Raw genomic sequence first — 676924 nt, 5'->3', positions numbered from 1 at the left:
AATCAAGCGTGAAGCCTTTGTGCAGTGGGTTATTGAAGATGTGTTACCGGCCGACCGGCCAGCCTGGCAGCAAGCCGGCGTGATTTATGCGCAGGATGTTACAGCGTTTGAAAAAGCCAAACTGCGCCTGCTGAATGCGCCACATTCCACGCTGGCCTATGTCGGCAGCCTGCTTGGCTATGAAACAGTGTTTAATGCAATGCAGGATAAAGCGTTAACCCGCTTTGTGCAGCAGATGATCAACAACGAGATCATGCCATCATTCACGCCGCCGGCTGAGCTTGATGTAACGCAGTACAGTAACGACATTCTGGCGCGTTTCCGTAACCCGGCCATCCGTCATCTGCTGGCGCAAATTGCCTGGGACGGTTCACAAAAACTGCCAATGCGTATTCTGCCGGCGATCAGCGACAACTTAGCCGCAGGTAAACCGATCGATAAGCTGGCATTTGCCATTGCAGCCTGGTGCCGCTTTATTGTTAAGCGCTTTAGCGATAACGAAAAACTGGTCGACCCGCTGGCTGAGCCATTACTGGCTGTAGCCGCAAAGTGTAATGGCCAGGCAGAGCATGATGTAGCGTTGTTTTTAGCCGTCAGTGCAGTATTCCCGGCAGTATTAGCTGCAGACACCCGCTTCGTTGCTGCAGTTCAGGCCGCTTACCATCAATTAGTTAATGATCCGGCCGGCGCCTTGCTGGCCTTTGCAGGAGAAGCCTGATGTTGTCTTTACCCCCGTTATTGTCGTCTGTGGTAAAAGGTCCGGCGTTATTACCCATTATTCAGGCCGACACCTCTGAAGAAGCGGTTGCGATAGCCAAAGCATTAGCTGATGGCGGCATTGGCTCGGTAGAAGTGGTGCTGCGCACCCGTCAGGCATTAGCGGCTATCAGTGCTATCCGTGCCGAGTTGCCTGAGTTGTTAGTTGGTGCAGGCACAGTATTATCAGCCGATGATGCCAATGCCTGCAAAGACGCCGGCGCGCAGTTTCTGGTCAGCCCGGCCAGCACGCCAAAGCTTTTGGAAGCAATGATAGCCACCGGCCTGCCACTGGCACCCGGCGTGGCGACACCGTCTGAAATCGCGCTGGCCTATGAATATGGCCTGCGCGAGGTGAAGTTTTTTCCGGCGCATTTATCCGGCGGCATTGAGATGTTAAAAGCACTTAGTGGCGTGTTTCAGCAGGTACGGTTTTGCCCTACCGGCGGTATTGGTCAGCATAATCTGGCGGATTTTTTAGCATTGCCAAACGTATTTGTTGCTGGCGGTTCCTGGCTTACTCCGGCTACGCTAGTGAAAAATAAACAATGGCAGCAAATCAGCGAACTGGCTGCTGCAGCAACGGCCATTGCCAGGCAGTTAAAAAGCGCCGCTTAAGGAGTAAGCATGAGCAAACGTATAGTCATAATGGGCGAGTGCATGGTCGAGCTGTATCAGCTGGTCGACAATGTCTATCACCAGAATTTTGCCGGTGACGTATTTAATACTGCGGTGTACTTAAAGCGCACCTGCGAAAACCCGGTTGATGTGCAGTTTTTTACTGCTGTTGGCACCGACCTTATCAGCGACAAACTGGTACGGGCGGTAGAGCGGGAGAAAATCGACACCAGCCTGATGCTGCGCACTAAAACTGCCCGTCCTGGCCTGTATATGATTAATACCGATGCTTTTGGCGAACGCAGTTTTGTCTACTGGCGCGACAGCTCAGCTGCTAAACAGGTAATGCAATGCTTTAACGCCCAGCTGAGTTATAACGCGGTGAAAGGCTGCGATATGTTTTATTTCTCCGGTATTACGCTGGCGATTTTATCTGACGCTGACCGCACGCAATTATTTGAACTGGTTAAGCAGTTAAAAGCTGATGGCAGCCAGATTATTTTCGACCCGAATTACCGCCCGGCGCTGTGGCCGAATGCAGACGCAGCCAAGGCTGCTTTTATTCAGGCTTACAGCTTAGCTGATGTGGCCCTGCCGGGCCTGGACGATCACAAGGTATTGTTCGGCGCGCAAACCACCAACGATGTGGTAGAGCAGCTGGCACAGCTGGGTGTGAATGAAATTATCGTTAAAGATGGCAAAAATGGCATAAACGGTCGCTTTGAGCAGAATAGCTTTACTGCGCAAGCGCACCCGGTGAAAAAAGTGGTGGATACCACAGCAGCCGGTGATTCCTTTAACGGCGGCTATCTGGCAGCGCGTTTGGGCGGTATAGCACCGCAGTATGCCGTGAAGTTTGCTGCGCGTCTGGCGGGTTTCGTGGTAGAGCACACTGGTGCCATTGTCAGCAAAGAGCACTTTAATGGTTTCTGGGCGAAGAACCGGCCTTCAGTGTTTACCAAGTGAGTGTTTGCTAGGTATTGGTGGTTGGTGACGCCGCAATAAAACACGCAGACACGCCGTAAACCCATCCGTGGGGGCTCCTCTCCCGCATCCATGCGGGAGACGGTCTGCTTAGTTTTTTCCGGCATCACAAACAGAGCAGGTTGGAACCCCGAAGCGCACAGCCACAGAGTGTCTGAGTGAGCGAAAGCGAGCGAGTTGCTGTGGCGAGCACATCGGGTGTTGTAACCGGAAACAGTTAACAGCACTAAAAGCGAAAAGCATAAGATCCGGCCAAAGCCGGACAAGCGTCACATCTGACCCTGACTAACAACCAAGGCAATTATTGTTAGACAAGGAGCAAGGCATGAGTGTAGTACAGGTTTTTCCCCGGGCAGCAGATATACCTGCCGAATTTGCCCACAGCAAAGAGATCACCCAGCGTGAATATCTGCTAAATGGTGAGCTGACAGAGTGGCAAGGCGAACTAAGCCCGGTTGTCAGCCCGGTATATTTGCGCAGTGAACACAACAATGAGCTACAACAAGTGGTGCTGGGGCATACGCCCTTGCTCGATGCTGATACGGCACTAAAAGCGTTAGACAGCGCAGTAAAAGCCTATGACTTAGGTCGTGGTGCCTGGCCAACAATGCCGGTGCTGGAGCGTATTCAGCACGTTGAAACCTTCCTCGGTTTAATGCAGCAGCAACGCAGTGAAGTGATCCGCCTGCTGATGTGGGAAATTGGCAAAACCTACCCCGATGCAGCGAAAGAATTTGACCGCACTTGCGACTATATCCGCGACACCATAGCGGCGCTTAAACAACAGGACAGAGACGCCAGCCACTTTGTTATTGAGCAGGGCAGCCTGGGTAAAATCCGCCGTGTACCGGTGGGTGTTGCATTGTGTATGGGGCCCTTTAACTATCCGCTGAACGAAACCTTTACCACCCTTATACCGGCACTGATTATGGGTAACACCGTCATTTTTAAACCGGCGAAATACGGTGTGCTGCTCATTCAGCCGCTGCTGCAGGCCTTCAAGCAAAGTTTTCCGCCTGGTGTGATCAACATCATCTATGGCCGTGGCCGCGAAACGGTTGGCGTGTTGATGGAAAGTGGCAAGATAGACTTGTTTGCCTTTATCGGCACCAACAAAGGTGCCAGCGATTTAAAACGTATGCACCCCAAGCCACACCGGCTACGGGCTGTATTGGGGCTGGATGCGAAAAACCCGGCAATCATTCTGCCGGATGCCGATATGGCGCGCACAGTAAAAGAATGTGTCGCCGGCAGTTTGTCGTTTAATGGTCAGCGCTGCACCGCATTAAAAATATTGTTTGTGCACCAAAGCTGTGCTGCTGAACTGGTTGAAAAGCTCGGTGCAGCGATTGCTGAACTAAAAGCCGGTATGCCATGGCAAACTGGTGTGGCAATAACGCCACTGCCAGAGCCGGGTAAAACCGCTTTTTTAACTGAGCTGCTACAGGATGCGCTTAGTAAAGGCGCCAAGCTGCAAAACTCTGGCGGCGGTGAAACGGTAGCGTCGCTGTTTATGCCAGCACTGCTTTACCCGGTAAACAGCAGCATGCGGCTTTACAGTGAAGAGCAATTTGGCCCGCTGGTGCCGGTAGTGCCGTACGATGATATTAACGATGTGATTGATTATGTGGTGAATTCCAATTTTGGTCAGCAGCTGAGTATTTTCGGCCAGAATGCACAACAGGTGGGTGAGCTGGTTGATATTTTTGCCAATCAGGTTGGCCGCATTAATATCAATACCCAATGTCAGCGTGGGCCAGACAGCTTTCCGTTTAATGGCCGTAAAGACTCTGCAGAGGGCACGCTGTCAGTGGTTGATGCGCTGCGTCAGTTCTCGACACCAACACTGGTGGCAGCCAAGTATCAGGATGGCGATGTTGATTTTATTCGTCAGATGGTCAGCTCGCGCAGTTCGCGCTTTTTGGCGACGGACTTTTTGTTCTGATTTGCAGTAAAAACTTTGGCAGATACAGCTAGTAGAAAAACTACTAGCTCCTACTTTACATATTTCCTAACAACACGTTAGCTTGGCAGCGCCCGAAGGATGGCCATCCCGTGCAGTTAAGGCTTTGCAAGATGCAGCAATCCTGAATTTTCTCACTTTCGCATGAGTTCACTAAATGAGACAGTGTTTGCTCTAGCTGACTCAGCTCCTGTTGCATTTGCCGCACCCTGGCTAGCTGCTCAATAATGATATTGTCTACAGTAGTGCAGGATGCTTGCGGGTTTTGCTTAACGTCAACCAACTGCTTTATGTCATCAATGGGAATATTCAATTCACGACAGCGCCTGATAAAGACGAGCGTTTCCACGTCACTGCCTTTGTAATAGCGATAACCGTTTGCTTCGCGCGTCGGCGGAGTAAGTAACCCCACGCTTTCGTAATAGCGGATCGTTTTTGCTGGAACCTGCGTAATACAGGCGAGCGCACTGATTTTCATCTTGACCTTCCAGTTACTAGAATCTTTAAGCTGCAGCTTAACATAATTGCGCTGCCGTTTTTACGGCGGCTAATACGTTAAAGTTGAACAAAACCGAGTAAATCAACGGGTACAAACATGGCAAAAGCGTTAAATACAACAACGTTATTAATATCACTTGGTGCAGTGATGGCATGTCAGGCTGCTACTGTGCAGGCGGCAACAGTGCAGCAGGACAGTTCGTTAGTTGACAGCCCTGATATAACAGTTAGCGAACAGCAACACGACGAGCATGAGCATGAGCATGAGCATCATGACGATGAACATCATCATGACGAGCATAAACATGAAAACATTGAAAAGATTGTGGTACAGGCCAGCCGTTCAGGGCGCATTGCTGATGAGCAACCAATACGGGTTGAACTGATTAACCGCGAAGAAATAGAAGAAAAAGCCGCGATGCGCCCAGGCAATATTTCGATGCTGGTGGCAGAGACCGGCGGTGTCAGAGTGCAAACCACGTCACCTGCGTTGGGCAGTGCCAATATTCGCTTGCAAGGTTTGTATGGCCGTTACACCCAATTATTAGCAGATGGCTTGCCACTGTATGGTAATCAGGCTGCATCGATTGGTTTGCTGCAAATTCCGCCGACGGATTTGGGGCGGGTGGAAATTATCAAAGGCTCGGCATCGTCGCTATACGGTGGCTCAGCGTTAGGCGGCGTGATTAATCTGGTATCCCGGCGACCGGGCGATACGCTGAATGGCGAGGCGCTACTTAATATCACCAGTCGCGATGGCCAGGATTTCACTACCTACATTGAAACTCCGCTGATTGATAATATGCAGGGCTCACTTACCGGTGGTGTTCATCATCAGGCATCTACCGATATTGATAAGGATGGTTGGATAGATTTGGCCGGATATGAGCGTTATACCCTGCGACCACGCTTATACTGGCGGGGTGATAACGGTCAGACGTTATACAGCACTATTGGCGTGATGTCAGAGCGTCGCAGTGGTGGCACTGCGCCCGGTGCTACTGTGTCAAACGGTGAAGCTTTTTCGCAAACTCAAGACTCTGAGCGGCTGGATGCCGGTTTGGTATTTAACATGCCGGTGTTTGACACCTTAACACTGAACACCCGAGCTTCGGCCATGAAACAACAGCACTTGCATGGTTACGGGCTTGTGACAGAGGACGACCAGCACGAGAGTTACCTGCTGGAAAGCAGTATCGCCGGTTATAGTGACCACACCGACTGGGTAATAGGTGCAGCCTATCAGGCAGATAAGTTTATGTCAGACACCTTTTCTGCGTTTAACTATTCTTATCAGGTGCCGGGGCTGTTTTCGCAGTTAGATTATGTGTTTAACCCCAAGGTAACAGCTTCGGTAAGTGCCAGGCTAGAGCAGCATAACGAATTTGGCAGCCAGTTTAGCCCCAGAGTGTCCTTACTGTATCGCCCCGGTGATCTAACCATTCGGGCTTCTTATGGCCGGGGCTATTTTGCCCCCACGCCTTTTGTTGAAGAAATTGAAGCGGCGGGGTTATCGCGTTTAGAAGCGCTGGGTGAGCTGGCCGAAGAATCGGCGCAAACGGCGTCGATAGATTTTACTTATACCTATGACGATATTGAAAGCAGCTTAACGTTGTTTGGCTCAGATATTAAAAACGTCACTACGCTGGAAAGCTTTGCATCCAACGGTACTGGCTTGCCCAATAGGGTGCGGCTGGTTAATGCGCAGGGTGAGAGTCAGATCCGTGGTTCTGAACTGCTGCTTAGGTACTACTGGCAAGACATAAAGTTGACCGCCAGTTACTTATATCTGGATGCGACAGAGCAAGTAGCAGGTGCGTTATCACGGCGCGACATTGCGCTGACACCAAAACACTCAGCGGGTTTTGTTGCGATGTGGGAACAACACGGCAATTTCCGAGCTGGTTTTGAAGCCTATTACACCGGCGTACAGCGGCTAAACGACAACCCTTTTACCGACTACTCAAAACCCTATTGGCATCTGGGGTTAATGGGGGAGATTACTGTTGGCCGTTTTAGCTGGTTTATTAATCTGGAAAACCTGCTGGATGTAAAACAAACCGATGAGCATCCGATGCTACTACCCAATCGCGCCGCCAGCGGTCAGTGGACCACTGATATCTGGTCACGCAACGATGGCTTTATTGTCAATGCCGGGGTGAGAGTAAAGTTTGGCTCTTAAGCCAACCGCCACGGTATTGCGTTTTATGAACCAGGCATAGCGTACACGAACGGACAGCTGCTGCAAGAAACAGTCTGACGAGCTGGTAACGCTAAAAAACGTACCGTCAAAAGTGCTTTATATCGTGCGGGCATAGAAAGGGCTGCAACGTCAGCCCTGTGCCATAAGCCGTTATTCACTGAGCTAATTTTATGCTTACACCTGATCTACTAACTCTGATGGCATTCTGAACTTGACTACTGTCTAACCTATCACTATATTCGTTAATCGTCGAATAACGATATTGGTGCTTATGAACAATCTCAATTCAGTTACAAATGAACAGCTGGCCGCTATCGCTAAAGCGATTGCGCATCCTGCCCGTATACAAATTATCCGTCTGCTGCTGAGTAAATCATCCTGCATTGGTGGTGAAATCACCAGTGAAGTTGGGCTTGCTCAATCAACCGTGTCGGAGCACTTGCGAATATTAAAAGCAGCTGAAATTGTTACAGGTGAAATAGAGCACCCGCGAGTGTGTTACAGCCTTAATCGTGAAAAGTTATTGCCGCTACTGGATTTGTTACAGCAAATTGCCAGCAGCCAGGTCACTAATGATGATGTGTGCTGCGTCTCAGCAAGCGACACCTTGATGTGTAAATAACGGTGCAACCATGAAGAACATTCTCTTTCTGTGCGTGGCAAACTCCGCCCGTAGTCAGATGGCCGAGGGGTTAGCCAGACATTTTTTACCAGCAAATATCGTGGTGCAAAGTGCCGGCTCCCAGCCTTCTACACTTAACCCCTATGCGGTTAAGGCGATGGCAGAATTAGGCATAGATATCAGCACGCATTATTCAAAAGCGGTTGAGGATATCAACAGCAGTGCCGTGGATACAGTAATTACCTTGTGTGCTGAAGAAGTGTGTCCGGTATTTTTGGGCAAAGTGCAGCGTATGCACTGGCCGATTAATGAACCCTCCGCAGGCCGGGAAACCCCAGAGCAGCTATTGCAGGGCTTTCGTATCGCCAGAGATGGAATAAAGCAGTATGTTCTAACGTTAACAGCATCGTTGTAGCTTTTTGTTTTTTAATAAGATTATGTACTTAAGGTATTGCGTTATATATGGGTATATTTGAGCGTTATTTATCAGTTTGGGTTGCGCTAAGTATTGCTGCCGGTGTTGTGCTGGGCAACCTGATGCCGGGGCTGTTTCATGCGATAGCGGCGATTGAATACGGCCAGATTAACTTAGTGGTGGCATTGCTTATTTGGTTAATGATTTATCCAATGATGGTGCAGATAGACTTCGGCGCAATTAAAGACGTAGGCAAAAAGCCCAAGGGCATCGTGCTTACCCTGGTGATGAACTGGTTAGTGAAGCCTTTTACCATGGCCGCACTGGGTTGGCTGTTTTTTAAGGTGTTCTTCGCCGGCTGGGTTGATCCACAAAGTGCCAATGAATACATCGCCGGTATGATTTTACTCGGCGTTGCGCCCTGTACAGCAATGGTGTTTGTCTGGAGCCAACTGACAAAAGGTGATGCCAATTACACACTGGTTCAGGTGTCTGTGAATGACATCATTATGATTTTTGCTTTTGCCCCCATCGCCGCATTGCTGTTGGGCGTAAGCGATATTGTTATTCCGTGGCAAACACTTTTATTGTCAGTACTGTTATATGTGCTGTTGCCACTCATTGCTGGTGTAGCTACGCGCAAACAACTTAATAAAGGCGGCACAGAGCAGCGTGTTACAACTTTTTTAGTTAAGGTTAAACCGTGGTCGGTCATTGGTTTATTGGCGACGGTTGTGCTGCTGTTTGGTTTTCAGGCGCAAACCATAGTCGCCAAGCCGCTGGTTATTCTGCTTATCGCTATACCGCTACTTATTCAAACTTATGGCATTTTTGCTGTTACCTATGCTGTAGCGAAGAAGATGCGCTTACCGCACAACGTTGCAGCACCGGCTTGCATGATTAGCACCTCTAACTTTTTTGAACTGGCCGTGGCAGTTGCCATAGCGCTGTTTGGTTTAAACAGCGGCGCTGCACTGGCAACGGTGGTCGGTGTGCTGGTTGAAGTGCCGGTGATGTTGTCGCTGGTGTGGTTTGCTAATCGAACCCGGCACTGGTTTAACTGACGCTTTTTAACTGACTAGGGAAATATTATGCATCACCCATTTGATTATCTGGAGCTAAGCACTGGCACGCTGATGTTCACACCTTGTCCGGGCACCAAAGGCGTAAGTCTGTTTGACAGCATTGGTCAGCTTAAAGCTGCTGGCGCGGCAGCCGTCATTACACTGATGCCAACACATGAACTAGAGCAAAATGACGCAGCGCGCATTGACGCTATCTGTAAAGAGCTAGGCTTAGCATGGTATCAGTTACCGATAGAGGATGATTGTGCGCCAGAGCAGGCATTTGAAGCGGCATTTGCCGACTATAAAGCGTCGATACTGGCTTTGCTGCAAGCAGGTAAGAAAGTGGCTATTCACTGCAAGGGCGGCTCTGGCCGTACCGGGCTAATGGCGGCAATATTAATGACGCAGCTTGGTTACAGCAAAACCGAAGCGCAAGCTTTAGTGCAACAGCTTCGACCTAAGGCGTTGCTCCATCCGGTGCATCAAAGCTATTTCGCAAAATTTACCGGTTGATTATTCAGCCCGTTCATTGATGGCAGAAGCCATTGCCTGTCAAAAGTACAACGACCGCTTTAATGTATTCAGTGTAGGGACAGCGCCAACTGAACCTGATGAGCGTGCTATAAATGCGCTGCAACAGCATGGTTTTAAAACAGAAGGTCTCAGCTCAAAGTCATTTGCCGCTTTAGGAAATACTGAAATCGATTACGCTATAATTCTTTGTGACAAAGCTAAACAGGAGTGTGCTCAGGGCTTAACTGCCACGCATATTTTAAGTTGGGATTTCCCTGATCCTAAAGCTGGCAAGACAATCAAAGCTTTTGATACGACCATTCACGAATTGGCTGACAGGCTGAAAATGTTTGTTCTTCTCTATGACAAAGAATTTAATTAAACAGCCCTCAAATTTCGCCTAATTCCATCTGCATTTAGTAGCAGACTTGGGGTATTAACGACAAGTCAGCTACTTCTGCACCCGAATTTAACAATGTTCACCATGCACTACTAAAAATACCACCTTATATGGGTTGAGTAAGCTTTCAAGTGGTTGCCAAGCTTCAGTTGATATCTTACCAATATTTTATTTTAGTTATTACCACAAGGTTTATTCTGGCCGGATTGCTTGGTTTCTATTGCTACCTTTCCCTCTATCTCACGACTTGAAGCAACATATCTAAACTTCCTTTTATAACAACTGGTTGATGGGCGATGTATACGCTTTTTGGGGTTTAGTCGGACAGTTATTGGGGAGCAGCATTTCAATCCTACTTACTTTTGGTAAGCTATCTTTAAGCTCTTTCACTAAAATGCCGTCAAAATATTGGTTGACAAATTGGCAATAAGTTAATAGTTTTGCTGTCATGCTGAGTGGTCAGTTTATGGCTTTGGTCAAGCAATTTGCGGCCGGTACCTATTCGGTTCTACAACAGCATTTACTCGTTGCAACAATGCAACAACACATGGCGGTGTGGTGTACAAACGTTTCTTCGCACCATTGTCAGTGCAGCACAAAATTAGGGGTGAATAATGTCAAAACCAGCGATCGGTTTCATCGGCCTCGGCCTTATGGGCGGCAACATGGTCGAAAATCTACAGAAGAAAGGCTATAAGCTGACTGTAATGGATCTTAACAAAGATGCAGTTGCGACCTGTGTTGCCAGGGGGGCATCTACTGCAAGCTCGGCAAAGGAACTGGCAGCATCTGTTGATATCGTCATGCTCTGTCTAACCACCTCTGCTATTGTTGAAAAAGTGGTTTACGGTGAAGACGGAATTCTTGCTGGTATCAAAGCAGGCGCGGTGCTGGTGGACTTTGGTACCTCTATTCCGACATCAACGCACAAAATTGGTGCTGACCTGGCGAAGAAAGGTGCTGGAATGATCGACGCCCCGCTGGGTCGTACACCGGCACATGCAAAAGATGGATTACTGAATATTATGGCTGCCGGTGATACGGAGACATTCAACAAAGTGAAGCCCGTGCTGCAAGATCAAGGTGAAAACGTGTTTTACCTTGGCGGGTTGGGTGCGGGGCACACCACAAAGCTTATCAACAACTTCGTTGGTATGACGACCGTTTGTGCTATGTCTCAGGCATTTGCCATCGCTGATCGTGCCGGTGTTGATCGGCAACAACTGTTCGACATTATGTCGACCGGACCTTCCAGTTCGCCTTTTATGAAGTTCTGTAAGCACTATGCAGTGGACAATGTCAGTGACCTCGGGTTCTCACTGGCAAATGCTAACAAAGACCTGGGCTATTTCCTGAAAATGGTTGAAGACCTTGGCTCTGAGTCAAAGATTGCCAGGGGATCATCTGCTGATTTGCAAGCCGCATTCGATGCCGGCATGGGCAACGGCAACGTGCCGGAGATCTTCGATTATTACCGCACGCTTGGCAAATAGAGTGGTTGGCGAAAAGTCGACTGTGGATCAGGTGCTAATGAGATGGAGCTTGTTAGCGCAGGAACTAACCCTCTCACTTCGTGCCCGACAGCAATGAAGCGAATCTCAGTATTGAGGTAAAAAACCATAATGCGTTTATTCAAAGATTATCTGCTAAACCTTTGCCTGGCTCTGATATTGCTTCCGGTGTCAGTTACTGCACTCGCTACTGAATATTTTGTAGCGAGCAAAGACGACTACAAAGCGATTGCATCGAAACTGGTCGCAGGTGACAAGATCATCTTGAAAAATGCCGTTTGGACAGACTTTGAGATAGTGCTGGAAGGGCAGGGCCGGGCTGATGCACCCATAACGTTGACGGCAGAAACCAAGGGGCAGGTGATACTTTCAGGCCTGTCTAATCTCAGGTTGGCCGGTCAGTATCTTCACGTTTCAGGCTTGGTGTTTAAAAACGGCTATACCCCCAGTAGTGCAGTTATTGAATTTCGCAAAAATAGTAAAGAGCTAGCCTTCCACTCAAGGGTGACGGAAGTAGTCATCGATAACTATAACAATCCGGATAAAGAAGAATCGGATTATTGGGTAGCGTTGTATGGACAACATAACCGTTTAGACCACAGTCATTTCGTCGGTAAGCGTAATAGAGGCGTCACCATTGCTGTCAGGTTGAATAGCGAAAGCAGTCAGCAAAACCATCACCAGCTTGATCATAACTACTTTGGTTATCGCCCAACCTTTGGCTCTAATGGTGGCGAAACACTGCGCATCGGCACCAGCCATTATTCGCTTACTGATTCTTATACCTTGGTTGAAAACAACTACTTCGAACACACTAACGGTGAAGTAGAAATTATCTCGATAAAGTCCGGCAAAAATACCCTGCGTGGTAACGTGTTCTTTGAAGCCCGCGGCACGCTGACCCTGCGCCATGGCAACGGTAATATCGTCGAGCAGAACATATTTTTCGGTAATGGCGTGGATCACACCGGTGGCATACGTGTTATCAACAAAGATCAGGTGGTTCGCAATAATTATTTACAAGGCTTGAAAGGGTATCGCTTTGGTAGTGGCTTTACGGTGTTAAATGGCGTCCCTAACTCGTCAATCAACCGCTATCATCAGGTAGAAAACGCCCTTATCGTCAACAACAGTTTTATTGACGTCGACCATATCCACCTGGCGGCCGGTAGCGATGCAGAGCGCACAGCAGTGCCCATTAACTCAGTGATGAAAGATAACCTGATAATCAATACCAATAAACAGCAACCCTTCAGCCTGTTTGATGATGTTAGCGGTATAAAGCTCTCCGGCAACCTTGCCAATACTGTGGTGCCTGAAGCACTGGCTTACGGTGTTAAGCATCAGGAGCTTGTCCTTGAAAAAGCTGAAAACGGCCTGCTGTATCCCGCGATTGATAAGCTAAGTGCTGGTGCCAAGCGCGACTTGAAAGTACTGGCCAAACAAGACACGGGTGTCAATTGGTATCCGAAATTGCCTGCAGTAACCGCATTCGATTCAGGTCAAACACATCGGGTTGAAAAGGGCGCAGAGGCGTTGTTAGCGGCAATAAAAAATGCAGGTGAAGGCGACGTTATTGTGCTGGCTAATGGCCTGTATGAAATCTCGACACTGGTAAAGATTGATAAAACCCTAACGTTAAAAGCGGCACAGCAAGGCCAGGCCAAGTTGACCTTTGAGCGTTCGACCTTATTTGAAATCCATGATGGCGGCAGTTTGAAACTCGAGGGCTTAACTATCTCAGGGGCACAAAGTCCTGATTCGGCGGGCAATACTGTGGTTCGCACGCAAAAATGGGGCATGGTGGAGAACTACCGCTTTGTAATGCTGAATTCACACGTTCTGCAGCTGGATATCAACCATACGTTCGATTTCTTCGCCACGGGCAAGGGCGCTTTTGCCGATGAGTTAACCCTTATGGGTAACACGTTCGAAAATGTCACTGGCGACATTCTGCGTCTGAATACTGAAATTGAAGATTTGGGCATTTATAACGCCGAGTATGTCACGCTTAAAGACAATACCTTTAACAATGTGCAGGGTGCTGTGGTGAAACTTTATCGTGGTGGCACCGATGAAAGTACCTTCGGACCGCTTTTGTTGATGACAAACAACACGTTAAACAAAGTTGGTTATGGCTCGCGCAACAAGAATAAATCCAGTCTCCATTTGCACGGCGTGCAGATTGCCGACATTTTGCAAAACACTCTGGTCAATTCTGCGCCAATAACAGTTGAGCATACGGTAGGTGAGCCGGTAACGGTGATTAAGGGCAATCTTTTTGACGCGACCCCGGCACCCAGCGTGACGGAGCTCAGAGTTGACGGGCCGCATACCGCAGTCGTTGATGATAACAAAACAGTAAATACTGAGAAGAGGTAACCGCAGTTGAACATTGCAATATTCCGGTCAAAAGTAAAATCGCTGATACTGGTTACCTTTGTCATCTTACTGCCATTTGGTGCGCAGGCGGCTCATCCTAATTTGGTTATTACAGCAGCCGATGTGCTCGAAATGCGCAAGGCCATCACTAAGCCGGGGCAATTCTCCAAAGCATATAGCGATCTGAAAGCTCAGGTCGACTTGCAAGTGGCCCAACCCATCATTGTTCCTGTACCCAAGGACGGTGGCGGGGGCTATACCCATGAGCAGCATAAGAATAATTATCAGCTGATGTACAACGCCGGCATTATTTATCAGCTTAGCCAAGATAAAGCTTATGCAGAGTATGTACGGGACATGTTGTTGGCTTATGCACAGTTGTACCCGACACTGGGTCTGCACCCGGCACGCAAAGTGGAGTCACAAAATCCTGGCAAGTTTTTTTGGCAAAGCTTAAATGAGGCCGTGTGGTTGGTCTATACCATCCAAGCTTACGATTTAATTTACGCTGCGCTAAGCGTCCAAGACATTGCTAGCATCGAAACAAAGCTGCTAAAGCCTGTGGCGCTGTTTTTGTCAGAAGGCCAACCCTCTACGTTTAACAAAGTGCATAACCATGGTACCTGGGCCACAGCCGGGGTCGGTATGGCCGGTTATGTGATGAACGAGCCGGAGTGGGTTGAAAAAGCGCTTTACGACCTGGAGAAATCAGGCAAAGGCGGTTTTTTAAAGCAACTGGATGAATTGTTCTCGCCGCAGGGTTATTACAATGAAGGGCCTTATTATCAGCGGTATGCGCTATTACCTTTTGTTACCTTTGCCAAAGCGATTGAGAATAACGAGCCGCAAAGAAAGATTTTTCAGTACCGGGACGGAATTGTATTAAAAGCCATAGATACCACTATTCAGTTGAGTTATGACGGGCTGTTCTTCCCCATCAACGATGCGATAAAAAGTAAGGGTATCGACACTATCGAGTTGGTGCATGGCGTGGCTCTGGCATACAGCCTCACGCAGGCGCCTGGTTATCTGGATATCGCTAAACAACAAGACCAGATCATACTTTCCGGCGATGGCTTAAAGGTAGCGCAGGCTTTGGACAAAGGGCTGGCCGCATCTTATCAATTTAACTCTGTTGCCTTTGGCGATGGCAGTGATGGTAAGCAAGGGGCGCTGGTAATTATGCGCAGCCAGCTGGCGGGCGATCAGGCCGTGCTGTTTAAACCTGCAGCCCAGGGCTTGGGCCATGGGCACTTTGACAAGCTCACCTGGCAGTTTTATGACCAGGGCGAGGAAATTGTGTCTGATTATGGTGCGGCGCGTTTCCTTAATGTTGAGGCCAAATTTGGTGGCCGCTATCTGCCTGAAAACGAGAGTTACGCTAAACAAACGGTTGCCCACAATACGGTGGTCGTGGATGAAACCAGCCACTTTAACGGTGACGTTGAGGTAGGTAACGCAAATGCCCCTGTACTTCATTTCTTTGAGACCAGTGAGCTCGGCACTGTGTCCAGTGCGAAAATTGATACGGCTTACCAGGGTGTTGAGCTAAAACGCACCATGGCTCTGGTTAATCTGGCGGAGCTTGAAAAAACCATAGTGCTGGATCTGTTCGATGTTGTCTCATCCAAAGCGCATCAACTGGATCTGCCGTTACATTATTTGGGCCAGCTTATCGACACCAACTTTAGCTTGGCGGTTAATACTGGTCAGCTGTCGGCTCTGGGCGCTAAAAATGGCTATCAACATCTCTGGCTTAAAGGCCGTGGTTTACCCAAGCAGGGCCTGGCGAAGGTTTCCTGGTTGAATGAAAACGGTCGCTTCTACACCCATACCAGTTTGGTCAATGGCCAGGAGGAGTTTCTGTTCACCCAGTTAGGTGCCAGCGATCCAAACTTTAATTTACGCAATGAACAGGCTTTCGTCCGTAGAGTAAAGAACAACAAGCAACACCGGTTTATTTCTATCCTTGAACCCCACGGCGAATACAATCCTGGCAAAGAATACACGCTGGAAGCAGAGAGTCAGGTAACTGAGCTTGGCTATAGCCAACAAGGTGAAGTGCTGTTGGTAGATATCACTATTGCGGGTTTGCCATATTTGATTGCTATAAACCAAGCCGCAGAGGGTTCAATCAAGCAAGATTTTCAATATCAAGACCGATCGTTTTCCATTAACCGCCGACTGGCTGTTTTTGCACTAAACGATGATGAGGAGTAAGTCATATGAGTAAGCAAAGTAACCATTTTATCTCTGGAGCTGAAGCTGAGATTGAAGATGTGGGTGGTGGCTTAAAACGTCAGATGCTGGGTTATAACCAAGAACTAATGATGGTCAAAGTCTGGTTTGCCAAGGGGGCTGAAGGCTATGTACACAAACATCGTCATTCACAGGTGACCTATGTGGAAGAAGGCGAATTTCACTTCAATATCGGTGGGGAAATCACAGTGATGAAACCCGGCGACAGTTGCCTGATCCCTCCCTTTGTGGAGCACGGTGCAGTGTGTCCGACCGGCGGTATCCTGATTGACACCTTCAGCCCTCCCAGAGAAGACTTTCTTGAGGACTTATCATGAAAATTAAAGGTTTACGCTGGTGGGTAGTGATGTTGATCGCGCTGGCGACCATCATCAACTACATTGACCGCCAATCACTCAGTGTACTCTGGCCTGCTATTGTAGAAGATCTATTTCCTGACAAATCGGCGCTGGAACGCAAACAAATTTATGCAAACATCTCTGTGGTGTTCGTTTTCGCCTATGCCTTTGGTCAGGCGATCTTCGGCAAGATTTTTGACTGGGTGGGAACACGGATCGGTTTCGTCCTCTCCATCGGTGTATGGTCATTGGCCACCATTGCTCATGCATTTGCGCAAGGCTTGCTTAGCTTCAGTATTTTCAGGGCGATTCTTGGGGTTGCGGAGGCGGGTAACTGGCCAGGTGCAACCAAGGGTAATGCCGAGTGGTTTCCGATCAAGGAGCGCGCATTAGCTCAGGGGATTTTTAACTCAGGTGCTGCCATTGGTGGCATTGTCTCTATCCCATTGATTGCGTTTCTTACCGTTTATTTCAGTTGGCAAATGGTCTTTATCATTATCGGTCTGGTGGGTTTTCTCTGGCTGATTCCATGGCTGATTTTGGTTAAGGCGCCACCTGCCATGCACTCATGGATTACTGAAGAAGAACGCGAATATATCCTCACCGGTCAAAAACGCAAACTAACGCCGGAGCAGGCGTCTTTGCCAGAAGAGGCGGAATATAATCCTACTACCAGAGAGCTGCTTTCCCGCAAGCAAAGCTGGGGGGTGATTATTGCCTCTGCCGCCATCGATCCGATTTGGTGGTTATTTGTTTTCTGGATCCCTATTTACCTGAATGAAGTTTACGGTATGGATGTTCAGGCTATAGGTATCTATGGCTGGGTGCCTTATGTGGGCGCTATGCTTGGTGCCTGGTTTGGTGGCCTGCTAGCCCAGAACAGGCTGAACGCGGGGTGGAGCGCAGATAAAACCCGTAAACTTACCATCACCTTAGGCTGCTTTATTATGTTGCCATCATTACTTGCAATGGCTAACCCCGGAGCGCCAGTAGTTGCCGTGTTAATTATGGCCGTTATTTTATTTGGTTTTCAAACGGCTATTGGCAACGTGCAAACGCTTCCCAGCGATCTCTTTAGCAAGAGTGCAGTGGGTACCCTGGCAGGATTCTCTGGCATGGCTGCTAAATTAGGCGCAGTGGGGCTGACTTCTTTGGTTCCTTACCTCACCGCTGACGGAAATTATACACCGGCGTTCGTGATAGGTGCTGTGCTGGCGATTACTGCAGTTGCCGCTGTGTGGATATTGATCCCCACCATCGAACCTTTAAAGAAACCCTTAAAGAAAGCTGAGTAAAAACATGACGAAGATATATTTTTTCGGTGAGTGCATGGTTGAACTCAGAGAACTGGATGACGCGACGATGGGGCAGTCGTTCGCCGGTGATGTATACAACTCAGCGGTATATATGAAGCGCTGCTTTGCAAACATAACCGTAGCAATGGTCACCGCTATTGGTCGCGACCGGCTTAGTGAGAAAATGCTTACCCGCTTCAAGCGTGAGGAATTAGATACACAGTTTGTGTTTCAGCATCCAAGCAAAGTACCGGGTATGTATTTCATTGAAACCGATAGCGCCGGCGAGCGGCGCTTTACCTACTGGCGTAACGATTCTGCAGCCAAGAAAGTCGTCCAATTTCTTAACGATGATGTGGTTGAACAATTAACCGCAGCGGACATGTTTTTTTTCTCAGGCATTCCACTGGCGATTATTGACGAAGACAGTCGGGACGCGTTTTGGCAAAAACTGGAATGCTTGAAATTGGCCGGTGTAAAGCTGGTGTTTGATCCCAATTACCGGGCGCAGCTTTGGGTTAGCAAAGACGATGCAATTGCACAGTTTAACAAAGCCTTTCACTTAAGTGATATCGCCTTACCTGGTGTCGAAGACTTGAGCGTACTTTACGGCATTAAGTCTGCGCAGGAAGCGATTGACTTTTGCCAGCAATATAATCTGGAAGAAGTCGTGGTAAAAGACGGGCCGAAATCGGTTATCACACTCACCGGCACTGAGCGGCACAGCCACCAGATCACCCCTGTCACCAATGTTGTAGATACCACGTCTGCTGGTGATGCATTCAACGGCGTTTATCTTGGGGCGCGGTTGTCAGGAAAAAACGTCTTTGACGCGGTACAACTAGGCGCCAAAGCTGCCGGCACGGTAATACAACACCCGGGCGCGATAGCACCTTTAGTCGCATTTAAACAAGCCATGTCTGAAGCAGGCATATAGCTATTATTGCAAAACAACATTTACTATTAATTGAAGAGAAATTCAGACATGACCCGCTTTTCTGAACTGATGTCAGGACAGACATTGTTACCAATTATTCAAGCTCAATCGCCCAAACAAGGTGTTCAAATCGCCCGGGCTATGGCCGATGCCGGTATTACGCTGGTCGAAGTGGTATTGAGGACCAGCGCCTCTCTTGCTGCTTTAACCGCGATTAAGCAGGAAGTACCCCAACTTATAGTCGGCGCAGGCACAGTGATCGATGCCCGCATCCTGAATCAGGCACTTGAAGCAGGTTCGGATTTCATTGTGACCCCGGCTGTCTCGGCGGCGCTATTGGCTGAATTGGCCAGCTGTAAAGTACCGGTGCTACCTGGGGTTTCCAATACCGGTGAGATTTTGCTGGCGTATGAGCATGGCTACGCAGAATTGAAACTTTTTCCGGCTTCTTTATCGGGTGGTGCGGCCTTCCTGCGGGCTATGTCGTCGGTTTTCCAGTCGATTCGTTTTTGTCCGACGGGTGGCGTCAATCAGCAAAATATGCAGGACTTTTTGTCATTGAGTAATGTCTTTGCGGTAGGTGGGACCTGGGTTGCAGCTGCTGAGTGGGTTGAACAGGGTAATTGGCAAGCCATCACAGCAGCCTGCCAGCAAGCACTGACCAGACCATAATCAGAGATTAGCCAGTCAGTTACTCAGATTAAAGCAGGTGCGGTCTTGGCAGAGCAAAAGGAGCAACAATGAAAACAATAAACGTTATGCTGGCGCTGTGCTTAATGTTGTTGCCATTATTCGTCAGTTACGCCAGTGAAAGCGATGGAAATGAAACAAGCATTGTGATGCCACTATCCCATCAACAATTAGAGCAAGGGGTGCTGCTGGGGAATTTTATCCAGTTGGATCCCACGAAAAAGCCCAGTGAAAATTTTGACTTGCTGGATTGGAGTCTTACCCTGCCGACGGATCTGAACAAAGATAAAAAAGCAGACATTGTATACGAGCGGGCACTGGCCGATGGATTTGAGCTGAAACCGTTTTTTTACACCGCAGAGGATGGCGGCATGGTGTTCGCCTGTCCCAATGAAGGCGCCAAAACCTCGAGCAATACCAAGTATGCCCGAACGGAATTGCGCGAAATGCTCAGGCGCGGCAAAACGCAGATAAAGACGCAAGGCGTAACCAAGAATAACTGGGTATTCAGCCAAGTACACGGTTCGGTCAAACGAAATGCTGGCGCGATTGAAGGCAGCCTGGAAGCAACACTTGCCGTTAACAGGGTGTCGATAACAGGTGACGAGAGACAGGTGGGTAGGGTGATTATTGGTCAGATCCATGCAACAGACGATGAGCCCCTGCGTCTTTACTACCGTAAACTCCCTAATAATGAAAAGGGTTCCATTTACTTTGCCCATGAGATAAATGGCGGCGATGATATCTGGGTCAATATTATCGGCTCACGTTCTCATACACTTTCAGACCCCGAAGACGGTATTCGATTGAACGAGAAATTCAGTTATAAAATTACAGTGGAAAACAGCGTTTTGTTTGTCACTATTATTCGCCCCAACAAAGCCAATATTACTAAATCGCTGGATCTTAGCCAGAGTGGCTACCACAGCAATAATCAATACATGTACTTTAAAGCGGGCGTGTATAACCAAAACAACAGCGGTGATCCCAGGGATTATGTGCAAGCGACTTTCTATCATCTTGATAATCAGCACAATAATTAGCAATTTTAGTTGAATTCTCTCTCCTAATACTTAGCAATCAACGCACAAATTGGTAAACCAATTTGTGCGTTTTTTTTGGCTGTTCATTCGTGCTGCTTTTAGCTTTGCGCTTTACCTTGTAAGTTTGTGATTTTTCATTGGTAATTAATATTGGTAACATCTTAATTTAATAATTGGTTGATATGTGGATTCTGTTTGGTTATATTTCAAACAGATAATGTATTACTTGGATATAACAGGTAATCCAAATAACAAGATCGCGAATAAGGACAACGGGGAAATAGATATGTCGCTGATATTTGATAATGATGCAGACTCAAGCAAACAAGAGAGGCAATTCAGGCTGTCGCCAGTTGCAAGATTGGTGAAAATGGCAGTAGTCGTCTCTCTGACCAGTTCTCTTGCGTTTTCTGTTAATGCGCAAGAGACCAACAATCAGTCTAAAAAAGAAGCCGATAATATAGACGTTGAAGTGATTGAGATTGTTGGTACCCGGAAAACAATCCAGGATCAAATTGCCATAAAACGGGAGGCGACGTCGGTCGTTGACGGCTTATCTGCTACCGACATCGGTGATTTACCCGCACTTTCAATTGGTGAAGCCTTAGAGTCAATAACGGGGGCAGCGTCTCACCGCGAGAATGGTGGTGCTACCGAAATTACTATCCGAGGCTTAGGTCCGTTTTTGAGTGCCACACACATTAACGGTCGTGAAGCGACTAATGGCAGTGGTGACCGCTCGGTTAACTTCTCTCAATTTCCGTCGGAGTTAATGCAAAAGGTCGCTATTTATAAAACTCAGGACGCATCCTTGATCGAAGGTGGTGTTGCTGGCGTCATAACCTTAGAAACGCTTAAGCCGCTGGACTACGGTAAACAGCAAATTCAGGGCGAAGTAAAACTGAACTATAACCCTGATGAAGCCAATATTGACAACTCATTACACGGAAACGTGGGCGGTCGGGCTACATTCAGCTTTGTTGATCAATTTGAGTTTGACAGTGGTCAGTCCTTAGGCGTTTCTTTCGGTGTGCAACGTCAGGATATCAGCCAACCTGAAGCTGAATACCGCAGTTCAAGCCCTACCGGCGCGTCTTTGTGGGCATGTTTGAACGATCCTACCAACAGCAATGAAGGTTTTTTCCGTAGCAGTGCAGGCGATTGCGAAGATCAGGTCAGTGGTAGTAGTAACCAGGGTTATCAGACTGCTATTGATCCTGCGACGGGTAAAGCACAAAGTGCTGGCACGCCTTACGCCTGGGCGGGAAGTAGCCGTAGCTACCGACAAAACGAAACGTCTGATGAGCGTGATGCCGTGTTTCTTGCATTACAATATCGTCCTTCCGAAGCGTGGGATATTAACGTCGACGCTCAACTCTCGGATCGTAATCAGGCGGAAGCACGTCATGACTTACTGTTTTTACAAAAGCGCGTCACGCCGGGTGTAACCGGTCAAAATCTTATTACCAATGACGTAGGGGGGATTCTGCACTGGGAAGGCGAAGAACGTTTTGAATCAGCCGGCGAGCAGTTTTCTCGAGAAGAGAATTATGTTGGTTACGGCCTCAATGTTGAACATTTTTTCAACGATCGCTTAACCATCACTGCCGATTTTGGTTACTCGCAAACAAAACGTGAAGAGTTGCAAATTACTAACCGGGGCAGAACGCCTGGCCGCCCATTCTTAACATGGGATATGGGGAAGTATATCCCGCATATTACCGTCACTGATTTTGACGTGACCGATATATCGAACTTCACAGACAGCTTACGAACCCTGCTTGACCGGGAAAATGTGCGTGAAAACGAGATTGTTTCTGCTCGCCTGGACTTCAAATATGCGCTGGACGGCGGTGTGTTCACCAGTGTGCAAGCTGGGGTCAGAGCTTCTGAATTAACCTTTGTGCAGTTTGGTGGCAACCAGGGCAATGGTTCGCGAACTGAAGTATTGCTGAATGAAGGGGCAATATCAGCATTAGACGTATTGGCGCAATGTCAGATAGATTTCCCTGAAACCGACTTTTTATCCTCAGTGTCTGATGGCGATCTTATTACCCGTGTAGACACTAACGGTAACGTCGTGGCCAGTGGTACTGGCTCGTCATGGGCGACTTACGATAATGTCTGTTTCTCACAAGCGCTGGTGGCTTCAGTTGGTGGAGATTTTGCCTACCCGCAAGTTGAGTATGAAAATTCGGGAACTCAGGATGTCACTGAAAAAACCCTGTCGGCTTATGTTATGGCCAACTACGATACGGAAGTACTAGGTAAGTTTGTTCGCGGTAATTTTGGCGTGCGGCTGGTTGATACCGACGTAACGTCAATTGGTTTCAGAAACAGTTTTGATGTTGTCACCAATGAATTAGGGGTGCTGAGCCTGGTAACCGGGGATTCTTTGGAGTCCATTACCGGCGGCGGCGGTTATACCGAAATACTTCCCAGCTTTAACCTGGTAGTGGATTACAGTGAGGACATTCTGCTGCGGGCTGGCATTTACCGGGGAATGTCCCGTGCGAACCCCAGTGACATGAGTTACAGCCGCACATTTCAAACTGATGAGAGTGTGACGCCAACCACGTTGGCTGACTTATTTGTCGGCGTAAATGGCTCAGGCAATCCGAATACCAAACCACTGATGTCCTGGAATTACGATGTCGCATTGGAATGGTATCCGAACGAAGATTCAATCTTCGCCCTTAGCCTCTACTACAAACAGTTCCAGGGTGGGTTCCAACAACGCACAGTATTGGAAAACTTTATTGTTGACGGTCAGACAGTGACGTTGCCGATTACCAATTCGGTCACCACGGAAAACTCAAGTGACCTGTACGGGTTGGAGGCTTCTGTCGCCTATCGATGGGACAATGGTATTGGCATTAAGCTGGGTTACAACTACGCCGACACTGACTTCGAGTATGAAGACAGTTTATATGGCGATACCTATATCACGGATTTAGACGGCAGCACTCGTCAATTGACTGTCGGCATTGTGCCACCTGCCTCGGTTCCAGGCTTTTCTGAACATGTATTCAGTGGTCAGATTTACTATCAGATCGGCGATTTTGATACTGCACTTATCTACAAGTATCGCAGTGAATATTTTCAGCCCTATACCAACGATGCAACCAGACTGCGTTATGTCGATGAAGTCGGTGTATGGGAAGCTCGCGCATCTTACAAAATTAATAAAAATATCCGGGTAAAAGTGGAAGCGATTAACTTGTTCAGTGCACCCAAGTCACAGGATTTCTTTGTGCAGGGTAACCTGGGAGAGGTTAACGACTATGGTCCACGATTTTTTGCCGGCATTAGCTTGAAGTACTAATCGATTCACGTGAGAGCTGAATCAAGATGCGGGAGAACGTCCAGGCCCGCGAGTATTTACATAGATTACTTTTGTTCAGTGACGAAGCAACGTTTTAGAGCTGAACTTATTAGGAGCACAAAGCATGGTTAAGCAGTCTCTGATACCCATCATCCTGGCAACCGTTTTGGTCGGTTGTAGTGGTGGTGATAACGATGAACTGAATGGTAATAGCAGAGGAAATATCAGCATCACCGGTGGTGCATTAATCGCAGGTACCACCCTCTCAGCAACGGTGAGTGATTCCGACGGCATCCGAAACGATACCCTGGTTTACGCCTGGTCAACCGGTGTTACTGGTTCGTCATACACAATTACAGAAGCTGATGAAGGTTCTGTAATCTCAGTGTCTGCCAGATATACAGATGAAGCGGGTATCACAGAAGGTGTAGGCGCATCGACGTCAGTAATACTGCCAACCCTGGATGTGACAGCAAATGTGGTAAAAGGGCCGGTGAGCGGAGCAAATTGTGAAATATTTGCCGTTACTGGCGCGGGTGCCGCGGTAACACCGGCGCAGGCTTCGGCAATTTCCAGTAGTACGGGCAGTATCACTTTTACTGACGTTCATTTTGAAGGTGCGGGCTTAATCTCGTGTTCAGGCGGTACCTACAAAGATGAGTCAACGGGCGTAATGCTTGATGCGCCAGTATTGAGGGCTGTGGTTAATGTAGTTGAAGGCAACGCAGAAACGCCAGCACCCTCTTATGTCGTGTCTCCTTTAACTGAAATGGCAGTACAGGCAGCGGGATCCGATCTGGGCGCTTTTGCTGAGCAGGCTGAAGTAATAAATGCGCGCTTTGGTATACGTTTTGACATTACAACCGTTTTACCGACTGAGGTAGGCGTTGTGCCGCTGGGTGCTGCAGGCGCAGTAGATGCCGATCGCTATGGCTCTGTATTAGCGCTTTTGTCGCAACTCGATGCTGACAACGCTGACAAAAATATAGCGATGTTGATCGCCGAAATCGCTGCTGATTTAGCTGACGGTGCGTTTTCACAGCAACTATTAGATGGCTTTGAAACGGCCCAGTTGAATTTGCAAACCGTGTCAGTCATCGCCAATGATGTTGATGTCTCTTTGCTTGATATTATCGGATCCGCGATTGGATACAACAACACCCCTGTCGCTGCAATCATCGAAGGGATGTTAAGCGGAACCGTGCAACATACTGCCACTGAACCGTTAACGGGTTCGGTCACAGTGATTGATCCCAACTTTGGCGAAGATGGAGTTCTGGCACAAAGTGACGTGCTTCTCGACTATGGTACCTTCAGTATCAGTGCTCAAGGCAATTGGTCATACACGGTAGATGTGAACAACGAAACGGTCGCCAGCCTTGAAATTGGCAATTCTGTTAGTGATACGGTAACCATCACATCGATTGACGGCACCACTGCTGAAATCGTCATTCGCATTGCAGCGCTTACACAATTAGTAAAGATTTCAGATACCGGTAATGACACAGGTGAACTGAGATTCAGTGTAGATAATTTACGTCAAGGTAAACTCAGTGCTATGTTTTCTAAAGGCGTAACCTTGGGCAGTGATGGCAATATTAAAGATGCCTACATTACACTGTATGGCTCTTCCGGTAGTTCAAGTGAGGCGTTGATTGATTTGCGTATTCAAGGTACGCAAACGGACGCTAATGGTATTACCATTGGTCCTCGTTTCCTGGTTAGAAACACTGAAAGTGCAGCTTATCCAGGTGTGATCGTTACCGCACCCTTTGTTGAGGCGCAATTCTATACCGTTGAAATTGCCTGGGATTTAGATGCCGCTGAGCAATTAACCCTTACGATAAACGATGAAGTGATTGGTGGCGGGTCGTTCTCTACTGCCGCGGTGGTTGATCCCGACTTCACTGATCTTAATCAGTGGTTCGCTGATGGCATTAAGGCCATTCAATTTAGATTGGGTGACAATGACAGAACGATACCCTTTGGTTCTTTTTATGTCGACGACATTGCGGTCTATTCCGACGTTGCGGGCACCGCCAGCGTATTCGAAGATGATTTCGAAAGCTACGCAGAAGGCGAAACCCTTGATAGTGTCGGCAGTCGTTATAACTTAGCGATCTATTCTGAGGTTGTGGTATTTGATGTTGGCAATGGCACTGACGAGCCAACACCAGCAGCTTTCTTTGACTTAACCGCGGCCCTTTCAAGTGATGCTACTGAAGCATTGACCGGAACCGTCACTGTTGTTGACCCGGATGAAGGTGAAGCCTTTATTGTTCCTGCCTCGTTCTCCAGCACATTTGGCGAGTTCGCCATTATGGACAACGGCGCCTGGACCTACTTGCTGGATACAACCAACAGTATCATTGCGGCTCTGGTAAGCGGTGAGCGCGAAACGGATACGATCACGATTGAATCTGTCGACGGCACGACCGCTGAACTGGTGATTACCATTACCGGTGTTGGCGGAGATACCGGTGGCGCCAATAAGGTCGCCGTCATTATCGATACTGATCCAACTGATACCGGCGAGCTGCGTTATGCACTTGGCAGTGATGGCCCACTGGCGCAAGGTCGTATTACCGTATCTGTTAAGCGTTTAGATGATGAATTAGGCGATGGTGATGCCTTTATCACGCTATTCAATGCTGCAACCAATAACGATGGTGCGATTTTAGATCTGCGTATCAAAGATGACAGCTTTGAGGTGCGCAGCCCAAGTGGTGTCGATACGTCGGCGGCCAGCGTAGTGTTAGATACCTTCATGGATGTTGTCATCACCTGGGAATATCCCAATGGTAACTTAGAGGTCACGCCATTGGTTACGGTTGAAGTTGATGGTGTCAGTTTTGTCGCCGAAGGCTTTACTCCAAATAACAATGCTATAGGTGGCGTGACTCACGTGTCGTTCCGCTTTGGTGACAACAGTGGTGTACGGGCAGAGACCGGTAAATTTACTATTGATGACTTAGTCATATACGCCGACACGGCGGGAACCAGCGTGGTATTTGCTGACGATTTTGAGTCATATCTTGATGGTGATTCTCTGGACACGGATAACCCTGCATCACCTTATAACTCAGCAACGTCTGAAGCAAAGGTTGAGTCTATTGGCGACGCTGGTGGCCCTGGTACACCGGGCAATAAGATTGCTGAAATACGCGATACCGATGCGTCTGATACCGGAGAGTTAAGATATGCGCTTGGTGAGAATGGCCCACTAGCGCAAGGTCGTATTACCGTATCTGTTAAGCGTTTAGATGATGAATTAGGCGATGGTGATGCCTTTATCACGCTATTCAATGCTGCAACCAATAACGATGGTGCGATTTTAGATCTGCGTATCAAAGATGACAGCTTTGAGGTGCGCAGCCCAAGTGGTGTCGATACGTCGGCAGCCAGCGTAGTGTTAGATACCTTTATGGATGTTGTCATCACCTGGGAATATCCCAATGGTAACTTAGAGGTCACGCCATTGGTTACGGTTGAAGTTGATGGTGTCAGTTTTGTCGCCGAAGGCTTTACTCCAAATAACAATGCTACCGGTGGTGTAACTCACGTGTCGTTCCGCTTTGGTGACAATGGTGGTGTACGAGCAGAGACAGGTATATTTACTGTTGATGACTTGGTGATATACGCCGATACGGCGGGAAGTAGTGTGGTATTTTCTGACGACTTCGAAGCCTATGCCGAAGGTGACTCGTTGGATACTGACAACGCTGTGTCACCTTATAACTCAGCAACGTCTGAGGCTATCGTAGCGGTTGAATAACGCCTTTCATGCTCTGCTGGGTGATAGCTCAGCTACAAAAGGAGTATAAAGAGTAAAGGTGAGAGGAAGGCGGGAGAGATCCCGCCTTCTATTTTTTTGACTATTCGCTGCCTGCATAGCCGATGTGGCTGTTTTTAATCTCATAGAACGTAGCCTGGGCAAACTCTTCTGCATTGCTTGAATTATTAACGTTATACACGCCAACTTTGAAATAGTGGTACTGACCATCCTCAGCATACCGACTTTCAGACATATCATAATTAGCCACCACATCGGCCTTGCCTTCACGGCTAAGGGTGACGGTAAGCAAGCTAACATTGACGTTGATACGGTAACTAAAGGTCTCGTTCAAAGCGATGCCATCCAAAGGATTTGCGGCACTGTTGCTGCGTGAGCCAATCATGTCGACATAGGTTTCAATGTTGTCACCGTCACTGTTTTTAACCCTGCTCTCATGCGCGAAATATATGGCACCGCGCTCATTGCCGGGTAGTTTCCGATAGTATAAGCGCACAGGCTCATCGTCATTGGCGTGGACTTGACCAATGATTACCCGGCCAATCTGAAAGTTTTCGCCAGTGGTGGTAACCTGATTAACCGCCATCGTTACGCTCAGATCGCCGTCAAAGCCACCTGCGATTGTTCGCCCTTGTGCTGATGCACTGCCAAACACCCAGTTGTTTTTATTCACGCCCTGCGTGCGGATACTGCTATCGCCACGGCGTAACATTTCGCGGAGTTCAACCCGCACATAGGCTGTATTGGCAGAGGTCTTAAAGCCATAACTGGGTGAGCGCATAACAATGCCGCCATCAGCTGAGGCATAAAAATATTCTGAATTGGTATAACCGTCTGCAAGGTCTGTTTCTGAAATGGAATCGGCGGTGCCACTATTATCTTCATCAGTCGGGATACTCAGGTACCAATCTATCAACTCAATACCCAATTCATTGGGAAAGCGTTCGCTGAAGTTGCCACCGGCGTCCGGGCAACGATGCGCCTGAACTTCCACAATGGCATTATTTTGATTTTGGTTATTACCAAGCCCGATTATCTTGATATAGCGGGCTGATGTTGGCTCGATTTTTACCAATTCAAAGCCACTGTGTCTGCCGCTGGAGTCTGCTTGTGTTAATACGGTGGCCCAAGTGGTGTTATCGGTAGAGGTTTGTACGGAAAATCTCGCGATACGTTTATCACCATCAAACCACTTAATGGTGAGTGCGCCCAGTGTTTTCGTGCTGCCCAAATCCAATGTCAGTGCGGCGTTGTCATCATCACTTGACCATCTTGATTTGGACGAGGTGTTGCCATCAATGGCATTGGCTGGCGGGTATGCCAAATTATCCACGCCAGCAGAGGCAGAGAGTGTCGGGTAAACCTGATTACTGCATTGCTCAGGTAAGGGGATCACCGGGGGAGGCGGAGAAATTTGGATTGGGCCATTACCGTCACTACTCCCTCCGCAAGCTGTCACAGCTAACGCTAAGCTGGTGACAAGAACGAGGGTATCCAGTTGCCGGATTCTTTTTGACTGACAATACATCAGCACATCTCCTACTCGCATGATTAATAGATCTTGGTATAGATCTGGCTTTGTGGTCAGCCTGGCTCCACTTTTTGTACCAAGCATAATTACCAATATCGCATAACTGGTCAACCTAAATGTTTTCATTAAAGATGCTAGTATCAGATTTCAACCCGCTTACCATCGGTAGCTTGTATGAGCTATCCAGTCATTATGTCTCCTTAAGATACTTCGAGTAGTGATTTAACTTTTTATAAAACAATATTGTAGGTTGTTTTTTCTGTTTTTTTATTATTTCTGTTGGTTTTGTCCCCTATTGGTAATAGCAAATTGTTAGCCAAAAAGTTGACCTGTGGGTTGACCAATAGCCTGATCAGGTGTAAACATAAGGCAATATAATAAAACTGCCGGTAGTTATTCTTTTTAGAATGTTGGCAATCAGGCTTGGGGGAGGGAAATTTGTGGTCGCAGTTTTGGCCGCAAATTTAATTTGTGTTTAATTTCAAACGGGGAATAAAAATGAGGCACACACTATCGAAAATAACCTTGGCGCTACTGTCTACAACGGCGCTGGGTATCGCGTTCACTGCTAACGCCCAACAGCCAGAGGCAGAAGCTGACGATATTGAAGTCATTCAGGTTTCGGGGATCAGAGGCTCATTAACAAGTGCTTTGGCAGAAAAGCGCTATGCGGCCAGCTTAGTTGAAGTTATTCAGGCAGAAGATATCGGTAAGCTACCCGATCAAAACCTGGCGGAAGTACTTGAAAATATTACTGGTATCCAGATTACGCGCTCAGCTGGTGTCGGTACTGGAGTACAAATTCGCGGTACCGATGCAAACCGCACTGAAATTAATGGTGTATCTACGGTGGGTTCGGGTGCAGGTCGAAGTGGTATTGACTTTGAAGATGTTTCTGCATCAATTATCGCAGGTGTAGAAGTAACCAAGGCGCCACAGGCAAAAACGATTGAAGGCTCTGTAGGTGGAACAATTAACTTAAGAACCATTCGCCCACTGGAGTTAACTGAAACGCTAGCTGCATTCAGAGTTCAGGGTGAAGACAGCAGTTTATCCACCGATGGCGTAAAACCGCGCTTGTCAGGAACCTTTGGTGATAATTGGGAAAATGACCATGGTAAGTTTGGTGTTGTCGTTAGCGGCAGTTACGCTGAACAAGATGTCACCGCATTTCGCCCCCGGGCTGACCGTGACAACCTGGTGCGTTCTGACAGTGGTTTAGCCAGCGCACAAAGTTTCCATTATCTACCCATTCAGTTTCTAATCCAGGATTACGATAATTTTGAATATGAGACGAAGAATTTTGCCGGTTCTTTTGAGTGGGCGCCAAACAGCAACAACAAATTTTGGTTTGATGCGATTATAAATGATCAGGATCGCCGGGAGGAGAGTTCCAGAGTTCAGGCGTCAGGGGTGAGTGATCTTATTGGTGTATCAGTTCCCACTGAATTTGAAACAATTAATTTTGGCTCATTAGATGGTGTCGACCTTGGTAGCATCCAAGCCGCCCTTAAAGGCATTATTCCGGTTCAGTCTGACGGTTCAGACGGCAATTTACGCTTATCCAGTGACACCAGTTCCCGGACCACCAAGAGCAAAATATTCCGCCTAGGCGGGGAGCACCAGGGGGACAATTTTAAAGTAAGCGCCGAGATATCCTCATCTACATCTGATTCTGCGACCCCCAGAATTGATACCACACTTAACTTTGTCAATCCGAATGCGCCAATTGGTTCTGCTAACGATAACGGTATCCCGTTTGAGTATGACTTAAGTGGTGGTGCCTTGGCCTTCGGGATTGCATTTGGCGCAGCGAATGCACCTGCCCCCGCTGATTTGCTTGACCCGGCCAACTACCGTTTGCAAGCGGTGGCAGTGGCAAATAATACCAACGAAAATACTGAAGATGCTGCGCGTATTGATCTTAGTTACGATTTGAATATGTCAATTTTTACCACGCTTGACGCAGGCTACCGCTATAACAAGACGTCTAGTGTATCTAACGTCGTGGGTTCAAACGTCAGTTTATCCAGTATGGCGGATTCACCCAGTGGCGATATGTTTGCTGATATCCTGACAGCCGGGCCTGACAACTTTAATGCTGCAGATGGCAGAACGCTCTATATTAAAGATTTTCTGCTGGTGAACCCAGAGCTGGTAGGCTCTGATCCTGATCGGGTATTTGCTGCGTTGGCTGACGCCATTACTGCCCATGGCGGCTCTAAGCCACTGAATACACCAACGTCATCGGTTGCGGGTTTTTATGATATCAGTGAGTCAACCAACGCACTGTATGCTCAGGCAAATTTTGAAACGGGCATTTTTCGCGGTAATTTGGGTGTGCGTTATGTAAAAACCGACCTTGATTCAACCGGCAACCGCAGCGTTAACGGAGACGTCGTCGCAGAAACCACCTCCAGTGATTACAGTTTTGTGCTGCCGCGGATTAACCTGGCCGCCGATGTCACCGACGATGTGGTGCTGCGCGCCGCTTATGGTAAGGATATACGTCGTCCGAATTTTAGCGACCTTTCAAGTTCTTACACATTCAGCACCAGCCCTAATCCGCCGGTAGCCGGTGGTAACCCTAACTTAAAACCCGAAGTGGTCACCTCTTTTGATCTTTCTGCCGATTGGTATTTTGCTGAGGCCGCAGTTGTCAGTATCGGCTATTTCCACAAGACACGTAAGGATGTACATGTGGGGCAACAGGACGATCCTTATTCAGCGCCTGTCACAGGATATCGTGACATTGTTGGTCCGGTGTGTGAGCAAGGCGGTATCTGGAACCCCATTGCGCTAATCAACGTGTTTGGTCCGGTGAGCTCTGACGTCGGTGTTTGTGTACCATTCTCCAGTATCATTAATGACACTAAAGACACCACGCAAAAAGGCATCGAAATGGCATTCCAGTATGACCTTTCTGCTTTTGAAGACGACCTGGGCTGGGCATCTGGTTTTGGTGTGGTGGCAAACTATACTATTCAGGAATTCTCTGGTGGTGAAGCGGTCAATACCTCGGCCAGTCGTCCTAGTCAGGTCTTTGCTGCGTCGACAGGTGGTACAGGTTCACTGAACGTTACTGCCGTACAGGGCTTACTCAATTTATCTGAAAATGCCTACAACTTTACCTTGTATTACGAAAAATATGGCTTGTCTGCCCGCATGCGTTACACGTGGCGTGAAGGGTTTCGCTCAAACGATTTTGGCAGTACATCAAGTTATCCTTGGGGGTTTCCGGTAATTCAGGAAGACAGAGGTCAGCTTAATGCCAGTATCAGTTATGAGGTGAACGATCAACTCAATATTGGCATTGAAGCTGTTAACCTGACGGAATCTGAGGTTAGCCAATCTTGTGTTAATGAAGGGGCACTGCTTTGCTTCCAGGGCTTAACAGACCGTCGGATAACCTTTGGTGCCAGCTATAGGTTCTGATTCCACTAACCAGGGGCGGGTTATCTGAGATAACCGCTCCTGGTAATCTCGACGCAAAAGCCATTGTTGAAGCAAGCCTTAGCGGCTTGCTTTTTTTTGCATTTGGGGTGATAAAAAAAGGCTCTGTGTCAGAGCCTGTTGTCAGGAAAAAAACCGTTCCAGATGTGCAATGGCTTGCGCAAACCGTTTTTACTTAGTCAGGTGAGAAATAGAATACAAACCCCGGGTCTCATCCGTTTTACGTTTGATCTCCTCTAACGCTTTTGCTTCGCTTGCCTCGAACAAGGCGTTGATCAGACGGTTAAAATGATTGTGCATGGATTTTCTTGCCGCTGATGAGTCACGTTTGGCAATGGCATCATAAATAGCGGTATGTTCTTTGATGCGTTGCTCTATACCTTGCGAGCATACATCCTTATATGCGGCAATCACTTGTGGCTCATTCCGTCTAACTTTCCAAAGGTTGTTAATAGACATGACAATGGCATTGTTACGTGTTGCTCTGGAAATGATCTCGTGGAATCTTTGATCAGCCTCATCTGCCTTTTCTGCAGACGACATATCATCCAGCGCCTGTTTAAGAGCTGAAAGCTCGGTATCCCGGATGGTGGCTGCGGCTAAAGCTGCCGCTTCTGCCTCTACCAGTGCCCGGGCCTGAGTGAGTTCAAATGCGCTAATGGACTTAAGCGAAGAGTCTGATCCAGCAAAGTCAGTAACATATACGCCTGATCCCGTTTTTACTTCCACTCGCTCTCTGACTTCCAGAGCGATGATTGCTTCGCGTATGGTCGGACGGCTTACATCATAAGCCTCGGCAAGCTCTCGTTCGGCCGGAAGGCGGCTCCCTGCAGGGTAAACGCCTTTGTCTATCAAAGCTTCTAACTTTTCAACAACTGTCCAGAAACGTCTGCGTTTCTTCATGATTTTTATCCCTTTAAGTCTTGCCATTAGTAAAACATGTACTTGTGCCGATTGTAGCCTGAACCCTTAGAACTTCGCAAAAGCCCAGCATCCGATACAGCTATAATAACTCTCCATAGTGGAAAGTGCTAATTGGTAATTAATTTTAATATTAATTGGTAAGATACAATTGATTCTGTTGGTTTTCAAATTGGTTTTTGTGGCGGAGTGTGTATTGCTTTTGCAACTCCCTCATACTGGCACACACGGTTTATTGCTTTGGAGTATTGCTCAATGGCGCGAGCAAGCTCTGATGAATATAGCCGATAGTGCCGTCAGGTAGTTCAACTTCAAACCAGGGCGTAAAGGGTTCTTTTGCCAATAGTATAACGACGCTGCCATGAGCTATTTGTGTTAACGCCGAGGCTTTGGTGCTTGCAGCTGACCTGACAAAAACATTAGATCCCGACTCTGTTACCACAACATATTGCAGCCGGGCGGCTCTCACCATGTCAGGGGTTATTCTGACCACATCATTTAAAGTGATAAGCCAATTCCAGCCATCGGCTATTGGAAAGTCGGATAACCATTCGCCAAGCTTGCTGCCCCAGCCCTGAGCATGAACATTAGAACTTAAGGTCAACAGTAGTAGCAGCAGTGCTTTGTAAGCCATTAATCGTCTCCTCCCAACATGCCCAGGCCGAAGCCAGCCAATTCGGCTGCCGCCTGGAGAACTAGCGCGTAGTTTTCTTCTATGCCAGATTGCACCACAGCATCAAACTGGGTGATTAGGCTATTTTCCTTATCGTCAAGTAGTTCGGCAAGTAGCTCAAGCGCTATGTCTTCTGTGTGCGATCTCACCAGTTCTTTTGCTGCGTCGTCTAGCTCTTTTAACAGCGGCTCCAGTCGAGATGGAGTCGCCGCTATCGCTTTTTGCTGGGACGGCTTTAGCTTAGTAAGTGGCGGCATAATAGCTGCGCCAACTAGGCCCGTGGCATCTAATCGGGCGATAGCGTCCTGGCTTATTTTTGCTGCATTATCGTTAGCCGCTGGCGTCGCCTCTTTAGACCACAATGTTTCGTCGTAAAAATTTACATAAACGACCCCTTTAACACTGGGCGTGCCATTAAAACGTCGGCTTGTGGGAAACAAGTCAATATTCAGCACACAAGCGGCATCGCTATCACGCTGCGGTTTGCTAAATAAAGGTTTGCCGGTGCTGTGTAGTGTTTCGTCGGGAAAAAATAGTGAAAAAATTTGTGCCAGCATGTCCGGTAGGTGTTCTTCGAACACGCGTTGGTAGCTGGCGGCCTTGCTGTCTGCATTTAATGCGGCAAATAATTGGAAAATGAAGTACTGCGTCACCAGGCTATTGCCCACATCTGCAGTTGTTTTAGCGCTAATGTTATTAGACACCAGGTAATGCTGTACATAAGTCGTAAAATCTCGTGCCGAATCATTAACCCGCTCTGAGCTGGCGGCTTTAATCAGCTCTTTGACTAACGTAGAGAAAGATCGACCATTTACAACATAGTTGTCACGCAGTGCGTCAAGACTAATCTGATCAGTCACATTCGCGTGCCAGGTTGCTTGCAGGCTATTTAATGTCAGACGTTCAGTATCTGAAATTTTGGGTGTCGCTGTCAGGGTATTGTTAGTCCAAACAAACCAATCTTTGTTCAGTCTTACATCTATTGGCAGATGGCTATTTGATTGCAACTGCCGTTGGATCAACGCATATCTCAGCACATCGAAAAAGCCGTTGTAGCGGGCAATGTCTTTGGCGTTTTGTTGGTTGTGTTGCTTTGCATGATTGGCTGCTAAACTATTTACTTTTTGCAGCAGGCCTATACGGTTTTTGTAGCGCTCGAAAACAAGATCTCTTGCCAGCTGTGCTTGTCTGATAATGCGCCGCGGCTTCCACCATCTTTTCTGTTGGCATTGTTGCAGTATCCGCTCATAAGCCGCCACAGTGTCAATTTGCTGTGCATTGATAAAAGCTTGTTTCATACTGGGCGTGTTATTGTTCAATCTGATGCGGCTAGGGAAAAGCTTTCGGCTTGCCCAATAAGTGAGAAAAACCGCAGGAAAAATCCACCACCACATATGCAGTAGCAGGGTATTACCGGGCACGACAAAAGGTAACGATACTTGCGCGCTATGTTCAGCAGATAAGCGCAAAAACTTTTTTGTTTCTGGATGGTAGAGGCCAAGTTTAGTATGTTTCGGCGAATTTGGGCTAAGCGGGTTCAATCGCCAGGAAAAATGATATAACAGTGAATTTTTATCATTTGCAGGGTAGCGCGCGGTATAGTCGTCCATCACAACATATGTTGGAGGGCCAAATAGCACACCTATTATTGTGGCGATTAAGCTTAGGTAACAGAAACGACGAAAGCCTTTAAACTTGTAAAATAAAACCAACAATAGCAATAGTGCGGTTATGATTATAATTTTTCCGATCACAATGCGTTACCTTTTTGTACTTTTAAATATTGGCGTATCAATTGAATAAAGGTGTAAAAATTCAAGCAGTGGTGTATTTAAAACAACGGTAATTGCATGACTACGAATGGTTTAATTTCATTGTAAAACATGTTGTACCAAATATTGATATTTTAATACTGCCATGAAATGAAAAGGATTGCTTGCAAAATTTTGCAGCTATTGTTGTTAACGTGCATCTCATGCATCGCTATGCGATGGTGATGAGCAGGGAATATTTAATTACCGTACAACCCGCGTTGGTGCAGGCACTAGCATCGTTGCTGGGTTAAGATTCAACAAATAAAAAGCCCCGCAGTGCGGGGCTTGCTTGGTGTTTCGTAGCTAGGCTGCAGCTTATTTCACATCAAAGCGATCGGCGTTCATCACTTTTACCCAGGCATTAACAAAGTCGTGCACAAACTTTTCTTTGTTATCGTGCTGGGCATACACCTCGGCGTACGATCGCAGTATTGAGTTAGAACCAAACACTAAATCGACCCGGGTTGCTGTCCATTTGCTGGCGCCGGTTTTGCGCTCGACAATGTGGTACAGGTTTTTACCGGCGGGCTGCCAGCTGTAGGCCATGTCGGTTAAGTTAACGAAAAAATCATTCGTTAGCACACCGGGTTTATCGGTAAATACGCCATGTTTGCTGCCACCGTAGTTGGTGTCCAGCACGCGCATACCGCCAATCAGTACTGTCATTTCCGGCGCGGTTAAACCCAGCAGCTGGGCTTTATCCAGCATCAGTTCTTCCGGTTGTACCGCGTAGTCTTGTTTGACAAAGTTACGGTAAGCATCATGCAGCGGCTCTAACACGGCAAAGGCGTCAACATCGGTTTGTTCGGCGCTGGCATCGCCGCGTCCGGCAGTAAATGGCACGCTAATCGCGACACCAGCGGCTTTGGCGGCTTGTTCTATTGCCGCACTGCCACCCAGTACGATTAAGTCGGCCATACTTACCGTTTTATTAAAGCTCGCTTTAATGCCCTCTAGCACGTTAATTACCTTGGCCAGGCGCTCGGGTTCATTGGCTTGCCACTGGTTTTGTGGTGCCAGGCGGATACGGCCTCCGTTGGCGCCGCCACGGTAATCCGAGCCACGGAAGGTACGGGCACTGTCCCAGGCGGTGGCAATAAGCTCGCTCTGGCTTAAGCCGCTTTGCAGCAACTGGTTTTTTAGCGCAGCGATATCGGCAGCGGTTAAATCGGCGTTGCCAGCGGGTATTGGATCTTGCCAAATTAAGTCTTCATTGGGTACATCGCTGCCCAAATAGCGGCTTTTGGGGCCTAAATCACGGTGCGTTAATTTAAACCAAGCGCGGGCGAACACGTCAGAAAAATAGGCCGGGTCTTTATAGAACCGCTCGGAAATCTTGCGGTAATCGGGGTCCATTTTCATTGCCATATCGGCATCGGTCATCATCGGCATGCAGCGCACCGACGGATCTTCGACATCGACTGGTTTATCTTCCTCTTTAATATTTACCGGCTGCCACTGCCAGGCACCGGCCGGGCTTTTGGTTAATTCCCAATCGTGTTCCAACAGCATTTTAAAGTAGCCGTTATCCCACTGTGTTGGCTGGCTGGTCCAGGCGCCTTCAATACCGCTAGTGACGGTATCGCGGCCAATACCGCGGCTTTTGTGGTTGTTCCAGCCGAAGCCTTGCTCATGCACGTCTGCCGCTTCTGGCTCCGGGCCTAAGTTTGCGGCTTTGCCATTACCATGGGCTTTGCCCACAGTATGGCCACCGGCGGTTAGGGCGACGGTTTCTTCATCGTTCATCGCCATGCGCTCAAAAGTAACGCGCACATCATGCGCGGTTTTCAGCGGATCCGGCTTGCCGTCTACACCCTCAGGGTTAACGTAAATTAAACCCATCATTACTGCCGCCAGCGGGTTTTCCAGCTCGCGCTCGCTATTGGCAGTAGACGAGTAACGCGTACCTTCGCTACCGGTGGGGGCCAACCAGTCTTTTTCTGCGCCCCAGTAAATGTCTTTCTCGGGGTGCCAGATATCGGCACGGCCGCCGGCAAAACCAAAGGTTTTTAAGCCCATAGACTCATAGGCCATATTGCCGGCCAAAATCATTAAATCGGCCCAGGACAATTTATTGCCGTATTTTTGTTTAATTGGCCACAGCAAGCGGCGGGCTTTGTCGAGGTTGCCATTATCTGGCCAACTGTTAAGTGGCGCAAAGCGCTGGTTCCCGGTGCCGGCGCCACCACGGCCGTCGGCAATACGATAGGTGCCGGCACTGTGCCAGGCCATACGAATAAACAAACCGCCATAGTGGCCCCAATCTGCCGGCCACCAGCTTTGGCTGTCGGTCATCAGGCTGTGTAAATCACGTTTTACGGCGGCTAAATCCAGCTGTTTAAAGGCTTCGGCGTAATTAAAGTCCTGGCCCAGCGGGTTGGTCTTACTGTCATGCTGGTGCAAAATGTCCAGGTTTAGGGCTTTAGGCCACCATTGCTTGGCAGTTGTACCTGCCGACGTATTGCCACCGTGCATTACCGGGCATTTACCGCCGTTATTGTTGTCCATAGCTTGCTCCTTTGATTGTGTTACATAGCAGGCCTAATCAGGCTGCCTGTATCAAGATGCTTCAAACTATAGACGCTGTACGCGTATCGCGACAGTGAGTTTTTCCGGCTGGGCTAATCGGTTTTATCGATACAAAACAACAAAATAGTGAGAACGTTTATTACTGCTTGCTAAAACTAAATGGCGGATATACCGGCAGTTGTAGCTGGCCATCGGCTGGCAGAGTCGCCGCCTGCTGCTGTAGTTGCTGTACTGCAGGGATAATAGCGCTGCGAAACGCTGCTACTTCATTCCAGCTGCGCCTAAAGGCATTGTCGGGCATAGTGTCCGAGCTTTCAAAGCCAGCCAGTAAAGGCCCCAGGTGCTGATAGGCTAGTGCCAGTTTGTCGGCTTGCTGGCGCTCAAATTGGTTAATTTGCTGCATTAGTGCCGGGGCTATGTCTGGCTGTTGTGCTGCAGTGGCCAAAAAATCCTGCTGCATAAAATACTGCTGGTAGTCGGTGGCAGAATGCGACGCCGCGTTGGTCCAGTGCATTAAATCGGCTTTATTTAGCAGCTGGCCAGTGGCGGGGTTAATAACCATCACCGTGGGCGTGCCGTAGTACAGCGGCAATTGGTAGCGCTGCGTCACCGCCTGGCCATATTGCAAATAGCCTACATCCACCAGTGCAATGTTAAAACGCTGCTGCAACTGGGCGGCGAATGCCGGCTGGTTAAACTGCTTTAGCAGCGCCTCACTGTCGTGGCACCAACCACTGCCTAATACCAGTAACAACAGTTTTTGCTCGGCCACGGCGTTTTGCTGCAGCGCACTTAGGGTTGGCAATACTTGCTGCTCGTCGGTAAAGGCCAATGCCGCAGCGGGCAACGTGTCAGCCCGGCTAGTAAACAGCAGCAGGCTAAGTAGCGTTAACAGTATTAAACAGGGTTTCAGCATGGGTGGCTCCGGCAGCAACGCTTAGGGTTAGCGGCAGAGTGTGACAAATTTAGCTGCCATTTAACAGTGCTGATACTTGCGATAAAAAGCTAAAATATTAGCCAAAGCCTTACCTTAGCGCATTGTTCCAGATAGGATAATCAGCCTTTAACCGCCAGGTATCGCAGGAGTATGTTATGAGTGCCAGCCCGTTTAGCTATGTCGACCAGCAGCGTTTAACTTTGCAATGCGGTAGCCGTTTGCCGGCAGCGCAGTCGTTATTAGTGCTGGCGGCTAACAGCAATTTGGCGCAGCAGCTGGCGCCTGCGCCGACAGCGTCGCAGCTACTTGCCGCAGCAGAGCAAGCCTATCAGGCGGGTTACGAGCAACATGCAACAACTGAGTTTGAGCTGCGAGGCCTGGCCATTGCCGGTATGGGCGACCCCCTGTTGCACCTTGATATGCTAGCGGTGTTGTTGCCGGCGTTTAAAGCCAAGCGCCATGGTGTGCCGGTAACGCTGGTCACTTATGGCTTGGTGGCAGCCAACGCGGCGCCGGCATTGTGCCAACAGCTTCTGGCGCTTGAAGTAGAAAAACTGGAGATTTACCTGCCAGTCACTAATCCGCCGGCGTATCAGCAAACGGTTAAGCCAACGCAATTGGGTTTTAGCGAGTTGTGCCAGTTTATTCATACTGCGGCTGAGGCCGGTTTACAGGTCAGCTGTTTTGCCTATGCGCCGGTAGCACAACAAAGCGAACTGCGCGCGCTGGCGCTGGATTTAGGCGCCCGCGGCTTTGTGGTTAAACAACCTTAAGCAGTAAACCGTTGCTGCGGTTAATGCCTGGTAGCTGCCGGCTTTACCCTGGTGTCGTACAACTGCTGCAGTGCTTCGGCTATGGTCATTTCGGTGTTTTCACTCAGGTAACGCTCTACCTGTTTATGCACAAAAATCACTGCTTGTTTATGCTGTTTGGCAAAGGCGGCACATTGCTGTTTTAGCTGCTGGTTAAATTCTTTCTCAGCCACTTGCTTATGTATGGCATTAATCGCCCGCTCAAAGTTGTTGTCGTTATCGGCAAAGGCTTCTTTTAAGGCGTTTTTCGGTATGCGGTAGGCTTTACTGGCAAAATCTAATGCTTCACGAAAGCTATCAAAACTCTCGCCAAACACCTCAAACACCAGCGGGGCGGTATCGTGCACCTGCTGGCTAATACCGCCGGCTTCATAGTCAAAGCCAGCAAAGCTAAGCCGTTGTGTGGTTTCCGCACCCAGTTTTAAGCCGGCTTCAATACTGTGGCGCAGGCTAAAATCTAACCCGGCTAACTCTTCAGTTGTCCACATGTCATATATGGTCAGCGCTTTGGCATACTTCTTCGCTAAGGCAGCCCTGGCAAACAGCCGCCGCTCATCCAAGGTGCCGGCCTTGCAGGCTTTTAGCAGTTCAACACACTCATTACAGCTGGGTATTTTTAAAAACTCACTTGGCTCACGCGTGGCCAGGTAAAACTCCACATATTGCAACGGCGGCGCATAATCATGCCTGGCGGCAATACAGCCGCAGTAAAAGCAGGTATTAAAATAGTTGCTACGGCTGGGTACCAGCAGGTTGTAATCGGTATCAATTGCCATAGTAGCGTCCAAAAGTGGCGATTATAACTAAATTGGCGCAGGGTGTAACAAATGGCTGAGCCAGTTATTCGCCGGTGTGCGTTTTGCAATGTATTAGATGCCGGCTTGCAACCATTTTAGTGCACCAGGGAACCGGCGCGACCAGTCCACTTCGCAGTGTCGTCCCAAATCATCCTTCACCAACTTAAGATTTTCCGCTTGAAAACCCTGTTTGAGTAGCAGGCTATTTAATTGCTCGATTTGCTCGTAATTACCATATTCCATCTGCCCCATATCAAAATATATTTTGCTATTGCCAATAGTTTGCTGCTGTTTGATAGCTTCGAATAACACATTTTTTCCGTGCATATTTTCAACCGCTAAAGCCGGTGAAAATGCGGCGGTAAAGCCAAAGGTGTCGCTATGCGCCAGCGCGGCATAAATGGCCATTAAGCCGCCCAGCGAGCTGCCCGCTAAACCGGTGTTGGCTGACTGTGGCTTGGTGCGGTAGCTGCTGTCGATAAAGGGCTTTAGTGTGTCCTTAATCGAGCGAATCGTTAATTCACCCTGGCCTTGTGCGGCCTTGCCATCGCGGTCTTTAAAATCCCAGGGGTTGTATTCAACCCAGCGGTGGACACTGTTGGGCACCGCCACCACAATCATTTCATCCAAAGTGCCAGCGGCGGTCAGCTGTTCCAGCAGCTCATCAATGCGCCATTCATCGCTGTGTGCTGATTGAGCGTTAAAAATATTTTGGCCATCTAACATATATAAAACCGGGTAGGTTTTGTCGGGGTTGTGTTGGTAGGACTTGGGCAGATAAACGTCTATATCACTGCTGCGGGCAAATTGCGGCAGAGTAAAATCTTTATGCTGTACTATGTTGCCGCTTAAACTTGGCTCAGCAGTTTTTAATGGTTTATCGCCGGTCCAGAGCGGAATATGCACGGCCATTTCGGCATCGTCACCGGTTGCCTGATGTAGATAGATACATTGGCTTTTTGCCATTTCGTTGGCGGGCATCAATTGCCAATTTTTATTTTTTACCAAGGTGAAAAATACATTTTTTTCGGTGACGGGAATAGTAGTACTCAGCTCCCCTTTGTCGGTGCTAAGTGGGTAAGCCTGGTCACCCTCCAGCGCCCAATCATTAAAACTGCCGACCAGATGAATAGTTTCACTGGCAGAGTAATCAGCGGGTGGTGTCACCTTAATGGTTAAGCTGGCAACTGCCGGATTTTTGTCGGCACATGCAGTTAGGGTTAAAACAGCGGCAATTGTCAGGATGATTTTGCTGTGAGTCATTGTTGCTGCTTTCCTTTATGTTGGTGATGCTAGTGGTTGATCTGCGTTTTCACCGCTTAATTGAAGATTAAGTTTAATGTTGTTCTAGCCCGAATAATCTAGTCTACGCATCACACTGCTGCTCAACAAAGCCCTTTCTTTAATTGGCGTTACACACTAAAACGTGGTCAGTTCTACTCATGTCACTTGAACCATAAAGCAGAAATTTGCATTTCCATTTTTTAAATCGATATAAAACAAATGCTTAAGTGTTGGCATGGTTTTCGCTACATGATTTTCGCAAATTAGTGTCTGATTTCAAAAATTCATAAGGTTATTTCAATGAAAAAATTATCCGCTTTAGTCTTACTGGCAACTTCCCTGTTAATAGGAGCGCAAACTGTTCGTGCTGAAGAGCCGGCACAAATTATGTTGCTGGGTACTTTTCACTTTACTAACCCCGGTTTGGACACGGTAAAAACGTCAGTGTTGGATGTTACCTCTGCTGACAGTCAGCAGTATTTACAAGCCTTTAGCCAAAAACTGGCGCAGGATTTTGCCCCGACAGATGTTTTGCTGGAGTGTGCGGTAGGCTTTCAGGGCAAGCTAAATGAGCAGTATCAACAGTATTTAAAAGGCGAGTTTACACTGCCAGTGAATGAGATTTATCAACTCGGATTCAGGGTGGCTAAGGCCGCAGGTGGTAGCGCCGTGCGCTGCTTCGACGAGCGGGAAATACAGTGGAATGCCGGGCCACTGTTTGAACAAATGCCAACAAAGGCACCAGCCATTCAAGCAGCTTTTGATACCTTAATTGCAGACGTTACTGCCCAAAGCAACGACATGCATAGAACATTGAGCCTGGCTGATTTATTGCGCGCGATGAATTCAGAACAACAATACCGGCTGAATAAATCTATTTACTTACTCAGCAATGAGGTAGGTGCCGGGGATGGCTTTGCCGGCGCAGATGCTGCGGCAAGTTGGTGGCACAGAAACTTTCGCATGTACGCCAACATTCAACTAGCGGCCAGCCCGGGCAAGCGGGTTTTGGTAATTGCCGGGCAAGGCCATATAGCGGTTATCAAAGATTTTCTGGCCAGTGACACACAGCGCAAAGCGGTGTCTGTTGACAGTTTTTTCTGATATTCAGGTGTTCTTCTCAACCAGGTTGCAGCGCTTTTAACCTGGTTGGGTAATGCTGCGGTTTTTTGTTTGGGTAAGTGCCCTGGCAAGCGAGGTAATATCATAATAATCACGAAAAGCAGGTATTAAAGTGGTTGCTACGGCTGGGTGCCAGCAGGTTGTAATCGGTATTGTTAGCCATAGTAGCGCCAAAGTTGGAGTGGGGGGGTGTTGCTATTCTGCCCATTGCCACGCGTCTGGAATATTGCTACAACACTGGCAACCGTTTGAAAGGCTTTTAGCAACTGAATGAGCAAAACCATTGATATTTACCACCAGGGCGCGGCGCTATTTGCTGCCCAATATGATGCGCTAAGCTTTGAGCAGGTGCATGCTTGCTGGCAGCCGTATTGGCCAAAAGAGCAACTGGTGCTGGATATTGGCGCCGGTAGTGGCCGTGATGCGTTGTGGCTGGCTGGGCAGGGTTGCCAGGTTATTGCCATTGAACCTGCTGCAGACTTACTGCGCTTAGGTCAGTTAAAAACAGACGGGCTACTGGCGCAGCAAGTTACCAGAGTGCAGTGGCTGCAAGACAGCCTGCCGGAACTTAAAGCCTGTTATCAGCTTAACCTGCAATTTAATACCATCTTACTCAGCGCGGTGTGGATGCACATTGCGCTGTCTGAACGTGAGCGGGCATTTCGTAAGATTGCCAACCTGTTAGCCCCAGGCGGTCGTTTTGTGTTAAGCCTGCGATTTGGCGATTTTAGCGATCAGCGTACTGCTTATCCGGTAACTGTGGATGAAATAGCTGCGCTGGCGCGGCAGTTTGGCTTGGTGCTGCGCTTTGTCAGCGAGATAACCGCTGATGCCGGTGGCCGCAGTGGTGTGACATGGCAAACGCTGGTGCTGGAACTGCCGGATGACGGTAGTGGCAGCCTGAGCAAAGTGCGGCATATCGTAGTGAACGACAATAAATCTTCGACCTATAAACTGGCGCTGCTGCGCACTTTGGTGCGTATAGCTGATGCTCATCCCGGTGCAGTAGTCGATAAACAAGACGGCACTGTCGCTATTTCGCTTGGCTTGGTGGCGCTGTATTGGATCCGCCTGTTTAAACGTCTGGTGGATAACAATATTCAGCAAAGCTCAGACCCGGCTAAAGGGTTGGGTTTCGTTAAAGCCAGCGGCTGGGATTTACTCAAACACCTTACTGCAGACGATTTTGCTATAGGTAACTTTTACACCGGCCAGGACGCTGGCGCTTTGCAGCAGTTGTTCAGCGATACCTTAGCGACCATTAAAGCTGGGCCCGTGACGTATATCTGGCAGGGCCATAAAGATAACCGCCTGTTTGATATGCAGCGCAGTAAAACCAAACGCCAAAGCGCAGTGTTGCTGGATAAAACCTTTTTAGACAGCTTCGGTAGCTTTGTGCTGCTCGAAGATATGTGGAACTGTTTTCGCCAATACGGCTGCTGGATAGAACCCTTGCTGGTGCAGCAATGGGTGGCAGAAATGCAAAAGTATGAGCTGAACCAACAGCGGCAGATCACACTTGATACCTACCATAACCAGCTACGCTGGTTGGATCGGCAGCACGATACCGCGTTGGTGAGGAAAAAGGTTGAAACACTGCGCGGGCAGGGCGCGGCGGTGTGCAGCGTCTGGAGCGGTGACTTACTCTATAGCTACGATATTGACCACTGTGTGCCATTTAGTTACTGGCCGAATAACGATTTATGGAACCTGCTGCCGGCCAGCTCGCGGGAAAACAAGCTGAAACGTGACCGGCTACCCAGCCAGGCGCGGTTAAAATCAGCCGGTTATCATATTAAAGACTGGTGGCAGCAAGCCTGGCAGAGTGAGGCGGAGCAACAACGGTTTTTTATTGAAGCCGGTTTATCGTTGCCAAACATCGCAACCGGCTGCCGCGATTTTGATGAGGTATTTAACGCTCTGCAGTTGCAGATAATTGGCGTAAAGCAGCGGCTACAAGTGGCTGAGTGGTAGCTTGCCACACTGCACAAGCCGGTTAGCTAAAACTGGTCTTCACCTCTGTGGTCGCCGCTGTCATCAGCTTATGTATCGGGCATTTATCGGCGATGGCGGCGAGTTGGCTTTTTTGCTCGTCGGTTAATTGCCCCAGCAGCTTTAGCTGCACATTTAACACATACACACCCTGGGCTTCGCGGCTGTTGTCGCGCTCTATTTCTATGTCGATATAGTCCAGCGGCAGTTGCTTGCGTTTGGCATACATCATTACCGTGATGGCTTTGCAGGCGGCCAGCGCGGCGTCGTAATAGTCGTGCGGGTCGGGGGCGCTGTCGTCACCACCTAAGTCTTTGGCGACGTCGGCAAATACGCTGTGCTGGTGTATACGAATGGTTTGGCGGTATACGCCGCTGTCGCTTTTACGTAATGTGATGCTCATATACCACCTGTGCTCGGGTTGTTGTTAGGGTGTGCTTAGCAGCGATGTTAGCCGGCAAATAAGCGAATGCCTAGGGCTGCGGCTGTAGTGATAGTAACTGCCACACGTTAACATATTGATTTATTTAAATGCGCATTTTGGCTGAAGAATATTTCAGCAATTTGAACAAATTTTGTTCCCGCTTATATGCCCAACTGGTACAATGAGGCCATTATTTCAGCCTACTGTTTGAGGGAACAAAATGTCATTTACACCTGTGCGTCGTTTTATGTGCGCGACTGCGCTAATGGTTGCCAGTTTTAGCAGCCATGCCGGGCTTATTATTAATGGCGATTTTGAATCGCATACGCTTAAAGCGGGCAGTTGGAGCTGGATGAGCAGCAATCTGTTTGAGGGTTGGAGTGGCAGCAATATTGAAATATGGAATGGCCTGAACGGTGTTCATGCAGTAAGCGGTAACCATTTTATTGAGTTAAACGCCCACGGCAGCAACCAGGGTAACTGGTCTATTTTTCAGACGTTTGCTACCGACATTGGCCAGCAGTATCAGCTGAGCTTTTTTTACCGGGCCCGCAATAACAGCAATGAACAGTTTGATGTGTCACTGGCCGGTGTAAATTGGTTAATTGACGACCACACTACGCAAGGCTGGAGCTTTGCCAGCCGCAGTTTTGTCGCGACCGACAGCAATACTACGTTGCGTTTTACTGCATTAAACTCCGGTACTATGGGTAACTTTCTTGATGCCGTACAGGTTAGCAGTTTACCAAGCGTACAAGCTGTACCAGAGCCGGCCAGCATTGCTGCTTTTGGTTTGGGTTTACTGGCCTTGGCCGGTGTAAGCCGTAAACGCCGTAATAGCCGCAGCGTTTAACAATAGCCGTAGCTAAGCGCTGAAAAAGCCGCCATCATTGGCGGCTTTTTTATTTACCGTCTGTTTGAACTTCGACAATAGCTTAGCAGCTACGGGTACGGAATAAACTCGTCTTCATCACCCACCACCTTAGCAAAGCGTCCGGCTTGCCAGTCTTGTTTGGCTTGCTCGATGCGCTCTTTACGGCTGGAGATGAAATTCCACTCGATATAACGCTGGTTCATACTTTCACCGCCGATAAGTGCAATCCGGCTGTCGGCGCTGGCGGTTATCACTACTCCCTCGACGCTGTTCAGTATCACCATGGCGTGCTCTGGCACAGTGGTATCCTTTAGCTGTAATGCACCTTTGGCAACATAAATGGCGCGCTCGGCACAGGTGGGCAGGTTAAGACTTTGCCCGGCGGTTAATTCGGCTTCGACATACAAGGTTTGCGCATAGGTTTTGACCGGTGAGGTTGCACCATAAGCGCTACCCATCAGCACCCGCACGGCAACACCGTTTATGTTTAGTGCCGGTATGCTGGTAGCGGGGTAATGATAAAACGCCGGGGCGATTTCTTCGTCGGCTTCGGGCAAGGCCAGCCACAGTTGCAGGCCGTGCAGCCTGTGCGCGGTGGCAGTGACTTCTGGCCGTTCGCGCTCAGAATGGGTAATGCCGCTGCCTGCTACCATAAGGTTAATATCGCCTGGGGTAATAGTTTGGTAGCTGCCTAAAGAGTCGCGGTGCAGTATTTCGCCTTCAAACAAATAGGTTACCGTGGCCAGGTTAATGTGTGGGTGTGGCCGCACGCTAATGCCTTTGCCTGCTGCAAATTCAGCCGGGCCCATATGATCAAAAAAGATCCACGGCCCAACCATTTTACGCTGCTGTGTCGGCAAAGTGCGGCGCACAGAAAAGCCGCCTAAGTCTTTGTCGCGCGGCTGGATCAGTAAATCGATGGCGCCGCAACCACTGTCGGTGTCGCAGTTTGCATTGTTGTTGCTGGTTTCTGTACTCATGTTTCGCCTACCTGCATTAACAAAAAGCCAAGTATAGAACAGCTGCCACAGATTAAAGAGGCGATAAAACCGCACATTCGCTTCGGTTTTATCAAACGGTGCTGTTTGCCGGTTAGCGCCAGGTTGACGGTCTATACTGCACTGAATGCCATTGGTCAGCATTTTTTTACCGTTGGTCTCGGGGCCGGCGCTTTAGTCTTGATTACATACAGCCTTGTATGTATATTGCGCGGTCTAACCTGCCCAAGCTGCTACATGCGCTTAAGGGCAGTGGATAACAGGAGTGGGTATGGGTTTGAAACGTAAACTGAGCGTGGCATTGGCTGCGGTATTCGTATTGGTAGCCTGCAGCGAGCCACAGCAAGGCGCTGCGCAAAGCGCACCGGCACCGGAGGTGGCGGTGGTAACTTTGGCGACCACAGTATTGGCACTGACCACCGAATTACCCGGCCGCACTACCGATTATCGCCAGGCGGAGATCCGGCCACAGGTAAGCGGCATTTTGCAGCAACGCTTATTTACCGAAGGCCAGCAAGTTGAGGCCGGCCAGTTGCTATACAAAATTGATGCAGCGCCTTATCAGGCAGCATTGGCCAATGCCAAGGCCAACCTGGCTAGCAGCAAAGCGCTGGCGCATAACGCTAAATTAAAAGCTGATCGTTTTAAAGGCTTACTAGGCAGCAAGGCCGTAAGCCAGCAAGATTATGACGATGCTGTCGCCATGTTAATGCAAGCCGATGCGGCGGTAGCCAGCAGCGCTGCTGCAGTACAAACTGCGCAAATAAATTTGGATTACACTGAAATTACAGCGCCGATAAGTGGCCAGATTGGTCGCTCTTTAGTGACTGAAGGCGCGCTGTTAACCGCTAACCAAAGCCAGATAATGGCGACGATCCGCCAGTTAGATCCCATCTATGTCGATTTAAACCAATCCAGCACTGAGCTGTTAAAGCTGAAAAAACAACTGCGCGACACTGGCAGTGATACGGTAAGCGTAGATTTGCTGCTGGATGACGGCAGCGACTATGCGCAGCAGGGCAGCCTGCAGTTTTCTGAAGTTAACGTAGACCCTGGCACCGGCATGGTGACGCTAAGAGCGGTATTTCCGAATAGAACCGGTGATCTTCTGCCCGGTATGTTTGTACGCGCCCGCTTGCACCATGGCAGCGATGACAATGCCTTATTAGTGCCGCAGGCCGCAGTAAGCCGCACGCCAAAAGGTCAGGCGTCGGTTATGCTGGTAAACCTCGACAACAAGGCAGAAGCCCGGTTGATTGAAATTGGCCGTACGGTGGGGCAAAGCTGGCAGGTACTGTCTGGCCTTAAAGCCGGTGACAAAGTAATAGTAGCGGGCTTACAAAAAATACGTCCGGGTGCAGCGGTGCGGGTAGTAGAGGCACCGGCAGCCGGCAGCCGGCAGCCAGACTGCGACAGAATAACGGGAGCAGTAAATGGCTAACTTTTTTATTAACCGGCCTATATTTGCCTGGGTAATCGCCATTGTGATTATGCTGGCCGGTTTGTTATCAATTAAACAATTACCGATAGAGCAATACCCGCGTATTGCGCCACCGGCTATCAGTATCAGTGCCTCATACCGTGGTGCTTCGGCGCAAACAGCCGAGGATGCGGTAACTCAGGTGATAGAGCAGGCAATGAACGGCCTGGATAACCTGATGTATATGTCGGCTAACTCGGATTCTTCCGGTAATGTCAGCTTAACCCTGACCTTTGAAACCGGCACCGATGCCGATATTGCTCAGGTGCAGGTGCAAAACAAACTGCAGCAAGCCTTACCATTGTTGCCACAAGAAGTGCAGCAAAACGGTGTTCGCGTTGCCAAAAGCAGCGGCGGCTTTTTGATGGTAGTGGGCTTTATCTCGGAAGATGGCAGCCTGGCGCGCGACGACATTGCTGATTTTGTCGTGGCCAACGTTAAAGACCCGTTAAGCCGCACCACCGGTGTAGGTAATGTGCAGGTGTTTGGCAGCCAGTACGCCATGCGGGTGTGGTTAGATGCCGACAAACTAAACCAGTATCAGCTGACGCCGGCCGATGTTACCGCAGCCATTCAGGTACAAAATAATCAGGTAACCGCCGGCCAACTGGGCGGTGCCCCGGCGCTACCCGGCCAGCAGTTTAATGCGGCGATACTGGCGCAAACCCGGCTGACGACGGCAGAAGAATTTGGCCAGATTTTACTAAAGGTGAATGCCGACGGCGCCAGGGTAAAGCTAAGCGATGTGGCACGGATAGAGCTGGGTGGTGAAGACTACTCGTTAATAGCGCGCTACAACGGCATGAATGCAACCGGTTTAGCCATAGAGCTGGCCACCGGCGCTAATGCGCTGGATACCGCCGCCGCGGTAAAAGCCAAGCTGGAAGAGCTGAAGCCGTATTTTCCCGAAGGCTTAAGTACGGTTATTCCGTATGACACCACGCCCTTTGTTGAGGTGTCGATAAATTCGGTAGTACAAACCCTGATTGAAGCCATTATTCTGGTATTTCTGGTGATGTATCTGTTTTTACAGAACTTTCGCGCCACGCTTATTCCTACGCTGGCGGTACCGGTGGTGTTGCTGGGTACCTTTGGCATTATGTCGGCATTTGGCTTTACCATTAATACGCTGACCATGTTTGGCATGGTACTGGCGATTGGCTTGCTGGTAGATGACGCCATAGTAGTAGTGGAAAACGTTGAGCGGGTAATGTCTGAGGAAGACTTAAGCCCGGTAGAAGCCACGCGTAAATCAATGGGACAAATTACCGGTGCTTTGGTCGGCATTGGTTTGGTGTTATCTGCGGTGTTTGTGCCGATGGCGTTTTTCGGTGGTGCTACCGGTGCTATTTATCAGCAGTTCTCTATTACTATTGTTACCGCCATGGCCTTGTCGGTGTTGGTAGCGCTTATTTTTACCCCGGCATTGTGCGCGACCATGCTTAAGCCAATAACAGGCGATCATCATGCCAAAGGCGGCTTTTTCGGCTGGTTTAACCGTGGTTTTGACAGCACTAACCGCAATTATCAACGTGGCGTAGCAGGTATGCTGGCACGGCCGAAGCGCTCGATGCTGGTGTATGGCGCTATCGTTGCGGTAATGGCCGTGATGTTTATGCGCTTGCCTACGTCGTTTTTACCGGAAGAAGATCAGGGCGTATTTTTATCTATGGTGCAGCTGCCTACCGGCGCCAGTCAGGAGCGTACCGAAGCAGTTTTAGATAAAGTGTCGGCCCACTATCTGAGCGAAGATGCAGTGCAGTCGGTGTTTACCGTATCCGGTTTCAGCTTTGCCGGCCGTGGCCAGAATATGGGCCTGGCCTTTGTGCGGCTGGCCAACTGGGATGAGCGCGGTGATGCCGACAGCGTGCAGGCAGTGATTGGCCGTGCCTGGGGCTTTTTTGCTACGGTAAAAGAAGCGCAGATATTTGCCTTTAACCTGCCGCCGATTGCCGAGCTTGGCCGCGCTACAGGTTTTTCGTTGTTCTTACAAGACCGTGGCGGTTTGGGCCACGACGCCTTGCTTAATGCCCGTAATCAGTTGCTCGGCATGGCCGCGCAGCAAGCCAACCTGGTGGGTGTGCGCCCCAATGGTATGGAAGATGCGCCGCAACTGAAAATTTCAGTCGACCAGCTTAAAGCGCAGGCGCTGGGCGTATCGCTTAGCAATATTAACCAAACCCTGTCTATTGGCTGGGGCTCTACCTATGTGAATGACTTTGTTGACCGTGGCCGGGTGAAAAAGGTGTATGTGCAGGCCGAACCACAGTTTCGTATGACGCCTGAAGACATTAATCGTTGGTATGTGCGTAACAACAACGGTGAGATGGTCAGCTTTGCCTCCTTTGCCAGCAGCGATTGGGTATACGGCCCGCAGCGGTTAGAGCGCTACAACGGTGTATCGGCGATGGAAATTCAGGGTGAGCCGGCACCGGGCACCAGCTCGGGTGATGCTATGGCCACCATGGAGCAGTTGATTAGCCAGTTACCAACGGGCATAGGTTTTGAATGGACAGCAACCTCGTATCAGGAGAAGTTGTCTGGTTCGCAGGCCCCGGCGCTGTATGCGTTATCAATACTGGTGGTGTTTTTATGTCTGGCGGCCTTGTACGAAAGCTGGAGCGTGCCGTTTGCGGTAATTTTAGTGGTACCGCTGGGTATTATCGGTGCCTTAATTGCCGCCTATATGCGCGGCCTGGGTAATGACGTGTACTTTCAGGTAGGGCTATTAACCACCATGGGTTTAGCGTCGAAAAACGCCATTTTAATTGTTGAATTTGCCCGCGAGCTGCAACAGCAAGGCAAAGAGCTTACCGCGGCGATACTGGAAGCGGTGCGCCTGCGCCTGCGGCCAATTATTATGACTTCGATGGCGTTTTCACTAGGCGTATTGCCGCTGGTGATAAGCTCGGGTGCCGGTTCGGCCAGCCGTAACGCTATAGGCACCGGCGTGCTGGGCGGCATGATTTCAGCCACGGTGCTAGCGGTGTTTTTAGTGCCGGTGTTTTATCTGGTGATTATGCGCTTGTTTGCGAAAAAGTAACCTAGGCCAAGCCATCGTTTTTACCTTTGCCGGTACTGCTGCCCCACGCACAGTGCCGGTTTTTTTAATCCGCAATAGCAAAGCTAAGATAAAATGTGGCACCTTCTCCGGGTGGCGAGCTAAACCAGATATCGCCGTGCATGGCTTGCATCAATTGTTTTGATAACGCCAACCCTAGGCCAGTACCACCTTGCTCACGGGTATTGCCGCTATTTTGCTGGGCAAAGCGCTGAAATATTTTTGCCTGAAATGCCGGTGCTATACCCGGTCCTTGATCACTAATACTAATACACAGACGCTGGTCTTGTTGCTGCAGGGTGATGCTAACCACACCCTGCTCTGGTGAAAACTTAACCGCATTAGAGAGTAAATTAGCCAGTACTTGCAGCAGCCGGTGTTCGTCTACCAAAGCGCTAGTATTCATGCAGGCATCGGCCGGCTGATACTGCAAGCTGACCTGGCGCTGTTGGCCATAGGTGGAGTTTTCTGCTACGGCGCGCTGCACGATCTTGTCGAGGTTATGCGGTTGTAGGTTAAATACCATCTGCTGCGCACCAAGTTTTTCCAGGTCGAGCAAATCGTTAATTAATAGCGTTAAGCGCTCGCTGTTACTGCCGGCGATTTGCAGTAATTGCTGCTGATGCTCGGGCGATAACGTGCCAGAGCGGATTAAATTTAGTGCGCCGCTGATTGAGGTTAACGGTGTACGCAGTTCGTGGCTGACTGTGGAAATAAACTGATCTTTGAGTAAGTCGAGCTGCTGCAGTTCATCATAAGCGGCTTGTTGCTGCGCCAGACTGCGCTGCAGCTCGGCGGTGCGCTGGGTAACCGCCTGTTCAAGTTGGACATTGATTTGCTGCACCAAATTTATCCGGCGTTTTACCAGGTAACTTACCAGCAAAATAGCCAGTAAGGCTGCGCCAAACTGCACACTGCGCCGTTGCCACCAGTGCGGCAGTACTTCAACATCCAATGTGGTTATGTTGCTGTTGAATTGACGCTGATTATTACTGGCTTGCATTTGTAAACGGTAACGGCCCGGCGCCAGGTTGGTGTAGTTAGCACTATTGCCATTTGGTAGCTGTTGCCAGTCGGTATCATAGCCGTCCAGTTTATAGCGGTAGCTATTGCGGCTGGGGTTGTTAAAGTCAAAGCTGGCAAAATGAAAAACCACACGCGAAACACCTGCAGGTACCTTAAGTTGCGTCAATGGTGTCAAGCTGGCTTTGGCGGCGTTTGGCTGCTGATCAAAGCTTACTCTGGTAATGGCCTGTGGGATTGCCGGAAGTGGCGCGAGCAGCATGTCCGGATTGACCAACTCAAGCCCAGCGGCCGAGCCAAAATACAGCTGGCGCTGATCTTCGGCGGCAGCGCCAAACATCAGCTCATTACTTATCAGGCCATCCATCTGATCAAAATGGGTTAGGCTGCCATCTGGTTTTAACACATACAAGCCTCTGGTACTTTGCAGCCAGATATTGTCTTGCTTATCGGTATGAATGCCTATCAGTGAGGCGCTATCCAGCTCGGCGTCGCTACGCAGTGTAACCTCAGCCGTTGCCAGGTTAATCAATAGTAGGCCGCGTTCAGTGCATACCGCCAGCGTATTGCCCGGCACAGTGCCAAGGCAAGTTAGTTGGCCAGTGTTGTCGGGCGTCAGCAAGTCAGACGCATACTGTTGGTGCAGTACGGTGATCTGCAGCGTTTGCCGGTTCAGGCGGTAAATGCCGCTCAGGCGACTGGCCAGCCAGATGTCGTCTGCCGTAACGCTAACGGCCTGAATCGCATCGCCGATGATGTTACGGTTAATATCGGCGAGAAAATGCTGTACCTCACCGCTGGCATTATCCAGCAGTATAACGCCGTTATACCAGAGGTTGATCAGGGTCTTGTTGTCATCGGTAAAGTGGATATTACGCACATTTTGCTGCGGTAATTGCAGTACGTTGAACGGCTGCGTATAGCGCTGAAAGTCTGTTTGGCCGGCAGCGAGATGGAAAATACCGTTGTCGGATCCGACCCATAGCGTTGCATCCGGCGCCCGGCGGATGACGTTAATTCTGCCAGGCAAACTAAAGTGCTGACGCTGTTGGCTGGCGTGGCTGTAGCGGATCAGGCTGCCGGGCTGGCCAAGCCACAACTGCTCCGGCTCAGCTAACAGGCTCTGTACCGGCGTGGTCAGGTCGTGCTGCAGCTCTGACAAACCGGCATTGCTGCTATTTTGAAAGGCCCGGCGCTGACGGGTACTAAAAAACAGCCCGCTTTCACGGGTGCCCGCCCAGGTAACCTGGCTCTGATCAATGAAAAAGCTGCGTACGTTAATATGCTCCAGCTCAACCAGTTTATGTTGAAAACGGCGGATAAAGCGGCGCTGTTGAGGGTTAACCGCATAAATTCCGCTAAAGGTACCAATCAGTAAATTGCCTTCAACACTGCTGGCCAAGGTGTTGATAGTGGGTAGCGGTTGTTGCTGTGGCAAGCTGATGTGGCTGAACTGCTGTGTGGCGGGTTGATACAGATACAAACCGTCGTCAGTGCCTAGCCATAGCTCATCACCAATAACATGCAGCGCACGAATAACGTTGGCCGGCCGAGACTGCTCTGCTGTTAGTGGAACGCGAACTAAACCGCTATGTTGTTGCCAGCGGTACAGGCCAGCTGAGGTGGCAATCCAGATGCTGTTATCCGGCGTTTGCGCAAACGCCCAAACACGCCGGCTGGGCATAATATCGTCCGCCGAGTCGATGCGGATTAAGCCGCTGGCGTCAGCATATCGATTAATGCCCGCAGTGGTACCAACCCACAGTCGTTGCTGCCGATCCAGAAAGAGTGTTTGGACAAAGGGGCTGGCCAGGGTATCGGCGGGGGCGCCATTAAACAACGAAATAGCGCCGTCTGCGGCATCAACCCGCGCCAGACCATGGCCCCAGCTGCCGGTCCAGAGGTTGTTATATTGATCAAATGCCAGCGCATCAATATCCGGCACCCACTTTAGCTTGGTCAGGCTTTGATTTAACAGTGGATGATGCTGAAACTGATAGCCGTCATACTGCATTAAACCAATATTGGTCGATGCCAGCCACACATAGCCATGCTGATCCTGGGTGATGCTGTAAATGCCAACATTGGGCAGGTTATTGTCGATAAGTCGTTTGTGCCAATTGCTGGCATGGGCGGTGGCGGTGCTTATAAGTACTATGCTGGCGAACAGGATTAACTGAAACGGTACCATCAATAGGTATTTCAAATCGGCACTCCGCAAGGTTGGCAAGCTAAACACCACATATATTAGCAGTATTTCAGTGTGTTAGACGCCGTGGATGAAAGCAAGGCCGACAATACAAAAGTCGCAGTAGAATGTAAGTATATTTAAATGTCTGCCACTGCATAGCCACTTAAGGCTGCTTTAAGCCCTGCAACATAGTGTCAATTAAGCTGCCGGCATACTGTTGTAAGTCACATTGCTGCGGCTTTAACAAATAATGGCTGATAATACCGCCAACATACATATGCAGTGACATCGCCGCCATTCTTGGCGACACACCACTGCGCAAACTACCGGATTTTTCTGCACGTTCAAAGGCACGTTGCATTACGGCCACGGCTTGTTCATCCAGCTCATCTTGTTTGGTTACGGCCGGGTTTAATTCGTCAATATATTCGCAGCGATGAAACACAATAGTGAGTACGCGATGATGCTGCTGACTGCTGGCAATTAAGGTTAAACCATTGACCATTAAATCGCGGATTTGCAAAAAAGGATCGGCCATGGTGTTGCTATCGACAGCATCCAGCAAATGCTGAAATGGCAAACGCACCCGTTCTAGCATGGCATTAAACAGCGCGGCTTTGTTGTCAAAATGCCAGTAAATGGCGCCACGGGTAACCTGGGCGGCAGTGGCAATTTTCTCCAGCGTTGTACGAGACACGCCATGCTGATAAAACAACACTTCAGCTGCATCTAAAATAGCGGCACGGGTGCTTTCTGCTTCGGCTTTGGTGCGTCTTGCCATAATGCTGCCTCTAACTGCGGGTATCTACTTAATCTGGCTGAAATATTATCACAAGTTGTTAGATTCGGCTGCTGCTAATAAACGCGCCGGGCCAGATGAGCACAACGTTCACTGTGCTGGCCACAGTAGTCAAAAGCGAATTTTGCGCTTAGCTTATCGTGGTTTTTAAGCCTGTATCAGTGGGTGCTGTGTACGTGTTTATCTGGTCCCGGCCGTTGTCTTTTGCTTGGTATAACGCCTGATCGGCTTGTTGTAGCAATACTTCGCTGCTGGCTGCAGGGTTTTCTAGCCCGGCAACGGCGATACCAATACTGCTGGTAAGCTGTAGGGTATTGTCATTTAGCTGCAGCGGGTGTTGGTGTAAAACTGCTAGTAATTTAGCCGCCACCTGCTCTGCCATTGGGCGCTCTGTCATGGGTAGTAACAGCAAAAACTCCTCACCACCAAAACGGCCAAGGACATCTTCGCTGCGAATATTGCTGCTGAGTAAATTAGCGGCGTGCTTAAGGGCTTTGTCGCCGGCTAAATGACCGAAACGGTCATTGATGCGCTTAAAGTGGTCTAAATCGAACAACAAAATGGCATATGGCTGCTGATGGCGCATATGCAGATGCTGCAGTTGCATCAGTTTACGGTTAAGAGCAAAACGATTGTATAGGCCAGTAAGCTGATCGCGGTCTGCCAGATGGCGTATTTTGGCTACCAGGCGCACTAAGGTGCTGCTGAAAATGGTGATATTGACCAGCAATACAAACACTAAATAGGCCCAGTACAGCTCAGATTTACCCTGGTGTACTACTGGCGTATCTTGCTGCTCAATAAATAGCGAGGTTAAAAAACGCAGTAAAAACAGCAGGCTGATACCCGCTAAAGGGGCGGCTACTGCCGCGGCATAGCGTTTTTTAAAACTGTTAGCGGAAGCCTGATACAAAATAGTGGTGCTCGATGCCAGGCTGATAAAAGCAAACGCAGAAAACAACAGGCCGAGCCAATGCTCTTTGGCATTATCTGGCACCTGTAGCGCTAGTATGGACCACAGCAACAGTAAGCCGAGGTCTGTTTTAATGGCAGAGGGGTGTTTAAACAGCGCCAAAAAGCCGGCTTTTAATGCGACAAAAGCCAATAATGCCAGTAAGTCGGCACCCAGCCAAAACAGCAGGCTGCTATCTACCTGGCGTAAAAATAACATAGCCACGCCAACAAACAGCAGCATATTGGCGGCAGAAAAACGTAGGCTGGCAACAGGGGCAATGCGCATTAGCCGCGACAAAATAAGCCAGGCTATGGTTGATACCCCAGTTAACAACATAATAAACACTAATAACTGCTGCTCAGTGGAGCTTACGGACATTCGATCACTACTTATGTTATCACCACTGGCAAAAGCTAAGCAGGCTTTTGCCGACAACACAAGTCGGTTTGCCGGCGTTGTTGCGTTAGATCAGTTTTATCTTATGACGAAGTCAAAATATGTGTCGGTGTATACCGGTGGTTGGTGAGTAAAATGCCACCACTCCATGTTATACACTTTAAAGCCAGCACTGAGCATTAAGCTTTCAAGCAGTTGGCGGTTTGCCTGTTGTTGCCGGCTAAGCCCGCTGGCACCGACGTTAGAGATCGGGTCGAACATATCAAAGGCTGATCCCATATCAATCGGTCGCCAGTTGCCGGTATCGTCTTGCTGCGCCAGGCTTAAATCGACAGTGCTGCCGCGGCTGTGGCCAGACTGCTCTGCTATGTATTCACCCACCAGTTTGTCTTTGTCCAGATTAGGGTAGTACTGCATTTTGGTGCTGGTGTCGGCCAAATCTGCTGCCCAGCGCATAAAATGATTTACTGCCCGTTGCGGCCGATAGCAATCGAATATCCACAGGCTATAGCCTTGTGCCATTGCCGCTTGCTGCACCTGTGCCAAGGCGGTGGCAGCATTTTGCTGTAGATAGCATTTATTGGCCTCGTAGCCATCTACCTGGGCGCCTACAAAGTTAGCGCTGCCAAGGTAGGCCATGTTTATTTGTACTGTGGGCAACAGGCTGCCCACATCACTGAAGTCTGCCGGTATGTCATTGGCACTAACGCCAAGGCCGGTTAATAATGCCAGGCTACCTAGTATACTTTGCATCGTGAGCTCCGGGTTAAATCATGATCAGGCCGGCGGCCAGAAAAGCCAGCAGCGCCAGTGCGCCGCAAAACAGCGCATAAGGTAACTGGGTTTTTACGTGTTCGAGTAGATCACAGCCTGAGGCCACCGAACTTACGGCCGTGCTGTCTGATATGGGTGAACAATGATCGCCGAATACCCCACCGCTTAAAATGGCGGCCAATACCAGCGAGGGCGGTAAACCTAGTAATTCTACCATGGGCATACCGATGGGAATCAAAATAGCGAAAGTGCCCCAACTGGTACCGGTAGTAAATGAAATAAGTGCGCCGGCCAAAAATAACAATGCGGGGATCAGCGTTAATGGCAGGCTGTCATTAACTATAGAAGCTATAAAGCTGCCGGTGCCGAGTAATTTTAAACTGCTGCCCAGTGCCAACGACAACAACACTATAGTAACCAGTGGCAATAACTCGCTCATGCCTTTAAAGCCAATATCTACCAATTGTTGATGCTTAAAGCGTTTACTCATTAGCATCATGCAATAGGCCACTAAACAGGCCAATGTGGTGGCATATAGTACCGACTGCGAGCCCGAACCCGATACCAGCCGGCCATTGCCGGTGAGTAGCATAAAGCCCAGCATAGATGCGACCAATGTTAGCAGCGGTACCAGCATAAATGTCGGGTGGCTGGGCGGGATGTCTATTTCGCTATGTGCGGCCAGTGTATGCAGTTGTTGCTCTGACTTGCGCATTGGGCCATACACTTTGCCGGTTATAATGGTGTACAGCACTACTGTTAGGGTAAATAGGGCATAAAAGTTCAGCGGTATGGTGCCAATTAATACGCTTACCGGGTTATCGCCCAGTGAGTAGGTGCTAAGCAGGCCTAGAATATAAGCGCCCCAGCCGTTTAGCAGAATAATAATACAGATAGGTGCACTGGTACTGTCGATAATATAGGCCAGCCGGGCGCGGCTCATTTTAAATTTGTCGAATAAGCCACGTGAGCTGATACCGGCCGTTAATGAACTGAGGTTAGACTCAATAAAAGTCACTGAACTGATAAAGAAGGTGAGTAAACCGGCCTGGCGCGGCGTTTTGGCGATGCCTTTTTCTACCAACATTTTAACCGTAGCCGACACACCACCAGAGTCGCGCATATAAGCCAGCAAACCACCTACTAACAATGAGAACATTAAAATGCGGGCGTTATCACCGTCTTGGGTTACCGCAACGATGCGCTCCAAAGTTTGAATGCTGCCATCGAGCAGTAACATTGGGCCTGCGCCCTGGCCCGCTTGCCAGAAAATGAGTAGTTCAGCGGTACACAGTGATAACAACAGCGCTAAAATCACTTCTTTACGCCACAGCACCACAATAATTGCCACCAGAGCCGGTAACAGCGTTAGCCAATCAGCCAAAATGGCCTCCTATAATTATTATTCTATTTTGCGTTAATGCTGAATAATTTATACCGGTTGTCCGGTTAGCCCGCAAGCCTTGGTGTGGCTTTTGCGAAAAAACAGTGCTTGCGGTGGATGTGGCTTGCAATCGGTTTGGCCGTTAGTAGATAACTTGCTTTTGTTAACAAAACTGCGCCATGCTTAGCCACACAAGACGTTACGTTACAGGTGTAGTATGCCGCGCACATTAATCTGGCTTTTGGCCGCGTTATTCAGTTTTACTACGGTGGTACCAGCAATGACATTCAGCAGTTTATCAGTACAGCAATACAATGAGTTCAAACAACCTGGGCTGGATAAACCACAATTGGTGCATAGCGATATTGCACCCGTGCTGGCACAGCACAAGCAAAACCCGTTGTTTCGTTTTAGTCAATTGGGACAGTCGGCTTTGGCGACACCAATTTGGCAAATTGATATTGGTACCGGGCCGGTGAAAGTGTTGGCCTGGTCGCAAATGCACGGTGATGAGTCTACTGCAACCGCGGCGTTAATGGATTTACTGAACATTATCGCGGCAGAGTCACAAGCGCCGTGGCGCAACAGCTGGCTGGATCGGCTTAGCCTAAGGTTAATACCTATGCTGAACCCGGATGGTGCCGCAAGTGGTGCGCGCTTTAACAGCATGGGCATTGACATAAACCGCGATGCTAAGGCGCTACAAACGCCAGAAGGGCGGCTGTTAATGCAGGCAGCCAGCGAATTTAAGCCCGACTTTGGCTTGAATTTACACGACCAAAACCGCTTTTATGCCGTTGGTGACAGTAACAAACAAGCGACAATATCTTTATTGGCACCGGCTTTTAACGACGCTAAAGATATTGACGACGCGCGTAAAAAAGCCATGCAATTGATTGGTGATATGCGCGATCTCATGGCAAACGAATTGCCCGGTTATCTGGCGAAATATAATGACACCTTCTCCTGGCGTTCGTTTGGCGACACCTTCGCCGGTATGGGGATTAGTACAGTGTTAATAGAAGCTGGCGGCCATCCGTCAGACGACAACCGCCAGGTGGCGCGCCGGCTAACCACGCAGTTGTTAGCAATGAGCTTAAGTAGCATTGCCAGTGGCGCCTATGCCAAACAGCCGCTAAGTGCGTATCAGGCAATACCGTTTAACCGGGATGGCGGTATTAAAGATTTACTGATTAATAACTTGGCGATTAGTGTCAATGGCAATGCCGCGCAGGTGGATCTGGCGCTAGATTTAGACATTGAGGGCGCCAAACAAGCGCGGATCCGTGATATTGGCGATTTATCTATTTATGGTAGTTACCATGCGTTTAACGCCAGTGGCTTGCGCTATCAGCCAGCCAAAGCTTACCGGCTAGACAAGCCGCTGACACTGGATGACTCCGGCTATCTGGCGCTGCTGCGCCAGGGGTACAGCCACTTTACCGGCGATGGCAGCTTGCTAACCATTAGCACCGCACTGCCAGTGTTGCTTAACCCGCAAGGGCTAAGCGCCGACGCACCGCAACGCAACCGCAGTGCCACCTTTTTGTTGGCGAATGACCAAGGAGTGCAACTGGCATTACTTAATGGCCAGTTGCTCGATCTTAACCGCGGCAAACTGTTAAATCCGCTTGGCACTTGAGGTTGAGGTAAATTAACGCTGGGTACCAAGTAAAAACGTCAGTGGTAGGTGTAAGCGCTCTGCCCAGGCGTTTTCACTGTGCCCGGCACCGTCAAAGCGCAAAGTTTGCCAGTTGCTGCTGTCGTAGCCTTTACTGGCCATGATGGCATCGGCCTGTGCTTGCAAGGGTGGATACCAGGCGTCGAGTGTCTCGGTGCCAAAGTCGAAATACAATTTGTGTCGGTCGGGATCGGGTAACTTTTGTCGCAGGTAGTTAAAAAATGCAGCAGGTATCGGATTGTCTTCTGGCGCAAAGCTGCCGGGCCAGTGGGTTGACAGACAAGCGGCACCACCAAATACCAGGGGGTATTCACTTAGTGCGTACCAGGAAATCAGGCCGCCCATACTCGATCCCATAATAAAGGTATTGTCGGCGTCGGTATGCACCGCATAGTGCTTATCGATATAGGGTTTAAGTTCCTGCACCAGAAAGCGCAGATAATTGTCGGAATACACGGGCTGGCTGAATAAGGCCTGCTCAATCGAGCGGCGGACTTGATACAACTGCTGCTGCGTTGCAGCGTTTAGTGCGTTAAAGGGTTGTTGTGGAAAATATTCACTGTGGCGCGCGCTACCAGCATTAAACACGGCTACCACAATAAAAGGCCTTACGTTGCCGCTATTTATAAGCTGTTGCGCCACCTCATCCAGCCGCCACTCCTGCTGATTCCAGCTGTTACTGCCATCGAATAGCATCTGGCCGTCATGCATGTAAAGTACGGCGTAACGTTGTGTTGGATCGTAACCATTTGGCAGCCAGATATCAACGTGGCGTGCGGGCACAAAGTTAGACGGAAATAGTTCGAGCCGTTCTATGCTGCCGGCCGCGACGCGCGGCAACTGTGCCCATGCAGAGCAGCTGAGTATCAGGAGTAATAAGAAAAGCAGTTTCATAGGCTAGTACACTCTCATAATCTGCGGCCGATGTTTCCTGGTTTATTTACTTAGCTGTTGCTGCCATTTATGCAGCGCAGCCAATTGTTTTACCACCAGAGCCTGAATACGTTCGTCGGTTAAGTTGCCGTCGGTGTCAAAGGCACCGCTAAAAGCGTTGGCAAACACCTCTGGCTGATTAAGCGGGTGTAAGTTTAAATACACACACACCTGACGCAGGTGATACTGGGCTCGGCTGGTACCCATGCCGCCGCCGGCGCCCATAATCGCCACTGCTTTACCGCTTAGCAGGTGATTGTCGGGTTCACGTGAGGCCCAATCAAGCGCATTTTTTAGCGCTGGTGCCAGTGAATAATTATATTCCGGACAGGCCAGCAGCAGCGCATCCGCACTAGCAAGTTGCTTTAGCAATTGCTGCACTGACGGCGGCTTTTCTGCCAGATCGGCATTGTAAAAGGGCACATCAAGCAGTTCGGCCAGATGAATTTTCATCCCCTGCGGCGCATGGGACTGCGCATAGTGCACCAGACCACGATTAGTTGATTTAGCGCGCAAACTGCCACAAATAGCCAATACATTTATTGTCATGAGGTTCTCCTGAAATGGTGAGGGTGTTTGCTGCATAGTGTAGTTCAGCATGATGCATTATGCGTTAATTCAAAAAATTTGAACCTTTGGGCCAATTTATTCCGCTTTTAGCCATTATCACGCCACGCTAAGCTTTGTACACTAACTACTAGCAGGAGTATTACCATGTTTGAACTTCGTCAGGCAGAGCAACGCGGCAAAGCCGATTTTGGCTGGTTACAAAGCCGGCATAGCTTCTCGTTTGCCGGCTATTACGACCCGGCGCAGATGGGGTTTTCGGCGCTGCGGGTGATAAATGATGACTGGGTTGCACCAGGCGCCGGTTTTGATACCCATGGCCATAAAAATATGGAAATTTTAAGCCTGGTGCTGGAAGGCAACATTGCCCATAAAGACTCCGCCGGTAATACCGAAGTGCTGCCAGCCGGTGAGTTTCAACTGATGAGTGCCGGTAAGGGCATTTACCACAGTGAGTTTAACGCCAGTAAAACGGCAGCGTTAAAATTCTTGCAGATTTGGCTGCAGCCAAACCAGCTGGACGGTGCACCTGGCTACCAGCAAAAAGATTTTGGCCAGCGAGACGGCTTAACACTCATTTTGTCACCCGATGGGCGTGAAGGCAGTTTAACTGTGCGCCAGGATGCGTTGTTGTATCAGCTGTTGCTGCAAGACTCAGCGTGGCAAACATTAGCCGTGGCGCCAGAGCGAAAAATATATATTCACCTTATCGACGGTGAGCTTAACGTAGCCGGGCATATTGTGCGGGCTGGGGATGGCATTAAAATTAGCCAGCAAAGCGAGGTAAGTTTAACGGCAAATCGTGCAGTAAAGGCGCTGATTTTCGATTTGCCTTGAGGCTTACTGCAGCAGGCTGCAATAGTATTATCGGCATTTTGTGCACTGGTTTAGCGGGTGTTTAACTATGCTAAGCTAGTTTTTGCCATTATCCGTAGCAATACTGGTAAACTGGCAGCAATTGACTAGGGTTAAAGCCTGTCGTCAATGTGTGCAGGCCTTTGTCAGGAGAAATAATATTGCAGCCGGGTTTAATGTTACTGCAGGACCAACAATGAGCTTTGGCGTTAGCGGCTGTGCTATGTTGCTGTTTTCTGCAGTGCTGCATTTTGCTGCGCTGGGGGCAGAGGGCGACAAGAAACTCAATATTCATTACCCACAGTTGCCGCCGTTTATTTATTTAAACGGCCAGTCTGAGCAGGTAACCGGCATTTTGCCTGAAGTGTTTGCCCCGTTTTTTAGTCAGCAAGGTCTGGACAGTCGTTATGTGTTTAATCATCCGCAGCGCGCCGAGCAGGCGTTATATCACGGTGAAATTGACGCTATGTTTGTCAGCCCAGCGTGGGTAGAAAACCCTGATGCGTTGTTGTTTTCGGTTACCGTGCTCAGTTACGACGATTACTTATTTAGCCTGAAAGCTGAAGACACCACACTGGATTTAACTGATGTGCGTGAGTTGAAGATTTGCACCCGTGAGCATTATGTTTACCCGGAACTGCAGCCCTATTTTAGCCAGCAAGGCTTTATTCGTATTGATGCATCTAGCCAGGAAGCACAGCTGAAGATGCTGCTGAACCAACGCTGCGATTTAGCCTATATGAATGACATTATTGTGCGCTGGTTAATGCAACAGCAGGTACAACCGCTAACCATTTATGCTTTGCCACAGGCGGCGGCCCGCGCCAGCTTGCGTTTAAGCCTGCATCCGCGCTGGCGTGAACTGCTACCGGCACTGAATGAGTTTATTCTGCAGCAACAACAAAGTGGCGCCATTAGCCAAGCAATACAGCGTTACGCACACTAATCAACGGTCATAAAGTAAATAAGGCTGGCGCTGCAGCATAAACTGTTGCAAATCAAGCTGCCAGCTGCTGCGAATTTCTGCTTCGGTCAGGCCTTGCTCTATCTGCAGCCGTAATTGGTTAGTGCCGGCCAGCTTATCCATAAATTCGGGTGAAGTGAAAAACACTTGTTGTTGCTGCTTAAACAACGCATGCCAGCTTAGTAAGTAGCTTAAATTAAGGCCATGCGCGTTAACCTGGCGTAAATCGGTGCCGAGCAACGGTTTATTCATTAGCGGTGGTGTTAAGGCAGCGCCGGGTGTCGAAACGGGCGTAAACTGAAAACTGCCCAGGCTAAATTTATCGTAACCAATAGCCTGAAAAGGAAACTCCGTGCCGCGACCAATACTAACTGGCGTGGCCTCAAAGAAGCCGAGTGACGGGTACAATGCCACCGCTTGTGCATTGGGTAAATTGGGGCTTGGTTTTACCGGCAGCACATAGGGCATATCGCGGCGATAATGGCTTACCGGCACTACGCTTAAGGTTAACTGCTCGGCGTCACTTATCCAATGCTCGCCTTTGATCATTTGCGCCAGCTCGGCCACGGTCATACCGTGCAGCAGTGGGATGGGGTGCATACCCACAAAAGACTGAAATTCCAACTCAAGCAGCGGGCCATCGACATAGGCGCCGTTGGGGTTTGGCCGGTCCAGCACCAGCACTGCGACATTTTGCTCGGCAGCGGCTTGCAGCAGATAATGCATCGAGCTGATGTAAGTGTAGTAGCGCACACCGACATCCTGAATATCGAATATCACCACATCCAGTTGCTGCATTTGCGCGGCGTTAGGCTTTTTGTTGGCGCCATATAACGACCACAACGGCAAGCCAGTTTTGCTGTCTGTGCCACTGTCTACCTGGGCTCCGGCATCATGATCGCCACGGAAGCCATGTTCGGGGGCAAAAATACTAACCACATTAACGTTGTGGGCTAACAACACATCGACCAGATGCTGCTCACCGACCAGTGACGTCTGGTTAACCAACAAACCCACCCGTTTGCCTTGCAGCTGCGGTAAATATTCTGCTAACTGTGCTGCGCCGGTTTGCATCGTGGCTACCGATTGCCCGGCCGGGGCTGACGCCGGATCGGCTGTGTCAGGGCGGGTTTCTGTTTGGCAGCCAACTAAGCACAGGCCAAGCAATATTGGCAGTAAGAGCTGCATGGTTATTTCTCCTGTTGCAGAGCATTGCGGATAAAGCCCTGCTGTAGGCTTAGCTGGTTGCGGCAGTGGGCAATACTCTGGCCACTTAGAAGATGCAAAATGGCCAGCTTGGCACTCATGTCGGCAGCGGTTAGCGCCTCACGGGCGGTTTCTGCCGCACAATCTGTTGCCTGCATTACAATGCGCACCGCACGGGCAACCAGCTTTTCATTACTGGCATGTAGGTCTACCATCAGGTTTTGATACACCTTACCGCTGCGGATCATCGCCGTAGTAGTGAGCATATTTAAAATCAGCTTTTGTGCAGTACCGGCTTTCATCCGGGTGGAGCCGGTGACGATCTCTGGCCCGACTACGGCACAAATACCAGTATCGGCAGCGCTTAGTACCGGTGCGTTGGCATTGCAGCTAATGGCCGCCGTGTAGCAGCCCAAGCTGCGGGCATACGCCAGGCCACCCAGTACATAAGGGGTGCGGCCACTGGCGGCGATGCCAATTAGCATATCATTGGCACTGAGCTGAATGTGCTGCAAGTCGGCAACAGCTAACTGTGGGTTGTCTTCGGCGCCTTCTACCGCTTTATAAACGGCACCTTCGCCGCCAGCGATCAATGCCACAACCTGGCTGGCTGGCACGCTAAAGGTGGGTGGGCATTCTACGGCATCTAATATACCCAGCCGGCCGCTGGTGCCTGCGCCCAGATATATTAGCCTGCCACCGGCGGCAAAGGTTGCAACAATGCGATCGGCAACCTGCGCGACCTGCGGCAGGCAGCTGGCAACACTGCGTGCTACGGTTTGATCTTCAGCATTAATGCGCTGAACGATTTCCAGGCTGGACAGCATATCAATGTCCCAGCTATCGGGGTTACGCGCTTCTGAACTCATGGCGTCGAGTTGTTGCAGTAAGGCGTCCTGTTGCACATTCGTCATGGCGTTATCCTACGGAAGAAATAATCAGTTGCTGTGCCAATATATAGCCGCCGTCCAGCGCGCTACCCCCGGCGGGCTGCAGCAGTGCACGGCTTTGTGGGCTTAGCAGTGCTGCGGTGGTATCGGCCAGGCCGCCTAATAGCACCACCGGTAAGGCAAATTGTTCGCGCGCGTGCAGCAACAACTGCTGCACGGCAGCTATGTGACGTTGCTGCAGACTTTGTGCTACGCTGCACTGCTGGGCATAGTCAAACACCAAGGGCGCTAGGGCGGCAAAGTCGTTTGGGCTGGCTGTTTTCAACCATGGCAATAACGTGGCGGCGTTATGACCAATCTGGTTTGCCACCTGTTGCAGTAACGGGCTTTGCACGCCAGCCAGGCTGTCTACTTGCCACAGTAGCTCACGCACCGTTTGTTTGCCCAGCCATGCACCGCCGCCTTCGTCGCCAATATTAAAGCCCCAGCCCCCCACTTGCTGTTCTCGGCCGTCGGGCAGTAAGCGCATAGCGACTGAGCCAGTGCCTAACGCTATCACCAGCACCGGCTGGCCTAAATTAGCGCCATACAATGACGTGCGCGCATCGGTGGTTAGCAGCAAGTGTTGATAATGATGTTGCAGTTGCTGCACAGCTTGCTGCTGTTGTTGCGGGTTACCGGCACCGGCTAAGCCCATTACGGCAACCAGTTGCTGGCTGTTGACACCCGCTTGCTGACATAAGTTGTGACTAAGCAGATTAATGTTTGCCAGCGCCTGCGAAAAATCATTAGTTAATGACGCCGGACCAGCTTGTTGCTGCCATTGCTGGCCGGTGCGGCTATTGGTCAGCCGGGCCAGCGTTTTACTGCCGCCGCCGTCGACTGTCAGGATCCACATGTTGTTACTCCTTGCTGAGCTTTAGCTGTGGTTGTTTTGCCTGCCATACATACCAGGGTGGCGATAACCGTACCAATGCACAACTGCCAGGTAAAACCTAAGTCTAGTGCCGCCAACGGCGGGCTAAGTTGGTGCAGAATATAAGGTTGCATTAGCAGGGTCACGCAAAATCCGCTGAGTAGCGCTGCCGTGACCGAATAACGGTTACCTCGCTGGCTAAACAGCGCGGTAAAAAATACCCCCAGCAATCCACTGTAGGAAAACACCATGACACTAAGGGCAAAAGCCAGCAGTGGCATAGCCGAGTATTGTTGCCAGTAAAAACACAGTATGGCCATTAAAGACAATGCCAACGCTGTGGCCAACATGCCCAGCTGCCCGGCGCGGACAAAATGTCGGGCGTCAGTATCAGGTTTGCGCTGTAACCGCCATGGCTTATACATATCGGCCACCAGTACCGACGACATAGAATTTAAGCCCGAGGTAATGGTGGATAACGCAGCGGCAATAACGCCCACTACCACTAAACCACGCAGGCCGGATGGCAATTCGTTAAGCACATAGTACATAAATACGGTAACTTTTTCGCCGGCGAAACTGTCAGCAAAGCCCTGCGCTGGCTGGTATAGGTCTGGGCGTTGATAAAAGATATATAACAAAAAGCCAATCAGAATAAACACCAACATAGTGGGGATAACCATCAGCATCGAGCTGAGCAACGCGCGCGCGCCGGCTTTATTGTCTTTGCAGGTTAGCACCCGCTGCGTCATATCTTGATCCAGACCAAAAGCCGCGATATTCAGCAAAATAAAGCCGCTTAATGCCGACCACATATTAAACACACCGTTTGAGCTGACATCAAAGCGCCAGTCGAACAACAGTAGTTTAGATGGTCCGCCTTCTGCCGGCTGCTGCAGTGCCTGAACTAACGTGGCCAGGTCCAGTCCTAGGCTGTGATACAAATAACCCAGCACCAGTAACGCAGCCAGTACATAAACAGCGCATTGCAGTGCATCGGTATAGATCACAGAGCGAATACCACCGGCAACGGTGCAGGCCAGGCCGATCAATGTTAGAAGTGCAATAGCTGCCAGCACACTGCTGGCTTGAATATTGTTAAACAGCAACATTGCGACGGCAATCGCTGCCATATATAAGCGGGCGCCACTGGCAAAAATACGGCCAAATAAATACATTTTCCCGGCATGGTCTTTGGCACTGGCGCCAAAACGCTGCTCCAGCAACTCGTATACGGTAGTGACTTTAAGCTGATAATAGCGCGGTAGTAAAAACTTGATCACGATAACAGTGGCGATTAGGGCGCCAATATTACTTGCCAGATAACTTAAGTTACCGCGAAAACCCATGTCTGGACCGCCAAGAAAAGTGGCAGCCGACTGTGAGGTCGCCAGTACAGATATCGCCACTACCCAAACCGGCATGCTGTTAGCTGCCAGAAAGTAATCGTTGCTGTTGCCGGCTTTGCGTTGATTAACCCACCAACCGGCCAATGCCAAAATGGCGAAATACGCAAAAAATACCGTCCAGTCCAGTAGCGTCAGTTGCATCGGTGCTCCGCCCGCAGGAAAAAGTAACTAACCTTACCATAAGCTATACTGTATGAGTAAAATATTCATTAAAATTTTACTTGAATGAATAATTTATTTTTGTTGTACTGCCAGCAGCTTTCGCCAAAATAACAGGATACCGCCGTGGTCATCAGCTGTTTCAGGAACCCTATGTTATGTTTACGCCGTGTTGCTTTCTTTGTATGCAGTGTGTGCAGTGTCTTCAGTGTTGTGACATCGGCTGCTGTTATGCCGGTTAACATACCCGCTGCGACGGTGCAGCAGATGCTGGGGCAAAAGTTGATGTTGGATTTGCGTTATTACTGCGCCGAGACGCCAGTAGACGGCCAGTGTCGTACGCCAATGACATCGCTACCGCCTCAGTTGGCGGCATTGATCAGCGAGCATGCTATCGGTGGCGTGATCCTGTTTGCCGAGAACCTGGCGGGGATCGAACAAATTATTCAGCTTAATCGCGAGCTACAAGCAGCTTCACTGGCATCCCCGTTGCGATTGCCGCTGTTTATTGCCATTGATCAGGAAGGCGGGCGGGTAACGCGCTTGCCCCGCAGTTTAGCTACGTCTTTTGCCGGCAATATGGCCATTGGCGCGACTTACGCCGCCTATAACACCGGCTTTGCGACAACAGTAGGACAAGTGCTTGCTGATGAACTGCTGAGCCTCGGCATTAACGTTAATTTTGCACCGACGGTAGATGTGAATGTCAATCCGCACAATCCGGTAATCAATGTCCGCGCTTTTGGTGAGGATGCCCAGCAAGTGGCCCGGCTTGGCGCTGCCATGACGGGCGCGATGCAACAACGCGGCATGATAGCCGCGTTGAAGCACTTTCCTGGGCATGGTGACACCGAAGTCGATAGCCATCTTGGCTTGCCGCGGGTGGAGCATAGTAGCGAGCAAATCCGCGCTGTCGATTTAAAGCCTTTTGCCGACATTATTCAGCAGCAGGCGCCGGGTATGATCATGACTGCGCATATTCAGTATCCGGCGCTGGACAGCAGCACCTTTGTTTCCAAAGACGGCGAGCACATGCTGAAGCCCGCGACCTTATCACGTAAAATTTTACACGGCGTGCTGCGCGAAGAACTGGCTTATAACGGGGTAATAGTTACCGATGCGCTGGACATGGCGGGTATCAGTAAATTTTTTACCCACACCGAAGCGGTAGTGCAAACCTTTGCCGCCGGTGCCGACATTGCCTTAATGCCGGTGAAACTACAGCACCCGGGCGAACTTAATGCCTTACAGCAACTGCTTGACGCATTAACGACTGCCGTAAGCGCTGGCCAATTATCCGCAACAGAACTGGCCGAGTCTTATCAGCGCATAGTGACACTAAAACAGCAGTATCCATTATTGTCGCAGGCGACAACCCAGGCGTTACAAGTGGCGCAGGCCAAGTCGAGCCTGGGTAAGCCAGAGCATCGTCAACACGAACTGGCACTGGCCAAAGCGGCGATAACACAAGTAAAGCCTGGCACGGCTGACTGGCCGCTAAAGCTCAGCGAGGCTAAAAAGCTGTTGCTGATATTGCCGGATCAGATGAAGGCACAAGCACTGGCTGCTGCGCTACAACATTATGCCCAGCAGCCGTTTGATATTGCCGTTATCAGTTTGCAACAAACCGATTTAAGCCAGGCTGCGGCGCAGATTGCGGCGGCAGATTTGCTGATCAGTGGTTTTATCTCGCCGATGCAAAGCCTGGCCGATATTGGCGGAATGGACGATTTAACCGGTATTGGCAATATTGCTGCAGCCTATAAGCGCCAGACCCAACAATACGAAGCCTTATTGCCGCTGATTAGCGCACAGAAAAAGCCGCATATTTTTCTTAGCTTGCGTGCGCCATACGATATTAGCCGCTATGGCCAGTATGCCGATGTAGTGCTGGCCAGTTATGCCTATAACACCGCAGAAGATGCCAGTGCTATGGCTGCCGGCAATGCGACCTATGAGGCGCTGGCGCAGGCACTGCTGCGACTATACCCGTTAACCGGCGTATTGCCGGTTACCGTTGCTGGCTATAACGACTGATGTTAAGCCTGTACCGGCGTTATGCCGATGCTATTTTGACGGTGCTGCCGGCTAACCGGTTGCTGGCATTAGATGCGCTGCGCGGTTTAACCATTACCGCTATGATATTGGTGAATAATCCCGGTAGCTGGAGCTATGTGTATGGCCCGTTGCGGCATGCAGAATGGCATGGCTGGACGCTAACCGACCTCATCTTTCCATTTTTTATTGTTATTGTCGGCATGTCGCTGCAACTTAGCTTAAAACAGCAGGGTTTAACCGGTAAATTTGCCATCATCCGCCATGCCGCTATCCGCGGCTTAAAATTATTTGCGCTGGGGCTGCTACTGGCGTTGTTTTATTACAATTTTCGCGATCCGGCATACAGTTATATTGAACAAAAGTTGCTAACACTACGCTGGTTGGGCGTGTTACAACGCATTGGTGTAGTGTACTTTTTTAGCGTGATTATTGTGTTGTACTGCGGTACCCGCGGTCGCATTGGTTGGTTACTGGGCTTGTGTGCGCTATACCTGGTGGGCATGTGGTATCTGCCATATACCGATTCGCAAGGTGCCCAGTTCAGCGGCTTATTAATGTTTGGCAATAGCTTTGCCGCCTGGCTGGACCACACTGTGCTGGGCGCCGGGCATGTGTATTATCGCAGTGCTACGCCATTTGCCTTTGACCCGGAAGGGCTTTGGTCTACCTTGCCCGCGATTGCCAGTTGTTTAACAGGGGTGCTGATAGCGCAGTGGTTACAAACAGAGCGCAGCCTGGTAGCTAAAATACGTGGCTTACTTTTGTGTGGCATAGTAGCAGTATGGCTGGCTGAGCTGTGGCACTTCAGTTTGCCGATAAACAAAAGTTTATGGACGCCCAGCTTTGTGCTGCTTAGCAGTGGCTATTGCGCTATTGCGCTGGCCGCTTGTCTCTGGCTTTGTGATGTAAAGCGCTGGCGGCGTTGGAGTGCGCCCTTTGTAGTGTTTGGTGCCAATGCCATTTTATTTTTTATGTTGGCGGGTTTTGCCGCCCGTGCTTTGATGATGCTATCAGTTGGAGAGGCCTCATTGCAGCAATGGCTGTACCGGGCGCTGTATCAGCCACTATTTGGCGATTACAACGGCTCGCTGCTGTTTGCGCTGAGTTTTTTACTGCTGTCATATTTGCTAATGCACTGGTGCTACAAGCGCGGTTATATTTTTAAGGTGTAGTGAGCAGAAGTGGGCTGGTAAAATTCTTGCTTTAACGTAAGCTGATGACAAAGGCCAACTAAATAGCAGGTTACAGATAGAATGAGAATAGCTGTTGCAGCATTGTTGTTGCTGTGTGTTTGTAGTCGGCTAGTGGCAGCTGAGCGTGAAGTGGTGGTGGGCGTATACCAAAATGCGCCCAAAATTACTGCTGATGCCGACGGTCAACCTTCAGGTATTCTCGGTGATCTGCTGGGTGAAATTGCCCGCAGCCAGCAGTGGCAGTTAAAACCAGTACAATGTGACTGGGCCTATTGTTTACAGCTATTGCAGGCCGGTGAAATAGATTTATTACCCGATGTGGCATATACCGAGCAACGCGCCCTGCAACTGGACTTTCATGAAACACCGGCGCTGTATAGCTGGTCGCAGCTGTATACCGCTCCTGGTGTGTCGTTAAACTCGATAGAGCAACTGGCCGGTAAAACGGTGTTGGTACTGCAGGACTCCGTGCAGCAGCACTATTTGCAACGATGGAGCACGGAGTCTGGTATTGCCGTGCAGCTCAGCACCGTGCGCTCTATGCCCGAGGCTTTTGCATTACTATCGGCAGGCCAGGCTGAGGTGGTGGCGGCAAACCACTATTTTGGTCAAGCCCAACGCAATAAGTACAATTTGACGCAGAGTAATGTCATTTTTCAACCGTCCCGGCTGTTTTACGCAACAAAAAAAGGTTACAACCAAGACCTGCTAACGGTAATTGAAACCCGGCTGGCACAATGGCAAAGCAACGCCAGCTCGCCGTACTATCAAGTTCTGCAACGTTGGGGTACCAACACACCACAGCGCCAGGTGCCACAGTATGTTTGGTTGATACTGGCGATGTTAAGTAGTTTGTTACTACTGGCACTAGCCGGCGCCTGGTGGTTAAAGCGCCAGGTGTCAGATAAAACCCGCCACTTGCAAGTCAGTGAAGATCGTTTAAACACCATTCTAAACAGTGTTGATGCGCATATTTATATCAAGGATATCAAAGGCCGTTATCAGTATGTTAATCGTAAAGTGGCGCAGTTATTTGGCTGCGAGCCTGCTGAAGCGGTTGGGCGACGTGATGATGCCTTTTTTGATGCTGCGTCCAGCGCCAACATACAACAAAATGACCAGAAAGTATTACAGCTTGGCGAGCGGTTGGTAGAAGAAGAATACAATACCTCATTAGATGGTGAGCAATCCCATACCTTTTTGTCGGTGAAACTACCTTTGCGTGACAATCGCGGCCACATATATGCTCTCTGCGGTATTTCTACCGATATTACCGAACTTAAACAACATCAGCAGGAAATTCATCAGCTGGCATTTTATGATGTGTTGACCGGCTTACCGAACCGACGCATGGTACTGGAACGTTTAAAACATGCGGTCGAGTTTAAACAGCGGCAAACTGACAGTGCCCAGGGCGCCTTGCTGTTTATCGACCTGGATCATTTTAAGGATTTAAACGACAGCCTGGGCCATGCTATGGGCGACCAGCTGTTGCAGCAAGTCGCACAGCGGCTGCAAACCCATTTACGTAAAGTTGATACCCTGGCGCGGCTGGGCGGTGATGAATTTGTGGTGTTACTAACCGACCTGCATCCGGACATCGAGTTATCCAGCCAAAAAGCCAGCCTGATCGGCGAAAAGATTGTCCAGCTATTGGCAGAACCGTTCGAATTGCAGGAGCGGCCTTATACTATTTCAGCCAGTGTTGGAGTGGCGATGTTTTCTGATGGCTGTAATAGTGATGAACTGTTACAACGTGCTGATTTAGCTATGTATGATGCCAAAGACCGCGGCCGTAATGGTGTGCGGTTTTTTAATCAACAAATGCAGGCAGATGTTAGTAGCCGTGCCGATATTGTCAACGGTTTGCGCTTGGCATTAGCGCAGCAGCAGTTTGTGCTACATTTTCAGCCGCAGCTGCAGCGTGATGCCGGGGTTGTCGGCGCTGAAGTACTGATCCGCTGGCAGCATCCGACTGAGGGCATGATAGCCCCGGCGCATTTTATTCCGGTGGCAGAAAGCAGCGGCCAAATTCAAGCGATCGGCCGTTGGGTATTGCAGCAAAGTTGCCACCAGTTGGCTGAATGGGCACGCTGGCCAGAAACTGCCAATTGGTATTTAGCAGTGAATATTAGTGCTCGTCAGTTGCATTCCAGCGGCTTTGTTGCAGAAGTGAGTAAGGTGCTGCAAGACAGTGGTGCCAGGCCACAATGTTTGGTATTGGAAATTACCGAAAGTCAGCTGTTGCAGGATATCGACAGCGTTATTGCTAAAATGCAGCAACTCACCGCGCTGGGTGTGCGGTTTTCACTAGACGATTTTGGCACCGGCTATTCTTCATTAAGCTATTTGAAACGCCTGCCATTACGCCAGCTGAAAATAGACCGCTCATTTGTACGCGACATCCTGACCGATCCCAACGACAAGGCTATTATCAAAACCATCCTGGCGTTAGGGCAAAGCCTGGAGCTGGCCGTTATTGCCGAAGGGGTGGAAACCGACGACCAATACCAGAAACTGCTGCAATTGGGCTGTCAGCAGTTCCAAGGCTACTATTTTGGCAAACCTGAGTCCCTAGATGTATTTATGAAAAATTGTAAATAGTAAAAAAATTGCATTAAATATATTGATTTTAAGTTTCCTTGTATTTAGCCTATTTGGGGATAATTAACAGGGAGAGTGTGTAGAAATGAAAGGAATATTATTTTTAATCGGGATAATCTGCTTTTCAATATGTTTAAGTGCCGGCGCGAACGTTGTGCCAGATGGCTATTCAACGTATATCGAGTCATCTGACGCGCAGATCGCGACAAAGCATAACGGCCAAGCAGTTTACATAGAGAACAGCAGTCCAGACAATAAAATCTTTATAGATGTCACTGCAGATGATGCCGTTTTTTGGTTTAGTGATGGTAGCTATATTCAAATTGATCCGGCCAACGAAAGAATCACTCAAGCTGGGCGGTTAAGACCACGATAGGTGATGTAACATTCTGTTCACGTTGGACAATTCAATAGAGGCGACTATGAAGCAGCAATCAAAAAGCCATAAAGAGCCATTCTTATCAGGTATGAATATATTTTTTATAGTTGTAGCGATATTCATACCAGTTTTCTCAGAAATTCATCGTTACTACATTCGCTCGGTTAATCCAAGGGTGGAGTATTCATTCAGTGATTTCATCACCGTCTTAACTCTATGCTTCATATATTTATTTGGTGTGCTGTTTGATGTGTTGTTCCGGCAACACAAGCGTATTAAAGCGCTGGAGCTGCAAGCTAAGGCCACAGAGGAAGATTAGATGACAGCGCAAAGCCAAATCACTAACGAACCTTTTATGTCATGGGGTATAAAAATTTTAATAGCGCTGGTGCTAACCTATTTTGTTTATCAGCTTGGCTACGCGTTTTATCTAAGCTACGCCGACGCCAGAATAGCTGACAGTTATCAGGTATCCTGGACAGGGGTGCTGATTATACTGACAGGTGCTGCGTTGGATACTTTGTACCGGCAACATAAACGCATCAAAGCGTTAGAGTTAACTGTGCAACAACTGCAAAAAATACACAGCGCTAAGCAAGATTAAGCGTGTAGCGCCCGGCGACACAGGTGACATAGCTGCAGCAGTGCGGCATTAAACTCTTCATCGTTATGATTAGCAATACCCAGCACCAGACCTGAGCGCACCTTGCCGTCGAAGCAATAGCGGCTCAGTGGCTGGGCTTTAATATGCTGCTGACTAAGCGCTGCTAATAACGCGGCTTCATCTATAGGTTCTGGAAACTCCAGTACCAAATGTAAACCGGCATCCTGAGCGTATAAACGACAGTTAGGCAATAACTCAATTACAAGCTGAATGGCTTGCTGTTTTCGCTGTTGATAAAAGCGGCGCATCTTACGTAAGTGACGGCCAAAATGGCCTTCACTGATAAAATCGGCCAGTGTAGCTTGTGGTAATAATGGTACGTCGCCGTGCAGCGCTTGCACTATCGCCGCCGCTTGGCCAATTACGCTTTTGGGTGCCACCAGATAACCTAGCCGCAAGCCAGGGAACAGGGTTTTACTGAACGAGCCGACAAACAACACGCCTTCGCCGCCGGCTAGCCCCTGCAAGCTGGCAATGGGTCGGTGCTGATACTGAAATTCACTGTCGTAGTCATCTTCTACCAGCCAGACAGCATGCTGGCGGGCCCAGTCCAGCAGTGCCAGCCGGTTTGCCAGCGGCATAATACCGCCCAGCGGATACTGATGCCCCGGCGTTAAAAACAGCGCTTTAGCCTTAGTAATGGCAGGCAGGCCATTGGTATCCAGCCCGTTCGCGCTGCTGGCATCCAGATGCTGAATCGCTAACTGACATAGTTGCAGTGCCTGCTTTAGGCGGGGATACCCCGGCGTTTCCATCAAAACCGTGTCATTAGCACGCGCTACCAGCTTAGCGGCAACAAACAGCGCCTGCTGGGCACCCGCCGTAATTAGGATGTTGTGTTCATCACAGCTCACTTGCCGCGCCTGACGCAATAGGGCACTAAAGCCTGGCGTAAGGGTAAATAGCCCAATGGGTCGGCAAAGCCGCTTAATGCCACACGGTTGCTATGGCGCTGCTGCAAACGTTGCCACAGTGCATAGGGGAAATGCTGCAAAGCAGATACGCCCGGCTGCAGCAAGCCATTAACCGGGCCCTGCTTTTGTGGCAGGCTGTAATGTTGCAGCGGTAAAGGTTTCACAGTGACAGCACTAGCAGGCTGCGGCTGAAAATATTGCTCAGGCAGGCTGCAAACCTGATAACCACGACCGGGTTGGCCCTCAATATAGCCTTCGGCGACCAGTTGTTGCAGTACCTGATTCACCGTGTTGCGGCTCAGTGATAGATCAGCCGCCAGCTGGCGGCTGGAGGGCAACAATGCGCCGCCGGGCCAATTGCCGCCTAACAGTTGCTGCTGCAACAGCTGGTATAACTGCTGTTGCAGGCTACCCTGACCACTTAATTGCAGGTTGTTAGTCAGTAGACGCAACTGGATCCCTTACTTTGTTAAAAGCGGTACTTTTTATGGTGCCAGTTTAGCCGGTAAGCTGCAGCAATAACAACAGGAGAGCAGATGATGACGATTGTTTACCAACAGCAAAGTAGCTTTGATTTAGAAGAAATGCTGGCGCTGTACCGCGCGTCCGGCATTAACCGGCCAACAGATGACAGTGCGCGCATGGCAATAATGTTGGCCAGCAGTAATCTGCTGATCAGCGCCCGCAGCAACGGCAAGTTAGTTGGTTTAGCGCGCTGCCTAACCGACAAAGCCTATGTGGTGTATATCTGTGATTTGTTAGTTGATAAAGCCTGCCAACAGCAAGGCATTGGCAAGGCGCTGTTGGCTGCTGTGCAACAAGCAACCGGGCCGCAGGTGCAGCAGTTATTGCGCAGTGCGCCCTCTGCTATGCAGTATTATCCGGCTGTGGGTTTTACCGCAGTCGATAATGCTTTTCACATTCAGCGTCTGCGCTGATAGGAGCCGTAGTGTATCCAGCGAAACATTATCAAAGCACTGAACGTAGTCAGATACGGGCGTTTTTACAGCAACATTATTTTGGTTTGTTGTTAAGCAATAACGGCAGTATCAATTACACCCCACTGCCATTTTTATTCGACTGGCAAGGTGATTTGGGCAAGGCTTACTGCCATTTAGCGCGCAATAACCCGCAGCTTGATAGGTTGGACCAAACGGCGGTGAGTATTGTTATTCAGGGCCCGCATGCTTTTGTTGCTGCCAGTTGTTACAGCAAACAACCGGCAGTATCCACCTGGAACTACGCCATGGCTGAACTTAAAGGTATAGCCCGTGTGCTGGATAACGAGCAAACATTGGCATTGGTAAGACAGCAGGAAGCACACAGTGCACCAGCAATGGCGCAATCTGAGGCTTATCAACAACAACTCGTTAAGGCGATTGCGGGTGTGGAAATTAGCCTAACCGAAGTAAGCGGCCGCTTTAAGCTGTCACAAAACAAAGCGCCGGCAGAGCAGCAAGCGGTAATCGACTATTTGCAGCAAACCGAACAGCCGGCGACGGTGTGGCAGATGATGCAGCGCTCTGGCTCGACCTAACTGAGTTGACGGTGTTACCCCGCTTAATGGGTGCGGGGTAGCTTATCTAACCCAAGTAGCTGTTCAACAAAAAACAGGCTGAGTAGGGTGCCAACAGCAACGCCCGTTAAGATACCGGTTGCAGTGACGGAAATTGGCATCGGTAGCGGCTGGTTCGTCAGCCACTGGCTATTTAATACGGCAAAACAAATTGCTATTAAACCAGCTGTAGTCAGATTGAATAAAAGGCTGAAGGGTACGTCGAACACATACAGACTGGTCGCCGCTTTAAAGCGAAAATAGACATTTATCGTTGGTAGTAATGCGCTGATAAAAAAACTTGCCAGCAGTAATCCCAAATAAAGCCCAATTCCATCTACTGCAATGATTTTATAGCTTCTATTAGCGCCATACACAGCGGCGGCTGCGTAAAATAAAAACGCCGGTAAAAGAATGATGCCCATTTAAAATCCCTCTTTTATGGTTGGTTTCGTGGAGTGTTGCAGTCTTGTTTAGTCAGGCCAGCGGCAAATGCTAAATGTGCTATGTGGGAAGTCAGGTTTTTCGATATTCGGAAATACATGCTCCAGCTCTTCATCACTAATCTCGCAGTTGAGTGCAGCTAAGCGCTGCACTACAGCTTGCTGTGGCTCGATACTGGATGTATTCAGATACCAAAGCACGAAAGTTTTACCCTGATGATCCAGCGATATAACTTGCCGAATAGTAGACTGATCTAATTTATTGCCAGGCTGGCGTGACTTGATATTCTTCTCAGCAAAATAAAATTGTCCCTGCTCATCAGTGACCAATTCATCGTTGTAAGATGTGTCGTAGTCTAGTTCGCGAAACACTTTGATACCCGCCAGCGGCTTACCATCCAAAGTAATTTTTCCCTGTACAACAGGAGATAAATGCACATCGTATTTTTTAAACCAACCGAACATACTTGCCATTACTTGTGGTGAAAAAGCTAAAATTACTACGCTGCCTAAAACAATGTTTCTGGTAACAAGACGAATTGAAGTCATTTTTTGTCTGTAAATAAGTGTACGAGGTTTACCGGAAGGCCAGCGTAGGCCTATCCGGTCATAGAGCAGCATGTTTATTGACTAGTTAACCAAATCTAATGCTTGTCTGGCAATACGATGTAAGGCACCGATAGTAACTTCGAAAACCCAACGAATGAATCGATAAGATAAGTCAGCTACCTTAGTTGCCCCTTTACCTGCGAATACCAGCATATGCCCAAGCAGCCCCTTGGTTTGTTCAGCAAATTCCCCAGAGAGCTTAGCAATCTTCTCAACTGAGGATGCAAGCATGTCATAAAATGTCAGGTAGGTGCCGATACGAGCCTGAGCATATATCAGGGTTAATAAGCCTGCTTTTCTCAAAAGTGTGATTAAAGCATTATTGATGCGATGGGCCCAATATGTAGTAAAAGTAACTTGGTGTCGCTCCGGGTATTTCAACTCAATTTCTTTGAAAAGTTCGGTTGATTGGTTTTGCAAAGCGCCCCAACTATTACTATTTGCGGTATTTAAGTAGCCCGGTGTGCCATTTTCTCCCATGCTATGGCCAGAAGCACGTAATCCCTGAGCCGAGCTGAGAAGTATTTCGTGTGACTTATATGGCGCATGCATAAAAGGCCATAATGGGATCAATGGGATAGGATCGCTGGCATGTGTGCAGCGGAAAATTTTATCAATGTTGCCGGTAGTTTTAATAGAAAAACCGTCTAAACCGACCCGTGGTGAGCCAAAAGTATATAAACATACACGGCTTTTATAGCGTCGTTTTACCCAGTCTGCAGTTATGTGCGCTAGTGCGCCACCAAGGCTATGGCCGACGCAGTGTACGGTGCCGTGACCTTTGGCAGCCAAGATAGGTGTAAGGCTCTGTTCTAAAGCAGGTTTCATACTCTGAAATACTTTATTAAAACCAGCATGCACCAATGAGCTATTATCGCCGCCAGCCAAGCCGATGTTTAAATCGGTAATTATATCTCGCAGCCCGTCTGTGCCGCGAATGGCAACCACGTGATCACCGGCATAGGATGCTTTGCCTTTCCCGATAGCGGCAAAACCGGTTTTACGATTAAACAACCTGGAAACAATACTACCGGATATGCCAGTCAGGCGATGGTTGCTCAAATCAAAGTCGAAATTTCTAGTAACTTGAGTATTCAGGTCTAATGAAAATTCTTTCTCCCTACCATTTTCTTTCAGTAGATAGACTGAGTTAGCTAAAGATGCAGCCATTAATGGTGTCAGTTCATTCATTTCCATAATTCCTTTTCTAGTATGACTTCGTCGTGCTCAAAACTGCATATGCTGGCAACGCCAAGGGGGGGTGATTGAGGATTTCCCCTGGGGATTTCCAGCCTCATCTCAGGGGAAGTTAATTCACACTTCATGCTTGATAACAGTTTACGAATACTGTCGTAGTTCAATGTATTGGTTGTGCCTGCAGTCCAAATCTCAGTTTGCTTATTTGCGTGATCAACAACTAAGTTTTGTGTCACTGCTGTATCAAACATGGAAGAGACTTTTACTTTTACTGCTTTAACCGGTAACTGAAAGTGACCTTGCTCGTCAGTAGTGGCGCTGTCATTAAACTTTTTGTCGCTGTAAGTTAAATATCGCAGTACTTTTGCACCGGAAATCGGTTTGCCGTTTAAAGTTACAGTGCCATTAACTTCGGGGGACAACTCCACCTCTGTCTTTTTAAACCAACTAAACATATCTGCCATAACCTGTTGTGAGAAAACAATAAATACCAAAAAACTCAGCGCTGCTGTCAGCAGCAACAACGGCTTTCGCCTGAACATAGAAATATGCATGCGGGGCTCTGCTGAAATGACGTTGCTAAAAGATATATAAATAATACATTTTTGTAAATTAATTATTTATGAATATGAGGTGTGAAGCAGATGGTAAATGGCGCTGCCGCTGGTGACAGCGCCGGGAGTGAGTAATGTTAATAGTCGAACTTATGCGCGCTAAACAGCTGTTGTACTGCCAGCCAGACATCGCCGACTTCACCGTTGCCAACAGGTTTGTCATTAACATACAACACCGGAGCAATTTCTTTGCTGGAGCTGGTTAGCCAAATTTCATCCGCGGCCAGTACTTCGGCTTCGCTGATATCACGCTCCTCAACTTTGATGCTGCTGTGCTTGGTTAGTATCGCCAGCAACAGTTGGCGGGTAATGCCGGGCAGCAATTTATGGCTTAGCGGCGGCGTGGCGATAACACCGTCTTTTACCACAAACACATTCACCGCCGCGCCTTCGGTTAAGTTGTTGTCTTTATCAAACAGTAGTATTTCCTGCGCACCCTGGCTGTAGCTTTGCTGGTAATGCAGCACGTTGCCAAGCAATGAGGTAGATTTAATATGGCAACGCTGCCAGCGTAAGTCCTGGCCGGTGACTACGGCGTAAGTGGTGGCTTTGCTTTTGTCGGCTACCGGCTCTGGCGGGATAGCAAAAGCAAAACCGAATACGGTTGGGCTGATATTAGCCGGAAAAGCATGGCCGCGCTTGGTGTCGGTGCCACGGCTTACCTGAAAATACACGCCGATATTCTCGCCCAGCTCTGCGTGGTTATCCAGCAGTAGCTTGGCCGCGATGCTTAGCCAGTTGGCCTGGCTTAGCTTGGGGTCTATCGACAACTGGGCTAAACCGCTGTGCATCCGCTCAATATGCGGGCCAAAGCCGACAAAGCGGCCGCCGTAGCTGGGGATCACTTCGTAAATGCCGTCGCCGAATAAAAAGCCGCGGTCCATTGGCGATATTTTGGCTTCATTGGCCGGTACAAAGGCGCCGTTTAAATATACTGTTGTCATTGCGGTTCTCATTTAATCAGTAATTCAAGATCATCAATCAGTTGCTGGCCCTCGGTATGCGCCAGGCCATCTTCGGTTAAAGTATTTAACCGGGTTACGCCATCAACGCTGCCTTTGGCCGATAAATACTGCAAAATAGTCAGTGGTTCCGCCCCCGGCAACAGGTTTTCGCCGCGCAATACCGACACCATGGCTGCTATTCCCCACGCCGCCCAGTTTGAAACATCGGCAACAATGAGCTCGTCGCACTGGGTAACACAAGGTGTAATATTTAGCGCGCTCACTTGCTGGTACACATTACCCATACCAATTTCATTACCGCCATCGCCAATGCCAATAGTAGGGCAGTGCGCTTGAGTTAAAAAGTAATCGAAGCTGGCACAGCGTGCGGAAATATCCTCACCGCGCATATTGGCGTAACGCTGCTGCGCATTAAAACCCGGCCGTTCAATTGAGATAACCAATTGTGGTTTAAGCTGAGCCAGTGCCGCCTCGGCAATGGCCGGCAGGGCGTCGAACTGGTTTACGCTGATTTGATAGCACTGATAATCGGCTTTTAACGCGCTGTACAGCGGATCGCCACAAACAAGAACCGGCGCAGCGCCAAGGCGCTTAAGTAACTGATACAAGCCAATAGCACCAACCGGGCCGTCGGTTTCAAAGGTGTTTAGCACCGGAAAGCCGGTACCGATTAACACCGTACCGCGGCATTGATTAATCAGCCGGGCGGCGCGCAAGATATAACCCGGCCGTAAATGCGGCTTAAGGCTTGCCATGCCGCGCAGGTTTTGTCGCACTAATAACTGTTCTATCTGCTGGCTTACCGCCAGATAATCTTGTTGCTGTGCGCTCATTTACAGGCTTACCAGTTGGCTGCTAATTGCAGCAGTGCGTACTTTGGCCAAACAGAGCGCATTGTGCGCCTGCTCGGGGCTGATGGGCGTAAAATATACTGTCGTACCTGCGCCTGCCTGTGCCAGCAAGGCACAGTCGAGCGACAATACACTGCCTATTTTCGGGTAGCCGCCCAGGGTTTGCCGGTCATTTAACAGCACTATCGGCTGGCCATCGGGCGGAATTTGCACCGAGCCATAGCAAATGCCTTCAGAAAGCAGCTGTGTTTGCTGACAGCTAATGGCGCTGCCGCTGAGTTTATAGCCCATGCGATCGGCTTGTGGCGTCACTTTATAGCTGTTGAGGTACAAGCGCTGGCGCTCGGTAGCGGTAAAACTTTGCGCCTGATAGCCTTCAATCAAGCGCAGTGTCAGTACCTGGTTAAACTGTGGCCGGTAGCGTGCTGGTAAGCGCTGGCGTTGCAGTTTATCTATGCTGTTGGCGCTAAGCTTATCGCCTGCCCGCAGTTTATTACCGTTTAAGCCGCCAATAGCTTCGCGTAGCACTGTGGCGCTGCTGCCAAACTGCGGCGTGATAGTAAAGCCGCCGGCCACGGCAATGTAAGCGCGCAAGCCTTTTGTTACCATACCCAGCTCAATCAGATCATCCGGCTGCACTTTATGTGCTGTCCATTGCTCTGCTGCTTTGCCGTTAATGGTCAGCGGCAGCGTAGCGCCGGTGACGGCAATATAACTGTGCGTATCAGCGCGCAGTTGCAGGCCGCCAACACTGCACTCTATTAAAGTGGCATTGCTGTGGTTGCCCAGCAAGCGGTTGGCCCAGGCTGCTGATGGCGCATCCATAGGCCCACCGTTGGTTAAGCCCAGTGCGCCCTGGCCGAAGCGGCCGCTATCTTGAATTAAACTCAGTACGCCAGGCGCTATTATAGTAAAACCGCTCATGGCTTAGTCCCCGAACACTCAAGCTTTGGCAGTTCAAGCTCTGGCAGCTCACCACCTAAACGCAGAAACTCGGCTTTATCGATGGCAACAAAGCGTACTTCATCACCTACCGCCACCGGCATTGCGTGCTCTGCCGCGGGGTTAAACATGCGTGTTGGACACAAGCCAATTAAATTCCAGCCGCCAGGTGATGCTGCCGGATACACTGCAGTTTGTCGGTCGGCAATAGCGACCGCACCGCGTGGTACTTTGGCGCGCGGCGTGGCTAAACGCGGCATTTGCAGCAGCGGGTCTACCTCGCCTAAATAGGCAAAACCGGGCGCAAAACCAATGGCATAGACCCGATAACTTACGGCCTGATGGCGTTGTATCACCTCAGCAACGCTGATGTTTTTTGTGCTGGCAATAAGCGCCAGATCGGGCCCACTTTCAGTGCTGTAATACACCGGCAGCTCCACCAGCTTACCACTGTGCTGATTGCTGTTTTGCAGGTGCGCCAGGCAATGTTGCAACTGCGCCTGCACGCGGTAATGATCGGTGCTTAGTGGGTTAAACAGAATAAGTACCGAGGCATAAGAGGGTAGTAAGTCGATAATGTCTTCGGCCAGTTCAGCGCGGATAAGTGTGCAGGCTTGTTGCACTAAGGCGGAAATAACCGGGTCTATGCGTTGGTCAAAATACAGCATTAGCGCGTTCTCACCAGCAACAGTTAACTGGTACTGGTTGAGCTGATGTTGCAGGCGGGTCATTTAAGCAGCGCCCTGATCTGTTGTATCTGCGCAATAGCGGCCTTGTTATCGCCATGCACACATAGTGTATCAGCTCGAAGTGCCAGTTGTTGGCCGGATGCAGTAGTGACTGCCCCCTGTTTTACCAACTGGGCAACTTGGGTCAGCAGCTTGGCGCCATGCAGCACCGCGCCGTTTTCGCTACGTGGCGTTAGTGTGCCTTCATCGGTGTAACGCCGGTCGGCAAAGGCTTCAAATAACAACTCAACGCCCTGCGCTTTGGCCTGCACAGCAAACGCCTGTTGCTGTGCTGTGGCCAAAATCATCAGCTTTAGCGGTTTGTAAAAACCGGCCACGGCATCAAGCACGGCAGTAAATACCGCCGGTTTGGCCATCATATCGTTGTACAAGGCACCATGCGGTTTAACATAGCTCAGCGTTAAGCCGGCACTTAGTGCCATGCCATCCAGCGCGGCGATTTGATAACGCATACAGTTAACAATTTCACTGTGCGACAGCGCCATGCTGCGCCGGCCAAAGCCTTGTAAATCCGGGTAAGACGGGTGGGCGCCAATAGCTACGCCATGCTGTTTTGCCAGCGCTAAGGTGCGCGCAATCACATCGGCATCACCACCGTGAAAGCCACAGGCGATATTGGCCATATCAATATGCGGCATCACATCCGCATCCAGCCCCATTTGCCAACTACCGAAGCTTTCGCCTAAGTCGCAATTTAGTTTCATCTCAGTACCGCCACTACAGAAATAATTTATTCATGTTGCTTGCTAGTTTTGTAATAGTCTAGTTGGATGCGACCAACTTCGGCAACACAGCGATTGCGACTTCCCGCCGCTGTGCCACTGTGGGTGTCTAGACCAGCGGCGGAAAAGTGCGGGTATAAAAGTCGCTGGCGACAGTATCAGCTAATAGCTGCGCCACGGCAAATACATCACCTTCCTGATACGGTTGGCCGACAATTTGTACTGAGCTTGGCACGCCGTTGTCACAAAAGCCGTTTGGCATCGCCAGCACAGGGCACTGGCTTAAGCTGTTAAACGGGTAGGTCATAAACCAGCCTTTATTGGCGTCTACCGCCTGGCCATCAACATTAACCTGATGTTGGCTGTAATCAAAATCCGGCCGGATATCAGTTGTTGCCACAGTGGGGCACAGCAACAAATCATAGTGTTTAAACACCTTTGCCAGCGCATCCCACATTTGGCATAAGTGCAGGTTGGCATCCAGCATTTGCTCGGGTGTTAAGCTATCTACCTGCGCCAGATACTGCTGCATATAAGGTGTCATCAGTGCCCGCTGTTCCGGCCTGCCAAACTGACGTTTTAATAGCAGGCCCATCAGCGCCCGCTGCTGTATTTTTGCGGTGTCGATCACCCGCGCATCCCAGTCCAGTTCAACCTCGTCAACCTGCAAACCTTGTGCACGCAGCTCATCGGCAGTGCGTAGCAGCTCGCGTTTAATGTCGGCTGCCAGCGGGTAAAAGCCTAAATGGGCACAGATAGCAATTTTTAGCTGCTTAACCGGCTTGCGCGGCAGTAATTCAGGGTTGGTATCCGGTACAAAAGAGTGTGAGTCGCGCCAGTCGGCACCGCGTAGCAGCGGATACACATAACGTAAGTCGGCCAGGCTACGGGTTAAAATGCTGTGATGACAGTATAAATCGATATTGTAGGGGCTGATTTCTGCTACCCGGCCATGCGGCGGTTTATAACCGTACAGGCCGCAAAAGGCGGCCGGAATACGCACTGAGCCGCCAATGTCGGTAGCATTGGCAAAGCTGGCCATGCCACTGGCTACGGCAATGGCCGAGCCGCCGGATGAGCCGCCGCAGGTAATATTGCTGTTCCACGGGTTGTGGCTTACGCCCCATAAATCAGACCAGGTAACCGCTGAGGTAGAAAACTCCGGTGTGGTGGTGCGGCCCAATATAATCGCGCCGGCATCCAGCAGCCGCTGTGCCGCCGGATCGGTGTCTTTAGCGACAAAATCTGCCAGGCAGCGTGAGCCGTTAGTGGTGATCTGGCCCTGGATATAGGTTTCATCTTTTATCGCCAATGGCAGGCCGCACAAGGCTGCTGCTGTGCCTTGCTGATAACGCAGTTCGGCTTGCTGCGCCTGCACCAGAGCAGCGTCGGCAAAGACGAAGTTAAAGGCATTCAGCGCCGGGTTGTGCTGCGCTATGCGCGCTAAGCTTTGCTGCATTAGCGTAACGGGCGATAGCTCGCCGCTGGCAAACTGGCGCAACTGTTCGGTTAGTGGCAGATAAAGTGGGCTCAACGGCTGGCTCCGATATAAGGCTGATATCGCATTGTGCGCAGATGTAGTCTGGCACAAAAATGAATAACCATCGGTTTACGCTATGGATGCGCCAGGCAGATCTACACAGCCAAGCGGTTTTTAATGGGCAGCGACATATCGCGTAAACCGATGGTTACTAACATGCCGAGCCCGGTTGCGACTGCTAGCATCGGTTGTAATAACACCAAAAAGGAAGCTATATGCGAGCCTGTTGTTTAGTTCTTTGCGCGCTGTTAACCGCCTGCAGCCACAGCCCGGCGCCACAACCTGCTATGCAGTTTGTGCAACTGCAGCAAGATAAAACCTATCAGTTTGACCGTGGTGAGGGCATGCATCGGGTGCGCTTTAACTACAGCGGTGAAAACTGGACCGTCGCCGATGTCGCTGCCATTCGCGTTGAAACCAAGTCGCCCATTGCGATAATTCCGCAGCAATATACGGCAGAAGGCAAAATGATGCCGGGCGCCGCGGTAAACGGCCGCAATGTTGGCAAGCTGTGGAACAGCATTACCCAGCAGGAGCTGGCACTGCGGCTTAAACTAAAAGGCTTTGTAGTGCTGACGCCTGATATTGAATATTACGGTGAAAATCTCGATGGCTATCAGGCATTTGAGCACTATATCGCCGCTATTCATAAAGGTAACCCGCAGGTGCAAACCGTGTTGCTTACCGCCGATGCGCATAACCCCAACGTGCAAAACCCGCTGCCGGGGGCACAAATGCTGGTTACCGGCACCAATGCGCGCAATTTGCAGTGGGAGGCACTGATGCAGCGCCATATCGCGCCGTTTTATCAGCAAGTGGGACTGGGTAATCAGGGCGCCCGGGTACGTGGTGGCCATTCCGATATTGAAGGCTCATCGGCTGCCTGGCATCCGCTGATTGAGCGCGCCGCCGGCTATGGTGCCACTGTCAGCATTATGGAAGTTAGCCGTGCGATAGATATTGTTGAACAGGCCGGCAGCATTGAAAACGGCCGGCAATGGGCCGCGCCGCTGTTTGATGCGATAGCCGATGCCATGACTGAATGGGCCTGCCTGCAAGGCTATGGCCTGCCAAGCTGCAAGGAGCTTAATTATGTTGCAACGCATTAATGCGCATTATGTTAACGGCCAGTGGCGCACGATAGCCGCACCCGACTGGCATACGCTGGTTAACCCGGCCACTGGCGAGGCTTATGCCTGCGTTGCCCGTGCTGACGCCGGCCTGGTCAATGATGCGGTATCGGCTGCCAGCCACGCGTTTCCCGCTTGGTCGGCGTTAAGTTTCAGCCAGCGTGCTGAGTATCTGGCTGTGTTTATTCAGCAGCTGCAGCAGCGGCGTGACGAGCTGGTAGAAGCCGTGGTGTCTGAGTTGGGGGCGCCGTTGTGGTTTGCCCGTGAAGTGCACGTCGACGACCCGCTGGATGCCTTTGCTAAACATTTGGCTTACGCCGAAGTGCTGCAAAACGAGCAGCTACAGCTGGATGCCCGGTTAAAACTGCGCAAAGAGGCGGTGGGCGTATGTGCGCTTATTACACCGTGGAATTATCCGCTGCATCAGATCATTGCCAAATTGGCGCCGGCACTGTTAGCCGGCTGCACTGTGGTATTAAAACCGGCCGAACTTACGCCGAAAACTGCACTTTGTGTGGCGATGGCAGCCGATGCCGCCGGCTTACCGCCCGGAGTGTTTAATCTGGTGCTGGGGAGCGGTAGCCAGATTGGCGATATTTTATCGACTCATGCCGACATTGATTGTGTGTCCTTTACCGGCTCGACCGAAATTGGCCGCCATATTCAGCAACAGGCTGCTGCCACGGTAAAGCGGGTGTGTCTGGAGCTGGGCGGTAAATCGGCTTTTATTATCAGCCCGACTAAGCAACTTAGCACGGCGGTAAAATTGGGGGTGGAAGATGTAATGGCCAACTCCGGCCAAACCTGCACCGCGCTTAGCCGCATGCTGGTGCACCATAGCCAGTATGCTGAAGCGGTTGCCATAGCGGCGGCGCATGCTAATAGCCTGACCTTGGGCGAGCCGCATCAGGATGGCGTATTTTTAGGCCCACTGATAAGCGCAGCGCAGTACCAGAGTGTGCAGCGTTATATTGACATTGGCCTGACAGAAGGTGCCGAACTGGTAGCCGGCGGTGCTGAGCCAGTGCCTGAGCTGGGCGCGGGTTATTACTTGCGGCCCACCGTTTTTGCCAATGTGCATAACCAGATGCAAATCGCCCGCGAAGAAATTTTCGGCCCGGTGCTGTGTATTTTACCGTATCAGGATGAAGCGGACGCGCTGCGTATTGCCAATGATTCACCCTATGGCTTAAGTGGCCGCGTATGGGCCGATGACAGTGCAACGGCACAGCGGTTGGCTGAAGGTATTCGCGCCGGGCTTATTTTTGTTAATGCAGCGCCCTGGCACAATGCCGCGCCTTTTGGTGGTTACAAGCAAAGTGGCAATGGCCGCGAGCTGGGCTTAAAAGGCGTGGAGGAATACCTCGAGCTTAAGGCTATCGTGGATGAGGGCGCTGTATGAGTGCCAGCAAGGTGTTAAACCAGCCGCTAAGCGGTAACGAGATGCCACGCTTTGGTGGGCCGGCCACCTTTATGCGCTTGCCCACCGCGACAAACCTTACCGATATCGGCGTTGGCATTGTTGGTGTGCCCTTTGATATCGGCACATCCAACCGGCCGGGCGCACGGCTGGCGCCGCGGCAAATTCGTGACGAGTCACGTATGCTGCGGCCTTACAATATGGCCACCCGTGCCGCACCGTTTGACTCGCTGCAAATTGCTGATATCGGCGATGTGGCGATTAACACTTTTAACTTGCTGAAAAGTATCGACATTATCGAGCGGTATTACCGTGAGGTCGCGGCGGCCAATGTTATACCACTCACACTGGGCGGCGATCACACTATAGTGCTGCCAATCTTGCGCGCTTTAGCGGCGAAACATGGCCCGCTGGCGCTGGTGCATATCGACGCTCATGCCGATGTAAACGAGCATATGTTTGGCGAACCCATCGCCCATGGCACGCCGTTTCGCCGTGCGGTAGAAGAGGGATTGCTTCAGGGCGATAAGGTGTTCCAAATCGGCTTGCGCGGCACCGGCTATGCTGCCGATGATTTTGACTGGCCGCGTCAGCAAGGTTTTACCGTGGTAACGGCAGAAGAGTGTTGGGGCAAGTCATTAGAGCCGTTAATGGCGCAGGTAAGGCAGAAAATTGGCGACACGCCTTGTTATATCTCCTTTGATATTGACGGTATCGACCCGGCCTATGCGCCCGGCACCGGTACAGTAGAAATTGCCGGTTTAACCGTGCCCCAGGCGCTGCAAATTATCCGCGGCTTACAAGGGCTTAAGTTGGTTGGTGGCGACTTGGTTGAAGTATCACCACCTTATGACACCAGCGGTAACACCGCGTTGCTGGCCGCCAATTTAGTGTATGAAATGCTCTGTGTGCTGCCCGGCGTGCATTATCGTAAAGACAGCGCAGTTAAGGGCTAGCCGATGCAACTGGCCAATTGGAGCGAGCAGCTGCTTCGGGTGCAGCAGAGCCAGGGTACCGAGCGGTTTTATCCGGCGCTGTGTCAGTTGCTGGCGCAGCTGCAAAGTTTAGATGAGTGCGTGGTGCTGTTGTTTCGTCCGGCCGAGCCACCGCAGTTGTTGTATCAGCGCGCGCCACTGCCGGGTGATAACTTTGCCTGCTACCTGAAATCGGCCTATGTGTTGGACCCATTCTACCGCCTTGGCCTGGTGGGCACTCACAAAGGCGTGTGGCGGCTAAGTGATATTGCGCCAGAGGATTACGCCGAATTTGAGCAGTACTACAACAGCTATTTTCGCCATTTGAAAATTCAGGATGAGGTAGGTTTTATTATTCCGCTGGGTCTGCATCAGGGTTTTGTGCATATCGAGCTGGCGCAAATCGCCGGCAGCGAGCTGTTCCGGCTGGATGTTATTGCCCAGTGGCAGGCGCTGTTTTGTCTGGTTGAGCAACTGGTGCTGCAGCATCAGCAGTTGTATAGCGCGCAACCGTCGCGTAGCAGCGGTAGCGGCTATTTTGTTGATGATTTTCAGCGCAGCTTTGGCAGTGAAGTCTGCACCACGCGTGAGCGTGATGTGCTGAATATGATGCTGGAGGGCCACTGCGTAAAAGCCATTGCCCGGCAGTTAAAGTTGGGGCTGGAAACGGTGAAGATGCATCGCAAAAATCTGTACGCTAAGCTGGGGATCAGTTCGCACCCGGAATTACTGGCGCTGTTTATTGAGCTGCTGGCCAGCTCAGAGCCGCCGGTACTGCGTGACCCGCTGTTGCCGGTGGCTGCTGCCGCAGAGCTTAAGCGTACAGGCTGAACGAACCGGCAAGTCACTGCTATGGTAGCCGGAGCCGGTTTACTCACATCAACACGCCGTGAACCCATCCCTGGGGGCTCGATTCGGCCGTCCTGGCCTGCAACGGTTGATTTAGAGTAATCCGACTCCTGCTACTGGTGGTTATGTATTTAATCGGAGTCAAATATGAAAAACCGGCTATTAGTCAGCGTGATCCTCTGTTTTAGTTTTACCTATGTGGTCCACGCCGACCTATTTGCTCCCTTACCGCTGCCTTTGCCGGCGGGCAGTAGCAGCACCGGCGTGCCATCACAGCAGTATTGGCAACAGCAGGTAGATTACCGGATTAGTGCCGAACTTAATCCCGACAGCGCCATGCTAAATGCCAGTGCCGACATTACGTATAAGAATAACTCGCCTCAGCCGCTTGGCCAGCTATGGTTTGAACTGCCGCTCAACCGCTTTTTGCCCGACAGTATCAGCACAGCGCTGCATGGTGAGGGTAGCGGTAGTGCCGGTATAACACAGATTAGCTTTAGCGCAGCAGCGCAACCCCTGCCGCTGCTGCGGCAAGATACCTTTTACCGCGTCAGTCTGCCGCAGCCGTTAGCACCTGGCCAGAGCATAAGTTTAGCGCTGCAGTGGCAGTTACAATTGCCCGAGCGCACCGATCCGCGCCGGCCGCGCGCCGGTGTAGAACGTTTTGGCGATGGCAGTAAGCTGTTCGGCGTGGCCTTATGGTTTCCGCGTGCGGTGGCCTTTACCGCCAACGGCTGGGCGCTGAGCCCCTTTATTAAAGATGCCGAATTTGCCACTGAGTTGGGCGATTATCAGCTTAACCTCAGCCTGCCGGCTGACTATCTGGTACTGGCCAGTGGCGAGCTGCAAAACGCCAAACAGGTATTAACCAAAGCGCAGTATCAAGCCTGGCAACGGCAGGGCAGTGCGCAGTTGCTGCAGGTAAAACCCGATGCCGCTGCTGGCAGCAAAACCTGGCAATTTAGCGCTGTCGGCGTGCGTGATGTGGCCTTTGCCGCCGGCAATAGCCTTATCTGGCACACAGAGCAACTGCAGTTAAATGGCAGCTGGCACAGGCTGAATGTAGCCTACCCGGATAACGGCCGCTGGCTGTGGCACAAGTATGCGCTGGCCAGCACCCGGCACTCGGTGCAGCAGCTGGCGCAGTATTTCGGTGAGTTTCCGTTTAATGCAATGAACGTGGTGAACATTGCCGGTATTGGTATGGAATATCCGGGCATCACCTTTGTCGGTTTTCGCGGCCCCGATGCGCCGGTTAATGGCCCGGCGCCGGCTTATAGCCGCACCGAAAAACATGATGTGTTAGGCGGCATTATGCATGAGGTAGCGCACAGCTATTTTCCGATGCTGGTGAATACCGACGAGCGGCAAGAAGGCTTTTTTGACGAAGGCATGGTGAGCTTTTTATCTTATTTACTTGAGCAAAGCTGGAGTACCGATTTTCAAAGCTTTTACGGCGACCCGGCCGGGGTTGGCGCGGTAATGGCGAACAGCGATTATGCTGCACCGGTGCGCCGGGCTGATCACTTTAGTGCCAAGCTCGACTCGCATTACCATGTACCGGCGGTGGCCTGGGTTATTTTGCGCCAGCATATCGTCGGGCCTGAACTGTTTGATGCCACCTTGCGCGATTTTGTCAGCCAGTGGCGCGGCAAAAGGGCGCAGTTTGCCGATCTGATACGCTTTTTTCATGCCCAAACCGGGCAAGATCTTCACTGGTTCTGGCGCGGCTGGTTTTACTCGGCCAATCATGTTGACATGGCACTGAGCAGCATCACTCGGGATGATAAAATGCTAACCGTAATGGTCGACAATCTAGGTGGCATTGTTATGCCGTTTAACCTTAAATTAACGTTCTCCGATGGCAGCATTGCAGAGCGGGCCATACCGGTTGATATCTGGCGTTTGGACAACAAGCAAGCCAAGGTGCGCGTTACTCTGCCGGTGACGATGCTGGTAAAAACTGAGCCACTAAAAGCAGAATTAGCGGTGTTGGCTGATGCTGAACTGCGTAATAACCAACTCCCGGTAAACTGAAGTTGTAGTTAAAACATCGACGTAACTGAACCTGTCGCTCAGGCTAAAGTGCTAGTACACTTAAGACAACGCGCAAGCATATGAGATTGCCAAGCTTTCGGCTTTTACATAAAGTGAAGTCAGCAGGCTAAGCTTATTAAGCTAAAGTTATCATGTAAAAAGGCTTGTTCTATTGCGTTTGGAATATCCAAACCAAAGCATTGTTTTAAGACAAAGGAGTAGCAAGGGGGATGACTTTTACAATGTCGGACTATGAGCTGCTGCAAGCTGCCCTTGAAACGGTTCGTGAGGCGGTGTTGATTACTGATAACCAGCTTGACCGGCCCGGCCCCTTTATTGTGTATGCAAATCCTGCTTTTAGTGAACTTACCGGCTACACCGCCCAGGAGTTAGTGGGGAAAACACCGCGGCTGCTACAGGGTGTGGATACTGATGCTGTGCTGATGCAGACTTTGCGCAAACAGCTACTGGCAGGTGAGGTTTTTTCCGGCGAAACAGTAAATTACCGCAAAGATGGTAGTGCGTTTCGGATGCAATGGACTATTCGGCCTTTCCCCGCCACCGGTCAGCCACGTTATTTTATCGCCGCCCAGCGCGATGTTTCGGTGATGCGCACTCTTGAACAGCAACGTCAGCAGTTACAGGCCTTGGTGGAAATACAAACGCGGGTTGGTACCGCGGGCCTTGATTTACAAGCGATGCGCGACCAGGTAGCAGAGGTCGCCCTGGTTGTCACCGGTGCCGAAGGCGCTGCAGTTGAGGAAGCGGAGCACGGCGAGATGGTTTATACCGCCTGCAGCGGCAAAGCGGCAGGCTCATTGGGGTTACGGTTGCCCGTTGTGGGTAGCCTTTCCGGTACATGTTACCTGCAACGTGAGTCTATTCACTGTCGTGACACTCACAAGGATCCCCGGGTAGCCAGAGTTGCAGCCGATAAGGTTGGGTTTCGCTCCGGCTTGTTGGTACCCTTGACCCATAAGCAACACTGCTTTGGAGTGCTTAAGGTCTACTCCGCTCAACCTGACGCCTTTAGTGACGGCGATATGAAACTGCTTAACATGGCCAGCCAGTTGCTGGCTTCATCTCTTGCTGACGCGCGCATTTTTAAAGGTGAACGTGACCGGCGTTCCCTGTTGGTCGACTCGTTACCCATGCTGATTTCATTTGTCGACCTGCAGTTATGCTACCGCGAAATTAATGTTGCCTATACCCGCTGGTACAACCGGCCGATTGAGCAAATTGTCGGCAAAGGGGTGGCAGATGTTATGGGGCAGGCTCAATTTAACGCTATCGAGCACTATATGTTGTCGGCGCTTTCAGGCGAGCGGGTTACCTTTGAGTTCCATTTGCTCCAAGCTGACGGCACTGTTAAACCGGTAGAGGTTGATTACACGCCGGTGCTTAGCGGACAAGGCGACGTGCAGGGTTTTTATGAAATGATTCGCGATATTAGCGATCGCAAGCATGCGGAGCAGGACTATCTGACCGGCGCTTTTAATCGCAAGGGCTTTGATGATCGGCTGGAAATGGTCTGTACGACAGCCCGGCGTTACCGACGCCCTTTTGCATTGATCTTTCTGGATGTTGATCATTTTAAGAAGGTTAATGACCGTTTTGGCCATGCCGCTGGTGACGATGTGCTGCGCACACTGGTTAAGGTGCTGCTAAGCAAAGTTCGCGACAGTGATATTGTTTGCCGTTGGGGCGGCGAAGAATTCGCCATTCTGGCACCCGAAACCTCTATGGCTGAGGCGTTAGACCTAGCCGAGCGTTTGCGTTTGGCGCTAAGCCAGCACCAATTTGCAACCGTGGGGCAGATAACCGCCAGCTTTGCGGTGGGCGAGTTTGACCATGAAGAAAGCGGACAAGCGTTCGTTAATCGTGTAGATGATGCGCTTTATGATGCCAAAGTCGCCGGTCGTAACCGGGTAGCGCCAGCAAACTAGCTGCGGTAGCTACCCAAATATCACGTTGCTATTAGCGATAAGACGCGGCTACTGTGCCTTTTAATGTCATTAACAGCGGTTGGCCGCGACGGTCCAGTGCTTTAGCTGCGGCTACTTTTACCCAGCCTTCGCTAATGCAGTATTCTTCCACATCAAAGCGGTCTTTACCATTTAAGGTAATACCGACATCGTGCTGGAAAATCTCTTTCACATAATGCGGGCTGCGCGGGTTAACCGACAGGCGATCTGGTAATGCCGGGCGTGCTGTGGCGTCGTTAGATACTGCATTGTTTGTTATGGTGTCGTTCATGGCTTGGGCCTTAGTAAGTAAAACGTGCGTCATTGTAGGCAAAGCCGGCAGATGGCTCAAGTGGCTTAGCAATAAAGCACCAAGCTAGCATGCAACGGCCACCACTGGAGCTGTAAGGTGTAGTCTTCAGCTGTTGTCACAGCGAAACATTCTGGCTATGGTTAGTCAGCACTACCGTGTTAAACACAAACAATTAATACACGTTTCAGGGGGTAAAATTATGCACGAGTTAACAGTGGTTCTGTCATGGGGCTCGCCGGTCGGTATCGCATTATTCTTCTTTTTTTCAGGTATCGGCGCTGGGGTATTCTTTTGGGGTGTTTCTCAGGTGAATCGCTACAAACAAGAGCAAAAATAAGTAGATCTCAGAACTAATATTAACAAGCAGATAGTGCAAAATAGCTCTATCTACTTGTTAATAGATGGCTTTTAAAATGACTGTTCGGCTTGGAGTAGAAAATCTTCTGCACTTAACGGGCATGTAGCTTTAATGACAAAATCCTGTTCGCTTTGAAGCAGATCCAGCATCACATCGTCAACTTTCCAGCCGCCTTTCTCCAGAACAAACCCGGTATTAATAGCGACTGCGGCTGCGTTGTCGGTAATTAAATTAACGCTCAAGCAGGCTGTTTCACCTGTAATGGCATAAAAGTGCGAATGTTCCTTGCCAGTTAGGCTGCTGACATGTTTAAAAATGGGAGAAAATTCATCAAGACTCGCTTCTTTGCTTTCGTGCCACAGTGCACTTACCCGGCTACTCAACAAATTGTCTTGCAGGATTTCAATATCATCACTGCGCGATGCTTGTAAAAACTTCTGGTACAGAGGGTACAAAGGATCAGTAGCTTGAACAGTCCAAGCGCAAGCAGTAAGCAAAGCATAAAACGAAAAAAACGCAGCAATTTTAATGGCCAAACGCATTAAGAGCCTCCTCGTTTAGTTTGTTGTTCGTGATTGAGACTAAACTAGCCGCTTTACCATCTCATCTATTGCCAGGCTGCAAATTTGCCTTAGCATTCTAAGCTCACCTGCGGTGCCATTATGTGCCGGCTGGTTTTGCACGTGCTGCAGTAATTTTTCTGCTTGTACTGGTACGGCGGTTAACAGCTGTTGCAACTCGCGTTTGGCCAGAGCAGGGGCAATATTTAGCTCGCTGGCAAAGGCCATTACATCGGCCTGGGTTAGCTCAGCGTAAGTAGTCGCGTTTCCCAATGGTTGCGACAGGTTTTCCTGCAGGTGCTTGCCGATATCGGCGTAGATAATAGTGGAGAGCAAATCATAGTGTGGCATTAAGGTGATGCCATCCAGATTGATATGAAAAGACAGGTTTTTCAGATGGGCATCGCCGTTACCGACTAAAGCGTTAAATAGCACCCAACGGAATATCGCCAGCCGGGTGGAGCCCTGGCGTAGGCAATGTTGTGAAAGTTTTACCAGATGTTGAACGTCGCTGGCGCGATATTTTTCGGCAGCAGGAATGCCGAGTAACTGGCAACCATCCATCATATGCAGCCGGCTATGCTGTGGGTAGTCGCCGCTGCGGTCAAAGCGTTTTACGATATAAGCGGCTTGCGGTACATAGATAATATCAACCGGTGGCACGGGTAAACCGCAACGGCTCGCCAGTGTCATCACAAACCATTCATTGCGGCAGGTGAACGGGTATAGCTCGGGCTGCGAGTGCTCGGGTTTTAAGATATGCGTTGATGGCATCTGGCCGGCGGGCTCCAGTAACTGGCCCTGATGATAAATCACCAGCATTTTATGCTGCGCGCCTGCTAATGACATGCGTTTGCGCTGCCGCTTATTCAGCGGTGCCTGTGGCAGGTTGTCAATCCGGCTGCTTAGCTCGGCTGCTGTCAGTGGGATCGCCTCTGCTGCTGTCAGCGAGTGTTCGGGTAGCAATAAGGTAATGGCGCCGGCCGATTCGGCACCCACGGCCATCAGCAGTGCAAAACTGTCTCCGGCAGCCACTTTCACATCTTTCGCCAGTATGGCTCTGGCATTCTCTTCCGGTAACAGATTATCGAAAAACCATTGTATAGGCCGTTCGGTGGCAGCATCCCATTGGGTTTTGTCGGTCAACATCAGGCCGTGAATCACTTGCAGACCATTGCAAATGCGTAGCCAGACTGGCGAGTATTGAAAGCCCCAAATACCGGACTGTTCTAACAGCTGGCCAATCAGTTGCTGCTCCAGATAAACATCTAGCCGGCGCATTAGCGTGTCGCCCGTTTAGCGTGTAATGCCTCAAGCTGGCTAAACAACGTGTCGGCATCCTGTACGGGCAAGGCATAGGGATCTGCGCCCAGCGCAGCGGGTAGTTGGTATCTGGCTGCGGGCTCAGCGACTATGGTTTTCACCTTTTTATCAGGCTTAATGTCTGCCGGAAGATGTTGCTGAATATAGTCTGCCACTTCTGGTGGCAGCGTTAATTCCAGCCGAATACCCAGTGTGGTTAATACCTGCAACACTTTGCCAATTTGGGCGGTGTCTTTGCCGTTTTCCAGATGGCTTAAAAATGACTGGCCGGTACCGGATAAGCCCGCCGTAGCGAATTGATCCAGGCCCTGGCCTAAGCGGGTTAACTTAATGGCTTTGCCGATTTGGGCAGTATTGTTAATGGCGATTTTCATAGCACCTCTGGCCGCAGTTTAACTTGTTCGAACGAATAAATTATAGGCTGATCTTTAATAAAGATAGCCTAATATATTAGATCGCACAAATTAATTGTTATTTCCGCTGTCAAAAGGGTAATTTGTCTGAGCGAACAAATTAAATTGCTTAGCCAAGGCTACTAAACCGGCTTATTGACAAAGCCCGGCTCCCTTTTTGGCGATTACTAAATAAATGCGATCGCGGTTAATTGGTGTGAGCTGGCAGTATTTTGCTAAAAATATAGGCGTACGCGGTTATTTGGGTGGCAGTAGTTAAACTACTGCCACCCAGTTACGGCGTCGTTTTAATCGGCTGCTTGCGGGGCAAACAGGTGTAACCACAGGTCATCGCCACTGCCATTGTCGTTAATGGCATGCTCAAATTCGGCTTTCGGGTAGCGTATATTTTTGCCTGACACGCTGGTGTCGTAACCACCGGATTTGGTTAAGTCCCATTTACCGTAAGGGTCATGCACGGTGTAGTATTCGCCGTCATAGCCGGTAACCACCAGAATATGGCCAGGCGGGGTAAACCAGCCATGCACAATGGCTGGCAGGCCTTTGCTTACGTGCTGTTGCAACTGAGCAAAGGTGCCGTTTGTTAAGCCGGTAGCGCGGGCACTAATACCGGTTTCTGCGGCAAGCTGATTAAAGGCGCCGGACAATTCCGGAACGTTTTGCAGCAAACCAAAACGCTGATATAGCTGGTCTGGAACGCGCACACTGTCGGAGTGTTGTGTAATGCCAAAGAAGTCAGTCACCATGGCTAATGATGTAACACTGCAAGTGGCAGTGGGTTGATTAACGTTGTCTAGCTGACTGTAGTAAGGCACCAGCAGCAGCTCAGAAGTTAGGTTGAGATCCAAATTGTTATCGCTACAGTCATTAGGCTCATAGTTTAGCTGTTGCCAGTTCATTGCCTCGGGTGCGGTGGCAAGGCTGGCATTGGCAATGCGCCATAAAGAGGCATTCGGTCCGGCATGTTGGACAAATGTATCCAGGCTGGTGGCTGTCATTATGTTGTCTTCATGCGAGACAATGTGCCAGATGGGTTTGGTGGCGCCTAACTGGCGGTATTCGCAATCGCCTTGTTGTATCGTACTGGCAATATCGGCCAGATAGCTGCCACCCCATTTTTCGACATAAGTTTGTGGCATATGCGCATCGACATACTGATCGATAATAGCAATGTTCATACCCTGATCTTTTGGATTACCCCAACTGGTTGCGGTTAATAAAAAGCGATTGTCGATAAGCCCCTCGGCCCGCGCCTGACGTAACCTGCTATGATAAGCCTGCAGTAAATCATGTAGTGGTTGCTCTGTGCCGTTAAATTCAGCTTCAATATCCAGCACAAAGCCCTGATAGCCTATTTTTGCAGCGGCATAAAGCATATCAGCTTGCTCAGAGAAAGAATGGGTATCGTTGTAAGTCCAGGCCCAGGGCTCTATACCAGCTGCCTTATAATATTGCAGATTTGCCGGCTCACAGGCATCTTGCCAAACTCCGCACTGCACGCCGTTTTCATTAAAGGTAATTTTATTGCTAGCCCACTGGTAGTTAATATCACTGATTTTTATAAAAACCCGTTTTACTCCCAGGCTTTGCAGGTAGGTTGCCATGTCGGCGTGATTAGTGCGTATCAGGCCGGGTTCATCAATATAAAATAGCCAGGCTCCCAGTTTGTTTTCAGCAACGGTAACAGCGTTGCTAACCGGTGGAGGCGGTGTTGTTGACGTCGGAGGCGGTGTTGGCACCGAGGTGTCGCTACCTGAGCTACCACAGCCGGTTAGCATTAATAGCGTGATTACGCTTAAGGTTGATTTTAACATAGGGCATCCTGTTGATTAATATTGTTGCAGGGTAAAGTCGTGCTGGCAGGCCAGCGCTGAATGGCAAACGGGAGCGCTGGCAGAGATTCTGGCAGTTGCTCCAGTGTGACTTCGGTATTGGTGTGCAGATCCCAGCTTTGAATTGATGCAGATGGCAGCAAACTTAATACGCTAAACACCGATTGGCGTTTGTCTGTGCCAAGCAGTGGCCTGGCCGGAATGCCGCCAGCCATCAGTAAACTAAGTTGTTGTATTTTACTGACATAGTAAGCATGTTGATGACCGCTGATATACCAACTTACCCGATACTGATTAAACAGCTTAAGTAAGGTTTGGCTTTGCGCGAGGCGCTCTGCTGGCGCTTCTCTGCCTTTAGCGATTGCAAACATCGGTAAATGGCCAGCAACAATCCGATTTGCAGCCTGTGTAAAGGCAGGAGAGCGCAGTTGCTGCTCAAGCCATTGCAGCTCGGTAGATGTTAACTCACTGCCTGATGCATCAATTACCAGCAGGGCAGTGTCGGCAAATAGTAGGCTGTAATAAAACGGATAATGTTGTTTGTCCAGCCAGCGCAATTCCGCATGTGATACTTGCTTGCTACGCCAGTATGTTGCCGCCTGCTGCCGGTCTGTGGCAAATAGATAGCTGCCGACCAGACTGAATGCTTTCGAGCCGTCATGGTTACCGATAACCGGCAACCAAATTATGCCTGCATCTGATGCAGGTTGATAAAATTGCCGGTCAAAACTGTGCCACATGTTTTGCAGGTTTTGCTGGCTAAGCCCCCGCTTTTGCCCCGCCACCACATCACCTGTCGATAGCACCAGATTAGGCTTTAAAGCCAGGACTTTATCCCGTAAAGCCAGGCTAAGCGGCGGATATTCATCACTGCCGTAGTTGCCATTAATATCACCGACAATAGCAATACGCAGAGGCTCTGCCAGCGTGGGGGCAGCTAATACCGCACAAACCAGAGCACCGCCAAGTATTAAGCGCTGCCAACGCAGCTTATAAATGCAGTATGGCATCTTAATGCTGCTGTATTGTCAGTGCTACAGGTATAGCGCGTTGCTGACTATAAATACTGCTATCGAGTAGCCGCATAGCGCTGGAGCCTCCGCCATCGAGGTTAATTGCTCCCTCAACCCCTAGTGCCAAGAGTTGATCCGGCAATTCAGATAACTTCATGGCATTGGTAACAAACAGCAGAATATGACCACTGGCGGTATAGCCTATTGCAGTGCGCGGGCGTACATCATTTAGCTCAACACCGGAACCCCAGAAAATCTCTTCGTTGTAACTAAGTACCTTGCTACCTTGTCGCAGCAAAACCGGGCCGCCGCCAATGGCCATTTTTAATGCTGGCAGTGGCTTACCTGCACTAATGGCTGGCGCAGGTTGCGGTATGGCATCATTGTTTAAATAGGACAAAGGAGCTGAGTAAGTTCTAATATCGGAGATACTATCACCGAAGTGATAGGCCCAGCTCACCTCACTATTGCCTGCTGTGTCTAAGGTAAAGAGTGCCCGCATTACCGGGTAGCTTTTACCCGAGCGGTTAAGGCTGGCGATATTTTTGCTTAACAACTGTTCGCCGGCGATGGCGGCTGAATAGGATTGATCACCGCCAAAGTAACCGCCGTTTACTGCCGCAAGCAAATTTTCTGCTGGTAGCTGTGCAAGGGTGAGAAAAGGTTGTGATTTAACCGGAGTTAGCGATAAATCGCTGTTGTGGCTATCTAATTGCAAATACCAAGCCGCAAAACCAACATTGTTGTCTTTACTGCCTTGATAAAATTGCAGGCCCTGCGGCAGTGCCGGACTGCTTTGCAACTGCCAGTGGATATCCTGGGTGCTTGCGGCTGGCGGCGTTGCCGCCGAATCGTTATTGCCACTGCCACAACCTGACAGTGTCATTAACATCACAATGTGTCCGATTGTAACGCGGTGGATAATCTGCATACTAAGGCTCCTGATGGTGTTTCAGTTACCCTAGTTGCAGAATTTAGCTAATTGAAATTACTAACTATAGGCTTTAGCGATAGAACGGCTGGTCAGCTACTGCTGACACAACTCTGCCTTTAACCTTAGCCCGGCCTGAAAATCGGCTTGGGGTATAGGTTCTATCCGCACATAGCCTTGGTTTGATGTCATGCGATGGATATAGTTACCGTCGCCGGTGGCGATGCCGACATGGGTGATCACGCCTTTATTCCAATTACCGTAGGTGTTTTGCAAAAACACCAAATCACCGGCTTGCAGGGCATCGACAGTGTTAACCTTGGTACCAAATTCATCAGCGGCTAACGAGTCGGCGTGTTCGGCTTTTAGCTCGTCACCCGGCCCCAGCTGGGCTAAGTCCCACGGCTGTTGGCTTTGCAGGCTGGCAAATTGTGCACCGCAGGCTTGCTTTAGCACTTCGCGGGTCCAGTTCATGCACTGCTCGGCTTTGCCCTGCTCATAGGTTTGGTTTTGCCACGGCAGGGCAGCCTGCATAATCTTGCCGGCCGGTTCGGCCAAAAGCGCTGCCGGCTCTAGCAAACAGCCGAGTAACAGGGCGGAAAATAAATGGCTTTGGCGCATAGTGTTCTCCTTAGGCGCAGATGCTGTTCGCCTTTACGTGATCTTGCGGCATAGGCAGATGGCCTTCAGCATAAAGATCGTTAATGGTCAGTTCAATGGCTTTGCGCAACGTGGCGACAATATCGTCAATTTGCGAGCGGCTGATGGTCAGCGGTGGCGACATCACGTTTAAATGCACTATTGGCCGAACTATCAACCCCAGTGATTCGGCATGATCAGCGATGCGCTTGCCAATATCCAACTCTTCGTCAAACAGCTGCTTGGTTTTTTTGCAGCGTACGTTTTCTACGCACACCATCAGTTGCATACCACGCACCTGGCCGACAATCGGCAAGTCTTCCAATGTTTTCATTTGCTGTTGAAAATACGGCCCCAGCTGCTGTACCCGCTGCAATAGCTGCTCCCGCTGAATAATTTCAATGTTTTTCAGTGCGGCGGCGCAGGCCACCGGATGGCCGGAGTAGGTAAAGCCATGGGCAAAACAGCGGCCATGGCCGGGCTGGCTAATTACCTGGTGGATACGGTCTGAATAAATACAAGCACCCAGCGGTTGATAGCCCGAGGTTAAGCCTTTAGCGCCAATAATAATATCCGGCTCAAAACCAAAAACGTCTTTGCTGGCAAACCACTGCCCCAAGCGGCCAAAGGCGGTGACCACTTCGTCCGAGACATACAGCACATCGTATTTTTGGCAGATGGCAAATGTGCCCTGATGGTAACCCTGCGGCGGCACAATTACGCCGCCTGCACCCAGCACCGGTTCGGCATAAAATGCCGCCACCTTATCCGGGCCAAGGCGCAATATGGTGTGCTCCAGTTCATCCAGCAAAAACTGCAGGTACTGTGCTTCGTTTAAGCCCTGCGGGGCGCGGTAATAATTCGGGCAGCTGATATGGTGAATGGTATCGCGGATAAAATCGAACTCTGGCGGATGGTCGCCGGCTTTACCGCCGATAGACATCGATAAGTAGGTTGAGCCGTGGTAAGAGTTTTTGCGCGAGATAATATGCTTTTTCTCTGGCTTGCCGCGGCAGTTTTGATAGTACTGAATAAGCCGGTACGACGAGTCGACTGCGGTAGAGCCGCCGCAGGTAAAGATCACGTGATCCAGATCGCCGGGCGCCAGTTCGGCCAGTTTAGCCGCCAGCAGCGTGGCCGGCACATTGGTCATATCGACAAAAGGGTTAGCAAAGGCCAGTTCGCGGCACTGCTGCGCAATAGCATCGGCCATTTCGGTACGGCCAAGGCCAATATTGGTACACCATAAGCCGCCTACTGCGTCGAGGTAACGCCGGCCATTGCTGTCTTCAATATAACAGCCGTCGCCGCGGCTAATGGGTAGGGCACCTTGCTGGTGAAATACGTCAAATACGGTCCAGGGGTGGGTAAAATGTTGCTGATCCAGTTTGGTTAGCTCAGCCGTGGTGTAAGCAGTGGTCATAAAATACTCCTGTTGCTGCAGGTTAAGTTGTAACCTGAAGCAGCCAGGTAGCACTATTCCCCGTTCGGGCAGAGGCGGTTTTTACTACCCCTGTTTACGGGTTAAAGCTGTCTGTGGTGATAACGGTTTGCGGGAATAGCGCGGCTTAGCCACTTTGCTTACTAAACGCAATGCCTTGCTCGGTCAGGGCGTTTAGCAACCACTGCATGCCTTGTCCAACCGGCGTTTCGCTTTGCCACACCATATCGACACAGTGCGGAAAAGATACGGCCTGATGGCTGGTGGGCAGTTTTAACAAAGCGCCACTGGCCAGTTGCTCCCTGATCAGGTGTAGTGGTAATTCAGCCCAACCAAAACCAGCTGTCACGGCGTCAATTAACAAGGTCGAGCTGTTGGTAAACCAGATATTGCTGGATAAGTCGGAGTCGAAGCGGCGAAAGCCGCTGTCGGCATCGGTGATACGCAGATGGCGGTGCTGCGATAAATCATAAGGCGTTACCTGACTAAGCTGTGCCAGCGGGTGCTCGCGGCTAACCACGGTGCCGTAGTGCACATGCGAAATACCGCGAAAGGCGACATTTTCCGGGTAATCATCCTGGCTGATGGCGATGGCAATATCCACTTTGCCTTGTTTTAACAGCTGATAGCCCTGCTGATGGCTGGCTTTGAGTAGCATAAGCGAGGTATTGGCAAAGTGTTGCTGAAATTCGCTGGCCACCTTTAGCATTATCGGCACCGGCAGGGCTAAATCATCAAACGCCAGACTGATTTCGGTTTCCACGTCTTTATTCAGGTTTTGAATACGGCTAAGCAGGTTGTTGTAGCTTTTCAGCACCGATTTAATGTCGTTTAGCAGTGCCAGGCCTTCAGCAGTTAACGGCGGTGTGCGTTTACTGCGGTCGAATACTTCAAAGCCCGCATCAATTTCCAGGTTACTGATAAGACCACTGATTGACGATTGCGCCTTACCCAGTTTACGCGCCGCGGCTGAGAAGCTGCCGGTCTCTACTGTGGTTAAAAATGCCTGCAGCTGTTCAAAAGATAATTGCATCTTGTATCGCCTCAACCGATGGTTAGTAACTGTACATCCCATGCGAAAGCTTTTATTCATGGTAGCGTACAAGTTCTGAGCAAATAATTTAGCAGGATTACCAGACTTGTAAATTAAAAATAATAACGGGAACAGGAAGGAAACTTAGCATGGTACCTTTTACTAAACGCAGGTTAAGTCTGGTAATTTCAGCAGTATTACTCAGCGGCACAGCCTATGCCCAGCAGGCAGAGCCAAGCGCTGCTGAGAAAGCTAAACAAGAAAAGCAAATTGAAGTGATCACGGTTACCGCTTCTGGCCGGCCACAATTAGCATCGGAAATTCCGATGAATATCAGTGCGATGACAGAAGCCGAATTACGCGAAAAGCGCATTGCCAGTTTAAAAGATTTAATCGCCGATAGCGTGGAAATTAGTGCGCCTGGCAACAGTGCCCGCTTTGCCGACTCGGTGTCGGTGCGCGGCTTAAACGTCTCGGGCGTTAACGCGAATAATATTCAGCAGTTTATCCGCACCACTATGGCGTACTACCTGGATGCTACGCCATTGCCGAATATTAACTACCGCATTAAAGATATCAATCGCGTAGAAACCCTGCTGGGCCCGCAAGGTACACTATATGGCGCCGGCAGTTTAGGCGGTACTATCCGTTATATTACCAACCAACCGGTGTTGGATGATTTTCAGTTCGATTTTAATACCAGCCTGTATCAGACCAAAAACGGCGGTGTCAGCAATGATACCGATATCGTGGTGAATGTACCGCTGGGCGAGCGTGTGGCGGTAAGAGCATCAATAGCGCGCCTGGATGAAAAAGGCTACACCGACCGTCAGGTTAACCCAAGCTGGCTGGCTGCAGGTGAGGGCTTTGCCGGCGACCCTAAGCCTAACCAGACGTTGTATAAAGATGATGATTATCAGGATGTGACTGGCGGTAAAGTGGCGCTGTTGTGGCAAGTGAGTGATGATATAAAACTGACTTTTAGCCATATTCAGCAAGATCAGTTGGCGCACGGCACCAACGGCGCAGCACGTTTACCGGTTGACCGCGCTTGTGAAGGCATTGCCGACTGCGACCTAACTTCTTTTGACACGCCGTTTCAGTATAACGATCACACTATAGTGGCGCGCTTTGAAGAATATTCTGATCGTGAGTTGAATATGGATACGCTGGATTTAGACTGGCAGCTAGATGGCATGAAGCTGCACAGCACCACATCGTATTACAAAGACAGCAGTATTGGCCAGGCTGATTATGCCTCACAGGGCGACGCCTATTATGGTTGGATCCCGGGTTTAGCGTTAGATGATGGCAATGACTCGGCCTACATGACCTTTGATAACACCTATAAGGGCTTGACGCATGAAACGCGCCTCACGTCAGATACTGACAGCCGTTTAAGCTGGATAGCAGGCGTGTATTACACCGACCAAAAGCGCAACTTTCGCTTCTCAGAGTGGTTTGACAAATTAGATGATATCGCCTCAGAGGTGGGCTGGTTGGGTTTTGACCGCGCCGCAGTGGGTGGTGTGCCTGGCCAGGGCTACGAGGAAGACCTCGGTAGTAAGTACAAAGAGTCCGCGCTGTTTGGTGAAGTTGGCTATGACATCACCGACAAGCTAAATGTTACCGTGGGCGCGCGGATCTTCAATTATGAAGATACCGGCCTGGCGCTTATTCGCGACTATTTGGGCAGCACTGACTCGAACCGCGAATTTAGCAATAAAGAAAATGGCGAGAGCTTTTATAAGTTTAATGCCTCGTACAAGTTCAGCGATGAAGTATTTGCTTATTTCACTTATTCGCAGGGCTTCCGCCGCGGTGGTACTAACGGCTTTCGTGATGAAGCCGGTCAGGTGGTGGCAGATAACGTGCAAAGCTACGAGCCGGATTCTACCGACAACCTGGAGCTGGGGTTAAAAGGTTATCTGGCGGACGGTTGGTATGTGCAAACCAACCTGTACCAGATTAACTGGAACAATGTGCAGACCTATTTCTCGCAAACTATTGATGGCATTTTCCCGGTAAACGGCACAACTAATGGCCCGGACGCGGTAACCCGTGGTTGGGAATTAAACAGCCGTTACTATTTAACCGACAACATTACGTTAAGTTACGCCACAGCTACCACTGAAGGTAAGTGGGACGAAACCTTAACTAAGTGTGTGTATCAGGATGTGGCAGAGGCTGACAACGAATGCCGCACCTGGAATAAAGGCGGCTTACTGGGCGGCTCGCCAAAATGGCGGCACAACTTTGGTGTGCGTTACGACACTGACTTTGATAGTGGTATGACAGCCTATGCCGCACTGAACGGCCGTTATGTTAGCCAGGTGCAGAACGACCGCCAGGACGACCCAAACTCGCCGGTGTTTGAATACCCGTCGTACACCACCTTCAGCGCTAATGTCGGCTTTGGTAAAGATAATTGGGATGTCTCCATCTGGGCGCAAAACCTGACAGACGAAGACGCCATAGTGTCTAACCTGAATGGTGGCGTGTTAGGGCGGCGCACCATAGCATTGACGCCGCGCACTATCGGCATTAATTTCTCCTACAAATACTACTAACAGTAATGTAGGCTAAACAAAAGTGAGCCGGCAGCTGCCCGTGCTCACTTTTTCTGTTTCTGGAGCCGTATATGCAGGACCTTTCTTATAGCGCTGTGCGCTTTTCACTGCCGCAGTGGGCGCGATACAGCGGCCTGATGCTGATCACCATGATGGGCGCGGCGGTAACAAATCTGATGCCGTTAATTGTCGGCGCTTTTACTGACAGTGGATTATTCAGTACGCAGCAAGTGGGTTATTTAGCGGCCGCTGATGTGGCCGGCATTTTATTATCTACCACCTCGGCATTCTGGTGGGTTCGCCGTGTGCCCTGGCGCCCTGCAGTGCAGCTGAGTTTACTGCTGTTTATTGTCGCCAATTTACTTACCGCGCTGGCCGATAGTTACACAGTGCTGTTATTGCTGCGCGTTGCTGCCGGTTTAGCCTGTGGTGTCAGTTACGCCATTGCACTGGCGGCGCTGGGCGATGAACAGCGGGTAGATAAAGCCTTTGGTGTGATGGTGACTATTCAGGTGGCTTTTGGCACCGTGGGTTTTATGTTGCTGCCGGATTTAATCAGCCGCTTTGGTTATGGTGCTATTTATCAGAGTTTTAACCTGTTTTTACTGGTTGCTTTGTTACTGAGCTTTATCAGCTTTGCGCAAAACCAGAAACCGCAGCACAGTGTGCGCTTTGATTTAAGCGGCCGCTTAGCCCCGGCTATATGGGTATTTGCCGGTGTGGTGCTGTACTACTTTGCCCAGGGCGGTGTATGGGGTTACCTCGAACGTTTAGGCGTTTCGGCCGGACTCAGTATGGCCGAAGTAGGCTACGTGCTGGGGCTGGGTTTTGCTATCAGCGCTGTTGGCTCCTTGCTATCCGGTGCCTTTGTGGCGAAATTTGGCCGCACAGCAGCGCTATGGTTAACGGTGGCGATTCAGTTGCCGTGTTTGTTGGCGTTAAGCCAGTTAACCGCAGGCCCGGCCTGGTTGATTTATGCCGTGGCGACTATCGTGTATCAAATTTTCTGGAGCTTTGTGGTGCCGGTAATGATGGGTATTTTTAACGATGTTGACCCGTCCGGTCGGTTAATTGTGTTTTGCTTAAGTGCCTTTAAAGTAGGTTTAATGCTGGGGCCGCCGATAGCCGCGCTGGCCATCAGTACCTTTAGCCTGACGGCGGTGCTACCACTGGGCGCCGTAGCGATAGTATTAAGTGCGCTATGCCTGCAGCTGGCACAGCGCAGAGCTTAACAACTGAATCTGCCAGCAGGAACCGGATTGCTCTAAATCAACCGTTGCAGGCCAGGATGGCCGAATCGAGCCCCCAGGGATGGGTTCACGGCGTGTTGATGTGAGCAAACCGGTTTCTGCCAATGCACCTAAGCCTGCTTACTCAAACCGGTGCAGCCATAAGTCGTTACCGTTGCCATTGTCGTTAATGGCGTACTCAAACGCGGCTTTCGGGTAGCGCACGCCCTTGCCGGACTTACTGGTGTCATAGCTGCCCCATTTTTGCAGGTTCCACACACCATAGGGGTCATTTACTGTGTAGTGCGTACCGTCATAACCGGTCACTACCATAATATGGCCGGGTACGGTAAACCAGCCGTGCACTATGGTTGGCTTGCCGGCACTGGCTAGCGCGCGCAGTTGGGCAAAGGTACCGTTAGTCACGCCAATATCGCGTAGCGGGCTGCCTTTTTCCTGCGCTAGGGTATTAAAGCCCCAGGCCAGTGAGGGCACATCCTGTAATACACCAAAACGATTATTTAAATAATCCGGCGTGCGTTGGCCCAGTACTGCCGGGTCGGTTAAGCCAAAGTGGTCGGTTATCATCGCTAGCGAGGTAATGCTGCAGGTGCCGCTTGGGTTTACGGCATTTTGCTTTTGGTCCCAGTACGGCACAACGCTTGGCGCAGGTGGCGGCGGTGGTGTAGAGCCGCTGAGGTAGTTTTTAATGCTGTTGTTACCGGTTGAGCAATCCACGTCATTATCAAAGCTGCTGCGTTGCCAGTTAACGTTGTTCCAATCCTGCCACACGGCTTGTGGTACCGGGCCGCCCGGTACCCGCCAGATACTGGCATTAGGGCCGGCTGCATTAAGAAAGCTATTGAGCTGGGCCGGGCTGATAATATCGTACTCGGTAGACACAATATGCCAAATGGGTTTGTTGGCACCCAAAGTACGGTATTCGCAGTTGCCGGTTTCGATCCAGCGTTTCGGATCGGCCATATAGCTGCTGCCCCATACTTCCAGATAGGTTTGCGGCATATGGAAATCGACATACTGGTCAATTATATCGACCCGCATGCCCTGATCGGCCGGGTTGCTCCAGGTGGTAGCACCGAGCGGGAAATCACTGCGGGCATAGCCATCGTTTATTGCCCTGGTGCGGGCGGCGCGAAACGCCTGAAACAGGTTGTGCAGCTCGGTGGTTTTGTTATTAAATTCTACTTCGACGTCAGAAACAAAACCAACATAGCCGTAACGGGCAGCCTGATATAACGCATCAGCCTGCGCCGCGTTGTTACCCGGATAATTATACGACCAGGCCCAGGGCTCTATACCTTTGTTTTTATAGATATTGGTTGTAGTGGATGAGCAGGCGTCAACAAACAACGAGCAGGCGGCGGCGTCGTCAGCAATTTTAATAAAGATGCGCTTTACCCCCATGGCGGCCAGCTCATTGGCCAACTGGCTGTGGGTTTTATTGACACCGGTTTCGTCGATATACCACAACCAGGCGCCAAATTTATTTACCCAGCTACCGGGTAGGGTGGTGTTTTTCACGCTGGTATAAAATTGCGCTGACCAACGGGTGGTTAAACAGGCAGTGCCGCCGTTTAAGTATTGGCACTTGGCCACTTCGTCTGCAGTGAAATTGCCATAGACATTATTCGGCGTGCCGTCGTTACGCTGCTCGAAGCAATGGTTACCGTATTGTGCTGAGCGCACCGAACTATCCGGGCAGCTACCACTGCCGCGCAGGTTGGCGGTAAAACCGCGCGACCAGCGCAGCACACTAATGTTAGTGCCATTAACGCTTACCGTGCGTGCGGTAGTGCAAGCACTGCCGCCGCCGGCGCTGACGCAGCGGTCGGTCATGGTTTTGGTAAAGGGGCCGTAAACATCAGTGCTGTTAGCACAAAAGCTTAAGTTGTTATCAAAGCTGCTACCGTTAGGGCACACCGCCAGCGCCTGAAAAGAGCCAAGTGCTGACAGCAGCAACAGGCCGGATAAATATTTCATCGTTCTCTCCAACTGTTATTTTCATTGTTATCCGTTGTGTTATCTCACTACTCCATGTAGTGGCGATGGCACGGTACAGCGGAGCCATATGCAGACTATAAAAACTCGCGTTGGCATTGGGAAAATGGTTAGCATAGGTTAATACGATGAGTTGTTTCATTTGTGTGAACGGTGTTGCAAAAAAGACAGGGCGCCAAGCGCCCTGCGGTAAACATAATACCAGGAGGTAAGTTAAAATCTGGCCGCAGAACGGGAGTGTTCAAGCCAGTGAGCACAGGCTGATATTACTCAGCCTGTAGCAACTTACTACCGTTCAGTGGCAGCGAAAAATGAGAAACTATCGGTTCAGGCTATGGGATAGGGCGAAGTGCTGTGGTGTCTGCTCTGAAATAGACGTGCTCCCCCAGCCACTGGGCGCAGTCAGAGCAGTTGGATGGCAAGTATTTTTTATCGCTTACGCCAAAACGGCTTGCATGTTATGCCGGTCGGTTTGCTTTATAGCGCAGCCAATTTGGTGTTAGAGTATTGTTTCTTTTCCTTTTCTTATCAATAAGTTAATTATTATTTGCCCGATTTTGCCCGCAACTTTAGCTGTGTTTGGACTTGCTTGCAGATAAAGTGGCTATTGAAACAACAACTGAAATGCGAGGGTAAGTTTATGCACGCTAAAGCAAAATTAATGTTGGCCGCTGTGGGGATTATTACCGGCTGCTCTGCGTTAGCACATGAGGAGGCGCTGGAGTCGGGCTGGTGCCGTGGCGGTACTATCACTGTGTTGGGAGAGTTTTCGCTGAAACAGCCGTTATTGCTCCAATTTAAGGGCGACTCTGGCCTGGTATGTGGGCAGTTGAAAAGCTGCGGCCATTTTGACGATGACGATTATACTATTGCCCTACGCGCGGCTGAAGGTTTGTGCCGGGCGTTCAGTGAGCAGGAACTGGCTTATGCAGAGCAGGGCTATGATGGCACCGTGCGGCCGATATTCCATGGCCCAGGCGTGTTTAAAAATAGTGAAAGTGAGCACCATAGCCTGTACCAGTTGACGCAGGGCATCCAATTTTCTTGTGGCTATTGCCGGATGCCCGATGCTAAGCAGGCCTTGCGATAACAAAGTGCACAAAAATAGAGTGAATAATAAGCCGGGCTACAGCAAAGACTGCGCTCTGATATAAGCGGTGACCCCGTCCAGCTTACTAACCAACTGTTGCTGGGTTGCGGTGGGCAGGGGGCACTGCGCCAAGACAAAGTGAGCTGTGCGCAGCACTTCACGCCAGCGCGGATGTTTCGGTAGGGTTTTAACAGATAAATAGCGGTCCAGCGAGCGGGTTCTTATCCTGCCATCATCTATAGAAACCCGCCAGATACCGCTTTGTTCTGCCAGTTCAATACGGCTGCTGTTGGTACTCTCTTCCCAGGCTGTCAGGCTGCTTAGCAGTAAATCAACCAGCATTTGTGAAAAGCTGGCCTGTGGCATTAACGCTGCATAAGATAAACCGGTTGCCTGTGATGCGGCTGATAATACCAGAAGGGTGAGTGGCTCTTCGCGTGCCAGCATGCTCACGCTAAAATCCAATTGGTACTGCTGTTGCCCCAATTGCAAACATTGTTGTCTTAGAAATTCATGTTCTACCGGTTCATCGTTATTCCACAGCTGCCAGAATCGGTCATTTTGTGGTGAAATAAAGTGGCTCAGTAGCAAGCTGGAAAACGCCGAAGTGGGCAGAGCAAACAGATGGCAGCAAGCGTCGTTGATGAAGATTAGCTGCTGTTTATTGTTGAAAATCATTATAGCCAGCTTAAGTTGACCAAAAGCAGCTTTAAGCGAGCTGTGGCTGGCACCAAGGTCGGCAAATTGGCGAGCATGCCAGGCAAGTTCAGCTTCGAGTCGTTGTCGCGCCCGCTGCCGCTTACGTTGTTGCCAATACCACAGCAACGTCAATAGCAATAGCAGCAGACTGCCCGCGCTAAGCAGCATGAACAATTGGTTGCGTTGCACGCTTATTTGTAGCGCTTTAATTTCATTATCTTTACTTAGCAGGCCAATAGCTTTTTGCTGTTGTTCATATTCCAGTTGGCTGCGCTGCTGTGCCAGTGCTTCGGCAAAGTTATCCTGATGCTGTGTCAGTTGAGCCCGGGTCAGTTGTTGTTGGTATTGTAGTGCGCTATGCCATTGTTTGAATGTGACAGCATTGTCAACCAAGGCTCGAAGTAACTGCAGATGGGTTTCGGTGGCCTGTTGTGAAGTCGCCAGTTGTTGGCCTTGGTTTAATATCGCTTCGGCCTGCTGATAGTGTCCTTGCTGTTGTAACAATCTACCCAGTTGTAGTTTTAACATAACGGATTGGTCGGATGGCCCAAGTTGCAGTTCCAGTTGCTCTGCCTGTTTTAGCCAACGGGCAGCGGCTGCAATATCAGGGTGGTTCAATGCCGCATCTGCCAGCAACAACGTTACCCGCAGCTCGGCATGTTGGTTTGCGGTAGTTTGAAAATAGGCCAGTGCTTGTTGCAACATGGCAATAGCTTTAGCATTGTCGCCTTGTTGCAGGAATACCAGGCTAAGCTCTTCTTGCGAATGGCTGGCCTGATTGTTGTTATTGTCTTGCTGATAAAACTGAATGGCCCGGCTAAGATAATGCTCGGCTTGTGTCCAGTCAGCCAGTTTGCGAAACACAGTGCCTATATTGTTAAGCGTAACGGCCTGGCTGGATGCCGACGCCTGATGCTGCTCTTTTAGCGCGAGGCTTTCACGATAATGATCTATTGCCTCGGCGTATTGTGTCATGGCCAGATAAGCAGTGCCTGTATCCGATAATGTCATCGCCAGCAGCAAAGGATTATCGTTAATACGAGCCGCCAGCACCGCTTGGCTAAACAAACGCAGTGCTTGTGGTCGTTGCCCCTGACGATACGATAAAATGCCCTGACGGCGCAGCAGTTGAATTTTCTGCTCTGCTGACAACACATTATCGCGGTATTGTAGAGCAGTTAGTACCTGGCTCGCTTGTTCGAAGTGACCGCTGCTAGTGTAGAGTTCGGCCAGCTTCAGTGCCGTGTCGGCCTGTTGCTCGCTGGTTATTTCCGCTGTATTGCCAGCTGGCCATCGCAACAGCGCGCGGCATTGTTCAATTTGCTGCTGTGTATCCTGCAGCCGGGTGTAGCATTGAGCTTGGCTGCTTTGAGCGTAAGCCGGAATGTAAAACAGTAACGATATCAGGTAGAGGAAACAATAAGGCAAAGTTGCCTGCATAACGTTAAGCATCAATAGCAACTGCAAAGGACAATGGCGTCACACTACACTTAACATTTTATTAATTCAAGTTGCTGGCGGGTAGTGCTAAATCGCCATGTTTGCGCTGTGGCAAACATGGCGCAGCATATCTTACTTACTTGACGTTGTCCGGGTCAGTGATCTGCCAATATTCTTTAATCGCTTCCACACCCCGTAACGGCTTAAAGCCAATACCAGATTCTGGCGATTCAACCATTTCCAGCTCACGCACCTCTACCATAGGGGGAATGGTGTAACATTTGTGTAGCTTAAATTTCACGCCCTGACTGGTGAAGTAATACCCGGGCCCCACCATATTGGTCAGCGTATAAGGCGCATAGTGCGTTACCCGCACAGTGCCCGAGCCTGGTACTGAGTAGCCGCCAAAACCACCGCCACCGCCAGCAAAAGTTGACGCATAATTGTTGGTCGCATGCGAAGTTTTATACACTTCAGCATCCAGCACGCTACCTGGCACCGCGCCAAAGAAGTTTGCCAGGATCTGCGCTTCGCTCCAGTTGACATCAGCTATCTGCACAATAGTGCCGCGATGGCACCAGGGCACCGCTTGCACCGATAAAGATAATAACGCACTAGCAGCCAGCGTGGATAAAATAAGCTTTTTCATATCAATGTCCTTCGGTTAGGTCGATAAGTTCACGCCCGTTTAGCCGCATCGCTAGCGACGATGGGTGAGGGCTGAATTCAACTTAACCACGGCGGGACTTGAAGCCAATCAAACAACAGGGCAAAACCGGGCCGGGATGATTTTGCCCGGTTTTGCCCATAGCAATACTGCTGCGTCAGCGCAGTGCAGTGCCGCTATTTTTAGCCAGCGCAATAAAACTTTGAATATGATTGTTCAGCTTTTCCTGCTTACGGTAACCGACATAAATATGTTTATGAATACCGCTATCGCCAAGGCGAATAATGTCTATTGGCAGGCTGTTCGCATATTCCAACGCCAGCCATTTAGGCATTGCCGTCACGCCGCGGTTGGCCGCCACCATTTGCAGTATAATGTCGGTGGCTTCCAGTGTTTTATGTAGTTTGGGCATGCACTGCGCCGGTAATAAAAACTGCTGAAAAATATCCAGCCGGGCGGTTTCTACCGGGTAAGTTAACAGTACCTGGTCGGTAAGCTGCGCCGGTGTCACCTCTGTTAAGCCATTGAGTTTGCAGTGTTGGCTCACCACCAGCACCAGTTCATACGGAAACACCGGCTCAAACACCATACGCTCTTTTTGGATCGGGTCTGGCGTTATTAGTAAATCAATATCGTAATTAAACAGCGCCGCCATGCCGCCAAACTGAAAGCGTTGTTTTACGTCGATATCTACCCCGGGCGATTGCGCTAAAAACGGTTGCACTACCTTTAGCAGCCACTGATAACAAGGGTGGCATTCCATTCCTACCCGCAGGCTGCCTATTTCGTTATTGGCAAACTGGCGTAGGGTGTCATCGATGCGGTCAAACTGCGGCAGCAGTCGGTTGGCTTGCTCTAGCAGGTAACTGCCGGCTTCGGTCAGTCGGATTTGCCGGCCGTCTTTTAACCACAGACTGGTGCCGGTTTGTAGCTCCAATTTTTTAATGCTGTGGCTAAGTGCAGACTGCGTCAGGTTTAAGCGGCTTGCGGCTGCAGTGAGCGAGCCCTGGCGGTCTATCTCGCGCAAAATACTCAGGTGAATTTTTTCAATCATGCTGTTTATAGCACCGACAACTTGCTGTTAGCTAAATCAGTTACCAGCATATGGCCCGGGCTGTGGGTTATGCAAAAATCTACTTTCGCATTGGCTATTGCAACCTGAGGTGTCACACCGCAGGCCCAGAACACCGGTACTTCGCCCGGTTTTATACTTACCGCATCACCGAAATCCGGTTTGTTGATATCATTAATGCCAATCGCGGCCGGATCGCCAAAATGCACCGGCGCGCCGTGCACCTGCACAAAACGCGAGCAAATCTGAATAGCGCGGATGGCGTCTGCGGGTTTCATCGGCCGCATACTCACCACCATAGCGCCATGAAATACCCCCGCTGGCGTGCAGGCGATATTAGTGCGGTACATCGGCACATTAACCTTTTCGCTGATATTACGGATTTCCAGGCCGTCGGCCAACAAAGACTCTTCAAAGGAGAACGAGCAGCCGATTAAAAAGGTGACCAAATCACCACGCCAAATATCACGCACATCAGTAGGCTCAGCCATCAGTTGGCCGTCTTGAAATACACGGTATTTGGGTAAATCGCTGCGTATATCCAGATCTTTGGCTAACGACGGCATAGTAAAGGCGCCAGGTGTTGCAGCCATACCCAGCAACGGGCAGGGCTTGGGGTTAAAGTGGCAAAACTGCAGAAAATCGGCGGCGTATTGTTTGGGTAATATCACCATATTGGCCTGCACAAAGCCCGGTGCAAACCCCGAGGTATTGCCACTAAAAGCGCCACTGCGACACTGCTGACGTAACTGATAAGGGCTAAGCACTGACATAAATTACTCCGGACAAATCAACTAAAACCAGTGTACTGCAGGCGTTGTAGATTAGACAGTCGCCATTAATAGCTTAAAGCGATAAAACATTTGCATTTTTTTGGGTACGAATTATTGTGTAGCACTTTAAGTAATATAATAGACAGGGTGTTATGAAGAAGTTCGTAAAAATAAATAAAATGCTGCTATTGGCAGCGGGCATGCTTGTAACCTTTACTGCTACTGCTGAAAGTAGCTGGTCTGTAGGCCATGGTTATACCTCGGGTGGCGTAGTAGGCGCGCAATACCAATGGCGACAAGACGACATTAAATTTACCGCTGCAGCAGGTGCCTTAGGTTTGGCTGTGGGGGTGCAGCGCAGCATCGATGACGCCCGTAAGCACAGTATAGGTTTGGCAACCGGGGTAGAGGCGATAACAGCAAACAAGGGCTTTTTACTCGGCACCTACCAGTATTATCCTGCAGGTTTTGCCAATTCAGGAATGCGTTGGGGGCTATCGGCCGGCGTGCGGCGCGACGACGGCACTGGTTGGGGTGAAGAAAAGACTAAAGCTGCTGTCAGCTTAGAAATTGGCTATCAGTTCTGACTCAGCGCGTTAAGCGTTACCGTAAATTTCTTTATTCGCCAGCCAGCGTTTAATTAACTGCTCGCTGGCGCTTTTGTTTTGCTGCCACAGCGCGGTGGCAATTTGCTGGGCTTGTGGCAGCAGGTCAGCGTCGCGGCTTAAATCAGCAATTTTAAACTGCAGCACACCGGTTTGCCGGGTGCCGAGCAATTCGCCTGGGCCGCGTATTTCCAAATCGCGCTGGGCAATAACAAAGCCGTCGTTTGAATCGCGCAACACGCCAAGCCGTGCCTGGGCGGTTTTCGACAGCGGGGCATGGTAAAGTAGTACACAGTGCGAGGCAGCACTACCGCGTCCGACGCGACCGCGCAGCTGGTGCAGCTGTGCTAAGCCAAGCCGCTCAGGGTTTTCAATAATCATTAAACTGGAATTGGGCACATCCACGCCGACTTCAATTACCGTGGTAGCGACCAGTAGGTCCAACTCGGCAGCGCTAAACTGCGCCATTACTGCTTGTTTTTCTGCCGTTTTTAACCGGCCATGCACTAGCCCAATACGTAAGTCGGGCAGGGCTTGTTGCAAGTTTAGCATGGTATCTTCTGCGGCCTGGCATTGCAGGGTTTCGGATTCTTCTATTAAGGTACAGACCCAATAAGCCTGGCGCTGCTCGGCTGTTACCGCACTGCGCACCCGCTCGATAATATCGTCACGTCGCGTATCGGGTATCGCCACGGTAGTGACTGGCGTGCGGCCGGGCGGCAGCTCGTCGATGATTGACGTATCTAAATCAGCGTAGGCGGTCATGGCCAGGGTGCGCGGTATCGGCGTGGCAGTCATCACCAACTGGTGCGGATACTTACCTGCGATGCCACCTTTTTCGCGTAGCGCTAAACGTTGATGTACGCCAAAGCGATGTTGTTCGTCGATAATAATTAACGTTAAGGCTTTAAATTCAACTTGTTGCTGAAATAAGGCATGGGTGCCGATAATCATTTGTGCATTGCCATCAGCGATCGCTACCAGCGCATTTTGCCGGGCTTTACCTTTGGTTTTACCGCCAAGCCAGGCCACGCTGATATCCAATGGCGTAAACCAGCGGGCAAAGTTAGCGGCGTGTTGCTCGGCCAATAATTCTGTCGGCGCCATTAATGCCACCTGATAGCCGCAGCTTATAGCAGTAAGCGCAGCAAGCGCAGCGACCAGGGTTTTACCCGAGCCGACATCGCCTTGTACTAAACGCAGCATTGGCAGGGTTTGGCGTAAATCATGGCGAATTTCAGCGGTTACCCGTTGCTGGGCTTGTGTAGGTGAAAACGGTAGCGCGGCCAGAAAACGTTGCTCAAGCGCCGCATTAGTCTGCAGTGCGACAGCCTGTTGCTGCTGGCTTTGGCTGCGCAATTTGTACATGCTAAGTTGCTGCGCTACCAGCTCTTCTATAATCAGCCGTTGCTGTGCCGGGTGCTTGCCTAGTTCCAGCAGTTGCAAGCTGGCATCCGGGGGCGGCCTGTGAATATAGGTTAATGCTTCTGTTAGTGACCAGGCTTGGTGCAGTATTTCAGCCGTTAAATATTCATCTGGCTGACTACGTTGCAAATACAGCAAGGCGGCATCGGTTAGATTGCGCCAGGTGGCCTGACGCAGGCCTTCAGTGGTGGGGTAAATTGGCGTTAAGGTTTCGCTAACCTCAGTTAGCAGTTCGTCGTTGTGTATGCGGTATTCCGGGTGCAGCATTTCCAGGCCGCGTGGGCCGCGCTTAGCTTCACCAAAGCAACGTAATAATACTCCTGGCGTGACAGCGTTTTTCTGCGCGGCGCTAAAATGGAAAAACCGCAGGGTTAAATAGCCGCTACCGTCTTTTATTTTTACCAGCCAGCTGCGCCGTTTGCCCATTTGGATTTCACTGCTAAGCACTTCGCCCAGTACAGTGCCATGCATCAACGGCATCAGATCTGCAATAGCATAAATTCGGGTGCGATCTTCGTAGCGCAGCGGTAGATGAAATAAGATGTCCTGCATACTGAAAATGCCGAGTTTATCGAGCCTTTCAGCTACTTTCGCCCCAACACCTTTAATGGCAGAAACCGGAATATGTTGTAAAGAACTAGTCACCGCCATCCTTTAACGTATTTCCTGCTGATGCTGACTGGTCATTAGCTTTACTGTCAGCTGAGTTAACGGCAGCGTCCTGTTGATAATAGTGCTGTATCAAGCCGTCTTGCTCCATGCTGTTAATCGCGTCTTGTATTTGTGGCAACAACGCGGCGTGGCGGCTTTTACGCGACAAGCCGATATGCACATACATATTGTGCTGGAACGGAAATATCAGGCTGGCAATTTTAATCGAGTCTTTAAATTTTGGGTTGCTGTTTATCACATGTTCTGTGGTTTGCATTGGCGCGATTACCGCATCAACCCGCTGGTACAGCAGCATGGTCATGGCTGAGTCTTCAGTGTCTATTTCTACCACGTTTTTACTGTTTTGGATCAGTAGATTAGGTAGTTCTGCATTGTAAATATAACCGCGTATCACGCCGATAGTTAAACCCCTGAGCTGTGCCATATTGCGGATATCTTTGTGCTGTTCAAGCAGGTACAAATACTCTGCCCGCGCCGCCTGGACGTAAGGAATAAGGTGCATATAGCTATTGCGCTCGTCACTGTAATTTAACCGTATCATCAGATCAGTGCTGCCATCATGCATTAACTTCAAGCAGCGGGCAAATGGTGTATTTGGACTGAATGTTAATACAAAACCGCTACGACGTGCCAATTCGCGCATCAAGTCAACTGTCGGGCCGTATGGTTCGCCTTGTGGCGGATAATTATGTCTGTTCGGATAGTTATCCAGACACCATTGCAAAACGGGTTGCTCTTCTGCCTGCAGTGGTGCTGATAACAGCAACAAGCAACTGAGCACCAACCAGACCTTCATTGCGACAGGCCTTTGAGCAGGTTTACTTTGGGGCTTATTACTACGTCTGTGTATAAACGCTTAATGGTGCCGTCTTGTTGCATGGCCTGCAAATGGCGCTCAATAGCGGGCAATAGTGCGATATGCGGGGTAAAACGTGACACGCCGATATTGATATACTCAGTGTTGTCTCCGCCCATCTCCAAGTCAGCAATGCGAAAACTATCCTGGTAGCTACTGGCAGCAAAAATTGCCTCTGAGGTACTGACAGTTGGCGATATCAATGCATCAACCCGGCCACGAAACAGCATTTCTAATCCAGCTTCGATAGAGTCCATTTCTGCTACGTGTAAACGGTTTTGCTGTAAAAATTGCATAGTGGTTTGGCTATACAAGTAGCCGCGAATACTGGCTATGGTTAAATTTTTTAGCTGATGGTAGTGGGTTAGCGGGCGGCTGTCTTTACGAAGTAAAAACACACTCTCGGCAACAGTTGTTTCATATGGCAGCAAGAACATAAAGGTTTCCCGCTCAGCACTTACCTTTAAATTAGACATCAGGTCGACTTTGCCTTCTGCCATCAGCTTGAAACAGCGGCTAACCGGTGTTCTTGGCGTGAAGCGCAATACAAAACCCGCGCGTTTTGCCAGTTCGCGCATGATGTCTACCGACGGGCCATAGGGCTCTGCGACATCTTCGTAATGATGAAAACGTGAGAAGTGATCAAGACACCAGGTTAGTTCAACTTGTTTTGCTTCAGACTGTGCCACCGGCTCTTCGGCTTTCGCAGCCACACTAACGAGCATGCTGCCCGCAAGTAAGCTTGGTATCAGCCGGTGAATGCCCATGGCTACCTCAGTGAGTTGATGGCACTTCCATTACGCCGTCGATTTCTATCTGGCTAGCGCGAGGCAGTGCCGATACTTGTACTGCTGCACGCGCTGGATAAGGTTCAGCAAAGTATTGGCTCATTATTTCATTAACTGTAGCAAACTGGCCCAAATCGGTGAGATAAATATTCACTTTCACCATATTATTTAAGCTACCACCGGCTGCATCACATACTGCGGCCAGGTTTTTAAACACCTGATGGGTTTGTTCAGCGAAGTTGTCTGATACCAGTTGCATAGTGGCAGGCAGCAGTGGAATTTGGCCTGATAAGTACACCGTAGTGCCAATTTTTACAGCCTGGCTGTAAGTACCAATAGCCGCAGGCGCATCATTAGTACGAATAATAACTTTAGACATGTTGTTTATTTCCTTCTGTATACTTTTTGTACATCTGGCATGACGCGTATTTTGCGCATTACATTGGCCAAATGCACTCTGTCGTGTACCGACAGGGTAATTTTAATTACATATTCACCGGTATCTCTGTCGTCAGTGGCTAAGTCCTGAATGTTTGAGTCCTGTGCGGCGATAAGCGTGGTGAGTTTTGCCAGCACACCTTGACGGTTAACAATAAACACGCGGATATCACAGAGGAACTGTTTGTCACCGGTTTTATCCCAGCGCACCGGAAAAAACTTACCCGGTTCTTTATCCCAGCCTTTAATGTTGCGGCAATCGGCACGGTGTACATTCAGGCCTTTGCCTGGTGTAGCGTTGGCGACGATATCATCGCCCGGTATTGGCCGGCAGCATTTGGCAAACGTCAGTAGCATACCCTCTGAGCCAATAATAAAGGCTTTGCTTTTTACCATAGGGTCAGTATTTTCTTTGCTGCTGGACTCATCAGATTCAAATTCGCCCAGCAGGCGCCGTGCCACCGCAATAGCCAGCTGATTACCTAAGCCTATTTCACTGCACAACTCGTCTAATGATTTTTGCTTGGTGTTTTGCAACACCTGCTCAATACGTTCTGGCGCGATGTCTTCTAGTTTTACCTCGCCTAAGGCCGAGCTTAACAAGCGGCGGCCTAAACTGATAGATTCATTTTGTTGTTGTTTTTTCAGATAGTTACGTATACCTAGAATAGCGCGACTAGTGACGACGTAGTTTAACCAGTTGGCGTTTGGTTTGCCGCCCGGGCTAGTAACAATTTCTACTGTCTGGCCGGTTTCCAGTGGCTTATTAAGCGGATAGGGGCGTCTATCGACCTTGGCACCAACACAACGATTGCCAATGTCAGTATGTACGGCATAGGCAAAATCAACTGCAGTGGCACCGATGGGCAGTTCAACTATTTTACCTTTTGGTGAGAACACATATAGCTCATCCGGGTACAGCTCAGATTTCACATTTTCAACAAACTCGGCACTGTTGCCGGCATTTTGTTGTAATTCCAACAAGCTTTGCATCCAACGGCGGGCGCGAATTTGAGCCGTGGTATCCTGGTGTTGGCCATTGGCTTTGTATAACCAGTGCGCAGCAATACCTTTGTCGGCCATTTCGTCCATTTCGCGGGTACGCATTTGTATTTCTACCGGAATACCATGCGGGCCAATCAGCGAGGTGTGCAATGATTGATAACCGTTTTGCTTTGGGATGGCGATATAGTCTTTAAAACGAATTTCAATAGGCTTATACAAGTTATGTACTGCGCCCAGCGTTCGGTAACAATGATCTACGCTGTCTACCACGACGCGAAAGGCGTAAATATCCATCACATCGTTGAACATCAGCTCTTTGTTTTTCATCTTACGATAGATGCTGTACAGGTGTTTCTCGCGGCCGCTGACATCGGCATTAATGCCGGCTTGATCCAAGCGGGCCAGAATTTCATACTGGATTTTCTCCAGTAACTCACGACGGTTACCGCGCGCTTGCTTTACTGCTGTAGACAGTGCCCGATAGCGCATCGGATACAGTGCCTGAAACCCCCAATCTTCCAGTTCATTTTTAATATTGTGAATGCCGAGACGGTTGGCGATGGGGGCATACAGCTCTAGCGTTTCTTTAGCAATACGGCGGCGTTTTTCGGGGCGCAGCGCGCCTAGGGTGCGCATATTGTGGGTGCGGTCGGCCAGCTTAATTAAGATAACGCGGATATCCTGCGTCATTGCCATAAACATTTTTTGCAGGTTGGTAACTTCAAACTCGTGATAGTCTTTGAACTTTACCTTATCGAGTTTGCTGACACCCTGTACCAACTCGGCTACGGTTTGGCCAAATTTGTTGGCAAGCTCTTCTTTGCTTACAGGCGTATCTTCGATTACATCATGCAGCAACGCGGCCATTAGCGTTTCATGGTCCATGTGCATATCTGCCAGAATACTGCTAACGGCTACCGGGTGGGTAATGTAAGGCTCGCCACTGGAGCGGGTTTGTGGCGCGTGCGCGTCTCTTGCCACTACATAAGCCTGTTGCACAAGGGCAACCTGCTCTGGCGGCAAATACGCACTAATCTGGTTTTTCAGACCTTCAAATAAATACACCTGTGCTCCCAAACTGCGACAGCAAACAAAACACGCCGTTAAGCGCGGGATTTATTATGAATATACGTTTATTTATTAGCGTTGCCAACGGCTAAAACGCCGCTGGCCTACACAGAAGGGGGGTTTTTAGTGATCTGAACCGATAATGGCAGCTACTGCAGCCATTTCTGATGCTTCTTGTTGTATTTGATCACGACGTTCCTGCTCATCCAGAACGGAATTAGTGATAAAACCTTTTTCAATTTCACGCAGCGCTACCACGGTTGGTTTATCGTTTTCGACATCAACCATCGGCTCTTTGCCTTCTACTGCTAACTGACGGGCACGGCGTGCAGCCACCAGAATTAAATCAAAACGGTTACCAATTTTATCTACTGCATCTTGAACAGTTACGCGTGCCATCTATTGCTCCGAATGTGCGGGTATTCACAAGACCGCATAGTTTACGCTAATTTGCCGTATTCGCCAACAGTTGCGTCAGCAGGCTGTTATGTTTGCTGGCCTGGCTGCCAAAGCTGTTGCGCTGTGCCAACACAATCCGCTCGAATTCCTCCAGTGCTGTAGCAAAGTTATCGTTAATTATCAGATACTCGTATTCATTTGCATGGCTCATTTCGCTGTGCGCCTGCGCCATACGTTTTGCTATAACCTCGCTACTGTCCTGGCCGCGTTTGTTTAGCCTTTGCTCCAGTTCAGTTAAGCTCGGTGGCAGAATAAATATGCCGTTAGCCGAGCTTTCCTGCAGTTTAATCTGGCGGGCACCCTGCCAGTCTATATCTAGAAATACGTCGATGCCGCGGCTTAAGCTATCGCGAATTGTGCTTTTTGAGGTGCCATAATAGTTGCCAAAAACTTCAGCCCATTCGAAAAATTCGTCTTGGGTAATTAAGGCTTTAAATTCATCAACGCTTATAAAGTGGTAGTGCACGCCATTTTGCTCTCCCGGTCTTGGTGCGCGGGTAGTGTGCGATACACTCACCTGCATATCGGTGTGGCGTTGCAACAGCGCCTGGATAAGGCTTGACTTACCGGCGCCGCTTGGCGCAGACACGATGAATAGATTACCGGCTAAGTGTTGCATAAGGTTAACGCCTGAAAATGAAAGAAATCGGATTTTAGACGCTGTTGGCTGTCGCTGCAAACCTGTTTATTTCTTTGCTTTTGCTTTAACCGACAACGTTAGCGTAAAAGTGGCCATGGGTTCATCGCCATTGATCGTCGGGCAGGTAACCACTACTGACACCGGCTTGTTAATGCGCTCACCGGTGGCCAATGATTCATCAATCATGGCATCAATAATAGCGCCGTCGTGGCTGGTGAAATGTACTGTTGCTTCTGGCCGTTTTAGAAACTGACCCTGCACATCTTTAAAAGCAAAATTAGCATTAACACCACGGGCCTTGGCTTTACTAAACACTAAAAAAGCGCCGGCTAAATCAGCGCCAATCGCCAGTGCGCCAAAATAAATACTGCCTAAATGGTTTTTTGTACGCCAGCTATGCGGCATGGTTACTTCAAGTGTATCGCTATCCATGCGAATAATCTTAGGCGAACAAAAACCAATCAAGGGTATGTAGCGCCAGGCAAAATATGATAAGCCCCAGTTGGCTTTTCGCAGTGAGTTGGCCATCGTCAGGTTCCGATAATAAGGATGTCATCGAGCTTACACTGGTAAGACCATAGCCGCAAGCTGACCGCTCAGGTAGCTAAAAATGCCTTTCGTCTGGTTTCAACGCTAACGCTAAAACAAGCTATAGTAGAGTAAACATTATGTTTACTTATACTCTGCGAAAGGTATCGGCATTTTGCGTTGGTTTTGTGCGTTTTTTGTCAAACTAGTGCTTGGCTGCGTTATTGCACTTAACGTGCAATCTATGGTGCTAACACAAGACGATTACCTGTACCGGGTATGGTCGGTTGATGCTGGCTTGCCGCAAATTTCAGTTACCGCCATAGAGCAGGATGCTGACGGCTTTCTTTGGTTAGGCACGCAAAGTGGCCTGGCTCGATTTGATGGCGTGCAGTTTGACGTGTTTAATACCTCTAATACCCCCCAGATGTCGTCGAACTTAATTACCGCGTTGCATTTCGATGTGCAGGGCGGGTTGTGGATTGGCAGTGTAAACGGTCTGATGCGCTATCAGCACGGCACGTTCAGTCGGCTGGACCTGGCGCAGCCGCTGCAGGGCGCCGTAAGTGGATTTGCCGAGTTATCGGATGGCAGTATCTATATTGGCGGCAATCATTTGTGGCAGTGGCAGCAGGATAAAATGCAGGCCGTAACGGTGCATCAAGGCCCGGTATTTCAGCTGTATCAACATAACGACAACTTATATGTTGGTGGTCAGGATGGTTTTGCCAGCCTGATAAATGGTCAGTATCAGTGGCACGCCGCTCCACAGACGATAGCTGGGGTGCAAATTAGCGAGATTGCGATACAAGATGGTCAGTTGTATCTGGGCACAACTTTTGGTCTGTACCGCTGGCAAGCTGGAGTGTGGCAAGCGGTTACCTTGCCTGGTGCAAATGACGATAGGCGCATTGAGTTGCTTTATCTCGACCAGCAACAAAGGCTTTGGGTCACTACGTACAGTCATGTTTATAAAATGCGCCAAGGTGTGGTGGAACGAGCTGATGTTGTTAAGGGTAAGCATCAGGATTTTGTCTGGGTCGAAAGTATGCTGCAGGACAAGCATCAGAATTTGTGGTTTGGCAGCCGGTCACATGGGCTTAAACGGTTGCGTAAGCCGCCCACTCAACGTTTTAGCGTAGCCGAGGGCATACCAGATCCTTACGTTTGGGCTGTCATGCCATGGCAGCAACATTTGTTGGTGGGCACCAGTGCTGGTATGTCGTTGCTACAGCATGGCCAGTTTCAGCCATTGATGGCGAATCAGTATTTACCCAATCCTTTTGTCTATAGTTTTTTACTTGATGACGATCAGCTCTGGGTTGGTACCCGTGCAGGCTTAAGTTTACTTGATGCCAATACCCTGGGGTGGCGGCGCAATTTTGACCAGATTGCTCATTTGCTGGTAACTACCCTGGCTCGGGAAGACGACACGCTCTGGGTTGGCACCAATGGCGGCTTGTACTACCTGCAGCACGATGAACTGTTACAACACAAGCTGCCTGAAGCATTGACCAAGGTAAAAGTGCGCATAGTGCTACCAGATAGCCAAAATCGGCTTTGGGTTGGTACCGAAAATGGCCTCTTTGTGCGTGATGACAACGGTTTTCATCCGGTAACAGATATCCCGCTGGCCGGTAGTTTTATTAGTATGATCAAACAGTTTGATGATGGTAATTTACTAATTGGTAGCTTCGACCAGGGGTTTTTATTCGGCAGCCCGGGAAATTGGCAATGGTTTAATCAACAGCGTGGTTTGCCAGGCAATGGTGTGATCCATGTTGAAAAAATAGAAAATCAGCTGGTTATCAGTAATTTCGAGGGCTTTTACCGTATGGACTACTCAGCCTTGCTGCAAGGCAAAGTAGATAAACTATACATGTTGGTTGATGACCGCCGGCCAGAGGCTGAAACAGACTCGCATCGTTGCTGTAATGGTGCCGGCAGTAGCAAGGGCACTGTGCATCAGGGGCGGCTGTGGTTTCCCACTTTAAACGGAGTGGTGTCACTGCCGCTACAACAACTTATCCAGTATAACCATGTACCGCAGCCAGTCATTAACGCATTGTCTGCTGGCAATGAAAAATATTATGGCGAAAAGCTGAGCTTGCCGCCTGAGCAACGCGACTGGCAGGTTAGTTTTACTGCGCCGTATTATGTGCAGGCTTCTTCGCTGCAGCTACGTTACCAGTTGCGCGGCTATGACAGTAATTGGATAGATGCGGGAAGCAGGCGAGACGCGTTTTACACCAATTTACCACCGGGGCACTACCGCTTTTTATTACAAGTGCGGGTGGCTGGTGATTATCGTTGGAGTGAAACAGTTGAAACGGCGATAGAGCTACAACCTCACTGGCACGAAACGTCTTTTGCCCGCGTAGCGTTGTTACTGCTGTTGGCTGTGTTGCTATGGGGCCTATACCACTGGCGCTTACTAGCGCTGGCGCGTTCACGGCGGCAACTGGCATCCTTGGTAGCTGAACGAACTTACGAATTGCACCAGGCCAATGAAAAGTTGCAACAAATGAGTATGCAAGATGCGCTAACGGGCTTGTATAACCGGCATTATCTGGATACGAACATCCACGCCATTCAGTCACGGGCTCAGCGCCACAGTACACCATTAATTTGGGCTGTTTTAGACTTAGACCATTTTAAGCAAATCAATGACAGTCAAGGCCATCATGTCGGTGATGAGGTGTTAATCGCTATTGCCGATATATTGCGACAAAATAGTCGAGGTTCGGATCATCTTATTCGCTGGGGCGGTGAAGAATTCTTACTTATTTTGGAAGCGGCCGATGATGCTGTGCTGGCACTAGAGCGGATACAGCAAGCGATTCGGCAGTACCCTTGGACTGAAACTCTGGGAATTGCTAAACCGCTTACCTGTTCGATAGGCGCTGTGGCAAAGCCGGTAAACTGGGATTGGCAGCAAAGCCTTAAACTGGCTGATCAGGCGTTGTATCGGGTAAAACAGAGTGGCCGCAATGGCTATTTGTTACTGCAGGCCACCGTGCCGGTAGCTACCTTGTCTGCAGAAAACCGAATTGATGATTTGTTAGCTAACGGCAGCTTAACCGCTACTAGTGATCTCGCTACTCTGACAACTTATGCTGACAATATCCCCGGTTAGGCCGCAGTGATAACGCGCTGACGCTATGATAAACTAGCAACTCCATTTGGGGTCGTTTATCATCGTTACAGGAGCTTGTCGTGCCAGCAGTTACCGAGACAGCATTAGCCAGTTTATATCCGCAGCCGTTATGGCAATGGTTCGCGCAAATTTGTGCCATTCCGCACCCATCCAAACACGAACAAGCATTAAGCCAACATATTCAAGCCTGGGCACGTGACCAGGGGTTAAGCGTGCGGGAAGACAAGGTCGGCAATCTAATCATCAAAAAGCCGGCCACCAACGGCTTTGAAAACCGCAAAACCGTGGTTATTCAGGCGCACCTGGATATGGTGCCACAGAAAAACTCTGACAAAGTGCATGATTTCACTAAAGATGCAATTGAAGCCTATGTCGACGGCGACTGGGTGACGGCCAACGGTACTACCTTGGGCGCTGATAACGGTATTGGTATGGCGTCGGCGCTAGCTATTTTAGGCAGCAGTGATATTAAACACGGCCCACTGGAAGTGTTGCTCACCATTGATGAAGAAGCGGGTATGACCGGCGCTTTTGGCGTTGAGCCTGGTATGCTGCAGGCCGAAATTCTGATCAACACCGACTCAGAGCAGGAAGGCGAAATTTACATGGGTTGCGCCGGTGGCGTCGATGCCGAGTTTACTGTGGCAGCAAAGTGGCAGGCCGTATCGACAAGTGTTAAAGCTTTCAACCTAAGCTTAACTGGGTTAAAAGGCGGCCATTCCGGTGTGAATATTCATTTAGGCCGCGGCAACGCCAATAAAATACTGGCACGGTTTTTAGCCAACAACGCTGCACAGCTCGGTTTAGCCATAAGTGCGTTTAATGGCGGCTCTTTACGCAATGCCATTCCGCGTGAAGCCAGCGTTAGCTTAACGGTAGCGGCAGAAAAACACAGCCAGTTACAGCAACAGGTTGCGGATTTTGAAGCGCTGTTAAAGCAAGAATTAGCCGCCGTAGAACCCGCGTTAAAACTTAGCCTTACCGCTACCACAACGCCTGAACAGGTGCTTACTGGCGATGTACAAAGCACGCTAATCAACCTGCTAAACGTATGCCCCAATGGCGTAATGCGTATGAGCGATGAAGTTGAAGGTGTCACCGAAACATCATTAAATATGGGCGTTATTACCACTAAGGACAATAGTATTCAGGTGTTGTGCTTAATCCGCTCGTTAATCGACAGCGGCCGTGAGCAAGTAGAAAGCATGCTTAGCTCACTGGCGCAATTAGCCGGCGCAGAGGTAAAGTTCAGCGGCGCTTACCCTGGCTGGAAGCCAAACCCTGACTCGCCGGTAATGGCGATAGTAAACCAAACCTATCAGGACATTTATCATAAAGAACCGGTAATTATGGTTATTCACGCTGGCTTAGAGTGCGGCCTGTTTAAAAAGCCGTATCCGGAGATGGACATGGTGTCGATTGGTCCCACCATCCGCTTCCCGCATGGGCCGGATGAGATGGTTAACATTAAAACCGTAGGGCAATACTGGGAACTGTTGTTGGCAGTGTTGGAGCGAATTCCAGCGCGTGAGGCCTGTTAGAGCAAGCCAAAGGTCGTAACCCTGATTTGCTCACCGCAGCAACTCCTTCGCCGATGGCGCGCTCAGTCAGACACTCTGCGGTTGCGCTAACAGGGTTGCGACCTTTAGTGGTCTTGTTTTGTGTAGCTTGACGTAACCAGTCTTAGCAAGATGCGACCAGAGCCCTTTTGCGCACAGCCACAGAGTGTCTGAGGCGGTGCGACAGTGGAGGCGAGTTGCTGCGGAGAGCACAAAAGGTTTTGTGGTAAAAGCATTTTGCGGTGTCGTTAAATCCGTCTTAAATCATTTATTAGCCAATAAATAATCCAGCGCACCCACTACAGCAGCCACTTGTGCCTGAATACACTGCTCTGGCGTGGCACTGGGGCTGTCCGGGTATACTTCGGTGGTGCTCACCAGTGGCGCATCGGTCACGCTCCCGCATAAACCGAGTTTGGCTTTGGCGTAGTTAATTACGCCACTTTGCTGCATCGGCTCGCCAATTAACTTACCGTTTTCGTCCGGCTCGGCAATATGAGTGATGTTGGCCACGCTGTCGATAATGGCTTTTTGCAGCGCTGGGCAGGGGTGTTCGGCATCATCAACGGTGTAGTAGCCATCTGGGATATTCCAGTTTTTGTTCACCGTGCCATCTTGTGCTGCTTTGGCCGGGCGAAACTCGCTGTTGTCGGAGTCGGTGGTTTCATGCAGGTCAATGTGCAGGGCGAAGTTTAACTGCAAAGCTTGCAGATACTGTCGTACTTGTTGGGCTTCGGTTGCGGTGCCGTTGGGGCCAAAGCTGCGGTTGGGGTCTATCGCTAATGGGTTCCAGCGGTTGATGGTTTCATAACCCCAGGGGCTAATGCACGGCAGCACCAACACATTCACTTTATCGCTGTAGGCTTTTGCTTTAGTTTGTAAAAACCGCAGCGCGCCATGCACACCACTGGTTTCGTAGCCGTGCACGCCGCCGGTCACTAAAATAGTGGGCTTTTCAGTTTGCCAGTCGCGGCTTTTTACCGCCAGCAGCGGGTAGGTTTTACCGCATACCTCGCCATAATTCAGCTCGCCGTATTGCTCAACATCAAACTCAGTTTTCAGCGCCTCTATTGCCGGTAATACGTCAGCAAAAAAGCTGCGCTTAAGCTGTTGTTCGCTAAGCCACTGTGCTTTTTCAGCCTCGCCCCACGGCTGACCGACAGTACCAATATGGTAAATTTTGTCCATGCTATTATCCCCGCTATTACTGCTGCCAGTGGCAGTCATTCTCAGTGGCGCGACTTTAGCATTTATTGGTAACGGCTGGCTATTGGTGCTAAGCCCCCTTTACCCGGTATTGCTAGCCACCAACTAGCTTCGTTAACTCTTCGTTCCAGCTTCTTGCTGTCCCGATTTATATAGATACCAAACAGCTATAAAGGAGCCAATAATGAAACTTAATGCATGCCCGGGTTTAGGATATCCAGCGGTTTTAATATCTAAATACAGTGCAGGCAAAACAGCAAAAAGGATAGCAGCTAACAGTAGGTATTCCCGCCTAAACTTAACCGCATAAAAAACCAGCGCAAAACCCGCAAAACCTAATGCGGCTTGCGATGCACCTGTACCTGTATTCCACGGCGGCGATCCAAATTGTGTGGTAATTAGCGTTCCCATAGCTCCCGCAAATAGCCAAATGGATAGCGTATATCTGAATCCAATTTTACGTTCCAGCAGAATGCCTAAGAACAGTATAGATAAAACGTTATAAATCATATGCTTCTGATGAACATGAACAAATTGCGCAGTTATAAATCGCCATACCTCAAATGCTTTGATGCTCTCTACTGTCAAACCGCCATAGTCAGCAAGGTAAATAATTCGGGATTTACCGAGTATGGAGCCTGATATTTGGTAAGCCACAAAAAAAGAAACGCACACCGTTAAAATGGCTATAGCAATAGTAAAAAAAGGTTTGTAGTTAGAATTCATAATGCTTCCTGACGCGAATGCCTGCCGCACACGTGAGCAACCAACAGTCGCGTTTTTTCATCCAATACTTTTCAGTACCTTGAAAGAGTGTGGCGATTGTTAACTCCGCCCTTTTGTCACGTTATGTGTACTCTTTTTAATGCTACTCATTTGGTAGCGTGTAAGAATAAAAGGGAGCGCCATCAAGTGTGTAAATCCCTTTCTGAATCTCGAATCTAACTGAATTTGTGCATTGAGCCTGCGCCTCTGCTTGAGATCCTGGCTCTCCAAAATTAATGGTTCCTGGCACTATGAAGCAACTTTTTGTATTTGGATCTTTTTGTAGAATCAAATTTAGCTGAGCCTCGTAGCTTGCCATGCGTTCCTCAAAATTCATTGCAGCGACCCGATCATAGTCGAGTAACTTTCTACCGAAAATGAAACTGTGCACTGGCGAATTCGGATTGGCAGTTTGCAACATAGCTACTCTGCTAGTACAGCCAGAAATAAGCACCACCAAAACCACTATTAGAATATTTCTCATGTGTTCGGATTCACATAATGCTTTGTTTCAGAGACGCTTATTGCAGGGGAATTAGGCAACGTGTTAGAGATTTTCTGAATGCTGCTGTTTAATTTTTGCATAACAAAACTCGCAAACAAGACTGAAATTATTAAATGCTCTGAACGCCTCAGTCATTTCACTTTCGTTAAGGAAAAACGCCTCACAGGCACCACACCAAGCTTGTAAGTCATCAGGTTCGGAGCTGTTTTCAACAAAACCCAAAACACCCTCTGTTTTGTGCAATAAATGACAGCAAACTACAGCAGAGTTTACTGTGCCATGTGTACCGCATTTGATGGTTGGATTATTGGTCTGAGCCATCATCATCCTTAACGCATTTTCCGCTTTTGTAAATTTAATGTAGGCAACACTACATCGCATCTTTAAAACTTACAACAACTTATAGGTACGGATGGCATATGCATTTGCTACAAATACGGATTTTTCTGTCTAACAAGTGCTTACTGCATCCAAACACGTTGTGAACTGCCGATAACAGCTGCAAGACGAATCGGCAGTCAGTGATATATCCTATTTACCGCTAAGCCGCGGTTGCTCGGGCCAACGTAATACGGTAGTTGGCCCGACTGTTGTTACCTGTTTTCCAGCCGGTTGTAGTCTAACCAGCCGCTGTCAACCGGGTGCTGGCGCATAAATTGTTGGTTTAGCTTATCGCTAAAAGCCCAAAAATCGGCTGCAGTGCGCCTTATTCCAATATTATCTAGCAGTTTGCGGTAGTCCTGTTCGGTTTGCAGCTGTTGTACCTGTGCCACCCATTTGGCTAAATCGGTTTCTTTTAGCCGCCAAAAAGCGTTTGGGTAACTGCCTAACAAGCCATACACCAGCGTCATATTATCCTCTGCCGGGTTACGGTTATCCGCCTCGCCAAACAGGCTGTTCACGTTGTAATGTGCACTGTTGCGGATCAAGGTAAACGGCTGGGGTTCTCCACCGTTGCCGGGCTCTATTACCAGCATGGTCAGCTCAGGCAGGATGGAAGCGGCTTTGCCGCTGATGTTTGCCAATTGTTGCAACAGCGCCATGCTGTTACGCGCTAATTTGGCATTATTTAGCTGATAGCGCTTTGGCTGACGTGCGGCCAGATGCTGGCCGAGCATTTGATACAATTCGGCTTTAGGGTTATCGCTGCTAAAGCTAAGTCCGCTGGGCTGGGCAAACGAGTTAATGTCATCGCGAATAAAGGCGGTTAGCTCAACGCCGGCTTTTTGGTACCAGCTGTTAAATTCTTGCCGGCGCATATCGGGGGGTAAAAATGCCAGAAAATTAGACTCGCCTTCCATGCGCAGAAAATCCATATACAGCCGTGTCATCAGTTGGTGGCCATAATTGCCGTAGACATCAAAACCGGCTACCAACAAGTAGTGAATACGCTCCAGCAGCGCATAATCTATTACCCAGGCGGTTTTTGGGTTTTGGCCCTGCAGGCCTTTTACCACCGTAGCATTGTCAAAATGGCGGAACACGGTAAGGCTGGCGTTATCGTTGTTGCCATCACCATCCCAAATGCCATTTAGCGTAAGGTGACGGCCGTCTTTAAAGGCGCTGTTAAGAAAAGCACTGCGCGCCCGGACATAACTGCCCTGACGCTTGGCAAAACCGGCCCAGCTGAGTGCCAGCGTGGTACTTTCTTTTTCTGCTGGCAGGCGCAGGTTATCGCGCTGCGATAAATAAAAGGCCTCAACATCGGCAGCGCTGGCCAGTTCGGGCGCGACAAAATACACCCAAAAATGATCGTTTATCACATTAAGCGCCACCTGGCCGCGGCATACCGGCCCTTTTATGTAGCCCATAATGGTGTTTTCGGCCCGCTCCAGCATAAAGCGATAGCGGCTATTTACCGGCAGCTGCAAAAAAGCAGTAAGCGGGTTGGCGGCCACTTCTGGCGCATAGCCCGGCAGGGTTTTTACCTGATAATCAGCATCAACAAACCACTGCTGCCATTTGGCCAATAAATCAGCGTTAATGTCATAGGGTTGATGGGTTTTATTCACAATGGTAGAACGCACCGGTTGCAAGCGGTAATACACACGTTTTACGCCCGGATCATCAAACGGCCGGCGGCTGGCAATAACCTCAACTGGCTTACCCGGCGGCGTGGCTGAGCGCAGCAGCTGATAAAACTGTGGCGTTGCATCTGCTTTATGCAGGGCGCTGAAATATAACTGTGAGGTAAATAAGTGCTCATAAATATAGCGGGCACTGAGTTGCATTTTCAGGTTGTCGGCATTAAGCCATTGTTCCAGTTTCGCCACAGCGGCCTGCTCGGCTGTGGGCAGTGGCGCCGCTTCAGGCATGCTGGCACCTTGTTTTAACCAGTTCAGTAGCAGGTTGTGCTCGTTGTCGGTTAAGCCGGGTAAACCATAAGGCATGCCGGCCAACGGCTGGTTTTGGGCATAGTTTTCAAACTCTTCAACTGTTGGGCAGCTTTGCTCGCGGTTCAAACTAAAATCGAAAGCGTCGGATAACAGGCTGCTGTCTGGCAGCGGCTGCTGTTGTTTTAGGGTTAGCATTCTGGCCAGTACCGAGGCCTGCGTATTAGCCTTTGCACTCTGGCTGCGCTCATTTAACACCGGAAAAAAGCCGCGCTCACGCCATTGCTGTGTGTCGCTGGCATCGAGAAATATACGGTTTGGCGTGGCCGCCAGTAAACGGGCGCCGTCATAGACCTTTTCTTTATGTGCACCGCGCGTTATGCCGTCAGTCGACGCCATATTCAGCTGGCAGGGCGAGTCATAGCAGGCGTGGCATACCACACAGCGGGCCTCAATAACCGGTTTAACATGCTGGCTGTAATGATCGTTCAGCAAGCTGTCAACGGCTGTGCCGGCACGATTGGTTACTGCTGCCTTACCATATTGCTGGTCTAAATCCATACTGGCCAGAGCGGCGCAACCGGCACAAACCAATACTAAAATAAACATCAGTGTTTTGCGTGACTTGGCTGTAAAGTCCATATTTTCTCCGCAGTGGCTGTGCTGTCTGGCCAGCCTGATTGGCCAATACTAGTGTTATCTGACGACGGATGCAAAACAGCAGTGTCACAGCGGCCGGTTGCAGATTCTCAAAACCGGGTCGCTGTGCTAACCTGCCAGCATCTTGTTTTTGATGAGAAATCTGATGCCAGAGCCCGGTTTTGTTGTGATCCACGCCAATCAGCTGGAAACGCTGCGCGAGTTGTTAGTGCAGTGGTTAAGTAAGCAACCGGTGCCGGTGTTGGGTACTGAGCAAATTCTGGTGCAAAGTAACGGTATTGCGCAGTGGCTGAAAATGGCACTGGCCGAAACCGCCAATGGTCACCCCGGTATTGCCGCCGGTTTAAATGTTGAGCTGCCTAATCAGTTTGTCTGGCAGCTGTACCGTGCGGTGCTTGGCGATAGCATCCCGAAAAGCCTGCCGTACGACAAAATAAACCTTAGCTGGCGCTTGCTGGGCTTGTTGCCGCACTTAACCGATGCTGTGTATGCGCCGTTACAACGCTACCTTAAGGATGACAGCGATGGCCGTAAAAGCTATCAGCTGGCGCTGCGTTTAGCCGATTTGTTCGACCAATATCAGGTGTACCGTGCCGACTGGCTGCAAAGCTGGCGCGCAGGCAGTAATGCCTTACCCAACAGCAAAAAACAGCAGGTACCAGATGATCAACTGTGGCAGCCGGCGCTGTGGCGTTTGCTGCAAAGCCAGTTGGCCGATGTAGTGGGTGAGCTGGCGTTTTCCAGCCGTGCCGATGTGCATACCACGGCACTGGCGGCGTTGCAGCAGGGCAAACTGGCGCGGCCAGATTTACTGCCCGATCGCATCGTGGTGTTTGGCGTATCATCCTTGCCGCAGCAAACAGTAGAATTACTGGCCGCGCTGGGGGCGCAGCGTCAGGTGCTGCTCACGGTGCTTAACCCGTGCCGGCATTTTTGGGGCGATATTACCGCCGCCAAGGATGAGGTGCGTGCGGCGCAAAAGCGCCATGGCCGTAAACCCGGTTTACCGGCGGTACTGGATACTGATGCATTGTATTTACATGCGCCGGTGCTGCTGGCCAGTTTGGGGAAGCAGGGCCGCGATTACATTAGCCTGCTGGATGCGTTTGACCAAAGCGGGCAATATCAGCACTGGTTTAATGGCCGGATAGATTTATTTTCGGAGCCGGTCGATGATGTTGCTGCCTTGCCGTTACTGGCGCAGCTGCAACAAGATATTCTTGAGCTAAACCCGACGCCGCAACCATTGCGGCAATTGGCTGCCAGCGACAACAGCATTAGCTTTCATCTGGCGCACAGCCGCCAGCGCGAAGTCGAAATTTTACAGGACAACCTGATCGCCGCCTTTGCCGCCGACCCAAGCTTAAAGCCGCGTGACGTAATTATCATGACGCCGGATATCAGCCTGTATCAAAGCCATGTGCATGCCGTGTTTGGCCGCCTGGCAGCGGACGATGCGCGCTATTTGCCCTATAGCCTGGCTGATCAGAGCCTGCGCGGCAGCCAGCCGTTAATGCTGGCGCTGGAATACCTGCTGGATTTACCCGCGCAGCGTTTTAGCTTAACCGAAGTGTGCGACTTACTGGATGTGCCGGCCATACAGCGCCGCTTTGGCATCAACCCTACCGCGCTACCGCAATTGCGGTTGTGGCTCACCGAAGCCGGCGCCCGCTGGGGCCTGGACGCGCAGCAACGTGCTAGCCTGGATTTAGCCGCACCCGGTAGCAGCTACAGCTGGATGTTTGCTATAGAGCGCATGTTACTCGGTTTTGCCATTGGCGATGAAGCCGTGTGGCAAGGCTGTGCGCCCTATGCTGAAGTCGCCGGCCTGGCGGCAGCTGAACTCGGCCCGGTGTTGCAGTTTATTCAGCAGCTTAAGCGCTGGCATTTGCAATTTAGCGCCCAGGGCGGCGACAGCTGTGCGCTTAGCTTAACCGACTGGCAGCAACTGCTGCTTAGCGATACCGGCCTGCTGCAGAGCCTGTTCGATTTTACCGACGAGCAAGATCAGCTAATTTACGCCCGGCTAACCGCCGGTTTAGCCCAGTTGGTTAGCGCAGCCCAAAGTGGTGATTTTAATGGTGAGGTGCCGCTGGCGGTATTACGTGACGCCTGGCTGGAGCAAGCCGGCAGCAGCGGCTTAAGCCAGCGCTTTTTAGCCGGTAGTCTGACGTTTTCTACCTTAATGCCAATGCGGGCCATCCCTTTCAAGCGTATTTATCTGTTGGGGTTAAACGATGGCGATTACCCGCGCTCGCGCATGCGCGATGATTTTGACTTAATGGCTAATGATTATCGCCCCGGCGACCGCTCGCGCCGTGATGATGACCGCTATCTGTTTTTAGAAGCGCTGTTAAGTGCGCGTGATGCCTTGTATTTAAGCTGGGTAGGCCGTGATATCCGTAACAACAGCGAGTTGCCGCCTAGCGTGCTGTTAAGCCAATTGATGGACTTAGTCGACACCGGCTGGCAGCATCCGTCCGGCCAAAAACCGTCCGTTGCGCTCTGCCGCCATTACCCGCTGCAGCCGTTTTCGCGGCAGTACTTTAACGGTAACTATGCTACTTATGCCCATGAATGGCAGGGCGCGCATCAGGCCGTGCCGGCGATAACCAATAACAATACCGCGCCGGCCGAACTGCCGCTTTTAACCGTGCGCCTGCTGGATGATTTTTTGGCTAATCCGTGCCGGCACTATTTACAGCAACGCTTTAAAACCCGCTTTTATCAGGCAGAGTTAGCGGTAGAAGATGCCGAGCCTTTTGTGTTAAACGCGCTTGAGCTATACCAGCTAAAACAGCAGTTGCTAGAGCAATTGCTGGCCGAACCGAAATTGAATGTTGCTGATGCCATCGCCCAGCTGGCGCGCGAAGCCAAACTGCCACTGGCGCTGTTTGGCAGCTTAAGCGGCGCGCAAATTGGCCGCGAGGCCAGTGTCGTATTTGCCCGCTACCGCGCCAGCGGCATTGACTGGCAGCGGCGCGTCACACCCCTTACGCTGCAGTTGCAACCGGCCGGCATTAGCCTGAACGACAGCCTGAGCAATGTGTACCAAAGCCCGGCCGGGCAGCAGGCATTATTGCAGCTTAGGCCCACTGCCATTCGTAATAAAGGCGAGCTGCGCTGGCATACGCTACGTAGCAGCTGGTTGCAGCAACTGGCGGCTAATGCCCAGGGCGAAGCCGTCAGCACCTGGCAGTTTGGCCTGGATGATGCGGTGCAGCTGTTACCGCAAGCGCAGAATACCGCGGCAAATCAGTTATCTGCGCTGGTAGAATATTGGCAACAAGGTTTGCAGCAACCGCTACCGCTGCTGCCAAAAACCGCGCTCTGTTATGTGCAAACCGCTGATGAAGCCAAATGCCGCGAGTTATTCGAAGGTGGCTATAACTTCGCCGGCGAGCTGCAAAGCGCACCTGAATTGCAGCGTTACTACCCGGACTATGCCAGCCTGCTGCAGGCCGGCTTTGCCGATTGGGCGCAAAAGGTTTATGGCCCGTTGGTACAGGCACCAATAGCGCAGCAGAATAAGGATGCCAACCCATGAGCCAGGTTCAGGCGTTAGATGCGCTGAGTTTCCCGCTGCAAGGCAGCCGTTTAATTGAGGCCAGCGCCGGTACCGGCAAAACCTATACCCTGGCCGCGCTGTATTTGCGTCTGGTGCTGGGGCATGGCACTGCGCCGGGTGACAGCACTGCCAATGCTAATGCAAATGCCGGCACCGGCTTTAGCCGGCCGCTGCTGCCGCCGGAAATCTTAGTGGTTACCTTTACCCGCGCTGCCACCGCCGAGCTTAGAGATCGGATCCGCGCCAGGTTGGTAGAAGCGGCAGCAGCTTTTCGTTTGGGTAACAGTAGCGATCACTTTTTACAGCGCTTACTGGACGATACGCCGCCAGCGCAGTTTGCTGCCTGCGCTTCGCGTTTAAGCATCGCGGCGGAATGGATGGACGAAGCGGCCATTTTCACTATTCATGGCTGGTGTCAGCGTATGCTGGCCGAGCATGCGTTTGACTCCGGCATGCGCTTTGGTGAAGCGTTAAGTGATGATAACCAGCAACTGCTGCACACGCTGGCGTGCGACTACTGGCGGCGGTTTTTGTATCCGCTGGAGGATGCCGGCGTATTGCAGGCGTTGGGTGCTGTCGCCAGCTCGCCCGAGGCATTATTAGCTGATGTGCGGCCCTGGCTAAATGCCGATGCAGCAAATTTGCGCTTTAATGCCGGCGGTGTTGCGCTGCCAACGCCGTTAAGCCCGGCAGCGGCGGCACTGCCGCTAGTTGAGTGGCAAGCCGCTTTAGATACGCATTGCCAGGCGCTGCAGCAAGCACTTAGTGCAGACGTCTTACACCTGCTGGACGATGCTTATGCTAATGCTTGGTTAAACGGCAATAAATATCGCGCTGCCAGTTGGAGTACCGAGCGCCAGTGGTGGCAAAGCATGCTGGCGGAACCTACACAGCTAAATAGCCGTAACACCGATTTTGCTGCCATGGTAGAAAAATTCAGTGCGGATAAGCTGGCCGCAGGCCAGAAAAAAGGCCAGCCGCTGGTCAGCCACCCGTTGTTTGATTTATTTAACCAGACGGTGGCGCTGCTTGCGGCCAAACCCGAGCTGGCGCTGGCGGTGCGCCAGCATGCCGCCTTGTGGCTGGTAGACGAATTTGCCCGGCATAAACGTGCAAGGGCGCAGCTGGATTTTAACGATCTGTTGTTGCAACTGCACCATGCGCTGCAAGGCGAAGCCGGTAAGGTATTAGCCGCGCGCATTCGGGCGCAATATCCGCTGGCGATGGTGGATGAGTTTCAGGATACCGACCCACTGCAATTTGCCATTTTTCAGGCCATTTATCCTGATGTGGCCAGCACTGACAACAGCCTGATCATGGTAGGCGACCCCAAGCAAGCCATTTACAGCTTTCGCGGTGCCGACTTACACACCTACTTAAATGCGCGCAGTTTAACCGCCGGCCGCCACTACAGCCTGGGCACCAACTTTCGCTCGACAACGGCGCTGGTTGATGGCGTAAACCAGCTGTTTTTGCTGGCCGAGCAACGCCAGGGTGCTTTTGGCTTTGGTAATAGTGACAACACTCCGTTGCCGTTTTTGCCGGTACAAGCCAAAGGTAAAGCCGAGCAGCTGGTCGTGGCCGGCAGTGCGGTGGCGGCAGTAAATTATTATCTGGCGCCGCAAGAGCCCTCCGAGCTGAAAAAAGGCGCTTATCAAAGCCTGATGGCGCAGGCCTGTGCCGATGAAATTGCCCGGCTGCTGCAGCAGGCGCAGCAAGGTCAGGCCGGTTTTGCCGCCAACGGTGAGATTAAGCGCCTGCAACCGGCCGATATTGCTATTTTGGTGCGTGACAGAAACGAAGCCGCGCTGGTGCGGCGCGAGCTTAGTGCGCGCAATGTGCGCTCGGTGTATTTATCGGACAACGACTCGATTTTTCAAAGCACAGAAGCCAGCGCGGTATTAACCTGGCTGCGCGCCTGCCAGCAGGTAGAGGACGAAAGCCTGCTGCGCGCGGCACTGGCGCTGCCGATGTCGGCCAACAGCGATGCGCAGTTGCACTATTGGCTTAGCGATGAACAGGCGTGGGAGCAGCTGACCGAACAGGTGCGGCTGTTTCGTCAGATCTGGCGGCAAAAAGGCGTGCTGGCCATGCTAAACAGCTGGCTGCATTACTTTAGCTTACCGGCAAAATGGCTGGCACAAGAGCAGGGCGAGCGCCGCTTAACTAATGTGCTGCATTTAGCCGAATTGCTGCAAAGCGAAAGCCAGCAACGTGACGGTGAAAGCGGCTTATTACGCTGGCTGGCTGAACAACTACAAAGCCCGAAAAGCAGCGACGAGCAACAGCTGCGGCTGGAGAGCGATCAGCAACTGGTGCAGGTGGTTACCATCCATAAAAGTAAGGGCCTGCAATATAACCTGGTGTTTTTGCCCTTTATCTGCGGCGTTAAAAATGTGAAAAAAGGCCAGCCGCAGCGCTATTTTAACGGCAGCGAGATGGTACTGGATCTCACCCCGGATGACGCCGCGCTGCAAAGCGCCGAACGCGAGCGCCTGCTGGAAGATATTCGCCTGCTGTATGTCGCACTAACCCGGCCGGTGTATGCCTGCTATCTGGGCCTGGCGTTATTTAGCGAAGGTAATGCCAAACACAGTAAGCTGTCCCAAAGTGCGCTCGGCTACTTACTCGGCATTGGCGAGCAACCGACACTAACTGAACTGCAACAAGCGCTGGCGTGCTTGCCATGGCAGGCGCAGCCACTGCCGGTTTATAGCAAGTTAACTGTGCCGGCCGATACGGCACAGCTCACCAGCGCGTTAACGCTTAAGGCGGCGCTGAAGCGCGAACATTGGTGGATAGCCAGCTATTCTGCGCTGCGCACCGGTAGTAAGGCAGATGCCAGCACCAGTGCGCTACTGGCCGCTGATACCGCGCTGGATGCCTTGCTGCAGGAAGAAGCCAACGAGCTGCCAGCCTACAGCGAGCAGACGCAGTCTATGCACGATTTTCCGCGTGGTGCTGTGCCCGGTACTTTTCTGCACCAGCTGCTGGAAGATGCGCAGCAACAAGGCTTTGCCGACACTGACACGGCATTTATTGCCGACCTGCTGCCACAACGTTTGGCCCAGCACAACTGGTTGGAGTGGCAAAACGTGTTGCAGCCCTGGTTAGCGCAGATGCTGCAAACACCGCTGGCCGGCGCCGATCTGGCGCTGAACGCGCTAAGACAAGTACGCGCTGAGCTGGAGTTCTGGCTGCAAAGCGCTAACGTCAACGTGTTCAAACTTGATGCGCTGATAACCAAGGCGATATTACCCGGCCAACTGCGCCCGCCACTGCTGAGTGATACCTTAAACGGCATGCTCAAAGGCTTTATCGATTTAACCCTACAAGGCGCAGATGGCCGTTACTGGGTGCTGGATTATAAGTCAAACTGGTTGGGGCCGGATGATAACGCCTACAGCGAGCCGGCGATGCAACAAGCGCTGCTGGATAAGCGCTACGACGTGCAGGCCGCACTGTATTTACTGGCATTGCACCGGCTGTTAAAGCTGCGCCAACCCGGGTACGTAGACGCGCCACAGCAGTATATTGGCGGCGCGCTGTACTGGTTTATCCGCGCGCCACAGCAAGGCCAGTTGCAGCTGGATGCCGATATTCAACTGTTGTGGCAGTTAGATGCGCTGTTCGCCGGCGAGGAGGTGGTTGATGTCACAGTATGAGCAAGGCGATTTATTCGCTGCAGCTGCTAAGCCGGCACAGGCCATGCTGCTGCAGGATTTGACGCAGCTGCAGGCGTTGCTGCAGCGCTGGGCGCAGCGGCGCTGGCTGCGGGCGTTAGATGCGCAGTTGCCGCAAACGCTGCATCAGTTAGCCACCGAGCCCAATGCGCTGGTGTGGTTATTAACGGCGTTGTTATGTCATCAATATGGCCGTGGCCACAGCTGTATTTTGCTGCAGGATTTGCTGGACGATCCGGACGGCCTGCTAAGCTTGCCGCCACAAAACCAGTTTTTACAACGCTTTAGTGACCGGCCATCGCAGCTGCTAAGCGGCATGGGCATGGCAGATTATCGTCAGGCGCTGCAGGGCAGCCGCTGGCTAAGCACTGATGCGGACGCTGCGCCTTTGGTACTTAACGACAACCGGCTGTATTTGCGCCGGCTGTATCAGGCCGAGCAATTGGTAAAGCAGCAAATAAGCCAGCGGGTGGCCGCAGTCTTGCCACTTGCCCCCGATGTGGCCGGCCAGCTGAACCGCTTATTTCCCGCTACAGCGCACAGTGAGCCTGACTGGCAAAAACTGGCCTGCGCCATGGCGCTGCAGCGGCGCTTTGCCATTATTACCGGCGGCCCGGGCACCGGTAAAACCACTACGGTAGTAAAACTGCTGGCGCTGCTGCAACAGGGGGCAGCCGGTAAACTACAGATTAAACTGGCGGCACCGACCGGTAAGGCGGCGGTACGCTTAACCGAGTCGATCAGCGGTGCGCTTAGCCGTTTGCCGGCAGAGCTGACAGCCGCCATACCGACTGAGGTTGCCACCTTGCACCGTTTACTAGGAGCGCTGCCTAACCGGCGCAGCTTTAAACACCATAGCGACAACCCGCTGCAACTGGACGTGCTGGTGGTAGATGAAGCCTCGATGGTCGATTTAGAAATGATGGCGGCTCTGTTGAGTGCAATGCCGGCAAAGGCGCAACTGGTTTTGCTCGGCGATAAAGATCAGCTGTCGTCTGTCGAAGCCGGCTCGGTGCTCGGCGATTTATGCCGCGGTGCGGACTTAGGCGGCTACAGTGCTGATACGCTGGCGTTGCTAACGCCCTATAGCGAATTACCACTGGCAACATGGCAGGGTAGTGGTACGGTGTTAAACCAGGCTACGGTGATGTTACGCCACAGCCACCGCTTTGACGCCGGCTCCGGCATTGGCCAATTGGCGGCCGCGGTTAATTGCGGCGATACCAAAGCGCCATCGTTGTTTAGCCAGTTTGAAGATATAACGCTGTTAGCCGGCAATACGCCTTTGGCCCTAAAAGCAACCGTGCTGGCTGGCTACCGGCAGTATCTGCAGCTGATGCAACAGAGTGCAGACAATACACAGAGCGGGCGCGAACAATGGGCCGGCGCGGTGCTTGGCAGTTACAGTCAGTTTCAGCTGCTGTGCGCGCTGCGCAGTGGTGACTGGGGCGTCGAGGGCTTAAACCTGCAAATTGGCCAATGGCTTAGCAGCGCCGGTTTAATTGATGCACGCCAGCACTGGTACGCCGGGCGGCCAGTGATGATGCAGCGCAATAACTACGGCTTAGGTTTAATGAACGGCGATATTGGTATTACGCTGCCAGACCCGCAAAGCGGCCAGTTACGGGTAGTGTTTCAGCTGTCCGACGGTACGCTAAAGTGGGTACTGCCGAGTCGCTTAACTGAGGTGGAAACCGCCTTTGCCATCACGGTGCATAAATCGCAGGGCTCTGAATTTAACCACTGCTGCCTGATATTACCGCCGGATAACAGCCCGATTTTAAGCCGTGAGCTGCTGTATACCGGCATTACCCGCGCCAAACAGAATTTCACCTTATTGTGTGCCAACCCCGCGCTGTTACAACAGGCGATAGCACGGCGGGTTAGCCGCAGCAGTGGTTTGTAGTGTGTGAAGCAGAATCAGTGGGCTGATTTTATCGCCTGGTTTTACGCTGAGGTAGTTGAATAACAGAGGCATCTGCTTACATGTCGAAAAAATAGAAATTATCGACATATAATATTGTTATGTCGATAGTATCGACATAGACTGCAGGATACACAGTATATGTCGAAGTTTTTTAGGTATTTGAACATGAGCTGGAAAGCCACTCAGCCGCATAATCATTTGCCCTTGTTGCCTCCTGCGGTTGAGCATTTAGAGACCACAAGGGTATTAAAGGCATGTATCACTGCCCGTGCTGCGCTTGCTGAATTAAAGCAGGCTGGGGTGCTGTTACCAAACCAAGGCATGTTAATTAACTTACTTCCCCTTTTGGAAGCGAAAGACAGTTCTGAAATTGAAAATATCGTTACCACAACGGATCGGCTGTTTCAGTATGCGCAGGAAGATGCCGGGGCAGATCTGGCAACCAAGGAGGCTTTGCGCTACAGAACGGCGCTTTATCAGGGCTATATACAGCTTAAAAACAAACCGTTATGCAGCGCCACCGCCATTGAAGTATGCAGTATCCTGAAGCATAGTCAGATGGATATTCGTAAAATGCCGGGTACCGTAATTGCTAATCAAGCCACGGCTGAGGTTATTTATACCCCGCCTGCCGGAGAAAATACCATTCGTGACTTACTGGCTAATTGGGAACAGTTTTTACATACAGAGGACGATATTGATCCTTTAATCAAGATGGCTGTTAGTCATTATCAGTTTGAGGCCATTCACCCATTTTATGACGGCAATGGTCGAACTGGCCGCATTTTGAATGTTTTATATTTACTGCAACAAAACCTGCTGACATTGCCGATTTTATATTTAAGCCGTTATATTGTGCAGAATAAGCAGGATTACTACCGGCTGCTGAACCAGGTAACAAGTGAACAAAACTGGGAAGAATGGCTGCTCTTTATGTTGCTGGGGGTCGAGCAAACAGCGCTTTGGACTTGCGCTAAAATTACGGCGGTCAAAGCTCTGCTTGAATTGACGACAAGCTATATTCAGCAGCAGTTGCCTAAAATTTATAGCTACGAGCTTGTGCAACTGATTTTTGAGCAACCTTATTGCCGTATCAGTACTTTAGTCGACAATGGCATTGCTAAGCGACAAACGGCGTCAGTCTATTTAAAGCAGCTAGTCGAGGTAGGTGTGCTAAACGAGCTTTCCGTTGGCAAAGAGAAGTTGTTTGTACACCCGAAACTAATGCAGCTAATGACGCAAGACAATAACAACATCAGTCCGTACTAGCCGGGGTTATAACGTTAACTTTTTCAACAGAACGTATCAGCATCGCCCGCAATAGCCCCGGGTTGTTACTTAGTCGCGTGCAGTTGCAATAAAGCGGCGTCCAGTTCGCTGCTATGTGGCGGGTTACAGCCGGCTTGGGCGATATTTAAACTGGCGGCTAACATGGCGCGCTGCAGGCACTGTGTCAGTTGTGCGGTGCTGATATCTGCCGCTGTGGGCAGGCCGAGTTTTAACAGTGCTGCCAGTAAATTGGCCCAAAAGGTATCGCCGGCGCCGACAGTGTCAACAAAGGGCGTGGCGGCAATAACCGGCAGGCTGATTTGGTGCTGCTGCCAGTACAGGGTTGCGCCTTTTTCGCCCTCGGTCAGCGCCAGTAGGGCGTGTGGGGCACAAGCACGCAGTGCGCCAAGCGCCTGAGTAAGGTTAAGCTCTGGAAACAACAGTTGTAAGTCTTCGTCGCTGGCTTTAATAAAATGGCTTTGTGCAATCACCTGTAACAGCAGGGCACGATAGGCCACGACATCGGTTACTGCGTTAATGCGTACGTTAATATCTACTGCCAGTTGGACCTGCCTGGCCTGACACGCCGCTATCACCGCCGTTATGCGTTCGCCATCTTGTGGCTCTAACGCCAGTGAACCTAAATGCAGTAGTTTGCAGGCAGAGGGTAAGGCGGCAATTTGTTGCGCCGCGCTGATATCTCTGTCGGCAATACCCTGGCGATACAAGCTGTACTGCGGTTGGCGCTGCGCATTAATGCTAACCATGGCAACAGAAGTAGGCGCGCTGCTGAAAAACGCCGGGCCATAGGCGCCACCGTTGTCGGCCAGATAGCGGGCAAACTGTTGGCCGAAATGATCTTGTGATAATGGCGATATATAGCACACTGCGATAGCTTGCCGCGCCGCCGCAATAGCAACATTAAACGGTGAGCCGCCAAGGCAGGCGCGATACAAGCCATCTGCGCCGGGTAGCATATCAACCACATTCTCTCCAATAACTGCAAGCATGCTGGCTTCCTTTAATGTTACATTGTTAAATACGGCGAAAAGCGGTCGCCATTGATGGCAAAATCATATAACTTAATTGATTAAGAAGATAGTGAAAAACCACTGGCATGATGAGTAAACTAACCCTTAAAAGCGTGGCAAAAACCCTGGGTGTCTCCACGGCAACCATCTCAAACGCCTTTAACCGGCCGGATCAGTTGTCGGTGGCGCTGCGGCAGAAAATACTGCAGGCCTGCCATGAGCTCGGCTATTTTGGCCCGAACAAAGCGGCACAGTCGCTGCGTAAAGGCAGCTCTGGCATCGTGGCGGTAATTTTGTCTGACTCGCTGGAATATATGGTCAGCGATCCGGTGGCCAGCCAGTTTTTGCAGGGCGTAAGCCGCGAGCTGGAACGGCATCAGTTGCATTTGCTGCTGTTTTCCGGTCAGGCCACTAACCTGGAGGCGATCAGCGATTTTGTCGACGGTTTTATTTGCTACGGCGCACCGCGCAATACCGGCTTAGTTGAGCAGCTGCGTCTGTCAAAAAAGCGCGTGTTAACGGTCGATTTTGACTTAGCCGGCCGCCCTTCGGTGAACATCGACAACGAGCAGGCCGCGTTTGACAGCGCCATGGCGGTACTGCGGCCAAAAGATACCGTGGCTGTGTTGGGCTTACGGTTAATTGATGGGGCCAGCAGCCAGCCAGTGGGCGATAAACCGATGTGGGACAACCAAAGCTCGATAGCGCACCGCCGCTTAGACGGTTACCAAAGGGCGATGCAGCAACGCGGCTTAACCTTAGCCGCCGATTATTTATGGCATATTCCCGAGAGTAACCAAACCTACGCCCGTGAAGCGGCCAAAGCGGTACTGGCTATGACACCCAGGCCCACAGTATTGCTGTGTATGAGCGACCTGATTGGCTTAAGTGCAATGCGCGAAGCCTTGCAACTGGGCTTACGTATTCCGCAGGATATCCGTGTGGTCGGCTTTGACGGCATTGAAGAAACGCTGCGCTATCATCCGACATTAACTTCGGTGTGGCAGTTTAGCGATCAAAAGGGCGAGGCCGCCGTCAGGGCGTTTTTAAACCCTGACGACACCACCCTGCAGCTGCCATATGAGCTGCGCCTCGGTGAGAGCAGTTAGTTTACGCTGCGGTACAGCTTACTAAGCGCAAGGCTTTCAGTGGCCTGTCCGGCATGCTGCCAGTGAAGGCTGGCTTCCAGGCTGGCTAAGTCGATAACCAAAGCGGCAGTATGACCCTGATGCTGCCACTGCAATTGATAGCTGGCGTTATGCAGTGTTTGGCTGAAATCGCCGTTAAACGCCTGCAGGCTGCGCCTTAGTGTAATCAACTGGCATAACGCTTTTACCACCGGCTTTTGCAAGGCGTCAGCGACTTTTTCGGCAGTTAAATAAGGCCGGCCGATATCACGGCCGACGCGGCTTTGTTGTAGCAACTCAACATCGTTGGGCATGGCCAGTAAGCCGGCATAATAAATCTGGCTGATGCCCGGGCAAAACAGCTGAATGGCACGCGCCAGCAAATACTGTTGGTCGTTCTGGCCCAGCGCATCATAAAAACTACAATTAACCTGATACAAATCGACATTGTTAGCGGCATTACCGGTGGCCAGTTTTGAACTGCCTTTGCTGTTGGCATGAATGGTTTCTACCAGGCTGTCCAGCTGTGGATCAGTAAGCAAGCCGGGCTGGCCCTGATAATCGGCGGCATCGACAATACCAATGCCATCATGGGTATCCAGTACCGTGATGCAGTTGCGTGGCGCTATATCCAGCCAGTGTTTCAGTGCATCGGCATTGCGGCTGAACAAGGTATGCAGCACCAGTGGCGGCAGGGCAAAGTCGTATACCATGTCACAGCGTTTAGCGATGTCAATTTGGGTTTGATGATAGCCATGAATTTCAACCAGGCACACCATGCCGCGCGCTTTGGCTTGCTCAGATAACGCGGCAATAAATTCAAAGGTTTCCGGCAGCATAAAGCAGCGGGTACCGGCTTTTTTAATGGCATAGCCGGCGGCATCCAGACGGATATATTTTACGCCGTTTTCAGTAAAACGATCCAAAATGGCCTGCAGGTAGGCTTTACCGGCGGCAGAATTAACATCAATATCAATCTGGTTGGCGGTAAAGGTGGTCCAAAACGGGATTTTGCGGCCATCTTTCAGGACGATATCGGTAAAAAACGGTGTCGGCCGTGGCCGGTATACGGCGGCAAGTTGCTCTGCCGCGGCATCTTTGGCAAAGACTTTATCGCGGGTTAAGAACAGCGGCCAGTAGGGTGAGGATTCGCCTTTTTCCATCACATCAACAAACTGCGGCGACTGTGCTGACATATGGTTCACGATCATATCGGCCATAACCGGGTAGTCTGCCGCCAGCGCACGGATATCGGCCCAATTGCCCAACCGGCTGTCTACTGCGGTGTGGTCTGTTGGGTCAAAGCCGGCGTCTTCGCCATCTATCGGCGTATAAAACGGCAGCAAGTGTATGCCATCAAACAAGCCGGCCAGCGGGCCCTGCAGCATAGTGTGTAAGTCTTTGATAGTACCGCCGCTCAGCCGGTCAATGTAGGTTATTAGCTGGATCTGGTTGGCATTGTGTTGACGCGTCATGAAAATAATCCTGAAAAAATATTTGCTTCTTAAACGATTAAGATATAGCTTTAAGCCAACGGACGACTTTGTCAACCCCCGGCCAATAATAAAACCGGTCTGAATGATAAAGCGTAGCGTTCAGATAAGTTTGTTAAGCAAGGTGCGCTTACACCGGCATTAACAAACAACATAAACGGGGAAACACTATGCTTACTACTGATGCGCAGCGTCAGGCTGTCGGGGCAGCCGAAACGTTAGATCGTGCTCAGGCTTTACAGCGCCAGGTGCGCTGGATGACCTACCTGATGTTTTTTGTCTTTGCCATGACCACCGATGCAGTGGGCGTGATCATCCCTGAAGCGATGGCGGAATATCAGTTAACCATGTTTCAGGCCAGCGCCTTTCATTATGTGCCTATGCTGGCGATTGGTTTGGCCGGGTTATTCTTAGGCCGGCTGGCCGATAAATTGGGCCGCAAAAAGCTGATTATCGTCGGTTTAAGCCTGTACGCGGCATCCTGCTATGCCTTTATGGCCGGCAACAGTGCGCTGTTTTTTATCTTATTAATGGGCCTGTGTGGCCTGGCCATTGGTATTTTTAAAACCGCCGCGCTGGCATTAATTGGTGATATCAGCCCTGACAGTCAAAGCCATACCCGCACCATGAACACGGTAGAGGGCTTCTTTGCCATTGGCGCCATTGTTGGCCCGGCGTTAGTGGCGCTGATGATTGCCGCTTCTATCCACTGGACTTCGCTTTACTTACTGGCCGGTTTACTTTGCACCTTGTTAGTGGTGATGTCGGCACGTTTGCCTTATCCGCCGTATCAGGCCGCAGCTGAGCAGGTATCGCTGCGCCGCTCGCTGGCGCTGCTAAAAGACCGCTATGCATTGGGGTTTTCGCTGGCTATAGCGCTGTATGTCAGCTGTGAAGTGGCAATCTTTGTCTGGTTACCTACCATGTTGGCTGACTACGACGGTCGCTGGAGCTTGCTGGCTGCCCAGGCTATTACGGTGTTTTTTATTCTACGCGCGCTGGGGCGCTTTTTGGCGACGGCTATTTTAAGCCGTTTTTGCTGGAGTAGCGTGATGGCGGTCTTTACGCTGTGTATCTTTGCCTGCTTTGCCGCCAGTATGCTCGGTGGTAAAGAGGTGGCGGTATGGCTGATGCCGTTGTCTGGCCTGTTTATGTCGATGATTTACCCCACGCTGAATTCCAAAGGCATCAGCTGCTTTGCCAGGCAGCAGCATGGCGCTGTAGCCGGCTTGTTGCTGGCGTTTACTGCGCTGGCCGCTGCCGTGGCACCGGCGCTAATGGCCGTGCTGGGTGATTGGGCGAACGACGTAACTGCCGGTTTTTATCTGGCAACCCTGTTTTCCGCCTTGCTGGCAATGGCAATGGTATACAACTGGCTGAAACAGCCAGCCAAAGCTAAGCTGGAGCAAATGTCTTCCGGCTAGCTTTTTTATCGCAATAACACTTAAACGATTAAGTCATAAGCAGACTATCCAAAGAATAGATCGCGACTTCAACACGGGAGAAAGACAATGAAACAGTACAATTTGACACCAGGCGCAGTTGCTTTGGCTGTCACGCTGGCGCTAAGCAACGGCGTAGCGCTGGCGCAGCAGGTAGAAACTGATACAAAGGAGCCAGCCGCAGCACAGGCAGACAACGACGGTTTAGGCTTTGAGCGCATCGTGGTTACCGGCGCGGTATCACGTAAGCAAACTGTTATGCAATCCAGTGTGTCGGTTAGCAGCCTGACACTGGATGATATTGCCGTGGCCACGCCACGCAGTACCGCTGAGATTTTCCGTATGCTGCCGGGTGTGCGCAGTGAGGCGACCGGCGGTGAAGGCAATGCCAATATCGCCGTACGCGGCTTGCCGGTAGCGTCCGGCGGCGCTAAGTTTCTTACCCTGCAGGAAGATGGCTTGCCGGTGCTGCAGTTTGGCGATATCGCCTTTGGTAACGCCGATATTTTTCTTCGTGCCGATGCTACTTTGTCGCGGCTGGACGTGATCCGCGGCGGCTCGGCCAGCACCACCGCCAGTAATTCGCCGGGCGGTATTATTAATTTTGTCAGTAAAACCGGCGAAGAAAACGGCGGCAGTATCGCCTTTACCACCGGGCTGGATTACGACAGCTTTCGCACCGATTTTGATTACGGCGGCGATATTAACAGCGATATGCGCTTTCATTTGGGCGGTTTTGTGCGCCAGGGGGAAGGTGTACGTGACCCGGGTTATCAGGGCGAACAAGGTTTTCAGTTAAAGGGTAACCTGACCAAAGAATTTAATACCGGCTATGTGCGGTTGTACTTTAAGCATCTAAATGACAAAGCTACCAGCTATATGCCGATGCCAATGTACGCCGATGGCAGCTCAGTGCCGGGCTATGACGCCGGCTCGGATACGCTGCAATCGGTGTATTTAACCCAAACCGTGCGCTTAAACGGCGATAACCAAATCTCCCGTGGTGATGTGCGCGATGGCATGAACCCGAAAGTAAACAGCGTTGGCGTTGAAGCGGTGTTTGATTTAGCTGAAGGCTGGACGCTGGAAAACCGCTTTCGGGTTAGCGATGTCAGTGGTAATTTTAATACCCCCTTTCCGGCAGAGGTGGGCAATGCGCAAGGTATCGCCGACAGTATCGCCGGTGCCGGCGCTAATTTAACTTATGCGGTAGGGCCCAATTCCGGTGCAGCCTACACCGCAGAAAACGCCATGCGTATTCACACCTTTGACGTTGAAATCGACGATTTCGGCTCTATCGTTAACGACTTAAAGCTGTCACGCCGCTTCGGCGAGGTTGATGTAAATGTAGGTTATTACATGGCCGATCAAAGTATTAGCATGTCCTGGTTATGGAATTCGTATTTAATGGCGTTAAAGGGTAACAATGCAGAGCTGTTAAATGTCACTGCCGCTGATGGTACGGCGTTTTCCGAACAGGGCCTGACGGCTTACGGCGTGCCGTTTTGGGGAAACTGTTGCCAGCGTAACTATGACACCGACTATAGCACCAAAGCACCTTATGCCGGCGTAAGCTGGGCCTATGGTGCTTTATCGCTGGATGCCAGTGTCCGCCGCGATATCGGCAGCGCCTCAGGCAGCTATGCTGGTGCAGTGCAAAGCAGCCGCGATATGAACAGCGACGGCGTTATCAGTCAGGTAGAGCAAAGCGTATCCGGTATCGATCTCGCCAATGCCAGCATTGTGAATTACAGCTGGGGTTACAATTCCTACTCGGCCGGTGCTAACTATCAATTTAATAAAGACTGGGCCATGTTTGGCCGCATCAGCAAAGGTGGCCGCGCCAACGCCGACCGCTTGTTGTTTGGCAAAGTGAATGCCGATGGCAGCGTAGCTAAAGAAGATGCAGTAGATGAAGTGACTCAGTATGAGCTGGGCAGCAAGAGCCGGCATGGCAACTTAAACCTGTTTGCTACCTTGTTTTTTGCCGAAACCGAAGAGCAAAACTTTGAAGCCACCAGTCAGCGTTTCTTTGACCGCACCTACAAGGCGCACGGTATCGAGTTGGAAAGCAGCTACCGCATCGGCGATTTTGATATGCGCGGCTCGGTTACCTGGACCGATGCTGAGATCAGCAAAGATGCGCTAAGCCCGGACGTGGTAGGCAATACACCACGGCGTCAGGCAGATTTTGTCTACAACCTGCTGGCACGCTACTTCTTTGAGCAAGCTCAGGTTGGGGTTAGTTTGATAGGCACTACAGCTGCCTACGCGCAAGATAACAATGACTTAAAATTCAGCGGTTATACTCAGGTCAATGCGTTTGCCAGCTACACCCTGGCAGAAAACCTGACGTTATCGTTAAGCATAAACAACCTGTTTGACGAAATTGGCCTGACAGAAGCCGAAGAAGGCTCAGTGCCGGATAACGGTATTATCCGCGCTCGCACTATTAACGGTCGCAATGCGTCTTTGGGCCTGGCGTATCGTTTCTGATAACAGCTGTGTTTGCTGAAACGGCGGGCCTTGGCCCGCCGTTTTTCTATGCCGCGACGCCAGTCAGACTAACAAGGATTGCAGGATATGCAGTGCCAGCTTTACCTTGGCGCTGTCGCGCGGTATCTGTTTTGTCACTATAGATTGATTAAACGGGTACTGGTATTGCGCCGGTTTGATATAGCGCAGCTGCCGGCTGGCGATATAGGGTTTGGCAATTTCTTCCGGTAAAAAGCCGATATAACCGCCGGATAACAGCAGCGCCAGCCGGGTATCAAACTGATAAGCGCGGGCGCCGGCCTGCAGTTTTTGCAATTGTTTGCGCCCTTCCGGGTTAATGTCTACGCCCGGGTGAATGGCCGGGTATTGTGCCAGTATCTCGTCGTTGATAGCGCTGTCTGCCAGCTTAAATAACGGATGCGTAGCGGCACAGCATAAAAAAATCGGTGTGCTAAATACATGCTGATACTGCAGGCCATCAATCTGGCGGTAGCCGGGCATTAATGCCAAATGCGCCTGATCTTTTAGCAGCGCCAGCTCAATTTGTTGCAGCGGTAATACATCCAATGCCAACTGCAGTTGCGGCGCCTGCTGCTGCAGCGCGGCACAGAGTTTACTTAGCAAGCCCAGCCGTGACTGATCCAGCTGATCGGCGGTTAAAATAACCAGCTCACCGCTTAACGAGTCGGTTAACCCGGCCACCAGCTGGCTAAATTGCTGATGCGCCTGCTCCAGTTGCTGAATAGCGTTATACACCGCCTGGCCTTCCTGCGTTAGTGAAAACCCCTGCCGGCCGCGCTGGCACAAACTGAGCTTCAAACGTTGCTCCAGGTTACTGATATAAATACTGATGGTTGAACGGCCAATATTCAGCTCGGTTTCGGCAGCGGTAAAGCCACCACAGTCGACCACAGTTTGGAAAACACGCAGTAGTTTAATGTCGTGCTGGCTTAAGTTTCTCGGCAATTTGGCCATAGGTTGATAATTTTCAAACTAAGTGTTGAATGTTTGGTATTTAACCTTGTCTGCTAACATGATGCAATAGTGCCACTTAAACGGAGTATGTTATGCAACAGATTTCTGCGAGCGAATTAATTAAAACCGGCTCTTATATCAACGGTAGCTGGTATCAGGCAACTGAGCAGTTTGCCGTGCAAAACCCTGCCAACCAGCACGAGTTGGCAAAAGTGAGTGATGCCAGCGCCGCCGATGCTGAGCAAGCGGTACTGGCGGCAGCTAATGCCTTTGCCGGTTGGGCGGCTAAACCGGCAGCAGAGCGGGCGCAGTTACTGCAAGCCTGGTATCAGCTGATTATGCAGCATCAGCACGATTTAGCCCGTTTGTTAACCCTGGAGCAAGGTAAGCCACTTAGCGAAGCCAAAGGCGAAATTGCTTACGGCGCAGCCTACATACAGTGGTTTGCCGAAGAGGCCAAGCGGCTGTATGGCGATACCATACCGGCGCCCTCCAACGATAAACGCATTATTGTGCAGCGCCAGCCGGTTGGTGTAGTGGCCGCGATAACACCGTGGAATTTCCCCAATGCGATGATAGCGCGTAAAGCAGCGGCAGCGCTGGCAGCCGGCTGTACCTTTGTGGTCAAACCGGCGCAGCAAACGCCATTGTCGGCGCTGGCACTGGCTGAATTAGCCCACCAGGCCGGCATTCCGGGCGGGGTGTTTAATGTGGTGGCCGGCACTGACGCTAAAGGTATTGGCGAGGTATTAACCCGGCATGCCAAGGTAGCCAAATTCAGCTTTACCGGCTCTACTGCCGTGGGTAAGCAACTGTTAAAGCAATGTGCTGACGGCGTAAAACGGGTGTCGATGGAGCTGGGCGGCAACGCACCCTTTATCGTGTTTGACGATGCCGACTTAGATGCGGCGGTACAGGGCCTGATGGCGGCTAAGTTTCGCAACGCCGGCCAAACCTGTGTTTGTGCCAACCGCATTTTAGTGCAGCACAGCGTGTATCAGGCCTTTGCCGATAAACTGGCGATAGCGATGACACAATTAAAGGTAGCGGATGGCTTAACCGATGGCAGCCAAATTGGGCCTTTAATCGACGACAAAGCCGTGGCAAAGGTAACGCAGCTGCAACAGAGCGCGCTGGACGGCGGCGCAAAATTGTTGCTGGGTGGCAGCATGCATGGCGCCGGCAGACAGTTTTTTCAGCCAACCTTAATTAGCGACGTAAACGCCGGTATGGCGATTAGTAAAGAAGAAATCTTCGGCCCGGTGGCAGCGCTAATGGCGTTTGATACTGAGCAAGAAGCGATTGAGCTTGCCAATAGTACCGAATATGGCCTGGCGGCATACTTTTACAGCCGCGATATCGGCCGGGTGTTTCGCGTGGCCCAGGCGCTGCAGTTTGGCATGGTCGGTATTAACGAAGGCATTATTTCCAATGCAGCGGCGCCCTTTGGCGGCGTGAAGCAATCCGGTTATGGCCGCGAAGGCTCTAAATACGGCCTGGATGACTACACCGATATTAAATACCTGTGTTTAGGTGGGCTTTAACAAGGCAATTTTATAAAAAGGCAGTTTTATGACCAATCAGCAGCTACAACAGCGTAAGCAGGCCGTTATTGCGCGCGGCCAGGGTAACTTGTATCCGGTATATGTGCAGCAGGCGAAAAATGCCGAGCTGTGGGACGTCGAGGGCAACCGTTATATCGATTTTGGTACCGGTATAGCGGTGTGCAATACCGGCCATGCCCACCCGAAAGTGGTCGCGGCGGCACAAGCCCAACTGGCACGTTTTAGCCACAGCTGCCTGATGATTAACCCTTATGCTGAAGCGGTAGAGCTGGCAGAAAAACTCACCCGGCTGGCGCCTGGCAGCAGTGCCAAAAAAGCCATTTTTGTCAGCACCGGCGCCGAAGCGGTAGAAAACTGCATTAAAATTGCCCGTGCCCACACCCGCCGGCGTGGCATTATTGCCTTTAATGGTGGTTTTCATGGCCGTACCAATATGACCATGGCACTCACCGGCAAAGTGACACCGTACAAAAACCTGTTTGGGCCTTTTCCGGCCGATGTTTACCATTTGCCGTTTCCGATGGCGCTGCATGGCGTAAGCACCGAGCAATCATTGGCGGCACTGCAAAACCTGTTTAAGGTGGATATAGCGCCGGATGATGTCGCGGCCATTATTATTGAGCCGGTGCAGGGCGAGGGTGGTTTTTATCCGGCGCCCACGGCGCTGCTAAAGGCGCTGCGCCAGCTGTGTGACAAGCATGGCATAGTACTGATTGCCGATGAAATTCAAACTGGCTTTGGCCGCACCGGCAAAATGTTTGCTATGGCACACAGCGGCGTCGAGCCTGACCTTATGACGATGGCCAAAGGCATTGCCGGTGGCTTACCGCTGGCGGCGGTAGTGGGTAAAAGTGAGATAATGGATGCACCCTTGCCGGGCGGGCTGGGCGGCACTTACGGTGGCTCGCCGGTAGCCTGCGCCGCGGCTTTAGCGGTGCTGGAAGTGATTGAACAAGACAAGCTGTGCGTTCAGGCCAATATCATTGGCGAGGCCTTTGCCGCGCGGTTAAATGCGTTGCAGCAGGCATTCCCGGCGCGTATTGCCGAGGTGCGCCAGCTCGGCGCAATGATCGCAGTAGAGTTTATGCAGCAGGGCGAGCCGGATGTGGCCTTAACTCAGCAAATTATTGCTAACGCCAGCAAACACGGCCTAATTTTATTGTCCTGCGGTTTTTACGGCAATGTGCTGCGGTTTTTACCACCACTAACCATTGAAGCCGACGTGCTGCAACAAGGGCTGGATAAGCTGGATGTATTATTATGCTCGGTGTTATCTAAATAAACGCTAACGCCAGCTCAGCGCTTGTCAAACCGCGTCAGGGAAGGCGCGGGTAAGCGGTGCTAGTTCGGTTTGATAATAGCGCCAGCGTGCCACCGAGCTGTTGTACAGCGGCTGGCGGATCTGGCTGGCGCTGCCGGTGGTACTGGCCTGGCGGTTGTGCTGATGAAACTGCAGGCAACGCTCGGTCCAGCTCAGCCCACAATGCTCAAACAGCGCTTTGCTTTGCAGCTCGGGCTGGCTGATTAAGTCTTCATACTGCACGCTATGAATAACCCCCGGCAGCACCTGTTGCCAATGTGCCATCAGCGCCTGATAAGCCTGATAATATTGCGCCAGCTCGTCTAACTGATACGAAAACGGATAGGCATCGGCAAATAAATGTTTGTAAATGGCGTAGCAGTGATCAATAGGGTTACGCTGTACATGAATGATTTTCGCCTGCGGTAAAGCTAGGTGAATTAAGCCAACATAGAGAAAGTTCAGCGGCAGCTTATCGACAAAGTGTGAATAAGCGCCGGTAAGCGGCCGGGTGCTGTCGATATAAGCGCGGCCTAAAGCGGCAAAATCAAGCTGGCTGGTCTGTTGCACCAGCGCGGCTTTATCCAGCTTACGCCCGGCGCTTTGCTGCGCCAAACGGCTTAGCTGGCTGGCAAAATTATTTAGCTCACCGGCCAGTTGCACCTTAGCATCACAGCCCAGCATGCGCTCGGCCAGTGTAGAGCCGGCGCGTGGCATGCTAACAATAAACACCGCTTCGTTATTGCTATAGCCCTGTGACCTGGCTTGGCGGAAAAAATCTGCGTTAAACTGCTGCTGAATAAGCTGCATAACGGCCAGATCATCTGGCAAATTGTAATTAATATGCTGGCGGCGCAGGCTGGCACCGGCTTTTAACTGCGCAAACGACTTTGGATACTGCTGTAAATCTTCCAGTTCTTTGGCCAGCGCATAGTGCAGCTGCACCTGTTGCTTCGGGCTGAGATCGTCGCGTTGCAACATCGCTATTAAACCTTCGCAGTGATGATTGTCTGGTCGTTGTTTACGCAAATTACTGCGTAAATGCCAGGCATCGGTATCACGCGGCTGCAAGGCAATGGCCTGATCCAGCATCTGCTCGGCCTGGTCTAGTTGGCCGCAAAAACGCAGCATGGTAGCGTAGTTGTAATACAGGCTGGCGTTATCTGGCTGCAGCGCCAGTGCCTGTTGATAAAGCGTGGCGGCCTGCTCAAACTGCTGCAACTGGCTGCATTGCAACGCCAGTTCACTGAGAAAATCAGCATCTGAGAGCGGCGCCTGACACAGGCTTTGTGCCAGGGTTAGCGCGGCAGCAGTTTGGCCGCAGCGCTGCAAAAAATGTAACCTGCGCAGTTGCAGTGCGGCTGATGCCGGGCTTATGGTTAATGCCCGCTCAATAGCCTGCAGGGCTTTAGCGGGCTGGGCGCTGTTTTCGGCCAGTACACTTGCCGCCAGCCAGCTGTCAGCCAGTTGTGGAAAGCCGGTTAGCAGCTGTTGCACGCTGCTGCTGGCTGCCGCCGGATTTTTTTGCGCAACGGCATGATAAAAACTATTCAGTAGCTGGGCCGCGTCAGTCATCACTGCTTAACTGTTATTAAGGATAAAAATATACCTTAGCCGGAGCGTGTCGCTGACACAACCCCGGCCAGGTGTTGTAGCTGCCTCAGAACTGATAACTAACACTCAGGCCAACCGTACGAGGCTGGCTGATATAGTCTTTTGATGCATTACCATAAAAGTTTTGCTCCGGTGCGGTGCCCATATAGCCTTCCGACAAGGTGCCGGTAACGCCATCTTCGTTAAACAGATTGCGCACAAACAGCGATAGCGTCCAGTTTTCGGCATACAGGCTAGTGCCGATATTCGCCAGCCAAAAGCTGTCTAAATCGATGGCAAAGTTGGGGTTGCTGCCCAGCGCATTGCGGGACTCAGATTGATAGTATGCACTGGCAGAGCTCACCAGATAATAGCCGCTGCCCAAGTCATAGCTATGGCTTAAACCGGCACTGAGTGTATGTTCGGCCATGCTGGGCAGTTGCTCGCCATCTTTAGCATACACATAGGTACGTGGGTTGGCGGCACTGCCGGCCGGCGCAATTAAATCGGCGGTCAGCTTGGCGTCGACAAAGGTGTAGCCAAAGTTATATTGCAATGCCTCGCTCAGGTAGCCACGCAGCTCAAGCTCCAGCCCCTGTGAGCGTGCCGAGTCGCCGTTAACAGCGGCATAAAAGCCCCAGTTAGGCGTAGGAATATTTAACTGCGGGTCATCCCATTTGGCACTAAACAAGGACACCGAGTAAAAGTGCCGGCCAGTATTGCCCTTAATGCCCAGCTCCATATTCAGCACGCTATCAGAGGCATAATTCAGATAAGCCGGGTTTTCAGCAAAGCCACCGCTTATCGGGACCGCACTGGTACCGCCACGACGATAGCCCTCGGAAAGGGTGGCATACAACATGGTATTGGCTGACCAGTCATAGGCGACGTTTAACTTAAATAAATTGCCGTTGTCTTTTACCTTAGAGCTAACATCTGACGCGCCGGGATACAGTGGCAGCTCGATCACGGTATCGTTATTAATGTCATTGCGAAAATGACGCAGGCCCAGCGTAGTGCGCAGCGTGTCGCTAAGGTGATAAGTCAATTCGCCAAACAACGAGGTGTCTTTGATGCTGCGCTGGTCGCGGTAGTAAAAGTCTTGCTCGCCTAATACGCCGCCCCAACTGGCTAAGGTATCGGCAAAGCCACTGGCCTGTGCCCAGTCAGTAAAGCCTGGCATCAGGCTGTCCTGGCCGGAGCCGGTGTCCTGATCCAGATAAAACAGCCCGACTATCCAGTCCAGCTTTTGTGTGCCGTTGGACACCAGCCGTAGCTCCTGGCTCAGGCCTTTATCCTGATAAAACCGGCTGGCGGTTGCCATTGGCCGTGGTGAGCCACCGTAATAGGATGAAAACCAGCCGTTTTGCGCATAAAAGCCGCTGTTATCACTTACTGAGTTACCCGAGTGATCGTAGCCTGAGGTGCTGGAGGTGGCGGTAGCAAAACCCAGATCCCACTCCATTTCCAGTGCCCAAGCATCAACATCGCGCTCGCTGGGTTCTAACTGCACCGCGCCGTTTTCGTAGTCGTTGTAGCGCTGCTCTGTGCCTGTTACCCAGTTGGTACCGCGGGTAACCTGGCGCCTGGCGCCAATGTTGTCTTGCTGAAACTGATAAGACAGTAAGGCATTAAAGTTGTCAGATGGCTGCCATAGCAGCGCCAGCCGGCCATAGTCAATTTCAACAGTGTCGGCATCTTCTACCGCGGTAAATACCGGGCCGCCGTTGGCAACATCGTTGCCCTGGGCTACCGGTGTACCGGCGGCGTTAAGCTGATACACATTGGCGTAATCTACGATGCCGTCGTTATCTATCCGGCCCAAATAGCCGCGTACAGCCACTGTCTCGCTCAGTGGCATATTCAGCAGCAGGTCGAGGTTTGTATTAACGCCTTCAGAGCCTTCGCTTTGGCTTAATACGCCGGACACTTTGCCGCTAAAGCCGCGTAAATCCGGCCGGTTCATTTTGTAACGTACCGTGCCGGCCAGTGAGCTTGAGCCATACAGTGTGCCTTGCGGGCCGCGCAGTACCTCTACCGCATCGATGTCTTTTAAGACAAAGTTGGCAAACAGCGGGGTGTCGTTCAGGTAGGTTGATACCGTTGGTGCGGCATTTAAAGCAAAGTCGCCGTTGCCGGCCGAGTCGATGTTCATGCCGCGGATAATAATATTGTTGATCACACCAGAATTGCGATAACCGCGATCGACTACGGTGATACCCGACATTTCGCGCATCATATCAACGGCGTCAATAATATGCTTTTCTTCCAGCTGACTGCCGGATATGACGGAAATATTGTACGGCGTTTCTTCCACAGTCTGAGGCCGGCGGCTGGCGGTGACGGTTATGCGCTCAACGCTGGCTTCCGTTTTAGCCGATTCGGCGTCTGCTTGCTGCGCCTGACCGGCATAACTGAACAACAGGGCTGAGCTGACTGCCAGAGCCAGCGGGGCTTTGCTAAAAACATTAGATGTTGATCTGACTGTCATTTTTCTGTTCCCTTGCTGATTTATTATACTTTTGTTCAGAATAGGTAAGACTTGATAAGCTGGTAAGCACCAGTTTAAAAGCTTTCATTGGTCCAGTTTTTACCCGCCGGTTTTTGCAGTGGGCCCAATTGGTCCAGATAGCTTGAGCGCTGCTGCTGATATTGTGGAAACACCACCTTGGTGTCGCGAAAGCTTTTCAGTGGTTGGCCCAGCAGCTGCCAGCCTTGCTCGCGCACCCGGCGTAAATAGGCCAGATCCAGCTGCAGTACTATAATTTCCTGCTCAGCGCCGGCCTGATGCACCACCTCGCCGCCCGGGCCAGCAACAATAGACTGGCCCACGCCCAGTGTGGCGGCAGAATTAATGTCGACCAGATAACACTGGTTCATACAGGCATTGGCGCGCGCCATTGACAGTTCGATATTGCGATCGACAGTGTTTGTTAAGGTAGGGTGTAAGATCACTTCGGCACCTTGCCACACCAGGGCGCGAATGCTCTCGGGAAACCACATATCGTAGCAAATTGACAAGCCAAAACGGCCAACGCCCGGTATGTCGAATACGCTGAATTCTGTGCCGGCACTAACACCTTCTTCATAGGGCAAAAACGGATACACTTTTCGGTAGCGGCAATGTACTTTGCCATCTGGTGCAATAACCGAGCTGGTGTTGTAAATGTGGTCGCCGTCGCGTTCAAACAACGAGCCATTGCATAGCCAGATGCCGGCCTCTACGGCCAGGTCGCAGTATTTTTGCTCGGTGGCGCCGGGTAAGGTTTCGGCAAAGCGCGGCGCCGGACCAAAGGTGCACAGTTCGGGCAGCAGTACCATGTCCAGCGCGCTAAAGCGACGCTTGGCAGCCAGTACCTGCTGGCGGATGACGGCAAAATTGTCCTGATTGGCGCTAAGGGCCAGTTGCAAGCCGGCAATATTAAAGGTGGTCATAGGGTTAACTCCGGTGCAGGCAGCACGCTAAATGCCAGCGCGCTGCTTGTGGCTATTCTGTTAACAGCTTAAGCATGCTGGCAGCTTCTGGGTAGAACCAGTTTGCGGTGAATACAGGAGCCAGTTACTGATGTAACACAAAAAAGGCTGAGTCGACTAACTGGCCGTTACGTAGCCAGTTAATCCGGTTTTGTGCGATATACAGCTCAAAACCCAGCACCTCGGCGTAGGACCAATGTTGCCACTGGCGGTACCAGGTGTCGCCGTCCAGCCACCATTTGCCGGTATCCTGCTTTTCATCGTGGTAGCCTTCGAAGCCTTGCATACTGCCGTCTGCGGCCAGTTTAATGCGATACGGGTCGCCAAATACGGTGCGGCCGATAAACTCGCACTGGCTGGCAAACTGGCGTAGCGCATCGCCGCGCAGGCGTTGGCCGTAGTCAGTTTGCTGCTGCGGCTCGTCGCTATGCTGCTGCCATTGGTGCATCAGTTGCGCCAGTTGGCCAATACCTTCGCGGATTTTCGGCGTCGGAATGCTGCTTACGCCCAGACGAAAATAATGCTGCGGCTTGGTTTTGCCACCGTAAAAGCGGCTGACCGGCTCAATAAGAATACCTATTTTGGCTGCTTCTGCGGCAAAGCGCTGGCTATTCAGGCTGTCGGGGCCCTGGATCCAGCAGGTGCTGCCGCCAACGGTGCGGCTGGTAACAATAGCGGTAGACAAGTAGTGATTTAGCGCTTCCCGCATTTGCTGCCAGCGCTGCGCCAGTTCCTGATTTAGCCGGCGCATGGTTTGATCATAATAACCCAGCGATAAAAACAGCCCCATAATGCGCTGATTATTCGCCGGTGGGTGGCGCGAGATTAAGCTGCGCAGCTGGCGCGCTTTGCGGATCAGTGGCGCCGGTGCCACCATAAAACCGAGCCGTAGCCCGGGCGCTAACACCTTGGAAAAACTAGAGACATACAGCACGCGGCCGCTGCGATCCAGGCTTTTTACCGCCGGGTGCGGCTGGCTGATAAAATTGCTTTCGCACTCATAGTCATCTTCAATAATCAGAAAATTATCGCGTTCGGCGCGCTCAATCAGCTCGGCACGTTTTTGCAGCGACATGGTGACGGCGGTGGGCATTTGGTGGCTGGGCGTTACATACACCACATCTGCCTGCGGCGGAATGTTGTCTACCGCGATGCCGTCCTCGTCTACTTCAACATAGTGTAGTGGCGAATAAGCCAGCTGGGCTAACTGGCGCATGCCCTGGTAACCTGGCTCTTCCATTGCCAGTAAGGTTTGGTTATTCAGCAGCAATTTGCTGAGCAAATACAGGCCCTGCTGTGAGCCCAGGGTAATTAAAATTTCGTCGGCGTTGGCAAAAATACCGCGCCGGGGCAGCACCTTAGTGCGTATTTCTTCTGTAAGTAGCTGGTCGTCATGCTGGCCACTGTCGCTGGCCCAGCTTTTAATTTCGCCGACATTCAAGCTGAGCTTAGAACACTCGCGCCACTGGTTTACCGGAAACAGTGAAGGGTCGAACTGGCCATCAATAAACGGATACGGATATTGCTGCCAGTTATGCGGGTAGGGTGGTGGGCTGCTTTCCAGCCGTTGCTCGGTCAGCAGCTTGTCCCACGGATACTGATTGGTGTCGGCCGCGGTGCTCTGGGTGCTGACTGCTGGTTGCTCAAATAGCTGCTCGCTAACATAAATGCCGCTACGCTCACGGCTGAGTAAATACCCTTCATCGATAAGCTGTTGGTAAGCATGCACCACGGTGTTGCGGGCAATGCCCAGTTGTTCCGCAAGTTTGCGTGACGACGGCATTTTACTGCCGGCGGCAAAATAACCGCTGACAATGGCGCTGATCAGCTTTTGCATCAATTGCTGCTGTAAATTAGTACTGCCGCTGGCATCAAGCACAAACAGATGCTGCATATTAATGTCTTATTATTTTACTGCAGGTAAAACCAGCATAAAGCTGCAGCTGTCGTTGTGCAACAACTGCAGGCAAGGGGCTAACCTGTGGCATTGTCCAGTGTCCGGCATGGGTACAGTGCTACCACCGCGGCCAGTACTAACAGCACCACTGCGACATTAATCAGCCCGCTGTAGCTGCCGCCGTTAATCACCAGCGCGGCAAATAACGGCCCGCTGGCCAGGCCCATTTTTGAGGCAAAGCCGCCCAGCGCCGCCATTTGGCCAGCCTGGTCAAACTCAGCACAAACACCCAACAGATAGGCAATGCTAAACGCCCAGGTAACCCCCACTGCCAGATTAGCCAGCCAGAAAATAGCGGCATTGGCACTAAAATGCAGCGCATAGGTCGCCACAGCGGTAATAATAATGCTGATAAATACCGGCAGTGCGCGGCCAAGGCGGGTAGACAGCCAGATCACCAGTACCGAGCCCAGCAGCCCCAGCCAGGCCGATACTCCCAGCGCCGGTGAAATAATGCTTAAGGTTAAACCGGCCTGTTCGCCCAGTTCAATAATGTAGGCATACAGCGCCATATTGGCGGCCTGGAATAAAAAAATGGCTAAAATGGCTGCCAATAGTGGCCGGTAGCGCACGGTAGCAGCGCTGTTAGTTGTTGCGATAGGTAACAGCGGATAGGCCGGTAAAAAAGCCAGCATCAACAAGGCGGTCAGGCTAAAGGCAATAAGCGCCATAAACAGCAGCCAGGAGCCATACACCGGCACCAGCGGTGGTAACAGCATAACGCCCAAACCGCCCAGGCCAAACTGCACCAGCAGCAACATACCAAAGGCTTTGTGCACCTGGCCGCAACGTGCCATTACGGCAAAAGCTATACCGACCAGCAGGCCGCCGGTTAAGCCGTGCACTGCGCGCAGCAGCATCATCGGTAGTGGGTTTGTCAGTAACATTGAGATGAAATCGAGGCTGATCAACAGTAACAATAAACCGGTGCAGGCGGCTTTCCATGGCAGTTTTTTTACCAGGAAGATGGCAATAAAAGCGCCGACGGCGGCACCGTACACATTGCAGGAACCAATAAGCCCGGCGTCGCGGGCGCTAAAACCGCGGCCATCAATTAAGCCCGATACCAGGGCAGGCATGATGTTGACGTAAAATAAGCCAGCAGTGGCCAAAAAGGCTAGCATCAGCCGTGCTAAATGGCTGTCGGCGGCCACCGGCAGCAGGCGCAAGCGCTTACTGGCTGTGGCGTTAAGTGTGTGTTGCTGCGTCATGGCGGCGGCACCTTTTATTCTAATTGTTAACTTAGCCTATCAGCTTTTATCGCTGACAACAGAGCCAGTTTTAGCCGGCGGACAGAGCCAGTTGCCGCACCGGCCATTTTGTTAACTGCAAACCGGGCTGATTTTTGCCAGCTCTTTTACCGTTTTGCTAAAGCCGTATTCGCTGCTATCGCTGACATAGTAATACACCATCTGGTTGGGCAACATTACTACACCAATACCACCGAAACCGGACATATAAGGCACCCAGCTGGGGCTAGCACAGCCCACTTCAGTGGAATCACTTAAGTCATAGCCCCAGAAGCCATAGCGGTAACGGCTGCTTGGTATATTGGTACTCAGGCCGCCATTGCTGCCCAGTTGCATTGCATCCTGCAGCATGTCAGCGTCCAGCAGTTGCTGGCCATTAATCTTGCCCTGTTGCTGGTACGCAAAACGGCCCAGTTTAATTAAATCATCGCTGATAAAGGTCAGGCCATAACCGGCCCAGGGTTGTGCTGCTACATCGTAGGTGCGTTTGCTGTAATAGCTTAGCGGGCTTAGTTGCAGCGGTTGCCACAGCTCATTTACCAGTAAATCAGTGTAATAGTCGGCATTGCTACCCGCCAGGCTGCGGTAATACTGCTGCATAGCGCGGCTTAAGATATAGCTGTCAGAGCTGTGATAGACGAAGTGACTGCCTGGCGGCGCTTTACGCGGATAGCCACAGGCGTGCTGTATTTTTAATTGATGGCTGCCAACCAGAAAAAAGTTATCGATAGTAGCCTGGGCACCTTCGTCGACCGAAGCGCCGGCTGAATTGTAATTGCCGGTGGCCATATCCAGTGTCTGGCCAAAGCTGACATCAGCCCAGCGGCTGGCTGCACATTCACTGACATAATTACTGATCTTGAGATTGCGCTGATTACCGCCGTACTTTTGCTCCAGCCGCATCAGGGCAAAGCCCGCCACCACCGACTTGGCCGTAGAGTACGACGGCAGTGCCATCTGCTGACAAAACGGATAATCGCCCTGGCGGGTGCTGCAGTTGCCGGCATAGTGTACGCCGTTGTAGTAGACGCCATAGGCCGATAAGTGGCTGCTGCTTTGGTCGGAGCCAATATTGGCAATAACAACACCCGCTTGCGGGTAGTCGCTGGCCAGCGCACTTAGCGGTTTTACCGGTAGCCGGGCGGCAAGTTCCTGCTCGAAGGCGGTTTTAATGGCGGCGGCATTGCTGATAACGGCGCTCTGGTAACTGGCATTCACTTTGCCATGCAGGTTAAATTTAAAATACTGACAAGTTTCCTGGGCTATCTGGTAGGCCAGTTTCGACACACTGCCGTCGTCTTTAAATAAGAACGTCATTACGCCATTGTGGGTGCAGTTGGCGTTGACTTCCTGCAAGGCAAACGGCAGCGCTACGCGGCTATAACCATTGTCGCCGTTTTCCTGCCATACCCGGCCGGGCAGTAGCAGATACTCCCAGGATGGGTGGCTGGTAGCAATAAGTTGGCGTTGCAGTGGAATGAGGTGCGTGCCGTGCTGGATAAACTTAAAGCTAAAGTCCGGTAAGCGGTTCGGCTTAGTGTAACTGCTGGCCAGTGCTGTGCCTTGCTCAGTTAACGTACCGCTAACGATACTCAGGGTTAAGGTGCCGCTAAACTGGTTCAGCGGGTTAGCGGCATTGGCGGGTATGGCGTACTGGCTGTAATTTTGCAGGCTGATACTGCCGCTGCCGGTAAGCTGACTATAACTTAGGCCACTGCGCACTACTGCGCCATTGCCGGGCAGTGAAGGTGGAGCAGTTTGCAGCGACAACGGGTCGGCACCTGCAGCAGGACATAACAGTGCCAGCAACACGGCAATAAAACGCTTGAGCATGGCGCGAACTCTGGCTAAAAATGGTTTAGCTTTACCTTCACACAGTACTACCGTAGCCAAAAGAGCCAGTTTGGCAGAAAAAGCAGGGCCAGATTTAGCCAGCAGGTTTAGCCACTTTGCAGGGCTGCGGTATTAGCCAGATGTCGCATTGCTTTGTAGCAGGACAGGCGTTATAACAGAGGTGGCTAAGTATAAGGATAGACGCCGTGACAACGAGTTTGATTGAAAAAGATGAAATTCAGTTGGTGTATATCAGCGAGCGCTGTATTAGCACTGACGATGCAGCGATTAATAAGATAAAACTGCGCGCCGAGCCGAATAATTACCGGCGAAATATTACCGGCGCGTTGTTATTTACCGAGCGTTATTTTTTACAATATCTGGAAGGCGAAGCGGCTGTGGTTGATGCGCTGTACGCCAGTATTTGCCGCGATAAACGCCACACTAATGCGCGGGTGTTACTCAGGGCGCCAATCAAACAGCGCGATTTCTCACGCTGGAGCCTGGGGGTGAAAAAGCTACTGGATAACCAAGAAAACCAGGACCTGATAGCCGTGCTAAATATGATAGGCCAAGCCAGCAAGGTAACCGAAAGTCAACTCGACTGGTTTAAGCTGGCATTGAAGTAGCGGCGTGCTTGCTACTTCATGCTGGATAGATGGTTATTCAATATTTGATCTACTTGTAAATTGTAAAATTATTTTTGTTTTAAGTCATGTTGCTGTGCGTTTTTATGTTGGTGTTTTCGTTGTTTTACCCGCCACTTTACCCACCATTTTTTGTTCGCTTTTTAAATACTCATTAACTCCTTAGATTCGAAAGCGGGTTATCAAATTGTTGCTCTGCATAATCCAATACGTCATTTGACAGCCTTGTAAAAACCGCTAACGCGTCGCGCCATTGGACAGGGCTTTCAGCATACACCATAGGGCTAACATAGCTGTTATAGCGCTGCTCGAACTTTGGGTTTGCAGCTAAGAGCTGCAATCCGAAGCGCAATTCCTCGATAGGAGATTCAACCATCTGCGGGTGTTGATTACCATAGCGTTCAACATCGGTTTTAATGGCTCTGACTACCAGAGATCCAAGTTGTTCTATCTCGGAAGGTTGGGCAAGCTGGATATGGTAGGTATCGTAAATATGTCTAACTAAGGTCTCATCATCATCTCGTTCGCTGTTACGCGCCACACTGGCAGTTCTGCGCATCATTGACAGCAATTTTTCTGCCTGCGTCTCAATAATAACAGCGCAAGACAACTCCTTAATCTCGATATCAGATCCCAACATTTGCGCATAAATTGACTGGATACTGCGAGACTCAGCAATACTAAGTAAATCAGATTCGATAAACTCCAACTTGATAAATGGGCGAAGGCAAGGTGCTTGCTGGTACTCCTGGGGGTAACGGATATCGAAGCTAAAGTACCTGTATTCATCCAGTACCAGCGCAGCTTTCTCAATAGAAAAAGTTTTACTCACTGTAATTATTGACTCAACCAACTGCTTAGCCGCTTTACGGGCATTTCTTTTCGCATTGCGGGAAGTAAGCTCAGAAAACGTCGGCTTAGGAACCAGTTTCAGATCAACATCTTCTGACATTCGATAGGTTTTTATCGATGATTTTGCCAGCGCTGTGCCGCCAGAAAATACGATTTGGTGAGAGGGAAGTTCAATAGAACATAAATGCACCAGCAGCTGTACGACATAATAGTCTTTTTCAACAATAGCCGGGTTACCAAGCCCCAGGGCGTTGGCAACGTCGACAAAAAGTGAGCTATCGAACTTCGTTGACACGCTGTTTCCCTACCGCAATTTTGCGGGTAAAGCGTGAGCTCTTTGGAATAATTTTGACGTTTGCCGGAATTTGAGTGCTTTCGCCCGACAAATTTTTAAGAGACAAGTCATCAAGCTTATAATCAACGCCTAACCTTTCCATGGCTTCAATAAGCACCCCATCGTTACCGGCTGGGTTATCTGGCATTAACTGGCCAGTGATGCGATTGACTCTGGCACGCACATACAGGCCATAACCAATTTTAAGCAGCAAGCCCTCTTGCACCAGGCTTCTGAGACCTCGGCCAACCTGGTCATAATCAGCGATATCAGTAAAATCAGAGCGCAGGAAAACAGAACGCTTAGAGCGCTTTACTCTGGTTTGTAGTCTGTCTTGTATCGTCATCTGATACCTCCTGCAAAGAATGGTCATAGCATATGCAAAAATACGACATTTATCAAATGCAAAAATACGACATTTATACTCGGAGTTATACAGTGATTTTGAAGGGGAAATTAAGGTGTTTGGCTGAGCTATTGATATTAATCTGCGGTTTCCTCTACCGCAGTTTTACGAGGAAGAAGTGAGTAGATATACTGGCTGTTTAGTAACTATTGACATAGTTCAGGGCAATTTAGAATGAAAGCAGGTCGCAACGAGCCATGCCCTTGTGGCAGCGGTAAAAAATACAAACAGTGCTGCATCAATGCTACATCTAAACAGCATAGCGATGTATTCGATGATATTGCGCAAACTGTGGCGATGAATCCTAATTTGACGCTTGAGGAGTTAAACCTTGTAGCGCAGCAGCGAATGGCAGAACGTAATAACCGACATAGCGCCGATTTTTGCGGTTTGACACCAACGCAAATGGCGAACTGGCTTTATGCCCCGTTGGATGAACTAGAGTGGCTGACCATAAGCACACCTGAAGATATCTCATCTAGTCCTGTGATGCGTTATTTAACATTGATATTTGATGAAGCGATGCAAAATAACGGTTCCTTTAAAGCAACCAGCAAAGGCAACTTACCGGCAAAGTTGGTTAAAGAGGCCGGTGACTTATTGCCGGAGTTTGCAGTTAACCAACACCGCACCAATATTAGTATCAGTGAATTTTCCGGTATTAATGAAGATAAATTTAATGCTTTGCACTATGCCCGCGTTCTGGCTGAAATTGCCGGCATTATTTACTTAAGATCTGGTCGTTTTCATCTTAAAAAAGCAGCACAGAAGCAGTATCAAGCACAAGGCATCAAGGCCTTTTTTCTACCTATGTTAGAAGCAGCCACTACCAAGTACAACTGGGGCTACCTGGATAGCTTTGAGCATGATGTTAATCTAAGGAGCTTTTGGTTATTTATGCTTTGGCGTTTGCAAAGCCACGGCTCTATTGAACAGTTGATAGACGACGTTGCGAAAGCGTTTCCAGACTTGCTACGCCAGCTGACACCTAACGAGCATTTTTCACCTATCAGGCTACTGAGCTTGCTGATTGAGTCACGCTTTATTAAACGCTTTTTACAGTTTTGGGGCTTTGTTACTGCTGATCCTAAAACGTACTTAGATGGTGTGAAAGTACCTGGAAAGGTATGTATTCAACCGCTGCTAACACAAAGTTTCTCATTTGCGGTTTGATTCTTGCGGCATTGCGTAACTCAAATCAGGCGCTAACTAACAATTAGCGCCTGATGACGAAATGTAACATTCACATTTTTGCACTCCCAACCCCAATATCGTTTTTGAGGCGATTAACCTTGTTATTCACCTCTCTGGGTGAGCAGATTAGCTAACGTATTCACCTCAACAACGTAAGCCCGGCAAAGGTAAGCCGTCATCTGGCCCAGTTGGTTGAGATGGAGTCTTTGGTGAAAACCGATTCTGGGGAGAAGTACCAGGTATGTGATCTTGTAATAGCAGGCTCCACTATGAACCTGCTATTTAGTTGGGCGAAAGTACAATATTATTCAATATTCTGAATTTGCTCGCGCATCTGCTCGATTAGCACCTTAAGCTCTACCGCCGAATTGGTTATTTCAGTGCTGATGGCTTTGGAGGATAGGGTATTCGCTTCGCGGTTAAATTCTTGCATCATAAAGTCTAAGCGTCTGCCACAGGCGCCGCCTTTTTTCAGCGTGTGGCGGGTTTCTTTGATATGCGCATCTAAGCGGTCGAGCTCTTCGGCGACGTCAGATTTTGACGCCAAAAATGCCATTTCCTGCTCTAAACGGCCTTGATCTAAATCGGCTTTAATTTCATTTAAGCGATTGGTAATGCGATCGCGCTGCCATTGCATGGCTTGTGGCAGGTGCGTTCGCACGAAGGCTACCTGTTCGCCGATGGCGCTTAAGCGTTGCTGGATCATACCTTCAATGGCTTCACCTTCGCGGCCGCGGCCGGCTAAGAAGTCTTGTAAGGCGGTGTCAAAACCAGCCAGCAGTTCTCCTTGCAGGGCGTCTAAGTCTTCGGTTGGTGTTTCCATTACGCCGGGCCAGCGCAGTATGTCGGCGATGTTTAATTGGGCTTGTGGCGCTTTTTGCAGTAACTGCTGGGCTTTTTGCAGTAATTGCTCGGCAAATACGTCGTTTAAGGTTAGCTCGCCGGCGGCCTGGTTGGCGTGGTAGCGCAGGTTAACTTCTATTTTGCCGCGCTGCAGGCTGTTACGGAGTTTGTCGCGCAGCAAGCTTTCTAAACCGCGAAACTGCTCCGGCAGGCGAAAGTAGGATTCCAGGTAACGTTGGTTTACCGAGCGGATCTCCCACTGGGCTGTGCCCCAGCTGGCTTTGGTTTCGTGGCGGGCAAAGGCGGTCATGCTGTGGATCATAATTAATTCTCTGGCGACAAATAAAAGCAGAGTATACCCGAGGCTAAGGCTTTTTGGCGAATTGCTCGCCCTAATACGCGTCGCCTTTCAAACTGCACGGGTGTTGGCTGCAACTACTCGCCGATTCACTTAGTATTGCTAAGCTCATCGGGCTCGCAGCCTGGCCGCCTACGTGCATTTAGAAATTCATAGCGTATAATGTCGGCCATTGTTAATTTCAGGAGTGCAGCTATGCGTCCAAGTGGCAGAACCGCCAGTCAGATCCGTCCCCTTACTTTTACCCGTCAATTTACCGCTCATGCTGAAGGCTCAGTATTGGTTGAGTTTGGTAATACCAAGGTAATTTGTACCGCCAGCGTAGTAGAAGGTGTACCGCGCTTTATGAAAGGCCAGGGCAAGGGCTGGGTAACGGCAGAGTACGGTATGTTGCCACGCGCAACCCACACCCGTAACGACCGTGAAGCCGCACGCGGTAAGCAAGGTGGCCGCACCATGGAAATTCAGCGTTTAATTGGCCGCGCGCTGCGCACCGCGGTGGATTTAAAACTGCTGGGTGAAAATACCATTACTATCGACTGTGACGTAATTCAGGCCGATGGCGGCACCCGCACTGCGTCTATTACCGGTGCTTGTGTGGCGTTGGTGGATGCCCTTAACCATATGCGTGCCAAAGGCACCATTAAAACTAACCCGTTGAATTTTATGGTAGCAGCGGTATCGGTGGGTATTTATAAAGGCACAGCCGTAGCTGATTTAGACTATGCCGAAGATTCAAATGCCGAAACCGATATGAATATCGTGATGACTGAAACCGGCAAAGTGATTGAAATTCAGGGCACGGCCGAAGAAGCGCCGTTTAGCTTTGAAGAAATGCAGCAGATGATGGATTTAGGCAAACACGCCATCCGTGAAATTATCGACGAGCAAAAGCGCGTACTGGCTTAAGACTGTTTTAAGGTGCTGAGGTAATAATCTTTGAAGGTAAAGAGCAGGCTATGAAACAATTTCAAATTGATTTTATTGAATTCGCGCTGTCGCGTCAGGTACTTAAGTTTGGCAGTTTTACACTAAAATCCGGCCGCACCAGCCCGTACTTTTTTAATGCCGGTTTGTTTAACAGCGGTGGCGATTTAGCCAAGCTGGGCCGTTTTTATGCGGCGGCGCTGCAAGACAGTGGCCTTGAGTTTGATGTGCTGTTTGGCCCGGCGTATAAGGGTATCCCTATTGCCACTACTACGGCGGTAGCCTTGGCGGACCATTATAACCGTGACGTGCCGTACTGCTTTAACCGCAAAGAAGCGAAAACCCATGGTGAGGGCGGCAATTTAGTCGGCTCGCCGTTACAGGGTCGCATTATGCTGGTGGATGATGTTATCACTGCCGGTACCGCGATCCGTGAATCGATGCAGTTAATTCAGGCGCAGGGAGCTGAGCTTACCGGGGTATTAATTGCACTGGATAGGCAAGAGCGCGGCCAGGGTGAGTTGTCGGCAATTCAGGAAGTAGAGCGTGACTTTAATACCAAAGTCATCTCGATTATCAGCCTGCCGGATTTGATCAGCTATTTAGCCGATAAGCCGGAAATGGCGCTGCATCTGGAAGCCGTGAAAGCTTACCGGGCGCAGTACGGTGTTAATGCTTAAAGCACAACGGTAGCCAGAGAGCGAAGTGTCAGGCAGCAAAGAGCTGGAGCAGGGTACAGTGTCAGGAAATGCTTTCTGCACCGGCTTCAAGGATCACATCCTTGTGCCCTCTCAGCCTGCGCGGCATCCATGCCGCTGTTCCGAAAGCACACCTGACCCTGTACCTGATATTTTAGTGGCAGGCCGAAGATACACAGTGGAGCAAGGACAAACAGATGTTAAAGCCAAACGGTGTCGGTTTAGGCCGCATTATTAAAGCAGCAAAATGTTCAATGCAAGGCTTTGCTGCCAGTTGGAAGCATGAGTCGGCCTTTCGCCAGGAAACTACTCTCGCCGTTATCTCTGTACCGCTAGCGGCCTGGTTGGCGAATTCTGTCAGCCAGTTTGCGCTGTTGGTTAGCGTATGGTGTTTGGTGTTGGTTGTGGAGTTACTGAACTCCGCCATTGAATCGCTAACTGATCGCGTAAGTTTAGAGCGGCACGAGTTGTCTGGCCGGGCTAAAGATATGGGCTCGGCGGCGGTGTTTGTTAGTTTAGTGATTGTGGCGCTGGTATGGGGCGCTGCGCTGTACGAGCGCTTTGTCTGAACTTGGCTTAATTAATGAAAGCATTGCCTAATCCCTGACGCTATAGCATGCCATGCTAACTACTTCGCTAAGACGGATGTTGTATGGCCGGCTCAGTGACCAGCGGCAGCAACATGGCAAAATGTACGCCTGTCTGCACATCATCGATAAGATCAATGCGACCGTTTAAACCCTGCGTGATCAGGTTATACAAAATATAAGTGCCAAGGCCACTGCCGCCGCCTCCGCGGTTGCTGGTAACGAACGGGTCCCATATCCTCGGCTTGATTTCTTTCGCAATGCCCCTGCCATTATCATAGTAATTCAAGTGCAGGTAGCCATCTTGTATTGCGGCCTGAATGCAGATTTCGCCGTCAATTTTCTCAACAAAACCATGGATCAATGAATTCATAATCAAGTTAGTAAAGATCTGCGAGAATATGCCGGGAAAACTAAACAATTCAATATCGGCTGCAATTTCAAGTTTGATTTTATGCTGGGTTTTTTTCAGTTTAGGTGACAACGACAAAACAACATTTTGCATGTAATCCAGTAGGTTGAAATGTCTTGCCTCTTCACTGGACTGATCAATTGCAATAAGTTTAAAGCTACGGATTTGCTCGGCGGCGCGCTCCAGATTTTTATGTATCACCGCTGCGGCTTCAATCAGCTCGTGGGTAATACGCACAAATACCGCTTTACTCAGGTGCCCCTCTTCTAATGAGCTACAGAGCTGGTCGGTTAGATAAGATAAATGTGTTACCGCGGTAACTGCGACGCCAATCGGGGTGTTAATTTCGTGCGCGACACCGGCGACCAGGCTGCCTAAAGAGGCCATTTTTTCCTGTTCAACCAGTTTACTTTGAGTGGTTTTCAGGTGTGAAATCGCCTGGTCCAGCTCAGTAATACTGTGTTGTAACTCGCTGGTGCGTTGGTTGACTTTTTCTTCCAGGGTTTTATTCAGCTCCAGCACCTCTTGCTCTTTTAATTGCTGAATGCGGTTTTTCTGCTCTATGACATCCAACATGCTATTAAACGACTGAATAACATCATGTAAGTCTTTATCTTGTAACAGCTGGGCTCTGCGGCTGTAGTCTTTGGTGTTGGCGATAGAGCTGGTAACAAGTTTAAGTTCCTGCAATGGCTTTAACGCAGAGCGACTGGCAATTAACGCCAGCCAGCCGGCCAGCAATATAGCAATTAACAAAGCGCCAGCGAATGTCCATTGCAGCTGGCGTACCCGTGTGGTAAGGCCTTGCATACTCAACTGCAGTTGCAGGTAACCAATGATATTGTCGTCTAATTGCACCTCGGTGCTGTATTGCAACTGCTGAGCAGTAAATTGCGCCCCGCTTATGGGGGGTTGCAACAGCGTGGCGGGTGGCGTGTGCCCGTAAAAGGCAAACAGTGACAATGAGCTGCTGTCGTCATTCAGGCGGTATAACTGGGCACCAATAACATCAGGTTGCTCTTTTAATGCTGCCAGCATAGCGGTAGCCACTTCGGGTTGCTCGAACATTACACTGGCCGTGCTCATAGAAGCTAGCATTCTGCCTTGCGCTACGGTTTGCACTTGCAGATGCTGCCGATATTGGCTGCCACTGCTCCAGATAATAGGTAGCATCACCAAAATCAACAGCAGTACAGAGGTGAGTAATATCGCCAAAAACACTTTTTGATGAAACGACAGTTTGGCCATGACTACCTCTGCTTAGCGACGGACAAAAATGATGGGCTGGCTTTTAGTTCTGAACGGGACAACGCTGCGGCGTTCAGATAGAGCACCAAACGGTTTTGCTCTAGTGCCAGTTCGATTAAGGCTAAATCATCGCTGCTGACATTGGGTGCGGTTATTTTCAATACGCGGTCACCATACTGTTGTAGCTGTTGTAATTGTTGTTCGTTGGGGGCTTGTACCAGGTACAAAATATGGCAATCGACCGGTGCAGCAGTCAGGCTTTGGCCACTTAAATGAATCACTTGTACGGGCAATTGGTGCAAGACGCGGCTTTGTGTGCCTTGCTGCAGCTTTTGCATTAATGGCAGTTTGGCGTCGCCAAACAGGCATAGGGTAAAGTGCTGGCTGAGGGTATCAGCCGGCCATTGAAAAAACTTGGCAATATTAAACACGTAAGCGGCCTGTAACGTGGCAAAGCGCTCGGCGTCGGGTTGTTGCGCCGATAAGGCGTGGCTTGGTGATGCCAGCATGATGGCGGCTAGGCACAACATTAAGCTGCGTTGACATAGCGTTAACAGTTTGTATGGCCAGATTAAAATCGTGGTCGGTTTACTTGCCATCTGCTGGATCGATTCCTACACTCGAACAGATCTCTAGTTTAGACAGACACTTTAATTATGTCGCATTCCCGCCTGATTTTTATTGGTTTTTTTATCATGTTGCCCCAGTGGGCGCATGCTCAAGCAGCTGATGAGCTGTTTGATATGAGCCTGGAGCAATTGTTAAATCAGCCGGTGGTCACGGCCAGTCGCTACCAACAAACGGTACAGGAAGCGCCGGCCATTATTACTGTATTAAGCGCCGAGCAGATCCGCAATAGCGGTGCCAGCAGCCTGTATCAGTTGCTAGAACAAGTAACCAGTTTCTATATGAGCGGTTCGCATTTCTTCCCGAATAATGTCAGTGCGGTAAGGGGTGACTTGTTAACACATGCCGACAACCATGTTTTGATCCTGCTTAATGGCAAGCCGCTACGTGAAAGTTATTCCGGTGGTATTAACTTTGCTATTTACAATGCTTTTCCAATACTGGCGTTGGATAGAGTTGAGGTTATTCGTGGCCCCGGCTCGGTGCTGTATGGCTCTAACGCTTTTAGCGGCGTGATTAATCTGGTAACTGGCAGCAAAAATGGATCTCGGGCTCAGCTTGGGTTGGGGCAGGCGGGTTACGGCAGTGCCGCTTTGGCATTAACAACCGAGCAGTCTGCCTGGCGGGCACAGCTGGCGGTACAGCTAAACCAGCAGGATGGCTGGCGGTTTGGCTCTTTTGATAACAACGGCCAGTATGACGAGATGGATTATGGCCAGAAAAACAGCGGCATCTATGCCAGTGTGACGTACAACAGCTGGCAGTTGGATGCACTTAGCCTGCAAAGTGAGCAAGATTTTTTTGGGGCCAGCACCAGTTGGGCTGGCACGGTAGCCCCAGGACAGCGGCAGGAAAAAGGTCAGCGGCATGCGTTAACGTTAAGCAACCAATGGCAGCAATCTGAACGGTTTTGGCTGGACTCTGCCATTAGCATTGCGCGGATGGAGTTTAGTCACTATAACTACGACGCTTACGCCACGGAGCGTTATATCGAATTGAATCAGCACTGGAAGGCGTCTGAAGTGTTGGCGCTGCAAGCAGGTGGTGCTTTATGGTGGCAGCGCTTTGGTACAGAAGCCGGCCTGGCAGCAGCCCCGGTGCCGCAAACCCGCAACCGGCGCGATACGGCCTTTCTGCAAGCTGATTGGGCAGTATTACCGACAGTAAAGTTATCGCTGGGCACACAATTTAATCACAGCCAACGTGGCAACAGCGAGTGGGTGCCGCGAGCAGGTATAGTGTGGCAGCTTAATCCGCAGTGGCATGTCAAACTGTTACAGGCGCAAGCGTATCGTGACCCTTACGGTGTTGAAACCGACTTTTCGCTGATCTTACGTAACGCTGATGGCGATATCACTGGCGGGCTTAGAGGTAATCCTGCGTTAACGGCAGAAACAGTAGATACTACTGATCTGCAGTTGTTATATCAAAGCAGCCGACAAAAATGGAGCCTGACATTGTTCGACAGCCAGGCGAAGCAGCTGATTAGCCGGCAACGGGCGGCTGACAATGTGATTGATTTTGTTAATCGCGGCACTATGCAGCTAACAGGCGCAGAGCTGGAGTGGACCCGGCAATGGCCGGCGCGTTGGTCGTTTGATTCGGCGCTAACCTACCAAAAAAATAAAGTTAATGCGCAGGATGACTTCACCACGGTGCCAAATTGGTTATTTAAATCTACCTTACAATATAACGCGGCCGAACCTTATGGTGTGGTTAATCTGCAGGCACAATATGTCGGTAAAGCCGCTGATATCGCCGTGCGCAACCCTGCAAGGCAGGCACTTAACCCAGCCGCTGATGCTTACTGGCTGGTGAATTTGAGTTGGCGCTTGCCGTTACAGGCAATATGGCCACAGGCACCGGCGGGGACTTCGGTGCAAACGGTATTATACAACCTGCTAGATGAAGCGATTTATCAGCCAGAATTTGTTGGCCAGCGTATCAACACTATTCCGGCCCGCTCGCAGCGCTGGTTTAAGCTGGAGTTGAATTGGGACTGGTAGTTCAGGGTGCCGTTACAGTGATACCGGCTAACCAAATAATGCACTGTGTAGGCTAGCCCACTGATTGGCCCAGTGCTGAGTTGGCAGCCGGGTAAAACCAGAGCGGACAAACTGGCTGAGTTTACCCTCTACCGTGGCCAGCAGCAGGTTGGCCAGCTCGCCTTCGTCGATACTAAAGCCTTTCCCCTCACGTAGCTTACGCTCACGCAGGCATTGCTTTAACTGGGTTTCCAGCTTTTCAAATAACAGAGCAACGCGTTCTTGCAAGCGTTCCTGCTCGCCCTGCAGTGCATCACCGGTTAATATGCGGCAAATGCCCGGGTTGCGCTCGGCAAACACTAATATCAGCTGCAAAATAAGTTCGGTGCGGCTGGCGGTGTCTTTATGCTCATCCAGAATCACGTTAATGCGCGATAGTAGCGTGTCTTCAATAAACTCGATTAAGCCTTCAAACATGCGCGCTTTGCTGGGGAAATGCCGGTAAAGCGCGGCCTCAGAAACACCGACTTTTTCTGCCAGTGCTGCCGTGGTAATACGTTGGCCGTTATTGCTTTGCAGCATAGCAGCCAGGGCTTGCAGGATATCTTCTTTACGGTTTGTACTGCGTGGTGCCGGCATTGGGTGTCCTGTATTCAATTTAACTTGTACGTTTACTGCTAAAGTTGTTGGCAGCTGTATATCGGGCGCTGGCAGACAGCGTGCTCTCGTAACAGCGGCATGGATGCCGCGCAGGCTGAGAGGGCACAGGGATGTGAACCTTGAAGCCGGTGCAGAGAGTATTGCTGTCTGCAGGCGCATTAGCCTGACAGGTAAAATATGTTTTACCTGCGAGTACACCGGCCTTCGGCACTGTTAAACTTCAGTATATGTTGTTAGCAATCAGGCTTTGCCGGAATGGCCAAAGCCGCCTTCGCCGCGCGCTGTCTGCTCAAAGCTATCCACGATAGTAAATTCTGCCTGCACTACCGGCATAAACACCAGTTGGGCGATGCGATCACCCGGCTCAATAGTAAAGCTGTCGTTGCCGCGGTTCCACATTGATACCATTAACGGCCCCTGATAATCCGAGTCGATTAAGCCAACCAGGTTACCCAGCACGATACCGTGCTTGTGGCCCAGGCCAGAGCGCGGCAGGATGGTTGCACACAGGTTCGCATCGCCAATAAAAATGGATAAGCCGGTTGGAATTAATACCGTTTCACCTGGCGCTAAACTTAGCGTGGTATCTAAGCAGGCACGCAAGTCTAAACCGGCAGAGCCTGGTGTGGCATAGGCCGGCAGTGGAAATTCTGTACCGATACGTGGGTCGAGGATTTTTAAATCAATGGCTTTTTTCATTTACGGCTTAACTCTTATGTTAACGGTAATTAGTATTCTAACGATAATTAGTTGGCGCTAAGTTGGCTGTGGATATGCTGCAATATCGCTTTGGCTAAGCTGGCCTTAGCTTGGGCTGGCAACGCCAGCTCACCAGAGTGCCACAGCAAGGTGACAGCATTGTTGTCGCTGTTAAAGCCGTGCTCAGCCTTGGATACGTCATTAGCACAAATTAAGTCGAGCTTTTTACGCACCAGCTTGTCTTTGGCGTATTGCAGCAGGTTTTGTGTTTCCGCGGCAAAGCCAACGGTAAAAGGCCGGTTTTGTAAAAGTGCCGCCACGCTGGCAATAATATCCGGGTTTTGCACCAGCTTTAGTTCAAGTGCGCTATCGCCTTGTTTCTTCATTTTTTCGCCGGCAACTTCTGCCACACGGTAATCCGCTACCGCTGCACAACCGATAAAAACATCGCTCTGTGTCGCTTGTGCCAGGGCTGCGTCAAACATGTGCTGCGCGCTGGTAACGTCTATGCGTTTAACGCCGGCTGGTGTAGTCAAGTGCACCGGGCCGCTTATTAAGGTAACGTCGGCGCCCATAGCAGCTGCCGCGGCGGCTAAAGCAAAGCCCATTTTGCCGGAGCTGTGGTTGGAGATATAACGTACCGGATCGATTGCTTCACGGGTGGGGCCAGCAGTAATTGTGATTTTAATGTTATTAAGTTGCTGTTCAGCTAAAAAATGTTCTTCTACTGAGCCAACTAGCTGTAACGGTTCCAGCATGCGGCCTGCACCGGTATCGCCACAGGCTTGATCACCGACCCCAGGGCCATAAATGTAAAAATTATATGAACTAAGCTTGGCTAAATTCTGTTGAGTGGCTATGTTTTTATACATCTGCTGGTTCATTGCCGGTGCTACTGCAACCGGGGCGCTGCTAGCCAAAATGCAGGTAGTCAGTAAATCGTTAGCTAAACCGTGCGCGATGCGGGCAATAACATCGGCACTGGCTGGGGCAACAAGTATGATATCGGCCCACTTTGCCAGTTCGATATGGCCCATGGCCGCTTCGGCAGCCGGGTCGAGCAAGCTAGTACTAACCGGGTTGCCGGACAAGGCTTGTAGCGTAAGCGGCGTAATAAAGTGCTGGGCGGCGTCGGTTAAAATAACCCGCACATCGGCGCCACGCTCTTTTAAGCGGCGCACTAAGTCAGCACTTTTATAGGCGGCAATACCGCCGCTGATACCGAGTAAAATGCGTTTATTGGCAAGCGTTTGCTGCATAACTAAGCCACCGGAAGTGGAAAAAACTGGCGCTAAGATAGCATGGAAACACAAATTCAGCATCAATTCAGGGAGTGATTGTATGAGTATTCGACACTGGCCCGCCACTGAGCGGCCGCGGGAAAAATTGCTCGACAGAGGCGCTATGGCGCTGTCGGATGCAGAGCTGCTGGCGATTTTTTTACGCACCGGCATTGCTGGCACTGATGCGGTAACGTTAGCGCGGCAATTATTAAACCAGTTTGGCTCATTGCGACGCTTGCTGGGTGCTAGCCAAAACGATTTTTGCGCAGCCAAAGGTTTGGGCGAGGCTAAATTTGTGCAGTTGCAGGCGGTATTGGAGCTAAGTAAGCGCTATTTGCAGCAGCAAATGCAGCGCGATACCGTGTTTAGCGAGCCCGACACCGTAAAACGCTATTTACAACATGCTATTAGCGCGGAGCAACGCGAAGTGTTTTTACTGCTGTATTTAGATAGCCAGCACCGGTTGATCAAAGCAGAGCCTTTATTTTCCGGCACAATAGATGCTTCGCCGGTGTATCCGCGTATTGTAGTTCAACAGGCTTTAGCGCATAATGCCGCCGCTGTTATTCTGGCGCACAATCACCCATCTGGCGTGGCCGAGCCTAGCCGGGCGGACAAAGCGATTACTGAACGCTTAGTTCAGGCGCTAATGTTGGTAGATATCAAGGTATTGGATCACTTTATTGTGGGCGATGCTGATGTGATCTCCTTTGCAGAGCGTGGCTGGCTGTGAAGATCTGCAGAGATCCTAGCCGGATCTTTGCGCGCGGGTGAAAGATTTCGCTTGAATAAGGCGGTTTATTCGTGTATAAATTGCGCCCTCTTGTTTTGGGGCAACCTTCTTGGCCGGAAGGGTGATGACAGCTCGAGCTGATGAAATTTTGGAGAACTATTGACATGTCTAGAGTGTGCCAAGTAACTGGTAAAGGTCCGATGGTGGGTAACCGTCGTTCACACGCCAACAATGCTACTAAGCGCCGTTTCCTGCCTAACCTGCAAACTCACCGTTTCTGGGTTGAAAGTGAAAACCGTTTTGTTACATTACGTACTTCTACCCGTGGTATGCGCATCATCGATAAGAAAGGTATCGATGCGGTATTAGCCGAAGTGCGTGCTAACGGTCACAAGGTGTAAGGAATAGAAAATGCGCGATAAAATTCGTTTAGTCTCTTCTGCAGGCACTGGTTTCTTCTATACAACTACGAAGAACAAGCGCACCATGCCAGAAAAGATGGAAATTAAAAAGTTCGATCCTAAAGTGCGCAAGCATGTAATTTTCAAAGAAGCGAAAATCAAGTAATCGAACACAGAAACCCGGCCAACGCCGGGTTTTTGCTTTTTATACCCTGCCTCAGCTACTATGCCCCTGTTGTTTAATCACGTTTGGCCTCAAGCATGCTAAAACTGTCCCGCCGCAATTGGAACAATGTGCTAATTTTTGCCGTGCTGATTTTGATGTTTGCCTTATACGGTATACCGCAGCGCTTGCAGCAATTGAATGCACCAGAGCATCGACTGATCCCGCTTGATACTGAACTATTAATGGTCGCCTTTGCTGACCAGCGTTTAATAAAAGCCGGGCCACAATGGCAATTGCAACCGGCACTACAAAAGCAGGTCGACGCAACTCAGCTGGCACTTGCCTGGCAGTACAGCTTGCTGACACCAGTGTCGGTAGCCGCGGATAAAAGCCGGGTGCCGATAGCGCAGGCCAGCGTACAGTTGGTGGGGCAAAATGCACCGCTGATTTGGTTATTGTATCCGGCTATGGATACCAGTAACGGCCAGTTTTTATTGCAACAAGCCGGCCAGAGCCAGTTTTATCAGCTAAGTGCGGCCCAGGCAGCACAATTGTTTTTAGTCAATACAGCGGAGTAACCGTGCCTGAATTACCAGAAGTAGAAGTATCGCGCCAGGGCATTAGCCCATACCTGGAAAATCAGCAGTTAGTAAAGGTTATTGCTCGCCAGCGCCAGTTGCGCTGGTGGGTGCCGGACGAAGTAATGGCGCAAACCAACCAGCCGGTGTTATCCGTTACCCGCCGGGCGAAGTATTTGCTTATTCAGCTGCCACAGGGTGACATTATTTTGCATTTGGGCATGTCGGGGCATTTAAAGGTAATACCCGCTGATACGCCGGCCACCAAACATGACCATATTGATTTTGTGTTAAACAGTGGTTTGGCACTTAGGTTAAACGATACCCGTCGCTTTGGTGCTGTGCTATGGCAGCAAAAGGGCGAAGTGCATCCGTTGCTGGCCAGTTTGGGACCGGAGCCTCTTAGCGATAACTTTAACCTGGCACACTTAACTGCAGCTTTTGCTAAACGCGGCAGTGCAGCCAAGCTGGTGCTGATGGATAACCATGTGGTGGTGGGCGTGGGCAATATTTACGCTAACGAAGCGTTGTTTAAAGCCGGCATTCTGCCAGCTAAACCGGCCAAAGCGGTTACAACACAGCAACTGGAAAAACTGCTGCCGGTAATTAAAAACACCCTGGCTGCTGCTATTGAACAAGGTGGCACCACGTTAAAAGATTTCAGCCAGGCCGATGGTAAGCCGGGCTATTTTGCCCAGCAGTTGTTGGTGTATGGCCGTGGCGGCCAACCCTGTATTAGCTGTGGTGAGGTGCTAACTGAAATTCGGCTTGGGCAGCGCAGTTCAGTATATTGTACGCAATGTCAGCATTAGGTTAAAAGCTTCTGGTTGCTGTTACACGTAACTCAACGCCACTAACATTTTCATTGTCGGTAATGGCCTTAGTCAGATCAATATGGATCATCGTACCGCGGCTGGAGTGATTTGACAGTAGTCTAACGCCAGCGCCCACTCCCACTAAGGTACTGCCGGCGTCAGTATTAGCATTTTGTTCGGCATTTTGCCAAACCTTACCGGCATCGATATAACCGGCAAAGGCGACATCAAGTAGTTGCCACAGCGACCAGTCGGTATAGCGGCGGTACTCTGCAGTGACTAATGCCCTGGCTTCGCCGCTACGAAAGTAACTGGGATAAGCACGCAACTGATCGTCACCACCAATGTATATGGGGTCGTCGCGGAACAGTTTGTGACCTTTATCCAAGGTAAGCTTGCCTATAACACTCTGGTATTCATCTAACTGTTTTATCAGTTGCCAGTGCGAGCTGAACAGGTATTGTGGTTGGTTAAACTGGCGTTGCAGCCAGCTTAGGTCTGATAAAAGGTAAAGATCTGCCGCCAGCTGCCAGTTTTTTGCAGCACTTATATGCCAGAACAATGCATCTTCGTCAGCACCCAACCCTTTGCTGTATCTGCCGAGCCGGGCATTGAGTTGCCAGCCAAAATTAAAGTCTTCAGTGCGGTTAAACGAATTGATGTTAAACAGCTTTTTATATGCTGCCTGAATGGCTTCGTATTCCAGCCAGACTCTGGATAGATTGCGATCTGGCGGAATGCCGAAGAAGGTACTTTCAGTGGTATAAAACTTAACGTTTTCAAGTTCAGCCGCAAACTTAACCCGGTGTATGTTATGGCTTTCAGGATGTAAGCGGTAGCCAAACTCAGCTTTAGCATGATTGCGCTGGCGCTGAAAGCTGTTGTATTCATCACCGGCGTCGTATTCATAGATATCTTCTGCCGTACGGTCTAGTTCGAACCCTAATGCCCAAGGCGACGACAAGCGGTAAAACGGCCGGTTAACGCTAAGCTGATAATTGTTACCATCACTGTTTTTACTATAGGCAACAGTGCTGTTCCAAAAACTGCCAAACATATTCGGTGAATAAAATATAAAACCAATGCCGGTGCGTTCACTGTCGTGTTTGTATTCCAGGTTCAGTCTGTTACCACTGCCCAGTAGGTTGTCCTCTTCAAAGCCGATAGCGCTTTTACTGCGGCCACCTTCGCTGGAGAAATCAAGCGTTGGCAGCAGCGACCAGTTATCCCAGGTGCTGACATTAACAATAACACTGTTGTCGTCGGCGCAATAATGGCTAATGTTAACTTCTGCTTCGCGGATATATCTTCTGCTGCGCAGTAAACGCTCTGTTTCGGCCAGTACGTCAATACGCAGTGGATCACCAGCTTTAAATAACAAATCATCTTGTAATACCGAGGTTTTTGTCACGGTATGCGTATAGTTGGCGAACTCGTGCAACCAGAATGATTTCTCGTCTGCTAAATCAAAGATGTTGTTTGGCGTATAAGTAATACTGCGGATAGTTATACCAGTATCCTTAGTTAGGAACTGGTTTTCAGCCACAGGTTGACAGTCTGCATAAACCTGTACGGTAAACAGCAAAAACAGGTTTATACTAAACTTCATCTTCATTAACGGCTCCATCTGCAGTTCTAATTCGAGTGTAGATCAGCTTGCTTAAAGTTGCCTTAACCTCTGCTGAGTATCTTGACCGGTTGCGATATTCAGTTGAGATTAACCGCTATGCTTTATAAAATAGCAATCATTTTTTACTTATTCAGCAATATGTTAATTACTGCTAAGGGAACTACGCTATGGAACTACCCACGCTGATTGCTACCCTGCGCAGTGCTCTGGAATCGAATACCGTACCTCAATTGCGCGAGCAGCTAGACGACGTGCACCCTGCAGACCTTGCCAGTGCCTTGATCGAGTTTGCACCGAATGACTTATGGACCTTGCTAACGGTTTTCCCCAGGGCTGAACAAGCCGAAGTGTTTGGTTATTTGCCTGCAGAAGAGCAGGTAGCCTTGTCGATTAGTATTAGCCGGCGCAAACTGGCGCCGATTATTCGGCAGATGTCGTCTGATGAACGTGCAGACTTATTTAACCGCTTAAGTGAAGAGCAGCGCGAAACGTTGTTGCCGGCCCTGGCGCAGGCTGAACGTGAAGACTTGCTGCGGCTAACCTCGCATGAAGAGGGTACCGCTGGTGCCATTATGACCTCTGATTATGCCATTTTGGGGCAAGAGCTTAACGTTGCCCAAGCGTTGGATTCTTTACGCCGCGAAGCGCCGGACAAAGAAACGATCTACTCGGCATACGTGGTAGATGGGGCGCGTCAACTGATTGGGGTGGTAACGCTGCGCGATCTTATTCTGGCGCCTTTGCAAATGCCAATAGAAGAACTGATTAACCACGATCCTATTTACGCTGCTGTGGCTATGCCGCAGGAAGAAGTAGCAGCACTGATTGCCAAATACGACTTATTGGCGCTGCCAATTGTTAACAATGAGCACCAAATGGTCGGTATAGTGACTTATGACGATGCGATGGACGTGGTCGCTGCAGAGGCTACCGAAGACTTTCACAAAACTGCGACCATCGGCAAACTGGAAACCAGCGTAAAAGACGCCAGTATTGGCTTGTTGTACCGAAAACGCGTGCTATGGCTGGTTATACTGGTGTTTGGCAATATTTTTTCCGGTGCCGGTATTGCCCACTTTGAAGGCACTATTTCCAGCCATATAGCCTTACTGTTTTTTCTGCCATTGTTAATTGGCAGCAGCGGCAATGCCGGCGCGCAGTCAGGCACGTTAATGGTGCGGGCGCTGGCGACCGGTGAGATAAAACTGCGTGACTGGGGCAATTTGTTGGGCAAGGAATGCCTGGTAGCGGGTTTGCTGGGGTTAACCATGGCAGCGGCGGTAGTGGGCCTGGGTTGGTGGCGCGGAGGTTATGATATTGCCGTGGTGGTGGCAGCGACGATGATGCTGGTGGTATTGGCAGGTAGCTTAATTGGCTTATCACTGCCGTTTTTACTCAGCCGTTTTAAACTTGACCCCGCCACCGCCAGCGGCCCACTTATTACTTCAATCGCCGACGTCGCTGGCGTGGTGTTGTATTTTTCTATTGCTACCTGGTATTTGGGGCTTTAATTCTGTAAGCGTTGCAGCTTAGCCAGTAACGCAGGTAATTGTGCTAATGGCACGGCCGGTGACCAGTAATACCCCTGGCCTTCATTGCAGCCAAGTTCAGCAAGACGCTGTGCCATTTCTGCATTTTCAATCCCCTCGGCAATGGTTGTTAAACCTAAGCTAGCGGCCATCTGAATAATAGCTTGTACCAGTGATGCATTGGCTTGCCATTGTGCTTGATTGGAAATAAACGAGCGATCAATTTTCAGCGTACTGGCATTGAAACTACGCAGGTAACTCAGGTTGGAATATCCAGTACCAAAATCGTCAATGGCTAGTGTTACGCCAATTTGGCTCAAGCCATTTAGTTGTCGTTGAATGTGGTCGGTGTTATCAATCAGCAGTGATTCTGTTAACTCTAATTCAAGCGCCTGGGCAGGCAATTCGGCGGCGTTCAGGGCGTCTTGTACTATCGATTGCAGACGACCATCTTTGAACTGTACAACGGACAGGTTGACGGCGACACGTAATGCATTGAAGCCTTGCTGACGTAGTTGAGCACAGTGCGAGCAGGCTTGATGAAGCACCCAGCTACCTAGTTGGTTAATTAAACCGCTACTTTCTGCCAACGGAATAAACTGGTCGGGGCTAATCATGCTGCCGTCAGGTTGCGGCCAACGTAATAGCGCTTCCACAGCGGTTACGCTACCAGTACTTAAACAAATTTTAGGTTGGTAATACAACAAGAGCTGCTGCTCAGCTACTGCCTGGCGTAGTAATTGTAATAGTTTAAATTTGTCGTTATTGGCTTGGTCTAAGGTGTCATTGTAGTAATGGTAAGTGTTGCGACCATCTTCTTTGGCTTTATACATAGCAATGTCGGCTTTGCGGCATAATTGTTTGAAGTCGGTGCCATCATCCGGTGCGCAAGCAATACCCAGTGATGCGGACACAGCGACTTGGGTCTGAAGCAGGGTAAACACCGAGGCACTTTGCTGTATCAATGTTGCCGCTAGTACGTCTAGTTGCTGTTGGTCAGATACTGTTGTGGGCGCCAGTACCAAAAACTCATCACCACCAAAGCGAATAAGATAGTGCTCTGGCGGTAATATTGCGCTCAACCTTAGAGCAAGCTGTTTCAGTAATTCATCTCCAGCCGCATGACCTAGAGCATCGTTTACAGGCTTGAAGTTATCCAAATCAATAAAAAAAAGCGCCAGCTTTTGCTGCTTCTGTTGGCAGGCGAGCAGTGACTGTTGAAACAGCTGCTCGCCAAACAATCTATTGGGTAAATTTGTCAGGGTATCGTGATGCGCCAGATGTTGAATATGCGCCTTACTTTGTTGCACTTTAATGTTCTCACCTTGCAGGGATAACATCAGTCGTTTCATATCACGTACCAACAAATACACACTAAAGCCGGTAATAGTGAAGATAACCACTATAAAGACAAGATGTGGCCAGCTCAGGCTTGGTGTATAAGGCGTAATAATATGATTTAGAGTGAGCCAGGTAAGGAGGATGCACTGAGTGATAATAATTAACAGTACCGTGATAAATACGCCAACACTACCAAGCAGAGCGGCAATAATAAGCAAGCCAGGATAGCCCAGTATTGCTAAATCAAATAGTCCGGCGCCGGTATAAGCAAAGGCAAACAGCATGCACGCCATACCGCTAAGTAAGATGTAAGCTGAGGTTAGAATAGAACGTTTAAAAGCAAAGCCAAGTGCAACCATGCAGCTGGTAAAGCCACTAACAAAAATAATTAAGGTGATGCCTCTGGCAACACTGGTTGAAATTAATAGCCCAATAGCAGCAACTAAACAGATTTGCATAAGCCGATCCCGACGTATTTCATTGAAATAATCTGTTGGGTTGGTTAACTGCGGCAGGGAAGTGGGTTTCATTTATCGTTGTAATGTCATAAAAAATGAGAACACCGTTTTACTGTAACCGTTTAATATGGAAATACCAAACGGCGAATGGTTAATTTTGTATTAGACTATGGTCAATGTGGTATAACGCGCTCCGCGTTAAAAACGAAAATACTTCGCTAAGCTCAGTATAATTAAGCTGATATAGCTAATAGCCACTGAAGGTTTAATTAATTGTATTGCATAATCGCTAAGTAATTTTGCCACGCCACCGCGCTGACTCTGCCACAAAGTGTGCCACTGCATGGCAATCTCGCTTTGCTGCGCATTGGCTTGCTCTAGCTGCAACAAGCGCTCGGCGGTTCGCTGCTGTACGACACGGAGCATAATTTCATGCAGCCAAAACAAACCAATGGCAACCAGTTGCAGCTGCAGCCCCGCGGTACTTTGCAGTAAGCATAGCCAGGTTGCAACCGCCACAATTTTTAACCAAATAGCCTGTTTGTCGTAACTGGCAAAGCTACGTTGCAATAACAGCCACTCTTGTTGGTTTGCCTGGTTCATAATAACTCCGGTTTAGGTTTCTGCACGCAAAGACGCTGCGCCATGGGCATGCTGAGGTTCAATATGGATACTGAGTTGCACACCGAGGTTGTTTAGTTTTTGCTCGGCTTCGTTCGCTATTTGGTGGGCGTGCTCAACACTCCAATCGCCAGGTACCTGCATATCCACCTGAGCAAACTGCAATGTCGCTGCGGCACGAGTTCGTAAATTGATAAAGTGTACTTTGCGACTGCTAAAACTCTCCAGTGTTTGTTCAATCTGCATAATACGCGGCGCCGGTAACGCTTTGTCCATCAAACCATTGACCGCCTTTAATAAAATATTGCCACCTTCATGTATAATATGCAGCGCGACGGCGACAGCGACGATGGGATCCAACCAACTATAACCGCTGTAAGCCGCCAGTGCGACACCAACTATCACGCCGGCTGTAGTCCAGACGTCGGTCATTAAATGCTTACCATCACCTTCCAGTGCCGGCGAACTGTGTTGTTTGCCACCGCGCAGCAGTAATATGGCAATGCCGAAATTAATTGCGCTGGCCAACACCGTTAATGCAGTACCCAAACCCAGCGTGGCGATCGGCTGCGGGTTGATTAAACGCTCTATGGCAGTGTACAAAATGACCAGTGCGGCAAGAAATATTAACCCGCCTTCAAAGGCTGCAGATAAATACTCCGCTTTGCTGTGACCATAGGGGTGGCCGTCATCGGCCGGACGGCGCGCCAGGCTGACCATCAACAACGCAAAACCAGCGCCGGCAACATTGACCAGCGATTCTATGGCATCGGATAAAAAGCCGACAGAACCGGTAAGGTGCCAGGCCAGAGTTTTTAGCGCCATGGTGATAAACGCCGCCAGCAAGGACAGTAACAACAGCTGGCGCGGGCGCAGGTTTAACATTGCGTATTCCAAAAGGTATAAGAGGCTTAGTGCAGTGTAGAGCAGGCGTTTGATAAAGTCATGTCGGGTGTTTGGGCAGTAAAGTGGAAACCAGTACCGTCGCCACCAACATGGCAGCAGAGATCCATAAGCATGCTGCTAAACCCGCTTGCTGATACACCCAGCCTGACAATACCGTGCCAATTAGCCGGCCGATGGCATTAGCCATATAGTAAAAGCCGACATCCAGAGACACGCCGTCGTTTCTGGCATAACTGACTATCATATAGCTGTGCAGCGCGGAGTTAACTGCAAACACGGCACCAAACAATAGCAACCCAGCTAACAGCATGGTCTCGCTATGCCAGTTAAGTTGCAGCGCCATAGCTATTACCGCCGGTATGCTGCACAGCAGCAAGGCCCAGAGAGTAAGGGTTTTACCATCTGGCAGGCGGGCTTTGCGGGTAAGTATGGGGGCTACACTTTGCACTGCGCCATAGCCGATAACCCAGAGTGCGAGAAAACTGCCCACCGCCCAGTGGCTCCAACCGAATTGACTGGCCAGAGTAAGCGGCAGCGCAATAACAAACCAGACATCGCGGGCAGCAAATAACAGCAGACGTGCTGCCGACAGCACGTTTATCGGCCTGCTTTTGGAAAACAATTCGTTAAATTTAGCTTTATGGCGGGCCTTGCCTAAATCGGCTTTTAGCCGCCACAAGCTAAGTAGCCAAACGCAAAGCAGCATCAGCAGCATGACCAATATAGCCAGCTGAAAGCCATACAGAGTTAGCAGCAGGCCGCCGAAAAAAAAGCCGATACCTTTCAGGGCGTTTTTTGAGCCGGTAAGCATAGACACCCACTTAAACAAAGTGCTTTGGGCATTGTCGGCCACCAGCAGTTTGATGCTGCTTTTGGCGCTCATTTTGTTGAGGTCTTTGGCTATGCCAGACAACGCCTGCGCCGCCATAACCCAGGGCACAATTAAGTAGGCCGCAGGCAGCAGTAACATAGCTAGCGCCAGTATTTGCAGCAGCAAGCCAATATTCATGGTGTTGTTCAGACCAATACGGGCGCCCAGCCAGCCGCCGACTAAATTGGTAATAACACCAAATATTTCATAAAACAAAAACAGCATGGCAATGGCCAGGCCGCTGTAACCTAAGCTATAAAAATGCAGCACTACCAGCATGCGCAGTGCGCCGTCGGTTAAGGTAAAGGCCCAGTAGTTAGCGGTTACCAATATATATTGCCGCAGTTGTGGGCTAAGTGCGTTTAGCATAAGTTAGGCTTTGTCCTGCTGGCCAACTAGCTTGGCTAATTCAACCGTGCGGTTGGCGTAGCCCCATTCATTATCGTACCAGGCATAAATTTTTACCTGGGTGCCGTTAATTACCATGGTTGAGAGTGCATCGATAATGCTGGAGCGTGGATCGGTTTTGTAATCAACTGACACCAAGGGCCGTGTTTCATAGCCGAGAATATCTTTTAACTCGCCTTCAGCGGCGGCTTTTAGCAGCGCGTTAACTTCATCAGCTGTGGTGGCACGTTCTACTTCAAACACGCAATCGGTTAACGAGGCATTGGCCAATGGCACCCGCACGGCATGGCCATTTAAGCGACCTTTAAGCTCTGGAAATATCTCGGTAATAGCGGTGGCCGAGCCGGTAGTGGTTGGAATTAAGCTGCTACCACAGGCGCGGGCGCGGCGTAAGTCTTTGTGCGGTGTGTCCAGGATGCTTTGCGTATTGGTTAAATCGTGAATGGTGGTAATACTGCCATGCTTAATGCCAAGTTGCTCGTGGATAACTTTAACTACCGGCGCCAGACAGTTAGTGGTGCAGCTGGCAGCAGTAACAATGCGGTGCAAATCTTTGTTATACAGTTGCTGGTTAACACCCATTACCACGTTTAATACGCCGGGCTCTTTAACTGGCGCACTAACCACGACCCGTTTTACCCCTTGCGCTAAATACGCTTCTAACACCGCTTTGCTTTTCATTTTGCCGGACGCTTCAATTACCACATCACAGCCAGACCAGTCGGTATCGGCTATGGCTTTATTCTGGCTAACTGCAATACGTTTGCCGTTAATCACCATGCTTTGGCCGTCAGCGGTGGCACTATGGCGCCAGATACCGTGTATTGAATCGAAGTTGATTAAATGCGCGAAAGTAGCAGTATCGGCTGCTGGGTCATTAATCTGGACAAAGTCCAATTCCGGCCAGTCAAACGCCGCGCGCAGTGCCAAGCGGCCAATACGGCCAAAGCCATTAATACCGATTTTAATTGTCATATGTTCGCTCCTTAGCAGCAGGTATTCGCCGGGTTTTGTGCCAACCTGGCCAAATTACATTTAATAAATGCAGTATTATGCACAGCTGTTTGTTGCAAAACGTCGTGCACCCAGCCGGGTAAGTTAGTATTAAGACGATAGAATACCCACAATCCCTGTTTACGATGCTGTAGCACACCGGCCTGTTTGAGTAGCGCCAAATGTCGGGATACCTTTGGCTGACTTTCGTCCAACGCCAGCATTAAATCACAAACACACAACTCCGATGTTTGCTGCAACAACAATATAGCCTTCAGACGGGTGGTATCAGCCATTGCCTTATAAAGCGTGACAGGGTTCATGGTACTACACCTATATCTGTTTTTTCGCATGTAATGATGATGCATAAATATGACGCTTTAATGACAGTGCTGCAAGTTGTCACATAATTGTCATTTTAGCTGCATACACTGTGAATATTGCTTCCTGACAATGCAGGTCTGTTATGTTGTCGAAATTATCAATTTCTAACGTAAAAGGTAGCTAGTGCAGAAGACACCATACAACTGGCGTCAGTGAACAATTAAGCACATTGATACGGCAATTAAATTTCAATTGGCAGGTATTTAATACCAGATAGCCACTGCTGCTTCATGAGCTTACCCGACAAACCCCGGCCAACGCCGGTGTTTGTGCATTGCATGTATAAATAAAACGCTTTACACTTGCCGCGCAACCAAGGGGTGCAATTGCTGAGATGCCGAAAGGCAAACCCTTAGAACCTGATCCGGATTATACCGGCGGAGGGATGGTGCTAACTCCTCAAGCTGGTGTGATCTCTGAAATTTGGAGATTCATACAACAATGCGTTTTATTCCTTCGTTATTTACTCTGGCTGTCTGTAGCAGTTTTTCTATTCAAGCCGACAATGCTGAAACGGCAATTGAGCGTATTACCGTACAGGGTGATTTGCGACAACAGTCATTACAGCAGCTAGCCGGCAGTATTGCTGTGGTAAGTGAGCAGGATGCCAAACGTACCTCGGCGCAACATCTGGATGATTTGCTCAACCAGTTTGCCAATGTAAACTTTAGTGCCGGAGCCTCGCGTGGCCGCTATATACAGATGCGTGGCATTGGCGAGCGCAGTGAGTTTGTCGATACGATTAACCCGTCGGTGGGTATTTTAATTGATGGTATAGATTATTCTGGCCTTGGTATTACCGGCATCAGTGACATGGCGCAGCTTGAAGTGTTTCGTGGCCCCGAAGCCAGCCGCTTTGGTGCTAATGCGCTGGCAGGTATGCTTAACCTGACCACCAAAGGCCCTACTGCTACGCCGGAAGGGAAACTAAGCGCCACTCTGGCCAATTATGACAGTCGCCAGCTTGCTGCCCAGTTTAGCAACAGTGTTAATTCACAACTGGGTTACAGCCTGGCGTTAGAGCAGCAATCCTCTGATGGTTTTATCGATAATACCTACTTAAACCGTGACGATACAAATAATATCGACGAATTTAGCGGCCGTTTCAAAGTGAATTATCACCCGACAGAACGTTTGGCGTTGCAGTTTATTGCTCACCTGAGTGATCAGGATAATGGCTATGATGCGTTTTCACTGGATCGTAACCGCAACACCTTATCGGACGAGCCGGGGCAGGATAAAATTCGCAGCAAAGCATTGGCGCTTAACGCCGATTACAGTGGCTTGGGGTTTGCCGATTTTAACGGCCAAATTAGCTGGTTAACTGCCGACAGTGATTACGGCTTTGATGAAGACTGGAGTTATGTTGGCATTCATCCTGATGAATATGCTACCACCGACCGTTATTTGCGCGCGCGCGAGCAAATAACACTGGACTACCGGCTGGTTTCGACACCAGCAGGACAACTGGGCGGCAGTGATTGGGTGCTGGGGTTGTATGTCGCTGGTAAAGACTATGATTTAAACCGTCAATTCTGGAACTGGGATCTATGGCAAGCAGACAGCTTTAGCAGTAGTCTGGAACGCAGCAATGCCGCGGTTTATGGCGAGCTTACCACGCCGCTGAATGCGAGCTGGAGCCTGGTGTCGGGCATGCGTCTGGAGCGCTATGCCGATATCTACAGCGACAGTAGCGGCAACGCTATTAAAAACCACGATATGATGTGGGGGGCCAATGTTAGCCTGAATTATCAGGTCAATAATCAGGCGCTAATATATTTATTGGCCGCGCGTGGCTATAAAGCCGGCGGTGTTAACGGTGATGCGTTGGCCAAAGCGGCGGATGGTAATTTAACCGAGCTAAATAGTAAGGCGAGTTTTAAGCCAGAAACCCTGTACAACGCCGAGTTTGGTGTTAAAGGTAGTGCATTGGACCAAAGCATTACTGCGCGGGTCGCCGCTTTTTATATGTGGCGTGACGATATGCAGGTTAAAGGTTGGTTGAACCCCGACAGCGGGCCACAGTTTGCTGGTTTTATTGATAACGCCGGCAGTGGCCGTAATTACGGTATTGAAATGGAAAACCGTTTGCAGCTGCATCCGCAATTGGCGTTATTCTTGTCGGCTAGCTGGCTGAAAACCAGACTAGGCAACTATATTACGCTGGATGGTGACAATCTTAGCGGCCGCGAGCAGGCACAGGCGCCGCGTTTTCAATACAGTGTGGCGAGCGATTGGTATATCACCGACGCTTTAACGTTTAACCTCAGCCTGCAAGGCAAGGACGCGTTTTTTTATTCTGATGGCCACAACGCCCGTTCTAAGCGCTATGAGTTGTTAAATGCCAGAATCAGTTATCAACTGGCTAATTGGGAACTGGCTGCCTGGACCCGCAACGCGCTGGATAAAGACATAGGCGTGCGCGGTTTTTATTTTGGCAACGATCCGCGTGATGGCTACGAGCCACATGTGTATGAGCAGCTTTCTGAGCCGCGCCGAGTGGGCGTTACAGCCAGTTATCAATTTTAAAGCTCGTTATCACTGTTAAGGAGTCTGCTATGCAATTGTCTGTCGAGATTAGTAAGTACCCGTTAGCCAACGATTATATCGGCCCGATCGAAGGCTTTATCGAGCAACTGAACCAATACCCAGATATTACCGTGCTAACCAATACCATGAGCACTCAGGTTTTTGGTGATTATGACAACGTAATGCAGGCGTTGCAGGCTTGCATTAAATGGTCGTTTGAGCAATTCGGTAAGGTCGTATTTGTGGTGAAGTTTATCCACGGTGACTTACGGCCATGAATCAGCTGCTAAGCCAGGCAATAGCGCAGTGGCAGCTTATGCATAGTATCGAGCTTGCTGCCACCTTGCTGGCGCTGGCGTATGTGATTCTGGCGTTAAAGCAAAGTTTGTGGTGTTGGCCCGCTGCGTTGCTAAGTACCGTACTGTTTACGCATGTGATGTGGCAGTCTGCTTTGCTATCTGATGCACTTCTGCAACTGTATTATGCTGGCATGGCACTGTATGGTTGGTGGCGATGGCAGCAGCTGCGCCAGAGCGCGCCTGATGCGCGCGGTCCGGTATATGAGTGGCCCTGGCAGCGTCATGCGCTACTGATATCGGCGACAGCAATAGCTGGCTGGATACTGGGGGCAGTAATGGCCAGCTATACCCATGCCGATTTCGCCTATCTTGATGCCCAAACGACAGTATTTAGTGTGATGGCGACCTGGCTGGTGGTGCGCAAACTGGTGTCTAACTGGTTGTACTGGGTAGTGATAGATGCGGTATCCATTTACGTTTATGCACAAAAACACCTGTATTTCTTAACGGGCTTGTTTATGCTGTATACGGTAATCGCAATTGCAGGATATTTTATTTGGCGCAGTCACTATCAACAGCAACCAGCAGTGAGATTGAGCATGTAACACGTTTGTGCCAGCGGCTGGAATTTTTTGTTGTCCAGCCGCCGTTGCAGGTACGTCCTTTATCGCATGGCGAAAGCAATCAAAGTTATTATGTCAAAACTGCGCAGGGCGAATATGTACTGCGCTGCTATCCTGCTGATTCTGCGATCTGTCGCCAGCAAGAGTTGCGCTGCCAACATGCAGCGGCGGCTAAAGGCTTGGCGCCAGCCCCCTTGTGTTTGAACAATCATTACCAGGTGATGTTAAGTGATTACATCGCATCAGGTGAGCCGTTTAATTATCAACGTCATGGTTATCACTGTTTAGTGGCAACTCTGGCGCAGTATCATCAACTGCCGGTACAAACTGCCGAGTTGGATTGTTGTCGCTACCTGGCTCAGCTAGCCGCTGCAGTTGCTCCAGCTGACACTGTAATGGCCGAGATGCTGCTGCCTTTGCAGCAGGCGGCCAAACAGCTACAACAAGCAGAGGCCGACACTGTACTGTGCCATTTGGATTTGCACGCAGGTAATTTACTTTATGCCGCAGCGAAGTTGTGGTTACTGGATTTTGAATACAGCCAACGAGCGGATAGTAGCCTGGATTTGGCCGCGATAAGTTTACATTTTAATTTAACGGCTGAAGCGATAGAGCAGATGTTGCAGCAATATAGCAACAATCGGCACAGGCCAGATTTATTGGCGACATTGCAGTCAAAACTACCTGCAGCCAGGCTGTTGTACAGTGGCTTTTGTTGGTTGTGGTATCTGACTATGCCAGGCTGTCAACAACAGGCTCAGCACTGGCAGCAGCAAGTAAAACAACTGGCTGAGGTATTATAAACCGCCTAAGCGCTCTGCCAGTACCTTGTAACGTTTTACATCATCGTCATTAAACAGAGGTTTGCCTTCGCTGTCCTTGTCGGCGGCAACCAAAAGGTTTTCCCGCGCTAACCGCTCTACTCGAATTACCTGTACGCCAAGAAAATCTGCTACCTGCTCGACAGTCATTAGTGCCATAAACTGATCCTGATAGTTAAAAACCTAACAGTAATAGCCTAAAATCAGACATTTGTGAATAGCATCTGGCTGGTAGCTGGCTAACTAATTGGCTTTTTCATACTCCGTTACACTTTTTTAACGATGCAGGATAGTGTTGCTCATTTCGCCGTGGTAATTTCAGCATTCTTAAGTATTACTGAGCGTATCTAATGAAATTAAGCCCTTTTTACCTGCTGGCTGTCAGCGCGCTGTTTAGCCATGCAGTTGCCGCGGAGCAATTGGTTGCACCGATGGCGGTACAGCAACCCTACACAGTAACGTCGCCGCATGGTGACCGACAAGACCCTTACTACTGGCTGCGCGATGACAGCCGCACCTCGCCAACGGTGCTGGATTACCTGCATCGTGAAAATGATTACGCTAACCACTATGCCAGTGCGTATCAGTCTTTAACCGACAAGCTTACAGCGGAAATTATCGGCCGCATTAAACAAGACGACAGTTCGGTGCCGTACACTAAGGGAGATTACAGTTATTACAGCCGCTATGAAACCGGCAAAGAATACCCAATTTATTTGCGTAAAGCATTAAAAGACGGCACCGAACAGGTGATGCTGGATGTTAACCTGCTGGCGAAGGGTAAGAGTTATTATGCCGTGTCGAACTGGCAGGTAAGCCCGGACCAAAACTTTGTCGCCTATATGGAAGATGATAGTGGCCGGCGGCAGTACACGCTGAAGGTACGTGATTTGCGCACTGGCCAGGATCTGCCTGATGTATTAACCGGCTTGTCAGCCAGCATGGCCTGGGCTGCAGACAGCCAGACGTTATATCTGGTGAAAAATGATCCGGTAACCCTACTAAGCACCCAGGTATTGCAACATAAACTAGGCCGGGAGCCGGCTAGCGCCAAATTGGTTTATGAAGAAAAAGACAACAGCTTTTATATGGGGGTCGGCAATACTACCGATGGCAATTATGTAGTTATTTACACCAGCAGCACGGTATCAAGCGAAATGCAGGTGCAAGATGCCAGTAAGCCAGACAGTGCGTTTATTAGCCTGGCACCGCGCGAACGCGACGTACAATACAGTGCGGATCACCTTGACGGTCGCTGGATCATTCAAACTGATTGGCAGGCACCGAATTACCGCATTATGACGGTTGCCAATGATAAAATTGGCGCTCGCTCTAATTGGCAGCCACTGATTGCACACAGTGACAGCGTGTTTATTCAGGATTTTAAGACGTTCAAAGATTATCTGGCGATTAATGAGCGTAGCGATGGCCTGCGCCGCATCAAAGTGATGCCGTGGAAAGATCCCAGCAAGGCGTTTTTCGTTGCTTCCGATGAAGCCGCCTATGTTAACGGTTTTGAAGTGAACCCAGAGCAGAACACCAGCCTGTTGCGTTATACCTACACCTCGCTGACTACGCCGGCCAGTGTCTATCAGTTGGATATGCAAAGCGGTGTCAAAACACTGTTAAAGCAAACTGAAGTGCCAGGTGGTTTTGATAAAAACAACTATGCTACGGATCGGGTATGGGCAACTGCCCGCGACGGTGTCAAAGTACCGGTGTCATTGCTGTATAAAAAAGACTTCAAGCGTGACGGTTCAGCACCCTTGTATCAGTATGCCTATGGCTCTTATGGCAGTTCAATGGACCCAGGGTTTCGTTCCAGTGTATTGTCGCTGGTCGATCGCGGCTTTGTGTTTGCCATTGCGCATATTCGCGGCGGCCAGGAAATGGGCCGGTACTGGTATGAAGACGGTAAACTACTTAATAAAATCAATACCTTTACTGACTATATCGACGTAACAGACTATCTGGTTACTAACAACTATGCAGCCAAAGATAAAGTATTTGGTATGGGTGGCAGCGCCGGTGGCCTGTTAATGGGAGCAGTGGCCAACATGGCGCCAGAGAAGTACCGAGGTTTGGTTGCGCATGTGCCGTTTGTTGATGTAGTTACCACTATGCTGGATGAAAGCATCCCGCTGACCACTAACGAATTTGACGAGTGGGGTAACCCGAAGCAAAAAGCTTACTATGACTATATGCTGTCTTATTCACCTTATGATCAAATCAGTAAGCAGAACTATCCGGCAATGCTAGTTACCACCGGCTTGCATGACTCGCAGGTGCAATATTTTGAACCGGCAAAATGGGTGGCCAAACTGCGCACGCAGAAAACTGACGCTAACCCTTTGCTGTTTAAAACCACCATGGAAGCTGGTCATGGCGGTAAATCTGGTCGTTTTGCCCGTCAGGCACAAATTGCTGAAGAATATGCTTTTATTCTGAACCTACTAGGGATAAATCAGTAAAGCTGCTGCAACACACCAACCGGGCTTAGGCCCGGTTTTTTTTGGTTGCGACTTAAGTCACAATGTTTAAACGCACTTTTAATGTTAGCCTGCCCGCATCTTGTAATGTCTTTTGAGACTGCTAAATGTCTGATAGCCGTGTTGTCCTTCTAACTCTGCTGGCGCTGCTTGCTTTTGCCGGTAACTCACTGCTATGCCGTATCGCTTTAGCGCATACCAATATTGATGCTGCCAGTTTTACTGCCATCCGGCTGGTATCCGGTGCTGTGGTGTTGTGGGCTTTAGTGATGCTGCGCAACAGAAATCGCCGTGACGGTGCGAAAGCGAAAGAGCATGGCAATTGGTTATCTGCGCTGGCATTGTTTGTTTATGCTGCCGGCTTTTCCTTTGCTTATATACAACTAAATACCGGTATTGGCGCATTGATCCTGTTTGGCGCCGTGCAAACCAGCATGATAGCTTTTGGTTTGTGGCGCGGTGAGCGTTTTACGCCAGCGCAGTCTCTGGGGTTGCTACTGGCCTGCTCAGGGCTTATCGGGTTGTTATTGCCAGGGCTGTCGGCACCGCCATTAACTGGCACATTGATAATGTTGGCTGCCGGTGTTGCCTGGGGCGTGTACTCATTGCGCGGCAAGGGCGCCGGCGATCCGCTGCAGGTGACGGCCGGTAATTTTGGCCGCACTGTGCCTATGGCGCTGTTGCTTAGCGTGTTGCTGCTAAACCAGGTATCGCTGGACAGCGCCGGTATGTTTTATGCGCTACTGTCCGGCGCTGTAACCTCTGGTATGGGTTACGCTATCTGGTACAGCGCTTTGCCGCTACTCAAAGCGACCACTGCGGCAACGGTGCAATTGAGCGTGCCGTTGCTGGCAGCGTTGGCCGGAGTGCTGCTGTTGCAAGAGCCGCTAACACTGCGGTTAGTGCTGGCATCGCTCGCCATTTTGGGTGGTATAGCGCTAGTGTTGTTACAGCCGAAATCCTCAGACTTTCACTAGTTATTACTACAAAAACCCCCGCCGAAGCAGGGATGTTGTTATGTAATAACCTTTAGCTGTGAGCTCAGTACTTAGCGGCCACGCCCTGTGCCGGAATGGCATCTAAAATAAACTGGCGTAAATCGTCGTTAGATTTTTGCAAATCCTCAGCGCGTAAGTACATCATATGGCCGCTGCGGTAGCCTTTAAAACTAAGGCGGTGCTTCATTTTTCCGCTTGGGTCCAGCTGCCACATATTGTATTTGCCATCAAAGTAGTTTGTGGCGCCATCATAATAACCTGACTGAGTTAGCACTTTTAAGTAGGGGTTTTGTGCCATGGCCTGGCGCAGGTTTTCGCCAGTGTTGTCATCACTTCTGTCCCACGGGTGTACCGGGCCGAACATATTGTATTTGATGTCGGTTTTGTAATTCAGCTCGTTACGCAGGTAATAGTTAATGGCCGGGGTAAACGAGTGTAGCCATGACGTGAGCTCAGCGTTGTAATCCGGGCGGTCGCCGGCGTCGCGTTTATCAATACCTAGATAACGCGAGTCTAAGCGGCCTACTGTCTGGCCACGGTCACGCAGCAGTTCTTTCCAATAGTAATTGGTAGGAATATCCAGATTGTTTTGTAATACCGCTTCAAGCGACAAGCCGGAATAACGGGCAACTTGCTGGGCTACACGCTGCTTTTCCTCGTCGCTAATGGCATTGCCTTTGGCCAGTGCCGGTAGGTACTGGTTTAAGGTGAATTGTTCTACTTCTGGCAGAATGTCGTATAAATCTTTTTGTTGCAGCTCGCTTGCCAGTTTGTTGTGGTACCAGGCGGTGGCGGCAAAATATGGTAGGCGGTTAGCGGCTTTTACCGGGCCGGCGCGCTCTATGCCTAAGTCTGTTGGCGATACCAGCACTACGCCGTTTAAGTACATCCATTGCTGGTTTTGCAGAGCCAGTGCCAAGCCGGACACACGAGTGGTGCCATAGCTTTCACCAATTAAAAACTTTGGCGACTGCCAGCGCTCATTGCGCGTAACAAAGGTATTCACCCACTCGGCCAGATATTTCACATCGGCATTGACGCCAAAAAACATTTTTTGCTGCTGATCTTTGGACGGCATTTTACCATCTTTACCCGGCAATACCCGTGAGTAACCGGTATTTACCGGATTAACAAATACAATATCAGCGACATCCAGCACAGAGTGCGGGTTGGTTTTTACGCCATACGGTTGAAGCGGGTAGCCTTCTTCGTCGACATTCAACACTTTGGGGCCGGTGTAGGCCACATGCATCCAAACCGAGGCCGAGCCCGGGCCGCCGTTAAAGGAAATAAGCAACGGCCGCTTGCTACGATCTTTAATATCGCTGCGCTGGTAGTAGGTATAAAACAGGGTAGCAGTGGGGTTACCTTCGTCGTCCCATACCGGTTGGGTGCCGGTAGTGGCACTGTAGCTAAAGCGTTTACCCTTTACTTCGGTTTTATGCTCTGTGCTGACATTGCTGTCAATTTCAATCTGTCGCTCTGTCGCTTGCAAGACAGTACTGCATAGCAACAGCAGCAGCGCTATAGGTGTGGTCAGTTTCATTTGTCCCCCGGGTTGTCAGCTATTTTTATCGTTAATGCCTTCTTGTTTACCGTAAAACCTGAGCAAATACAAAAGGCATGCGGCCAATAGCCATAAATACGCCGTCATATACATTGGCGAAAGCGGGAAGCGAAACAAGTTAATAATACGAATTGTTATTAGTAGTATGGCATTGAATTTAAACATATTTTTGTTTTATTGTGCTTTTTGCTCTATGCTTGTCATCATATTTTTCGTCGCATAAAAGGCTCAGACAATGAAAGGTAACTCACAGGTGCTGTCAAAACTAAACGAGGTGCTGACAGCCGAATTAACCTCGATTAATCAATACTTTTTGCATGCCCGCATCTACAAAAACTGGGGCTTAAAAGCGCTGAATGATGTGTGCTACAAAAAATCGATTAAAGATATGAAGCAGGCCGATGAACTTATAGAGCGCATTTTAATGTTGGAAGGCCTGCCGAATTTACAGGCGTTGGGCAAGTTGCGTATTGGTGAAGATACGCCGGAAATGCTGCAATGTGATCTGGACTTCCAGATTGAACAAATGCCGCTACTGCGCGCCACTATTGCACTGTGCGAAGCTGAGCAGGATTACGTTAGCCGCGATATGCTGACTGAAATTTTGGAATATGAAGAAGAGCATCTGGACTGGCTGGAAACGCAGCAGCATCAAATAAGTGTAATGGGCTTGGGCAATTACCTTCAGGCACAGCTGGGGAGCGAGTAAATGAAAGGCAATAAAACCATTATTGATGCATTAAATGTGCTGTTGGCCAATGAGTTGGCGGCGATGGATCAGTATTTTATTCACTCACGTATGTACCACGACTGGGGCCTGCACAAGCTATATGAGCGCATTGACCATGAATTTGACGACGAAAAAGGCCATGCCTCTAAGCTGATAGAGCGCATTATCTTTTTAGAAGGTGTGCCGGACATGAGCAAACGTGATGCTATTCACGTTGGCCATAACGTACCTGCCATGCTGCAAAATGACTTAAACGTAGAATACACCGTGCAAAAGCTGCTAAAGCAAACCATGGCATTGTGTGAGCAACAGCAAGATTATGTTAGCCGCGCAATGTTGCAGCAATTGTTAGATGATACCGAGGTAGATCATGCCCATTGGCTGGAACAACAACTTAACCTTATCAAACTGCTGGGCCTGCCAAACTATTTACAATCACAGATGTAGTTTGCAATCACAGATATAGCAACCAAATACTGCAGGGCGCTCTGCCCTGCACTGCCAACTCCTTCGACACACTTTATTACAATCCAATTGCGGCCGGCGCTGGTAGCTGGCTGCTGTTTTTATTACATTGGCAAATACATAAAGTAACAAATCGTCTAATTGTGGTGGAATAATGAAAAAACTTTTCGTAATAGGTGCGGTGACGTTGGCCGTGCTAACGGGCTGTGCTGGTGAACGCAGTCTATCTGCAGATGCACAAGCTGCACAGCAACAGGTGTTGGGGCAGGTGTTAGCCAGCCCGAATGATAGCCGCGCTTATAAAACGCTGGTATTGCCTAACAAGTTGGAAGTGATGCTGGTGTCGGATCCTGCTGCAGAAAAATCGGCGGCTGCGCTAAGTGTTGGCGTGGGCTTGTTGCAAGATCCAATGAGCCAGCAAGGTATGGCGCATTATCTAGAGCATATGCTGTTTCTAGGCACCGAGCGCTACCCTGACACCAATGAATACAGCGCTTTTATGACGGCTAACGGTGGTGCGCAAAATGCTTACACCTGGCTGGATATTACTAACTATATGTTTAAGGTCAATAACAACGCGTATGACGAAGCGCTAGACCGCTTCTCAGACTTTTTCAAAGCGCCGAAGCTTTACCCGGAATACACCGATAAAGAAAAAAACGCAGTTAACGCTGAATGGTCAATGCGCCGGGAAATGGATTTTTTTGGTCAGTACAAGCTGGCGCGCAATATGATGGGCAGCCATCCTGCTAACCGGTTTTTAATTGGCAACCTGGAAACCTTAGGCGACAAAACAGAGAGTAAATTGCACCCTGAGACAGTGGCGTTTTATAACCAGTATTACTCAGCCAATATTATGAAAGCGGTGTTGCTAAGTAACCTACCTCTAGCCGAGATGGAACAACTGGCGGTGAAACATTTTGCCAGCATTGAAAATAAAAACATTGCTAAACCTGCAGTTAGTGATACGCCAGACTTTAGTCAGCTAGGTGGCAAACGCATTCATTATGTACCGAATCAGGATGTAAAGCAGCTGAAACTGGATTTTACTATTGCTAACAACAGTGAGCAATTCGCTGTTAAACCTAATGAATTTATTACCTATTTGCTTGGTTCCGAAATGCCGGGTACACCAGCTCAGCAGTTAAAAGCGATGGGCTTAATTTCTAAGCTAAATGCCAGCGCAACGCCAGACCTATACGGTAATTACGGCTCGCTCAGTATTGATATCGACCTGACTGACGCCGGTATGCAAAACCGCGAAGGTGTAGTCGCGACTATAATGCAGTACATCGAGTTGGTAAAACAGCAGGGCGTTGACAGCAAATACTTCAGTGAAATACAAACCAGCCTGAACAATCAATTCCGCTTCCTGGAAAAAGGCGATGAGTTTGGCTATGTGTCTAACCTGGCAGATGCCATGCAAAAAGTGCCGGCGCGTAATGCTATTAATGCGCCGTTTTACTATCAGCGCTTTGATGCTTCAGCAATAAAAGACGTACTGGCGCAGCTAACGCCGCAACGTTTGCGCGTGTGGTATATCAGCAAGCAAGAGCCACATGACAGCAGCCTGCATTTTTACGATGGCAAATACAAAGTTGCCGATATAAGCCAAGAGGAGCAGCAAAGCTGGCAACAAAGCCCGCAACTTGCGCTGAATTTGCCAGCAGTAAACCGCATGTTGCCGGAAAACTTCGCCCTGAAAGCACCGCAGGCGCAGGATAAACCAGAACTGGTGATACAGCAGGATGGCATTAGCGCATGGCTTTACCCAAGCCAGGAATTTGCCAGCCAGCCACGTGGCGTGCTGGAAATTTTTATCAACAGTGGTGTTGTGCAACAACAGGTAAAAGCTAAAGTAGCATTGGCGCTGTGGCGTGATTTATATAACCTGCAGCAAAGTGCATTGGCAACAGAAGCCGACATTGCCGGTATGCAGCTGCGCCTGACCGATGCAAATGGCATGGCGTTAAGTGTGGCGGGCTTTACCGATAAGCAACCACAATTATTGCAGCAGGCGCTGGCGAGTTTAGCAATCAGCGTTGATGAGCAAGGCTTTGCTCAGGCAAAAGACCGTTTTATCCGTGGCGTGCAAAACCAGAGTAAACAGTTTCCGTTTCAGCAGGCTTTTTTAGCTTATAACAGCCTGATACGTTCCGGGAATTATGAAGCCGATGCTATGGTTAATGCAGCACAAAGCCTGACACTGGCTGATCTGCAAGATACCGTAGCACAGGTATTGGCAAACAATCAGTTGCGCATATTTGCCTTTGGTAACTATGACAAAGCGGCCTTGCAGCAGGTGGTTAACACGGTTGCTGCTGCGCTACCGGCTAAACGCAGTGAACAGCCTTACAGCCGAACGGCGTTCTGGCTGCCGAAGCCGGGTCAGGCTTTGGTGGTACAAAAAGATATTGATGTTGCTGATGTTGCCCTGGTAGACGTGCACATTCACGCTGAACCGACGTACACGCAATTGGCGCGGGCAACTGTGTTGCGTAGCCACTTTAGCAATATTGCCTTTGATAAGCTGCGTACTGAAGAGCAACTAGCTTATGCCGTGGGCGGTACCTCATTGCAATTGGAAGATTACGTTGGATTTGCCATGTATATTCAAACGCCGGTAAAAGGTGTTGCAGATATGCAGGTGCGCTTTGATAGCTTTAAGCAGCAATACGCCGCTGAGCTGGATAAAGTGAGTGAAGACGATTTTGCCAAACTAAAGGCCAGCACACTGATTACCTTAAAAGAGCCAGCGAAAAACCTGCGCGAGGAAGTAGGCCCGTTGATCACCGACTGGTATCGTGAACGTTTTAGCTTTGACAGTAAGCAGCAGCTTATTGCTGCGGTAGAGCAGGTGACACTGGCTGATGTGAAAGCGTTTTACCGCGAAACTATGTTAAACGCTAATGCCGCGCGAATTTCGGTGCAAATGCGTGGCACTAAGTTTACTGACCAGCCGTTTGCCGATTTACCCGGCCAAACTAAGGTTGACGATGTTGCCGCCTTTCATCGTCAAATGAAACGCCAGTAAACACAATTGTTAGGAAAAAAGCGCAGCTTCGGCTGCGTTTTTTGTTATCGGGGAGATTTTTTAAAAATAATTTGAGTAATCACTTTAAACATCGGCGGTTAGCATTATTACAGTCTAAAACCGCAGCAAGCGGCCACTGCCCGCTTTTTGCCGAATTCACATATTTAACGTTAATAGGGAATTAAAACGCGTTGGCGATTATTTCGCCACTTAAGGCCGTGCCAGCGGTAAATCCTTGTATTGCAATCAAATTGAACTGGGCTATTTTGTTGGTGGAGTTGTTTACCCGTCCTACTTAACACTGCAGTAGTGGTTGGTTTAAGAGTAGTCTGCATAGCAAGTAGTTTGGGTATAGTCGCATGGAAGAGACGGCAAAATAATAATTAAAATAATCTCAGCAAGAACATTGATTCAGCAGAGAAAAGACGAGGACAACCCAATGAAAAAATCTACCCTGCTGCTACTGGCAGGCTTGTTGAGCTTTGGCTCGCAAGCCGCCGTGGGCGGCTACCCAGTGGTATTAGTACATGGCTTTCAGCCAGACAACTTAGCCAGCCGGCCTACCGGAAGTCAGGTCACGGCGAACGGCTCAGCTTACTGGGCCGACTATTGGCGCGATCGCGCTGATGTGCGCATTGACTGGCCGTCACAAGAGCGCGTAGCTGGTAAAATTGCCAGCGATTATGTCTGGCCGAAGTTGCAGCAAATGTCGCGTAATGGCACCTGTGCCAGCGGCTGTATTTTTGTCTCGCATTCAACCGGCGATTTAGTTACCCGTTATATTATTGATAATCAGGCATTATGGCTGCAAAACGCCGGCTTGCAACCGCTTAATATTGTTGCCAGCTTTGATTTTGCCGGTGCTGGCGGCGGTGTTGAACTAGCCGACTTAGCGGTTAACGTGGCCGGTGGTTCAGGTTTGATTGACGCCACCTTACGTTTAGCCTTGTCATTATGGTTAGGCCAAATACCTTCTCCATCTAACATTGGTGTGCTAAATGATTTAAGGGTTAATACCGCAAGGCAGTTGGCTGCATTTCCGGATGAGCGGGTACCGCGTTTACGCTTTGTTGGTGCCGGTTCTGACTTTCTGGGAGCTACCGGTTTGTTTTTGCCTGGTGAAGATGACGGTGTAGTAGCCAGCCATTCAAGTTGTGGAGCCTCCAGTGCTGCCAGCTTTAATAGCTGCTCACGCAGTGTTGCTTTTGATGGCAAGCTTGCCTCGGTTAGTGGTCCGTCAAGCTTTATGCCGTATCATTACCCGTTGTTAATGAGCGAGGGTTACAGCCATAGTGAGGTTATTGCAAACCGCGCTGAGGATGAAATTACCGCCGCTAGCAGTGGCGCGAATTATCTTAACGGTGAGCGCTTGCAGTTTAATACCTACGACGAAACGCGCGGCTGGTGGATTTTCAGCTCACGTTATCGGGTGGTGCGTAATTCTAGCAACACCAGTATGTCAGCGCTGGTGTATCAGGCAGCGAACTGATTTAAATGAAAAAAATGTTGTTAATACTAAGCCTGTCAGCACTGCTGGCAGGCTTATGGTTTTTCTGGCCGACGCCGGCAGTGGTATCATTGCCACAACCTGAACCGTCTGTTGTCGCTGGCTTGCCAAAGACAACACCGGTAAAGCATCATCCCGATACTGAGCAACAACAGATCAGTGTCACGGAAAAAATCCCCGAGCCAGTTACCGAGAGCTTTAAGCTGTTGGCTAGTGCTTATGCGGCAGAGTTAGAGCTACCCGCTTATTCGCGGCCGTTAAGCGCAGCTGACGAGCACTTACTTAACCCCAATCGTTATATTCCACAAAGTGTGCCACTTGAAGGCGGCGCCAGTGCGACTATAGTGCTACCAAAGTACCGTTTTAGTTATCCCGAAACCGTACCGGTAACGCTGGAAATAACCGGTTTACAGGTATTTGATGTCAGCGTGCAGCTTACATCTGAGCGCGGCGGTGATAGTGCAGCAAGCGCAGAAATGCGTGGCACACCAGAGCGCTACAGCGCCGTTTTGGACGCTGAGGAGGATTGGAATGGCGCCTTTGAAGTACAGGTTAGTTTTACCGGCAATGGCACCACGCAGGTACTAAAAACCGGCATTGAATATCATAATCCGGTGGCGACTATAGTAGGTATCGACGATAGTCTCGGCGTTAGCACAGATATGCAAATTCCGGTAACACTAGAGGTAAAACAAGCCGGATTTTACCGCCTGCGCGCTAATTTATACACTGCACAACGCCAACCACTGGCACTGTTAAGCGCAACTGAAAAGCTTGCTACAGGCCAGCAAGAAATCACCTTACGCGCCTACAAAGCCGTGCTGCGTAATAACAGCGGGCCTTATATTCTTGGCAGTTTTGTGTTGGAAAAACGCCCGGCAGTACCGGGCGAGTTAACACAGTACGGTGACAGCGAACAAGCTGAATATAAACTTGAGCCGTTTGCGTTAAGCCAGTTAAGTGACGAGCCTTGGCAACCAGATGAGCAAGAACAGCAAAGGTTGCAGTTTTTACAGCAAATGGCCGGGCAGCAGTAAACCGGGTTATGGCCGGCGCTTGGCCAATTTACGTTGCAGGGTGCGCCGGTGCATGCCCAAAAGCTCTGCGGTACGGCTGATATTGCCAGCCTGTTCGCTCAAGACACGGTTAATATATTCCCATTCTAGTTGATCAGGTGATAGCACTGCGGCCGTGTCTTGCATAGTGGGGGCAATGGTTTGAGATTCACCAAGTAATGCCTGTTCCAATTGCAATAAATCGACCGGTTTGGTCAGGTAATCATCGGCGCCCAGCTTTACCGCCTGTACCGCATTGGCAATACTGGCGTAGCCGGTTAGCAGTACAATACGGCAAGCAGGCAGCGCCTGACGCAGCGGTGCAATAAAGTTTAAGCCGGACTGGCTGGCAAAACGTAAATCTAACAGGTAAGTATCTGCCTGCAGTGCAATAAGCTGTGCTGCACTGACCGCATCAGAAATGGCGACAGCATCAAAACCGCGCTGGTTAAAACGGCGCGATAGCGCATTCAGCAGGGCGATGTCATCATCCACTATCACCAGCTTCATGTTGTGTGCCCGGTGCGCTGGCGTGGCATGCTAACAATGGTGACTGTGCCGTTGCCGGCATTTTGCCGGCTAACACTGCCGCCTAAGCGCTCAATCGACATATTGGCCAGAAACTGGCCTATACCTAAGCCTTGCTCGCTGTGTTGCGGCAGTTTACCCAGTTCGGCCAGCCGGCTGTCAGATAAACCCTCGCCAAAATCCCGTACCTGCAAGCTTAAGCCTTCAGCGTGCAGATTTAGCTGCAAATCAAGCAGGCTGCTGTTATTGGCCAGGCTGGCATCGGCCGCGTTATCAAGAATATTCAGCAGTGCCGCGCCAAAACCCTGGCTATCAGCCAGGTTAAAATCGGCTGCGTCTAAAGCCCGGTTGATGTTCAGGCTGATATCCGGCCGGCTGTTTAACCAGCGCACAATTGCCTGTTCTGTTTGCTGGCACAGCGGCGTTGTGGCGCTATTATCACGCAGGCTGCCGGCATCGCTGCGCAGTTGCTGTACGATCTGCTGGCAACGTTGCAGCTGCTGTTTTAAATCCTGCACAACTGCAGTTTGGTTATCTATTACCAGTTCGTCGGCTAACAACTGCAGGGTTTGCATTGGGCTGGCTAAGTCATGCGCGGCATTAGCGGCAAAGGTGGCCAGTGCCAGCATTTGCTCGTTACGCACTTGCTGCTGTTGTAATTCGCTGATTTTTTTCGATTTAACCCGGTTTAAGTTGGCCTGGGCACTGATAAACCAGCTGATCAGCAAGGCAGAGATGGTAAAGGCCCACCACATTTGCTGCATATGCTGGCTAAAGCCGTTTTCGCTGCTGTGCTGCGCATGCATAACATGGCCGGCATGGGCAGCCTGCTGTTCGGTTTGTGTCAGTAAGGTATCTATATCAGGGATGTGTAAATCGCCCACTTGCAGTAGCAAGCTATAGCCAACAATGGCCAGCAGGGCAATAAAATAACAGCTGCGCCCCGGCAGCATAACAGCGGCCACCGCCACCGGCAGTAACAGCATGGCCACTAAACCATTGCTAACACCGCCGCTTAACGCTAGCAAACAAGTCAGCAGCAGCACATCCAGTGTGCAACATAGCAGGTAAATGGCGTTAAGTGGTACGCGGCTGGCCGCCAGCCAGGGTGGCAGCAAATTGGTACAAATATGGGTTAATAGCAACAGGCCAAGCAGCGGCCAGGAGCTAACCTGGTAATGCAGCAACCAACCGGCAAGCAGCGCTAGCGCCCCAAAGCAGATCAGCCCCCAGCGAAATTGCACAAAGTGTTTAAGCTGATGTTGCGCAGAAAGTTCAGTGGCAATAATAAGTTGTCTGGCCATAGCGAAGCACTACCTGCTATAGAAAAAAGACGGCTGCCAGGCAGCCGTTTGCAAAATGTCAGAAGAGACTAAACCATTGCAGCGGCAATGTCATTCTGAGTGTGTTAAGTGTAACGCTAACAACGGCTTGCGTCGCTGTGGCAAATTGTCGCACTACTTTGGAGTGGGGTGTTTTCTACGCCGCAGGCGCATGGCGAAGCCTACGCCTGCCATTAGCAGCACTAACAACATAATGCCGACCACCACCATGTCTCGGCCCTCACGGCCTAGCAGCGGTTGCAAAATCCCCCATTTGTGCACAAACGAAAAGCTGTAGCGCTCAAACCGGCTGGCCTGGCTTTGCTGCTCAATTAACTGGCCGCTGACTGCATCGACAAACAGCCGGCCGCCGGCATAATCAAGCTGCCATACCGGCAGGCGCTTATTGCGAAAATCGTAGTCTGGGCCAAAACGGCTAATTAGCGTCTGATTAGTCAGTTTATCTGCAGCTAAGCCGGTAAACTTTGCTGCCAATAAGCGGGCGTAGGTGGCATCGTCCAGCGCTGGTGCGCCAGCTGTTAAGGCTAAAAATTGCGCCCCTTGTTCGCTTTGCTGGCCGTTAAAGCGGCTGCTGCGATCGGCCTGTTGCTGCGGGTTAAATTCAGACAAACGCCAATACCAGCTGCCATCTGCCTGCACTAAGCTGGCGCTGTTATACATCGCTGTGCTATCAAGGCTTTGAAATACGGATCCTGCTAAAGCGGGCTGTGCCGGTAGGGGCTGGGCCGCCGGCAAGGTTAAACCGGCGGTATCTGCAGCCAGTTGTTTGTAGCTAAAATGATAGATACCGGTGAGCAGATACAGCACCACCGGCACCACCAATAACCAGGATAGCGCATAGTGCCAGCGGCGCAGGCCACGGCGGCGGGCAGCAAAAGGCAGCTTAAATAACAGCCAGGCGCCGCTAAGCGCTAGCAGCAAGGCACTGCCGAGTAAGATGGTCATAACAACGACTTTAAGTACCGGTGTGGCATCCAGCCATTGCCAGCTATGCAATTGACGAAATACCGCCTGTACCGCGGTTTTATACGGGGTAGTGATGCCAGCCATGCTCAGGCTTTCGGTGTGAATATATAAACTCAGGCCATTTTGATAATCCACCTGATATACCGGCAGCAGGCGGTTAACCGACGGATAGGCATTGGTAAAGGTGTTAAGCAGAGCAACGGTGGTGACATTGGCTTCAGCTTCGCCGCTGTAATGGCTGGCCAGCCAGATTGCGACGTCTTGATCGTCTGGTGCTGTGCTGTCATCCAGAGTGAGGTATTGCCGCGCCGTGCTAAGATTGGCGGTTAACTGCACCAGAGCCGTATCACGATAGGGCACCAGCTTTACCAGTGCCTGGGCCGGCAGTTGCGCTGTATTGATACGCTGCATCGCCTGCTGTAAGGTGACGCCATCAAGCTGCAACGCTGGCGGGCGCATGGTGACTGCTTGTGGCCCGGTCCAGCTCATAATTGGGTGAGTGATACCGCTAAGTGCAAAGATAATCAAGGTAGCGCCACCGAGCCATAACAGCAAGCGGTGCCATTTTACTAAGGTGAAAGTTTTCATTGTTGGCCCCTAAAAGTTAACTGTGGCGCTGACAAACACGCTGCGCGGCATACCCGGGCGGTATTCTATGGCACTGGAGCCCACCTGATTGCTGGTGTAGGTCGAGTAGGTTTTGTCGGTGATATTCATCAGGCGGGCGGCAAAGCTTACCCGGTCACTCAACTGATAGCGCGCCCGCAGATGCCATAAATCATGGCCTGGGTAGGTGTTTGTATTGGTTTCGTCAGTAAAATAGCGGCCAACCTTTTGCCATTCCAGCTCCAGCCACAGGCCATCAAGCTGCTGTGGTTGGTAACTCAGGCTGCTTTGCCATAGTTGTTTGGGGGCTTTGCCAACTTCAAAGCCGGCAAAGTTGCGGGTTTCTGACACTGGCGGTACACAGGCCGGTGGAAAGCAGCTGTACAGGTACTGAAAGTTCTCATACTTTTGCCGGGTATAACTGCCGCTGGTTTGCCATTGCCATTGCGCATTCAGTGCCAGCTGCAGCATCAGTTCGATGCCGCGGTGGCTGGTTTCACCGGCATTGGTTACTTTGCGGCTATTGCCATCGATATAGGTCACGACATCGTCTTTAATCGCCAAATCATACACACTGGCATCCAGCCGCACTTTGCTAAACAGGCTGCTGTCAAACTGACCGCGCCAGCCCAGCTCGTGGTTTAGCGCCGTTACCGGCTCCAGTTCAGTGGTGTCGTTGCTGCTACCCGGGCGGAACACCTGACCGACCGACGGCACCCTAAAGGCATGACGCCGGTTGGCATACAGCTGCTGGTTATCGGCGAATTTCCACACTATACCGGCTTTGGGGCTAAGCTGGCGGTAGCTGATTTTTTGCGATTCTGGCCTTAGCCAACTGCTGCGGCCGACTTGCTGCGGTACATCCTCTGGCAATAAGTCGGTGTAGTCGACGCTGAAATAATCATAACGTGCGCCCAGGCTGATAATCAGCTGTTCGGTAGCAAACCACTGCAGCTGGGCATAAGGCGACAACACCGTTTGATTGGCGTCATAGTGGTAGTTTGTGCGCCCGGTCAGGGCGTAATCGGTGTAAATATCGCCGTTGCGGCTGACGCTAATTTGCTGCTCGGCAAAGTTGGCAGGCGTATAGTCAATATCCAGCCCGGTCGTCCAGTTAAACCGGTTACTTGACTGCTGGCTGTATTGTGCTAACAGGCCGTAGGACTTAAAGCGGGTTTGCTGCAGCACCGGGTCGTAGCTTAGCATCCAGCTGGGCATCATCTCTGAGCGGTTATCGCGAAAAAACGGTGTTAACATCAACTCACTGTTGTCCGACAACTGATGGCGCAACTCGGCCGACAATCGCAGCGCCTGCACATCACGTGCGCCCATCTCGCCATAATAGTAATTGCGCTCAGGGTTTTGGCTGAAGTCGGTAAACGACAGGCCCGAGGTGCCGCTTTGGTCTACCTTGCCAAAACTCACTAAGGTTTTTAGCCGGGTGTTGTCGCTCACTTCACTATCGAGGCGCAGGTTAGTGGAAAAACGCTGATAGTCAGCCTGCTGACGAAAGCCGTCACTTTGCGTGCTATTAAGCTGCCAGAAAGCACTGTGCTTTTCTGCCAACGGCCCGTTGACACTAAGAAGGCCGCGCTGCCAGCCGTCGCTGCCCAATTCCGCCTGCAAGCGGCCGCCAAACTGCGCGGCTGGATCTGGCGTTAAAATATTAAAAATGCCGCCAATGGCATCGCTGCCATACAGCGCCGAGCCCGGCCCTTTGGTTACTTCCACCCGGCCGGCATTAGGAATATCAATTTCATACAGGCCGTTATGGTTAAAAAAGCCGGTCGGCCGGGTGGGCAGGCCGTCTTCTAAAAACAGGTAAACACCACCGGTGCTAATAGGCTGGCGAATCGCCGTCATATGGCCTTCGCCGCCTAAATCATTCACATGTACGCCGGATACGCGGTTAAGCAGCTCTGCCGGGTGGCCGGGGCTGACGTTTATAATAGTGTCTTCATCCAGCACGGCTACCGCTTCGGCCAGATTAACCAATGATTGCGCCTGGCGGCTGCTGGTGACCACCAGTACTTCAATATCACTTACAGCGCCTGCTTCGGCGTGCACAGGGGCTGGCGTAACCAGTAAAGGCAGGCCAAGCATGGCCAGTGTCAGGGTATTTAATTTCATGCGCGCAACTTTGTTAGTTAGTTGATTTTATTCAACTTTGGTTTTGTGTGGTGAGGATAACAAAAGCAGGCGCAGCCGTGGATGCGACATATTGTCGCAGGGCTAGTGTTGTTCCTGCATAAAGGGGTTGGGCAGCTGCTGCCAATGCTGCTCACCTTGTGCTAATTCTGCGTCGGTTAGCAGGCAGGCGTTTAACTGTATGTTGGGGCCCTTGCCGTTTGTGCAGTAGTTTGCGGTTATATAAATGGGCGCTGATTAGCAGCATGCCGCCGCTTAGTGATAGCGCGGCTTCGGCCTCGTTTGGGGCAAACAGCGCGGCAATCAGCAGCAAAAAGCCGGCTAAATAAATTTATTAACAGCAGCGCGGGATTATCTGTGCGCAGGCATTGCAGTGTAGTCGAAAGATGTTATAACATAACAATATGCAAAAATATGTTATAACGTAACACTTAGGCCGTCAAATATGTCTGCACAGGTGTTTCAGTTTAATTGCAACATGGAGTGATAATGTTTAAACCAACTCTGTTAACCGCAGGCGTGTTTGCTGCTTTAACGTCAACGGCTTATGCCGACAGTATTAAAGGCATGGTAACCGACGCTGCCGGTAAGCCGATAGTGGGTGCCCGCGTGCAGCTAATAGGTACTAACGGCGAAACCCGCACTGATGACAGCGGCCGTTTTGTGTTGGCCACGATAAATGCCGGTGAAGCCGAGCTGCATATAGAGGCCGCGCGCTTTGCCCATCGTAACGTGCATTTAGACGTACCTGCACAAGGGCTGGATAACCTGAGCGTTGTATTACTGCGTACCACGATTGAAACCATAGATGTTAAAGCCAGCCCGTTTCATGCTTCAGCTACGGAATCATCGTTACCGGTAAGCGTACTGGCCGGTGACGCGCTGAAAATGCGCCAGGCCGCCACACTTGGCGATACCCTGAAAAACGAAGTGGGTGTGCACTCCAATTTTTACGGTGGGGTAAGCAGTAGCCCGATTATCCGTGGCTTAGACGGCCCGCGGGTATTAGTTACCCAAAATGGCCTGGATGCCGGTGATGCCTCACGCGTTGGCCCGGATCACAACGTGTCGGCGGAAGCCAGCACTGCCACCCAGATTGAAGTACTACGCGGCCCGGCCACCTTGTTTTACGGTAGCGGCGCCATTGGCGGTGTGGTTAACGTAGTGGATGAGCGTATTCCTACCGATAATACGACCCGCGCCGAGTGGATGTTACAACGTGAGTCAGTTAACAATGAAAAACTGGCGGCGGGTTCTTTAGTCACCGGCGCAGGAAATGTGGGCGTTTATATAGACGGCTTCTGGCGTGACAATGACAGCTATAGCATACCGGGCTTCGCGGAAGCAGAGCCGGATGCAGGTGCAGTAAAAGGCAAGGTTGCTAATACTGCAGCTACGGCTAAAGGCTTTACCTTAGGTAGCAGCTATTTACTGGAAAATGGCTATGTTGGCTTATCTTATGGTCGCTTAGACCGTGAATATGGCATTCCGGGCCACTCGCATGGCGGCCATGAAGCACATGATGATCATGCTGATGAAGCAGAGGAACACGCTGAAGAAGCCGTATTTGCTGATCTTACCCAGCATCGTGTGCAACTGCTGAGTGAGCTGAACTTTTCATCTGGTTTGATCCGGGCGGTAAATACTCGCTTAGCTTTTACCGACTATGAACATGCTGAAGTTGAGGCCGGTATTGTCGGTACCACTTTCAGTAACCAAAGCACAGAAGCACGTATTGAACTACTACACCGGCCTTTTCAGGAATGGCGCGGCGGTTTAAGCCTGCATTATAAATACAGCGATTTTGACGCTGTCGGTGCTGAAGCCTTTACGCCGCCGTCAGAAACAGAAATGCTGGCGCTGGGTTGGATGGAAGAACACCATTTTGGCCCCTGGCTGGTGCAGCTGGGCGCCCGTATTGAACGGGTAACTATTGATGCCACTGATGCGCTGCTACCTGATATCGGCGCCCATGGCGACGAAGGGCATGAAGACCATGGCCACGAGCATGATCACGGCCATGATGCAGAGGTTATCCGCGTATTTGATGTACGTCAGAAGTTTACGCCTTACAGCTTGTCGGCCGGTGCCGTGTGGGATTTTGCCGAAGGCTATAACCTGGGGCTATCGTTATCACGTTCGCAGCGGGCGCCTTCAGCATCAGAGTTGTTGTCATTTGGCCCGCATATCGGCACTGCGTCTTATGAAGTAGGTGCAATGTTTATGCTGGACGACAACGAATTTGTGTTAAATAGCCAACCGATTGAACTGGAAACGGCAAATAACCTGGATATTACCCTGCGTAAATTCAGCGGCAATACCGGTTTTGTACTTAACGCCTTCTATAACCAGGTTGATAACTACTACTACCAGCAAAATACCGGCTTGTTTGCTGAAGATGGCCATGACCACGGCGAAGAGCATAGTGATGAAGCAGAGCATGATCACAGCGGCGAGCTGCCGGTATATCTGTTCACCGCGGCCGATGTTACTTTGCATGGCTTTGAAGCGCAGTACATCTGGCAAGTGAATGATCCGTTCAAACTTACGCTGCAAGGCGATTATATTCGCGCCCGTTTAAACGGCGGCGGCGATTTACCACGTACGCCACCGCTGCGCTTCTCGGCTGAACTGGCTTACGAGCAAGGTACCATTAGCGCTGATGTGCGTGCTACCCGCTATATGAAGCAAGATAATACCGCTGCGCTGGAAACCGCCACCGACGGTTATACCCTGCTTGATGCCAGTGTCAGCTACCGTTTTGATATCGGCAGTTCGCAGCTAACCGCTTACCTGAAAGGCCAGAACCTGACCGACGAGCTGGTGCGGGTACATACCTCATTTTTAAAAGATATTGCTCCGCTTCCTGGCCGCTCTGTGGCACTGGGCGTGCGTGGCAGCTTCTGATTTTTTTGCCGCAGGTAGCTTGCGTTCCTGGCCTGCGGCAACTTTTTATTTTATACGGAGATTTTATGTTACAACCGCAAGTAAAAACCAAATTGAGTCTGGTGGCGTTACTCATAGCGTCATCAATGTTAACGGCCTGTGGCGACAGCACGACTAATATCGTGGAAAAAGACCCGATCGCGGTAGATGATGAGCATGATCACGGTGATGATCATGACCATGATCATGGTGAGATAAGCACAGCCGGCCGCCTGGTGATTTCAGCGAAAGACTCTAACCTGGTATCGGTTTACGAACTGAAAGATGGCAGCCTGCTGGATACCTTTGCTGTGGCCGATACACCGTCGGCGTTAGCGGCATCACCGGCTAAGCGCTATGCGTTAGTGGTACAGCGCACAACTGACCGGGTAGAGTTTGTTGATGGTGGTTTGTTTCAGGAAGATCATGTCGACCACTTGCACGTTTACCAGCAAGCGCCAGAGCTGACCAATTTTGTGCTAAGCGACAGCCGGCCAACCCATATCACTGCTACCGACAGCCAACTGGCGGTGTTTTTTGACGGTGATGCTGCAAGCTCTGCACCAGCCGCCGTAGCGGTAATTACTGAAGCTGATATTACTACCGATAGCAATGGCTACCCGGTGCTTAACTACAGCATTAATATGCATGGCGCCGCTCAGGCGCGTGGTGATTACTTAATTTCCACAATCCGCGATACTGAAAGTGCGACAACGTTACCTGACAAGGTGGCAGTGTATGAACAGCATGGCGACCATTACCACCAAGAGCAGGCATTTGACGAGCTATGTCCTGGCTTACACGGCAGCGCGCAGAACGAACACTTTATCGCCTTTGGTTGTACCGATGGCGTACTGCTGGTTGAGCAGGATGGCGTGACGTTTACTGCCAGCAAACTGGTTAACACTGCCGATTTTAGCGGCACTATGCGTATCGGTACCTTAGTAGGTACAGAGCACGCCGAACATTTTGTTGGTTTTGCCGGTGCCAGTATGTTTGCTATTCACGCTGAAGATGGTGAAATGGAGCTGGTAGACTGGCAGAGTAGTGAGGGGGCCGGTGTTATCGGCTACGGCTTTGCTGATCATGGCGAAAAGTTTGTGCTGTTGGATAACCAGGGTTATTTAACCATTCTTAGCTATCACGGCCATGAGCACGAAGCTGCTAATGTAGGTGAAGTGGAACAACCGGCTTTTGAGTTTGCCGCCAAGGTACAGCTGACCACCGCCGATATTAGTACTATGCCTGCCGGCAGCCGCTTTGAACTGGCGATATCGGCCAGTGATGACAAGGTGTATGTATTAAACCCTATTGATAGCAGCCTGCTGACTGTGGATATTGGCGATGGCGAAGTAGTGGCGACTAAGCAGCTGAACTTTACGCCACATAAACTGGTTTGGTTAGGTATTGCTGAAGCAGCCGAAGCGCACGATCACTAAATCCCACCACGCTACTCGTTTACCTAAAAGCCGTTAATTGCAGTTAACGGCTTTTTTATTAGATTAAGCGCAATCTCGTTGAGAATTATTCGTATTTATGCTTAGATAGCGTATCTTTTACGTTTCCTCTTTTCCCTTCAGGAGTTTGGCGATGAAATCAGTTAAGGCATTCAGTTTAGTTAGCGCAGCAGCGGTTACCGCGCTGTGTAATATGGCTGCAGCGCAGGCCAGCGAAGTTAATATTTATTCTGCCCGGCAAGAAGAGCTGATTAAGCCATTGCTGGATAAATTTAGCAATGAAACCGGTATTAAAGTTAACCTCATCACCGGTAAGCCGGATGAGCTGATTAGCCGTATGGCCAGTGAGGGCCGTAATAGCCCGGCCGACGTCTTAATTAGTACCGACGTTGGCCGTTTATACCGTGCTAAGCAACAGGGTGTACTGCAGGCGATTGAGTCAGATGTATTAACTGCGACTATTCCTACTGAAATGCGTGACCCGTCTGGCCAATGGTTTGGCCTGACCATGCGGGCGCGGCCAATATTGTATGTACCGGGTAAAGTAGACCCTGCCCAGTTATCTAGCTATGAAGATTTAGCCAGCCCACGCTGGAAAGGCCGTATTTGCATCCGTTCATCCGACAATATCTATAACCAGTCGATGACTGCCAGCATTATTGCCCACGATGGCGCTGAAAAAGCCGAAAGTTGGGCTAAAGGCTTGGTGGCCAACTTTGCCATGCCACCCAAAGGTGGCGACCGCGACCAAATTAAAGCCGCTGCAGCTGGAGTTTGTGATATTGCCATCGCTAATACCTATTATTTAGGCGGTATGCTGGCTGACCCTAAAGAGAAAGCCGCAGCTGAAAAAGTAAAAGTATTTTGGCCAAATCAGGCAGGTCGTGGTGCCCACATTAATATCTCTGGTGCCGCTGTCGCCAAATATGCGCCGAACAAGGAGCAAGCGGTTAAGTTACTGGAATATATGACCACCACTGCAGCTCAACAGTGGTACGCCGAAACTAACCACGAATATCCGGTGCGTGCAGGCGTAAAAGTCAGTACCATTTTACAAGGCTTTGGTGAGTTTAAAGCAGACCAGTTGCAATTGGACAAATTAGGCGAATTAAACGCGGAAGCCATTCGGGTAATGGACCGCGCTGGTTGGAAATGATACTTGAACTCAATAGGTTATAAAGTGGTGGGCGTCAGATGATCTCAGGCTGGCGCGACATCTGGCGCTGGGCAGTTTTACTGCCCGCTTTGCTATTAGCGTTACCGGTAATAGTCATTTTTGCCAGTGTATTGACGCCGCAAACGGAAATCTGGCTACATTTACGCCAGACTGTGCTGGCTGACTATGTGATAAATTCACTGCTGTTGGCCAGTGGCACCGGCGTGGGTGCGTTATTGCTGGGTACAGGCAGTGCCTGGTTAGTTAGCCAGTACCAGTTCGTTGGCCGCCGTGTGTTGCAATGGTTACTACTGCTGCCGTTGGCCATGCCGGCCTACATTATTGCTTACACCTACACTGGTATGCTCGACTTTGCCGGCCCCCTGCAGGCTGGACTGCGCGAACTTACCGGCTGGCGCTTTGGTGATTATTGGTTTCCTGAAATTCGCTCCCTAGGCGGCGCAATTATCATGTTGTCGCTGGTGTTATACCCTTATGTATATATGCTGGCACGCACCGCCTTTTATGAACAATCGGCTTCGCTGTTTGAAGCCAGTCGTACTTTGGGCTTAACGCCAAGGCAGTATTTTTGGCAGGTGGCTTTGCCACTTGCCCGGCCGGCAATATTAACCGGCACTGCACTGGCGATGATGGAAGCTTTTGCCGATTACGGCACGGTACAGTATTTTGGTGTAACCACTTTTACTACCGGTATTTTCCGTACCTGGTTTGGCATGGGAAGCCAACTGGCTGCGGCCCAGCTTGCTGCTATGCTAACTGGCTTTGTGCTGGTACTGCTCCTTCTGGAGCGTTGGTCCAGACGTAAGATCCGTTATTATCATCAGGGCCAGCGCAGTCAGCCGGCGATATTACGGCGGTTAAAACCCACACAGCAATTTGGCATATTGTTATTGTGCAGTTTGCCGGTGTTATTTGGTTTTATTGTGCCGGCAGTCCAGCTGTGTAGCTGGGCGCTGAGTAATTACCAGGTTACGCTTAATCAGCAATTTGCTACCTTGGTGTGGAACAGCTTTTCTTTAGCGGCGATAGCGGCACTGATCGCAGTGCTGCTGGCACTGCTTTTTGCTTATGGTAAACGGCTGAGCCGGGATATTGTGGTGCAGGTGCCGGTAAGGCTGGCATCTCTGGGCTACGCCGTGCCTGGCACGGTTATCGCTATCGGTGTGATGCTACCGTTGGCCTATCTGGATGGCCGTATTGATGCTTTAGCTGAGCAGTGGTTTGGTATACGCACCGGGTTAATTTTCTCTGGTACCTTGTTTGCGCTAGTGCTGGCTTACAGTGTGCGCTTCCTGGCGGTATCATTGCATAGCGTGGAAGCAGGGCTGGAGCGAATTAAGCCCAGCATGGATAATGCCGCCCGCTCATTGGGCTTTACGCCGCTACAGGTACTAAAAAGAGTACATGTGCCGCTGCTGCGTTCCAGCGTATTAACAGCGTTGCTGCTGGTATTTGTTGACGTATTGAAAGAGCTGCCCGCGACATTGATTTTACGACCATTTAATTTTAATACTCTGGCAGTGCGCACTTATGAATTGGCCTCAGACGAGCGTTTAGCTGATGCCGCCTTGCCGGCGCTGGCAATAGTAGTGGTAAGTTTATTGCCGGTTATCTTGCTGGCCCGCTCGGTACGGGCCGCTAATGAAGGGGCGCATTAATGCTGGATTTACAACAAGTTGCCGTGGCATACGGTGGTCATACTGTGGTAAAGGACGTTAGCTTATCATTAGCGCAGGGCCAGATCGGTTGTCTGGTGGGGCCGTCGGGCTGCGGTAAAACGACCTTACTCAGGGCGATTGCCGGGTTTGAACCGGTTGTCTGTGGCAGTATCAGACTGCAGCGACAACTGGTGAGTAGTGCTAGCGAGCAACTGGCGCCTGAGTTGCGTCAGGTCGGCATGGTGTTTCAGGACTTCGCCTTATTTCCGCATTTAAATGTGGCTGACAATATTAGTTTTGGTTTGCTTAACTTATCTAAGGCCGACAAGGCCAGCAAAGTAAAACAGTTGTTGCAGTTGGTGGGCTTACCTGAGTTAGGCCAGCGTTATATTCATCAGTTGTCCGGCGGCCAGCAGCAACGGGTAGCGCTGGCGCGGGCCTTAGCGCCACAGCCTAAAGTGTTGTTGCTGGATGAGCCGTTTTCCAGTCTGGATACCGAGCTGCGCGAGGGCTTAGCGCGAGAAATTCGCCAGATTTTGCAGCAGTTGCGCATTACCGCGATAATGGTTACACACGACCAGAACGAAGCCTTTGCCATGGCCGATATGATAGGCGTAATGCAGCTGGGCCAGCTGCAGCAATGGGCTACGCCTTACGAGTTGTACCACAAACCGCTGAATCGCTTTGTCGCCGACTTTATTGGCCGCGGGGTATTGTTGCCCGGCACTATGTTGGATGCGCAACGGGTGCAAACCAACCTGGGGGTATTTACCCAGCGCTATGTTAGTAACGTGCAAACGGGCGATAAGGTAGATGTATTAATTCGACCGGACGACATTGTGCATGACGATGCCAGCGGCATTACCGCGCAAGTGGTAGAAAAAGCCTTTCGTGGTTCACACATACTGTATCAACTAAAACTACACAGTGGTGAGCAGGTGCATTGTCTGGCACTTAGCCACCACAACCACGCCGTTGGCGAGCAAATAGGTATCCGCCTCGATTTAGATCACTTAGTGTTGTTTCCGCGCTTAAGCTAACCACAGGCCAACAAACTGCCAAAGCAGCGTCCGCCGCCGTTTTTTATAAATTTTAAAGCACTATATCAGCGCTGTAGTGGTTCAGCCGTTTTAGAACGCCTAGTGCGCCACAGCGGCAGTAACAAGCCTAAGGTGAACAGGGCAAAAGACGAGGGGCTAGTTACGCTTGCAGCCGTCTGATTGCCGGGCAAGTTGCCGCTGAAGGGCTCATAACCTATTTCCAGCATGCTGCCATTTGCGCTGGCGCTTAATGACTGGCCAATTAGGGTGCCTTCAATATGGCCCGTTCCGGTTACCGCAGCATTAGGCGCAAGAATACTGCCGTTAACAAAAGTATTTAGCTGCAACTGTGTGGCCTGGCTGAAATTGAACAGTATTCGGTCGCGGTATTGGCCCTGAATATCATCTGAGATAGCCGTGTTGTTACCATGATAACCTGCCAGTGTAATATCGGAGGCATGACTGTTGATCACTATAGTGGCGCCTTGCTTGATATTGCTAAACACAAGATTGCTAATGTTGTTTATATCGCCAAGATCGAAAACCAGCAAATCAGAGACACCGTCGCCGGTTAAGAACCACTGGCTCCACTTATACTCTGCCTGACCATTTGTTTGTTCATTAATTAAAGTATCTGATAAGGCGCTGAGGTAATGATAGGCAGCATTGAAATCGATGTAGTCTGGCTGATACAGATAATTCCCGTTGCTCCAACTGTGTGCTGTGACATTGCCGCCGTAATAGACAGTACCGTAATTTACCTGGTTTTGCTCCAGCCAATATGCTGATGCCGGCCCTATGCCTGCATTAGTGTCAAGCTGTTGCTGCGGGCCGTTATATATAGTGCCATGCTGGATGTTGATATCGCCACCGACCACCAACGATGGCAGTTGGCTGTTTACCGGGTTACGGTAGCCAATATCAAAGCCGTTTGTCAGGTTGCCACCTATAGCCAGACGTCCTTCAATATCTGACGCAGCAGAGACATCGGCAAAAAAGAAGCCGCTGTAGTTTTGCGCGACGCCCAGATTAATCGGAGCAGCCTGCGAATTGCAGCTTAATAGCAATAATGCTGGCGTAATCAGGTACGATAACCCACGTAAAATGAGCGACATAGCACATATTCCTTAGCGTTTGGTAGAAATCTTGATGTTATGACAGCGTTGTCAACAGCGCGCATTATAAAGAAGTTACAAAAATTAGTCTATTTGCACTAAAAAATATTGGCGTTGCCATTAACTGTGCAGGGTCAATCAAGTAACCAGACCGGCAAAAGTACAGCTACACTGCTGCGCTTATACTGTTGGGCCGGCTTAGTCTTTCGCTTGCTCGGGTGCCTGGTTACTTAGCGGGTAGGGAAGAAAGATAAAGTAGGCTAGTGAGCGCTGGTAAAATGAAAAAAGGCGCTCAAACCCTGCAGCGCCCACCAGGAAAAGCAAAAGTAGTTTAATCGAGTAATGCTGTAATCTTGTCGGCGACAGCACTAATGCCGACAACGCCGTCTAAATGACCAAAGTTGCCAGGTATTTCAGCGTATTGTGGCGTATTGCCCGCGGCTGTCATCGCCTGCTCGCTGTGTTTACTTAGCGCAGGTGGTAACAGCAAGTCACCACTTGCTGGCAAAAACAATGTTTTAGCGCTAATACGGCTCACCGCCTGCTGCCAGTTATCGGCCATGCCGGCGCGCCAAAGCTGCGAGGCGCGCACCAGATATAAAATATGGTTTGCGTCCTGCTTTTCTGCGCGTAGCCGCGCCTGAGCTAACAGTTGTTGCCAGGCCAGGGGCTGGGCATCAATATGTTGATGCAGCTCTGTATCGGCACTTATGGCCGGGTATCGCGGGTTAAAGCCATCTGGGTGCAACGCATCTTGCGTTATATACGCCAGAGCGGTACTCAAGCCCTGCCAGGGCTGGCCTTTGTCGTAGTAGTTACCGTTATTCCACTCAGGGTCCTGCAATATTGGGTAAGCCCAGCGTTGTAGTTTAATCACGCTGTAAGTATCCATGTAGGCGCTGCCAATTACCGGAATTAATCGTTGCACCTTGTCGGGGTAACGTACCGCCCATTCTATCGCCTGAAACGAGCCCATCGAAGGGCCTATTACAGCGTGCAGTTTTTCAATACCGAGGCTATCGAGCAGGGCTTTTTGTACCTCAACAAAGTCGCCAATGGTAACTACGGGAAAGGATAAACCGTAGGGCTTATTAGTCGCGGGGTTAATGCTGGCTGGGCCAGTGGTAATCACATTGCTGTCAAACACATTGGCATTCACAAGGGTGTCGCTGCTGATAACATAAAACTTATTGGTATCGATTGCTTTACCGGGGCCGATAATGGCATCCCAGTAGCCGGGAGCTGCATCATCTGCCTGGTATTTACCGGCGGCATGGCTGCTGCCAGAGAAAAAGTGGGTAATTAATATCACGTTCGATTTATCGGCATTTAACTTGCCATAGGCTTCCCAGCCTATATTTACTGGCGCGATAACCTGGCCATTTGCCGTAGTGAAGGTGTCGAGGGTGAAACGCTGTTTTTCCACTACTAATGGCTGTGCCGCAACGGCAAAACTGAGTAATAACAACCACGTCGCATGTAGCCGCATGTGTGCTCCTTAAAACCACTGAAATAACATAATCGCTAAGGCGCTACCGAGCACCGGCACCAGCACACTAACCACTGCCACCGGCCAGTAAGCGTTTTGGTGAGTTTCGCCACAGATAGCACGGATAGTGGTAACCACATAGCCGTTATGCGGCAGAGAGTCTAAAGCACCGGAGGAAATGGCCACAACCCTGTGTAACTGTTCAGCGTCAACGCCACGGTCGAGATAATGTGGTGCAATTTCTGGCAGTGCTATTACCTGGCCGCCAGACGCCGAGCCGGTTAAACCGGCAATGGCGCTAACGGCCACAGCGGCACCTAGTAGCTCGGGGCCGGGTAAATGTGTCATATACTCCACCACGCTGGCAAAAGCCGGCGTTAATTTTGCCACTGAGCCAAAACCGACTACTGCAGCGGTATTGCCAATAGCCAACAAGGCACCCAGCACCCCTTCATTAGTGGCTGCAGCCGGGTTGTGTAGAAAACGAAAATTCAGCAGATACAAGCTAACTACGCCACCTGACAGGGCGACAATCAGTGCGGCTTGCTGCAGGCTGTCATGTAGTAAAAACGATAACAGCAGCACCACCGCCAGTGGGATAATACCCATTAACGGGTTGGGTAAAGCGCGATCGGTAATTTCTGGATCGCTGCTACGCTGTTCAAAGTGCTCGCCACTGGCCACGGCGCGTTTTAACATCCACATCAGGGCGGCATAGCCCGCTAGTGCCATAAAAATGGCCACTACAATACTTACCTGCCAGCCGGCGTAAGGCGTGGTGCCTAAATACGGGATTGGGATCCAGTTTTGAATTTCCGGCGAACCGGCTGACGTCATGGTAAAAGTAACTGAACCCAGCGCCAGCGCTGCCGGAATAAAGCGCCGCGGTAAATTAGCGCCTTTAAATAAACTTACCGCCATTGGATAGGCTGAAAACGCCACTACAAACACGCTGACGCCGCCATAGGTTAATACGGCACAAGCCAGCACTACTGCCAATACCGCTTTGCCCTGACCGAGCTTTTTTACGATAGCAAGTGCTACTGCATCTGCAGCGCCAGTGTGCTCCATGAGCTTGCCGAACAATGAACCGAGCAAAAACATTAAAAACCAGGCGGCAACAAAGCCAGAAAAGCCCGACATATAACCATGTACAAAATCCAGTTTGTCGCTGAGCTGCCAAAACGGAATGCCGTTAGTGACCGCCACCAGCAAGGCACACAGTGGCGCGCTAATAAACAGGTTGAAACCACGCATGGTGAGTACGATCAGTAATCCCAATCCGGCCAGTAACCCCAGAAGACTCAACATCTTGTTATCCTTATGCTCATTTTCGTTTAGTCTGATACAGGACGGCAGTCATCACCATAGTACTAAGGTACAGGTTAAATATTCTGCGTTTGCGCCTACAGTAAGGCTACACAAATAACAACAAGATCATGTGAACTCAAACAGCAGGAGAGCCAAGATGGCCCATAACTATAATACTGATGTACCGCACAAGTTTAGCCGCCCGTTACTTAAGCCCAGTTTAGTTGCCCTGGCGATCAGCAGCTGTTTTGCCCTGCCAACCATGGCACAGGAAACGGCAAAAGATGTAGATGAAGAGGTAAAGCTGGAGCGCATTGAAGTTACAGCTCGTCGTACTATTGAAAATTTACAGGAAGTGCCGGTGGCGGTAACCTCCATCGGCGCTGCCGACATTGCCGAACGCGGTATCTCAACGGTAGTAGAGATTCAGCAGTTTTCGCCCAATACCACTTTGCAACAAAGCCGTGGTACCAATTCAACGCTAACCGCCTTTATTCGTGGTGTAGGTCAGGAAGACCCGTTATGGGGTTATGAGCCGGGCGTGGGCATTTATGTTGATGATGTTTATGTCGCAAGGCCACAAGGTGCAGTACTGGATATTCTTAATGTTGAACGTATAGAAGTACTGCGCGGCCCACAAGGTACGCTGTATGGTAAAAATACCATTGGTGGTGCGGTTAAGTACGTAACTAAAGAAATGAGCGGTGATACCGAATTTGCCGTCAACCTTACTGCCGGTTCTTATAAACAGGGCGATGTAAAGCTAACCGGTCAAATACCGCTAATCGACAATCAGCTGTATTTAGGCTTTGGTTATGCCAACTTACAACGCGATGGTTATGGTAACTTTTTAACGTCAGCTTTGTCGGGGCAGAACAGCGAAAACTACAACAAAGACTTGCAGGCCTACCGCTTTACCTTGGAATACCGGCCGAATGATGCTGTATTTATGCGGTTGAATTACGATAAAACCGAAGATGACTCTAACGCCAAAGGCGGATACCGCTTATTACCGAGTTTGCTAACCGACGCGCCGGTGCCAGATAGCGTCTATGACTCGTACACCAGTATGCCAACCTGGAATACGGTAGAAACCGAAGGTGTTGGCCTGACCATTAACTGGGACATCAACGACAACTGGACGTTTAAGTCGATCACTTCGCAACGTGAAAGTTATTCTAAAACCAACATCGATTTTGACAATACTTCACTGGATATCTTTGACGTACCCGCCATTTATGATGACGAGCAGTTTACCCAGGAGTTCCAGCTTAACTACCAGACAGACGGTTTTAAAATGGTGTCTGGCGCCTACTACTACACTGCTGACTCTTGCGGTGTATTTGACGCCATACTGGGCGTGTTGGGACGAGGTGCTTTTGGCACGCCTGGCCTGACGCGTGAAGTGGGCGGCTGTAGCAATGGCGACAGCACGGCACTGTATGCACAAGGTAGCTATGATATAGACGAAAAATGGTCAGTAACGGCCGGTTTACGCTACACCAAAGATGACAAAGAAGCCGTAGTACGCAATGGGCTTATTTTTGCAAACGTGTATCCAGAATCAGGTTGGGTACCAGGCTATGTGCGCCCTGAAGGGTTAACCACACCGGTAGTGCTGGACGACAGCGAAAGCTGGTCGAAAGTGACACCTAAAATTGGCGTTGAGTACCAACATAGCAGCGACATGATGCTGTTTGCCAGTTATAGCCAGGGCTTTAAGTCAGGCACGTTCAACCCACGCGCTACGACGGCGGAACCTGCTGCTGATCCGGAAGATGTTGATTCATTTGAGGTGGGTATCAAAAGTGACTGGAATGACACCCTGCGCATCAATGCCACTTTGTTTATGTTAGATCATAAAGATCGCCAGTATATTTCGGTGATCCCGGACGAAGATGATGCTTCTGCATTAAATCAGCGTTTAGGCAACGTGGGCCGCTCAGAAGCTACCGGTGTTGAAGTAGAAGTTACCTGGCGCGCCAGCCGTGAGCTGGAAATTTACGGTAACCTGGGTTTAATCGATGCGAGCTTTGAGGAGGCAGTGTCTTTTGTCCCGGGCACCGGTGCTGTGGATATTTCCGATCGTTTCTCGGTGACCAATACGCCGGAAACCACCATGAATGTTGGCTTTAGCTACAACATGATGACCGATTTTGGTGATGTGATATTTAACGGGAATTACAATTACCGTAGCGACTATGCCGTGGTTGAGTTAGACAACCTGTTAACACAAGACGGCTATTGCTTACTGAACCTGGGCGTAACCTGGTTAAGCAACGATGGCCACTGGAGTATAGCCTTGCATGGCAAAAACCTGACTGACGAGGAATATCTGGTAGGTAACTATGCCTTTATCGCGCCGGATCCGGCTAACCCAGGCCAGTACATCCCGGGCTTAGGCGGTGATAACACATTGATTGGCTATTACGGTGCGCCACGTACGGTAAGTTTAAGTGTGGGCTACCGTTTCTGACAACAAAACACTTGCCGGGGCGAAAGCCCCGGTACATTATGGGCGAAAAGGCTCAGAATCGGATTTATGATTGCTCTAATCGCTGACGACCACCCGCTGTTTCGGGTGGCTTTATCTCAAGCCTGCGCCAATATTCTTGGTAGCGATGCCTTATTACTGCAAGCTGAAAATATGCAGCAGCTGTGGCCATTGTTACGCGCCCATCCTGATACACACTTTATTTTCCTCGATTTAAAAATGCCTGGCTCCGACGGCTTTACTGGCTTAACGGCGCTACGTACCGAATACCCCGATGTACCGGTGATCATGGTGTCAGCCGAGGAAGATCCGGTGATTATTAAGCAAGCACTCACCTTAGGTGCCGCCGCTTACATTCCAAAATCTGCACCACTGGAACTGTTATCTGAGGCCATCGCTGCGGTGTTAAACGGCGATAGCTGGTTGCCCGCCGGTTTGGAGCAAGACGTGCAAAATGCCAAAGCGCTGATAGACGATGATTTTGCCCGCCAACTGGAGCAATTAACACCGCAACAGTTTCGTGTGCTGAAGATGATTGCCGATGGCTTACTGAATAAGCAAATTGCTTACGAGATGAACGTGCAGGAAACCACCATTAAGCAGCATGTGTCGGCAATCTTGCGCAAGCTGAATGTGAATAACCGCACCCTTGCTGGCATTCTGTTCGAAAAATTGCGCCTGCCAGACTCGCACTAAGTACGCAGCAGGCGGCTAAATAGCTTTTTCAGTGCCACCGCTTTTAATGGCTTAAGTAAAAAATAATAACCCGCATTGAGGGCAGCTTCGCGTATTTGTTCGCTATGATCGGCAGAGTGAATGATCACCGGTGCCTGCACTGCAAAGTGCTCGGCCAGTTGGACTGCAACCTCTACGCCGGTGGCGCCGTTATCCAGATGATAGTCAAACAGTAGTAAATCGGGTTTCAGGCCATGCTGCAGTGCTTGTAATGCCTCACTGGGTTGTCCAACCGCTGTTACCTCTATCCGCCAGCTGCGCAACAACTCAGTAACTGCCGCACGCAGCTGGGGCTCGTTATCCAGCAGTAATACTTTTTTGCCACTAAAGTTGCTGCTTAATTCCTGCGGCCTGACGGGCGGATGCAACAAAGCCGGCTGGGTAGTTAACGGTACATAAACACTGAAGCAGCTACCTTTTCCCGGCGTCGAGTGCAGTGCCAGTTGGTGGCCGAGGATGCTGCTAATACGCTTGGCAATCGCCAGCCCCAGGCCTAAACCGTTCTGGTTTTGTTGCTCACCTTGCTGGAACTCGTCAAAAATACGTTGTTGATCGTGCTCGGCGATACCGATACCGCTATCCAGTACACAAATTTGTAGCTGCTGACCACGGCGCTTTACCCCGAGCAATATTTTGCCGCTGTCGGTATAGCGCACCGCATTGGCCAGCAAATTCTGAATAACGCGTTTGAGCAGCTTACGATCGGTTAGCACCACTTGCTCCGAAGGCCGGTAGCACAGCCGTAAGCCTTTATCCTGCGCCAGGATTGCCGCATCACGGGCAATGTCATCGAGCAAATTGTGCAGGCTCACCGGCTGCAGGTTGGCGCTGATTACGCCAGAATCTAACTTAGTTAGCTCTAAAATGGCTGCCAGCAGTTCTTCTGCTGAATTAAGCGAGCTGATTAAATTTTGGCTGAGTTGTTTTAAGTCTGGTTCGGTTTGTCTGTCACGTAACAAGCTGGCAAACAGTGCCGATGCATTAAACGGCTGCATTAAGTCGTGGCTGGCTGCGGCAAAAAAGCGCGTTTTTGCCTGCGTGCTCTGTTCCAGTTTTTGCTGCGCCTGCTGCAACTGGGCGTTTAACTGTTGTAAGGCGGCTGTGCGCTCGGCTACCCGTTGCTCCAGTTGTTGCTGGGTATCGACGAAGGCACTGACATCACTGTAAGTGGTAACAAAGCCACCACCGGGCAGCGGATTACCCTGCATTTCCAACACCCGACCATCTTGTTGGCGGCGTTGAAATTTATAGGCACTACCTTGTTTTAAATAACTTAGCCGTTTTTGAATTTCGGCATCAATATCATCGCTGTCAATCAGGCCGCGTTGCAGGTTAAAGCGGATAACGTCTGCCACCGGCCTACCAACCTCAACCAAACCAGACGGATAGTGAAACATGTCGATGTAACGTTGATTCCAGGCAATAAGCCGCAGGTCGGCATCAACCACGCTGATGCCCTGGCTGATATTGTCGATAGTTGAGCGCAGCAGTGCTTGGTTAAACTGAAACACCTGGCTGGCTTCGTCAACAAAACGGGCAACCGAGTCCAGTGGCAGCGCAGCATGGCGGCCACTGGCTTGCATGATCAATCGCATAGAAGCGCCACCGACGACGGCTGCCAGGCTGCGCTCGGCAGCTTGCAGTAAGTTTGCCGGTGCCAGCTGTTGTAATGCTTGCGGCTGCTTTAAACTGCGCTGCAGCAGGCGTTGGGCTTCTTTTTCGCCGGCAAAACGCTTTACCAGCAAGTAGCAATCTTGCACTGATAAATTCAGCGGCCGGCTAGGCGCGGTGTTAAGCTGGGTGCGCAAAAAACGGCCGCTCTCCAGCCACTCACCAACCCGGGTAACGCTAAAGTGGCTAACCAGCAGCACCAAAGCGCAGTTCAGGCTGAGACTGACTAACACACCGATACTGATTATGTCGGCATTTAAACCAAACAATTGCTGTGGTGCCAGCAACTGCCAGCCAAATGGACCTTGTGTCAGCCAGGCGCTGCCAATTAAACCGGCGCGGCTAAGCTCGGGTAGCAAAATAATGTAGGCCCAGGCTAGCGCACCACCGCATAAGCCGGCAACGGCACCCTGGCGGTTAATATTACGGCTAAGCAAGCCTAATATCAGCACCGGTGCCAGTTGGGCCACCAAGGCAAAAGCCATTAATCCCAGTTGAGCTAAACCGGTTTCAGTACCAATCCAGCGGTAATACACATAGCCCAGTGCCATCACGGTAAGCATGGCAATTCGGCGCAATGTCGCCACTTTAATATGCTTACTGCCATCGGCCTGTGCTGCTGGCGTTCGGTATACCAGCGGCGCCAACAACTCGTTGGTGATCATAATACCCAGTACCACAGTGGCAACCACTACCATGCTGGTCGCTGCAGAAAAGCCGCCAAGATAAGCCAGCAAGGCGATATCTGTGCGCTGCGCCGCTAACGGTAGCTGCAGCACAACCAGGTCGATATTGGCATCCACCCCCAGCAACATCACGCCGGCTAAAGCCAGTGGTAGGGTAAACATGCCCATTAGCAGTAAATACAGCGGAAAAATCCAGCGTGCACTGCGCAAATGCCCCAGATGTTGGTTTTCCACAAAGGTGACATGGAACTGGCGTGGTAAGCACAAGGTGGCCGCAAACCCCAGCAACACATGCAGCCAGTAGGTATGCGCCGGCAGCGCCCTTTGCTGCAGTTGTGCTACTGCCGGGCTAGCGGCTGCCAGTTCAAATATTTGGCCAATACCGTCGTACATACCCCAAAATACAAAGGCGCTTATCGCCAGCAGTGCCAGCAACTTTACCAGCGATTCAAACGCGATGGCGGTCATTAAGCCGGGGTTTGGTTGATGCGCTTTGGCACTTTTGCTGACAAATAGCAGGGCAAATATCGCCATCCACAAGCTAACGTACAAGCCGGTATCACTATACCAGGCAGTGCCTGGTGCACTGTCGACCAGCGTATTTATGCTGGTAGAGACCGCATGCAATTGCAACGCGATATAGGGAATAACCGACATGAGCAAAATGAGAGTAGTAATAACCGCCAGGCTGCGTGAGTGGCCAAAACGGGTAGCGATAAAGTCGGCTACAGAGGTAATACGGTAGCGGCGACAGGCAATAGCAATACGGGCAATGAGCTTAAAGCCAAACCAAAATAGTATAAAAGAGCCGATGTAGGTGGGTGGCATCCACCAGCCATTAACGGCAGCTTGCGCCGTTACGCCATAAAAGGCCCAGGATGTGCAGTAAATTGACAGGGCGAAACTGAATACCCAGGGCGCCAGTGGGTGCTTGCTGTTAATACGTTTGCCGAAGTGACCCACGCTAAATAAGATCAACAAGTACACTAGTGAAAGTGCAGCTATGGTGCCAAGGCCAATACTGCTGCCGTTTAAGATCATTTGCTCAGGCGCTGTCATTTAGTTACCACAACGCCTGATTGTGCCTGAGTTTTCGCCACTGAGCTAGCGCGCCGTCCAGCCACCGTCTAGTACCATAGTTTGGGCGGTAATATGCCGTGCTGCCGGGCTGCACAAAAACGCCGCAGTAGCTGCAATTTCATCGACGCCGATAAAAGCTTTTTGCGGCATAGGTGCCAGCATAATTTGCTCAATGACCTGTTGCTCGGTCAGATTATGTTCTTTCGCCTGGGCGGCTATCTGTTGCTCTACCAGTGGGGTTTTTACGTAGGCCGGACAAATAGTGTTAATGGTGATGTCTTTATCCGCGTTTTCCAGCGCAATCACTTTACTAAACCCGAGCAAACCGTGTTTGGCGGCAACATAGGCTGATTTAAACGGTGATGCCACCAGTGCATGGATAGAACCAATATTAATGATACGACCGAAATTGCGGCTGCGCATGCCCGGCAGTACAGCACGGCTTAGCATTGCCGGGCCGGTTAGCATTACATTGATTAGCTGCTGCCACTTCTCTGGCGGAAAATCTTCCAGCCGTGCCACGTGTTGAATGCCAGCGTTATTGACCAGGATATCGGGTTGGTATTGTGCAGTGCAGGCCGCAATTGAAGCCGCATCAGTAACATCCAGTACGATACCGGCGGCGTTGTAACCCTGGGCCCGCAGGTCTGCCACTTTGCTGTCAATCATCGCGGCTTGTAAATCCGCTAACACGACTTGGTGGCCTGCGCTGGCAAAGTGGTTGGCAATGGCAAAACCAATACCGCCGGTGGCGCCGGTAATAACAATCTGCATGCTGTTTACTCCAAAATTAGCTACTAGCGCCATGCTAGAAGCAGAAACGCCCGGCGGCAACGGTACTTTAGTGCTACATCAGGGCTAGGCTGCTTAAAAGCAGTTAGCCGGACAATGTTGCTAACAAGCTTGGTTAAAGCCATCTAAACGGCTAGCAAACAAAAGTAGATGCTGATGGTTTGTCATGCTTGCCAATTGTGCTAAATTTGCCGGCTGAGAATGAAATTACTTTGGCTTAGGTGTGCAGTTTTAAGCGATTAAACTGCTTTTTTTCAGCGTTTTGCTGTTCATTCCCACCCAGAGCTATATAAATGCAACACAGTGCTACAAATGCGCCCTATGGCATAGCACCCATAAGACTGAGGAAAAATTATGTCAGCTACTGACAACAGCGCGAACGCCGAACCGGGCAAGCGCGGCTGGTTTACCCGTTTTCTTGATACGGTGGAATGGCTGGGTAACCTGCTACCACATCCCGTTACCTTGTTTGCCATGTTTGCTCTGGCTGTTGTGCTGGGCAGCGGTATTGCGGCTTATTTTGATGTCAGCGCGCTTGACCCGCGGCCTGAGGGTACCGCCGGGCGCGCAGCTGATGGCGTGATCCGGGTGGTAAACCTGGTTAGTGTTGATGGCCTGCAACGCATTGTGTCGAATTTGGTTACCAATTTCACCAGTTTCCCGCCACTGGGCGTGGTATTGGTGGCATTGTTAGGTGTAAGTATTGCCGAACACTCCGGGCTTATTTCTGCCGCTATGCGTGGTTTAGTGATGGGCGCGTCAAAACGCATGGTTACGGTAACCATCGTATTTGCCGGCATTATTTCAAACACCGCCTCTGAGTTGGGTTATGTGGTGCTAATTCCGATGGCGGCGGTTATTTTTCATTCCCTGGGGCGTCACCCACTAGCCGGTTTAGCTGCTGCTTTTGCAGGTGTATCGGGTGGTTACAGCGCTAACTTGTTTATTGGTACTGTCGATCCGTTGCTGGCTGGTTTTACCCAATCAGCAGCCAATTTAATTGATCCAAACTACACGGTAGGGCCGGAAGCCAATTGGTTCTTTATGATAGCCAGCACATTTTTTATTGCCGCTTTAGGGGCCTTTGTTACTGAAAAAATCGTTGAGCCCAAATTAGGCCGTTACGATGTTAGCGAAGCCGCGGTAGATTTAGGTGCGCCACAACTGGACAAGCTTAGTGTGGTTGAAAAGCGTGGCCTTAAAGCTGCCGGCTTAGCTTTTTTAGCGCTGGGAATATTACTGGCCATTAGCGTTGTGCCAGAATGGGGCCCTCTGCGACACCCTGAAACCGGTTTGGTCGCCGGTTCGCCTTTTTTAAAGGGCATAGTGGTGTTTATTTTTATCACCTTTGCTATTCCTGGTTATATCTACGGCCGTGTTGTCGGCACGATGAAAACCGATCGTGACGTGATAAATGCCATGGCAAAAAGTATTAGCTCAATGGGGTTATACATTGTACTGGTGTTCTTCGCGGCTCAGTTTGTGGCGTTTTTTGGTTGGTCTAATTTAGGCTCTATTTTGGCGGTGAACGGCGCCACCTTATTGCAGGATATTGGCTTAACCGGGCCCGGATTATTTGTCGTATTTATTGCTATGTGTGCCTTAGTGAATTTATCGCTGGGTTCAGCGTCGGCGCAGTGGGCCATTTTTGCGCCTATTTTTGTACCCATGCTAATGATTGTGGGTTACTCGCCTGAAGTGATCCAGGCGGCTTATCGTATTGGTGACTCAGTTACAAACTTGATTACACCAATGATGAGCTACTTTGGCCTTATTTTGGCGGTGGCTGCGCGCTATAAAAAGGATTTAGGTATCGGCACGCTGATCGCCACCATGCTTCCTTATACCATGGTATTCTTTGTCGGCTGGGTGGCATTGTTTTACCTGTGGGTGTTTGTCTTCAACCTGCCGGTGGGGCCGGGTTCGCCAACCTACTATCAATTTGGTGGCTAAGCGCGTTTAACAAGCGATAAAAAACCGCAGTCAACGGCGGTTTTTTTTATTATTAATTGATAGCGGTAGACTCGCGCACCAACAGTTCCGGAATAAACACCGGTTGTTTGTCCGATAAAGTTTTGCTGGCATTGGGCTTAGTATGACGGAATAACAGTTCTGCTGCTTGCTGCGCGATGGTGACGTTGGGCTGATGCGCTGTGGTTAGTGGTGGCCAGGTTTGGCGCGAAAACGGACTGTTTTCAAAGCCGGCGATCGCCAGTTGTTGCGGAATGGCAATATGCATTAGCCTGGCACTAAACAGCGCGCCGGCGGCAATTTCGTCGTTACAGGCAAAAATTGCTGTTGGCTTTTTGCTTAACTCCATCAGTTTTTTCGCGCCTTGCACCCCTGATTCAAACGAATAACTGCCTGGTACGATGAACTTAGCATTGGCAGCAATGCCACGCTTGGCCAAAGCAGCCTGATAGCCGGCAAGTCGTTCGCCACTGGAGCTATGCTCTTCATCACCACACAAAAAAGCGATGTCGGTGTGGCCGAGCTCCAGCAGGTGGTTGGTAATTTTAAAGGCGGCGGTAAAATCGTCTATCAACACACAGTTACTTAATTTAGGCGAGGGCGTAGAGCCGGAGATAATCCGCACAAAGGGCACGCCAATGGTTTCCAGTGCGCTGGCTATATGTGGCATTTCTGAAAACGGCGGGGTCAGCACTAAGCCGGCCAGTCTGGATTGCCGCACTAGCTCTAACACTTCCTGCACTATATCCGGCGATTTAGCGTTAGTCGGATGAATAATAAGTTCGTAACCGTGTTTACGGCATGCGTCTAATAACCCGCGCTGCATATCAATAACGTAATAAGCATTGGGGTTATCGTAAATATAGCCAATGCTGAACGAGCGGCTGCTGGCTAAGTTGCGTGCCGCCGCGTTAGGCTGATATTGCAGCTCGGCAATGGCGGCCTGCACTTTGTCTACCGTGTCTTTACGTACAGAGGGTTCATTGTTCATTACCCTTGAGACGGTTTTAATAGACACCCCAGCATGGTGGGCAACATCATTTATAGTTACTTTCATGGCGTCACTCCGCCCCTTAAAATCGATGGTAGCGACAACTAACAGGCTGCCGATACTGATTATGTAGATAATTGATGACAGCGCTGGTCATTAATTAGCTTATTTTAAACTAATGGATACCTGTTTTTTGCCTTAACGGCAAACACTAATTGCAAAAATTAAACGCTATTTAGACAACTTTGTCAGGTATTTAACGAGCGTGATTTATTAAGTGATTGATATAGTGAAAATTATTGTTTTTTGGTGGTGGCTGACGTTTTAATGCTGCTGCACACTTCATCAGCGGGCATATTACAGCCTGGCAAACAGCTGTTACAAATTTCGTTTAAAATTTCGTCGAATTCGGTTTGCAAAGCTAAAATTTTTTGTGTATGTTCAATACCAATGACAGCGTTGTCATTAAGTATCCAGGAATTAAGACAACAAAATTAAAGAGCAGGAACGGGAGAAGCATATGCAGCACAATAAAATTAATAAATGTGCCTTAGCAGTAAAACTGGGGTTGTTAGTGGGCAGTGCCGTATTGGCTATGCCAGCGTTTGCCGCCAATGAAACAGAAAAAGCTGAACAGGTTGAGGTGATCGAGATCCGTGGTATCCGCGCCTCGCAGGAAGCCAATTTAAATGCTAAGCGTTTTTCAAATTCCATTGTCGATGTTGTGACAGCGGAAGACATTGGCAAGTTTCCTGACAAAAACGTGGCAGAATCTTTGTCACGTATAACTGGTGTAGGTGTAAGCCGTGAGTTTGGTGAAGGCGAAAAAATAACGGTTCGTGGTGCTAGTTCATCTACTAACCGTACCTTGCTAAATGGTCAGACGGTTGCAACAGCAGATTGGTTTATTCTGGACAACCCAGGTCGTAGTTTTAACTACACTATGTTGCCCTCCTCACTGGTGTCTGATTTAGAAGTGTATAAATCACCACAGGCCAGCATTGATGAAGGCTCTATAGGTGGCACGGTGATCCTGCGTACCCGCAAACCGCTGGCAATGGAGGCTAACTCGATTAACCTGTCTCTGGAAGGTCAGTATTCTGATTCATCAGAAAAGTGGGACCCGCAGGTTTCTGGTATGTACTCCTGGAAAAATGAGGCAGAAAGCTTTGGTGTGCTGGTGTCAGCAATCAAGCAAGACCGTAAGGTAGTGCGGCAAGGTTTTGAAGTTCTTGGCTGGCCAACTAATGCTGATCTAGATGCCAAGGTACCTAGCCATATCGGCGTGCCTCGCTTTGAACAGGACAGAGAACGTGAAACCTTGTTCCTGTCGTTACAGTCCCGGCCAAACGACCAGTTAGATATGGTGTTAAATGTTCTGGATTCTAAAGTCGATGCTAACAACCATAACCAGAATTGGTTGATTTTTGTCAACAACAATGCCGGTTCACTGAGCAATACCGTAGTTGAAAATGGCAGCATTGTGGCGGGTGAAGTGGCCTCAGGTGGTACTGCCGCCTATAACTTTATTAACCGGGTATCATCAACCGAAACCCGTGCGATTGACTTCGATCTGACGTACAGCGGTGAGACATATGATCTACACACGCAAGTAGGCCATACTGAAGCGAAAGGTGGTACTTACCGTGAGACCTCTTGGGAGTACGGCCCGGCTGGTGGCACCGGATACAACTTTGATTTACGCGGCGGCACGCCAACCGCCAATACAGACGTGGACGCTGCAGATCCTACGCAATTTCGTCCCGGCTGGATATGGGGTGGTGAAAAACCCACTACTGATGAAGAAACTTATGCACAGTTCGATTTGACCATTCCCGTTCAAAAAGGTGCATTCACCGCTATCAATACTGGCGCCAAGTACCGTATGGCTGAGCGCACGCAAGACCGTGTTGCTTACAGCTGGCATGGTCCGCAAACTATGGTAGGAAATGAAGGTGTTGCCGGCGACTATTTAAGCCATATTTTTGCGACCTGCTATGACTGGGCACAATGTGGTTTGTTCAATGGCACGGTAAATATCGATGCCGTGGTTAACGGCAATATGACTCAGCAAATGGCGCATAACCGCGCAGCGATGGAAGAAATTGCATTTGTCGGTCTAAATGGCGTACCAGCCGATTTTGCTAAGTCAAAAAACTTGGCGGAAATCTGGGCAGTAGAAGAAGATATTTTAGCGCTGTATGTACAGGGTGATTTTGAAGGTGAAGGTTTCCGCGGCAATATCGGTGTGCGTTATGTTGATACGCAGCAGACGTCGGGCGGTTATGAGTTCTCTGGTGATTCCTGGGGGCTGTGGACTATCGACCGTGAATGGTTAACACCTGAAGTATTAGAGTGGGTTGAAACGGATAACGATTACAGCGAAGTGTTACCAAGTTTAAACATCGCTTTTGATCTGTCAGACGAGCAAATCCTGCGCTTTGGTGCTGCCCGGGTAATGGCGCGGCAGGACTGGAACAATATCTCGTCGTCCATCACTTATGGCTCATTAAATGTGGCACAGCCTACCGGCAGCGCCAGCAACCCGCATTTAATGCCGCAAATTGCAGATCAGTTTGATTTATCGTGGGAATGGTATTTTGATGCTTCAGCATTGTTTGCAGTTACCTATTTCCACAAAGATGTGAAGAGCTATCGCAGCTTCTCAACCTTTGTTGATCAACGTTACTGGGAAGAAGGCGATGAATGGGTTGATGTAACCTTTACCCGTCCGGAGAATGGCCCAGGTGGTACAACAGATGGTTTTGAAGTGAGCTACCAGCAAGCCTTTGGTGATTTCGGTGCCAGCGCAAACTACACCTATACTAATGCCGAGCGGGATGAAGCGCGCGATCTGACTAAGCCTGGTTCAGGTTTGGTGGAAGGTACGTCACGCCACATGATGAATGCCAGTGTTTATTATGAGAACGATAGCGTGAGTGCCCGATTAATGTATAACTACCGTACCGAGTGGTATAAAGGTTTACATTTCAACGGAGATGAGCTGTGGAACGATAGCTATGGCCAGTTGGATGCCAGTTTTGGTTATAACTTGACAGACAACATTACGCTATCGTTGGAAGCGGTGAATTTAACAGATGAAAAAGTGGTGGAGTACAACACTGATGCTGCCCGATTATTCTCGATTTATCAGAATGGCCGCCGCTTCGTTGCTGGTGTACGAATGAACTTTTAATTTAGTAACACGTTCAATATAGTTGTAAAGGTTGATGCTGTGCTGCAGCATCAACCTTTATTTTTTCCGCTATTAAAAGAGGTTAGAAACATGGTTGCGGTGACCGAATGGCATAATGTTGATGAAGCGTGTTTTCAGCAGGACATTCTGCCATTACATCAACCAGCTATATTGCGCCAAGCGGTGCGGCATTGGCCTGCGGTGCAAGCGGCTTTGCAATCTGACTTAGCGCTGCAGCACTATTTTGCAACGCTGGATAATAAAACCGAAGTTAACACCGTATTGGCACATCCCGATACTAAAGGCCGTCTTAGCTACAACGATGATCTTACAGGTTTTAATTTTGAACGGCACAAAGCGCCAATATCTGCGGTGATAAACGAGCTGCGGAAGCTTAATGGTAAATCTGATGCGCTACATATTGCCGTGCAAAGTGCCCGAACGGACCTTTGTCTACCGGCTTTCAGCCAGCAAAATACTATGGTTCTATTGCCATCTAATACCTGCCCACGGATCTGGTTGGGTAATCGAATTGTCGTACCTGCGCACTTTGATCATGCCGACAATCTGGCATGTGTCGTAGCTGGACGTCGCCGATTTACGCTATTTCCACCAGACCAAGTGAGTAACCTGTATATCGGTCCGTTGGATTACACACCGGCGGGTGCACCTGTTAGTATGGTCGATCTGGCTGCGCCAGATTTCGTTAAGCATCCAAGGTTTAAGCAAGCACTTAATGTCGCTTTAGTCGCTGAGCTGGAGCCCGGTGATGTGCTCTATATTCCTACTCTGTGGTGGCATCATGTGGAGTCATTGTCAGCGGTAAATATTCTGATTAATTATTGGTGGGGCGGGTCATTGGGTGATGATGCTCAACCAAACTCACCATTTGACAGTCTGTTGCATACATTGCTTACTTTGCAGCAAATACCGCAGCACCAACGTAAGCACTGGCAGGCGCTGTTCAATCATTTTGCTTTTCATGCGGAGGTTGATCCTGTCAGCCATCTGCCTGAAAAACACAGCGGTATCTTGGGAACGCTTTCCGCTAGCAGGGAAAAAAATATTAGAGAATGGCTTATTAAGCAGCTTAAATAGCGTCAGTAGAGCTACCAATGCTTTGTGGTGGTTTTCTTTGTGGGATGGGATAAATCTTTGCGGCTTTTGGCAAAGCGTTCCGTCTCTTGCCCCAGCAGCGTAGTTGCTCAAAGCCGATTAAACACAGAATTACGGCTAGAGCTGACAACAACATGCCGGTTAATCCCAGGTGGTCGTGTTCACTATACATAGTCCATAAATACTGCATTACACATAAAAATGCCACCACCAACAACGTGGGTTTACGGCCAATTAACGCTACGATATACACTCCTAATGGCGCGCCCAGCGCCACAACCGGCGCTGCGGCAAGCCAGTTTTCAAACACTCCCGATTGCATGCCGGTGGTTAGATTTTTCACCAGTACCCCCAACACTGAAGTAAATGCCATAATAATTACGGAGGTAGGAATGGCTATTTTCAAATCGGTGCGGCACAGCAACACCAGAGCGGTGTAAAGTACCATATCGATACCGACGCCGGTTACGGCTGCAACGGCTGCGCCTGACAGCAACCCAATCCAGCAGCCAATGTTAAAGTCCCATTTTTCATTAATCTCTGTCATACCACTGTGGTGGGCTATTTCATTGACACGATACAGATGCAAAATGCCAAAACTGGCCCATACCACAGCAAAGACCAGTTTTATCCATAATTCGGGAATATAAGGTGCGATAAACCAGATGCCCAGTGGGGTGCCGATCAGGCTGCCCAGCATGGCGCCCTTTAACATGGCCCAGGCAATGGGTTGGCGTCGCGCTAAAATGAAAATGCTGGCGCTGGTCATGCCTATGGCTTGCACCGCAAAACTAAAGTCACGCCCCAGCGTGGCGGGTAATTCAAACAACAACACCAGCACAGGGAAGCCTACGGTGCCACCGCCCATTGGCGTTGCACCGGCGGCATAACTACCAATTGCCATGGCAACTGCAATTGGCCAGTGTGCTTTAGCCTCTGGCCAGTAACCCAAAACCAGCACCAGGTACAGCCACACGGTATAGAAGCCCGCCAACCAGAGTAACCACACCCAAGGATAAGTTTTTAATTTTTGCTGCACGTTTTGCGCCTGTAAATGCACTGCCGCACAGTTATATCGGCTTAGTGCGGATTTTTCTAGTGCAAACTGACCGGCATAGACGTTATTTTTTGATAAAAAAATGAGGCCAAATAACAGATTAAATTACCTGAATCAGTTTACTACAGATGTGCTGTTGATCCCGTTGCCAACTTAGCGCATGATAAGCCCGCACTGCTGATGGTGTCAGGAGTATCTGGGTTAGAAAAACAACATAACCATCAGCACTTCTCAAATCTATGAACAGAATAAAGAGCAGTTTATGACTTCCACACCAAAAATCGTGCCATTGAATAAAGACCAGCACGCCGCAACAAAAATTAATAATAGCAATGCCTTTTCTCATATCAGCGGCGAGCACATGCTGCCGGTGGTAGTGCATGAATTTGTCGTTGCCGGTGCCGAATTTCCAATCGTATTTGTAAAAGCGAATGAAACCTATCAGCCTGTTGCCATGTTGGGTTTATCGGCGCAGCAAAACCTTTTTATGCAGGGTAATGATTGGCAAGCACTTTATGTGCCTCGCGCTATCCGTAACTACCCGTTAGTTTTGGTAAAAGATAAGCCGGATGGCGATCGCTTGCTGGTTGCGCTGGATGAAGCGTCTGAGCGCGTAGGTCAGGCGGAAGGCACGGCATTATTTAATGACGATGGCAGCGAAAGTGAGTTTTTGGCTAACCGTAAGCAGCAAATGGCTGAGTACGTTGATATGGGCATTGTCACGCGTAATTTTGTGGAAAAACTACAAAGCCTGGAGCTGATTAAAGAACAGGTGCTGACGCTGAATATCAACGGCGAAGAGCGTCGTATTAATGGTATTTATTTGATTGATGAGCCGAAGCTGAACGAACTGAGTGACGAAACCTTCCTTGAATTGCGCAAGAATGGTTATTTAACTGCGATGTATGCCCAGCTGATGTCTTTGCAACACACACAAAAACTGGTTAAGAAAATCGCTGACGCCAGTTAAGCCACTTTCAGGCAGACAACAGCCAGCGGCTGTTGTCTGCTTGTAGATGTTAAATCTAACTAGTTATCTGTTACTGCCTTCTCGCTTACGACCACTCTGCTAACTTGCTGCTGCTTGCGGCTACGGAACCATACTGAGTTGGTGTCGGTTAATACCGCAACTTGGTACTGCTGCCAGCTGGCACCGTGATCAAGGCTGTATTCTATTGCTATTCCCGGCAACGCCACGTTGGCCAGCATACCTTTGGCAGTATTAATTACGCCCGGTGGCGGCAGGTAAAAGCTACTTTCAGCAACTGCCAGCCGCGTTAGCTCAATCTGGCCCAAACGGTTGGCGAATTGCTGCCAGTCTGCTTTACGCAACGCGCTATTGTTGTGCTGCTCCCAGTTTGCTTTATGCCAGGCGCGTTCGGCCAATGCCAGTAAACGCGGGTAGATCATATGTTCCAGCTGCTCAGCGGTACGGATAGTCTCGCTCCAGACCTGGCCCTGAATGCCCAGGATGTTATCAGGCTGCTGTAAGGCCGGCAGTTGGCGGCCGACCAGTTTCTCTAAATCGCCAATAGCCGCGCCGCTGCGGGTGGTATCAGCATTGGCGTACAGGTTATCCGGCATAAAACCAAACACCTTGTCGATGCTGGTAAATCGTGTGGCCCAGTAATAGCCGCGCTCCTGCGGATGTGCTTCGTGCGGATGGTCAAAATACAGATGGGTACCGGGCGATAGCACCACCTGATAACCGTTGTTGGCCAACCGGTAGGCGCGATCGGCTACGCCCCATTCCCAGATGTTGTCCCAGGCATTGGCGATAACCTGCTTGTTAGCAAATTGGCTGCGGTTAAACGTATTTTGCCGGTCATACATTAAGCCATCTTCCCAGCCAGCCAACGCAAGGCCGCGTTGAGCGGTCAATGTTGCGACCCGGCTGACAAAATACGGTTTTAAATCGGCCACGCCAGCGACGCCATTGTCGGGCTGCTGAAATAACTGCTGGCAGGCCGCTGAACCCTGCCAGGCACCAGCGGCTACCTCGTCGCCGCCCATATGGAAAACTTGCAGCGTTTGCCCGGCCTGGCGGTATAGTTGCTGCAGTTCATACAGCACTTTGTCAACAAAGGCATAAGTGGACGCCAGACACACGTTGGCGGCATTGTCGTTGTAGTTTTGCACACTCAGGTACTGCGAGCTGTCGTGCGGATCTGACAGCAAGTACTGGCGGGCGGCCTCGGGCTGACCGGCGGCCATCAATCTGTTATAGCGGGCACGCATGGCAACAATGGCGGCACGGGCATGGCCGGGCAAGTCAATTTCTGGGATCACTTCAATATGGCGCGCGGCAGCGTAGCGCAATATTTCAATAAAATCTGCGGTGCTGTAGTAGCCATTGCCAGAACCTGAGGCATGCGGCCCGGTGCCAAGCTGGGTAAGTAGGCAGTGCTGCTCAGATAAATCAAAGCAACGTTTGGCACCTATTTCTGTCAGCTCCGGCAAGCCAGGGATCTGCAAGCGCCAGCCTTCATCTTCAGTCAGGTGCAAATGCAATTTATTTAGTTTGTAGCGGGCCATGTTATCTATCAGCCGCAACGTGACGGCTTTGCTGTGAAAGTTGCGTGCCATATCGTAATGCATACCACGCCAGGAGGCGCGGGGTTGATCAGTTATGTCGGCTTGCGGTAACAGCACCGCGTTTTGCTCTGGCTGGGCCAGCGCTAACAGCGACTGAATGGCATAAAACACCCCCGCATTATCTGTACCACGAATACTGATACTATGGTCACTGATGCTGAGTTGGTAGCTTTCTGGGCCAAGTGCTAGTGTCGTGTCTACGCTGAGACTGAGTATGGCGGTTTTGTTTGCGCTGGTAGCGGCACTGTCACCCAGCTGCAGGCCCAGTGGCTGCAATTGTTGTTGTAAAAATTGCGCTTCGTTGGTCAGACGGCCGCTAAACTGCAACTGCCAGTCAGCAGTCAGTGTGGTGTGCCGCTTGCCAAACTTTGCCTGCAGCGGTTTGGGAATAATACGCTGGTGGCTGTCGGCGTTGGCGATGCCGTTTAACATTGCGGCATTGTGTTTATAGCGCCTGGCAGCATCAACAATGGCGACCTGGTCGGCTTCGCCAAAGTTACGTTGCAGTTGCGCTGGCGTTTGTAATGGCAGCACAAAGTGGCTGAAATCTTCACTGTCGGTATTGGCGAACACTTCAGGTTGCAAGTTGGCGGCAACAATAAAGGCGCGCGGCATAAAATCACTGTAGCTAACCATCCACGGAGCCGAGCTAAATGACAGTGTTAGTTGTTGTGCCGGTGCCAGGCCGTTAAAGCGCGCAGTGGGGCGGATCCGGTGCAAATCACCCTGCACATGCTCTATGCTTAAGCCGTGTTGCTCTGTTGTGTCGATACGACGGATTAGATGAAAGTAAAGCTGCCAGTCATGCTCTCCTTTGGGCAGCGCGATGTTTGAGCCGTTTTGCAGCACAATGTCGGCATTAAAGCGCATCGGCTCGGCCAGCTGGTTCGATTGCACAGCAAATTTTATGGTGCTTTGACGGGCGAATTCGGCCAGTTGCGGTTGGGTAAATGCCGCGGCAGCAGGCAAAGAACACCACAGTAGCACTAATACTAATTGTCTCATCGCGCTTACCTTTAAGTTTAATTTTTAAACAAGACACTTGTTATTTGTCAGAATTATTATATGCTAATTTTGAAAAATGACAACGCTGTCAATTTTGCGATGGTACTAGTTACCAACAAAACGATACAGCACCAGAGCAAACGGCAGTAGTTGTTTGCACACTACATTGCCATGAGGTTAAAAGGATGAAAGCGATGCTGAAGGCCGATACGCCTTTGTACTTGGGGATAGACGGCGGTGGCAGTAAATGCCGCGCCGTTATTGTATCGTCAGATCAGCAAATTCTCGGCGAGGGGTTGTCCGGCCCGGCTAACCCACTACGCGGGATGAAGGTGGCAACCGATTCTATTCTATCAGCGACACAACAGGCGCTAACCTGCGCCGGCCTGGCGTTTAATGATATGTCGCGGTTAACCGCAGGCGCTGGCCTGGCGGGGGTTAATGTGCCGCAGTACTACCAGCTATTTACCGACTGGCAGCATCCATTTAAAACGCTACATCTCACCAGTGATTTGCATATTGCCTGTGTTGGTGCGCACCAGGGGCAGGATGGTGCTGTGATTATTGTCGGTACCGGTTCTTGCGGCCTGGCGGCAGTAAATGGCCAGTTATTGGAGGTGGGTGGCCATGGCTTCCCTTATGGCGACAATGGCAGTGGTGCCTGGTTTGGTATGCAATTGCTGCATAAAGTGTTACTCAGTATGGACCAGCTGGCGCCAGCGACACAAATGACAGCGCTGTTGCTGCAGGAGCTGGCCGTAACCGATAGCATTGGTCTGGTATCGCACTTTATGCATGCCACCCCGACAACGTATGCGAAGTTCGCGCCGCTGGTATTTATTGCCGCCGAGGCGGGTGACGCCGTGGCATTGCAACTGGTAGAGCAGGGGGCGGCGTTTATTGCCGCCATAGCGCAACGCTTGCTTAGCGTGCAACCACCGCGGCTATCGTTTATTGGCGGGCTGGCACACAAACTGCTGCCCTATTTACCCGCTGCAGTGCAGCAACAGGTTACTCCGGCACTACAAACGCCGGAGCTCGGTGCGGTTTGGTTTGCGCGTCAACGCAGCCAAGCGCAATCTCTCGTGATATCGTCATAGGTAACAACAGCAATGAGCAACAGTATTATGGCTCTGGAAGCCACCGAAGCCCCAACTCGGATTGCCGAACAACTTGCAGCCAATGCAGCAACGGTAGAGCAGGTAGTGGCGCAAATTCGCCAGCGTGGCCCCAAGTTTGTTTACATGGTAGGGCGCGGCTCATCCGATCATGCAGGGGTTTTTGCCAAATATTTAATTGAAATAGAACTAGGCCTGCCGGTAGCCGCTGCCGCGCCGTCTATTGCCAGTGTGTACAACAAAACCTTGCAGCTGGCCGATGCACTGGTGTTAGTGATTTCTCAGTCTGGCCGTAGCCCGGATATTCTGGCGCAGGTAGAAATGGCAAAGCGCAGCGGTGCTATGGTAGTGGCGCTGGTCAATGACACCTCATCACCACTGGCGGAGCAGGCGCACTTTGTGCTGCCGTTGCATGTCGGTGCTGAAAAAGCCGTAGCAGCGACAAAAAGTTATCTGGCGACCTTGAGTGCAATTTTGCAGCTGGTAGCGGTGTGGTCAGGCAATAAAGCGTTGCAACAGGCTGTGCTGCAGTTGCCGCAAAGCTTAGCGGCAGCAATTGCGTTGCCGGCGCAGCTAACTGCCGAGGCGTTAAATAACGTCGCGCATTTGGTGGTGTTAGGTCGGGGTTTGGGGTATGCCATTGCGCGTGAAATTGCGCTGAAATTAAAAGAAGTCTGTGGCATTCATGCTGAAGCCTTTTCCAGTGCAGAGTTTTTACATGGCCCGGTGACACTGGTGAAAAATCAGTTTGCTATCGTTGATGTGACTGTAGAAGATGAGACGTTAAACGCTCATCGCGCACAAATAGCCGATGTGCAAAGTCGCGGCGCAGCGGTGGTGCAGTTGCATCACCGTGCTGTGGTTGCTGATGCCAGAGTGCTGCCGTTGTTGATACTGCAGCGGTTTTATCTGGATGTAGAAGTGGTCGCTCGTCGCCGGGGGATTAACCCGGACGCGCCGCCAGGCTTAAATAAAGTCACTAAAACGGTATAACTCAGCTGCAAAGATGCAGCGAATGACACGGTAATAAGTAATGATGCAGCAGTTAAGTGTTAGCCGGTTATTTGACGGCGAGAAGTGGTTCAATAATGTAACCCTAAACATGCAAGATGGCCTGATCACTAGTATTGCGCCCGCTGCTGGTGCGGTAATGCCAGGGATGTTGGTGCCGGGCTTTATCGATGTGCAGGTGAATGGCGGTGGTGGCGTGTTGTTTAACAATGCGCCGAGTCAAGCTACATTGCGCACCATGTTTAACGCGCATGCACGCTTTGGTACTACTGCAATGCTGCCAACGGTAATCACCGACAGTATTGCCGTAATGCAGCAAGCCGCCGATGCGATTGCGGCAGCCATCGCGGCACATGAACCGGGCATTATCGGCGTGCATTTTGAAGGTCCGCATTTATCGCTGCCGAAAAAAGGCGTACACCCGCAGCAACATATCCGCCAGCTGAGTGCCGAGGAGTTGGCATTATACGGCCGCACGGATTTGGGGGTAAAACTGGTTACCGTTGCGCCGGAAAATGTCAGCCCGCAGCAAATCCGGCAATTGGTCGCGCTGAACGTGGTGGTTTGTCTGGGGCATTCCAATGCCGATGCTGAAACCGTGCAGGCGGCACTGGCTGCTGGCGCCAGCGGCTTTACCCATTTATACAATGCCATGTCGGCGCTGACATCGCGCGAGCCAGGTATGGTTGGGGTGGCCCTGGCCGACCCTAACAGCTGGTGTGGTGTTATTTTCGACGGCCAGCACATGCACCCCATCGCTGCCAAAGTGGCGCTGGCCGCGAAGCCAAAAGGTAAGGTGATACTGGTAACCGATGCTATGTCACCGGTCGGCACGGATGCCGACGAATTTGATTTTTTTGCCGGGAAAGTGCGGCGTGAAGGCAATAAACTAACCGATGCCGCGGGCCGTTTGGCCGGTTCGGTATTGGATATGGCGGGCGCTGTGCGTTACGCCATCGATTCCCTGGGTATTGTGCCGGAAGAAGCGCTACGTATGGCTTCGTTGTATCCGGCACAATTTTTAGCCCGTCATACTGCGGGCAAATTGGTGGCAGGGGCAGCGGCAGATTTGGTTTTACTAAATAACGAATGGCAAGTACAGGCCAGCTGGGTTAACGGCCAGCCGGTGTTTAGCGTTGACTAATAAATAACGAAAAAACGGGGAAGGAATATGGAAATGGCGGCACAGCAGGCTAAAGCACGCAGTAGCGTGATACCAATGGCCATAGTGGCAATACTGTTTTTTGTGCTTGGTTTTGCTACCTGGTTAAACGGCTCATTAATGCCGTATCTGAAGCAAATGTTGCAGCTCACACCGCTGCAGGCATCTTTGGTACTGTTTTCTTTTTATATAGCAGTAACCTTTACTGCGCTGCCATCAGCCTGGCTGATCCGCAAGGTAGGCTATAAAAACGGTATGGCACTGGGTATGGCCATTATGATGTTAGCTGGTTTGTTGTACATTCCAGCCGCACAAACGCAAACCTTTGCGTTGTTTCTGTTGGCACAGTTGGTAATAGGCACCGGCCAGACGTTGCTGCAAACCGCGGTAAATCCCTATGTGGTAAAAATTGGCCCGGAAGAAACCGCTGCCGTGCGTATCAGCATTATGGGTATTTTAAATAAAACCGCCGGCGTGGTGGCACCTATGGTGTTTACAGCGTTGATGGCCAACAGTTTTATTGCCGGGCCCGATACGGCACTGACCAGCGTACAAATTGATGAAATGGCCGCCGGTCTGGTATTGCCTTATTTGGGTTTAGCGGCATTTTTGGGCTTGTTGGCGTTGGCAGTAAAATTTTCACCGCTGCCTGAGTTGGCAAAAGAAAGCAACGACAGTAGCGGCAGCCGCGGGCAGCTAAAAGCGGCCTTGGCCCGACCAGGGTTAGTATTGGGTGTGTTGGCGTTGTTTGTTTATGTCGCTGTCGAAGTTATCGCTGGTGACACGATTGGCTTGTTTGCGTTGTCCTTAGGGGTAGAGCGTTACACCGTCATGACATCCTATACCATGGCCTGTATGGTGCTGGGCTATGTGTTGGGTATTTTGCTTATTCCGCGGCTATTGTCGCAGCAAGCAGCACTGGCAGTATCTGCCGTACTGGGGTTGACGTTGACGCTGGCAATCGTATTGGGTGACACCTCATCTTATGCTATTGCCAACACAATATTGGTGCCCTTTGGTGGCACCGCATTACCAGATACGTTGTTGTTTATTGCCGTGTTGGGCTTAGCCAATGCTATAGTCTGGCCAGCAGTATGGCCACTAGCATTGTCAGGGCTGGGCGCATTGACCAGCATTGGTTCAGCATTGCTGATTATGGGTATCGCCGGTGGTGCTTTTGGCCCGCTATTCTGGGGCTTGGCAAGTGGCACCGGGTTAGGCCAGCAAGGTGCTTATGTTGTGATGTTACCCTGCTATTTGTTTATTCTGTTTTACGCCGTTAAAGGCCATAAGCTGACCAGCTGGAAATAATGACTGGCGGTCGCTTCTATGCGCTGGATGCGCTACGCGGCTTAGCGATAGCGCTGATGATCCTGGTGAATACACCGGGGTCGTGGCAGCATGTTTATTCGCCGCTACTACACGCGCCGTGGCATGGTTTCACCTTTGCCGATATTGTGTTTCCGGCATTTTTATTTGTGGTAGGTGCCGCGATGTTTTATTCACTGCGCCATACCAGCTTAACCGGCGCCACCTTAAGCCGTATCGCTAAGCGTGCGGCGCTGTTGTTTGTTATCGGCCTGTTGCTGAATTGGTTTCCGTTTACTACCAGCTGGGCAGAGTTACGTATTTTTGGCGTGTTGCAGCGCATTGCGTTGTGCTACGCGGTAGCTGCAATCCTGGTGCTGCTAGTAAAAGCGCGTTATCTGCCCTGGCTCGGAGTAGCTATTTTGCTAGTGTATTGGGCTCTGTTGCTGGGCTTTGGCGCTGCCGAGCCATATAGCCTGGACAGCAACGCTGTCGTCAAGCTGGATCGCTATCTGCTGGGTTCTGCACATTTGTATCAGGGCTTTGGCCAGGCTTTTGACCCTGAAGGCTTGTTAAGCAGTTTACCGGCTGTAGTGTCGGTGTTGGCGGGCTATTATGTGGCCGGCCAACTTGCACTACGTAGTGCACCGGCAGGTGCTTTATGGCTGGTTAACGCGGCGGCATTGTTGTTAACACTGGCCTGGACCGCCAGTGTGTACTGGCCGGTAAACAAAGCGCTATGGAGTGGCAGCTATGTATTGCTGTCTGTCGGCATACTGCTGTTAATATTGGCCATGTTGGTCTGGCTGTGTGATGTAAAACAGCAACGCCCGCTGTTACAGCCGTTAATTGTGTATGGTAGTAATCCGTTGTTTATTTATATGCTGGCCTGGTTATGTGCCGTGTCGGCAGCATTAATTCCGTTAGGCGGGACAAATCTGTATCAATACAGTTTTGCCCTGTTGGCGCAGTTGCTCGCTCCCAAGGCGGCTTCTTTGTTATTCGCTGTGTTACATGTGGTGTTATTTTGGTGGGTGTCGCTGCTGTTGTACCGGCGCAATATCATTATTAAGCTATAACATTAATCACTGCGTGGCCCCGCGCTACCTAGAATCGGTATTCCCAGGTTGTCGCAAGGCTGCCACGTTTGATGTTTAACTCTGGCTGTGGCGATTTATCAAAAACCCGGCCTTCAATACTCAGTAAACCATTAAACAAGGGTTGGCGGTATTCCAGCCGCAATTGCCAGTTGTGCACTGTGTTGCTGGCAGAAATAAACCTGCCACGTAGTACGCTTGCAGCCCAACTATAGCCGTCAAAGGTTTGGTAACGGTAACCTGCGGATAATACCTGCGCGTCGGCACCGTAACCACTGCCTATTACCCGGCCATAGCGCCGATAGCCTTGTGGGTAGATATCACCCTCGTAAGCACAATTACCCGATAGCTGTTGTGCCTGACAGCGAATAAAGGTGTCTGACCATTCCAGATTTAGCGTGTGAATGGCACTTTCATTGCCGAAAAAGGTACGCGCGCCGTATAACTGTAAGGGTTTACTTAAACCATTACCGCCATTGTCATCGGCCAGTTCAGCATAAAAGCTGTAGGGCCGACTAAACAGCGTAGTATGCCAAGTGAGATCTACTGCAGCCAGATTATCTGAATTAGCCGCGGCGTTATCAGCGTCGTTTAGCAGCAACATATCGGTAAAAGCACCTAAACCATTGTCAAGGGTGTCGCCGCCCCATTGGCTAACGCGCGATAAGCCCAATTCCAGTTGTGGCAGCGGTCGGGCGCTGAAACGGGCGCCAAAATGGTTAATTTGCCCCGGTACGGTATGGTGTTCACCCTGGCCAACAAAAGCAGTAAAGCTCCAGGGGCCAAGCCAGCTAAGCAGGCTATTTTCACTGGCTTGCCAGCTATGGCGGCTTAAACGTAATGATGGCACTGGCCGGGCATTGTTACTCACCAATAAAGCGGTTTGCTGACCGGGACCCCACCATATGGGCTGCTGATCTAATGCCAGTACCCAGTTGCCAGCGATAACAGCCAGATAGCTGCCATCCAGTGTTACGTCTTGCTCAGTACTGCCATCGTCAAGATTGCGGTAATTAACCTGGGTTTTGCCTGCCCAGTTCTCAGCGATGTATTCTTTAAACACACTAGCACTGGCCTGGTCGAAATAGCTTTCACCAAAGCTTTGAAACAGCGACGGATCTGAACTGGCTTTAAGTTTTACCCCGGCAATATAGTTGCGCTGGTTGGCATGTAGTGCTGAACGCACGTGTGCCAGGGCAAAACGCAATTCTTCGGTCGGTTGCGGCTGCGCCTTGGCCAGGTCGGCGACAATATTGCGCCACATTAACGGGTAGGTATTTACCGGACCGGTAATGACACCGGCGTGCGCCAACGTTTGTAACGACTGACGCAGATAATTGTCGGTGGTGTCAACCCAAGGCGCGGCAACTAACGGCAAGCTGCTCAGTGCCAGGCTGAGCAAAGACAGTGTTAACTTCATAGTTTTAATTTAGATTTTAGTGCCAGTTCAACGTGAGCAGGCACGAAGCTGGACACATCACCGCCGTGGCGGCAGACTTCTTTAACCAGCGTTGATGAAATAAAAGTATTTTTCTCTGATGGTGTCATAAAGATGCTGTCCAGCGCCGGATTAAGCTGCCGATTCATGCTGGCTAACTGAAACTCGTATTCAAAGTCTGCTACTGCGCGCACACCACGGAGCAAGACTGCGGCGTGCTGAGCCTCGGCAAATTTAGCCAATAAGCCAGAAAATCCAATCACCTCAACGTTGGTAATAGCTGAAAATGCCTGTTGTGCCAGTGCTACCCGATCTTCCAGACTAAACAGGGGTTGTTTACTGGGATTCGCCGCAACGCCGACAATTACCTGATCAAACATCAGCGCTGCCCGTTGCACTAAATCGGCATGGCCATTGGTTAGCGGGTCAAAGGTTCCAGGGTAAATAGCTTTTATTTTCATTGTGTTGTTGGCGTTCCTGGCTAAGTGCTGTGCGCTAAAAAAGCTGCGACTAGAGTTTTTAGTCAATTTGGCGTTACTATAGCAAATTAATTTAGCCAACCATAAGCCTGTTTCGCAGATGGAAAAGAAGTTAAGAACCAAAGATAAAATTCTGCAAGCCAGCATAGAGCTGTTTAATCAGGTGGGTGAGCGACAGGTCACCACCAATCATATCGCGGCGCACTTGGGGATCAGTCCGGGTAACTTGTACTATCACTTTCGCAACAAGGAAGACATCGTAAGGCAGATTTTTAAAGAATACGCCAAATTGCTGGAAACCCGTATCAAACCACCATCGGATAAAGCCGAAGCGTTAGATGCGCTGGCGTGTTATTTGGATGCGGTGTTCGAGTTAATGTGGCGCTTTCATTTTTTCTACGCCAATTTGCCCGACATCTTATCGCGTGATCCGGCGCTGCAGCAGGACTACCTGCAAGTACAACAAGGCGTATTGTTGCGTGTTACTGCAGTACTGAAGGCGCTTAAGCAGTCTGACGTTATTCAGATTGACGATGAAGACATAACCGATTTGGCACACAGTATTAAGTTGCTGGTGACCTTTTGGATCAGCTATCTGAAAACCCAGGCGCCACAAAAAGACATTGATCAAGCCAGTGTTTATCAGGGCGTGCTTAAGGTGTTGCTGTTATTTAAGCCTTACGCCACAGAGCATGCCAGGCCGCGAATTACCCGCTTGCAGCAACATTATGAAGCGTTGGCAGGTTAACCTTGGTTATTTTGTAGGCTAAACTTTACAGCAGCAGGTCTGAACAGCGCTTTAGTTAACGTAAAAGCGCTGCAGCCTTAGGCTATAAGCTTTACAATGACGCCGTTTTTTCTGTTCCCTTACCCCGCAACAGGAGGCTTTATGCGCAATGGCGCTTTTCTGCAACATCTACAACAACAACTAGACGATGTGAAAGCAGAAGGTTTATTCAAAGCAGAACGTATTATCACGTCACAACAAAGTGCTGATGTTACGGTTAACGGCCATCAGGTACTGAATTTTTGTGCCAACAACTACTTAGGCCTGGCCAACCACGCCGATTTAATTGCAGCGGCGCAGCAGGGGTTAGCCAGCCATGGTTTTGGCGTGGCGTCGGTACGCTTTATTTGCGGCACCCAGGATATTCATAAAACGCTGGAGCAAAAAATCAGCGCGTTTTTAGGCACTGATGACACCATTTTGTACTCGTCGTGCTTTGATGCCAACGGTGGCTTGTTCGAAACTATTTTAAGCAGCGATGATGCGGTAATTTCTGATGCATTAAACCATGCTTCTATTATTGACGGTGTGCGCTTGTGTAAAGCCAAGCGGTATCGTTACGCCAACAATGATATGGCTGAGCTCGAAGCGCAGTTAAAGCAGGCGGATGCCGATGGTGCGCGCTTTAAGCTAATAGCCACCGATGGCGTATTCTCCATGGATGGCGTGATTGCCGATCTGAAATCAGTCTGTGATTTGGCCGATAAATACGGCGCTATGGTGATGGTTGATGACAGCCACGCCGTGGGCTTTGTTGGTAAAAACGGCCGTGGCACGCACGAATATTGCGATGTAATGAGCCGCGTTGACATTATTACCGGCACCTTGGGTAAAGCTCTGGGTGGGGCTTCCGGCGGTTATACCTCGGGTAAAAAAGAAGTGATTGAATGGCTGCGTCAGCGCTCACGGCCGTATTTGTTCTCTAACTCGCTGGCGCCGTCTATTGTTACCGCGTCGATTAAAGTGCTGGACATGCTGGCGCAGGGCGACGCACTGCGGGCTAAGCTGTGGGATAACGCCAATTACTTCCGCAACAAAATGTCGGCCGCTGGCTTTACCCTGGCCGGTAAAGATCATGCCATTATTCCGGTAATGCTGGGCGATGCCAAAGTCGCGTCAGAAATGGCCAAACGTATGCTGGCCGAGGGTATCTACGTGGTGGGCTTTTCATTCCCGGTGGTGCCAAAAGGCCAGGCGCGTATTCGTACGCAAATTTCAGCAGCACATACAACAGAGCAACTGGATAAAGCGATTGATGCCTTTATCCGTATTGGCAAAGACATGGGCGTGATCGCATAAGGGCGGGGCGTGAAAATGAAAGCATTAGCAAAGTTAAAAGCAGAACCGGGTATTTGGCAAACTGAGGTAGAAAAGCCAGAAGTGGGCCCGAATGATGTACTAATACGCATCAAAAAAACCGCCATCTGTGGTACCGACGTGCACATTTATAAGTGGGACGAGTGGGCACAGAACACTATTCCGCATGGCATGGTAGTAGGCCATGAATATGTCGGCGTTATTGAAGGCATGGGCTCAGAAGTGCGTGGTTTCAGTATTGGCGACCGCGTATCGGGCGAGGGCCACATTACCTGCGGCCATTGCCGTAACTGCCGCGCTGGCCGGGTGCATTTATGTCGTAACACCACCGGTGTCGGCGTAAATCGCGCCGGTTCTTTTGCCGAGTATCTGGTTATTCCGGCCTATAACGCCTTTAAACTGGCGGATAACATTCCGGATAACATCGCTGCAATTTTCGACCCGTTCGGCAATGCGGTGCATACCGCGTTATCTTTTGATCTAGTTGGTGAAGACGTACTGATCACCGGTGCCGGCCCTATTGGCATTATGGCGGCGGCGGTAGCGCGTCATGTTGGTGCCCGCCATGTGGTGATTACCGACGTTAACCCTTACCGGCTTGAGCTGGCGCTGAAAATGGGTGCCACCCGGGCGGTAGATGTCAGCAAGCAAAACTTAAAAGATGTGATGAAAGAGCTGGGCATGACAGAAGGCTTTGACGTAGGCCTGGAAATGTCTGGTGTACCCACTGCGTTTCGCGGCATGCTCGATACCATGAACCATGGTGGCAAAATTGCTATGCTGGGCATTCCGCCGTCTGACATGGCGGTGGACTGGAACAAGGTGATCTTTAAAGGCCTGGTAATTAAAGGCATTTATGGCCGTGAAATGTTTGAAACCTGGTACAAAATGGCTAGCTTAATTCAATCCGGGCTGGATTTAACACCCATGGTTACGCACGAGTTACCAATGGAGCGGTTTCAGGAAGGTTTCGACATTATGTGCTCAGGCCAGTCGGGTAAAGTGGTACTAAACTGGTCTTAATGTTGCTAGTAGCGGTGGGTTGAAAAAATAAAGAGGCGAGATTAATCTCGCCTCTTTCCATTTAGTGATGTCGTAAAATTGATAGCCAGTAAGTTACCGGCGGCGCAGCATCAATCCAAATGCTGATGCGATTAAAAACAACAACGTTCCGGGCTCAGATACCAGTTGTGCATTACTCAGGGTAAAGCCGGTGGCAGATATAAGCTCACCGCTATTGAAATCACGCACTTCAAACCAACCTGAATCAATTTCAAAGAAACCTTGCAGCAAGAACTGTAAACTCAGGTCATTGATATCGAAAAACAGTAAGCTTAGGCCACTTGTCAGGTTAGTAGGGTCTATTTCAGCAAAAAAGCTGTCGATAGATATAGGTGAAAAGTCTGTTAAGTTGAAGACTAACCAGTCGGTGATCACGCCTGAACCATCAACATTGCGCAGATCAATGGCAAAATTTCCCAGCACATTCCCATCAAGATCAATGATTTCCTGCGACAGAATAGGCGCGGCGTAAACCTGTTGTGGCAGCACCAGGCTGCTAAGCAAAATGCTGACAGAGAATAAAAATGTCCTTAACATTTGGTAAACCTCAATTTTTTAGTTATTTGTTTATTTCGATGCAAATCGCCCGACAAAGAGACGCAGCATAATTGTGTTTCAGGGTGAAAGCGTTGAACAATAATCTATGAATATTACAAATTAACTACACAGCGCGAGGCTGTTAATAAATATGAGCACATATCTTCGGCGTCTGGATAGCATTGGCTTGATTAGCATTTGTTTAGGCTCCCAATGCTTTAGAGTTTGACGACTGCGGAGAAATTTTCTCGCTGTCATATTACTGCAATAAAAATGCAGCAAACTAGCCGCGTACATGTTTAGCCTATGCCTAAATCGGATAACCGAGGAAATGATATGAAACTGAATAAATTGTCTAACTTGTTGCTGGCAGCCAGCATGACACTGGCCGTAGCCGGTACTGCTCAAGCGCAAAGCCGCGATACTATCCAGATTGCAGGCTCTTCTACAGTACTGCCGTTTTCATCGGTAGTAGCAGAAGAATTTGGCAATAATTTTGCCCAGTTCCGTACGCCTGTTGTTGGTTCTGGCGGTTCATCAGGTGGTTTGCGTCAGTTCTGTCAGGGCGTGGGTGCCAATACTATTGATGTGGCGAATTCTTCACGCAAAATGCGTCCGAACGAAGTAGAAGCCTGTAAAGCCAATGGTGTAAAAGACATCATTGAAGTGAAAATTGGTTATGACGGCATCGTTTTTGCCTCACGTGTAGATGCGGCTATTTTTAAACTGGAGCCGGTACATGTGTTCATGGCACAGGCTGCTCAGGTGCCGCAAAATGGCAAAATGGTTAGCAATCCTTATACACGCTGGAATCAAATTGATAAAACCTTGCCAGATCAAGAAATTTTACTGGCGATCCCTGGTTCAAACCATGGTACGCGCGAAGTATATGAAGAGAAGGTCGTTGTGCCAGGTTGCAACACACTGGCTGAAGTAAAAGCGCTGGACAAGGATGCCGCATCTAAGTTTTGTACCGCCATGCGAACCGATGGTCGGGTAGTAGAAATTGCCGGTGATTACACTGAAACCTTAGCCCGCTTAACGGCGCAAAAAGATGCATTGGGTGTATTTGGTTTAAGTTTCTATGAAGCCAACCGTGACCGTATTAAAGTGGCGACAGTGTCAGGCGTAGAGCCAAACCTGGATACTATTATTTCTGGCGAATATCCGGTATCACGTCCTTTGTATATTTATGTAAAAGGCGCCCATATCGGTGTGATCCCAGGCTTGCAGGAATATGCCATGTTTCATGTTAGCGAAGGCATGTCAGGCTTTGGTAGTGCATTAGAAAGTGCTGGTTTAATTCCGTTGTCGGATGACGAGCGTGCAGAGACAAGTCAGAACATTAGACAGAAAAAGTCGCTATAATCTGCTAGCTGTTTACAAGAGAACCTGTAACGGGTTCTCTTTTTTTGTATTCACGCTGTCATAAAACTGAAATAAAAGCCGCTTACACTGCCCAGCATAGTAGGCAAAGGCCTGTAAGCTGTTTACGGAGCAACCATGAGTAACCTTTCGTTAATTGTAGTGCTGCTGGTGTTGTTGGCACTGGGCTACCAACTCGGTATGGCCCGCAGCCGCAAAGTAGCTACAGTTAACTCTGACTTGCGTATGCACTCCCGCCCGCATCACTACGGCATGATGGTAGGTCTGTGGGCTGTGTTACCCGCATTTTTTATCCTGATCTTATGGCTATGGTTATCGCCGGCGATAATCAACTCAATGATGCTGTCACAATTGCCGGCAACGGTGTTGGCGCTTAGTGCCGATGAGCTACGGGTGGTATCTCAGCGTATTAGCAATCTGGCAAATAATTTTGGTGTCGTCGCCGATGCGGCACAGTGGGAGCTAGACGCTGCCGAGCATTTACGCATTCTCAAAGCGAATAGCGCTATGGTGCTGACCTCCTTGATGGCGGTAATTGCGGCGGTGGGTATGCTGCTTAGCCTGCTGAAAATTACCCCGCGGTTAAAAGCGCGGCATCAGGTAGAGCGAGTGGTTAAAGCTTTGCTGATACTGTGCTCCACAGTGGCCATTCTTACTACTATTGGTATCGTATTATCGATGGTAGGCGAGACGCTGAAGTTTTTTAGTTATATTCCGCCGAGCGAGTTTTTCTTTGGTACTACCTGGAATCCACGGTTCTCTACCGTTGGTATCGGCGAGCAAGGCAGTTTTGGTTTGGTACCGCTGTTGGCAGGTACAGCATTAATTGCCGGTATTGCCATGTTAGTGGCGATCCCTTTAGGCTTGATGGTGGCGATTTATCTGGCGGAATATGCCCCGGTTAAATTGCGCAATACTGCTAAGCCGTTAATTGAGGTGCTAGCGGGCATTCCTACCATAGTTTACGGCTTCTTTGCGCTGGTTACTGTGGGGCCATTTTTACGTGATTTAGGTGCCGCAATTGGCTTAGACATTAACGCGACTTCAGCGCTGACCGCCGGGGTGGTGATGGGTATTATGATAATCCCGTTTATCTCATCGTTATCTGATGACATTATCACCCAGGTACCAAAATCGATGCGCGATGGCTCGTTAGGTTTGGGTGCTACTAAATCAGAGACCATTCTCAAAGTAGTGTTGCCAGCCGCGTTGCCCGGCATAGTCGGTGCCGTGTTGCTGGCAGCCAGCCGCGCCATTGGCGAAACCATGATAGTGGTGTTGGCAGCTGGTAACAGCCCTGCGTTAACCGCGAACCCGTTTGAAGCGGTATCTACTGTAACAGTAACCATAGTTAATCAGTTAACCGGCGACAACGATTTTTCCAGTCCGCAATCACTGGTGGCCTTCGCATTGGGCTTAACCCTGTTCGTTATTACCTTGCTGCTGAACGTAATAGCGCTGGTGATAGTGCGTAAATACCGTGAGCAATACGAGTAACTTATGACCATTATTGCAGAAAATCCGATTAAAGCTGTTGCAGCGCCCAGCCAGGTGCAACAAAAGGTGATAGATTCGCTTAACCGCCGGCACCGTAAAGAAAACTTATTCCGCCGTTTAGGTCTGACAGCGGTACTAATCAGCCTTGGGCTGGTTGCAGTGTTGTTTATCAATATATTCTCCAAAGGATTGCCAGCGTTCTGGCAATCGGCTGTGACGTTGGATATCTATTTCGATCCGCAGATCATTAAGATCCCACCAATGCCGCAACAGCGTGATGACGAGTCTGATAACGATTTCCGTCAGCGGCATATTGAATGGCAGACCGAAATTGGCTTTGTTAACTTTAACCGGCTGATCACCGACAGTTTGCAAAAAGTGCTACCCGATGCAAACAAGCACCGGCGCGATTTGGCGCGGGTGGTTACCTCAGGCGAACGATTTGCACTGCGTGATATGGTGGTAGCCGATCCGTCAATTATCGGCCAAACCCGCACGCTGCACCTGTTAACAGATGCCAATATTGATGTCTGGTTAAAAGGTAATATTGATCGCAGCCTGCCAGACGAGCAGCAGCAACTGAGCGCGAAAATGCGCGAATGGGTAGATAAATTGTCGGCTGATGGTGTTATTCAAAACCGCTTTAGCCTGGCACTGTTTATGAACCCGGACTCGCGCAGTTCACTAGCCTCTGCCGGTTTAGCAGGCGCTTTTATGGGCTCGTTCTACATGATGTTGGTGGTTATTCTGCTGGCGGTGCCGATGGGCGTAGCCGCGGCCATTTATTTGGAAGAGTTTGCGCCACGCAATAAAATTACCGACCTGGTTGAGGTTAATATCAACAATCTGGCGGCGGTGCCATCAATTGTATTTGGTTTGCTTGGCGCTTCGGTATTAATTGGTTGGTTTAACCTGCCAATGTCAGCGCCCATTGTCGGGGGCTTAGTGTTATCTCTGATGACATTACCCACGGTGATCATCGCAACGCGCTCTACATTAAAGGCTATACCGCCGTCTATTCGTCAGGCAGCATTAGGACTGGGCGCATCAAAAATGCAGGCGATATTTCATCACGTATTACCGCTGGCCATTCCGGGTATTTTAACTGGCGCCATTCTCGGTGTGGCACAGGCACTGGGTGAAACCGCCCCGTTATTGCTAATTGGTATGAAATCGTTTGTCGCTTCTATTCCGGCGTCACCGTTTGAACAGGCCAGTGCTTTGCCGGTACAAATTTATCTATGGCAAGGCAACGAGCTGCGTAACTTTTTTGAAGCGCGCACCTCGGCCGCGATTATCGTGTTACTGCTGATGATGATTAGCTTAAACGGCCTGGCCATCTGGCTGCGGAAAAAATATGAGAAGCGTTGGTAGCCACAAGGTGCGCAACTAAACGCTATTCAACAGAGTTAATTTAAAGATAACGGATAAACAGATGAGTAATTCAGCTCCGGTAAAAATCAGTGCTAGCGATGTTAAGGTGTTCTACGGCGATAATCAGGCGCTGCATGGCATCAGCATGGATGTGTATCAGCATGAGGTGATTTCATTTATTGGCCCGTCTGGTTGCGGTAAATCAACCTTTTTACGCTGCATGAACCGGATGAACGATACCATTGATCAGTGCCGTGTAACGGGCAGTATTTTGCTCGACGGCCGGGATATTCATGAACCGGCACTAGACGTAGTGCAATTGCGGGCTCAGGTTGGCATGGTGTTTCAAAAGCCCAACCCCTTTCCTAAGTCAATTTATGAAAACATTGCTTACGGGCCGAAATTACATGGCCTGGCAGAGCGCAAGGCCGATTTGGACGATATTGTTGAATCAAGCTTGCGCCGTGCCGGTTTATGGAATGAAGTTAAAGACCGGTTGGATCAGCCCGGCACCGGTTTATCGGGCGGCCAACAGCAGCGTTTGTGTATTGCGCGCAGTATAGCGGTAAGCCCGGAAGTTATTTTGATGGATGAGCCATGTTCAGCGCTGGACCCGATAGCAACGTCGATTATTGAAGAGCTGATTGATGAGCTGAAGCAAAATTTCACCATTGTTATTGTTACGCACAATATGCAGCAGGCAGCCCGGGTATCTGATCGTACAGCGTTTTTCCATCTTGGTAACTTAATTGAGATTGGCAATACCAACGATGTATTTACCAACCCGCAGCAAAAACGCACTGAAGACTATATTACCGGTCGTTATGGCTAAACGTATTGGGCTAAATGGTTAATACCCGGCAGTTTGCCCGGCACACTTTACTCAGGAGACTGGCGTTATGCCAAATGATAAAATCGGCGGCCATTACTCACAGGCTTATGATGACGAGTTACAACTGGCAGTAGCAAGGTTACTGCAAATGGCTGCATTGGCACAGCAGCAGCTGCGCGACGCAATGACAGCGTTTACTGCTGCAGATTTAGCGTTGGCGCAGCAAGTCAAACAGTCTGACCGGCAGGTAAATAGTTTTGAGGTTGATATCGACGAGCATTGTTTGGATATCCTGGCCCGGCGGCAACCGGCTGCCACAGACTTGCGTCTGGTATTGGCCATACTGAAAAGTGTTAACGACGTTGAGCGGATTGGCGATATGGCCAAGCGCATTGCTAAAGCTTTATTAAGAGAACTGCCGGACAGCCGACCGTCGCCTGCCCAGCTCAATACGTTGAATCAGATGGGGCAGGATGTGCTGCAAATGTTTGAGCGTGCCATAGCGGCGTTTGAGCAAATGGATGCCAAAGCGGCTTTGAGTGTATTGCGCGATGAAAAAGCGATAGACAGTAGTTACGACAGTATTTTGCAAAGTAGTTTGGCATCTATGATGCAAGATGTGCAGCAAATCGCTGTTAGTTTGCAAGTGTCGCAAGTTGCAAAATCGTTGGAGCGCGTGGGTGATCACAGCCGCAATATTTGTGAGCAGGCTATCTTTTTAAGCAAAGGCAGCCACGTTGCCCATCTGAGTGATGCTGAACTACAGCAGATTGTTGATAGAAAACGCGATTAAACAAACTGCATAACAAAACACAAAAAAGGAGCTAAGGCTCCTTTTTTGTGTTTTGTTGTGCAAATGTACTGGCTATCTTATTAATATGATTAATACTTCTGCCATCAAAGTGGCAAATTTACTGCGCTAAGTCATAAAAACATCATTTAAACGCCATGAAAATGCCATCTTGTCATTTAAGTGTCATAAAATGGTCATATCATGACCGCCGTCAGTGACAACGATGCCAGTTATGGCCAACGTGCAATTTAGTATTAACTCAGGTGCAGAACATGAAAAAAACATTAGTCTTATTAGCGATGGCCGGGGCAGCCAGTGTGCATGCTGAACCGGTAACGGTATATGGTCAGGTAAATGTGTCAGCGCAGTCCAGCGATGAAGGCGAAGGCCGCTTCTCTGAGTTAAAAAGTAACAGTTCACGCTTTGGATTAAAAGGTGATTACGAGCTGGAGCATGGTCTTAAATTGGTGTACCAGTTAGAATGGGCAGTCGATTTGGCAGATGTCAGTGGCGGCGAAAACATCACTTCGCGCAATCAGTATGTTGGCCTGGCAGGTAGCTTCGGTGAAGTGCGGTTAGGCCGTCACGATACGGCACTGAAAGATGCTCAGGGCAAAATCGACCTATTCAGCGATTACGAAGCAGACGTTAAAGCGTTATGGAAAGGCGAAGTGCGCGCCAGTGACTCTATTACTTACTACACCCCAACTCACAAAGGCTTTGGTTTGCACCTAACCTACATTATGGAAGATGCCGCTGATGCTGAAGATGCGTTTTCTGCGTCGCTGTATTACGGTGATGAAAACCTGAAAAACAGTAACTTTTATGCGGCGGTATCGGTAGATGCTGAAGTTAATGGCTATGATACAGTGCGTTTGCAGGCGCAAGGTAAGGTATCAGGCGTTAAACTAGGCGCTATTTTGCACAGCCAGGAAAACATTGTTACCGGTGCGGAGCAAGATGGCTGGTTGGTTAGTGCGGCTTACCCGCTGGGTAAAACTGAATTAAAAGCGCAATATCAGACGCTGGAAGATGACAAGGCAATAAGTTTGGGTGCGGATTATAAAGCGGGCAAAAATACCACTCTGTTCGCCTGGTACAGCAGCTTTAACTTAGATACACCAACACCGGATCGCGATTACCTGGCAGTAGGCATTAAACATAAGTTTTGATTATCAAATTGATAACAATAAAAAAGCCGGTCACTGACCGGCTTTTTGTTGCTGCAGTATTCAGCTTAGTACTTGTACGAGAAGCTTAAGCTATAGCTTTGGCCTTCAACCCGCTTTTGCAGAATTTGGCCTTGTTGCAGAATTTCTACATCTTCATCCAGCAGGTTCTTCAGCCCTAGTTTTACGGCAATACTCTCGGTTGGCGTATAGCTGTAAGTAAAGTCTAACGAGTTAAACGGTTGTTCAAAGGCGTCGTCTTTATCGTTAACACCAGCAAAAGCGATACGTTTACCAAACACGTTGTAGGTAAGGGTCGCGTTGTGTTGGTTGTTGTCTGCATCAAAGCCCAGTTGCAGGTTAGCCACGTACTTAGAATGACCGCTTAAGCCACGGGTTAAGTTGGTTAAATCGGCACCCGGGAATGGCTGAATGCTAATTTCTGATTCACTTAACGTCAGGTTGCCTGCCAGGAAGAAATTGTCGGCTATTTTTCCAACGTCACCGCCAAACATATCCAGCTGCTGCAAAAATTCGGCTTCAACCCCATACAGTGTGCCGCTTTGGGCATTGCGGAACGACATTAACAAGTTCCCGTCGGAGCCGGATAGCTCTATGGCTTCAATCGGATTGTCTAAGTCTTTGTAAAATAAACCAACACTGTAATTGCTGTTGTCGTAGTACCACTCTAAGCGAACATCGGTGCTATTAATGTCGGTGCTTTTTAATCCGGAGAAACCGGTAACTTTAAAGTCGGTTAACGGGTCAACATACAGTACCGGTGTTACTTCACGTAAGTCGGGGCGTACCACGGTTTGGCTATAACCAAAGCGTGCTTGTAAATCATCATTGATAAACCAGGTCAGTGACAGCGCCGGGTAAAAACCGTCTTCTAACAGGACCGAGTCAGTTAGGTTACCACTGACATTACCATCGGCAGTAAGGGGTAAGGATATTTGTTTAAAATCTTCGTAACGTACACCAAGGTTAATACGGAACTGGTAATCGTAGTTGAGCTCCAGCGCACCGTAGCCCGCATCAATCATTTGTGCGGCCAGATAATCATCAGCTTGGGTTGTAACGTTGGAAATTTTAAAGCCGTTGCTGGCATTAAGAATATTTTCGTCGGAGAAAATTTCTGCAAAACTGCCGGATAGCTGTGCCAGACTGTAGCCAACGGTATCGAAATTAAACCGATCTGTTTGGGCATTGCGGCTACGTTCAAAATAGCTATAACCGGCGCTGAATGTCATTTCAGCCTTACCCAGTGTTAACGGCAGTTTGGCGTTCCAACTGAGGTTTTCGGTATTGTCTTGCATGTCACTAAAGCTGTAATTCACCGCGTTCTGGTTACGGCGTAGGAAAGAAAATACGCTGCCATCATCCTGGGTTTCATTCAAATAGCGGAACTCCACTTCGCCCGGAGCATAGCGACGGGCTTTGGCATCGGTATACTGCCAGTCTAGTGCTAAGTCCATCAGGTAAGGGAAGTTGTGCCGGCCGCGCAACTGGTTGCTTAGCATGCTGCGTTCTTCGTACAAAATACTGGTATCGGTGTTAAAACGGTTAGTTTCGTTAATGGTTTCGATACTGTCGCCGTTTTTAATCTTAATTTCGTCTTTGGTGTCGCGCAGGTAGATGCTGGCGGTTTCCAGCCGGTGATCTACGCCCAACTCTAAGCCGAAATTAAGCATGCCAGATAACTTAACCTGATGCTCAGTGCCTTTAATATCATCATACAAGTTAAGCGGAACCAGGTTTTCGCCCGACACGGAATAATACCGTTCTTGCTCGTCTATATTTTGCGTTGAGCGGTCATAGCTTAGGCCCGACATGACACCGAACACAACATTTTTCGCCATATCAAAGCGGCTACCAAAAGACACGCTGCCATCAAAATCAGGCTTAACGGTTTTACGGCTGATATCAAGTTCGCGGTTAAAGGCAGTGCCCAGCTCACGCACTATGGTTTCAGCCTGCGCCAGGTTTGTGGCATTGATGCCGCCTAACGCTTCAGCGATATTTACTGGCGTTAAAATGCCATATTGTGTTTGTGCTGCGGCCAACTCAGCAGAAATGCCGCGCAGGCCATCATCTTTACCGCGCCAGTCATCGCCGCCACCGGCGTAATCAAAACCATCGTCGCTGTTCAGGCTGTTATAACCGGTACCTACTGCTACATTGAAGCTCGTTTGCAGTGGAATAGCGGTGGTGCGGATATTAACGTTGCCGCCACCAAAAGCGGCCGGCAGTTCCGGGGAATAAGCTTTTTGTACCACTAAGCTTTCAATAATGCCGGCCGGAAACATATCCAGCGGTATCACGTTACGGGTTGGGTCCGGGCTGGGTACCATGGCGCCGTTTAACAGCGTGCTGGAATAACGCTCACCTAAGCCACGGACATAAATAAACTTATCTTTTACCAGCGTTAAACCGGTAACGCGGCGCAGCGCGGTAGCTGCATTGCTGTCGCCGGCGCGGGAAATTTGTTCCATGCCAAGTAATTCGGCAACATAAGGTTGCTCGCGGCGCTCTGCAGCGGCAGAGGCAGCAGAGCTCATCAGACGGCCGGATACAGAAATACGTTCAACATCGGCTTCATTTTGTGGTGTTGCCTCGGTGGTGTCTTGGCCAATGGCTGCCATCGACACCAGGGCGGTTGCTGTGCTCAGGGCCAGCAACACACTGCGGCCTACACGACTGAAATTAAACTTTTGCATGCTGCTCATCTGAACTTTGTCCTATCAGCTTTTACGGTTACATCTGCGTTGCATTACCCTGCTAGCGGCCAGGTGTAATGCAGTGGAATAAAAAAACACTGCCAGGCAAAACCCGGCAGTGTTCGTTGCTGTTAGTCGTCTAAGCCAACCGCCCAGCCAGCAGTCCAATCGTTACCGGCTTCTACTGCACCAATAAAGTCAACTGCATCAAAGAAGCTGTCTACTGCCGTCATGTCTTTTGGTGTGGTGGCATCGATAGTAAAGATACCGTCCAGTACGGCAGCCTGGTTGGCTGCAACACTATTGCCCGCCTGGCCAAGGAACCACTGCTCGGTAGTCGTGCCGTTACCCAGGTCACCTTTAAATGGTTCGGCGCAGGCGACAACAGAGTGGGTCATGGTTAATGAACCTGTCGCAGCCAAGGCTTTGGTTTCAGCTGAGTCAAATTCCAGACATTCGCCCATAGTTTCAGGCCCGGTGATAATGAAGTTGGCCAGCTGAGCATTAGTGCCCGCACGCAACAACACGCCCTCTGAATCGTCATCACCATCAAAGCCGTTACCAATAATGGTCATGTTGGCAATAGTTGGGTTAGATACTGGTGCTGCGGTGAAGTTACCCGATTGGTTGTCTGCTTCGATACCGCGGTTGGCCTTGGCACCATCGGCAGCGTGTTTTACTAACACAAACTGCAACTTACCTTTCCAGCCGTCGGCCCAGTCAACTGAGTCATCGCCGTTGGCGGTTAATACCACGTTTTTGCAGCTAACCGCACCACCGAACATCTCGATACCGTCATCGACGTTCTGGTGCACCTGAATATTGCTACACTGCGTGGCAGAACCTACACCGGCAAAGGTAATACCGTTTAATTCGTTATCCGGGATAACCTCAAAGCCGGCGTGCTTAACTACGACGTAGTTTAAGCGGCCGCTATTGTCTTCCCAGTTAGCGCCACCGTATGGGCCGGCTTCGCCTTCTGCCTGAATTTCACAGCTGGCTAAATCAGCCTGGTTACACTTGTTGCTTGGCGCGTTGCCCAGTAACACTAAGCCGCCCCACTGACCGGCAGCCGTAGGCGAGCCAATGATGTCTTGCACTGACGTCATCACGATAGGGTTAGCTGCTGTGCCGTTAGCGTCAATTTTTGAACCGCGGGTAATAACCAGGAAATCTGCACCTGATTTGCCATAAATGCGCACGCCAGGCTGCACAGTTAATGTCGCTGCGGTACTGTTGTCAACGCCAATGCGAACCCGGCCACTTAACACATAATCCGCACCCGCGGCTAACGTTACGTTAGTGGTGATGTCGCCCGTTAGCTGGCAGTTTAACCGGCCAGACAGGCTATTTACTTCGCTGGTGCCGGCAGGGCAGGCAGCTAAGTCATCTTCTGGGTGCAAGCCTATAGTCCAACCCACTGTCCAGTCAGTCATGCCGTCAAAGGCACCGATGTAGTCTACGTTGTCAAACCACGGGTCAACGTTGTTGGCAACGTTATAGCCATTGCCTAGCGCAGGTGAGTTAGGAGCCGGCACATAACCACCCAATAGTGCATCGCCAATGCTGTTGCCAGGCTGAGCCAGGAACCAGGCTTGCGCGTCCAACGTTACGTTGCTTGCTGCATCCACCGAATTTTTTGTTGGCTCAGCACAGTCCAGGATTGAGTTACGGAAGATAATTTCGCCGTTGCCGGTATTCGCTACCGATTCGTCGCTGTTCACTTCAAAGCATTCACCCATACCTTGTGGTCCGGTAACTATGAAGTTATACAGCTCAGCCGCGGTACCGGCACGCAGTAACACGCCCTCGGAATCATCTTCGCCGTCAAAGTTATTACCGATAATGGTCATGTTAGCAATTTGCGGCTTAGATACTGGCTCGGCAGTAAAGTTGCCTGATTGGTTGTCGGCTTCTATGCCGCGGTTCGCTTTGCTATCATTTGGGTTGTGGCGCACTAATACGTGCTGCATGCGGCCGGTCCAGCCATCGGCCCAGTCTAATGAGTCGTCGCGGTTGCCAGTCAGTACCACATACTTGGCATCAACAGTACCACCAAAAAACTCTACGCCATCATCCAGGTTATTGTGTACCTGAATGTATTCCACCGTGGTGCCACGACCGACACCGGCAAAAGTGATACCGTTTAGCTCGTTGTCCGGGATAACCTCGAAACCGGCATAGCGCACCTGCACATACTTTAATGCACCGCTGTTATCTTCTGGATCCGCACCGCCGTAGGGGCCGGCTTCACCTTCAGCCTGAATTTCACAGCTGGTCAGCGCTGCCTGGTCGCATTTGTTACTCGGTGCATTACCCAGCAGTACCAGGCCGCCCCACTCAGCACTTGACTCATTGTCAGACAGGCCCAGCATATCGTTGACCGATGTCATTATGATGGGCGCTGCAGCAGTACCTACTGCCTGAATTTTTGAACCGCGTGCCACCACTAAATAATCGGCGCCGCTTTTACCAAACACGCTGGTGCCAGGCTCAATGGTTAGTGTTGCGCTGTTGGCATTATCATTACCTACAGTAACTTTACCGTTTAATGACCAAGCGATATCGGCTGTAAGGCGGGTGTCAGCAGTAATAGTGCCGCTGATTTCACACACTGCTTTACTAACACCAGCCAAGCTGCTGCCCTGAGTCGCAAAAGTTGGACAGGCACTTGTTGGTGGCGTTGGATTGCCACCGCCGTTGTTGCCGCCATTCTCATTACCACCAGCGTTAACGACCAAGTCGCCACCGCAGCCTGCCAGCATCAACGCTGTTGCTACTGCGCTTAGTTTAATAAGTTTGCCTAAAGCCATTACCATCTCTCCGTTGAATTGTGTTGGGTATTGCCAATCAAGTTGCAGGCACCCTACAGCAGGAGAATGACGAATTTATTACACTAATGCGGCGGTCTGGTTACAGTGCGCATTGACCGCTAGTGCTGCGGTTTTGCGCTGTGGCTGTCAAAAAAAGTTCATCTTAGTGTCATACCCAGGTTGTACAACTCGGGCTTTATTTTTGTGAAACTTGTTGCTTTTATGTGTTGGTTGGCTGCGTACTGATGCTGGCGAAAGATTAACCTCGAGTTTTCATAAAAATGTCATAAACTGCAGCAATACTATGCGGCATACAGAGTTACAACCGTCCGGCAGTTAGCCGGTTAACAAAATGTGGTGGACCTTATGGCAAGAAAAATCCTGGTGGTGGAAGACGAAGCTCCCATCCGCGATATGTTATGTTTTGTGCTGGAACAAAACGGTTACCAGGCCGTTACAGCCGAAGATTTTGATTCTGCCATTAATGCGTTAATGGAACCTTACCCAGATTTGGTGTTGCTAGACTGGATGTTGCCAGGCGGCAGTGGTATCCAAATTGCGAAGAAGATGAAACAACATGAACTGACGCGCAATATCCCGATTATTATGATCACTGCCCGCGGTGAAGAAGAAGACAAAGTACGTGGTTTAGAAGTCGGCGCCGACGATTATGTCACTAAGCCGTTTTCACCCAAAGAGTTGATGGCGCGTATCAAAGCGGTTATTCGCCGTGTTGCGCCAACCAGCTTAGATGAAATTATTGAAGTGCAGGGTTTGAAACTAGACCCGGTATCGCACCGGGTGATGGCATCTGACCATGCGCTGGATATGGGGCCGACCGAGTTTCGTTTGCTGCACTTTTTTATGACGCACCCAGAGCGGGTATACAGTCGAGAACAGCTGCTGGACCATGTCTGGGGAACCAATGTGTATGTGGAGGACCGCACCGTTGACGTGCATATCCGCCGCTTGCGTAAGGCGATTTCTGTTGCCGGCCATGATAGATTAGTGCAAACCGTGCGGGGCTCCGGCTACCGTTTCTCTGCCAAGTAAAAGGTTAACGCTGACGCTATGCGCCAATTGCTGTCAAAAAGTAAGGTCTACACCAGGCTGTTTCTGTTTTATTGTTTTATTGCTCTGGTTGGTTTGATCTCGAACAGTCTGTTGTTGGCATTGCTTATTTTCACAGTGGCGCTGCTGTTGTGGCATTACCACCATCTATTTTTAATGGACAAATGGCTGTGGCGTGATCGTAAATTATCACCGCCCATTAGCGAAGGCATTTGGGGCCATTTGTTTGAAGGCATTTATTATTTACAACGGCGTGACCGGCGAAAACGCCGCGAGCTGCGCAATATTGTACGCCGTTTTCGCGATGGTGCTGAAGCCCTGCCCGAAGCCGTTGTGGTAATGCAGCAGGACTGGAGTATTATCTGGAGCAACAAATTGGCACAAATTCTGGTAGGGCTGCACTGGCCTGCTGATGAAGGCCAACGGTTAGATAACCTGATCCGCCATCCAGACTTTTTGCAATACCTCAAAGCCGGCAAGTTTGAGCTGCCGATAGAGCTGCCCTCGCCAGTAAACGATCAATTAACGCTTGAGTTCAACATAATGGCTTATGGTGCTCAGCAATACTTATTAATTGTGCGTGACATTACGCAATTGAAGCAGTTGGAGCAGATCCGCAAAGACTTTGTAGCCAATGTCTCGCATGAACTGCGCACCCCGCTGACGGTATTGCAAGGTTATTTGGAAGTGATGGATGATGAAAACTTGCCGGATAAAGCGATGTGGAAAAAAGCCCACAACGTGATGCTGGACCAAACCAAGCGTATGGATGCGTTGGTGCAACAGTTGTTAACGTTATCGCGGATTGAAGCATCAGCCAGAGTGCAGTTTGATGACATGGTCGACGTCCCAGCCATGCTGGTCCAACTGGAGCAAGAAGCGCAAACGCTGAATCGCGACAAGCAGCACCAGCTGGTATTCGATATAGACGCTACATTAACTGTCACCGGTGTGACTGAAGAGCTGCGCAGCGCGTTTTCTAATCTGGTGGTTAATGCCATTAAATATACCCAGAATGGTGGTGATATTCATATCAGCTGGCAGCGACAGCATTTAAAAGCTGTGTTCTCGGTAAACGACAATGGTCCGGGTATTGCGCCGCAACATGTTAAGCGCCTGACCGAACGCTTTTACCGGGTAGATGAAGCCCGTGCACGTAATACCGGCGGCACCGGGCTAGGTCTGGCTATTGTAAAACACGTGTTGTCGCGGCATAACAGCCGGTTGATGATATTCAGTGAACCGGGTAAAGGCAGCAGTTTTTCTTTTACCTTGCCGCCGGAGCTGGTGCAGGGCAACGTTAAAAAGCGCAGCCGCAATAGCTAAGCACTAGCGGGCAGTACTCAGGCTCAGGCACATATTCAGATAGTCACAAATAAAGCAGAACTGGCGATAGTCTTCATCACTAATGGGCCTGGCGGTTTTCAGGTGCTGTGCGCTAATAATTCCAATCACTTTGTTATGAATTTTAACGCTTGTCAGCGCCATAGTGCCGCGTTGTAATAGTTTGTCCATTTGTTCATCGATATAGTTATGCCACTGTGGTGCCCGTCGGTCGTTAATCAATAGTGGCTGAGCCTGCTGTATACTCAGGCTGAATAAATTGTGAGTTGCTGAAATAGCTACAGAGCGCCTGGCGGTATTTTGCGTACCCTGGCCATCGTAAGCCGAGCGTGATTCCAGCCGGGTTTTGTCGGCCGACAAGATCCAGAATGCACAGCTGTCAAACGCAAAAATGGCCGCAGCTTGCTGCAATAGCAAGCTGAGCAGCTCGTTGATATTGCAATGGCGTAAGGTAAGTTGCTGTAACTGTTGTGCCACTTGTAACAACGCGCTGTCGCGACTTACCGGTGCTATTACCGGGGTAATGTCAATAAAGTCGGCGTCGCTGGGTAGGTTTTTAATGTGGCTTTGCAGTACATCCGCACCATAGGATTGCAGCAGCTCTAGTGCCAGTTGACGCGTTTGTTTAATGCGTTCTTTTAGCTGTTTAGGCTCAATTTTCATCACGCGAGCAACGTCCTGCAGCAGGCGGCTGAAGTCGGCTTTGTTACGCGGTGGCGTATGTATTGCTGCGCTTAGTTGATTCGCCAGACTTATCGCTTGCATTTCAACAGTACGGCTCTCTGGTGCATCCAACGCCTTGAGCAGTAACTCGCCCAGGTTCCAGGTGCGCACCAAGCCGATGCTCAGTTCATCAAAACTAACGCCAATCTCTCCGCGGCAGTATTGGCCAAACTCGGCGGGCGACAGGGCGCTCGCCTGGCGTATCAGCTGTTCACTTAGTGCAGAGCCGCTGCTCCAAAACGCAGTTTCGCCTATGTGATACAGCATGGCTGCCAGATAGACTTCTTCTTTTGTGTCTTCGTGGTGCTCTGGCAGCATCATCCGCGCTAGCAAACCCGCATAAAAGGCGTTAGCCATCAGCATCAGCAGACGCTCATATACGGCAGGCTGCAAGTTTTCAGATTGCAGTAGCGCTTCGAGGATTTTTGAGGTCAGGCAAATGTTTTTTACTGCCTGGATGCCCAGTATAATGGCGGCTCGCGACACGGTATTAACCCGCCTAACAGATGCATGACTCGTGGTGTTAACGACTTTGAGTAAGCAGGATGACAGTGCCTGATCGTGCAGAATTGCTTGGCTTAACTGTGGAATGGATGACACATCATCGTTGGCAAACTTGTCCAATGTCGTTGCCATTGAGGTAATTGCCGGCAACTCACGCTTGGCCAGCTGCTCTGTCCATTGTGCTGCACTTGGTCGGCGCACGTCTGTCATCAATTACTGCCTGAAACAATGTTAATCTTTGCTACAGCATAGTGCAGCACGGCATAAATGCGAATGTAAAAACAGTGTAACTTATTGTATCGGTTGAAAAACCTAATACAGAAACTTCAGGCCGGCTGCGATATTATTTGAACGGGGGCTACAGGTTAAGTTTCAGGCGCTGTCGTGGCGAGAAACGCACTGTTGTAATGACCAAATGAAACCTGGATGTTTATTATGTTTGGTCAATGGGTTTTAAGTGTGAATAGATTGATTGCAATGTTTGCATTAACGTGATTTATATCTACTGCGTTGCTTTTATTGGCTTTTACGCCTGAGTTGACCATACTTGTTCAGATTTTATGCGGATAAAAACGGCGCATAAACAAACTCAATCAACTCAGGTTATTGTGGAAACTCAGGGTTTAATTAATACAACGTCTGCTGCAGATCACACGGTGCCGACCATGGCGACGCTGCACGGTGGCTTTTGCCTGGCTGAGGTTAGTGTATTGCCGCAGCAGGGCTTTATAGTGGTGCGTGGCGAACATCGTCATGTGTCATCCAAAGCGTTGGAATTATTACTGCAATTGGCGTTACACGCTGAAACTATTGTTAGCCAACAGCAGTTGCTCAGCGCGGTTTGGGGTGATGTTGGCGCAGCAAAAGTGAATTTAACCCATGCTATCAGCGAACTACGCCATGTTTTGGGCGATAACAAAGCTTGCCCGATATTTATTCAAACGTTGCCGCGGCGGGGTTATCGGCTATTGTTACCGGTGCGGCCACTGGCGTCTGCCACGACTTTTATACCCCAAGTAGAGCGGCGCGGGCGTGGCAATGCTGCTACCGCTAAACATCGTTCCTGGTTAATGTCTTTGTTTCGCGGCAGCCGTTTATTCAGTGTCAGCGTGGCATTCTTAGTCAGTGTTTGGTTGTTTATTCAAGTAATGGCAATCACGTTTCCACTGATGAATATCTCCGCTACCGGCATGAAGCTTACCTTACTAGTGTTGCTTGTGGTATTTCCATTGGTGTTACTTGTCACCTGGGTGGGCGATCTGCGCGAGCGTAAAAAACGGCTATCGCAGTCTGATAACCCAGATAAGCAGCGTTATTGGCGTCGTCAGTTAACTATAGAACTGGTGTTTTTATTATTATCTTTTACTGCTGTAGGCTTGCTGGCGCACTCGCTAAAGCTGGCAATTGACGCTGACAGCGGTGCCGACGGCCCGGTGAGTATAGCTGCAGTAGATACTACGCCCATTCCCAATTCAGTGGCCGTTTTGCCATTTTTGTTAAGCAATGGCAGTAGTATTGAGGACTACCTGATAGATGGTATCAGGCAGGAACTACTGTATTCACTGACGCAGTTAAATCAGTTTCCGGTGTTGGCCGATCGTGCCATGCAAGCTAATTTTGCCACGGCCAGCTACGCCGAACTTGCCGCTCATTTGCGGGTTGAGTTTATATTAGAGGCGAGCTTGAGTGCCGACCAGGACACAATGCAGCTTGAAGTGTCGATAGTAGAAGCAAGCACCGGTGTGCGGCGTTGGTCTAACCGCTTAAGCCAGAGCCGTCAGGCATTACCGCTATTGCAGCAAGATCTGCACCGGCAGGTGCAAAATGCATTCGCATTAATTATGCCGGTGAGTGGTGAGGCGCTACCAACCGCTGAGTATCGTATTACAGAAAATTTTGTCGCCTTTGATGCCTATATGCAAGCCCGGCAGCGGTTGAAAAAATATGATGATATGCAAAGTTTACAAAGTGCTGAAAACCTGCTGCTAAAAGCACTGCAGGCGGATCCACACTTTGCTCTGGCGTCAGCCAGTTTATGTAAGGTTCATCTGGATATGTATGTGCTAAGTCGCAGCGTGTCTGAGTTTGAGCTGGCGCAACAGGCCTGTCAGCATGCTGCCAGCTTAAACGTTGATCAAGCTGGCGTGGCCACGATACTGGGTGATTTATACCGCATAAGCGGCCAGCACACTGCAGCTATGGCGCGCTATGATCAGGCGCTGGCGTTAAATGCACGTTGGGTAGACGCCTTAAGCGGTAAAGCCATGGTGCTAAATGCACAGGGTAATAAAGCGGATGCCGAACAACAGTTTCGCCTGGCCATTGAGTTAGAGCCTGGCTACTGGCAAAACTATATGCTGTATGGCAGCTTTCTGTACGAAACCGGTAGCTTTGACGCTGCAGCACGGCATTTTGAACGCGCTGCACAGTTAAAACCTGCCAGTACTGATGTGTTAAATAGTTTAGCTGCAGCTTGGTTTTTTAGTGGCCAATTTCAGCAGGCCATCACGGCGTGGCAACAGGTAGTTGAGTTGGCACCGATGGCGTTGTCCTATTCTAATTTAGGTACGGCGTATTATTTTAATGCGGACTATGTACAAGCAGAGCAGAAATATCGTCAGGCGTTAGATAACAGCGCAGATGATTACACTATTTGGACCAATCTAGCTGATGTGCTGGATGTGCAGGCGGAGCGCCAACATGAGGCACTCCCTTTGTATGAAAAAGCGTTGCAGCTGGCACAAAATAATCTGGTGGTAGATGCACAGGCTCAGGCGTTGTTGTCGCAAATCAGCAGATTACAATCTGAAGTGCAGCATTGTGACGCGGCATTACACACTGAGCAGCAAGTACAAGCCGCTAGTCAGACCGATTTCTATCTGTTTTATGATTTGGCTATCGCCAGCTTTAACTGCCAGCGCCATGACGCCGGCAGTGCTTATGTTAATCAGGCAATTAGCTACGGTTATCCGGCTCAGCTGATTGCTGCCGATCCTAAAATTCCTCATACCTGGCAATAGCCAGGTGTCTTTGCGGAAATGCAGTACTTTTATAACGTTGAAAAAGGGCATTTCACTATGAAAATATGGTTATTACTACTAAGCACCTGTTTTGCAGGACTGGCATTGGCAAATGATAAAGATCAAACGCTGATATTTACCGAGGTGACCAGCGGCAGCCAAAGCTGTATTAGCGCTATCACCGTGTCTGGTGTGGATAATTGCAAGACAGCAGAGGGTAAGCGCGGCGACTGTGAAGGTATTGTTGATTGCGTTTGCAGTAAACCTGCTAAGCATATTGAATGGCAGGGCGGCAATATTAAAAATTTCACGGTATATTTTTATGGCGACACTTCGCCTTTTAAAGACAACTGCAAGCTGGAATCGAATAATCAAGGCAAGTTAAAGTGCCGGATTAAAGGCGATGCCAGCGGTAACTATGATTACGGCGTAAAAGTGCCTGGTTGCGATGATTTTGACCCGCGGATCATTATTAAGCAGAACTAACAGTTAACGAACCTAAATATGCGGTTTAGTGAGGTGGCTTGATATACAAGTCAAAGTGTCTCGCTTCCAGCTGTTGTCGGGCAGCGATAAGGTTAGACCAAAACTGTTCGACCAGCTGGGTGTTCTGCGTGTAGAAACTCTGGTTGAACACGATATGCCAGTTTTCAACCAGTAAGTTATCGTCACTAATCGCCACCTTATCGTCCAGGCCAAGCTGTTGCAGATGATTGCTGCCGATTAAACGCTCGGCGCTATAGCCGTCTAGTTTGCCATCGGAGACCATTTTCAGGCCGTCGTCCAGTGTGAATTTGTAAGGGCTAAGCCAACCTTTTTGCGCTAGCCAGTCTTCGACAATGTAACCCAGCGGCGCACTAATGCCAAATCTGGGCTGATATTGCGCTAATACAAAGGGTGTAGTGATGGCATGAAATACCGGGTATTCGGCTTGCCATAAATAACGTTTTGACTGTTGAGTACCGCTTTGCTGGTCGGGAAAGCGGTACTGCAAATCCCGCTCAGCTGACCAAATCATCGCCAAGGTGGCATTTAACTCATTTTGCTGCACCATTTTCTGGCATCTGAGCCAGGGTGCTTGTTGGTAGTGTAAGGTAATGCCCAGTGGCGCCGCCGCTGCGTTTAACATTTGCACCAGGAAACCCACCGGCTGGCTTTCATCGCTGCCAGCACTGATAAACGGCGCCATGCCCGAACCTTCATAGCATACCGAAAACACAGTATTGGCCTGGCTCAAGCAAGGCCAAAACAGCAGTAGTAATACCGTACAGAATTTCATAACAGCCGACCTGATATAGCAACGGGCTATGTATCGCCGGTTGCGGTAACACAAAGTTACAGTTTGACTGAGTATTGCAGCCAGACAGTAATAGTGCAACGAAGCGGTGTATAAACGGCATGCTGCATTATTTCGGCCGCCTGATTATTTATGCTGGGGCAGCGATAGTGTTGCGGTGTGTCCGCCTAATGGTGATGTCGTAAAGTTAAAGTGGCCACTATGTTGCTGGCAAACGCGGCGCACAATGCTTAAGCCTAATGAATGATGCAGTGTTTCTGTGGCTCGGGGCGCTGTAGCCTTGGTTGCAGCGGCCTGGCCGTCATCGTGCACACTAATATGGCAATAGCCGTCTGCCATCGTTACCACTATGGCTATTTTTGCAACGGCATAGCGCATTGCGTTGCTGATAAGGTTAGCCAACGCGCGGTGCAGTAAGCGCCGATTGGCTAACACAATAACGTGCTTTGCTATGGTTATGTCTATAGTTATTTGATTATCAAGGGAAAACAGTTGTTTAAGCTGAAGCAGAAATTCTTCCAGTTTAATAGCGTCATAGCTTAGCGCTTCTGCTAAGTATTGGTTTTGCGCCAGTAATAAATATTCATTTACGTTTTCTTCTATTTCTTTCAAGTTGGAGGTTAGCTGCTTTGCGGTAGCCGAATCGCCTTTATTTTCTATTTGGTGGGCAATAAAGCGCATACGCGCCACTGGCGTTTTAATATCGTGGCATATTGTTTCAGCTATTTCAGTTTGAAACGTGGTGAGCTCGCTAATGCGCGCTGTCATATTTTGCAATGACTTTGCCAACGGGGCTAAGTACGATTTTGGGCTTAGTCTGAACGCCGGCAGCTTACCATGTCTTATTTCATCTAATGCCGAGGCACGCAGCACCGCTGCATCTTTAAACAATGTCGCAGCGTAGATAAAGAAAACAATAAAAAGCGCGGCATAAAACAACAGGCTAAAACGTTGTTTGGTATTTACAGATGTTGCATCGGCTAGTTGCAATCGCAGGCAGTAAAGACTGGCATCAGGCTGGCGCTGACATAGCAAACGCTGGCTGGCTGATTCAGCGAACTCAAAATAATGCTGTTGCGGGTTAGCATTGCTGTGCTGCCAGTGGTCAGCGGAGAGCTGAATAAAAATTGCATCGGTACATTCATCTTGTGCCGACATTATGCAACGCATATTATGCGCTGGCGTGGTTGTAAATGCCTGTGCGAGTATGTGATCCAGCTGTACTGCCGGTGCGCTGTCTGACGTATACCAGTTGTGCAGCAAGCTGATAGTGAACGCTAGTGCCGGCACCGTTAGCGCCAGCACTAAATAGAAGCGCAGTAGCGACAATGAAAGCCTGTCAGGTCGGCTTATAGGCAAGGTAGTACCCCTCTCCCCATGAAATGACGATATTCCACGCCGGATCAACTGCTTGTAGCTTTTTACGTAACCGTGATACCCGCCCGTCCATGGTGCGGTCAGTGCCATCGTAATCCCGACCTAAATGATTTTGAAATAACCAGTCCCGGCTAACCACGGCGCCATAACGTTGCATCAGGGCTTCCAGTAGACGAAACTCTGCCGTGGTAAGGTCTAGCGGCACATCATCCAGCCACGCTGCTTTTGTAGTACAGTCGAGTTTCAGGTTAAGCTGCTCATATTGCGTATTTAACGGCAAAGCCGCGTGGTCTGGTGTCAGAAACACCTTTATCTTGGCTAATAACAGGCGCGGATCTATGGGTTTAAGCAAGTAATCCTGAGCGCCTAATTCAAAGCCGTAAAGTTGTTGTTTAAGTGAGTTTTGTGCCGTCATAAACAGGATAGGGCCAGCAAACGAATCACGGATGTCTTCAACAAAACTAAAGCCACTTTTACCCGGTAACATGACGTCACATATCACTAAATCAAATAGTTGTTGATGTACTAACTGGGTGGCGCGGGCAGCAGTATAGGCATGTGAGACGCTGTAGCCTTCAGCTGACATGCAGTCTTGCATTAACCTGGCCAGTTCTAAATCATCTTCTAGCAGCAATATATGTTTGCTCATTAAAATATGCTCCAGGATAGCCGGCGTTGCTGCAGCGCCTGCGGCTGATTATGCAGTATTTTAAATTCCGTGGTGAGCAGAATTTCATTGCTGGCCTGGTCTACTAAATTAAACGCGACTGTCTGTTTGCTATGTACGGTGACGACAAAGTTATCCTGCTGTTTGGCACAATGCAGCACACGTTGGCTAGTTGCGTTTACCAGACAAGCTGGGGCGTCAGCTTGCCAGCGTACGGTGATATTGGTGCGGCACATCGCGTCGTTGACGATGAGGCAGTATTTCGGCAGGATCTCAAGCTCAGCGGTATGCGCTGACAGGGGCAGCCAAAGTAAGCTGCAGCATAATGCCCGCCTTAACCTCACCATCGGTACTGCAACCCCGTAAACCAGACATCGTGCTGTGCTTTGCCGATAAAGACACTAGCGGTAATCGCTGACGGGTACCACTCTCTTTTCCAGTGCGCCACCAGCCTGATGTCGTCTGTTAGCGTGAAACTGGCCTCAAGCTTCAGCGACGGCAGCCACATACTGCCAGGCTGGTTTGCTGCCGCATCCTCAGTTTCGCTATAACGTAAACCAAAGTAATAATTGCCATAGCGCCGGTCTAGCCAGCGTAGCCCCATGCTGGTTGCCAGTTCAAAGGCACCGTACTGATAGTGATAGCGCAGCTGGTTATGCCACTCTTTACCGTTATGTACGCCCGAAATGTCGGCATGTAGTGCGCTGCGAAGCTCGGTATTGCCACCCCTGAAGTATAGTGTGGCACCGGCGAGATAACTGCTGTGGCGTTTAGTCAGATCCAAGGTGTCGCGGATATCAGAATCCCAGGGTATCGGCCATTTTATATCGTGGACAGCAATCGATTTTATCAGCGCATCTTCGGCGTTGCCTTTTCGTACCAGTAGGGCGTCAAAACTTTGCTTGGTACTAAGATCAAGTGAAAAATGCCGGCTTTCAAGCAGATTAAAACCCAGATCGAGGTTTTCAACATACAGCCTGTTGTAATATAGCGACCAGCGTGGCAGCACAAATAATTGGCTCGGCTTTTCATCAAATAACAGGCTGTCATACTGGCCATAACCCACGGTTAGCGCCATGTGCCACTGCAGTCGCTGAGCTATATCATCATGCTCGTCGGCAGCTTGCACAAAATTTGCTGCGAACAAGAATATGGGACATAAAAAACGAGTGATACTGCGTAGTAACATTATTTAACCTGTAGTGGGGTATTTGAAAATTATAGTAACAGCTGAATTTCTGGCCAGTTTATCAACAAACTCAAGCTGACATAACATAGCAGTGCTGCAAAGTGCGAAGTGTACAAAAGTGTGCGGCAGAAAATAACACTGCACACTTTGATACAGTTGCAGGTGATTGCACGCGATATAACTGCCGGCTGAATGCAAAAGTATAAATATTAACCAGTTAATGCATTCAACGGAGGAAGTGTGAAACTAAAATCAATAAGTCTGGCTATGCTGTCAGCGCTGTACAGCGTAGGTGTGGCGGTCTCTGCGCAAGCGGCTCCGGCTGTTGCTCAGGGCCATGGCGCGACACTACAGCAAATTAAACTGGCAGCGACAAAAATGCAGCAGCCTGTTGCTGCAACACTACAACAAGGCAATATTGCACGCACTAAGCCGGGTGGCAAAAACCAGCAAATTCAGCCGGCGTCGGCCAAAGAAAAATTTTTTGCTGAGCCCGGGCGTACCGGTGCAGATATTTATATTGTGCGGCTGCGCGACCTGCCCATTGCTACTTATGATGGCCGGGTAGCTGGCTTAGCCGCTACGGCAAAAAGTACCATTGCACAAGAGCTGGCGGCTAAAGCAGGCAACTTGTCACAAGTAGCGGCCGCTAAGCAAAAAGCGCTACCCGTTGATTTGGCCGCCGTTAGTGCAGTGGCAAGCTCGCGGCAGCAAAGCTACAAAAGTTACCTGTTGTCTAAACAGGACGCCGTGATAAGTGCCGCGCGTAGTTTTGGTATTAGCGACAATGTACGTGCGCATTACACTCATGCCGTTAACGGCTTTTCATTACAGATGACACAGCAGCAAGCAAAAGCGCTAGCTTCGTTGCCGCAAGTTGAATTTGTTGAACGCTCCAGCATGCAGCAACTGTTAACTGACCGTGGCCCGGCGTTTATTGGTGCCGATCAGGTATGGTCTGGCAATACGGTGCATGGCATCGCGCAGCAAGGTGAAGGTATTATTATCGGTATACTTGATACCGGTATTAACACCGATCATATTGCGTTTAGTGCAGTAGCCGGAGATGGTTATACCCACACGAATCCATTGGGCGAGGGTGTCTATCTTGGTGATTGCGCCAGCGGCAAGTTAAGCTGCAATAGCAAGTTGATTGGCGTGTACAGCTGGCCGGTTATCACCGACTCTTACCCTGCTGGCGTGCCAGCAACTGGTGAAGATTATCAGGGGCACGGTAGCCATGTTGCCGGCACCGCAGCTGGCAATACTGTCGACAACGTGCCGTTACTGTCACCCTCGTTAGGTGATGGTGATGGTATACCTATGGGTCATACTTTTGCCTCAACATCTGGTGTTGCCCCGCGTGCCAATATCATTTCTTATCAGGTTTGTATGTTGGAAGGTTGCCCAACTGAGGCGGTACTAAAAGCCTACGAACAAGCCATCCAAGATGGTGTAGATGTTATTAATTTTTCTGTCGGTGGCGCAGAGCGTTTCCCTTGGGAAGATGCGACAGAACTCGCCATGCTGGCTGCACGCGAAGCGGGTATTTTGGTGGCTACGTCAGCAGGTAACTCTGGCGGTGATGCCAATAATACTATTTTTGGCAGCCTGGGCCATAGCGCGCCCTGGTCTATGGTTGTTGCAGCCAGCACACATGACCGGGTACTGGACGTTACCACCAACCTGATTGAATTTAGTGGCGGCCAAAATCTGCCTTATGTCTATATTGACCCTGAAAATAGCTGGCCCGATGATATTGCCGGTTATTCTACCAGCAGTATTGTCAATGGTGTGCCTGTACTGGCCGCCAGTGTTGGTGATGAGCAGTGTCTGAACGAGTTTGCTGCCGGAACCTTCAGTAACAACCAAATTGTGGTGTGTAAGCGTGGCGGCAATGCACGTGTTGCTAAGGCGCAGAACGTGTTAGCCGGCGGCGCCGGTGGTTTTATTTTATATAATGAGCCCTATACCGATGGCATGACTGACGCTGAACAGCAGATATTTGATGATGTGTTTCCATTACCAGGTATCCACGTTAGTTATTGGACCGGGCAAAGTATCTTAGACTGGCTGAATGATGGTGGCGCGAATCATGCTGTTAGTATCACTGGTGGTTCGGTGGCGCACAGTATAGACCCTGCGGCCGGTGATATATTGGCTGACTTTTCATCTTTAGGCCCGTCACAAACCTATAAACACCATTTAGCCCCGCACATAGCAGCGCCGGGTGTCAATATCTATGCGCCTTACGCTGATGAGCATCCATTGCAGCCCGACTCTGCGCTGTCGCAGGATTGGGCAACGCTTAGCGGTACCTCTATGGCGTCACCACATGTCGCCGGTGCTATGGCTTTAGTGCGTCAGGCTCATCCAAACTGGACTGCTGCGCAAGTACAGTCGGCGTTAGAAATGACGGCATCGCAAACGGTGAAGCGTGACGTAGAACCCACCTACCGGCCAGACGGGCATCCTGCCCGCCAACACCGTGCGGGCTCTGGCCGGGTAAATGTGCGCGCTGCAATTGATGCGGGCCTTATTATGGATGAAACGGCGGCCAACTTTACGCTGGCAAACCCACGTCGGGGTGGCGATGTACGCCAACTAAATTTACCGCAACTTGTCGACAGCAATTGTCGTGCTGGCGTTTGCTCCTGGGTAAGAACGGTGACGGCGAGCCGTGATGGCAGTTGGGCGTTGAGCGCAGATGGCTGGGTATATGATCGCTGGACTAACACCTCTGAAGGCGAGATCAACATGCATAACGCCAAAATGGAGTTCTTTCCAGCGAGTTTTAGTCTTCAGGCCGGTGAAAGCCAGAGTATTGTTATTAAAGCCAATATTGCCGATATACAGTCGCAGTACAACTCGTTATTAGCGGGTAGCGGCAATAGCATTGAAGGTTTGGAGCTGTGGAGCAACGTTAATCTTATCGCCACCGATGCCAGTATTCCTGACTCGCACTGGCCGGTATCAATTAATTTTGATCGCCAGGGTTTGCCTGAAGCGGTGAATATTGCAGTACACCGCGATAATGGCGGATATCGCGTGAGTAACTTGCCGTTAGCGGCTAGCAACGATGTGGTTTATCGCGGTCATGGCCCGGTAAAAGCTGATACGTTTGAGCTAACGCTGCCACAAGATAACAACCATAGACCGATATATGCTGATGGCGATTATGAGCAAGGTAACAATCAGATTAATTTGCTGGATGTACCTGAGGGAACGTCGCGATTGGTCGTTGAGGTGCTTAAGCATCTGAAAGGCCCCGGTTTTTATCAGCAATTAGGTAATTTAAACGGCTCGCTGGCTATTCATATAGGCCGTGATGCTAATGGCAATGGCGCAGCAGACTTTGATGAAGAATGGTTATGCTCTTCTACCACGCAAATTGAGCTTAACTATTGTAGCCTGACTAACCCCGATGCCGGCATGTACTGGGTGTTACTGTCCAATACCAGCATCAATATGTATGACTGGACGCGGGAAGAGGGGCCGGATCCGTACGGTAATTTTAATATCACAGCAGAAGATCTGGTCGATAGCTATCAGATAGCAATGGCGATTGTTCCTACCGGTGAAAGCGGTTTGACGGTTGCCGGCCCGGCTGTTACTGACGGCAGTGCAGTAGACGTTGACTTAAGCTGGCAGTTAGATCAATTGGCTGAGGGCGATGTTGCCTATGCCGGGTTTGATATTGGTAGCAGCGTGGCGCCGGGCAATATTGGCTTTGTGCCATTGCGCTTAGCCCGTGGTAAGGATGATGTGTCGGTAACTATGCCTGATAGCGTGCGTGGCGGCGATATTGTTGATGTCACGGTGCAAGTGGTACAAAACAATAGCGGTGCCGATCGTCAGTTTGATTTAACCGCCACCATCCCATCTGGCCTGCTGCTGTTAGCTGATTCGGTTCAGGTTAGCTCCACAGAGCAACAGGCAAATCTGACCGTTGATGGCAACGTGCTGCGCATTGTGGGTGTACAACAAGATTCAACAAACTGGCTGCGCAGTTACATTGTCAGCACCAGCGATGATGACGCCAGCTGTATGGTGCCAAACTATGGCAGCAATGGCAGCGGTTTTGTTGGCTTAGCTAAAAACTATGGCTTTGTACCAGATATCGGTGGCACCGCCGGAGACTGGGCCGGTAGTGGTTATTATGACGATGACTGGAACTGGATTTACTCTAATCCATTTGAAATCCACTTAGCCAATTACTGGGGTGAAGACGGGAAGATGAACCTGTTCCACAACGAAGATTATATGACTTATGATCGTTTCGTGGTGTCACCGCAGGGCTTTGTCAGCTTTGGCCCGGCTTGGGATGCAGGGCAGCATATAGTACAGCAACAGTTCCCGTACATTATGTCACCCTATGGCCCTTTTATTGCACCATTCTGGCGGGGACAGCCCGATTTAGACAATATCGGCTGGACTATTCCGGTAGATGCACTGGGCACTCCATTGGCGCAAGATGTATTTGAGCCGTGGAAAGGCTCAGGTATTGCATTAGCGTATACCGCGAACGAAGTGATTGTTGAATGGATTAATGCCCGCACTCAGGGTATGACCGTAAGTTGGTCTGGCGCTGAGGCTACCGGCGTAGAATATAATGACCGTTATACGTTCAACTTAATCATGAATAAAGCCTACCGTTACGGTGCTGGTGAATTTGAAATTGTCATGGCCTATGGTGATATGGACTTTGCCGGGACTGCCGATTTTGGCTCCATTGGTCTGCACGGTAACTATGGCCCGCTGGATATTTTTGGCTATCCCTATGGTCAGGAAACCGGTATCAGTGCTGCGTACAACGACCTGACAGACGTCGTGCGGCCTAACAAGGTCATCTGTTATGACTATACCGGGCCAGAAGCAACTCAGTTTGAATTAACGTTCAAGGTGCGGGTAGCCGAAACGGCGTCGGGTCAGACGTTAAATATGGATATTGTAAGTGACGTCAGCGGCATGGGGCTGCACGTTATTTCGAACCCCATCCAGGTGGCAGGCAATATTACCTTAGCTGCGCTGCAGGATATGACAACAGCAGAAAATACCGCCGTGACATTTAACGTGGCTTATGCTGATGCCGATGCAAACCCTAATACTATCAGTGTTACCGGTGAGCATATTACGGCTTCAGTCAGCGGGCACAGCGCAGGCTCGTTAGTAACGGTTACCCCTGATGCGAACTGGTTCGGTGAAACAGTAGTGACGGTTAACGTAACTGACCGTGTTAACCCAGGTGACAAATCAGCACAAAGCTTTGTGTTATCGGTATTGTCAGATGGCATAACCTTGGGCTGCACTGACAGCGGCGCGACTAACTATGCTCCTGGCGCAAACGCAAATGATGGTAGCTGTCGTTATGCGGTTAAGGTAACGCCAAAAGCCAGCGGTGGTGCCGGTGGTTGGTTTATGTTGTTGTTACTTCCATTGCTGGGTATGCGTAGATCGTTGGCAAAAGCAGCTCTGCGCTGATACTGAGTAATTATTAGCAACAGGCACGGCTGCTGTTGGCTTTAACATAAAACCCCGACGTTTACGTCGGGGTTTTTTTATCGAGCCTTATGCCGGCATCTTAGCGCACGGCTTTTTTAAAGCAGTCATTATGATGATCATTCACCATGCCGCAGGCCTGCATATGGGCGTAAATAATGGTCGAGCCAACAAACTTAAAGCCGCGCTTTTTTAAATCTTTACTAAAAGCATCAGACTCGGGGCTGGTGGCGCGGTAATCCTCCGGGCCGGCAATGCTGTTGTACTGCGGTTTGCCGCTAACAAACTGCCATTGATAATTGCTGAAACTGCCAAACTCGGCCTGTACCTCTAAAAACCGTGCGGCGTTGTTAATTGCTGCCGCCACTTTTAAGCGGTTACGGATAATGCCGGGGTTTTGCAGTAACTCAGCCGCTTTGGCCTCATCAAAAGCTGCGACTTTTACCGGGTCAAAATTGGCAAAAGCAGCACGGTAGTTATCGCGTTTTTTTAGCACGGTATACCAGCTTAGCCCCGCCTGGGCGGCTTCTAAGGTTAAAAACTCAAACAGCTTGTTGTCGTCATACACCGGCACGCCCCATTCGGTGTCATGGTAGGCGACATAGTCGGGTTTAGTTAAATCAACCCAGTGACAGCGGCACGGTGCAGTCATTATCGGTCCTTAATTTATTGCAGCCTGCGGCGGCTTGGCCAGGTAATCCAGAGCTAAACCGGTAAGTGCCCGCACGCCATTAACTAAGGCATCTTCGTTAACATCAAACATTGGCGAATGATTCGGCGGTACTTCGCTTAGCGCTTTGCCCTCGGGCGATATACCCAAAAAGAAAAACACCCCGGGAATTTGCTGCTGGTAAAACGAGAAGTCTTCGGCGCCGGTAATCGGCTTTATCGGCGCTACACCTTTATCGCCTGCGGCCCATGCCAAGCTCGGCATCGCCCAGTCGGTTAGTGCCGGGTCGTTCCAGGTAACGGCAGCAAAGTTATGCACATGAAATTCTGCTGTCGCGCCGCTGGCTTTGGCAATATGTTCGCTGGTGTGCGCCATGCGGGCAATTAAGTCTTCGCGCATCTCGCTGTCAAAGGTGCGAATGGTGCCTTCCAGTTTTACGTCATCGGGAATAATGTTCCAGCGAATGCCACCATGCACCTGGCCGAACGACACCACGGCAGGCGCTTTGGTCACATCTATCTGCCGCGCTGGAATAAGGTTAATGGCGTTAATCAGCTGGCCGGTAACATTAATCGGGTCTATGCCGCGCCACGGGCTGGAGCCATGTACCTGCTTGCCTTTTACCGTTATTTGAAAGCTGTCGGCTGCGGCCATAATGCCTTCGGTTTTTACCTGCAGCTGGCCAGGCTCTCCGGGCCAGACATGCAGGCCAAAAATAGCCGACGGGCTGGGGTTGGCAAATAAACCTTCGGCTAGCATCATCTTAGCGCCGCCATCTTCACCGGCCGGTGGGCCTTCTTCCGCCGGTTGAAACACAAACATAATAGTACCGGCGATATCAGCTTGTTGTTTTGCCAGCACTTCCGCCGCGCCCATCAGTATCGCCACATGGGCATCATGGCCGCAGGCGTGCATTACACCGGTTTGCTGGCCGTTAAATTCGCTCACCACTTTTGAAGCAAAGGCTAAACCGGTTTGCTCGGTTACCGGCAGTGCATCCATATCGGCGCGCAGCGCCACCACCGGGCCGGGCTTGCCGCCCTTTAAAATACCGACCACGCCGGTATGGGCAATGCCGGTGCGTACCTCCAGGCCAAGTTTTTCCAGATGTGCGGCTACCTTGGCGGCGGTGCGTACTTCGCGGTTAGATAATTCCGGGTGCTGGTGAATATCGCGGCGCCAGCTAATCACTTTTGGCATCACCTGTTCAATTTGCTTTGTTAGCTCAGCCCTAGGTTCGGCCAGTGTGTCCGGCGTGTGTAACAGCGGTAACAAAGCCAGGCTTAATAGTGACCAGCGCATAGTAACTCCATCATTTTTCTATAGTGTTACTACCTTAAGCGCTGCGCCGGCAAAAGCCAAGAGCCGATGTTAAATCGGTAGCTTATGCGTAAATTGCTGCTGGATAATTGCTGCAAGCTTAGGTAATGTCGGACCAGTTGCTAAAGCTGAGGCTAAACACACCCTAATGCAGTTACATATTCTCAAGGGCTATATACAGAACATTTATCTGGTACAGCAAGGCGAAAGCTTGCTGTTACTTGATGGATGCAGCCGGGCTGATATTGCAACGGTGTCTGATTTTATTCAGCATACACTCGGCTTGTCTCTTAGTGCGCTTAAGCTGATTGTGGTTACCCATATGCACCCCGACCATGCCGGCGGCGCGCATAAACTGCGGCGCTTAACCGGTGCCCGTATTGCCTGCCACCCCAAAGCGCCGCGTTGGTATGGCGGCGTGCTTGGCCGCACCGCGCATCTTATCGATGTTAGCCTAACCTGGTGGGTTGCCAACCGGCTGGGTAAGCCGAAGCGGCATATTTGGTACAACCCGATATTAAAGCCTGATTTGCTGCTTGAAGATGAACAGTACTTGCCCGACTTTCCCGACTGGCAGGTGCTATACACCCCGGGCCACACTGATCATGACTTGTCATTGTGGCATATACCGACAAAGCAGCTGTATATCGCCGATTTAATCGTATCGGTAAAAAAGCGTTTAGTGCCGCCGTATCCGGTGTGCCATCCGAATCAATATAAACAATCACTGCAGCGGGTAAACGCATTGCAGCCCAGCCAGCTGTACTTTGCCCATTTGCTGCCAAAAGCGGGGAGCAGTATAAATTTCGCTGATATTCTCGCTCAGGCGCCCACCTTGCCAAAAAACCATTGGCATTCGATGAAAAACCGCATTATTCATGCGCTGGGTTGGCAGTCGGGTTCGCATTAACCTGCGCACTGACACCAAGCTGCCGGATTTTCTGTGGCGAAACCCCGTGTTGCTGACGAAAAGCGCGGCCAAAGTTAGCCGGGTCGGCATAGCCTAGCAGGTAAGCAATTTGTTGTACCGGCAGTGCCGTGTTGTGCAGGTAATGCCCGGCCATCTGCATGCGCCAGCGGCTGACCAGCTGCTGATAGCTTATCTGCTCGTCCCCCAGTCGCCGGCGTAAGGTGCGCTCTGACATGGCAAACTCGGCGGCAACTTGTTTGATATCCGGTATGCGACCTTTAGTGCGGCCAAGTAGCAGTTGAATAGCGCCGCTCAGGGTTTGCCACTGCTGCAATTGTTGCAACTGCTGTTCACATTGCGCGCTAAGTTGCTGCTGCACGCTACTGTCTGACATTGGCGGTGTGATGGCCAGAAAACGTCTGCCAAAGTAAATAGCGGTTTGTGCCTGTGAGAACAACACCTTGCAGGGAAAAAACACCTGATAAAGCGCATGATAAGCAGGCGGGGGAAACGCAAAGTGTATTTGGCTGGGCTGATACTGCTGTTGGGTTAGCACCTGCAATACCTGATGCAGCGCAACAAGCACGGTTTCAGCCATAAAGGGGCCGATAGCGCCCAACGGATAAAGCTCGTTAAGCAGCAGTGCCACCTGCTGGCGCCGTTGTTGCACCTGCAAACTTATAAGCGGGGTTCGGGTTGCGATAAAGCGGCCAATAAGCTGCAGTGCTTGCTGTACATCAGTGCTGCTTAACGCCACCAACCCCAGTAAACCGTGGGTACTAATGCTGAGCTGACTGCCAAGATACAGGCCCAGTGCAGGCTCGTTCGACAACGCTACACTGTGTTGCAACAACTGATAAAACTGCGGCCAGTTTACCCTGATCTCATGTTGTGCCATGAGCTGCTGATTAAGACCGGCCTGCTGCAACAAGGCTGGTGTATTGACACCACGGCTTTTTACCAGGGCTAAAAGTTGTTGTAAATAATGGTTGGGTAACACGATTTGTGGGTAGCCGGACGGCACAGGCATGGCGGTGTTAGCTGGCATAGTAATGTCAGTAGCAAGGGCAATGTTGACCAGTGTAGCTAAACAGCAGATAAAAGTCGGTATTGTGGCCGCAAATGACTATAAATTGGCTGCTGCGGCGCTGTTCTGCCGTCTCCGGTTTGCTTAGGCTTACGCTTATGCAAATAGGAGCATGCCTATGTTGAAATATCTAAAGTTCAGTCTGTTTCACTGCTTAAGCGTACCGTTTTTGCTCGGCATTATTTTGGGTGGGCACTGGATGGTGTCAGGCTTACTGGCGCTAACGCTGGTTATTGTGTTTGGTGACCTGTTATTCGGTGATGACAACAGCGAACCTGACTATCAGCATCCAAGGGTGTTAAATGTGTTGTTATACAGTGCATTACCTGCGCTGTGTCTGGTGTTTTTCGCCATGATGTGGAGCCTGTCGCAGCATGATTTGTTCGGCTTTGGTCACTTTATACAATACGTTAGCGGCTATGACGCGCTGGCTGCCCGGCAAACGAATCTGTTTTGGCATTATGGCGCAATGTGTTTGGCGGCGGCGCTGCTTATTGCGTTGCTGGGTACTGTGCCGGCCCACGAGTTAACTCATCGCACTGGTGATCCGGTAGCAATGCTGACAGGGCGTTGGCTGCTGGCATTTAGCTGGGATACGGCCTTCGCTATTGAGCATGTCTACGGCCATCACCGCTATGTGGCTACCGCCAAAGATCCTGCCAGTGCGCCGCGTGGTCGCAATGTTTACCAGCATATCTGCTGCTCAACCCTGGGCGGCAATATCAGTGCCTGGCGCATTGAAGCGCAGCGCCTGAGTAAAAAACAACAGCCGGCATTAAGTACGCATAACCGCATAATACGCGGCATTGCGATGTCGTTAATGTTGTCTGCCGTGGCGCTGTGGTTGGCCGGATGGCAAGGTTTATTAGCGTTTAGTGTTAGCGCGTTGCTGGCCAAAGCCCTGCTGGAAATTGTTAACTATGTCGAGCATTACGGCCTGTACCGGCTGCCAAACCAGCCGGTGCGGCCTTATCACAGCTGGAACAGTAATAAGCGCATCAGTAGCTGGGCCAGTTTTAACCTGACCCGGCATTCGCATCACCATGCCAGGGCTACAGTGCCGTTTTATCAGTTAAAAGCGGTGCCGGACGCACCACAATTGCCAACCGGCTATCTGGGCTGTATTTTGCTGGCGCTGCTGCCACCGCTATGGTTTCGCCTGATGGAGCCTAAGCTGGCGCGGTGGGAGCAACATTACGGCGCCATGCGTAGCCAATAAGCGTCCCCGGTTTTGGCCGGGGGCACTGTCCTAAGCAAGATTCAGCTTATAAACCAAATACCACTTTTTCACTTTTTAACAGCCGGCTGCTGGCGTAACTGCAAGCGGCAAAGATGGCCAGGGTTAGCAGGCTGGACACCAACAATTGCGGCATGGCGATGGCGCTGCCTTTCAAAAAGCCGATCATCGCTTGTTGCTGTGCGGCGATGGGTAGCCACTGCAGGTGGTCCGGCGCTATGTTGTAAGTAGTGACCATGCTCAATGCCACTGGCACCAACAGCACCATAGTGACGTAGGTTTGTGCTTCTTTAAACGATTTGGCCACAAAGGATACCATCACCTGTAAACTGGCTGACAACAGCGCCAACGGTAAGCCAACCAGCAGCGTAAACAGCATAAAGTCGGCATCTAGGCTGATGTTAAAGCCCAGTTGCTGCCAGGGCACCATGCCATAGGTAAACTTAGACACCAACAGAATGACAACCAGACCCAGCATGGAAAAACAGGCGATAGCGGCAATTTTTGCCAGCACCAATTGCAGGCTGCTCAGTGGCTGGCTCAGTAGTAAGGTCAGTGAATTGCGCTCACGCTCGCCGGCACTGGTGTCTATCGCCAGGTTCATTGCGGCGTAGAACAGCGTTAAAATAATGCTCAGGCTGGCAATTCCCAGAAAAGTACCGCCGCGAGAGTCCGGCGTGGCCTGATCCTGCATTTGTACATCTATCGGCTGCATTAATTGCGGATCTATACCGCGCGCCATCAGGCGTAAAGTGGCAATTTCACTGTTGTAGCGGCCAAGCTCGCGCTCTAAGCGGCGGATAGCAGTTTGCAGCTGATCGTCGGCGCGGTCGGCATCAATAATAACGGTAGCTGGCCGGCCTTGCTGCAGTTGCTGCTGAAAATCAGTGCTAACCACCAGGCGAATTGCTTTGACTTCAGCACCTTCGCCCTGGCGGATATCTTTGTTGGCCAAATAGTGCACCAGTGCCGGGGCGGCGTTGGCATTGTCGATACTGATAAGCAGCTCATCGCTGGAGCTAAGCTGCTTTAACAGCACTGAAAACAGCAAGCACATCAGTAGCGGCGTGCCAACAGCATAATACAGCCCGGCCATCACCGAGCGCTTGTCGCGGCTGGCATCGAGCAGTTCTTTACGAAACAAAGTACGAAATATGGTCATCATGCTGCAATTCCTTCATCAGTGCCAATCAGGCTAATAAATGCATCTTCCAGGCTGGTTTTGCCGGTACGTAGACAGAGTTCGGCCGGTGAGCCCTGGGCCACCACCCGGCCTGCAGCCATAACCACCACCTGATCACACAGCGCGGCGACTTCTTGCATTACATGGCTGGAAAACAGCACGCAATGGCCTTGCTGTTTTAACATCAGCAGTAAATCGCGCAGCAGCCGGGTGCTCATTACATCCAAACCGCGGGTGGGTTCATCCAGTACAATATTGGTAGGTTTATGCACTATGGCTTGGGCTAACGCAGTTTTCATGCGCTGGCCCTGCGAAAAGCCCTGACAGCGCCGGTCGGCAATGTCTTGCATTTTCAGTAAAGAAAGTACTTCGTCTGTGGCCTGTTTAGCTTCTTTGCCGGCCATGCCGTTTAACTCAGCAAAAAACTGTACATACTCGCGCGGAGTTAACCGCTCATATAAACCAAAGGGGTCGGGAAACAGTCCCAGCTGTTGCTTTGCTTGTGAGCTTTGGGTCACCACATTCAAACTGTCAATTTCAGCACTGCCGCTGTCGGCTTTGAGTAAACCAAACAGCGTGCGTAAACAGGTGGTTTTACCGGCGCCATTGGGGCCTAACAAACCGGTGATAGTGCCGTTGTGTGCTTCAAAGCTCAGGCCATTTAGTGCCTGTACCTGGCCTATCTTTTTATGTAAATCGGTTACTTTAATCATGATTTATTCCTCAGCGCCGATAGTAGTGGAGGTTGGGCTTGCTGCCAGAGCAGTTGGTGGCATCGCGGTGCCATTGGCATTGGTTAAAAAGGCTTGACGCAGCTCTTGTTGTAAACAGCGTTCATCCAGTTCAGCGGTGGACTGTTGGTTAATAAACTGGCTAATCAGTTTGGGCGCGCAGGTTTGTGAGGCGACAATATGGGTCGCATGCGGCGCAACAAGATGACGGGCATTGCGCATCTTTGCCATCGCCAGTTCAGCCCAGCCTGGCGGTGTTACCGGGTCTAAGCCGCCGGATAACAACAACACCGGCGTATCCGTTTGCAGCGGCGCCGTGTAATCGGCAGCGACCGGTGTGACTTGCCAGACATTACAGCTGGTTTCGGCGCCCTGCAGCCAGCTTTGGCCTAAATAGCTTTGTGCAAATTCAGCCTGGCTCTGCGCGGTCCAAAATGGCCGGTCTTCGCCACACACCACGGCAAAGTTAACGCCGACGGATAAATCTGCAGCAATATCCTGTGCCAGCATTAAACCGGTTAAGGCGCTGTAATCGCCGGTACTGGCCTGGTCTACCACCAACGGCAGCATGGCACGGGTGCTATTGCGGTATAAGGCAAAACGCAGCGCTTGTTGTAGCTTGGCCCGGGTCAGGTTCAATTCAATCAGCTCAAAAGTGCGCGGGTGGCGCACCTTGGTGTTGATGGTTTGTGCTGTCAGCGTTTGTTGTAACTGCTGCAATTGCGCACGCGCAGCAGGAAACTGCTGCTGGCACTCTGGTGAGGCATCACAATACGCATAAACTGCTTCCAATGATGCATCAGAGGCAGCGCCCATAGCGCCGAAGCTTTGGTTAAACGGCACCACACCATCCAGGGTGGCAGTAAGCACCGCAGAGGGATACTGGCGCATATACTCTTGTGCCATACGGGTGCCGTACGAGCCACCATACAAATGCAGTTTTTGATAACCCAGCGCCAGACGTACCGCTTCAAAATCGCCCGCGGCAGCCACTGTAGTGTAATGGTTAAGGTCGACTTGTAATTTGTCACGACACAGCTCGGTTTCTTTGCGCGTCATCTTGGTGATATCAACGCTGTTTTCATCCAGCGCAAACTGGCTGGTTAAGTCCAGGCCATCGCATTGCAGTAAACCGGACTTGCCGGTACCGCGTTGATCGACCAGCAGAATATCGCGGCTTTCCCTGGCGTAGCGCAGGATATGGGCGAAGGTTGCCGCCGCATCAAACGCTGACTGGCCCGGACCACCGGCAAAGGCTACTACCGCTTCTTGTTGGTGCAAGGGATTGATAGCAGGCAATACCGCAAAATGAATATCGATGCCGGCATCCTGAGATGGCGCTGCGGCGTCCAGTGGCCGGCGAATACTACCGCACAGCATACGGTCAGTTAAATTCTGGGCATAACAAGGCGACAGGGTAGGCTTAGCCTGTTGTGGCGTTACTAATTTTGGCTGTTGCGCACTTGCTGCTAGCGGCATCAGTAACGCTGTAGCCGCAATCAGCGGCCAGGCAGCGGATAAGTGTTTTAATTTTAGTGTGTTCAAACGAGTGCTCCTCAACATATTGATAATCAACAGAACAAGCTTGTTAAGCTGTTTGATGATTAAGTCGGGGAGGGGTGGAGCACTGTTACATTATTTAATTTTTTTATTTTTGTAACACTTGGAACACAAAAGCAGACTCAGGGCGCGCGTAGCGGCAATAGCCGTTGCTTAACTGCGCGGTTTTCTGAACTTCAACACCATCTGATTCACTTCGCCTATGGCTAGGTGCTTAGCTTTTTCGGCTTCATTGCCGGCTAAGGTGGGTGGCATTGACCAAACGCCATCAGGGTGTTGTGCGCTATCTTTGGGGTTAAGCAGCATATCGTTGCGCGCCTCAAAGCTAAAGCCGGCTTCTGCGGCCAGGTCTAACCATAACTGCTCGGGTACATAGCCTGATTGCTTCCAATCGGTTGCTAACAAATGGTCGGGCAGGCGTGGTGCCACTACGCCCAGCACACCACCCGGTTTTAGTGCCCGATAAAAGTTGGCCAGGGCGTGTTTTAACGAAGTCTCGCCGTCAAAAATATAAAACTGATTGCGAATAGATAACACCACATCTGCGCTGGCAACAGGCGCAATATCGATACCTGCCAGCGGGGCAAACTCAGTTACGGTGACATTTTTGTACACCGGGTGTGATGCCAGTTTGGTGTTATAATCTGCGCGGCCTTTTTGCATATAGTCGGCGGGCAATAAACTGAATTTGTCTGAGAAATGGGCGGCATACAGCTTGCCTTGTTCCGCCAAAAGCGGCGCCAGCACTTCGGTATACCAGCCCGCGCCAGGCCATATTTCAACAACAGTACTTTGCGGTGTAACCTCAAAAAACGTCAGCGTTTGCTCGGGCTTGCGAGCAGAATCGCGCAGTTTATTTGCGTCGGTGCGGGCTTCATGTTGCAATGCCTGGCTTATAGTGGCGCTGGCGGTAAAGCTGGCCTGGCTTGCCAGCAGTAACATACTTACAGTTAAGAGTTTAGTGAGCATCAGCAAGTCCTGTAGTGGTGTGTATTTCTTTGGGAAGTGACTAAAAGGTAACCTTAAAATTCTGTTTTTAAAAGTGATTTAATGGGTTAATCCGCTGACGTTTGTATTGACTAGCCATATTGGTACAACGGTTCTGCCACGACATTAAGTGTGTCAGCTTTGTACAGATGGTACTTTTGCTGAAGGCTAAACAAAAAGCCCGGCGAGTGCCGGGCCGGGTAAACTTAATGTCCTATTAACTTTTCGACATCCGGGCGGTTATGAATAGCAAATTTGTCTACCAGAGTTGCGCTGGCTTCGTTTAAGCCAAGCAGTTCTACTTCAGTACCTTCGCGGCGGAATTTCAGCACCACTTTATCCAGTGAGCTGATAGCGGTGATATCCCAAAAATGCGCTTTGCTTAAATCAATCGTGACTTTTTCGACTGCGTCTTTAAAGTCAAAGGCGCCGACAAATTGCTCGCTGGAGCTAAAAAACACCTGGCCAACCACGTCATACGTGCGCTGCTGGCCGTCTTTAGTCAAGCTGGAGCCAATATACAGAATTTGGCCGACTTTATTGGCAAAAAACAGTGCGCTAAGCAGCACGCCGACTAACACGCCATACGCCAGGTTGTGAGTAAAAACTACCACCAGCACTGTAGCGATCATTACTACCGATGAGCTTTTCGGGTTTTTGCCTAAATCTCTCACTGACGACCAGCTAAAGGTACCAATTGACACCATAACCATAACGGCTACCAGCGCTGCCATCGGGATCATGCCAACCCAGTTGTCGAGAAATACCACCATTACCAGCAGTAAACTACCGGCTAACAGCGCCGATAAGCGAGTGCGGCCACCAGATTTTACGTTTATTACCGACTGACCAATCATGGCGCAGCCGGCCATGCCGCCAATTAAACCCGAACCGATATTGGCAATGCCCTGGCCCACGCATTCACGGTTCTTATCGCTGCTGGTGTCGGTAAAGTCATCCACGATAGTGGCGGTCATTAACGATTCTAAAATACCCACTACCGCCAGTGCTAACGCATAGGGAAAGATAATTTGCAGTGTTTCCAGGTTTAACGGTACGTCTGGCCAGAGGAATATCGGCAGGCTGTCTGGCAGTTCGCCCATATCGGCTACAGTGCGGATATCCAGTTTGAAATAGACGGCAATAGCGGTTAGCACCACAATACAGACCAGCGGCGAGGGGATTTTCTTGGTGACATACGGAAACAGGTAAATAATCGCCAGGCCCAATGCTGTCATACCGTATACCATAGTAGTGCCGTAGGTGCCGCTAAGCTCGGGTAGCTGCGCCATAAAAATCAAAATGGCTAACGCATTTACAAAGCCGGTAACCACAGAGCGCGAGACAAAGCGCATTAAATCGCCCAGTTTAAACAGGCCAAAGATAATCTGAATGACGCCGGTCAGCAGGGTGGCGGCCAACAAGTATTCCAGGCCATGCTGTTTTACCAGCGTAATCATCAGCAGTGCCATAGCGCCGGTGGCGGCTGAGATCATGCCTGGGCGGGCGCCGGCAAAGGCAATAATAACGCAGATAGCAAAAGAGGCGTACAGGCCCACTTTGGGGTCCACGCCGGCGATAATCGAAAAGGCAATAGCTTCGGGAATAAGCGCTAGCGCAACGACGATAGCAGATAAGATGTCGCCACGCAGGTTAGACAGCCAGTGTTGTTTAAGGTAACTCAGAAACATAGATTAAAATATCGCCAATTAAAAAGACCGAGCAGTATACAGAGGTCAACACGCTAATGCCAGTTGATGCTTTAAGCTACACCGGCACTACTTCTGTTAAGCCTGGACAATCCAGCACAAAGGCGATTTTTTTCAGCGCTTTTTGCTCTAGCAGTAAATCGGCTGCCAGCAGGCTTTGTTGTGCCAGCCAGTCGGTAGGTAGCAGCAGTTGTAATTGTTGATTGGTGGCACTGGCGTGTAATTCCGGCAATAAATCATCGCGCCGCTTTTGGTTTAATAGCACCGCCAAACGCAGTAATACCAGTAAGCAAATAACCTGTGGTATTTGATATAAACTAAAAGCCGGTATTTCGTCGGCGCGGATCTTACGGCGGTGAAACCGCACCAGCGTAGCAATAAGCTGTTGTTGCTCTTGGTTAAAGCCGGGCAGATTGGCATTTTGCAGTATGTAGGCGGAATGTTTTTGTACGCCGGAAGAATTTATGTGCAGGCCCACTTCAAACAGCGTGGCCGCCCAGCCCAATAGCATGGCGTCTTCGTCAGTTAACTGCCAGGTATTACGCACCTGGCTAAATAACGTCAGTGCAGTGTGGCTTACGCGGTCGGCTTGCGGCATATCAACATCATAGCGGCGTTGGATACTGGCTACACTATGCTCGCGAATGTCTAAATGCTGCAACCGGTCGCTCATCTCATACAGCACACCTTCGCGTAGCGCGGCGTCGATATAAATCATCTGTTCTATCTGCAGTAAATTAAAGGCTGCAATTAAAATAGCCAGACCAGAGCAAATCAGCAATTTTCTGTCATCGGTTAAGCCGGGCAATTCCAGTTGAAAGCTGTTTTCCTGCGCTACCAGATGAGCTTTTAACGCCAGCAACTGCGACAGTTCCAGTGCGGTGCTCGTTAGTCCCATACCAACAATAATATCGCGGATGGTTTTTACCGTGCCAGAGGTGCCAACGGCTTGCTGCCAGCCAGCAGTTTTAAAACTGCTGACAATCGGCTCCAGCTCTTGTTCTGCTTGTAAAATAGCGCGGTTAAAGCGCTTTTCACTGATGCGCCCTTGTGGGAAATGTTGCAGGGCATAGCTAACACAGCCCATATTGCGACTACTTAACCTAAGTGGTTGTGCGCCCTCACCAATAGCAAACTCGGTACTGCCACCGCCAATATCCATTACCAGCCGCCGGCCGGCAAAGTGTTCAAAATGGGCTACGCCCTGATAAATAAAGCGCGCTTCCTCTTGGCCGGAAATCACTTCTATTGGAAATGGAAATACCGCCTTGGCGCGGCGTAAAAACGTAGCGGCATTGCGGGCTCGGCGAAGAGTGTAAGTGGCAATAACCCGCACGGACTGCGGTGCAAAGGGTTTGAGTGTATCGGCAAATTGCGCCAGTACCGCCAAACCCCGCTCAATAGCCTCTTCGCTTAATACCAGCTGTTCATTCAAGCCTTCAGCCAACTGAACTTTTTGTTTTTCCCGGTGCAGTAGCTGGATATCTCCATCGACCACCCGGGCTATTACCATATGAAACGAGTTGGAACCCAGATCGACGGCTGCCATATAAGCGTGGTCGTCTGGGCGTTGCGGCATTAAAGGGCTATCGTTCATTCATGCTCGGTATGCTTATGTTGCCCATGCTGTCGCACAAAATAGTCGTAGATCTGCTGTTGTGAGCGGATGCTGCGTTTATTGCCGCGTTTAACATAGGCATTGCTTTGTTTAGCGTCAATAATACGAGCCTTTACGTTATCGCGCCACTGAATATCCAGCGTGTCCAGCACCTGTTGCTTTAAGCGCACATCATAAATAGGTACGCCGACCTCAACCCGCTGGTCAATATTACGCGTCATCCAGTCGGCTGAAGACAGGTAGACATCGGTTTCTCCGCCATTGTGAAACACATAAACCCGCGCGTGTTCTAAAAAGCGGTCCAGTACGGAAATAATTTTGATGTTTTGGTTTTTGCCTGCAGCGCCCGGCATTAGCGAGCACATACCACGTACAATAATGCGAATTTTTACCCCCGCCTGCGCAGCACGATAAAGCAGGTCGACTATCTGTTGGTCCACCAGGTTATTCACTTTGAGGAAAATTTCCGCTTTGCGCCCGCTGATAGCGAAATCAATTTCACGTTGAATAAGCGCGATTAACCTTGGCCGGCTCCAGGTAGGTGACACGATAAGGTGGTTAAACTGGTATGGGCGATAGCTATACTCAATAAATTCAAATACCTGGTCTATTTCGGCGGTTATTTCCTGGTGGCAGGTAAACAGGCTCATATCGGTATAAATACGGGCAGTTTTTTCGTTGAAATTACCGGTGCCAATATGGCCGTAGTGCATAAGTTTGCCGCGTTCCATCCGGCTTATCAGACACAGTTTAGAGTGAATTTTTAGCGTAGTTAAACCAAACACCACCTGAATGCCGGCTTCTGTCATCTTTCGCGCCCAGTTGATGTTGTTCTCTTCATCAAAACGGGCTTTTAATTCAACCACTACGGTGACTTTTTTGCCATTGCGCACGGCATCCAGTAGCGAATGGATCACGCGTGAATGTTTAGCCACGCGGTACATGGTCATTTTAATATGGGTTACTTTAGGGTCGAACGATGCCTGACGTACCCATTCGGTGAAATAGCCAAAGTTGTGGTAAGGGTAATACAGCAAAATATCACCAGAGCGAATGGCGTCAAAACTGGTTGCCGCTTGCTCAAACTCTGGGCTTTTTAATGGCGGTAAAGCCGGGAACTCCAGGCTTTGATGGCCAATATTGGGAAAACCAATAAAATCTTTAAAGTTACGATAGCGACTACCAGGGATTAATGAGTCAACTGAGCTGGTACCCAATTGTTTACTCAATACCTTTAGCATTTGCTCTGGCATGGCGTTGTCATAAACCAGCCGCACCGGCTCAGACTTTAACCGTTGACGAATACCCTTGGACATTTTATCAATCAGGCTTTGGTCCAGAGTATCGCTGATATTGTATTCGGCGTCGCGGGTTAGTTTCAGTGAATAAGCCTGAATATGCTCAAACTCAAAAAAGCCAGCGAATAAGTCGGCAATACAATGCACTATGACATCGTCTAGTAGCAGAATTTGCCGGCGGTAATGGCCGTTTTTCTTGCGGGTATTTAAATGCAGCGGCAGTTCAATAAAGCGTGACAACTCGTTAGTAGGCACTTGCACTATGGCGTACTGCGGCTTAGCGCTGCCGGTCATTTCCACCATTAGGTAGGTGGTGTTATCTTCCAGCGCTTTGGGCAGGCTAACCTCGTCGCCAGATAAAATCATCGGCGAAATGTGCTTAATCACTTCGTCGCGAAAATAACTTTTTACCCAGCCGGATTGCAGTTCGCCCAGCTTAAAATTATCAATGAGTTCAATGTTGTGTTTACGTAGCTCTAGCTGAATATCCAGGTAAATAGCATTAAAACGCTGGCCTAGTTGCAACACCTGTTGCTGAATTTCCTGTAGCAGGTCTTCTGCGTCTTCCTGTTCGCCGGATTGATATTTTTTTAGCAGAATGCGCCGTTTTACATCGGCTACTCGTACGCGGAAAAATTCATCCATATTGTTGGAGTAAATACCCAAAAACCTTAGGCGTTCAATCGGCGGGTTGCGCTCGTCGGCGGCTTCCTGCAGCACCCTGCCGTTAAAAGCTAACCAGCTTAATTCGCGCGGAAAAACCGGAAACTCGGGGGTATCACTCATGCTTTGTTCCATGATCCAGCTCCTGACTACAACTGGTCAGTATTCTATGGCATTTTTATGACAGTAAGATGAATGCAGCCGCAGTGCGGCTGCCAAATGATGTTACACGCCGGTCTCTATATCAACGACAATGTCGGTGGCAATAGCTTCCAGCGCGGTTACTACTTCATCCCGGCTTAAGCCAGCAGGCAGTTCAACCGTCGCTATGGCGTTAAACAGTGGCACACCCCAATTGGGCGCACTTTGTTTGCTACTCTCAAAATGAATGATGTTTGTGCCTTTATGTTTAATAACCGATGACAGTTCACGTACTATGCCCGGGCGGTCATTACCGGTAATTACAAAGCGCAATTGTTGTTGCTCGTTAAGCTGGCTGGGCTCACCGTGCTGGATTTTGATATCCAAATCAGTAATTTTCTCTAATGCAGCTGTCAGCTCGGTTAAATCCTGCTCTGCTACTTCAACTTGCAGTATGCCAGCGAAATAGCCGGCAAGATGACTGAGATTGCTGGCCATCCAGTTGCCATTGTGCTGGCTGACAACTGTTGCCAGTTGCTCTACCAAGCCGGCTTTGTCTTTACCGATTAACGTAAGTACTAACTGCTTCATGTCATCTATTCCTATCAGACGGGCAAAAGTAAACCGGTTATTACCGATACCATACCAACTATATAATGATGTGCGCGGAGTTGAGTGTAGCCTCTGTATGACATTTTTAAAATGCAGGCTGAACAATATTCATTAATTTAGTGGCTTAGATACGCTATTTATAGCTGGCACTGGCACAGCAACAGCCTTTCGGCCTATACTGAGCTTATTCTGCCGAGGTTAAAAAGCCTCAAAATTGCCAGTTGCTAACATGACATTCACGGAGTTAAAAGTGGATAAACTTAATTTATCGAAACATATTTCCAGCTCCTTCAATGACGAAATTGATGAGGTGCGTAATCATGTAATGGCTATGGGTGGCTTGATCGAGCAGCAGCTTAATAATGCATTAATGGCAATAGCCAATGCCGATGCCGAGCTGGCGCAAAAAGTGATTGATACCGATTTAAAAGTGAATGACTGGGAACTGCAAATTGATAAAGAGTGCACCAGTATTATTGTTAAGCGTCAACCTGCTGCCAGTGATTTACGCTTGATCATGGCAATTATGAAAACCATCGCCGATTTAGAGCGCATTGGCGATGAAACCCGGCGTATTGCGCGCGTGGCGTTAGAGTCGTTTAATAGTGAGCAGCAAGATTTACTGGTTAATCTGGATAATTTAGGTCGCCATGTTGGGCAGATGTTGCACGACGTGCTGGATGCTTTTGCCCGTATGGATGTTGAAACCGCAATTTTGGTGCATAAGGAAGACAAAAAAGTCGACCGCGAATATGAAGCCATAACCCGCCAATTGATGACATACATGATTGAAGACCCGCGCTCCATTCCGAAAGTAATGAACGTATTGTGGTCGGCGCGCTCACTGGAGCGTATCGGTGATAGATGTAAAAACCTGGCGGAGTACATTATTTTCTTCGTAAAAGGCAAGGTAGTACGCCATAGCAGTGCAGAAAAGTTGGAACAGGAAGCCCGTAGCTGATTTTCATCTTTTTTTTCTGTACATCATTAACGCCCTGACTAGACTTCTACTCAGGGCGTTTTCATATTCAGTTCATTTTTCGTTTTTCTTGCGCGCTGAATGCCGTTACAATGCGCGCCGACACTAGTCAAACCAACATACGAGGCCAGGCTATGCCAGCTAGTACATTTTTATCCGTGTTTGCCAAATCACCTATTAAGCCGATAGAGGAACATATCCGCAAGGTGCATGCCGCAAGCGAACTGTTGCTGCCGTTTTTTGATGCCGTGTATTCGCAAGACTGGCAGACCGCAGCGGATGTGCGTAAAAACATCGTGGCGTTGGAAAAGGAAGCCGACAAACTAAAGCGTGAGATCCGCGTTAACTTACCCCGCGGATTATTTTTGCCTGTCGACCGTACCGATATATTGGAACTGGTATCGCAACAGGACAAAATTGCTAATAAAACTAAAGATATTACTGGTCGGGTGTTAGGTCGTGAGTTACTTATCCCGGTGAGTTTGCAAGCCGGTTTTAAGGCTTATGTACAACGTTGCATTGATGCAACATCGCTTGCCAGCGAAGTGATTAACGAACTGGATGAACTGCTGGAGACCGGATTCCGCGGTCGGGAAGTAGATCTGGTGATTAAAATGGTCGAACAGCTGGATATTATCGAAAACGATACAGATGATATGCAGATCAAGCTACGTAAAGCCCTGCGTATGGCTGAGCAAGAGCTTAATCCTATCGATGTCATGTTCTTGTACCGCACACTGGAGTGGGTTGGCGATCTTGCCGATGTTGCACTGAAAGTGGGTTCACGTCTTGAAATTATGTTAGCGCGCTAACGAAAAGGTATTCCTGATGGATATTATTCAATCATACGGTTTGATACTGATTATTATTGCAGCCGTATTCGGTTTTATGATGGCTTATGGTGTCGGTGCTAATGATGTGGCCAATGCGATGGGTACGTCTGTTGGCTCTAAAGCCCTGACTATTAAGCAAGCCATATTTATTGCTGCCATTTTTGAGTTTGCCGGTGCCTATTTGGCGGGTGGCTCGGTTACCTCAACTATTCGTGGCGGCATTACCGATGCCAGCTTCTTTGTTGATGCACCAGAACTCATGGCCTACGGCATGATTGCGGCGCTGCTGGCTGCCGCTACCTGGCTAATTGTGGCGTCATATTTTGGCTGGCCGGTGTCTACTACCCACTCTATTGTTGGCGCCATTATTGGTTTCGCCGCGGTAGGTGTTGGTATGGACGCGGTGCACTGGGATAAAGTGGGTGGCATAGTCGGTAGCTGGATTGTCACACCTATGCTGGCCGGTGTGCTGGCCTATATGTTTTTTATGAGCGCACAGCGATTAATTTTTGATACTGACAACCCGTTGGCGAATGCGAAAAAATATGTGCCGTTTTACATGGCGTTTGCCGCCTTCGTTATGACACTGGTTACTGTACAAAAAGGCCTGAAACACGTTGGTCTGCATATAAGCACCGCAGAGGGCTACTACCTGTCTATTGCCATCGCTGTCGTGATTGGTGTAATTGGTAAGGTAGTGATCAGCAAGCTTAAGTTCGACCCGGCAGCTGACAAAAAAATGCAGTTCAATAACGTTGAACGTATTTTCGGTGTGTTAATGATCACCACTGCCTGTTGTATGGCGTTTGCGCATGGCTCCAATGATGTGGCGAATGCGATAGGGCCATTGGCTGCGGTTGTAAGTGTAGTAAGCAGTGGCGGTGAAATAGCTAGCAAGACGTCATTGGCCTGGTGGATACTGCCGCTGGGTGCTATTGGTATTGTAGTTGGCTTAGCCACATTGGGCGCTCGAGTGATTAAAACAGTAGGTACTGCCATTACCCATTTAACCCCAAGTCGCGGTTTTGCTGCTGAGCTTTCGGCAGCTTCAACTGTGGTTATTGCCTCTGGTGCCGGTTTGCCTATTTCAACCACCCAAACTCTGGTTGGTGCGGTTCTGGGCGTTGGTTTGGCGCGCGGTATCGCCGCGCTGAATTTAGGTGTGGTGCGTAATATTTTCATTTCATGGATTATTACGCTGCCGGTAGGTGCGGGTTTAGCAATAATATTCTTCTTTATTTTAAAGGCGATATTCAGTATCTAATAGCTTTGTCCCTGCAAAAAAGGCCTCCAACACGGAGGCCTTTTTATTGGTTTGCAGCTTGCAAACCAAGACGGCGGCGCTTACATTGTTATCATCTAAATTGTATTATTTTGCATAAACTAATCGGAAATAATAATGAAGCGTTTGCCCAGCATTAAGCAGTTGCAGTATCTGTTGGCATTGCACGAGCATCAACATTTCGGCCGTGCGGCTGAGGCGTGTTATATCGGCCAATCGACATTAAGTGCTGCTATCGCTAATTTGGAAGAAACTATGAACGCGCAGCTGCTAGAGCGTGATCATAAAACCTTTATTTTTACTCCACTGGGTGAAGATGTAGTACGCCAGTCAAGATATATTATCGAGCAGTGTGAAGAGCTAACCGAGTTTGCCAAATGTCAGGGCAAACCCATGGCTGGACCATTTCGCTTAGGTTGTATTCCCACTATTGCGCCTTTTGTGCTTAGCGAAGTGATGACGCTATGCCGTGAACGTTTTCCCGAGCTACAGCTATTACTACGTGAAGACACCTCGGATAACTCCTTACATGCGCTGGCCGAAGGCCGGCTTGACATGGTACTGCTGGCACTACCTTATGAGACTGGCGCTTTTCATACCGAAGTATTGGCCCAGGACGCGTTTAAACTGGTACTGCATAAAGACTGGCTGGACCGGGGTTTTAACCAGGATATTAGTCAGTGGCCGGACGAGAGTATTTTTCTACTTGAGCGAGAACACTGCTTAACCAACCATGCAGTAAAAGCCTGTGAGCTGGAAGACAGCCGTAAAGTGAATCCTTTTTTTGCCACCAGCCTGCACACGCTAACGCAAATGGTTAACAACAAGCTGGGTGTGACCTTTATGCCGCAAATGGCGATTAACAGTGGTTTATTGGACGGCACTGAGCTGTTGGCACAATCACCGGGTAATGCGGCAGCGTACCGTGATATCGGCGTGGCATGGCGTCCCACATCCACTAAAGCACGGAGTTATCGTTTTATGGCCGATTTGATTGCTGAGGTACTGGCAAACAAGTGCCAATAATGTTTTGTGTCTGCTAAAATGCGCGCTGTTTTTTTAGCCGTGCCCTCTGGTCGGTAAAGCCAAGGAAATATCTATGTCAATAAACAGCATGCAAGTTAAAGACTTTTCATTCGAGCTGCCGGAACAGCTTATCGCCCGTTTCCCCAAAACTGAGCGTTCATCCAGCCGCCTATTGGCGATGGACAAGCACAGTGGTGAGTTACAACATCATATTTTTAAAGACTTAGCTGACTTTTTTCAGCCCGGCGATTTACTGGTGTTTAATAACACCAAAGTAATCCCCGCGCGGTTATTCGGTCAGAAAATTTCTGGTGGTAAGGTCGAGGTACTGGTAGAGCGCATGTTGGATGACAAGCGTTTTCTCGCCCATGTGCGTGCTAGTAAATCGCCCAAGCCCGGTAGTATTTTGCTGCTTGAAAACGCCGCCGAAGTGCGAATGAATCAGCGTCATGATGAGCTGTTCGAGCTTGAAGTATTAGGTGATGAAACGGTACTGCATATGCTGGAACGCTTGGGCCATATGCCACTGCCACCTTATATTGACCGACCGGATACCGAAGAAGATAAAGCACGTTATCAGACCGTTTATAGTGAAAAACCGGGCGCCGTGGCAGCACCCACTGCGGGTTTACATTTTGATCAGCCGCTGTTAGATAAGCTGAAACATAAGGGTGTTGAATTTGCCTACGTAACGTTGCACGTTGGCGCAGGTACTTTTCAACCCGTGCGGGTAGATAACGTGCTGGAGCACAAGATGCACGCCGAGTATATCGAGGTGCCGCAACAAGTAGTTGATGCGGTTGCTGCCTGCAAAGCGCGCGGTAACCGTGTGGTGGCTGTAGGTACAACCTCAGTGCGCTCGCTGGAGTCGGCGGCGCAGCAGGGCGGTGGTAACCTGGTGGCCTATAACGGCGATACGCAGATTTTTATCTATCCGGGCTATAAATTTAACGTTATTGATGCACTTATCACTAACTTCCATTTACCAGAATCTACGTTAATTATGCTGGTATCAGCGTTCAGTAGCCGCGAACATGTAATGCATGCCTACAAAACGGCGATAGCAGAGCAGTACCGCTTTTACTCCTATGGTGATGCGATGTTTATTCGTTAACTTTATGTTTGGATAACGGCGCTGCGGCAGGGAAACTCTAACACGGCGTCGACTAAGCTGGGGCCGGGTGTTCTTATGCAGCAGCGGCAGGGATGCCGCGCAGGCTGAGACAGCACAGGGACGTGCTGTTGAAGACGGCGAAATAAGAATTTCCCGGCACCTGCTTTTGCACCTGGTAAGACGAATTCATAGTCGTTTAGCTTATAGCGCTTAAGCTGCTATAATCGGCGGCGCAAAAAAGCCGGACTGTTTTTCCGGCATATGAGGATAGAAATGAAATTTGAATTAGATACCACAGATGGCAAGGCCCGCCGCGGCCGGCTGATCTTTGACCGTGGCGTGGTAGAAACACCGGCCTTTATGCCGGTAGGCACCTACGGCACCGTAAAAGGCATGACACCAGAAGAGTTGGATGCCACCGGCGCACAAATTTGTTTGGGCAATACGTTTCACCTGATGCTACGCCCGGGTACCGAAATCATCAAAAAACACGGTGATTTGCACGACTTTATGCACTGGCACAAGCCTATTCTGACTGACTCAGGCGGCTTTCAGGTGTTCAGTTTGGGCGAGCTGCGTAAAATTACCGAAGAAGGTGTTAAATTTCGTTCTCCATTAAACGGCGAGCGCATTATGCTAACGCCAGAGCGCTCGATGGAAGTACAGCGTGATTTAGGCTCGGATATCGTAATGATCTTCGACGAGTGCACGCCGTATCCGGCCACTGAGCAAGAAGCGAAAAAGTCGATGGAAATGTCGCTGCGTTGGGCCAAACGCAGTAAAGACGCGCATGGCGACAACCCGTCGGCATTGTTTGGTATTATTCAGGGCGGCATGTACCCCAATCTACGTGATGTGTCACTTACAGGGCTGGAAGATATTGGCTTTGACGGCTACGCCATTGGCGGTTTATCAGTTGGTGAGCCAAAAGCAGACATGATCCGCATTTTAAACCACACCACTGATAAAATGCCCATCAATAAACCGCGCTATTTAATGGGCGTCGGTAAGCCGGAAGACATCGTTGAAGCGGTGCGCCGTGGCATTGATATGTTTGACTGTGTGATGCCCACCCGCAATGCCCGCAACGGTCATTTGTTTGTCAGTAACGGGGTGGTAAAAATTCGCAACGCCAAATACAAAGACGATATTGGCCCGTTAGACGCAGAATGCGACTGTTACACTTGTAAAAATTATTCCCGTGCATATCTACATCATTTGGACCGTTGCAATGAAATCCAGGGCGCACGGCTTAATACCATGCATAACCTGCATCATTACCAGAAACTGATGCAAGGATTGCGCGGGGCGATAGCCGCTGGTAACTTGACACAGTTTGTTGAACAGTTTTACGCAAAACGCGATATGACAGTACCGCCATTAGATGCGGCCGCTGCGACCACAGAACAACATTAATATAATTAAGGGGACACAAATGAGTTTATTTATTAGCAACGCCTATGCCGATGTTGCCAGCCAGCCAGCTCAGGGCGGCGGTTGGGATTTAATCATTATGCTGGTCGCGTTTGGCCTGATTTTCTATTTCCTGATCTACCGGCCACAAGCTAAGCGGGTAAAAGATCACCGCAACCTGATGTCAGCGCTGGCAAAAGGCGACGAAGTATTAACTCAGGGTGGTTTAGTCGGCCGCATCAGCAAAATTGCTGAAGACAAAGATTTCGTGGTAATTGCCCTAAATGACAGCACAGAAGTTACTGTGCAAAAAGCTGCAATTAGCGCAGTACTGCCAAAAGGCACGCTGAAGTCACTGTAAGCTGGAAGAAAGGATAAACTGGTGTTAAATCAAAACCCTTTGTGGCGCTACATCGTTGTTATCGGCATGTTGCTGGTTGCGTTGTTGTATGCGTTGCCTAATTTGTATCCGGAAGATCCGGCACTGAACATCAGCGCAACCCGCGGTGGTAAAGTAGAAGAAGTAACCCGTGCCCAGCTGGAGCGTAGTTTTAGCGATGCTAATATCGCCGCAAAATCAGTTGTGCTGGAAAACGGCCAGATCCTGGCGCGCTTTAACAGCACCGAAGATCAGCTGCAGGCGCGTGAAATTGCAAATCAGCAACTGGGTGGCAATTATATTACCGCCTTAAACCTTGCTCCGGCGACGCCGGACTGGCTGGCTGCTATTGGTGCATCGCCAATGAAGCTGGGTTTGGATTTACGTGGTGGTGTGCATTTTCTGATGGCGGTAGATATGAAAGCCGCGCTGGATAAAAACCTCAATGACATGGTGCAAACCTTCCGTACCGACTTACGTGAAGAAAAAATCCGTTATCGCAGCGTTCAGGTCGATCTAGCCCGCAGCCAGGTGCAATTGAGCCTGCGCAATGTTGAAGATGTTGCCGCTGCCGAAGCTGCATTAAAGCAGCGTGATCGTGAGCTGATATTTACTGCCGGTGCTGATGAATTAACACTACTGGTTAGCATCAGTGATATTCGCCTGAAGGAAATCCGTGAATATGCACTGGAACAGAACATTACCATTATCCGTAACCGGGTAAATGAAATAGGCGTAGCAGAGCCGCTGGTGCAACGCCAGGGTGCAGACCGTATCGTGGTGCAATTACCAGGTGTACAAGATACGGCGCAGGCCAAGGAAATTTTAGGTGCCACCGCTTCACTGGAGTTTCGTCTGGTTGATGACGAGGGTGATATCAGCGCTGCACTGGATGGCCGCGTGCCACCCAACGCCGAGTTGTATTATAGCCGAGACGGTCGCCCGGTACTGCTGGAAAAACGCGTTATGTTAACCGGTGAGCACATTACCGGTGCCAGTTCAGGTTTTGATGAGTACAGCCGGCCGCAGGTTAATATTAAGCTGGATGCTAAGGGCGGCAATATGCTCTCTGCCGCAACGCGCGACAGCATTGGCCGTCGCATGGCGTCGGTATTTATTGAGTACAAGCCGGGCACTGAAATAGGTGCCGATGGTAATCCAGTGCTGATTAAGCAGCAGGAAGTGATCAACGACGCGACTATCCAGGCTCGCTTAGGCCGCGATTTTCGTATCACAGGTATCAGCTCACCAGGAGAAGCGCAAAACCTGGCGACATTGTTGCGTGCCGGTGCTTTGATAGCGCCTATTCAGATTATTGAAGAGCGCACTATAGGCCCAAGCCTGGGTAAAGAAAACATCGACTTAGGTGTAACCGCGATACAGTGGGGCATGGTTGCCGTGCTGGTATTTATGGTGATTTACTACAAAGCTTTTGGCTTGGTGGCGAATCTGGCGCTGGTGGTGAATCTGGTGTTGATTGTTGGCGTTATGTCGATGATACCAGGCGCTACCTTAACGTTACCCGGTATGGCCGGTATCGTGCTCACTGTGGGTATGGCGGTGGATGCCAACGTGCTCATATTCGAACGGATCCGCGAAGAATTGGCTGATGGTCGCTCGGTGCAGCAAGCCATTCATCATGGTTACGATCGCGCTTTTGCTACTATTGCCGACTCCAATTTTACGACGTTGTTAGTCGCACTCATCCTGTTTGGTATCGGTACTGGCCCGGTTAAAGGTTTCGCAGTAACGCTGGCTATAGGGATTTTAACCTCGATTTTTACCGCAGTTGTGGGTACTCGCTTAATCGTAAATTTAGTTTGGGGTGGCCGCCGCGTGCAGTCACTGCCGATATAAGGAGTACGGCATGAGAATATTTTACTTTAGTCAGCCGCTTAATTTTATGCGGTTAAAATGGCCAGCCATAGTGTTGTCTTGTTTACTCATTCTTGGCTCTTTTGTCTCGTTTGCGACCAAGGGCATTAACTGGGGCCTGGATTTTACCGGTGGTACCGTTATTGAAGTGGGTTTTGCTCAACCGGCAGATTTGCCGGCGGTAAGACAAACACTGACCACAGCTGGTTACGGTGACGCTGTAGTGCAATTGTTTGGTACCAGCCGTGATGTGCTAATTCGCATTCCACTGCGCACTGATATCGATCAGTCTGTCTTGGGTGACAATGTGATCAAAACACTTAACAGTGCTCAAACTGAGCCTGTCACCATGCGTCGTATCGAATTTGTTGGCCCCAGCGTGGGCGAAGAGCTTAAAGAAGACGGCGGCCTGGCGATGCTGGTGGCGCTGATTGGTATTTTGCTCTACGTCACCATGCGCTTTGAATGGCGCTTATCGGTGGGGGCAGTTATGGCATTATTTCATGACGTTACCTTAACCATGGGCTTGTTCTCTGTGCTGGGGCTGGAGTTTGATTTAACCGTGCTGGCGGCGATACTGGCGCTGATTGGTTACTCCATCAACGATACCATAGTGGTGTTTGACCGTATTCGTGAGAGCTTTCGTAAGCTGCGCGATACCAGCGTTGACGACACCATTAACGATGCGATTACGTCAACCTTAAACCGTACAGTCATTACCTCATTAACCACGGTGTTGGTATTGGTCGTGCTGTTTTATATGGGTGGCGCGTTAATTCATGGTTTTGCCACTGCCTTATTATTTGGTATTGCCATCGGTACTTACTCGTCTGTCTATGTTGCCAGTGCGATTGCAGAGATTCTTGGCATTAGCCGTGAAGACATGCTGCCACCGCCGCCAATAGAGAAAGAAGGCGAAAATACCGACGCATTGCTGTAATTGCACGGTTAAAGATGCTAAAAATGCCAGTCACTGACTGGCATTTTTTTATGAGTAGGTAGGAGCGCAACAATGAGCAAACAACATGCGCCGGCTTTTGTGGCTCTGGTAGAGCAAGCCAAAGCCCAGATCAACGAGATTGGCATTACCGAGCTGCTTGAACACAATCAGCCTTATGTGTTGCTGGATATTCGCGAAGACCACGAGTGGGTGCAAGGCCATTTGCCGGAGGCAATGCATCTGGGTAAAGGCATTATTGAACGTGATATTGAGCAGACTGTAGCAGATAAGAAACAGAAAATTGTGCTGTATTGTGGTGGTGGTTACCGCTCGGCGCTATCAGCGCAAACGTTGCAGCTAATGGGTTATCAAAATGTGTTTAGTTTAATTGGCGGCTACCGGGAGTGGTGCGAACGCAAACTACCGGTGGATGTGCCGAAGTAATAAAAGGCCCTGAACTTTGTTCAGGGCCTTTAGTATTTATCGTGATAAGGTTTCAGTTAAATGTGGCCGAATACCTTTTAGCATCGCGGCTAATACTTTCGGGCTTGCTGCCACTATGTTACCACTGCGCATCTGGTTATTGCCGCCAACAAAGTCACATACCAGGCCACCGGCTTCGCGTACGATAAGCTCGCCTGCAGCAATGTCCCAGGGTTTTAAGCCAATTTCGAAAAAGCCGTCAAAGCGGCCCGCTGCCACATAGGCCAAGTCCAGCGCGGCTGAACCGGTGCGGCGAATATCGGCGGCATCGGCCAACAAGCTGCTTAACATGGCGCTGTGCGCTGGTAAATGGGTTTTGTTTTTAAACGGAAAACCAGTGGCTAAAATAGTGCCTTGCATATCCGCCAGGTTAGTAACGCGAATGCGGGTGCCGTTTAATTGAGCGCCACGGCCGCGTGATGCGGTAAATAGCTCGCCGCGCAGTGGATCAAAGATCACTGCCTGGTCTAATTTACCCTGGTGTTTTAACGCGATAGACACCGCAAAGTGCGGAATGCCTTTAATAAAGTTAGTGGTGCCGTCCAGCGGGTCAATGATCCATTGAAACTCGCTGTCACTGTTGCCGTAATCACCATGCTCTTCGCCGACAATACCGTGAGTCGGGAACGATTTTTTCAACACCTGAACAATGGCATGTTCAGCTTCTTTGTCTACGTTGGTAACAAAGTCGTTAGTGCCTTTTTGTTCTTTCTGAACCATATCTAACTGGCCACAGGCACGAGCGATCACGTTACCCGCGCTACGGGCAGCGCGAACCGCGATGTTTAACATCGGATGCATAGCAATTACCTTATTTTGAAAAGAGCTGTGTAAATTTCGGTCAAAAGAGCGTCGCGTATTGTAACGGTTACGCAGGAAAAGTAAAGGTAAAACCACATGTCGCGGTAACTTGACTAAGGATGTTCATCTTTACTTACAATATCAAGCGCGGTTAGGGGCAGTTTTACTCTAAACTGGGCGGTATCATTCATTTAAAATTCAGTTCTATGAGTTTACTTTATTGAAACAGAAATGTGTCAATTTAACCATCTAAAGGACGCCTGATGAAAAGCTTATTACTCTGTACGCTGGTGATATCCACCTTAGGTTTAACCGGTTGTGGTGCGCTGCATACTGCAGTGGCCAAGCGCAATTTAGACGTGCAAACTAAGATGAGTAGCTCTATTTTTCTTGACCCGGTAGAGCCAGAGCAACGTACGGTATTTGTGGATATTCGCAACACGTCAGATAAACCAGAGTTTGATCTTAAGCCTCAGGTCATTCAAAGTTTGCAGGCTCGTGGCTACCAGGTTATTGATAGCCCCAAACGGGCGAACTACTGGTTGCAAGCGAACGTATTGCAGGTAGGGCGTAGCAATGCGCGCGGCACCAGTGGCGCGCTTGCTGCCGGTCCGGGTATGGCAGGTGGCGCTGTATCGGGTTATGCCTTGCACCGTGCAACGGGCGGTAGCTCTGGTGGTGCAGCAATTGGCGCCGCAGTGGGTGGTGCAGTTGTGGGTACAGTGGTCGATGCTATGGTAGAAGACGTGTACTACAGTGTCATTACCGATATTCAGATTATGGAACGCTTCGATGGCACCGTGAGCGAGAGCTCGCAACATCAATTAGTCCAGGGCGATAGTGGCAGCACGACGTCAAATTATCAGCGCCAGAGTGACATGCGCAAGTATCAAACGCGGGTCGTCAGCTTTGCTAATCAGGCTAATTTAAAGTGGCCTGAAGCTGAGCCTGAGTTAACGCAAGGTATGGTGCGGGCCCTGGCGGGACTGTTTTAAATGCGATGGTGGTTGTTGGTTGCGCTGTTTCTGCTAAGTGGCTGTACTGCGATGCACACGTCAGTGGCAAAACGCAATTTAGATGTGCAAACCAGGATGAGTCAAACGGTGTATCTGGATCCGGTTGAACCAGAGCAGCGCACCATTTTTGTTGATATTCGCAATACCACGGCAGAGTATCAGTTACCATTAAATGACGACGTTCGGCAGTTTATGCTGCAACGTGGCTATCAATTGGTAAACTCACCATTGCAGGCGCAGTATTGGTTGCAGGTAAATGTTCGTACCGTGTTAAAAGAGCGGCCAGATGTAGTGCTGGCTGGTGAATACGGTATGACAGAGCAGGAAGTGCATGCACTATTGCACCCCGGCATGGCCCCGCCGCCAGAGCCGGAAACACCAGAGCAGCGCAATGATCGTTACCAGCGCAACACCGCAGTATTTGTCGATACATCAATAGGTACTCATCTGGATGGTAAAGACATCGCCCGCGCCCTGGTGGTGCTGGCCGCCTTTGCCGGCGCCGAATATATTGGTAATCAGCTAGTGCAAGATAAGTACTACACTATGCTGACTGATATTCAAATCGCCGAGCGCATTGCGCCTGATAGCGAAGAAAAAGTGCAAGAATACAGCGAGCATCAGTTGTTGCAAGGTGACAGCGGTGCTTTTCAACAGTTGTGGCAACGCGATACGGATATGCGCAAATATCAGGTACGGGTAGTGAGTTTTGCCAACAAAGCCAACCTTAGCTGGCAAGACGCCGAGTTACCCTTACATCAGGGGTTGCTGCGCTCACTGGCAGGCATTTTTTAACTCAAAATCGTCGCAGAGTGCTACCAATACTGCTCTACGGTGATATTGCCCGGTGTTCGGCGTAGGTTCTTTGTCAGCCCCAAGCTCTCCAGCGCCACTTTGGTATCTTTAATCATCTCGGGGTTGCCGCATAGCATTACCTGTGAGCGGTTGCTGATGTTTTGCTGGCAGGCGCTTTGCAACTCGCCGCTGTATATCAACTCTGGCAAACGTTTATCAAGGGCTCCGCTATGCGCTTCGCGGGTAACTATTGGTTGATAATGCAATTGGCCGGGGTACTGATGCTGACAATTGGCGATAAATTCGCGGTAGGCTAAATCGGCTACGGTGCGCACGCTGTGTATCAGGATAATATGTGCAAAGCGCTGCCAAAGTTGATGCGTACCCAGCATCGACAGATAGGGTCCAATACCGGTGCCGCTAGAGATTAACCACAAATTATCCCCAGCTGGCACTTCGTCCAGGACAAAAAAACCCGATGCCGGTTGGCTTATCTCTACAGCATCGCCCATTTTTAGTTGCTGCAATAACGGCGATAGTTTGCCTTCTGCCACCGTGCTAACTAAAAACTCCTGCTCGGCGCTGCCCGGGCTATTGACTAGCGAATAAGCACGTTGCAAGCGGCCGTCGGTAGTATTTAATGCCAACCGGACAAACTGGCCGGCGGTAAAATTAAATGCCGGCGTTTTCACTTTTAAGCTGAACAAGTTAGCATGCCAGTGCTGGTTTTCGGTAACGATACCGCTAAGCCATTGTGCCATAGTCAGTTTCCTCCAGTTTTGTCGCTTTAAGCCTAGCAAAGTTAGCCGGTTGTTGCATTAGCCGCGTAATGTCAGACTAAACTAAAGCGTTTCGGCATGTTATGTTGTGCAACAAATGAATAAATACAAGCCACTATGAGCGATTCTTTCTTTTTCGGCGACTGGCAAGTTGCCCCTGCGGCTAACACGTTGCGCCAGGGTAAGCAGGTGCAGCAGCTTGAGCCCAAAGCCATGGATGTGCTGCTGTTGCTATGCCGCCACGCCGGTGAGGTGCTAAGCAGTGACGATATTGTTAGTCAGTGCTGGCCTGGTATCGCTACCGGTGATAATCCGCTGCATAAAACCATTACCCAGCTGCGTAAAGCACTGGGTGACAGCGCGACTAACCCAACCTACATTGAAACTATCCGTAAGCGCGGTTACCGCACGCTAGCCGAAGTACGTTTTCCACTGGGGCAACAGCAAAGTGTGGCGGAGCATAGTTGGCAGCAGGGCTCACCTTTTCCCGGCCTGCAAGCTTACGATGCCCGTTATGCCAGCGTATTTTTTGGTCGTGGTGCGCAAATTGATACTCTGCTTGGCCGCATCGCGCAACAAATTAAATTTGGCCGCGATTTTTGCTTACTGCTCGGCCCCAGCGGCAGCGGTAAGTCGTCGCTGATCAACGCCGGTGTAATGCCCAACCTGATGCAAGCAGGCGGTTTTAATGGCGTTGAGGTGCTGTCTTTTACCAGCATGGATTTAGCCGATGTTAGCCAGGGCCAGCTGTTTAACAGCCTGGCGAGCACCTTGCTGGATTGGGAGCTAAATGATGAGCCGGTGTTTGCTGGTGACAGTGCTGCTAGTCTGGCTGATAAACTGCAGCAACCGGCGCAACTGCTACAACACTGTAAAAAGCTGCTTAGCACTAGCCGCCAGCATACTCGGCGTTTTGCACTGTTTGTCGACCGCTTGGAAGTGCTGTTGTCATCGCCGTTATTTAGCGAGCAACAACGCACAGATTTTGTGGCGCTGCTAGAGCAATTCGCTACCAGCGGTGCGGTGCTGGTGCTAAGCGCCTGTCGCAACGAGTTTTACCCCGATCTGGTTGACCACCCAAGCTTAATGGCGGGGAAGGCCAAGGGCGCGCATTTTGACTTAGCCGCTCCCGGCCGCACTGATTTACTGCAAATGATCCGCTTACCCGCGCTGGCAGCAGGGCTTAGCTTTGATAGCGACCCGGCCACGGCGCAGGCGCTGGATGAAATTCTGGTGCAGGAAGCAGCCAGCAACCCCGATGCCTTGCCCATGTTGCAATACACCTTGCAGCAGCTGTACCTGCAGCGTAGCAGCGATAATAAGTTGCTGTTGTCGGTGTATAACGCCCTTGGTGGCATTGAGGGGGCTATTGGTAAAAACGCCGAACAAGCGATCAAAGGTTTAAGTAAAGCCGAGCAAGACAGCTTGCCAAAGGTATTGTCGTTGCTGGTAACACTGCGTGAAGATGAGCAAAGTATTACTAGCCGAAGTGCGCGCTTAGCCCAGCTTGGCACTGATGCAGAGCGTGCTCTGGTGCATACCATGGTCGAGCAACGGCTGTTTGTATCGCACCTGCAACACGGCGAGCCGTGTTTTAGTATCGCGCATGAAGCACTGCTGCGGCGCTGGCCACGGGCTACCGCCTGGATCGCAGAGCATTTTGACAGCTTAAGCGTAAAAAGCCGGCTTAGGCATTTAAGTCAGCGCTGGCGCAGCGAGCAGCATAACAGTGCCTATTTACTGGCCGAAGGCAAACCGCTGCAAGAAGCCTTGCTGCTGAAGCAAAACCGGCTATTTCAGCTTGATAACGAGGAAACCGAGTTTATTCAGGCATCCTATGCCAAAGCCCGGCTAAAACGCTGGACCCGCCGCGGCACCATTACGTTGTTATGTCTGCTCACTGTTACTGCTATGGCGCTGGGCGGGCGCAGTTTTCAAGCCGAGCAACAAGCGCTGCAAAAGCGGTTGGCGGCAGAAAACCTGCTGGGGTTTATGGTGGGTGAGTTTGCTGACAAGTTACGCAGCATCGGCCGCATGGACTTGCTCGACGGTATCAGCAATAAAGCGCTGGAATACTTTACTGATTACTCCGCCGATAATTCGGCATTAAGTACCGAAGCCCGCTTGCAGCATGGTCAAACGCTGGAGGCCATGGGCGAGGTAGCCTTTTCGCGCGGCAAAACCGACGAAGCGGTAGCGGCATTACAAGCCGCCAGAGTGCAACTAGAGACTGTACTGGCGCAGCAGCCGGATAATTTAGAGCTACTTAAAACCCTTGGCGCTAATGCCTTTTGGCTGGGGCAAATACACTACGACGCCAGCGACTGGCAGGGCACTCAGCCCGAGTTTGAGCGTTATTACCAATACAGCCAGCGCATGTATGAACTAGCACCGGACAACCTTGATGCCATTATGGAGCTGTCCTACGCCACAAATTCATTGGGCTCGCTGGCAATGCAGCGCCAGCAGTTTGATAAAGCGAGAGAGAATTTTGAAGAATCTTTGCGGTTAAGAATATTGGTGCAAGAACAGCAGCCAAATAACAAGCAGCTGCTGGCAGATAATGCCAATACCCGCTCATGGCTGGCCAGTGCCGCGCTGGCACAAGGCGATATCACAGCTGCGATATCTGTGCATAAGGATATTCAACGTGCAATGTTGGCAGTAGGCGATAACGCAGAGCTCTATTTATTAGAGATATTAGTGAGTAGCTACCATCTTTCTGCTAATTTATTGGGTTTTCTTGGTCAATATTCAGATGCGTTAAGCAATGTTAATGCCTCTATTGTGATTATCAACAAGGCGCTCGAGCAAGACCCCAACAGCAGCCGCTGGCGCAACAGTAAATACTACACTTTTTATCAGTCGCTGAAGTTTTCACCTGACAACACTGTGCAACACATTAAAAAAAGCCCTGCCCAGTTGGTTGAGTTGCTAAAACAGGACAGCTCAGATTTATCTGCTATGGCAGAGCGACAAATGCTTGCCAGACAATGGCTGACTGCCGCGGAGCTATTATTAGCCAAAGGCGAGGCTCAAGCAACGATAACCTATGCCCAACACGCCATCGCATTGTATGAGGATCTCATCAGCCAAAGCAGCGAAAATCTTCGTTTCCGTGCCGCGAGGTCAAACGGCTATCTGTTGTTAGCAAAAGCCCTGAATAAAACCAATCTGGAAGACGCACTCGTACTTTGCCAAAATGTGCTCAATGAACTTTCTGATATCGTCGAAAAGAACAAAGAACCAGAATTTACAGTTCCATATATTCAAGCACTCGATTGTTTGGGGAGACTCGAAAGCCAATCGGGAATTGTCACTATGCTGCAGCAACAAGGCGTAGTAAATTTAGAATTTTAACTACAACTATAAGGAAGAAATATGTCGAACACCCAAACTACAGAATTGGTTCAAGTGGTTGTTGACCTGCTCAATGGCGAGCCGGCTTTTAGCTATTTAAATAGTGCGGGGCAGCCATGTGATGGCGATGTTACCGTAGTGGAAGCTGAGACTATTACTTATCAGCTGATTGATAATACCGGTAGGGGGTTGAAATTTGCTGGTGCCGGTTTTGTTACGCCATTTGATGGCATTATCGATAGTATTGCGATTTCAGCGGATGGTATGCAATTGCAGATGATTGATAGCGATCAGACGGCTGGTAACAGTAAATTTCAGTTTGTTCTGACCAATGCGACTAATACACTTTTGGTAATAAGTCCTGATCCAGAAGTTAAAAATTTTCCACCAAATTAATAGAACTACCACTCAAAGCTGTATTGAAAAGCCTCTTTAGAGGCTTTTTATTATTTAAAATCAATTGGTTAAATCAGAAGGTTGTCGAAAGGTTCGCACGCGTATAAATCGCTAAAGTTGGCAGCAGTTAAGTCAGCACAGCGAGACAGCCCAATGAACACTGCACAGCGCAACAGCCAATTACCACCGCATGCGTTAAACGATGACAGCCCATGGCTGGATGAAACCGCCAATACCAATAGCCTGGACCTGGGGGGCTTTATTCAGTACCTGGCCGAGGCGGTACTGGTGGTTAGCCCGGATGGCGTGATTGAATGCGCAAATGCCAAAGCAGCGCTGCTGTTAAATTGTGTGGGTGCGCCGCTGATTGGCCGCAAGTGGCCGCAGTTTTTAGTTAGCCGCTGCCAGCAGCAGTACGAGGGCCTGGTGAATATGGTGGCGAAGCGTATTTTGTCGTTGCAGGCCGGGCCGACGGAGATGGCCGTGCGCTGCGCCGATGGCGAGATAAAAGATATTGAGCTGTCAGTGTCGTTTTTACCTGAGCCGCAGGCACATCTGGTGTTGGTAATGCGTGATTTAACGCGCTACAAGGCCGAGTGTGAGCAACTGCGCCTGCAAGCCTCCACCGATGCACTAACCGGGCTGGCGAACCGCCGTGGTTTTGATGAACAGCTGCAGCAGCAATGGCAGCAGTGCACCGATGCGCGCCGGCCGCTGAGCGTGATCATTATCGATATCGACTTTTTTAAACAGTTTAACGACCGCTATGGCCATATTCAGGGCGATGCTTGCTTGCGTAAAGTGGCCGGAGCCATCGTGCAGGCTATGCCGGTAGATGGCAAGCTGGCGGCGCGCTACGGCGGTGAAGAATTTGCGCTTATTCTGCCAAACCATAATGAAATAAGCGCCTTAAAAGTTGCACGTGAGGTGCAGCAGGCCATGCGCCGGTTAAGCTTTGTCGATGCGGGTTTGCCCTCAACCTTGGCTGTTACCGTAAGCCAGGGCGTGGCGACGGAGATTAGCGGCCAGTATCGCACCGCACTGGCACTGTTGTGCGCCGCCGATACCGCGTTATACCGCGCCAAAGCCGATGGCCGTGATTGCGTTAATGCCAGTAGTTAAGCTAAGTAACGCAGAGTAACAATTTTTTTGCGTAAAGATGTAAGGTAAATTGTCATAAATTTGCCTTACATCACTGCTATAACTACTGGCTATGAATAAATACCTGTATTTTTTACGTCATGCCACCGCTGAGATTATCCGGCCCAATCAGCTGGATATCGACCGCTGCCTAATAGAAAAAGGCCGGCTGCAGGCACGCCGCGTTGCTGATTTTATGCAGCGGCATAATCTTAATGTGCAGCAGGTGTTCACCAGCCCTTATCCGCGGGCGGCGCAAACCGCAGCGATAGTGTGTAAAACTACCGGTTTCCCCGGTGCCACTGAACAGCCGTGGCTGGCGCTGGAAACCCCGGTTGAACAGGCCATAGCGCAATTGCAGCTATTATGGCCGACACTGGCAGAGCACACCTTGCTGGTCGGCCATGAACCGGATTTTTCGCTGCTGATTAGCCGTTTACTTAGCACTGAAATGGCTGTGGTGAATATTCGTAAAGCGTCGCTTAGCTGTATCAGCGTTAGCGAAGACTTGGCGCAGGCTGAACTGCAATGGTCGGTACCGGCGCGTTTTATGTAGCTTGTTTGGTGTTAGCTGTGGCTTGCTTTCATTTACTGTCACTGGCAGAGTGAGCAAAATATCTGAAACATACCGCTATGCCAGATTATCTTTTCGTGTACGGCACCTTACGGCAAAACGCCAACCATCCCATGCACCAACAGCTGGTACTGCATGCGCGCTTTGTTGCCATGGCGCGCTTTCAGGCGTGCTTATATCTGGTCAGTTATTATCCCGGCGCAGTACCCTCAGCGAATATTGCAGATCAGGTGAGCGGCGAGTTGTACCTGCTGATGCAACCAGACGTGCTACTGCCGTTGTTGGATAATTACGAAGAGTGCGGTTCCGGCTTTGCGCCGCCGCAAGAGTTTCGCCGCGAGCTGCAAAGTGTAGTAATTGATAATGGTGATAGTGTTGTTGCCTGGGTGTATGTGTATAACCGAGATACTTCTGCTTTAACGCAAATCAATAGCGGGGATTTTCTTGCTGATAAAGTTACGCGGTAAGTTCCACGTTTGGTTTGATAAGTGTAAAGCAATGCTTTACACTTTCGTCATTGATGAGGGAGCAGCATGGCGATAAAGAACTTTAAGCACAAAGGTCTTAAAAAGCTTTTTCTACATGGCGATCATAGCGGTGTGCAGCAAAAACACGCTGTGAAGCTTACGATAATTCTCGATGCCATTGCTGCATCACATCAACCAAGAGATTTACGCGCGCTTTTTCAGGCGAAATTCGCGGAAAAAGTAGGTTCAGGTACCGGTGTGTACTCAATTGAAGTTAATGGCAATTGGCGTGTGCCGTTTGAACTGGAAGACGATGGAGCGGTGTTATTAGATTATCGCGACTATCACGGTAAGCAAATCCGCGCTCAGAAATAGCGCATGTAATGCCGGTAACAATCTGGAGGATACTATGGAAAAAATGACGCGTTGTCCCACGCATCCGGGGTTGATTTTTCGTCTGCAGATCCTGGAAGAGCATGGTATTTCAGTGACCAAAGCAGCTAAAGCATTGGGCGTTTCCCGCACTACTATGAGCAATTTTTGCCATGGCCATATACCGTGCTCAGCTGATTTAGCGCAGCGTATTGCGCTAGCAACAGACAGTAATGCGGGGTTATGGATTACTCTGCAGGCGAATTACGATGCCTGGCAGGCAGAGCATGGCGAGCAGCCGGTAGTTGAAAAACTGATACTGAACAGCGCTGCCTGAAAGTTGTGATTAGGCGGATGTCTTGAGCATACTAAAGCAGCTGTTTCGCTGGCAAAAAGGCCGCCAGCAAAGCGGTTACGATAAAATGCTGCTGGCCGGCGCATACTGGCCAATAAAATTCGACTGTTACTTACTGCGCTTTCCGCAAGGCTGCGAAGTGCCACCACATAAAGATGCTGTAAGCAGTGGCAAGCATTACCGGCTTAATATCGTATTAAAACAAGCCAAAAAAGGCGGCGATTTTATCTGCGCCGCACCGATTTATCAGAACTCCCGTATTAAATTCTTCCGGCCCGATCTGTGTGAGCATGCAGTAAGCAAAGTAGAGCAGGGCAGCCGCTATTTGCTTAGTGTTGGTTGGGTGAGAGAGTAAAAAGGCCGCAAAGCGGCCTTTTTATCAACTAAAGCAAATGCTTAATGGCGGAAGTGACGTACGCCGGTAAACACCATGGCCATGCCGTGCTCGTCGGCGGCGGCGATGACTTCAGCGTCGCGCATTGAACCGCCCGGCTGAATTACGGCAGTAATACCGGCAGCGGCGGCAGCGTCGATACCGTCGCGAAACGGGAAGAACGCATCTGAGGCCATTACTGAGCCTGTTACTTCCAGCTTCTCATCGGCAGCCTTGATACCGGCGATTTTCGCGCTGTATACGCGGCTCATCTGGCCGGCGCCAACACCAATGGTCATGCTGTCTTTTACGTACACAATGGCGTTAGATTTTACAAACTTAGCTACCTTCCAGCAGAACAGTAAGTCTTTTAATTCCTGCTCAGTGGGCTGGCGCTTGGTCACGACTTTTAAATCAGCAGCAGTAACTTTCGCCTGATCGCGGTCTTGCAGCAGCATGCCGCCGTTAACCTGTTTGATATCCAGCGCTGGCGCGGCTTGGCTGAACTCGCCACACACCAGCAAACGTACATTTGGCTTAGTGCCTACTACGGCAACCGCAGCAGCAGTAGCCGACGGTGCAATAATTACTTCAACAAACTGGCGACTGACAATCTCTTGCGCCGTGGTTTCATCCAGCTCGCGGTTAAAGGCGATAATGCCGCCAAAGGCCGAAGTTGGGTCGGTCTGATAGGCGCGGTTATAAGCGGCCAGAATTGAGTCGCCAATCGCCACACCGCACGGGTTAGCGTGTTTAACGATAACGCAGGCTGGTTCAGCAAATTCTTTCACGCATTCCAGCGCAGCATCAGTATCAGCGATATTGTTGTACGATAACGCCTTACCTTGTAACTGAGTGGCGGTAGAAACACTAGCTTCAGTAGCGCCATCCTGCACATAGAACGCGGCGCTTTGATGGCTGTTTTCGCCGTAGCGTAAGTCTTGTTTCTTGACGAACTGGCTGTTGAAGGTACGCGGGAACTTGGTAGCAGGTTCTGCTGGGGTAGCGTAAGCCGGTAACATGGCGCCAAAGTAGTTGGCAATCATGCCATCGTACTGCGCGGTGTGTTCAAAAGCGCTGATGGCCAGGCTAAAGCGGGTGGCATGCGTGGTGGCACCGCCGTTGGCCTGCATTTCTGCTAGTACCGTGTTGTAGTCTTGGGCATTAACCACAATGGTAACGTCTTTATGGTTTTTCGCTGCCGCGCGCACCATAGTCGGGCCGCCGATGTCGATATTCTCTACCGCATCTTCCAGTGTGCAGCCTGGTTTGGCGACGGTACTGGCAAACGGGTACAGGTTAACCACTACTAAGTCGATAGGGCCGATGTTGTTATCAGCCATGACCGCTTCATCTACGCCGCGACGGGCTAAAATACCGCCGTGAATTTTCGGGTGCAGGGTTTTTACCCGGCCGTCCATAATTTCCGGGTGGCCGGTGTAATCAGATACTTCAGTAACCTTAATGCCTTGTTCGGCTAACAGTTTAGCGGTACCGCCGGTAGAGAGGATATCAACTTGCTGCGCTGCCAGCGCGCGGGCAAATTCAACAATACCGGTTTTGTCTGACACACTTAGCAGTGCGCGGCGGATAGGTCTTAGTGTGGTCATGCTTAGAGTCTCATGTAACTTTTAAGAATTCGGAGTGTAGCGTAACAAATAAAAAAGCACCCGAAGGTGCTTAGTGGCGGGGCGAACCCCGCAAGAGCCTTAGCTCATGCCGTACTGCTTCAGCTTCTTACGCAGCGTACCGCGGTTGATGCCCATCAGGTTAGCGGCGCGGGTTTGGTTACCGCGGGTATACTTCATCACTTCTTCCAGTAACGGACGCTCTAATTCAGATAATACCAGTTCATACAAGTCGTCAACGTCCTGACCGTTTAATTGCTGCAGGTAATTAGCGACGGCCTTTTGTGCGGCAGTGCTTAAAGCTTGTGGCTTTTCCTGCGTTTGTACGTGGGCGTTAGTAATAAATGGCGAAGTAACGTTCGAATTAAACATTGCTTTTCTCTTTTACGTTAGGTTGCTGCTAGTTGATGAAAATAGTCATTTAAGGCGTCAAGCTGCTGCTTAGCACACTCAATACCATTGAATTCACTACGAAACTGTCCGAGCGTGTCATGCTCGGCTAAATACCAGCCCACATGCTTGCGGGCGATGCGGGAGCCGGCGAGCTCACCATAAAGCTGGTGTAAACCCTGCACATGCTCCAACATGATCTGACGCACTTCGGCAATGCCTGGGGGCGCCAGTTTGTCGCCAGTGGCCAGGTAATGCACCACTTCGCGGAAAATCCATGGCCGGCCCTGGGCCGCACGACCAATCATAATGGCGTCGGCTCCGGTGTAATCCAGCACATAGCGCGCTTTTTCCGCTCCGGTAATATCACCATTGGCAATTACCGGGATCGACACACTTTGCTTAATCGCGCGGATGGTGTCATATTCCGCTTCACCTTTGTACATGCAGGCTTTTGTTCTGCCGTGTACTGCCAGTGCCTGTATGCCATTGTCTTGGGCAATACGGGCTATCTGAATACCGTTTCTGTGCTCAGGATCCCAGCCGGTGCGTATTTTCAAGGTAACCGGTACCTTAACCGCATCGACCACCGCCCGCACAATTTGCTGCACTAACTCCGGGTACTGCAACAAAGCAGAGCCAGCCAGCTTTTTATTCACTTTTTTTGCCGGGCAACCCATGTTGATGTCGATAATATCGGCACCTATAGCAACATTGTATTGCGCAGCTTCAGCCATTTGCTGTGGATCTGCACCGGCAATTTGTACCGAGCGGATACCTGATTCCTGCCGGTGGCCCATGCGATTCTGTGATTTTTCGCTTTGCCATACCAAAGGGTTGCTCGACAGCATTTCCGACACAGCTAAGGCTGCACCGAAACGGCGGCAAAGCTCACGAAAAGTGTGATCAGTCACTCCGGCCATCGGAGCACAAATTACCTTGTTCGCTAACTGATATGGACCTATGCGCACCACGTAATCCAAGGCTCTACCCGTAAGGGGCGCCAAGTTTACGGATTTTTTCTGCCAAAGCAAAGGTTATTATTTAAACAAAAGTGTAAATTTACTGGCCTTTGCGGTCTTGACATTCGCTAAACGGCTGAAAATTGGTGTTTTGTAAAGCTTAGGCAACGGCAGCATGCGGGGTAGCGAAAATGAAAATTGTAGCGCTGTCGGTTTTGTAACCAGGCTGGGTTAGGTTCCCAGCCAGTCAACCTGACCACGTGCCTGGCGCCGTTTTATCATTAGCTCTTCCACCAGCGGGGTTAGAATCAGCTCCATGGCTAAGCCCATCTTGCCACCTGGCACGACCAGGGTATTTACCCGAGACATAAAAGAGCCATTAATCATTTGCAGGTAATAAGGGAAATCGACATGCTTGATGCCGCGAAAGCGGATCACGACAAAGCTTTCATCCAATGATGGAATATCTTTGGCGCTAAACGGGTTGGAGGTGTCTACCGTTGGTACGCGTTGAAAATTGATATGGGTGCGTGAGAACTGCGGCGTAATATGGTTAATGTAGTCATCCATGCTGCGCACTATGCTGGCCTGTACGGCTTCACGCGAATGGCCGCGTTCAGACGTATCGCGAATAATTTTTTGGATCCACTCTAAGTTAACAATGGGTACCATGCCGATAAGCAGATCAACATGCTGGGCAACATTGTGTTCGTCGGTTACTGCGCCGCCATGCAGGCCCTCGTAAAACAATAAATCGGTATTGGCGCGCAAATCTTGCCACGGTGTAAAGGTGCCCGGTAACTGATTGTAAGGCACGGCTTCATCAAAGGTGTGCAGATAATGACGTATTTTACCGCCGCCGCTCTCAGCATAGCTGGCAAAGAAATTTTCCAGCGCACCAAAATCATTCGCCTCAGCGCCAAAATAACTAATATATTTACCTGCTTCCTTTGCTTTACGAATCGCCACCTCCATTTCAGGCCGGCTGAAGCGGTGAAAGCAATCGCCTTCAACAAACGCCGCGTCTATACCCAAAGTGCGAAAAATATGCTGGAACGCCGTTGTGGTTGTCGTGGTGCCAGCTCCCGACGAACCGGTTATGGCAATGATAGGATTTTTATGTGACATAAGCTCGCTTCACTGACTTATCTGAACCTCACCTTAAAGCAACAGTTAAAGTTGGCGCAACTGTTTATTTACCCTGGCGAGTCATGAACAGCAACCAACAGTGTTAACTGTCGGTTGCTGTTCAGTGGTCGGCCTAGAATTGAAAGGTTGCCAGCACCGGGTCGTGATCCGACGAGCGATAGGGCGAGGGGGCATAAAACAGCTGCTGTTGGGCATCGCTTTTGAATTCTGTGTTGTAATCCAGCAAAGTCGGTTCATCGGCGTTTATTGCCCAGTGCTGTATGCCCGCTAGTTGTTTTGCCAGCGCGGGGCTTGCCAACACATGATCCAGTGAGCCGCTGCGGCCACGATAGACGTACGAATAGGTTGTACCTGAGGCCGCACTGAGATAGTGCCATTGCTGTTGCTCCAGTGCGCGCAGCGGATCTTCCATCCGATAGGCATTCAAGTCGCCAAGAATAAGCTGCTTATCGGTTTCCACGCCGGTGGGTTGGCTATGTAGCCAATCACTAAGCGCTTTTGCCGATTGTGTACGCAATGCATTCCAGCAGGCCTGACCATCGTGTTGGTCGGCATTTACATCGCTAGTGTCCTCTGGACAACTGCCTTTCGATTTAAAGTGATTAATGCTTACCGTTACGAGCTGATTAGACGCCAGATGGCGAAAGCTTTGCGCCAGCGGCGGCCGGCTGCCCCAATCAAATGGCGGGCCAAGTAGCATGGCGGCATGGCCTTCAACATTCACGGTAGATGGCCGGTATAGCAGTGCGACTTTAATTTGATCTGTACCGGGTTGCTCATCGGTAATCACATAACGATAGGGTTTACTGACGACTTTATTTAGCGCGCGGGTCAGGTCGGCCAGGGCACCATTGACGCTGTAGCCGTTGTTCTCTACTTCTAGCAAACCAATAATATCGGCATCCAGCGCGGCTAGTGCTGCTACGGTTTTTGCTTGCTGACGCTGAAACTCTGCCGGGCTATTTGCGCCGCGTCGGGTAGGAAAGGCCGGGATTTGCCCCTCGCCGTTAAAATAATTCAGCACGTTAAAGCTTGCTACACGTAAAGCGCGGGTGGGTTTGCTGGCAGGTTTTTCCGGCCGCGGATTCGCGCGTGTAAACTGCGGCTGTACTGTGGGTACCAAGCGATAGCCGCGGTCATCTTGCAGCAATACGCCTTTTATTTGGCTTACCGCATCTCCCACTCGTACCGTGTTGGTGGCACTTACACTAATGTTTCCAACCTGCAGCGGCTGCGGGTTTTGTTGGTATTTTCCATCGTCCAGCACCAGCATATGCCGCTGCTGTTGCGTATCGTTAAGCTTCGCGGCGGCTTCGCCTGGTGCCATAATCTCTGTTGGCACCATTAAGCGCTGATCCGCCAGCGTTATTTCACCGAAGCGGCTCAAACTGTAGGTATCGTTAACGATCAGTGTTTGGTCAATGCTAAGTAAGGCACCTTCCAATTGCTCCCAATCTAGTCCGGCCGCTAACGGCAAGCTCAGCGGTATTGCTGCAGTATTAGCGTCATCACCACATAAATTTATTGCCGTTATTTGCGCCAGGCTGGTAAGCTGCTGCAGCTCCGTCACTGTGCCGCTAACTTGCAGTAACTGCCCTGGGCTGTATATGCCCGCTGCTTCTCGATCAGCAATAAACAAACTGTTAGCTTCGTTTAGGCTAGTGGTGTTTGGTGCCCGCAGCACAATGCCAGCAGCCTTACTATCAGGGTAAATTATTGCTGTTACTACACCCTGAGTGTTCACCTGCTGGCCAAGTAGCGGGCTAATGTCACTGCTGCCTTGAATGGTATTAATACTGCTAAATTCGGTGCTGCAGCTGGCCGCTGCTGGCGAGCTAATTATTAATACTGCCAGCAGTGCTAAGGATATACCGTTATAGCACATATTATTTTTGCTCACGGGCAATGGCGCGATAACCGATATCGGTACGACAAAACATGCCGTCCCAACTAATTTTATTTACCAGTTGATAGGCCGCTTGCTGTGCTGAAGTGACATTGCTGCCCAACGCTGTGGCGCACAGAACACGGCCACCATTGGTAACAACCTGGCCATCTTTTAGCTCGGTGCCAGCATGAAACACTTTTGCAGAGCTGCTGTCGGCGCCATCTAATCCATTGATTATCATACCTTTGGCATAGCTGTCTGGGTAGCCGCCGGCCGCCAACACTACTCCCACTGCCGCGTCGCGGGTGAAGTGGATTGGCTTATCGGCTAGTGCACCTTTGGTTGCAGCCAGGCACAGGTCAACTAAATCGGATTGCAGTCTGAGCATAATTGGCTGGGTTTCCGGATCACCAAAACGGCAGTTGAATTCCAGTACCTTTGCACTGCCATCCGGCGCTATCATTAAGCCCGCGTATAAAAAGCCGGTAAATACCGTGCCTTCGCTTGCCATGCCATTAACCGTGGGGTAAATCACATGCTGCATTACCCAATCGTGCACTGCAGGCGTTACCACCGGAGCCGGTGAATAAGCACCCATGCCGCCGGTATTCGGGCCTTTATCGGCGTTGTCGCGTGCTTTATGATCTTGCGACGAGGCAAATGGTAGCGCTGTTTCGCCATCTACCATCACAATAAAGGAGGCTTCTTCACCGGTTAAAAACTCTTCAACTACCACACGACTACCCGCATCACCAAACTTGTTGCCCGACAACATATCGTCGATGGCTGCGTCAGCTTCGTCCTGTGTTTGCGCAATAATAACGCCTTTGCCTGCAGCTAAACCGTCGGCTTTAATTACCACCGGTGTACCTAGCGTTTTGGCGAACGCTTTGGCAGGAGCAATGTCTGTAAACGTCTGATAAGCGGCGGTAGGTATGTTGTGCCGCGCTAAAAAGTCTTTGGCAAAGGCTTTGGAGCTTTCCAGCTGTGCTGCCGCCTGTGTGGGGCCAAAAATAGCCAGGCCTTGAGCACGAAATGCATCGACGACTCCTTTGGCCAGCGGTGCTTCCGGGCCAACGATAGTCAAAGTAATGTTTTCCGCTTTGGCGAAGGCCAGCAATGCTGCAACATCATCTGCGGCTACAGCGACATTGGTGAGATTGCTTTCACGCGCAGTGCCGGCATTGCCTGGTGCGACAAAAACCTGAGTTGCCAGAGGAGACTGTGCCGCTTTCCAGGCAAGTGCATGCTCGCGGCCACCGCCGCCGATTACCAGTACGTTCATTTAGCTTTCCGTCAATTATCTAAAAATTTATTTAGTCAAAGGCTTACGAAACTTCAGCGTCATGCGGTCGCTTTCGCCTATTGCCATATATTTGTCTTTATCTTGCTCTTTTAAGCGCAGTACTGGCGGCAAAGTCCAGACACCGCCTGGATGATCTGCAGTATCGTTAGGGTTTGCATTTACATCGCTTGCGGCTTCGAATACAAAACCCGCTTGCTCGGCCAGGCTAATGGTAAGCGCTTGTGGGAAGTAACCGGTCTTTTTCCAGTCAGCGCTCATTTTATCTGCTGGCAGGCGGTGTTCTACTACACCCAAAATGCCACCAGGCTTAAGCGCTTTGTAAAAATCAGTAAAAATGGCCAGCATGCCGGCGTCACCGCCGTTGCCGTACCAGTTATGCAGATTGCGGAAGGTTAACACCACATCGGCACTGCCTGTAGGGGCAATAGCACCGCTATTGTCTGGTGCAAATTCAGTTAGTTGCACACGGTTATACACGGGGTTAGCCGCCAGCTTTTCAACAAAACCCGCGCGGCTGCGTTGGTAATAGTCTGACTCGCTGTTAGCTGGGAAGTGCGCGGCATAATAAGTACCGTGCGCCGCCAGCAACGGTGCCAGAATTTCAGTATACCAGCCACCGCCAGGTGATATTTCTACCACAGTGCTGGCTGGGGTTACTTCAAAAAACTGCAAGGTGGCAACCGGGTTTCGGTATTGATCCCGGGCAACATTAGCTGGACTGCGGCTGGGATGATCAACCGCCATTTGCAATGCTTCAGCGTTATCATCGGCATAGCTCAGTGGGCTTAACAGAAGAGCAGACAGCGCAGCTGCCAGTGTTATAGTTTTCATCTTCGTGGTTCCCTGTAGTAAAAGTGGCGCTAGTGTAGCAAAACAATGTTTAAAAAGCAGGTTGCCTTGGCGCATTAATCTGTTTTATTCAGATGGCCAGACTGCTATTTTCTCATCAACAATTGCATTTGCCTGTGGTAGAATACCGGCCCTTTTACGCGGGAAGCCTTATGTTAGACCAAATCCGTATTATTCTCGTTGGCACAACCCATACCGGCAATATTGGTTCGGTAGCCCGTGCTATGAAAACCATGGGCCTGTCTCAGTTGTATTTAGTGGCACCTAAAGAGCTACCTGATGGCCAGGCTTATGCGCTGTCGGCAGGCGCCAGCGATATTTTGGCTAATGCTAAAGTATTCAACACCCTGCAACAGGCTATTACGGATTGCCCGCTGGTGATCGGTAGCAGCGCGCGCTCACGTACCTTGAGCTGGCCTATGCTGGAGCCCCGTGAGTGCGGCATACAAGCTGTACTCGAGGCGGCAACACACCCGGTTGCACTGGTATTTGGTCGTGAAAGCAGCGGGCTAAGCAATGACGAACTGCAGCTGTGTAATTATCACGTGTGCATTGCGGCGAACCCGGAATACAGCTCACTGAATCTGGCGATGGCGGTGCAAATTGTTTGCTATGAGGTGCGCATGGCATTTTTACAGCAGCAGGTGCAGCCAGCCATTGCTGAAGACGAAATCGCCTATCCTAGCAACGAACAAATGCTAAATTTCTATCAGCACCTGGAACAGACCCTGAACGACACCGGTTTTATTATCAAGCAACATCCTGGTGTGGTAATGACTAAGTTAAAACGTCTATTTACCCGGGCACGGCCGGAAGAAGCGGAATACAATATTTTGCGTGGCATCTTAACCTCAGTGCAGCGTTTTGGCCGTAAAGCACAGGGCGAAAAGGAGTAGGGCATGTTTGCGGGCATCAAAGAAGACATTAAAAGTGTGTTTGAGCGCGATCCAGCGGCGCGCAGCAGCTTTGAAGTATTAACCAATTATCCCGGTTTGCATGCCATTTGGTGGCATAGGGTTAGCCACAAATTGTGGCGTGCCAACTGGAAGTGGCTGGCGCGATTTTTAAGTACCATCGCGCGCTGGCTAACTGGAGTGGAAATTCATCCGGGCGCTAAAATCGGCCGGCGGTTTTTTATCGACCACGGCATGGGCGTGGTGATAGGTGAAACCGCCGAGATTGGCGACGACGTAACCTTGTATCATGGCGTGACACTGGGCGGCACCAGCTGGAACCCGGGTAAACGTCACCCCACATTGGCCAATGGCGTGGTAATTGGCGCCGGTGCCAAGGTGCTGGGCCCGTTAACAGTGGGGGCAAATGCTCGTATCGGTTCTAATGCCGTGGTGGTAAAAGATGTACCAGCAGGTGCGACCGTGATTGGTATCCCGGGCCGTATCGTGGCTAAAGCAGATGTTGAAGTAAGTGCTGAACGCAAACAACTGGCGCAAAAATTTGGCTTTGATGCCTATGCCGTAGCGGCCGATAACCCTGATCCGGTTGCCAATGCTATTGGTCGCATGTTGGATCATATTCAGTTTCTGGATAATAAAGTAGGCGAGCTGTGCCACAGTGTAAACCAACTAGGTGGTAATGTTTGTGGCGAAATGCCTACAGTAGATATTGAAGGAGAAGACTTTAAACTAGCCGAACAGCGTGCAGCCCAAGAGCGTAAACGCGATGTTGAGGCCTTTGACCCGAATATTTAACCATGCACCCGCATGGAACCTTATAGCTTAATACCTGACTAAAGCACTAGGTTATTAATACTTGACTAAAACAGTCAGGAAAGTAAAATAGCGCCAGTGTTTTCGGGGAGCAAACCATGAGATTAACGTCGAAAGGCCGCTATGCGGTAACGGCTATGCTGGATGTGGCCTTACATACGGCCAATGGGCCTGTGCCACTGGCCGATATCTCTACGCGTCAGGGTATTTCGTTATCTTATCTTGAGCAATTGTTTGCCCGCTTGCGTAAACAAGGCTTGGTAAGCAGCGTGCGCGGCCCGGGTGGTGGTTATCAACTGGGGCGGGAAGCAAGCGCGATTTCGGTATCTGATGTAATAAGTGCCGTAGACGAGTCGGTAGATGCAACCCGGTGTCAGGGTAAATCTGACTGTCATAGCGGTACGCGCTGTTTAACCCATACCTTGTGGAGCGACTTAAGCCACCGCATTGAAGATTTTCTTACCGGCATTACGCTGGGCGAGCTGGTAAACCAGCAAGACGTAAAAAACCTGGCAAAACGGCAAAACAGCCGCATTGTAAAGAATCCGGCAACTGATATTGAAGTCAGCTGCCAGCTGTAGGCAACACGGAGCAAATAATGAAGCTACCTATTTATCTGGATTACGCTGCAACTACCCCGGTCGACCCGCGCGTAGCGGAAAAAATGATGCAATTTTTAACCATGGACGGCGAGTTTGGTAATCCGGCGTCGCGTTCGCATCGTTTCGGCTGGCAGGCAGAAGAAGCTGTAGAAATTGCCCGCAGCCAGATTGCTGAGCTGGTTAATGCCGACCCGCGTGAAATTGTATTCACCTCAGGTGCCACCGAATCAAATAATCTGGCGATTAAAGGCGCTGCCGATTTTTACCACAAAAAAGGTAAGCACCTCATCACGGTAAAAACCGAGCATAAAGCTACCTTAGATACCATGCGCCAATTGGAACGTGAAGGTTATGAGGTTACCTATCTGCAGCCGCAAACTGATGGTTTAGTTACGGTTGAAATGCTTGAGGCGGTTACTCGCCCTGATACCTCGGTTATCAGCGTGATGTTTGTTAACAACGAGATCGGCGTTGTGCAAGACATTGCCGCCATTGGTGAGTTTTGTCGCAGTAAAGGTATTATTTTTCACGTTGATGCAGCACAGGCTGCTGGTAAGGTTGAAATCGACCTACAAACGCTGAAAGTCGATTTAATGTCGTTTTCAGCCCACAAAGCTTACGGCCCAAAAGGCATAGGGGCACTGTTTGTGCGCCGTAAGCCACGTATTCGTTTAGAAGCACAGATGCACGGTGGCGGCCACGAGCGTGGTATGCGTTCAGGCACCTTACCTACGCACCAAATTGTCGCTATGGGCGAGGCATTTCGTATCGCCAAGCTAGAAATGCACGGTGAGATTCAACGTATTACTATATTGCGTGATCGTTTATTAAACGGCGTAAAAGATATTGAACAGGTGTTTTTAAACGGTAATCGTGAGCAGCGCGTACCGCACATTACTAATATCAGCTTTAACTACGTTGAAGGTGAATCGTTGATTATGGCGTTAAAAGATATCGCCGTATCATCAGGCTCTGCCTGCACTTCTGCCAGCCTGGAGCCATCATACGTGCTGCGTGCATTGGGTATGAGTGATGAACTTGCGCACAGCTCAATCCGCTTCAGTATTGGCCGTTTCACCACGGAAGAACAAGTTGATCACACAATTAAAATAGTGCATCAGGCGATTGAAAAACTGCGTGCTATGTCACCGCTTTGGGATATGTTCAAAGACGGCATCGATTTAAACACTGTAGCTTGGGTCGCGCACTAAGCGCGCCAGCTGCATATTGAGGTAACTATCATGGCTTACAGTAATAAAGTAATCGATCATTACGAAAACCCACGCAATGTTGGCTCGTTTGATAAAGACGACGCCAGCGTTGCCACGGGTATGGTGGGTGCACCCGCTTGTGGTGATGTAATGAAATTGCAGATCAAAGTGAATGCTGCGGGCATTATTGAAGACGCCAAGTTTAAAACCTATGGTTGTGGCAGTGCTATAGCGTCAAGCTCGCTGGTAACCGAGTGGGTTAAAGGCAAAAGCCTGGATGAAGCACAACAAATCACTAACACGGACATCGCACAAGAATTAGCGTTGCCACCGGTTAAAATCCATTGCTCTATTCTGGCAGAAGATGCCATTAAAGCCGCTATTGCTGACTACAAGCAAAAGCACGGGGGCTAAGTAAATGGCTATTTCGATGACCACAGCAGCCGCTGAGCGGGTACGCAGCTTCTTGCATAACCGTGGTAAAGGCATAGGTTTACGAGTGGGTGTAAAAACCACTGGTTGTTCTGGCCTGGCTTATGTACTGGAGTTTGTCGACACGCTAAACGATGACGATCAGGTTTTTGATCACGATGATTTAAAACTGATTGTCGACGGCAAAAGCCTAGTTTATATCGATGGTACCCAGTTGGACTTCGTCAAAGAAGGCCTTAACGAAGGTTTTCAGTTTAATAACCCTAACGTCAATGGCGAATGTGGTTGTGGCGAAAGCTTCACGGTTTAAGTGCAAACGGTAAGTATCTAGGGGCCGGATGAATTACTTTCAGCTGTTTAATCTGCCGGCGACGTTCGAGCTGGATTTAACCGAGCTTGGCTCTCGCTATCTGAAGCTGCAAAAGCAGTTCCATCCGGACCAGCACAGCAGTGGATCTGAGCGCGATAAACTGCTGGCAGTGCAGCAAACGGCCAACATTAATGATGCTTATCACAGCTTAAAGCAGCCGCTATTACGCGCAGAGCACTTACTGGCGCTGCGTGGTTTGAAAATAAGCCACGAGCAGCGCAGCTTTACTGATCCGCAGTTTTTAATGCAGCAGATGGAACTGCGGGAACAACTGGCCGACATTGACAACAGCGCAGATCCTGACGCGGTGATCGACAGTATAGACAGACAGTTGCAGCAGCAAAAAAATGCGCTGTTAAAGCAACTTGGCGCAGCATTAGTAACTGAAACCTCCGAACAAGACCAGCTGGCGGCTGACCTTATTCGTAAACTAAAATTCTTCTTTAAGCTACAGCAAGAGCTGGAGCTGATTGAACAGCAACTACAAGACTAAACAACACTATGGCGTTATTACAAATCGCAGAGCCGGGACAAAGCGCTGCGCCGCACCAGCACAAGCTGGCGGCCGGCATTGATCTGGGTACCACTAACTCGCTGGTGGCTGCCGTGCGCAGTGGCGAAGCCAAAACGCTGGCAAATAGCCAAGGCCGGGATATGCTGCCATCGGTGGTGCGTTACACGGCAGACCGTGTAGTGGTAGGTGATGCGGCGATGGCGGCGGCGGTAGAGGATGCCGACAACACTATAGTGTCAGTAAAACGCTTGATGGGTAAAGGTTACCAGGAAACGGCTGCGCTAAAGCAGCAGGTGCCGTACCGCTTGGTTGATCAGCACGGTTTAGTGGCGATAGACACAGTGCAAGGCGTGAAAAATCCGGTAGAAGTGTCAGCGGAAATTCTGGCTACACTGGCCAATACTGCCAGCGAAACCCTGGGTGGTGAATTAAACGGCGTGGTGATTACTGTGCCAGCCTATTTTGATGATGCTCAGCGTCAGGCCACCAAAGATGCTGCTAAATTAGCCGGCTTAACGGTAATGCGTTTATTGAACGAGCCGACGGCTGCTGCACTGGCCTACGGTTTGGACTCAGGCCAGGAAGGGATAATTGCCGTATATGATTTGGGCGGTGGCACCTTTGATATCTCTATTTTACGGCTGCGTCGTGGTGTGTTTGAGGTGTTAGCCACCGGTGGTGACTCCGCGCTGGGTGGTGATGATTTTGACCATGCCATCGTAAACTATTTACAGCAGCAAACTGGCGAAGCCGAGTTGTCGCATCAGCAAATGCGGCAATACTTAACCCTGGCCCGTCAGGTTAAAGAGCAACTCACTGAGCGTGATGACGTCAGCTTTAGTGTGCCAACTGCCCGGGGCGATGTGGATGGCAAGCTGAATAAGACTAATTTTGAACAGCTGATATCGGCATTAGTGAAAAAAACTATCCGAGCCTGTCGCCAGGTACTGCGAGATGCCGGCTTAAGTAACGAAGATATTGTTAAAGTGGTAATGGTGGGCGGCTCTACCCGGGTGCCTTTGGTGCGCAATCAGGTTGCCGCGTTTTTTGCTACCGAACCGCTAACCTCTATTGATCCGGATAAAGTGGTGGCGATTGGTGCTGCCATTCAAGCCAATGTGTTGGTGGGCAATAAAGCCGATGGCGATACCTTGTTGCTGGATGTTATTCCGCTGTCATTAGGCCTTGAAACCATGGGTGGGCTAACCGAAAAAATTATTCCACGTAATACGGTGATCCCGGTAGCGCGGGCGCAGGAATTTACCACCTTTAAAGATGGCCAGACTGCAATGGCGCTGCATGTGGTGCAAGGTGAGCGTGAACTGGTAGACGATTGCCGTTCGCTGGCACGATTTGAACTACGCGGCATCCCTGCCATGCCTGCTGGTGGTGCACATGTTCGTGTTACTTTTCAGGTTGACGCCGATGGCTTATTAAGTGTTACTGCGCAGGAAAAATCCAGCGGCGTGCAAGCCAATATTCAGGTAAAGCCGTCGTATGGCCTGTCTGATGAACAAGTGGCGACGATGTTGAAAGGCTCTATGCAATATGCGCGGCAAGATATGCAAATTCGACTGCTGCGCGAGCAACAAGTAGAAGCTGAACGTGTACTTGAAGCGGTATCACAAGCGTTACGCGCAGACTCAGCCCTGCTTGGCATTGATGAGCTTGAAGCGATTGAGCAGGCGTTGACTGAGCTTAGCCGGGTAAAACAAGCGGATGACATTGCAGCAATCAAAGCTGCAATTGAACACACTAACCATTTGACTGACGACTTTGCCGCTCGACGCATGGATCAATCCGTGCGCAGTGCGTTAACAGGCCATAACGTGGACGAGGTATAACAGATGCCACAAATTGTATTTTTACCCCATGCTGAACTGTGCCCGGAAGGGGCTGCTATTGCAGCCAAAACCGGTGAGACAGTATTAGATGTTGCACTACGCAGCGGTATAGCTATTGAGCATGCTTGCGAGAAATCCTGCGCTTGTACAACCTGTCATGTCATTGTTCGTGAGGGTTTTTACTCGCTGAATGAAAGCGATGAGCTGGAAGACGATATGCTGGATAAAGCCTGGGGTTTGGAACCAGAATCCCGCCTCGGCTGTCAGGCACGTATTGCTGATGAAGATCTGGTGGTAGAGATCCCAAAATACACGGTAAATATGGTCAGTGAAGGCCATTAATTAGCCAGCAAATATATAAAAAACGGCCCATATGGCCGTTTTTTTATGCAAATAACTGATCTCACTTAATAAAAGACTAATGTGTGCTGGAGTATTGCGCTATTTGAGCTAGGATCATCAGGACATCGATAAACGTATGGAGTAATTATGATAAAAAAATCTCTAATAGCGCTCGCGATAGCCGGGCTTGTCACTCCGGCATTCGCTGATACAACCATTAACGGCTTTGCCTCAATTAAAGCTGGTATGACGATGGGCAGCGATGAGCAGCTATATGGCTATACTGACGAATTGGATTTTAAAAATGAGAGTTTGATGGCACTGCAGGTGCGCTCTGATCTGGGTGAAAAACTCTCGGTCACAGCACAAATGATGGGCCGGGGTAATGAAGACTTTGATATCAGCTTCGAGTGGGCCTTTTTGTCGTATCAGTTAAACGACAATACCACCATCAATGCAGGTCGCTTACGCGCGCCATTTTATAAGTACTCAGAGTATATGGACGTGGGCTATGCCTACGACTGGTCTCGTGTGCCACGCAGTGTCTATGGTCTGGGTTTTAACAATATTGAAGGCGTATCACTATATCGGACCGATGTGATAGGTGGCTTTGACTCCACTTTTATGGCAATGATAGGTGGCTATAGCGGTACCACAGGCTTGGGTGACGGCAAGCTCGAAGGCTTTTATGGTGCGAGCTGGGAACTGAGCCGTGACTGGTACAACTTTCGGGTCGCTTATTACACAGCTGATGCCACATTAGTATTTGCTAATGAGAGTGTTAATAATCTGTTGGCGGCATTAACTAGCAATGGTCAGGGTGAATTAGCCAGAGGCATAGGTTTTGACAAAGACAAGGGTACTTTCTTCGGTGTAGGTGCTGGTATTGATAGAGAAAATTTAGTCATAGTGGCTGAATTTAACCGCACAGAAGTTGACAACACCTTCTTTGCTAAACGCGACAATTATTTTATCTCTGTCGGTTATCGCTTTGGTAGCGTTACGCCTTATGTGTCCCATGAGTGGGAGCGGCATGATGCTAAGCCCGAGATATATCAACCGTTCCAAAATCTGGCCACTACACCTCTGGCACCGTTATATTTTGGCGCTGTGGCGACAGTGCAAAGCCAGGCGCGGGAAGCCGATACGCTGAACATAGGTTTAAGATATGACTTTCATCCTTCGGCCGCATTTAAGCTGCAATACACCTCGCAGAAAAACAGGCTGACAGATGATCGACTAGGGTTGGTGGTTGCTGGTGTTGACCTGGTATTTTAAGGAGAAACTAGATGATACGTATATTTGCACTGTTGGTGATGGCGCTAAGTATAAGCGTGCACGCCGAGATTTCGGTCATTGTTAATCCGGGAAATGCTAATGCGGTTTCTACCGATGATCTGAACCGGTTGTTTTTAGGCCGGACTTCCAGTTTCGCAGATGGCAGTAAAGCGACACCGCTTAACTTGGCTGAAGGACAGGCCAGCAGGGACGAATTTGACAGTAAAGTGTTAAGTCGTTCGTCGGCACAGTTAAAGGCATATTGGTCGAAATTGGTGTTTACCGGTAAAGGTACGCCGCCCAAAGAACTGGCCGATGATGCGGCGGTAAAAGCTGCGGTAGCGGCTGATACCACGGCTATTGGTTATATTAGTAGCGGCAGTGTCGATGGCAGTGTAAAGGTGGTAGCGACGTTTTAACGCTGATGAATACATTAGCCGTTTTGTCATAAAAAGCCGTAACACTAAGTTGCGGCTTTTTTATCTGCAAAAATAGGTTTTTTTTTACAACTAGCGTATAATTTGCCGCCTTAAATTTTAATCATTTAATTTAAACCAACTTAACCAGGAGCCTGTCATGGCGTTAGAACGTACTTTTTCAATTATCAAGCCGGATGCCGTAGCTAAAAACGTTATTGGTGCTATTTACAACCGTTTCGAGTCTGCCGGTTTACGTATCGTTGCTGCCAAAATGCTACACTTAAGCCAAGAACAGGCTGAAGGATTCTATGCTGAGCATAGCGCGCGTCCATTCTTTGCTGCTTTAGTGTCATTTATGACATCTGGCCCGGTAATGGTGCAAGTGCTGGAAGGTGAAGATGCCGTGCGTAAACACCGCGAAATCATGGGTGCTACTAACCCGAAAGATGCCGCTGCAGGTACTTTGCGCGCCGACTATGCTGCCAGCATCGATGAGAACGCTGTACACGGTTCTGACGCTTCTGCCTCTGCTGCACGTGAAATTGCTTACTTCTTCACTGAAGCCGAGCTTTGTGCCCGTACCCGTTAAGCTTTAATCGCCTACGGTAACGGACTAAGGGGGCAGCGAGCCCCCTTAGTGCATGTTGGTACAGTGTTTTATGGTTATTGTTTATTGTGGTAAGGAGCGCTCTGCAAATGACTGAGCAGCATGACAAAATTAATTTACTTGATTTAACGCGCGCAGAAATGCAGCAGTTTTTCGTTGATATGGGCGAGAAGCCGTTCCGTGCCGATCAGGTAATGAAATGGATTTACCACTTCTGTATCGATGATTTCGATAAGATGAGCAATATCAATAAAGTATTGCGGGAAAAACTGAAAGCTCGCTGCGTGATAGAAGCGCCGGTGGTGGTTACCCGCCAGGATAGCAGCGACGGTACTATCAAGTTTGTTATGGGTTTACGTGGCGGTCAGGAAGTTGAAACCGTGTGGATCCCGGAGAAAGACCGCCGTACCTTGTGCGTGTCGTCGCAGGTTGGCTGTGCACTGGATTGTACCTTTTGCTCCACCGCTCAGCAGGGCTTTAACCGCAACCTTAGCGTGTCTGAAATTATTGGCCAGGTCTGGCGTGTGGCGCAGATTATTGGTAGCTATGGCGATACCGGTGACAAACCGGTAACTAACGTGGTCATGATGGGCATGGGTGAGCCGCTGTTAAATCTTAACAACGTGGTGCCAGCGATGGAGTTAATGCTAGAAGATTTTGGCTTTGGCTTATCTAAGCGCCGCGTGACGTTAAGCACCTCAGGCGTTGTACCGGCGTTGGATTTACTACGCGATAAAATCGACGTCGCACTGGCGATATCACTGCATGCACCGAATAACGAACTGCGTAACGAATTGGTGCCGGTAAACCGCAAATACCCGATGGAAGAATTTTTAGCCGCCTCAAGACGATATGTTGCGAACTCTAAGGCGAATGACAAGGTCACAGTAGAGTATGTGATGTTGGATGGCGTGAACGACAGTATGGAACAGGCGCATGAACTGGCGCAGGCGTTAAAAGACACACCGTCGAAGATAAACCTGATCCCGTTTAACCCTTATCCGGGGTCACCGTACAAGCGTTCCAGCAATTCACGGATTGACAGATTTAACAAAGTCTTACAAGAATACGGCTTTACTGTTATTGTACGTAAAACCCGCGGCGACGATATAGATGCCGCTTGCGGCCAGCTGGTTGGTGATGTAATAGACAGAACTAAAAGACTGATTAAAAAGCAGCAAAAAGGCCAGCCTATTGCGGTAAAAATGCTGCCATAAAGCAAGGAAGGGCGCGTGTTAAAGCAGAAATTTTTCATTAGTATTGCTCTGTGTAGTTTAGTGGCGCTTACCGGTTGCGTGTCTGAGCAATCCTATGTCGGCAGTGACAAGCCGGTTTCAGATCGTACTTTTGACAATATCGAAGCGGCTCGTACCCGTATCTCGCTGGGGTTGAATTACCTGCGCCGCGGCGACACCTCACAAGCAAAATATAATCTGGAGCGGGCGCGTAGCTTTGCACCAAACTCTGCCGAAGTGTATAGCGCTATGGCGTATTACTATCAGAGTGTTGGCGAAAACAAACAGGCAGAAGAATATTTTCGTACCGCGATTAGCAAAGACAGCAATTATGCCGATGCGTATAACAATTATGGCGCCTTTTTATGCCAGTTAAATCGTTATGAAGAGGCTGAACAGCTACTGCTAAAGGCGATTAGCCGGCCGGGTTATATTCGCGTAGCCGAAAGTTATGAAAATTTGGCGCAGTGTAAGCTGCAGCAAGATAATTTTAATCAGGCGAAAAGCTATCTTGATAGCTCTATCAGCCACAATGCAACCCGAATCACTTCGTTAATTCTGCATGCAGGTTTAGCGTATGCCATGGGGGACAACCCGGCGGCAAAGCGGCATTTGGATCGGATCCAGCGTTTAGGCCGGGTATCTTCCCGTACTGTGTTGCTTAGTTATCTTATTGCAGAGAAAAGTGGTGACCGTGAAGTGCTGCGCAATGCCGAGCAATTGTTACTAACGCTGTACATGGATACGCCAGAAGCGCGGCTATTAATGCAAGGCAAACTTGAGAGCAGCGAATTTGAGCTGCTACGTGAGCGCTATAAAGACAGCTTGATGGCGAATATAGTGTTGCCAGATGAAACTGCCCAGTTGAACATTCCGACAACACCCGTTACTAATCCGCAATTGAAAATTGTGAAGCGCAAAGCCACCAGCTCAGAGCAACAACCGGCGCAACCACCAGAACAAAAACCAGAGCAAGCTGCTGTAGCGAAAATATTTAATAACACAGCCGGAATTGCCGATAGCTTTGTAAAATCGGATGCTGCCGTTGCAAGTGCTGCAACCCAGGCGGCGGCGTTGGATAAGCCATTGCCGGTTGAAATTCCCGGTCCAACAGTTGACACCGATACCTCGTCAACTGCTGTCGAAGAACAACAGCGTGCTGCGTCTGGCACAGAATCCACCAGCTTAGCGAATGCTGCAGTATTTAATGCTGAGCCAGCTAAAGCCGTATTTACTCCAGAGACAGACGTACCAGTTCGACAGCAACACGATGCAGAGGTTGCTATGTCCGACAGTGGCCAGCCAGCCACTACAGACTTAGTTGCGGTAGAGTTAACAGGTACTGAGATAGCCGCTACCGAGTCAACTGACGCAGGATTAACTGCGGCAGAGTTAACGGGTGCTGATTTAGCCGCTACTGAGTCAACTGATGCGGGCTTGGCTGACGCCAATTTAACGATAGAGTTAAATGAAACTGATGCCGTAGATACTGCTGTTGCTGAAGTAAACACCCCAGCGTTAATTGAGCCGCTAGCGGCCGATGAGCTGGTGACATATATTGCCCCGTCCACCGTTAACGACGCCGTCGTTTCAGATTCCGCTGATGCTACCGCTTATCATCTGGTGCAGGAAGCTGAATCACTCTATGCCATTTCAGTTAAACATAATATCCGTTTGCAGCGCCTGATGCAGTGGAATCAATTGACGCCAGAAGCGGTGATTAAAACGGGTCAGAAGATTTGGCTGGGACCGGTAAGTGAGACCGAGCTTCAAATGCAACAAAATGATGCCCGCCCAGCGCGAGCCGCGAGTGAGATTGCTCTGGCCACAACCGACTCGCCATATCATGTGGTATCTGATGGAGAGACGATGTTTGGTATTTCCTATCGCTACAATGTGCGGCTGGATAAGTTTCTCAGTTGGAATAACCTCTCAGAGCAAAGTACGCTGCGTGTTGGGCAGCAGGTTGTTGTTGTTGACCCGGCTAGTATCGAACCATGAGTGACGAAGCAGCAAAGCCAGTAAGCGCTGGGCAGTTGCTGCGCCAGGCGCGTGAGCAACGCCAGATGAGTATTCAGCAGGTGGCGTTGCAGCTAAATTTAAAAGCGGAACTGGTAGAAAAACTCGAGCTTGATCAACTTGATGGTACAACGCTGGAAACCTTTTCCCGTGGCTATGTTCGTGCCTATGGCCGCTTGCTTAAATTACCAGAAACGGAACTGATGGCGGCATTGAGTCGACAGTCTGAGGGCAAAACACCGGCATCTAAGCCAATGCGTACCTTTTCAAACCGCGCTGCGCATCAGGCTATAGAAAATAGATTTATGTGGTTAACTTACGCAATTATCGCACTGCTACTGGTGTTATTGTTTGTCTGGTGGTGGCAAAGTGCCCGCGAATCAACCGACGTCGTGTTTGAACAAGCGGTTACTGACAACGCCGTAGTTGACAACGTGATGAATATACCGCAAGTACAACCCGTGTTAGCCGAGCCCGTGTCTGGGGCTGTAACAACAGATACCGCCTTGCAGGAAGACAACACCGCCAGCATATTAACTGATCTGACACCAACTACCTTAACCACTGAGGTTGCTGTTGAACAAACAAGTAATACCGCAGTAGCAGAGAGCATAGTGCAGGATGTATTGGAAATGCGCTTCGAGCAGCGTTGCTGGGTAAACGTTGTGGATGCTACCGGCAACCGTGTTGCTTATGGTACAAAACAAGCCGGTTATATAATGCAACTTAGCGGCGAAGCACCATTTGAGGTTACCCTGGGCAACCCTAGTGTGGTTGAGATAAGTTTAAACCAGCAAGTATTTGATATGTCAGCCTTTCCAGGTGGCAGAGTAGCTAAATTTACCATTCCCGAGTCTGAATAAGCATGTTTGCAGATAATCCAATTAAACGTCGTCAGTGCACGCAAATCCGCGTTGGTAATGTACTGATAGGTGGCGATGCGCCTATTGCCGTGCAATCTATGACAAATACGCTTACCACCGATGTAGCCGCTACCGTGGCGCAAATTCAAGCGATTGCCAAAGCCGGTGCCGATTTGGTGCGTGTGTCAGTGCCAACAATGGAAGCGGCAGAAGCGTTTAAGCTGATAAAACAGCAATCACCAGTGCCGTTAGTGGCCGATATTCATTTTGACTATCGTATTGCATTAAAAGTGGCTGAATATGGCGTAGATTGCCTGCGCATTAACCCTGGTAATATAGGCCGGGAAGACCGTATTCGTGCCGTAGTTGATTGCGCGCGGGATCACAATATCCCTATTAGGATTGGTGTAAACGGTGGTTCGCTGGAAGCCGATATTCAGCAAAAATACCGTGAGCCAACGCCCGAAGCGCTAGTTGAGTCCGCCATGCGGCATGTTGATATTCTGGACCGGCTTAATTTCGATCAGTTTAAAGTCAGTGTTAAAGCCTCAGATGTGTTTCTGGCGGTGGGTGCCTATAGATTGTTAGCAACGCAGATTAAACAGCCGCTACATTTGGGCATTACCGAAGCCGGCGGAGCCAGAGCCGGCGCGGTAAAATCTGCCATTGGATTAGGCATGTTGTTGGCTGAAGGTATCGGCGATACCCTGCGCATATCCTTGGCGGCCGATCCGGTTGAAGAAGTTAAAGTCGCCTTCGATATTTTAAAATCGCTGCGCATTCGCTCACGTGGTATCAATTTTATTGCTTGCCCAAGTTGTTCGCGGCAGGAGTTTGATGTGATTAAAACCATGAACCAATTGGAACAGCGGTTGGAAGATATCATTGAACCGCTTACCGTATCGGTGATTGGCTGTGTAGTAAATGGTCCCGGCGAGGCGTTGGTTTCCGATTTAGGTGTGGCCGGCGCCAGCAAAAAGAGTGGTTTTTATATTAACGGCCAACGGCAAAAGCTACGGCTGGACAACGCTTTGGTTGCTGACCAGCTGGAACAACAGGTAAGAGAATACCTGCAACAGAAAATTGCAGTAAAACAACTGTAGCCCGCGGATACTATCGGGCTTGGTGTTTGCCCGCATTACGCCTATAATCGCGGCTGCTTTTTTAACTTCAATCAATGGAAGTCTAATTTTGTCGAAACAAATTCAGGCCATTCGTGGCATGAACGATTGTCTGCCACAGGACACGCCGGTCTGGCAGCATGTTGAGCAGATATTGCGCCATACAGTTGCCAGCTATGGTTACAGCGAGATCCGTTTTCCGATCGTGGAAATGACAGAGCTGTTTAAACGTTCTATCGGCGAAGTAACCGACATTGTCGAAAAAGAAATGTACACTTTTGCCGATCGCAACGGTGACAACTTAACGCTGCGACCAGAGGGCACAGCCTGTTGTGTGCGCGCGGGAAACGAGCATGGCTTACTTTACAACCAGGAACAACGGCTGTGGTACACCGGGCCGATGTTTCGCCATGAGAGGCCACAAAAGGGCCGTTACCGTCAGTTTCATCAATTTGGCCTTGAAGCTTTTGGCATTGCCACGGCAGATATTGACGCTGAAGTGATTATATTGAGCGCACGTTTATGGCAGCAGTTGGGCTTAACACCCTACGTTAAACTGGAACTCAACTCGTTAGGTTCCAGCGATGCGCGTGCGGCCTATCGCGATGCGTTGGTGGCCTATTTAGAGCAACACAAAGCCATGCTGGACGAAGACAGCTTGCGCCGCATGTACACTAATCCACTGCGCGTGCTGGACAGCAAAAACCCGGCACTGGCCGATATGTTAGCCGCTGCGCCTCAGCTGGCAGATTATCTGGATGAAGACTCTGCTGCACATTTTGCGCGTTTACAGCAGCTGTTAACACTAGCTGGTATTGAATTTAGCGTTAACCCACGCTTAGTGCGCGGTTTAGATTATTACAACAAAACCGTATTCGAATGGGTAACCAGCGAACTGGGTGCTCAAGGTACGGTGTGTGCCGGCGGTCGCTACGACGGCTTAGTCGAGCAGTTAGGCGGCAAGGCAACACCCGCTGTAGGGTTTGCACTGGGGCTTGAGCGTTTGGTGTTGTTGTTGCAAAGTTTAAATTTATTACCTGCACTGCCGCCTCAGGCTGATATCTATCTGATGACGCTGGGTGAAGCAGCGGAACTTGCGGCGCTTTCTGTTGCCGAAAGGCTGCGCACGGTGATGCCGGATAAGCGAATTATGCTGCATTGCGGCGGTGGTAATTTAAAAAAACAAGTTAAACGGGCTGATAAGTCGGGTGCTACCATTGGCCTTATTTTAGGTGAAGATGAGTTGGCAAGTGGCTCGGTAACAGTTAAATGGTTACGCGAAGATAAACCGCAACAAATAATTTTATTAACTGAGCTGGCCGCACAGCTAGCCTGAGCAGTATTTACGGAGTAACACAGTGGAAATTTACAGCAGCGAAGAGCAACAAGTTGAAGCGATAAAGCGGTTTTGGCAAGACTACGGCAAAGCTATCGTATCGGGTGTCGTTATCGGTTTAGCCGCTTTATATGGTTTTCGTTTTTATCAGGCCGATCAGCGCACTACTGCAGAGCAAGCGTCAACGCGTTACAACGAGCTAATGCAACAACGTGAAGCCGGTACAGGTGAAGATTGGCTGGCACAGGCACAGGGCTTTATTGCAGCGTCTGAAGACACTAATTACGCAGTATTAGCCGCATTAATTGCAGCTAAAGAAGCCGTTTCAGCGAAAAATTATCCGCTGGCGGCCGAGCAACTAAATTGGGTGCTGACTAACAGCAAAACGCCCGCTTTATTGGCCGTGACGCGCATTCGCTTGGCAAAACTGCAACAAGATCAGGGCGAGTATGAAGCTGCATTGGCGACACTAAATAGCACTATGCCAGACAGTTTTGCTTCCATGCAGGCAGAGCTCAAAGGCGATATTCTGCAGCTGGCAGATAAACTGCCAGAGGCGAAGGCGGCTTATGAACAAGCGTTGACGACGGCAGGACAGAACCAACAATTATTACAAATTAAACTGGATGAGCTGGCGCACGTCACTGCAGTGTAAAGAGGTAAGCGTGAAATTACAGTTAAAACAAGCCTTGTTGCTGGTAGCGGTTGTGCTGGCAGGCTGTTCCAGTAAAGACGACCTGGTGTTGCCGCCGGTACAAAATAGCATCACGCCAAAAGTAGTGTGGGATAGCAGTATTGGCTCTGGTGTCGAACATTACGAGTCAAAGCTGACACCGGTTATTGCTGGCGATACCGTATATGCGGCAAGCCGTGAGGGATTAGTCGCAGCGTTTGACTTAAGCTCTGGTAAACGTAAATGGCAGTTCGATTTACGCAAGCCTACTGGCGGATCATTTTGGCAGGACATCAGTGATGTTTGGTCTGGCGATAATGCGCGTATTTCTGGCGGCCTGAGTTTTGGTTTTGGCCGACTGTACTTTGGCACTGAAAACGGTGACGTCGTTTCACTTTCAGCTGATGGTGAGCTGGTATGGCGCAAAGAAGTTACTGGCGAAGTGTTAGCAAAACCCGCGGTAGGTGAAGGCCTGGTTGTGGTGGCAACAGGAGCTGGAACGCTGATAGCTCTGCACCCAGATACCGGTGAACAGCGTTGGGAGTTCGAAAATGAGCAGCCCGCACTAACCTTACGTGGCACAGCGCAGCCTGTTATTCAGGCCGGCGGAGTGTTGTATGGTTCGGGAAGCGGCCATATCGGTATTTTGATTGCTGAACGCGGTTATCAAGCCTGGGAAGAAGCTGTCACCAGCCCCAAAGGCAGTACAGACTTATCGCGGCTGGTGGATGTGGATGCAACACCTATCGTAATTGGCTCAGCAGTGTTTAGCATCGCCTATAATGGTGAACTGGTGGCGCAGGAATTGCGCACCGGGCGGCAACTATGGAAACGTGAATATTCCAGTTTCAATAACATGTCTTCGGCCGGTGATACTTTGTATCTGGTTGATTCTGTAGGTCGTATTTATGCAATAGATAGCCGCAGCGGTACCGAAAAATGGTCACAGTTTGGGTTGAATAAACACAGTCTGACTGGCGCCACAGTGTATAAAGAGTACCTGGTGGTAGGTGATAATCAGGGTAATCTGCATTGGCTTAATCGTGAAAGCGGTGACTTTGTCGCCCGTCAGAGTATGGATGGCTCCGGTTTTTATACCGAAGCGGTTACAGATGGTAGCCATCTACTGGTACAAAGCCGTAATGGTGAGCTAGTCTTATTACAAACGCCTTAAACCGGGTTTAGCGGTTGAAGTTTTTAAACAGGCCTGTACCGGGCCTGTTTTGTTATTTTTGAGGTTCACATAATGTTGCCTGTCGTTGCCCTAGTAGGGCGAGCCAATGTCGGTAAGTCGACACTTTTTAACCGCTTAACCCGCACCCGTGATGCGTTGGTAGCGGACTTCCCCGGGCTGACTCGCGACCGTAAATACGGCTCGGTTAATTTTGAAGGGCTGGAATTTATTGTGGTGGATACCGGTGGTATCGACGGCAACGAACAAGGCATTGAAGTGGAAATGGCTGAGCAATCGCTAAAAGCCATTGACGAAGCCGATGTGGTGCTGTTTATGGTTGACGCCCGTGTTGGCGCAACCGTAGGCGATGAAGCCATAGCCGCACATATCCGCAAAGTGGAGAAAAAGGTGTTTGTGGTGGCTAATAAAACCGATGGCCTGGATGCAGACACTGCTATAGCGGATTTTTACAGTTTAGGCCTGGGTGACGTTTACGCCATTGCTGCCGCGCATGGTCGCGGCGTCTCGTCGCTGCTAAACCATGCCCTTATTCCGTTATTAAGCGAAGAGCAGCAAAAACGTCTGGCCGGTGAAGTTGATAAAGCTGAAGGCCCGGCGCTGGAGACGCTGACCGAAGAAGAAGCCGACGCCGAGGCCGCAAGGCTGCGCAGCGAACACATTAAACTGGCCATTGTCGGCCGGCCTAACGTCGGTAAATCGACACTAACTAACCGCATTCTTGGCGAGGAGCGGGTTGTGGTGTTTGATATGCCGGGCACTACGCGCGATTCTGTTTATATTCCGATGCAGCGCAACGAGCGCGACTACACCTTAATCGATACCGCCGGTGTGCGTCGCCGCGGCAGAATCGACGATATGGTAGAAAAGTTCTCAGTAGTAAAAACCCTGCAGGCGATTGAAGATGCCAACGTGGTGATTTTAGTGCTGGACGCGCGTTTGGGCATTTCCGATCAGGACTTAAGCATCCTTGGTTTTGTGCTTAACTCTGGCCGCTCGCTGGTTATCGCGGTCAATAAATGGGATGGCTTAAACGACAGTATTAAAGACGAAGTAAAACGCGAGCTTGACCGCCGCTTAGGCTTTATCGACTTTGCCCGGCTGCATTTTATTTCCGCATTGCACGGCTCTGGCGTAGGTAATTTATTTGAATCGGTAGAAGAAGCCTTTGATTCTGCTACCAAACGCCACAGTACCGCTTTGTTAACCCGTATTATGAAAATGGCGCAGGAAGATCACCAGCCGCCGTTGGTGCATGGCCGTCGGGTAAAACTGAAATACGCCCATGCCGGTGGGTACAACCCCCCGCTGGTAGTGATACACGGCAACCAGGTGGATGATTTACCGGATTCCTATAAACGTTATCTGATGAATTACTTCCGTAAAACCCTGCAAATGATGGGTACGCCTATTCGCATCGAATTCCGTGAAGGTGAAAACCCGTTTGCGCCGAATAAAAAGAACACTGAAACGCCGCTGCAAAAGTACAAGCGTGAGCGCTTGATGAAAGCACGCAAAAAGATGGACCAATAAGGACCAATCGCATGAATTTTCGTTTCCCAGTTATTGTTATCGATGAAGACTTTCGCTCGGAGAATATCTCCGGCTCCGGTATTCGTGACTTAGCCCAGGCCATCAGCAGCCACGGTTTTGAAGTAGTAGGTTATACCAGCTATGTCGATTTAAGCGCCTTTGCCCAACAGGCCAGCCGCGCCTCCTGCTTTATTTTGTCGATTGACGATGAAGAGTTTGGTAACGGCAGCCCGGAAGAAGTGGCCAAAGCGCTGGCTGAGCTGCGTACTTTTATTAAAGAAGTACGTAAACGCAACGCCGATATTCCGATCTTCCTGTATGGTGAAACCCGTACCACCCGCCATGTACCAAACGACGTACTGCGCGAGCTGCACGGCTTTATCCATATGTTTGAAGATACGCCGGAATTTGTTGCCAAGCACATTATCCGCGAAGCGAAAAAATACCTCGATGCGTTAGCACCACCGTTTTTTAATGCCTTAATGGATTACGCCTCTGACGGTTCTTACTCCTGGCACTGCCCCGGCCATTCCGGCGGCGTGGCGTTTTTAAAAAGCCCGGTCGGGCAGATGTTTCACCAGTTTTTTGGTGAAAACATGTTGCGTGCCGATGTCTGTAACGCGGTAGATGAATTAGGTCAGCTGCTGGACCACACCGGGCCGGTAGCCGAAAGCGAAGCCAACGCGGCGCGTATTTTTAGCTGCGATCACTTATTCTTTGTCACCAACGGTACGTCCACGTCCAACAAAATGGTTTGGCACTCCGTAGTGGCACCGGGCGACATCGTGGTGGTAGACCGCAACTGCCATAAGTCGATACTGCACTCGATTATTATGACCGGCGCTATACCGGTGTTTTTAATGCCAACCCGTAACCACTACGGCATTATCGGCCCGATCCCGAAAAGCGAGTTCTCGCCGGAAGCTATCGCCAGGAAGATTGAAGCCAACCCTTTTGCCCGTAACGCCAAAAATAAAAAGCCGCGCATTTTAACTATTACGCAAAGTACCTACGACGGCATTTTGTATAACGTGGAAGAAATAAAACAAGAGCTGGGTTCGACCATCGACACGCTGCATTTTGATGAAGCCTGGCTGCCGCACGCCAGCTTCCATGATTTCTACAAAAATATGCATGCTATTGGTAAAGACCGGCCGCGCTCAGAAGACACACTGGTATTTGCTACCCAATCAACGCATAAGTTGTTAGCCGGTTTATCGCAGGCGTCGCAAATTCTGGTGCAAAACGCGCAAAACCGTAACCTGGATACGCACCGCTTTAACGAGTCGTACCTGATGCACAGCTCTACCAGCCCGCAATACGCCATTATTGCCAGCTGCGATGTAGCGGCGGCGATGATGGAGGCACCGGGCGGCACCGCGCTGGTAGAAGAAAGCTTAATGGAAGCGATAGATTTTCGCCGTGCTATGCGTAAAGTGGATGCTGAGTTTGGTGATGACGACTGGTGGTTCCGTGTCTGGGGCCCGGATGAATTAGCGGAGGAAGGCTTAGGTACCCGCGACAACTGGACGCTGCACGCCAAAGACAGCTGGCATGGTTTTGGTGCTATCGAGTCGGGCTTTAATATCCTCGACCCAATCAAAGCCACCATTATTACGCCGGGTTTAAACCTGCACGGTCAGTTTGATGAGCAGGGTATACCAGCGGCTATCGTTAGTAAGTATCTTGCCGAGCACGGTATTATCATCGAGAAAACCGGCCTGTACTCGTTCTTTATCATGTTTACCATCGGTATTACCAAAGGCCGCTGGAATTCTATGGTTACCGAACTGCAGCAGTTTAAAGACGACTACGATCAAAACCAGCCAATGTGGCGCATTATGCCAGAGTTTGCCAAAAAGCATCCGCGTTACGAAAAAGTCGGCCTGCGTGATTTATGTCAGCAAATTCACAATATCTACCGCAAGTATGACGTAGCCAAAGTTACTACCGAAATGTACTTGTCGACCATTGAAACCGCGATGACGCCGGCCGATGCCTGGGCCAAGATGGCGCACCGTGAAATTGAGCGGGTATCGATAGATGAAATTGAAGGCCGTGTTACCGCCATGCTGGTTACGCCGTATCCACCGGGCATACCGCTGATGGTACCGGGTGAGCGCTTTAATAAAATTATTATCAGCTATCTGCAGTTTACCCGCGCCTTTAACGGTGCCTTTCCAGGCTTTGAAACCGACGTACACGGTTTAGTGCGCGAAATGGTAAACGGCGAGCTGAAGTACTTTATTGATGTGGTAAAAGAGTAAGTACTTAGTTTTTAGCGTTGAGTGTGTAATAGAACCGGGTTGGTGTGCTTCACCGCCCGGTTTTTTATTTGCTGCCAGTTTCAGCACATACTAACTGTTCGGCCCAATCAGGCCGCGGCTTTTGGCAATGTGCGGCGCAATTTCAACATCACTGGCCGGGCTTAAAACCAATCAAGCTGTACCTATAAGCCGTTGTAAATAATCTAAAACCGCTGTAATGTCATAAACACAAAGTTTACAAAGGCCGAACAGTCCGTGTTTAAATTCGGATTTTTCCGCTGAATAAATGTTAGGTGATCATGCGAGTTTTGTTTTTGTCACTAGTATCCATTTTGCTTTCGGCTTGCGCTGATCCGTGCAGCGATGACGTGATTAGTCAGGCGGTTGACTTGAAGAAAAAAACTGCGGCTATACATGTCGTTAAAAACTGTGGCGCTACAACAGGATTTGCGCACCAAATCTATATTGTAGTTCCGGGTACGAAATACGCTGATGCAAATCCAATTTTTGTGGCTGATAAGGTCGACAATTTAGCTGTCGCTTGGTTGGGTGAGAGAGCTCTGGAAATTAGCTATGATTCAGCGAGAATTTTTAACTTTACTAATTTCTGGCAATCTTCTGAGGTTGATAACTTCGAATATGTTATTAAAGTTACCTTACGTGAAGGTACCTAACAATTGGCATTAAAAAGCGAGCACTTTTGGCGCTTGACTCACAACAGGTTGCTCGCGTTCGTGCGGGCTGCTTGATAACCACCAACACAGCAACCAGACTCAGCTGCTGTGTTGATGGTTAGCTTAAGCGATTTGCTGATCGTCGTTCATGCCACTGTACCAGGCTTTAAACAGTACCCTTTCCAGTGCCTGTTGTAAGGCATCGTTAATGGGCAGGTGCTGCTTGCCAAGTTCATAATCCAGTTCGTTTACCTGCTCTTTGGCCATGATCATCATTGGCGGTGGATCTGATTCCAACGCGATTAAGCTATCCTGATAAGCGGCTGGCAGGTCTGTCTTAATCACCTTACATACTGACAATGAGGTTTTGCCTGTTTTGTCACGATAACCTGCAGCGCCAAACAAGCGGCAGATACTGGGCCGTTGCTGATATACACTGCACTGGCCTTGTTTGCCGTCAAATGACAGCTTCTGATAAAAAAAACAGCCCTGGGGCTCTGTTAACTCTTCGAGTTGTGTCAGTGTTTGTTCTGCTTTACCTTGATCAAACAAGTGTAATGCCAGCGGGAGCATTTCCAGTACCGTCGCTTCTATCGTTGGCTGCAAACAGCATTCACCACAACCAGTGCGGCAGGTTAAACCACGCTGTTGTTGATAGACTGAAAATGTTTCCGCTATTTCGCCATACACAGCCTCAACACGACGCGATAATTCACGCAGCCGTTGCATAAAGACTCCGAACGAAATAAATATAAATTTAGGTTTGCCTGTTAAGGAGCGACGATATGTCGCGCCGGCATTGTACTGAGTTGTCTGTTATAACAGCAATAGGGCGATTGAAATATAGTTAGGGCTTTAGTTCCACCTGCTGCCAGCCAAAGCTAACCAGCGCCAGGCTAAACAACATTAACAGCTGTAGCATGTATAACCAGTCGAAGCCGGTATTTAAATAGCCGGCCTGGCTTAGGGTTAATAGCAATGCTGTGCAGAGCGTAAAGGTGCAGGCCCATACAAAGGCGCGGGCTTGTTGTTGCCCAGCCAGGCTAAACCGTACCGCCAGAACGATATTGCTGGTTAACACCCAGCCCAACGCCAGGAAAAGCAGGTGCAGTCTTTGTTCGCCAGAGGCATATAGCGGGCTGAACAGTAACAACATGGCAGCAAAACTACTGGTATGGCTAAACCAACGCCACTGGCTGGTGTACAGATGCTTGAGTGTCTGATGAATAAATATGTTTAGGAACAATAAGCCAGTACCTACGGCAATATATAAAATGGCCTGGTTTATTTCCGGGTAGCCAGGCCATAGCATAGCAAAGGCCATTCCGTTTAAGGTGGCTATGATTAGCGCAAAGCTAATGAAAAAGCCACTATAATATAAGTGATTACGTGCTTTTAGCCGAAAAAACTGAACCAAATTATGAAATGCCAATAGCAGTAAAATGCCTTGTAGTATGCCATCCAACAGCGCACTGTCCTGACTGTGTGAAATAAACGCATTGTAATGCCACAATATTAGTTCACTGGGAATGACGGCCGCGTCCTGTACCCGGATGAAAATATCACGCTGCTCGTTTGCGGCCAGTTGTAGGCTCACCACATAGCTACGATAGGGTAGTGCTCTTTCTGTGTAGGGGAAGTCGTTGCCTGAGCGACTTAATAGCCGGATGTCTCCGCTGGTTTCAGTGCGCTGATAAATCTCCACTTTATCTGCCATTGGAAAGTCGTACTCCAGCATAAGCTGTTGTTTAAACTTGCTGGTATTGTGTAGGCGGGCAAAAAACCATACTGCTTGTTGCTCACGAAATAGCACCCGCTGTGCTGGGTTTAGCAAGCTAAAAGCGTGATATTTTTCAGGATCTGCCAGAATGTCGTCCAGGCTATAGCCCAGTGGAGTAACTTGAAAGTACACTTGCTGCAGGCGTTGTTGTGCTGACGCAGAGCTGTCCAGCTCATTGCTGGTGACATGAAAGGCAAGTACCGGCGGTATACATAGCCAATACAACAACACTAAGCAGAACATGCTTGTTCTCACGAACGGCTTTCTCCGTGCCAGCTTAGGGGGATGTTTATTGGTTGCTTTGCCGCCTGGCGGGCAAAATTTAACCAGTAAACGTCAACACGCCCCATTGTTAAAAAATTAGGTATAAACAGTAGCATAGTGTCCGCTAGAGTGTCAGCAAAAAATACCTCATGTCATTGTTTTGAACGAAATAAAATTATTAGACGTTTATATGGCTTGAGCATTTAGCTGCTTAGGTTATAACTAGTTATTACCAAAATAATTATGGAGCGAATATGAGATCAGTGTTTATCGGATTGCTGTTGTTGGCAGGTACAACTCAGGCTGCTGATATTGCAGCAGGCAAAGCCAAAGCCGCGGTGTGTGCCGCTTGCCACGGTGGCAATGGCATTTCTATTATTCCGGATTACCCCAATCTAGCCGGGCAAAAAGTGAAATACCTTGAAAGTTCAATTAAAGCTTATCGCGATGGCGAGCGTAAAAACCCAATAATGTCACCAATGGCAGCTGGGCTATCGGATGCCGACGTAGCAAACATTGCGGCTTATTTTGCCAGCTTGCCAGCCGGAGGTTGATTGTCTGCAGCCAGATAGTCACTGATTTCATTAATAAAGTCTGCGCCATAACGGGCTAGCTTGGTTTGGCCAACACCCGAAATGGCCAACAGGCTGCGGTTGTCGGTGGGAAGTTGCTGACACATTTCAATCAGGCTGGCGTCGCTGAACACCACAAAAGGCGGCACGTCGTCGCGCTGGGCAATATGTTTGCGCAGGGTTTTCAGGCGGGCAAACAGCGGTCGATCATATTGTTGCTTGCTTAAGCGTTCTGGTTCACGTTTACTGCTTTGTAACCGCGGCACGGCAAGTGACAGCAGAGTCTCACCGCGTAACACGGGCTTGGCTGCCGGTTGCAATTTAAGCACCGAGTGCGCAGTAATATCTTGCTGCAACAAGCCAAAATGGATCAGCTGGCGCAAAATACTCAGCCAATAATCGTGGCTGAGATCTTTACCCAAGCCCCAGGTGGATAGCTTGTCGTGGCCCAGCTCACTGATGCGCTGGTTCTGGCCGCCGCGCAATACGTCAATAACATGATGCATGCCAAAACTCTGCCCCACCCGATAAACACAAGACAGCGCTTTTTGCGCCAGCTCAGTACCATCAAATTGCTGTGGCGGCTGCAGACACGTGTCGCAGTTGCCGCAGCGAGTTTGCCGTGCTTCACCAAAGTAGTTAAGTAGCACCAAGCGGCGGCAGGTTTGTGCTTCGGCAAAAGCGGCCATAGCTAAAAAGCGTTGCCAGGTTACTTCGGCACGCTGTTGGTTTTCTTCTGCATCCAACCAGCGTTTCATTTTGGCAATATCGGCCGGGTCGAACAGCAACATGGCTTCAGCGGCTACGCCATCCCGGCCTGCCCGTCCGGTTTCCTGATAATACGCCTCAATGGTGCGCGGTAACTCAAAGTGAACCACATAACGAATATTAGATTTGTTAACGCCCATGCCAAATGCTACGGTAGCGACGATAAGCTGATAATCGTCACGTTTAAACGCATCTTGAATGCTGTTGCGCTCTTCGTTACTCAAGCCAGCATGATAACCAGCTACGCTAAAGCCGCGCTGTGCCAGTTGGCTACTAAGCTCGTCTACTTTTCGCCGCGAGCCACAGTACACAATGCCGCTGGCACCCTCTTGTTGTTGCAGGTAGCTAACCAATTGTTCAACCGGGCGGAATTTTTCCTGCACGGTATAGCGGATATTGGGCCGGTCGAAACTACCCAAATGAATATAGGCCTGTTGCAACGCCAGTTGCTGCAAAATATCCTGCCGGGTAGCGCCATCTGCAGTTGCCGTAAGGGCCATCACCGGCACCGCAGGAAACCGCTGCCGGATCAGCGCCAGCGCCATATAATCCGGCCTGAAATCGTGGCCCCATTGCGAAATACAGTGCGCTTCATCAATAGCAAACAGGCTAACACCGACATCGAGCAGGCGCTCAATAAACTGTGGTTGCAACAAGCGCTCTGGCGCGACATAAAGTAGTTTTAACTCTCCTCGGCGCAGTTGCGTAAATACCTGTAATACCTGCTCCCGGCTTAAGCTGCTATTGACGAATTCTGCCGCAATACCATTGGCTTTAAGTGCATCTACCTGGTCTTTCATTAAAGACATCAGTGGTGACACCACTATAGTAACGTGTGGCAACAGTAGCGCCGGCAGCTGATAACACAGCGACTTACCGCCGCCGGTTGGCATAAGCACAAAGCTGTCGCGCCCTTGCAGCGCCGCTTCAATAACCGGCAACTGGCCGTCACGGAATTCACTGTAACCAAAGGCTTGTTTTAGCAGGGGGAGTAGATCAGGGTTCACTTAACGCCAATAAATAGAAAAAATTAGCGGCCATTCTACTGGTAAAAGCCTGCTGCCGGAACAATAAATTCACGCAAGCCAAGCGTGTGGCGTCGTAACTGCGTATAATGCCGGCTTCGTTAGTGGAGCTTATTATGTCGTTTAATCGTGAACAAAAGTTGGGAGGTATCTTTGCTGCCACAGCCTATTCGTTGTGGGGGTTAGCGCCACTGTATTTCAAGCAAATTAATTTTATCCCTGCGGCTGAAATTCTGGTGCACCGTATTGTCTGGTCATTTCTGTTGTTGCTGCTGGTGCTGCTGGCGTTAAAACAGGGCGCTAAGGTGCTGGCGATACTGCGCCAACCGAAAACCCTGGGCTGGTTATTGCTATCCGCGTTATTACTGGGCGGTAATTGGGGCTTGTTTATCTGGGCGGTAAATAATAACCATATGCTGGATGCCAGTTTGGGCTACTACATTAATCCATTATTAAACGTGTTGCTGGGTATGCTTTTTCTGGGCGAGCGTTTGCGTAAGCTGCAATGGGCTGCGGTAGCGCTGGCCAGCAGCGGCGTGCTGGTGCAGCTGATCACTTTTGGCTCTTTGCCGTGGATCGCCTTAACGCTGGCTGGCTCTTTTGCCGTGTATGGTTTAATGCGTAAAAAACTGGCGGTCGATGCCATTAGCGGCTTGTTTTTTGAGTCGCTGTTATTGTTGCCGCTGGCGCTGTGGTACTGGTGGCAATATGCTGACAGCAGCGCGGTAAACTTGTTGCACAACAGCTGGCAGTTAAACAGTTATCTTATTGCAGCCAGCCTGGTTACCACAGTGCCATTATTATGTTTTATTGCCGGCGCCCGGCGGTTGCAGTTATCAACGATGGGCTTTTTTCAATATATTGGCCCCAGCTGTATGTTTGTGTTCGGTGTCTGGTTATATCACGAGCCTTTTGCCGCAGAGCGCATTGTTACCTTTGGTTTAATCTGGCTGGCATTATTGCTTTATACCACAGACGCCTAGCAGGTTAACCGCAGGCAGCGGCTGCAACGGTTAAAAATATAGCGTAAGCTGACACAGTGACTGGCAACGGAGAGTAGTGATGGCAAGCAGCCTTGATTTAATAGCTGTTATTTGGTTTTTCAGCCTGTGGATTGGCTACACCCTGTTTGCCAAACGCCGCGCTAAAGTGGTCAGCTGTTTGTCGTATGAGCTTCGGCGCAAGCGCAACGACTGGATGCAGAAAATGCTGCTGCGCGATAACAAAATGGCTGATGTCGGGCTTATTTCCACCCTGGAGCGCAACGTGACCTTTTTCGCTTCCAGCACTTTGCTAATCCTGGCCGGTTTACTCACTGCGATGACATCGGCAGAAAAGCTTAGTCTGATGCTGTCGAATCTGGTGCCCTGGGCCAGCTATACCGAGGGGACAGTACAACTAAAACTGTTGCTGCTGACCTTTGTTTTTGTGTTTGCCTTTTTTCAGTTTACCTGGTCACTTCGGCAATACGGCTTTTGCGGCGTACTGATTGGCGCCGCGCCGGATGGCCGCGAGTTAACCAGCGACGAGCAGCAGCTCTATGCTAACCGTGCTGCTAAGGTGATTGATCAGGCGGGCCATTCTTTTAACTACGGTTTGCGCGCTATTTATTTTTCGCTATCAGCCCTGGCCTGGTTTATCGACCCGATCATGTTTATGGCCGCCGCCGTGGTGGTGATGATGGTGATGAAACAGCGCGAGTTTCATTCTAAAGTGCTAAAAGCGCTACAGGAGTGCTAGGCAGCGTTACAGTGTTGTGCTGAACGCTGCAGCAAAAGGCATAGCTAGTTGTTGCGGATTTCAAACGCCTTAATCACGCGTGATACGCCATCAACGTGGCGGGCGATGTCTACCGCTTTGGCCGCTTCTTGCTCGTTAACTAAACCCAACAGAAACACTTCGGCGTTTTCGGTGACGACTTTAATGTTAAGCCCGCTTACCTGTTTGTCTGCCAATAGCTGGGTTTTTACCTTGGTTGAAATCCAGCCGTCTCGGGTGCGGGTTGTCATTGCGGTATTGTTGCCCAAGCGAATTTGATTTTGTACATTGCGCACGCCATCTATGCTGCGTGTTAGCTCTTCAGCGCGTTGCCGTATCGCTTCGCTGGCCGTTTGCCCGGTAAGCAACAATACGCCGTTGTAGCTGGTTACATTGATATTACTGCCCTCGGCAGTGGCGGCGTCATCAGACAATGCCCGCACTGCTTTTAGCACGACATTTTTATCATCTATTTGGGCGCCAAGCGTACGGCGGTCATTGGCTGAAGTAACCGCAGTGGCGCCACCGGCCACGACGGCTGCAGCACAGCCTTGCAACACAGCCAGCAGGGTACAGGCGCAAAGCAACTTTAGTGTATTCATAAATCTCCTTGTTGTGGAAACAACGTTAAATCAATTAGTTCGCACAGGCTGTGCAACAAAAAAGTGTAGCATTCATAAATTCGTGCTGGCCGGTGCACCGGTACTTTAAGCTCGACATCCTGCTGATTCAGCAAACCGGACAATTCGCCGCTGCTGTCCACGGTTAGTGCGATAACCTTCATATCATTGGTCACTGCTGCTTCGACGGCTTTAATCAGACTTGGTTCGGCACCTGTCAACGAAACAACCAGTAATACGTCGTTATGCTGACCCAAGGCTTTAATTTGCCGGGCCAGATAATCCTGATTATGACAATGTTGTAAGCTATGGTTATGTGGCGCTAAGGCCAGTGCTGGTAGCGTGGGACGCTCGGTTTCAAATTGGTCCAGTAACAGCTGGGCAAAGTGGTTCGCCAGCACGGTAGTTGCGCCGTCTCCACAACATAACACTTTACCGCCGCTGATTAGATTGTTAACAATGACGCAGGCGGCATTTTCCAGTGGACCAGCCAGGCTCTCGCCGGTCGCTATCATTGTTTGGATGTTTTCGCTAAACAGCTGGCGAATATGCTCTTGCATCAGGTTGTCCTGCTCAATGTGCTACTGCGAAATTGCATTTTTTATCCAGTTATATTGGTATGGCACCTGGCCTTCAATCGCCAGTACGTCCAGCCGGCAGGGTGAGTCTGTTGCCCGGTGTTGCTGCAGGTACCAGCGACTCGCACGCAGCAGTTTTTGCTGTTTGGCCGGCGTTACCGCGGCAACTGCACCACCAAAGGCGCTGCTGGCGCGGTACTTTACTTCTACAAATACCAGGCTGTCACGTTCACGCATCACCAAGTCAATTTCGCCGGCCTTGCACTGGTAGTTCTGCTGCACCAGTTGTAAGCCTTGTTGTTGCAGATACTGCAGTGCTAGCTGTTCATATAACTGGCCCAGTGTGTTCATGGTATTGCTTAGGGTTCCTGTATAGCGGATAAGCGGTTATTGCGGTAGCTCGCCCAGCTCAGGCGCCGCACAATACTGCCGTTCTGGTTTAAACTCAGTTGGCCGGTGAGGCCAGGAAATACCGCAGATGGCAACTGTTGTTGCTGGCGCAAACTGCCGACCAGTTTAACGGCGTCGTAACCCATGGCAAACAGCCGCTGCAAGGTTTCGTCCTGGTCAGAAAATAACTGCTGGTATTGCTGGCGCAACGCCATGTTGCTTTGTTCATCCAGCATCCACGGCATTTCTGTAAAAGTTAAGCCGTTTAAGTCGCGTAAATCGGTACTACTTAAGCTGGTGCTGTGGCTGCGTGAGCTGGCGTAGATAGGCAGTCTAGGCGCTGTTGGGCTAACCGATACATCGATAAAAGGCTTAAAAAGTCGGGTTTGTACCGGATCTGCTAACAGATAAATAGCGTCAATATCTAACCTACTATGCGGCTCTGCTTCCAGCTTTTGCGGCAGCAGGTTACTGATCAGCTTCACTCGCTCTTCGCTAGTGTCGGTTTCTAACAAATTGCCAATCAGTGCTTCAAGTTGCTCTTTATTGTCAAACTGCAAACTGAGCGGTGCCTGATGGCCCAATTGCTGCCAGCGGCTGACAAAATGTTGTTGCATGCGCAGGGCTGTAGTATTGGTTGCACTAATAACCACCGGGTGCAGATAATTTTTCTGTTGGAACAGCTGTGCCATCTGGCTGGCTTCGTCTTCCATACTCAGGGCAAAATAAAATTGCTCTGGTGCAGGCGTATGGCCACTGTCGATGGTGTTAAGAAATAATGTTGGCCATGTCCAGTTTTCAGAGCGGCTGACGCTGTCAACTTGTTCTTTAAGCAGCGGGCCTATGACAAATTCTGCTTGCGCCGCACTAACTTGGGTATGCAATTCAGTGGTGCTTTGTTCGCTGTCAATAAAGACTAATTCCGAACTTCCGCTGCCCGCTGCCGCCAAAATACCATACTGTATTGCTTGGGCATGTTGGCGGAATCGGCCTTGCATTGGCAGCAGTATGGCAATTTTTTGCGGTTGATAAGGTATTAAGCTAAACAGTTGCCGAACAGAGTCGGGCAAGTTTTGTAAGGTTGCTACCGCATTGTAGCGCTGTTGCCAGCCGCTAAATGCCTGTTGCAGTTGTTCTGGCTGGCCAATATAACGGCGTGATAGTTGCGCCAGGTTAAGCCAGGCAGAGCGATGTAGCTCGGCCTCTACTTTCAGGCTGTCTAACTGACTGTCACTAAGCTGCGCCAGATTACGCCACAGTAATTGTTGATAGGTTTGCTGATTACCAGCGGGGTGATTATCGTTGTCATGTAGCGTCGAGTTATGTGGTTGTGTGCTGTCAATATAGTGCTGTAACGACAGCAGGGTTTCACTGGCCGCCAGATAACGGCCCTGCTCGGCATGATATTGTGCGCTGAGCCAAAGAAACATGGCGCGGTCTGCTGCAGCCACAGCACTTAGTTCGGTTTTTTCCAGCAATGTTAGCAGACTGGTTTGCTGCTTGGTGGCCAGATAAGCCTGCAGCAATGGCAGCTTATTTTGTTGGCGGATTGCCGGGTACGGGCTGAGTTTTAAATTTTCACTAATTGCCAGCGCCAGTAAAAAATCTTTTTCGGCAATTGCCTGGCGTGCCACTTTGAGCAGCTGATAATGCTGTTGCTCCGCTTGATAATTCGCAGCCAGCGGGTAAAGCTGTCTGGCAGTTTCGGTTTGCTTTTCAACCTGCGTGGGGCTGGGTGCTGGTGCAACAGTTTTGCTGCTTTGCGGGCTTTGAGCGCAGCTGGAGAGCAGACCGCCGACACAGAGAAATAACACAGGCTTTAATTTGCTGGAAGTCACAATGCACAGTACCATAGCGAAACATGGGTCTTATCTTACTGAGACTGCCGGTTAAGCTCAATTAAATAGCGTACATTAATCATCAAATGGCAAAAGAAAACGGTTTTTTATATGTCGTCGCCACCCCAATTGGCAATTTGGACGATATCAGTCAGCGCGCAATAGCAACGTTAACACAAGTTGACTGGATAGCCGCAGAAGATACCCGCCACACCGGGCGTTTATTATCGCATCTGGGTATTAATGCTAAAACCATAGCGCTGCATGACCACAACGAAAAGCAACGTGCTGCCAGCATTATTCAAAAATGTTTGCTGGGAGAGCACGTCGCATTGGTATCGGATGCCGGTACGCCACTAATTAGCGATCCGGGTTATAGCCTGGTGCGACAATGTCGCGAAGCTGGCGTGCGGGTAATTCCAATCCCCGGTCCTTGTGCGTTGATAGCGGCGTTGTGTGCCGCGGGATTGCCGACGGATAGATTTCATTTTATCGGCTTCTTACTGCCGAAAAGCCAGCAGCGGCAAAACCAGTTGGCAGACATTCCTGCTGGGGTCGGCACCATTATCTGTTATGACACCGCCCGGCGTATTAAAGATACGCTGCAGGATGTTACTGCTGTATTTGGCCCTGATCGCGAATTAGTGCTGGCCAAAGAGCTAACCAAAACTTTTGAGCATCTGGAATACGGTACAGCAGCGCAAATTACCACCTGGTTAGAGGCTGATCCGCAGCGCTGCCAGGGGGAAATGGTACTGATGATAGCGCCTACACCTAAAGCCGAAAGCGCGCTGAGCGATGCTGAACTTAACACGCTGAAATTGCTGTTAACCGAGCTGCCAGTGAAAAAAGCCGCAGCGTTAACGGCACAAATTCATGGCGGTAAGAAAAACGCCTTATATAAAGTTGCACTGCAATTGTCTGGTGAAACAGAATAAAACCAGTATAATTGCGCCCGTGAGTTGGCCAAGACAATCGCTGCCTGCGCAAGCAGGGGGAGGAAAGTCCGGGCTCCACAGGGCAGGGTGCCAGGTAACGCCTGGGGGGCGTGAGCCTACGACTAGTGCAACAGAGAGCAAACCGCCGATGGCCCGTTCGCAAGTTCGGGATCAGGTAAGGGTGAAAGGGTGCGGTAAGAGCGCACCGCGCGGCTGGTAACAGTTCGTGGCACGGTAAACTCCACCCGGAGCAAGATCAAATAGGCCCCCTTTGGCGCGGCCCGCGTTGGGGGCGGGTAGATTGCTTGAGGCTTAAGGTGACTTAAGTCCTAGAGGAATGATTGTCACTCTGGCAACAGAGCACAAAACCCGGCTTAACGGCTAACTCACACCTTCTTATTAACACCGTGCTGCATACCAATAACAACAACGGTTAATAGTGCTGTTGCAGCGCGGTGCCAGCCGGCTCTGGTAATGACTGGCGCTGTACTTCCAGGTTTAAGCTTAACTGTTGATTGTCGGCGCTCACAATCAGTTGCTGCGGCAGCACGGGTTGTGTCAGCCACGGTTGCCAGTAATGCAGCTGATACGTTAGCGCAGGTAAGTCAGTAAACTTCACGACACCCTGTTGATCCGTAATACCAACAAAGCGGCTTTGTGCTACATAAAGGTATGCCAACATATTGTCATGAATGTTACAGCCCAGCGTCACCAGCCCGGGTTGGTCAAATTCTATTGCTGCCTCTGGTTTGCCCAAATACAAGCGCAGTTCAAATTGCTTAGCCGGAGAAAAAGAATACACATGATGGCGGGTTTTGTCCTGGTTTGGAAATTCGACCAAGGCGCCGCGCTGAACCACTGATACAAACGGAGAAAACATCAGATCACGCTGCACAATCTGGGCTGAGTCAGCTTGAATGGCTGGGTAGTCCGGGTGGATAAGTTCGACCACGGTAAACGCCAATGCTTGTTGCTGTTGGTCTCTAACCTGAATAGTTAGTTCGGCACTGTACGCTGCGCCAGACCATGCGACAGACAGTAACATAATGAAAAAAAATGCTATTCTCATGCAATAAGCTACCTGTTGAGCGGTATTGTCCGACGATGATACACCGAAGCAACCGTATTTCCAGCCACAACTTAATAAAGAGGAATGCCATGCGCAGTTGTGTTACAAGTGGCGGTGTTATTTATAGTTGTCTGCTACTGAGCTTGCCTGCAGCGGCAGCAGAGCTGCTGGTTAGTGGTACCGGCGAGATGTTGCTCAATAGCAGCTCGGCGATACCTGACTGGCAGCGCCCCTGGTATGACGGTGGCACCGGGCAGCTGGCACACCATCAGGATGGTGTGCAGCTGGGGCCACAGTATCTAAGTACACAATTACTCACAGAAACGGCCTGGTCGGCCCAACTTAATGCCCAGTGGCACAGTGCACCAGAGGCAGGGCTTAGTATTACCGAAGCCTGGCTTAACTGGGCGCCGCTGCCGCAATCTGGTTATCGTTGGCGTGCTCGGCTGGGGCTGTTCTATCCGGCGTTTTCGGCCGAAAACAGTGATATCGCCTGGACCTCGCCTTATAGCAGCAGTTTTTCGGCGATTAACAGCTGGTTTGCCGAAGAGGTGCGGGTACGAGCAGTTGAGCTTAGCCTCAGCCGGCCAGGACGTTTTTTTCGCCAGCCATACAGTTGGACCTTGGTTGGCGGCGTGTTTCAGGGCAATGATCCTGCCGGTACCGTGTTAGCATGGCGAGGGTTTGCCATACATAATCTGCAAACCGGGCAAGGCGAGCGAGTAAACTTTGCCTCTTATCCCAGCTTAAATAGCGGTGTATTGCAATTGCAGCCAGCCTGGGTTGAGCCGACTCGTGAGCTTGATCATAACAACGGTTTTTATACTGGCTTGCACTGGCAATATCAGCAGCATAGCCGGTTCAAACTGTACTATTACGATAATCAGGGCGATCCGCTGGTGTTTAGCCATGGACAGTATGCCTGGCGTACCCGGTTTGTCAGTGCTGCCTGGCAACAAGCGGTTACACCGTCTATCAGTGTGTTGGCACAATGGTTAGCTGGCGATACTCTGATGGGACCAGCGGTGGTGGATGTCTCGTTTGATGCCTGGTTTTTACTGGCGCACTGGCGCCAGGACACGCTAAGCGCTAGCTTACGCTATGACCGATTTCGTACCTTAGACCGGGATAGCACGCCGGCTGATAACAATAACGGCAACGGCGATGCCTGGACGTTGGCGCTGAGTTACCAATTAAACCCGGTATGGCAGCTAAGCCTGGAGCATATTCGTTTTAATTCAGTGCAATACAACCGTATGCAGTGGCAGTGGCCTGTTAATGAACGACAAGCTAATACACAGTTAATCTTGCGCTGGCACTGGCAATAAAAAGGCCCGCACAAGGCGGGCGAAAAATCACCAGGAACAGGTGAGAGACTATGTAACGAGGTACGGGCGTGACATAGCTGTCATCCATGACATTGACTCAGCACCGTGCTCTGCAGCACGGCGCTGCAGTGGGTTACATAAACTTATATTCCAGCAACAAGGTATAGGCCCGGCCACGCGGGTCTGCTATACGCGGCTCCCAGGCTGCACCGGCAGCAAAATCGTTTTGGTGCGCCGTAAATGGCGGATCTTCGTCAAACAGGTTTTTGATACCAAAAGTCACTTTAAGATCGTCAATACCGCCGTAAGTGACACTGTAGTTGTAAGTCATATACGCATCAACGTTCGGGTCCCACTGCGCCGGTACAAAGCTGCCGTTACGCACACTTACTGGTAGCTCATCTTTGTAACCGTCACGATATAGCTGGGTCAGACTGTGGCTCCAGTCGCCTTGCACATAGCTGAAGTTGAGCGTGTGCTTCCATTTAATGGGCAGGTTGTAGTAACGCACATACTCGCCCACCAGATTTTCGCTGTAGGGCAGGCTGTCGATACCTTTGCTTTTAAAGGTGTCGATATAACTGCCATTTAAGTTAATTTTCCAGGCACCGCCTGCCAATTCGCCGGTTAAGTTAGCATCAATTTCAATGCCCTGAGTTAACGTACCGCCAGAATTAATATAGCGCCGGTCTATAGCGACGATATCGCCTTGGCCATTGCGTATCCAGTTGGCGATAAACAAGTCGTAATTTTCAATCAGTACATCGCGCGGTGCAGAGCGAATGGTATCGGTGCGCTCAATTTCCCACCAGTCGACACTGATATTGAAATAATCGACCGGCACCACAACAAAGCCAAAACTCTTTTGTTCTGATTCTTCCGGCGCCAGGTCCGCTTTACCACCAAACAGTTCAACTGGCTGAATACGTTCACAACCGGGCACGGTTTCATCCGCTACACCACCGGGGCAGGACGCGGGGTCCGCTAGGTCTAAGCCGGTGTATTGCGACGCTGTTTCGCCATTGAACAGCTGGTTAAACGAGGGCACTTTAAAGCCGGTACTAAAAGCACCGCGGAACATTAACTCGTCGAACGGGCGATAGTTAAAGGCTATTTTCGGATTTGTGGTGCTGCCAAAACCATCATATTTGTCGTAGCGACCGGCCAATGTAATATCTAAATTGTCCAGCACGGGGACGTAAAGCTCAGCAAATACCGCTTTAATATCACGGCTTACTTTGTCCAGCACATTGGCATTGTCAAAGGGGGCATTAAATACCGGCCGCAAGTCTGCGCGCTCATCGCCGTTAAATTTAAATTCTTCCCGGCGTAAATCTACCCCGGCGGCCATCATGATGTTGCCACCAGCCAGCTCAAGTGGTAGTTCACCAGAAAATGTGGCATCAATCTGCGTCATGATAGACTCGCCATCATAAAGCTTCACACCATAAGCAGAGGCACTGTCTAACGCCGCCATCCCTTCTGCTGTTTGGCTTTGACCAGGCAACAGGAATGGGTTTATCAAGCCGCTGCCCAATACTTGCTGTAACTCAGCCGTAAAGTGGTACCCGGTACCTAACGTGGATTCCGATTCACTGGAAGCGCGCGATACGCCAACGTTGTAATCCCAGCCCGCTACAACACCTTCAAACGCCGCCAGAAAACGATAGGCATTAGTAGTGGTGTCTATTTCACGTGGCCCGCAGGCAATACAGCGCCAACGGTAGGCAATACGTTCGCCATAATTTAACTGATCGGCGCCAAAATAGTCAGCTAGCCCATTATAGATAGCATCGTACGATGCTCCGGTGCTGGGGTACCATGTGTCCGGGCCAAAGGTTGAACCCGGCGATATCTGGTTTGGTTCAAATGCTTTGCTGACATCAACTTGCGAGGCAACAAACTCTACTGTAGCCATGTGCTCTTCAGCCAGTTTAAAGGTCGCGCGACCGATAAAATCGAGGCTTTCCTGCGGTTGTTGTATACGGGCAGCCGCGGGGTAATCATAAGCACAGGCATAGCGTGATGACTCTGAACTCCATAGTTTTTGGTCGTAGGGACCCATTAAATCGCCACCTGAAGCGCAACCTGCTGCGCCAGGTAAATCCAATAGATTGATGGCGATAACGGATTGGCCATCGAGTGGATCAATCAGGCCGGTGCCAATTAAATTTGGCTGAGTAGAGCCCCGGTTAAATACGGTAGCAAACGGCGTACCCCGAGTATCGGGTGATAAGCCGCGCTCAGGTTGAAAGGTGTTGGAAAAGTCTCGATCGTTGCCAGCCAGTACTTCATTTTTCTTGTATGACAAGGTTCCAAATACATTCCAGCCATCTTTATTAATATCGCCGGTGCCAAACAATACGTTAGTACGGTAAATATTGCCGCCGCCGGCTTCGGTATGATCAACAAAGGCTGACGCTTCTGCACCGGTGTAATCCTTTTTGGTAATAAAATTAATTACACCGCCGATGGCATCGGTGCCATACACGGCAGAAGCACCATCACGCAATACTTCAACCCGCTCTAAGGCGGCAAACGGAATAGAATTTAAGTCAACTGCCCGGCCTTTTAAACCGTGCGTGGCTACGCGGCGACCATTGAGTAGTACCAGCGTGGCATCGGCACCCTGACCACGCAAGTTAGCACCGGATACGCCATTATTACCGCGTTGTTCTTCCGACACGATACCGCCGTTGCTGGCGAGGTTGTCTGAAGAGTTACCGGCGATATTCATCTGCAATAATAACTGCTCTGCTGAGGTAATGCCTGCAGCGTCAATGTCTGCACGGCTAAATACGGTGATAGGTAAAGCACCTTCCAATGCGGTACGTTTAATACTGGAGCCGGTAACCCGGATGCGCTCTACTTTGGCGTCGGTGTCAGCCGTATCGGCCGGTGCCAGGTTATCCTGCGCTACAACTTGGGTGCTTAGGCCTGCTAGGGCAAGGGCCTGAATAAGCTTAGTCAACTTCATCACTCTCTCCTGGATTTGCAGTAGTGTCTTATTATCGCTATCCGTTAGTTGGGTTCTGGACGCCCATTTTTATCTCTGGTGACAGATGTTTATTTTCTGCACAAAATTAACATAGCAACATTTCTTTCCTTTGGAAAATAATTTATGCTGAATTTCGTAAAATATTGGAATATTTCATTCCTAGGCGCTATGTTGGACATCATTAACGCGGTGCTGGTGCTTGACAAACAGCACGCAAATGAGGAAGTTGCATGAGATTAGTTGCCGGGCTGTGGTGCGTTTGCTGTCTGTTGTTACAGGCAGCGCTGCCTGCAGCAGAGTTTAGTTCTGATGTACCGTTGCTGCAAAAAGAACAGTTGAATGCCCGGTTTTGGCAGACGAAATTGGTAGATGGTGATCGGCTTCTGCTTAGCGCAGCACAAATTACCCAGCGCAACCTGCAAACGTTCGCGTTGCAGGCTGAAATGCAGCCGCTGCAGAGTTTAGCAGCACACTATAGCCGTGCCGAGTTAGAAAAAATTGTGTTGGCAGTAAGCGGTATTCCCGGTAGCAGCCGGTTCTATGCCGACGGAACTGAATTAACGGCGGCGGATTGGCAGAGGTATCAAGGTTTAATGGCGCTGGAGCAGTTAGCCGCCGAAACCCCGTTGCAGTATGGCTTGGTTGTTAAGCGCACGGCATTACGGGCTTTCCCGACCGACGATAGGGTGTTTAATGCGCAGGGGAATAAGGATTTAGACCGTTTTGCGGAAACAGCGCTGTTTGCAGCCGATGCGGTGGCAGTGCTGCACCACAGCGCAGATAAAAACTGGCTGCTGGTGCACAGCGTTAACTATACCGGCTGGGTGAAAGCGGCAGATATCGCTATTGGAAAAAAACAGCAGGTTCTGGCTTATATAACCGCACAGCCTTTCATCGTGGTTAGCGGTGCTAAGGTATATACCGCTTTTACGCCAGAGCAACCGGCGCTGTCAGAATTGCAACTGGAAATGGGTAGCCGTTTACCTTTGCTTAATCCGGCGGAAGTAGGCTTTAGCGTGCATGGCCAAAATACCGCAGCCAGCCATGTCGTGCGACTGCCGGTGCGCAGCGCAGATGGCACTCTGGCATTTATGCCGGCCCTGATCCCCTATAGTGCAGATGTACATCAAGGTTATTTAGCCTTTACCAGTAGCAATATTGTACAACAAGCGTTTAAGTTTCTTGGCGAGCGCTATGGCTGGGGCCACGATTATAATGGGCGCGATTGCACCGGCTTTATCTCGGAGATATTCCGCAGCTTTGGCTTTTTGATGCCGCGTAACTCAGGGCAACAAGGCAATGGGGCTTATGGCACTAACATCCGTTTTGATGTCCAAAGCAGTGCACAAGATAAGTTGGCCGCAATACAGCAGGCCCAAGTCGGTGATTTATTCTATTTCCCCGGCCATGTGGCGCTGTACTTAGGCAGCGTAGAAAACCAACCTTTTATGATCCACGATGTCAATACGCTGGTTTACCCGACCGCGGATGGCAAAGTCTACCAGGGCAAATTAAATGGCGTGGTAGTAACACCATTGCTGCCATTAAACGCCAATGCCGGGCAATCGTATCTCGATGTGCTCTATGCTATAAAATCACTGCGTTAACAGAGGCGACTATGAAAATAACTGACATCAGGCTGGGTATGTTGCGAGTGCCGCTGAAAACGCCTTTTAAAACGGCCTTGCGCACCGTTAATACCATTGAAGATATTGTGGTGATGGTTGAAACAGACAGCGGCCACACCGGTTATGGTGCGGCGCCAGCAACGGCAGTGATCACTGGTGATATTCATGGTTCTATTATCGAGGCGATACGTACGGTTATAAAACCGAAAGTATTGGGGCAGGACATAGCCGATTTAAACCACATTATTCGCCTGATCCAAGGCTGTATTATGAAAAATTACAGCGCAAAAGCGGCGGTAGAAATGGCCGTCTATGACTTATTCGCCCAGTTGTATCAGGCGCCGCTGTATAAAATTCTTGGTGGCGGTGTGCCAAAAATAACCACCGATATTACCATTAGTGTCGACTATATCGACAAGATGGTGGCTGACTCGCTACATGCGGTTGAGCGAGGCTTTGAAACGTTGAAAGTTAAAGTCGGCAAAGATATTGGCGTAGATATTGAGCGGGTTAAAGCGATTTATGCGGCGGTGGAGGGCAAGGCATTGATCCGGCTGGATGCCAACCAGGGCTGGACGGCAAAAGAAGCGGTATATGCGCTACATAAACTGGAAGATGCCGGCGTCAGACTAGAGTTGGTTGAACAACCGGTAAAGGCCTATGACCTGGAGGGGCTAAAATACATTACCGAGCGCGTGCATACTCCGGTAATGGCAGATGAAAGCAGTTTTGGCCCACGCGAGGTAATTGATCTGATTAAGATGCGTGCCGCCGACATTATTAATATTAAGTTGATGAAAACCGGTGGTATTGCTAATGCGATAAAAATTGCCGATATCTGCTCATTTTACGACATGCAGTGCATGATAGGTTGCATGCTGGAGGGCAGTATCAGTGTGGCAGCGGCGGTGCATGTCGCGGTAGCCAAGTCGGACGTTATCACTAAAATTGACCTGGATGGTCCCTCGTTATGTCTTTATGACCCGGTTAAAAGTAGTGTACGGTTTAATGATGCCGATATCACTATTGAGGATGCCCCGGGTTTAGGTATAACTGAAATTGATGGCCTGGAGTTGCTGCCATAGCACGGTAACGTTGCAGCCCTTGTCGCTTGGCTTCTGCTGCAAGGCTTACGCTTAGGGCTGTTCCAACACATTTAGCAGTTTGCTGATGGCTTCCAACTGGTGGTCGTTATTTTGCTGCTGACACAATAACAAATACAAAATATGACACAGGTGTTGTTGTGCAAGCTGCACCAGGATTGGGTTTATGCGCACGTTTTCATCGCCGCTCAAGGCAAACAATGCGATATCGGCGGCCATGCTCAGTGCATTGGTTTTGTAGCTGGTTAGGCTAATAAGGCGGATCTGGCGTTGTTTAGCATAGCGCGCCAGTTTCAACAGGTCAGTATTTTGGCCAGACTCCGATACCAGCAACATTATGCTGCCGCTATTTAATGTACTGGCCAGCTGCAGCGCCATAGCAGGATCGCTGTGCATTATGGCCAATTTGCCTAGCTGTAGTAAGCGAAATTGCATGTCGTGCGCCACAATGCCCGATTTACCAAAGCCAGCGATAAGCACTTTATCGGCTTGGGCCAAGCCGTCTACCACATCTAATAGCGTTTTCTCCGGGTTAATCTCCAAAATACCGCGTAAATGGCTATGTAAACTAAACTGAAATTGTTCAACCAGCCCGACTAAATCATTCTGTGCCTGACTTTGCTCACTGTTTTCCCTGTTTAAGGTAGAGGCGGTAATTACGGCTTCATTTACGGCAAGCTTTAGGTCTGGGTAGCCTTTATACCCTAGTTTCTGGCAAAATTTCACTACGCTCGACTGACTGGTACCAACGGCATCGGCCAATTGTTGTGAGGAGTAATCCCTTAACAAATGCGCATTATCCAGAATAAAATCAGCCAATTTGCGTTCAATCACCGACATCTGTTGCAGCATGCCGCGGATTTTAAGTAAACACACCATAAGTCGTTGTCCTGCATCAGCTGCTGAAGTCAGCAAGAATTTGTTATTAATACTTGTACTCAGTATTGAATAATTTATTCCTTGTTGGCAAGCCAGTGCTGAAAAAAGCGCCATTATGTTAAGTGCTGTACATAAAAGCAGTAGTGTTTCGCAGCGTTTTTGATCTGTCTCCACTTTTTCCCACCAAAATCATAACCTTTGCTGCAGAGCTTATTTTTACTGAGATCACAATCGATCAATCGCCCCGTTTTTACCTTGACAATGGTTAAAGCTGCACCCTAAACTGTATCGTTGTGGGGATTTGTGGGTGAAAGTGGATCATTTTGGTTTACCTACTAAATAAAGCTTAAAAATAAGTTGCACAGGAAGCTTATGTTTCGTGGCTCATTTACGTTGACGTTGGACGAGAAAGGACGGTTAGCGCTACCCGCGCGCTACCGCGAATTTCTGCTGTCTGATTGTCAGGGCCATTTGATTTGTACAATTGATTTGCATGACCCCTGTCTGTTGCTCTATCCGCTGGCGGAATGGGAAGAAATAGAAGAAAAACTAAAACGTCTGTCTAGCTTAAATCCGCAAGAGCGCCGCTTGCAGCGCGTGTTGCTGGGTAACGCCACCGATTGTGATATGGATAAAAGCGGCCGTATTTTACTGCCGGCATCGCTGCGTCAGCACGCAGGCCTGAGTAAGGGTATCCGTCTGGTAGGCCAATTAAATAAATTTGAAATCTGGGATGAAACCGCCTGGCATGAGCGTTTAGCGGCAGATATTGCGCTGGAACAGGCTCAGGCTGGCGATGTTGAATTGTCAGACCGATTACAGGACTTTGCACTGTAAATGAACGCACCGGCCCATATATCTGTCTTGCTGCAAGAAGCATTAGACGGACTAGCTTTAACACCTGACGGTTGTTACCTGGATGGTACTTTTGGCCGTGGCGGCCACAGCCGGGCGATTTTAGCGCTGCTGGGTGCCAAAGGCCGTTTATTTGCTATCGATCGTGACCCTAGCGCGATAGCCGCCGCTGCTGCCTTGCAGGCCGACCCGCGCTTTCATATCACGCACAGCCCATTCGCGGCGCTGGCAAGCATAGCAGAGCAGCTGCATATTGCCGGTGCGCTGGACGGCATTTTACTCGACCTCGGCGTATCTTCACCACAGTTAGACGATGCCGACCGCGGCTTCAGTTTTATGCGTGACGGTCCGTTAGATATGCGTATGGACCCCAGCAGTGGCATCAGTGCGGCAGACTGGCTAGCGCATGCCGACGTGGAAGATATCAGCTTTGTCTTGCGGGAGTACGGTGAGGAAAAGTTTGCCTGGCGTATTGCCCAGGCTATCGTTGCTGCCCGTGCAGAGCAGGCTATTACGCGTACTTCTGCATTGGCCAAGCTTATTAGCGACAGTGTGCCTAAAAGCAACAAAGAGAAAAAACATCCGGCGACACGCAGTTTTCAAGCCATCCGTATTTACATTAACAGCGAGCTGGAACAGGTTAATCAGGCGCTGCATGCTGCCATGCAGGTGTTAAAACCTGGTGGCCGTTTAGTGGTGATCAGTTTTCACTCTTTAGAAGACCGACTGGTAAAACAGTTTATGCGTCGCTATTCAAAAGGTGAGCCGGTACCACGCGGTATTCCGCTGACCGCAGCGCAAATGAACCAGCGCACCGAGCTTAAGTTGGTGGGCAAAGCCATTATGCCGTCAGAGCAAGAGTTGGCTGCCAACCCGCGAGCCAGAAGCGCTGTACTGCGCATCGCACAGAAGCAGTGCCATGAGTAGTATCAGCTTGCATCGCCTTATCAGCCAGGATTGGCGCGCGCAAAAGTGGCAGGTGCTACTGCTGTTGGCGTGTATCTCTTCAGCGCTAGTGGTGGTGCACTTTGCTCATTTAAATCGTCAGCTGACCATAGCGCAAGATCTGTTGTATCAGCAGCGTGATCACCTGGATATTGAATGGCGTAACCTGTTGCTGGAGCAGCGGGCGTTAGCTGAGCACAGCAGGGTAGAAGACATTGCCCGTAACCGGCTCAATATGGTCCGCCCTGCTGCTGAGCAGGATGTTGCGGTGGCACTGCCATGAGCCGCCAGAACAAAGCACCGCAAGCGCGAGCCAGAAGTTTGCCGTCAGTGTTAAGCTGGCGTTTTGCGTTTGTGTTACTTAGCCTGACAGCAGTATTTACTGCCTTGGTAGTACGTGCGGCCTGGTTGCAAGTGATTGAGCCCGACATGCTGGTAAGCCAGGGCGATATGCGCAGCCTGCGTGTTGAAGCCGACACGGTGTTGCGCGGTATGATTGTCGATCGTAATGGCGAAGAGTTGGCCGTTAGTGTGCCGGTAGAGGCTATCTGGGCCGATCCTAAAGTCGTTATAGAACGCCATGCCGCCTCTGACGAACGGCGCTGGCATGCCCTGGCCGACATTTTACAGATGACACCGGCGCAATTGCTGGGAAAAGTCGGTGACAACACGCAACGGCGTTTTGTTTACCTGCAGCGCCAGGTAAACCCGGCGGTAGTGGAGTACGTAAAAAAACTGAAGGTGCCAGGAATATACTTCCGTCAGGAATCACGCCGCTATTATCCGGCGGCAGAGGTGACTGCTCAGTTGCTGGGTTTCACCAATGTCGACGATGTTGGGGTGGAAGGCATTGAAAAACGTTTTAACGACCTGCTAACCGGAACTGCGGGGCATAAGGTCTTTCGTAAAGACGCCAAGGGCCGCGAAATTGAAGTGCTAGAGCGCGCCCAGGCACAGGCTCCGGGCAATTTGCAGTTAAGTATTGATCAGCGCATTCAATCGGTAACTTATCGTGAACTGAAAAAAGCGGTGTTATCGCACGGTGCGACGTCCGGTTCCGCTATTGTGGTCGATGTACTAACGGGCGAAGTTTTGGCGATGGTTAACAGCCCATCATTTAACCCGAACAACCGGTCGAACGCGCCGGCATATTTGTTTCGCAACCGGGCTATTACCGATACCTTCGAGCCAGGTTCTACTATGAAGCCGTTAGCGGTGCTTAGTGCGTTGGAGTTTGGTTCGGCCACTTTATCTGCAACCGTTAATACCTCGCCCGGTTATATGCGCATTGGCGGTAGTTGGGTGCGTGATGCCAATAATTATAACGACCTTAGTCTGACCGGTATTATTCAAAAATCCAGCAATATTGGCGTGAGTAAGCTGGTGCTGGATATTCCGGTAGAACATGTCATAAGCCTGTACGGCAATATGGGCTTGGGCATTGATACGGGTATGGGGCTAAATGGTGAAAGCAGCGGCATGTTAAGCCATCGTCGGCGCTGGTCAGATTTTGAGCGTGCAACGTTATCTTTTGGCTATGGCTTGTCTGTTACGGCTGCGCAGTTAGCCAAGGTATACGCCACTATCGCTAATGGTGGTGTTAACCGGCCGCTGAGTATTTTAAAAACTACCGAGGCTTATCCAGGTGAGCAAGTGCTGGCTCCTGAGCATGCGGCTGCAATGTTGGAAATGATGGAAGCCAATATTCTGCCTGGTGGTACCGCAACCCGGGCCCGGGTTAAAGGTTATCGGGTTGGTGGCAAAACGGGCACTGCGCGCAAGGCGATTGCCGGGGGTTATGGTGACGACTATGTGGCATCTTTCGCTGGCGTAGGCCCGGTGTCAAATCCACGGCTGGCCTGTGTTGTGGTGATTAACGAGCCAGCAGGTGATTTTTATCACGGCGGTGAAATTGCCGCACCGGTGTTTGCCAATATTATGGGCGCCAGCCTACAGCTACTAAACTTGCCGCCTGATGATAGCACTCAGCCAAGAATTACTGCATTGGTAGGGGGTAGTAATGCCGGTTAATGTCAAACATTGGTTAGGCCGTCATGGCATTAACGCAGCGGATCTCGTTGTCGAGCAATTGCAACTGGACAGCCGTAAGGTGGGTACCGGTGATGTATTTTTGGCGATTGCCGGTGTACAGCAACACGGCGGCCAGTTTATTGCGCAAGCGATAGAGCAAGGCGCGGCGTTAGTACTAACCGATCAGGGCAATTACCATGACAGCCGGGTGTTGGTGTTGCCGCAGCTAACACAACAGTTGCCAAAATTGGTGGCTGATTTTTATGGCCAACCAGCAACGAAGTTAAAGTCTATCGGCATTACCGGCACTAATGGTAAGTCGAGCATTGCGTTTTTTATCAATCAATTAGCCGAGCTGCTTAGCATTGATGCAGCCGTAATTGGCACCTTGGGTTATGGCTACTACCAGAAACTTACCGAGTTACCCAATACGACGCCGCATTTCGTCGAGCTACAACGTATTTTAGCTGGCTTTGTTAAGCAGCAGGTGCAGCTGGTGGCGATGGAAGTATCGTCACATGCGTTGGTACAACAGCGTGTTGATGGGCTGCAGTTTGATGTGGCAGTGTTCACCAATTTGACCCGCGACCATCTGGATTATCATGGCAGCATGGCAGCCTACGGCGCGGCAAAGGCGTTGTTATTTGAAAAAAACAAAAGCAACAGTGCGGTTGTTAATGTGTCAGATGAGTTTGGTCGCAGCCTGGCACAAGGTTGCATCAGCCCATTACGCGTGTATGGCACGGCAGCCGCTTGTGTTGGATTCGAACGCTTTTTAGCTTACTCAGATGTTATCGCCTTGCCAGATGGTTGTCGTTTTCGTTTAAGTAGCGAGCAGGGGGATTTTAGTCTGCGGCTGCCGTTGTTCGGTGAGTTTAATATTCAAAATGTGCTGGCAGCCATCGCGGCTTTACATCAGTTGGGTTATCCATTGCCTGAGCTAATCAAAGCTGCCACTGGGTTAACTGCTGTACCGGGTCGTATGGAGCAGTTTGTGTTTCCACACCACGTGGTTGCGGTGGTTGATTATGCGCATACCCCTGATGCGTTGCAGCAAGCACTGCAAGCACTGCGCGCGCACTGCGATGGTCATCTGTGGTGTGTATTTGGCTGCGGTGGCGACCGCGATAAAGGTAAACGGCCGTTAATGGGCCAGTTGGCCGAGCTGTACGCCGACCATATTATTATCACAGCCGATAACCCCCGTTCTGAAGATGTCATCGCCATTTGTGATGATATTGCGGCAGGGATGAGTCCGGATGGCAATTATAGTATTGAGCCAGACCGCAAGACGGCAATCAAGCTGGCGCTGGTGAGTGCGCAAGATGGCGATATTGTGTTGGTGGCGGGTAAAGGCCATGAAACGATACAAATTGTTGGTGCAGAGCAGCGGCAATACGACGAGCGCGGCTATATGCGACAACTGGTGGCGGAGATGTCGATATGATTAATTTAAGCTGTCAGCAAATTAATAGTTTCCTGTCGGGCACCCTACACGGGCCTGACCAAACGATCACGTCGGTGAGTACTGACAGTCGTGTTATTAGCAACGGTGCCTTGTTTATCGCGTTAAAAGGCCCGAACTTTGACGGGGCAGCCTTTGTGACTGACGTTAAAGCCAAGGGAGCGGTTGCTGTAGTACTGGAGCAACCGGTTGCTGATGATATTACACAGATTATTGTGCCCGACACCCGTTTGGCACTGGGGCAGCTGGCGGCAGCGCTAAAAGCCAGGTTAGCGCCAAAAACCATAGCGGTTACCGGCAGTGCCGGTAAAACCACCGTAAAAGAAATGATGGCAGCAATTTTAAGTCAGCGCGGCCAGGTATTAGCCACTCAGGGTAACTTTAATAACGATATTGGCGTGCCTTTAACGATGCTGCGGTTAACTGAGCAGGATAACTACGCCGTACTTGAACTTGGTGCCAACCATCAGGGCGAAATAGCTTACACTACATCACTGGCCAAGCCGGATGTCGCCATTATTACCAACGTGGCACCGTCACATTTAGAGGGTTTTGGCGATGTATACGGCGTAGCCCGCGCCAAAGGTGAAATATTTAACGGTTTAAGTAGCGCTGGTGTGGCAATTATCCCTGCCGACAGTGAATATCGTAACTACTGGTTACGCCGGCTCGAGGGGCTGCACGTAATTCAGTTTTCGCCAAGTATTACGACCGATTACTACGCAGAAAATATAGTGCTCGACTCCCAGGGTTGCGCCGGTTTTGAGCTTGTTTGCCCAACAGGTAAACAGGCCGTGCAATTAACCATTCCGGGAAAACACAATGTAGCCAATGCCTTAGCCGCAGCCGCTGCCTGTATTGCCGTGGGTGCGACACTGCATGATGTTGCCAATGGGCTGCTTAACATGCTTGCGGTAAAAGGCCGTACTAACGTTAAGCTGGTTACGCCACAATTGCGGCTGATCGATGACACCTATAACGCCAATGTTGAGTCGGTTAAAGCTGCCATTGACTTGTTAGCATCATTTAGTGGCTTTCGGGTGTTGATTTTAGGCGACATGGCAGAACTGGGTGCGGATTCGCGTTTGTACCACGAAGAAATTGGTTTATATGCAAAAAAGTCGGGGATTAATCTGTTGTTCACCCTTGGCGTGTTATCACAGAGCGCGAGTGACTTGTTCAATGGACAAGGCGCACATTTCAGCTCGCGTCAGGCGCTTTTACAGCGTTTAACGCCAATAATTGCAGAACAACCCGCAGTCACCCTGCTAGTGAAAGGCTCGCGTAGTGCGAAAATGGAGTTAGTCGTGCAAGACTTGCTAGAAAGATGTCAGCAGGAGAGCAGCCCATGCTAGTTTGGTTAGCCGAGTATTTAACGCAATACTTTAGTTTTTTTAATGTATTCAGTTATCTGACGTTTCGCGCCATTTTGGGTATTTTAACGTCATTACTGTTAAGCCTGTATCTGGGGCCAAAATTGATTGCGGCTTTGCAACGCATGCAAATTGGTCAGGTAGTACGTGGCGATGGGCCGGAAAGCCATTTCTCTAAAAAAGGCACGCCGACGATGGGCGGCTTGTTAATTTTAGGTGCTGTGCTTATAAGTACCTTGCTTTGGGCCAACTTAGACAATAAATATGTTTGGGTGGTACTGTTTGTGCTGGTCAGTTTTGGCTGGATTGGCTTTGTTGATGATTATCGCAAAGTGATCCGCAAAGACCCTAAAGGCTTAATCGCGCGTTGGAAATATTTCTGGCAATCTCTTTTTGCTATCGCTACCGCGGCGTTTTTATATTTCACCGCAGAGCGTCCAGCCGAAACTGCGCTGTTGCTGCCGTTTATCAAAGATGTGATGCCGCAGCTTGGTTTGTTATTTTTGGCACTGAGTTATTTTGTCATTGTTGGCACCAGCAACGCGGTTAACCTAACCGATGGCTTGGATGGGCTGGCAATAGTACCCACTATTATGGTCGCGGCCGCGTTTGCCATTATCGCTTATGTTAGCGGCAACGTTAACTTTGCCGGTTACTTAAATATCCCCTATTTGCCTTACGCCAGTGAGCTGGTGGTGGTGTGTGCGGCATTGGTTGGCGCCGGTTTAGGCTTTCTTTGGTTTAATACCTACCCGGCACAAGTGTTTATGGGTGATGTGGGTTCATTAGCACTGGGCGCGGTATTGGGCGTTATTGCCATTTTAGTACGTCAGGAAATCGTGTTGTTTATTATGGGCGGCGTATTTGTAATGGAGACGTTGTCGGTAATCCTGCAGGTGGGTTCATATAAGTTGCGTGGTCAGCGTATTTTCCGCATGGCACCCATTCACCATCATTACGAATTAAAAGGTTGGCCAGAGCCGCGGGTAATAGTGCGGTTTTGGATATTGTCGATCATCTTTGTGTTGGTGGGTTTAGCCACCCTTAAGTTGCGCTAAGCATGGAGCAGACTGACATGACACAGCGTGCAACAATGCACAGTTTGGCGAAAAAACGCATTGCCGTAGTTGGCTTGGGCCTATCGGGCCTGGCGACGGTGCGCTTTTTGCTGAGCCTGGGCGTTAAGCCGGTGTTGATGGACAGTCGCAGTAAGCCCAGCGGTATTGAGCATATCGCAACTGAAAAAGTTGACGGCATTTATCTTGGCGAGCTCGATGCCAATCGCTTAGCGAAGATGGATATGATTATCGTCAGCCCAGGGTTGTCGCCTTCGCATCCGGCCTTGCGCTTTGCCGTGGCACAGGGTGTTGAGTTGTTGGGTGATGTGGAGTTGTTTGCCCGCTTTAACAGCAAACCTGTTATTGCTATTACCGGCTCAAATGGCAAATCTACCGTAACCATGTTAGTGGAAGCCATGCTAAAAAGCAGCGGCATTAAAGCGCTGGCAGCCGGTAATATTGGCTTACCGGTGCTGGATGCTATAGCGCAAACTGACACCGAGGTCTTGGTATTAGAGCTATCCAGTTTTCAGCTTGATACCACCTCTAGTTTGCACAGTGTCGCCAGTACTATTTTGAACATCAGTGCCGATCATCTTGACCGCTATCGTGACATGAACGCTTATGCTGCATCAAAACAACGGGTGTACCAGCATACGCAACTGGCGGTGTTTAACTTAGATGACAGCGCAACAGAACCGCAACAAGCCGAACAAACGCTAGGTATTAAACTGGCGGATTCGGCTTACGGCATTACGCTGATTGATGCGAACCGCTGGCTACAGGTGGCTGGTGAGCCATTACTGCCAGTAGCGGATATGACCTTGTTTGGTGCTCATAACGAGTTCAATGCCCTGGTAGCCTGTGCGTTGGCATTGGCCGCCGGCGCCAGCCGTGAAGGCCTTATTACTGCACTTAAACACTTTGTGGCGCTGGCCCATCGCTGCAGTTTGGTAACAAATAGCAAAGGTATCCGCTGGATTAATGATTCCAAGGCTACCAACATTGGCGCCACGCAAGCGGCAATCGCCGGCCTGCGGCCTGCCGTTAGCGGTAAGCTCATTCTTATTGCTGGTGGCGACGCTAAAGGTGCCGATGTCAGTGAGCTAGGCCCGGTGCTGCAGCAAGATGTACAGCAACTGATTACATTAGGGCAAGATGGCCCGGCAATAGCAGCCCTAAAACAAGGCAGTATTCAGGTTAAAACATTGGCCGAAGCGGTTAAAGTGGCGGCTAAGCTGGCTATGCCAGGTGATATGGTGTTGCTGTCACCGGCCTGCGCCAGCCTGGATATGTTTAAAAGTTATGCTGAGCGTGGTGAGCAATTTGCCGCTGCGGTAAAGGCGGAGGTGCTATGAAGCAGCTGGCACTTCGCATGTTCGCAAGCCCGATGCAAAGCCCGGTACAGGCCATGCGTAATTGGTGGAATGCCGATGATGGCGCCGCTTACGACAAGTTATTTTTAACGTTATTGTTATTGATCCTGGCTATTGGTGTAGTGATGGTAACGAGCGCCTCAGTGCCAGTGGCATCGCGCTTGTATGACAATGAACTGCACTTTACCATTCGCCATCTGGTGTATCTGGCATTGGGTTTTTCAGCCGCTATTGTGGTGCTGAACTTACCCGTGCAGTGGTGGCACAATAGCAATATGTTACTACTGTTTGCAGCATTAGCATTGTTAGTGGCCGTGTTGTTATTTGGCCGTAATGTCAACGGTAGTACCCGCTGGTTGGCTATTGGCCCCATTGGTTTGCAAGCGGCAGAACCGGCTAAATTGTTTTTCTTTGTTTACCTGTCCAGCTATTTAGTGCGGCGCCATGAAGAAGTGCGGGAAAACTTAAAAGGTTTCGTTAAGCCACTGTTGGTGCTATTTGCTTTTGCGGTGCTGCTGCTAATGCAACCGGATCTCGGCACTGTCATAGTCATGTTTGCCACAGCTGTGGCGTTGTTGTTTTTAGCTGGCGCTAAATTATGGCAATTTTTCTGTCTTATTTTTACCGGCCTGGCCGCGATAGCCGTGTTAATTGTGTACAGCGAATATCGCTGGAAACGGGTCACTGCATTTTTAGACCCATGGGCTGATCCCTTTGGTAGCGGTTACCAGCTAACCCAATCGCTTATGGCATTTGGCCGTGGCGGCTGGTTTGGCCAAGGTCTGGGCAACAGTATTCAGAAGTTGGAATATCTGCCCGAAGCGCATACCGATTTTATCCTGGCAGTCATTGCCGAAGAAACCGGTTTTATCGGTGTTACGGTATTGCTTAGCTTGCTGTTTATGCTGGTCTACCGTGCCCTACGGATCGGGCAAAAGGCCTTGGCAAAAAACTTAAGTTTCCACGGCTTTTTAGCTTATGCATTGGCAATTTGGATTGGTTTTCAGTCCGCGGTGAATATTGGCGTGGCTACCGGTGCCTTGCCCACTAAGGGGCTGACGTTGCCGTTTGTTAGCTCCGGCGGCAGTAGTTTAATTATTATGCTGGCCGCTGCGGCACTGTTGCTGCGGATAGATTTTGAAGTGCGGTTAAAAGGCAAGCATGCCATCAGTGGTGGCCGGCATGAATAAACCGCGCATGCTGATCATGGCTGGTGGTACCGGCGGCCATATTTTCCCGGCGCAGGCGGTGGCGACAGCATTGCACCAAGCCGGCTGGCAAATTCATTGGCTAGGCAGTGCTACCCGCATGGAAGCGACGCTAGTGCCGCAATTTGGTTGGCCATTTCACAGCATAGATGTCGCTGGCTTGCGTGGTAAAGGCTTAAGGTCATTGCTCAGTGCGCCCTGGATGTTGCTGAAGTCATTGTTACAGGCACGTCGCGTGCTGCGCACCGTGCAACCGGATTTGATACTCGGCTTTGGTGGTTTTGCCAGTGGCCCGGGTGGCATTGCGGCCTGGTTACAGGGTGTGCCGTTGGTCATTCATGAGCAAAATGCTGTCGCGGGTAGCACTAACCGCCTGCTGGCACGTTTTGCCCGCAAAGTATTGGTCGCATTTCCGGCGGCATTTTCCGGCCATACCAAGCAGGTATTGCTGGGTAATCCGGTGCGGTCAGCCGTCATCGATGCTGCACAGCAGCATGATTTTGGGGGTAATTTAAAAATATTGGTAGTAGGTGGCAGCCTGGGTGCCAAAGCGCTGAATGATACCTTACCAGCGATCTTTGCCAGCGCAGCCCGGTTTGGCATGCTGCAAATAAAACATCAGACCGGCAAAGTGCTGCAACAGCAAACTGAACACACTTATGCCAACTTGCAGCAAGCGAACTTGCAAGTTGAAGTAGATGCTTTTATCGACGATATGGCGCAAGCCTATGCCTGGGCCGATGTGGTAATTTGCCGCGCTGGCGCCTCGACAGTAAGTGAAGTGGCATGTGCTGGCGTGGCCGCGGTATTTGTGCCACTGCCCAGCGCTATTGATGACCATCAAACGGCCAATGCACGCTGGTTAACCGCACAAAACGCGGCACTGATGCTGGCGCAGCAGGATCTAAACGAAACACAGATGTTACCGCTGCTGCAGCAGTGGTTAGTTAATAAAGCACCGTTACAACAAATGGCCGCAAAAGCGCGTGCCTGTGCGCTGGATAATGCCACAGCACAGGTAGTGGCGCAGTGTCAGCAAGTCGTCGGTCACCACGTAACAGGACAAGCAGTATGATTAGCACACCACAACAGAAAAAACTCGCCATGCGCCGGGTAGAACGCATTCACTTTGTTGGCATCGGTGGTGCTGGCATGGGCGGAATTGCTGAAGTATTAGTCAACGAAGGGTATAACGTATCGGGCTCAGATATTGCTCCTAATGCCGTTACCGAGCGTTTAATTACGCTGGGCGCGAAGGTGTTTTTTGGCCATGATGCCCGCAATATTGATGGTGCTAGTGTAGTGGTGGTGTCCAGCGCCATTAACAGCGCTAACGCCGAAGTCGCCGCGGCTCGTGAGTTACGTATTCCGGTAGTGCGCCGCGCTGAAATGCTGGGCGAATTGATGCGTTTTCGACATGGTATAGCGGTAGCGGGTACGCATGGTAAAACCACTACGACCAGTTTGCTGGCGTCCATTTTTGCCGAAGCAGGCACAGACCCTACTTTTGTCATCGGTGGCTTGCTTAACTCAGCCGGTTCCAATGCCCGTCTGGGTGCCGGCCGCTACTTAATTGCCGAGGCTGATGAAAGTGATGCATCGTTTTTACACTTACAACCGCTGGCCACGGTCATCACCAATATTGAAGCCGACCACATGGACACTTATCAGGGCGACTTTGAAAAGCTAAAAGCCACTTATTTAGAGTTTTGCCATAACCTGCCGTTTTACGGCGTGGTCGTGGTCTGCATGGACGACCCGGTATTACGTGCTCTAATCCCACAAATTGGCCGCACTGTGCTGACTTACGGTTTTAGTGATGATGCCGATTTTGTCATTAGCGAATTCAGCCAAAGCGGCACACAAAGCCAGTTTGTAATTACCGACCCCAGCGGCAATCAGCGCGAAGTGGTATTAAATTTACCCGGCAAGCACAATGCGTTAAATGCGACCGCCGCTTTTGCGCTGGCAGTGGATGAGGGTATCAGTGAGCAAGCGGTATTAGCTGCGCTGAGTAAATTTGAAGGTATTGGCCGGCGTTTTCAGCAGTATGGTGAATTTGATACCGGTAACGGTAAGGTGTTGCTACTGGATGACTACGGCCATCACCCTACTGAAGTTGCAGCTACCGTTGCTGCGGTGCGCGCTGCTTGGCCTCAGCGTCGTTTGGTAATGGCATATCAGCCACACCGTTTTACCCGTACCCGCGATCTGTATGAAGATTTTGCCAAGGTCTTGTCAAGCGTGGACAAGCTATTACTGCTGGAAGTGTATTCTGCCGGTGAAGCCCCCATTGCCGGTGCCGACAGCCGCAGTTTATGCCGCTCTATTCGCACCCGCGGTACGCTGGACCCTATTTACGTAGCCGAGCCGGCCGAATTAGCAGCTAGCCTGGCTGGCGTGCTGCAAGATGGCGATGTGGTATTAACCCAGGGCGCCGGTAATATTGGCACCTTAGTAAAACAGCTGGCGGCAATGCAACTGAATATTGCCCGGCTAAAAGCCAGTGCAGGAGAGCAAGCATGACAAGTAGTGTATCTGCCCTGGGCAAAGTTGCAGTGATGTTTGGTGGGTTATCTGCCGAGCGTGATGTGTCACTGCGCTCTGGTGCTGCGGTGCTAAAAGCGCTGCAGGATGCCGGTGTAAATGCTTTTGCCTTTGACCCGAAAACCGCCTCGCTAGCCGATCTTGCTGCCAGCGGTGCTACCCGGGTGTTTATTGTGTTGCACGGCCGTGGCGGAGAAGACGGCAGCATGCAAGGCGCGCTGCAGCAATTAGGCTTGCCTTTCACGGGTAGTGGCGTAATGGGGTCGGCGCTGGCAATGGATAAAATTCGTTGTAAATGGCTATTTCAAGCGCAGCAATTACCGACGGCGCCTTTTGCCGTGGTGCATAGCAACGACACCGATTTTGCCGGTTTGCTGGCAAGTTTAGGTGGCAAAGTCATGGTAAAGCCGGCAAACGAAGGCTCCAGTATCGGCATGAGTGCGGCCAGCACCGCACAGGAACTGGAACAGGCCATTGCTGCGGCGCTGAAATACGATAGCGAAATTTTAGTGGAGCGCTGGATAAACGGCCGCGAATTTACTGTGGCTATTCTAAATGGCCAGGTTTTGCCCATTGTTGAAATGCGTACACCGCGGGCTTTTTATGATTATGAAGCTAAATACCAGGCCAACAGCACCGAATATCTTTGTCCAGCGCCTTTAAGCACAGAGCAAACTGCCGCTATGCAACTTACTGCGCTTAAAGCCTTTAACGCAGTAGGAGCCTCAGGTTGGGGCCGGGTGGATATTATGCTGGACGACAGCGGCCAGCACTATTTATTAGAAGTAAACACCGTGCCTGGCATGACAGAAAAGTCATTGGTGCCGATGGCGGCAAAAGCATCAGGTTTAACTTTTCAGCAGTTAGTGCTGGCAATACTTACGCCAACGCAGGGAGCGGCATAACGATGAACGGGCGTTGGCCAGCCACGCAATTTAAACAACGCCCGGCGTTTTATGCTGGCGTAGTGTTTTTTATTGCTGCGCTGCTAATGCTGATTTGGGCTGGCGTAAAAGTTAGTGATTGGGTGCACAGCCAGCAAAGTGCGCCGGTGCGCCAAGTAAGGTTATACGGTGATTTTCAACATATTAACGCCAGCGCGTTGCAGCAAACGTTGCAACAGCAGTACGTAGGCAACTTTTTTAGTGTGAACGTGGATCAGGTACAGCAGTTCCTGTTACAGCAACCCTGGGTTTATCAGGTGGCCGTGCGCAAACAATGGCCTGACGCCCTGGTTGTGGTTGTAACAGAACAACAGCCGGTAGCTATTTGGAATCAGCAGCAATTATTAAATACTCAGGGCGAGATTTTTCACGCTCCGTTACAGCAGCTGAAAACGGAACTACCTATGCTAACCGGCCCCGAAGGCAGCCAACAGGACGCGCTGACCATGTTCCGCCATATGCAGGGCTTATTGGCCCTGCATAAATTTAATGCAGTAACGCTGGGGTTAACCGAGCGTTTTTCCTGGCAGCTCAGCCTTAGCAACGGTATAGCACTTAAGCTTGGGCGTGAAAATACATTAAAACGGTTACAGCGTTTTATTGAGCTGTACCCGGTGATTAGTAAACATAAAGCCGAAGCGGTAGCCGAAGTAGATTTGCGCTACGACACCGGCATAGCAGTGCGTTACAGCGCGGAGCAAAAGAGAAAAGCATGACAAAGTCGTTGGATAGAGATCTGATTGTTGGCCTGGATATCGGCACTGCACAAATCAAGGCGGTGGTGGGCGAAATTACCGCCGACGACAAGTTAAGCATCGTTGGCGTGGGTACACATGTGTCGCGAGGCATGGACAAAGGCGGTGTCAACGATTTAAACCTGGTAGTGCAGGCCGTGCAACGCGCTATAGATGAAGCCGAGTTGATGGCTGACTGCCGCGTGTCATCAGTGTATTTGGGCATTACCGGTAAACATATCCGCTGTCAGAATGAAAGCGGCATGGTGCCAATTAACGACACCGAAGTAACGGCAGAAGACGTGGCTAACGTGATCCACGCGGCCAAGTCGGTGCCTATTTCGGCTGAGCGGCGCATGTTGCATGTATTGCCGCAGGAATTCTCGGTGGATATGCAAGAGGGCATTAAAAGCCCGGTAGGCATGTCAGGCGTGCGGATGGAAGCGCGGGCACACATTATTACCTGTGCCAATGACATGGCAAAAAATATTGAAAAATGCGTCGAGCGCTGCGGCTTGCAGGTAGATCAGCTTATTTTCACCTCACTGGCTTCAAGCTATGCGGTGCTGACCGACGATGAGAAAGAGCTCGGCGTCTGTGTCGTCGATATGGGCGGTGGCACTATTGATATCTCCATTTATACCAACGGTGCACTGCGGCATACCGCGGTTATCCCGGTAGCCGGTAATCAGGTTACCAGCGATATTGCCAAGATATTCCGCACGCCAATAAGCCATGCCGAAGACATTAAAGTGCAGTATGCCTGTGCGCTGCGCAGCATGGTAGGCAAAGAAGAAAGCATAGAAGTGCCCAGCGTAGGCGGCCGGCCGGCTCGGTCTATGTCGCGCCATACGCTGGCGGAAGTGGTAGAGCCACGTTATCAGGAATTATTTGAGCTGGTGCTGGAAGAAATTCGCAGCTCTGGCCTTGAAGAGCAAATCGCTGCCGGCGTGGTGCTCACCGGTGGTACAGCCAAGATGGAAGGTGCGGTGGAATTTGCCGAAGATATTTTTCAGATGCCGGTGCGCGTAGGGCAACCTATGCACGTTACCGGTTTAAAGGAATACGTACAGGACCCGGCCTACGCCAGTGTAGTGGGCTTGTTACTGTACGGAAAGGATGCTCGCACCCAGCAGAAAAAAGCCGCTGATGTGCGTGATTCAGTAAGCAGCTTCGTCAAACGGATCAGCAGCTGGTTCAAAGGCGAATTTTAAGTTAGTAAGCGTAGAAACGGAGAGAGAGCTATGTTTGAGTTAATGGAAAACCACAGCGAAGAAGCTGTCATTAAAGTAATAGGTGTTGGCGGCGGTGGCGGTAATGCTGTCGAATATATGGTAGCCAGTAACATTGAGGGCGTAGAGTTTGTGGCGGCGAATACCGACGCTCAGGCACTGCGTAATTCTTCTGCTAATATTACGTTGCAGTTAGGCGCTAATGTAACAAAAGGCTTAGGTGCCGGTGCTAATCCAGAAATCGGCCGTCGTTCGGCAGAAGAAGACCGTGAAACCATCAAGAAAACCTTGCAAGGCGCGGATATGATTTTTATCGCCGCCGGTATGGGTGGTGGTACAGGTACCGGTGCAGCGCCAATCGTGGCCGAAGTGGCGCGTGAACTGGGTATCTTAACTGTAGCAGTGGTAACTAAACCCTTCCCGTTCGAAGGTAAAAAACGTAATGCTTATGCGGATGAAGGCATTTTAGAGTTGAGTAAGCATGTTGACTCGCTGATCACCATTCCAAATGACAAGCTGTTAAAAGTACTGGGTAAAGGCACAAGCCTGCTGGATGCATTTAAGGCGGCTAACAATGTGTTGCTGGGTGCAGTGCAGGGTATTGCAGAACTAATTACTCGCCCTGGTTTGATCAATGTCGACTTTGCTGACGTACGTACAGTAATGTCTGAAATGGGCACTGCAATGATGGGCAGTGGCCGTGCATCTGGTCCGGATCGGGCAGAAGAAGCGGCTGAACAAGCTATTTCCAGCCCATTGCTGGAAGATATCGATTTATCTGGTGCTAAAGGCATACTGGTTAACATTACTGCCGGCCTTGATATCAGTATCGAAGAGTTTGAAATTGTCGGTAATGCCGTTAAAGCATTTGCATCGGAAAATGCCACTGTGGTGGTAGGTGCTGTTATTGACCCTAACATGCATGACGAGTTGCGGGTTACTGTTGTCGCTACAGGCATAGGTGCTGACCGCCGGCCAGATATCAGCCTGGTAGCAAACAGCAGGCCAGATCCAATGCCGGTGTATGTGCAGCAAGGTAACACTATGCAAAAGTCTGCACCGCAGGCTATGCGTGATGAGCAGCCAACTGCGGCGCTTAAAACTCAGCCAGAGAGCAAAGCCAATATTGATATATTTGATATACCAGCGTTTTTACGCAAACAAGCTGACTAAACGTTAGTTTAGTCGCAGGCAGGGCCGACAGCAGGGTTAAGCTGCTGTTCAGTGGTGTTTGGCATAATCGCCACATTATGCTATGCTTCGCCGCCATTTTGTGATTGCTTAATATTTGAGCAGGAAGAAATTATGATTAAACAACGTACCATCGACAAAACAGTCAGCTCCATTGGGGTAGGATTGCACAAAGGCGAAAAGGTTACGCTTACTCTCCGACCTGCGCCGGACAACACGGGTATCGTGTTCCGTCGTGTGGACCTGGATCCAGTGGTCGACTTCAAAGTAGCGCCAGAATTAGTGGGCGATACGGTGATGTGTACCTGTTTAATCAATGAAAATGGCGTGCGATTGTCTACCACTGAACACCTGATGGCGGCCATTGCCGGTCTGGGTATCGACAACCTGGTGGTTGAAGTTGACTCAGCAGAAATTCCTATTATGGATGGCAGTGCCAATCCTTTCGTTTATTTGTTGCTGGAAGCCGGTGTGGCCGAGCAGCGGTTGGCGAAAAAGTTTATCCGCATTAAAAATACTGTTCGGGTGGAAGACGGCGATAAATGGGCCGAATTTAAACCGCATCATGGCTTTAAGATTGATTTCGCCATTGAATTTAACCATCCGGTCATTTCAGAGACTACCCAGCATATGCTGATGGATTTCTCCGCTGCGGGTTTTATTAAAGATATCAGCCGCGCCCGCACCTTTGGTTTTTTGCATGAAGTAGAGTACCTGCGCGCGAACAACCTGGCATTGGGTGGCAGTTTTGATAACGCAGTCGTGCTGGACGAATACCGGGTGTTGAACCAGGATGGTTTACGCTACGAAGATGAATTTATTAAGCATAAGATTTTAGATGCCATCGGCGATCTTTATATGGCCGGTTACAGCATTTTAGGTGAATTTAAGGCCTTTAAAACCGGCCATGCACTGAACAATCAATTATTATGCGCGGTGCTGGCGAACCAGGAAAACTGGGAATTTGTTACTTTCGAAGACAAAGCTCAGCTACCAATATCCTATTTGGCACCGCAGTTAGCTTAAGCCAAACTGACATTAAAAAGCCCGGTTGTTACCGGGTTTTGTTTTTTGCTATATCAGCGTTTTCAGCCAGCTTAAGTAAGGCCTGTTTTAAGGCGCCATCGCTGTTGTCTGCCACCGCACGTAGCGCGGCTGCAGCATTATCGGATAAATGATGACTGTTTTTTTGCGCCACGATCACCGTCGGCCGGTTAATCTGGCCATTAGGCGAGGCTTCAATCTCAATTCCAGCTAAATCAGGCAAGATTTTTTGGCGAAAATTGTCTAGAATGGCGTCGCGCTGCATTTTCAAACGGGTTAGCCAGGGCGCAGAGGCCGATAAAATAACTGCCCTGCCGTCACGAATACAGCTGACCTGACAAAAACTGAGTTGCTCCAGTTTTAACACTTCGGCCAACACCTTATTAAGTTGTTGTACCAGTGCAACCTGTTGCTGCTGTGATGCCAGAGTGCTGTGCGATAGCACTTTACTGATATCCAGCGGTTTTTGCGTATAGCGGGCCATTGCCTTAATGTACCTACAGCGTTGAGAACATTTGTGCAGTGTAGCAGCTTATGTTGCGGTAAAGAATCTTGCACCTTGAAAGCGTTAGTATAGGGCACCATATCTGGCGTAATATGCTGAGGTTTTAATACTTTTATACTGGCCGGGCCAAGCGCCGCCGGGGCTGCACTGCAGTTTTAACTTAATATGGTATTGGATAATGTTTGGAAAACTTTTTACCAAAATTTTTGGTAGCCGCAACGACCGCTTCTTAAAAAAACTAGAAAAACAAGTGCAGCAGATCAATGCGTTAGAGGCAGAGTTCGTAGCCTTGTCCGACGACCAGCTGAAGCAAAAAACCCAAGAATTCAAGCAGCTACTGTCTGAAGGCAGTACACTGGACGACATTCTGCCGCAGGCCTTTGCAACTGTGCGTGAAGCCAGTAAGCGGGTGTTTGGCATGCGCCACTTCGACGTACAGCTAATGGGCGGTATCGTGCTGCATCAGGGCAAAATCTCAGAAATGCGCACCGGTGAGGGTAAAACCTTAACCGCAACTTTGCCGGCTTACCTGAACGCGTTAAGTGGTGGTGGTGTACATGTTATTACCGTTAACGATTATTTGGCGCGCCGTGATGCACAAACTAACGCGCCGTTATTTACTTTTCTCGGTCTAACGGTTGGTGTCAATGTGCCGGGCATGGCTCATCCAGACAAGCAGCAAGCCTATGCGGCCAACATTACCTACGGTACCAATAACGAATTTGGTTTTGACTACCTGCGCGACAATATGGCTTTTTCACCACAAGACCGTGTACAGCGTGATCAGGCCTTTGCCATTATCGATGAAGTAGACTCGATATTAATTGACGAAGCCCGTACACCGCTTATTATTTCTGGCCCGGCGGAAGACAGCTCAGAGTTGTACAAGCAAATTAACGTGCTGGTGCCTCAACTGGTTAAGCAAGAAAAAGAAGATGAAGAAGGCGCTCATGGCGATGGTCACTTTACCGTAGACGAGAAAGCCCGTCAGGTGTATTTAACCGAACAAGGCCAGATCAAAGTGGAAGACATGCTACGTGAGCATGGTTTAATTCAAGAGCACGACACGCTTTTCTCTGCCGCCAATATTACCTTGCTACACCATGTATACGCAGCACTGCGCGCACATCAGTTGTTTAAGCGTGACGTCGACTACGTAGTAAAAGATGGCGAAATTATCATTGTTGACGAGCACACCGGCCGCACTATGGAAGGCCGCCGCTGGTCAGAAGGCTTACACCAGGCAGTAGAAGCCAAAGAAGGTGTGAAAATTCAGAACGAGAACCAGACACTGGCATCTATTACCTTCCAAAATTACTTCCGTTTGTATAACAAACTGTCTGGTATGACAGGGACTGCAGACACGGAAGCATTTGAATTCCAGCAAATTTATGGCCTGGAAACTATCGTAGTGCCAACCAATAGACCAATGGTGCGTAACGATATGGCCGATTTGGTGTATTTAAACGCCGAAGATAAGTATCAAGCCATAATTGCCGACGTTATTGCCAGCCGCGATGCTGCGCGCCCGGTGTTGGTAGGTACTGCATCGATTGAAAGCTCAGAGTATTTATCGGGTCTGTTGAACAAAGCTAAAATTAAGCATCAGGTGCTTAATGCTAAGTTTCACGCCAACGAAGCACAAATTATTGCTAACGCCGGCCAGCCAGGTACGGTAACTATTGCAACAAACATGGCAGGCCGTGGTACTGACATCGTTCTGGGTGGTAGCTTGCAGGCAGAATTGGCCGCTTTACCAGCCGATGCCACTGCCGAGCAAAAAGACCAGCTAAAAGCCGAGTGGCAGGTGCGCCATGATGCGGTTATCGCTGCTGGTGGTTTACACATTGTCGGTACTGAGCGTCATGAATCACGCCGTATTGACAACCAGTTGCGCGGCCGTTCTGGCCGTCAGGGCGACCCAGGTTCAAGCCGGTTTTACCTGTCGCTGGATGATTCCTTAATGCGTATTTTTGCCTCTGACCGCATGGCGGGCATGATGCGTCGCTTGGGTATGGAAAAAGGCGAAGCTATTGAGCATCCATGGGTAAGCCGGGCAATTGAAAATGCACAGCGCAAAGTTGAAGCGCGTAACTTTGATGTGCGCAAGCAATTGCTGGAATTCGATGACGTGGCAAACGATCAGCGTAAAGTAGTATACGAGCAACGCAACGAGCTGCTCGATGCAACAGACATCAGTGAAACTATCAGCGCTATCCGGTTTGATGTTATAGACGGTGTGATCAGCCAGTATATTCCACCACAATCTTTAGATGAGATGTGGGATGTACCAGGGCTTGAGCAACGGTTAAAAGCCGATTTCAACCTGGAAATGCCAATAGGCCAATGGTTGGCTGACGATAAAAAACTATTTGAAGAAAAGCTGCGTGAGCGCATCCAACAGGAAGTAGAGCAAGCCTACGCTAATAAAGAACAAATGGTTGGGCCGCAGGTACTGCGCCAGTTTGAAAAAGCCATTATGTTGCAAAGCCTCGATACCCATTGGAAAGAGCATCTGGCGGCAATGGACCACCTGCGCCAGGGCATTAACTTGCGCGGCTATGCACAGAAGAATCCGAAGCAGGAATATAAGCGTGAAGCGTTTGAGTTGTTCTCCGGTATGCTGGAAACCCTGAAAGTGGATGTGGTGGGTGTGTTAAGCCGGGTGCAGGTAAGAGCCGCCGAAGATGTTGAGGCAGTAGAACAGCAGCGTCGTAAGGCCGATGCGGTACCGCACGATTATCAACACGCTGAAGCAGAGCATGTCGGTGGCGACGTACCGGCAATGGCCAATGCAAGCGCGGGTGCGCCGGTGTTTCGTGAACACGATAAAGTGGGTCGCAATGACGCCTGTCCTTGCGGCTCAGGTAAAAAATATAAGCAGTGCCACGGTAAACTGGTGTAACAACACTGCCAATCTCAAGACAAAGTCAGCCTAGGCTGGCTTTGTTGTTTCAGGAGAAAAATACGTGAATTCAATTAAGGTTATTCATGTCGCTGTCGGTGTAATAGTGCGTCAGCAGCAAATTTTGTTGGCCTTACGCGGCAGCAAACAGCATCAGGGCGGTAAATGGGAGTTTCCCGGCGGAAAGGTTGAGGCTGATGAAACGGCGCAGCAGGCGCTTATACGAGAGTTATACGAGGAAGTGGCAATAACAGTAACGCAAAGCGACAGCTTAATGCAGCTGGAATATGCTTATCCAGAGAAAACCGTGTTGCTGGATATCTATCTGGTAACGGCGTTTGACGGTGAACCGCATGGCCGTGAAGGCCAGCCGCTGCGCTGGGTGGATATAGCAGAGTTAGACAGCATCGAATTGCCAGATGCTAACCAGCCCATAGTGCAGCGACTGCAGCAGTATTACTTAGCGCAGTAAGGCTGCTAAAATGTGCGTTGTAATTTGATTATCAATGCTTAAAAAAAGCGTTATCTTGAGCCATAAATTCCTGCTCCAGCTCGGCTAAATACTCTTCAGACAGCGCGGTATCAATAGGGGCTTTGTCCGGTATGCGGTGGTTTTCTGCCGCCCAGTCACCCAGATCAATTAACTTACACCGTTCAGAGCAAAACGGCCGGAAGGGCGCGTCGCTTGACCAAACCACATCTTTATCACAGCTGGGGCATTTTACTTTCACAACTAATCTCCAAATACAGATGCACTAATTCTAGCATTTTCAGCCGTGCAACAAAGCAGAAGTTTATTCAAGTGCGTTAGCAACAAGCCAATTCGAAACTAATATTTTTTTCGCTGTTGCTACGTCCGGTGTCATCGCACAGCTGCATAAAGCGGATGGCATAACGGTATTTGTTGCCACTTACAGTAGGGTAGACACAGGCTTCCAACGGGTAGCGGATGCGCAGTAGTTCAGTTTGTTCGGTATTGCTCTGATAAAAGCCATTGTCAGCTGTCTGGCCGCTAAACTGACCTTTCTCGCGACAAAACCGCAAAACAAAATTGATAGCCTGTTGCAGCAGGCTGAATTCACCACACCAATTCTCAGCCATCTGCTGGCGCTCTGGTTGAGGCAGATTAAACCAATAATGCAGTTGTGGTACGTCAAAATAGCAGGTGCCGCCGGGAATAGAAAAACGCTGGCGCAGTGGGGCTAGAAACTTATCCTCTTTTAAATTGCCAACAAATTTGCCACTACGCAGCAGTTCGCTTTGCAGCCTTACTGCCTGTTGCAGCACCGGCTTAAGTTTGTCATCAGACACCGATGGGTGGTTCGCCCAGGCCACCAACGCGCTTTCGCTGCGCTCACAGTCTTTAATCAGATCCGGGCGGATATCGTTGCGATCCAGCACTTCTATTAACGCAAATAATGTGCTGAAAAAAGCCTGTTGTTGCCATTCGCTGTGCAACGTATTCAAGCTGTGTAATTGGGTTAACAGCTGTTCCAGCCGTAAATAAGTGCGCAGTTTTTCGTTAAGCGGATGTTCGTAGATTAGTTCGGTCATTAGTTTGCTGTATTCCGCCTGTTGCGACAGCCCACTGAAACCCTTGTACAGCTATATGGCTGCCAACTGCAAATACTGTTGGTGCAGGGCTGCTACCTGAGGGGCTAAATCAGCAATATTGCTGTCGTTAGTAATAATATCATCGGCCTGTTTTAGCCGCTCTGTACGCGAAATCTGCGCTGCCATTATGGCTTTTATGTGTTGCTCGCTGCTGTTATCCCGCGCCATAGCGCGTTGTAACTGCAGGCTTTCGGGTAAATCAATGACGAGTACCCGCTGAACATGGTCTTGAAGCCTGTTCTCCAGCAACAGTGGCGCAACCAACAAGGCATATGCCGAGGTTAACGCGGCCAGTTGTGCCAGTAGTTGCTGACGTATAGCTGGGTGTAACAGCTGCTCCAGCCAGGCTTTGTCTGCGGCGTTTGTAAAAACACGTTGTCGCATTACTGCGCGATCCAGCTCGCCGCTTGCAGTGAGTATGCTATTGCCAAAACGCTGGCTTATAGCGTGTAAACAAGCCGTTCCAGGCATAACAACTTCGCGGGCAACAACGTCAGCATCAACATACTGCACCCCCAGCTTAGCGAATAATGCACTAATGGTGCTTTTACCACAGCCAATGCCGCCGGTAACGCCTACAACAAAGCGCGACATTCGGCGTTACAAACCAAGGTAACGCAGATAGGCGTTGGTCATTTGCTCACCCCATAGTATGGCTATCCAACCTGCTGCTGCAATGTAGGGGCCAAACGGAATGGGTGTGGCTTTGTCTTTACCTTGTATGCTAAGCAGCACTATACCTACCACAGCACCTACGCAAGACGATAACAAAATAATTAGTGGCAGTTGTTCAGCCCCTAATAAAGCGCCAAACACGGCCATTAGTTTAAAGTCACCGTAGCCCATACCTTCTTTGCCGGTAAGCAACTTAAATAGCCAGTACACGCTCCATAAACTAAGGTAACCGGCAGCGGCTCCGACAATAGCCTGCGATGGATTAACAAAAGCTGAATCACTAAGGCTAAACACTAGCGCCAGCCATAACAGCGGCAGGGTTAGCTGATCCGGCAGCAGCATTTTATCAATATCGATAAACGTTAGGGCGATAAGGATCCAGGTAATAACAATAGCTACACCAGCAGCCAGACCAAAACCCAGTTGCCAGGCTACCACTGCAGACAGTAGCGCGGTTAAGGCCTCTACCAGTGGGTAACGGGCGCTAATAGCTACGCTGCAGCTGCGGCATTTGCCTTTCAAAAGCAACCAGCTTAATAGCGGTATATTGTCACGCGCCAACACCGGCGCGTTGCAACTGGGGCAACTAGAGCGTGGCGTGGCCAGGTTAAATGTCGCTTGGGTGGCAGTGCTCTGGTCAGGGCTAAAATACTCCTGATACTCTTGCTGCCACTCGTTTTCCATCATTTTGGGCAGGCGGTAAACCACCACATTTAAAAAGCTGCCAATAACCAGGCTGAATAACGCAGTGCACGCGATAAACAGCGTTGGGTATTGGCTAAAAACCAGTATTAAATCTTGCACTGCATTATCCAATTACGTTGCCCAGTTGGAAGATAGGTAAGTACATGGCAATAATTAAACCACCTATTACCACGCCCAGTACTGCCATGATCATCGGCTCTAGCAGGGCGGTTAAGCCATCTACAGCGTCGTCCACTTCTTGCTCATAAATACTGGCTACTTTACCTAGCATGCTGTCCAGTGCACCGGATTCTTCGCCGATGGACACCATTTGCACAACCATTTCAGGGAATTGATCGGTTTGGTTCATTGCCAGGTACATCTGATTACCCGATGACACCTCTTCGCGGATAAATAAGATGGCATTTTTATACACTTCGTTGCCGGCGGCGCCAGCGGCAGACTCCAATGCTTCTATCAGCGGCACACCGGCGGCAAAGGTGGTAGATAGCGTGCGGGCATAACGCGCCACGGCTGCTTTGTTTAATATATCGCCGATAACCGGCAATTTAATAATGCGGCCATCGGCCCAGGTGCGGAATTTCAGGCTACCGGCATAAGCCTTTTTAACCACAAAAGATAAAGCAAATAACGAAAGTAGCACCGCCCACCAATAGGCCTGCATAAAATCAGAAATACCCAAGACAAATAAGGTAAACGCCGGTAATTCAGCACCGAAACCGGAGAAAATTTCGGCAAATTGCGGTACAACAAATATAAGCAATATTGACGATACAATGGCGGCAATAACCAGCACCGCGATAGGGTAAAACATAGCCTTTTTAATTTTCGATTTTAACGCTTCAGCTTTTTCTTTATAAATTGCCAGACGGTCGAATATCGAATCCAATGAGCCGGACGATTCGCCGGACTTGACTAAATCGCAGTATAAATCATCAAAATATTTTGGGTGCTCGCGCAATACTTCCGATAACGGCAAACCAGACTGCACTTTTACCGATATTTTCTGCATAAGCGTACGCATACTTTTATTGTCGGCACCATTGGCAATTAAATCTATCGATTGCACCAGTGGTACGCCAGCGCCCAGCATAGTCGCAATTTGGCGGGTAAAAATAGAGATGTCAGCGGGAGTAATTTTGCGCTCACCACCAAATAATGATTTGGGCTTTTTCTTTACGCCAGAAGGGGTAATGCCTTGTTGGCGTAACAGTGCTTTTACCTCGGAAATCGAGGTGCCTTTTAATTCACCGTCTATTTTTTTACCGCGCCGGTTTACCCCTTTATACAGATAGGTTTCCAGCTCTTTTATTTTAAATTTTTGTGCTTGAGCCATGTTTAATATCCTGTTGCTGCGCCGCAGCGCCGAAAGTCAAATGCGGTTGATAACTGTTAAGTGCTACTAGCCTTTGGTTACCCGGTTTATTTCCGCCAGGCTAGTCATGCCAGCTGCGGCTTTAATCAAGCCCGACTGGCGTAAGTTATTTACACCTTCTTTTTGTGCCTGCATGGCAATATCCAGCGAGTTGCCACCTTCCATTATAATGCTGGCCATTTTGCCGCTTACCGGCATTACTTCGTATATACCCACCCGGCCTTTGTAGCCATTGGTACAATGCTCACAACCGATAGGTTTAAATACTTTTACCGTAGGCAGTTGTGCTTCACTAAAGCCTTGTTTTAATAGTTCCTGCTCGGGCAGTATCTCTTGTTTTTTACAGTGATTACACAACCTACGCGCCAGGCGCTGGGCAATAATTAATGATACTGAACTGGCCACGTTATACGACGGCACACCCATATTCAACAAACGCGTTAGCGTTTCTGGTGCCGAGTTGGTGTGTAAGGTAGACAACACTAAGTGGCCGGTTTGCGCCGCTTTTATGGCTATTTCGGCGGTTTCTAAATCACGTATTTCACCCACCATGACCACATCTGGATCCTGGCGTAAAAACGACTTAAGTGCCGATGCAAAGGTTAAGCCTGCGCGCGGGTTAACTTGTACCTGGTTTATCCCGGCTAAGTTAATCTCTACCGGGTCTTCGGCGGTGGAGATATTGGTTTCGCTGGTATTTAATATAGCTAAACCGGTATAGAGTGAGACGGTTTTACCCGAGCCGGTAGGGCCGGTAACCAAAATCATGCCTTGTGGCTGGGCTAAGGCATCTAAATAGAGCTTTTTCTGCGCTTCTTCATAGCCTAGTACATCGATACCCAACATAGCGCTGTCAGAGTCGAGAATACGCATTACTACTTTTTCGCCCCACAGCGTAGGCAGCGTACTTACCCGGAAATCGATAGACTTTTTCGCCGATAATTTCAGTTTTATCCTGCCATCCTGCGGTATGCGTTTTTCAGCTATATCCAGACGCGACATAACCTTTAAGCGAGCTGACAAACGAGTTGATAATGCAACTGGTGGATTGGCGACCTCATGCAAAATACCGTCGATACGAAAGCGAATGCGGTAGGTTTTTTCATAAGGCTCAAAGTGCAAATCGGATGCACCTTTGCGAATAGCATCCAGTAGCATTTTGTTAATAAAAGTAATAATGGGCTGGTCTTCTTTATCAGGCTGAGCGCCAACGTTTTCTTCTTCGTCAACCTCTACTATGCCAAGTGAGCCTAAATCCCAGTCGCCATCAGCAAAATCGCCACCCAGGCTGTTATCAAACAGTCGGTCTATTAATTTATGTAGCTTGTCATACTCCACTACCACCAACTCAGCATTTAGGCCGGTGTTAAATTCAAAGTCTTCGATAGTTTGAATATTGGTGGGGTCGACCACAGCTAGGTACATGTTGCGGCCACGTTTGCCCAGCGGCAGCATATCAGTCTTACGGATCAGTTTTTCGTTACGAAGTTCTTCCGGCACACTGACAAGGTCAAAGTGTTCCAAATCCAGCCTTATCGCTTGCCCAATACTAGCTGCAGCTTGAGCTAGCACATCAGCGGTAATCAGCTTTTCGTTGATCAGTAATTCAGGCAAGTTTTTAAACTGACCACCTTTGTCAGTAATAATTTTAGTGGTCTGTTCGCCGTTAAGCAGCCCCAGCTGCACTAAGCGTTTAAATAAAGTAGAGGTGGTAGTTACGGCCATTAAGCGAAAACATCCTGATTTTGCTAATAAGACTTTGCATAATCAGTTGATTATGCCACTAAACGCGGGTTATTCAAGTTTAATACCTGTTGTGTACGGGCTTTCTCACTTGACTGTGCAATCGGTTAACAAGTTTCAACCAGTAAGATTTGCGTCCCTCTGTTAAAGGAGCAATTATGACAATATTAGCTAAAGTTAAAATAATAACAGCTGCACTACTGTTGAAAATACTACCGAAGAGCTGCAACAAAGGATAATGGAATAAATAGAGTGTAAATGTCATACCTGCAAAGTAACGAATATAAAAGCTCAGTTTTTCATTAATACTAAAATTGGCCGAGCAAAGCACAACGCCGAAAATGTTCATCGAAACTAATAGCGCAACGATGTAGTCATTTAAAAACCATCGACTAAATTCTAAATTGCTCCTTACGAATATTGCCCCAAAAGCATCTTGGGTAAAGTCATACAGATGATCTGGCAAACCTGATAGTCGATAAAATGTATATAGGCATGTCGAACTTAGTATTAGCAATACGCCTATGCTTAAATGGTGCCTAATCTTTTTGCATATATGAAACAGCACAACACCCAGCAGCCAAGTTGGCAATAACAGCAATATCTTCGGACCAGCAATAATGGCAGTCATGCTGACATAAACTATGCGTTTAACTCCCCTTAGATAAAAGGCAGTGGCAAATATAACATAGTAAAAAATTCGTAAGATAATGACCAGAATGGACCGTTAGAAAAAGCCCGCCATGACGTAAACCATAATTCATTTATAAAAAATAAGTTGTGAACAAAGCGAGCTAGTGGGTAGCTATCTTGATAGTAAGGTGCCAGGTAAATGTCTGGCGTCAAGTATATACCGACATTATCAGCTACAACGGTAAAAAGTAGTGCTGGAATGGCAACAGAATATAATCTGGCTAAACGGCTTTTTATAAAGCTACTGATATCACTAGACCGTTGATTAGTAATGTAAGCTATGACAAAGCCAGACAACACAAAGAAGACGATGACCGCATCATGTCCAAAGCTACCGATGCCACTCAGCCACTGTCCGTTCAATCGTTCAGCGCTGGCGTGATAAAAAAACACCATTAGCGCTGCAAACAGTCGCAATAAATCCAGATATACCGACGTTACCTGGTTCAGAGCATCACCTCGAAGTTTGTTCAGCGAGCTGATTGTTTCGCTGAGATATTACTTGGCACAGCATCTTCAGCTGCGGGTATATTATCAGAACTCTCATTATGGTCGTTTTGTACCAGGGCATTATTGTTACCATGCTCTACGCTGAATTTTATCCATGGTACTTTTTGGTCAACAAAGTAGGCGGCTTTTTCTTCTGGGCTGGTAATAATAGGTGTATGGTCACCGACTATAACTACTTCAACGCCAGCAAAGTTACCAGCTTCGATGGACTTGGCCAAACTGTAAAAAAACTGTGCGTGCAACTTTAGGTTGCGGCAGCTCTGAGTGGTTGGATCAACGTTAAAGTTCTCGCAATCAAAAAGATCAATATGGATATCTCGGGTATCGTAAACCGAGTGGCTGTTTAAGGTTAGCCAATACAAAAAAGTAGGGTCTGAACTTGAAAGAGCTTTGCTTGCAGTTTCAATCATGTCGATATCACAGGCGCCCGGAAACGAAAAACAACGCCTTGGCCAGACTTGAGTTTCAAAAAAAGTGCTGCTCTCAAAACCTGCCCGCGGGTACCAATAGATACGGTCGTACATCACGCCAGTCGCGCCATGCATGGCGTATGTTTTGTATCCGGATTGTTTCAGTTTATTTGGCAAGCAGTTCTCGAAACCGTTAGTAACGTCTTTCAGATTGTAATGAAAAGCATCTAACTGACAAAGCTCCCTTAATTCAGCCGCAAGCGTCGGGCCGCTGAAATTAAATTGACCACTATCAATGTGCTTGATTTTTCTATTCAGGTTGGTTAACGGGGCAAGTAAAGCTTGTTGAATATTGTGATTAAGTGGCACGCCCCAAGACTCACTAGCAATTAGCATTAAGTTTTTTTTGCTATCGGCTTTTTCTGTGTTGAACCAATCAGCGGATGCTCCGCTTACCTTGATGTTTGATAGCGCCGGGCCATCACTGATAAAACTTTGCAAAAAACCATCACTTCTGTTGTCCAATAAAAATAACAGTTGGCTATCGACTAAAGGACTACTTTGAACACGCCAGATCCGCTCTTGCGGGTCGCCGGAACCATAAACATTCATTGCATAGAGAATCAAAGCGATATTAAAAATCACTAAAGTATGGAGTGGTTTTGCAACTTTAGGAATCGATAGCTGAACATAAGTAAGTAAGACTAATAAAATAACTAATCCAATTATCCCAAACTGATAAGCACTTGATGTTTCAGGTAAAAATTTTATTAGATACAGCAGGTTGTCGGGTCGGATGAATAAAAATATCTGCCCAGCTAAAACAAATAAGTCGATAGCAAAAAGTAATATAAAAAAAGCAATGCCTAACCAGCGCAGGCGGGTAAGCGTTAACAAGCTGACAAAAAGGTAATCTAAATTTACATAAGGTCGGTTTAAATCAAACCATATCGCCAAGATAATCAAGGCTATGTTTGGCAAGATGGCAACAAATAGTATTGCTTTAAGAGGATGATAAAACTGCATTTTGACGTTTACCGACTTCTGTAATAAAAACACTCTGCAATTGCAGAGTGTTTTTCAGTGTATAAATATATATTTAGCTATTAGCTAGAGTATCTGCAAGAGCCAACACCAGAAAGACAAATTATGTCTCTTTTAACAGCTGCATTACCGCGTACTTTAGATACGAATGTTTGTGGATCGTTATCGTTGTAGTTGTCACGAGTCAACGTCAGAGTTGCTGGAGATTCACATGCACTGGCGGTATATGCGTCCGGAACTGGCATGCTGTCATCTGCTAAAGCACCAACTGCGGCACTCATGTACGCTTTAGCTTCGTTCAAACAAGCGCCGTTTGCACCGCGCTGGGTGTAGTCACGGTAAGCTGGTAATGCTACTGCGGCTAAGATACCGATGATCGCTACAACGATCATTAATTCAATTAAGGTAAAACCTTGTTGATTGCGTTTCATAATTTACTTCTCCTGAGTTTTGATTAGCCGCTGGGGCTACCTGTTATTTTGGTCATTTTCAGCCGAGGTGCAAGCTAAATGTTACTAAATCTTACAGCTTTAGCTAAAATTTTGATTTAGATAAGGATTTAGATTGTATTTTGTAGCTTTAGGCCATTTTTGTCTAGTAGTAAAGTACTAGTTAAACTGTTCTAATTTTATGCTGCTATACCTAACTACCGCATTTTGTCGCGCTTAGCTGTACAACCACCGACAGTATAACCGGTTTATGTGGCTTAAATTAGCTCCCGTTCGATAAGTGCTTTGCTTAGTAGATCTGCAAATTCTGTTAGTAGCGGGATAAAGCTGTGGGCGCTGTTAACCGCTTCGGCCAAAATGGCAGGGTCTTCAATATATTCGTGTACCATTTTATTCCGCAGCTGACGGGCTAACAGCCAGCTTTCTGCCGATTGTAACCAGCCATATTTTTCAGCTTTATTCAGGTTGTCCAGTACCGGGCCGGTTTTTTCACCCAGCGCGGTCAAAACGGCAGGTAATAATTTATCACCAATGTTGTCTTGCAGGCGGCCAAATCGGCTAGCGAAAGCGTCCAATTGTTCTGATAAGGTAATATTGCTATCAAGATTGGCGAAAAACTGTGCATTAATCGGTTGACTGAATAAGCGCTGGCTGGTTTGTTGCAAATAACGGCTTTCTTTGCCGATAACGCGAACTAAAAATTGTAGCCTTAATGTGATTTCGTTTGTCATAACCTGACACCTTGGCTGGCGATGTCGTGGATCGGCATTTTGGCTATATTGGGCGCACTAACAATGACATCAATTTTTTGTAGCCCTAATGCCTGCATCAGCTTGGCTTCCAACCGGGCGCTTGCCATTACAGGCTGCTCAATCGGCTGTTGCAGCTCAATAAACAAGTCAATATCGCCGCCTCGCTTGCTATCGTCCGCTCTTGAGCCAAACAGCTTAATGCTGGCATCCTGACCGAATACCTCTTTGGCCAGCGCTTTAATAATATTGGCCTGCTGTTGGCTTAAACGCATAAAGGCTTACCTTTTTAGGGTCACTAAACGTATGAAAGTGTAGCAAATAAGCTGGCATAAACACAGGCGAAACACCGGCAGCTAACGTTACAACTGTTTAACCTGCCAGCAAGGCCATTCGAGCTAAAAAAGCCTGGCCCCAGGGAGACAGCAACCAGCTTACCAGCAGGGCGTTACCCAAAATAACAAAGCCAAATTCACGCCTAAACGATAGTTTGCTGCGTTTATGTGCCAGTTGGCGCTGCGCCAGGTAGGCACCGGGCCAACCACCAATTAAGGCAAATAGCTGCAGGCTCTGTTCGGCCAGGCGGTTGCCATGGCCAGCAATGGCGGCGTCTTTATCGGCTTTGTATAACCAGTAGGTAAATATACTTGCTTCAACATACAACAGTGGTAACACCCAGGGTAAACGGCCAAACAATAGCGCTGCTAACACGGTGATAAGGAATGCTATGCGGAAAAACAACGAGATTTGCTGAGCGTACTGGATGTCGATGCTGCTGTTTTGCTGTTTTGCTTTGCTGCTGTTTCTGGCTTTGGCGTTGCTAAAGCGCCAGGGGGCGGCGATGTCACGGCCTTGTTTGTCTTTGGTTATGGCAAATTGCAGCTCGTCACCGTTATCGGGCCGGCCTGTGCTGCCGGCAAAATCACGGATATGAAAAAACAATTTTTGTTGGTTTTGCTGGCAAAACACAAAGCCGAAGCCTTTGTCGTCACGCCAGTGCACCACTTTGCCATTGTACTGCATAAGGGGTGGTTACCTCAGTGCCTGCGTACCGCTCTGACTGCCGCAGAGGGAAAAAGTTTAACCGCACACATTGTTATTGCAGCATGCTGCAGTGTGCATTGCGTACCCGGTTAACGTTGTATGTTTAAACGCATAGATAAATCTATCGCCTGTACATGCTTGGTCAATGCGCCGCTGGAGATATAATCTACCCCGGTAGCTGCCAGCTCAGTTAAGCGTTCGCTGGTAATGTTGCCGGACACTTCGAGTTTGGCTTTACCCTGGTTAATGGCTACTGAACGCTGAATATCAAGCAGCGAGAAGTTATCCAACATTATTATGTCGGCTCCGGCATCGAGCGCCTGCTGCAGCTCTGCCAGGTTTTCGGTTTCGACTTCTACCGGTTTGCCGGGGAAATTTTGCCGTGCGCTGGCTACCGCATTGGCAATAGAGCCAGCGGCGGCGATATGGTTTTCTTTAATTAAGAAAGCATCGAACAAGCCTATACGGTGGTTTTTACCACCGCCAACAGTTACCGCATACTTTTGCGCAAAGCGCAGGCCTGGAATAGTCTTGCGGGTATCTAATAATTTGGTGTTGCTGCCGTGCAAAAACTGCACATAATGTGCGGTTGTGCTCGCCGTGGCGCTTAACAGCTGTAAAAAATTTAGTGCGCTGCGCTCGCCGGTAAGTAAAATGCGCGCCGGACCATTTAGGGTACATAGCACAGTGTTGGCGATAACATTGTCGCCATCTTTTACCTGCCAGCTAACACTTACCTCGCCGCCGAGTTGGCGAAACACTTCATCGGCAAAGGCGGTGCCGCATACTACACAAGCTTCGCGGGTAATAATGGTAGCGCTGGCTTGCTGGGCATGCGGGATCAGCGAGGCGGTAATATCGCCCTCATGCAGCGGTAAAAAGCCTAAATCTTCGGCCAGCGCAGTAGATACGGCACGGCGGATCTCTTGTTCTAGTAAGCGGATATGGTTAGTTTGCATAGTGGTAAATTCGTAGTCGTTAGTCAAAGTCAGTTGTGCTGGATCAGCGTAAGCTGATTGCCTTGTTGGTGAAATTCTAACTGTTTCAGCGCACTCATGCCCAGCAATATCTCGGTACCCGTTAAATTGGGCACTATGCTGGCGGGTATATTGCTTAGCACGATGTCGCCCAGCTGTAAGCGGTCAATACGGCTACGCCAGGCGGTAGCAATACCATTTGCGGTGCTTACTTGTATTGGTGCGCCAAATGGCAGGCCAAGCTGTTCGGCACTGGACTGCGCTATTGCGACCGTAGTTGCGCCAGTATCGAGCATAAAATCTATTGGTTTGTTGTTAACCAGTGCAGTGCCAACATAGTGGCCGCTTTTATTGCGGATAAGCACGGTGCGGGTTTCACCGCCGCTGCCGGTAATGCTGCTAAGCTGCTGGTTGGGGTTAAGCTGCTTATTAATGCTGTCTTGGAAAAACAGATACAGCATTACCATAACAATTAGCCAGGCAATAATGGCAAAGGTCTTACCATATTTGTTCGTTGGTTCAGGCGCTTGCATTAACGCTCTCCGGCGGTGACAATAGCGCCATAGCTTACTGACCATAACGGTTAAAGGCAAAACTTCTGATGACAGCCAGCTTACCGGTGACAATGCCAGCAATAACACAGCGCGACAGCCCACATTGTGATACGCGTCCTACGGGCGAAAGCGTCAGCCTGCTGGTGATCCACAATATTAGTTTGCCGGTTGGCCAGTTTGCTGACACACCAGAGCATAGTTATATTGATGCGTTATTTATGGGTGAACTTGACTGCAACGCGCATCCCAGTTTTGTTACTCTGCGCGGCATTAGAGTGTCTGCGCACTGCGTTATCTGGCGCAATGGCACGGTGTTTCAATATGTCCCCTTTGCCAAGCGTGCCTGGCATGCCGGCGTAAGCCAGTTTGCCGGACGCGAGCGCTGCAACGATTTTTCTATTGGTATTGAATTAGAAGGCACTGACAATTTGCCTTATACTGAACAGCAATATCAAAGCCTTATTCAGCTGACACATTTTTTACGTCGGCAGTATCCGGACATTACACCGGACCGTATAACCGGACATTGTGATATTGCGCCAGGGCGAAAAACTGACCCCGGCATCGCGTTTGACTGGCAGCGCTACCTTAACGCGATATAACGTGCGAAAAAGAGTTCGAACAAGGAGTTTTTTTAAATGACATTAATCAGTATGTTACTGGCATTAATTATCGAACGCCTGGCGGTGCGCAGTGACGCCTGGCAGGCTGGCCGTTATTGCCGTGGCTACGTTCGTTTTACTGCTGGCTCGGCATTAAGCCGGCTATCATCGCATAACTTAGGCCAATTTTTATGGTTAGCTATACCTGGTGGTGTAGTGATGCTGCTGTTATGTATGGCTGACAGCCATCTGCTTAACCTGCTGGTAAACACGGTAGTGTTGCTGCTGGCAATAGGCTGCTGGCACTACCGGCAGCTATATAAGCAATATTTAAATGCGATGGAGCGCGGTGATGAAGAAGCAGCTTTTATTACTATGCAGCAAATACGCACTGATATGGGCAGTAATAAAGAGCAGCATAGTTACGGGCAGTTACTGGTGTGGTTAAACTTTCGTTATTATGCTGCAGTAGTATTCTGGTTTTTGCTGCTGGGAGCTTTTGGCGTTATCACCTATGCGCTGGTGCGTCATTTACAGGAAGCTGTAGACGAGCAAGACAGTGCTGATTACGCCAGCTGCCTGGGCAGTGATAGCAAGGTAAATTGCGTAGCGCACTGGGCTGAATGGTTTCCGGCGCGTTTATTTGGTTTGGGCTTTGCGTTGGTGGGGCATTTCTCCCGCGCGTCTACCGCGTTGCTTGGCTACTTCCTTGACTTTACTGCCGACAACGAGCAAGTGGTAGTGGATGTGGCGACTGCTGCTGAAACCCTACCAGCAGACAGCTTAAACACGCTGGAAGACAGTAGCTATATGGTGCAGCTGGCCAAACGTAATATGCTGTTCTTCCTGGCGTTAACCGCCATTTTAACTCTGACCGGTTGGTTGGGGTAGCAAACCTCTGAATCTCCTCCCAGCCATCTAATCTCCCCCAACCCCCTCTTTGCTAAAGAGGGGGCTTAACCGTCTTAGGCGTTAACTCCGATAGCGCAGCCACAAACTCATTTCGCGTAGCGAAGGCGGATAAGCAATTTGTCGGGAACAAATTGCATCGGCGCAGCCGGTCCGCCTGCTTGAAGGCAGGACTGCCGAAAGCCCGTTGTGGCGAGCACAGCGGAAGTTGGCGCCGGTGGCCGGGGTGGTATCGTCATCGCTCAGACACTCTGGTCAGACCAATTATTTCTGTACCTGTCATACCTTAGCAATATTGAGTTATTACTCTAACTATTTTCCGCTTTTGCCTTTGCATAGATTCTCTGCTTTATTTACTTGTTATGCAGAAACTGCTACCTTAACGCCACTAAAAATAAATTGGTAATACCAATTTACAATAGGCTTCGGCCAACGGAATATATCAACACGGCATGGCAGATTTTAAAATAAAACCGGCGAAACTCTCAGACCGCATTGTCGAGCAACTGGAAAACATGTTGTTGGAGGGCAGTTTTGCGCCGGGGCAAAAGCTGCCGCCGGAGCGTGATCTGGCCGAAATGTTTGCCGTGTCACGGCCCTCATTACGTGAGGCCATTCAAAAACTGGAAGCCAAAGGCTTAGTGAGCCGGCGCCAGGGCGGCGGTACTTATGTTTGCGATAATTTGGCTGTTGGCCTTACCGACCCGTTATTTGAGCTGATTGCGCGCCACCCCGAGTCACAATTTGATTTACTGGAATTTCGCCACGCTTTAGAGGGTATTTGTGCTTATTACGCGGCACTGCGTGGCACCAGCGCCGATTTTGACCAAATTAAACATCATTATCAGGCCATTTGTGCGGCGCAGCAGTTGAATGACTTGGACGCTGAGGCTAACGCTGTTGGCAGTTTTTACTTAGCTGTGGCCGAGGCGTCGCACAATGTTGTGTTATTGCATTTGGTACGCGGTTTAACACCGTTGGTGGAGCAGAATATCCGGGTAAACCTGGAAACACTGCAGCAGAAGGAAGGCATAGTAGGCCAGTTAAATTCGCATCGGCAACGGCTGATGCAGGCGGTCATTAACGGCGAGCCGGAGCACGCGCGCCAGGCCAGTAATGATCACCTGGCTTTTATCGAAGAAGCCATGCTGGAAGTAGGTAAAGAACGTTCGCGCATTGAGCGCTCTTTGCGCCGTACCCAGCAGGGCTAATATTTATTATTTATACCGCACCTGAGCTTATGTAGCACAGGCGTGCATAACCAAAGGAAACCTCGATATGTCTGAAGTCAGTAAAGTTGACATCGACGCTCTGGAAACCAAAGAGTGGCTTGAAGCGCTGGAATCGGTAGTTCGCACTGAAGGGGTAGAGCGGGCGCAGTTCTTACTTGAGCAAGTACTGGAGCAAGCCCGGTTAGATGGTGTTGCTATGCCAACTGGCGTAACCACCAACTACATCAATACTATTCCAACGCAGCAAGAACCGGCATACCCGGGTGATGTTAACCTGGAGCGACGTATCCGTTCGGTTATCCGTTGGAATGCCATTATGATAGTGCTGCGCGGCTCGAAAAAAGAGCTGGATTTAGGCGGCCATATGGCGTCTTTTCAATCTTCAGCCGCGTTTTATGAAACCTGTTTTAACCACTTCTTCCGCGCACCGAATGAAAAAGACGGCGGCGATTTGGTGTATTACCAAGGCCATATTTCTCCGGGTATTTATGCCCGCGCTTTTGTTGAAGGCCGTTTAACTGCCGAACAACTGGATAGCTTCCGTCAGGAAGTAGACGGTAAAGGTTTATCCAGCTACCCGCACCCGAAATTAATGCCGGAGTTTTGGCAGTTCCCTACCGTGTCTATGGGTTTAGGCCCGATTGCCTCTATTTACCAGGCGCGCTTCTTAAAGTATTTGCATGGCCGTGGTTTAAAAGACACCAGCGCACAGCGCGTGTATGCCTTTTTAGGTGATGGCGAGATGGACGAGCCGGAATCACGTGGTGCTATTAGCTTTGCCGCCCGCGAAAAACTGGGCAACCTGTGTTACTTAATTAACTGTAACCTGCAGCGGCTTGATGGCCCGGTAATGGGTAATGGCAAGATTATCCAGGAGCTGGAAGGTTTGTTCCGCGGCGCCGGCTGGAATGTAATTAAGGTAGTGTGGGGCCGTGGTTGGGACAAACTTCTTGCCAAAGACACCACCGGTAAATTGCTAGAACTGATGAATGAAACGGTAGACGGCGATTACCAAACTTACAAAGCCAACGACGGCGCCTATGTGCGCAAGCATTTCTTCGGTCGTTACCCGGAAACGGCGGCATTGGTTGCCGATATGACCGACGAAGAAATTTTCGCCTTAAAACGCGGCGGCCATGAACCATCGAAACTGTATGCGGCCTTTAAAGCAGCGCAGGAATGCACCGACAAACCTACCGTTATCCTGGCGAAAACCGTAAAAGGTTACGGCATGGGTGATGCGGCAGAGGGTAAAAACATTGCCCACCAGGTGAAGAAAATGGACATGACGCACGTGCTGCAACTGCGCAAGCGTTTAGGGCTGGAAGATTATATCAGCGAAGATGCGGTAGCCGACTTACCCTACATTAAGCTGCCGGAAGGCTCGCCGGAATTGAAATACCTGCACGACCGTCGTGCCGCGTTAAACGGTTACACCCCGGTGCGCTTACCTAACTTTACTGCAAAACTTGAACTGCCGGAGCTAAGCGCGTTCGATGGCCTGCTGGAAGAGCAAAAGCGTGATATCTCTACCACCATGGCCTATGTGCGGGCGCTGAACATTCTGTTAAAAGATCAGCATATCGGTAAGCAAATAGTGCCGATTATTGCCGATGAAGCCCGTACCTTTGGTATGGAAGGCTTGTTCCGTCAAATTGGTATTTATAACCCGGGCGGCCAAACCTATACGCCGGAAGACCGTTCAGTAGTCAGTTACTACAAAGAGGATATCGGCGGCCAGGTACTGCAGGAAGGTATTAACGAGCTAGGCGCGATGTCGTCCTGGGTGGCAGCGGCTACGTCTTACAGCACCAACGATTTGCCGATGATCCCGTTCTACATTTACTACTCTATGTTTGGCTTCCAGCGGGTTGGCGATATGGCATGGATGGCCGGCGATCAGCAAGCGCGCGGCTTCCTGTTAGGTGCTACTGCAGGGCGTACCACGCTAAACGGCGAAGGCTTACAACATGAAGACGGCCACAGCCATATTCTGGCCGGCACTGTGCCTAACTGTATTTCGTACGACCCAACCTATGCCTTCGAGCTGGCGGTTATTCTGCACGACGGTATTCACCGCATGTACGGCGAAGCGCAGGAAAACATCTATTACTACATTACTGTAATGAACGAGAACTACCATCATCCGGCCATGCCAAAAGGCGCTGAAGAAGGTATTCGTCGCGGTATTTATAAGCTGGAAAGCTTAAACGGCGACCGCGGTAAGGTACAGCTGATGGGCTCGGGCACTATCTTAAATGAAGTGCGCAAAGCAGCAGAAATACTCAGCAAAGATTACGGCGTAGCGTCTGACGTGTATTCGGTGACGTCTTTCAATGAGCTGGCGCGTGATGGCCAGGATTGCGAGCGCTTTAATATGCTTAACCCGGATGCGACAGAGAAAACGCCTTACATTGCTACGGTGATGAATAGCGCGCCGGCAATAGCGGCCACCGACTACATGAAAAACTACGCCGACCAGGTGCGGGCCTTTATTCCGGCCACATCTTACAAGGTGCTGGGTACCGACGGTTATGGCCGCTCGGACAGCCGCGAAAACCTGCGCCGTCACTTTGAAGTGAATGCCGGTTATATCGTAGTTGCAGCGCTGAGCGAGCTGGTAAAACAAGGCGAACTGAAAAAAGCGGTAGTGGTAGATGCAATTAAGAAATTTGGCATCGACGCTGGCAAAACCAACCCACTGTACGCATAAGAGGATTGCACATGACTATTGAAATTCATGTTCCGGATATTGGTGCTGATGAAGTTGAAGTCACCGAAGTTCTGGTAAAGGTTGGCGACAAAGTAGCCGCTGATCAGTCACTGCTTAGCGTGGAAGGCGATAAGGCTTCTATGGAAGTACCGGCCAGCGAGCCGGGTGTGGTAAAAAGCATTAACGTAAAAGTGGGCGACAAGGTAAAAACCGGCAGCCTGATTATGACCTTTGAAGGTGAAGGCGGCGGTAAAGCAGACGATGTGCCGGCGAAGCAAGAAGCTAAAGCAGAGCCAAAAGCTGAAACTAAGACCGAAGCTAAAGCCGAAAGCAAAGCTGCCAGCAGCGTGCAGGAAGTAAAAGTACCGGACATTGGCGGCGACGCGGTTGAAGTTACCGAAATTATGGTCAAAGTAGGTGACACGGTAAGCGAGGAGCAGTCGCTGCTTAGCGTTGAAGGTGACAAAGCCAGTATGGAAGTACCGGCCCCTTTTGCCGGCAAGGTAAAAGAGATCAAAATCAGCGTGGGCGATAAGGTATCTACCGGCAGCCTGATTATGCTGTTTGAAACTGCAGGCAGCGCTGATGAAGCCCCGTCAGCAGAAGCAACAGCTGAACCAGCCAAAGCAGAAGCCAAAACTGAAGCTCCGGCAGCTAAAGTAGAAGCTGCGCCTGCCGCCGCTTCTGCTGGCAGTGACGGCTTTATCGAAAACAGCGCCTATGCGCATGCGTCACCGGTTATCCGCCGTTTAGCACGCGAGTTTGGCATTAACCTGGCCAAGGTTAACGGCACTGGCCGTAAAGGTCGCGTGGTTAAAGAAGACGTACAAAACTACGTGAAGCAGCTGGTGAAACAGGTTGAATCTGGTGCAGTAAGCTCAGGTTCTGGCGCAGGCAGCAGCATGGGTTTTGACTTAATCGCCTGGCCAAAAGTGGACTTTGCCAAGTTTGGTGAGGTTGAAAGTAAGCCGCTGTCGCGTATTCAAAAGTTGTCGGGTAATAATTTACACCGTAACTGGGTGCGTATTCCGCATGTTACCCAGTTCGACGAAGCCGATATCAGCGGGTTGGAAGACTTCCGCAAAGAACAAAACGCGCTGGCCGAGAAGAAAAAGCTGGGCGTTAAGTACACACCGCTAGTGTTTATTATGAAAGCGGTGGCAAAGGCGCTGGAAGAGTTCCCGACCTTTTGCAGCTCGTTATCAGAAGATGGCCAAAGCCTGATCCTGAAAAAGTACGTGCACTTAGGTATCGCGGTAGACACACCAAATGGCTTAGTGGTACCGGTAGTAAAAGACGTAAACAAAAAAGGCATTATCGAGCTGTCGCGCGAGCTGCAGGAAATCTCGGTAAAAGCGCGCGAAGGTAAGTTAACCTCTGCCGATATGCAGGGCGGCTGTTTTACCATATCAAGCTTAGGTGGTATTGGCGGTACGGCGTTTACGCCTATTGTAAATGCGCCGGAAGTCGCCATATTAGGTGTGTCTAAATCTGACATTAAGCCGAAATGGAACGGTAAAGAGTTTGAGCCCAAGCTGATGTTGCCGCTAAGTATGTCTTACGATCACCGCGTTATCGACGGCGCCCTGGCGGCCCGCTTTACCGCGACGCTGGCCAGTTATCTGGCCGATATTCGTCAGATCATTATGTAACTGTTTAACTAACAGCGAATTTTGTGTCCCGGGCTGAAAAGTTACGGGACATCGCTGGGGCAGGATGTTAAAATTCTGCCACTTTTTTCGCCTGACAGCCGTGCCCTACATGCTGTTGTCAGTACACTGAACTGATAAAGAAAGGTAATACGATGAGCAACGATATCAAAACTCAGGTAGTAGTCGTGGGCGCAGGCCCTGGTGGTTATTCTGCAGCCTTTCGTGCCGCAGACTTAGGCTTAGAAGTTACTCTGGTTGAAGCGCGCAGCACTTTAGGCGGCGTGTGTTTAAACGTAGGTTGTATTCCGTCTAAAGCCTTATTACACGTTGCTAAGGTAATTGACGATGCCCGCGATATGGCATCACACGGCGTTACCTTTGGTGAGCCGCAAATTGATTTAGACAAAATCCGTAGCTGGAAAGACAAAGTAGTCGGCCAGCTGACTAACGGCCTGGCCGGTATGTCAAAAATGCGCAAAGTGAAGGTAGTTACCGGCTACGGTAAATTTACCGGCGCTAACACCTTACAGGTTGGCGACACCACTATTACCTTTGAACACGCTATTATTGCTGCAGGCTCAGAGCCGGTATCACTGCCGTTTATTCCAAAAGATGACGACCGTATTATCGATTCAACCGGCGCGCTGGAATTAAAAGACATTCCGGGCGAAATGCTGGTATTAGGTGGCGGTATTATCGGCCTGGAAATGGGCACCGTATACCGTGCGCTGGGTTCTAAAGTATCAGTAGTAGAATTTGCTGATCAGTTAGTGCCAGCAGCCGACGCTGACATCGTTAAAGCCTACACCAAGTACAACAAAGACAACTACAACATTATGTTGTCTACCAAAGTTGTTGGCGTAGAAGCGAAGAAAGACGGTTTATACGTTACTTTTGAAGGCAAAAACGCACCTGAGAAAGCCGTACGTTACGACAAAATTCTGGTAGCTGTTGGCCGTAAGCCAAACGGCAACCTGTTAGACGCAGCCAAAGCCGGTGTTAACGTCGACGAGCGCGGCTTTATCAATGTTGATAAGCAACTGCGCACCAACGTTGGCCATATCTATGCAATCGGCGACGTAATCGGCCAGCCGATGTTAGCGCACAAAGCCGTGCACGAAGGCCACGTAGCGGCTGAAGTGATCTCTGGCATGAAGCACTACTTCGACCCGCGCTGCATTCCGTCAGTAGCTTACACCGACCCGGAAATGGCCTGGACCGGCATTACCGAGAAAGAAGCGAAAGAGCAGGGTTTAAAAGTCGAAACTGCTACCTTCCCATGGGCAGCATCAGGCCGTGCTATCGCTTCAGCGCGTACTGAAGGCTTCACTAAGCTGATTTTCGACAAAGAAACGCACCGCATTTTAGGTGGCGCTATTGTGGGGATCAACGCCGGTGAAATGCTGGGTGAAATCTGCTTAGCAGTAGAAATGGGTGCCGACGCAGAAGATATCGCGTTAACCATCCACGCTCACCCAACGCTGAACGAGTCTATCGGCCTAGCCGCCGAGATCTACGAAGGCTCAATCACCGACCTGCCAAACCCGAAAGCTAAGAAGAAGTAATTTTTCTACGTGAGTAACGAAACAAAGGCCGCAAATGCGGCCTTTGTTGTTTTTGATAGCAGAAGAATTTGTTTTGATTTAAATGTTGTTAAATGGTTTTTTAAATGTAAAATTAAGGTCTTCTTTGCATTAAGGGAATAATCATGGCGACTATCCAACTCCTTATTGGTGGGACTTCGTTGTTACCCAGTGTTAGCAACAGAGCGCGTAAACAGCATGAGATAGCGAAAGCTTCCGTTCAAGATAAAAGCGTGACCATTGATCGTGTTCTGGCGGCGCGCATACGCAACGCATTGATCGAAGAGGCTCAGTGGCTTGAAACAATGGATGTGGCGGACTTTCGACAAATACTTGAGTTTCAAGGCTTCAACACCAACCGATTTGCTGACAACTCAATGGCGCTTTACGTAAAATCGGAAGCATCACTGTTGAGAGGGATAGCACTTAAACTGTTACGCGACGATTTAATTAAAGCTGAAACTCCTATAATTATTTCAGGAGATGTCTCCGGGGCTATAGGCATGGTAGCCAAGATTTTAGGGCCAACTTTTGTGGCAAACTTTAGTTCTGTCGGTGTAACACTGTGGTGGGATTGTAAATCAGACTGTCGCATTGAAAGTATTCATGTCACTGATAAAAAGATGCATAGGGTTATTAAGCCATGAAGAGAATACTTAGCGTTTTGTTATTCGTCTCGGCCTGCAGCACTTCAGCGACCAGTTATACATATATTGGATGTACGTGGTTTGTACCCACTGAATACTCAAAAATTGCCGATAACGAGTACAGAAAGCTTCCCAGCTCGAATGATCTGAGTAAATCGTTTAGTTCAGTAATGTTTTCAACAATGGCGCCTGACAATCTGACTACTTACATTGAAATGGATCGTCAGCCTGACACTGAGGTGCTGGCTTTTTCCCATCCAGATGGCGGCGGCTTAAGCTATCAATCTTTGTTCGTTAACCGTCAAACCAGACTTGGCGATATACTCAGCAGCGATATTTTATTAGTATCAAAAGATGATTTGGTCGTCTCAATGCTGGATGTGTCTCAGGCAGATAGTTTTCACTTAACCAGCGCCTGTGTACCGGCTCAAGTAATAGAGCAGCATTACGCTGTACAAAAAAAATTGGAGCTGGGGATTAAACCGTTTCTCAGCACCGCGCATGGGTTAAACATATTAGTGCCAGAGCAAAACTGATTTTGGTTAGCCTGAGTATGTTGTTGTCGATTTTGAATAAAGAAGTATGTTTCCGGGGAATTTCAGTATAAACCGGTTCACCTTTCTGTTTGCCATTTTGGGCGTAGCATCGTGTGCTCAGGCTTACGTAAGTATTAGCACCGTCAATTATAGCTGCACTGTGACGAGCGATGGCCAAAGTTTAGTACTGCAGCTTACGCCGCCATGTGAGCTGGTTAAAATTGACTACAAAGATCACGACTATTATCAGTATGATAAAACCAAGGTATACATAGTCGCAGGGCGAGCTGCGCCGGTATCGCAGTTAACAAAATGGTCTGTTACAGCAGAGGACAATTGCTCACTGCAGTCTCAGGCGGTAGTAGTCAACGAAGGCAAAATGCAGCTATCTGCTGTTAAAGAAGGCTCTTTAACCTGTCATGCTATTGGGCTTGATGAAAAGGTGTACCAGGATTTTTTTGATAACGCCAGGCCTGATACTGCCCATGCTGAAATGGCGTTTAAACAGCAAAGCGGCGTAAAGCTGTTTCAGCACTATGCACAGGCCAGTTGTTTAGCTACCGCCTTTACTGAAGGTGAGATTCACGACCAGGCAGTAAGTGCGCTAAATGGCTACCGCGAGTTTGGCGCTATGCCGCTTGAGGCCTATGAAGCGTTGATTATGCCGATACAGCAGTGGCTGCAAAAAGACTATGCCACCCAAGCGGGAAAACAAAATAACCTGATGAAATGCATCGATTTTGCTGAGTCTGAGCTGGTAACAAAAATCTACCACGGCTACGCTGCTGAATTGCCGGATATGAGTAAAAAGAACTAACTATTGCGCAAGCAGAACTCATAAACAAAGGTCGCATAGCGGCCTTTGTTTTTTTGTCAGCTTGTAATCTGCCTGCCTAAGTACCATACTACGTCTGTGCTTAATTGTGTACATGATGATGTACTTGAGGTGTAATGTGGCGTCACATGCTATTTTGGCGGAAAAGGCGGTTTCAGTATCTGAAGCCCGTAAAAACTTAAGCCAGTACTTTACGGATGAACCCGTGGCGGTGCTGTCGAACAACAAGCCTGCTGGTTATATGCTAAGCGCTGAGCTGTATGAAAAAATGCTGCGCATTATTGAAGCATCCGGCGCCGTAGAACAGGGACTGTTTCGTCCGGCAGCCGCCAGGCTAAAAGAAATAAGCCGTGTTAGTGAAGAGCTGTTGTTAAATGCTGATAGCGCAAAGTTGAGTGAATTTAGCGAGTGATACGGGTATTTACCAGTAAGGTATTGGATGAAGCGCTGACAGCTGATGAACGTGCAGCGCTAATCGCTGACTTTAAACAGTACAAGGTGGGCAGACTGCCTGCCTTGTTTGGCAAGGATGTACAGTATGATCACCCGTTTAACCTCGACATTATCAAGCAAGAGCAGGTAAGGCATATCCATCTGGCGGAAAATGGCAGCGGTTTTGCGGTATTGCTTACTCAAATAAAGCGCACCAGCGATACGCATTTGGTTTACTGCCGAGGCTTTGGCAATGAAAGTTGCTATTTATTAATGGCCATCCTGCGGCCCAATGCGCATGACTTAGCTAAATCAAACCAATTGATGTATCAGCTCGGCTTAATGGCACAGTCGTTCCGGCAGCAGTTTTGAGGCAACTTTCAAGGCCTGACCCTTGGGGCTTTCAGTGGCTTTTATAAAGGACATACTCAATGTGGGGCGCCTTACGTGCCTGATAAAAGCTTTTTTAGATAAGACTAAGATCATCATTAAGAATTTAGTTAATGCTAAGCCGATTAAAAATGGGGGCTAGTAAGCCCCCTCCGTAACTAAATAGAACTAGCGCTTTCGGTTTAAATCAGATAGCCACTTAACGAGCAGAGCTACCAGCGTTTTTCCAGCGATCGATAAGACAAATGCAAGCATTTAAACCTCGGATCTATTGGTTGAACACACCGCCCGATCCGCTCTTGTTGACAAACTCCGGATCTTATCCGAAACTGTCAGTGCGATTTGACAAGAGCAATCTTGCGAACCATCAAAGGGCTAGCCTGGCAGGGCTGGCCCTTTTGCTTTCTGGGGTTTTCTTCCAATTGGCTTTCACAAGATAGTGTGGTTATAAACTTTTTGCAAGGAGTTGAAAAGGTGGTAATTATAGCGGTTAGTAGCTGCTAACCGTGACACTTTTGGCGTGGGGAAAGCCTGCCTGAAGCAAGCTTTTTTTCGGTTAAATTTATATGTTCTATCAGTATTTTTTTATAGCTGACAGCTATTCCAGAGGCTAGAAATCGATGTGGTCAGTGACATTGATATTCTGAGAACCTCGGAATCTCGCTGAGTTCAGGCTTTCAAAGTTAAGCAAGTAAGTACTCAGGCAAATGGTTCTTGCCGCTTACTCTTTTGCTTGCTAGCATCTTCATTCCATAAATCAGGGACGCCTTATGCGCTGGATGCGTTTTACTTTACCGCTGTTACTGCTTTTCTCCCCGCTGGCCTTTGGCCAAAAGCAATATACCGAGGGCGCGTGTTTGTTGCTGCAGCACCAGATGGTGCAGTTTGCTGCTCAGCCGAATAGCCATAACTACCAAAGCGCTAAGCGTGAAGTGGATAACCACTGCCAAAACCCGATACCTGCACCGGTAAAGGATCTGGTGCTGACCAATATTCCCGCCAAACCCATTACGGTTGGCGGCGTTAAAAAAACGGTAACCACTAAGCCGGTTAACAACACTGCTGCCGCTAAAGCCGCAACACCGTCACCGGTTAAACCGGCGCCTGCTGCGCCGCCAAAACCAGCTGATGTGCTAAAAACACTATTCGCCCCTGTGCTGGCACTGCTAGGCGGAGTGTTGGCTATGCTGCTATTGTTTGCCATTGTTTTACTCTTGATAGCGTTTGTTGCCGCCCGCTACGGTGCCCGTATTAAAGGCGCGCTGGGCGAGTGGGCGCTACACCGGGTTTTGGAGAGTGAGCTACCAACCAGCTATCAGCACTATCGCAATTTGGTAATACCGGCAGAAAAAGGCGATTTTACCGAGGTAGATCATCTGGTACTCAGCCCCTTTGGTATCTTTGTGATTGAGGTTAAAAACTATCGTGGCTGGATTTTTGGTAGCGAAAGGCAACCACAATGGACAGTGCAACGCTTTCGCAGTAAGCACCGTTTTATGAACCCGTTGCACCAAAACTACAAACACACTGAAGCGGTTAAACAGCTGCTGGGGCTAAACGGCGAAGACGGCGATAGCGTGCATTCAATTGTTGCTTTTAGCCTGCGCGCGCAGTTTAAATTTCAAATACCGCAAAACGTGATGTATACCGATTTGGTAGGCGATTACGTTAACCGCTTCACTCAACCATGTTTTAGTGACGACCAGCTGCGCCAGTTTAGCGCCAGGCTAAATATGGCCAAGGCCGGTAAAAAAGTGCTGCGCAAACTGCATATGCAGCAGTTTACAATGAGAACATAAAATGCTTTTAAAATAACGTATTAGCCAAGGACGCTGTCAGCATTATTTCTGCTGTTCACCTTAATAAAAAACCGCTATTGTTTGCAATAGATTAGTCGATAAAGCTTGAAAAGGATTTTTGATGAAAAAGTTTTTGTTGGTATTGCTGGTACTGGCTGGCATTTATCACTTTCAGGGAAGTAATTTAAGCGACAGCCTTAATGGCGGTTATCAACAGACTGCAACGCAGCAAAGTGACAGCCCGCAACCACAACTGTCTGCTCAGCAGCGTGAGCTGGAAAAAACGCTACTGCGCATCCGCAATAATGGCCCTTTCCCTTATGATCGCGATGGCATTACTTTTCACAACAGAGAACGCCTGTTGCCAATTAAGCCCCGCGGTTACTATCGCGAATATACGGTAGATACCCCAGGTCTTTCACATCGGGGGCCGAGGCGGGTAGTTACCGGTGGTAATCCCCCCGAAGTGTATTACTACACAGAAGATCATTACAGCTCATTTCGCACAATTTCCGGTGCGCCATGACAGGCCCGGCTAATAAAAGTGTTGCTATGCTGCAGCACGCTAAGGCCCCGTCTGACGCCATTTGCCTTAGCAAAGGCGGCATACTAAACAAACAGACAATCTTAGCCAGCTTGCAGCGACATTTTTTATTTCCCGAATACTTCGGCGCAAATTTAGACGCCGCTTATGATTTGTTGCTGGACGTTGTTGATACCCTTACTGAGCCAACTGTATGGCGTTTTAGCACCGGCATCCAGATAACAACTGATAGCGATGCACTTGCCAGCTGGCAGCAATTAATGCAGGACGTGATGCAATATGCTGGTAGCAAAGGGATAAAGCTGCAAGTTGAGTTGTTTATTGAACCTTAGAAGATAGTTTTAGCTGTAGCGGGTCACGTTAGAGGCACGCAATTTCAATGTAATGATGTAAATCACAATTAAGCCGCATAGAGCAGCAACTTGTTATTGTGCTAACTTAATCACAATTCAGCTTATTCTGCCGAATAAAGCTCTCAATATCAAAGTGGTTCACCTCGTCCAGGATCTGGCTTTTAGTGCCGATATGAAAGCCACGAAAGTGGATGTCGCACTTAAGCTCTGAGCTGCTGTAAACGCCAGGGCCGCCGCCGAAGATGTAAGTGGTAATGTCCTGATACGCTTGTTCTGCATCTATGCTGGTCAACCAGCGAGCTGTTATTTCAGTTAGCTGCTCTGGCGCATCTTGGCGAAAAAAGCGCAGTTTATCGGCGGCAATAACGCCCTCACTAATCCTGGCCTGTGTTAACAATACGCCATTGGTCGGGATCCGGTACTGGCGGGCATCGGCCTTATATTGCAACGGCTCGCCGCTGGCTTGATCAAATATCACGTAAAAGGCGCCAACATAATTAGCCGGCAGAATATAGTGCTCCGCCTCGCGCTGTTGCACTGTGTCGCTGCAGGCGGTAAGAGAGTAACTTAGTAGCACAGTGACAAAGCTGCAAAGCACAATGCTTTTGAAAGCAGGTAAAGTGAATGTTGTTGTCATCGGTTGAAGCATCCATCCAGCGAAAAGTTTTCAACCACCATGCAGCGGCGATCGTTCGGATTCATGGCAAGAAATTTATGGTTCCAACTGTTTATGTTTTGGAATCGCAATGTTTGACTGTGGCTGGCTCGTCGGGCCAGTTCATCACCGACAGTTTCCATAAAGTTGCCGTGGACATCGATGGGAATACGTAATGCACAAACAATCATCGGATAATCTAAATTCAACGCGAGTGTGACTGGAGCTGCACCTTTTCTTACGTGCACACCAATAAAAATTTTCCGTCCGCCAGGATCAGTAATGAAGGCTTCGCAGTTTGGAAAGCCATCACCAGTGATGTACACCACTAGATCTATGTGGCGATTTAGCCGATCGATATCCATTTTAATTTGATATTTCACATCTAACCGTGGCACGTAACGAATAATCGGGGTCAGATAAAAATTAAACCGGCTGCATGCTTTACTGCAGCCGCTGGATTATTCAGTTAGAATCAACAGACTTAAGGTGTTTACGCCGTTCTTGTTTCTGCGCTTGCTCCATAGCTTCTTCTTCCTCGGCTAATTCTTCGTCAGACATCAGCAAACGCTCATAGCCACCAGCTAACAAACCGCGTTCATCATCACCCAAGCTGTTATCATCAGCTAAATAGCGGGCGGCACGCTCTTTCGCACGTTTAAGTAGCCAGGCATCAAACTCCGGTGTGCCGGGCTGAGGGCGTGGTTCCGGCTGTGTGTTATGCACCAGCTCTGGTTTGTCTGTTTTATTGCTACTCATAACCATTTCCACAAATGTTCAGGGTTGCTGCCCCAGCTTTTTTGATAAATAAACCCTTTTTGCTGATACAGCGAAATTAACTTTTGGTTTACCGGGCGCATAATCTTAATTTGGTTAGCGCCGATAGCATCAGCATATGCCTCGAAGGCGGTCTCGCAATGTTAAATACCTGCCCTGAAAGCAGGGTTTTGTCGGGATTGGCTTCTATCACATCCAGCCGCATCGATTTTCCGGTTTTTGTCGGAATACCAATAGCTAATCCGCAAAGTGTCGTTTTGTTCCAGGTGGCAACATCCAGCCTGTCAGGGCGGCGAGCGCTCCAGTCTTGGTAGTCATTAGCGAAAGACCACGGAACTGCGTTCCCCAAACCTTGTCTGCGAGCTTCCCAGATCTTGGCTTGCTGCAACGCTTCGGCGTCAATATGTCTAAGCGATACAATATCTTTATAACTAGATGGCAGTGAGGCTTGGGCAGTTGCTATTGCTTGGATTCTTAACGATTGGTATTTATTTTCGGCATATTGATGCGCTTGGTTCATAACAGTTCCTTTGCTAGGATGAATGATTAAAGTGAAATGTACGTTAAATAAAATTATCTTTCTACTTTGATTTGCTTTAACCAAGTGATTAGTTTGCTGCTGTTAATAACTCTCCCTGTTAGCATCAGCAATCCATAAATCAGGGGCGCCTTATGCGCTGGATGCGTTTTACTTTACCGCTGTTACTACTTATCTCCCCGCTGGCAAGAGCACAGAGTCTTTAGAGAAACACCTTGAGTTTATTAAGACTTCCTGGCTATCGGCATTACCTGTGTGCAGACTTTTTCTGGAAAGCTGGAAACTTTTCGTTAACGTGACTATTTTTACTTGTCACTATGAGAGGATCTGAGTATGGCTATTGCACATAGTCGGGAAAGTTTCTATATGCTTGTTCAGCGTTTCCCGCATAGAAAACAGATTTTAGTTGAAGGGGACTCATGGGTGGGGCACCCATTACCCAGAGCGACCAACCTTTGTGTTCAAATAAATAACTATTTTCGTGGGCGATGTAACATCTTTTCATTAGGCGAAATTGGGCATCTGGCAACAGACATGATGTCTGGTTACTCACTGCGTTTTTTTCAGGATGTACTTAAAGCTTCACAGTACAATTTTGACCTAATTTTTTTCAGTGCTGGTGGAAACGATATTTTAGCCAACGATCAGCCGGGCCTAGCTCTAACTGAGCTGTTGGTATCCTCATCAGATAATAATCCGAGCTCATGTATAAACAGAGGTGTGTGGCAGCTTTTATTAGCTGGAGTACTAGATGCATACAAAACCCTCGTATCTACGGTTGAGAGCCTAAAGCCTGGTTGTCCGATTGTTACTCACACTTATGATTACATATACCCAAGAAATAAGGGAGCAGACATACTATTCAATAATGTATTGGGTCCCTGGGTTTATCCGGCTATGCGTAGCAAAGGTATTGCGGACCCTTTGTTGCAGCGTAATATTATTCGTCTATTGCTAGATGAGTTTGCTGATGCTCTAGCGGAATTGTCACGCCTGCAGACGACTTTAAAGGTTGTAAACACGCTTGGAACTTTACCTCAATTGCAAAACTGGAACACTAGTATTGCAAATTGGGATGATGAGATTCACCCCAATAAAGATGGGTTTTCATCTTTGGTAAATAAAAGAATTGGGCCAGTAATAAAGCAGCTTTTGAATTGATGGGTGCAATACGCCGTATTTATCGCGCATACTTGCGGCGTAACTGCTCGACAGTTTTAGCAGCGTTTTCCTTTTTCAGCACCATACCTTCATACTGCAGGCTGGTCTCGTAGTTCTGCTGTTTAGGCATAAACTTAACCGGTTTTTCTTTAACGGCGTGGGAATAAGGCTTAGTCATATTTCCTCCTGACAGTGGCTAAAGTTTATTCTGTTACTGTCGTAACTGCCAGCTTGGGGCTGTATCGCTGAGGTAGTAAAACGACCAAATGAAAATTGGTAGCGGCATTTTTACTGATACTGCTGGCATTCAAATACCAACTGGCCAGTGGGATAGGGTTCAGCTTTATCGCCATAATGCAGCAGTTCCAGCCTGCTGTGATGTTTGCCTGTGCCCGGGCTGAAATAAGATGCACTAAAGGCTCTTACCGGCGCCGCCGCAGCTGGTGGCTGCACTTCCAGATAAAAATCCAAAATATGCGGTATATCGGTAATGTCGGTGCGGTTAACGCTAACGATAAAAGTATGCCCCTTTAAAGTAAAAAGTGGCTTGGCTGCAGGATTTGCAGCATCTAGCATTACTGTGCGCTCTTGTATGTCGTCGAGACTAAAACCGGGATAATCCAGTGGGATCAGGTTACAGCTAAGTTCCAATTGCGTGAGGCTGGCGTTTGCAGTTGTGCTTAATAAGCCGAAAAACGCAGTGATTAGGATTTTGGACATAAAGCGGAGTCCTTACTGTAGGTGGTAAAGGTGGTGCGAGCCCCCGGGGCAGGCCTTGAAAGTTGGGTTTGATCTTTCAGAAGGAAATTCCAAACGCTTACTTAATTGGTGGTTCAAACAAGTGCCGGGTGGTTTCCATTTGCTGGTGTAATATTCGTAAATGCTGGCGAAGTCTGCTGCGGCAAGCTTCGACAGCTTATACATGGTGCTTCTGCTTCACCTGGTCGGCAATCTGGCTTAGGGTTAAGTCACTTTCTCCGCTTTGTTCACCGGCGGCAACAGCCTGCCTTAGTGCTGCCATTTGGTTTTCCTGGCGCTCGAGTAAGCGCAGGGCTGAACGCATTACTTCGCTGGTTGAGCCATAGCGGCCTGATTCAAGTAATTTGCTAACAAAATCATCAAGTTGTGGGCCTATGGTAACGCTGGTGGTTCTGGCCATAACTTAGCCTCTGTGTGAATAGTTAACACAAAGTGTAGCATCTGCCCTGAACCGAGCCAAACTTAGTTAAACCGCACTTGCTGCACATGCGGGTTAGATACCGTGACTTCCAGCAGCGCTATATCCTCCAGTACAACTTGCTGCTCGGTATCCTGCTGCTTTATCACTAAACACTCCTGGCGCTGGTCGTTATAGCGCGTGGTCAGGGCTGTGCCGCTAAGCACAGCACCGCTGCTTAGTGTCAGCTTAAGCGGATAATGATACAGACAGACAATTTCAATATAATCATGCAAGTCGCAGTTAAGCATAGGGCTCTCCTAAGCAAATACCGTTACCGTTTGGCGGCTGATGGCGGCCAGTTTGCCATCGGGTTGCCATAGTTTGGCGGCGATATGGTGATAGCCATCGGCGCCGTATTCTATCTCAGCCAGGTAGCGCCACCAGTCGGTATTGCTAAAGGGCAAGTCGTGCGCGATAAATTCGATAGTCCAGGTGAGTGAACTGGCCGGCGCCGGCTGATTAAGCAGAGTTAGGCTAACCGGAGGCCAGGCGTCGACTAAGGCCAGCAGCTCCAGTACACCGGCCTGGCTGCTCTCGTTGCCGGCCATGCGGATATCACCCCCCAGTTGGCGCAGCGGGCTGGCACTAAACGGCAGTTGGCCGTGGCTAATGCGGTAATCAAAGTGGGTGGTAAATTCCGGTACAGGGCCTTGCTTGGGCAGTGTCAGAGGGCTGCCGGCCGGCCATTGTGGTGCGGTGTCGGCATTAAGCTGATGGGCTGAGGGGCGCGCGGCTCCAAAACTGGCTAACAGCACCAGCGCCACCTGGCCGTCTTGTTCAATACTTACCTGTGCCTGTATCACCGACTTGCCCTGGCGCAAGATGCGCCGCTGCACTGTGGCCGCACCGGCGTTTAACGGTGCAACAAAGGATACCGACACCGAGCGCAGCGGCATATCTTGCGGGATACCCGGCAGCAAGTGCGCCATGGCTAAGGCTGCCGCCATACCGCCAAATACGGCGCGGCCCTGGCCCCACGCCGGAGGCACTTCAATAAGCAGGCTGTCGGGTTTATCTGCGCCGAACTGCTGCATTACCTCGGAAAAGTGCATGTTAAGTACTCCGAATTCTTTGTTAAGCGGCATTATATCAGTGTCGTTGCCGAAGCGATGCCTTAATAACCGCGATGTCCTAAACGGATACTTTTTTATTCAGCGGGTAGTGGCGCCCAATGAGCAAACCGCATGGTCATGGTTAAGCACTAGCGAGGCAAATGCATTTAATACTGCCGGCTGCGGCGGTTATCGCGAACCAACCACCAGATAAGGTAAGCGAAGATAAGCAGCGGCAATACTGTCACCGCAAGCGAAATGCCAATGCCAAGCAGGGCACCAACCACACCCATGAGGATACCAAAAACGGTGCCAATAATGGCCAGCAGGCTTGGTAAGCAGTAAATACCTACAATCACTAACAAGATAACGGCAATGGTTCTGTTCATATTTTTATCCTGGATTAATTACGTTACTGGGTTAGCTTGGTTAATCAAATGTCGTGCCAGCATTTATTTTATTTAAAATCATATATTTGAAGTTTTCATGCTGTAGCGGTTAACTAGGTTAAGCAACGAATTTGGTGTTTTTGACTATTAGTTAGTAAATATAGCGATCGAAGTTGCACTGAGCATTTGGCGTTATTTCAGGGTTATTTTAACCAGAGTTGTTGTTCTCTATAATATTAATGGATGTTAATTGTGCTGCTAACTGCTAGCATAAGAATTCAATAGTTTAGAGATCAGCTATGCGCGGTTTGTTACTCAGTTTACTACTGTTTATTCTTGGTTCGCCTATGGTGTATGGCCAACAACAATACACTGAAGGTGCCTGTATTCTGTTGCAGCAGCAAATTGCCCGTTTCAGCCACCAGAAACAAAACAGTAATTATCGCAGCGCGACGCGGGAATATGACCGTTTTTGCCGCAAGCCTGCGAAACCACCACAACGCCAGATTGCAGCCAAAGATCAGGCTGTTGGTGCCAAGCCCGTTGAAACTACCACGGCTTTAGACGCGGTGTTACCAATACCCGAGGTGCAAACCACTGCCGATGTGGCTGGTGTTGACACTACAGTCGACGCTGAAGCGTCAGTAAAGCTTGTCGCTGATGAAGTAGCAAGCGCAGCCAGCACTGTATCAACAGCGCCTGAGCCTGTGTCCGCACAAATTGCGTCAACACAGACAGGGTCTGTAGCTAACAATACAGATAGCCTATCGCAGGTGTCAGATACTGGTTTACGGTTAAGTGTAAGCACAGCGGATAATGCTATGTCGTCAGGCGGATTTACGGGCGTTGAATATGTACTGACAACAATGTTAAACAATATGCCTTTGATTATCGCTAACATATTTGCGCTTTTATTGGCTGTGTTTTTACTGACATCCTGGTTTGGGCTTAATTTGCCCGGTTTTAAAGGCGTATTTGCCGAGTACAAATTAAACCGGTTGTTGCACTGGCGTTTACCCGCGCAATATCAGCATTTTCGCAAACTGAAGTTACTGACAAAAAAGGATGAGCTGATAGTGGTTGACCATCTGGTGCTTAGCCCATATGGCATTTTCGTTATTGCTGTTAAAAGTAACCGTGGCCGTATTTCTGGCAATGAGACTCAGGCCAACTGGACGCGGCATTATTTTGGTAGTAGTAAACAGTTGATGAACCCGCTACACCAAAACTTTAAGAACGTTGAGGCAGTAAAACATTGGCTGGAGCTCAAAGATAGTGATGCAGCACAATGGTTGCATTCTGTCGCAGCTTTTAGTCGGGTCGCCCAGTTTGAAGCTGGTATGCCGGCAAATGTCACTTATGTTGATGCGGTGTCTGGTTATATTAAACAGTTCAGCGAGCCTTGCCTGACCAATGAGCAATTGAACCGTTTCTCAGCACTGCTAAGCATGGCCAGTTCTGAGCACTAACAAGACTAAGCCTGAACCATACTGTTGTTATAGCATACTGCCGCCCAGCAATAACACTGCCCGCGAGACCCGTGCCAATGAAACAATACCAAGATTTAAATACTTTACTGCAACAGTTGTTAAGCCAATGCCAGCCATTGTATAGCCAGGGAAAGGTAGCGGATTATATTCCGGCACTGGCCCAGGTAGCGCCGCAGCAGGCGGCTATTGCTATCGCCACGCTGGACGGTAATATCTACAGCGCCGGTGCGGCTGAACAACACTTTTCATTGCAAAGTATTTCGAAGATTTTTGGTTTGGTAATGGCTATGAATCGGCTAGGCGATGAGTTGTGGCAGCGGGTGAATATGGAACCTTCCGGCCAGCCGTTTAACTCTATTGTGCAGCTGGAATGGGAGCAGGGTATACCACGTAATCCAGTGATTAACGCCGGAGCTATATTGGTGGCGGATGTGCTGGTTAGCCACTACTCAGCCAGCAAAACGGCCTTTTTAACGTTTCTGCGCCGCTTAATCGGCATTGAAACAATTTATGCTGATCAGCAAGTGTATTTGTCAGAGTTAGAACATGGTAACCGTAATGCGGCTCTGGCATACCTAATGAAGAGCTTTGGCAATATTGAAGCGGAAGTACCGCAAGTGTTAGAACACTATTTTCACCAGTGCGCTACCGCGGTTAATTGCCAACAGTTGTCACGCGCGTTGTTATTTTTAGCTAACCGTGGTGTGCAACCGCATAGCAATGAGCAAATATGCAGCCGGCGTGATGCGCACCGCGTAAACGCCATTTTATCAACCAGCGGTATGTACGACCAATCGGGTGAGTTTGCTTTTAAAGTGGGTTTGCCGGCCAAAAGCGGTGTTGGCGGCGCTATTGTTGCCATAGTGCCGCAGTTTGGTGTGATCACCGCCTGGAGCCCGCCGCTAAATCGCTTTGGTAACTCTGTTGTGGCAATGCAGCTAATCAGCCAGCTGGCTGAAGAGCTGGGCTTGTCGTTATTTTAATTCAGGGCTAATGCGCTTGCTTGCGAACCAGCCAATAAAGGCTGGCAAAGTTGTGTAACAGCCATAGGTGCTGTGTTCTAACCTGATAGAGGGAGTGTTGTTCCAGCAGTTCAGTTCAGCAAATAAAGCATAAACGTCAGGGTTTCAGGCGCTCAACAACTTGTACTAACTGGTTAACGCCGGTACCCACATCTGCGATGCCATCGGCTACGCTTTGCATATTTTGCTGCCCTTGCTCGGCAATAGTATTAATATCACTTAATTGATGGTCAATCTGATTAATCATTGTGGCATTGTTCTGTACTACTTTGGTTATCTCTGCAGTAGCCTCGCTGGTGCGTGCAGCCAGCTTGCGCACTTCATCGGCTACCACTGCAAAACCACGCCCAGACTCACCAGCGCGAGCGGCTTCAATGGCAGCGTTCAACGCCAATAAGTTAGTCTGGTCGGCAATGGCTTTAATGGTAGTGACAATCTCATCTATACTTTTCGCCTGTTGGCGTAAATCTGCGCCCACAGCAGATGCCTGCTGTACCTGAGTGGCAATATGGCCGGACGTAGCTACCGCTTCATTAAGCACATTGACGGCATTAGAGGTAATTTGCGACGTTTGCTCTGATGTTGCCGCGGCTAACTCTACCGCCTGAATTGCGGTATTAATGCGTGCAGTAATATCGGATGCAAACTTAACCACTTTTTGTACGGCTCCGGTCTCGTCAAATATGGGATTGTAGGTAGCTTCAAGCCAGATGATGTCGCCATTCGCATCTTTACGCTGAAACCTGCCGCTTGAGTGGTGCCCTTCTGCTAAGCGTTGCCAAAAGCGTGGGTTATCCTGATAAAAGTCATCGGTACAGAACATACGATGATGTTTGCCAACGATATCTGCCAGCTTATAGCGCATAGTGTCGAGAAAATTCTGATTGGCATCAACAATGTTACCCTCGGGGGTAAATTCAATCATGGCTTGTGAGCGATCTAAAGCCTGCAGTACCGCATCTTTATTCACCAAGTTTTGTTGTTGGGTAGTAACGTCACAGGCAATTTTTATGACTTTCACTACTTTACCGTTAAGGTCTTGCACTGGAAAATAACTGGCCTGCAAATACAGTGGCGTATGGTCTTTTTTAAGGCGTAAAAAGGTGCCGCTAAAACCATTACCCAGCGCCAGTTGTTGCCAAAAGTTACGGTATTCATCTGAGCTGCTGTAGCTACTAAGACAAAAAATGCGGTGATGTTTGCCAATAACTTCGTCCCGGCTATAGCCGCTAGCCACCAGAAACAAGGCGTTGGCGTCCAGAATATGACCATCAGGGCTAAAGCTGATAAAGGCGGTATGTTCTTGGATGGCGGCTAGTTCTTGCTGTAGCGCGATTTCATTGGCACTGACTTTGGTTTCACTGTTTTCTGCTACGCGGCTACTAAAAAAGCCCATAGTGGCTCCTTTTGATTTTAAAAACGGCTTGTTGTATAAAAAATTATCACTTTAGTGTAGCTAGTTTTCAATAAAAGAAATTCTTACCGATGAACAAAGAGCAAAAATGGTCAACTTTCATCAATTTAATCGGGCGTTAAAGCGTTTCTTAATGTATATAAGTGATGATGCAGCCGTTGTTTGAGCGCTATAATTTTAGGGTGTCCTATCGGGAGTATAGTGCCATGGACAGCCGAAATATCAGCCGGAACCGGATGCGCCGCTGGATTGTCTGGCACAGTTATTTTTTGTTGTTAGCGTTGGTATTGATGTTGTTGCAAGTGCACGCCCAGATATTACGAGTAGCCGTTCCAACTGAAAATTATCCCCCGTTTTACTATCAGCAAAATGGCACCGTAAGCGGTTTTTCGATAGAGGTGTTGCAGGCAGTGGCAGCAGAAATGGCCCTGACATTAGAATGGCACCATCTGCCCTGGAATCGTATGATGCAAGAGGTTGCTAATGGCAAAGCAGATACGATTACCATTTTTTATAAGAATCCCGCCAGAGAGTCACAGTTCCATTTCAGCAGCGAAAGTTATTACAGCGAGCCTTTGGTGTTGTTATGCCGCGCTCCTTGCCAGCTGCAGTATGAGGGCCAATTAAACAACTTGCAGCAGCATATCATCGCCGTTGTGCGTGGTTATTCTTACGGCACTAAATTGGACCAACTCGACTTTCAGCGTGCCGCGGTAGTTGATTCGGACAACATGCTGATAAAGCAAATACTGAACGGTCGGCTTGAAGCCGGCATTATGTCGTCAATTGTTGCCCGCCATGCCCTTGCTGCTGAACTGCAAGCAGACAAAATTCAGCTGTTATCACCGGTGCTGGATTATGCCGATATATACTTCGCCTTTAGCAAGCAAAGTGTTGTGGTAACGCCTGAACTGATCAAACAGTTTGATGCCGCCTTGCGGCGCTACAAGCAGTCGGCGGCATACACTGCTTTGCTCAGGCACTACAAGCTGGATAATCCTTAACCGGTTTTTACCCGGCAGTGCTGTTACGGGCGCCGCTTAAGATGAATGCCGGCAATCATGCAGCGCAGTGAGCCGCCGGCACTTTCAATACTGCTAACGTCAATCGGTAGCAGCTGGGTGCTTTGTGCCATCAGCTTGATTTGCTCCGCGGTTAAGGCGTTATAAGCGGTGGTTGATAACGCCAGTACGTTGCCATTTTTTGCTTTTAATTCAATAGCATTACCGCAAAAGTGGCTAATTTGCGCCGTACTGAGTTCAATGACGGTTTTTTCTGTTGCTGCAAAGCTGTCGAGCAACAGGCTATGTTGTGCCTTTGGAACCATGTCCAGGCCAATTAAGACAAAGTGTTCCGCCAGGCACATTAGCACATTAGTGTGATATACCGGCTGGCCGGTGTCGTCGCTGGCATCAAACAGTATTGGCTGATAACCCAGTTCATGACACAGCTGCTGAAACAGCGCGGCATCAGTGCGTTTCGACGCCACCGCATAGGCAATGCCGGCCTGCTGGTCAATCACCATAGAACCGGTGCCTTCGAGAAATTGACCGTGCTGTGCCAAATTTGTCAGGTTGCGGTGCTGGCTAACCTGATACCGGCGTTGAATAAAATCAATAATATCCTGGCGCACTTCGAGCCGGCGGTTAGGCACATACATGGGGTAGGTGATAAGCTCACCACTGCAGTGAGTGCTAAACCAATTGTTGGGAAACACCGAGTCAGGCGTGGTGGTGCCGCTATCTTCAAATAAATGTACGATAATGCCCGCGGCGGCTAAGGTGGCGGCCGCGTCCGTTACCTGCTGATAAGCCAGTTGGCCAACTTGCTGGCTGTTGGCTGCTACCTGAAAAGCATTATCGGTCATAGTTTCTGGGTTAGAAATAAAATGGTGCGGCCGGATCATAATGATCTCGCCGGGTGCGATCAGCTTTGTCTTCATTTGCTTGTCGTATAGTAGGACTATTTATTATTAGGGTGTCAACAGCTAAAACCTGCTGCGGTGCACACTATAGCGCTGTGGTTATGCGCTGTATAGCCAGTTATTGCCGGGTCAGCTAGCGTTTGTATTGTGTCGGACAGTAAGCGCGGCCAATGTCCGGGTGGCGTAGTTTAAGGTGCTTTGTAGCGCGCCCGCTAACTCTGGCCCGCCATAAGCGAAATGATGCCGCTTTTAACTCACGGCGCATTAGCTTAATTACTGCGGCTTCATCCAGGCCATACAGCTGCTGTATGGCTTCAAACGGTGTGCGGTCTTCCCAGGCCATTTCAATAATACGCGACAGGTCGCCATCACTAAACTGCATTGTCATACCGACTCCGGCTGAATAAAACGGTCACCTAACAGACCGGCTCCCATATGACCTACCTTAACGTAAATCAATGCGCCCTCGGGGCCGGTGAATGGCGTATGCTCACTGTAACGTGGGTTGCGCAGCCAGCTACCGGCAGGGTACTCGCCATGCTCGTCGCGAAACAGGCCTTCGATCACCAGTATCTCTTCCCCGCCAACATGAATATGACGATTAAAGTGGGTGTTAGCCGCCCAGCGCACCAATGCAGTGCTAACGCCATTATGCTCGTGCAGTGGCATCACCGACAACCCGGGCATTAAACCCTGACGCCACGGCTGGGCTTGGGTATTGATAACCTGCTGCTCGTTGTCGTCAGCTGCAAATTGCCACAGTTTCACTAACAAGCTGCAGCCATCACGAGAAAAGGGTTGATGTGAGGTACCCGGAGGGTTGCGCAGGTAAGTACCGGGCGGGTAATCGCCATGCTCGTCACTGAACACGCCGTCCAGCACCAGTATTTCTTCACCGCCGTCATGAGTATGGCTGCTGTAGCCACTACCCGCTGCGTAGCGCACTATACTGGTGGCGCGGGCAACCTCGTTACCTGCACGGTCCAGCATCATACGGCTAACGCCTGCCAGCGGTGAGTCAACAAAGTGGTACTGCGCGGGCAATACCACGACACGGCGGGAAAAGTCGCTATTAAGCTGCATCAGAAATTAACGAATTAACCGAAATGACAAAAACACAGCTTATTGCCATCGGCATCTTTCACATAAGCACCGTAGAAGGTATTTTCGATACGTTGGCCCGGCGCGCCGTCACAGCTGGCGCCCAGCGCTATGGCTTTATGGTAAAGCGCATCGACTTTTTCTTTGCTGCCTGGCTGAAACGACACCATATTGCCATTGCCCGGATTAGCCGGCTGTTTGTTAAAAGGCTCGCATACCGCCAGCATAGGCTGCGCCATGCTTTTACCGAAAAAAGCAATACGGCCCATATCCAGCAGGTTTTTGCCGCCTAACTCGCCAAGTAGTGCGCCATAAAAGGCTTTGGCAGCGGTTAAATTGTTTACACCCAGGGTAACGTAACTGATCATGCTCAGGCTCCAATAGATAAAAATAAATAATATGCCGTCAGTATACGGCTGTTAAAGGCGTTTGGAGCAGTGGGTTAACGTAAAAATGCTAAAAATGGTTTGTCTGATCGCTGGCCTAATACCCCTCAGCGCCTTGCTCGAAACAAATACGAATGCCGTTTTCATAAATACAACGTTTTGCCGCAGGTTCAGGTTTGTTTTGCACTACGGCAATTACCTTTTTAACGATAGCGATATCAGCTTCCAGGCCAAGCTGACCAAATAATACCTGGTCTGTGTTGGGGTGGCCTTGCTCCATAATTGGCCGGTGACGCTCTTCTTCTTCAAAGATAGCGTTGTCGGCTACCATGCCCAGCACAGTACAGCCGCTGAGGTAGGGGAGTGTTGTACAACATAAAACCAGAGCTAAATGGCGTGGCAGTGTCATCGGGCATTCCTGTTGCGATAAGCAGTCAATGTGGTGCTGATTTTTACACGAAATCTATACTGGATTAAAGTGTTTTAAACTGGGTTTTACTTAATCATCGCCAAAAGTGGAGTTTTTATCAGTGTGCTGAATGCGGTCGATCACTATCACTGCGGCCAACAGTTGTGCGGTCCACTGTGGCGCGTAAATGTCAACACCATAGCTGTCTGACCAGCTAAACCACTTTTTCGATATACTGGCCAGCAATTGGTCCTGCTGGCGTATTTCATACTCGTGCTGCCAGAAATTGCCGGTCATCTCCAGCTGGCCTTGAGGTGTGGTAATACTGAATCGGCTGGTCCAGAACGGCCAGAATTTCTTGCGAATTAACCATTCGCTGCCGTCGTGGTTTAATAAGCGGCAGGCCGGCAGCAACGTTAAATATTTGCGTTTTATTTTTAGTAGCTCGGTGCCTTTTGCATCAAACAGCGTTTGGCTGCTAGACAAACTAAACAACTTACCTTTAGCACTAAAAGCGCTATTGCCGTGTTCGTCTTCAATATCAAAACTATCTGTCAGGCTAAAAATTTTTTGTTTAATGCGATATTTCATGGTCGTTATTTACTCAGGATCTGAGGTAGCATCTTATTAACATTTAGGGCGCTTGTGCAACTTAAATACCTAAAGAGGTGTTACGGCTGTTGATACACCACAACCTTGTTGCGGCCAGTTTGCTTGGCATTGTACAGGGCGATATCAGCTTGCTCTATTAGCTCATCAGGCTCGGTAAAGGTTGACGTACTGCTAATACCAATACTGATGGTCATTTTAAGATTTGGTTCCACGCCCAGCGCAGTATTTGCAACTGCTTTGCGAAGCCGCTCAGCGATCATTATCGCTGTGGCTTCAGCGGTGTCCGGTAAGCAGAGCAAGAACTCTTCACCGCCGTAGCGAAATAGTAAGTCATAGTCACGCAGCTGTTCGCTGGCAATATCGACGACATGCATGATGGCGCGGTCGCCGGCTTTATGGCCGTGCCGGTCGTTTACTTGTTTAAAGTGGTCAATGTCAAACAGCAGCAGGCTAAGTGTTACGCCGCTGCGCTGTCCACGGTTAAGTTCGGCAATTAGCCTTGTTTGCAGCGAACGGCGGTTTAACAGTCCGGTCAGCGCGTCACGCTCAGAGATATGCAGAAGTGCGAGCCGTTGTTGTGAATGGCTTAACATGATGACACAGCCAATCATTAAAATGGCAAAGGCGGTAAGACTAAAAAAGCCAATGCTATGAATTAGTGCACTTTGCTGTGTATGCACAATTTGAAAATGCTCCAGCAGCATGTAAGTGGAGCGCGAGGTGAACTGAATAATATTAAAGGCAAATGTGGCAATAAAAGCCAAATATACCCGCCCCAGCTCACTGTGCCGCTGACGCCAAAGCATATTTATACTCCACAGGTTAAATGCCAATACTAAGGGAATGGCAAAAAGCATGCGGTTCGCGGTGGCGCTGCTGGCAAAGTCGGTTAGCTGAATAAGATAAATTGGAATAAGCAACAGCAATAGCCATTGTCTTTTCGCGGATAACTGCAGGTGGCGGTGAATGCCGCAGGCTAATGCCAAGTGCGCACCAACACTACAGGTATTAGATAACGCCGGCACCAGCCAATAAGGTAAGCTGGTTATACTGCCATTCACCGTACTCAAAAGGGCATTAATTAACATTAGCACGGCGGCCAGTATAAAATAACGCTGATAACGGAATTGACGTTCTGATTTATATTGCAACACCAACAATGCCGCAAAGGTGGCAGCGATAAAGGCGTTTACAATACTTAGTGTAAGCACATCCATTATTATTATGTTTGCTTGTACCTTAATTCACAGCGCGGCAAGGTAGCACAAAAAAGCAGCAGCGACAATTGGCAAAAATGACAGATAACTACAGTTATCTGTCATAAATTCGAACTAGGCCAATTGGTATGGCAGGCCATCTTTGCAGGTAAATTGCTTATTGCCCTTGTGGACGCAGCTTACCTGGCGGCCGCTAATCATGCTAAACCACACGCAATCTGGCTCTGAGGTTTGCAATTGAATATCATCAATGCTGGCTTTATCCTGGCAACCGTTAATACCACTGCGGTTTAAAATCAATTCTACGTGGCGGCCATTGTTGTTCAACACTATTGAATTCGGCGCTTCGCGGTGGCCACTTAAAGCGACAAATTGGGCCGGACTTTGTAAACCGCTGGTCGTGCCGTCAGCAAAAAATGCCAGCAGCTGTTGGTAGTACACCACATAGCTGCATACGTCTTTGTGCGAGCCGCTCTGCAGTGGAAAGGTTTTGTCTAAAAAGCCTTTGGAGTAATCCATCACCTGCTTAACATGGCGCTGATTCAGCTCGGTAATCACGCTAAGCTCGGTCGCCATCCAGGCAGTGTGGCTCTGTGATGGTGTGCTGTGTTGTTGGGCCAGTGTTGTCATGATGTCATCCTCGTTTTAACGACGTTTATCGTCCAGTCCAGAGTTTAATTACCGGGTATCTGCTTAGTTGGTCTAAACGTCAGACCAGTTGCTATCGGTTAAAAACTAGTCTAGGCTAAAAATCAGCATAATTTCACAATAAAAATTTTACAGTGTGAATTTTACAAAATGAAAATAAACAAAAGCCTGCTCAGAAAGTCACATTTCCTTGGTACCAAGATAAGAAACCTGCGTAAACGCAATAACTTAACTATGGAAGACTTGTCTACCCGTTGCATTCGGGTTAACCCGGAATACGCGCCTTCGGTGTCCTATTTGTCAATGATAGAGCGTGGCAAGCGCACGCCAGGCATTGAAATGCTGGAGGTGATCGCCGAGGTGTTTCAAAAAGATCTCGACTGGTTTTTAGACGGTGAAGATGCAGGTGAAGACTTAACACCGGAAAAAGGCAGCCGGGGTGGCATCAGTGGCATGGCGCTGGAACCGGGCTTTTTATTCTCGAATGACATTTTACAAATTGCGATACCGGAGATGCTGTCGCAAACCGGCACTAGCGGTAAGCAGTTTGCCCAGTTGTTGATCCGTGCGCATCAGGAGCATCATCAAAACCACTTTCCTGAACTGGAGCGTGCAGCTGAAGATGTCGGGCAAAAACGCATGCCGCTCAGCGTAGACGACTTGCTGGCAATAATTAAGCAGTTAGGCTTAAGCATTAAGTGGTTTGCTGAAACACCAAAAGAGTTGCTGGATGAGCTGGGCGTGTTGTCAAAAAACGTCTCTACTTCGTTTTTCACTCCGCCTGCGACCTTGCATTTAAATAGCCTGCTGAAGCAGTTTCCTACCCGGTTAAAGTACGAGTTGGCCGTACATATTGGCCATGCTGTATTGCACAATAAAGATGGTGTAAAAAGCAGCATGATGGTGGGTGGTGCGCGCGACGATGACTTGTCTGATTCTACCGCTGTGCAACCGCAGGATATTTTGCATGCCTGGCGTGATTTTGAGTCGAGCTTTTTCGCCGGTGCGCTGCTATGCCCCAAGTTACCATTTCGGCAGTTACTGGACAGAAATGGCTATGAGATCAGCACGCATCATCAGGCCGGGGTGTCAGCGTCGGTAGCCATGCGCCGCATGACAGCGGTATCGCCTTATACCCACTGGCATTATTTTGATGCTTACACGCCGGGCAAATTAAAGGCAGTGTATCGCGGCAATGGCATACCGCTGCCTTGGGGTAATATGCGCCAGGTAGAAGACCCATGCCAGCACTGGGCGGTATTTCGCATGTTTGATGTTGAAGGCCTGGCCAGCAGCGCGCAATTGTCTTTGCTGGATGTAAACGGTACGCCGCGTATTTACTGTTGCGAGTCGACTAAAGTGGCCGATTTAGCCGGCAATGCGCATGTGCTCTGTGCTGGTATCGATCTAAATCCGGCGCTGCTGGCGCAGGGCGTTGATGCAGACAGTATGGCGGCAGAGCTAAAGCAACTGTGTATTGGCAGTAGCGGCGGCGCCAGGGTGCCAAAGACCATACAAACGGCGCTGACCAGTGTCGCGAATATCCTTAACATTAATTGGGTGGCACGCAGCTTACAAAAACCGGCACAATTGATTTGTGCCCGCGGTAATAGTTGCCCACGTAAACCCAGCTGTTATCAGTGTGAGGGATTTAGCAGCGCAATATAGCGAGAGTCGGTTTGCCCTAAGCTAACCGTTGAACGCATGGATGCGTGAGACGAGCCCCCAGGGACGGGTTCACGGCGTGTTGGCGTGGGCAAACCGACTTGAAGCCGGAGAGCCTGACCGCTAGCGCGCATTCTCGCCCAGTAACTGTAGGTTTTCATCCAGCAAGCCGGTCAGCAGTGCTTTGCCGCTGCCATCTACTTTAAACTGGCCATAGCGCGCTTGCTCGTAAACTGCAGCGCTGCCCTCGGTAAAGAAAAACGCATTGGGGCCAACACTGTAAATGCCATCACGCTGGCGCAACAACAAGCCAACTGTACCGTCTTGCTGTGGTAACTGATTGCTCAGGCTATGCAGGCTGGCGGCCTCATTTACCGCCACATTTAACCAGGCATAACTAAATTGCGCGGCATCGTCCGGTAGTTCCAGGTCAATGGCATAGGCCAGCGCCATATAATCACCCTGCATAATCGAGCGCGGATCGACTGGCGCTAGCTGCAGTATCAGGGTTTGCCCCGTGGCCAGGGTATGTTCAAAGCGCCAGACGGTTAGTGCACTGACGACCAGTATTAACAGCATGGCAGCGGCTATTGCCAGCTGAGTCAGGCGTGAGCTCATACTAACCTCCGCTGATAACGTTGCAGTAATAGCCAGCCAGCCAACACTAACAGGCCAGATAATGCCAGCAAGCCGGATTTATATAATAAAGTAAGCTCAAGGCTGTAATAAAACTGGCTTAGCGCAAATAGCATGCTGAGCAGGCATAGCCCGGCCCAGCGCTTACTGCAGCCATAAAAGCAGGCCAGCATTAAGGCAAGACTGACCAATAAACCTGATGCCGGGTACAACACTATGCAAAGCAAGGTGGCTGTGGTTAGCAGTGCCAGCCGGCTGGGTACAGTTGCCAGACGGCTTAGCCAGAATACTGTGCTGATAAGCAGTATACTGCCCAGCGCGCTATAGAGTGCGCGGCCTAATTCCAGTTTGTTATCCAGCCAGTTGCTGCTGTCAAAAACAAACAGACACTGGCCCAACAGTGTTAAGCCCAGTGCAGCCAGCGTAGTGACTTCGAGCAGGCTTTTTATCCGGCTGGCATATGCAAGGCTTACCCAGCGCGGCCGGCTACACCATAACATTACTGCCAGAGTCGCCAGCAGGTTGCTAAGCACAGCTAGCAGTGCCGCAGATTGTATAAGTGATAACAGGCACAGCATTGCAAGGGTTAAACTAACCCGCCTGTGTAGCGCATTAAGCCGGCTAAACAGCAAAATGGAGCTTATCAGCGCGCAAGCATAGCGGGCCAACTCGTGGTTGTTGTCGCTAAGCTCGTATAAGGCGTACACCATCAAACCGTTACCAGCCAGCGCTATCGCTACTGACATTTGCTGCACAAAGTCGTGTTGTTGCGTCGCCAGCCACAAGGCTGTGCCAAGCAATACCACGGCAGCAAACAAGCGCACTACGTCGTTGTCCGCCAGTGCCAGCAAAGGGCCGACAAAGGAGCTAATAATCAGCAGTGAGGCTATCCAGGCGGCAAAACCCAGTAGCAGCTGCAACCACCAGGGGCTGCCATGCTGTGCCAGGCGCTGTGATTGTTCCGGGCTAACGATACCTGCCTGTTGCAGATGAGTAAGCACACCGCGGTTATTCTGCATGTTGCGACTCCCGCAGTAATTGCTTTAACCAAATGGTTGCGCCAGCACTGCTGCCAATTATGTACAGTGCCAGTAAGTTAAACAGAAAAAAGCCATCGGCGCCGTCCAGCAAACGGCCCAACAGTACGCTACTGACGGCGATGGCGCTAAACAGCAATAATGCGAAGATCAGTAAATCGCGCTGCCAGCGGAAATACCACACTGCCATTAAGCCGGCTAACATGATGTAACTGATTAAATTAAAATGATATTCTGCCTGCCATGTGCCAATAATGGCACCAATCGACAGTGGTAGTAACAATGCCAGGGCTGCCAGCCAGCACAGTGGTTTGTGCTGGCGTACACCCAAGCGGTTCAGGGCGAATTCGGCGAACAACAATAGCAGCAAGTTAACTAAGGAAAACAACGCCAGCTTCTCGGCACTGTCCAGCAACCAGAAACGGGAACGGGTGTCGAGATAGCGCCACAATGCCAGTTCGATCAGCAAAAACCACAACAGATAGCTGGCCCGGCTTCTGCTTAGCAATACCAAAGGGCTGATTAATGCTGCCCAGGATGCAAACAACTGCCAGATATCGGCACCGGTTTGGTAAGTTTGGCCAATCAGTGCCAGTAAGGCGCCGGTAAATATGACGCAGGCTAACAGTGCCGCGCGCCGGGGCAGACTATCGGTGGGGCAGAGCAGTGCGGTAACGCCGCTCAGCAGCACCGCCGACCCGGCCAGTGTTAATTTCGCCAGATGGTGCATCAAAGGCCAGTTATAGGCAAAAAAGAATACCACGGCGCAGCCTAACAGCAGCACGGCAGCAAATAGCATCAGCCTGTTTGCCAGTATTAGCCAATCTGATGCTGCCGGCTGCAGCGGATACTGCACAGCCGCCTGCTGCAATTGCGCCGCGCTAAGCTGCTGTTGCTCTGTCCATTGCAGCAACTGATCAGCATGTCGAAGGGAGTCCATATAGGTTCATCTATCGCGATTAAGTTATTAGCATCATAGCTTTTTTATAACTTGTTACAACTTGCTGTTGTCTGTGGTTTGGCATCCCGGACGCAACAGCGTAGTATTGAGCGGCGTAACCTCTGTAACCCAATCAGGATAACAACAATGAAGAAGCTTACCTTAGCTGCCGCCTCAGTGGCGCTGGCACTTGGCCTAACGGCGTGTAACAAACAGGACACCACTCAAACCCAAACTGCAGCGGCACAAAGCGAAGCTCCGGCCGCAGTGGTAAAAGCCCCATTGGTATCAGGCGTTGATAGCCAATATTTTGACCCGGCTGTAAAATTCTCTGAAGATTTCTTTTTAGCCATAAACGGTAAATGGTTGGCTGAAACTGAAATTCCAGCCGACAAAGCCTCGTATGGTTCTTTCCATGTACTGGCCGACAACTCGCAAAAAGCGGTAAAAGCCATTATTGATGAAGTGGCCGCCCGTACTGATTTAACAGCCGGTTCGGACGAGCAAAAACTGGGCAGCTTTTACAATAGCTATATGGACGAGGCCACCATTGAAAAACTGGGCTTAACGCCGCTGGCGCCGCAATTAGACGCGATTAAAGCCATAACTGACAAATCGCAATTACCGGCATTATTTGCCAGCTTACAACGCGATGGTGTTGGCATTCCGTTTGGCTGGTTTGTTAATAACGACGCGAAAAACTCGACCGAGTATGCGGTGTATTTTGGCCAAAGTGGTTTAGGCCTGCCTGACCGTGATTACTACTTTAAAGACGATGAAGCATCACAAAAAATCTTAACCGCTTATCAGCAATACCTGAAAGATATGTTCAGCCTGGCTGGCCATGCTGACGCTGAAGCGGCCGCACAACGCGTATTTGCGCTGGAAAAAGCCCTGGCAGAACATCACTGGACCCGCTTAGAAAGCCGCAATGCAGACAAAACCTACAACAAAATGTCGGCTGCAGAGTTAAACAGCAGTTTAGGTGGCTTTGATTGGACGGCATTTGCCGCCGGGGTAAAGCTGGATAAGGTTAGCGACATTATTGTGCGTCAACCAAGTTACTTCGAAGGCTTTGCTAAGGTGCTTGAAGCAACCGATCTGCAAAGCTGGCAAGATTATTTAAGCATGAAAACCATTCATGGTTATGCCGATAAACTAAGCAGCAACTTTGCTGATCGTCGCTTTGCTTTTTACGGCACAACCTTAAGTGGTATTCAAGAGCAGCAGCCGCGCTGGAAACGGGCCGTTGATGCTTCAGACGAAGTACTGGGTGAGCTAACCGGTAAACTGTATGTAGAGCGCCACTTTAAGCCAGAAGCTAAAGCACGCATGGAAACGCTGGTGGCTAACCTGATTAAAGCTTACGAGCTGTCGATAAACGAGCTGGAGTGGATGACAGCTGAAACTAAAATCGCGGCACAGGAAAAACTGAGTAAATTCACGCCAAAAATTGGTTATCCGGACAAGTGGAAAGATTACTCAACGCTGGAAATTAAAGCCGACGATTTAGTGGGTAACTTTGTCCGTGCCAGCCACAGAGGCTACGACGAAATGGTAGCCAAACTGGGTAAACCTATCGACAAGAGCGAATGGTTTATGACACCGCAAACAGTGAACGCTTACTACAACCCGGTAAACAATGAAATTGTATTTCCGGCCGCTATTTTGCAACCGCCATTCTTTAATATGGACGCGGATGACGCGGTAAACTACGGCGGTATCGGTGGTGTTATCGGCCACGAAATTGGCCATGGTTTTGACGACCAGGGCGCCAAATACGACGGTAATGGTAATCTGCGTAACTGGTGGACTGAGCAAGACAAAGGCCAGTTCCAGGCCCGCGGTGCTAAGTTAATTGGCCAGTACAACAAGTTTGAGCCACTACCAGGTGTTAACGTTAACGGTGCAGTGGCACTGGGTGAGAACATTGGCGATTTAGGCGGTATGACAGTAGCGCTTAAAGCTTACCAGTTATCACTGGATGGCAAAGAAGCGCCGGTAATGGATGGCTTTACCGGTGAACAACGTTTCTTTATTAGCTGGGCGCAAGTATGGCGCACTAAGTTCCGGGAAGAAGCACTACGTCGTCAGTTAAGCACTGGCCCGCATTCACCGGCGCATTATCGCGTTATTGGTGTACTGCCGAATATTCCGCAGTTTTACACCGCCTTTGATATCAAAGAGGGTGATGCGATGTATTTACCGCCAGAGCAGCGCGTTAAGATCTGGTAATCACCGGGTAATATTTTTCTGCTACACTGCACAGGCTGAGTAGGTCACTACTCAGCCTTTTTTATAGCTCAGCTCAGCCCGCCGGTTGCAATTCCCGCCCTGGCTCGCCACAGCAACTCGCCCTACTACCTACTGCAGGGCTCAGACACTCTGTGGCGCCCAGTTCGGGATTCCAACCTCTGTTATGAGTGATGAGGTCAGACCACTATAATAAAGAATATATAACTTACGGTTTTATATTCACAGAATTTATACCCACTATAACTAGGGTGGTTAACGGCCTGATGTCAATCTGGCCCGAATTTTCATATAATTACGCCCATTCATTCTAAGAATGACGCCGCAGTAGCAAGACTGCCGGCAACGACCAAGAGGATCATACTGTGCTACAACAATATCGCGAACATGTGGCCGAGCGCGCTGCGCAAGGTATCCCGCCAAAACCGCTCAATGCTGAGCAGGTAGCCGCTTTAGTTGAACTGTTAAAAAATCCGCCAAAAGGCGAAGAAGACACCTTAGTCGATTTATTGGTAAACCGCGTGCCACCGGGTGTGGATGAAGCGGCTTATGTTAAGGCCGGCTTTTTAGCCGCACTGACCAAAGGCGAAGTAAGCTGCAGTTTGATCAGTGCCGAGCGCGCAACTGAACTGTTAGGCACCATGATGGGTGGCTACAATATTCAGCCACTAATCAGCCTGTTAGACGATGCTAAGCTGGCGCCAATCGCAGCCAAAGCGCTGTCACACACCTTACTTATTTTCGATGCGTTTCATGATGTTACCGAAAAAGCCGATGCCGGTAATGTGCATGCCAAGCAAGTAGTGCAAAGCTGGGCTGACGCCGAATGGTTTGAAGCCAAGCCAGCTTTAGCAGAAAAAATTACTGTTACGGTATTTAAAGTGTCAGGCGAAACCAACACGGATGATTTATCACCGGCGCCGGACGCCTGGTCACGGCCGGATATCCCTTTGCATGCCTTAGCCATGCTGAAAAATGCCCGTGAAGGCATTAATCCGGATCAGCCAGGTACTGTAGGCCCGATTAAGCAGTTAGACGAGTTGAATAAAAAAGGCTTCCCACTGGCTTATGTCGGTGACGTAGTCGGTACCGGTTCATCACGTAAATCCGCTACTAACTCAGTGCTGTGGTTTATGGGTGATGACATCCCGTACGTGCCAAACAAGCGCGGTGGTGGCTTTGTGCTGGGCGGTAAAATTGCGCCTATCTTCTTTAACACCATGGAAGATTCTGGTGCGTTACCAATTGAAGTAGACGTAAGCAAGCTGGAAATGGGCGATGTGATAGACATCCTGCCGTTTGAAGGCAAAGTTGTACGTCATGGCACAAGCGAAGTACTGGCCGAATTCAGCCTGGCAACTGATGTATTAATTGACGAAGTACGCGCCGGTGGCCGTATTCCATTAATTATCGGCCGTGGTTTAACTGACCGGGCGCGTGAGTTTTTAGGCCAGGGCCATTCAGACAAATTCCGTCGTCCGTTACCAAAAACTGACTCAGGCAAAGGCTTTACGCTGGCGCAGAAAATGGTCGGTAAAGCCTGTGGCGTTAAAGGCGTTCGCCCTGGTACTTACTGTGAGCCAAAAATGACTACCGTGGGTTCTCAGGATACCACCGGCCCGATGACGCGCGACGAGTTAAAAGACTTAGCCTGTTTGGGCTTCTCTGCCGATTTAACCATGCAGTCTTTCTGTCACACCGCCGCGTATCCGAAGCCGGTTGACGTTGACACCCACCACACGCTGCCAGATTTTATTATGAACCGTGGCGGTGTAGCGCTGCGTCCAGGTGATGGTATTATCCACAGCTGGTTAAACCGTATGCTACTGCCAGATACCGTAGGTACTGGTGGCGACTCGCACACCCGTTTCCCAATTGGTATTTCGTTCCCGGCCGGTTCTGGTTTGGTGGCCTTTGCTGCGGCTACCGGTGTTATGCCACTGGATATGCCGGAATCAGTATTAGTGCGCTTTAAAGGCGAGATGCAGCCTGGTATTACCCTGCGCGACTTAGTGCATGCTATTCCGTACGTTGCTATCCAGAAAGGTTTGTTAACCGTTGATAAGAAAGGTAAGAAGAACATCTTTTCTGGCCGTATTCTGGAAATTGAAGGTTTACCAAACTTAACGGTAGAACAAGCGTTTGAGTTATCAGATGCCTCTGCTGAACGTTCTGCGGCTGGCTGTACTATCAAGCTGTCAGATGCCTCTATTGCTGAATACTTAGAATCAAACATTGTTATGCTGAAATGGATGATTTCTGAAGGTTACGGCGATGTGCGCACTATCGAGCGTCGTATTCAGGCCATGCAGGCCTGGTTAAAAGATCCACAGCTAATGTCGGCTGATGCCGATGCTGAGTACAGCGAAATTATCGAAATTGACCTGGCTGACATTAAAGAGCCGGTACTGTGTGCTCCGAACGATCCGGATGATGCGCGCTTACTGTCTGACGTAGCGGGCGACAAGATTGACGAAGTGTTTATCGGTTCTTGTATGACCAACATTGGCCACTTCCGCGCCGCCGGTAAGCTGCTGGATAAATACAAAGGCCAGCTGCCAACCCGTTTATGGATTGCCCCGCCAACCAAGATGGACCAAGCGCAGTTAACCGAAGAAGGTTACTACAGCATTTTCGGTAAAGTCGGTGCCCGCACTGAAATGCCGGGTTGTTCACTGTGTATGGGTAACCAGGCACGGGTAGCAGAGAACTCAACAGTAGTGTCTACTTCTACGCGTAACTTCCCCAACCGGTTAGGTCAGGGCGCAAATGTGTACTTAGCCTCAGCCGAGCTGGCGGCAGTGGCTTCCATTATTGGTAAGCTGCCAACGGTTGCCGAGTATCTGGAATACGCTAAGCAAATCGACGCTACCGCGGCCGATACTTACCGTTACCTGAATTTCCATAAGATGCCGCAGTACACCAAAAAAGCGGATAACGTGATTATTCAGCAAGCGGTGTAATTAACGCTGCAATGTTAAAGGCCTGCATCTGCAGGCCTTTTCGCTTAAATGCTAAGGCAAATAAGGTAATTTAGGGGTTGAAAACGTGGATTTGGCCACTAAACGTTATTCTTCGCTGTGTGTTACCGGTTGAAACGGATTGTCATCAGTTGGCAGTTTGTCTGCGCCGTTAAGGGCATATTTTACGATCTTCGCATTTGCACCATGCTCGCCCAGCGTTGCCAATAGTAACTTATATCGGCCGTTACCACTTGCTGCAAGAACCTTACTCAGCCAAGCGACCGCATCGGCCTGATGCCTGTCTTGAGTGGCGCGCTCGTTCCAGATATGTTGACCAATTTGATCCAAAGCCTCGGTGTCGGACAATCTGAGAGATATGGCTTCCTTTGCGGCAGCAACCACCTGCACACGATCATTACTTAGCAACCGTGACAATAAATCTTGGTACTGCTGGTCTACAACAGAAATATCGGTGGCCGCTTGCACAGATTTTGTCCGCAGCCGCCAACTGTCATGTTCGTAGTTAAACTCCATTGACCCAAGGTTCACATAGCTTAACCTCAGGTTCTGGAAAGATTGTCTGCCGACAAAAGGCCGGTTGAACTGTCTGATATATTGACCAACGCCATCTGGTTGCCCCAACACGTCCAGAACGGCGGCTAATTCTGTGCCCGGTTGAATGCTGTCAAAACTAGTTTGTGTAGCTTCAGCTTTATCGGGGCCAGTCAATAACGCTGCTTGCACCGCATTAATATCAAATGTAGTGACATCGAATGATGGCTGTGTGGTCTTTTCTAATTTGTTGATTGCCTGTGTCAGATAACGAGTTAGCTTTCTATTTTGCTCTGCGTTGTCGAGTTGTTCCAGTATAATCCGGTACTTCGCTTGTTGGGATTGGCCAATCGCTTTTATCAACCAAGCCGCGGTATCTTCAGCTTCAGCATTGCCAGCCTTGTTAGCAATTACTGACAATTGGTATGCGGCAAGATCCCATAACATAGTGTTGGTGAGTAGGTCGTTATGCAGAGCTTTAGCGCCCAATTTGATTTCATCAGTATTTTCACTGAGAAGTAAGCGGGCGTAGATTTTTTCTTTACCCTGCATAGTCGCAGTGCTGCCAAAAGATACCAATAACATAAATAGAGTTAAATATTTTTTCATTTTGTATAGCGTGCCTTTAACGAGCATGTGCAGAGCGGCACTACGAATATCCTTTTGTAATGCCCTGATAAAATTGCAGCTACACTAATAGCATTGCAGCCGTTAAACAAGTTCGGCAGGAGTATAAATTGGAATACGACTTTATTTACGATCGCAATACCTTGCAGTTCAGCATCCGGCTGGCGGCAGAGCATGAAGTATTGGGCCGCTTTTTACTGGACGAATTTGGCCAACAGGCTGAAGCCTATGTACCACTGCTGCAGCAACTGAGCGCACTTAAGCCGGGCCAGAGTATGCAGTATCAGGGCAAGGAATTTTTGCTTGATGTAGAAAATGGTGAAGTGACGTTAAGCCATAACACGCTGTTTTATACCGGCACAGAGCAGTTGCCGCAGCGACAGCAAGATAAACTGGCGGATGATGATTTACAGCTGGACGAGCAGGGCATGCAAACCCAATGCGGGCTGGAAGATTTACTAAAACTGCTGCGCGAATGGCAGCAGTTTTTAGCCGACTAGCCGTTATAACCAGCGGTCCTGACGTTTGGCTCCTGGCTTAAACACCGACGAAAACGCCTGCATGCGGGCTTTTAGCAAACTGTCCCTGCCGCTATCACTGCGGCAGTAAATTAAATCACCCGGCCCGACATATTTGCTCCAGCAACGGTAAAAAATATTGGCTTGCTCTTTGGTTACCGCCAACCTTAGTGGTACGGCATGGTAATCGTCACGCGCCATACCCCAAAAACTGCCCGCCCGGATCACCAGGTATTTGGGGTTATCGATCGGTGCAAGAATTTCGTGCAGGCAATCAGCAAATAGGGAAGATTCGTAAAAGGTACTGCCTTGCAGGGCTAGAAAGACGTTGCCGCATTCCAACTCGACGGTGCTTACCGTTAGCCGTCTAAAGGGGGTGCTGACATGGCCGCTTTGACATAACGCCTCGGTTAGCGCCATACCAATCTGTTTTAAGCTACCGTCTATCGGTAAATGCCGCAGCATTATTTTAACGGTGCGTACCGTAGTTGGCAGTAAATACAGCATACCGCCGACAACGCAGAGTAGAAAAGCGGCCAGCATAGTTGATAGCCCGGCCCTTGCCATATGCATTGATAACGCCGCCCCCATAACAACCAATAGTATCAGTTGGGCCAGCAGATACTTAAAGGTTTTTGCGGTATGGTACCAGCGGATGGCGGGTATGGATCCGCTGCTTACGCCGGGGGCAACCTGAGCCTGATGATCCAGTGTTAGCGCTTGCTGCCAGCGCTGCTGCAGCTGAGAAAACTGCTGTAGCCTGCTGCACATAGTGTGATTGCTGGCACGGATCAATTCTAGCTGCCGTTTGCTGTCTGGCAGTTTTTCCAGATCGGTGGCGTTAAGTCGGGCAAAGCCGCTTTCTATACTGTTTTTATGTTCGGACAAGCCAACAAAGGTGTCAAAGCGGCGCGCCAGATCCTGCAAGTCCTGTAAGCCATAAAACGAGCGGGTATCAACCGCCAGTAAATGCCAGATACTGCTGGCTTTATTCGGTGCGTTGTTATCCAGCCGGATCGCCCGGCCACGCATTTGGTTTGTCAGCATGAAGGAGCCAACCGCGGTCGCCAGGATCAATGAGTTGACGACCGGTGCGTCCCAGCCCTCTCCCAGTAATGCCCGGGTGCCGACCAACAGCTGAATCTGGCCACGGTTTAACAACTGCGTGAATAAACTGGTTTGCTGGTTTAAGGGCCCGCTTAGCTTGCTATATTGCGCAGCGGCAGGAAAGACGCTGGTACTTAGTTTAAGCTGACTAAGCTCATCGGCGAGCTCTGTAGCTAAAGCCGTGGATAGCAGGCTCAGCCTGCCTGTCAGTAGCGCCATCGCCGGCACTGTTTCGGAGGCTTGAGATAATGCCTGAAATACCGGCCAGGCACCAAGCGAAGGCTCGCCACTGTTGGTGCCGGTAGCTAGCTGCTCGTCGCGAATGTAATCGGTTAAAATCACCTGACGCAAGCTTGACTGGCGCAGGCGATACTCCAGTTGGTGTATTTTTACGCAAGCGGTTATTTTGACCGGGTTAAGTGCTAATGCCCGCTGCAATTGCGGGTTAGTCTGCAGCAACAGCTCGCGTTTATATAGCAGTTGGCTGGCGCTAAGTTGACGTCTTAACCCGGCTATATAATCTTGCTGCTGTTTGTCGGCAGCAAAATCAGCAGAAAACAGTACCGCCTGCAGCAGGATTTGCCAGTTTCTTCTGTCTAGTTTCGGGATGTCACGCGGTTGAAAATCCAGTATTTGCAGCAGACCCAGCGGTAAATGCTGCTGACGGGCGGCTAAAAATGCCAGCAGGGCCGCGGCAAGCTCTGGCGCGGGTAAAATATCACGGGCGCTAATGGTGTGGTTCAGCCACTTGTGCTGCAGTAACAATCGGTTAAATTCAGCTTGCACAAACAAACTGTCACACAGGGCGACAACTTTATCGTCATGTGCAGCAAACTGTTGTTGCTGGCTCTCGCTGATGGCTTCGGTCCAGATGTAATCCTGGTGCGGGCACAGGGTACCGGCTTTTACTAACTCAGGAATTGAAATTTCTTCATCCACCGGGCCACAGAGCTGCTCATAGCGTTGCCAGTTGTGACTTTGCGCATCATAAGGAGGTGTTGCCGTAAGCGACACCAACACTACTTCCGGCATGGCAGCACACAAAGCATGCAATACCCGCCACCACTCATTGGTTAAATGATGGGCTTCATCCAGAATGACTACGCCAATCTGATGTTGTTGTAATACCGAGATTAAACATTGCACTTCATTGCTATCCAGCACTTCAGTGTCAGCCACGTCATCTTCGGTAACATCTGCTGTAACATCTGCTGTAATATCGTCCGTCAGCTTGCCAGCCAATTGCCAGTGCAGTGCCTGATAGGTCACCGATGTTAGTACTCCGGGAGCCCGTATATCAGTACTGACCCAACTGGGCGGAAACGGGCTAGCTTGAGTGGAAAAGTCTGCCAGGCGCAGTAGCCATTGATCACGAATAACCCGGGTCGGCGACATTACCAGCGTTTTTTGCTGTAACAGGCGAAAAACCTCCAGCCCAAGGCTGGTTTTACCGGCACCGGGCGCGGCAACAATATGTAAGCGTTTATCGCCTAAGTGGCTGTGCACAGCGTCCAATACACGTTGTTGGTATGGTCGCCAGCTATAGCGAAATGACAATTGGCTAAAAGGCAAAGTGCTGCATCCTGCAAAATATCCGGCTGCAGATAGTACATAGTATGGTTACGAAATTGCAACCTCAGTGTGGCTGTGCAACGGTACCGCTAAGGGGCTAGTGCTTGGTTACCTGGCGTGGCAACAACAGGGTAAATTGGGTACCGGTGCCCAGTTTACTGGCGACCTTGATAGTGCCGCCCAGTTTTTGTGTGATTAGGTTAAAGACAATATGCAAACCTAACCCGGTGCCGCCCTGATGCCGGTTAGTGGTAAAGAAGGGATCAAAAATACGCTCCAGATTGTCACTGCTGATGCCTGCGCCATTGTCGGCAAAAATAATTTCTACCTGATCCTGCTGTAAGCTGCAGCTTAGGCTGATGTTGCCACTGTTACGGTCTTTAAAGCCATGTACTATGGCGTTTTGCGTCAAATTAGTAATAATTTGGCCAATAGTGCCGGGATAGCTATCCATTACCAGCTCATTCGGGCAACTTACCCGTAAGATAATTTGCCGGCTACGCCACATTAAACTCAAGCTTTCCAACAGCTCATCTAAATACACGGCCAGATAAAACTGGCGCTGGTTGTCTGCTGTGCGATCGACCGATACTTGTTTAAAATTGGCGACCAGCTGTGCCGCACGTTGCAGGTTGTGGTCAAGCAAACGGCCGGCTTGGATAAGCTTGTTTAAATAGTCTTCCAGTTCTTGTCGACGAATGTTACCGCTGGCCAATTTTTGTTGCAGTAGTGCGCTCTCCTCGGTAACAACACTGTTGGCCGTTAGTGCTACACCCAAAGGCGTATTAACCTCATGCGCAACACCTGCGACCAGTTGACCTAGCGCGGCCATCTTTTCCGTGCGCACTAACTCTTTCATTGTCGATTCAAGCTGCTGCAGCGTTTTCTCTGCTTTATCTTTGGACTCCTCCAGTGCTTCAGTGCGCTCTTTAACTAACCAGGCTAATTGTTCCTGTTGTTTATGCAGGTTGTTCAGCCGGTAAAAATGTAATCCCAGTGCGGCCGCGATCAATATGCTAACCAGCAATAGCCGCGCCCACCAGGTTTCCCACCAAAGTGGCAGCACTTCAATATCAAGCCAGGCTTCATCGCTCCAGGAAGCTTGCGCCAGACCAGCCCGTAATCGAAAGATGTATTTGCCAGGTGGTAAACGCTCAAAACTTGCACTGCGCCGGTTTGCATCCTGCGTGGTCCAATCGCTGTCGATAGGGTCAAGCCGGTACTGAAATAGAACTTGCCCGGTTTCAATGTACTCACGGGTGGAAAAGTCAATGTTGACACTACGCGCGCCCATGGCTGGTATGCTTAAAACGCGCTCGTGATACAAGATATGGGCTAAGGCAACATCCGCATCTGCGGGGTCCTTTGCCAGTGGGGCATTGTTAACCCGAATAGCCTGAATTTGCGGCGAAGCAATAGGCTTGGCCTGATAAGTAATTACCTGTTCAGGCTTGAAAATCGTGAAGCCTTCCATGGCACCAAACGCGATGCTGCCGTCGGTCAGTGATGTGCCAGAGGCATTAATATAGTCGCGGTGCAAAGTACCATGACGCTGGCCGAAATTACGAACTTGTTCTGTCTGGGGTGTAAAGACCGAAATGCCAAACGCGGTGCTAAGCCAGATATTGTCAGCATTATCCTGCACCATGGTTTTTAATTGCCCGGTAGTTAACTTGTCAGAGGCCTTGTGCCTGGTAAACTTAACCGATGCTGGTGAAGCTGCTGCATAATGCATTTGATATAAGCCACCGCCATTGGTTGCCAGCCAATGGCGGCCATCTGCTGATCGCACATAATCCATTGGAGCCGAGGGCAAGGTTGGCGTATCAGTGCTGGCGGTGTTGGCAAGTTCATGATGGTACAGCTGTTCAGCTGTGTTGCGGTTAAACCAGCTTAAGCCGTTGTAGCTGCCGACAATGATGTAGTTATCCAACGGGCGGATAAAGGTGACAGCACGGTTAAAGGGTTTAAACGTGATGATACGTTGCAGTGAGCGGTCCAGCACAAATAAACCGTATTGATCTACGGCCAGCCAGATCTTATCCTGATCTTGCCATAGACGACGAACCGGGCCGCGGTTAACTTCAGCGGGCAAGCTCAGTTCACTATATTGCTGACGTTGCTTATCAAAAGCGGTAATCCCTTGGGCGTGGCCAAACCATATGTGTTGACCCATATCGATAGCACTATAATAGGTAAAGCTGCCGCGCTGGTCTGCAACCTGCGTAAAGGTACCCAGCTGTAAATCCAGCTCGAATAAGCCGTCAGCAGTGCCAACCCAGAGCGTTTGTTCGCTGGCAAGCAGACTGATAGAGGCGACATTACGGGCTTTGGCAATATGCGACAGATCAGCGGTATAGCTGGTAAATAAGTTATTGGCGGCATTTAAACGCGAAACACCACCATTCCAGGTGCCTACCCAGATACTGCCGTCACTATCCGATAGAATTGATACTACCTTGCCGCTACCCAGGCTGTTAGGATTATGCCTTTGATGAAAAAAAGAGGCGGTTTGTTGCCAACTGTCATTTACTTCTGCCAGCTGATTCAAACCATGCTGGGTGCCAACCCAGATGTGACCGTCAGGCCCCATGGTTATGCTACGTATTTCCTTGCTGACCATACCATTAGCATAAGTGCTTAATGTGATAGTTTGCCAGCTTTGGTTGCTGCCAGAGCGGAGCACTAAACCATCGTGCTCTAGTCCTATCCACAGCTGTCCTGTAGGGTCATGATACAACGCCATGACAGCGGCGTGTTGCAACGCGTAGTTTAGCAGTGGGATTTCAATTTCGGCGTTAATATCGTAGCGCTTTAAACCCTGTGGCGAACCAACCCACAGCGAAGAATCATCACTTGTTAAAGCGGTAATATTTTGATTTGTGCTGTCTGCCGCGGCTGGTGGCCAAATACGCAGTTGCTGACTTTCTTTATGCCACAGTGCTACGCCACGATCTGTGCCGACCCAAAGCCGGTTATGTTTATCTATATGCAACGACAGTATCACATCATAGCCACTGGTGCGCTTTGGTAAGGTCTGTATTGAGGTAAAACGGCCTTGCGAGGGATCAAATTGATTAAGACCATTTAAGGTGCCAACCCAAATAATACCAGACGGGTCAACAGCCAATGACGTAATGAAGTTGTCGCTTAAGGTGTTAGCTTGCTGCGTATCAGGTCGGTATACTTTGACTGAAAAGCCGTCAAACCGATTTAAGCCATTTTGCGTGCCAATCCACACATTACCGTGACTATCCTGCGCCAGAGCAGTAACCGTATTCTGCGATAAGCCTTGTTGAATATCGACTCGGGTAAAGCGAGATGCTGCCGGCACAGATATGTCCGGCACGGCCAATACCGGCAATGTCAGCCACAGCACTGCCAAAAGCAAAATACGTTGCATTACTTCCCGGTACATAACTTAAACCCTGGGTTGAGTATAAAGGCTGTCGGCAGCGAATGTCTTAAGCATAGCTTTTATTGTCACTGAAGCCAGAACTGACATTGCCTGCCGTGGGTTCAAAAGCTGCCAACTTAACGGCGACAAATTGATGGTATGACTTGCGTGAAAAACGGTCAAGGCAAACCGCTGACGAGTTAAGGCTTGTGTTATCCGGCACTGCACAGTCAAAGGGATAAAATGCACCACAATAGTGCGCTTAAGTTTGTAAAAATAGACTGAATGTTTTTATGTTGTTGTATTTAAAGGATAAAATAAAATTGGCACAAGGCTTTCTTGTATGTTGTGCAATCGCATTATAAAAGTAAAAGGAAAACGCTATGAAGCTTGTATGTGCCATCATCAAGCCGTTTAAACTGGACGATGTACGCGAAGCTATTGCTGACATTGGGGTGGAAGGTTTAACGGTAACAGAAGTAAAGGGTTTCGGCCGTCAGAAAGGACATACCGAATTGTATCGTGGAGCGGAGTATCAGGTTGATTTTCTGCCGAAGGTTAAGCTGGAAATTGCCACATTGGACGACCAGGTAGATCGCCTAATAGAAGCCATTCAGAAAGCGGCTTATACCGGTCGGATTGGCGACGGCAAAATTTTCGTTTATGACCTGGAGCAGGCGGTGCGCATACGTACCGGCGAGTCGGACGCAGAAGCTATTTAAGGAGCTGTTATCATGCAAGAGCAAATTTATCACTTACAGTATGCGATGGACACCTTTTACTTCCTGATCTGTGGGGTATTGGTGATGTGGATGGCTGCAGGCTTTTCTATGCTGGAAGCGGGCCTGGTACGAGCAAAAAATACCACTGAAATTTTAACCAAAAACGTAGCGTTGTATTCTATTGCCTGCATTATGTATCTGGTATGCGGCTATGCCTTTATGTACGGCGGCGAGTTTTTCTTAAGCGGTATCGGTGGTGTTGATGTTGATGCGACCCTAACCAGTTTCGCTGAGCGCGAAGATGGCTTTACCGGCGGCTCTGTTTATTCTACGGCGTCAGATTTTTTCTTTCAGGTGGTGTTTGTCGCTACCGCAATGTCAATTGTCTCCGGCGCAGTGGCTGAGCGCATGAAGCTGTGGGCGTTTTTAGCCTTTGCGGTAGTAATGACCGGTTTTATCTATCCTGTGCACGGCTCCTGGACCTGGGGTGCTGAAGGTATGTTCGGTATTAACCTGGATGACCAGTTTGGTTTCTCTGACTTTGCCGGCTCTGGCATTGTACATATGGCCGGTGCAGCTGCCGCATTAGCGGGTGTGTTGCTACTGGGAGCACGTAAAGGCAAGTACAGCAAAGACGGTAAAGTTAACGCTATTCCTGGTGCAAATATGCCTATGGCAACCCTGGGCACATTAATTTTGTGGATGGGCTGGTTCGGTTTTAACGGTGGTTCAGTATTGAAGTTAGGCGATATCAGCAACGCAAATGCGGTGGCTATGGTGTTTTTAAATACTAATGCCGCTGCAGCCGCTGGCGCCGTGGCAGCACTGGCACTGTCAGTCATTTTGTTTCGCAAAGCAGATTTAACCATGGCGTTAAACGGCGCCTTGGCAGGTTTAGTCGCGATTACTGCTGAGCCATCAACGCCTACTGCGCTGCAGGCGACCTTATTCGGTGCTGTCGGAGGTGTGTTGGTGGTGGCCTCTATTATTGGCTTGGACAAGCTAAAAATTGATGACCCGGTTGGTGCGATTTCAGTGCATGGTGTAGTGGGCTTATTTGGCTTACTGCTGGTACCACTTACTAAAGAGGGTACAACCTTTGTTGGCCAGTTAATTGGTGCCGGTGCCATTTTCGTCTGGGTGTTCCTTGCCAGCCTGCTGGTGTGGTATGTACTGAAACTGGTTATTGGTATTCGTGTTAGCGAAGAAGCAGAGTATGAAGGCGTAGACGCCTCAGAGTGTGGTATTGAAGCCTATCCTGAGTTTGTCGCGTCGGTAAAGTAAGCAGCCTGGGAAGAGTTGGTGGAACTTCCCGGGAGCCCGCAAGCGTTGCGGTACCTAGCGGTGCCGTAACTGTAAGCGGAACCTAACCCCACCAATCTACGTCTATCCTTGTCCTTTGTCTTTGTACGACGCCCCGTGCCTTTGGTACGGGGTTTTTTTATTCGGCAGGCAATCTCAGTTCTATGGTGTGTTCTAGCGGAAACTGCTGGTGGCTGACAATAATTAATAGGCCAGATTGCTGGCGCTGTTGTAGCGCTTTGGCCACCCGCTGTGTAGTAATGCTGTCTAGCCCTGCAAAGGGTTCGTCAAGCAATAAAATCGGTCTTTTCGTCAGTAATAACCGCGCTAGCGCAATACGCCGGCCCTGGCCGCCGGAAACGGCAGTACCGAATTCACCCATCAAGGTATCTAGTTGCTGTGGCTGGCTTAGGGCCCAGGTTTTCAGCGCGACATCTTCCAGCACTTGCCATAGCTCTTGCTCGCTGGCCTCCGGTGCGCCCAAACGCAGGTTTTGCGCCAGGGTTAAATCAAATATGTCAGGTTGTTGCGGCAAATAACCCAGACAGTGGCTTAATTGCCAGTGCTGCAATGGTTTATTGTTCAATGTCACCTGGCCCTGGTAGGGGAGGTCGCCAGCCAGTGCTTGCAGCAAGCTGGATTTACCCGCGCCTGAAGTACCGTTAATCACTAGTGTCTGGCCTGACTGCAGCGCAAAGCTAATATTGTCCGGCCCGCTTAATGCCGCCGGATGTCGTGCTGACAGCTGCTCCACGGTCAGCCGATAGGGCCCGGTTGGTTGTGGCTTGTCGTTGTCGGCGACTGTAATGTCGCCAAGTTGGTTTAACCTGTCGCGCGCGGCCATGCTTAACCCCAACGCGACGAAGCTGTGACACAGTGGCGTTAATACCTCATACAGCGCCCACAATGCCAGCAGCGCCGCCAGCAATAAGGCAACACTAAGCTGGCCACTCGCCAGCAGACTGCTGCCTTGCCATAACAACGCCAGCAGCGCCAGCGCCAGCAGACAGTGTTGCGCCAATACTGAACGGCTAATTAATTGTTGCTGACGCTGTTGCAGCGCCAGTAACTGCTGGTCTGCGCGATGAAATGGTTGCACGGCACTTTGCCAGCGCTGCCATAAGCGTAAATTTGTCAGCATACTTAACGGCTCCAGTGCAGCCTGGCGCCTTAGCGCTGCCGTATCAGCTTGCTGTTTCGCCAGTGCTAAGGCCTGGTGCAAGGTTGTGGGCGGAACAACTAATGCCGCCAACAGCAGCGGCAGCGTCGCCAGTAACAACGGCTGGGCTAACCATGCCCAGAACATCATAACCAGCGTTGTTAGCAGCAGAGCCCACAGCCAGGGGGCGACCACCTTTAGCGGAAATTGGTCCAGCAGATCGATATCACTGACCAGTCGCTGCAGGCTGTCGGCTGAGTGGCGTGTCGGGCTTTTGCTTTGAGCCATAACATTAAAACGTGTTACTCGTAGGTCTTTTAATAGCCCCAGCGCGGCATAATGCGAACTGAGCCGCTCGGCGTAGCGGCCGGCGGTGCGTGTAATAGCGCAGAGTCGAATAATCGCTGCCGGACGAAAATAATCAAAGCCGATACCGACACTGACCAAACCCGCCAGCGCAGCAGCGCTGATAAACCAGCCTGACAGTGCCAGCAAGCTGACTACCGCCAACAAGGTAATGAACCCCAGTAACAGCGACAGCGACCAAGCCCCGCGGCGGCTAGCTAGTAAACTGCGCAGGCGGATCGGTTCAGGCGCGTTCATGCATGTCTTCCCGGGTTAAGCTGCTAACGCCGTCAGGCAAACGGATAACCTGATCCAGCCAGTCCAGGCCATGTAACTGATGGCTAACCAGTAGCACGGTTTTACCCACGCTTAGCTGGCCGATAAGTTGGTGTAAACGGTAGGCGGTAGCGCCATCGAGGTGGGCCGACGGTTCGTCTAACAGCCAGATATTAGCATCACGCAGCAAGAGCTGTGCTAACGCCAGCCGCTGTAACTGGCCACCAGACAGGCCGAGGCCGCGCTCGCCCAGCATAGTATTAATACCATTGGGCAAACGGCTAATAAGTGGCCACAATTCTACCTGTTGCAGCACCCGGCTAAGCTGTTCAGCGGTGGCAGCAGGGGCGGCTAAACGCAAATTGTCAGCAATACTGGCAGCAATAAAACTGCTTTGTTGTGCCATGTAACCCAGCTGTTGTTGCCACTGCTGCAATGTGATATCGCTAAGCGACTGTTGTCCAATAAAAATGTCGCCGCTGTAGTGCGTAAAACCGAGAAGTGCATGCAATAAGCTGGACTTACCACAACCGCTGGGGCCTTGCAGCGCAATACGTTCACCGGCGCCAATGTGCAGGCTGATTGGTGCCAGTCGTTGCCGGCCAAATTCGCCGCTGATTTGCAGCTGGTTAATGCGAATTTCCGGTGCAGCATTTATTGCCAAACTCTGGCTGCCGGTATGTTGCCAGGCCTGGTGCTGTAGTATCGGTTGTAACCCGGCAATCGCCGCTTCTGCCTCGGCTTTGGCATGGTAGTCGCTGCCGAGTTGGCGCAGCGGGGCATAAAACTCCGGCGCCAGCAGCAGAATAAATAACGCGCCCTGATACGGCACCACAATATCACCTTTGGCCCAGGGCAGAATGCCCAGCAAACCTAAGCCCAGGTATAACGCCAGTAAGGCGATGGCCAGCGCCGAGAAAAACTCCAGCACGGCGCCGGACAAAAACGCCATTTTCAGCACTTTCATGCTGCTGTCACGATAGCGCTCTGCAGCGTTGGCCACCGAATTGGCAGCGCGCTCAACCGCGTTAAGCTGGCGCAAAGTGGGCAAGCCGCGGACTAAATCAAGAAAACGGCCACCCATACGGGCCTGCTCGGTAAACTGTTGCTGGCTGGCGCTGGCGGCAGCATTGCCGAGCAAAATCATGAACATCGGTACCAGCGGCGCCGTCAAAAGTAAAATGGCCGCGGCCAACAGGCTGTAAAAGGCCGTGGCAATGGCCAGCAACAGTGGTATCACCAGCACCAGATAACGCTGCACATAGTAGCGACTGATAAAGCCATCCAGAGCATCGACTTGTTCCAGCAGTTTGGTGCTGATACTGCCATCACTACCGTACTGGTTTTTACCCGGGCCGGCGTCAGCAATATGTTGTAATACTTGCTGGCGCAGTTTCAGCCGTACTTGCTGGCTGGCACTGACGCTAAGTTGCTCACGGCCATATTGCAGCACAGGCCGCCCCAGCAGACAAAGGGCCAACAGCGGAAGCAGGCTAACTAACAGTTGCCGGTCAGTGGTGCTGTCAGTCGCTATTGTGCTAAGCCAGTCGGCAAATAACAGCGACAGCAAATACGCTTGTAGGATAAACAACGCCGCTGCCAGTATCGCCAGCAGCAGCGCATTATTAAGCTTGGTTTTAACCGGCTGCAGCAGCTGATTTAACTGCTGCAGCGCGCTCGATGGCTTACTCAGCGTGGGTTTCCTCGCCTTCGTAGCCTTTTAACTCCAGCCACATCGCATTGATAATGCCAAATGAGCAGGCCAGTAACACGCCTAAAATCCAGGCAAAATACCACATATCAGGCTCCTTACTAGTACAGTGAATGGCTGTTATCGCGGATATGCTGCTCGTTTAAGCGTCCGCGCATCACATAATAACCCCAGCCGGTGTACGCCAGTATTATAGGTACAAAAATACAGGCCACGACAAACATAATCATCAGGGTGGTTTCGCTGGCCGTGGCGTCCCACATTGTCAGGCTATGTGCCGGATGGCTGCTGGACGGCATCACAAACGGAAACATGCTGATGCCGGTGGCCAGAATAACCATTGCCATCGCCAGCGATGAGCTGACAAAAGCCGTGATATGACGCCTTGCTTTGCTGGCCAGGGCGCAGGCAATAAAACTCAGTACTCCCAGCACTGGCACCAACCATAACACTGGCTGTTTGCCATAGTTAACAAACCAGCCGGCAGCGGCCACCTCAACCAGTTTTTCAGTGGTACGGTTAGCGCCGTTGGTATCAATCACGCTGCTGACGATATAGCCGTCAACACCGACATACAGCCAGACACCAGCCAGTACAAATAATACGGCACAAAGCAGTGCTACTATGGCAGATAGCTTTTCACTGCGGGCTTTTAACTCACCTTCGGTTTTCAGCTGCAGGTAGGTTGCACCATGGTTAACGATCATCAGTAAACTTAGTACCCCGGCCAGAAGCGCAAACGGGTTAAGCAGTGCCCAGAAGCTGCCGGTGTAATGCAGGCGCAGTATATCGTCAAAGTAAAACGGTACACCTTGCAACAGGTTGCCAAAAGCCACACCGAAGATAAGCGCCGGTATCGCAGAGCCTGCCGTTAATGCCCAGTCCCAGCGGCTGCGCCATTGCTCAGTGTCTATTTTAGCGCGGTATTCAAAGCCGATAGGGCGTAAAAACAGCGCAAACAGGGTAAGCATTAACGCCAGGTAAAAACCACTGAAGGAGGCGGCATATACCGTAGGCCAGGCGGCGAACAAAGCGCCGCCGGCAGTAATTAACCATACCTGATTACCGTCCCAGTGTGGTGCTATGGCATTAATCATCACTCGGCGCTCGTCGTTGCTGTTACCCAGCACTTTTAACAGCGCGGCTACGCCCATATCAAAACCATCGTTAATCACAAAGCCAATCAGCAACACGCCAATTAACAACCACCAGATAAAACGTAGTGCTTCGTAATCCATGTTAGACCTCCTTCACCCCAGATGGGCTTTCTAAATCGTACTTACCGGTGTGCAAAGATGACGGGCCAAGTTTGGCGTATTTGGTCATCAGCCACATTTCGATAATGACAAAGATGGTATACAACACCATGATGCTGATTAAGCTTATCCAGATATCGGTGACGGTTAACTGTGATACCGCCAAATGCGTTGGCAAAATTTCACCTATCGCCCAGGGTTGGCGGCCATATTCAGCGACAAACCAGCCCGCTTCACAGGCGATCCAGGGCAGTGGCAGGCTAAACACGGCAAATTTCAGCAGCCATTTTGGTTTATCGACGGTGCGTTTGGCGCTATGCCAGAACGCCAGCGCAAACAGCAGCAACATTGCAAAGCCACAGGCCACCATAATGCGGAAGCTCCAGAACAACGGCCATACTTGTGGTACTGAATCTTCTACTGCCTGGGCAATATGCTCAGCAGTGGCGTTGGCGACATCATCGGTATAAGCCGTTAGCAGCATGCCATAACCTAAATCTTCTTTAACTTCGTTAAAGCGCTTAACGGTGGCCGGCGATTTATCACCGGCACGATATTGCAGCATTAACACATAAGCTTCCTGACCACGGATAATACGCTCTAAGTGCTTCGCTTTTAACTCCGCTAAGCCCGGTACCGGTTCATCCAGCGAACGGGTGGCAATTAGCCCTAATACCGCCGGAATTTTCAGCGCATAGTCTGTAGTTTGGGTCTCTTCATTCGGAATGCCAAATACGGTAAATGCCGCAGGTGCCGGATGGGTTTGCCATTCCGCTTCTACTGCCGCCAGTTTGACTTTCTGCACGTCACCGAGCTCATAGCCCGATTCATCGCCCAGCACGATAACCGATAAAGCACTCGCCAGGCCAAAGGCTGATGCAATAGCGAAGCTGCGACGAGCAAAGGCTAAATCACGGCCTTTGAGTAGATACCAGCTGGAAATGGCCAGTACAAAGATAGCGCCGGTAACATAGCCGGCCGATACCGTATGTACAAACTTGACCTGAGCTACCGGGTTAAACACCACCTCGCTAAAGCTGGCCAGCTCCATACGCATGGTGTCGATATTAAATTCTGAGCCTATCGGATGCTGCATCCAGCCATTGGCGATTAAGATCCACAGAGCTGACAAATTAGTACCCAGCGCCATTAGCCAGGTTACCGCCAGGTGTTTTTCTTTACTTAACCTATCCCAGCCAAAAAAGAACAGACCGACCAGGGTAGACTCGAGAAAGAAGGCCATTAAAGCTTCTATTGCCAGCGGCGCACCGAAAATATCGCCGACATAATGAGAGTAGTAAGCCCAGTTGGTGCCAAACTGAAACTCCATCGCAATACCGGTGGTAACGCCAAGCGCAAAGTTAATGCCAAATAATTTACCCCAAAATTTGGTCATATCGCGGTAAATGGTTTTGCCGGTCATCACATACACCGACTCCATTATCGCTAATATAAACGCCATGCCTAAGGTAAGAGGGACAAACAAAAAGTGGATCATTGCCGTAAAGGCAAACTGAAACCGGGACAGGTCAACTATATCCATCACTAAGCTCCGCTGCGCAGGTTAGGGTTAAGCAGTACCTAAAAAGTAGTACTGCCAGCGCACTATACAAGCAGCTGTTCCAGAGGCTTATGCGCTGGATCAAGCTTTTGGTTTTTATATTAGCAGATGTTAATTTTCGGTTGTGCACTCAGTTATAGCTGGCAAGCAGTGCCAGGCAAATTGGTAGAGGTTTTGCAGTAAAAAAGCGCCATTAAGGCGCTTTCGTATTGTTGTCTGTTTATTTCAGCCGTCTGCGGCTGGCAAAAGCAACTAAGCCCAACGCGAACAGTGATAGGGTGGCAGGTGCTGATACTTGTGTCGTACTGGTCGTTTTGGTGGTAATACCGCCAAATTTCATGTTGTCATTGCCAGCTGTTAAGCCACTGCCAAAATAGTGGTTGTAGGCACCTACTAACCAATAACTAGCTTTAACACCAGTGGTAGCCTGGCCTGCACTAACACCGCTGTTAAGTGAATAGTATTGATTAAGTGGTGAAGTTCCGACATTTGAGAAGCTGGACGATGCCAGTGCATAGTCAGACACTTGTTGCCAGCGGCTCATTGCAGAACCACCTTGAAACGGGTTGCTGTTAAAGGCGGCAATAGACACGTCAGAGCCTGTCATGGCGTTAGTGATGTTTAGTCCGGCCAGCTCAACGTCTTGATCAAATGCTAGTAATACAAAGTCGTAGCGGCCAACGTTATCAGTCCAATGTGCTTCGCCGTTGGCGTTAAACACCAAGGTGCCCCACATACTTAACCACAGCTCGCTTTGGTAAATATTTTCATCATTGTACGCAGACCAGGATGTCATGGTAACGGACATGCTATTGTCGTTGTCGCTAAGGTTAATGCTATTAGGTACTATATTACGGTTCATATTGTGAGCTGATGAACCGTTAGTGAAATCCCAGGTTTGTGTTGCAGCTTGGCTGGCGCCGCTCAGTGCAAGTAAACTGCAGGCGATAAGTAACTTTTCCATAGTATTAACCTTAATTCCAATGAGCTGATTGCGCCCCGCCGACAATTTTACCTGTTTGGCTGGCTATTTGTACACAATTGTTATTTAAAATAAGTGCAAGCAATAAAAATGCCAGTATTAAAAGTTAAGCCAGATCAAGTCATTGCTTCGGTCAGGGGGTAGCGTTTCTCGGCATGCTGTAAAATTTTATGACAACTTGTACTGCTGTTTTAGCGTTTTCGGGCTAAAAAGGTATCGACAGCTTGGTTGGAGGCAGCCAGTTTTTTCCGCCCTTGTGGGCAGGTTTGCGTCAGTAGAATAAACAACGTATCGATCACCAGCTCCTGGGCATTACGCGCCAGTATTGATGATAGCCGTGCTGAGCTCTCATCGGCCACGGTGTATAAATTTAACAGCGCCAACCGAGCGACGCTATTGGCACCGTAAGAGGTGATGCTAATAATTTGCACACCATTAGCGGCGGCTTGCTCGGTAATTTTCACGCTGTCGGGAGTCTCGCCGGACTCACTTAACACCACCAGCACATCTTCAGCAGTGTAGTTGGCAATATTAGCCAATTGCACATGGGTGTCGGTTTCAGCCAGCGCCGCAGTGCCGAGTTTTTGCAGCTTATAGGAAAAGTCTTTTGCTACCAGAGCGGAGCCACCTTTGCCGCAAAGCAATACGCGTTTAGCATTGCGCAGCAACATTGCCGCCTGCTCAAAGCTGGTTTGACTATTAATAGCATGGGTTTTTTGCAGTACGTTAATTTTACTCGCCAGTAGTTTCTGACTCATGGTGCTAAAGGTATCATCCAGAGAAATTTCGCCATGCAGTTTGTCACCACTGACCGCTGGTGCCTGGTGATGCAGGCTGTCACTGATAGCAAATTTAAAATCCGGGTAGCCTTTATAACCCAATTTTTGGGTAAAGCGCACCACACTGGCCTGGCTGATGCCCACCGCTTTAGCCAGCATTTGCGATGGCATATCGCGGATATGGTCTGGATTAGCCAGAATGTAATCTGCCAGTTGCTGTTCAGCTCGGGGGAATTTCTCCCGCAACGCTTCAATTTTGTCCAGTACAGACATTAGCAAGTCCTGTTAGCAAGCTGCTTGTGTCACCGATTCTGCCAGATAATGCAGCAAAGCGGCGTATTAATTGATAATCTAGCCGGCATTATACACATAAATTATTCATTCTGGCCGCCTGGCCAAGAGGATACCCTTATGCACAGCCATATTAAGCGTTTATATACCCTAGCTGGTAAGCCCAGTCGCTGCATTATTGGCCTGATGAGCGGCACTTCGCTGGATGGCCTGGACGTAGCGCTGTGTCAGCTGAGCGGTGATGGCCTGGACACCAAAGTGGAGTTGTTACATTTTGCGACTGTCGATTACGACGATAGCTACAAGCAGCGGGTGAAGGCGGTATTTGCCAAACGCGAGGTCGACCTGCAAGCGCTAACCTTGCTCAATCCCTGGATCGCACTGCAGCATGGCCGCATGATTAACCAGTGTTTAGCAGCCTGGCAGTTAACTGCCGCCGATATCGATCTTATCGCCAGTCATGGCCAAACGGTATACCACTGCCCTAAGCGACAACATCAACTGCAAGATGAGGGCAATGCCACTTTGCAGTTGGGTGACGGCGACCATTTAGCCGTCGTTACCGGTATTACCACTATCAGCGATTTTCGTCAGAAACATATTGCCGCCGGCGGCGAGGGCGCGCCATTAGCAGTGTATGGCGATTATTTACTGTTTAGCAGTAAGACGGAAAACCGCATTATGCTCAATATCGGCGGTATCGCTAACTTTACCTGGCTGGAGCAAACGCTGGACGCCGAAGCAGTATTCAGCAGCGATATTGGCCCGGGCAATACCATGATGGATGCCTATATACAGCGCCATGTTATCGGCCAGCATTATGATACCGATGCCAAATTAGCGAAAGCCGGTGTTGTAAGTGAGCACTTACTGCTGGCGTTAAAGCAAGATGGGTTTTTTGCGCTTAATTTCCCAAAAACCACCGGACCGGAAGTGTTTAACCTAGTTTACTTGCAGCGCGCGCAGCAAATCTCCGGCACGACACACTTAAGCCACGCTGATGTAATGGCCACACTCAACCGATTCTCGGCGGATATGATTATCGCGGCGATACAACACATTACTGCAGCACGGGATCAATTTACTATTTACGCCAGTGGCGGCGGTATTCATAACCCACTATTAATGGCTCACATTCAGGCTGCATTGCCGGACGTGGTAATCAAAAGCACCGCCGATTTAGCAATAAACCCTGATGCCAAAGAAGCGGTATTATTTGCCATACTGGCCAATGAATGTGTCGCTGGCGGTAAACAAAATTTCAGCAATGCCCGCGAAGGGATCCCCGGTGTTACCATGGGCAAAATTAGTTTTGCTGATTAGCTGGCGACAGCTTGCCCAGGGGGTTAGTATTCCCACCAACAATCCTGCCACCAGTCTAAAAATTCGGCAAAGTCTATGTAGCCATTGTTATTGCTGTCGATAAGTTTAAAACCTTCTTCAACATGGCTAACTTTGGTTTTCGGCGCCATTACGGTTAATAGCTCAATAAATTCGGGCAAATCTATACGGCCATTGCCGTCGCGATCAAAAAATTCAAATTCGGTTTTTATTTGTGCAATTTGTTGTTCAGACAAGGGTTCTTTATTCACAGTGCTACCTTTTACTTTGTATCCGCTTTGCTCTCAGTGTACTGGGCGTAGAAATATCTGTCTATGGCGATGGCTGCAATAGCTATTGCAGTGACAGCTTGTCTGCCACCGGAGACTCTACCTGCGGTATAAGCCGCTGTTGCAGTTGCTGCAAGGTGTTTGCATCGGCTGAAGGCGCCTGATCATTCAGGTTAATTAGCAATAGCACAGCATAAAGCACACCGAGGCTTGCCAGCAGCGCCGCCAGCGTTTTTAACGTAAATTTGGTAAACCTGATAAACATCAGCACTGATATCCGCTGTATTTTGCTTAATTTGCCGCAATTTTAATCTTGTTACCGTTAATTAACAACTTGGCGTAGTATAGCTACCAGCTTCACCAATAGTTACACCTGAACTGGTTGCTGCAAGGCAGCCTGCAGCGTCGCTTGCGGCATGGATAAAACCAGGTTAGGCTTTTCAACGTGACAATAACGTTGCAACAACCCACCGTCGGCCGCACACACAAGCTTTATAAGATCCTGCTGGTTAATGGCATTATCTTAAGCGCCACCTTTTTTGGCTATAAGTACCTGCCAGCGTTAATGGCGCTGGAACCGCGCCACAGCGGCCGTTTAATGGCGCTGCTGGCAATTGCACCGGTGTTAGCACTGTTTTGTTCTATTGCTATAGGCGCAAGGCAGCCGAAAACCTTTAGTGCTAGCCTTGATGGCATAACGCTAAGCGATGGCATCGCCGGCAGCGAGTTTTACCCCTGGCACAATATCAGCGGCTTCAAGCTAAACCCCAACCGCAAAGTACTAACATTTCGGATAGAAAGCCTGCAACTTAAGCAAACCCTGCGATTAAAGCAGTTTGGTATTACCGAACTGCAGCTTGAGCAATTGCAGCAGCTGGCAGCAGTGGGGTTAAAAAGCAAGTAGGGGATGGCAGGTTTGTGCCAAGAGCAGACAAAAATAGAAACCCTGGGTATTTTATTTGGTAGTATCCGTCTACATACATGTTAACCTGATAATCTTAAATTGGTGCTTTGATTTATGCCCGACGCATTATCTATTCGTTCTTATAGCACTAAGCCCACCAATCACTCACATGACTATTACCAATTGGTTTTGCCACTCCGTGGTGTGATAGTTATTAAAGTCGGAAGTTTTAGCGGCAGAGTCGCAGCGGGTGAATGTGTAGTAGTAAGGCAGCATGAAGCACATCTTTTTAATGCAAACCCTGAAGCGCTATTTGTCGTCGCAGATATGAGCGAGCTTCCTGAAAATATTAATTTTTTTGATGGTACTGTTTTCACGATTTCAAAATCGCTTTCCTGCTATCTGTCATTTATAGAAGCGCAATTACAGCTTCAGCTAAATGCTGAACTAGAGCGATCTATGTACAAAACATTTTATCTCTTGCTAGCAGAACAGGAACTGCTTCCGAAGCTGGATAGTCGCATAGTAAGCGCTATACGCTACATTCAAGAGAACCTTCAAGAGACATTAACGATAAACCTGCTAGCAAAAGTAGCATGCCTCAGCGGCACACAGCTTAAATTTCTATTTAAAAAGCAGACTGATTTGACTGTGAATAGCTATATCACCAAGTTACGTATGGAAAAAGCTCAGGCATTGCTTAGACATACGGATTTTACTGTTCAATTGGTCGGTGAGATGGTCGGCTATCCTGAGCTATCCGCATTTAGCCGTAAATTCACTCAATACTTTGGAGTTCCTCCGACGCATTTTAAGAAATAACTTCCGTCTGAATCGACAACAAATACGTCCTTATAGCCAAATGTTTAATCGATAACACTTGTACCATCTCACCACTTTGGTTAATTGGTAGTTAAGGATAGCGGCTATGTCAATAAATTCTCGTTTTAACGGCGCTCTGGCAATTGTCTTTTCGAGCTTGCTTTGGGGAACAACGGGGACGGTAGCTCATTTCGCATTGAACGTAAGCCCTTTAGCAATAGGCGCTTTCGCTATGGGGATAGGCGGCATTTTTTTATGTGCTAATGCCGCAAAGAGCTTAGTGCAGGACTTATCAAAAATGCGAAAAATGCCGGTTATCCTTGTTGCCGGGAGCATATGTGTAGCGGTGTACCCGTTAGCATTTTATACATCTATGCGCTGGTCTGGCGTTACTATAGGCACTGTAGTATCTATCGCTAGTGCACCGCTTTTTTCAGTGATTCTGGAGCGTCTTTTTTGCCAAAAACTTTTCTCTTGGAAATGGGGAGTTAGCTTCGTGTTAGGTGCTGGAGGTGTTTTGTTGTTGAGTTCAGGAAAAACATCAAGGGAAGTCAATGAGATGGATACTCACCTACAGCAAATTGGTGTTTGTCTTGGCTTGGTAGCTGGACTGACTTATGCAGGTTATTCATTGGCAGTGAAATCCATGATAAATTCGGGAGTCAATTCAAGATCTGCGATGGCTGGGTTATTTGGTCTTGCAGCACTCATTCTATTACCTTCGTTATTTGTTACCGGCGAAAACCTGTTCGCTTCAGCCGGAAATGTAATTGTTGCTCTTTATATGGCTATTATCCCCATGTTTTTTGGCTACTTATTATATGGTTATGGGCTTCGGTCTATCGATGCAAGTAAGGCGACGTTGATCACTTTAATAGAGCCATTAATTGCTGCACTTTTAGCAGTCTGGATTCTTGACGAAACATTTAGACCAATAGGTTGGCTGGGTATGATACTTGTGTGTGCATGCCTATTAATCCAGTCAGTCAAAATAGAAAGCAGAGCTTCAAGTTGATCTCTTAAGCGACTAACCGACAAAATGCTGCATGAAGTGATGACGCTCATAAGGAATAGGTATTCGGCGTAATGTCCGCTTTTCGCTCTTAGCGGCCTTTCAGTTCGAAAGTCGGTGGGTTAGCCGTTACGCCATAACCCATTCTTGTATTATAAGGAAATACAATGAAACACCTGTTATTGGCTTTGCTTATCACCCTGGTTGCCGGTTGCGCCAGCACAAAACGCGATTATGTATTTGATGGTTCCAGCGCTGAATCAACTCAGCTTGGCGTTTCTGCTGTTAGAAAGCGCTTAAAACCGGCAGAGCAGCTTGAGTTTTTAATGGCATTAATGGCAATACAGTTTTCAGATGTCACCAGTATCAAAGATATAGCTGGAGACCCTACCATGACCGACGAAATTAACTACTTCATTATCGGCAAAAAAATTAACGGCTTAAACTACTACCAGGTGTTAGAACTGGCAAAATCCTCGCCGACTAAAGTGAGTGTGCTGGCACAATAATAGCGCCTTGTTCTGGCCTATACCTTGTGCCGAACAGGCGCCATAACGGCTGGCACAGCTTTGCCAGCCGTGTTCACGGCAGTGAGAGCGGCCTAGTGGCCGCCACCGAGTGACTTAATGGCCTGGATCATCGACACCATCACTTTTTGCGCATCGCCGTATACCATCTGGGTGTTGTCGGCATAAAACAACGCATTTTCCACGCCAGAGTAGCCTTTACCCTGGCCGCGTTTTACCACATACACCTGTTTTGCCATATCAACATTTAGCACCGGCATACCGTAAATTGGCGAGCTTTTGTTGGTGCGCGCTGCCGGGTTTACCGTGTCATTGGCGCCAATAACAATGACGACATCGGCGTCTTTAAACTCGTCGTTAATATCTTCCATATCATAGATAATGTCGTACGGCACACCGGCCTCGGCCAATAGCACGTTCATATGGCCTGGCATGCGGCCCGCCACCGGGTGAATGGCAAACTTCACTTCAACATCGGCTTCCTGTAGCAGCTTTACCAGCTCAAACAGTTTGTGCTGCGCCTGCGCTACGGCCAAACCATAGCCTGGGGCGATAATGACCTTACTGGCGTAACGCATGTTAATACCGGCATCACCGGCATCTATCGGTTTTTGGCTGCCGGCGATTTCACCTTCCGCTTCGTCGCTGGTGGCGCCAAAGTTGGAAAACAGTACATTGGCGACCGAGCGGTTCATGGCCTTGGCCATTAATAAGGTTAACAAGGATCCGGCCGAACCGACAACCATACCGGCAATCATCAGAGCCGGGTTATTCAGCACATAGCCTTCAAAGCCTACGGCCAAACCGGTAAAGGCGTTATACAGCGAAATAACTACCGGCATATCGGCACCGCCAATTGGCATGGTCATCATTACGCCGTAAATAAGCGCCAGTGCAAAAAACACTGCAAACACCGGCCAGGCAACGCTGCCACCGTGCCAGATAATGTAAGCGCCAATGCTCAGCAGCACTAACAACAAGCTACCGTTTACCAGCTGCAGCGCACTAAAGCGCAGTGTGCCGTTAATACGGCCATCCAACTTGGCCCAGGCAATAAGCGAGCCTGACAGTGCTATGGCGCCAATTAGCCCGCCCAATACCGCCAGGCTCAGTGACACTGTGCCATGGGTTTTGTAGCCAATCAGTTCAATGGCGGCAATGGCGGCAGCTGCCCCGCCACCCATACCGTTATACAGTGCCACCATTTGTGGCATTTCGGTCATTGCTACTTTTTTGCCGCTGCGCCAGGCCCAGCCTAAACCGAACGCCAGCGCAATCAGTGCCAGCGCGATATTGGTATTCAGGTGCGGTTTGGCAGCCTCGTTGACATCCAGCGTATAGAGAAAACTGGCCAGGACCGCCAGCACCATGCCCCAACCGGCCACAACGATGCCAGAGCGAGCGGTAAGCGGCGATGACATACGCTTTAAACCGTAAATAAACAAAAACGCGGCAAGAAAATAGCTGCTATCAATGAGTAACGCTGCGTTCATGCCTTACTCCTTAGGGGTTTTGGTTGAGGGTTTAAACATCTGCAGCATACGCTCGGTCACCACATAGCCGCCGGCGGCATTGCCGGCACCTAACAGTACACCCAGAAAGCCTATAATCTGCTCGGGCAGCGAACTGGCATTAAGCAGCGCCCACAGCGCACCAACTACGACGATACCGTGAATAAAGTTAGAGCCGGACATTAACGGCGTATGCAAAATGGCCGGTACCCGGCCGATAATTTCAAAGCCGGTAAAGGCGGCCAGCATAAAAATATACAGCGCGACAAAGCCGGTTAAGATGGTGGTGGTGTAGTCCATAACTCTCCCCAATAAATAGTCTAGTAACGTGGTATTAGTGTTTTGCCAGTGCGGTTTTTACCGCCTCGGGTTTTATTTCGCCGTTATGTGTTAGTACGGTTTTCGCCAGCACTTCATCAGCCCAGTTCAGGTTGATGGCGCCATCAACAACAAATAGCTGCAGTAAATTCAGCAGGTTTTTTGCATATAACTCTGAGGCGTGTTCGGCCAGCATTGACGGCACATTTAATGGTGCAGCAATCGTCACCTGACCCTGGGTAACGGTTTCACCTGGTATGCTGTATTCGCAATTACCCCCGCCCTCGGCGGCTAAATCTATAATCACTGCACCCAGCTTCATGCCATCGACCTGGGGTTTGCTAATTAGTTTGGGTGAGGGCCGGCCGGGGATGGCGGCGGTGGTGATAACAATATCAGCCTGTTGGATATGCCGTGTTACCACACTGGCAATTTTATCTTTTTCTTGCGCTGTCAGCTCGCGGGCATAACCGCCTTCGCCTCGGGCATCGACGCCGGTATCGACAAATTTTGCGCCTAACGACTCGGCCTGCTCTTTGGTTTCTGGCCTTACGTCATAGCCTTCGGTAATAGCCCCTAAACGTCGTGCGGTAGCAAGCGCTTGCAAGCCTGCTACGCCCAAACCCATTACCAGGCAGCGGGCGGGGCGGATAGAGCCGACTGCGGTGGTCATCATTGGCAAAATACGTGACAGCGTCGTGGCGCCCATAAGCGCGGCGTAATAACCGGCCAGCGCAGCTTGAGATGATAGCGCATCCATCGCCTGGGCGCGGCTGATGCGCGGTACTTGTTCCATGGCAAAGCAGGTGATGTTTTTCTCACACAGCAGACGGGTTAATTCAGGCTCTTTATGCGGGTAGATAAAGCTAAGCAGAATGCTCGCGGGTTTTAATAGCGCAATCTCGCTGGCTTTGGGCGCTTGTACTGCCAGCACGATATCGGCGTCTGCTAACAAATGCTGCTCAGTGCCTGCAATCTCAACGCCGTTGTAGGCATTGTCGGGCAGTTTGCTAGCCAAACCTGCACCGCTAAGCATACTGACGCTGCAACCGAGTTTACTCAATTTTTCGGCGACGGCCGGCACCAGTGCCACCCGCTTTTCGCCAGGCCGGCTTTCCATTAGCACGGCTATTTTTATCGGCATAACGTGTTCTCCTTAAACTAACTGTTTGAGGAGTATAGTCTTTATTTAGCGGCTTTTTGGATTGCTGCGAATGATGGCTAACATTTCGCCAATTTATACTGGTCTAACCTGTTGTATCGTCTGCAGCAAGGTGCAGCGCCTGCTGCAGGGCAGCCAGGATCTCGCTGCTTTTTCTCAGCACTCTAAGTTGGCTAAATAATGCAGCAGCCTGTGGGTATTGCAGTTTTAAATAACTAAACCACTGTTTAATGCGGTTGCAGTAGTACTGGCTTTTATCGCCGCACATTTCAAATTCAGAGTAGTGCATTAACAACTGCAGCACTTGTGCCCAAGGCATTGCCGGTTCATCACGGCGAATGCTTTGCGCCAGGTTAGGCAGCGCCAATGCACCGCGGCCAAGCATAATATCGTTGCAGTCAGACTGCTGCTGGCACAACCTGGCGTCAGTGGCGTTCCAAATCTCACCATTGGCGACCAGGGGTATTGCCACCTGCTGCTTGATTTTCGCGATCCAGGGCCAATAGGCTGGCGGGCGGTAACCATCGCTTTTGGTGCGGGCATGTACGGTAAGCATGCTGGCGCCGGCAGCGGCTATGGCAGCGGCATTGTCCAGTGTCAGTGAGGTGTCGTCATAGCCGAGGCGGATTTTAGCACTTACCGGATACTGCGGCGGTACTGCATCACGCACGGCTTTGACAATCTGGTATAACTGGTTGGTTTCTTTAAGCAGCACAGCACCGCCGCGGCTTTTATTGACCGTTTTTGCCGGGCAGCCAAAGTTTAAATCCACACCCGGTGAGCCCAATTCAACCGCGCGCACGGCGTTTTCTGCCAGCCAGTGTGGGTCTTGCCCCAACAGCTGTATCCGCACCGGGGTGCCGGCATAGGTTTTGCCACCGGTTAATAATTCAGGACAAAAGCGGGTAAACACACGCTCTGGCAGCTTTTGGTCGACCACGCGGATAAATTCGGTAATGCATAAATCGTAACCGCCAATACGGGTTAACATATCGCGCATCAGCGCATCGACCACACCTTCCATCGGTGCCAGAATAATCTTCATGATGTTTGGTCTACTCAGCGCTTTTGCTGCGGCGGCAGCGTTCAGAGCAGTAAATAACGCTGTGCCAGTTTAATTGCCATTTTTTGCGCCAGGTAAACATTAGCCCACATACCGGGCAGCGTTTCTCTGGCAATTGCAGTTTTTTGTGTGGCATTTTCAGACAGAGTAAATGGTGGTGATCTGTGCCCGATGCAGCAGTTCTGCTAGCTCTGGTAATTGCAGTGCTTCTATTTCCAATACATCTAATATGGCGCCACTGTGCTGCTCCCACTCTGGGTCCAGGCTAATGTTGAACAGCTGGCGACATTCGCCACTAAAATGCTCTGCCAGTTTTAACAGCGCAAACAGCTGTTTTTCTGTTTCACTGTCCGATCCCAGCATCAGCGCCGGGCTGTGGTGATAAGCAATCACATTACACAGCACGGGTGTTAAGCCCCAAGACTCTGCGATTAAATAGCCCAATACTTCATGGCAGGTGGCAAAGTGTTGCTCCTCTATTTCACTGTAAGGGCGCTGTGCCAATAGGCCTTGCTGCATAACGTGCTCGTACTGCGCCGTCTGCTGATGAATAAGCGCGATGCCGGCGTTATGAAACAGGCCCAGACTGTAGCAGTCGTCTTGCATGTCTTGCGCTAAATTAAAGTGTTTCGCCAGTGTCATGGCGATATTGGCGCTTTGTAGCGCACTGGCCCACAGTTTTAAACTGAATTTGTCATTCTGGCCTTCTGCCAGGGTAAAGCGCAGTAGCACACTGCGCACCAGTTTCAGCACCCGATTGACGCCCAAAAATTTACAGGCATGTTCCACCGAGGTAATTTTCTGCCGTAGGCCAAAAAAGGCTGAGTTCACCACCTTTAAGGTAAAGCCAGCAATACCTATGTCCAGATTGATCAAGGCGGCTATGCGTTTGACATTAGGCTCAGGTAAGTCAAGTTGCTGCTGAATATGCTGCAAAATTTCCGGCTGTGGCGGTATGGTAAAGCCATTTAGTGCCTGTTCAATTGCTAACATATCAATGGCCTGCGCCATATGGCTTTCTCCGGGGTAAACTGCTGGTTAACGCCTAATAGTAAAAGCGGCGCAGATGAAAAGCAAAACTGTTTTATGTAGCTATAACGGTTACGAATCGAGGTAGGGGCGGCCAGACATCAGCTGCTGCGCCAGTTCGTGTTCGCTTTGCTGCTCGTTCAACTGTAAATCGTTAAACTGAACATCAAATTGTAGTAATTCTTCATCATCCAAATGCTGTGCCACCAGCCGGTCTGGCACTTGTCCAACCTGGCGGTAGGCGTTAATCGCTACCTGGGCGGCTTGTTCCATCAATAATAAAAAGTGCCCCAGCGGAAACTGCTGGAAAATCTCTGCATCCAGATGAGCCCAGCCCAGTAAATCGCCGCTGATTGCACCATCTGCGTGGTCGGTAAATAACATAGATACAGCCGGTCGGCTGGGGTTCTCACCCGCTTCATATTGCTCAGCATCTTCGCTGGTAAACAGCAATACATAACCAAACCCTGGGCTACCCTCAGCATCCATCTCGTCAAATGACGTATCGTAGATCAGATACAAGTGATTATCAGTCATGACGTTTTCCTGCTGAAAAAATGGGCGCTAATTCTAGCTGAATTTACGCCGATACTAAAGAGTGAACTGCAGTTAAAGCCGGTATTGTGGTTTTAGCTATTGGCGGCGTTGCTTTGATAGGGTATTTCCAGCAGCAGGGCTAATGCCAGTAGCAAGGCCTGCTCATTATTTTGCAGCAGCTTATCGGCTTGCACGCAGCGTTCAATCGCTTGCCAAAGTTGCTGCTTTTGCAGTGGAGCCAGTGCCAGCAACAGTGGTAGTTGCTGCGTAAGCAGCTGCAATGCCACCTCAGGCCGGGTGCTATTCAGGTTGAAAGCCAGAGTGCTAATGGCTGCCTGCCAGGCTTGTTGCTGTTGCTGCTCGTCGCCCGCCGCACTGCTGACTAATGCCAAGAGCTGGCTAACCGCCGGGCCGAGTTGCGACAGCGTTTTAGCGGAATACTTTTTACTAATTTGGGTCGGGTCGAACTGCGCGGCTAAGCTATGTTCAACAAACTGACTCACCAGCCAGGGGCTTATCCCGGGTGACGCTATGCTATTGAATAAGGCATGTAGCAGTTGCTCAAATTGTTTAAAGCGGCCCTCAGTCAAGGCTTTAAGCGCGGGCATTACACGTTGCAATAGTTGCACCTGCTGCAGGGCGTTTAACGTGGCAACGCTGTCACACAGTTGGTCTACCTGTTGCAGCAATGCTACTGAGCCTAACTCTTTAATCAGCCGCAGTTGTTGCGCCCGGCAGCTATCATCCTGTTGTAACAATAGGCAGCAAACCAAGGCTTGTGCGGGTTCTGTCTGGCGGCTACTGTGCAGTAAAATTAGTGGTAGTGCCTGTTGCAAACGCTCAGCCTGAGTCGGTTTTGCCTGGCTTGTAGTTGAAGTATGTTCTTCACCGCTGGTTGTTTGTGTACTGCGTGGGGTGGGGAATTTACCGTTCCACTGCGGTTCTAAGCGTTTAATCCGGTTGGAAAGCGGCGGGTGAGTGGCAAAAATTGATGCCCAGCGGCTTATCGCTTCACCAAAGAACAGGTGGCTGTTTTCATCGGCGTTGGGGTTGGCAATTTTGCTACGGCTGTTGTGGCTGCCAATGACTTTCAGAGCGCCGGCTATACCGCGTGGATTACGGGTAAACTGCACTGCGCTGGCATCGGCTAAAAATTCGCGTTGGCGGCTAACGGCGGCTTTGATCAGATTACCAAAAAACGAGCCGACGTAACCAATTACCACCAGGCCAAGCGCCAGCAGCAGAATACCACCACCGTCTTTTTTGCTGCTTGACGAGCGGCTGGTGCCTAGACGAACAGTGCTGCTGCGGCTGCTGCCGCGTAACATGTAGTAACCGATATGACCAAGAAACAAAATGCCATTTAAGATAGCGATTAAACGAATATTCATTCGCATATCGCCGTTTAAAATGTGACTGAATTCATGCGCGACGACGCCTTGCAACTCATCACGATTTAATTGTTCCAGGCAGCCCTGTGTTACGCCAATTACGGCATCGGCCGGGCTGTAACCGGCGGCAAAAGCGTTGATGCTGGGCTCGGGCAATAAATATACCGGTGGGACTGGAGTATTGGCGGCCAATGCCATCTCTTCTACTACATTTAACAGTCGGCGTTGCAGTGGGTCATCGCTATCTGCCGTTAAGCGTTGCCCTCCAAGCGATTCGGCCACTACCTTTCCGCCGGCCTTTAACTGCTGCCATTTAAACAGCACCGCCAAACCGACAGCGGCAATAACAATTACACTTACCAGGGCTACCAGGTTCCAAGGCAGGCTTTGCCATTGCCAGGATCCGTTAAGTACTGCCGGGTCAACAAAACCAAGGCTGATAACGGCAACAATATTGGTAAGTAGCAGCAACAACAGTACCGCAAGGGTAAACAGTGTCACCAAAATGCGGGTATTGCGCCGGGCTAAATCCTGCTGGGCAAAAAAGTTACTGCTCATAGCGCAGTGTAAGTCAGAGGGTTAAAAGCTAACTTTAGGTGCCGCCTGAATGGCAGCGCTGTCGGCAAATTCAAGTAATTTGGCGTCAGTAGCATGGCCAAAGCTGGCGGCAAAAATAACCGGTGGGAAGCTCTGTTTATAGCTATTGTAATCGGTAACGGCATCATTAAAAGCTTGTCGGGCAAAGGCAACACGATTCTCGGTGCTGGTCAGCTCTTCTGACAATTGCATCATGTTTTGATTGGCTTTTAAATCCGGGTAAGCCTCCATTACTACATTAAGCCTGCTCATGGCACCCTGTAATGCACCTTCTGCGCTAGCCAACTGGTTAATGGCACCGGCATCTCCAGGATTGTTAGCCGCAACTTTTAAACCAGCGAGAGCGGCATTGCGGGCGTTAATCACGGCTTCTAAGGTGTCGCGCTCATGCGCCATGTAAGCTTTAGCGGTTTCGACCAGATTAGGGATTAAGTCATAGCGGCGTTTTAACTGTACTTCAATTTGCGCAAACGCGTTTTGGAAACGGTTTTTCAGCTTTACCAACTGATTAAAAATGCTGATAACCCAGAACACAATTACAACGAGGATGGCAAGAATAATCAGGCTAGTCATAGCAACTCCGGAAGAGCGATACATTTAGTTGCTATTGTTAACAATAGTTTAATCGCTGTCCAGCCTTATCTTGTTAATCTAGTACTAAAGTTAGCATGTAAGCACAAAAACCTCAGGAGCTGCTAAATAAGCGCGGCTGGGTTATCATACCGAGCTAACTTTATGAGGTAAGCATGAGCGATTTTAAACATATTTCTTGCGCACAGACCGCGCAATTGTACGCTGACGGAAAAGTAGTTATTGCTGATATTCGTGATGAACAGAGCTTCGCTGCTGGTCATATCGATGGCGCTTATCATTTGACCAATGGCAGCTTAGTCGGATTTATGCAGCAATTTGAATTTGATCAGCCAGTCGTGGTGGTGTGTTATCACGGTAACTCCAGCCAGGGAGCCGCGCAATATCTGGCGCAGCAAGGTTTTGAACAGGTGTATAGCATGGACGGCGGCTTTGAAAGCTGGCGTCAGCAACTGCCTTTTGTGAGTGATGCCAGTGCATAAATTTGCTGAGCTTAATTCAGCCAGCGCCGCGCAATTGTTTGCCAGCTACTGCGCTACGCAGGGCTTGGATGTGCAGGCGGTGTTGAGCGATGCTAACCATGCAGAATTATTTGCTGCTAGCGCCCAGTTGCCGCAGATTGAACAAGAGTTCAGCCGTTTTCTGCGCCAACCCTCTCACGCTCGTTATCAGGCTGCCGCCTGGCAACACAGTAAGCCCGATATGCAGCAATCACAGGCTGATGCTTTACCGGCTATTGACTGGCGTGCGGCATGGCTACAAGCACCGTTAACGCTGGCCGTATTACTGTTGTGTTTGCTGGTCTATTGTTGGCAACAAATAGATTGGCATAGCAGTAGCCGCTGGTTGCAACTGACTGAGCCGGGGCAGCTATGGCGTTGGTTTACACCGATGTTGTTGCACTTTTCACTCACACACCTGGTATTTAATTTGGCATGGTGGTTTTATCTCGGCCGCCAGTTTGAGCAACGCTTGGGTGCTGGATTGTTGTTAAATGTCTCGCTATCAATAGCACTGCTGTCAAATGCGGCACAGTATTTTATGGTCAGCCCGCATTTCGGTGGTTTATCTGGTGTGGTGTACGGTTTGTTTGGTTATTTCTGGATTGCTGGTCGTATTAACCCGGCGCAAGGATTGTTCATTAGCCCTGGCCTTATTGGGTTTATGTTGTTGTGGTTGCTGCTAGGTTTTTTCGACGTACTTTGGGTTAGCATGGCTAACTGGGCGCATTTGGGTGGCTTGGTAACCGGAATGGTTTGGGCCTGGTTGTTGCGTCACCAGGCGGGACGTAATAAAGCTGAAGAAGAGGTTATTGATACAGATATTTAGTGAATAAAATGTCTTTAATCATACTTTCGCCAGCTTCTTTTTTCATCGCTTTCTGCAATGATTCTAAAATAGTTAGCCGGATATCTTCGCGTCCGGTTAACGACTTTATTTTGTCTTCCGGCTGTTTGGTAAAAATGCTGATAATGATGTCCAAAATTAACGGCTCATGGTGCTCAATGGCCGGCAGGTAGGCTTTATCTTCAACCATCAGTTCTACCGTTACCCGGATATAGCCCAGGCTTCGACCGTTGCCGGAAATATAGTTTGTAACAATGTCTGGATCGAAGCCGTAATACACCACTTCTTTTGGCTCTTGCTTTGCAGTAGTAGGCAGAGCGATTAACAACGACAGGCAAATCAGCAAGCGTATTAGCATAAGTATCACTTTTAGTTGGTAAGAGGGCCAGCAATAACACTAACCTTAGCGTTAAGGCTGGTATTTTACCAGCTAACGCCAATTGCCGTAAGCCGTTTTTCTGTGTTGAATGCGGCTGATAAATCAGCGTGAAGTTGCTATGATGCCAGCAAATTTTCAGCAACAGATTTGAACCCTGTGACTATTTCTCTTATTTCCCTGGATGCGCTTTGGCAAGATGCACGCCAGTTAAACTTACCGCCATTGCTGGCGCCCTGGTTACTGGAGCCAGCGTCGCTGACAGCGCGGTTTAAGCGCCATTGCCAGCAGTTTCGTGTTCAGGTGCTCAACGAACAGCGCAGTGAACTACCGGCTTTTTTACGACAATTGTTGCCTGACACCGCTGCGGCGCAGCTGCGCGAAGTCATTTTATGGTGCAACGACATGCCTTGCGTTTATGCGCAAAGCTGGTTGCCACAGCAAACTGTAACCGCGCTGCGGCCACTGGCTGATTTAGGCGAGCGCCCGCTGGGCGATTATATTTTTCAGCAGCCGGGCTTACAGCGCGGCATTATTGAAGCTACTCAACTGGATATCGCTTTACCACTGTTATCAATAGCTGAGCGTTGCTATGCCCGGCGCTCGGTATTTACGCTGAACGGCTTGCCTTTACTGGTTGCGGAGGCGTTTTTGCCTGCTGTGGCGTTGCTGGGTAAAACCCGATGATAAGAGCGGTTTTGAGTTGGCAAAACCGGCGGCATTACTTACAGCTGATGCGCTTGGAAAAGCCCATTGGTACTTATTTGCTGCTTTGGCCAACCTGGTGGGCACTGTGGTTGGCGGCAGAGGGCCTACCGTCATTTTTGTTACTATTGGTCTTTAGCCTTGGCGTAGTACTAATGCGCGCCGCCGGCTGCGTGATTAATGATTATGCTGACCGGCATTGGGATGGTGCGGTAGAGCGCACCAAACAACGGCCACTAGCCAGCGGCGCGGTAACACCCAATGAAGCGCTGCAGTTATTTCTGTTATTGCTATTGTTGTCAGCCAGCCTGTTAGTGTTTTTAAACTGGCAAACGGTGTTGTTATCGTTGGTGGCGGTACTGCTGGCCGCGGTATATCCGTTTATGAAGCGCTACACTCATTTACCGCAAGTGGTGTTGGGTGCGGCATTTAGCTGGGGTATGCCAATGGCGTTTATGGCCACTCAGTTGCAGTTGCCGCCGCTGTTGTGGTTGTTGTATCTGGCCAACCTGTTGTGGACAGTGGCGTACGACACTTATTATGCGCTGGTCGACCGGCCGGATGATATTAACGTCGGCATTAAATCCACGGCTATTTTATTTGGCCGTTATGCCTTACCAATTATTGCACTGTTGCAGCTGTGCACCTTATTGCTGCTGGGTGCGGTGGGGTATCTGGCGCAGCTGCACGTTATCTACTACGCCTGCCTGATAGGCGCGGCGGGCTGTTTTATTTATCAGTACCGGCTTGCCCGCGCCAGCCGGCAGGGTTGTTTTAATGCGTTTTTGCACAATCACTATGTTGGTATGCTGGTGTTTGCCGGTATCGCCCTAAGCTATCTAATCAACGAATTTTGATACAAGGATAAGGCCGCATGACACGATTTTTGGCAGCGCTTACAATGATATTGCCGCTATTGGCTTGTGCTGTGCCGGATGAACCACGAGAGGTATTTAGCCTGGTGCCGCTGCAGGTGGCTGAGGTACGTATTCAGGTGCAGTTGGCAGATACAGCGGAAAAACGGGCGCAGGGGTTGATGTTTCAGCAAAGTGCAGACCCGGGTATGTTGCTGTTGTACCGCGAGCCCAGAGCCATAGCGCTGTGGATGGCCAATACTGCTATGGCGCTGGATGTAGCCTATATTGGCCCGGATTGGCGCATAGCCGAATTAATCACCCTGGAGCCTTTCGATACCACAGCGGTGCCGTCAGCCAAGCCGGTGATTGCCGCGCTGGAAATGCCGCGTGGCTGGTTTGCTAAAAACGGCGTTCAGCTGGGGCAGAAAGTTACGTTACTACCAAACCTTAATCCCTGAACGTAACTAAAAGAACAGGAAGCATTGTCCCGATCGCGCAGCCACAGAGTGTCTGAGCGGCGGTGCAGCCAGAGCGAGTTGCTGTGGCGAGGACAGCGGGCGTTATGTCCCTTCAGTATCACCTAACCCTCAGGATTATCTGTACCAGCTTCGTAGCACGAGATAGTTGCCGCTCTGCTCGCCACAGTGGGGTTACGGGCATCCTGCCCTCCACCAGGCGGACCAGCTGCGCTGACCAAATTCGTTCCGGACGAATTTGTTATCCGCCTTCGCTAACGCGAAAAAAGTCTGTGGCTGCGCTATCGGCAACTATCTCTGCTTTGTTTCAGCATCAGTTTACCGGTAATGTCCGGCGCAGTAGCAGAAAATACAGTACCGGCATCAGCAACATCGACACCAGTGGTGCGGCTATCATGCCGCCAAGCATTGGCGCGGCGATGCGCTGCATCACCTCGTTACCGGCACCGCTACCAAGCATAATCGGCAGCAAGCTGACAATAATCGTTAGTACTGTCATGGCCTTTGGCCGCACCCGCTGCACAGCCCCTTGCATAATGGCCTGCCACAGTTGCTGTTGGTTTTGCGGCTGAATGTCTTGTACCGCCCGTTTTAAATACAACAGCATAACCACGGCAAACTCGGCGGCGACACCGCTTAGCGCAATTAAGCCCACAGCCACGGCGACCGACAACTGATAATCGAGTAAATACAGCAGCCACAGGCTACCGCTAAGGGCAAACGGCAGCGTAACCAGCACCAGCACGACATCACTGAAGCGGCGGAAGGTTAAATACAGTAACAGCACGATGAGCAATAGCGTAAAGGGCACCAGTTGCTCCAGCCGCTGCGATACCCGCTGCATATACTCGTATTGGCCGCCGATACTGACACTAACCTGCGCTGGCCAACGTTGGCTCGCCAACAGATTTTGCAGCTGTGCTATATAACTGCCCAGCTGCGTTTCTGCCGGTAAGTCGATATAGACCCAACTGGTTAAACGGGCGTTTTCGGCGCGGATCATCACCGGGCCATTTACCACCTCTACTTTTGCCACTTGTTCAAGCAGCACATAAGCGCCGTCGCGGCTTTGCAGCGGTAGCTGGCGAATATCATCCGGGTGGCTGCGATAATCGCGCGGAAAGCGCAGGCTGATATCGTAGCGCTCGCGGCCCTGAATACTTTGCGCTACCGGCGCGCCGCCAATGGCAAAGGCGACGTATTGCTGCAACTCGGTTAAGGTGATGCCGTAGCGGCCCAGTTGGCTTAAGTCCGGCGTAATTTTTAGGTAAAGGCCATCTTCGGCGCGCTCGGCAAACACGGAGCGGCTGCCAGGCAGCTGCTTAATCTTGGCTTCCAGCTGCTGTGCTACCGCTGAAATAGTGCTGAGATCCGGCCCGCTAACGCGCACACCCACCGGGGTACGAATACCGGTAGACAACATATCAATGCGGGTTTTTATCGGCGGCAGCCAGGCGTTGGTTAAACCGGGTACCTGCACTGCGGCGTCAAGCTCGGCAATAATATCGTCCAGCGTAAAACCAGCGCGCCAATGGCTTTGCGGCTTAAGTTTAATGCTGGTTTCCAGCATAGTCAGCGGCGCCGGGTCGGTTGCGGTGTTGGCGCGGCCGCTTTTACCCAGCACGGTTGCTACCTCGGGCACGGTTTTAATTAAGCGGTCGGTTTGCTGCAGTAATTTGGCTGCTGTGGCCGGGCTTAAACCAGGCAGGGTGGTGGGCATATACAACAAGTCGCCCTCGGCAAAGGCCGGCATAAACTCGCTGGATAAACGCTGCCACGGCAACAGGCTTGAAGCCAGTGCCAGCACACTAAGCAGCACTAAGGTGGTTGGAAAACGCAGGCACAGTTTAAGCAGTGGCGTATATAGCGCGATTAAGCCGCGGCTGAGCGGATTTTTCTGCTCTGACGGAATTTTGCCGCGTAAAAAATACAGCATTAATACCGGAATTAACGTAATTGCCAAAATAGCGGCAGAAGCCATAGCAAAAGTTTTCGTGTATGCCAGCGGGGCAAATAAACGGCCTTCCTGAGCTTCGAGCATAAATACCGGTAAAAAGCTGACGGTGATCACCAGCAAGGAGAAAAACAGTGCCGGGCCGACATCCAGGCAGGCATCGATAATGGTTTGGCGAAATTCAGCTTTGCTCAGCTGCCTGCCATCGGCTCTGGCCTGTTCGAGCTTTTTATGGCCGTGCTCTACCATTACAATAGCGGCATCAACCAGGGCGCCGATAGCAATGGCGATACCGCCTAAGCTCATTACGTTGGCGTTAATACCCAGTTGCTGCATCAGTAAAATACTGGCCAGCAGCGCCAGCGGTAAACTGATCACGGCGATTAACGCCGAGCGCGCATGAAGTAAAAACACCAGACACACCAGCGCTACGACAGCCATTTCTTCCAGCAGCTTTTGGCTTAAATTGCTGACGGTGTTTTCAATTAATTCTGAGCGGTCGTACACGGTTACCAGCTCAACGCCGTCGGGCAGGCCGTTTTTTAACTCCGCCAGTTTGCGTTTCACCGCCGCAATGGTGCTAAGCGCGTTTTCGCCATGGCGCATAACAATAATGCCGCCGACTACTTCACCTTCGCCGTTAAGCTCGGCAATGCCGCGCCGTGCGCCCGGCACAGTTTGTACACTGCCGATATCGGCCAGGGTTAACGGGTAGTCGGCGCTGTTACGCACACCGAGCGGCACCGCTGCTAAATCAGCCAGTGACTGAATATAATCACCGGCCTGCACCAGCAGTTCAGTTTCAGCCACTTCAATAATACTGCCGCCTTGTTGCTGGTTGTGGCTGTTTATTGCGGCAATAACCTGGGCCAGGCTAACGTTGAAAGCGCGCATTAAGCGCGGTTCCAGCTGCAACTGGTAGGTTTTTGCCATGCCGCCAATGCTGGCCACTTCTGCCACGCCGGCGACGCTTTGCAGCTCTGGTGTCAGGTAAAATTGCTGCAGGCTGGTAAGTTGCTCCAGTGATAGTTGCGCATTTTTTGCGCTCAGCGCATATTGAAAAATCCAACCGACGCCGCTGGCATCGGGGCCTAAGGTAGCCTTAGCGCCATCAGGTAAGCTTACCGTTTGCAGATATTCTAATACCCGTGAGCGCGCCCAGTAAGGGTCAGTGCCGTCATCAAAAATCACATACAGGTAGCTGTCGTTTGGCATGGAAAAGCTGCGCACAGCCTTGGCCTTGGGTACAGCCAGCAAGGCGGTCGATAGCGGATAACTGACTTGCTGCTCGATAGTTTCGGGGGTTTGGCCCGGATAGCTGGTTTTAATAATTACCTGCACGTCGGATAAATCCGGCAGTGCATCCAGCTTAAGTTGCTGGCTGGCCTGATAACCAAATAATGCCAACGCCAGTGTGGTTAATAATACCAGCAGCGGGTTTTGCACCGACCAGCGAATAATAGCTTTAATCATCGCGTTAGCTCCTAATGCTGGTGGGCATTGCTGTTGCCTGGCGGCAACTGGCTTAAGCTGGCCTCTGCGTCAAGCAAAAACTGGCCGGATACCACTACCAGCTCGCCTTGATGCAAGCCGGACAGCACTTCAACATAGCCCTGAGCACTGCTGCCGGTGGCGATAGTGCGCACGCTAAAGCTCTCGCCATTTTGCACTACCACCCGGCTGCTGTTGCCGTTTAGCAGCACGGCATCACGCGGCACCGCCAATACATCTTTAAGTGGGCCACCGTATAGTCGCACCGGTAGCAGCATATTGGGTTTAAGCAGTTGCTTGCCGTTATCCAGTATCAGCCGCACCTTGCTGCTGCGGCTTTGTGCATCCAGTGCCGGGTAGATGTAATCCACTTTGGCATCTATGGCACTCAGCTGCTGAGACGGAATATCCACTTCGGCGCTCATGCCTTTATACAACCAGCTTTGTTGGGCTTCGGCCACATCAGCCAGCAACCAGACACTGTTTAAACTGGTAATTTCTATTAAGGTATCGCCCGGGTTGATATACATGCCATCGCGCACGTTTAACATGGTGACTACGCCATCCTGATGGGCGTACACCGTGATCTGATACTGGCTTTGCCGGCTTTGTTGCAGTTGGCCAATGTCTTTGTCAGTCAGGCCAAGCAGGCGCAGGCGGGTTTCGGCACGTTTAACTAAACTGGCGCTGCGCTCGCCGTTTTGTTTGCTGACAGACAATGCCTGCAAATAATCGTCCTGGGCTACCAGTAAATCGGGGGCATAATAGCTAAACAGCTTGTCGCCGGCTTTAACGCGTTGGCCCATGCTGCGTACATACAGCTGTTCTATCCAGCCCTCAGCACGGATATGGCTGTGGTGAATCGCATCTTCGGCGTACTGCACCTTGGCAAAGGTGTCGATAAAACGCCATAAGGTGCGCGGGGCAGCCGCTTCGGTGCGGATAGCCAGTGCCTGTTGCATGGCACCGTTTACCTGCACCTTCGCCGTGTTTTGCTGACGCTGGCGCACCAAAACCATGTTACAGATAGGGCAGTTACCGGGTTCGCCCTGCTGAATATGCGGGTGCATCGGGCAGACATATAAAGGGCTGGCTTCGGCTAATATGCCAGCTGCTGCGACCGGGCTGGCATGGGCATGGCCGCTGTGATCCTGCGCTTGAGCCGATAGTGTTAGTATGCCCTGCAGTAATAGCAGTGCCAGAACGTAAAACTTATACATAGTATTTTCCTGAAACGGTAATTAAGCCGCGTGCTTAAGCACGACATTAAAAACAAACGTTATCAGGCGTTTATAGGTGGCGGCGGGTCTTCAGCAAAAAACCATTGCGGTAGCGTCGCTATATGTTGGGCTACGGTAGTGTTGGGGCGGATATAACGGAATAATTCAGTAGCTAATAGTGCCCCTGTAGTGGCGCAGTGCTTGGCGCAGCAATCACTTTTACATTGATGCTGCGGTTGTTCGCAACAGTCATGTTCAGTTTCTACCGGCGCTACCTTTGCTGCACTGTGGCAGGGCATTTCAGTAGCGGAGTTGGCAGCTTGTTGTTGCGTGCTGTGCTTGCTTAGCGCATCGGCCAAGGTATAGGCATGCGCAGTTTGCACCGATCCGCTAAAGCCGGATAGTGCCAGGGTAATTAACAGTAAGTAACTGACTAACATGCGCATGGTGCTAATGATAGGGGTTTTAGCTGGCTGGGTCCAGCACGCCATTAATACTGGCATTTTTGCGAAACCAGCCGGCGATGCTGTAGCGGCTGTCAATGGCCGGTAATACTTCATGCGGAAAACGCTCGCTTTCAAACAAAACCAGGCTGCCAGCTGTGGGCAACAATTTATCGATCAGTTGCTGCTGTTCGTTATACAACGCCAGCTCACCGCCGGCGCTGACGCTGTTCAGGTAACTTACCGTGGTAAGAACCCGATTAGAGCGGCCGCTAAAAGCATCAACATGCTTTTGGTAGTAATCACCCCGGTTGTAACGGGCAAAGTGGCATTCAAAGTCGAACAAGCCTAAAAAGCAGCGCCGGTTAAATGCCTGCTGCAACTGCGCCATTAACGCCAAATATTGCTGCTGGGCGGCGCTTTGGCCATCAAACCACTGCGTAGCATCACGACGGATTTGCTGATTTAACTGATGTGCGTTTTGCCGGCCGATGCCGGCTGGTGTCAGTTGCGCTTCGTGTTGTGCTTCATGCAACAAGGCGGCATTTAGCTCGCGGCTAAGAAAGTTTGGCAGCCAAACCCAGCCATGCTGATAAAAAGCGGCAATAATGGCATCAAAATTCAGCGCGTCGCTGGCTAGCACAGCATTGGACATTGCAAGGCTCGTTAAAAAAGTTAGGGCTATTGTCGCGCAAAAGCTTACGCAGCCAAAGCAGATTTTGTTAGGCTGCGCACATGTCGTTTAACCTTGCAGAGCTTTATGTCTGATAATCGCTATTTTTATGAACCGGCCAAAGGCCATGGCCTGGCGCATGACCCGTTTAATGCCCTGGTAGCACCGCGGCCAATTGGCTGGATTTCTTCCCAAGACAGCGCGGGACAGCTAAACCTGGCGCCCTACAGTTTTTTTAATGCTTTTAATTACACGCCGCCGATTATTGGCTTTGCCAGCACCAGTTACAAAGATACGGTGCGCAATATTGAGCAAACCGGCGAGTTCTGCTGGAATCTGGTAACTAAGCCATTGGCACAAGCTATGAATCAAACCAGTGCCGCTGTGGCGCCGGACGTGGATGAATTTGCTCTGGCCGGATTAACCGCGAAAGCCTCCAGCATTATAAAGGTGCCGCATGTGGCCCAAAGCCCGGTAACCTTTGAGTGCAAGCTAAGCCAGGTGCTGCAGCTCACTGCGGCTGATGGCAGCAAGATCACCACCTGGATGGTGTTTGGCGAAGTGGTGGGAGTGCATATTGCACAGCATTTGCTGGTAAACGGCATTTATGACACTGCAGCGGCGCAGCCGGTGTTACGCGGTGGTGGCCCGGCGGACTATTTTGTTGCAGATGCAACAACGCGGTTTCAGATGCACCGGCCGAAGCTTTAGTACATCAGACAGCTGTAATGCTGAGCTGCTGAGTGAGAATCGGCTTGCCCTAAGCCAACCGTTGAAGGCATGGATGCCTGAGTCGAGCCCCCAGGGATGGGTTTACGGCGCGTTGGCGTGGGCAAACCGGTTCGTTAGCTTTCACCGGCAGTATTGGTACCGATTTTATGCTAGAACTGATAGCTGGTGGTTTTGGCCAGTAAATCTTTGGCTTTAATTTTCCCTGTCATGCACTGGTTAATATCGGTCTTTTTAACCACCCAGTAATAGCGCCCTTCGCTGCCGCGGTTGTTCACCTGCAAGGTAACATATTCGTTATCCGGCATATCGCGCAGGCTGGCGCCGTAATCACACAACACCTGGCTGAACTTCTCGCCAACTGTTTTCAGCATGGCAGCTGTTTGTTGCTGCTGTTCAGCTAATTGCTTTGCCCGCTGCTCTTCCAGTTGTTTGCGGGTTAACGACGCTTCTCTCTCCGCTTCAGTCAGTTTTTCCTGCAGCAGTTTGGTTTTTTGTTGCAACATCTGCAGCTCCTGCTGCTGCTCTTTGTCCAGTGTGGTCAGGCTTTTATTAAATTCGATATCACGTTTTTCGCGTTCGGCATCCCGCAGCTCCCGCTCTATTACCCGCTGTTTTTCTGCAATGCGGTAGGCTTGGCGATGCTGTTCGTGCATCTGCTCGGCCATGCTCTCTGCGGCCTCTGCCATTTCCTCTGCATCACTGCTGTCGAATTCAAATTCAAACTCACTGCCCGGCAGGGGCGGCAAGGGAGCAACCGGTGCTGCAGGGGCTGATTGCATAGTGATATTTCTGAACTGAAACCTGTGCCGGCTGCCGCTGCTGGCTTGAAACAATATGCCTTGGCCGCTTAGGTAACTGTATTGTAGTGACGACAGCCTGGCCTGTTCACTGTCTTTAAACGCAGTGTGCAAAATGGTCTGCAGGATATCGGCATTTTTCTTCAGTGCCGGGCTGACGTCTGCCGCCAGCAGTGGGTTGTAACCGATAACTGCAGCGCAAGCTGCAACACATAATGAGATACGACCTAATGTAATCATGGTTTTACCACTCCGCTGTCTGTTGGGGTTAAATAGTAGCTGTCAGCAGGGCGATAGCCGGCCTGCATCGGTTGATAGTTTTCTTGCCAGTATTGCCAGTCAGACTGACGTTGCTGGTTCAGGTATTCCACCAATTGCAGCATATCGCTGCGCTGGTCGCGCTTTAGTTCGTCCTGTAAATAGTCTTTTAACAGCACCAACTGCGAGCTGGTATTTTGTTGCTGAAAATCCAGTTGCTGTGCCAGCCATTGTTGCTGTTGTTGTCGGTACGCGGTAAGTGCACTGGTTACTGCTGCCTCTACCTCGGCTTTAGGGTTATGCCAGCTGAGCGTCAGGCTGCCATCCTGCAAACGAAACTGTGCCGGCGATAAGCTGATCAGCATTGCCGCACAGGACAGCGCCAGGCTGACTTGCGGCCACCAGCTGCGTTTGGCTGCCGGTCGTTGCCACTGGCCGGCAAAAGCACTGCTGGCGTCAAACACCGGTAGAACCGCAAACTCAGGTGTTTTGGCATCAGCATGTACTGCCAGAGCATTTTGCAGCCGACCATACCATAGCGTGTCGTGTTGCAGTTGCTGCGCACAGTGCTCAGCGCTGATTTTACCTTCGAGCCATTGCTCAAAAATTTGCTGATTGTTCGACATGGTCGTCCTCCAACTGCAGGCGCAATTTATCCAACGCGGCATAAAACCGCGATTTAACCGTATTAGCAGAAATGGCCAACTGGCCGGCAATTTCATCAAAGGTGAATTGCTGATAAAACTTCAGCTCCAGTACCAGCCGTTGTTCTGGCGGCAAACTGCGCAACTGTTGGCGCACCTGCTGCTGTTGTTGTGTGCCGGCCAGCTGTTGGCTTAAATCCGGGGCATCGTCGGGCAACTCTGCCAGGGCATCATCATTATCGCTGTACTTGCGTTTACGTAGCATGTCCATGGCGCGGTAATTGGCGATGCCAAATAACCAGCTCTTAAAGCTGCTGTCGCCGCGGTACTGGCCTAAATTACGACACAGCACCATCAGTACATCCTGTAACAGGTCGCTGGCGTCTTCTTTCGAGCCCAGCAGGCGCAAGCCAAAGTAAAACAGCGCTGCCTGGTGGCGGTTTACCAGTTGTTGCCAGGCGTGCTGGTCGCCATTCAACGCTTTGGCAATTAAGCTCTCGTCACTGCGTTTAAACACGATATTATTATTCTCTGCTGGTTTTGCTTAATAAGTCGGGCCGACAATATATTTAGTTTGCCGCTGTTGAGGTTTTTTTGCATTTTTTTGGGCTACATTGTGATGTCAGCCGTAAATTTCGCCATATTAAGGAGGGGTTATGCAAAAATTTTCGTTATTAGCCATTGCGGCATTGGTGTCTGGTTGCAGTCAGTCGGTGTCGGAGTATAGCAATGAGACGCCGCAGTTAAAGCTGGATCAGTTTTTTCAGGGTGAAAGCCGTGCCTGGGGGGTGCTGCATGACTGGCAAGGTAAACAAAGTGTGCGTTTTACGGCGGAATTGTGTGGCAGCTGGCAAGGGAGAAACGGCAACTTATACGAGCTGTTTTACTTCAGCGATGGCCGCATTGAGCAGCGCCACTGGCAACTGCAGCAAAATGCAGATGGCAGTGTAACTGGCAGTGCGGGCGATGTGATAGGCCAGGCAAAAGGCCAGCTGGCCGGTAACAGCTTATATTGGGAATATACCCTGCGTATTCCTTATGACGGCGACACCCTGGACGTAAAAGTAAAAGACTGGCTGTACTTAATTGATAACGAAAACCTGGTTAATCGCACGACTTTGCATAAATTCGGTGTAACGGTAGGTGAGCTAACGTTGTCTATTCAGCAGCAAAATAAAAACGCCGACTGTGCGGCGCTACAGGAAAAAATTCTACAGATGGTGCCGGGAACTGCGTTTTAGCTGTGAGTTCCGGTTGCGCTGCCGCAGTACTATGACTGCGGTACACTCTTACGGCTGGGGTATTGCTGAAAAATTAATCCGACAACCTCAGCAATAGCTTGCTTTGGATTTTCTAAATCAGATTTTTTCAGTGTGCCTTCTGAAACGCCTTCCCACACTAACTGTTTTTGCGCTGCGTCAACAACATCTATATTTACCGTGCCATATTTGTAGCGAATGGTATCTATATCATTATTATGCAGCGGGAAACCTGCATATATGCCCCGACGGTAATTGTAGTAGCCGTAGTGCACGTTAGCTGTTGGCATCGAGCGTATGTCGGTACGGTTCTCTACATTGGAGTTGAAGTTGACCAGTAAATCGGCGTTGGTTTCACTATATTGATAACCTAGGGCAGTCATCTCTGCACTTATGGCGTCTTTAAAATGTTGCGTAACCAGAGTGGCGTAACCGGCTTTATCGGTAGCGGGTTCCGGCATAAAAGCAAAGGTTTTGTAGCTGGAGAAATTAATATTTTCAGCAGCATCGGATCGCACCTTAGGCCCACTGGCACAGCCTGTTATCACTAAGGTTGCCACTGCCGCGCAGGTAATAACTAACTGTTTCATGTTCTTGAGTAGCATATTGTTGTCCTGTAATTAATCTGGATAAGCATCGCGTATGGCGAGAAATGCATCTAGATGTTTAAGTAATATATCTGCCAGGGCCGGGTCAAAATGTTGACCACTTTCGGCGGCTATTAGTTCGATAATATCGTTAAGTGGCCAAGCCTTTTTATAACAGCGATCACTGCCCAGAGCGTCAAATACATCTGCCAGCGCGGTAATGCGGCCGGCGATATGAATGTTGTGTCCGCTCAAGCCTTGCGGGTAACCTTTACCATTCCATTTTTCATGATGCTGCTGCGCTATAATGGCACCCATCTGCAGGATCTCGTTATTGGAATTTTGTAAAATCTGGTAACCCAATTCAGCATGTTGCAGCATGATCGCCCACTCTTCTTCGGTATGTTTACCTGGCTTATTCAGGATGTGGTCCGGAATAGCGATTTTACCCAAATCATGCAGTGGAGAAGCTAACTTAATCTTCTCAGCTTCGAATTCGCTTAACCCACATTTTACCGCCAGCAAATAGCTATAGTTTGCTACTCGTTTTACGTGACTACCCGTCTCTTTGGATCGCTTTTCTACCGCTTCACCAAGAATGTATGACAACTCACGCTGACTTTCGCGCATTAATTCACGTAAGCGAATATTTTCATAGGCAATGGCGATATTGTGCGAAAAGTAGCTTAACAGTTGATGATCAGTTTGTTCTAACTTACTGCCTTTGCTCACATAAAGAAAGTTTTCGCTGCCTTTATGAGTAGTGAAGTAGCCGATAAAGCAGTCCTCACCATAATACGACTGTTTAGCCTGCTGAACGTGTAAAATTTTGCTGACAACATCGGCGGGTAGCGTGCTGGGTTTGGCAGAGTTACTACTGGCAATTACCTCCAATGCAACATCGTTATGGTCTACGTTATTGATGGCTGCACAACAGTATAACTGCTCGCGTTCAAGCCCAAGCAAGAAAGCAACTTGCCCCAAAATTAACGAGGCAAACTGGCGCAGCGAGCTGCATTGTAAAAAACTGGTGGTGCAGCCAATAATTTTTTCTAAGCCGGCTTTATGGTTTTCAATAATACAGATATCACGATAAGAGCGAAGAGCAGCATAAAATAGCGTTTTTAATTTAATTGCGGTGACTTCGGTTTTGTTCTTGTAATCATTAATATCATAATCACGGATTACGTGCTCTTCAGGCGCTTCGCCGGGCTGCCCCGTGCGCAATATCAGGCGCATCCGTTGGTTTTTAATGTGCTGCCGAATGATTTTGACCAGCTCAAGACCGGCATGTTGAGTTTCCATAACAACATCAATTATTGCCAAAGCAATATCCGGATTACTGACAATAATTTTCTCTGCCTCGGCGGCACTGTAAGCATGCAGTAGCCGCAGTGGGCGTTGTTCAAATTCGAAATTGTTTAGTACCAAAGCGGTAATTTGATGAATGCTTTCATCATCATCCACAACTAAAGCCATCCATGGCGCAGCCATATTGGGCTCTGGCGGACTGTCGTCGCTAACTAAGTCTTCATCAAACAGAAAATTTTCATTGCTCATAGTGGTATCCGCTGCCGTTACGCTAATCAGCCATTCTGCAGTGATTCAAGTTCTATATTTATTGCATCACAGGAGATTTGGATCTCATATAAAGAATAGAGCAGACTAATTAATAAGCTAATCAGACTAATCACGAACAACAATTGGCCGGCAATTTGCCATGACATAAACAAGCAAAACATGGCGCTTGTGCATAGAACAAAACTAAGCACAGCAAAGGCTTGCATGGTTTTAATCAAAAAAATCCGTTTGCGCAGATTAGATATTTGCCGTTTGGCCAAATCGCGCACATTATCGCCCTCACGTTGATTTAATTCGCGGATCAATTGTGCTAATACTAAAAAGCGGTTGGTATAAGCCAGCAGTAACAACGAGATAGCTGGAAATAGCAATGCCGGTGTTGTCAAGCTCATCATATTTAAGTTCCTGTTATGAGAAATTAAAATGTTAAAAAATCAAAAGTATCAATAGCGTTAGCTATCAGTGACAACTCATATTACACTAAACAACGGCGTAGTATGCCACAGCACAAATACCTGCTAAGGTAAAGGTATTGGTGTATTTATCTGTTGACGATGCAGCCTTTGCAATTGTGTAATTGCAAGTGCTGCCGAGTAAAGCGAGAGCTGATAATGAATGCAGTGAAAAAAAATAATAATAAAAATGAGCAGCAAGTTATTGCCGAATTGACGCAGGCGGCGCAACAGCAGTTGGAAGCCAGCCTGGTAGATTTTTCCAGCCAGTTGCTCAATACCCAGCAGCAGCAATTAACGCAGTTCGCTAGTAGCGTGTTGGCCGACAGCCAAAAACAATGGCAGCAGCGGCTGATTGAACAGGAACAAGCGTATCAAAAATTATTTAAGGACTGGCAGCAAACTAAGCAGCAACTTGATTTGGCGGTGCCGGTAGCGAATGCAGATAATCAGGAACTGTCCAAATTACGTCAGCAGCACAAAGCGCTTAGCGTTCAATTGGAGCAAACCGCTGTGCAATTGTCGACATTGCAGCAGCAACACCAGGCTAAAGCTCAACAAGCAGAGCAGTTAACGCAGCAATTACAACAGTTGCAGCAAAGTGACTCTGCTAGTGCTGAGACTGCTCAACAGTTACAACAGACCGAGTCACAGTTAGCGCAATTACAACAGCAGCTCGCTGCCGCTCTAGCAGATGCAGAGCAGGCGAAGGCCGCTGCGCATGAGTTAAAACTGACGCAACAACAAGCGAAAGTAGAATTAAAGCTAGCCACTGAGCAGCAGCAAAAGCAGTTACAGCAAATAGAAACCCTGAAAACCAGTAATGACTCGCAGTTAGCTGAGTTGCAACAGCAACTTAATGGCTTAATGCAACAACTTGAATTGCAGCAGCAGACGCATCAAGCAGAGTTGGCGCGTTTTGGCGATATTGAAACCGCAAATCAGGACAAACTGCAAACAATTGCCAAACTGCAACAGGAAGTACAAGACCGTAAGAAAACCCAGGAGCTGCAACAGCAAAAAATTCAGCAACTGCAGCAGCAATTGGATACGGCTAACGCGGCTCAAGAAACTGCGCAGCAACAGTGGCAGCAGCAACTTGATACTGCAACAATAGAACTGGCTGACGCGCAACAGCAGTTATCTCATGTGATGAATGAATCTAGTGATTTGGGTTCGGAGTTAACTAAACTGCAAGCTGATTATGTTAATTTAACCGAGCAATATCAGCAGCTGCAAAGTAAGCACCAGAAAATTGATGCCCAGCTTGAGCATGCACAAAATCGCCAGTATGCAGCTGAGCAAAAACAACAGCAGGAAGCTGATAGCAGCCGCGAACTGATCCGCACCTTACGCGGTGAACTGGCGCAGCAGCAAGAGGCACATCAGTTACAAGTTCAAAGCTTGGAAGAGCGTATGATGGAATTTAAATTAAAGTTCGAATATGCCCAGAAGCAGTTGAAGGTAACCGGTTAACGTGGAGCTTTTACACCCGGCTGACGTTGAACAATGGCAGCGGGTGTATCAGGCTGCCAATAGTATTGAGGCAGGCCTGGTGCAGGGCCTGTTACAGCAGTCAGTTATCCTTGTGCAGCTCAGCGGAGAGTTTCTTGCTGGCGCTGCCGGTGAACTGCCATTGACAGATGTCGGAGTGCAATTGTGGGTACCGCAGCAGCAGTTTTCAGTAGCACAGCGTATAATCAGCCACTATTTAACACAATTACAGAATGAACCAGCACAATGGCATTGCGGCTGCGGTGAGCTTAATTACCAAAGTTTCGAGGTCTGCTGGTCGTGTTCTCAGGAAAAAGATGAAAGCAAAAGCGAATAATTTTCAAACGATGCGAGAATTGGGTTTTTATCAGCAAGCCGCTGTCGCCGCGACCTTGCTCGAACGTATGTTGCCTAACTATCAATTATTTGCTGAAGTAACCAATAGCGGTGATGCCGAGCTGCCCAGACATATTCTTACCTTGGTATGGGAGTGGTTAACAGTTAAAAAAGCGAAAATAAATTTTTCAAAGCTGTCTGAAGAATTAGAGCTAGTTACGCCAGATGTAAATGACTTTGACATTTTTGGCGTTTACCCTGCAGTGGATTGCGCTACTGCACTGGATATGATGTTAAGCGGCATTGAGCAGCAGGATGCGGGTGAGTTTCTTAACGTTGCGAAAATTTCTCAAGCAACGGTGGCCAGGTTGATAGAGCACGATAGTATTGATGCTGACATAACGACAGAAGCTGAGCTGAAAAAAATTGTACGTGATCATCCGTTAATGCAGTATGAAATGGATTGTTTAGCCGAATTAATAGCCCTTGTCAGCACAATTGCGCAGTTTGGCCGGGAAGAGCGGCAGTTACTGCAAAATTGGGTAGCCGAGCAGGGCTTAACCAACCTAGGCATGGAACTTATCAGCACGGATTAGCCGCGCTGATATAACCTATACGCCAACTGTCCGGCTATTTTTTCTTTTATCAACCGCCAGTTTGCTGGCACAGCGGTAAGTAACAACTCTTTTTCGGTTTCAAGATAAACGAGGGCGTCTTGGGTTAGCCACTGTTGTTGCTCTAATGCCTGGCAGCAGTCAAGCGCAAGACCTTGGCGAAATGGCGGATCAATAAATACCACACTGAATTGCTGTGTTGCATGGCCCGACAGCCAGCTTAAACAGTCTTGATTGACGACTTGTGCATTATCGCATTGCAACTTTTGCAGATTTTGCTGCAAATGACGTGCTACAACAGTATCACGCTCTACTAAAGTGGCTTTTGCTGCGAAGCGTGACAGTGCCTCAATGGCCAAACTGCCACTGCCGGCAAAGCAGTCAAGCACGATGGCGCCACTGATATCATGCATCAACCAGTTAAATAGCGTTTCCTTTACCCTGTCTGTGGTGGGGCGCAAGCCAGCTGCATCCAATACAGCCAGTTTGCGGCCGCGCCATTTACCACTAATTACCCGCACTTCACCGGGAGCGCCAGCTACTGCAGGCAAACGTTTGTTTGCTGCTGCCGGGCGTTTTATTTGACTTCTTGCTTGTTTCATCTAATCCGTTTTGCCTTTAACACAAAGGTGTTAGTATAACGGCCAAGTTTACCTTAGTTTTTATCTGTATACACTTGAGCTTATGAGCAAAAAAAATAAACTGTTTTCCTGGCTTGGTTTCGGTAAAGATGACGACCAGGCACAATCCGCAGCACCCGATAGCCCGGTACCTGGCAACGACGCTGCCGCTGGTCCGACCCAATCCACTGATGATGTATTGCGTAATGCAGCCGATATTGTAGCTGATGTCGCTGAGGCACAAGCAGATGCAGTACTCGGTACTGCCACGCAACATACTAATGTCCCATCTGTGGCAGAACCGATAAAAAAGGCCGGCTTTTTTTCCCGTCTAAAGCAAGGGTTGGCAAAAACCAGCCTGAATTTAGGCTCAGGTCTGGCTGGATTGTTTAGCGGGCGTAAAATTGATGAAGAGCTATACGAAGAGTTGGAAACGCAGCTGTTGCTGGCAGACGTAGGGGTTGATACTACGCAAAAGCTGATTCGTCAGCTGGAGCAGCATGCGGATCGTAAAGCGTTGAAAGACTCTTCATTGCTGTTTGACAAGTTGCAGCAAGACATGGCAGCGTTGTTGGCTGATGTTGAACAACCTTTGCAGCCTGTCAACTCAGAGGGGCCTTTTGTCATTCTGATGGTGGGCGTTAATGGGGTTGGTAAAACGACCACTATTGGCAAAATGGCGCAGCAATTTAAACAGCAAGGTAAAAGTGTAATGCTGGCAGCCGGCGATACCTTTCGTGCTGCTGCGGTAGAGCAGTTACAGGTATGGGGCGAGCGCAACCAGATCCCTGTAGTGGCACAGCATACCGGGGCGGACAGCGCTTCGGTTATTTTTGATGCTTATCAGGCGGCAAAGTCGCGCAAAGTTGACGTTTTGATTGCAGATACCGCAGGACGATTGCAGAACAAAGCCCACTTGATGGAAGAGTTGAAAAAAATTGTTCGGGTGTTGCAAAAAATTGACCCGTTGGCACCACATGAAGTCATGCTTACACTTGATGCTGGTACCGGTCAGAATGCATTAAGCCAGGCTAAAGTCTTTAACGAGGCGGTAAATCTCACCGGCATTAGTTTGACTAAGCTAGATGGTACAGCTAAAGGCGGTGTTATTTTTGCGATTGCGGATCAGTTTAAATTGCCACTGCGCTATATCGGTGTCGGAGAAGGTATTGACGATCTGCGGGTGTTTAATAGTCAAGATTTTATTCGTGCGCTATTTAACCGGGACAGTTAACTATGTTGGAGTTTGATCAGGTTAGCAAAAGCTATCCGGGTGGTTTTGTCGCGCTGGATCGCGTTAGCTTCAAACTAGAGAAAGGGGAAATGGCGTTTTTAACCGGGCATTCCGGCGCTGGTAAAAGTACGCTGTTAAAACTTATTAGCCTGATCGAGCGACCTTCCGTTGGGCGAGTGCTAATAAATGATGTAGATCTCAGCCGGATCCGCCGCAACCATATTCCCTATGTACGGCGCGACGTGGGTATTATTTTCCAAAACCATCGGCTGCTGATGAATCACACCGTATTTGATAACGTCGCGCTGCCTTTGGTTATTGAGGGCTTTAGCGGCAAAGATATGGTGAAGCGGGTGCATGCCGCGTTAGATAAAGTAGGCTTGCTGGATAAGGCGCGTTGCTTGCCGCAAACCTTGTCAGGTGGTGAACAACAACGTGTGGGTATTGCCCGGGCAGTGGTAAATAAGCCTCCACTGCTATTAGCAGATGAACCCACGGGTAACCTGGATCCAGATTTATCCAAAGATATTATGCGGGTGTTTGAAGCGTTTAATCAGGTGGGTGTATCTGTGTTAGTCGCTACGCATGATTTAGGCTTGGTCGCGCGGATGAAATACCGCACTTTAACGCTACGACAAGGCAAAATGATTAATGATGGGCTGCTGCAATACCAGGAGGACCCATTATGAGTATATTGTTTTCTGGTCGGGTTGGCAGTGGTGCGGCTGAGCGGAAAATCGGCTTAAGTCGCCGCTTTGTGATGTTTTGGGTAAACCATGTCCGCCAGGCGCTATTCAGTCTGGGGGAGCTTTGGCGTACACCATCGGCTTCTATTTTGACCATTGGCGTGCTTGGGGTTAGCCTTACATTACCAGCAACCCTGCATTTAATGGTAAAAAATGTGCAGCAGGTTAGTGACAGTTTTACTCAGGCTGCTGAAATAAGTTTGTTTATAAAAGACGGTAGCTCCGAAGCACAAATCAGTAGTCTGCAGAAGATCCTGCAAGCCGACAATGATATTGCCCGCGTGACGTACATCAGCAAGCAACAAGCGCTCGACGAATTTGCACAGGTGAGTGGCTTCGGCCCGGCATTAACCTATTTGAATGAAAACCCATTGCCCGATGTGTTGTTGGTACTACCAAAAAATACCGGCGCTGACAGTGCCCGGCAGTTACTTAACCGGCTGTCAAAAGAGCGCATAGTAGAATTTGGTAAGTTGGATATCGACTGGTTAGCACGGCTCGACGCTATTATCAGTTTGTTGCGTCAATCGGTGTTGGTGATTGCTGTATTGTTGCTGGGCGCGGTATTGCTGATTATTGGCAACACTATCCGCTTATCTATTATGAACAAAAAAGATGAAATTGAAGTAATGAAGCTGGTTGGTGCCACCGATGCTTTTATACAGCGGCCGTTTTTGTACAGTGGGATTTGGTATGGCGTATTCGGTGGTTTACTGGCGTTCTTGATTGTTGAGGCTATGCTGTGGTGGCTGCAGGGAGCTATCGTCAGTGTGACGTCTCTGTACGACGGTGAGTTTAGCCTGATGGCATTAAGTTTGATGGAGTTTATCAGTTTAATGGTGTTAGCGATGCTACTTGGTCTCAGCGGTTCTTACTTATCGGTGCGCCGACATATCACTGCAATTGAACCAACCGGCCCTTAATAGCGTTTAATTATTACTTTTCAGTTTTTAGAATAAGCAGATCTAAAAACTGCAGCAACTAAAATTAGCACTCTATGCAAAAGAGTGCTAATATCGACACACTTAGTTTGGCACAGGACACAAAAATGAGCGATAACGCAGCAGAAATGATGTCATTACCGGTAGCGGCCAGTAGTAGTCTGGAAGCCTATACTCATGCTGTCAGTTCCATTGGCATGCTCAGCGCAGAGCAAGAGCGCAGCCTTGCAGAGCGTCTGCATCAGAATGGTGATTTAGAAGCGGCCCGTCAGTTGATTATGTCGCACCTGCGCTTTGTTGTGCACATCGCCCGCAGTTATTCCGGCTATGGTTTACCGGTAAGTGATTTAATTCAGGAAGGCAATATTGGCCTGATGAAAGCCGTGAAGCGCTTTGATCCTAATGTTGGTGTACGTTTGGTATCATTTGCCGTACATTGGATTAAAGCTGAAATTCATGAGTACGTGCTGAAAAATTGGCGCATTGTTAAAATTGCCACCACTAAAGCTCAGCGCAAGTTATTTTTCAACCTACGTAAAGCAAAGAAGCATTTAGGCTGGTTTAATCAAGAAGAAGTAAAGAATGTCGCGGAGTCGTTGGGTGTAGCAGAGCATGAAGTGCGTGAAATGGAAGCACGTATGAGCAATTACGACATGCCATTTGATGCACCGGATGAAGATGACGATAGCGCTTTTACAGCACCAGTGTATTACCTGGAAGATAAAGCGTCTGACTTGGCAAATAGGGTAGAGGAAGACCAGTGGGATAATGCTGCTGTCGATCGTTTACAAGCGGCTATGCGTACTTTGGATGACAGAAGTCAGGATATTGTTCGTGCTCGTTGGTTGGATCACAACAAACTGACGTTGCAGGAACTTGCTGATCGCTACAATGTATCTGCCGAGCGTGTTCGTCAGCTTGAAAAAAATGCCATGAAAAAGCTGCAGTCGGCGATGAGTTAAATCAGTGCTCTGCAGCTATAACAAAAAGCCGCCATCAGGCGGTTTTTTTTATAGCTGCTTTGTTTACGATTTGGTTATTGTGGTGCAGAAATAGCCGGTGCACTGAAGCCTGCAGCAACCACATCATGGCTTTGCGGCAACAGCGAAGAAATACTCACTAGTTCGATACCCTGCTGACGCAGTTTCGGCAGATTTTTGCGTAAAAACTGATAAGTTTGCGGATACGGATGGCCGATGGCGATAGCATACTGACGTTTCCGAGCAATGCTGAGCAGTTGTTCAAATTGCTTTGCAATAGCCGCTTCAGTTTGCACATTGTCCAAAAAGACATGCCGACTTAAGTTGGTGACACCAAAATGTCGGGCATACTTTGCGGCCTGGCTATTAGGTGTGGTCAAGCTGTCGACAAAGAACAACTGGCGCTGGCTTAAGTATTCCATGGTCCAGGCCATTGGCTGAGCTTGGGCGGTGTATAAGCTACCCATATGATTATTGATGCCGATGGCGTAAGGAATATCAGCCAAAGCTTGTTGTAAACTATGGCGTATTTGTTGTTTTGACATTGCAACCGTGAGCGCACCAGGATCGGTGAGCTTGCCGGTATTGGCTTCCATCGGCATATGCAGCATAACGTCTTTTTGCTGCTGAAACGCTCGCTTCGCGGCGCGCTGCCCGTAGGGTGTGTGAGGTAATACGGCAAAAGTTAAAGCAAAAGGCAGGTCAATTAGCTGTTGATCTGTTTTTTGATAACCAATATCGTCGATAATAATGGCTATCCTAGCTTCTGTTGCGGCATTGGTATGTATACTGAACAAACCAATTATAAGGTATTTAAGTAGTCGCACTTTATTATTGTTCTCTTAGACGGACAGCTCTTCGCCATACTGTTAACAAAAGTATATGCATATTGTCGCGTTATTACATCCATTTTATCGCGGCTTTTGTCTGAGCCATTGTAGCGGGTTTACCGCTTCGCCTTTATTACGTATTTCAAAATACAATCCTGCTACTGACTGTCCGCCACTCATACCCGCTAGCGCTATGGCTTCACCGGCATTAATACGAGCGCCGGGCTTTTTCAGTAAATTTTGATTATGGCCATATAAACTCATAAAGCCGACACCGTGGTCTAGTACAATAACCCAACCGTAGCCTTTGAGCCAATCTGCATAAATAACCTGGCCATCCGCGATAGATTTCACGGCTTCGCCTTCGTTGCTCTGGATTATAATACCCCGAGATGGCATGCCGCCCTGACGGTTATCACCAAAACGTTGTAGTAGGCTGCCACTTAATGGCCAAATTAGCTTGCCTTTGTCTTGGCCAAGCCCAAGTAACTCACGGGCTTGCTGTGCTAGCCGGTTCAGTTCATCAAGTTTAGCCAATAGACTGTTTTCATTCTGGCGTAAGTAGTCGAGCTGACGACCTTGCGTTTTTAGCATGATTTGCAGTTTGGCTACCGCCTGCTGCTGCTGAGACTTAGCAACGACCAATTGTTTTTGCTGTGTTTGCAAGGTTTCCAGAGTTGCGGCCACTTGCTGCTGCTGTTGTGTTAGCTGCTCTAATACCTGCTGCAACTGAGTGATAGTATGATTTAGTTCAGCTAGCTGTTTTATCCTGGCGCGGTTAAAGTATTGATAATAGGTCAAGACCCGCTCTAACTTGCCGGCGTCTTGCTGGTTTAACAGCATTCTGCTGTAATCATGCTGCCCTATGCTATATGCACTTTTCAATTGTGCAGCCAAAGCTGTTTGCTGCTGCTGCAAACGGTGTTCAAGTGCGGTTTGCTCTGCCAGCAATTTTTGCTGCTCGTCGACTAACTTCTTGTGTTGTAATTTCGAGTCATTTACCTCGGCAGAAGCCTGGGCCAACGCCCGGTCAGAGCGTTGTAGCATCGTTTCTGCTTGTTCCAATTGCGCCCGCTGCTGCTTCACTTCTTGTTCGGTTAGCTGGATTTGCTGCTTAACATCAGCCAGTTGCTCTTGCTGCGCTTGCTGTGCAAACGCGCCGGGTAGCAGCAATAACAGCAGCCAGCAGCACTGCTGAAATTTCTTAGTTGTAGAAAGTGTCGACATTTATTTGATTTGCATCAGTACCTTGCCGGACATTTCCGCAGGTACAGGCAAGGACATTAATGCAAGCATCGTTGGGGCGATGTCACTTAATATGCCTCCTTCAATAGCGTTGGCCGGGCGACCTACATAAATGAGGGGCACCGGTCCGCTGGTATGAGCGGTATGGGCCTGGCCAGACTCGGTATCCAGCATCATTTCAGCATTGCCGTGGTCGGCCGTAATAAGACATTCACCGCCAGTTTCATCTAGTGCTTTGACAACGCGACCAATGCAATGGTCGACGGCTTCAATGGCTTTGATCGCTGCGGCCATAACCCCCGTATGCCCTACCATATCGCCGTTCGGATAGTTGCATATAATGACGTCGAACTCACCACTGTGTATGGCGTCAACAAGCTTGTCGGTGAGTTCAGTTGAACTCATTTCTGGCTGTAGGTCATAGGTGGCGACTTTAGGTGAGTCAACTAAAATACGTTGTTCACCGCTGAACATGTCCTCTCGGCCACCGCTGAAGAAAAACGTCACATGAGCATATTTTTCGGTTTCAGAGATCCGTAGCTGAGTTTTGTTGTGTTTCGCCAGCCATTCGCCCAAGACATTATTCAGGCTCTCAGGTGGATAAGCACAAGGTGCATCAATATCGGCAGCATACTGTGTCAGCGTTGTGAAACTGCTTAACGCCGGCCGGTATGCTCGTTTAAAACCATCAAAGTCCGGATTAATAAAAGCCCGGCTAAACTGCCTTGCCCGATCCGCCCTGAAATTCATAAAGACTAACGCATCACCATCTTGCATTTTTATTGACTGGCCTGCTGCGCTCAATATTGCGGTTGCTTTAACAAACTCGTCATTTTCACCGCGATTGTAGGCTTGCTGTAAGGCGCTGATTGCATCGGTTGCCTGATGCTCTGCTTTTCCTTGAGTAAGTAAATCATAAGCTTGTTGCACCCGGTCCCAGCGCTTATCTCTGTCCATGGCATAATAGCGGCCAATAACGGAAGCAATTTGTCCACTGGCAGTTGTAGCAAAATGCTGCTGAATTTTTTCCAGTGACGCGGCTGCGCTGCGAGGTGGTGTGTCACGACCATCAAGAAAAGCATGTACATATATCGGATTGGCACCTTGCTGCTCAGCCAGTTTAATCATGGCAAGAATATGTTCTTCGTGGCTATGCACACCACCAGGAGACAGCAGCCCCATGATGTGTACCGCTTTTTCTTGCTGTTTTGCCTGCTTAACCGCATTCACTAATGCCGGGTTGCTAAAAAAGTCACCGTCACTTATCGCTTTGGTTATGCGGGTAAAATCCTGATATACCACACGACCTGAGCCAAGATTGACATGGCCTACTTCAGAGTTGCCCATCTGACCATCTGGCAAACCAACATCAAGCCCAGAACCCGATATCAATGTGTGTGGGTAGTCGCGCCACAGTAGGTCCATTACCGGAGTGTTTGCCTGTGCAATGGCATTATTATGGCTCTCTTCGCGATAACCCCAGCCATCCAGAATTAATAACACCAAAGGTTTTTTGCGACTGCTCATAAGTGCTCCGTGGTTTAGCGATGACAAGCGGATAAAATGAGCCGTTATATTACCGAATTTTGTATAATTCTCCAGCCCTGTGTCGACAGCTGCTGCCGGTAGGGCTGCTTTCTTCTGCCAAACTGAGTATACTCTGCGCTGAATTATTTTCCGATAAGCGGATTAGGTATGCAGCAGTATATAGACTTTATTAGCAATCACCCTATTTTAACCGCCGTATGGTTGGTGTTATTTATTATGTTAATCAGTAGCGTGATAAAATCGCGCTTTTCTGTAGTAAAGCAAGTATCTCCAACTGAGCTGACAATGCAGGTCAATCGCAGCAACGCTGTGGTACTGGACATTCGCAATGAGGCAGATTTTGCCAAGGGACATATTACCTCAGCACGTCACTTGCCATTAGCTGACATTGAAAAACAACAGTTGTCGGGGCTTGAAAAACATAAAGCGGAGCCCATTATTGTGGTATGCCAAGCTGGCATGAGTGCGCAAAAAGCGGCGACCAGTTTGCTGAAGCAGGGCTTTACTACCGTATCGGTATTACAAGGTGGTATGGGCAGTTGGACCGGCGCTAGCTTGCCAGTAGTTAAATCAAAGAGGTAACGATGTCAGAAGTCACCATCTACACCAAAGCATATTGTCCTTATTGTGTCCGCGCTAAATCAGTGTTGGACAACAAGGGTGTGGTGTATCAGGAAATTCGCATCGACGAACAACCCGCGTTACGTCCGCAAATGATTGAACGTGCGGCCGGACGCACTACTGTACCGCAAATTTTTGTTGGTACTCAGCATATTGGTGGATGCGATGACATGCTAGCGCTTGACGCTGCCGGCAAACTCGATCCGTTATTACAATCATAATATAAATAGGAATTATCATGGCTGAACAACAAGCAAATGGCGTTGCAACTGAGCAGCAAGGGCTGCAATTCGTTATCCAGCGTATTTTTGTCAAAGATATTTCATTTGAAGCGCCTAACGCGCCGGCGATATTTCGTAAAGAGTGGAAACCAGAGGTTCAGCTGGACCTTGATACCCGTAGTGAAAAACTAGAAGACAATGTGTATCAGGTAGTGTTGTCTCTAACCGTTACCGCCAAGGTTGAAGGCGAAGTAGCTTTTTTATGTGAAGTGCAGCAAGCGGGTATTTTCTCTATTAGTCCACTGGAAGATTCGCAAATGGCGCATATGTTAGCGTCATTCTGCCCGAATACTTTATTCCCTTATGCGCGTGAAGCCGTATCGAATTTAGTTAACCGTGGCACTTTCCCGCAACTGAACCTGGCTCCGGTTAATTTCGATGCTTTGTTTGCTCAGTATGTGCAAAAACGTCAGGCTGAAGTGCAGGGCGCTCAGGCAGACGCATAAATTATGCAAGCTTCAGCTATTGCTGTAATAGGGGCGGGGTCTTACGGTACCGCCCTAGCTATTTGCCTTGCCCGCAATGGCAATATGATCAGTTTATGGGGCCGCAATGTGCAGGAAATGGCGCACATGGCACAGCTGCGAGTTAATGAAAAATACTTGCCCGGTATTCCCCTGCCAACGACATTGCAGTTGACCTCTGATATCGCCCAAGCTGCCGCCAGCAGCAGAGATATTCTTATCGTGGTACCCAGCCATGCTTTTTTCGATACGTTAACCCTGATTAAACCTTATCTGCAACCTAACGCTCGTGTAGCCTGGGCTACCAAAGGCTTGGAGCCAGAAACCGGCCGTTTATTGCAAGATGTCGCCCGCGACATTCTTGGTGACGCAGTATCATTAGCGGTGTTTTCCGGTCCTACCTTTGCTAAAGAGATGGCAATGGGCATGCCAACGGCTATTTCGTTGTCATCGACAGATGCGGAGTTTATTCGTGAGCTGTCTGATTTATTGCATTGTGCTAAAAGCTTTCGTGTCTATACCAACCCAGATTTTATTGGTGTGCAACTAGGTGGTGCGGTAAAAAATGTTATTGCTATAGGCGCAGGTATGGCAGATGGTATTGGTTTTGGTGCAAACGCCCGCACTGCACTTATTACCCGAGGTCTGACTGAGATGTGTCGCTTAGGCTGCGCTTTGGGAGCCAAGAAAGACACTTTCATGGGCATGGCTGGTTTGGGTGATTTAGTGTTAACATGTACCGATAACCAGTCTAGAAATCGACGTTTTGGCCTGTTACTGGGTGAAGGCAAAGGCGTTGAAGAAGCCATTCAAACAGTGGGGCAGGTGGTTGAAGGATACCGGAACACTAAGGAAGTATTCAACTTGGCGCAGCGGGTTGGGGTGGAAATGCCCATTACCGAGCAAATTTATCAGGTGCTGTACCAAGGCAAAGACGCCAAGCTGGCTGCACTGGATTTATTGGGGCGAGAAAAACGCGACGAGGTTACTTGAGCATATAGTCAGAATTAGCTTAGCTGCTTACGCAGCAGCTTGCTTTCTCTTGCCAGGAATGCAGGTATCTCAGTTGCTGGAATCGCCTTGCTAAATAAGTGCCCTTGCAAAATATCACAACCCATTACGTGCAACAGATACGCCTGCATTTCGTTTTCTATACCAGTGGCAATCACATTTAACTGCAGATAGGATGCCAGGCGCACTATGCTGGCAGTAATGTTACGCTGTTGTTCATTGTGTTCCATATCATTGATAAAACATTGGGCTATTTTCAGGTTATGCAACGGATAGTGTTGCAACACGGTAAGAGATGACATGCCTTCGCCAAAGTTGTCGAGTGTTAAGTGAAAGCCGAGGTTGCTAAGTTGGCGCAGTTTATTGTGTGTCGCCTGATCGGGCTGCAAAAATATGTCTTCATGTAGCTCCAGTTCAAACATAACCGCGGTCAGTTTTGCTTGTTCAAGCTGCTGTTGTAAAGTGAAGACAAAATCGGTTTGTCTGAAGCTCTGTATAGAGATGTTTATAGCTATACGGCCACGGTCAAGGCCGGTGCGTTGCCAGTAGTTGAGCTGCTCACAGCTCTTTTGCAACACTAGCTTGTCCAGTTCAACGATCACGCCGCTATCGTTTGCCAGCTCAATAAAATGTTGCGGTGCCAATATACCTCGTTTCGGGTTGTGCCAGCGGAGCAGCGCTTCATAACCTATAACGCGGTTGCTACCTATACTTACTCGGGGTTGGTAATATATTTCAAATTCATCCTGCTGCAGCGCTTTAAATAGTTCAGTCTCCAAAGTAAGCTGGTTTGAAGCTTTGGCTTGCAAAGCACTGTTGGAGAAGTGCAGGTTATTATTACCGAGCTTTGCTGCTGCGGAGCAGGCATTTGCGGCACTGTTTATCAGGCTGATAGTGGTTTCGCCATCGAGTGGATAAGTACTCACCCCGGCATAAATTTGTACAGATTGCTGACTAGTTTGTTGCACTTGCTGTTCTGCGCTAAGCAATATTTTGTGTGCAATGCGATTAAGATTAATGTTTGCCTGAGCGGAACACAAATGCGATGGTATTAGCATAACAATAGCGTCAGCGCAGTAGCGACCTACAACCACGCCGCTATTGACATATTGTTGCATGCCGTCAGCCAGCTTTTGTATTATTTTGGCCAGGCTATTTTGTTGCTGTACTATGTTGGACTGCAATGTTTGGCTAACCTTTAACATCACTATGCCAAACGGCGATTGGGCTGTTGCGGCACTATAAATAGCGCGCTGAGTAAATTCATTGAATAACGCTATGCTGGCTAAACCTGAGTCAACGTCTCGCATTGCGTTTTGCGTTTGCGTGATCTGTGTTTGTCTGGCTGCAGTGATATCCTGGGCAAAAATTAGATACTGCTCCGCGTTATTGATACTTTGTTTTGTTATCACCAAGCTTAAAAAGCGCCGCGGTTCGCTGGCTTTACACTGCAACCATGCTTCACCTTGCCAATGTGTCTGATCAGCTATGACTGGCAACAACAGATTTAAACTGTGCTGATCTTGAAAAATTAATACCGGTTCGGCGCCAGAGGCTAAAATCTCAGAACCGGCGCGGTTGACATAAACGGCATTAAAATTGGTGTCGAGTGCCATGATATAACTGGCGGCGTTATCATAGAGTTGTTTAAAATCGTGGAATTTGGCGGCTAACAGTTTGTTACTCTGGCGCAGTTTTAAATTAAAAAGGCTGATGACTAAAACCAAAGATAATAATAGCAGCGCCGCTAGTAATGAAACCCAGCTATCAATTACGCCTTGTGCCGCATTCGCCCCGAAAGAAAGCAATACACACAACAGCAGCCAGCAATATAGCGGCATAACATCGACGTCCTTGTTATCGATTAAACGTTATTAAATATAGCTGGAGAGTTTGAATATTTGCAAATGGAATTGGCAAGTACTAGCGTTTTGCTCCGGCATAATCCAGTTGACGCCATGATTCATATACAAAAACAGCTACTGCATTAGATAAGTTCATTGAGCGGCTATTTGCTGTCATGGGAATTCGTAACCAGTTTGGTGTTGGAATTTGATGCAAAACGTTGGTGGGTAAGCCACGGCTCTCCGGGCCGAAGATCAGCGCATCACCGACGGCAAAATGGGCATCGCTGTGTGCTGTGTGGCCTTTTGTTGTGCAGGCAAACATCCGAGTTGGTTTAACCTGTTCAACAAAGCTGTCGAAATTGGCATGCCGCTTTACGTCAGCAAATTCATGATAGTCCAGCCCTGCCCGTTTTATCCGTTTGTCATCCCAAGCAAAGCCAAGTGGTTCTATCAAATGCAATTGAAAGCCGCTATTGGCACAAAGACGAATAATATTACCGGTATTAGGCGGGATTTCAGGTTCAAAAAGCACAATGTGTAACATGGCAGACTCCAGATTTTACTACCTGCCAGTGTAACAAATCACGTGGTCGCTGACAGCTGCGCCAGAAAAACATTTATCGCCTGCAGGGCTTGTTGCCGGATCTGGTCGTTCTCCATAAAGATTTCGTGTCTTGCATCTTGCAATGTGACCTTCTGACGCAACAACTCAGCCGGTAGTTGTTGAAACCATAAGTTTTGCGCGTGGTTGCTGACGACTTTATCGGCGCCGGCTTGCAGCAGCAGTACAGGTAGCTGCCATGTTGTTACATCAATTTGCAGACGGCGCATAGCCACAATAGCAGCCTGGACCCAATGTGTGGTGACGCCGCCAAGTCTGGCTTGTGGCTCATCTCGAAACAGCTGGTGCAGCCAAGTATAACGTTCTTCACAACTCGTTAGTGGGTTGTTAGCAAAGGCTTTTTCCTGGTAATTACTCTGGCCGGGAAAATACCAGGGAGTCTGGCAGATGCGACGATTTAAAACACCGAATGCCAGAGCAATAGCTTCTGCGATGCTGGCAGGCACCAGGCCGGTATAAATGCCAAACATGGGTGAGGCAAAAATTGCTCCGCTGAACGGGTGAGTATAGTGCTGTAAATAGCCCGCCAGAATGGCGCAGCCCATGGAATGACCCAGCGCAATATGATACTTATGGCCTGTTGGCTGCACAATATGGTCAATAAACTGAGCAAAGTCTTGCTGGTACAAACTAAAGTCGCTAACGTAGCCTTTCTCCGGGTTTGCTAGCTCGCGGCCTGACAGGCCTTGGCCACGATGATCAAGTAAGAATACGCTGTAACCGGCCTGCACCAGTTCGTAACATAGCTCCGCATACTTTATAGCCATTTCCACCCGGCCACTACTGAGCACTATCGCCTGATGCGCGCCCGGTACTCGAAACTGGTAGTAATGCAGCGGCAGCGCATCGGCACTGGTCAACACACCACATTGCATAGTGTGCCAAAACGGCTTTAACCTTGTTTGCCAATCGGTTGGCAGTGACGCAGAGCGGCCCAGCGGCGTTATTGGTGGAAATGCAGTTAAGGTGTTACTCAAAGCTGTAGCCCGAACAGAACTCATGTCGGCCTAGTTTAGCGGCAAGCGTAGTTTGACACAAAGGCCAACACTATCATTATTACTGGCGTTGACCTCGCCACCATGCTGACGCACTATTTGCGCCACTATAGCTAGCCCAAGCCCTGTACCACCAGTGTTGCTATTGCGGCTGCTCGACGTGCGATAAAACGGTTCAAAGATGGCACTAAGCTGCTCGGGGTCAATACCTGGTCCCTGGTCGCAAATTTTTAGCTGCCACTGTTTGTCCTGCAGCTGTAAATGGCAACTGATGTTACTCTGCGGTGGGCCATATTTAATTGCATTTCTCAGCACATTCTCAATGGCACGCCCCAGCAAGCGGCTGTCAGCCGTTATTAACAAATGCTCTGGTGCAACTAAGCTTATGCGCTGCTGTCTTGCATCTGCCTCAAGCTGATTTACGGCAATAATTTCAGCCAATAAGTCGGCTAAATCAAACTGCTGGCTATCAAGTTGATACTGCCCTGCATCCAGTTTGCTGTAGGTTAGCAGTTCATCGAGCATGGCATCGAGCCGATCTAGCTCTTGTTTTAACTTTGGCATTTGCGCCAGAGTTTGTTGGCGTTCGGTGAGGCCCAGTGCCAGTTGTGCCCGTGCCAGTGGCGAGCGCAGTTCGTGTGAAATATCGCGCAGCAAGCGTTGCTGATTAGTCAGCAAAGCACTGATACGTTCGGCCATGGTATTAAAACTGTGGCCCAGTTTGCCCAGTTCGTCTTGGCGTTTGATCAGGTGTGTCACCCGGCTCTGTAACTTGCCATCGGCAAATTGCAGATTTCGTTGCAGTAGTTCACGCAGCGGACTGGAGATAGACACCGCCAGTACAAAACTGGCGACCGCTGAGATTAGTAAGGTAAACAGCAGTAACACCAGTTGCGGCACCTCACTTAAGCGCCACCAGCGCTGCGGTGGCCGCTGACGTTGCTGATACAAAGCTAGCGTATCGTCGCCAATTTGTAGCAAAAAAGGGCCTGCTAAAGCGGTGTTATGATGTTTCAGCCAGCGCGGCCTAGATAATTGTGATAGCTCAGTCAGCCAATGTAGGTCAAAATCACGAGGCAGTAGTTCTGGGGTTAGTACGCTATTGCTGCTGGCATTAACTACAAGCCAGCGCTGTGGTTGCTGTTGTTTTAGACTGGCCACCAGTTCATCAACTGTGCTGCTGTTGGCAAAGCGATGCAGTTGTTGCTGTAGCTGCTGGCTAATGCTTTGTGGCAAGCGGCGGATCTCGGTAGGCTCGGTCAATGCGCGTGACAACCCCAGTGTGGCAAAGACGGCACTCAGTAGCACTAGCCAGAACCAGAGAAAAATGCGCCCAGCCAGGTAGTTGAAGGGATTTAGCCTTGCTAGTTTGCTCATCTTTCACCCGCTACAAATAAATAACCGCTGCCGCGTAGTGTTTGAATTTTTTCATCGTCGGCAAAAGTTGCCATTTTCCTGCGAATATTGCTGATGTGCATATCCAGGCTGCGGTCATATATTTGCAGTCGCTTGCCCAGCACTTCGCGGCTTAACTCGTCTTTGCTTACTACTTCACCGGCGCGGCGCATTAGTAGCTCCAATAACTGAAATTCGGTTGCAGTAAGGCTAACTGGCGTGCCGTTGCAGCTTAGCTGACGATTACTCGGGTTGAGCAACAAACCGTTTAGCTGAAGCACGGTGTTATGTTCGGTTTGCGGCGCCCGTGTTAGCTCAACCCGGCGCAGTATGGCTTTAATACGGGCGACTAATTCGCGTGGATTAAACGGTTTGGCCAGATAATCATCGGCTCCCAGCTCCAGTCCAACTATGCGGTCTATATCGTCACCGCGTGCGGTTAGCATCAACACTGGACAATAGCGACCAGTGCGCAACGATTTTAGCACAGACAAACCGTCCAGTACTGGTAGCATAATATCAAGCAGAATAAGATCAAACTCTGTACTTTGTGCTCGTTCTAGCCCTTGCTGGCCATCATGTGCAGCCGTAAACTGGTAACCATCCAGTGCCAGGTACTCAGCTACAAGCTCACACAGACCGGTATCATCATCTATCATCAGAATTGCAGGCATAGCGGCTCCTTCTTGTAGTGTAGAGTTTACCCAATGTTGTCTGACGGCCCTAAATCTTTACGGAATCTTTACCTGACCTTTGCGCTGCTTTGCATTGGTTGATTTATGCTTAAGCTGTCTTTAAAACAGAGGTATATCCGATGAAAGCAACCACATTGATTTTTGCACTAAGTATGATTACAACCACAGGTCTGTCAGGCATGGCTGTGGCCCACCAACAAAATGATGATGGTAAACACCATCAGCGAAGCATGCAGCATGCGAAACCGCTGCAGCGCGCCCTGTCGTCACTGGATTTAACTGACAGCCAGCAAACACAGATTAAACAGTTAATGCAGCAGCACCGGGCACAGCAAAAAGCTAAACCAGGTGACAACATTACCAGACAACAGCTGCAGGGGCTTGTCACGGCTGACAGTTTTGATGAAGTAGCTGCCCGGCAGCTCCTGGAGCTACAACAGCAGCAAAAAGTTGAGCGCCAACTGGCTGGTTTGAAGCTAAAGCATGACATTTTGCAGTTACTGACGGCTGAACAACGCCAGCAACTCACAGAAAAGCAAAAAAAGTGGCAACAAAAAAGACAGCAACGTCAAACTAGCTAGCGCTGGAAACGAAGCCTCTGGCGGGTGTATGCCCGCTATTCGAGATCCAACTCTTTTAATTTACGGGTTAGAGTATTTCGTCCCCAACCTAGCCGCTTTGCCGCTTCTTGCTTGTGACCGTGGGTAAAGTGCAGCGCTTGCTGTAATACGGTGCGTTCGAACTCTGGCCCGGCTTCGGCAAGGATATTTTCCTCGCCAGCATTCAGTTTGTGACTTATCCAACTGGCCAGCAATTGTTGCCAGCTCAGGTTTGTGTCTGCGCCTGCAAGCTGATTTATTTTCATAGGCGCCGTCAATTCAGGAGGTAAGTCTGCGACGACAATATTCTTGCCACTGGCCATTACAGTTAACCAGCGGCAGGTATTTTCTAGTTGGCGCACATTTCCTGGCCATTCGAGCTGGCTTAAAAACTGCTCAGCTTCTTTGGTCAGGCTCTTGGCTTCAACGTTAAGCTCTTTGGCTGCCTGCATTAAGAAATGCTGGGCCAACTTGGCAATATCTTGTTTGCGCTCTTTCAGTTGTGGTAAATGTACCCGAATCACATTTAAGCGATGAAATAAATCTTCGCGGAACTTGCCAGCACTCACCAGATGTTCCAGGTTCTGATGGGTGGCGGCTATAATACGAACGTCGACTCCGATAGCTTGGTGCCCGCCAACGCGGTAAAACTGGCCATCTGCCAGCACTCGCAATAGCCGCGTTTGCACATCTAACGGCATGTCGCCTATTTCATCCAGAAATAACGTGCCCCCGTCAGCTTGCTCAAAGCGACCTTTGCGCAAGTTATTTGCTCCAGTAAACGCGCCTTTTTCATGGCCAAACAGCTCAGATTCAATTAAATCTTTTGGAATTGCCGCCATATTTAGTGCGATAAACGGCTGCTCAGCTCGAGGGCTATGCTTGTGCAATGCGCCAGCAACCAGCTCTTTACCGGTGCCTGATTGGCCATTTATCAGCACACTGATACTTGAGCGAGCCAGGCGGCCGATAGCACGAAATACCTCTTGCATCGCGGGTGCTTCACCAATAATTTCCGGTGACAGGGTAGGGGCAACGGCTTTATGTTTTGGCTGTCGCGCTTTGGCGTGCTCAAGTGCCCGACTGATCAGCGCAACTGCATCGTTTACATCAAAAGGTTTAGGTAAGTACTCAAAAGCGCCGCGTTTAAATGCATTCACCGCGCTGTCCAGGTCGGAGTGCGCTGTCATAATGATCACTGGCAGCTCCGGTGCAAGTTCCTGCAGCCGGGTCAACAGAGCCATACCGTCGGTGCCTGGCATGCGGATATCAGACACTACAACGGCGGGCTGATCGTACTCAAGCCGTTGCAACATTAAATCGGCTGACGCGTAGCTTTCACATAAAATATCCGCCCGGGCCAGGGCTTTTTCCAGAACCCAGCGGATAGAATTATCGTCATCAATAATCCACACAGTATGACTCATCAGTTCAATCCTCAGTGTCTGCAATAGGCAGGTATAGGGTAAATTCGGTATGGCCAGGCCAGCTGTCGCAGTCAATCCAGCCACCATGCTGATGGATCAGTGTTTGCGCAATAGATAGTCCAAGCCCAGTGCCGCCAGCTTTTCCGCTGACCATAGGGTAAAAAAGGGTATCTTTTATTTCCGTGGGAATGCCCGGGCCATTATCAATGACCCTAATCAGCGCAACCAGTTTGTAACGCTTGCCGTGCAGTGTATGTTGATGCAGTACGCGGCTTTGCAAGCAAATTGTTGGCTTGTTTGTCTGTTCCAGAGCCTGTTGTGCATTGCGGACAATATTTAACAATGCCTGCTCGATTAGTTCCGGGTCAAAGGTGAAATCAGGAATGCTGGGATCATAATCACGGCTAAATTGCACGTTGCACGGATTGTCCATCAGTGCTAATTGTCGCACCTGCTCAATGATCTGATGCAGATTAGCACTAATGCGTTGTGCCGGCCGGTAGGGCCCCAATAAACGGTCAACCAGGTTACGTAGACGATCAGCCTGAGCTATTATCAGCTGGGTATATTCGGTTAGCTCATCAGGCAGAGATTCTTCTAATAGTTGCGCAGCTCCGCGTAGGCCGCCAAGAGGGTTTTTGATCTCGTGAGCAAGGCCTCGTATTAGCTCACGAGCCGCCAGGTGTTGATGTTGCTGTAGGCTTTCCAGGCTTATTTTACGCTGCTGATCGACATGTCGGATTTCCAGCAGCAAATGGCCAGCAGGGTTTTCGCAAATGGTAACTGAAATATCCAACAGTAAATGACGACCATCTGCCAGCACCGCTTGCACATCACTGACACCAAAGCCCTGCTTACTGCTTAAGGCACCGCTAAAATGTTGCGCACTGATATCGCAATGCAAAAACAATGCTGGAAAATGCTGCTCACTCAGGCGTTTTTCACCCAACCCCAGTACTGCACAACATGCAGTATTAAAATATCTGACAGTCAGTGCAGCATCCAGCAATATAACGGCTGTGGTTAATTGTTCACTAATGTGGCTATGCAAATGCGCTGTGGCTATATCGGTATTGATCACTGTCTCATCCTTTGCACCAAATTGGTGCGATGATGCCGCAGTGTAATTCAGTTCAATCCGAATTGCATAGCGTACGCACTAATTTGGTGAGATTGCCGAGGTTCTATGTAAGTAGAAGGTCGTTACAGGACTTGTTGCAATAAGCTTGCCGTTTTGATCAAACAGTTCCAGCTGCAGTTTATGTTCACCGCGATCAATATCACGAAGGATAAATACGGCGTTGTTTTGCGGTTGTCCCTGCGCTTTACCATCAAGTAGCAGGCGTACCCGTAAGCCTCGCTCAAACATAGGAGTGATTCGCCCGGATACATAAACGGAGCCAGTATTGTCGCGCACAGTGCCTTGCTCTTCAGGCTGCATAATCTCTACGCCAAACGGCTCTTTTGCAGGCTTTTTGGTAGCAGGAAGTGTGGGATCTGTCGCAGCCATGATATTCGCCCGGCTTGACAGATTTAGTTCTTCTGCTCCGGCTTGTGGGCTGTCAGAGAAAACCAGTACGCCATTGGCATCCCGAGTAACAAATACTTTTTTGTTATCCTGCTGCGCCTGCAATGGCTGGGCAGCAAATATCAATGTAAGAAGAAACAATATCTTATGCATGCTGTGCCCCGCTTCCTTTAATCTTTTATTATTGTTTTCCAACACTTACTCTAGCGTGGTTTGCCACTTAATTCTACAAAAAAAAAGCTCACCGTAGTGAGCTCTATACAAAATTTGATATTACACGCTGTAATACAATTCAAATTCCAGCGGGTGTACGGCGACCGCCACTCGACGCGCTTCTGCGCGCTTAATGTCAATATAAGCATCGATCATTGCATCGGACATTACGCCGCCTTTGGTAAAAATGGCGCGGTTTTTATCCAGTTCATTCAGTGCTTCATCCAGTGAGGTTGAAACCTGAGGAATATTGGCGGCTTCTTCTGCTGGTAGGTCGTACAGATCCTTATCCATAGCATCGCCTGGGTGGATTTTGTTCTGAATACCGTCTAAACCGGCCATTAACTGTGCCGTAAAGGCCAGATAAGGGTTTGCTGCAGGATCCGGGAAACGACATTCAATGCGACGTGCTTTTGCACTTGGAACCAGTGGTATACGAATTGACGCTGAACGGTTACGCGCTGAGTAAGCCAGCATAACGGGTGCTTCAAAGTGTGGTACTAAACGCTTATATGAGTTAGTTGACGGGTTAGTGAAAGCGTTGATCGCTTTAGCATGCTTAATAATACCGCCAATGTAATACAATGCCAGCTCTGATAAGCCCGCGTACTTGTCACCCGCGAACAGATTGACGCCATCTTTTGCCAATGACTGATGGCAGTGCATACCTGAGCCATTGTCACCTACCAGTGGTTTAGGCATAAAGGTAACCGTTTTACCATATAAGTGTGCCACGTTATGAATAACGTACTTAAGTTGCTGCACTTCATCAGCTTTTTTAGTCAAGCTGTTGAATTTGGTTGCAATTTCGTTTTGACCGGCTGTTGCAACTTCATGGTGGTGTGCTTCAACAGTTTGGCCCATTTCTTCCAGCACCATACACATAGCACTACGAATATCGTGACCTGAATCTACCGGTGGTAACGGAAAATAACCACCTTTAACGCCTGGGCGGTGGCCTTTATTGCCATCTTCGTAGCTAGTGCCAGAGTTCCAGGCGGCTTCGGTTGAATTAATTTTAAAGAATGAGCCTGACATCGTCGTTTCAAAACGGATATCGTCAAACATAAAGAACTCTGGTTCAGGGCCAAACAGCACAGTGTCAGCAATACCGGTCGATTTAAGGTATTCTTCTGCACGTTTAGCGATTGAGCGCGGATCGCGGTCGTAACCTTGCATTGTACTTGGCTCGATAACATCACATGTAATGTTGAGCGTGCTTTCTTCAAAGAATGGATCCATTACTGCCGTAGATGAATCTGGCATCAGTATCATGTCTGAATCATTGATGCCTTTCCAACCTGTAATAGAAGAGCCGTCAAACATTTTGCCGTCTTCAAAGAAGTCTGCAGTAATCTGGTTAGCCGGTACAGTTACGTGCTGCTCTTTACCTTTTGTGTCGGTAAAACGTAAATCGACAAACTTAACGTCATTTTCTTTCATTAAACTCAGTACAGATGATGCAGACATGCATTCCTCCAATTAATCTGTTTTGAACTGATTTAGCGGTGTTGCGCCATTAAATGCCAGATATGTGCCAAAGGTTTAAGCTTATGAAATTAATCAATATAAAATTTATTTCCAAGATTTCACATGATGACATTGCACTATAATGGTGCTTGTGTGCCATTTTGTGGTGCACCATGGCCAAGCTTTAGCTTAGATGCTGTTTAGCGCGGTGTGAAAAAAAATTGCCAAAACTGCAGTTGCTGTTTTTCTTTCCATGCAAAAACAGAGTAGAATATGCGCCCTTAAGTTTCAGTTAGTTTTGCCTGGTGGTCATTATGGTCATCTAGTGCCACAGAGGATAGTTTACATGAGCGTTACTGCGACAAATTTAGATAAGCTGCGCAACGTTGCCATTATTGCGCACGTTGACCATGGTAAAACCACTTTGGTTGACAAACTGCTGCAGCAGTCTGGCACCTTCGACGCTCGCGCAAAATTACAAGAGCGTGTAATGGACTCGAATGCGCAGGAATCTGAGCGTGGTATTACTATCCTGGCAAAAAACACCTCGGTGCGCTGGAACGGTTACCACATCAATATTCTGGATACACCCGGCCACGCTGACTTTGGCGGTGAGGTAGAGCGCGTATTGTCTATGGCTGATTCAGTGTTATTGCTGGTCGACGCTGTTGACGGCCCAATGCCGCAAACTCGGTTTGTAACGCAAAAGGCTTTCTCACACGGTTTAAAGCCCATCGTTGTAGTCAATAAAATTGACCGTCCTGGTGCTCGTCCAGATTGGGTTATTGATCAGGTGTTTGATTTGTTCGATAACTTGGGTGCCACCGATGAGCAATTAGATTTCCCCATCGTTTATGCATCAGCATTAAATGGCTGGGCGACACTGGATTATAACGAGCCAAAACCAGACATTACTGACTTGTTTGAAGCTATTGTAAAACATGTAGCGCCGCCAGCAGTAGAGCTGGATGGTGAAACGCAGTTACAGGTATCGCAGCTGGATTATTCAAGCTACCTGGGTATTATCGGTATTGGTCGTATTAAACGTGGTAGCTTGAAGGCAAACCAGCAGGTTACCATAGTGGGAGCCGATGGCACTAAACGTAACGGTAAAGTAGGCCAGGTATTTGGTTATTTAGGTCTTGAGCGGGTAGAAACAACAGAAGCTTCTGCGGGTGATATTGTTGCCTTTACTGGCCTGGGCGAGTTAAAAATTTCTGACACCATTTGTGCGACGACTAAAGTCGAGCCTTTGCCAGCTCTGCAGGTTGATGAGCCAACCGTAACGATGACGTTTCAAGTAAACACTTCTCCATTTGCCGGTAAAGAAGGTAAGTTTGTTACATCACGTCAGATTTTAGAGCGTTTAAATAACGAATTGAAACATAACGTGGCGCTGCGTGTTGAAGAAACAGCGGACGGTGATAAGTTCAAAGTATCAGGCCGTGGTGAGTTGCACCTGGGCGTATTAATTGAAAATATGCGCCGCGAAGGCTTTGAGCTGGCGGTGTCTCGTCCGGAAGTTATCATGAAAACCGTTGACGGTGTGCGCATGGAGCCGATGGAAAACGTCACTATCGACTGTGAAGAACAGAACCAGGGTTCTATCATGGAGCGTATGGGTGAGCGTAAGGCTGAAATGACCAACATGCAGCCAGACGGTAAAGGCCGTATCCGCATGGATTTCTTAATGCCAAGTCGTGGTTTAATCGGTTTTCGCACGGAGTTCATGACTATTACTTCAGGTACAGGCCTGATGTACCATAGCTTTGACCATTATGGTGCGCATAAAGGCGGAAATATCGGCCAGCGCATGAATGGCGTTATGATTTCTAATGCTATGGGTAAAGCGGCAGGTTACGCCATTTTCTCATTGCAGGAACGTGGTCGCATGTTTATCGGCCACGCAGAAGAAGTGTATGAAGGCCAGGTGATTGGTATCCATAGCCGTAGCAACGACTTAACGGTTAACTGTTTAAAAGGCAAACAATTAACCAACGTACGTGCATCTGGTACTGATGAAGCGATAAATCTGGTTCCGCCAATTCGTTATACACTGGAGCAAGCGTTAGAGTTTATCGACGACGATGAGCTGGTAGAGGTTACACCTAAGTCGATCCGGATCCGTAAGCGTCATTTAACGGAAAACGATCGTAAACGCGCGAATCGCAGCGCAGATTAATTACTTGCTGTAGTATCGTGGCCGGCAATTTGCCGGCCTTTTTTTTGTGCTGTCAGCACGGTGTTGCAATGCCGGTGCTGGTTGCTATGGTGCTTTTCTTGTATTCTTAACGTTTCTACCGGTATTTGGGAGCTATTATGCGAGAGAACTGGCAGCATTACGCTGACACCAGCCTGCGGTTTATCAAATTGTACGCACAGCGTTGTCAGCAAGACCAGATCACCATGATCGGCGGTTACCTGGCATACATTTCTTTATTGTCTTTAGTTCCAATGATTGCGGTAATGTTTTCCATGTTGGGAGCTTTCCCGATGTTTACCGAGTTTCGCCAGGGTATCGAAAATTTTGTCTATGCCAATGTTATTCCATCACGCGGTGATGAAATCCAGGCTTATGTCAGCCAATTTATTGGTAACACTGGCGGTATGACGGCAATTGGGATTATGGCGTTGGTGCTTGTCGCCTTGCTATTGATCCACAATATTGATAAGACGCTGAATAAAATCTGGCGTGTTAGTAAAAGGCCCAGACCGATTATTTCATTTTCCATTTACTGGATGATTTTAACACTGGGCCCAATATTGTTTGGTTCATCTATTGCTATCAGTTCATATCTGGTTGGCCTTAGCCGATTTGCCGATGATTACACTCCGGGGCTTTCTTCATTGTTGTTGGGCATAGTGCCTTATCTGATGTCGCTAGCCGCTTTTTTTATTCTCTATTTGGTGGTTCCCAACATAAAAGTGCAAGTGCGCCACGCCTTGTGGGGCGCGTTGCTGGCGACAATATTGTTTGAGCTGTCCAAACGAGGATTTGCGCTTTATGTGACACATTTTCCAGCATACGACACAATATATGGGGCCATGGCGTTGGTTCCTATTTTATTTGTCTGGGTTTATATGTGTTGGCTGGTGGTGTTGTTGGGGGCAGAGCTGACAGCACTACTACAGCAGTTGGCAGCAAACACTGAGCAGGCTGATGGCGATGATCCGGATCAAAACAGTCCTGATCCGGTCAATTCCGGAAACAGTGTATAACCATGAAAGCCTTAATCCAAAGGGTACGCAAAGCATCTGTGCTGGTTGCCGAACGTGTTATCGGAGAAATTGAGCATGGTTTACTGGTGTTTTTGGCTGTTGAAGCTACAGATACTGAGGCTGATATCGCAAAGCTGGTACATAAAGTGTGTCATTACCGGGTATTTTCTGACAGTAATGACAAAATGAACTTAAATGTACAGCAAGTGATGGGCAGTGTGCTGGTGGTATCACAGTTTACCTTGGCAGCAGATACTCAATCAGGTCTTCGGCCCAGCTTTACACCAGCGGCCAGCCCTGATATGGCACTGCAGTATTACCAACAATTTGTTTTACAATGTCAGGCGCTGGGCCTGAATACTGCCACCGGACAGTTCGGTGCCAATATGCAAGTGAGCCTGATAAATGATGGTCCAGTCACCTTTATGCTGCAAAGTTAAGCCGGAAAATATCGGAGAAGTATTATGCGCCATTGGCAGCTGCGCTCACCCGCAACGTTAGAAGAATGGCAACGCTATTATCAGCTACGCTTGCAGATATTACGTGCACCGTGGCAGCAACCACCAGGGTCAGAGCGAGATGAGTTGGAGTCAACAGCCTACCATCTGATATTAATTGATCAGCAGGGCGAAATTGCCGCTGCGGGTCGGGTGCATCAGGTAGATAGCGTCACAGCTCAGGTGCGCTATATGGCCGTTGCTGCAGAGCATCAAGGCAAGGGAGCTGGCGGCCGAATTCTAGCCGGTTTAGAAACGCAGGCTGCCGCTTGGGGCTGCACAACGGTACGATTAAATGCCCGCGATACGGCAGAGGTGTTTTATCAGCGGCATGGTTACCAATTCGTTGCCGACGCCGCGACACAGTTTGGTATTACCCATCTGCTGATGCAGAAATCTGTCAGGTTGGCTGCTCAGCCGGAACAATTCCAAAGCTGGTGTAATCAGCTCAGTACCACCTGGCAACAAACAATACCACTTAGTCAGTACATGCAAATAGATATAACTAGCTTTGATGGCAATACGTTATATTGCTCAGCCCCACTTGCGCCGAATATTAACCTGCATCAAACCATGTTTGCCGGCAGTATTTATGCATTGGCTACGCTGACCGGTTGGGGCATGTTATATCTGCAATTACAAGCTCTTGGCTTAAACGGCGATCAGGTGCTGGCAGATGGCAGCATTAAATATCTGCGACCTGTTTCACAGCAACCACAGGCACGTTGTGCACTGCAAAATTGTAATGGCGAGCTTACTATGCTGTCACAGGGCGTGAAGGTTCGGCAACGAATAAAAGTCGATATTCTCTCAGGGGCTGAACTGGCTGCAGAGTTTCACGGTAGCTACGTAGTGTTGCCTCGCCAGCGGCCTGAAATATGAAAGTGATAGTTGTGGGGTGTGGTTGGCTTGGCAGTCAGCTTGCACAGCAGTTGGCGAGCGAAGGGCATCAGGTTTGGGCTACGCGCCGTACAGTTGAAGCGCTTGCTACTTTGCCAGCTCAGGTCCATGGGTTGGTTGTAGATCTAACAAACATTGCTGATATAACACCGCTACAACCGGTGTTTGATGATGCCATTGTAATATGCGCTGTCGCTCCGGGTAGACACACGGAGCAAAGCCACTACATAGCGGCGTTACAGCAACTTGCCAGACTGGCTACAACTGCTGGGAGTCGTCAACTTATTCATTTTAGTTCGACAGGCATTTACCAGGGACTTAGCGGTGCAGTTGATGAAGCGGCAATGTTGGTGCAAGCTGATACCAGAGTTAGCTTGTTACTGCAGGGTGAGCAAGCACTGCAACAGTTTGCACCAACATTGACGCTTCGTCTGGCAGGATTAATGGGCCCCGGTCGTCATCCAGGACGTTTTATCACAGGCAGAGTATTACCTGATGCTAATGGTGCCATAAACATGGTTCATGTCTGGGACGTTATCGCAGCAGTAATGCAGGTATTAGCGGCGCTACCCTGTGAGGGAATTTACAACCTAAGTAGTCCGCTAATGGAAACGCGCCAAGCGTTTTATCACGCTGCGGCCGAACTTGCGTTGCAAACCCCCGCGAGTTTTTCTGGCGGTGATGCCGGGCGTAAAATCGTGGCTGGCAAATTTATTCAACAATTTGGCTTTCGATATCAATTTTCACAGGCCAGTGCTGCACTTATATACTGCGATTGAGTGAAATCTATGCAGGCAATGTTTTTATAATTCATTTATCAGCTTCTTGTTAAGAAAAATATCTGCTGTAGTTCGATACTGTGCTCATTGCATTTTACATATGGACTTGAGGTAGATATGAAAAACAAATGGTTGTTGATTTCGTCAGTGAGCACGGGCCTTGGTATCGTTTCTGGCGCAGTCTATCTATTTTTTGCAGAGCATTCTCTATTGTTAAATGACAACAGCTGGGTTCTGTCCGCGTTTTGGTCAGCGTTTATGTTGTGGACATTTGTCTTAATGTTTAGTGTAGCGCTATTATTTAATGTCATGGCGTTCTTCGAGTTGGAAGAGCAACACAAGCTAGCCGGCTTGGCGTGGCCGCTAAAGGTATTATGGTCATCAACAGACAAGCAGCAACAATTTTTGCAGCAAGCCGAGAGTTTCTTAGCGCGCAAGGGTAGGCTGTCGCATTCGACGCGTATCAGCCCTGAGTACCAGTGTTTGTATGCTGAAAGTGATACCTTGGTTTACACTCAGCTGAGGAACCAGCCTGTAGACATTTCACAGATCCGCGCCATGTTTCAACAAATGTTATCTGCTGATTTTAGTTGTGGCCTGGTGGTTAGCTATGCTGGATTTAGCAGCCAGGCATGGATTTTTGCTAACGAAGCTAATATAGAACTTATTGATGCTAAGAGCTTAAAAAAGCAACAAAAGCGACAGCGCGAGCAACAATTCGCGCTGGTTTAGTGTTGATATCATGTTTTCATCGGGTTTTTTGAAGTTGTTTTGGCGATATTAGCAGCGAACGGAATCAAATAAAAACAAATGGATACAAAGATACTTCCTGCCTGGCTGGACATTGTCCAGCCTTTTTCATTAGCAAAGTAAAACCAGACTTAGGATATTTTAAATGCACTTACTGCCTGTTTAAGTTTAATAGCTAAAGCAGACACACCATCGCTATGTTGTAATGTGCGCTCCGCTTTTTCGCCACTGACTTGAGCTACCTCTATCATTTGTTGCATATTGTCATCAATAGTTTTACCCAGACTGAGCTGCACCTCTGTTGCCGCTGTAACACGACTGCTGATATCTTGTGTTTGTTCCAGGGCGTGGTTTATTAGCCCCAACGACGACACCAGCTCCAAGGTTTGAGCCACACAGCTGTCGGCATCTGATTTACCGTTAGTGATGGCACTGACAGCTTGTTTACTTTGTTGTTGTAACGTTTCGATCATCTGGCGTATCTCATCTGTAGCTTGCTGCGTGCGCCCAGCCAGCGACCTTACTTCATCAGCAACCACGGCGAAGCCTCTGCCTTGCTCTCCGGCACGAGCTGCTTCAATTGCTGCATTCAATGCCAGTAAATTGGTTTGTTCGGCGATGCCGCGTATTGTTGCCAGGATACTGCCGATATTATTGGCTTCGTCGTTTACGCGGCTCATCACGCTGCTTGTGGCGGTTAACTGCTCCGCCAGCCGGTTGATCAACTGATTATTCTGATTGGCTATCAAATCAATTTGCTTGCCTTGCGCCAAAGCCTGCTGCATTGCACCTGTGGTATCCGCGGACTGACTGGCGATATCCCTTGTGCTGTCTGCCAATTGCCGTGTCACGTCATTTACATGGCTTATTTGCTGCTGTTGGTGTTGCAGTGAGTCATTAATTTCGCCGACTTCATACGCAGATTGTCTGGCATTGCCGTTGAGTTCTTCGGCATTGCTCTGTATGTCGATAATCAGTCTGCTTAAGGCATTTGTTAAACTGTTTACCTTACCAGCTAAAGCGCCAAACTCGTCTTGATTGCTAATGGTTAGCTTGCGGCTTAGATCGCCCTTGGCAATGTCGCCCAATACTTTATTTATGCCAGCTAGCGGACGTAACATAGCGTTAATGGTAAAATATGCTGCAACGATCGCTAATAACACCAGCACTAACATCAGACTCAGGGTGCGGGTGCTGCCAGAGCTTACGGAGTCAGATACATTTTGCTGTAACTGGTTGAACTGCAGGTCAGCTGCAGACAATAGCATATCTAACGCCACTATAACTTGTTCGACACGCTGTTCAGATTGTGCCAGTTGATCTCTGGCCTCCAGTTGTGCTTTTACCTGCTGCAGTTTTATATCAGCCAGACTTTGGCCAGCATTGAGTTTGGCCGTTAGTTCAGCCAGCTGCTCTGTTACGCTTTGCCACAAACCATCGGTATTCTGTCCAGCAATTTGCTTTGCCATGTAGTCAATGTTTACTTGCATATCGCTAAGTGCAAAACCAATGTTTTCCTGTGCAGCTTCCGTAGCGCCGAGCTCGGTATACGCCGTTACTTCTTTTAGCGTATTTAGCAAGCCCAGTAGCTGGCCATCTATACGGTTGGCACTGCCGGCAATTAATTCCATTTGCTTCTCGCCACCGGGAAATTCGAGATAGGAGATGTCGAGTAAATTGGCGCCGATATTGTCTATCAGTTGCTGCAGCAGATTGAATTCACTATTGGCTGACTGTTGAAGCTCAATCCCTTGTAATCGGGCGCTAAACATCGCGTCAACGGCTGCTGCATATTGCTGGTAGCGGTTGTCAATATCACTCAGGGTTTGGGTAAAAGCGGTCTCGGCTACCGTAAGTTTACTTAGACTTGCAAGTTGATTGCGCAATACCTTGCTGCCGCTATCAAACTGGTTTCGGTATTCGCTTATGCCGTTGCTGGTTTCCGTGGTGTAACCTAACGCTGAAAGTTTTGCTAGTTTTAGTAGCTGAATTTGAGCAGCATTGCTTTGCTGCTGAACCGGCACCGCCAGTTGATTGACTCGCTCGCTGGAGCTGGATACGGCAGAAAAACTCAGTAAAGCAGAGCCGCTGGAAAGCATCAGCAGCAGTGCGATAAAGCCAAAGCCTATAATGACCTTGTGGGCAACTTTTAATGTGAACACTTTGGCAAACTCCACACTGTAGCTCTGCCTAAACCATAGACAGTAGCTGTTTGATAAACAAGCTGAAGTTAACAAAGATTCGACGACTGGTCTAGCCAGAATGGTCGAATGACGTATTAAAACAGTGCGGCAGCACCAAAACAGTGCCATTGCTTAACTTTAAAGCGACAAATCAAATTAGATGGGAAGCGTTTACTTAGTTGGCACTCACCCGTTAGTAAGGCTGTGCTGGCTGTTATCATTAACAGTTGTCTTCTGTACTATTCGGTAGAGCAAAGTTTAGATGGCCACCTAAACGGTAGCGGGCGCCTGGTGATGTCAAGTATGCCAGACTGACCGCCCCTTCACGGCTGAAAGTGCGTCGGGTTAGACGCAGGCAAGGTTCGGCTTTTTTTAACATCAAATGTTTGCAGGTGAAATCATCCGGCCAGACGGCCTCAACTGTATGCTCTGCTTCAGTTAAGGGAGCAATAAAGCTAAGATATTGATGCGGTGTTTGCTGGTTAAAGTCTTGCTTAACATAGTCTGGCACCAACTTGGGGCTAACATAACGTGCTTCTAGCTGTAGCGGCTGGTTATTTTCTAAGTGCACTATTAAGGAAAAATACACCGGTTCATTGCGCTTTAAACCCAAAGCTCCTGCGATGATTGTCGGGCAGGGTAGCTCGGTAAGTTGCAGCAAGCGTGCATTGTAAACATGACCGCGGCTATTTATTTCATCGGCAATATTGCGGATCTCCAGCAAAGACGATTGTGATTTAAGTGCTGCCACAAAGCTGCCAACGCCCTGAGTGCGGTACAAAATGCCTTGTTCGGTTAGCTCCTGAAGTGCCCGGCGCGCCGTCATGCGGCTAACACTGAATTGCTCAGCTAGTTGGTTTTCCGAGGCAACCCTGCTATGTTCCGGCCAAGCACCTATCTCAATCTGACTGAGCATAAACTCTTTTATCTCGGCAAACTTGGCTAGCGCCATAATATCTCTCCATTTTGGTGGTTAACCCCACCGCGGATAAATAAAAAATACTTTAGCTTTGTTGTATATACAAGGTGTTGGTGTAAAATTATTTACATACACACAGGAGAGCCCTATGCAGCAATTTGATGCCATCTGGATTAATGCGAACATCGCAACTATGACCGACAATGGTCTGCCCTATGGCAGCATTAAAAACGCCGTGCTGGCAATAAAAGACGGTGTTATTGCATTTGTTGGTCCGCGCAGCGATTTGCCTGAATTTGATGCTTTGGCTACACCTATGTATGACACTGCAGGGCAATGGATACTGCCGGGGCTCATTGATTGCCACACTCATCTGATATACGGCGGTAGCCGCGCGAATGAGTTTGAAATGCGCTTAAATGGTGCCAGCTATCAGGATATTGCCGCAGCCGGTGGTGGCATTAAAGCTACCGTGGCGGCAACCCGCGTTGCCAGCCATGAAGACTTATTTGTGCTTGCGAAAGACCGGCTGAATGCTTTGTTAGCTCAGGGTGTGACCACGGTAGAAATTAAATCCGGCTACGGTCTGGATTTAGCTACTGAACAAAAAATACTTGAAGTAGCAGCAGAGCTTGATAAGCATCATCCGGCTACAATTCAAAAGACCTTTTTAGGCGCCCATGCCTTACCGGCTGAATATGTGAATGACTCTGATGGTTATATTGAGGCTGTGTGTCAGATGCTGCCGCAGTTACAACAGCAGGGCTTGGTAGATGCAGTGGACGTATTTTGTGAAGGTATTGGCTTTAGTGTATTACAAACACGCAAGGTATTCGCTGTCGCTACAACACTGGGGTTGCCGGTAAAAGCCCATGCTGAGCAATTATCTAACCTGGGTGGCAGTGCTTTAGTAGCAGAGTTTGCTGGTTTATCTGCCGATCATGTTGAATTTCTTGATGAAGCTGGTGTTGCAGCTATGGCGAAGGCAGGTACCGTAGCGGTGCTGTTACCTGGTGCATTTTATTTTTTACGCGAAACTCAACTGCCGCCAATTAGCTTGTTGCGTCAATACAAGGTACCGATGGCAGTAGCGACAGACCTAAATCCAGGCACCTCGCCGTTGTGCTCATTACCACTCATGCTGAATATGGCTTGCACATTGTTTCGCCTTACGCCTGAGGAGGCTTTGCTGGGGGTTACGCGGTGCGCTGCACAGGCGCTGGGCCTGGAAGATCGTGGTAGCCTAGCGGTGGGGCAGCGTGCTGATTTTGCTTGTTATAGCATTAGCCAGCCAGCGGAGCTATGTTACCAGTTAGGTGTGAGTCAACTTAAGCAGCTGATAATAAATGGTAAAGTAGTAAACCATCGCCTCTGAGCGGCTTTACATCAGACGGTTTTAGATTATGCTAGAAACATTGCCAATGCTGGAGAATTATTTTGTCTTACCGGCTGTTGTACCTCGTACTATTGAGTTGGCCGCTGGCAGCTCAGTCACCACAAGCTGAATTACCGCTGCTTAGTGTGTTGAGTGGGTTGCTGCTATTGTGTTTTATCTATCTAGTCAAATTAAAAGTCGATATCAACAAGCTGCAAAAAAGCCGACAAAAAAAGCAAGGCAGCCAACTAGGCTTTTATTCGCTGCATGATGATATTAGCGGTTTTCCCAACAAGTTTTTTTTGCAACAGCAGACTGAACAGCTACTAAAACGAGCTCCGGAGCAGCGTTATTCACTGCTATTATTGAAAATTAGCCAGTTTGAACAAGTTAATCAGTTGCTTGGCCACAGCAATAGTAATTTAGTATTAGCGCAAATTGCCCAGCGTATTAATGATCACCTGGCAGATGAAGAGCTGGCCCTGACCTTTGAGTTTCGCCAGCAGAAGCCGACCCGTCTGTGTCATCTCGGTGCTGTGGACTTTGTGATATGGCTTAATTGTTCCGACAAAGAGCATGCAGCCGAGTATCTGGCAGATGCACTTGAGCGTTGCATTCCAGAACCCATGCTGATGCATGGTTGTGCCGTAGAATATCAGCTGCATTCTGGTATCGCCAATTACCCTGAGCATGGCACCCAACTGAATGAGCTTTTGGAGCGAGCCTATCTGGCGTTGCAGCACCATAACTGGGTCCAGGGTGCCAGTCAGGTGTTTCACAGTGATATGCTGCATTACACCAATGAAAAATTAACGTTAATGGCCGAACTACGCTTGGCTATTACTGAGAGGCAGCTGTCACTTTATGTGCAACCGCAGGTTGATATGCGCAATCATCAGGTAGTAGCGGCCGAAGTTTATATCCGTTGGCGTCATCCGACGCGTGGTCTATTGTCACCGGCTAGCTTTGTCGCTCTGGCAGAGGAGATGGGTGTTATTTATCCATTGACCCAGTGGGTGTTAAATGAGGCGGTTGCCATGATAGCTAAGCTGCAACAGGCTGACCTGGTTAGTAAAATAGCGGTAAATATTTCCAGCAAAGATTTATTACACGATGAGTTGATTGATTCGTTAGAGCAACTTTTTCAGCGTTATCAGGTAAAACCGCAGCAGTTGATGCTTGAGTTGAAAGAAAGTGCTTTGTTGGCCGAGCCAGATAAGGCCAGGGCCATGCTGCATCGGTTGCATAGACTGGGAGTAGAGCTGGCATTGGATGATTTTGGTACCGGATTTTCCTCGCTGGCGTATTTAAGGCAGTTGCCGATACGACATGTCAAAGTCGACTGTTCTTTTATTAATGAATTGCACAAGTCTGATGTAAGTGCCGCTGTTACTGGCGCTATTATTGATATGGCCCGAAATTTGGATTTAGGTGTTATTGCCGAAGGCGTAGAAGAAGTTGAAGTAGAGCAAAAACTCGTGCGTATGGGCTGCCATCGTGGCCAGGGTTTTTTGTATTCCCGACCGTTCGAGCTCAGTGGTTTTGCGATCTGGTTAAAGCAATGGCAAGCTGACAGAGCTAAATTGCAGTAGCCTGGTGCTGTTTCCCTTGAACAAAGGCATAAACCAGCGCAGCCAGTATTTGGCCTGCTTCATTCATGCCAGCAGCCAAACCGGCAGGGTGCTGCATTGGTGCCGCCTCCGCCAAATGCAAATAACGGCTGCGTGGTAATTTGGCCAGTTGATAAACGAACTGCTCTGCCGCTTGAAGGCTAATACCACAGTTGGTAAACGCGCTGACGGGCATCATGCTGATGCTATCGGTATCTAATTCGATACCAATGTCGCCCTGGCCTTGAGCGACATAGTCGATACATTGTTCAAGTGCTTGCTGAAAACTGACTTCTTGCCGAACGAAAATACGTTGGTAACTACAATAGTCTGCTGCTGCGTGTTGCAGCTGCGCCAAGGTTTCCGCTGAATTTTTCAATTCGTGCAGCCCCAATACAAAATAATGTTGTAAGTGGCCATCATATTTAGCGTAATTAAAGCCATTGCCACTGTGACGCCCCTCCCGCGGCCGAAAATCCGAGTGCGGATCAAGATTGGCGCTGTTGGCGGGCAAACCACTACTGCTTGCTAACGCTTTTAATAATGGATAACTGTTATTATGGCCGCCGCCTATTATAAGTGGCATTAGACCTGCAGTGAAAATGGCCTCTACTACCTGATAAACTCGATGATCAAGTATGGATACCAGCTCACGTAAATGGCGCAACTGCTCTGGTGCGGCAGTATCAAGGCTGCTAGCTTGCTGTTGCAAATCGCTACAGTCTATTTCGCCTAAGAGTAACAATTGACGCGCGGCTATAAACGGGTTGGATTGCAGGTTTAAAAATTTGGCTAAAAAGGCGTTCCAGCCTTGATCTGCGCCCGCTGTACCCAAGTTGGCCCTTGGACCAATATCTTCTGGTACTCCTAGCAACACAAACTGACAGCCGGCAGCTTTACTGCCTGCCAACTGTTGCGACAATGGCAACGCAATATCAGGTAAAGTTATTGCCTGTCCAAGACGTTGTTCACCCTCGCGCACCGAGACAAACTGGTTAAGTTGCTGCCGACTAAATAGTTTTAGCATAGTAGTAAAGTATTATTCGATATCAAGTGCATCCGGCGACATAATGATACCGGTGCTATCAGCATATAAATGATCGCCAGGTAAAAACGTTACTCCGGCAAAATTTACCGGCACTTCGGTTTCGCCAAAGCCTTTGTCGTCTGCGCCCACCGGAATTGCGTTCACTGCCTGTATACCTAAATCAAAGTCTTCCAGTAGGTCAAGGTCGCGTACGCTGCCGTAGCATACAATGCCTTCCCAGCCATTGGTTGCTGCCAGTGATGCCAGTTCGGCATCAATAATGGCACGTCTTGCAGAGCCGCCAGCATCAATCAACAACACCTTGCCAACACCTGGATCGCTCAGCATTTGCCGCACCAGGCCATTATCCTCAAAGCACTTGACGGTATGTATTTGGCCACCAAAAGAGCGTCGACCGCCATAGCTGGCAAAAAGTGGTTCTACCACATCTACCAAATCGGCATAAAGATCACATAATTCAGAGGTGTTGTATTCCATTGGGCGCTCCGGTAAACAGGGGGATGTGACTCTCAGTATAGCGCTGACTCGGTTAAGCTCAAACACTTATTATTACTGGCTTTTCCTGCTTGTTTGCCTTGCCTTGTTGTCGGCAGTACAGATTGTTTGCTAAGGTGTGAGCAGATGTCCTAACGGATTATGACCGTGCCTCCTGAAATATTTGCCAGACTTGCAGTTTACCTTACCCAGGTAGGGGTCGCTGTGCTATTGAGTTTATTATTGTGGAACTTAAGCAGGATTTATCAACAAGGTTATATCAGGTCGTGGTTCTTAGCGTTACTGGGGTTTGGTCTTTATCAGTTGGCGATTTTGTTGCAGTGGTTCACGGATACAGCGTCTGTACTTACTGACGTACTGCAGTTGGTTACTATTACTTGTAGTTATATTTTTGCGGTTTTTCTACTACGTGGGATGATGCAAACTCGGCATAATGCCGCTCCGGTGTGGACCAGATATTCAAGCGTAGCAACTTTGTTGGTGTTGGCGGGAGTTGGCACTGCCAGTGTGTTGCCGTTTTCGCTACTCGACATTACCCAAAACTGGCAGCAGTATTTTCAGATTTATATGCGCTTATTATTGATGAGTGTCATTTTACTTAGCGCTGCAGTGAGTTTGATGCAACGCATGGAATCATCACAGGGTCAGCGTCTGGCCGCGGCAACAATCTTTCTCTGGGGCTGTATGTATCTGGCGTTTACGGTCTGGCGTATCGTAAGTGGGCAGGAGTCATCTGATCTGCAATGGACCCTGGCTTATAAATGTTTTGAATTGTTTTTGCTCTGCAGTCTTGGCCTGGCGTTGTTGATTTGGCTACATGAGCATGAACGTAGTGCCAATTTACAGCTAACGGAAAAAACACAGTACCTGAATCGTTATGATCAGCTCACCGGTGCGTTGAATCGCGATGCTTTACTGACACAGCTTCAGGAGCATTTGCAACGGCCTCACTCCCCGCCAGTTTATTTGCTGATGCTGATGCTGGGGCTGGATAAATTTAAAACCATTAATGAATCGGTTGGCTTAAAGCAGGGCGATTCCCTGCTGCGTCAACTTAACCAGCGTTTTACCAGCAGTATTTTGAAACCAACGCTGGTTGCTCGTACCGGTGGGGATATCTTTGCGCTGGCGCTTAGCGACATAAATAGTGATGCTCAGCTACAGTCTGCGTTACGCCACCTACAGCAGTTAGTAGAAAAAACGTTTGATTCCTCTGCAGGCCGGTTGCAACTCAGTTGTACGATAGGTATTGCCTGTGCGCCAGTTGATGCAAATAGCGCGGAGAGTTTATTGCAAAAGGCCAATATCGCCTATCATCAGGCGAAGCGTTTGCAAACACATCAGTTGGCCTATCAAACCGGCATGGAAGATGAGTCAACTAAGTTAATTTGTTGGGAAGCAGAGCTGTTAGCCGCGATGCAAAACGATGAGCTAGTGTTGTATTTCCAGCCACAACTAAATCTACGGGAAAACAAAATTGATTCCTTTGAGGTGCTGGTACGTTGGCAGCATCCAGAAAAAGGATTTTTAATGCCTAGGCAATTTTTACCGTTGGTTGAACAATTGGGGCTAAGTCGTCAGCTTGATTTTTGGGTTCTTGCCAAAGCAATACAAACCATCAGTGAATGGAAAAAACAGCAGCTGGTTATCCCTCTGGCCGTTAATATGTCGCCGGTACATTTTCAGCAAGATGGCCTAAAACGTAAGATCAAGCAGTTACTGCAGCAGTACAATGTATCACCTGAGTTACTGGAACTGGAAATAACCGAAAATACCGCCATGCATGATATGGAAAAGGGCTCAAATCATGTTATTGAGTTACAGCAAATGGGTATACGGGTGTCAATTGACGACTTTGGTACCGGTTATTCGTCACTAGCTTACTTGCGCCGTATGCCGATAGATAAGATTAAAATTGACCGTAGTTTTGTTACTGATATGGCAGGCAATGACTCCGATATGATGATCGTAAAAACCATGATTAAGTTAGGACATGGCCTTGGTAAACGTATGCTGGCAGAGGGGGTGGAAACGGAGGTGCAATTACAGTTACTGCATAATATGGCTTGTGATACGGTGCAAGGTTACTATATTGCTAAACCTTTAGCTGAGGTTGATGCCATCGCATTTTACCGCGCCAAAATGTCATTATAACGTCATATAAGGTGTATAACCTGCCAGTATTACATCTGAATACAAGGCGTTAATTATGCTGCTCAGACGCTTGGAACAATGGGACCATAATTCATTTTGCCGCGTATTCGGCTGTAGTTCTTCTAGGCTGGCTTACAATGTTAGTTACTGGTTGTCTAAGACGGCAGATGGCCCACTTTATGTTTTGTTAGTTGCCAGTTTATTTGTGTTGGGTTATGCCGCTGCCTGGCCATTGTTTCAGTTGCTGTTGGCCAGTTTTGCGCTTGAACTGCCACTGTATTTGCTGTTAAAAAACAGCATTAAACGTGCGCGTCCCGCTGATAGATTAACGGCTTATATAAATGCACATATAGTGCCTTCAGATCAATTTAGTTTGCCTTCTGGCCATACCGCAGGTGCTTTTGTTTTTGCTGCCTGCCTCGCAATGCATTTTCCTGTTGCTGCTTTACCAGCATATTTCTGGGCTGCGGCTATAGGGCTTTCGCGTATTATGCTTGGTGTGCATTTCCCACTAGACGTTATTGCGGGAGTAATCTTGGGGTCAGCCTGTTGCGCTGTGGCTTATTTTATAATTATTTAAGTGTAAACCAATAAAAAATCACTATTTTTTGCTTTGCTGGTCTATCATCAAAGATGATGATTTATTCTTGGAATATTAATATGAGCAGCTTGCGGCGTTTATCAATTAAACAACGGTTATTTATCAATGGCGGAGCCTTAGTGGTTGCTATGGCGGTGATGTTGCTAATTTTGTTTTATCAAGGCAGCCAGCTCACTAGCCTGGCTAGAACACAGCAGCTGGTAGAACAAATTAGCGCGGATGTTTTAATGTTTCGCCGGCATGAAAAAGATTTTATGGCGCGAACAGAGCTCAAGTATCAGCAGCGATTAAATGATCATTACAATACTATGCAGCAACACACTGCTGAGCTTGATGTGTTATTGCAACATCACAATATTGATCAAAAGCCTTTAGCTACCTTTCTTGCACTAACAGACGGCTATCAGCAAAAATTCAACCAATTGGTGGTGTCTCAGCAACGCTTAGGGCTGGACGCCCAATCAGGCTTAATCGGCGAATTGCGTCAAACGGTGCAACAATTAGAAAGCCGGCTGGAGCAATTGCGGCAAGACGAGTTAACCATATTAGTTTTACAGTTACGCCGGGCAGAAAAGGATTTTCTGCTGCGCAAAGAGATGAGCTACGCCGACCGATTTTCGTCAACCATGTCACAGCTATTGCAACAGACCAGCAGTGACAGTGCTAGCCGCAGTCTTGCTGAAGGTTATAACCAGCGATTTAGTGCGCTGGTGCAGGCGATGCAACAAATGGGACTGAGCGAGTCTGAAGGCGTTACCGGTGAAATGCGCAAGGCCATACAAGAAACTGAGACCAGCCTGAAAGAACTGGAGAAAAAAAGCTCAGAAGCAATAGTCGCATCTGTTGCGGCCACACAACGGTTGGCCATTGGTGTTTTTGTTGTGGTGCTAGCCAGTGTGCTGTTTTTGGTTGCGTTAACCAGCCGCAGTATTCTTGGGCCGGTAATGGAGGTCTGTGAAGCTATTGGTTTAATTCGCGCGAATAATGATTTTCGTATGCGGGTAGCTGTGGCGGGGAATGATGAAATGACCAGCCTGGCTACAGACTTCAACGGTATGCTGGGAGATTTTCAGGATTTAATCAGAACCGTTAATCAGGCACTGGAAATGCTTGACCAGGCAACTAACGAATTGGCGAAGTCTACCGCCGATACCAGTCGTGGTATGCAGCAGCAACAAAACGAAACGGATATGGTAGCGACTGCGGTAACGGAAATGGGGGCTACCATTAACGAAATTGCCAGTAATACCGAAACGACAGCGGCGAAAGCTGAAGCGACTAATCACAACGCGCAAACTGGCCGGACTGAAGTACAACAGACGGTGCAGCGGATTAACACCTTGTCTGAACGCTTGCAAACTGCGACCAACGTGGTTGCTGAATTAGAAAAAGACAGTAAGACCATTGGTTCGGTGCTGGATGTCATCCGCGGTATTGCAGAGCAAACTAATTTATTGGCATTGAATGCTGCCATTGAAGCGGCGCGGGCTGGTGAGCAAGGCAGAGGCTTTGCCGTGGTTGCAGACGAAGTGCGCAACCTGGCAATGCGTACGCAGGATTCAACCAGGCAAATTGAAAGCATCGTCGGAGGGCTGCAAGGCCGTACTTCAGAGATTGTCCAGGTTATACAAGGCTGCAGGCAGCAAGGTCATGACAGTGCAGAGCAAGCCAATGTCGCCATGCACTTGCTAACAGCGATTACCGAGGATGTAACTAACATTATGGACATGACCACTCAAATTGCTGCTGCAATTGAAGAACAAAGCCATGTTGCAGCTGAAGTAAATAAAAACGTGGTGAAGATCCGAGATTTATCAGACGAGACATACAGCTACGCCAAACACAATGCATCAATCAGCGAAGAGGTTGCGCAGCAAGCCGCTCGCCTACATCAATCGGTGGACCGCTTTCAAGCCTGATAGTTTAAGTTTTAAAGGTTACTGCTATTAAGGCATCCCGCTGCGCGTTAACGGCGCGCAGCTGCTGCAGGTAGTCTTGCCATAATGCAGAGTGTTGCTCTGCGAGTTGTTGCAGGTACGTCCAACTGTAGATCCCACTGTCGTGGCCGTCATCAAACAGCAATTTTATAGCATAGTGGCCAACGGGGATCAGCTTGCGGATAGCAACCTGCTTTTTATTGCTAACCAGCTTGGGTTTACCATGCCCCCGAACTTCTGCCGAAGGCGAAAAGACCCGCAGAAATTCTGCACTAAACTGGGCGTACTGACCGCCGCTGAAACTGACGTCCAGCATGCGGCTTTGTTGATGATAATGCAGCTGGGTTACCTGCACTGCTGTAGGTTTTGATTGTTGCATTGCTATAGAATAAACCGGCTTAAATCGTCATCTTTTACCAATGCACCCAGGTGTTTATCCACATAGGCGGCATCAACCAGAATGTGCTCGCCGGCATGGTCTGCAGCATCATAGGATATTTCCTCCAATAGGCGCTCCATCACCGTATATAACCGGCGCGCGCCAATGTTTTCTGTGGTTTCATTCACCTGCCAGGCTGCTGCAGCCAAACTTTTAATGCCGTCGGCGCTAAAGCTTAACTGCACACCTTCAGTCGCCAGCATAGCGATAGATTGTTCGGTCAATGATGCTTTTGGCTCGGTTAAGATGCGTTCAAAGTCGGCTGCAGTTAGTGCTTCCAGTTCTACGCGGATCGGTAAACGGCCTTGTAACTCTGGCACTAAGTCGGATGGTTTGCTCATCTGAAATGCCCCAGAGGCAATAAATAAAATATGGTCCGTTTTAACCATGCCGTGCTTGGTATTTACCGTACAGCCCTCAATTAAGGGCAGTAAATCACGTTGCACACCTTCACGGGATACATCCGGGCCACTGGTTTCGCCACGCTTACAAATTTTGTCAATTTCGTCGAGGAACACTATGCCGTTTTGTTCAACGGCATCCAATGCAGCTGCTTTGAGCTCTTCCGGGTTCACTAGCTTTGTGGCTTCTTCATCGATTAGCTGCTTTAAGGCATCTTTGATTTTAAGCTTACGCTTTTTCTTTTTCTCACTGCCCAGGTTTTGAAACATGCTTTGTAGCTGAGAGGTCATTTCCTCCATACCTGGAGGCGCCATAATTTCAACGCCAATATTAGCTTGCGCCAGATCAAGTTCTATTTCTTTGTCGTCCAGTTGGCCTTCACGTAGTTTTTTGCGAAAAATCTGCCGGGTATTGCTTTCAGTAGTAGGTTTGCTATCTGTTTCACCCCAGGTGTTGTCTTTGGCCGGTGGCAATAATACATCCAGAATACGCTCTTCTGCCGCCTCTTCAGCCCGAAAACGGTTTTTCTCTATAGCTTGCTCACGAAACATTTTTACTGCGCTATCGGTAAGATCGCGAATGATGCTCTCGACCTCTTTGCCGACATAACCCACTTCGGTAAATTTGGTAGCTTCAACTTTAATAAACGGCGCATTGGCTAGCTTAGCCAGACGGCGGGCAATTTCGGTTTTACCCACCCCGGTTGGCCCTATCATCAGAATGTTTTTCGGCGTAATTTCCTGGCGCAAGGTTGCGTCCAGCTGCATGCGGCGCCAGCGATTACGCAGTGCGATAGCTACCGCGCGCTTTGCATTGTTCTGGCCGATTATGTGGCGGTCCAGCTCGTGTACGATCTCTCTAGGTGTCATGTCAGACATAAGGGTACCTGCTTATAATTCTTCAATGGTCTGATGCTGATTGGTGTACACGCAGATGTCACCGGCGATGGTAAGGCTTTTCTCCACAATGTCGCGCGCACTAAGGGTGGTATTTTGTAGCAAGGCGGTGGCTGCGGCTTGTGCATAAGGGCCACCACTACCAATAGCGATGAGGTCGTGTTCGGGCTGCACCACATCACCATTTCCGGTAATAATAAGCGATGTATTTGCATCGGCTACAGCCAATAAAGCTTCAAGTTTTCGTAGCATGCGGTCGGTACGCCAGTCTTTGGCTAGTTCAACAGCGGCACGCATCAGATGGCCCTGATGTTGCTCAAGTTTGGCTTCAAAGCGTTCAAATAATGTAAAGGCATCGGCAGTGCCGCCAGCAAAACCGGCGATGACTTTATTGTTATACAAGCGGCGTACTTTGCGGGCATTGCCTTTCATTACGGTGTTACCCAGTGAAACCTGGCCATCACCGCCGATAGCAACATGGCCGTCGCGGCGAACTGAAACGATAGTAGTCATGAATAAGCCTTATGGCGTGATTAACTTACCGCTTAAGTGTGGCTGTTGCTGGCGCTTTTCAAGTCCAATTCCAAATCCGGCAGGTATTGATATTTTGCTGACGCAGGCGGTTCATATCTGCAGTGGCTTTGCGCTTGGACTCGTATGGACCCAATACCACCCGGAACCAGACACCATTGTTGCCTTCAGTGCGCCTGACTTGTGAAGCGAAGCCGGCAAAGGCAATTTGCGCTTTCATGGTTTCAGCCTGCTGTTCGACGCGAAATGAGCCACATTGCATTTGGTAGGGACCTGCAGATTGTTGTTGCTCGGCTACTTCAACGGTAACTTCTTTATTTTCCAACTCGGTGATGTATTGGTACGGTTCAGTTGTGGGTTTTACCGGCAACTCATCTGTTTTAGTCGGTTGGCTGGCAGCTTTTGCTGGCACAGGGTTTACCGTTGGTTGCTGATTGAGAAACCAGAGAAAATAAATAAAGCCACTCGCCAGCAATGTGGTTATTACAATCAGCAGCCAGGGTTTTGCCGGCGAAGATGCCGCCGCTTTATTGTTTGCTCTGCTGGGGCGCCTGCTGGCGGGCTTGGCCTTTGGCCGGCCGGCTTTAACGTAATCTTTTTGGGGCATAAGGGGATAAAAACTCTTACTTCTTGTTGAGCGCTATTCTACAAGGTTGGGCAAAAAAAGAAACATAACCGGCTGGCTCAGGTCAGATCTGTCGGATCAACATCCAATTGCCACTTGATGCGTCGGCTAAGTGGCCAGCTGCTAATGTGCTGCAGCAGTGCATCCAATGCCAGATGCATGTTGCTGCGTGCGGGGCTGTATAGCTGCAACTGCCAGCGATACTTGCCTGCCCGACGCTCCATAGGTGCAGGAATAGGCCCCAGCAGTTGCAGTGCCGGGTGCTGGCTGGCGCAGTCAGCGAGTTGCTGTAACCACTGTTGGCACTGCTCAGATTGATGTGCCTCTGCACTAAACAGGGCGAGATGCTGATAAGGCGGCAAGCGTGTTTGCTTTCGCTCTGACAGTGCGCTGCGAGCAAAAGACGCATAGCCATTTTGGATAATATCCTGCAGTAACGTGTGGTCAGGGTACTGGGTTTGCAGCAACACGTTACCTCCAATGCTGCCGCGCCCGGCACGGCCGGCAACTTGAGTGAGTAGCTGTGCCAATTGCTCTGGTGCGCGAAAATCACTGCTGTACAGGGCTGCATCAACATCAACAATCACCACCAGGCTTACATTGGGAAAATGATGTCCTTTTGCCAGCATCTGAGTGCCAACTATAAGCCTGGCACCGGGCTGATGAATATCTTCCAGCGCTTCGTTTAATGCACCTTTGCGCCGGGTGCTGTCGCGGTCAAGCCGGGTAATAGCGATGTTGGTAAACAGTCGCTGTAAGTTTTCTTCCAGTTGTTCGGTACCCTGGCCCAGCGGTTTTAACTGTGTGCTACCACAGCCACCGCATTGACGTGGTATCGCTTTGCTGGCGCCGCAGTGATGGCATACCAGTTGCCTGCTTTGCTTGTGATATGTAGTAAAAGCGCTGCAGCGGTGACATTCTGTTAACCAGCCACATTCCTGGCAACTAAGTGCCGGGGCGAAGCCACGCCGGTTCAAAAACAACATGACTTGATGTCCCAGTGTCAGTTGGTGCTTCACTTTAGCCAGGGTCTGGCTCGCCAGACCGAATTGCAGCACCTGTTGCTTTAAATTGACCAGTTCAAATGTGGGTAACGCTTGCCCTGCTGCACGGTCTGGTAGCGGCAAGTGAATGAAACGCTTGGTGAGGGCGTTGTGCAAGCTTTCCAGACTAGGGGTGGCGGAGCCCAGCAGTATGGGACAATGCTGCAATGCTGCACGTTTAATCGCTAAATCACGGGCATGATAACGAAATCCGTCTTGCTGCTTTAAAGATTGATCGTGTTCTTCATCAATAATGATCAGGCCGAGGCGCCAAAATGGTAAAAATAAGGCGGAGCGGGTACCTACAATAATAGCGGCGGCACCGCTACTTGCCTGTAACCAACAATGTAAGCGTTCGCTATCGCTTAGTGCTGAATGCCAGCACAATACCGGTACATCAAAGCGCGCCTGAAATCGTGCTAAGGTTTGTGGCGTTAAACCGATTTCCGGTACGATAACCAAAACCTGCTGTCGCTGGCATAACAGGCTGGCAATGCTTTGCAGATAGACTTCTGTTTTGCCTGAGCCGGTAACACCCTCTAGTAATAAACGCTCAAAGCGACCAAAAGCCTGAACAACAGCAGCAACGGCAAGTGCCTGATTGTTAGTTAGCCGTAAACCACTTGCTGGGGCGGCAGGCGGTGTGAAGGGGGAAGCCGGAACCAGTTGCTCTTCTACCAGGTCTTTATCCAGTAGCTGTTTTAAGGTGGTCCGGCTATGTTGCTGGCGCAACACCGACTCGCTCAGGCCATTTGCTTGCAGTGCCTGCCAGAGCGCATGTTGCTTCTGTGAGCGCTTTAAAGCAGATGGATTAAGTTGTTTACCTGCATCGGTTAAACAGTATGCTTTGGGTTGATAATCGTTGAGATTACGACCTTCCCGCAGTAAAGCAGGAAGTGCGCTAATTAACACCTCACCCAGCGGATGATGGTAGTAGTCAGCAGCAAAACTTAACAGCTGACACAGTAAAACGGGTAGCACAGGCGCATTGTCAAGTAAGCTGATAACCGGCTTTAACTTGCTGGTATCGTAGCTGTCTGGTGGGGACAACTGCCAAATTAATCCTACCAGTTTTCGGTTGCCAAACGGCACCAATACCCGGCACCCAGGCTGAGGGGTATACCCGGGACTAATAAGGTAATCAAAATGTTGTCTTAGCGGCACCGGCAGGGCCACTCGCACTACAATCACAGCAGGTTTCCGTTATAAAGCAGCGTTTAAGTGTAAGGACAGGCTGGTTAAATGCCAAGTAAAACAAAATATATCCGTCAAGCAATGAAGCTATTGCAACTTTAAGCACTATCTATTAAGCTACGCGCCCTTAATTAACTGTAATTACGTATGGTGTCTGGCAATAATTTGACCAGATAGCGATACGGCCTAACGAGGTAAACCATGAAACCAGGTATTCACCCAGAATATAAAGAAATTACTGCAACCTGTACTTGCGGTAATGCATTCAAAACTAAGTCTGCACTGTGTAAAGACATTCACTTAGACGTTTGCTCTGCTTGCCACCCATTTTATACCGGTAAGCAAAAAGTGTTAGACGTAGGCGGCCGTGTAGATCGCTTCAAAAAACGTTTCTCTGTTCTGGGCAACCGTTAATCGGTCCAGCTACAGCAAAACAGAAAAAAGCACCCACGGGTGCTTTTTTTTCGCCTAAAATTAGTTGGTTTTTTACACTAATAATCACTATCAATTTAAAAAATATTTTTATGCCTTTGTTGTGCTCCGGTAATTGCGGCAATAACAAGCTGGTTAGCGACAAATAGTTGATTTATTTCATCCTGTTACCCTTGCCTGGTTCACCGTATTATCCCCACTGTTAACACGAGCTTCTCCGTTAGTGCGGCATGATTATGCGGTCGTAGTAACATCTGTATTCAACTCTGTGCCATATCTGCAATTCAGATGGCCAGACGTCTCTTGGCGTTAGCCTGTTTTGTTGTTATAACAACAGGCGTTGCGACTAAAGTGGTATGGCATTGGTCAAAGTTTTGCGCTGGTACGATCAGACTGATTCTGGTTCTCTTCGTCTTAGCTGGTCTTTAGAATAAGCCTCCCGCAAGCGTGACCCAAGAATTATAACGTTGCGCCACACCCTACAATAAACGGCAGGATAAAACAGATGTCAGATTTCAAAGAGCAAGCACTGCGCTACCACGCAGAACCCAAACCAGGCAAAATCAGTATTGAGATCAGTAAGCCGGCAGAAACGGTCACCGACTTAGCACTGGCATATAGCCCGGGGGTAGCAGAGCCGGTGCGGGAAATCGCAGCTGATATTGATAACGTATACAAATACACCGCTAAAGGTAATTTGGTTGCCGTGATCACCAATGGTACGGCTATTTTGGGGCTGGGTAATTTAGGCCCTATGGCCTCGAAGCCGGTAATGGAAGGTAAGGCGCTGCTGTTTAAACGTTTTGCCAACTTGGACTCTATTGATATAGAGGTAACACACCGTACCACTGAAGAGTTTATTAATACTGTCGCCAATATTGCCGACACTTTTGGCGGTATAAACCTTGAAGATATCAAAGCGCCTGAGTGCTTTGAAATTGAAAAAGAATTGATCAAACGCTGCAAAATTCCGGTGTTTCATGATGATCAGCACGGTACTGCTATTGTAACAGCTGCTGGTATGCTGAACGCGTTGGAAATTCAGGGTAAAGATATTAAGAGTGCGATTATCGTTTGTATGGGAGCAGGTGCGGCTGCTATTGCTTGTATGGAACTGTTGATTAAATGTGGCGCCCAGCGTGAGCATATTTATATGTTAGACACCAAAGGTGTTATCCATACCCGACGTAATGACTTAAACCAGTATAAGCTGTTGTTTGCTAACAATACTGATAAGCGCACTCTGGAAGATGCTTTAGCTGGTGCCGATGTGTTTGTCGGCGTCTCTGGCCCTGATGTGCTTCCGCCGGAAGCGCTGCAATTAATGGCAGCAAAGCCGGTTATTTTTGCTTGTTCTAACCCGGATCCGGAAATTAAGCCTGAGCTGGCGCATGCGGTGCGTACTGATATTATTATGGCAACCGGCCGCTCAGACTATCCAAACCAGGTAAACAATGTGCTGTGTTTTCCTTTTATTTTCCGTGGCGCACTAGATGTCCGCGCTAGCGTGATTAATGATGAAATGAAACTGGCTGCAGTTAATGCCATTCGCGCTATCGCCAAAGAGGCTGTGCCGGCAGAAGTTCTTACAGCCGCTAAAGTGAATGAACTGAATTTTGGTAAAACTTATATCATCCCTAAGCCGATGGATCCACGGTTACTACCAAGAGTCGCTAAAGCGGTGGCTGAGGCAGCTGTGGCATCAGGCGTAGCACGTATCCCGCTGCCTGATAACTATTACGGTGCTTAACCGGTATTAAACAAAAAAACCCGCCTGCTGGCGGGTTTTTTAACGCAAAAGTTTATTCTTCGTCGCTATCGGCTTCAATGATCACCGGAATAGGTTTGCCCATGCTGGTAAGGATCTGACGTACTTCTGCCGGAATTTGGTGCGGGTTGTCTTTACGCAAATCTTCATCTGCTGGCAGTGGCTGGCCGGTAAAGGCATGCAAAAACGCTTCGCACAACAATTCGCTGTTTGTCGCATGTCGCAGGTTGTTCACCTGGCGTCGGGTGCGCTCGTCAGTTAGCACCTTTAATACGTTCAGCGGAATAGATACGGTGATTTTTTTTACCAGTTCTGATTTTTTACCGTGTTCCGCGTACGGGTGAATATATTCCCCATTCCACTTAGCCATATGGTTACCTTGTATTAGTCATTATGTTGTATTGCTTGCGCAAGTGGCGAAATTCTATCGTGTTATGCCGCTCAGTCAAATAGTGTGCAACAAATAATCATTATAGACGGCTAAATGGTTTGACATCTGTTTTTCTATCATTATACTTTTAGACGTCTAAACATCTAAATGAGGTCTCACCATGTCAAAGCGTCATGTCGCAACTATCGCTGCCAGAGCAGGTATTGCCCAGGACACCGCTTTTTCAGCGGTTACACCACCGCTATATCTGACCTCAACCTACGAATTAGCCGCTTTTAAGCAACCGGGCCAATATGATTACTCGCGCTCAAACAACCCGACACGTGACTTGCTGGGCGAAACATTGGCCGAGCTGGAAGGTGGCGTAAAGGCTATTGTTACCAGTACCGGTATGTCAGCCTGCCTGTTGGCACTGCAACTGCTTACACCGAACGACACCTTAGTGATCCCGCACGATTGTTATGGTGGCAGCTACCGCTTATTTACCAACTTAGCCCAGCGTAAAAACGCCTTTAAGTTGTTAGTGGTGAATTTTCAGCAAGCCGGTTGGGCAGACCAAATAAGTAAAGCCGCACCGAAAATGATCTGGCTGGAAACACCGTCGAACCCGTTATTACAAATTACCGATGTGCGTGCAGTATGTCAGTTGGCGAAACAGCTACAGGCGCTGGTAGTGGTCGATAACACCTTCTTGTCGCCGGTACTACAACAGCCGCTGGCGCTGGGCGCCGACATCGTGGTGCACTCCACCACTAAATATATTAACGGCCACAGCGATATTGTCGGCGGTGTATTGGTGTGCAACAGCCTGCAACTGGGTGACGAGCTAAAGTGGTGGGCCAATTGCTTAGGCATTACCGGTGCGCCGTTTGACAGCTATATGACGCTACGCGGCTTGCGCACACTGGAGCCGCGTATTCGTCTGCAGCAAGATAATGCCGCCCGGGTGGTCGATTTTCTGGCGAAACAACCACTGGTGGCCAAAGTATATTACCCCGGCTTGCCAGAGCACCCCGGGCATGCCATTGCCAAAGCGCAGCAAAGTGGTTTTGGCGCTATGTGTAGTTTTGATTTAGCCGCTGATGCGGCTTTGTTACCGGTATTTTTCTCTGCGCTGCGTTTATTTACCCTTGCACAGTCGCTTGGTGGTATTGAAAGCCTGATTTGCCACCCTGGCACTATGACGCATGCCTCGATGGATGCCAAAGCGCAACAGACAGCGGGCATAGGCCCGACCTTAATTCGTTTGTCGGTGGGCATTGAGAATAGTGATGACTTGCTGGCAGATTTGCAGCAGGCATTTAACGCCGTGGCAGAGGCAAGTCAGCAGACTGATAGAACCGGTAGTGTCGGTAAAGTCGTTAAGCCATCCAATGAACAACAGCAGTTTCGGATAAATCCGGCACTTCGCGCTTTTTGGTAATTGATTATGCAAGCTCAGCTAAAAACACAACAGCACGCGCCAGCGCAGGTGCATAAATTTGGCGGCAGCAGCTTAGCCGATGCGCAGCGTTTTGCAGCGGTGGCGGATATTTTACAACAACAAAACCATCATCAAGCGCTGTGGGTAGTGGTGTCGGCGCCGGGTGATACCACAGATGCCTTACTGAATATTACTGCTGCCACAGAGACACAAGCCCGCGATATTGCCCTGGCTGCACTGCAAGCCGAACTAACGGCGTTAGTGCAACAGGCGCTGACGGCTGATGCTGCAGTACTGGTGATAAAGCAATTGCAGCAATGGCTGGCGGCAGTGCCTGATGCGCTGGCAAAGCAACAGCATAATGATGTGCTGGCTATTGGTGAGCGTTTATCAGCGTTGTTATTAAGTGAAGTACTGAAACAGCGCGGCTTTAATGCTGCTGCGCTGGATGCGCGCGATTTTCTGCGGTTAAAGCAGCATCAGCCGGACTGGACAGCGTCGGCTGCATTGTTAACCGGCCTGACACAAGCTGAACGGATACATGTCGTTACCGGTTATATTGCCCGCGATGACAAAGGCCGCAGTATTACGTTGGGCCGCAATGGCAGTGATTATTCCGCTACCTTGCTTGGTGCTTTGGTCAATGCCACTGAAGTGACTATCTGGACCGACGTAAAAGCCATTTACAGCGCCGATCCGCGCAAGGTAAAAGCAGCGCTGCCGTATAGTCAGGTTAGCTGGCAGCAAGCTTGTCAGCTGGCGCAGCTGGGTAATCCGGTATTGCATGCCCGTACCTTGTCACCGTTAACCGGTACCGCCACGGCGCTGCTGGTGCGCAGTAGTTATCAGCCGCAACACGCCGGTTGTCGGGTGGTGCAGCAGGACACTGCGGCACAGGAGTGTGCTGCGCAAGAAAAAGCGCAGCAGCAGGGCTTTATCACTGAACTGGATAACGTCACCTTATTAACCTTACATCAGGATATCAGCGTAAGCGCAGCACAACTGACGCTGGAGTTGCAGCAACCGGTGATTGAGCTGCCGCAGCAGGGCGATAATCTATGCTGGTTATTGCCGGCGGTATGCGCTGAACAGGCACTGGACTATCTGGCTGGGTTAAATATTCATGCGGTGTGGGATACGCAGCGTTATTACGCGCTGGCGTGGTTAAAATCTGATGCTGTCGCGCATACTGATACGGCAGAGCAATTATTGCAGCAGCAGGGCGTACTGCACCGTTATGAAAGCACGCAGCAGCTGATCTGGTTGTTGGCCGCGCCGCTGCCTGACGACGCGCTGGAGCAATTGCACCGCTGTTTAATTCAACCGCAGCCGGTGCTGCAAATTGTTGTGGCCGGCACCGGCAATGTTGGCGCGGAGTTTCTCGCCATGCTGGGGGCGCAGCAGCAACGTTTTGACGCTAAGCTTAAACTTAACCTGGCGGCGGTAGTTAATTCACGCCGTGCGGCACTGAGTGACAGCATTGCGGTGAGTAATTGGCAAGCGGCGTTGGCTGCAGGTGTTGCCTGGAATGCACAACAGCTGGCGGCTTATCTGCAGGCGCTGCCAGCACCGAAAGTGCTGGTGGATATTACGCCCAGCCGCGAGTTTGCAACTCTATACCCGGCGGTTATAGCTGCTGGCTGCGATATTATCAGTGCCAATAAACAAGGCGTAACACTGCCGGGCACGGAATATCAGCAGATTAAGCGCGCCCTGGCACAATACCAGCGGCAATGGCTGAGTAACACCACCTGCGGTGCTGGTATTCCGGTGCAGCGTACTTTGCAGGAATTGCTTAGCGCCGGTGACAGCATTGATGAAGTCAGTGGTATTTTCTCCGGCACGCTGTCGTGGTTATTGTGCCAATACGATGGTAGTAAGCCGTTTTCTGAGTTTGTGCTGCAAGCGCAGCAAGCCGGCTTAACTGAACCAGACCCGCGTGATGATTTGTCCGGTAAAGACGTACAGCGCAAATTGCTGGTGTTGGCGCGGGAGTTGGGGCTAACACTGGAGCTGGATGATATTGCATTAGAACCCTTGCTACCGGCTGGGTTAGAGCAAGACAGTTGGCAGCAGTTTTGGCCACAGCGGGCAACATTAGATGATGTTTTGGCGCAGCTGTTTGCCACGGCAAAGGCAGCAGGCAAGGTGCTGCGTTATGTTGCCAGCCTTAAGCTTGAGCAGGGCAAAGTGTGCGCGACCGTGGCCTTGAAACAGGTGAGCGCTGACCATGCGTTGGCGGCGATAGCGCCGTGTGACAACGTTTTTGTGATCCGTTCGCTCTGGTATTGCGATAATCCACTGGTGCTTAAAGGCCCGGGAGCAGGTCGGGTAGTAACGGCAGGTGGCTTGCATGCCGACCTGGCGCAATTAATTCATCAACTTATTGGCCCGGCAACCTTGCCGGCCCCACTGACGTAGTAAAAGAGAGTCGTTATGGCATTTGCAAATGCACAATATTTAGAAGCAATAAACCGTAACCTGCAGGATGTGGAAGGCAAGGTTAACGTCAGTTTTGAGTTTTTTCCGCCAAAAACGCCGCAGATGGAGCAAACGCTGTGGCAATCGATAGAACGGCTAGCGCCGCTGGCACCGTCTTTTGTCTCGGTAACCTACGGTGCTAATTCCGGCGAGCGAGACCGTACACATGACATTATAAAATCGATTAAGCAGCGCACCGGTTTAATTGCGGCACCGCATTTAACCTGCGTTGATGCGAGCAAAGACGATTTAATTGCAATTGCCAAAGACTATTGGCAAAACGGTATTCGCCATATCGTCGCACTGCGTGGCGATTTGCCGCCCGGCAGCACGTCTAAACCTGACCTGTATGCAGCAGATTTGGTGGAAATACTGCGCTCTGTGGCCGATTTTGATATCTCGGTAGCGGCCTATCCGGAAGTGCACCCGGAAGCGCCGAATGCGCAATTTGATTTGCTGAATTTAAAACGTAAGGCCGATGCCGGTGCATCTCGCGCTATTACGCAGTTTTTCTTTGATACGGAAAAGTTTCTGCGCTACCGCGATCGTTGTGCAGCCATTGGTATTGATGTGGACATTATTCCGGGTATTTTGCCGGTAACCAATTTCCAGCAACTGAGGAAATTTGCCGGCCTTACCAATGTGGCCGTACCTCAGTGGATGCACAAAGCCTATGAAGGCCTGGACAATGACGCTACCACGCGCAACCTGGTGGCCGCAAATATTGCTATGGAGATGGTAAAAGTGCTTAGCCGTGAGGGCGTAGATCATTTCCATTTTTACACCCTTAACCGCAGCGAGCTTAGCTATGCGATCTGTCATTTACTGGGTGTGCGACCTCAACTAGCGCTGTAACGCAGTATGGCAACGCCTGCCCAAGGCAGGCACTACTATATGGTTATCGACTTTAGTTACGCTTGGCGGCGACTGAAAATTAAGCTACTCTGGTCCGTGGTGGTGCTTTAGCATTTGCTTATTGAGCTAGGACAGAGTGATATGCATTGGATTATAAACTGGCGCTGTACTGTCAGTTGCAGTAGTTACCTTATGCTATACCCAGCGTTGTTCACATTAATGCTGATAACCAGCATTGATGCCACTGCCGAACCTGCGATAAAATTATCCAACTACTTTCAGGAAAGCTGGACCACCCGCGACGGTTTGCCACACAACACCATAAACAGTATCAATCAAAGTGATGACGGCTATCTTTGGGTGGCTACCTGGGAAGGTTTGGCACGCTTTAACGGCCGCAATTTCGCTCTTAAAGGACGCGGAACTGACACCGGATTACCAGACTCGGGTGTTCGTGCTATTCACCAGGACAATGACGGTGCTTTATTGGTGGTTGGCTCACGTGGCGGTTTTGTGCGACGTTCAACTACAGGTTGGCGGCATTGGCCACAATTGAATGTGCTGCTAAATGATGTAAAGCAGGACCAGCACGGTGGTTACTGGCTGGCCAGTGAAGGGCAAGGGCTGTTTTATCAGCAGGCTGATGGTAGCCGGTTGCATTTTACCAGTGAGCAGGGCTTACCCAGTGACATAGTGCATTCATTATTAGTCGATCCAGCCGGTCGCGTATGGATCGGCTCTGGCCGTGGATTGGCAGTTATTTATCCCGATACCCCGACAACTATCCACACTATCCCCGATATTCCGCCAGTTCCGGTTTTTGCCTTGTTGCAACGCGACGATACAGTATTAGTCGGCACGGAGCGTGGGTTATATCAGTGGCAAAACGGTCAAAGCCATTTGGTTCAACCAGAGTTGTCTGAGCAGCCAGTGTCAGCATTGCTGCTGCGCAACAATGAACTTTGGCTGGGTACCACGGACCGGGGGCTGCTACGTTTGACTGACGGTGTGCTGGAGCAACTTACGATTGACGGAGGCTTACCCAACAACCGCATTTTATCCTTGTATCAAGACCGGGAAAACAGTATTTGGGTTGGTACTAATGGCGGTTTATTTCGCTTACGCGAAGCTCCTTTTGTGACTTACACCGCAGAGCGTGGATTAGCTGGTGATTATACACGGGCAGTCCTGGCGCACAGTGATGGAAGTATTTGGGTTGGCAGTAGTCAGGGGTTAAGTCGGATAGTAGGCCAAACAATAGAGCGCTTAGATATATCAGCATATAGCCGCGGTCAATCTGTGTTGAGTTTAAGTGAAACGGCTGATGGCAGTGTCTGGATTGGCACCTATACCGATGGCGCTTTATTGTGGCGCGATGGAAAAATAGTGCAAAAGTTACAGCGTGACAATGGCCTGTTAGCAAATGAAGTTCGTGCCGTGTTGCCATTAACTGACGGAGTTTGGGTTGGTACGGCGCAGGGACTGAATTTTGTTACCAAAGACGCAACTAAGGCATACGGTACAGAGCATGGTTTACCCGCCCTCTTTATTATGGCGCTGTATCAACACAGTGATGGGCGATTATTCATTGGTACCGGTGGCGGCGTAGCCATTATGCAAACAGATGGTAGCATTACAGCATTGGATTTTAGTGCGCTTGATGGGGCTGAGTATGCGTTTGGTTTTACACCAGATCCGCAGCAAAACTTGTTGTGGATGACCACCGACCGAGGTTTGGTTGCTTATCATTTTGCTGACGGACGGCTGAGTATGCTCGGTCGCAAAGTAGGTTTGCCGTTCGACAAGTTATTCCAAGCGGTGCTGGATGTTAACCATAATTTGTGGATTAGCAGCAACCGCGGCATATTGCGGCTAGAGCGCGATAATCTTGCGGGTGTGCTAAGTGGTTTGCAGCAGGAGTTGCACTACGAGCTATTTGGCGAAAGTGACGGCATGCAAAGTGCGCAAGCAAACGGCGGCTCTATGGCGGCAGCAACGTTAGCACAAGACGGTACGGTGTGGTTTGCTACCTCTAAGGGGGTTAGTTGGGTACAGCCCGGAATCCTGCGACGCTTCGCCACTCATATTCCACCTGTTGTGATCGAAGGTCTTCGCGTTAACGGTGCAGAGGCTGTGCTCAGGCAAGGTATTGTTATTGCCCCTGGTGCCAATAGATTGGAGTTTGCTTTCGCTGGTTTAGGTTTCGTTATGCCACAACGTATTCAATACCGTAGCCAGCTTGTTGGTTTTGATGAAGATTGGATAGACCGTGGCAGCCACAACACTGCTGAATACACTAATTTACCGCCTGGCGATTATCAATTACGCGTTGCTGCGGCTTATCCTCAGGGCGGCTGGAGTCGGCAAGAGGCGCATGTGAACTTCACTATTTTACCCTATTACTGGCAAAGAGTGGATTTCTGGCTGGCCATTATGGCGACGATAATTTTATTAGCTTTAGCAATGTTGCGCTGGCGTTTTAATGCGTTGCAGCGTAGTGAACAGCTTCTTCGGTTGCAAGTGGCTGAAAAAACTCTGAAATTACAACAGCAAGCCGATCATTTGCAAGCTATCGATCAGGAACGGTCAGCACTGTTGACACAAATTAAGCAACAAGCACAAGAGTTTGAGCAACAAGCTAGATTGGACGCTCTGACCGGCTTACCAAATCGACGTGCTTTTGATGAAGCTTTAGCTCGGGAATGTGCACGTTCAAAGCGGAGTAACTTGCCATTGTGCCTGGTGTTGATGGATATCGATCATTTTAAACAGGTAAACGACCGCTATAGTCACAGTATCGGTGATGAGGTACTAAAGCTAGTCGCGGCAGAAATTAGTACGCAGTGCCGCCAGGACGACACCGTGTCGCGATGGGGCGGTGAAGAGTTTGCCTTACTGCTACCCAATACAGACATTGTAGTGGCACAGGATATTTGTGAACGCATCCGTAAAGCTGTTATGCAAATTGACTGCTCTGCTTTTGCTGCAGGTTTGCATATTAGTATCAGTCTGGGAGTTGCACAGTTTGCTGGTGAAGTACCACACGATAAATTGCTGTCACGTTCCGACAGTGCACTGTATCAAGCTAAGCAAAGTGGTCGCAACAGGGTAGATGTAGCGCTGTGATAAAACGGTCAGAAACCTAGGCCAAATAAAAATTCACAAAATCAGCATAATAATTCTTGAAACTGCATGGCGGCCGTTCTACACTAGCGGCTGTTTCGTGCTATACCTATACGTTATTTATTGTTCGAGAGCCGTAATCGATGTTATCAACAAACCAATCTTCTTCTTTAGTGCGCAGCATTGTATTAGGCGCCGCCGGTTACAGCGGTGCCGAGCTGGCAGTAATTTTAGCGCGTAACCCTTATTTTGAGCTGGTGGGCGCTTATGCGTCGGCCGGTCGGGCGGCAGAGCCGTTCTCGTCACTTTACCCACGTTATAAACAGCAACTGGACGTCATGGTGCAGCCGTGGACCGACGAGCTGGCTGCAGGCTTAAACGGCAAAATTGATGTGGCTTTTTTAGCCTTGCCACACGAAGCCAGTGAAGCGGTAACTCCGTTATTATTAGCGCAGGGCATAGATGTGGTGGATTTATCCGGTGCATTTCGCTTAAAGCAGCCGCAGTTATACCCACAATATTACGGCTATGAACATCAGCATCCTGAACTGTTAGAAGAGGCTGTGTATTCCTTAATGGAATGGCAGAGTACGCCATTGCCACGGTTAATTTCGGTGCCGGGCTGTTATCCCACTGCTTGTACTTTAGCGCTGTTACCACTGCTTAAAGCCGGTTTAGTGGCAGATAACTGCATTCCAGTAATTAACGCCACCAGCGGCGTATCCGGTGCCGGCCGTAAGGCTGCACTTAGCACCTCATTTTGTGAAGTTGGCTTAAATGCTTACGGCTTTTTTAAACACCGTCACCGGCCGGAGATAGAGCAAAATTTAGGCCGCAAAGTGGTATTTACGCCGCATCTGGGCAATTTTAAACGCGGCATCCTGGCCACCAGCGTCGTGACGCTGAAAGCTGGCGTATCGGCAGAGCAAGTTACTGCTGCCTTTAATAACGATTATAACGGTAAACCGTTGGTGCGCTTAGTGTCGCATTCGCCCAATGTAGCAGACGTGGCCGGTACGCCCTACTGCGATATTCACTGGCAGCAGGATGGCGAGCAACTGGTGGTAGTATCCGCTATTGATAACTTATTAAAAGGTGCAGCAGCGCAGGCCATGCAGGCGGCTAACGTGCGCTTTGGCAAACCGGAAACGGCAGGACTGTTTGCGGGGGTGAGCCATGAATAATACGCCTCTGGTACTGAAAATGGGTGGCCGCCTGTTGCAGGACGACAGCGCGCTGGATGCCTTGCTGGCAGTGTGTGCCGAATTAAAGCAACAGTACCCACTGGTGCTGGTACACGGCGGCGGCGACCAGGTTGACCAATGGCTGGCAAAGTTTGGCTTTCACACCGAAAAACTCGACGGCCAGCGTATTTCCCCGGCGGAGCAAATGCCGGTGATCGCCGGGGCCTTAGCCGGTGCGGTTAATTCGCATATGGTAGCGCGCGCCGCTTTACAGGGTTTAAAACCGGTCGGTTTAACCTTATCGGCTGGCAACAGTTGCCGCTTTGAACTTAACAGTAAATTAGGTGCAGTGGGCGTGGCTAAACCACAAGACGGCACTTTACTGCAAAATTTGCTGGCTGGCCACTTTACGCCGGTGTTCAGCTCTGTTGGCCATGGTGAGCTGGGCCAGTTATTAAATGTCAACGCCGATTTAGCTGCCGCCGCGATTTGTCAGCTGGTACAGGGGCAACTGGTGTTGCTGACCGATGTGCCGGGTATTTTAGATGGCGAAGGAAAATTGATAAGCGAGCTTAACAGTGCTGAAGCTGCAAAATTAGTGACACAAGGCGTAATTAAAGGCGGCATGAAAGTAAAACTGGATGCTGCACTGGATACCGCTCAGGCACTGCGACGAAGTATTACTGTCGCGGGCTGGCAACACCCGCAAGATCTGTTAAATCTGATGCGACAGCAAGCAGTAGGCACGCGCATCGTCTGTTAGTCCCTTAAACAAGGATGCCGCATTGGCGGCAAGTCAGCTGAAAATGAGTAAACTAAACCAATTATTGAGTCTGGCTGAATTAAGCCCGGCAACGCTGAACGATTTGCTGAATTTAGCGTTGGATGTAAAACAGCAACCGCAGAAATACACCCAGGCGCTGGCAGGTAAAAGCATCGCGCTGATTTTTGAGAAGCCCTCCTTGCGTACCCGTGTCAGTTTTGATGTCGGTATTTATAAGCTCGGTGGCCATAGTGTGTATCTGGATCAGCAAAATGGCGCTATGGGCAAACGCGAAACTGTGGCCGATTTTGGCCGCAATCTGGCCTGCTGGACTGATGCTATCGTCGCAAGGGTGTTCTCGCAGCAAACGCTGGAGCAACTGGCGCAGGCCAGTCACAAGCCAGTGATCAATGCGCTGAGCGATCTATATCATCCATGCCAGGCATTGGCGGATTTACTAGCGTTAAAAGAGCACTTTGGCGATTTAAGCCAAGTGCATCTGGCTTATGTTGGTGATGGCAATAATGTCTGTCATTCATTAATGATTGGTGCTGCGCTTAGTGGTATGAAGATGACAGTGGTTACGCCACAGGGCTTTTCACCCGATGCCCAGGTGCTGCTTAATGTACAAAAAATTGCTGCTGACACCGGTGCCGTGCTGGAGCTAAGTCCGCATTTATCCGCCGCGGCCGGCGCCGATGCTATCTATACTGATACCTGGTTGTCGATGGGCGATAAGGCTGACCCGCAGCAGATTGAGCGGGTGTTTAAACCCTATCAGATCAATACCGCCGTAATGCAGCGGCTGGCAGTAAAGTATTTTATGCACTGTTTACCGGCGCACCGTGAGCACGAAGTTACCAGCGAGGTACTCGACAGCGATGCGTCACTTGTTTTACTGCAGGCGGAAAACCGCATGCATGCCCAGAATGCCGTATTAATCAGTTTATTTGCGTGAGGACACTATGAGTATCAAAAAAGTCGTTTTAGCCTATTCCGGCGGTCTGGACACTTCGGCGATAGTGCCGTGGTTAAAAGATAACTATAACTGCGAAGTTATCGCCTTTGTTGCTAACGTTGGCCAGGGCGACGAGGAGTTGGCCGGTGTCGAGCAAAAAGCCATTAACTCCGGTGCCAGTAGTTGCTATATCGTCGATTTGCGCGAAGAGTTAGTCAAAGAAGTGATTTACCCGACGCTGAAAACCGGCGCCGTGTATGAAGGCCAGTATTTATTGGGTACCTCTATGGCGCGGCCGGTAATTGCCCGCGCTCAGGTTAAATTAGCGCTGGAGCTGGGTGCCGATGCCTTGTGTCACGGTTGTACCGGTAAAGGTAATGATCAGGTACGTTTTGAAGGCGCCTTTGCGGCGCTGGCGCCGCAGTTAACCATTATTGCCCCCTGGCGCGAGTGGCAGTTTAATTCACGCCAGTCGCTGCTGGATTACCTGGCCGAGAAAAAGGTGCCTACTACGGCATCGGCCACCAAAATTTACAGCCGCGATGCTAACCTGTGGCATATCTCGCACGAAGGCGGCGAGTTAGAAAACCCCTGGTGTGAACCGTCAGAGCAAGTATGGATGTGGACCAAATCACCGGAGCAGGCGCCTGATCATGCTGCCTATGTTGAGCTGAGCTTTGATAAAGGCGAGCTGAGCAAAATTAACGGCCACGCTGTGGCGCCGATAGCGGCTATTGAACTGTTAAACGAAATTGGCTCTGAGCATGGCGTTGGCCGCATTGATATTGTCGAGAACCGGCTGGTGGGTATGAAATCGCGCGGCTGCTATGAAACGCCAGGCGGTACTATCTTAATGGCCGCGTTAAAAGGCCTGGAAGCGCTGGTGTATGACCGCGCCTCACTGAAATACCGCGAAGAAGTCGGCCAGGAGTTTGCCCAACTGGTGTACGACGGCCGCTGGTTCACGCCGTTAAAAGATGCACTGTTGGCGGCGGCTACCGCGCTGGCTGAGCAATTAACCGGTGATGTGGTAATTAAGCTGTACAAGGGTAATGTTACCGTGGCCAAGCGTCGTTCACCTAACTCGCTGTACTCAGAAGCTTTTGCTACTTTTGAGGGCGATGAAGTGTACAACCAGAAAGATGCTGCCGGCTTTATCCGTTTGTATAGTCTGGCGAGTCGTATTCGCGCGCTGCATCAGCAACAAAAGGGTTAATTATTATGGCAATGTGGGGCGGACGTTTTCAGGAAGCAACCCTTGCTGAGTTTCGCGAGTTTAACGACTCGCTAAGCTTTGATTATTTGCTGGCACAACAGGACATTCAGGCCTCGCGTGCCTGGGCGCAGCAGTTGGCGCAGGCCGGTATTATCAGCAGCGATGAAGCGGCGCAGCTCGATGCCGGTTTAGCCGATTTAGCCGTGGCGATAGAGGCGGATGCAAAGCTGCCACTGCAAACCAGCGAGGAAGATATTCACAGTTGGGTAGAAGCGCAGTTAACGGCCAAATTGGGTGCGGTAGCGAAAAAACTGCACACCGGCCGTAGCCGTAATGATTTAGTCGCGACCGATTTACGCTTATGGAGCAAATTGAATGCACAACATGTGCGTCAGTCGTTACTGGGTGCCATTGCCGCTTTGTTAACCTTTGCTGAGCGCGCCGGAACCGCGGTAATGCCGGGTTTTACCCATTTGCAGCGGGCACAGCCGGTATTAGTGGCGCATTGGGCGCTGGCTTATGTTGAGATGTTTAAACGTGACGTTAGCCGTTTAGATGATGCTTTAGCGCGCTTAGATGTCTGTCCGCTCGGTTGTGGCGCTTTAGCTGGCACCGGAGTGGCGGTTGACCGTGAGCAACTGGCACAGCGGTTGGGGTTTGCCAGCGCAGCGCTGAATAGCCTGGATGCGGTGTCAGACCGTGACTACGTAGTAGAGTTATCTGCTGCGGCCAGTATCTGTATGACGCACTTATCGCGCTTATCTGAAGATGTCATTTTCTTTTGCTCCGGTGAAGCCGGCTTTTTTAAACTGGGCGATGCAATAAGCTCCGGCTCATCGTTAATGCCGCAAAAGAAAAACCCTGATGTGTTCGAGTTGTTGCGCGGTAAAGCCGGCCGCGTGGTGGGGCATTTGGTCGCTATTTTACACGTACTCAAAGGCTTGCCGCTGGCTTACAACAAAGATATGCAGGAAGACAAGCAGGGCTTTTTTGATCTGATGGCTACCTGGCAGCAGTCTTTGTTGGTGCTGGCAACGGTATTGCCGCATTTAAGCGTTAATGAAGCGCAGTGTCGTCTGGCGGCTGAACTCGGTTACAGCAATGCTACCGATTTGGCGGATTACCTGGTCAGTAAAGGCATGCCGTTTCGTGATGCCCATGAGGTCGTAGGTGAGCTGGTGGTGCATGCAGCGAAGCAACAACTGGCGCTGGAAGCCTTGCCACTGGCAGAGCTTACGCAGTTTAGTAAGCTGATTGGCGAGGATGTGTATCCGGCATTGCAACTTGAAGCCGGTTTGCAAAAGCGCGCCGCGCTTGGTGGCACTGCACCACAACAAGTGCTGGCAGCATTAACGGGTGCTAAACAGTGGTTTGAGCAGGCGTAGCAGCACAACGTAATACAAAATAGCCCGCAGAACATTGCGGGCTTTTTTAGAACAGTTCTACTTCATCCGTCTGCGTTTCGTCTGCTTTTTTGTTTTGAATGTCATCAAAACTTATTTGTTGAATACTATTAGTAACATACTGCGTGGGCTCGGTACCCTGTTTAAAGTACTCAAAGATACTGCTGTGATCAGTACGTCGACTTAACAAGCCAGATTGTACGTCTATACGCACAGAGGATAAGCCTGTAGGCGTGCTTTTAGCTTGCTCTGGATACAACGCAAGAGCTTTGCGCATGTATGCTTGCCAGGCTGGCAACGCTGTTCTGGCACCTGACTCAGTGCCGGCACTTTGTTGTTGGCCCATATTCGCGTGCCACAATGCCCGGCCGAGGCTGCGGTTTGCATCGTCAAAGCCAACCCATACTGTAACAGCTAAATCGGGAGTGAAGCCGGAAAACCAGGTGTCTTTGGAATCGTTGGTGGTGCCGGTCTTTGCCGAAATGTCTCGACGCTTTAAGCTCTGTAAACGCCACGCTGTGCCATTCCAGCCGGTGCCATGTTCCCAGCTACCGCCACCCCAGACACTGCTTTTCAATGCATCAGTGATTAAGAAGCTGTTTTGCTCTGAAATAACCTGCTCAGCATAATTTGACGGTATACCTAAGTCTGCCAATTCGCTCGTTGCTGAAGCATGGTCGATGCTAGTGTTATTAAGTAATTGGTCTAACTGTTGCTCTGTATCGAGCTCGGTGGTGTCAGGTATCATCTCGTCATTACTGCGCTGGTCACAGTTGCCACACGCTGCTAAAAGCGGTGTATGTTGAAAAAGCAATTCACCATCTTCAGCGACAATTTTATCGATTACGTAGGGTTGCACTAAATAGCCGCCATTGGCAAATACGGCATAACCTGTTACTAATTCTAACGGTGTTAAAGAAGCGGATCCCAGCGACAAGGTTTCATTGCGGGGTAGATCACTGGCGGTGAATCCAAAACGTTGCAGATGTGCAATCATATTGTCGATACCAACGGCACGTAACAACCTGACCGACACTACGTTCTTTGATTTCGCCAGCGCCTCGCGGACCCGGATAGGACCATCATAAACTGCAGGCGAGTTTTTCGGGCGCCATGCAATACCAGCATTGTTATCCCATTGGTGAATGGGAGCATCGTTCATTATGGTTGCCAATGTATGGCCGTGTTCTAAAGCGGCGGAATAAATGAACGGCTTAATATTTGAGCCCACTTGACGTTTAGCTTGAGTAACCCGATTGAACTGGCTCTGGCTAAAACTATAACCGCCTACCAGCGAGCGGATAGCACCGTTATGCGGATCGATAGCAACAATGGCGCTACTAGCAGAGGGAACCTGGCTTAGGCGCCATTGTTGCTGGTGTTGTCTGAGTAAAACATGCTGTCCAGGTTTTACTATGGCAAAAGCTGTTTTAGGCGCTATAGCCTGACGCTCATCTGTTATAAAGCTGCGCGCCCATTTAAGGCCATCCCAGTTAATGAGTACTTCCTGACCGCCTGCAATGATGGCTGTGGCGTTCTGACTATCAACTCTAGTGACTACAGCTGGTACTAGTTCTTCAATGCTACTTTGTTGATCCAAATAAGACAGAATTTGTTGTTTATCCAGCATTTTTTGCTGTTCAAATTGTGGTTCAGCAGAATCGTTTTCAACTAGTACTGACTGCCAAAGCTCTGCAACTGGACCCCGATAGCCGTGACGTTCGTCATAATCGTATAAGTTTTGCTGTAGTGCATTTTTTGCTTCCGCCTGCTGAGTGCTATTTATGGTCGTAAAAACGCGTAAACCGGCAGAATAAGCACTTTCCTCACCAAAACGGGCAACCATTTCTTGGCGCACCATTTCCGCTACATAAGGCGCCGATGCAGTAATCTGAGCGCCGTGTAAACGGCTGGTAACAGGCGCTGCGATGGCTTGGGCGTAAGTAGCCTTGTCGATGACGCCAGTTTCTAACATTCGGCCTAGTACAACATTACGCCTTGCCCTTGCTCTGGTTGCTGAACGCACTGGGTTTAAAGCCGATGGTGCTTTTGGTAATCCGGCAATAATTGCTATTTCATCGATAGTTAATTCATGTACTGTTTTACCAAAGTAAACCTGAGCTGCAGCGCCAACCCCGAAAGAACGCTGGCCTAATTCAATTTTATTCAGATAGAGCTCTAGGATCTGATCTTTGCTGAGTAACTGTTCGATATGAATGGCTAAAAAGATTTCTTTGATCTTTCGTATCACTTTCTTCTCACGACTAAGAAAAAAGTTGCGGGCTAACTGTTGCGTTATTGTGCTTGCGCCCTGACTAAAGTCGCCTGACGAAGCCACTACGGTGGCAGCACGGAAAATGCCAATAATGTCTATACCAGGATGTTCATAAAATCTGGTATCTTCCACCGCCAAGAATGCTGCGACTAACAAAGGCGGCATTTCGTCGAGTTTAAGTGGAATACGGCGTTTTTCACCGAATTGGGAAATGAGCTCGCCGTTAGCAGTAAACACCTGCATCGGTGTTTGTAGCCTAACGTCTTGTAAAGTAGTTACGTCAGGCAGCTCATCTTTCAGGTAAAAATAGATCGCTGCGATCACAATCAAGCCCGAAACGATCGACACCAGACTAAGAATTAAAAGTTTTTTAACCCAAGACACTGAATAACCCCAATTTTTACTCCCAATTCCTTTACAACGCTGCTAGTATATATTTATTAGCTTTAGTTTAAACGCTTTTTCTTGCCAAAAATTAGCGACTAAGCTATCAATGAGACAATTATAATCATAACTATAAGTTGGCCGCAGGAAGCTATGATAAATCGCCTGTTCAGTAAACAAACACCCATGATGGTCGGTATCGATGTCGGTGCCCACTCCGTTAAAGCGGTGCTGCTTAGTCAGCATAATGGCGTGTATAAAGTAGAAGCCGTCGCCATAGAACCAATGGCAAAAGGCGCCATGTCAGATCGCGAGATCCAGGATATAGAGGCCGTTGGTAACGTGCTCAGTAAAATCCGTAAAAAGATCCCAAGGTCTGTGAAATTTGCTGCCTCTGCCGTTTCAGGGTCAACAGTTATTAGTAAGGTCATCTTTATGGATGTCTCCTTAACTGATGCTGAACTGGAAAGTCAGATCGAGGTCGAGGCAGACACACTAATTCCATATCCGCTCAACGAAGTCAGTTTGGATTTTGAAAAGCTTGATGTAAATGAATCTGATCCTTCGAAAGTCAATGTCCTATTAAGCGCAGCAAGAACGGAAAGTATAGAAGCCCGGGTTGCTGCACTTGATGATGGTGGCTTCGCTGCTAAAGTTATTGACATTGAAAGCTATGCTTTGAGTCGTGCTGCTGAGCTTTGTCTTAAGCAGTTACCAGATGATGCGAGCAGTAAAGTCGTGGCGATGGTAGACATCGGTGCAACTATGACATTGTTGAGCATTATTGAGAACGGTAAGACTCTTTATACCCGAGATCAGGTGTTTGGCGGAGATCAATACACTCGTAGTATCCTGTCATACTACAATAAGAGTTACGAAGAAGCTGAGCTTGCCAAAGTGTCAGGTGATTTACCCCCTAATTATACGTTCGAAGTGTTAGCACCGTTTCAAACCATGTTGTTGCAACAGGTGAGGCGCGGTATTCAGATGTACCTCACCAGCAGTGGTAAAGATGCAGTAGATTATCTGGTCATTTCTGGTGGCACTGCGCTAATTGAAGGTATTGATAGATTATTAATTGACGAGTTAGGTATACATACCGTGGTCGCTAATCCTTTCAAATCGATGGAAGTAGCGACGTCAGTTGACCGTGATCAGTTGAATCGCCATTCGTCGCAATTAATGGTTGCTAGCGGTTTGGCCTTAAGGAGTTTCTCGTCATGGCATATATAAACCTATTGCCGTGGCGCGATGCAGCGCGTAAAGAGCGGCAAAAGCAATATCTCACCGTACTAACTGCAACGGCAATGTTCAGTTTTCTATTAATTTTTGTAGTCAATATGATTTACAGTGCCAGAATTGATGGCCAGATGCAGCGTAATAACTACTTGGCGAATGAAATCAAGGTATTAGATCAGCGAATAAAAGAAATTAGTATGCTGAATGACACTAAGAAAAGTTTGCAGCAACGCATGTCGCTGATCGAGCAGTTACAAGGCAGCCGTAATCTTGGCACACAGATAATGGATGAAATTGCGCAAGCTGTTCCTGCTGGTGTGTATCTTACACAGCTAGAAAAGAAAGGGACGTCATTGTTACTAGTGGGTAGAAGCGAGTCGAATAATCGCTTATCTAATTTACTTAGGGAGGCTGATGACTCTGAGCTACTTGCCAGTCCTCTGCTCGAATTTATTGAAGCGGGTAAAGACAGTGCCAGCCTGTTAAGTAATTTTAAAATGCACCTGAAAGTTGAAGGTTTTGAGGCTGTACAGGGCGAAGCCCCTGTTGCTCCTGCCGCTAAAGGAGGTGCCAAATGAGTCTAAACCTGAATTTGTCAGAAATCGATATTAACGATTTAGATTTTGAAAACATGGGCTCTTGGCCTTTGGTGGTCAAACTCATATTTGCAGCTATATTAGCCATTATGGTGTCAGCGCTTACTTATTTTTTATTAGTAGATAGTAAAATTGACGAACTAGCTGTTGCGCAGAACAAGGAAATAGAGCTGCGTCAGGTATATCGGACTAAATATGCTTCTGCCGTTAATTTGGATTTATATAAACAGCAAATGCTTGAAATGGAACAAACGTTCTCATTTTTATTAAAGCAATTACCTACAACTCACGAAACACCGGGTTTGTTGGATGATATAACCTATGTTGGTACTACTAGCGGTTTGACGTTTATCCGCATCAATTGGGAACCAGAAATAGAAAAAGAATTCTATACTGAGTTACCTATCAAGATAGAAGTAGTTGGGGATTACCACCAATTTGGCAATTTTGTTAGTGAAGTGGCAAAGTTGCCACGAATAGTAAGTTTGCATGATTTTGCTATTGCGGCGGAAGGAAATGATCGCTTACGTTTTAATGTTGTGGCAAAAACGTATCGGTATAAGGAGGTTCAGCAATGATTAGGCCTCTTACTGCTTTAGCTTTAACTCTAATGCTTTGCGGATGTTTCGACGATTTAAGTGGCGTGCAGCAACATATTGCAGATGTCAAAGCTACTACTAAAGCGAGGGTTGAACCTTTACCGGAAGTTAAAGAGTTTGTCCATGTACCTTACCGTTCGCAGGACGTCCGCAGTCCTTTTTCTGCGCCAACTCCCGAGGCACTACAAGATAAATTTTTACAAGTACAGGATTGTTTGCATCCTGATCCGAGGCGCAGAAAGGAGCCATTAGAGAAATATGCGCTGGATAACCTAAAGATGCGTGGTACTTTGGGCGATACAGGAAATATATGGGCGCTGATTGAAGCTTCAGACCAAACCTTGCATAGGGTAACCTTGAATAATCATGCAGGGTTATTTCACGGTAGGGTGATAAATGTAGAACCAACTCATATAGAGTTGCTTGAACTCATTCCCGACGGCGCAGGTTGCTGGAAAGAACGGACAACCATGTTACAGATGACTGACGCGTCATCAGTAGCTAGTAATTGATAGGTATGCGAGTAAATCATGGATAAAATAATCAAAATAATGTCTGGCAGACTCCAGCGCACAGCTTTCAGCTTTGCAGCCTTAATTCTCCTGTCACTTCCGGCTGCTGCCGTGCCGTTACTATATGATGTGCGGTACAATCCACTGCTTACTGGTGAGACAGAAATTGAATTCATCTTTGATGAGGAGTTGTACGCTGACCCGAGCATCCAGGTGTTCAATGAGCCAGCACGCATTGAGCTGTTTTTTGATAACTCAGATTACGAAGAAAAGTTAGATGAGGTGTTGATTGACAAAGCTGGCGTTAAGCGAGTTACATCTGAGTTTGTCGGTGAGGGTTTTAGGACGGTTATCTATTTAGATTACCTAAAAATCTACCGTACCCGGGTTCGTGGCAATGTGTTTTATATTCACATTTCTGACAATCCTACCGCTGATGCTGTTGGTTCAGCCGCTGACGTTACTCCTACCTATATTAACCGCGTGAATGCTTTAGATTTTAGACGCGGTGACAAAGGTGAAGGGCGGGTGTTAGTGTTTTTGCGTGAGAATACTGCTGCTGTTGATGTCGCTGAGCGTTTGGGAAAATTAGAGGTTGAATTTCACAATACGGATATTCTGGAAGAGTTGCTGTATCAGCTGGATGTAGTGGATTTTGGCACGATCGTAAAAGGTATCGAAACGTTTAAAGAGGGCTCATCGACGCGGTTGGTAATTGATACAACTGCAGAGTTCACTTTTACATACCAGCAGATAGACAATATTTTTACGTTGAATGTAGAGCGAGATACGTCTAACCGCAGCATATTAGGTGGTGGCAAAGAATATAAGGGACGCGCTATATCTTTGAATTTCCAAGATATTTCAGTCAGAACGGTTTTGCAGATCATTGCGGACTATAACGGCTTTAATTTAGTTACCAGTGATTCTGTTACCGGTAATATTACATTGCGTCTTGATGGTACTCCGTGGGACCAGGCGCTTGACATTGTGCTGCGGGTGAAAGGCCTTGATAAACGTATGGAAGGCAACATTTTGATGGTTGCGCCAACCGATGAGCTAGCTGCGCGTGAAGCCCGTGAGCTAGAGGCAAAGCAAACAGTCGCTGATTTAGAGCCACTGTACTCAGATTTCCTGGCGATTAATTATGCTAAAGCGGCTGACATTGCTTCGTTGTTATCAAATAAAGACGCGACTCTACTATCGTCACGCGGTTCAGTTAACGTAGATGAACGTACCAATACTATTCTAATCAAAGACACTGCGGTAAATATTGAGAGTGTACGCAAGTTAATTGAGCGTCTTGATATTCCTGTTAGGCAGGTGTTGATTGAATCTCGCATGGTTACAGTGCGTGACAGCGTCACTGATGAGCTTGGCATTCGCTGGGGCTTTAGTGACCAGCAAAGTAGCAGTAGTTCAAATCAAGGCACTTCTGGTTCCTCTGGCGGCGCTAATACTATAGCAAATGGTAGCATTCCTTCGTTAGATGATCGCTGGAATGTCAACTTGCCAGCAAGTAACCCGGCTGGGAGCATAGCATTTCATATCGCGCGATTGGCCGATGGTACTTTACTAGATTTAGAATTGTCCGCTCTGGAGCAGGAAAATAAAGGTGAAATTATTGCCAGCCCGCGTATCACCACGGCGAACCAGAAAGAAGCTCGTATCGAACAAGGTGTAGAAATACCCTATGTTCAGGCTGCGTCTAGTGGTGCGACAACTGTTGAATTCAAAAAAGCAGTATTAAGCCTGACTGTGACGCCGCAAATCACGCCGGATAATAAAATAATTCTGGATCTGGTGATTACACAAAATACCCGTGGTGAAACGGTTCAGACACCTACTGGCCCAGCGACGGCAATCGACACACAACAAATACAGACACAAGTTTTAGTTGATAACGGAGAAACCATAGTTCTGGGTGGTATTTATCAACAGCAGATCCTTTCAACAGTGAATAAAGTACCGCTGTTTGGTGATATACCTTACGTTGGTGCTCTGTTCCGTTCCACTCGCGAAGTCAATGAGAAGAATGAGCTGTTAATTTTCGTTACACCGAAAATTATTACCGAAGGCCTTTAAGTTAAGAATTCCAGGGTTGCAGTATTATTGTATGCTGCAACCTTGGTCTGTTGAGAATTAGCTTGCCAACAAAAGGCTATTCCTGACATAATTCAGCGCTTCAAATTTTCGTGGGAGCCTTTTGGTCCTTGAATTCAACTTTTCACTGAGTTAGCTGATTAGTAATATTACCTATGGCAGAAAAACGTAATATCTTCCTTGTTGGTCCAATGGGTGCAGGTAAAAGCACAATTGGACGTCACTTAGCAGACATGCTTCATCTTGAGTTTTATGATTCGGACCAGGAAATTGAGCGCCGCACTGGTGCTGATATCGCTTGGGTTTTCGATTTAGAAGGCGAAGAAGGCTTTCGCGTACGTGAAGAAAATGTCATTCAGGATTTGACAGAGTTACAAGGCATTGTGCTAGCAACCGGAGGCGGTTCGGTACTTAGCAAAGAGACCCGCAACCGATTATCCGCCAGAGGCATTGTGGTATACCTTGAAACCCCTATTGAAAAGCAGGTAGCGCGCACTCAACGAGACAAGCGCCGTCCTCTTTTGCAGACTGAAGAGGCACCAAAAGAAGTGTTAGAGCGCTTAGCAGAAGAGCGTAACCCTCTTTATGCTGAAATCGCAGATTTTACTGTACGTACTGATGAACAAAGCGCGCGCGCTGTAGCAAGTCAGATAATCGATCAATTGGGTTTCTAGACAATATAATACAGGGGGCTGCTGATGCAGAGAGTTGAAGTCCAACTTGGCGAACGCAGCTACACCATAGATATTTCTGCTCAGTTCCAAGCATTAGATCCGCAACTCGGTAGTTTTAAACAGGTCGTGATTATATCCAATCCGACCGTTGCAGAGCTTTATCTGCCTGCTGTACAAGCCTTATTCTCAAATGTTAAACCGTTAAGTTTTTTATTGCCTGATGGCGAGTGTTACAAGACACTTACGTCGTTTGAGCAGGTTATGAGTTTCTTGCTGCAACGCGGTATATCGCGCGACGTATTATTAGTCGCATTGGGTGGGGGCGTAATCGGTGATTTGACCGGCTTTGTTGCAGCTTGCTATCAACGGGGGGTTCAATTCTTACAAATCCCTACGACGTTGCTAGCCCAAGTTGACTCTTCTGTTGGTGGAAAAACAGCGGTAAATCATCCTCTGGGTAAAAACATGATTGGTGCTTTTAAGCAGCCATTGCAAGTGCTTATCAATACATCCGTTTTATCGACTTTACCACAACGTGAATTTGCCGCCGGAATGGCAGAGGTGATTAAGTATGCGTTGATTGCTGATGCTAATTTTTTCCAGTGGTTAGAACAAAAGCAGCACCTAATTTTACAACAGGATAGCGAGACACTGGCAAAAATGGTGGCTTATTGTTGTCAAATGAAAGCTGATATTGTCGCCCGTGATGAAACTGAGCAAGGAGAGCGAGCACTGCTTAATTTAGGCCATACTTTTGGTCATGCGATAGAAGCATATCTTGGATATGGCGAATGGCTTCATGGCGAGGCGGTTGCTGCAGGCATGATGATGGCAGCTAAAGTTGCTAAACACCGCGCTGCATTGAGTGACCATGATATGTGTCGTATCGAAGCTTTGTTATTGGCTTTTGGCTTGCCGGTAAAGGCGCCGCAAGGCATGTATATTGAGCATTTTATGCCCTTTATGAAAACGGACAAAAAAGTACAGAACGGCCGTATGCGTTTTGTCTTGCCAACAGCATTTTGTGCCACAGCGGTTGTTGACGACGTAACAGAAGCTGAACTTTTACAGGTTTTTGCCAATGGACATCACTGAGCTTCAGGCAAGGCTTAAAGATTTCAAGCATTTACTGCCGTCTCAGCGCGAATGGGTTGAGCGGTTACTCTTCCAACTAGCATTCAATGAAGTAAGCTATGTTGAAGCTATTGGGGCAGATGGAAGTGGTAAATCGACGCTGGCGTTAACATTGGCTGAGCTTTTTTCTGAGCAATATAACGTAGCGTTGGTCAGCAATGAAGTTGCGATGTCGGAGCTTGCAAGTCAACTTATGCAGCAATGGTTTTCTCTGCCGATAGAGCCTGATGTTAGCTTACGCCAGCAGATTGAGCAGCAAGAACAAACTAAGCCTCTACTTGTTATACTTGATCAAGCGATAAGTGAACCTGCTGTGTTAAGCAAATACATCAGGTCGCTGCCTTGTCTGGTGTTTAATTTTAGTACCTCGTCAATGCAACGGGATGGTTTAACTTTACTGCTTGGAGTACCGGGTAGTGCGGATGCAGAATATTTGCTGGCTGGACAAAAGTTGAATCCACTTGAAGTAACCAAACGACTAGCTGTTGCAAATGGAAATTTACATCGGTTGTTGCAACCGCAGACGGACAATGCCGAGCAGAGAGTGTTGCCGACTAAACGTATAGCTGAGACCATTTCATTAAGAGTGGTGTCCATTGCATTAGCAATTTTCAGCCTGTTGACTATAAGCTATGTTTTTTGGCCAGAGCGTACCGTGATACTGCAGCCAGAAGCTGTTGAAGGATCAACCGAACCTAAGGTTATAAATGCTAATCTGGATGCTGCATTGGATGCTGCATTGGATGCTACTGTCGTATTAGCGCCTCACAACGATAACGTGGTGTTAGATTCTGTCAATTCCAGCAGTGATGATGGTGCAGCGAATATTGCTGCTGACAACAATAATTCAGAAGACCAAGCCACCATAAGAACGAGCGATAGCAGCACTGAGCCGACGGCGTTAGGCACAGATAAAGTTGATACTGGCGGTATTGAAACTGGTAGTAAAGCGCAATCAACTTCATCTGATCTAATCCAAAGTGACGTCATATCTGACATTTCCACCTACGATGCTTTAAAGCAGCCAACTAGTAATACAACTTATCAGTATGATGAAGCAAAGTTACTGCTGATAGACAAACAACAAAATGCATTGCAGTTGGCCGTATTGTCAAATGAGGCTGCACTGCAGCGCTTTAGAGAGGCTTATGCTGAGGTATTACCTTTAGTATACCAGCGCAACTGGCAGGGCAAAACACAGCTGGTGCTTTTGCTGGCACCGTTTAACAACAGTAGTGAAGCAAAGCAGAAGCTTGCTGAATTACCCGAAGCGCTTAGAAAAACTGGCCCTTTTGTCAAACGTATGCAATCTGTACAGGCTGAAATTGGTGCGAAAACCCTCAGCCAGCAAAGCAGTTTGGAATAATTGTTGATGTCAGAAGGTAGGCTTAAAAGCAGAGCATTTTTGAAGTGGGCCGGTGGCAAATACCATTTGGTCGATTCAATACAGCGTCATCTGCCCGACAGCGGGCTATTAATTGAGCCTTTTGTTGGCGCAGGCTCGGTCTTTCTCAACACTGATTACCCTTCATACCATTTAAATGACATTAACGCAGATCTTATCAATTTGTATAAATTGGTTAAAAAAAACTCTCAGCGCTTTGTTGATGATGCAAAGTCATTGTTTGTTGCCTCTACTAACCAACGTGAGGCTTATATCGCGTTAAGGCAGCAATTCAATCAAAGTACAGACGCTTATGAGCGGGCTTTGCTTTTTTTGTATCTTAACCGGCACGGATACAACGGTCTTTGTCGCTATAATCTATCAGGCAAATTCAATGTGCCGTTTGGCAGTTATAAGAAGCCTTATTTTCCGCAAGCTGAACTGTATTTTTTTGCAGAAAAGGCGCAAAGAGCAGAATTCAGCTGCACTGGATATCAGCATCTGATGCAGAAAGCTGCTGCAGGCTCAGTAATTTACTGCGATCCGCCTTATGTCCCTTTGAGTAAAACGGCCAGTTTTACCAGTTACGCACAGCAGGGCTTTGATTTGGATGATCAGGCGCAATTGGCCAATCTTGCAGAGCAAGCACAACAGCGAGGTGCAACTGTGGTGATTAGTAATCACGATACCACCTGGACCAGAAAAATTTATCAACTAGCAACACTGTATAGTTTGCAGGTCAACCGCTCCATAAGTCAAAAAGGTGCTACCAGAGGCAAAGTCGCAGAATTGTTCGCTGTATTTGAGCCTATGCAAGCACCCAGTTCACAACCAGTATCAGTGTTACCACAAAAAGCAGGGTAGCAACTACGCCAACTATAATATAAGGCAGTGGACTACTCGCTTGGAAATCTTGCTGACGCTGCCGTTCTGATTGCACGCCTACCATAGCACCAAGTACTGCTTTTATTACCTGGATTAACTTAGGTTTAGTTGCCAATATCATTACTTCGTAGGCGAAAGTCGGCTTAGTAGCTCAAGCAAGTCAACAAAATGAAATTGAGTAGAGCGACTTTTGCCTTTAAACCACTTAAACCAGTTTTGCTGCTCAGCTTCGAGACACTGCTCAGCTGTTAGTTTTGTGTCTGTTTGACATAGCGAAGAGGAAATAGATCCTGCAGGGATGACATACAAGGAGCCGGCGAAAATGCCCGCTGAAATCGCAGCCACTTTTAACGCAGTGGTAAATTTCATGTTAAATCCATTTGCTCCAGTAAAGATGGTATATAGTAAAACATCTGCTGTTTTGAAACAAGCTGATTATTTATTCATCAATACAGTCTGAAACAGACACACGAGTGATCCTGTCAACAGCAAGCTGTTGGCAGGATCTGGCAATAGTTAGAAACTCTTCGAAATCGAAAAAATTACTCTGCTGTCAGCAAGATATAACCCATCAATATCGGTATCAACATAGGCCAGGCTTAGCCCTGCTCCCATTATTTCCGTACTGACGCCGACACTCCAATCCAGGTAGCTGGCACTGCTGTCATCATACTCATTCTGACCGACATGCAAATCCAGCGTGATGTTTTCTGCAATAGCATAACTGTAGTTGGCGTACAGATAGATATAATTACCTGCATTGGCATAGTAATCATCACTGTAAGCCAGGCCGAAAGTGAGGTCTTTGTATGACAAAGAACCGTATATTTCCCAAAAATTAGACCCATCAATTGCTGCATTTGGATAGCCATAGCGCATAATGCCGACGTCTGTTGACCAGTCATCGCTAAGGTCGCCGCTCCAGCCCAGCATCACATCAAGTTCTAAAGTGCCTTCAGCTAAAAAGTCGACGTTTGAGCCCCAAACTGAAACATAGAAGCCAGACTCATCGGATAGCGACAGTCCGCCTTGTAATGCTGGAGCTTCTTCAGTTTGTGAGATACCGCGAAAAGCATAATCTGAAGCAAAAGTAACATCACCGCTTAATTCTACCGCTTGGCTTTGAATGCTCGCAGTTGTCAGGCCTAGTACAACTAAACTGGATGCCAGTGTTTTCATTTTTGTTGCTGTTTTCATGCTATGTGCCCTTATGTTTGTTCCCTAGCCATAAGGTTCCAAGATATATGCCATTTAAGTTATTTGTTAACTATCATGAACTTATGAAAAAAACCTTGTTGCAAAATATCTGACATGGCTCTTATTGGTGCGTTGGTGCCTTGTTTTTGTGCGCTGTCGATTAAGTCAAAGGATGCATTTTCTTGTTAAACTCAGTAAAGTTGCAGCTTTAATTTCCGAGTGGGAACTAGAGGATGCAACCTTACCTTATAGCACCATCAATTTTATCCGCCGATTTTGCTCGGTTAGGTGAAGACGTTACATCTGTACTGCATGCCGGCGCTGACGTTGTGCATTTTGATGTAATGGATAATCATTATGTTCCCAACCTGACCATGGGGCCTATGGTGTGCAAAGCCTTGCGAAGCTACGGTATTACTGCACCGATAGACGTACATCTGATGGTTGAGCCGGTCGACAGTTTGGTACCGCAGTTCGCCGACGCCGGAGCCAGTATTATTACTTTTCATCCAGAAGCATCCCGCCATGTTGATCGTAGTTTGCAATTGATTAAAAGCCATGGTTGTCAGGCTGGCTTGGTTTTTAATCCAGCTACTCCTCTTAGCATTTTAGACTACGTGCTTGATAAGGTTGATGTAGTTTTACTGATGTCTGTAAATCCTGGTTTTGGCGGGCAGAAGTTTATTCCGGCTACGTTAAATAAACTGGCAGAGGCCCGGCGTATTATCGAGCAAAGCGGCTTGCCAATTCGGTTAGAAATAGACGGTGGTGTCAATGCTGAGAATATCACTGAGATTGCATCTGCGGGTGCGGATATGTTTGTGGCCGGCTCTGCCATTTTTAACGCGCCAGACTACGCACAGGTTATTCAACAAATGCGGCAAAATCTAGCAAAAGTAAAACGCTGATAGGTTTTTTACTGTTGCTATACACTGGTTTGGTTATAATGCTGCACCTCAAGCCGTTGTGTAGCGGCATATCGTTATTATTACGTATTTAAGTGGATACAACTATGAGCAATAAGCCTATTGTGCTAAGCGGTGCACAGCCATCCGGACAACTTACTATTGGTAATTATCTGGGCGCTCTGCGGCAGTGGGATAACATGCAGGATGATTATGACTGCTTATATTGTATCGTTGACTTACATGCTATTACGGTACGGCAAGAACCTGCAGCCTTGCGCAGTGCATCACTGGACAGTTTGGCTTTGTATTTGGCCTGTGGCATTGATCCAAAACGCTCAGCAGTGTTTATGCAATCACATGTGCCGGAGCATAGCCAACTGGCGTGGGTGCTTAATTGCTACACCCAGTTTGGTGAATTAAGCCGCATGACGCAGTTTAAAGATAAATCAGAGCGCCATAACAACAATGTCAATGCCGGTTTATTTACTTATCCAGTATTAATGGCGGCAGATATCTTATTGTACCAAGCGAATCAAATACCGGTAGGTCATGATCAAAAGCAACATTTGGAGCTAGCCAGGGATGTTGCCACGCGCTTTAATGCTACACATGGCGACACATTTGTCGTGCCTGAGCCATTTATTCCGACGGTAGCAGCGCGGGTGATGAGCCTGCAAGACCCAACAAAAAAAATGTCTAAGTCCGATGAAAACCCGTGGAACTTTGTCGGGTTGCTGGAAGATCCGAAAATGATCAGCAAAAAATTTAAAAAGGCGATGACCGATTCAGAGGACCCGCCAAGGGTGCACTTTGATCTTGAGAATAAACCCGGCGTCGCCAACCTACTAAGCATCCTAAGTGGCGTAACGGGTAAGCCTATTGCTGCGCTGGAAGCCGAATATGAAGGCAAAATGTATGGTCACTTAAAAGGTGATGTTGCTGACGCAGTGATTGCCCTGCTTGAACCTGTGCAGAGAACCTTTAGCGAATTGCGCGCAGATTTACCTAGCCTGCAAAGCGTTATGCGGGAAGGCGCGCAGAAAGCCCGCCAACGTGCGGCAGCAACGCTGGCCAAAGTGAATGACGCTGTAGGATTTGTGCTGCCGTAGGCGGCACCTTGGCAAATATGTTATTGCTGATCGACAATTACGATTCTTTTACCTACAACCTAATGCAGTATTTCGCTGCATTAGGTCAACAGGTCATGGTGCGGCGTAATGATGATATCAACCTGGTCCAAATTAGTGCATTGGCACCGGACTATTTGGTGATATCACCTGGGCCCGGTTCGCCGTATGACGCTGGTATATCGCTAAAGGCGATAGAGCATTTCGCCGGGAAGCTGCCTATTCTTGGCGTGTGCTTGGGGCATCAGGCCATTGCACAGGTATTTGGCGCCAAAGTGGTGCGGGCGGGGCAAGTAATGCACGGTAAGAATTCGCTAGTACACCATGCTGACAAATCAGTATTTGCCGGGCTGTCGAGCCCGCTTGATGTTACGCGCTATCACTCTTTGGTGGTTGAACGCGCAACGCTCAGTAATGAATTACAAGAAACAGCTTGGACAGTTGACAATGACAAGCAGCCAGATGAAGTGATGGGGCTAATGCACATAGCGCTTGGCTTACATGGCGTGCAGTTTCATCCTGAGGCGATTCTTAGCCAATATGGCAGGCAATTACTGGCAAACTTTCTGCAACTTCGCGCTGTTGGTGGGCAATAACAGTCAAGTTACCTGCTTGACTACAATGTGTTGCTGGTAGCAGTATCGGCTTCAGAAAAGTAGTTTTGTCAGCAGCGGTGTTGATAAATAATAGTAACTTAACTTCTTGGAGTATTGAGTGTCACATGCAGATACGCTGACACAGCGCTTTTTTGATCAACTTGTCGGGGTAGATCCTGACCACAAGCGTCTTGGTTACAAAATTCGCGCCGGCCAACCGGAGTCAACTAGCAGTTTATTAGCCATTGATGCGAAGGCTCGACAGTCCAGAGAGGCTGGGGCTCAGGCAAAGGCACAATTTACTGAGTTTGCTCAAGCGCATTTGCATGACGAAGTGGCTGACGATTTATTACGTAAATTACACAATATTGACCACGTTATAGCGTCGTTGTTTGATGCAGGTGCTGATTTTTTTCCTATTTTGGATGTGTTGGGTGAAAAAGTGGTAACTGTGAATAAACTAGACCCGATGGTGGCTAATGTTGCATGGTTAAATGAAGAGCTGCTGCGCTTGGTAAATCAGCCACAATATCGAAATCGTACCAAGTCTGGGGCTATGGTTAAAGATATTAAAACAGCGATACGCTTTCTTGGTGTTGAAAGCTTACAACTCATTATTCCGGTTTACACAATGCGCAGAATGATACCGCATTCGACGGAGCCTTTTACCGGCCTGAAATCCAAATTGTGGGAATACAGCCTTGCGGTAGCTATAGCTGCACATAAATTGGCAGAAAACAGCGCAGAGCTGCCATATAATGCATTTTGTGTAGGTTTGTTCCATACCTTGGGCCATGCGGTGGTCGTTCGCAATTATCTGCGTACTTATCAGCAAGTGCGCCAAGAGCAGTTGCTGCAAGCGAGGGAGAATCGTGATACGCAGTTAACTGATACTCTCGACGCATTAGAACCTGATGCCAGCTTCTTGTGTGAGAGTCTTACTGAGTTTGCTGCTGTACTTAGCGCAGATATTACGTCGCGTTGGCAGCTTAGAACACTGCCACTATGCCAGACACTAGATCAACTGGCTGAAGGGGCGGGTTTCAGCGGTTGTAGCCCTTTAACAAGAATAGTACTGCAGGCGCAAACTTTCGTTCAGTGGCAAATGTTGCACCAGCATCATGTGATATCCGCGACAGAATCGGAAAGTTGGTTTCAGCAGGTTCAACTCAATAAAGACAGTATTGATACCTTGTTACAGACCAATCTAAAGCGTCTTGGGGTCGAGCTGTAAAAAAAAATCCTGCCATAAACATGCAGTATTGTCTTTGTGCCTGTTGATCAATCCATATCACAGGCTTTCCCCTAAGCTGGTGCCTGGCAGCAAATTATTGATGCAGTATGTGGTCAAAATGGTGTTGCTTACTTATTCACATCATATGCAAATCTATCTGCAGCCCTTGTTTTTTCTGGCTTTTAGCCAGATTTGCACGCGAGACAAGGTGGTTTAAATCTGCAATAATGCAGTAAAGCTACGCAGCAAGCAGCTGACATTTTAACTGTACAACGTGGCAATCTGAACCCTAACAATAAGAGGAAGCTAATATGACTGGCCAAATGCAAGTGAATCGTGCCTTGTTTGATGATGTGATGGTACCTAATTATGCGCCTGCCAATATTATTCCGGTTAAGGGTGAAGGGTCACGTGTGTGGGACCAACAAGGACGCGAATATATTGACTTTGCTGGTGGTATTGCTGTTAGTAGCCTGGGGCATTGCCACCCTGCCTTAGTGGCAGCGGTTAAGCAACAGGCCGAAAAGTTATGGCATTTGAGCAATGTAATGACAAATGAGCCTGCATTACGGTTGGCAAAAAAGCTGGTTGATAGCACCTTTGCTGATAAAGTCTATTTCGCTAATTCGGGTGCTGAAGCTAATGAAGCTGCATTTAAGCTGGCACGCCGCTGGGCGCTGGATAAGTTTGGCGCACACAAAGATCACATTATCTCTTTTGGAAAAAGCTTTCATGGTCGCACCTTCTTCACGGTAACTGTGGGTGGTCAGGCGGCTTACTCAGATGGTTTTGGACCAAAACCGGGCGCCGTACTGCACGCTGAATTTAATAATTTGGACAGTGTCAAAGCTCTTATATCGGAGAATACCTGTGCAGTAGTGCTCGAGCCTATTCAGGGTGAGGGCGGAATTATTCCGGCTACACCAGAGTTTCTTCAAGGTGTACGTGAGCTGTGTAATCAGCATAACGCTCTGCTGGTGATGGATGAAGTACAAACTGGCGTTGGCCGCACCGGTAAATTGTACGCCTACATGAACTACGGTGTGACGCCGGATATACTTACTACGGCTAAGTCTCTGGGGGGCGGCTTTCCTATAGGCGCCATGTTGACAACCAACGAGATTGCCAGCCATTTAAAGGTGGGCACTCATGGCAGTACTTATGGCGGTAATCCGTTAGCCTGTGCCGTAGCGCAAGCGGTTTTGGATACCATAGATCAACCTGAAGTATTGGCTCAGGTGCTAAGTAATGAGCAACTGTTTCGTCAGCAGTTAGCCGCAATTAATGAAAAATATCAGGTATTTAGTGAAGTTAGAGGCAAAGGTATGTTGTTAGGTGCCGTGCTTAACGAAAAATACAAAGGCCGTTCGCGCGACTTTTTTCTGGCTGCGGCAGAGCACGGGGTGATGGCGCTGGTTGCCGGTCCGGACGTAATACGTTTTGCACCCTCGTTGGTTATAAAATCAGAAGATATTATGGTGGGCATGCAGCGGTTCGAACAAGCCGTACAGCAGGTTACCAGCGTTTAGAAACACATTTAAGCAGCAATAAGACTGCAAACATGAAGCAAAGGGGCCGCTAAGGCCCTGGAAAACTATAAAGCAAAAGTGGAGTAAGCGACGATGATGGTGATTCGCCCAATCCGTGCGGATGATTACCCTGCCTTATACGATATTGCAGTGGAATCCGGACATGGCTTTACCTCATTGCCCGTCAATGATGAATTGTTGATGCGCAAGATCAGTCGTTCAGAGCAGTCCTTTAGTAAAGTAGTGACGTCGCCTGGTGATGAAGGTTATTTATTTGTGCTGGAGGATACCGAAACCGGCGAGGTTTGCGGCACCAGTGCACTTGAAGCCGCCGTGGGCTTAGATGATGCGTTTTATCACTACCACCTCGGTAAAGTGGTGCATAGCTCGCGTTCGCTCGGGGTGTATAAAACAGTCGATATACTAACGCTTTGCAATGACTATACCGGTGTCAGCGAATTGTGCACCTTGTTTTTGCGCGAAAGCCGCCGTGAAAAAAATAATGGTCGCCTGCTATCAAAGATGCGATTTTTATTTATGGCTGAATTCCCGCAACGTTTCGCAGAAAGGGTCATCGCCGAGATGCGTGGTGTCTCAAATCAAGATGGCAGCTCACCGTTTTGGCAGTGGTTACAAGAGCACTTTTTTTCACTGGACTTTCCAACCGCAGATTACCTCACCGGTATTGGCCAAAAAGTGTTTATTGCTGAGCTGATGCCAAAATATCCAATTTACGTTAGTCTGCTGAGTAAACAGGCTCAGGTTGTTATTGGCAAGGTACATGAGAAAACTAAACCTGCGCTGGCATTATTGCAATCAGAGGGGTTTTCTAACCGTGGCTATGTCGATATTTTCGATGCAGGCCCTACCGTTGAAGCCAGAGTTGAGCATATTCGGTCTGTACGCAACAGCCGGCGCTTACAGGTTCAGGTAGGTGACGTCAATGGCGGACTGCCATATTTAATTTGCAATACTACAGTGATGAATTTTCGAGCCACCTGGCTAACACTTGAAGTTGACGAATTCAACGATCAGGTCACTCTGCCAGCTAAAGTTGCCGAAGCATTACAAGTAGTTGCCGGCGACTGGGTAAGAGTATGTCGCATTTAATTGGGGAAAGATTATGCAGCAAGCAGTACAGTTTATTAATAATCAATGGCTAGAAGGTGAAGGCAAAGCATTCACCTCAACAGATCCGGTAAAAAGTGTACCGGTTTGGCAAGGCAATGCAGCCACTGCCGCGCAGGTAGATAACGCTGTCAACATCGCGCGCAAAGCGCAGTATGACTGGGCTGGTCTGAGCTTTGATGAAAGGGTTATAGTAGTAAAACAATTTGCACAGCAGTTAACGCTGCACAAAGAAGCGATGGCATTAACTATTGCCCAAGAAACAGGAAAGGCGTTGTGGGAAGCCAAAACTGAAGTTGGCGCCATGATAGGCAAAATTGATATTTCAGTGCGAGCTTGTCTTGAGCGCACTGGTAATAAAGAAAACCCGATGCCACAAGGCCGGGCTTTTATTCGCCACAAACCGCATGGCGTTGTGGCGGTATTTGGCCCATATAATTTCCCCGGACATTTACCGAATGGCCATATAGTGCCAGCGCTTCTTGCGGGAAATGCTGTGATATTTAAGCCGTCGGAGCTGACACCAAAAGTAGCAGAAGAGACGGTAAAATTATGGCAGTTAGCCGGCTTGCCTGCCGGGGTGTTGGCGTTATTGCAAGGTGAGGTCGATACCGGTAAAGCTATTGCTAGTCATGATGGTATTGACGGCATTTTCTTCACCGGCAGCTCGCGTACCGGGCATTATCTGCATCAGCAATTTGCCGGTCGGCCGGACAAAATTTTAGCACTGGAGATGGGGGGTAATAATCCGCTTATAGTTCAGGATGTTAGCAATATTGATGCTGCTGTGCATGATATTATCCAGTCTGCATTTATATCGGCAGGCCAGCGTTGCACCTGTGCCCGTAAATTATTTTTGCCGGCCACTGCACAAGGTGATGCTATTCTACAGCGCCTGTTGGAAGTGAGTCGCAATATTAAAGTGGGCGTTTATGACGCTGACGAGCAGCCTTTTATGGGGTCGATGATTTCAGTCGCTGCTGCGAAAGCTATGTTGGCAGTGCAACAGCAACTGGTTGCTTTAGGTGGCAAAATGTTGCTAGAGATGCTGCACCTTGACGAAAACACCGCGCTGGTGTCACCGGGCATTATAGAGTGCTCAGAGATAACAGCATTTCCTGACGACGAACACTTTGGTCCGTTGTTAAAAGTGTTCCGCTTCACCGATTTTGATCAAGCCATTGATGCCGCAAACAATACCCAATTTGGTTTGTCAGCGGGCTTGCTCAGTGACAGTGCAGAATTGTATCAGCATTTCTTCCGCCGCATTCGGGCGGGCATAGTAAACTGGAACCGGCCTATTACCGGGGCAAGTTCAGCCGCGCCTTTTGGCGGTATAGGCTCTAGTGGTAATCACCGCGCTAGCGCTTATTATGCTGCGGATTACTGTGCGTATCCGGTTGCATCTGTAGAGTTGGAACAGGTTGTACTTCCGGAACAGCTTTCTCCTGGTTTGAGCTTCTAAGCCGCTATAGCAGCAAATTTTATCGGGGCGAAAGCCCCGATTTGTTTTTCGCTGCAGTATTTGCTTAAATAACGCATACTTAATGCATCTCTCGTCAACACTCAGGTGTCACAGCCCATGGTCACAGATAAACCCGGATACGAGCACTTGATCCAGTTCCTGACGGAACATTTGTCGCTGTTTGAACAATCTGGCAGTGGTGAGACAGATAAAACCATCGGCGAGTTGCTGGAAGAATCGATTGCAGAGCAAATAATCACGCTCTGTACTCAACATACTGAGTTAGAAATGAACCATCGCAGCATGATTATCCGTGAAGTGGACGGCATTATGTATGATTTTCAAGAGGTGCTAACCAGTGTGCTGGATAAAAAAGCCACAGTGCAACAAGCTGAACTTATTAACGAAATCTCTCTGCTAATTAAGAATCTGTTTGATACTGCCATAGCAGACCTACTCGATTAGCCTAAACAACGCTGCGAATTTGCTAGATACCTGAGCTGCTTTTACGTAGAATATTGGCCTTATTTTTCCGGCTGAGAATTGTGATGCAAGCTAAAGTAAAATGGCACGATGACAACACCTTCATTGGTTATTCCGGCAGTGGTCATGCGGTAGTATTCGATGGCAACAAAGATGACAGTAGCGCGCCAAGCCCAATGGAAATGGTATTGATGGCTGCGGGTGCTTGTTCATCAGTAGACGTCGTGAGTATCTTAAAGAAAGCACGTCAACAAGTATTAAATTGTGAAGTACAGCTTAGCGCCGAACGCGCAGACAGCGTACCAAAAGTCTTTACCAAATTACATCTGCATTTTGAAGTTACCGGGACCAACCTGAGTGAAAAACAGGTTGAGCGCGCCGTGCAACTTTCAGCCGACAAGTATTGCTCAGTATCGATCATGTTGTCTGGTAGTGTAACAATATCCCATTCGTTTAGTGTTAAAGCGGCGGCATTGACAGCAGCAGCAGAATAACAGTAGTAAATTAGTTTATAACCGCTGAGCGGTTTTTTGCGGAGACAATGTTAAGTGGTTAAACCTTTTGAAAAATTGAAGCTGCACGGGTTCAATAACCTGACGAAAAGCCTGAGTTTCAGCCTTTACGACATTTGTTATGCCAAAACTGAACAGCACCGGCAGGAATACATTGAGTATATCGACGAGCAGTACAACGCCGATCGCTTAACCGACATTCTAACCGAGGTTACCGATATTATTGGTGCCAATATTTTGAATGTCGCGCGACAAGATTACGATCCGCAAGGTGCCAGCGTGACGATATTGGTGAGTGAAGAGCCCGTACTGGTCGACCCCGACAACTCGGAGAACCCCGGCCCTCGGCCAGATGCTGTAGTTGCGCACCTGGATAAAAGCCATATTTGTGTGCATACGTACCCTGAAGTACACCCACATGATGGGATCTGTACTTTCCGTGCCGATATAGAGGTGTCCACCTGCGGTATTATATCGCCACTGAAAGCACTGAACTTTCTGATCCACAGCTTTGAATCAGACATTGTTACTATAGATTATCGTGTCCGTGGTTTTACCCGCGATATTAGCGGTACCAAACATTATATCGATCACCCCATCAGCTCTATTCAAAACTTTATGGATGAAGACACTAAGCGCGCCTTCCAGATGATTGACGTCAATGTTTACCAAGAGAACCTGTTTCACACCAAAATGATGTTAAAAGAAGCCGATTTAAACAACTATCTGTTTGGTATGGGTACCGATTCAATGACGCCAGACGAGCAAAAAACTATCAGTAAGCGGGTATTTCGTGAAATGCGTGAAGTTTTTTATGGTCGAAACCTTCCGGACATGAAATAGCACATGACAACTGCAGTGCTTATCGATAACAAGTTTTCTATTGCACCTATGTTGGATTGGACTGACAAGCATTGTCGCTATTTTCACCGCTTGTTAAGCCAGCATGCGGTGCTATACACCGAAATGGTGACTACTGGAGCGATTATTCATGGCAGTGGTGATTATCTTGCATTTAACGATGAAGAGCACCCACTAGTGTTGCAACTTGGCGGCTCTAATCCTGCCGATATGGCCCATTGTGCCAAACTAGCACAGCAGCGTGGTTACGATGCCGTAAATATCAATGTCGGTTGTCCATCTGATAGGGTGCAAAATGGCATGTTTGGCGCCTGTCTGATGGCGCAGCCACAGTTGGTAGCAGATTGTGTTAAAGCAATGCAGGATGCGGTTAGTATACCGGTAACGGTTAAAACCCGTATTGGTATTGATGACTCAGATGAATATCAGTTTTTGCAGGATTTTGTCGCTGTAGTGGCCGATGCCGGTTGCCAACAACTAATTGTGCATGCCCGTAAAGCCTGGCTTAAAGGCTTAAGCCCAAAAGAAAATCGTGACATCCCGCCACTAAATTATCAACGTGTGTATCAGTTGAAACAGGATTTTCCGCAGCTGAATATCAGTATCAATGGTGGTATTAAAACACTGCAACAAGCACGTGAACAACTGCAGTATCTCGATGGGGTAATGGTAGGGCGTGAAGCTTATACTAACCCCATGCTGTTAAGTGATGTTGATGCTCTGATTTATGGCAGAACAGGGAATGGTTACACACCCGAGCAAGTGGTGCTAGCTATGCTGCCTTATATCGAGCGGCAGATGCAACAGGGCGCCCGTTTTTGGCACATCGCCCGGCACATGTTGGGTTTGTTTCAGGGCATGCCTGGCGCGCGGCAATGGCGACGTTTATTGAGTGAGCAGGGCCATTTTACCGACGCTAAGCCAGAGCTTTTGTTACAAGCACTGGCTAAAATAAATCCGGTTAATAATTTGACTAACTGATAGGTTAAAAACACTATTTTTTAGCTTTATATAGAAGGCGACACTATGATGAAGGGTTCGCCTTTTTTATTTGTCTTTATTTATCATGTGCTTAATCTGATATTTTAACTTGGCATAACACTTGAAATACTACTTGAAACGGTGACTCGACAACACGAGTCAATCACTTTCAAGGATATTGTTATGAACACACTGACCGCTATTGTCTTAACCACTTCTTTCGCCGCCAATTTATTTGGTGCAACTGCTATAGCTGACGACTTAGCCACACAGCTGCACACTGACGCCGAACAGCATATTGTCGAGCTGCGTCACACCAACCAACAACAAGCGAAATTGGCACTGAGTAAAGCTATTTTTGACTTACTGGCGCAACAAGCTGCTCAGCAGGATGCTGCGGTGCTGCTGGTAAGACAAGACGCTGCTGCAACAGATACTGCAGGAGAATAAGTGATGCTTGTCTCTCCAGGCTGGCTGTTCCTGATCTATTTAAGTCCGGTGTTAAGTATGATCCCAGTGATGTTGTTCTGGCAAAGTATCGCACCGCTGGCCGCAATGTGGCAAAGACTACGTTAGTTGCTATATGCAGGGAGTGATTAAATGAGCTGGATAAATATCGAGTTGCTAACATTTACGCTGTTTGGTTTATTCATTTTACTGCTTAAACCAAAACAAAATACTACACAAAATGCTGCAGGAGTAAAAAAACATGGCAACAGCTAACACCAATAGTAACCACCACAATGAACGCTGGTATTGCGCGCGCGCGCAGCGCAAAGTTGCTGGTGTTTGCGCAGGTTTAGCCCAGTACTACAAGCAACCACGCTGGATAATACGCTTGCTGGCTGCCGTGATGTTACTGATGTTTCCGTTGGCAATTATTGCAGCGTATTTTGTAGCTGCGGTAGTGTTGCCTGACCGATAGCCTGGCTACGTACACGTTTCGCCTTCAGTTACGGGCTGTTAACCGGGTTAAACTGGTGTAAGATAAAGCCGTGAGTTTTAAGGAGAAACAAAAGTGCGCCCGTTAATTTACGCTTTATTACTGTTAAGTCTGCCGCTATTAGCTGATTCAACTGCAGCATTAAGTACAAACAATGCTTACGTCCGCCAACCCATGCCTGGGCGTACAGTTACCGCCGGTTACTTCGTGTTACACAACCATAGTGCGCAAGATGTGCGTCTCATCGGAGCCAGCAGCAGCGCTTTTTCTCGTGCTGAATTACATAGCCATAGCCACAAAGATGGCATGATGCGTATGGAGCAGGTGGATGAGATTATTATCGTCAGCGGAGGTAATGTAGAGCTCGCACCCGGCGGGTTGCACCTGATGCTATTTGAACCTGTAGCAACGTTAGAAATTGGCCAGACAGTACCAATGCAATTACACTTTGCTGACGGACAGCAGCTTACATTGGCCATGCCTGTTGTAGCTATGCCAAAACGTTAGAGGATCATTATGTTTAATGCAAAAATTATCAGCGGCCTACTTGTTGCTACATTGGCGTTTATGTACCTCGCTGGTTGGTGGGTCAGTCGTGAACCCGCTATGTTGGACGAGATCCAGCAAAGCCGGCAACAGTCTGCTGACAGCAATATTGTTGGTTACAGTACAACCACCGCGCTTATTCGAGTCGGCGAAACGTTGCTCGACAAAAGCGGAGGTTATCTCGCTAACGACATTATGCCGCCATTTGTATTGCTAGATAATATGCCAGCTTGGGAACTTGGTGTGCTGGAAATGTCACGCGATCTGGCTCTGGCACTGCGTAAAGATCTAAGTCGTTCACAATCACAATCATCAGAAAACGCTTTTTTAAAGATTGCTCAGCCCAAGTTCAATATTGACCATCGTAGTTGGGCTATTCCTAGTGCTGAATCTGAATACCGTCAAGCTATTGAGCAGCTCTATCTGTATCGTGCTGAGCTAATGGATCCGCAAAGACCAAACAGCCAATTTTACGCCCGGGCTGATAATTTACGTGACTGGTTAAAGGCCGTCGAGAAGCGCTTGGGTAGCTATTCGCAGCGGTTAAGTGCCAGTGTGGGGCAGGATAGGTTAAATACTGATTTGGCTGGTGACTCTGGCGCACGGCAATCTACAGACTCGCCAGGGCACAAGATGGTAAAAACCAGTTGGTGGAAACTTGATGACGAATTTTATGAAGCCCGCGGCGCTAGTTGGGCTTTGTTACATTTTTTGAAGGCCGTAGAGGTCGACTTTGCTGACATTTTGCAGCGTAAAAATGCAATGGTCAGCCTGCGTCAGATTATCCGGGAGCTCGAGGCTACCCAGCAATCCATCTGGAGTCCTATGGTACTAAATGGCAGTGGCTTTGGCTTAATGGCCAATCACAGTTTAGTGATGGCGAACTATATTTCTCGCGCTAATGCTGCATTGATCGATTTATCTGAATTATTAACCCAAGGATAGTAAAAGTATGAAATACACTGCAGTAGTCTTCGGTTTGAGCTGTTTATTGTTCACCGTAAATACACAGGCTGATACTTTGCTTGGCGTTTACGCTGGAGTAGACGGTTGGCAAGCATCAACCGATGGCAGTTTCTCTGACACTAGCCAGTTACAACAGTTTAGTTTTAAGGATAAAACCCAGGCAGCTTATTTTGTCGCATTGGAACATCCGATCCCGCTGTTACCTAATATCAAGATACAGCACAACAAATTGCAATCTGCAGGGGCAACAGTCCTCGAAACAAGTTTTAGTTTTGCCGGAGAAGATTTTAATGCCGGGACAACATTGGGTAATCAACTTGATTTAAGCAATACAGATTATGTACTTTATTATGAAATGTTTGACAATGATTTAGTCAGTTTTGACTTGGGTGTCAATGCTAAGTATATAAAAGGCAACATATCCGTCAGTGATGCTGCTAACAATCTGTTGCAGGCGAGTCAGGACGCATCTACGCTTATTCCCATGTTATATAGCGCTGCCGCAGTTGGTTTACCGTTAACAGGGCTAGATGTATTTGCCCAAGGCAGTTATGTCTCTTATCAGGGGAGTCAGATTTATGATGTTCAGGCTGGTGTAGCCTATGCATTGCTCGATAATTTGGCAATTAATATGCGTTTAAAGCTCGGGTATCGTGTAGTCAATTTACGCCTGGATGATATCGATAATTTATATACCAATGTTGATTTTAAAGGTTTATTTGCCGGTGTAGAACTGCATTTCTGATGCTGCAACATGGGTAATGCTGCTTGTGATTGGCTACCGGCTTATTTGGTGTCAATCTTGAGAATCTATCTATTAATTATATAGTTAGTTTAACTATTAGCCAGTGCAGGTTTAGTTTTGATAAATTTTTTCAGACAGTTAACATTGCCCTGGCTAATTTCAGTTTGCCTAATGCTGTTATGCACCGGCTTGTGGTATCAGTATGAAAGCCGGGTGATGCAGCGCGCTCAGGTGCAGCAGTATGCCTTAGGGTTGCAATACAGTATCCGGCCAATTTTGGCCAATAGAAATCAACAAATACTTAATGCTCAGCTGAACCACTTGCGCTTTGCCAGTGTGTTACCGGTAACGGCTATTGCCTTGTATAATGCAGACGGCCGTGTGCTGGGTGAAACTGATAACGCTGACCTGTTGCATCAGTTCAGCACAAGCTTGCCGCTGCAAGGTTTTCAATTGCATCAACTAGGGCAATCGATATTAGCAGTGCAGCCTTTAGCAGAGTCAGTGCTCGATAGCAGCATTGAAAATAATCTGGCGTCAAGCGATGTAAATGAATATTACATGCTAATACTCATTGAACCAGAATCCAGCTACAGTGTCTGGCTATTACCTTTACTTATTACTGCTCTCATCGGATGTGGCGCCTTACTGGTTATACAGGGCACTATTCAACGCAGTAACCAACAACTGCAAACAGATGTCAGTCTTATTGCACATAAACTTAGCCAGCTTAAACAAGGACAACTTAATAGCCGCTTAGACGACGAGCTGGTTTCTGAACTGATGCCGATAAAGCAGGTATTGAATGAGTTGTCTACGCAGTTAACAGTAGTAGACCAGCAAAATGCAGAGTCTAGTGCGCAGTGGCGCAATCAAATACAACTTGCTGAGCAAAAACAGCAACAAGCAGTGGTTCGGGCAGGCAAGCTGCAAGATCTTATTGCACAGCAAGTTTTGCAGCTGCAGCATCTGGAGCAATTTCTGTCGCAGCCCCTCGATCTGACTATGCCAATGGTCACTCGAGCGATGCATAATTTTGTCGCGATAAACAAGTTACAGCTTTGCCAAACCTCGGATGAACAAGAGTTTATATTGTTAACTGATGTGCTGGCGCAGCATTTACCAGAGTTTTACAGTCTGCTTGGTGAAAATCGCATCAGATTGGATGTAATTGAAGGCGCCGATATCGCCCGCCAGCAACTTATGTTAGCCAAGCCCATACTGGCGATAATACTTAATAGTTTGCTACAAATCGGCGCTCAATTTAATGGTGTTACAGAGCTGACGATAGCATTGGCACTACAAAAAAAAGCAGGTGGAAATCATCTGGTAATCAAGTTAAGTGGCACCGGTGACGGTATGTCAGATCTGACGTTGCAGTACCTAACATCTGATGCTGATGTCAGGTATTGGCAACAAATGCCAGTAAAACTATTGAAGCTGGCTGTAGCGAAAATGAACGCAGAGTTGGAAGTTCAGTCATTGCAAGGTTTGGGCAGTAGTATAGCCATTTCCATTCCAGTAAATGATACTGAGACGGCTACAACCGTATTTCCAAAGAGTTTGCTGGTGTTCGACCAGCAAACGGCAACCTTATCAGAGCGCAAAAGTGTGTTATCGGGGTTAGTCAAAAATGTAGTATTGAGCAGTGATTTGCAAGACTTAAAATTGAAAGCGCAACACACTCACTTTGATAGCGTGCTGATATTTTTACCCGAGCCTGAGCAATTATCTGATTGGCTGGATGTCACGACTTCATTCGGTCGATCGCGGCTAATTTGCCATGCTAGTCCAGCCACTGCTGCTGTTTGGCGCGAAGCATTAAGAGTAGAGGTTTGTGACCGTTGCTTTTATCTGGCTAGGTTATATGAGGGTCAGCTAAAGCGGCAAAATATAAAGTTACTCGTGGTTGACGATAATCAAACCAACCTGGCATTTACGCAGATCCTGCTCAGAGACCAGCCCGTCGATCTTGTCACTGCAAGTTGTGGCGCCGAGGCGTTGTCGCTGTGCAAGGAGCAACAATTTGAGTTGGTTTTACTTGATATTCAATTACCTGATTTACATGGCACTGTCGTTGCAAAACAAATGCGCCAGCTCGACGGCTATCAACAAATACCGATCCTTGCCTTCACTGCACATGCTTTGGTAGATGAAGTTGATAGCTTTATCGCTGCGGGTATGAACGACGTAATCTTCAAACCACTTGATGCTGCAAAACTACAACAGATTGTGCACTGGTGCTCATTGGCCAAACAGCACAATTCCGGCTAAAAGCTGCTTTAGCGCCAACACATATGCCAGATTGGGTTGAGTAGTTAACAACGGCAATAGTTCAGCGCCACAGGCTGTATACTTATAGTACTGTAAAACGACATCTTTGCTGTTTATGGTGCCATTAATGCTGGTTTGTTGATATTGCCAGTTGAGTATCTGGCCCGAAGGCAGGGAACCACTTTCAATTTCAGAGTTGTGTAACAAGCCAATGTCCATCAGACTCAATATTTGTGGATACGATAAACCGTATTGGTTCAGGTTTAACACAGCGCGGTTTTTTCCGGTTAGCACTCGCCAAAGCGAGGGTTTACGAATATAGCCAAAGTAAATTCTGGGTGTAGGGTCTTGTCGGGTTTTAAAGCTCAGGTTTGCAGCTTGTTGCAGCGCCAGCGCTTCTTTGTAGCTCATCCGTTTTAAGCTATGTAGCGTTTTTAGCGAAAACTTCCCCGGGGCTGCGATTTCTCCCGCCAGGATTTTAGCCCAAAGTTGTTGCATGTTTTTATTGGAAATTTCCAGCACTAACTCACAAAATTGTTGAAACCAGTCGGGATCAACATCTTGGTTGGCTACTTGTTCGGTGCAATACTCCATGGCCAGCGCCATAATACTTTCCAAATTGTATTGCTGTCGCTCACGCTGCATTTGTATGCGGCGCTCTGCACGCTGTGTCAGCGTCAGAGATGTAGAGACTGTGGCGCCAGAACGTGCGCTCAGGCTTTGATGTTTTGCGGCAAAATCGCCTTGTGTCACCCCAACAGTTTTGCTGTCACTAGCGTTGTTTAATTCTGCTGTACCAAATTGAGACCTTGCCAGCTGTGCCAGACGTTGCTGCCCGCTTAACGAAGTTACTTTGACCATGGTGAATACTACAAAGTGGCTGCATTTTGGCTATATTGACATCTGATCAAATATGCGGCAAGTAACGCTATGTTGTTTGTATAAAATAAAATTTGTTGTAACTTACTCATTAGCGAATTAAACATGTATATTTAAGTTGTATCATTTAATAAGGTTGAACAATGGTGTCAAAAGAAACAGATGAAGATTTTCTGTTTTTAGCAGAAGACGAACCAACGACATTGCCGTTGGAGCAGACACTGGGTGAATGGCACCTATTGATCGTTGATGATGATGAAGAAATTCATACTGTCACCAAACTGGCATTAAGTGACCTTACTGTATTGGGTAAGCAGTTGACTTTTCATCACGCCTATTCCGGTAAAGAAGCAATAGCTTTTTTAAAGCAGCATCCAGAAATAGCGTTGGTGTTGCTGGACGTGGTGATGGAGTCTGACGACGCTGGTTTAAAAGTGGTTAAACAGATCCGTGATGAGTTGGGTATGGACGAGATACGTATTGTATTGCGTACTGGTCAACCGGGCTATGCGCCGGAAGAAAGCGTCATCAAAGAGTACGACATCAATGATTACAAGACTAAAACAGAGCTAACGCGCAGCAAACTGGTTACCTCTATTATTGCGTCGCTGCGGTCTTATCAGCAGATCCGCACTATTAATCAGAATCGCCTGGGCTTGCAAAAAATTATCAATGCTGGCGCCAATTTACTCGAGCAACATTCATTACATGAGTTCTCAGAGGGTGTCGTTACACAAATATCTTCGCTGATAGGGTTGCATGCAGAGGGTGTGCTGTGTGCACAGATAGAGGATGATGGTAGCACCAGCGACACAATTTATGTGCTGGGTGCGGCAGGTAATTATGCGCCCTATATCAAATGCCAATTAGATCGTTTGGGCAACCAGCGTATTGTGCAGCAAATTACTAAATGTTTGCGTACACACGAGCATATATTTACGGACCTTGATACGGTGCTGTATTTGGGCAACGAGATCCACAGTGCAGCGGTGTATATTGAAACCAATAGGCCGATAGAGCATTTTGACCGACAGCTTATTGAAGTATTCCTTAGTAACATTTCGATTGGATATGAAAATGTTACTCTTTTTCAACAGCTTAAGCATGCTGCCTACATTGACCCGCTGACGAAAACACCAAATAGAAATGAGTTTATACAGATCCTGCAAGATACCCGGCGGTATGAAGCTGAAAACAACGTAGCGGTGTTAATTGATATTGATCATTTTTCTGACGTAAACGATGGTTTAGGTCAGGACGTTGGTAATGAGTTACTAATTGCCGTTACCTTCAGACTGATAGAACATTTTGGTGTAACAGCGCAGCTTGGTCGAATAGGTGCCGATGTGTTTGGTTTAGTCGGGCCGGCAGCAGAGCTAAGTCCTGAAAGACTGCAAGCGGTATTTGATGAGCCATTTAAAGCTTCTGAGCATGCGTTACAAATTAGTGCAACCTTCGGATTTTGCCACTTAACAGATAGTGCAGAGCAGGGACTGACCATTCTTAAGCATGTGTATATTGCACTTAATAAAGCCAAGAAGCAGCTCGGTCAGAATTTTCAGTATTATCAAGCTGAAATGGAAGACGAAATGGCCGAGCGTTTGGCGCTGTTGCGTATGCTTCGACAGGATTTTGCACAGGATAAGCTGCAGTTGTGGTACCAGCCTCAAGTGTCGCTGAGCACTAAGCAGGTGGTTGGTATGGAGGCTTTGCTGCGCTGGCCGCAAGCAAATGGTCAGTTTGTGTCGCCAGCTGTGTTTATTCCGTTGGCAGAATACTCCGGACTGATTGTTGAAATTGGTAGCTGGGTGTTAGAGCAGGCTTGTATGCAAATCAAGCAATTGCATAAGCATGGATATACCGGTCTGCGCATTGCGGTAAATGTTTCAATGCCGCAATTTCGAAGCCATGGGTTTGTGCAATCGGTAGTAGATTGTGTGACCCAGCAACAAATAGACCCGCAGTTATTAGAATTAGAAATTACTGAGTCAGTGGTAATGGATGAGCCCAAAATTGTCATTGACGCTTTGCAGAAGCTAAAAAGTTTTGGGATTAAAGTTGCGATCGACGATTTTGGTATTGGTTTTTCGTCACTTAGCTATCTGCAGCAGTTGCCACTTGACCGGATAAAAGTTGACCGTGCTTTTATTCGCGATATTGATCAACCCGCTGGTGAGGTGATTGCTGAGACGATAATTAATCTTGGTAAACGACTTAACCTGGCTACGATAGCTGAAGGTGTAGAAACTCAGGCTCAGGAGCAAGCGATTATTAAAATGGGGTGTGATGAAGTGCAAGGCTTTATGTATGCTAAGCCAATGCCTCACTCTGAGTTGTTGTTGTATTTGCAGCAACAAAAGCAATGACATAAAAAAACCGGCTGTTGCCGGTTTTTTTATGTCACTCTAATATATCAAACCCTGAACAAGCGGGTGATATTTTCCAGATTTTGTGCCAATGCAGCGAGTTCGCTACTGGCCTTAGCAATATTGCCGGCACTTTCTGAGCTGTGTTCGGTGTTGGTAAATATCTCATCAACATGATGCACGATATTGCTGGCCATTTTCTGTTGGTCGTCAGTGGCATCGGCAATTTGCTGGTTCATCAGGCGTATCTGCGCAATGCTCTTGGTAATGAGCTGCAATGCATCGCCGGCCTGATTTGCTGATTGCACACTGTTATCAGCCTGGGCGGTACTCTGTTGCATTTTTTGCACGGCTAAACGCGCTGCGCCTTGTAGTTGTTCGATGGTGCGCTGAATTTCCTCGGTTGATTTTTGTGTGCGTGATGCAAGAGTACGCACTTCATCGGCAACCACGGCAAAGCCACGCCCCTGTTCACCGGCGCGTGCGGCTTCAATAGCGGCATTCAATGCCAATAAGTTAGTTTGCTCAGCAATGCCTTTAATCACGCTAAGTACCGTGCCGACCTGATTGGCGTCTTTTTCCAGTTGTAAAATCACATCTGACGCGTCTTGAACATTGCCCGCCAACTGCTGAATATTTTGTACTGTGGAGATCACCGTTTGCTGGCCTTGGCCGGCGGCATCACTTGATTGCGTGGCAGCTGCAGCGGCTTCATTCGCGCTGTTCACTTCGGCCACAACGCTGGCGCTCATATCATCCACGGCATGTTTGGCTTGGTTAGCTGCTTTACGTTGTTGAGCAATAGTTTTATTGGTGTCGTCCGTAAGCTCGCGTAAGTCTTTAGCCAGCGCTGACAGCGGTACTGCAGTATTAATAATGTCAGTTACCACATGCTGCAACTTTTGCATAAAGATATTAAACCAATGAGCCAAATCACCCAGCTCATCCAGGCTTTTCGTGTGAATACGTGCAGTTAAGTCGCCATCTTCTTTTGCCAGGCTTTGTAAAGAGCTAATCATATTACCAAGGCTGCTTTGAATACCCCGCGCTACTGGAAAGGCAGTGCCAAACAGCGCAACAAAGGTGATGCCACCCATTATTATTCCCACCCAGATTAACGTACCAGCTTGTTCGCTAGCCTCATCAATACTGGTGGTAAACTGCTGCAGGCGCTGGTCACGAAATTGTGTTAGCAGCTTGGCTGTCATGTCGTAGTCGGCGTTCATTTTTTCCGAGCGCTGTGCCAGGCTGCTGAAGTCTGCTGTATTATTAATCATTTCTTGCGACACTTTATAAGCAACCTGATAGTAAGCGTCGTAGCTTTGTCTTACCGCGCTAACCGAACTGGCATAATCCCGATTCAGCTCACCGATACGGTTTAAATCTTGCCCAAACTGTTTGCTAAAATTGGCAGCTCCTCCCAGGGCTTCTTCATCACCGGTGGTTACTGCACTGGCCAGCGAGTCTTTTACCCGCTCTAGCAGCACCAATGAGCTTTGCGCTGACTGCAGTACCGGAAATTGTACATCGCGGGTTTGCTCCAGCGTATGCACGTTGTTCAGTGCAGTATTACTGGCTAGCGCAAGGTAAATCATAAAACTGATAGTGCCGATAAGCGGAATTAAGTAGATTTTTTTGGCAATGGAAAGACGTCTTAGTACATCCATATCGCAGGCCCCTGTGCATTGAATTGTTTAGTAATATTAGAATAGGTTTATGCGCAGTATAGTGCTTTATTTATGCAAATGCTTGTTGTTGTTTGATTTGGCGTGTAAGCAGACAATAAAAAGCCCGAACAGTGTCGGGCTCAATTAATTAGGCGGTAGTTATTTTTTTGCCCGTTCAAATGAGGTCATAATTTCCGCTTTGGCCGCGGCGGCATCGCCCCAACCATTTACTTTGACCCATTTTCCTGCTTCTAATTCTTTGTAGCGCTCGAAGAAGTGCTGAATTTGCTTTTTCAGCAGTTCATCAACGTCGTTGATATCCTGAATATGGTCATATAACTTAGTCAGTTTGCTTACCGGTACGGCAATCACTTTGGCATCTTCACCAGATTCATCCGACATAAACAGTACGCCTACCGGACGGCATTTAATTACTGCACCTGGCACCAGTGGGTAAGGCGTTGGTACCAATACATCTACCGGGTCGCCATCCAGTGATAAAGTGTGGTTTACAAATCCGTAGTTGCACGGGTAAAACATCGGTGTTGCCATAAAGCGGTCTACCCAAACGGTGCCGGTATCTTTATCTACTTCGTATTTAATTGGGTCGGCATTGGCCGGAATTTCAATAATTACGTTAATTTCTTCCGGCAGGTTCTTACCTGCTGCAACATCGCTTAAGCTCATGGCCTGATCCTTTAGTTCATTAAAACGGTTCAAAAAAATTTGGCGCTTATTATAACGCCACTATTAAAAATGGCTATCGCTGATGATAGGCAACGCAGCTTTCTACTTCGTGTTTCGAACCAAGTATTACCGCCACACGTTGATGAATGTCGGTGGGTACTATATCCATAATGCGTTCGTAGCCGGTAGAACTGCTGCCACCGGCCTGTTCTACCAGAAAACTCATCGGGTTGGCTTCATACATTAGTCGCAGTTTATCCGGTTTGTTGGCATCTTTAGTATCACGCGGGTAAGCAAAAATACCGCCGCGGCACAGTACGCGGTGCACATCGCCTACCATCGCCGCTATCCAGCGCATATTGTAGTTTTTACCGCGCGGGCCTTCTTTGCCTTTAAGTAAATCATCGATATAAGCTTGCATTGGCGGTTGCCAGTAACGTTGGTTCGACATATTTATGGCAAATTCGGCGGTGTATTTTGGAATAGCCGCTTGTTCTTCTGTCAGCAAGAAGCCGCCATAGGTTTTATCCAGGGTGTAAATTCGTGTGCCTTTACCGGTGGTTAACGCCAGCATGGTCGAGGGGCCATACAACACGTAACCCGCTGCTAATTGCGCGCTGCCGGGTTGTAAAAACTGCGCGGCATCTTCTGCGGCTAAGTCTGCCTTGGCCGGTAAAATAGAGAAAATGGTGCCGATTAAGCTGTTAATATCTGTATTAGAGGAGCCATCCAGCGGGTCGAAGGTAACTAAATATTTGCCATTTGGGTTGCCGGCAACGGTGTCGTCTTCTTCTTCTGAACTGATGGCTTTTACCACGCCGGTTTCTAAAATGACTTCTTTAAGTAACTCATTGGCAATAATATCGAGTTTTTTCTGCGTTTCCCCTTGAATATTCTCGCCCAGGGTAGAACCTAATACTCCGGCTAATTCGCCTTGACTTACGCGAAAAGAAATTTCCCGGCAGGCCGCCAATATGGTTTTAAGCAATGAAATAAGGTCGCTGTCGACTCCGTCCTGTTGCAGTACTGGCGAGATGCGGCGCATGCTGGTGGTTCCTTCTCAGTAATTATTTTTGCTAATGCGTTAGGGGCTGGCGTATTTTAAAGAATTTCTGCGCAAATTGCAGGTGTTACTGCACGCAATTCTGTTTCCGGTGGCGTATTTGCTACAATGGCGGCGATTAATTTTCAGGATAACTTATGCATATTCATATTCTCGGTATCTGCGGCACCTTTATGGGCGGCATAGCTGCCATCGCAAAATCGTTAGGCCACAAGGTTACCGGTGCCGATGCCAACGTGTATCCGCCGATGAGCACGCAACTAGAACAGCTGGGTATTGAGCTTACGCAAGGCTGGGATCCGGCTCAACTGGAACCGGCACCGGATTTAGTGATTATCGGCAATGCCTTATCACGCGGTAATCCTGCGGTGGAATATGTATTAAATACCAATTTACGTTATAGCTCCGGCCCGCAGTGGCTGGCCGAGCAGGTACTGTATGATCGTTGGGTGCTGGCGGTGTCGGGCACGCATGGCAAAACCACCACCAGCACCATGTTGGCCTGGATTTTAGATTACGCCGGCTTAAAGCCCGGTTTTTTAATCGGTGGTATTCCGCAGAACTTTGACTGCTCGGCACGGCTTGGCGAGTCGCCGTTTTTCGTTATTGAAGCTGACGAATACGACACCGCTTTTTTTGATAAGCGTTCAAAATTTGTGCATTACCGGCCGCGCACACTGGTGTTGAATAACCTGGAGTACGATCATGCGGATATTTTCCCCGATTTAGCTGCTATTCAACGGCAGTTTCATCATTTGCTGCGCATGGTGCCGGCCAATGGTTTGGTATTGTCACCGGAAGATACGCCGGCGGTTAAGCAAACGTTGGATATGGGCTGCTGGAGTGAGCGCCAGAGCTATGGCGCTGATTGGCGTGCCGAGCTTATCAACAGTGATGGCAGCCACTTTGCCTTGTGCTATCAGGATAAATTTCTCGGCGAGCTAAGCTGGCAGCTTAGCGGCCAGCATAATGTCGATAATGCCGTGATGGCGATTGCTGCTGCCCGCCATGCCGGCGTGCCGGTAGAGATCGCATTGGAGGCGCTGACGCAGTTTATTGCGCCCAAGCGGCGGATGGAGCTAAAAGCCGATGTTGCCGGTATTAAGGTGTACGACGATTTTGCTCATCACCCAACCGCCATCAGCACTACCTTGCAGGGCATTCGTAATAAAGTAGGCCATAACCGGGTTTTGGCCGTACTGGAGCCACGCTCTAACACTATGCGGATGGGGGTGCACCAGGCGGCCTTGCCGTTATCGCTGGCGCTGGCCGATAAGGTGTTTTTGTACGAGCCGGCTAGCGCCAACTGGTCACTGGAGGCTCTGACCCGCGCTTTGGCACCCAAGGCAAGCTTGTCGCAAGATGTTGATGCATTGGTCAGTTTACTCACCGAGCAGGCTGAACAGGGCGACAGTATTGTCATTATGAGTAACGGCGGCTTTGGTGGCATTCACGACAAGCTGATTAGCGCATTGAAGCGCAAATGGGAGCATTAATGCACACTGACAAAGAAATTACTCTGGCCTTTAGCGGTGCTTCGGGGGCGCCTTACGGCTGGCGCCTACTTGAGTTGTTGCTGGCGCAAGGGGTTAAAGTGCATTTGCTGGTATCCAGCGCTGCGCGGGTGGTGTTTGCTACCGAGCATGACATTAAGCTGCCGGCCTCGCCGGATAAATGCACCGAAATGCTGCTTATGCATTTTGGCTGTGATGCCGCTTTACTTAAAGTATATGGCAAGGACGACTGGTTCTCACCGGTGGCGTCCGGCTCGGCGGCACCACGACAAATGGTAGTTTGCCCGTGTTCTACTGGCACGGTGTCGGCCATTGCGACCGGAGCCAGTGACAATTTAATTGAGCGCGCCGCTGATGTGGTGATTAAAGAAGGCGGCCAGCTGATTTTAGTTCCGCGTGAAAGTCCGCTTAGTGCCATTCATCTGGAAAATTTACTTAAGCTGGCCAGGCTTGGTGTCACCATTATGCCGGCAGCGCCCGGTTTTTATCATCAGCCGAAACAGATAAGCGATTTAGTCGATTTTATGGTGGCGCGTATTTTAGATCATCTTAAGCTGCCGCATCAGTTACTTAATCGTTGGGGCTACAGCGGTGACGTAGTAAAAGCAGGAGAATAACATTGAGTTTAGCGTTAGATATTAAAGGCCTACATAAGGTGTATAAAAGCGGTACCGAGGCATTAAGCGGTATCGACCTGCAGGTCAAGCAAGGCGATTTTTTTGCCTTGCTGGGCCCCAATGGCGCCGGCAAAAGTACCACCATTGGCATTATCAGTTCGCTGGTAAATAAATCCAGCGGTAGCGTTAAGGTATTTGATTACGATATTGATACCGACCTTGAAGCCGCCAAAAGCCAGCTGGGTTTAGTGCCGCAGGAGTTTAATTTTAACCAGTTTGAAACCGTGTTGCAGATAGTGGTCAATCAGGCCGGTTATTATGGTGTGCCAAAAAAGCTGGCGCTGCAGCGGGCAGAGAAATACCTCAGTCAGCTTGGCTTATGGGATAAGCGCACTGCACGGGCGCGCGAGTTATCCGGCGGTATGAAACGACGCTTAATGATAGCCCGCGCCTTAATGCATGAACCCAAACTGCTGATATTGGATGAACCGACAGCTGGGGTGGATATAGAGCTGCGTCGCTCGATGTGGGAGTTTTTGCGCAAAATTAATCAACAGGGCGTGACCATAATTCTGACTACGCATTATCTGGAAGAAGCAGAGAGCTTATGTCGCAATATCGCCATTATCGACAAAGGCCTGATTATTGAAAACACCAGCATGAAGGCGTTGTTATCAAAGCTAACCCGCGAAACCTTTGTACTGGATTTAGCCTCGGATGCAAGCGCCGTAAGTTTAGAGGGCATAAACTGGCGGACGCTGGATGGCCATAGTATTGAAGTCGACGTAGAAAAAGCGCAGGGCTTAAATGCTATTTTTGCGCAGCTTAGCGCACAGGATATTAAGGTGTTATCAATGCGTAACAAAGCTAACCGGCTGGAGGAGCTGTTTGTCTCCTTAGTAGAACATGGCCGTGGGGGTGCAAAATGAGTAAAGCCAATTATCTGGTGGCGTTAAAAAGTATTTGGGATAAAGAAACCAACCGCTTTTTACGCATTTGGGTGCAAACCTTAGTACCGCCCGCCATTACCATGACGCTGTACTTTGTGATTTTTGGTAGTTTAATCGGCTCACGTATCGGCGATATGGGCGGCTTCAGCTATATGGAGTTTATTGTGCCTGGGCTGATTATGATGTCGGTGATCACTAACTCTTACGCTAATGTGGCCTCGTCGTTTTTCAGCGCTAAGTTTCAGCGTAACGTCGAAGAGCTGCTAGTGGCGCCGGTGCCGAACTATATTATTGTGCTGGGGTTTGTCAGTGGAGGTATGGCGCGCGGTATGCTGGTTGGCCTGATTGTGACTATCTTGTCGCTGTTTTTCGTCACTATTCAAATTCATAACCTGGCGGTAATTATCCTTACCGTAACGTTAACATCGATGTTGTTTTCGTTAGGCGGTTTAATTAACGCTGTGTATGCGAAAACCTTTGACGATATCAGTATTATTCCTACCTTTGTGCTAACGCCACTTACCTATTTGGGTGGGGTGTTTTATTCGTTAACCTTACTGCCGGGCTTTTGGCAGCATGTAGCAGCGCTTAATCCGGTGGTGTATATGGTTAATGCGTTTCGTTATGGCTTTTTGGGCGTAACCGACGTTAGCCTGTGGCTGGCGTTAGCCGTGGTGCTCGGCTTTATTGTGGTACTGTTTAGTTATGCAATGTACCTGATTAACCGTGGCATTGGCCTGCGTAGCTGACATTGATATTTAGCGGATAATAATCGGATCGATTTGCCCACGCAGCGCGCCGTAAACCCAGTCCCTGGGGGCTCGACTCAGGTATCCATGCCTTCAACGGTTGGCTTAGGGCAAACCGATCCTCCGCCTGAGTATCGGACGATTTTTTTGCAGACATTTTTCGGCGCTTGCAGTAAAGTGAGCTCCATTTTCCGGCCGTTTTAGTAACCGCTGAAACCGTATGCAGAGTAGCAAGCGCATGACAGAATCCAGTAAACGCCAGGCAACCGCTTCTGAAGAAGCACTATGGCGCATTTTCACGGTGCCGGAAGCGCCCGACTCAACACTGAGTATTATTGAGCAGAATCTGTCGCAGAATCTGGCCGGCTTTTTGCGTGAAAGCATCGTGGCGGTAGAAAAACCGCTGTGGCAAATCGAGCGCGATTTTCAGGCGCATCATATTCCGCAAATGCCGAATTTTGTCTCAGATTACGCCGAAAGCCTGATGCAAAAGCTGGTGGCGCATTCGGTGCATACTGCAGCACCAAGTTTTATCGGCCATATGACATCTGCCTTGCCGTATTTTGTGTTGTCACTGTCAAAAATGATGGTGGGGCTAAACCAAAACCTGGTGAAAATTGAAACCTCCAAAGCCTTTACGCCGATGGAGCGCCAGGTGCTGGGCATGATGCACCATCTGGTGTACGGCGAGGGCGATGGCTTTTATAAAAAGTGGATGCACAGCGCCAACCATTCGCTGGGCGCGTTTTGCTCCGGCGGCACCATTGCCAATATCACCGCGCTGTGGATAGCACGAAACCGCCTGTTAAAAGCCGATGGCGACTTTAAAGGTATCGCCCGCGAAGGCCTGTTTAAGGCGATGAAACACTACGGCTACGACGGTTTAGCCATTTTGATTTCTGAACGCGGCCATTACTCCTTGGGTAAAGCCGCTGATGTGCTGGGTATTGGCCGTGAGTCGCTGATTGCGATTAAAACCGACGCCGACAATAAAATTGACACCGGGGCATTGGCAGAAAAAATGGCAGAGCTTAAAGCTGCCAATATCCGCGTATTAGCTATTGTTGGCGTGGCCGGCACTACTGAAACCGGCAATGTTGACCCGTTAAATCAGTTAGCCGATTTAGCTGAGCAGTATCAGTGCCATTTTCATGTCGATGCTGCCTGGGGCGGTGCCACCTTGCTATCGAATAAATACCGCCATCTGCTGGCCGGTATTGAGCGCGCCGACTCTGTAACCATAGATGCGCACAAGCAAATGTATGTGCCGATGGGCGCCGGCATGGTGGTGTTTAAACACCCCTCCGCGGCGCACGCTATTGAGCACCACGCCGAGTATATTCTGCGTAAAGGTTCAAAAGACTTAGGTAGCCAGACGCTGGAAGGTTCGCGCCCCGGCATGGCAATGCTGGTGCATGCCTGTTTGCAGGTAATTGGCCGTGACGGTTATGAAATTCTGATTAACCGCAGCCTGGAAAAAGCGCGTTATTTTGCCACTTTAATTGCGCACAATATCGATTTTGAGCTGATAACCGAACCGGAACTGTGTCTGCTAACCTACCGCTATGTACCGGCGCAGGTGCAAAAAGCTATGGCGGGTGCCAGCCCGGAGCAACTGCAGCGTTTTAACGAGTTGCTAAACGGCCTGACTAAGTTTATTCAGAAGCGCCAACGGGAAGAGGGCAAGTCTTTTGTGTCGCGTACGCGGTTAACTCCGGCTAAATATCAGCGCCAGGAAACTATCGTGTTTCGTGTGGTATTGGCTAACCCTCTCACTACAGAGCAAATTCTGCACGATGTACTGGTAGAGCAGGATCAGTTAGCGCAGTTAGATAAAGAGTTTTACCCCAAGCTACTGCAACTGGCAAAAGAGCAAACAGCTTAAGTTGTCTGCGAAATTATACTAACAGTTTGTTCTGTAACGGCTTAGCCGCTATTATCAACTTAAACTGTCATAGCAATGGATTGATTTTATGCGTTATCTGATTATGTTAGTGCCGTTATTATTAAGTTTAACCGCCTGCCAGAGTGCCTATTATTCTGCTATGGAAAAAGTCGGCGTGCATAAGCGCGATATTCTGGTCGATAGAGTAGAGGAAGCGCAGCAGTCGCAGCAGCAGGCGCAGCAGCAGTTTAAATCTGCACTTGAGCAATTTAGCAGCCTGATTAAATTTGACGGCGGCGATTTGCAGCGCGTGTACGAAGCTACTGATAGCGAATACCAAGCCTGTAGCAAAGCGGCAGAAGATGTCAGCAGCCGCATTAACAGCATAGAAGCGGTGGCGGATGCGTTGTTTGATGAATGGCAGGACGAGCTGGAACAATATACTAATGCCAATCTTAAACGCGACAGTGCAATTAAGCTTAGTAACACCAAACGGCAATATGCCAGCCTGCTAAAAACCATGCGCCGCGCTGAGCAAAGTATGCAGCCGGTATTGGCATCACTTAAAGACAATACATTGTATTTAAAGCATAACTTAAATGCGAAGGCTATCGGTGCTTTGCAGGGCGAGTTTAACTCAGTACAAAAAGATATTAACCGGCTTATTGCCGACATGAATAGCGCCATTGCTCAGTCTGAGCAATTTGTCGCCACGTTAAAACAATAACCGAAATCAGTCACAGAGGGCCAATTTATGTCAGGTCAGGGTTCCGGCGGCAATGTTATCGCTGCACTATGTAATGTATTTATTCCCGGTTTAGGGCAGTTGGTGCAGGGGCGGATTTTAGCTGCACTAATATTTTTCTTAGTGTGTGTGGCCGGTTATGCCACCTGGTGGTTGGTTGTGCCGGGTATTATTGCCGTTATTGCTCATTTATGGGCCATTATCGACGCTGCTAAATTTCGTTCCGGTGTTTAGTATACGGCTGGCTTGCCAGCCGCAATTTTATTGAATACAGCACAGTAAAATCAACTGCTAACCCTTCTTCACGCGTTTTATTTTGTAAACCTGTTATCGCTTCCACGAATAAACTCATTTGCTACAGAGTATAACCATCAGTGTTGCTATAACTTGATCTGTGACATTTTTTCTGCCTTGATGTTTAAATTAGTAAGCAACTATTGTGGCCGGTACAGCACTGCCATAATGTGTTTAGTCAACCAACGGAATGCATAATGACGACGGCGCAAAGCATTATTATTGTGATTTTACTGGTCACTATCGGCATGTTTTTATGGGGCCGTTGGCGCCACGATATGGTGGCCTTGGGTGCAATGCTAGCCTGTGTTTTTGCCGGCTTGATTGAAGCACAAAGCGCTTTTAATGGCTTTGGTCATCCGGCGGTGATAACCGTAGCTTGTGTGTTGGTGTTAAGCCGGGCGTTGCAAAGTTCGGGTGCCGTTGATGTACTAACGCGGTTGGTGCTACCGGCCAAAGCCGGGCCTACTTTGAGCATCGCCGCCTTAACTGTGCTGGCAGCCTTGCTGTCGGGCTTTATGAACAATGTTGGGGCGCTGGCGTTGCTGATGCCGGTAGCTATTCAGCTGGCCCACCGATTGCAGCTGGCCCCCGGCCAGGTGTTAATGCCACTGGCGTTCGCATCAATTCTTGGTGGTACCATGACACTAATCGGCACCCCGCCCAACTTGATTATTTCCGGTATTCGCGCCTCTGAGGGCATGGGTAGCTTTAATATGTTTGATTTTACCGCTGTTGGCGTGGCTGTGACGGCCGTGGGTCTGGCCTTTATTATTCTGCTGGGTTGGCGTCTGGTTCCCAAACGTAAACAAGCCGGCACCGAAGGCCTCGAAACCGGCGCTTATATTACTGAAGTGCGGATCCCCGACGGCAGTATAGCCGATGGCATGAAACTGCGTGAAGTAGAAGCCGTGTTGGATCAAGCCGATGCACAGGTTGTGGGCTTGATCCGTAACGACGTGCGGGTAACTGCGCCCAGTTCCGGCCGTTATTTGCGTGGTCTTGATATTCTGATCATTGAAGCCGAAGCCGATGCTCTGACTCAAGTACTGTCAGATTTAGGTCTGGAACTGGCACATGCGAAAGAAAAACGCGAACCAACCGCCGAAGAAGATGCGGAGCAGGACGATACCGCGCAACGTTCCGCTGTAGCAGAAGCGCCCGGACAACCAGCAGAAGAAAGTACAGAAGAAGTGCCAGAAAAAGAGCGCAAGCCTGATGAGATTGTACTGCTGGAACTCGCTGTTTTACCCTCATCAAGCTTGCTGAATCGTTCTGCCGCCGATATGTTGTTACGCACCCGATACAGTATCAACTTACTGGCTGTGTCGCGCCACGGCCAGCGCTCGATGGCACGGTTACGCTCTTTACCACTGCGTGCCGGTGACTTGTTGCTAATGCAGGGCGCACCTGATGTCTTGCAGGATTTTGCCAATAATACCGGCTGTGTGCCGCTGGCAGAGCGTGAGCTGCGCATTCCGAACAAGCGCAATGCTTTAATGTCGGCAGTGATTATGGTGTTGGCGGTTGCGCTGGCTGCAGCAGGAATATTGCCGGCCGCAGTATCTTTTGCTGCCGGAGTGTTAGCTACAATGGCGCTGCGTACCTTACCCTGGCGTTTGGTATATGACGCTATTGATTGGCCGGTAATAGTGTTATTGGCCTGCTTGTTACCCGTAGCAGGGGCGATGCAAAGTACCGGTGCGGCCGGGCTAATTGCCGGGATGTTGCTTGATACTTTGGCGCAAGGCAATGCGATAGTAGGGCTGGCGGTTATTTTGATTACCACGCTTATTCTTACCGATCTAATGAATAACGCGGCAACGGCAGCCGTTATGGCGCCTATTGCGCTGGGCGCCGCTAATCAGCTTGGTGTTAATCCAGATACCTTTTTAATGGCAGTTGCGGTGGGGGCATCCTGCGCATTTTTAACGCCGATTGGTCACCAGAATAATACCTTGATCCTCGGGCCTGGCGGTTTTCGTTTTACTGATTACTGGCGCATGGGCCTGCCGTTAGATGTATTGGTGGTGGCGGTAAGTTTGCCAGTGCTGCTGCTGGTGTGGCCGTTATGACAGTTGAAATTGCCCTGGTATTGCTAATACTGGCCGCAGCATTGCTGCTGTTTGTTACTGGCTGGCTGCGGATGGATGTTGTCGCTTTATTGGTGTTATGTGTGCTGGCCTTGTTGGGGTTGGTGTCGCCGGCAGAAGCGGTGAGTGGCTTTAGCAACCCGGCGGTGATCACGGTTTGGGCAATGTTTATCTTGAGTGAGGGCTTAACCCGTGCCGGCATTGCCGATGGTATTGGCCGCAGGGTGATTCGATTGTCCGGAAACAGTGAAACACAGATGATCGTGGTTATTATGCTGGTTGCCGGTATGTTATCTGCGTTTATGAGTAATATCGGCGTGGTGGCATTGTTACTGCCGGTAACGGTAGAAGCCACCAGACGCTGCGGTATACCACCGGCCAAAGTATTAATGCCAATGGCATTTGGCGCCATGCTGGGCGGCTTAGTTACCTTAATTGGCACACCACCTAATTTATTGGTTAGCATTGCACTGGAAAAAACCGGCCAGCAAGGCTTTAGCTTGTTTGATTTTGCCTTGATTGGCTTGCCGGTATTATTGGCCGGTACCTTGTTCGTGGCCTTTATCGGCCGGCATTTACTACCTGATACCGACCCCGGCCGTGCGGGCTTGGCCGGCAGCAAAAGCCTCAGTGAGCAATATGGCCTGCAAGAGCGCATCTTCGCCCTGCGTTTGCCAACGCCATCGTTACTGGCCGGCCATACGCTGGAAGAGTCGGGGCTGATTAACACTGCCGGCTTGATGGTTATTGCCATAACCAGAGGTAATGAAACCTTTACCCTGCCATCACGCCATACGGTACTTAAAGCCGGCGATATTGTGTTAGCGCAGGGTAAATTCAGCCGCTTTGAACGGCTGCGCAGCTGGAACTCGTTAACCATTGAGCGCGAAGCACCGATATTACACGAAAAGTTATTGGCAGCCAGTGCTGTGGCTGAACTGAATATTGCTGCCGACAGCAGCCTGGTAGGTGAAGTACTGCAGCACTACCGCTTTCGCGAGCTGTATCAGCTGAATGTGTTGGCGATAAAGCGCGCTGGTCAGACATTGCGTACCCGGCTGACTGATTTATCGCTGGAAGGCGGTGATAAAATTCTGGTGCAGGGCAGCCAAAGTGCCGTAGAGCAGATAAACAAGCACAGCGAATTCAGTAATGTACAGCTGCTGGGCGCAGATGAGGTAAAGCAGCAATATAAGCTGGAAGAGCGCTTGTTTGTGCTGGGGCTGCCCGCCGACAGCCCGCTGGTAGATAGTACCTTTGCCGACAACCGGCTGGGGGACGCTTTTGACTTTCGGCTGCTGGGTTTATTCCGCCAGGGTGAGATTATGCAGCAGTTTCACTCTGACGATAAATTGCTGGCCGGCGATTTATTGTTGATCCAGGGCCGCGAAGAAGACCTCGACATTCTGCGCGGTTTTAAAGAATTACAGCGGCAGGACGATATGTTGCCATATCTGGATTTACTCGCCAAAGGTAAGCTGGAACTGGTAGAAGCCACGCTGCACCCGCGCAGCAAATACATTGGCCAAAGCGTTAATGCACTGCAACTGGACACGCGGTACAAAGTTGAGGTATCCGCTATTTGGCGTCAGGGGCGCGCTTATCGCTCTGCACTGGGCAGCATGATACTGCAAGCCGGTGATGCCTTGTTAATTGTTGGCCCGCGCCCGCGGCTGGGCATGCTGACCGACAGCGAACATCTTATCGTGATGAACCCGGTGCAGGTAAAACCGGTTAATGTCAGTAAGGCACCACTGGCAGCTGGGTTGATGGGGTTAATGGTATTGCTCACCGTAACCGGCGTGTTGCCGGTTTATTTAGCGGCGGTGCTGGCGGCAACGTTAATGGTAGCCAGCCGTTGCTTAACGATGGAGCAGGCTTATGCTGCTATCGACTGGCGCTCAATTTTCCTTATTTCCGGTATGTTGCCACTGGGGTTGGCGATGCAGCACTCCGGTACCGCTGCCTGGCTGGCAGATGGTGTACAGGCAGGCTTAGGCCAATTTGGTCCGTTGGCGGTAATGGCGGGCTTGTATCTGGTTACCGCGCTTGGCACCCTGGTGGTACCCACGGTGGCGCTGGTGCTGATTATGGCGCCAATAGGTTTACTGTTAAGTACAGCGCTTGGTGTCAGTGGTCACAGTGCCATGATGGTGGTGGCGGTAGCGGCGACAAGTTTAGCCAGCCCAGTATCACACGCCGCCAATACACTGGTAATGGGGCCGGGTGGCTATCGTTTTGTTGATTATTTAAAAGTCGGCGGGCCGTTAAGCCTGCTGTTGTTTATTATTACTATGGCGTTATTGCCTATATTTTGGCCGCTAACGGCGTCTTAGCGGCCACAGCGGTTACAGCATACTTTTTAGTACGTTGTCTTTGCGAATAAAATGGTGGTGCAGCGCTGCGCTAACATGCAGTGCTATTACACCTGTTAGTGCGATGGCCAGCCAGCCGTGCAATTCACGAAACACGGCATAATTATAAATATCAACCTGCAATGCGGCCGGTAAACGAAACCAGCCAAACACCTCTATTGGCCGGGCGGCAAAATATTGCATTAAGTAGCCAGAAATTGGCATAGCAAACAACAAGCCGTACAACAGCCAATGTGACGCCGTGGCTGCTTTTTTTTGTAATGCGGATAAATCATTCGGTACTGCCGGTAGCTTATGCCGCATACGATTAAGCAGCCTAACCGTCACCAGCACTACAGCAATTATGCCAAATGCCTTGTGTAGCGTCATGATGGTCAGTTGCCAGGGATCGAGTGAGCGGATCATCAACAGACCTGCTGCCAACATCGACATAACCAGCGCAGCCATACCCCAGTGCAATACCCGCATCGACAATGAAAACTGTGTTGGTTTATTCATTGCTACTCTCCTGTAATGCACCTTGTCGCTGCTCTTTTGCCCGGCGCCGGTAGGATTCTGCATAGGCCGCAGAACGTGCCCGTAAAATGGGATCGGCGGTTGCTGTAATACCGGTAGGCAATACCAGCGGGTCAAAGTTAATAGCATGGCAGTCGCCATCAAGCTGAGCTGTGCTGCCGGTAAGTACTATTTGTCCGGCAGTGATTTGTTGGCGGCTTGCCGGCCATGCCTTAGTTGAATTGGTTTCATCATCTGTGGCATCAGCCAGAGTAAATACCCAATCGAACACAACCTGATCAGCCGCAATCCGGGTAGCTATTTCTTGTTGCAGAGCATTGTCGCCCTGCAGGTTGCCCGGAGCCACTGATACGGTTGGTTGCATTGCCCAGCGTACAGCCTGGGGCTCGCCCTTGGCATTTACCAAATAAAAAGCGTTAATGCTGTTATAGGTTTCAGCGGCAAAGCTACCGGTTGGTTGATACTGGCCAGCCCAGGTTAAAAACTCGCTGCTCTCTGGGTGCTGCGCAAAAAATTGTTTAATGGCGTCCGGGCCGGCCTGAATAGCCTGTATTTGCTGATAAAAGCTATGCGGATCGGCAACAGCCATTACCGGTGGCGTATTCATCGCCAGCCGCCATTGTTCAGTGCGGCTGAGACTGAAACTTAATGCCAGGCTGCGCACCGGCGCTTTTAAATCGGGGGCGGCAGGGTTATTGCCAGCGATGGATAAACGGCCAACCAGGGGCGTCGTGCCCGGCTGAAATAAGCTGGCTTTACTGTAACTTTGCAGATTGCCGTTTGACCTGAACTCGCCACTGACACAGAGGCCTTTAGCATGGGCGCGGCGAAAACCGGCAAAGGCAGTTTTACCTTGTTGCAAATCGACAAATTGCTGCGCCGAGACTTTGTCAGATGCTTCGGCATGTAAGCCGCCAATGGCAGGTAATAGTAATAGCGCTAAATACAGCTGTTTCATCAGAAAATACTCGTTATAGGTTTTATCTTCAGCTGAAGACAGGCCATAAAAACATGACTAGCCCACAAGGACCGGTGCTGTGAGTATTATCTTTCAACCACTAAAACTTATAGCTCCAGATTGTCAATTAACCGGGTGGTGCCCAGTTTGGCTGCGGCCAGGATCACTTTTCGCTCGTTTGCGTCAACGGCCAGCGTCAGGCTGTGTTGATTGCTGATATTAACATAATCAGGTACAAACCCCGCTGCTGTAAGCAGCTGTTTAGCTTGTTGCTCCAGCGCTCGGTAGTTGTGGTTGCCTGCGTCAATACTGGCTTTAAGCTGCTGCAGTATCTTGTGCAGCGCCGGCGCTTGGACCCGCTCAGTTTCAGTTAAAAAACCATTCCGTGAGCTGAGCGCCAGACCATCGGTGGCGCGCTCGGTTGGTACACCGATAATCTCAATTGGCAGGGATAAATCAGTTACCATCTGGCGAATAATCGCCAGTTGCTGATAATCTTTCTGGCCAAAACAGGCTATATCAGGCTGTACCAGATTAAACAGCTTACAGACAATGGTGGATACACCACGAAAATGACCGGCGCGGCTGGCACCGCAGTGCAAATCGCCCAGCAACGGTACTTCAACAAAGCTTTGTACGTCCAGGCCACGCGGGTACATCAGCTCTGGCGTTGGCGTAAATACCGCATCTGCACCGTGAGCAGTTAAACCGGCGCAATCGGCCTCCAGCGTACGCGGATAGCTGTCGAGATCTTCGTTTTTGCCAAATTGCATCGGGTTAACAAAGATGCTGACAATAACACGATCTGCGCGGCTTTTGGCCACATCAACCAGCTTTAAGTGGCCGTTATGTAGGTTGCCCATCGTCGGCACAAAGGCAATACGTTCGCCGTTTTGGCGCCAGGCATTTATTTGTGCCCGCAGGGCCGGAACAGAATTAATGATCTTCATCGGGCTTAAAAACTGTGCTCGTTGGCAGGAAACGTCTGGCTTTTCACTTCGCTGACATATGCAGCTATAGCGCTTCTGATCTCACCGGTTTGCGCCAGATAGTTTTTAGAAAATTTCGGAATATAGCCACTGCTAATGCCGAGTAAATCGTGCATAACCAACACCTGGCCATCGGTGACATTGCCGGCACCGATACCAATTACCGGAATGGTTAGTGCGTCAGTGATGCGTTTGGCTAAAGCGGTAGGAATGCACTCCAGTACCAGTAACTGAGCACCGGCGTCTTGCAGGGCTTTAGCTTGTGCTAGCATTGCATCAGCGGCGGCATCGGTTTTGCCCTGCACTTTATAGCCACCCAAAATATGCACAGATTGTGGCGTTAAACCTAAGTGGCCGCAAACCGGTACGCCGCGCTCGGTTAGCGCTTTTACGGTAGGCAATAAAAAGGTACCGCCTTCCAGCTTCACCATGTTTGCACCGGCCTGCATCAGCGGCACCACGCTTTGTAGCGTTTGTTCCAGGGTACCATAGCTCATAAACGGCATGTCAGCGATAACAAACGCATTCGGCGCGCCGGCGCGCACAGCGCGGGTATGGTAGGCAATATCGCCAATAGTAACCGGTAGCGTATCGTCGTGGCCTTGCAGTACCATACCTAAGGAGTCGCCAATCAGTAGCACGTCGACGCCTTGTTCGGCAAATAATTTAGCGAAGCTGGCATCATAGGCTGTTAGCATGGTGATTTTGTCAGCTTGCTGTTTCATTTTCTGTAATACGGCAGTAGTGATCTTAGCCATAGTGTTCTCATCCGACCATTAACGCAGGAGGCGCAAGATCGCACAAAGTGCGATTAGCTGCAACTACTGTGAAGTTTTTGCAGTCCGTTAAGTGGAATCTGCTTAATTAAAGAGGATAGTGTTGTGCTGTCCGGCAAGCTAAGTGTAGGTGCAATTTCTGCCAGTGGATATAACACAAATTCACGTAGTTTAATGCCGTGATGTGGCACGGTAAGGCGCTCAGAGGTGATAGTCCTATCGCCGTACAACAGAATATCGACATCCAGGGTGCGAGGGCCCCAGCGTTCAGCCTTACGCACGCGGCCTTGTTGTTGCTCAATCTGTTGTAAAGCATCCAGTAATTGTTCTGGCAACAGCTGGGTATCAAGCGCCGCTACGGCATTAACATAATCCGGCTGATCTTGCGGCCCCATCGGTTTAGAGGCATAAAATGACGATACGGCAGCTAACTGGCAGTGTGGTAGTTGCTGTAAAGCCAATACTGCCTGTCGCAGTTGCGCCACCGGCTCTGCCAGATTGGCACCTAAACCAAGATAACAGCGCACGTAGGCCATATTTATTCAGCCGTACGCTTACGTTTATAGCTGCGGCGGCGGCGCGGGCCTTTGTCGATACCTTCTTTACCCAGTTGGTTTATCAACTGCACACGTCCGGTTTCGTCAGTAAATTGAAAGCGTTCCCACCATAGTGCCAGCTCTGTCAGGTCGCCGCCTTCGGCTTCAGCACGCAGCTGCAGAAAGTCAAAGGCACCGCGAAATTTGGGTTGTTCCAGCAATTTAAAGGCGCGGCGGCCAGCACGTTTTGTCAGGCGGCTTTGCAGTGCCCAGATATCCCGCATTGCCAGGGTAAATCGCTTAGGAATAGCAATAGTGCGTTGGATATCGTCCAGTACTTCGGTCATAGCGATATTCATGGCATCGATTTCACCTAAACCGTCAATCACCAGTGTTTGGCTGCGTAACTCGACTGGGTACCACAGCAATGCTGCAAAAATAAACGCTGGCGTGACCGGTTTATCTATCTCGACCCGGGCATCGGTGTCTTGTAGTGCTTTTGTGGCCAGTAAAAAGGCTTTACCTTCTGGCTCTTGCTTTAGCAGTTTATCCAGTTGTGGCAGCAGTTGTTTTAGCACCTTGGTGTCGCGCATCAGCATAAAATTGTCGAACGCTTTGCCGGCCAGCAACAGTTTTACCAGCTCGTCAAATAACCGCGGAGGCGGAATGTTTTTTAGCATCACAGCCAGCTGCGGTATAGGTGCTGCAGTGGCCGGAGCAATATGCATATTCAACTTGGTGGCAAAACGAATGGCACGTAAAATCCGCACCGGGTCTTCACGGTAACGGGTTTCAGGGTCACCAATCAGCTCGATTTTACGTGCAGCGATGGCCTGCATGCCGTTGGCGAAATCATATACGCAAAAGTCGCTAACCGAGTAATACAGAGCATTAAGAGTAAAGTCGCGCCGTTCAGCATCTTCTTCAATACTGCCATAAACGTTGTCACGTAAAATCTGGCCATGATCGCTTAAGCTGGCGGTTTTTAACTTCGGTGCGGTATCTTCTTCATCGTCTGTACCACTGTGGTGGCCGCGAAAGGTCGCCACTTCAATGATTTCTCGGCCAAACACGACGTGTGCCAGGCGAAAACGACGGCCAATTAAGCGGCAGTTGCGAAATACCTGCTTTACCTGCTCCGGTTTAGCATTGGTTACCACGTCAAAATCTTTCGGCTTTAAGCCAAGCAGTAAGTCGCGGATACAGCCGCCAACCAAATACGCATCAAAACCGGCATCTTTTAACCGATACAATACTTTAACTGCATTCGGGCTAATGTCTTTGCGCGAAATAGCGTGCTGATCTCGGCTTAATCGTTGCACAGCCGGCAGCAGACTAGCCGCGGGCGCCTGTCGCTCGCTCTGGCGCGCTGCAGGTTTGGCCGCAGTATTGCGATTCACGGTTTTACTGGCTTTGGCTTTAGTGCCAAAGGTGCGACGGCAAAAATCTAACACTCGCGAAATAATGATACTTCTCCTGAACATAGCAGCTTGATACTGCAGTTTGACAAACCGACTAATAATACCGCAGCTGCGATAAAAAAAGAATGAAACAAGCCATAGTTAACGAAATTCAGCAGTGTTTATTTCCAGTTGTAATGGCACCCGACTTAATTGCCAGTGTTTGATGGCCCAGTCTAATTGTTCCGATACCTGCGCTTGATGCAGCTCTTTTGGAGGTGTATGGCCAAGAAAACTTAGAGCCTGATACATTACCTGTGCGGTTGGCCAGTGGCTTATCGCGGCAGCATGATTTTGTTTACTTAACTTAAAGCCAGGTTGCACCACTGCCAGCGGTAAATGCCCATAGCGCGGTGGTGGGCTATTTAGCAGATGACATAACGCTTGCTGACGCGGTGTCATGGCCAGTAAATCGGCGCCGCGGATCACTTCGGTAATCCCTTGATCGATATCATCCACCACCACCACCAGCTGGTATGCAAACAAGCCATCACGGCGTTTGACAATATAGTCCTCCTGCGCCAGTGACGGGCTGATCTGTTGTCGGCCAAAGATAAGATCGGTAAATTCCGTAGCAATGCCGCGACACGACAGACGCCATGCCAGCGGCTCTGCTGACAACTGCAAATTAGCGCAGTGGTTATTGTAAACACCACCTATAGCCGTTATTTGTTTACGACTACACTGGCAGCCGTAAACCTGCTGTTGTTGCTGTAATTGTTGCAGTACTTGCTGGTAGCGCTCAAGCCGTTGGCTTTGATACAGCACAGTACCGTCCCAGTGCAGGCCAAATTGCTCCAAGGTATGCAGAATGTCACTGTCGGCGCCATGTAACATGCGTGACGAGTCAATGTCTTCCATCCGCACCAACCATTGGCCATGCTGACTTTTTGCCTGCAGATAGCTGCCCACTGCAGCAATAAGGGAACCAAAATGAAGCGGGCCGGAAGGCGAGGGTGCAAACCGGCCAATATAAGCGGGGTAAAGCACGGCCATTTTAGCCGCCCAGTTGCTTTTCCTTGATTTCTGCCAGGGTTTTGCAATCGATACACATGTCAGCCGTTGGGCGGGCTTCGAGGCGTTTGATACCGATTTCAATACCACAGGTGTCACAATAACCGAAGTCTTCATCTTCGATTTTTTGTAACGTTTTTTCAATTTTCTTTAGTAATTTACGCTCGCGATCACGCGCACGTAGCTCCAGGCTGAACTCTTCTTCCTGTGCCGCACGGTCTACCGGGTCGGGGAAGTTTGCTGCTTCATCGGCCATATGGTTTTTGGTGCGGTCAACTTCTTCGCGTAATTGCTGACGCCAGGCGTCAAGAATGCGGCGGAAATGTTCCAGTTGCTTCGGGTTCATATACTCTTCCCCGACAGCTTCCTGATATGGCGCTACGCCTGCAAGGGCCAGTAAGCCCAGCGTTTTGGTAGTCTTACCCTCTGGCATAATCATCTCCTGTATAATGCCAAGCAAAAAAATATGGCGGCTATAGATAGCAGAATATCGCCGGCATCGCAATCAGATTTAAAAAGACGCGGAAGTATACAGACTGCATCGCAAATCGTCACCTTATTTCAATGAAGAGCTTTGATGTACGAAAAACAGCATTATAAGCTGAGGCGCTTTAGTCAGAAAAAGCTTGTGATACACTGTGGCAGATAAACCGCTACCTAGCACAATTTAAGGAATTCAGATGGCAGACCTGATTCAAATTCAGCTTCAGTTACAAAGCGCGGCAGAAAAATGGGGTAAAGTAGCCTTTACGCCGGTGGCAGATGGCTTTCAGATACATGTGAATACTCAAGACCCCACGCGCAGCGTGCAAAAAGCGGCGCGTAATTTAAATGGCTTAGGTTTGTATAAGGTTCAGCTGGTAGGCGATCATTGGACATTAGCGTTGCAATGGGCATTTTATCAAGGCTTTTGTAATGCCAAAAATCATGATGGCGTGCTGTTTTGCGGGGACCAGGCAACACAACAACATCTGCAGCAGTTGGCGTTATGCTTTAGCTGGGCTAAGCAGCTGACCAATCAAACGCCGGATGAGCTATATCCAGAGCAACTGGCAAAACAGGCAGCCGCTTTTATTCAGAGTGTGGCGCCAGAGGGTTCAGTAACAAGCCAGGTACTGCTTGATCAACAATTGCTGCAAGCGGGCTGGCACGGACTGCATGCGGTAGGCCGCGGTAGCGCGCGCAAGCCGGCCATGCTGGTGCTGGACTATAACCCCACCGGTAATGCAGCGGCTCCGGTGACTGCTGCGCTGGTGGGAAAGGGTATTACCTTTGACAGCGGCGGCTATTCTATAAAAGCCACCGAAAGCATGCTAGCGATGAAATGTGATATGGGCGGGGCCGCTACAGTAACAGCGGCGCTGGCGCTAGCAATTTTGCAGGGGCTAGATAAACGTGTACAGCTTATTTTATGTTGCGCAGAAAACCTGATCAGCAGTAATGCCTATAAGCTGGGTGATATTATTACCTACAAAAACGGCACCACTGTTGAAATTGTGAACACCGATGCTGAAGGCCGGTTGGTATTGGCCGATGGCCTGATGTGCGCGGCAGAGAGTGGCGCCGGATTGATTATCGATGCGGCCACCTTAACCGGTGCAGCTATGACGGCGGTAGGCGGCGAATACAATGCGTTGTTTGCATTGGACAAAGTGTTGGCACAAAAGGCGCTGGCTTACGCAGAGCAAGCACAGGAACCGACCTGGCAGTTGCCACTGGAGCTGTGGCATCAGCAGCAATGCCCGTCAGCATACGCCGATACCGCCAATAGCAGGCCGGTAAAAGGCGGTGGTGCCGGCGGTGCCAGTAATGCCGCCGGCTTTTTAAGCCGCTTTGTGCCAAACGCAGGTAAAGGTTGGTTGCATTTTGATTTGGCAGCAGCATTTAACAACAGCAACAATGCTTATTGGGCCGCCGGTGCTACCGGCCAGGGCATTCGTACTATCAGCGCCGCCCTGCTAGGCGAAGCCTAAGCAGCAAACAAGGTTGGGGCGGCAGCCGGAAACAAGGTAAACTGGCGCTCATTAACCGTTATTATTGGTTTACCTAGTGTTACCTGTCGCAGATATTTTTCCGCAGTTGCTGGCATTGTTACAGCAACACAATAAAGTGATTTTGTCGGCGCCACCCGGTGCCGGCAAATCGACTTATCTACCGCTGTACTTATTACAACATGCCGATTTTGCCGGTAAAAAACTGCTAATGCTGGAACCGCGCCGTTTGGCGGCGAAAAGTATAGCAGCATATCTGGCTGCACAATTAGGTGAGGCCGTAGGCGACACCGTCGGTTACCAAATTCGTCAGGAACAAAAGCACAGCAGCAAGACGCGTTTGCTTATTGTTACTGAAGGCGTACTCACCCGCAAACTGCAACAAGACCCCGAACTTAACAGTGTTGACTTGCTGTTGTTTGATGAATTTCATGAGCGCTCACTGCATGCTGATTTAGCATTGGCACTATGTCTGGAAGTGCAGCAGTTACGGCCTCAGCTGCAACTGTTAATTATGTCCGCCACTCTGGATATGGCCCATCTGGCCGATAAACTTGCGGCGCCGGTGGTCAGCAGCGAGGGGCGTAGTTACCCGGTAACGGTAGAGTACGCTTTGCCCGGCAGCCAGCCATTGGCAGTACAAATGGCCGCCCTGGTACAGCAGGCCCTGAGCAAGCATCAGGGAAATATTCTGGTGTTTTTACCCGGCCAGGCCGAAATTAACCAAACTGCACAGCTACTGCAGCAACAAGGTGTAGCGCCTGATGTGCAACTGCATCGCTTGCTCGGCAGCCTGACACTGGTGCAGCAACAAGCGGCTATTGCGCCACCCCCTGCAGGTATGCGTAAAGTGGTATTGTCGACCAATCTGGCTGAAACCAGCTTAACAATAGACGGCATCAGTGTGGTGATAGACAGCGGCCTGTGCCGACAGAGCCGGTTTAATCCGCGCCAGGGCTTAAGCGTGCTCGAGACCGCCGCCATAAGCCAGGCATCGGCTATTCAACGCGCCGGTCGTGCCGGGCGTTTGTCGCCGGGCCACTGCTACCGGCTGGATACCGCAGAAAAATGGCAGCGCCGGGCCCGGTTTGAAGCGCCGGAGATTGAAATCAGCGATTTAACCGCGCTACGGCTTGAAGTTGCTGCCTGGGGCTGTCAGGTGGACGACTTAAGCTGGCTTACAGCGCCACCGGCTGGGTCTTTAGCGGTAGCAGAGCAGTTGCTGCAACAACTAGGTTTTATTGATAGTAAAGGTGTTATTACCAAAGCCGGTCGCCAGGCGCATAAGCTGGGTACTGAGCCGCGATTGGCGGCTATGTTGCTGCATGCGCAAACATTGGAGCAGCAAGGCAACCGGCATGCGCAGGCACTGGCGTGTGTGTTGGCAGCACTGCTGGAGGATACAAGGGCACTACAGGGCGATATTTACTCTCTGTTGGGGCGTGTAAAGCAGACGCTGCCACCGCAGTGGCTGCAGGCGCAAAGCTTTGCCCGTTTGCTGGGTTGTCAACTAACAGAGCAGTTACCGTTGGAGCTGACGGCAATACTGGCATTGCGGGCGTTTCCCGACCGGTTGGCTAAACGCCGTGGTCAGGGCTATCAATTAGCTAACGGTATTGGCGCTGCGCTGCAAGATAATCACAGTTTAACCGGGCAAGACTGGCTGGTGGTGTTGCATATGCAGCAATTTGGTCGTGAAAACCGTATTTACCATGCGCTGAGCATTGCGACTGATGCCATTACTGCCGACTGGCAAGCTGAACTAGGCTGGCAAACGTATACTATTTGGGATGAGAAAAGCGGCCGTTTTTATACCGAACAGCAGCTTAACTTCGGCCAATGTCTGTTGCAGGCTAAACCTGCGGCATTGCAGCTGACGGCTGAGCAGAAGCAGCAGGCTTGGCAAAGCTATATCCGTAGCAAAGGTTTAAGTTGTCTTAACTGGAGTGACGCAGCCTTGCAGTTACGCGCCAGAGTGACGCTGCTACAGCAGTATCAGCCTGAGGTGGGCTGGCCAGATTTCTCTGACGATGCCTTGTTAAACAACCTGCCGCAGTGGCTGGGTGCTTACCTGGCACCGCTGAGCAAAAGTGCGGCTTTGTCACAAATACCGCTGTATGATGCATTGCTGGCATGTTTAAGTTACCCGCAGCAACAGCTATTAAACCAGCTGTTGCCGACGCACTGGCAAGTGCCAACCGGATCACGTATTAGCATTGATTACTGTGCCGAGGGTGGGCCGAGGCTTTCAGTGCGGGTTCAGGAAATGTATGGCCAGATGAGTTCCCCTGCGGTTTTGCAAGGCCAACTCAATATTACCGTGGAGCTGTTGTCACCATCACGCCAGCCACTGCAAGTTACCCAGAATTTGGCCAGTTTTTGGCAAAATGCCTGGCAAGAGGCACGAAAAGAAATGCGCGGGCGTTACCCTAAGCACTACTGGCCGGAAGATCCGGCACAAGCGATGCCAACAACAAAAACAAAAAGGGCGATGCTTAAATGAGCCAAAAATCATCTCAAAGTAAAGGGCGAAATACCGCAAAGGCCGCACCGTACGTGTTACGTCACTGGTTAAAACGTATCAGCATATTACTGTTAAAACTGACACTAGTGTTGGTGTTGGTGCTGGTGTTTTATCTGGTGTATCTGGATAGTAAAATCAGTAAAAAATTTGCTGGCCAGAAATGGCAGGTACCCGCGCAAATATACGCCAGAAGCATGGAATTACTACCTGGTAAAGCGTTGACACAGCAACAGCTTATTGTGCAATTAGATAACTTGCAGTATCAGCGCAATGCTAAACTGGATGCGCCGGGGCAGTACAGTGTTTCTCGCAATCATGTCAGCATTTATCGCCGCCCTTTTACCTACATTGATGGCTATGAGGCAGCCATGTTGTTTAGCGTTGAGTTTAACCGCGGCGGTATAAACCGAATAATGCAACGCCAGCAAAAAGAAGCGGTAAATTTTGCCAGGCTAGAGCCGCAACTAATAGAACATTTGGTGGCAGCGCAGCAGGAAGATCGCGAACTGGTGCAATTGCAGCAAGTACCTGAACTGTTTAAAGATACTCTGCTATTGGTGGAAGACCGCGATTTCTATCACCATCATGGCGTATCACCGCTATCAGTAATACGGGCGTTTTGGGTGAACCTGGTCGCCGGCAGAACTGTGCAGGGCGGCTCGACTTTAACACAGCAGCTGGCAAAGAATATGTTTCTCAGCAGCGACCGCACGTTATGGCGCAAAGCAAACGAAGCACTGATTGCACTGGTGCTGGATTATCGTTTCAACAAAGATCAAATTCTCGAAGCATATCTTAATGAAGTTTTTGTCGGGCAAAATTATGCCAATGCTGTGCATGGTGTGGGCTTGGGTAGCCGATTCTACTTCGGCAAGCCACTAACTGAACTACAACCTGCCGACTACGCTCTGCTAATTGGGATTTTAAAAGGTCCTTCGTATTTTGACCCGCGCCGTTACCCGGAGCGGGCGCAGCAACGCCGGGATTTAGTCTTGCGGCTGATGTTTGAGCAACACCTGCTCGATCGGCAGCAATATGAACAGGCAGTAACGCAACCATTAGCCGTGATCCCGCGTGGCAAATATCTGAATGCCGGTTATGCGGCTTACATTGATGCGGTGAAAAAAGAACTACGTCTGCTCAGCATCGATGCCAAACATCAAGATCAGGGCATCAAAGTTTTTACCCATCTTGATACACAGGCTCAGCGTGCCGTTGAGCTGGCTGTAGCACAGCAATTGGCGGCGCTTGATCCGGACTTGCAAGCCGCTGTAGTGTTAGCCAATTATAAACAGGCTGAAATAATTGCCATGCTTGGCAGTAAAGATGCGGTCCAGGGTGGGTTTAATCGCGCAATTGATGCCCGGCGGCAAATTGGTAGCATTATAAAGCCGGTTATTTACCTCGAAGCCCTGGCGCAGCGTGGGCGATATACTCTGGCCACTTTGCTACAAGACGAACCCATTCGGCTGCGCAGCAATGATCAGGACTGGCAACCGCAAAATTTCGATAAGCAGCACCGTGGTCAAGTGACGTTATTAGATGCCTTGGCAAATTCTTTGAATGTGCCAACAGTCCGCTTAGGTTTACAGCTGGGTTTACCGGCTATTAATGAAGGTTTGCGCAAACTGGGGCTAGTGCGCAATGTAAAATTGCACCCAGCCGCGTTATTGGGTGCGGTTGAGCTTAGCCCACTTGAGGTATCACAGCTTTATCAGACAATCGCAAATAATGGCTTACATCAGCAGCTTAGTACATTGCAGGCCGTAACCGACAACAATGGTCACCCACTATATTTACGTCAACATCAATTGACCCGCCGCTACCATGAACAAGAAGTGTATTTGTTGCAGCATGCTCTAATACAAGCTGCAAAAACGGGCACCGCAAAACAATTACAAACGGCATTTCCGGGCGTAATTATTGCGGGTAAAACGGGTACGTCAAGCGACTATCGTGATAGCTGGTTTAGTGGATTCGACCAAGATACTGTCAGCACAATTTGGCTGGGACGAGATGACAACAAAGCTATTGGCCTGACCGGGTCAACCGGCGCGCTTAATGTTTTTAGTCGTTATCATCGCCTGCAAGGGGTTGATTCCATCGTTAAACCGATGCCTGAACAGGTATCTTTACAAGCGTTCTCAATTAACACGGGTTATCCGCAAGCAGAAAATTGCCTTAACGTATTGTTATTACCAGCGATTTCAGTTGAAATGCCAGTAATGTCCGAATGTACAGAAGAATAACAGCGATTGTCTGATCCTATGGCTATGAAACCCGACAGCCCATTACAGGTTGGTGACTGGCATTATTTACCTGAGCAAGACAAACTGGTGCAGTTTGATGCTGCAGGGAAAATAGTGTTGACGGCTGATCTGGACAACCTTTCGCAAAAGGTTGTGAACTATTTTATTGTCCATGCTGGCAAGCTGGTTACCAAAGACGAATTGTTGTTGGATGTTTGGGGTATTCGTGATGTATCAGACGGCAGGGTAACGCGCGTTATTCGGGTACTACGGGTGGCCCTGGGTGATGACACCCGCGAACCAAGCTATATTGAGACCATTCCTAAACGGGGCTATCGCTTTATTGCACCGATTAAAGTGTTGGCACCTGCAGATGACAATGAGCAAGATGATTTTACAGACGATGAACCAACGGCCATTCGGCGTAAAAATAACTACTTATTGTGGCTAACAATAGGCTTGCTCTTAATCGCTTCAGCCTCGCTAAGTTGGGTGTTTTGGCCGGAAAACACAAGTAACGAAACTGCACAAACGATCCCACTGCTACGTTATCAGCCTGTTACCTCGTTAGACGGGTTGGAGTTTTACCACAATGTGTCTGAGGATGAACGATACCTGTTATACAGCTACGCTAGTCCGGACAACGAGAATGTCACTGTGTTAATGCTCGAAGATTTACAAGAGCACAGACGACATCAGTTGACAGAAAGTTCGTACAGCAGTTTCGGGGCGGCATTTAGCCCGGATGGTAAACAAATCGCTTATCACCGTTACTACCCCGATGGGCGCTGCAGCATTCGGTTAGTGCAGTTTGATAATGTTAACTTTTCCACTGAAAATGATACCGAGTTAACTCCTTGTACAGACAAATCTCCATCATCAAGATTAGCTTGGTCACCCGATTCAAAGTATGTAATTTATTCTACAATCGGCGCCAATAAGCAAATAGTACTATTAATGAAACCAGTGCAAGGTGGTGCGGCAGACCAATTAACTACGCCGCCACCAAGCAGCTTTGGTGATTACGCTGCCAGATTTTCATTTAGGGGCGATAAGATTGTTTTTATTAGAGGAACTGGGAACCATGCACAGCTTTGGCTGTTAAACTTAGCCAACAGGGAGTTAACATTGCTGGTGAATGCTATTGGCACTTTACCGGGTAATGTGGGGTGGTCTGCAGATGATATGTACGTAATTTATCCATCTTCGCCAACGGTTATCAGTCGCGTTGAAATTGCTACAGGCGTTTCCTCGGTTGTGGCATACACCGACTTTGGCACAGGTGAGGTCCAGACACTACAAAACGGTCGTCTTTACGCGACGGTTGGAAATTTTGCTCACACTAACATTAAAGAAATATCAAATGCATTAATATCATCCGAGAATTTGAATCAGGTAGTTTTTAGTTCAAATAGAAATGAGAGTTATGCTGCTGCAAATCCTATTGAAGGTGGACCGACTGCAGTTGTTTCTCGAAGATCCGGCCTGCCTCAAGTTTGGCTGTTCTCAGAAAATGGTGTGCAACGTCAACTTACGTTCTTTGAAAAAAACGAGCGAATACGTAGTTTGGATTTTGCACCTAATGGTAAGGATATAATACTACAACTGCAAAATGAACTTTGGTTATTGTCTGACACTGGCGAGCTAACCCGGGTGCCGCACAGCGATAATCAGACGGTTACAGCCCCTGCATGGGGTAGCACTGGAGAGTATGTTTATTACGCTGAATCGATAAATGGTCGTTGGCAAATTGCACGTTATAATGTCGCGACAAAAAAAATTGACGCAGAGCCTTATGCTTTTGATCGAGAGCTTTATTTAGAGAGTTACGATGGTAAGTACAGCTTTTGGCGTGATGCAGTCAGTAAAAAGTTTTATGTAAAGTTCCAGGACTCAGATATTTTACAAGAAGTACCCATTTCGTTTCCAGATAATCAACTGTGGCTAAAGTTTCAGATTAAGTCATCAGGCCTTTATTTTACTTATTTGCTTGACGACATTTATTATCGACTGAAATTTTATGACGTTCAATCTAACAAAATAGTCGATGTGGTGGAAAATCAAACATTAACTCACAGCCAATTTTCTGTTTCAGCAGATGAAAAACGTATTTTTGTTTTAGAGTCTGTGCGTGGAGACTTTGACATAGCAGCTTTAACGCTGCCATAGACTTTTTATAATAATTTTATACTTTTATTATCGAGCGCGACTGTAAAACCAAAGTTACTCTTCTGGCACTTCCTCTAAACAAATAAAGGTGAGCCATGAAAGCAATAACTTCTTTAAAAGCAGGTCTTCTGATGGCAAGTTTGGGTTTTGTGTTAAGTTATACCCATGCTCCAACAGAAAATTATGATGCAGCGGAAGGTACATTAATATCGTGTATTTGGATTACCTATTGCGGTGAACCAGACATATACAGCCCGGTAAAAAAGCCAAATGACACAAAAAATGAAACTCAGGACGCTAAAGACGAGAAGCTAGCCTGATATATTGTCTTACAAATAGAAACGCTAAACATTTCCAATACTTAAGGTATAATCCGCCCAGATAATGTGAAGTCGGGCGGACCTTAATGTCAAATCTGGACCCTGTGGTACAAATTGGCGACTGGTATTATCAGGTGATCTACGGTCAGCTGTGGCCTGTTAGTGCGCCAACAGACAACGAACAGATGGTGCGACTGGAACCCCGCTTACACAGTTTGCTAAATTTTTTTCTGTTACATCCCAATAAATTACTCGCTAAAGATACCCTGATTGAAAAAGTCTGGCCGGTAGAAGAGGGCACCGACGCCGCTGTAATGCGTGCAGTTGGCGCCTTGCGAAAAGTATTAGGTGATGATGTAAGAGCACCAACTTATATTGCCACCGTATCAAAAAAAGGCTACTGCTGGCTGGCTGATATTAAAGCTAGCAAGTTGATGGTTGCCGAGGCTAACGAGCCGATTGATAGTAAGGACACTGTCGCGGTAGACAGTGATTATATCGCAACAACACCGCATTGGTCTTGGCGTGCTATTGCATTAACTGCACTGGTTGTGATTATTTGCTGTGCTAGCTTAGCCTATGTGCTGGCTAAATATACTGCTGTGCCACTGGTTAAATTGCCCGATACGATAGCACCTATCAGTGCGCTGAGCGGTCAGGAGTATTGGCCGGTGTTAAATGTTGAACAAAGTCATGCGGTTTATCAGCACAAGGCGCCTGATGAAAGCGCACTGCACTGGAGTGTACAAAGGCTGGCTGATCTTCGGGTTGAGCATATGCCACAACAATACGTGGAGCTGTCGCAAGCTTTGTGGCTGGACTCACAGCATATTATTTTCCGTGGGCGTGACATAGAAGAGGAATGCCATTTTTACCGCCAACGTATCCTGCCAGTGCCAGAAAAACCTGCTCTACTCTGGCCGTGTCATAGCGTTTTACCTCAAGGTATCGCAGCCTGGCAGCAGAAATGGTTGTGGTTGGACACCAATGCGACTAACAAAGATTTGCAATTGTGGTCGGCAGAAATCAACGAACCGAAAGTGCAGCTGGCGACAATTCCGTTTTATTACCGCAAGCTTGAATACATGTTGCAGCGCGACGATAGTATTTATTTATTGGCTCAAGAAACGCATAACAACAGTGTTTTGTTGCAACTCTCACTTCCAGATGGCCAGCCAGAACCGTTAGCACAATTTCCCTTTTTACTTGAACACATGTCATGGTGGGATAAATCGCAGCTATTACTGTCACCGGTAGAGCAAGGTCTGCAAATATACGATTTGCGTAATAGTAATATTCAAAGCCTGGGGCCACTAACCCGAGAGCTGACGCAAGCGGCAAGATATTCTGACCAGGTTTTGGCGACGCAGTTCCTTGATTTTACTACTGACATTTTACAATGGCTGCCTGGAAACGAAACGGAAAAACTGCGGCCTTGGCATGTAAGCAATCGCAGTGAGCGCTTAGTTGCTGTATCCCCTCAGCATACCGCTTTTGTATCTGAACGAGCGGGACATAGTCAAATCTGGCTGGCAGATGGCGCAAACAGCACCCAACTTACCCGCCTAACTAACCAGCAACAAGTGCAGCAATTATTGTGGCACAACAATGATTTGCTGATATTACTCAATGGTCAATTACACCGGCTGCAAGTAGACACAACTGAGCTTAGCTTACATCCACTACAGGCAAATAAACCCGGGCGATACGCCAGTTGTAATACACGGCTATATTGGACGGAGTTGACTGAGCGAGGTTGGGTATTGTTTAGCGCGCAGAATTATACCTCGCAGCAAGTGCTGGCGGGTGTAGTAGATGTGCGCTGTGCACCTGACAACAGTCTGTTGCTGCAGTTCGCCGAAGACACTGCGTTAAGCCTGCTAAGTGCCACCGGGCAGTTACAGCAACTGCCGGTTAGCATAGACTGGCGTAAACAGGACGCAGAGCAGTGGTTTGTTGATGACAGCGGCATATATTGGTTAGCGAGCGACAACAACAGTGTGCATAGCTATGTTTGGCAAACGGCGCAGCATAATACAGTGGCATTACCCACTGGACAGCAAGCAATCGCAATTTACAGCAGCGGTAACGGGCTGGGTTATATCGTGCGGCCAAGGCCGCATGATACCGATATTGTCTGGTTGCAAAACCGCCGTTAAAGCTGTTTAAAGCCGTGCTCTGCCGCGGCGATAGTTTGTGCCAGGTCATCGTTAGTGTGAGCCAGTGACAAAAAGCCAGCCTCATAAGCTGAAGGCGCCAGATAAATACCTTGCTGTAACATCAGATGGAAAAAGCGCTTAAAGGCGTCGATATTACACTGTGTTGCCTGAGCAAAATTTGTCACTGTGGCTTCGCCGGTAAAGAAGAAACCAAACATACCGCCCACCTGGTTAGTCGCCAGTGGTACACCGTGCTTATCGGCGACTGCTTTTAAGTTGCTGATTAAAAACGTTGTTTTTTCAGTGAGTGCCTGGTAAACACCTGGTTTACTGATTTCTGTCAATGCGGCTAAACCGGCCGCCATTGCGATGGGGTTACCAGATAAGGTTCCGGCTTGATATACCGGGCCAAGCGGGGCGATATGCTGCATAATCTCGCGCTTACCACCAAAGGCGCCTACCGGCATACCGCCACCGATGATTTTACCTAAGGTGGTTAAATCTGGCTTCACGTTATAAACCGCCTGCGCACCGCCCAGTGCCACCCGAAAACCGGTCATGACTTCGTCGAAGATCAGCACGGCGCCGTACTGATCACACAGCTGGCGTAAGCCTTGTAAAAAACCCTCTGCCGGAGGGATGCAGTTCATATTGCCGGCCACTGGCTCGACAATAATGCAGGCAATGTCATTGCCGTGTTCAGCGAACAGCTGCTCTAACTGCGGCAGGTTATTAAATTCACTGGTAAGAGTGTATTTGGCAAAGTCGGCAGGTACACCGGGCGAGTTTGGCACACCCAGTGTTAACGCACCAGAGCCGGCTTTTACCAGCAAAGAGTCGGCATGGCCATGGTAACAGCCTTCAAACTTAACAATGGTATTACGGCCGGTATAGCCGCGCGCCAGTCGAATCGCACTCATGGTGGCTTCGGTGCCGGAGCTGACCATCCGCACCATCTCCATGCTCGGCACCAGTTTGCTAACCAACTCGGCCATAGTAACTTCAGCCGGGCAAGGTGCGCCGAAGCTTAAGCCTTTAGCTGCCGCTTCTATTACGGCATTGCGAATAGCTGGGTGGTTATGGCCAAGCAACATTGGGCCCCAGGAGCCGATATAGTCAATATAACGTTTGCCATCAACATCAAACAAATAAGCGCCGTCGGCACGGTCAATAAACACCGGGGTGCCACCGACGCTTTTAAATGCGCGCACCGGTGAGTTTACGCCGCCGGGAATGGTGTGTTGGGCACGTTGAAATAATTCTGCAGATAAAGACATAAATCAGCTTCCGATAAGTAAGAAGAAACGGCTGCCAGCCGCATTAACCACTGTGCTTGTTGCTATACCATGGCACAGCGCACTCGTAGTTGGTAATAATGTTTTCGACCCCGAGCGTCAGCGCAAACAGTGCCATACGCACCAGAATGCCGTTATCAGCCTGGCGGAAAATGGCTAAATTGGGGTTCAGGTTTAAATCGTTATCCAACTCGTTTGCTTCGACCCGCGAATCACGCGGTAGCGGGTGCATAATCACGGTGTTGGATTTACAGTAACGGGTGTAAATTTCCTGATTTAAGCGAAACTTGCCACGGTATAAGTTGGCTTCGGCTTTCGACGGAAAGCGCTCTTCCTGAATTCTGGTTTGGTAGACAATATCGGCGTTAAGATTACCTTCCAGCACATCGGTAACGGTGACCTGATGGCCAGCATCTTCTATGGCACTGACAATCTCGTCCGGCATCGCCAGCTCTTTGGGCGCAATAAGGGTAAAGCGCAGGTTTTTGTAAAGTTTTAACAGCTTGGATAACGAATGCACAGTGCGGCCAAACTTTAAATCACCGACCATGGCGATATGCATAGCATCTATGCTCTGGCCCGAGGCGGCCAGTTCGCGCTGTATAGTAAAAAGGTCCAGCAAGGCTTGTGTCGGGTGCTCATTGGCGCCGTCGCCACCGTTTAATACCGGCACGCGACTACCTTCGGCAAATTCCGCTACTGAGCCGGCCTGCGGATGGCGCATGGCAATAACATCGCTGTAGCTGCTGATCACTCTGGCTGTATCAAACAGCGATTCGCCTTTAGATAGTGCCGAGGATTCCATGCCGGTTGTTTCGCGTACTTCACCGCCTAATAAATTAAACGCACAACCAAAGCTGACACGGGTGCGGGTACTTGGCTCAAAAAACAGGTTGCCTAAAATGGCGCCTTCGAGCACTTTAGTCCGCTTTTGCCGGCTGGCGTACGGCTGCATATTACGGGCAATATCGAAAACATGTTGAATGGTATCGCGATCAAACTGGCTTACCGAGAGGATGTGTTCGCCTTTAAAGCTCATAGTCAGTGCTCTTTTCGCTGAGGATTAACCCGGACCGGAACTGGCCCGGCGCCGGCAATTAGACGGCGCCATTATACGGTAAGATAACGGTTAAAAGCGAATGCCGCACTACATTGGTTTAAGATATGCCAGCAACACTATGGTCAGTAATACCAGTACTGGCAGTTCATTAAAAATACGATAAAAACGCGGGCTGCGCCGGTTACGGTTGTGTTTAAAATCTGCCAGAAGCTTAAAGCAGTATCCATGATAACCATACAGCAGCAGTACTAACAGTAACTTGTAATGCAGCCAATTGCTGGCTTTGAACCAGGCCGTGCCATAGCTGTAAATCAGCAAACCACCGAATACCAATGTTAACACTGCAAAGGGCGTAACAAAGTACAGTAGGCGACGTTCCATCACTTTAAATTCGGCATCGCAATCTGCGCTGCGCGTTGCGGCATGGTAGACAAATAGCCGTGGTAGATAAAAAATGCCGGCAAACCAGGCGACCATAAAAAACACGTGTAAGGCTTTGTATACAAGGATGCTTGTCATAATAAGTTGTTCTGCTTTACCAGTAAGCTGCGCACCTGATCCCAACGGATAATACCAATCAGCTGCTCAGGCTCTTGTTCGCGGTAAATATAGACTGCACCCTCGCGTTTATCTTCCAAAATAGCAAATACTTCAGCCATGGTAGCTTGATGGTTCAGACCTTGTATTGACAAATAATGCACCGCGCTGGCACCGGTCATTGACAGCTGAACATCGTAACTGGCCAACATGATCTCTGTGTTGTCACCTTGTGTGCGCTTCACCAGCAACTGATGGGGCGGCTCAAGCATATCCAGCGCCTGTGTTACCTGCTGCTCTTGTGGGTTATGCAGTAACTGATACTGATTATCCAGCAGGGCCAGCACACCAACTTTTTGCAATACGTCATCTGCCGGCGATAGCTTGTATGGCATTTGTAGAAAATCTAACTGCAGTAAAAAAATCGACTTGTTGTTAAAAAACTGCACGCCGGTAATGTAAGCGGTAGTGATTACTAGCATGGCAGGTACAATAATGCCAGGGTTGTGCGCCAACTCCATTACTGCGACCAACGCAGCCAGTGGTGCGTGCATCGTAGCGGCCATTAAGCCAGCCATGCCAAGCACCGCATAGGTGCCGGCGATGCTGTTATCGCCAATAATAGCAGATGGAACTATCGCCAGTATGGTACCCAGCACAATACCGATACCAAACACCGGGCCTATTACGCCCCCCGGCACACCCAAACCCAGCGCAAAAAGCGTTAGTAGCATTTTGCCGATAAAAATCGTTAGCAGCAGAGCAACGTCATTAGGGGCATTAACGGCATAAAAAATGGCGCCGGTTTCAGCTCCCATAGCATGTGGGATAACATAGCCAACGGCCGCCGTTAGCGCACCGGCTAGCGCCAGGCGCAGTAGTAGTGGCCAGTTTTTAAATAGTTTAATTAACCGCATCATATTGTTATTAAAAACAAAAGCAATGGCACCAAACGCGATGCCGCACAATACGAGATAAGGTAGATGCCAGCCGCTGATTGACACGATATTTAGTAATGCCAGCTCTTTGTCACTACCAAATACGCTTTGTGTTGCCAGAGCGCCAACGACAGACGATAGCATTATGGGAATAAATACATGCACACGATATTCACGTAGCACTACTTCCATTACAAAAATCACTGCTGCTAGCGGCGTATTAAATGATGCCGAGATGCCAGCGGCAATACCGCAACCGGCTAATATGCGAATGCTGTTGTAGGGCAATTGCAGATATTTGCCTAATGTGCTTGCTGCATATGCACCTAAATGTACGGACGGCCCTTCGCGACCAACCGAGAAGCCGCTCGCTAATGCCAAAATACCACCAAAAAACTGATTTAGGGTGTTACGTGTTGGCATCATGCCGTATTTGAGTTTAATACGATGAATCACAAATGGGATACCGAGTCGGTAATGCTTGTAACCGGTTGCCCAGGCGATTACGCCAATTAATATTGCGCCTGACAGCGGAAATAACCAGCGAATGTCTGCGCCAACGCTGGCGAAATCGTCTGGTTTATCGAGAAAGAAACTTTGTAAGCCGATAATAGCCAGCCGAAAAAGGATAATTAACATGGCAGCCGCAAGACCACCCAACATACCCAGAATGCAAAGTTGCAACGACGTTTGCGGTAGAGCTAAACGACGTTGTAATGACGGAAGCCAGATTTGCCAGCGCTGCATAAGCCATAACACCCGTGATGATTGGATAAGAGTTTAACATAAGTTGCTGAGCAATCAGCTTAATTGTACTAACTCGCCGCTAAATTGCCGCAGCTTGTGCTAATACTTGAATAAAATAGTCAGGTATTAGATAATTCACACCTTAGTAAAACCCTTGGAGTTGTTATGTCAGAACCTGCAGTACCTATTGAATTTACTGATGCAGCAGCACGTAAAGTTGCTTTGCTAGTGAGTGAGGAAGAGAATCCGGGGCTGAAACTTCGGGTTTATATTACCGGTGGTGGTTGCTCAGGCTTTCAGTATGGTTTTACCTTTGATGAGAAAGTAAACGAAGGTGATTTTTTAGTAGAGAAACAGGGCGTTTCCATGGTGATTGATCCCATGAGCCTACAGTATCTAATGGGTGGGGTAGTCGACTACACTGAAGGTTTGCAAGGTAGCCGCTTTGTTGTACAAAACCCTAATGCCACTACGACATGTGGGTGTGGTTCATCTTTTTCAGTTTAAATTTAATTTATTTGTAAAAAATAAATTACAAAAATGCGCAAGCTTTAAGCTAGGCGCAAGCACTACTGTTGATGTTGCGTCACCTTGCTGTCAGCAACATCAGCAGCCATAGCGTCAGGGCAATTATCGCATTAAAAGCAATAATATAAGCAAAACCTTTTTTGCCCTGCGTAATGCTCCAGCCGTGCTGTCTAAGGTAACCATACCACAGCAAACTCATAATTAACGGCATCAAAAACAGTAGTTTTATCATCTTTTCCCTGCTTCTTATTTGGTTTAACCCAGGCCTTCACGGGCATAGGTTAACACTTCATTTTGGCATTTGACGGCACTGTAAAGTGGCTGTACATATTTTAACAGTTGTGGCTGTACGCTCGTCGCATCCTGTGGTTTAATTAACCGTTTTTTATTGCTTATTGCATTTGCAATAAGGTTTGTAATTTTGCAGGAAGTATTTTTGACATAATAAAAGCGTAACACGCTGGGAGAAGAAAAAAACATGAAAGGTACAAAAAGTGTAATTTCTGATGAGAATAAACGGCTGTGTGTTTGGTTAAAACGCCAACGCCAGGAAAAAGGACATACTATGCGTAGTCTGTCAGAAATTTTAGGTACGCCCCACTCTTTTATCGGCAAAGTAGAAAATCAAGAACGTCGTCTGGATGTAATCGAATATGTTCGGTACTGTCAGGCATTAGACGTTGATCCCACGGAAGGGTTAAAACAGGTATTGTCTGCCTGATTTTGCCAGAAACGCCGCTAGTTAGCGGCGTTCTGCTTTAAACGCTGGCGCTCAATCAGCACAATTAAAACCAGCGCCGGTATACCCAATACCGCCGTAAAGATAAAAAACTGACTATAACCCATCTGATCTACCCATTGGCCGGAAAAGCCACCGGCAAATTTAGGCAACAGCAACATAAGCGAACTGAATATGGCATACTGGGTGGCAGTAAACGCCAGATTAACTAAAGAGGCTAAATAAGCAAGAAAGGCACTGGTAGCGATGCCTGCGCTTAAGTTATCTGCCGAAATGACAAAGGTTAACCACATCAGATCATAGCCAATTTGGCTTAATACCGAGAACAGCAAATTAGTTATCGCACTTAGCACTGCACCAATAAACAGGATTTTAATAACACCAAACTGGTTAATCAACACTCCACCAAGGGCTGCGCCTATTAATGTCATAATAACGCCATAGACCTTGGATACACTGGCAACCTCTTCTTTGCTAAAGCCCATATCAACATAAAAAGCGTTTGCCATAACGCCCATAACAACGTCGCTCAGGCGGTAACAGGCTATCAGCAACAATATTAGTATTGCATGCCATTTATAGCGGCTGAAAAAGTCGACAAATGGTGCCACCACTGCCTGTCGTAACCAGGCGGCGAAGCGTTGCTGCGTTGAACCTTGTGCGGCTCTGTGTTGTTGTAAATTACTTAGAGGCTCTTTACTAAGCAGAGTGGTTAGTATACCCGGAAGCATAAGCAAAGCCATGACCAGATATGCTTGCTGCCAACCCGCCAGGTAATAGCCGTCATCCGGCGAAAATAATGCTGCCAGCCAAAGCGTGCCGGCTGATGCCATGATCATTGCCAAACGGTAGCCGCACAGATAGGCAGCAGCAAGCGCAGCCTGCAAATGCTCAGGCGCACTTTCGATGCGAAATGCATCAACATTGATATCTTGTGTCGCAGAAGCAAATGCCAGCAGCACCGCAAACGTCGCCATCAGCCCCAGGTTTTGCTGCGGATCTTTACCCGCGATGCAGATAATTGCTATCACCACTGCTAGTTGTGACGTAATTAGCCAACTTCGACGTCGACCCAGTTTTTGATGTAGATAGGGAATGTGCAGATGATCTGCCAGAGGCGACCACAGCCATTTCACCGCGTAAGCCAGGGCAACCCAACTAAAGTAGCCAATATCAGCACGAGAAACCCCGGCTTCACGTAACCAAAATGACAGCACGCCAAATACCAGCATTAGCGGTAACCCGCTGGAAAAGCCAAGAATGAAGATGCTAAGTACCCTACGCTGACAATAAATGCTCAGACTACTAAGCGAAAGGCGAATAAAGGACAAGGCGGTAATCCATCAAACCATCAGGCTTGTTAGCTTACCTTGCAAATAGAGCGGGTCAAGCAATTAAGGTCTGACACCCACACAATTAGCGGGCGCCACGCCATAACCTTTGAGGTAACACAAACAGTCCTGAATATTGCGACGTAACTGCTTATCATGTTTTAACGCTGTGGCCGGCCAAAACTCTAACTGATGGATAAGATGCCAGAAAACCCGCTCTCGATGTGAATAAGGTTGGTGAGACTGCAAAGTCAACTGGCCCCATTCTTCCAGCGTATCCCAGACAAATAAATGCAACTCGCTGTGTGGCAGACGCCCACGCAAGTAGCGGGAGATAAAAAATATCAACTGTTGTGATTTTAAATCTATGAATTGCTCTGCCATAACAAGCCTTAACAGTGGCCCCTAATGGAAAAACTGTTAAGGCAAGTATAGCCGGTTTTATTGCTCTGGCAGCACGACAGCGGTTTTTAGTACTACCTTTTCGACCGGGACATTAGGCCAGCCTAACTCTATCGACGTATCGGTCGGAATTGCGCGGATTTTTTCGATGACCTCAGTACCTTCACTGATATAACCAAACACGGCATAGCCCCAGGTTCTGCCAGGGTCCAGGTGAGTATTATCCTGCAGATTAAAAAAGAACTGGCTGGTGGCGCTGTGCGGATCATTTAGTCTGGCCATTGCAATGGTGTATAGCTGGTTTTTCAAGCCATTCCCTGACTCATTAAAAATCGCTTTGAGCTCTTCTACCGGCCGGTAGTTTGCGTCAAAACCGCCGCCCTGCAGCACAAACTCTGGTTCTAAGCGATGGAATACTGTGTTGTCATAACTCTTCTTTTTAACGTAGCTAAGAAAATTATTTACACTGATAGGGGCCCTGCTGCGGTCCAGTTCAACAACGATGTCGCCATGCGATGTCATCAGTTTTACTTTAGGAAATAAATTGTTTGGCTGAATAAATTGCCCGGCGATACAGCCAAAAGACATAAACCATAGCGCAACAATAATAGTCAAGGATTGCATACTATCCCCTTAGCTCATTTTTCCAGCTAGTGTCTTGTAGCAATTGAGCTAACACTTGCTCGATTAAAACCCGTAGTTCACGTTCGACGGCGGCTACGTCCATCTTAAACGGGGCAGTAAAGCTGCTATCACCGGAGTAGGTTTTGCTAAACGTGCCTTGATCATGTTGAATTGAAACGGTAAATGCCACCTGATTAGTGACTGCATGCTCCAGTGTATGCTGTTCAACTAAGGCCTGTAGCTGGACAATTTTTACGGTCATCCGTTTTGCACTGTTGCTATTAAGGCTGGCACCTTGCTGGCTTAATACTTGTGAAAGTGTTTGCTCCAGCTGGGCTCGCAGGTCATTTTGCGTTTTAATGTGTTGTACCTTGTCGCCATTTCTTAGCCGTAGCGAGTAGGGTACGCCGCGCTCGTCACTGACATTAAAGGCAAAACTGCTTTGCTGCAGCTGGTTTGACTGTGGCCAGAAAACCTGCGGTGATAAAATAAAGCTGGGTGTCGGGCTGCTGCAACCGGCTAACAGGACTACGACGAGCAGTAATAAACGCATACTTAACTCCTTTTTATGACTTCTAAGATAACAAATTTTGCATCAGCACTTAGGTGACGGCAATTACCGAACAAGCGTTTAAGTAAATCCTGATAGCCCAAATGGCGGTTTGCCACGATGCGTAGTCGTCCCCCTTGCCTTAATACGCGCTTAGCGTCGGCAAACATTTGGCTGGCAATATGGCTGGTAACGGCATGCTGCTGATGAAAAGGTGGGTTACACAGCACGACATCAGCTGATTTATCCGCTTGCTGGCTTAAGCAGTCGTCGGCAATAAACCGGCATTGTAGTAGATGCTGTGGTAGATTTTCCGCAATGGTTTGCCTGGCTGAGTCAACCGCCATATAGGACTCATCGCAAAACAACATCTGAATTGCTTTTGCCTGGCTTAGCAGAGGCAGCCCAAGTACACCGTTGCCACAACCCAAATCAATTATAGTTTGGCCATCTTCAATATCAGGAAGATGCTGCAAGAAAAAGCGTGCGCCCTGATCCAGTTTTTCGCGCGAAAATACATTGGCGTGATTCACTAAGGTGTAAGCACTGTTTTCTAATGGCCAGCGCAGGGGGAATTGTACCTGTGATACCGCTAACGATGGCAATTGCACCTGGCATCGCACCAACCGACATTTTTTTACGGTCAAAGAGGCTGAGGTCGGTCCCAAAGTTGAACTAAACATTGCCAGTACATTTCGATTGATATCTTTCGCTTTGGCACTGGCTAAAACTGCGCTGTCTGGGCTAATGGTGCTCGCCAATTGTTGCAGAATGTATTGCAAATAACTGTGATTATTAGGTAGTTTCAGCAATACAATATCCGGCTTGTCCGGGTATTCCTCCAGGCTGGATTTTTGCTGTAGGTTATTCAGCGCAAGATTATTCTGACTGCGATTGTGTAGGGTGCCTAATTCTGCCAGTACTGAGTCATTAATCTGTGTCTGTTGAAATTGCGCCAGCGCGCACGACAGAGCACCATAGCTGTCATTGATAATTAATAAATGTGGTTCGCGCTGGTACTGCGTTTTAAACTGCTCGGCAGCTTCAAACGTATGTTGTATCAATAGCTCATCGGCGGCATCCCAGGCTTGTAAACTGCTATTCGGCTGATTAAGGGGCCAACGTTGCAATTGCAAGCTGCCCTGAGCATAGGTAAATGTAGTATTCATAGATACACGAATGAAGAAGTAAGGTAGGCATTTTGACACGGCAACTGCATAGCGACAACCAGCAATACCCTTTACAGCATTTTAGTTTGCCGGATGCCCATCTAACGCTATGGTCGAATTGGTTGGCGTCAGATGAAGCACTGCGATTGATGCAACAGCTACAACAACAGCTGATGTGGACACAAGACAGTATTGTCATGTTTGGTAAAGCTGTGAAGATTCCGCGTTATCAAGTCTGGATGGGCGATGCACATTGTAGCTACCGTTATTCAGGTACCACGTTTAGCCCCCAAGCCTGGCACCCGGCAGTGCAAGCCATGGCGCAGCAGCTAAGTAGGTTTTTAAATCAGCCATTCAATTGTGTGTTATTGAATTTATATGCTGATGGTCAGCAATATATGGGCTGGCATGCTGACAACGAGCCAGAGCTGGGGCATGATCCTGCAATCGCATCGGTTAGTTTGGGGGCGTCGCGACGCTTTGAACTAAAACACCGTTCGGCTGCGTGGCAACTTGCACTGGATTTAACGCCTGGCAGTCTGCTGTTAATGTCCAACGGTTGTCAGCAGCATTGGCTGCATCGTTTACCTAAGCAAAGCAAAGTCGATGCTGCGCGGCTGAATCTGACCTTTCGTTATATCGCCGCAAAAGCTTAGACAAATTTATTTTTAGTAATATCACCAGCCCGTTAGTTAGCATTATTTAACTTGACAGCAGAACCGGCTGGCAAGTTTGTTGCGGCCATCTAAAGTTAGTCATAGGAAGAAAAAAAAGGATTAGAGCTATGTTGATTCACACCGCTATTGAACAGAAGTTACTTAGTGCATTTGATCCTGTGTTCCTGGATGTGGTGAATGAGAGCCATCTACACAATGTGCCATCAGGTTCTGAATCACACTTTAAAGTTGTGATAGTAACGCCCGCTTTTGACGGTCAACGTTTGTTACAGCGTCATCGCGCCGTCAATGCCGTAGTGGCAGAAGAGCTGGCAGAAAAAATCCATGCTCTTGCCTTGCACACCTATACCCCGTCCGAGTGGTATGAATACTATGCAGAAAAGCCGCCGGTATCACCACGCTGCTACGGTGGTAGTCAGCTAGAGAAAACTGAAAAAGCGTCCATGTGACGCTTTTTTTATATTGCACGACACTAAACCGGGTAAGGATTATTTTCTAAATACGGCTGATCAGACCTGTTTTCTGCGGTAAAGTTTTACACTAACGCCAATTTTGTCGAGACAACAGCAGGAGCTGTCATGGTTATTCAACCGAAAATTCGTGGTTTTATCTGTACTAATGCTCATCCTGTCGGCTGTGCCGAACACATAAAAGAACAAATGGAATACGTAAAAAAATGCGGCCCAGTGGCCAACGGGCCAAAAAACGTGCTGGTAATTGGCGCGTCTACTGGCTACGGTCTGGCTTCACGTATTACCGCCGCGTTTGGTTCAGGTGCAAACACCTTGGGTATTTTCTTTGAAAAAGAACCCAGTGACAGCAAAACAGGCTCTGCTGGTTGGTACAACACCGCCGCCTTCGAACAAGCTGCTAATGCCGCTGGTTTGTGGAACAAGCATATAAACGGCGACGCTTTTACCGACGAGTTAAAATCGCAAGCTATTGATATTATCCGCAGTGAAATGGGCAAAATTGATTTGGTCGTGTACAGCCTGGCAGCGCCACGTCGCAAAGATCCGGTTACAGGGGAAGTGTTCAGTTCGGTGTTAAAGCCCATTGGCCAGTCGTACACCGCTCGTACATTGAATACCAGTAAGCGTGAGATTGAAGATGTGTCGGTAGAGCCGGCCAACGACGATGAGATTTACCAAACCGTGAAAGTAATGGGAGGGGAAGACTGGGAGCGCTGGTTAAGTCAGTTAGATGCTGCTGGCGTATTGGCTGATAATTGTCAGACAGTTGCCTACACCTATATTGGCAAAGAGTTGACCTGGCCAATATACGGCAAAGCCACTATCGGAAAAGCCAAAGAAGATTTGGACCGTGCTGCCGCCGCTATTACAGCTAAGTTAGCCGACAAAAAAGGCAAAGCTTATGTTGCGTCATTAAAAGCGTTAGTCACGCAGGCCAGCTCGGCCATTCCTATCATGCCACTTTATATATCCTTGTTATATCGTGTGATGAAAGAAGAAGGCAGCCACGAAGGGTGTATAGAACAGATTAACGGCTTGTTCCGGCAAGGACTTTATAGCAATACACCTATTATGGACGATGCCGGTCGTCTGCGCATGGATGGCAAAGAGTTAAGTGCTCACATTCAACAGGCTGTAAAAGAGTTATGGGGCCAGGTAACAACTGATAGCATTGATACGCTAACAGATTACAAAGGTTATCATAATGAATTCTTACGTTTATTTGGCTTTGGCTACGCCCATGTTGATTATGATGCTGATGTGTCACCCATGGTACCGTTGCAGAATATTGTTGGGTAATTTCATCAAGCCGCCATCAGGCGGCTTTTGTTTATCCGCAAATAGACTAAAGTTGACGAGCGCTTGCAACAATAGCGCGCTAACTTAGTGCTGCATTAGGGTTCGGTCAATGACCAATTTGACCAGACGATTAGGCGGAAAATTTAGTTAACAGCATAGATAGACCGCGGTATTAATGCTAGAATTCGCCACTTTAATACGTGTATCTGGTTTAAAAATAAACAGCTAACAAGTTGAATAAAATAAAGCCAGATGCGCTGCGCATAGAGCAGCTGAAAAACTAGGCCCTGTTTCTTCCCAAAATAGTAGTGCAAGTACGTATGATAAAACTCAAAAAAGGCTTGGACATTCCCCTCGCGGGCAGTCCTAAACAAGAGATCAGTGCGGGCAACACCATCAAAACAGTCGCTGTATTAGGCGAAGAGTTTGTTGGTATGCGACCGACTATGTCAGTTGAAGTTGGCGATACGGTAAAAAAAGGCCAGGTACTTTTCGAAGATAAGAAAAATCCTGGTGTTAAATTTACTGCACCGGTGGCAGGGACTGTCAAACAAATTAACCGTGGTGCCAAACGAGTATTGCAATCTGTTGTGATTGAAGCAGCAGGCAGTGACGCGGTGCAGTTTGCCAAATATTCTGTCGACCAGCTTGCCGGTTTAAGCCGTGAGCAAGTCGTGCAAAATATTGTGGATTCAGGACTGTGGGTAGCTTTGCGCACCCGGCCGTTTAGCCAAACCCCTGCTATTGACAGCACGCCACGGGCTATTTTTGTTAACGCCATGGATACCAATCCTTTGGCTGCAGACCCAACTGTGGTTATTGCGGCTGACAGTGAGGCGTTCATTCAGGGCTTAACAGTATTAGCAACGCTAACTGACGGTAAACTGTATCTGAGTAAAAAAGCCGGTGTTACCGTACCTGCCATAACCAAAGCTGACGTGGTTGAGTTTGATGGCCCGCATCCAGCAGGTTTAGTGGGTACGCATATTCACCTTTTAGATCCGGTTAGTGCCAAAAAGGTTGTGTGGCATGTTGGCTATCAGGACGTAATCGCTATTGGCAAGTTGTTCACTACCGGTGAGTTGCACAGCGAGCGTGTTATTGCGCTGGCGGGCCCTGCAGTAACAAATCCACGCCTGATAAAAACCGTCTTGGGTGCATCAGTCAGCGAGCTCACTGCCGGTGAACTAGCGGAAGGAACAAACCGTATTATTTCTGGCTCTGTGTTATCAGGCTCAACAGCCCATGGCGTACATGGTTATGTCGGCCGTTACCATACTCAGGTGTCAGTGTTGGCAGAAGGCACAGAGAAAGAGTTTTTAGGCTGGATTGCACCAGGCGCTAAAAAGTTCTCTGTCACCCGAGCTTACTTATCGCACCTGAGCCCGACGCGATTATTTAATATGACGACAACCACCAACGGCTCTGCCCGGGCCATGGTACCGATTGGCAACTACGAACGTGTTATGCCGCTGGATATTTTGCCGACATTGTTGTTGCGTGACATGGTATCGGGTGACACAGACGGTGCCGTGTCATTGGGTATCTTGGAACTGGATGAAGAAGATTTGGCGTTATGTACCTTTGTCTGTCCTGGCAAATACGATTACGGTACGATCCTGCGTAACTGCCTGACGACCATTCAGAAGGAAGGCTAATCATGAGTTTAAAGCATTTTTTAGAGCGCATTGAGCCGTCATTCGAGAAAGGCGGTAAATATGAAAAGTGGTATGCGCTGTACGAAGCTATTGCTACTGTGCTGTATACCCCAGGTCTGGTTACGAAAAACGGTACTCACGTGCGTGACAGTATCGACTTAAAACGTATCATGATCTTTGTCTGGCTGGCCTTGTTCCCGGCATTGTTCTTCGGTATGTACAACATTGGTCATCAGGCCGTTATTGCCCTGCAAGCGGGTTTTGGCACGCCGGATACCTGGCAGGTTGCTATTTACCAGCTACTTGGCGGTGAACTTACCGTCGATTCCGGCTGGGGCAGCAAAATGTGGTACGGCGCGGTTTGGTTCCTGCCTATTTATGCGGTAACGTTTGTTGTTGGCGGTTTTTGGGAAGTATTGTTTGCTTCAGTGCGTAAGCATGAAGTAAACGAAGGCTTTTTCGTCAGCTCTATCCTGTTTGCCTTAATTCTGCCTGCGACCATTCCACTGTGGCAGGTTGCGCTGGGTATTACCTTCGGTATTGTGGTTGCCAAAGAAGTGTTTGGTGGTACTGGTCGTAATTTTTTAAACCCTGCTCTAGCTGGCCGTGCTTTCCTGTTCTTTGCTTACCCGGCACAAATTTCCGGTGATGCAGTGTGGACAGTAGCAGATGGTTACTCAGGTGCAACCTGGTTGAGTAAAGCCGCATCGGGTGATTTGGATTACAGCTGGGCAGCCAGTTCGCAACAGTGGCTGGATGCATTTTACGGTTTTGTTCCAGGCTCAGTGGGTGAAACCTCAGTACTGGCGTTGTTAATTGGTGGTTTAGCACTAATTTACTTCCGTATTGCCTCGTGGCGCATCGTATCTGGTGTGTTGGTCGGTATGGTGTTAACTGCTTATCTGTTCAATGCTATCGGTTCTGAATCGAATGCAATGTTTGCTATGCCGTGGCACTGGCACTTGGTGTTGGGTGGTTTTGCTATTGGTATGTTCTTTATGGCAACAGACCCGGTATCGGCATCTTTCACCGACGGCGGTAAATGGGCTTACGGAATTCTGATTGGCTTTATGGTAGTGATGATCCGTGTCGCTAACCCGGCTTATCCGGAAGGTATGATGTTAGCCATATTATTTGCAAACTTGTTTGCACCATTGTTCGATTTCTTCGTGGCTCAGGCCAACATCAAACGGAGGCTGGCACGTAATGTCTAGTAATAACGATAGCATCAGCAAAACGCTGATCGTAGTCATCTCGCTATGTTTAGTCTGTGCGATTATCGTATCGACTGCGGCAGTGCAATTACGGCCGCAGCAAAACGCGAATAAGCTATTAGATTCGCAGAAAAACGTACTGGCGGTTACCGGTTTATTGACTGGTGGCAACATTTCTGAATTGTACAGCAAGCACATTGAAGAGCGTTTTGTTGATATGGACAGCGGTGAGTTTGTCGAAAAGCCGGCAAACTATGATTATCGCAAGTTCATGAAAAGCCCTGATGAAAGTGTACGGTTAAGCGGTGAAGAGGACTTAGCATCAATTAAAACCCGAGCTAAAGTAGCCCCGGTCTATCTGGCTTACGAGAATGGTGTAGCGTCAGGCGAATTATCTGCAATCGTGTTGCCGGTTCACGGCTATGGTCTTTGGTCAACCATGCATGCCTTTTTGGCTTTAGGTGCTGATGGCACTACCATTAAAGGCCTTAACTACTATGAGCAAGGTGAAACTGCTGGTTTAGGTGGCGAAGTGCAGAACCCGAAATGGGTGGCCCAGTTTGAAGGTAAGAAGCTACTGGATGCCTCTGGTGAACCAGCAATTAAAGTAGTTAAGCCGGGTAATGCCAGCCCTGACTCTGCGTTTGAAGTTGACGGGTTGTCTGGTGCAACGTTAACCAGCAATGGCGTGCAATACACTTTTGATTTTTGGGCAGGTGCTAAGGGTTTTGCCCCATTCCTGGCTAAAGTGCGTGATGGAGCATTAAACAATGGCTAATGCAAAAGAAATCAAAACCGTCCTGTTTGGGCCGGTGTTTGCTAACAACCCGATAGCGCTGCAGGTACTGGGTATCTGTTCAGCCCTGGCGGTAACTACGAAGATGGATAAAGCCCTGGTAATGTGTATAGCACTTACCTTGGTAACGGCTTTCTCTAACTTTTTTATCTCCTTAATCCGCAACCATATTCCTTCAAGTGTGCGCATTATTGTGCAGATGACCATTATCGCGTCATTGGTAATAGTGGTAGACCAACTATTGAAAGCCTTCGCTTATGATGTGGCAAAAGAGCTGTCAGTATTTGTTGGTTTGATCATTACCAACTGTATCGTAATGGGTCGTGCTGAAGCATACGCAATGAAAAGCGCACCGGGTATCAGCTTTTTAGACGGTATCGGTAACGGCTTAGGCTACAGCGTAGTGCTGATGACAGTGGCTTTTATCCGTGAGCTGGGTGGTTCAGGTACGGTGTTTGGCATTGAAATTCTGCCTTTGGTTAAAGACGGTGGCTGGTATCAGCCAATGGGCTTGCTGCTAATGCCGCCTAGTGCCTTTATTATCATTGCCGGCTTTATCTGGATACTGCGTACCTTCCGTACTGAACAAGTCGAGAAGGCATAAGGAACTAATAGATGGAACATTATATAAGTTTGTTTATCCGCGCGGTGTTTATTGAAAACCTGGCGCTGTCTTTCTTCCTCGGTATGTGTACCTTTATTGCCGTATCGAAAAAAATTACCACTGCCTTTGGCTTGGGTGTTGCTGTTGTTGTGGTTCTGGGTATTTCAGTACCAGTAAACAATTTAGTATTTCAGAATTTGCTGGCGCCGGGTGCATTGGCGTGGGCAGGTTTTCCTGAGGCAGATTTAAGCTTTCTGGGCTTTTTAACCTATATCGGCGTTATTGCCGCGTTGGTACAAATCCTGGAAATGACCTTAGATAAATTTTTCCCGGCGCTGTATAACGCTCTGGGTATCTTCCTGCCGTTGATTACCGTTAACTGTGCCATCTTTGGTGCGGTAGCCTTTATGGTTGAGCGTGACTACAACTTCGGCGAGAGCGTGGTATTTGGTCTGGGTAGTGGTATCGGCTGGATGTTAGCTATTACGCTGTTGGCGGGTATTCGTGAGAAGTTAAAATATGCAGACATTCCACACGGTTTACGTGGTCTGGGTATTACTTTCTTGATGGTGGGTTTGATGGGCTTTGGCTTTATGTCATTCTCTGGCGTATCACTGTAAGAGGTAAGGGAACACAAGATGGAAAACGTAGATATATTTCTTGGCGTTGCGATGTTTACCCTGGTGGTGCTGGCCTTGGTTATCATTATTTTGGTAGCTAAATCTAAGTTGGTTGCGGCCGGTGACATCATTATCAGTATCAATGGCGATCCAGCTAAAGCCATTAAAACTAAAGCCGGTGGCAAGTTATTGGGTGCGCTGGCGGATAACGGTATTTTCTTGTCGTCAGCTTGTGGCGGCGGTGGTTCTTGTGGTCAGTGCCGTGTACACGTGCATGCTGGCGGTGGTGAAATTTTGCCAACAGAACTTGGCCACATTACTAAAGGTGAAGCGCGCGAAGGTTGTCGTTTATCCTGTCAGGTAAATGTAAAATCCGACATGAGCATTGAAGTTGAAGAAGAAATCTTCGGCATCAAAAAGTGGGATTGTGCGGTTATCTCAAATGATAACAAAGCTACCTTTATTAAAGAGCTGAAGCTGCAAATCCCTGATGGCGAGTCAGTGCCGTTTCGCGCCGGTGGTTACATTCAGATTGAAGCACCAGCTCACCACGTTAAATACAAGGAATTTGAAATCCCTGAACAATACCGTGGCGATTGGGAGCGCTTCAAGTTCTTTAGCCTGGAGTCGAAAGTAGACGAGGAAACAATCCGCGCTTACTCAATGGCGAACTACCCGGAAGAAGAAGGCATTATCATGTTGAACGTGCGTATTGCTACGCCGCCACCAAATAACCTGACATTGCCTTGCGGTAAAATGTCATCGTACATCTGGAGCCTGAAAGAGGGCGATAAAGTCACAATTTCAGGTCCGTTTGGTGAGTTCTTTGCCAAGGAAACCGAAGCTGAGATGGTGTTTATCGGTGGTGGTGCAGGTATGGCGCCAATGCGTTCACACATTTTCGACCAACTGCGCCGGTTAAAATCGAAGCGTAAAATTACCTTTTGGTATGGTGCACGCTCTAAACGCGAAATGTTCTATGTAGAAGATTTCGACATGCTTGCGGCAGAAAATGATAATTTTACCTGGCATGTAGCGCTGTCTGATCCGCAGCCAGAGGACAACTGGTCTGGTTATACCGGGTTTATTCATAACGTTATTTATGAAAACTACCTGAAAAACCACAAAGCACCGGAAGACTGTGAGTTTTACATGTGCGGTCCGCCGATGATGAACAAAGCCGTCATCAATATGCTGAAAGATCTTGGCGTAGAAGATGACAACATTTTGTTAGACGACTTCGGCGGCTAACAAAAACAGTAAACCGGAGGGGCAACATAACAGGTTGCCCCTTTTGCTATCAGGATTTCTTATGTTTCGCGTTTCTCTGCTAAAAAATTGGCTGGCTTTTTTTACGCTGGCCATTTTAGTTTCTTGCAGCCCTGCTAAACCGGTAACGGAACAATACCAGTTAAATGGCAATACCATGGGCACTTACTATGTTGTTAAATTTTATAGCGCTAACATGGTTGATAGTGACGCGTTACAAAAAAAAATTGAGACTGAGTTAGAGCTCGTCAACGACCTAATGTCGACTTACCGGCCTGATTCAGAGCTTATGCGTTTCAATCGTCACAGCGCGGCTACAGTTTTTCCTGTTTCAACACAAACCCGTACCGTTGTTCTTGAAGCTCTGCGTATAGCAGAGCAAACTCAAGGTGCGTTGGATGTTACTGTAGGGCCTCTGGTTGAGCTGTGGGGATTTGGCGCTCGTGGCCGTATAACGCAGGCGCCAGAGCCTGCAATCATCGCGCAAACACGCGCGGCAGTGGGTTATGACAAGCTGCAACTCAGTTCGGAAGGCTTGTACAAAGCTGAGCCGACATTAGCAGTTGACTTATCACCCATTGCGAAAGGATTTGGTGTTGATCAAGTAGCCGCTATACTTGAGCAGCACAGCATTGTTAATTACCTGGTGGAAATTGGTGGTGAGATGCGTTTAAAGGGAGCGAAACCCGATGGTAAGCCTTGGAAAATCGCGATTGAAAAGCCATTAACCACCGAGCGTGCCACCCAGCGGATTTTAGTGCCGGGTGATATCGGCGTAGCGACGTCAGGCGATTATCGCAATTATTTTGAAGAAGACGGTGTGCGCTATTCCCATTTACTTGACCCGCGTAGCGGCAAGCCAATTAGTAATCGGACGGTGTCGGTTACTGTGCTGCATCCATCCTGTATGACTGCTGATGGCTATGCAACAGCACTGAATGTTATGGCCGCCGACGATGCAATAGCATTTGCCGAGCAGCATCAGTTAGCCGTATTGCTGGTACAAAAAACTGATGTCGGTTTTACCGAGCTAACATCATCGGCCTTTAAACCTTATTTAACCGAATAGCGGAGTAAGCATGACTATTTTTTTATTTACCTTCGGTTTGTTCTTGCTGGTGATCCTGGCTATGGCGATTGGCTATCTGGTACAGCGTAAAACTATAGCCGGCAGTTGTGGTGGTTTGGGTGAAATTGGTATCGAGAAAGCCTGTGATTGTGACAAGCCTTGTGAAAAAAGGCAGAAGCGTTTGGATAAAGAAAAATTTTGGCAGCAAAATAAAATTATTTAACACGCATACTGATCAAGTGCTCAATTAAGCCGGCTGTTGCCGGCTTTTTCATGTTATGAGCTATTTCGTTACCCCAACCGTAATGTTAGTGTAAGTGTTAGTCAATTGACGCGACCATGTTAGCCAACATTATCCGGAGAAAAGACGTAATGAAACTGACAATAACCATCATGCTGGCATTGTTGCTGCTGGCTACCCCGTCACAGGCCGACCGTTTTAAGGACGTGCAAGTTCAGGAAACTCTGCTGGCCCCGAACCTCTATATGCTGTCGGGCGCCGGTGGCAATATGGCCACCCTTGTTAACGCTGATAAGGTACTGCTGGTTGATTCGCAGTTTGCGGAACTGGCCGATAAAATTAGTGCCAAATTGGCGCAACTTGGCGCCTCTGCAGGTGTAACCATGTTGGTAAACACCCACTTGCATGGCGACCACGTTGGTGGCAACAGTACACTTGGTGCTGGTATCGATATTATTGCCCATCAAAATGTGCTTAGTCGCTTATCGCAGGACAGTAATTTTCCACGTAGTGGTTTGCCTAATACTACTTTTACCGACCAGCTAACCCTGCATCTAAATGGCCAGACAGTGCGCTTAGTTTATATGCCACCCAGCCATACCGATGGTGATGTCGTGGTTTGGTTTGAGCAGGCCAATACGGTGCATTTTGGCGACTTACTATTTGAAAGCCGCTTTCCCTATATAGATACTAACAATGGGGGCTCAGTACAAGGCTACATCAACAACACGCGCACACTAATAGGCATGCTAAATGAGCAAACGAAAGTAATCCCAGGTCATGGTCAACTTACCGATAAAGCCGGTGTGCAACGCTCATTGGATATGATGCTGGCGACATTAGCCATTGTTCAGGGCTACAAAGCAGCTGGCTTCAGCGAACAGCAGGCAGTCGACAAGGGGCTGGGCGAGCAGTGGAAGAGCTGGCATTGGAGCTTTATCACTGAAGAGCGTTGGATAAAAACGCTATATCAGGCTGATGTAAACTAGTACTTGTCGCTTTGTACTGCGCTCGGTATGCTGTAACGCACGTTTACATGCAGGTTAAGCCTGCCCCCGTAGTACAGGACAAGGATGAGGCTACGCGAGACTTTAGTTGCTTATATGTTGCCATTGCTGGTTTTGCCAGTGATGGCGTTTGGTTATCTGGCGTATCAGTTCAGCAAACAGCACCTGCAGCAGGAGGCCTATTTTACTGCTGAGCAGGCACTGCATAAGCACCAAACTCAACTAACAAGCTTTCTGCAGCTGCAACAAACGCAATTGAAAATGCTGGCCAATAGTCCTCTGTTGCAACAGCATATTCGACAACCCAATGAAAATTCTCTCAGTAGTTTGCAGCAACAGCTTAGCCAGTTTATGCAGAGTGAAGCCCAACTTACCGCACTTAAGCTGGTTAAGTTAAACGGCGACTATGAAACCCAAATACCGATAAAAGAAGAGTTTTCCTCAATCCCCAATCGCTTTCGAAATGAGTATTTTTCATCATTGCAGGCCATGGTTGATGAAGCCGGCTACTTTTTAGCGCCGGACAGCGATACCAATTCCTTGCAGTTATTTTTTGCTTATAAGTTGTACGCCGGCTCTGTAACTGAGTCGCGTCGCATGTGGGGCTATTTAGTGGCGGTCGTTAAGCCTAACTTACTGGCAGAAGTGGTTAATTATCACCATACGCCAAACAGCGTTACGTTGTTGATTAGTAAAGCGGCTACGGTAACTTTTTCAGATAATCCTGCACTGATCGGTAGTGCTTTTGCGCCGACAAATTTCAGGTCGATACAGCAAAGTATTGATGCAACAGAGCTTAGCCCGGTAATGTTGTTGGGGCAAACGCGACTATTACTGGGTAAAAGTTTACCCGGCACCTTTCAATTACTGTATGGGCTGGATGAAAGCGAGTTGTACCGTCAGCAAAGACTGCTGTCTACTGTTTTGCTGCTTATGACAATATTGGTTTGTCTGATATTGCCGCTACTGGTTTACTGGTTGTTAATACGTAACGTGTTTGAACCAATAAAACAGCTTACTGCGGCGAAAACTGCAGTAGGGCGGGGCGATCTATCAACGCTGTTAGAGGTAGTAAAGCAAGATGAACTCGGCGATATGTTCGCCGCATTTAACGTCATGGTACGCCAGCTTAGAGTTTATCGCGAACGTGAACGTGCCTATAAACAGCAGCTGGAAGACAAAGTATTACGACGTACCCAGGATTTGGCGCGTGCTAATGACGATTTAGCAGCAGCGAACCAAGAGCTGATTCTGGCCCGCGAAACTGCAGAGCAGGCAAACCGGCTAAAAAGTGTGTTTCTGGCCAATATGAGTCACGAAATCAGAACCCCACTAACGGCTATTATTGGCTTTTCTGAGCAAGCCCAAACAGAAGTTGACGCTGTAAAACGGCAGAATTATTTACAACGGGTATTAAAAAGCAGTGATCATTTATTAGGGCTGATTAACGATATTTTGGATTTATCTAAGATTGAAGCCGAAAAGTTAGAATTACAGCCAGAAAATTTTAACTGTCTGGCGTTAATTGACGATGTATTTCAATTAACCCGCAGCCAGGCTGAAGCCAAAGGTTTATCTTGCCACTTAGAGTGGCAGTTTCCACTGCCGTTACTACTATATAACGATGTGCTGCGTTTTCGCCAAGTGTTACTAAATCTGACCAGTAACTCGGTTAAATTTACCCAAAAAGGTAAAATTGTCATAACGGTTTCATATGACCAGATTGCAAAACGTTTGAGTATTAAAGTTAAAGATACCGGTATTGGCATGTCAGCCACTGAATTAAGCCGCATATTTCAGCCATTTGTGCAGGCTGATGCGACCGTGACCAGGCATTTTGGTGGTACCGGCTTGGGCTTGTGTATCTCGAAAAAGCTGATGCAGCAAATGCAGGGAGATATTCAAGTAGAGAGCGTAAAAGGTATCGGCAGTTGTTTTGAATTATTATTTGATTGCAGTGCACATAAAATTGAACTGGTTGAGTCTTATCACAAAGAGTTGCAACAACCTGCTATGGTTACTGAGATTGCAGAGCAAGAAAAGCTGCATATACTGGTAGCAGAAGATAATCCTGATAATCAGTTGTTACTGCAGCTTATGCTGGATAAAGCCAATGCCAGCTGTGTATTGGTAGATAATGGTCATAGCGCTGTTGAGCGTGCCCTGGCAGAAGATTTCGATCTGATTTTTATGGATATGCAAATGCCACTAATGGGCGGGGAAGAGGCAACAAAGTTAATTCGTCATGCTGGTATCACTACGCCGATTATTGCCGTTACGGCGAATGTGATGGCAGAAGACTCTGAGCGTTACAAGCATTCAGGTTGTCAGGGGCTGCTGGCTAAGCCGGTTAATCATGCCGAATTAGCAAAACTACTGACTAAATACGGTGCAGAAATCGCAACAGCTGCCAGCTCATTTGAACAACAACTAGAGCAGGATCCACAGATGCAGGCACTAAAGAAGCTATTCGCACAGCAGTTACCTGCACTGTATACCGAACTGGAGCAGTTTTTTCTTGCTGAGTTATGGCAACAGTTAGCCTTTGCTGCACACAGCTTAAAGGGCAGCGCTGGCAGTATGGGCTATCCTGAATTAACTCAATTAACCGGACAGCTGGAAATTGCAGCAAATAAACATGATAAATCGCGCTGCAGCGCGCTGTTAGAGTTAATTTTACCTGTTGTTGCAACAAATGAGCCGGTAGAAGGCAATCGTTAAGTTTACATTTTAAAAGGTACTGTATGTCTGCTCAACAGCAATTGCTTGATATTCTTCAGTATAAAATCCAACACGATAAGCTGGTGCTACCAACTTTGCCTGACATTGCCCTTAAAGTTAGACAGCGCTCTGGCGATTCAGACGTTAGTTTGCTTGATATGGCTGATGTGATTGCACAAGACCCGGCTTTGGCAGCGCGTATGATAAAGGTTTCTAACAGCGCTTTTATGGGGCGCTCTATTAAAGTATCAACGTTAAATCAAGCCGTAACACGTATTGGCTTGAGCCAAATACGCAACATTGCTATTGCTATGGCATTGGAGCAGGTGTTCTTATCAAAACATAAGCAGGTACAACAGCAGTTAGACACGTTGTGGCACAATAGCATTCAAGTTGCCAGTACTGCTGTGGCATGCCTTAGCCACTATAACCGCCACGAAGCACGTAGTGGTTTAAATAAAGACGTGTTAACACTAATTGCATTGGTACATAATATTGGTGCACTGCCTATAGTTGCCGAGGCAGAGCGTGAGCAAGAGCTGTTGGGTGATCCGCGTTTTTTACAGCATTTGGCGCAAAGTTTGTCCGCTGATGTGAGTGTGCGCATATTACAAGCTTGGGGTTTTGGTGAAGAGTTTCATCAGACGGCATTGACATGGCGTAAGATACAGCCGCAACGCCCGGGGCCGGGCTATACTGACTTCATTCGCCTGGCGGTTATTGCCAGAGACGGTTATGCCGATAAAGCGTTACAGAAAAAACTGTTGCAGCACTATGTAACACTGCAGTTGGTGCCTCAGGAAGATTTTATGCAACACCCTGATATCCAAGCGGTATATCAGGATGTTCGTGCCATTTTCAGCTAAAGGGCGTGAGTGTTAATGTTGCTACTCAGGGAGTAGTTGCTGGCCAATAGCACTAAGTGCAGAGGTTAGAGATGCGGTCATTAACAGCAGATCTGCATCCAGCCTGGCTTGCAGGTCGTCCCAGCCCAACTCATCATTTTGGCTGGTTATCACGTCACTAAATTTCAGCCGCTTAACTGCACCATCATCGGTAATCTGCAGCGCCAGCCCTTCATGTTGTTGCAAACTGATGCTAGTGACCAATTTATCCTGCAAGTGGCTCTGTACATCGTCAGTGGTCAGTAGGTGATTACTGAATTTAACCTTAGCACCTTCTTCATCCGGGGCTTTTAATTCAGCGTCGTGGCCTTGAGCAAAGCCTTCTGGTAACGCTTTATTTTGTAGCCATAATTGTAATTGTGCACTTAATTTATGGTTATCTAGCCAGGGGAGCGCCGGCAATGACCCCAGTGCTTTACGCAGTAGTGCCAATATATCTTCTGCTTTGCTAGCACTACTGGTGTTAATTACCAGCCATTGCTTGGCAGAGTCATAGTAACCTTGTGTTAGTGACGAGCGGCTAAAAGCACGTGGTAGTAAACTTTGCTGCAATTCTTCTTTCAGGCTTTGTTTTTCTTTGCGGCTTAATGGTCGGCCTTTTTCTTGTTCTAATGCTTCAATCTTAGGCTGCATTTCTTCATTGATTACAGCAGCGGGCAATATCTTCTCTTGGCGCTTCACGGCAAAAAACAGTAAATTGTCACAAGCGTGACAGTACTGCTTAATACTTTGGTGTAACGGAAAGCTAAAGCCAGTTTTTACGGCTTCATGCGCCGTTAGCGGCGCAAATCTAAATTCGGCCAGCGCTTGCTCCCAATGCGCTACATCAAGGCTTAGCGCTGCGCTCAGCCGGTAAACTCGTACATTTTTAAACCACATAACTCACTCTAAACCAATCTTCCGGGCAGGAAGTATAACGTTATTCAACCAGAGATTTTCAGATTTTTTGGAAAGCAGATATGGTAATGCAGACCATTGCCCGGCTCACTGCTAACCTGAATACTGCCGCCCAGTGTTTGTCGTACCAAATTGTAGGTGATATGCGTACCTAAGCCACTGCCGCCTTGATCGCGTTTGGTAGTAAAAAACGGATGAAATAGCTTTTCTAACTGTTCAGGTGGCAGACCTTTACCATTATCACTGTATTTAATATCGACGTTTTCGTCTTCGTCCAGCACGGTAATGCGGATTAAACCTTCCTGTAGGTCTTCAAAACCATGGATCAAAGAGTTCATTAACAAATTAGTGAAAATCTGTGAAATAGCGCCAGCCGGACAACTTAATATTATGCTGTCTGGGCAATTAACCTCAATCTGATGTTTGGTTTTTTTAAAGTTAGGCTGCAATGAGCGTATTACTTCATGCAGATACTCCGCCAGATTAATAGTTCGAATGGCTTCGCTGGTTTGGTCAACGGCTATTTGTTTGAAGCTAGCAATCAGTTCTGATGCCCGAACCAGGTTAGACTGCAGCAGCTCAGAACCTTGTTTTGCTTCCTCAATAAAATGCTCCAGTACCTTGGGCGACAATGTTTTATCGTTGTAAGCCAGCTCCAGGGCATTAATTTTTTCTGCCAGAAAACTGGTTGCAGTAACTCCAATCCCTACCGGTGTGTTTACCTCATGCGTGATGCCGGCTACCAGCCCGCCTAATGCGGCCATTTTTTCTGATTGTACTAAGCGGTCTTGCGCTTGTTTTAAATCATCAACAATTTTTTCCAGTTCGGTTTGCTTACTGCGCAGGGCGTCTTCAGTATGGCGGCGCCGTTCTATTTCTTCGCGCAGGCTTTGTTGTTTTACTTCCAACTCTTGTTTCTGTTGTTGTAAATCCATCATGGCCTGGCTCAGGCCTGACGTTTTGCGTGCAACCTCCTGTTCCAGCATCAAGTTTTGCTGATCAAGCTTTTCGTTAGACAGCATCAATTGCTTTTGAGTTGTTTCCAGCTGGTGTTTGTAATCTTGCACGCGGCCAATTAAGCGGTTAAAGGCATCGGCCATTACGCTGAGTTCTGAGGTGTCGCCGTGTTGTATTTCAACTCTGGCGCCGTCAAGCTGATCCAGCTCCAAATCTTCAATTTGTTGCGTTAGCTCTGTTAGGGGGATGGTAAGTTGCTTACGAAATGCCATTAAAAATAGCAGGATCAGAAAGGTCGTTTTCAACATGGCATTACCCACCAGGAAATAAATGCCAATCTTGATCCTATCGATAACCACTGCCCTGCTGGAGAACAGTGTGACATCACCTACCTGTGTTGCCCGGCCGGAAAACTCGAATATAAGTGGGAAGGTGTAACCAAAAATACCGGATTGTTGTTCAGTCAGGCGCACACCTTCTCTTACCAGTTGTGTGCTGAAACGTTGCTGAATATCGATGTAGCGGCCCAACTGGGTGATTACCGCACCGCTGTCATCGCGGACAATAATACCTTCAATAGCCGGTATAGCGAGCAATCCGTCTGCGATTATTAACGCTTGTTGGGTATTGAGCTCCCATATGGCTCTGGTCAGGCTGCCTGAAAAAGTTTGTTGCAGTGTTTCCAGTTCACCATTTATATGGTTTTTAGTATTAAAGTATTCAGCAACAATCTGGCCCAATGTCACCACAAAAGTCAGAATAAAATAAACTGACAATACTTTGGTGAGGAGCTTACGGGATAAGCTTTTATGCTGCATGAATTAACCTTGAATGCCGATACATGTAATAGCGTTATATCACTACCATAACGAATAACCGCTGCTTTGAAAATAGGCCAGTGAAATGTTAACGCTACCAGCAACGTACTATGTCAGCTATTTATAGCTCAGATATTGCTTTATAGTGACACCCTGTATATATTTTTTAACCTATTTTTGCTCATAAACAATAATTAGACAGGCTGCAGTTCATGGCTTTGACCGCGTTAATATGTGATGACTCTTTACTCGCCCGCAATCAGCTGAAGAAATCTTTACCAGCAGAATTTGATGCAGATATTGTTACTGCCAGCAATGGTATGGAGGCGTTGGCAATCCTCAGGTCGCAAGAAGTGGGGTTAGTGTTTCTTGACCTGACGATGCCCGAGCTCGACGGTGTAGGTGTGCTAGAAGCGATTAAAGCTGATGCGATGGATTGTTTGGTTATCGTGGTATCGGCAGATATTCAGCCGGAAATGCAAAAAAGAGTGATGGAACTAGGTGCGCTTGCTTTTGTTAGAAAGCCGGCGAGTGCCGAGAAACTCAGCGAAGTGATGCACAAGTACGGGTTAATATGACAGATTTAGCTTTTAGCGAGCTGCAGCGTGATTGCCTGCAAGAACTGATCAATGTCGCTATGGGCCAGGCAAGTGACAAGCTGGCGCGTTATCTTGACACCTTTGTTCATCTGCAAGTGCCGGCTATAGCACTGGTCGATGCTGCAGAGTTGCCACAGCATTTTGCCAGCCGCTATCAACAGCAGTGTGCAACCTTGGTCAGCCTGGGCTTCTTCGGTGACTCAGGTTTACGTGGTGAGACTATCATGTTGTACCAGCTGGATAACGTTGGTGTTATTGCCCAGTTGCTTGGTTACAGCGATGATTCAGCCTCTGAGGCTGAGATGCTTACTGATATTAGTTCGGTGTTGACCACCACGTTTCTGAATGGCTTGGCAGAACAGCTGGAAAACAGTTTCTCTTATGCAGCGCCGCGTATTATTTCAAGTCGTGATGATAATTTTGGCCAAAAATTAGCTTATAGTGCCGAGCAATGGCAGCTAGCGCTACAGGTGGATATTCGTTATCAGCTTACCGATTTTAGTTTCGACTGTGACATGATCCTGCTGATTCCCGGAGAAGCCGTACTGCGCTTAAGGCAAATATTGGATAGCATTCTGGCAGACTTTTGATGCAACTAGATTGGCTACTTCATCCACTGCTAAGCCAAATAAACACCGGGGTAGTGGTGTTGGATGCGCAATATCATGTGGTGTTTTTTAACCAATTTATCGCCAGGCGTGCCGATATAGAGTTGGCAAAAGTTCAAGGCCAACCTATCGACAAGGTGTTTACCGATTTGCCCCTGGCCTGGTTGAGACGCAAATTCGACAGCGTGTTAAATTTGCAAGTACCGGCTTTCAGTAGTTGGGAGCAGCGGCAGTATATTATCAAACTTCCTCATTTAAGGCCGTTAAGTAGTGACAGTCGTTATATGGCGCAAAACTGCAGCATGCTGCCGTTAACCGCGCCTGATGGTATGTCACGCTATATTGTGTTGTTGATTGAAGATGCAACCGACGCTTACGTCTACCAACAGCAACTGCAGCAAAGCGTGGTGCAGCTAGAACAAGCAAATCGCACAGATGGTCTTACCGGCGTATTTAACCGGCACTATTGGCAGCAGCAGCTGGGTTATGAAATTCAGCGTGCGCAGCGTTACCAACATCCACTATCGTTATTACTGTTCGACCTGGACAAATTTAAAGATTTGAATGATCACTATGGTCATCTGGGAGGTGACTTTGTGCTGATTGAACTATCCAAGGTTATTGCGTCATTACTACGTGATACTGACCTGTTGGGGCGTTACGGTGGTGAAGAGTTTGGTATCATTTTGCCAGAAACCGGTCTAACCGGGGCTATGCAAGTTGCCAACCGGATTTGCGATAAGGTAGCGCAGCATAAAATGGTATTTAATCAGCAGGGTATTAAGGCCACAGTGAGTATCGGTGTGGTGAGTTATACTGAGCAAACGGTTGACGAGTTAATACAATATGCCGACACTGCGCTGTACAGTGCCAAACGTCAGGGACGGAACCGTGCGGTTGCTTATCAGCCAGGGCTTGAGGCGGCGATTAAAAAGATAAAGTGATGTGACGGCCATAATTAGCCGTTGACAGACGTCTACAAGTCTGTGCATAGTAAGCCCGATGAAAATAAAAACGACTGTACTCACCACGATTATTATTACCACCAACCCTTCGGGGTAGGAGGTCGGCGGTGTGTTGTCTGAAAAAGACCCGTGACCTCAAATGGCACGGGTCTTTTTTTTGCTCTGTTGTTCAGGGCTGAAACAAACTAAACCAAGTGTCGCGATAACTGACCATTACCGTAATCATTGCGCAAGGAGTTTTAACATGAGGGTGCTCAAATTTGGCGGTTCGTCGCTGGCGTCAGTTGACCGTTTTGCCGGGGTAGCAACGATAGTGCAGCAACTTAGCGCTGCCGAGCGTGTATGTCTGGTGTTGTCGGCACCACAGGGCGTGACTAATACCCTGGTTGAGCTAACCGATTTAGCTTATCTGGGCTCAGACTTTAGTACTTTGCTGCAGCAGCTATCTGTTCGTTATCAGACGCTGTTAGCCGAAGCCAAACAGCTGTTTGATGAGGTTAAGCTCGACGCTGTGCAGCAGGTAATGCAGGCACAGCTAACACAATTACAGGCGCAGCTGACCGGCATTCAATTACTCCGGCATTGCCCTGATCACATTAAAGCGCAGATCTTGGGGCTGGGAGAGCAATTTAGCGTAGCGTTGATGACGGCGTTGTTAAATGCCAAACAGGTACAGGCTATTGCACTGGACGCCGTCAAGCTGGTGAAAAGTAGCGGCGATTACTTAAATGCCACTGCCGATATTGCTGCTTCTGAGCAAACCTTGCAGCATGCTATCGCCAGTGATAGTGCAAAGGTGTATGTGATTGCCGGTTTTGTTTCCAGCAATGCTCAGGGCGAAACCTGTTTGTTGGGCCGCAACGGTTCAGATTATTCCGGTGCTATTGTTGCAGCCTGCATTCGCGCAGCGGCCTGTGAGATATGGACAGACGTTGACGGCGTATACAGTGCTGACCCGCGACAAGTAAAAAATGCCAAGCTAATTGACAAGCTTTCTTATGATGAAGCGATGGAGTTGTCTTATTTTGGTGCCAAGGTATTGCACCCTAAAACCATAGGTCCGTTGGCACGTTACAATATCCCTTGTTACATAAAAAACACGCTGAATCCAGCGGCACCAGGCACCTGCATTGACAACAATGGCGAAGGAGACGCACTGGTAAAAGGTATTTCCAGCCTGGAGCATTTGGCACTGATCACGGTGTCCGGGCCGGGTTTAAAAGGGGTGGTAGGTATGGCCAGCCGGGTGTTTGCCTCTATGGCCAGAGCGCACATTTCAGTCAGCTTAATTACTCAGTCATCATCTGAATTTAGTATCAGTTTCTGTGTGCCACAGTTGCACCTGGCTGCGGCAAAAAAAGCGCTGCAACAAGAATTTGAGCTTGAACTGCAAACCGGTTTGCTGCGTGAACTCAGCATTTTATCGGACATGGCCATTGTTAGCCTGGTCGGTGATGGCATGCGTCAGCACCGCGGGGTGGCAGCAAAGTTTTTCGCCTCGCTGGCTCAAGCGCGGGTTAATGTGGTGGCCATTGCGCAAGACAGTAGCGAGCGCTCTATTTCTGCCGTTATTGAACAGGCCGCCTGTAAGAATGCCGTTAAAGTCTGTCATGAAAATTTCTTCAGCCATATTCCCAGTATCGACGTGTTTCTGATTGGTTGCGGTGTCGTCGGTAGTGAGTTGTTGGCACAAATTCAGCGCCAACAAGCCTTTTTGCACAGCCGGCAAGTAAAACTCACCGTATACGGTATTGCTAACAGCAAAGTGGCACTGTTGCACAGCGAAGGCATTGATTTATCCAACTGGCAGTTACAGTTAGCCGCTGCCAAGGCGCCGTTCTCGGTAGCGTCGCTTAGCCAGTTTGCTCAGCAACAACATCTCACCAATCCGGTACTGGTTGACTGCACTAGCTCTGAACAGGTCGCAGCGCAATATGCTGATGTTCTGGCGGCTGGCTTTCACGTGGTAACGCCAAACAAAAAAGCCAATACCGCTTCTTTTGCTTATTATCAGCAGCTACGACAGTTGGCGCAGCAAAATCGTCGGCGCTTTTTGTACGAAACCACTGTTGGTGCTGGCTTACCGGTAATTGACACGCTACAAGGCCTACTGAACGCTGGCGATGAGTTGCTGGCATTCGAAGGTATTTTATCCGGCTCTTTATCCTATATGTTTGGTGAGCTGGAGCAAGGCGTAGCCTTGTCCGAGGTGACAAAAAAAGCCAAGGCTCTGGGCTTTACCGAACCGGATCCGCGCGATGATTTGTCTGGTATGGATGTAGCGCGAAAATTGTTGATTTTGGCACGTGAAGCCGGCATGACGCTGGAGCTGAGTGATGTAGAAGTAGAGTCAGTATTACCTGTCGGCTTTGCTGCGAATGCGAGTATTGATGAGTTTATCGCCAGTCTGCCACAGCTGGATGACGCCTTTGCCAAGCGCGTTGCTGCCGCTAAAGCGGAAGGTAAGGTATTGCGCTATATCGGTGAAATTGAACATGGCAAATGTAAGGTGGCGATTAAAGCGTTGGATACTGAACATCCGTTGGCGAAGGTGAAAGACGGTGAGAACGCCCTGGCCATTCATACCCGGTACTATCAGCCTATTCCTTTTGTGCTGCGTGGTTATGGCGCTGGCGCGGCGGTAACATCCGCTGGCGTGTTCAGTGACATTATGCGCACGCTTGGCTGGCAGCAACAGGTGTAATAACTATGCAGCATTATTCTGAAGTTACAACGCTTGATTACCTGAAACGCTACTATGCGCCAGCCTCTACTGGCAATTTTTCTGTTGGTTTTGACCTGTTAGGTGCAGCCTTTGAGCCGTTAAATGCCGAGTTGTTTGGTGATGTACTCGATATTCTTGGCGAACAAGCCGAGCTTAGCCTGGATATTGTCGGTCGTTATGTGCATCAGTTGCCACGAAACAGCGCTGACAATCTGGTGCTAAGCTGCTACTACGCTTTTGAGCAAAAGCTAGGCCGCACTTTGCCGCGTCTGGCGCTGCGTTTGCATAAAAATTTACCTGTCGGCAGCGGCTTGGGCTCGAGTGCTTGCTCTATCGTAGTAGCCTTGTATGCCTTTAATGATTATTTTGGTCAGCCGTTATCGCAAACTGAACTGCTGCAGCTAATGGCGCAAGCTGAAGGTGGTGTTAGCGGCAGTGTACACTACGACAATGTCGCACCGTCTTACTTGGGTGGTCTGCAGTTGATGTTGCCGCAAAGCTCGACGATATGCCGCAGCCTGCCTTGGTTTGAGCATTGGCGCGTGGTGCTAAGTTACCCTGGCACGGTATTGTCAACCAAGGCTGCACGCGCCGTATTGCCCAAGCAACTAGGCTTAGCGCACGGCATCGCTTTTGCGGGCATGTTGAGCCGCTTTGTCAGCGCGATGTATGCCAAAGATGAGGCAGATGCTGCCGCGGCACTACAAGACTTGATAGCTGAACCGGCCCGTACCGTGTTGCTGCCGGAATTACCCACCCTGCGAGCTGCTCTGGCTGAGCAGGGTATTTTGCATCTGGGTATTTCTGGCGCGGGTCCAACGCTATTTGCCTTGTGCCGGAGCGATGCAGAGGCTCAGCTTGCTGCGGATTATTTATCACGGCACTATGAAAAAAATCAGGACGCGATCACACAAATTTGTCGCTTGTCATTAGCCGGCGCCCGGGCGCTGTAGGAACGAAAACATGTTGTTAACTAATATTAAAGTACCTGGTGAACAGGTGAGTTTTTTACAAGCGGTCCGTCAGGGCCTGGGGCGTGAGCAAGGGCTGTTTTTTCCTACCAGTTGGCCAAAACTGGACATCAATGCACTGTTAGATATGCCATTGGTTGAGCGCAGTAGCACTATTTTTCAGGCATTAATTGGTGATGAGCTAAGTCCGGCCGAGATTAGCACGATGCTCAGCAATGCTTTTACCTTTCCTGCGCCGCTTGTGCCAGTAACGAATGATGCTATGTGTCTGGAGCTGTTCCATGGCCCGACACTGGCGTTTAAAGACTTTGGCGGCCGCTTTATGGCGCAGGCGTTGGCCAAAGCGCAAGCTGGCAAGAAAACAACCATTGTTACTGCAACATCTGGTGATACCGGCGCAGCCGTTGCGCATGCGTTTTACCGCCAACCTGGTGTGCAGGTGGTGATTTTATTTCCTAGAGGCAAGATAAGCCCGCTGCAGGAAAAACTGTTTACCACCTTGGGTGAAAATATTACCACTCTGGCAGTAGATGGCGATTTTGATCAATGTCAGGCACTGGTAAAGCAAGTGTTTGATCATCAGGAGTTGGTGGAAAAACTTAGCATAAACTCAGCAAACTCAATAAATATCAGCCGCTTGTTTGCCCAAATTTGTTATTACTTTGAAGCATTAGCGCAAGTACCTGTCGATAAACGAGACCAGGTAGTTATCGCTGTGCCCAGTGGTAATTTTGGCAATTTAACCGCAGGTTTAATCGCAAAAACGCTGGGCTTGCCAATTAAACGCATGGTAGCGGCGACAAATGCCAATGATACCGTGCCGCGCTATTGGCGCAGTGGCGATTGGCAGCCAAAAGCCACTGTGGCCACGTTATCCAATGCAATGGATGTCGCCGCACCAAATAATTGGCCACGGGTTGAAGCGCTACTAGCGCAAGGTGTAATTGGCCGCGATGCTATTGAAGCGGTGATGGTAGATGAAGATGATACCGTGCTGGGTGTACGGCAGTTGTCTCAGCTGGGTTATTTAAGCGAGCCACATGCAGCAGTTGCATACAAAGCATTGAAACGCAGTTTGCAGCCAGGTGAGTTTGGTATTTTTCTTGGTACTGCTCATCCGGCCAAATTTAAAGAACAGGTGGAAAATATCCTCGGTACTCCCATCGCCTTGCCTGAAGCATTAGCGCGATGTGCTGCTGAGCAAGGACTAAGTAAAGATATTCCGGCCGACTTTGCCGTGTTACAGCAAGAACTGTTAAAGCTGGAGCAGATTTAATGTCATGGCAGCAACTGTTAGGGCAGGAGAGGGCTCAGCCGTATTTTGTCCAGACACAGGAACAGATTAAGCAAGCACGGCTGGCCGGGCAGGTGATCTATCCGCCTGAGGCCGATGTGTTTAATGCGTTTAAGCTTACCGAACTGGACAATCTGAAAGTGGTGATCCTGGGGCAGGATCCGTATCACGGGCCAAACCAGGCGCACGGACTAGCATTTTCAGTGCGCCATGGTGTGCGGGTGCCGCCGTCACTGCAAAATATGTATAAAGAATTGGCATTGGAGTACGCAGACTTCCAAATCCCATCTCATGGTTGTTTGGAGGCTTGGGCGAAACAAGGAGTATTACTGCTAAATACCGTACTTACCGTTGTGGCAACACAGGCTAATTCGCATCGGCATTTAGGTTGGGAACAGTTCACCGACCAGGTGATAGCGCAAATAAATACCCAGTGCCAGGGTATTGTATTTTTACTTTGGGGCTCGCATGCCCAGAAAAAAGGCCGGCTAATCGACAGACAGCGGCACTATGTGCTGGAAGCACCGCATCCGTCACCGCTGTCTGCACACCGCGGCTTTCTTGGCTGTGGCCATTTTAAACAGGCAAATGAGCTACTGGTTAAGCAGGGAAAAATTCCACTTAACTGGCAGCTTTAGCTGATATTAAAAACAAAAAACGCCCGCTGTTGTCAGCGGGCGTTTTTTATAATTCGATCTCGGCTAATTCAGGTTCAATAGTCCAATCAATGTCGCTTAACTCCTTTTTTAAGCGATGACGTTCTTTCAAGTGTTCTATTTCGCGCCATTTACGCTTAACCGCACGAGGTTTGGCGGCTGGGCGTTCCAACATATTCAGTAAGTCTTCGAAGCTTTCCATAGTTTGGCCTCTCTGAGTGTTGTTGTTATTTTCAACAAAGGATTTACCACACTTTTCCTGAAAATAAAACATCTAAGTGACAACACTATGACAAGTTAACGCCAACGCACTATTTTTTTTGCTGCAAAAACGCCTGAATTAATGCTTGTGTAGAACTGTCCAGTTTACTGGCATCTTGGCCTGCCAATGCCTGATAAATTGGGCCTGATAGCTGTTTACCCAGCTCAACGCCCCATTGATCAAACGAATTTAACCGCCACAACACGCCCTGACAAAACACCTTATGCTCGTACAATGCGATAAGTGCACCAACGTAATACGGAGATAATTCAGGCAGCAGCAAGGTATTACTCGGCTTGTTGCCTGGCGATACCTTATGCGGTGCCAGTGCCTTGGCTTGTGCAGGTGTCATACCGCCAGCCAGGCATTCCTCAGTGGCTTCTTGTAGCGTTTTACCCTGCATTAACGCTTGCGTTTGCGCGAAGCAGTGGGCGGCTAAGCGCTGGTGATGGTCTGCTAAGCCATGAGCAGGATTTAACGGCAGAATAAAATCAGCCGGCACAGCCAGCGCACTTTGGTGTAACAACTGATGGTACGCATGCTGACCATTGGTGCCGGCATCGCCCCAAATTACCGGAGCAGTAGCATCCGTGAGTGGCAGGCCATCTATATCAACGCTTTTACCGTTCGACTCCATATCAAGCTGCTGCACATAAGAGGGCAGTAAGCGTAGATAATGGCTGTAAGGCAGCAATGCCTGAGCCTGGCAGCCAAAGCCGTTAATGTACCAGATACCCAACAATGCCAGCGTCAGAGGCATATTGTCGCTAAAAGGGGCATTAATAAAATGCTGATCCATGGCTTCAGCGCCTTGTAGCAACTGAGCAAAATGCTGAGTGCCAATCATCAGGGCTACCGGCAAGCCGATGGCTGACCACAGTGAATAACGGCCACCAACCCAGTCCCACATCGGCAGAATATGTTCGGCAATAATGCCAAATTCCGCGGCAGCTTGAATGTTGGAAGAGGTGGCCCAAAAATGCTGCGCAATAGCCTTGGCATCTGCGCCGTGGTCCGTAAACCATTGCCGCACGGCCAGTGCGTTCTGTTTCGTCTCTTCAGTGCCAAAAGATTTAGATGCGACAAACACCAGGGTGGTGGCAGGGTCGAGATTCTTAATCACATCTGTTACCACAGCACCATCAATATTGCCGGCAAAATGCAATTTAACCGGGCTGCAATGATACGGCGTTAATGCTTCTACTGCCATTTGTGGCCCAAGCAGTGAGCCACCAATACCAATCCAGATCAGATCAGTAATGGCTTTTCCGTTGTAGCCTATATATTGCGCCTGATGCAACTGGTTGACTAGCGCTGTCATTTTGCTGCGGCAATCAGCAATTGCTGCACCGATATCTTCGCCATCCAGCGTAAGGCCGCTAACGTCGTTTTTGCGCAGCATCATATGCCAGACGCTACGTTGCTCAGTGTGGTTGATTTTTGCACCATCCAACATGGCTTGCAGGCTGGCTTTGAGTGGGCTGTTTTCTGCCAGATGCTGCAATGCTTGCCAGCTCTGGTCATCAATCAGGTTTTTCGAGTAGTCAAGTGAGATACCGCAAGCACTGGTGCTAAACCGCGTAGCTCGCTCTGGATCGGCAGCAAAAGCCTGACGTAACGATATGTGCTGTGTGGCCAGTGTGGCCAAGCCTGCAACGGCGGAACCCGACATACTCTACTCCTTGATAAATCGTTAATTAAAATGCCTGTTGGATCAATTGTTCCAGTTTGCGTTGGTCAATTGCGAATTTACGTATGCCTTCGGCCAGTTTCTCAGTTGCCATAGCATCTTCGTTTAATGCAAAACGGTATTCACTTTCTGTAAGTTGTGCCGGTGGGGGAGCAGAGGCACCGTTGTTGGTTAAATGCACCGTGAGTTGGCCCTGCATCTGGCTGAGCTCGGCCAGCAGACCAGGGCTTATCGTTAAGCGGTCACAGCCAGCCAAAGCTAATACTTCACCGGTGTTACGGAAGCTGGCACCCATTACTACGGTGGTAAAGCCATGCTGCTTATAAAAGCGATATATTTCGCGTACCGAGACTACGCCAGGGTCCGTCTCGCTGTTGTAATCCTGACCGGTGCTGGCTTTGTACCAATCCAAAATTCGGCCAACAAAAGGCGAGATTAAATACACACCTGCTTCGGCACAAGCGCGGGCTTGCGCCATATGAAATAACAACGTTAGGTTACATTGTATGCCTTGCAGCTCTAATTGGCGTGCGGCTTGGATCCCTTCCCAGGTAGAGGCGATTTTAATCAAAATACGCTCTGTGCTAACACCGTTTTCTTGATACAACGCGACCAGTTGCTGCGCTTTAGCTACGGTGGCTGCAGTGTCAAAAGATAATCGGGCATCGACTTCAGTAGATACCCGGCCCGGCACAAGCTTGCTTATGGCAGTGCCGACGTCGACTGCAAATTTATCAGAAGCAAGATTAAGTTGCTGCGCTGCGCTACTGGCATGCTGTTTAGCATAAGCGACAGCACCATCCAGCATAGGTTTGGCAAAGGCCAGTTGGCTGGCGTTTAGCAATAAACTCGGGTTAGTGGTGGCGTCTACCGGGCGGAACTGTTCAATGGCAGTTAAATCGCCGCTATCTACTACTACTGTGGTAACCGCTTTAAGTTGGCTTAGTAAGTCGTTCATATAGTTTTATTACCGTATTTTTGATCACATTCTAGTGATGTAGCGTTTAATAAGCAATTAATGTAGGAATATTACAACAAAATCTGTTTGTCACGGAAATCTGGCCACAATGGCGTTGCATGACGTAAAGTAAGTTACTATATTGCGTGTTTTTGTCAGGTTGTAACACCTGTAGTTTCGCTTCAGTGTAAATTAGCACAGGATATTGATGATCTTCCAAGCCAGCTTTTATAAAACCAAGAAAATCTTGCTGCTCGAAGATTGCGAGCCTGTGCGCGCGTCTATTAAGGGCATGCTACAGCAAATTGGTTTCGAAGATATTACTGCTGTGCCAGATGCGGCTCAGGCCATGTCGTTTGCGGCGAAGCAGAGTTTTGACTTTGTTTTGGCGGATTTTGAGCTAGGTGTTGGTAAGGATGCTCTGCAGTTTTTTACCGATCTTACCCAGCAGGCCTTACTAAAAGCCAGTTGTTGTTTTGTGTTGCTCAGCGCAGAGCCTCGTCGGCTGCCGGTATTCGGATTACTGCACGGCACCCCAGACAGTTTTTTACTCAAGCCCTTTTCGTACGTTGAGTTAGAAAAACGCCTGGCAAAAGTCTGGAGCCAGCGCAGTAAAATGCGCAAGGTATACCAGGCATTGCATCAGCAAGATCTGAAAACGGCGCAATATGAACTCGATCAGATTGTCAACGCGGTGAATTCAACGTCTTTGCTGGCGTTGCGTTTGATGGCGGAAGTCTTATTTGCCCAAGGAAGCTACGCCGCGGCCTCGAAGTTATATGATCAGGTAATGCAGCAGCGTGACTTTAGTTGGGCCAGGTTAGGGCAGGCGGTGGCCATGTTGCAACTTGCTGACTATCAAGAAGCTGAAACGCGTTTAGTGGCGTTGACTGAGCTAGATGAAGTGCGACCAGAAGCGCTGGAATGGCTGGCGTGTGTTTACTTACGCCAGGGCCAGTATGAATTAGCGCAAAAACAGCTGACGGATTTATTGCGTGGGCAAAGCAGCCATGTCGTTGCGCATTTAGCCAGCGTTGCGGTGCTACAGTTAATTCCGCAGACCGGGGAATGTGTCAAATATCTGCAAAAGCTGATTCAGCAGTACCGTTTTTCCGGTTTTGATCGGCCTGAGTACTACTTTACATTATGCCGCATCCAGCTGGAACAAGCGCAGCAGGCGAGTTTGAAAGAGTTTCCGGCGGCGGTTAAAAAAGCGCAAGAGTCGCTGTCTGCCATGCCGCAAAAGCTGATGAACGCCAGTACAGAGACCCCACTGCAAGCGCTGCGTGCGCGTATTAGCCTGTTGCAAGGCAATATTGCCGATGCTAAGCAGGCGTTGTCAGTAATCGAAAGCGGCAATACAACCACAGATACCGGTGCCATGCTAGACCTGGCTAAATTGGCCTTTGCTTTAGGCGAGCAAAAGCAGGCTGATAGTTATTTAAAGCAGCTTAAGGATGCCGCCGTTGCTGGCATAGATTTACTAAGCTGTTGTCAGCGTTTGGTTACCTTAGCGTTGTTGCAGCAAGAGCAAAAGCTGCGAGGCCAGATCCGTGATTGGAATCAGGCCGGCATGAGCGAAGCTGAGGCATCCAACACAAAAAAGGCGCTGGCGTTGTTGCGACAGGCCTTTGTGTATATGCCATGTAACCCAGGTTTAATCTTGAACCTGTTACAGGTTCTTGCGCAGTTGCCCGCAGATAAAGCGTTAAAAGCGCTAGCGAAAACAGCATTGACTGCATTAGAGTTTTGCAGTTTAACCGCTGCCAATAAGCAGAGGCTACAGCAGATTGTTGCTGCTCTGCCTGAAGTGTATCTTGAATAAAATCATGTTGTAACGAACGGAATTAATTATGTTGTTGCTTGTTTCTCCAGCCAAAGATCTTGACTACCAGCCGCTGGCAAAAGACCTTACTGTTACACAGCCTGAAATGCTTGAGCAAAGCCAGCAGCTGGCCAATATTTGTAAAACGCTGACACCGGCTGACCTTTCTAGCCTTATGCATATCAGTGACAAACTGGCGGGCTTAAATGCCGCCCGTTTTGCTCAGTGGCAGCAACCATTTACCGAGCAAAATGCCAAGGCCGCCTTGTTTGCTTTTAACGGCGATGTGTACCAGGGCATTGACGCACTAAGTTTATCCGATGACGATATAACCTTTGCCCAGCAGCACCTGCGTATACTAAGTGGATTGTATGGCGTACTCCGGCCGCTGGATTTAATGCAACCTTATCGGTTGGAGATGGGCACAAAGCTAGCAAACCCAAATGGTAAAGATTTATATGCTTTCTGGCAGGAGCGTATTACCACAAAGTTAAACCAGCAATTGCAGGCATTAGACAGCGATTTGGTGGTCCATTTGGCGTCGCAGGAATACTTTAAGGCAGTAAAAGCCAAACAGCTTAATGCGCGGCTGGTGACACCGGTATTTAAAGATTTTAAAAATGGCCAGTATAAAATTATCAGCTTCTTTGCCAAAAAGGCGCGTGGCTTAATGGCGCGTTATATTATTCAACAGCGCATAACTGAGGCAAGCCAGCTGAAACACTTTGATTTAGCAGGGTATCAGTTCAGCGCTGAGCAATCGTCCGCTAACGAGTTGGTGTTTTTACGCCTCAGCGCAGAATAAGCGCTGCAGCGATGCGGGCTTTTTTGTTACAATGCCACTCTTTGCCGGTAGCGGCTTGAACCTGGTATAACAGATGAAATTTCCCGGCCTGCGTAAAATTAAACATTATTTCCCGGTATCTCAGCCTAAGCCTCAGTTGCCCAGCTTCGAGGTGCGGCCTGAGCTTGATACCTACATTGTTGGCCTTGACCAAACTATTGTTGATGTCGTGGCCAGTGTTAGTGATGATTTTCTGCAAAAGTACAATATACACAAAGGTTTATCTAACCTGGTTGAGCATGGTAAGGCTAACCAGATTTATCAGGAATTAGTGGCGCATAATGCTATTTCTGATCATTTTGCCGGCGGCACCATTGGCAATACTATCCACAATTACTCCGTGCTGGCTGATGATAAATCGGTGCTGCTGGGGGTGATGTCCGCCAATATTGCCCTGGGTTCACCGGCATATCATTATGTTTGCCACACCAGCTCTAAAGTGGATATGAACCATTTGCAGGGCGTGGCCGGTGATATTGGCCGTGGTATTACCATGATAACAGCGGATGGTGAACGTACTTTTGTCATTGACCCCAGCGATATGGACCAGCTAAGCCCAGACTATATTCCTACCGACATTATTGCCGGCGCAGCAGCCTTTGTGGTTAGCGCATATCCGCTGCGCGCCACGGGCCAGCCTATTCAGCAGGCAATGCTTAAGGCGCTACAAGATGCAAAAGCACATAATGTGCCAGTGGTTATGAGCCTGGGTACCCGGCATCTGGTAGAAGAAAATCGCGAGCAAATACTGCTTACCATTAACGACTACGTTAACGTATTGGCGATGAACGAGCTGGAAGCGGAAGCCTTAACCGGCTTTGCCGACCCACTTAAAGCGGCCGAGGCCATATTGGATCACACCGATATGGTATTGATCACTGCCGGGCCAGAAGGTTTATACCTGTGCGGTCATACCGATGAGAATGTAAAGCGCGAGAGCAGCAACCCAATAAAGTCAGCGACGCTGGCCGATTTTAACCAGTATGAATTTAGCCGGCCAATGTTGCATGCCCACTGCGATAAGCCTTTAAAGGTGTATTCGCATATCGACCCTTATATGGGCGGGCCAGAGCGAATTAAAAACACTAACGGTGCCGGTGATGGTGCGCTTTCAGCAATTTTGCATGATATGGCGGCGAATCATTTTCATAAGCAGGTGCAGCCGTTGTCGGGCAAGCATGAGCAGCAGTATTTAGCCTATTCGTCATTTGCGCAAATTTGTAAGTACGCCAACCGGGTAAGTTATGAAATTCTGGTGCAGAACGCACCACGGTTATCCAAAGGCTTGCCAGAGCGCGAAGATAGCCTGGAAGAGGCTTACTGGGAGAGATAATCACTCAGGCATGATGTAGTGGTGACGCTGCGCAATGCGCTAAGCTGGTGTCCCGATAGCGCAGCCACAGAGTGTCTGAGCAAGCCAAGGATGGCTTGCGAGTTGCTGTGGCGAGCATAGTGGGATTTCCAGCTTAGACGTTCAGTAGCAAGAGGATCCGCATTAAGGCTGAAACACGCTTTCCAGCAAGCGGAATGTGCCGGCATCGGCATCAAGCTCAACGCGGCCGCCTACCGGTACAATAAACTGCTGTTTAATATGGCCAATCATTGCACCCCGGTAAGCCGGAATATTCAGCGGCTTGATATGGTCGTCAAAAATTTGATCCATGGTTAGCCAACCATAGCCACCGCTTGGGCGACAGTCGGTGCATTCACCAAAAATAAAGCCGGCTATTTTATCCAGCGCCCCCATTAACTTTAATGTGCTTAGCATGCGATCAATGCGATACGGCGCTTCTTCTACGTCCTCTAAAAACAATATTTTACCGGTAAAATCAGGTAGGTAAGGTGAGCCGGCCAATGCGGTTAATACGGTTAAGTTGCCGCCAATTAGTTCGCCTTGAACTTTTCCGCCGTTGATGGTGATGGTGCGGTTTTGCCTTGCCACCAGCTCATCTTTGGCTTCCACTACGTTTTGGTACTGCATCAGTTCACGGTCAAAGAATACCCGTTGAAATTGATCAGCATTGAAGCTATTCCAACTGCCAGTGCCGTTAGGGCCATGAAAGCTGACCAAACCGGTTTGGGCATGAATGGCGTTGTGCAGAGCGGTAATGTCGGAATAACCCAGCAGTACTTTAGGGTTGTTGCGAATAAGCTTGTAATCCAATAGTGGCAGCAGACGAGCAGCGCCGGAACCACCGCGCAGACAAATAATAGCCTTAACCTCTTTGTCGGCGAACATGGCGTTGATGTCGCTGGCGCGCTCAAGGTCGTTGCCGGCTAAATGGCCACGCCGTGCCGCCAGGTGTTTACCGGTTTTTACTTTAAAACCCAGCGCCTGCATTACTTCGGTCGCAATTTGTAAGTCGAGCATGTTGTCAGTGGCTTTAGACGGGCTAACCAGTGCAACCGTGTCGCCTTTGTTTAACGCCAACGGCAGCACGCGCTTGGCGCCGGCTGATGGCGCCGCCATAACACTGCTGCAACTGGCCAGCGGTAGCATAGCGGCAGTTAAAGCGCAGTTTTTTATAAATTGTCGTTTATCCATCTGCGGGCTCCATCAATTTCACTGAAAAATAATTTATTCAGCCTATCAATAGCAGCTTTACTAAAAAATTCCAAGATGGCAGGGGGGAAATGCGATAACCGCCAACTTTTTATCGCCGGCGGTCAGGGAACTGAGGCGTATTACTTAACTTTCTTAGCGGCTTTTTTCGCTGCAGCTTTGGTTGGTTTTTTCTTTTTAACCGGTACTTTAGCTTCTTTATTTTTCGGCCGCAATGCCTCTATTACACGGCGTTTCAGCTTTTGTTCTACGTAGCGCTCTACTTTGGCTAAAATACCGACATCGTGCGCTTCAATTAATGATATGGCGGTGCCTTTTTTACCAGCCCGGCCAGTGCGGCCAATACGGTGCAAGTAGACATCGGCGGTGCGCGGCATATCAAAGTTAATCACATGGCTAACATCGTCAATATCCAGGCCGCGGGCAGCTATGTCGGTGGCCAGTAAAATGTTTACCCGGCCGCTACTAAAGCGCTCGACAGCTTGCATGCGTTTATCCTGTGGCATCTCGCCTTGCAACCAGCCACAGCGCAGACCGGCGGTTTCCAGCTGGCCGGTCAGGCTGGCCAAACGCTCACGGGTTTTAATAAATACGATGGTTTTGGTGACATCGGCTTGCTTGAGTAAATGAATAAGCAGCGCCAGTTTATGCTGCGCGTCGTCGGCTAAATGCACCCACTGCAAAATTTTGGCATTTTCTTTGCGCGACGGTATCGCCTCTACCCGCTCGGGCTCTTTTAACGCGCGCTCGGCAAAGCGCTCTAAATTTGCGCCTTCCAGGGTGGCCGAGAATAAAAAGGTTTGCCGGCGGCGGCGCGCCTCCAGCACAATGCGGTTCATCTCACCAATAAAGCCCATGTCCAGCATGCGGTCGGCTTCGTCCAGTATTAGTAGCTCGACTTCATCGGCCTGAAAGCTTTCTTCATCCAGGTACTCGGTTAAGCGGCCGGGGGTAGCGATAAGAATATCGTTATTTTTTTCCAGCGTGTCTTTGTGGCTACCATAGTTAATGCCGCCGGTGATCACGCCGACGTTTAGCTCGGTAAATTGGGTAAAGTGCTTAAACTCGTCATAGACCTGATACGCCAGCTCTCGGGTCGGTGTCATAACCAGAACACGGGCAAAACCAGGGTCTTTGCGGCCAAAGTCGAGCAAATATTGAATAGCCGGCAGCACAAACGCCAGCGTTTTACCGGTACCGGTGGGGGCGCTGGCGAGTAAATCTTTGCCTTCCAGCGCCAGTGGGATCGCCATTTCCTGGATCAGTGTCGGCAGCTCGAAACCCCGCATGCTAATCGCGCGGTTAATGTCGTCGTCCAGTTGAAAATCTGCGAATGTTGTCATGTTTTCCTCAGCCTGATTGCCTGTACGGTGACAGCGCGCCTGCTTCGCCGTAAACTGGCGGCGGAGGTGCTGATGTCAGCCGGTTTTCAATGTAAAAAATTCTATGTTGCTCATGATCAATGCGCGATGAAAGTCGGCACTGATGGCTTGTTGCTGGGCGCCTTTGCACCGCTGCCACCGGCAGGTAGCGCCATACTCGATATTGGCGCGGGCAGTGGCCTGATAAGCCTGATGTTAGCCCAACGTAGCAATGGTGCCAATGTTATCGACGCGGTAGAGCTGGACAGTGCCGCAGCCAGCCAGGCTGCTGCCAATGTTGCTGCTAGTCCTTGGCCCAATGCGGTGCAACTGATAAAAGGCGACATTCTAACCTATCACAGTGACAAACGTTACCGCTTAATTGTGTCGAACCCGCCGTTTTTTCAGCAAGCACTGCCAGCGCAAGATGCCAGGCGCCATCAGGCACGGCATACTGACAGCCTGCCTTTTGCCGCTTTACTGCAAAAAGCAGCGACTTTAATAAGCGCAGAGGGTGTCTTGGCGCTGATATTGCCGCCAACCGCAGCTGCTGAGGTGATGCTACTGGCAACGGGCACTGGCTGGGTACTGCAACAACAATGTGCTGTGTACAGTAAGCCCGGCAAACAGCAGCGAGTACTGCTGTGTCTGAACCGCCAGCAAGACACGCTGCCAAGGTTCAGCGAGCTGCTGATCCATGATGCAACGGGCGCATATTCCGCTGCGTACCAGCAATTACTGGCAGCATTTTATTTGAAGTTTCCCGAGCCAGAGGAAGACATAAGTCATGCACAACAGCCCCTTTAACGCCAAGGAGTGGATCAATATTCTGCTGCAGCAACAACATTTGTTGCAACCAGCCGCGAATGTGCCTGTTTTAGTGCAGCAATTAGGCTATGTGCAATTTGACTCTATTAATGTGGTGGAAAGGGCGCATCATCATGTATTGCACAGTCGAATGCCTGAATACCGGCCCGCTTTGCTGGAAGAGGCGGTAGCAAAAGGTCAGGTATTTGAATACTGGGCACATGCGGCTGCCTATCTGCCGATGGCAGATTATCGCTTTAGTTTGTATCGCAAACAGCAGTTAAAACAGGGCGAGCGGCACTGGCATGAGCCTGATCAACAGATGATGGCTCAGGTGCTTAAGCGCCTGCAGCAGGAAGGCCCGTTAAAAGCCAGTGACTTTGCCGATTCGCAGCCGCGCCAGAGCGGCTGGTGGAATTGGAAACCAGCGAAAAAGGCGCTGGAGCAGCTGTTTATGCAGGGCGATATTATGGCGCTGCGCCGTGATAGGCTGCAAAAGGTTTTCGACCTGACAGAACGGGTGTTGCCACCCGGGATAGACACCAGCTTACCGGACGAAGAGGAATATTGCCGCTACCTGATCCGCGTGTATCTGCAGGCACAGGGTTTTGGCACGCTGGCGCAGATGGCTTACCTGCGCAAAAATATCAAAGCACAGCTTAAGAGCACACTGCAGCACATGACTGAGCGGGGGGAGCTGGAACAATTTCGCTTTCAGAGCCAAGACTATTACTATCAGGCTGAGCTGACGCCGCCGCCGGTAGCGGCACCTCAGGTTTGGCTGCTAAATCCGTTTGATAATCTTTTGATCCAGCGTGATCGGGTAAAACAGTGGTTTAACTTTGATTATCAGATTGAAGTCTATGTGCCGGCCGCAAAGCGTCAGTATGGCTATTACAGTCTGGCGATTTTGTGGCAGCAAAGCCTGGTCGGGCGTGTCGATGTAAAAGCCGACCGGCACAGTAAAACCTTGCTGCTGCAGCGCTTAAGCCTAGAGCAGGTATCATTGACGGACGAATTTTTTGCTGCTTTTGAGCACGCGGTGGTGGCCTACTGCAGTTTTAATGGCTGTACCCGCTGGAAGCTGGTGGCAGCTGATGACAAAACGGTCAGGCAGCGCTACCGTAGGCTGCAATATCTGCGCTGCTAGCGTTTACAGCTGGCTGGCAATTTCCTGCAAAATCTGGCTAACCCAATCATTTAACCGCGCATCGGTTAGGTCGTATTGGTTTTCATCGTCCAGTGCCAAGCCGTAGAAGAAGTCACCGTCGTGGGTAAGGGCTTTAGAGGCGATAAAGTCATAGCCGGCGGCCGGCCAAAAGCCGATGCGTGTCGGGTTTTGCGGTGCTATGGCATCATGCAGCATACCCACGGCATCGATAAACCATTCGGCATAGCCAATTTGATCGCCCATGCCGTAAATGGCAACAATCTTACCGCTCAAACTGACAGCGCTGATATCATCCCAATGCGCTTCCCAGTCTTCCTGAATTTCGCCAAAATCCCAGGTAGACAAACCCAGAATAAGAATGTCGTACTCAGCCATTTTGCTCAGCGGCACTTGCTTAATGTTATTTAACTCTACGGTATCAGCACCAATTAAAGCCTGAATTTTCTCCGCCACAATTTCGGTGTAACAGGTAGTAGAGCCATAAAATAGGCCGATTTTCATCGTAGTCTCACAACAAAGTGGGCGCTAAGCAGCGCAGCGCTAACAAAGGTGGCACAGTGTAGCAGAATCGGGCGTCAGGCAAAATGTTGGCTTTTAAGCTAAGCCAGCTTGCGCTACCATAAAGCGCACTAACACATTCGCTAGCTATGGCAGTAATAACGGTGACAGTAAAGGTAATTCCAGTAACAGAGCAGGTGCTAATAAGCGCTTTTCTGGACCAGCTGTGGCTGGATAAAGGTGTCAGTACTCATACCCTTAGCGCCTATGGCACCGATTTAAGGCAGTTTGCCCTGTTTTTGGCAAGCCAGCAGCATAGTTTGCTGCAGTGTAACAGCCAGCTGATAAACCGCTATTTGGCCACCCGGGTAGACCAGCAGTTTAGCCCGCGTAGTACCTCGCGCGCGCTTAGTAGCTTGCGCCGCTTTTATGCTTATGCGCATCAAAGTGGCAGCATAACGGAAAACCCGCTGTCGCAACTATTAAACCCCAAAATTGGCCGCAGCCTGCCAAAAACACTATCTGAACAGGATGTTGATGCGCTGCTCAATGCGCCGGATATGCATGACCCTATCCAGTTTCGCGACAAAGCCATGCTGGAGTTGTTGTATGCCAGCGGGCTTCGGGTGTCAGAATTAGTTGGCCTTAGCATGCAACAAATTAACCTGCAACACGGTCTGGTAAGGGTAGTGGGTAAAGGCCAGAAAGAACGCTTAGTCCCCATGGGCGAGGAGGCCGCACACTGGCTGCTGCGTTATTTACGCGAGGCGCGGGTGACACTACTCGGTGGCAAAATGCTGGATGTGGTGTTTCCAAGTAGCCGGGCACAACAAATGACGCGGCAAACCTTCTGGCACCGCATTAAGTTTTATGCCAAAGTAGCGCATATTCAGGCAGAATTGTCGCCACATACATTGCGCCATGCGTTTGCAACGCATTTACTGAACCATGGTGCCGATTTACGTGTAGTACAGATGTTACTGGGCCACAGTGATTTATCCACTACGCAAATTTATACCCATGTTGCCAAATCGCGGCTGCAAAGCCTGCATCAGCAACATCACCCGCGCCCCTAAGCGCCGTAACAGGAACGAACATGAATAAGTTAGCTTTAACCCTAGCGGGTCTTGGATTAATCGCAACCAGTAGTATGTCGGCTAATGCGGCAGAGCAGGACTACGAGCAAATACGCCAGCAGTTTCGTCAGGTCAATTTAACTGTCAATGCGGTTGCAGAAGCGCCAATGGACGGCCTGCTGCAGGTGTTTACCAATAGAGGGCTATTTTTTAGTTCCAAAGATGGCCGCTATTTTATTGAAGGTAATATTTACGATTTGAATAATAAAGTGTTGCTAAACGACGCGCAGATGCGGCCGTATATTCAGCAAAATGTTGCTGCCAGTAAAGACGGTACTATTGAATATAAAGCGAAAGACGAAAAGTATGTTATCAACGTATTTACCGACCCTAGCTGTGGCTACTGCCGTAAGTTACACAGCGAGATAAAGGACTACAACAACGCTGGTATTACCGTGCGTTATATGGCTTTTCCTCGTGGCGGCCTTGGCTCTGAAACCTATCTGCAAATGCAACATATCTGGTGTAGTAAAGACAGTCGTGCTGCCATGGATGAAGCGAAAGATGGTGATGATATAGCACCTGCCATGTGTACTAATCCGGTTAAAGCGCAGTTTGAAATGGGCCAGTCTTTTGGCATCAACGGTACACCTGCCATTATTATGCCCAGCGGCCGTCTTATTCCTGGCTACCAGCCTGCTAAGGCATTGTTGGCCCAGTTACAGGCGGAATAACCTCCAAACATGTCTGCTATAAATCGTTTTATCCAGCGCCGGGTTTTGCCCGGCGTTTTACCGTCCTTACCGGGCGTGTCGCACCCACTTTTGCAACGTTTGTACGCCAGCCGTGGCGTAACCCATGCCGCTGAGTTGGAGCGGGGGGCCGCCAACCTAATTCCATTTAGCCTATTAAAAGGTATGCCTGCGGCCGTTGAGTTGCTTATTCAAGCACTGCATCAGCAACAGCAGTTGGTGATTGTCGGTGATTTTGATGCAGACGGCGCCACTAGTACCGCGGTGTTACTGAGTGGGCTTAGTGCTTTTGGTTTTAAACGGGTGGAATACCTGGTGCCTAATCGCTTTGAATACGGCTATGGCTTGACGCCAGAAATGGCCGAGCTGGCAGTGGCGCAAGGCGCCGAGCTCATTATCACTGTGGATAATGGTATTTCCGCCATCGATGGTGTGGCACTGGCAAAAAAAGCCGGGGTAAAAGTGCTGGTAACAGATCACCATTTAGCCGGTAGTGAATTGCCCAAAGCTGATGCGATAGTAAACCCGAATCAGCCCGGGTGCGGCTTTCCCAGCAAGGCACTGGCCGGAGTAGGCGTGGCGTTTTATTTGCTGCTGGCGCTACGTGCTGCATTGCGCGAGCAAGATTACTTTAACACTGCTGGCATTGCGGTACCGAATTTAGCCGATTTACTTGACCTGGTTGCGCTTGGCACGGTGGCCGATGTTGTGCCGCTAGATAGTAATAACCGCATTTTAGTCCATCAGGGTTTAATGCGTATTCGCAGTGGTAAATGCCGCCCGGGTATACAAGCATTAATTGACGTGGCCAATCGCAATGCGGCCAAACTTAGCGCCAGTGATTTTGGCTTTTCCTTAGCGCCGCGTCTAAATGCGGCCGGTCGGTTAGATGACATGTCGCTGGGTATAAGTTGCCTGCTGGCGAAAGATCTCGGCCTGGCACGACAGTATGCCGCTGAGTTGGACAGTTTAAACGTCGAGCGTCGTGCCATTGAGCAAAGCATGCAGACCGAGGCGCAGGCCTTTCTTAGCCAGTTATCGTTCGATGGTAACACACTACCTGAGTGCTTATGTTTATACCGGCACGATTGGCACCAAGGTGTTATTGGTATCTTGGCCGGGCGCATTAAAGAGCAATGTCACCGGCCGACCATAGTGTTTGCCCAGGGCGACGAAGGCGAGCTTAAAGGCTCGGCTCGCTCAATCAACGGCCTGCATATTCGTGATTTACTGGAAGAAATTTCTACCCAGTATCCGGGGCTAATTAAAAAGTTTGGTGGCCATGCCATGGCGGCCGGTTTAACTATTAGTGCCGATAGGCTGGACACTTTTAAACTGGCGCTGAGTTTAACGGCAAAAAAGCACCTGACACCAGAGCAGTTAACGGCGGTTATTTACACTGATGGAGAGCTGCCCTCAGAGTGTTTTGATCTTGGCTTTGCTCAGCTGTTACAAAACGCCGGCCCTTGGGGCCAGGCGTTTCCTGAGCCGGTATTTGACGGTGAATTTAGTCTGATTAATCAGAAAATGCTCTCAGATAAGCATTTAAAAATGATGCTGCAAACGTCGGACGGTAAGTTAGTTGATGCTATTTGGTTTAACGCTGACAACAAAGCCTGGCCGAATGTTAATGTGCAAAAGGTACAGCTTGCTTACCAGTTAGATATTAATGAATATCGTGACAAACAAAGCTTGCAGTTAATCGTACGGCATATGATGGCTCTGTAAAATAGGTGTCAGACTGCACTGGTCAATATTGCCCGCTATTTTTCTGTAATAGATGGCTGCACGTCCTGCGATAAATTTGCTACAATCGCCGCCTGTTTTTTCTCCCGTTATTCAAGGTTACCGAGCACAGCATGTTTGAAGTCAATCCGGTGTACAACAGCATTAAAGATCTTACTGAACGCACCAATGTGCTTCGGGGGTATCTTTGACTACGATGGCAAAAAAGAGCGCTTAGAAGAAGTTTCGCGCGAATTAGAAGATTCTGCCATTTGGAATACACCCGATAAAGCCCAGGCACTGGGTAAAGAGCGTTCAGCACTGGAGCAGGTGGTTGGCACTATCGACAAGCTGGATCGCGGCCTGGAAGACGTAGACGGCCTGCTGGAACTGGCAATAGAAGCTGAAGATGAAGACACCTTCGAAGAAGCCAAAGCGGAGCTGGCTGACTTAGATAAACAATTAAGTCTGCTGGAATTTCGCCGTATGTTTTCCGGTAAAAATGACCAGAACGACTGCTACCTGGATATTCAATCCGGCTCGGGCGGCACTGAAGCCCAAGATTGGGCCAGCATTTTAATGCGTATGTACCTGCGCTGGGGCGAAGATAAAGGCTTTAAACCAGAACTTTACGAAGTGACCGATGGCGACGTGGCTGGTATTAAAGGCTGTACCATTAAATTTTCCGGCGAATATGCTTACGGCTGGTTGCGCACCGAAACCGGTGTACACCGTTTAGTGCGTAAAAGCCCGTTCGACAGTGGCAACCGCCGCCATACCTCGTTTGCCTCGGTGTTTGTCTCGCCGGAAATTGACGATGATATCGAAATAGATATCAACCCGGCCGATTTACGTATCGACACTTACCGCGCCTCGGGTGCCGGTGGTCAGCACGTTAACCGTACCGACTCTGCCGTGCGTATTACCCACTTACCCACTAACATCGTGGTGCAGTGTCAGAATGACCGCTCGCAGCATAAAAACCGTGACAACGCATACAAGCAATTGCGCGCCAAGTTATACGAGTTTGAGCTGCAAAAGCAAAATGCCGAGAAGCAAGCGCTGGAAGATACCAAGTCGGATATCGGCTGGGGCAGCCAAATTCGCTCTTACGTGCTGGATGACTCGCGCATTAAAGATTTACGTACCGGTATCGAAACCCGTAACACCCAAGCGGTGTTAGACGGCGATCTGGACAAATTTATTGAAGCCAGCTTAAAAGCCGGGCTGTAATTTTTACTTAACTAAAACTTCGACCTCAATCAGGAAACGCACTATGTCTGACCAACAGCAACCACAAGAAGAAATTCAGGACGTAAATAAACTGATTGCTGAGCGAAAACACAAGCTGGCCGGCCTGCGTGCAGACGGCTTTATGTTCCCGAACGATTTTCGCCGTGACAGCATCTCCAGCGACGTGATTGCCAAGTACGATCACTTAAGCAAAGAAGAGCTGGAAGAACAGAAAATCACCGTAAGCTTAGGCGGCCGCATTATGACGCGCCGTATTATGGGTAAAGCCAGCTTTGTTACTATTTCGGATATGGGCGGCAAAATTCAGCTGTATGTTGCGCGCGACAGCCTGGCCGAAGGCATCTACAACGACCAGTTTAAAAAATGGGACTTAGGCGACATAATTGGCGCTACCGGCCATTTGTTTAAAACCCAAACCGGCGAGTTAACGGTATGGTTAAGCGACATTCGCCTGCTAACCAAAGCGCTGCGCCCGCTGCCGGATAAATTCCATGGCTTAACTGATAACGAAGCGCGTTACCGCCAGCGTTACTTGGACCTTATTTCTAACGAGCAGTCACGCCACACCTTTTTAGTGCGTAGCAAAACTGTAGCTTACATTCGCCGCTTTTTTAACGACGAAGGCTTCTTAGAAGTTGAAACGCCGATGCTACAGGCAATACCGGGCGGCGCTTCCGCGCGGCCGTTTGAAACTCACCATAACGCGCTGGATATGCAGATGTTTTTGCGTATCGCGCCCGAACTGTATTTAAAGCGCTTAGTGGTCGGCGGCTTTGAAAAAGTGTTCGAGCTTAACCGTAACTTCCGTAACGAAGGCGTATCAACCCGCCACAACCCGGAATTTACCATGCTGGAGTTCTACTGGGCTTACGCTGATTACAATGACCTGATGGACTTAACCGAAAAGTTATTCCGTGGGTTAGCCGAGCACGTTCTGGGCAGCACTGAAGTGCCGTACCAGGGCGAAGTGTTCGACTTTGGCAAACCGTTTGCGCGCATGTCGGTTACCGAGTCTATATTGCACTACAACCCAACCGTCACCCAAGAGCAATTGGCTACGCGTGAAGCGGTAGCAGAACTTGCCAAATCACTGGGTATTCAGGTTAAAGACAACTACGGTCACGGCCGTATTCTAATGGAAGTGTTTGACGAGCTGGTAGAAACCAAGCTGCGCCACCCAACCTTTATTACCGAATACCCGGCAGAAGTGTCACCACTGGCACGACGTAACGACCATAACCCGGAAATTACCGACCGCTTCGAGTTCTTTATCGGTGGCCGCGAGCTGGGCAACGGCTTTAGCGAGTTAAACGACGCTGAAGATCAGGCCGAGCGTTTTCGCGAGCAGGTAGCACAAAAAGAAGCCGGTGATGACGAAGCTATGTTCTACGATGAAGACTTCGTTACCGCACTAGAGCACGGCTTACCGCCAACAGCAGGTCAGGGTATCGGTATCGACCGTCTGGTTATGTTATTGGCCGACGCCGCGTCAATTCGTGACGTTATCCTGTTCCCGCATATGCGCTTACACCACGAGAAGTAATTACTACAAAGCTGAGAAAAGCCAGGCCTAGTGCCTGGCTTTTTTGTTTTTAGCGGTTAGCTTTTGTTGAACAGATAGAAAACCCTTTTATGATGTAAATTTAGGCTGAGTAAATATACAGTTATCGAGTCTGAGTTTTTTATCTACAACTCGCGGGTTTAAAACCCATGGTTTGCAGCAACATAAATTGCTACAAGATTAAAACTCTTGATTTACATTTAACTAGCGGAATAAACTCAGACCTATTTTGTAACTTGCGGGATCTTTAACACGCAACTCGCGGTTTTTGTCCTTTGAATAAGCTGTTAGGCAGGGGCAAGAAATGAAGCATCGAGATATTCAACCTGCACATGAAATTGCTGTACTGGAGAGTTTTAAAATCTTTCTATCAAAGGAAGGTAAAACACTTCAGATTTTGAGTAGACCAGATCCACCGGATGCAATCGTTGATATTGATGGAAATACGACTTGGATCGAAATTTCAGACGCTTTTCAAAATAGTGAATGGGCGAGAAGTATTACCACTTATGCTGCTGACGATAAAGAACATATGCCAGGTGGGACTGGGTTAACTTTAGACCCTGACGAGGCGTCAATAAGCATTGTCACAAAAGTAATACTCAACAAGTATGACAAAAAGACAATGAGCAGCATTATGGCTCAACGTGGTCCTGGTATTTTGCTTGTTGGCTTGTATACGCCGATGACTTTTCCTGAAGAGGTAATTGAGCAAGCCGGTGATAAGATACTTAAAGAAATATCATCAAGAGCACAGATTTTTGATGTTATTTATTTGTACAGGAACTCGTTTGATAGCCATTTGTTTTATAAACTTTTATAGTTCTAAGCTTGTGCAATTGCATAACAAGCGCCTTAAACATCGCGGCCTGCGGCCGCTGGACTCGCAACACGTTACTCGCGTTTGTGGC

General features: G+C 49.3%; 596 protein-coding genes, 1 other RNA gene, 1 pseudogene and 1 riboswitch. Of the genes and pseudogenes, 330 read left to right on the top strand and 268 right to left on the bottom strand.

Annotated features, from left to right (window positions below; translation table 11 throughout):
• The 4 genes from I4W93_RS08685 to I4W93_RS08670 all read left to right on the top strand — a co-directional run.
• On the top strand, window positions 1-718 hold a 718-nt coding region (locus I4W93_RS08685), incomplete at its 5' end, for a mannitol dehydrogenase family protein (RefSeq protein WP_500808179.1).
• Window positions 718-1374 (top strand): bifunctional 4-hydroxy-2-oxoglutarate aldolase/2-dehydro-3-deoxy-phosphogluconate aldolase, encoded by a 657-nt coding sequence (gene eda / locus I4W93_RS08680; protein WP_205309835.1) that lies wholly within the window; start codon window positions 718-720, stop codon window positions 1372-1374. The genes I4W93_RS08685 and eda (I4W93_RS08680), both read left to right, overlap by 1 nt.
• Window positions 1375-1383: 9 nt before the next feature.
• On the top strand, window positions 1384-2340 hold the full coding sequence (locus I4W93_RS08675; protein ID WP_205309834.1) for a sugar kinase: 957 nt from the start codon (window positions 1384-1386) through the stop codon (window positions 2338-2340).
• Between the two features lie 343 nt (window positions 2341-2683).
• The gene (locus I4W93_RS08670) at window positions 2684-4303 is read left to right on the top strand and encodes an NADP-dependent glyceraldehyde-3-phosphate dehydrogenase (protein WP_205309833.1); all 1620 of its coding nucleotides are present in this window, start codon (window positions 2684-2686) and stop codon (window positions 4301-4303) included.
• A gap of 55 nt (window positions 4304-4358) precedes the next feature.
• On the opposite strand, the gene I4W93_RS08665 is transcribed toward I4W93_RS08670, so the two are convergent.
• Window positions 4359-4799, bottom strand: a complete 441-nt coding sequence (locus I4W93_RS08665; protein WP_205309832.1) for a Cd(II)/Pb(II)-responsive transcriptional regulator — start codon at window positions 4797-4799, stop codon at window positions 4359-4361.
• Window positions 4800-4916: 117 nt separating this feature from the next.
• On the opposite strand from I4W93_RS08665, the gene I4W93_RS08660 reads away from it, so the two are divergent.
• The 16 genes from I4W93_RS08660 to I4W93_RS08585 all read left to right on the top strand — a co-directional run bounded on the left by I4W93_RS08660 (window position 4917) and on the right by I4W93_RS08585 (window position 27594).
• Window positions 4917-7001, top strand: coding sequence for a TonB-dependent receptor plug domain-containing protein (locus I4W93_RS08660; protein ID WP_205309831.1), 2085 nt, complete (start codon window positions 4917-4919; stop codon window positions 6999-7001).
• A 292-nt stretch (window positions 7002-7293) separates the two neighbouring features.
• The gene (locus I4W93_RS08655) at window positions 7294-7644 is read left to right on the top strand and encodes an ArsR/SmtB family transcription factor (protein ID WP_205309830.1); all 351 of its coding nucleotides are present in this window, start codon (window positions 7294-7296) and stop codon (window positions 7642-7644) included.
• Window positions 7645-7654: 10 nt separating this feature from the next.
• A complete protein-coding gene (locus tag I4W93_RS08650) occupies window positions 7655-8059 on the top strand; it encodes an arsenate reductase ArsC (RefSeq protein ID WP_205309829.1) in 405 nt (134 codons plus the stop codon).
• A gap of 47 nt (window positions 8060-8106) precedes the next feature.
• Window positions 8107-9123: an ACR3 family arsenite efflux transporter gene (arsB, locus tag I4W93_RS08645; RefSeq protein WP_205309828.1), complete on the top strand. Its 1017-nt coding sequence runs from the start codon at window positions 8107-8109 to the stop codon at window positions 9121-9123.
• A 27-nt stretch (window positions 9124-9150) separates the two neighbouring features.
• Window positions 9151-9639: a phosphatase domain-containing protein gene (locus tag I4W93_RS08640; RefSeq protein ID WP_205309827.1), complete on the top strand. Its 489-nt coding sequence runs from the start codon at window positions 9151-9153 to the stop codon at window positions 9637-9639.
• 16 nt (window positions 9640-9655) lie between these two features.
• The gene (locus I4W93_RS08635) at window positions 9656-10021 is read left to right on the top strand and encodes an arsenate reductase/protein-tyrosine-phosphatase family protein (RefSeq protein WP_255604612.1); all 366 of its coding nucleotides are present in this window, start codon (window positions 9656-9658) and stop codon (window positions 10019-10021) included.
• A gap of 632 nt (window positions 10022-10653) precedes the next feature.
• On the top strand, window positions 10654-11532 hold the full coding sequence (locus I4W93_RS08630; protein ID WP_205309825.1) for an NAD(P)-dependent oxidoreductase: 879 nt from the start codon (window positions 10654-10656) through the stop codon (window positions 11530-11532).
• A 129-nt stretch (window positions 11533-11661) separates the two neighbouring features.
• Window positions 11662-13932: a polysaccharide lyase 6 family protein gene (locus I4W93_RS08625; RefSeq protein ID WP_205309824.1), complete on the top strand. Its 2271-nt coding sequence runs from the start codon at window positions 11662-11664 to the stop codon at window positions 13930-13932.
• Window positions 13933-13938: 6 nt separating this feature from the next.
• Complete coding sequence (locus I4W93_RS08620) at window positions 13939-16152, top strand: heparinase II/III domain-containing protein (RefSeq protein WP_205309823.1); 2214 nt, start codon at window positions 13939-13941, stop codon at window positions 16150-16152.
• Window positions 16153-16157: 5 nt separating this feature from the next.
• Complete coding sequence (locus tag I4W93_RS08615) at window positions 16158-16508, top strand: cupin domain-containing protein (RefSeq protein ID WP_205309822.1); 351 nt, start codon at window positions 16158-16160, stop codon at window positions 16506-16508.
• Window positions 16505-17824 carry an MFS transporter gene (locus tag I4W93_RS08610; protein WP_205309821.1) on the top strand — a complete coding sequence of 440 codons (1320 nt, stop codon included), beginning with the start codon at window positions 16505-16507 and terminating at the stop codon, window positions 17822-17824. Before I4W93_RS08615 ends, I4W93_RS08610 begins: the two co-directional genes overlap by 4 nt.
• Window positions 17825-17828: 4 nt before the next feature.
• Window positions 17829-18761 carry a sugar kinase gene (locus I4W93_RS08605; protein ID WP_205309820.1) on the top strand — a complete coding sequence of 311 codons (933 nt, stop codon included), beginning with the start codon at window positions 17829-17831 and terminating at the stop codon, window positions 18759-18761.
• 48 nt (window positions 18762-18809) lie between these two features.
• The gene (gene eda, locus I4W93_RS08600; RefSeq protein ID WP_205309819.1) at window positions 18810-19433 is read left to right on the top strand and encodes a bifunctional 4-hydroxy-2-oxoglutarate aldolase/2-dehydro-3-deoxy-phosphogluconate aldolase; all 624 of its coding nucleotides are present in this window, start codon (window positions 18810-18812) and stop codon (window positions 19431-19433) included.
• Between the two features lie 68 nt (window positions 19434-19501).
• The gene (locus I4W93_RS08595) at window positions 19502-20494 is read left to right on the top strand and encodes a polysaccharide lyase family 7 protein (protein WP_205309818.1); all 993 of its coding nucleotides are present in this window, start codon (window positions 19502-19504) and stop codon (window positions 20492-20494) included.
• 286 nt (window positions 20495-20780) lie between these two features.
• On the top strand, window positions 20781-23819 hold the full coding sequence (locus I4W93_RS08590; protein WP_205309817.1) for a TonB-dependent receptor: 3039 nt from the start codon (window positions 20781-20783) through the stop codon (window positions 23817-23819).
• A 124-nt stretch (window positions 23820-23943) separates the two neighbouring features.
• Window positions 23944-27594, top strand: coding sequence for a VCBS domain-containing protein (locus I4W93_RS08585; RefSeq protein WP_205309816.1), 3651 nt, complete (start codon window positions 23944-23946; stop codon window positions 27592-27594).
• A 100-nt stretch (window positions 27595-27694) separates the two neighbouring features.
• Here the strand turns inward: I4W93_RS08585 and I4W93_RS08580 are convergent, their stop codons facing one another.
• A complete protein-coding gene (locus I4W93_RS08580; RefSeq protein WP_205309815.1) occupies window positions 27695-29008 on the bottom strand; it encodes a polysaccharide lyase family 7 protein in 1314 nt (437 codons plus the stop codon).
• A 633-nt stretch (window positions 29009-29641) separates the two neighbouring features.
• Here I4W93_RS08580 and I4W93_RS08575 point away from each other — a divergent pair.
• Complete coding sequence (locus tag I4W93_RS08575) at window positions 29642-32578, top strand: TonB-dependent receptor (RefSeq protein WP_205309814.1); 2937 nt, start codon at window positions 29642-29644, stop codon at window positions 32576-32578.
• A 189-nt stretch (window positions 32579-32767) separates the two neighbouring features.
• Here the strand turns inward: I4W93_RS08575 and I4W93_RS08570 are convergent, their stop codons facing one another.
• The 5 genes from I4W93_RS08570 to I4W93_RS08550 all read right to left on the bottom strand — a co-directional run bounded on the left by I4W93_RS08570 (window position 32768) and on the right by I4W93_RS08550 (window position 39449).
• Window positions 32768-33499, bottom strand: coding sequence for a FadR/GntR family transcriptional regulator (locus tag I4W93_RS08570; RefSeq protein WP_224673343.1), 732 nt, complete (start codon window positions 33497-33499; stop codon window positions 32768-32770).
• Between the two features lie 250 nt (window positions 33500-33749).
• A complete protein-coding gene (locus I4W93_RS08565; RefSeq protein ID WP_205309812.1) occupies window positions 33750-34151 on the bottom strand; it encodes an SH3 domain-containing protein in 402 nt (133 codons plus the stop codon).
• Window positions 34151-35488, bottom strand: a complete 1338-nt coding sequence (locus tag I4W93_RS08560) for a hypothetical protein (RefSeq protein ID WP_205309811.1) — start codon at window positions 35486-35488, stop codon at window positions 34151-34153. The genes I4W93_RS08565 and I4W93_RS08560 overlap by 1 nt, the downstream gene beginning before the upstream one ends.
• An 831-nt stretch (window positions 35489-36319) precedes the next feature.
• Window positions 36320-38512, bottom strand: coding sequence for a catalase/peroxidase HPI (gene katG / locus I4W93_RS08555; protein ID WP_205309810.1), 2193 nt, complete (start codon window positions 38510-38512; stop codon window positions 36320-36322).
• A gap of 160 nt (window positions 38513-38672) precedes the next feature.
• Window positions 38673-39449 carry a hypothetical protein gene (locus I4W93_RS08550; RefSeq protein ID WP_205309809.1) on the bottom strand — a complete coding sequence of 259 codons (777 nt, stop codon included), beginning with the start codon at window positions 39447-39449 and terminating at the stop codon, window positions 38673-38675.
• Window positions 39450-39625: 176 nt separating this feature from the next.
• Between I4W93_RS08550 and I4W93_RS08545 the strand changes: the two genes are divergently transcribed.
• Window positions 39626-40243, top strand: a complete 618-nt coding sequence (locus tag I4W93_RS08545; protein ID WP_205309808.1) for a hydrolase TatD — start codon at window positions 39626-39628, stop codon at window positions 40241-40243.
• 20 nt (window positions 40244-40263) lie between these two features.
• Here the strand turns inward: I4W93_RS08545 and I4W93_RS08540 are convergent, their stop codons facing one another.
• Complete coding sequence (locus I4W93_RS08540; RefSeq protein ID WP_205309807.1) at window positions 40264-41058, bottom strand: hypothetical protein; 795 nt, start codon at window positions 41056-41058, stop codon at window positions 40264-40266.
• A 93-nt stretch (window positions 41059-41151) separates the two neighbouring features.
• Window positions 41152-42342 (bottom strand): alpha/beta hydrolase, encoded by a 1191-nt coding sequence (locus I4W93_RS08535; RefSeq protein WP_205309806.1) that lies wholly within the window; start codon window positions 42340-42342, stop codon window positions 41152-41154.
• Window positions 42343-42663: 321 nt separating this feature from the next.
• Between I4W93_RS08535 and I4W93_RS08530 the strand changes: the two genes are divergently transcribed.
• Both I4W93_RS08530 and I4W93_RS08525 read left to right on the top strand, forming a co-directional pair.
• Entirely contained in the window at window positions 42664-43467 is an 804-nt protein-coding gene (locus tag I4W93_RS08530; RefSeq protein ID WP_205309805.1) for a DUF5694 domain-containing protein, read from the top strand.
• Window positions 43468-43755: 288 nt separating this feature from the next.
• Entirely contained in the window at window positions 43756-45459 is a 1704-nt protein-coding gene (locus tag I4W93_RS08525; protein ID WP_205309804.1) for a class I SAM-dependent methyltransferase, read from the top strand.
• 22 nt (window positions 45460-45481) lie between these two features.
• On the opposite strand, the gene I4W93_RS08520 is transcribed toward I4W93_RS08525, so the two are convergent.
• Complete coding sequence (locus tag I4W93_RS08520) at window positions 45482-45880, bottom strand: OsmC family protein (RefSeq protein ID WP_205309803.1); 399 nt, start codon at window positions 45878-45880, stop codon at window positions 45482-45484.
• Window positions 45881-46121: 241 nt separating this feature from the next.
• Here I4W93_RS08520 and I4W93_RS08515 point away from each other — a divergent pair, with 241 nt between their 5' ends.
• On the top strand, window positions 46122-46754 hold the full coding sequence (locus tag I4W93_RS08515) for a DUF642 domain-containing protein (RefSeq protein WP_205309802.1): 633 nt from the start codon (window positions 46122-46124) through the stop codon (window positions 46752-46754).
• An 89-nt stretch (window positions 46755-46843) separates the two neighbouring features.
• Here the strand turns inward: I4W93_RS08515 and I4W93_RS08510 are convergent, their stop codons facing one another.
• A complete protein-coding gene (locus I4W93_RS08510; RefSeq protein ID WP_205309801.1) occupies window positions 46844-47755 on the bottom strand; it encodes a pirin family protein in 912 nt (303 codons plus the stop codon).
• A gap of 289 nt (window positions 47756-48044) precedes the next feature.
• Here I4W93_RS08510 and I4W93_RS08505 point away from each other — a divergent pair, with 289 nt between their 5' ends.
• Together I4W93_RS08505 and I4W93_RS08500 are read left to right on the top strand one after the other, a co-directional pair.
• Window positions 48045-49214 carry an efflux RND transporter periplasmic adaptor subunit gene (locus tag I4W93_RS08505; RefSeq protein WP_205309800.1) on the top strand — a complete coding sequence of 390 codons (1170 nt, stop codon included), beginning with the start codon at window positions 48045-48047 and terminating at the stop codon, window positions 49212-49214.
• Window positions 49207-52296, top strand: a complete 3090-nt coding sequence (locus I4W93_RS08500; RefSeq protein WP_205309799.1) for an efflux RND transporter permease subunit — start codon at window positions 49207-49209, stop codon at window positions 52294-52296. The genes I4W93_RS08505 and I4W93_RS08500 overlap by 8 nt, the downstream gene beginning before the upstream one ends.
• A gap of 64 nt (window positions 52297-52360) precedes the next feature.
• Here I4W93_RS08500 and I4W93_RS08495 read toward each other — a convergent pair whose 3' ends face one another.
• From I4W93_RS08495 to I4W93_RS08475, 5 genes are all read right to left on the bottom strand, one after another.
• Window positions 52361-55543 carry a sensor histidine kinase gene (locus I4W93_RS08495; protein WP_205309798.1) on the bottom strand — a complete coding sequence of 1061 codons (3183 nt, stop codon included), beginning with the start codon at window positions 55541-55543 and terminating at the stop codon, window positions 52361-52363.
• A 148-nt stretch (window positions 55544-55691) separates the two neighbouring features.
• Window positions 55692-56309 carry a TetR family transcriptional regulator gene (locus I4W93_RS08490; protein ID WP_205309797.1) on the bottom strand — a complete coding sequence of 206 codons (618 nt, stop codon included), beginning with the start codon at window positions 56307-56309 and terminating at the stop codon, window positions 55692-55694.
• A 148-nt stretch (window positions 56310-56457) separates the two neighbouring features.
• The gene (locus tag I4W93_RS08485) at window positions 56458-57660 is read right to left on the bottom strand and encodes a GGDEF domain-containing protein (protein WP_205309796.1); all 1203 of its coding nucleotides are present in this window, start codon (window positions 57658-57660) and stop codon (window positions 56458-56460) included.
• Between the two features lie 96 nt (window positions 57661-57756).
• Window positions 57757-58431: a M15 family metallopeptidase gene (locus tag I4W93_RS08480; protein WP_205309795.1), complete on the bottom strand. Its 675-nt coding sequence runs from the start codon at window positions 58429-58431 to the stop codon at window positions 57757-57759.
• Between the two features lie 13 nt (window positions 58432-58444).
• Window positions 58445-59836: a Na+/H+ antiporter NhaC family protein gene (locus I4W93_RS08475; RefSeq protein ID WP_205309794.1), complete on the bottom strand. Its 1392-nt coding sequence runs from the start codon at window positions 59834-59836 to the stop codon at window positions 58445-58447.
• Between the two features lie 217 nt (window positions 59837-60053).
• On the opposite strand from I4W93_RS08475, the gene I4W93_RS08470 reads away from it, so the two are divergent.
• The gene (locus I4W93_RS08470; RefSeq protein ID WP_205309793.1) at window positions 60054-61478 is read left to right on the top strand and encodes a M14 family zinc carboxypeptidase; all 1425 of its coding nucleotides are present in this window, start codon (window positions 60054-60056) and stop codon (window positions 61476-61478) included.
• Between the two features lie 12 nt (window positions 61479-61490).
• Here I4W93_RS08470 and I4W93_RS08465 read toward each other — a convergent pair whose 3' ends face one another.
• Together I4W93_RS08465 and I4W93_RS08460 are read right to left on the bottom strand one after the other, a co-directional pair.
• Window positions 61491-62357: an alpha/beta hydrolase gene (locus I4W93_RS08465; RefSeq protein ID WP_224673342.1), complete on the bottom strand. Its 867-nt coding sequence runs from the start codon at window positions 62355-62357 to the stop codon at window positions 61491-61493.
• 96 nt (window positions 62358-62453) lie between these two features.
• Entirely contained in the window at window positions 62454-62999 is a 546-nt protein-coding gene (locus I4W93_RS08460; protein WP_205309791.1) for an NADPH-dependent FMN reductase, read from the bottom strand.
• Between the two features lie 165 nt (window positions 63000-63164).
• On the opposite strand from I4W93_RS08460, the gene I4W93_RS08455 reads away from it, so the two are divergent.
• Together I4W93_RS08455 and I4W93_RS08450 are read left to right on the top strand one after the other, a co-directional pair.
• Window positions 63165-63854 carry a pirin family protein gene (locus I4W93_RS08455; RefSeq protein WP_205309790.1) on the top strand — a complete coding sequence of 230 codons (690 nt, stop codon included), beginning with the start codon at window positions 63165-63167 and terminating at the stop codon, window positions 63852-63854.
• Between the two features lie 214 nt (window positions 63855-64068).
• Window positions 64069-64818 (top strand): substrate-binding periplasmic protein, encoded by a 750-nt coding sequence (locus tag I4W93_RS08450; RefSeq protein ID WP_205309789.1) that lies wholly within the window; start codon window positions 64069-64071, stop codon window positions 64816-64818.
• Here the strand turns inward: I4W93_RS08450 and I4W93_RS08445 are convergent, their stop codons facing one another.
• From I4W93_RS08445 to I4W93_RS08430, 4 genes are read right to left on the bottom strand one after another with little or no spacing between them, the layout of a single operon-like run.
• Window positions 64819-66024: an exo-beta-N-acetylmuramidase NamZ family protein gene (locus I4W93_RS08445; RefSeq protein ID WP_205309788.1), complete on the bottom strand. Its 1206-nt coding sequence runs from the start codon at window positions 66022-66024 to the stop codon at window positions 64819-64821.
• Between the two features lie 2 nt (window positions 66025-66026).
• Entirely contained in the window at window positions 66027-66956 is a 930-nt protein-coding gene (gene murQ / locus I4W93_RS08440; RefSeq protein WP_205309787.1) for an N-acetylmuramic acid 6-phosphate etherase, read from the bottom strand.
• 4 nt (window positions 66957-66960) lie between these two features.
• Entirely contained in the window at window positions 66961-67830 is an 870-nt protein-coding gene (locus tag I4W93_RS08435; RefSeq protein ID WP_205309786.1) for a glucosamine kinase nucleotide-binding domain-containing protein, read from the bottom strand.
• Window positions 67818-69398, bottom strand: coding sequence for a sodium:solute symporter (locus tag I4W93_RS08430; protein WP_205309785.1), 1581 nt, complete (start codon window positions 69396-69398; stop codon window positions 67818-67820). Before I4W93_RS08430 ends, I4W93_RS08435 begins: the two co-directional genes overlap by 13 nt.
• Before the next feature lie 249 nt (window positions 69399-69647).
• Between I4W93_RS08430 and I4W93_RS08425 the strand changes: the two genes are divergently transcribed.
• The 6 genes from I4W93_RS08425 to I4W93_RS08400 all read left to right on the top strand — a co-directional run bounded on the left by I4W93_RS08425 (window position 69648) and on the right by I4W93_RS08400 (window position 76254).
• A complete protein-coding gene (locus I4W93_RS08425; protein ID WP_224673341.1) occupies window positions 69648-71453 on the top strand; it encodes a glycoside hydrolase family 3 protein in 1806 nt (601 codons plus the stop codon).
• The gene (locus I4W93_RS08420; RefSeq protein ID WP_205309783.1) at window positions 71453-72646 is read left to right on the top strand and encodes an acyltransferase family protein; all 1194 of its coding nucleotides are present in this window, start codon (window positions 71453-71455) and stop codon (window positions 72644-72646) included. The genes I4W93_RS08425 and I4W93_RS08420 overlap by 1 nt, the downstream gene beginning before the upstream one ends.
• Window positions 72647-72727: 81 nt before the next feature.
• The gene (locus tag I4W93_RS08415) at window positions 72728-75271 is read left to right on the top strand and encodes an EAL domain-containing protein (protein WP_205309782.1); all 2544 of its coding nucleotides are present in this window, start codon (window positions 72728-72730) and stop codon (window positions 75269-75271) included.
• 85 nt (window positions 75272-75356) lie between these two features.
• Window positions 75357-75647, top strand: a complete 291-nt coding sequence (locus I4W93_RS08410) for a hypothetical protein (RefSeq protein WP_205309781.1) — start codon at window positions 75357-75359, stop codon at window positions 75645-75647.
• Window positions 75648-75693: 46 nt separating this feature from the next.
• Complete coding sequence (locus tag I4W93_RS08405; RefSeq protein ID WP_205309780.1) at window positions 75694-75969, top strand: hypothetical protein; 276 nt, start codon at window positions 75694-75696, stop codon at window positions 75967-75969.
• A complete protein-coding gene (locus I4W93_RS08400) occupies window positions 75970-76254 on the top strand; it encodes a hypothetical protein (protein WP_205309779.1) in 285 nt (94 codons plus the stop codon). It abuts the gene before it with no gap.
• Here I4W93_RS08400 and I4W93_RS08395 read toward each other — a convergent pair.
• Window positions 76251-77168: an aminotransferase-like domain-containing protein gene (locus I4W93_RS08395; RefSeq protein ID WP_224673340.1), complete on the bottom strand. Its 918-nt coding sequence runs from the start codon at window positions 77166-77168 to the stop codon at window positions 76251-76253. The two genes, I4W93_RS08400 and I4W93_RS08395, sit on opposite strands and share 4 nt — an antisense overlap.
• Window positions 77165-77680 carry a GntR family transcriptional regulator gene (locus I4W93_RS08390; RefSeq protein ID WP_224673338.1) on the bottom strand — a complete coding sequence of 172 codons (516 nt, stop codon included), beginning with the start codon at window positions 77678-77680 and terminating at the stop codon, window positions 77165-77167. Before I4W93_RS08390 ends, I4W93_RS08395 begins: the two co-directional genes overlap by 4 nt.
• A gap of 84 nt (window positions 77681-77764) precedes the next feature.
• On the opposite strand from I4W93_RS08390, the gene I4W93_RS08385 reads away from it, so the two are divergent.
• Window positions 77765-78166: a GNAT family N-acetyltransferase gene (locus tag I4W93_RS08385; protein ID WP_224673336.1), complete on the top strand. Its 402-nt coding sequence runs from the start codon at window positions 77765-77767 to the stop codon at window positions 78164-78166.
• 11 nt (window positions 78167-78177) lie between these two features.
• Window positions 78178-78765 (top strand): FMN-binding negative transcriptional regulator, encoded by a 588-nt coding sequence (locus I4W93_RS08380; RefSeq protein ID WP_205309778.1) that lies wholly within the window; start codon window positions 78178-78180, stop codon window positions 78763-78765.
• Between the two features lie 23 nt (window positions 78766-78788).
• On the opposite strand, the gene I4W93_RS08375 is transcribed toward I4W93_RS08380, so the two are convergent.
• The 10 genes from I4W93_RS08375 to I4W93_RS08330 form a co-directional block, all read right to left on the bottom strand.
• Entirely contained in the window at window positions 78789-79208 is a 420-nt protein-coding gene (locus I4W93_RS08375; protein ID WP_205309777.1) for a hypothetical protein, read from the bottom strand.
• 48 nt (window positions 79209-79256) lie between these two features.
• On the bottom strand, window positions 79257-79847 hold the full coding sequence (locus I4W93_RS08370; protein ID WP_224673335.1) for a DUF6795 domain-containing protein: 591 nt from the start codon (window positions 79845-79847) through the stop codon (window positions 79257-79259).
• A 9-nt stretch (window positions 79848-79856) separates the two neighbouring features.
• Entirely contained in the window at window positions 79857-81026 is a 1170-nt protein-coding gene (locus I4W93_RS08365) for a lipase family protein (protein ID WP_205309776.1), read from the bottom strand.
• Window positions 81023-81586, bottom strand: a complete 564-nt coding sequence (locus tag I4W93_RS08360) for a DUF6795 domain-containing protein (RefSeq protein ID WP_205309775.1) — start codon at window positions 81584-81586, stop codon at window positions 81023-81025. Before I4W93_RS08360 ends, I4W93_RS08365 begins: the two co-directional genes overlap by 4 nt.
• Window positions 81587-81723: 137 nt before the next feature.
• Window positions 81724-82590, bottom strand: coding sequence for an aminotransferase class IV (locus I4W93_RS08355; protein WP_205309774.1), 867 nt, complete (start codon window positions 82588-82590; stop codon window positions 81724-81726).
• Window positions 82591-82598: 8 nt separating this feature from the next.
• On the bottom strand, window positions 82599-83444 hold the full coding sequence (locus tag I4W93_RS08350) for a DUF4392 domain-containing protein (RefSeq protein ID WP_205309773.1): 846 nt from the start codon (window positions 83442-83444) through the stop codon (window positions 82599-82601).
• On the bottom strand, window positions 83445-84386 hold the full coding sequence (locus I4W93_RS08345) for a 5-oxoprolinase subunit C family protein (protein ID WP_205309772.1): 942 nt from the start codon (window positions 84384-84386) through the stop codon (window positions 83445-83447). It lies immediately after the preceding gene.
• Window positions 84383-85135 carry a 5-oxoprolinase subunit PxpB gene (gene pxpB, locus I4W93_RS08340; RefSeq protein WP_205309771.1) on the bottom strand — a complete coding sequence of 251 codons (753 nt, stop codon included), beginning with the start codon at window positions 85133-85135 and terminating at the stop codon, window positions 84383-84385. Before pxpB ends, I4W93_RS08345 begins: the two co-directional genes overlap by 4 nt.
• On the bottom strand, window positions 85132-85857 hold the full coding sequence (locus I4W93_RS08335) for a 5-oxoprolinase subunit PxpA (RefSeq protein ID WP_205309770.1): 726 nt from the start codon (window positions 85855-85857) through the stop codon (window positions 85132-85134). Before I4W93_RS08335 ends, pxpB begins: the two co-directional genes overlap by 4 nt.
• Window positions 85858-85984: 127 nt before the next feature.
• The gene (locus I4W93_RS08330) at window positions 85985-87409 is read right to left on the bottom strand and encodes an amidase (RefSeq protein ID WP_205309769.1); all 1425 of its coding nucleotides are present in this window, start codon (window positions 87407-87409) and stop codon (window positions 85985-85987) included.
• 221 nt (window positions 87410-87630) lie between these two features.
• Between I4W93_RS08330 and I4W93_RS08325 the strand changes: the two genes are divergently transcribed.
• From I4W93_RS08325 to I4W93_RS08300, 6 genes are all read left to right on the top strand, one after another.
• A complete protein-coding gene (locus tag I4W93_RS08325; RefSeq protein WP_205309768.1) occupies window positions 87631-88524 on the top strand; it encodes a hypothetical protein in 894 nt (297 codons plus the stop codon).
• Window positions 88508-89947: an aldehyde dehydrogenase family protein gene (locus I4W93_RS08320; protein ID WP_205309767.1), complete on the top strand. Its 1440-nt coding sequence runs from the start codon at window positions 88508-88510 to the stop codon at window positions 89945-89947. The genes I4W93_RS08325 and I4W93_RS08320 overlap by 17 nt, the downstream gene beginning before the upstream one ends.
• The gene (gene speB, locus I4W93_RS08315) at window positions 89944-90921 is read left to right on the top strand and encodes an agmatinase (protein WP_205309766.1); all 978 of its coding nucleotides are present in this window, start codon (window positions 89944-89946) and stop codon (window positions 90919-90921) included. The genes I4W93_RS08320 and speB overlap by 4 nt, the downstream gene beginning before the upstream one ends.
• Window positions 90922-90924: 3 nt before the next feature.
• The gene (locus I4W93_RS08310; protein ID WP_205309765.1) at window positions 90925-91770 is read left to right on the top strand and encodes a response regulator transcription factor; all 846 of its coding nucleotides are present in this window, start codon (window positions 90925-90927) and stop codon (window positions 91768-91770) included.
• 165 nt (window positions 91771-91935) lie between these two features.
• Window positions 91936-93825, top strand: a complete 1890-nt coding sequence (locus tag I4W93_RS08305) for a M1 family metallopeptidase (RefSeq protein WP_205309764.1) — start codon at window positions 91936-91938, stop codon at window positions 93823-93825.
• Window positions 93826-94055: 230 nt separating this feature from the next.
• Entirely contained in the window at window positions 94056-95771 is a 1716-nt protein-coding gene (locus I4W93_RS08300) for a diguanylate cyclase (RefSeq protein WP_205309763.1), read from the top strand.
• A gap of 31 nt (window positions 95772-95802) precedes the next feature.
• Here I4W93_RS08300 and I4W93_RS08295 read toward each other — a convergent pair whose 3' ends face one another.
• Window positions 95803-96081 carry a DUF3297 family protein gene (locus tag I4W93_RS08295; RefSeq protein ID WP_205309762.1) on the bottom strand — a complete coding sequence of 93 codons (279 nt, stop codon included), beginning with the start codon at window positions 96079-96081 and terminating at the stop codon, window positions 95803-95805.
• Window positions 96082-96301: 220 nt separating this feature from the next.
• On the opposite strand from I4W93_RS08295, the gene I4W93_RS08290 reads away from it, so the two are divergent.
• Window positions 96302-96439: a hypothetical protein gene (locus I4W93_RS08290; RefSeq protein ID WP_205309761.1), complete on the top strand. Its 138-nt coding sequence runs from the start codon at window positions 96302-96304 to the stop codon at window positions 96437-96439.
• Between the two features lie 71 nt (window positions 96440-96510).
• On the opposite strand, the gene I4W93_RS08285 is transcribed toward I4W93_RS08290, so the two are convergent.
• The 9 genes from I4W93_RS08285 to I4W93_RS08245 all read right to left on the bottom strand — a co-directional run bounded on the left by I4W93_RS08285 (window position 96511) and on the right by I4W93_RS08245 (window position 105645).
• The gene (locus I4W93_RS08285; RefSeq protein ID WP_205309760.1) at window positions 96511-97002 is read right to left on the bottom strand and encodes a hypothetical protein; all 492 of its coding nucleotides are present in this window, start codon (window positions 97000-97002) and stop codon (window positions 96511-96513) included.
• Between the two features lie 39 nt (window positions 97003-97041).
• Entirely contained in the window at window positions 97042-98301 is a 1260-nt protein-coding gene (locus I4W93_RS08280) for a HipA domain-containing protein (RefSeq protein ID WP_205309759.1), read from the bottom strand.
• Window positions 98301-98717 (bottom strand): helix-turn-helix domain-containing protein, encoded by a 417-nt coding sequence (locus I4W93_RS08275; RefSeq protein ID WP_205309758.1) that lies wholly within the window; start codon window positions 98715-98717, stop codon window positions 98301-98303. The genes I4W93_RS08280 and I4W93_RS08275 overlap by 1 nt, the downstream gene beginning before the upstream one ends.
• A 326-nt stretch (window positions 98718-99043) precedes the next feature.
• Entirely contained in the window at window positions 99044-100570 is a 1527-nt protein-coding gene (locus I4W93_RS08270; RefSeq protein ID WP_205309757.1) for a C39 family peptidase, read from the bottom strand.
• Window positions 100564-101598: a metallophosphoesterase family protein gene (locus tag I4W93_RS08265; protein WP_205309756.1), complete on the bottom strand. Its 1035-nt coding sequence runs from the start codon at window positions 101596-101598 to the stop codon at window positions 100564-100566. The genes I4W93_RS08270 and I4W93_RS08265 overlap by 7 nt, the downstream gene beginning before the upstream one ends.
• A 1-nt stretch (window position 101599) precedes the next feature.
• Window positions 101600-102532: a phosphodiester glycosidase family protein gene (locus I4W93_RS08260; protein ID WP_205309755.1), complete on the bottom strand. Its 933-nt coding sequence runs from the start codon at window positions 102530-102532 to the stop codon at window positions 101600-101602.
• 96 nt (window positions 102533-102628) lie between these two features.
• The gene (locus tag I4W93_RS08255; protein WP_205309754.1) at window positions 102629-103153 is read right to left on the bottom strand and encodes an NlpC/P60 family protein; all 525 of its coding nucleotides are present in this window, start codon (window positions 103151-103153) and stop codon (window positions 102629-102631) included.
• A 10-nt stretch (window positions 103154-103163) separates the two neighbouring features.
• The gene (locus I4W93_RS08250) at window positions 103164-104594 is read right to left on the bottom strand and encodes an aminotransferase (RefSeq protein WP_205309753.1); all 1431 of its coding nucleotides are present in this window, start codon (window positions 104592-104594) and stop codon (window positions 103164-103166) included.
• Window positions 104595-104739: 145 nt separating this feature from the next.
• Window positions 104740-105645, bottom strand: a complete 906-nt coding sequence (locus tag I4W93_RS08245) for a LysR family transcriptional regulator (protein WP_205309752.1) — start codon at window positions 105643-105645, stop codon at window positions 104740-104742.
• A gap of 149 nt (window positions 105646-105794) precedes the next feature.
• On the opposite strand from I4W93_RS08245, the gene I4W93_RS08240 reads away from it, so the two are divergent.
• Window positions 105795-108215, top strand: a complete 2421-nt coding sequence (locus I4W93_RS08240; RefSeq protein WP_205309751.1) for a TonB-dependent receptor — start codon at window positions 105795-105797, stop codon at window positions 108213-108215.
• A gap of 71 nt (window positions 108216-108286) precedes the next feature.
• A complete protein-coding gene (locus I4W93_RS08235; RefSeq protein ID WP_205309750.1) occupies window positions 108287-109447 on the top strand; it encodes an MFS transporter in 1161 nt (386 codons plus the stop codon).
• A gap of 138 nt (window positions 109448-109585) precedes the next feature.
• Here the strand turns inward: I4W93_RS08235 and I4W93_RS08230 are convergent, their stop codons facing one another.
• A complete protein-coding gene (locus I4W93_RS08230; protein WP_205309749.1) occupies window positions 109586-111445 on the bottom strand; it encodes a C39 family peptidase in 1860 nt (619 codons plus the stop codon).
• 658 nt (window positions 111446-112103) lie between these two features.
• Here I4W93_RS08230 and I4W93_RS08225 point away from each other — a divergent pair.
• The gene (locus I4W93_RS08225; protein ID WP_205309748.1) at window positions 112104-112553 is read left to right on the top strand and encodes a hypothetical protein; all 450 of its coding nucleotides are present in this window, start codon (window positions 112104-112106) and stop codon (window positions 112551-112553) included.
• A gap of 36 nt (window positions 112554-112589) precedes the next feature.
• Here the strand turns inward: I4W93_RS08225 and I4W93_RS08220 are convergent, their stop codons facing one another.
• From I4W93_RS08220 to I4W93_RS08205, 4 genes are all read right to left on the bottom strand, one after another.
• Window positions 112590-114704 carry a tetratricopeptide repeat protein gene (locus I4W93_RS08220; RefSeq protein ID WP_205309747.1) on the bottom strand — a complete coding sequence of 705 codons (2115 nt, stop codon included), beginning with the start codon at window positions 114702-114704 and terminating at the stop codon, window positions 112590-112592.
• Window positions 114705-114828: 124 nt separating this feature from the next.
• The gene (locus I4W93_RS08215) at window positions 114829-115341 is read right to left on the bottom strand and encodes a hypothetical protein (RefSeq protein ID WP_205309746.1); all 513 of its coding nucleotides are present in this window, start codon (window positions 115339-115341) and stop codon (window positions 114829-114831) included.
• 175 nt (window positions 115342-115516) lie between these two features.
• Window positions 115517-116413, bottom strand: a complete 897-nt coding sequence (locus I4W93_RS08210) for a LysR family transcriptional regulator (protein WP_205309745.1) — start codon at window positions 116411-116413, stop codon at window positions 115517-115519.
• 5 nt (window positions 116414-116418) lie between these two features.
• Window positions 116419-117204: a putative hydro-lyase gene (locus I4W93_RS08205; protein ID WP_205309744.1), complete on the bottom strand. Its 786-nt coding sequence runs from the start codon at window positions 117202-117204 to the stop codon at window positions 116419-116421.
• Between the two features lie 152 nt (window positions 117205-117356).
• Here I4W93_RS08205 and I4W93_RS08200 point away from each other — a divergent pair, with 152 nt between their 5' ends.
• Entirely contained in the window at window positions 117357-117791 is a 435-nt protein-coding gene (locus I4W93_RS08200; RefSeq protein WP_205309743.1) for a hypothetical protein, read from the top strand.
• 9 nt (window positions 117792-117800) lie between these two features.
• Here I4W93_RS08200 and recG read toward each other — a convergent pair whose 3' ends face one another.
• The 8 genes from recG to I4W93_RS08160 all read right to left on the bottom strand — a co-directional run bounded on the left by recG (window position 117801) and on the right by I4W93_RS08160 (window position 125688).
• Window positions 117801-119885, bottom strand: coding sequence for an ATP-dependent DNA helicase RecG (recG, locus tag I4W93_RS08195; protein ID WP_205309742.1), 2085 nt, complete (start codon window positions 119883-119885; stop codon window positions 117801-117803).
• The gene (locus I4W93_RS08190) at window positions 119872-120702 is read right to left on the bottom strand and encodes a substrate-binding periplasmic protein (protein WP_205309741.1); all 831 of its coding nucleotides are present in this window, start codon (window positions 120700-120702) and stop codon (window positions 119872-119874) included. The genes recG and I4W93_RS08190 overlap by 14 nt, the downstream gene beginning before the upstream one ends.
• Complete coding sequence (locus I4W93_RS08185) at window positions 120699-121475, bottom strand: substrate-binding periplasmic protein (RefSeq protein ID WP_224673334.1); 777 nt, start codon at window positions 121473-121475, stop codon at window positions 120699-120701. The genes I4W93_RS08190 and I4W93_RS08185 overlap by 4 nt, the downstream gene beginning before the upstream one ends.
• A 61-nt stretch (window positions 121476-121536) precedes the next feature.
• The gene (locus I4W93_RS08180) at window positions 121537-121929 is read right to left on the bottom strand and encodes a RidA family protein (RefSeq protein ID WP_205309739.1); all 393 of its coding nucleotides are present in this window, start codon (window positions 121927-121929) and stop codon (window positions 121537-121539) included.
• A gap of 5 nt (window positions 121930-121934) precedes the next feature.
• Entirely contained in the window at window positions 121935-124058 is a 2124-nt protein-coding gene (gene spoT, locus I4W93_RS08175) for a bifunctional GTP diphosphokinase/guanosine-3',5'-bis pyrophosphate 3'-pyrophosphohydrolase (RefSeq protein ID WP_205309738.1), read from the bottom strand.
• 126 nt (window positions 124059-124184) lie between these two features.
• Window positions 124185-124460, bottom strand: coding sequence for a DNA-directed RNA polymerase subunit omega (rpoZ, locus tag I4W93_RS08170; RefSeq protein WP_027670380.1), 276 nt, complete (start codon window positions 124458-124460; stop codon window positions 124185-124187).
• Between the two features lie 46 nt (window positions 124461-124506).
• A complete protein-coding gene (gmk, locus tag I4W93_RS08165; protein WP_205309737.1) occupies window positions 124507-125139 on the bottom strand; it encodes a guanylate kinase in 633 nt (210 codons plus the stop codon).
• Between the two features lie 66 nt (window positions 125140-125205).
• Window positions 125206-125688: a PaaI family thioesterase gene (locus tag I4W93_RS08160; RefSeq protein WP_205309736.1), complete on the bottom strand. Its 483-nt coding sequence runs from the start codon at window positions 125686-125688 to the stop codon at window positions 125206-125208.
• A 175-nt stretch (window positions 125689-125863) separates the two neighbouring features.
• Here I4W93_RS08160 and I4W93_RS08155 point away from each other — a divergent pair, with 175 nt between their 5' ends.
• Together I4W93_RS08155 and I4W93_RS08150 are read left to right on the top strand one after the other, a co-directional pair.
• Window positions 125864-128824, top strand: a complete 2961-nt coding sequence (locus I4W93_RS08155) for a ligand-binding sensor domain-containing diguanylate cyclase (RefSeq protein WP_224673333.1) — start codon at window positions 125864-125866, stop codon at window positions 128822-128824.
• Window positions 128825-128904: 80 nt separating this feature from the next.
• Window positions 128905-130386, top strand: a complete 1482-nt coding sequence (locus I4W93_RS08150) for an aminoacyl-histidine dipeptidase (protein WP_205309735.1) — start codon at window positions 128905-128907, stop codon at window positions 130384-130386.
• Window positions 130387-130668: 282 nt separating this feature from the next.
• Here the strand turns inward: I4W93_RS08150 and I4W93_RS08145 are convergent, their stop codons facing one another.
• The 4 genes from I4W93_RS08145 to I4W93_RS08130 form a co-directional block, all read right to left on the bottom strand.
• On the bottom strand, window positions 130669-131592 hold the full coding sequence (locus I4W93_RS08145) for a M14 family metallopeptidase (protein WP_205309734.1): 924 nt from the start codon (window positions 131590-131592) through the stop codon (window positions 130669-130671).
• 132 nt (window positions 131593-131724) lie between these two features.
• Entirely contained in the window at window positions 131725-132336 is a 612-nt protein-coding gene (locus I4W93_RS08140) for a rhomboid family intramembrane serine protease (RefSeq protein WP_205309733.1), read from the bottom strand.
• A gap of 586 nt (window positions 132337-132922) precedes the next feature.
• Complete coding sequence (locus I4W93_RS08135; RefSeq protein ID WP_205309731.1) at window positions 132923-133201, bottom strand: hypothetical protein; 279 nt, start codon at window positions 133199-133201, stop codon at window positions 132923-132925.
• 272 nt (window positions 133202-133473) lie between these two features.
• Window positions 133474-135855, bottom strand: a complete 2382-nt coding sequence (locus tag I4W93_RS08130; protein ID WP_224673332.1) for a fatty acid cis/trans isomerase — start codon at window positions 135853-135855, stop codon at window positions 133474-133476.
• Window positions 135856-136006: 151 nt separating this feature from the next.
• Between I4W93_RS08130 and recC the strand changes: the two genes are divergently transcribed.
• The 4 genes from recC to fic all read left to right on the top strand — a co-directional run bounded on the left by recC (window position 136007) and on the right by fic (window position 146320).
• Window positions 136007-139420 carry an exodeoxyribonuclease V subunit gamma gene (gene recC, locus I4W93_RS08125; protein WP_224673331.1) on the top strand — a complete coding sequence of 1138 codons (3414 nt, stop codon included), beginning with the start codon at window positions 136007-136009 and terminating at the stop codon, window positions 139418-139420.
• Entirely contained in the window at window positions 139417-143106 is a 3690-nt protein-coding gene (gene recB, locus I4W93_RS08120) for an exodeoxyribonuclease V subunit beta (RefSeq protein ID WP_205309729.1), read from the top strand. The genes recC and recB overlap by 4 nt, the downstream gene beginning before the upstream one ends.
• On the top strand, window positions 143093-145030 hold the full coding sequence (gene recD / locus I4W93_RS08115) for an exodeoxyribonuclease V subunit alpha (protein ID WP_205309728.1): 1938 nt from the start codon (window positions 143093-143095) through the stop codon (window positions 145028-145030). Before recB ends, recD begins: the two co-directional genes overlap by 14 nt.
• 186 nt (window positions 145031-145216) lie before the next feature.
• Window positions 145217-146320, top strand: coding sequence for a protein adenylyltransferase Fic (fic, locus tag I4W93_RS08110; RefSeq protein ID WP_205309727.1), 1104 nt, complete (start codon window positions 145217-145219; stop codon window positions 146318-146320).
• Between the two features lie 65 nt (window positions 146321-146385).
• Here fic and I4W93_RS08105 read toward each other — a convergent pair whose 3' ends face one another.
• Window positions 146386-147330, bottom strand: a complete 945-nt coding sequence (locus tag I4W93_RS08105) for a PfkB family carbohydrate kinase (protein WP_205309726.1) — start codon at window positions 147328-147330, stop codon at window positions 146386-146388.
• A 107-nt stretch (window positions 147331-147437) separates the two neighbouring features.
• On the opposite strand from I4W93_RS08105, the gene I4W93_RS08100 reads away from it, so the two are divergent.
• Window positions 147438-148460: a LacI family DNA-binding transcriptional regulator gene (locus I4W93_RS08100; protein WP_224673330.1), complete on the top strand. Its 1023-nt coding sequence runs from the start codon at window positions 147438-147440 to the stop codon at window positions 148458-148460.
• On the opposite strand, the gene gtfA is transcribed toward I4W93_RS08100, so the two are convergent.
• Window positions 148457-149953 carry a sucrose phosphorylase gene (gene gtfA / locus I4W93_RS08095; RefSeq protein WP_205309725.1) on the bottom strand — a complete coding sequence of 499 codons (1497 nt, stop codon included), beginning with the start codon at window positions 149951-149953 and terminating at the stop codon, window positions 148457-148459. The two genes, I4W93_RS08100 and gtfA, sit on opposite strands and share 4 nt — an antisense overlap.
• A 188-nt stretch (window positions 149954-150141) precedes the next feature.
• Here gtfA and I4W93_RS08090 point away from each other — a divergent pair, with 188 nt between their 5' ends.
• The gene (locus I4W93_RS08090; RefSeq protein ID WP_205309724.1) at window positions 150142-151395 is read left to right on the top strand and encodes an MFS transporter; all 1254 of its coding nucleotides are present in this window, start codon (window positions 150142-150144) and stop codon (window positions 151393-151395) included.
• Between the two features lie 87 nt (window positions 151396-151482).
• The gene (locus I4W93_RS08085) at window positions 151483-153909 is read left to right on the top strand and encodes a TonB-dependent receptor domain-containing protein (RefSeq protein ID WP_205309723.1); all 2427 of its coding nucleotides are present in this window, start codon (window positions 151483-151485) and stop codon (window positions 153907-153909) included.
• Between the two features lie 63 nt (window positions 153910-153972).
• On the opposite strand, the gene I4W93_RS08080 is transcribed toward I4W93_RS08085, so the two are convergent.
• On the bottom strand, window positions 153973-154884 hold the full coding sequence (locus tag I4W93_RS08080; RefSeq protein ID WP_205309722.1) for a LysR family transcriptional regulator: 912 nt from the start codon (window positions 154882-154884) through the stop codon (window positions 153973-153975).
• A gap of 92 nt (window positions 154885-154976) precedes the next feature.
• Here I4W93_RS08080 and I4W93_RS08075 point away from each other — a divergent pair, with 92 nt between their 5' ends.
• On the top strand, window positions 154977-156428 hold the full coding sequence (locus I4W93_RS08075; RefSeq protein WP_205309721.1) for an NAD-dependent succinate-semialdehyde dehydrogenase: 1452 nt from the start codon (window positions 154977-154979) through the stop codon (window positions 156426-156428).
• A gap of 28 nt (window positions 156429-156456) precedes the next feature.
• Entirely contained in the window at window positions 156457-157731 is a 1275-nt protein-coding gene (gene gabT / locus I4W93_RS08070; protein ID WP_205309720.1) for a 4-aminobutyrate--2-oxoglutarate transaminase, read from the top strand.
• Between the two features lie 24 nt (window positions 157732-157755).
• Here gabT and I4W93_RS08065 read toward each other — a convergent pair whose 3' ends face one another.
• The 6 genes from I4W93_RS08065 to I4W93_RS08040 all read right to left on the bottom strand — a co-directional run bounded on the left by I4W93_RS08065 (window position 157756) and on the right by I4W93_RS08040 (window position 167916).
• Window positions 157756-159324: a tetratricopeptide repeat-containing sulfotransferase family protein gene (locus I4W93_RS08065; RefSeq protein WP_205309719.1), complete on the bottom strand. Its 1569-nt coding sequence runs from the start codon at window positions 159322-159324 to the stop codon at window positions 157756-157758.
• A gap of 85 nt (window positions 159325-159409) precedes the next feature.
• Window positions 159410-161833: a TonB-dependent receptor gene (locus tag I4W93_RS08060; RefSeq protein ID WP_205309718.1), complete on the bottom strand. Its 2424-nt coding sequence runs from the start codon at window positions 161831-161833 to the stop codon at window positions 159410-159412.
• Window positions 161834-161907: 74 nt separating this feature from the next.
• Window positions 161908-162777, bottom strand: a complete 870-nt coding sequence (locus I4W93_RS08055; protein ID WP_205309717.1) for a carbon-nitrogen hydrolase family protein — start codon at window positions 162775-162777, stop codon at window positions 161908-161910.
• 124 nt (window positions 162778-162901) lie between these two features.
• Window positions 162902-164710 (bottom strand): MocR-like pyridoxine biosynthesis transcription factor PdxR, encoded by a 1809-nt coding sequence (gene pdxR, locus I4W93_RS08050; protein WP_205309716.1) that lies wholly within the window; start codon window positions 164708-164710, stop codon window positions 162902-162904.
• 80 nt (window positions 164711-164790) lie between these two features.
• The gene (locus I4W93_RS08045; RefSeq protein WP_205309715.1) at window positions 164791-165984 is read right to left on the bottom strand and encodes an MFS transporter; all 1194 of its coding nucleotides are present in this window, start codon (window positions 165982-165984) and stop codon (window positions 164791-164793) included.
• Window positions 165985-166095: 111 nt separating this feature from the next.
• On the bottom strand, window positions 166096-167916 hold the full coding sequence (locus I4W93_RS08040; protein ID WP_205309714.1) for a serine hydrolase domain-containing protein: 1821 nt from the start codon (window positions 167914-167916) through the stop codon (window positions 166096-166098).
• Between the two features lie 146 nt (window positions 167917-168062).
• On the opposite strand from I4W93_RS08040, the gene I4W93_RS08035 reads away from it, so the two are divergent.
• Window positions 168063-168485: a BLUF domain-containing protein gene (locus I4W93_RS08035; protein ID WP_205309713.1), complete on the top strand. Its 423-nt coding sequence runs from the start codon at window positions 168063-168065 to the stop codon at window positions 168483-168485.
• 172 nt (window positions 168486-168657) lie between these two features.
• Here the strand turns inward: I4W93_RS08035 and I4W93_RS08030 are convergent, their stop codons facing one another.
• Together I4W93_RS08030 and I4W93_RS08025 are read right to left on the bottom strand one after the other, a co-directional pair.
• Window positions 168658-169650 carry a nucleotidyl transferase AbiEii/AbiGii toxin family protein gene (locus I4W93_RS08030; protein WP_205309712.1) on the bottom strand — a complete coding sequence of 331 codons (993 nt, stop codon included), beginning with the start codon at window positions 169648-169650 and terminating at the stop codon, window positions 168658-168660.
• A complete protein-coding gene (locus I4W93_RS08025) occupies window positions 169631-170035 on the bottom strand; it encodes a DUF6088 family protein (protein ID WP_205309711.1) in 405 nt (134 codons plus the stop codon). Before I4W93_RS08025 ends, I4W93_RS08030 begins: the two co-directional genes overlap by 20 nt.
• A 234-nt stretch (window positions 170036-170269) precedes the next feature.
• Between I4W93_RS08025 and I4W93_RS08020 the strand changes: the two genes are divergently transcribed.
• Entirely contained in the window at window positions 170270-171268 is a 999-nt protein-coding gene (locus tag I4W93_RS08020; RefSeq protein WP_205309710.1) for a YecA family protein, read from the top strand.
• 325 nt (window positions 171269-171593) lie between these two features.
• Here the strand turns inward: I4W93_RS08020 and I4W93_RS08015 are convergent, their stop codons facing one another.
• Window positions 171594-172454 (bottom strand): YicC/YloC family endoribonuclease, encoded by an 861-nt coding sequence (locus I4W93_RS08015; protein WP_205309709.1) that lies wholly within the window; start codon window positions 172452-172454, stop codon window positions 171594-171596.
• Between the two features lie 231 nt (window positions 172455-172685).
• Between I4W93_RS08015 and rph the strand changes: the two genes are divergently transcribed.
• The 3 genes from rph (at window position 172686) to I4W93_RS08000 (ending at window position 174684) form a co-directional block, all read left to right on the top strand.
• The gene (gene rph, locus I4W93_RS08010) at window positions 172686-173399 is read left to right on the top strand and encodes a ribonuclease PH (protein WP_205309708.1); all 714 of its coding nucleotides are present in this window, start codon (window positions 172686-172688) and stop codon (window positions 173397-173399) included.
• Window positions 173400-173449: 50 nt separating this feature from the next.
• Window positions 173450-174097, top strand: coding sequence for an orotate phosphoribosyltransferase (gene pyrE, locus I4W93_RS08005; protein WP_205309707.1), 648 nt, complete (start codon window positions 173450-173452; stop codon window positions 174095-174097).
• A gap of 215 nt (window positions 174098-174312) precedes the next feature.
• Entirely contained in the window at window positions 174313-174684 is a 372-nt protein-coding gene (locus I4W93_RS08000; RefSeq protein ID WP_205309706.1) for a diacylglycerol kinase, read from the top strand.
• Window positions 174685-174751: 67 nt separating this feature from the next.
• On the opposite strand, the gene I4W93_RS07995 is transcribed toward I4W93_RS08000, so the two are convergent.
• Window positions 174752-176362 (bottom strand): ATP-binding protein, encoded by a 1611-nt coding sequence (locus I4W93_RS07995; protein ID WP_205309705.1) that lies wholly within the window; start codon window positions 176360-176362, stop codon window positions 174752-174754.
• Between the two features lie 2 nt (window positions 176363-176364).
• Complete coding sequence (locus I4W93_RS07990) at window positions 176365-176961, bottom strand: YfiR family protein (RefSeq protein ID WP_205309704.1); 597 nt, start codon at window positions 176959-176961, stop codon at window positions 176365-176367.
• Window positions 176962-177018: 57 nt separating this feature from the next.
• Here I4W93_RS07990 and I4W93_RS07985 point away from each other — a divergent pair, with 57 nt between their 5' ends.
• Window positions 177019-178995, top strand: coding sequence for a TonB-dependent receptor plug domain-containing protein (locus I4W93_RS07985; RefSeq protein WP_205309703.1), 1977 nt, complete (start codon window positions 177019-177021; stop codon window positions 178993-178995).
• A 27-nt stretch (window positions 178996-179022) separates the two neighbouring features.
• Here I4W93_RS07985 and slmA read toward each other — a convergent pair whose 3' ends face one another.
• From slmA to coaBC, 3 genes are all read right to left on the bottom strand, one after another.
• The gene (gene slmA, locus I4W93_RS07980; RefSeq protein WP_205309702.1) at window positions 179023-179613 is read right to left on the bottom strand and encodes a nucleoid occlusion factor SlmA; all 591 of its coding nucleotides are present in this window, start codon (window positions 179611-179613) and stop codon (window positions 179023-179025) included.
• Window positions 179614-179874: 261 nt separating this feature from the next.
• The gene (dut, locus tag I4W93_RS07975) at window positions 179875-180333 is read right to left on the bottom strand and encodes a dUTP diphosphatase (RefSeq protein ID WP_205309701.1); all 459 of its coding nucleotides are present in this window, start codon (window positions 180331-180333) and stop codon (window positions 179875-179877) included.
• A gap of 47 nt (window positions 180334-180380) precedes the next feature.
• Window positions 180381-181592 carry a bifunctional phosphopantothenoylcysteine decarboxylase/phosphopantothenate--cysteine ligase CoaBC gene (gene coaBC, locus I4W93_RS07970; RefSeq protein WP_205309700.1) on the bottom strand — a complete coding sequence of 404 codons (1212 nt, stop codon included), beginning with the start codon at window positions 181590-181592 and terminating at the stop codon, window positions 180381-180383.
• A gap of 82 nt (window positions 181593-181674) precedes the next feature.
• Here coaBC and radC point away from each other — a divergent pair, with 82 nt between their 5' ends.
• The 5 genes from radC to mutM all read left to right on the top strand — a co-directional run bounded on the left by radC (window position 181675) and on the right by mutM (window position 184306).
• A complete protein-coding gene (radC, locus tag I4W93_RS07965; protein WP_205309699.1) occupies window positions 181675-182349 on the top strand; it encodes a RadC family protein in 675 nt (224 codons plus the stop codon).
• Between the two features lie 164 nt (window positions 182350-182513).
• Window positions 182514-182750: a 50S ribosomal protein L28 gene (rpmB, locus tag I4W93_RS07960; protein ID WP_040551802.1), complete on the top strand. Its 237-nt coding sequence runs from the start codon at window positions 182514-182516 to the stop codon at window positions 182748-182750.
• 10 nt (window positions 182751-182760) lie between these two features.
• The gene (gene rpmG, locus I4W93_RS07955; protein WP_008219722.1) at window positions 182761-182916 is read left to right on the top strand and encodes a 50S ribosomal protein L33; all 156 of its coding nucleotides are present in this window, start codon (window positions 182761-182763) and stop codon (window positions 182914-182916) included.
• A 95-nt stretch (window positions 182917-183011) separates the two neighbouring features.
• A complete protein-coding gene (locus tag I4W93_RS07950) occupies window positions 183012-183494 on the top strand; it encodes a hypothetical protein (RefSeq protein ID WP_205309698.1) in 483 nt (160 codons plus the stop codon).
• Window positions 183495-183496: 2 nt separating this feature from the next.
• Window positions 183497-184306 carry a bifunctional DNA-formamidopyrimidine glycosylase/DNA-(apurinic or apyrimidinic site) lyase gene (gene mutM / locus I4W93_RS07945; RefSeq protein WP_205309697.1) on the top strand — a complete coding sequence of 270 codons (810 nt, stop codon included), beginning with the start codon at window positions 183497-183499 and terminating at the stop codon, window positions 184304-184306.
• Window position 184307: 1 nt separating this feature from the next.
• Here mutM and I4W93_RS07940 read toward each other — a convergent pair whose 3' ends face one another.
• Window positions 184308-185924 (bottom strand): BamA/TamA family outer membrane protein, encoded by a 1617-nt coding sequence (locus I4W93_RS07940; protein WP_205309696.1) that lies wholly within the window; start codon window positions 185922-185924, stop codon window positions 184308-184310.
• A 182-nt stretch (window positions 185925-186106) separates the two neighbouring features.
• On the opposite strand from I4W93_RS07940, the gene mgtE reads away from it, so the two are divergent.
• Window positions 186107-187450 (top strand): magnesium transporter, encoded by a 1344-nt coding sequence (mgtE, locus tag I4W93_RS07935; protein WP_205309695.1) that lies wholly within the window; start codon window positions 186107-186109, stop codon window positions 187448-187450.
• On the opposite strand, the gene I4W93_RS07930 is transcribed toward mgtE, so the two are convergent.
• The 6 genes from I4W93_RS07930 to I4W93_RS07905 form a co-directional block, all read right to left on the bottom strand.
• A complete protein-coding gene (locus I4W93_RS07930; protein ID WP_205309694.1) occupies window positions 187447-189267 on the bottom strand; it encodes a putative bifunctional diguanylate cyclase/phosphodiesterase in 1821 nt (606 codons plus the stop codon). The genes mgtE and I4W93_RS07930 overlap by 4 nt on opposite strands.
• Window positions 189268-189465: 198 nt before the next feature.
• The gene (locus I4W93_RS07925; protein WP_205309693.1) at window positions 189466-189870 is read right to left on the bottom strand and encodes a hypothetical protein; all 405 of its coding nucleotides are present in this window, start codon (window positions 189868-189870) and stop codon (window positions 189466-189468) included.
• A 12-nt stretch (window positions 189871-189882) separates the two neighbouring features.
• Window positions 189883-190773 (bottom strand): cation diffusion facilitator family transporter, encoded by an 891-nt coding sequence (locus I4W93_RS07920; protein WP_205309692.1) that lies wholly within the window; start codon window positions 190771-190773, stop codon window positions 189883-189885.
• Window positions 190774-190831: 58 nt separating this feature from the next.
• Window positions 190832-192034: an organoarsenical effux MFS transporter ArsJ gene (arsJ, locus tag I4W93_RS07915; RefSeq protein WP_205309691.1), complete on the bottom strand. Its 1203-nt coding sequence runs from the start codon at window positions 192032-192034 to the stop codon at window positions 190832-190834.
• 3 nt (window positions 192035-192037) lie between these two features.
• On the bottom strand, window positions 192038-193048 hold the full coding sequence (locus tag I4W93_RS07910) for an ArsJ-associated glyceraldehyde-3-phosphate dehydrogenase (RefSeq protein WP_205309690.1): 1011 nt from the start codon (window positions 193046-193048) through the stop codon (window positions 192038-192040).
• A gap of 11 nt (window positions 193049-193059) precedes the next feature.
• Window positions 193060-193389, bottom strand: coding sequence for a metalloregulator ArsR/SmtB family transcription factor (locus I4W93_RS07905; RefSeq protein ID WP_205309689.1), 330 nt, complete (start codon window positions 193387-193389; stop codon window positions 193060-193062).
• A gap of 367 nt (window positions 193390-193756) precedes the next feature.
• Window positions 193757-193853, top strand: a riboswitch (TPP riboswitch).
• A 38-nt stretch (window positions 193854-193891) separates the two neighbouring features.
• On the opposite strand from I4W93_RS07905, the gene I4W93_RS07900 reads away from it, so the two are divergent.
• From I4W93_RS07900 to I4W93_RS07885, 4 genes are read left to right on the top strand one after another with little or no spacing between them, the layout of a single operon-like run.
• Window positions 193892-195979 carry a TonB-dependent receptor gene (locus I4W93_RS07900; protein ID WP_205309688.1) on the top strand — a complete coding sequence of 696 codons (2088 nt, stop codon included), beginning with the start codon at window positions 193892-193894 and terminating at the stop codon, window positions 195977-195979.
• 29 nt (window positions 195980-196008) lie between these two features.
• Complete coding sequence (locus I4W93_RS07895; RefSeq protein WP_205309687.1) at window positions 196009-196257, top strand: YkoF family thiamine/hydroxymethylpyrimidine-binding protein; 249 nt, start codon at window positions 196009-196011, stop codon at window positions 196255-196257.
• Complete coding sequence (gene pnuC, locus I4W93_RS07890; RefSeq protein WP_205309686.1) at window positions 196254-196883, top strand: nicotinamide riboside transporter PnuC; 630 nt, start codon at window positions 196254-196256, stop codon at window positions 196881-196883. The genes I4W93_RS07895 and pnuC overlap by 4 nt, the downstream gene beginning before the upstream one ends.
• A complete protein-coding gene (locus I4W93_RS07885) occupies window positions 196835-197704 on the top strand; it encodes a phosphotransferase (protein WP_205309685.1) in 870 nt (289 codons plus the stop codon). The genes pnuC and I4W93_RS07885 overlap by 49 nt, the downstream gene beginning before the upstream one ends.
• Here I4W93_RS07885 and I4W93_RS07880 read toward each other — a convergent pair.
• The gene (locus tag I4W93_RS07880) at window positions 197699-197881 is read right to left on the bottom strand and encodes a helix-turn-helix domain-containing protein (protein ID WP_205309684.1); all 183 of its coding nucleotides are present in this window, start codon (window positions 197879-197881) and stop codon (window positions 197699-197701) included. The two genes, I4W93_RS07885 and I4W93_RS07880, sit on opposite strands and share 6 nt — an antisense overlap.
• A 191-nt stretch (window positions 197882-198072) precedes the next feature.
• On the opposite strand from I4W93_RS07880, the gene I4W93_RS07875 reads away from it, so the two are divergent.
• A complete protein-coding gene (locus I4W93_RS07875) occupies window positions 198073-200193 on the top strand; it encodes a S9 family peptidase (protein ID WP_205309683.1) in 2121 nt (706 codons plus the stop codon).
• 125 nt (window positions 200194-200318) lie between these two features.
• Entirely contained in the window at window positions 200319-201188 is an 870-nt protein-coding gene (locus I4W93_RS07870; protein WP_205309682.1) for a DMT family transporter, read from the top strand.
• Window positions 201189-201252: 64 nt separating this feature from the next.
• On the opposite strand, the gene I4W93_RS07865 is transcribed toward I4W93_RS07870, so the two are convergent.
• Window positions 201253-202755: a S10 family peptidase gene (locus I4W93_RS07865; RefSeq protein ID WP_205309681.1), complete on the bottom strand. Its 1503-nt coding sequence runs from the start codon at window positions 202753-202755 to the stop codon at window positions 201253-201255.
• 256 nt (window positions 202756-203011) lie between these two features.
• Between I4W93_RS07865 and bfr (I4W93_RS07860) the strand changes: the two genes are divergently transcribed.
• The 5 genes from bfr (I4W93_RS07860) (at window position 203012) to I4W93_RS07840 (ending at window position 209549) form a co-directional block, all read left to right on the top strand.
• Window positions 203012-203485 carry a bacterioferritin gene (bfr, locus tag I4W93_RS07860; protein ID WP_205309680.1) on the top strand — a complete coding sequence of 158 codons (474 nt, stop codon included), beginning with the start codon at window positions 203012-203014 and terminating at the stop codon, window positions 203483-203485.
• Window positions 203486-203953, top strand: a complete 468-nt coding sequence (bfr, locus tag I4W93_RS07855) for a bacterioferritin (RefSeq protein WP_205309679.1) — start codon at window positions 203486-203488, stop codon at window positions 203951-203953.
• Between the two features lie 172 nt (window positions 203954-204125).
• The gene (locus I4W93_RS07850; RefSeq protein ID WP_205309678.1) at window positions 204126-207005 is read left to right on the top strand and encodes an insulinase family protein; all 2880 of its coding nucleotides are present in this window, start codon (window positions 204126-204128) and stop codon (window positions 207003-207005) included.
• A 439-nt stretch (window positions 207006-207444) separates the two neighbouring features.
• Window positions 207445-208494, top strand: coding sequence for a hypothetical protein (locus I4W93_RS07845; RefSeq protein ID WP_205309677.1), 1050 nt, complete (start codon window positions 207445-207447; stop codon window positions 208492-208494).
• A 14-nt stretch (window positions 208495-208508) separates the two neighbouring features.
• On the top strand, window positions 208509-209549 hold the full coding sequence (locus tag I4W93_RS07840) for a DUF4785 family immunoglobulin-like domain-containing protein (protein ID WP_224673329.1): 1041 nt from the start codon (window positions 208509-208511) through the stop codon (window positions 209547-209549).
• A gap of 6 nt (window positions 209550-209555) precedes the next feature.
• Here the strand turns inward: I4W93_RS07840 and I4W93_RS07835 are convergent, their stop codons facing one another.
• The 4 genes from I4W93_RS07835 to I4W93_RS07820 form a co-directional block, all read right to left on the bottom strand.
• Entirely contained in the window at window positions 209556-210077 is a 522-nt protein-coding gene (locus I4W93_RS07835) for a response regulator transcription factor (RefSeq protein WP_205309675.1), read from the bottom strand.
• Entirely contained in the window at window positions 210074-211399 is a 1326-nt protein-coding gene (locus tag I4W93_RS07830) for a sensor histidine kinase (RefSeq protein ID WP_205309674.1), read from the bottom strand. The genes I4W93_RS07835 and I4W93_RS07830 overlap by 4 nt, the downstream gene beginning before the upstream one ends.
• A 153-nt stretch (window positions 211400-211552) precedes the next feature.
• Window positions 211553-212992 (bottom strand): PepSY domain-containing protein, encoded by a 1440-nt coding sequence (locus I4W93_RS07825; RefSeq protein ID WP_205309673.1) that lies wholly within the window; start codon window positions 212990-212992, stop codon window positions 211553-211555.
• 9 nt (window positions 212993-213001) lie between these two features.
• The gene (locus I4W93_RS07820; protein ID WP_205309672.1) at window positions 213002-215140 is read right to left on the bottom strand and encodes a TonB-dependent receptor; all 2139 of its coding nucleotides are present in this window, start codon (window positions 215138-215140) and stop codon (window positions 213002-213004) included.
• 507 nt (window positions 215141-215647) lie between these two features.
• Between I4W93_RS07820 and I4W93_RS07815 the strand changes: the two genes are divergently transcribed.
• From I4W93_RS07815 to I4W93_RS07795, 5 genes are all read left to right on the top strand, one after another.
• A complete protein-coding gene (locus I4W93_RS07815) occupies window positions 215648-218065 on the top strand; it encodes a TonB-dependent receptor (RefSeq protein WP_205309671.1) in 2418 nt (805 codons plus the stop codon).
• Between the two features lie 65 nt (window positions 218066-218130).
• On the top strand, window positions 218131-219522 hold the full coding sequence (locus tag I4W93_RS07810; protein WP_205309670.1) for a 5-methyltetrahydrofolate--homocysteine methyltransferase: 1392 nt from the start codon (window positions 218131-218133) through the stop codon (window positions 219520-219522).
• A gap of 151 nt (window positions 219523-219673) precedes the next feature.
• Window positions 219674-220696 (top strand): Fe(3+) ABC transporter substrate-binding protein, encoded by a 1023-nt coding sequence (locus I4W93_RS07805; protein ID WP_205309669.1) that lies wholly within the window; start codon window positions 219674-219676, stop codon window positions 220694-220696.
• 38 nt (window positions 220697-220734) lie between these two features.
• Window positions 220735-222375, top strand: coding sequence for an ABC transporter permease (locus I4W93_RS07800; protein WP_205309668.1), 1641 nt, complete (start codon window positions 220735-220737; stop codon window positions 222373-222375).
• Entirely contained in the window at window positions 222375-223415 is a 1041-nt protein-coding gene (locus tag I4W93_RS07795) for an ABC transporter ATP-binding protein (RefSeq protein ID WP_205309667.1), read from the top strand. The genes I4W93_RS07800 and I4W93_RS07795 overlap by 1 nt, the downstream gene beginning before the upstream one ends.
• A gap of 65 nt (window positions 223416-223480) precedes the next feature.
• Here the strand turns inward: I4W93_RS07795 and I4W93_RS07790 are convergent, their stop codons facing one another.
• The 3 genes from I4W93_RS07790 to I4W93_RS07780 form a co-directional block, all read right to left on the bottom strand.
• Window positions 223481-224530 (bottom strand): choice-of-anchor A family protein, encoded by a 1050-nt coding sequence (locus I4W93_RS07790; protein ID WP_205309666.1) that lies wholly within the window; start codon window positions 224528-224530, stop codon window positions 223481-223483.
• Between the two features lie 331 nt (window positions 224531-224861).
• Entirely contained in the window at window positions 224862-226019 is a 1158-nt protein-coding gene (locus I4W93_RS07785; RefSeq protein WP_205309665.1) for an E22 family MetX-like putative esterase, read from the bottom strand.
• 9 nt (window positions 226020-226028) lie between these two features.
• Window positions 226029-227330 carry a GntP family permease gene (locus tag I4W93_RS07780; RefSeq protein ID WP_205309664.1) on the bottom strand — a complete coding sequence of 434 codons (1302 nt, stop codon included), beginning with the start codon at window positions 227328-227330 and terminating at the stop codon, window positions 226029-226031.
• 157 nt (window positions 227331-227487) lie between these two features.
• On the opposite strand from I4W93_RS07780, the gene I4W93_RS07775 reads away from it, so the two are divergent.
• Window positions 227488-229806, top strand: coding sequence for a TonB-dependent receptor (locus tag I4W93_RS07775; RefSeq protein ID WP_205309663.1), 2319 nt, complete (start codon window positions 227488-227490; stop codon window positions 229804-229806).
• A 66-nt stretch (window positions 229807-229872) separates the two neighbouring features.
• Window positions 229873-230520, top strand: a complete 648-nt coding sequence (locus I4W93_RS07770) for a response regulator (protein ID WP_205309662.1) — start codon at window positions 229873-229875, stop codon at window positions 230518-230520.
• On the opposite strand, the gene I4W93_RS07765 is transcribed toward I4W93_RS07770, so the two are convergent.
• Window positions 230517-233975, bottom strand: a complete 3459-nt coding sequence (locus I4W93_RS07765) for a hybrid sensor histidine kinase/response regulator (RefSeq protein WP_224673327.1) — start codon at window positions 233973-233975, stop codon at window positions 230517-230519. The genes I4W93_RS07770 and I4W93_RS07765 overlap by 4 nt on opposite strands.
• 45 nt (window positions 233976-234020) lie before the next feature.
• Window positions 234021-234770, bottom strand: coding sequence for a 3-hydroxybutyrate dehydrogenase (locus I4W93_RS07760; protein ID WP_205309661.1), 750 nt, complete (start codon window positions 234768-234770; stop codon window positions 234021-234023).
• 372 nt (window positions 234771-235142) lie between these two features.
• Here I4W93_RS07760 and I4W93_RS07755 point away from each other — a divergent pair, with 372 nt between their 5' ends.
• Window positions 235143-236741 carry an AbgT family transporter gene (locus tag I4W93_RS07755; RefSeq protein WP_205309660.1) on the top strand — a complete coding sequence of 533 codons (1599 nt, stop codon included), beginning with the start codon at window positions 235143-235145 and terminating at the stop codon, window positions 236739-236741.
• 52 nt (window positions 236742-236793) lie between these two features.
• Here the strand turns inward: I4W93_RS07755 and I4W93_RS07750 are convergent, their stop codons facing one another.
• Window positions 236794-237816, bottom strand: a complete 1023-nt coding sequence (locus I4W93_RS07750) for a LacI family DNA-binding transcriptional regulator (RefSeq protein ID WP_205309659.1) — start codon at window positions 237814-237816, stop codon at window positions 236794-236796.
• Window positions 237817-238270: 454 nt separating this feature from the next.
• Between I4W93_RS07750 and I4W93_RS07745 the strand changes: the two genes are divergently transcribed.
• Window positions 238271-240946 (top strand): TonB-dependent receptor, encoded by a 2676-nt coding sequence (locus I4W93_RS07745; protein WP_205309658.1) that lies wholly within the window; start codon window positions 238271-238273, stop codon window positions 240944-240946.
• Window positions 240947-241036: 90 nt separating this feature from the next.
• Window positions 241037-242044 carry a cupin-like domain-containing protein gene (locus I4W93_RS07740; RefSeq protein ID WP_205309657.1) on the top strand — a complete coding sequence of 336 codons (1008 nt, stop codon included), beginning with the start codon at window positions 241037-241039 and terminating at the stop codon, window positions 242042-242044.
• On the opposite strand, the gene I4W93_RS07735 is transcribed toward I4W93_RS07740, so the two are convergent.
• Entirely contained in the window at window positions 242037-243101 is a 1065-nt protein-coding gene (locus I4W93_RS07735) for a sulfite exporter TauE/SafE family protein (RefSeq protein WP_205309656.1), read from the bottom strand. The genes I4W93_RS07740 and I4W93_RS07735 overlap by 8 nt on opposite strands.
• A gap of 280 nt (window positions 243102-243381) precedes the next feature.
• Between I4W93_RS07735 and I4W93_RS07730 the strand changes: the two genes are divergently transcribed.
• Window positions 243382-244089 (top strand): SapC family protein, encoded by a 708-nt coding sequence (locus tag I4W93_RS07730; protein ID WP_205309655.1) that lies wholly within the window; start codon window positions 243382-243384, stop codon window positions 244087-244089.
• Window positions 244090-244148: 59 nt separating this feature from the next.
• On the opposite strand, the gene I4W93_RS07725 is transcribed toward I4W93_RS07730, so the two are convergent.
• Window positions 244149-246719, bottom strand: a complete 2571-nt coding sequence (locus I4W93_RS07725) for a family 20 glycosylhydrolase (protein ID WP_205309654.1) — start codon at window positions 246717-246719, stop codon at window positions 244149-244151.
• A 185-nt stretch (window positions 246720-246904) separates the two neighbouring features.
• On the opposite strand from I4W93_RS07725, the gene nagK reads away from it, so the two are divergent.
• The 5 genes from nagK to I4W93_RS07700 are packed head-to-tail and all read left to right on the top strand — an operon-like array spanning window position 246905 to window position 252397.
• Entirely contained in the window at window positions 246905-247819 is a 915-nt protein-coding gene (nagK, locus tag I4W93_RS07720) for an N-acetylglucosamine kinase (protein WP_205309653.1), read from the top strand.
• A 12-nt stretch (window positions 247820-247831) separates the two neighbouring features.
• On the top strand, window positions 247832-248830 hold the full coding sequence (gene nagB-II, locus I4W93_RS07715) for a glucosamine-6-phosphate deaminase NagB-II (RefSeq protein ID WP_205309652.1): 999 nt from the start codon (window positions 247832-247834) through the stop codon (window positions 248828-248830).
• Window positions 248831-248870: 40 nt separating this feature from the next.
• Window positions 248871-249992 carry an N-acetylglucosamine-6-phosphate deacetylase gene (gene nagA / locus I4W93_RS07710; RefSeq protein ID WP_224673325.1) on the top strand — a complete coding sequence of 374 codons (1122 nt, stop codon included), beginning with the start codon at window positions 248871-248873 and terminating at the stop codon, window positions 249990-249992.
• 33 nt (window positions 249993-250025) lie between these two features.
• On the top strand, window positions 250026-251321 hold the full coding sequence (gene nagP, locus I4W93_RS07705) for an N-acetylglucosamine MFS transporter NagP (protein ID WP_224673323.1): 1296 nt from the start codon (window positions 250026-250028) through the stop codon (window positions 251319-251321).
• Window positions 251321-252397 (top strand): acyltransferase family protein, encoded by a 1077-nt coding sequence (locus I4W93_RS07700; RefSeq protein ID WP_205309650.1) that lies wholly within the window; start codon window positions 251321-251323, stop codon window positions 252395-252397. Before nagP ends, I4W93_RS07700 begins: the two co-directional genes overlap by 1 nt.
• A 28-nt stretch (window positions 252398-252425) precedes the next feature.
• On the opposite strand, the gene I4W93_RS07695 is transcribed toward I4W93_RS07700, so the two are convergent.
• On the bottom strand, window positions 252426-253835 hold the full coding sequence (locus tag I4W93_RS07695; RefSeq protein ID WP_205309649.1) for a capsule assembly Wzi family protein: 1410 nt from the start codon (window positions 253833-253835) through the stop codon (window positions 252426-252428).
• Entirely contained in the window at window positions 253832-254314 is a 483-nt protein-coding gene (gene coaD, locus I4W93_RS07690; protein ID WP_205309648.1) for a pantetheine-phosphate adenylyltransferase, read from the bottom strand. The genes I4W93_RS07695 and coaD overlap by 4 nt, the downstream gene beginning before the upstream one ends.
• 118 nt (window positions 254315-254432) lie before the next feature.
• On the opposite strand from coaD, the gene I4W93_RS07685 reads away from it, so the two are divergent.
• The 3 genes from I4W93_RS07685 to tdh all read left to right on the top strand — a co-directional run bounded on the left by I4W93_RS07685 (window position 254433) and on the right by tdh (window position 257459).
• Window positions 254433-255080 carry a TetR/AcrR family transcriptional regulator gene (locus I4W93_RS07685; RefSeq protein WP_205309647.1) on the top strand — a complete coding sequence of 216 codons (648 nt, stop codon included), beginning with the start codon at window positions 254433-254435 and terminating at the stop codon, window positions 255078-255080.
• 141 nt (window positions 255081-255221) lie between these two features.
• Entirely contained in the window at window positions 255222-256418 is a 1197-nt protein-coding gene (locus tag I4W93_RS07680; RefSeq protein WP_205309646.1) for a glycine C-acetyltransferase, read from the top strand.
• A gap of 15 nt (window positions 256419-256433) precedes the next feature.
• Window positions 256434-257459 carry an L-threonine 3-dehydrogenase gene (tdh, locus tag I4W93_RS07675; protein ID WP_205309645.1) on the top strand — a complete coding sequence of 342 codons (1026 nt, stop codon included), beginning with the start codon at window positions 256434-256436 and terminating at the stop codon, window positions 257457-257459.
• 93 nt (window positions 257460-257552) lie between these two features.
• Here the strand turns inward: tdh and I4W93_RS07670 are convergent, their stop codons facing one another.
• Entirely contained in the window at window positions 257553-258035 is a 483-nt protein-coding gene (locus tag I4W93_RS07670; protein ID WP_205309644.1) for a hypothetical protein, read from the bottom strand.
• 336 nt (window positions 258036-258371) lie between these two features.
• On the opposite strand from I4W93_RS07670, the gene I4W93_RS07665 reads away from it, so the two are divergent.
• From I4W93_RS07665 to I4W93_RS07640, 6 genes are all read left to right on the top strand, one after another.
• The gene (locus I4W93_RS07665; protein WP_205309643.1) at window positions 258372-259403 is read left to right on the top strand and encodes a substrate-binding domain-containing protein; all 1032 of its coding nucleotides are present in this window, start codon (window positions 258372-258374) and stop codon (window positions 259401-259403) included.
• 135 nt (window positions 259404-259538) lie between these two features.
• The gene (gene pstC / locus I4W93_RS07660; RefSeq protein ID WP_205309642.1) at window positions 259539-260918 is read left to right on the top strand and encodes a phosphate ABC transporter permease subunit PstC; all 1380 of its coding nucleotides are present in this window, start codon (window positions 259539-259541) and stop codon (window positions 260916-260918) included.
• A gap of 3 nt (window positions 260919-260921) precedes the next feature.
• A complete protein-coding gene (pstA, locus tag I4W93_RS07655) occupies window positions 260922-262292 on the top strand; it encodes a phosphate ABC transporter permease PstA (RefSeq protein WP_205309641.1) in 1371 nt (456 codons plus the stop codon).
• Window positions 262293-262353: 61 nt separating this feature from the next.
• Entirely contained in the window at window positions 262354-263124 is a 771-nt protein-coding gene (gene pstB, locus I4W93_RS07650) for a phosphate ABC transporter ATP-binding protein PstB (protein WP_205309640.1), read from the top strand.
• Between the two features lie 67 nt (window positions 263125-263191).
• On the top strand, window positions 263192-263917 hold the full coding sequence (gene phoU, locus I4W93_RS07645) for a phosphate signaling complex protein PhoU (RefSeq protein ID WP_205309639.1): 726 nt from the start codon (window positions 263192-263194) through the stop codon (window positions 263915-263917).
• 272 nt (window positions 263918-264189) lie between these two features.
• Window positions 264190-265089 carry a porin gene (locus I4W93_RS07640; RefSeq protein ID WP_205309638.1) on the top strand — a complete coding sequence of 300 codons (900 nt, stop codon included), beginning with the start codon at window positions 264190-264192 and terminating at the stop codon, window positions 265087-265089.
• Between the two features lie 65 nt (window positions 265090-265154).
• On the opposite strand, the gene I4W93_RS07635 is transcribed toward I4W93_RS07640, so the two are convergent.
• Together I4W93_RS07635 and I4W93_RS07630 are read right to left on the bottom strand one after the other, a co-directional pair.
• Entirely contained in the window at window positions 265155-267815 is a 2661-nt protein-coding gene (locus I4W93_RS07635; protein ID WP_205309637.1) for a TonB-dependent receptor domain-containing protein, read from the bottom strand.
• Window positions 267816-267937: 122 nt separating this feature from the next.
• Entirely contained in the window at window positions 267938-270619 is a 2682-nt protein-coding gene (locus I4W93_RS07630) for a beta-helix domain-containing protein (RefSeq protein ID WP_205309636.1), read from the bottom strand.
• A gap of 366 nt (window positions 270620-270985) precedes the next feature.
• Here I4W93_RS07630 and phoB point away from each other — a divergent pair, with 366 nt between their 5' ends.
• The gene (gene phoB / locus I4W93_RS07625) at window positions 270986-271672 is read left to right on the top strand and encodes a phosphate regulon transcriptional regulator PhoB (RefSeq protein ID WP_205309635.1); all 687 of its coding nucleotides are present in this window, start codon (window positions 270986-270988) and stop codon (window positions 271670-271672) included.
• 18 nt (window positions 271673-271690) lie between these two features.
• Window positions 271691-273016, top strand: coding sequence for a phosphate regulon sensor histidine kinase PhoR (gene phoR / locus I4W93_RS07620; protein ID WP_205309634.1), 1326 nt, complete (start codon window positions 271691-271693; stop codon window positions 273014-273016).
• A 3-nt stretch (window positions 273017-273019) separates the two neighbouring features.
• Here the strand turns inward: phoR and I4W93_RS07615 are convergent, their stop codons facing one another.
• Complete coding sequence (locus tag I4W93_RS07615) at window positions 273020-274471, bottom strand: HDOD domain-containing protein (protein WP_205309633.1); 1452 nt, start codon at window positions 274469-274471, stop codon at window positions 273020-273022.
• 455 nt (window positions 274472-274926) lie between these two features.
• Between I4W93_RS07615 and I4W93_RS07610 the strand changes: the two genes are divergently transcribed.
• Both I4W93_RS07610 and I4W93_RS07605 read left to right on the top strand, forming a co-directional pair.
• Window positions 274927-277281 (top strand): winged helix-turn-helix domain-containing protein, encoded by a 2355-nt coding sequence (locus I4W93_RS07610; protein WP_205309632.1) that lies wholly within the window; start codon window positions 274927-274929, stop codon window positions 277279-277281.
• A 57-nt stretch (window positions 277282-277338) separates the two neighbouring features.
• Window positions 277339-277767 (top strand): hypothetical protein, encoded by a 429-nt coding sequence (locus I4W93_RS07605; protein WP_205309631.1) that lies wholly within the window; start codon window positions 277339-277341, stop codon window positions 277765-277767.
• Between the two features lie 25 nt (window positions 277768-277792).
• Here I4W93_RS07605 and I4W93_RS07600 read toward each other — a convergent pair whose 3' ends face one another.
• From I4W93_RS07600 to I4W93_RS07580, 5 genes are all read right to left on the bottom strand, one after another.
• Window positions 277793-278560 (bottom strand): substrate-binding periplasmic protein, encoded by a 768-nt coding sequence (locus tag I4W93_RS07600; RefSeq protein ID WP_205309630.1) that lies wholly within the window; start codon window positions 278558-278560, stop codon window positions 277793-277795.
• Between the two features lie 144 nt (window positions 278561-278704).
• Window positions 278705-279907, bottom strand: a complete 1203-nt coding sequence (locus tag I4W93_RS07595; RefSeq protein WP_224673321.1) for a sensor histidine kinase — start codon at window positions 279905-279907, stop codon at window positions 278705-278707.
• A 10-nt stretch (window positions 279908-279917) separates the two neighbouring features.
• Window positions 279918-280604 (bottom strand): response regulator transcription factor, encoded by a 687-nt coding sequence (locus I4W93_RS07590; protein ID WP_205309628.1) that lies wholly within the window; start codon window positions 280602-280604, stop codon window positions 279918-279920.
• On the bottom strand, window positions 280604-280969 hold the full coding sequence (locus tag I4W93_RS07585) for a DUF3019 domain-containing protein (RefSeq protein WP_205309627.1): 366 nt from the start codon (window positions 280967-280969) through the stop codon (window positions 280604-280606). The genes I4W93_RS07590 and I4W93_RS07585 overlap by 1 nt, the downstream gene beginning before the upstream one ends.
• On the bottom strand, window positions 280963-281751 hold the full coding sequence (locus I4W93_RS07580) for a MipA/OmpV family protein (protein ID WP_205309626.1): 789 nt from the start codon (window positions 281749-281751) through the stop codon (window positions 280963-280965). Before I4W93_RS07580 ends, I4W93_RS07585 begins: the two co-directional genes overlap by 7 nt.
• A 300-nt stretch (window positions 281752-282051) precedes the next feature.
• On the opposite strand from I4W93_RS07580, the gene I4W93_RS20345 reads away from it, so the two are divergent.
• On the top strand, window positions 282052-287292 hold the full coding sequence (locus I4W93_RS20345; RefSeq protein ID WP_205309625.1) for a S8 family serine peptidase: 5241 nt from the start codon (window positions 282052-282054) through the stop codon (window positions 287290-287292).
• Between the two features lie 100 nt (window positions 287293-287392).
• Here I4W93_RS20345 and I4W93_RS07565 read toward each other — a convergent pair whose 3' ends face one another.
• Window positions 287393-287962, bottom strand: coding sequence for a DNA-3-methyladenine glycosylase I (locus I4W93_RS07565; protein WP_205309624.1), 570 nt, complete (start codon window positions 287960-287962; stop codon window positions 287393-287395).
• Between the two features lie 9 nt (window positions 287963-287971).
• On the bottom strand, window positions 287972-289282 hold the full coding sequence (locus I4W93_RS07560) for an amidohydrolase (RefSeq protein WP_205309623.1): 1311 nt from the start codon (window positions 289280-289282) through the stop codon (window positions 287972-287974).
• A 166-nt stretch (window positions 289283-289448) separates the two neighbouring features.
• Between I4W93_RS07560 and I4W93_RS07555 the strand changes: the two genes are divergently transcribed.
• Window positions 289449-290210 (top strand): MBL fold metallo-hydrolase, encoded by a 762-nt coding sequence (locus I4W93_RS07555; protein WP_205309622.1) that lies wholly within the window; start codon window positions 289449-289451, stop codon window positions 290208-290210.
• Here the strand turns inward: I4W93_RS07555 and I4W93_RS07550 are convergent.
• Window positions 290173-291258, bottom strand: a complete 1086-nt coding sequence (locus I4W93_RS07550; RefSeq protein ID WP_205309621.1) for an AraC family transcriptional regulator — start codon at window positions 291256-291258, stop codon at window positions 290173-290175. The two genes, I4W93_RS07555 and I4W93_RS07550, sit on opposite strands and share 38 nt — an antisense overlap.
• 157 nt (window positions 291259-291415) lie before the next feature.
• Between I4W93_RS07550 and I4W93_RS07545 the strand changes: the two genes are divergently transcribed.
• Entirely contained in the window at window positions 291416-292516 is a 1101-nt protein-coding gene (locus tag I4W93_RS07545) for an alkane 1-monooxygenase (protein WP_205309620.1), read from the top strand.
• 46 nt (window positions 292517-292562) lie between these two features.
• On the opposite strand, the gene I4W93_RS07540 is transcribed toward I4W93_RS07545, so the two are convergent.
• The 8 genes from I4W93_RS07540 to I4W93_RS07505 form a co-directional block, all read right to left on the bottom strand.
• Window positions 292563-293699 (bottom strand): ABC transporter permease, encoded by a 1137-nt coding sequence (locus tag I4W93_RS07540; RefSeq protein WP_205309619.1) that lies wholly within the window; start codon window positions 293697-293699, stop codon window positions 292563-292565.
• Window positions 293696-294430 carry an ABC transporter ATP-binding protein gene (locus I4W93_RS07535; RefSeq protein ID WP_205309618.1) on the bottom strand — a complete coding sequence of 245 codons (735 nt, stop codon included), beginning with the start codon at window positions 294428-294430 and terminating at the stop codon, window positions 293696-293698. Before I4W93_RS07535 ends, I4W93_RS07540 begins: the two co-directional genes overlap by 4 nt.
• Before the next feature lie 3 nt (window positions 294431-294433).
• Entirely contained in the window at window positions 294434-295993 is a 1560-nt protein-coding gene (locus I4W93_RS07530; protein WP_205309617.1) for an alpha/beta fold hydrolase, read from the bottom strand.
• Between the two features lie 168 nt (window positions 295994-296161).
• Window positions 296162-296977, bottom strand: a complete 816-nt coding sequence (locus tag I4W93_RS07525) for a class I SAM-dependent methyltransferase (RefSeq protein WP_205309616.1) — start codon at window positions 296975-296977, stop codon at window positions 296162-296164.
• Window positions 296978-297201: 224 nt separating this feature from the next.
• Window positions 297202-298686 (bottom strand): SulP family inorganic anion transporter, encoded by a 1485-nt coding sequence (locus I4W93_RS07520; protein WP_205309615.1) that lies wholly within the window; start codon window positions 298684-298686, stop codon window positions 297202-297204.
• Between the two features lie 76 nt (window positions 298687-298762).
• Window positions 298763-300301 (bottom strand): Ppx/GppA phosphatase family protein, encoded by a 1539-nt coding sequence (locus tag I4W93_RS07515; protein WP_224673319.1) that lies wholly within the window; start codon window positions 300299-300301, stop codon window positions 298763-298765.
• Complete coding sequence (ppk1, locus tag I4W93_RS07510) at window positions 300298-302418, bottom strand: polyphosphate kinase 1 (protein ID WP_224673317.1); 2121 nt, start codon at window positions 302416-302418, stop codon at window positions 300298-300300. Before ppk1 ends, I4W93_RS07515 begins: the two co-directional genes overlap by 4 nt.
• A gap of 90 nt (window positions 302419-302508) precedes the next feature.
• A complete protein-coding gene (locus I4W93_RS07505; protein WP_205309614.1) occupies window positions 302509-303015 on the bottom strand; it encodes a glycine cleavage system transcriptional repressor in 507 nt (168 codons plus the stop codon).
• A 271-nt stretch (window positions 303016-303286) separates the two neighbouring features.
• Between I4W93_RS07505 and phoU (I4W93_RS07500) the strand changes: the two genes are divergently transcribed.
• The 10 genes from phoU (I4W93_RS07500) (at window position 303287) to I4W93_RS07455 (ending at window position 313321) form a co-directional block, all read left to right on the top strand.
• A complete protein-coding gene (gene phoU / locus I4W93_RS07500; protein ID WP_205309613.1) occupies window positions 303287-303997 on the top strand; it encodes a phosphate signaling complex protein PhoU in 711 nt (236 codons plus the stop codon).
• A 152-nt stretch (window positions 303998-304149) separates the two neighbouring features.
• Window positions 304150-304827: a TIGR00153 family protein gene (locus I4W93_RS07495; RefSeq protein WP_205309612.1), complete on the top strand. Its 678-nt coding sequence runs from the start codon at window positions 304150-304152 to the stop codon at window positions 304825-304827.
• A gap of 16 nt (window positions 304828-304843) precedes the next feature.
• A complete protein-coding gene (locus I4W93_RS07490; RefSeq protein ID WP_205309611.1) occupies window positions 304844-306112 on the top strand; it encodes an inorganic phosphate transporter in 1269 nt (422 codons plus the stop codon).
• A gap of 135 nt (window positions 306113-306247) precedes the next feature.
• Entirely contained in the window at window positions 306248-307156 is a 909-nt protein-coding gene (locus tag I4W93_RS07485) for a hydrogen peroxide-inducible genes activator (protein ID WP_205309610.1), read from the top strand.
• 88 nt (window positions 307157-307244) lie between these two features.
• Window positions 307245-308270: a tRNA preQ1(34) S-adenosylmethionine ribosyltransferase-isomerase QueA gene (queA, locus tag I4W93_RS07480; RefSeq protein ID WP_205309848.1), complete on the top strand. Its 1026-nt coding sequence runs from the start codon at window positions 307245-307247 to the stop codon at window positions 308268-308270.
• A 273-nt stretch (window positions 308271-308543) separates the two neighbouring features.
• Window positions 308544-309686, top strand: a complete 1143-nt coding sequence (gene tgt / locus I4W93_RS07475; protein ID WP_205309609.1) for a tRNA guanosine(34) transglycosylase Tgt — start codon at window positions 308544-308546, stop codon at window positions 309684-309686.
• A gap of 19 nt (window positions 309687-309705) precedes the next feature.
• On the top strand, window positions 309706-310044 hold the full coding sequence (gene yajC / locus I4W93_RS07470; RefSeq protein WP_205309608.1) for a preprotein translocase subunit YajC: 339 nt from the start codon (window positions 309706-309708) through the stop codon (window positions 310042-310044).
• Window positions 310045-310065: 21 nt separating this feature from the next.
• On the top strand, window positions 310066-311919 hold the full coding sequence (gene secD, locus I4W93_RS07465; protein WP_205309607.1) for a protein translocase subunit SecD: 1854 nt from the start codon (window positions 310066-310068) through the stop codon (window positions 311917-311919).
• Window positions 311920-311929: 10 nt separating this feature from the next.
• Window positions 311930-312877 carry a protein translocase subunit SecF gene (gene secF / locus I4W93_RS07460; RefSeq protein ID WP_205309606.1) on the top strand — a complete coding sequence of 316 codons (948 nt, stop codon included), beginning with the start codon at window positions 311930-311932 and terminating at the stop codon, window positions 312875-312877.
• Between the two features lie 72 nt (window positions 312878-312949).
• A complete protein-coding gene (locus I4W93_RS07455; protein ID WP_205309605.1) occupies window positions 312950-313321 on the top strand; it encodes a rhodanese-like domain-containing protein in 372 nt (123 codons plus the stop codon).
• A 36-nt stretch (window positions 313322-313357) separates the two neighbouring features.
• Here the strand turns inward: I4W93_RS07455 and suhB are convergent, their stop codons facing one another.
• Window positions 313358-314161: an inositol-1-monophosphatase gene (gene suhB / locus I4W93_RS07450; RefSeq protein WP_205309604.1), complete on the bottom strand. Its 804-nt coding sequence runs from the start codon at window positions 314159-314161 to the stop codon at window positions 313358-313360.
• Window positions 314162-314424: 263 nt separating this feature from the next.
• Between suhB and I4W93_RS07445 the strand changes: the two genes are divergently transcribed.
• Together I4W93_RS07445 and I4W93_RS07440 are read left to right on the top strand one after the other, a co-directional pair.
• Window positions 314425-315156 carry a complement resistance protein TraT gene (locus I4W93_RS07445; protein ID WP_205309603.1) on the top strand — a complete coding sequence of 244 codons (732 nt, stop codon included), beginning with the start codon at window positions 314425-314427 and terminating at the stop codon, window positions 315154-315156.
• A complete protein-coding gene (locus tag I4W93_RS07440; RefSeq protein ID WP_205309602.1) occupies window positions 315157-315972 on the top strand; it encodes a complement resistance protein TraT in 816 nt (271 codons plus the stop codon).
• 20 nt (window positions 315973-315992) lie between these two features.
• Here I4W93_RS07440 and I4W93_RS07435 read toward each other — a convergent pair whose 3' ends face one another.
• Window positions 315993-316733, bottom strand: coding sequence for a ferredoxin--NADP reductase (locus I4W93_RS07435; RefSeq protein WP_205309601.1), 741 nt, complete (start codon window positions 316731-316733; stop codon window positions 315993-315995).
• 135 nt (window positions 316734-316868) lie between these two features.
• Between I4W93_RS07435 and I4W93_RS07430 the strand changes: the two genes are divergently transcribed.
• The 8 genes from I4W93_RS07430 (at window position 316869) to I4W93_RS07395 (ending at window position 323770) form a co-directional block, all read left to right on the top strand.
• Window positions 316869-320111 carry an nSTAND1 domain-containing NTPase gene (locus I4W93_RS07430; protein WP_205309600.1) on the top strand — a complete coding sequence of 1081 codons (3243 nt, stop codon included), beginning with the start codon at window positions 316869-316871 and terminating at the stop codon, window positions 320109-320111.
• Window positions 320112-320132: 21 nt separating this feature from the next.
• Window positions 320133-320507 carry a DP-EP family protein gene (locus I4W93_RS07425; protein ID WP_205309599.1) on the top strand — a complete coding sequence of 125 codons (375 nt, stop codon included), beginning with the start codon at window positions 320133-320135 and terminating at the stop codon, window positions 320505-320507.
• Window positions 320508-320660: 153 nt separating this feature from the next.
• Window positions 320661-321629 carry a sensor domain-containing diguanylate cyclase gene (locus tag I4W93_RS07420; protein ID WP_205309598.1) on the top strand — a complete coding sequence of 323 codons (969 nt, stop codon included), beginning with the start codon at window positions 320661-320663 and terminating at the stop codon, window positions 321627-321629.
• 91 nt (window positions 321630-321720) lie between these two features.
• Window positions 321721-322203, top strand: coding sequence for a SixA phosphatase family protein (locus I4W93_RS07415; protein ID WP_205309597.1), 483 nt, complete (start codon window positions 321721-321723; stop codon window positions 322201-322203).
• A 77-nt stretch (window positions 322204-322280) separates the two neighbouring features.
• On the top strand, window positions 322281-322688 hold the full coding sequence (locus I4W93_RS07410) for a gamma-glutamylcyclotransferase family protein (protein WP_205309596.1): 408 nt from the start codon (window positions 322281-322283) through the stop codon (window positions 322686-322688).
• A gap of 66 nt (window positions 322689-322754) precedes the next feature.
• A complete protein-coding gene (locus tag I4W93_RS07405) occupies window positions 322755-323063 on the top strand; it encodes a type II toxin-antitoxin system RelE/ParE family toxin (RefSeq protein ID WP_205309595.1) in 309 nt (102 codons plus the stop codon).
• 34 nt (window positions 323064-323097) lie between these two features.
• On the top strand, window positions 323098-323397 hold the full coding sequence (locus I4W93_RS07400) for a HigA family addiction module antitoxin (RefSeq protein ID WP_205309594.1): 300 nt from the start codon (window positions 323098-323100) through the stop codon (window positions 323395-323397).
• 22 nt (window positions 323398-323419) lie between these two features.
• A complete protein-coding gene (locus I4W93_RS07395) occupies window positions 323420-323770 on the top strand; it encodes a 2OG-Fe(II) oxygenase family protein (RefSeq protein ID WP_205309593.1) in 351 nt (116 codons plus the stop codon).
• Window positions 323771-323811: 41 nt separating this feature from the next.
• Here I4W93_RS07395 and purH read toward each other — a convergent pair whose 3' ends face one another.
• The 7 genes from purH to I4W93_RS07360 form a co-directional block, all read right to left on the bottom strand.
• Entirely contained in the window at window positions 323812-325398 is a 1587-nt protein-coding gene (purH, locus tag I4W93_RS07390) for a bifunctional phosphoribosylaminoimidazolecarboxamide formyltransferase/IMP cyclohydrolase (RefSeq protein WP_205309592.1), read from the bottom strand.
• 99 nt (window positions 325399-325497) lie between these two features.
• The gene (gene fis / locus I4W93_RS07385; RefSeq protein ID WP_027671086.1) at window positions 325498-325788 is read right to left on the bottom strand and encodes a DNA-binding transcriptional regulator Fis; all 291 of its coding nucleotides are present in this window, start codon (window positions 325786-325788) and stop codon (window positions 325498-325500) included.
• A gap of 17 nt (window positions 325789-325805) precedes the next feature.
• Window positions 325806-326777 carry a tRNA dihydrouridine synthase DusB gene (gene dusB, locus I4W93_RS07380; protein ID WP_205309591.1) on the bottom strand — a complete coding sequence of 324 codons (972 nt, stop codon included), beginning with the start codon at window positions 326775-326777 and terminating at the stop codon, window positions 325806-325808.
• 222 nt (window positions 326778-326999) lie between these two features.
• The gene (locus tag I4W93_RS07375; protein WP_205309590.1) at window positions 327000-327896 is read right to left on the bottom strand and encodes a phosphoribulokinase; all 897 of its coding nucleotides are present in this window, start codon (window positions 327894-327896) and stop codon (window positions 327000-327002) included.
• Between the two features lie 133 nt (window positions 327897-328029).
• Window positions 328030-329802, bottom strand: coding sequence for an ExeM/NucH family extracellular endonuclease (locus tag I4W93_RS07370; protein WP_205309589.1), 1773 nt, complete (start codon window positions 329800-329802; stop codon window positions 328030-328032).
• Window position 329803: 1 nt separating this feature from the next.
• Window positions 329804-331090, bottom strand: a complete 1287-nt coding sequence (gene purD, locus I4W93_RS07365) for a phosphoribosylamine--glycine ligase (RefSeq protein ID WP_205309588.1) — start codon at window positions 331088-331090, stop codon at window positions 329804-329806.
• Between the two features lie 27 nt (window positions 331091-331117).
• Window positions 331118-331942 carry a class I SAM-dependent methyltransferase gene (locus tag I4W93_RS07360; RefSeq protein ID WP_205309587.1) on the bottom strand — a complete coding sequence of 275 codons (825 nt, stop codon included), beginning with the start codon at window positions 331940-331942 and terminating at the stop codon, window positions 331118-331120.
• Window positions 331943-332112: 170 nt separating this feature from the next.
• Here I4W93_RS07360 and trmJ point away from each other — a divergent pair, with 170 nt between their 5' ends.
• From trmJ to I4W93_RS07250, 22 genes are all read left to right on the top strand, one after another.
• Window positions 332113-332856 (top strand): tRNA (cytosine(32)/uridine(32)-2'-O)-methyltransferase TrmJ, encoded by a 744-nt coding sequence (gene trmJ / locus I4W93_RS07355; protein ID WP_205309586.1) that lies wholly within the window; start codon window positions 332113-332115, stop codon window positions 332854-332856.
• 3 nt (window positions 332857-332859) lie between these two features.
• Complete coding sequence (cysE, locus tag I4W93_RS07350; protein WP_205309585.1) at window positions 332860-333669, top strand: serine O-acetyltransferase; 810 nt, start codon at window positions 332860-332862, stop codon at window positions 333667-333669.
• Window positions 333670-333785: 116 nt separating this feature from the next.
• Window positions 333786-334268 (top strand): Fe-S cluster assembly transcriptional regulator IscR, encoded by a 483-nt coding sequence (iscR, locus tag I4W93_RS07345; protein ID WP_205309584.1) that lies wholly within the window; start codon window positions 333786-333788, stop codon window positions 334266-334268.
• A gap of 17 nt (window positions 334269-334285) precedes the next feature.
• On the top strand, window positions 334286-335500 hold the full coding sequence (locus I4W93_RS07340; RefSeq protein WP_205309583.1) for an IscS subfamily cysteine desulfurase: 1215 nt from the start codon (window positions 334286-334288) through the stop codon (window positions 335498-335500).
• 30 nt (window positions 335501-335530) lie between these two features.
• Window positions 335531-335914, top strand: coding sequence for a Fe-S cluster assembly scaffold IscU (gene iscU, locus I4W93_RS07335; RefSeq protein WP_205309582.1), 384 nt, complete (start codon window positions 335531-335533; stop codon window positions 335912-335914).
• A gap of 4 nt (window positions 335915-335918) precedes the next feature.
• Window positions 335919-336242 carry an iron-sulfur cluster assembly protein IscA gene (iscA, locus tag I4W93_RS07330; RefSeq protein ID WP_205309581.1) on the top strand — a complete coding sequence of 108 codons (324 nt, stop codon included), beginning with the start codon at window positions 335919-335921 and terminating at the stop codon, window positions 336240-336242.
• 28 nt (window positions 336243-336270) lie between these two features.
• Window positions 336271-336795 (top strand): co-chaperone HscB, encoded by a 525-nt coding sequence (gene hscB / locus I4W93_RS07325; protein WP_205309580.1) that lies wholly within the window; start codon window positions 336271-336273, stop codon window positions 336793-336795.
• Between the two features lie 8 nt (window positions 336796-336803).
• Window positions 336804-338660, top strand: a complete 1857-nt coding sequence (gene hscA, locus I4W93_RS07320) for a Fe-S protein assembly chaperone HscA (protein ID WP_205309579.1) — start codon at window positions 336804-336806, stop codon at window positions 338658-338660.
• A 3-nt stretch (window positions 338661-338663) separates the two neighbouring features.
• Window positions 338664-339002: an ISC system 2Fe-2S type ferredoxin gene (gene fdx / locus I4W93_RS07315; protein ID WP_205309578.1), complete on the top strand. Its 339-nt coding sequence runs from the start codon at window positions 338664-338666 to the stop codon at window positions 339000-339002.
• Between the two features lie 147 nt (window positions 339003-339149).
• On the top strand, window positions 339150-340280 hold the full coding sequence (locus I4W93_RS07310) for a porin (RefSeq protein ID WP_205309577.1): 1131 nt from the start codon (window positions 339150-339152) through the stop codon (window positions 340278-340280).
• Window positions 340281-340291: 11 nt separating this feature from the next.
• Complete coding sequence (locus I4W93_RS07305; RefSeq protein ID WP_205309576.1) at window positions 340292-340699, top strand: phosphate ABC transporter substrate-binding protein; 408 nt, start codon at window positions 340292-340294, stop codon at window positions 340697-340699.
• 157 nt (window positions 340700-340856) lie between these two features.
• Complete coding sequence (gene ndk / locus I4W93_RS07300; RefSeq protein ID WP_205309575.1) at window positions 340857-341288, top strand: nucleoside-diphosphate kinase; 432 nt, start codon at window positions 340857-340859, stop codon at window positions 341286-341288.
• Between the two features lie 107 nt (window positions 341289-341395).
• Window positions 341396-342523, top strand: a complete 1128-nt coding sequence (rlmN, locus tag I4W93_RS07295) for a dual-specificity RNA methyltransferase RlmN (protein ID WP_205309574.1) — start codon at window positions 341396-341398, stop codon at window positions 342521-342523.
• A 15-nt stretch (window positions 342524-342538) separates the two neighbouring features.
• Complete coding sequence (gene pilW / locus I4W93_RS07290) at window positions 342539-344542, top strand: type IV pilus biogenesis/stability protein PilW (protein WP_205309573.1); 2004 nt, start codon at window positions 342539-342541, stop codon at window positions 344540-344542.
• Window positions 344539-345423 carry a RodZ domain-containing protein gene (locus I4W93_RS07285; RefSeq protein ID WP_205309572.1) on the top strand — a complete coding sequence of 295 codons (885 nt, stop codon included), beginning with the start codon at window positions 344539-344541 and terminating at the stop codon, window positions 345421-345423. Before pilW ends, I4W93_RS07285 begins: the two co-directional genes overlap by 4 nt.
• A gap of 2 nt (window positions 345424-345425) precedes the next feature.
• The gene (ispG, locus tag I4W93_RS07280; protein ID WP_205309571.1) at window positions 345426-346526 is read left to right on the top strand and encodes a flavodoxin-dependent (E)-4-hydroxy-3-methylbut-2-enyl-diphosphate synthase; all 1101 of its coding nucleotides are present in this window, start codon (window positions 345426-345428) and stop codon (window positions 346524-346526) included.
• An 88-nt stretch (window positions 346527-346614) separates the two neighbouring features.
• Complete coding sequence (gene hisS, locus I4W93_RS07275) at window positions 346615-347880, top strand: histidine--tRNA ligase (protein ID WP_205309570.1); 1266 nt, start codon at window positions 346615-346617, stop codon at window positions 347878-347880.
• 22 nt (window positions 347881-347902) lie between these two features.
• Window positions 347903-348535: a YfgM family protein gene (locus I4W93_RS07270; RefSeq protein ID WP_205309569.1), complete on the top strand. Its 633-nt coding sequence runs from the start codon at window positions 347903-347905 to the stop codon at window positions 348533-348535.
• Between the two features lie 10 nt (window positions 348536-348545).
• Complete coding sequence (gene bamB / locus I4W93_RS07265; protein ID WP_205309568.1) at window positions 348546-349727, top strand: outer membrane protein assembly factor BamB; 1182 nt, start codon at window positions 348546-348548, stop codon at window positions 349725-349727.
• Between the two features lie 72 nt (window positions 349728-349799).
• Window positions 349800-351278 carry a ribosome biogenesis GTPase Der gene (gene der / locus I4W93_RS07260; RefSeq protein WP_205309567.1) on the top strand — a complete coding sequence of 493 codons (1479 nt, stop codon included), beginning with the start codon at window positions 349800-349802 and terminating at the stop codon, window positions 351276-351278.
• 11 nt (window positions 351279-351289) lie between these two features.
• The gene (locus I4W93_RS07255; protein WP_205309566.1) at window positions 351290-353545 is read left to right on the top strand and encodes an arginine/lysine/ornithine decarboxylase; all 2256 of its coding nucleotides are present in this window, start codon (window positions 351290-351292) and stop codon (window positions 353543-353545) included.
• A gap of 389 nt (window positions 353546-353934) precedes the next feature.
• A complete protein-coding gene (locus I4W93_RS07250) occupies window positions 353935-354219 on the top strand; it encodes a hypothetical protein (protein ID WP_205309565.1) in 285 nt (94 codons plus the stop codon).
• Between the two features lie 123 nt (window positions 354220-354342).
• On the opposite strand, the gene I4W93_RS07245 is transcribed toward I4W93_RS07250, so the two are convergent.
• Together I4W93_RS07245 and I4W93_RS07240 are read right to left on the bottom strand one after the other, a co-directional pair.
• Window positions 354343-354948, bottom strand: coding sequence for a YkgJ family cysteine cluster protein (locus I4W93_RS07245; RefSeq protein ID WP_205309564.1), 606 nt, complete (start codon window positions 354946-354948; stop codon window positions 354343-354345).
• Between the two features lie 118 nt (window positions 354949-355066).
• The gene (locus tag I4W93_RS07240; protein WP_205309563.1) at window positions 355067-356254 is read right to left on the bottom strand and encodes a 7TMR-DISM family protein; all 1188 of its coding nucleotides are present in this window, start codon (window positions 356252-356254) and stop codon (window positions 355067-355069) included.
• 263 nt (window positions 356255-356517) lie between these two features.
• On the opposite strand from I4W93_RS07240, the gene I4W93_RS07235 reads away from it, so the two are divergent.
• Window positions 356518-356817 (top strand): c-type cytochrome, encoded by a 300-nt coding sequence (locus tag I4W93_RS07235; RefSeq protein ID WP_205309562.1) that lies wholly within the window; start codon window positions 356518-356520, stop codon window positions 356815-356817.
• Here I4W93_RS07235 and recQ read toward each other — a convergent pair.
• Window positions 356787-358610 (bottom strand): DNA helicase RecQ, encoded by a 1824-nt coding sequence (recQ, locus tag I4W93_RS07230; protein WP_205309561.1) that lies wholly within the window; start codon window positions 358608-358610, stop codon window positions 356787-356789. The two genes, I4W93_RS07235 and recQ, sit on opposite strands and share 31 nt — an antisense overlap.
• Window positions 358611-358744: 134 nt before the next feature.
• On the opposite strand from recQ, the gene rarD reads away from it, so the two are divergent.
• A complete protein-coding gene (rarD, locus tag I4W93_RS07225) occupies window positions 358745-359611 on the top strand; it encodes an EamA family transporter RarD (protein WP_205309560.1) in 867 nt (288 codons plus the stop codon).
• Between the two features lie 79 nt (window positions 359612-359690).
• Window positions 359691-360368 carry a DUF599 domain-containing protein gene (locus I4W93_RS07220; RefSeq protein ID WP_205309559.1) on the top strand — a complete coding sequence of 226 codons (678 nt, stop codon included), beginning with the start codon at window positions 359691-359693 and terminating at the stop codon, window positions 360366-360368.
• 44 nt (window positions 360369-360412) lie between these two features.
• Here the strand turns inward: I4W93_RS07220 and dolP are convergent, their stop codons facing one another.
• The 4 genes from dolP to I4W93_RS07200 are packed head-to-tail and all read right to left on the bottom strand — an operon-like array spanning window position 360413 to window position 363812.
• On the bottom strand, window positions 360413-360988 hold the full coding sequence (dolP, locus tag I4W93_RS07215; RefSeq protein WP_205309558.1) for a division/outer membrane stress-associated lipid-binding lipoprotein: 576 nt from the start codon (window positions 360986-360988) through the stop codon (window positions 360413-360415).
• The gene (locus tag I4W93_RS07210; RefSeq protein ID WP_205309557.1) at window positions 360985-361566 is read right to left on the bottom strand and encodes an SIS domain-containing protein; all 582 of its coding nucleotides are present in this window, start codon (window positions 361564-361566) and stop codon (window positions 360985-360987) included. The genes dolP and I4W93_RS07210 overlap by 4 nt, the downstream gene beginning before the upstream one ends.
• Window positions 361567-361587: 21 nt before the next feature.
• Entirely contained in the window at window positions 361588-361935 is a 348-nt protein-coding gene (locus I4W93_RS07205; RefSeq protein ID WP_205309556.1) for a YraN family protein, read from the bottom strand.
• Window positions 361936-361943: 8 nt separating this feature from the next.
• On the bottom strand, window positions 361944-363812 hold the full coding sequence (locus I4W93_RS07200) for a penicillin-binding protein activator (protein WP_224673312.1): 1869 nt from the start codon (window positions 363810-363812) through the stop codon (window positions 361944-361946).
• Window positions 363813-363898: 86 nt separating this feature from the next.
• Here I4W93_RS07200 and rsmI point away from each other — a divergent pair, with 86 nt between their 5' ends.
• Window positions 363899-364750: a 16S rRNA (cytidine(1402)-2'-O)-methyltransferase gene (gene rsmI / locus I4W93_RS07195; protein WP_205309554.1), complete on the top strand. Its 852-nt coding sequence runs from the start codon at window positions 363899-363901 to the stop codon at window positions 364748-364750.
• Window positions 364751-364770: 20 nt separating this feature from the next.
• Window positions 364771-365143, top strand: an RNA gene (gene rnpB, locus I4W93_RS07190) — RNase P RNA component class A.
• 40 nt (window positions 365144-365183) lie between these two features.
• Here the strand turns inward: rnpB and I4W93_RS07185 are convergent.
• A complete protein-coding gene (locus tag I4W93_RS07185) occupies window positions 365184-365819 on the bottom strand; it encodes a methylamine utilization protein (protein ID WP_205309553.1) in 636 nt (211 codons plus the stop codon).
• A gap of 89 nt (window positions 365820-365908) precedes the next feature.
• Here I4W93_RS07185 and I4W93_RS07180 point away from each other — a divergent pair, with 89 nt between their 5' ends.
• On the top strand, window positions 365909-367147 hold the full coding sequence (locus tag I4W93_RS07180; protein ID WP_205309552.1) for a hypothetical protein: 1239 nt from the start codon (window positions 365909-365911) through the stop codon (window positions 367145-367147).
• Between the two features lie 133 nt (window positions 367148-367280).
• On the opposite strand, the gene I4W93_RS07175 is transcribed toward I4W93_RS07180, so the two are convergent.
• Window positions 367281-370124 (bottom strand): TonB-dependent receptor, encoded by a 2844-nt coding sequence (locus I4W93_RS07175; RefSeq protein ID WP_205309551.1) that lies wholly within the window; start codon window positions 370122-370124, stop codon window positions 367281-367283.
• Between the two features lie 251 nt (window positions 370125-370375).
• On the opposite strand from I4W93_RS07175, the gene I4W93_RS07170 reads away from it, so the two are divergent.
• Window positions 370376-371752, top strand: coding sequence for an NlpC/P60 family protein (locus tag I4W93_RS07170; protein WP_205309550.1), 1377 nt, complete (start codon window positions 370376-370378; stop codon window positions 371750-371752).
• Between the two features lie 11 nt (window positions 371753-371763).
• Window positions 371764-372858, top strand: a complete 1095-nt coding sequence (locus I4W93_RS07165) for a dipeptide epimerase (RefSeq protein WP_205309549.1) — start codon at window positions 371764-371766, stop codon at window positions 372856-372858.
• A 51-nt stretch (window positions 372859-372909) separates the two neighbouring features.
• On the opposite strand, the gene I4W93_RS07160 is transcribed toward I4W93_RS07165, so the two are convergent.
• Window positions 372910-373755 carry a MurR/RpiR family transcriptional regulator gene (locus I4W93_RS07160; RefSeq protein WP_205309548.1) on the bottom strand — a complete coding sequence of 282 codons (846 nt, stop codon included), beginning with the start codon at window positions 373753-373755 and terminating at the stop codon, window positions 372910-372912.
• Window positions 373756-374127: 372 nt separating this feature from the next.
• On the opposite strand from I4W93_RS07160, the gene mraZ reads away from it, so the two are divergent.
• The 16 genes from mraZ to lpxC all read left to right on the top strand — a co-directional run bounded on the left by mraZ (window position 374128) and on the right by lpxC (window position 391740).
• Window positions 374128-374592, top strand: a complete 465-nt coding sequence (gene mraZ / locus I4W93_RS07155; RefSeq protein WP_205309547.1) for a division/cell wall cluster transcriptional repressor MraZ — start codon at window positions 374128-374130, stop codon at window positions 374590-374592.
• Window positions 374593-375537: a 16S rRNA (cytosine(1402)-N(4))-methyltransferase RsmH gene (gene rsmH / locus I4W93_RS07150; RefSeq protein WP_205309546.1), complete on the top strand. Its 945-nt coding sequence runs from the start codon at window positions 374593-374595 to the stop codon at window positions 375535-375537.
• On the top strand, window positions 375530-375838 hold the full coding sequence (gene ftsL / locus I4W93_RS07145) for a cell division protein FtsL (protein ID WP_205309545.1): 309 nt from the start codon (window positions 375530-375532) through the stop codon (window positions 375836-375838). The genes rsmH and ftsL overlap by 8 nt, the downstream gene beginning before the upstream one ends.
• On the top strand, window positions 375835-377586 hold the full coding sequence (locus I4W93_RS07140) for a penicillin-binding transpeptidase domain-containing protein (RefSeq protein WP_205309544.1): 1752 nt from the start codon (window positions 375835-375837) through the stop codon (window positions 377584-377586). The genes ftsL and I4W93_RS07140 overlap by 4 nt, the downstream gene beginning before the upstream one ends.
• Window positions 377576-379033 carry a UDP-N-acetylmuramoyl-L-alanyl-D-glutamate--2,6-diaminopimelate ligase gene (locus tag I4W93_RS07135; protein WP_205309543.1) on the top strand — a complete coding sequence of 486 codons (1458 nt, stop codon included), beginning with the start codon at window positions 377576-377578 and terminating at the stop codon, window positions 379031-379033. The genes I4W93_RS07140 and I4W93_RS07135 overlap by 11 nt, the downstream gene beginning before the upstream one ends.
• Window positions 379030-380406: a UDP-N-acetylmuramoyl-tripeptide--D-alanyl-D-alanine ligase gene (locus I4W93_RS07130; protein WP_205309542.1), complete on the top strand. Its 1377-nt coding sequence runs from the start codon at window positions 379030-379032 to the stop codon at window positions 380404-380406. Before I4W93_RS07135 ends, I4W93_RS07130 begins: the two co-directional genes overlap by 4 nt.
• Complete coding sequence (gene mraY / locus I4W93_RS07125) at window positions 380400-381482, top strand: phospho-N-acetylmuramoyl-pentapeptide-transferase (RefSeq protein ID WP_205309541.1); 1083 nt, start codon at window positions 380400-380402, stop codon at window positions 381480-381482. The genes I4W93_RS07130 and mraY overlap by 7 nt, the downstream gene beginning before the upstream one ends.
• Before the next feature lie 17 nt (window positions 381483-381499).
• The gene (murD, locus tag I4W93_RS07120) at window positions 381500-382840 is read left to right on the top strand and encodes a UDP-N-acetylmuramoyl-L-alanine--D-glutamate ligase (protein ID WP_205309540.1); all 1341 of its coding nucleotides are present in this window, start codon (window positions 381500-381502) and stop codon (window positions 382838-382840) included.
• Window positions 382837-384048: a putative lipid II flippase FtsW gene (ftsW, locus tag I4W93_RS07115; RefSeq protein ID WP_205309539.1), complete on the top strand. Its 1212-nt coding sequence runs from the start codon at window positions 382837-382839 to the stop codon at window positions 384046-384048. The genes murD and ftsW overlap by 4 nt, the downstream gene beginning before the upstream one ends.
• Window positions 384041-385141, top strand: a complete 1101-nt coding sequence (gene murG / locus I4W93_RS07110) for an undecaprenyldiphospho-muramoylpentapeptide beta-N-acetylglucosaminyltransferase (protein WP_205309538.1) — start codon at window positions 384041-384043, stop codon at window positions 385139-385141. Before ftsW ends, murG begins: the two co-directional genes overlap by 8 nt.
• Window positions 385138-386592, top strand: coding sequence for a UDP-N-acetylmuramate--L-alanine ligase (murC, locus tag I4W93_RS07105; RefSeq protein ID WP_205309537.1), 1455 nt, complete (start codon window positions 385138-385140; stop codon window positions 386590-386592). The genes murG and murC overlap by 4 nt, the downstream gene beginning before the upstream one ends.
• Entirely contained in the window at window positions 386589-387518 is a 930-nt protein-coding gene (locus I4W93_RS07100; RefSeq protein ID WP_205309536.1) for a D-alanine--D-alanine ligase, read from the top strand. Before murC ends, I4W93_RS07100 begins: the two co-directional genes overlap by 4 nt.
• A 2-nt stretch (window positions 387519-387520) precedes the next feature.
• Window positions 387521-388273 (top strand): cell division protein FtsQ/DivIB, encoded by a 753-nt coding sequence (locus I4W93_RS07095; protein WP_205309535.1) that lies wholly within the window; start codon window positions 387521-387523, stop codon window positions 388271-388273.
• Window positions 388270-389505, top strand: a complete 1236-nt coding sequence (gene ftsA, locus I4W93_RS07090; protein ID WP_205309534.1) for a cell division protein FtsA — start codon at window positions 388270-388272, stop codon at window positions 389503-389505. The genes I4W93_RS07095 and ftsA overlap by 4 nt, the downstream gene beginning before the upstream one ends.
• Window positions 389506-389535: 30 nt before the next feature.
• Window positions 389536-390696, top strand: coding sequence for a cell division protein FtsZ (gene ftsZ, locus I4W93_RS07085; RefSeq protein ID WP_205309533.1), 1161 nt, complete (start codon window positions 389536-389538; stop codon window positions 390694-390696).
• A gap of 132 nt (window positions 390697-390828) precedes the next feature.
• Window positions 390829-391740 carry a UDP-3-O-acyl-N-acetylglucosamine deacetylase gene (gene lpxC, locus I4W93_RS07080; RefSeq protein ID WP_205309532.1) on the top strand — a complete coding sequence of 304 codons (912 nt, stop codon included), beginning with the start codon at window positions 390829-390831 and terminating at the stop codon, window positions 391738-391740.
• 28 nt (window positions 391741-391768) lie between these two features.
• On the opposite strand, the gene I4W93_RS07075 is transcribed toward lpxC, so the two are convergent.
• Window positions 391769-392242 (bottom strand): DciA family protein, encoded by a 474-nt coding sequence (locus I4W93_RS07075; protein WP_205309531.1) that lies wholly within the window; start codon window positions 392240-392242, stop codon window positions 391769-391771.
• A 199-nt stretch (window positions 392243-392441) separates the two neighbouring features.
• Between I4W93_RS07075 and secA the strand changes: the two genes are divergently transcribed.
• Together secA and mutT are read left to right on the top strand one after the other, a co-directional pair.
• Complete coding sequence (secA, locus tag I4W93_RS07070; protein ID WP_205309530.1) at window positions 392442-395168, top strand: preprotein translocase subunit SecA; 2727 nt, start codon at window positions 392442-392444, stop codon at window positions 395166-395168.
• A gap of 64 nt (window positions 395169-395232) precedes the next feature.
• Window positions 395233-395640 carry an 8-oxo-dGTP diphosphatase MutT gene (gene mutT, locus I4W93_RS07065; protein WP_224673310.1) on the top strand — a complete coding sequence of 136 codons (408 nt, stop codon included), beginning with the start codon at window positions 395233-395235 and terminating at the stop codon, window positions 395638-395640.
• Between the two features lie 31 nt (window positions 395641-395671).
• Here mutT and yacG read toward each other — a convergent pair whose 3' ends face one another.
• The 15 genes from yacG to I4W93_RS06990 all read right to left on the bottom strand — a co-directional run bounded on the left by yacG (window position 395672) and on the right by I4W93_RS06990 (window position 407689).
• Window positions 395672-395899, bottom strand: coding sequence for a DNA gyrase inhibitor YacG (yacG, locus tag I4W93_RS07060; protein ID WP_205309529.1), 228 nt, complete (start codon window positions 395897-395899; stop codon window positions 395672-395674).
• A 76-nt stretch (window positions 395900-395975) separates the two neighbouring features.
• Window positions 395976-396722 carry a cell division protein ZapD gene (gene zapD / locus I4W93_RS07055; RefSeq protein WP_205309528.1) on the bottom strand — a complete coding sequence of 249 codons (747 nt, stop codon included), beginning with the start codon at window positions 396720-396722 and terminating at the stop codon, window positions 395976-395978.
• Between the two features lie 51 nt (window positions 396723-396773).
• Window positions 396774-397376, bottom strand: coding sequence for a dephospho-CoA kinase (gene coaE, locus I4W93_RS07050; protein WP_205309527.1), 603 nt, complete (start codon window positions 397374-397376; stop codon window positions 396774-396776).
• Between the two features lie 6 nt (window positions 397377-397382).
• Entirely contained in the window at window positions 397383-398261 is an 879-nt protein-coding gene (locus I4W93_RS07045; protein ID WP_205309526.1) for a prepilin peptidase, read from the bottom strand.
• A gap of 4 nt (window positions 398262-398265) precedes the next feature.
• Window positions 398266-399498 carry a type II secretion system F family protein gene (locus tag I4W93_RS07040; protein WP_205309525.1) on the bottom strand — a complete coding sequence of 411 codons (1233 nt, stop codon included), beginning with the start codon at window positions 399496-399498 and terminating at the stop codon, window positions 398266-398268.
• A gap of 66 nt (window positions 399499-399564) precedes the next feature.
• A complete protein-coding gene (gene pilB, locus I4W93_RS07035; RefSeq protein WP_205309524.1) occupies window positions 399565-401262 on the bottom strand; it encodes a type IV-A pilus assembly ATPase PilB in 1698 nt (565 codons plus the stop codon).
• 79 nt (window positions 401263-401341) lie between these two features.
• Window positions 401342-401911, bottom strand: coding sequence for a hypothetical protein (locus tag I4W93_RS07030; RefSeq protein ID WP_205309523.1), 570 nt, complete (start codon window positions 401909-401911; stop codon window positions 401342-401344).
• A gap of 29 nt (window positions 401912-401940) precedes the next feature.
• Window positions 401941-402399 (bottom strand): acyltransferase family protein, encoded by a 459-nt coding sequence (locus I4W93_RS07025; RefSeq protein ID WP_255604613.1) that lies wholly within the window; start codon window positions 402397-402399, stop codon window positions 401941-401943.
• A 44-nt stretch (window positions 402400-402443) separates the two neighbouring features.
• Entirely contained in the window at window positions 402444-403919 is a 1476-nt protein-coding gene (locus I4W93_RS07020) for a sulfatase-like hydrolase/transferase (protein ID WP_205309521.1), read from the bottom strand.
• 80 nt (window positions 403920-403999) lie between these two features.
• Window positions 404000-404368: a pilin gene (locus I4W93_RS20445; RefSeq protein ID WP_280847008.1), complete on the bottom strand. Its 369-nt coding sequence runs from the start codon at window positions 404366-404368 to the stop codon at window positions 404000-404002.
• Window positions 404369-404643: 275 nt separating this feature from the next.
• A complete protein-coding gene (locus I4W93_RS07010; RefSeq protein WP_205309520.1) occupies window positions 404644-405117 on the bottom strand; it encodes a hypothetical protein in 474 nt (157 codons plus the stop codon).
• Window positions 405114-405410: a nucleotidyltransferase domain-containing protein gene (locus tag I4W93_RS07005; RefSeq protein ID WP_205309519.1), complete on the bottom strand. Its 297-nt coding sequence runs from the start codon at window positions 405408-405410 to the stop codon at window positions 405114-405116. The genes I4W93_RS07010 and I4W93_RS07005 overlap by 4 nt, the downstream gene beginning before the upstream one ends.
• A 97-nt stretch (window positions 405411-405507) precedes the next feature.
• The gene (locus tag I4W93_RS07000; protein WP_205309518.1) at window positions 405508-406158 is read right to left on the bottom strand and encodes a DUF1294 domain-containing protein; all 651 of its coding nucleotides are present in this window, start codon (window positions 406156-406158) and stop codon (window positions 405508-405510) included.
• 110 nt (window positions 406159-406268) lie between these two features.
• Complete coding sequence (gene nadC, locus I4W93_RS06995; protein ID WP_205309846.1) at window positions 406269-407138, bottom strand: carboxylating nicotinate-nucleotide diphosphorylase; 870 nt, start codon at window positions 407136-407138, stop codon at window positions 406269-406271.
• Between the two features lie 29 nt (window positions 407139-407167).
• Window positions 407168-407689, bottom strand: coding sequence for a retropepsin-like aspartic protease family protein (locus tag I4W93_RS06990; protein WP_205309517.1), 522 nt, complete (start codon window positions 407687-407689; stop codon window positions 407168-407170).
• A gap of 68 nt (window positions 407690-407757) precedes the next feature.
• Between I4W93_RS06990 and ampD the strand changes: the two genes are divergently transcribed.
• From ampD to I4W93_RS06920, 14 genes are all read left to right on the top strand, one after another.
• Window positions 407758-408312, top strand: coding sequence for a 1,6-anhydro-N-acetylmuramyl-L-alanine amidase AmpD (ampD, locus tag I4W93_RS06985; protein ID WP_205309516.1), 555 nt, complete (start codon window positions 407758-407760; stop codon window positions 408310-408312).
• Between the two features lie 36 nt (window positions 408313-408348).
• Window positions 408349-409203: a regulatory signaling modulator protein AmpE gene (gene ampE / locus I4W93_RS06980; RefSeq protein WP_205309515.1), complete on the top strand. Its 855-nt coding sequence runs from the start codon at window positions 408349-408351 to the stop codon at window positions 409201-409203.
• Window positions 409204-409673: 470 nt separating this feature from the next.
• Window positions 409674-410432 (top strand): pyruvate dehydrogenase complex transcriptional repressor PdhR, encoded by a 759-nt coding sequence (gene pdhR / locus I4W93_RS06975; protein WP_205309514.1) that lies wholly within the window; start codon window positions 409674-409676, stop codon window positions 410430-410432.
• Between the two features lie 67 nt (window positions 410433-410499).
• Window positions 410500-413166 carry a pyruvate dehydrogenase (acetyl-transferring), homodimeric type gene (aceE, locus tag I4W93_RS06970; protein WP_205309513.1) on the top strand — a complete coding sequence of 889 codons (2667 nt, stop codon included), beginning with the start codon at window positions 410500-410502 and terminating at the stop codon, window positions 413164-413166.
• Between the two features lie 11 nt (window positions 413167-413177).
• Complete coding sequence (aceF, locus tag I4W93_RS06965; protein WP_205309512.1) at window positions 413178-414818, top strand: pyruvate dehydrogenase complex dihydrolipoyllysine-residue acetyltransferase; 1641 nt, start codon at window positions 413178-413180, stop codon at window positions 414816-414818.
• 152 nt (window positions 414819-414970) lie between these two features.
• Window positions 414971-416383 carry a dihydrolipoyl dehydrogenase gene (gene lpdA, locus I4W93_RS06960; RefSeq protein ID WP_205309511.1) on the top strand — a complete coding sequence of 471 codons (1413 nt, stop codon included), beginning with the start codon at window positions 414971-414973 and terminating at the stop codon, window positions 416381-416383.
• Between the two features lie 143 nt (window positions 416384-416526).
• Window positions 416527-417048, top strand: a complete 522-nt coding sequence (locus tag I4W93_RS06955; RefSeq protein ID WP_205309510.1) for a hypothetical protein — start codon at window positions 416527-416529, stop codon at window positions 417046-417048.
• Window positions 417049-417230: 182 nt separating this feature from the next.
• Complete coding sequence (locus tag I4W93_RS06950; protein ID WP_205309509.1) at window positions 417231-417584, top strand: hypothetical protein; 354 nt, start codon at window positions 417231-417233, stop codon at window positions 417582-417584.
• A 160-nt stretch (window positions 417585-417744) separates the two neighbouring features.
• Window positions 417745-418401 (top strand): T6SS amidase immunity protein Tai4 family protein, encoded by a 657-nt coding sequence (locus I4W93_RS20510; protein ID WP_205309508.1) that lies wholly within the window; start codon window positions 417745-417747, stop codon window positions 418399-418401.
• A gap of 136 nt (window positions 418402-418537) precedes the next feature.
• On the top strand, window positions 418538-418831 hold the full coding sequence (yafN, locus tag I4W93_RS06940; RefSeq protein ID WP_205309507.1) for a type I toxin-antitoxin system antitoxin YafN: 294 nt from the start codon (window positions 418538-418540) through the stop codon (window positions 418829-418831).
• Window positions 418828-419223, top strand: coding sequence for a type II toxin-antitoxin system YafO family toxin (locus I4W93_RS06935; RefSeq protein WP_205309506.1), 396 nt, complete (start codon window positions 418828-418830; stop codon window positions 419221-419223). The genes yafN and I4W93_RS06935 overlap by 4 nt, the downstream gene beginning before the upstream one ends.
• Window positions 419224-420011: 788 nt before the next feature.
• Window positions 420012-421040 carry a nuclease-related domain-containing protein gene (locus tag I4W93_RS06930; protein ID WP_205309505.1) on the top strand — a complete coding sequence of 343 codons (1029 nt, stop codon included), beginning with the start codon at window positions 420012-420014 and terminating at the stop codon, window positions 421038-421040.
• A 121-nt stretch (window positions 421041-421161) separates the two neighbouring features.
• The gene (locus I4W93_RS06925; protein WP_205309504.1) at window positions 421162-421566 is read left to right on the top strand and encodes a guanyl-specific ribonuclease; all 405 of its coding nucleotides are present in this window, start codon (window positions 421162-421164) and stop codon (window positions 421564-421566) included.
• A complete protein-coding gene (locus I4W93_RS06920) occupies window positions 421563-421916 on the top strand; it encodes a barstar family protein (protein WP_205309503.1) in 354 nt (117 codons plus the stop codon). The genes I4W93_RS06925 and I4W93_RS06920 overlap by 4 nt, the downstream gene beginning before the upstream one ends.
• Window positions 421917-422022: 106 nt before the next feature.
• On the opposite strand, the gene I4W93_RS06915 is transcribed toward I4W93_RS06920, so the two are convergent.
• The 4 genes from I4W93_RS06915 to I4W93_RS06900 form a co-directional block, all read right to left on the bottom strand.
• The gene (locus I4W93_RS06915) at window positions 422023-422574 is read right to left on the bottom strand and encodes a DUF6843 domain-containing protein (RefSeq protein WP_205309502.1); all 552 of its coding nucleotides are present in this window, start codon (window positions 422572-422574) and stop codon (window positions 422023-422025) included.
• Entirely contained in the window at window positions 422571-422975 is a 405-nt protein-coding gene (locus tag I4W93_RS06910; protein WP_205309501.1) for a hypothetical protein, read from the bottom strand. Before I4W93_RS06910 ends, I4W93_RS06915 begins: the two co-directional genes overlap by 4 nt.
• Window positions 422976-423057: 82 nt before the next feature.
• Window positions 423058-423351 (bottom strand): hypothetical protein, encoded by a 294-nt coding sequence (locus I4W93_RS06905; RefSeq protein WP_205309500.1) that lies wholly within the window; start codon window positions 423349-423351, stop codon window positions 423058-423060.
• A gap of 88 nt (window positions 423352-423439) precedes the next feature.
• Window positions 423440-423889 (bottom strand): hypothetical protein, encoded by a 450-nt coding sequence (locus I4W93_RS06900; RefSeq protein ID WP_205309499.1) that lies wholly within the window; start codon window positions 423887-423889, stop codon window positions 423440-423442.
• A 351-nt stretch (window positions 423890-424240) separates the two neighbouring features.
• Here I4W93_RS06900 and I4W93_RS06895 point away from each other — a divergent pair, with 351 nt between their 5' ends.
• Complete coding sequence (locus tag I4W93_RS06895; protein WP_205309498.1) at window positions 424241-425068, top strand: SGNH/GDSL hydrolase family protein; 828 nt, start codon at window positions 424241-424243, stop codon at window positions 425066-425068.
• Between the two features lie 19 nt (window positions 425069-425087).
• Here the strand turns inward: I4W93_RS06895 and I4W93_RS06890 are convergent, their stop codons facing one another.
• The 6 genes from I4W93_RS06890 to I4W93_RS06865 form a co-directional block, all read right to left on the bottom strand.
• Entirely contained in the window at window positions 425088-425246 is a 159-nt protein-coding gene (locus I4W93_RS06890; protein ID WP_205309497.1) for a hypothetical protein, read from the bottom strand.
• A 110-nt stretch (window positions 425247-425356) separates the two neighbouring features.
• On the bottom strand, window positions 425357-425788 hold the full coding sequence (locus I4W93_RS06885; RefSeq protein ID WP_205309496.1) for a hypothetical protein: 432 nt from the start codon (window positions 425786-425788) through the stop codon (window positions 425357-425359).
• Window positions 425789-425984: 196 nt separating this feature from the next.
• A complete protein-coding gene (locus I4W93_RS06880; protein ID WP_205309495.1) occupies window positions 425985-426227 on the bottom strand; it encodes a type II toxin-antitoxin system ParD family antitoxin in 243 nt (80 codons plus the stop codon).
• A gap of 62 nt (window positions 426228-426289) precedes the next feature.
• Entirely contained in the window at window positions 426290-426535 is a 246-nt protein-coding gene (locus tag I4W93_RS06875; RefSeq protein WP_205309494.1) for a Rho-binding antiterminator, read from the bottom strand.
• 9 nt (window positions 426536-426544) lie between these two features.
• Window positions 426545-427339 (bottom strand): acyl-CoA thioesterase, encoded by a 795-nt coding sequence (locus I4W93_RS06870; RefSeq protein WP_205309493.1) that lies wholly within the window; start codon window positions 427337-427339, stop codon window positions 426545-426547.
• Window positions 427340-427506: 167 nt separating this feature from the next.
• Window positions 427507-427728: a hypothetical protein gene (locus I4W93_RS06865; protein ID WP_205309492.1), complete on the bottom strand. Its 222-nt coding sequence runs from the start codon at window positions 427726-427728 to the stop codon at window positions 427507-427509.
• A 299-nt stretch (window positions 427729-428027) separates the two neighbouring features.
• Between I4W93_RS06865 and I4W93_RS06860 the strand changes: the two genes are divergently transcribed.
• The gene (locus tag I4W93_RS06860; protein WP_205309491.1) at window positions 428028-429197 is read left to right on the top strand and encodes a nuclease-related domain-containing protein; all 1170 of its coding nucleotides are present in this window, start codon (window positions 428028-428030) and stop codon (window positions 429195-429197) included.
• A 77-nt stretch (window positions 429198-429274) separates the two neighbouring features.
• The gene (glsB, locus tag I4W93_RS06855) at window positions 429275-430201 is read left to right on the top strand and encodes a glutaminase B (RefSeq protein ID WP_205309490.1); all 927 of its coding nucleotides are present in this window, start codon (window positions 429275-429277) and stop codon (window positions 430199-430201) included.
• Window positions 430202-430337: 136 nt separating this feature from the next.
• On the opposite strand, the gene I4W93_RS20590 is transcribed toward glsB, so the two are convergent.
• Together I4W93_RS20590 and I4W93_RS20585 are read right to left on the bottom strand one after the other, a co-directional pair.
• On the bottom strand, window positions 430338-430718 hold the full coding sequence (locus I4W93_RS20590) for a methyl-accepting chemotaxis protein (RefSeq protein WP_438646770.1): 381 nt from the start codon (window positions 430716-430718) through the stop codon (window positions 430338-430340).
• A gap of 147 nt (window positions 430719-430865) precedes the next feature.
• A pseudogene (locus I4W93_RS20585) lies at window positions 430866-431636 on the bottom strand (PAS domain-containing protein); the annotation flags it as partial.
• A 224-nt stretch (window positions 431637-431860) separates the two neighbouring features.
• On the opposite strand from I4W93_RS20585, the gene I4W93_RS06840 reads away from it, so the two are divergent.
• Window positions 431861-432658: a substrate-binding periplasmic protein gene (locus I4W93_RS06840; protein WP_205309488.1), complete on the top strand. Its 798-nt coding sequence runs from the start codon at window positions 431861-431863 to the stop codon at window positions 432656-432658.
• A gap of 23 nt (window positions 432659-432681) precedes the next feature.
• Here the strand turns inward: I4W93_RS06840 and ctlX are convergent, their stop codons facing one another.
• The 8 genes from ctlX to I4W93_RS06800 form a co-directional block, all read right to left on the bottom strand.
• A complete protein-coding gene (ctlX, locus tag I4W93_RS06835) occupies window positions 432682-433596 on the bottom strand; it encodes a citrulline utilization hydrolase CtlX (protein ID WP_205309487.1) in 915 nt (304 codons plus the stop codon).
• A gap of 115 nt (window positions 433597-433711) precedes the next feature.
• Window positions 433712-433966 (bottom strand): TIGR03643 family protein, encoded by a 255-nt coding sequence (locus I4W93_RS06830; protein WP_205309486.1) that lies wholly within the window; start codon window positions 433964-433966, stop codon window positions 433712-433714.
• Window positions 433963-434661, bottom strand: a complete 699-nt coding sequence (locus I4W93_RS06825) for a cupin domain-containing protein (protein WP_205309485.1) — start codon at window positions 434659-434661, stop codon at window positions 433963-433965. The genes I4W93_RS06830 and I4W93_RS06825 overlap by 4 nt, the downstream gene beginning before the upstream one ends.
• A 14-nt stretch (window positions 434662-434675) precedes the next feature.
• Window positions 434676-435047: a VOC family protein gene (locus I4W93_RS06820; protein ID WP_205309484.1), complete on the bottom strand. Its 372-nt coding sequence runs from the start codon at window positions 435045-435047 to the stop codon at window positions 434676-434678.
• A 115-nt stretch (window positions 435048-435162) separates the two neighbouring features.
• The gene (locus tag I4W93_RS06815) at window positions 435163-435474 is read right to left on the bottom strand and encodes a hypothetical protein (protein ID WP_205309483.1); all 312 of its coding nucleotides are present in this window, start codon (window positions 435472-435474) and stop codon (window positions 435163-435165) included.
• Between the two features lie 90 nt (window positions 435475-435564).
• Window positions 435565-436065 (bottom strand): LURP-one-related/scramblase family protein, encoded by a 501-nt coding sequence (locus I4W93_RS06810; RefSeq protein WP_205309482.1) that lies wholly within the window; start codon window positions 436063-436065, stop codon window positions 435565-435567.
• Window positions 436066-436145: 80 nt separating this feature from the next.
• Window positions 436146-437303: a GGDEF domain-containing protein gene (locus tag I4W93_RS06805; protein WP_205309481.1), complete on the bottom strand. Its 1158-nt coding sequence runs from the start codon at window positions 437301-437303 to the stop codon at window positions 436146-436148.
• A gap of 114 nt (window positions 437304-437417) precedes the next feature.
• A complete protein-coding gene (locus I4W93_RS06800) occupies window positions 437418-437933 on the bottom strand; it encodes an aldolase/citrate lyase/malate synthase family protein (protein ID WP_205309480.1) in 516 nt (171 codons plus the stop codon).
• A gap of 168 nt (window positions 437934-438101) precedes the next feature.
• Between I4W93_RS06800 and I4W93_RS06795 the strand changes: the two genes are divergently transcribed.
• A complete protein-coding gene (locus tag I4W93_RS06795) occupies window positions 438102-439619 on the top strand; it encodes a DUF3612 domain-containing protein (RefSeq protein ID WP_205309479.1) in 1518 nt (505 codons plus the stop codon).
• Between the two features lie 120 nt (window positions 439620-439739).
• Here I4W93_RS06795 and I4W93_RS06790 read toward each other — a convergent pair whose 3' ends face one another.
• Genes I4W93_RS06790 through I4W93_RS06780 form a run of 3 tightly spaced genes read right to left on the bottom strand, consistent with a single transcriptional unit; the run spans window position 439740 to window position 442229 of the window.
• Window positions 439740-440234: a GDYXXLXY domain-containing protein gene (locus I4W93_RS06790; protein WP_205309478.1), complete on the bottom strand. Its 495-nt coding sequence runs from the start codon at window positions 440232-440234 to the stop codon at window positions 439740-439742.
• On the bottom strand, window positions 440231-441271 hold the full coding sequence (locus I4W93_RS06785; RefSeq protein ID WP_205309477.1) for a DUF4401 domain-containing protein: 1041 nt from the start codon (window positions 441269-441271) through the stop codon (window positions 440231-440233). The genes I4W93_RS06790 and I4W93_RS06785 overlap by 4 nt, the downstream gene beginning before the upstream one ends.
• On the bottom strand, window positions 441261-442229 hold the full coding sequence (locus tag I4W93_RS06780) for a DUF2157 domain-containing protein (RefSeq protein ID WP_205309476.1): 969 nt from the start codon (window positions 442227-442229) through the stop codon (window positions 441261-441263). The genes I4W93_RS06785 and I4W93_RS06780 overlap by 11 nt, the downstream gene beginning before the upstream one ends.
• 147 nt (window positions 442230-442376) lie before the next feature.
• Between I4W93_RS06780 and I4W93_RS06775 the strand changes: the two genes are divergently transcribed.
• Together I4W93_RS06775 and acnB are read left to right on the top strand one after the other, a co-directional pair.
• On the top strand, window positions 442377-444464 hold the full coding sequence (locus tag I4W93_RS06775; protein ID WP_205309475.1) for a M13 family metallopeptidase: 2088 nt from the start codon (window positions 442377-442379) through the stop codon (window positions 444462-444464).
• Between the two features lie 383 nt (window positions 444465-444847).
• Window positions 444848-447445 (top strand): bifunctional aconitate hydratase 2/2-methylisocitrate dehydratase, encoded by a 2598-nt coding sequence (gene acnB, locus I4W93_RS06770; RefSeq protein WP_205309474.1) that lies wholly within the window; start codon window positions 444848-444850, stop codon window positions 447443-447445.
• Window positions 447446-447550: 105 nt separating this feature from the next.
• Here acnB and I4W93_RS06765 read toward each other — a convergent pair whose 3' ends face one another.
• Entirely contained in the window at window positions 447551-448606 is a 1056-nt protein-coding gene (locus I4W93_RS06765; RefSeq protein ID WP_205309473.1) for a hypothetical protein, read from the bottom strand.
• A gap of 128 nt (window positions 448607-448734) precedes the next feature.
• Between I4W93_RS06765 and I4W93_RS06760 the strand changes: the two genes are divergently transcribed.
• Entirely contained in the window at window positions 448735-449124 is a 390-nt protein-coding gene (locus I4W93_RS06760) for a YacL family protein (protein ID WP_205309472.1), read from the top strand.
• A gap of 3 nt (window positions 449125-449127) precedes the next feature.
• Here I4W93_RS06760 and I4W93_RS06755 read toward each other — a convergent pair whose 3' ends face one another.
• Window positions 449128-451821: a DEAD/DEAH box helicase family protein gene (locus I4W93_RS06755; protein WP_205309471.1), complete on the bottom strand. Its 2694-nt coding sequence runs from the start codon at window positions 451819-451821 to the stop codon at window positions 449128-449130.
• Between the two features lie 97 nt (window positions 451822-451918).
• Window positions 451919-455239, bottom strand: a complete 3321-nt coding sequence (locus tag I4W93_RS06750) for a sensor histidine kinase (RefSeq protein ID WP_224673308.1) — start codon at window positions 455237-455239, stop codon at window positions 451919-451921.
• 362 nt (window positions 455240-455601) lie between these two features.
• Between I4W93_RS06750 and glnK the strand changes: the two genes are divergently transcribed.
• Window positions 455602-455940 carry a P-II family nitrogen regulator gene (glnK, locus tag I4W93_RS06745; RefSeq protein WP_027672351.1) on the top strand — a complete coding sequence of 113 codons (339 nt, stop codon included), beginning with the start codon at window positions 455602-455604 and terminating at the stop codon, window positions 455938-455940.
• 12 nt (window positions 455941-455952) lie between these two features.
• On the top strand, window positions 455953-457224 hold the full coding sequence (locus I4W93_RS06740; protein ID WP_205309470.1) for an ammonium transporter: 1272 nt from the start codon (window positions 455953-455955) through the stop codon (window positions 457222-457224).
• Window positions 457225-457381: 157 nt separating this feature from the next.
• Here the strand turns inward: I4W93_RS06740 and I4W93_RS06735 are convergent, their stop codons facing one another.
• The 7 genes from I4W93_RS06735 to I4W93_RS06705 form a co-directional block, all read right to left on the bottom strand.
• Entirely contained in the window at window positions 457382-459004 is a 1623-nt protein-coding gene (locus tag I4W93_RS06735; protein ID WP_205309469.1) for an amino acid ABC transporter ATP-binding/permease protein, read from the bottom strand.
• Window positions 458991-460673, bottom strand: a complete 1683-nt coding sequence (gene cydD / locus I4W93_RS06730) for a thiol reductant ABC exporter subunit CydD (protein WP_224673345.1) — start codon at window positions 460671-460673, stop codon at window positions 458991-458993. The genes I4W93_RS06735 and cydD overlap by 14 nt, the downstream gene beginning before the upstream one ends.
• A 34-nt stretch (window positions 460674-460707) precedes the next feature.
• Window positions 460708-460821 carry a cytochrome bd-I oxidase subunit CydX gene (gene cydX, locus I4W93_RS06725; RefSeq protein ID WP_205309468.1) on the bottom strand — a complete coding sequence of 38 codons (114 nt, stop codon included), beginning with the start codon at window positions 460819-460821 and terminating at the stop codon, window positions 460708-460710.
• Window positions 460822-460834: 13 nt separating this feature from the next.
• Complete coding sequence (gene cydB, locus I4W93_RS06720; RefSeq protein ID WP_205309467.1) at window positions 460835-461971, bottom strand: cytochrome d ubiquinol oxidase subunit II; 1137 nt, start codon at window positions 461969-461971, stop codon at window positions 460835-460837.
• Window position 461972: 1 nt separating this feature from the next.
• Window positions 461973-463532 carry a cytochrome ubiquinol oxidase subunit I gene (locus I4W93_RS06715; protein WP_224673307.1) on the bottom strand — a complete coding sequence of 520 codons (1560 nt, stop codon included), beginning with the start codon at window positions 463530-463532 and terminating at the stop codon, window positions 461973-461975.
• Between the two features lie 238 nt (window positions 463533-463770).
• Complete coding sequence (xdp1, locus tag I4W93_RS06710) at window positions 463771-464514, bottom strand: exosortase-dependent surface protein XDP1 (protein WP_205309465.1); 744 nt, start codon at window positions 464512-464514, stop codon at window positions 463771-463773.
• 209 nt (window positions 464515-464723) lie between these two features.
• The gene (locus I4W93_RS06705; RefSeq protein ID WP_205309464.1) at window positions 464724-465584 is read right to left on the bottom strand and encodes a MurR/RpiR family transcriptional regulator; all 861 of its coding nucleotides are present in this window, start codon (window positions 465582-465584) and stop codon (window positions 464724-464726) included.
• Between the two features lie 138 nt (window positions 465585-465722).
• On the opposite strand from I4W93_RS06705, the gene I4W93_RS06700 reads away from it, so the two are divergent.
• Window positions 465723-466925 (top strand): anhydro-N-acetylmuramic acid kinase, encoded by a 1203-nt coding sequence (locus I4W93_RS06700; RefSeq protein ID WP_205309463.1) that lies wholly within the window; start codon window positions 465723-465725, stop codon window positions 466923-466925.
• A 23-nt stretch (window positions 466926-466948) separates the two neighbouring features.
• Here I4W93_RS06700 and I4W93_RS06695 read toward each other — a convergent pair whose 3' ends face one another.
• Entirely contained in the window at window positions 466949-467194 is a 246-nt protein-coding gene (locus I4W93_RS06695) for an EF-hand domain-containing protein (RefSeq protein ID WP_205309462.1), read from the bottom strand.
• Window positions 467195-467276: 82 nt separating this feature from the next.
• The gene (locus I4W93_RS06690; protein ID WP_205309461.1) at window positions 467277-467477 is read right to left on the bottom strand and encodes a hypothetical protein; all 201 of its coding nucleotides are present in this window, start codon (window positions 467475-467477) and stop codon (window positions 467277-467279) included.
• Window positions 467478-467657: 180 nt separating this feature from the next.
• On the opposite strand from I4W93_RS06690, the gene I4W93_RS06685 reads away from it, so the two are divergent.
• The 4 genes from I4W93_RS06685 (at window position 467658) to I4W93_RS06670 (ending at window position 470459) form a co-directional block, all read left to right on the top strand.
• The gene (locus tag I4W93_RS06685; RefSeq protein WP_205309460.1) at window positions 467658-468116 is read left to right on the top strand and encodes a hypothetical protein; all 459 of its coding nucleotides are present in this window, start codon (window positions 467658-467660) and stop codon (window positions 468114-468116) included.
• 114 nt (window positions 468117-468230) lie between these two features.
• Entirely contained in the window at window positions 468231-468938 is a 708-nt protein-coding gene (locus tag I4W93_RS06680; protein WP_205309459.1) for an AraC family transcriptional regulator, read from the top strand.
• Between the two features lie 106 nt (window positions 468939-469044).
• On the top strand, window positions 469045-469953 hold the full coding sequence (locus I4W93_RS06675) for a DMT family transporter (protein WP_205309458.1): 909 nt from the start codon (window positions 469045-469047) through the stop codon (window positions 469951-469953).
• Window positions 469954-470117: 164 nt separating this feature from the next.
• Window positions 470118-470459 (top strand): DUF6694 family lipoprotein, encoded by a 342-nt coding sequence (locus tag I4W93_RS06670; protein ID WP_205309457.1) that lies wholly within the window; start codon window positions 470118-470120, stop codon window positions 470457-470459.
• A 92-nt stretch (window positions 470460-470551) separates the two neighbouring features.
• Here I4W93_RS06670 and I4W93_RS06665 read toward each other — a convergent pair whose 3' ends face one another.
• The 9 genes from I4W93_RS06665 to I4W93_RS06625 all read right to left on the bottom strand — a co-directional run bounded on the left by I4W93_RS06665 (window position 470552) and on the right by I4W93_RS06625 (window position 478658).
• On the bottom strand, window positions 470552-471970 hold the full coding sequence (locus I4W93_RS06665; RefSeq protein WP_205309456.1) for an NAD(P)(+) transhydrogenase (Re/Si-specific) subunit beta: 1419 nt from the start codon (window positions 471968-471970) through the stop codon (window positions 470552-470554).
• A 3-nt stretch (window positions 471971-471973) separates the two neighbouring features.
• Complete coding sequence (locus tag I4W93_RS06660) at window positions 471974-472288, bottom strand: NAD(P) transhydrogenase subunit alpha part 2 (RefSeq protein ID WP_205309455.1); 315 nt, start codon at window positions 472286-472288, stop codon at window positions 471974-471976.
• Window positions 472289-472322: 34 nt separating this feature from the next.
• Complete coding sequence (locus tag I4W93_RS06655; protein ID WP_205309454.1) at window positions 472323-473450, bottom strand: NAD(P) transhydrogenase subunit alpha; 1128 nt, start codon at window positions 473448-473450, stop codon at window positions 472323-472325.
• Window positions 473451-473553: 103 nt separating this feature from the next.
• On the bottom strand, window positions 473554-474513 hold the full coding sequence (gene dusC / locus I4W93_RS06650) for a tRNA dihydrouridine(16) synthase DusC (protein WP_205309453.1): 960 nt from the start codon (window positions 474511-474513) through the stop codon (window positions 473554-473556).
• Window positions 474514-474523: 10 nt separating this feature from the next.
• A complete protein-coding gene (locus tag I4W93_RS06645) occupies window positions 474524-474667 on the bottom strand; it encodes a DUF2256 domain-containing protein (protein WP_205309452.1) in 144 nt (47 codons plus the stop codon).
• 2 nt (window positions 474668-474669) lie between these two features.
• Window positions 474670-475542 carry an HDOD domain-containing protein gene (locus I4W93_RS06640; RefSeq protein WP_205309451.1) on the bottom strand — a complete coding sequence of 291 codons (873 nt, stop codon included), beginning with the start codon at window positions 475540-475542 and terminating at the stop codon, window positions 474670-474672.
• 90 nt (window positions 475543-475632) lie between these two features.
• On the bottom strand, window positions 475633-476097 hold the full coding sequence (locus tag I4W93_RS06635) for a hypothetical protein (RefSeq protein ID WP_205309450.1): 465 nt from the start codon (window positions 476095-476097) through the stop codon (window positions 475633-475635).
• A gap of 92 nt (window positions 476098-476189) precedes the next feature.
• Window positions 476190-478046, bottom strand: coding sequence for a M48 family metallopeptidase (locus tag I4W93_RS06630; protein ID WP_205309449.1), 1857 nt, complete (start codon window positions 478044-478046; stop codon window positions 476190-476192).
• Window positions 478047-478067: 21 nt separating this feature from the next.
• Complete coding sequence (locus tag I4W93_RS06625; RefSeq protein WP_205309448.1) at window positions 478068-478658, bottom strand: LemA family protein; 591 nt, start codon at window positions 478656-478658, stop codon at window positions 478068-478070.
• A 173-nt stretch (window positions 478659-478831) separates the two neighbouring features.
• Between I4W93_RS06625 and glpE the strand changes: the two genes are divergently transcribed.
• Complete coding sequence (gene glpE, locus I4W93_RS06620) at window positions 478832-479158, top strand: thiosulfate sulfurtransferase GlpE (protein WP_205309447.1); 327 nt, start codon at window positions 478832-478834, stop codon at window positions 479156-479158.
• The gene (glpG, locus tag I4W93_RS06615; protein ID WP_205309446.1) at window positions 479151-480005 is read left to right on the top strand and encodes a rhomboid family intramembrane serine protease GlpG; all 855 of its coding nucleotides are present in this window, start codon (window positions 479151-479153) and stop codon (window positions 480003-480005) included. The genes glpE and glpG overlap by 8 nt, the downstream gene beginning before the upstream one ends.
• Here the strand turns inward: glpG and I4W93_RS06610 are convergent.
• Window positions 479986-480381, bottom strand: a complete 396-nt coding sequence (locus tag I4W93_RS06610; RefSeq protein ID WP_205309445.1) for a flagellar basal body-associated protein FliL — start codon at window positions 480379-480381, stop codon at window positions 479986-479988. The genes glpG and I4W93_RS06610 overlap by 20 nt on opposite strands.
• Before the next feature lie 177 nt (window positions 480382-480558).
• Between I4W93_RS06610 and I4W93_RS06605 the strand changes: the two genes are divergently transcribed.
• From I4W93_RS06605 to I4W93_RS06595, 3 genes are read left to right on the top strand one after another with little or no spacing between them, the layout of a single operon-like run.
• Entirely contained in the window at window positions 480559-481086 is a 528-nt protein-coding gene (locus tag I4W93_RS06605) for a chorismate--pyruvate lyase family protein (RefSeq protein ID WP_205309843.1), read from the top strand.
• Complete coding sequence (gene ubiA, locus I4W93_RS06600) at window positions 481083-481961, top strand: 4-hydroxybenzoate octaprenyltransferase (protein ID WP_205309444.1); 879 nt, start codon at window positions 481083-481085, stop codon at window positions 481959-481961. Before I4W93_RS06605 ends, ubiA begins: the two co-directional genes overlap by 4 nt.
• A gap of 17 nt (window positions 481962-481978) precedes the next feature.
• The gene (locus I4W93_RS06595) at window positions 481979-482419 is read left to right on the top strand and encodes a DUF192 domain-containing protein (RefSeq protein ID WP_205309443.1); all 441 of its coding nucleotides are present in this window, start codon (window positions 481979-481981) and stop codon (window positions 482417-482419) included.
• Between the two features lie 331 nt (window positions 482420-482750).
• On the opposite strand, the gene I4W93_RS06590 is transcribed toward I4W93_RS06595, so the two are convergent.
• The 4 genes from I4W93_RS06590 to I4W93_RS06575 all read right to left on the bottom strand — a co-directional run bounded on the left by I4W93_RS06590 (window position 482751) and on the right by I4W93_RS06575 (window position 488200).
• Window positions 482751-485864: an efflux RND transporter permease subunit gene (locus I4W93_RS06590; RefSeq protein WP_205309442.1), complete on the bottom strand. Its 3114-nt coding sequence runs from the start codon at window positions 485862-485864 to the stop codon at window positions 482751-482753.
• A gap of 11 nt (window positions 485865-485875) precedes the next feature.
• Window positions 485876-487102 carry an efflux RND transporter periplasmic adaptor subunit gene (locus I4W93_RS06585; RefSeq protein WP_205309441.1) on the bottom strand — a complete coding sequence of 409 codons (1227 nt, stop codon included), beginning with the start codon at window positions 487100-487102 and terminating at the stop codon, window positions 485876-485878.
• A gap of 62 nt (window positions 487103-487164) precedes the next feature.
• Window positions 487165-487542, bottom strand: a complete 378-nt coding sequence (locus I4W93_RS06580; protein ID WP_205309440.1) for a hypothetical protein — start codon at window positions 487540-487542, stop codon at window positions 487165-487167.
• A 25-nt stretch (window positions 487543-487567) separates the two neighbouring features.
• Window positions 487568-488200, bottom strand: a complete 633-nt coding sequence (locus tag I4W93_RS06575; RefSeq protein ID WP_205309439.1) for a 2OG-Fe(II) oxygenase — start codon at window positions 488198-488200, stop codon at window positions 487568-487570.
• Window positions 488201-488305: 105 nt separating this feature from the next.
• Here I4W93_RS06575 and I4W93_RS06570 point away from each other — a divergent pair, with 105 nt between their 5' ends.
• A complete protein-coding gene (locus I4W93_RS06570; protein WP_205309438.1) occupies window positions 488306-488929 on the top strand; it encodes a flavin reductase family protein in 624 nt (207 codons plus the stop codon).
• A 170-nt stretch (window positions 488930-489099) separates the two neighbouring features.
• Here I4W93_RS06570 and I4W93_RS06565 read toward each other — a convergent pair whose 3' ends face one another.
• Genes I4W93_RS06565 through I4W93_RS06555 form a run of 3 tightly spaced genes read right to left on the bottom strand, consistent with a single transcriptional unit; the run spans window position 489100 to window position 491166 of the window.
• Complete coding sequence (locus I4W93_RS06565) at window positions 489100-489987, bottom strand: hypothetical protein (protein ID WP_205309437.1); 888 nt, start codon at window positions 489985-489987, stop codon at window positions 489100-489102.
• On the bottom strand, window positions 489984-490631 hold the full coding sequence (locus I4W93_RS06560) for a hypothetical protein (protein ID WP_205309436.1): 648 nt from the start codon (window positions 490629-490631) through the stop codon (window positions 489984-489986). Before I4W93_RS06560 ends, I4W93_RS06565 begins: the two co-directional genes overlap by 4 nt.
• On the bottom strand, window positions 490606-491166 hold the full coding sequence (locus I4W93_RS06555; protein WP_205309435.1) for an RNA polymerase sigma factor: 561 nt from the start codon (window positions 491164-491166) through the stop codon (window positions 490606-490608). Before I4W93_RS06555 ends, I4W93_RS06560 begins: the two co-directional genes overlap by 26 nt.
• A 139-nt stretch (window positions 491167-491305) precedes the next feature.
• Between I4W93_RS06555 and I4W93_RS06550 the strand changes: the two genes are divergently transcribed.
• Window positions 491306-491890, top strand: coding sequence for a DUF3833 domain-containing protein (locus I4W93_RS06550; RefSeq protein WP_205309434.1), 585 nt, complete (start codon window positions 491306-491308; stop codon window positions 491888-491890).
• 29 nt (window positions 491891-491919) lie between these two features.
• Here the strand turns inward: I4W93_RS06550 and I4W93_RS06545 are convergent, their stop codons facing one another.
• Genes I4W93_RS06545 through I4W93_RS06535 form a run of 3 tightly spaced genes read right to left on the bottom strand, consistent with a single transcriptional unit; the run spans window position 491920 to window position 494471 of the window.
• Window positions 491920-492513, bottom strand: coding sequence for a DUF4136 domain-containing protein (locus I4W93_RS06545; RefSeq protein ID WP_205309433.1), 594 nt, complete (start codon window positions 492511-492513; stop codon window positions 491920-491922).
• A gap of 15 nt (window positions 492514-492528) precedes the next feature.
• Window positions 492529-494055, bottom strand: a complete 1527-nt coding sequence (locus tag I4W93_RS06540; protein ID WP_205309432.1) for a response regulator — start codon at window positions 494053-494055, stop codon at window positions 492529-492531.
• 26 nt (window positions 494056-494081) lie between these two features.
• Window positions 494082-494471, bottom strand: coding sequence for a DUF2721 domain-containing protein (locus I4W93_RS06535; protein WP_224673306.1), 390 nt, complete (start codon window positions 494469-494471; stop codon window positions 494082-494084).
• A 216-nt stretch (window positions 494472-494687) separates the two neighbouring features.
• Between I4W93_RS06535 and I4W93_RS06530 the strand changes: the two genes are divergently transcribed.
• Genes I4W93_RS06530 through I4W93_RS06520 form a run of 3 tightly spaced genes read left to right on the top strand, consistent with a single transcriptional unit; the run spans window position 494688 to window position 496954 of the window.
• Window positions 494688-496004: a coiled-coil domain-containing protein gene (locus I4W93_RS06530; RefSeq protein WP_205309431.1), complete on the top strand. Its 1317-nt coding sequence runs from the start codon at window positions 494688-494690 to the stop codon at window positions 496002-496004.
• Between the two features lies 1 nt (window position 496005).
• Window positions 496006-496359, top strand: a complete 354-nt coding sequence (locus tag I4W93_RS06525) for a putative signal transducing protein (RefSeq protein ID WP_205309430.1) — start codon at window positions 496006-496008, stop codon at window positions 496357-496359.
• Entirely contained in the window at window positions 496340-496954 is a 615-nt protein-coding gene (locus tag I4W93_RS06520; RefSeq protein WP_205309429.1) for a YjaG family protein, read from the top strand. The genes I4W93_RS06525 and I4W93_RS06520 overlap by 20 nt, the downstream gene beginning before the upstream one ends.
• Here I4W93_RS06520 and rsmD read toward each other — a convergent pair.
• A complete protein-coding gene (gene rsmD / locus I4W93_RS06515) occupies window positions 496951-497574 on the bottom strand; it encodes a 16S rRNA (guanine(966)-N(2))-methyltransferase RsmD (RefSeq protein ID WP_205309428.1) in 624 nt (207 codons plus the stop codon). The genes I4W93_RS06520 and rsmD overlap by 4 nt on opposite strands.
• Window positions 497575-497656: 82 nt before the next feature.
• Here rsmD and ftsY point away from each other — a divergent pair, with 82 nt between their 5' ends.
• The 4 genes from ftsY (at window position 497657) to rpoH (ending at window position 501475) form a co-directional block, all read left to right on the top strand.
• Entirely contained in the window at window positions 497657-498826 is a 1170-nt protein-coding gene (gene ftsY / locus I4W93_RS06510; protein WP_205309427.1) for a signal recognition particle-docking protein FtsY, read from the top strand.
• Between the two features lie 2 nt (window positions 498827-498828).
• Window positions 498829-499515 (top strand): cell division ATP-binding protein FtsE, encoded by a 687-nt coding sequence (gene ftsE / locus I4W93_RS06505; protein WP_205309426.1) that lies wholly within the window; start codon window positions 498829-498831, stop codon window positions 499513-499515.
• Window positions 499512-500495, top strand: coding sequence for a permease-like cell division protein FtsX (ftsX, locus tag I4W93_RS06500; RefSeq protein ID WP_205309425.1), 984 nt, complete (start codon window positions 499512-499514; stop codon window positions 500493-500495). The genes ftsE and ftsX overlap by 4 nt, the downstream gene beginning before the upstream one ends.
• Window positions 500496-500620: 125 nt before the next feature.
• Entirely contained in the window at window positions 500621-501475 is an 855-nt protein-coding gene (gene rpoH / locus I4W93_RS06495; protein WP_205309424.1) for an RNA polymerase sigma factor RpoH, read from the top strand.
• 74 nt (window positions 501476-501549) lie between these two features.
• On the opposite strand, the gene I4W93_RS06490 is transcribed toward rpoH, so the two are convergent.
• The 3 genes from I4W93_RS06490 to gpmM all read right to left on the bottom strand — a co-directional run bounded on the left by I4W93_RS06490 (window position 501550) and on the right by gpmM (window position 505095).
• A complete protein-coding gene (locus tag I4W93_RS06490) occupies window positions 501550-502320 on the bottom strand; it encodes a divergent polysaccharide deacetylase family protein (protein ID WP_205309423.1) in 771 nt (256 codons plus the stop codon).
• A gap of 84 nt (window positions 502321-502404) precedes the next feature.
• Window positions 502405-503550, bottom strand: coding sequence for a murein hydrolase activator EnvC family protein (locus I4W93_RS06485; RefSeq protein WP_205309422.1), 1146 nt, complete (start codon window positions 503548-503550; stop codon window positions 502405-502407).
• On the bottom strand, window positions 503551-505095 hold the full coding sequence (gene gpmM, locus I4W93_RS06480) for a 2,3-bisphosphoglycerate-independent phosphoglycerate mutase (RefSeq protein ID WP_205309421.1): 1545 nt from the start codon (window positions 505093-505095) through the stop codon (window positions 503551-503553).
• A gap of 168 nt (window positions 505096-505263) precedes the next feature.
• Between gpmM and I4W93_RS06475 the strand changes: the two genes are divergently transcribed.
• The 4 genes from I4W93_RS06475 to gpsA are packed head-to-tail and all read left to right on the top strand — an operon-like array spanning window position 505264 to window position 507475.
• Window positions 505264-505698, top strand: a complete 435-nt coding sequence (locus I4W93_RS06475; RefSeq protein WP_205309420.1) for a rhodanese-like domain-containing protein — start codon at window positions 505264-505266, stop codon at window positions 505696-505698.
• Window positions 505699-505700: 2 nt separating this feature from the next.
• Window positions 505701-505958, top strand: a complete 258-nt coding sequence (gene grxC, locus I4W93_RS06470; protein ID WP_205309419.1) for a glutaredoxin 3 — start codon at window positions 505701-505703, stop codon at window positions 505956-505958.
• 17 nt (window positions 505959-505975) lie between these two features.
• A complete protein-coding gene (secB, locus tag I4W93_RS06465; RefSeq protein ID WP_205309418.1) occupies window positions 505976-506464 on the top strand; it encodes a protein-export chaperone SecB in 489 nt (162 codons plus the stop codon).
• A gap of 3 nt (window positions 506465-506467) precedes the next feature.
• The gene (gpsA, locus tag I4W93_RS06460) at window positions 506468-507475 is read left to right on the top strand and encodes an NAD(P)H-dependent glycerol-3-phosphate dehydrogenase (RefSeq protein ID WP_205309417.1); all 1008 of its coding nucleotides are present in this window, start codon (window positions 506468-506470) and stop codon (window positions 507473-507475) included.
• Between the two features lie 14 nt (window positions 507476-507489).
• On the opposite strand, the gene I4W93_RS06455 is transcribed toward gpsA, so the two are convergent.
• The 5 genes from I4W93_RS06455 to I4W93_RS06435 form a co-directional block, all read right to left on the bottom strand.
• Complete coding sequence (locus I4W93_RS06455) at window positions 507490-509334, bottom strand: GGDEF domain-containing phosphodiesterase (RefSeq protein ID WP_205309416.1); 1845 nt, start codon at window positions 509332-509334, stop codon at window positions 507490-507492.
• An 82-nt stretch (window positions 509335-509416) separates the two neighbouring features.
• Window positions 509417-509884, bottom strand: coding sequence for a tRNA (uridine(34)/cytosine(34)/5-carboxymethylaminomethyluridine(34)-2'-O)-methyltransferase TrmL (gene trmL / locus I4W93_RS06450; protein ID WP_205309415.1), 468 nt, complete (start codon window positions 509882-509884; stop codon window positions 509417-509419).
• Between the two features lie 38 nt (window positions 509885-509922).
• The gene (locus I4W93_RS06445; RefSeq protein WP_205309414.1) at window positions 509923-510939 is read right to left on the bottom strand and encodes an alpha/beta fold hydrolase; all 1017 of its coding nucleotides are present in this window, start codon (window positions 510937-510939) and stop codon (window positions 509923-509925) included.
• Between the two features lie 30 nt (window positions 510940-510969).
• A complete protein-coding gene (locus I4W93_RS06440) occupies window positions 510970-512334 on the bottom strand; it encodes a sensor histidine kinase (protein ID WP_205309413.1) in 1365 nt (454 codons plus the stop codon).
• Window positions 512331-513026, bottom strand: coding sequence for a response regulator (locus tag I4W93_RS06435; RefSeq protein ID WP_205309412.1), 696 nt, complete (start codon window positions 513024-513026; stop codon window positions 512331-512333). Before I4W93_RS06435 ends, I4W93_RS06440 begins: the two co-directional genes overlap by 4 nt.
• Before the next feature lie 140 nt (window positions 513027-513166).
• Between I4W93_RS06435 and I4W93_RS06430 the strand changes: the two genes are divergently transcribed.
• Window positions 513167-513628, top strand: a complete 462-nt coding sequence (locus I4W93_RS06430) for a Spy/CpxP family protein refolding chaperone (RefSeq protein ID WP_205309411.1) — start codon at window positions 513167-513169, stop codon at window positions 513626-513628.
• 35 nt (window positions 513629-513663) lie between these two features.
• Here the strand turns inward: I4W93_RS06430 and glnG are convergent, their stop codons facing one another.
• The 4 genes from glnG to glnA form a co-directional block, all read right to left on the bottom strand.
• Window positions 513664-515073: a nitrogen regulation protein NR(I) gene (glnG, locus tag I4W93_RS06425; RefSeq protein WP_205309410.1), complete on the bottom strand. Its 1410-nt coding sequence runs from the start codon at window positions 515071-515073 to the stop codon at window positions 513664-513666.
• A 4-nt stretch (window positions 515074-515077) separates the two neighbouring features.
• On the bottom strand, window positions 515078-516154 hold the full coding sequence (gene glnL, locus I4W93_RS06420) for a nitrogen regulation protein NR(II) (protein ID WP_224673305.1): 1077 nt from the start codon (window positions 516152-516154) through the stop codon (window positions 515078-515080).
• A 78-nt stretch (window positions 516155-516232) separates the two neighbouring features.
• Window positions 516233-516796 (bottom strand): DUF4124 domain-containing protein, encoded by a 564-nt coding sequence (locus tag I4W93_RS06415; protein WP_224673304.1) that lies wholly within the window; start codon window positions 516794-516796, stop codon window positions 516233-516235.
• Between the two features lie 78 nt (window positions 516797-516874).
• Complete coding sequence (glnA, locus tag I4W93_RS06410; RefSeq protein WP_205309408.1) at window positions 516875-518284, bottom strand: glutamate--ammonia ligase; 1410 nt, start codon at window positions 518282-518284, stop codon at window positions 516875-516877.
• A gap of 346 nt (window positions 518285-518630) precedes the next feature.
• Between glnA and typA the strand changes: the two genes are divergently transcribed.
• From typA to I4W93_RS06380, 6 genes are all read left to right on the top strand, one after another.
• Window positions 518631-520466, top strand: coding sequence for a translational GTPase TypA (gene typA, locus I4W93_RS06405; RefSeq protein ID WP_205309407.1), 1836 nt, complete (start codon window positions 518631-518633; stop codon window positions 520464-520466).
• Between the two features lie 137 nt (window positions 520467-520603).
• Window positions 520604-521503: a virulence factor BrkB family protein gene (locus I4W93_RS06400; RefSeq protein WP_205309406.1), complete on the top strand. Its 900-nt coding sequence runs from the start codon at window positions 520604-520606 to the stop codon at window positions 521501-521503.
• Window positions 521504-521505: 2 nt separating this feature from the next.
• Window positions 521506-521943 carry a D-aminoacyl-tRNA deacylase gene (dtd, locus tag I4W93_RS06395; RefSeq protein WP_205309405.1) on the top strand — a complete coding sequence of 146 codons (438 nt, stop codon included), beginning with the start codon at window positions 521506-521508 and terminating at the stop codon, window positions 521941-521943.
• A 24-nt stretch (window positions 521944-521967) separates the two neighbouring features.
• Window positions 521968-522882 carry a bifunctional GNAT family N-acetyltransferase/hotdog fold thioesterase gene (locus I4W93_RS06390; RefSeq protein ID WP_205309404.1) on the top strand — a complete coding sequence of 305 codons (915 nt, stop codon included), beginning with the start codon at window positions 521968-521970 and terminating at the stop codon, window positions 522880-522882.
• Window positions 522879-523679, top strand: coding sequence for an NAD(P)H-binding protein (locus I4W93_RS06385; RefSeq protein WP_205309403.1), 801 nt, complete (start codon window positions 522879-522881; stop codon window positions 523677-523679). The genes I4W93_RS06390 and I4W93_RS06385 overlap by 4 nt, the downstream gene beginning before the upstream one ends.
• Window positions 523680-523796: 117 nt before the next feature.
• Entirely contained in the window at window positions 523797-524411 is a 615-nt protein-coding gene (locus tag I4W93_RS06380) for a restriction endonuclease (protein ID WP_205309402.1), read from the top strand.
• A gap of 149 nt (window positions 524412-524560) precedes the next feature.
• On the opposite strand, the gene I4W93_RS06375 is transcribed toward I4W93_RS06380, so the two are convergent.
• Both I4W93_RS06375 and hutC read right to left on the bottom strand, forming a co-directional pair.
• On the bottom strand, window positions 524561-526591 hold the full coding sequence (locus tag I4W93_RS06375; RefSeq protein WP_205309401.1) for a methyl-accepting chemotaxis protein: 2031 nt from the start codon (window positions 526589-526591) through the stop codon (window positions 524561-524563).
• A 241-nt stretch (window positions 526592-526832) separates the two neighbouring features.
• Window positions 526833-527564, bottom strand: a complete 732-nt coding sequence (hutC, locus tag I4W93_RS06370; RefSeq protein WP_205309400.1) for a histidine utilization transcriptional repressor HutC — start codon at window positions 527562-527564, stop codon at window positions 526833-526835.
• Window positions 527565-527679: 115 nt separating this feature from the next.
• Between hutC and hutI the strand changes: the two genes are divergently transcribed.
• Window positions 527680-528906 carry an imidazolonepropionase gene (hutI, locus tag I4W93_RS06365; protein WP_205309399.1) on the top strand — a complete coding sequence of 409 codons (1227 nt, stop codon included), beginning with the start codon at window positions 527680-527682 and terminating at the stop codon, window positions 528904-528906.
• 62 nt (window positions 528907-528968) lie between these two features.
• Window positions 528969-530498, top strand: a complete 1530-nt coding sequence (locus I4W93_RS06360; RefSeq protein ID WP_205309398.1) for a putative bifunctional diguanylate cyclase/phosphodiesterase — start codon at window positions 528969-528971, stop codon at window positions 530496-530498.
• Here the strand turns inward: I4W93_RS06360 and I4W93_RS06355 are convergent.
• Window positions 530485-531543, bottom strand: a complete 1059-nt coding sequence (locus I4W93_RS06355; protein WP_205309397.1) for a formimidoylglutamase — start codon at window positions 531541-531543, stop codon at window positions 530485-530487. The genes I4W93_RS06360 and I4W93_RS06355 overlap by 14 nt on opposite strands.
• A gap of 12 nt (window positions 531544-531555) precedes the next feature.
• Window positions 531556-532041 (bottom strand): ribonuclease E activity regulator RraA, encoded by a 486-nt coding sequence (gene rraA / locus I4W93_RS06350; protein WP_205309396.1) that lies wholly within the window; start codon window positions 532039-532041, stop codon window positions 531556-531558.
• 165 nt (window positions 532042-532206) lie between these two features.
• Here rraA and I4W93_RS06345 point away from each other — a divergent pair, with 165 nt between their 5' ends.
• The 3 genes from I4W93_RS06345 to I4W93_RS06335 all read left to right on the top strand — a co-directional run bounded on the left by I4W93_RS06345 (window position 532207) and on the right by I4W93_RS06335 (window position 536733).
• Window positions 532207-534213 (top strand): putative bifunctional diguanylate cyclase/phosphodiesterase, encoded by a 2007-nt coding sequence (locus tag I4W93_RS06345; protein WP_205309395.1) that lies wholly within the window; start codon window positions 532207-532209, stop codon window positions 534211-534213.
• Between the two features lie 247 nt (window positions 534214-534460).
• Complete coding sequence (locus tag I4W93_RS20335) at window positions 534461-534793, top strand: phosphatase PAP2 family protein (protein WP_245217408.1); 333 nt, start codon at window positions 534461-534463, stop codon at window positions 534791-534793.
• 80 nt (window positions 534794-534873) lie between these two features.
• The gene (locus I4W93_RS06335) at window positions 534874-536733 is read left to right on the top strand and encodes a methyl-accepting chemotaxis protein (protein WP_205309393.1); all 1860 of its coding nucleotides are present in this window, start codon (window positions 534874-534876) and stop codon (window positions 536731-536733) included.
• Window positions 536734-536737: 4 nt separating this feature from the next.
• On the opposite strand, the gene I4W93_RS06330 is transcribed toward I4W93_RS06335, so the two are convergent.
• The 5 genes from I4W93_RS06330 to priA all read right to left on the bottom strand — a co-directional run bounded on the left by I4W93_RS06330 (window position 536738) and on the right by priA (window position 541878).
• Window positions 536738-537130 (bottom strand): gamma-butyrobetaine hydroxylase family protein, encoded by a 393-nt coding sequence (locus I4W93_RS06330; RefSeq protein ID WP_205309392.1) that lies wholly within the window; start codon window positions 537128-537130, stop codon window positions 536738-536740.
• Between the two features lie 2 nt (window positions 537131-537132).
• On the bottom strand, window positions 537133-538470 hold the full coding sequence (gene hslU / locus I4W93_RS06325; protein ID WP_205309391.1) for an ATP-dependent protease ATPase subunit HslU: 1338 nt from the start codon (window positions 538468-538470) through the stop codon (window positions 537133-537135).
• A 12-nt stretch (window positions 538471-538482) separates the two neighbouring features.
• Window positions 538483-539001 carry an ATP-dependent protease subunit HslV gene (gene hslV, locus I4W93_RS06320; RefSeq protein WP_205309390.1) on the bottom strand — a complete coding sequence of 173 codons (519 nt, stop codon included), beginning with the start codon at window positions 538999-539001 and terminating at the stop codon, window positions 538483-538485.
• Between the two features lie 58 nt (window positions 539002-539059).
• Window positions 539060-539626 (bottom strand): SPOR domain-containing protein, encoded by a 567-nt coding sequence (locus I4W93_RS06315; RefSeq protein WP_205309389.1) that lies wholly within the window; start codon window positions 539624-539626, stop codon window positions 539060-539062.
• A gap of 77 nt (window positions 539627-539703) precedes the next feature.
• Complete coding sequence (priA, locus tag I4W93_RS06310; protein WP_224673303.1) at window positions 539704-541878, bottom strand: primosomal protein N'; 2175 nt, start codon at window positions 541876-541878, stop codon at window positions 539704-539706.
• 204 nt (window positions 541879-542082) lie between these two features.
• On the opposite strand from priA, the gene rpmE reads away from it, so the two are divergent.
• Together rpmE and I4W93_RS06300 are read left to right on the top strand one after the other, a co-directional pair.
• Window positions 542083-542295, top strand: a complete 213-nt coding sequence (rpmE, locus tag I4W93_RS06305) for a 50S ribosomal protein L31 (protein WP_027670299.1) — start codon at window positions 542083-542085, stop codon at window positions 542293-542295.
• A 523-nt stretch (window positions 542296-542818) separates the two neighbouring features.
• On the top strand, window positions 542819-544063 hold the full coding sequence (locus I4W93_RS06300) for a malic enzyme-like NAD(P)-binding protein (protein WP_205309388.1): 1245 nt from the start codon (window positions 542819-542821) through the stop codon (window positions 544061-544063).
• A 52-nt stretch (window positions 544064-544115) separates the two neighbouring features.
• Here I4W93_RS06300 and metJ read toward each other — a convergent pair whose 3' ends face one another.
• On the bottom strand, window positions 544116-544451 hold the full coding sequence (metJ, locus tag I4W93_RS06295) for a met regulon transcriptional regulator MetJ (protein ID WP_008217699.1): 336 nt from the start codon (window positions 544449-544451) through the stop codon (window positions 544116-544118).
• Between the two features lie 181 nt (window positions 544452-544632).
• On the opposite strand from metJ, the gene metB reads away from it, so the two are divergent.
• The 9 genes from metB to argH all read left to right on the top strand — a co-directional run bounded on the left by metB (window position 544633) and on the right by argH (window position 557860).
• On the top strand, window positions 544633-545895 hold the full coding sequence (metB, locus tag I4W93_RS06290) for a cystathionine gamma-synthase (protein WP_205309387.1): 1263 nt from the start codon (window positions 544633-544635) through the stop codon (window positions 545893-545895).
• A 6-nt stretch (window positions 545896-545901) separates the two neighbouring features.
• Window positions 545902-548316: a bifunctional aspartate kinase/homoserine dehydrogenase II gene (gene metL / locus I4W93_RS06285; RefSeq protein WP_205309386.1), complete on the top strand. Its 2415-nt coding sequence runs from the start codon at window positions 545902-545904 to the stop codon at window positions 548314-548316.
• A gap of 15 nt (window positions 548317-548331) precedes the next feature.
• A complete protein-coding gene (gene metF / locus I4W93_RS06280; RefSeq protein WP_205309385.1) occupies window positions 548332-549231 on the top strand; it encodes a methylenetetrahydrofolate reductase in 900 nt (299 codons plus the stop codon).
• A gap of 141 nt (window positions 549232-549372) precedes the next feature.
• On the top strand, window positions 549373-552357 hold the full coding sequence (locus I4W93_RS06275; protein WP_224673302.1) for a ligand-binding sensor domain-containing diguanylate cyclase: 2985 nt from the start codon (window positions 549373-549375) through the stop codon (window positions 552355-552357).
• 140 nt (window positions 552358-552497) lie between these two features.
• Window positions 552498-553538, top strand: a complete 1041-nt coding sequence (gene argC, locus I4W93_RS06270; protein ID WP_205309384.1) for an N-acetyl-gamma-glutamyl-phosphate reductase — start codon at window positions 552498-552500, stop codon at window positions 553536-553538.
• Entirely contained in the window at window positions 553531-554301 is a 771-nt protein-coding gene (argB, locus tag I4W93_RS06265) for an acetylglutamate kinase (protein ID WP_205309383.1), read from the top strand. The genes argC and argB overlap by 8 nt, the downstream gene beginning before the upstream one ends.
• Window positions 554302-554344: 43 nt before the next feature.
• Window positions 554345-555259 (top strand): ornithine carbamoyltransferase, encoded by a 915-nt coding sequence (locus I4W93_RS06260; protein WP_205309382.1) that lies wholly within the window; start codon window positions 554345-554347, stop codon window positions 555257-555259.
• A 7-nt stretch (window positions 555260-555266) separates the two neighbouring features.
• Window positions 555267-556475, top strand: coding sequence for an argininosuccinate synthase (locus tag I4W93_RS06255; RefSeq protein WP_205309381.1), 1209 nt, complete (start codon window positions 555267-555269; stop codon window positions 556473-556475).
• Window positions 556476-556480: 5 nt separating this feature from the next.
• Window positions 556481-557860: an argininosuccinate lyase gene (argH, locus tag I4W93_RS06250; RefSeq protein WP_205309380.1), complete on the top strand. Its 1380-nt coding sequence runs from the start codon at window positions 556481-556483 to the stop codon at window positions 557858-557860.
• 46 nt (window positions 557861-557906) lie between these two features.
• On the opposite strand, the gene I4W93_RS06245 is transcribed toward argH, so the two are convergent.
• The gene (locus I4W93_RS06245) at window positions 557907-560477 is read right to left on the bottom strand and encodes a penicillin-binding protein 1A (protein WP_224673301.1); all 2571 of its coding nucleotides are present in this window, start codon (window positions 560475-560477) and stop codon (window positions 557907-557909) included.
• A gap of 213 nt (window positions 560478-560690) precedes the next feature.
• On the opposite strand from I4W93_RS06245, the gene I4W93_RS06240 reads away from it, so the two are divergent.
• The 9 genes from I4W93_RS06240 to I4W93_RS06200 all read left to right on the top strand — a co-directional run bounded on the left by I4W93_RS06240 (window position 560691) and on the right by I4W93_RS06200 (window position 569642).
• Window positions 560691-561770 carry a pilus assembly protein PilM gene (locus tag I4W93_RS06240; RefSeq protein ID WP_205309378.1) on the top strand — a complete coding sequence of 360 codons (1080 nt, stop codon included), beginning with the start codon at window positions 560691-560693 and terminating at the stop codon, window positions 561768-561770.
• Complete coding sequence (locus tag I4W93_RS06235) at window positions 561758-562354, top strand: PilN domain-containing protein (RefSeq protein WP_205309377.1); 597 nt, start codon at window positions 561758-561760, stop codon at window positions 562352-562354. The genes I4W93_RS06240 and I4W93_RS06235 overlap by 13 nt, the downstream gene beginning before the upstream one ends.
• Entirely contained in the window at window positions 562351-562950 is a 600-nt protein-coding gene (locus tag I4W93_RS06230; protein ID WP_205309376.1) for a type IV pilus inner membrane component PilO, read from the top strand. The genes I4W93_RS06235 and I4W93_RS06230 overlap by 4 nt, the downstream gene beginning before the upstream one ends.
• On the top strand, window positions 562947-563483 hold the full coding sequence (locus I4W93_RS06225; protein WP_205309375.1) for a pilus assembly protein PilP: 537 nt from the start codon (window positions 562947-562949) through the stop codon (window positions 563481-563483). The genes I4W93_RS06230 and I4W93_RS06225 overlap by 4 nt, the downstream gene beginning before the upstream one ends.
• Before the next feature lie 18 nt (window positions 563484-563501).
• Entirely contained in the window at window positions 563502-565568 is a 2067-nt protein-coding gene (locus I4W93_RS06220) for a type IV pilus secretin PilQ (protein WP_205309374.1), read from the top strand.
• Between the two features lie 173 nt (window positions 565569-565741).
• Window positions 565742-566260 (top strand): shikimate kinase AroK, encoded by a 519-nt coding sequence (gene aroK / locus I4W93_RS06215; RefSeq protein WP_205309373.1) that lies wholly within the window; start codon window positions 565742-565744, stop codon window positions 566258-566260.
• 24 nt (window positions 566261-566284) lie between these two features.
• Window positions 566285-567355 (top strand): 3-dehydroquinate synthase, encoded by a 1071-nt coding sequence (gene aroB / locus I4W93_RS06210; protein WP_205309372.1) that lies wholly within the window; start codon window positions 566285-566287, stop codon window positions 567353-567355.
• Window positions 567342-568760 carry a hypothetical protein gene (locus I4W93_RS06205; protein WP_205309371.1) on the top strand — a complete coding sequence of 473 codons (1419 nt, stop codon included), beginning with the start codon at window positions 567342-567344 and terminating at the stop codon, window positions 568758-568760. The genes aroB and I4W93_RS06205 overlap by 14 nt, the downstream gene beginning before the upstream one ends.
• A 39-nt stretch (window positions 568761-568799) precedes the next feature.
• Complete coding sequence (locus I4W93_RS06200) at window positions 568800-569642, top strand: Dam family site-specific DNA-(adenine-N6)-methyltransferase (protein ID WP_245217407.1); 843 nt, start codon at window positions 568800-568802, stop codon at window positions 569640-569642.
• Here the strand turns inward: I4W93_RS06200 and I4W93_RS20505 are convergent.
• From I4W93_RS20505 to I4W93_RS06185, 3 genes are all read right to left on the bottom strand, one after another.
• Complete coding sequence (locus tag I4W93_RS20505; protein WP_368735591.1) at window positions 569587-569727, bottom strand: DUF2970 domain-containing protein; 141 nt, start codon at window positions 569725-569727, stop codon at window positions 569587-569589. The genes I4W93_RS06200 and I4W93_RS20505 overlap by 56 nt on opposite strands.
• 56 nt (window positions 569728-569783) lie before the next feature.
• The gene (locus tag I4W93_RS06190) at window positions 569784-570032 is read right to left on the bottom strand and encodes a hypothetical protein (RefSeq protein ID WP_205309368.1); all 249 of its coding nucleotides are present in this window, start codon (window positions 570030-570032) and stop codon (window positions 569784-569786) included.
• A gap of 147 nt (window positions 570033-570179) precedes the next feature.
• The gene (locus tag I4W93_RS06185) at window positions 570180-570860 is read right to left on the bottom strand and encodes a TorF family putative porin (protein ID WP_205309367.1); all 681 of its coding nucleotides are present in this window, start codon (window positions 570858-570860) and stop codon (window positions 570180-570182) included.
• A gap of 233 nt (window positions 570861-571093) precedes the next feature.
• Between I4W93_RS06185 and rpe the strand changes: the two genes are divergently transcribed.
• From rpe to I4W93_RS06100, 18 genes are all read left to right on the top strand, one after another.
• A complete protein-coding gene (rpe, locus tag I4W93_RS06180; protein ID WP_205309366.1) occupies window positions 571094-571768 on the top strand; it encodes a ribulose-phosphate 3-epimerase in 675 nt (224 codons plus the stop codon).
• Between the two features lie 104 nt (window positions 571769-571872).
• Window positions 571873-572877, top strand: coding sequence for a tryptophan--tRNA ligase (gene trpS, locus I4W93_RS06175; RefSeq protein ID WP_205309365.1), 1005 nt, complete (start codon window positions 571873-571875; stop codon window positions 572875-572877).
• Window positions 572878-572894: 17 nt separating this feature from the next.
• Window positions 572895-573491: an anthranilate synthase component II gene (locus tag I4W93_RS06170; RefSeq protein WP_205309838.1), complete on the top strand. Its 597-nt coding sequence runs from the start codon at window positions 572895-572897 to the stop codon at window positions 573489-573491.
• Window positions 573492-573609: 118 nt separating this feature from the next.
• The gene (locus I4W93_RS06165; RefSeq protein WP_205309364.1) at window positions 573610-574725 is read left to right on the top strand and encodes an HDOD domain-containing protein; all 1116 of its coding nucleotides are present in this window, start codon (window positions 573610-573612) and stop codon (window positions 574723-574725) included.
• A gap of 311 nt (window positions 574726-575036) precedes the next feature.
• Complete coding sequence (locus I4W93_RS06160) at window positions 575037-576254, top strand: aspartate aminotransferase family protein (RefSeq protein ID WP_205309363.1); 1218 nt, start codon at window positions 575037-575039, stop codon at window positions 576252-576254.
• A gap of 93 nt (window positions 576255-576347) precedes the next feature.
• Window positions 576348-577364: an arginine N-succinyltransferase gene (gene astA, locus I4W93_RS06155; protein ID WP_205309362.1), complete on the top strand. Its 1017-nt coding sequence runs from the start codon at window positions 576348-576350 to the stop codon at window positions 577362-577364.
• A 13-nt stretch (window positions 577365-577377) separates the two neighbouring features.
• Entirely contained in the window at window positions 577378-578847 is a 1470-nt protein-coding gene (gene astD / locus I4W93_RS06150) for a succinylglutamate-semialdehyde dehydrogenase (protein WP_205309361.1), read from the top strand.
• Window positions 578848-578964: 117 nt separating this feature from the next.
• Window positions 578965-579312, top strand: a complete 348-nt coding sequence (locus I4W93_RS06145; RefSeq protein ID WP_205309360.1) for a DUF3802 family protein — start codon at window positions 578965-578967, stop codon at window positions 579310-579312.
• Between the two features lie 83 nt (window positions 579313-579395).
• On the top strand, window positions 579396-579824 hold the full coding sequence (locus I4W93_RS06140; protein ID WP_205309359.1) for an OsmC family protein: 429 nt from the start codon (window positions 579396-579398) through the stop codon (window positions 579822-579824).
• Between the two features lie 54 nt (window positions 579825-579878).
• Complete coding sequence (gene speD, locus I4W93_RS06135) at window positions 579879-580685, top strand: adenosylmethionine decarboxylase (RefSeq protein WP_205309358.1); 807 nt, start codon at window positions 579879-579881, stop codon at window positions 580683-580685.
• A 3-nt stretch (window positions 580686-580688) separates the two neighbouring features.
• On the top strand, window positions 580689-581684 hold the full coding sequence (dusA, locus tag I4W93_RS06130) for a tRNA dihydrouridine(20/20a) synthase DusA (RefSeq protein WP_205309357.1): 996 nt from the start codon (window positions 580689-580691) through the stop codon (window positions 581682-581684).
• Window positions 581685-581867: 183 nt separating this feature from the next.
• Entirely contained in the window at window positions 581868-582134 is a 267-nt protein-coding gene (locus I4W93_RS06125; protein WP_205309356.1) for a hypothetical protein, read from the top strand.
• Window positions 582135-582260: a hypothetical protein gene (locus tag I4W93_RS20330; protein ID WP_255604606.1), complete on the top strand. Its 126-nt coding sequence runs from the start codon at window positions 582135-582137 to the stop codon at window positions 582258-582260.
• A 133-nt stretch (window positions 582261-582393) separates the two neighbouring features.
• Entirely contained in the window at window positions 582394-582609 is a 216-nt protein-coding gene (locus I4W93_RS06120) for a PspC domain-containing protein (protein WP_205309355.1), read from the top strand.
• Window positions 582610-582702: 93 nt separating this feature from the next.
• A complete protein-coding gene (locus tag I4W93_RS06115) occupies window positions 582703-583134 on the top strand; it encodes a copper chaperone PCu(A)C (protein WP_205309354.1) in 432 nt (143 codons plus the stop codon).
• Between the two features lie 9 nt (window positions 583135-583143).
• Entirely contained in the window at window positions 583144-584118 is a 975-nt protein-coding gene (locus I4W93_RS06110; protein WP_205309353.1) for a DUF2333 family protein, read from the top strand.
• A 7-nt stretch (window positions 584119-584125) separates the two neighbouring features.
• Entirely contained in the window at window positions 584126-584884 is a 759-nt protein-coding gene (locus I4W93_RS06105; protein ID WP_205309352.1) for a TIGR04219 family outer membrane beta-barrel protein, read from the top strand.
• 171 nt (window positions 584885-585055) lie between these two features.
• The gene (locus tag I4W93_RS06100) at window positions 585056-587158 is read left to right on the top strand and encodes a response regulator (RefSeq protein ID WP_205309351.1); all 2103 of its coding nucleotides are present in this window, start codon (window positions 585056-585058) and stop codon (window positions 587156-587158) included.
• Here I4W93_RS06100 and I4W93_RS06095 read toward each other — a convergent pair.
• Window positions 587129-588019 (bottom strand): TIGR03899 family protein, encoded by an 891-nt coding sequence (locus I4W93_RS06095; RefSeq protein WP_205309350.1) that lies wholly within the window; start codon window positions 588017-588019, stop codon window positions 587129-587131. The two genes, I4W93_RS06100 and I4W93_RS06095, sit on opposite strands and share 30 nt — an antisense overlap.
• A 161-nt stretch (window positions 588020-588180) precedes the next feature.
• Between I4W93_RS06095 and I4W93_RS06090 the strand changes: the two genes are divergently transcribed.
• Window positions 588181-590403: a two-component system response regulator gene (locus I4W93_RS06090; protein WP_205309349.1), complete on the top strand. Its 2223-nt coding sequence runs from the start codon at window positions 588181-588183 to the stop codon at window positions 590401-590403.
• A gap of 47 nt (window positions 590404-590450) precedes the next feature.
• Here the strand turns inward: I4W93_RS06090 and I4W93_RS06085 are convergent, their stop codons facing one another.
• The 3 genes from I4W93_RS06085 to I4W93_RS06075 form a co-directional block, all read right to left on the bottom strand.
• On the bottom strand, window positions 590451-592070 hold the full coding sequence (locus I4W93_RS06085) for a methyl-accepting chemotaxis protein (protein ID WP_205309348.1): 1620 nt from the start codon (window positions 592068-592070) through the stop codon (window positions 590451-590453).
• Between the two features lie 159 nt (window positions 592071-592229).
• Window positions 592230-592757, bottom strand: coding sequence for an inorganic diphosphatase (gene ppa / locus I4W93_RS06080; RefSeq protein ID WP_205309347.1), 528 nt, complete (start codon window positions 592755-592757; stop codon window positions 592230-592232).
• Between the two features lie 73 nt (window positions 592758-592830).
• Window positions 592831-593802 carry a class 1 fructose-bisphosphatase gene (locus I4W93_RS06075; RefSeq protein WP_205309346.1) on the bottom strand — a complete coding sequence of 324 codons (972 nt, stop codon included), beginning with the start codon at window positions 593800-593802 and terminating at the stop codon, window positions 592831-592833.
• Between the two features lie 155 nt (window positions 593803-593957).
• Here I4W93_RS06075 and mpl point away from each other — a divergent pair, with 155 nt between their 5' ends.
• The 9 genes from mpl to I4W93_RS06030 all read left to right on the top strand — a co-directional run bounded on the left by mpl (window position 593958) and on the right by I4W93_RS06030 (window position 605003).
• The gene (gene mpl, locus I4W93_RS06070; RefSeq protein WP_205309345.1) at window positions 593958-595316 is read left to right on the top strand and encodes a UDP-N-acetylmuramate:L-alanyl-gamma-D-glutamyl-meso-diaminopimelate ligase; all 1359 of its coding nucleotides are present in this window, start codon (window positions 593958-593960) and stop codon (window positions 595314-595316) included.
• Entirely contained in the window at window positions 595316-595951 is a 636-nt protein-coding gene (locus tag I4W93_RS06065) for a flavin prenyltransferase UbiX (RefSeq protein WP_205309344.1), read from the top strand. The genes mpl and I4W93_RS06065 overlap by 1 nt, the downstream gene beginning before the upstream one ends.
• A gap of 2 nt (window positions 595952-595953) precedes the next feature.
• Window positions 595954-596880, top strand: coding sequence for an ABC transporter ATP-binding protein (locus I4W93_RS06060; protein WP_205309343.1), 927 nt, complete (start codon window positions 595954-595956; stop codon window positions 596878-596880).
• The gene (locus I4W93_RS06055; RefSeq protein WP_205309342.1) at window positions 596877-597650 is read left to right on the top strand and encodes an ABC transporter permease; all 774 of its coding nucleotides are present in this window, start codon (window positions 596877-596879) and stop codon (window positions 597648-597650) included. The genes I4W93_RS06060 and I4W93_RS06055 overlap by 4 nt, the downstream gene beginning before the upstream one ends.
• 238 nt (window positions 597651-597888) lie before the next feature.
• Window positions 597889-599535: a pyridoxal-dependent aspartate 1-decarboxylase PanP gene (gene panP / locus I4W93_RS06050; RefSeq protein WP_205309341.1), complete on the top strand. Its 1647-nt coding sequence runs from the start codon at window positions 597889-597891 to the stop codon at window positions 599533-599535.
• 88 nt (window positions 599536-599623) lie between these two features.
• Entirely contained in the window at window positions 599624-600262 is a 639-nt protein-coding gene (locus tag I4W93_RS06045) for a DUF2959 domain-containing protein (protein ID WP_205309340.1), read from the top strand.
• A 27-nt stretch (window positions 600263-600289) separates the two neighbouring features.
• A complete protein-coding gene (locus tag I4W93_RS06040) occupies window positions 600290-600514 on the top strand; it encodes a hypothetical protein (RefSeq protein WP_205309339.1) in 225 nt (74 codons plus the stop codon).
• A gap of 257 nt (window positions 600515-600771) precedes the next feature.
• Window positions 600772-602649 carry an SLC13 family permease gene (locus I4W93_RS06035; protein WP_205309338.1) on the top strand — a complete coding sequence of 626 codons (1878 nt, stop codon included), beginning with the start codon at window positions 600772-600774 and terminating at the stop codon, window positions 602647-602649.
• Window positions 602646-605003, top strand: coding sequence for an SLC13 family permease (locus I4W93_RS06030; protein WP_205309337.1), 2358 nt, complete (start codon window positions 602646-602648; stop codon window positions 605001-605003). The genes I4W93_RS06035 and I4W93_RS06030 overlap by 4 nt, the downstream gene beginning before the upstream one ends.
• A gap of 12 nt (window positions 605004-605015) precedes the next feature.
• Here the strand turns inward: I4W93_RS06030 and I4W93_RS06025 are convergent, their stop codons facing one another.
• From I4W93_RS06025 to dksA, 8 genes are all read right to left on the bottom strand, one after another.
• Window positions 605016-605540, bottom strand: coding sequence for a cytochrome b (locus tag I4W93_RS06025; RefSeq protein ID WP_205309336.1), 525 nt, complete (start codon window positions 605538-605540; stop codon window positions 605016-605018).
• Window positions 605533-606516, bottom strand: a complete 984-nt coding sequence (locus I4W93_RS06020) for a catalase family peroxidase (protein WP_205309335.1) — start codon at window positions 606514-606516, stop codon at window positions 605533-605535. The genes I4W93_RS06025 and I4W93_RS06020 overlap by 8 nt, the downstream gene beginning before the upstream one ends.
• A 107-nt stretch (window positions 606517-606623) precedes the next feature.
• Window positions 606624-607466 (bottom strand): pantoate--beta-alanine ligase, encoded by an 843-nt coding sequence (gene panC, locus I4W93_RS06015; protein ID WP_205309334.1) that lies wholly within the window; start codon window positions 607464-607466, stop codon window positions 606624-606626.
• A 5-nt stretch (window positions 607467-607471) separates the two neighbouring features.
• Entirely contained in the window at window positions 607472-608263 is a 792-nt protein-coding gene (panB, locus tag I4W93_RS06010) for a 3-methyl-2-oxobutanoate hydroxymethyltransferase (protein ID WP_205309333.1), read from the bottom strand.
• Between the two features lie 53 nt (window positions 608264-608316).
• Window positions 608317-608817 (bottom strand): 2-amino-4-hydroxy-6-hydroxymethyldihydropteridine diphosphokinase, encoded by a 501-nt coding sequence (gene folK / locus I4W93_RS06005; protein ID WP_205309332.1) that lies wholly within the window; start codon window positions 608815-608817, stop codon window positions 608317-608319.
• Window positions 608818-608819: 2 nt separating this feature from the next.
• Window positions 608820-610301 (bottom strand): polynucleotide adenylyltransferase PcnB, encoded by a 1482-nt coding sequence (pcnB, locus tag I4W93_RS06000; protein WP_205309331.1) that lies wholly within the window; start codon window positions 610299-610301, stop codon window positions 608820-608822.
• A gap of 78 nt (window positions 610302-610379) precedes the next feature.
• Window positions 610380-611273: a tRNA glutamyl-Q(34) synthetase GluQRS gene (gene gluQRS, locus I4W93_RS05995; protein ID WP_205309330.1), complete on the bottom strand. Its 894-nt coding sequence runs from the start codon at window positions 611271-611273 to the stop codon at window positions 610380-610382.
• A gap of 1 nt (window position 611274) precedes the next feature.
• Window positions 611275-611724, bottom strand: coding sequence for an RNA polymerase-binding protein DksA (gene dksA, locus I4W93_RS05990; protein WP_173499276.1), 450 nt, complete (start codon window positions 611722-611724; stop codon window positions 611275-611277).
• A 247-nt stretch (window positions 611725-611971) separates the two neighbouring features.
• Between dksA and pepB the strand changes: the two genes are divergently transcribed.
• From pepB to I4W93_RS05960, 6 genes are all read left to right on the top strand, one after another.
• Complete coding sequence (gene pepB, locus I4W93_RS05985) at window positions 611972-613264, top strand: aminopeptidase PepB (protein ID WP_205309329.1); 1293 nt, start codon at window positions 611972-611974, stop codon at window positions 613262-613264.
• A gap of 76 nt (window positions 613265-613340) precedes the next feature.
• Window positions 613341-615785, top strand: a complete 2445-nt coding sequence (gene hrpB / locus I4W93_RS05980) for an ATP-dependent helicase HrpB (protein ID WP_205309328.1) — start codon at window positions 613341-613343, stop codon at window positions 615783-615785.
• Window positions 615782-618055, top strand: coding sequence for a penicillin-binding protein 1B (gene mrcB, locus I4W93_RS05975; RefSeq protein ID WP_205309327.1), 2274 nt, complete (start codon window positions 615782-615784; stop codon window positions 618053-618055). The genes hrpB and mrcB overlap by 4 nt, the downstream gene beginning before the upstream one ends.
• 6 nt (window positions 618056-618061) lie before the next feature.
• On the top strand, window positions 618062-620224 hold the full coding sequence (locus tag I4W93_RS05970) for a winged helix-turn-helix domain-containing protein (RefSeq protein WP_205309326.1): 2163 nt from the start codon (window positions 618062-618064) through the stop codon (window positions 620222-620224).
• A gap of 95 nt (window positions 620225-620319) precedes the next feature.
• Entirely contained in the window at window positions 620320-620544 is a 225-nt protein-coding gene (locus I4W93_RS05965) for a hypothetical protein (protein ID WP_205309325.1), read from the top strand.
• Between the two features lie 86 nt (window positions 620545-620630).
• Entirely contained in the window at window positions 620631-622703 is a 2073-nt protein-coding gene (locus I4W93_RS05960) for a winged helix-turn-helix domain-containing protein (RefSeq protein ID WP_205309324.1), read from the top strand.
• Here the strand turns inward: I4W93_RS05960 and hemL are convergent.
• The 4 genes from hemL to I4W93_RS05940 all read right to left on the bottom strand — a co-directional run bounded on the left by hemL (window position 622700) and on the right by I4W93_RS05940 (window position 627280).
• Entirely contained in the window at window positions 622700-623980 is a 1281-nt protein-coding gene (hemL, locus tag I4W93_RS05955) for a glutamate-1-semialdehyde 2,1-aminomutase (RefSeq protein ID WP_205309323.1), read from the bottom strand. The genes I4W93_RS05960 and hemL overlap by 4 nt on opposite strands.
• A gap of 43 nt (window positions 623981-624023) precedes the next feature.
• On the bottom strand, window positions 624024-625037 hold the full coding sequence (locus I4W93_RS05950; RefSeq protein ID WP_205309322.1) for an aspartate carbamoyltransferase: 1014 nt from the start codon (window positions 625035-625037) through the stop codon (window positions 624024-624026).
• Between the two features lie 108 nt (window positions 625038-625145).
• Window positions 625146-625577, bottom strand: coding sequence for a CopD family protein (locus I4W93_RS05945; RefSeq protein WP_205309321.1), 432 nt, complete (start codon window positions 625575-625577; stop codon window positions 625146-625148).
• A complete protein-coding gene (locus I4W93_RS05940) occupies window positions 625574-627280 on the bottom strand; it encodes a chloride channel protein (RefSeq protein ID WP_205309320.1) in 1707 nt (568 codons plus the stop codon). Before I4W93_RS05940 ends, I4W93_RS05945 begins: the two co-directional genes overlap by 4 nt.
• Before the next feature lie 165 nt (window positions 627281-627445).
• Between I4W93_RS05940 and erpA the strand changes: the two genes are divergently transcribed.
• The gene (erpA, locus tag I4W93_RS05935; RefSeq protein WP_205309319.1) at window positions 627446-627787 is read left to right on the top strand and encodes an iron-sulfur cluster insertion protein ErpA; all 342 of its coding nucleotides are present in this window, start codon (window positions 627446-627448) and stop codon (window positions 627785-627787) included.
• A gap of 79 nt (window positions 627788-627866) precedes the next feature.
• Here the strand turns inward: erpA and I4W93_RS05930 are convergent, their stop codons facing one another.
• Window positions 627867-628040 (bottom strand): hypothetical protein, encoded by a 174-nt coding sequence (locus tag I4W93_RS05930; RefSeq protein WP_205309318.1) that lies wholly within the window; start codon window positions 628038-628040, stop codon window positions 627867-627869.
• Between the two features lie 246 nt (window positions 628041-628286).
• Here I4W93_RS05930 and I4W93_RS05925 point away from each other — a divergent pair, with 246 nt between their 5' ends.
• Window positions 628287-628529 carry a helix-turn-helix domain-containing protein gene (locus I4W93_RS05925; protein WP_068232674.1) on the top strand — a complete coding sequence of 81 codons (243 nt, stop codon included), beginning with the start codon at window positions 628287-628289 and terminating at the stop codon, window positions 628527-628529.
• Between the two features lie 17 nt (window positions 628530-628546).
• Here the strand turns inward: I4W93_RS05925 and I4W93_RS05920 are convergent, their stop codons facing one another.
• The 5 genes from I4W93_RS05920 to I4W93_RS05900 all read right to left on the bottom strand — a co-directional run bounded on the left by I4W93_RS05920 (window position 628547) and on the right by I4W93_RS05900 (window position 632623).
• Window positions 628547-629878 carry an AmpG family muropeptide MFS transporter gene (locus I4W93_RS05920; RefSeq protein ID WP_205309317.1) on the bottom strand — a complete coding sequence of 444 codons (1332 nt, stop codon included), beginning with the start codon at window positions 629876-629878 and terminating at the stop codon, window positions 628547-628549.
• Between the two features lie 63 nt (window positions 629879-629941).
• A complete protein-coding gene (locus tag I4W93_RS05915) occupies window positions 629942-630262 on the bottom strand; it encodes a hypothetical protein (RefSeq protein ID WP_205309316.1) in 321 nt (106 codons plus the stop codon).
• A gap of 57 nt (window positions 630263-630319) precedes the next feature.
• On the bottom strand, window positions 630320-630904 hold the full coding sequence (locus tag I4W93_RS05910; RefSeq protein WP_224673298.1) for a peptidylprolyl isomerase: 585 nt from the start codon (window positions 630902-630904) through the stop codon (window positions 630320-630322).
• Window position 630905: 1 nt separating this feature from the next.
• Complete coding sequence (locus I4W93_RS05905) at window positions 630906-631457, bottom strand: YajG family lipoprotein (RefSeq protein ID WP_205309315.1); 552 nt, start codon at window positions 631455-631457, stop codon at window positions 630906-630908.
• 2 nt (window positions 631458-631459) lie between these two features.
• On the bottom strand, window positions 631460-632623 hold the full coding sequence (locus tag I4W93_RS05900; protein ID WP_205309314.1) for a methyltransferase: 1164 nt from the start codon (window positions 632621-632623) through the stop codon (window positions 631460-631462).
• Between the two features lie 32 nt (window positions 632624-632655).
• On the opposite strand from I4W93_RS05900, the gene I4W93_RS05895 reads away from it, so the two are divergent.
• The 14 genes from I4W93_RS05895 (at window position 632656) to I4W93_RS05830 (ending at window position 647137) form a co-directional block, all read left to right on the top strand.
• Window positions 632656-633279 (top strand): alpha-ketoglutarate-dependent dioxygenase AlkB family protein, encoded by a 624-nt coding sequence (locus I4W93_RS05895; protein ID WP_205309313.1) that lies wholly within the window; start codon window positions 632656-632658, stop codon window positions 633277-633279.
• Between the two features lie 128 nt (window positions 633280-633407).
• A complete protein-coding gene (locus tag I4W93_RS05890; RefSeq protein ID WP_205309312.1) occupies window positions 633408-633749 on the top strand; it encodes a BolA family protein in 342 nt (113 codons plus the stop codon).
• Window positions 633750-633878: 129 nt separating this feature from the next.
• On the top strand, window positions 633879-635072 hold the full coding sequence (gene fabV / locus I4W93_RS05885) for an enoyl-ACP reductase FabV (RefSeq protein ID WP_205309311.1): 1194 nt from the start codon (window positions 633879-633881) through the stop codon (window positions 635070-635072).
• 320 nt (window positions 635073-635392) lie between these two features.
• Window positions 635393-636730: a Na(+)-translocating NADH-quinone reductase subunit A gene (locus tag I4W93_RS05880; protein WP_205309310.1), complete on the top strand. Its 1338-nt coding sequence runs from the start codon at window positions 635393-635395 to the stop codon at window positions 636728-636730.
• 2 nt (window positions 636731-636732) lie between these two features.
• Window positions 636733-637944 carry an NADH:ubiquinone reductase (Na(+)-transporting) subunit B gene (locus I4W93_RS05875; protein WP_205309309.1) on the top strand — a complete coding sequence of 404 codons (1212 nt, stop codon included), beginning with the start codon at window positions 636733-636735 and terminating at the stop codon, window positions 637942-637944.
• Window positions 637937-638722 (top strand): Na(+)-translocating NADH-quinone reductase subunit C, encoded by a 786-nt coding sequence (locus I4W93_RS05870; protein ID WP_205309308.1) that lies wholly within the window; start codon window positions 637937-637939, stop codon window positions 638720-638722. The genes I4W93_RS05875 and I4W93_RS05870 overlap by 8 nt, the downstream gene beginning before the upstream one ends.
• Window positions 638715-639344, top strand: a complete 630-nt coding sequence (locus I4W93_RS05865; protein WP_205309307.1) for an NADH:ubiquinone reductase (Na(+)-transporting) subunit D — start codon at window positions 638715-638717, stop codon at window positions 639342-639344. The genes I4W93_RS05870 and I4W93_RS05865 overlap by 8 nt, the downstream gene beginning before the upstream one ends.
• A gap of 11 nt (window positions 639345-639355) precedes the next feature.
• The gene (nqrE, locus tag I4W93_RS05860) at window positions 639356-639964 is read left to right on the top strand and encodes an NADH:ubiquinone reductase (Na(+)-transporting) subunit E (protein WP_205309306.1); all 609 of its coding nucleotides are present in this window, start codon (window positions 639356-639358) and stop codon (window positions 639962-639964) included.
• A gap of 18 nt (window positions 639965-639982) precedes the next feature.
• Entirely contained in the window at window positions 639983-641215 is a 1233-nt protein-coding gene (gene nqrF / locus I4W93_RS05855) for an NADH:ubiquinone reductase (Na(+)-transporting) subunit F (protein ID WP_205309305.1), read from the top strand.
• A gap of 61 nt (window positions 641216-641276) precedes the next feature.
• Entirely contained in the window at window positions 641277-642302 is a 1026-nt protein-coding gene (locus I4W93_RS05850) for an FAD:protein FMN transferase (RefSeq protein WP_205309304.1), read from the top strand.
• Between the two features lie 10 nt (window positions 642303-642312).
• Window positions 642313-642525, top strand: coding sequence for a (Na+)-NQR maturation NqrM (gene nqrM / locus I4W93_RS05845; RefSeq protein ID WP_205309303.1), 213 nt, complete (start codon window positions 642313-642315; stop codon window positions 642523-642525).
• 149 nt (window positions 642526-642674) lie between these two features.
• The gene (locus I4W93_RS05840) at window positions 642675-643532 is read left to right on the top strand and encodes an MBL fold metallo-hydrolase (RefSeq protein WP_205309302.1); all 858 of its coding nucleotides are present in this window, start codon (window positions 642675-642677) and stop codon (window positions 643530-643532) included.
• An 84-nt stretch (window positions 643533-643616) separates the two neighbouring features.
• Window positions 643617-646271 (top strand): hybrid sensor histidine kinase/response regulator, encoded by a 2655-nt coding sequence (locus I4W93_RS05835; RefSeq protein WP_205309301.1) that lies wholly within the window; start codon window positions 643617-643619, stop codon window positions 646269-646271.
• Window positions 646272-646294: 23 nt separating this feature from the next.
• Window positions 646295-647137, top strand: a complete 843-nt coding sequence (locus I4W93_RS05830; RefSeq protein WP_205309300.1) for an HDOD domain-containing protein — start codon at window positions 646295-646297, stop codon at window positions 647135-647137.
• Window positions 647138-647158: 21 nt separating this feature from the next.
• Here I4W93_RS05830 and I4W93_RS05825 read toward each other — a convergent pair whose 3' ends face one another.
• Window positions 647159-648055: a recombination-associated protein RdgC gene (locus tag I4W93_RS05825; protein ID WP_205309299.1), complete on the bottom strand. Its 897-nt coding sequence runs from the start codon at window positions 648053-648055 to the stop codon at window positions 647159-647161.
• Window positions 648056-648099: 44 nt separating this feature from the next.
• Window positions 648100-649848, bottom strand: a complete 1749-nt coding sequence (locus I4W93_RS05820; protein WP_205309298.1) for a sensor histidine kinase — start codon at window positions 649846-649848, stop codon at window positions 648100-648102.
• Window positions 649849-650060: 212 nt separating this feature from the next.
• Between I4W93_RS05820 and I4W93_RS05815 the strand changes: the two genes are divergently transcribed.
• From I4W93_RS05815 to ung, 7 genes are all read left to right on the top strand, one after another.
• The gene (locus I4W93_RS05815; protein ID WP_205309297.1) at window positions 650061-650426 is read left to right on the top strand and encodes a response regulator; all 366 of its coding nucleotides are present in this window, start codon (window positions 650061-650063) and stop codon (window positions 650424-650426) included.
• Window positions 650423-651037, top strand: coding sequence for a chemotaxis protein (locus I4W93_RS05810; RefSeq protein ID WP_205309296.1), 615 nt, complete (start codon window positions 650423-650425; stop codon window positions 651035-651037). The genes I4W93_RS05815 and I4W93_RS05810 overlap by 4 nt, the downstream gene beginning before the upstream one ends.
• Window positions 651037-651999, top strand: a complete 963-nt coding sequence (locus I4W93_RS05805) for a sensor domain-containing diguanylate cyclase (protein ID WP_205309295.1) — start codon at window positions 651037-651039, stop codon at window positions 651997-651999. Before I4W93_RS05810 ends, I4W93_RS05805 begins: the two co-directional genes overlap by 1 nt.
• A 265-nt stretch (window positions 652000-652264) precedes the next feature.
• On the top strand, window positions 652265-654724 hold the full coding sequence (thrA, locus tag I4W93_RS05800; RefSeq protein WP_205309294.1) for a bifunctional aspartate kinase/homoserine dehydrogenase I: 2460 nt from the start codon (window positions 652265-652267) through the stop codon (window positions 654722-654724).
• A 5-nt stretch (window positions 654725-654729) separates the two neighbouring features.
• Window positions 654730-655698, top strand: coding sequence for a homoserine kinase (thrB, locus tag I4W93_RS05795; RefSeq protein ID WP_205309293.1), 969 nt, complete (start codon window positions 654730-654732; stop codon window positions 655696-655698).
• 10 nt (window positions 655699-655708) lie between these two features.
• Window positions 655709-656992: a threonine synthase gene (thrC, locus tag I4W93_RS05790; RefSeq protein ID WP_205309292.1), complete on the top strand. Its 1284-nt coding sequence runs from the start codon at window positions 655709-655711 to the stop codon at window positions 656990-656992.
• Window positions 656992-657648, top strand: coding sequence for a uracil-DNA glycosylase (gene ung, locus I4W93_RS05785; protein ID WP_205309291.1), 657 nt, complete (start codon window positions 656992-656994; stop codon window positions 657646-657648). Before thrC ends, ung begins: the two co-directional genes overlap by 1 nt.
• A 46-nt stretch (window positions 657649-657694) precedes the next feature.
• Here ung and I4W93_RS05780 read toward each other — a convergent pair whose 3' ends face one another.
• The 3 genes from I4W93_RS05780 to tal form a co-directional block, all read right to left on the bottom strand.
• Entirely contained in the window at window positions 657695-657868 is a 174-nt protein-coding gene (locus I4W93_RS05780) for a DUF3545 family protein (RefSeq protein WP_205309290.1), read from the bottom strand.
• 109 nt (window positions 657869-657977) lie between these two features.
• On the bottom strand, window positions 657978-659600 hold the full coding sequence (gene pgi / locus I4W93_RS05775; RefSeq protein ID WP_205309289.1) for a glucose-6-phosphate isomerase: 1623 nt from the start codon (window positions 659598-659600) through the stop codon (window positions 657978-657980).
• Window positions 659601-659625: 25 nt separating this feature from the next.
• A complete protein-coding gene (gene tal / locus I4W93_RS05770) occupies window positions 659626-660576 on the bottom strand; it encodes a transaldolase (protein ID WP_205309288.1) in 951 nt (316 codons plus the stop codon).
• A gap of 208 nt (window positions 660577-660784) precedes the next feature.
• On the opposite strand from tal, the gene I4W93_RS05765 reads away from it, so the two are divergent.
• From I4W93_RS05765 to I4W93_RS05755, 3 genes are all read left to right on the top strand, one after another.
• Entirely contained in the window at window positions 660785-662401 is a 1617-nt protein-coding gene (locus I4W93_RS05765; RefSeq protein WP_205309287.1) for a hypothetical protein, read from the top strand.
• A 28-nt stretch (window positions 662402-662429) separates the two neighbouring features.
• On the top strand, window positions 662430-663206 hold the full coding sequence (yaaA, locus tag I4W93_RS05760; RefSeq protein ID WP_205309286.1) for a peroxide stress protein YaaA: 777 nt from the start codon (window positions 662430-662432) through the stop codon (window positions 663204-663206).
• 73 nt (window positions 663207-663279) lie between these two features.
• Window positions 663280-664578, top strand: a complete 1299-nt coding sequence (locus tag I4W93_RS05755) for an inosine/guanosine kinase (protein ID WP_205309285.1) — start codon at window positions 663280-663282, stop codon at window positions 664576-664578.
• 162 nt (window positions 664579-664740) lie between these two features.
• Here I4W93_RS05755 and I4W93_RS05750 read toward each other — a convergent pair whose 3' ends face one another.
• Together I4W93_RS05750 and srmB are read right to left on the bottom strand one after the other, a co-directional pair.
• Window positions 664741-665790, bottom strand: coding sequence for a S66 peptidase family protein (locus I4W93_RS05750; protein ID WP_205309284.1), 1050 nt, complete (start codon window positions 665788-665790; stop codon window positions 664741-664743).
• A 140-nt stretch (window positions 665791-665930) separates the two neighbouring features.
• Complete coding sequence (gene srmB, locus I4W93_RS05745; protein ID WP_205309283.1) at window positions 665931-667151, bottom strand: ATP-dependent RNA helicase SrmB; 1221 nt, start codon at window positions 667149-667151, stop codon at window positions 665931-665933.
• Between the two features lie 72 nt (window positions 667152-667223).
• Between srmB and I4W93_RS05740 the strand changes: the two genes are divergently transcribed.
• Window positions 667224-667976: a tRNA1(Val) (adenine(37)-N6)-methyltransferase gene (locus I4W93_RS05740; protein ID WP_205309282.1), complete on the top strand. Its 753-nt coding sequence runs from the start codon at window positions 667224-667226 to the stop codon at window positions 667974-667976.
• Window positions 667957-669126: a winged helix-turn-helix domain-containing protein gene (locus tag I4W93_RS05735; RefSeq protein WP_205309281.1), complete on the top strand. Its 1170-nt coding sequence runs from the start codon at window positions 667957-667959 to the stop codon at window positions 669124-669126. Before I4W93_RS05740 ends, I4W93_RS05735 begins: the two co-directional genes overlap by 20 nt.
• Window positions 669127-669129: 3 nt before the next feature.
• Here I4W93_RS05735 and fldB read toward each other — a convergent pair whose 3' ends face one another.
• Window positions 669130-669648 carry a flavodoxin FldB gene (gene fldB, locus I4W93_RS05730; RefSeq protein WP_205309280.1) on the bottom strand — a complete coding sequence of 173 codons (519 nt, stop codon included), beginning with the start codon at window positions 669646-669648 and terminating at the stop codon, window positions 669130-669132.
• A gap of 161 nt (window positions 669649-669809) precedes the next feature.
• Between fldB and xerD the strand changes: the two genes are divergently transcribed.
• The 6 genes from xerD to I4W93_RS05700 all read left to right on the top strand — a co-directional run bounded on the left by xerD (window position 669810) and on the right by I4W93_RS05700 (window position 676836).
• The gene (gene xerD / locus I4W93_RS05725; protein ID WP_224673296.1) at window positions 669810-670721 is read left to right on the top strand and encodes a site-specific tyrosine recombinase XerD; all 912 of its coding nucleotides are present in this window, start codon (window positions 669810-669812) and stop codon (window positions 670719-670721) included.
• 20 nt (window positions 670722-670741) lie between these two features.
• Window positions 670742-671455, top strand: coding sequence for a bifunctional protein-disulfide isomerase/oxidoreductase DsbC (dsbC, locus tag I4W93_RS05720; protein ID WP_205309278.1), 714 nt, complete (start codon window positions 670742-670744; stop codon window positions 671453-671455).
• 9 nt (window positions 671456-671464) lie between these two features.
• The gene (gene recJ, locus I4W93_RS05715) at window positions 671465-673201 is read left to right on the top strand and encodes a single-stranded-DNA-specific exonuclease RecJ (protein ID WP_205309277.1); all 1737 of its coding nucleotides are present in this window, start codon (window positions 671465-671467) and stop codon (window positions 673199-673201) included.
• Between the two features lie 131 nt (window positions 673202-673332).
• A protein-coding gene (gene prfB, locus I4W93_RS05710) for a peptide chain release factor 2 (protein ID WP_368735589.1) occupies window positions 673333-674431 on the top strand; the annotation gives its coding sequence in 2 pieces (ribosomal slippage) (window positions 673333-673407 and window positions 673409-674431; 1098 coding nt in all).
• 43 nt (window positions 674432-674474) lie between these two features.
• Window positions 674475-675995, top strand: coding sequence for a lysine--tRNA ligase (gene lysS, locus I4W93_RS05705; protein WP_205309275.1), 1521 nt, complete (start codon window positions 674475-674477; stop codon window positions 675993-675995).
• A 322-nt stretch (window positions 675996-676317) separates the two neighbouring features.
• Window positions 676318-676836, top strand: coding sequence for a hypothetical protein (locus I4W93_RS05700; RefSeq protein WP_205309274.1), 519 nt, complete (start codon window positions 676318-676320; stop codon window positions 676834-676836).
• The last annotated feature ends 88 nt before the right edge of the window (window positions 676837-676924 follow it).

It is taken from the genome of Rheinheimera maricola (assembly GCF_016918075.2).
Classification (GTDB): Bacteria; Pseudomonadota; Gammaproteobacteria; order Enterobacterales; family Alteromonadaceae; genus Alishewanella; species Alishewanella maricola_A.
The sequence above is the reverse complement of the archived record's forward strand: the minus strand, read 5'-3'. Positions and strand labels throughout refer to the sequence as shown.

Bases quoted from the DNA above. Each gene is read 5' to 3' on its own strand.
- I4W93_RS08485 (WP_205309796.1), bottom strand. From the start codon at position 57,660: ATGTCCGTAAGCTCCACTGAGCAGCAGTTATTAGTGTTTATTATGTTG.
- I4W93_RS07010 (WP_205309520.1), bottom strand. From the start codon at position 405,117: ATGACAAACGAAATCACATTAAGGCTACAATTTTTAGTTCGCGTTATC.
- I4W93_RS07780 (WP_205309664.1), bottom strand. From the start codon at position 227,330: ATGTTGAGTCTTCTGGGGTTACTGGCCGGATTGGGATTACTGATCGTA.
- gmk (WP_205309737.1), bottom strand. From the start codon at position 125,139: ATGCAACACTTAGCCGGTAATCTATTCATCGTGTCTGCGCCAAGCGGC.
- I4W93_RS06860 (WP_205309491.1), top strand. From the start codon at position 428,028: ATGCGCGGTTTGTTACTCAGTTTACTACTGTTTATTCTTGGTTCGCCT.
- I4W93_RS07165 (WP_205309549.1), top strand. From the start codon at position 371,764: ATGAAAATAACTGACATCAGGCTGGGTATGTTGCGAGTGCCGCTGAAA.
- mraZ (WP_205309547.1), top strand. From the start codon at position 374,128: ATGTTTCGTGGCTCATTTACGTTGACGTTGGACGAGAAAGGACGGTTA.
- I4W93_RS07985 (WP_205309703.1), top strand. From the start codon at position 177,019: ATGTCGCATTCCCGCCTGATTTTTATTGGTTTTTTTATCATGTTGCCC.
- I4W93_RS07740 (WP_205309657.1), top strand. From the start codon at position 241,037: ATGGTTGCGGTGACCGAATGGCATAATGTTGATGAAGCGTGTTTTCAG.
- I4W93_RS08060 (WP_205309718.1), bottom strand. From the start codon at position 161,833: ATGACAGTCAGATCAACATCTAATGTTTTTAGCAAAGCCCCGCTGGCT.
- I4W93_RS07005 (WP_205309519.1), bottom strand. From the start codon at position 405,410: ATGCGTTTAAGCCAACAGCAGGCCAATATTATTAAAGCGCTGGCCAAA.
- I4W93_RS07795 (WP_205309667.1), top strand. From the start codon at position 222,375: ATGCTGGATTTACAACAAGTTGCCGTGGCATACGGTGGTCATACTGTG.
- suhB (WP_205309604.1), bottom strand. From the start codon at position 314,161: ATGCATCCGATGTTAAACATCGCGGTTCGCGCTGCCCGTAGCGCGGGT.
- I4W93_RS07180 (WP_205309552.1), top strand. From the start codon at position 365,909: ATGCGCAGTTGTGTTACAAGTGGCGGTGTTATTTATAGTTGTCTGCTA.
- ubiA (WP_205309444.1), top strand. From the start codon at position 481,083: ATGATAAGAGCGGTTTTGAGTTGGCAAAACCGGCGGCATTACTTACAG.
- I4W93_RS06825 (WP_205309485.1), bottom strand. From the start codon at position 434,661: ATGCAGCTTAATAGCGACTTTTCCCGCCGTGTCGTGGTATTGCCCGCG.
- I4W93_RS07610 (WP_205309632.1), top strand. From the start codon at position 274,927: ATGGCGACGCTGCACGGTGGCTTTTGCCTGGCTGAGGTTAGTGTATTG.
- I4W93_RS07425 (WP_205309599.1), top strand. From the start codon at position 320,133: ATGTCGAACACCCAAACTACAGAATTGGTTCAAGTGGTTGTTGACCTG.
- I4W93_RS08085 (WP_205309723.1), top strand. From the start codon at position 151,483: ATGAAACAGTACAATTTGACACCAGGCGCAGTTGCTTTGGCTGTCACG.
- I4W93_RS06950 (WP_205309509.1), top strand. From the start codon at position 417,231: ATGGCGCCTGACAATCTGACTACTTACATTGAAATGGATCGTCAGCCT.
- I4W93_RS07605 (WP_205309631.1), top strand. From the start codon at position 277,339: ATGAAAATATGGTTATTACTACTAAGCACCTGTTTTGCAGGACTGGCA.
- I4W93_RS06875 (WP_205309494.1), bottom strand. From the start codon at position 426,535: ATGCTTAACTGCGACTTGCATGATTATATTGAAATTGTCTGTCTGTAT.
- I4W93_RS06640 (WP_205309451.1), bottom strand. From the start codon at position 475,542: ATGGCGCAGGCCATTGATATGTTAGCAATTGAACAGGCACTAAATGGC.
- I4W93_RS06680 (WP_205309459.1), top strand. From the start codon at position 468,231: ATGCCCGACGCATTATCTATTCGTTCTTATAGCACTAAGCCCACCAAT.
- ppk1 (WP_224673317.1), bottom strand. From the start codon at position 302,418: ATGGAACAAAGCATGAGTGATACCCCCGAGTTTCCGGTTTTTCCGCGC.
- I4W93_RS07430 (WP_205309600.1), top strand. From the start codon at position 316,869: ATGAGCGATTCTTTCTTTTTCGGCGACTGGCAAGTTGCCCCTGCGGCT.
- I4W93_RS07485 (WP_205309610.1), top strand. From the start codon at position 306,248: ATGAAGCGTTTGCCCAGCATTAAGCAGTTGCAGTATCTGTTGGCATTG.
- I4W93_RS06930 (WP_205309505.1), top strand. From the start codon at position 420,012: ATGCGCTGGATGCGTTTTACTTTACCGCTGTTACTGCTTTTCTCCCCG.
- I4W93_RS06805 (WP_205309481.1), bottom strand. From the start codon at position 437,303: ATGGATGTGCTTACACTAAGTATTGTAAACGCCTTTATCGCTGCCACC.
- I4W93_RS06565 (WP_205309437.1), bottom strand. From the start codon at position 489,987: ATGATTACATTAGGTCGTATCTCATTATGTGTTGCAGCTTGCGCTGCA.
- I4W93_RS07920 (WP_205309692.1), bottom strand. From the start codon at position 190,773: ATGTTAAACCTGCGCCCGCGCCAGCTGTTGTTACTGTCCTTGCTGGCG.
- I4W93_RS08310 (WP_205309765.1), top strand. From the start codon at position 90,925: ATGCAACTGGCCAATTGGAGCGAGCAGCTGCTTCGGGTGCAGCAGAGC.
- I4W93_RS08490 (WP_205309797.1), bottom strand. From the start codon at position 56,309: ATGGCAAGACGCACCAAAGCCGAAGCAGAAAGCACCCGTGCCGCTATT.
- I4W93_RS07790 (WP_205309666.1), bottom strand. From the start codon at position 224,530: ATGTCGCTCATTTTACGTGGGTTATCGTACCTGATTACGCCAGCATTA.
- I4W93_RS06765 (WP_205309473.1), bottom strand. From the start codon at position 448,606: ATGAAAAAATATTTAACTCTATTTATGTTATTGGTATCTTTTGGCAGC.
- I4W93_RS06795 (WP_205309479.1), top strand. From the start codon at position 438,102: ATGAAAATAAACAAAAGCCTGCTCAGAAAGTCACATTTCCTTGGTACC.
- I4W93_RS08535 (WP_205309806.1), bottom strand. From the start codon at position 42,342: ATGACTCACAGCAAAATCATCCTGACAATTGCCGCTGTTTTAACCCTA.
- astD (WP_205309361.1), top strand. From the start codon at position 577,378: ATGCAGCAAGCAGTACAGTTTATTAATAATCAATGGCTAGAAGGTGAA.
- cysE (WP_205309585.1), top strand. From the start codon at position 332,860: ATGTTTGCGGGCATCAAAGAAGACATTAAAAGTGTGTTTGAGCGCGAT.
- I4W93_RS07455 (WP_205309605.1), top strand. From the start codon at position 312,950: ATGAGCAAACAACATGCGCCGGCTTTTGTGGCTCTGGTAGAGCAAGCC.
- I4W93_RS06580 (WP_205309440.1), bottom strand. From the start codon at position 487,542: ATGTTAGTCAGTTACTTACTGTTAATTACCCTGGCACTATCCGGCTTT.
- I4W93_RS06440 (WP_205309413.1), bottom strand. From the start codon at position 512,334: ATGAGCAAACTAGCAAGGCTAAATCCCTTCAACTACCTGGCTGGGCGC.
- I4W93_RS07880 (WP_205309684.1), bottom strand. From the start codon at position 197,881: ATGGCACTAATGACTGTCGAGCAGGTAGCAGATTTTCTTGGCGTACAG.
- katG (WP_205309810.1), bottom strand. From the start codon at position 38,512: ATGGACAACAATAACGGCGGTAAATGCCCGGTAATGCACGGTGGCAAT.
- I4W93_RS08265 (WP_205309756.1), bottom strand. From the start codon at position 101,598: ATGCCATACTGCATTTATAAGCTGCGTTGGCAGCGCTTAATACTTGGC.
- I4W93_RS06575 (WP_205309439.1), bottom strand. From the start codon at position 488,200: ATGTCCAATGCTGTGCTAGCCAGCGACGCGCTGAATTTTGATGCCATT.
- lysS (WP_205309275.1), top strand. From the start codon at position 674,475: ATGTCTGACCAACAGCAACCACAAGAAGAAATTCAGGACGTAAATAAA.
- I4W93_RS07845 (WP_205309677.1), top strand. From the start codon at position 207,445: ATGAAAAAATCTACCCTGCTGCTACTGGCAGGCTTGTTGAGCTTTGGC.
- fis (WP_027671086.1), bottom strand. From the start codon at position 325,788: ATGTTTAATTCGAACGTTACTTCGCCATTTATTACTAACGCCCACGTA.
- I4W93_RS07665 (WP_205309643.1), top strand. From the start codon at position 258,372: ATGAAACTGAATAAATTGTCTAACTTGTTGCTGGCAGCCAGCATGACA.
- aroB (WP_205309372.1), top strand. From the start codon at position 566,285: ATGCAGAGAGTTGAAGTCCAACTTGGCGAACGCAGCTACACCATAGAT.
- glsB (WP_205309490.1), top strand. From the start codon at position 429,275: ATGAAACAATACCAAGATTTAAATACTTTACTGCAACAGTTGTTAAGC.
- fldB (WP_205309280.1), bottom strand. From the start codon at position 669,648: ATGAAAATCGGCCTATTTTATGGCTCTACTACCTGTTACACCGAAATT.
- recD (WP_205309728.1), top strand. From the start codon at position 143,093: ATGTCACAGTATGAGCAAGGCGATTTATTCGCTGCAGCTGCTAAGCCG.
- ftsW (WP_205309539.1), top strand. From the start codon at position 382,837: ATGAAGCAGCTGGCACTTCGCATGTTCGCAAGCCCGATGCAAAGCCCG.
- I4W93_RS07555 (WP_205309622.1), top strand. From the start codon at position 289,449: ATGCAGTTACATATTCTCAAGGGCTATATACAGAACATTTATCTGGTA.
- I4W93_RS20505 (WP_368735591.1), bottom strand. From the start codon at position 569,727: ATGGTAGGCGTGCAATCAGAACGGCAGCGTCAGCAAGATTTCCAAGCG.
- I4W93_RS07725 (WP_205309654.1), bottom strand. From the start codon at position 246,719: ATGAGACAATTAGTATTAGTGCTACTGTGGTGTTCTTTGCCTGCTGCC.
- I4W93_RS07925 (WP_205309693.1), bottom strand. From the start codon at position 189,870: ATGAACCAGGCAAACCAACAAGAGTGGCTGTTATTGCAACGTAGCTTT.
- recG (WP_205309742.1), bottom strand. From the start codon at position 119,885: ATGGCGGTGACTAGTTCTTTACAACATATTCCGGTTTCTGCCATTAAA.
- ppa (WP_205309347.1), bottom strand. From the start codon at position 592,757: ATGAGCTTAAGCGATGTTGCAGCAGGTAAGAACCTGCCGGAAGAAATT.
- I4W93_RS07400 (WP_205309594.1), top strand. From the start codon at position 323,098: ATGGAAAAAATGACGCGTTGTCCCACGCATCCGGGGTTGATTTTTCGT.
- metJ (WP_008217699.1), bottom strand. From the start codon at position 544,451: ATGGCTAAGTGGAATGGGGAATATATTCACCCGTACGCGGAACACGGT.
- I4W93_RS07825 (WP_205309673.1), bottom strand. From the start codon at position 212,992: ATGAAAACTTTCACCTTAGTAAAATGGCACCGCTTGCTGTTATGGCTC.
- I4W93_RS08595 (WP_205309818.1), top strand. From the start codon at position 19,502: ATGAAAACAATAAACGTTATGCTGGCGCTGTGCTTAATGTTGTTGCCA.
- I4W93_RS05880 (WP_205309310.1), top strand. From the start codon at position 635,393: ATGATAAAACTCAAAAAAGGCTTGGACATTCCCCTCGCGGGCAGTCCT.
- I4W93_RS07030 (WP_205309523.1), bottom strand. From the start codon at position 401,911: ATGACTGCCATTATTGCTGGTCCGAAGATATTGCTGTTATTGCCAACT.
- I4W93_RS06990 (WP_205309517.1), bottom strand. From the start codon at position 407,689: ATGCAAGCGCCTGAACCAACGAACAAATATGGTAAGACCTTTGCCATT.
- I4W93_RS07000 (WP_205309518.1), bottom strand. From the start codon at position 406,158: ATGCAGTACAATGGCAAAGTGGTGCACTGGCGTGACGACAAAGGCTTC.
- I4W93_RS07905 (WP_205309689.1), bottom strand. From the start codon at position 193,389: ATGAACCCTGTCACGCTTTATAAGGCAATGGCTGATACCACCCGTCTG.
- I4W93_RS06105 (WP_205309352.1), top strand. From the start codon at position 584,126: ATGAAATACACTGCAGTAGTCTTCGGTTTGAGCTGTTTATTGTTCACC.
- nagB-II (WP_205309652.1), top strand. From the start codon at position 247,832: ATGAGCAACAGTATTATGGCTCTGGAAGCCACCGAAGCCCCAACTCGG.
- I4W93_RS06190 (WP_205309368.1), bottom strand. From the start codon at position 570,032: ATGAAATTTACCACTGCGTTAAAAGTGGCTGCGATTTCAGCGGGCATT.
- I4W93_RS08410 (WP_205309781.1), top strand. From the start codon at position 75,357: ATGAAAGGAATATTATTTTTAATCGGGATAATCTGCTTTTCAATATGT.
- mpl (WP_205309345.1), top strand. From the start codon at position 593,958: ATGCATATTCATATTCTCGGTATCTGCGGCACCTTTATGGGCGGCATA.
- I4W93_RS07420 (WP_205309598.1), top strand. From the start codon at position 320,661: ATGAACACTGCACAGCGCAACAGCCAATTACCACCGCATGCGTTAAAC.
- ftsA (WP_205309534.1), top strand. From the start codon at position 388,270: ATGACAAAGTCGTTGGATAGAGATCTGATTGTTGGCCTGGATATCGGC.
- I4W93_RS08105 (WP_205309726.1), bottom strand. From the start codon at position 147,330: ATGCTTGCAGTTATTGGAGAGAATGTGGTTGATATGCTACCCGGCGCA.
- I4W93_RS07940 (WP_205309696.1), bottom strand. From the start codon at position 185,924: ATGAAGATGAAGTTTAGTATAAACCTGTTTTTGCTGTTTACCGTACAG.
- I4W93_RS06700 (WP_205309463.1), top strand. From the start codon at position 465,723: ATGCACAGCCATATTAAGCGTTTATATACCCTAGCTGGTAAGCCCAGT.
- cydX (WP_205309468.1), bottom strand. From the start codon at position 460,821: ATGTGGTATTTTGCCTGGATTTTAGGCGTGTTACTGGCCTGCTCATTT.
- I4W93_RS07170 (WP_205309550.1), top strand. From the start codon at position 370,376: ATGAGATTAGTTGCCGGGCTGTGGTGCGTTTGCTGTCTGTTGTTACAG.
- gabT (WP_205309720.1), top strand. From the start codon at position 156,457: ATGACCAATCAGCAGCTACAACAGCGTAAGCAGGCCGTTATTGCGCGC.
- I4W93_RS06660 (WP_205309455.1), bottom strand. From the start codon at position 472,288: ATGGACTACACCACCACCATCTTAACCGGCTTTGTCGCGCTGTATATT.
- I4W93_RS08045 (WP_205309715.1), bottom strand. From the start codon at position 165,984: ATGACGCAGCAACACACACTTAACGCCACAGCCAGTAAGCGCTTGCGC.
- I4W93_RS08350 (WP_205309773.1), bottom strand. From the start codon at position 83,444: ATGAGCGCACAGCAACAAGATTATCTGGCGGTAAGCCAGCAGATAGAA.
- I4W93_RS08205 (WP_205309744.1), bottom strand. From the start codon at position 117,204: ATGTCAGTGCTTAGCCCTTATCAGTTACGTCAGCAGTGTCGCAGTGGC.
- I4W93_RS07585 (WP_205309627.1), bottom strand. From the start codon at position 280,969: ATGGTGAGGTTAAGGCGGGCATTATGCTGCAGCTTACTTTGGCTGCCC.
- I4W93_RS06075 (WP_205309346.1), bottom strand. From the start codon at position 593,802: ATGCGCCGCATCTCGCCAGTACTGCAACAGGACGGAGTCGACAGCGAC.
- I4W93_RS06275 (WP_224673302.1), top strand. From the start codon at position 549,373: ATGCATTGGATTATAAACTGGCGCTGTACTGTCAGTTGCAGTAGTTAC.
- lpxC (WP_205309532.1), top strand. From the start codon at position 390,829: ATGATTAAACAACGTACCATCGACAAAACAGTCAGCTCCATTGGGGTA.
- I4W93_RS08550 (WP_205309809.1), bottom strand. From the start codon at position 39,449: ATGCTGAAACCCTGTTTAATACTGTTAACGCTACTTAGCCTGCTGCTG.
- I4W93_RS06900 (WP_205309499.1), bottom strand. From the start codon at position 423,889: ATGAACCAAGCGCATCAATATGCCGAAAATAAATACCAATCGTTAAGA.
- I4W93_RS08615 (WP_205309822.1), top strand. From the start codon at position 16,158: ATGAGTAAGCAAAGTAACCATTTTATCTCTGGAGCTGAAGCTGAGATT.
- I4W93_RS06400 (WP_205309406.1), top strand. From the start codon at position 520,604: ATGCGAGAGAACTGGCAGCATTACGCTGACACCAGCCTGCGGTTTATC.
- I4W93_RS07535 (WP_205309618.1), bottom strand. From the start codon at position 294,430: ATGATTAAAGTAACCGATTTACATAAAAAGATAGGCCAGGTACAGGCA.
- I4W93_RS06820 (WP_205309484.1), bottom strand. From the start codon at position 435,047: ATGATCAGTTACGTTACCCTGGGTGTAAACAATTTAACCGCTGCCAAA.
- I4W93_RS07020 (WP_205309521.1), bottom strand. From the start codon at position 403,919: ATGCAGTTTTATCATCCTCTTAAAGCAATACTATTTGTTGCCATCTTG.
- ftsZ (WP_205309533.1), top strand. From the start codon at position 389,536: ATGTTTGAGTTAATGGAAAACCACAGCGAAGAAGCTGTCATTAAAGTA.
- I4W93_RS07285 (WP_205309572.1), top strand. From the start codon at position 344,539: ATGAGTGACGAAGCAGCAAAGCCAGTAAGCGCTGGGCAGTTGCTGCGC.
- I4W93_RS05835 (WP_205309301.1), top strand. From the start codon at position 643,617: ATGAGGCTACGCGAGACTTTAGTTGCTTATATGTTGCCATTGCTGGTT.
- I4W93_RS05700 (WP_205309274.1), top strand. From the start codon at position 676,318: ATGAAGCATCGAGATATTCAACCTGCACATGAAATTGCTGTACTGGAG.
- astA (WP_205309362.1), top strand. From the start codon at position 576,348: ATGATGGTGATTCGCCCAATCCGTGCGGATGATTACCCTGCCTTATAC.
- thrA (WP_205309294.1), top strand. From the start codon at position 652,265: ATGAGGGTGCTCAAATTTGGCGGTTCGTCGCTGGCGTCAGTTGACCGT.
- iscR (WP_205309584.1), top strand. From the start codon at position 333,786: ATGAGATTAACGTCGAAAGGCCGCTATGCGGTAACGGCTATGCTGGAT.
- I4W93_RS06840 (WP_205309488.1), top strand. From the start codon at position 431,861: ATGGACAGCCGAAATATCAGCCGGAACCGGATGCGCCGCTGGATTGTC.
- rarD (WP_205309560.1), top strand. From the start codon at position 358,745: ATGTCGTTTAATCGTGAACAAAAGTTGGGAGGTATCTTTGCTGCCACA.
- I4W93_RS07830 (WP_205309674.1), bottom strand. From the start codon at position 211,399: ATGGCCAGACAACTTATTATTGCCACTGAACTTTCTGCGCAACATCAG.
- I4W93_RS08590 (WP_205309817.1), top strand. From the start codon at position 20,781: ATGTCGCTGATATTTGATAATGATGCAGACTCAAGCAAACAAGAGAGG.
- I4W93_RS06815 (WP_205309483.1), bottom strand. From the start codon at position 435,474: ATGACACTGCCACGCCATTTAGCTCTGGTTTTATGTTGTACAACACTC.
- I4W93_RS08370 (WP_224673335.1), bottom strand. From the start codon at position 79,847: ATGCTGCTCTATGACCGGATAGGCCTACGCTGGCCTTCCGGTAAACCT.
- I4W93_RS06145 (WP_205309360.1), top strand. From the start codon at position 578,965: ATGGTCACAGATAAACCCGGATACGAGCACTTGATCCAGTTCCTGACG.
- I4W93_RS06925 (WP_205309504.1), top strand. From the start codon at position 421,162: ATGAAAAAGTTTTTGTTGGTATTGCTGGTACTGGCTGGCATTTATCAC.
- I4W93_RS07995 (WP_205309705.1), bottom strand. From the start codon at position 176,362: ATGGCCAAACTGTCGTTTCATCAAAAAGTGTTTTTGGCGATATTACTC.
- I4W93_RS06315 (WP_205309389.1), bottom strand. From the start codon at position 539,626: ATGCCCCAAAAAGATTACGTTAAAGCCGGCCGGCCAAAGGCCAAGCCC.
- I4W93_RS08235 (WP_205309750.1), top strand. From the start codon at position 108,287: ATGCAGGACCTTTCTTATAGCGCTGTGCGCTTTTCACTGCCGCAGTGG.
- I4W93_RS07910 (WP_205309690.1), bottom strand. From the start codon at position 193,048: ATGACAATTAAAATCGGTATTAATGGCTTTGGCCGTATTGGCCGCTTG.
- rlmN (WP_205309574.1), top strand. From the start codon at position 341,396: ATGACTGAGCAGCATGACAAAATTAATTTACTTGATTTAACGCGCGCA.
- I4W93_RS08360 (WP_205309775.1), bottom strand. From the start codon at position 81,586: ATGCATATTTCTATGTTCAGGCGAAAGCCGTTGTTGCTGCTGACAGCA.
- glnK (WP_027672351.1), top strand. From the start codon at position 455,602: ATGAAGCTTGTATGTGCCATCATCAAGCCGTTTAAACTGGACGATGTA.
- I4W93_RS05910 (WP_224673298.1), bottom strand. From the start codon at position 630,904: ATGCAATCCTTGACTATTATTGTTGCGCTATGGTTTATGTCTTTTGGC.
- I4W93_RS07515 (WP_224673319.1), bottom strand. From the start codon at position 300,301: ATGAACGATAGCCCTTTAATGCCGCAACGCCCAGACGACCACGCTTAT.
- I4W93_RS07100 (WP_205309536.1), top strand. From the start codon at position 386,589: ATGACAAGTAGTGTATCTGCCCTGGGCAAAGTTGCAGTGATGTTTGGT.
- I4W93_RS08585 (WP_205309816.1), top strand. From the start codon at position 23,944: ATGGTTAAGCAGTCTCTGATACCCATCATCCTGGCAACCGTTTTGGTC.
- pcnB (WP_205309331.1), bottom strand. From the start codon at position 610,301: ATGTTCAGGAGAAGTATCATTATTTCGCGAGTGTTAGATTTTTGCCGT.
- glnA (WP_205309408.1), bottom strand. From the start codon at position 518,284: ATGTCTGCATCATCTGTACTGAGTTTAATGAAAGAAAATGACGTTAAG.
- trmL (WP_205309415.1), bottom strand. From the start codon at position 509,884: ATGTTACACATTGTGCTTTTTGAACCTGAAATCCCGCCTAATACCGGT.
- I4W93_RS08515 (WP_205309802.1), top strand. From the start codon at position 46,122: ATGTCATTTACACCTGTGCGTCGTTTTATGTGCGCGACTGCGCTAATG.
- I4W93_RS05840 (WP_205309302.1), top strand. From the start codon at position 642,675: ATGAAACTGACAATAACCATCATGCTGGCATTGTTGCTGCTGGCTACC.
- I4W93_RS07160 (WP_205309548.1), bottom strand. From the start codon at position 373,755: ATGGTGTGTTTACTTAAAATCCGCGGCATGCTGCAACAGATGTCGGTG.
- metL (WP_205309386.1), top strand. From the start codon at position 545,902: ATGCAAGCTCAGCTAAAAACACAACAGCACGCGCCAGCGCAGGTGCAT.
- secF (WP_205309606.1), top strand. From the start codon at position 311,930: ATGAGAATATTTTACTTTAGTCAGCCGCTTAATTTTATGCGGTTAAAA.
- I4W93_RS08240 (WP_205309751.1), top strand. From the start codon at position 105,795: ATGGTACCTTTTACTAAACGCAGGTTAAGTCTGGTAATTTCAGCAGTA.
- I4W93_RS07670 (WP_205309644.1), bottom strand. From the start codon at position 258,035: ATGTTAAGGACATTTTTATTCTCTGTCAGCATTTTGCTTAGCAGCCTG.
- I4W93_RS06885 (WP_205309496.1), bottom strand. From the start codon at position 425,788: ATGTCCAAAATCCTAATCACTGCGTTTTTCGGCTTATTAAGCACAACT.
- thrC (WP_205309292.1), top strand. From the start codon at position 655,709: ATGTTGTTAACTAATATTAAAGTACCTGGTGAACAGGTGAGTTTTTTA.
- I4W93_RS07495 (WP_205309612.1), top strand. From the start codon at position 304,150: ATGCCAGCTAGTACATTTTTATCCGTGTTTGCCAAATCACCTATTAAG.
- gluQRS (WP_205309330.1), bottom strand. From the start codon at position 611,273: ATGGCCGTGCTTTACCCCGCTTATATTGGCCGGTTTGCACCCTCGCCT.
- I4W93_RS06920 (WP_205309503.1), top strand. From the start codon at position 421,563: ATGACAGGCCCGGCTAATAAAAGTGTTGCTATGCTGCAGCACGCTAAG.
- hslU (WP_205309391.1), bottom strand. From the start codon at position 538,470: ATGTCTGACATGACACCTAGAGAGATCGTACACGAGCTGGACCGCCAC.
- yajC (WP_205309608.1), top strand. From the start codon at position 309,706: ATGAGTTTATTTATTAGCAACGCCTATGCCGATGTTGCCAGCCAGCCA.
- aceF (WP_205309512.1), top strand. From the start codon at position 413,178: ATGACTATTGAAATTCATGTTCCGGATATTGGTGCTGATGAAGTTGAA.
- I4W93_RS05925 (WP_068232674.1), top strand. From the start codon at position 628,287: ATGAAAGGTACAAAAAGTGTAATTTCTGATGAGAATAAACGGCTGTGT.
- recB (WP_205309729.1), top strand. From the start codon at position 139,417: ATGAGCCAGGTTCAGGCGTTAGATGCGCTGAGTTTCCCGCTGCAAGGC.
- hscB (WP_205309580.1), top strand. From the start codon at position 336,271: ATGAATTACTTTCAGCTGTTTAATCTGCCGGCGACGTTCGAGCTGGAT.
- I4W93_RS06550 (WP_205309434.1), top strand. From the start codon at position 491,306: ATGCAAAAATTTTCGTTATTAGCCATTGCGGCATTGGTGTCTGGTTGC.
- srmB (WP_205309283.1), bottom strand. From the start codon at position 667,151: ATGACAACATTCGCAGATTTTCAACTGGACGACGACATTAACCGCGCG.
- panP (WP_205309341.1), top strand. From the start codon at position 597,889: ATGACAGAATCCAGTAAACGCCAGGCAACCGCTTCTGAAGAAGCACTA.
- I4W93_RS08245 (WP_205309752.1), bottom strand. From the start codon at position 105,645: ATGCAATTATCTTTTGAACAGCTGCAGGCATTTTTAACCACAGTAGAG.
- I4W93_RS06610 (WP_205309445.1), bottom strand. From the start codon at position 480,381: ATGCTAATACGCTTGCTGATTTGCCTGTCGTTGTTAATCGCTCTGCCT.
- hemL (WP_205309323.1), bottom strand. From the start codon at position 623,980: ATGTCTTTATCTGCAGAATTATTTCAACGTGCCCAACACACCATTCCC.
- I4W93_RS08130 (WP_224673332.1), bottom strand. From the start codon at position 135,855: ATGGACTTTACAGCCAAGTCACGCAAAACACTGATGTTTATTTTAGTA.
- I4W93_RS07930 (WP_205309694.1), bottom strand. From the start codon at position 189,267: ATGCAAATCTGTTTAGTTGCTGCTATTGGGCTATTAATTTCAACCAGT.
- metB (WP_205309387.1), top strand. From the start codon at position 544,633: ATGTCAAAGCGTCATGTCGCAACTATCGCTGCCAGAGCAGGTATTGCC.
- metF (WP_205309385.1), top strand. From the start codon at position 548,332: ATGGCATTTGCAAATGCACAATATTTAGAAGCAATAAACCGTAACCTG.
- typA (WP_205309407.1), top strand. From the start codon at position 518,631: ATGAGCGTTACTGCGACAAATTTAGATAAGCTGCGCAACGTTGCCATT.
- I4W93_RS08425 (WP_224673341.1), top strand. From the start codon at position 69,648: ATGCCGGTTAACATACCCGCTGCGACGGTGCAGCAGATGCTGGGGCAA.
- I4W93_RS08135 (WP_205309731.1), bottom strand. From the start codon at position 133,201: ATGGCTCAGACCAATAATCCAACCATCAAATGCGGTACACATGGCACA.
- I4W93_RS06300 (WP_205309388.1), top strand. From the start codon at position 542,819: ATGTCAGATTTCAAAGAGCAAGCACTGCGCTACCACGCAGAACCCAAA.
- dusA (WP_205309357.1), top strand. From the start codon at position 580,689: ATGACAACTGCAGTGCTTATCGATAACAAGTTTTCTATTGCACCTATG.
- ftsE (WP_205309426.1), top strand. From the start codon at position 498,829: ATGTTGGAGTTTGATCAGGTTAGCAAAAGCTATCCGGGTGGTTTTGTC.
- I4W93_RS08445 (WP_205309788.1), bottom strand. From the start codon at position 66,024: ATGCAGCTCTTACTGCCAATATTGCTTGGCCTGTGCTTAGTTGGCTGC.
- I4W93_RS06160 (WP_205309363.1), top strand. From the start codon at position 575,037: ATGACTGGCCAAATGCAAGTGAATCGTGCCTTGTTTGATGATGTGATG.
- pstB (WP_205309640.1), top strand. From the start codon at position 262,354: ATGAGTAATTCAGCTCCGGTAAAAATCAGTGCTAGCGATGTTAAGGTG.
- I4W93_RS08190 (WP_205309741.1), bottom strand. From the start codon at position 120,702: ATGAAGGTCTGGTTGGTGCTCAGTTGCTTGTTGCTGTTATCAGCACCA.
- I4W93_RS07765 (WP_224673327.1), bottom strand. From the start codon at position 233,975: ATGACAGCGCCTGAGCAAATGATCTTAAACGGCAGCAGTATTGGCCTT.
- I4W93_RS08605 (WP_205309820.1), top strand. From the start codon at position 17,829: ATGACGAAGATATATTTTTTCGGTGAGTGCATGGTTGAACTCAGAGAA.
- I4W93_RS08345 (WP_205309772.1), bottom strand. From the start codon at position 84,386: ATGAGCGGTTTTACTATAATAGCGCCTGGCGTACTGAGTTTAATTCAA.
- argC (WP_205309384.1), top strand. From the start codon at position 552,498: ATGTTATCAACAAACCAATCTTCTTCTTTAGTGCGCAGCATTGTATTA.
- I4W93_RS06475 (WP_205309420.1), top strand. From the start codon at position 505,264: ATGCAGCAGTATATAGACTTTATTAGCAATCACCCTATTTTAACCGCC.
- I4W93_RS06040 (WP_205309339.1), top strand. From the start codon at position 600,290: ATGTCAGGTCAGGGTTCCGGCGGCAATGTTATCGCTGCACTATGTAAT.
- I4W93_RS06185 (WP_205309367.1), bottom strand. From the start codon at position 570,860: ATGAAAACAGCAACAAAAATGAAAACACTGGCATCCAGTTTAGTTGTA.
- I4W93_RS07310 (WP_205309577.1), top strand. From the start codon at position 339,150: ATGATAAAAAAATCTCTAATAGCGCTCGCGATAGCCGGGCTTGTCACT.
- I4W93_RS07130 (WP_205309542.1), top strand. From the start codon at position 379,030: ATGATTAATTTAAGCTGTCAGCAAATTAATAGTTTCCTGTCGGGCACC.
- I4W93_RS06645 (WP_205309452.1), bottom strand. From the start codon at position 474,667: ATGCCACACAAAAAACTGCAATTGCCAGAGAAACGCTGCCCGGTATGT.
- I4W93_RS06090 (WP_205309349.1), top strand. From the start codon at position 588,181: ATGGTGTCAAAAGAAACAGATGAAGATTTTCTGTTTTTAGCAGAAGAC.
- dolP (WP_205309558.1), bottom strand. From the start codon at position 360,988: ATGAATACACTAAAGTTGCTTTGCGCCTGTACCCTGCTGGCTGTGTTG.
- phoB (WP_205309635.1), top strand. From the start codon at position 270,986: ATGGCAAGAAAAATCCTGGTGGTGGAAGACGAAGCTCCCATCCGCGAT.
- I4W93_RS06230 (WP_205309376.1), top strand. From the start codon at position 562,351: ATGAGTCTAAACCTGAATTTGTCAGAAATCGATATTAACGATTTAGAT.
- coaE (WP_205309527.1), bottom strand. From the start codon at position 397,376: ATGTCGCGCTTTGTTGTAGGCGTTACCGGCGGCATTGGCTGTGGTAAA.
- I4W93_RS06335 (WP_205309393.1), top strand. From the start codon at position 534,874: ATGAGCAGCTTGCGGCGTTTATCAATTAAACAACGGTTATTTATCAAT.
- I4W93_RS07340 (WP_205309583.1), top strand. From the start codon at position 334,286: ATGAAGCTACCTATTTATCTGGATTACGCTGCAACTACCCCGGTCGAC.
- murD (WP_205309540.1), top strand. From the start codon at position 381,500: ATGACACAGCGTGCAACAATGCACAGTTTGGCGAAAAAACGCATTGCC.
- I4W93_RS08455 (WP_205309790.1), top strand. From the start codon at position 63,165: ATGTTTGAACTTCGTCAGGCAGAGCAACGCGGCAAAGCCGATTTTGGC.
- I4W93_RS06455 (WP_205309416.1), bottom strand. From the start codon at position 509,334: ATGCCGCTATATTGCTGGCTGCTGTTGTGTGTATTGCTTTCTTTCGGG.
- I4W93_RS07175 (WP_205309551.1), bottom strand. From the start codon at position 370,124: ATGAAGTTGACTAAGCTTATTCAGGCCCTTGCCCTAGCAGGCCTAAGC.
- I4W93_RS06095 (WP_205309350.1), bottom strand. From the start codon at position 588,019: ATGGTCAAAGTAACTTCGTTAAGCGGGCAGCAACGTCTGGCACAGCTG.
- glnG (WP_205309410.1), bottom strand. From the start codon at position 515,073: ATGAGTCATACTGTGTGGATTATTGATGACGATAATTCTATCCGCTGG.
- I4W93_RS05830 (WP_205309300.1), top strand. From the start codon at position 646,295: ATGTCTGCTCAACAGCAATTGCTTGATATTCTTCAGTATAAAATCCAA.
- I4W93_RS06385 (WP_205309403.1), top strand. From the start codon at position 522,879: ATGAAAGTGATAGTTGTGGGGTGTGGTTGGCTTGGCAGTCAGCTTGCA.
- murQ (WP_205309787.1), bottom strand. From the start codon at position 66,956: ATGACGAATGTGCAACAGGACGCCTTACTGCAACAACTCGACGCCATG.
- phoU (WP_205309639.1), top strand. From the start codon at position 263,192: ATGCCAAATGATAAAATCGGCGGCCATTACTCACAGGCTTATGATGAC.
- I4W93_RS08415 (WP_205309782.1), top strand. From the start codon at position 72,728: ATGAGAATAGCTGTTGCAGCATTGTTGTTGCTGTGTGTTTGTAGTCGG.
- murC (WP_205309537.1), top strand. From the start codon at position 385,138: ATGATTAGCACACCACAACAGAAAAAACTCGCCATGCGCCGGGTAGAA.
- glpE (WP_205309447.1), top strand. From the start codon at position 478,832: ATGAGCGATTTTAAACATATTTCTTGCGCACAGACCGCGCAATTGTAC.
- speB (WP_205309766.1), top strand. From the start codon at position 89,944: ATGAGTGCCAGCAAGGTGTTAAACCAGCCGCTAAGCGGTAACGAGATG.
- I4W93_RS06530 (WP_205309431.1), top strand. From the start codon at position 494,688: ATGAATGCAGTGAAAAAAAATAATAATAAAAATGAGCAGCAAGTTATT.
- pstA (WP_205309641.1), top strand. From the start codon at position 260,922: ATGACCATTATTGCAGAAAATCCGATTAAAGCTGTTGCAGCGCCCAGC.
- I4W93_RS06595 (WP_205309443.1), top strand. From the start codon at position 481,979: ATGACACGATTTTTGGCAGCGCTTACAATGATATTGCCGCTATTGGCT.
- I4W93_RS06735 (WP_205309469.1), bottom strand. From the start codon at position 459,004: ATGAACGCGCCTGAACCGATCCGCCTGCGCAGTTTACTAGCTAGCCGC.
- I4W93_RS06740 (WP_205309470.1), top strand. From the start codon at position 455,953: ATGCAAGAGCAAATTTATCACTTACAGTATGCGATGGACACCTTTTAC.
- I4W93_RS06120 (WP_205309355.1), top strand. From the start codon at position 582,394: ATGGCAACAGCTAACACCAATAGTAACCACCACAATGAACGCTGGTAT.
- I4W93_RS05960 (WP_205309324.1), top strand. From the start codon at position 620,631: ATGTCAAATCTGGACCCTGTGGTACAAATTGGCGACTGGTATTATCAG.
- I4W93_RS07685 (WP_205309647.1), top strand. From the start codon at position 254,433: ATGGAAAAGAAGTTAAGAACCAAAGATAAAATTCTGCAAGCCAGCATA.
- trmJ (WP_205309586.1), top strand. From the start codon at position 332,113: ATGTTAGACCAAATCCGTATTATTCTCGTTGGCACAACCCATACCGGC.
- I4W93_RS06810 (WP_205309482.1), bottom strand. From the start codon at position 436,065: ATGAAATATCGCATTAAACAAAAAATTTTTAGCCTGACAGATAGTTTT.
- queA (WP_205309848.1), top strand. From the start codon at position 307,245: ATGCAAGTTAAAGACTTTTCATTCGAGCTGCCGGAACAGCTTATCGCC.
- I4W93_RS06330 (WP_205309392.1), bottom strand. From the start codon at position 537,130: ATGCAACAATCAAAACCTACAGCAGTGCAGGTAACCCAGCTGCATTAT.
- rpmB (WP_040551802.1), top strand. From the start codon at position 182,514: ATGTCTAGAGTGTGCCAAGTAACTGGTAAAGGTCCGATGGTGGGTAAC.
- I4W93_RS07950 (WP_205309698.1), top strand. From the start codon at position 183,012: ATGCTAAAACTGTCCCGCCGCAATTGGAACAATGTGCTAATTTTTGCC.
- I4W93_RS06895 (WP_205309498.1), top strand. From the start codon at position 424,241: ATGGCTATTGCACATAGTCGGGAAAGTTTCTATATGCTTGTTCAGCGT.
- I4W93_RS06205 (WP_205309371.1), top strand. From the start codon at position 567,342: ATGGACATCACTGAGCTTCAGGCAAGGCTTAAAGATTTCAAGCATTTA.
- I4W93_RS08255 (WP_205309754.1), bottom strand. From the start codon at position 103,153: ATGCGCCAAAGCCATTTATTTTCCGCCCTGTTACTCGGCTGTTTGCTA.
- I4W93_RS08375 (WP_205309777.1), bottom strand. From the start codon at position 79,208: ATGGGCATCATTCTTTTACCGGCGTTTTTATTTTACGCAGCCGCCGCT.
- tal (WP_205309288.1), bottom strand. From the start codon at position 660,576: ATGAACGACTTACTAAGCCAACTTAAAGCGGTTACCACAGTAGTAGTA.
- nqrF (WP_205309305.1), top strand. From the start codon at position 639,983: ATGGAAAACGTAGATATATTTCTTGGCGTTGCGATGTTTACCCTGGTG.
- I4W93_RS08510 (WP_205309801.1), bottom strand. From the start codon at position 47,755: ATGAGTACAGAAACCAGCAACAACAATGCAAACTGCGACACCGACAGT.
- I4W93_RS06750 (WP_224673308.1), bottom strand. From the start codon at position 455,239: ATGTACCGGGAAGTAATGCAACGTATTTTGCTTTTGGCAGTGCTGTGG.
- I4W93_RS07600 (WP_205309630.1), bottom strand. From the start codon at position 278,560: ATGAAATTCTGTACGGTATTACTACTGCTGTTTTGGCCTTGCTTGAGC.
- hslV (WP_205309390.1), bottom strand. From the start codon at position 539,001: ATGACTACTATCGTTTCAGTTCGCCGCGACGGCCATGTTGCTATCGGC.
- folK (WP_205309332.1), bottom strand. From the start codon at position 608,817: ATGGCCTACGTGCGCTGTTATCTTGGTTTAGGTGCCAATCTGGCAGAG.
- I4W93_RS07990 (WP_205309704.1), bottom strand. From the start codon at position 176,961: ATGGCAAGTAAACCGACCACGATTTTAATCTGGCCATACAAACTGTTA.
- I4W93_RS07805 (WP_205309669.1), top strand. From the start codon at position 219,674: ATGAAATCAGTTAAGGCATTCAGTTTAGTTAGCGCAGCAGCGGTTACC.
- I4W93_RS08225 (WP_205309748.1), top strand. From the start codon at position 112,104: ATGCACGCTAAAGCAAAATTAATGTTGGCCGCTGTGGGGATTATTACC.
- I4W93_RS05825 (WP_205309299.1), bottom strand. From the start codon at position 648,055: ATGTGGTTTAAAAATGTACGAGTTTACCGGCTGAGCGCAGCGCTAAGC.
- I4W93_RS07075 (WP_205309531.1), bottom strand. From the start codon at position 392,242: ATGGCCCGCTATACGCAAAAACCGCTGGATATCAGTAAAGTGCTATCG.
- I4W93_RS06240 (WP_205309378.1), top strand. From the start codon at position 560,691: ATGATAAATCGCCTGTTCAGTAAACAAACACCCATGATGGTCGGTATC.
- I4W93_RS05820 (WP_205309298.1), bottom strand. From the start codon at position 649,848: ATGCAGCATAAAAGCTTATCCCGTAAGCTCCTCACCAAAGTATTGTCA.
- I4W93_RS06085 (WP_205309348.1), bottom strand. From the start codon at position 592,070: ATGGATGTACTAAGACGTCTTTCCATTGCCAAAAAAATCTACTTAATT.
- I4W93_RS06055 (WP_205309342.1), top strand. From the start codon at position 596,877: ATGAGTAAAGCCAATTATCTGGTGGCGTTAAAAAGTATTTGGGATAAA.
- I4W93_RS08090 (WP_205309724.1), top strand. From the start codon at position 150,142: ATGCTTACTACTGATGCGCAGCGTCAGGCTGTCGGGGCAGCCGAAACG.
- ftsY (WP_205309427.1), top strand. From the start codon at position 497,657: ATGAGCAAAAAAAATAAACTGTTTTCCTGGCTTGGTTTCGGTAAAGAT.
- I4W93_RS20445 (WP_280847008.1), bottom strand. From the start codon at position 404,368: ATGAAACGCAATCAACAAGGTTTTACCTTAATTGAATTAATGATCGTT.
- rpmE (WP_027670299.1), top strand. From the start codon at position 542,083: ATGAAACCAGGTATTCACCCAGAATATAAAGAAATTACTGCAACCTGT.
- I4W93_RS07865 (WP_205309681.1), bottom strand. From the start codon at position 202,755: ATGAAACTGACCACACCTATAGCGCTGCTGCTGTTGCTATGCAGTACT.
- coaD (WP_205309648.1), bottom strand. From the start codon at position 254,314: ATGAAAATAAAAGCTATTTACCCTGGAACCTTTGACCCGCTAACCAAT.
- I4W93_RS08275 (WP_205309758.1), bottom strand. From the start codon at position 98,717: ATGAAAATCGCCATTAACAATACTGCCCAAATCGGCAAAGCCATTAAG.
- I4W93_RS06780 (WP_205309476.1), bottom strand. From the start codon at position 442,229: ATGGACTCCCTTCGACATGCTGATCAGTTGCTGCAATGGACAGAGCAA.
- radC (WP_205309699.1), top strand. From the start codon at position 181,675: ATGAGTATTCGACACTGGCCCGCCACTGAGCGGCCGCGGGAAAAATTG.
- I4W93_RS08280 (WP_205309759.1), bottom strand. From the start codon at position 98,301: ATGCGCCGGCTAGATGTTTATCTGGAGCAGCAACTGATTGGCCAGCTG.
- I4W93_RS05810 (WP_205309296.1), top strand. From the start codon at position 650,423: ATGACAGATTTAGCTTTTAGCGAGCTGCAGCGTGATTGCCTGCAAGAA.
- I4W93_RS08480 (WP_205309795.1), bottom strand. From the start codon at position 58,431: ATGCAAAGTATACTAGGTAGCCTGGCATTATTAACCGGCCTTGGCGTT.
- slmA (WP_205309702.1), bottom strand. From the start codon at position 179,613: ATGCCGGCACCACGCAGTACAAACCGTAAAGAAGATATCCTGCAAGCC.
- I4W93_RS08365 (WP_205309776.1), bottom strand. From the start codon at position 81,026: ATGAATGAACTGACACCATTAATGGCTGCATCTTTAGCTAACTCAGTC.
- I4W93_RS07730 (WP_205309655.1), top strand. From the start codon at position 243,382: ATGACTTCCACACCAAAAATCGTGCCATTGAATAAAGACCAGCACGCC.
- I4W93_RS06690 (WP_205309461.1), bottom strand. From the start codon at position 467,477: ATGTTTATCAGGTTTACCAAATTTACGTTAAAAACGCTGGCGGCGCTG.
- pnuC (WP_205309686.1), top strand. From the start codon at position 196,254: ATGAATCAGCTGCTAAGCCAGGCAATAGCGCAGTGGCAGCTTATGCAT.
- I4W93_RS06870 (WP_205309493.1), bottom strand. From the start codon at position 427,339: ATGCACTTTTCCGAGGTAATGCAGCAGTTCGGCGCAGATAAACCCGAC.
- I4W93_RS08525 (WP_205309804.1), top strand. From the start codon at position 43,756: ATGAGCAAAACCATTGATATTTACCACCAGGGCGCGGCGCTATTTGCT.
- ftsL (WP_205309545.1), top strand. From the start codon at position 375,530: ATGAGTAGTATCAGCTTGCATCGCCTTATCAGCCAGGATTGGCGCGCG.
- rpmG (WP_008219722.1), top strand. From the start codon at position 182,761: ATGCGCGATAAAATTCGTTTAGTCTCTTCTGCAGGCACTGGTTTCTTC.
- I4W93_RS06065 (WP_205309344.1), top strand. From the start codon at position 595,316: ATGCACACTGACAAAGAAATTACTCTGGCCTTTAGCGGTGCTTCGGGG.
- nagK (WP_205309653.1), top strand. From the start codon at position 246,905: ATGAAAGCGATGCTGAAGGCCGATACGCCTTTGTACTTGGGGATAGAC.
- I4W93_RS06540 (WP_205309432.1), bottom strand. From the start codon at position 494,055: ATGAGCAATGAAAATTTTCTGTTTGATGAAGACTTAGTTAGCGACGAC.
- I4W93_RS08640 (WP_205309827.1), top strand. From the start codon at position 9,151: ATGCATCACCCATTTGATTATCTGGAGCTAAGCACTGGCACGCTGATG.
- I4W93_RS07695 (WP_205309649.1), bottom strand. From the start codon at position 253,835: ATGAAGTTAACACTGTCTTTGCTCAGCCTGGCACTGAGCAGCTTGCCG.
- recC (WP_224673331.1), top strand. From the start codon at position 136,007: ATGAGAAATCTGATGCCAGAGCCCGGTTTTGTTGTGATCCACGCCAAT.
- I4W93_RS08145 (WP_205309734.1), bottom strand. From the start codon at position 131,592: ATGGACAAAATTTACCATATTGGTACTGTCGGTCAGCCGTGGGGCGAG.
- I4W93_RS08530 (WP_205309805.1), top strand. From the start codon at position 42,664: ATGAAAAAATTATCCGCTTTAGTCTTACTGGCAACTTCCCTGTTAATA.
- I4W93_RS08430 (WP_205309785.1), bottom strand. From the start codon at position 69,398: ATGCAACTGACGCTACTGGACTGGACGGTATTTTTTGCGTATTTCGCC.
- rpe (WP_205309366.1), top strand. From the start codon at position 571,094: ATGCAACCTTACCTTATAGCACCATCAATTTTATCCGCCGATTTTGCT.
- cydB (WP_205309467.1), bottom strand. From the start codon at position 461,971: ATGGATTACGAAGCACTACGTTTTATCTGGTGGTTGTTAATTGGCGTG.
- I4W93_RS07405 (WP_205309595.1), top strand. From the start codon at position 322,755: ATGGCGATAAAGAACTTTAAGCACAAAGGTCTTAAAAAGCTTTTTCTA.
- I4W93_RS08670 (WP_205309833.1), top strand. From the start codon at position 2,684: ATGAGTGTAGTACAGGTTTTTCCCCGGGCAGCAGATATACCTGCCGAA.
- I4W93_RS06020 (WP_205309335.1), bottom strand. From the start codon at position 606,516: ATGAAACAGCTGTATTTAGCGCTATTACTATTACCTGCCATTGGCGGC.
- I4W93_RS06625 (WP_205309448.1), bottom strand. From the start codon at position 478,658: ATGACTAGCCTGATTATTCTTGCCATCCTCGTTGTAATTGTGTTCTGG.
- ampE (WP_205309515.1), top strand. From the start codon at position 408,349: ATGACATTAATCAGTATGTTACTGGCATTAATTATCGAACGCCTGGCG.
- I4W93_RS08545 (WP_205309808.1), top strand. From the start codon at position 39,626: ATGAGTGCCAGCCCGTTTAGCTATGTCGACCAGCAGCGTTTAACTTTG.
- I4W93_RS07770 (WP_205309662.1), top strand. From the start codon at position 229,873: ATGATTGCTCTAATCGCTGACGACCACCCGCTGTTTCGGGTGGCTTTA.
- I4W93_RS08655 (WP_205309830.1), top strand. From the start codon at position 7,294: ATGAACAATCTCAATTCAGTTACAAATGAACAGCTGGCCGCTATCGCT.
- iscA (WP_205309581.1), top strand. From the start codon at position 335,919: ATGGCTATTTCGATGACCACAGCAGCCGCTGAGCGGGTACGCAGCTTC.
- I4W93_RS07415 (WP_205309597.1), top strand. From the start codon at position 321,721: ATGAATAAATACCTGTATTTTTTACGTCATGCCACCGCTGAGATTATC.
- I4W93_RS06955 (WP_205309510.1), top strand. From the start codon at position 416,527: ATGGCGACTATCCAACTCCTTATTGGTGGGACTTCGTTGTTACCCAGT.
- I4W93_RS06715 (WP_224673307.1), bottom strand. From the start codon at position 463,532: ATGGATATAGTTGACCTGTCCCGGTTTCAGTTTGCCTTTACGGCAATG.
- I4W93_RS07360 (WP_205309587.1), bottom strand. From the start codon at position 331,942: ATGAAAACTATAACACTGGCAGCTGCGCTGTCTGCTCTTCTGTTAAGC.
- I4W93_RS07440 (WP_205309602.1), top strand. From the start codon at position 315,157: ATGCGATGGTGGTTGTTGGTTGCGCTGTTTCTGCTAAGTGGCTGTACT.
- I4W93_RS07305 (WP_205309576.1), top strand. From the start codon at position 340,292: ATGATACGTATATTTGCACTGTTGGTGATGGCGCTAAGTATAAGCGTG.
- I4W93_RS08290 (WP_205309761.1), top strand. From the start codon at position 96,302: ATGCACGAGTTAACAGTGGTTCTGTCATGGGGCTCGCCGGTCGGTATC.
- I4W93_RS07700 (WP_205309650.1), top strand. From the start codon at position 251,321: ATGACTGGCGGTCGCTTCTATGCGCTGGATGCGCTACGCGGCTTAGCG.
- recJ (WP_205309277.1), top strand. From the start codon at position 671,465: ATGTCTGCTATAAATCGTTTTATCCAGCGCCGGGTTTTGCCCGGCGTT.
- I4W93_RS07410 (WP_205309596.1), top strand. From the start codon at position 322,281: ATGCCAGATTATCTTTTCGTGTACGGCACCTTACGGCAAAACGCCAAC.
- I4W93_RS06670 (WP_205309457.1), top strand. From the start codon at position 470,118: ATGAAACACCTGTTATTGGCTTTGCTTATCACCCTGGTTGCCGGTTGC.
- I4W93_RS08055 (WP_205309717.1), bottom strand. From the start codon at position 162,777: ATGACCACCTTTAATATTGCCGGCTTGCAACTGGCCCTTAGCGCCAAT.
- I4W93_RS06170 (WP_205309838.1), top strand. From the start codon at position 572,895: ATGTTATTGCTGATCGACAATTACGATTCTTTTACCTACAACCTAATG.
- I4W93_RS06630 (WP_205309449.1), bottom strand. From the start codon at position 478,046: ATGAGCAGTAACTTTTTTGCCCAGCAGGATTTAGCCCGGCGCAATACC.
- I4W93_RS08420 (WP_205309783.1), top strand. From the start codon at position 71,453: ATGTTAAGCCTGTACCGGCGTTATGCCGATGCTATTTTGACGGTGCTG.
- pdhR (WP_205309514.1), top strand. From the start codon at position 409,674: ATGGCAGATTTTAAAATAAAACCGGCGAAACTCTCAGACCGCATTGTC.
- I4W93_RS07245 (WP_205309564.1), bottom strand. From the start codon at position 354,948: ATGCAACGGCTGCGTGAATTATCGCGTCGTGTTGAGGCTGTGTATGGC.
- I4W93_RS06430 (WP_205309411.1), top strand. From the start codon at position 513,167: ATGAAAGCAACCACATTGATTTTTGCACTAAGTATGATTACAACCACA.
- fdx (WP_205309578.1), top strand. From the start codon at position 338,664: ATGCCACAAATTGTATTTTTACCCCATGCTGAACTGTGCCCGGAAGGG.
- I4W93_RS08210 (WP_205309745.1), bottom strand. From the start codon at position 116,413: ATGATTGAAAAAATTCACCTGAGTATTTTGCGCGAGATAGACCGCCAG.
- I4W93_RS05865 (WP_205309307.1), top strand. From the start codon at position 638,715: ATGGCTAATGCAAAAGAAATCAAAACCGTCCTGTTTGGGCCGGTGTTT.
- hutC (WP_205309400.1), bottom strand. From the start codon at position 527,564: ATGGCGCTAGCCAAGTTTGCCGAGATAAAAGAGTTTATGCTCAGTCAG.
- I4W93_RS07835 (WP_205309675.1), bottom strand. From the start codon at position 210,077: ATGAAGCTGGTGATAGTGGATGATGACATCGCCCTGCTGAATGCGCTA.
- I4W93_RS07800 (WP_205309668.1), top strand. From the start codon at position 220,735: ATGATCTCAGGCTGGCGCGACATCTGGCGCTGGGCAGTTTTACTGCCC.
- bfr (WP_205309680.1), top strand. From the start codon at position 203,012: ATGAAAGGTAACTCACAGGTGCTGTCAAAACTAAACGAGGTGCTGACA.
- I4W93_RS06435 (WP_205309412.1), bottom strand. From the start codon at position 513,026: ATGCCTGCAATTCTGATGATAGATGATGATACCGGTCTGTGTGAGCTT.
- I4W93_RS06585 (WP_205309441.1), bottom strand. From the start codon at position 487,102: ATGTATAAGTTTTACGTTCTGGCACTGCTATTACTGCAGGGCATACTA.
- I4W93_RS06545 (WP_205309433.1), bottom strand. From the start codon at position 492,513: ATGCTACTCAAGAACATGAAACAGTTAGTTATTACCTGCGCGGCAGTG.
- phoR (WP_205309634.1), top strand. From the start codon at position 271,691: ATGCGCCAATTGCTGTCAAAAAGTAAGGTCTACACCAGGCTGTTTCTG.
- I4W93_RS06800 (WP_205309480.1), bottom strand. From the start codon at position 437,933: ATGACAACACTGGCCCAACAACACAGCACACCATCACAGAGCCACACT.
- I4W93_RS07505 (WP_205309614.1), bottom strand. From the start codon at position 303,015: ATGAAGCAGTTAGTACTTACGTTAATCGGTAAAGACAAAGCCGGCTTG.
- I4W93_RS05950 (WP_205309322.1), bottom strand. From the start codon at position 625,037: ATGAGCTTTAAAGGCGAACACATCCTCTCGGTAAGCCAGTTTGATCGC.
- argB (WP_205309383.1), top strand. From the start codon at position 553,531: ATGAATAATACGCCTCTGGTACTGAAAATGGGTGGCCGCCTGTTGCAG.
- I4W93_RS08560 (WP_205309811.1), bottom strand. From the start codon at position 35,488: ATGAAACAAGCTTTTATCAATGCACAGCAAATTGACACTGTGGCGGCT.
- I4W93_RS07095 (WP_205309535.1), top strand. From the start codon at position 387,521: ATGAACGGGCGTTGGCCAGCCACGCAATTTAAACAACGCCCGGCGTTT.
- I4W93_RS07490 (WP_205309611.1), top strand. From the start codon at position 304,844: ATGGATATTATTCAATCATACGGTTTGATACTGATTATTATTGCAGCC.
- rsmD (WP_205309428.1), bottom strand. From the start codon at position 497,574: ATGAAACAAGCAAGAAGTCAAATAAAACGCCCGGCAGCAGCAAACAAA.
- I4W93_RS08570 (WP_224673343.1), bottom strand. From the start codon at position 33,499: ATGAAGAAACGCAGACGTTTCTGGACAGTTGTTGAAAAGTTAGAAGCT.
- I4W93_RS06100 (WP_205309351.1), top strand. From the start codon at position 585,056: ATGCTGTTATGCACCGGCTTGTGGTATCAGTATGAAAGCCGGGTGATG.
- I4W93_RS08675 (WP_205309834.1), top strand. From the start codon at position 1,384: ATGAGCAAACGTATAGTCATAATGGGCGAGTGCATGGTCGAGCTGTAT.
- I4W93_RS06830 (WP_205309486.1), bottom strand. From the start codon at position 433,966: ATGACAATGCAGTTTAGTGATGGCGACCTGTCGCGTATTATTGAAATG.
- I4W93_RS06355 (WP_205309397.1), bottom strand. From the start codon at position 531,543: ATGCTAAAACTATTTAGTCGGCAGCAACTTAACCAGTTTGTCTCGGTG.
- I4W93_RS05765 (WP_205309287.1), top strand. From the start codon at position 660,785: ATGATCTTCCAAGCCAGCTTTTATAAAACCAAGAAAATCTTGCTGCTC.
- grxC (WP_205309419.1), top strand. From the start codon at position 505,701: ATGTCAGAAGTCACCATCTACACCAAAGCATATTGTCCTTATTGTGTC.
- I4W93_RS08400 (WP_205309779.1), top strand. From the start codon at position 75,970: ATGACAGCGCAAAGCCAAATCACTAACGAACCTTTTATGTCATGGGGT.
- I4W93_RS08180 (WP_205309739.1), bottom strand. From the start codon at position 121,929: ATGTCTAAAGTTATTATTCGTACTAATGATGCGCCTGCGGCTATTGGT.
- rraA (WP_205309396.1), bottom strand. From the start codon at position 532,041: ATGGAATACAACACCTCTGAATTATGTGATCTTTATGCCGATTTGGTA.
- I4W93_RS07810 (WP_205309670.1), top strand. From the start codon at position 218,131: ATGTTACAACCGCAAGTAAAAACCAAATTGAGTCTGGTGGCGTTACTC.
- coaBC (WP_205309700.1), bottom strand. From the start codon at position 181,592: ATGCAGCAAACGCTTGCCAATAAACGCATTTTACTCGGTATCAGCGGC.
- I4W93_RS05815 (WP_205309297.1), top strand. From the start codon at position 650,061: ATGGCTTTGACCGCGTTAATATGTGATGACTCTTTACTCGCCCGCAAT.
- I4W93_RS06485 (WP_205309422.1), bottom strand. From the start codon at position 503,550: ATGTCGACACTTTCTACAACTAAGAAATTTCAGCAGTGCTGCTGGCTG.
- I4W93_RS08435 (WP_205309786.1), bottom strand. From the start codon at position 67,830: ATGTGGATCCTGACAGTCGACGGCGGCGGCAGTAAAACGCTGGCCCGG.
- I4W93_RS08520 (WP_205309803.1), bottom strand. From the start codon at position 45,880: ATGAGCATCACATTACGTAAAAGCGACAGCGGCGTATACCGCCAAACC.
- murG (WP_205309538.1), top strand. From the start codon at position 384,041: ATGAATAAACCGCGCATGCTGATCATGGCTGGTGGTACCGGCGGCCAT.
- nagA (WP_224673325.1), top strand. From the start codon at position 248,871: ATGATGCAGCAGTTAAGTGTTAGCCGGTTATTTGACGGCGAGAAGTGG.
- I4W93_RS05780 (WP_205309290.1), bottom strand. From the start codon at position 657,868: ATGGAAAGCTTCGAAGACTTACTGAATATGTTGGAACGCCCAGCCGCC.
- I4W93_RS08230 (WP_205309749.1), bottom strand. From the start codon at position 111,445: ATGAAATATTTATCCGGCCTGTTGCTGCTGTCAGCACTTGGCTCTTTT.
- I4W93_RS06520 (WP_205309429.1), top strand. From the start codon at position 496,340: ATGAAAGCAAAAGCGAATAATTTTCAAACGATGCGAGAATTGGGTTTT.
- mrcB (WP_205309327.1), top strand. From the start codon at position 615,782: ATGAGCCAAAAATCATCTCAAAGTAAAGGGCGAAATACCGCAAAGGCC.
- I4W93_RS07680 (WP_205309646.1), top strand. From the start codon at position 255,222: ATGCGCAATGGCGCTTTTCTGCAACATCTACAACAACAACTAGACGAT.
- I4W93_RS06125 (WP_205309356.1), top strand. From the start codon at position 581,868: ATGAACACACTGACCGCTATTGTCTTAACCACTTCTTTCGCCGCCAAT.
- I4W93_RS06635 (WP_205309450.1), bottom strand. From the start codon at position 476,097: ATGACTGATAATCACTTGTATCTGATCTACGATACGTCATTTGACGAG.
- yaaA (WP_205309286.1), top strand. From the start codon at position 662,430: ATGTTGTTGCTTGTTTCTCCAGCCAAAGATCTTGACTACCAGCCGCTG.
- I4W93_RS08305 (WP_205309764.1), top strand. From the start codon at position 91,936: ATGAAAAACCGGCTATTAGTCAGCGTGATCCTCTGTTTTAGTTTTACC.
- hutI (WP_205309399.1), top strand. From the start codon at position 527,680: ATGCAGCAATTTGATGCCATCTGGATTAATGCGAACATCGCAACTATG.
- I4W93_RS07185 (WP_205309553.1), bottom strand. From the start codon at position 365,819: ATGAGAATAGCATTTTTTTTCATTATGTTACTGTCTGTCGCATGGTCT.
- I4W93_RS07375 (WP_205309590.1), bottom strand. From the start codon at position 327,896: ATGTCACATAAAAATCCTATCATTGCCATAACCGGTTCGTCGGGAGCT.
- hscA (WP_205309579.1), top strand. From the start codon at position 336,804: ATGGCGTTATTACAAATCGCAGAGCCGGGACAAAGCGCTGCGCCGCAC.
- I4W93_RS06880 (WP_205309495.1), bottom strand. From the start codon at position 426,227: ATGGCCAGAACCACCAGCGTTACCATAGGCCCACAACTTGATGATTTT.
- I4W93_RS07875 (WP_205309683.1), top strand. From the start codon at position 198,073: ATGAAATTAAGCCCTTTTTACCTGCTGGCTGTCAGCGCGCTGTTTAGC.
- I4W93_RS08575 (WP_205309814.1), top strand. From the start codon at position 29,642: ATGAGGCACACACTATCGAAAATAACCTTGGCGCTACTGTCTACAACG.
- I4W93_RS07760 (WP_205309661.1), bottom strand. From the start codon at position 234,770: ATGCAGATTGTTATTACCGGCGCCACCGGCGGTATTGGTTTTGCCATT.
- bfr (WP_205309679.1), top strand. From the start codon at position 203,486: ATGAAAGGCAATAAAACCATTATTGATGCATTAAATGTGCTGTTGGCC.
- I4W93_RS08630 (WP_205309825.1), top strand. From the start codon at position 10,654: ATGTCAAAACCAGCGATCGGTTTCATCGGCCTCGGCCTTATGGGCGGC.
- pepB (WP_205309329.1), top strand. From the start codon at position 611,972: ATGGCAGACCTGATTCAAATTCAGCTTCAGTTACAAAGCGCGGCAGAA.
- rph (WP_205309708.1), top strand. From the start codon at position 172,686: ATGCGTCCAAGTGGCAGAACCGCCAGTCAGATCCGTCCCCTTACTTTT.
- I4W93_RS07205 (WP_205309556.1), bottom strand. From the start codon at position 361,935: ATGAACACACTGGGCCAGTTATATGAACAGCTAGCACTGCAGTATCTG.
- I4W93_RS08450 (WP_205309789.1), top strand. From the start codon at position 64,069: ATGAGCTTTGGCGTTAGCGGCTGTGCTATGTTGCTGTTTTCTGCAGTG.
- I4W93_RS06915 (WP_205309502.1), bottom strand. From the start codon at position 422,574: ATGACAACAACATTCACTTTACCTGCTTTCAAAAGCATTGTGCTTTGC.
- purH (WP_205309592.1), bottom strand. From the start codon at position 325,398: ATGACCACACTAAGACCTATCCGCCGCGCACTGCTAAGTGTGTCAGAC.
- pilB (WP_205309524.1), bottom strand. From the start codon at position 401,262: ATGGCCGTAACTACCACCTCTACTTTATTTAAACGCTTAGTGCAGCTG.
- pstC (WP_205309642.1), top strand. From the start codon at position 259,539: ATGAGTAACCTTTCGTTAATTGTAGTGCTGCTGGTGTTGTTGGCACTG.
- I4W93_RS05890 (WP_205309312.1), top strand. From the start codon at position 633,408: ATGTTGATTCACACCGCTATTGAACAGAAGTTACTTAGTGCATTTGAT.
- I4W93_RS05735 (WP_205309281.1), top strand. From the start codon at position 667,957: ATGCACAACAGCCCCTTTAACGCCAAGGAGTGGATCAATATTCTGCTG.
- I4W93_RS08295 (WP_205309762.1), bottom strand. From the start codon at position 96,081: ATGAACGACACCATAACAAACAATGCAGTATCTAACGACGCCACAGCA.
- I4W93_RS06905 (WP_205309500.1), bottom strand. From the start codon at position 423,351: ATGAGTAGCAATAAAACAGACAAACCAGAGCTGGTGCATAACACACAG.
- dsbC (WP_205309278.1), top strand. From the start codon at position 670,742: ATGAATAAGTTAGCTTTAACCCTAGCGGGTCTTGGATTAATCGCAACC.
- I4W93_RS08160 (WP_205309736.1), bottom strand. From the start codon at position 125,688: ATGGCCAACTCACTGCGAAAAGCCAACTGGGGCTTATCATATTTTGCC.
- I4W93_RS07840 (WP_224673329.1), top strand. From the start codon at position 208,509: ATGTTGTTAATACTAAGCCTGTCAGCACTGCTGGCAGGCTTATGGTTT.
- I4W93_RS05850 (WP_205309304.1), top strand. From the start codon at position 641,277: ATGTTTCGCGTTTCTCTGCTAAAAAATTGGCTGGCTTTTTTTACGCTG.
- I4W93_RS07220 (WP_205309559.1), top strand. From the start codon at position 359,691: ATGGCAAGCAGCCTTGATTTAATAGCTGTTATTTGGTTTTTCAGCCTG.
- dksA (WP_173499276.1), bottom strand. From the start codon at position 611,724: ATGCCAGAGGGTAAGACTACCAAAACGCTGGGCTTACTGGCCCTTGCA.
- I4W93_RS08625 (WP_205309824.1), top strand. From the start codon at position 11,662: ATGCGTTTATTCAAAGATTATCTGCTAAACCTTTGCCTGGCTCTGATA.
- I4W93_RS07895 (WP_205309687.1), top strand. From the start codon at position 196,009: ATGCAATTGTCTGTCGAGATTAGTAAGTACCCGTTAGCCAACGATTAT.
- pxpB (WP_205309771.1), bottom strand. From the start codon at position 85,135: ATGACCCGCCTGCAACATCAGCTCAACCAGTACCAGTTAACTGTTGCT.
- I4W93_RS08325 (WP_205309768.1), top strand. From the start codon at position 87,631: ATGCGAGCCTGTTGTTTAGTTCTTTGCGCGCTGTTAACCGCCTGCAGC.
- I4W93_RS08610 (WP_205309821.1), top strand. From the start codon at position 16,505: ATGAAAATTAAAGGTTTACGCTGGTGGGTAGTGATGTTGATCGCGCTG.
- I4W93_RS08215 (WP_205309746.1), bottom strand. From the start codon at position 115,341: ATGAAAAAGCTTATTTTATCCACGCTGGCTGCTAGTGCGTTATTATCT.
- I4W93_RS07445 (WP_205309603.1), top strand. From the start codon at position 314,425: ATGAAAAGCTTATTACTCTGTACGCTGGTGATATCCACCTTAGGTTTA.
- ampD (WP_205309516.1), top strand. From the start codon at position 407,758: ATGACAGCCAGCTTACCGGTGACAATGCCAGCAATAACACAGCGCGAC.
- I4W93_RS06590 (WP_205309442.1), bottom strand. From the start codon at position 485,864: ATGATTAAAGCTATTATTCGCTGGTCGGTGCAAAACCCGCTGCTGGTA.
- I4W93_RS07870 (WP_205309682.1), top strand. From the start codon at position 200,319: ATGTCTGATAGCCGTGTTGTCCTTCTAACTCTGCTGGCGCTGCTTGCT.
- I4W93_RS08020 (WP_205309710.1), top strand. From the start codon at position 170,270: ATGAAAGCAGGTCGCAACGAGCCATGCCCTTGTGGCAGCGGTAAAAAA.
- I4W93_RS08100 (WP_224673330.1), top strand. From the start codon at position 147,438: ATGATGAGTAAACTAACCCTTAAAAGCGTGGCAAAAACCCTGGGTGTC.
- I4W93_RS08320 (WP_205309767.1), top strand. From the start codon at position 88,508: ATGTTGCAACGCATTAATGCGCATTATGTTAACGGCCAGTGGCGCACG.
- I4W93_RS06790 (WP_205309478.1), bottom strand. From the start codon at position 440,234: ATGAGCTCACGCCTGACTCAGCTGGCAATAGCCGCTGCCATGCTGTTA.
- I4W93_RS07545 (WP_205309620.1), top strand. From the start codon at position 291,416: ATGTTGAAATATCTAAAGTTCAGTCTGTTTCACTGCTTAAGCGTACCG.
- argH (WP_205309380.1), top strand. From the start codon at position 556,481: ATGGCAATGTGGGGCGGACGTTTTCAGGAAGCAACCCTTGCTGAGTTT.
- I4W93_RS05870 (WP_205309308.1), top strand. From the start codon at position 637,937: ATGTCTAGTAATAACGATAGCATCAGCAAAACGCTGATCGTAGTCATC.
- I4W93_RS06560 (WP_205309436.1), bottom strand. From the start codon at position 490,631: ATGTCGAACAATCAGCAAATTTTTGAGCAATGGCTCGAAGGTAAAATC.
- I4W93_RS07235 (WP_205309562.1), top strand. From the start codon at position 356,518: ATGAGATCAGTGTTTATCGGATTGCTGTTGTTGGCAGGTACAACTCAG.
- I4W93_RS06110 (WP_205309353.1), top strand. From the start codon at position 583,144: ATGTTTAATGCAAAAATTATCAGCGGCCTACTTGTTGCTACATTGGCG.
- I4W93_RS05945 (WP_205309321.1), bottom strand. From the start codon at position 625,577: ATGACAAGCATCCTTGTATACAAAGCCTTACACGTGTTTTTTATGGTC.
- I4W93_RS07755 (WP_205309660.1), top strand. From the start codon at position 235,143: ATGTCAGCTACTGACAACAGCGCGAACGCCGAACCGGGCAAGCGCGGC.
- tgt (WP_205309609.1), top strand. From the start codon at position 308,544: ATGAAATTTGAATTAGATACCACAGATGGCAAGGCCCGCCGCGGCCGG.
- I4W93_RS07560 (WP_205309623.1), bottom strand. From the start codon at position 289,282: ATGCGCTGGTCACTATTAAGCCTGGCTTTGTTACCGCTGTTACACACG.
- I4W93_RS08470 (WP_205309793.1), top strand. From the start codon at position 60,054: ATGCCGCGCACATTAATCTGGCTTTTGGCCGCGTTATTCAGTTTTACT.
- dtd (WP_205309405.1), top strand. From the start codon at position 521,506: ATGAAAGCCTTAATCCAAAGGGTACGCAAAGCATCTGTGCTGGTTGCC.
- nqrE (WP_205309306.1), top strand. From the start codon at position 639,356: ATGGAACATTATATAAGTTTGTTTATCCGCGCGGTGTTTATTGAAAAC.
- I4W93_RS08025 (WP_205309711.1), bottom strand. From the start codon at position 170,035: ATGACGATACAAGACAGACTACAAACCAGAGTAAAGCGCTCTAAGCGT.
- I4W93_RS08250 (WP_205309753.1), bottom strand. From the start codon at position 104,594: ATGACCACTGCTTACACCACGGCTGAGCTAACCAAACTGGATCAGCAA.
- purD (WP_205309588.1), bottom strand. From the start codon at position 331,090: ATGAACGTACTGGTAATCGGCGGCGGTGGCCGCGAGCATGCACTTGCC.
- arsJ (WP_205309691.1), bottom strand. From the start codon at position 192,034: ATGCTAAACGCACTTAGCCCACAACTGCGGCAATATATATTGGTAACC.
- rsmH (WP_205309546.1), top strand. From the start codon at position 374,593: ATGAACGCACCGGCCCATATATCTGTCTTGCTGCAAGAAGCATTAGAC.
- I4W93_RS08220 (WP_205309747.1), bottom strand. From the start codon at position 114,704: ATGCTTAACGTTATGCAGGCAACTTTGCCTTATTGTTTCCTCTACCTG.
- rpoH (WP_205309424.1), top strand. From the start codon at position 500,621: ATGAGCGATAACGCAGCAGAAATGATGTCATTACCGGTAGCGGCCAGT.
- ftsX (WP_205309425.1), top strand. From the start codon at position 499,512: ATGAGTATATTGTTTTCTGGTCGGGTTGGCAGTGGTGCGGCTGAGCGG.
- I4W93_RS05915 (WP_205309316.1), bottom strand. From the start codon at position 630,262: ATGGCAGAGCAATTCATAGATTTAAAATCACAACAGTTGATATTTTTT.
- fic (WP_205309727.1), top strand. From the start codon at position 145,217: ATGAGCTGGAAAGCCACTCAGCCGCATAATCATTTGCCCTTGTTGCCT.
- I4W93_RS06030 (WP_205309337.1), top strand. From the start codon at position 602,646: ATGACAGTTGAAATTGCCCTGGTATTGCTAATACTGGCCGCAGCATTG.
- gtfA (WP_205309725.1), bottom strand. From the start codon at position 149,953: ATGACGCGTCAACACAATGCCAACCAGATCCAGCTAATAACCTACATT.
- I4W93_RS06220 (WP_205309374.1), top strand. From the start codon at position 563,502: ATGGATAAAATAATCAAAATAATGTCTGGCAGACTCCAGCGCACAGCT.
- I4W93_RS05740 (WP_205309282.1), top strand. From the start codon at position 667,224: ATGTCAGCCGGTTTTCAATGTAAAAAATTCTATGTTGCTCATGATCAA.
- I4W93_RS07900 (WP_205309688.1), top strand. From the start codon at position 193,892: ATGCGTTTTATTCCTTCGTTATTTACTCTGGCTGTCTGTAGCAGTTTT.
- I4W93_RS05965 (WP_205309325.1), top strand. From the start codon at position 620,320: ATGAAAGCAATAACTTCTTTAAAAGCAGGTCTTCTGATGGCAAGTTTG.
- I4W93_RS07135 (WP_205309543.1), top strand. From the start codon at position 377,576: ATGCCGGTTAATGTCAAACATTGGTTAGGCCGTCATGGCATTAACGCA.
- I4W93_RS08665 (WP_205309832.1), bottom strand. From the start codon at position 4,799: ATGAAAATCAGTGCGCTCGCCTGTATTACGCAGGTTCCAGCAAAAACG.
- trpS (WP_205309365.1), top strand. From the start codon at position 571,873: ATGAGCAATAAGCCTATTGTGCTAAGCGGTGCACAGCCATCCGGACAA.
- I4W93_RS07590 (WP_205309628.1), bottom strand. From the start codon at position 280,604: ATGAGCAAACATATATTGCTGCTAGAAGATGATTTAGAACTGGCCAGG.
- gpmM (WP_205309421.1), bottom strand. From the start codon at position 505,095: ATGAGCAGTCGCAAAAAACCTTTGGTGTTATTAATTCTGGATGGCTGG.
- I4W93_RS08385 (WP_224673336.1), top strand. From the start codon at position 77,765: ATGATGACGATTGTTTACCAACAGCAAAGTAGCTTTGATTTAGAAGAA.
- I4W93_RS08540 (WP_205309807.1), bottom strand. From the start codon at position 41,058: ATGGCAATTGATACCGATTACAACCTGCTGGTACCCAGCCGTAGCAAC.
- nqrM (WP_205309303.1), top strand. From the start codon at position 642,313: ATGACTATTTTTTTATTTACCTTCGGTTTGTTCTTGCTGGTGATCCTG.
- I4W93_RS05750 (WP_205309284.1), bottom strand. From the start codon at position 665,790: ATGGATAAACGACAATTTATAAAAAACTGCGCTTTAACTGCCGCTATG.
- I4W93_RS07255 (WP_205309566.1), top strand. From the start codon at position 351,290: ATGAATTTTCGTTTCCCAGTTATTGTTATCGATGAAGACTTTCGCTCG.
- I4W93_RS05930 (WP_205309318.1), bottom strand. From the start codon at position 628,040: ATGATAAAACTACTGTTTTTGATGCCGTTAATTATGAGTTTGCTGTGG.
- I4W93_RS07550 (WP_205309621.1), bottom strand. From the start codon at position 291,258: ATGCCAGCTAACACCGCCATGCCTGTGCCGTCCGGCTACCCACAAATC.
- I4W93_RS08000 (WP_205309706.1), top strand. From the start codon at position 174,313: ATGTTAAAGCCAAACGGTGTCGGTTTAGGCCGCATTATTAAAGCAGCA.
- I4W93_RS06025 (WP_205309336.1), bottom strand. From the start codon at position 605,540: ATGAATAAACCAACACAGTTTTCATTGTCGATGCGGGTATTGCACTGG.
- I4W93_RS07750 (WP_205309659.1), bottom strand. From the start codon at position 237,816: ATGAAAGTAACTATAAATGATGTTGCCCACCATGCTGGGGTGTCTATT.
- lpdA (WP_205309511.1), top strand. From the start codon at position 414,971: ATGAGCAACGATATCAAAACTCAGGTAGTAGTCGTGGGCGCAGGCCCT.
- I4W93_RS06235 (WP_205309377.1), top strand. From the start codon at position 561,758: ATGGCATATATAAACCTATTGCCGTGGCGCGATGCAGCGCGTAAAGAG.
- I4W93_RS05875 (WP_205309309.1), top strand. From the start codon at position 636,733: ATGAGTTTAAAGCATTTTTTAGAGCGCATTGAGCCGTCATTCGAGAAA.
- I4W93_RS07565 (WP_205309624.1), bottom strand. From the start codon at position 287,962: ATGACTGCACCGTGCCGCTGTCACTGGGTTGATTTAACTAAACCCGAC.
- I4W93_RS07745 (WP_205309658.1), top strand. From the start codon at position 238,271: ATGCAGCACAATAAAATTAATAAATGTGCCTTAGCAGTAAAACTGGGG.
- I4W93_RS06255 (WP_205309381.1), top strand. From the start codon at position 555,267: ATGAGTATCAAAAAAGTCGTTTTAGCCTATTCCGGCGGTCTGGACACT.
- I4W93_RS06570 (WP_205309438.1), top strand. From the start codon at position 488,306: ATGTCTGATAATCGCTATTTTTATGAACCGGCCAAAGGCCATGGCCTG.
- dusC (WP_205309453.1), bottom strand. From the start codon at position 474,513: ATGAAGATTATTCTGGCACCGATGGAAGGTGTGGTCGATGCGCTGATG.
- I4W93_RS07775 (WP_205309663.1), top strand. From the start codon at position 227,488: ATGGCCCATAACTATAATACTGATGTACCGCACAAGTTTAGCCGCCCG.
- gpsA (WP_205309417.1), top strand. From the start codon at position 506,468: ATGCAAGCTTCAGCTATTGCTGTAATAGGGGCGGGGTCTTACGGTACC.
- I4W93_RS07540 (WP_205309619.1), bottom strand. From the start codon at position 293,699: ATGATGACCATATTTCGTACTTTGTTTCGTAAAGAACTGCTCGATGCC.
- I4W93_RS06045 (WP_205309340.1), top strand. From the start codon at position 599,624: ATGCGTTATCTGATTATGTTAGTGCCGTTATTATTAAGTTTAACCGCC.
- I4W93_RS07615 (WP_205309633.1), bottom strand. From the start codon at position 274,471: ATGACAGACGTGCGCCGACCAAGTGCAGCACAATGGACAGAGCAGCTG.
- arsB (WP_205309828.1), top strand. From the start codon at position 8,107: ATGGGTATATTTGAGCGTTATTTATCAGTTTGGGTTGCGCTAAGTATT.
- I4W93_RS07525 (WP_205309616.1), bottom strand. From the start codon at position 296,977: ATGCTCACTAAACTCTTAACTGTAAGTATGTTACTGCTGGCAAGCCAG.
- mraY (WP_205309541.1), top strand. From the start codon at position 380,400: ATGCTAGTTTGGTTAGCCGAGTATTTAACGCAATACTTTAGTTTTTTT.
- ispG (WP_205309571.1), top strand. From the start codon at position 345,426: ATGTTTGCAGATAATCCAATTAAACGTCGTCAGTGCACGCAAATCCGC.
- panC (WP_205309334.1), bottom strand. From the start codon at position 607,466: ATGAAGATCATTAATTCTGTTCCGGCCCTGCGGGCACAAATAAATGCC.
- pgi (WP_205309289.1), bottom strand. From the start codon at position 659,600: ATGTCGGGTTCCGCCGTTGCAGGCTTGGCCACACTGGCCACACAGCAC.
- rsmI (WP_205309554.1), top strand. From the start codon at position 363,899: ATGGCAAAAGAAAACGGTTTTTTATATGTCGTCGCCACCCCAATTGGC.
- I4W93_RS07635 (WP_205309637.1), bottom strand. From the start codon at position 267,815: ATGAGCAGCATGCAAAAGTTTAATTTCAGTCGTGTAGGCCGCAGTGTG.
- I4W93_RS08200 (WP_205309743.1), top strand. From the start codon at position 117,357: ATGAAGAAGTTCGTAAAAATAAATAAAATGCTGCTATTGGCAGCGGGC.
- nagP (WP_224673323.1), top strand. From the start codon at position 250,026: ATGGCGGCACAGCAGGCTAAAGCACGCAGTAGCGTGATACCAATGGCC.
- I4W93_RS06140 (WP_205309359.1), top strand. From the start codon at position 579,396: ATGCAAGCTAAAGTAAAATGGCACGATGACAACACCTTCATTGGTTAT.
- fabV (WP_205309311.1), top strand. From the start codon at position 633,879: ATGGTTATTCAACCGAAAATTCGTGGTTTTATCTGTACTAATGCTCAT.
- I4W93_RS08335 (WP_205309770.1), bottom strand. From the start codon at position 85,857: ATGAAACTAAATTGCGACTTAGGCGAAAGCTTCGGTAGTTGGCAAATG.
- I4W93_RS06675 (WP_205309458.1), top strand. From the start codon at position 469,045: ATGTCAATAAATTCTCGTTTTAACGGCGCTCTGGCAATTGTCTTTTCG.
- I4W93_RS06705 (WP_205309464.1), bottom strand. From the start codon at position 465,584: ATGTCTGTACTGGACAAAATTGAAGCGTTGCGGGAGAAATTCCCCCGA.
- I4W93_RS07815 (WP_205309671.1), top strand. From the start codon at position 215,648: ATGTTTAAACCAACTCTGTTAACCGCAGGCGTGTTTGCTGCTTTAACG.
- I4W93_RS07370 (WP_205309589.1), bottom strand. From the start codon at position 329,802: ATGTGCTATAACGGTATATCCTTAGCACTGCTGGCAGTATTAATAATT.
- I4W93_RS06225 (WP_205309375.1), top strand. From the start codon at position 562,947: ATGATTAGGCCTCTTACTGCTTTAGCTTTAACTCTAATGCTTTGCGGA.
- I4W93_RS06655 (WP_205309454.1), bottom strand. From the start codon at position 473,450: ATGCCGATAAAAATAGCCGTGCTAATGGAAAGCCGGCCTGGCGAAAAG.
- I4W93_RS07040 (WP_205309525.1), bottom strand. From the start codon at position 399,498: ATGGCTCAAGCACAAAAATTTAAAATAAAAGAGCTGGAAACCTATCTG.
- panB (WP_205309333.1), bottom strand. From the start codon at position 608,263: ATGGCTAAGATCACTACTGCCGTATTACAGAAAATGAAACAGCAAGCT.
- xdp1 (WP_205309465.1), bottom strand. From the start codon at position 464,514: ATGGAAAAGTTACTTATCGCCTGCAGTTTACTTGCACTGAGCGGCGCC.
- thrB (WP_205309293.1), top strand. From the start codon at position 654,730: ATGCAGCATTATTCTGAAGTTACAACGCTTGATTACCTGAAACGCTAC.
- I4W93_RS05900 (WP_205309314.1), bottom strand. From the start codon at position 632,623: ATGAATACTACATTTACCTATGCTCAGGGCAGCTTGCAATTGCAACGT.
- I4W93_RS06865 (WP_205309492.1), bottom strand. From the start codon at position 427,728: ATGAACAGAACCATTGCCGTTATCTTGTTAGTGATTGTAGGTATTTAC.
- I4W93_RS05805 (WP_205309295.1), top strand. From the start codon at position 651,037: ATGCAACTAGATTGGCTACTTCATCCACTGCTAAGCCAAATAAACACC.
- rpoZ (WP_027670380.1), bottom strand. From the start codon at position 124,460: ATGGCACGCGTAACTGTTCAAGATGCAGTAGATAAAATTGGTAACCGT.
- nadC (WP_205309846.1), bottom strand. From the start codon at position 407,138: ATGCAAACTAACCATATCCGCTTACTAGAACAAGAGATCCGCCGTGCC.
- I4W93_RS06390 (WP_205309404.1), top strand. From the start codon at position 521,968: ATGCGCCATTGGCAGCTGCGCTCACCCGCAACGTTAGAAGAATGGCAA.
- I4W93_RS07640 (WP_205309638.1), top strand. From the start codon at position 264,190: ATGAAAAAAACATTAGTCTTATTAGCGATGGCCGGGGCAGCCAGTGTG.
- I4W93_RS08300 (WP_205309763.1), top strand. From the start codon at position 94,056: ATGACTTTTACAATGTCGGACTATGAGCTGCTGCAAGCTGCCCTTGAA.
- secB (WP_205309418.1), top strand. From the start codon at position 505,976: ATGGCTGAACAACAAGCAAATGGCGTTGCAACTGAGCAGCAAGGGCTG.
- tdh (WP_205309645.1), top strand. From the start codon at position 256,434: ATGAAAGCATTAGCAAAGTTAAAAGCAGAACCGGGTATTTGGCAAACT.
- I4W93_RS08270 (WP_205309757.1), bottom strand. From the start codon at position 100,570: ATGTTAAAATCAACCTTAAGCGTAATCACGCTATTAATGCTAACCGGC.
- iscU (WP_205309582.1), top strand. From the start codon at position 335,531: ATGGCTTACAGTAATAAAGTAATCGATCATTACGAAAACCCACGCAAT.
- I4W93_RS08285 (WP_205309760.1), bottom strand. From the start codon at position 97,002: ATGCGTTTGGCCATTAAAATTGCTGCGTTTTTTTCGTTTTATGCTTTG.
- eda (WP_205309819.1), top strand. From the start codon at position 18,810: ATGACCCGCTTTTCTGAACTGATGTCAGGACAGACATTGTTACCAATT.
- I4W93_RS08075 (WP_205309721.1), top strand. From the start codon at position 154,977: ATGCAACAGATTTCTGCGAGCGAATTAATTAAAACCGGCTCTTATATC.
- I4W93_RS08660 (WP_205309831.1), top strand. From the start codon at position 4,917: ATGGCAAAAGCGTTAAATACAACAACGTTATTAATATCACTTGGTGCA.
- I4W93_RS07435 (WP_205309601.1), bottom strand. From the start codon at position 316,733: ATGGCACAATGGCTTAGCGGTATCGTTACCGAAAACCAGCACTGGCAT.
- aceE (WP_205309513.1), top strand. From the start codon at position 410,500: ATGTCTGAAGTCAGTAAAGTTGACATCGACGCTCTGGAAACCAAAGAG.
- I4W93_RS06785 (WP_205309477.1), bottom strand. From the start codon at position 441,271: ATGCAGAATAACCGCGGTGTGCTTACTCATCTGCAACAGGCAGGTATC.
- dut (WP_205309701.1), bottom strand. From the start codon at position 180,333: ATGAAAAAAGCCATTGATTTAAAAATCCTCGACCCACGTATCGGTACA.
- I4W93_RS08140 (WP_205309733.1), bottom strand. From the start codon at position 132,336: ATGAATTCTAACTACAAACCTTTTTTTACTATTGCTATAGCCATTTTA.
- I4W93_RS05905 (WP_205309315.1), bottom strand. From the start codon at position 631,457: ATGCGTTTATTACTGCTCGTCGTAGTCCTGTTAGCCGGTTGCAGCAGC.
- aroK (WP_205309373.1), top strand. From the start codon at position 565,742: ATGGCAGAAAAACGTAATATCTTCCTTGTTGGTCCAATGGGTGCAGGT.
- ndk (WP_205309575.1), top strand. From the start codon at position 340,857: ATGGCGTTAGAACGTACTTTTTCAATTATCAAGCCGGATGCCGTAGCT.
- I4W93_RS08355 (WP_205309774.1), bottom strand. From the start codon at position 82,590: ATGACAACAGTATATTTAAACGGCGCCTTTGTACCGGCCAATGAAGCC.
- ctlX (WP_205309487.1), bottom strand. From the start codon at position 433,596: ATGAAGACAAAGCTGATCGCACCCGGCGAGATCATTATGATCCGGCCG.
- I4W93_RS06775 (WP_205309475.1), top strand. From the start codon at position 442,377: ATGAAGAAGCTTACCTTAGCTGCCGCCTCAGTGGCGCTGGCACTTGGC.
- zapD (WP_205309528.1), bottom strand. From the start codon at position 396,722: ATGACCGAACTAATCTACGAACATCCGCTTAACGAAAAACTGCGCACT.
- ung (WP_205309291.1), top strand. From the start codon at position 656,992: ATGTCATGGCAGCAACTGTTAGGGCAGGAGAGGGCTCAGCCGTATTTT.
- I4W93_RS08015 (WP_205309709.1), bottom strand. From the start codon at position 172,454: ATGATCCACAGCATGACCGCCTTTGCCCGCCACGAAACCAAAGCCAGC.
- eda (WP_205309835.1), top strand. From the start codon at position 718: ATGTTGTCTTTACCCCCGTTATTGTCGTCTGTGGTAAAAGGTCCGGCG.
- I4W93_RS07820 (WP_205309672.1), bottom strand. From the start codon at position 215,140: ATGAAATTAAATACCCTGACACTGGCCATGCTTGGCCTGCCTTTACTG.
- I4W93_RS06260 (WP_205309382.1), top strand. From the start codon at position 554,345: ATGAGTAAACTAAACCAATTATTGAGTCTGGCTGAATTAAGCCCGGCA.
- I4W93_RS06665 (WP_205309456.1), bottom strand. From the start codon at position 471,970: ATGAACGCAGCGTTACTCATTGATAGCAGCTATTTTCTTGCCGCGTTT.
- I4W93_RS07520 (WP_205309615.1), bottom strand. From the start codon at position 298,686: ATGTTTCTGAGTTACCTTAAACAACACTGGCTGTCTAACCTGCGTGGC.
- pdxR (WP_205309716.1), bottom strand. From the start codon at position 164,710: ATGCAGCATCTGTTTGTGCTTGATGCCAGCGGCAGTACTAATTTACAG.
- I4W93_RS07210 (WP_205309557.1), bottom strand. From the start codon at position 361,566: ATGCAAGAGCATATTCGCCAGCTGTTTAGCGAAAACATCCAAACAATG.
- I4W93_RS06380 (WP_205309402.1), top strand. From the start codon at position 523,797: ATGAAAAACAAATGGTTGTTGATTTCGTCAGTGAGCACGGGCCTTGGT.
- I4W93_RS07140 (WP_205309544.1), top strand. From the start codon at position 375,835: ATGAGCCGCCAGAACAAAGCACCGCAAGCGCGAGCCAGAAGTTTGCCG.
- I4W93_RS08505 (WP_205309800.1), top strand. From the start codon at position 48,045: ATGGGTTTGAAACGTAAACTGAGCGTGGCATTGGCTGCGGTATTCGTA.
- I4W93_RS08405 (WP_205309780.1), top strand. From the start codon at position 75,694: ATGAAGCAGCAATCAAAAAGCCATAAAGAGCCATTCTTATCAGGTATG.
- secA (WP_205309530.1), top strand. From the start codon at position 392,442: ATGTTTGGAAAACTTTTTACCAAAATTTTTGGTAGCCGCAACGACCGC.
- I4W93_RS06890 (WP_205309497.1), bottom strand. From the start codon at position 425,246: ATGACTAAGCCTTATTCCCACGCCGTTAAAGAAAAACCGGTTAAGTTT.
- I4W93_RS08650 (WP_205309829.1), top strand. From the start codon at position 7,655: ATGAAGAACATTCTCTTTCTGTGCGTGGCAAACTCCGCCCGTAGTCAG.
- I4W93_RS06535 (WP_224673306.1), bottom strand. From the start codon at position 494,471: ATGATGAGCTTGACAACACCGGCATTGCTATTTCCAGCTATCTCGTTG.
- I4W93_RS08500 (WP_205309799.1), top strand. From the start codon at position 49,207: ATGGCTAACTTTTTTATTAACCGGCCTATATTTGCCTGGGTAATCGCC.
- I4W93_RS08080 (WP_205309722.1), bottom strand. From the start codon at position 154,884: ATGGCCAAATTGCCGAGAAACTTAAGCCAGCACGACATTAAACTACTG.
- der (WP_205309567.1), top strand. From the start codon at position 349,800: ATGTTGCCTGTCGTTGCCCTAGTAGGGCGAGCCAATGTCGGTAAGTCG.
- I4W93_RS07785 (WP_205309665.1), bottom strand. From the start codon at position 226,019: ATGCGGCTACATGCGACGTGGTTGTTATTACTCAGTTTTGCCGTTGCG.
- I4W93_RS08565 (WP_205309812.1), bottom strand. From the start codon at position 34,151: ATGGCTTACAAAGCACTGCTGCTACTACTGTTGACCTTAAGTTCTAAT.
- erpA (WP_205309319.1), top strand. From the start codon at position 627,446: ATGTCAGAACCTGCAGTACCTATTGAATTTACTGATGCAGCAGCACGT.
- I4W93_RS06035 (WP_205309338.1), top strand. From the start codon at position 600,772: ATGACGACGGCGCAAAGCATTATTATTGTGATTTTACTGGTCACTATC.
- I4W93_RS05755 (WP_205309285.1), top strand. From the start codon at position 663,280: ATGAAATTTCCCGGCCTGCGTAAAATTAAACATTATTTCCCGGTATCT.
- I4W93_RS08460 (WP_205309791.1), bottom strand. From the start codon at position 62,999: ATGACAATAAATGTATTGGCTATTTGTGGCAGTTTGCGCGCTAAATCA.
- I4W93_RS07850 (WP_205309678.1), top strand. From the start codon at position 204,126: ATGAAAAAACTTTTCGTAATAGGTGCGGTGACGTTGGCCGTGCTAACG.
- I4W93_RS08065 (WP_205309719.1), bottom strand. From the start codon at position 159,324: ATGACTGACGCGGCCCAGCTACTGAATAGTTTTTATCATGCCGTTGCG.
- mgtE (WP_205309695.1), top strand. From the start codon at position 186,107: ATGGAACTACCCACGCTGATTGCTACCCTGCGCAGTGCTCTGGAATCG.
- I4W93_RS07630 (WP_205309636.1), bottom strand. From the start codon at position 270,619: ATGGCTTTAGGCAAACTTATTAAACTAAGCGCAGTAGCAACAGCGTTG.
- pyrE (WP_205309707.1), top strand. From the start codon at position 173,450: ATGAAACAATTTCAAATTGATTTTATTGAATTCGCGCTGTCGCGTCAG.
- I4W93_RS05940 (WP_205309320.1), bottom strand. From the start codon at position 627,280: ATGCAGCGCTGGCAAATCTGGCTTCCGTCATTACAACGTCGTTTAGCT.
- I4W93_RS08260 (WP_205309755.1), bottom strand. From the start codon at position 102,532: ATGCAGATTATCCACCGCGTTACAATCGGACACATTGTGATGTTAATG.